Origin of the sequence: Escherichia fergusonii ATCC 35469 (genome assembly GCF_000026225.1) — a bacterium.
GTDB lineage: Bacteria > Pseudomonadota > Gammaproteobacteria > Enterobacterales > Enterobacteriaceae > Escherichia > Escherichia fergusonii.
In genome coordinates, this window is sequence record NC_011740.1 from 2,363,480 (window position 1) to 3,286,225 (window position 922,746).

The 922,746-nt window shown below is 49.8% G+C and carries 855 protein-coding genes, 22 tRNA genes, 2 other RNA genes, 17 pseudogenes, 2 riboswitches and 1 other annotated feature (2 of these 899 only partly in view); of the genes and pseudogenes, 426 read left to right on the forward strand and 470 right to left on the reverse strand.

Annotation, left to right across the window (positions count from 1 at the left end):
- The 3 genes from ybiX to ybiJ form a co-directional block, all read left to right on the forward strand.
- Nucleotides 1-286: the final stretch of a PKHD-type hydroxylase YbiX gene (ybiX, locus tag EFER_RS11575; RefSeq protein WP_000990142.1), read on the forward strand. Its footprint begins 392 nt before the window's first position; the window shows 286 of its 678 coding nt (coding positions 393-678); its start codon lies beyond the left edge, outside the window; it ends in the stop codon at nucleotides 284-286.
- Nucleotides 287-359: 73 nt separating this feature from the next.
- Nucleotides 360-626, forward strand: coding sequence for a C4-type zinc finger protein YbiI (ybiI, locus tag EFER_RS11580; RefSeq protein ID WP_000146357.1), 267 nt, complete (start codon nucleotides 360-362; stop codon nucleotides 624-626).
- 264 nt (nucleotides 627-890) lie between these two features.
- On the forward strand, nucleotides 891-1,151 hold the full coding sequence (gene ybiJ / locus EFER_RS11585; protein ID WP_000849299.1) for a DUF1471 family protein YbiJ: 261 nt from the start codon (nucleotides 891-893) through the stop codon (nucleotides 1,149-1,151).
- 13 nt (nucleotides 1,152-1,164) lie between these two features.
- Here ybiJ and ybiE read toward each other — a convergent pair whose 3' ends face one another.
- The 4 genes from ybiE to dinG form a co-directional block, all read right to left on the reverse strand.
- Nucleotides 1,165-1,224 carry a protein YbiE gene (gene ybiE, locus EFER_RS24585; protein ID WP_213089466.1) on the reverse strand — a complete coding sequence of 20 codons (60 nt, stop codon included), beginning with the start codon at nucleotides 1,222-1,224 and terminating at the stop codon, nucleotides 1,165-1,167.
- 68 nt (nucleotides 1,225-1,292) lie between these two features.
- Entirely contained in the window at nucleotides 1,293-2,378 is a 1,086-nt protein-coding gene (gene hcxB / locus EFER_RS11590; protein ID WP_000443504.1) for a hydroxycarboxylate dehydrogenase HcXB, read from the reverse strand.
- Nucleotides 2,379-2,518: 140 nt separating this feature from the next.
- Complete coding sequence (ybiB, locus tag EFER_RS11595) at nucleotides 2,519-3,481, reverse strand: DNA-binding protein YbiB (protein ID WP_000386515.1); 963 nt, start codon at nucleotides 3,479-3,481, stop codon at nucleotides 2,519-2,521.
- A 27-nt stretch (nucleotides 3,482-3,508) separates the two neighbouring features.
- Nucleotides 3,509-5,659: an ATP-dependent DNA helicase DinG gene (dinG, locus tag EFER_RS11600; RefSeq protein ID WP_001218658.1), complete on the reverse strand. Its 2,151-nt coding sequence runs from the start codon at nucleotides 5,657-5,659 to the stop codon at nucleotides 3,509-3,511.
- Nucleotides 5,660-5,778: 119 nt separating this feature from the next.
- Here dinG and ybiA point away from each other — a divergent pair, with 119 nt between their 5' ends.
- Nucleotides 5,779-6,261, forward strand: coding sequence for an N-glycosidase YbiA (gene ybiA / locus EFER_RS11605; RefSeq protein WP_001145123.1), 483 nt, complete (start codon nucleotides 5,779-5,781; stop codon nucleotides 6,259-6,261).
- Between the two features lie 231 nt (nucleotides 6,262-6,492).
- Here the strand turns inward: ybiA and rhlE are convergent, their stop codons facing one another.
- Nucleotides 6,493-7,857, reverse strand: a complete 1,365-nt coding sequence (gene rhlE, locus EFER_RS11615; RefSeq protein WP_000007084.1) for an ATP-dependent RNA helicase RhlE — start codon at nucleotides 7,855-7,857, stop codon at nucleotides 6,493-6,495.
- Between the two features lie 228 nt (nucleotides 7,858-8,085).
- On the opposite strand from rhlE, the gene cecR reads away from it, so the two are divergent.
- Genes cecR through EFER_RS11640 form a run of 5 tightly spaced genes read left to right on the forward strand, consistent with a single transcriptional unit; the run spans nucleotide 8,086 to nucleotide 13,727 of the window.
- On the forward strand, nucleotides 8,086-8,757 hold the full coding sequence (gene cecR, locus EFER_RS11620; protein WP_001296991.1) for a DNA-binding transcriptional regulator CecR: 672 nt from the start codon (nucleotides 8,086-8,088) through the stop codon (nucleotides 8,755-8,757).
- Nucleotides 8,758-8,759: 2 nt separating this feature from the next.
- Nucleotides 8,760-9,755 (forward strand): secretion protein HlyD, encoded by a 996-nt coding sequence (hlyD, locus tag EFER_RS11625; protein ID WP_000743444.1) that lies wholly within the window; start codon nucleotides 8,760-8,762, stop codon nucleotides 9,753-9,755.
- On the forward strand, nucleotides 9,748-11,484 hold the full coding sequence (locus EFER_RS11630; protein ID WP_015953564.1) for an ATP-binding cassette domain-containing protein: 1,737 nt from the start codon (nucleotides 9,748-9,750) through the stop codon (nucleotides 11,482-11,484). Before hlyD ends, EFER_RS11630 begins: the two co-directional genes overlap by 8 nt.
- Nucleotides 11,477-12,610: an ABC transporter permease gene (locus tag EFER_RS11635; protein ID WP_000070131.1), complete on the forward strand. Its 1,134-nt coding sequence runs from the start codon at nucleotides 11,477-11,479 to the stop codon at nucleotides 12,608-12,610. The genes EFER_RS11630 and EFER_RS11635 overlap by 8 nt, the downstream gene beginning before the upstream one ends.
- Before the next feature lie 10 nt (nucleotides 12,611-12,620).
- Nucleotides 12,621-13,727 carry an ABC transporter permease gene (locus tag EFER_RS11640; protein ID WP_000469031.1) on the forward strand — a complete coding sequence of 369 codons (1,107 nt, stop codon included), beginning with the start codon at nucleotides 12,621-12,623 and terminating at the stop codon, nucleotides 13,725-13,727.
- Here the strand turns inward: EFER_RS11640 and EFER_RS11645 are convergent.
- Nucleotides 13,689-14,099: a YbhQ family protein gene (locus EFER_RS11645; RefSeq protein ID WP_000871982.1), complete on the reverse strand. Its 411-nt coding sequence runs from the start codon at nucleotides 14,097-14,099 to the stop codon at nucleotides 13,689-13,691. The two genes, EFER_RS11640 and EFER_RS11645, sit on opposite strands and share 39 nt — an antisense overlap.
- Nucleotides 14,100-14,231: 132 nt before the next feature.
- Between EFER_RS11645 and EFER_RS11650 the strand changes: the two genes are divergently transcribed.
- From EFER_RS11650 to EFER_RS11660, 3 genes are read left to right on the forward strand one after another with little or no spacing between them, the layout of a single operon-like run.
- A complete protein-coding gene (locus EFER_RS11650) occupies nucleotides 14,232-14,993 on the forward strand; it encodes an endonuclease/exonuclease/phosphatase family protein (protein WP_001145121.1) in 762 nt (253 codons plus the stop codon).
- Nucleotides 14,990-16,231, forward strand: coding sequence for a cardiolipin synthase ClsB (clsB, locus tag EFER_RS11655; protein WP_000650326.1), 1,242 nt, complete (start codon nucleotides 14,990-14,992; stop codon nucleotides 16,229-16,231). The genes EFER_RS11650 and clsB overlap by 4 nt, the downstream gene beginning before the upstream one ends.
- Entirely contained in the window at nucleotides 16,231-17,187 is a 957-nt protein-coding gene (locus EFER_RS11660; RefSeq protein ID WP_000045438.1) for a lysylphosphatidylglycerol synthase domain-containing protein, read from the forward strand. The genes clsB and EFER_RS11660 overlap by 1 nt, the downstream gene beginning before the upstream one ends.
- Before the next feature lie 3 nt (nucleotides 17,188-17,190).
- Here EFER_RS11660 and EFER_RS11665 read toward each other — a convergent pair whose 3' ends face one another.
- The 10 genes from EFER_RS11665 to moaA form a co-directional block, all read right to left on the reverse strand.
- The gene (locus EFER_RS11665) at nucleotides 17,191-17,412 is read right to left on the reverse strand and encodes a hypothetical protein (protein WP_000471748.1); all 222 of its coding nucleotides are present in this window, start codon (nucleotides 17,410-17,412) and stop codon (nucleotides 17,191-17,193) included.
- A gap of 13 nt (nucleotides 17,413-17,425) precedes the next feature.
- Nucleotides 17,426-17,782 (reverse strand): DUF3969 family protein, encoded by a 357-nt coding sequence (locus tag EFER_RS11670; protein WP_001177701.1) that lies wholly within the window; start codon nucleotides 17,780-17,782, stop codon nucleotides 17,426-17,428.
- 58 nt (nucleotides 17,783-17,840) lie between these two features.
- On the reverse strand, nucleotides 17,841-18,554 hold the full coding sequence (locus EFER_RS11675) for a Bax inhibitor-1/YccA family protein (protein ID WP_000446892.1): 714 nt from the start codon (nucleotides 18,552-18,554) through the stop codon (nucleotides 17,841-17,843).
- A gap of 198 nt (nucleotides 18,555-18,752) precedes the next feature.
- A complete protein-coding gene (locus tag EFER_RS11680; protein ID WP_002431436.1) occupies nucleotides 18,753-20,414 on the reverse strand; it encodes a phosphoethanolamine transferase in 1,662 nt (553 codons plus the stop codon).
- Between the two features lie 362 nt (nucleotides 20,415-20,776).
- Nucleotides 20,777-21,481: a Bax inhibitor-1/YccA family protein gene (locus tag EFER_RS11685; RefSeq protein ID WP_000373607.1), complete on the reverse strand. Its 705-nt coding sequence runs from the start codon at nucleotides 21,479-21,481 to the stop codon at nucleotides 20,777-20,779.
- Nucleotides 21,482-21,527: 46 nt separating this feature from the next.
- Nucleotides 21,528-21,980 (reverse strand): molybdopterin synthase catalytic subunit MoaE, encoded by a 453-nt coding sequence (gene moaE / locus EFER_RS11690; protein WP_000852287.1) that lies wholly within the window; start codon nucleotides 21,978-21,980, stop codon nucleotides 21,528-21,530.
- A 1-nt stretch (nucleotide 21,981) separates the two neighbouring features.
- Entirely contained in the window at nucleotides 21,982-22,227 is a 246-nt protein-coding gene (moaD, locus tag EFER_RS11695) for a molybdopterin synthase sulfur carrier subunit (protein WP_000598602.1), read from the reverse strand.
- Nucleotides 22,220-22,705: a cyclic pyranopterin monophosphate synthase MoaC gene (gene moaC / locus EFER_RS11700; RefSeq protein WP_000080885.1), complete on the reverse strand. Its 486-nt coding sequence runs from the start codon at nucleotides 22,703-22,705 to the stop codon at nucleotides 22,220-22,222. Before moaC ends, moaD begins: the two co-directional genes overlap by 8 nt.
- A gap of 2 nt (nucleotides 22,706-22,707) precedes the next feature.
- Nucleotides 22,708-23,220, reverse strand: coding sequence for a molybdenum cofactor biosynthesis protein B (gene moaB / locus EFER_RS11705; protein ID WP_000084639.1), 513 nt, complete (start codon nucleotides 23,218-23,220; stop codon nucleotides 22,708-22,710).
- 21 nt (nucleotides 23,221-23,241) lie between these two features.
- On the reverse strand, nucleotides 23,242-24,231 hold the full coding sequence (gene moaA, locus EFER_RS11710) for a GTP 3',8-cyclase MoaA (protein ID WP_002432387.1): 990 nt from the start codon (nucleotides 24,229-24,231) through the stop codon (nucleotides 23,242-23,244).
- Nucleotides 24,219-24,363, reverse strand: a riboswitch (molybdenum cofactor riboswitch). (Overlaps the previous gene by 13 nt.)
- A gap of 264 nt (nucleotides 24,364-24,627) precedes the next feature.
- On the opposite strand from moaA, the gene yvcK reads away from it, so the two are divergent.
- The gene (yvcK, locus tag EFER_RS11720; protein ID WP_001246043.1) at nucleotides 24,628-25,536 is read left to right on the forward strand and encodes a uridine diphosphate-N-acetylglucosamine-binding protein YvcK; all 909 of its coding nucleotides are present in this window, start codon (nucleotides 24,628-24,630) and stop codon (nucleotides 25,534-25,536) included.
- A 37-nt stretch (nucleotides 25,537-25,573) separates the two neighbouring features.
- Here yvcK and uvrB read toward each other — a convergent pair whose 3' ends face one another.
- The 5 genes from uvrB to bioB form a co-directional block, all read right to left on the reverse strand.
- Entirely contained in the window at nucleotides 25,574-27,595 is a 2,022-nt protein-coding gene (gene uvrB, locus EFER_RS11725; protein ID WP_000042541.1) for an excinuclease ABC subunit UvrB, read from the reverse strand.
- Nucleotides 27,596-28,167: 572 nt separating this feature from the next.
- Nucleotides 28,168-28,851 carry a dethiobiotin synthase gene (gene bioD / locus EFER_RS11730; protein ID WP_000044885.1) on the reverse strand — a complete coding sequence of 228 codons (684 nt, stop codon included), beginning with the start codon at nucleotides 28,849-28,851 and terminating at the stop codon, nucleotides 28,168-28,170.
- Entirely contained in the window at nucleotides 28,844-29,599 is a 756-nt protein-coding gene (gene bioC, locus EFER_RS11735) for a malonyl-ACP O-methyltransferase BioC (protein WP_000246774.1), read from the reverse strand. The genes bioD and bioC overlap by 8 nt, the downstream gene beginning before the upstream one ends.
- Entirely contained in the window at nucleotides 29,586-30,740 is a 1,155-nt protein-coding gene (gene bioF, locus EFER_RS11740; RefSeq protein WP_000118859.1) for an 8-amino-7-oxononanoate synthase, read from the reverse strand. The genes bioC and bioF overlap by 14 nt, the downstream gene beginning before the upstream one ends.
- A complete protein-coding gene (gene bioB, locus EFER_RS11745; RefSeq protein WP_000930075.1) occupies nucleotides 30,737-31,777 on the reverse strand; it encodes a biotin synthase BioB in 1,041 nt (346 codons plus the stop codon). The genes bioF and bioB overlap by 4 nt, the downstream gene beginning before the upstream one ends.
- Before the next feature lie 86 nt (nucleotides 31,778-31,863).
- Between bioB and bioA the strand changes: the two genes are divergently transcribed.
- The 3 genes from bioA (at nucleotide 31,864) to EFER_RS11760 (ending at nucleotide 35,123) form a co-directional block, all read left to right on the forward strand.
- The gene (gene bioA / locus EFER_RS11750; RefSeq protein ID WP_015953570.1) at nucleotides 31,864-33,153 is read left to right on the forward strand and encodes an adenosylmethionine--8-amino-7-oxononanoate transaminase; all 1,290 of its coding nucleotides are present in this window, start codon (nucleotides 31,864-31,866) and stop codon (nucleotides 33,151-33,153) included.
- 58 nt (nucleotides 33,154-33,211) lie between these two features.
- The gene (locus EFER_RS11755) at nucleotides 33,212-33,688 is read left to right on the forward strand and encodes a kinase inhibitor (protein WP_000767391.1); all 477 of its coding nucleotides are present in this window, start codon (nucleotides 33,212-33,214) and stop codon (nucleotides 33,686-33,688) included.
- Between the two features lie 151 nt (nucleotides 33,689-33,839).
- Nucleotides 33,840-35,123: a putative acyl-CoA thioester hydrolase gene (locus EFER_RS11760; RefSeq protein ID WP_001091546.1), complete on the forward strand. Its 1,284-nt coding sequence runs from the start codon at nucleotides 33,840-33,842 to the stop codon at nucleotides 35,121-35,123.
- A gap of 144 nt (nucleotides 35,124-35,267) precedes the next feature.
- Here the strand turns inward: EFER_RS11760 and pgl are convergent, their stop codons facing one another.
- A complete protein-coding gene (gene pgl, locus EFER_RS11765) occupies nucleotides 35,268-36,263 on the reverse strand; it encodes a 6-phosphogluconolactonase (protein WP_000815406.1) in 996 nt (331 codons plus the stop codon).
- 166 nt (nucleotides 36,264-36,429) lie between these two features.
- On the opposite strand from pgl, the gene EFER_RS11770 reads away from it, so the two are divergent.
- Nucleotides 36,430-37,248 (forward strand): pyridoxal phosphatase, encoded by an 819-nt coding sequence (locus EFER_RS11770; protein ID WP_001276280.1) that lies wholly within the window; start codon nucleotides 36,430-36,432, stop codon nucleotides 37,246-37,248.
- Here EFER_RS11770 and modC read toward each other — a convergent pair whose 3' ends face one another.
- The 4 genes from modC to EFER_RS11790 all read right to left on the reverse strand — a co-directional run bounded on the left by modC (nucleotide 37,249) and on the right by EFER_RS11790 (nucleotide 40,069).
- Nucleotides 37,249-38,307, reverse strand: coding sequence for a molybdenum ABC transporter ATP-binding protein ModC (gene modC / locus EFER_RS11775; protein WP_000891656.1), 1,059 nt, complete (start codon nucleotides 38,305-38,307; stop codon nucleotides 37,249-37,251).
- 2 nt (nucleotides 38,308-38,309) lie between these two features.
- Nucleotides 38,310-38,999, reverse strand: coding sequence for a molybdate ABC transporter permease subunit (gene modB / locus EFER_RS11780; RefSeq protein ID WP_000604030.1), 690 nt, complete (start codon nucleotides 38,997-38,999; stop codon nucleotides 38,310-38,312).
- Nucleotides 38,999-39,775 carry a molybdate ABC transporter substrate-binding protein gene (gene modA, locus EFER_RS11785; RefSeq protein WP_000057526.1) on the reverse strand — a complete coding sequence of 259 codons (777 nt, stop codon included), beginning with the start codon at nucleotides 39,773-39,775 and terminating at the stop codon, nucleotides 38,999-39,001. Before modA ends, modB begins: the two co-directional genes overlap by 1 nt.
- A gap of 144 nt (nucleotides 39,776-39,919) precedes the next feature.
- Nucleotides 39,920-40,069, reverse strand: a complete 150-nt coding sequence (locus EFER_RS11790) for an AcrZ family multidrug efflux pump-associated protein (protein ID WP_000891511.1) — start codon at nucleotides 40,067-40,069, stop codon at nucleotides 39,920-39,922.
- 128 nt (nucleotides 40,070-40,197) lie between these two features.
- Here EFER_RS11790 and modE point away from each other — a divergent pair, with 128 nt between their 5' ends.
- The 7 genes from modE to gpmA all read left to right on the forward strand — a co-directional run bounded on the left by modE (nucleotide 40,198) and on the right by gpmA (nucleotide 48,000).
- On the forward strand, nucleotides 40,198-40,986 hold the full coding sequence (modE, locus tag EFER_RS11795) for a molybdenum-dependent transcriptional regulator (RefSeq protein WP_001147427.1): 789 nt from the start codon (nucleotides 40,198-40,200) through the stop codon (nucleotides 40,984-40,986).
- 67 nt (nucleotides 40,987-41,053) lie between these two features.
- A complete protein-coding gene (gene modF, locus EFER_RS11800; protein ID WP_000096831.1) occupies nucleotides 41,054-42,526 on the forward strand; it encodes a molybdate ABC transporter ATP-binding protein ModF in 1,473 nt (490 codons plus the stop codon).
- Between the two features lie 260 nt (nucleotides 42,527-42,786).
- The gene (galE, locus tag EFER_RS11805) at nucleotides 42,787-43,803 is read left to right on the forward strand and encodes a UDP-glucose 4-epimerase GalE (protein WP_001265443.1); all 1,017 of its coding nucleotides are present in this window, start codon (nucleotides 42,787-42,789) and stop codon (nucleotides 43,801-43,803) included.
- Between the two features lie 9 nt (nucleotides 43,804-43,812).
- Entirely contained in the window at nucleotides 43,813-44,859 is a 1,047-nt protein-coding gene (gene galT / locus EFER_RS11810) for a galactose-1-phosphate uridylyltransferase (RefSeq protein WP_000191513.1), read from the forward strand.
- A gap of 3 nt (nucleotides 44,860-44,862) precedes the next feature.
- The gene (galK, locus tag EFER_RS11815; RefSeq protein WP_000053450.1) at nucleotides 44,863-46,011 is read left to right on the forward strand and encodes a galactokinase; all 1,149 of its coding nucleotides are present in this window, start codon (nucleotides 44,863-44,865) and stop codon (nucleotides 46,009-46,011) included.
- Complete coding sequence (gene galM, locus EFER_RS11820; protein ID WP_000931382.1) at nucleotides 46,005-47,045, forward strand: galactose-1-epimerase; 1,041 nt, start codon at nucleotides 46,005-46,007, stop codon at nucleotides 47,043-47,045. Before galK ends, galM begins: the two co-directional genes overlap by 7 nt.
- A 202-nt stretch (nucleotides 47,046-47,247) precedes the next feature.
- Nucleotides 47,248-48,000, forward strand: coding sequence for a 2,3-diphosphoglycerate-dependent phosphoglycerate mutase (gene gpmA, locus EFER_RS11825; RefSeq protein ID WP_001295305.1), 753 nt, complete (start codon nucleotides 47,248-47,250; stop codon nucleotides 47,998-48,000).
- A 140-nt stretch (nucleotides 48,001-48,140) separates the two neighbouring features.
- Here gpmA and aroG read toward each other — a convergent pair whose 3' ends face one another.
- Nucleotides 48,141-49,193 (reverse strand): 3-deoxy-7-phosphoheptulonate synthase AroG, encoded by a 1,053-nt coding sequence (gene aroG, locus EFER_RS11830; protein WP_001109201.1) that lies wholly within the window; start codon nucleotides 49,191-49,193, stop codon nucleotides 48,141-48,143.
- Between the two features lie 315 nt (nucleotides 49,194-49,508).
- Here aroG and EFER_RS11840 point away from each other — a divergent pair, with 315 nt between their 5' ends.
- Complete coding sequence (locus tag EFER_RS11840; RefSeq protein WP_000784348.1) at nucleotides 49,509-49,889, forward strand: YbgS-like family protein; 381 nt, start codon at nucleotides 49,509-49,511, stop codon at nucleotides 49,887-49,889.
- A 113-nt stretch (nucleotides 49,890-50,002) separates the two neighbouring features.
- Nucleotides 50,003-50,938 (forward strand): CDF family zinc transporter ZitB, encoded by a 936-nt coding sequence (gene zitB / locus EFER_RS11845; protein WP_000951307.1) that lies wholly within the window; start codon nucleotides 50,003-50,005, stop codon nucleotides 50,936-50,938.
- Here zitB and pnuC read toward each other — a convergent pair.
- The 22 genes from pnuC to mngA all read right to left on the reverse strand — a co-directional run bounded on the left by pnuC (nucleotide 50,935) and on the right by mngA (nucleotide 68,275).
- Nucleotides 50,935-51,654, reverse strand: coding sequence for a nicotinamide riboside transporter PnuC (pnuC, locus tag EFER_RS11850; protein ID WP_000345422.1), 720 nt, complete (start codon nucleotides 51,652-51,654; stop codon nucleotides 50,935-50,937). The genes zitB and pnuC overlap by 4 nt on opposite strands.
- 37 nt (nucleotides 51,655-51,691) lie before the next feature.
- Nucleotides 51,692-52,735, reverse strand: a complete 1,044-nt coding sequence (nadA, locus tag EFER_RS11855; RefSeq protein ID WP_000115316.1) for a quinolinate synthase NadA — start codon at nucleotides 52,733-52,735, stop codon at nucleotides 51,692-51,694.
- 277 nt (nucleotides 52,736-53,012) lie between these two features.
- Nucleotides 53,013-53,088, reverse strand: a tRNA-Lys gene (locus EFER_RS11860).
- Between the two features lie 33 nt (nucleotides 53,089-53,121).
- Nucleotides 53,122-53,197 (reverse strand) — tRNA-Lys (locus tag EFER_RS11865).
- Nucleotides 53,198-53,343: 146 nt separating this feature from the next.
- Nucleotides 53,344-53,419: transfer RNA gene (locus EFER_RS11870), tRNA-Lys, on the reverse strand.
- A gap of 3 nt (nucleotides 53,420-53,422) precedes the next feature.
- A tRNA-Val gene (locus tag EFER_RS11875) sits at nucleotides 53,423-53,498 on the reverse strand.
- Between the two features lie 52 nt (nucleotides 53,499-53,550).
- Nucleotides 53,551-53,626, reverse strand: a tRNA-Lys gene (locus EFER_RS11880).
- Nucleotides 53,627-53,628: 2 nt separating this feature from the next.
- A tRNA-Val gene (locus EFER_RS11885) sits at nucleotides 53,629-53,704 on the reverse strand.
- Between the two features lie 35 nt (nucleotides 53,705-53,739).
- Nucleotides 53,740-53,815: transfer RNA gene (locus EFER_RS11890), tRNA-Lys, on the reverse strand.
- Between the two features lie 164 nt (nucleotides 53,816-53,979).
- Nucleotides 53,980-54,771, reverse strand: a complete 792-nt coding sequence (gene cpoB, locus EFER_RS11895) for a cell division protein CpoB (RefSeq protein WP_000097542.1) — start codon at nucleotides 54,769-54,771, stop codon at nucleotides 53,980-53,982.
- 9 nt (nucleotides 54,772-54,780) lie between these two features.
- Nucleotides 54,781-55,302: a peptidoglycan-associated lipoprotein Pal gene (pal, locus tag EFER_RS11900; RefSeq protein ID WP_002431433.1), complete on the reverse strand. Its 522-nt coding sequence runs from the start codon at nucleotides 55,300-55,302 to the stop codon at nucleotides 54,781-54,783.
- A gap of 34 nt (nucleotides 55,303-55,336) precedes the next feature.
- The gene (gene tolB, locus EFER_RS11905; protein ID WP_015953573.1) at nucleotides 55,337-56,629 is read right to left on the reverse strand and encodes a Tol-Pal system beta propeller repeat protein TolB; all 1,293 of its coding nucleotides are present in this window, start codon (nucleotides 56,627-56,629) and stop codon (nucleotides 55,337-55,339) included.
- A 132-nt stretch (nucleotides 56,630-56,761) separates the two neighbouring features.
- Nucleotides 56,762-57,973: a cell envelope integrity protein TolA gene (gene tolA, locus EFER_RS11910; RefSeq protein WP_000030706.1), complete on the reverse strand. Its 1,212-nt coding sequence runs from the start codon at nucleotides 57,971-57,973 to the stop codon at nucleotides 56,762-56,764.
- A gap of 62 nt (nucleotides 57,974-58,035) precedes the next feature.
- The gene (tolR, locus tag EFER_RS11915) at nucleotides 58,036-58,464 is read right to left on the reverse strand and encodes a colicin uptake protein TolR (protein ID WP_000090102.1); all 429 of its coding nucleotides are present in this window, start codon (nucleotides 58,462-58,464) and stop codon (nucleotides 58,036-58,038) included.
- Between the two features lie 3 nt (nucleotides 58,465-58,467).
- Nucleotides 58,468-59,160: a Tol-Pal system protein TolQ gene (gene tolQ, locus EFER_RS11920; RefSeq protein WP_000131316.1), complete on the reverse strand. Its 693-nt coding sequence runs from the start codon at nucleotides 59,158-59,160 to the stop codon at nucleotides 58,468-58,470.
- Nucleotides 59,157-59,561 carry a tol-pal system-associated acyl-CoA thioesterase gene (gene ybgC, locus EFER_RS11925; RefSeq protein ID WP_001098384.1) on the reverse strand — a complete coding sequence of 135 codons (405 nt, stop codon included), beginning with the start codon at nucleotides 59,559-59,561 and terminating at the stop codon, nucleotides 59,157-59,159. Before ybgC ends, tolQ begins: the two co-directional genes overlap by 4 nt.
- Nucleotides 59,562-59,710: 149 nt before the next feature.
- On the reverse strand, nucleotides 59,711-60,004 hold the full coding sequence (gene ybgE, locus EFER_RS11930; protein WP_000034606.1) for a cyd operon protein YbgE: 294 nt from the start codon (nucleotides 60,002-60,004) through the stop codon (nucleotides 59,711-59,713).
- Nucleotides 60,004-60,117, reverse strand: coding sequence for a cytochrome bd-I oxidase subunit CydX (gene cydX, locus EFER_RS11935; protein WP_000270282.1), 114 nt, complete (start codon nucleotides 60,115-60,117; stop codon nucleotides 60,004-60,006). The genes ybgE and cydX overlap by 1 nt, the downstream gene beginning before the upstream one ends.
- 14 nt (nucleotides 60,118-60,131) lie before the next feature.
- Nucleotides 60,132-61,271 carry a cytochrome d ubiquinol oxidase subunit II gene (gene cydB / locus EFER_RS11940; RefSeq protein WP_000568275.1) on the reverse strand — a complete coding sequence of 380 codons (1,140 nt, stop codon included), beginning with the start codon at nucleotides 61,269-61,271 and terminating at the stop codon, nucleotides 60,132-60,134.
- Between the two features lie 15 nt (nucleotides 61,272-61,286).
- Nucleotides 61,287-62,855: a cytochrome ubiquinol oxidase subunit I gene (cydA, locus tag EFER_RS11945; RefSeq protein WP_010331061.1), complete on the reverse strand. Its 1,569-nt coding sequence runs from the start codon at nucleotides 62,853-62,855 to the stop codon at nucleotides 61,287-61,289.
- Between the two features lie 850 nt (nucleotides 62,856-63,705).
- On the reverse strand, nucleotides 63,706-66,339 hold the full coding sequence (gene mngB / locus EFER_RS11955) for a mannosylglycerate hydrolase (RefSeq protein WP_000648952.1): 2,634 nt from the start codon (nucleotides 66,337-66,339) through the stop codon (nucleotides 63,706-63,708).
- Between the two features lie 19 nt (nucleotides 66,340-66,358).
- Nucleotides 66,359-68,275: a PTS 2-O-a-mannosyl-D-glycerate transporter subunit IIABC gene (gene mngA / locus EFER_RS11960; RefSeq protein ID WP_001054843.1), complete on the reverse strand. Its 1,917-nt coding sequence runs from the start codon at nucleotides 68,273-68,275 to the stop codon at nucleotides 66,359-66,361.
- 169 nt (nucleotides 68,276-68,444) lie between these two features.
- On the opposite strand from mngA, the gene EFER_RS11965 reads away from it, so the two are divergent.
- The 9 genes from EFER_RS11965 to EFER_RS12005 all read left to right on the forward strand — a co-directional run bounded on the left by EFER_RS11965 (nucleotide 68,445) and on the right by EFER_RS12005 (nucleotide 78,960).
- Nucleotides 68,445-69,164, forward strand: coding sequence for a GntR family transcriptional regulator (locus EFER_RS11965; RefSeq protein ID WP_000532836.1), 720 nt, complete (start codon nucleotides 68,445-68,447; stop codon nucleotides 69,162-69,164).
- A 425-nt stretch (nucleotides 69,165-69,589) separates the two neighbouring features.
- Nucleotides 69,590-70,039, forward strand: a complete 450-nt coding sequence (glmS, locus tag EFER_RS11970; protein ID WP_000743285.1) for a methylaspartate mutase subunit S — start codon at nucleotides 69,590-69,592, stop codon at nucleotides 70,037-70,039.
- Nucleotides 70,039-71,427 carry a methylaspartate mutase accessory protein GlmL gene (gene glmL / locus EFER_RS11975; RefSeq protein WP_001261292.1) on the forward strand — a complete coding sequence of 463 codons (1,389 nt, stop codon included), beginning with the start codon at nucleotides 70,039-70,041 and terminating at the stop codon, nucleotides 71,425-71,427. Before glmS ends, glmL begins: the two co-directional genes overlap by 1 nt.
- An 18-nt stretch (nucleotides 71,428-71,445) precedes the next feature.
- On the forward strand, nucleotides 71,446-72,891 hold the full coding sequence (locus tag EFER_RS11980; protein ID WP_000421094.1) for a methylaspartate mutase subunit E: 1,446 nt from the start codon (nucleotides 71,446-71,448) through the stop codon (nucleotides 72,889-72,891).
- Nucleotides 72,892-74,133: a methylaspartate ammonia-lyase gene (locus tag EFER_RS11985; RefSeq protein WP_000695015.1), complete on the forward strand. Its 1,242-nt coding sequence runs from the start codon at nucleotides 72,892-72,894 to the stop codon at nucleotides 74,131-74,133.
- A gap of 3 nt (nucleotides 74,134-74,136) precedes the next feature.
- A complete protein-coding gene (locus tag EFER_RS11990) occupies nucleotides 74,137-75,507 on the forward strand; it encodes an acyclic terpene utilization AtuA family protein (RefSeq protein ID WP_000951423.1) in 1,371 nt (456 codons plus the stop codon).
- Nucleotides 75,504-75,821 carry a DUF4387 domain-containing protein gene (locus EFER_RS11995; RefSeq protein ID WP_000876895.1) on the forward strand — a complete coding sequence of 106 codons (318 nt, stop codon included), beginning with the start codon at nucleotides 75,504-75,506 and terminating at the stop codon, nucleotides 75,819-75,821. The genes EFER_RS11990 and EFER_RS11995 overlap by 4 nt, the downstream gene beginning before the upstream one ends.
- Nucleotides 75,822-75,955: 134 nt before the next feature.
- Entirely contained in the window at nucleotides 75,956-77,245 is a 1,290-nt protein-coding gene (locus EFER_RS12000) for a dicarboxylate/amino acid:cation symporter (protein ID WP_000723567.1), read from the forward strand.
- A gap of 62 nt (nucleotides 77,246-77,307) precedes the next feature.
- Nucleotides 77,308-78,960, forward strand: a complete 1,653-nt coding sequence (locus EFER_RS12005) for a class I fumarate hydratase (protein WP_000042552.1) — start codon at nucleotides 77,308-77,310, stop codon at nucleotides 78,958-78,960.
- Between the two features lie 7 nt (nucleotides 78,961-78,967).
- On the opposite strand, the gene EFER_RS12010 is transcribed toward EFER_RS12005, so the two are convergent.
- From EFER_RS12010 to sdhC, 9 genes are all read right to left on the reverse strand, one after another.
- On the reverse strand, nucleotides 78,968-79,870 hold the full coding sequence (locus EFER_RS12010) for a LysR substrate-binding domain-containing protein (RefSeq protein ID WP_001214250.1): 903 nt from the start codon (nucleotides 79,868-79,870) through the stop codon (nucleotides 78,968-78,970).
- Nucleotides 79,871-80,222: 352 nt separating this feature from the next.
- Nucleotides 80,223-81,092 (reverse strand): succinate--CoA ligase subunit alpha, encoded by an 870-nt coding sequence (sucD, locus tag EFER_RS12015; RefSeq protein WP_000025458.1) that lies wholly within the window; start codon nucleotides 81,090-81,092, stop codon nucleotides 80,223-80,225.
- Nucleotides 81,092-82,258, reverse strand: a complete 1,167-nt coding sequence (gene sucC, locus EFER_RS12020; RefSeq protein WP_001048602.1) for an ADP-forming succinate--CoA ligase subunit beta — start codon at nucleotides 82,256-82,258, stop codon at nucleotides 81,092-81,094. Before sucC ends, sucD begins: the two co-directional genes overlap by 1 nt.
- Before the next feature lie 93 nt (nucleotides 82,259-82,351).
- Complete coding sequence (gene odhB / locus EFER_RS12025; protein ID WP_000099835.1) at nucleotides 82,352-83,569, reverse strand: 2-oxoglutarate dehydrogenase complex dihydrolipoyllysine-residue succinyltransferase; 1,218 nt, start codon at nucleotides 83,567-83,569, stop codon at nucleotides 82,352-82,354.
- Between the two features lie 14 nt (nucleotides 83,570-83,583).
- Entirely contained in the window at nucleotides 83,584-86,385 is a 2,802-nt protein-coding gene (sucA, locus tag EFER_RS12030) for a 2-oxoglutarate dehydrogenase E1 component (protein WP_001181487.1), read from the reverse strand.
- 255 nt (nucleotides 86,386-86,640) lie between these two features.
- Nucleotides 86,641-87,357 carry a succinate dehydrogenase iron-sulfur subunit SdhB gene (sdhB, locus tag EFER_RS12040; protein WP_001235263.1) on the reverse strand — a complete coding sequence of 239 codons (717 nt, stop codon included), beginning with the start codon at nucleotides 87,355-87,357 and terminating at the stop codon, nucleotides 86,641-86,643.
- A 15-nt stretch (nucleotides 87,358-87,372) separates the two neighbouring features.
- Nucleotides 87,373-89,139, reverse strand: coding sequence for a succinate dehydrogenase flavoprotein subunit (sdhA, locus tag EFER_RS12045; RefSeq protein ID WP_000775547.1), 1,767 nt, complete (start codon nucleotides 89,137-89,139; stop codon nucleotides 87,373-87,375).
- On the reverse strand, nucleotides 89,139-89,486 hold the full coding sequence (gene sdhD, locus EFER_RS12050; RefSeq protein WP_000254365.1) for a succinate dehydrogenase membrane anchor subunit: 348 nt from the start codon (nucleotides 89,484-89,486) through the stop codon (nucleotides 89,139-89,141). The genes sdhA and sdhD overlap by 1 nt, the downstream gene beginning before the upstream one ends.
- Nucleotides 89,480-89,884 (reverse strand): succinate dehydrogenase cytochrome b556 subunit, encoded by a 405-nt coding sequence (gene sdhC / locus EFER_RS12055; RefSeq protein ID WP_000263355.1) that lies wholly within the window; start codon nucleotides 89,882-89,884, stop codon nucleotides 89,480-89,482. Before sdhC ends, sdhD begins: the two co-directional genes overlap by 7 nt.
- A 381-nt stretch (nucleotides 89,885-90,265) precedes the next feature.
- Between sdhC and EFER_RS24910 the strand changes: the two genes are divergently transcribed.
- From EFER_RS24910 to EFER_RS12090, 7 genes are all read left to right on the forward strand, one after another.
- Nucleotides 90,266-90,376 carry a hypothetical protein gene (locus tag EFER_RS24910; RefSeq protein ID WP_419715432.1) on the forward strand — a complete coding sequence of 37 codons (111 nt, stop codon included), beginning with the start codon at nucleotides 90,266-90,268 and terminating at the stop codon, nucleotides 90,374-90,376.
- Nucleotides 90,377-90,577: 201 nt separating this feature from the next.
- Entirely contained in the window at nucleotides 90,578-91,861 is a 1,284-nt protein-coding gene (locus EFER_RS12065) for a citrate synthase (RefSeq protein ID WP_000785824.1), read from the forward strand.
- Nucleotides 91,862-92,417: 556 nt separating this feature from the next.
- Nucleotides 92,418-92,981, forward strand: coding sequence for a fimbrial protein (locus tag EFER_RS12070; RefSeq protein WP_000472380.1), 564 nt, complete (start codon nucleotides 92,418-92,420; stop codon nucleotides 92,979-92,981).
- 49 nt (nucleotides 92,982-93,030) lie between these two features.
- Nucleotides 93,031-95,490 carry a fimbria/pilus outer membrane usher protein gene (locus EFER_RS12075; RefSeq protein ID WP_065757563.1) on the forward strand — a complete coding sequence of 820 codons (2,460 nt, stop codon included), beginning with the start codon at nucleotides 93,031-93,033 and terminating at the stop codon, nucleotides 95,488-95,490.
- A 14-nt stretch (nucleotides 95,491-95,504) separates the two neighbouring features.
- Nucleotides 95,505-96,236, forward strand: coding sequence for a fimbrial biogenesis chaperone (locus EFER_RS12080; protein ID WP_000150834.1), 732 nt, complete (start codon nucleotides 95,505-95,507; stop codon nucleotides 96,234-96,236).
- Nucleotides 96,233-97,294: a fimbrial protein gene (locus EFER_RS12085; RefSeq protein WP_000050582.1), complete on the forward strand. Its 1,062-nt coding sequence runs from the start codon at nucleotides 96,233-96,235 to the stop codon at nucleotides 97,292-97,294. Before EFER_RS12080 ends, EFER_RS12085 begins: the two co-directional genes overlap by 4 nt.
- Before the next feature lie 148 nt (nucleotides 97,295-97,442).
- Nucleotides 97,443-98,489 carry an AbrB family transcriptional regulator gene (locus EFER_RS12090; protein ID WP_001144723.1) on the forward strand — a complete coding sequence of 349 codons (1,047 nt, stop codon included), beginning with the start codon at nucleotides 97,443-97,445 and terminating at the stop codon, nucleotides 98,487-98,489.
- 57 nt (nucleotides 98,490-98,546) lie between these two features.
- Here EFER_RS12090 and pcp read toward each other — a convergent pair whose 3' ends face one another.
- From pcp to ybgI, 7 genes are all read right to left on the reverse strand, one after another.
- The gene (pcp, locus tag EFER_RS12095; RefSeq protein WP_000859694.1) at nucleotides 98,547-99,191 is read right to left on the reverse strand and encodes a pyroglutamyl-peptidase I; all 645 of its coding nucleotides are present in this window, start codon (nucleotides 99,189-99,191) and stop codon (nucleotides 98,547-98,549) included.
- 9 nt (nucleotides 99,192-99,200) lie between these two features.
- Nucleotides 99,201-100,196 (reverse strand): DUF979 domain-containing protein, encoded by a 996-nt coding sequence (locus EFER_RS12100; RefSeq protein ID WP_001011088.1) that lies wholly within the window; start codon nucleotides 100,194-100,196, stop codon nucleotides 99,201-99,203.
- Nucleotides 100,193-100,921 (reverse strand): DUF969 domain-containing protein, encoded by a 729-nt coding sequence (locus EFER_RS12105; protein ID WP_024256499.1) that lies wholly within the window; start codon nucleotides 100,919-100,921, stop codon nucleotides 100,193-100,195. Before EFER_RS12105 ends, EFER_RS12100 begins: the two co-directional genes overlap by 4 nt.
- Nucleotides 100,922-100,989: 68 nt before the next feature.
- Entirely contained in the window at nucleotides 100,990-101,724 is a 735-nt protein-coding gene (gene pxpA / locus EFER_RS12110; RefSeq protein ID WP_000687155.1) for a 5-oxoprolinase subunit PxpA, read from the reverse strand.
- Nucleotides 101,714-102,646, reverse strand: coding sequence for a 5-oxoprolinase subunit PxpC (gene pxpC, locus EFER_RS12115; protein WP_000912705.1), 933 nt, complete (start codon nucleotides 102,644-102,646; stop codon nucleotides 101,714-101,716). The genes pxpA and pxpC overlap by 11 nt, the downstream gene beginning before the upstream one ends.
- On the reverse strand, nucleotides 102,640-103,296 hold the full coding sequence (pxpB, locus tag EFER_RS12120; RefSeq protein ID WP_001188384.1) for a 5-oxoprolinase subunit PxpB: 657 nt from the start codon (nucleotides 103,294-103,296) through the stop codon (nucleotides 102,640-102,642). Before pxpB ends, pxpC begins: the two co-directional genes overlap by 7 nt.
- A gap of 22 nt (nucleotides 103,297-103,318) precedes the next feature.
- A complete protein-coding gene (gene ybgI, locus EFER_RS12125) occupies nucleotides 103,319-104,062 on the reverse strand; it encodes a radiation resistance protein YbgI (RefSeq protein ID WP_000798861.1) in 744 nt (247 codons plus the stop codon).
- Nucleotides 104,063-104,330: 268 nt separating this feature from the next.
- On the opposite strand from ybgI, the gene dtpD reads away from it, so the two are divergent.
- Entirely contained in the window at nucleotides 104,331-105,812 is a 1,482-nt protein-coding gene (dtpD, locus tag EFER_RS12130; RefSeq protein ID WP_001041117.1) for a dipeptide permease DtpD, read from the forward strand.
- Nucleotides 105,813-105,854: 42 nt separating this feature from the next.
- Here dtpD and phrB read toward each other — a convergent pair whose 3' ends face one another.
- From phrB to EFER_RS12145, 3 genes are all read right to left on the reverse strand, one after another.
- Complete coding sequence (gene phrB, locus EFER_RS12135) at nucleotides 105,855-107,273, reverse strand: deoxyribodipyrimidine photo-lyase (protein ID WP_000207119.1); 1,419 nt, start codon at nucleotides 107,271-107,273, stop codon at nucleotides 105,855-105,857.
- Nucleotides 107,270-107,779: a YbgA family protein gene (locus tag EFER_RS12140; RefSeq protein ID WP_001075788.1), complete on the reverse strand. Its 510-nt coding sequence runs from the start codon at nucleotides 107,777-107,779 to the stop codon at nucleotides 107,270-107,272. Before EFER_RS12140 ends, phrB begins: the two co-directional genes overlap by 4 nt.
- A gap of 101 nt (nucleotides 107,780-107,880) precedes the next feature.
- Entirely contained in the window at nucleotides 107,881-108,087 is a 207-nt protein-coding gene (locus EFER_RS12145) for a YbfA family protein (protein WP_000424924.1), read from the reverse strand.
- A gap of 312 nt (nucleotides 108,088-108,399) precedes the next feature.
- On the opposite strand from EFER_RS12145, the gene kdpF reads away from it, so the two are divergent.
- From kdpF to potE, 10 genes are all read left to right on the forward strand, one after another.
- Nucleotides 108,400-108,489: a K(+)-transporting ATPase subunit F gene (gene kdpF, locus EFER_RS12150; protein WP_001365534.1), complete on the forward strand. Its 90-nt coding sequence runs from the start codon at nucleotides 108,400-108,402 to the stop codon at nucleotides 108,487-108,489.
- Complete coding sequence (gene kdpA / locus EFER_RS12155) at nucleotides 108,489-110,162, forward strand: potassium-transporting ATPase subunit KdpA (protein WP_000741170.1); 1,674 nt, start codon at nucleotides 108,489-108,491, stop codon at nucleotides 110,160-110,162. The genes kdpF and kdpA overlap by 1 nt, the downstream gene beginning before the upstream one ends.
- Before the next feature lie 22 nt (nucleotides 110,163-110,184).
- Entirely contained in the window at nucleotides 110,185-112,233 is a 2,049-nt protein-coding gene (gene kdpB, locus EFER_RS12160; RefSeq protein ID WP_000087975.1) for a potassium-transporting ATPase subunit KdpB, read from the forward strand.
- Nucleotides 112,234-112,241: 8 nt separating this feature from the next.
- Nucleotides 112,242-112,814, forward strand: coding sequence for a K(+)-transporting ATPase subunit C (kdpC, locus tag EFER_RS12165; RefSeq protein ID WP_015953583.1), 573 nt, complete (start codon nucleotides 112,242-112,244; stop codon nucleotides 112,812-112,814).
- Nucleotides 112,807-115,491 carry a two-component system sensor histidine kinase KdpD gene (gene kdpD / locus EFER_RS12170; protein ID WP_015953584.1) on the forward strand — a complete coding sequence of 895 codons (2,685 nt, stop codon included), beginning with the start codon at nucleotides 112,807-112,809 and terminating at the stop codon, nucleotides 115,489-115,491. Before kdpC ends, kdpD begins: the two co-directional genes overlap by 8 nt.
- Nucleotides 115,488-116,165 carry a two-component system response regulator KdpE gene (gene kdpE, locus EFER_RS12175; protein WP_000186081.1) on the forward strand — a complete coding sequence of 226 codons (678 nt, stop codon included), beginning with the start codon at nucleotides 115,488-115,490 and terminating at the stop codon, nucleotides 116,163-116,165. Before kdpD ends, kdpE begins: the two co-directional genes overlap by 4 nt.
- A gap of 161 nt (nucleotides 116,166-116,326) precedes the next feature.
- Nucleotides 116,327-116,473, forward strand: coding sequence for a TonB-dependent receptor (locus tag EFER_RS24775; RefSeq protein WP_071821803.1), 147 nt, complete (start codon nucleotides 116,327-116,329; stop codon nucleotides 116,471-116,473).
- A complete protein-coding gene (locus EFER_RS24590; RefSeq protein WP_211180488.1) occupies nucleotides 116,440-116,544 on the forward strand; it encodes a leader peptide SpeFL in 105 nt (34 codons plus the stop codon). Before EFER_RS24775 ends, EFER_RS24590 begins: the two co-directional genes overlap by 34 nt.
- 310 nt (nucleotides 116,545-116,854) lie before the next feature.
- Complete coding sequence (speF, locus tag EFER_RS12190) at nucleotides 116,855-119,053, forward strand: ornithine decarboxylase SpeF (protein ID WP_015953586.1); 2,199 nt, start codon at nucleotides 116,855-116,857, stop codon at nucleotides 119,051-119,053.
- Nucleotides 119,050-120,369 (forward strand): putrescine-ornithine antiporter, encoded by a 1,320-nt coding sequence (potE, locus tag EFER_RS12195; protein WP_000075831.1) that lies wholly within the window; start codon nucleotides 119,050-119,052, stop codon nucleotides 120,367-120,369. Before speF ends, potE begins: the two co-directional genes overlap by 4 nt.
- Before the next feature lie 222 nt (nucleotides 120,370-120,591).
- On the opposite strand, the gene pgm is transcribed toward potE, so the two are convergent.
- Together pgm and seqA are read right to left on the reverse strand one after the other, a co-directional pair.
- The gene (gene pgm / locus EFER_RS12200; protein WP_001295675.1) at nucleotides 120,592-122,232 is read right to left on the reverse strand and encodes a phosphoglucomutase (alpha-D-glucose-1,6-bisphosphate-dependent); all 1,641 of its coding nucleotides are present in this window, start codon (nucleotides 122,230-122,232) and stop codon (nucleotides 120,592-120,594) included.
- Between the two features lie 25 nt (nucleotides 122,233-122,257).
- The gene (seqA, locus tag EFER_RS12205; RefSeq protein ID WP_002431422.1) at nucleotides 122,258-122,803 is read right to left on the reverse strand and encodes a replication initiation negative regulator SeqA; all 546 of its coding nucleotides are present in this window, start codon (nucleotides 122,801-122,803) and stop codon (nucleotides 122,258-122,260) included.
- 184 nt (nucleotides 122,804-122,987) lie between these two features.
- Between seqA and ybfF the strand changes: the two genes are divergently transcribed.
- The 5 genes from ybfF to fur all read left to right on the forward strand — a co-directional run bounded on the left by ybfF (nucleotide 122,988) and on the right by fur (nucleotide 125,590).
- Nucleotides 122,988-123,752, forward strand: coding sequence for an esterase (gene ybfF / locus EFER_RS12210; protein ID WP_000773309.1), 765 nt, complete (start codon nucleotides 122,988-122,990; stop codon nucleotides 123,750-123,752).
- A 139-nt stretch (nucleotides 123,753-123,891) separates the two neighbouring features.
- Complete coding sequence (ybfE, locus tag EFER_RS12215) at nucleotides 123,892-124,185, forward strand: LexA regulated protein (RefSeq protein ID WP_001300829.1); 294 nt, start codon at nucleotides 123,892-123,894, stop codon at nucleotides 124,183-124,185.
- 139 nt (nucleotides 124,186-124,324) lie between these two features.
- Complete coding sequence (gene fldA, locus EFER_RS12220; RefSeq protein ID WP_001018618.1) at nucleotides 124,325-124,855, forward strand: flavodoxin FldA; 531 nt, start codon at nucleotides 124,325-124,327, stop codon at nucleotides 124,853-124,855.
- 209 nt (nucleotides 124,856-125,064) lie between these two features.
- Nucleotides 125,065-125,151, forward strand: a complete 87-nt coding sequence (uof, locus tag EFER_RS12230) for a fur leader peptide (RefSeq protein WP_001406816.1) — start codon at nucleotides 125,065-125,067, stop codon at nucleotides 125,149-125,151.
- Complete coding sequence (gene fur, locus EFER_RS12235; protein WP_000131702.1) at nucleotides 125,144-125,590, forward strand: ferric iron uptake transcriptional regulator; 447 nt, start codon at nucleotides 125,144-125,146, stop codon at nucleotides 125,588-125,590. The genes uof and fur overlap by 8 nt, the downstream gene beginning before the upstream one ends.
- Before the next feature lie 83 nt (nucleotides 125,591-125,673).
- Here fur and chiQ read toward each other — a convergent pair whose 3' ends face one another.
- The 4 genes from chiQ to nagE all read right to left on the reverse strand — a co-directional run bounded on the left by chiQ (nucleotide 125,674) and on the right by nagE (nucleotide 131,719).
- Complete coding sequence (gene chiQ / locus EFER_RS12240; protein ID WP_000733603.1) at nucleotides 125,674-126,000, reverse strand: ChiQ/YbfN family lipoprotein; 327 nt, start codon at nucleotides 125,998-126,000, stop codon at nucleotides 125,674-125,676.
- A gap of 49 nt (nucleotides 126,001-126,049) precedes the next feature.
- Nucleotides 126,050-127,456, reverse strand: a complete 1,407-nt coding sequence (gene chiP, locus EFER_RS12245; protein ID WP_001258843.1) for a chitoporin ChiP — start codon at nucleotides 127,454-127,456, stop codon at nucleotides 126,050-126,052.
- A gap of 449 nt (nucleotides 127,457-127,905) precedes the next feature.
- A complete protein-coding gene (gene glnS / locus EFER_RS12250; RefSeq protein WP_001287164.1) occupies nucleotides 127,906-129,570 on the reverse strand; it encodes a glutamine--tRNA ligase in 1,665 nt (554 codons plus the stop codon).
- Between the two features lie 202 nt (nucleotides 129,571-129,772).
- A complete protein-coding gene (nagE, locus tag EFER_RS12255) occupies nucleotides 129,773-131,719 on the reverse strand; it encodes a PTS N-acetyl glucosamine transporter subunit IIABC (RefSeq protein ID WP_001023143.1) in 1,947 nt (648 codons plus the stop codon).
- Between the two features lie 332 nt (nucleotides 131,720-132,051).
- On the opposite strand from nagE, the gene nagB reads away from it, so the two are divergent.
- The 5 genes from nagB (at nucleotide 132,052) to asnB (ending at nucleotide 138,011) form a co-directional block, all read left to right on the forward strand.
- Complete coding sequence (gene nagB, locus EFER_RS12260) at nucleotides 132,052-132,852, forward strand: glucosamine-6-phosphate deaminase (RefSeq protein WP_001237072.1); 801 nt, start codon at nucleotides 132,052-132,054, stop codon at nucleotides 132,850-132,852.
- A 60-nt stretch (nucleotides 132,853-132,912) separates the two neighbouring features.
- A complete protein-coding gene (gene nagA, locus EFER_RS12265) occupies nucleotides 132,913-134,061 on the forward strand; it encodes an N-acetylglucosamine-6-phosphate deacetylase (protein ID WP_000271142.1) in 1,149 nt (382 codons plus the stop codon).
- Between the two features lie 8 nt (nucleotides 134,062-134,069).
- Nucleotides 134,070-135,290, forward strand: coding sequence for a DNA-binding transcriptional regulator NagC (nagC, locus tag EFER_RS12270; RefSeq protein WP_000187590.1), 1,221 nt, complete (start codon nucleotides 134,070-134,072; stop codon nucleotides 135,288-135,290).
- A gap of 47 nt (nucleotides 135,291-135,337) precedes the next feature.
- On the forward strand, nucleotides 135,338-136,090 hold the full coding sequence (gene nagD / locus EFER_RS12275) for a ribonucleotide monophosphatase NagD (RefSeq protein ID WP_000153129.1): 753 nt from the start codon (nucleotides 135,338-135,340) through the stop codon (nucleotides 136,088-136,090).
- Between the two features lie 256 nt (nucleotides 136,091-136,346).
- A complete protein-coding gene (gene asnB, locus EFER_RS12280; protein WP_000337081.1) occupies nucleotides 136,347-138,011 on the forward strand; it encodes an asparagine synthase B in 1,665 nt (554 codons plus the stop codon).
- 41 nt (nucleotides 138,012-138,052) lie between these two features.
- Here asnB and EFER_RS12285 read toward each other — a convergent pair whose 3' ends face one another.
- On the reverse strand, nucleotides 138,053-138,490 hold the full coding sequence (locus EFER_RS12285; RefSeq protein WP_000943399.1) for a hypothetical protein: 438 nt from the start codon (nucleotides 138,488-138,490) through the stop codon (nucleotides 138,053-138,055).
- A 318-nt stretch (nucleotides 138,491-138,808) separates the two neighbouring features.
- On the opposite strand from EFER_RS12285, the gene EFER_RS12290 reads away from it, so the two are divergent.
- The 8 genes from EFER_RS12290 (at nucleotide 138,809) to EFER_RS12325 (ending at nucleotide 140,299) form a co-directional block, all read left to right on the forward strand.
- A tRNA-Met gene (locus EFER_RS12290) sits at nucleotides 138,809-138,885 on the forward strand.
- 8 nt (nucleotides 138,886-138,893) lie between these two features.
- Nucleotides 138,894-138,978 (forward strand) — tRNA-Leu (locus EFER_RS12295).
- Between the two features lie 104 nt (nucleotides 138,979-139,082).
- Nucleotides 139,083-139,157, forward strand: a tRNA-Gln gene (locus EFER_RS12300).
- A 34-nt stretch (nucleotides 139,158-139,191) separates the two neighbouring features.
- Nucleotides 139,192-139,266, forward strand: a tRNA-Gln gene (locus tag EFER_RS12305).
- Nucleotides 139,267-139,281: 15 nt separating this feature from the next.
- Nucleotides 139,282-139,358: transfer RNA gene (locus tag EFER_RS12310), tRNA-Met, on the forward strand.
- A 48-nt stretch (nucleotides 139,359-139,406) separates the two neighbouring features.
- Nucleotides 139,407-139,481: transfer RNA gene (locus tag EFER_RS12315), tRNA-Gln, on the forward strand.
- 37 nt (nucleotides 139,482-139,518) lie between these two features.
- Nucleotides 139,519-139,593: transfer RNA gene (locus tag EFER_RS12320), tRNA-Gln, on the forward strand.
- Nucleotides 139,594-139,714: 121 nt separating this feature from the next.
- A complete protein-coding gene (locus EFER_RS12325; protein ID WP_001109103.1) occupies nucleotides 139,715-140,299 on the forward strand; it encodes a hypothetical protein in 585 nt (194 codons plus the stop codon).
- Between the two features lie 6 nt (nucleotides 140,300-140,305).
- Here the strand turns inward: EFER_RS12325 and ubiF are convergent, their stop codons facing one another.
- Entirely contained in the window at nucleotides 140,306-141,481 is a 1,176-nt protein-coding gene (ubiF, locus tag EFER_RS12330; RefSeq protein ID WP_000184587.1) for a 3-demethoxyubiquinol 3-hydroxylase, read from the reverse strand.
- 145 nt (nucleotides 141,482-141,626) lie between these two features.
- Between ubiF and miaB the strand changes: the two genes are divergently transcribed.
- The 5 genes from miaB (at nucleotide 141,627) to lnt (ending at nucleotide 147,239) form a co-directional block, all read left to right on the forward strand.
- Nucleotides 141,627-143,051: a tRNA (N6-isopentenyl adenosine(37)-C2)-methylthiotransferase MiaB gene (gene miaB / locus EFER_RS12335; protein WP_000162740.1), complete on the forward strand. Its 1,425-nt coding sequence runs from the start codon at nucleotides 141,627-141,629 to the stop codon at nucleotides 143,049-143,051.
- A 152-nt stretch (nucleotides 143,052-143,203) separates the two neighbouring features.
- The gene (locus EFER_RS12340; protein WP_001018040.1) at nucleotides 143,204-144,244 is read left to right on the forward strand and encodes a PhoH family protein; all 1,041 of its coding nucleotides are present in this window, start codon (nucleotides 143,204-143,206) and stop codon (nucleotides 144,242-144,244) included.
- Nucleotides 144,241-144,708, forward strand: coding sequence for an rRNA maturation RNase YbeY (ybeY, locus tag EFER_RS12345; protein ID WP_000084469.1), 468 nt, complete (start codon nucleotides 144,241-144,243; stop codon nucleotides 144,706-144,708). Before EFER_RS12340 ends, ybeY begins: the two co-directional genes overlap by 4 nt.
- A gap of 89 nt (nucleotides 144,709-144,797) precedes the next feature.
- Entirely contained in the window at nucleotides 144,798-145,676 is an 879-nt protein-coding gene (gene corC, locus EFER_RS12350; RefSeq protein WP_001278605.1) for a CNNM family magnesium/cobalt transport protein CorC, read from the forward strand.
- Between the two features lie 24 nt (nucleotides 145,677-145,700).
- A complete protein-coding gene (gene lnt / locus EFER_RS12355) occupies nucleotides 145,701-147,239 on the forward strand; it encodes an apolipoprotein N-acyltransferase (RefSeq protein WP_000853015.1) in 1,539 nt (512 codons plus the stop codon).
- 131 nt (nucleotides 147,240-147,370) lie between these two features.
- Here the strand turns inward: lnt and EFER_RS12360 are convergent, their stop codons facing one another.
- Nucleotides 147,371-149,248: a rhomboid family intramembrane serine protease gene (locus EFER_RS12360; RefSeq protein WP_001276768.1), complete on the reverse strand. Its 1,878-nt coding sequence runs from the start codon at nucleotides 149,246-149,248 to the stop codon at nucleotides 147,371-147,373.
- A gap of 455 nt (nucleotides 149,249-149,703) precedes the next feature.
- Here EFER_RS12360 and gltI point away from each other — a divergent pair, with 455 nt between their 5' ends.
- The 6 genes from gltI (at nucleotide 149,704) to hscC (ending at nucleotide 155,728) form a co-directional block, all read left to right on the forward strand.
- Nucleotides 149,704-150,612: a glutamate/aspartate ABC transporter substrate-binding protein GltI gene (gene gltI / locus EFER_RS12365; protein WP_001309342.1), complete on the forward strand. Its 909-nt coding sequence runs from the start codon at nucleotides 149,704-149,706 to the stop codon at nucleotides 150,610-150,612.
- A gap of 169 nt (nucleotides 150,613-150,781) precedes the next feature.
- Complete coding sequence (gltJ, locus tag EFER_RS12370) at nucleotides 150,782-151,522, forward strand: glutamate/aspartate ABC transporter permease GltJ (RefSeq protein ID WP_000020941.1); 741 nt, start codon at nucleotides 150,782-150,784, stop codon at nucleotides 151,520-151,522.
- On the forward strand, nucleotides 151,522-152,196 hold the full coding sequence (gene gltK / locus EFER_RS12375; protein ID WP_000272805.1) for a glutamate/aspartate ABC transporter permease GltK: 675 nt from the start codon (nucleotides 151,522-151,524) through the stop codon (nucleotides 152,194-152,196). Before gltJ ends, gltK begins: the two co-directional genes overlap by 1 nt.
- Nucleotides 152,196-152,921, forward strand: coding sequence for a glutamate/aspartate ABC transporter ATP-binding protein GltL (gene gltL, locus EFER_RS12380; protein ID WP_000631384.1), 726 nt, complete (start codon nucleotides 152,196-152,198; stop codon nucleotides 152,919-152,921). The genes gltK and gltL overlap by 1 nt, the downstream gene beginning before the upstream one ends.
- Nucleotides 152,922-153,038: 117 nt before the next feature.
- Complete coding sequence (rihA, locus tag EFER_RS12385) at nucleotides 153,039-153,974, forward strand: pyrimidine-specific ribonucleoside hydrolase RihA (RefSeq protein WP_001207494.1); 936 nt, start codon at nucleotides 153,039-153,041, stop codon at nucleotides 153,972-153,974.
- Between the two features lie 83 nt (nucleotides 153,975-154,057).
- On the forward strand, nucleotides 154,058-155,728 hold the full coding sequence (gene hscC, locus EFER_RS12390; RefSeq protein WP_000367865.1) for a molecular chaperone HscC: 1,671 nt from the start codon (nucleotides 154,058-154,060) through the stop codon (nucleotides 155,726-155,728).
- 59 nt (nucleotides 155,729-155,787) lie between these two features.
- On the opposite strand, the gene djlC is transcribed toward hscC, so the two are convergent.
- Nucleotides 155,788-157,239, reverse strand: coding sequence for a co-chaperone DjlC (djlC, locus tag EFER_RS12395; RefSeq protein WP_015953590.1), 1,452 nt, complete (start codon nucleotides 157,237-157,239; stop codon nucleotides 155,788-155,790).
- A complete protein-coding gene (locus tag EFER_RS12400) occupies nucleotides 157,236-157,943 on the reverse strand; it encodes a DUF1266 domain-containing protein (protein WP_001030943.1) in 708 nt (235 codons plus the stop codon). Before EFER_RS12400 ends, djlC begins: the two co-directional genes overlap by 4 nt.
- Nucleotides 157,944-158,044: 101 nt before the next feature.
- Between EFER_RS12400 and EFER_RS12405 the strand changes: the two genes are divergently transcribed.
- A complete protein-coding gene (locus EFER_RS12405; protein ID WP_001035658.1) occupies nucleotides 158,045-158,599 on the forward strand; it encodes a tetratricopeptide repeat protein in 555 nt (184 codons plus the stop codon).
- A gap of 9 nt (nucleotides 158,600-158,608) precedes the next feature.
- Here the strand turns inward: EFER_RS12405 and EFER_RS12410 are convergent.
- The 4 genes and pseudogenes from EFER_RS12410 to EFER_RS12430 all read right to left on the reverse strand — a co-directional run.
- Nucleotides 158,609-159,493: pseudogene (locus EFER_RS12410) on the reverse strand (J domain-containing protein); the annotation flags it as partial.
- 29 nt (nucleotides 159,494-159,522) lie between these two features.
- Nucleotides 159,523-160,685, reverse strand: a protein-coding gene (locus EFER_RS12415; RefSeq protein ID WP_134895654.1) for an IS3-like element IS3F family transposase whose coding sequence is annotated in 2 segments (ribosomal slippage) — nucleotides 159,523-160,424 and nucleotides 160,424-160,685 — 1,164 coding nt in all. Because the reading frame shifts where the segments join, the coding sequence is not laid out codon by codon here.
- 52 nt (nucleotides 160,686-160,737) lie between these two features.
- Nucleotides 160,738-161,298, reverse strand: a pseudogene (locus tag EFER_RS12425) (J domain-containing protein); the annotation flags it as partial.
- Nucleotides 161,295-162,002, reverse strand: coding sequence for a DUF1266 domain-containing protein (locus EFER_RS12430; RefSeq protein WP_000367044.1), 708 nt, complete (start codon nucleotides 162,000-162,002; stop codon nucleotides 161,295-161,297). The pseudogene EFER_RS12425 and the gene EFER_RS12430, both read right to left, overlap by 4 nt.
- A 163-nt stretch (nucleotides 162,003-162,165) precedes the next feature.
- Between EFER_RS12430 and ybeQ the strand changes: the two genes are divergently transcribed.
- Complete coding sequence (gene ybeQ, locus EFER_RS12435; protein ID WP_015953592.1) at nucleotides 162,166-163,143, forward strand: Sel1 family TPR-like repeat protein YbeQ; 978 nt, start codon at nucleotides 162,166-162,168, stop codon at nucleotides 163,141-163,143.
- A gap of 69 nt (nucleotides 163,144-163,212) precedes the next feature.
- Here the strand turns inward: ybeQ and EFER_RS12440 are convergent, their stop codons facing one another.
- Nucleotides 163,213-163,695 (reverse strand): zinc ribbon-containing protein, encoded by a 483-nt coding sequence (locus EFER_RS12440; protein WP_001044880.1) that lies wholly within the window; start codon nucleotides 163,693-163,695, stop codon nucleotides 163,213-163,215.
- Between the two features lie 234 nt (nucleotides 163,696-163,929).
- Between EFER_RS12440 and leuS the strand changes: the two genes are divergently transcribed.
- The 13 genes from leuS to lipA all read left to right on the forward strand — a co-directional run bounded on the left by leuS (nucleotide 163,930) and on the right by lipA (nucleotide 177,593).
- Complete coding sequence (gene leuS / locus EFER_RS12445; protein ID WP_001157890.1) at nucleotides 163,930-166,512, forward strand: leucine--tRNA ligase; 2,583 nt, start codon at nucleotides 163,930-163,932, stop codon at nucleotides 166,510-166,512.
- Between the two features lie 14 nt (nucleotides 166,513-166,526).
- A complete protein-coding gene (gene lptE, locus EFER_RS12450; protein ID WP_001269681.1) occupies nucleotides 166,527-167,108 on the forward strand; it encodes an LPS assembly lipoprotein LptE in 582 nt (193 codons plus the stop codon).
- Nucleotides 167,108-168,139 (forward strand): DNA polymerase III subunit delta, encoded by a 1,032-nt coding sequence (gene holA, locus EFER_RS12455; protein WP_000620502.1) that lies wholly within the window; start codon nucleotides 167,108-167,110, stop codon nucleotides 168,137-168,139. The genes lptE and holA overlap by 1 nt, the downstream gene beginning before the upstream one ends.
- A gap of 3 nt (nucleotides 168,140-168,142) precedes the next feature.
- Nucleotides 168,143-168,784, forward strand: coding sequence for a nicotinate-nucleotide adenylyltransferase (nadD, locus tag EFER_RS12460; RefSeq protein WP_000838875.1), 642 nt, complete (start codon nucleotides 168,143-168,145; stop codon nucleotides 168,782-168,784).
- 258 nt (nucleotides 168,785-169,042) lie between these two features.
- Nucleotides 169,043-169,360, forward strand: a complete 318-nt coding sequence (gene rsfS, locus EFER_RS12465; RefSeq protein WP_001161671.1) for a ribosome silencing factor — start codon at nucleotides 169,043-169,045, stop codon at nucleotides 169,358-169,360.
- Nucleotides 169,361-169,363: 3 nt separating this feature from the next.
- Nucleotides 169,364-169,831 carry a 23S rRNA (pseudouridine(1915)-N(3))-methyltransferase RlmH gene (gene rlmH / locus EFER_RS12470; protein ID WP_000776098.1) on the forward strand — a complete coding sequence of 156 codons (468 nt, stop codon included), beginning with the start codon at nucleotides 169,364-169,366 and terminating at the stop codon, nucleotides 169,829-169,831.
- A 30-nt stretch (nucleotides 169,832-169,861) separates the two neighbouring features.
- Complete coding sequence (mrdA, locus tag EFER_RS12475) at nucleotides 169,862-171,763, forward strand: peptidoglycan DD-transpeptidase MrdA (protein ID WP_000776205.1); 1,902 nt, start codon at nucleotides 169,862-169,864, stop codon at nucleotides 171,761-171,763.
- Nucleotides 171,764-171,765: 2 nt separating this feature from the next.
- A complete protein-coding gene (gene mrdB / locus EFER_RS12480; RefSeq protein ID WP_002431418.1) occupies nucleotides 171,766-172,878 on the forward strand; it encodes a peptidoglycan glycosyltransferase MrdB in 1,113 nt (370 codons plus the stop codon).
- A gap of 10 nt (nucleotides 172,879-172,888) precedes the next feature.
- Nucleotides 172,889-173,977: an endolytic peptidoglycan transglycosylase RlpA gene (rlpA, locus tag EFER_RS12485; protein WP_001224505.1), complete on the forward strand. Its 1,089-nt coding sequence runs from the start codon at nucleotides 172,889-172,891 to the stop codon at nucleotides 173,975-173,977.
- A 140-nt stretch (nucleotides 173,978-174,117) separates the two neighbouring features.
- Complete coding sequence (gene dacA, locus EFER_RS12490; protein ID WP_000858708.1) at nucleotides 174,118-175,329, forward strand: D-alanyl-D-alanine carboxypeptidase DacA; 1,212 nt, start codon at nucleotides 174,118-174,120, stop codon at nucleotides 175,327-175,329.
- Between the two features lie 105 nt (nucleotides 175,330-175,434).
- Nucleotides 175,435-175,698 (forward strand): DUF493 family protein YbeD, encoded by a 264-nt coding sequence (ybeD, locus tag EFER_RS12495; protein WP_000850550.1) that lies wholly within the window; start codon nucleotides 175,435-175,437, stop codon nucleotides 175,696-175,698.
- Between the two features lie 100 nt (nucleotides 175,699-175,798).
- Complete coding sequence (gene lipB, locus EFER_RS12500) at nucleotides 175,799-176,449, forward strand: lipoyl(octanoyl) transferase LipB (RefSeq protein WP_000284048.1); 651 nt, start codon at nucleotides 175,799-175,801, stop codon at nucleotides 176,447-176,449.
- Between the two features lie 178 nt (nucleotides 176,450-176,627).
- Nucleotides 176,628-177,593 carry a lipoyl synthase gene (lipA, locus tag EFER_RS12505; RefSeq protein ID WP_000042647.1) on the forward strand — a complete coding sequence of 322 codons (966 nt, stop codon included), beginning with the start codon at nucleotides 176,628-176,630 and terminating at the stop codon, nucleotides 177,591-177,593.
- A gap of 113 nt (nucleotides 177,594-177,706) precedes the next feature.
- Here the strand turns inward: lipA and tatE are convergent, their stop codons facing one another.
- Nucleotides 177,707-177,910 (reverse strand): twin-arginine translocase subunit TatE, encoded by a 204-nt coding sequence (gene tatE / locus EFER_RS12510; RefSeq protein WP_000503935.1) that lies wholly within the window; start codon nucleotides 177,908-177,910, stop codon nucleotides 177,707-177,709.
- A gap of 128 nt (nucleotides 177,911-178,038) precedes the next feature.
- Nucleotides 178,039-178,827, reverse strand: a complete 789-nt coding sequence (locus EFER_RS12515; protein ID WP_000959103.1) for a deaminated glutathione amidase — start codon at nucleotides 178,825-178,827, stop codon at nucleotides 178,039-178,041.
- Between the two features lie 91 nt (nucleotides 178,828-178,918).
- On the opposite strand from EFER_RS12515, the gene crcB reads away from it, so the two are divergent.
- On the forward strand, nucleotides 178,919-179,302 hold the full coding sequence (crcB, locus tag EFER_RS12520; protein ID WP_000939755.1) for a fluoride efflux transporter CrcB: 384 nt from the start codon (nucleotides 178,919-178,921) through the stop codon (nucleotides 179,300-179,302).
- Between the two features lie 53 nt (nucleotides 179,303-179,355).
- Here the strand turns inward: crcB and cspE are convergent, their stop codons facing one another.
- Nucleotides 179,356-179,565 (reverse strand): transcription antiterminator/RNA stability regulator CspE, encoded by a 210-nt coding sequence (gene cspE / locus EFER_RS12525; RefSeq protein ID WP_000034825.1) that lies wholly within the window; start codon nucleotides 179,563-179,565, stop codon nucleotides 179,356-179,358.
- Nucleotides 179,566-179,750: 185 nt separating this feature from the next.
- Nucleotides 179,751-180,335, reverse strand: coding sequence for a lipid IV(A) palmitoyltransferase PagP (gene pagP, locus EFER_RS12530; protein WP_000237131.1), 585 nt, complete (start codon nucleotides 180,333-180,335; stop codon nucleotides 179,751-179,753).
- Nucleotides 180,336-180,775: 440 nt separating this feature from the next.
- Here pagP and dcuC point away from each other — a divergent pair, with 440 nt between their 5' ends.
- The 5 genes from dcuC to uspG all read left to right on the forward strand — a co-directional run bounded on the left by dcuC (nucleotide 180,776) and on the right by uspG (nucleotide 184,583).
- Nucleotides 180,776-182,146 carry an anaerobic C4-dicarboxylate transporter DcuC gene (gene dcuC, locus EFER_RS12535; protein ID WP_000955044.1) on the forward strand — a complete coding sequence of 457 codons (1,371 nt, stop codon included), beginning with the start codon at nucleotides 180,776-180,778 and terminating at the stop codon, nucleotides 182,144-182,146.
- 234 nt (nucleotides 182,147-182,380) lie between these two features.
- A complete protein-coding gene (rna, locus tag EFER_RS12540) occupies nucleotides 182,381-183,187 on the forward strand; it encodes a ribonuclease I (protein ID WP_000771860.1) in 807 nt (268 codons plus the stop codon).
- Between the two features lie 198 nt (nucleotides 183,188-183,385).
- Nucleotides 183,386-183,796: a nucleoside diphosphate kinase regulator gene (rnk, locus tag EFER_RS12545; protein WP_000089743.1), complete on the forward strand. Its 411-nt coding sequence runs from the start codon at nucleotides 183,386-183,388 to the stop codon at nucleotides 183,794-183,796.
- A 144-nt stretch (nucleotides 183,797-183,940) separates the two neighbouring features.
- Complete coding sequence (yldA, locus tag EFER_RS24780; protein ID WP_000504924.1) at nucleotides 183,941-184,030, forward strand: small membrane protein YldA; 90 nt, start codon at nucleotides 183,941-183,943, stop codon at nucleotides 184,028-184,030.
- A gap of 124 nt (nucleotides 184,031-184,154) precedes the next feature.
- Complete coding sequence (uspG, locus tag EFER_RS12550; protein ID WP_002431415.1) at nucleotides 184,155-184,583, forward strand: universal stress protein UspG; 429 nt, start codon at nucleotides 184,155-184,157, stop codon at nucleotides 184,581-184,583.
- A 121-nt stretch (nucleotides 184,584-184,704) separates the two neighbouring features.
- Here uspG and ahpF read toward each other — a convergent pair whose 3' ends face one another.
- Both ahpF and ahpC read right to left on the reverse strand, forming a co-directional pair.
- Nucleotides 184,705-186,270 carry an alkyl hydroperoxide reductase subunit F gene (gene ahpF / locus EFER_RS12555; protein ID WP_002431414.1) on the reverse strand — a complete coding sequence of 522 codons (1,566 nt, stop codon included), beginning with the start codon at nucleotides 186,268-186,270 and terminating at the stop codon, nucleotides 184,705-184,707.
- 170 nt (nucleotides 186,271-186,440) lie between these two features.
- Nucleotides 186,441-187,004, reverse strand: coding sequence for an alkyl hydroperoxide reductase subunit C (ahpC, locus tag EFER_RS12560; RefSeq protein ID WP_000052799.1), 564 nt, complete (start codon nucleotides 187,002-187,004; stop codon nucleotides 186,441-186,443).
- Between the two features lie 372 nt (nucleotides 187,005-187,376).
- On the opposite strand from ahpC, the gene dsbG reads away from it, so the two are divergent.
- The 4 genes from dsbG to EFER_RS12580 all read left to right on the forward strand — a co-directional run bounded on the left by dsbG (nucleotide 187,377) and on the right by EFER_RS12580 (nucleotide 191,194).
- Nucleotides 187,377-188,123 (forward strand): thiol:disulfide interchange protein DsbG, encoded by a 747-nt coding sequence (gene dsbG / locus EFER_RS12565; RefSeq protein WP_024256501.1) that lies wholly within the window; start codon nucleotides 187,377-187,379, stop codon nucleotides 188,121-188,123.
- Nucleotides 188,124-188,322: 199 nt separating this feature from the next.
- Nucleotides 188,323-189,261 carry a DNA-binding transcriptional repressor CitR gene (gene citR, locus EFER_RS12570; protein ID WP_024256502.1) on the forward strand — a complete coding sequence of 313 codons (939 nt, stop codon included), beginning with the start codon at nucleotides 188,323-188,325 and terminating at the stop codon, nucleotides 189,259-189,261.
- Nucleotides 189,262-189,368: 107 nt separating this feature from the next.
- Nucleotides 189,369-190,580 carry a phosphoadenosine phosphosulfate reductase gene (locus EFER_RS12575; protein ID WP_000022145.1) on the forward strand — a complete coding sequence of 404 codons (1,212 nt, stop codon included), beginning with the start codon at nucleotides 189,369-189,371 and terminating at the stop codon, nucleotides 190,578-190,580.
- A complete protein-coding gene (locus EFER_RS12580) occupies nucleotides 190,565-191,194 on the forward strand; it encodes an IbrB-like domain-containing protein (RefSeq protein WP_077626270.1) in 630 nt (209 codons plus the stop codon). The genes EFER_RS12575 and EFER_RS12580 overlap by 16 nt, the downstream gene beginning before the upstream one ends.
- Here the strand turns inward: EFER_RS12580 and ybdL are convergent, their stop codons facing one another.
- Nucleotides 191,195-192,355, reverse strand: a complete 1,161-nt coding sequence (gene ybdL / locus EFER_RS12585; RefSeq protein ID WP_000183896.1) for a methionine-oxo-acid transaminase — start codon at nucleotides 192,353-192,355, stop codon at nucleotides 191,195-191,197.
- A 108-nt stretch (nucleotides 192,356-192,463) separates the two neighbouring features.
- Here ybdL and hcxA point away from each other — a divergent pair, with 108 nt between their 5' ends.
- Nucleotides 192,464-193,552 carry a hydroxycarboxylate dehydrogenase HcxA gene (gene hcxA / locus EFER_RS12590; RefSeq protein ID WP_001120469.1) on the forward strand — a complete coding sequence of 363 codons (1,089 nt, stop codon included), beginning with the start codon at nucleotides 192,464-192,466 and terminating at the stop codon, nucleotides 193,550-193,552.
- A gap of 9 nt (nucleotides 193,553-193,561) precedes the next feature.
- On the opposite strand, the gene EFER_RS12595 is transcribed toward hcxA, so the two are convergent.
- The 7 genes from EFER_RS12595 to entC all read right to left on the reverse strand — a co-directional run bounded on the left by EFER_RS12595 (nucleotide 193,562) and on the right by entC (nucleotide 201,001).
- Nucleotides 193,562-193,759: a YbdD/YjiX family protein gene (locus EFER_RS12595; RefSeq protein ID WP_000460431.1), complete on the reverse strand. Its 198-nt coding sequence runs from the start codon at nucleotides 193,757-193,759 to the stop codon at nucleotides 193,562-193,564.
- A 127-nt stretch (nucleotides 193,760-193,886) separates the two neighbouring features.
- Nucleotides 193,887-195,992: a pyruvate/proton symporter CstA gene (cstA, locus tag EFER_RS12600; RefSeq protein ID WP_001043157.1), complete on the reverse strand. Its 2,106-nt coding sequence runs from the start codon at nucleotides 195,990-195,992 to the stop codon at nucleotides 193,887-193,889.
- Between the two features lie 180 nt (nucleotides 195,993-196,172).
- Nucleotides 196,173-196,586 (reverse strand): proofreading thioesterase EntH, encoded by a 414-nt coding sequence (entH, locus tag EFER_RS12605; RefSeq protein ID WP_000637953.1) that lies wholly within the window; start codon nucleotides 196,584-196,586, stop codon nucleotides 196,173-196,175.
- A 2-nt stretch (nucleotides 196,587-196,588) separates the two neighbouring features.
- Nucleotides 196,589-197,335, reverse strand: coding sequence for a 2,3-dihydro-2,3-dihydroxybenzoate dehydrogenase EntA (gene entA, locus EFER_RS12610; RefSeq protein ID WP_000347647.1), 747 nt, complete (start codon nucleotides 197,333-197,335; stop codon nucleotides 196,589-196,591).
- Entirely contained in the window at nucleotides 197,335-198,192 is an 858-nt protein-coding gene (gene entB, locus EFER_RS12615; protein ID WP_001007116.1) for an enterobactin biosynthesis bifunctional isochorismatase/aryl carrier protein EntB, read from the reverse strand. The genes entA and entB overlap by 1 nt, the downstream gene beginning before the upstream one ends.
- A gap of 13 nt (nucleotides 198,193-198,205) precedes the next feature.
- Nucleotides 198,206-199,816: a (2,3-dihydroxybenzoyl)adenylate synthase EntE gene (entE, locus tag EFER_RS12620; protein WP_000026790.1), complete on the reverse strand. Its 1,611-nt coding sequence runs from the start codon at nucleotides 199,814-199,816 to the stop codon at nucleotides 198,206-198,208.
- A gap of 9 nt (nucleotides 199,817-199,825) precedes the next feature.
- Nucleotides 199,826-201,001, reverse strand: coding sequence for an isochorismate synthase EntC (entC, locus tag EFER_RS12625; RefSeq protein WP_015953598.1), 1,176 nt, complete (start codon nucleotides 200,999-201,001; stop codon nucleotides 199,826-199,828).
- 188 nt (nucleotides 201,002-201,189) lie between these two features.
- Here entC and fepB point away from each other — a divergent pair, with 188 nt between their 5' ends.
- Nucleotides 201,190-202,146: a Fe2+-enterobactin ABC transporter substrate-binding protein gene (gene fepB, locus EFER_RS12630; protein ID WP_001234290.1), complete on the forward strand. Its 957-nt coding sequence runs from the start codon at nucleotides 201,190-201,192 to the stop codon at nucleotides 202,144-202,146.
- Nucleotides 202,147-202,149: 3 nt separating this feature from the next.
- On the opposite strand, the gene entS is transcribed toward fepB, so the two are convergent.
- A complete protein-coding gene (gene entS / locus EFER_RS12635; RefSeq protein ID WP_001041789.1) occupies nucleotides 202,150-203,400 on the reverse strand; it encodes an enterobactin transporter EntS in 1,251 nt (416 codons plus the stop codon).
- A gap of 110 nt (nucleotides 203,401-203,510) precedes the next feature.
- On the opposite strand from entS, the gene fepD reads away from it, so the two are divergent.
- Genes fepD through fepC form a run of 3 tightly spaced genes read left to right on the forward strand, consistent with a single transcriptional unit; the run spans nucleotide 203,511 to nucleotide 206,301 of the window.
- Complete coding sequence (gene fepD / locus EFER_RS12640) at nucleotides 203,511-204,515, forward strand: Fe(3+)-siderophore ABC transporter permease (RefSeq protein ID WP_015953599.1); 1,005 nt, start codon at nucleotides 203,511-203,513, stop codon at nucleotides 204,513-204,515.
- Nucleotides 204,512-205,504: an iron-enterobactin ABC transporter permease gene (gene fepG / locus EFER_RS12645; protein ID WP_000640941.1), complete on the forward strand. Its 993-nt coding sequence runs from the start codon at nucleotides 204,512-204,514 to the stop codon at nucleotides 205,502-205,504. Before fepD ends, fepG begins: the two co-directional genes overlap by 4 nt.
- Nucleotides 205,501-206,301 carry an iron-enterobactin ABC transporter ATP-binding protein gene (gene fepC, locus EFER_RS12650; protein ID WP_000140651.1) on the forward strand — a complete coding sequence of 267 codons (801 nt, stop codon included), beginning with the start codon at nucleotides 205,501-205,503 and terminating at the stop codon, nucleotides 206,299-206,301. Before fepG ends, fepC begins: the two co-directional genes overlap by 4 nt.
- 34 nt (nucleotides 206,302-206,335) lie before the next feature.
- Here the strand turns inward: fepC and wzz(fepE) are convergent, their stop codons facing one another.
- The 4 genes from wzz(fepE) to fes all read right to left on the reverse strand — a co-directional run bounded on the left by wzz(fepE) (nucleotide 206,336) and on the right by fes (nucleotide 213,022).
- The gene (wzz(fepE), locus tag EFER_RS12655; protein WP_000096781.1) at nucleotides 206,336-207,475 is read right to left on the reverse strand and encodes an LPS O-antigen length regulator Wzz(fepE); all 1,140 of its coding nucleotides are present in this window, start codon (nucleotides 207,473-207,475) and stop codon (nucleotides 206,336-206,338) included.
- 245 nt (nucleotides 207,476-207,720) lie between these two features.
- The gene (gene entF / locus EFER_RS12660) at nucleotides 207,721-211,602 is read right to left on the reverse strand and encodes an enterobactin non-ribosomal peptide synthetase EntF (RefSeq protein ID WP_000077689.1); all 3,882 of its coding nucleotides are present in this window, start codon (nucleotides 211,600-211,602) and stop codon (nucleotides 207,721-207,723) included.
- On the reverse strand, nucleotides 211,599-211,817 hold the full coding sequence (locus EFER_RS12665) for an MbtH family protein (RefSeq protein WP_000885807.1): 219 nt from the start codon (nucleotides 211,815-211,817) through the stop codon (nucleotides 211,599-211,601). Before EFER_RS12665 ends, entF begins: the two co-directional genes overlap by 4 nt.
- 2 nt (nucleotides 211,818-211,819) lie before the next feature.
- Nucleotides 211,820-213,022, reverse strand: a complete 1,203-nt coding sequence (gene fes, locus EFER_RS12670; protein ID WP_000125796.1) for an enterochelin esterase — start codon at nucleotides 213,020-213,022, stop codon at nucleotides 211,820-211,822.
- 242 nt (nucleotides 213,023-213,264) lie between these two features.
- Between fes and fepA the strand changes: the two genes are divergently transcribed.
- Both fepA and entD read left to right on the forward strand, forming a co-directional pair.
- The gene (gene fepA / locus EFER_RS12675) at nucleotides 213,265-215,505 is read left to right on the forward strand and encodes a siderophore enterobactin receptor FepA (RefSeq protein WP_001034939.1); all 2,241 of its coding nucleotides are present in this window, start codon (nucleotides 213,265-213,267) and stop codon (nucleotides 215,503-215,505) included.
- 174 nt (nucleotides 215,506-215,679) lie between these two features.
- Nucleotides 215,680-216,339, forward strand: coding sequence for an enterobactin synthase subunit EntD (entD, locus tag EFER_RS12680; protein WP_077626331.1), 660 nt, complete (start codon nucleotides 215,680-215,682; stop codon nucleotides 216,337-216,339).
- A gap of 1 nt (nucleotide 216,340) precedes the next feature.
- Here the strand turns inward: entD and EFER_RS12685 are convergent, their stop codons facing one another.
- Complete coding sequence (locus EFER_RS12685) at nucleotides 216,341-217,276, reverse strand: transketolase family protein (RefSeq protein ID WP_001246061.1); 936 nt, start codon at nucleotides 217,274-217,276, stop codon at nucleotides 216,341-216,343.
- On the reverse strand, nucleotides 217,269-218,099 hold the full coding sequence (locus tag EFER_RS12690; RefSeq protein WP_001070509.1) for a transketolase: 831 nt from the start codon (nucleotides 218,097-218,099) through the stop codon (nucleotides 217,269-217,271). Before EFER_RS12690 ends, EFER_RS12685 begins: the two co-directional genes overlap by 8 nt.
- A 362-nt stretch (nucleotides 218,100-218,461) precedes the next feature.
- On the opposite strand from EFER_RS12690, the gene EFER_RS12695 reads away from it, so the two are divergent.
- The 8 genes from EFER_RS12695 (at nucleotide 218,462) to EFER_RS12730 (ending at nucleotide 227,289) form a co-directional block, all read left to right on the forward strand.
- Nucleotides 218,462-219,412, forward strand: a complete 951-nt coding sequence (locus EFER_RS12695) for a sugar-binding transcriptional regulator (RefSeq protein ID WP_001118419.1) — start codon at nucleotides 218,462-218,464, stop codon at nucleotides 219,410-219,412.
- A gap of 350 nt (nucleotides 219,413-219,762) precedes the next feature.
- Nucleotides 219,763-221,283 carry an FGGY family carbohydrate kinase gene (locus tag EFER_RS12700; RefSeq protein ID WP_000457343.1) on the forward strand — a complete coding sequence of 507 codons (1,521 nt, stop codon included), beginning with the start codon at nucleotides 219,763-219,765 and terminating at the stop codon, nucleotides 221,281-221,283.
- A 103-nt stretch (nucleotides 221,284-221,386) separates the two neighbouring features.
- Complete coding sequence (locus EFER_RS12705; RefSeq protein WP_000776800.1) at nucleotides 221,387-222,322, forward strand: D-ribose ABC transporter substrate-binding protein; 936 nt, start codon at nucleotides 221,387-221,389, stop codon at nucleotides 222,320-222,322.
- 46 nt (nucleotides 222,323-222,368) lie between these two features.
- Nucleotides 222,369-222,989 carry a DUF2291 family protein gene (locus EFER_RS12710; protein ID WP_000359100.1) on the forward strand — a complete coding sequence of 207 codons (621 nt, stop codon included), beginning with the start codon at nucleotides 222,369-222,371 and terminating at the stop codon, nucleotides 222,987-222,989.
- A 1-nt stretch (nucleotide 222,990) separates the two neighbouring features.
- On the forward strand, nucleotides 222,991-224,535 hold the full coding sequence (locus EFER_RS12715; protein ID WP_000937458.1) for a sugar ABC transporter ATP-binding protein: 1,545 nt from the start codon (nucleotides 222,991-222,993) through the stop codon (nucleotides 224,533-224,535).
- Nucleotides 224,536-224,552: 17 nt separating this feature from the next.
- Nucleotides 224,553-225,620 (forward strand): ABC transporter permease, encoded by a 1,068-nt coding sequence (locus EFER_RS12720; RefSeq protein WP_001072400.1) that lies wholly within the window; start codon nucleotides 224,553-224,555, stop codon nucleotides 225,618-225,620.
- Between the two features lie 53 nt (nucleotides 225,621-225,673).
- Nucleotides 225,674-226,471, forward strand: coding sequence for an SDR family oxidoreductase (locus EFER_RS12725; RefSeq protein ID WP_001189479.1), 798 nt, complete (start codon nucleotides 225,674-225,676; stop codon nucleotides 226,469-226,471).
- A 32-nt stretch (nucleotides 226,472-226,503) separates the two neighbouring features.
- A complete protein-coding gene (locus tag EFER_RS12730; protein ID WP_000560683.1) occupies nucleotides 226,504-227,289 on the forward strand; it encodes an SDR family oxidoreductase in 786 nt (261 codons plus the stop codon).
- 109 nt (nucleotides 227,290-227,398) lie between these two features.
- Here the strand turns inward: EFER_RS12730 and hokE (EFER_RS12735) are convergent, their stop codons facing one another.
- Complete coding sequence (gene hokE / locus EFER_RS12735; RefSeq protein WP_000956472.1) at nucleotides 227,399-227,551, reverse strand: type I toxin-antitoxin system toxin HokE; 153 nt, start codon at nucleotides 227,549-227,551, stop codon at nucleotides 227,399-227,401.
- Between the two features lie 350 nt (nucleotides 227,552-227,901).
- Nucleotides 227,902-228,054: a type I toxin-antitoxin system toxin HokE gene (hokE, locus tag EFER_RS12740; protein ID WP_000956465.1), complete on the reverse strand. Its 153-nt coding sequence runs from the start codon at nucleotides 228,052-228,054 to the stop codon at nucleotides 227,902-227,904.
- Here hokE (EFER_RS12740) and EFER_RS24785 point away from each other — a divergent pair.
- The 6 genes and pseudogenes from EFER_RS24785 to ybdG all read left to right on the forward strand — a co-directional run bounded on the left by EFER_RS24785 (nucleotide 228,023) and on the right by ybdG (nucleotide 232,474).
- Nucleotides 228,023-228,252: pseudogene (locus tag EFER_RS24785) on the forward strand (hypothetical protein). The gene hokE (EFER_RS12740) and the pseudogene EFER_RS24785 sit on opposite strands and share 32 nt — an antisense overlap.
- Before the next feature lie 253 nt (nucleotides 228,253-228,505).
- Entirely contained in the window at nucleotides 228,506-229,624 is a 1,119-nt protein-coding gene (locus EFER_RS12745; protein ID WP_001132171.1) for a YbdK family carboxylate-amine ligase, read from the forward strand.
- Between the two features lie 65 nt (nucleotides 229,625-229,689).
- A complete protein-coding gene (locus EFER_RS12750; protein ID WP_000682513.1) occupies nucleotides 229,690-229,938 on the forward strand; it encodes a DUF1158 domain-containing protein in 249 nt (82 codons plus the stop codon).
- 64 nt (nucleotides 229,939-230,002) lie between these two features.
- Complete coding sequence (locus tag EFER_RS12755) at nucleotides 230,003-230,371, forward strand: MmcQ/YjbR family DNA-binding protein (RefSeq protein WP_000360942.1); 369 nt, start codon at nucleotides 230,003-230,005, stop codon at nucleotides 230,369-230,371.
- Nucleotides 230,372-230,465: 94 nt separating this feature from the next.
- Nucleotides 230,466-231,119, forward strand: coding sequence for an oxygen-insensitive NAD(P)H nitroreductase (gene nfsB / locus EFER_RS12760; RefSeq protein ID WP_000351455.1), 654 nt, complete (start codon nucleotides 230,466-230,468; stop codon nucleotides 231,117-231,119).
- 107 nt (nucleotides 231,120-231,226) lie between these two features.
- Nucleotides 231,227-232,474, forward strand: coding sequence for a mechanosensitive ion channel YbdG (gene ybdG, locus EFER_RS12765; protein ID WP_001153125.1), 1,248 nt, complete (start codon nucleotides 231,227-231,229; stop codon nucleotides 232,472-232,474).
- Between the two features lie 79 nt (nucleotides 232,475-232,553).
- On the opposite strand, the gene pheP is transcribed toward ybdG, so the two are convergent.
- The 5 genes from pheP to cusC form a co-directional block, all read right to left on the reverse strand.
- A complete protein-coding gene (gene pheP, locus EFER_RS12770) occupies nucleotides 232,554-233,930 on the reverse strand; it encodes a phenylalanine transporter (protein WP_000786320.1) in 1,377 nt (458 codons plus the stop codon).
- Between the two features lie 101 nt (nucleotides 233,931-234,031).
- The gene (cusA, locus tag EFER_RS12775; RefSeq protein ID WP_000573975.1) at nucleotides 234,032-237,175 is read right to left on the reverse strand and encodes a Cu(+)/Ag(+) efflux RND transporter permease subunit CusA; all 3,144 of its coding nucleotides are present in this window, start codon (nucleotides 237,173-237,175) and stop codon (nucleotides 234,032-234,034) included.
- An 11-nt stretch (nucleotides 237,176-237,186) separates the two neighbouring features.
- Nucleotides 237,187-238,410: a Cu(+)/Ag(+) efflux RND transporter periplasmic adaptor subunit CusB gene (gene cusB, locus EFER_RS12780; RefSeq protein ID WP_000717096.1), complete on the reverse strand. Its 1,224-nt coding sequence runs from the start codon at nucleotides 238,408-238,410 to the stop codon at nucleotides 237,187-237,189.
- Between the two features lie 15 nt (nucleotides 238,411-238,425).
- Nucleotides 238,426-238,758, reverse strand: coding sequence for a Cu(+)/Ag(+) efflux RND transporter periplasmic metallochaperone CusF (cusF, locus tag EFER_RS12785; protein ID WP_000709886.1), 333 nt, complete (start codon nucleotides 238,756-238,758; stop codon nucleotides 238,426-238,428).
- A 22-nt stretch (nucleotides 238,759-238,780) separates the two neighbouring features.
- The gene (gene cusC / locus EFER_RS12790; protein WP_000074259.1) at nucleotides 238,781-240,163 is read right to left on the reverse strand and encodes a Cu(+)/Ag(+) efflux RND transporter outer membrane channel CusC; all 1,383 of its coding nucleotides are present in this window, start codon (nucleotides 240,161-240,163) and stop codon (nucleotides 238,781-238,783) included.
- A gap of 156 nt (nucleotides 240,164-240,319) precedes the next feature.
- Here cusC and cusR point away from each other — a divergent pair, with 156 nt between their 5' ends.
- From cusR to EFER_RS12815, 5 genes are all read left to right on the forward strand, one after another.
- Nucleotides 240,320-241,003: a copper response regulator transcription factor CusR gene (gene cusR / locus EFER_RS12795; protein WP_000770953.1), complete on the forward strand. Its 684-nt coding sequence runs from the start codon at nucleotides 240,320-240,322 to the stop codon at nucleotides 241,001-241,003.
- Complete coding sequence (cusS, locus tag EFER_RS12800; protein ID WP_000157203.1) at nucleotides 240,993-242,441, forward strand: Cu(+)/Ag(+) sensor histidine kinase CusS; 1,449 nt, start codon at nucleotides 240,993-240,995, stop codon at nucleotides 242,439-242,441. Before cusR ends, cusS begins: the two co-directional genes overlap by 11 nt.
- Nucleotides 242,442-242,704: 263 nt before the next feature.
- Nucleotides 242,705-243,136, forward strand: a complete 432-nt coding sequence (locus tag EFER_RS12805; protein ID WP_223684914.1) for an SMI1/KNR4 family protein — start codon at nucleotides 242,705-242,707, stop codon at nucleotides 243,134-243,136.
- Nucleotides 243,137-243,329: 193 nt separating this feature from the next.
- Complete coding sequence (locus EFER_RS12810; protein ID WP_000438673.1) at nucleotides 243,330-243,620, forward strand: hypothetical protein; 291 nt, start codon at nucleotides 243,330-243,332, stop codon at nucleotides 243,618-243,620.
- Nucleotides 243,621-243,674: 54 nt separating this feature from the next.
- Nucleotides 243,675-244,103, forward strand: a complete 429-nt coding sequence (locus EFER_RS12815; protein WP_000169377.1) for a hypothetical protein — start codon at nucleotides 243,675-243,677, stop codon at nucleotides 244,101-244,103.
- 74 nt (nucleotides 244,104-244,177) lie between these two features.
- Here EFER_RS12815 and htpG read toward each other — a convergent pair whose 3' ends face one another.
- From htpG to EFER_RS12850, 6 genes are all read right to left on the reverse strand, one after another.
- A complete protein-coding gene (htpG, locus tag EFER_RS12820; protein WP_000678201.1) occupies nucleotides 244,178-246,052 on the reverse strand; it encodes a molecular chaperone HtpG in 1,875 nt (624 codons plus the stop codon).
- Nucleotides 246,053-246,161: 109 nt separating this feature from the next.
- Entirely contained in the window at nucleotides 246,162-246,767 is a 606-nt protein-coding gene (gene recR / locus EFER_RS12825; protein ID WP_001195025.1) for a recombination mediator RecR, read from the reverse strand.
- The gene (locus tag EFER_RS12830; protein ID WP_000467098.1) at nucleotides 246,767-247,096 is read right to left on the reverse strand and encodes a YbaB/EbfC family nucleoid-associated protein; all 330 of its coding nucleotides are present in this window, start codon (nucleotides 247,094-247,096) and stop codon (nucleotides 246,767-246,769) included. The genes recR and EFER_RS12830 overlap by 1 nt, the downstream gene beginning before the upstream one ends.
- 52 nt (nucleotides 247,097-247,148) lie before the next feature.
- On the reverse strand, nucleotides 247,149-249,080 hold the full coding sequence (dnaX, locus tag EFER_RS12835; protein WP_000122035.1) for a DNA polymerase III subunit gamma/tau: 1,932 nt from the start codon (nucleotides 249,078-249,080) through the stop codon (nucleotides 247,149-247,151).
- Nucleotides 247,752-247,816, reverse strand: a sequence feature (DnaX frameshifting element). Its footprint overlaps the gene before it by 65 nt.
- Nucleotides 249,081-249,208: 128 nt before the next feature.
- On the reverse strand, nucleotides 249,209-249,760 hold the full coding sequence (apt, locus tag EFER_RS12840) for an adenine phosphoribosyltransferase (protein WP_002431408.1): 552 nt from the start codon (nucleotides 249,758-249,760) through the stop codon (nucleotides 249,209-249,211).
- A 161-nt stretch (nucleotides 249,761-249,921) separates the two neighbouring features.
- Nucleotides 249,922-250,290 carry a DUF454 family protein gene (locus EFER_RS12850; RefSeq protein ID WP_001188907.1) on the reverse strand — a complete coding sequence of 123 codons (369 nt, stop codon included), beginning with the start codon at nucleotides 250,288-250,290 and terminating at the stop codon, nucleotides 249,922-249,924.
- 69 nt (nucleotides 250,291-250,359) lie between these two features.
- On the opposite strand from EFER_RS12850, the gene priC reads away from it, so the two are divergent.
- Nucleotides 250,360-250,887, forward strand: a complete 528-nt coding sequence (priC, locus tag EFER_RS12855) for a primosomal replication protein N'' (protein WP_000844867.1) — start codon at nucleotides 250,360-250,362, stop codon at nucleotides 250,885-250,887.
- A gap of 13 nt (nucleotides 250,888-250,900) precedes the next feature.
- The gene (rsmS, locus tag EFER_RS12860; RefSeq protein WP_000051151.1) at nucleotides 250,901-251,065 is read left to right on the forward strand and encodes a pleiotropic regulatory protein RsmS; all 165 of its coding nucleotides are present in this window, start codon (nucleotides 250,901-250,903) and stop codon (nucleotides 251,063-251,065) included.
- Between the two features lie 38 nt (nucleotides 251,066-251,103).
- On the opposite strand, the gene mscK is transcribed toward rsmS, so the two are convergent.
- On the reverse strand, nucleotides 251,104-254,463 hold the full coding sequence (mscK, locus tag EFER_RS12865) for a mechanosensitive channel MscK (RefSeq protein WP_000178224.1): 3,360 nt from the start codon (nucleotides 254,461-254,463) through the stop codon (nucleotides 251,104-251,106).
- A 125-nt stretch (nucleotides 254,464-254,588) separates the two neighbouring features.
- Nucleotides 254,589-255,236 carry a multidrug efflux transporter transcriptional repressor AcrR gene (acrR, locus tag EFER_RS12870; RefSeq protein ID WP_000101765.1) on the reverse strand — a complete coding sequence of 216 codons (648 nt, stop codon included), beginning with the start codon at nucleotides 255,234-255,236 and terminating at the stop codon, nucleotides 254,589-254,591.
- Between the two features lie 143 nt (nucleotides 255,237-255,379).
- Here acrR and acrA point away from each other — a divergent pair, with 143 nt between their 5' ends.
- From acrA to EFER_RS12900, 6 genes are all read left to right on the forward strand, one after another.
- Nucleotides 255,380-256,573 (forward strand): multidrug efflux RND transporter periplasmic adaptor subunit AcrA, encoded by a 1,194-nt coding sequence (acrA, locus tag EFER_RS12875; RefSeq protein WP_015953614.1) that lies wholly within the window; start codon nucleotides 255,380-255,382, stop codon nucleotides 256,571-256,573.
- Between the two features lie 22 nt (nucleotides 256,574-256,595).
- Entirely contained in the window at nucleotides 256,596-259,745 is a 3,150-nt protein-coding gene (gene acrB, locus EFER_RS12880) for an efflux RND transporter permease AcrB (RefSeq protein ID WP_001132491.1), read from the forward strand.
- 502 nt (nucleotides 259,746-260,247) lie between these two features.
- Nucleotides 260,248-260,622, forward strand: coding sequence for an Hha toxicity modulator TomB (gene tomB / locus EFER_RS12885; protein ID WP_000344803.1), 375 nt, complete (start codon nucleotides 260,248-260,250; stop codon nucleotides 260,620-260,622).
- A gap of 26 nt (nucleotides 260,623-260,648) precedes the next feature.
- Nucleotides 260,649-260,867: an HHA domain-containing protein gene (locus EFER_RS12890; RefSeq protein WP_001280991.1), complete on the forward strand. Its 219-nt coding sequence runs from the start codon at nucleotides 260,649-260,651 to the stop codon at nucleotides 260,865-260,867.
- A gap of 496 nt (nucleotides 260,868-261,363) precedes the next feature.
- Nucleotides 261,364-261,834 (forward strand): YlaC family protein, encoded by a 471-nt coding sequence (locus EFER_RS12895; RefSeq protein ID WP_002431406.1) that lies wholly within the window; start codon nucleotides 261,364-261,366, stop codon nucleotides 261,832-261,834.
- A 138-nt stretch (nucleotides 261,835-261,972) separates the two neighbouring features.
- On the forward strand, nucleotides 261,973-263,523 hold the full coding sequence (locus EFER_RS12900; RefSeq protein WP_001260376.1) for an EAL domain-containing protein: 1,551 nt from the start codon (nucleotides 261,973-261,975) through the stop codon (nucleotides 263,521-263,523).
- A 41-nt stretch (nucleotides 263,524-263,564) separates the two neighbouring features.
- Here EFER_RS12900 and EFER_RS12905 read toward each other — a convergent pair whose 3' ends face one another.
- Entirely contained in the window at nucleotides 263,565-263,918 is a 354-nt protein-coding gene (locus tag EFER_RS12905; protein ID WP_000878140.1) for a DUF1428 domain-containing protein, read from the reverse strand.
- 119 nt (nucleotides 263,919-264,037) lie between these two features.
- Nucleotides 264,038-264,134, reverse strand: an RNA gene (gene ffs / locus EFER_RS22515) — signal recognition particle sRNA small type.
- A gap of 162 nt (nucleotides 264,135-264,296) precedes the next feature.
- Here ffs and EFER_RS12910 point away from each other — a divergent pair.
- Together EFER_RS12910 and EFER_RS12915 are read left to right on the forward strand one after the other, a co-directional pair.
- Nucleotides 264,297-264,608, forward strand: a complete 312-nt coding sequence (locus tag EFER_RS12910; RefSeq protein WP_000409911.1) for an MGMT family protein — start codon at nucleotides 264,297-264,299, stop codon at nucleotides 264,606-264,608.
- A 100-nt stretch (nucleotides 264,609-264,708) separates the two neighbouring features.
- Nucleotides 264,709-266,037: an IS4-like element IS4 family transposase gene (locus EFER_RS12915; protein ID WP_000547318.1), complete on the forward strand. Its 1,329-nt coding sequence runs from the start codon at nucleotides 264,709-264,711 to the stop codon at nucleotides 266,035-266,037.
- 39 nt (nucleotides 266,038-266,076) lie between these two features.
- On the opposite strand, the gene EFER_RS12920 is transcribed toward EFER_RS12915, so the two are convergent.
- Complete coding sequence (locus EFER_RS12920) at nucleotides 266,077-266,649, reverse strand: YbaY family lipoprotein (RefSeq protein WP_000779831.1); 573 nt, start codon at nucleotides 266,647-266,649, stop codon at nucleotides 266,077-266,079.
- Nucleotides 266,650-266,866: 217 nt separating this feature from the next.
- Between EFER_RS12920 and tesB the strand changes: the two genes are divergently transcribed.
- Nucleotides 266,867-267,727: an acyl-CoA thioesterase II gene (gene tesB, locus EFER_RS12925; RefSeq protein WP_002431405.1), complete on the forward strand. Its 861-nt coding sequence runs from the start codon at nucleotides 266,867-266,869 to the stop codon at nucleotides 267,725-267,727.
- 48 nt (nucleotides 267,728-267,775) lie between these two features.
- Here the strand turns inward: tesB and amtB are convergent, their stop codons facing one another.
- The 6 genes from amtB to cof all read right to left on the reverse strand — a co-directional run bounded on the left by amtB (nucleotide 267,776) and on the right by cof (nucleotide 274,616).
- Nucleotides 267,776-269,062: an ammonium transporter AmtB gene (gene amtB / locus EFER_RS12930; protein WP_000685029.1), complete on the reverse strand. Its 1,287-nt coding sequence runs from the start codon at nucleotides 269,060-269,062 to the stop codon at nucleotides 267,776-267,778.
- A gap of 29 nt (nucleotides 269,063-269,091) precedes the next feature.
- Nucleotides 269,092-269,430 carry a P-II family nitrogen regulator gene (gene glnK, locus EFER_RS12935; RefSeq protein ID WP_000780338.1) on the reverse strand — a complete coding sequence of 113 codons (339 nt, stop codon included), beginning with the start codon at nucleotides 269,428-269,430 and terminating at the stop codon, nucleotides 269,092-269,094.
- 180 nt (nucleotides 269,431-269,610) lie between these two features.
- Nucleotides 269,611-271,392, reverse strand: coding sequence for a SmdB family multidrug efflux ABC transporter permease/ATP-binding protein (locus EFER_RS12940; protein WP_001256225.1), 1,782 nt, complete (start codon nucleotides 271,390-271,392; stop codon nucleotides 269,611-269,613).
- Complete coding sequence (locus tag EFER_RS12945; protein ID WP_001235644.1) at nucleotides 271,385-273,157, reverse strand: SmdA family multidrug ABC transporter permease/ATP-binding protein; 1,773 nt, start codon at nucleotides 273,155-273,157, stop codon at nucleotides 271,385-271,387. The genes EFER_RS12940 and EFER_RS12945 overlap by 8 nt, the downstream gene beginning before the upstream one ends.
- Before the next feature lie 29 nt (nucleotides 273,158-273,186).
- Complete coding sequence (gene decR / locus EFER_RS12950) at nucleotides 273,187-273,645, reverse strand: DNA-binding transcriptional regulator DecR (protein ID WP_000884589.1); 459 nt, start codon at nucleotides 273,643-273,645, stop codon at nucleotides 273,187-273,189.
- A gap of 152 nt (nucleotides 273,646-273,797) precedes the next feature.
- Nucleotides 273,798-274,616, reverse strand: coding sequence for an HMP-PP phosphatase (gene cof, locus EFER_RS12955; RefSeq protein ID WP_015953616.1), 819 nt, complete (start codon nucleotides 274,614-274,616; stop codon nucleotides 273,798-273,800).
- Nucleotides 274,617-274,715: 99 nt separating this feature from the next.
- Here cof and EFER_RS12960 point away from each other — a divergent pair, with 99 nt between their 5' ends.
- Complete coding sequence (locus EFER_RS12960; RefSeq protein WP_001238252.1) at nucleotides 274,716-276,416, forward strand: SgrR family transcriptional regulator; 1,701 nt, start codon at nucleotides 274,716-274,718, stop codon at nucleotides 276,414-276,416.
- Nucleotides 276,417-276,480: 64 nt separating this feature from the next.
- A complete protein-coding gene (gene queC / locus EFER_RS12965) occupies nucleotides 276,481-277,176 on the forward strand; it encodes a 7-cyano-7-deazaguanine synthase QueC (RefSeq protein WP_000817234.1) in 696 nt (231 codons plus the stop codon).
- Between the two features lie 51 nt (nucleotides 277,177-277,227).
- Here the strand turns inward: queC and fadM are convergent, their stop codons facing one another.
- From fadM to bolA, 9 genes are all read right to left on the reverse strand, one after another.
- Entirely contained in the window at nucleotides 277,228-277,626 is a 399-nt protein-coding gene (gene fadM / locus EFER_RS12970; RefSeq protein WP_001194534.1) for a long-chain acyl-CoA thioesterase FadM, read from the reverse strand.
- A 105-nt stretch (nucleotides 277,627-277,731) separates the two neighbouring features.
- Nucleotides 277,732-278,106, reverse strand: a complete 375-nt coding sequence (locus EFER_RS12975; protein ID WP_000680339.1) for a helix-hairpin-helix domain-containing protein — start codon at nucleotides 278,104-278,106, stop codon at nucleotides 277,732-277,734.
- 149 nt (nucleotides 278,107-278,255) lie between these two features.
- Entirely contained in the window at nucleotides 278,256-280,127 is a 1,872-nt protein-coding gene (gene ppiD / locus EFER_RS12980) for a peptidylprolyl isomerase (RefSeq protein WP_000969415.1), read from the reverse strand.
- A 191-nt stretch (nucleotides 280,128-280,318) separates the two neighbouring features.
- Nucleotides 280,319-280,591 carry a nucleoid-associated protein HU-beta gene (gene hupB, locus EFER_RS12985; RefSeq protein WP_001043542.1) on the reverse strand — a complete coding sequence of 91 codons (273 nt, stop codon included), beginning with the start codon at nucleotides 280,589-280,591 and terminating at the stop codon, nucleotides 280,319-280,321.
- Nucleotides 280,592-280,800: 209 nt separating this feature from the next.
- A complete protein-coding gene (gene lon / locus EFER_RS12990; protein WP_001067736.1) occupies nucleotides 280,801-283,155 on the reverse strand; it encodes an endopeptidase La in 2,355 nt (784 codons plus the stop codon).
- Nucleotides 283,156-283,341: 186 nt separating this feature from the next.
- On the reverse strand, nucleotides 283,342-284,616 hold the full coding sequence (clpX, locus tag EFER_RS12995) for an ATP-dependent protease ATP-binding subunit ClpX (protein WP_000130292.1): 1,275 nt from the start codon (nucleotides 284,614-284,616) through the stop codon (nucleotides 283,342-283,344).
- 125 nt (nucleotides 284,617-284,741) lie between these two features.
- Complete coding sequence (gene clpP / locus EFER_RS13000) at nucleotides 284,742-285,365, reverse strand: ATP-dependent Clp endopeptidase proteolytic subunit ClpP (protein ID WP_000122253.1); 624 nt, start codon at nucleotides 285,363-285,365, stop codon at nucleotides 284,742-284,744.
- 244 nt (nucleotides 285,366-285,609) lie between these two features.
- Nucleotides 285,610-286,908, reverse strand: coding sequence for a trigger factor (tig, locus tag EFER_RS13005; protein ID WP_001198375.1), 1,299 nt, complete (start codon nucleotides 286,906-286,908; stop codon nucleotides 285,610-285,612).
- Nucleotides 286,909-287,248: 340 nt separating this feature from the next.
- Nucleotides 287,249-287,566, reverse strand: coding sequence for a transcriptional regulator BolA (gene bolA / locus EFER_RS13010; protein ID WP_000973435.1), 318 nt, complete (start codon nucleotides 287,564-287,566; stop codon nucleotides 287,249-287,251).
- 302 nt (nucleotides 287,567-287,868) lie between these two features.
- On the opposite strand from bolA, the gene EFER_RS13015 reads away from it, so the two are divergent.
- The 7 genes from EFER_RS13015 (at nucleotide 287,869) to cyoE (ending at nucleotide 295,404) form a co-directional block, all read left to right on the forward strand.
- Nucleotides 287,869-288,447, forward strand: a complete 579-nt coding sequence (locus tag EFER_RS13015) for a lipoprotein (RefSeq protein ID WP_000913823.1) — start codon at nucleotides 287,869-287,871, stop codon at nucleotides 288,445-288,447.
- Nucleotides 288,448-288,490: 43 nt separating this feature from the next.
- Nucleotides 288,491-289,966: a muropeptide MFS transporter AmpG gene (ampG, locus tag EFER_RS13020; RefSeq protein ID WP_000094762.1), complete on the forward strand. Its 1,476-nt coding sequence runs from the start codon at nucleotides 288,491-288,493 to the stop codon at nucleotides 289,964-289,966.
- Between the two features lie 642 nt (nucleotides 289,967-290,608).
- Entirely contained in the window at nucleotides 290,609-291,556 is a 948-nt protein-coding gene (gene cyoA, locus EFER_RS13025; protein ID WP_001239441.1) for a cytochrome o ubiquinol oxidase subunit II, read from the forward strand.
- A gap of 21 nt (nucleotides 291,557-291,577) precedes the next feature.
- On the forward strand, nucleotides 291,578-293,569 hold the full coding sequence (gene cyoB / locus EFER_RS13030) for a cytochrome o ubiquinol oxidase subunit I (RefSeq protein ID WP_000467180.1): 1,992 nt from the start codon (nucleotides 291,578-291,580) through the stop codon (nucleotides 293,567-293,569).
- Nucleotides 293,559-294,173: a cytochrome o ubiquinol oxidase subunit III gene (locus tag EFER_RS13035; protein WP_000179807.1), complete on the forward strand. Its 615-nt coding sequence runs from the start codon at nucleotides 293,559-293,561 to the stop codon at nucleotides 294,171-294,173. Before cyoB ends, EFER_RS13035 begins: the two co-directional genes overlap by 11 nt.
- On the forward strand, nucleotides 294,173-294,502 hold the full coding sequence (locus EFER_RS13040; RefSeq protein ID WP_000019869.1) for a cytochrome o ubiquinol oxidase subunit IV: 330 nt from the start codon (nucleotides 294,173-294,175) through the stop codon (nucleotides 294,500-294,502). The genes EFER_RS13035 and EFER_RS13040 overlap by 1 nt, the downstream gene beginning before the upstream one ends.
- 11 nt (nucleotides 294,503-294,513) lie before the next feature.
- A complete protein-coding gene (gene cyoE / locus EFER_RS13045) occupies nucleotides 294,514-295,404 on the forward strand; it encodes a heme o synthase (RefSeq protein ID WP_000971336.1) in 891 nt (296 codons plus the stop codon).
- 374 nt (nucleotides 295,405-295,778) lie between these two features.
- Here the strand turns inward: cyoE and EFER_RS13050 are convergent, their stop codons facing one another.
- Together EFER_RS13050 and EFER_RS13055 are read right to left on the reverse strand one after the other, a co-directional pair.
- Nucleotides 295,779-297,317: an SEL1-like repeat protein gene (locus EFER_RS13050; protein ID WP_000497676.1), complete on the reverse strand. Its 1,539-nt coding sequence runs from the start codon at nucleotides 297,315-297,317 to the stop codon at nucleotides 295,779-295,781.
- Nucleotides 297,318-297,375: 58 nt separating this feature from the next.
- The gene (locus EFER_RS13055) at nucleotides 297,376-298,134 is read right to left on the reverse strand and encodes an IclR family transcriptional regulator domain-containing protein (RefSeq protein WP_001180907.1); all 759 of its coding nucleotides are present in this window, start codon (nucleotides 298,132-298,134) and stop codon (nucleotides 297,376-297,378) included.
- Nucleotides 298,135-298,285: 151 nt separating this feature from the next.
- Here EFER_RS13055 and EFER_RS13060 point away from each other — a divergent pair, with 151 nt between their 5' ends.
- The 7 genes from EFER_RS13060 to EFER_RS13090 all read left to right on the forward strand — a co-directional run bounded on the left by EFER_RS13060 (nucleotide 298,286) and on the right by EFER_RS13090 (nucleotide 306,606).
- Nucleotides 298,286-299,107: a shikimate dehydrogenase family protein gene (locus tag EFER_RS13060; protein ID WP_000627763.1), complete on the forward strand. Its 822-nt coding sequence runs from the start codon at nucleotides 298,286-298,288 to the stop codon at nucleotides 299,105-299,107.
- On the forward strand, nucleotides 299,104-300,780 hold the full coding sequence (locus EFER_RS13065; protein WP_000844306.1) for an FAD-dependent oxidoreductase: 1,677 nt from the start codon (nucleotides 299,104-299,106) through the stop codon (nucleotides 300,778-300,780). The genes EFER_RS13060 and EFER_RS13065 overlap by 4 nt, the downstream gene beginning before the upstream one ends.
- Nucleotides 300,781-300,793: 13 nt before the next feature.
- Nucleotides 300,794-301,114: an NIPSNAP family protein gene (locus tag EFER_RS13070; protein ID WP_000638822.1), complete on the forward strand. Its 321-nt coding sequence runs from the start codon at nucleotides 300,794-300,796 to the stop codon at nucleotides 301,112-301,114.
- Nucleotides 301,115-301,124: 10 nt separating this feature from the next.
- A complete protein-coding gene (locus tag EFER_RS13075; RefSeq protein WP_000016587.1) occupies nucleotides 301,125-302,828 on the forward strand; it encodes an FAD-dependent oxidoreductase in 1,704 nt (567 codons plus the stop codon).
- 67 nt (nucleotides 302,829-302,895) lie between these two features.
- On the forward strand, nucleotides 302,896-303,714 hold the full coding sequence (locus EFER_RS13080; protein WP_001097569.1) for a sugar phosphate isomerase/epimerase family protein: 819 nt from the start codon (nucleotides 302,896-302,898) through the stop codon (nucleotides 303,712-303,714).
- Between the two features lie 10 nt (nucleotides 303,715-303,724).
- Nucleotides 303,725-305,089, forward strand: a complete 1,365-nt coding sequence (locus EFER_RS13085; protein WP_000079175.1) for an MFS transporter — start codon at nucleotides 303,725-303,727, stop codon at nucleotides 305,087-305,089.
- A 152-nt stretch (nucleotides 305,090-305,241) separates the two neighbouring features.
- Complete coding sequence (locus EFER_RS13090) at nucleotides 305,242-306,606, forward strand: MFS transporter (RefSeq protein ID WP_001000972.1); 1,365 nt, start codon at nucleotides 305,242-305,244, stop codon at nucleotides 306,604-306,606.
- Nucleotides 306,607-306,733: 127 nt separating this feature from the next.
- On the opposite strand, the gene yajQ is transcribed toward EFER_RS13090, so the two are convergent.
- Complete coding sequence (gene yajQ, locus EFER_RS13095; RefSeq protein ID WP_001138904.1) at nucleotides 306,734-307,225, reverse strand: nucleotide binding protein YajQ; 492 nt, start codon at nucleotides 307,223-307,225, stop codon at nucleotides 306,734-306,736.
- 167 nt (nucleotides 307,226-307,392) lie between these two features.
- Between yajQ and panE the strand changes: the two genes are divergently transcribed.
- Together panE and yajL are read left to right on the forward strand one after the other, a co-directional pair.
- Entirely contained in the window at nucleotides 307,393-308,304 is a 912-nt protein-coding gene (panE, locus tag EFER_RS13100; RefSeq protein WP_000705864.1) for a 2-dehydropantoate 2-reductase, read from the forward strand.
- On the forward strand, nucleotides 308,267-308,857 hold the full coding sequence (gene yajL, locus EFER_RS13105) for a protein deglycase YajL (RefSeq protein WP_001276332.1): 591 nt from the start codon (nucleotides 308,267-308,269) through the stop codon (nucleotides 308,855-308,857). The genes panE and yajL overlap by 38 nt, the downstream gene beginning before the upstream one ends.
- 53 nt (nucleotides 308,858-308,910) lie before the next feature.
- Here yajL and thiI read toward each other — a convergent pair whose 3' ends face one another.
- Nucleotides 308,911-310,359 carry a tRNA uracil 4-sulfurtransferase ThiI gene (gene thiI, locus EFER_RS13110; RefSeq protein WP_000668711.1) on the reverse strand — a complete coding sequence of 483 codons (1,449 nt, stop codon included), beginning with the start codon at nucleotides 310,357-310,359 and terminating at the stop codon, nucleotides 308,911-308,913.
- 205 nt (nucleotides 310,360-310,564) lie between these two features.
- Between thiI and xseB the strand changes: the two genes are divergently transcribed.
- From xseB to yajO, 4 genes are all read left to right on the forward strand, one after another.
- Entirely contained in the window at nucleotides 310,565-310,807 is a 243-nt protein-coding gene (xseB, locus tag EFER_RS13115) for an exodeoxyribonuclease VII small subunit (RefSeq protein WP_001124935.1), read from the forward strand.
- On the forward strand, nucleotides 310,807-311,706 hold the full coding sequence (gene ispA / locus EFER_RS13120) for a (2E,6E)-farnesyl diphosphate synthase (protein ID WP_000347230.1): 900 nt from the start codon (nucleotides 310,807-310,809) through the stop codon (nucleotides 311,704-311,706). Before xseB ends, ispA begins: the two co-directional genes overlap by 1 nt.
- 24 nt (nucleotides 311,707-311,730) lie before the next feature.
- Nucleotides 311,731-313,593 carry a 1-deoxy-D-xylulose-5-phosphate synthase gene (dxs, locus tag EFER_RS13125; protein WP_000006767.1) on the forward strand — a complete coding sequence of 621 codons (1,863 nt, stop codon included), beginning with the start codon at nucleotides 311,731-311,733 and terminating at the stop codon, nucleotides 313,591-313,593.
- Nucleotides 313,594-313,772: 179 nt separating this feature from the next.
- Complete coding sequence (gene yajO / locus EFER_RS13130) at nucleotides 313,773-314,747, forward strand: 1-deoxyxylulose-5-phosphate synthase YajO (RefSeq protein ID WP_001199777.1); 975 nt, start codon at nucleotides 313,773-313,775, stop codon at nucleotides 314,745-314,747.
- A 53-nt stretch (nucleotides 314,748-314,800) separates the two neighbouring features.
- On the opposite strand, the gene pgpA is transcribed toward yajO, so the two are convergent.
- The 6 genes from pgpA to nrdR form a co-directional block, all read right to left on the reverse strand.
- Nucleotides 314,801-315,319 (reverse strand): phosphatidylglycerophosphatase A, encoded by a 519-nt coding sequence (pgpA, locus tag EFER_RS13135; RefSeq protein WP_000154044.1) that lies wholly within the window; start codon nucleotides 315,317-315,319, stop codon nucleotides 314,801-314,803.
- On the reverse strand, nucleotides 315,297-316,274 hold the full coding sequence (thiL, locus tag EFER_RS13140) for a thiamine-phosphate kinase (protein ID WP_000742084.1): 978 nt from the start codon (nucleotides 316,272-316,274) through the stop codon (nucleotides 315,297-315,299). The genes pgpA and thiL overlap by 23 nt, the downstream gene beginning before the upstream one ends.
- A 77-nt stretch (nucleotides 316,275-316,351) precedes the next feature.
- Nucleotides 316,352-316,771: a transcription antitermination factor NusB gene (gene nusB / locus EFER_RS13145; protein WP_000801130.1), complete on the reverse strand. Its 420-nt coding sequence runs from the start codon at nucleotides 316,769-316,771 to the stop codon at nucleotides 316,352-316,354.
- Between the two features lie 19 nt (nucleotides 316,772-316,790).
- Complete coding sequence (gene ribH, locus EFER_RS13150) at nucleotides 316,791-317,261, reverse strand: 6,7-dimethyl-8-ribityllumazine synthase (RefSeq protein WP_001021161.1); 471 nt, start codon at nucleotides 317,259-317,261, stop codon at nucleotides 316,791-316,793.
- 87 nt (nucleotides 317,262-317,348) lie between these two features.
- A complete protein-coding gene (gene ribD / locus EFER_RS13155; protein WP_001150422.1) occupies nucleotides 317,349-318,452 on the reverse strand; it encodes a bifunctional diaminohydroxyphosphoribosylaminopyrimidine deaminase/5-amino-6-(5-phosphoribosylamino)uracil reductase RibD in 1,104 nt (367 codons plus the stop codon).
- A 3-nt stretch (nucleotides 318,453-318,455) separates the two neighbouring features.
- The gene (gene nrdR, locus EFER_RS13160; protein WP_000543537.1) at nucleotides 318,456-318,905 is read right to left on the reverse strand and encodes a transcriptional regulator NrdR; all 450 of its coding nucleotides are present in this window, start codon (nucleotides 318,903-318,905) and stop codon (nucleotides 318,456-318,458) included.
- A 150-nt stretch (nucleotides 318,906-319,055) separates the two neighbouring features.
- Here nrdR and EFER_RS13165 point away from each other — a divergent pair, with 150 nt between their 5' ends.
- The gene (locus EFER_RS13165) at nucleotides 319,056-319,598 is read left to right on the forward strand and encodes a SadB/YajI family lipoprotein (RefSeq protein WP_001093511.1); all 543 of its coding nucleotides are present in this window, start codon (nucleotides 319,056-319,058) and stop codon (nucleotides 319,596-319,598) included.
- Nucleotides 319,599-319,895: 297 nt separating this feature from the next.
- Nucleotides 319,896-320,780: a nucleoside-specific channel-forming protein Tsx gene (gene tsx, locus EFER_RS13170; protein ID WP_002431401.1), complete on the forward strand. Its 885-nt coding sequence runs from the start codon at nucleotides 319,896-319,898 to the stop codon at nucleotides 320,778-320,780.
- A 37-nt stretch (nucleotides 320,781-320,817) separates the two neighbouring features.
- Here the strand turns inward: tsx and yajD are convergent, their stop codons facing one another.
- From yajD to queA, 6 genes are all read right to left on the reverse strand, one after another.
- Nucleotides 320,818-321,165: an HNH nuclease YajD gene (yajD, locus tag EFER_RS13175; RefSeq protein WP_000974824.1), complete on the reverse strand. Its 348-nt coding sequence runs from the start codon at nucleotides 321,163-321,165 to the stop codon at nucleotides 320,818-320,820.
- A gap of 128 nt (nucleotides 321,166-321,293) precedes the next feature.
- Complete coding sequence (gene secF, locus EFER_RS13180) at nucleotides 321,294-322,265, reverse strand: protein translocase subunit SecF (RefSeq protein ID WP_000046650.1); 972 nt, start codon at nucleotides 322,263-322,265, stop codon at nucleotides 321,294-321,296.
- Between the two features lie 10 nt (nucleotides 322,266-322,275).
- Nucleotides 322,276-324,123 carry a protein translocase subunit SecD gene (gene secD / locus EFER_RS13185; protein ID WP_000934815.1) on the reverse strand — a complete coding sequence of 616 codons (1,848 nt, stop codon included), beginning with the start codon at nucleotides 324,121-324,123 and terminating at the stop codon, nucleotides 322,276-322,278.
- A 27-nt stretch (nucleotides 324,124-324,150) separates the two neighbouring features.
- Nucleotides 324,151-324,483: a preprotein translocase subunit YajC gene (yajC, locus tag EFER_RS13190; RefSeq protein ID WP_000007629.1), complete on the reverse strand. Its 333-nt coding sequence runs from the start codon at nucleotides 324,481-324,483 to the stop codon at nucleotides 324,151-324,153.
- 22 nt (nucleotides 324,484-324,505) lie between these two features.
- The gene (gene tgt, locus EFER_RS13195; RefSeq protein ID WP_000667319.1) at nucleotides 324,506-325,633 is read right to left on the reverse strand and encodes a tRNA guanosine(34) transglycosylase Tgt; all 1,128 of its coding nucleotides are present in this window, start codon (nucleotides 325,631-325,633) and stop codon (nucleotides 324,506-324,508) included.
- Nucleotides 325,634-325,687: 54 nt separating this feature from the next.
- Nucleotides 325,688-326,758: a tRNA preQ1(34) S-adenosylmethionine ribosyltransferase-isomerase QueA gene (gene queA, locus EFER_RS13200; RefSeq protein WP_001266495.1), complete on the reverse strand. Its 1,071-nt coding sequence runs from the start codon at nucleotides 326,756-326,758 to the stop codon at nucleotides 325,688-325,690.
- Nucleotides 326,759-326,850: 92 nt separating this feature from the next.
- Between queA and acpH the strand changes: the two genes are divergently transcribed.
- Complete coding sequence (gene acpH / locus EFER_RS13205; RefSeq protein ID WP_001009863.1) at nucleotides 326,851-327,432, forward strand: ACP phosphodiesterase; 582 nt, start codon at nucleotides 326,851-326,853, stop codon at nucleotides 327,430-327,432.
- A 4-nt stretch (nucleotides 327,433-327,436) separates the two neighbouring features.
- Here acpH and malZ read toward each other — a convergent pair whose 3' ends face one another.
- The 5 genes from malZ to phoB form a co-directional block, all read right to left on the reverse strand.
- Entirely contained in the window at nucleotides 327,437-329,254 is a 1,818-nt protein-coding gene (gene malZ, locus EFER_RS13210; RefSeq protein WP_000979375.1) for a maltodextrin glucosidase, read from the reverse strand.
- Nucleotides 329,255-329,408: 154 nt separating this feature from the next.
- The gene (gene proY / locus EFER_RS13215; RefSeq protein WP_000445559.1) at nucleotides 329,409-330,782 is read right to left on the reverse strand and encodes a proline-specific permease ProY; all 1,374 of its coding nucleotides are present in this window, start codon (nucleotides 330,780-330,782) and stop codon (nucleotides 329,409-329,411) included.
- A gap of 76 nt (nucleotides 330,783-330,858) precedes the next feature.
- Nucleotides 330,859-332,178 (reverse strand): branched-chain amino acid transporter carrier protein BrnQ, encoded by a 1,320-nt coding sequence (gene brnQ, locus EFER_RS13220; protein ID WP_000149049.1) that lies wholly within the window; start codon nucleotides 332,176-332,178, stop codon nucleotides 330,859-330,861.
- A 404-nt stretch (nucleotides 332,179-332,582) separates the two neighbouring features.
- Complete coding sequence (gene phoR / locus EFER_RS13225) at nucleotides 332,583-333,878, reverse strand: phosphate regulon sensor histidine kinase PhoR (protein WP_000893575.1); 1,296 nt, start codon at nucleotides 333,876-333,878, stop codon at nucleotides 332,583-332,585.
- 58 nt (nucleotides 333,879-333,936) lie between these two features.
- Nucleotides 333,937-334,626, reverse strand: a complete 690-nt coding sequence (gene phoB, locus EFER_RS13230; protein ID WP_000113941.1) for a phosphate response regulator transcription factor PhoB — start codon at nucleotides 334,624-334,626, stop codon at nucleotides 333,937-333,939.
- Nucleotides 334,627-334,813: 187 nt separating this feature from the next.
- On the opposite strand from phoB, the gene sbcD reads away from it, so the two are divergent.
- Together sbcD and sbcC are read left to right on the forward strand one after the other, a co-directional pair.
- The gene (gene sbcD / locus EFER_RS13235) at nucleotides 334,814-336,016 is read left to right on the forward strand and encodes an exonuclease subunit SbcD (RefSeq protein ID WP_001221271.1); all 1,203 of its coding nucleotides are present in this window, start codon (nucleotides 334,814-334,816) and stop codon (nucleotides 336,014-336,016) included.
- The gene (sbcC, locus tag EFER_RS13240; RefSeq protein WP_000698977.1) at nucleotides 336,013-339,156 is read left to right on the forward strand and encodes an exonuclease subunit SbcC; all 3,144 of its coding nucleotides are present in this window, start codon (nucleotides 336,013-336,015) and stop codon (nucleotides 339,154-339,156) included. The genes sbcD and sbcC overlap by 4 nt, the downstream gene beginning before the upstream one ends.
- Before the next feature lie 116 nt (nucleotides 339,157-339,272).
- Here the strand turns inward: sbcC and mak are convergent, their stop codons facing one another.
- Complete coding sequence (gene mak, locus EFER_RS13245; RefSeq protein WP_001219348.1) at nucleotides 339,273-340,187, reverse strand: fructokinase; 915 nt, start codon at nucleotides 340,185-340,187, stop codon at nucleotides 339,273-339,275.
- A 124-nt stretch (nucleotides 340,188-340,311) separates the two neighbouring features.
- Between mak and rdgC the strand changes: the two genes are divergently transcribed.
- Complete coding sequence (gene rdgC / locus EFER_RS13250) at nucleotides 340,312-341,223, forward strand: recombination-associated protein RdgC (protein WP_002431399.1); 912 nt, start codon at nucleotides 340,312-340,314, stop codon at nucleotides 341,221-341,223.
- 38 nt (nucleotides 341,224-341,261) lie between these two features.
- Here the strand turns inward: rdgC and ppnP are convergent, their stop codons facing one another.
- From ppnP to EFER_RS13275, 5 genes are all read right to left on the reverse strand, one after another.
- A complete protein-coding gene (gene ppnP, locus EFER_RS13255; protein WP_000941955.1) occupies nucleotides 341,262-341,546 on the reverse strand; it encodes a pyrimidine/purine nucleoside phosphorylase in 285 nt (94 codons plus the stop codon).
- A gap of 70 nt (nucleotides 341,547-341,616) precedes the next feature.
- The gene (locus EFER_RS13260; protein ID WP_001276392.1) at nucleotides 341,617-342,294 is read right to left on the reverse strand and encodes an AroM family protein; all 678 of its coding nucleotides are present in this window, start codon (nucleotides 342,292-342,294) and stop codon (nucleotides 341,617-341,619) included.
- A 246-nt stretch (nucleotides 342,295-342,540) separates the two neighbouring features.
- Nucleotides 342,541-342,732 carry a protein YaiA gene (gene yaiA / locus EFER_RS13265; RefSeq protein WP_001143158.1) on the reverse strand — a complete coding sequence of 64 codons (192 nt, stop codon included), beginning with the start codon at nucleotides 342,730-342,732 and terminating at the stop codon, nucleotides 342,541-342,543.
- 27 nt (nucleotides 342,733-342,759) lie between these two features.
- Nucleotides 342,760-343,305: a shikimate kinase AroL gene (gene aroL, locus EFER_RS13270; RefSeq protein ID WP_000615846.1), complete on the reverse strand. Its 546-nt coding sequence runs from the start codon at nucleotides 343,303-343,305 to the stop codon at nucleotides 342,760-342,762.
- Nucleotides 343,306-343,480: 175 nt separating this feature from the next.
- A complete protein-coding gene (locus tag EFER_RS13275) occupies nucleotides 343,481-343,945 on the reverse strand; it encodes a YaiI/YqxD family protein (RefSeq protein ID WP_000158144.1) in 465 nt (154 codons plus the stop codon).
- A gap of 141 nt (nucleotides 343,946-344,086) precedes the next feature.
- Here EFER_RS13275 and proC point away from each other — a divergent pair, with 141 nt between their 5' ends.
- Nucleotides 344,087-344,896 carry a pyrroline-5-carboxylate reductase gene (proC, locus tag EFER_RS13280; protein ID WP_000358356.1) on the forward strand — a complete coding sequence of 270 codons (810 nt, stop codon included), beginning with the start codon at nucleotides 344,087-344,089 and terminating at the stop codon, nucleotides 344,894-344,896.
- 15 nt (nucleotides 344,897-344,911) lie between these two features.
- Here the strand turns inward: proC and adrA are convergent, their stop codons facing one another.
- The 4 genes from adrA to iraP all read right to left on the reverse strand — a co-directional run bounded on the left by adrA (nucleotide 344,912) and on the right by iraP (nucleotide 348,369).
- Nucleotides 344,912-346,012, reverse strand: coding sequence for a diguanylate cyclase AdrA (adrA, locus tag EFER_RS13285; protein ID WP_024256506.1), 1,101 nt, complete (start codon nucleotides 346,010-346,012; stop codon nucleotides 344,912-344,914).
- Between the two features lie 119 nt (nucleotides 346,013-346,131).
- The gene (gene psiF / locus EFER_RS13290) at nucleotides 346,132-346,452 is read right to left on the reverse strand and encodes a phosphate starvation-inducible protein PsiF (protein ID WP_000784397.1); all 321 of its coding nucleotides are present in this window, start codon (nucleotides 346,450-346,452) and stop codon (nucleotides 346,132-346,134) included.
- Nucleotides 346,453-346,591: 139 nt separating this feature from the next.
- A complete protein-coding gene (gene phoA / locus EFER_RS13295) occupies nucleotides 346,592-348,010 on the reverse strand; it encodes an alkaline phosphatase (RefSeq protein WP_000813782.1) in 1,419 nt (472 codons plus the stop codon).
- Between the two features lie 98 nt (nucleotides 348,011-348,108).
- Nucleotides 348,109-348,369, reverse strand: a complete 261-nt coding sequence (gene iraP / locus EFER_RS13300) for an anti-adapter protein IraP (protein ID WP_000793043.1) — start codon at nucleotides 348,367-348,369, stop codon at nucleotides 348,109-348,111.
- Nucleotides 348,370-348,832: 463 nt separating this feature from the next.
- Between iraP and ddlA the strand changes: the two genes are divergently transcribed.
- Entirely contained in the window at nucleotides 348,833-349,927 is a 1,095-nt protein-coding gene (gene ddlA / locus EFER_RS13305) for a D-alanine--D-alanine ligase (protein ID WP_000413701.1), read from the forward strand.
- Between the two features lie 23 nt (nucleotides 349,928-349,950).
- Here the strand turns inward: ddlA and EFER_RS13310 are convergent, their stop codons facing one another.
- A complete protein-coding gene (locus tag EFER_RS13310) occupies nucleotides 349,951-350,163 on the reverse strand; it encodes a DUF2754 domain-containing protein (protein WP_001053093.1) in 213 nt (70 codons plus the stop codon).
- A gap of 250 nt (nucleotides 350,164-350,413) precedes the next feature.
- Between EFER_RS13310 and EFER_RS13315 the strand changes: the two genes are divergently transcribed.
- Nucleotides 350,414-350,722, forward strand: coding sequence for a DUF2755 family protein (locus tag EFER_RS13315; RefSeq protein WP_000763125.1), 309 nt, complete (start codon nucleotides 350,414-350,416; stop codon nucleotides 350,720-350,722).
- Between the two features lie 4 nt (nucleotides 350,723-350,726).
- On the opposite strand, the gene EFER_RS13320 is transcribed toward EFER_RS13315, so the two are convergent.
- Both EFER_RS13320 and sbmA read right to left on the reverse strand, forming a co-directional pair.
- Nucleotides 350,727-351,818 carry a DUF1615 domain-containing protein gene (locus EFER_RS13320; RefSeq protein ID WP_000942591.1) on the reverse strand — a complete coding sequence of 364 codons (1,092 nt, stop codon included), beginning with the start codon at nucleotides 351,816-351,818 and terminating at the stop codon, nucleotides 350,727-350,729.
- Nucleotides 351,819-351,829: 11 nt separating this feature from the next.
- Nucleotides 351,830-353,050, reverse strand: a complete 1,221-nt coding sequence (sbmA, locus tag EFER_RS13325) for a peptide antibiotic transporter SbmA (RefSeq protein ID WP_000477012.1) — start codon at nucleotides 353,048-353,050, stop codon at nucleotides 351,830-351,832.
- Nucleotides 353,051-353,558: 508 nt separating this feature from the next.
- On the opposite strand from sbmA, the gene ampH reads away from it, so the two are divergent.
- Nucleotides 353,559-354,716, forward strand: coding sequence for a D-alanyl-D-alanine-carboxypeptidase/endopeptidase AmpH (ampH, locus tag EFER_RS13330; protein WP_000830796.1), 1,158 nt, complete (start codon nucleotides 353,559-353,561; stop codon nucleotides 354,714-354,716).
- Here ampH and iprA read toward each other — a convergent pair whose 3' ends face one another.
- On the reverse strand, nucleotides 354,717-355,340 hold the full coding sequence (iprA, locus tag EFER_RS13335; RefSeq protein ID WP_000949147.1) for a hydrogen peroxide resistance inhibitor IprA: 624 nt from the start codon (nucleotides 355,338-355,340) through the stop codon (nucleotides 354,717-354,719).
- Between the two features lie 87 nt (nucleotides 355,341-355,427).
- Entirely contained in the window at nucleotides 355,428-358,436 is a 3,009-nt protein-coding gene (gene ehaB / locus EFER_RS13340; protein WP_000556405.1) for an autotransporter adhesin EhaB, read from the reverse strand.
- Between the two features lie 507 nt (nucleotides 358,437-358,943).
- On the opposite strand from ehaB, the gene hemB reads away from it, so the two are divergent.
- Nucleotides 358,944-359,918 carry a porphobilinogen synthase gene (gene hemB, locus EFER_RS13345; protein WP_000137503.1) on the forward strand — a complete coding sequence of 325 codons (975 nt, stop codon included), beginning with the start codon at nucleotides 358,944-358,946 and terminating at the stop codon, nucleotides 359,916-359,918.
- Nucleotides 359,919-359,957: 39 nt separating this feature from the next.
- On the opposite strand, the gene tauD is transcribed toward hemB, so the two are convergent.
- From tauD to tauA, 4 genes are read right to left on the reverse strand one after another with little or no spacing between them, the layout of a single operon-like run.
- Complete coding sequence (gene tauD / locus EFER_RS13350; RefSeq protein ID WP_000004010.1) at nucleotides 359,958-360,809, reverse strand: taurine dioxygenase; 852 nt, start codon at nucleotides 360,807-360,809, stop codon at nucleotides 359,958-359,960.
- Complete coding sequence (tauC, locus tag EFER_RS13355; RefSeq protein ID WP_000114628.1) at nucleotides 360,806-361,633, reverse strand: taurine ABC transporter permease TauC; 828 nt, start codon at nucleotides 361,631-361,633, stop codon at nucleotides 360,806-360,808. The genes tauD and tauC overlap by 4 nt, the downstream gene beginning before the upstream one ends.
- Complete coding sequence (tauB, locus tag EFER_RS13360; protein ID WP_000942291.1) at nucleotides 361,630-362,397, reverse strand: taurine ABC transporter ATP-binding subunit; 768 nt, start codon at nucleotides 362,395-362,397, stop codon at nucleotides 361,630-361,632. The genes tauC and tauB overlap by 4 nt, the downstream gene beginning before the upstream one ends.
- Before the next feature lie 11 nt (nucleotides 362,398-362,408).
- Nucleotides 362,409-363,371 (reverse strand): taurine ABC transporter substrate-binding protein, encoded by a 963-nt coding sequence (tauA, locus tag EFER_RS13365; protein WP_001018406.1) that lies wholly within the window; start codon nucleotides 363,369-363,371, stop codon nucleotides 362,409-362,411.
- 663 nt (nucleotides 363,372-364,034) lie between these two features.
- Here tauA and EFER_RS13370 point away from each other — a divergent pair.
- Nucleotides 364,035-364,703: a PIG-L deacetylase family protein gene (locus EFER_RS13370; protein WP_000357875.1), complete on the forward strand. Its 669-nt coding sequence runs from the start codon at nucleotides 364,035-364,037 to the stop codon at nucleotides 364,701-364,703.
- Here EFER_RS13370 and EFER_RS24915 read toward each other — a convergent pair.
- Nucleotides 364,626-364,829, reverse strand: a pseudogene (locus EFER_RS24915) (hypothetical protein); the annotation flags it as partial. The gene EFER_RS13370 and the pseudogene EFER_RS24915 overlap by 78 nt on opposite strands.
- A gap of 298 nt (nucleotides 364,830-365,127) precedes the next feature.
- On the opposite strand from EFER_RS24915, the gene EFER_RS13375 reads away from it, so the two are divergent.
- A complete protein-coding gene (locus EFER_RS13375; RefSeq protein WP_001130583.1) occupies nucleotides 365,128-368,196 on the forward strand; it encodes a beta-galactosidase in 3,069 nt (1,022 codons plus the stop codon).
- A gap of 37 nt (nucleotides 368,197-368,233) precedes the next feature.
- Here EFER_RS13375 and prpE read toward each other — a convergent pair whose 3' ends face one another.
- From prpE to prpB, 4 genes are read right to left on the reverse strand one after another with little or no spacing between them, the layout of a single operon-like run.
- Nucleotides 368,234-370,120 carry a propionate--CoA ligase gene (prpE, locus tag EFER_RS13380; RefSeq protein ID WP_000010241.1) on the reverse strand — a complete coding sequence of 629 codons (1,887 nt, stop codon included), beginning with the start codon at nucleotides 370,118-370,120 and terminating at the stop codon, nucleotides 368,234-368,236.
- A gap of 39 nt (nucleotides 370,121-370,159) precedes the next feature.
- The gene (gene prpD / locus EFER_RS13385; protein WP_001275845.1) at nucleotides 370,160-371,611 is read right to left on the reverse strand and encodes a 2-methylcitrate dehydratase; all 1,452 of its coding nucleotides are present in this window, start codon (nucleotides 371,609-371,611) and stop codon (nucleotides 370,160-370,162) included.
- Between the two features lie 33 nt (nucleotides 371,612-371,644).
- Nucleotides 371,645-372,814, reverse strand: a complete 1,170-nt coding sequence (gene prpC / locus EFER_RS13390; RefSeq protein WP_001285885.1) for a bifunctional 2-methylcitrate synthase/citrate synthase — start codon at nucleotides 372,812-372,814, stop codon at nucleotides 371,645-371,647.
- Between the two features lie 44 nt (nucleotides 372,815-372,858).
- On the reverse strand, nucleotides 372,859-373,749 hold the full coding sequence (gene prpB, locus EFER_RS13395) for a methylisocitrate lyase (protein ID WP_000052172.1): 891 nt from the start codon (nucleotides 373,747-373,749) through the stop codon (nucleotides 372,859-372,861).
- Between the two features lie 238 nt (nucleotides 373,750-373,987).
- Between prpB and prpR the strand changes: the two genes are divergently transcribed.
- The gene (gene prpR / locus EFER_RS13400) at nucleotides 373,988-375,574 is read left to right on the forward strand and encodes a propionate catabolism operon regulatory protein PrpR (RefSeq protein ID WP_000941021.1); all 1,587 of its coding nucleotides are present in this window, start codon (nucleotides 373,988-373,990) and stop codon (nucleotides 375,572-375,574) included.
- 97 nt (nucleotides 375,575-375,671) lie between these two features.
- Here prpR and yahO read toward each other — a convergent pair whose 3' ends face one another.
- Entirely contained in the window at nucleotides 375,672-375,947 is a 276-nt protein-coding gene (yahO, locus tag EFER_RS13405) for a DUF1471 family periplasmic protein YahO (protein WP_000855701.1), read from the reverse strand.
- 185 nt (nucleotides 375,948-376,132) lie between these two features.
- Between yahO and EFER_RS13410 the strand changes: the two genes are divergently transcribed.
- From EFER_RS13410 to EFER_RS13420, 3 genes are all read left to right on the forward strand, one after another.
- Entirely contained in the window at nucleotides 376,133-376,765 is a 633-nt protein-coding gene (locus EFER_RS13410) for a LysE family transporter (RefSeq protein WP_000433505.1), read from the forward strand.
- A 121-nt stretch (nucleotides 376,766-376,886) separates the two neighbouring features.
- Nucleotides 376,887-378,290: a GGDEF domain-containing protein gene (locus EFER_RS13415; RefSeq protein ID WP_000438625.1), complete on the forward strand. Its 1,404-nt coding sequence runs from the start codon at nucleotides 376,887-376,889 to the stop codon at nucleotides 378,288-378,290.
- Between the two features lie 94 nt (nucleotides 378,291-378,384).
- On the forward strand, nucleotides 378,385-379,056 hold the full coding sequence (locus EFER_RS13420; RefSeq protein WP_000906846.1) for a FadR/GntR family transcriptional regulator: 672 nt from the start codon (nucleotides 378,385-378,387) through the stop codon (nucleotides 379,054-379,056).
- A 58-nt stretch (nucleotides 379,057-379,114) separates the two neighbouring features.
- Here EFER_RS13420 and EFER_RS13425 read toward each other — a convergent pair whose 3' ends face one another.
- From EFER_RS13425 to EFER_RS13445, 5 genes are all read right to left on the reverse strand, one after another.
- On the reverse strand, nucleotides 379,115-380,140 hold the full coding sequence (locus EFER_RS13425; RefSeq protein WP_000864946.1) for a zinc-binding alcohol dehydrogenase family protein: 1,026 nt from the start codon (nucleotides 380,138-380,140) through the stop codon (nucleotides 379,115-379,117).
- Nucleotides 380,112-381,401 (reverse strand): MFS transporter, encoded by a 1,290-nt coding sequence (locus EFER_RS13430; protein ID WP_000824245.1) that lies wholly within the window; start codon nucleotides 381,399-381,401, stop codon nucleotides 380,112-380,114. The genes EFER_RS13425 and EFER_RS13430 overlap by 29 nt, the downstream gene beginning before the upstream one ends.
- A gap of 299 nt (nucleotides 381,402-381,700) precedes the next feature.
- On the reverse strand, nucleotides 381,701-383,224 hold the full coding sequence (locus tag EFER_RS13435) for an EAL domain-containing protein (protein WP_001246544.1): 1,524 nt from the start codon (nucleotides 383,222-383,224) through the stop codon (nucleotides 381,701-381,703).
- A gap of 378 nt (nucleotides 383,225-383,602) precedes the next feature.
- Nucleotides 383,603-383,953 carry a hypothetical protein gene (locus tag EFER_RS13440; protein WP_000825736.1) on the reverse strand — a complete coding sequence of 117 codons (351 nt, stop codon included), beginning with the start codon at nucleotides 383,951-383,953 and terminating at the stop codon, nucleotides 383,603-383,605.
- A gap of 300 nt (nucleotides 383,954-384,253) precedes the next feature.
- Nucleotides 384,254-385,345, reverse strand: a complete 1,092-nt coding sequence (locus EFER_RS13445) for an EAL domain-containing protein (protein WP_000521932.1) — start codon at nucleotides 385,343-385,345, stop codon at nucleotides 384,254-384,256.
- A gap of 1,143 nt (nucleotides 385,346-386,488) precedes the next feature.
- Here EFER_RS13445 and EFER_RS13450 point away from each other — a divergent pair.
- The 3 genes from EFER_RS13450 (at nucleotide 386,489) to EFER_RS13460 (ending at nucleotide 389,116) form a co-directional block, all read left to right on the forward strand.
- Nucleotides 386,489-386,968, forward strand: coding sequence for a GNAT family N-acetyltransferase (locus tag EFER_RS13450; protein WP_000494156.1), 480 nt, complete (start codon nucleotides 386,489-386,491; stop codon nucleotides 386,966-386,968).
- A gap of 280 nt (nucleotides 386,969-387,248) precedes the next feature.
- On the forward strand, nucleotides 387,249-388,100 hold the full coding sequence (locus tag EFER_RS13455; RefSeq protein WP_001195265.1) for an aldo/keto reductase: 852 nt from the start codon (nucleotides 387,249-387,251) through the stop codon (nucleotides 388,098-388,100).
- 26 nt (nucleotides 388,101-388,126) lie between these two features.
- On the forward strand, nucleotides 388,127-389,116 hold the full coding sequence (locus EFER_RS13460; RefSeq protein ID WP_001172302.1) for an aldo/keto reductase: 990 nt from the start codon (nucleotides 388,127-388,129) through the stop codon (nucleotides 389,114-389,116).
- Nucleotides 389,117-389,150: 34 nt separating this feature from the next.
- Here the strand turns inward: EFER_RS13460 and EFER_RS13465 are convergent, their stop codons facing one another.
- The gene (locus tag EFER_RS13465; protein ID WP_000910703.1) at nucleotides 389,151-390,044 is read right to left on the reverse strand and encodes a LysR family transcriptional regulator; all 894 of its coding nucleotides are present in this window, start codon (nucleotides 390,042-390,044) and stop codon (nucleotides 389,151-389,153) included.
- A 79-nt stretch (nucleotides 390,045-390,123) separates the two neighbouring features.
- Between EFER_RS13465 and EFER_RS24850 the strand changes: the two are divergent.
- From EFER_RS24850 to EFER_RS13475, 3 genes and pseudogenes are all read left to right on the forward strand, one after another.
- Nucleotides 390,124-390,441: pseudogene (locus EFER_RS24850) on the forward strand (oxidoreductase); the annotation flags it as partial.
- A 135-nt stretch (nucleotides 390,442-390,576) separates the two neighbouring features.
- Complete coding sequence (gene ykgR / locus EFER_RS13470; RefSeq protein ID WP_000662204.1) at nucleotides 390,577-390,678, forward strand: small membrane protein YkgR; 102 nt, start codon at nucleotides 390,577-390,579, stop codon at nucleotides 390,676-390,678.
- 140 nt (nucleotides 390,679-390,818) lie between these two features.
- Nucleotides 390,819-391,084: pseudogene (locus EFER_RS13475) on the forward strand (site-specific integrase); the annotation flags it as partial.
- A gap of 501 nt (nucleotides 391,085-391,585) precedes the next feature.
- Here EFER_RS13475 and EFER_RS13480 read toward each other — a convergent pair.
- The 22 genes from EFER_RS13480 to EFER_RS13585 all read right to left on the reverse strand — a co-directional run bounded on the left by EFER_RS13480 (nucleotide 391,586) and on the right by EFER_RS13585 (nucleotide 410,841).
- Nucleotides 391,586-392,170 carry a tail fiber assembly protein gene (locus EFER_RS13480; RefSeq protein WP_000885617.1) on the reverse strand — a complete coding sequence of 195 codons (585 nt, stop codon included), beginning with the start codon at nucleotides 392,168-392,170 and terminating at the stop codon, nucleotides 391,586-391,588.
- Nucleotides 392,170-393,858, reverse strand: a complete 1,689-nt coding sequence (locus EFER_RS24450; RefSeq protein ID WP_000852873.1) for a tail fiber protein — start codon at nucleotides 393,856-393,858, stop codon at nucleotides 392,170-392,172. Before EFER_RS24450 ends, EFER_RS13480 begins: the two co-directional genes overlap by 1 nt.
- Nucleotides 393,851-394,414: a phage tail protein I gene (locus EFER_RS13490; protein ID WP_000130019.1), complete on the reverse strand. Its 564-nt coding sequence runs from the start codon at nucleotides 394,412-394,414 to the stop codon at nucleotides 393,851-393,853. The genes EFER_RS24450 and EFER_RS13490 overlap by 8 nt, the downstream gene beginning before the upstream one ends.
- Nucleotides 394,404-395,324, reverse strand: a complete 921-nt coding sequence (locus tag EFER_RS13495) for a baseplate assembly protein (protein WP_001133967.1) — start codon at nucleotides 395,322-395,324, stop codon at nucleotides 394,404-394,406. Before EFER_RS13495 ends, EFER_RS13490 begins: the two co-directional genes overlap by 11 nt.
- On the reverse strand, nucleotides 395,308-395,661 hold the full coding sequence (locus EFER_RS13500; protein WP_001014710.1) for a GPW/gp25 family protein: 354 nt from the start codon (nucleotides 395,659-395,661) through the stop codon (nucleotides 395,308-395,310). The genes EFER_RS13495 and EFER_RS13500 overlap by 17 nt, the downstream gene beginning before the upstream one ends.
- 40 nt (nucleotides 395,662-395,701) lie before the next feature.
- A complete protein-coding gene (locus EFER_RS13505; protein WP_000254605.1) occupies nucleotides 395,702-396,820 on the reverse strand; it encodes a contractile injection system protein, VgrG/Pvc8 family in 1,119 nt (372 codons plus the stop codon).
- A gap of 1 nt (nucleotide 396,821) precedes the next feature.
- The gene (locus EFER_RS13510; RefSeq protein ID WP_001142388.1) at nucleotides 396,822-397,037 is read right to left on the reverse strand and encodes a tail protein X; all 216 of its coding nucleotides are present in this window, start codon (nucleotides 397,035-397,037) and stop codon (nucleotides 396,822-396,824) included.
- The gene (locus EFER_RS13515; RefSeq protein WP_000008045.1) at nucleotides 397,012-397,470 is read right to left on the reverse strand and encodes a phage tail protein; all 459 of its coding nucleotides are present in this window, start codon (nucleotides 397,468-397,470) and stop codon (nucleotides 397,012-397,014) included. Before EFER_RS13515 ends, EFER_RS13510 begins: the two co-directional genes overlap by 26 nt.
- A gap of 8 nt (nucleotides 397,471-397,478) precedes the next feature.
- Nucleotides 397,479-399,389, reverse strand: a complete 1,911-nt coding sequence (locus EFER_RS13520) for a hypothetical protein (RefSeq protein ID WP_000508975.1) — start codon at nucleotides 399,387-399,389, stop codon at nucleotides 397,479-397,481.
- A 102-nt stretch (nucleotides 399,390-399,491) separates the two neighbouring features.
- The gene (locus tag EFER_RS13525) at nucleotides 399,492-399,791 is read right to left on the reverse strand and encodes a phage tail assembly protein (RefSeq protein WP_000898670.1); all 300 of its coding nucleotides are present in this window, start codon (nucleotides 399,789-399,791) and stop codon (nucleotides 399,492-399,494) included.
- Between the two features lie 58 nt (nucleotides 399,792-399,849).
- On the reverse strand, nucleotides 399,850-400,356 hold the full coding sequence (locus EFER_RS13530) for a phage major tail tube protein (protein WP_001280988.1): 507 nt from the start codon (nucleotides 400,354-400,356) through the stop codon (nucleotides 399,850-399,852).
- Entirely contained in the window at nucleotides 400,353-401,822 is a 1,470-nt protein-coding gene (locus tag EFER_RS13535; RefSeq protein ID WP_000080449.1) for a phage tail sheath family protein, read from the reverse strand. The genes EFER_RS13530 and EFER_RS13535 overlap by 4 nt, the downstream gene beginning before the upstream one ends.
- Before the next feature lie 37 nt (nucleotides 401,823-401,859).
- Nucleotides 401,860-402,477: a phage baseplate assembly protein V gene (locus tag EFER_RS13540; protein WP_001280447.1), complete on the reverse strand. Its 618-nt coding sequence runs from the start codon at nucleotides 402,475-402,477 to the stop codon at nucleotides 401,860-401,862.
- On the reverse strand, nucleotides 402,470-403,021 hold the full coding sequence (locus EFER_RS13545) for a hypothetical protein (protein WP_000830100.1): 552 nt from the start codon (nucleotides 403,019-403,021) through the stop codon (nucleotides 402,470-402,472). Before EFER_RS13545 ends, EFER_RS13540 begins: the two co-directional genes overlap by 8 nt.
- A gap of 10 nt (nucleotides 403,022-403,031) precedes the next feature.
- Nucleotides 403,032-403,688 carry a hypothetical protein gene (locus EFER_RS13550; protein ID WP_000090670.1) on the reverse strand — a complete coding sequence of 219 codons (657 nt, stop codon included), beginning with the start codon at nucleotides 403,686-403,688 and terminating at the stop codon, nucleotides 403,032-403,034.
- A gap of 1 nt (nucleotide 403,689) precedes the next feature.
- Nucleotides 403,690-404,022 carry a head-tail joining protein gene (locus EFER_RS13555; protein WP_023568602.1) on the reverse strand — a complete coding sequence of 111 codons (333 nt, stop codon included), beginning with the start codon at nucleotides 404,020-404,022 and terminating at the stop codon, nucleotides 403,690-403,692.
- A gap of 23 nt (nucleotides 404,023-404,045) precedes the next feature.
- The gene (locus EFER_RS13560) at nucleotides 404,046-404,375 is read right to left on the reverse strand and encodes a DUF2190 family protein (protein ID WP_000042408.1); all 330 of its coding nucleotides are present in this window, start codon (nucleotides 404,373-404,375) and stop codon (nucleotides 404,046-404,048) included.
- A 71-nt stretch (nucleotides 404,376-404,446) separates the two neighbouring features.
- Nucleotides 404,447-406,525: a ClpP-like prohead protease/major capsid protein fusion protein gene (locus EFER_RS13565; RefSeq protein ID WP_001186832.1), complete on the reverse strand. Its 2,079-nt coding sequence runs from the start codon at nucleotides 406,523-406,525 to the stop codon at nucleotides 404,447-404,449.
- On the reverse strand, nucleotides 406,482-407,993 hold the full coding sequence (locus EFER_RS13570) for a phage portal protein (RefSeq protein WP_015953643.1): 1,512 nt from the start codon (nucleotides 407,991-407,993) through the stop codon (nucleotides 406,482-406,484). The genes EFER_RS13565 and EFER_RS13570 overlap by 44 nt, the downstream gene beginning before the upstream one ends.
- Before the next feature lie 8 nt (nucleotides 407,994-408,001).
- On the reverse strand, nucleotides 408,002-408,217 hold the full coding sequence (locus EFER_RS13575; protein ID WP_000167306.1) for a hypothetical protein: 216 nt from the start codon (nucleotides 408,215-408,217) through the stop codon (nucleotides 408,002-408,004).
- Nucleotides 408,214-410,331, reverse strand: a complete 2,118-nt coding sequence (locus tag EFER_RS13580) for a phage terminase large subunit family protein (protein ID WP_001248153.1) — start codon at nucleotides 410,329-410,331, stop codon at nucleotides 408,214-408,216. The genes EFER_RS13575 and EFER_RS13580 overlap by 4 nt, the downstream gene beginning before the upstream one ends.
- A gap of 3 nt (nucleotides 410,332-410,334) precedes the next feature.
- On the reverse strand, nucleotides 410,335-410,841 hold the full coding sequence (locus EFER_RS13585; protein ID WP_000368263.1) for a DUF1441 family protein: 507 nt from the start codon (nucleotides 410,839-410,841) through the stop codon (nucleotides 410,335-410,337).
- Nucleotides 410,842-411,433: 592 nt separating this feature from the next.
- Between EFER_RS13585 and iss the strand changes: the two genes are divergently transcribed.
- Nucleotides 411,434-411,727, forward strand: coding sequence for an increased serum survival lipoprotein Iss (gene iss / locus EFER_RS13595; RefSeq protein ID WP_000738422.1), 294 nt, complete (start codon nucleotides 411,434-411,436; stop codon nucleotides 411,725-411,727).
- Between the two features lie 31 nt (nucleotides 411,728-411,758).
- On the opposite strand, the gene EFER_RS24920 is transcribed toward iss, so the two are convergent.
- From EFER_RS24920 to EFER_RS13620, 5 genes are all read right to left on the reverse strand, one after another.
- The gene (locus EFER_RS24920) at nucleotides 411,759-412,220 is read right to left on the reverse strand and encodes a lysis protein (protein ID WP_023568604.1); all 462 of its coding nucleotides are present in this window, start codon (nucleotides 412,218-412,220) and stop codon (nucleotides 411,759-411,761) included.
- Nucleotides 412,217-412,714, reverse strand: a complete 498-nt coding sequence (gene rrrD / locus EFER_RS13605; protein ID WP_001135259.1) for a lysozyme RrrD — start codon at nucleotides 412,712-412,714, stop codon at nucleotides 412,217-412,219. Before rrrD ends, EFER_RS24920 begins: the two co-directional genes overlap by 4 nt.
- The gene (gene essD, locus EFER_RS13610; protein ID WP_000839582.1) at nucleotides 412,714-412,929 is read right to left on the reverse strand and encodes a phage lysis protein EssD; all 216 of its coding nucleotides are present in this window, start codon (nucleotides 412,927-412,929) and stop codon (nucleotides 412,714-412,716) included. The genes rrrD and essD overlap by 1 nt, the downstream gene beginning before the upstream one ends.
- Before the next feature lie 188 nt (nucleotides 412,930-413,117).
- A complete protein-coding gene (locus EFER_RS13615) occupies nucleotides 413,118-413,849 on the reverse strand; it encodes a helix-turn-helix domain-containing protein (RefSeq protein ID WP_001146305.1) in 732 nt (243 codons plus the stop codon).
- Between the two features lie 349 nt (nucleotides 413,850-414,198).
- Nucleotides 414,199-415,158 carry a YbgA family protein gene (locus tag EFER_RS13620; protein WP_000592546.1) on the reverse strand — a complete coding sequence of 320 codons (960 nt, stop codon included), beginning with the start codon at nucleotides 415,156-415,158 and terminating at the stop codon, nucleotides 414,199-414,201.
- Nucleotides 415,159-415,350: 192 nt separating this feature from the next.
- On the opposite strand from EFER_RS13620, the gene EFER_RS13625 reads away from it, so the two are divergent.
- Nucleotides 415,351-415,875 (forward strand): lipocalin family protein, encoded by a 525-nt coding sequence (locus EFER_RS13625; protein WP_000780581.1) that lies wholly within the window; start codon nucleotides 415,351-415,353, stop codon nucleotides 415,873-415,875.
- 154 nt (nucleotides 415,876-416,029) lie between these two features.
- Here EFER_RS13625 and EFER_RS13630 read toward each other — a convergent pair whose 3' ends face one another.
- From EFER_RS13630 to EFER_RS13710, 17 genes are all read right to left on the reverse strand, one after another.
- The gene (locus tag EFER_RS13630; protein WP_001204777.1) at nucleotides 416,030-416,407 is read right to left on the reverse strand and encodes an antiterminator Q family protein; all 378 of its coding nucleotides are present in this window, start codon (nucleotides 416,405-416,407) and stop codon (nucleotides 416,030-416,032) included.
- 85 nt (nucleotides 416,408-416,492) lie between these two features.
- Nucleotides 416,493-416,633, reverse strand: a complete 141-nt coding sequence (locus tag EFER_RS13635; protein WP_000971076.1) for a YlcG family protein — start codon at nucleotides 416,631-416,633, stop codon at nucleotides 416,493-416,495.
- Nucleotides 416,630-416,992: a crossover junction endodeoxyribonuclease RusA gene (gene rusA / locus EFER_RS13640; protein ID WP_001099519.1), complete on the reverse strand. Its 363-nt coding sequence runs from the start codon at nucleotides 416,990-416,992 to the stop codon at nucleotides 416,630-416,632. Before rusA ends, EFER_RS13635 begins: the two co-directional genes overlap by 4 nt.
- Nucleotides 416,989-417,279 (reverse strand): DUF1364 domain-containing protein, encoded by a 291-nt coding sequence (locus EFER_RS13645; RefSeq protein WP_000774501.1) that lies wholly within the window; start codon nucleotides 417,277-417,279, stop codon nucleotides 416,989-416,991. The genes rusA and EFER_RS13645 overlap by 4 nt, the downstream gene beginning before the upstream one ends.
- On the reverse strand, nucleotides 417,272-417,442 hold the full coding sequence (locus EFER_RS13650) for a NinE family protein (RefSeq protein ID WP_000224916.1): 171 nt from the start codon (nucleotides 417,440-417,442) through the stop codon (nucleotides 417,272-417,274). Before EFER_RS13650 ends, EFER_RS13645 begins: the two co-directional genes overlap by 8 nt.
- On the reverse strand, nucleotides 417,442-417,897 hold the full coding sequence (gene ybcN, locus EFER_RS13655) for a DNA base-flipping protein YbcN (protein WP_001053010.1): 456 nt from the start codon (nucleotides 417,895-417,897) through the stop codon (nucleotides 417,442-417,444). Before ybcN ends, EFER_RS13650 begins: the two co-directional genes overlap by 1 nt.
- Nucleotides 417,894-417,995 carry a hypothetical protein gene (locus tag EFER_RS23810; protein ID WP_072096799.1) on the reverse strand — a complete coding sequence of 34 codons (102 nt, stop codon included), beginning with the start codon at nucleotides 417,993-417,995 and terminating at the stop codon, nucleotides 417,894-417,896. Before EFER_RS23810 ends, ybcN begins: the two co-directional genes overlap by 4 nt.
- Before the next feature lie 89 nt (nucleotides 417,996-418,084).
- The gene (locus EFER_RS13660) at nucleotides 418,085-418,594 is read right to left on the reverse strand and encodes a hypothetical protein (protein WP_000017329.1); all 510 of its coding nucleotides are present in this window, start codon (nucleotides 418,592-418,594) and stop codon (nucleotides 418,085-418,087) included.
- A gap of 391 nt (nucleotides 418,595-418,985) precedes the next feature.
- A complete protein-coding gene (locus EFER_RS24600; protein WP_000104419.1) occupies nucleotides 418,986-419,696 on the reverse strand; it encodes a hypothetical protein in 711 nt (236 codons plus the stop codon).
- Nucleotides 419,693-420,106, reverse strand: coding sequence for an ead/Ea22-like family protein (locus EFER_RS24605; RefSeq protein ID WP_000065101.1), 414 nt, complete (start codon nucleotides 420,104-420,106; stop codon nucleotides 419,693-419,695). Before EFER_RS24605 ends, EFER_RS24600 begins: the two co-directional genes overlap by 4 nt.
- A complete protein-coding gene (locus tag EFER_RS13680) occupies nucleotides 420,103-420,333 on the reverse strand; it encodes a hypothetical protein (protein ID WP_000065088.1) in 231 nt (76 codons plus the stop codon). Before EFER_RS13680 ends, EFER_RS24605 begins: the two co-directional genes overlap by 4 nt.
- Nucleotides 420,330-420,530 carry a hypothetical protein gene (locus EFER_RS13685; RefSeq protein ID WP_000062289.1) on the reverse strand — a complete coding sequence of 67 codons (201 nt, stop codon included), beginning with the start codon at nucleotides 420,528-420,530 and terminating at the stop codon, nucleotides 420,330-420,332. The genes EFER_RS13680 and EFER_RS13685 overlap by 4 nt, the downstream gene beginning before the upstream one ends.
- On the reverse strand, nucleotides 420,527-420,820 hold the full coding sequence (locus EFER_RS13690; protein ID WP_000145944.1) for a hypothetical protein: 294 nt from the start codon (nucleotides 420,818-420,820) through the stop codon (nucleotides 420,527-420,529). The genes EFER_RS13685 and EFER_RS13690 overlap by 4 nt, the downstream gene beginning before the upstream one ends.
- Nucleotides 420,817-421,518: a replication protein P gene (locus EFER_RS13695; RefSeq protein ID WP_000788820.1), complete on the reverse strand. Its 702-nt coding sequence runs from the start codon at nucleotides 421,516-421,518 to the stop codon at nucleotides 420,817-420,819. The genes EFER_RS13690 and EFER_RS13695 overlap by 4 nt, the downstream gene beginning before the upstream one ends.
- Nucleotides 421,515-422,534, reverse strand: a complete 1,020-nt coding sequence (locus tag EFER_RS13700) for a replication protein (RefSeq protein WP_000147239.1) — start codon at nucleotides 422,532-422,534, stop codon at nucleotides 421,515-421,517. Before EFER_RS13700 ends, EFER_RS13695 begins: the two co-directional genes overlap by 4 nt.
- Nucleotides 422,531-423,070: a toxin YdaT domain-containing protein gene (locus EFER_RS13705; protein WP_001182890.1), complete on the reverse strand. Its 540-nt coding sequence runs from the start codon at nucleotides 423,068-423,070 to the stop codon at nucleotides 422,531-422,533. Before EFER_RS13705 ends, EFER_RS13700 begins: the two co-directional genes overlap by 4 nt.
- 30 nt (nucleotides 423,071-423,100) lie before the next feature.
- Nucleotides 423,101-423,328: a helix-turn-helix domain-containing protein gene (locus EFER_RS13710; protein ID WP_000184665.1), complete on the reverse strand. Its 228-nt coding sequence runs from the start codon at nucleotides 423,326-423,328 to the stop codon at nucleotides 423,101-423,103.
- Nucleotides 423,329-423,438: 110 nt separating this feature from the next.
- Here EFER_RS13710 and EFER_RS13715 point away from each other — a divergent pair, with 110 nt between their 5' ends.
- From EFER_RS13715 to EFER_RS13780, 14 genes are all read left to right on the forward strand, one after another.
- The gene (locus tag EFER_RS13715) at nucleotides 423,439-424,131 is read left to right on the forward strand and encodes an XRE family transcriptional regulator (protein WP_001295669.1); all 693 of its coding nucleotides are present in this window, start codon (nucleotides 423,439-423,441) and stop codon (nucleotides 424,129-424,131) included.
- A gap of 129 nt (nucleotides 424,132-424,260) precedes the next feature.
- Nucleotides 424,261-425,400 (forward strand): ImmA/IrrE family metallo-endopeptidase, encoded by a 1,140-nt coding sequence (locus EFER_RS13720; protein WP_000741702.1) that lies wholly within the window; start codon nucleotides 424,261-424,263, stop codon nucleotides 425,398-425,400.
- On the forward strand, nucleotides 425,397-425,909 hold the full coding sequence (locus EFER_RS13725; protein ID WP_000581649.1) for a DUF4411 family protein: 513 nt from the start codon (nucleotides 425,397-425,399) through the stop codon (nucleotides 425,907-425,909). The genes EFER_RS13720 and EFER_RS13725 overlap by 4 nt, the downstream gene beginning before the upstream one ends.
- A 478-nt stretch (nucleotides 425,910-426,387) precedes the next feature.
- Nucleotides 426,388-426,594 (forward strand): phage encoded cell division inhibitor protein, encoded by a 207-nt coding sequence (locus EFER_RS13730; protein ID WP_000233576.1) that lies wholly within the window; start codon nucleotides 426,388-426,390, stop codon nucleotides 426,592-426,594.
- 75 nt (nucleotides 426,595-426,669) lie between these two features.
- The gene (locus EFER_RS13735) at nucleotides 426,670-426,966 is read left to right on the forward strand and encodes a host-nuclease inhibitor Gam family protein (protein WP_000995439.1); all 297 of its coding nucleotides are present in this window, start codon (nucleotides 426,670-426,672) and stop codon (nucleotides 426,964-426,966) included.
- Between the two features lie 5 nt (nucleotides 426,967-426,971).
- Nucleotides 426,972-427,757 carry a phage recombination protein Bet gene (gene bet / locus EFER_RS13740; protein WP_000100847.1) on the forward strand — a complete coding sequence of 262 codons (786 nt, stop codon included), beginning with the start codon at nucleotides 426,972-426,974 and terminating at the stop codon, nucleotides 427,755-427,757.
- The gene (locus EFER_RS13745; protein WP_000186796.1) at nucleotides 427,754-428,434 is read left to right on the forward strand and encodes a lambda exonuclease family protein; all 681 of its coding nucleotides are present in this window, start codon (nucleotides 427,754-427,756) and stop codon (nucleotides 428,432-428,434) included. The genes bet and EFER_RS13745 overlap by 4 nt, the downstream gene beginning before the upstream one ends.
- Nucleotides 428,431-428,592: a DUF1317 family protein gene (locus EFER_RS13750; protein WP_000682308.1), complete on the forward strand. Its 162-nt coding sequence runs from the start codon at nucleotides 428,431-428,433 to the stop codon at nucleotides 428,590-428,592. The genes EFER_RS13745 and EFER_RS13750 overlap by 4 nt, the downstream gene beginning before the upstream one ends.
- Nucleotides 428,585-429,142, forward strand: a complete 558-nt coding sequence (locus EFER_RS13755; protein ID WP_000129280.1) for a phage N-6-adenine-methyltransferase — start codon at nucleotides 428,585-428,587, stop codon at nucleotides 429,140-429,142. The genes EFER_RS13750 and EFER_RS13755 overlap by 8 nt, the downstream gene beginning before the upstream one ends.
- Before the next feature lie 76 nt (nucleotides 429,143-429,218).
- Nucleotides 429,219-429,434 carry a hypothetical protein gene (locus EFER_RS13765; RefSeq protein WP_000188885.1) on the forward strand — a complete coding sequence of 72 codons (216 nt, stop codon included), beginning with the start codon at nucleotides 429,219-429,221 and terminating at the stop codon, nucleotides 429,432-429,434.
- A gap of 98 nt (nucleotides 429,435-429,532) precedes the next feature.
- On the forward strand, nucleotides 429,533-429,751 hold the full coding sequence (locus EFER_RS13770; protein ID WP_000763364.1) for a TraR/DksA family transcriptional regulator: 219 nt from the start codon (nucleotides 429,533-429,535) through the stop codon (nucleotides 429,749-429,751).
- 47 nt (nucleotides 429,752-429,798) lie between these two features.
- Complete coding sequence (locus EFER_RS13775; protein ID WP_000488407.1) at nucleotides 429,799-430,077, forward strand: DUF4222 domain-containing protein; 279 nt, start codon at nucleotides 429,799-429,801, stop codon at nucleotides 430,075-430,077.
- Nucleotides 430,074-430,493 (forward strand): helix-turn-helix domain-containing protein, encoded by a 420-nt coding sequence (locus EFER_RS23120; RefSeq protein ID WP_015953652.1) that lies wholly within the window; start codon nucleotides 430,074-430,076, stop codon nucleotides 430,491-430,493. Before EFER_RS13775 ends, EFER_RS23120 begins: the two co-directional genes overlap by 4 nt.
- Entirely contained in the window at nucleotides 430,376-431,530 is a 1,155-nt protein-coding gene (locus EFER_RS13780; protein WP_223696218.1) for a site-specific integrase, read from the forward strand. Before EFER_RS23120 ends, EFER_RS13780 begins: the two co-directional genes overlap by 118 nt.
- A 14-nt stretch (nucleotides 431,531-431,544) precedes the next feature.
- Here the strand turns inward: EFER_RS13780 and EFER_RS13785 are convergent.
- From EFER_RS13785 to proB, 3 genes are all read right to left on the reverse strand, one after another.
- A tRNA-Thr gene (locus EFER_RS13785) sits at nucleotides 431,545-431,620 on the reverse strand.
- A gap of 114 nt (nucleotides 431,621-431,734) precedes the next feature.
- Nucleotides 431,735-432,988 (reverse strand): glutamate-5-semialdehyde dehydrogenase, encoded by a 1,254-nt coding sequence (gene proA / locus EFER_RS13790; RefSeq protein ID WP_000893302.1) that lies wholly within the window; start codon nucleotides 432,986-432,988, stop codon nucleotides 431,735-431,737.
- A gap of 11 nt (nucleotides 432,989-432,999) precedes the next feature.
- Nucleotides 433,000-434,103, reverse strand: a complete 1,104-nt coding sequence (gene proB / locus EFER_RS13795; RefSeq protein WP_001285289.1) for a glutamate 5-kinase — start codon at nucleotides 434,101-434,103, stop codon at nucleotides 433,000-433,002.
- A gap of 287 nt (nucleotides 434,104-434,390) precedes the next feature.
- Here proB and phoE point away from each other — a divergent pair, with 287 nt between their 5' ends.
- A complete protein-coding gene (phoE, locus tag EFER_RS13800) occupies nucleotides 434,391-435,446 on the forward strand; it encodes a phosphoporin PhoE (RefSeq protein ID WP_015953653.1) in 1,056 nt (351 codons plus the stop codon).
- A 38-nt stretch (nucleotides 435,447-435,484) separates the two neighbouring features.
- Here phoE and crl read toward each other — a convergent pair whose 3' ends face one another.
- From crl to gpt, 3 genes are all read right to left on the reverse strand, one after another.
- On the reverse strand, nucleotides 435,485-435,886 hold the full coding sequence (crl, locus tag EFER_RS13805) for a sigma factor-binding protein Crl (RefSeq protein ID WP_000174676.1): 402 nt from the start codon (nucleotides 435,884-435,886) through the stop codon (nucleotides 435,485-435,487).
- Nucleotides 435,887-435,943: 57 nt separating this feature from the next.
- On the reverse strand, nucleotides 435,944-437,188 hold the full coding sequence (gene frsA, locus EFER_RS13810) for an esterase FrsA (protein ID WP_000189564.1): 1,245 nt from the start codon (nucleotides 437,186-437,188) through the stop codon (nucleotides 435,944-435,946).
- A gap of 92 nt (nucleotides 437,189-437,280) precedes the next feature.
- A complete protein-coding gene (gene gpt / locus EFER_RS13815) occupies nucleotides 437,281-437,739 on the reverse strand; it encodes a xanthine phosphoribosyltransferase (RefSeq protein ID WP_001291987.1) in 459 nt (152 codons plus the stop codon).
- A 260-nt stretch (nucleotides 437,740-437,999) separates the two neighbouring features.
- Here gpt and pepD point away from each other — a divergent pair, with 260 nt between their 5' ends.
- Together pepD and EFER_RS13825 are read left to right on the forward strand one after the other, a co-directional pair.
- Nucleotides 438,000-439,457: a cytosol nonspecific dipeptidase gene (gene pepD / locus EFER_RS13820; RefSeq protein ID WP_001293009.1), complete on the forward strand. Its 1,458-nt coding sequence runs from the start codon at nucleotides 438,000-438,002 to the stop codon at nucleotides 439,455-439,457.
- Between the two features lie 47 nt (nucleotides 439,458-439,504).
- Nucleotides 439,505-439,747 carry a hypothetical protein gene (locus tag EFER_RS13825; protein ID WP_001029361.1) on the forward strand — a complete coding sequence of 81 codons (243 nt, stop codon included), beginning with the start codon at nucleotides 439,505-439,507 and terminating at the stop codon, nucleotides 439,745-439,747.
- Between the two features lie 8 nt (nucleotides 439,748-439,755).
- Here the strand turns inward: EFER_RS13825 and EFER_RS13830 are convergent, their stop codons facing one another.
- From EFER_RS13830 to lafU, 8 genes are all read right to left on the reverse strand, one after another.
- On the reverse strand, nucleotides 439,756-440,280 hold the full coding sequence (locus EFER_RS13830) for a metal-dependent hydrolase (protein ID WP_024256511.1): 525 nt from the start codon (nucleotides 440,278-440,280) through the stop codon (nucleotides 439,756-439,758).
- Between the two features lie 61 nt (nucleotides 440,281-440,341).
- Nucleotides 440,342-440,956, reverse strand: a complete 615-nt coding sequence (gene prfH / locus EFER_RS13835; RefSeq protein ID WP_000602110.1) for a peptide chain release factor H — start codon at nucleotides 440,954-440,956, stop codon at nucleotides 440,342-440,344.
- Nucleotides 440,953-442,092 (reverse strand): RNA ligase RtcB family protein, encoded by a 1,140-nt coding sequence (locus EFER_RS13840; RefSeq protein WP_000521571.1) that lies wholly within the window; start codon nucleotides 442,090-442,092, stop codon nucleotides 440,953-440,955. Before EFER_RS13840 ends, prfH begins: the two co-directional genes overlap by 4 nt.
- 317 nt (nucleotides 442,093-442,409) lie before the next feature.
- Complete coding sequence (locus EFER_RS13845) at nucleotides 442,410-442,862, reverse strand: GNAT family N-acetyltransferase (protein WP_001059849.1); 453 nt, start codon at nucleotides 442,860-442,862, stop codon at nucleotides 442,410-442,412.
- Between the two features lie 9 nt (nucleotides 442,863-442,871).
- A complete protein-coding gene (gene yafO, locus EFER_RS13850) occupies nucleotides 442,872-443,270 on the reverse strand; it encodes a type II toxin-antitoxin system mRNA interferase toxin YafO (protein WP_001263502.1) in 399 nt (132 codons plus the stop codon).
- A 2-nt stretch (nucleotides 443,271-443,272) separates the two neighbouring features.
- The gene (yafN, locus tag EFER_RS13855) at nucleotides 443,273-443,566 is read right to left on the reverse strand and encodes a type I toxin-antitoxin system antitoxin YafN (RefSeq protein WP_000554758.1); all 294 of its coding nucleotides are present in this window, start codon (nucleotides 443,564-443,566) and stop codon (nucleotides 443,273-443,275) included.
- A 51-nt stretch (nucleotides 443,567-443,617) separates the two neighbouring features.
- Nucleotides 443,618-444,673 (reverse strand): DNA polymerase IV, encoded by a 1,056-nt coding sequence (dinB, locus tag EFER_RS13860; RefSeq protein WP_001226166.1) that lies wholly within the window; start codon nucleotides 444,671-444,673, stop codon nucleotides 443,618-443,620.
- A gap of 70 nt (nucleotides 444,674-444,743) precedes the next feature.
- A complete protein-coding gene (gene lafU / locus EFER_RS13865) occupies nucleotides 444,744-445,529 on the reverse strand; it encodes a putative lateral flagellar export/assembly protein LafU (protein ID WP_000207582.1) in 786 nt (261 codons plus the stop codon).
- On the opposite strand from lafU, the pseudogene EFER_RS13870 reads away from it, so the two are divergent.
- Nucleotides 445,495-447,213 (forward strand): annotated as a pseudogene (locus tag EFER_RS13870) (flagellar biosynthesis protein FlhA); the annotation flags it as partial. The gene lafU and the pseudogene EFER_RS13870 sit on opposite strands and share 35 nt — an antisense overlap.
- An 84-nt stretch (nucleotides 447,214-447,297) precedes the next feature.
- Here EFER_RS13870 and recD read toward each other — a convergent pair.
- The 13 genes from recD to rppH form a co-directional block, all read right to left on the reverse strand.
- Nucleotides 447,298-449,118, reverse strand: coding sequence for an exodeoxyribonuclease V subunit alpha (gene recD, locus EFER_RS13875; RefSeq protein WP_000058017.1), 1,821 nt, complete (start codon nucleotides 449,116-449,118; stop codon nucleotides 447,298-447,300).
- Entirely contained in the window at nucleotides 449,115-452,666 is a 3,552-nt protein-coding gene (gene recB / locus EFER_RS13880; protein ID WP_001285970.1) for an exodeoxyribonuclease V subunit beta, read from the reverse strand. Before recB ends, recD begins: the two co-directional genes overlap by 4 nt.
- Nucleotides 452,659-455,547: a pitrilysin gene (ptrA, locus tag EFER_RS13885; protein WP_001138269.1), complete on the reverse strand. Its 2,889-nt coding sequence runs from the start codon at nucleotides 455,545-455,547 to the stop codon at nucleotides 452,659-452,661. Before ptrA ends, recB begins: the two co-directional genes overlap by 8 nt.
- Before the next feature lie 15 nt (nucleotides 455,548-455,562).
- Nucleotides 455,563-455,685: a hypothetical protein gene (locus EFER_RS24745; RefSeq protein ID WP_255121708.1), complete on the reverse strand. Its 123-nt coding sequence runs from the start codon at nucleotides 455,683-455,685 to the stop codon at nucleotides 455,563-455,565.
- Nucleotides 455,686-455,723: 38 nt separating this feature from the next.
- Nucleotides 455,724-459,092, reverse strand: a complete 3,369-nt coding sequence (gene recC / locus EFER_RS13890; protein WP_000946806.1) for an exodeoxyribonuclease V subunit gamma — start codon at nucleotides 459,090-459,092, stop codon at nucleotides 455,724-455,726.
- Between the two features lie 15 nt (nucleotides 459,093-459,107).
- Nucleotides 459,108-459,428 carry a prepilin-type N-terminal cleavage/methylation domain-containing protein gene (locus tag EFER_RS13895; protein ID WP_001164797.1) on the reverse strand — a complete coding sequence of 107 codons (321 nt, stop codon included), beginning with the start codon at nucleotides 459,426-459,428 and terminating at the stop codon, nucleotides 459,108-459,110.
- Nucleotides 459,413-459,817 (reverse strand): DUF2509 family protein, encoded by a 405-nt coding sequence (locus EFER_RS13900; RefSeq protein WP_001078547.1) that lies wholly within the window; start codon nucleotides 459,815-459,817, stop codon nucleotides 459,413-459,415. Before EFER_RS13900 ends, EFER_RS13895 begins: the two co-directional genes overlap by 16 nt.
- The gene (locus tag EFER_RS13905; RefSeq protein ID WP_024256515.1) at nucleotides 459,814-460,377 is read right to left on the reverse strand and encodes a prepilin peptidase-dependent protein; all 564 of its coding nucleotides are present in this window, start codon (nucleotides 460,375-460,377) and stop codon (nucleotides 459,814-459,816) included. The genes EFER_RS13900 and EFER_RS13905 overlap by 4 nt, the downstream gene beginning before the upstream one ends.
- On the reverse strand, nucleotides 460,368-460,838 hold the full coding sequence (locus EFER_RS13910) for a prepilin peptidase-dependent protein (RefSeq protein ID WP_000817990.1): 471 nt from the start codon (nucleotides 460,836-460,838) through the stop codon (nucleotides 460,368-460,370). Before EFER_RS13910 ends, EFER_RS13905 begins: the two co-directional genes overlap by 10 nt.
- A 174-nt stretch (nucleotides 460,839-461,012) precedes the next feature.
- Nucleotides 461,013-461,807, reverse strand: coding sequence for a thymidylate synthase (gene thyA / locus EFER_RS13915; protein ID WP_000816250.1), 795 nt, complete (start codon nucleotides 461,805-461,807; stop codon nucleotides 461,013-461,015).
- Nucleotides 461,808-461,813: 6 nt separating this feature from the next.
- On the reverse strand, nucleotides 461,814-462,689 hold the full coding sequence (gene lgt, locus EFER_RS13920) for a prolipoprotein diacylglyceryl transferase (protein ID WP_000204654.1): 876 nt from the start codon (nucleotides 462,687-462,689) through the stop codon (nucleotides 461,814-461,816).
- 163 nt (nucleotides 462,690-462,852) lie between these two features.
- Complete coding sequence (ptsP, locus tag EFER_RS13925; RefSeq protein ID WP_000957937.1) at nucleotides 462,853-465,099, reverse strand: phosphoenolpyruvate--protein phosphotransferase; 2,247 nt, start codon at nucleotides 465,097-465,099, stop codon at nucleotides 462,853-462,855.
- Between the two features lie 12 nt (nucleotides 465,100-465,111).
- A complete protein-coding gene (gene rppH, locus EFER_RS13930) occupies nucleotides 465,112-465,642 on the reverse strand; it encodes an RNA pyrophosphohydrolase (protein WP_000564492.1) in 531 nt (176 codons plus the stop codon).
- A gap of 682 nt (nucleotides 465,643-466,324) precedes the next feature.
- On the opposite strand from rppH, the gene mutH reads away from it, so the two are divergent.
- The 5 genes from mutH to EFER_RS13965 all read left to right on the forward strand — a co-directional run bounded on the left by mutH (nucleotide 466,325) and on the right by EFER_RS13965 (nucleotide 471,109).
- Nucleotides 466,325-467,020, forward strand: a complete 696-nt coding sequence (gene mutH / locus EFER_RS13945) for a DNA mismatch repair endonuclease MutH (RefSeq protein ID WP_001112893.1) — start codon at nucleotides 466,325-466,327, stop codon at nucleotides 467,018-467,020.
- A 63-nt stretch (nucleotides 467,021-467,083) separates the two neighbouring features.
- Complete coding sequence (locus EFER_RS13950) at nucleotides 467,084-467,797, forward strand: TerC family protein (protein WP_000895629.1); 714 nt, start codon at nucleotides 467,084-467,086, stop codon at nucleotides 467,795-467,797.
- A 132-nt stretch (nucleotides 467,798-467,929) separates the two neighbouring features.
- Entirely contained in the window at nucleotides 467,930-468,148 is a 219-nt protein-coding gene (gene ygdR, locus EFER_RS13955; RefSeq protein WP_000758655.1) for a lipoprotein YgdR, read from the forward strand.
- A 107-nt stretch (nucleotides 468,149-468,255) separates the two neighbouring features.
- Nucleotides 468,256-469,296 carry an NADP(H)-dependent aldo-keto reductase gene (locus tag EFER_RS13960; protein ID WP_001199325.1) on the forward strand — a complete coding sequence of 347 codons (1,041 nt, stop codon included), beginning with the start codon at nucleotides 468,256-468,258 and terminating at the stop codon, nucleotides 469,294-469,296.
- Nucleotides 469,297-469,453: 157 nt separating this feature from the next.
- The gene (locus EFER_RS13965; protein ID WP_000906307.1) at nucleotides 469,454-471,109 is read left to right on the forward strand and encodes a mucoidy inhibitor MuiA family protein; all 1,656 of its coding nucleotides are present in this window, start codon (nucleotides 469,454-469,456) and stop codon (nucleotides 471,107-471,109) included.
- Between the two features lie 38 nt (nucleotides 471,110-471,147).
- Here EFER_RS13965 and lplT read toward each other — a convergent pair whose 3' ends face one another.
- The 3 genes from lplT to EFER_RS24170 all read right to left on the reverse strand — a co-directional run bounded on the left by lplT (nucleotide 471,148) and on the right by EFER_RS24170 (nucleotide 475,075).
- Complete coding sequence (lplT, locus tag EFER_RS13970; protein WP_000004640.1) at nucleotides 471,148-472,341, reverse strand: lysophospholipid transporter LplT; 1,194 nt, start codon at nucleotides 472,339-472,341, stop codon at nucleotides 471,148-471,150.
- Entirely contained in the window at nucleotides 472,334-474,493 is a 2,160-nt protein-coding gene (gene aas, locus EFER_RS13975) for a bifunctional acyl-ACP--phospholipid O-acyltransferase/long-chain-fatty-acid--ACP ligase (RefSeq protein ID WP_000896081.1), read from the reverse strand. The genes lplT and aas overlap by 8 nt, the downstream gene beginning before the upstream one ends.
- Nucleotides 474,494-474,775: 282 nt before the next feature.
- Complete coding sequence (locus EFER_RS24170) at nucleotides 474,776-475,075, reverse strand: hypothetical protein (RefSeq protein WP_015953663.1); 300 nt, start codon at nucleotides 475,073-475,075, stop codon at nucleotides 474,776-474,778.
- Nucleotides 475,076-475,087: 12 nt separating this feature from the next.
- Between EFER_RS24170 and galR the strand changes: the two genes are divergently transcribed.
- Nucleotides 475,088-476,116, forward strand: coding sequence for an HTH-type transcriptional regulator GalR (gene galR / locus EFER_RS13985; RefSeq protein WP_000201031.1), 1,029 nt, complete (start codon nucleotides 475,088-475,090; stop codon nucleotides 476,114-476,116).
- 14 nt (nucleotides 476,117-476,130) lie between these two features.
- On the opposite strand, the gene lysA is transcribed toward galR, so the two are convergent.
- Nucleotides 476,131-477,393, reverse strand: a complete 1,263-nt coding sequence (gene lysA / locus EFER_RS13990; protein ID WP_001120298.1) for a diaminopimelate decarboxylase — start codon at nucleotides 477,391-477,393, stop codon at nucleotides 476,131-476,133.
- 109 nt (nucleotides 477,394-477,502) lie between these two features.
- Here lysA and EFER_RS13995 point away from each other — a divergent pair, with 109 nt between their 5' ends.
- A complete protein-coding gene (locus tag EFER_RS13995) occupies nucleotides 477,503-478,438 on the forward strand; it encodes a LysR family transcriptional regulator (protein ID WP_000741904.1) in 936 nt (311 codons plus the stop codon).
- A gap of 4 nt (nucleotides 478,439-478,442) precedes the next feature.
- Here the strand turns inward: EFER_RS13995 and EFER_RS14000 are convergent, their stop codons facing one another.
- Complete coding sequence (locus tag EFER_RS14000; RefSeq protein ID WP_000665972.1) at nucleotides 478,443-479,624, reverse strand: acetyl-CoA C-acetyltransferase; 1,182 nt, start codon at nucleotides 479,622-479,624, stop codon at nucleotides 478,443-478,445.
- 243 nt (nucleotides 479,625-479,867) lie between these two features.
- On the opposite strand from EFER_RS14000, the gene EFER_RS14005 reads away from it, so the two are divergent.
- The 9 genes from EFER_RS14005 (at nucleotide 479,868) to codA (ending at nucleotide 493,096) form a co-directional block, all read left to right on the forward strand.
- Nucleotides 479,868-481,097, forward strand: coding sequence for an amino acid permease (locus EFER_RS14005; protein WP_000036845.1), 1,230 nt, complete (start codon nucleotides 479,868-479,870; stop codon nucleotides 481,095-481,097).
- Nucleotides 481,098-481,581: 484 nt separating this feature from the next.
- The gene (locus tag EFER_RS14010; protein ID WP_000521992.1) at nucleotides 481,582-482,268 is read left to right on the forward strand and encodes a helix-turn-helix transcriptional regulator; all 687 of its coding nucleotides are present in this window, start codon (nucleotides 481,582-481,584) and stop codon (nucleotides 482,266-482,268) included.
- 358 nt (nucleotides 482,269-482,626) lie between these two features.
- Nucleotides 482,627-483,433 (forward strand): winged helix-turn-helix domain-containing protein, encoded by an 807-nt coding sequence (locus EFER_RS14015; protein WP_000289858.1) that lies wholly within the window; start codon nucleotides 482,627-482,629, stop codon nucleotides 483,431-483,433.
- Nucleotides 483,426-483,908 carry a hypothetical protein gene (locus EFER_RS14020; RefSeq protein ID WP_000039762.1) on the forward strand — a complete coding sequence of 161 codons (483 nt, stop codon included), beginning with the start codon at nucleotides 483,426-483,428 and terminating at the stop codon, nucleotides 483,906-483,908. Before EFER_RS14015 ends, EFER_RS14020 begins: the two co-directional genes overlap by 8 nt.
- Before the next feature lie 296 nt (nucleotides 483,909-484,204).
- Entirely contained in the window at nucleotides 484,205-486,439 is a 2,235-nt protein-coding gene (gene nfrB, locus EFER_RS14025) for a cyclic di-3',5'-guanylate-activated glycosyltransferase NfrB (protein WP_000455102.1), read from the forward strand.
- On the forward strand, nucleotides 486,429-489,398 hold the full coding sequence (locus tag EFER_RS14030; protein ID WP_000654463.1) for a phage receptor: 2,970 nt from the start codon (nucleotides 486,429-486,431) through the stop codon (nucleotides 489,396-489,398). The genes nfrB and EFER_RS14030 overlap by 11 nt, the downstream gene beginning before the upstream one ends.
- Nucleotides 489,398-490,291 (forward strand): DUF4434 family protein, encoded by an 894-nt coding sequence (locus EFER_RS14035; protein ID WP_001096404.1) that lies wholly within the window; start codon nucleotides 489,398-489,400, stop codon nucleotides 490,289-490,291. Before EFER_RS14030 ends, EFER_RS14035 begins: the two co-directional genes overlap by 1 nt.
- A 272-nt stretch (nucleotides 490,292-490,563) precedes the next feature.
- The gene (gene codB / locus EFER_RS14040) at nucleotides 490,564-491,823 is read left to right on the forward strand and encodes a cytosine permease (RefSeq protein WP_000076247.1); all 1,260 of its coding nucleotides are present in this window, start codon (nucleotides 490,564-490,566) and stop codon (nucleotides 491,821-491,823) included.
- Complete coding sequence (gene codA, locus EFER_RS14045; RefSeq protein ID WP_015953668.1) at nucleotides 491,813-493,096, forward strand: cytosine/isoguanine deaminase; 1,284 nt, start codon at nucleotides 491,813-491,815, stop codon at nucleotides 493,094-493,096. The genes codB and codA overlap by 11 nt, the downstream gene beginning before the upstream one ends.
- 220 nt (nucleotides 493,097-493,316) lie before the next feature.
- On the opposite strand, the gene EFER_RS14050 is transcribed toward codA, so the two are convergent.
- From EFER_RS14050 to EFER_RS24610, 4 genes and pseudogenes are all read right to left on the reverse strand, one after another.
- On the reverse strand, nucleotides 493,317-495,053 hold the full coding sequence (locus EFER_RS14050) for a metallophosphoesterase (protein WP_000067801.1): 1,737 nt from the start codon (nucleotides 495,051-495,053) through the stop codon (nucleotides 493,317-493,319).
- A gap of 120 nt (nucleotides 495,054-495,173) precedes the next feature.
- Nucleotides 495,174-495,404 (reverse strand): annotated as a pseudogene (locus EFER_RS24795) (GyrI-like domain-containing protein); the annotation flags it as partial.
- 32 nt (nucleotides 495,405-495,436) lie between these two features.
- Nucleotides 495,437-496,339 (reverse strand): pentapeptide repeat-containing protein, encoded by a 903-nt coding sequence (locus EFER_RS14055; protein ID WP_002431388.1) that lies wholly within the window; start codon nucleotides 496,337-496,339, stop codon nucleotides 495,437-495,439.
- 114 nt (nucleotides 496,340-496,453) lie between these two features.
- Complete coding sequence (locus EFER_RS24610; RefSeq protein WP_015953670.1) at nucleotides 496,454-496,642, reverse strand: PerC family transcriptional regulator; 189 nt, start codon at nucleotides 496,640-496,642, stop codon at nucleotides 496,454-496,456.
- Between the two features lie 422 nt (nucleotides 496,643-497,064).
- On the opposite strand from EFER_RS24610, the gene EFER_RS14065 reads away from it, so the two are divergent.
- The 5 genes from EFER_RS14065 to EFER_RS14085 all read left to right on the forward strand — a co-directional run bounded on the left by EFER_RS14065 (nucleotide 497,065) and on the right by EFER_RS14085 (nucleotide 501,379).
- A protein-coding gene (locus EFER_RS14065) for an IS3-like element IS3F family transposase (RefSeq protein ID WP_134895654.1) occupies nucleotides 497,065-498,227 on the forward strand; the annotation gives its coding sequence in 2 pieces (ribosomal slippage) (nucleotides 497,065-497,326 and nucleotides 497,326-498,227; 1,164 coding nt in all).
- Nucleotides 498,228-498,318: 91 nt separating this feature from the next.
- A complete protein-coding gene (locus EFER_RS14070) occupies nucleotides 498,319-498,750 on the forward strand; it encodes a YagK/YfjJ domain-containing protein (RefSeq protein WP_001204599.1) in 432 nt (143 codons plus the stop codon).
- Between the two features lie 86 nt (nucleotides 498,751-498,836).
- Entirely contained in the window at nucleotides 498,837-499,046 is a 210-nt protein-coding gene (locus EFER_RS14075) for a helix-turn-helix transcriptional regulator (protein WP_000987389.1), read from the forward strand.
- Nucleotides 499,047-499,127: 81 nt separating this feature from the next.
- A complete protein-coding gene (locus EFER_RS14080; protein WP_000059861.1) occupies nucleotides 499,128-500,195 on the forward strand; it encodes an SH3 domain-containing protein in 1,068 nt (355 codons plus the stop codon).
- Nucleotides 500,196-500,473: 278 nt separating this feature from the next.
- Nucleotides 500,474-501,379 (forward strand): hypothetical protein, encoded by a 906-nt coding sequence (locus EFER_RS14085; RefSeq protein WP_000936736.1) that lies wholly within the window; start codon nucleotides 500,474-500,476, stop codon nucleotides 501,377-501,379.
- Nucleotides 501,380-501,749: 370 nt separating this feature from the next.
- Here the strand turns inward: EFER_RS14085 and EFER_RS14095 are convergent, their stop codons facing one another.
- Both EFER_RS14095 and EFER_RS14100 read right to left on the reverse strand, forming a co-directional pair.
- On the reverse strand, nucleotides 501,750-502,280 hold the full coding sequence (locus EFER_RS14095; protein ID WP_024256517.1) for a GIY-YIG nuclease family protein: 531 nt from the start codon (nucleotides 502,278-502,280) through the stop codon (nucleotides 501,750-501,752).
- Nucleotides 502,210-503,378 (reverse strand): IS3 family transposase gene (locus EFER_RS14100; RefSeq protein ID WP_134895659.1). Its coding sequence is split into 2 segments (ribosomal slippage): nucleotides 502,210-503,129 and nucleotides 503,129-503,378, totalling 1,170 coding nucleotides; the frame shifts between segments, so codons are not numbered across the junction. The genes EFER_RS14095 and EFER_RS14100 overlap by 71 nt, the downstream gene beginning before the upstream one ends.
- Before the next feature lie 115 nt (nucleotides 503,379-503,493).
- On the opposite strand from EFER_RS14100, the gene EFER_RS24175 reads away from it, so the two are divergent.
- Nucleotides 503,494-503,964 (forward strand): MarR family winged helix-turn-helix transcriptional regulator, encoded by a 471-nt coding sequence (locus EFER_RS24175; RefSeq protein WP_000856957.1) that lies wholly within the window; start codon nucleotides 503,494-503,496, stop codon nucleotides 503,962-503,964.
- Nucleotides 503,965-504,105: 141 nt separating this feature from the next.
- On the opposite strand, the pseudogene EFER_RS14115 reads toward EFER_RS24175, so the two are convergent.
- Together EFER_RS14115 and arsR are read right to left on the reverse strand one after the other, a co-directional pair.
- Nucleotides 504,106-504,258, reverse strand: a pseudogene (locus EFER_RS14115) (arsenic metallochaperone ArsD family protein); the annotation flags it as partial.
- Between the two features lie 47 nt (nucleotides 504,259-504,305).
- Nucleotides 504,306-504,659, reverse strand: coding sequence for an As(III)-sensing metalloregulatory transcriptional repressor ArsR (arsR, locus tag EFER_RS14120; protein ID WP_015953675.1), 354 nt, complete (start codon nucleotides 504,657-504,659; stop codon nucleotides 504,306-504,308).
- A gap of 231 nt (nucleotides 504,660-504,890) precedes the next feature.
- Between arsR and EFER_RS14125 the strand changes: the two genes are divergently transcribed.
- Nucleotides 504,891-506,801, forward strand: a complete 1,911-nt coding sequence (locus EFER_RS14125; RefSeq protein WP_024256519.1) for an ATP-dependent nuclease — start codon at nucleotides 504,891-504,893, stop codon at nucleotides 506,799-506,801.
- A gap of 2 nt (nucleotides 506,802-506,803) precedes the next feature.
- On the forward strand, nucleotides 506,804-508,564 hold the full coding sequence (locus EFER_RS14130) for a UvrD-helicase domain-containing protein (RefSeq protein WP_000148672.1): 1,761 nt from the start codon (nucleotides 506,804-506,806) through the stop codon (nucleotides 508,562-508,564).
- A gap of 56 nt (nucleotides 508,565-508,620) precedes the next feature.
- On the opposite strand, the gene EFER_RS14135 is transcribed toward EFER_RS14130, so the two are convergent.
- The 7 genes from EFER_RS14135 to EFER_RS14165 form a co-directional block, all read right to left on the reverse strand.
- Nucleotides 508,621-509,790, reverse strand: coding sequence for a tyrosine-type recombinase/integrase (locus EFER_RS14135; RefSeq protein WP_000778547.1), 1,170 nt, complete (start codon nucleotides 509,788-509,790; stop codon nucleotides 508,621-508,623).
- A gap of 164 nt (nucleotides 509,791-509,954) precedes the next feature.
- Nucleotides 509,955-510,028, reverse strand: a tRNA-Gly gene (locus EFER_RS14140).
- Nucleotides 510,029-510,106: 78 nt separating this feature from the next.
- Nucleotides 510,107-510,865 carry an amidase activator ActS gene (gene actS / locus EFER_RS14145; RefSeq protein WP_001272559.1) on the reverse strand — a complete coding sequence of 253 codons (759 nt, stop codon included), beginning with the start codon at nucleotides 510,863-510,865 and terminating at the stop codon, nucleotides 510,107-510,109.
- Nucleotides 510,866-510,948: 83 nt separating this feature from the next.
- Entirely contained in the window at nucleotides 510,949-511,680 is a 732-nt protein-coding gene (locus EFER_RS14150; RefSeq protein WP_000512958.1) for a class II aldolase and adducin N-terminal domain-containing protein, read from the reverse strand.
- 4 nt (nucleotides 511,681-511,684) lie between these two features.
- A complete protein-coding gene (locus EFER_RS14155; protein ID WP_000714397.1) occupies nucleotides 511,685-512,515 on the reverse strand; it encodes a transporter substrate-binding domain-containing protein in 831 nt (276 codons plus the stop codon).
- Nucleotides 512,516-512,538: 23 nt separating this feature from the next.
- Nucleotides 512,539-513,411: a phytanoyl-CoA dioxygenase family protein gene (locus tag EFER_RS14160; RefSeq protein WP_000561619.1), complete on the reverse strand. Its 873-nt coding sequence runs from the start codon at nucleotides 513,409-513,411 to the stop codon at nucleotides 512,539-512,541.
- A gap of 23 nt (nucleotides 513,412-513,434) precedes the next feature.
- Nucleotides 513,435-514,955, reverse strand: a complete 1,521-nt coding sequence (locus EFER_RS14165) for an amino acid ABC transporter permease/ATP-binding protein (protein ID WP_000141875.1) — start codon at nucleotides 514,953-514,955, stop codon at nucleotides 513,435-513,437.
- Between the two features lie 376 nt (nucleotides 514,956-515,331).
- Between EFER_RS14165 and EFER_RS14170 the strand changes: the two genes are divergently transcribed.
- The 13 genes from EFER_RS14170 (at nucleotide 515,332) to idi (ending at nucleotide 528,691) form a co-directional block, all read left to right on the forward strand.
- A complete protein-coding gene (locus EFER_RS14170; RefSeq protein WP_001079091.1) occupies nucleotides 515,332-516,252 on the forward strand; it encodes a LysR family transcriptional regulator in 921 nt (306 codons plus the stop codon).
- A gap of 123 nt (nucleotides 516,253-516,375) precedes the next feature.
- The gene (locus EFER_RS14175) at nucleotides 516,376-517,635 is read left to right on the forward strand and encodes a flavin-containing monooxygenase (RefSeq protein WP_000139239.1); all 1,260 of its coding nucleotides are present in this window, start codon (nucleotides 516,376-516,378) and stop codon (nucleotides 517,633-517,635) included.
- Nucleotides 517,636-517,649: 14 nt separating this feature from the next.
- Nucleotides 517,650-518,084: a RidA family protein gene (locus EFER_RS14180; RefSeq protein WP_001142060.1), complete on the forward strand. Its 435-nt coding sequence runs from the start codon at nucleotides 517,650-517,652 to the stop codon at nucleotides 518,082-518,084.
- Complete coding sequence (locus tag EFER_RS14185; protein ID WP_000175821.1) at nucleotides 518,081-518,755, forward strand: DUF1028 domain-containing protein; 675 nt, start codon at nucleotides 518,081-518,083, stop codon at nucleotides 518,753-518,755. Before EFER_RS14180 ends, EFER_RS14185 begins: the two co-directional genes overlap by 4 nt.
- On the forward strand, nucleotides 518,748-519,923 hold the full coding sequence (gene argE / locus EFER_RS14190; RefSeq protein ID WP_001066160.1) for an acetylornithine deacetylase: 1,176 nt from the start codon (nucleotides 518,748-518,750) through the stop codon (nucleotides 519,921-519,923). Before EFER_RS14185 ends, argE begins: the two co-directional genes overlap by 8 nt.
- 194 nt (nucleotides 519,924-520,117) lie before the next feature.
- A complete protein-coding gene (locus EFER_RS14195; RefSeq protein ID WP_000057531.1) occupies nucleotides 520,118-521,518 on the forward strand; it encodes a glutamate decarboxylase in 1,401 nt (466 codons plus the stop codon).
- A gap of 197 nt (nucleotides 521,519-521,715) precedes the next feature.
- Nucleotides 521,716-522,663, forward strand: coding sequence for a glutaminase A (glsA, locus tag EFER_RS14200; RefSeq protein WP_000179868.1), 948 nt, complete (start codon nucleotides 521,716-521,718; stop codon nucleotides 522,661-522,663).
- Nucleotides 522,664-522,802: 139 nt separating this feature from the next.
- Complete coding sequence (gene paoA / locus EFER_RS14205) at nucleotides 522,803-523,402, forward strand: aldehyde dehydrogenase iron-sulfur subunit PaoA (protein WP_000106703.1); 600 nt, start codon at nucleotides 522,803-522,805, stop codon at nucleotides 523,400-523,402.
- On the forward strand, nucleotides 523,399-524,355 hold the full coding sequence (locus EFER_RS14210) for an FAD binding domain-containing protein (protein WP_000643286.1): 957 nt from the start codon (nucleotides 523,399-523,401) through the stop codon (nucleotides 524,353-524,355). Before paoA ends, EFER_RS14210 begins: the two co-directional genes overlap by 4 nt.
- Nucleotides 524,352-526,550, forward strand: a complete 2,199-nt coding sequence (gene paoC / locus EFER_RS14215; protein WP_000667070.1) for an aldehyde oxidoreductase molybdenum-binding subunit PaoC — start codon at nucleotides 524,352-524,354, stop codon at nucleotides 526,548-526,550. The genes EFER_RS14210 and paoC overlap by 4 nt, the downstream gene beginning before the upstream one ends.
- 9 nt (nucleotides 526,551-526,559) lie before the next feature.
- Nucleotides 526,560-527,495 carry an XdhC family protein gene (locus EFER_RS14220; RefSeq protein ID WP_000939651.1) on the forward strand — a complete coding sequence of 312 codons (936 nt, stop codon included), beginning with the start codon at nucleotides 526,560-526,562 and terminating at the stop codon, nucleotides 527,493-527,495.
- Nucleotides 527,492-528,055, forward strand: coding sequence for a nucleotidyltransferase family protein (locus EFER_RS14225; protein ID WP_000109440.1), 564 nt, complete (start codon nucleotides 527,492-527,494; stop codon nucleotides 528,053-528,055). The genes EFER_RS14220 and EFER_RS14225 overlap by 4 nt, the downstream gene beginning before the upstream one ends.
- 87 nt (nucleotides 528,056-528,142) lie before the next feature.
- The gene (gene idi, locus EFER_RS14230; protein WP_000145450.1) at nucleotides 528,143-528,691 is read left to right on the forward strand and encodes an isopentenyl-diphosphate Delta-isomerase; all 549 of its coding nucleotides are present in this window, start codon (nucleotides 528,143-528,145) and stop codon (nucleotides 528,689-528,691) included.
- Nucleotides 528,692-528,733: 42 nt separating this feature from the next.
- Here the strand turns inward: idi and lysS are convergent, their stop codons facing one another.
- From lysS to xerD, 5 genes are all read right to left on the reverse strand, one after another.
- Nucleotides 528,734-530,251 (reverse strand): lysine--tRNA ligase, encoded by a 1,518-nt coding sequence (lysS, locus tag EFER_RS14235; protein ID WP_000003061.1) that lies wholly within the window; start codon nucleotides 530,249-530,251, stop codon nucleotides 528,734-528,736.
- A gap of 9 nt (nucleotides 530,252-530,260) precedes the next feature.
- Nucleotides 530,261-531,359, reverse strand: a protein-coding gene (gene prfB, locus EFER_RS14240; RefSeq protein WP_001701073.1) for a peptide chain release factor 2 whose coding sequence is annotated in 2 segments (ribosomal slippage) — nucleotides 530,261-531,283 and nucleotides 531,285-531,359 — 1,098 coding nt in all. Because the reading frame shifts where the segments join, the coding sequence is not laid out codon by codon here.
- Between the two features lie 90 nt (nucleotides 531,360-531,449).
- On the reverse strand, nucleotides 531,450-533,183 hold the full coding sequence (recJ, locus tag EFER_RS14245) for a single-stranded-DNA-specific exonuclease RecJ (RefSeq protein ID WP_000813234.1): 1,734 nt from the start codon (nucleotides 533,181-533,183) through the stop codon (nucleotides 531,450-531,452).
- A 5-nt stretch (nucleotides 533,184-533,188) separates the two neighbouring features.
- The gene (gene dsbC / locus EFER_RS14250) at nucleotides 533,189-533,899 is read right to left on the reverse strand and encodes a bifunctional protein-disulfide isomerase/oxidoreductase DsbC (protein ID WP_000715223.1); all 711 of its coding nucleotides are present in this window, start codon (nucleotides 533,897-533,899) and stop codon (nucleotides 533,189-533,191) included.
- Between the two features lie 24 nt (nucleotides 533,900-533,923).
- The gene (gene xerD / locus EFER_RS14255) at nucleotides 533,924-534,820 is read right to left on the reverse strand and encodes a site-specific tyrosine recombinase XerD (protein ID WP_000806646.1); all 897 of its coding nucleotides are present in this window, start codon (nucleotides 534,818-534,820) and stop codon (nucleotides 533,924-533,926) included.
- A gap of 111 nt (nucleotides 534,821-534,931) precedes the next feature.
- On the opposite strand from xerD, the gene fldB reads away from it, so the two are divergent.
- A complete protein-coding gene (gene fldB, locus EFER_RS14260) occupies nucleotides 534,932-535,453 on the forward strand; it encodes a flavodoxin FldB (RefSeq protein ID WP_001055871.1) in 522 nt (173 codons plus the stop codon).
- A 39-nt stretch (nucleotides 535,454-535,492) separates the two neighbouring features.
- On the opposite strand, the gene EFER_RS14265 is transcribed toward fldB, so the two are convergent.
- Nucleotides 535,493-535,900, reverse strand: a complete 408-nt coding sequence (locus EFER_RS14265; RefSeq protein ID WP_000244784.1) for a protein YgfX — start codon at nucleotides 535,898-535,900, stop codon at nucleotides 535,493-535,495.
- Nucleotides 535,881-536,147 (reverse strand): FAD assembly factor SdhE, encoded by a 267-nt coding sequence (gene sdhE / locus EFER_RS14270; RefSeq protein WP_000354046.1) that lies wholly within the window; start codon nucleotides 536,145-536,147, stop codon nucleotides 535,881-535,883. The genes EFER_RS14265 and sdhE overlap by 20 nt, the downstream gene beginning before the upstream one ends.
- Before the next feature lie 251 nt (nucleotides 536,148-536,398).
- On the opposite strand from sdhE, the gene ygfZ reads away from it, so the two are divergent.
- A complete protein-coding gene (gene ygfZ, locus EFER_RS14275) occupies nucleotides 536,399-537,379 on the forward strand; it encodes a tRNA-modifying protein YgfZ (RefSeq protein WP_000886105.1) in 981 nt (326 codons plus the stop codon).
- A 76-nt stretch (nucleotides 537,380-537,455) separates the two neighbouring features.
- Here ygfZ and trhA read toward each other — a convergent pair whose 3' ends face one another.
- On the reverse strand, nucleotides 537,456-538,115 hold the full coding sequence (gene trhA / locus EFER_RS14280; protein ID WP_000250283.1) for a PAQR family membrane homeostasis protein TrhA: 660 nt from the start codon (nucleotides 538,113-538,115) through the stop codon (nucleotides 537,456-537,458).
- A 163-nt stretch (nucleotides 538,116-538,278) separates the two neighbouring features.
- Nucleotides 538,279-538,590, reverse strand: coding sequence for a N(4)-acetylcytidine aminohydrolase (gene yqfB, locus EFER_RS14285; RefSeq protein WP_001182961.1), 312 nt, complete (start codon nucleotides 538,588-538,590; stop codon nucleotides 538,279-538,281).
- A gap of 44 nt (nucleotides 538,591-538,634) precedes the next feature.
- On the opposite strand from yqfB, the gene bglA reads away from it, so the two are divergent.
- Entirely contained in the window at nucleotides 538,635-540,068 is a 1,434-nt protein-coding gene (gene bglA / locus EFER_RS14290; protein ID WP_024256520.1) for a 6-phospho-beta-glucosidase BglA, read from the forward strand.
- A 47-nt stretch (nucleotides 540,069-540,115) separates the two neighbouring features.
- On the opposite strand, the gene EFER_RS14295 is transcribed toward bglA, so the two are convergent.
- From EFER_RS14295 to gcvT, 4 genes are all read right to left on the reverse strand, one after another.
- Nucleotides 540,116-541,009, reverse strand: coding sequence for a transporter (locus EFER_RS14295; protein WP_000819362.1), 894 nt, complete (start codon nucleotides 541,007-541,009; stop codon nucleotides 540,116-540,118).
- A gap of 455 nt (nucleotides 541,010-541,464) precedes the next feature.
- Nucleotides 541,465-544,338 (reverse strand): aminomethyl-transferring glycine dehydrogenase, encoded by a 2,874-nt coding sequence (gene gcvP, locus EFER_RS14300; RefSeq protein ID WP_000194995.1) that lies wholly within the window; start codon nucleotides 544,336-544,338, stop codon nucleotides 541,465-541,467.
- 118 nt (nucleotides 544,339-544,456) lie between these two features.
- On the reverse strand, nucleotides 544,457-544,846 hold the full coding sequence (gcvH, locus tag EFER_RS14305) for a glycine cleavage system protein GcvH (RefSeq protein WP_001295377.1): 390 nt from the start codon (nucleotides 544,844-544,846) through the stop codon (nucleotides 544,457-544,459).
- Between the two features lie 22 nt (nucleotides 544,847-544,868).
- Entirely contained in the window at nucleotides 544,869-545,963 is a 1,095-nt protein-coding gene (gcvT, locus tag EFER_RS14310) for a glycine cleavage system aminomethyltransferase GcvT (RefSeq protein ID WP_000068706.1), read from the reverse strand.
- A gap of 290 nt (nucleotides 545,964-546,253) precedes the next feature.
- Here gcvT and EFER_RS24180 point away from each other — a divergent pair, with 290 nt between their 5' ends.
- A complete protein-coding gene (locus tag EFER_RS24180) occupies nucleotides 546,254-546,337 on the forward strand; it encodes a hypothetical protein (RefSeq protein ID WP_122083101.1) in 84 nt (27 codons plus the stop codon).
- A 73-nt stretch (nucleotides 546,338-546,410) separates the two neighbouring features.
- On the opposite strand, the gene ubiI is transcribed toward EFER_RS24180, so the two are convergent.
- The 4 genes from ubiI to ygfB are packed head-to-tail and all read right to left on the reverse strand — an operon-like array spanning nucleotide 546,411 to nucleotide 550,740.
- On the reverse strand, nucleotides 546,411-547,613 hold the full coding sequence (gene ubiI / locus EFER_RS14315; protein ID WP_001192159.1) for an FAD-dependent 2-octaprenylphenol hydroxylase: 1,203 nt from the start codon (nucleotides 547,611-547,613) through the stop codon (nucleotides 546,411-546,413).
- A gap of 22 nt (nucleotides 547,614-547,635) precedes the next feature.
- Nucleotides 547,636-548,814, reverse strand: a complete 1,179-nt coding sequence (gene ubiH, locus EFER_RS14320) for a 2-octaprenyl-6-methoxyphenyl hydroxylase (protein ID WP_000111155.1) — start codon at nucleotides 548,812-548,814, stop codon at nucleotides 547,636-547,638.
- Entirely contained in the window at nucleotides 548,811-550,136 is a 1,326-nt protein-coding gene (gene pepP / locus EFER_RS14325) for a Xaa-Pro aminopeptidase (RefSeq protein ID WP_001290101.1), read from the reverse strand. Before pepP ends, ubiH begins: the two co-directional genes overlap by 4 nt.
- 25 nt (nucleotides 550,137-550,161) lie before the next feature.
- Entirely contained in the window at nucleotides 550,162-550,740 is a 579-nt protein-coding gene (gene ygfB / locus EFER_RS14330) for a UPF0149 family protein YgfB (RefSeq protein WP_001295378.1), read from the reverse strand.
- A 167-nt stretch (nucleotides 550,741-550,907) separates the two neighbouring features.
- Here ygfB and zapA point away from each other — a divergent pair, with 167 nt between their 5' ends.
- The 3 genes from zapA to EFER_RS14340 all read left to right on the forward strand — a co-directional run bounded on the left by zapA (nucleotide 550,908) and on the right by EFER_RS14340 (nucleotide 552,079).
- A complete protein-coding gene (gene zapA, locus EFER_RS14335) occupies nucleotides 550,908-551,237 on the forward strand; it encodes a cell division protein ZapA (protein WP_001276008.1) in 330 nt (109 codons plus the stop codon).
- Nucleotides 551,238-551,278: 41 nt separating this feature from the next.
- Nucleotides 551,279-551,462, forward strand: a non-coding RNA gene (gene ssrS / locus EFER_RS22520) — 6S RNA.
- Between the two features lie 20 nt (nucleotides 551,463-551,482).
- Nucleotides 551,483-552,079 carry a 5-formyltetrahydrofolate cyclo-ligase gene (locus EFER_RS14340; RefSeq protein WP_000192743.1) on the forward strand — a complete coding sequence of 199 codons (597 nt, stop codon included), beginning with the start codon at nucleotides 551,483-551,485 and terminating at the stop codon, nucleotides 552,077-552,079.
- Between the two features lie 99 nt (nucleotides 552,080-552,178).
- Here the strand turns inward: EFER_RS14340 and EFER_RS24860 are convergent, their stop codons facing one another.
- The 3 genes from EFER_RS24860 to rpiA form a co-directional block, all read right to left on the reverse strand.
- Nucleotides 552,179-552,238, reverse strand: a complete 60-nt coding sequence (locus tag EFER_RS24860) for a type I toxin-antitoxin system Ibs family toxin (protein WP_107192362.1) — start codon at nucleotides 552,236-552,238, stop codon at nucleotides 552,179-552,181.
- Between the two features lie 227 nt (nucleotides 552,239-552,465).
- Nucleotides 552,466-553,698, reverse strand: a complete 1,233-nt coding sequence (serA, locus tag EFER_RS14350) for a phosphoglycerate dehydrogenase (protein WP_001151599.1) — start codon at nucleotides 553,696-553,698, stop codon at nucleotides 552,466-552,468.
- Nucleotides 553,699-553,940: 242 nt separating this feature from the next.
- Nucleotides 553,941-554,600 (reverse strand): ribose-5-phosphate isomerase RpiA, encoded by a 660-nt coding sequence (gene rpiA, locus EFER_RS14355; RefSeq protein WP_000189736.1) that lies wholly within the window; start codon nucleotides 554,598-554,600, stop codon nucleotides 553,941-553,943.
- A gap of 159 nt (nucleotides 554,601-554,759) precedes the next feature.
- On the opposite strand from rpiA, the gene argP reads away from it, so the two are divergent.
- A complete protein-coding gene (gene argP, locus EFER_RS14360) occupies nucleotides 554,760-555,653 on the forward strand; it encodes a DNA-binding transcriptional regulator ArgP (RefSeq protein ID WP_000828353.1) in 894 nt (297 codons plus the stop codon).
- 34 nt (nucleotides 555,654-555,687) lie between these two features.
- On the opposite strand, the gene EFER_RS14365 is transcribed toward argP, so the two are convergent.
- The 12 genes from EFER_RS14365 to cmtB all read right to left on the reverse strand — a co-directional run bounded on the left by EFER_RS14365 (nucleotide 555,688) and on the right by cmtB (nucleotide 567,741).
- On the reverse strand, nucleotides 555,688-556,428 hold the full coding sequence (locus tag EFER_RS14365; protein WP_001101453.1) for an oxidative stress defense protein: 741 nt from the start codon (nucleotides 556,426-556,428) through the stop codon (nucleotides 555,688-555,690).
- Between the two features lie 280 nt (nucleotides 556,429-556,708).
- Complete coding sequence (argO, locus tag EFER_RS14370; protein WP_015953685.1) at nucleotides 556,709-557,344, reverse strand: arginine exporter ArgO; 636 nt, start codon at nucleotides 557,342-557,344, stop codon at nucleotides 556,709-556,711.
- A gap of 138 nt (nucleotides 557,345-557,482) precedes the next feature.
- Nucleotides 557,483-558,343 (reverse strand): small-conductance mechanosensitive channel MscS, encoded by an 861-nt coding sequence (mscS, locus tag EFER_RS14375; RefSeq protein ID WP_000389818.1) that lies wholly within the window; start codon nucleotides 558,341-558,343, stop codon nucleotides 557,483-557,485.
- A gap of 357 nt (nucleotides 558,344-558,700) precedes the next feature.
- Nucleotides 558,701-559,780 carry a class II fructose-bisphosphate aldolase gene (fbaA, locus tag EFER_RS14380; RefSeq protein WP_000034372.1) on the reverse strand — a complete coding sequence of 360 codons (1,080 nt, stop codon included), beginning with the start codon at nucleotides 559,778-559,780 and terminating at the stop codon, nucleotides 558,701-558,703.
- Between the two features lie 89 nt (nucleotides 559,781-559,869).
- Nucleotides 559,870-561,033: a phosphoglycerate kinase gene (gene pgk / locus EFER_RS14385; protein WP_000111269.1), complete on the reverse strand. Its 1,164-nt coding sequence runs from the start codon at nucleotides 561,031-561,033 to the stop codon at nucleotides 559,870-559,872.
- A 49-nt stretch (nucleotides 561,034-561,082) separates the two neighbouring features.
- On the reverse strand, nucleotides 561,083-562,102 hold the full coding sequence (gene epd / locus EFER_RS14390; RefSeq protein ID WP_000218468.1) for an erythrose-4-phosphate dehydrogenase: 1,020 nt from the start codon (nucleotides 562,100-562,102) through the stop codon (nucleotides 561,083-561,085).
- A gap of 284 nt (nucleotides 562,103-562,386) precedes the next feature.
- Nucleotides 562,387-563,100 carry a nucleoside/nucleotide kinase family protein gene (locus EFER_RS14395; RefSeq protein WP_000687720.1) on the reverse strand — a complete coding sequence of 238 codons (714 nt, stop codon included), beginning with the start codon at nucleotides 563,098-563,100 and terminating at the stop codon, nucleotides 562,387-562,389.
- A complete protein-coding gene (fumE, locus tag EFER_RS14400; RefSeq protein WP_000224159.1) occupies nucleotides 563,097-563,606 on the reverse strand; it encodes a fumarase E in 510 nt (169 codons plus the stop codon). Before fumE ends, EFER_RS14395 begins: the two co-directional genes overlap by 4 nt.
- 21 nt (nucleotides 563,607-563,627) lie before the next feature.
- Nucleotides 563,628-564,593 (reverse strand): class II fructose-bisphosphatase, encoded by a 966-nt coding sequence (gene glpX, locus EFER_RS14405; RefSeq protein WP_000987317.1) that lies wholly within the window; start codon nucleotides 564,591-564,593, stop codon nucleotides 563,628-563,630.
- Nucleotides 564,590-565,867 (reverse strand): zinc-binding dehydrogenase, encoded by a 1,278-nt coding sequence (locus EFER_RS14410; RefSeq protein ID WP_000853206.1) that lies wholly within the window; start codon nucleotides 565,865-565,867, stop codon nucleotides 564,590-564,592. The genes glpX and EFER_RS14410 overlap by 4 nt, the downstream gene beginning before the upstream one ends.
- Nucleotides 565,868-565,881: 14 nt before the next feature.
- On the reverse strand, nucleotides 565,882-567,270 hold the full coding sequence (gene cmtA, locus EFER_RS14415) for a PTS mannitol transporter subunit IICB (protein WP_000428821.1): 1,389 nt from the start codon (nucleotides 567,268-567,270) through the stop codon (nucleotides 565,882-565,884).
- Between the two features lie 27 nt (nucleotides 567,271-567,297).
- Nucleotides 567,298-567,741, reverse strand: a complete 444-nt coding sequence (cmtB, locus tag EFER_RS14420) for a PTS mannitol transporter subunit IIA (protein WP_001237041.1) — start codon at nucleotides 567,739-567,741, stop codon at nucleotides 567,298-567,300.
- A 376-nt stretch (nucleotides 567,742-568,117) separates the two neighbouring features.
- Between cmtB and EFER_RS14425 the strand changes: the two genes are divergently transcribed.
- A complete protein-coding gene (locus tag EFER_RS14425) occupies nucleotides 568,118-569,026 on the forward strand; it encodes a prohibitin family protein (RefSeq protein ID WP_000646922.1) in 909 nt (302 codons plus the stop codon).
- Nucleotides 569,027-569,071: 45 nt separating this feature from the next.
- On the opposite strand, the gene tkt is transcribed toward EFER_RS14425, so the two are convergent.
- Nucleotides 569,072-571,063 carry a transketolase gene (gene tkt / locus EFER_RS14430; protein ID WP_000098629.1) on the reverse strand — a complete coding sequence of 664 codons (1,992 nt, stop codon included), beginning with the start codon at nucleotides 571,061-571,063 and terminating at the stop codon, nucleotides 569,072-569,074.
- Nucleotides 571,064-571,340: 277 nt separating this feature from the next.
- Here tkt and loiP point away from each other — a divergent pair, with 277 nt between their 5' ends.
- Nucleotides 571,341-572,099, forward strand: coding sequence for a metalloprotease LoiP (gene loiP, locus EFER_RS14435; RefSeq protein ID WP_000701844.1), 759 nt, complete (start codon nucleotides 571,341-571,343; stop codon nucleotides 572,097-572,099).
- A gap of 85 nt (nucleotides 572,100-572,184) precedes the next feature.
- Here the strand turns inward: loiP and EFER_RS14440 are convergent, their stop codons facing one another.
- The 4 genes and pseudogenes from EFER_RS14440 to EFER_RS23825 form a co-directional block, all read right to left on the reverse strand.
- The gene (locus EFER_RS14440) at nucleotides 572,185-573,747 is read right to left on the reverse strand and encodes a DUF1266 domain-containing protein (RefSeq protein ID WP_000442532.1); all 1,563 of its coding nucleotides are present in this window, start codon (nucleotides 573,745-573,747) and stop codon (nucleotides 572,185-572,187) included.
- Between the two features lie 149 nt (nucleotides 573,748-573,896).
- Nucleotides 573,897-574,817 carry an agmatinase gene (gene speB, locus EFER_RS14445; RefSeq protein WP_000105566.1) on the reverse strand — a complete coding sequence of 307 codons (921 nt, stop codon included), beginning with the start codon at nucleotides 574,815-574,817 and terminating at the stop codon, nucleotides 573,897-573,899.
- A 190-nt stretch (nucleotides 574,818-575,007) separates the two neighbouring features.
- The gene (locus EFER_RS14450; RefSeq protein ID WP_024256521.1) at nucleotides 575,008-576,258 is read right to left on the reverse strand and encodes an enolase C-terminal domain-like protein; all 1,251 of its coding nucleotides are present in this window, start codon (nucleotides 576,256-576,258) and stop codon (nucleotides 575,008-575,010) included.
- Nucleotides 576,259-576,276: 18 nt separating this feature from the next.
- Nucleotides 576,277-576,973 (reverse strand): annotated as a pseudogene (locus EFER_RS23825) (IS1 family transposase).
- Between the two features lie 532 nt (nucleotides 576,974-577,505).
- Here EFER_RS23825 and EFER_RS14470 point away from each other — a divergent pair.
- Together EFER_RS14470 and EFER_RS23165 are read left to right on the forward strand one after the other, a co-directional pair.
- Complete coding sequence (locus EFER_RS14470; RefSeq protein ID WP_001034067.1) at nucleotides 577,506-581,519, forward strand: autotransporter outer membrane beta-barrel domain-containing protein; 4,014 nt, start codon at nucleotides 577,506-577,508, stop codon at nucleotides 581,517-581,519.
- A 231-nt stretch (nucleotides 581,520-581,750) separates the two neighbouring features.
- Complete coding sequence (locus EFER_RS23165; protein WP_015953691.1) at nucleotides 581,751-582,014, forward strand: TRAP transporter large permease subunit; 264 nt, start codon at nucleotides 581,751-581,753, stop codon at nucleotides 582,012-582,014.
- A 43-nt stretch (nucleotides 582,015-582,057) separates the two neighbouring features.
- On the opposite strand, the gene speA is transcribed toward EFER_RS23165, so the two are convergent.
- The 4 genes and pseudogenes from speA to EFER_RS24460 all read right to left on the reverse strand — a co-directional run bounded on the left by speA (nucleotide 582,058) and on the right by EFER_RS24460 (nucleotide 584,772).
- Entirely contained in the window at nucleotides 582,058-584,034 is a 1,977-nt protein-coding gene (gene speA / locus EFER_RS14475; protein WP_015953692.1) for a biosynthetic arginine decarboxylase, read from the reverse strand.
- A gap of 8 nt (nucleotides 584,035-584,042) precedes the next feature.
- Nucleotides 584,043-584,174 (reverse strand): acid stress response protein YqgB, encoded by a 132-nt coding sequence (gene yqgB / locus EFER_RS14480; RefSeq protein ID WP_000729003.1) that lies wholly within the window; start codon nucleotides 584,172-584,174, stop codon nucleotides 584,043-584,045.
- A gap of 93 nt (nucleotides 584,175-584,267) precedes the next feature.
- Complete coding sequence (locus EFER_RS24750) at nucleotides 584,268-584,411, reverse strand: hypothetical protein (protein WP_269446566.1); 144 nt, start codon at nucleotides 584,409-584,411, stop codon at nucleotides 584,268-584,270.
- A 110-nt stretch (nucleotides 584,412-584,521) separates the two neighbouring features.
- Nucleotides 584,522-584,772, reverse strand: a pseudogene (locus EFER_RS24460) (hypothetical protein).
- A gap of 55 nt (nucleotides 584,773-584,827) precedes the next feature.
- On the opposite strand from EFER_RS24460, the gene metK reads away from it, so the two are divergent.
- The 8 genes from metK (at nucleotide 584,828) to ruvX (ending at nucleotide 592,050) form a co-directional block, all read left to right on the forward strand.
- A complete protein-coding gene (metK, locus tag EFER_RS14495) occupies nucleotides 584,828-585,982 on the forward strand; it encodes a methionine adenosyltransferase (protein WP_001062131.1) in 1,155 nt (384 codons plus the stop codon).
- Nucleotides 585,983-586,417: 435 nt separating this feature from the next.
- Complete coding sequence (galP, locus tag EFER_RS14500; RefSeq protein ID WP_001352953.1) at nucleotides 586,418-587,812, forward strand: galactose/proton symporter; 1,395 nt, start codon at nucleotides 586,418-586,420, stop codon at nucleotides 587,810-587,812.
- A gap of 76 nt (nucleotides 587,813-587,888) precedes the next feature.
- Nucleotides 587,889-588,386, forward strand: a complete 498-nt coding sequence (locus tag EFER_RS14505; protein ID WP_015953694.1) for a SprT family zinc-dependent metalloprotease — start codon at nucleotides 587,889-587,891, stop codon at nucleotides 588,384-588,386.
- A 94-nt stretch (nucleotides 588,387-588,480) separates the two neighbouring features.
- Nucleotides 588,481-589,188, forward strand: coding sequence for a deoxyribonuclease I (gene endA / locus EFER_RS14510; RefSeq protein ID WP_000286513.1), 708 nt, complete (start codon nucleotides 588,481-588,483; stop codon nucleotides 589,186-589,188).
- Nucleotides 589,189-589,267: 79 nt separating this feature from the next.
- On the forward strand, nucleotides 589,268-589,999 hold the full coding sequence (gene rsmE, locus EFER_RS14515) for a 16S rRNA (uracil(1498)-N(3))-methyltransferase (RefSeq protein WP_015953695.1): 732 nt from the start codon (nucleotides 589,268-589,270) through the stop codon (nucleotides 589,997-589,999).
- Between the two features lie 12 nt (nucleotides 590,000-590,011).
- Nucleotides 590,012-590,962: a glutathione synthase gene (gene gshB / locus EFER_RS14520; RefSeq protein WP_000593298.1), complete on the forward strand. Its 951-nt coding sequence runs from the start codon at nucleotides 590,012-590,014 to the stop codon at nucleotides 590,960-590,962.
- 108 nt (nucleotides 590,963-591,070) lie between these two features.
- Entirely contained in the window at nucleotides 591,071-591,634 is a 564-nt protein-coding gene (locus tag EFER_RS14525) for a YqgE/AlgH family protein (RefSeq protein WP_002431379.1), read from the forward strand.
- Nucleotides 591,634-592,050 carry a Holliday junction resolvase RuvX gene (ruvX, locus tag EFER_RS14530; RefSeq protein ID WP_000017111.1) on the forward strand — a complete coding sequence of 139 codons (417 nt, stop codon included), beginning with the start codon at nucleotides 591,634-591,636 and terminating at the stop codon, nucleotides 592,048-592,050. The genes EFER_RS14525 and ruvX overlap by 1 nt, the downstream gene beginning before the upstream one ends.
- A gap of 6 nt (nucleotides 592,051-592,056) precedes the next feature.
- Here the strand turns inward: ruvX and EFER_RS14535 are convergent, their stop codons facing one another.
- Nucleotides 592,057-593,037, reverse strand: a complete 981-nt coding sequence (locus EFER_RS14535; RefSeq protein ID WP_015953696.1) for a PilT/PilU family type 4a pilus ATPase — start codon at nucleotides 593,035-593,037, stop codon at nucleotides 592,057-592,059.
- A gap of 17 nt (nucleotides 593,038-593,054) precedes the next feature.
- Between EFER_RS14535 and yggS the strand changes: the two genes are divergently transcribed.
- From yggS to EFER_RS14575, 8 genes are all read left to right on the forward strand, one after another.
- Nucleotides 593,055-593,759: a pyridoxal phosphate homeostasis protein gene (gene yggS / locus EFER_RS14540; protein ID WP_000997798.1), complete on the forward strand. Its 705-nt coding sequence runs from the start codon at nucleotides 593,055-593,057 to the stop codon at nucleotides 593,757-593,759.
- Nucleotides 593,760-593,776: 17 nt separating this feature from the next.
- Nucleotides 593,777-594,343 carry an osmotic shock tolerance protein YggT gene (gene yggT, locus EFER_RS14545; protein ID WP_001094831.1) on the forward strand — a complete coding sequence of 189 codons (567 nt, stop codon included), beginning with the start codon at nucleotides 593,777-593,779 and terminating at the stop codon, nucleotides 594,341-594,343.
- Nucleotides 594,340-594,630: a DUF167 family protein YggU gene (gene yggU, locus EFER_RS14550; protein ID WP_001277222.1), complete on the forward strand. Its 291-nt coding sequence runs from the start codon at nucleotides 594,340-594,342 to the stop codon at nucleotides 594,628-594,630. The genes yggT and yggU overlap by 4 nt, the downstream gene beginning before the upstream one ends.
- A gap of 7 nt (nucleotides 594,631-594,637) precedes the next feature.
- Nucleotides 594,638-595,231, forward strand: a complete 594-nt coding sequence (locus EFER_RS14555) for an XTP/dITP diphosphatase (protein ID WP_001174755.1) — start codon at nucleotides 594,638-594,640, stop codon at nucleotides 595,229-595,231.
- Nucleotides 595,224-596,360 carry a radical SAM family heme chaperone HemW gene (hemW, locus tag EFER_RS14560; protein WP_000239968.1) on the forward strand — a complete coding sequence of 379 codons (1,137 nt, stop codon included), beginning with the start codon at nucleotides 595,224-595,226 and terminating at the stop codon, nucleotides 596,358-596,360. Before EFER_RS14555 ends, hemW begins: the two co-directional genes overlap by 8 nt.
- 313 nt (nucleotides 596,361-596,673) lie before the next feature.
- Nucleotides 596,674-597,660: a TRAP transporter substrate-binding protein gene (locus EFER_RS14565; RefSeq protein WP_000783994.1), complete on the forward strand. Its 987-nt coding sequence runs from the start codon at nucleotides 596,674-596,676 to the stop codon at nucleotides 597,658-597,660.
- Between the two features lie 44 nt (nucleotides 597,661-597,704).
- Complete coding sequence (locus EFER_RS14570) at nucleotides 597,705-598,208, forward strand: TRAP transporter small permease (RefSeq protein WP_000577031.1); 504 nt, start codon at nucleotides 597,705-597,707, stop codon at nucleotides 598,206-598,208.
- Nucleotides 598,208-599,509 carry a TRAP transporter large permease gene (locus EFER_RS14575; protein WP_000378963.1) on the forward strand — a complete coding sequence of 434 codons (1,302 nt, stop codon included), beginning with the start codon at nucleotides 598,208-598,210 and terminating at the stop codon, nucleotides 599,507-599,509. The genes EFER_RS14570 and EFER_RS14575 overlap by 1 nt, the downstream gene beginning before the upstream one ends.
- Before the next feature lie 103 nt (nucleotides 599,510-599,612).
- Here EFER_RS14575 and EFER_RS14580 read toward each other — a convergent pair whose 3' ends face one another.
- The 5 genes from EFER_RS14580 to trmB all read right to left on the reverse strand — a co-directional run bounded on the left by EFER_RS14580 (nucleotide 599,613) and on the right by trmB (nucleotide 603,783).
- A complete protein-coding gene (locus EFER_RS14580) occupies nucleotides 599,613-600,617 on the reverse strand; it encodes a DUF1202 family protein (protein WP_000828864.1) in 1,005 nt (334 codons plus the stop codon).
- A gap of 116 nt (nucleotides 600,618-600,733) precedes the next feature.
- On the reverse strand, nucleotides 600,734-601,780 hold the full coding sequence (ansB, locus tag EFER_RS14585) for an L-asparaginase 2 (RefSeq protein WP_000394143.1): 1,047 nt from the start codon (nucleotides 601,778-601,780) through the stop codon (nucleotides 600,734-600,736).
- Nucleotides 601,781-601,965: 185 nt separating this feature from the next.
- The gene (locus tag EFER_RS14590; RefSeq protein WP_000984726.1) at nucleotides 601,966-602,685 is read right to left on the reverse strand and encodes a YggN family protein; all 720 of its coding nucleotides are present in this window, start codon (nucleotides 602,683-602,685) and stop codon (nucleotides 601,966-601,968) included.
- A 52-nt stretch (nucleotides 602,686-602,737) separates the two neighbouring features.
- A complete protein-coding gene (locus EFER_RS14595) occupies nucleotides 602,738-603,064 on the reverse strand; it encodes a YggL family protein (RefSeq protein WP_001107564.1) in 327 nt (108 codons plus the stop codon).
- Entirely contained in the window at nucleotides 603,064-603,783 is a 720-nt protein-coding gene (gene trmB / locus EFER_RS14600) for a tRNA (guanosine(46)-N7)-methyltransferase TrmB (RefSeq protein ID WP_000786911.1), read from the reverse strand. Before trmB ends, EFER_RS14595 begins: the two co-directional genes overlap by 1 nt.
- Nucleotides 603,784-603,943: 160 nt before the next feature.
- Between trmB and mutY the strand changes: the two genes are divergently transcribed.
- The 4 genes from mutY to nupG all read left to right on the forward strand — a co-directional run bounded on the left by mutY (nucleotide 603,944) and on the right by nupG (nucleotide 607,927).
- Entirely contained in the window at nucleotides 603,944-604,996 is a 1,053-nt protein-coding gene (gene mutY, locus EFER_RS14605; RefSeq protein WP_015953697.1) for an A/G-specific adenine glycosylase, read from the forward strand.
- Between the two features lie 27 nt (nucleotides 604,997-605,023).
- On the forward strand, nucleotides 605,024-605,299 hold the full coding sequence (locus EFER_RS14610; RefSeq protein WP_000091700.1) for an oxidative damage protection protein: 276 nt from the start codon (nucleotides 605,024-605,026) through the stop codon (nucleotides 605,297-605,299).
- A gap of 64 nt (nucleotides 605,300-605,363) precedes the next feature.
- Nucleotides 605,364-606,443 (forward strand): membrane-bound lytic murein transglycosylase MltC, encoded by a 1,080-nt coding sequence (gene mltC / locus EFER_RS14615; protein WP_015953698.1) that lies wholly within the window; start codon nucleotides 605,364-605,366, stop codon nucleotides 606,441-606,443.
- 227 nt (nucleotides 606,444-606,670) lie between these two features.
- The gene (gene nupG / locus EFER_RS14620; RefSeq protein WP_001049783.1) at nucleotides 606,671-607,927 is read left to right on the forward strand and encodes a nucleoside permease NupG; all 1,257 of its coding nucleotides are present in this window, start codon (nucleotides 606,671-606,673) and stop codon (nucleotides 607,925-607,927) included.
- 50 nt (nucleotides 607,928-607,977) lie between these two features.
- On the opposite strand, the gene EFER_RS14625 is transcribed toward nupG, so the two are convergent.
- Complete coding sequence (locus EFER_RS14625) at nucleotides 607,978-610,113, reverse strand: ornithine decarboxylase (protein ID WP_000855539.1); 2,136 nt, start codon at nucleotides 610,111-610,113, stop codon at nucleotides 607,978-607,980.
- 406 nt (nucleotides 610,114-610,519) lie between these two features.
- Here EFER_RS14625 and EFER_RS14630 point away from each other — a divergent pair, with 406 nt between their 5' ends.
- From EFER_RS14630 to EFER_RS14715, 18 genes and pseudogenes are all read left to right on the forward strand, one after another.
- Nucleotides 610,520-611,227 (forward strand): DUF554 domain-containing protein, encoded by a 708-nt coding sequence (locus EFER_RS14630; protein WP_024256526.1) that lies wholly within the window; start codon nucleotides 610,520-610,522, stop codon nucleotides 611,225-611,227.
- 105 nt (nucleotides 611,228-611,332) lie between these two features.
- Nucleotides 611,333-611,408 (forward strand) — tRNA-Phe (locus tag EFER_RS14635).
- A gap of 157 nt (nucleotides 611,409-611,565) precedes the next feature.
- Nucleotides 611,566-611,842: pseudogene (locus EFER_RS24865) on the forward strand (Arm DNA-binding domain-containing protein); the annotation flags it as partial.
- 673 nt (nucleotides 611,843-612,515) lie between these two features.
- A complete protein-coding gene (sslE, locus tag EFER_RS14640; protein ID WP_024256527.1) occupies nucleotides 612,516-617,042 on the forward strand; it encodes a lipoprotein metalloprotease SslE in 4,527 nt (1,508 codons plus the stop codon).
- 155 nt (nucleotides 617,043-617,197) lie between these two features.
- Nucleotides 617,198-618,007 carry a prepilin peptidase PppA gene (pppA, locus tag EFER_RS14645; RefSeq protein WP_000895860.1) on the forward strand — a complete coding sequence of 270 codons (810 nt, stop codon included), beginning with the start codon at nucleotides 617,198-617,200 and terminating at the stop codon, nucleotides 618,005-618,007.
- A gap of 65 nt (nucleotides 618,008-618,072) precedes the next feature.
- A complete protein-coding gene (gspS2, locus tag EFER_RS14650; RefSeq protein WP_001332998.1) occupies nucleotides 618,073-618,483 on the forward strand; it encodes a type II secretion system pilot lipoprotein GspS-beta in 411 nt (136 codons plus the stop codon).
- Between the two features lie 15 nt (nucleotides 618,484-618,498).
- Entirely contained in the window at nucleotides 618,499-619,452 is a 954-nt protein-coding gene (gspC, locus tag EFER_RS14655) for a type II secretion system protein GspC (RefSeq protein ID WP_000135094.1), read from the forward strand.
- 29 nt (nucleotides 619,453-619,481) lie between these two features.
- On the forward strand, nucleotides 619,482-621,542 hold the full coding sequence (gspD, locus tag EFER_RS14660; RefSeq protein ID WP_000498829.1) for a type II secretion system secretin GspD: 2,061 nt from the start codon (nucleotides 619,482-619,484) through the stop codon (nucleotides 621,540-621,542).
- Nucleotides 621,542-623,035 (forward strand): type II secretion system ATPase GspE, encoded by a 1,494-nt coding sequence (gene gspE, locus EFER_RS14665; RefSeq protein ID WP_000249376.1) that lies wholly within the window; start codon nucleotides 621,542-621,544, stop codon nucleotides 623,033-623,035. Before gspD ends, gspE begins: the two co-directional genes overlap by 1 nt.
- Nucleotides 623,035-624,258: a type II secretion system inner membrane protein GspF gene (gene gspF, locus EFER_RS14670; RefSeq protein ID WP_001173475.1), complete on the forward strand. Its 1,224-nt coding sequence runs from the start codon at nucleotides 623,035-623,037 to the stop codon at nucleotides 624,256-624,258. Before gspE ends, gspF begins: the two co-directional genes overlap by 1 nt.
- Before the next feature lie 16 nt (nucleotides 624,259-624,274).
- On the forward strand, nucleotides 624,275-624,730 hold the full coding sequence (gene gspG, locus EFER_RS14675) for a type II secretion system major pseudopilin GspG (protein WP_001087291.1): 456 nt from the start codon (nucleotides 624,275-624,277) through the stop codon (nucleotides 624,728-624,730).
- Nucleotides 624,731-624,733: 3 nt separating this feature from the next.
- Entirely contained in the window at nucleotides 624,734-625,297 is a 564-nt protein-coding gene (gene gspH, locus EFER_RS14680; RefSeq protein WP_001126078.1) for a type II secretion system minor pseudopilin GspH, read from the forward strand.
- Complete coding sequence (gene gspI / locus EFER_RS14685; protein WP_000820080.1) at nucleotides 625,294-625,665, forward strand: type II secretion system minor pseudopilin GspI; 372 nt, start codon at nucleotides 625,294-625,296, stop codon at nucleotides 625,663-625,665. The genes gspH and gspI overlap by 4 nt, the downstream gene beginning before the upstream one ends.
- Nucleotides 625,662-626,267 carry a type II secretion system minor pseudopilin GspJ gene (gspJ, locus tag EFER_RS14690; protein ID WP_000831836.1) on the forward strand — a complete coding sequence of 202 codons (606 nt, stop codon included), beginning with the start codon at nucleotides 625,662-625,664 and terminating at the stop codon, nucleotides 626,265-626,267. Before gspI ends, gspJ begins: the two co-directional genes overlap by 4 nt.
- Nucleotides 626,264-627,241, forward strand: a complete 978-nt coding sequence (gspK, locus tag EFER_RS14695) for a type II secretion system minor pseudopilin GspK (RefSeq protein ID WP_000633231.1) — start codon at nucleotides 626,264-626,266, stop codon at nucleotides 627,239-627,241. Before gspJ ends, gspK begins: the two co-directional genes overlap by 4 nt.
- Entirely contained in the window at nucleotides 627,238-628,416 is a 1,179-nt protein-coding gene (gene gspL, locus EFER_RS14700; protein WP_000097221.1) for a type II secretion system protein GspL, read from the forward strand. The genes gspK and gspL overlap by 4 nt, the downstream gene beginning before the upstream one ends.
- 1 nt (nucleotide 628,417) lies before the next feature.
- A complete protein-coding gene (gene yghD / locus EFER_RS14705; protein WP_000942777.1) occupies nucleotides 628,418-628,954 on the forward strand; it encodes a GspM family type II secretion system protein YghD in 537 nt (178 codons plus the stop codon).
- Between the two features lie 390 nt (nucleotides 628,955-629,344).
- Complete coding sequence (locus EFER_RS14715) at nucleotides 629,345-630,133, forward strand: hypothetical protein (RefSeq protein ID WP_000107596.1); 789 nt, start codon at nucleotides 629,345-629,347, stop codon at nucleotides 630,131-630,133.
- Between the two features lie 822 nt (nucleotides 630,134-630,955).
- On the opposite strand, the gene EFER_RS14725 is transcribed toward EFER_RS14715, so the two are convergent.
- The 6 genes and pseudogenes from EFER_RS14725 to gss form a co-directional block, all read right to left on the reverse strand.
- The gene (locus tag EFER_RS14725; protein WP_001102197.1) at nucleotides 630,956-631,288 is read right to left on the reverse strand and encodes a hypothetical protein; all 333 of its coding nucleotides are present in this window, start codon (nucleotides 631,286-631,288) and stop codon (nucleotides 630,956-630,958) included.
- Between the two features lie 225 nt (nucleotides 631,289-631,513).
- Nucleotides 631,514-631,801: a hypothetical protein gene (locus EFER_RS14730; protein ID WP_015953704.1), complete on the reverse strand. Its 288-nt coding sequence runs from the start codon at nucleotides 631,799-631,801 to the stop codon at nucleotides 631,514-631,516.
- Between the two features lie 189 nt (nucleotides 631,802-631,990).
- A pseudogene (locus EFER_RS24195) lies at nucleotides 631,991-632,119 on the reverse strand (ISAs1 family transposase); the annotation flags it as partial.
- Nucleotides 632,120-632,446: 327 nt separating this feature from the next.
- Nucleotides 632,447-632,698, reverse strand: a complete 252-nt coding sequence (locus tag EFER_RS14735) for a hypothetical protein (RefSeq protein WP_223667472.1) — start codon at nucleotides 632,696-632,698, stop codon at nucleotides 632,447-632,449.
- Nucleotides 632,699-633,031: 333 nt separating this feature from the next.
- Nucleotides 633,032-633,331 carry a hypothetical protein gene (locus EFER_RS14740; protein WP_001225780.1) on the reverse strand — a complete coding sequence of 100 codons (300 nt, stop codon included), beginning with the start codon at nucleotides 633,329-633,331 and terminating at the stop codon, nucleotides 633,032-633,034.
- Between the two features lie 678 nt (nucleotides 633,332-634,009).
- Entirely contained in the window at nucleotides 634,010-635,869 is a 1,860-nt protein-coding gene (gss, locus tag EFER_RS14745) for a bifunctional glutathionylspermidine amidase/synthase (RefSeq protein ID WP_000033698.1), read from the reverse strand.
- A gap of 416 nt (nucleotides 635,870-636,285) precedes the next feature.
- Between gss and EFER_RS14750 the strand changes: the two genes are divergently transcribed.
- Nucleotides 636,286-637,047 (forward strand): AraC family transcriptional regulator, encoded by a 762-nt coding sequence (locus EFER_RS14750; RefSeq protein WP_001239996.1) that lies wholly within the window; start codon nucleotides 636,286-636,288, stop codon nucleotides 637,045-637,047.
- Between the two features lie 69 nt (nucleotides 637,048-637,116).
- On the forward strand, nucleotides 637,117-637,983 hold the full coding sequence (gene yghU / locus EFER_RS14755) for a glutathione-dependent disulfide-bond oxidoreductase (protein WP_002432522.1): 867 nt from the start codon (nucleotides 637,117-637,119) through the stop codon (nucleotides 637,981-637,983).
- Nucleotides 637,984-638,052: 69 nt separating this feature from the next.
- Here the strand turns inward: yghU and hybG are convergent, their stop codons facing one another.
- The 10 genes from hybG to yghX all read right to left on the reverse strand — a co-directional run bounded on the left by hybG (nucleotide 638,053) and on the right by yghX (nucleotide 646,075).
- Complete coding sequence (gene hybG / locus EFER_RS14760; RefSeq protein ID WP_000334896.1) at nucleotides 638,053-638,301, reverse strand: hydrogenase maturation factor HybG; 249 nt, start codon at nucleotides 638,299-638,301, stop codon at nucleotides 638,053-638,055.
- A 12-nt stretch (nucleotides 638,302-638,313) separates the two neighbouring features.
- Complete coding sequence (hypA, locus tag EFER_RS14765; protein WP_000544957.1) at nucleotides 638,314-638,655, reverse strand: hydrogenase maturation nickel metallochaperone HypA; 342 nt, start codon at nucleotides 638,653-638,655, stop codon at nucleotides 638,314-638,316.
- Nucleotides 638,648-639,136: a hydrogenase-2 assembly chaperone gene (gene hybE / locus EFER_RS14770; RefSeq protein WP_000134030.1), complete on the reverse strand. Its 489-nt coding sequence runs from the start codon at nucleotides 639,134-639,136 to the stop codon at nucleotides 638,648-638,650. The genes hypA and hybE overlap by 8 nt, the downstream gene beginning before the upstream one ends.
- Nucleotides 639,129-639,623, reverse strand: coding sequence for a HyaD/HybD family hydrogenase maturation endopeptidase (locus tag EFER_RS14775; RefSeq protein WP_001221937.1), 495 nt, complete (start codon nucleotides 639,621-639,623; stop codon nucleotides 639,129-639,131). Before EFER_RS14775 ends, hybE begins: the two co-directional genes overlap by 8 nt.
- Nucleotides 639,623-641,326, reverse strand: a complete 1,704-nt coding sequence (hybC, locus tag EFER_RS14780; protein ID WP_000083065.1) for a hydrogenase 2 large subunit — start codon at nucleotides 641,324-641,326, stop codon at nucleotides 639,623-639,625. Before hybC ends, EFER_RS14775 begins: the two co-directional genes overlap by 1 nt.
- Nucleotides 641,323-642,501, reverse strand: a complete 1,179-nt coding sequence (gene hybB, locus EFER_RS14785) for a Ni/Fe-hydrogenase cytochrome b subunit (RefSeq protein ID WP_000017690.1) — start codon at nucleotides 642,499-642,501, stop codon at nucleotides 641,323-641,325. The genes hybC and hybB overlap by 4 nt, the downstream gene beginning before the upstream one ends.
- Nucleotides 642,491-643,477, reverse strand: coding sequence for a hydrogenase 2 operon protein HybA (gene hybA / locus EFER_RS14790; RefSeq protein WP_001081868.1), 987 nt, complete (start codon nucleotides 643,475-643,477; stop codon nucleotides 642,491-642,493). Before hybA ends, hybB begins: the two co-directional genes overlap by 11 nt.
- A gap of 2 nt (nucleotides 643,478-643,479) precedes the next feature.
- Nucleotides 643,480-644,598 carry a hydrogenase 2 small subunit gene (gene hybO, locus EFER_RS14795; protein WP_000145402.1) on the reverse strand — a complete coding sequence of 373 codons (1,119 nt, stop codon included), beginning with the start codon at nucleotides 644,596-644,598 and terminating at the stop codon, nucleotides 643,480-643,482.
- Nucleotides 644,599-644,786: 188 nt separating this feature from the next.
- Complete coding sequence (locus tag EFER_RS14800) at nucleotides 644,787-645,074, reverse strand: DUF2623 family protein (RefSeq protein WP_001059144.1); 288 nt, start codon at nucleotides 645,072-645,074, stop codon at nucleotides 644,787-644,789.
- Nucleotides 645,075-645,187: 113 nt separating this feature from the next.
- On the reverse strand, nucleotides 645,188-646,075 hold the full coding sequence (gene yghX / locus EFER_RS14805) for a YghX family hydrolase (RefSeq protein WP_024256528.1): 888 nt from the start codon (nucleotides 646,073-646,075) through the stop codon (nucleotides 645,188-645,190).
- Between the two features lie 156 nt (nucleotides 646,076-646,231).
- Here yghX and gpr point away from each other — a divergent pair, with 156 nt between their 5' ends.
- The gene (gpr, locus tag EFER_RS14810; RefSeq protein WP_000262185.1) at nucleotides 646,232-647,272 is read left to right on the forward strand and encodes an L-glyceraldehyde 3-phosphate reductase; all 1,041 of its coding nucleotides are present in this window, start codon (nucleotides 646,232-646,234) and stop codon (nucleotides 647,270-647,272) included.
- A 39-nt stretch (nucleotides 647,273-647,311) separates the two neighbouring features.
- On the opposite strand, the gene EFER_RS14815 is transcribed toward gpr, so the two are convergent.
- Nucleotides 647,312-647,806 (reverse strand): TIGR00645 family protein, encoded by a 495-nt coding sequence (locus tag EFER_RS14815; protein ID WP_000439332.1) that lies wholly within the window; start codon nucleotides 647,804-647,806, stop codon nucleotides 647,312-647,314.
- A gap of 190 nt (nucleotides 647,807-647,996) precedes the next feature.
- On the opposite strand from EFER_RS14815, the gene yghA reads away from it, so the two are divergent.
- Nucleotides 647,997-648,881, forward strand: coding sequence for an NADP(+)-dependent aldehyde reductase (gene yghA, locus EFER_RS14820; protein ID WP_000018772.1), 885 nt, complete (start codon nucleotides 647,997-647,999; stop codon nucleotides 648,879-648,881).
- 38 nt (nucleotides 648,882-648,919) lie between these two features.
- On the opposite strand, the gene exbD is transcribed toward yghA, so the two are convergent.
- Complete coding sequence (gene exbD, locus EFER_RS14825) at nucleotides 648,920-649,345, reverse strand: TonB system transport protein ExbD (RefSeq protein ID WP_001240704.1); 426 nt, start codon at nucleotides 649,343-649,345, stop codon at nucleotides 648,920-648,922.
- Between the two features lie 6 nt (nucleotides 649,346-649,351).
- Nucleotides 649,352-650,086, reverse strand: a complete 735-nt coding sequence (exbB, locus tag EFER_RS14830; protein ID WP_000527865.1) for a tol-pal system-associated acyl-CoA thioesterase — start codon at nucleotides 650,084-650,086, stop codon at nucleotides 649,352-649,354.
- 251 nt (nucleotides 650,087-650,337) lie between these two features.
- Here exbB and metC point away from each other — a divergent pair, with 251 nt between their 5' ends.
- Both metC and yghB read left to right on the forward strand, forming a co-directional pair.
- Entirely contained in the window at nucleotides 650,338-651,525 is a 1,188-nt protein-coding gene (metC, locus tag EFER_RS14840) for a cystathionine beta-lyase (protein ID WP_002431364.1), read from the forward strand.
- Nucleotides 651,526-651,664: 139 nt separating this feature from the next.
- Entirely contained in the window at nucleotides 651,665-652,324 is a 660-nt protein-coding gene (yghB, locus tag EFER_RS14845) for a DedA family general envelope maintenance protein YghB (RefSeq protein WP_000268411.1), read from the forward strand.
- 37 nt (nucleotides 652,325-652,361) lie between these two features.
- Here the strand turns inward: yghB and EFER_RS14850 are convergent, their stop codons facing one another.
- A complete protein-coding gene (locus tag EFER_RS14850; RefSeq protein WP_001078259.1) occupies nucleotides 652,362-653,261 on the reverse strand; it encodes an AraC family transcriptional regulator in 900 nt (299 codons plus the stop codon).
- Nucleotides 653,262-653,453: 192 nt separating this feature from the next.
- Between EFER_RS14850 and yqhD the strand changes: the two genes are divergently transcribed.
- The 4 genes and pseudogenes from yqhD to yqhH all read left to right on the forward strand — a co-directional run bounded on the left by yqhD (nucleotide 653,454) and on the right by yqhH (nucleotide 657,563).
- Entirely contained in the window at nucleotides 653,454-654,617 is a 1,164-nt protein-coding gene (yqhD, locus tag EFER_RS14860; RefSeq protein WP_001058836.1) for an alcohol dehydrogenase, read from the forward strand.
- A 103-nt stretch (nucleotides 654,618-654,720) separates the two neighbouring features.
- Nucleotides 654,721-655,548, forward strand: a complete 828-nt coding sequence (gene dkgA / locus EFER_RS14865; protein WP_000013171.1) for a 2,5-didehydrogluconate reductase DkgA — start codon at nucleotides 654,721-654,723, stop codon at nucleotides 655,546-655,548.
- Between the two features lie 155 nt (nucleotides 655,549-655,703).
- Nucleotides 655,704-657,186, forward strand: a pseudogene (locus tag EFER_RS14870) (DASS family sodium-coupled anion symporter).
- Nucleotides 657,187-657,302: 116 nt separating this feature from the next.
- Complete coding sequence (gene yqhH, locus EFER_RS14875; protein ID WP_000719318.1) at nucleotides 657,303-657,563, forward strand: lipoprotein YqhH; 261 nt, start codon at nucleotides 657,303-657,305, stop codon at nucleotides 657,561-657,563.
- A gap of 50 nt (nucleotides 657,564-657,613) precedes the next feature.
- Here yqhH and EFER_RS14880 read toward each other — a convergent pair whose 3' ends face one another.
- The gene (locus EFER_RS14880; RefSeq protein WP_000095188.1) at nucleotides 657,614-659,833 is read right to left on the reverse strand and encodes a YgiQ family radical SAM protein; all 2,220 of its coding nucleotides are present in this window, start codon (nucleotides 659,831-659,833) and stop codon (nucleotides 657,614-657,616) included.
- Between the two features lie 252 nt (nucleotides 659,834-660,085).
- Between EFER_RS14880 and EFER_RS14885 the strand changes: the two genes are divergently transcribed.
- The 7 genes from EFER_RS14885 to EFER_RS14915 all read left to right on the forward strand — a co-directional run bounded on the left by EFER_RS14885 (nucleotide 660,086) and on the right by EFER_RS14915 (nucleotide 667,561).
- Nucleotides 660,086-660,835 (forward strand): FCD domain-containing protein, encoded by a 750-nt coding sequence (locus tag EFER_RS14885; protein ID WP_000438651.1) that lies wholly within the window; start codon nucleotides 660,086-660,088, stop codon nucleotides 660,833-660,835.
- Between the two features lie 324 nt (nucleotides 660,836-661,159).
- On the forward strand, nucleotides 661,160-662,632 hold the full coding sequence (locus EFER_RS14890; RefSeq protein WP_000016332.1) for a mannitol dehydrogenase family protein: 1,473 nt from the start codon (nucleotides 661,160-661,162) through the stop codon (nucleotides 662,630-662,632).
- The gene (locus EFER_RS14895) at nucleotides 662,629-663,645 is read left to right on the forward strand and encodes a zinc-binding alcohol dehydrogenase family protein (RefSeq protein ID WP_000853933.1); all 1,017 of its coding nucleotides are present in this window, start codon (nucleotides 662,629-662,631) and stop codon (nucleotides 663,643-663,645) included. Before EFER_RS14890 ends, EFER_RS14895 begins: the two co-directional genes overlap by 4 nt.
- A 10-nt stretch (nucleotides 663,646-663,655) precedes the next feature.
- Nucleotides 663,656-664,666 (forward strand): Ldh family oxidoreductase, encoded by a 1,011-nt coding sequence (locus EFER_RS14900; RefSeq protein ID WP_000214529.1) that lies wholly within the window; start codon nucleotides 663,656-663,658, stop codon nucleotides 664,664-664,666.
- 72 nt (nucleotides 664,667-664,738) lie between these two features.
- Nucleotides 664,739-665,722, forward strand: a complete 984-nt coding sequence (locus EFER_RS14905; protein WP_000645956.1) for a TRAP transporter substrate-binding protein — start codon at nucleotides 664,739-664,741, stop codon at nucleotides 665,720-665,722.
- A 41-nt stretch (nucleotides 665,723-665,763) separates the two neighbouring features.
- The gene (locus EFER_RS14910) at nucleotides 665,764-666,246 is read left to right on the forward strand and encodes a TRAP transporter small permease (protein ID WP_001259749.1); all 483 of its coding nucleotides are present in this window, start codon (nucleotides 665,764-665,766) and stop codon (nucleotides 666,244-666,246) included.
- Between the two features lie 10 nt (nucleotides 666,247-666,256).
- On the forward strand, nucleotides 666,257-667,561 hold the full coding sequence (locus EFER_RS14915; protein ID WP_024256529.1) for a TRAP transporter large permease: 1,305 nt from the start codon (nucleotides 666,257-666,259) through the stop codon (nucleotides 667,559-667,561).
- Between the two features lie 213 nt (nucleotides 667,562-667,774).
- Here EFER_RS14915 and ftsP read toward each other — a convergent pair whose 3' ends face one another.
- The 4 genes from ftsP to EFER_RS14935 form a co-directional block, all read right to left on the reverse strand.
- The gene (gene ftsP, locus EFER_RS14920) at nucleotides 667,775-669,187 is read right to left on the reverse strand and encodes a cell division protein FtsP (RefSeq protein WP_000059407.1); all 1,413 of its coding nucleotides are present in this window, start codon (nucleotides 669,185-669,187) and stop codon (nucleotides 667,775-667,777) included.
- 68 nt (nucleotides 669,188-669,255) lie between these two features.
- Entirely contained in the window at nucleotides 669,256-669,993 is a 738-nt protein-coding gene (gene plsC, locus EFER_RS14925; RefSeq protein ID WP_000965705.1) for a 1-acylglycerol-3-phosphate O-acyltransferase, read from the reverse strand.
- A 251-nt stretch (nucleotides 669,994-670,244) separates the two neighbouring features.
- Nucleotides 670,245-672,503, reverse strand: coding sequence for a DNA topoisomerase IV subunit A (parC, locus tag EFER_RS14930; protein WP_001281867.1), 2,259 nt, complete (start codon nucleotides 672,501-672,503; stop codon nucleotides 670,245-670,247).
- A 119-nt stretch (nucleotides 672,504-672,622) separates the two neighbouring features.
- Complete coding sequence (locus EFER_RS14935; RefSeq protein WP_000731634.1) at nucleotides 672,623-673,015, reverse strand: YgiW/YdeI family stress tolerance OB fold protein; 393 nt, start codon at nucleotides 673,013-673,015, stop codon at nucleotides 672,623-672,625.
- Between the two features lie 150 nt (nucleotides 673,016-673,165).
- Between EFER_RS14935 and qseB the strand changes: the two genes are divergently transcribed.
- The 4 genes from qseB (at nucleotide 673,166) to EFER_RS14955 (ending at nucleotide 676,206) form a co-directional block, all read left to right on the forward strand.
- Nucleotides 673,166-673,825 (forward strand): quorum sensing response regulator transcription factor QseB, encoded by a 660-nt coding sequence (qseB, locus tag EFER_RS14940; RefSeq protein ID WP_015953711.1) that lies wholly within the window; start codon nucleotides 673,166-673,168, stop codon nucleotides 673,823-673,825.
- On the forward strand, nucleotides 673,822-675,177 hold the full coding sequence (gene qseC / locus EFER_RS14945) for a quorum sensing histidine kinase QseC (RefSeq protein ID WP_000673330.1): 1,356 nt from the start codon (nucleotides 673,822-673,824) through the stop codon (nucleotides 675,175-675,177). Before qseB ends, qseC begins: the two co-directional genes overlap by 4 nt.
- 102 nt (nucleotides 675,178-675,279) lie before the next feature.
- Nucleotides 675,280-675,861 carry an NADPH:quinone oxidoreductase MdaB gene (mdaB, locus tag EFER_RS14950; protein WP_000065442.1) on the forward strand — a complete coding sequence of 194 codons (582 nt, stop codon included), beginning with the start codon at nucleotides 675,280-675,282 and terminating at the stop codon, nucleotides 675,859-675,861.
- A gap of 30 nt (nucleotides 675,862-675,891) precedes the next feature.
- Complete coding sequence (locus EFER_RS14955; protein WP_000958606.1) at nucleotides 675,892-676,206, forward strand: putative quinol monooxygenase; 315 nt, start codon at nucleotides 675,892-675,894, stop codon at nucleotides 676,204-676,206.
- Nucleotides 676,207-676,253: 47 nt separating this feature from the next.
- Here EFER_RS14955 and parE read toward each other — a convergent pair whose 3' ends face one another.
- The 5 genes from parE to nudF are packed head-to-tail and all read right to left on the reverse strand — an operon-like array spanning nucleotide 676,254 to nucleotide 680,659.
- Entirely contained in the window at nucleotides 676,254-678,146 is a 1,893-nt protein-coding gene (gene parE / locus EFER_RS14960; protein WP_000195289.1) for a DNA topoisomerase IV subunit B, read from the reverse strand.
- A gap of 28 nt (nucleotides 678,147-678,174) precedes the next feature.
- Nucleotides 678,175-678,756, reverse strand: coding sequence for an esterase YqiA (yqiA, locus tag EFER_RS14965; RefSeq protein ID WP_000105732.1), 582 nt, complete (start codon nucleotides 678,754-678,756; stop codon nucleotides 678,175-678,177).
- A complete protein-coding gene (cpdA, locus tag EFER_RS14970; protein WP_000444764.1) occupies nucleotides 678,756-679,583 on the reverse strand; it encodes a 3',5'-cyclic-AMP phosphodiesterase in 828 nt (275 codons plus the stop codon). Before cpdA ends, yqiA begins: the two co-directional genes overlap by 1 nt.
- 24 nt (nucleotides 679,584-679,607) lie before the next feature.
- Nucleotides 679,608-680,030: a DUF1249 family protein gene (locus EFER_RS14975; protein ID WP_000833402.1), complete on the reverse strand. Its 423-nt coding sequence runs from the start codon at nucleotides 680,028-680,030 to the stop codon at nucleotides 679,608-679,610.
- Nucleotides 680,030-680,659: an ADP-ribose diphosphatase gene (gene nudF / locus EFER_RS14980; RefSeq protein ID WP_000917196.1), complete on the reverse strand. Its 630-nt coding sequence runs from the start codon at nucleotides 680,657-680,659 to the stop codon at nucleotides 680,030-680,032. Before nudF ends, EFER_RS14975 begins: the two co-directional genes overlap by 1 nt.
- A 205-nt stretch (nucleotides 680,660-680,864) precedes the next feature.
- On the opposite strand from nudF, the gene tolC reads away from it, so the two are divergent.
- From tolC to dsbI, 6 genes are all read left to right on the forward strand, one after another.
- Entirely contained in the window at nucleotides 680,865-682,340 is a 1,476-nt protein-coding gene (tolC, locus tag EFER_RS14985; protein ID WP_000735267.1) for an outer membrane channel protein TolC, read from the forward strand.
- Nucleotides 682,341-682,484: 144 nt separating this feature from the next.
- Complete coding sequence (locus EFER_RS14995; protein ID WP_000831540.1) at nucleotides 682,485-683,156, forward strand: DUF1190 family protein; 672 nt, start codon at nucleotides 682,485-682,487, stop codon at nucleotides 683,154-683,156.
- Nucleotides 683,157-683,161: 5 nt separating this feature from the next.
- Nucleotides 683,162-684,322 carry a glutathionylspermidine synthase family protein gene (locus tag EFER_RS15000; RefSeq protein ID WP_000442842.1) on the forward strand — a complete coding sequence of 387 codons (1,161 nt, stop codon included), beginning with the start codon at nucleotides 683,162-683,164 and terminating at the stop codon, nucleotides 684,320-684,322.
- Nucleotides 684,323-684,844: 522 nt separating this feature from the next.
- Entirely contained in the window at nucleotides 684,845-686,641 is a 1,797-nt protein-coding gene (locus tag EFER_RS15005) for an aryl-sulfate sulfotransferase (RefSeq protein WP_000459875.1), read from the forward strand.
- Nucleotides 686,642-686,656: 15 nt separating this feature from the next.
- Nucleotides 686,657-687,325 carry a thiol:disulfide interchange protein DsbA/DsbL gene (locus EFER_RS15010; RefSeq protein WP_000039664.1) on the forward strand — a complete coding sequence of 223 codons (669 nt, stop codon included), beginning with the start codon at nucleotides 686,657-686,659 and terminating at the stop codon, nucleotides 687,323-687,325.
- Between the two features lie 14 nt (nucleotides 687,326-687,339).
- A complete protein-coding gene (dsbI, locus tag EFER_RS15015; protein ID WP_000511503.1) occupies nucleotides 687,340-688,011 on the forward strand; it encodes a protein-disulfide oxidoreductase DsbI in 672 nt (223 codons plus the stop codon).
- 47 nt (nucleotides 688,012-688,058) lie between these two features.
- On the opposite strand, the gene ygiD is transcribed toward dsbI, so the two are convergent.
- Nucleotides 688,059-688,847 (reverse strand): 4,5-DOPA-extradiol-dioxygenase, encoded by a 789-nt coding sequence (gene ygiD, locus EFER_RS15020; RefSeq protein WP_000099704.1) that lies wholly within the window; start codon nucleotides 688,845-688,847, stop codon nucleotides 688,059-688,061.
- A gap of 141 nt (nucleotides 688,848-688,988) precedes the next feature.
- Here ygiD and zupT point away from each other — a divergent pair, with 141 nt between their 5' ends.
- Nucleotides 688,989-689,762, forward strand: a complete 774-nt coding sequence (zupT, locus tag EFER_RS15025) for a zinc transporter ZupT (protein ID WP_000115867.1) — start codon at nucleotides 688,989-688,991, stop codon at nucleotides 689,760-689,762.
- Between the two features lie 65 nt (nucleotides 689,763-689,827).
- Here zupT and EFER_RS24465 read toward each other — a convergent pair whose 3' ends face one another.
- On the reverse strand, nucleotides 689,828-689,995 hold the full coding sequence (locus tag EFER_RS24465) for a hypothetical protein (RefSeq protein WP_002431356.1): 168 nt from the start codon (nucleotides 689,993-689,995) through the stop codon (nucleotides 689,828-689,830).
- A 570-nt stretch (nucleotides 689,996-690,565) separates the two neighbouring features.
- Here EFER_RS24465 and EFER_RS15035 point away from each other — a divergent pair.
- The 4 genes from EFER_RS15035 to EFER_RS15050 all read left to right on the forward strand — a co-directional run bounded on the left by EFER_RS15035 (nucleotide 690,566) and on the right by EFER_RS15050 (nucleotide 695,534).
- Nucleotides 690,566-691,129, forward strand: coding sequence for a fimbrial-like protein (locus EFER_RS15035; RefSeq protein ID WP_000475131.1), 564 nt, complete (start codon nucleotides 690,566-690,568; stop codon nucleotides 691,127-691,129).
- A gap of 86 nt (nucleotides 691,130-691,215) precedes the next feature.
- The gene (locus EFER_RS15040) at nucleotides 691,216-693,738 is read left to right on the forward strand and encodes a fimbria/pilus outer membrane usher protein (protein WP_001060695.1); all 2,523 of its coding nucleotides are present in this window, start codon (nucleotides 691,216-691,218) and stop codon (nucleotides 693,736-693,738) included.
- A 15-nt stretch (nucleotides 693,739-693,753) separates the two neighbouring features.
- Complete coding sequence (locus EFER_RS15045) at nucleotides 693,754-694,494, forward strand: fimbrial biogenesis chaperone (RefSeq protein ID WP_000838774.1); 741 nt, start codon at nucleotides 693,754-693,756, stop codon at nucleotides 694,492-694,494.
- Nucleotides 694,491-695,534: a hypothetical protein gene (locus EFER_RS15050; RefSeq protein WP_000605302.1), complete on the forward strand. Its 1,044-nt coding sequence runs from the start codon at nucleotides 694,491-694,493 to the stop codon at nucleotides 695,532-695,534. The genes EFER_RS15045 and EFER_RS15050 overlap by 4 nt, the downstream gene beginning before the upstream one ends.
- Before the next feature lie 53 nt (nucleotides 695,535-695,587).
- Here EFER_RS15050 and ribB read toward each other — a convergent pair whose 3' ends face one another.
- The gene (gene ribB, locus EFER_RS15055) at nucleotides 695,588-696,241 is read right to left on the reverse strand and encodes a 3,4-dihydroxy-2-butanone-4-phosphate synthase (protein WP_001076985.1); all 654 of its coding nucleotides are present in this window, start codon (nucleotides 696,239-696,241) and stop codon (nucleotides 695,588-695,590) included.
- A 105-nt stretch (nucleotides 696,242-696,346) separates the two neighbouring features.
- A riboswitch (FMN riboswitch) is annotated at nucleotides 696,347-696,495 on the reverse strand.
- Between the two features lie 121 nt (nucleotides 696,496-696,616).
- Between ribB and ubiK the strand changes: the two genes are divergently transcribed.
- A complete protein-coding gene (gene ubiK, locus EFER_RS15060; RefSeq protein ID WP_002432556.1) occupies nucleotides 696,617-696,913 on the forward strand; it encodes a ubiquinone biosynthesis accessory factor UbiK in 297 nt (98 codons plus the stop codon).
- 169 nt (nucleotides 696,914-697,082) lie between these two features.
- On the opposite strand, the gene glgS is transcribed toward ubiK, so the two are convergent.
- Nucleotides 697,083-697,283, reverse strand: coding sequence for a cell surface composition regulator GlgS (gene glgS / locus EFER_RS15065; protein WP_002431355.1), 201 nt, complete (start codon nucleotides 697,281-697,283; stop codon nucleotides 697,083-697,085).
- Between the two features lie 256 nt (nucleotides 697,284-697,539).
- Between glgS and EFER_RS15070 the strand changes: the two genes are divergently transcribed.
- From EFER_RS15070 to EFER_RS24210, 5 genes are all read left to right on the forward strand, one after another.
- Nucleotides 697,540-698,169, forward strand: coding sequence for an OB-fold-containig protein (locus EFER_RS15070; RefSeq protein ID WP_000583249.1), 630 nt, complete (start codon nucleotides 697,540-697,542; stop codon nucleotides 698,167-698,169).
- A gap of 30 nt (nucleotides 698,170-698,199) precedes the next feature.
- A complete protein-coding gene (locus EFER_RS15075; protein ID WP_000342505.1) occupies nucleotides 698,200-699,861 on the forward strand; it encodes a flotillin family protein in 1,662 nt (553 codons plus the stop codon).
- Nucleotides 699,862-700,099: 238 nt separating this feature from the next.
- Nucleotides 700,100-700,159, forward strand: a complete 60-nt coding sequence (locus EFER_RS24200) for a type I toxin-antitoxin system Ibs family toxin (protein WP_100249717.1) — start codon at nucleotides 700,100-700,102, stop codon at nucleotides 700,157-700,159.
- Between the two features lie 316 nt (nucleotides 700,160-700,475).
- The gene (locus tag EFER_RS24205) at nucleotides 700,476-700,535 is read left to right on the forward strand and encodes a type I toxin-antitoxin system Ibs family toxin (RefSeq protein WP_104917541.1); all 60 of its coding nucleotides are present in this window, start codon (nucleotides 700,476-700,478) and stop codon (nucleotides 700,533-700,535) included.
- Between the two features lie 316 nt (nucleotides 700,536-700,851).
- Complete coding sequence (locus EFER_RS24210; protein ID WP_071821827.1) at nucleotides 700,852-700,911, forward strand: type I toxin-antitoxin system Ibs family toxin; 60 nt, start codon at nucleotides 700,852-700,854, stop codon at nucleotides 700,909-700,911.
- Between the two features lie 119 nt (nucleotides 700,912-701,030).
- Here EFER_RS24210 and hldE read toward each other — a convergent pair whose 3' ends face one another.
- From hldE to ygiF, 3 genes are read right to left on the reverse strand one after another with little or no spacing between them, the layout of a single operon-like run.
- Nucleotides 701,031-702,464 (reverse strand): bifunctional D-glycero-beta-D-manno-heptose-7-phosphate kinase/D-glycero-beta-D-manno-heptose 1-phosphate adenylyltransferase HldE, encoded by a 1,434-nt coding sequence (gene hldE / locus EFER_RS15090; RefSeq protein ID WP_000869186.1) that lies wholly within the window; start codon nucleotides 702,462-702,464, stop codon nucleotides 701,031-701,033.
- 47 nt (nucleotides 702,465-702,511) lie between these two features.
- Nucleotides 702,512-705,352, reverse strand: coding sequence for a bifunctional [glutamate--ammonia ligase]-adenylyl-L-tyrosine phosphorylase/[glutamate--ammonia-ligase] adenylyltransferase (glnE, locus tag EFER_RS15095; RefSeq protein WP_015953715.1), 2,841 nt, complete (start codon nucleotides 705,350-705,352; stop codon nucleotides 702,512-702,514).
- Nucleotides 705,353-705,374: 22 nt separating this feature from the next.
- Nucleotides 705,375-706,676, reverse strand: a complete 1,302-nt coding sequence (gene ygiF, locus EFER_RS15100) for an inorganic triphosphatase (RefSeq protein ID WP_000046302.1) — start codon at nucleotides 706,674-706,676, stop codon at nucleotides 705,375-705,377.
- Between the two features lie 241 nt (nucleotides 706,677-706,917).
- On the opposite strand from ygiF, the gene EFER_RS15110 reads away from it, so the two are divergent.
- Both EFER_RS15110 and cca read left to right on the forward strand, forming a co-directional pair.
- Entirely contained in the window at nucleotides 706,918-707,538 is a 621-nt protein-coding gene (locus tag EFER_RS15110; RefSeq protein WP_001125331.1) for a TIGR04211 family SH3 domain-containing protein, read from the forward strand.
- A gap of 63 nt (nucleotides 707,539-707,601) precedes the next feature.
- Nucleotides 707,602-708,840 (forward strand): fused tRNA nucleotidyltransferase/2',3'-cyclic phosphodiesterase/2' nucleotidase/phosphatase Cca, encoded by a 1,239-nt coding sequence (gene cca / locus EFER_RS15115; RefSeq protein WP_000708474.1) that lies wholly within the window; start codon nucleotides 707,602-707,604, stop codon nucleotides 708,838-708,840.
- An 80-nt stretch (nucleotides 708,841-708,920) separates the two neighbouring features.
- Here the strand turns inward: cca and bacA are convergent, their stop codons facing one another.
- Complete coding sequence (bacA, locus tag EFER_RS15120) at nucleotides 708,921-709,742, reverse strand: undecaprenyl-diphosphate phosphatase (protein ID WP_015953716.1); 822 nt, start codon at nucleotides 709,740-709,742, stop codon at nucleotides 708,921-708,923.
- A 90-nt stretch (nucleotides 709,743-709,832) separates the two neighbouring features.
- Complete coding sequence (folB, locus tag EFER_RS15125; protein ID WP_002431351.1) at nucleotides 709,833-710,201, reverse strand: bifunctional dihydroneopterin aldolase/7,8-dihydroneopterin epimerase; 369 nt, start codon at nucleotides 710,199-710,201, stop codon at nucleotides 709,833-709,835.
- 105 nt (nucleotides 710,202-710,306) lie between these two features.
- Here folB and plsY point away from each other — a divergent pair, with 105 nt between their 5' ends.
- The gene (gene plsY / locus EFER_RS15130; RefSeq protein WP_001272789.1) at nucleotides 710,307-710,924 is read left to right on the forward strand and encodes a glycerol-3-phosphate 1-O-acyltransferase PlsY; all 618 of its coding nucleotides are present in this window, start codon (nucleotides 710,307-710,309) and stop codon (nucleotides 710,922-710,924) included.
- Between the two features lie 45 nt (nucleotides 710,925-710,969).
- On the opposite strand, the gene tsaD is transcribed toward plsY, so the two are convergent.
- Nucleotides 710,970-711,983 (reverse strand): tRNA (adenosine(37)-N6)-threonylcarbamoyltransferase complex transferase subunit TsaD, encoded by a 1,014-nt coding sequence (gene tsaD / locus EFER_RS15135; protein ID WP_001264365.1) that lies wholly within the window; start codon nucleotides 711,981-711,983, stop codon nucleotides 710,970-710,972.
- Nucleotides 711,984-712,220: 237 nt separating this feature from the next.
- Between tsaD and rpsU the strand changes: the two genes are divergently transcribed.
- From rpsU to EFER_RS15155, 4 genes are all read left to right on the forward strand, one after another.
- Nucleotides 712,221-712,436 (forward strand): 30S ribosomal protein S21, encoded by a 216-nt coding sequence (gene rpsU, locus EFER_RS15140; RefSeq protein WP_001144069.1) that lies wholly within the window; start codon nucleotides 712,221-712,223, stop codon nucleotides 712,434-712,436.
- Between the two features lie 111 nt (nucleotides 712,437-712,547).
- Nucleotides 712,548-714,293: a DNA primase gene (gene dnaG, locus EFER_RS15145; RefSeq protein WP_000918845.1), complete on the forward strand. Its 1,746-nt coding sequence runs from the start codon at nucleotides 712,548-712,550 to the stop codon at nucleotides 714,291-714,293.
- 194 nt (nucleotides 714,294-714,487) lie between these two features.
- Nucleotides 714,488-716,329 (forward strand): RNA polymerase sigma factor RpoD, encoded by a 1,842-nt coding sequence (gene rpoD, locus EFER_RS15150; RefSeq protein WP_000437386.1) that lies wholly within the window; start codon nucleotides 714,488-714,490, stop codon nucleotides 716,327-716,329.
- Nucleotides 716,330-716,388: 59 nt separating this feature from the next.
- The gene (locus tag EFER_RS15155) at nucleotides 716,389-716,952 is read left to right on the forward strand and encodes an NADAR family protein (RefSeq protein ID WP_001183952.1); all 564 of its coding nucleotides are present in this window, start codon (nucleotides 716,389-716,391) and stop codon (nucleotides 716,950-716,952) included.
- A gap of 56 nt (nucleotides 716,953-717,008) precedes the next feature.
- On the opposite strand, the gene mug is transcribed toward EFER_RS15155, so the two are convergent.
- Nucleotides 717,009-717,515, reverse strand: a complete 507-nt coding sequence (mug, locus tag EFER_RS15160) for a G/U mismatch-specific DNA glycosylase (protein WP_000228925.1) — start codon at nucleotides 717,513-717,515, stop codon at nucleotides 717,009-717,011.
- A gap of 124 nt (nucleotides 717,516-717,639) precedes the next feature.
- On the opposite strand from mug, the gene EFER_RS15165 reads away from it, so the two are divergent.
- Nucleotides 717,640-717,715: transfer RNA gene (locus tag EFER_RS15165), tRNA-Ile, on the forward strand.
- A gap of 116 nt (nucleotides 717,716-717,831) precedes the next feature.
- Here the strand turns inward: EFER_RS15165 and selB are convergent.
- The 11 genes from selB to EFER_RS15225 all read right to left on the reverse strand — a co-directional run bounded on the left by selB (nucleotide 717,832) and on the right by EFER_RS15225 (nucleotide 729,227).
- Nucleotides 717,832-719,619 (reverse strand): selenocysteine-specific translation elongation factor, encoded by a 1,788-nt coding sequence (gene selB / locus EFER_RS15170; RefSeq protein WP_024256530.1) that lies wholly within the window; start codon nucleotides 719,617-719,619, stop codon nucleotides 717,832-717,834.
- A 28-nt stretch (nucleotides 719,620-719,647) separates the two neighbouring features.
- Nucleotides 719,648-719,738: transfer RNA gene (locus tag EFER_RS24215), tRNA-Sec, on the reverse strand.
- Between the two features lie 14 nt (nucleotides 719,739-719,752).
- Nucleotides 719,753-720,148 (reverse strand): GrdX family protein, encoded by a 396-nt coding sequence (locus EFER_RS15175; protein WP_000449100.1) that lies wholly within the window; start codon nucleotides 720,146-720,148, stop codon nucleotides 719,753-719,755.
- Between the two features lie 45 nt (nucleotides 720,149-720,193).
- Entirely contained in the window at nucleotides 720,194-721,492 is a 1,299-nt protein-coding gene (locus EFER_RS15185; RefSeq protein ID WP_077626275.1) for a glycine/betaine/sarcosine/D-proline family reductase selenoprotein B, read from the reverse strand.
- A 13-nt stretch (nucleotides 721,493-721,505) separates the two neighbouring features.
- Nucleotides 721,506-722,795: a glycine/sarcosine/betaine reductase component B subunit gene (locus EFER_RS15190; protein ID WP_000764224.1), complete on the reverse strand. Its 1,290-nt coding sequence runs from the start codon at nucleotides 722,793-722,795 to the stop codon at nucleotides 721,506-721,508.
- 10 nt (nucleotides 722,796-722,805) lie between these two features.
- Nucleotides 722,806-723,933: a glycine/sarcosine/betaine reductase complex component C subunit alpha gene (grdD, locus tag EFER_RS15195; protein WP_000807635.1), complete on the reverse strand. Its 1,128-nt coding sequence runs from the start codon at nucleotides 723,931-723,933 to the stop codon at nucleotides 722,806-722,808.
- Nucleotides 723,926-725,458 (reverse strand): glycine/sarcosine/betaine reductase complex component C subunit beta, encoded by a 1,533-nt coding sequence (gene grdC, locus EFER_RS15200; RefSeq protein WP_000525982.1) that lies wholly within the window; start codon nucleotides 725,456-725,458, stop codon nucleotides 723,926-723,928. The genes grdD and grdC overlap by 8 nt, the downstream gene beginning before the upstream one ends.
- A 47-nt stretch (nucleotides 725,459-725,505) precedes the next feature.
- The gene (gene grdA, locus EFER_RS15205) at nucleotides 725,506-725,979 is read right to left on the reverse strand and encodes a glycine/sarcosine/betaine reductase complex selenoprotein A (protein ID WP_077626276.1); all 474 of its coding nucleotides are present in this window, start codon (nucleotides 725,977-725,979) and stop codon (nucleotides 725,506-725,508) included.
- A gap of 26 nt (nucleotides 725,980-726,005) precedes the next feature.
- Nucleotides 726,006-726,329, reverse strand: coding sequence for a thioredoxin family protein (locus EFER_RS15215; protein ID WP_000661404.1), 324 nt, complete (start codon nucleotides 726,327-726,329; stop codon nucleotides 726,006-726,008).
- On the reverse strand, nucleotides 726,326-727,567 hold the full coding sequence (locus tag EFER_RS15220) for an FAD-dependent oxidoreductase (RefSeq protein ID WP_048814574.1): 1,242 nt from the start codon (nucleotides 727,565-727,567) through the stop codon (nucleotides 726,326-726,328). Before EFER_RS15220 ends, EFER_RS15215 begins: the two co-directional genes overlap by 4 nt.
- Nucleotides 727,568-728,447: 880 nt before the next feature.
- On the reverse strand, nucleotides 728,448-729,227 hold the full coding sequence (locus tag EFER_RS15225; protein ID WP_001065916.1) for a siderophore-interacting protein: 780 nt from the start codon (nucleotides 729,225-729,227) through the stop codon (nucleotides 728,448-728,450).
- 254 nt (nucleotides 729,228-729,481) lie between these two features.
- On the opposite strand from EFER_RS15225, the gene EFER_RS15230 reads away from it, so the two are divergent.
- On the forward strand, nucleotides 729,482-730,108 hold the full coding sequence (locus EFER_RS15230) for a PadR family transcriptional regulator (protein ID WP_000018021.1): 627 nt from the start codon (nucleotides 729,482-729,484) through the stop codon (nucleotides 730,106-730,108).
- Between the two features lie 74 nt (nucleotides 730,109-730,182).
- On the opposite strand, the gene EFER_RS15235 is transcribed toward EFER_RS15230, so the two are convergent.
- The gene (locus EFER_RS15235) at nucleotides 730,183-731,703 is read right to left on the reverse strand and encodes a methyl-accepting chemotaxis protein (RefSeq protein WP_000097994.1); all 1,521 of its coding nucleotides are present in this window, start codon (nucleotides 731,701-731,703) and stop codon (nucleotides 730,183-730,185) included.
- A gap of 356 nt (nucleotides 731,704-732,059) precedes the next feature.
- Here EFER_RS15235 and ygjG point away from each other — a divergent pair, with 356 nt between their 5' ends.
- Together ygjG and EFER_RS15245 are read left to right on the forward strand one after the other, a co-directional pair.
- A complete protein-coding gene (gene ygjG, locus EFER_RS15240) occupies nucleotides 732,060-733,439 on the forward strand; it encodes a putrescine aminotransferase (protein WP_032242745.1) in 1,380 nt (459 codons plus the stop codon).
- A 164-nt stretch (nucleotides 733,440-733,603) separates the two neighbouring features.
- Nucleotides 733,604-734,788 (forward strand): MFS transporter, encoded by a 1,185-nt coding sequence (locus tag EFER_RS15245; RefSeq protein WP_001077647.1) that lies wholly within the window; start codon nucleotides 733,604-733,606, stop codon nucleotides 734,786-734,788.
- On the opposite strand, the gene EFER_RS15250 is transcribed toward EFER_RS15245, so the two are convergent.
- The 4 genes from EFER_RS15250 to uxuA all read right to left on the reverse strand — a co-directional run bounded on the left by EFER_RS15250 (nucleotide 734,782) and on the right by uxuA (nucleotide 739,832).
- The gene (locus EFER_RS15250; RefSeq protein WP_000168764.1) at nucleotides 734,782-735,822 is read right to left on the reverse strand and encodes a contractile injection system protein, VgrG/Pvc8 family; all 1,041 of its coding nucleotides are present in this window, start codon (nucleotides 735,820-735,822) and stop codon (nucleotides 734,782-734,784) included. The genes EFER_RS15245 and EFER_RS15250 overlap by 7 nt on opposite strands.
- Before the next feature lie 260 nt (nucleotides 735,823-736,082).
- A complete protein-coding gene (gene uxuR, locus EFER_RS15255; protein ID WP_000835134.1) occupies nucleotides 736,083-736,856 on the reverse strand; it encodes a Uxu operon transcriptional regulator in 774 nt (257 codons plus the stop codon).
- A 244-nt stretch (nucleotides 736,857-737,100) separates the two neighbouring features.
- Complete coding sequence (locus EFER_RS15265; protein WP_000208170.1) at nucleotides 737,101-738,567, reverse strand: fructuronate reductase; 1,467 nt, start codon at nucleotides 738,565-738,567, stop codon at nucleotides 737,101-737,103.
- A gap of 80 nt (nucleotides 738,568-738,647) precedes the next feature.
- Nucleotides 738,648-739,832 carry a mannonate dehydratase gene (gene uxuA / locus EFER_RS15270; protein WP_000438604.1) on the reverse strand — a complete coding sequence of 395 codons (1,185 nt, stop codon included), beginning with the start codon at nucleotides 739,830-739,832 and terminating at the stop codon, nucleotides 738,648-738,650.
- Between the two features lie 508 nt (nucleotides 739,833-740,340).
- Here uxuA and EFER_RS15280 point away from each other — a divergent pair.
- Together EFER_RS15280 and EFER_RS15290 are read left to right on the forward strand one after the other, a co-directional pair.
- Nucleotides 740,341-740,907, forward strand: a complete 567-nt coding sequence (locus EFER_RS15280) for a Slp family lipoprotein (protein ID WP_001044204.1) — start codon at nucleotides 740,341-740,343, stop codon at nucleotides 740,905-740,907.
- A gap of 391 nt (nucleotides 740,908-741,298) precedes the next feature.
- On the forward strand, nucleotides 741,299-741,829 hold the full coding sequence (locus EFER_RS15290) for a helix-turn-helix domain-containing protein (protein WP_000480292.1): 531 nt from the start codon (nucleotides 741,299-741,301) through the stop codon (nucleotides 741,827-741,829).
- 73 nt (nucleotides 741,830-741,902) lie between these two features.
- On the opposite strand, the gene EFER_RS15295 is transcribed toward EFER_RS15290, so the two are convergent.
- The 3 genes from EFER_RS15295 to hdeA all read right to left on the reverse strand — a co-directional run bounded on the left by EFER_RS15295 (nucleotide 741,903) and on the right by hdeA (nucleotide 743,433).
- Nucleotides 741,903-742,550 carry an MgtC/SapB family protein gene (locus EFER_RS15295; protein WP_000128963.1) on the reverse strand — a complete coding sequence of 216 codons (648 nt, stop codon included), beginning with the start codon at nucleotides 742,548-742,550 and terminating at the stop codon, nucleotides 741,903-741,905.
- A 122-nt stretch (nucleotides 742,551-742,672) separates the two neighbouring features.
- Nucleotides 742,673-742,999 (reverse strand): acid-activated periplasmic chaperone HdeB, encoded by a 327-nt coding sequence (gene hdeB, locus EFER_RS15300; RefSeq protein WP_002431347.1) that lies wholly within the window; start codon nucleotides 742,997-742,999, stop codon nucleotides 742,673-742,675.
- Between the two features lie 101 nt (nucleotides 743,000-743,100).
- Complete coding sequence (gene hdeA / locus EFER_RS15305; protein ID WP_000709330.1) at nucleotides 743,101-743,433, reverse strand: acid-activated periplasmic chaperone HdeA; 333 nt, start codon at nucleotides 743,431-743,433, stop codon at nucleotides 743,101-743,103.
- Between the two features lie 252 nt (nucleotides 743,434-743,685).
- Here hdeA and EFER_RS15310 point away from each other — a divergent pair, with 252 nt between their 5' ends.
- The 4 genes from EFER_RS15310 to EFER_RS15325 all read left to right on the forward strand — a co-directional run bounded on the left by EFER_RS15310 (nucleotide 743,686) and on the right by EFER_RS15325 (nucleotide 750,098).
- On the forward strand, nucleotides 743,686-744,255 hold the full coding sequence (locus EFER_RS15310; protein WP_000935660.1) for an HdeD family acid-resistance protein: 570 nt from the start codon (nucleotides 743,686-743,688) through the stop codon (nucleotides 744,253-744,255).
- 767 nt (nucleotides 744,256-745,022) lie between these two features.
- Nucleotides 745,023-745,550: an acid resistance transcriptional activator GadE gene (gadE, locus tag EFER_RS15315; protein ID WP_000576681.1), complete on the forward strand. Its 528-nt coding sequence runs from the start codon at nucleotides 745,023-745,025 to the stop codon at nucleotides 745,548-745,550.
- 251 nt (nucleotides 745,551-745,801) lie between these two features.
- Nucleotides 745,802-746,959, forward strand: coding sequence for a multidrug transporter subunit MdtE (gene mdtE, locus EFER_RS15320; RefSeq protein WP_001034993.1), 1,158 nt, complete (start codon nucleotides 745,802-745,804; stop codon nucleotides 746,957-746,959).
- A gap of 25 nt (nucleotides 746,960-746,984) precedes the next feature.
- Entirely contained in the window at nucleotides 746,985-750,098 is a 3,114-nt protein-coding gene (locus EFER_RS15325; RefSeq protein ID WP_000024915.1) for an efflux RND transporter permease subunit, read from the forward strand.
- Nucleotides 750,099-750,323: 225 nt separating this feature from the next.
- Here EFER_RS15325 and EFER_RS15330 read toward each other — a convergent pair whose 3' ends face one another.
- Nucleotides 750,324-751,061 carry a helix-turn-helix domain-containing protein gene (locus EFER_RS15330; RefSeq protein WP_000951554.1) on the reverse strand — a complete coding sequence of 246 codons (738 nt, stop codon included), beginning with the start codon at nucleotides 751,059-751,061 and terminating at the stop codon, nucleotides 750,324-750,326.
- A gap of 664 nt (nucleotides 751,062-751,725) precedes the next feature.
- On the opposite strand from EFER_RS15330, the gene EFER_RS15335 reads away from it, so the two are divergent.
- The 6 genes from EFER_RS15335 (at nucleotide 751,726) to EFER_RS24475 (ending at nucleotide 755,890) form a co-directional block, all read left to right on the forward strand.
- Nucleotides 751,726-752,595 (forward strand): helix-turn-helix domain-containing protein, encoded by an 870-nt coding sequence (locus tag EFER_RS15335; RefSeq protein ID WP_002431345.1) that lies wholly within the window; start codon nucleotides 751,726-751,728, stop codon nucleotides 752,593-752,595.
- A gap of 32 nt (nucleotides 752,596-752,627) precedes the next feature.
- Complete coding sequence (locus tag EFER_RS15340) at nucleotides 752,628-753,914, forward strand: AppA family phytase/histidine-type acid phosphatase (RefSeq protein ID WP_001276452.1); 1,287 nt, start codon at nucleotides 752,628-752,630, stop codon at nucleotides 753,912-753,914.
- Nucleotides 753,915-754,034: 120 nt separating this feature from the next.
- On the forward strand, nucleotides 754,035-754,328 hold the full coding sequence (locus EFER_RS15345; protein WP_015953727.1) for an MFS transporter: 294 nt from the start codon (nucleotides 754,035-754,037) through the stop codon (nucleotides 754,326-754,328).
- Nucleotides 754,329-754,901: 573 nt separating this feature from the next.
- Nucleotides 754,902-755,066 (forward strand): hypothetical protein, encoded by a 165-nt coding sequence (locus tag EFER_RS24470; RefSeq protein ID WP_000516870.1) that lies wholly within the window; start codon nucleotides 754,902-754,904, stop codon nucleotides 755,064-755,066.
- Between the two features lie 153 nt (nucleotides 755,067-755,219).
- Complete coding sequence (locus EFER_RS15355; protein WP_000429749.1) at nucleotides 755,220-755,420, forward strand: CPCC family cysteine-rich protein; 201 nt, start codon at nucleotides 755,220-755,222, stop codon at nucleotides 755,418-755,420.
- Nucleotides 755,421-755,455: 35 nt separating this feature from the next.
- A complete protein-coding gene (locus EFER_RS24475) occupies nucleotides 755,456-755,890 on the forward strand; it encodes a hypothetical protein (RefSeq protein ID WP_001250348.1) in 435 nt (144 codons plus the stop codon).
- Between the two features lie 145 nt (nucleotides 755,891-756,035).
- On the opposite strand, the gene EFER_RS15365 is transcribed toward EFER_RS24475, so the two are convergent.
- From EFER_RS15365 to EFER_RS24755, 4 genes are all read right to left on the reverse strand, one after another.
- Nucleotides 756,036-757,346, reverse strand: coding sequence for an L-cysteine desulfidase family protein (locus tag EFER_RS15365; protein ID WP_000333440.1), 1,311 nt, complete (start codon nucleotides 757,344-757,346; stop codon nucleotides 756,036-756,038).
- Nucleotides 757,347-757,635: 289 nt separating this feature from the next.
- Entirely contained in the window at nucleotides 757,636-758,967 is a 1,332-nt protein-coding gene (tdcC, locus tag EFER_RS15370; RefSeq protein WP_000099375.1) for a threonine/serine transporter TdcC, read from the reverse strand.
- A 21-nt stretch (nucleotides 758,968-758,988) separates the two neighbouring features.
- Complete coding sequence (tdcB, locus tag EFER_RS15375; protein ID WP_000548375.1) at nucleotides 758,989-759,978, reverse strand: bifunctional threonine ammonia-lyase/L-serine ammonia-lyase TdcB; 990 nt, start codon at nucleotides 759,976-759,978, stop codon at nucleotides 758,989-758,991.
- Between the two features lie 443 nt (nucleotides 759,979-760,421).
- The gene (locus tag EFER_RS24755; RefSeq protein WP_255121772.1) at nucleotides 760,422-760,544 is read right to left on the reverse strand and encodes a hypothetical protein; all 123 of its coding nucleotides are present in this window, start codon (nucleotides 760,542-760,544) and stop codon (nucleotides 760,422-760,424) included.
- A gap of 151 nt (nucleotides 760,545-760,695) precedes the next feature.
- Between EFER_RS24755 and EFER_RS15380 the strand changes: the two genes are divergently transcribed.
- The 4 genes from EFER_RS15380 (at nucleotide 760,696) to fadH (ending at nucleotide 765,041) form a co-directional block, all read left to right on the forward strand.
- Nucleotides 760,696-761,847: a double-cubane-cluster-containing anaerobic reductase gene (locus tag EFER_RS15380; RefSeq protein WP_002431343.1), complete on the forward strand. Its 1,152-nt coding sequence runs from the start codon at nucleotides 760,696-760,698 to the stop codon at nucleotides 761,845-761,847.
- Between the two features lie 9 nt (nucleotides 761,848-761,856).
- A complete protein-coding gene (yjiL, locus tag EFER_RS15385) occupies nucleotides 761,857-762,624 on the forward strand; it encodes a putative 2-hydroxyacyl-CoA dehydratase activator YjiL (RefSeq protein WP_000222478.1) in 768 nt (255 codons plus the stop codon).
- On the forward strand, nucleotides 762,621-762,875 hold the full coding sequence (locus tag EFER_RS15390) for a DUF3343 domain-containing protein (RefSeq protein WP_001206363.1): 255 nt from the start codon (nucleotides 762,621-762,623) through the stop codon (nucleotides 762,873-762,875). The genes yjiL and EFER_RS15390 overlap by 4 nt, the downstream gene beginning before the upstream one ends.
- 147 nt (nucleotides 762,876-763,022) lie before the next feature.
- Nucleotides 763,023-765,041: an NADPH-dependent 2,4-dienoyl-CoA reductase gene (gene fadH, locus EFER_RS15395; RefSeq protein ID WP_000121398.1), complete on the forward strand. Its 2,019-nt coding sequence runs from the start codon at nucleotides 763,023-763,025 to the stop codon at nucleotides 765,039-765,041.
- A gap of 181 nt (nucleotides 765,042-765,222) precedes the next feature.
- Here fadH and tsr read toward each other — a convergent pair whose 3' ends face one another.
- Complete coding sequence (gene tsr, locus EFER_RS15400) at nucleotides 765,223-766,887, reverse strand: methyl-accepting chemotaxis protein (protein WP_000919500.1); 1,665 nt, start codon at nucleotides 766,885-766,887, stop codon at nucleotides 765,223-765,225.
- Nucleotides 766,888-767,067: 180 nt separating this feature from the next.
- On the opposite strand from tsr, the gene EFER_RS15405 reads away from it, so the two are divergent.
- Complete coding sequence (locus tag EFER_RS15405) at nucleotides 767,068-767,931, forward strand: MurR/RpiR family transcriptional regulator (RefSeq protein ID WP_000331730.1); 864 nt, start codon at nucleotides 767,068-767,070, stop codon at nucleotides 767,929-767,931.
- Between the two features lie 9 nt (nucleotides 767,932-767,940).
- Here the strand turns inward: EFER_RS15405 and EFER_RS15410 are convergent, their stop codons facing one another.
- The 3 genes from EFER_RS15410 to EFER_RS15420 all read right to left on the reverse strand — a co-directional run bounded on the left by EFER_RS15410 (nucleotide 767,941) and on the right by EFER_RS15420 (nucleotide 771,354).
- The gene (locus EFER_RS15410) at nucleotides 767,941-769,410 is read right to left on the reverse strand and encodes a sodium:solute symporter family protein (protein WP_001084237.1); all 1,470 of its coding nucleotides are present in this window, start codon (nucleotides 769,408-769,410) and stop codon (nucleotides 767,941-767,943) included.
- A 102-nt stretch (nucleotides 769,411-769,512) separates the two neighbouring features.
- Nucleotides 769,513-769,902 (reverse strand): RidA family protein, encoded by a 390-nt coding sequence (locus EFER_RS15415; protein WP_000023754.1) that lies wholly within the window; start codon nucleotides 769,900-769,902, stop codon nucleotides 769,513-769,515.
- A 9-nt stretch (nucleotides 769,903-769,911) separates the two neighbouring features.
- The gene (locus EFER_RS15420) at nucleotides 769,912-771,354 is read right to left on the reverse strand and encodes an N-acyl-D-amino-acid deacylase family protein (protein WP_001195671.1); all 1,443 of its coding nucleotides are present in this window, start codon (nucleotides 771,352-771,354) and stop codon (nucleotides 769,912-769,914) included.
- A 200-nt stretch (nucleotides 771,355-771,554) separates the two neighbouring features.
- On the opposite strand from EFER_RS15420, the gene EFER_RS15425 reads away from it, so the two are divergent.
- Complete coding sequence (locus EFER_RS15425) at nucleotides 771,555-772,775, forward strand: amino acid deaminase (RefSeq protein ID WP_000873753.1); 1,221 nt, start codon at nucleotides 771,555-771,557, stop codon at nucleotides 772,773-772,775.
- Between the two features lie 89 nt (nucleotides 772,776-772,864).
- On the opposite strand, the gene hpaR is transcribed toward EFER_RS15425, so the two are convergent.
- Entirely contained in the window at nucleotides 772,865-773,305 is a 441-nt protein-coding gene (hpaR, locus tag EFER_RS15430; protein WP_000543926.1) for a homoprotocatechuate degradation operon regulator HpaR, read from the reverse strand.
- Nucleotides 773,306-773,581: 276 nt separating this feature from the next.
- Between hpaR and hpaG the strand changes: the two genes are divergently transcribed.
- From hpaG to yjiA, 13 genes are all read left to right on the forward strand, one after another.
- Nucleotides 773,582-774,871 carry a 4-hydroxyphenylacetate degradation bifunctional isomerase/decarboxylase gene (gene hpaG, locus EFER_RS15435; RefSeq protein WP_000679107.1) on the forward strand — a complete coding sequence of 430 codons (1,290 nt, stop codon included), beginning with the start codon at nucleotides 773,582-773,584 and terminating at the stop codon, nucleotides 774,869-774,871.
- Nucleotides 774,868-776,334, forward strand: coding sequence for a 5-carboxymethyl-2-hydroxymuconate semialdehyde dehydrogenase (hpaE, locus tag EFER_RS15440; protein WP_000757512.1), 1,467 nt, complete (start codon nucleotides 774,868-774,870; stop codon nucleotides 776,332-776,334). The genes hpaG and hpaE overlap by 4 nt, the downstream gene beginning before the upstream one ends.
- A 1-nt stretch (nucleotide 776,335) precedes the next feature.
- Nucleotides 776,336-777,187, forward strand: a complete 852-nt coding sequence (gene hpaD, locus EFER_RS15445) for a 3,4-dihydroxyphenylacetate 2,3-dioxygenase (RefSeq protein WP_000516990.1) — start codon at nucleotides 776,336-776,338, stop codon at nucleotides 777,185-777,187.
- A gap of 9 nt (nucleotides 777,188-777,196) precedes the next feature.
- Nucleotides 777,197-777,577 carry a 5-carboxymethyl-2-hydroxymuconate Delta-isomerase gene (locus EFER_RS15450; RefSeq protein ID WP_001119869.1) on the forward strand — a complete coding sequence of 127 codons (381 nt, stop codon included), beginning with the start codon at nucleotides 777,197-777,199 and terminating at the stop codon, nucleotides 777,575-777,577.
- Between the two features lie 67 nt (nucleotides 777,578-777,644).
- On the forward strand, nucleotides 777,645-778,448 hold the full coding sequence (gene hpaH, locus EFER_RS15455) for a 2-oxo-hept-4-ene-1,7-dioate hydratase (RefSeq protein WP_000459750.1): 804 nt from the start codon (nucleotides 777,645-777,647) through the stop codon (nucleotides 778,446-778,448).
- Nucleotides 778,449-778,458: 10 nt separating this feature from the next.
- Nucleotides 778,459-779,247, forward strand: a complete 789-nt coding sequence (gene hpaI, locus EFER_RS15460; RefSeq protein WP_000431705.1) for a 4-hydroxy-2-oxoheptanedioate aldolase — start codon at nucleotides 778,459-778,461, stop codon at nucleotides 779,245-779,247.
- Between the two features lie 123 nt (nucleotides 779,248-779,370).
- Nucleotides 779,371-780,747, forward strand: a complete 1,377-nt coding sequence (hpaX, locus tag EFER_RS15465) for a 4-hydroxyphenylacetate permease (protein WP_001285750.1) — start codon at nucleotides 779,371-779,373, stop codon at nucleotides 780,745-780,747.
- 9 nt (nucleotides 780,748-780,756) lie between these two features.
- Nucleotides 780,757-781,647 carry a 4-hydroxyphenylacetate catabolism regulatory protein HpaA gene (hpaA, locus tag EFER_RS15470; RefSeq protein WP_000332908.1) on the forward strand — a complete coding sequence of 297 codons (891 nt, stop codon included), beginning with the start codon at nucleotides 780,757-780,759 and terminating at the stop codon, nucleotides 781,645-781,647.
- A 250-nt stretch (nucleotides 781,648-781,897) separates the two neighbouring features.
- Nucleotides 781,898-783,460 carry a 4-hydroxyphenylacetate 3-monooxygenase, oxygenase component gene (gene hpaB, locus EFER_RS15475; RefSeq protein ID WP_000801473.1) on the forward strand — a complete coding sequence of 521 codons (1,563 nt, stop codon included), beginning with the start codon at nucleotides 781,898-781,900 and terminating at the stop codon, nucleotides 783,458-783,460.
- A gap of 17 nt (nucleotides 783,461-783,477) precedes the next feature.
- On the forward strand, nucleotides 783,478-783,990 hold the full coding sequence (locus tag EFER_RS15480; RefSeq protein ID WP_001175455.1) for a 4-hydroxyphenylacetate 3-monooxygenase reductase subunit: 513 nt from the start codon (nucleotides 783,478-783,480) through the stop codon (nucleotides 783,988-783,990).
- Between the two features lie 269 nt (nucleotides 783,991-784,259).
- Complete coding sequence (gene btsT, locus EFER_RS15490) at nucleotides 784,260-786,410, forward strand: pyruvate/proton symporter BtsT (RefSeq protein WP_001314407.1); 2,151 nt, start codon at nucleotides 784,260-784,262, stop codon at nucleotides 786,408-786,410.
- 49 nt (nucleotides 786,411-786,459) lie between these two features.
- On the forward strand, nucleotides 786,460-786,663 hold the full coding sequence (locus tag EFER_RS15495; protein ID WP_000467859.1) for a YbdD/YjiX family protein: 204 nt from the start codon (nucleotides 786,460-786,462) through the stop codon (nucleotides 786,661-786,663).
- Nucleotides 786,664-786,673: 10 nt separating this feature from the next.
- Nucleotides 786,674-787,630 carry a GTPase gene (yjiA, locus tag EFER_RS15500; RefSeq protein ID WP_001297640.1) on the forward strand — a complete coding sequence of 319 codons (957 nt, stop codon included), beginning with the start codon at nucleotides 786,674-786,676 and terminating at the stop codon, nucleotides 787,628-787,630.
- Between the two features lie 33 nt (nucleotides 787,631-787,663).
- Here yjiA and EFER_RS15505 read toward each other — a convergent pair whose 3' ends face one another.
- The 3 genes from EFER_RS15505 to EFER_RS15515 all read right to left on the reverse strand — a co-directional run bounded on the left by EFER_RS15505 (nucleotide 787,664) and on the right by EFER_RS15515 (nucleotide 789,130).
- Entirely contained in the window at nucleotides 787,664-787,966 is a 303-nt protein-coding gene (locus EFER_RS15505) for a BrnA antitoxin family protein (protein ID WP_000063150.1), read from the reverse strand.
- Nucleotides 787,953-788,240, reverse strand: coding sequence for a BrnT family toxin (locus EFER_RS15510; protein ID WP_024256534.1), 288 nt, complete (start codon nucleotides 788,238-788,240; stop codon nucleotides 787,953-787,955). Before EFER_RS15510 ends, EFER_RS15505 begins: the two co-directional genes overlap by 14 nt.
- Before the next feature lie 155 nt (nucleotides 788,241-788,395).
- Nucleotides 788,396-789,130 (reverse strand): Fic family protein, encoded by a 735-nt coding sequence (locus tag EFER_RS15515; RefSeq protein ID WP_000208601.1) that lies wholly within the window; start codon nucleotides 789,128-789,130, stop codon nucleotides 788,396-788,398.
- Between the two features lie 262 nt (nucleotides 789,131-789,392).
- Here EFER_RS15515 and hsdR point away from each other — a divergent pair, with 262 nt between their 5' ends.
- The 6 genes from hsdR to mcrC all read left to right on the forward strand — a co-directional run bounded on the left by hsdR (nucleotide 789,393) and on the right by mcrC (nucleotide 799,232).
- Nucleotides 789,393-792,905, forward strand: a complete 3,513-nt coding sequence (hsdR, locus tag EFER_RS15520; protein WP_000981386.1) for a type I restriction-modification system endonuclease — start codon at nucleotides 789,393-789,395, stop codon at nucleotides 792,903-792,905.
- A gap of 76 nt (nucleotides 792,906-792,981) precedes the next feature.
- Nucleotides 792,982-794,571 (forward strand): type I restriction-modification system methyltransferase, encoded by a 1,590-nt coding sequence (gene hsdM, locus EFER_RS15525; protein ID WP_001063202.1) that lies wholly within the window; start codon nucleotides 792,982-792,984, stop codon nucleotides 794,569-794,571.
- A complete protein-coding gene (locus tag EFER_RS15530; RefSeq protein WP_001272443.1) occupies nucleotides 794,568-796,076 on the forward strand; it encodes a restriction endonuclease subunit S in 1,509 nt (502 codons plus the stop codon). Before hsdM ends, EFER_RS15530 begins: the two co-directional genes overlap by 4 nt.
- Before the next feature lie 227 nt (nucleotides 796,077-796,303).
- Nucleotides 796,304-796,645, forward strand: a complete 342-nt coding sequence (symE, locus tag EFER_RS15535) for an endoribonuclease SymE (RefSeq protein ID WP_000132635.1) — start codon at nucleotides 796,304-796,306, stop codon at nucleotides 796,643-796,645.
- Between the two features lie 161 nt (nucleotides 796,646-796,806).
- Nucleotides 796,807-798,186, forward strand: a complete 1,380-nt coding sequence (gene mcrB, locus EFER_RS15540) for a 5-methylcytosine-specific restriction endonuclease subunit McrB (protein ID WP_015953743.1) — start codon at nucleotides 796,807-796,809, stop codon at nucleotides 798,184-798,186.
- Complete coding sequence (mcrC, locus tag EFER_RS15545) at nucleotides 798,186-799,232, forward strand: 5-methylcytosine-specific restriction endonuclease system specificity protein McrC (RefSeq protein WP_015953744.1); 1,047 nt, start codon at nucleotides 798,186-798,188, stop codon at nucleotides 799,230-799,232. The genes mcrB and mcrC overlap by 1 nt, the downstream gene beginning before the upstream one ends.
- A 56-nt stretch (nucleotides 799,233-799,288) precedes the next feature.
- Here the strand turns inward: mcrC and EFER_RS15550 are convergent, their stop codons facing one another.
- From EFER_RS15550 to EFER_RS24870, 3 genes are all read right to left on the reverse strand, one after another.
- A complete protein-coding gene (locus EFER_RS15550) occupies nucleotides 799,289-805,630 on the reverse strand; it encodes a DEAD/DEAH box helicase (RefSeq protein ID WP_000213430.1) in 6,342 nt (2,113 codons plus the stop codon).
- Between the two features lie 12 nt (nucleotides 805,631-805,642).
- Nucleotides 805,643-808,933, reverse strand: coding sequence for a protein YjiT (yjiT, locus tag EFER_RS15555; protein WP_048814575.1), 3,291 nt, complete (start codon nucleotides 808,931-808,933; stop codon nucleotides 805,643-805,645).
- Nucleotides 808,934-809,431: 498 nt separating this feature from the next.
- Entirely contained in the window at nucleotides 809,432-809,596 is a 165-nt protein-coding gene (locus EFER_RS24870; RefSeq protein ID WP_000394281.1) for a DUF1127 domain-containing protein, read from the reverse strand.
- A gap of 176 nt (nucleotides 809,597-809,772) precedes the next feature.
- Here EFER_RS24870 and EFER_RS15565 point away from each other — a divergent pair, with 176 nt between their 5' ends.
- Complete coding sequence (locus EFER_RS15565) at nucleotides 809,773-811,185, forward strand: aminotransferase-like domain-containing protein (RefSeq protein ID WP_000199360.1); 1,413 nt, start codon at nucleotides 809,773-809,775, stop codon at nucleotides 811,183-811,185.
- Between the two features lie 243 nt (nucleotides 811,186-811,428).
- On the opposite strand, the gene EFER_RS15570 is transcribed toward EFER_RS15565, so the two are convergent.
- Nucleotides 811,429-812,349, reverse strand: coding sequence for an Rpn family recombination-promoting nuclease/putative transposase (locus tag EFER_RS15570; RefSeq protein WP_000181200.1), 921 nt, complete (start codon nucleotides 812,347-812,349; stop codon nucleotides 811,429-811,431).
- Nucleotides 812,350-812,827: 478 nt separating this feature from the next.
- Between EFER_RS15570 and mdtM the strand changes: the two genes are divergently transcribed.
- The 3 genes from mdtM to EFER_RS24510 all read left to right on the forward strand — a co-directional run bounded on the left by mdtM (nucleotide 812,828) and on the right by EFER_RS24510 (nucleotide 816,211).
- The gene (gene mdtM / locus EFER_RS15575) at nucleotides 812,828-814,060 is read left to right on the forward strand and encodes a multidrug efflux MFS transporter MdtM (protein WP_001136993.1); all 1,233 of its coding nucleotides are present in this window, start codon (nucleotides 812,828-812,830) and stop codon (nucleotides 814,058-814,060) included.
- Between the two features lie 40 nt (nucleotides 814,061-814,100).
- Complete coding sequence (locus EFER_RS15580) at nucleotides 814,101-815,381, forward strand: DUF445 domain-containing protein (protein WP_001037412.1); 1,281 nt, start codon at nucleotides 814,101-814,103, stop codon at nucleotides 815,379-815,381.
- Between the two features lie 653 nt (nucleotides 815,382-816,034).
- Entirely contained in the window at nucleotides 816,035-816,211 is a 177-nt protein-coding gene (locus EFER_RS24510) for a hypothetical protein (protein ID WP_224219347.1), read from the forward strand.
- 86 nt (nucleotides 816,212-816,297) lie between these two features.
- Here EFER_RS24510 and EFER_RS24220 read toward each other — a convergent pair.
- From EFER_RS24220 to EFER_RS15655, 14 genes and pseudogenes are all read right to left on the reverse strand, one after another.
- Nucleotides 816,298-816,444: pseudogene (locus EFER_RS24220) on the reverse strand (IS256 family transposase); the annotation flags it as partial.
- 220 nt (nucleotides 816,445-816,664) lie between these two features.
- Nucleotides 816,665-818,134 carry a serine/threonine-protein kinase gene (locus tag EFER_RS15595; protein WP_001022621.1) on the reverse strand — a complete coding sequence of 490 codons (1,470 nt, stop codon included), beginning with the start codon at nucleotides 818,132-818,134 and terminating at the stop codon, nucleotides 816,665-816,667.
- Nucleotides 818,131-818,673 carry a hypothetical protein gene (locus EFER_RS15600; RefSeq protein WP_001115387.1) on the reverse strand — a complete coding sequence of 181 codons (543 nt, stop codon included), beginning with the start codon at nucleotides 818,671-818,673 and terminating at the stop codon, nucleotides 818,131-818,133. The genes EFER_RS15595 and EFER_RS15600 overlap by 4 nt, the downstream gene beginning before the upstream one ends.
- 7 nt (nucleotides 818,674-818,680) lie before the next feature.
- Entirely contained in the window at nucleotides 818,681-820,366 is a 1,686-nt protein-coding gene (locus EFER_RS15605) for a helicase HerA domain-containing protein (RefSeq protein ID WP_000323669.1), read from the reverse strand.
- Nucleotides 820,356-821,513, reverse strand: coding sequence for a hypothetical protein (locus EFER_RS15610; protein ID WP_001004902.1), 1,158 nt, complete (start codon nucleotides 821,511-821,513; stop codon nucleotides 820,356-820,358). Before EFER_RS15610 ends, EFER_RS15605 begins: the two co-directional genes overlap by 11 nt.
- 2 nt (nucleotides 821,514-821,515) lie before the next feature.
- The gene (locus EFER_RS15615) at nucleotides 821,516-822,364 is read right to left on the reverse strand and encodes a hypothetical protein (protein ID WP_000061128.1); all 849 of its coding nucleotides are present in this window, start codon (nucleotides 822,362-822,364) and stop codon (nucleotides 821,516-821,518) included.
- A gap of 10 nt (nucleotides 822,365-822,374) precedes the next feature.
- Nucleotides 822,375-826,661: a hypothetical protein gene (locus EFER_RS15620; RefSeq protein ID WP_000007260.1), complete on the reverse strand. Its 4,287-nt coding sequence runs from the start codon at nucleotides 826,659-826,661 to the stop codon at nucleotides 822,375-822,377.
- Complete coding sequence (locus EFER_RS15625; RefSeq protein WP_000377424.1) at nucleotides 826,658-827,944, reverse strand: hypothetical protein; 1,287 nt, start codon at nucleotides 827,942-827,944, stop codon at nucleotides 826,658-826,660. Before EFER_RS15625 ends, EFER_RS15620 begins: the two co-directional genes overlap by 4 nt.
- Nucleotides 827,945-827,961: 17 nt before the next feature.
- Nucleotides 827,962-829,533, reverse strand: a complete 1,572-nt coding sequence (locus EFER_RS15630) for a restriction endonuclease subunit S domain-containing protein (RefSeq protein WP_000190891.1) — start codon at nucleotides 829,531-829,533, stop codon at nucleotides 827,962-827,964.
- On the reverse strand, nucleotides 829,533-831,680 hold the full coding sequence (locus tag EFER_RS15635) for an HsdM family class I SAM-dependent methyltransferase (RefSeq protein ID WP_001040177.1): 2,148 nt from the start codon (nucleotides 831,678-831,680) through the stop codon (nucleotides 829,533-829,535). The genes EFER_RS15630 and EFER_RS15635 overlap by 1 nt, the downstream gene beginning before the upstream one ends.
- A gap of 50 nt (nucleotides 831,681-831,730) precedes the next feature.
- A complete protein-coding gene (locus tag EFER_RS15640; RefSeq protein WP_000148644.1) occupies nucleotides 831,731-832,117 on the reverse strand; it encodes a hypothetical protein in 387 nt (128 codons plus the stop codon).
- Nucleotides 832,114-833,457, reverse strand: coding sequence for an McrC family protein (locus tag EFER_RS15645; RefSeq protein WP_000504874.1), 1,344 nt, complete (start codon nucleotides 833,455-833,457; stop codon nucleotides 832,114-832,116). The genes EFER_RS15640 and EFER_RS15645 overlap by 4 nt, the downstream gene beginning before the upstream one ends.
- Nucleotides 833,450-835,525 carry an McrB family protein gene (locus tag EFER_RS15650; protein WP_000177019.1) on the reverse strand — a complete coding sequence of 692 codons (2,076 nt, stop codon included), beginning with the start codon at nucleotides 835,523-835,525 and terminating at the stop codon, nucleotides 833,450-833,452. Before EFER_RS15650 ends, EFER_RS15645 begins: the two co-directional genes overlap by 8 nt.
- Before the next feature lie 169 nt (nucleotides 835,526-835,694).
- Nucleotides 835,695-836,567 (reverse strand): phosphorothioated DNA-binding restriction endonuclease, encoded by an 873-nt coding sequence (locus tag EFER_RS15655; protein ID WP_000254911.1) that lies wholly within the window; start codon nucleotides 836,565-836,567, stop codon nucleotides 835,695-835,697.
- Between the two features lie 35 nt (nucleotides 836,568-836,602).
- Here EFER_RS15655 and EFER_RS24625 point away from each other — a divergent pair.
- Nucleotides 836,603-836,775: pseudogene (locus tag EFER_RS24625) on the forward strand (McrC family protein); the annotation flags it as partial.
- 105 nt (nucleotides 836,776-836,880) lie between these two features.
- On the opposite strand, the pseudogene EFER_RS15665 reads toward EFER_RS24625, so the two are convergent.
- Both EFER_RS15665 and EFER_RS15670 read right to left on the reverse strand, forming a co-directional pair.
- Nucleotides 836,881-838,149, reverse strand: a pseudogene (locus tag EFER_RS15665) (tyrosine-type recombinase/integrase).
- Between the two features lie 200 nt (nucleotides 838,150-838,349).
- A tRNA-Leu gene (locus EFER_RS15670) sits at nucleotides 838,350-838,434 on the reverse strand.
- A gap of 195 nt (nucleotides 838,435-838,629) precedes the next feature.
- Between EFER_RS15670 and ahr the strand changes: the two genes are divergently transcribed.
- Together ahr and EFER_RS15680 are read left to right on the forward strand one after the other, a co-directional pair.
- A complete protein-coding gene (gene ahr / locus EFER_RS15675) occupies nucleotides 838,630-839,649 on the forward strand; it encodes an NADPH-dependent aldehyde reductase Ahr (RefSeq protein ID WP_015953755.1) in 1,020 nt (339 codons plus the stop codon).
- Between the two features lie 129 nt (nucleotides 839,650-839,778).
- Nucleotides 839,779-841,281: a helicase HerA-like C-terminal domain-containing protein gene (locus EFER_RS15680; protein WP_015953757.1), complete on the forward strand. Its 1,503-nt coding sequence runs from the start codon at nucleotides 839,779-839,781 to the stop codon at nucleotides 841,279-841,281.
- Nucleotides 841,282-841,387: 106 nt separating this feature from the next.
- On the opposite strand, the gene EFER_RS15685 is transcribed toward EFER_RS15680, so the two are convergent.
- Together EFER_RS15685 and EFER_RS15690 are read right to left on the reverse strand one after the other, a co-directional pair.
- Nucleotides 841,388-842,428 carry a permease gene (locus tag EFER_RS15685; protein ID WP_000147641.1) on the reverse strand — a complete coding sequence of 347 codons (1,041 nt, stop codon included), beginning with the start codon at nucleotides 842,426-842,428 and terminating at the stop codon, nucleotides 841,388-841,390.
- A gap of 72 nt (nucleotides 842,429-842,500) precedes the next feature.
- Nucleotides 842,501-843,136: an NAD(P)H-binding protein gene (locus tag EFER_RS15690; RefSeq protein ID WP_002431333.1), complete on the reverse strand. Its 636-nt coding sequence runs from the start codon at nucleotides 843,134-843,136 to the stop codon at nucleotides 842,501-842,503.
- A 127-nt stretch (nucleotides 843,137-843,263) separates the two neighbouring features.
- Between EFER_RS15690 and yhbO the strand changes: the two genes are divergently transcribed.
- Nucleotides 843,264-843,782 (forward strand): protein/nucleic acid deglycase, encoded by a 519-nt coding sequence (gene yhbO / locus EFER_RS15695; protein WP_000037614.1) that lies wholly within the window; start codon nucleotides 843,264-843,266, stop codon nucleotides 843,780-843,782.
- On the opposite strand, the gene EFER_RS15700 is transcribed toward yhbO, so the two are convergent.
- Entirely contained in the window at nucleotides 843,762-844,205 is a 444-nt protein-coding gene (locus EFER_RS15700; protein ID WP_000449444.1) for a YhbP family protein, read from the reverse strand. The two genes, yhbO and EFER_RS15700, sit on opposite strands and share 21 nt — an antisense overlap.
- A gap of 50 nt (nucleotides 844,206-844,255) precedes the next feature.
- Between EFER_RS15700 and yhbQ the strand changes: the two genes are divergently transcribed.
- A complete protein-coding gene (gene yhbQ, locus EFER_RS15705) occupies nucleotides 844,256-844,558 on the forward strand; it encodes a DNA damage response exodeoxyribonuclease YhbQ (protein ID WP_000189323.1) in 303 nt (100 codons plus the stop codon).
- Here yhbQ and EFER_RS15710 read toward each other — a convergent pair.
- Nucleotides 844,545-845,048 (reverse strand): GNAT family N-acetyltransferase, encoded by a 504-nt coding sequence (locus EFER_RS15710; RefSeq protein WP_000908554.1) that lies wholly within the window; start codon nucleotides 845,046-845,048, stop codon nucleotides 844,545-844,547. The genes yhbQ and EFER_RS15710 overlap by 14 nt on opposite strands.
- Nucleotides 845,042-845,566: a ubiquinone anaerobic biosynthesis accessory factor UbiT gene (gene ubiT, locus EFER_RS15715; RefSeq protein WP_001295552.1), complete on the reverse strand. Its 525-nt coding sequence runs from the start codon at nucleotides 845,564-845,566 to the stop codon at nucleotides 845,042-845,044. The genes EFER_RS15710 and ubiT overlap by 7 nt, the downstream gene beginning before the upstream one ends.
- Nucleotides 845,567-845,774: 208 nt before the next feature.
- Between ubiT and ubiU the strand changes: the two genes are divergently transcribed.
- From ubiU to EFER_RS15730, 3 genes are all read left to right on the forward strand, one after another.
- Complete coding sequence (ubiU, locus tag EFER_RS15720; protein ID WP_000421305.1) at nucleotides 845,775-846,770, forward strand: ubiquinone anaerobic biosynthesis protein UbiU; 996 nt, start codon at nucleotides 845,775-845,777, stop codon at nucleotides 846,768-846,770.
- A gap of 8 nt (nucleotides 846,771-846,778) precedes the next feature.
- On the forward strand, nucleotides 846,779-847,657 hold the full coding sequence (locus EFER_RS15725) for a U32 family peptidase (protein WP_001296442.1): 879 nt from the start codon (nucleotides 846,779-846,781) through the stop codon (nucleotides 847,655-847,657).
- A gap of 80 nt (nucleotides 847,658-847,737) precedes the next feature.
- Nucleotides 847,738-848,745 (forward strand): luciferase-like monooxygenase, encoded by a 1,008-nt coding sequence (locus EFER_RS15730; RefSeq protein WP_000130380.1) that lies wholly within the window; start codon nucleotides 847,738-847,740, stop codon nucleotides 848,743-848,745.
- On the opposite strand, the gene EFER_RS15735 is transcribed toward EFER_RS15730, so the two are convergent.
- The gene (locus tag EFER_RS15735; protein WP_000489498.1) at nucleotides 848,723-849,457 is read right to left on the reverse strand and encodes a L,D-transpeptidase family protein; all 735 of its coding nucleotides are present in this window, start codon (nucleotides 849,455-849,457) and stop codon (nucleotides 848,723-848,725) included. The two genes, EFER_RS15730 and EFER_RS15735, sit on opposite strands and share 23 nt — an antisense overlap.
- Nucleotides 849,458-849,777: 320 nt before the next feature.
- On the opposite strand from EFER_RS15735, the gene citG reads away from it, so the two are divergent.
- The 12 genes from citG (at nucleotide 849,778) to EFER_RS15795 (ending at nucleotide 859,845) form a co-directional block, all read left to right on the forward strand.
- The gene (gene citG / locus EFER_RS15740; protein ID WP_000287498.1) at nucleotides 849,778-850,665 is read left to right on the forward strand and encodes a triphosphoribosyl-dephospho-CoA synthase CitG; all 888 of its coding nucleotides are present in this window, start codon (nucleotides 849,778-849,780) and stop codon (nucleotides 850,663-850,665) included.
- Nucleotides 850,666-850,824: 159 nt separating this feature from the next.
- On the forward strand, nucleotides 850,825-852,033 hold the full coding sequence (gene madB / locus EFER_RS15745) for a Na+-transporting malonate decarboxylase, carboxybiotin decarboxylase subunit (protein ID WP_000350963.1): 1,209 nt from the start codon (nucleotides 850,825-850,827) through the stop codon (nucleotides 852,031-852,033).
- 12 nt (nucleotides 852,034-852,045) lie between these two features.
- Nucleotides 852,046-853,713 (forward strand): malonate decarboxylase subunit alpha, encoded by a 1,668-nt coding sequence (gene mdcA, locus EFER_RS15750; RefSeq protein ID WP_000910505.1) that lies wholly within the window; start codon nucleotides 852,046-852,048, stop codon nucleotides 853,711-853,713.
- Between the two features lie 11 nt (nucleotides 853,714-853,724).
- On the forward strand, nucleotides 853,725-854,057 hold the full coding sequence (gene mdcC, locus EFER_RS15755) for a malonate decarboxylase acyl carrier protein (RefSeq protein WP_001173717.1): 333 nt from the start codon (nucleotides 853,725-853,727) through the stop codon (nucleotides 854,055-854,057).
- Nucleotides 854,050-854,979: a biotin-independent malonate decarboxylase subunit beta gene (locus EFER_RS15760; RefSeq protein ID WP_001281759.1), complete on the forward strand. Its 930-nt coding sequence runs from the start codon at nucleotides 854,050-854,052 to the stop codon at nucleotides 854,977-854,979. Before mdcC ends, EFER_RS15760 begins: the two co-directional genes overlap by 8 nt.
- On the forward strand, nucleotides 854,979-855,860 hold the full coding sequence (mdcE, locus tag EFER_RS15765) for a biotin-independent malonate decarboxylase subunit gamma (RefSeq protein WP_000429349.1): 882 nt from the start codon (nucleotides 854,979-854,981) through the stop codon (nucleotides 855,858-855,860). Before EFER_RS15760 ends, mdcE begins: the two co-directional genes overlap by 1 nt.
- A 15-nt stretch (nucleotides 855,861-855,875) precedes the next feature.
- Nucleotides 855,876-856,976 (forward strand): hypothetical protein, encoded by a 1,101-nt coding sequence (locus EFER_RS15770; protein WP_000999547.1) that lies wholly within the window; start codon nucleotides 855,876-855,878, stop codon nucleotides 856,974-856,976.
- The gene (gene mdcG, locus EFER_RS15775) at nucleotides 856,973-857,659 is read left to right on the forward strand and encodes a malonate decarboxylase holo-[acyl-carrier-protein] synthase (protein WP_000105688.1); all 687 of its coding nucleotides are present in this window, start codon (nucleotides 856,973-856,975) and stop codon (nucleotides 857,657-857,659) included. The genes EFER_RS15770 and mdcG overlap by 4 nt, the downstream gene beginning before the upstream one ends.
- A 20-nt stretch (nucleotides 857,660-857,679) precedes the next feature.
- Nucleotides 857,680-857,898, forward strand: a complete 219-nt coding sequence (locus EFER_RS15780) for a biotin/lipoyl-containing protein (RefSeq protein ID WP_000005647.1) — start codon at nucleotides 857,680-857,682, stop codon at nucleotides 857,896-857,898.
- A gap of 304 nt (nucleotides 857,899-858,202) precedes the next feature.
- Nucleotides 858,203-858,583 (forward strand): malonate transporter subunit MadL, encoded by a 381-nt coding sequence (gene madL, locus EFER_RS15785; RefSeq protein ID WP_000587896.1) that lies wholly within the window; start codon nucleotides 858,203-858,205, stop codon nucleotides 858,581-858,583.
- Nucleotides 858,584-858,599: 16 nt separating this feature from the next.
- Nucleotides 858,600-859,370, forward strand: coding sequence for a malonate transporter subunit MadM (madM, locus tag EFER_RS15790; RefSeq protein WP_000434942.1), 771 nt, complete (start codon nucleotides 858,600-858,602; stop codon nucleotides 859,368-859,370).
- 43 nt (nucleotides 859,371-859,413) lie between these two features.
- The gene (locus tag EFER_RS15795) at nucleotides 859,414-859,845 is read left to right on the forward strand and encodes a HutP family protein (RefSeq protein ID WP_000286809.1); all 432 of its coding nucleotides are present in this window, start codon (nucleotides 859,414-859,416) and stop codon (nucleotides 859,843-859,845) included.
- Here the strand turns inward: EFER_RS15795 and EFER_RS15800 are convergent.
- The 13 genes from EFER_RS15800 to EFER_RS15860 all read right to left on the reverse strand — a co-directional run bounded on the left by EFER_RS15800 (nucleotide 859,808) and on the right by EFER_RS15860 (nucleotide 874,563).
- Nucleotides 859,808-860,749 (reverse strand): LysR family transcriptional regulator, encoded by a 942-nt coding sequence (locus tag EFER_RS15800; RefSeq protein WP_000933763.1) that lies wholly within the window; start codon nucleotides 860,747-860,749, stop codon nucleotides 859,808-859,810. The two genes, EFER_RS15795 and EFER_RS15800, sit on opposite strands and share 38 nt — an antisense overlap.
- A 99-nt stretch (nucleotides 860,750-860,848) precedes the next feature.
- Nucleotides 860,849-862,093, reverse strand: coding sequence for a tryptophan permease (mtr, locus tag EFER_RS15805; RefSeq protein ID WP_000224326.1), 1,245 nt, complete (start codon nucleotides 862,091-862,093; stop codon nucleotides 860,849-860,851).
- A gap of 153 nt (nucleotides 862,094-862,246) precedes the next feature.
- Nucleotides 862,247-864,136: an ATP-dependent RNA helicase DeaD gene (gene deaD, locus EFER_RS15815; protein ID WP_001295553.1), complete on the reverse strand. Its 1,890-nt coding sequence runs from the start codon at nucleotides 864,134-864,136 to the stop codon at nucleotides 862,247-862,249.
- Nucleotides 864,129-864,209, reverse strand: a complete 81-nt coding sequence (gene yrbN / locus EFER_RS23850) for a protein YrbN (RefSeq protein ID WP_010723222.1) — start codon at nucleotides 864,207-864,209, stop codon at nucleotides 864,129-864,131. Before yrbN ends, deaD begins: the two co-directional genes overlap by 8 nt.
- Before the next feature lie 106 nt (nucleotides 864,210-864,315).
- A complete protein-coding gene (gene nlpI / locus EFER_RS15820; RefSeq protein WP_000802080.1) occupies nucleotides 864,316-865,200 on the reverse strand; it encodes a lipoprotein NlpI in 885 nt (294 codons plus the stop codon).
- Between the two features lie 108 nt (nucleotides 865,201-865,308).
- Nucleotides 865,309-867,444 (reverse strand): polyribonucleotide nucleotidyltransferase, encoded by a 2,136-nt coding sequence (gene pnp, locus EFER_RS15825; protein WP_001296445.1) that lies wholly within the window; start codon nucleotides 867,442-867,444, stop codon nucleotides 865,309-865,311.
- Nucleotides 867,445-867,689: 245 nt separating this feature from the next.
- Complete coding sequence (rpsO, locus tag EFER_RS15830) at nucleotides 867,690-867,959, reverse strand: 30S ribosomal protein S15 (protein ID WP_000059466.1); 270 nt, start codon at nucleotides 867,957-867,959, stop codon at nucleotides 867,690-867,692.
- A gap of 148 nt (nucleotides 867,960-868,107) precedes the next feature.
- A complete protein-coding gene (gene truB / locus EFER_RS15835; RefSeq protein ID WP_000089706.1) occupies nucleotides 868,108-869,052 on the reverse strand; it encodes a tRNA pseudouridine(55) synthase TruB in 945 nt (314 codons plus the stop codon).
- Nucleotides 869,052-869,453 carry a 30S ribosome-binding factor RbfA gene (rbfA, locus tag EFER_RS15840; protein ID WP_001040205.1) on the reverse strand — a complete coding sequence of 134 codons (402 nt, stop codon included), beginning with the start codon at nucleotides 869,451-869,453 and terminating at the stop codon, nucleotides 869,052-869,054. The genes truB and rbfA overlap by 1 nt, the downstream gene beginning before the upstream one ends.
- A gap of 162 nt (nucleotides 869,454-869,615) precedes the next feature.
- A complete protein-coding gene (infB, locus tag EFER_RS15845) occupies nucleotides 869,616-872,288 on the reverse strand; it encodes a translation initiation factor IF-2 (RefSeq protein ID WP_000133052.1) in 2,673 nt (890 codons plus the stop codon).
- 24 nt (nucleotides 872,289-872,312) lie between these two features.
- The gene (gene nusA, locus EFER_RS15850) at nucleotides 872,313-873,800 is read right to left on the reverse strand and encodes a transcription termination factor NusA (RefSeq protein ID WP_001031046.1); all 1,488 of its coding nucleotides are present in this window, start codon (nucleotides 873,798-873,800) and stop codon (nucleotides 872,313-872,315) included.
- Between the two features lie 27 nt (nucleotides 873,801-873,827).
- The gene (gene rimP, locus EFER_RS15855; RefSeq protein ID WP_001300397.1) at nucleotides 873,828-874,280 is read right to left on the reverse strand and encodes a ribosome maturation factor RimP; all 453 of its coding nucleotides are present in this window, start codon (nucleotides 874,278-874,280) and stop codon (nucleotides 873,828-873,830) included.
- A 206-nt stretch (nucleotides 874,281-874,486) separates the two neighbouring features.
- A tRNA-Met gene (locus EFER_RS15860) sits at nucleotides 874,487-874,563 on the reverse strand.
- A gap of 347 nt (nucleotides 874,564-874,910) precedes the next feature.
- Between EFER_RS15860 and argG the strand changes: the two genes are divergently transcribed.
- Nucleotides 874,911-876,254, forward strand: coding sequence for an argininosuccinate synthase (gene argG, locus EFER_RS15865; RefSeq protein ID WP_000207694.1), 1,344 nt, complete (start codon nucleotides 874,911-874,913; stop codon nucleotides 876,252-876,254).
- Nucleotides 876,255-876,297: 43 nt separating this feature from the next.
- On the opposite strand, the gene EFER_RS15870 is transcribed toward argG, so the two are convergent.
- From EFER_RS15870 to rlmE, 7 genes are all read right to left on the reverse strand, one after another.
- Nucleotides 876,298-877,893: a phosphoethanolamine transferase gene (locus EFER_RS15870; RefSeq protein ID WP_000718857.1), complete on the reverse strand. Its 1,596-nt coding sequence runs from the start codon at nucleotides 877,891-877,893 to the stop codon at nucleotides 876,298-876,300.
- A gap of 273 nt (nucleotides 877,894-878,166) precedes the next feature.
- A tRNA-Leu gene (locus tag EFER_RS15875) sits at nucleotides 878,167-878,253 on the reverse strand.
- 14 nt (nucleotides 878,254-878,267) lie between these two features.
- Nucleotides 878,268-878,600, reverse strand: coding sequence for a preprotein translocase subunit SecG (secG, locus tag EFER_RS15880; RefSeq protein ID WP_001295556.1), 333 nt, complete (start codon nucleotides 878,598-878,600; stop codon nucleotides 878,268-878,270).
- Nucleotides 878,601-878,827: 227 nt separating this feature from the next.
- Nucleotides 878,828-880,165, reverse strand: coding sequence for a phosphoglucosamine mutase (gene glmM / locus EFER_RS15885; RefSeq protein ID WP_000071138.1), 1,338 nt, complete (start codon nucleotides 880,163-880,165; stop codon nucleotides 878,828-878,830).
- Nucleotides 880,158-881,006 (reverse strand): dihydropteroate synthase, encoded by an 849-nt coding sequence (folP, locus tag EFER_RS15890; RefSeq protein ID WP_000764731.1) that lies wholly within the window; start codon nucleotides 881,004-881,006, stop codon nucleotides 880,158-880,160. The genes glmM and folP overlap by 8 nt, the downstream gene beginning before the upstream one ends.
- An 89-nt stretch (nucleotides 881,007-881,095) precedes the next feature.
- On the reverse strand, nucleotides 881,096-883,030 hold the full coding sequence (ftsH, locus tag EFER_RS15895) for an ATP-dependent zinc metalloprotease FtsH (RefSeq protein ID WP_001107467.1): 1,935 nt from the start codon (nucleotides 883,028-883,030) through the stop codon (nucleotides 881,096-881,098).
- A gap of 99 nt (nucleotides 883,031-883,129) precedes the next feature.
- Nucleotides 883,130-883,759, reverse strand: a complete 630-nt coding sequence (gene rlmE, locus EFER_RS15900; protein ID WP_000145975.1) for a 23S rRNA (uridine(2552)-2'-O)-methyltransferase RlmE — start codon at nucleotides 883,757-883,759, stop codon at nucleotides 883,130-883,132.
- Between the two features lie 125 nt (nucleotides 883,760-883,884).
- On the opposite strand from rlmE, the gene yhbY reads away from it, so the two are divergent.
- Nucleotides 883,885-884,178, forward strand: a complete 294-nt coding sequence (gene yhbY, locus EFER_RS15905; protein WP_001054420.1) for a ribosome assembly RNA-binding protein YhbY — start codon at nucleotides 883,885-883,887, stop codon at nucleotides 884,176-884,178.
- 155 nt (nucleotides 884,179-884,333) lie between these two features.
- On the opposite strand, the gene greA is transcribed toward yhbY, so the two are convergent.
- Nucleotides 884,334-884,810: a transcription elongation factor GreA gene (gene greA / locus EFER_RS15910; RefSeq protein WP_001148001.1), complete on the reverse strand. Its 477-nt coding sequence runs from the start codon at nucleotides 884,808-884,810 to the stop codon at nucleotides 884,334-884,336.
- Between the two features lie 247 nt (nucleotides 884,811-885,057).
- Between greA and dacB the strand changes: the two genes are divergently transcribed.
- Nucleotides 885,058-886,491, forward strand: coding sequence for a serine-type D-Ala-D-Ala carboxypeptidase (gene dacB, locus EFER_RS15915; protein WP_001212607.1), 1,434 nt, complete (start codon nucleotides 885,058-885,060; stop codon nucleotides 886,489-886,491).
- A gap of 40 nt (nucleotides 886,492-886,531) precedes the next feature.
- Here dacB and cgtA read toward each other — a convergent pair whose 3' ends face one another.
- From cgtA to rplU, 4 genes are all read right to left on the reverse strand, one after another.
- Nucleotides 886,532-887,704 (reverse strand): Obg family GTPase CgtA, encoded by a 1,173-nt coding sequence (gene cgtA, locus EFER_RS15920; RefSeq protein ID WP_000673561.1) that lies wholly within the window; start codon nucleotides 887,702-887,704, stop codon nucleotides 886,532-886,534.
- A 15-nt stretch (nucleotides 887,705-887,719) separates the two neighbouring features.
- Nucleotides 887,720-888,685 (reverse strand): DMT family transporter, encoded by a 966-nt coding sequence (locus tag EFER_RS15925; RefSeq protein ID WP_000813040.1) that lies wholly within the window; start codon nucleotides 888,683-888,685, stop codon nucleotides 887,720-887,722.
- A 126-nt stretch (nucleotides 888,686-888,811) separates the two neighbouring features.
- Nucleotides 888,812-889,069, reverse strand: a complete 258-nt coding sequence (gene rpmA, locus EFER_RS15930) for a 50S ribosomal protein L27 (protein ID WP_000940595.1) — start codon at nucleotides 889,067-889,069, stop codon at nucleotides 888,812-888,814.
- Between the two features lie 20 nt (nucleotides 889,070-889,089).
- On the reverse strand, nucleotides 889,090-889,401 hold the full coding sequence (rplU, locus tag EFER_RS15935; protein ID WP_000271401.1) for a 50S ribosomal protein L21: 312 nt from the start codon (nucleotides 889,399-889,401) through the stop codon (nucleotides 889,090-889,092).
- A 259-nt stretch (nucleotides 889,402-889,660) separates the two neighbouring features.
- On the opposite strand from rplU, the gene ispB reads away from it, so the two are divergent.
- Complete coding sequence (gene ispB / locus EFER_RS15940; protein ID WP_002431330.1) at nucleotides 889,661-890,632, forward strand: octaprenyl diphosphate synthase; 972 nt, start codon at nucleotides 889,661-889,663, stop codon at nucleotides 890,630-890,632.
- 242 nt (nucleotides 890,633-890,874) lie between these two features.
- The gene (gene sfsB / locus EFER_RS15945; RefSeq protein WP_000428406.1) at nucleotides 890,875-891,156 is read left to right on the forward strand and encodes a DNA-binding transcriptional regulator SfsB; all 282 of its coding nucleotides are present in this window, start codon (nucleotides 890,875-890,877) and stop codon (nucleotides 891,154-891,156) included.
- A gap of 53 nt (nucleotides 891,157-891,209) precedes the next feature.
- Here sfsB and murA read toward each other — a convergent pair whose 3' ends face one another.
- The 7 genes from murA to mlaF form a co-directional block, all read right to left on the reverse strand.
- A complete protein-coding gene (gene murA, locus EFER_RS15950) occupies nucleotides 891,210-892,469 on the reverse strand; it encodes a UDP-N-acetylglucosamine 1-carboxyvinyltransferase (protein ID WP_000357273.1) in 1,260 nt (419 codons plus the stop codon).
- 53 nt (nucleotides 892,470-892,522) lie between these two features.
- Nucleotides 892,523-892,777 carry a BolA family iron metabolism protein IbaG gene (gene ibaG / locus EFER_RS15955; RefSeq protein WP_000429656.1) on the reverse strand — a complete coding sequence of 85 codons (255 nt, stop codon included), beginning with the start codon at nucleotides 892,775-892,777 and terminating at the stop codon, nucleotides 892,523-892,525.
- Nucleotides 892,778-892,902: 125 nt separating this feature from the next.
- Nucleotides 892,903-893,196, reverse strand: coding sequence for a lipid asymmetry maintenance protein MlaB (mlaB, locus tag EFER_RS15960; protein ID WP_000004489.1), 294 nt, complete (start codon nucleotides 893,194-893,196; stop codon nucleotides 892,903-892,905).
- Nucleotides 893,196-893,831 carry a phospholipid-binding protein MlaC gene (gene mlaC, locus EFER_RS15965; RefSeq protein ID WP_000476466.1) on the reverse strand — a complete coding sequence of 212 codons (636 nt, stop codon included), beginning with the start codon at nucleotides 893,829-893,831 and terminating at the stop codon, nucleotides 893,196-893,198. Before mlaC ends, mlaB begins: the two co-directional genes overlap by 1 nt.
- Nucleotides 893,832-893,849: 18 nt before the next feature.
- On the reverse strand, nucleotides 893,850-894,401 hold the full coding sequence (mlaD, locus tag EFER_RS15970; protein ID WP_002431329.1) for an outer membrane lipid asymmetry maintenance protein MlaD: 552 nt from the start codon (nucleotides 894,399-894,401) through the stop codon (nucleotides 893,850-893,852).
- 4 nt (nucleotides 894,402-894,405) lie between these two features.
- Nucleotides 894,406-895,188: a lipid asymmetry maintenance ABC transporter permease subunit MlaE gene (gene mlaE / locus EFER_RS15975; RefSeq protein ID WP_000925782.1), complete on the reverse strand. Its 783-nt coding sequence runs from the start codon at nucleotides 895,186-895,188 to the stop codon at nucleotides 894,406-894,408.
- 7 nt (nucleotides 895,189-895,195) lie between these two features.
- A complete protein-coding gene (mlaF, locus tag EFER_RS15980) occupies nucleotides 895,196-896,011 on the reverse strand; it encodes a phospholipid ABC transporter ATP-binding protein MlaF (RefSeq protein WP_000531680.1) in 816 nt (271 codons plus the stop codon).
- A 211-nt stretch (nucleotides 896,012-896,222) separates the two neighbouring features.
- On the opposite strand from mlaF, the gene EFER_RS15985 reads away from it, so the two are divergent.
- From EFER_RS15985 to yrbL, 12 genes are all read left to right on the forward strand, one after another.
- Nucleotides 896,223-897,200, forward strand: a complete 978-nt coding sequence (locus tag EFER_RS15985) for a calcium/sodium antiporter (RefSeq protein ID WP_000922852.1) — start codon at nucleotides 896,223-896,225, stop codon at nucleotides 897,198-897,200.
- Nucleotides 897,201-897,213: 13 nt separating this feature from the next.
- On the forward strand, nucleotides 897,214-898,200 hold the full coding sequence (gene kdsD / locus EFER_RS15990; protein ID WP_002431328.1) for an arabinose-5-phosphate isomerase KdsD: 987 nt from the start codon (nucleotides 897,214-897,216) through the stop codon (nucleotides 898,198-898,200).
- A gap of 17 nt (nucleotides 898,201-898,217) precedes the next feature.
- The gene (gene kdsC, locus EFER_RS15995) at nucleotides 898,218-898,784 is read left to right on the forward strand and encodes a 3-deoxy-manno-octulosonate-8-phosphatase KdsC (protein WP_000100750.1); all 567 of its coding nucleotides are present in this window, start codon (nucleotides 898,218-898,220) and stop codon (nucleotides 898,782-898,784) included.
- Complete coding sequence (gene lptC / locus EFER_RS16000) at nucleotides 898,781-899,356, forward strand: LPS export ABC transporter periplasmic protein LptC (protein ID WP_000030526.1); 576 nt, start codon at nucleotides 898,781-898,783, stop codon at nucleotides 899,354-899,356. Before kdsC ends, lptC begins: the two co-directional genes overlap by 4 nt.
- Complete coding sequence (gene lptA / locus EFER_RS16005) at nucleotides 899,325-899,882, forward strand: lipopolysaccharide ABC transporter substrate-binding protein LptA (protein ID WP_000669370.1); 558 nt, start codon at nucleotides 899,325-899,327, stop codon at nucleotides 899,880-899,882. Before lptC ends, lptA begins: the two co-directional genes overlap by 32 nt.
- A gap of 6 nt (nucleotides 899,883-899,888) precedes the next feature.
- Nucleotides 899,889-900,614, forward strand: a complete 726-nt coding sequence (gene lptB, locus EFER_RS16010) for an LPS export ABC transporter ATP-binding protein (RefSeq protein ID WP_000224106.1) — start codon at nucleotides 899,889-899,891, stop codon at nucleotides 900,612-900,614.
- A 47-nt stretch (nucleotides 900,615-900,661) separates the two neighbouring features.
- Complete coding sequence (gene rpoN, locus EFER_RS16015) at nucleotides 900,662-902,095, forward strand: RNA polymerase factor sigma-54 (RefSeq protein ID WP_000809063.1); 1,434 nt, start codon at nucleotides 900,662-900,664, stop codon at nucleotides 902,093-902,095.
- 22 nt (nucleotides 902,096-902,117) lie between these two features.
- Nucleotides 902,118-902,405, forward strand: a complete 288-nt coding sequence (hpf, locus tag EFER_RS16020; RefSeq protein ID WP_001176594.1) for a ribosome hibernation promoting factor — start codon at nucleotides 902,118-902,120, stop codon at nucleotides 902,403-902,405.
- A 119-nt stretch (nucleotides 902,406-902,524) separates the two neighbouring features.
- Nucleotides 902,525-903,016, forward strand: coding sequence for a PTS IIA-like nitrogen regulatory protein PtsN (gene ptsN / locus EFER_RS16025; RefSeq protein ID WP_000609334.1), 492 nt, complete (start codon nucleotides 902,525-902,527; stop codon nucleotides 903,014-903,016).
- Nucleotides 903,017-903,061: 45 nt separating this feature from the next.
- Nucleotides 903,062-903,916 (forward strand): RNase adapter RapZ, encoded by an 855-nt coding sequence (rapZ, locus tag EFER_RS16030; protein ID WP_000243750.1) that lies wholly within the window; start codon nucleotides 903,062-903,064, stop codon nucleotides 903,914-903,916.
- Nucleotides 903,913-904,185, forward strand: a complete 273-nt coding sequence (npr, locus tag EFER_RS16035; RefSeq protein WP_000216796.1) for a PTS phosphocarrier protein NPr — start codon at nucleotides 903,913-903,915, stop codon at nucleotides 904,183-904,185. The genes rapZ and npr overlap by 4 nt, the downstream gene beginning before the upstream one ends.
- Before the next feature lie 196 nt (nucleotides 904,186-904,381).
- On the forward strand, nucleotides 904,382-905,014 hold the full coding sequence (gene yrbL, locus EFER_RS16040) for a PhoP regulatory network protein YrbL (RefSeq protein WP_000639845.1): 633 nt from the start codon (nucleotides 904,382-904,384) through the stop codon (nucleotides 905,012-905,014).
- Here the strand turns inward: yrbL and mtgA are convergent.
- The 4 genes from mtgA to mnmL all read right to left on the reverse strand — a co-directional run bounded on the left by mtgA (nucleotide 905,011) and on the right by mnmL (nucleotide 909,975).
- Complete coding sequence (gene mtgA, locus EFER_RS16045; protein ID WP_000116335.1) at nucleotides 905,011-905,736, reverse strand: monofunctional biosynthetic peptidoglycan transglycosylase; 726 nt, start codon at nucleotides 905,734-905,736, stop codon at nucleotides 905,011-905,013. The two genes, yrbL and mtgA, sit on opposite strands and share 4 nt — an antisense overlap.
- A complete protein-coding gene (gene elbB / locus EFER_RS16050; RefSeq protein WP_000719786.1) occupies nucleotides 905,733-906,386 on the reverse strand; it encodes an isoprenoid biosynthesis glyoxalase ElbB in 654 nt (217 codons plus the stop codon). The genes mtgA and elbB overlap by 4 nt, the downstream gene beginning before the upstream one ends.
- A 228-nt stretch (nucleotides 906,387-906,614) precedes the next feature.
- Nucleotides 906,615-908,951 (reverse strand): aerobic respiration two-component sensor histidine kinase ArcB, encoded by a 2,337-nt coding sequence (gene arcB, locus EFER_RS16055; RefSeq protein WP_000809750.1) that lies wholly within the window; start codon nucleotides 908,949-908,951, stop codon nucleotides 906,615-906,617.
- Between the two features lie 94 nt (nucleotides 908,952-909,045).
- The gene (gene mnmL / locus EFER_RS16060) at nucleotides 909,046-909,975 is read right to left on the reverse strand and encodes a tRNA modification radical SAM protein MnmL/YtqA (RefSeq protein ID WP_015953766.1); all 930 of its coding nucleotides are present in this window, start codon (nucleotides 909,973-909,975) and stop codon (nucleotides 909,046-909,048) included.
- A gap of 665 nt (nucleotides 909,976-910,640) precedes the next feature.
- Between mnmL and gltB the strand changes: the two genes are divergently transcribed.
- From gltB to EFER_RS16075, 3 genes are all read left to right on the forward strand, one after another.
- A complete protein-coding gene (gene gltB / locus EFER_RS16065) occupies nucleotides 910,641-915,101 on the forward strand; it encodes a glutamate synthase large subunit (RefSeq protein WP_048814579.1) in 4,461 nt (1,486 codons plus the stop codon).
- 12 nt (nucleotides 915,102-915,113) lie between these two features.
- Complete coding sequence (gene gltD / locus EFER_RS16070; protein WP_000081666.1) at nucleotides 915,114-916,532, forward strand: glutamate synthase subunit GltD; 1,419 nt, start codon at nucleotides 915,114-915,116, stop codon at nucleotides 916,530-916,532.
- Nucleotides 916,533-916,715: 183 nt separating this feature from the next.
- Nucleotides 916,716-917,843: a PDDEXK nuclease domain-containing protein gene (locus tag EFER_RS16075; protein WP_000445105.1), complete on the forward strand. Its 1,128-nt coding sequence runs from the start codon at nucleotides 916,716-916,718 to the stop codon at nucleotides 917,841-917,843.
- Between the two features lie 59 nt (nucleotides 917,844-917,902).
- On the opposite strand, the gene nanQ is transcribed toward EFER_RS16075, so the two are convergent.
- The 6 genes from nanQ to nanR form a co-directional block, all read right to left on the reverse strand.
- Nucleotides 917,903-918,367: an N-acetylneuraminate anomerase gene (gene nanQ, locus EFER_RS16080; RefSeq protein ID WP_000979880.1), complete on the reverse strand. Its 465-nt coding sequence runs from the start codon at nucleotides 918,365-918,367 to the stop codon at nucleotides 917,903-917,905.
- Complete coding sequence (gene nanK / locus EFER_RS16085) at nucleotides 918,364-919,239, reverse strand: N-acetylmannosamine kinase (protein ID WP_000209044.1); 876 nt, start codon at nucleotides 919,237-919,239, stop codon at nucleotides 918,364-918,366. Before nanK ends, nanQ begins: the two co-directional genes overlap by 4 nt.
- The gene (locus EFER_RS16090) at nucleotides 919,236-919,925 is read right to left on the reverse strand and encodes an N-acetylmannosamine-6-phosphate 2-epimerase (protein ID WP_000054238.1); all 690 of its coding nucleotides are present in this window, start codon (nucleotides 919,923-919,925) and stop codon (nucleotides 919,236-919,238) included. Before EFER_RS16090 ends, nanK begins: the two co-directional genes overlap by 4 nt.
- Before the next feature lie 46 nt (nucleotides 919,926-919,971).
- Nucleotides 919,972-921,462 carry a sialic acid transporter NanT gene (nanT, locus tag EFER_RS16095; protein WP_000108485.1) on the reverse strand — a complete coding sequence of 497 codons (1,491 nt, stop codon included), beginning with the start codon at nucleotides 921,460-921,462 and terminating at the stop codon, nucleotides 919,972-919,974.
- A gap of 108 nt (nucleotides 921,463-921,570) precedes the next feature.
- Nucleotides 921,571-922,464 carry an N-acetylneuraminate lyase gene (gene nanA / locus EFER_RS16100; protein ID WP_000224720.1) on the reverse strand — a complete coding sequence of 298 codons (894 nt, stop codon included), beginning with the start codon at nucleotides 922,462-922,464 and terminating at the stop codon, nucleotides 921,571-921,573.
- Between the two features lie 121 nt (nucleotides 922,465-922,585).
- Nucleotides 922,586-922,746 carry the final stretch of a transcriptional regulator NanR gene (gene nanR, locus EFER_RS16105; RefSeq protein WP_000990913.1) on the reverse strand. The gene runs 622 nt beyond the window's last position, so only the last 161 of its 783 coding nucleotides appear in the window; its start codon lies beyond the right edge, outside the window; its stop codon occupies nucleotides 922,586-922,588.

The following is a 922,746-nucleotide window of genomic DNA, read 5'->3' on the forward strand; positions in this document are numbered from 1 at the left end:
GGTCGTTAATGACACCTTCGGACAACATCGGGTAAAACTCCCGGCAGGCGATCTGGTGTTGTACCCTTCCAGCAGCCTGCACTGCGTGACCCCCGTAACCCGTGGCGTACGGGTGGCATCATTTATGTGGATCCAGTCGATGATCCGCGATGATAAAAAGCGCGCCATGCTGTTCGAACTGGACACCAATATTCAGTCGCTGAAAAGCCGCCATGGCGAAAGTGAAGAGATCCTGTCGCTGCTCAATCTTTATCATAATCTGCTGCGGGAATGGTCGGAGATCTGACGCTTGAACTGCCCGAGTTCGTCCCTATATTAGCTACACTTAACTGTACAAGCATTGATATGGGGAGGACGATATGGCATCCGGTTGGGCTAACGATGACGCCGTCAACGAACAGATCAACAGTACAATTGAAGATGCGATTGCTCGTGCCCGGGGTGAAATTCCGCGTGGCGAGAGCCTGTATGAATGTGAAGAGTGCGGCGCCCCCATCCCGCAGGCCCGTCGGGAAGCCATTCCTGGCGTGCGCTTATGCATTCACTGCCAACAGGAGAAAGATTTACAAAAACCAGCTTATACAGGATATAATCGCAGAGGTTCGAAAGACAGCCAGTTACGTTAACTGCAACTGGCGGGATGTTTAGTGAGTGTAATTTGTATTTTGCGTGGCATTCCGTGCCTTTAACGCTGCCGTGAGCACCACGCGGTACAAAACGGATTCATAAATACAACAAATAAATGGTTTATCAGTATGTTAGATATCAATCAATTTATTTGAACAAGGCGGTCAATTCTCTTCGATTTTATCTCTCGTAAAAAAACGTGATACTCATCACATCGACGAAACAACGTCACTTATACAAAAATCACCTGCGAGAGATTAATTATGAAAACTATCAATACTGTTGTTGCTGCTATGGCTCTTTCAACTTTGTCATTTGGCGTGTTCGCGGCGGAACCGGTAACGGCATCCCAGGCACAGAACATGAAGAAAATCGGCGTGGTTTCTGCCGATGGTGCATCCACCCTCGATGCCCTGGAAGCGAAACTGGCTGAGAAAGCTGCGGCAGCTGGGGCGAGTGGATACAGCATCACTTCTGCCACCAACAACAATAAATTAAGCGGTACTGCGGTAATTTATAAGTAATTCGTAAGCCGGATCAGGCGTTGACGCTACGTCCAGCAAAAGTATTTCCCTGTCTGTTTGCCGACAGACGCATATGCTCTAACCCTCATTGATCCTATGTTACCCTTGTTTGCCCGTCCGTCACTGGACGGGCTTTTTTTTTTAGCTGGCTAACTGCTGACAGAAAGCCTGCAACGTCTCTTCCGGCATACCAATCTGCCGCGCCGCATCGCAAATGGCCTGCCAGCTTCCCGCGTCCAGTGGAATCCCCAACTCCTGCCGTTCGCAACGCGTGTTCACTTCCCACTCGCCCGGTAGCAAAATCGGCTTATCGTCATCATGCGGCGAGGCTTTCACCCACTCGGCAAAGGCTTCGGTCTGCGCACTACAATCCGGCGCGCCGAACAGTTCCGGGTTGATGATGATAGTGGTCATGCAGTTAATAATGGCATCGGGACTGGTTTGTAACGTTTCCTGATGCGTCGTTTTACCGCCGGAAAGCGCCCCGCCAAGAATTTCACACATCGCCGCGAGGGCGTAGCCTTTATGTTCGGCAAAGGTCAACAACGAACCCAACGGCGACTCCTGCATTACCGCCGGATTTGTCGTCGGTACGCCGTTAACGTCAATCAGACAGCCTGGCGGCACGGGTACGCCTTTATGCCAGGCGACGCGAGTTTTACCAAATGCGATGGCGCTGGTGGCGTAATCGAGCAACAGCGGGAAATTATCTTTACGTGGGAAAACCACACAGAACGGGTTGGTGCCAAAGCGGCTGTCGCGGCCGTGGAACGGCGCGACCATTGGAATACCCACCACGCTAACAAAGTGGATAGAGACAAACCCCGCCGCCGCGCACTGTTCTGCCCAGTAACCAATACGACCGATGTGATGCGAGTTATGTAGCGCCACGGCGGCTATGCCATGCTGATGCGCTTTCTCAATCCCCAGCGCCATCGCTTCGTGTGCCGCTACCTGACCAAATGCGCGATCGCCATCGAGCGTGACCGCCGCCCCCGCCTCTTTAACGATTTTGGCATGGTGGTTAATTTGCAGATGCCCCTGACTCCAGGAGCGCACATAGCTTGGGATCATGCCAATACCATGTGAATCATGCCCTGCCAGGTTTGCCGCGATTAAATGATCGGCGACTAATTTCGCTTCCTGTTCCTCGCTACCCATCTGACGAAATACAGCCTGAATAAAACTGTGCAGCGTCTGAGCATCAAAGCGATGACCACTTTCCATGATTAACTCCTGTTTATGTTATGTGTTTGTTGTTTTTTTATGCTGCACGCCGGGCGCGGGAAGGTCAATAAAGATGCAGGAATTTCATATTGCGGTGGGGTAAAAGCCGGATGACGTGGCTCATCCGGCTGAGATAAAAATTAAAATGCCTGATTAACGCGCGCCAGGCCATCGCTGATAGTTGCCGCTTCCCCCGTAGCCACCAGGCAGCAAGCCATCTGGATTTTCAGCGATTCGGGAATCGGTTCGCTGCCAGCCAGGCAACGCTCAATCCACTGCGCCGTGGTTTCCGGATCTTTTGCTTGTGGCAGTAACTCGCTACCAGCAGGGTCCTGTTTTTCATACAGCACCCGCATTCCTTCGCGGTCAATGAGATTGATCTGCGGGCAGCGCTGCGGATTAGCATACACTTCACCTTCAGTACCATGCATTAGTAGCGCCCGCCCGCCGATATCGCTAAAGAACTTCGCGACGCGTCCAATGTATTCCGGATGCGAAACGCTGGAAAGACGCAGCGCCTCACCTTCGGCAAATGGCGTCGCCAGTTTCGCCAGGGTATGTGCACTGTTACGCACGCCCATCCGCCAGCGCATCGCCAGTTGTTTTTCCAGCGGCGGGCAAAACGCGCCGACAGGCATAAACACCGGTTGATGTTCGTCGAGCTTCGCCTGCGCCTGCCCGCCGTGCAACGTTGGCGTAATACCCATCAGTTCGAAAATGGTTTCTGTCAGCACGCGGGTTGGATCTTCGCTAACCCCGTGAACCACCACAGGAAAACCGAGCTTGTGCAGGAGAATCGCCAACAACGGCGTCAGGTTGGCCTGTTTACGCGCGCCGTTGTAACTGGGGATGACAATCGGCATCGGCTTGTCTGCAGGCGGCGTCAGCTTGATGGTGTGATTTTGCATGGCTTCGTAAAAGCCGAGCATCTCTGCTTCCCCTTCCCCTTTGATACGCAGCGCAATCAATACGCCGCCCAACTCAAGGTCAGGGACTTCACCATTGAGCATATGGGCATACAGACCGCGCGCAGTATCCCGGTCTAAATCGCGCGCGTGGTTTTTCCCGCGCCCGATCTCTTTAATGATTTTGCGATAGTCCATTTACGACTCCTTACCTGACTCACATCATTAACGCCGCCGACGGCGTGGGGATTTCGTTTTTTCTTTCTTTTTAACTATACCTTCAGGGACTTCCGGTTGCTCTATCGGAAATACCGGTAATGCATCCAGTAGCCGCTTGCCGTAGTTTTTGGTGAGCAAGCGTTTATCGTAAATCACCACTTCGCCCCAGCAACCGTGGCTTCGAATCAGTCGCCCAACCTGCTGAATCAGGTTAAACGAGGCGCTCGGCAGGCTTTGCACCTCAAACGGATAGCGGTTGAGGCTTTTCAGCCATTCACCTTCGGTGATCACCACCGGACTGTCGATGGGTGGAAAGGCGATTTTGTGGATATGCACCTGGCTTAACAGATCACCTTTCAAATCAAGCCCTTCGGCAAATGACTGTAAACCCACCAGCACACTACGCTCACCGTTGGCAACGCGTTTGCGGTGCAGTTCAACTAAGCGATAACGCGGCTGATCGCCCTGCACCAGCAGCATCAGACGTAAATCCGTCACATAGTCAAGAAACCGCTGCATCGCACGCCCGCTGGCAAACAGCACTAACATACCGAGATGTTTTTTACTCTCCACCTGCTCACGGAAAAAGGCCGCCATTTCAGCAATGTGCTGCTCTTCGTTGTCGATGGAAGGCTCAACGCGCATCCGGGGAATAACAATTTTGCCCTGTTCGCAGTGGTTAAAGGGCGAATCCAGCGCCACAAAGCGGTCACCCGCTTTCTCTTTCAGCCCGCTCATCTCCTGCAAACGCGAAAAACTGTTCAGCGAACGCAAGGTTGCGGAGGTAACAATAATGTGCGGAATACTGCGCCACAGCAGCCTTTCCAGTTGGTCGCTAACACGAATACCCACACAGTGAAACCACAGATGTAGCTGCCCTTCGCGTTCCTCCCGCGTCGCCCATTTGGTCACCGGCGCACCGGAAGATTGCGCCAGAGAAGCCAGCCGCCAGAGTTTGCTTTGCGCCTCGAACATCCCCAACGCGCGGTTCATCTGCAAAATCAACCGATGCAGGCGTACAATGTCATGGCTGCCGGTTTTCTCACTTAAATCGTTGAGAAATAACTCCGCCAGACCACGCAGCATCTCGGTGAGTTTTGCCAGCCGCTGGCAGATCTCCAGCACTTCATCAGGCAGTTCGCCCATCGCAAAACGGTGCTCCGCCTCCTGACCGGCTGGCATGTAGAGATTGAGAATGTTGTTTAACGAAGCGATAAGCTCATACAACTCTTCACAATGCGCATTCAAACGTTCAGGGATTGCCAGCGGTGGGATCGTCTTCGGGCGAAACTGCTCCATACAGGTAGCAACAAGCTTCGTAAACAAGTCCAGCTGCAGCCGATACCACGGCGCGGTAATTTCGGCGCTCATCTCCAGCGCATCCCGCGCCACATCCGGCAGGTGATGACCTTCGTCCAGCACCAGCAGTAAATTTTTCGGGTCAGGCAATACGGCTTCGCTTTCCATCGCCGCCATCACCAGCGCATGGTTTGCCACCACCACTTCCGCTTCCTGAATTTCCCGACGAGCGACAAAAAACGGGCATTCGCGATAGTAATAACAGTTGCGGTTGAGGCAGCTGGCTTTGTCGGTACTCAAACGACGCCAGAGATCGTCATCAATGGCGATATCCGTATGATCACGCAGACCATCCCATTTATAAGTGTCGAGATCGCCCTTCAACTTCGCACAACGTTTTTGCTCTTCCTGATTGTTCGGCGTCAGTTCGTCGTCAAGAAACGCCAGCAAATCCTGTTGCGTGGGTTCAGTGCTGGCGAGCGCCGTCAGATTACGCGGGCAAACGTAGCGCCCACGCCCGAAAGCGGCTGTAAATTTAAGATCGGGAATGATCTTTTTCAGCAACGGTAAATCTTTGCTGTAGATCTGATCCTGCAACGCCACGTTGGCGGTACTCACCACCAGCGTTTTTTGCTCTTCGCGAGCAATGGCAATGCCGGGGATTAAATAGGAGAGCGTTTTCCCAACGCCGGTGGGTGCTTCAATCGCCAGATGCCGCCCTTCTTCTCCGGCCAGCGTTTTGGCGACGTCCGCAATCATTTGCCGCTGCGGCGCACGGGGAATAAAGTCGGGGATCTGTTCCTGAAGCGCCTTATACCAGGCGGCAATTTGCGCTTTAAGCGCGGCGGTTAATGCCATGAGAAAACCTGAAATACTGTATAAACAGCCAATATTGTGGCATTTTTCGGTTTTCAGGGGTAATGGTTTTTCTGTTTCTGGAAAGCGGCTCGCAATAACCATCAACATAATGCGGTTTAATGCCCGTTCGAGCACAAAGGATCCAACACGTCATGCAAGACACCATCATAAATTTCTACAGCACCGGCGATGACTACGGTGATTTTTCTAACTTTGCCGCCTGGCCCATCAAGGTTGACGGGAAAACCTGGCCCACCTCAGAACACTATTTTCAGGCACAAAAATTCCTTGATGAAAAATACCGCGAAGAGATCCGTCGGGTTTCTTCCCCTATGGTCGCCGCACGCATGGGGCGCGATCGTTCTAAGCCTCTGCGTAAAAACTGGGAGTCGGTCAAAGAACAGGTGATGCGAAAAGCACTTCGCGCTAAATTCGAACAGCATGCAGAACTGCGTGCGCTCTTGCTGGCAACCGCGCCCGCAAAACTGGTTGAGCATACGGAAAACGATGCTTACTGGGGAGACGGTGGTAATGGTAAGGGCAAGAATCGACTGGGCTACCTTTTAATGGAGTTGCGCGAACAATTGGCTATAGAGAAGTAACGTCTCGGTGGCTTATGGGCGGTAAAACAGATAAATTTTTTCCCGTGTTCTCAAATTGCTGACAAGTGCTTGTTGTGAAATGCCGGATGCGGCGTAAACGCCTTATCCGGCCTACAAAAGCATGCAAATTCAATATATTGCAGAGTTCACGTAGGCCTGATAAGCGTAGCGCATCAGGCAGTTTTGCGTTTGTTCATCAGCCTGATGCCGGGCATAGCCCGGCATTAAAGATTACTGCGCAGCGGCAGGTTTACGCGGACGGCGACGGCGTTGTTGCTCGCCTGCCGGTTTGGCATCGCCGAGACGACGAGACGGTTTTTCTGCAGGTTTTGCGCTTGCAGATTTTGAGCCACCTTCTCCACGGCGTGGTTGCTGTTGACCGCGACCACCACCTTGCCCACGACCGCCGCCGCCACGTTGCTGGCGACCGTTCTGGATCGGTTCGGCTTTGATTGACGGGTCCGGCTCATAACCCGGAATCGCAATGCGTGGAATCTCTTTTTTCAGCAGTTTTTCGATATCACGCAGAAGTTTGTGTTCATCCACACACACCAGCGATAACGCTTCACCAGTTGCCGCTGCACGACCGGTACGCCCGATACGGTGGACGTAATCTTCCGGTACGTTTGGCAGTTCATAGTTGACGACGTGCGGCAACTCTTCGATATCCAGACCGCGTGCAGCGATGTCAGTTGCCACCAGAACACGAATATCGCCCGATTTAAAATCGGCCAGCGCACGAGTACGCGCACCTTGCGATTTATTACCGTGGATCGCCGCACTACGGATGCCATCTTTATTGAGCTGTTCCGCCAGATGGTTAGCGCCGTGTTTAGTACGGGTAAACACCAGCACCTGCTGCCAGTTCCCTTTCCCAATCATGTGCGACAGCAATTCGCGTTTGCGTTTTTTATCAACAAAGTGAACATGCTGGGTCACCTGATCAGACGCGGTATTGCGGCGTGCCACTTCGATTTCCAGCGGGTTGTGCAGCAGTTTTTCCGCCAGGTTTTTAATATCGTCTGAGAAAGTGGCGGAGAACAACAGGTTCTGGCGCTTCGCTGGCAGCTTAGTCAACACACGACGGATATCGTGGATAAAGCCCATGTCGAGCATACGGTCAGCTTCATCGAGGACCAGGATTTCTATCTGGTCCAGCTTCACTGCATTCTGATGTTCCAGGTCCAGCAGACGTCCCGGCGTTGCCACCAGCACATCAACGCCGCCACGCAGCTTCATCATCTGCGGGTTGATGCTGACGCCGCCAAACACCACCAGCGAACGAATATTCAGGTATTTGCTGTAATCACGGACGTTTTCGCCAATCTGTGCAGCCAGTTCACGGGTTGGGGTAAGAATGAGCGCACGGACCGGACGACGCCCTTTGGCGTGCGGCTGGCGAGTGATCAGGTGTTGCAACAGCGGCAGCGTAAAGCCCGCTGTTTTGCCAGTGCCGGTCTGGGCGCTAGCCATCAGGTCGCGGCCTTCCAGCACCGCAGGGATCGCCTGCTGCTGAATAGGGGTGGGTTCACGGTAACCTTGCTCGGCAACGGCGCGCAAGATATCAGGGCTTAACCCCAAAGAATCGAAAGACATAACTACTCCGAACCGCCCCGACCGTTACCGGTGTAGTTTTCAGGGAGATACTGAAAAGGAAAATGACAAAAACCACAATGTCATGAGGGGGCGGAGTGTAGCAGTTTTTGTGACACAGCGCATAAATTATCCCTGTGACTGGCGTAGCTAAAATTCTTAGCCATACTGGACAACTCCAGGATGGAGACATAATCTTAATCAATCATTTGATTAAGAATGGACTGTGCGATGAATAATCCTGCCATGACAATCAAGGGTGAACAGGCTAAAAAACAGCTGATTGCTGCCGCACTGGCGCAGTTTGGTGAATATGGAATGAACGCCACCACCCGCGAGATAGCCGCCCAGGCCGGGCAGAATATCGCTGCCATCACCTACTACTTCGGTTCGAAAGAAGATTTGTACCTCGCCTGCGCCCAGTGGATTGCCGATTTTATTGGCGAGCAGTTCCGTCCGCATGCCGAGGAAGCCGAACGCTTGTTCGCCCAACCACAGCCTGATCGGGCTGCCATCCGTGAACTGATCCTTCGCGCCTGCAGGAACATGATTAAGCTGCTCACCCAGGATGACACCGTCAACCTCAGCAAGTTTATCTCCCGTGAGCAGCTCTCTCCCACGGCAGCCTACCACCTGGTGCACGAACAGGTGATTAGTCCGCTACACAGCCACCTGACACGCCTGATTGCCGCCTGGACCGGCTGCGACGCCAATGACACCCGCATGATCCTTCATACCCATGCGTTGATTGGTGAGATTCTGGCATTTCGTCTTGGCAAAGAAACCATTTTGTTACGTACCGGCTGGACCGCGTTCGATGAAGAAAAGACCGAACTGATCAACCAGACGGTGACCTGTCATATCGACCTGATTTTGCAAGGATTATCGCAAAGGAGTTTGTAGTGATGAAAAAACCTGTCGTGATCGGACTGGCGGTAGTGGTACTTGCCGCCGTGGTTGCCGGAGGCTACTGGTGGTATCAAAGCCGCCAGGATAACGGCCTGACGCTGTATGGCAACGTGGATATTCGTACGGTGAATCTTAGTTTCCGTGTTGGGGGGCGCGTTGAGTCGCTGGCGGTGGACGAAGGTGATGCGATCAAAGCGGGCCAGGTACTGGGCGAACTGGATCATAAGCCGTATGAGATTGCCCTGATGCAGGCGAAAGCGGGCGTTTCGGTGGCACAGGCGCAGTATGACCTGATGCTTGCCGGGTACCGCGATGAGGAAATCGCTCAGGCCGCCGCAGCGGTGAAACAGGCGCAAGCCGCCTATGACTATGCGCAGAACTTCTATAACCGCCAGCAAGGACTGTGGAAAAGTCGCACTATTTCGGCAAACGACCTGGAAAATGCCCGCTCCTCGCGCGACCAGGCGCAGGCAACGCTGAAATCAGCACAGGATAAATTGCGTCAGTATCGCTCCGGTAATCGTGAACAGGACATCGCCCAGGCGAAAGCCAGTCTCGAACAGGCGCAGGCGCAACTGGCGCAGGCGGAGCTGAATTTACAGGACTCAACGTTAATAGCACCGTCTGATGGCACGCTGTTAACCCGCGCGGTGGAACCAGGCACGGTTCTCAATGAAGGTGGCACGGTGTTTACCGTTTCACTAACGCGTCCGGTGTGGGTGCGCGCTTATGTTGATGAACGTAATCTTGACCAGGCCCAGCCGGGGCGCAAAGTGCTGCTTTATACCGATGGTCGCCCGGACAAGCCGTATCACGGGCAGATTGGTTTCGTTTCACCGACTGCTGAATTTACCCCGAAAACCGTCGAAACGCCGGATCTGCGTACCGACCTCGTCTATCGCCTGCGTATTGTGGTGACCGACGCCGATGATGCGTTACGCCAGGGAATGCCGGTGACGGTGCAATTCGGTGACGAGGCAGGACATGAATGATGCCGTTATCACGCTGAACGGCCTGGAAAAACGCTTTCCGGGCATGGACAAGCCCGCTGTCGCGCCGCTCGACTGTACCATTCATGCTGGTTATGTAACGGGGCTGGTGGGGCCGGATGGCGCAGGTAAAACCACACTGATGCGCATGCTGGCGGGATTACTGAAACCCGATAGCGGCAGCGCCACGGTGATTGGCTTTGATCCGATCAAAAACGACGGCGCGCTGCACGCCGTTCTCGGCTATATGCCGCAGAAATTCGGCCTGTATGAAGATCTCACGGTGATGGAGAACCTCAATCTGTACGCGGATTTGCGCAGCGTCACTGGCGAGGCACGTAAGCAAACTTTTGCTCGCCTGCTGGAGTTTACGTCTCTTGGCCCGTTTACCGGACGCCTGGCGGGCAAGCTCTCCGGTGGGATGAAACAAAAACTTGGCCTGGCCTGTACCCTGGTGGGCGAACCGAAAGTGTTGCTGCTCGATGAACCCGGCGTCGGTGTTGACCCTATCTCACGGCGCGAACTGTGGCAGATGGTGCATGAGCTGGCGGGCGAAGGGATGTTAATCCTCTGGAGTACCTCGTATCTCGACGAAGCCGAGCAGTGCCGTGACGTGTTACTGATGAACGAAGGTGAATTGTTGTACCAAGGAGAACCGACGGCCCTGACACAAACCATGGCCGGACGTAGCTTTCTGATGACCAGCCCGCACGAGGGCAACCGCAAATTGTTGCAACGCGCCTTGAAACTGCCACAGGTCAGCGACGGCATGATTCAGGGGAAATCGGTACGTCTGATCCTCAAAAAAGAGGCCACACCAGACGATATTCGCCATGCCGACGGAATGCCGGAAATCAATATCAACGAAACTACGCCTCGTTTTGAAGATGCGTTTATTGATTTGCTGGGCGGTGCCGGAACCTCAGAATCACCGCTGGGCGCAATATTGCATACGGTGGAAGGTACACCTGGCGAGACGGTGATCGAAGCGAAAGAGCTGACCAAAAAGTTTGGCGATTTTGCCGCCACCGATCACGTCAACTTTGCCGTCAAACGCGGTGAAATCTTTGGTTTGCTCGGGCCAAACGGCGCAGGGAAATCGACCACCTTTAAGATGATGTGCGGTTTGCTGGTGCCAACATCCGGCCAGGCGCTGGTGCTGGGAATGGATCTGAAAGAGAGTTCCGGTAAAGCACGCCAGCATCTCGGCTATATGGCGCAAAAGTTTTCGCTCTATGGCAATCTGACGGTTGAACAGAATTTACGCTTTTTCTCCGGCGTGTATGGTTTACGCGGTCGGGCGCAGAACGAAAAAATCACCCGTATGAGCGAGGCATTTGGCCTGAAAAGTATCGCCTCCCACGCGACCGATGAACTGCCCTTAGGTTTTAAACAGCGTCTGGCGCTGGCCTGTTCGCTGATGCATGAACCGGACATTCTGTTTCTCGATGAACCGACTTCCGGCGTTGATCCCCTCACCCGCCGCGAATTTTGGCTGCATATCAACAGCATGGTAGAGAAAGGCGTCACGGTGATGGTCACCACCCACTTTATGGATGAAGCAGAATATTGCGACCGCATCGGCCTGGTGTACCGTGGGAAATTAATCGCCAGCGGCACGCCGGATGATTTGAAAGCGCAGTCGGCCAACGACGAGCAACCCGATCCCACAATGGAGCAGGCCTTTATTCAGTTGATCCACGACTGGGATAAGGAGCATGGCAATGAGTAACCCCATCCTGTCCTGGCGTCGCGTGCGGGCGCTGTGCGTCAAAGAGACGCGGCAGATCGTTCGCGATCCGAGTAGCTGGCTGATTGCAGTGGTGATCCCACTGTTGCTGCTGTTTATATTTGGCTACGGCATTAACCTCGACTCCAGCAAGCTGCGGGTCGGGATCTTGCTGGAACAGCGTAGCGAAGCGGCGCTGGATTTCACCCATACCATGACCGGTTCGCCCTACATCGACGCCACCATCAGCGATAACCGTCAGGAATTGATCGCCAAAATGCAGGCGGGAAAAATTCGTGGCCTGGTGGTGATTCCGGTGGATTTCGCCGAACAGATGGAGCGCGCCAACGCTACCGCGCCGATTCAGGTGATCACCGACGGCAGTGAGCCAAATACCGCTAACTTTGTGCAAGGTTATGTCGAAGGGATCTGGCAGATCTGGCAAATGCAGCGGGCAGAGGACAACGGGCAGACTTTTGAACCGCTTATCGACGTCCAGACTCGCTACTGGTTTAACCCGGCGGCGATTAGCCAGCACTTTATTATCCCCGGTGCGGTGACCATCATCATGACGGTTATCGGCGCGATTCTCACCTCGCTGGTGGTGGCGCGAGAATGGGAACGCGGCACCATGGAGGCGTTACTCTCTACGGAGATAACCCGCACGGAACTGTTGCTGTGTAAGCTGATCCCTTATTACTTCCTTGGGATGCTGGCGATGTTGTTGTGTATGCTGGTGTCAGTGTTTATTCTCGGCGTGCCGTATCGCGGGTCGCTGCTGATTCTGTTTTTTATCTCCAGCCTGTTTTTGCTCAGTACTCTGGGAATGGGGCTGCTGATTTCCACAATTACCCGCAACCAGTTCAACGCCGCACAAGTTGCCCTGAACGCCGCTTTTCTGCCGTCAATTATGCTTTCCGGCTTTATTTTTCAGATAGACAGTATGCCTGCGGTTATCCGTGCGGTGACGTACATTATTCCTGCACGTTATTTCGTCAGTACCCTGCAAAGCCTGTTCCTCGCCGGGAATATTCCAGTGGTGCTGGTGGTGAACGTGCTGTTTTTGATCGCTTCGGCGGTGATGTTTATCGGTCTGACGTGGCTGAAAACCAAACGTCGGCTGGATTAGGGAGAAGAGCATGTTTCATCGCTTATGGACGTTAATCCGCAAAGAGTTGCAGTCGTTGCTGCGTGAACCGCAAACCCGCGCGATTCTGATTTTACCCGTGCTGATTCAGGTGATTCTTTTCCCGTTCGCCGCCACACTGGAAGTGACCAACGCCACCATCGCCATCTACGATGAAGATAACGGCGAGCATTCGGTGGAGCTGACCCAGCGTTTTGCCCGTGCCAGCGCCTTTACCCATGTGTTGCTGCTGAAAAGCCCGCAGGAGATCCGCCCAACCATCGACACGCAAAAGGCGTTATTGTTGGTACGTTTCCCGGCTGATTTCTCACGCAAATTGGATACCTTCCAGACCGCGCCATTGCAGTTGATCCTCGACGGGCGCAACTCCAACAGTGCGCAAATTGCCGCCAACTACCTGCAACAGATCGTCAAAAATTATCAGCAGGAGCTGCTGGAAGGAAAACCGAAACCCAACAACAGCGAGCTGGTGGTACGCAACTGGTATAACCCGAATCTCGACTACAAATGGTTTGTGGTGCCGTCGCTGATCGCCATGATCACCACTATCGGCGTAATGATCGTCACGTCACTTTCCGTCGCCCGCGAACGTGAACAGGGTACGCTCGATCAGTTACTGGTTTCGCCCCTCACCACCTGGCAGATATTTATCGGCAAAGCCGTACCTGCGTTAATTGTCGCCACGTTTCAGGCAACCATTGTGCTGGCGATTGGTATCTGGGCGTATCAAATCCCCTTCGCTGGATCGCTGGCGCTATTCTACTTTACGATGGTGATTTACGGTTTATCGCTGGTGGGATTCGGTCTGTTGATTTCGTCACTCTGTTCAACGCAACAGCAGGCGTTTATCGGCGTGTTTGTCTTTATGATGCCCGCCATTCTCCTTTCTGGTTACGTTTCGCCAGTGGAGAACATGCCAGTGTGGCTGCAAAACCTGACGTGGATTAACCCTATCCGCCACTTTACGGACATTACCAAGCAGATTTATTTGAAGGATGCGAGTCTGGATATTGTGTGGAATAGTTTGTGGCCGCTACTGGTGATAACGGCCACGACAGGGTCAGCGGCGTACGCGATGTTTAGACGTAAGGTGATGTAACTTCTTATCTTTCGCCAGTAAAGACACTACTGCCGGGCCAGCAAGGATCGCCAGCCCTGCAATCGCCAGCAAAAAGTTGTTTTCCAGTACGCGGGATAACAGCCACAGCACAATCAGCGCTGCGCCAAAATACCAGGTTGTGGTCAGTTCTTCCAGCACATCTGCCACCTCACGCCAGCGTTGCTCGGGGTGGCGCTGAAACACCAGCATCATCACTACCGTGACACAATACAGTGCGCATAATCCTACGCCAACGTGAACCAGAGTTTTACTCATCCAGCCCACCACCAGCAGCGCCACTACCAGTAAATGCAACATAATCTGCCAGCAACTTAGACCAGTTGCGACACGAACACGTTGTTGCCACTTCATGGCTTCTCTCCTGAAGAATTTATCTCTACTTACTCAGAGTACCGAACTTTACGGAAAATTCCGTAAGACCGCATCTTTTTGTGACGCCGACTACACTATTTCAATGAGATAAGAGGCAAAGACAGGAAAATTATGCCCGTTCAAACACAACAATTTTCGTTCAAGGTGCTCACCATCAATATTCACAAAGGCTTTACCGCGTTTAACCGACGCTTCATTTTGCCGGAACTTCGCGACGCCGTGCGTACCGTCAGTGCCGATATTGTTTGCCTGCAAGAAGTGATGGGTGCGCATGAAGTTCATCCGCTGCATGTGGAAAACTGGCCCGATACCTCGCACTACGAGTTTCTCGCCGACACTATGTGGAGCGATTTTGCCTACGGTCGCAATGCCGTATACCCGGAAGGGCATCACGGTAACGCCGTACTGTCGCGCTATCCCATTGAACATTATGAGAATCGTGATGTTTCGGTCGATGGTGCGGAAAAGCGCGGCGTGCTCTACTGCCGCATTGTGCCGCCAATGACCGGGAAAGCGATTCATGTGATGTGCGTACATCTGGGCCTGCGTGAAGCGCACCGTCAGGCGCAGCTTGCGATGCTCGCCGAATGGGTGAATGAGCTGCCGGACGGCGAACCAGTATTGGTGGCGGGTGATTTCAACGACTGGCGGCAAAAAGCTAATCATCCGTTAAAAGTACAGGCCGGACTGGATGAGATTTTTACCCGCGCCCACGGACGCCCGGCGCGCACGTTTCCGGTGCAATTTCCTCTACTACGACTGGACAGGATCTACGTCAAAAATGCCAGCGCCAGCGCGCCAACCGCGTTGCCGCTGCGGACATGGCGACACCTTTCTGATCATGCCCCTTTAAGTGCGGAGATTCATTTATGAAATGTAGCTGGCGCGAAGGCAATAAGATCCAGTTGCTGGAAAACGGCGAGCAATATTATCCCGCGGTGTTTAAGGCGATTGGCGAGGCACAAGAACGCATCATTCTTGAAACGTTTATCTGGTTTGAGGATGACGTCGGCAAACAGCTGCATGCGGCACTACTGGCAGCAGCGCAACGCGGGGTAAAAGCGGAAGTCTTGCTGGATGGCTACGGTTCGCCGGATCTCAGCGATGAGTTTGTCAATGAACTGACGGCAGCTGGCGTGGTGTTCCGCTACTACGATCCCCGCCCTCGCCTTTTTGGTATGCGCACCAATGTGTTTCGCCGGATGCATCGCAAAATTGTGGTGATCGACGCACGTATCGCCTTTATTGGTGGGCTGAATTACTCCGCCGAGCATATGTCCAGCTACGGTCCAGAGGCTAAACAGGATTACGCAGTGCGCCTTGAAGGGCCGATTGTCGAAGATATTCTCCAGTTTGAACTGGAAAACCTGCCAGGACACAGCGCAGCACGACGCTGGTGGCGACGTCATCACAAAGCGGAAGAAAACCGCCAGCCGGGAGAAGCGCAGGTATTATTGGTTTGGCGCGATAACGAAGAACATCGTGATGATATCGAACGCCACTATCTGAAAATGCTCACTCAGGCTCGTCGGGAAGTGATTATCGCCAACGCCTACTTCTTTCCTGGCTATCGATTTTTGCACGCCTTACGCAAAGCGGCGCGGCGCGGGGTGCGGATCAAGCTGATCATTCAGGGCGAACCGGATATGCCCATTGTCAGAGTCGGCGCGCGTTTACTGTACAACTATCTGGTTAAAGGCGGCGTTCAGGTATTTGAGTACCGCCGCCGCCCGCTCCACGGTAAAGTGGCATTGATGGACGATCACTGGGCGACGGTAGGGTCCAGTAATCTCGATCCGCTCAGTTTGTCGCTAAATCTCGAAGCAAACGTCATCATTCACGATCGTAATTTTAACCAGACGCTACGCGATAATCTGAACGGCATCATCGCCGCCGACTGTCAACAAGTGGATGAATCCATGCTGCCGAAACGCACCTGGTGGAACCTGACCAAAAGCGTGCTGGCATTCCATTTTTTGCGCCACTTCCCGGCGCTGGTGGGCTGGCTTCCGGCGCACACGCCGCGTCTGGCGCAAGTTGATCCCCCCGCACAACCGACAATGGAAACTCAGGATCGGATAGAAACTGAAAACACGGGGGTAAAACCCTGATGAGTAAATCACACCCACGCTGGCGCTTAGCAAAGAAGATCCTCACCTGGCTGTTTTTTATCGCGGTGATAGTGTTGCTGGTGGTCTACGCCAAAAAAGTGGACTGGGAAGAGGTCTGGAAGGTCATCCGAGACTACAATCGCGTTGCGCTGCTCAGTGCGATTGGGCTGGTGGTCGTCAGCTATCTGATATATGGCTGCTATGATCTGCTCGCCCGCTTCTACTGCGGTCATAAACTGGCAAAACGCCAGGTCATGCTGGTGTCGTTTATCTGTTACGCCTTCAACCTGACGCTCAGTACCTGGGTCGGCGGCATTGGTATGCGCTATCGTTTGTACTCCCGGCTAGGGTTACCGGGCAGCACTATTACGCGGATTTTCTCGCTCAGTATTACCACCAACTGGCTGGGCTATATTTTGCTGGCCGGGATTATCTTTACCGCAGGCGTGGTGGAGCTGCCGGACCACTGGTATGTCGATCAAACCACGCTGCGCATTCTCGGCATTGGCTTACTGATGATTATCGCGGTTTATTTGTGGTTTTGCGCTTTCGCGAAGCACCGCCATATGACCATCAAAGGACAAAAACTGGTGCTGCCTTCATGGAAATTCGCCCTCGCCCAGATGCTGATTTCCAGCGTTAACTGGATGGTAATGGGAGCGATTATCTGGCTGTTGCTGGGTCAAAACGTGAACTATTTCTTTGTACTGGGCGTGTTGCTGGTTAGTAGTATTGCTGGCGTCATCGTGCATATTCCGGCGGGGATTGGTGTGCTGGAAGCGGTGTTTATCGCGCTACTGGCTGGGGAGCATACCTCCAAAGGCACAATTATCGCCGCCCTGCTCGCTTACCGTGTGCTGTATTACTTTATCCCGCTGCTGCTGGCGCTGATCTGTTACCTGTTGCTGGAAAGCCAGGCGAAGAAGCTACGAGCGAAAAATGAAGCGGCGATGTGAAGTTTAGTTAAGTTCTTTTGGTTTAAGTTCGGGATGCTGTTTATAGATGGGGTTCATGATATCGATTAACATGCGCCCCATAATTTCCCCGACGGCGGAACGATAAATATTAAGCTCAGATTCATCGCAAGCTTGCTGAACATATAATACTGACGCATCTAATTGAGAACCAATATTGAGCATTAATGCGCTGATATCTGCTGCCAGAGTTTTATCTTTGAACATTTTATAAACCTTTTTAATCTCTAAACATAAAAGATACTGCATGTTCCATTTTATTACTCAAAGGATAACTATCTTTTATTGCATATGTAAAATCACTTGTTTTGATTATTAAGTTTTTTATAGCATCATCAAGATACTCAGGAACTAATGATTCAATATTTTCAAGATCACAACCAAGATCAATTATCTCTATTAGCTCTTTATCACAATCATTTTTGTGTAAAAGCCTGGAAATAAAAGGTCTGAAAACTAGTAGTTCAGATTCATCTATAGTTATCGTGCCTTCTTTCAAGGAATGTAACACTCCTGAAAGCAGTATAGCCATAAATTTATCCATATATTTATTATCGATGGTACAAACTAACTGCATGATATTCTCCACTATTGTATTTCAGATACTACATTTCTAAACGTAAGTCGAAAGTGCGTTAAATATGAAACCGCGTATGCCTTTGCCAGACAAGCGTTATCACTATTGCTGCAAGAATCCCAAAGAAGCCGATAAAATAGTAATAGAGTGTTAATGCACCTGTAACAGCGCAACGAACCGGACTCCACAACTCTTCGCTATGGCATTTTCCTGCCAGTTCAAGGAGCTTATTTCGTCCATGCGAGATAATGCCTGACCATAAAACAATCATTAAGCAACTTATTACCCAAATGGGTCGTTCACTCATTAATGCGGCATTCACGCTGATCACCAGAGCCAACCCTGTCAACGTCATCATAATGATGAAACGGTGAGAACCAGGATCAACATTAAATAATAAACCGGCCAGCATACTGATTAAAAACATCGCGCCCGCAGTGCTGAACACAAGGATAATGGCAGATACAGGAGCTAAACTAGCAACGACAATCGCCACCAAAGAGATTAAAAACAGATACATTACGCCTGCGATGGCGGCATTTATCTTGTTGATATCTTTACTTAAGCCATACATACAAAGTAATGATAATCCTATGGCAACATACATTTGCGGTGAATCATATTTTGTTGCCGTAATTTCGAGATAATTAGCTATCCAGGCCAGACCTGCGGTTGCCGCCAAACCGACAGCGGTAATGAGCCATATGGCGTTTAATATTTTCGCCTCACACATGTAATCGAATTTATCATTGTTTTTCGAGTATGATTCCATTCTTTTAGTTGTCCTTAGTGAAAAACTTAAATTACTATTGTGAATGAACCTAAAGTTATTCATACAAAATATTTTTATATTTATGGATGCGAAAAAGGCAACCGCCATGTGGTAAAACGTATTTTATGGTCTGGCACTTGTCTGGTGTATTTTGAATAAGAATCAGGGAGCACCTGACGATGCTCCCCAGACATTAATTTACAGCGGATTAGGACTGGCTTCGCGATAAGGAATCTTTTTCTTCGGTGAGGCAAAGGTATCACGCAGATCTTTATATTCAAAGACTTTAGCTCGACTACCGTCCGTTACAGGGATAGATGTCGCAGGACGATAACATTCAGACAACGGAGAGTTGCACCGTGTTTCGCCAGTGGAAATGCCCAGCCAGTCAAGCATCATTGCATAGTTATTGAGCAACGAATAGTTCTCACGAATATGACCAAGCTTACGCGATTGACTGTTCAATGCCTCAGAACTGTACCAGATAAATTGCGGTACATCGTAGGCTTCTTTACTTGGTGTATCTGCGCCATGCATATAAAGTGACGGAATATCAGGATTTTTTTCCAGGCCATGATCAGAAAAATAAAGCAATGAGGATTTACTACCTTCAAGACGCTTTATGACCTCACCAATAACATAATCAGTGAACAATATAGAGTTGTTGTAGCAATCCTCATATTTATTGCCAGTTTTGAATTTATCTGCCCATTCAGGATAACGCGTACAGGCAATTTCATGACTACCATTGATGTGCAACATGATGAGTTTTTTACCTTTTTCTTTTAAGGCTTCATCAAGATGGGGTAAAAGGGCATCGTCATATTCACCTGTCATCCACTGCGATTTATTGCTGGCACTTCCGATAAGGGTAATGTAGTTATTATGTTTACCCACAACATTCTGTGTACTCAGCCATGTTGTTTGAAAACCAGCTTTATTAGCTAACGTAACAATATTGTTTGATAAATCGGCAGCAGTAAAACTTTCTGTTGATGCCTTACTGAGAATCATTGGAATCGAAGTCACTGTCGCCGCCGCAGGTGAAATAGCGTTATCAAAAATTAGTGCCTGCGGTGCGATTGTATTTTGTACGGGCGTAGTATTCTGTTCGAAACCATACAAGCTCATATTACTGCGACGTGCAGACTCACCAATAATGATTACATAGGTATCAATATCAGTGTCTTTAGTCGTTAACCCCGGTAAATCTATATCAATCTGCTTTAGCTCTTTTGCAAAAGCAATGTCACGGTATGCAACAATAAAATTTGAAGCAACGTAAAATGGTGTAACTTTTAATGCGCGAGCGCTTAAAGGATAATAGCCGCCAAGACCATCTTTCTGCTGTTTTTTCCATTGACTGTAAGTAAACCATGCCAGAAAAATCAATAATATGACCATTGCGGCGCGTTGAATTTTAGAAGAGAGACATTTTGCACCATTGTGTATGGAGAAATATGTCAATAGAAAATAAATGACGCATACCGGCATCCATGAAATATACATACCCGTCATCGATTTAACTTCAGCCCAATGAGTTTCAAGAATACTCATCGCAAATACGATATTGAAATCGCTTTGATATATTTCCCATGTACAAAGCGCAATCATAAAATTAACAGTGAGTAATAATGACACCCCCAGCGCTAAAATTTTCCCCACCAACAGGCGATAACATGCTGTCAGAGATAATATAATTAGCATGTTGCATGCACCAACACGTAATATTACCCGGAGAGGTTGTAAATGATATAAAGGCCAAAGTTGAATCAATGTTGAAGCAAATAATAGCGCTAAAAAAAGATATATTTTTCTCTGCCGTGGATAAACAGACAATGAAGGTAATACAGAAGACATAGAGAATTAATCCATTTTTTTCATGAATGTATGTTCAATGTTCGACATTTTCAATAAAATAACAATGTCGCAACAAAACTTCAGCGAGTTAGTAATTTATTGCATCGGAGTTTGCTAAAAAAGACAACCACCTTAACCGATATTAAACCGCCGAATTGTACTCTATTATTCTTCGTTTGCACCAAATTTTTAGAGAAAAGCTATTGTATTTCAATTAAATAGCTGACTGATAATTTAAGCCAGTAAACTCACCAGCGAACATCATTAATGACATTAATAATTGCAAAACAATTAATTAATTGCCGTTATTATACAGATAAAAAATCCCGACTACGGGTCGGGATTCAACGCAAGTAAAATATTCAGCGACGGTTGCCAAATATTCTCAGCAACATTAGGAACAGGTTGATGAAGTCGAGGTAAAGGGTTAATGCCCCCAGGATGGAGTATTTACGCAGGTTGGAGGTATCGCGGGTATCAATCTGCTCACCCATATTTTTTAGTTTCTGAGTGTCATACGCCGTCAATCCAACAAAGACAATCACGCCGATGTAGGTAACTGCCCACATCAACGCTTCGCTTTTCAGCCAGAAGTTCACCAGCGATGCCAGCACAATGCCGATCAACGCCATAAACAACATATTGCCGAAGCCACTTAAATCACGTTTGGTGGTGTAACCGTACAGGCTCATTACGCCGAACATCCCGGCAGTGACAACAAAAGTGCTGGCAATAGACGCCGCGGTATAAACAATGAAAATACTGGAAAGCGTTAGTCCGGTTAGCGCCGAATAGAGCATAAATAGTGTCGTCGTTACACCCGCACTTAACTTTTGAATCATCGCTGATAACACGATAACTAAAGCTAATTGTGCTATCACCAGGCCTATCAGAAAGACGCGATTGGTGAAAAGTAGCTCCATCAGAGCTGCCGAATTGGCTGCATACCAGGCAACAAAAGCGGTAAGCAGCAGGCCAGCTGTCATCCAGCCATATACCTGCGCCATATAGGTTTGCAGGCCGGAACGCGCCTGCACAATGGAATCGGAACGTGGGAAACGGTCCATGGCATCCTCCTGGTAGAAAGTGATACGTTAAGCGTATCACATTATTCTACCAGCGTTTTGCTGCCTGCTGGTCGCTCTCCCGGGCTTCAACCCAGCGGTCGCCTTCCGGCGTGGCTTCGCGCTTCCAGAATGGTGCGCGGGTTTTGAGATAGTCCATAATAAACTGCCCGGCTTCAAACGCACTGCTGCGATGCGCACTGGTGACACCGACAAAAACGATTTCATCGCCCGGCCATAATTCCCCGATGCGGTGAATCACCGTGACGCGCCCCAGCGGCCAGCGGTTACGCGCTTCATCGACAATTTCTGCCAGTGCTTTTTCAGTCATCCCCGGATAGTGTTCGAGGGTTAATGCTTTGACGCTGTCGCCCAGGTTATGGTTGCGCACCTTACCGGTAAAGGTGACTACTGCACCGTCTTCGTCACGCTCCGCCAGCCACGGATACTCTTCTCCTACGCTGAACGGCTGCGGGCCGACAACAATTTTGGTTTCTGCCATTTTAGCCTCCGGTTACCGGCGGGAAGAAAGCCACTTCGTCGCCGTCAGTCAGCGGATGGTCAAAACTCACCAGCGTCTGGTTGACGGCAGCAAGCAATTTGCCATCTTCCAGCGCCAGCGCCCAACGATCGCTCTGCGCAGCCAGATGCTGACGTAACGCTTCCACGGTTGGGAAATCCGCAGCTACTTCGGCTGCATCTGTTCCTACCAACTCGCGCACCTGGGCGAAAAAAAGAACTTTAATCATCCGCTTCCACCTTAAAGTCACCCGACTTGCCACCGCTCTTCGCCAGCAAACGTACCGGACCAATCACCATATCTTTTTGCACCGCTTTACACATGTCATAAATGGTCAGCGCGGCCACGGAGGCCGCCGTTAACGCTTCCATTTCGACGCCGGTTTTCCCGGTCAGGCGGCATAAGGTTTCTATACGCACCCGATTGTGCTCCGGCTCGGCCTGCAAATTGACTTCAACTTTACTGAGCATCAGCGGATGACAAAGCGGGATCAAATCCCATGTGCGTTTTGCTGCCTGAATACCGGCGATACGCGCAGTGGCAAATACGTCACCTTTGTGGTGGCGACCATCAATGATCATCGCCAACGTCTCGCTGCGCATGGTGACAAAGGCTTCGGCGCGCGCTTCACGCACGGTTTCCGCTTTGGCGGAGACATCCACCATGTGCGCTTCGCCAGCGGCGTTGATATGGGTCAGTTGCGACATACTTATTTCTTCAAGTGTGGATGGAAATTACACGGACGCGTACGGGCATCCAGCTGCGGTGCGATGATATTTTCCCAGGCGGTACGGCACGCTTTGGTTGAACCGGGCATGGCGAAAATTAGCGTTTTGTTAGCGACGCCCGCTACCGCACGAGATTGCAACGTTGAGGTGCCAATCTCTTCGAACGACAACATACGGAACACTTCACCAAAACCTTCAACTTCACGGTCGAACAGCGGCAGCAGTGCTTCAGGTGCCTGATCGCCTTCGGTCAGGCCAGTACCACCCGTAATCAACACTACTTGTACATCGTCGCTGGCGATCCACGCAGATACCTGAGCGCGAATGGCATAGCGGTTTTCTTTCACAATGGCTTTATCGACAACGTGATGGCCCGCTTCCTGCGCCGAATCGCGCAGATAGTGACCGGAGGTATCGTCTTCTTCACCGCGACGATTAGAAACCGTAAGAATAGCAATACGGGTCGGGATAAATTCAGTGCTTACCTGACTCATCTGATCTCTCCTTTTGACGTTTTAGCCGCCAATGTACGATAAGTTTTGCGTAATACCGGTGTTGTTTTGATGCAGGAAATGGGTCTGTTTTTTCTCCCGCAGCGCCGCTGAAATACGCGCTTCCAGCGCCTGTTGCTGGGTATCGTCTTCCAGCAGATCGCGCAAGTTAACGCCGCCTTCACCAAACAGGCAGAGATGGAGTTTACCAATGGAGGAAACGCGCAGGCGGTTGCAAGTGGCACAGAAGTCTTTTTCATACGGCATGATAAGGCCAATCTCTCCGGCGTAATCCGGATGACAAAAGACTTGCGCGGGACCATCGCTGCGTTGACGTAATTGGTGGATCCAGCCGCGACGCAGTAGCTCGTCACGTAGAACCTGACCAGAGATGTGATGCTTCCGGAAGAGCTCGCTGCCCTCGCCCGTTTCCATCAGTTCGATGAAACGTAACTGGATAGGGCGATGCTGGATCCAGTTCAGAAAGGTGTCGAGCTGGTGATGATTAACATCACGCATCAGCACGGTATTGACTTTGACCTTCTCAAAACCGGCCTCAAATGCAGCATCGATCCCTGCCATGACCTGATTGAATTTATCCTGTCCGGTAATAGCCTGAAACTGGCGAGCGTCGAGGCTATCGACACTCACGTTGATACCAGTAAGACCAGCATCACGCCAGTTCGCCACGTCGCGTTCCAGACGGTAACCATTGGTGGTGACCGCTATCTGGCGAATAGCGTCGTTTTCTCGCACAGCGGCGATGATATCGGTAAAGTCACGACGCAAAGACGGCTCTCCGCCCGTCAGACGGACTTTTTCGGTACCCAGACTGGCGAAGGCGCGCGTAACCCGGCGAATTTCATCGACGGTAAGAAAGCCTTTATTGGTGACGCCGCTCGGTTTGTAGCCATCCGGCAGGCAGTAGGTGCAACGGAAGTTACACACATCGGTAATCGACAGGCGCAAGTAGTAAAACTTACGCGCAAATGCATCAGTCAGTTGTGAAGCCATGTACACCTTTCCAGATACGGGAGGCGAAGTCATTTCTTCCTTCGCCCTGGTGGCAATCTTTGTAAGCATTGTCACGGCCAAAGCACCGTATCAGTTGACCCAGGTGCAGAGGCTAGAGTGTTTAGTGGTTATGCCGATACTAACGTGTAAATGGGATTTTTACCATTCACAACTTTCGCTATGTAATCGTATATATAGCGTCATGATCGAGCTATTTCGCTACAGAATAAGGAAAAATGAGCGTTTTACCTTGATATATATCATCAGCCTGGAAAGCGTGTATTACTCGTTGGAGGTAGTCTCTGAAAAAGAGTTTTCGGGATCTTTACAGCTTAATTGCCGATTCCCTATGAGTTGCGCTACTGTAGCGCGGTGAATTTGATTTCAGGAATCTATATGCGCAATCGTACGCTGGCTGACCTTGATCGTGTCGTTGCTCTCGGCGGAGGGCATGGATTAGGACGCGTTCTCTCATCGCTTTCATCTTTAGGCTCTCGCTTAACGGGTATCGTAACCACCACGGATAATGGCGGCTCGACGGGGCGTATTCGTCGCTCAGAAGGCGGCATTGCCTGGGGCGATATGCGCAACTGCCTCAACCAGTTGATAACGGAACCCAGCGTCGCTTCCGCAATGTTTGAATATCGTTTTGGCGGTAACGGTGAACTTTCCGGGCACAACCTTGGAAACCTGATGTTAAAGGCACTGGATCACCTTAGCGTGCGGCCCCTGGAAGCGATCAATCTGATTCGCAATCTGCTGAAAGTGGATACACATTTGATTCCAATGTCGGAACATCCGGTGGATCTGATGGCCATTGATGATCAGGGACATGAAGTTTACGGCGAGGTCAATATTGACCAGCTCACTGCGCCGATACAGGATCTACTCTTAACCCCCAACGTACCTGCCACACGTGAAGCGGTGCTGGCGATTAATGAGGCGGATCTGATCATTATTGGGCCAGGGAGTTTTTATACCAGTCTTATGCCCATTCTGCTGCTCAAGGAAATCGCGCAGGCATTACGCCGAACGCCTGCCCCGATGGTGTATATCGGTAATTTGGGGCGAGAATTAAGCCTGCCTGCTGCTAATCTCAAGTTGGAAAATAAGCTGGCGATTATGGAGCAGTATGTTGGTAAAAAAGTGATTGATGCGGTAGTTGTTGGACCGAAAGCTGATGTATCCGCAGTTAACAACAGAATTGTGATTCAGGAAGTACTGGAGGCCAGCGATATTCCCTATCGTCATGACCGCCAGTTGCTGCATAACGCACTGGAAAAGGCGTTACAGGCATTAGGTTAACACGAAGCCGGAAGAAAATTCCGGCTTCGTCATCTTGTCACGAAGCCGCAATGAACAGCTCACGCAGCTGATGCAACTGGTCACGAATTTGCGCCGCTTCTTCGAACTCCAGATTTTGCGCGTGTTGCATCATCAGCCCTTCCAGTTCATGGATTTTCTGCTGCAACGCCTTCGGCGACATATCCATCGGCACATTATCCGGCTCAACAATCGGTCGCGATTTTCCTCTGCCCTTCGCTTTGGTTTTAGCAATGTTCTGCCCCAGCGCCAGGATATCGACCACTTTCTTGTTCAAGCCTTGCGGCGTAATGCCGTGTTCCTCGTTGTACTTCTGCTGTTTCTCGCGGCGACGTTCGGTTTCGCCAATTGCTTTTGCCATTGACGGGGTGATCTTATCGCCGTAGAGAATCGCTTTACCATTGACGTTACGTGCCGCACGACCAATGGTCTGGATCAACGAACGTTCAGAACGCAGGAAGCCTTCTTTGTCGGCGTCGAGGATCGCCACCAGCGAAACTTCCGGCATATCCAGACCTTCGCGCAGTAAGTTGATCCCTACCAGCACGTCGAACTCACCCAGACGCAAGTCGCGGATGATTTCCATGCGCTCGACGGTATCGATATCTGAGTGAAGATAACGTACACGCTCACCGTGTTCTTCGAGATATTCCGTAAGATCTTCCGCCATTCGCTTGGTCAGTGTTGTGACCAGCACGCGTTCGTTAATTGCCGCTCGCTGGCGAATCTCCGAAAGAAGATCATCAACCTGTGTTGCCACCGGTCGCACTTCGATAATCGGATCAAGCAATCCGGTTGGACGCACGACCTGATCCACCACATCACCACCGGATTTTTCCAGCTCGTAATTACCCGGCGTCGCCGAAACATAGATGGTTTGCGGCGCTAATGCTTCGAACTCTTCAAACTTCAGCGGACGGTTATCCAGCGCCGATGGCAGGCGGAAGCCGTACTCCACCAGTGTCTCTTTACGCGCCCGGTCACCGCGATACATGCCGCCAATTTGTGGAATGGTGACGTGAGATTCATCGACGACCAACAGCCCATCGGCAGGCAGGTAATCAAACAGTGTCGGCGGTGGCTCACCTGGTCCACGGCCGGAGAGGAAGCGCGAGTAGTTTTCAATCCCCGAGCAATATCCCAGTTCGTTCATCATCTCCAGATCAAACTGGGTACGCTGAGTCAGCCGCTGCTCTTCCAGCAGTTTGTTGTTCTCCAACAGCACTTTGCGTCTGGCGGCCAGTTCTTCTTTAATTTCTTCCATCGCCTGCACAATGCGCTCGCGCGGCGTAACGTAGTGCGTTTTCGGGTAGATGGTAAAACGTGGAATGGTGGAAACAATCTGCCCGGTTAGCGGATCAAATAACGACAATCGTTCCACTTCCTCGTCAAACAGTTCCACGCGAAGTGCAATGTCATCCGATTCTGCCGGGAAGATATCAATCACCTCGCCACGAACGCGGAAAGTACCGCGCTGGAATGCTTGATCATTCCGGGTGTATTGCAGCTCCGCCAGGCGGCGCAGGATCGCGCGCTGATCGATAATCATACCGACCGTAAGATGGAGCATCATCTTGAGATATAAATCAGGATCGCCCAGACCATAAATCGCGGAAACCGACGCCACCACAACCACATCACGCCGCTCCAGCATCGCTTTGGTGGCGGACAAACGCATCTGCTCGATATGTTCGTTTACCGAGGCATCTTTCTCAATGAAGGTGTCGGAACTCGGTACATAGGCTTCCGGCTGATAGTAGTCGTAGTAGGAGACGAAATACTCCACCGCGTTTTCCGGGAAGAACTCTTTCATTTCGCCGTACAGTTGGGCCGCCAGCGTTTTGTTGGGCGCAAGTACCATGGTTGGGCGCTGAAGGTCAGCAATGACATTGGCAATGGTGAAGGTTTTCCCGGAACCCGTCACGCCAAGTAACGTCTGGTGCGCCAGACCATCTTCCAGCCCCTCTTCGAGACGTCGAATCGCCTCGGGCTGATCGCCAGAAGGTTTAAAAGCGGAATTCAGTTTGAACGGTTTACTCATGAGTCGCTACCTGAAGGAGTTGGGCGGGCAGGTATGTAATTTTACTCGTCATGGTTAATAATGCCAGTAAAAAAGACTGGATAAAATTCCAGTAGCGCACAACAATATTTGTGTTACATCGCAGCCCTATGACATTTACCCAAGACTAATTTCATCTCTGGCAAGATATTATGCTAATTCACAATGGTTATCCCCAAAGCAAAGACTTTCTTAACATTTGTCAAGCCGATTGATGAAGGTTTTATGGCAGTCAGCGACTCTTTTCCTGGAGCCATTGCTTTTATCTAACCAACTGTAAATAAAACAATATTTTTTGGAGACGTCTTTCGCAGCAATTTAGCTGCAAGCCGCGTGTTCTCTCGCTTGCCTGACGTTTTCTAACTCTAATGCACATGGTTATCCACAGGAATGGTGGATAACTGCTTCCAGCCCATATGGCTTGCCGCCTGCACTATTCCCCCACAAATCTCATGTTGTGGGGGTAAAAAAAATTTCTCTGTTTTTTTCGATTTCAATTGCTTAAACAAACACCAGGAAATTACGCGATCCCGCTCGCAAATTGGTCAATTTTATTACTGGCTTAACAAGGCAAGATTTATGTACTTTCCGGTTGCCGCATTTTCTGGATTTTCTGCAAGCCAGGGAATTTCCCCCAGCAGCGGTGCGGGAATCATGCGGGTGAGCGTGGCCATATATTCAGCGTGACGTTTTCCTGGAGGCGTGACATCGTTCGCCACCCAACCCGCCAGAGTCAGTCCGGCGTGTTGTATTGCCTGTGCAGTCAACATCGCGTGATTAATACAGCCGAGTTTCACGCCAACTACCAGTATCACCGGCAGTTGTTCCTGTGTTACCCAATCTGCAAAAGTGAAAGTGTCAGAAAGCGGCGTAAACCAGCCGCCCGCGCCTTCCACTAACACCCAGTCAGCCTGTTGTTCAAGCGCGCGTAATCCAGCGCTCATTACCGATGATTCTATCGGCCTGCCCTCTAGCGCGCTAATGATGTGCGGCGAAGTGGGTTCTGCAAAGGTGTAAGGATTTACCATTACGTAATCCAGCAGCAGGCTGCTGTTGCGCTGTAACGCCAGCGCGTCGCTGTTGCGTAAGCCTTCCGCGTTCATTTCACTGCCTGAAGCCACCGGTTTATACCCTGCCGTCCGGTAGCCTGCGGCTTTTGCGGCCTGTAACAGGGCACCACTGGCGACGGTTTTCCCCACTTCGGTGTCCGTTCCGGTGACAAAATAACGTTTACTCACGAGCAATCACTCCCAAAAAAAGATGATACGTCAGAGGATATCGCCCCTGTTGTTGCGGCCAGGCCAGTTGCAATCGCTGCAACTGCGAACGCGTTAATATTCGCTGGTCACGCCCTTCATGAAGATGCGTTGCACCGATGCCTTTCAGCGAACGCATGGCACTGAGCGCATCATCAAACCAAAGCGTGATGGGCAGAATATGGTGTTGATAATTAACGCCGTTCAGCGACTGTTCGATTTCATCTGGCGGTAAAAAGCGATTAGCATGCGGGCGCTCGTCCACCGCCTGCCACGCCAGATGCAGTTCGGGTATCGATCCCTGCGCCAGCGTGGTAAACGCGACCATGCCTCCGGGGCGCACCACCCGATACAGCTCGTGGAGTGCCGTGGATAAATTACCGCACCACTGCACCGCGAGATTGCTCCATGTGAGATCGAACATCGCAGTCGCTAACGGCAGGGATTCGATATCTCCCGCCAGATAATGGTCTGCGGCATCCTTCTGGCGTGCCTGCTCAAGCATAAGTGGCGAAAGATCTAACGCCGTCACCCGCGCGTGACGTTCACGCCAGTGGCGGCTCATCCAGCCTGGTCCACAACCCGCGTCCAGCACGTGGGTGAATGTACGCTGTGGGAGCATTGCCAGTAAGGCGTCAGCACTCTGACGCTGTAGATCTGCGTGTTGCTCATAGTGTGCGGCTGCCCGACCAAATGCCGCGGCAATGGCTTGTTTATTAACCGTTGCCATGCAGCACCTCCAGCAGCAGGTCGATATCCTGCGTTTCATGTGCGGCGGTTAAGGTCAGGCGCAATCGCGCAGTGCCTGCGGGTACGGTTGGTGGGCGAATTGCCGTGACCCAACAGCCTTGCTGACGCAGTTTTTCTGCCAGATGTAATGCACGAGCGTTATCGCCAACGATTAATGGCTGAATGGCGCTACGTGAATCTGCAAGGGTAAACGGCAAACCCTGCAATCCGGCACGAAAACGCGTAATGAGTACCGCCAGTTTTTCGCGCCGAGCGTCCCCCTCTTCACCGCGAATGACCGCCAGCGACGCGCGTAATGCCTGCGCCTGAGCGGGCGGCATACTGGTGCTGTAGATAAGATGGCGGGCGAATTGCAGCAGATAATCCGCCACTGTATTGGAGCAAAGCACCGCTGCCCCGCTGACGCCAAATCCTTTGCCAAAAGTGACCACCAGCAGTTCCGGTTTCACCTGCTGTTGCCAGCAGCTACCACGCCCCTGTTCACCGATCACGCCCGTGCCGTGGGCATCGTCGACCACCAACCAGCCATTGTGCTGTTGCGTTACCTGCTGGATTTCCGCCAGTGGTGCCCTATCGCCGTCCATGCTGAATACACCTTCTGTCACCACCAGCTGCTGCCCCGGACAGGGGGAAGCAAGCAGTCGCGCCAGATGAGCGACATCGTTATGAGTAAAACGGCGAAGCTGCGCGGGGCTTAAACTGGCAGCTTCCAGCAAGGAGGCATGGCTCAGCCGGTCGGCAACAATGCGGTCCTCTTTTGCCATCATCGCGGTAATGACTGCCTGGTTAGCGGCAAAACCAGAGATAAACAGCAGTGCCCGCGAATAGCCCAGCCACTCGGCCAGTTCTTCTTCCAGCGCCTGATGCGCCACGCTATAACCGCTGACGTGACCGGAACCGCCGCTACCGACGCCAAATTGCTCCGCACCCTGCTTCCATGCACGAATGATGTCCGGATGATGGCTTAAACCTAAATAATCGTTACTGGAAAAGTTCAGATACTGGCATTCATCCGCCACCAGCCAGCGACCGGCCCCTTGCGCCACTGGATAACGGCGACGCAGGGCATCGGCAGTACGCCGCGCATCGAGCGCCGCGTTGATTTTCTCCTGCCAGCTCATAGTGCTGCCGCGTTGTAATATTCGTCGGTGTCCGGGGTCATTAGTGCCTGCTCCAGACGTTGCTGTTGTTCGTTATCGCCCGCCAGCACGGCGGTTTGCTGCGGATTTAACCCCAGTTTGCGGAACAGTTGCAGGTCTTTATCTTCTTCCGGATTCGGTGTGGTCAGCAATTTGCAACCGTAGAAAATCGAGTTTGCGCCAGCCATAAAGCACATCGCCTGAGTCTGTTCATTCATCTGCTCGCGTCCGGCAGAAAGGCGCACGTATGAGGTCGGCATCATGATCCGCGCTACGGCAATGGTGCGAATAAAATCAAAGGCATCGACATCATCGTTATCTGCCAGTGGAGTGCCTTTCACCTTCACCAGCATGTTGATTGGTACGCTTTCCGGCGGCGTCGGCAGGTTTGCCAGTTGCAGCAATAATCCAGCGCGATCTTTTACCGTTTCGCCTAAACCTACAATGCCACCTGAACAGACTTTGATCCCGGCATCACGCACTTTTTCCAGCGTGTCGAGACGTTCCTGATAAGTGCGCGTGGTGATGATGTTGCCGTAAAACTCCGGCGAGGTGTCGAGGTTGTGGTTGTAGTAATCCAGCCCGGCATCCGCAAGGCGCTGCGCCTGAGATTCGCTCAACGTACCCAGCGTCATACACGCCTCCAGGCCCATCGCTTTTACCCCCTGCACCATCTGCTCCAGGTACGGCATATCGCGTTCGTGGGGGTTCTTCCACGCCGCGCCCATGCAAAAACGCGTCGATCCCGCCGCTTTCGCTTTGCGCGCCGACTCCAGTACCTGTTCAACTTCCATCAACCGCTCGGCTTCCAGTCCGGTTTTATAACGCGAGCTTTGCGGGCAGTATTTGCAATCTTCCGGGCAAGCACCCGTTTTAATTGACAGCAAAGTACTGACCTGCACCTGACGAGGATCGAAATGCTGACGATGCACCTGCTGCGCTTCAAACAGCAGATCCAACAACGGTTTTTCAAATAATTCTGTGACTTGCGACAATGTCCAGCGTGGGTGGTGAGCCATGGGGCTTCTCCAAAACGTGTTTTTTGTTGTTAATTCGGTGTAGACTTGTAAACCTAAATCTTTTCAATTTGGTTTACAAGTCGATTATGACAACGGACGATCTTGCCTTTGACCAACGCCATATCTGGCACCCATACACATCCATGACCTCCCCGCTACCGGTTTATCCGGTGGCGAGCGCCGAAGGTTGCGAGCTGATTTTGTCTGACGGCAGACGCCTGATTGACGGTATGTCGTCCTGGTGGGCGGCAATCCACGGCTACAACCACCCGCAGCTCAATGCGGCAATGAAGTCGCAAATTGATGCCATGTCGCATGTGATGTTTGGCGGTATCACCCATGCGCCCGCCATCGAGCTGTGCCGCAAACTGGTGGCAATGACGCCGCAACCGCTGGAATGCGTTTTTCTCGCGGACTCCGGCTCCGTAGCGGTGGAAGTGGCGATGAAAATGGCGTTGCAGTACTGGCAAGCCAAAGGCGAAGCGCGCCAGCGTTTTCTGACCTTCCGCAATGGTTATCATGGCGATACCTTTGGCGCGATGTCGGTGTGCGATCCGGACAACTCAATGCACAGCCTGTGGAAAGGCTATCTGCCAGAAAACTTGTTTGCTCCGGCCCCGCAAAGCTGCATGGATGGCGAATGGGATGAACGCGATATGGTGGGCTTTGCGCGCCTGATGGCGGCACATCGTCATGAAATCGCGGCGGTGATCATTGAACCGATTGTCCAGGGTGCAGGCGGGATGCGCATGTACCATCCGGAGTGGTTAAAACGAATCCGCAAAATGTGCGATCGTGAAGGTATCTTGCTTATTGCCGACGAGATCGCCACCGGATTTGGTCGTACCGGCAAACTGTTTGCCTGCGAACATGCAGAAATTGCGCCGGACATTTTATGCCTCGGTAAAGCCTTAACCGGCGGTACGATGACCCTTTCCGCCACGCTCACTACGCGCGAAGTGGCTGAAACTATCAGCAACGGCGAAGCCGGATGCTTTATGCACGGGCCAACCTTTATGGGCAATCCGCTGGCCTGCGCGGCAGCAAACGCCAGCCTGGCCATTATCGAATCTGGCGACTGGCAGCAGCAGGTAGCGACTATTGAAGTACAACTGCGCGAGCAACTGGCTCCTGCCCGTGACGCCGAAATGGTTGCCGATGTGCGCGTACTGGGGGCAATCGGCGTGGTCGAAACCACTCGTCCGGTGAATATGGCAGCGCTGCAAAAATTCTTTGTCGAACAGGATGTCTGGATACGACCATTTGGCAAACTGATTTACCTGATGCCGCCCTATATTATTCTCCCGCAACAGTTGCAGCGTCTGACCGCAGCGGTTAATCGTGCGGTGCAGGATGAAACATTTTTTTGCCAATAACGGGAAGTCAGCGTGAGGGTTTCTGGCTACACTTTCTGCAAAAAAGAAAGGAGGGTTCATGAAACTCATCAGTAATGATCTGCGCGATGGCGATAAATTGCCGCATCGTCATGTCTTTAACGGCATGGGTTACGATGGCGATAATATTTCGCCGCATCTGGCATGGGATGATGTTCCTGCGGGAACCAAAAGTTTTGTCGTCACCTGCTACGACCCGGATGCGCCAACTGGCTCCGGCTGGTGGCACTGGGTAGTTGTTAACTTACCTGCGGATACCCGCGTATTACCGCAAGGGTTTGGCTCTGGTCTGGTAGCAATGCCAGACGGCGTTTTGCAGACGCGTACCGACTTTGGTAAAACCGGGTACGATGGTGCAGCGCCGCCGAAAGGCGAAACCCATCGCTACATTTTTACCGTTCACGCGCTGGATGTAGAACGTATTGATGTCGATGAAGGTGCCAGCGGCGCGATGGTCGGGTTTAACGTTCATTTCCACTCTCTGGCAAGCGCCTCGATTACTGCGATGTTTAGTTAATCACTCTGCCAGATGGCGCTATGCCATCTGGTATCACTTAAAGGTATTAAAAACAACTTTTTGTCTTTTTACCTTCCCGTTTCGCTCAAGTTAGTATAAAAAAGCAGGCTTCAACGGATTCATTTTTCTATTTCATAGCCCGGAGCAACCTGTGAACACATTTTCAGTTTCCCGTCTGGCGCTGGCATTGGCTTTTGGCGTGACGCTGACCGCCTGTAGCTCAACACCGCCCGATCAACGTCCTTCTGATCAAACCGCGCCTGGTACCTCTTCTCGCCCGATTCTGTCGGCAAAAGAAGCGCAGAATTTCGATGCTCAACACTATTTTGCGTCCCTGACGCCAGGTGCTGCAGCGTGGAATCCTTCCCCGATTACCCTGCCTGCGCAACCTGACTTTGTTGTCGGCCCGGCGGGTACTCCGGGTGTAACGCATACCACGATTCAGGCGGCGGTAGATGCGGCAATTATCAAGCGTACCAATAAGCGCCAGTATATTGCCGTGATGCCTGGTGAATATCAGGGAACGGTGTATGTCCCTGCCGCTCCGGGTGGAATTACTCTGTACGGTACAGGTGAAAAACCGATTGATGTGAAGATTGGGCTTTCCCTTGATGGGGGCATGAGCCCTGCCGACTGGCGTCACGACGTCAACCCGCGCGGCAAATATATGCCAGGTAAACCAGCGTGGTATATGTACGATAGCTGCCAGAGCAAGCGTAGCGACAGTATCGGTGTTCTGTGTTCTGCGGTCTTCTGGTCACAAAACAATGGCCTGCAACTGCAAAACCTGACCATCGAAAACACGCTGGGCGATAGCGTAGATGCGGGTAATCATCCGGCGGTGGCGCTGCGTACTGATGGCGACAAAGTGCAGATCAATAACGTCAATATTCTCGGTCGTCAGAACACCTTCTTTGTGACCAACAGCGGTGTACAGAACCGTCTGGAAACCAATCGTCAGCCACGTACGCTGGTGACGAATAGCTATATTGAAGGGGATGTGGATATCGTTTCTGGTCGCGGCGCAGTGGTGTTCGATAATACCGAATTCCGCGTGGTGAACTCCCGTACCCAGCAAGAAGCGTATGTGTTTGCACCGGCTACGCTGTCAAACATCTATTACGGTTTCCTCGCCGTAAACAGCCGTTTCAATGCTTCCGGTGATGGCGTGGCGCAACTGGGCCGCTCGCTGGATGTTGATGCCAATACCAACGGTCAGGTGGTGATCCGTGATAGCGCCATCAACGAAGGTTTTAACACGGCTAAACCGTGGGCCGATGCGGTGATTTCCAATCGTCCATTTGCGGGTAATACCGGCAGCGTTGATGATAACGAAGAAGTACAGCGTAATCTGAATGACACTAACTACAACCGCATGTGGGAATACAATAACCGCGGTTTAGGTAGCAAAGTGGTTGCGGAGCCGAAGTCATAGCCCTTAGCAAATAACTTGAGTTGCAGGACAAAACGTTTACGTTGGCCCTGAAAGGCCGGGTAATGCAACTTGAAGTATGACGAGTATAAGCGTTAAAAAAGGGTCGCTATATTGCATAGCGGCCCTTTTATCCAAAGAGCTCAATTAATGAGCGTTCACCACGACCCACATCGGTCCTTGCCCTACCGCATAGCGACCTTTCTCTGTGAGTAAGCCCTGCTCACCGTGTATTTCATAGACTGCGATATGATGGGATTTCTGCCCGGCAGCGATTAAATATTTACCACTGTGATCAACATTAAAACCACGCGGCTGAGTTTCAGTGGACTGATAGCCTTCTTTCGTCAACACGCTACCATCTTCAGAAACACTAAACACCGTAATCAGACTGGCGGTACGATCACAGGCATACAGATGACGGCCATCCGGGGTGATGTGAATGTCTGCTGCCCAGCGGGTATCGGAGAAATCAGCAGGCATCATGTCCAGTGTCTGAACACATTCGATATTACCGTGCGGATCTTTAAGCTCCCAGACATCTACCGAACTGTTTAACTCATTGACGCAATATGCGTATTGTTCGTTCGGATGAAATACCATGTGACGTGGGCCAGCGCCTTCAACAGTTGTTACTTCAGCCGGATCCTGGGCTGCAAGGTAACCATCATCGCTTACTGTAAACAGGCAAATGCGATCCTGTTTTAGTGCCGGCACCCAAAGAGTGCGATTATCCGGCGTGATATTCGCTGAGTGGCAACCATCCAGACCTTCCACAACATCGACGACTTCCACTGGCAGGCCATCCTCCAGACGAGTGACACTCACGCTGCCCGCATTGTATGAGCCAACAAACACAAAGCGTCCCTGGTGATCGGTGGAAATATGCGTCGGGCTGCCCGGTAAGGCGGATTCAGCGGCAAAAGTCAGTGCGCCATCATCGGGGGCGATTCGATAGGCCAGTACACGAAATTCAGGGCGCACGCCAACGTAGAGATAACGTTTATCCGGGCTTACGACCATCGGTTGCACCTGCCCCGGCACATCAACCACCTGAGTCAGCGTCAGAGTGCCATCATGATTCAGGTTCCAGACATGGATTTGCTGGCTCTCTGGGCTGGCGATATAAACGGTTTGTTTCATGAATGCTCCTTAACTTTTAGCATCTGGCTTGATTTGCGTAATACAGCTAAAACTAGTCGCTTTTGGCGTTCAATGCTGAATATACGCACAAAATTTTGTCTACTATCTGACTCGGTGTACCATTCGCGCAGACAAAACTCTTAACCTTAATCTGGAAAAATACCCCATGTCCGCTCGCGTGATTGCCCTTGATTTAGACGGAACGTTACTGACGCCGAAAAAGACATTACTCCCTTCTTCCCTTGAAGCGTTATCACGCGCCAGAGAAGCGGGATATCAACTTATCATTGTCACTGGTCGCCATCACGTCGCTATTCATCCTTTTTATCAGGCACTGGCATTAGATACACCTGCAATTTGCTGTAACGGAACCTATTTGTATGATTATCAAGCAAAAAAGGTGTTACAAGCCGATCCAATGCCTGTTGACCAGGCATTACAATTAATTGATTTGCTCAATCAGCATAATATTCCTGGCCTGATGTACGTCGATGATGCGATGGTGTATGAGCATCCTACCGGGCATGTTATTCGCACTTCTAACTGGGCTCAGACTCTGCCTGAACATCAGCGTCCTACTTTTACACAAGTGCCTTCACTGGCGCAGGCGGCACGTGATGTCAATGCCGTATGGAAGTTTGCATTAACCGATGAAGACCTGCCGAAATTACGCCAGTTCGCTAAGCAGGTGGAACAGCAGCTGGGCCTCGAATGCGAATGGTCATGGCATGACCAGGTGGATGTAGCACGCAAAGGTAATAGCAAAGGCAAACGCCTTACTCAATGGATCGAAGCGCAGGGCTGGTCGATGGAAAATGTTATTGCGTTTGGCGATAACTATAACGATATCAGCATGCTGGAAGCCGCAGGTACTGGTGTTGCTATGGGCAATGCAGATGATGCAGTGAAAGAACGTGCCAATATTGTGATTGGTGATAACACTACCGACAGCATTGCCCAGTTTATTTACAGCCGCCTGATTTGATCAGGCGGTTATCGACACACTCTTAATTTGTGCATACAACCACAGGCCAGGTTTGATCGCCAGTTCATCCCTGGCCCAGGGGCTAATTCGTGCCCACAACGTTTTCCCCCCCACCTCGAGTTGCACTTCCACCTGGCCATTATCGTCGTAACAGTGGGCGACTTTGGCCCGCAATATATTGCGAATACTCGAATGCTGTGGAGGTTGTAACACCAGTGAGACATCTGACGCCTGAATACGAATACGCAACGTCGATTGCAGTGGTGCATCCAGTTTATTTACCCACAGATGTTGATCCCCCAACGCCAGCGCAGTCATTGCGTAATGGGGATGATGTTCCAGCACGTAGACTTTAAGAATGGTGCTCTGCTGCTCTTTGGGTAGCCACGGATGCATAACGCTACTGCTCCAGACCTCCTCCAGAGGGCCAAACGCCTTCACCTGCCCGTTTTCCAGCACCATCACCCGGTCTGCCAGATGTTGGATTTCATCCAGAGAATGGCTGACATAAAGCATGGGGATATTGATTTCCCGGGTCAGACGTTGCAGATAAGGCAACAGTTCTCGTTTACGCGGAATATCCAGTGACGCCAACGGCTCATCCAGCAGCAACAATTCCGGTGCTGTCAGGAGCGCCCGACCTATCGCCACCCGTTGTTTTTCACCACCTGAAAGACTTCCTGGCAGGCGATCAAGCAATGCTTCTATCCCTAACAATGCCACCAGCTTATCAAACTGACTGACCATGTTTTTCGCCATACCATAACGCAAGTTACCACGCACTTTGTAATGCGGGAACAGTCGCGCATCCTGGAAAACATAGCCCACCCGGCGCTGTTCCGGCGTCAAACAAATGCCTTTTTCGCAATCATTTAACACCCGACCATTGAGGACAATACGCCCTTGTTGCGGACGCGTCAGGCCACTTATCGCATTAATTAATGAGGTTTTCCCTGCCCCGGAGACACCAAATATCGCCGTGATCCCGGTTGCTGGTAACGTTTCGTTTACGCTCAGGCAGTGATTTCCCAGCGTCTGGGAGAAATTCAATTCCAGCATGATTATCTCCCCGTCCGTGCGCGACTGACCCGGGCCAGCCATTCAGAAATAAGCAGGGAGATCATTGCCAGTGCAATGGAGAGAAGACAAAGCCTTGCGGCTCCTGTTTCACCACCAGGCGTCTGAATCAAGGTATACATTGCTGAAGGAATGGTGCGCGTTTCACCAGGAATATTGGAAACGAAGGTAATGGTCGCGCCAAATTCACCAAGCGAACGGGCAAAAGCCAACACCGTACCGACAATAATGCCAGGTAAGGTCAGCGGTAAGGTAATGGTGAAGAAGACGCGCCAACGTCCGGCCCCCAGTGTTCTGGCCGCCTGCTCCAGTTTGATATCCACACTTTCCAGGGCCAGACGAATTGCCCGCACCATCAGGGGAAAGGACATCACCGCAGCAGCAAGCACCGCACCTCGCCAGCTAAAAGCGAAAGTAATGCCAAACCAGTCATACAGACGTTCGCCGATAAATCCACGTCGGCCCATTGAAATCAACAGCAAATAGCCCACCACGACTGGCGGTAACACCAGTGGCAGATGTAAGACACTGTCTAACAGAGCTTTGCCTGGGAAGGTACAACGCACCAGCAACCAGGCAAAAAAGATCCCAAACGGCAGGCTGAAAAGCACGGCCAGGGATGAAACTTTCAGGCTGAGTAAAACGGCCTGCCATTCTGGATCGGTCAGAATCATTACTTAGTTGTAAATCCGTAACGTTTAAAGATTTCAGCCGCTTGCGGCCCTTTCAGATAGTCATAAAACGCGGCTACCGTTGGGTTGTTGTGCCCTTTCACAATAGCAACCGGGTACTCTACTTTTTTATGAGTATCTTCCGGGAAGGTAGCTACGACTTTCACGCCTTTGCTGGCAACCGCATCAGAACCATAAACAATGCCCAGTGGCGCTTCATTGCGCTCTACCAGTGCCAGCGCACCGCGAACATCTTCTGCCGGAGCAAGTTTGCCTGAAAGGGTATCCCATGCGCCCAGTTTTTGCAGCGCTTCTTTGGCATAAATTCCGGCAGGAACGTGCTCAGGATCACCAACAGCCAGTCGTCCGCCATGTAACAACGTTGTCCAGTTTGTTTCTTTGTTGATGGTAAAATCTTGTTGCTCACTGGATTTCGGCGCGACAACTACAAGGCTATTACCTAGCAGAGTTTCACGTGTGGCCGTATCGATGGCTTTTTTATCGACGGCATAATCCATCCATTTTTGATCAGCAGAAATAAATAGATCAGCAGGAGCTCCCGCTTCAATCTGACGAGCCAGTGTCGAGGAAGAGGCAAAAGAGGAAACAACATCCACGTGTTTCTCTTTTTGGTATTGCGTTGCAATATCCTGCATCGCGTTAGTCAGCGAAGCCGCTGCAAAAACGGTTATTTTAGCGTCATCCGCTAATGCATGACTTGCAACACTTAAAGACAGTGCAGCTCCGGCAAAAAGGTGTAACCATTTCTTCTGTGCCATGATAAATCCTTATCCGTTTCGTTATGTTCGTCAGAATATAACGGTAATCTCAGGATTTTCCTAGGGGGTTGTTAACCCTGGCAGGCACTGCGGTGAAATAAGGGAATAATGAAAACGCCCGACTGAGCGGGCGTTAAGGGAAAATCAATGATTTTGTCTGGACTGGTCTTTCTGACCGATGCCGGAGAAAATGTTAAACACTTCACCAAGACCGTAGATCAAACCCAGGATGATTGCCATCACAATAGGTACCATGATTACGGCGAAAACCAGACTTTTCAATAACTCTAACATGGTTAACTCCAGATGTAGTCCTTTGTTTATTCTAACCGTATAACGCAGAAAAGCACTCCCCTTTTGTGCGGTCGTCTTTGCGCGACAGTGGTTTTCCGTCACAATAGTCTTTTTATCAGGACATTGTTATGCAGGCCGAAATCCTTCTTACCCTGAAACTTCAGCAAAAATTGTTCGCCGATCCGCGCCGGATTTCGCTACTAAAACACATCGCACTTTCTGGTTCTATCAGCCAGGGAGCGAAAGATGCAGGAATCAGCTATAAAAGCGCCTGGGATGCCATCAACGAAATGAACAAACTGAGCGAGCATTCGTTGGTTGACCGCGCTACTGGCGGAAAAGGCGGTGGTGGTGCGGTACTGACTCGTTACGGTCAGCGACTGATTCAGCTTTATGATTTGTTGGCACAAATTCAACAAAAAGCATTCGATGTTTTAAGCGATGACGATGCTCTGCCACTCGATAGCCTGCTGGCGGCGATCTCCCGTTTTTCCCTGCAAACCAGCGCCCGTAATCAGTGGTTTGGCACCATAACTGCCCGCGATCACCATCAAGTACAGGAACATGTCGATGTATTACTGGCTGATGGAAAAACGCGATTAAAAGTCGCTATCACCGCTCGTAGTAGTGAGCGCCTTGGTCTGGAAGAAGGTAAAGAAGTTCTGATTCTGCTTAAAGCACCGTGGGTCGGTATTACTCAGGAGACGAGTGTTGCCATGGCTGCTGACAACCAGTTGCCGGGTATTATTAGTTATATAGAACGAGGCGAGGAGCAGTGCGAAGTGTTGATGACGTTACCAGATGGACAAACACTTTGTGCCACCGTACCGACAGAAAAATCGGCAAACCTACAAGAAGGTAGTTCTGTGACTGCATATTTTAATGCCGACCGGGTGATTATCGCGACCTTGTGCTAAGCACATTGACAATCTTTGCTGGAACACGTATCCCTGTCAGTAATCGCTGCAAAAAATGGGATATAAAATGTCATCGTTGCAAATTTTGCAAGGCACGTTTCGTCTTGGCGACACAAAAACGCTGCAATTGCCTCAGCTAACGTTAAACGCGGGTGATAGTTGGGCGTTTGTCGGTTCTAATGGCAGCGGGAAATCGGCGCTGGCCCGCGCGCTGGCGGGGGAACTTCCGCTTTTGAAAGGTGAACGGCAAAGTCAGTTTTCCCATATTACTCGTCTCTCCTTCGAGCAATTGCAAAAGCTCGTCAGCGACGAATGGCTGCGGAATAACACCGATATGCTCGCCCCTGGCGAAGATGACACCGGACGGACTACGGCTGAAATCATTCAGGATGAAGTAAAGGATGCACCGCGTTGCATACAACTGGCGCAGCAGTTCGGTATTACCGCCCTCCTCGACCGACGCTTTAAATACCTTTCCACTGGCGAGACGCGAAAAACCCTGCTGTGTCAGGCGCTGATGTCGGAGCCAGACTTGTTGATTCTTGATGAGCCGTTCGATGGCCTGGATGTTGCCTCACGTCAGCAGCTGGCTGAGCGACTCGCCTCGTTACATCAGTCCGGTATTACTCTGGTACTGGTGCTCAATCGCTTCGATGAGATCCCGGAATTTGTCCAGTTTGCTGGCGTGCTGGCGGATTGCACGTTAGCGGAAACTGGCGCTAAAGAGGAACTGCTCCAACAAGCACTCGTCGCGCAACTGGCACATAGCGAACAGCTTGAAGGTGTGCAACTGCCGGAGCCAGATGAACCTTCAGCACGTCACGCCTTACCCGCCAACGAACCGCGCATTGTGCTGAAAAATGGCGTGGTTTCTTATAACGATCGCCCCATTCTTAATAACCTTAGCTGGCAGGTGAATCCAGGCGAACACTGGCAAATTGTCGGGCCAAATGGCGCGGGAAAATCGACGCTATTAAGCCTGATTACTGGCGATCATCCGCAAGGTTACAGCAACGATTTAACGCTTTTTGGACGACGTCGCGGCAGCGGCGAAACCATCTGGGATATCAAAAAGCATATCGGTTACGTCAGCAGTAGTTTGCATCTGGATTACCGGGTCAGCACTACCGTGCGTAATGTGATCCTTTCTGGCTATTTTGATTCGATTGGCATTTATCAGGCTGTTTCAGATCGCCAGCAAAAACTGGTGCAGCAGTGGCTGGATATTCTCGGCATTGATAAACGCACGGCTGACGCGCCTTACCATAGTCTTTCCTGGGGACAGCAACGTCTGGCGCTGATCGTTCGCGCACTGGTGAAGCATCCGACTTTGCTTATTCTTGATGAACCTTTACAGGGACTTGATCCACTCAATCGCCAGCTTATCCGCCGTTTTGTTGATGTGCTGATTAGCGAAGGTGAAACGCAATTATTGTTTGTTTCACACCACGCCGAAGATGCGCCCGCCTGTATTTCCCATCGTCTTGAGTTCGTGCCGGACGGTGACCTCTATCGTTATGCGCTGACAAAAATAAACTGAGTCGGTAATGCTGACTGTACCGGAGGCGGCCTTAGCGCCCTCTCCGGCCTAAAGTTCGACACATCCAGGAATGAAACCGCGACTTTTTTCAGATAAAAAGCGCAATCATTCATAAACCCTCTGTTTTATAATCACTTAATCGCGCATAAAAAACGGCTAAACTCTTGTGTAAACGATTCCACTAATTTATTCCATGTCACACTTTTCGCATCTTTGTTATGCTATGGTTATTTCATACCATAAGCCTAATGGAGCGAATTATGAGAGTTCTGGTTACCGGTGGTAGCGGTTACATTGGAAGTCATACCTGTGTGCAATTACTGCAAAACGGTCATGATGTCATCATTCTTGATAACCTCTGTAACAGTAAGCGCAGCGTACTGCCTGTTATCGAGCGTTTAGGCGGCAAACATCCAACGTTTGTTGAAGGCGATATCCGTAACGAAGCGTTGATGACCGAAATCCTGCACGATCACGCTATCGACACCGTGATCCACTTCGCCGGGCTGAAAGCCGTTGGCGAATCGGTACAAAAACCGCTGGAATATTACGACAACAATGTCAACGGCACCCTGCGCCTGATTAGCGCCATGCGCGCCGCTAACGTCAAAAACTTTATCTTCAGCTCCTCCGCCACCGTTTATGGCGATCAGCCCAAAATTCCATACGTTGAAAGCTTCCCGACCGGCACGCCACAAAGTCCTTACGGCAAAAGCAAGCTGATGGTGGAACAGATCCTCACCGATCTGCAAAAAGCCCAGCCGGACTGGAGCATTGCCCTGCTGCGCTATTTCAACCCGGTTGGCGCGCATCCGTCGGGTGATATGGGCGAAGATCCGCAAGGTATTCCGAATAACCTGATGCCATACATCGCCCAGGTTGCTGTAGGCCGTCGCGACTCGCTGGCGATTTTTGGTAACGATTATCCGACCGAAGATGGTACTGGCGTGCGTGATTACATCCACGTAATGGATCTGGCGGACGGACACGTCGTGGCGATGGAAAAACTGGCGAACAAGCCAGGCGTACACATCTACAACCTCGGCGCTGGCGTAGGCAGCAGCGTGCTGGACGTGGTGAATGCCTTCAGTAAAGCCTGCGGCAAACCGGTTAATTATCATTTTGCACCGCGTCGCGAGGGCGACCTTCCGGCCTACTGGGCTGACGCCAGCAAAGCCGACCGTGAACTGAACTGGCGCGTAACGCGCACACTCGATGAAATGGCGCAGGACACCTGGCACTGGCAGTCACGCCATCCACAGGGATATCCCGATTAAGGAACGACCATGACGCAATTTAACCCCGTTGATCATCCACATCGCCGCTATAACCCGCTCACCGGGCAATGGATTCTGGTGTCACCGCACCGCGCTAAGCGCCCCTGGCAGGGGGCGCAGGAAACGCCAGCCAAACAGGTGTTACCTGCGCACGATCCAGATTGCTTCCTCTGCGCAGGTAATGTGCGGGTGACAGGCGATAAAAACCCCGATTACACCGGGACTTACGTTTTCACTAATGACTTTGCGGCCTTGATGTCTGACACGCCAGATGCGCCAGAAAGCAACGATCCTTTGATGCGTTGTCAGAGCGCGCGCGGTACCAGCCGGGTGATCTGCTTTTCACCGGATCACAGTAAAACGCTGCCAGAACTGAGCGTTGCGGCATTGACGGAAATCGTCAAAACCTGGCAGGAGCAAACCGCAGAACTGGGGAAAACATACCCGTGGGTGCAGGTCTTTGAAAACAAAGGCGCGGCGATGGGCTGCTCTAACCCGCATCCGCACGGACAGATTTGGGCAAATAGCTTCCTGCCTAACGAAGCTGAGCGCGAAGACCGCCTGCAAAAAGAATATTTCGCCGGGCAGAAATCACCAATGCTGGTGGATTATGTTCAGCGCGAGCTGGCAGACGGTAGCCGTACCGTTGTCGAAACCGAACACTGGTTAGCCGTTGTGCCTTACTGGGCTGCCTGGCCGTTCGAAACGCTACTGCTGCCCAAAGCCCACGTTTTGCGGATCACCGATTTGACCGACGCCCAGCGCAGCGATTTGGCTCTGGCGTTGAAAAAGCTGACCAGCCGTTATGACAACCTCTTCCAGTGCTCCTTCCCCTATTCTATGGGCTGGCACGGCGCGCCATTTACTGGCGAAGAGAATCAACACTGGCAGCTGCACGCGCACTTTTATCCACCTCTGTTGCGCTCCGCCACCGTACGTAAATTTATGGTTGGTTATGAAATGCTGGCAGAAACCCAGCGTGACCTGACGGCTGAACAGGCAGCAGAGCGTTTGCGCGCAGTCAGCGATATCCATTTTCGCGAATCCGGAGTGTAAGTAATGAGTCTGAAAGAAAAAACACAATCTCTGTTTGCCAATGCATTTGGCTACCCTGCCACTCATACCATTCAGGCGCCTGGCCGCGTGAATCTTATTGGCGAACACACCGACTACAACGACGGTTTCGTTCTGCCCTGCGCAATTGATTATCAAACCGTCATTAGCTGTGCGCCACGTGATGACCGTAACGTTCGCGTGATGGCAGCCGATTATGAAAATCAGCTTGACGAGTTTTCCCTCGATGCGCCCATTGTCGCGCATGAAAACTATCAATGGGCTAACTACGTTCGTGGCGTGGTGAAACATCTGCAACTGCGTAACAACAGCTTCGGCGGCGTGGACATGGTGATCAGCGGCAATGTGCCGCAGGGTGCCGGGTTAAGTTCTTCCGCTTCACTGGAAGTCGCGGTCGGAACCGTATTGCAGCAGCTTTATCATCTGCCGCTGGACGGCGCACAAATCGCGCTTAACGGTCAGGAAGCAGAAAACCAGTTTGTAGGCTGTAACTGCGGGATCATGGATCAGCTAATTTCCGCGCTCGGCAAGAAAAATCATGCCTTGCTGATCGATTGCCGCTCACTGGGGACCAAAGCAGTTTCCATGCCGAAAGGTGTGGCTGTCGTCATCATCAACAGTAACTTCAAACGTACCCTGGTTGGCAGCGAATACAACACCCGTCGTGAACAGTGCGAAACCGGCGCGCGTTTCTTCCAGCAGCCAGCCCTGCGCGATGTCACTATTGAGGAGTTCAACGCTGTTGCACATGAACTGGACCCGATCGTGGCGAAACGCGTGCGTCATATCCTGACTGAAAACGCCCGTACCGTTGAAGCTGCCAGCGCACTGGAGCAAGGCGACCTGAAACGTATGGGCGAGTTGATGGCGGAGTCTCATGCTTCTATGCGCGATGATTTCGAAATCACCGTGCCGCAAATTGACACTCTGGTAGAAATCGTCAAAGCTGTGATTGGCGACAAAGGTGGCGTACGCATGACCGGCGGCGGATTTGGCGGCTGTATCGTCGCACTGATCCCGGAAGAGCTGGTGCCTGCCGTACAGCAGGCTGTCGCTGAACAATATGAAGCAAAAACAGGTATTAAAGAGACTTTTTACGTTTGTAAACCATCACAAGGAGCAGGACAGTGCTGAACGAAACTCCCGCACTGGCACCCGATGGTCAGCCGTACCGACTGTTAACTTTGCGTAACAACGCAGGGATGGTAGTCACGCTGATGGACTGGGGTGCGACTTTACTTTCCGCCCGTATTCCGCTTTCCGATGGCAGCGTCCGCGAGGCGCTGCTCGGCTGCGCCAGCCCGGAATGCTATCAGGATCAGGCCGCGTTTCTGGGGGCCTCTATTGGTCGTTATGCAAACCGTATCGCCAATAGTCGTTATACCTTTGACGATGAAACCGTAACACTTTCGCCAAGTCAGGGCGTTAACCAGCTGCACGGCGGCCCGGAAGGGTTCGACAAACGTCGCTGGCAGATTGTGAATCAGAACGATCGTCAGGTGCTATTTGCCCTGAGTTCAGAAGATGGCGATCAGGGCTTTCCGGGTAATCTCGGCGCGACAGTGCAGTATCGTCTGACCGACGATAACCGTATCTCCATTACTTATCGCGCCACGGTTGATAAACCTTGCCCGGTGAATATGACTAACCACGTCTATTTCAACCTCGACGGCGAGCAGTCTGACGTACGCAATCACAAGCTGCAGATTCTGGCAGACGAATATCTGCCGGTTGATGAAGGCGGCATTCCGCACGACGGCCTGAAATCTGTCGCCGGAACGTCTTTTGATTTCCGCAGCGCCAAAATCATCGCCAGTGAATTTCTTGCCGACGATGATCAGCGCAAAGTGAAAGGTTACGATCACGCGTACTTGTTACAGGCTAAAGGTGATGGCAAGAAAGTGGCGGCGCATGTCTGGTCAGCAGATGAAAAATTGCAACTGAAGGTCTACACCACCGCTCCGGCTCTGCAATTTTACTCCGGCAACTTCCTTGGTGGCACGCCGTCACGGGGAACTGAACCTTACGCCGACTGGCAGGGCCTGGCGCTGGAAAGCGAGTTTCTGCCGGACAGCCCAAACCACCCTGAATGGCCGCAACCGGACTGCTTCCTGCGTCCTGGCGAAGAGTATTCCAGCATGACTGAATATCAGTTTATTGCTGAATAACTTTAAGCCCTCGTAATGAGGGCTTTATCCTTATATTGCTCAAATCACCAGCAAACACCGACATATTTGCAACTCAATATTCACAACAACCTTACACTGCGACACTATTTTCGCTATGGTTATGCGTAAGCATTGCCGTTGCTTCGTCACGGCAATATAATGAGAATTATTATCATTAAAAGATGGTTTGAGGAGTAAGTATATGGCTGTAACTAAGCTGGTTCTGGTTCGTCATGGCGAAAGTCAGTGGAACAAAGAAAACCGTTTCACCGGTTGGTACGACGTGGATCTGTCTGAGAAAGGCGTAAGCGAAGCAAAAGCAGCTGGTAAGCTGCTGAAAGAGGAAGGTTACAGCTTTGACTTTGCTTACACCTCTGTGCTGAAACGCGCTATCCATACCCTGTGGAATGTGCTGGACGAACTGGATCAGGCATGGCTGCCCGTTGAGAAATCCTGGAAACTGAACGAACGTCACTACGGTGCGTTGCAGGGTCTGAACAAAGCGGAAACCGCTGAAAAATATGGTGACGAGCAGGTGAAACAGTGGCGTCGTGGTTTTGCGGTAACTCCGCCGGAACTGACTAAAGATGATGAGCGTTATCCGGGCCACGATCCACGTTACGCAAAGCTGAGCGAGAAAGAGCTGCCGCTGACGGAAAGCCTGGCGCTGACCATTGACCGCGTGATCCCTTACTGGAATGAAACTATTCTGCCGCGAATGAAGAGCGGTGAGCGCGTAATCATCGCCGCACACGGTAACTCGTTACGTGCGCTGGTGAAATATCTCGATAATATGAGCGAAGAAGAGATTCTTGAGCTGAATATCCCGACTGGCGTGCCACTGGTTTATGAATTCGACGAGAATTTCAAACCGCTGAAACGCTATTATCTGGGTAATGCTGACGAGATCGCGGCGAAAGCAGCGGCCGTTGCTAACCAGGGTAAAGCGAAGTAAACGTCATTCGCTTAAAAATGAGAAAGCCGACTGCAATTGAGTCGGCTTTTTTATCGCTTACAATGGAGCACATTGCCTGATGCGACGCTGCGCGCCTTATCAGGGTTACAAACGTACAGTCATGGCGATTCGACTATAAATTACCCGCGACGCGCTTTTACTGCATTCGCCAGTTGACGTAACAGAGCATCGGTATCCTCCCAGCCAATGCAGGCATCGGTGATGCTCTTGCCATAGGCCAGCGGTTCCCCGCTCTCCAGGCTCTGATTGCCTTCCACCAGATGGCTTTCCACCATCACACCAATAATGGCTTTTTCGCCACTGGCAATCTGCTGGCAAACGTCAGCACAAACATCCATCTGCTTTTTGAACTGTTTGGACGAGTTGGCATGGCTGAAATCGATCATCACCTGCGCTGGCAGGCCTGCTTTGTTCAGCCCTTCTTTCACTTCTGCGACATGTTTCGCACTGTAATTAGGCTCTTTACCGCCGCGCAGAATGATATGGCAATCGCCGTTACCGCTGGTGTTCACGATCGCCGAATGCCCCCATTTAGTCACTGACAGGAAGCAGTGCGGCGCACCGGCGGCATTTATGGCATCGATAGCCACTTTAATCGTACCGTCGGTGCCATTTTTAAAACCTACCGGACAAGAAAGACCAGACGCCAGCTCACGGTGCACCTGCGATTCCGTTGTACGTGCGCCAATTGCTCCCCAGCTCATCAGGTCCGCGAGATATTGCGGGGTGATCATATCCAGGAATTCACCCGCTGCTGGCAGACCGCTATCGTTAATATCGAGCAGCAATTTACGGGCAATACGCAAGCCGTCGTTGATCTGGAAGCTGTTATCCATATGCGGATCGTTAATCAGCCCTTTCCAGCCCACTGTGGTACGCGGCTTTTCAAAGTAGACGCGCATTACGATTTCCAGCTCATCTTTTAGCTCTTCACGCAGCGCCAGCAAGCGAGTGGCATACTCTTTAGCCGCGACGGGATCATGAATAGAACACGGACCAATCACCACCAACAGGCGATCATCATTACCTTTCAGGATCTTATGGATCGCTTTTCGGGCATGGGCAACCGTATTCGCGGCATTTTCAGTAGCAGGGAATTTTTCCAGCAATGCGACAGGAGGAAGTAACTCTTTGATTTCTTTGATGCGTAAATCGTCGTTCTGATAATTCATGTCTGTTCCAGTGTTGCCATACTTATCTTAGTGAATGCAATACTTCCAATCTATATCTTCCGTCAGAATGTGTAAACGGGGTTTTACACTATGAACGGATTAATCCTGGAATTAGCAAGAAAAACGCCAGATTGTCGCGAAAAACGAGATCTCTCCTACAATTTCTAACTGTAACTCCTTTGTTTGTTAATTATTTCAAGATTCTCTGCTGCGTTTTATAACCTGGCTGAAATCTTAAACCATTGCCTTATATTCACCTGCAAATGCACTGTTGGAAGAGGTTATCCGACATAACGACCATAACAGGAGCATCCTATGAAAATGACAAAACTGGCCACACTATTTCTGACTGCCACTCTAAGCCTTGCCAGCGGAGCCGCACTGGCTGCCGATAGCGGAGCGCAAACCAATAACGGTCAGGCAAACGCCGCGGCAGATGCGGGCCAGGTTGCCCCGGACGCTCGTGAAAATGTCGCGCCAAATAACGTCGACAATAACGGGGTAAATACCGGTTCTGGTGGCACAATGCTGCATCCGGATGGTTCTTCAATGAACAATGACGGCATGACCAAAGATGAAGAGCACAAAAACACCATGTGCAAAGATGGTCGCTGCCCGGATATTAATAAAAAAGTCCAAACCGGTGATGGCATCAACAATGATGTTGATACCAAAACCGACGGTACCACCCAGTAACGTTACAAAGTAGCCAATATTGGGAGAGCGGAGTCTCTCCTTTTTTATTTTTCTCTTCTAAAAGCAGTATGATGTCATAAAGTTAAGTGAGAATAATTAAGGGATGACTCGTCATGGCACACTCACACAGTTCCTCACACCTGCCAGAAGATAATAATGCTCGTCGCTTGTTATATGCTTTCGGCGTGACTGCCGGGTTTATGCTGGTAGAAGTCATTGGTGGTTTTCTTTCCGGTTCTCTGGCATTGCTGGCCGATGCGGGTCATATGTTGACCGATACTGCCGCCCTGCTTTTCGCCCTACTCGCCGTGCAATTTTCACGTCGCCCTCCCACCATTCGCCACACTTTCGGTTGGCTAAGATTGACCACGCTCGCGGCGTTTGTGAATGCTATTGCTCTGGTGGTGATTACCATTTTGATTGTCTGGGAGGCGATAGAACGCTTCCGCACGCCGCGTCCGGTCGAGGGTGGCATGATGATGGCTATTGCCGTGGCTGGGCTGCTGGCAAATATACTTTCTTTCTGGTTACTTCATCACGGCAGCGAAGAGAAAAACCTCAACGTGCGTGCAGCGGCACTGCATGTGCTCGGAGACCTGCTGGGTTCGGTTGGGGCTATTATTGCCGCGTTGATTATTATCTGGACCGGCTGGACACCTGCTGACCCCATTCTCTCAATACTGGTATCGCTTCTGGTTCTGCGTAGCGCCTGGCGGCTATTGAAAGACAGCGTGAATGAATTACTTGAAGGTGCGCCAGTTTCGCTGGATATCGCTGAAATGAAACGTCGTATGTGCCGGGAAATTCCGGAAGTCCGTAATGTACACCATGTGCATGTTTGGATGGTGGGTGAAAAGCCAGTGATGACACTACATGTACAGGTGATCCCGCCACACGATCACGACGCGTTGTTGGATCAGATCCAACATTATCTGATGGATCACTATCAGATTGCACACGCCACCATCCAGATGGAATATCAACCTTGTCATGGGCCAGACTGCCACCTGAACGAAGGCGTGTCTGGCCATTCACATCATCATCATTAATGGGACAGCGCGCGTGAACCTCTTTCGCGTGCGCTGTTGATCCACATCCGGCTGCCGTTAAGGGCAATAAACGTCAGGATAATGTACTCCAGCGACATGGCATAAACGCCCTGAAGTGCAAAAATAACGACGCTAATCACGTTAATAATCACCCACAATAGCCAGTTTTCCACATACTTACGCGTCATCAGTATCATTGCCACGATAGATAACACCATCATGCAGGAATCCCAGAACGGGAAGGCATCCGGTTGCAGTTCAGGCATTGCAACCTGTAATCCTAACGCTTGCATGATCATAACTGCCAGGCGGGTCAGAAATGCAAACACTGGGTTGATAAATACCGTCATCAGGCCAATCGAAATAACGCAAACTGCCAACCAGGTTAACGCCTTCGGTAGTGGCAGCCAGCGAATTTTTAACTCAGCCTCGTTCTGACTGGTTTGTCGCGACCACGCATACCAGCCGTAAATATTCGCGGCAAAGAAAAACACCTGTAGTAGCAGGCTGGCGTACAGCTGAATCTGAAAGAAAATAATGCCAAACAGGGTAACGTTGATCAGGCCAAAGAAGTAGTTGCTGATCTTCTCCAGACTGGCGAGGCCAATACACAGCAACCCGGCGATCGTGCCTACCGCTTCGATCCATGAGAGATCATAACCGCCAGCACCTATTGGTATATGTACCAGGATATTCTGCACACTAAAAAAATCCATCTTTCCCCCAAAGCGTAACCTGACGCCTTATTATCAGTTATCCACGTAGTGTAGCCGCAAAATCCAGCATACGATTAAGCGGCACCAGCGCCCTCTCTCGCAGCCTTTCATCAACATGAACCTCGTAATTGCTTTCTTCCTGTTCTAATGCTTCTGCGATGGCCTGAAGGCCATTCATCGCCATCCAAGGACAATGCGCGCAGCTGCGGCAGGTTGCGCCCTCACCCGCGGTTGGTGCTTCCAGTAACTCTTTATCTGGCACCGCCTGCTGCATTTTGTAGAAAATACCCCGATCGGTTGCCACGATAAGTCGCTGATGTGGCAATGTTTTCGCAGCAGCGATCAGTTGACTGGTGGAACCGACCGCATCTGCCATATCTACAATAGCTTGTGGTGATTCTGGATGCACCAGTATGGCAGCATCCGGGTATTGTTTTTGCAAGCGGGTTAACGCCTGAGTCTTAAATTCATCATGCACAATGCAGGTACCCTGCCAACATAAAATGTCTGCGCCCGTCTGTTTTTGCACGTAACGCCCCAGATGTTTGTCGGGTGCCCAGATGATTTTTTCCCCCAAACTATCCAGATGATCAATAAGTTCGACGGCAATGCTTGAAGTTACCACCCAATCTGCGCGCGCTTTTACCACCGCAGAAGTGTTGGCGTAGACGACGACAGTACGGTCGGGATGGGCATCGCAAAATGCGTTAAATTGATCAACAGGGCAACCGAGATCCAGTGAACATTCAGCCTGAAGTGTCGGCATCAGAATTGTTTTTTCCGGACTGAGAATCTTGGCGGTTTCTCCCATAAATCTCACCCCAGCGACTAACAACGTAGAAGCGGGATGCTTTGCACCGAAGCGCGCCATTTCCAGAGAATCAGAAATACAGCCACCGGTTTCTTCTGCCAGTTGTTGAATTTCGGGGTCGGTATAGTAGTGGGCAACCATCACCGCATTACGTTCTTTTAGCAGACGTTTTATCTTCTCGCGGTAATACGCTTTTTCATCAATGCTTAACGGCGTCGGTTTCGTGGGGAAAGGATAAATCGCCGTGTCTGGATCAAACATCACGCTCATCTTACCATCTCGTTTTACAGGCTTAACGTTAAAACCGACATAAGCGTGATATTCGCTGTTATCGGCATAATTTGTTTTATATGCTAAACAAGATAGTCGAATGGTAGGGAAAAGTCACTCGAATTACGTATGAGATGCCGAATGCCACACTTTGCGTCTTATTCCTCCGACGTAGAGTCGTTTACGCAGCAAGCGCGGAGTATGTCATCAGGGTCAAGAATTGAAATTGAGAGATGCCTGAATAGCAAAAAAGCGCCTTTAGGGCGCTTTTTTACATTGGTGGGTCGTGCAGGATTCGAACCTGCGACCAATTGATTAAAAGTCAACTGCTCTACCAACTGAGCTAACGACCCCTTGCGGGATTATGCTGCTTTAATCATTCAGGATGGTGGGTCGTGCAGGATTCGAACCTGCGACCAATTGATTAAAAGTCAACTGCTCTACCAACTGAGCTAACGACCCATACGGGTGTTACCTGAAAGATTTCTACTCAAGGCCAATCTTTAAGATTGGTGGGTCATGCAGGATGACTCGCTTTGCTCGCCCTACGGGCCGTTGCTGACGCAACGTTATCCTACACGCTTAACATCTGAGTTTGATGTTAAAACTGGTGGGTCGTGCAGGATTCGAACCTGCGACCAATTGATTAAAAGTCAACTGCTCTACCAACTGAGCTAACGACCCGAGTGGTGGGTGATGACGGGATCGAACCGCCGACCCCCTCCTTGTAAGGGAGGTGCTCTCCCAGCTGAGCTAATCACCCGATACTGCGCTGGATACTACAAACTACTTCCACCGACCACCACTGCAATTAGTGGTGGGTCGTGCAGGATTCGAACCTGCGACCAATTGATTAAAAGTCAACTGCTCTACCAACTGAGCTAACGACCCGGTGGTGGGTGATGACGGGATCGAACCGCCGACCCCCTCCTTGTAAGGGAGGTGCTCTCCCAGCTGAGCTAATCACCCGATACTACGCTGGATACTACAACTAACTACGTTAGTGGTGGGTCGTGCAGGATTCGAACCTGCGACCAATTGATTAAAAGTCAACTGCTCTACCAACTGAGCTAACGACCCACTTTTTCGTTGCTTTCGGTTTGTTCGATATCCCGTGGCAACGGCGGCATATATTACTGATTTCAGATTTGAGCGCAACAAAAATTTCGATGTAGATCACTCAACTGCTTATGATTCGCACGACAAGACCAGAAATAATGCGACTTCTGGTCGTGTGTTATGCATTACATCGCGTTCAAGCGTTTTTGTGCTTGTTTAGCACCATCACTACCAGGATATTTATTGATAACCTGTTGGTAAACAGCTTTCGCTTTTGCGGTGTCACCTTTGTCCTGCATGATAACGCCGACTTTAAACATCGCATCTGCAGCTTTTGGTGACTTCGGATAGTTTTTCACTACTGAAGCAAAATAGTAAGCCGCATCATCTTTCTTACCCTTATTGTAATTCAACTGACCGAGCCAATAATTCGCATTTGGCAGGTAAGTGGAATCCGGGTATTTCTTGATGAAGTTTTGAAACGCCACAATTGCATCATCCTGGCGAGATTTATCCTGTACCAGCGCTATTGCCGCATTGTAATCGGTATTAGCGTCACCACTTTGTACTGGTGTGCCTGACGCCGCAGCTCCGGTTTCAGGTGCAGTTGATGCTCCTGTTGCCGCTCCGCTCTGATCTCCACTGGCAGATTGTGCCGCAGTTCCACCACTACTCAAACTATCCATCTGCAGCATGATCTGCTTTTGACGTTCAATAGCCTGGTTTAGCTGATACTGACTTTCCTGGATTTGACCACGCAAAGAATCAATATCGGACTGGTTATCAGAGATTTGTTGTTGAAGTTGAGTTAAAAGCTGGCTATGAGCATTAGAAATACGCTCAAGTTGAGTGACACGGTCTTCGACCGAGCCTGAGCCGACACTACTGATTGGCGCCTGAGCAAAAGCGGCCCAGGGGGCCGCTATGCCAACCAGTAACGACAGACTCAACAAGTGATGTCTGAAGTTACTGCTCATGCAATTCTCTTAGTAAACCAGTACGGCACGACGGTTTTTGGAGTATGCCGCTTCGTCATGACCCAATACTGCAGGTTTTTCTTTACCGTAAGAAACGATGGAGATCTGGTCTGCAGAAACGCCTTTACCCTGCAGGTACATCTTAACGGCGTTCGCACGACGTTCACCCAGGGAGATGTTGTATTCCGGAGTACCACGTTCGTCCGCGTGACCTTCTACGGTGACTTTGTAAGACGGGTTGCTACGCAGGAAGTTTGCGTGTGCATCCAGCATTTGAGCAAAATCAGAACGGATGTCGTACTTGTCCAGATCGAAGTATACGATGTTGTTCTGTTGCAGCTGTTGCATTTGCAGACGTGCCTGCTCTTCAGAAGACATGTTGCCGTTGCCGCCGTTAATGTCAGTGCCGGCACCGCCGTTCAGCATGCCTTCGCTGCCGTCATTGCTAGCGTTCTTGTTGGAAGAACATGCCGCAATTGCCATAACCGGCAGAGCGATCATCAGCCCTTTCAGCACTTTGTTAAGTTGCATTTCAATGATTCCTTTACTATTCAATTAATTATTATCACAGATACGGCGACCAGGCAGGGAATTTGACCTGTCCATCAGTTGCCGGAAGACGCGCTTTGAAACGCCCATCTGTAGAAACCAAATTCAGCACGGATCCCATCCCCTGAGAAGAGCTGTAGATTACCATAGTGCCGTTAGGTGCCAGACTTGGCGTTTCATCCAGGAACGTGGACGACAGAACTTGTACGCCTCCCGTTACCAGATCTTGTTTGGCAATGTGTTGCTTACCGCCATCGGAGCTGACCATTACCATAAATTTACCGTCGCTGCTGACATCAGCATCCTGGTTTTGTGTACCTTCCCAGGTTATACGCTGTGGTGCACCGCCGTTAATATTCACTTTATACACTTGCGGACGACCAGCCTGGTCTGAAGTAAATGCCAGATTCTGACTGTCCGGGAACCAGGTTGGTTCAGTATTGTTGCTACGACCATCAGTTATCTGACGAATCTGACCAGAGGCGAGATCCATAACATACAGATTCAGACTGCCGGTTTTAGACAGGGCAAAAGCCAGCTTCGAACCATCAGGAGAGAAAGCAGGAGCACCGTTATGACGCGGGAAAGACGCAACCTTACGGATAGCACCATTCGCCAGTGTCTGGATAACCAGCTCAGAGCGACCACTTTCAAAAGTCACGTAAGCCAGCTTCGAACCATCTGGTGACCATGCAGGAGACATCAGCGGTTGTGGTGAACGGTGAACGACAAAGGGGTTGTAGCCGTCGTAATCGGATACACGCAGTTCATAAGGGAACTGGCCGCCATTGGTTTGCACAACATAAGCAAGACGAGTACGGAACGCACCTTTAATACCCGTCAGTTTTTCGAATACTTCGTCACTGACAGTATGAGCGGCGTAACGCAGCCACTGCTTATTCACTTTGAATGAATTTTGCGCCAGAACAGTTCCTGGAGCACCGCCAGTATCAACCAGCTGATAAGTAACGTTATAGGAACCGTCCGGGTTTGGTGTTACCTGACCAACAACAACAGCGTCAATAGCCAGTGCAGACCAGGCTGCTGGCTGAACTTCTTGTGCAGAAGCCGGTTGTTGTGGCAGACGAGCGCGATCAAGCGGATTAAATTTACCGCTGTAGCGCAGGTCATCACTGACAATACCACCGATATCTTCTGGTGCAGCACCAGGGCCTGCCCATTTAAAGGGAACGACACCAATCGGACGACCGGAATCAACCCCGCCGTCGATCACAATACGAACTTCTGCGTGTAGCATCGCTGCCCACAGCATCAGAAAACCAAATGCTACTCGTAATGCCTGCTTCATCATATCTCCCTTATCTGGACACAATGCCCACGATAATTTAGCAGAATTTTAACAAACTCAAATACACAAAACTACCAGAACCCAGCGACCCGCCCTATTTGTTCTTCTTCGTTATACCAGAGAAAAACAACATTACGGCTTAAAGTCCAGTGGAGCATTTTTGAACACTTCATATACCGCCTGGCTTGGTGGTTTTGGGATCTTCGCAAGTTTAGCTGCAGCAAGCGCAGCCTGACAAAGCGCAGGATCTCCACCTTCCGGCTTAATATCCAGTAACATGCCATCCGGGGCCAGTTTTATACGCAATGTACAGGTTTTACCTGCATAAAGAGATGCGTCATAAAACCTGCTTTCAATAGCAGATTTAATTTGCCCGGCATAGTTATTGATATCCTCGCCTGATGCGCCATTATTTTTAGTATTACCCACCCCAGCAGGTGAATCATGGCCTCCTTTCGGCCCACCGCCCGTTTTCGGTGCATTCTTACCAGAACTTAGCTCACCAAAAATATCATCAGCCTCTGCTGCTTTCTGGGCAGCCTTTTTGTCTGCCGCTGCTTTTTCGGCAGCCTTTTTCTCTGCTGCGGCTTTCTCGGCGGCTTTTTTCTCTGCTGCTGCTTTGTCTGCAGCGGCTTTCTCAGCAGCTTTTTTCTCTGCTGCTGCTTTGTCTGCAGCGGCTTTCTCGGCAGCTTTTTTCTCTGCTGCTGCTTTGTCTGCAGCGGCTTTCTCAGCAGCCTTTTTCTCTGCTGCTGCTTTGTCTGCAGCGGCTTTCTCAGCGGCCTTTTTCTCTGCTGCTGCTTTTTCTGCAGCGGCTTTCTCAGCAGCTTTTTTATCTGCTATTGCTTTTTCTGCTATAGCTTTTTTCTGCGCCTCTGCCTCGGCGAGTTTAGCTGCCTCTGCCTCAGCCTTTTTCTGTGCTTCTGCTTTCTTCATGGCCTCTTCAGCTTGCTGACGCTTTAACTCTGCCTGTTTTGCGTCCTCTTCAGCTTGTTTTTTCTGTTGCTGAGCGGCTATACGCTCTTTTTCAGCCTGTTTTAACCGTTCCTGCTCTGCGGCTTGTCTTTCACGGAGTTCTTCAGCCGCTTGTTGTTCCTTTTTCTTACGTTGCTCTTCGGAACGACGCGCACTGGCTTCCTGCTCCTTGATACGCTCGCTGTTTGCTACAACAGCACCAGTATCAACCATTACCGCGTCGATAGACGAACCACCGCCGCCTCCGGCTGAAGCTTCTATATTTTCATCAAACGAGCTCCAGATCAGCGCTGCAAATAAAATGACATGCAGCACTGCTGAAATAATTATCGCTCGTTTAAGTTTGTCGTTTTGTTCGGTTGCCTTTGACACTCTTGGTTCCCAAAAACTGTTCGCCCGTAACTCGCTATCTTTACGCCTGGAAACGCAGGTAATTAGATAGGCTGCGTCATTAAGCCAACCGATTTCACACCCGCACTGTGTAACAAGTTCAGTGCTTTAATGATTTCATCGTAAGGCACATCTTTCGCACCACCGATCAGGAAGACCGTTTTCGGATTGGCCTTGAATCGGCTTGAAACTTCTGCCACTACCTGCTCAGGAGGTAACCGTTCCAGTCGCTCTTTCTCAACAGATATCGCGTACTGACCAACGTCAGAAACTTCAATAATTACCGGTGGATTATCATTACTACTCACTGTTTGCGAGTCGGTAGCCTCCGGCAAGTCGACTTCCACGCTCTGGGTAATGATGGGGGCCGTTGCCATAAAGATCAGCAGCAGCACCAGCAGTACGTCCAGCAACGGTACAATGTTGATTTCGGACTTAAGATCGCGACGACCTCGCCCACGCGCTCTGGCCATGGCTTACCCCTTGTTGCTCTCGCTAACAGTAAACGCCTGGCGGTGCAGAATAGCGGTAAACTCTTCCATAAAGTTGTCGTAATTCAGCTCCAGTTTGTTTACACGTTGGTTGAGACGGTTGTAGGCCATAACTGCCGGAATAGCGGCAAACAGACCGATTGCCGTCGCAATCAACGCTTCTGCGATACCGGGCGCAACCATTTGTAACGTTGCCTGTTTTACTGCACCAAGGGCGATAAAGGCATGCATAATCCCCCAGACCGTACCAAACAGACCAATATATGGGCTGATGGAGCCAACTGTGCCGAGGAACGGAATGTGCGTTTCCAGGTTTTCAAGTTCACGGTTCATGGAAATACGCATAGCACGCGATGCCCCTTCAACAACAGCTTCAGGAGCATGACTGTTCGCCCTATGGAGACGAACAAACTCTTTGAACCCACTGTAGAAGATTTGTTCCGAACCACTGAGATTATCACGCCTTCCCTGGCTCTCCTGGTAGAGGCGAGAGAGTTCGATTCCAGACCAGAATTTATCTTCAAACGCTTCGGCTTCGCGCGCCGCTGCGTTAAGGATACGAGTCCGCTGGATAATAATGGCCCAGGATGCGATTGAAAAACCAATCAAAATCAACATGATAAGTTTAACCAGAAGGCTAGCCTTCAGGAACAAATCAAGGATATTCATGTCAGTCACTGCTTAAACTCCGCGACAATAGACTTGGGAAGCGCACGAGGCTTCATTTTGAGTGGGTCAACGCAAACAACCAGAACCTCTGCTTCATTCAGCAAAGTATTCTCGGCGTTGACAATACGTTGCGTGAAAACCAAAGAGGTGCCACGCATTGATGTTATTTCAGTCTGTATTTCGAGCATATCGTCGAGCCGCGCAGGTGCATAATATTCCACCGTCATTTTACGCACCACAAAGGCAACGCGTTCAGCCATCAGCGCCTGTTGGCTGAAGTGATGATGACGCAGCATCTCTGTGCGTGCTCTTTCATAAAAAGCGACGTAACTGGCGTGGTACACCACACCACCGGCATCGGTATCTTCATAGTAGACGCGAACCGGCCATCGAAACAGCGTTGTATTCACTTTACATCCCGGTAATGCAACAAAAGTTAGAACTTTTAAACGCTGCTACTATACGCGCGCGATTGAGGTTTGGGAATGAGGGCAAGTTAAGGGAGCGTAAAAATTTATGGACCTTCTGTGGCCCATAAATTTTTGAAGAGAATTCTCATTTAAAAGAAGAAGAAAATCAGCCCGACAATGAGAACAATATCGGCAAGCAATGGGCAAAAAATCCCTTGCCAGAGAACCTTCTGCGGACGAAAGCCTACGCCGTGAATTACACCAGCACAGACAGCCCACATCAGCAATAAACCATGCCAGATTTCCAGTTCACTGGTCTTCGCGGCAAAACGTGACGGGTCCCAAAACATACATCCTGCTAACAGAAGCGCCATCACGAAGGAAAGCGCCCGCTGGGGGCGCTTGTCCATTACCGCATACAAGGTTGCGATAATCTTGCTCATCAGATGTCTTCTTGACCGGCTTTGCCTGATTCGACGTGCTCAAGCGCCAGCGCGGTGATTACCCCAAACGAACAGGCAAGAAGCGTTCCCAGAATCCATGCGAAATACCACATTTTTAGCTCCTTACTTAGTACAGAGAGTGGGTGTTACGTTCAATATCTTCTTTGGTGATACGACCGAACATTTTCCAGTAACACCATGCGGTGTAGAGCAGAATGATCGGTACCAGAACCACCGCAACCCAGGTCATGACGTTAAGCGTCAGCTGGCTGGAAGTTGCATCCCACATTGTCAGACTTGCGTTCATCATGGTGCTGGACGGCATCACAAACGGGAACATTGCGATACCGGCAGTCAGGATGATGCAGGCCAGCGTCAGTGAGGAGAACACAAACGCCCATGCGGCTTTATCCATACGTGCAGTCAGGATAGTCAGCAGAGGCAGAACCACACCCAGCGCCGGAATAGCCCACAGAATTGGCGTGTTGTTGAAGTTAACCAGCCATGCGCCAGCTTCACGAACCACTTCTTTATTCAGCGGGTTAGATGCCGCGTAATGGTCCATTGTTGATTTCACAACATAACCATCGATACCGTACATCACCCATACGCCAGCCAGTGCGAAGCAGACCAGTGTCACCAGCGCCGCCACCTGAGCTGTTGCACGGGTTCGCAGGTGCAGTTCGCCCACAGTGCGCATTTGCAGGTAGGTCGCGCCCTGAGTAATGATCATCCCTACGCTCACCACACCTGCCAGCAGGCCGAACGGGTTAAGCAGCTGGAAGAAGTTACCGGTGTAGTACAGACGCAGATATTCATCAACGTTGAACGGTACGCCCTGCAACAGGTTACCGAACGCTACACCAATCACCAGCGGCGGAACGAAGCTACCAATGAAGATGCCCCAGTCCCACATGTTACGCCAGCGGGTTTCTTCAATCTTGGAGCGGTAGTCAAAACCAACCGGACGGAAGAACAAAGACGCCAGCACGAGGATCATCGCCACATAGAAGCCGGAGAACGCAGCGGCATAGACCATCGGCCAGGCAGCAAACAGAGCGCCACCCGCAGTGATCAGCCATACCTGGTTACCGTCCCAGTGTGGTGCGATGGAGTTAATCATAATTCGACGCTCGGTGTCGTTACGACCGAGGAAACGGGTGAGCATGCCCACCCCCATGTCGAAACCGTCAGTGACTGCAAAACCAATCAGCAGAACGCCAACCAGCAGCCACCAGATAAAACGCAATACTTCATAATCGATCATTTGACGACTCCTGTCTTAGCGTGCCGGCTGAGTAGTCGTGGAAGACTGCTCAAAGTGATAGCGACCGGTTTTCAGGCTGCTTGGGCCGAGGCGTGCAAACTTGAACATTAAGAACAATTCTGCCACCAGGAACAGGGTATACAGGCCGCAAATCAGTACCATCGAGAAGATGAGATCGCCTGCGGTCAGTGACGAGTTCGCCACAGCTGTCGGCAGCACTTCACCGATAGCCCACGGTTGGCGACCATATTCAGCCACGAACCAGCCCGCTTCTACAGCAATCCACGGCAACGGAATACCGTACAATGCGGCGCGCAGCAGCCATTTTTTCTCGCCAATGCGGTTGCGGATGACACTCCAGAAAGAGAGAGCGATGATTGCCAGCAGCAGGAAGCCACACGCCACCATGATACGGAACGCGAAGTACAGCGGCGCTACACGTGGAATGGAGTCTTTGGTTGCCTGTTGAATCTGCGCTTCAGTTGCATCCGCCACGTTTGGCGTATAGCGTTTCAGCAGCAGACCGTAACCGAGGTCTTTCTTCATGCTATTGAACTGGTCACGAACCGCCTGGTCGGTAGAACCAGAACGCAGTTGCTCGAGCAGAGAGTACGCCTTCATCCCGTTACGGATGCGTTCTTCATGCTGCACCATCAGTTCTTTCAGGCCGATAACCGGGGTATCCACGGAACGCGTGGCGATAATGCCCAGTGCGTAAGGGATTTGGATCGCAAATTTGTTCGTCTGCTCATCCTGATCAGGAATACCGAACAGAGTAAAGGCAGCAGGCGCAGGTTGCGTTTCCCACTCGGCTTCAATAGCAGCCAGTTTGGTTTTCTGCACGTCGCCCATTTCGTAACCGGATTCATCACCCAGAACAATAACAGACAGAACGGCAGCCATACCGAAGCTGGCAGCGATAGCAAAGGAGCGTTTAGCGAAGGCGAAGTCACGGCCTTTCAACATATACCATGCGCTGATACCGAGGATGAACATCGCGCCAGTCACATAACCAGACGCTACAGTGTGAACGAATTTCACCTGAGCAACCGGGTTAAGCACCAGCTCGGAGAAGCTCACCATCTCCATACGCATAGTTTCAAAGTTGAAATCGGACGCGATTGGGTTTTGCATCCAGCCGTTCGCAACCAGAATCCACAGCGCGGACAGGTTTGAACCAAGCGCCACCAGCCAGGTGACACACATATGCTGAACTTTACCCAGACGATCCCAACCGAAGAAGAACAGACCTACAAAGGTGGATTCGAGGAAGAAGGCCATCAGACCTTCGATTGCCAGCGGCGCACCGAAGATATCCCCTACATAGTGGGAATAGTAAGACCAGTTAGTCCCGAACTGGAACTCCATGGTCAGACCGGTTGCCACACCCAGAGCGAAGTTGATACCAAACAACTTGCCCCAGAACTTGGTCATATCTTTATAAATCTGTTTGCCGGAAAGGACGTAGACCGTTTCCATAATGGCCAGCAGGAACGCCATACCGAGCGTCAGTGGCACAAAAAGGAAGTGGTACATCGCGGTCAAGGCAAACTGTAAGCGCGACAGTTCGACTATATCTAACATCATGACTCCTTGCTCATCGCATGAAGACTCCGAGAGTGAACCCCGTTAGAAAGGGTCACACGCATGCCCCAATAGAAATTTGTTTGATCACTTTCATCACACCATGTGAATACACAAAAACGGTGTAAAGAAAGGTTGCAAACATGTTAATAAAAACTCAAATTGATCCCACGTATATATTACGCCGCAAAATCCTTACAATAAACAGGTTTTTATTGAAGCAAATTTGCATTTTTCGACGGTGATCAATTTATAGCTAAATTGCCGCCTTTCAGCCAATTTGATCGAGAACAATTTATCTCTTTTTGATACTCATTTCCAAGATTTATACATTGATTAATATCAATTTCTACAAATTATGTTAACAATGTTTCAATAAGGTGATTTTAGTAAACTTTATGTTTAAAATGTGTGACTTATAAGACAGGGAATTAGTTTCGGTTGGTAATTAAAGATAAAAAGAGACGAAGCAAAAGCAGCACGGTTGGCCTTAATTCTTTTTTTTGGTCACTGGCTAATACGACGCAGTGTTTCAGGATTATTAATAAAGGCATAAATCCACCTTGCCAATATTAACATTTAATTAACTTATAATTATATTATAATTAACTCACTCAGGGTTATTATTTTGTTAAAAATAAAGTCACATATACGTAGCTTGAGAGTGAAGATGAACCCCAAATTGCCTGATGCGCTACGCTTACCAGTGTCTACATCATCTCTGCAATATCTTGAATTTGCATACTTTTACAGACCGAATAAGGCGTTCATGCCGCATCCGGCATGAACAAAGCGCCCTTTGTCAACAATCTGGCCGCGCATACGTGGCTTCGCTTTGGTTACTCGCTATTCAGGCAAGTCGGTAACTGAACGTTCGTGACTGGCCGGGTAAAAAAGGCCCGGACAGATTTGAACCTTGATTTTCCTCGGTAGTAATGTGTTCATCCATCATCGTTTCTGAGCAAGAAATCACCTCGCGGCTGAAAGCAACAGTCGCATCACAGGTCGCTGATTCAGCCGGATTAAACAGCCGCAAAATCACTTCTTGTCGGTCTTCAGCTTTCTTAAGTGCGCTAATCAGGCATCCCACTGGGGGCATTTTCAACAAACTATAACTTTCCGGCACGTTGAACCCGGCTTTGTTAAGCTTCATCGCATCCCATGGGATTTTGTTGTAACACTGTACTGGGGTCAGCCATGCTCGCGCCTGCTGGGCTACACCGGCGGCGGTTGGCGTACCGGTATAACTCAATAAACTTAGGCGACAAGAAAGCAGACCGCGTAGTTGTGAGTCTGGGACTGGCATTTTAATTCCTGAAGGCCGTCCAGGCCTTAAAAGCAGATCTTCTTTCCCCAGCAATCCAACTCCACGCAGCAGCGTAATGGCAAAAGATTTATTCTTTTCACCAATAACCTCAAACTCACGCAGCCCTTCGCTAAAAACAGCCAGCCCGTTACGTTCCTCTTGTAAGGCTGCATAACTGAGCATATTCCATACCGGAACAGGCGCTTCTTTCCAGCCTTCTTGTTGCCAGACATCCATCGCACTGTCGCTCACCGGGCGCGTTAGTGAACCAAACTGGGTGTCAGCCAGAACACTGTCGGTGTTAAAAGGTGTAGGGACCAGTATGCGAAGGCGATGATCGTCAGCCTGGTTATCAAGGTTGATATCCACATCAATGCGCCTGCTGTTATGACTAAGAGTGACAACCAACTCCACCCCTACTCTGCCAGTGGATTGCCGGGCGCTGCGTTCTGACAAATTGAGCGGAACTGCCATGTCATAGCGGATAACAGCCGTACTCTGCCAGGCCTCATGAGTAATCTCGCATTGCGGTTTCGCGTTCGCCGAAGTAATTACCCACTCTTCTTTTGCAGGTGAATAGTCATATTCATCACCATCATCAGAGCTTTCTTCAATTTGCAACACCCGTTCAAAGCGCACACCGCTGTCTTTATCTACCAGTTGCAGAGAACCATCCTCATTGAGCGCAATCTGCCAGAAAGCATTTTCCAGTATCCCTTCAACTTCACTTTTGGAGGTGACCACGTTGCCAGGCTGATTCGCTTCAATATAAAGCGTGCGATAGCCCATAGAAGGGACAATCTGGTTGATCTGAATATCAAACTCCATAAAGGGATCGTAATTACCGTAATGAACAATTTGCCGATCGATAAGACCAGGATCGATCTCACGGGCATGGCGAATAAAATACGGCACAGGCTGGCCGCGATCGTCCCGCAAATTAAACTGGCTGGCGCGCAGGCGCACAGTGGTGTTAATAACTTCTTCACGCGGCCAGGGCATCAGGTTAAACAGGACGAGTTTGTCGGCGTCGCTCTGCGGCATGTTGTCGGCGATTTTACGCATATAGAAACGAATCAGATTATCCGCCATGTCTTCGGCCAGTTCGAAGCGGGCGACGATTTCGCGATGAACTTTGTCACTGCAACAACAACCGATACTGTCGTGGGCATGATTTTTTAAGATCTCTTTCCACATTTTCTCCAGCAAGCCGTGGTGGTATTCAAAACCCAACGTCCAGGCCAGTGTTGCCAGCGGTTCCAGCAGATTAACAATCTTATTTTCAATACGTGCGTGGGCAATTTTGATATCCATACGCGTAGAACCGATGGTGCGATGCACGCGCATATATTTGCCATCAATAAATTCCCCTTTCAGGGTGGCCAAATTTTCGCGCTGCGCTTCTATCTTCTCAAATACCTCTTCAAAGCGGCTCATCACAAACTTACGTTGAGGGTAGATCTCACGCAGCTTATCCATCACTTCGAAGATATTTTGCTGCAATGGCATCTGATCATGACCATTCGGCAACAAAATCTCTTTGGTTACTGACGCTTTTTCCAGCACGTCAAAATAGCTGTCGAGCCGTTTACGTAATCCGTCTTCGTCCGCAGGTAAGTACTTACCGATGGCATAACCTAACGGCAGCACTTGCGCCGTCACTTCGCTGCCGTCACTGCTTTTCCATAAAAACTCGGTTTTATCAGTACCGTGGCGCTCCGAACATCCGCGCCAGAACATAGTGCGGGTAATGCCAAATCCATTGTAGATATGCGGCAGTTGCCCGGACATGCCAAAGGAGTCCGGTAAATAGCCTATTTTCATCGGCTCGCCAAACGCGAGGCAGTCACGCATTCCGTACATCAGATTACGGACTATGGATTCCGCAGAAACAATCGTGGTATCGGTCTGGGTATACCAGGGGCCGATAATCAACTTACCGGCTTCTACCAGTTTTTTCACGCGGTCTTTGTTTTCCGGCTTCACCGCGAAATAATCTTCGAGAATCGCCGTTTGCCCGTCGAGCACGTAATATTTGTATTCGTTGTCCTGTTCCAGTCGGCACAGGATCTCTTCCATATTATTGACCAGCAGAATGCGTGACTCTTCGGTAGTAAAATACCACTCCCGATCCCAGTGCATATGCGGGGTGATGTGAACGCGAGATACAGCTTTCATCGTCGTTTCCTGTTTTTGTTTATGGCGTTACGCCGTCAATCAGATAGTTGCCATGCTTAACCGCGTGACGCCGCCAGATCAGGAGAATTGCGGTAGAGATTGCGCTCCCCACCAGCGCCGCGCCAAACCAGCCCAGAGCAGCCATCACACCACCAGCACCGTTATCATGAAGTAAAAAGAGGGAGAATATTCCGGCCCCCGGTGTGGAAAGGCCAATATTCATCGCGCCAACGATAGCGCCCGTCACCATAGAGCCCAGCACAAAAGAGCCAATGACGCGCAATGGATCTTCAATCGCCATCGGGATCGCCCCTTCCGTAATCCCCGCCAGCCCCAATAGCCAGGTTGATTTCCCGGTTTCAATTTCAAATTCTTTAAACAGGCGCGGCGCGAGCATCGTGGAAGCCGTTACGGTAAATGCCGAAACCATTTTGACGGAGGCGAAAATGGCATAGGGGCCGTAAACGCCGTTCGCCATTGCGCCGAGGCAGAATGCATAAGCGGCTTTGTTCACTGGCCCACCAAGGTCAAAGGAACACATAAAACCGAGAATGGCGCCAAGCAACAGCGCATTACTTCCTGACAGACCGTTCAGCCAGGCGGTAAGCGAGTTATTGATCCAGGCGACAGGTTCCCCCACCACAAACAGCATCAGACTGCCCGCTCCCAATGTACCGAGCACCGGGTAGAGATAGAAAGTCAGGAAGCCATTGAATTTACTGCTAAGACGTAAGTGATTTTTCACCCAGCGCATCAGGTAACCGGCTATCAATCCGCCAACGACCGCGCCGAGAAACCCGGAACCGATCATGTTGGCGGCCAGTCCAGCCGCAAAGCCCGGCGCTAACGCCGGTTTATCTGCCAGCGAATAGGCGGTATAGGCTGCCAGCACCGGCACCATCAAAATCCCGAGCATCCCGCCGCCCAGCTTGCGGTACATCCACAGCCAGGAGTTTTCTTCATTAAACAAATCTTGTAGCCCGAAGATTTGCGACAGTAATACCGCAACCGCCAGCACCGTGCCCCCCGCGACAATCAACGGCACGGCGAAAGAGATCCCGCTTAACAGCGCCTGTTTCAGCTCAGTTTTGACACTTTTCACCGGTTGCGTATCTTGCTGTACAGTACGCGTCTCATCACTACGCTTGAGGGTAAGCGCTTGTTGGATCAATGCTTCTGCATGGCGAATCGGCTCGGCAACAGGCACAGAAAGCGCAGGAATGCCGTTAAAACGCTCACTCTCCTTGATGGCGACTTCAGCCGCAAAAATACACGCAGTTGCACTATTGAGTTGATCCGCCGTTAAACGCCCTTCAATACCGTTAGCTCCCTGCTTTTCAACAAAGACATTCACGCCCAACTTTCGCCCTGCTTTCTCCAGATATTCCGCAGCCATATAGGTGTGGGCTATCCCTGCCGGACAGGCCGTCACACAAACAATTGTTGGCGCATTGCTGAAATTCACTGCAGGTTGTGCATACCATTTATCATCAAGCGCCGAAAGCAACTCATCTGGCGTCGTTGCTGACTGAATTCTCGCCCGAATCTCATCATCCGCCAGGCGCGTGGTCAGCGCTGTCAGCAATTGCATATGCGTTGTACCTGCTTCATTGGGAGGAATAGCCAGCAACACCACTAAATCAACCGCTTCCGGGCCATCAACGCCTTCCCACTGAAGCGGCTCACTCAGTGTCGCGACCGCAAACGCTGCTTCTTTTACCGCAGCAGTTTTACCATGCGGCACAGCCAGCCCTTCACCTAAGGCCGTCGGGCCAAGACTTTCACGGTGATGCACTTCTTCCAGAAATTGCTCAGTACTGGAAATTTTCCCCAGAGCAGCAAGACGTTGAGTCAACGCGTGGATGGCCTCTTCACGGCTGGTAAAGCGCGCATTCAGGCACAGCGCATCGCGGTGGGTCAGAGTCGTCAGGTTCATCATGATCCTCACTTGATCGTTTTTATAGTCGCGCCAGTGTGCCCGACAAACAAATACTATTATGTGATCAATTTCACTTGATTGAGATTATTTGTATTATATTTGTATTATTTACAGGATGAATTTATCGGGCATAATGACAAAATTCGTATTAATGAGATGCTAAATAATGGGACGGAAACCCTTATACCGACAGATTGCTGATCGCATTCGTGAGCAGATTGCGCGTGGCGAGCTTAAACCTGGCGATGCGTTACCCACTGAATCAGCACTACAAACAGAGTTTGGCGTCAGCCGGGTTACGGTGCGTCAGGCTTTGCGACAATTAGTCGAGCAGCAGATCCTTGAAAGTATTCAAGGCAGCGGGACTTACGTAAAAGAAGAGCGGGTCAATTACGATATTTTTCAGTTAACCAGTTTCGATGAAAAAATGTCTGATCGACACATCGATACACACAGCGACGTCCTGGTGTTTGAAGTGATCCTGGCTGATGATTTTCTCCAGCAGCAGCTGCAAATTAGCGAACAGGATCGCGTGTGGCATGTGAAGCGTGTGCGCTATCGCAAGCAAAAGCCAATGGCACTGGAAGAAACCTGGATGCCGCTTTCATTGTTCCCGGATCTCACCTGGCAGGTCATGGAAAAATCGAAATATCACTTTATTGAAGAAGTGAAGAAGATGGTTATTGATCGTAGTGAACAAGAGATAATCCCTCTGATGCCAACCGAAGAGATGAGCCGTTTGCTTAATATCAGCCAGGATAAACCGATTCTCGAAAAAATATCGCGAGGATTCTTAATAGATGGGCGGATATTTGAGTTCAGCCGAAATGCTTTTAATACAGATGACTATAAATTTACGCTTATCGCACGAAGAAGAGCCCACTGATATATGCGCTATATACTCTTAATATTGCAAGTTGCAGGACAAACGCCAGTAGCGTTTTGAACAATGCTTGCGTTGCCCCTGAAATGAAGGGGCCGAATAACACGCAGACACAGTACATGCAACTTGATTATGGCGAGTATCACCATTCTTATTTCAACATATTTACGATTGCCTTCACAAATTTGGAAATCATTTTTATAACCTCCACACCAAACCGCATCAAGTCATTCTCTAACCCACTAATTTAATGACACTTTAACCATCGAAAGATAAATCAATATTTTTACGAATAAGATATTGAAAAGAGATCAATTGCATCCTTTATACCTAACACACACACTCACGGATAAATATATCGCACTTACAATAACAGAGTGCAAACAACCATTTATTTAATGTTTTCACGCCTATACAGAGGATTTGCCATGAAAAAACCAACGCTCGTTATTGGCGTCATTGGCGCTGACTGCCATGCTGTTGGCAATAAAGTTCTGGATAGAGTTTTCACCGTGCATAACTTTAATGTCATTAACCTTGGCGTAATGGTGAGTCAGGATGAATATATTGACGCAGCGATAGAAACGGGTGCCGATGCCATTGTGGTTTCCTCTATTTATGGTCATGGTGATATTGACTGTCTGGGACTTCGTGAGCGCTGCATCGAACGTGGTATCGGAGAAATTCCACTTTATGTTGGCGGCAATCTGGTGGTTGGCAAACATGACTTTGCTGATGTCGAAAAAAAATTCAAAGAGATGGGATTTAACCGAGTATTCGCGCCAAGTCATGACCTGGAAGATGTCTGTCAGCTCATGGCGGGTGATATTCAGCAACACCGGCACGCTGAAGAACATGTTCTGGAAGAGGCTATCTGATGAGAACTGTCTCTGTCGATATCGGTTCGACGTGGACTAAAGCCGCTCTCTTCGGCAGAGAAGGTGATACGTTAACGCTGATAAATCACGTGATAACCCCGACAACGCCCCATCATTTGGCTGAAGGTTTTTTCACCTGCCTTAATCAGTTACTAAACGTTTGTGATGCCCGTTCGTTACTTCATCGCGGTGAAATTAACCTGAAATATTCCTCTTCTGCCAAAGGGGGACTGGCAGTCGCCGCGATGGGGCTGGTGCCTTCAATTACGCTGGAAACAGCAAAAGTAACCGCCTGGTCGGCAGGCGCAAAAATCACTCAGCATTACGCTTATAAACTTAATCGTCATGACATTCAGGCACTGGAGAACACACCGCCCGATATTATTTTGTTTACTGGCGGCACTGATGGTGGCGAAACGAGTTACGGTCTGGCTAACGCTCGCGCCCTGGCAGAATCAAACCTTGATTGCGCCATGATTTACGCCGGGAATCGCGATATACAGGACGATGTGCAGGCCATTCTGGCGCATAAAGAGCTAACAATTGTCGAAAACGTCCTGCCAGATCTCGATCATCCCCATCCTCATGCTGCACGCGAGGCCATTTGTGACATCTTCCTGCAACGGATCGTAAAAGGAAAAGGGCTGGATGTCATCGTCAATGAAACTGGCGAAAAGCCGATGCCAACACCATGGACAGTTTATGAATTAGTAAAAGCCATAAGTCATTACGACAGCGAGTGGCAAGAGTTCATGTTGATTGATATGGGCGGTGCCACCACCGACGTCTATTCCGCCTGTTCTAACTCCCTCACCCCCGACACAGTTCATCACGGCGTACCGGAACCGTTTATTAAGCGTACGGTGGAAGGTGATCTGGGTATGCGCGTCTCTGCCATGGTCGTGGGTGAAAGTACACGGGAGTTGGTCGATATCATTTTCGCCAGTCAAACTGAACGTAAAGCGGCATTTTACGCTTACCTGCGCCATCTGATGACTTACCCTGGTTACTTACCCGCCAACAGCGAAGAAGAAGAGTTCGATACCTTGCTGGCAGGGCTTTGTGTCGGCTACGCCAGTGAACGCCATGCCGGAAGGAAAAAACAGGTCTGCACCTGTGTGGGTAATGTTGATTTGCAACTGGGGCGAGATCTGACCCCAGTACGCAAAGTCATCGGTTCTGGCGGCTGGCTGTCACGCGCCAGTCAGTTCGATATTCATCACTGGTTGAAATACCGGGAATTAGATGACGATGGCCGACGCATCTTACTTCCTAATCAATTCACTTATTACCGTGATTCAAGCGGCTTGCTGCCGTTACTGGCAAATGTTGCCCGACTTGATCCGCAGCTCGCCGCCCGTACCAGTATCCACTGTTTAACCCGATGAATTAAAAGGCAGCAACACATGGAACTTAAAAATAAAAAACTCTCACTTGATGAATTCATGAACGAGCGACTGCAGGTACTCCAAACCTGGCCGACGGGTAAGGAGGTAGAAAACTTTGCAGAGGCAGTTAACTATCAGCAATCAATTCCTGAACATAAACGCTTTTCTCTGGCCCTGTTAAAAGCCGACCAGCAAGGTAAAACGTTGAGTCAACCACGTGCAGGCGTTGCATTGATCGATGAACATATAGAACTGCTGAAAACGCTGGAACAGGAGTGTGATCTGCTGCCGACAACTATTGATGCTTATACCCGTTTGAATCGTTATGAGGAAGCAGCTGTTGGTATTCAAAAATCGCTGGAAGCTGGCACCTCTAAACTGAATGGATTACCTGTTGTTAACCACGGTGTTGCAGCCTGCCGTCGCCTGACAGAAACACTCGAAAAACCGTTACAAATTCGCCACGGTACGCCTGATGCCCGATTGCTGGCTGAAATTTCCTTTGCCAGCGGTTTTACCAGCTACGAAGGCGGGGGAATTTCGTACAACATTCCTTATGCCAAACGTGTAACGCTGGAAAAATCGATCCGCGACTGGCAATACTGCGACCGTCTGGTCGGGCTATATGAAGAACATGGTATTCGCATGAATCGGGAGCCTTTTGGACCATTAACCGGCACCTTGATTCCTCCTTTTATGTCCCATTCGGTGGCGATTATTGAAGGTCTTTTGGCACTGGAACAGGGAGTGAAATCAATTACTGTCGGTTATGGTCAGGTGGGCAGCCTGATACAGGATATTGCAGCCATTAAATCCCTGCGCGAACTGTCCCATGAATATTTCCATAATTACGGGTATGAGGATTACGAACTGAGTACGGTTTTCCACCAATGGATGGGGGGATTCCCGGAAGATGAAGCTAAAGCCTTTGCCATAATTTCCTGGGGAGCTGCTGTTGCTGGCATGTCAGGTGCGACAAAAGTGATTACCAAAAGCCCCCATGAAGCATTTGGTATCCCAACTGCTGCAGCCAATGCTCAGGGGCTGAAAGCCTCGCGCCAGATGTTAAATATGGTAAGCGAACAGAAATTCCCCCCCTGTCCGGCGGTTGATCAAGAGGTTGAACTGATCAAGTGCGAAGTTCGCGCTGTACTGAAAAAAGTGTTTGAACTGGGTAATGGCGATATTGCCCGTGGCACAGTGTTGGCCTTTGAAGCGGGTGTGCTGGATATCCCCTTTGCCCCATCAGTTTGTAATGCCGGGAAGATCTTGCCTGTACGCGATAACACCGGGGCAATTCGTCTTCTTGAAGCCGGTTGCGTACCGTTACCGCAAGATATCCTCGCCCTGCATCACGACTACGTAGCAGAACGCGCCCGTGCAGAAGGACGCGGCCCATCATTCCAGATGGTTATTGATGACATTAACGCCGTATCCCACAGTCAATTAATAGGAAGACCATAAATGAAAATTAAACAGGCCATCTTCACCGCCGGGTACTCTTCATTCTATTTTGACGATCAGCAAGCCATTAAAAATGGCGCAGGACACGATGGGTTTATTTACACTGGCGCGCCGGTAACACCAGGCTTTACTGCCGTGCGTCAGGCGGGTGAATGTGTATCAGTGCAATTGATTCTGGAAAATGGTGCCATTGCGATGGGCGACTGCACTGCCGTTCAGTATTCAGGTGCAGGTGGGCGTGATCCTTTATTCCTTGCCGCGAATTTTATTCCCTTTCTCAATGATTACATCAAACCTCTGCTTGAAGGCCGTGACGTTAATACCTTCCTCGAAAATGCCCGTTTCTTTGATACGTTGCGTATCGAGGGAAAATTGCTCCATACCGCCGTACGTTATGGACTTTCCCAGGCATTGCTTGACGCCACCGCGCTCGCAACAAAACGCTTAAAGGCCGAAGTGGTGTGTGACGAATGGCACTTACCATGCGTGCCAGAACCTATTCCGTTGTTTGGACAAAGTGGGGATGATCGTTATCTCGCCGTCGATAAGATGATCCTCAAAGGCGTGGATGTGCTGCCACATGCTTTGATCAATAACGTTGAAGAAAAACTTGGTCAAAAAGGGGAAAAACTGCGTACATACGTACGCTGGCTATCAGATCGCATTTTGCAATTACGTCAATCATCAGATTACCGACCAACACTGCACATTGATGTTTACGGCACCATCGGCCTGATTTTTGCGATGGAACCGAAACGCTGTGCAGAATATATCGCCAGCCTGGAACAAGAAGCCCAGGGACTGCCGCTCTATATCGAAGGCCCGGTCGATGCTGGTAATAAAGCAGATCAAATCCAGGCTCTTGCCGCCATCACCAACGAACTGGCTCGTCTCGGTTCTGGCGTAAAAATTGTCGCCGACGAGTGGTGTAACACCTTCCAGGATATTGTTGATTTTACCGACGCTAAAAGCTGCCATATGGTGCAAATCAAAACACCGGATCTGGGCAGTATCCATAACATTGTCGATGCCGTGCTTTATTGCAATAAGCATGGCATGGAGGCTTATCAGGGAGGCACCTGCAACGAAACGGATATTAGCGCCCGCACTTGTGTTCATGTAGCGCTGGCAGCCCGTCCAATGCGCATGCTGATTAAACCAGGAATGGGCTTTGACGAAGGTCTTAATATCGTCTTCAACGAAATGAATCGTACCATTGCGCTATTGCAGACTAAGGATTAACCAATGGCTCATACATTTAAGATCTTATCGCCAACGGCTATCCTCGGTTATGGCTTCCCCGAAGAAAGTTTTCGCAAAGCGATGGCGGAGTCACCGGATTTAATTGCTGTCGATGCCGGTTCCTCTGATCCTGGTCCACATTATCTTGGCGCAGGAAAACCCTTCACTGACCGCGCCGGTGTAAAACGCGATTTGCGCTATATGATTGTCGCCGGAGTAAAAAATAATATTCCGGTGGTAATTGGCACTGCCGGTGGCTCTGGTGCCGCTCCGCATCTGGAATGGTGTCGCCAGATCATTCATGAAATCGCGCAGGAAGAACAATTAACCTTTACGCTGGCATTAATTCCGGCAGATGTAGAAAAAGAGGTTGTTCATCAGGCGCTGGATAACGGCAAAATCACCGCCCTGGATTTCGTACCTGCACTCACCCATGAAGCCATTGACGCGAGTACTTATATCGTCGCCCAGATGGGTATCGAACCTTTTCAACAGGCCTTGCAAGGCGGTGCACAGGTGGTATTAGGTGGCAGGGCATATGATCCAGCCTGCTTCGCTGCCCTGCCGATTATGCAAGGCTTCGATGAAGGGCTGGCGTTGCACTGTGGGAAAATTCTTGAATGTGCCGCAATTGCAGCCACACCTGGCTCTGGTTCTGATTGTGCAATGGGGATCCTCGATGACAGTGGCTTTACACTGAAGACCTTTAACCCATTGCGTAAATTCACCGAAACGTCTGCAGCAGCTCATACCCTGTATGAAAAATCCGATCCCTATTTTCTTCCCGGTCCGGGCGGTGTTTTGAATCTGAAAGGCTGTACTTTTAAAGCAGTGAATGACGGTGAAGTGTATGTCAGCGGGTCGAAGCATGAAGCCACTCCCTATGCGTTGAAACTGGAAGGCGCGCGGCAGGTCGGTTTCCGCTGCCTGACAATTGCCGGAACACGTGATCCCATCATGATCGCCAGTATTGATACGATCATTGAAGAAGTGAAAGCCAGTGTGAAACGCAATCTGTCTCTGGACGATGACAGTATCCGCATGACTTTTCATCTTTATGGTAAGAACGGTGTTATGGGCTGCCATGAACCTGTTCAACAAGCCGGGCATGAACTGGGCATCGTACTGGATGTCGTCGCACCGACACAGGAAACGGCTAACAGTGTCTGCTCTCTGGTTCGTTCCACCATGCTGCATTACGGCTATAAAAATCGTATCGCCACTGCGGGCAATCTGGCTTTTCCATTCTCTCCTTCCGATATTCAGAGTGGGCCCGTCTACGAGTTTTCGGTTTACCACCTGATAGAAGCGAATGATGCACTGCGCTTTGATTACCATCTTGAACACGTTACCCCGCAAGGAGTGCAAATATGAAATATCCTATTTGCTCACTGGCACAGGTTATTCGCTCAAAAAATGCCGGACCGTATGAACTGGTTTTAGATATTTTATTTAAAAGTAAAGAGAATTATCTACGCATCAAAAATTCTCAACAACTTTCAGCGGAAGTTATTGCTCGTTTATATCAGGTAACGCCAGACTTTATTCATCGTATTATTTGGTTTGATCCAGCCAATGCAGTAAAAATCATCATGCCCAGAGATATTATCTCTGGCAATGTGGGGGATAACGATGTCTATGGTGCTCAGCAACATGCGCCATTATTAAACATTGAATTCGATTTGTAGTTCTCTCCCCTGACGTTAAGTAAATATTTTTAATCCTTAACGTCAGGCTATCAACACTGTTGACGAATCTGAAGTCGCTTCTCAGTCAGGTAATTCGAGACCTCGCTCGCCAACCCTTTATCGAAGGAGTAATAATGAAGAAAATAAATTTAACCCAAATGATTATATTTGGACTTATTCTCGGCATTATTTCCGGAGAGGTTATTTATAATACAGCGTCACCGGAGACAGCTAAGGTATACTCGCAAGAAATATCAATATTAACCACGATATTTTTACGTATGATCAAAATGATCATCGCTCCCCTGGTAATTTCAACACTGGTTGTCGGCATTGCCAAAATGGGCGATGCAAAAACGTTGGGGCGTATATTTACTAAAACATTTTTCCTGTTCGTCTGCGCCTCATTAATCTCAATCGCGCTTGGTCTTATAACGGTAAATCTTTTTGAACCCGGCACTGGTATCAATTTCGTCCCTACTGACACAAGTGTTGTTGCCGCTATTCCCGCTGAACCTTTTACCCTGCGGGCGTTTGTTTCCCATGCAGTGCCAACCAGCATTGCGGACGCCATGGCACGCAATGAAATTCTGCAAATTGTCATTTTCTCATTGTTTCTCGGTTGCAGTTTGGGGGCAATAGGTGACAAAGGAACAGCGATGGTCAATGTACTCGATTCACTGGTACATGCCATGCTGAAACTAACAGGCTATGTGATGTTGTTTGCTCCCCTGACGGTATTTGCTGCTATCTCCGCGCTAATCGCTGAACGGGGTCTCGGGGTAATGATCAGTACCGGAATATTTATGGGTGAGTTTTACTTCACACTGACCATACTGTGGGTACTACTAATTGGTGTCACAGCAGCGTTAGTTGGGCCGTGTATCAAACGACTCACCAAAATGCTTATGGAACCAATGCTATTGGCTTTTACGACTTCCAGTTCCGAAGCGGCATTTCCAGGCACACTGAGTAAACTCGAAGAATTTGGTGTATCGCCTAAAATTGCCAGTTTCGTATTGCCCATCGGTTACTCTTTTAACCTTGTAGGATCAATGGCCTACTGTTCATTTGCCACAGTCTTTATTGCCCAGGCCTGTAATATAAATTTAGGCGCTGGAGAGCAGATTACGATGTTGCTCATCCTGATGTTGACCTCCAAAGGCATGGCCGGCGTACCACGCGCCTCGATGGTGGTCATTGCCGCAACGCTTAATCAATTCAATATTCCCGAAGCAGGCCTAATTCTGTTAATGGGAGTCGATCCTTTCCTCGATATGGGCCGTTCTGCCACTAACGTCATGAGTAATGCCATGGGTGCAGCCATTGTGAGTCGTTGGGAGGGGGAGCATTTTGGTGTCGGATGTCGGGGGACACCATCAGGTAAAAGCGAGACTGAACTGTCAGAAATGGAGCTACCTTAATTCGTTTCGCCTGGCGTCACAATTAACCTAACTTTGCCACCTACTTTTAAGATGAGAAAAAAATGTCTAAGCCCTTTGTCTGGCAGGAGCTCTTTACGTTAAGTGAAGATATTACCGAGTATGAATTATTCAGTGATCAATATATTACTGTTACACAGCTTGACGATAACGAAATCATTAAAATCGCCCCGGAAGCCTTAACATTACTGGCACAACGGGCATTTCATGATGCATCTTTTTTCTTGCGTACTGAACATTTAGCACAGGTCGCCAGTATTCTGCTCGATCCCCATGCCAGCAGTAACGACAAGTATGTGGCTTTGCAACTGCTGCGCAACGCTGAAGTGTCAGCCGGAGGGATTCTGCCTAACTGTCAGGACACAGGAACAGCGACGATTATCGCCAGCAAAGGGCAAAATATTTGGACAGGTGTTAACGATGCCGAATACTTAAGTAAAGGAATTTACACCACCTTTCAGGAAAATAATCTGCGCTATTCGCAGAATGCACCGCTGGATATGTATAACGAAATTAATACGCAAACTAACCTACCAGCACAAATAGATATCAGCGCCACACCAGGTAGTGAATACCAATTTTTATTTATAAATAAAGGGGGTGGTTCAGCCAATAAAGCAGCCTTGTTTCAGGAAACGAAATCTATTTTACAACCAGAAAAACTGACCCAGTTTCTGATTGATAAAATGAAGTCTCTGGGTACTGCGGCCTGTCCACCATACCATATCGCTTTTGTCGTGGGCGGGCTTTCAGCAGACCAGGCGTTAAAGGTAGCCAAACTGGCATCAACTAAATATTACGATTATCTCCCCACCATCGGTAATGAACTGGGCCAGGCATTTCGTGATATGGCATTGGAAGTTACTCTCCTTAATGCCAGCCGGGAATTTGGTATAGGGGCACAATTTGGCGGCAAATATTTTGCTCATGATATTCGGGTGATTCGTCTGCCGCGTCATGGCGGCTCTTGCCCGATTGCGATGGCCCTCTCCTGCTCCGCTGATCGCAATATCAAAGCCAAAATTAACAAACAGGGTATCTGGCTGGAAAAACTCGAACGTAATCCCGGACGTTTGATACCGCAACCGCTACGTACGGAAAGCAATTCTCAGGTAGTGGAAATTGATCTGAATCGACCGTTAGATGCAATCAGAAGTGATTTATCTCGTTTGCCCATTGGCGCACGCCTCTCACTAACTGGCCCTATAGTTGTCGCCCGGGATATTGCCCATGCAAAAATTAAAACCCGATTAGAGTATGGCGAACCGCTACCAGAATATATGAAAAAACACATTGTATATTACGCCGGACCAGCAAAAACACCGGAAGGTTACCCTTGCGGTTCTCTGGGCCCGACGACCGGTGGTCGGATGGATGGCTACGTAGATGCATTTCAGGCCGCAGGTGGTAGCCTGGTGATGCTCTCAAAAGGCAATCGTAGTCAACAGGTTACCGATGCCTGCAAAAAACATGGTGGTTTTAATCTCGGCAGTATTGGTGGTGCGGCGGCACTTCTGGCCCAGCAATATGTGAAAAGCCTGCGTTGTATTGAATATCCTGAACTGGGTATGGAAGCAGTGTGGATGATGGAAGTGGAACACCTGCCTGCTTTTCTGTTGGTGGATGACAAAGGAAATAACTTCTTTAGTCAGTTTGAGCAGTCATGCCATTGCAACAGTTGTCTGGCAGGCAAATAAAAGATGCTCAAAGCATGGTGGTTTGCGACTTTTCCCGCAGCCAGTCACGAAAAATCTGCAAATGGCGGGATTTATTTTTCTCTTCCCGCCACGTCAAAACAAATCGATTTCCGGTGCGAATCGGTACATCACAGGGAATAATCATTTCGCCATTATCAAGATCTCGCTGAATTGCAAAGCGGGGAAGCAACGCCACGCCAAGATTGGAACGCACGGCCGCAATCAACATGGATAATAAATCATAACGTGGGCCTTTATTAATACCTGAATGCATAATACCTGAAAGCGCAAACCACTCCTGCCATGCATTCATACGAGTGCTTTGATGCAACAACTGTATATCACTAACCAACTGTTTTACTGATAATTTTTGATCTTCAGGCGCAAGTAGTGTACTGCTGCATACAGGTAGAATTTCCTCTTCAAAAAGAAATTCGACTTCTGCCCAGTGGGTACAAAAATCTTCACGCATAATTGCCGCGTCATATTCCCGATGAAGAAAATCATCCACACTCGAAAGTGAATATATATTAACAATAATATCCGGGTTAAGTTCGCTGAACTCCCGCAGACTGGGTATTAACCAGTGGGTACTAAAAGTTGGATTGACTGCCAGTTCTATTACCTGCACTTTCGGTTGCCAACTCATAATGGCATGCGTATCGCGCTCCATCTTATGAAGTGTTTCTTTGATAATACCGAGATAATATTTTCCAGCAGAATTCAGGGTAATACGCTTTTTCGCATGGTCAAACAGTGGTGTGCACAAAAACTCTTCCAGAGCAGTAATCTGACGGAACACGGCACTCTGTGTCAATGCCAGATCTTCTGCCGCCCGGGTATAGCTTTCATAGCGGGCCACCGCCTCAAAAGCGATCAGAAGTTCTGTTTTCGGTATTTTTCCTCTCATATGCCAATCTCTGAAAGTCATTTATTTTCTGCAAGCCGGATGATATCCCTTCACCACCGCGTGTTATTTTAAAGCTACCAACCAGCCCGATGGTTTAATTAAAACAAACTCGCAAAAGAATAAATATATAAATCACCCACCAGGTTATAGATTAAAACGTGAATTATCTTATGTAAGATAGTTGAGTGTTGAGCATTTTTTTACGTAATAAGAAAAGTGCAACATAAAATATTACCACCCAACTGCAAAGCATAAAAAAGGCCATCATACGATGGCCAACCATGTCGAAACCGACAGCCCTTCGCCATTCCTGTAGAGGGAAGCGGCGAGGGCTATTTCTTATTACAAGTATTTATTTCAGAACAGTTTTCAGAGCTTCACCGATGTCAGCCAGGCTGCGAACGGTTTTCACGCCTGCGGCTTCCAGAGCAGCAAATTTCTCATCCGCAGTCCCTTTACCACCAGCGATGATAGCGCCAGCGTGGCCCATACGTTTGCCTTTCGGCGCAGTCACACCAGCGATGTAGCCCACAACTGGCTTGGTAACGTGCTCTTTGATGTAAGCCGCGGCTTCTTCTTCAGCGCTACCGCCGATCTCACCGATCATCACGATCGCTTCGGTCTGCGGATCTTTTTCGAACATTTCGAGGATGTCGATAAAGTTAGAGCCTGGGATCGGGTCGCCGCCGATACCGACACAGGTCGACTGACCGAAACCGTAATCCGTGGTCTGTTTAACCGCTTCATAGGTCAGTGTACCGGAACGGGAAACGATACCCACTTTACCCGGTTTGTGAATGTGACCCGGCTGGATGCCGATTTTACATTCACCCGGAGTGATAACGCCTGGGCAGTTCGGGCCGATCATGCGTACGCCAGCTTCGTCCAGTTTCACTTTCACGGTCAGCATATCCAGCGTCGGGATGCCTTCAGTGATGGTGATAATCAGTTTGATACCTGCGTCGATGGCTTCCAGAATGGAGTCTTTGCAGAACGGAGCCGGTACGTAAATAACAGAAGCGGTAGCGCCAGTGGCAGCAACGGCTTCACGCACGGTGTTGAACACCGGCAGACCGAGGTGGGTAGTACCGCCTTTACCTGGGGTTACGCCGCCAACCATTTTAGTGCCGTATGCAATGGCCTGTTCAGAGTGGAAAGTCCCCTGGCTACCAGTAAAGCCCTGGCAAATAACCTTGGTGTTTTTATCAATTAAAATGGACATTATTTCCCCTCCACTGCGGCAACAACCTGCTGAGCTGCATCCGTCAGACCTTTTGCTGCAATAATATTCAGGCCGCTGTCAGCCAGTTTCTTCGCGCCGAGTTCGGCGTTGTTACCTTCCAGACGTACCACGACCGGTACGTTAACACCCACTTCCGCTACCGCGCCGATGATACCGTCAGCGATCAGGTCGCAACGAACGATACCGCCGAAGATGTTAACCAGAACGGCTTTCACTTTGTCGTCAGAGAGGATGATTTTGAATGCTTCGGTTACACGTTCTTTGGTTGCGCCACCGCCAACGTCCAGGAAGTTAGCCGGTTCGCCGCCGTGCAGTTTAACGATGTCCATGGTGCCCATCGCCAGACCTGCGCCGTTAACCATACAACCGATGTTACCGTCCAGCGCAACGTAGTTCAGTTCCCACTGTGCAGCCTGTGCTTCACGTGGATCTTCCTGCGACTGGTCGCGCATTTCGCGCAGATCAGGCTGGCGGAACAGTGCGTTGCCATCAGCACCCAGTTTGCCGTCGAGGCAGATCAGATCGCCCTGTTTGGTAATAACCAGCGGGTTAATTTCGATAAGAGCAAGGTCGCGCTCAAGGAAAATGGTCGCCAGGCCCATGAAAATTTTGGTGAACTGTTGAACCAGTTTACCTTCCAGGCCCAGTTTGAACGCCAGCTCGCGTCCCTGATACGGCATCGGGCCAGTCAGCGGATCAAGCGCAACTTTGTGGATCAGGTGCGGAGTTTCTTCCGCCACTTTTTCGATTTCCACGCCGCCTTCAGTGGAGGCCATAAAGACCACGCGACGGGAACTACGGTCTACAACGGCACCAAGATACAGCTCTTTAGCGATATCGGTCGCTGCTTCAACCAGAATCTGGTTAACCGGTTGGCCATTAGCATCTGTTTGATACGTTACCAGACGCTTGCCCAGCCAGTTTTCTGCAAAAGCACGGATGTCTTCTTTGCTGTTTACAACTTTCACACCGCCCGCTTTACCGCGGCCACCAGCGTGAACCTGACATTTCACTACCCACGGACCGGCACCGATTTTTGAAGCGGCTTCTTCTGCTTCGCGCGGAGTAGTACAGGCATAACCCACCGGTGCTGGTAAGCCATAGCGGGCAAACAGTTGTTTTGCCTGATATTCATGTAAGTTCATGTGTTCTGTCCATCCTTCAGTAATCGTTATCTTTTAAACCGTAGACCGACACCCTATCCACGTCGGTCTACAGTGCAGGTGAAACTTAAACTACTACACGTCCAGCAGCAGACGCGTCGGATCTTCCAGCAACTCTTTGATCGTTACCAGGAAGCCCACGGACTCGCGACCATCGATCAGACGGTGATCGTAGGACAGCGCCAGGTACATCATCGGCAGGATCTCAACCTGACCATTCACTGCCATCGGACGATCTTTGATAGCGTGCATACCCAGAATTGCGCTCTGCGGCGGGTTGATGATAGGCGTAGACATCAGGGAACCGAACACACCACCGTTGGTGATGGTGAAGTTACCACCGGTCAGATCTTCAACCGTCAGCTTGCCGTCACGTCCTTTAACTGCCAGCTCTTTGATTTTCTTCTCGATGTCTGCCATGCCGAGGGTATCCACATCACGCAGAACCGGCGTCACCAGGCCGCGCGGCGTAGAAACCGCCATGCTGACGTCGAAATAGTTGTGGTAAACCACATCATCGCCGTCGATAGAAGCATTCACTTCCGGGTAACGTTTCAGGGCTTCAACCACCGCTTTCACGTAGAAGGACATAAAGCCCAGACGGATGCCGTGACGTTTTTCAAACGCTTCACCATACTGCTTACGCAGATCCATAATCGGCTTCATGTTGACTTCGTTGAACGTGGTCAGCATGGCGGTAGAGTTTTTCGCTTCCAGCAGACGCTCTGCCACGCGCTTACGCAGGCGAGTCATCGGAACACGTTTTTCGCTACGTGCAGCCAGAGCCGGTTGCGCCGCCGTAGTAGCTGCTGCCGGTGCAGACTCTTTCGCCGGGGCTTTCGCCAGATGTTTTTCCACATCTTCACGGGTCAGACGACCACCTACACCGGTGCCTTTAATGGCGCTGGCATCAAGATTGTGTTCAGCCAGCAGGCGACGGATCGCCGGGCTTAACGCATCGTTATTTTGCTCTTCCAGAGACGCCTGCTGGCGTTGCGCCGGAGTGGACGCTTTCTCTTCAGATTTGGCGCTGGTTTCTTTACCCGCGCTGTTACCTTCACGCAGGCGACCAAGGATCTGACGAGACGTTACGGTTGTACCTTCATCTTCCAGAACCGCATCCAGAATGCCGTCTGCTGATGCCGGTACTTCCAGTACCACTTTGTCAGTTTCGATTTCTACCAGCACTTCATCACGTACAACTGCGTCGCCGGGTTTTTTATGCCAGGTTGCGACGGTGGCATCGGCTACGGATTCAGGCAGGTCAGGGACCAGAATATCTACGCTACTCATTGTGTATCCTTTATTTATTCGACGTTCAGCGCGTCATTAACCAGATCTTGTTGCTGTTTCTGGTGAACGGACATATACCCTACCGCCGGAGAGGCGGAGGCCGGGCGGCCTGCATAACGCAGAGAAGCCCCAAACGGAATCACTTCACGGAAATGATGCTGGCTGCAGTACCATGCGCCCTGGTTGAGCGGCTCTTCCTGGCACCAGACAAAATCCTTGACGTGAGCAAACTGCTGCAACACTTCCTGCATCGCTTTATGCGGGAACGGATAGAGTTGCTCGATACGGACGATGGCGACATCGTGTTGATTGTTCTTACGGCGTTGTTCCAGCAGGTCGTAATAAACCTTACCAGAACACATCACTACGCGCTTCACGCCCTTCGGATCAAGCTCGTCGATTTCGCCAATGGCTGGCAGGAAGGTGCCGTTCGCCAGTTCTTCGAGGCTGGAAACCGCCAGCGGATGACGCAGCAGGGATTTCGGCGACATCACCACCAGCGGACGGCGCATCCCGCGCAGCGCCTGACGACGCAGCATGTGGTAAACCTGTGCCGGGGTAGACGGTACGCACACCTGCATGTTTTGCTCAGCGCAAAGTTGCAGATAACGTTCCAGACGCGCGGAGGAGTGCTCCGGCCCCTGCCCTTCGTAACCGTGCGGCAGCAACATCACCAGGCCACACATCCGACCCCATTTCTGTTCGCCAGAGGAGATGAACTGGTCGATAACCACCTGCGCACCGTTAGCGAAGTCACCAAACTGCGCTTCCCAGATAGTCAGCGTGCGCGGCTCTGCGGTGGCATAACCGTATTCAAACGCCAGCACTGCTTCTTCAGACAGTACGGAGTCCCAGACGCGGAACGCGCCCTGACCATTATGGATATGTTGCAGCGGCGTGTAAGTAGAACCGTTGGACTGGTTGTGGATCACCGCATGACGATGGAAGAAGGTACCGCGACCGGAGTCTTCACCCGACAGGCGGACCGGAATGCCTTCATCAACCAGAGTGGCGTAAGCGAGGTTTTCCGCGCCGCCCCAGTCGAACAGTTTCTCACCGGCAGCCATTGCCTGGCGATCGCCATAAATTTTGGCAACGCGAGACTGCATTTCAACCGCTTCCGGCACCGTACTGATACGTTTAGCCAGTTCCTGCAGGCGCTTCATCTCAACTTTGTTCGGGTACTCTTCGTCCCATTCGTGGTTGAGGTACGGCGACCAGGTGAAAGAGTGCATGTTCATCGGACGCCACTCTGCTACCACGCAATCGCCAGCATCCAGCGCATCGCGGTACAGGTTAACCATCTCGGTGGCATCTTCCAGCGTCGCGACTTTTTCCTGCTCCAGCTTGTCAGCGTAGATTTTGCGCGGCGTCGGATGTTTTTTGATTTTCTGATACATCAGCGGCTGAGTTGCACTCGGCTCGTCGGCTTCGTTGTGGCCGTGACGGCGGTAGCACACCAGGTCGATGAAGACATCACGTTTAAAGGTGTTACGGAAATCGAGCGCCAGACGGGTCACAAAGGCAACGGCTTCCGGATCATCCGCATTAACGTGGAAAATCGGTGCCTGTACCATCTTGCCGATATCAGTACAGTACGGCGTAGAACGGGCATCCAGCGGGTTAGAGGTGGTGAAGCCAACCTGGTTGTTGATAACGATACGTACCGTACCGCCAACTTCATAACCACGCGCTTTCGACATGTTCAGGGTTTCCTGAACCACGCCCTGCCCGGTCACTGCGGCGTCACCGTGGATGGTGATTGGCAGCACTTTGTTGCTGCTCGGCTCGTCGAGTCTGTCCAGACGGGCACGAACAGAACCGATAACTACCGGGCTTACAATCTCAAGGTGAGACGGGTTAAACGCCAGCGCCAGGTGAACCAGGCCGCCATCGGTCTGGAAGTCAGACGAGAAGCCCATGTGGTATTTCACGTCGCCCGTGCCGAGGTGTTCTTTATGTTTGCCGGCAAATTCGTCGAACAAGTCTTGCGGTTTTTTACCCAGCACGTTAACCAGCACGTTCAGACGACCACGGTGCGCCATCCCAAGAACCACTTCACGGGTGCCGCTGTTGCCAGCATGGCGGATCATCTCTTTAAGCATCGGGATTAACGCGTCACCGCCTTCCAGCGAGAAGCGTTTTGCGCCAGGGAATTTTGCGCCGAGGTAACGTTCAAGGCCTTCAGCGGCGGTCAGTTCGCTTAAGAAGCGTTTTTTCTCTTCGCTATTGAAAGTCGCGCGACCAGACTCGATACGCTGTTGGATCCAGCGTTTTTCTTCGGTGCTGGTAATGTGCATGTACTCGGCACCAATCGGGCCGCAGTAGGTTTGCTTGAGGGCTTCCAGCAGCTCGCCGAGTTTCATGGTTTCTTTGCCGCTGGCAAATGAACCGACGTTGAAGGTCTCCTGGAAGTCTGCTTCGGTCAGATCGTGGAAAGACGGATCCAGATCGGCCACTTTCTCTTGCTGCCACAGCCCCAGCGGATCGAGATTCGCATGCTGGTGACCGCGGAAGCGGTATGCGTTAATGAGCTGCAGGACTTTAACCTGCTTCACATTGGTGTCAGGGTCGGAGATCGTTGAAGAGTAACGTGAAGCGTCTTTCGCCAGGCGGCGGAAATATTCACGCGTTTGAGAGTGGAATTGATCCGGTTTGACTCCCGTACCAGGTAACTGCTGGAACGTCGAACGCCAGTTAGCGTCAACCGAGTCAGGATCGGTTAAGAAGTCTTCATAGAGCTGTTCTATCCAGCTCTGGTTTGCGCCAGAGAGGTAAGAAGAGTCCAACCAGGCTTTCAAAGCGCTGTTCTGCATCGTGATCCCTTAAGCATCTTTTTTATGCTTACTTCGCCGTGGATACTACCACGCACAGTGATGTGCGTGCCGGGGTTCACTTGCGAGCTCTTGTCTACGTAGTGGCTCGCGAAGGAACCTTTAAAAACTGTCTTAGTGTCAGGGGCAGTTTTTAAAGATTTCCTGCAATTCTTTTGCAGGCCGGATAAGGCGTTCACGCCGCATCCGGCCCTGGTTGCCTGATGCGACGCTTGCGCGTCTTATCAGGCCTGGAATTTATGCATTACGTTGCAACAACATCGACTTGATATGGCCGATAGCGCGCGTCGGGTTCAGCCCTTTCGGACATACACTGACGCAGTTCATGATGCTGTGACAGCGGAATACACTGAATGCATCGCTCAAACCGTCGAGGCGGCTGTCAGTCTCGGTATCACGGCTATCGATCAGGAAACGATATGCCGCTAACAAGCCTGCCGGGCCGATAAACTTATCGGGATTCCACCAGAAAGACGGACAAGAGGTTGAACAACATGCGCAGAGAATGCATTCATACAGCCCGTCGAGTTTTTCGCGCTGCTCTGGCATCTGTAAATGCTCGCGAGCTGGCGGATTTTGTCCATTATTCAACAGGTAAGGCTTAATTTTCTCATATTGCGCATAGAATTGTCCCATGTCTACCACCAAATCGCGGATCACCGGTAAACCTGGCAGCGGGCGAATCACAATCTTCTTGCCCGGCTGGTTGAGTGCCGAAATCGGGGTAATACAGGCCAGACCATTCTTACCGTTCATGTTCAGACCGTCGGAACCGCACACACCTTCACGGCAGGAACGACGGAACGACAGGCTGGGATCTTTCTCTTTCAACTGGATAAGCGCATCCAGCAGCATCATGTCGCGACCTTCTTCCGCTTCCAGGGTGTAATCCTGCATACGCGGAGCATCATCAACATCCGGGTTATAGCGATAAATTGAAAACTCGAGTCTCATTTTCCTGTCTCCGCATTAGTAAGTACGAATCTTCGGCGGGAATGCCGGGCGCAGTTTCGGTTCCATATTGACGCTTCGACGCGTCATGGATTCCGACTCTGGCAGATACAGGGAGTGGCACAGCCAGTTTTCATCATCACGATCCGGGAAGTCGAAGCGGCTATGCGCGCCACGGCTTTCGGTACGGAAGTTGGCAGAAACAGCCGTTGCATACGCCGTTTCCATCAGGTTATCCAGTTCCAGGCATTCAACGCGCTGGGTGTTGAACTCGCTGGAAGTGTCATCCAGACGGGCATTTTTCAAACGCTCGCGGATCACTTTCAACTGCTCAAGCCCTTTTGCCATCGCATCACCTTCACGGAAGACCGAGAAGTTATGCTGCATACATTCTTGCAGTGCTTTACGAATCGCCACCGGATCTTCACCATTACGGTTGTTGTTCCAGCGATTCAGACGCTCCAGAGACGCTTCAACATCAGACTCGCTGGCATCGCGCAGTGCGCCCTGCTCGGCAATAGACTCTTGCAGATGCAGGCCCGCTGCGCGACCAAAGACCACCAGGTCCAGCAGCGAGTTGCCGCCAAGACGGTTAGCGCCGTGTACCGATACACAAGCGATTTCACCTACCGCGAACAGCCCCGGAACAACCACATCTTCGCCTTTCTCGTTCACCGTCAGCGCCTGACCGGTCACTTTGGTCGGAATACCGCCCATCATGTAGTGACAGGTTGGGATAACCGGAATCGGCTCTTTCACCGGATCGACGTGTGCGAAGGTACGGGAGAGTTCAAGGATACCCGGCAGACGGGATTCGAGAACTTCTTTACCCAGGTGATCGAGTTTCAGTTTTGCATGTGGCCCCCACGGACCATCACAGCCGCGACCTTCACGGATTTCGATCATGATGGAACGCGCCACCACGTCACGGCCCGCCAGGTCTTTGGCGTTCGGCGCATAACGCTCCATAAAGCGTTCGCCATGTTTGTTCAGCAGATAACCGCCTTCACCACGGCAACCTTCGGTGACCAGTACGCCCGCACCTGCTATACCGGTCGGGTGGAACTGCCACATTTCCATATCCTGCACAGGTACACCTGCACGGATAGCCATGCCGACGCCGTCGCCGGTGTTAATGTGCGCGTTGGTGGTGGACTGATAAATACGCCCTGCCCCGCCGGTTGCCAGCACAGTCGCACGGGCTTTGAAGTAAACCACTTCACCGGTTTCGATGCACAGTGCGGTACAACCAACTACCGCGCCATCCTGGTTCTTCACCAGATCCAGCGCATACCACTCGGAGAAAATGGTGGTGTGGTTTTTCAGGTTCTGCTGATAAAGCGTGTGCAACAGTGCGTGACCGGTACGGTCAGCTGCCGCAGCAGTACGTGCCGCCTGCTCGCCGCCGAAGTTTTTCGACTGGCCACCAAACGGACGTTGATAGATACGACCATCATCAAGGCGCGAGAACGGCAGGCCCATGTGTTCCAGTTCCAGAATCGCTTCCGGCCCGGTTTTACACATATATTCAATCGCGTCCTGGTCACCGATATAGTCCGAACCTTTTACGGTGTCGTACATATGCCATTCCCAGTTATCTTCATGGGTATTACCCAGCGCAACAGTAATGCCGCCTTGCGCAGAAACGGTATGGGAACGGGTCGGGAAGACTTTGGAGAGCAGCGCACAGGTTTGGCCGCTCTGGGAAATTTGCAGCGCCGCGCGCATACCTGCGCCACCGGCACCAATCACAACTGCATCAAATTCTCTGACTGGCAATTTCATCACACACCCCACACCACAACGAATCCATAAATCACGTAAACCACCAGTGCAACGACAATCACCAGTTGCAGCATCAGGCGCAAGGCCAGCGGTTTAACGTAGTCGGTCAACACCTGCCACATGCCGATCCAGGCATGGATCAAGATAGAAAACAGCGCCAGCAGGGTGAACACTTTGGTGAACGCAGAGGCGAAGAAACCAATCCAGACTTCATATGTCAGCTCGCCACTGGTAGCGAAAAAACCGACCATATAAATGATGTAAAGCGTCAGGACGATAGCGGTAGCGCGAACGAGGATGAAATCATGTACGCCATTGCGTCCTAATGCGGAGGCGTTGCTTACCATACGAGGACTCCTGCGAGAAGTGAAAGCACGACAGTAATAACAAAGGAGATTTTGGCGGAGCGTTTACCCGCTTCGAATGTTTCTTCCAGATAGCCAAAATCCATCATCATGTGGCGAATACCTACGACGACGTGATATGCCAGAGCGGTAAGAATGCCCCACATGATAAATTTGACGAAGAAGCTGCCCATAATCGCGGAAGCTTGCTCGAAACCTTCAGGGGAAGAGAGGCTGGTACCCAGAAGCCACAGCAGGATGCCCACTGCAACAAAGGTGATCACACCGGAAACGCGATGGAGAATGGACGCTATCGCCGTGACGGGGAACCGGATGGTCTGTAGGTCCAGATTAACAGGTCTTTGTTTTTTCACATTTCTTATCATGAATAACGCCCACATGCTGTTCTTATTATTCCCTTTGGACTACAGGCACAGATGTTAATGTTCTGTTACCAGGAGACATTGGGATTTCCTTTCTCCGGTCTGCTTGCGGGTCAGACAGCGTCCTTATCTATAACCACGAGTCATATAAAACACTGCTTCCAGATGTTAAAACGACACGCCAAAACGCTGGGTGGCTCGGGATTGCAGGGGATTCCGAAGACCTGGCGGCAGTATAGGACTTTCACAAAATCATTACAATTAACCTACATATAGTTTGTGATGTTTTATCCCGAACAGTGATCCGGGTCACGATAACAACATTTTTTTAATTTTTAACCATTGGATTTGACATTCATTCAACAAAATTGTTACAAACATCACCAGAAAAAGCATACAATGCGTAAAAGTTATGAAGTGTTAATTACTGTTGAAGTTTCGTTATGTAACGGTGAGAAAGTATTGACCGATTCATTCAGTAAAGTTATTAGTGATAGTCAGGTTAAATAATACGGATTGCTAAGTTCTTGATTTGCTATTTAATCGCCATTAATTAACTGTTTTACCTGCAAGCGCCCATAGCTCTGTACCCTGGTCATCCACTCTGCCACAGAGCGGCGAGCCAAATAACAAAGGGGTGACAGTTATTGATGTACGAAGCAAGTGTGAGTTCCGGCAGTCTTAAGCAATAAGGCGCTAAGGAGACCGTAAATGGCTGATACAAAAGCAAAGCTCACTCTCAATGGTGATTCTGCTATTGAACTGGATGTGCTGAAAGGCACGCTCGGACAGGACGTTATCGACATTCGTAGCCTCGGCTCAAAAGGCATGTTTACTTTTGATCCTGGATTCACCTCTACTGCATCATGTGAATCTAAAATAACTTTTATTGATGGTGACGAAGGTATTTTGTTGCATCGCGGTTTCCCTATCGACCAGCTGGCAACCGAATCAAGTTATCTGGAAGTGTGCTATATCCTGCTTTATGGTGAGAAACCGACTCAGGAACAGTATGACGAGTTCAAAAAGACCGTTACCCGCCATACCATGATTCATGAGCAAATCACCCGCCTGTTCCACGCTTTCCGTCGCGACTCGCATCCAATGGCTGTTATGTGCGGTATCACTGGTGCCCTTGCAGCTTTCTATCATGACTCCCTGGATGTCAATAACCCACGTCATCGTGAGATTGCGGCTTATCGCCTGTTGTCAAAAATGCCAACCATGGCGGCAATGTGTTACAAATATTCTATTGGTCAGCCTTTTGTTTACCCACGTAACGATCTCTCTTACGCAGGCAACTTCCTGCATATGATGTTCTCTACGCCGTGTGAACCGTATGAAGTTAACCCCATTCTGGAACGCGCAATGGATCGTATTCTGATCCTGCATGCTGACCATGAACAGAACGCTTCTACCTCTACCGTGCGTACCGCTGGCTCTTCTGGTGCAAACCCGTTCGCCTGTATCGCCGCAGGTATTGCTTCTTTGTGGGGACCGGCACACGGCGGCGCCAACGAAGCTGCACTGAAAATGCTGGAAGAAATCAGCTCAGTGAAACACATTCCAGAATTTATGCGTCGTGCGAAAGATAAAAATGACTCTTTCCGCCTGATGGGCTTTGGTCACCGCGTCTATAAAAATTATGATCCACGTGCCACTGTAATGCGTGAAACCTGTCACGAAGTGCTGAAAGAGCTGGGCAGCAAAGATGAGTTGCTGGAAGTGGCGATGGAACTTGAGCACATTGCGCTGAACGACCCGTACTTTATCGAGAAGAAACTGTACCCGAACGTCGATTTCTATTCTGGTATTATCCTGAAAGCGATGGGTATTCCGTCTTCCATGTTTACCGTTATCTTTGCAATGGCACGTACCGTAGGCTGGATCGCCCACTGGAACGAAATGCACAGCGAAGGAATGAAAATCGCCCGCCCACGTCAGCTGTACACCGGCTACGCGCAGCGTGATTTTAAGTCGGATATTAAGAAGTAAAAATGACACCGACAAAACCCTGCGTGTTTTTCACGCAGGTTTTTTATTTCTGCACCAACAGCAAAGATATTGATAATCAATAAAAAGACGTATTTATTATCGATCAGAGAGGTCACAAACTCCGCAACCGTTATACCTGCCCGGTTAGTGCATTAATTAACCATGCCATGGCGCACCGTTAATGACACAATATGACCTTTATCTCCTCTGTTGTGCAAAACTTCGAGTATTCGAAAAGCAGCAAAAAAGTGAAGCCCGATAAGTGCTGAGCCCCATGGATGTGCCGAATAATCCGCAACAACAGTGCACATACTCGAATTATTTAGAATATATATTTATTAATTCTCTACAACATTATTACACTTAGAAATATCTTAATCTTTACTTTCTCATATTAAAATCACCACAACATCACCAATTCACAATAAATTCAATGTGTTATCGCAAAATAAATATAACTTAATAATCAATTAAGTATAAGTCGAAATACTTTAGCTTGAATTCCATTTATTATACGAACAGTCGCGATTTCTCAATCCACTAAAAGGACTCTGTTATGTTTAAAGGAAAAACATTGATCGCCACGGCAATAACTTTATTGCTTGCCTCTACTGCTTATGCTGCTGATGAAGGTTCCGGTGAAATTCATTTCAAAGGGGAAGTCATTGAAGCACCATGTGAAATTAGTCAGAACGACATTGATAAACAAGTTGAACTCGGTCAAGTTTCTACCAACCATATTAATCAGGCACACCACAGTGATGCGATTGCCGTTGATATTCATTTAATCCATTGTGATCTGGAAAATTCTAATAATGGTTCTGGCGGCAAAATCTCCAAAGTCTCCGTTACCTTTGATAGTTCAGCGAAAACGACCAATGCGGACCCAATCCTCAGTAATACCAGTACCGGAGAAGCAACGGGTGTCGGTGTTCGCTTAATGAATAAAAATCAGAGCAATATCACGTTAGGTACTGCGACCCCTGATATTGAACTGATCCCAGCCTCAACTGAGCAGACGCTGAACTTCTTCGCCTGGATGGAACAACTTGATCAAGCGACACCAGTAACGCCGGGGGCAGTCACGGCGAATGCAACCTACGTACTGGAATATAAGTAAGTTCAACCGAGGCGGCCTCCTGCCGCCTTATTTAAAATATTTATCAGGTATGGACACCGTGAATATTTACCGACTCTCTATTATTTTCTGTCTGGCGGCGGTAATACCTTCCGCTCTGGCAGTGGAGTTCAATCTTAACGTTCTTGATAAATCAATGCGCGACAGTATCGATTTATCGTTACTCAAAGAAAAAAATGCTATTGCTCCCGGTGAATATTTTGTCAGTATCGTCATAAATAATAATCAAATCAGCAGTGGGCAAAAAATTCGCTGGCAGAAAGCAGGAGACCAAATCAAGGCGTGTATAGATAGTTCTCTGATGGATAAATTTGGCCTGAAAGATGAAGTCCGCCAGTCATTACCGATAGTTAATAATTGTGTCGATTTTAAATCCAGGCCTGAGATTGTTTTCGTATTCGATCAAAGCAATCAACAGCTTAATATTACAATTCCACAGGCCTGGCTTGCCTGGCACTCAGAAAACTGGACTCCGCCTTCAACATGGAATGCGGGTGTACCTGGTGTATTACTGGATTACAACCTGTTTGCCAGCACGTATCGTCCACAAGAGGGGAGCAATAATACCAATTTAAATGCCTACGGCACTGCCGGACTCAACGCTGGAGCGTGGCGACTGCGTAGTGATTACCAACTAAACCAGTCTGACAGCGGTGACCACCGCGACGAATCGGCTATCATTTCGCGAACATATCTGTTTCGCCCCTTACCGCAACCAGGCGCACGCTTAACTCTCGGCGAAACGGATCTTAGCTCTAATATTTTCGAAGGTTTCTCTTACACAGGCGCGGCGTTGACCAGTGATGATCGGATGTTGCCGTGGGAGTTACGGGGGTACGCTCCACAAATCAGTGGCATCGCCCAAACCAATGCCACTGTCACCATCAGTCATAATGGTCGGGTGATATATCAGAAGAAAGTGCCACCAGGCCCGTTTATTGTTGACGACCTCAATCAATCAGTACAAGGCACTCTGGATGTCAAAGTGACCGAAGAAGATGGCCGGGTTAACAGTTTTCAGATTTCCGCTGCCTCTACCCCCTTCCTGACACGTCAAGGGCAAGTGCGCTATAAACTGGCAGCCGGGCGCCCACGCGCTTCAATGTCACACCATACTGAAAATGAAACCTTTCTCAGTAGCGAAGCGTCCTGGGGAGTTCTTTCCAATACTTCACTCTATGGTGGTATGCTCCTCTCCGGGGATGATTATCACTCCGGGGCGCTGGGTATCGGGCAAAATATGCTCTGGCTGGGGGCGCTCTCGTTCGACGTGACCTGGGCCAAAAGTCAGTTTAATCAGCAAGAAGATGAGCAAGGCTACAGTTATCGTGTTAACCACAGCAAACGAATAGATGCCACCGACAGTTTGCTCTCTTTAGCGGCTTACCGCTTTTCTGATCGCCAATTTCATAGTTACGCCAATTATATTGATCATAAATATAATGATGCCGATACCCACGACGAAAAGCAGACCATTAGTATTTCTGCAAGCCAACCGATCACGCCACTAAATCTTAACCTTAACGTCAACCTGCTGCGTCAGAGATGGTGGAATGCCGATACCACTACAACTGCAAATATAACCGCCGGGTTTAATGTGGATATCGGTGACTGGAAAGATATTTCGGTCTCGACTTCATTTAACACCACCCATTACGAAGACAAAAAACGCGACAACCAGATTTACTTCTCGATCTCGCTACCTGTTGGTGAAGGTGGCCGACTCGGCTATGACTTGCAAAACAGCAGCAACACCACCACACACCGCATGTCATGGAACGACACACTGGATGAACACAATAGTTGGGGAATGTCCGCCGGGCTGCAATCAGATCGCCCCGATAATGGTGCGCAGGTCAGTGGCAATTACCAGCATCTCAGTTCTGTCGGCGAATGGGATCTCACCGGAACATACGCTACTAATGATTACACTTCCGCCAGTTCCAGTTGGAGTGGTTCTTTTACCGCCACGCAATATGGCGCAGCATTTCATCGCCGCAGCTCCACTAACGAACCGCGTTTAATGGTCAGTACCGATGGTGTCGCGAATATCCCCGTTCAGGGCAATCTCGATTACACCAACCACTTTGGTATTGCAGTGGTGCCATTTGTCGCCAGCTACCAGCCTTCAACAGTTGCCATAAATATGAACAACTTACCTGAAGGCGTTACCGTTTCTGAAAATGTAGTTAAAGAAACGTGGATTGAAGGAGCGATTGGCTTTAAATCTATGGCCTCTCGTTCCGGCAAAGATCTCAGTGTCATTATTCGCCAGGCCAGTGGACAGTTCCCCCCGCTGGGTGCGGATATCCAACAAACTACACGGGGTGTTAGCGTGGGAATGGTGAGCGAAGATGGGCACGCATGGCTTAGCGGCGTGGATGAAAATCAACAGTTTACTGTCCTCTGGGGAGATAACCGGAGTTGCACTATTCACCTTCCTGAACGCATGGAAGATACCTCAAAGCGTCTGATTCTCCCGTGTCATTAATTAAGGAAAAGACAATGACAATATGCAAAGGCATGTTCCTTATTCTATTAACAACCAGTCTGTACAGTCATGCTGCTCTCCAACCAGATCGCACGCGCATTGTGTTTGATGCCAACAACAAAGCAACCAGTTTGCGAGTGGAAAACCGCAGCGATAAACTCCCTTATCTGGCCTACTCATGGATAGAAAACGAAAAGGGCGAGAAAAGCGATGACCTGCTGGTAGCCTTGCCCCCCATTCAGCGTCTGGAGCCCAAAGCAACTTCCCAGGTGCGTATCGTTAAACAAGCCTCAACCACGCAACTTCCTGCTGATCGGGAAACGCTGTTTTATTACAATTTACGAGAAATCCCTCCCGCCCCCGATAAAAACAATGATCATGCCGTTTTACAAGTTGCCGTCCAGAGCAGAATTAAATTGTTCTGGCGACCTGCTGCATTACGTAAGAAAACCGGCGATCACGTCGAACAACAGCTACAGGTTAATCAGCAGAATAACCAACTGATAATGAAAAATCCGACCCCTTATTATCTGACAATCGCCTATCTGGGGCGGGATGTGAAGGGCGTGCTTCCGGGGTTTAAAAGTATGATGATTGCCCCTTTTAGTACTGCTTCAACGGCTACGGGGAATTATACAGGTAATCAGTTTTACCTCGGTTATATGGACGATTACGGTGCATTGCGCATGAATACCCTAAAATGCCAGGGCGAGTGCCGTTTACAGCCTGTCGAGGAGAATAAATGAGTCTCTGCAAAAGCGTATTGCTTATCTTTAGCCTGCTTTTTATACCCCTTAAAGCTGCGCTGGCACTGGACTGTTATTTTGGTAATGCTGGCGGCCCGGTTGAAAAATCAGAGGGAATACTTCCTTTCGCTGTACCTTCAAATGCCAGACCAGGAGATAAAATCTGGGAGTCTGACGATATCAAAATTCCTGTTTATTGCGACAACAATACCAATGGTAACTTTGAAAGCGAACATGTTTACGCCTGGGTAAACCCCTATCCAGGAGTGCAGGATCGTTACTACCAATTAGGTGTCACTTATAACGGTGTTGATTACGATGCCAGTCAGGGAAAAAGCAGTATCGACACGACACAATGTATCGATAGCAAAAATATTGACATCTACACACCAGAACAAATTATTGCCATGGGATGGCAGAGTAAACTCTGTTCCGGTGATCCTGAAAATATACACAAAAAACGAACTTTTATTGCCCGAATGCGTTTGTATGTCAAAATCCGCGAAATGCCTCCTCATGACTATCAAAGCCCGCTCAGCGATTATATTGTGGTGCAATTTGACGGCAAAGGTGGCATTAACGAAGATCCCGGCGCAAAAAACCTGAAATATCATATTCAAGGTCTGGAAAATATCCGCGTTCTGGATTGCAGTGTCAATTTTTCGATTGAACCGGCTAATCAGATGATTGATTTTGGTCGCTTTAATGTGCTTGATATTCGCCGCCATAATATGACTAAAACATTTAGTATCCAGACGACGAAATCACAAAATAGCCAGTGTACAGATGGCTTTAAAGTGAGTTCCTCATTTTACACCGAAGAAACTCTGGTGGAGGAAGACAAAGCCCTGTTGATCGGCAATGGTTTACGACTGCGATTACTGGATGAAAACGCCTCGCCCTATGCCTTTAACAAATATACGGAATATGCCGACTTCACCAGCGATATGCTCATTTATAAGCAAACTTATACAGCAGAATTGTCCTCTATTACAGGAACACCTATTCAACCCGGCCCCTTTGACACCGTGGTGCTGTTTAAAATTAACTACAACTGATCGCCTGTACTGCCCTTTTCCACCCAGAGGGGCAGACTTCTCAACTATTTTGCTATTTTTCAAATTTTCTTGATTGCTGATATTTTTTCTTAATCTGGCTTTCTTTATGCTGTATCGATATATCAGGGGCAGTTGCGGAGAGCATGGGATGCCAGTTTTGCAGTGGAGTTTATTATTTTTATTATCAATTCTTCTTTCCGTGCTATTTCTGGCTTTGCATCTTCCTGCGGCATTATTGCTCGGCCCAATGGTGGCCGGAATTATCATCAGTATGAAAGGTGCTACCTTACAACTCCCCCGCTCCGCCTTCCTTGCCGCACAAGCCATTCTTGGTTGCATGATTGCGCAGAATCTTACCGGGTCCATACTGACCACCCTTGCGCAAAACTGGCCCGTCGTGTTGGGTATATTACTGATTACGCTGTTTTCCAGCGCCGCAGTTGGCTGGCTATTGGTGCGCTACAGCTCACTTCCTGGTAATACAGGTGCATGGGGATCTTCTCCCGGCGGAGCGGCAGCAATGGTCGCGATGGCCCAGGATTATGGTGCCGATATCCGCCTGGTGGCATTTATGCAGTATCTACGGGTGCTGTTTGTTGCCGGGGCAGCGGTGCTGGTAACGCGGATTATAATGGGCGACAGCGCCGAAACGACCAGCCAACAAATGGTATGGTTCCCTCCGGTTAGCCTGAATTTACTCAGTACGCTGATTCTGGCGAGCGTGACAGGTTTTATTGGCATTAAATTGCGCATCCCTTCCGGCACCATGTTGCTACCGATGCTTACAGGCGCATTCCTCCAGTCTGGTGAAATCATCACTATTGAAATGCCGGAATGGCTGCTGGCGCTTGCTTATATGGGTATTGGCTGGCGTATTGGTCTGGGATTCGATAAGCAAATTTTGCTGCGCGCCTTACGCCCACTGCCGCAAATTTTGGCCTCAATCTTTGCTTTGCTGGCAATTTGTGCCGGGATGGCATGGGGGCTAACTTACTTTATGCAGATTGATTTTATGACTGCCTATCTCGCCACAAGCCCTGGTGGACTTGATACAGTGGCAGTCATTGCCGCAGGGAGCAACGCCGATATGGCGCTCATTATGGCGATGCAAACCCTGCGGTTGTTTAGCATTTTACTGACGGGGCCAGCCATTGCGCGGTTTATCTCAACATATGCGCCGAAACGAACAACTTAGGACAATGCCCGGCCGCAGTATGGCTGCGAGTGATAGTCAACACAATGCACCAGGTTATTAATGTGTCGCTCCACCTGCCACGATAATATCGGCATCGACATACAACGCCGTAATAATTGCGGTTTCGAGCGCTCTTCGCACGGTATCTGCCGCCATGCTCGGCGCTCCTGGGTGTGCCGCTGCCTGTTGAGGCAGGTAGGGAATATGAATAAATCCCCCTTTAACATCCGCCATGCTACTTAATTTATGCAATAGCCCGTACATCACATGATTGCAGACAAAGGTTCCCGCCGTCTGGGATACAGAAGCCGGAATGCCAGCCTCCCGTATCGCTGAAACCATTGCTTTTATGGGTAAAGTGCTAAACCAGGCTGCCGGACCATTAGGGATTACCGGTACATCAACCGGCTGGTTGCCACGGTTATCCGGGATTCGCGCATCATCAACGTTAATTGCCACGCGCTCAACCGTGATATCAGTTCGTCCACCAGCCTGTCCTACTGCCAGCACCACCGATGGCGAAAGCGCATCAATTGCCGAATTCAGCACCGCTAACGACTCACCAAACACACACGGTAATTGCCGTGCCACCACCCGACAGCCACCAAGAATCGCATTATCGAGCTGCGAAACTACTTCCCATGAAGGATTAATTTGCTCACCACCAAACGGTTCAAAACCGGTGATTAAAACGGTTTTCATCCTGCCCCCTTATAAAAACATCAGGAAATACATCAGGAAAATATTGACCAGCAATAGCATCAGGCCGGTCGGCACCTGGACTTTGATCACCGCGTTTTTATCCGGCAGCTCCAGCAAAGCAGCAGGTACGATATTGAAATTCGCCGCCATCGGCGTCATCAACGTACCACAATAACCAGAGAACATCCCGATAGCGGCCATTACCGCCGGGTTACCACCATGTTGAAGCACCAGAATAGGAATGCCGATCCCAGCAGTCACTATCGGGAAGGCGGCAAAAGCATTACCCATCACCATCGTCAGCAATGCCATACCAATGGTATAAACCGCTACTGCAATAAATCGACTATCTACCGCCAGATATTCCTGAGTGAGATACGAAATACCATTGCCAACACCCGCAGCCGTAAACAGCAAGCCCAACGTGGCGAGAATTTGCGGCAAGATAAACGCCCAGCCAATGGAGTCCAGAAGCCGACGCGCTTCCTGAATTGGCTGATGTACCCGCTCATGGGTCATTTTGATCCCCATCGCCAGGCCAATCAGCGTACCCACCGTCATGGAAAACAGGGTCACCAGTGTCGAATGATTACCAGGACCAAATAGCGCTTCCTGCAAACCGGGAATGTGATTGAACATCAGGACGCCAATCACCGTGACCAACGGAATCGCCAGTGCCGGATAAAAAAGCCGATTGCCCAACCGTTGGGCACTCTCTTCGCGCTGCTGTGGAGTACGCTGGTGATAACGCCCCAACTTAACGCCACCAAAACCAGCAATTAGCGCCATGAGTACAACTGCCACCCCGACCGCAATATTGACCGTGCGTTTATCGCCAACCAATGAGTACGTCCAGTCGCCAAGCAAAAACAACAGGCCGTAAATGCCCCAGAACAGCCCGGTGGTCACACGGCGCGGGTTCGCTTTATCCTGCCAGGACATCACCGCCACTATCAGCAGGACGATCCCTGCCAGCCAGTAAAGCCAGCTTTGCTGAAAATTCATTGCACTTCTCCTTTCTCTACCGTGGTGCCATTGGCTTTACTTAATTCACGATGCAGATAATGATCCAAACGCCACAACCGCGCGCCGTGGATCAGAAAAGCGCAAATCGCTGTAGGGATCCCCCACAGGGCAATATGCAATGGTTCAGTCTGAATACCGCCAGACTCCAGCATAAAGTTATGCATGAAGATGATCGCACCAAAGGCAACGAAAATATCTTCGCCAAAAAACAGCCCGACGTTATCAGTCGCTGCCGACATCGCCCGCAGACGATAACGCACTGCTCCGGGCAACGGTCCATACTTTTTCTCCGCGGCGCCTTCTGCCATCGGGGCCAGCAACGGACGCACCATTTGCGGCTGCCCGCCAAGACTGGTTAATCCCAGTGCCGCAGTGCATTCGCGAATGAAAAGATAAACAATCAGCAGGCGTCCTGATGTGGCGCTACGAATTTTGGCAATCCACGCCTGAGCGCGCTCTTTAAGCCCGTGACGCTCCAGCAGACCGATAACTGCCAGTGGCAGCAGCAGAATAAACGGCAGATTGCGAGTATTAAGAAACCCTTCACCCAGCTTTTCGAGGATCGTGGCGATCGGCATCTGCGCTGCCAGCCCAGTCACGATCCCGGCGACAATCACCACCAGCACCGGGTTAAAACGTAAAAGAAATCCGACCACAATGACGGCAATACCCGTCAGTGGCCATAGAGATATAGCCTCTCCCATAAACTCATCCTGTTTGTAACGTGTGTTGTTGTGATTTTGCTGCGCCTTATGACGCAGCATTTTTTTATTTATGCTTGTACTGCGATTCCACGCTCCAGGAACGCAGCGCGAAGGCGACGGGCAAAAGCGAGAGCGTGCTCCCCGTCACCATGTAAACAAACCGTTTGTGCCTCGACAGGAGTCCACTCACCAGTAATGCTTTTTACCCTCCCGTTTTGCACCATCTCCAGCGTCTGCGCAAGCGATTGCTCTTCATCTTCAATTAAAGCACCTGGTTGACTGCGTGGTACCAGCGAACCATCTGCCTGATATCCCCGGTCGGCAAATACTTCCTGGCGTGTTGTCAGACCGTAGTGTTTCCCGGCGCGGATCAGTTCGCTTCCAGCCAGCCCGACAAGAATAAGTGCCGGATCACAGGCGTGGACTGCTTTTGCAATGGCATCCGCCAGTTGCGGTTCTTTCGCTGCCTGGTTGTACAACATGCCATGAGGTTTGACGTGGCGCATCACTCCCCCTTCAGCATGAGTAATCGCTGCCAGCGCTCCTATCTGGTATAGCGTCTGGGCATAAACCGTTTCCGGCGGCAGCTGCATCGCGGTGCGGCCAAAATTTTCCCGATCAGGAAAACCCGGATGCGCGCCGATAGCCACACCGTTTTTCACTGCTTCACGCACGCTTGCCTGCATGGTTTGCGCATCTCCGGCGTGAAATCCACAGGCAATATTGGCAGATGACACCAGCGTAAGAAGCTCTGCATCACTGGCGCAGCCTTCACCCAGGTCTGCGTTAAGATCAATTTTCATTGTGTAACCGCCATGCTAATTGTTCGAAGTAGCGCTGCTGATCGTGACGCGCTTTTAGCGCCTCCTCCAACGAGCACTGCACAAAGTGGATTGGCTGTCCAAGCGGGATTTGCGCCAGATGGTACATGTCAGCCTCGATAATGCAGGCAATTCGCGGATATCCACCGGTAGTTTGGGCATCGTTCATCAATACGATTGGCTGACCGTTATGCGGCACCTGTATCACACCAGGTAGCAGACCATGAGAAAGCATTTCACGCTGAGTCGTGCGTTTTAACACTTGCCCCTGAAGGCGATATCCCATGCGGTTACTTTGCGGGCTCAACTGCCACGGTGAACGCCAGAATGCCTCTTGTGAAGCGCGATCAAACTCATGATATTCCGGCCCCGGCAAGGCGCGAATACGGTTGCCCCACAGTAGCTGTTTTACCCCTTGTGCTTCCATAAACGCACGCGTTGCTTTGCCAATGGGAAGTCTGTCGCCATCTTTCAGTAACCGCCCTTCGAGACCACCAATCCCCACTTTCAGATCAGTACTGCATGATCCCATTACCGCAGGAACATCAATGCCTCCCGCGACAGCCAGATAGCTGCGCATCCCATGCAATGGGCGCTTAAGTGTTAAACGCTGACCGGCCTTCACGGGTAAGCGCCAGCCTGTCCAGACAGCATTGTCATCCAGCCGCGCCTCACAACCAGCTCCCGTCAGGGCAAACCAGCCGTCACTTTCAAATTCAACCGTTAACTGCCCGAGGGTGATTTCCAGTGCTGGCGCATCGGCAGCATTACCTACCAACAGATTCGCTATACGTAATGCAGGCAAATCCAGTGCGCCACAGTGACTGATCCCAGACTGACGAAAACCATGACGACCGCCATCCTGAACAGTGGTGTACATTCCCGCGCGAATGATTTTCAGCATACTCCCTCCTTCTGCGGTACAAAGCGCACGCTATCTCCTGGGCGCAACAAGATGGGCTCATCCCGTGTGGGATCAAACAATTTCAACGATGTATGACCAATTAACTGCCAGCCGCCAGGTGTTGGAATTGGGTAGATCCCCGTCTGTGGCCCACCAATTCCCACAGAACCTGCCGGAACACTCAGGCGTGGTTCTGCGCGACGAGGGGTATGCAGTTGTTCCGGTAAGTTACCCAGATAAGGGAATCCTGGCTGGAATCCGAGGAACCAGACCACATACTCCACTGACGAGTGCAGCTCTACCACCTGCTTTTCACTTAATCCACAGTGACTTGCGACAACAGACAGATCGGGGCCACCTGCTCCACCATAAACTACCGGGATTTCGATAAAGCGCGAGTCAGGCTCCAGTGCGTCGCTCTCTTCCCACCAGCGTTGTAAACGCTCAATCGCATCCAGAGCCAGCGATTGCGGTTCCTTTAAAATTACCGTGATATTGTTCATACCCGGTATCGATTCCACGACATTCGGCATATCCACCAGACGCTGCGCCAGTCGCCAGATACGTTTCTGGCTGGCCAGCGTGACTGGCGGCTCCAGTTCCAGCACTACCGCCGTTTCACCTAACAGATAACAACGCGCTCGTTGCACTTTCGTTCCCTCTAATAGTTAGTTATGCAGGATTTGGAATATCAATAAAGGTCACATCCAGATCAGTATTTTCGTTCAGCCACTCACTCAAAGCGCGAATACCACCACGTTCGGTGGCATGGTGCCCTGCGGCATAGAAATGCAGCTCCTGCTCGCGGGCAGAGTGAATCGTTTGTTCGGAGACTTCTCCGGTAATAAATGCGTCAACACCAAAACGGGCGGCGCTGTCGATAAAGCTTTGTCCGCCTCCGGTGCACCAGGCTACGCGCTGCACCCTCTCTGGCCCGGTATCGCCGCACCACAGAGGCTTACGCCCGAGTCGTGCTTCTATCCATGAAGCCAGCTCCAGCCCCGGAACAGGCATAGTCAGTTCTCCCCATAGCAGCAGTGGCTCAATCTCGCCCATGACGGTGATGCCAAGTAATGCTGCCAGTTGTGCGTTATTGCCCAGTTCAGGATGGGAATCCAGCGGCAGATGCCAGCCATACAGGTTGATATCGTTAGCCAGCAAGGTTTTTAAACGACGGCGTTTCATGCCGCGAATCACCGGAGATTCACCTTTCCAGAAATAACCGTGATGCACGATGACCGCGTCGGCCTCCAGGCGTACCGCTTCATCAAGCAGTGCCTGGCTGGCGGTAACACCGGTAACGATTTTTTGCACCGTCTCTTTGCCTTCAACCTGCAAGCCATTTGGCGCGTAGTCACTGATCGCCGCGCTGTTCAGCTTTTCGTTAATTAATTGTTCCAGTTCGGTGTTTTTCATCATCGCGCCCTACATTGTTTTTACATTCAGTTAAAATAGCGTTCTCACGGCAGTTCGTCGATAGCCAATCTTTTGACATATTCAGAAACAAACCCACCTTATCACAACGTAAATTGTATCTTTAACCTTGAGCAGGTTAGTGTATATTTATGCACTCAGACAGCATATTGCACAAACAATCAAATCTGTATCAAAGCGATAACTTTAAGGAAACACACGCACGCAGCATATTATGCTGGCTGTGTGGCATTCACTCCCAGGACATAACATGAATAAACAAGCATCACAGCCACGGGCGATTTACTACGTCGTCGCGTTGCAAATTTGGGAATATTTTAGCTTCTATGGCATGCGCGCTCTGCTCATTCTTTATCTTACTAACCAGTTGAAATATGACGACAATCACGCCTACGCGTTGTTCAGTGCTTACTGCTCGCTGGTGTATGTTACGCCGATTCTGGGTGGCTACCTGGCTGATAAAGTGCTTGGTAACCGAATGGCGGTAATGCTGGGCGCTTTGCTGATGGCCATCGGTCATGTCGTGCTGGGGGCAAGCGAAATCCACCCCACATTCCTTTATCTTTCGCTGGCGATTATCGTCTGCGGCTATGGCCTGTTTAAATCTAACGTAAGCTGTCTGCTTGGCGAGCTGTATGAGCCAACCGATCCACGTCGTGATGGCGGTTTCTCGCTGATGTATGCGGCAGGCAACGTGGGATCTATTATCGCGCCCATCGCCTGTGGTTATGCCCAGGAAGAGTACAGTTGGGCGATGGGCTTTGGTCTGGCGGCGGTTGGCATGATCGCGGGTCTGGTTATCTTCTTATGTGGCAATCGTCATTTTGCTCATACCCGTGGCGTTAACAAAACGGTGCTGTGCGCCAGAAACTTTCTGCTGCCGAACTGGGGATGGCTGCTGGTTCTGCTGGTGGCAACGCCTGCGCTGATTACCGTGTTGTTCTGGAAAGAGTGGTCGGTATACGCCTTGATTGTCGCGACTATCATTGGCCTTGGCGTTCTGGCAAAAATTTATCGCAAAGCAGAAAACCAGAAACAGCGTAAAGAGCTGGGACTGATTGTGACGCTCACCTTCTTCAGTATGTTGTTCTGGGCCTTCGCACAACAGGGCGGTAGCTCGATTAGCCTTTATATCGACCGCTTCGTTAACCGCGATATGTTTGGTTATACCGTTCCGACCGCTATGTTCCAGTCGATTAATGCCTTCGCGGTCATGCTGTGCGGTGTGTTCCTGGCATGGGTGGTCAAAGAGAGCGTCGCGGGTAATCGTACCGTGCGCATCTGGGGAAAATTTGCTCTTGGTCTTGGCCTGATGAGCGCCGGATTCTGCATTCTGACCTTAAGCGCCCGCTGGTCTGCAATGTATGGTCACTCTTCTCTGCCACTGATGGTGTTAGGTCTGGCGGTGATGGGCTTTGCCGAACTGTTTATCGACCCGGTTGCCATGTCGCAAATTACGCGCATTGAAATTCCGGGCGTGACCGGCGTATTAACCGGCATTTACATGCTGCTTTCTGGCGCGATTGCGAACTATCTGGCTGGCGTGATTGCCGATCAGACATCGCAATCTTCGTTTGATGCCTCCGGGGCGATCAACTACTCCATCAATGCATATATTGAAGTGTTTGATCAAATCACCTGGGGTGCACTGGCGTGTGTAGGACTGGTACTGATGATTTGGCTGTATCAGGCGCTTAAGTTCAGAAACCGCACGCTGGCGCTGGAGTCTTAACAGGCCAGCACCGATGCCTGATAAGACGCTCGCTGCGTTTTATCAGGCTCCTTTCTTCGCTTCTTCATACGCTGCCAGCGTTCGCAGCCTTGCCTCTTTGTGATCGACTATCGGTTGCGGATAATCCAGCGTCACACCTGCTTTCTGCGCCCACTTCCACGGTTCATGCACCGCTTTCCCTGGTACATCACGCAACTCTGGTAACCACTGGCGGATAAACTCACCTTCGTGGTCAAATTTCTCGCCCTGAGTTGTCGGGTTGAAAATACGGAAATACGGTGCAGCATCAGTTCCAGTGGAAGCCGCCCATTGCCAGCCACCGTTATTGGCTGCCAAATCACCATCAATCAGTTGCGACATGAAATATCGCTCGCCTTCCCGCCAGTCGATCAGCAAATCTTTCACCAGAAAACTGGCAGTAATCATCCGTAGCCGGTTATGCATCCAGCCACTGCTATTAAGCTGACGCATGGCGGCATCAACAATTGGGTATCCCGTTTTGCCTTCCTGCCAGGCCTTTAAATGGGCGGGATTGCTTTGCCATTGCACGCGGTCGGTCCAGGCAATAAACGGTCGATGTTTACACAACGAGGGGTAATACGTCATCAGATGACGGTAGAACTCGCGCCAGATCAACTCATTAAGCCAGACGCTACCAGCCCCGCCATCCAGCGCCTGCGGCTGTTCCGCCAACAGGCGATGCAGACACTGGCGAGGCGATAACCTACCCGTTGCCAGGCTGGCGGACAAACGACTGGTGCCTTCCACTGCCGGAAAATCTCGTTGTTGCTCATACTCTCCGGCACCGTTCTGGCAAAACTGGCGTAATTGCGCAATCGCCGCTTTTTCTTCCACCGGGAAATGCGCAGTATCGAAAGACTGACGAGGATAATTCAGCGTAATGGATGGCGCGGTCTCTATCGATCCGCTACTACGAACTTTTGGTGCAGCGACGCACTCCGGCATCCCTTCCCGCAGCCGTTTCAGCCAGGCATTCTTAAAAGGCGTAAAGACTTTGTACATCTCATGATTGCCAGTCATCACCGCCCCCGGCGGCAGGATCACGCTGTCATCAAATCCTTCACACACCACGTTACGCAGCGCTCTTTCAACTTCCACATCCCGCGCCCGCTCATTCACCTCATACTGATAGTTATAAAAAAGATGAGTAACGCGGTTTTCCGCGCACACCTGTTTAACTATTTCGACGCTGGCGACAAAGTCATCCACTTCACGGAATAATAAAGGAATACCTTTTTCCGCCAGCGCTATTCGTAGCCCATTCAGTTGAGCATTGATAAGTTCAGCCTGACGCGGCGACATGTTATGCGCTGCCCACTGACGTGGTGTTGCGATATTCAGCGCCAGCACGCGTGCAGACGAATTGCGGCAGGCGGCAGCAAGCGCGAGATTGTCGTGCAGACGTAAATCCTGGCGAAACCAGACCAGATGGGTAGTCATAAAACTCCTGAATGGCGCAAGTTAATCACACGCGGCCAAAGTTCGAAATAACGCTGCCCTGAAAGCCAGGCTTCAGGATAAAGCGCCATATAGTGTTTGATACGCATCAGCGGCGCAAGAAGCGGTTGCTCGCCACGGCGATAACTGTCGATAAGCGCCGCCAGCTGCTGGCGATCTGTGGAATCAATATGTGGGCGAAAATATCCCTGAACGTGCATCAAAACGTTGGTGTGATCGCGCGTGTTGGCAGGGTGAGAAAGCAAAACAATGACGCGTTGGCGGTACTGGTTGTAATAGTCATCCAGATTTTGCCACTGGTGAATATCAGCCACAAACGGGCCAAGTTTGCGGTATTCCGGCTGGGAATGAGCCAGAAAGACGAGTTTATAGCGGCTGTGATAATCGAGAAGCGCCGCGCGCGTTAAGCCTCGCTCTTTAAGACGGTGTAACTCATGCAAAGCAAAAATGCGGATAAGGGTGCTGTCATCAAAAAGTTGTTGATTCATTACTACTCCTGGGCGGTTTACAGGAGTAAGTGTAGACGGCGAAAACAAAAAAACCGCCAGCGTCTCCGTTAGCGGTTTTCTTTGAACATCATGTTTAGCAATCAGTAAAAATCACCGGTTGCCTTTTCGGCCTGATCCATCCACACCGGTTTATCGCTGGTTTTCGACCAGACGCGATGCAGATAGCTGTAAAAGCGGGCGCGGTCTTTCCAGAAAAGCATGAAAGGCAGCGCCAGAACGCCCGCTGCAACCGCATAAGTACGGCGTAAAAAGATAAGCCATGCAGGATATTCTCTGTAGAGTTCCATACTTTTCTCCCCCTTTTGTATCTACCCGGTGAATGGCACCGGAAAAATGAATTCGTTTATCTGATGAAAATAGTACCGCCTTTTGTGTAATTTTACCACTCATCCGACCACTTATTTTTGCTTATTGATGGTTTATTTACATTCATCGTGTAATTAAGTTACATGAAAGTTAAATTAATACTAAACATTAGTTAAATCATGGCTTTTGCCATTTTTATACTTTTTTTACACCCCGCCCGCGGATTTTTGCGAAATCTTTGCAGCCAGAATTCTACCCTTCCGGTATCACTTTTAGGCCACTGGAGGTGCACTGTGAGTGCAGGCGTGATAGCCGGCGTGTTGCTGGTGTTTTTATTACTGGGTTATCTGGTTTATGCCCTGATCAATGCGGAGGCGTTCTGATGGCTGCGCAAGGGTTCTTACTGATTGTCACGTTTTTACTGGTGTTAATGGTGCTGGCGCGCCCTTTGGGCAGTGGGCTGGCGCGGCTGATTAATGATATTCCTCTTCCTGGTACGACGGGCGTTGAGCGCGTACTCTTTCGTGTACTCGGCGTCTCTGGCCTTGAGATGAACTGGAAGCAGTATCTCTCTGCCATTCTCGGCCTGAACATGCTGGGGCTGGCGGTGCTGTTTTTTATGTTGCTCGGTCAGCACTATCTACCGCTTAACCCGCAGCAGTTACCGGGGCTGTCGTGGGATCTGGCGCTGAATACCGCCGTCAGCTTTGTCACTAATACCAACTGGCAATCTTACAGCGGTGAAACCACATTGAGCTATTTCAGCCAGATGGCGGGCTTAACGGTACAAAACTTTCTTTCTGCCGCCAGCGGGATTGCGGTGATTTTTGCCCTCATCCGCGCGTTTACCCGCCAGAGCATGAGCACACTCGGCAATGCCTGGGTCGATCTGCTACGCATCACGTTATGGGTGTTAGCCCCGGTGGCGTTGTTGATCGCGCTGTTTTTTATTCAACAAGGTGCGTTGCAAAACTTTCTTCCCTATCAGTCGGTTACGACTGTTGAAGGGGCGCAACAGCTGTTACCCATGGGGCCTGTAGCTTCTCAGGAAGCGATCAAGATGCTCGGCACTAATGGCGGCGGTTTCTTTAATGCCAACTCATCGCATCCGTTTGAAAACCCGACCGCACTGACCAACTTCGTACAAATGCTGGCGATCTTCGTGATCCCAACGGCACTGTGCTTTGCCTTTGGCGAAGTGGCGGGCGAGCGCCGTCAGGGGCGCATGTTGCTGTGGGCGATGTCGGTGATTTTTGTCATCTGCGTAGGCGTGGTGATGTGGGCAGAAGTTCAGGGTAATCCGCATCTGCTGGCGCTCGGCGCGGACAGCAGCATCAATATGGAAGGTAAAGAGAGCCGTTTCGGTGTGCTGGTCAGTAGCCTGTTTGCAGTCGTGACCACGGCAGCTTCCTGCGGTGCGGTGATTGCGATGCATGATTCGTTTACCGCTCTCGGTGGCATGGTACCGATGTGGTTGATGCAAATTGGTGAGGTGGTATTCGGCGGCGTCGGTTCTGGTCTTTACGGCATGATGCTGTTCGTTCTGCTGGCGGTGTTTATTGCCGGACTGATGATTGGTCGTACGCCGGAATATCTGGGTAAAAAAATCGACGTACGCGAGATGAAACTGACCGCACTGGCGATTCTGGTCACCCCAACGCTGGTACTGATGGGCGCAGCACTGGCGATGATGACCGACGCCGGACGTAGCGCCATGCTCAACCCTGGCCCGCACGGTTTTAGCGAAGTGCTGTATGCCGTGTCGTCCGCCGCTAACAACAACGGCAGCGCCTTTGCCGGCTTAAGCGCCAACTCTCCGTTCTGGAACTGTTTACTGGCGTTCTGCATGTTTGTCGGTCGCTTCGGGGTGATTATCCCGGTGATGGCGATTGCCGGTTCGCTGGTGAGTAAAAAGAGCCAGCCCGCCAGCTCCGGCACTCTACCAACGCACGGCCCGCTGTTTGTTGGCCTGTTAATCGGCACCGTGTTGCTGGTTGGCGCACTGACCTTTATCCCTGCCCTGGCGCTTGGTCCGGTGGCGGAATACCTCTCCTGATGATATTGAGTGAGCACTGAATATGAGTCGTAAACAACTGGCGCTATTCGAACCAACACTTGTCGTTCAGGCGCTGAAAGAAGCGGTGAAAAAATTAAACCCGCAGGCGCAATGGCGCAATCCGGTGATGTTTATCGTCTGGATCGGCAGTTTGCTGACCACCTGTATTAGCATCGCGATGGCAAGCGGTGCGATGCCTGGCAATGCGCTGTTTAGCGCGGCAATTAGCGGCTGGCTGTGGGTCACCGTACTGTTCGCTAATTTCGCCGAGGCGCTGGCTGAAGGCCGCAGTAAAGCGCAGGCTAATAGTTTGAAAGGAGTGAAAAAAACTGCCTTTGCCCGCAAGCTGCGTGAGCCGAAATATGGCGCTGCGGCGGACAAAGTACCTGCCGATCAACTGCGTAAAGGCGATATCGTGCTGGTAGAAGCGGGCGATATTATCCCCTGCGATGGTGAAGTTATTGAAGGGGGGGCATCGGTCGATGAAAGCGCCATCACCGGGGAATCGGCACCGGTTATCCGTGAATCCGGCGGCGATTTTGCCTCCGTCACTGGCGGCACGCGTATTCTTTCTGACTGGCTGGTGATTGAGTGCAGCGTTAACCCCGGTGAGACATTTCTGGATCGGATGATCGCGATGGTGGAAGGCGCGCAGCGACGTAAAACGCCGAACGAGATTGCCCTGACCATTCTGCTGATTGCCCTGACTATCGTCTTTTTACTGGCAACCGCCACGCTGTGGCCGTTTTCCGCGTGGGGCGGTAATGCAGTCAGTGTAACGGTACTGGTGGCGCTGCTGGTCTGTCTGATCCCAACCACCATCGGTGGCCTGTTGTCAGCGATCGGCGTCGCCGGGATGAGTCGAATGCTGGGCACGAATGTGATTGCCACCAGCGGGCGTGCAGTTGAAGCGGCGGGCGACGTGGACGTCCTGCTGCTGGATAAAACCGGCACCATCACACTCGGTAACCGTCAGGCATCAGAGTTTATCCCTGCGCAGGGCGTAGAGGAAAAAACGCTGGCCGACGCAGCACAACTGGCTTCGCTGGCCGACGAAACGCCGGAAGGCCGCAGTATTGTGATCCTCGCCAAGCAGCGTTTTAACCTGCGCGAGCGCGATGTGCAGTCGCTTCACGCCACTTTTGTACCGTTTACTGCGCAAAGTCGAATGAGCGGGATCAATATCGACAACCGTATGATCCGTAAAGGTTCTGTCGATGCCATTCGCCGCCATATTGAAGCTAACGGTGGTCACTTCCCTGCCGATGTCGATCAAAAAGTCGATCAGGTTGCGCGTCAGGGGGCCACGCCTCTGGTAGTGGTGGAAGGTTCCCGCGTGCTGGGCGTTATTGCGCTGAAAGATATCGTCAAAGGCGGCATTAAAGAGCGCTTCGCCCAGCTGCGCCAAATGGGCATAAAAACGGTGATGATTACTGGCGATAACCGTCTGACTGCCGCCGCCATTGCCGCGGAAGCGGGCGTCGATGATTTTCTCGCTGAAGCGACACCGGAGGCCAAGCTGGCATTGATCCGTCAGTATCAGGCGGAAGGCCGTTTGGTGGCGATGACCGGCGACGGCACCAACGATGCTCCGGCGCTGGCGCAGGCCGATGTCGCGGTGGCGATGAACTCCGGCACTCAGGCGGCGAAAGAAGCGGGCAATATGGTGGATCTCGACTCTAACCCGACCAAGTTGATCGAGGTGGTGCATATTGGCAAACAGATGCTGATGACCCGTGGCTCGCTCACTACCTTCAGCATCGCCAACGATGTGGCGAAATACTTCGCCATTATTCCGGCGGCGTTCGCGGCAACATATCCGCAGTTAAATGCGCTGAACATCATGCGCCTGCATTCACCCGACTCCGCCATCCTCAGTGCGGTGATTTTCAACGCCTTGATTATCGTCTTTTTGATTCCCCTGGCGTTAAAAGGCGTGAGTTATAAACCGCTTACCGCTTCTGCCATGTTGCGCCGTAACTTATGGATTTACGGTCTGGGTGGGCTGCTGGTGCCGTTTATTGGTATCAAAGTCATTGATTTACTGCTGACCGTTTGCGGTCTGGTGTGAGGTTTACCATGCGTGGATTACGTCCGGCATTATCAACATTTCTCTTTTTGTTACTGATTACTGGCGGTGTTTACCCGCTGCTGACCACCGCGCTGGGGCAATGGTGGTTTCCCTGGCAGGCCAATGGTTCGTTGATTCGCGAAGGTGATACGGTGCGCGGCTCGGCATTAATCGGGCAGAATTTTACCGGCAACGGCTATTTTCATGGTCGCCCGTCGGCAACGGCAGAAATGCCCTATAATCCACAGGCTTCTGGCGGGAGCAATCTGGCGGTCAGTAACCCTGAGCTGGATAAACAAATCGCTGCACGCGTTGCCGCATTACGGGCCGCTAACCCGGACGCCAGCACGAGCGTTCCGGTTGAACTGGTGACGGCGTCGGCAAGCGGGCTGGACAATAATATTACCCCGCAAGCGGCGGCCTGGCAGATTCCTCGCGTGGCGAAAGCGCGTAATCTCAGCGTTGAACAGCTCACGCAGCTGATCGCAAAATATAGCCAACAACCGCTGGTGAAATATATCGGCCAGCCGGTCGTCAACATTGTCGAACTCAATCTGGCGCTGGATAAGCTTGATGAATAACGAACCCTTACGTCCCGACCCCGATCGTCTGCTGGAACAAACTGCCGCGCCGCATCGGGGGAAGCTAAAAGTATTCTTCGGTGCCTGTGCAGGCGTCGGGAAGACCTGGGCGATGCTGGCGGAAGCCCAGCGACTGCGGACGCAAGGGCTGGATATTGTGGTTGGCGTGGTAGAAACCCACGGGCGGAAAGATACCGCCGCAATGCTGGAAGGGCTGGCTGTTCTGCCGCCCAAACGCCAGGCGTACCGTGGGCGGCATATCAGCGAGTTTGATCTCGATGCCGCCCTCGCCCGCCGTCCGGCGCTGATCTTAATGGACGAACTGGCGCACAGTAATGCGCCAGGTTCTCGTCATCCTAAACGCTGGCAGGACATTGAAGAGCTGCTGGAAGCGGGCATTGATGTTTTCACTACCGTCAACGTTCAGCATCTGGAAAGCCTGAACGATGTGGTCAGCGGCGTCACCGGAATTCAGGTGCGGGAAACCGTGCCCGATCCCTTTTTTGATGCTGCCGACGACGTAGTGCTGGTGGACTTGCCCCCGGACGATCTGCGTCAACGGCTGAAAGAAGGCAAAGTCTATATTGCCGGGCAGGCGGAGCGCGCCATTGAACATTTTTTCCGCAAAGGCAATCTGATCGCCCTGCGCGAACTGGCACTGCGCCGTACTGCCGATCGCGTGGATGAGCAAATGCGCGCCTGGCGGGGGCATCCTGGCGAAGAGAAAGTCTGGCACACGCGCGACGCGATTCTTTTATGTATTGGGCATAACACCGGCAGCGAAAAACTGGTCCGCGCGGCGGCGCGGTTGGCGTCACGGCTGGGGAGCGTCTGGCACGCGGTGTATGTTGAAACCCCTGCCCTGCACCGCTTACCGGAGAAGAAACGTCGGGCAATTCTCAGCGCCTTACGTCTGGCGCAGGAGCTGGGCGCGGAGACAGCAACACTTTCTGATCCGGCGGAAGAAAAAGCCGTAGTGCGTTATGCCCGTGAACATAATCTCGGCAAGATTATTCTCGGTCGCCCGGCCTCGCGCCGCTGGTGGCGTCGGGAAACGTTTGCTGACCGACTGGCGCGCATCGCCCCCGATCTCGATCAGATTCTGGTCGCGCTTGATGAACCACCCGCCCGCACGATTAACAACGCGCCGGATAGCCGCTCTTTTAAAGACAAGTGGCGGATACAGATTCAGGGATGCGTGGTTGCCGCCGCGTTATGCGCCGTTATCACCTTAATTGCCATGCAGTGGCTGATGGCGTTTGATGCCGCCAACCTGGTGATGCTGTATCTGCTTGGCGTGGTGGTGGTGGCACTGTTTTATGGACGCTGGCCTTCGGTGCTTGCTACCGTCATTAATGTGGTGAGTTTCGATCTCTTTTTTATCGCCCCACGCGGCACGCTCGCCGTCTCTGATGTGCAGTATCTGCTGACCTTCGCGGTGATGTTAACCGTCGGGCTGGTGATCGGGAACCTTACTGCTGGCGTACGTTATCAGGCGCGGGTAGCCCGTTACCGCGAGCAACGCACACGACACTTATATGAAATGTCGAAAGCTTTGGCTGTGGGCCGCAGTCCGCAGGACATCGCTGCCACCAGCGAACAATTTATTGCTTCTACGTTTCATGCCCGCAGCCAGGTGTTGTTGCCCGATGACAACGGTAAATTACAGCCGTTAACACATCCGCAAGGAATGACGCCGTGGGAAGATGCCATCGCGCAGTGGAGTTTTGATAAAGGCCTGCCTGCGGGCGCGGGCACCGATACGTTACCCGGTGTGCCATACCAGATTTTGCCGTTAAAAAGCGGTGAGAAAACCTACGGGCTGGTGGTGGTGGAACCGGGGAATCTGCGCCAGTTGATGATCCCGGAACAGCAACGCCTGCTGGAGACGTTTACGTTGTTAGTCGCCAATGCCCTGGAACGCCTGACGCTGACCGCCAGCGAAGAACAGGCGCGGATGGCAAGCGAACGTGAACAGATCCGCAACGCCCTGCTGGCGGCGCTTTCGCACGATTTACGCACTCCGCTTACGGTGCTGTTCGGTCAGGCAGAAATCTTAACGCTCGATCTTGCAAGCGAAGGATCGCCCCACGCCCACCAGGCCAGCGAGATCCGTCAGCATGTACTGAACACGACCCGACTGGTGAATAATCTACTGGATATGGCGCGAATTCAGTCCGGCGGCTTTAATTTGAAGAAAGAGTGGTTAACGCTGGAAGAAGTGGTCGGCAGCGCGCTGCAAATGCTGGAACCGGGTTTATCCTCGCCCATCAATCTTTCTCTGCCAGAACCGCTGACCTTAATCCACGTTGATGGGCCACTCTTTGAACGGGTGCTGATTAATCTGCTGGAGAACGCGGTGAAATACGCGGGTACACAGGCCGAAATTGGTATCGATGCCCACGTTGAGGGCGAAAATCTACAACTGGATGTCTGGGATAACGGCCCCGGTCTTCCACAAGGCCTGGAGCAGGCGATATTCGATAAGTTTGCTCGCGGAAATAAAGAGTCGGCGGTGCCGGGTGTAGGGCTTGGGCTGGCAATTTGTCGGGCAATTGTGGATGTACACGGCGGCACCATTACCGCGTTCAACCGACCGGAAGGTGGTGCCTGTTTTCGTGTTACACTTCCCCAGCAAACTGCCCCTGAACTTGAAGAATTTCATGAGGATATGTGACAAACGTTCTGATTGTTGAAGATGAACAGGCTATTCGTCGCTTTCTGCGCACGGCGCTGGAGGGTGACGGTATGCGCGTCTTTGAGGCCGAAACGCTGCAACGCGGCTTGCTGGAAGCGGCAACCCGTAAGCCCGATTTGATTATTCTCGATCTCGGCCTGCCAGACGGTGATGGGATTGAGTTTATCCGCGACCTGCGCCAGTGGAGCGCGGTGCCGGTGATTGTGCTTTCCGCACGTAGCGAAGAGAGCGACAAAATCGCCGCGCTGGATGCTGGAGCGGATGATTACCTGAGTAAGCCGTTTGGCATTGGTGAATTGCAGGCCCGTCTGCGCGTCGCATTACGCCGCCACTCCGCCACCACCGCGCCCGAGCCGCTGGTGAAATTTTCCGATGTTACCGTCGATTTAGCTGCCCGCGTGATTCACCGCAGCGAGGAAGAGGTGCATCTCACCCCGATTGAGTTCCGCCTGCTGGCGGTGCTGCTCAACAATGCCGGAAAAGTGCTCACCCAGCGCCAGCTTCTCAACCAGGTGTGGGGACCAAACGCGGTCGAACACAGCCACTATTTGCGTATTTATATGGGACATCTGCGACAAAAACTGGAGCAAGATCCCGCCCGCCCCCGCCATTTCATTACTGAAACCGGTATTGGCTATCGTTTTATGCCATGAATGTTTATTCAATAAATGCGCTTAAAAAATTATTAATTTATTATTAATTCTGCCAAAAATATTATTATTTGGCAGTTTTAATTTCTTAATGCAAATATAAACCACGAAATTACAACATTTAAATAACAAAACAGCATCTAATATGGCACTATTCATAATTAATGATTTATTATTTGGGGTATGATCGTTTTTTGTTGATCTTCTTCACAGATTATAGCCATTTCCTGGATAGAATAATCCTACCTTCAACTGACACAGCAAAAGGTAAAGGAAAATGGAAAATAATAGCCGCACAATGCCTCATATAAGGCGGACAACCCATATCATGAAGTTTGCCCATCGTAATAGTTTTGACTTTCATTTCTTTAATGCCCGCTAGTCTTCTGACTAAAGGGCACCCCAGCGTACAGGTCTCCCTGGCTTTAAGCATTACAGGTTAATACCTGTATCCCTCGGTGCTCATATACTGCTAACCCTTTTAAACTCTTAATAATTCGAGTCGCAGCATAGGCAACTTGAAGTATGACGAGTATAGCCAGTTACCGGGCTGGTCTGGGTTATTGCATCTGCAAAAAGCAAACTACTGATTTATTTATCAGCGGTGGAGTTTTGCTTTTTTTCCGGCGTGATCGATTTCTCCTTTGAGAAATTGAGGACCTGTTATTACCTGAAATAAAGAGATGAACAAAATGTCAGAATTAAAAATTGCCGTTAGTCGTTCTTGCCCGGATTGTTTTTCTACTCATCGTGCATGCGTGAATATTGACGAAAGTAATTATATTGACGTTGCCGCCATTATTTTATCGGTCAATGATGTTGAACGTGGAAAACTCGATGAAATAGACGCTACTGGCTATGGCATTCCTGTTTTTATTGCAACGGAAAATGAAGAACGTGTACCAGCAGAATATCTGCCACGTATTTCTGGTGTCTTCGAGCATTGCGAATCACGTAAAGAGTTTTATGGACGTCAGTTAGAAACCGCTGCCAGCCATTATGAAACGCAACTGCGCCCGCCCTTCTTCCGCGCACTGGTCGATTATGTCAATCAGGGCAATAGCGCTTTTGACTGCCCGGGTCATCAGGGGGGTGAGTTTTTCCGTCGTCATCCGGCTGGGAATCAGTTCGTGGAATATTTTGGCGAAATGCTCTTCCGCTCCGACTTGTGTAATGCCGACGTAGCAATGGGTGATCTTCTGATTCATGAAGGCGCGCCATGCATTGCACAGCAACATGCGGCAAAAGTGTTTAATGCCGATAAAACGTACTTTGTTTTAAACGGCACATCCTCCTCCAACAAAGTGGTTTTAAACGCCCTGCTGACACCGGGTGATCTGGTGCTGTTTGACCGTAATAACCATAAGTCTAACCACCACGGAGCGTTGCTACAGGCTGGTGCAACACCGGTTTATCTGGAAACGGCACGTAACCCGTATGGCTTTATCGGTGGCATTGATGCGCACTGCTTCGAAGAAAGTTATCTGCGTGAACTGATTACAGAAGTTGCACCGCAACGGGCAAAAGAAGCGCGTCCGTTCCGCCTCGCTGTAATTCAGTTAGGCACCTACGACGGTACTATTTATAACGCCCGCCAGGTGGTGGATAAAATCGGTCATCTGTGTGACTACATCCTGTTTGACTCAGCATGGGTCGGCTATGAACAGTTTATTCCGATGATGGCGGACTGTTCGCCACTGCTGCTGGATCTTAATGAGAACGATCCGGGTATTCTGGTTACGCAATCTGTGCATAAACAGCAGGCTGGTTTTTCCCAGACTTCACAAATTCATAAAAAAGACAGCCATATCAAAGGGCAACAGCGTTATGTACCGCACAAACGCATGAACAACGCCTTTATGATGCACGCCTCCACCAGCCCGTTCTATCCGCTGTTTGCCGCACTGGATATCAACGCCAAAATGCATGAAGGTGTCAGCGGTCGTAATATGTGGATGGATTGTGTGGTTAACGGTATTAATACCCGCAAATTGATCCTCGATAACTGTCAGCACATTCGTCCGTTCGTTCCTGAACTGGTGGATGGTAAGCCCTGGCAGTCATATGAAACAGCGCAAATAGCGGTTGATCTGCGCTTCTTTAAATTTGTACCCGGTGAGCACTGGCATTCTTTTGAAGGCTACGCAGAGAATCAATACTTTGTCGATCCGTGCAAACTGTTGCTGACAACCCCAGGTATTGATGCACGTAACGGCGAATACGAAGCGTTCGGTGTACCCGCGACGATTCTTGCTAACTTCCTGCGCGAAAATGGCGTAGTGCCGGAAAAATGCGATCTTAACTCCATCCTCTTCCTGCTGACTCCGGCAGAAGATATGGCCAAACTTCAGCAACTTGTTGCCCTGCTGGTTCGCTTCGAAAAACTACTGGAAGCTGATGCGCCTCTGGCGGAAGTACTGCCTTCCATCTACAAACAGCATGAAGAGCGTTACGCCGGTTATACCCTGCGTCAGTTGTGCCAGGAAATGCATGATTTGTATGCCCGTCACAACGTGAAACAACTGCAAAAAGAGATGTTCCGTAAGGAGCACTTCCCACGCGTCAGCATGAATCCACAAGAAGCCAACTACGCCTATTTACGCGGTGAAGTGGAGCTGGTTCGTCTGCCGGATGCAGAAGGCCGTATCGCTGCCGAAGGTGCGCTTCCTTATCCTCCGGGTGTGCTGTGTGTTGTTCCGGGTGAAATCTGGGGTGGTGCTGTTCTGCGTTACTTCAGCGCTCTGGAAGAAGGGATCAACCTGCTGCCAGGTTTTGCACCGGAGCTGCAGGGTGTCTATATCGAAGAACATGATGGTCGTAAGCAAGTTTGGTGCTATGTCATCAAGCCTCGTGATGCGCAAAGCACCCTGTTGAAAGGGGAAAAATTATGAGTCAGGCTAAATCGAACAAAATGGGCGTCGTTCAGTTAACCATACTGACGATGGTCAACATGATGGGCTCCGGCATCATCATGCTGCCGACAAAGCTTGCCGAAGTTGGGACAATCTCAATAATCTCCTGGTTGGTGACTGCCGTAGGCTCAATGGCGCTGGCATGGGCATTCGCAAAATGCGGCATGTTCAGCCGTAAATCAGGTGGTATGGGCGGTTATGCCGAGTATGCTTTCGGTAAATCCGGTAACTTTATGGCGAACTACACTTACGGCGTCTCGCTGCTGATTGCTAACGTCGCAATTGCTATTTCGGCGGTTGGTTACGGCACCGAACTGCTCGGCGCGAGTTTGTCGCCAGTGCAGATTGGTCTGGCAACCATCGGAGTGCTGTGGATTTGTACCGTGGCTAACTTTGGTGGTGCGCGCATTACCGGGCAAATCAGTAGCATTACCGTGTGGGGGGTCATTATTCCGGTGGTCGGCCTGTGTATTATCGGCTGGTTCTGGTTTAGCCCGACGCTGTACGCTAACTCATGGAACCCGCACCATGTGCCGTTCTTTAGCGCTGTAGGTTCCTCCATCGCCATGACATTGTGGGCTTTCCTCGGTCTGGAGTCTGCCTGTGCCAACGCCGAAGTAGTTGAAAACCCGGAACGTAACGTGCCGATTGCAGTTCTTGGCGGTACGTTAGGTGCGGCGGTGATTTATATCGTCTCCACCAACGTGATTGCCGGGATTGTGCCAAATATGGAGCTGGCAAATTCAACGGCACCATTTGGCCTGGCCTTCGCACAGATGTTCACGCCGGAAGTGGGTAAAGTCATTATGGCGCTGATGGTGATGTCCTGCTGCGGTTCACTGCTTGGCTGGCAGTTCACCATTGCCCAGGTGTTTAAATCTTCATCTGATGAAGGCTACTTCCCTAAAATTTTCTCCCGTGTAACCAAAGTGGATGCACCGGTTCAGGGAATGTTGACCATTGTGATTATTCAGAGTGGATTGGCACTGATGACCATTAGCCCGTCACTGAACAGCCAGTTCAACGTGCTGGTTAACCTGGCCGTGGTGACCAATATTATCCCGTATATTCTGTCGATGGCGGCGTTAGTTATTATTCAGCAGGTCGCCAATGTGCCACCATCAAAAGCGAAAGTAGCAAACTTTGTTGCCTTTGTTGGTGCGATGTACAGTTTCTATGCGCTGTACTCATCCGGGGAAGAAGCCATGCTGTACGGTTCCATCGTGACTTTCCTTGGTTGGACACTGTATGGTCTGGTATCACCACGCTTTGAACTGAAAAACAAACACGGTTAATAAAGCGAAATAAAAAAGGGCGATTGAATGATCGCCCTTTCAGATTATTAGCAAAGTACTCGTTGTTCATGCCGGATGCGGCGTGAACGCCTTATCCGTCCTACAAAATAGTGCAAATTCAATATATTGCACCATCCTCGTAGGCCTGATGAACGTAGCGTATCAGGCTATCATAAGTAAAAAGGGCGATCTTCCGACCGCCCTTTTTCTTATTTAATGTGTTTACGCGTTTTTCAGAACTTCGCTAACAATCTCAACCGCTTCTTTCTCAATCTGCTTGCGATGTTCTTCACCAAGGAAGCTTTCGCAGTAGATTTTGTATGCGTCTTCTGTGCCTGACGGACGCGCGGCGAACCAACCGTTGTCAGTCATCACTTTCAGACCGCCAATAGAAGCACCGTTGCCCGGTGCCGCCGTCAGGCGCGCGGTGATCGGGTCACCAGCCAGGGTGCTGGCGCTCACCATTTCCGGAGACAGCTTAGACAGCGCCGCTTTTTGTGCGGAAGTCGCAGCTGCCTGCAAACGGTTGTAGCTCGGCGCACCAAAGCGTTTTGCCAGTTCGTTGTAGTGTTCCTGCGGGTTCTTACCGGTAACAGCAGTGATTTCCGCCGCCAGCAGACACATGATGATGCCGTCTTTATCAGTAGACCACGGCGTGCCGTCGAAACGCAGGAAGGAAGCCCCTGCGCTCTCTTCGCCGCCAAAGCCGAAGCTGCCGTCGAACAAACCATCAACAAACCATTTGAAACCTACCGGGACTTCTACCAGCTTACGGCCCAAGTCATTGACCACACGGTCGATCATTGCAGATGAAACCAGCGTTTTACCGACAGCAACATCTTTGCCCCACTGCGGACGATGCTGGAACAGGTAGTTGATCGCCACCGCCAGGTAGTGGTTAGGATTCATCAAACCTGCCGGAGTGACGATACCGTGACGGTCATAATCCGGGTCGTTAGCAAATGCCAGATCGAACTTATCACGCAGTGCCAGCAGGCCCGCCATCGCACACTCGGAGGAGCAGTCCATACGGATCGCGCCGTCTTTATCGAGGTGCATAAAGCGGAAGGTTTGATCGACCTGATCGTTAACGATGGTCAGGTTAAGGTTGTAATACTCGCCAATACGCTTCCAGTATTCGATACCGGAACCGCCCAGCGGATCAACGCCCAGCGTCAGGCCCGCTTTCTGAATCGCCGCCATATCAACGATATCGGCCAGACCTTCCACAAACGGCTGCACCAGATCCTGCTCTTTCACATGACCGGATGCCATCGCTTCGTCGAGGGAGATACGCTTCACACCTTTCAGGCCATCGGCCATCAGTGCGTTGGCCCTGTCTTCCACCACTTTGGTGACGTTAGTATCAGCCGGGCCACCATTTGGCGGATTGTACTTGATACCACCATCTTCCGGCGGGTTATGGGACGGTGTAATCACGATACCGTCTGCCAGCGGGCCACCTTTTTTATTGTGAACCAGGATGGCATTGGAAACGGCAGGCGTCGGAGTGAAGCCATTGTTTTCCTGCACAATGACATCAACACCGTTCGCTGCCAGCACTTCCAGTACGGAAATGAACGCAGGCTCGGACAGAGCGTGAGTATCTTTACCCACATAGCAAGGGCCAGTGATGCCGTTTTTCGCACGTTCTTCAGCAATTGCCTGAGCGATCGCCAGAATGTGCGGCTCGTTAAAGCTGTGGCGCGCTGCACTGCCACGGTGACCGGAAGTACCGAATTTCACCGCGTGCTCCGCATTCCCTGCTTCTGGTTTCAGTACATAATATTGCGCCGTCAGTTGGGCGACGTTAATCAAATCACTCTGTTGTGCAGGTTGGCCTGCACGGTTGTGGATAGCCATTGCTTTGTCCTTTATTTGCAACGTTTTAGATAGTTCCGCAAACCTTCTCAATCAATTCCGCCGGGAATTGCATCGACTGCATGATGTGTTCGATCATGCTGCATTTACGGCCGGTGTTGGTGTTGGTGATCACCCAATACGGTGTGCCTGGCACGTGTTTCGGCTTGGTCTGATTACCATTTTTCAGCAGCGTTTGTTCATCAGCTGCAAAGTAAACGCGCGTGCGGCCATGCAACGATTCCGTTGCCTCAGCAAACGCCTGGGCGTCAAGAGAATATAGTGTAGACAACAGCAGCATAAAGCGATTGACCGCTCGTTTTTGCTCTGCGTATTCGTCTGAAAGCAGAAGTTCACGCATTGCGCGAACCTTGTCTTTAATCGTTTTGACCGGCTTCGCTTCGACGATAACAGGTGACGCAACGCGAACCTCTTTCGTCACCGGAGCAGCAGGCTGTGATGCGGCGGAAAATTTCAACATACGCCGTAAAATGTCGGATGCGCTCTCGCCGATATGCTTAGTGTGGCTGGCAATATAGCTGTAGAGTTCATCATCAACTTCAATCGTTTTCATCTTAATCCAGTGCAGTGTCTTAGCTGAATACAAGTCGCCAGGAGTATATGAATAAATCCCGGCAGCGGATAGCGTCAAGCCTGGCTTGCAGAAAAAATCGGAGTAACCCGTATTTGTTGCAGCCCTGTGGCACAATGGTCAACATAATACCCTAACCCGACAACGCGAAAAAAAGAACTTTGCCATGAAATTGAATATCCGCACGCAAACTGCACAAAACCAGCACAATAATTCTCCCATCGTCCTCGTACACGGCCTGTTTGGCAGCCTCGACAACCTTGGCGTACTGGCTCGCGATCTGGTAAACGATCACAATATCATCCAGGTTGATATGCGTAACCACGGTCTTTCACCGAGAGATCCGGTGATGAGTTACCCGGCGATGGCCCAGGATCTTGTTGACACTCTGGATGCACAGCAGATCGATAAGGCAACATTTATTGGACACTCAATGGGCGGTAAAGCGGTGATGGCACTGACTGCACTGGCCCCCGATCGCATCGATAAACTGGTGGCGATTGATATCGCGCCGGTCGACTATCACGTACGCCGTCATGATGAAATTTTCGCGGCTATCAACGCAGTCAGTGAATCCGACGCGCAAACTCGCCAGCAAGCAGCGGCAGTAATGCGCCAGCATCTTAATGAAGAAGGGGTGATTCAGTTTCTGTTGAAATCTTTTGTTGACGGGGAGTGGCGCTTTAACGTGCCGGTATTGTGGGATCAGTATCCGCATATTGTGGGGTGGGAGAAAATCCCGGCATGGGATCACCCTGCCCTGTTTATCCCTGGTGGCAATTCTCCGTATGTTAGCGAGCAGTATCGTGATGATTTACTGACACAATTTCCACAGGCACGAGCGCATGTGATTGCTGGCGCGGGTCACTGGGTCCATGCTGAAAAACCGGATGCGGTATTACGCGCTATCCGTCGCTATCTCAATGATTAACGTAACTGATTAAAAACCCAGCGTCCGCGTCGCTTTCCACGCGTGGGCGTTGGCGTGACTCATCGCGCTGATGTATTATGGCGCGCTATCCATCCGGGCAGGCGCCTGGCTGATTGTTTCCCCCGAAGTCACCAAGATCATGGCCAAAGAACAAACGGACCGTACGACATTAGATCTGTTCGCGCACGAGCGTCGACCGGGACGACCGAAAACTAATCCGCTTTCGCGCGATGAACAGCTGCGTATTAATAAACGCAACCAGCTAAAACGCGACAAAGTACGTGGCCTTAAGCGTGTCGAACTGAAGCTGAACGCGGAAGCTGTCGAGGCGCTGAACGAGCTGGCGGAATCGCGCAATATGAGCCGTAGCGAACTGATCGAAGAGATGTTAATGCAGCAACTGGCGGCGCTGCGTAGTCAGGGCATCGTTTAAATTTCCACTTTCATGTAGCACAGTGTGCAGTCCTGCTCGTTTGCTGATTCCGCAAGACTGCCTGTTCTGCTATGATTGCCTTTATCCGTGGGCAATTTTCCACCCCCATTTCAATAAGTTTCAAGAGGTTATTTCACTCATGGCTATCACTGGCATCTTTTTCGGTAGCGACACCGGTAATACCGAAAATATCGCAAAAATGATTCAAAAACAGCTTGGTAAAGACGTTGCCGATGTCCATGACATTGCAAAAAGCAGCAAAGAAGATCTGGAAGCTTATGACATTCTGCTGCTGGGCATCCCGACCTGGTATTACGGCGAAGCACAGTGTGACTGGGATGACTTCTTCCCGACTCTCGAAGAAATTGATTTTAATGGTAAACTGGTTGCGCTGTTTGGTTGTGGCGACCAGGAAGATTACGCTGAATACTTCTGTGACGCATTGGGTACCATCCGCGACATCATTGAACCGCGCGGCGCAACTATCGTTGGTCACTGGCCAACTGCGGGCTACCATTTCGAAGCATCAAAAGGTCTGGCAGATGACGACCACTTTGTCGGTCTGGCTATCGACGAAGACCGTCAGCCGGAACTGACCGCTGAACGTGTAGAAAAATGGGTTAAACAGATTTCTGAAGAATTGCATCTCGACGAAATTCTCAATGCCTGACGTAATACGGCGTAGACTCGTGTCTACGCCGTATTAATAGATAATGCCAATCAAAATAATTGCTACAAATTTGTAACTTTTGCCGTTGTACCTGTACAATGTCCCGGTGTTCAAGTGGCCTTGCCATTGTAAATGTAAGCTGAGCCACGTTTTTATTAACAATATTTGCCAGGGACTTGTGGTTTTCATTTAGGCGTGGCAATTCTATAATGATACGCATTATCTCAAGAGCAAATTCTGTCACTTCTTCTAATGAAGTGAACCGCTTAGTAACAGGACAGATTCCGCATGACTGATAACAATACCGCCCTAAAGAAAGCTGGCCTGAAAGTAACGCTTCCTCGTTTAAAAATCCTGGAAGTTCTTCAGGAGCCGGACAACCATCACGTCAGTGCGGAAGATTTATACAAACGTCTGATCGATATGGGTGAAGAAATTGGTCTGGCTACGGTTTATCGCGTACTGAACCAGTTTGACGACGCTGGTATCGTCACCCGCCACAATTTTGAAGGCGGTAAATCCGTATTTGAACTGACACAGCAACATCACCACGATCACCTGATCTGCCTCGACTGCGGTAAGGTTATCGAATTTAGTGATGATTCCATCGAAGCGCGTCAGCGTGAAATCGCCGCAAAACATGGCATTCGGCTGACTAACCATAGTCTCTATCTTTACGGCCACTGTGCCGAAGGCGATTGCCGCGAAGATGAGCACGCACACGAAGGCAAATAAGCCCGCCTGAACGAGAAAAGCCAACCTGCGGGTTGGCTTTTTTATACAAGGGACATAAGAAAAGCGAGAGTTACAGCTCTCACTTATTTGTTATTGCTGCGAATTTCCTGCCAGACCTTATCACAATCGGTTTTCACCGCCTGGTCATTACCGGTTTGCGTTGCCTGAATGCACTGCTGATAATCCAGCACACGGACACTTTCCTGCTCGGCAAATTGCTGATGTTGTTTCTCTTTCTTCAGCACGTTTAACACGCTCTGACAGGCTTCAATTTTTTCCGGCGAACCTTGCGCGGTGTTGATACAGGCGCTGTAAGCTTCTTTTAGACGGCTGTCTTCCTGTGACGCGGTGGATTGTGCACAAGCCACCAGCCCCGATGCCACCATGGCGATGAGAATCAGTTTTTTCATAGCAAACTCCTCAAATGTGCGGCAGGCACAAAACCTGCCGCGTCGGGCATCAGAAGATGGTGAATGGTGCGATTACCATAAATTTCACGTCGCGCTCATCCTGGAAGATGTTACCGTAACCACCGCCCCAGCTTGGGATGTCGGAGTGGTTGTCGTATTCGGTAAAGTGCAGTTTGAACATCGTGCCTTTAGCACGACCGTCCTGAATGGTGTAGACCGCATCCAGGCTGTATGCAGACTCTTCAATAGTCCGGTTTTTGTCGTAGTACGCATCCGGATTGCTCTGCCAGGTAGCGGGTTTAGCATCCCATGCGTAAACGTAGGAAGCGCCGATGGCGAAGCCTGGAAGATTCCAGTTTTTCAGGTCATACATCGCACCGAAGAAGACCGCTTTTTCGCCGTTGGCGTTAAAGTCAGAACGGTTATCCCACCAGATATCCAGGCGACCGTTCGAGGAAGCGTAGGTTGGAGTCATACGTTGCAGGAAGTATCCCTGCTGGCCGTCGGCTTTAACCCAGGTGCCTTCCAGACGCAAATCCACTACGTCAGCCGCCCGGTAACCAAAGGTCAACGCTTGCAGCCAGGCGGTGCCGTCATAAAGATCGTTGACGCTGCGATCGTCAACTTTATCGCGCGTACCATAGAACTGGTAGCTGGTGGTTAACGGGCTACCGGCGATATCAAATTTGTAGCTGGCTTTGGCAAAATATTGATCGATATACCCTTCTGCCTGACCAAATGCCGCTTCCAGTACAAAGTTATTTTTGAAGTCGTACTTCGCACCGATGGAGTGCAGATAATCAACGTTGGTGGTTTTATCGTTCTGATAAAACTCATCCATTTCCAGATGCCACGGCGCTTTATATTCGTTGGTCCACATGTAGGAGAAACTCAACGCACCAGCATCGCCGTAATCAAAATTCGCCCCCGCTTCCGCCCCCTGATAAGTACCCGGCATAAAGCTCCAGTGCGGCGCTAACAGCGTCTGACCGGTTGGCTGAATATAACCTGCCCGCGCCCACACCGGACCGTATTTAAATTTAGCCGCTGCTTTATACAGGCTTATACCGCTTTTATCGCCGGACCAGTCTTCGTCATAAGCTTTATTACTTTTCGAAAACGCGATTTCGTTCGGGTGGGAGCTGTCGCCGTTTTCCGCCATTTCAATCGCCGTAAACGCGGCAATATCAAGGCCGAACATATCAGCAGCATAACCAGACTGAAAATCGAGGTTGGCATTCCAGGTGGAGTGAGAAAGGTTAGTTTTGTATTTGTCGCCGTCGGTAACGTCTTTACGGTCGCGTTCACGCTGCCAGTAATAGATACCGCCGGTTAAGGTTGAATCGTCGATGAATCCTTCGGCGCGAGCCTCCGGCATTGCCATAAAGCCCGACATTGCTGTAACACCGGCGATAGCCAGCGCCAGCGTACTACGTTTGCCACTAAACGTACGCATGGGTTAATCCTCTTTGACGTATAAATTGCTGCACCAAAGGTGAACAGCGAAAAAAAATAAAAATTAAAAAAGTAGCGTTGAGAAAAGTCTCGCTGACTACAGGAACAGACTATTTTTCGCGACGCGAATTATCAATCTCTTTCTGTAACCAGAATGTAAGAACATGAGCAACCGCACATATTTTGATGATTTTTGTTACAAGGCTTAAGTTTGCAGTTGAAAGGCTTGCAGAAGAATAAAAGCGTGAATTTCCAGCAAGATGAAAACGGTTACATTTTATTTAATTATGGTTTGTGATTTTAAATTTGTTCTATGGATAAATTGCGAAGCGGAATTAATTCGCGAAGAAAAGCAGAAAAAAACGCCGCAGAGCGCGGCGTTTTGGATTGTTTGCATGTTTCATGCCGGATGCGGCGTAAACGCCTCACCCGGCCTGGTAGAACTTAAAATTACTCGCCTACTTTCGCCCAGGTATCACGCAGCCCAACGGTGCGGTTAAATACCGGTTTTTCCGCCGTAGAATGGCGGCTATCGAGGCAGAAATAACCTTCACGCTCAAACTGGAATGCTTTACCCGCTACCGCGTCTTTCAGCGACGGTTCAGCAAAGCCCTGTTTGATCACCAACGATTCCGGGTTAATCACCGACAGGAAATCATCCGCAGCACCTGGGTTCGGCACGCTGAACAGACGATCGTACAGACGAATTTCTACCGGCAGCGCATGTGCCGCGCTCACCCAGTGAATAACACCTTTGACTTTACGACCATCTGCCGGATCTTTGCTTAAGGTGTCAGCATCATAAGTACAGAAGATAGTGGTGATATTGCCTTCGGCATCTTTCTCCACGCGTTCAGCCTTAATGACGTAAGCATTACGCAGACGCACTTCTTTACCCAGCACCAGACGTTTGTACTGCTTGTTAGCTTCTTCGCGGAAATCAGCGCGATCGATCCAAATCTCACCGCTGAATGGCACCTGACGGCTGCCCATTTCAGGTTTGTTCGGATGGTTCGGCATGGTGACCATTTCGCCTTCGCCCTGATAGTTTTCGATAACCAGTTTCACCGGATCGATAACCGCCATTGCGCGCGGAGCATTTTCATTGAGATCTTCACGGATGCAGGATTCCAGCGACGCCATCTCAATGGTGTTGTCCTGCTTGGTCACGCCAATGCGTTTGCAGAACTCACGAATAGAAGCCGCCGTGTAACCACGACGACGCAGACCGGAAATGGTCGGCATACGCGGATCATCCCAGCCTTCAACGTGCTTGTCGGTCACCAGCAGGTTCAGCTTACGCTTGGACATCACGGTGTATTCCAGATTCAGGCGCGAGAATTCGTACTGGCGCGGATGAACAGGAATGGTGATGTTGTCCAGTACCCAGTCATACAGACGACGGTTATCCTGGAACTCCAGCGTACACAGAGAGTGTGTAATACCTTCCAGCGCATCGCTGATGCAGTGGGTGAAGTCGTACATCGGGTAGATGCACCACTTGTTGCCAGTCTGGTGGTGTTCAGCAAATTTAATGCGGTACAGCACCGGATCGCGCATTACGATAAATGGCGACGCCATGTCGATTTTCGCACGCAGGCAGGCTTTACCTTCTTCAAAACCACCGGTACGCATTTTTTCGAACAGCGCCAGGTTCTCTTCAACGCTGCGGTCGCGGTACGGGCTGTTTTTACCCGGCTGCGTCAGGGTGCCGCGGTATTCGCGGATCTGTTCCGGTGTCAGTTCATCAACGTACGCCAGGCCTTTATTGATCAGTTCGATCGCATAGGCGTGGAGCTGATCAAAATAATCGGAGGAGTAACGGACGTTACCAGACCAGTGAAAACCTAACCACTCAACGTCGTTTTTGATCGACTCAACATACTCGATATCTTCTTTTACCGGGTTAGTGTCGTCGAAACGCAGGTTGCACTGGCCTTTATAGTCCTGGGCGATCCCGAAGTTCAGGCAGATAGATTTCGCATGGCCAATATGCAGATAGCCATTCGGCTCCGGCGGGAAACGGGTGTGTACTGTGGTGTGCTTACCACTGGCCAGATCTTCATCGATGATCTGACGAATAAAGTTAGTCGGGCGGGCTTCTGCCTCACTCATCGCGGATTCCTCAAAGCGTAAACAACGTATAACGGCGTATGATCTTATAAGCGGGACAGGCTGACAACTGTTAGTTAGAGAAAATCGAAAAACTCACTGCGATTATGGGGATGAATGATGAAAAAAAAAGCGGCAGAGAAGATCTCCACCGCTTGTCATTGTTGGATGCGACGCTCATGCGTCGCATCAGGCATAAAGAAGATTACTTTTTGATTTCATACAGCGGCGTTTGACCCGCCACGACATGGCCCTGAGCTTTAATGATCAAGCCGCTGAAATCGTCGATATTGCTGCAAACCACCGGGCTAATCATCGAGCGGGCGTTAGCGTTCAGGTAATCCAGATCCATTTCCAGAATCGGTTGCCCTGCGCTTACCTGCGCGCCCTCTTCCACCAGACGTTTAAAGCCTTTACCTTCCAGCGCTACGGTGTCGATACCCATATGGACGACGATCTCCGCGCCTTTTTCGGTTTCCAGGCAGAACGCGTGGTTGGTATTGAAGATTTTCACGATTGTCCCTGCGGCTGGTGATACGACGATTTTATCCGTCGGTTTCACCGCCACACCGTCACCCACCGCTTTGCTGGCAAATGCTTCGTCAGGAACCTGATCCAGCGCCACAACATCACCGGTAATCGGCGATACCAACTCCGCGACAGACACCGCGTTTGGTACGGCCTGCGGTTTTGCTACAGGCGTGGTAGTTGCTGGAGTTGCTTCAGCTGACGCTGCTGCTACCGGACCACGGGCAACGACTTTCTTCATCGCATCGCCGATGGATTCCGCTTTCGCGCCGACAATCACCTGAATGGTTTGTTTGTTCAGTTTTACCACCCCAGAAGCACCAAGGCGTTTACACATCGTATCGTTAACGCGGGCAGAGTCAGCCACGGTCAGACGCAGACGGGTGATACAGGCGTCAATCGCTTTCAGGTTGTCAGTGCCGCCAACCGCAGCAATATAGTTGGTCGCCAGTTGATTGAGACCTTCTTCAGTGTTGCTGTTGGCTTCTTCAGTAACGATCTCGTCTTCTTTATCTTCACGACCCGGCGTTTTCAGGTTGAACATACGGATAACCGCACTGAACACCAGGAAGTAGATAACGAAGAAGATAACGCCCATCACCAGCAGCATCCAGACGTTCTGGCTGGCGGCCGGCAGGTTATACATCAACGCGTAGTCGATAGCCCCCGCAGAGAAGGAGAAGCCCGCGTGGATACCCAGCAGCGTTGCCACAAACAGGCTGATACCGGTCAGCAGTGCGTGCAGGAGGTACAGCAGCGGCGCAAGGAACATGAACAGGAATTCCAGCGGCTCAGTCACACCGGTCAGGAACGCAGTAACAGCAACAGAAAGCAGCATACCGCCAACCATCGGACGACGCTCTTTCGGTGCTGCGAAGTACATCGCCAGCGCCGCGCCCGGCAGACCGAACATCATAATCGGGAAGAAGCCGGACATGAACATCCCTGCCGTGCCGTCACCGGCATAGAAGCGGTTGATGTCGCCGTGGAAAACCGTACCCGCCGCGTTGGTGAATTCACCAATCTGGAACCAGGCGATGGTGTTCAGTACCTGATGCAGACCGGTTGGGATCAGCAGACGGTTGATGAAACCAAAGATACCGGAACCCAGCGCGCCCGCAGAAACGATCCATTCGCCGCCTGCATGGATAGCGTGCTGTACCGGTGGCCAGACGTAACCAAAAATGGCCGCCAGCACCAGGCAGAAGAAGCCGGTGGCGATCGGCACAAAACGTTTGCCGCCAAAGAAACTCAGAAAGTCCGGCAGTTTAATATCGGACCAACGGTTATAGGCTACGCCACCCACCAGACCGGTAATGATACCCGCCAGTACACCCATGTTAATTTCTGGGTTGATGGTCACCATCGCTTTGGTTAACACAAAGTAACCTACCGCACCCGCCAGTGCCGCCGCACCTGCACTGTCTTTCGACCAGCTGGATGCCACACCGATGGCGAAGATGAGCGCAAGGTTGTCAAAAATCGCACCGCCCGCCTGGGCAATAAACGCAACGTTAAGTAAATCTGGCTGACCGAATCGCAGCAACAGCGCCGCCACCGGCAGCACCGCGATAGGGAGCTGTAACGCCCTACCGAGTCGCTGGAAAAAACCTAAAATATTCATCTTATTCCCCCTACGAGAACCCAATTTGGCTCGTTTAAAGCCGTATTTTTATTTTGCTGCAAATTGTACTGCCGATGTTCTGTAATCAAATTGTTAGATCATCTGCTACAGAGTGTGTGAAAATTTAATTCGTATCGCAAATTAAACGCGTGTCTTTTGTGAGTTTTGTCACCAAATATCGTTATCATCACTGCCTTTTACTGGCTAAACCAGAAAACTTATTTTATCATTCAAAAAATCAGGTCGGATTGACGCCTGTCTGCGCAAATCCAGGTTACGCTTAAAGATGCCTAATCCGCCAACGGCTTACATTTTACTTACTGAGGTGAATAATGAGACTGATCCCCCTGACTACCGCTGAACAGGTCGGCAAATGGGCTGCTCGCCATATCGTCAATCGTATCAATGCGTTCAAACCGACTGCCGATCGTCCGTTTGTTCTGGGCCTGCCGACTGGCGGCACGCCGATGACCACCTATAAAGCGTTAGTCGAAATGCATAAAGCAGGCCAGGTCAGCTTTAAGCACGTTGTCACCTTCAACATGGACGAATATGTCGGTCTGCCGAAAGAGCATCCGGAAAGCTACTACAGCTTTATGCACCGTAACTTCTTCGATCACGTTGATATTCCAGCAGAAAACATCAATCTTCTCAACGGCAACGCCCCGGATATCGACGCCGAGTGCCGCCAGTATGAAGAAAAAATCCGTTCTTACGGAAAAATCCATCTGTTTATGGGCGGTGTAGGTAACGACGGTCATATTGCATTTAACGAACCAGCGTCTTCTCTGGCTTCTCGTACTCGTATCAAAACCCTGACTCATGACACTCGCGTCGCGAACTCTCGTTTCTTTGATAACGATGTCAATCAAGTGCCAAAATATGCCCTGACTGTCGGTGTTGGTACATTGCTGGATGCCGAAGAAGTGATGATTCTGGTGCTGGGTAGCCAGAAAGCACTGGCGCTGCAAGCCGCAGTTGAAGGTTGCGTGAACCACATGTGGACCATCAGCTGTCTGCAACTGCATCCAAAAGCCATCATGGTGTGCGATGAACCTTCCACCATGGAGCTGAAAGTTAAGACTTTAAGATATTTCAATGAGTTAGAAGCAGAAAATATCAAAGGTCTGTAATTGTTATCCCTGCCCTGACACCTTGCTCAGGGCAATATTTTTTTTAAATCGGGGGTCAGAATGTATGCATTAACCCAGGGCCGGATCTTTACCGGTCACGAATTTCTTGATGACCACGCGGTTGTAATCGCTGATGGCCTGATTAAAAGCCTCTGTCCGGTAGAGGAACTGCCGCCAGAGGTTGAACAACGTTCACTGAACGGGGTCATTCTCTCCCCCGGTTTTATCGATGTGCAATTAAACGGCTGTGGCGGCGTGCAGTTTAACGATACCGCAGAGGCGGTCAGCGTGGAAACGCTGGAAATCATGCAGAAAGCCAATGAGAAATCGGGCTGCACCAACTATCTGCCGACGCTTATCACTACCAGCGATGAACTGATGAAACAGGGCGTGCGCGTAATGCGCGAGTACCTGGCAAAACATCCGAATCAGGCGTTAGGTCTGCATCTGGAAGGTCCGTGGCTGAATCTGGTAAAAAAAGGCACCCATAATCCGAATTTTGTGCGTAAGCCTGATGCCGCGCTGGTCGATTTCCTGTGTGAGAACGCCGACGTCATTACCAAAGTGACCCTGGCACCGGAAATGGTTCCTGCGGAAGTGATCAGCAAACTGGCAAATGCCGGGATTGTGGTTTCTGCCGGTCACTCCAACGCGACGTTGAAAGAAGCAAAAGCCGGTTTCCGCGCGGGGATTACCTTTGCCACCCATCTGTACAACGCGATGCCGTATATTACCGGTCGTGAACCGGGCCTGGCGGGCGCTATCCTCGACGAAGCCGACATTTATTGCGGTATTATCGCTGATGGCCTGCATGTTGATTACGCCAACATTCGTAACGCTAAACGTCTGAAAGGCGACAAACTGTGTCTGGTTACCGATGCCACCGCGCCAGCAGGTGCCAACATTGAACAGTTCATTTTTGCGGGTAAAACAATATACTACCGTAACGGACTTTGTGTGGATGAGAATGGTACGTTAAGCGGTTCATCCTTAACCATGATTGAAGGCGTGCGTAATCTGGTCGAACATTGCGGTATCGCACTGGATGAAGTGCTGCGTATGGCGACGCTCTATCCGGCGCGTGCGATTGGCGTTGAAAAACGTCTCGGCACGCTCGCCGCTGGTAAAGTAGCCAACCTGACTGCATTCACACCTGATTTTAAAATCACCAGGACCATCGTTAACGGTAACGAGGTCGTAACTCAATAAGAGAAAGTATGACACCAGGCGGACAAGCTCAGATAGGTAATGTTGATCTCGTAAAACAGCTTAACAGCGCGGCGGTTTATCGCCTGATTGACCAGTATGGGCCAATCTCGCGGATTCAGATTGCCGAGCAAAGCCAGCTTGCCCCCGCCAGCGTAACCAAGATTACGCGTCAGCTTATCGAACGCGGGCTGATCAAAGAAGTTGATCAGCAGGCCTCCACCGGGGGCCGCCGCGCTATCTCCATTGTCACCGAAACCCGCAATTTCCACGCAATCGGCGTACGGCTTGGTCGTCATGACGCCACCATCACATTGTTTGATCTCAGTAGCAAAGTGTTGGCAGAAGAACATTACCCGTTGCCTGAACGCACTCAGCAAACGCTGGAACATGCCCTGCTGAATGCCATTGCTCAGTTTATTGATAGCTACCAGCGCAAACTGCGCGAGCTGATCGCCATTTCCGTGATCCTGCCAGGGCTTGTTGACCCGGACAGCGGCAAAATTCATTACATGCCGCATATTCAGGTAGAAAACTGGGGACTGGTAGAAGCACTGGAAGAACGTTTTAAAGTGACCTGCTTTGTCGGCCACGATATCCGCAGTCTGGCACTGGCAGAGCACTACTTCGGTGCAAGCCAGGATTGCGAAGACTCAATTCTGGTGCGTGTGCATCGCGGAACCGGAGCCGGGATTATCTCTAACGGGCGCATTTTTATCGGTCGCAACGGCAACGTCGGTGAAATTGGTCATATTCAGGTCGAACCGTTGGGGGAACGCTGCCACTGCGGCAACTTCGGCTGCCTGGAAACTATCGCCGCCAACGCCGCCATTGAACAGCGGGTGTTGAATCTGTTAAAGCAGGGCTACCAGAGTCGCGTGCCGCTGGACGACTGCACCATCAAAACTATCTGCAAAGCCGCGAACAAAGGCGACGGTCTGGCGTCGGAAGTGATTGAGTATGTCGGTCGTCATCTGGGTAAAACCATCGCCATTGCTATCAACTTATTTAATCCGCAAAAAATTGTTATCGCTGGTGAGATCACCGAAGCCGATAAAGTGCTGCTCCCTGCTATTGAAAGCTGCATTAATACCCAGGCGCTGAAGGCGTTTCGCACCAATCTGCCGGTGGTACGTTCTGAGCTGGATCACCGCTCGGCAATCGGCGCTTTTGCGCTGGTAAAACGCGCCATGCTCAACGGTATTTTGCTCCAGCATTTGCTGGAAAATTAATGTGCTTTTATAGTGGCGCTTATTGTTGTCAATATTCTGGGTAGTCCATGACCATTAAAAATGTAATTTGCGATATCGACGGCGTGCTGATGCACGATAACGTCGCCGTACCGGGTGCAGCAGAATTTTTGCACGGGATTATGGATAAAGGCCTGCCGCTGGTGTTGCTGACCAACTATCCTTCGCAGACCGGGCAGGATCTGGCGAACCGCTTTGCCACTGCGGGTGTAGATGTGCCGGACAGCGTGTTTTATACCTCCGCAATGGCAACTGCCGATTTCCTGCGTCGCCAGGAAGGTAAGAAAGCGTATGTGGTGGGCGAAGGGGCACTGATTCATGAACTGTACAAAGCCGGTTTCACTATTACCGATGTGAACCCTGATTTTGTGATTGTTGGCGAAACGCGTTCCTACAACTGGGACATGATGCATAAAGCAGCCTATTTCGTCGCTAACGGTGCACGCTTTATCGCCACCAACCCGGACACCCACGGGCGCGGTTTTTATCCGGCCTGTGGCGCGCTATGCGCGGGGATCGAAAAAATCTCCGGACGTAAACCGTTCTATGTTGGTAAGCCGAGTCCGTGGATCATCCGCGCAGCATTAAACAAAATGCAGGCGCATTCGGAAGAAACGGTGATTGTCGGCGATAACTTGCGCACCGACATTCTGGCGGGCTTCCAGGCCGGTCTGGAGACGATTCTGGTGCTTTCTGGTGTTTCATCGCTCGACGATATCGACAGTATGCCGTTCCGCCCAAGCTGGATTTACCCGTCAGTCGCTGAAATCGACGTTATCTGAATAGCAACCACGCCTCAGGGCGTGGTTTCTTATTTTTACCCATCATTAAAATTCGCCCATTCAATAAAATCCGCAAAAAAATATCGATTCATCAATAAATACACCTCCAAACCCTCCTCTTTTTCATCAATCAGCAATCACCATTACGTTTTTTATTTTCCCCCTGCCAAATCGCTTGCGCATAGTGCTGCTTTGCGGCATTTTTTTAAACAAGCAAACACAACAAGCAACAAATACCAGGTTAACGGAGAAGGTTATGTGTTCAATTTTTGGCGTATTCGATATCAAAACAGACGCAGTTGAGCTGCGTAAGAAAGCACTCGAGCTGTCACGCCTGATGCGTCATCGTGGCCCGGACTGGTCCGGTATTTATGCCAGCGATAACGCCATTCTCGCCCACGAACGTCTGTCAATTGTTGACGTTAACGCAGGGGCGCAACCTCTCTACAACCAACAAAAAACCCACGTACTGGCGGTAAACGGTGAAATCTACAACCACCAGGCCTTGCGCGCCGAGTATGGCGATCGTTACCAGTTCCAGACTGGGTCTGACTGCGAAGTGATCCTCGCGCTGTATCAGGAAAAAGGGCCAGAATTTCTCGACGATTTGCAAGGCATGTTCGCTTTTGCCCTGTACGACAGCGAAAAAGATGCCTACCTGATTGGTCGCGACCATCTGGGGATCATTCCACTATATATGGGCTATGACGAACACGGTCAGCTGTATGTGGCCTCAGAAATGAAAGCTCTCGTGCCAGTTTGCCGCACGATTAAAGAGTTTCCGGCGGGGAGCTATTTGTGGAGCCAGGACGGCGAAATCCGTTCTTATTATCATCGCGACTGGTTCGACTACGATGCGGTGAAAGATAACGTGACCGACAAAAACGAGCTGCGTCAGGCACTGGAAGATTCCGTTAAAAGCCATCTGATGTCTGACGTGCCTTACGGCGTGCTGCTCTCAGGTGGTCTGGACTCCTCAATTATTTCCGCGATCACCAAGAAATATGCCGCTCGTCGCGTGGAAGATCAGGAACGCTCGGAAGCCTGGTGGCCGCAGTTGCACTCCTTTGCCGTAGGACTGCCAGGTTCACCGGATCTGAAAGCAGCCCAGGAAGTGGCAAACCATCTGGGCACTGTGCATCACGAAATTCACTTCACTGTACAGGAAGGTCTGGATGCCATCCGCGATGTGATTTACCACATCGAAACCTATGACGTGACGACTATCCGCGCTTCAACGCCGATGTATTTAATGTCGCGTAAGATCAAGGCGATGGGCATTAAAATGGTGCTGTCCGGTGAAGGTTCTGATGAAGTGTTTGGCGGTTATCTCTACTTCCACAAAGCGCCAAACGCCAAAGAACTGCATGAAGAGACGGTACGTAAACTGCTGGCCCTGCATATGTATGACTGCGCGCGCGCCAACAAAGCGATGTCCGCCTGGGGCGTGGAAGCGCGCGTTCCGTTCCTCGACAAGAAATTCCTCGACGTGGCGATGCGTATTAACCCGCAGGATAAAATGTGCGGTAACGGCAAGATGGAAAAACACATCCTGCGTGAATGTTTTGAGTCGTACCTGCCTGCAAGTGTGGCCTGGCGTCAGAAAGAGCAGTTTTCCGATGGTGTCGGTTACAGCTGGATAGACACTCTGAAAGAAGTGGCGGCGCAGCAGGTTTCTGATCAACAACTGGAAACTGCCCGTTTCCGCTTCCCGTACAACACGCCGACCTCAAAAGAAGCGTATCTGTACCGGGAGATCTTTGAAGAACTGTTCCCGCTACCGAGCGCCGCTGAGTGTGTACCGGGCGGCCCGTCCGTCGCGTGTTCTTCCGCTAAAGCGATTGAATGGGATGAGGCGTTCAAGAAAATGGACGATCCGTCTGGTCGTGCGGTTGGCGTTCACCAGTCGGCCTATAAGTAAGAAATGTGGTATTGCCCCGGAGAAATCCGGGGCGTTTTCTATTATTTACCCGCCAGTTGCTTTTGATATGCAGTGAGGAAATACTCCGGGTTAGCCACATCGCTGTCAGAAAGCTCATTACTGTAAGCTACTGACCAGGTTGCCTGTTCATCAGGGATATGCAAGCTTCCATTCCCCCCTTTCAGACGCAACAACTCAAAAGATTCACCTTTAATTACCGTGGAATAGGATTTTTCACCTTCCTGTAATGCTTTCACTTTACAGAGAAAAATCTGACCATCAATGTCATTATCAACATGCGATACCTGGACGAGAGCTTCATTTGCCGCTTTCGGACCTATCCGCATCACCCACACCATCGCCCCTTCCTGCCCACGATAGCCAAAGACATATTTACCGATTTCTGGTCGGGTAGTATCGGCAAACGCAGATTGCATAAGTAATAAAGTACCCATCAAGGCAGTTATAAAACGCAGCATATTATTCCCTCAATAAATCGCCTGAAGTGGTGGCAGAGATGCAGGCGTAGCGATCCCTGCCCTGTCCTGTTGCAACGGGCCAGTATTTCATAGATTAATTTTCCGGCACCATTGTTGAATTCCGAATTTCATCCTGCACAACGAAACGGCAGAGAAAAACACAAAGTAAACAATAATTGACGAATATAGCGTCACGCTGTTCGCAACCTAACCAAACAGTCACTTTCGAGCAATTTTCCTTGAAAAAGAGGTTGACGCTGCAAGGCTCTATACGCATAATGCGCCCCGCAACGCCGATAAGGTATCGCGAAAAAAGATGGCTACGTAGCTCAGTTGGTTAGAGCACATCACTCATAATGATGGGGTCACAGGTTCGAATCCCGTCGTAGCCACCATCTTTTTTGCGGGAGTGGCGAAATTGGTAGACGCACCAGATTTAGGTTCTGGCGCCGCAAGGTGTGCGAGTTCAAGTCTCGCCTCCCGCACCATTCACCAGAAAGCGTTGTACAGATGGGGTATCTCCAGGCTGTAAGTTAGCCACCTCGGCTGGCAATGATATAGTTTGAAGTTCTCCATTCTGTAAGAAATTTGTTGGGGTATCGCCAAGCGGTAAGGCACCGGTTTTTGATACCGGCATTCCCTGGTTCGAATCCAGGTACCCCAGCCATCTTCTTCGAGTAAGCGGTTCATCGCCCGGTTATTGGGGTATCGCCAAGCGGTAAGGCACCGGTTTTTGATACCGGCATTCCCTGGTTCGAATCCAGGTACCCCAGCCATCGAAGAAACAATCTGGCTACGTAGCTCAGTTGGTTAGAGCACATCACTCATAATGATGGGGTCACAGGTTCGAATCCCGTCGTAGCCACCAAATTCTGGATATGTCGAATGCGTTCGGCAAATTCAAAAACCAATTTGTTGGGGTATCGCCAAGCGGTAAGGCACCGGATTCTGATTCCGGCATTCCGAGGTTCGAATCCTCGTACCCCAGCCAATTTATTCAAGATGCTTACCTTGTAAGTGCACCCAGTTGGGGTATCGCCAAGCGGTAAGGCACCGGATTCTGATTCCGGCATTCCGAGGTTCGAATCCTCGTACCCCAGCCACATTTGAAAAGCTCGCTTCGGCGAGCTTTTTGCTTTATGAAATCCGAAAAAATCACCCATAAATAGTGGTCGTTAATGACCAGTGATACATTGGCTGCCTTCATAACAAAAGGATCTTGCAATGAATTATCAGCTATTCTCGCCATTCTTTACCAAAGTCATCATGCTGCTTATCGCATTGCTTTGCATTGTTCTTGCCTCATTTGGTATTTCTGCCCCATTTTTTTACATCGTTTTTATCGGCATCGTTTTCCCCGTTGCTATATCAATGCGCATACACCGTCTCAATGAAACAGGAACAGCACTCACACTAACCGAAAGCTCACACTGGATCGTTTACATCCATGGTTTCCCAGCTGAGGAACAACGTGAAGTTTTGAAAAACCCCTGTTTCTGGTCAACAGAAAGGGTGAAACAGTTTTTCGTTCGCGGTCTTGCTGGCAAGGTTATTCTTCAACTTGCCTGCATTGCACTTCTGGTCAATGAATATTTCCGCTCAACACCCGGCTCCGGGCAAGACTTACTCGCAGCAGGCGTGCTGTTTTTTATTTTGTTTTCGATAAGCAAAAATTTCTGGACGATGTATCTTCTCGCCACAGATAAATGGCAATGCGAATCCCTGACCACCACCAGCGGTAGCCTTTGGTATCAGGGATTTCTGTGTAAAGGAAATAGAAGAGTTACGCTGTTTTCGCGGCTGGTGTAACAGCTACTACAACCCTAACGCATATTTCAGCGCCTGCCGTTTCAATACGCCAGCTCGCTCCGCCGCCATTAACCCGAGATTACGCATAAAACGCAGTGGCGGCAGATTATTGCTGAATCCGGCATAAAACAGATCCATACCGCTTTGCATAATGAAGTTATCCGCCATACGCCGCATCTGGTAACGCTTGAGGACAGGATAACTGGCCCACGCTTCACCGTAGCTGCGGGCATTCACCAGAACGTCAATCAGCGCATCAACATCGCGATAACCGAGGTTAACCCCCTGCCCCGCCAACGGATGAATGGTGTGCGCGGCATCGCCCACCAGCGCAAGCCCTGGTTGCACATACTGCAACGCATGGCGGCGCGTCAGCGGAAACGCACCAGCGGCGAGTGGCATCACGTACCCAAGACGCGACGGGAAATGCTTCGCGATTTCCGCCTGGAGCTGCGCCATATTCATATTCTGCAACTGGCGAATGCGTGCCGGAGAGTCATACCACACCAGCGATGCCCAGTTATCAAACAGCGGCAGAAACGCGCGCGGCCCGTCCGGAGTAAACTGCTGCCAGGTGCTGTCGCCGGGATCATTCTCGCACTGTACGCTAATCAACATACACGACTGCGCATACTGCCAGGCATGAACGCCAATTCCCGCCATTTGCCGCACCTGCGAATTTGCGCCGTCAGCGCCAATCACCAGCTTCGCCTGGATCACTTCGCCCCCCTTCAGTTCCAGTTCCTGAAGATCATTATGGCGATGCAGAGCAATCAGTGAGCCTGGCACACGTAACGTTACTTTCGGATGCGCTTCCAGCGCCTGCCACAGCGCCTGTTGCAGGACAGTGTTTTCCACCATATAGCCAAGCAACGGCAGCTTCAATTCGGCTGCATCAAACACCACATGCGCCGTTTCCCACTCCCACGTTTCCAGTCTGCGATAAGGATGGCAACGCATGGCCTGTACCGCGTCCCAGACGCCTAAACCTTTAAGCAATGATACCGAAGCCGCACTAATCGCCGAGATCCGCACATCCGGCTGGCTGTCAGCGACAAACGGCGCAGGTTCTGCGTGCTCGATTACCGTTACCGAAAATCCGTGCTGTGCCAGTCCCAGCGCCAGTGCGCCGCCGACCATTCCTCCGCCGACAATGGCAATTTCCGTTGGTTGATTTGTCATGGTCAATCATCCTGTTAGCAATATGCTTTAAGTTTACAGGATTTTTACCCCCAAGGGCTGATAACGCTCATACTGGTCACAACGGCAGCAAAGCATTACACTATGCGCCCTGCATTCCTGGCTACTATTTCGCAAGAGCAAGTCGATGACCAAAAAACTCCATATTAAAACCTGGGGCTGTCAGATGAACGAGTACGATTCATCGAAGATGGCCGATCTGCTGGATGCCACCCACGGCTATCAACTGACCGACGTGGCGGAAGAAGCGGATGTGCTGCTGCTGAACACCTGCTCAATCCGCGAGAAGGCTCAGGAAAAAGTCTTCCATCAGTTGGGTCGCTGGAAACTGTTAAAAGAGAAGAATCCAGACCTGATTATCGGCGTCGGCGGCTGCGTGGCATCGCAAGAAGGCGAGCACATTCGCCAGCGCGCCCACTATGTTGATATTATTTTTGGGCCGCAAACGCTGCACCGTCTGCCGGAGATGATCAACTCCGTACGCGGCGACCGCAGCCCGGTTGTAGATATCAGCTTTCCGGAAATCGAGAAGTTTGACCGTCTGCCGGAACCGCGTGCCGAAGGACCAACCGCGTTTGTCTCCATCATGGAAGGCTGCAATAAATATTGCACCTACTGTGTGGTGCCTTACACCCGTGGTGAAGAGGTAAGCCGTCCTTCCGACGATATTCTGTTTGAGATTGCCCAGCTTGCGGCTCAGGGCGTGCGTGAAGTCAACCTGCTCGGTCAGAACGTGAACGCCTGGCGTGGTGAGAACTACGACGGCACCACCGGATCGTTTGCCGATCTGCTGCGTCTGGTTGCGGCGATCGACGGGATCGATCGTATTCGCTTTACCACCAGCCATCCGATCGAATTCACCGACGATATCATCGAAGTGTACCGCGACACGCCGGAGCTGGTGAGCTTCCTGCATCTGCCGGTTCAGAGCGGTTCCGATCGCATTCTAAACCTGATGGGACGTACCCACACGGCGCTGGAGTACAAAGCGATCATCCGTAAATTGCGTGCGGCGCGTCCTGATATTCAGATCAGTTCTGACTTCATCGTTGGCTTCCCTGGCGAAACCACTGAAGACTTCGAAAAAACGATGAAGCTGATTGCCGACGTCAATTTCGACATGAGCTATAGCTTTATCTTCTCCGCTCGTCCAGGTACGCCAGCCGCTGATATGGTTGATGATGTTCCGGAAGAAGAGAAGAAGCAGCGTCTGTATATTCTGCAAGAGCGCATTAATCAGCAAGCGATGGCATGGAGCCGCCGTATGCTCGGCACCACCCAGCGTATTCTGGTAGAAGGTACATCGCGTAAGAGCATCATGGAGCTTTCCGGTCGTACTGAAAATAACCGCGTGGTTAACTTCGAAGGCACGCCGGATATGATCGGTAAATTCGTCGATGTAGAAATTACCGACGTCTACCCGAACTCTCTGCGCGGTAAAGTGGTGCGTACTGAAGATGAAATGGGTCTGCGCGTGGCAGAAACACCGGAATCGGTGATTGCCCGTACCCGCAAAGAAAATGACCTGGGCGTGGGTTATTATCAGCCGTAATTCTCAGGCCCACCGTTCCGGTGGGCCTTGTTTTTTCTCTCTTTATCCCCATCTTTATCGCAATGCTTGCGCCTTTTTCCTGTGGCGTGAATAATTTCCTTATAGGCCGGTGAATGTTCAGCTTCCGGCGGCATACAGATAAGAGGAACGGTTTGAACATAGACACTCGCGAAATCACTCTGGAGCCAGCAGACAACGCACGTCTGTTGAGCCTGTGCGGCCCGTTTGATGACAACATCAAACAACTCGAACGCCGTCTCGGCATCGAAATCAATCGCCGTGATAACCACTTTAAACTGACCGGCCGTCCGATTTGCGTCACCGCTGCGGCAGACATTCTGCGTAGCCTGTATGTCGATACTGCCCCGATGCGCGGTCAGATTCAGGATATTGAACCGGAACAGATCCACCTTGCGATTAAAGAAGCGCGCGTGCTGGAACAAAGTGCGGAGAGCGTGCCGGAGTATGGCAAAGCGGTCAATATCAAGACCAAACGCGGTGTAATTAAACCGCGCACGCCAAACCAGGCGCAGTACATCGCCAATATTCTCGACCATGACATTACCTTCGGCGTTGGCCCGGCGGGTACGGGTAAAACCTACCTGGCGGTAGCGGCGGCAGTTGATGCTTTGGAGCGTCAGGAAATCCGCCGCATTCTGCTGACTCGTCCGGCAGTAGAAGCCGGTGAGAAGCTGGGCTTCCTGCCTGGCGATTTAAGTCAGAAAGTGGACCCGTATCTGCGCCCGCTATATGACGCGCTGTTTGAAATGCTGGGCTTTGAAAAAGTCGAGAAGCTGATTGAGCGCAACGTTATTGAAGTCGCACCACTGGCCTATATGCGTGGTCGTACGCTGAACGACGCGTTTATCATTCTCGATGAAAGCCAGAACACCACCATCGAACAGATGAAGATGTTCCTGACTCGTATCGGTTTTAACTCAAAAGCGGTTATTACCGGCGATGTCACGCAGATCGACTTACCGCGTAATACTAAATCAGGTTTACGTCACGCTATCGAAGTGTTAGCCGATGTCGAAGAGATCAGCTTTAACTTCTTCCACAGCGAAGACGTGGTTCGTCACCCGGTGGTAGCGCGTATCGTTAACGCTTATGAAGCCTGGGAAGAAGCCGAACAAAAACGAAAAGCGGCGCTGGCAGCAGAACGCAAGCGCGAAGAACAGGAACAAAAATGAGTCAGGTGATCCTCGATTTACAACTGGCATGTGAAGATAATTCCGGGTTACCGGAAGAGAGCCAGTTTCAGACATGGCTGAATGCGGTGATCCCGCAGTTTCAGGAAGAATCGGAAGTGACGATTCGCGTGGTCGATACCGCCGAAAGCCACAGCCTCAATCTGACCTATCGCGGTAAGGATAAGCCGACCAACGTGCTCTCCTTCCCGTTTGAAGTACCGCCTGGCATGGAGATGTCGCTGCTGGGTGATCTGGTTATCTGCCGTCAGGTCGTTGAGAAGGAAGCACAAGAGCAAGGCAAACCACTGGAAGCGCACTGGGCGCATATGGTGGTGCACGGCAGTCTGCATTTGTTAGGTTACGATCACATCGAAGACGACGAAGCAGAAGAAATGGAAGCCCTCGAAACAGAGATTATGCTTGCTCTGGGCTATGAGGATCCGTACATTGCCGAGAAAGAATAATTTGCCAGGCATTTGACTGGCAGACGTCCCCGCCGTTGGTGATTAACGACGGCGTTTTGATTAACTAACATGAGAACCCATACGACGCCATGAGCGACGACAATTCACACAGTAGTGACACGATAAGCAACAAGAAGGGATTTTTCTCCCTGTTACTCAGCCAACTTTTCCACGGTGAACCGAAAAACCGTGACGAACTGCTGGCGCTGATCCGTGATTCCGGGCAGAACGACCTTATCGACGAAGATACGCGCGATATGCTCGAAGGGGTGATGGACATCGCAGACCAACGCGTTCGCGACATCATGATCCCCCGCTCCCAGATGATTACCCTGAAACGCAACCAGACGCTGGACGAATGCCTTGATGTCATCATCGAGTCCGCCCACTCACGTTTCCCGGTGATTAGCGAAGACAAAGATCACATTGAAGGGATTCTGATGGCGAAAGACTTGCTGCCGTTTATGCGCAGCGATGCCGAAGCCTTCAGCATGGACAAAGTGTTACGTCAGGCGGTTGTCGTTCCTGAAAGTAAGCGCGTAGACCGGATGCTGAAAGAGTTTCGCTCTCAGCGTTACCACATGGCGATCGTCATTGACGAATTCGGTGGGGTTTCCGGTCTGGTGACCATTGAAGATATCCTGGAACTGATTGTTGGTGAGATTGAAGACGAGTATGACGAAGAAGATGATATCGACTTCCGTCAGCTGAGTCGTCATACCTGGACCGTGCGTGCACTGGCTTCCATCGAAGATTTCAACGAAGCCTTCGGCACCCACTTTAGCGATGAAGAGGTCGACACTATCGGTGGTCTGGTGATGCAAGCGTTTGGGCATCTTCCGGCACGTGGCGAAACCATCGACATCGACGGTTACCAGTTCAAAGTGGCGATGGCTGACAGTCGGCGTATTATTCAGGTTCATGTCAAAATCCCGGATGACTCACCCCAGCCAAAGCTGGATGAATAAAACCGAAACTGGATAGATAACTACATGGCTTTTGCCTCATTAATTGAACGCCAGCGCATTCGCCTGCTGCTGGCGTTATTATTCGGTGCCTGCGGAACGCTGGCCTTCTCTCCTTACGACGTCTGGCCTGCGGCGATTATTTCGCTGATGGGGCTTCAGGCGCTGACCTTTAACCGCCGTCCACTCCAGTCTGCCGCTATTGGCTTTTGCTGGGGATTTGGCCTGTTTGGCAGCGGTATTAACTGGGTCTATGTCAGCATCGCGACCTTTGGCGGAATGCCTGGCCCAGTTAACATCTTCCTGGTGGTGCTGCTGGCAGCGTATTTGTCGCTGTATACCGGACTGTTTGCTGGCGTACTGTCGCGTCTGTGGCCGAAAACCACCTGGCTGCGCGTGGCGATTGCCGCCCCTGCTCTCTGGCAAGTGACCGAGTTTCTGCGCGGTTGGGTGCTGACTGGCTTCCCGTGGTTACAGTTCGGCTATAGCCAGATTGACGGTCCTTTAAAAGGACTGGCACCGATAATGGGCGTGGAAGCCATTAACTTCCTGCTAATGATGGTTAGCGGCCTGCTGGCACTGGCGTTAACCAAACGCAACTGGCGTCCGCTGGTGGTGGCCGTCGTGCTGTTCGCCCTTCCCTTCCCGCTGCGTTACATCCAGTGGTTCACCCCACAACCGGAGAAAACCATTCAGGTATCGATGGTTCAGGGCGACATTCCGCAATCGCTGAAGTGGGATGAAGGCCAGCTTCTCAATACGCTGAAGATTTACTACAACGCAACGGCACCGCTGATGGGCAAGTCATCGCTGATTATCTGGCCGGAGTCGGCGATAACCGACCTGGAAATTAATCAGCAGCCGTTCCTCAAAGCACTGGACGGTGAGTTGCGTGATAAAGGTAGCTCGCTGGTCACCGGGATTGTCGACGCGCGTCTCAATAAGCAGAATCGCTACGATACCTACAACACCATCATCACGCTGGGTAAAGGTGCACCGTATAGCTACGAATCAGCCGATCGCTATAACAAAAACCATCTGGTACCGTTTGGCGAGTTTGTCCCGCTGGAGTCGATTCTGCGTCCGTTAGCACCGTTCTTTGATCTGCCGATGTCGTCGTTCAGCCGTGGACCATATATCCAACCACCGCTGTCGGTAAATGGTATTGAGCTTACTGCGGCTATTTGCTACGAGATCATTCTCGGCGAGCAAGTGCGCGATAACTTCCGCCCGGATACCGACTATTTGCTGACTATCTCCAACGATGCGTGGTTTGGTAAGTCTATTGGCCCATGGCAGCACTTTCAGATGGCGCGAATGCGTGCGCTGGAGCTGGCGCGCCCGCTGCTGCGTAGCACCAATAATGGCATCACGGCGGTGATTGGCCCGCAGGGTGAGATTCAGGCGATGATCCCGCAATTCACCCGCGAGGTGTTGACCACTAATGTGACGCCGACTACCGGACTCACACCGTACGCACGTACCGGCAACTGGCCGCTGTGGGTACTGACGGCACTGTTTGGTTTTGCCGCTGTATTGATGAGACTGCGAGCACGTCAACGTTAATGTGAATGATGCACTGGCCAGCAAAATCGCATCATTTTTGCAGGCCAGATAAACTGTTCACACCGCATCCGGTATCAACAAAACGTACTTTCTCATTGAGCTGTGGGGCGTGATTATCATGCCCCTTTTTTTTACGGTTCAGGGATACAAGCCACATCGCCATATTGGGGATGCCGAATAATTGCCTGCGGATCAAGCGAGCGCGTCCTGTCCATTTGGATTAACCCGTTCTTCGCCATAACAAATATCTTTCTACCATCCGCTGAAAAACGAAGATGATTAACGTAGCTGGCAGGATAAACGCCAATAATCTGCCCGGCATTAATATTGAGCAGGATGACATAACCTTGCAGGCCATATGACACCAACGCTAAATACTGACCGTCCGGGCTAATACCCTCAACAGAATAAACGCTCCTGCTACACCATTGCGTCATAATGCTGGCTTGTTGATCCCCTGTGCTTATACGTGAAATCCCCTGACTATCGGCAAAAATAACCTCACCATTTTTTGGTCGGAATCCCATCGCAGAAACGACACCACGCGCATCACCTGCGGGAAAGTCTTCTTTCTGATGCGTGATGGTATTGATCCGCACGATGTTACCTCTGCCTGCTCCCGGAACCAGTAATGTTTTTTCATCCGGGGAAAGTGCCATAACCCAGGCGCCTGGTTTACCGCTCGTCCCCGTCCCGTCGTATTTCTCCAGTGGGATATCCGCCACATGCTGATAAGTCACCAGATCAATCGCTGACACACTATTACTGGTGCGATTCATCACCCAGGCTTTTGTGCCATCACGCGAGAGGATAAGGCTGTCAGGATGGGCGCCGGTGGTAATCGACTGAATAATCTCCCCCGTCGCCACGTTAATGACCGATACTGCATTCGCTTCAAATGAAGTCGCATACAGCAACTTTTCATCGGGGCTTAACACCAGCGATCTGACGCCCTGATCTTTACAGCCACCACAATGTTTGACTGACTTTTCTTTCGCTATGGGCACTGTAAAGGTATGCAGGATTTTCTTTTGTCCGAGGTCGAAAACAACAATACTGTTCGTGTTTTCAATTGCGGCATATAACGTATTACCATCCCGACTGATCGCCATATCATGGATATCGGCAATCTCAGCGAGCAAATCACCACTGGCCTGTTCACGACTTACCGGAGCGGGTAATGTTTCCCTGAGGGCGTTGCGTTCCTCCGCTAACTGCTGCTTTTTATGCCGTCGCTCTTGTTCAATCTCCTGCGGATAAAACTCTTCACGCAGGCTTTGCCTGACCTGCAAAACTGATTCATCAATCTGCTGCTGCACAAGCCAGATAGCCCCGGTCAGTAGAAGACTACCCGCAACAATAATCCCGCCTTCCGTAACAAGTCGGTTTTGCCAAGATAAACGCGCACTCAGCCAACCCAACGCCCCACCTGCCATCAGGCCGCCAATGTGGCAAGCGTTATCTATTCCTGCTTGCCGGGCACCATACAACAGTGTCAGCGCCACCATACCCAACAGAGAAAATACTCGCCGCTGGTTTTTATGGTGTGTACCCGCACCTGAAGAAAGCTGTGTTGCTATCGCAGCGCCAGCTATTCCCATAATTGCCCCGGATGCCCCAACGCTGATGACTATCTGCTCACTTTCGCGTAACGCATAACAGGCGCTGATGAGCCCACCAAAGATGCCGGAGAATAACCAGATAATCAGGAGTCGCCATTTCCCCAGTATCCGTTCCGCCACTGTCCCCACCACCAGGAGTGCAAACATATTCATCAGCAAATGGGAAAAACTACTGTGCAGAAAAACACTGCTCAATAAGCGCCAGGGTTCACCCGACAACGTGAGAGAGGCAACGTTAGCGCCGAGATGGATGAGTGCGGATTGATCGACTTCTTCATAACTCATCCATTGTGCGAGGTAACAAAATATCCCAACACATAGCGCAAAAAGGATCAGGGTTATTGCGGGTAATTGAACATTTAACGGCTTAACCGAAGATGCGGACATAAGGTGATTCTTCCTTGAAAAGACAGGTAAAAAAGCATTTTTCCCGTGTGCAGTTATCATCCCGGCAAACGTCCCATACCGAAAAGTTAACTCTGTCCGAAATATGACTTTTTCAGCCTGAAATTACAATCGTAATTAATTCACCCCTAAGTATTTTTTGGCATGTAAGTTGCTTTATTTACTGTGTAAGCAATGAAATCAGCCGCAACGCAACCGGGTTGCACCAACACAAATCAGCGGTAGCACCAAAAAGGTGCGGTTTAAGAATTTTGCTTCGGAATGGTGCGGCGCATCTCGCAAAAACAAACAATAAAACATCAATATCTTTACATTTAGCCAAACTAAATGTTACCTAACAAACACAACACTGCACAATAAAGTTGCAGATGATAACAACACAAACACTCACAACGGGTATCCATGCGTTCTTAACGCAGAAGATAAAGGAGTTGGATATGCAATTACGTAAACCTGCCACAGCAATCCTGGCCCTGGCGCTTTCCGCAGGACTGGCACAGGCAGATGACGCCGCCCCGGCAGCAGGCAGTACGCTGGACAAAATCGCCAAAAACGGTGTGATTGTCGTCGGTCACCGTGAATCTTCAGTACCTTTCTCTTATTACGACAATCAGCAAAAAGTGGTGGGTTACTCGCAGGATTACTCCAACGCCATTGTTGAAGCAGTGAAAAAGAAACTCAACAAACCGGACTTGCAGGTGAAATTGATTCCGATCACCTCACAAAACCGTATTCCGCTGCTGCAAAACGGCACTTTCGATTTTGAATGTGGTTCTACCACCAACAACGTCGAACGCCAGAAACAGGCGGCTTTCTCCGACACTATTTTCGTGGTCGGTACGCGCCTGCTGACAAAAAAAGGCGGCGATATTAAAGATTTTGCCGATCTGAAAGACAAAGCCGTCGTAGTCACTTCCGGCACCACCTCTGAAGTTTTGCTCAACAAACTGAATGAAGAGCAAAAAATGAACATGCGCATCATCAGCGCCAAAGACCACGGTGACTCTTTCCGCACCCTGGAAAGCGGTCGTGCCGTTGCCTTTATGATGGATGACGCTCTGTTAGCCGGTGAGCGAGCGAAAGCGAAGAAACCAGACAACTGGGAAATCGTCGGCAAGCCGCAGTCTCAGGAAGCCTACGGTTGCATGTTGCGTAAAGACGATCCGCAGTTCAAAAAGCTGATGGATGACACTATCGCTCAGGTGCAGACCTCCGGTGAAGCGGAAAAATGGTTTGATAAGTGGTTCAAAAATCCAATTCCGCCGAAAAACCTGAACATGAATTTCGAACTGTCGGACGAAATGAAAGCACTGTTCAAAGAACCGAATGACAAGGCACTGAACTAATTACAAGAACCAGGGGCGGAAATTCCAGCCCTCTCGATTGTTACGTAGCACGGACAGACTATACGCCTGATGGTCGTTCCCCATCGGGCCTGAAAACCGCAATACGCTGGGTAACAATCTTCGAGGGTAGCAGTTAACGCTGCTACCCTCTTTTTTCTGGAGTAGATTTATGTCTATAGACTGGAACTGGGGTATTTTTTTACAACAAGCCCCGTTCGGCAACACCACCTATCTTGGTTGGATCTGGAGTGGTTTTCAGGTGACGATTGCTTTGTCGATCTGCGCCTGGATTATCGCCTTCCTCGTCGGTTCATTTTTCGGCATTTTACGTACCGTTCCAAACCGTTTTCTCTCCGGTCTGGGTACGTTGTATGTCGAACTGTTCCGCAACGTGCCGTTGATTGTGCAATTCTTTACCTGGTATCTGGTTATCCCTGAACTGTTGCCGGAAAAAATCGGCATGTGGTTTAAGGCAGAACTAGACCCAAATATTCAGTTTTTCCTCTCCTCCATGCTCTGTCTGGGACTGTTTACTGCAGCTCGTGTTTGCGAACAAGTACGCGCCGCGATTCAGTCGTTGCCGCGTGGGCAAAAGAATGCCGCGCTGGCAATGGGTCTGACGCTACCGCAGGCTTACCGCTACGTACTGTTGCCTAACGCTTATCGCGTTATCGTCCCGCCAATGACCTCTGAGATGATGAACCTGGTAAAAAACTCCGCCATCGCCTCGACCATCGGTCTGGTGGATATGGCGGCGCAGGCCGGTAAATTGCTCGATTACTCGGCCCACGCCTGGGAGTCATTTACCGCCATTACGCTGGCGTATGTGTTGATTAACGCTTTTATCATGCTGGTGATGACGCTGGTTGAACGTAAAGTTCGCCTGCCCGGCAACATGGGGGGCAAATAATGTACGAGTTTGACTGGAGTTCCATTGTTCCTTCCCTGCCATATCTGCTCGACGGGTTGGTGATCACCCTGAAAATCACCATCACGGCGGTGGTCATTGGTATTTTGTGGGGTACGTTGCTGGCAGTAATGCGCTTGTCCAGCTTTGCGCCGATTGCCTGGTTTGCCAAAGCCTACGTTAACGTGTTCCGTTCGATTCCGTTAGTCATGGTTTTGCTATGGTTTTACCTGATTGTGCCGGGTTTTCTGCAAAACGTGCTGGGATTATCGCCAAAAAATGATATCCGTTTAATTTCGGCGATGGTGGCGTTTTCGATGTTTGAAGCGGCCTACTATTCAGAGATTATCCGTGCCGGTATTCAAAGTATTTCCCGTGGGCAGTCGAGCGCCGCACTGGCGTTGGGGATGACTCACTGGCAGTCGATGAAACTGATTATTCTGCCGCAGGCGTTCCGCGCGATGGTGCCGCTGCTGCTCACTCAGGGCATCGTACTGTTCCAGGATACCTCGCTGGTGTATGTGTTATCTCTGGCCGATTTCTTCCGTACCGCCTCAACCATTGGTGAGCGTGATGGTACACAGGTCGAGATGATTCTGTTTGCCGGGTTTGTTTATTTCGTTATTAGCCTTAGCGCATCGTTGTTGGTCAGCTACTTGAAAAGAAGGACAGCATAATGATTACCCTGAAAAATGTTTCAAAATGGTATGGTCACTTTCAGGTGCTGACCGACTGCTCAACCGAAGTGAAAAAAGGCGAAGTGGTGGTGGTTTGCGGCCCGTCTGGTTCCGGCAAATCAACACTGATTAAAACCGTCAACGGCCTCGAACCGGTGCAGCAAGGTGAAATCACCGTCGATGGCATCGTGGTTAATGATAAGAAAACCGATCTGGCAAAGCTGCGTTCCCGCGTCGGGATGGTGTTCCAGCATTTCGAGCTGTTCCCTCATTTGTCGATTATTGAAAACCTGACCCTGGCGCAGGTGAAAGTGCTTAAACGCGATAAAGCGCCCGCTCGTGAAAAAGCCCTGAAATTACTGGAGCGCGTGGGACTTTCCGCACATGCCAATAAATTTCCGGCGCAGCTTTCCGGTGGTCAGCAGCAGCGTGTGGCAATCGCTCGCGCGTTGTGCATGGATCCTATTGCGATGCTGTTCGACGAACCAACGTCGGCGCTGGATCCGGAGATGATCAACGAAGTCCTGGACGTGATGGTGGAACTGGCGAACGAAGGAATGACCATGATGGTGGTGACCCACGAAATGGGCTTTGCCCGTAAAGTGGCGAATCGGGTGATCTTTATGGACGAGGGTAAAATTGTCGAAGACTCGCCGAAAGACGCTTTCTTCGATGATCCGAAATCGGACCGCGCAAAAGACTTCCTCGCGAAAATCCTGCATTAATCACTCTGGCGCGCATACCCAAGTGCGCGCCATCTCACGCTTTATCGTTTCGCCCCTCGTATCTGTTACATCCTGGCGTTACCCTTGTCGCAAAGAAGCACACAACAAGGAGCAACAATGGCACTGCCGATTCTGTTAGATTGCGACCCAGGTCATGACGACGCTATCGCAATAGTTCTTGCCCTCGCCTCACCAGAGCTTGATGTCAAAGCAATTACGTCTTCCGCCGGAAACCAGACACCAGAAAAAACCTTACGCAATGTTCTGCGTATGCTGACCTTGCTTAATCGCACCGATATTCCGGTAGCAGGCGGCGCGGTAAAACCATTAATGCGTGATTTGATTATCGCGGACAATGTGCACGGCGAAAGCGGTCTCGACGGCCCTGCATTACCGGAACCGACGTTCGCACCGCAAAACTGTACGGCGGTAGAGCTGATGGCGAAAACGCTGCGTGAAAGTGCGGAACCTGTCACGATTGTTTCTACCGGACCGCAAACTAACGTTGCCTTGCTGCTCAATAGCCATCCGGAATTGCATAGCAAAATCGCCCGAATCGTGATTATGGGCGGCGCAATGGGGATTGGTAACTGGACGCCAGCCGCCGAGTTTAATATTTATGTTGACCCGGAAGCGGCAGAAATTGTTTTCCAGTCAGGGATCCCGGTGGTGATGGCCGGTCTGGATGTTACCCACAAAGCACAAATCCACGTTGAAGACACCGAGCGTTTCCGCGCGATTGGCAACCCTGTTTCAACCATTGTTGCCGAACTGCTGGATTTCTTCCTCGAATATCATAAAGACGAAAAATGGGGCTTTGTTGGCGCACCGCTGCATGACCCATGCACCATCGCCTGGCTGTTAAAACCGGAGTTGTTTACCACTGTTGAGCGCTGGGTTGGCGTGGAAACACAAGGGAAATATACCCAGGGTATGACGGTTGTTGATTATTATTATCTGACCGGCAATAAACCGAATGCTACTGTAATGGTCGATGTTGATCGTCAGGGCTTTGTTGATTTACTGGCTGAGCGTCTGAAATTTTACGCTTAACACACGTCATTGATTAAGATCACCACGCGTTACCTGGGTGGTCTTAATCTGTTTATCTCTTTTTCCTTTAAGATATAAATGCAATGGATAATGCAGAACTCGCCATTGGTATCGATCTCGGTACTACCAATAGTTTAATTGCCGTCTGGAAAGACGGTGCCGCGCAATTAATTCCAAATAAGTTCGGTGAATATTTAACACCATCCATAATTAGCATGGATGAAAATAATCATATTTTAGTCGGAAAACCCGCTGTATCACGGCGCACTTCGCATCCGGATAAAACGGCAGCGTTATTTAAACGTGCAATGGGCAGTAATACCAACTGGCGGTTAGGCAGCGACACATTTAACGCGCCAGAACTGTCCTCTTTGGTATTACGCTCATTAAAAGAAGATGCCGAAGAATTTCTGCAACGTCCGATTAAAGATGTGGTGATCTCCGTTCCGGCTTATTTCAGCGATGAACAACGCAAGCATACCCGTTTAGCAGCGGAGTTAGCCGGGTTAAATGCGGTACGCTTAATTAATGAACCCACAGCAGCTGCGATGGCATATGGCCTGCATACGCAACAAAATACCCGCTCGCTGGTTTTTGATCTCGGTGGCGGCACGTTTGACGTCACGGTGCTCGAATACGCCACGCCGGTGATTGAAGTTCACGCCTCCGCTGGCGACAACTTTCTTGGCGGCGAAGATTTTACTCATATGCTGGTGGATGAAGTTTTAAAACGCGCCGCAGTGGCTAAAAACATGCTCAACGAAAGTGAGCTGGCAGCCCTGTACACCAGCGTGGAAGCGGCAAAATGCAGCAATCAATTACCGCTGCAAATTAGCTGGCAGTATCAGGAAGAAACGCGTGAGTGCGAATTTTACGAGAACGAACTGGAAGATTTGTGGTTGCCGCTGCTCAATCGCTTGCGAGTGCCGATTGAACAGGCGTTGCGCGATGCACGTCTGAAGCCAAGTCAAATCGACAGTCTGGTGCTGGTTGGCGGCGCATCACAAATGCCGCTGGTGCAGCGAATCGCCGTGCGTCTGTTTGGCAAATTACCGTATCAAAGTTACGACCCGAGTACTATTGTCGCGCTGGGCGCAGCGATCCAGGCCGCCTGCCGCTTACGCAGCGGAGACATTGAAGAAGTGATCCTCACCGATATTTGCCCCTACTCCTTAGGTGTTGAAGTTAACCGCCAGGGCGTTTCCGGCATTTTCTCACCGATTATTGAACGAAACACCACTGTACCGGTGTCGCGTGTAGAAACTTACTCGACCATGCACCCGGAACAGGATTCAATTACGGTTAACGTCTATCAGGGAGAAAACCACAAAGTTAAAAATAACATTCTGGTGGAATCCTTCGATGTGCCGTTGAAGAAAACCGGGGCTTATCAGTCGATTGATATTCGCTTTAGTTATGATATCAACGGGTTGCTTGAAGTTGACGTGCTTCTGGAAGACGGCAGCGTTAAGTCCAGAGTCATTAATCACAGTCCTGTAACATTGAGCGCACAGCAGATTGAAGAGAGTCGGACGCGGTTATCCGCATTGAAAATTTATCCGCGCGATATGCTCATCAACCGCACCTTTAAGGCCAAACTGGAAGAGTTGTGGGCGCGGGCGCTGGGTGACGAGCGAGAAGAGATCGGCCGGGTGATCACCGATTTTGATGCGGCGTTGCAGTCAAACGATATGGCCCGCGTCGATGAAGTTCGGCGACGGGCGAGCGATTATTTGGCTATTGAGATCCCTTAAACACGGCTGCCGGATGCGGCATAAACGCTGCATCCGGCATCGGCGCAAAAAACACATCCTCAGCTAAACAACATCGCGATTTTTCCGAGAGCATAACCTATCACCAGCACCGTTAAGCTGATTTTGATAATGCTGGTAATGCTCTGTGGTTTTTCATCCTCATCATTTTTTTCTTCGTGGTTTTCAGGTGTTGGCTCATCGACATCTTCATCCTCCGGCTCGAGTTTCACTTTCGTCAACAGCATCCGCGTGATAATGGCCTCTAATGGATGAGCATCTCCACCTTCCAGCCTTGTATTAAGACGGGCCAGCATCTCTTGTTTCGGGAACGCTTCCAGCACAACCTGTTCCGCTACCCGATACAAATCCAGTAACGGTGAATCTTGTTCTGTCTCGCTACCGACTCTCGATTTCCACCATGCCCATGCTTTGCGCTTGAAGAATAACGACTCAATAAACGATTGACCTAACGGCGATAATTTTCCGCTATGTAAAATTTCAGCCCATAACAGCCGCGTCCGGGCGCTCTCACCAGGAACATATTTCAACGGGTTACCTTGCGCATCAATCATGCTTTGCGCTTCGATAACTATCACTAACAGCGCGAAATAATCCGGGCAATGTTGCGCACTCCACTGCAGTAATAAATTATCGGCTTGTGTAGACGGATAACTTTCCCAGTAACCGCAGAGATCGGCAAGCATGCTTTCACCCTCGCCGCAGTACAACCGTTGCGCACACTGGTAATATCGGGCATCTTCACTTTCTGGTTCTTCCGTTTGCCACTGTTGCGCTACAGGAATGAGTTCCGCCATACCTGTTTGCACCGAGCTGTACCAGCGCAACAGTTTGCGATGCAACTTCGCATCATCAGGAATGAACCACGGACCTTCCATCGCCAAAAACGCAGTGACATAGTCAGGGTGATAACGGCAGCAGCGTTCCAATGCGAAGTAATACTCAACAGTCTGGTTCTGCAACGCGACGGGATATTCCAGAAGGCTAAGGAAATCGAAACAATCACCAGCCTGAATGGCCTCAAGAAAAGCCTCCCTTTCTTCCTCATCCATTCCTTCGCTGTCATTAAACGAATGCCAGTTCAAACGCTCTGCCAGCAAAGAAGCACAATTTAATGAAAGATATCGCGCTTCTATAGCGACTGCACACAGCGGCCAGCGTAATTGATCGACATCCTCCATGTTCCAGGTATTTAATTGCTGAATAAATTTCTGCCAGGCGGAGGGCTGAAAACGATCACTTTCAGAATCCAGTAATGCCCTGAATGCACGTAGTATTTCATGTTCAGCGGCGGCATCTTTTTCTTCATCATCTGCTTCCTCGACAGGATTTACCGCCAGTCGCAGCGCCTCTTCATAGGCCTGGCGTAATGCTTTAAACCCCTGCGGATCGGTTTCGGGATGACACAACGGTAAGCGAGCAAGATAAGCCTGGCGGATAATGTCTATTTGCGTCGTGCTTTCAATTTCGAGGATTTGCCAACATGTTTTCATAGGTCGCTCACATCCTTAAGCGTTACCGGGCATTCAGGCTGGACAGTTAATGGCTGCCAGGGAAGCGTGGCATAGAAACGGTCGCTTCCCGCTGCCAGCTCTTCGAACATCCGACTCCCGGCGCTATCGTATTTGTACAGGGTTAGCGCCTCGCGTAGCGAAGCGTTGTCTTCGCACTGAGAAGATTGCCAGTAGAGACGCCCTAACGAATAGGCGGAAAAATAGTGCATCCAGCTGTGATAGTAATGGTGTGCTCGTATATAGACGCGCGATTGCAGCCATAAACTCTCGTCTTCCGTCAGCCACTTGTTGAGCACACCAACCCGTGATAAAAAACCCATCCGCACATAATCCCAGGCTTTGATTCCCCCTTCCCCACAACACATAGCGGTTTGGGCAACGAATTGGGTATAAATCAACCCTCTCTCCGAGCCGCCAGCAATTAATGCTTTCCACTCTTCAGGGGAAGAGCGATGCCATGTCAGATATAAGCCAGCTAAATCATTGGCATGACCATCATCGGTCATCTGATAAATAGTCTGAATTAAATCATCACGATTATTTATTCCCCAGGATGATGAGAGATCGAATTCTTTTATCCCGGTATACATTTTTGGCGAGTCATGCGCGGGCTTGCAACCCTGATTAAGTATTTCCATGGGCGTAGAAAGCGCAAAAAGAAGATATTGTTCTTCCTTATTCATTTGTTAATAATCCCTTAAGTGCATTAACTGACTACTTTTTTATTATTGATGAGTATAAACTTGACGCTTTCAAAATAAAAAGAAAATCGAAGCATTCACACATGAATAAAAAATTAATGTATATATTCGCAATATTTATAGTTGCAGCAATAACCTGTATTAGCCAACCCAAGAAAACGACGTTGCGTGATAAAGCCATGGCGAATTATGCCTTTGATTATTTAAGCTCACCGGGCAACCTTCCATTCACCACGGCAGCAACGGAGCTTTCCGCGATTCATGGTCACTCAACGTCGCAATATCGCCTTGGTGAATTTTATCTTCATGGTAGCGGCGGTAAACCGCTGGATTATACACAGGCGAGGTACTGGTATGAGCAATCAGCGGAACAGGAAAATCCACGAGCGCAAAGTAAACTAGGATGGATCTACCTGAAAGGTTTGGGAGTCAATCCCGATACCCGTAAAGCAATTCTCTGGTATAAGGAAGCCGCTGAACAAGGGCATGTTCATGCACAATACACGTTGGGTTTGATCTACAGAAACGGTACGGGCATTAGCACCAACAATTATGAAGCTCGCAAATGGTTAAAACTGGCGGCAGAGCAACATTATAAAAATGCGGAAAGATTACTTGCTGAGCTTCCCGCACATTAACGTCGACTTTCACCCGAACAGATGGAGTATTTTCCCTATCAAACCAGCAAAGATAAAAATATAGAAAATAATTTTAATGATGCCCAGACAGCCCGGCCCACCATCGTCAACGGGCATTGGCTGCGGTTGCGGCTCCGGCTCGACGGTTTGTTGCCCGGCAAAATTCGCCGACTGAATTAATAATCGTCGAATTATTAATGCTTCCAGAGGACAACGATCTTCTGCATCAAGGCGGGCGACGATCGGCATTAATGATTCTTCTGTAGGTTGGCTGGCCTGCACTAATTGTTTAGCAACTAAATATAATGGCCATAAGGGATACTGTGTATCACGCGTGAGTGAGATTCGCGGCTTACGCCCTTTGTGCAAAACCATCTCAACCAGAGAACGCCCCAGCGCAGAGAGTTTTTCATCACTGAGTATTTCGTATAAATGAAAACGCGTACGAGCGCTGTCACCAGGGACATAAAGTAGCGGTTTTCCCTGATCGTTAACCAGATCACGCGCTTCAATCATCATCACGACTAACGGGTAATAATCGACCCGATGCTGACGGCACCATTGCAACATTAATACATCTGCCTGGGTCGAGGGAGACTCGCGCCAGAAGTCACAAAGTTCTGCCAGCAAGCTTTCGCCTTCTCCACAATAGACGCGTTGCGCGTATTCATAATAACGCGCATCTTCATTATCAGGTTCAGTTTCCCGCCATGACCGGGCGTAGTCCAGGAGTTCGGGTATTCCCAGACGGACTGCGCTATACCAGCACAGTAAATTTCTGTGCAAATTTGCATCATCGGGGATAATCACTGCGCGATGTTGCGCTAAATACAATGTCAGCCATTCTGGATGCGATGACCAAATCCGAGCGAACATTTGGTAAAAATCAATGGTGATCCTACCCTCGTAATATGGACACAGCTCTAAGCGAGGTTCTGGTTTTCAAATTGTTCCGGACTGAGACCACCACACCAACTGTGCCGTCGCCAGCGATTGTAATCACATTCGATATAATTAAACACTGTTGCCCGCATTATTTCCCGGCTGATAAAGTGTTCTCCGTGGAGAGATTCCACTTTCAGCGAATGAAAGAAGCTTTCCACGCAGGCATTATCGTAGCAGCATCCCTTTGCGCTCATACTGCCACGCAGATTATGCCGCTTCAGCAGCGCCTGATAATCTGCTGAACAGTACTGGCTTCCGCGGTCCGTGTGAACGATAACGTTCCGGGGTCTCTTACGCCGCCACAGCGCCATCTGCAGGGCATCGCAGGCCAGTTGCGCCGTCATGCGTGGCGACATTGACCAGCCAATAACGGCACGTGACCACAGGTCAATGACCACTGCCAGATACAGCCAGCCTTCATCTGTACGTAAGTAAGTGATGTCTCCCGCCCACTTCTGGTTAGGGCCACTGGCGTAAAAATCCTGCTCCAGCAGATTTTCTGACACAGGCAGGTTGTGTGCACGGTAACTGACCGGGCTGAACTTCCGGGAGGCTTTTGCCCTCAGCCCCTGACGGCGCAGGCTTGCCGCCACGGTTTTTACGTTAAAGTGGTAACCCTGAGCACACAGTTCATCCGTCAGGCGTGGTGCACCGTAACGCTGTTTTGACCGGGTAAAAGCCTCACGGACAACGCTGTCGCAGTGCTGACGGAACTGCTGACGCTTGCTTATCCTTGTACGCCGCTGACACCATGTATACCAGCCGCTGCGGGCCACCCGGAGCACACGGCACATTGCTTTGATGCTGAACTCCGCCTGATGTTTTTCAATAAAGACATACTTCATTTCAGGCGCTTCGCAAAGTATGTCGCGGCCTTTTGGAGGATAGCCAGCTCTTCATCCCGTTCTGCCAGCTGGCGTTTGAGACGTGCAATCTCGGTGGACATCTCCAGCTCACGTTCAGAAGAAGTCTGCTGATGTTGCTGTTTACTGCGCCAGTTGTAGAGCTGTGATTCATACAGGCTGAGTTCACGGGCTGCGGCAGCAACACCGATGCGTTCAGCAAGTTTCAGGGCTTCACTGCGAAATTCAGGCGAATGCTGTTTACGTGCTTTTTTGCTGGTTGATACAGATTTTGTCATGTGAGTCACCTCTGACTGAGAGTTTACTCACTTAGCCGCGTGTCCACTATTGCTGGGTAAGATCAATGGTGTCATTTTGTACGGCAACGGGCAGATGCAGAATGGTCTGGAAGTTAAAAACATTCCCCTTCGCAATGGCATATAAAAAGGATTCCAGTTCTTCTTCGTCTATTTCCCCGACGTTTTCCTCCTGCAACCACCGCAATCTTTCTGCTAATAACACCACGCACTCGAAGGATAAATGGGCAGTGTTCATGGCTATTGTGCACAGCGACCAGCGTAATTCATCAATATCTTCCATCGAGCAATAATTTAATTGCTGAATGAATCGCTGCCAGGCAGAGGGCAGAAAACGTTCGCTATCAGAGGCGAGTAACGCACGAAAGGCGAGCAGAATTTCATGTTCTGCAACTTCATGTTCTTCTGGTTGCCAAACAGATTTAGCAGGCGACTGCGCAATCCGTAGCGCGTCCTCATACGCCTGACGAAGTTGTTTAAAACCCTGCGGATCGGTTTCTGGATGAAAGGACGGTAACAGCGCCAGATAAGCGCGGCGGATAATATCGACGTCAGTCGTTTCCTCTATTTCGAGAATCTTCCAGCAATTTTTCATAGGTCGCTCATATCCTTAAGCGTTTCCGGACATGTGGGGTAGTCAGCCAGTGGTTGCCAGGGTAAGGTCGCGTAATATGCATCGTCACTGGCAAATAATTGATAAAACATATCATTGCCGGAATCGTCGTATTCTTTACGCGCTAAGAATTCACGTAATAAAGGCAGATTATCATCCTCGGGAGACTGCCAGTATTGTCGCCCAAAAATATATGCTGCGAAATATTGCCGCCAGTTGGCGTAATAGTTTATTGCTCGCAGGTGAATACGCGACTGGATCCACAGGCTTTCTTCTTCGCTGAGCCAGTTATTAAGTACGCCCATCCGGCTTAAAAAACCCATACGGACATAATCCCAGGCTTTTATACCGCCTTCGCCACAACATTCGGCTGTGCTGGCGACAAACTGCGCGTAAGCCTGGCCTGACTCATTTAACTCACTGGTATAGTTACGCCATTCACATGGTGAATAACGAAACCAGCGGTGATAAAAACCAGCCAACCGCGCAGCATGACCGTTATCGATCATTCGGTGAATTGTGCGCAGCAGGTCATCACGGTCATCAATTCCCCAGGAGGAAGAAAGGTCAAAAAAGCGTGTACCTAAATACATTTTGGGCGATGAATGCGAAGGTAAACAGCATTCATTGCGTATTTCCATCGGAGTGGAAAGTGCAAACAATATTTTTTGCGACTCCATGTCCATATAATCCATCCTTAAATATTCATTTAATGAATATAAACTACATTGCGAGACTCATTTATTTATACTTTTCTGACGCGACATAATACGCATAAAATAAGACTTGCGCAAAAATGGAATACATAAAAATATAATATATTTTCTCCGTAACCATAAGGAAATGATAATGATTTTTACATCAAGTTGCTGCGATAATTTATCAATAGATGAGATTATCGAACGTGCTGAAAAAGGAGATAGTGAAGCACAATATATTGTTGGGTTTTATTATAATCGCGATAGCGCAGTTGACTCTCCGGACGACGAAAAGGCCTTTTACTGGCTGAAGCTGGCCGCTGAGCAAGGCCATTGTGAAGCACAATATTCCTTAGGGCGGAAATACTCCGAGGATAAAAGCTGTCATAAAGATAATGAACAAGCCATCTTTTGGCTGAAAAAAGCAGCCCGACAAGGACATACTTTCGCTTCCAACGCCCTTGGCTGGATACTGGATCGTGGAGAAGACCCCAACTATAAAGAAGCGGTTGTCTGGTATCAGATAGCCGCGGAGAGCGGAATGTCTTATGCGCAAAATAATCTTGGGTGGATTTACAGAAATGGCAACGGAGTCACACAAGATTATGCGCAGGCATTGTTCTGGTACAAACAAGCTGCATTACAAGGCCATAGTTACGCACAAGACAATCTGGCCGATCTTTATGAAGACGGTAAAGGTGTTGCCCAAAACAAAGCTCTTGCCGCATTCTGGTATTTAAAAAGCGCACAGCAAGGTAATCGGCACGCTCAATTTCAAATTGCGTGGGATTATAACGTTGGCGAAGGGGTTGACCAGGACTATAAGCAAGCAATGTACTGGTATCTGAAGGCTGCCGCTCAGGAAAGCGTCGACGCTTACGTTAACATCGGCTATATGTATAAACACGGTCAAAGCGTTGAGAAGAATTATCAGGCCGCCTTTGAATGGTTTACGAAAGCCGCTGAATGCGATAACGCCACTGCCTGGTATAACCTTGCCATTATGTATCATTACGGAGAAGGAAGACCTGTCGATCTCCGACAGGCTCTCGACCTGTATCGTAAAGTTCAGTCATCCGGTACCAGGGATGTCAGTCAAAAAATCCGTGAGATTGAAGATTTACTGTAGAGATAAAAACAAGGGCCGGGGAATTTTATTCGGCCCAAATTTTCGTTATTGGCGTGCGAAATCAGATCATTAAGGCTCGAACGGGCGTCTCTGGAACTGGTCATGCCCGCATTTCGGGCATAGCGTCAGCACTTCCGGTGTGTAGATTGGGAGATGGAAGTGACATTTCTCGCAGACCAGATTCCCCAGACCTACGACTTCCCCGCTGTGATAAACCCCGTGATGATTGAGATCCTGGAAAACTTCGCGCCACTCAAGTTGCGTTTTATCGGTAATGTCCGCCAGTTCCTGCCAGAGGCTTTCTTTAATCACCCGCATAAAGACGCTGTCAGATTCTTCTTTCAGGCTCTCTTCATAGCTCATGGCGAACTCTTCCAGGTCACGTCTGACTGCTCGCGTCAGCTCATCAACCTCGGTTCGCGTTAACTCCCCTGTTTTTATTACGCGCTCGCGCGCCTGTTCCACCAGTGCGTCGATATCACGTTCACCATTACGCAGGCGTTCGCTCAGTGACGCGACCAGTTCACGGTAATATTGAGCAACCTTGTTCATCGTTTCATCTCCCGGGTCGTTAACTGACTATAATAATAGACGTTCTTTGTTCCTTGCTTTGCTATTACGCCCACAAACTCTGTAAATTAATGTATGAATAATCCGGGCATCATTTCAACGTCGAGTGCGTGAAAGGCTGTTTTGACGCGGACGTTTGGGCTATGCTATGCGGATCTGAAAAACCACCTCAGCGCTACATTTGTAGCCGTATTGAAAACAGGACCACTGGCTGCCATGCAAGAGCAATACCGCCCGGAAGAGATAGAATCCAAAGTACAGCTTCACTGGGATGAGAAGCGCACATTTGAAGTAACAGAAGACGAGAGCAAAGAGAAGTATTACTGCCTGTCTATGCTTCCCTATCCTTCTGGTCGACTACACATGGGCCACGTACGTAACTACACCATCGGTGACGTGATCGCCCGTTACCAGCGCATGCTGGGCAAAAACGTTCTGCAGCCGATCGGCTGGGACGCGTTTGGTCTGCCTGCGGAAGGCGCAGCGGTGAAAAATAACACCGCGCCAGCACCGTGGACGTACGACAACATCGCGTACATGAAAAACCAGCTCAAAATGCTGGGCTTTGGTTATGACTGGAGCCGCGAGCTGGCAACCTGTACGCCGGAATACTACCGTTGGGAACAGAAATTCTTCACCGAGCTGTATAAAAAAGGCCTGGTATATAAGAAGACTTCTGCGGTCAACTGGTGCCCGAACGACCAGACCGTACTGGCGAACGAACAGGTTATCGACGGCTGCTGCTGGCGCTGCGATACCAAAGTTGAGCGTAAAGAGATCCCGCAGTGGTTTATCAAAATCACCGCTTACGCTGACGAGCTGCTCAACGATCTGGATAAACTGGATCACTGGCCAGACACCGTTAAAACCATGCAGCGTAACTGGATCGGTCGTTCCGAAGGCGTGGAAATCACCTTCAACGTTAACGACTATGACAACACGCTGACCGTTTACACTACCCGCCCGGACACCTTTATGGGTTGTACCTACCTGGCGGTAGCGGCAGGTCATCCGCTGGCACAAAAAGCGGCGGAAAATAATCCTGAACTGGCGGCCTTTATTGACGAATGCCGTAACACCAAAGTTGCAGAAGCTGAAATGGCAACGATGGAGAAAAAAGGCGTCGATACTGGCTTTAAAGCGGTTCATCCATTAACGGGCGAAGAAATTCCGGTTTGGGCAGCAAACTTCGTATTGATGGAATACGGCACCGGCGCAGTCATGGCGGTTCCGGGTCACGACCAGCGCGACTACGAGTTTGCCTCTAAATACGGCCTCAACATCAAGCCGGTTATCCTGGCAGCTGACGGCTCTGAGCCAGATCTTTCTCAGCAAGCCCTGACCGAAAAAGGCGTGCTGTTCAACTCTGGCGAGTTCAACGGTCTTGATCATGAAGCAGCCTTCAACGCCATCGCCGATAAACTGACTGCGATGGGTGTTGGCGAGCGTAAAGTGAACTACCGCCTGCGCGACTGGGGTGTTTCCCGTCAACGTTACTGGGGCGCGCCAATTCCGATGGTGACGCTGGAAGACGGTACTGTAATGCCTACCCCGGACGACCAGCTGCCGGTGATCCTGCCAGAAGATGTGGTGATGGACGGCATTACCAGCCCAATCAAAGCTGATCCTGAGTGGGCGAAAACCACCGTTAACGGTATGCCTGCGCTGCGTGAAACCGATACTTTCGACACCTTTATGGAGTCCTCCTGGTACTATGCGCGCTACACTTGCCCTGAGTACAAAGAAGGTATGCTGGATTCCGAAGCGGCCAACTACTGGCTGCCGGTGGATATATACATTGGTGGTATCGAACACGCCATTATGCACCTACTCTACTTCCGCTTCTTCCATAAACTGATGCGTGATGCAGGCATGGTGAACTCTGACGAACCAGCAAAACAGTTGCTGTGTCAGGGTATGGTGCTGGCGGATGCCTTCTACTATGTTGGCGAAAACGGCGAGCGTAACTGGGTTTCCCCAGTTGATGCTATCGTTGAACGTGACGAGAAAGGCCGTATCGTGAAAGCGAAAGACGCGGCAGGCCATGAACTGGTTTATACCGGCATGAGCAAAATGTCCAAGTCGAAGAACAACGGTATCGACCCACAGGTGATGGTTGAACGTTACGGCGCGGACACCGTTCGTCTGTTTATGATGTTTGCTTCTCCGGCGGATATGACTCTCGAATGGCAGGAGTCTGGTGTGGAAGGGGCTAACCGCTTCCTGAAACGTGTCTGGAAACTGGTTTACGAGCACACTGCAAAAGGTGATGTTGCAGCACTGAACGTCGACGCGTTGACTGAAGATCAGAAAGCACTGCGTCGCGATGTTCATAAAACTATCGCTAAAGTGACCGATGATATCGGCCGTCGTCAGACCTTCAACACCGCGATTGCGGCAATTATGGAGCTGATGAACAAACTGGCGAAAGCACCGACCGATGGCGAGCAGGATCGCGCCCTGATGCAGGAAGCGCTGCTGGCGGTAGTCCGTATGCTTAACCCGTTCACCCCGCACATCTGCTTCACGCTGTGGCAGGAGCTGAAAGGCGAAGGCGATATCGACAACGCGCCGTGGCCGGTTGCAGACGAGAAAGCGATGGTAGAAGATTCCACCCTGGTGGTGGTGCAGGTTAACGGTAAAGTCCGTGCCAAAATCACTGTTCCGGTGGACGCAACGGAAGAACAGGTTCGCGAACGTGCTGGCCAGGAACATCTGGTAGCAAAATATCTTGATGGCGTTACCGTGCGTAAAGTGATTTACGTACCGGGTAAACTCCTCAATCTGGTCGTTGGCTAAGCGCGGGAGGAAGCGTGCGATATCTGGCAACATTGTTGTTATCTCTGGCGGTGTTAATCACCGCCGGGTGTGGCTGGCATCTGCGTGATACTACGCAGGTTCCTTCCACTATGAAGGTCATGATCCTGGACTCTGGCGACCCGAACGGGCCGTTAAGTCGTGCGGTACGTAACCAGTTACGTCTGAACGGTGTCGAGTTGCTTAATAAAGAAACCACTCGTAAGGACGTTCCATCCCTGCGTTTGGGTAAAGTGAGCATCGCGAAAGATACCGCATCGGTATTCCGTAACGGTCAAACAGCAGAGTATCAGATGATCATGACGGTCAATGCGACCGTGTTGATCCCCGGCCGTGACATCTACCCGATTAGCGCCAAGGTCTTCCGTTCGTTCTTTGATAACCCGCAAATGGCGTTAGCGAAAGATAACGAACAAGACATGATCGTAAAAGAGATGTACGACCGTGCTGCCGAACAGCTGATTCGTAAGCTGCCAAGCATCCGTGCTGCGGATATTCGTTCCGATGAAGAACAGACGTCGACCACAACGGATACCCCGGCAACACCTGCACGCGTCTCCACCACGCTGGGTAACTGATGATTCGGTTGTACCCAGAACAACTCCGCGCGCAGCTCAATGAAGGGCTGCGCGCGGCGTATCTTTTACTTGGTAACGATCCTCTGTTACTGCAGGAAAGCCAGGACGCTATTCGTCAGGTCGCTGCGGCACACGGATTCGAAGAACACCACACTTTTTCCATTGATCCCAACACAGACTGGTATGCGATATTTTCGTTATGCCAGGCCATGAGTCTGTTTGCCAGTCGACAAACGCTTTTGCTGTTGTTACCAGAAAACGGACCGAATGCGGCGATCAATGAACAACTTCTCACACTCACCGGACTTCTGCATGACGATCTGCTGTTGATCGTCCGCGGTAATAAATTAAGCAAAGCGCAAGAAAATGCCGCCTGGTTTACTGCTCTTGCTAATCGAAGCGTGCAGGTGACCTGTCAAACACCGGAGCAGGCTCAGCTTCCCCGCTGGGTTGCTGCGCGTGCAAAACAGCTCAACTTAGAACTGGATGACGCTGCAAATCAGGTGCTCTGCTACTGTTATGAAGGTAACCTGCTGGCGCTGGCCCAGGCTCTGGAGCGTTTATCGCTGCTCTGGCCGGACGGCAAACTGACCTTACCGCGCGTTGAACAGGCGGTGAATGATGCCGCGCATTTCACCCCTTTTCATTGGGTTGATGCTTTGTTGATGGGCAAAAGTAAGCGCGCGCTGCATATTCTTCAGCAACTGCGTCTGGAAGGTAGCGAGCCGGTTATTTTGTTGCGCACATTACAACGAGAACTGTTGTTACTGGTTAACCTGAAACGCCAGTCTGCCCATACGCCACTGCGTGCGTTGTTTGATAAACATCGCGTTTGGCAGAACCGCCGGGGCATGATGGGCGAGGCGTTAAATCGCCTGAGTCAGGCACAGTTACGCCAGGCTGTTCAATTACTTACACGGACAGAAATTACTCTCAAACAAGATTATGGTCAGTCAGTATGGGCAGAACTTGAAGGACTTTCTCTGCTGCTTTGTCATAAAGCGCTGGCTGATGTATTCATTGATGGTTAAAAAATGAAATCTTTACAGGCGTTGTTTGGTGGCACCTTCGATCCGGTGCATTATGGTCATCTTATTCCCGTAGAAACGCTGGCAAATTTGATTGCCCTATCACGGGTGATTATCATGCCCAACAATGTCCCCCCGCATCGCCCACAACCTGAAGCAACTTCTGTGCAGCGTAAAGAGATGCTCGCTCTGGCGATTTCCGACAAGCCTCTTTTTACCCTGGACGAGCGGGAATTGTTACGCAATACCCCTTCGTACACTGCTGAAACACTCAAAGCGTGGCGCGAAGAACAAGGTGCGGATGCTCCACTGGCGTTCATCATTGGTCAGGATTCTCTGCTAACACTTCCAACATGGCATGATTACGAGAGCATTCTCGACAACGCTCATTTAATTGTCTGCCGCCGTCCTGGGTACTCTATGGAAATGGCCTCACCAAAATACCAACAGTGGCTGGAGCGGCATATGACCTATAACCCGGAAAATTTGCACTCATCACCGGCAGGCAAAATTTATCTTGCTGAAACTCCATGGCTTAATATCTCTGCATCACTTATTCGTGAGAGGCTGATGAAAGGAGAATCCTGCGAAGATTTAGTGCCAGAATCAGTGCTGGAGTACATTAATCAGCACGGCCTCTATCGGTAAATTTCTCTTTTTTACCAGGCGGAACATTTCCGCCATTGACACCCCCATGCAGCCTGATATTCTCCGCAGCCAGACTTTTTCCGCTATGCAGAGCGTTGTAGAAATTGTTTTACAAAAATGGCGATGCATTCTATGGCGCGGGGTGGGATGATAGCCCACTTTCGACAGCCGATTCGGCGACAATTGTCCCGAAATCGCCTCTGGTTCAGGTATACTGACAGACCATTTTAGCTATTGTTAATCACCCAGGGGGAAAACTTGCAGGGTAAAGCACTCCAGGATTTTGTTATCGACAAAATTGATGATCTTAAAGGTCAGGACATCATCACCTTAGACGTTCAGGGTAAATCCAGCATCACCGATTGCATGATTATCTGCACTGGCACCTCCAGTCGCCATGTGATGTCAATTGCTGACCACGTAGTACAAGAGTCTCGCGCCGCGGGTTTGCTGCCGCTTGGTGTTGAAGGTGAAAACAGCGCAGACTGGATTGTCGTTGACCTCGGTGATGTGATTGTCCATGTGATGCAGGAAGAGAGTCGCCGCCTGTATGAACTGGAAAAACTCTGGAGCTAATGCGTGAAGCTGCAACTTGTCGCTGTTGGTACAAAAATGCCCGCCTGGGTTGAGACGGGGTTTACCGAGTACCTGCGGCGTTTTCCTAAAGATATGCCTTTTGAGCTGGTAGAAATTCCGGCGGGCAAGCGCGGCAAGAACGCAGATATCAAGCGCATTCTCGAGAAAGAAGGTGAGCAGATGCTGGCTGCCGCAGGCAAAAATCGGATTGTTACATTGGATATCCCAGGGAAGCCCTGGGATACGCCGCAACTGGCAGCCGAACTGGAACGCTGGAAGTTGGACGGACGCGATGTCAGTCTGTTAATTGGCGGGCCAGAGGGATTATCTCCCGCTTGTAAAGCAGCTGCAGAACAAAGCTGGTCACTCTCTGCATTAACGCTCCCACATCCGTTGGTACGTGTGTTGGTTGCAGAGAGTCTGTATCGGGCGTGGAGCATCACCACTAATCACCCTTATCACCGAGAGTGATCATAGAGCCTTGAGTAGAAAACGCTGCGGATGAAACTACAGAACTCTTTTCGCGACTATACGGCAGAGTCCGCCCTCTTTGTACGTCGGGCGCTGGTCGCTTTTTTAGGCATATTGCTGCTGACTGGCGTGCTGATTGCCAACTTATATAATCTGCAAATCGTCCGTTTTACTGACTATCAAACTCGTTCCAACGAAAACCGTATAAAGCTGGTGCCCATTGCCCCCAGTCGCGGCATTATCTACGACCGCAATGGCATTCCTCTCGCACTCAACCGCACCATTTACCAGATTGAAATGATGCCGGAGAAAGTCGAGAACGTGCAGCAAACGCTGGATGCCTTGCGTAGTGTCGTTGATCTGACTGATGACGATATCGCCGCATTTAGAAAAGAGCGTGCTCGTTCCCACCGCTTTACATCAATTCCGGTTAAAACCAACCTGACCGAAGTTCAGGTGGCGAGATTTGCGGTGAATCAGTACCGTTTTCCTGGGGTGGAAGTTAAAGGCTATAAACGCCGCTACTATCCCTATGGTTCGGCGTTAACCCATGTCATCGGTTATGTGGCAAAAATTAACGATAAAGACGTCGAACGGTTAAATAATGACAACAAACTGGCTAATTATGCCGCGACACACGATATCGGCAAGCTCGGCATTGAACGTTATTACGAAGACGTATTACATGGTCAGACAGGTTATGAAGAGGTCGAAGTTAATAACCGAGGCCGGGTAATTCGTCAGCTTAAAGAAGTACCGCCACAGGCTGGTCATGATATTTACCTGACGCTTGATCTGAAACTGCAACAGTATATTGAGACGTTACTGGCAGGAAGCCGTGCTGCGGTGGTCGTTACGGATCCCCGCACCGGTGGGGTTCTGGCTCTGGTCTCAACACCGAGCTACGACCCTAACCTGTTTGTCGATGGTATCTCCAGCAAAGAGTATTCCGCTTTGTTGAACGATCCTAATACCCCGTTGGTTAACCGTGCCACGCAAGGCGTTTATCCACCAGCGTCTACGGTTAAACCGTATGTTGCTGTTTCTGCCTTAAGTGCAGGGGTAATCACCCGCAACACCAGTTTGTTCGACCCAGGCTGGTGGCAGCTACCAGGTTCTGAAAAACGCTACCGCGACTGGAAAAAATGGGGGCATGGTCATCTTAACGTCACCAAATCACTGGAAGAGTCAGCGGATACCTTCTTCTACCAGGTCGCCTACGACATGGGTATTGACCGCCTTTCCGAATGGATGACCAAATTTGGTTACGGTGAGTATACAGGTATCGACCTTGCAGAAGAGCGTTCCGGTAATATGCCGACGCGCGAATGGAAACAAAAACGCTTTAAAAAACCGTGGTATCAGGGCGATACCATTCCTGTAGGCATCGGTCAGGGTTACTGGACAGCAACACCTATTCAGATGAGTAAGGCGCTGATGATCCTGATTAATGATGGCATTGTGAAGGTTCCACACCTGTTAATGAGCACTGCTGAAAATGGTAAAAAAGTGCCCTGGGTGCAACCACATGAACCACCAGTGGGTGATATTCACTCTGGTTACTGGGAACTGGCGAAAGACGGTATGTATGGTGTGGCTAACCGTGCCAATGGCACAGCACATAAATACTTTGCCAGTGCGCCATATAAAATTGCCGCAAAATCCGGTACGGCCCAGGTCTTTGGCCTGAAAGCAAATGAAACCTATAACGCACATAAAATTGCTGAGCGACTGCGCGACCATAAATTGATGACCGCATTCGCACCGTACAATAACCCACAAGTCGCGGTTGCCATGATTCTGGAAAACGGCGGTGCTGGTCCGGCGGTTGGTACACTAATGCGACAAATTCTTGATCACATTATGCTCGGTGATAACAACACCGTTCTGCCTGCGGAGAATCCGGCAGTGGCAGCGGCGGAGGATCAATGACCATGACGGATAATCCGAATAAAAAAACATTCTGGGATAAAGTCCATCTTGATCCCACAATGTTGCTCATTTTACTGGCCTTATTGGTATACAGCGCACTGGTTATCTGGAGCGCCAGCGGCCAGGATATCGGCATGATGGAACGTAAAATCGGCCAGATTGCGATCGGGCTGGTGATTATGGTCGTGATGGCACAAATTCCACCGCGCGTCTATGAAGGCTGGGCCCCCTATCTCTATATCATCTGTATTATTTTGCTGGTGGCAGTAGATGCCTTTGGCGCAATTTCTAAAGGTGCCCAGCGCTGGCTGGATCTTGGTATCGTTCGTTTTCAGCCATCGGAGATTGCTAAAATTGCTGTACCGTTGATGGTAGCGCGTTTTATCAACCGTGATGTCTGTCCTCCCTCCTTGAAAAATACAGCTATCGCGCTGGTACTTATTTTTATGCCAACGTTGCTGGTAGCTGCGCAACCGGACCTGGGAACGTCAATCCTCGTCGCCCTTTCTGGTCTGTTTGTGCTTTTCCTTTCCGGCCTGAGTTGGCGGTTGATTGGTGTTGCTGTCGTGCTGGTAGCGGCATTTATTCCGATTTTGTGGTTCTTCCTGATGCATGATTATCAGCGACAGCGTGTAATGATGCTGCTCGACCCGGAATCCGATCCATTGGGTGCTGGTTATCACATTATTCAGTCTAAAATTGCTATTGGCTCAGGCGGATTACGCGGGAAGGGCTGGCTGCACGGCACTCAGTCACAGCTTGAATTTTTACCCGAACGCCACACTGACTTTATCTTCGCGGTACTGGCTGAAGAGTTAGGATTAGTGGGGATTTTAATTCTGCTTGCGCTCTATATTCTACTGATTATGCGCGGATTATGGATTGCTGCCAGAGCACAGACTACTTTTGGTCGTGTAATGGCAGGTGGTTTAATGTTGATATTGTTCGTTTATGTCTTCGTAAATATTGGTATGGTGAGCGGTATTCTGCCAGTTGTTGGCGTACCGCTACCGCTGGTCAGTTATGGAGGCTCAGCACTCATCGTGCTGATGGCCGGGTTCGGGATTGTTATGTCGATCCATACCCACCGAAAAATGTTGTCGAAAAGCGTATAAGGGGTGCGCAATGCGTAAGGAGTGGCTCGGGATATGCATCGCGGCAGGAATGCTCGCGGCGTGTACAAACGATGATGGTCAGCAACAGACGACAGTACCGCAACCAGCGGTATGTAATGGCCCGATCGTTGAAATCAGCGGAGCGGAACCTCGTTTCGAATCACCAATTGCGACGGCTAACCAGGATTATCAGCGCGACGGTAAGAGCTATAAAATCGTTCAGGACCCTTCACGCTTTAGTCAGGCCGGTCTGGCGGCAATATACGATACAGAATCAGGTAGCAATCTGACCGCTTCCGGCGAAATGTTTGATTCGACACAACTCACTGCCGCACATCCCACGTTGCCGATTCCCAGCTACGCGCGAATCACTAACCTGGCAAATGGTCGCATGATTGTAGTGCGTATTAATGATCGTGGGCCTTTTGGCAGTGATCGCGTCATTGCACTTTCGCGTGCAGCGGCAGATCGACTCAATACTTCGAACAACACTAAAGTCCGTGTTGATCCTATTATTGTGGCGCAGGATGGTTCAATGTCTGGCCCGGGTATGGCCTGTACCACTGTTGCCAAACAAACCTATGTCCTGCCTCCCCGCCCGGATTTAAGTGGGGGAATGAGCAGCACTTCAACGCCTGACGCAGTACAACCGCAAGGTGATGTCCTGCCGATTAGCAACTCTACGTTGCAAAGTGATAATTCACTCGGAGCACCTGTTACCAGCAGTGGTTTTCTTGGTGCTCCCACAACGTTAGCACCGGGTGTACTGGAAGGCAGCGAACCAACACCAACTCCTGCACCACAACCCGTTAACACTACGCCAACGTCTACCCCGGCGATGATCACCCCGCAGGCCGCGACTCCCGCTGCCAGCAGTGGTTTTATGGTGCAGGTTGGTGCAGTCAGCGACCAGTCCCGTGCGCAACAATACCAGCAACAGTTAGCGCAGAAATTTGGCGTGCCGGGGCGAGTAACACAAAATGGCGCGGTATGGCGCATTCAGTTAGGACCATTTGCTAACAGAACAGAAGCCAGCGCACTGCAGCAGCGACTGCAATCCGAAGCTCAATTACAGTCCTTTATCACCGTTGCGCAATAGCGTAAATCTGGCATCTGAACTGTCAATTTCTGTAAACGACGTTAACAAAGTCACGCGGAAAGTCAGATGCCGGGCGGTATAGCGTTTGCTATAGTAGGGCACTTTTTATTAATTCCACCACGGATGTCGTAGTTCTGACCATGAAGACCACTTTCTCCGCTCGTTTTATGCAGCGCCTCGCGCTCACCACTGCGCTGTGTACAGCCGCTATTTCCGGCGCGCACGCTGATGACCTGAATATCAAAACAATGATCCCAGGCGCACCACAAATCGATGCCGAAGCCTGGATCCTGATCGACTATAACTCTGGCAAAGTTCTGGCAGAACAGAACGCCGATACACGCCGCGATCCCGCCAGTCTGACTAAAATGATGACCAGCTATGTCATCGGTCAGGCAATGAAAGCCGGTAAGTTTAAAGAAACTGACCTGGTGACTATCGGCAATGATGCCTGGGCAACGGGTAACCCGGTATTTAAAGGTTCTTCATTGATGTTCCTGAAGCCTGGAATGCAAGTACCTGTGTCGCAATTAATCCGCGGTATTAACCTACAATCAGGTAACGATGCCTGTGTGGCAATGGCAGACTACGCGGCGGGCAGTCAGGATGCGTTCGTTGGCTTGATGAACAGTTATGTGAACGCTCTGGGGCTGAAAAATACCCACTTCGAAACCGTACACGGCCTTGATGCTGAAGGTCAGTACAGTTCAGCACGTGATATGGCGCTGATCGGTCAGGCATTAATTCGTGATGTTCCCAACGAATACGCAATTTATAAAGAAAAAGAGTTCACCTTTAACGGTATTCGCCAGTTGAACCGTAACGGCCTGCTGTGGGATAACAGCCTGAATGTGGATGGTATCAAGACAGGCCACACGAATCAGGCCGGATATAACCTTGTAGCATCCGCAACCGAAGGTCAGATGCGCTTAATCTCTGCGGTAATGGGCGGTCGTACATTTAAAGGCCGTGAGGCAGAAAGCAAAAAGTTGCTGACATGGGGCTTTCGTTTCTTTGAAACAGTTAACCCGCTCAAAGTCGGCAAAGAGTTTGCGTCTGAACCGGTATGGTTTGGCGATAATGATCGCGCATCATTAGGTGTTGATAAAGATGTGTATTTGACTATCCCTCGTGGCCGTCTGAAGGACCTGAAAGCCAGTTATGTGTTGAATACGCCAGAGTTGCACGCACCATTGCAGAAAAACCAGGTTGTCGGCACCATCAACTTCCAGCTTGACGGTAAAACAATCGAACAACGTCCGCTGGTTGTTCTGCAGGAAATCCCGGAAGGTAACTTTTTCGGCAAGATCATTGATTACATTAAGTTAATGTTCCATCACTGGTTTGGTTAAAAATCGAACACTTGAAAGTGTGATTTCCGCCCCCATATACTAAGCATCAGTAAAACTCCCGCTCAGGCGGGAGTTGCTATTTAATTACGTTACGCCGGAGCTGACATGAAAACCAAACTTAACGAACTGCTTGAATTCCCTACTCCTTTTACCTACAAAGTAATGGGGCAGGCGTTACCTGAGCTGGTTGATCAGGTGGTTGAAGTGGTACAGCGCCATGCGCCAGGTGACTACACCCCAACGGTAAAACCAAGCAGCAAAGGCAACTACCACTCGGTATCTATCACCATCAACGCCACTCATATCGAGCAGGTTGAAACACTGTATGAAGAGCTGGGCAAAATCGATATTGTCCGCATGGTTCTGTAATTCGCATCTCCGTTACCCGGCCCCTGGTCGGGTAACTCCCCTCTCCTCACTGTGATATACTTTTTCCCCTCTTTTACTCATTCTCCACGGAGATGCCGTTTTGTATCAGGATAAAATTCTCGTCCGCCAGCTCGGCCTACAGCCCTATGAGCCGGTTTCCCAGGCAATGCATGAATTCACCGATACCCGCGATGAAAACACTCCTGACGAAATTTGGCTGGTTGAGCATTACCCTGTTTTTACTCAGGGTCAGGCCGGAAAAGCAGAGCATGTGTTAATGCCGGGCGATATTCCAGTGATTCAAAGCGATCGGGGTGGCCAGGTAACCTACCATGGCCCTGGACAGCAGGTGATGTATGTGCTGCTTAACCTGAAACGTCGCAAACTGGGCGTGCGTGAACTGGTGACTTTACTTGAGCAAACTGTGGTTAATACTCTTGCAGAACTTGGAATTGACGCTCACCCACGTGCTGATGCTCCGGGCGTCTATGTAGGAGAAAAGAAAATTTGTTCGTTGGGATTACGGATTCGCCGCGGCTGCTCATTTCACGGGTTAGCATTAAACGTCAATATGGACCTCGAGCCTTTCCAGCGGATTAACCCCTGTGGCTATGCCGGCATGGAGATGGCAAAAGTTGCGCAATGGCAAAGTGAGGCGACCACCGATACGATTTCCCCACGCTTGTTGGCAAACATTTTAGCGTTGCTGAATAATCCACCTTACGAGTACGTTACTTTTTCTCAACAGTAAGCACTGCTGAAATGGCACAAAACAACAACTATTTTACATTTTAGCGACCAGTCAGGCTGCTTTAAAGGCAGTTTCAATGATATACTGCCAGTCGTTAATTCAAAATTAGTTGATAATTACAACAATCGTTTGAATTGAAACGTTTTCCCTCGATATTCGCAACTGGAACACGCACGCTATGAGTAAACCCATTGTGATGGAACGCGGTGTTAAATACCGCGATGCCGATAAGATGGCCCTTATCCCGGTTAAAAACGTGGTAACAGAGCGCGAAGCCCTGCTACGTAAGCCGGAATGGATGAAAATCAAACTTCCAGCGGACTCCACCCGTATCCAGGGCATCAAAGCCGCAATGCGCAAAAATGGCCTGCATTCTGTCTGCGAGGAAGCTTCCTGCCCCAACCTGGCGGAATGTTTCAATCACGGAACAGCAACATTTATGATCCTCGGTGCGATTTGTACGCGCCGCTGCCCTTTCTGCGACGTAGCACATGGTCGCCCGGTTGCTCCTGATGCCAATGAACCTGTGAAACTGGCACAAACCATCGCAGATATGGCTCTACGCTATGTCGTGATTACTTCCGTGGATCGTGATGATCTGCGTGACGGCGGTGCGCAACACTTTGCCGATTGCATTACTGCTATCCGCGAAAAAAGCCCATCAATTAAAATTGAAACGCTGGTGCCTGACTTCCGTGGTCGCATGGATCGTGCGCTGGATATCCTCACCGCAACGCCACCAGACGTATTCAACCATAACCTGGAGAACGTACCACGTATCTACCGCCAGGTTCGTCCCGGGGCTGACTATAACTGGTCACTGAAGCTGCTGGAGCGCTTTAAAGAAGCACATCCTGAGATCCCAACCAAGTCTGGCTTGATGGTAGGTCTGGGTGAAACGAATGAAGAAATCATTGAAGTGATGCGTGACCTGCGTCGGCATGGTGTAACCATGTTGACTCTGGGGCAATATTTACAGCCAAGCCGTCATCACTTGCCGGTTCAGCGTTACGTTAGCCCGGACGAATTTGAAGAGATGAAAGCTGAAGCACTGGCGATGGGCTTCACCCATGCTGCTTGTGGGCCTTTTGTGCGATCTTCTTACCATGCAGATTTGCAGGCTAAAGGTATTGAAGTGAAGTAATTCTGATCAGGTTACCGCCTAACAATTACTTACATTTAGTGATCAAAAAAACCCGCATTTCATCGCGGGTTTATTATTTGCAGATTTATTAAGGGAGCTTCCTGCTCAACCTTTTACTCTTTATGAGTTAATTTTTCTGCCGGAAGATCGCCGTTTGCGTCTTTCTTCGCACCCGCGTCTTCATCATTCATCGCTTTCTTGAAACCTTTAATGGCAGCACCGAGGTCACCGCCCAATGTGCGTAGCTTCTTCGTACCAAACAACAGGACGACCAGTGCTGCAACAACCAGCAACTTGGTAATACTAATCTCACCCATAGATACCTTCTTCACTTAAACCAGGCGACAAATCACGCCTATAAACCCTGAGAATATTAACGGTCATTCGACGCGCGCACACAATAGCAATCTGTAACAAGGTGAATCAAGCATTGTTTAAAAAAACATCACAGCAATTGCGGTGGCGCAAATCGGCGGTTGGCTAAAACGGGCAATTGTGCCCTGACCTGGCGAACGCGCTCAGCGGATATATCAGCAATAATCAATGCAGGTATTTCTGCTGCGGCTGCAAGCGTAACGCCAAAAGGATCAATAATACGGCTTTGCCCAATATTGCGTGTTCCACACTCCCCCGCAGCGACCATGTAACAGGTAGTATCCAGCGCCCGTGCCGCCAGCAGTGTGGACCAGTGATGTTCTTTCAGCGCACCACGCACCCAGGCTGCCGGCAGGACCAATATTTCTGCTCCTTGCAACGCATGGGCCAACGCCAGTTCAGGAAAGCGTAAATCGTAGCACGTCATCAGCCCAACCTTCATTCCGTCAACATCCAGTAATGGTGGTAGTGATTTTCCTGCATCAACATTGCGTGATTCCTGGATGGCAAAAGCATCATAGAGATGCAACTTGGCATACCGGGCAATAATTTTTCCTCTTTGCAGCGCGACCAGCATATTGAACGCCCTGCCAGGAACTGAAGGCACATGTATCGCCAGCACAGTAGTCATCGTGTTACGTTTGCTCTCGCGTAGTAACCGTGCAAGAAAATCCCCTTCAACAGGTTGAGCGGACTTCACCGCCAAATCTGGATCAAGATCATCCCGAGCCAACAACGCCTCCGGCAAAACTAGCAGAGAGACATCGCTTTCGGCGGCCTGCTCCATCAACGATACACATGTTTCTGCGTTCCTTTCCCATACGGGTGAAACGGCAAACTGCCCTGCGGCAACCAGCATAATCCCTCCTGCCTGATTTATCAGACTCGCCAAAGATGAATAAACGGCGTTAAACTCATCAGTTATACAAATCAAATAGCAGGATTTTGCAGTGTTACAACTTCTTTTAGCAGTTTTTATTGGCGGTGGAACAGGTAGCGTGGCGAGATGGATGTTGAGTATGCGCTTTAACCCCCTGCATCAGGCAATTCCATTAGGAACACTGGCGGCAAATTTACTTGGCGCATTCATCATCGGAATGGGCTTTGCCTGGTTCAGTCGCATGACAAATATCGATCCAGTTTGGAAGGTGCTGATCACTACGGGTTTTTGCGGTGGCCTGACAACATTCTCTACATTTTCTGCAGAGGTCGTGTTTTTGTTGCAGGAAGGGCGCTTTGGTTGGGCGATGTTAAATGTGCTGGTCAATCTGCTGGGATCGTTTGCCATGACCGCCCTGGCATTCTGGATTTTTTCTGCATCGACCGCGAATTAAAGACAAAAAAAACCCGCTTCAGAAGCGGGTTTTGAAATCTTGCTGACGTTCGCTTACAGCGCGATTACGTTTGCAGCGGAAGGGCCTTTGGCACCGTTAGTGATTTCGAACTCTACGCGCTGACCTTCAGCCAGAGTTTTAAAACCATTAGTCTGGATTGCAGAGAAGTGTACGAACACGTCTTTGCTGCCATCTTCCGGAGTAATGAAACCGAATCCTTTGGATTCATTAAACCACTTAACGTTACCTTTAATCTTAGACATCAAAATTACCTTTACATGAAAAATAGACACAAATGCTGTGTCGGTTACCAGTACACCAATTGTGGTACGGTTTGTCCAGTCTAACTTTACTAAAAAGTGATAAATGTCGCGTTATTTTTCAGTAAAATCAGTTTATTTATTGTTTTTTAAGACTTTTTTATCTTATTCATGTCGTATATCGGACTTCAGAACTGAAAACGCATCCACGCAAAGTACACATTACCGTTGTTGTAGGTTCCGGGAATATACGTCATCTGAAAAGTGGCAGGGCCATAGCCTATTGACGCCAAAGGTAACAACACAGGGAGTGGAATGTAGTTCCAGTTATCCCGCATCGTCACACCTGCGGTAAAGCCCAATCCAACATGGAAATTGTCATCTGAAAACGGACGCCATGTGCTTTCCCAGCCATAACCGCCAATAGGTTCCCATTCATTCCATGAATCTTTAAAGACCATCATGTACAAGCCATGCCAGTTACCTTTTTCGTCCCAACGCGATTGTCCAAAGCCACCACCCCAAGGACGTTCGTTATAACGATCCGTTTTTTCTTTATCGTAAGCAAAACGTGCATGCCAGGTGATCGCTGGAATGTATAAATCGTAATGTTCAGGTTGTTGCCAGGTTTCCGCTACGTTGTTACCTAACGTTTGCCACCAGCCAGAATGACTTCCGGCAATAACTTGATGAACAAGAGATAATTGTGTTGCAATTACAATTATCAGATAAGTCAGATATTTTTTTGCAATTATCAAGATCGTTATTACCATGAATAAGCTCAGGAATTAATTTGTAATAATCACCCTGAACAAAGTGTTCAAATAAAACAGCTAATACCAATAAGAATATTCAACTTTTATATTATGATGGATATAACAGGATATTTCTGCTGATACCACCTGGAAAAGCATATCTTTTTCCTGGTCACTTCTCCAGCTAAGAATACTCTCACCCGCCACTATTTACGTGCAATAAAACAAAAAACCATCATTTTCATATCAATTAAGCAACAAAGACGAAGAACATTAAATCCGCCATTAAGAATATTTAATTGACTTAGGCAGCACATAAAACCTCAAATGAAAACACATCTAATTTTCTGAAAATTGATTTTAATCAGCAAGCTCCTGTCGTTTATTAGGCATATTCCCCTTTCAATTAAGATTTTTTTACTTTTTAAATTTTTGGTGACTTGAACACAGGGGAAACAATGTTAACTTTTATCGAACTCCTGATTGGGGTAATCGTTATAGTGGGTGTTGCCCGCTACATTATTAAGGGGTATTCCGCCACTGGCGTACTCTTTGTCGGCGGTCTGGCGTTATTGATTATTAGCGCTTTGATGGGCCACAAAGTACTGCCGTCCAGCGCCACCAGTACTGGTTACTCAGCGACTGATATCGTTGAATATATTAAGATATTACTGATGAGTCGTGGCGGCGACCTTGGCATGATGATTATGATGTTGTGCGGATTTGCTGCGTACATGACTCATATTGGTGCCAATGATATGGTTGTAAAGCTGGCTTCCAAACCATTGCAGTATATTAACTCGCCTTATTTGCTGATGATTGCAGCTTATTTTGTCGCTTGCCTGATGTCTCTTGCGGTTTCCTCTGCGACAGGGCTTGGTGTGTTGTTAATGGCGACCTTATTCCCGGTAATGGTTAACGTTGGTATCAGTCGTGGTGCGGCGGCCGCTATATGTGCCTCTCCTGCGGCAATCATTCTTTCTCCAACTTCTGGCGATGTGGTTCTGGCAGCAGAAGCCGCAGAAATGCCATTAATTGATTTTGCCTTTAAAACAACGCTGCCCATTTCTATAGCGGCAATCATTGGTATGGCGATTGCCCACTTTTTCTGGCAGCGCTATCTCGATAAGAAAGAACATATCTCCCATGAGATGCTGGACGTCAACGAAATCACCACTACGGCTCCGGCGTTTTACGCCATTCTGCCGTTTACCCCGATCATCGGTGTTCTGATTTTTGACGGCAAATGGGGGCCACAGCTGCACATCATTACCATTCTGGTTATTTGTATGTTGTTAGCTGCCGTACTGGAATTTGTTCGTGGTTTTGATACCCAGAAAGTCTTCTCCGGGCTGGAAGTGGCGTATCGCGGCATGGCAGATGCGTTTGCCAGTGTAGTAATGTTGTTGGTTGCTGCCGGGGTTTTTGCTCAAGGGTTGAGCACAATCGGCTTTATCCAGAGCTTGATTTCCATTGCCACCTCATTTGGCTCGGCAAGCATTATTCTGATGCTGGTTCTGGTAATTTTAACCATGCTGGCAGCGATGACCACCGGATCGGGTAATGCGCCGTTCTATGCTTTTGTTGAGATGATCCCCAAACTGGCCCATTCATCAGGAATCAATCCGGCTTATTTATCGATTCCTATGCTACAGGCATCCAACCTGGGACGTACCATCTCACCGGTTTCTGGCGTGGTTGTTGCAGTGGCAGGGATGGCAAAAATCTCCCCCTTCGAAGTAGTAAAACGCACTTCTGTACCGGTACTGGTGGGGTTATTGATTGTGATAATCGCCACTGAGATCCTGGTTCCTGGAGCTGCAGCCTAAAAATGCGTCGCCGGAGGCCTCTCCGGCGCGCTCCTTCTTAACCATGGTAAATACGCTGCGGTCCATGAATGAAAAAATGATTAGCCATACTGGCTGGTCGATTCTGAGGATGTTGAACTGATTTTCTGACCACTGTTGAATAAAGTATCAGGCTCGCCGGGTAAACACGCCCGACGAGCTTTTTTATGGTTACAATAGATAATATTCAGCATTTGTATATGTTTCGGATTGATCATGAAATTACTCAGATATTCCTGCACATTATTGGCTATCTCACTGCTTCCCTTCACCTCTGCTCGTGCTGACGAACTACAGCCTAAGCAGTATGCTGATTTCGATCGCTATGTTCTGGCACTCTCCTGGCAAACAGGCTTTTGTCAAAGCCAGCATGACCGTGGGCGCAAAGAACCTGTCGAATGTCGTTTGCAAAAAGAAACCGAAGATAAATCCGCTTTCCTGACTGTTCACGGGCTTTGGCCTGGCTTGCCAAAATCAGTAGCGGCACGCGGAGTTGATGAGCGACGCTGGATGCGCTATGGCTGTGCCACTCGCCCTATTCCAAATTTTCCTGAAGTACGTGCCAGCCGGAAGTGTTCCTCTCCTGAAACTGGATTATCTCTGGAAACAGCAGCCAGACTTAGCGAAGTGATGCCCGGAGCAGGCGGGCGTTCATGCCTGGAACGCTATGAATACGCCAAACATGGGGCCTGTTTTGGCTTCGATCCGGATGCTTACTTCGAGACTATGGTACGCCTGAATAAAGAATTCAAAAGCAGTGCCGTTGGCGAGTTCCTTGTTGAAAATTACGGTAAAACCGTTTCGCGCAGTGATTTTGACGCTGCTATTGCCAAAAGCTGGGGAAGTGAAAACGTCAAAGCGGTAAAATTAAGCTGTCAGGGCAAACCGGCTTATCTGACAGAGATTCAAATCTCCCTGCGCGCCAACCAAATCAACGCCCCATTATCTGCCAGTTCCCTCCAACCGCAGCCACACCCGGGGAATTGCGGTAATCAATTTATCATTGATAAAGTGGGTTATTGACGTGTTGGCAGGGGATTCCAACAAAGCATTCACCTTATGGATGTATGGGATTTGCCTTAATGTGACCTGAATCACTTCAAAGAGTGTTAAACTCTCAGTATCATCATACGAGTTAAACCCTCGCCGCCTGACGGTGAGGGTTTTCTTTTGGGTGTATTTACCTGCGGCATTCGCAGCACTGATGACATGGAGTAACAAATGTCCAGACCAACAATTATCATTAACGACCTTGATGCAGAACGCATCGATATGCTGCTGGAACAACCTGCATACGCTGGCCTGCCCATTGCCGATGCGTTAAATGCGGAACTTGACCGCGCACAGATGTGCTCGCCTGAAACCATGCCAAATGATGTGGTGACCATGAATAGTCGGGTTAAATTCCGTAATCTGAGCGATGGCGAAGTCCGTGTGCGCACGCTGGTTTATCCGGCCAAAATGACTGACAGCAACACACAACTTTCCGTAATGGCTCCTGTGGGAGCAGCCCTCCTGGGACTCCGTGTTGGTGATACCATCCACTGGGAACTGCCGGGCGGCACCTCCACGCACCTTGAAGTGCTGGAACTGGAATACCAGCCAGAAGCTGCTGGCGACTACCTGCTTTAATTCCATTCTGAACAAGCGCCAGTGCGCTTTGCCCAGAGGATGCTTCTGCATCCTCTTTGCGGTCAAATATCAACCATATTTATCATTCTTGTCTGCTTTACAGCGCACTACTCTGTACAAAGTCATTGATGAGCGGAAGCAGCCATGGGTGAAGTGCTGGGTATCACTGCTTTTTTTATTTTAGTTGCAGCGATCATCGTTGCGGCAGTGTTATACCTTGAGCAACACTGGTAGTAATGGGCTGAACACTTCTCCTCCGTTTATACATCACAAAGATTAAAATCCATCATACAAATGATAGATTCAAAACCAATAATATGGTGTTATGTATTCATGCAATAACAAGGAGAGAATGCTTATGTACAAAACAATCATTATGCCAGTTGATGTTTTTGAAATGGAGTTAAGTGACAAAGCTGTACGTCACGCTGAATTTCTCGCCCAGGATGACGGCGTAATTCATTTACTTCATGTATTACCGGGCGCTGCAAGCCTTAGTCTGCACCGTTTTGCTGCTGATGTGCGACGTTTTGAAGAGCATCTGCAACATGAAGCTGAAGAACGTCTGCAAACGATGGTCAGCCACTTCACCATCGATCCTTCCCGCATTAAACAACATGTCCGTTTTGGTAGCGTGCGAGATGAAGTCAACGAGTTAGCGAAAGAACTCGATGCAGATGTAGTGGTTATCGGTTCGCGTAATCCATCAATTTCAACCCATCTGTTAGGTTCTAACGCCTCCAGTGTGATCCGTCACGCTAATCTGCCTGTACTGGTCGTTCGCTAATAGACAAAAATATTTATGCCGCCCTGCCCGGAGCCATCCCGGCAGGGCTTTTTATTGCAATAAAAAAGCCGCCAGGTTTGACCCCGGCGGCTAAGCAATTGCAGGTGAATCTTACTTCTTCTTATGCAGTTTTGGTGCGAATCAGGTAGTCAAATGCACTCAGAGAGGCTTTGGCACCTTCGCCAGTGGCGATGATGATCTGCTTGTACGGAACCGTCGTACAGTCACCCGCTGCGAACACGCCTTTGACGTTGGTTTCGCATTTCGCATCAATGATTATCTCGCCCATGCGGTTACGTTCGACTGCGCCTTCCAGCCAGTTGGTGTTCGGCAGCAGACCAATCTGAACGAAAATACCGGCCAGTTCGATGCTGTGAATATCGCCGCTGACACGATCACGATATTCCAGACCTACGACTTTGCTACCATCGCCTTTCACTTCCGTGGTTTGCGCATTCAGAATAATGTCGACATTTTTCAGGCTGCGCAGTTTGTCCTGCAGAACCTGGTCTGCTTTCATTTCTGGCGCAAATTCCAGCAGAGTTACGTGTTCAACGATACCCGCCAGGTCGATTGCCGCTTCCACGCCGGAGTTACCACCGCCGATAACCGCTACGCGTTTGCCTTTAAACAGCGGGCCGTCGCAGTGCGGGCAGTAGGTCACGCCTTTGGTGCGATACTGATCTTCGCCCGGAACATTCATGTTGCGCCATTTTGCACCGGTCGCCACGATAATGCTGCGTGCTTTCAGTACCGCGCCAGAAGCTGTTTCAATCTGATGCAGGCCACCTTCAACCGCTGCCGGAATCAGTTTGCTGGCGCTCTGGCTGTCGATCACATCAACGTCGTATTCATCAACGTGAACTTTCAGCGCACCTGCCAGCTTCTGCCCTTCGGTCTTCGGTACAGAAATGTAGTTTTCGATATCAACGGTATCGAGGATCTGACCACCAAAACGTTCGCCCATCAGACCGGTACGGATGCCTTTACGTGCGGAGTAAATTGCTGCCGCTGCACCCGCCGGGCCGGAACCAACGATTAATACGTCATAAGCATCACGCTTGTTCAGCTCTTCTGCCGCACGTTTTTCCGCGCCAGTATCAATTTTGGCGACGATTTCGGAAATAGTCATGCGGCCCTGACCAAACTCTTTCCCATTTACGAACACTGCCGGAACGCCCATCACGTTGCGATCGGTGATTTCGTTCTGGAAGGTGCCGCCGTCAATTGCCGTATGCTTAATACGCGGATTCAGTACGCTCATCAGGTTCAGCGCCTGCACTACGTCCGGGCAGTTGTGGCAAGAGAGCGAGTAATAGGTTTCGAATTCAAAATCACCGTCAATATGGCGAATCTGCTCCAGCAGAGACTGCGCTTCTTTCGACGGATGACCACCGGTCCACAACAACGCCAGTACCAGCGAGGTGAACTCGTGGCCCAGCGGGGAACCTGCAAAACGTGGCCCCTGGTTGGAACCTGGGTTAGTGATCAGGAAAGACGGCTTACGCACCGGCAAGCTGTTATCTTCTTTAAAGGTGACTTTGTCTGACAGTTCTGCGATTTCAGCCAACAGTTCCTTGATTTCTGCCGATTTAGCGCTGTCATCCAGCGTGGCAATTAACTCAACAGGCTTGGTCAATTTCTCAAGGTAAGCCTTGAGTTGAGTTTTCATATTTGTGTCGAGCATGTTTATCTCCTGGGCTTTAAACATCATCATGCAAGCGGCCTCTGCGGCTACCTGGATGCAGCTTGCATCATGGTGCGGGGAAGAAAATCGGGTGCCGCAGCACCCGAAGAATTAGGTGAATTTCCGAAGTATTTCGCGCCGGAGTTGGTAGCGCGAAAGACAAAGGAAATTTAGATTTTACCAACCAGGTCCAGAGACGGAGCCAGAGTTGCTTCACCTTCTTTCCATTTAGCCGGGCAAACTTCACCTGGGTGAGAAGCCACGTACTGTGCTGCTTTGATTTTACGCAGCAGGTCAGACGCGTCACGGCCAATGCCTTCAGCGGTAACTTCGATAGCCTGGATGATACCCTGCGGGTCAACAACGAAGGTTGCGCGGTCAGCCAGACCTTCTTCTTCACGCATGTTTTCGAAGTTACGGGTCAGGGCGCCAGTCGGGTCGCCGATCATCGCATATTTGATTTTAGCGATAGTTTCAGAGCTGCTGTGCCATGCTTTGTGGGTGAAGTGAGTATCGGTAGATACTGCGTATACGTCTACGCCCAGTTTCTGCAGTTCTTCGTAGTGGTCAGCAACGTCACCCAGTTCGGTCGGGCATACGAAAGTAAAGTCAGCCGGGTAGAAGAAGAAGACGCTCCAGCGGCCTTCGGTATCTTTTTCGGTGATTTCGATGAATTCGCCGTTTTTGAATGCCTGGTTTTTAAAAGGTTTAATTTTGGTGTTAATCAAGGACATCTATACTTCCTCCGTGTTTTCGATGAGATGTAAGGTAATCAATTTTTGCCGATTCGGCTAATGCGTTTCCATTATCAAATCGATAAGTTTTACCTTACAACCGTCGTAAGACAACTTTGTGAACTTTGCACCGCCAGTGGCGATAAAAAGCAAAATGGGCCCCCTTTCCAGGTGACCGTGTAATCTGAACTACCCTTTGGTATCTTCAGCGCCTGCCTGCAGGCTGTGGTGTTGCCCTTGCAAATGCAACAACGACATGGATTACAACACCCTCATAAACAAAGGGCAATCACCTGATCTAAGCTCTTACCTATGACAGTGATAGGTTATGCCTTTTACTTCATTTTTGCACTGACTGAAAAGGATAAATTAATGTTAAAAAAGTCACTTTTAATGACAATGTTACCTGCCATCGCCTTCGCACAGGAGTTACCAGAAGCAGTTAAAGCAATTGAAAAACAAGGCATTACCATAATAAAACCTTTCGACGCCCCCGGCGGCATGAAAGGCTATCTGGGGAAATATCAGGATATGGGCGTCACCATCTATCTGACCCCCGATGGTAAGCATGCTATCTCCGGCTACATGTACAACGAAAAAGGTGAAAACCTGAGCAATACACTTATCGAAAAAGAAATTTATGCGCCAGCCGGACGCGAAATGTGGCAACGGATGGAACAATCGCACTGGCTCCTCGACGGTAAAAAAGACGCGCCAGTCATAGTCTACGTTTTCGCCGATCCGTTCTGTCCTTATTGCAAACAATTCTGGAAACAGACGCGCCCCTGGGTAGAGTCGGGTAAAGTACAACTAAGAACCTTACTGGTCGGCGTCATCAAACCAGAAAGTCCTGCTACAGCAGCAGCTATTCTCGCCAGTAAAGATCCCGCCAGCACCTGGAGTAAATACGAATCTTCAGAAGGTAAATTGCAACTGAATGTGACTGCTAATATTACGTCGGAGCAGATGAAAACTCTGAAAGATAATGAAAAGTTGATGGATGATCTAGGGGCCAATGTCACACCTGCAATCTATTACATGAGCAAAGACAACACTCTGCAACAAGCGGTAGGTTTGCCAGATAATAAAACGCTTAATACCATTATGGGCGAGGAATAAATATCACCGATGAGTAGCTGATTTTTTATTAACATATCGGTTACTCATACACGCATTATTTGTACATCAGTCATAGAGAACTGTGTTATTTTAGCGCCGCTGACGATGTATGCTATCCATTATATAATTAACAGGAATGTATTTTTTTAATTCATAATAAATATAAATGGATGCAGGCAAATGGGAACAGGAGTTACATATGGCCAATTTGTACGATCTAAAAAAATTCGATTTAAATCTGCTGGTTATTTTTGAATGTATTTATGAAAATCTAAGTATCAGTAAAGCTGCGGAAACTCTTTATATCACGCCATCAGCAGTTAGCCAGTCACTTCAACGTTTACGACTGCAGTTTAATGATCCATTGTTTGTTCGTGCAGGCAAAGGTATATCGCCAACTATTGTCGGTATAAATTTGCATCACCACCTGGGAAAAAATTTGGATGGGCTTGAGCAAATCATCAATATTATGAATGCATCGGAGCTAAAAAATAAATTTGTTATTTACGGGCCGCAATTGATTTCAACGTTCAACGTCACCCGTTTAATTACCTGCCTGCGTGAGGAAGCATCAGTAGAGATCGAATATCATGATATTTTAACGTCAACCGAAACCGGAGAAGAGTTACTGGCTCATCGCAAAGCTGATCTGGTTGTGACAATGCTTCCTATGATCAATCGCTCCGTACTTTGCATGCCATTTCAGTCCATTAGCAATGTATTAGTTTGTCGTAATAATCATCCACGCATGAAAAATGAGTGCTCTCTTGATGATATTCTGAAAGAAGAATTTACTATGCTTATGTCTGAAGCACCTGGATTGGACGAATATCAGTCCCGCATGGATAAAATAATGGTAAATCGAAAGATTGCATTCCGCAGTCAGTCATTAACTTCTATTATTAATATTATTGCAGAAACTGATATTATTGGGATCATTCCACAAAAACTTTATAAAATATATCGTTCCATTCTGAATCTGAGAGAAATAAAGATAGATTATACTCTCCCTTTAATGCGTCTGTATATTTCGTACAATAAATCATCACTTTATAATAAAGCATTTTCAAATTTCATTACCAGGATTGCAGACGAGAAACAATCGAGCCAAAAAAGCATTCACTCGACAAATAATTAAATCACTTGAATTCATTATATGTATATAAAAATAATAATAGAGCAATGATGAATCATCATCTCTTATAATTGACATTATTCAACCAGAATTTATGTGAGAGCATTGTGATGTCTATTCATAAAATTCCTCTTTTCATTAATGTCCTCGACGCTGCGAGGGAGCGCATTCATTGGACGCTAAAAAATTTAGATCGCGTTTGCGTATCCTTTTCCGGTGGTAAAGACTCTGGAGTGATGTTACACCTCACCGCCCAGCTTGCTCGTCAGTTGAACAAAAAAATATTCGTTTTATTTATTGATTGGGAAGCTCAATTCAATCACACCATTAATTATGTCCAGGCCATAAATGATCAATATGCTGACGTCATCGATACCATTTACTGGATCGCTTTACCGCTCACCACGCAAAATGCTCTATCACAGTACCAACCACAATGGCAGTGCTGGGAGCCCGACACAGAATGGGTTCGCCAGCCTCCTACGACAGCCATAACATCCCCTGATTACTTTCCTTTTTACCAGGAAGGTATGACTTTCGAGCACTTTGTTCGCGAATTTGCCGACTGGTTTTCACAGCAACGTCCGGCAGCAATGCTAATCGGTATACGGGCCGATGAATCCTATAACCGCTTTGTTGCAATCGCCACTGAGCACAAGAAACGTTTTGCCGACGACAAACCCTGGACGACATTAGCCCCCGGAGGTCACACCTGGTACATTTACCCGATTTATGACTGGAAAACAGCCGATATCTGGACATGGTATGCAAAAACCAATTCGCTCTGTAATCCTCTGTACAATGTAATGTACCAGGCGGGCGTTCCCTTACGCTATATGAGGATTTGTGAACCTTTTGGCCCGGAACAGAGACAAGGATTGTGGTTATACCACGTCATTGAACCAGAGCAATGGGCAAAGATGTGCGCCCGAGTCAGTGGCGTAAAAAGCGGGGGAATTTACGCCGGACAGGACAACAAGTTTTATGGTCACCGAAAACTGCTTAAACCCGATCACCTTAGCTGGCAGGAGTATGCCCTGCTATTACTCAACAGTATGCCAGAACATACCGCAGAGCATTATCGTAATAAGATCGCCGTTTACCTGAAATGGTACAAGAAGAAAGGAATGGACGAAATTCCCCAGACCCAACAAGGTGATATCGGTGCAAAGGATATTCCATCCTGGAGGCGCATTTGTAAGGTGCTGCTTAATAACGATTACTGGTGCCGGGCACTGTCATTCAGCCCAACAAAATCTCAACATTATCAACGGTATAGCGAACGAATTAAAGCCAAACGCAAACTCTGGGGAATATTATGAAACAACATTTAAAGCAGGAGTTAACCCATTTTCTTGCCAGTTTGCCAGAAGACGAAAGAGTAGAGGCAATCAACGAGTTTCGCCAGGCGATCCATAAAGTCAGCCCTTTCCGTGAGGAGCCGGTGGACTGCGTGCTCTGGGTAAAAAAAGAACAGCTCAAGCCAAACAATTACAACCCCAATAATGTTGCACCACCAGAGAAAAGACTGTTACAGGTCTCTATAGAGACTGACGGCTTTACCCAACCCATTGTCGTTTCGCCATCCAGCCAAAATGAGTATGAGATTGTCGATGGTTTCCACCGTCACCTGGTGGGTAAAGAGAACGGTACACTAGGTGTAAGGCTAAAAGGTTATCTGCCAGTGACCTGTCTGGATGGCAATCGCCACGAACGCATCGCCGCAACTATTCGTCATAACCGCGCTCGTGGCCGCCACCAAATCACAGCCATGTCAGAAATCGTTCGTGAACTCAGCCAGTTGGGATGGGACGACAATAAAATCGGCAAAGAGCTGGGTATGGACAGCGACGAAGTGTTGCGCCTGAAACAAATTAACGGCCTGCAAGAGTTATTTGCTGACCGTCAATATTCCCGTGCCTGGACAGTAAAATAATTACAGCTGGCGCAGGCGTTCAGCTGCCGCCAGCAACGTCGATTCCTTCTTGGCAAAACAGAGACGAATGAGCTTATGGGGGAATGGATCGGCGCAAAATACCGACAGCGGGATCGCCGCCACGCCATGCTCCCGCGTCAGCCACTGGCAAAACTCAACGTCATCCAGCGAAGAAACCGCGCTGTAATCCACCAGCAAAAAGTAAGTGCCTTCGCACGGTAAAATCTCCAGCCGACTCTCACTTAAGGCGTTCACCAGAATATCGCGCTTCTGGCGATAAAAGTCCGGTAACGCAAGGTAGTGTTCGGGTTCTGTTCGCAGCATATCGGCAAGGGCCAGCTGCGCCGGGGTATTCACCGAAAAAGTCAGATACTGATGCACTTTGCGGATCTCGGCGCTGATGGGCGCAGGCGCAACACAATAGCCCACTTTCCAGCCGGTCATATGATAAGTCTTACCAAACGATGACACCGCCACCGCCCGCTCACGCAGTTGCGGATGCGCCAGCACACTGGCATGGCCCTGCTGTGAAAAGTTGATATGCTCGTAAACTTCATCGCTAATAACAAAAATCTCGTGCCCGGCAATTGCCTGCCACAAAGCAGAAAAATCAGTCTGCTGCCAGACAGTAGCACTGGGGTTATGCGGGGTGTTAAGGATCACCAGTCGGGTGCGCTCGCTTAACAATGCGGCAAATTCCTGCCAGTCCACGCGAAAATGCGGTGGTTGCAGTGCAATACGTTTCACTATTCCCCCCGAAAGCGCGATGGCGGGCGCGTAACTGTCATAGCTGGGATCAAAGCAGATCACTTCATCACCATTGCGCACCAATGCGGTAATCGCTGCATATAACGCTTCCGTCGCCCCTGCCGTTACGGTGATATCACTATCGGCATCCGGTTGATAGCCATACAGACGTTCCGTTTTCTGAGCAATCGCCTCGCGCAAGGCCTGCACGCCAGTCATAGGCGCGTATTGGTTTGCCCCCTGGTCAACATGGTATGCCAGCCGCTCCTGCAAATAGCGCGGACCATCAAAATCAGGAAAGCCTTGCGACAGGTTAATCGCCTGGTGTTGCTGCGCCAGTGCGCTCATCTGGGTGAAAATAGTGGTGCCAAGTTGTGGAAGTTTACTTTTTGGAATCAGAGGGTTATTTGTCATTTTTATTGTGCCTGATGAAGTTGCGTGTTGAAGGCACTATAACACGATGCTAGTATTTGGCAATCAAGACGTTTAGATGTCTAAATAAAACAATAAGGACAACACAACATGCCTCACAATCCTATCCGCGTCGTCGTCGGCCCGGCTAACTACTTTTCACATCCCGGAAGTTTCAATCACCTGCAAGATTTTTTTACTGATGAACAGCTTTCTCGCGCAGCGTGGATCTACGGCGAACGCGCCATTGCGGCTGCGCAATGCAAACTTCCGCCAGCGTTTGAACTGCCAGGGGCAAAGCATATTTTGTTTCGCGGTCATTGCAGTGAAAGCGATGTGCAACAACTGGCGGCTGAGTCCGGTGACGATCGCAGCGTAGTGATTGGCGTCGGCGGCGGCGCACTGCTCGACACCGCGAAAGCCCTCGCCCGCCGTCTCGGTCTGCCGTTTGTTGCCGTTCCAACGATTGCCGCTACTTGCGCTGCCTGGACACCGCTCTCCGTCTGGTATAACGATGCCGGACAGGCGCTACATTATGAGATTTTCGACGACGCCAATTTTATGGTGCTGGTGGAACCGGAGATTATCCTCAATGCGCCGCAAGAATATCTGCTGGCGGGAATCGGTGACACGCTGGCGAAATGGTATGAAGCGGTGGTGCTGGCCCCACAACCAGAAACGTTGCCGCTAACCGTACGGCTGGGGATTAATAATGCGCAGGCCATTCGTGACGTCTTGTTAAGCAGTAGCGAGCAGGCGCTTGCCGATCAGCAAAATCAGCAGTTAACGCGATCATTTTGCGATGTGGTGGATGCGATTATCGCCGGAGGCGGAATGGTCGGTGGTCTGGGCGATCGTTTTACGCGTGTGGCGGCGGCCCATGCCGTGCATAACGGTCTGACTGTACTGCCACAAACCGAGAAGTTTCTCCACGGCACCAAAGTCGCCTACGGAATTCTGGTGCAAAGCGCCTTGCTGGGTCAGGATGCTGTGCTGGCACAATTAACCGGGGCGTATCAGCGTTTTCATCTGCCGACCACGCTGGCGGAGCTGGAAGTGGATATCAATGATCAGGCGGAGATCGACAAAGTGATTGCCCACACCTTGCGTCCGGCGGAATCCATTCATTACCTGCCGGTCACGCTGACACCAGATACGTTGCGTGCAGCGTTCGAAAAAGTGGAATCGTTTAAAGTCTGACGCACAGATTTAGCAGCAACGCGCGCCGCCTTTTCCACCGTAGCGCGCGTCCTGCCGCTCCCGGAAAAACTCTTCGTAGGTCATCGGCGTTTGATCAGGATGGTTAACCCGCATATGTTCGACATAGTTGTCGTAATCGGGCATACCAATCATCAGTTTCGCCGCCTGACCTAAATATTTTCCAGCTTTTGCCAGTGAATCAAACATCAATACCTCCGGTAATCAGGTTGCTGGTAGAGTGCCGGATACGGCGTGAACGCCTTATCCGGCCTGGAATTGCTGAGAGTAAGGGGAACGCTCGGCACTATGCCAACCCCCCCCCCTCACTCTGACTTTAGTGCGCGCCTTTCGCCTGCGCCACGATCTCCTCGACATTTTCCGGCATTGGCTCATACGGCGTTTCTTTCGCCGTTGGCTTCGGCTCTTTCAATGCCGCCAGTGCCGTCTTAATCGAGAACAGCGCCAGAACCACCACAACCACCATAAAGAAGATGGTTAATCCGGCATCCAGACGGTTGTTGAACACCAGTTGCGCCAGTTGTGACTCAGTATACTGCGACGGAATATTGCCGCTGTCGATCATTGCCTGGAACTTGTTAGCAATCGCCAGGAAACCGACTTTCGCATCCGGGCTAAACGCTTTCTGCCAGCCTGCGGTCAGGGTACAAATCAGCAGCCAGGCCGTTGGTACCAGCGCCACCCAGGCGTAACGTTGACGTTTCATCTTGAACAACACCACGGCACAGAGCATCAGCGCCATCCCTGCCAGCATCTGGTTGGCAATACCAAACAGCGGCCACAGAGTGTTAATACCGCCCAGCGGATCGACCACGCCCTGATGCAGAAAGTAACCCCACGCCAGCACGCACAGCGCCGTTGCCAGCAGGTTAGCAGGCAGTGAATCGGTCCGTTTCAGGCCCGGAGAAACCACGCCCAGCAGATCCTGCAACATAAAGCGCGCAGCACGCGTACCCGCATCCACCGCCGTCAGAATAAACAGTGCTTCAAACAGAATGGCGAAGTGATACCAGAACGCCACATCCATCATGCCACCCAGCGCGCCGTGCAGAATGTAGGCCATCCCCACCGCCAGGGTCGGCGCACCGCCCGCACGGGAAATGATCGACTGTTCGCCCACTTCGCTGGCAATCTGATTTAACGTATCTGGCGTAATGCTAAAGCCCCAGCTACTCACTACCTGCGCAGCAGATGCCACTACATCCGCCGTCCCCGCCGGAGCCAGCACCGCCATCGGGCTGTTCATCGCGAAGTACACGCCCGGATCGATGATACAGGCAGAAACCAGTGCCATAATCGCCACGAAGGATTCCATCAACATTCCACCGTAGCCGATAAAGCACGCCTGACCTTCGTTCGCCAGCATCTTCGGTGTGGTGCCGGAAGAGATCAGCGCATGGAAGCCAGACACCGCGCCACAGGCGATAGTAATAAACAGGAACGGGAACAGATTACCGGTCCATACCGGACCAGTGCCATCTACAAATTTGGTCAGCGCAGGCATGGTCAGCGTCGGACGCATAATCAAAATGCCTACCGCCAGACCGACGATAGTCCCGATTTTCAGGAAGGTAGAGAGGTAGTCACGCGGAGCCAGCAGCAACCACACCGGCAGAACCGCCGCCACAAAACCGTAACCCACCAGCATCCAGGTCAGCTGCACGCCGGTAAAGTCAAAGTACGGTGCCCAGGTCGGGCTTTCTGCCACCCAGCCGCCAGAGATAATGGCGAAAATAAGGAATACCAGGCCAATCACCGACACTTCCCCAATGCGGCCCGGACGCAGATAGCGCAGGTAAATCCCCATGAACAGCGCCAGCGGAATGGTGAACGCAACGGTATACGTTCCCCACGGGCTATGAGTCAGGGCTTTCACCACGATCATCGCCAGTACTGCAAGGATAATGACCATGATCATAAAGCAGGCCACCAGCGCAATCACCCCGGCAGTTGGCCCCATCTCTTCTTTAACCAGCTCGCCCAGCGAGCGACCGTCACGGCGCGTGGAAACAAACAGCACCATGAAATCCTGCACTGCACCGGCGAGAACCACCCCGGCAAGTAGCCAGATCATCCCCGGTAGGTAGCCCATTTGCGCCGCCAGTACCGGCCCCACCAACGGGCCTGCTCCGGCAATAGCCGCAAAATGGTGACCGAACAGCACTTTCTTGTCCGTCGGCACATAGTCCAGCCCGTCGTTATGGCGCACCGCTGGCGTCATACGCGTCGGGTCAACCGCCAATACATTTTTGGCGATATAAAGACCATAAAAACGGTAAGCGATCAGATAGATACAGACCGACGCCACCACAATCCACAGCGCGTTGATCTGTTCCCCACGATTTAAAGCAATGTATCCCAGAGCAAATGCTCCCATTACAGAGAGCACTGTCCAGACGAGGTATTTCCCTGATTTGTTCATAGTTGTTATCCGTGTGCGTGTCCATAGAGATGTTACATTTTGTTTCTATAACATCTTTGTGCATTTTAACAACACAGCAACCATGTAAATCGGAGTTGAAACCAATATTTAACTTAACAATGTTAACTCGATCACTCCGTTAACCGAATTTTCCTGCAATCTCATTTAATTCTGTCGGGTTCATCCCAAAACTGCCGTACCCAGCCGGCAAGTGCAGCAACGCCGCCCCTGTTCATCGAAAACAACGATTTCCCAGCTCTGATTTTGCCGCCCAAGATGCAGCGGCTGGCAGACGCCGCGTACCTTTCCCTCAGACACTGGGCGATGATGTGTGGCGTTAAGCTCCGTGCCCACCACGCACTGTCCGTCGCGAGTCATCATAAATCCGGCCATCGATCCCAGGGTTTCCGCCAGCGCCGCCGATGCGCCGCCATGTAGTAAACCGAACGGTTGATGAGTACGGGTATCAACCGGCATTTCGGCTTCCAGCACATCATCGCCTAGACGGGTATAAACAATTCCCAGATGCGCCACCATTGTGTTATCGCTGGTGGCGTTCAGTTCGTCGAGCGTTAAATGGCGTTTCCAGATCATGCTTATGCCCCCAGTGTTGAGCCGCCATCTACCACAATATCCTGTAGGGTGATATGGCTGGCGAGGTCAGAGGCGAGGAACAAAATCGTGTTGGCGATCTCTTGTGGACGGGCGATTTTCCCCAGCGGAATGCCGAGTTTAAACTGCTCGCCAAAGCCGCGAATACGCTGCTCTTCGGCGTCATCACTCACCCACAGCGTGCGTTGCATATCGGTGTCGGTGGACCCCGGGGAAACCACATTACAGCGCACACCGCTACCCGCCAGTTCCAGCCCGACGCTCAACGCCAGGCTTTTCAGCGCCGCTTTCGACGCGCCATAAGCACTCATACCAATACGCGGCGTGTGTGCGGCGTCGGACGCCACAGTGACAATCGCCCCGCCCCGCTGACGGCGAAACTGGTTCATGGTTTGCTGGAACAGGTTAAACGCACCGCCGACGTTAACCGAAAAAGTCTGCTGCCAGTCCTCCTTGCTGAGCTGATCGGTCGCGCCCATGCGCAAAATTCCCGCCGCATTGACCAGCACGTCCAGTCGCTCCGTTTGCGCTAACAGTCGCTGACACACTTGCGCCACCTGCGCAGCGTCGGCTACATCCATTACTTCGGTCGCAAAGGGATATTGCTCCAGAGTGAACGCTTGATCAAAACCTGTAACTTTCGCTCCGGCCTCAACAAATGCCAGCGCCGTGGCGTAGCCAATACCTTTCCCCGCACCGGTTACCCAGACATTTTTGCCGCTGAAATCCATCATTTCACCTCGCGGGAGAGTAGCTTCCACCAGGCATCGATGGTCGGATTTTTCGCCAGCATGACAAAATCGATATCGCCATGCACTTTGCGCCAGCGCGCCGCCAGCGCCATCATGCGCACCGAATCCAGACCGTAATCGATCAGGTTGTCGTCATCGAAGGGTTCATCGGACTCGTCCAGCAACGGCAGGATCACCTCTCGCAGCGCCGCTTTGGTTGAAGGGATCGGTGCAGGCAATAGTTCTTCGGTCATCACCACCCGGCCAGACCGTCCGGCCACATATTTCAGAGACATCAAATGCTCGTCACGGCTGAAATCGGCCAGCGCATCTGCCACCATAAACGGTTTAATATCGCGCATAAATGCGTCGGTTGCGGTGGTCATACAGCCAATGTGGGCGTACACCCCGGTTATAATCAGTTGGTTACGTCCACTCTCTTTGAGCATTTGTTCCAGCGGAGAACGATGAAACGCGCTGTAGCGCCACTTCACCAGCACCGTGTCGTCGGCATCTGGCGTCAGGCGATCCACCACCTTTTGCTGTTCCGGCGAACGGGTCAGGCCCGGCCCCCACATATCATTCAACAGCGCCCGATCTTCATCGCTCTGCTCTTTCGGCTGGGCGGTGTAATAAACCGGGATATTGTGCTGTTTGCAGTAGTTGCGTAGTGCCGCAATATTCGCGATCACCTGCTCCATCATCGGGCAGTTCTCGCCCCAGAAGCTAACAAAATAGTCCTGCATATCATGGATTAACAACGCGGCACGTTGCGGCTCAAAGGTCCAGTTGACTTTATTGTGCGGAATATCGTGAGACTCCGGCAGTGCGTAAGCCTGTAATTTTGGAATAGCCATCGTGTTCTCTCCTTCAGGCTGATGCGCGTGACGCCAGCCACTGACGTAATTGTTTTTTATCGACTTTCCCGACCGCCGTCAGCGGAAGTGAATCTACACACTCCACGCGATCCGGTAATTTAAATTCGGCAATACCCTGTTCACGCAGGAAACGACGCACCTGTACCGCACGCAGTGGTTCTTTTACCACCAGATAAGCACAGCTTTTTTCGCCCATCAGCTCATCTTCCATACTCACCAGGGCGGCGTAGATCACCGCCGGATGGCGCAGTAACAGGTTTTCGATCTCTTCGGCAGCGATCTTCTCGCCGCCACGGTTGATCTGATCTTTCTCGCGCCCCTGCACGGTGATGTACCCCTCTGGATCAATAGAGATCAGATCGCCGGAACAGTAAAAACCGTTGGCATCAAAGGCGCTGGCATTGTGCTGTGGACTTTTGTAATAGCCGCGGAAGGTGTACGGCCCGCGCGTCATCAGGCGTCCAACCTCCCCTTGCGGCAGTGGATTTCCGTCAGCATCGGCAACCCACACTTCATCATCCGGACACATTGGATAGCCCTGGGTATGGATAATTTTCTCCGCGCTATCATCAAGACGGGTGTAGTTCACCAGCCCTTCCGCCATGCCGAATACCTGCTGTAACTGGCAGCCAATCTCTGCGGGAATACGCGCCGCAAGCGTGGCAGAAAGACGTGCGCCACCGACCTGTAACAGTTTCAGCGAGGCAAGCTGCGCCCGGCTTTCACCTTCGGTCAGCGCCTGTAACCACAGGCTGACTGCTGGCGGCACCAGCGCGGTGACGTTCACCTGATGTTTTTCAATCAATGGGAAACAAAGCGTGGCGCTGGGGTCGGCAGCCAGAACGACAGTGCCGCCAGCGAGAAATACCCCCAACGATCCCGGCGAACTCATGGCGTAGTTATGAGCCGCCGGGATCGCGCACAGGTAGCGCGTCTGTTGTGTGAACTGACAAATCTCGACGCTACGACGCACGCTGTAGTAGTAGTCGTTATGAGTGCGCGGGATCAGTTTCGGTGTGCCGGTGGTGCCGCCGGAAAGCTGGAAATAGGCCACTTCATCAGCAGGAGATGGCGTGGCAGTAAAATCCTCAGCCGGATGGTTAATCGCATCCTGCAAGTTATGCTCACCGCTGTCGTTCAGCAGTTGCACCACGCGAATGGAAGAATGCTCTGCAACAAATGTGTTGAGGAAATCATCCCCGCTAAATAGCGCATGTTGGCGATCGGCAATCAGTAACGCCGGTTCAATCTGGCTGGCATAGGCGTTCAGTTCACTACGCTGATGACTGAACAGCGCCAGCACCGGCGCAACGCCCAGTTTCAGCAGCGCGAAAAAGGTAATATACAATTCAGCGACGTTACCCAGTTGTACCAGCGCGGTTTCACCGGGTTTAATGCCCTGACGGCGCAAACTACAGGCGAGGTTATCCGCCGCCTGATTCAGCTCCCGGTAACTCAACTGCCGCTCGCCGTCGATAACCGCGATGCTGTCACTCGCAGCGTGGCGAGTCAGAATGTCGGTCAGTGGCAAATCCTGCCAGTAGCCTTTTTCCCGATAGCGACGGGCAAACTCTTCCGGCCAGCGGGTGAATGGAATGCTCATCCTCGCTCCTTAATGCAATCCAAAAACGTTCAACATGGTAGAAAGTTTGACGCCCGTTTCGCGCCATTCACCCAACGGTGAGGACGCAGGCACAATCCCCGCTCCGGCAAACAGACGTACCTGATTTTCCCGCAGCTTCGCGCAGCGGATGGTCACCACCCACTCGCCGTTACCTTCGCTGTCACACCAACCCACAATGCCGCCAAACAGTTCGCGGTCGAACGGTTCCAGCTCAGCAATCACCTGGGTCGCGGCCTGATGCGGGAAACCGCTCAGCGCGGGGGTCGGATGCAGCAGACAGGCCAGAGTCAATGCGTTTTCTTGCGAATTCGCTTTGCCTTCAAAGGGTGTTGCGAGATGCCACAGCGTCGGTGTGGTGAGCAATTGTGGGGAGGATGGAACGTGTAACTCACTACTGCGTTCGCGCAGTACCTCTTTCATCGCCTGAGTGACAAGTTCATGTTCATGGCGATCTTTTTCTGACGCCAGCAGACGATTACCCGCTTCGCGATCGAGCACGTCATCCGGCTGACGGCGCGCGGAACCGGCTAACGGAATGGAGCTAAAACGCTCGCCGTCTTTACGTAGCAGCAGTTCCGGGCTGGCTCCCAGCAGGACGCCACCATCAGCTAACGGCACATGGAAGTTGTAACTAACCGGGTTTTGCACAATCAACCGTTCCAGCAATACGCCACTATCAATGACGGCGTCAGTGGTGATATCAATCAACCGTGACAACACCACTTTGTCGACTTGCGGCGTGGCGGTAAGTGCGGCGGCGCGGGCAACCATCTGTTCAAACGTAGCTTGTTCAGGAATTGCCTGACGTTCCACCACGTTCAGCGACTGGCTGCGGGTGAAACGGCGGGCTGAAGTCTGTTTTTCCAGCCGGGAGAACGACTGCCAGGATTCGGGAATATACAGCGACGAAGGCTGACGTGGATCGAAGGGAATCGCCCCAACCATCACCGGATTTTTAATGCCCTGCGCTTTGGCATCGGCAAACAGCGCGGTGAGTTTTTGCTGGAAGGGACTGTCGGGCGAATCCCCGTTCACAGCCGGTTCATCAAAGCGGGCGAAACATCCTGACGTCGTAAAACTGCGGTACGGCGACATAAAGAAAAAGCGATTGGGCGCAAGTGTTGCCATGGTCTGCTGTACTTCCTCAGCCAGTGACGTATCCATATCATCCTCCACAAAATGATAAAGGCTTTAATAATGATTATCATTTATATTTTCGGTCGCTAACCTAAAAGCAAACGCGCACTATGTCAACTCTTGAGGTAACGCAATCTGCAACTCGGGGTTGCATCTGGTTGTGGTTACAATGAAAATGAGAAGCATTAACTTCATTAATCACAGGAAGCTGATTTGTGAGACTCGCCCCGCTCTACCACAACGCCCTTCTTTTAGCAGGACTTTTGCTTTCAGGAATATCCGCAGTTCAGGCTGCCGACTGGCCGCGTCAGATTACTGACAGTCGTGGTACTCATACCCTGGAAAGCCCGCCGCAGCGTATTGTTTCCACCAGCGTCACCCTGACCGGCTCACTGCTGGCGATTGATGCACCAGTGATCGCCAGCGGCGCGACCACGCCGAATAACCGCGTAGCGGATGACCAGGGCTTTTTACGCCAGTGGAGCAAGGTGGCGAAAGAACGCAAACTGCAACGTCTCTATATCGGCGAACCGAACGCCGAAGCGGTGGCCGCGCAAATGCCGGATCTGATTTTAATTAGCGCAACCGGCGGCGATTCGGCGCTGGCGCTGTACGATCAGCTTTCCACCATCGCCCCGACGTTAATCATCAATTACGACGACAAAAGCTGGCAGTCGCTGTTAACGCAGCTTGGCGAAATTACCGGGCATGAGAAACAAGCGGCAGAGCGGATTGCGCAGTTTGATAAGCAACTGGCGGCGGCGAAAGAGCAAATCAAATTACCGCCGCAGCCGGTCACTGCCATTGTCTATACCGCCGCCGCGCACAGTGCCAATCTCTGGACAGCTGAATCAGCACAAGGGCAGATGCTGGAACAACTCGGCTTTACGCTGGCCAGGTTGCCCGCAGGCTTAAACGCCAGCCAAAGCCAGGGCAAACGCCATGACATCATTCAGCTTGGTGGGGAAAATCTGGCGGCAGGGTTAAATGGCGAGTCGCTATTCCTGTTCGCCGGTGATCAGAAAGACGCCGATGCGATTTATGCCAATCCACTGCTCGCACACCTGCCTGCAGTACAAAACAAGCAGGTTTATGCGCTGGGAACCGAGACGTTCCGACTGGATTACTACAGCGCCATGCAAGTGCTGGATCGGCTTAAGGCGCTGTTCTAAGCATTAACTGTCAGACGCTGTCACCTGCGGCGGCGTCTGGCGAAAACGACGCAACTCCACCAGTACCAGCAACAACAACACGCCGATAATCAACAAACCAAAACCACTCGCGCTTGCGGAGGCCACCGGCGTCATCATCGCTCCCAGACCACCCAACAGCGCTGCGCCTATAGCATCGCCCGTCACGTTTTGTGCCGTCCACAAACCGTTAATCCGCCCTAACATCGCTTCCGGGGTTTGCGTTTGCAGCATTGTGTATTGCAGCAATGAACTAACCGCGCTCAGCCAGCCGAACAGCGCCAGGCAAACCACGCCTAAAATCCACATCGGCATCAGGCCAAACAAACCAATGGCGAGGAACGATCCCAGCGTGGAGAGCAGCATCAATAACCCTGGTCGCGCGCTATGTGCCAGCTTCCCGCTGGTTAACGCGCCAATAGCTGCACCGAGCGGGATCGCCGCATAGAGAAAACCAATCTGTGCCGCCGACATCTGCCAGTTGTCAGCCAGCGCCGGATACAGTACCCGTACCGCGCTCGCCATCGTCAATAATCCCCCCAGCAGTGCAATCCCTCCCACCAGCGGGCTGGCGAGCAGAAAACGAAATCCTGCCAGTAATGATTTCAACGGATGCTCACGCGGTTGCGGTGGCGGAGGTAGCGCCGGAAGGCTTAACAATGGTAGCAAGGTAATAAACGTGCCCGCCGCCGCCAGCCCGTAGTTCCAGGCTACGCCGCCAGTCGCCAGCAGTAAGCCGCCAATCATGGGCGAAATTACCGATCCCAGCCGCACGGTCAACATGGTGATCGCCCCGGCCTGCATTAGGTTTTCACGCCCTACCAGTGCTGGTGTCGCCGCCAGTAGCGCCGTAACGCCAAGTGATGCGAAAAAACCATCCCATAAACCAAGTAAATAGATTGCCAGCAATGACGGCTCCGGCAGCAGTGCATTAAGGCACAGTCCAATGAAGCCAATGCCACAGGTGCCGCGCGCCAGCAAAATCACTTTTTTGCGTTCATAGCGATCCGCCAGCACACCGCCGACCATCAGGCCAACAAACATCGCGCCGCCGGTCAGCGTCACCGAAAGCCCCACCTGCCAGGTAGAATGCGTCATCATCTGGATCTGCACTGGCACCGCGACGCCGAGCAAACCCAGAGAAACAATAGAGATAAAACGAGCGAGGAATACTGCGCGAAACGCCGGGTGCGTTTTCAACAGGCTGAGGTTAAGCAGCCAGGATTGTTTATTCATTACAATGCCTTGCCATCAAATATTTTAAATACCTATTCTTAGGCTGCACATGCTAACATATCCAAATAAGATCGATAACGATAATTAATTTCATTATCATGGAAGTTCGTATGTCTGGTTCTGTTGCCGTGACACGCGCCATTGCCGTGCCCGGATTGCTGTTATTACTGATTATCGCGACGGCATTAAGCCTGCTCATTGGGGCAAAATCACTCCCCGCTTCCGTAGTGCTGGAGGCCCTCTCCGGCACCTGCCAGAGCGCCGACTGCACCATCGTGCTCGACGCGCGACTGCCGCGTACCCTTGCCGGTTTACTGGCAGGCGGCGCGCTTGGCCTTGCCGGGGCGTTAATGCAAACCCTCACCCGAAACCCACTTGCCGACCCCGGCTTGCTTGGCGTGAACGCCGGGGCCAGCTTTGCCATTGTGCTGGGCGCGGCGCTGTTTGGTTACTCATCCGCGCAGGAACAACTAGCGATGGCCTTCGCCGGGGCGCTGGTGGCCTCGTTGATTGTTGCCTTTACTGGCAGCCAGGGCGGTGGGCAGTTAAGTCCGGTGCGTTTAACTCTGGCGGGCGTGGCGCTGGCGGCAGTGCTGGAAGGGCTGACCAGCGGCATCGCCCTGCTTAATCCCGACGTCTACGATCAACTGCGTTTCTGGCAAGCCGGTTCGCTGGATATTCGTAATTTACACACCTTAAAAGTAGTGCTGATCCCGGTGCTGATCGCTGGAGCAACTGCACTATTACTGAGCCGCGCGCTGAACAGTTTAAGCCTTGGCAGTGACACCGCGACGGCGCTGGGCAGTCGCGTGGCGCGCACACAGTTGATTGGTCTGCTGACGATTACCGTGCTTTGTGGTAGTGCGACGGCGGTAGTTGGCCCGATTGCTTTTATTGGCCTGATGATGCCGCACATGGCACGTTGGTTGGTTGGAGCCGATCATCGCTGGTCGCTGCCCGTCACGCTGCTCGCCACACCAGCCCTGCTGCTGTTTGCCGATATTATCGGGCGTGTGATTGTTCCCGGCGAACTGCGCGTTTCTGTAGTCAGTGCCTTTATTGGCGCACCAGTGCTGATCTTCCTTGTACGACGTAAAACGCGAGGTGGCGCATGATTTACGTCTCTCGTCGATTAATTATCACCTGTCTGCTGTTGCTAATAGCCTGTGTGATGGCAAGCGTGTGGGGATTACGCAGCGGTGCCGTCACGCTGGAAACCTCGCAGGTATTTGCCGCGCTGATGGGTGACGCACCGCGCAGTATGACAATGGTGGTCACCGAATGGCGTTTACCGCGGGTACTAATGGCGCTGTTGATTGGTGCGGCACTGGGCGTCAGCGGCGCGATTTTTCAGTCGTTGATGCGTAACCCACTCGGCAGCCCTGACGTAATGGGCTTTAACACCGGAGCGTGGAGCGGCGTGCTGGTGGCGATGGTGCTGTTTGGTCAGGACCTGACGGCTATCGCGCTGGCAGCAATGGCGGGCGGCATTATCACTTCGCTGCTGGTCTGGTTGCTTGCCTGGCGTAACGGTATCGACACCTTTCGGTTGATTATTATCGGCATCGGCGTTCGCGCCATGCTGGTGGCCTTTAATACCTGGCTGTTGCTGAAAGCGTCTTTAGAAACGGCGTTAACAGCGGGTTTGTGGAATGCCGGATCGCTCAATGGCCTGACGTGGGCAAAAACCTCGCCCTCCGCGCCCATCATTATATTGATGCTAATTGCCGCCGCCTTACTGGTAAGGCGGATGCGCTTGCTGGAGATGGGTGATGACACCGCGTGTGCGTTAGGCGTCAGCGTCGAACGTTCGCGTCTATTAATGATGCTGGTCGCCGTAGTACTTACCGCAGCTGCCACTGCCCTGGCGGGGCCGATTTCCTTTATTGCTTTAGTCGCGCCACACATTGCCCGCCGCATCAGCGGCACCGCTCGCTGGGGGCTAACCCAGGCGGCGCTGTGCGGTGCGCTGTTACTGCTGGCAGCCGATCTCTGTGCTCAGCAACTGTTTATGCCGTATCAACTTCCGGTTGGCGTCGTTACCGTCAGCCTCGGCGGTATTTACCTTATCGTCTTGTTAATTCAGGAGTCTCGCAAAAAATGACCGAATCAGTAGCCCGTTTGCGTGGCGAACAGTTAACCCTAGGATATGGCAAATATACCGTTGCGGAAAATCTGACTGTAGAAATTCCTGATGGTCACTTCACGGCAATTATCGGGCCAAATGGCTGCGGTAAATCCACGTTACTGCGTACCTTAAGCCGCCTGATGACGCCTGCTCACGGGCATGTCTGGCTGGATGGCGAGCACATTCAACATTACGCCAGTAAAGAGGTCGCACGCCGGATTGGTTTACTGGCGCAAAACGCCACCACGCCGGGAGATATCACCGTGCAGGAGTTAGTAGCGCGCGGGCGTTACCCGCATCAACCGCTGTTTACCCGCTGGCGTAAAGAAGATGAAGAAGCGGTAACGAAAGCGATGCAGGCCACAGGAATAACTCATCTGGCAAATCAAAGCGTTGATACCCTCTCCGGTGGACAACGTCAGCGAGCGTGGATCGCGATGGTGCTGGCCCAGGAAACGGCAATTATGCTGCTCGATGAACCAACGACCTGGCTGGATATCAGTCATCAGATTGATCTACTGGAACTGCTAAGCGAACTGAACCGCGAGAAAGGCTATACTCTGGCGGCGGTACTGCACGATCTTAATCAGGCCTGTCGTTACGCCAGCCATTTGATTGCATTGCGGGAAGGGAAAATTGTCGCTCAGGGAGCACCGAAAGAGATTGTCACTGCTGAATTGATCGAGCGTATTTATGGTTTGCGTTGCATGATAATTGACGATCCGGTAGCCGGAACACCGCTTGTAGTGCCGCTCGGGAGAAATAAAAAATGAAAAAAGGGAGCGCATTACCGCTCCCCGGTTGTCATCACACTAACTGTTCATCTACCGTAATGGCTTTCTCCATCTTGCGAGAAAGCATGGCGTTACGCATCAGTACACTACCACAAGCAACCATTCCACCCACAAGCGCTGCCAGAATGGCAATAATCGCTCTCCCCGGACCATCTTTCTTCACCGGCAATGATGGTTTCATCTGATATTTAAACGGTGAAAATTTGACATCGCTAACATTCAGCTTTTTGAGTTGCTCTACGTAATACTGTCGATTACGCAAATCGCCATTCAGTTCGGCTACGTCTGTAACGCCTTTTTCGATTTCCAGTTTACGCTGAATACCATCGGCACCGAGAGAAATTGAAAATTCTGGATCGTCTTTTACTGCCTGTCCGTTGCTATAAACTGGTTTTTTAATCCCGGCAGCGTTGGCAATGTCGAGCGAATAATTCAGTCGTTGAATATTTGCATCCAACTGATTACGTATTTTCACACGATCCTGAGCCAGTTTTTCTTGCTCAAAACGGGTTTTAATTTCCAGTTTATTACGGATATTCTCCAGTGATTCTGTAACCACCAGATTGGAAATATACTGGATATAACCTGCCAGAACCTGCTGTGCTTCTTCTTTTGTCGGTGCAGTAAAGCTTAAACGCCAGGCAGTATAGAGCGCAGTTTCATCTTTCTTCTTGCTGGAGTTCTCATCCACCGCTTTCATTTTCTCGCTGAGCGCAACAATAGCCCGGTGTAACTCCAGTTCATCAATTTCAGCTCCTTTCAGTTGATCCATAACATAAGGTGAGGAGCGGAGATAATCTTCCAGCAGTGTAGGAGATTGAAACTTCTTAATAAAAAGGTTAAATACGCTGCTACGATCAATACCAGCGTCGACATCCAGTACACGTAATTTGGTAAATGTTCTTTCCAGTTCCTGCCACTGCACGGCTTCTGCAGGAGTGACTACCGCTGCACTGGTCCATTTTTGTGGCAACAAAAAGGAAATTAATATTCCGGCACAAGCAAATGCAAAACTAATGGCAATAATTTGCTTCTTTGCCCGCCAAAGAACGTCAATAAGATGTAATAAATCTATTTCATTTCTGTCAGGCGAAGGTAATGCATAGCCGACGAAATCCGAGTCTTTTTCTCGATTTACATTTAATGATGACATGTGTGAAACCTGAGGTTTGAGTCTATAAAAGCACAACGGTGAATATAATATTCTAACAGGATCTGAGAATTATCCGAAAGAACTCTTTCACTATTTTTACCCCAAAATGAGTAGCAAACTCAGCAACCCCAGCAATGGAGCAGGTCTCAGAGAAATTAATAACTCTTAAGAATAAAAAAACCATAATCATTTAGTCGGATTATGGTTTTCCGTGGGATTATTACAAATTCTTTATTAACGTACTGTTAGTTATTAATTGATGTCCTTATTAATGGTCCTATTTGTTTAAAATAACCAGGGGAAATAATATCCACATGCGCACAATCTAAACGATAAATATCCAGCTCGGCTATCCACGGCGACCAGGCCCGTTCGGGACTCATTCCTTCCTGAAGAGTACGTTCGGCAACAAACAGCGTCGCTTTGCCGTCAAACGGTACACTATGAGCAGTGGTCAACAAGCGCACTGCATCAGCGTAGTTGCCTTCAATGGTGGTAAACAGCTCCGTTGAAGTACTCCCCTGCTGTGCCGCCAGGAAGGCTTCACGTTCGCGGTTAATCTCCGCCAACACTTCCGGGTCCAGACCATTAGCTTCTTTTTCCTGCCAGTTCTGCGTTTCTGGCGGCCAGGTATCCAGCAAGCCAAGAAATGCTACCTGTTCGCCACGGGCACGCAGCCTTGCCGCTATTCCCTGCGCCAGCGTACCGCCCAGCGAATACCCCAGCAGGTAATAAGGACCGTGCGGTTGTTGTTCAAGTAACGTTGCCAGATGCGCTTCGCAGACTTCATCCAGGTTTGCCGCCGTCTGCATGGGGCCATGAGGGCGCGGAGACTGGATGCCAATAATCGACCATTGAGGATCTAGATAACGCGAGAGCACGCTAAACTGCCAGGCAAAACCAGATGCTGGATGGAAACAAAACAGCGTCGGGCCATTACCTTCACGCAACGGCAGGATGGTTTCAAATCCCATGCGCCGGGAGCTGTCTTCTTCACCATCAATAACCGTTGCCAGTTTGGCGACGGTTGACGCGACCATCACCTGCCCCGGCGTCATCTGACGGGCAAACTGTCGACTTAACTGCGCAGCCAGTTTCATTGCCAGTAGTGAATGACCGCCAAGCGCAAAGAAATCAGCATCGGCATCCTGCACGTCACAACCCAGCAATGACGAGAACGCCGCGGCGATAATCGTTTCACTGCCCGCTTTCGGCGCACGCCCCGGCGCTTGTGCCTTCAGTTCCGGCAACGGTAAGGCTTTGCGATCCAGCTTACCGTTGGCGCTAAGTGGTAACTGTGGCAGTTGCAGCAGAACCACGGGCACCATATGCGGTGGCAATTTTTCGCGAAGCTGCGCCTGCAATGTGCTGGTATCCAGTGGCAGGCCCGATTGCGACACCAGATAGCCCACCAGTTGACGCGCATCCCCTCCGGTGGCTGCCGCCTGATTAATCACACAAGCGTGGGTAACTGCTTGCTCGACATCCGGCAGCGCCTGCATCACACGATCGATTTCGCCCAGTTCAATCCGCTGACCACGAATTTTTAGCTGATCATCACTACGCCCGAGATACTCCACCGCGCCGTTATCCAGCCAGCGGGCAACATCTCCGGTACGGTACATCCGTTCACCTGGCGCGAAAGGATCGGCAATAAAGCGGCTGGCTGTCAGATCGGGTCGTCCAAGATACCCCTGCGCCAGTTGAATACCGGTGAGATAGAGATCGCCTGCCACACCCGGCGGCACCGGATGCATCATCGCATCGAGAATGCGCAGGCCCGTGTTCCACACCGGGTAGCCAATCGGCACACTGCTGCCGCGTACCGCTGCAAGTTCAGCACCAAAGGCTGGATACCAGCTCACATCCACCGCCGCTTCCGTCGGGCCATAAAGATTATGTAACGGCGCGCCAGTTAACTGCTGCCATTCGCGACATAAATCGGCTGGTAAGGCTTCTCCACTACAGAAAACCTGTTTCAACGTCGCGCAACTCTGGCGAGCGGTTTCCGACGTCAGCGAAGCAACAAACGCCGCCAGCATCGACGGCACAAAATGCGTGGTCGTTACGCCATATTCGGCAAAGAATTGTTGCATAGCGAGCGGATCGCGGTGCGCTTCCGGTTCAGCCATCACCAGTTTCGCCCCAGCAATAAACGGCCAGAAAAACTCCCACACCGAGACATCAAAACTGCACGGCGTTTTTTGGGCAACAACATCTTCGCCTGTGAGCGTGTAGTGGTTTTGCATCCATAACAGGCGGTTAACGATAGCCGTCTGCCCGACCATCACCCCTTTCGGCCTGCCGGTGGAACCGGAGGTAAAGATGATATAAGCCGTGTGGTGCGGTTGTGAAAGTTGCAGCGGCGCACTGCCCTGCGGTGTAAGCGGGGCGTTATAGCAAAGACTGGTTAAATTGGGGATATCGCTAAAGCGCGGCAGTTGATCATCGGTGGTGATTAACAGTGACGGACACGCATCTTCCAGCATCATTTTCAGGCGATCGTCCGGATAGCCCGTATCCAGCGGTAGCCAGGCCGCACCTGCTTCAACTATCGCATGTAGCGCCATAGTCAAAAAGACCGAGCGCGGTAGTGCCACCGCTACGCTGTCGCCAGGTTTGACGCCGCGCTCACGCAGCAGATTCGCCAGCGCCACCACCTGCTCGCGCATTTCCCGATAACTGAACTGGTAACGCACATCTGCCAGTGCCGGAGCATCCGGCGTTTTTGCCGCCTGTTCTGCCACCAGCGCGCTCAGTGTGGTTTCTGGAATCTCAACCTGAGTGGCGTTGATCTGCGCCAGCTGTGCATACTCTTCTGGCAGCATAATATCGACATCGCCGCACAACCGCGCCGGATCCGCGGCAAACTGCGCCGTCAGCATTTTCAGCCGTTCAGCATGCTGGATTAACGTTGGCTCATCGTAACGCTGTTTATTGGCGAGGATCTCAATACTCAAATCACCGTGTTCATCCGGGAACAGCGCCAGTTCAAGGTCATTAACCGGACCGGTTGCCAGGGTATGGGTTTGCGCCTGTACATCAGGAATATCCAGTTGGTAATCAAACACCTTGATATTGAGTACCGGACCGAACAACGGTTCCTCTCCTGCGACTCGCCCACTGTCACGGACAATTTGTTCGGCATCGTAACGTTGATGACGACGCATTTTTTTCAGTTGTGCCGCTAGTCGGGCTGCCAGTTGCGGCAACGTTTCTTGTGCCTCAATGTGAATACCCAACGGCAACACGTTGAGCACAGGTCCGGTAGCCGTCAGCGCAGCTGAGCCCAGTCGACGCATAAAGATAAATCCGGCGGCATAGTCCATGTGGTTGCACAATCGCCCCAGCCACAAAGCCGCCAGCGCAAGGGCTATATCGGTACGTTGTAAACCTGAAAGTTGCGTAGCCAACTGGCGGAATTCCCCGCCGTTAAATTCCAGTTTCAGACGCAAAATATCTGCCGAGGCGCTGCGCCCCGGTAAAGGGACTGGAGAAAGTGACGCGGGCGGTGGTAGTTGACGACGTTGCTCCGCCCAGAATGCCGCATCACGCTGCCAGGCTTCGCTTTCGCGATACTGCTGGTACTCTTCCACCACGTCAGCGAAAGGCGTAAACGGCGAAGCCGGTGTTGGTTCGCCACGCATCCATGCACAGTAAATGTTGGCGATCTGGCGGGTAATGACCGGGAAACTGAAGCCATCGACCAGCAAATGGTGGTAACGCTGATACCAGTACCAGCGGTTATCTGCCACCTGTATCAGTTGATGAAAAACCAGAGGTTTACCGCTATCGACGCGCAGATCTTGTTGCAAATCCGCCTGCATTAATGCCTGCGCAGTACCGTGCGGATCAATGTTGGTTCGCAGGTCGATAATTTCTGGCAGTTCGAACGTCAGCGCATCATCGACCCATTGCCAGACTTCGCCGTTATCTTCCGTAAAACGCATCCGCAGCGTATCTGCTTGCGCTAATCCGGCAACCACCGCGCGAGCCAGTAATGGCGCATCAACATCTCCGGTTAACTCAACGTAATGCGCCACGCTCCAGGCGGAGGGTAAATCCGACAGTTTTTCTGCCATCCAGATGCCGGGCTGTGCGGCAACTAAAGGTAAATGCTGGCTCATTGCGCCTCCTGCTGCTGGATGAAATTCGCCGGTGTCAGAGTACGCCAGTGGGCGTCCAGCCAGTGCTGGCAGGACGCCTGTGACTGCGGCTGACACACAACATCCCAGCCTGCCGGTAAGGCGCACTGTTGCGGCCACAGACTGAATTGCCCCTGCGCATTGCGTAAAATGTAAAACACGCCCTGCGGATCATCGAAGGGATTACTGAATGCCATATTCAACTCCTGTCATGGAAAAGTGGTTGCCAGAGGTCGATTAGCCCCTGCATCAAGCCACCGCGCCAACAAAGCGCATCATGTCCGCCGTCAACCTGACGCCAGAAAATGGATTCTTTTAGGGGGGTTAATTGCGCATACAGCGCCTGATTGGCCCGCATGATCATCGGCTCGCGAATACCCGCTTCCAGCACAATGCGCAGACCTTCGGCGCTAACTTCACCAGCTTTGAGCTGTTCAAGTAACACGCCCTCTTGCTGCCCGCCCCGATGCGGCCACCAGTACGATCCCGACTGGCTTAATACACAGCCAAAGCGTTCAGGCCAGCGCAGTCCGGCATACAGCGCGGAAAGCCCACCAAAACTCTGCCCGGCGACCACAGTAAGATCGGCGCGATCGCTAAAGGGGGCGATAGTTTTCACCTGGGGTAATAACTCTTGCTGTGCTGCCAGCCAGAAATCCGCATTACATGGCAGTTCGTGGGCACGTTGCGTGGTGTCGATAGAGTCGATCAACACGTACACGGCGGGAGGAAGTTGCTGACGATGGGTCAGAGAAGTCAGCGCAGGCCAGACGGGCATACTCTGCGCCCAAAATTCGCCATCAAGTAAAACTGCCAGCGGACGTTCTTCTGCTGTTGCATCGCCGGTGGTAAAAATCCATACACGGCGTGAATTTTTCAACCGTTCACTTTTCCAGATAATTTCTTTGGCAGGCGTTTCTGGCGCTTGCGGACAATCCCATCCAGGTTGCAGGGGCGCTTGCGGCATTTCAAGTGCAGAAACAGCGTGCCCTCGCCCACCTTTCCAGCTTTGTGGATTCAGCGGATCGGCTATCGCCTGGGGTAATAGTTTTCGCCAGCCTTCGCGCAATTCAAGGCGATCAGGGGATGGTGCAGAAAAAATGTCATCACGTTCGGTAGGAATAAAACAGTAGCTGCCGCGCCAGTTGGCATTGAGTTGTGTCGTCCACTGCCAGACATCGGTCCCTGCAATTCGCTGCATCGACTGGGGTTGGCTGTTCTGATGGTGATCGGTCACGCCAGTGATATAGACCCATACGCGCTTTATCGTCGAGTGGTCTTCAGCACCTTGTGGATCACGCCACCAGAAAGTGACCTGATACATTTTGTCATTCAGACGCTGACATTCCGGGCCATGTTTCGACTGCCACCAGCTCTCACTTCCTACTTTTAACGCTGTCACACCATAACCCCATGTTTACTGTGCAATTTTTCATTGATTGCAGAAATATATTGATAATATTATTGATAACTATTTGCATTTGCAATAGCGTAATGGCGCGCCGTGGGAAGCGCGGACATTAATTAATCAACTGCACTGCGTGTCTTTCAGGATCAAAGGTTTTCGCGGTAGCGGGATACGTCGTATTGATGACGACTACGCCCGACAGTTGCAATTCGTGGCAAAAATGCAGGAATAAAACAATGAACAAGAAGATTCATTCCCTGGCCTTGTTGGTCAATCTGGGGATTTATGGGGTAGCGCAGGCACAAGAGCCAACCGATACTCCTGTTTCACATGACGATACTATTGTCGTTACCGCCGCCGAGCAGAACTTGCAGGCGCCTGGCGTTTCGACCATCACCGCAGATGAAATCCGCAAAAACCCGGTTGCCCGCGATGTGTCGGAGATCATTCGTACCATGCCTGGCGTTAACCTGACCGGTAACTCCACCAGTGGTCAGCGTGGTAATAACCGCCAGATTGATATTCGCGGCATGGGTCCGGAAAACACGCTGATTTTGATTGACGGTAAGCCTGTCAGCAGCCGTAACTCGGTGCGTCAGGGCTGGCGTGGCGAGCGTGATACCCGTGGTGATACCTCCTGGGTGCCGCCTGAAATGATTGAACGTATTGAAGTTCTGCGTGGTCCGGCAGCTGCGCGTTATGGCAACGGCGCGGCGGGCGGCGTGGTTAACATCATTACCAAAAAAGGCAGCGGCGAGTGGCACGGCTCCTGGGATGCTTATTTCAATGCGCCAGAACATAAAGAGGAAGGTGCCACCAAACGCACCAACTTTAGCTTGACCGGTCCGCTGGGCGACCAATTCAGCTTTCGTTTATATGGCAACCTCGACAAAACTCAGGCTGATGCGTGGGATATTAACCAGGGCCATCAGTCCGCGCGTGCCGGAACCTATGCCACGACGTTACCAGCCGGGCGCGAAGGGGTGATCAACAAAGATATCAATGGCGTGGTGCGTTGGGACTTCGCCCCTATGCAGTCACTCGAACTTGAAGCGGGCTACAGCCGCCAGGGTAACCTGTATGCGGGTGACACCCAGAACACCAACTCTGACGCTTACACTCGCTCTAAATATGGCGATGAAACCAACCGCCTGTATCGCCAGAACTACTCGCTGACCTGGAACGGTGGCTGGGATAACGGCGTGACCACCAGCAATTGGGTGCAGTACGAACACACCCGTAACTCGCGTATACCGGAAGGTTTGGCGGGCGGCACCGAAGGGAAATTTAACGAAAAAGCGACACAAGATTTCGTCGATATCGATCTTGATGACGTGATGTTGCACAGCGAAGTTAACCTGCCGATTGATTTCCTCGTTAACCAGACGCTGACGCTGGGGACTGAGTGGAATCAGCAGCGGATGAAGGACTTAAGTTCCAACACCCAGGCCCTGACCGGAACGAATACCGGCGGTGCTATTGATGGTGTAAGTGCTACTGACCGTAGCCCATATTCAAAGGCAGAAATTTTCTCGCTGTTTGCCGAAAACAATATGGAGCTGACTGACAGCACCATCGTAACGCCGGGGCTGCGTTTCGATCATCACAGCATTGTCGGCAATAACTGGAGTCCGGCGCTGAATATATCGCAAGGTTTAGGCGATGACTTCACGCTGAAAATGGGCATCGCCCGTGCTTATAAAGCGCCGAGCCTGTACCAGACTAACCCGAACTACATTCTCTACAGTAAAGGTCAGGGCTGCTATGCCAGCGCGGGCGGCTGCTATTTGCAAGGTAATGATGACCTGAAAGCGGAAACCAGCATCAACAAAGAGATTGGTCTGGAGTTCAAACGCGACGGCTGGCTGGCGGGTGTCACCTGGTTCCGTAACGATTATCGCAATAAGATTGAAGCGGGCTATGTGGCTGTCGGGCAAAACGCAGTCGGCACCGATCTCTATCAGTGGGATAACGTTCCAAAAGCGGTGGTTGAAGGTCTGGAAGGATCGTTAAATGTGCCGGTTAGCGAAACGGTGATGTGGACCAATAACATCACTTATATGCTGAAGAGTGAAAACAAAACCACGGGCGACCGTTTATCGATCATCCCGGAATATACGTTGAACTCAACGCTGAGCTGGCAGGCACGGGAAGATTTGTCGATGCAAACGACCTTCACCTGGTACGGCAAGCAGCAGCCGAAGAAGTACAACTATAAAGGTCAGCCAGCGGTTGGACCGGAAACCAAAGAAATCAGTCCGTACAGCATTGTGGGCCTGAGCGCGACCTGGGATGTGACGAAGAATGTCAGTCTGACCGGCGGCGTGGACAACCTGTTCGACAAGCGTTTGTGGCGTGCGGGTAATGCCCAGACCACGGGCGATTTGGCAGGAGCCAACTATATCGCGGGTGCCGGGGCGTATACCTATAACGAGCCGGGACGTACATGGTATATGAGCGTAAACACTCACTTCTGATGCTAACGTCAGATTGTTGACAAAGTGCGCGTCGTTCATGCCGGATGCGGCGTGAACGCCTTATCCGGCCTACAAAAATCTTGCCAATTCAATATATTGCAGGATAGTGTAGGCCTGATAAGCGTAGCGCATCAGGCAGTTTTGCGTTTGTCATCAGTCTCTAATATGGTCGACATGAAAACTACGCATACCTCCCTCCCCTTTGCCGGACATACGCTGCATTTTGTTGAGTTCGATCCAGTAAGTTTTCGCGAGCAGGATTTACTCTGGCTGCCACACTACGCACAACTGCAACACGCTGGACGTAAACGTAAAACAGAGCATTTAGCCGGACGGATCGCTGCTGTTTACGCCTTGCGGGAATATGGCTATAAATGTGTGCCCGCAATCGGCGAGCTACGCCAACCTGTGTGGCCTGCGGAGGTATACGGCAGTATTAGCCACTGCGGGACTACGGCATTGGCAGTGGTATCCCGTCAACAGATTGGCATTGATATCGAAGAGATTTTCTCTGTACAAACCGCAAGAGAATTGACAGACAACATTATTACACCAGCAGAACACGAGCGACTCGCAGAATGCGGTTTAACCTTTTCTCTGGCGCTGACACTGGCATTTTCCGCCAAAGAGAGCGCATTTAAGACAGGCGAGATCCAAACTGATGCCGGTTTTCAGCACTACCAAATTGGAAATTGTCAGCATCAACAGATGAAGATAAGTGGGCCGAATGGCGACCATATTGTGCAGTGGTTAGTAAGGGGTAATAACGTTATTACCTTGTGCCGGGCAGATAAACACCCGCACACTGCCGCATGCGGGTTGTCTGGCGGATAATTCAAAGCATTTCCCGTGCCTGAGCTGCAATTCCGGCAGCATCAAAGCCATGATGCTGACGCAACCACCCACGATCCGCCGCTGCGGCATATTCTCCATCCATAATGCCCGCGCGTTTTAATTTGATCCCCGTTCCGGCCTCTGCCAACACTTCCGCGACCAGGCTACCAAGGCCGCCATTGACGTTATGCTCTTCAACCGTCATCACTGCTTTGCATCCTTTTAACACTGCCAGCAATGCTTTGGTGTCGCATGGGCGAATCGACGGTACGCTGACAACTGTAGCCGCGATACCAGATTGCGCTAAAAGTTCTGCGGCATCGACCACTTCATGAACGGTAGAACCTGTGGCTACCAGCGCCAGTTCGCTGCCCTCGCGTAAAGTCACCACGGCACCAGGCACAAATCGGTAGTCCTCATCGTGGATTTCCGGCAGGGCTTTACCGTCCATACGGATATAAACAGGTCCCTGATAGCGAAGGGCATAATCAATCACCTGACGGCACTCCAGCGGTGAAGACGGGGCAAAGATCTGGATATTGCCGAAACCACGCATAACCGCAATGTCATCAATCGCATGATGCGTGCTCGCTAGCGGTCCATAACTCGCCCCGGCATTCAGACCGAACAATTTTACGTTGGTAAAGTTGTAGCAGACATCAACCTTGATTTGCTCGTTAGCGCGAGCGATAAGAAACGGCGCGGCATTGCAAGTAACAGCCACCTTGCCGCCCAGCGCCAGCCCGGCAGCTGTACCAACCATACTCTGTTCGGCAATACCCACATTCACCAGTCGGTCAGGAAATTGCTTAATAAAGGGAGCAATTTTTGCCGTAGACGTTGAATCAGCCACCACAGGCACCAAATCGATCCCCTCATTTACGGCATCGATAAACGCCTGAACCATCACATTTGCCAGATGTTCACTGTTACGCATCTTTGAGTTCCTCCAGTGCCTGTTCAATTTCATCGCCTTTCGGCACCCGGTGATGCCATTCCGCACGCCCTTGTATAAAGGAAATGCCTGCCCCTTTAGTGGTGTGGGCAATCACCACATTCGGTTTGCCTTCCTGTTTAAGCTCTTCAAGCGTCGCGACAACCGAAGCCATATCATTGCCCTGACATTCAGTAACCTGCATACCGAATGCCAGCCATTTCTCTGCCAGAGGATCGGTGTTCATGATTTCGCGCGTTGGCCCGGCTAATTGCAGATTATTTTTGTCATTAATAATGACCAGGTTATCAAGCCCGTAATGCGCCGCCGCCAGTGCAGCTTCCCAGTTACTGCCCTCAGCCAGCTCACCATCGCCAGTAATTAAGAAGATACGACGACGGCTTTGACTTTTTTTCGCCGCCAGCGCAAGTCCTACAGCCACAGGGAAACCATGCCCCAGTGCTCCGGTATTCAGTTCAATACCTGGCGTTTTTTGCCGAACCGGATGGCCGGGTAAGTGTGAATTTGGCTGCTGATAAGTGGAAAGCCATTCCAGTGGGAAGAATCCTGCTTCCGCCAGCACGCAGTAGTAACATCCAACAGCATGGCCTTTTGACTGAATGTATATATCCCGGTCATCGTCGTGAAGGCGATCCGGGGCGACATTGAGTATACGAAAATAGAGTGCGGTCAGTAATTCAACCTGAGAGAGATCGGCCCCGGTGTGTCCACCTGCCGGGCTATTGGCATTTAAGCGCACGATATGGCGGCGTACCGCCCGCGCTTTTCGCTCAAGGGTCTGGATATCATAGCTATAGGGATTCATTTAATACCTCTGAATTTATTTTCAACATGGAATATTTATTCCACCGGGGACTAAAAAAACCAGAAATCCCAGGGCGTTGCGCGGCAAGACTTACGCTGCTGCATCATACTCAGGAACATTCTGCCTCCTTACACCGTCAGTTACGTGTCCGGGTAATTATCAGTTGACCTGATATCATATTGAATATATATTCAATAACGATTCTTTATTCAATTATGCCGCCTGTTTTTTATTTTTGTCCATCGCTGATTTTAAGGATTGGTTAAAGTTAGAACTCCATCACACTTAACTGTCTTCTTTTTTCGCGTATGATAAAAGCCTCTAAGATAAGGGCGGTACGTTAATGATTTACGGGGAAATATATGGCTAAGCAGGATGAACAGCGGCTACTGGTGAAGATCGCCACTCTTTACTATCTTGAGGGGCGAAAACAGTCTGACATCGCCCAACTTCTCTCGCTTTCTCAGTCATTTATCTCCAGAGCGCTAACCCGTTGCCAGAAAGAAGGCGTGGTTAAAATCAGCGTTGTCCAGCCGTCAAATATCTTTCTCAATCTGGAAAAAGGCATTGAAGAGCGTTACGGCATTAAACAAGCGATTGTTGTCGATACCGAAGATGATGCCACTGACCATACCATTAAACGTGCTATCGGCTCTGCCGCCGCGCACTATCTGGAAACGCGTTTAAGACCAAAAGATTTCATTGGCGTCTCTTCCTGGAGTTCTACGATTCGCGCGATGGTCGATGAAGTTCACGCCCAAAACTTAAAAGCCAGCGGCGTTATTCAGCTGCTGGGCGGCGTGGGGCCAAACGGCAATGTGCAGGCAACTATTTTGACACAGACCCTGGCCCAGCATCTGAATTGCGAAGCCTGGTTACTTCCTTCTCAAAGCATTGAAGGTTCGGTAGAAGAGAAAAAACGCCTGGTGGCAAGCCAGGATGTGGCTGACGTTATCGCCAGATTTGACGACGTCGATATCGCCATTGTCGGCATCGGTATCCTTGAACCCTCGCAGTTACTAAAAACCTCGGGCAACTATTATCACGAGGATATGTTACAGGTACTGGCGGATCGCGGTGCTGTGGGCGATATCTGCCTGCATTACTACGATAAACATGGTCAGCCAGTGTTGCAGGACGATGAAGATCCAGTGATTGGTATGGCACTGGATAAAATCAAAAAATGCCCGAATGTGGTGGCGCTGGCGGGCGGCAAAGACAAAGTTGCCGCCATCAAAGGCGCCATGCAGGGTGGTTATATCGATGTTTTGATCACTGATTACCCCACCGCCAGAATGCTGATTGCGGATTAATCCTCTCCTCCCTTTCTTCTGCCCGCCTTTGCGAAAAAATCTTCTCGCAAAGGCGATTGCTTAAAAATCTTTTAATATCAATAAACTGAAAGGATTCAACAATCCTGCTTCTCGAGGCTTTCTCACCCTGTCACCACACTTCTAAGTGTGATAGCCAGCACATTTGATGATTTTTTCTCTAGCTCAGGAAGAATAATCTGGCTAAGGTATAAATAAATAATCAATACCGAATATATATTCACGCCTTAACACAGAATGTCACAGCAGGGCCTGATGAAGTAATAACGTGACCATGAGGAACGCCTCATCTCCTTCCACGCCAGGATGCAATGTGACTCAGGAGACTACCTATGTTTGCAGGAAATAAAGAGTTCGTTATTGCGTTGGATGAGGGTACCACCAATGCAAAAGCCATCGCACTTGATGGTTTCGGTAACGTGGTGGCGAAGTTTTCTCAACCACTTGCTATTCAGACGCCACGTGAAGGCTGGGTTGAGCAATCCGGGGAAGCGTTAATCTCTGCCTCGCTTGACGTTATTGCCCAGGCCATCAGCCACGTGGGGGCAGAAAATGTAGCGGCTCTGGCTATCAGTAATCAGCGTGAAACGGCTATCGGCTGGTATCGTCAGAGTGGAAAACCACTCAATGCGGCGATTACCTGGCAATGCACGCGCAGTGCAGAGTTTTGTGAAACACTTCGTCGCGAGGGCAAAGAGCAGCAAATTAAAACGACTACAGGCCTGCCTATCGCCCCGCTATTTTCCGCTTTCAAGATGCGTTGGCTACTGGAATCTACATCTGAGGGTGTGCAACTTGCCGACCAGGGTGAAATTTGTCTCGGCACCATTGATGCCTGGTTACTATGGAACTTGACTGCTGGCGATTCATTTTGCTGCGACCACTCTAACGCCGCGCGAACTCAATTACTTAACCTGAAAACAGGCGAGTGGGATGAGGAAATGCTGGCATTGTTTCATATTCCACGCGCTGCATTGCCAGAAATTAAACCATCCAGTGGCCTGTTCGGTTATACCCGAGGGCTTAAAACAATTCCGGATGGTATTCCCGTCATGGCGATGGTGGGCGATTCTCACGCCGCTCTTTTTGGTCATGCGTTGGGAGAAGCGGGATGTGTGAAAGCGACCTATGGGACCGGTTCTTCCGTCATGGCCCCCGTCAACTCTGCTCAGTGTGATATCGCCACACTTGCCACAACCATTGCCTGGCATGACGGCGAAAATATTGTTTACGGTCTGGAAGGAAATATCCCCCACACCGGGGATGCCGTGGCATGGATGGCTGATAGCACCGGTTTAAGTGAACTGACAGACGCTGAGCTGGCCCACGAACTGAATACCCTGCCAGCCTCAGTGGATTCGACTATGGGCGTTTATTTTGTTCCTGCTCTCACTGGCCTGGGCGCACCATGGTGGGATGACAGTGCTCGCGGCGTGGTGTGTGGCTTAAGCCGTGGCGTAAAGCGCGCGCATTTGATTCGCGCCGCACTGGAATCAATCACTTACCAAATTGCAGATGTAGTAGAAGCCATGCAACAGCATGATAATTTTCACTTATCGGCGTTAATGGTGGATGGCGGCCCGACCAAAAATGACTGGTTGATGCAATATCAGGCGGATCTGCTGGGTTGCCCGGTGATGCGCAGTGATGTGCCAGAGCTTTCGGCCATTGGTGCGGGTCTGCTCGCCCGCAAAGCGCTTACCCCCGGCACCGTTGCAGATTTAAAAACGTTATTAACTGAACACAGTGAATTTAAACCGGACATGGCGCGTCATCAGCGACTGCAAAAGAGATGGCAGGAGTGGCGTCATGCGGTAAACAGAACATTATGGAAACCGGCATCGTCAATTTGACGAACAAGACTAACCAACGGAAGGAGAATACCGGCCCATAAATAATTCAGGCTTTACGTTGTTTCACCGTACCAGACAATAACAACACAGAGAGAACATTGTCATGAAATTACGTTTAACACTGTTAACCGCTGCGACCCTGACTGCTCTTTCTTTTTCTGCCCATGCGGTAGAAAAAGGAACCATTATGATTATGGTCAATTCACTGGATAATCCTTATTACGCCTCGGAAGCGAAAGGTGCCAGTGAAAAAGCCCAGCAACTGGGATATAAAACGACCATTCTTTCTCATGGTGAAGATGTCAAAAAACAGAATGAACTGATCGATACTGCAATTGGTAAAAAAGTTCAGGGTATTATTTTAGATAATGCTGACTCTACTGCCAGTGTTGCAGCCATTGAAAAAGCAAAAAAAGCAGGTATTCCCGTTATATTAATTAATCGCGAAATACCTGTGGATGATGTTGCACTGGTGCAAATTACCCATAATAACTTCCAGGCTGGCTCGGAAGTTGCCAACGTATTTGTCGAGAAAATGGGAGAGAAAGGAAAATATGCCGAACTCACCTGTAATCTTGCTGATAATAATTGCGTAACTCGCTCGAAATCTTTCCACCAGGTCATTGACCAGTTCCCTGAAATGGTCAGTGTGGCGAAGCAAGATGCCAAAGGCACGTTAATTGATGGCAAACGAATAATGGACAGTATTCTGCAAGCCCATCCCGATGTTAAAGGGGTGATTTGTGGTAATGGTCCGGTTGCACTGGGAGCTATCGCAGCATTGAAAGCAGCCAATCGCAATGACGTTATTGTTGTCGGCATTGATGGCAGTAACGATGAACGCGATGCCGTGAAAGCCGAATCATTGCAGGCTACCGTGATGTTACAAGCACAAGCCATTGCCGCGCAGGGTGTTACCGATCTGGATAATTACCTGCAAAAAGGAGTTAAACCAGCCAAACAGCGGGTGATGTTCCGCGGCATTCTGATAACCAAAGATAACGCAGATAAAGTCCAGGATTTCAATATCAAATCCTGATCCCAGGTCGTTGCGCCCTCACAATGAGGGCGCAGAGGAGAATATTATGGATAAAAAAGTCTGGCTGGCGCTGGCAATTCTGAGCCTGGGTGGATGTCGCATCGTCTCGCAGCAGGAACTTGCCGATCTCAAATCCCCGCCTAATCCTCATATGGCAAATATCGACCAGACCTGGCAGAAAAATATCGTGCCGCAGGTGGTAGAAAATGCGCGTCCGGTTGCGGAATTAATGGCGGCGCTACAGGCAGAAAAAGATGTCGATGCTGCCTGTAAAACGCTGGGCTATCGTTCTCAAGAAGAAAACCCGTGTATTTTCTACGTTAAAGTCGAAGGAGGCATCACCAATATCGATGCAAAATCCCGTAGCGGAAAAATGACCATCGCAGATATCAGCGGCATGAATATTGTCGTGCAGACGGGGCCAACTCTTCGCGGCACGCTTCTGCGAGATGCATATAAAGGCGCGAGCTATGAGCATTTTAACGATCAGGTTTTATTTGGTGAATATGGTCGTGCTATCAATGAGCAAGCCATCAATATGATTCAGTCGGCAAGGCTTAAAACCGGGGAAACGGTTCAGGTTTATGGCATATTTTCTGCATGGGATATTCCGCAAACTATCCCGGATATAACGCCTGCGAAAATAGCCAGGGCGGGAGGCGAGTAATATGTTGCCGCAAGAAATTGACACTCCCAAGACTCATGAATCACCTGTAATCATAGAAACTCATGACTTATCGCGCATTTATCCTGGTGTGGTGGCGTTAGATAACGTGAATTACCGTGTCTATCGCAATAAAGTGAATGTGCTTATTGGTGAAAACGGTGCGGGTAAATCCACAATGATGAAAATGCTGGCGGGGGTTGAAACACCTTCCTCAGGCAAGATCATTCTTGATGGTAAAGAAGTTACCCTAAATTCTACCCATCAGGCCGAAAAACATGGAATTAGTATCATTTTTCAGGAGCTGAATTTATTCCCGAATATGAATGTCATGGATAACATTTTCATGGCTAATGAATTTTTTCAGAAAGGGAAGATTAACGAAAAATATCAATATGAATTAGCCAAATCTTTACTAGAGAGACTGGAACTGGATGTTGATCCCTATACCCAACTGGGAGAACTTGGTATTGGTCATCAACAACTGGTGGAGATTGCCCGTGCCCTTTCTAAAGATACCCGGGTACTGATTATGGATGAACCGACGTCGGCCCTCAGCCAGTCGGAAGTCAAAGTCCTTTTCAATGTGATCGCACAACTGAAGCGCCGTGGTGTCACCATCATTTATATCTCCCACCGACTGGAAGAGTTGATGGAGATTGGCGATTTCATCACCATCTTCCGTGATGGTCGCTTTATTAGTGAACGCGCCGTGAGCGATGCCAGTATTCCGTGGATCATCGCGCAAATGGTCGGTGATAAGAAAAAACATTTTGATTATCAACCAGCTACACAAGGTAACACTGTACTGGCGGTACAGGGGTTAACGGCGCTACATCCCAGCGGTGGTTACAAACTCAATGATGTGACATTCAGCCTGCGTAAAGGCGAAGTTATCGGCATTTACGGCTTGCTGGGCGCAGGACGTACTGAGCTATTTAAGGGGCTGGTGGGCCTGATGCCCTGTCAGAGTGGGAAGATCCAGCTTAATGGTGAAACCATCGACAAATGCCATTTCCAGGCGCGGCTCAAAAAGGGGCTGGCGTTGGTGCCAGAAGATCGCCAGGGCGAAGGCGTCGTTCAGATGATGTCGATTCAGTCCAATATGACGCTATCCGATTTCAGCCTGCAAGGTTTTCGCCGTGCCTGGAAATGGCTGAATCCGCAAAAAGAGAGCGCCAGTGTGAAAGAGATGATCCAGCAACTGGCGATCAAAGTCAGCGATGCCGAACTCCCTATTACCTCACTCAGCGGCGGTAACCAGCAAAAAGTGGTGCTTGGCAAAGCGTTGATGACCCAGCCACAGGTGGTGTTTCTTGATGAACCCACACGCGGCATTGATGTTGGCGCAAAAACCGATGTCTATCAGCTGGTGGGAAAAATGGCACAACAGGGGCTGGCAGTCATGTTCTCTTCTTCAGAACTCGATGAAGTCATGGCACTGGCAGATCGCATTCTGGTGATGGCTGATGGCCGTATTACCGCTGATCTCCCCCGGGGCGAAGTCACCCGAGAGAAACTGATCGCGGCTTCAACACCTCAAGATTAATCAGGCTGGAATTTCTTATGAATCAGAAATATATGATCTATATGTACCTGTTGAAGGCCAGAACGTTTATCGCTCTGCTGTTAGTGATCGCCTTCTTTAGTGTGATGGTGCCTAACTTCCTGACGGCCTCTAACCTGCTGATTATGACTCAACACGTTGCGATTACCGGGCTGCTGGCAATCGGAATGACGCTGGTGATCCTGACCGGCGGCATCGATCTTTCCGTCGGCGCGGTAGCGGGGATCTGCGGAATGGTTGCCGGGGCTCTGTTGACAAACGGCCTGCCATTGTGGAGCGGCAATATTATTTTCTTCAACGTGCCGGAAGTGATCCTCTGCGTGGCGGTATTTGGCATTTTAGTGGGACTGGTGAATGGCGCGGTAATCACCCGCTTTGGTGTCGCGCCCTTTATATGCACCCTCGGTATGATGTACGTCGCCCGTGGCTCTGCCCTGCTGTTTAATGACGGCAGCACTTACCCTAATCTCAACGGCATAGAAACGCTGGGCAACACGGGTTTCGCCACCCTTGGTTCTGGCACGTTTTTAGGCGTTTATCTGCCAATCTGGCTGATGATTGGCTTTTTGGTTTTAGGCTACTGGATCACGACTAAAACGCCGCTCGGTCGTTATATCTATGCCATTGGTGGCAATGAATCTGCCGCGCGACTGGCAGGCGTCCCCATCGTAAAAGTCAAAGTGTTCGTCTATGCGTTCTCTGGGTTATGCGCCGCATTTGTCGGTTTGATTGTTGCCTCGCAGCTGCAAACTGCTCACCCAATGACCGGCAATATGTTCGAAATGGATGCTATTGGTGCCACGGTTCTTGGTGGAACTGCGCTGGCGGGTGGTCGGGGACGTGTCTCTGGCTCGATTATCGGTGCCTTTGTCATTGTCTTCCTCGCCGATGGCATGGTGATGATGGGTGTCAGTGATTTCTGGCAAATGGTCATTAAAGGCCTCGTTATCGTCACCGCCGTGGTGGTCGATCAGTTCCAGCAAAAATTGCAAAACAAAGTCATTTTGATGCGTCGCCATGAAGAAAAGATGGCCGCCTCACCTGCCGTAAAACCGCTTTCCAGTTAATTAACATCATTCAACCGGGCATTAAATTGCCCGGCTTATACAGGGGAAAACATATGCAACGTAATTTTCAGGGTAAGACTGTAGTTATTACCGGGGCATGCCGGGGAATTGGGGCCGGGATCGCTGAACGCTTCGCCCGCGATGGCGCAAATCTGGTGATGGTTTCTAACGCTGCACGCGTTCATGAAACTGCTGAGCAACTGCGCCAACGTTATCAGGCTGACATTTTGTCATTAGAAGTCGATGTGACAGATGAAGCACAAGTACAGGCACTCTATGAACAAGCGGCTGCACGTTTTGGCAGCATCGATGTTTCCATCCAGAATGCGGGCATTATCACCATCGATTATTTTGATCGGATGCCGACTGCTGATTTCGAAAAAGTGCTGGCGGTGAACACGACGGCAGTCTGGCTCTGCTGCCGGGAAGCAGCCAAATATATGGTGAAACAGAATCACGGCTGCCTGATCAACACCTCTTCCGGCCAGGGACGTCAGGGGTTTATCTATACCCCACACTATGCAGCCAGCAAAATGGGGGTGATCGGCATTACGCAAAGCCTGGCCCACGAGTTGGCGCAATGGAATATCACTGTTAACGCCTTCTGCCCGGGTATTATCGAAAGCGAAATGTGGGACTACAACGACCGTGTATGGGGAGAAATTCTCAGTACCGATGACAAGCGTTATGGCAAAGGCGAGCTTATGGCGGAATGGGTGGAAGGTATTCCGATGAAGCGTGCCGGTAAACCTGAAGATGTTGCCGGACTGGTTGCCTTCCTCGCCTCTGACGATGCGCGTTATCTCACCGGTCAAACCATCAACATCGACGGCGGCCTGATTATGTCGTAATGCCCCTGCGGGCTCATAAAAGAGATATCAAAATGATCGCAAAAGATTTTGCTCAACAATTGTTTGATCTCCACGATCGCGTCGCCTTTGTCACTGGCGCAGGTAGCGGTATCGGACAAATGATCGCTCTGGCTTTTGCCAGCGCAGGCGCACGAGTGGTGTGTTTTGATCTACGGGAAGATGGCGGACTTAAAGAGACGGTTAATCATATCGAAGCACTTGGTGGACAAGCCTTGTATTACACGGGCGATGTTCGGGAGTTGAGAGATCTTCGCTCAGCAGTCGCTCTGGCAAAAACACATTTTGGTCGTCTGGATATTGCCGTAAACGCCGCTGGAATCGCTAACGCGAACCCGGCGCTGGAAATGGAAAGCGAGCAATGGCAACGCGTTATAGATATCAACCTGACTGGTGTGTGGAATTCCTGTAAGGCGGAAGCCGAGTTAATGGTAGAGAACGGAGGCGGTTCGATTATAAATATTGCGTCAATGTCCGGGATTATCGTCAATCGCGGTCTGGAACAGGCCCACTACAACAGCTCCAAAGCAGGCGTGATTCATTTATCTAAAAGTCTTGCGATGGAATGGGTGAGTAATGGGATCCGCGTGAACTCAATCAGCCCAGGATATACCGCGACACCAATGAATACCCGACCTGAAATGGTGCATCAGACACGGGAGTTTGAAAGCCAGACGCCGATTCAACGGATGGCGAAAGTGGAAGAGATGGCGGGCCCAGCGCTGTTCCTTGCCAGCGATGCGGCGTCATTCTGCACTGGTGTTGATCTGGTGGTCGATGGTGGTTTTATCTGCTGGTAAAAATGGTTTCGCCCGCAGCCATCACTGACCGCGGGCGAAAGTGTAAAGCAGGTGCCTTACCATCCTGACCTGACAACCGGATATGCGGGGATTACTCCCCGCACAACGGCTACTTCTTCGGTTCGTAAGCGAGAACAGCCCTGAACTCAATATTACGTTCCTTTACGGTGAACTCACACAGCGAGTCGCCGACCAGAAGCGTAAATCCCAGCACTGTCAAACACAGCACTATGACCGCCACAAGGGAATATTTCGTCAGCATGTTTATATTGCCTCCATGCGAAGAAGGGACTACCATCCGAGTTGTTGAGGTTCGGAGTGGCAGCCCCAGGGTTGATAGAAATATCTCCTGGGGCTTCATCTTTCCAGACCTCAGAGTAAACCTGAAACCGGAAAGCTTCAGGCACCCGCCGTTATCTTACCCTTCCTTAGCGAAATAGCTGTTTATTTATACAGTGAGTCCTGTTTCGGACTTCTGTTGGCAAAACTGATCATTGCCCTTAAAACGACATCGCCCGCAGCCATCACTGACCGCGGGCGAAAGTGTAAAGCAGGTGCCTTACCATCCTGACCTGACAACCGGATATGCGGGGATTGCTCCCCGCACAACGGCTACTTCTTCGGTTCGTAAGCGAGAACAGCCTTAAACTCAATATTACGTTCCTTCACCGTAAACTCACACAGCGAGTCGCCGACCAGAAGCGTAAATCCCAGCACCGTCAAACACAGCACTATGACTGCCACAAGGGCATATTTCGTCAGCATGTTTATATTGCCTCCATGCGAAGAAGGGGCTACCATCCAAATTGTTCGGGTTTGGAGTGGCAGCCCCAGGGTTGATAGAAATATCTCCTGGGGCTTCATCTTTCCAGACCTCAGAGTAAACCTGAAACCGGAAAGCTTCAGGCACCCGCAGTCATCTTACCCTTCCTTAGCAAAATAGCTGTTTATTTATACAGTTAGTCTTATTTCGGACTTCTCACTACGCATTAGATCAACCGAAACTAAGCCAGTTTTTCCTTCGCCCCTCAATCGTCAAAATTCTCCGCCGCCAGCCAGCTATGCCATAACTTGGCACATTGCAAAAGTAGCCAAATTGCTTCAGTAGCAATCAGTTCACCATCACCAAAAAAAAGAAACATTCCAGAACTTCCGCATCTCCCCCGGCCGCTCCCACTTCTATACTGAAATGAAAACGCCAACATAAGAGAAACCTATGCCAATGCCCGATTTTCAAGTCTCTGAACCTTTTACCCTCGGTATTGAACTGGAAATGCAGGTGGTTAATCCGCCGGGCTATGACTTAAGCCAGGACTCTTCAACGCTGATTGACGCGGTTAAAAATCAGATCACTGCCGGGGAAGTAAAGCACGATATCACCGAAAGCATGCTGGAGCTGGCGACGGATGTTTGCCGTGATATCAACCAGGCTGCCGGGCAATTTTCAGCGATGCAGAAAGTCGTATTGCAGGCAGCCGCAGACCATCATCTGGAAATTTGCGGCGGGGGCACGCACCCGTTTCAGAAATGGCAGCGTCAGGAGGTATGCGATAACGAACGCTATCAACGAACGCTGGAAAACTTTGGTTATCTCATTCAGCAGGCGACCGTTTTTGGTCAGCATGTCCATGTTGGCTGCGCCAGTGGCGATGACGCCATTTATTTGCTGCACGGCTTGTCGCGGTTTGTGCCGCACTTTATCGCCCTTTCTGCCGCATCGCCGTATATGCAGGGAACGGATACACGCTTTGCTTCCTCAAGACCGAATATTTTTTCCGCCTTTCCCGACAATGGCCCAATGCCGTGGGTCAGTAACTGGCAACAATTTGAAACCCTGTTTCGTTGTCTGAGTTACACCAAGATGATCGACAGCATTAAAGATCTGCACTGGGATATTCGCCCCAGCCCCCATTTTGGCACGGTGGAAGTTCGGGTGATGGATACCCCATTAACCCTTAGCCACGCGGTAAATATGGCGGGATTAATTCAGGCCACCGCCCACTGGTTACTGACGGAACGCCCGTTCAAACATCAGGAGAAAGATTACCTGCTGTATAAATTCAACCGCTTCCAGGCCTGCCGTTATGGGCTGGAAGGTGTCATTACCGATCCGCACACTGGCGATCGTCGACCATTGACGGAAGACACCTTGCGATTGCTGGAAAAAATCGCCCCTTCCGCAGATAAAATTGGCGCATCGAGCGCGATTGAAGCCCTGCATCGCCAGGTCGTTAGCGGTCTGAATGAAGCGCAGCTGATGCGTGATTTCGTCGCCGATGGCGGCTCGCTGATTGGACTGGTGAAAAAGCATTGTGAAATCTGGGCCGGAGAATAAGTCGGGAATTGCCTTACAGAAGAATATCCCTGACAATGGTGTTTTAACTTACATTTAACAATGTTATGAAACACCCTTTAGAAACTTTGACCACCGCAGCAGGCATTTTGCTGATGGCTTTCCTCTCTTGCCTGCTGCTGCCCGCCCCCGCACTGGGGCTGACGCTGGCACAAAAACTGGTGAGCACGTTCCATCTGATGGATCTTAGCCAGCTTTACACTTTATTGTTTTGCCTGTGGTTTTTAGTGCTGGGCGCAATTGAGTATTTTGTTCTGCGCTTTATCTGGCAACGCTGGTTCTCACTGGCGGATTAAACGTCGATTATCGCCGTACTTCACGGCATACTTTGCTTATTCTCCTTCGCCTAAAGGAACGTTTATGGATAAGCAATCACTGCACGAAACGGCGAAACGCCTGGCCCTTGAGTTACCCTTTGTCGAGCTTTGCTGGCCTTTTGGCCCGGAGTTCGATGTCTTTAAAATTGGCGGCAAGATTTTTATGCTGTCGTCGGAGCTGCGCGGCGTCCCCTTTATCAATTTGAAGTCCGATCCACAAAAATCCCTGTTAAATCAGCAGATATATCCGAGCATTAAGCCAGGGTATCACATGAATAAGAAGCACTGGATTTCAGTGTATCCAGGCGATGAGATCTCCGAAGCGTTACTGCGCGATCTTATCGATGATTCATGGAATTTAGTGGTTGATGGCTTATCTAAACGCGATCAAAAAAGAGTGCGCCCAGACTAAAAGCGAAAATCTATAGCGCATTTTTCTCACTTACCATTTCTCGTTGAACCTTGTAATCTGCTGGCACGCAAAATTACATACACATGGAGTCTTTATGGATATCATTTCTGTCGCCTTAAAGCGTCATTCCACTAAGGCATTTGATGCCAGCAAAAAACTTACCCCAGAACAGGCCGAGCAGATCAAAACTCTTCTGCAATACAGCCCATCCAGCACCAACTCCCAGCCGTGGCATTTTATTGTTGCCAGCACGGAAGAAGGCAAAGCGCGTGTTGCCAAATCCGCCGCCGATAATTACGTGTTCAACGAGCGCAAAATGCTTGATGCCTCGCACGTCGTGGTGTTCTGCGCGAAAACCGCGATGGACGATGCCTGGCTGAAACAGGTTGTTGACCAGGAAGATGCCGATGGCCGCTTTGCCACGCCGGAAGCGAAAGCCGCGAACGATAAAGGTCGCAAATTCTTCGCCGATATGCACCGTAAAGATCTGCATGATGATGCTGAGTGGATGGCAAAACAGGTTTACCTCAACGTCGGTAACTTCCTGCTGGGCGTTGCGGCGCTGGGTCTGGACGCGGTGCCAATCGAAGGTTTTGACGCCGCAATCCTCGATGAAGAATTTGGTCTGAAAGAGAAAGGCTACACCAGCCTGGTGGTTGTTCCGGTAGGTCATCACAGCGTCGAAGATTTCAACGCTACACTGCCGAAATCCCGTCTGCCGCAAAACATCACCATAACTGAAGTGTAATTCTCCTTTGCCGGGCATCCGCCCGGCTATTTCCCCTCAGATTATCCTGATTTGCATAACCCTGTTTCAGCCGTCATCATAGGCTACTGTTGTATAAAGGAGACGTTATGCAGGATTTAATATCCCAGGTTGAAGATTTAGCGGGTATTGAGTTTGATCACACCACCTCGATGGTGATGATTTTCGGTATTATTTTTCTGACTGCCGTTGTAGTGCATATTATTTTGCACTGGGTAGTACTACGGACCTTCGAAAAACGTGCCATCGCCAGTTCACGGCTATGGTTGCAAATCATTACCCAGAATAAACTCTTCCACCGTTTAGCTTTCACCTTGCAGGGGATTATCGTCAATATTCAGGCGATATTCTGGCTGCAAAAAGGCACCGAAGCGGCTGATATTCTGACCACCTGCGCGCAGTTGTGGATCATGATGTATGCACTGCTTTCAGTCTTCTCGTTGCTGGATGTTATTTTGAATCTGGCGCAGAAATTCCCGGCGGCGTCTCAGTTACCGCTGAAAGGGATATTTCAGGGGATTAAACTGATCGGCGCGATTCTGGTCGGCATTTTGATGATTTCGCTGCTGATTGGTCAATCGCCAGCGATTCTGATCAGCGGTCTTGGTGCAATGGCTGCCGTGCTGATGTTGGTATTTAAAGATCCGATTCTTGGTCTGGTGGCAGGTATTCAGCTTTCCGCGAACGATATGCTGAAACTGGGCGACTGGCTGGAGATGCCGAAATACGGCGCGGATGGCGCGGTGATCGATATTGGGTTAACCACCGTCAAAGTGCGTAACTGGGACAATACCATTACCACTATTCCTACCTGGTCTCTGGTTTCTGACTCCTTTAAAAACTGGAGCGGGATGTCAGCATCCGGCGGGCGACGTATTAAACGCAGTATCAGCATTGATGTCACCAGTATTCATTTTCTTGATGAAGACGAAATGCAACGTCTGAATAAAGCGCATTTGTTAAAACCTTATTTAACCAGCCGCCATCAGGAAATTAATGAGTGGAATCGCCAGCAAGGTTCTACGGAGTCAGTATTAAACCTGCGTCGAATGACCAATATTGGAACCTTTCGCGCCTATCTGAACGAATATCTACGTAACCATCCGCGGATTCGTAAAGATATGACCTTAATGGTGCGCCAACTGGCACCGGGAGATAATGGTTTACCGCTTGAGATCTATGCGTTTACCAACACCGTGGTGTGGCTGGAATATGAAAGTATTCAGGCTGATATTTTCGACCACATATTTGCGATTGTCGAAGAGTTTGGTCTGCGGCTTCATCAGTCGCCAACCGGCAATGATATTCGCTCCCTGGCAGGTGCATTTAAGCAGTAATTAAAAAACCGCTCTCATCGAATGGATGAGAGCGGTTTCGGATGGTTGACATCGTTTTGTCGGATGTAGCGTGAACGCCTTATTTCCGACGCAGCGTTTTAAACGCCACAAACAGGAATACAATCCACACTGGCAGCAAAATCGCTGACAAGCGCATATCATCCATCGTGCACATCAGCAGCAAAATCATGCCAAGGAAGGCAATGCAGAGATAGTTGCCGAATGGATAAAGCAGCGCTTTAAACTGTGTTTCACGCCCCTGACGTCGCATCGCCGCGCGAAAACGCAGATGCGCCAGACAGATCATAATCCAGTTCAACAGCAGCGTTGCCACCACCAGCGCCATCAGCAGACCAAACGCTTTTTGCGGCAGCAGATAGTTAATCAGCACCACCAGAGAAGTGATCGCCCCGGAAAGCATCAGCGAGTTGATCGGCACGCCGCGACGGCTGACGCGAGTCAAAAACTTCGGCGCATTACCCTGCACAGAAAGGCCAAACAGCATGCGGCTGTTAGAGTAAACCCCGCTGTTATACACCGACAGCGAAGCTACCAGAATGACGAAGTTCAGCGCAGAAGCTACCACGTTGCTGTCGAGATTATGGAAAATCATCACAAACGGGCTACTGTTGGATTTCACTTCCACCCACGGGTAGAGTGCCAGTAAAACCACCAGTGAACCGATATAAAACAGCAGGATGCGATACACCACCTGATTCACTGCTTTAGGGATGCTTTTTTCCGGATCGCGCGCTTCAGCGGCAGTAATCCCAATCAGCTCCAGACCGCCGAAGGAGAACATAATCACCGCCAGCGACAAAATCAGCCCATTCCAGCCGGTGGCGAAGAAACCACCGTAGCGCCAGAGGTTGTCGATACTGGCTTTCTCGCCGCCGTGCCCAGAAAACAGCAGCCACAGGCCAAAGCCGATCATACCGATGATCGCCAGCACTTTAATCAGCGCAAACCAGAACTCGGTTTCGCCATATAAGCGCACGTTTACCAGGTTAACGGCGTTGATGATAATAAAGAAGGCGGCAGCCCAAATCCACGTTGGAACATCCGGGAACCAGTACTGCATATAGATGCCCGCAGCGGTCAGCTCTGCCATTCCCACCAGCACGAACATCACCCAGTAGTTCCAGCCGGAGAGGAACCCGGCGAACGGTCCCCAGTATTTATAGGCAAAGTGGGCAAACGAACCAGATACCGGCTCTTCGACCACCATTTCGCCAAGCTGGCGCATAATCAGGAAAGCGATGATCCCGGCGACGCCGTAGCCCAGCAATACAGCCGGACCCGCCATCTGAATCGCCGGGCCAATGCCAAGAAACAGACCAGTACCAATTGCGCCACCCAGCGCAATCAGTTGAATATGACGGTTATGTAATCCGCGATGAAGCGTCGGCTCTTGATTCGACGCAGTATCTTCCGATACGGTTGACGCGTTTTTCACGCCTTTCCCCTGTGTGTCTTTTTTGTTGAGGGGCACCTTTTAACATTTAGTGCCCATCGTCGCAAGACACAATCCACACGGTTAAACCGGGTATCTTGCTTTTATTTCCGTACCCGGTGTCGGTGCAGCCACATCAGCTTATACGCCGCCGGGATAATAAACAGCGACAGCAAAGGTGCGGTGATCATGCCGCCAATCATCGGCGCGGCAATCCGGCTCATCACCTCTGAACCTGCCCCCGTTCCCCACAAAATCGGCAGCAGACCCGCGATAATCACCGCCACCGTCATCGCTTTCGGGCGCACACGCAGCACTGCGCCGTGATATAACGCTTCATCCAGCTTCTGCTCGCTGAATGTTTGCGGATTATCCAGGGATGGCTCTGCCTCTATGGCGTGACGTAAATACATCAGCATCACCACGCCAAATTCGGCGGCGACTCCCGCGAGGGCGATAAAGCCAGTGCCCGTTGCCACGGAAAGATGAAAGTCCATCCACCACAGTAACCAGATGCCACCCACCAGCGCAAACGGTACGCTGCTGATAATCAGCAACGCTTCGCCCACCCGACGGAACGCCAGATACAACAGCACGAAGATGATCATCAACGTCATCGGCACCATGAGTTTCAGCTTGTGGTTGGCACGCTCCAGCAACTCGAACTGCCCGGAGAATGCCACGCTGGTACCCGGTTTTAACTGCACTTTTTCAGCTATCGCTTTTTGCAAATCGTGAACCACCGACACCATGTCACGATCGCGGGCATCGATATAAATCCAGCTCGTCGGGCGCGCATTCTCGGTTTTCAGCATCGACGGTCCAGTGGAGACTTTAACGTCGGCCACGTCTGCCAGGGTGATTTGCTGCTTCATCGGCGTCAGGATCGGTAGCTGGCGCAGCGCCTGTGGGCTATCGCGCCAGCTTTGCGGATAACGCAGATTAATTGGATAACGGGCAATCCCTTCCACCGTTTCACCAACCATCGCCCCGCCCACCGCAGAAGCCACAAACAACTGCACATCCGCCACCGTCATACCGTAACGGGCGGCTTTTTCACGGTTGATCTCAACGTTGATATAGCGCCCACCTTCCAGACGTTCAGCAAGGGCTGAAGCCACGCCGGGCACCGTTCGCGCCACTTCTTCAATTTGCTCCGCCATCGCGTCGATATCCGCCAGCACCGTGCCGGAAACTTTAATGCCGATAGGGCTTTTAATGCCGGTCGAGAGCATATCGATACGGTTACGAATTGGCGGCACCCACAGATTTGCCAGCCCCGGCAGACGCACGGTGTTATCCAGTTCCTCAATGATTTTGTCCATCGTCATGCCTGGCCGCCACTGATCCTGTGGCTTAAGCTGGATGGTCGTTTCTACCATCTCCAGCGGTGCGGAGTCGGTGGCGGTTTCCGCTTTCCCGGTTTTGCCAAATACCCGCGCCACTTCAGGTACGCTCATAATCAGCTTGTCGGTTTTTTGCAGCATACTCGCCGCCTCTGCTGCGGAAATCCCCGGCAGTGTCGATGGCATATACAACAAGTCGCCTTCATTGATCTGCGGTAAAAATTCTCCGCCAACTTTATTGAGCGGCCAGAGAACCGTCAGCACCGAAAGCGCTGCCACCAACAGCGTGGTTTTCGGCCAGTGCAGTACTTTCAGCAATAGCGGATGATAAACACGAATCAAAAAGCGATTGAGCGGGTTACTGCTTTCCGGTGGAATTTTTCCACGGATCCAGTAGCCCATCAGGATGGGGATCACTACGATCGCCAGCAGCGCCGCGCCCGCCATCGCATACGTTTTGGTGAACGCCAGCGGGCCAAACAGACGCCCTTCCTGTCCTTCCAGAGTAAAGATCGGGATAAACGACAACGTGATAATCAGCAAGCTGATAAACAGCGCCGGCCCCACTTCAACAGATGCATCGGTGATCACCTGCCAGCGCGTTTTATTATCCAGCGTGGCGTCAGGATGCTGGTGCTGCCACTCTTCCAGCCGTTTATGCGCATTCTCGATCATGACGATAGCGGCATCGACCATCGCCCCGACGGCAATCGCAATACCGCCCAGCGACATAATATTGGCATTCAGCCCCTGGAAGTGCATGATAATAAAAGCAATACACAACCCCAGCGGCAACGAAATAATCGCCACCAGCGCCGAGCGCACATGCCAGAGAAACAGCGCGCAGACCATCGCCACCACAATAAACTCTTCCAGCAACTTGCCGCTGAGGTTGTCGATGGCGCGGTCAATAAGCTGGCTGCGATCGTATGTTGTAACTATCTCCACGCCTTCCGGCAGACTGCTTTTCAGCGTTTCCAGTTTGTCCTTCACGGCGGCGATCACTTCACGGGCGTTTTTGCCGGAACGCAGGATCACCACCCCACCAGCCACTTCTCCTTCGCCATTCAGTTCGGCAATGCCCCGGCGCATTTCCGGGCCAACCTGGACCTTCGCAACATCACGCAGATAAACGGGCACGCCATTTTCACTGGCTTTTAAAACGATGTGATTGAAGTCGTCGAGCGTTTGCAGATAGCCGCTGGCGCGTACCATATATTCCGCTTCCGCCAGTTCGATCGACGAACCGCCCGCTTCCTGGTTTGAAGCATCCAGCGCGCTTTTTACTTCGGCGAGACTGATGCCATATTGCGCCAGGCGCTGTGGATCGATAACCACCTGATACTCTTTCACCACACCGCCCACCGACGCCACTTCCGCAACGTCAGGGATGGTTTTTAGCTCATATTTGAGAAACCAGTCCTGCAATGAGCGTAAATCGGCCAGATCGTGCTTACCGCTGCGATCCACCAGTGCATATTCATAGATCCAGCCAACACCCGTGGCATCTGGACCCAACTCGGCGCTGACTCCCGCAGGCAGCTTACCCTGTACCTGGTTGAGGTACTCCAGCACCCGCGAGCGCGCCCAGTACGGATCGGTGCCATCTTCGAAAATGACATACACATAAGAGTCGCCAAACTGCGAGAAACCGCGCACAGTCTTCGCGCCAGGTACTGACAACATGGTGGTGGTTAGCGGATAAGTCACCTGATTTTCAACGATTTGCGGTGCCTGACCGGGATAGCTGGTTTTAATAATCACCTGCACATCGGAGAGATCCGGCAGCGCATCCACTGGTGTGTTAATGATAGTCCAGGTGCCCCAGATACTCAGAAACAACGCGCCCATCAGCACCAGAAAACGGTTCGCCACCGAGCGACGAATAATCCATTCTATCATTGGTTATTCCCTCAATGCGCATGGGTAGCACTTTCAGAGCGCATCCGCTCCAGTGCACCAGAAATATTGGCTTCGGAATCGATCAGGAACAGGCCGCTGGAAACCACCTTTTCGCCTTCCGCCAGACCAGAACGTAGCGCGGTGACGCCTTGCGACGCCTGGAAAACAGCAACGCGTTTCGGTACAAAGTGCCCGTCGGCATCAACGGTAATCACCCGCTGTTCGTTACCAGTATCAATCAGTGCCTGTGACGGAATGAGCAGCATCGGTTCGCTGGCGGTGTTGAGTTGCAACCAGGCGTTCATTCCCGGTTTTAGCGCCTCGTCGTCGTTGTCGACTTCCAGACGCAGTTGCAGCGTGCGGGTCGCGGCATCCACGCCGGGTAGAAGGGTCCATTTGCGGATGCTGAGCGTTTTATCCGGTCGCGCCGGAACGGTGAGCGTAAACTGCGAGGCATCTTTCACCAGCCAGGCGATGGACTCCGGGATCGCAGCAGTGACCCACACCGGGTCCATACCCTGAATTTTCGCGACCACGTTATCTTTGGCGATATTCATTCCCGCACGCAGATCAAACGCAGTGATCACGCCATCAATGGGCGCTTTGAGCGTAAAGCGAGTCTGGATTTTTTGCGTGGTAATCAGGCGGCGAATATCGGCCTCCGGCATTCCCGCCAGCCGCAGGCGTTCAAGAATACCGTCGGTCTGGGTCGCCGTACCGCCGGTTTCGCGCAGCAGTAAATACTCACTCTGCGCTTCCACCCAGTCGGGAATGGTCAGGTCGAGAAGCGGTGTGCCCTTTTGCACTTTATCGCCCACGGTGAGCGGATACACCTTGTCGATAAACCCGGCGGCGCGGGCCTGCACAATGGCAAACTGATACTCGTTGTAACTCACATTCGCTGGGAAATTCTGGGCAAAAGTCAGCGGCCCGCGCGTGACGGTCGCCGTTTTTACCCCTAGATTTTGCGTCTGGGTCGGGTCAATGCGCACACCAGACGCAGAACTCTCTTCATCGGCATATTTCGGCACCAGATCCATATCCATAAACGGCGATTTACCTGGTTTATCGAACCGCGTATTGGGATACATCGGGTCGTACCAGAATAATATTTTACGTTCTGCGGTCGGCGTTTTTTCTGCGGGCGGTTCAGCCTTTGCAAACCAGGTAAAACCTGCCGCAGAAATAATACCGCCCGCGATCATGCTGCCGATAATAAGCGCGATTTTTTTCATCTCATTAAACCTGGGTTACTGGCTGACTTTAATATCCTGTAATAAAGAAAGGTTGCCCTGCTGGACAAAATTAAACGCTACTTTGTCGCCAGTTTTAATTTCACTCATTTTCGTCTGCGGGGTGATGGTAAAGCGCATGGTCATCTCCGGCCAGTTCACTGCGGCAATCGGATCGTGGTGGATGGTGATTTTTTTGCTTTCCAGATCAATAGTTTTTACCACACCGGTGGCGCTAATGACCTGTGGTTGTGCCTCGCTCATGGTTTCATGATGATGTTCGTTAGCCTGGGCATTAAAGCCAATAACAGTAAACAGACTGAACATTACGACTTGCAGTGCTTTTTTCATTATTCTCTCCTGGAGTTAAAATTTATTGCTGCCAACCGCCACCCAGGGCGGTATATAAGGAAACTTCGTTAACCTGACGGGCATAATTCAGGTCGAGTAAAGTTTGTCGGGTTGCAAATAAGGAACGCTCGGCATCCAGCACTTCCAGATAACTTACCGCGCCGTGCTGATATAATGCCCGCGCCCGTTGCAACGTAATTTGCAGCGACGCCAGATAACGCTGCTGGGCGCTGATTTGATCGTTCAGGCTTTGACGTAATGCAAGCGCATCTGCCACTTCTTTAAAGGCGTTCTGGATTTTCTGTTCATAATTCACCACCGACTGCTGCTGGCGAATTTCGGCGATATCCAGATTGGCCTGGTTGCGTCCGGCATTAAAAATGGGGATCTCAATTTTGGGAATAAAATTCCACATCCCGCTGCTGGCGTTAAATAATGATGACAGATCGCTGCTGGCGGTTGATATTCCGCTGGTCAGGCTGATAGACGGGAAAAATGCCGCACGCGCAGCACCAATATTGGCATTAGCCGCCATTAACGCGTGTTCAGCTTCCATAATATCCGGGCGCTGCAACAAGATTTGCGACGACAAGCCCGCCGGTAATTTAACGCTTTGCAGGCTGTCGCTGTTTACTGTCTGCGCTTGCGGCAGCTTGCCGTAGCTTCCCAATAACAGTTGCAATGCATTATTCGCCTGCGCCAGTTCCCCCTGACGTTTAGCGATATCACTGCGGGTACTTTCTATCACCCCGCGAGCCTGTTCCAGCGCCAGAACATTGCTGCTACCAGTCAAAAGTTGTTTTTCGACAAACGCATATGACTGCTGATAATTACGCAGCGTTTCTTCGGCTATTTGTAATTGCGCATAAGCCAGTTGCTGATTGAAATAGCTTTGCGCGACATTAGAAACCAGCAGAATATGCACCGCGCGCTGAGCTTCCTCAGTGGCTAAATAATTTTGTCGCTCGGCTTCGCTCATGTTCTTTAAGCGACCGAAAAAATCGAAATCAAAGCTGGCGTTAAGGCCAGTCGAGAACTCCCGCGTCGTGGCTGAATCGCCTTTAAGATTGCCGCTCCAGCTGCCGCTACCCTCGCCATTGAGCTGCGGGTAGCGGTCGGCATCGGTCAGACGATATTGCGTCCGTGCCTCCTGCACTTTCAGCGTCGCCATGCGCAAATCCCGGTTATTCACCAGCGCCTCGCTAATCAGCGTCTTCACCTGATTATCAACAAAAAAGGTGCGCCAGCCCGCGTTCTGGTAGTTATCTACCGCGTTAACCTGGCCGTTCTGGCTGAGTGAGAACTGCTGCGGCACGGGCATTGCCGGACGCTGATAATCCGGTGCCAGTGAACAACCGGTTAGCGCAAGGGCCACACAAAATGGCAGAAGTTTACAAGGAGACATAGGCACATAATTTCTGGTGATTTTATGCCGCCAACTTTACACGCCAGGCTCTGATTTTCCGGTGACAGGAAAATGACAAAATTGTCATTTTGCCAATAAGCGATTGCCATCTGATCCCGCTACTCTAGAATTGCCCGGGCAACATGCGGAGGAAATATGAAACTGTTGATTGTCGAAGATGAAAAGAAAACCGGCGAATACTTAACCAAAGGGTTAACCGAGGCCGGTTTTGTGGTTGATTTGGCCGATAACGGGCTGAATGGATATCATCTGGCGATGACAGGTGATTATGACCTGATAATCCTCGATATTATGCTGCCGGACGTGAACGGCTGGGATATTGTGCGCATGTTGCGTTCCGCCAATAAAGGGATGCCGATTCTGTTGCTTACCGCGCTTGGCACCATTGAACATCGCGTCAAGGGGCTGGAGCTGGGAGCGGATGACTATCTGGTGAAGCCGTTCGCTTTTGCTGAACTGCTGGCGCGGGTGCGCACTCTACTGCGTCGCGGGGCGGCGGTGATTATCGAAAGTCAGTTTCAGGTTGCCGACCTGATGGTCGATCTCGTCAGCCGCAAAGTCACCCGCAGCGGCACGCGCATCACTTTGACCAGTAAAGAGTTTACTCTGCTGGAGTTTTTTCTCCGCCATCAGGGCGAAGTGCTGCCCCGCTCGCTTATCGCCTCGCAGGTATGGGACATGAATTTTGACAGCGACACTAACGCCATTGATGTGGCGGTGAAGCGACTGCGCGGCAAAATCGACAACGACTTTGAGCCAAAGCTAATTCAGACCGTACGCGGCGTAGGCTATATGCTTGAGGTGCCGGATGGCCAGTAAGCCGTTTCAGCGCCCGTTTTCGCTGGCAACCCGCCTGACCTTTTTTATCAGCCTTGCCACCATTGCAGCGTTTTTCGTCTTTGCCTGGATCATGATCCACTCGGTAAAAGTGCATTTTGCCGAGCAGGATATTAATGATTTAAAAGAGATTAGCGCCACATTCAAGCGCGTTCTTAATCATCCCGAAGAGACACAAGCCCGACGCTTAATGACGCTGGAAGATATCGTCAGTGGTTATTCCAACGTGTTGATTTCTCTGGCAGATAGCCACGGTAAAACGGTGTATCACTCCCCCGGTGCGCCGGATATCCGCGAGTTTGCACGTGATGCCATACCCGATAAAGACGCTCGGGGCGGCGAGGTGTATCTCCTTTCCGGCCCGACAATGATGATGCCAGGCCACGGTCACGGGCATATGGAACACAGCAACTGGCGGATGATTAACTTGCCGGTTGGCCCGTTGGTGGACGGCAAACCGATTTATACGCTCTACATCGCGCTGTCTATCGATTTTCATCTTCATTACATTAATGATTTGATGAATAAACTTATTATGACCGCATCGATCATCAGCATCCTGATCGTCTTTATCGTGCTGCTGGCGGTACATAAAGGCCACGCGCCAATTCGCAGCGTCAGCCGTCAAATCCAGAACATTACCTCGAAAGATCTCGACGTTCGCCTCGATCCACAGACCGTGCCCATTGAACTCGAACAATTGGGGCTGTCGTTCAACCATATGATCGAGCGTATCGAGGATGTCTTTACCCGCCAGTCCAATTTCTCAGCGGATATCGCCCACGAAATTCGCACGCCGATTACGAATCTCATAACGCAAACGGAAATCGCCCTCAGCCAGTCGCGCAGCCAGAAGGAGCTGGAAGATGTGCTCTACTCTAATCTCGAAGAGCTGACGCGAATGGCGAAAATGGTCAGCGATATGCTGTTTCTCGCTCAGGCCGATAACAACCAGTTAATCCCCGAAAAGAAAATGCTCAACCTGGCGGATGAAGTTGGCAAAGTGTTCGATTTTTTCGAGGCGTTAGCGGAAGATCGCGGCGTAGCACTACGGTTTGTTGGCGACAAATGTCAGGTTGCGGGCGATCCGCTGATGCTGCGTCGGGCGTTAAGCAACCTGCTTTCTAACGCCCTGCGTTATACGCCACCCGGAAAGGCAATTGTAGTGCGCTGCCAGACGGTCGATCACCAGGTGCAAGTTACCGTCGAAAACCCCGGTGCTCCCATTGCGCCCGAGCACTTACCGCGATTGTTTGACCGTTTCTACCGCGTTGACCCTTCCCGCCAGCGAAAAGGTGAAGGCAGCGGCATTGGGCTGGCGATAGTGAAATCGATTGTTGTCGCGCATAAAGGCACGGTTGCAGTAACGTCAGATGCGCGGGGAACAAGGTTTGTTATCGGGCTACCGGAGAGAGAGTGATTGGTCAGATAATGCAGTGGATGTTAATTGAATTGAGAATTAGCTATTTCGTCACGAGAAAAAGCGTAAAATCCGTTTCGTGCAGATGGTGAGTTTTATCAGGGTATGGCGGTAGCGCAACTGCCTTCGGATAATATATATAGTGTGAATGTATACCCCAGATAACTTCACCATCCAAATATATTCTTGAGATTAAAATATCGTATATTAATCGTATGGGTGAAAATCCTGTTAATATTTTAACGAATCATGAGTACTATAAAGTGGAAAAAATCATAGAACAGATAAAACCATTTTGGACAAAATATGATTCTTTGTCAGAAAAAGATATGATGTTGTTAGAGTCCAATTTCACGCATCGTTTTCCAGAAGATATGAAAGAGTTTTTTCTGTGGTCTAACGGTGGAGCAGGTAAATTTCACAATATTTACATTTCCTTGTGGCCATTAGACGAAATCAAGGAATTAAATGATGGTTATTTAATCAATCATTATCTAGGTGAACAGTTCATGGCTTTTGGTTCTGATGGTGGGCCGATATGTTTTTTACTGGATTATCGTAATCCAGAACACACCAGAATATCTTCCGTAAATTTTGGTGACCTGGATATAGCTGAAGTAAAACAAATAGCAATTTCATTCGATGTTTTTTTAGAGTTGGCAGGAAATGGAAAAATTATAAGTAATAATTTGTAGTCAAGCAATCATCTCTCATACTGGAAATTGTCGAGGAAAGCAGAGAAAATATTTTCAGGAGTAAGACACATCATCATGAATTTTTTCGTGGTGGAGTGGGTGGTCATGTTTCTATCTCACGGAATACACATAACCGTGATGCTACAGGGCTGGAAAAATTTGAAAATGTGAGTTCACCGGAACGTTACCTTCAATGGAACAAGTTAATAAATTTACCGATATGATTGCTTCCTTTATCCTTACATTCAGATCCACGGATGATTTTGATAATGAATTAATTAGCACATTATATAAAACTCTGGAAGACATTCAGATATTATATTGTGATACAAACGTTATTGATAAAGAAATTGCGTATGGCCTTTTTGTTCTACATGATAATCTGCGAGGGGCAATACTCTCCTGGACAAATGAAGATAAAATCCTTATTTCTGAAATTAGCTCAAGAATTGATAGATATATTGAAAAGATATTTTTATCTTAACGCGATATACCATAGACATATTAAGTGTCATGAAAATTCATAGTCATTACCACCATGACAAAAACACAAGCAAAGTTTCTTATTTATAAAGCAAACAAATTTATACAGCATCTTGATGGAATTAATTTTTTTAATTTACATCTATTAAACAGAATTTCCCCACAAGTGAGAAAAGAGATTCAACAGGCATATGCAATGGACTCTACTAACAATAGAATCTATTTACCTCATCCGGTGGATATAAACCTTTTAATGCGTTATTTAATAACATTATCAGGTACAGATAAAATTTTTAGTTGCTGGCTTATCTTTGAAGGAAGATTAAAAATAGTTATGGAGGTGGATAATTTTCCATTCTTTATAGAGAGTATTTTCAGAGAGCAGGGATCTTATGATTTAACACTATTTTTTGATATACCTCCCAAGGTAATAGTAGTCAATGACAATGAATATCACCTTGATATATATAGTAATTATTTTTGACGTAGAATATTTTTACAATAGTCAAAAAATTGCGCCGCCCAGGGGCGACGCAACATTCTAATTTATCGCCAGTATCAGGAAACCAGCAGCTGGTTCATACGACGAATAAACAGGTTCGGATCTTCCAGCGTGCCGCGTTCTGCCAGCAGCGCCTGATCCAGCAGCAGTTCTACCCACTCGCTGAACTTCGCTTCATCTTCAGTATCTGCCGCACGTTTCACCAGTACATGATCCGGGTTCAGTTCGAAAATGTATTTCACTTCTGGCACTTTCTGGCCCGCCGCAGCGAACAGTTTCGCCATCTGAGTGCTCATTTCGTCCGCGTCGGTAGAGACAATCGCTGGCGTATCGGTCAGACGGTGGGTCAGACGGACATCTTTCACACGCTCGCCGAGCAGGGCTTTCACACGGTCGATGAACGGAGTCAGTGCTTTCTCCGCTTCTTTCGCGCTCTCATCAACTTCGTCAGCCAGTTTTTCCAGCGACTCGTCAACTTTAGACACAGACTGGAACGGTTTACCGTCGAACTCAGTCAGATAGTTCATCATCCACTCATCGATGCGGTCGGAAAGCAGCAGAACTTCGATGCCTTTCTTACGCAGCAGTTCCAGGTGCGGGCTGCTCTTCGCTGCCGCATAGCTGTCTGCGGTGATGTAGTAGATTTTCTCCTGCCCTTCTTTCATGCGGGAAACGTAGTCTTCCAGAGACACGGTCTGCGCAGAAGAATCGGTATGGGTAGAAGCAAAACGCAGCAGTTTGGCGATCGCTTCCTGGTTAGCGAAATCTTCCGCCGGACCTTCTTTCAGTACCAGGCCAAACTGTTGCCAGAAGGTCTGATATTTTTCCGCATCGTCTTTCGCCAGTTTTTCCAGCATTTGCAGCACACGCTTGGTCAGCGCATTGCGCAGGTTGCGGGTTACCGTGCTGTCCTGGAGGATTTCACGGGAAACGTTCAGCGGCAGATCGCTGGAGTCAATCAGACCACGCACGAAGCGCAGATAGTTCGGCATGAACTGTTCTGCGTCGTCCATGATGAACACACGCTGAACATACAGTTTCAGGCCGTGTTTATGATCGCGGTTCCACATATCCCACGGTGCCTGCGACGGAATGTACAGCAGGCTGGTGTACTCCTGCTTACCTTCAACGCGGTTGTGGCTCCAGGTCAGCGGATCGTTAAAGTCGTGGGCGATGTGTTTGTAGAACTCTTTGTACTCTTCGTCGGTGATTTCCGACTTGTTACGGGTCCAAAGCGCCTGCGCTTTGTTGATTTTCTCCCAGGAGATTACGGTTTCGCCGTCTTTCTCTTCGCGTTTTTCGATCTCTACCGGCAGCGCGATATGGTCGGAGTATTTGCTGATGATGGAGCGGACGCGCCAGTCATCGAGGAACTCGTCTTCACCTTCACGCAGATGCAGGGTGATTTCAGTACCACGATCTTCTTTGGTGATGTCGGCAACGGTGTATTCACCTTCGCCCGCCGATTCCCAGAAGACGCCGTTTTCTGGTTTTTCTCCTGCCGCACGAGTACGCACGGTCACTTTGTCGGCCACGATAAACGCAGAGTAGAAACCAACACCGAACTGACCGATCAGCTGGCTGTCTTTCGCCTGGTCAGAACCCAGGGATTCGAGGAATGATTTGGTGCCGGATTTAGCGATAGTCCCCAGATGGTCAATTACTTCGTCGCGGGTCATCCCCACGCCGTTATCGGAGATGGTAAGCGTGCGCTTGTCTTTATCGAAAGAGACACGAACGCGCAGTTCGCCATCACCTTCGTACAGGTCCGGGTTGGAGAGCGCGCGGAAACGCAGCTTGTCCGCCGCATCGGAGGCGTTAGAGATAAGCTCACGCAGGAAGATTTCTTTATTGGAATAGAGAGAATGGATCATCAGGTGCAGAAGTTGTTTCACTTCTGACTGAAAACCACGAGTTTCTTGTCCTTTCATGTAGGTCTACCTCAATAATGCCATTTTAAGGTTAAAAACAGGATGAGGGAGAGATGGGGACAAGGGGGAATAATTTCAAGCGAGAGCAGGTGATCCTGCTCTCGTTTGCTTAAAAACGAATCTTATGACGCCCGGCAAGGGAGTGTGACAGCGTGGTGCCATCGACCATTTCCAGTTCGCCGCCAACCGGTACGCCATGAGCAATTCGGCTGGCTTCCACGTCATATTGCGCGCAAAGCTCGGCAATGTAGTTAGCGGTAGCTTCACCTTCAACCGTGGGGTTGGTGGCGAGGATCACTTCAGTGATTTTTTCCTCTGCCAGACGCTGTTCCAGGCGATCAAGACCGATATCATCCGGACCGATGCCGTCCAGCGGTGACAGGTGCCCCATCAACACAAAATAACGGCCTGAAAACTGACCGGTCTGCTCAATGGCATAGATGTCCGCCGGACTCTCCACCACGCAGATTTGGCCGTTTTCCTGACGACGCGGATTCGAACAAATGTTACAGACTTCCTGTTCGGTGAAGGTGCGGCAATCGGCGCAGTGGCCGATTTCCGACATCGCCCGGGTGAGCGCCTGCGCCAGACGCATCCCGCCGCTACGATCGCGCTGAAGCAGCGTGAACGCCATACGCTGCGCCGACTTCGGGCCAACGCCCGGCAGACAGCGCAGTGCTTCCATAAGCTGTGTTAACAGCGGGCTGGTTTGCATCAGAACGGCATCTTAAAGCCTGGCGGCAGCTGCATTCCTGAGGAAACAGAGGCCATTTTTTCTTTCTGCGTTTCTTCAATACGACGTGCTGCGTCGTTGAATGCTGCAGCCACCAGGTCTTCCAGCATCTCTTTGTCGTCTTCCAGCAGGCTCGGGTCGATCTCTACGCGACGGCAGTTGTGTGCACCGTTGATGGTCACTTTTACCAGACCTGCGCCAGATTCGCCGGTGACTTCCAGCTGCGCGATCTCTTCCTGCATTTTCTGCATTTTTTCTTGCATCTGCTGGGCTTGCTTCATCAGGTTACCCAGACCGCCTTTACCAAACATAGGTTTCTCTCTCAATCACGTTAAGGATGACGAACGTAAGCTGTGCTTACGATCAAATGGGGCGGATACTTTCTTCATCCAGCTCCGCATCGAAGAACCGACGCAGGGTCTGAATATTATTATCCGCAATAATGGACTCGCGCGCCTGCGCAAGTTTTTCTTCATATATCGCCTGACGCCATTCCAGCGGCGTACGCACCGCGGGATTATCATCTTCAACGATAGTCAGTTCAACCGTTGAACCTTTTAACGTGCTCAACGCTTCAGCCAGTTTTTGCTGTGCACCGCGGTTGTTTAAATGCCGCTGAGAGGAGCGCAAATGCAGACATACTGCGTTGTCGCTCTCCTCTTTCCAGGCATTTAACGCCACCTGTTCAACCAGTTTTGGTAGCGAAAGTTGGCTCACCTGTGCCGCCCAAGGATCGCGCTCAATGGCTTCTGCCGCCAGCTTTGCCGCCAGTTCCGGCGTTTTTTCATGTTCCAGCGCTTTTTTCAGCGCCTTCGGCGTGGCGACCACTTCTTTTTGCTGCATCACTGGAGTGGTCGCCTTCCAGCGATACGCTTCTTTTTTGGCTGGTGCTTTTTCCAGCGCCGATGGCCCCGGACGCGCCTGAACGCGATCGGTGACCGAAGCCAGTCTTTCCAGCGCAGCGTTATTCACCGGCCGCGCGCGGGTAGCGGCTGCCGGTTCACTCTTTTTTGCTTTGGTTGCTCCCTGTGCGCGCTGCAGTTGTTGGCGCGCCGCCAGCACCTGGCTGGTGGTTTCTGAGAGCGGTACAGTCGGTGCCTGCTGCGGAGCTGATTGCGGTTGCGGCGGCACCTGGGTTGGCGTCATTACTGCCGTTGGCGCGACGGGCGCAAAAGACTGGCGTGGCACTTCTGGCTCAGGCAGCGGCATACGCGGATGAAACGCCAGTGCGCGCAACAGCGTCATCTCAACGCCCATGCGGCGGTCCGGCGCATACGGTAATTCTTTGCGACCAATCAACAGCGTTTGATAGTAAAGCTGAATATCCGTCGGCGGTATGGTGCGCGCCAGTTCACGCATCCGCAGCTCGATGGCGGCCATGTCGTTGCCCAGCGCAGCAGGGGAAAGTTGCACCATTGCAATGCGGTGCAACAGGCCGAGCATTTCTACCAGCAACGCTTCCCACTCAATACCACGAGCGGCGGCTTCATTAATCAGCGACATTACACGCTCGCCGTTGGCTTCAACCATCGCTTCAACCAGCGACAGCGCCTGATCGTCGTCAAGCGTACCCAGCATCGCACTGACCGCCTGGGTTGAAACCTGTCCGTCACCGCTGGCAATTGCCTGGTCGGTTAAACTTAAGGCATCTCGCAAGCTGCCTTCAGCGGCGCGCGCCAGCAGTTGCAGCGCCCGCGGCTCGTGAGCGATATGTTCTTCGTTGAGGATGTGCTCAAGCTGATGGCGAATTTGCTCGACATCCAGCGCCTTGAGATGAAATTGCAGACAGCGTGACAAAATCGTCACCGGCAATTTCTGCGGATCGGTCGTCGCCAGCAGAAACTTGACGTGCTCCGGCGGTTCTTCAAGGGTTTTTAACAGTGCGTTAAAGCTGTGGCGCGACAGCATATGCACTTCGTCGATCAGATAAACTTTAAAACGACCACGCGCCGGAGCGTACTGGACGTTATCCAGCAGGTCACGAGTGTCTTCAACTTTGGTGCGCGAGGCGGCGTCGATTTCAATCAGATCGACAAAGCGCCCCTGCTCGATTTCACGACAGTTATCGCACACGCCGCACGGCGTCGCGGTAATGCCAGTTTCGCAGTTTAGCCCCTTCGCCAGCAGTCGGGCGATAGAGGTTTTTCCGACGCCCCGGGTGCCGGAAAAAAGATAAGCATGATGAATACGCCCTAACGACAAGCCGTTCGCCAGTGCGGTCAGCACATGTTCCTGGCCGACGACGTCAGCAAAGGTTTGTGGGCGCCATTTTCGGGCTAAGACCTGATAACTCATTGGCAGGCTCTGAAACGCTGGAAGGTGGATTCACGAAGGGGTAATGCTAACACAGCCCCGTCAGAACGGCGAGGCTGAATGCACATCTTGTGCTGTCTGTAGCGTGGGCAGCACAAGACTGGCGATAATTAATGGCCCGGGAACGGGACAAGGCTGTAGCTGGTAATGCCCTGTTTTTCGAGACGCTGTTCGCCGCCGAGATCGAACAGGTTGATAATGAACGCAGCGTCAGTCACTTCACCACCTAAACGGCGGATCAGTTTAACCGTCGCTTCAATAGTGCCGCCGGTTGCCAGCAGATCGTCCACCACCAGAACTTTGTCGCCCGGTTTGATGGCATCAACGTGGATTTCCAGCTGATCGGTGCCGTATTCCAGATCGTAAGTTTCACTGATGGTCTCACGCGGCAGTTTGCCCGGTTTACGGACCGGTACAAAGCCAACGCCCAGACCCAATGCTACCGGAGCGCCGAACAAGAAGCCACGCGCTTCAGTGCCGACAACTTTGGTAATGCCCGCATTTTTGTAACGCTCAACCAGTAAATCGATGCTGAGAGCGTAAGCTTTCGGGTCTTCCAGTAAGCTGGTGACATCGCGGAACAGAATGCCGGGTTTTGGGTAGTCCTGAATGCTTTTGATGCTATTTTTGAGATACTCAAGCTGCTGTGCAGTCGCGGTCATAAGTGTATGCCTGCTTGTTACGGTGGTACTCACGGCGCGTTTTAAACGAGTCAAAAGTAACAGTTGTTTAACCTTTGACCGCCTGCGCCTGTGCTCGAAAACGCCAGAATGTACTGGCTGTGGGCGATAATTGCAACAGCGATTGTTGTGCTTTGCCGTTTTTATTGCTTTTCATCAATCACCGGGATTCGCCACATAAAAATCAGCAAACAACCGAGGATCACCAACAACAGAATACGCACCCACGTCATATGCACGAACCAAAGTGAAATCGAAAAAGTCAGTAAAATAATGAATATCGCCCGAGGCTTTGCACCGCGTGGCATCGCATGATATTTCTGCCAGAAACGTAGATAGCTGCCAAACCATGAGCGGTACAGCAACCAGGCGTGAAAGCGCGGGGAAGAACGGGCAAAGCACCAGGCCGCCAGCAGGATAAACGGCGTCGTTGGTAATACCGGTAATACCACGCCCAGCGTACCCAGTACTACCGCCAGCCAGCCAATGATGATTAAAATGATTCGTTGCATATTATGTGTAGTCAGCTTACAGAGTGGCTACTTTAGCATAACAATTATCATTTTCATTGAGGTCTTATCGTGAAAACCGCCCTGCTGCTGGAAAAACTGGAAGGTCAGCTCGCCACGCTGCGCCAGCGTTGTGCCCCGGTGGCGCAGTTCGCCACGCTAAGCGCCCGTTTCGACAGGCGCCTTTTTCAAACCCGTGCGACAACTCTACAGGCGTGCCTGGAGGAAGCGGGAGATAATTTGTCCGCGCTTCGCCATGCAGTTGAGCAACAGCAACTGCCGCAAGTGGCCTGGCTGGCGGAACATCTGGCAGCACAACTGGAAGCCATAGCGCGTGAAGCCGCCGCCTGGTCATTGCGCGAGTGGGACAGTGCGCCACCGAAAATTGCCCGCTGGCAGCGTAAACGTATTCAGCATCAGGATTTTGAGCGGCGACTTCGTGAGATGGTTGCCGAACGTAGAGCCCGTCTGGCGCAAGCGGCCGATCTCGTGGAACAACAAACGCTGCATCGTGAAGTGGAAGCCTATGAAGCGCGCCTTGCGCGGTGTCGCCATGCGCTGGAAAAAATCGAAAACAGGTTAGCGCGTTTAACCCGCTAACAATGGAGAGAATATGTCACTGGAAAATGCCCCTGACGATGTCAAACTGGCCGTCGATTTAATTGTCCTGCTGGAAGAAAATCAGATCCCTGCCAGTACCGTGCTGCGCGCGCTGGATATTGTTAAGCGTGATTATGAAAAGAAGTTACAGAGCGATGAGGCTTCGCAAAGCGAGTAAAAAATAAAGGGCGGCATCACTGTCGCCCTTTATTGTCCTTACCCTACCGCAGGCGTTGGATCGTCGCCCTTGTAGTCACGTTTCACTTCCGTTACTTCATCGCCCTTCTCGTTGTGCAAATACACTTCAAGCTGGTTAAAGGCAATGTTGATGTCGTTTTCACGGCACAGCTGATCGATAGTACGGTTCAGCTCATCGACAGTACGACTGCGGTCACGCAGTTCACGCACATACAGACGCAGCTCATGATCCAATGTGCTGGCACCAAACGCCGTAAAGAAGACTTCCGGCATGGGTTCGTGCATCACCCTTGGGTGCTCAGTCGCCGCCTTCAGCAATACTTTACGCACTTTTTCCAGATCGGAGCCATAGGCCACGCCCAGACGAATCACCAGACGAGTGGTGGTGTCGGTTAACGACCAGTTGATGAGACGCTCAGTAACAAACGCTTTGTTCGGGATGATCACTTCTTTGCGATCGAAATCGGTAATCGTTGTCGCACGAATACGGATCTTGCTGACCGTACCCGAGAAGCTACCAATGGTTACCGTATCGCCAATGCGCACCGGACGTTCGAACAGGATAATCAAACCGGAGACGAAGTTACCGAAGATCTCCTGTAAACCAAAACCAAGACCTACGGATAATGCTGCCGCCAGCCACTGGAGTTTATCCCACGAGACGCCCAGCGATCCGAACACCGTCATCGCACCAACGGCAATAATGATGTAGTTAAGGATGGTAGTAATGGCATACGACGCGCCCTGGCGCATATTCAGTCGCGAGAGCACCAGCACTTCCAGCAAACCAGGCAGGTTGCGAATTAACGCCCAGGCTACCATTGAGGCGATAATTGCAAACAGCAGGCTGCCCATGGTGACGTTTTTCACCACCGCAGCACCGGCTTCAGTGCCGTTGTAATGCCAGAGCGTGATGCTGTCAAGATAGCTGAATACGGTGATCAAATCGGACCAAATCGCCCAGAACATGACACCGAACAGCGCAAACATCAGCAACATGGTAATACGCAGCGTCTGCTGGTTAACCTGCTCCAGTGCAATGGTGGGTTCTTCCGGCGGTTCAGCACCTTCCGCGCCCTCTTTCACCAGATTCTGTCGACGCGCCAGCGCACGACGCCAGGCGATACGCCGCGCCGCTACGCTTAAGCCACGCAGTACTGTCTGGTAGAGCAGGTTCCAGATGATCACCAGATAAACGGTTTCAATCCAGCGTCCTGCCAGACGCAGCGTAGTGTAGAAGTAGCCTGTAGCAGTCAGCACCATCAACGCAATCGGGATTATCGACAGCACGGTAATGGTGACCAGTCGCATGGTGTGCGACTCTTTATCACGCCAGCTTTCGCGGCACATCGGCCACACCAGGAAGGCAATCAGCAACAGGTTGAAGAAAATCATCGCCTGCCCCAGCACATCATCCATCAGATGCAGTGGGGATAGTTCTGCCACCACTGACCAGAAATGGATTGGCAGCAACGCGAGACTGATGCGGACAATTTGTCGACGCCAGTGGCTGGTCTGCTGTTCCGGCATACCGAAGTGACGTACGGCAACACCGTTTTTCTCCAGTACCTTCCAGCACAGGCCAAACACCAGCCAGAAAATCGCCAGTTTTTTGCTGAACGACCATAGCAGTTCGCTGATGTTGAGCTGCATGGTCAACAGAATCAGGCCAACCGCGAGAATAATCAGGCACACCGGCAGCGCACGGATCAGGTCGATAAGGATCGCTTTTGGTGTGTTGAGCTGGCTGTCGTTACGCAGGGAACCCACAGCGGAAGCCAGTTTTTGTTGATATGCTTTCAGCCACCCCAGACGCCAGTGGATCAGCCCGGCAATCAGCAGCAGTGGTAAACCAGCGAGGAAGGCGATGAATACGGCAGGCCAGGCCTTTTCCCAGTTCACCGTGATTTTCATTGATTTAAACTCATCTTTCAGCGTTTGCGGGAACGCTTTGATCCAGTCCCAGTCCATCGGACGGTTACTGTTCACCCAAAAGATTTGCTGAGTCAGGATGGATTTCAGGTTTTTCGATACGCTCATTAACTGCTGCTGGTTGATTTGCAGGTTAATGGCCATCATCAACTGGTTACCCAACTGTTTATTAAGCTGATCCAGCAGTTCGCGACGCATATCCACAACCTGGAGTAATGCGTCATGAACTTCACTGTTAACTTCGTTGGCGTGACCTTCTTCCAGTTTGTTAACGAACGCATCGCTCTGGAAGAGCGCATCACGCTGCTGGTTGACTTCAAACTGTTCGAGACGCAAATCCGCGATGCGGTTGGTCATGTTTTCCAGTTCATCCGCCGAGGGCAGCGTTTGTTGTTGCTGATAAAGGATACGAGACAACAACAGGCTGCCTTTCAGGACAGAAATCTGCTCTTTGATATTACGTTCCGATTGCAGCGCCCGCTCAAGCCAGTTTTTGACTTTGATGTTTTGCTGCATCAGCTGATTACCGTTTTCGGTCGCGGTAATCAAACGCTGACTCAACTGCTGGTTTATTTCCAGCTCCTGCTTCACCAGCGGGTTAGCCTGAATACGCGCAGTTTCATCCGGCGAGACCGCTTCCTGCGCCGTCTTCTCAGTTAAGGTGAGACGTTTATTGTTAACGGCCTCCTGCAATAACTGAAGTTCATGTTCAAGGCGCGTGCTATTCGCGGTCACATAATCACGTTGCTTTTGCAGCATATCCTGCAAAATAGTATTGCCTTCCAGACTTTTACGCTGCTGATCAATCTGTGCATTTAGCAGAGCCTGCTGAACCTGGAGTAACGTTTTTTGCGTCGCACGCAACTCGGTTTCACCAACTTCTGTGCCATCCAGACGGTTACGAATTTGCTGCAGCTGTTGAGAAGCGTTGTACATGGAGTTTTGTACGCGCTCTGGCTGGGTTTGCAGCGATACAAGCTGGCTGTTATAAGCGGCCAAATCGTTTTGCGCATTCTGCAACTCATCCAGTACCTGAGCCACGCGGGATTCAAGCTGGCGCAAAGAAAGCGTACGAAGAACTGTGCGCGTTTCCTGGTCGTTATCCACGTCATTCAGGGTGGTTAACGCATCTGTAGCCTGACGCATTTTTTCCGGGGCCTGGGCAACTTTTTGTTTCAGTTGCACCGTTTCTTCTTTTACCCGGTCGATTTTATCGAGCGTCGCTAAGGTGTCGGTCAGATCCTGCTGAACTAATTTATCCTGGGCAGAGAGATCTTTTTGTTTATTAAGCGCATCCAACTGGGCCTGCACGTCTGCTTTGGTTGGCAAGTCGCCACCAGCCGCGCGCGCAAAAGCCGGAGCCTGGCTACACAAAATAAATGCAAGCGCAAAAAGCGAAATAAAAACAAATTGTTGTGAACGTTTATAGAACTGCAACATAGTCATGATGAATAGGCGTTTTGCTACCGGCGGGGCGCCGGAAATAGTCAGGGCGCAAGAATATCACGCCTCAGACAGACGGAATAGCAACAGCGAGATCCTCCAGGATAAATCCTGGAATTAGCGTGTCATTATTCCTTTGCAGAGGTTGCCCGCAGTGATGGACAAAAGAGATACATTTCTAATAAGACGGCGACGTAATCTCGCGCCTCTTTTTTCAGGTCAAAAGCCTGCGGAGCAAATAACCAGCTTTCCATTAAACCTGAAATATAGCCGCGCATAATAATAGCCGCCCGGCGAGTAAGCAGGTCTTCTGGCAACATTTTCGCAGTAATACAATGTCTTAGTGTTTGTTCGATACGGTCATAGCTTTCCACGCAGAGATTGCGCTGAGCCTGCTGAACTACCGCCATTTCACCAACGAACTCACATTTATGGAATATAATTTCCATCAATAAACGTCGGCGTTCTTCCGTCACAGTAGCTTCAAGAATATAGACTAAAATCTCTCGCAAAACGGAAAGTGGATCGTCGGGGAATTTTGCCTGATACTCAAGCTCAAGTTCTCCGATACTGGACTCGGACAACTCCCAGATCTCACTGAACAAATCCGACTTGTTTTTAAAATGCCAGTAGATTGCACCACGCGTAACGCCTGCGGCTTTTGCAATCTCTGCCAGCGAGGTAGATGATACTCCTTGCTGAGAAAACAAACGCAAAGCTACATCGAGGATGTGCTGTCGTGTTTCCAGCGCTTGTTGTTTGGTTTTTCGTGCCATATGTCAGTGAATTTTCAGGCGTTAGATTTACATACATTTATGAATGTATGTACCATATCACGACGATAATATAAACGCAGCAATGGGTTTAGGGGCTTTTTTGCCCATTGATCAATTTGAAATCGGACACTCGAGGTTTACATATGAACAAAAACAGAGGATTTACGCCTCTGGCGGCCGTTCTGTTGCTTTCAGGCAGCTTAGCGCTAACAGGATGCGACGACAAACAGGCCCAACAAGGGGGCCAGCAGATGCCAGAAGTTGGGGTTGTGACGCTCAAAACTGAACCTCTACAAATCACTACTGAGCTTCCGGGGCGTACCAGCGCTTTCCGTATTGCGGAAGTCCGTCCTCAGGTTAGCGGTATTATCCTGAAGCGCAATTTTAAAGAAGGCAGTGATATCGAAGCTGGCGTCTCTCTGTATCAGATTGATCCTGCAACTTATCAGGCTGCCTATGACAGCGCGAAAGGCGATCTGGCGAAAGCTCAGGCTGCGGCTAATATCGCGCAACTGACAGTTAATCGTTATCAGAAACTGCTCGGTACGCAGTACATCAGTAAGCAGGAGTACGATCAGGCACTGGCTGACGCGCAACAGGCTAACGCAGCGGTGACCGCGGCGAAAGCGGCTGTTGAAACCGCACGGATTAACCTGGCATACACCAAAGTCACCTCTCCAATTAATGGTCGCATTGGTAAGTCGAATGTGACTGAAGGTGCCCTGGTGCAAAACGGTCAGGCGACTGCGCTGGCAACCGTACAGCAACTTGATCCGATCTATGTTGATGTGACTCAGTCCAGCAACGACTTTCTGCGCCTGAAACAGGAACTGGCGAATGGCACGCTGAAACAAGAGAACGGCAAAGCCAAAGTGTCGCTGATCACCAGTGACGGCATTAAGTTCCCACAGGACGGTACGCTGGAGTTCTCTGACGTTACTGTCGATCAGACCACCGGGTCTATCACCCTACGCGCTATCTTCCCGAACCCGGATCATACTCTGCTGCCGGGTATGTTCGTGCGTGCACGTCTGGAAGAAGGGCTTAATCCAAACGCCATTTTAGTCCCGCAACAGGGTGTAACCCGTATACCGCGTGGCGATGCTACCGTACTGGTGGTTGGCGCGGATGACAAAGTGGAAACCCGTCCGATCGTTGCAAGCCAGGCTATTGGCGATAAGTGGCTGGTGACAGAAGGTCTGAAAGCAGGCGATCGCGTAGTAATAAGTGGGCTGCAGAAAGTGCGTCCTGGTGTCCAGGTAAAAGCACAAGAAGTTACCGCTGATAATAACCAGCAAGCCGCAAGCGGTACTCAGCCTGAACAGTCCAAGTCTTAACTTAAACAGGAGCCGTTAAGACATGCCTAATTTCTTTATCGATCGCCCGATTTTTGCGTGGGTGATCGCCATCATTATCATGTTGGCAGGGGGGCTGGCGATCCTCAAACTGCCGGTGGCGCAATATCCTACGATTGCACCGCCGGCAGTAACGATCTCCGCCTCCTACCCCGGCGCTGATGCGAAAACAGTGCAGGACACTGTGACACAGGTTATCGAACAGAATATGAATGGTATCGATAACCTGATGTACATGTCCTCTAACAGTGACTCCACGGGTACCGTGCAGATCACCCTGACCTTTGAGTCTGGTACTGATGCGGATATCGCGCAGGTTCAGGTGCAGAACAAACTGCAGCTGGCAATGCCGTTGCTGCCGCAAGAAGTACAGCAGCAAGGGGTGAGCGTTGAGAAATCGTCCAGTAGCTTCCTGATGGTTGTCGGCGTTATCAACACCGATGGCACCATGACGCAGGAGGATATCTCCGACTACGTGGCGGCGAATATGAAAGACGCCATCAGCCGTACGTCGGGCGTGGGTGACGTTCAGCTTTTCGGTTCTCAGTACGCGATGCGTATCTGGATGAACCCGAATGAACTGAACAAATACCAGCTAACGCCGGTTGATGTCATTACCGCCATCAAAGCGCAGAACGCCCAGGTTGCGGCGGGTCAGCTCGGTGGTACGCCGCCGGTGAAAGGCCAACAGCTTAACGCCTCTATTATCGCTCAGACGCGTCTGACCTCTACTGAAGAGTTCGGCAAAATCTTGCTGAAAGTAAATCAGGATGGTTCCCGCGTTCTGCTGCGTGACGTCGCGAAAATTGAGCTGGGTGGTGAAAACTACGACATCATCGCAGAGTTTAACGGCCAACCGGCTTCCGGTCTGGGGATCAAGCTGGCGACTGGCGCGAACGCGCTGGATACCGCTGCGGCAATCCGTGCTGAACTGGCGAAGATGGAACCGTTCTTCCCGTCGGGTCTGAAAATTGTTTACCCATACGACACCACACCGTTCGTGAAAATCTCTATTCACGAAGTGGTAAAAACTCTGGTCGAAGCGATCATCCTCGTATTCCTGGTTATGTATCTGTTCCTGCAGAACTTCCGCGCGACGTTGATCCCGACCATTGCCGTACCGGTGGTATTGCTTGGAACCTTTGCCATCCTTGCCGCCTTTGGCTTCTCGATAAACACACTAACAATGTTCGGGATGGTGCTCGCCATCGGCTTGTTGGTGGATGACGCCATCGTTGTAGTAGAAAACGTTGAGCGTGTGATGGCGGAAGAAGGTTTGCCGCCAAAAGAAGCCACCCGTAAGTCGATGGGGCAGATTCAGGGCGCTCTGGTCGGTATCGCGATGGTGCTGTCGGCGGTGTTCGTACCGATGGCCTTCTTTGGCGGTTCTACCGGGGCAATCTATCGTCAGTTCTCCATTACCATTGTTTCAGCAATGGCGCTGTCGGTACTGGTGGCGTTGATCCTGACTCCGGCTCTTTGTGCCACCATGCTGAAACCGATTGCCAAAGGCGATCACGGAGAAGGTAAAAAAGGCTTCTTCGGCTGGTTTAACCGCATGTTCGAGAAGAGCACGCACCACTACACCGACAGCGTAGGCGGTATTCTGCGCAGTACGGGGCGTTACCTGGTGCTGTATCTAATCATCGTGGTCGGCATGGCCTATCTATTTGTGCGTCTGCCAAGCTCCTTCTTGCCAGATGAGGACCAGGGCGTATTTATGACCATGGTTCAGCTGCCAGCAGGTGCAACGCAGGAACGTACGCAGAAAGTGCTCAATGAGGTAACGAATTACTATCTGACCAAAGAGAAGAACAACGTTGAGTCGGTGTTCGCCGTTAACGGCTTCGGCTTTGCGGGACGTGGTCAGAATACCGGTATTGCGTTCGTTTCCTTGAAGGATTGGGCCGATCGCCCGGGCGAAGAAAACAAAGTTGAAGCGATTACCATGCGTGCAACTCGTGCATTCTCGCAAATCAAAGATGCGATGGTCTTCGCCTTTAACCTGCCTGCGATTGTGGAACTGGGTACGGCAACCGGCTTCGACTTTGAGCTGATTGACCAGGCGGGCCTTGGTCACGAAAAACTGACTCAGGCACGTAACCAACTGCTTGCAGAAGCAGCGAAGCATCCTGATCTGCTGACCAGCGTGCGTCCAAACGGTCTGGAAGATACACCGCAGTTCAAGATTGATATCGACCAGGAGAAAGCTCAGGCACTGGGTGTTTCTATTAACGATATTAACACTACCCTGGGCGCTGCATGGGGCGGCAGCTACGTGAACGACTTTATCGACCGTGGTCGTGTGAAGAAAGTTTACGTCATGTCAGAAGCAAAATACCGTATGCTGCCGGATGATATCGGCGACTGGTATGTTCGTGCTGCTGATGGTCAGATGGTACCGTTCTCGGCGTTCTCCTCTTCTCGTTGGGAGTACGGCTCGCCGCGTCTGGAACGTTACAACGGCCTGCCATCCATGGAAATCTTAGGCCAGGCAGCACCGGGTAAAAGTACCGGTGAAGCAATGGAACTGATGGAACAACTGGCGAGCAAACTGCCTACCGGTGTTGGCTACGACTGGACGGGGATGTCCTATCAGGAACGTCTCTCCGGTAACCAGGCCCCTTCACTGTACGCGATTTCGTTGATTGTCGTGTTCCTGTGTCTGGCGGCGCTGTACGAGAGCTGGTCGATTCCGTTCTCCGTTATGCTGGTCGTTCCGCTGGGGGTTATCGGTGCCTTGCTGGCAGCCACCTTCCGTGGCCTGACCAATGACGTGTACTTCCAGGTAGGCCTGCTCACAACCATTGGGTTGTCGGCGAAGAACGCGATACTTATCGTCGAATTCGCCAAAGACCTGATGGATAAAGAAGGTAAAGGTCTGATTGAAGCGACGCTTGATGCGGTGCGGATGCGTTTACGTCCGATCCTGATGACCTCGCTGGCGTTTATCCTCGGCGTTATGCCGCTGGTTATCAGTACTGGTGCTGGTTCTGGCGCGCAGAACGCCGTAGGTACTGGCGTAATGGGCGGGATGGTGACCGCAACGGTACTGGCAATCTTCTTTGTACCGGTGTTCTTCGTCGTGGTTCGTCGTCGCTTTAGCCGTAAAAGCGAAGACTTAGAACATAGCCACAAGGTTGAGCATCACTAAGATCCTCGCCAGAAGGTATTGTTAAGGCCGCGAAAGCGGCCTTTTTAGCGCCAAAAATCATAAAAAAGGCTTATTGTTGGCCTGCATATTTTATCTTTCAAAAATTAACGATATAATCCCCTGCCTGTTTGAAGGCTATTCTCAAGAACATCGGTAAATTCTTATTTTCCCTGTTAAATAAGAATGTTTTTATGAATGCAAGCTATTTTGGCATTATCTTTTTGTATTGATATGTCTGGAGAATGCCTCTTCTGACAGCACTGGCATGTTAAAAACAACCAGATGATCGCCAATCTTCTTTCGGTAATTACGTGCTAAAATGCAATAAGGTAACGTCATCATGCATTTCAGCTATTTGTAATTTTTCGTAATATGCCGATGAAATCTTTATTAGAGTAGATTATAGTTAAATCATCAGACGAGAGGGCAAGCCCGCGGTTAGTTAGTTGTCTCTACCCCGAAAGGTGTTCGATTAGTACAGCCACTAAGAAGGGGATGTGTTATGGACGAATACTCACCAAAACGACATGATATCGCACAGCTTAAATTTCTTTGCGAAACCCTGTATCATGACTGTCTTGCAAATCTTGAAGAGAGCAACCATGGCTGGGTTAACGACCCAACCTCGGCTATCAATCTGCAGCTCAACGAACTGATTGAGCATATTGCAACCTTCGCACTTAATTACAAAATTAAGTATAATGAGGACAATAAGCTCATAGAGCAGATCGATGAATATCTGGATGACACTTTTATGTTGTTCAGTAGTTATGGCATTAATACACAGGATTTACAGAAATGGCGAAAATCTGGAAACAGGCTCTTCCGCTGTTTTGTTAACGCCACCAGGGCGAACCCTGTTAGTTTGTCGTGTTAAAACTATTAAAATGATAGGTACAATTTATGTCCGATAAGCCTTTAACCAAAACTGATTATTTGATGCGTTTACGTCGTTGCCAGACAATTGACACGCTGGAACGTGTCATCGAAAAAAATAAATACGAACTCTCTGACAATGAACTGGCGGTATTTTATTCAGCAGCTGATCACCGTCTCGCTGAATTGACCATGAATAAACTTTACGACAAGATCCCCTCCTCCGTATGGAAATTCATTCGCTAATATGCCATCTGATAAATAAACGAGTATCAACCATCAGTTAGGTTAATGAATTACACTTACTGTTTTTGGTGATTATGCTTCGCTAATTTTTATTATGTTGTTTCCCCGGTATTGTTCCCTTACCAGCTTTACTTCATTTGAGGTTGAAGTTTGCAGGGGAATTATTCGAAAAAACAGAGCGAAAGTGAAAAATAGAAGATGCTGTTGGGGTTTTATTGCCAGGTAACTGTGAGTTAAGCGCCTTGTTACCAATAACAGCAGCGTCGTTTTAAGATAACTCTTCCCCGGTTGGCATAATGCTACCTGTACGGTGTTCACTTCCAGTGATACCCGCCAGGTGTTCTTCTCCTATAGCAGTTGCATCAGGATGGCTGTTCCTGCGTAATAAACATGTAACTGTTATGCTAAATTGTGGTTAATCTGTTACTTTTTTCATACAATCACCTTGTTATAATAGGGTGTTCCCCAGAAGTTGCAGAACTCACAAAGGCAAATGATGACCGAAATACAGCGCCTGCTCACAGAAACCATTGACGATCTTAACAAGCGTGAAAAGCGTGACAACAAGCCACGTTTTAGCATCAGCTTTATCCGTAAACATCCAGGGCTGTTTATTGGCATGTATGTTGCCTGGTTTGCCACCCTGGCAGTCATGTTGCAGTCGGAAACACTGGTAGGTTCAGTCTGGCTGCTGGTTGTTTTGTTTATTCTATTAAATGGCTTTTTCTTTTTTGATGTTTACCCGCGTTATCGCTATGAAGACATTGATGTGCTGGATTTCCGGGTCTGTTACAACGGTGAATGGTACAACACGCGTTTCGTCCCCCCCACTTTAATAGAAGCGATTCTCCATTCCCCACGGGTAAATGGCGTACAAAAAGAACAACTGCAAAAAATGATCGCCCGCAAAGGCGACCTTTCGTTCTACGACATTTTCACTCTGGCTCGTAGCGACGCAGCTGCGTAACGATGAAAATACAGCGTACTGTACTTGCTCCAGTACGCTTTACCCTCAGCTGTCTTATGCATTAACTCAATAACATTCGCGAAGCTTATCTATTGATGAGATATACTTTCTCTACTCTGCGTAAATAAGGATATCTTCGTGAGAACTCGTCATCTGATTAGCCTTGTTACAGGCGTGCTCATTTTGTCCGTGATTGTTCCAGTCGGCTTAATCCTTTGGCTTGCTCACCGTCAGGTTGAAAGTACATTTATTGACGAGCTAAATATTTACGCCTCACGCGTCAATCTACGGGCTGAAAAAGTTGCTTCCCAGGGCAAAAGAGCACTGGAACAACTGGAAGCATTTCAGGGCCCCCCTTGTAGCCCTGAGCAATTGATGGAAATGCGCCGGGTTTCTTACAGTTTTCGCTATATTCAGGAAGTCCTTTATATCAACAATAACGTTCCGCTCTGCTCTTCACTGGAACAAAATAGCGCCCCGATTGCTTTCCCGGCACCGGGGAAAATCACCCGTGAAGGTTATCGGGTCTGGTTAACGGAAGAAAATGACCTTGGCTTAAAACGTTATATGGTTGCCATCGGCACCCAACACTATGTGGTGATGATCGATCCTGCTTCCTTTATCGATGTTATTCCCTTCAGCAGCTGGCGTATCAATGCAGCGATCATCGGTGAAGCTCATCATGTGGTGATTTCAGGTAGTGAACAACTGCCTCCTGATGTAGTTGCACTGTTAAAAAACACGGGTAACCAACATCTGGAAATAGACAACACCATCTATAATATTCAGTCTTTTCCTGAAATGAATATTTCTATCATCACCTGGTCTTCTACACTCCCTTTGCAAAAAAGCTGGCATCACGAAACGCTTATTTGGCTACCTTTAGGACTGTTGATTGGCGTACTCTCTGCACTGTTTATTTTGCGCATTGTCCGACGATTACAGTCTCCCCATCATCGATTGCAGGACGCGATCAATAATGGCGATATAAAAGTGCATTATCAGCCAATCGTCTCTTTGACAACCGGTAAAATTGTGGGTGCTGAAGCACTGGCCCGCTGGCCACAAACCGACGGTACTTACCTTTCCCCGGAAGTCTTTATTCCTCTCGCCCAACAAACCGGTCTTTTGGAATCGATGACTCATCTGGTCATTAAAACAGTATTTGAAGATATGGGAGTGTGGCTGAATCAACACCCGGAGCAACATATCTCTATCAATCTGGAATCTTCCGTTCTGGCCTCGGAAAAAATTCCACAGCTATTAGGAAGAATGCTTAATCATTACAAAGTTAACCCTAATCAAATCGCCCTTGAACTGACAGAGCGCGAGTTTGCCGATCCCAAAACCAGTGCTCCGCTAATTGCCGGATACCGCAAAGCGGGGCATGAAATTTATATTGATGATTTCGGCACCGGTTACTCCAGTCTGAGTTACTTGCAAAATCTTGATGTCGATATTCTTAAGATCGATAAATCTTTCGTGGATGCCCTGGAATATAAAAATGTCACCACGCATATTGTTGAGATGGCAAAAACGTTAAAGCTAAAAATGGTCGCGGAAGGTATTGAAACCCCTCATCAGGAGAGCTGGTTACGCCAGCATGGCGTGCACTACGGCCAGGGCTGGCTCTACAGCAAGGCATTACCGAAAGAGGATTTCTTACGCTGGGCCGAGCAACATTTGTGAATTGTTGGGCTGACGGCACGCCGCACAGCCCGTCACGCTACCTATTCGTCGATGATTGACTCGAATCCGCCATAGATCATTCGCTTGCCATCAAACGGCATGGACTCGCCGAACTCTTTCATCCGTGGGTCCGACATCATCTTTTGATTAGCAGCGTCGCGGACCTCTTTTGAAGGGTATTCAATCCAGCTAAAAACCACCTCTTCATTCTCTTCCGCTTTCACCGCCATACGAAAATCGGTCACTTTGCCATCCGGTACATCGCTGGCCCAGCATTCGACAATACGAAGCGCACCGAACTCTTTAAACAATGGCGCGGCCTTAGCGGCCATTTCCCGATAGGCATCCTTTTTATCGGCAGGAACGGCAACCACAAAACCATCAACATACTTCATCAGACATACCTCCGAAGCGTACTGCGCAGCCAGACAATTCTTGCGACGTCAGTCGTGGTTAAAGTTTAGCCATATTGGGATTTTTTGACGAAACGGTGGGAGGCAGAAATGGGTGGGGGCCCTGCCAGCTACATCCCGGCACACGCGTCATCTGCCTTGGCTGCTTCCTTCCGGACCTGACCTGGTAAACAGAGTAGCGTTGCGGGAGAACCAACAGAGCCCCCATTGAGAGCGTTGAGAACCAACGCGCAGGCGCATTATCACTGCTGCCCCGGCTAATTGCAACCCATTGCGTGCCAGATGCTGGTTTCTTGCGCAATGCGGCTTCACTCGGGCGTTTTTCCAGATTATGCTGAAAAATTACCTCAGGAAGAAAAGATGGAAAAAGAAGATTCATTTCCCCAACGCGTCTGGCAAATCGTAGCCGCTATTCCCGAAGGCTATGTCACCACTTACGGTGATGTCGCGAAACTGGCGGGATCGCCCCGCGCCGCGCGCCAGGTAGGTGGTGTGTTAAAGCGTCTCCCGGAAGGCAGCACCTTGCCCTGGCACCGGGTGGTTAATCGCCACGGCACAATTTCGCTAACCGGACCGGATTTACAGCGTCAGCGACAAGCATTACTGGCAGAAGGCGTGATGGTATCGGGAAGCGGACAAATCGACTTACAGCGTTATCGCTGGAACTACTAACCCTCTCCGGGCGGAGTAATGCCGATCAGTTAAGGATCAGTTGACCGATCCAGTGGCTGTGTAAGAATCCGGAAACGCTCACTCGTTTCCGGATTTTTTTATGCACATTGGACAGGCTCTTGATCTGGTATCCCGTTATGATTCTCTGCGTAACCCACTGACTTCTCTGGGGGATTACCTCGACCCCGAACTCATCTCTCGTTGCCTTGCCGAATCTGGTACTGTAACGCTACGCAAGCGCCGTCTTCCCCTCGAAATGATGGTCTGGTGTATTGTTGGCATGGCGCTTGAGCGTAAAGAACCTCTTCACCAGATTGTGAATCGCCTGGACATCATGCTGCCGGGCAATCGCCCTTTCGTTGCCCCCAGTGCCGTTATTCAGGCCCGCCAGCGCCTGGGAAGTGAGGCTGTCCGCCGCGTGTTCACGAAAACAGCGCAGCTCTGGCATAACGCCACGCCGCATCCGCAATGGTGCGGCCTGACCCTGCTGGCCATCGATGGTGTGTTCTGGCGCACACCGGATACACCAGAGAACGATGCAGCCTTCCCCCGCCAGACACATGCCGGGAACCCGGCGCTCTACCCGCAGGTCAAAATGGTCTGCCAGATGGAACTGACCAGCCATCTGCTGACGGCTGCAGCCTTCGGCACGATGAAGAACAGCGAAAATGAGCTTGCTGAGCAACTTATAGAACAAACCGGCGATAACACTCTGACGTTAATGGATAAAGGTTATTACTCACTGGGACTGTTAAATGCCTGGAGCCTGGCGGGAGAACACCGCCACTGGATGATCCCTCTCAGAAAGGGAGCGCAATATGAAGAGATCAGAAAACTGGGTAAAGGCGATCATCTGGTGAAGCTGAAAACCAGCCCACAGGCACGAAAAAAGTGGCCGGGACTGGGAAATGAGGTGACAGCCCGCCTGCTGACTGTGACGCGCAAAGGAAAGGTCTGCCATCTGCTGACGTCGATGACGGACGCCATGCGCTTCCCCGGAGGAGAAATGGCGGATCTGTACAGTCATCGCTGGGAAATCGAACTGGGATACAGGGAGATAAAACAGACGATGCAACTGAGCAGGCTGACGCTGAGAAGTAAAAAGCCGGAGCTTGTGGAGCAAGAGCTGTGGGGTGTCTTACTGGCTTATAATCTGGTGAGATATCAGATGATTAAAATGGCGGAACATCAGAAAGGTTACTGGCCGAATCAACTGAGTTTCTCAGAATCATGCGGAATGGTGATGAGAATGCTGATGACATTGCAGGGCGCTTCACCGGGACGTATACCGGAGCTGATGCGCGATCTTGCAAGTATGGGACAACTTGTGAAATTACCGACAAGAAGGGAAAGGGCCTTCCCGAGAGTGGTAAAGGAGAGGCCCTGGAAATACCCCACAGCCCCGAAAAAGAGCCAGTCAGTTGCTTAACTGACTGGCATTACTCCGGGCGGAGAGGGTTAACTTCGTTTAATATTGCGTAGGAGCCGGAACTGCAGAAGACGGATTCACCTGGGTTGGTGAGGTCGAAGGTACGGTAGTCGTTGCGCCACCGCTGGCCTGAACCGGCACGGCGGTTTGCTGCACCGGCACCAATGTCAGGTCAGCTTTAGTTCCGCCCTGGTTGATCACCGGCTGAACGGTATCGGTGATAAATACCAGTTTGTCATTCACGGTAATCGCCGCACTCAACAGAATACGCGCGTTCGGCTGAACGTCTGCCGGGTTAAATGGCAGAACAAAACTGAATGGTGACTGTTTACCTTCAGTACGCACCGCTTTTTGAGCCAGCACTTTTGACGGTGCATCGGCTAACGATGCGTCAGAAAGTGTCACGGTCAGCACGGCATCAGGCGGCAGTGCGACTTTCTGACGGATCCAGACGGTACCGGAAACATTCGGTTGCTGGATAGCAGGTTGCTGTGTTGCTGAAATAGACGTATTTGCAGCCGGTGCTGGCGTCTGAATATCCGCGCTTTTATCTGCGCAAGCCGCCAACGCAATCGCAACCGCTAAACCACTGGCCATGTGCACGAGTTTCATTCACTTCTCCTTATTATCAATGCACCAGCGGGCTAACTTTCCTCGCCGGAAGAGTGGTTAACAAAATAGTAACGTCAACAAGTGTGGCACACATCACGCATTTCTGCCTGTAATTAGCCCGTAATTCAGACCATTGCACCCATCGGACCAGTGGCAAATTTGCGTTATACTCAACTCACTTTGGCTTGCTGCGGCAGCTTTGTTACTGGAGAGTTATATGAGTCAGGCGCTAAAAAATTTACTGACATTGTTAAATCTGGAAAAAATTGAGGAAGGACTCTTTCGCGGCCAGAGTGAAGATTTAGGTTTACGCCAGGTGTTTGGCGGCCAGGTCGTGGGTCAGGCCTTGTATGCTGCAAAAGAGACCGTCCCTGAAGAGCGGCTGGTACATTCGTTTCACAGCTACTTTCTTCGCCCTGGCGATAGTAAGAAGCCGATTATTTATGATGTCGAAACTCTGCGTGACGGTAACAGCTTCAGCGCCCGCCGGGTTGCTGCTATTCAAAACGGCAAACCGATTTTTTATATGACTGCCTCTTTCCAGGCACCAGAAGCGGGTTTCGAACATCAAAAAACAATGCCGTCCGCGCCAGCGCCTGATGGCCTGCCTTCGGAAACTCAAATCGCCCAATCGCTGGCGCACCTGCTGCCGCCAGTGCTGAAAGATAAATTCATCTGCGATCGTCCGCTGGAAGTCCGTCCGGTGGAGTTTCATAACCCACTGAAAGGGCATGTCGCAGAACCGCATCGTCAGGTATGGATCCGCGCAAATGGTAGCGTACCGGATGATCTGCGCGTTCATCAGTATCTGCTCGGTTACGCTTCTGACCTTAATTTCCTGCCGGTAGCTCTACAGCCGCACGGCATCGGTTTTCTCGAACCGGGGATTCAGATTGCCACCATTGACCATTCCATGTGGTTCCATCGCCCGTTTAATTTGAATGAATGGCTGCTGTATAGCGTGGAGAGCACCTCGGCGTCCAGCGCACGCGGCTTTGTGCGCGGTGAGTTTTATACCCAGGACGGCGTGCTGATTGCCTCGACCGTTCAGGAAGGGGTAATGCGTAATCACAATTAAAAAAATAGCCGGAGGTGAAAACCGTCCGGCTGTTTTTTGCAGTGCTTATTACGCGTTATAGGCATTTTCGCCGTGGCTGTTGACGTCCAACCCTTCTCGCTCCTGTTCTTCCGGTACACGCAGACCAACCGTCAGATCCGCCAGTTTGTAGCCAATAAACGCCACCACACCGGACCAGACAATCGTAATGGCAATGCTTTCTAGCTGTACCAGCAACTGATGGCCCATCGTCACACCTTCAGCGAAGCCCACGCCGCCCAGCGAGCTGGCGGCAAAAATCCCGGTCATGATACAGCCGACAATGCCACAAACGCCGTGCACACCGAAGACATCGCAGGGATCATCCACCCGCAGCAAGCGTTTGAGCATGGTAACGCCCCACAAGCCCGCCAGACCAGCGACTACGCCGATAATCAACGCGCCGCCAACACCAATGTAGCCACAGGCTGGCGTCACGCCGACCAGACCGGCAATCGCGCCAGAACACGCTCCCAGCAGTGAAGGCTTACCGCGCAGCGCCCATTCACCGAAGATCCAGCCAAGAATTGCCGCCGCCGTTGCGACCACAGTATTCACAAATGCCAGTGCTGCAATTTCATTCGCCGTGCCCGCTGACCCGGCGTTAAAGCCAAACCAACCGATATAGAGAATGGCAGTACCGGTAAAGACCATCGGCAGGTTGTGCGGTTTAAACGCCTCTTTGCCGAAGCCCACGCGTTTGCCAATCAGATATGCGCCCACCAGACCTGCAATTGCGGCGTTAATGTGCACCACCGTGCCACCCGCAAAATCCAGCGCACCGTGAGAAGCCAGCAAACCACCGCCCCAGACCATATGCGCAATCGGAATGTAAGAGAGCGTCAGCCACACCACCACGAAAATCAACACAGCTGAGAAGCGGATCCGTTCCGCCAGCGCTCCAACTATCAAGCCGACGGTAATGCAGGCAAACGATCCCTGAAACGCCACGTGGATATACTGATAAATGCTGCCCATCACCGCCGTCAGTTCGATGTTTTTCAGCATCAACCAGTTAATGTTACCGAAGAAGTTGTTGCCCTCACCAAACGCCAGCGAATAGCCGTAAACCACCCAGAGAATGCAGACCAGAGCAAACGTCACCGTCACCTGCGTCAGCATCGACAGCACGTTTTTGCCGCGAATTAACCCACCGTAAAACAGGGCAATCCCCGGAATAGTCATAAACAGCACCAGCGCAGTACAAATCATCATAAACGCATTGTCAGCTTTATCGGCCACCGCAGGTGCAGCCATTACCAGTCCCGGCAGCATCGCCAGTGAAGCAAGCCCAGTTTTTATCGTCGCTATCTTCATTTTTCGTTCCTGTTGCTGTGTGCCAGAGATTACAGCGCCGCTTCGTCGGCTTCGCCGGTACGAATACGAATGACGCGTTGCAATTCAGCGACGAAGATTTTGCCGTCGCCAATTTTTCCGGTGTAAGCCGCTTTGCTGACGATATCGATCACTTCATCGAGTTGGTCATCAGCAATCGCCACATCAATTTTTACTTTTGGCAGAAAGTTGACGCTGTATTCCGCCCCCCGGTACAGCTCGGCATGCCCTTTCTGACGCCCGAAACCTTTCACTTCGGTGACGGTCAGGCCCTGAATACCAATGGAAGATAACGCTTCACGAACGTCTTCCAGCTTGAATGGTTTGATTATCACGGTCACCAGCTTCATAGATCCCCTCCGGTCAGAATTCGGTAATGGTTCTGCTACACGAATAAGGTATTGCAAGCGGTGTGCCAGAAATGAAAAACGAGAAAGAGAGCAGGAAGTTAAGAAGATTGAAAACAAAAACGCACTATGACAGTGCACAGTGCGTTACATTTTTGCACCAACGATGAAATATTGCGCTATTCAGGCGCTCAATGACTCCTCTTCACGCACGCTGGCTGCCAGCTCTTCGCCCGCAAGTTGCAGTTGATACATCTGCCAGTAGCGCCCCTGGGCGGCCAGCAGTTGCTGGTGAGTCCCCTGTTCCACAGCCTGACCACGATGAAGCACCAGAATGGTGTCGGCATCGACAATGGTCGATAAGCGGTGAGCAATCACCACAAGCGTAGTGTGTTCACGCACCGCCGCCAGTGCGTGTTGAATCGCCTGTTCAGTACCGGAGTCAATGCTGGCGGTTGCCTCATCAAGGATCAGGATTTGCGGCGTCTCCACCAGCACGCGCGCCAGTGCCAGCAGTTGCTTTTGCCCAACCGAGAGATTATTCCCCTGCTCGCCCAGCGGCGTATAAATACCATCACTCATGCTGCGCGCCAGCTCCGCCAGTTGCACGGTTTCCAGCGCCTGCCAGACACGTTCTTCGGAGATATCACGTCCCAGCGTCACGTTGGCGAGGAAGGTATCCGCCAGTACCACCGGATCTTGTTGCACCATCGCCACGCCCTGGCGCAGCACGCTGTGACTTAGCGAACTTAATGGACGACCATCAAGGCGAATCTCACCTTCCGTTAGCGGGTAATAGCCCATCAATAAACTGGCGAGGGTACTTTTTCCACTGCCGGTATGCCCCACTAGCGCCACAAAGTTACGCGAAGGCACAGAGAGATTAATATTCTTCAGCACCAGATTGTTATCGCGATAAGCAAATGACACGTTATCGACTTCAATGGTGCCGCTCTGCAACGGGCGATCATCATTGCCATATTGCTGGCGCGGCCCGTCCATCAACTCAAACACGCGCTCACCAGCAACAACAGCCTGTTGCAGCATCGCCTGTTGCGTGGTCAGTTCGATTAAGGGTTCGTTAAGCCGCCCAAGATAGCTGATAAACGCATACAGTACGCCCACTTCAATGGTACCGCTGGCGGAGAAGCCAAACAGCATCAACAAGCCACAAAGAATGAGCGATGAAAACAGACTCAGCAGCGGACGCAGCAGAAAACCGTCGAGGCGCAGGGTTTGCATCCTCGCCATATAGTGTGAACGACTGGCCTCACCCATACGTTCGCCAAATCGCGCCTGCTGACGGAACTGCTGGATGACGCTCATGCCATTGATGATTTCGTTAAAGCCGTCGTTGATATCTGCCAGATAGGCGCGCACACGACGGACAATCGGCGTGCTGTAACGCTGGTATATCACCATTACCACCAGCACCACCGGGAAAATCATTATCGCTACCAGCGCCATTCGCCAGTCGAGGCTGAACATTGCCACCAGCATCGCACCCACCAGGGCGGCGCTACGCAGGACCGTTGCCACTACGGTAACGTAGAGGTCGCGGATCACTTCAGTATCATTGGTAACGCGGGAAATCACCTGCCCGACAGGCTGGGTATCAAACTCGCTTAATGGCTGGCGCAACGCGGCATCCATCACATCCGTGCGCAACTGTTGTACCACGCCAACCGCCGCCCGATTAAACAGCAGCGACTGCGTGTAATGTAGCCCGGCGGCAAACAGTTGTAGCCCAACATACGCCGCAGCCAGCCCTGCAACCACTTTCAACGGTAGGTTATTTTTCGCCACCATATTGTCGATAAAATAGCTGATAAGCAGCGGCCCACTGACTTCCGCCGCCGCCGCAACCCACATCATCAGGACCGCAATCCCCAACGGTTTACGCCACGGCGAACCGTACGCTAACAGGCGCTTGAGAGTCGGCCACAGTTGGCTAAAACTACGCATCGATGGCCTCCTCGCGAATTTCCGGAGCGTCGTCGAGCGCCGCCTCCAGTTGTTGATAGCGATACATATCGCGATACCAGCCGCTTTGTTGTGCCAGTGCATCATGATTGCCACGCTGGGCGATATGTCCGTGCTGCATCACAATAATTTCACTGGCTTCCGTCAGTGCCGAAAGGCGATGGGCACTGATGATTACCGTTCTTCCCTGCCCCCACTGACGCAGGTTATGCAGGATCTGGTGCTCTGTGCGTCCGTCCACCGCAGAAAGCGCATCATCCAGAATAAGGATTTCCGCATTCACCAGTAACGCACGAGCAATGGAAATACGCTGTTTTTGCCCGCCAGAAAGCATCACACCGCGCTCGCCCACTTCTGTGTCGTAACCTTGCGGTAGACGCAAAATATCGTCATGTACGCTGGCTAACCGCGCGACATGCTCAATCTCTTGCTGTGTGGCATTCGGGCAACCCAGCGCGATGTTGTTCGCCACGGTGTCGGAAAAAAGGAATGGCGTCTGGCTGACCACCGCCAGGCGGCTACGCCAGCTATCGAGTTGTAACTTCGTCAGAGGAATATCATGAAAGCGAATATCCCCCTCGCTGACGTCGAAATGACGCTGAATGAGCGACAACAGGGTACTTTTGCCGGAACCAGTCGGCCCGCAAATACCCAGCATCTGACCGGGTTTCAGTGCGAAATTAATGTTTTCCAGCGCAGGATGGTCAGTCTGCGGATACATAAACTGGCGAATATTTACATCCAGTTCACCACGACCTTCTGGCACGGGTTCGCTACCATCGATCACCACCGGTGCTTCAGCCAGCATAGCGCGAATACGGCTGTACGCAGCACTACCACGTTCCACAATGTTAAACATCCATGCCAGAGCCAGCATCGGCCAAATCATCAGACCTAAATACATCATAAAACTGGTGAGCTGGCCCAGCGTTAAACTGCCCTGCACCACCATCCAACTACCGCCGCCAATCGCCAGCAAATTTGCCGTGCCGATGGCGATGTAAATCGTCGGATCAAAACGGGCATCAATACGTGCCACACGCATGTTTTTCTTGCCAGTATCTTCGGCATCCTCGGCAAATAACGCCGACTGGCGATCTTCCAGACCAAAGGCTTTGATCATGCGGATACTGGTGAGGCTTTCCTGGGTGCGGTCATTAAGACTGGAAAACGCCGCCTGTGCCAGCTTAAAGCGTTCATGCAAGGCATCGCCGTTGCGCTTAATCATGATCGCCATCACTGGCATAGGTAACAGGGCAAATAAGGTCAACTGCCAGCTAATTTGCGTTGACATCATAATCAGCACTGCGCAGCCCATCACCAGCGAATCCACCAGCGTCAGCACCCCTTCTCCGGCGGCAAACACGACCCGATCGACGTCATTGGTCGCACGAGCCATGAGGTCACCCGTGCGATGACGCAGGTAAAACTCAGGATGCTGCCGGCTTAGCTGACGGTAATAATCTTCACGCAGTTCAACAGCCAGTTGATAAGACGCGCCAAACAGCAATACGCGCCAGACGTAACGCAGGAGATAAACCACAACAGCAATCAGCACCATGGTGGCGATCCACATCAGGATCTGCCCGGTAGTAAAGTGTTGTTCTGTCACGCCATCGACAACAATACCAACCACTTTCGGCGGAACCAGTTGCAGCATCGCGATAATGACAAGCAAGGCAACAGCCCCGAGATAGCGACGCCATTCCCGACGGAAATACCAGCTTAATTGAGCAAATAATCGCACGCGTAGTGTCCTGACCTGATTCTGGATATTTATTCGATGGGTAAAGAAGTGGTGTATTTAATCTGTTCCATCGCGAAGCTGGAAGTGACGTCCGACAGCCCCGGCACGCTGTTTACCAGACGCTTATAAAACTCGTCGTAGCGTTTCATGTCGGCAACCTGGACGCGCATCAGATAATCGTATTCCCCGGCCATGCGCCAGAACCCCAGCACTTCTGGCATTTCAGTAACCACCGTCACAAAGCGGCAATACCATTCGCTGCTGTGATGTTGCGTTTTTATCAGCACAAAGGCGGTCAGACCGAGGCCAATTTTTTCCGGGTCCAACAGGGCGACTTTGCCGATAAGGATACCGTCATCCTCCAACCGTTTCAGTCGCTTCCAGCAAGGCGTGGTTGTCAGATTAACGGCTTCAGCCAATGCCTGCAAAGAGAGGGTGCAATCCTGCTGTAGTAAGGCCAGCAGCTTACGGTCAATTTTATCTAACATAACCCTTCCACAGAGAATTTTTTTCTCTTTTAATTCTATTTTAAAGGTGAAATCGCGACAATTTATTCTGTGCGGTTTAAACATCACGGCACAAAATGACAAATTCAACGCAAAAAAAACCGGGCAATTGCCCGGTGCTGGAAGGGATCTCGTTATTCGGGGGAATAAGGTAGATGTGGATTGTCCAGCCAGTGTGTCAAATAGTGAGAGACAGCCTGATTTCGGCAGTGTCCTATCACCGGTAAATGCGGGAGTTCCGCGCGCAGTTGCGGCATCGCATTGCCCATAATAAAGCCGCTACCGACGCTGCCTAACATTTCGCGATCGTTCATCGCATCACCAAAGGCCATGCAATCGCGCAACGATAAACCTAAATGTTGGGTCAGCACCGTCAATGCAGCGCCTTTATTGCAGCCCACCGGCAGCACTTCGAGGCAATCCGTGGCGGAAAAACATAAATGTGCACGCTCGCCTAATGCTTCGTGTAGCTGGATCTGCAAGCGTGTAAGATCGTCATGATCGCCACAGAAGCAGATCTTGGTGACGCGATCGAGTGGCATTTTTTTAACATCGATTATCTGATAACGAAAACCGCTATAGACAAATGCCTGCAACAACGCAGGGATCTCTTTTCCGGTAAACCAACCATCGTCATTGAAAATATGCATGCTAGCTCGGGTATCCCATTGCTGATACAGCACCAGCTCTGCCACATCCGCAGGTAAATCATCACGATGTAAAAGTTCACCTTCCAGAGAATGCACGCGCGTTCCGTTGCCGGTAATCAAATACGCATCCAGCGATAGCGCCCCGAGAATATGCTGCATCTCCAGCACATGACGACCTGTGGCGAAAGTGAGGGTAATGTCGCGTTCACGCAGTCGTGCCAAAGTAGAGAGTGTTTTTTCACCTAAATGATGGTCAGGCATCAATAAAGTGCCGTCCATATCAAATGCTGCCAGACGAGCCATTTCTTTCTCCACTCTGTGACACGGTTAATAGTGATTGAGTATCACCTGATATATACGGAAGTAATAGTGAATAGTTAAATAATATTGTTCCGGGTTTATATGCGACTGCTCAACCGTCTTAACCAGTATCAACGTCTGTGGCAACCTTCCGCCGGAAAGCCGCAAACCGTCACCGTCAGCGAACTGGCCGAACGCTGTTTTTGCAGCGAACGCCATGTTCGTACGCTGTTACGCCAGGCACAGGAGGCGGGATGGCTGGAGTGGCAGGCGCAGTCAGGACGCGGAAAGCGCGGTCAACTACGCTTTCTGGTCACGCCAGAATCGCTACGCTATGCGATGATGGAACAAGCACTGGAAACCGGAAAGCAGCAAGATGTGCTGGAACTGGCGCAACTGGCCCCAGGTGAGCTGCGCACTCTGTTACAGCCGTTTATGGGCGGACAATGGCAAAACGACACGCCAACGTTGCGTATTCCTTACTATCGCCCGCTCGAACCGTTACAACCGGGCTTTTTGCCCGGCCGTGCCGAGCAGCATCTCGCCGGGCAAATATTTTCCGGCCTGACCCGCTTCGATAATCATACCCAGCGCCCGATTGGCGATTTAGCGCATCACTGGGAAACCTCTGCTGACGGGTTACGCTGGGACTTTTATCTTCGCTCAACCCTACACTGGCATAACGGCGATGCAGTAAAAGCCACACACTTACACCAGCGGTTATTGATGCTGTTACAGCTGTCAGCACTGCATCAATTATTTATTAGCGTGAAGCGTATTGAAGTCACCCATCCGCAGTGTCTGATCTTCTTTTTACATCGCCCCGATTACTGGCTTGCACACCGACTGGCGAGCTATTGCAGCCATCTGGCGCATCCGCAATTACCCCTGGTAGGAACCGGACCTTTCCGCTTAACACAATTCACACCGGAACTGGTGCGACTCGAAAGCCATGATTATTACCATTTACGTCATCCGCTGCTTAAAGCGGTTGAGTACTGGATAACCCCACCGCTTTTTGAAAAAGATTTGGGTACCAGTTGTCGGCATCCCGTGCAAATCACCATCGGCAAACCGGAGGAGTTGCAACGGGTCAGTCAGGTCAGTAGCGGCATCAGTTTAGGTTTTTGCTATTTAACGTTGCGCAAAAGTCCCCGACTGTCCCTCTGGCAGGCGCGAAAAGTGATCTCCATTATTCATCAATCCGGTTTATTACAAACGTTAGAAGTCGGAGAAAACCTGATCACCGCCAGTCATGCATTACTGCCTGGCTGGACTATTCCACAATGGCAAGTACCGGATGAAGTCAAACTACCGAAAACCTTGACGCTGGTTTATCACCTACCGATAGAACTTCATACCATGGCAGAACGCCTACAGGCGACACTGGCCGCGGAAGGCTGTGAACTTACAATTATTTTTCATAACGCAAAAAACTGGGACGACACGACCCTACTGGCACACGCAGACCTCATGATGGGCGACAGGTTAATTGGCGAAGCACCGGAATATACCCTGGAGCAATGGCTGCGTTGCGATCCACTGTGGCCACATGTTTTCGACGCTCCAGCATATGCACATTTGCAATCGACACTGGACGCTGTGCAAGTAATGCCTGATGAGGAAAACCGATTTAATGCCCTGAAAACGGTCTTTAGCCAGTTAATGGCAGACGCGACGCTGACGCCGCTGTTCAACTATCACTATCGCATTAGCGCCCCTCCCGGCGTGAACGGTGTGCGGCTGACACCGCGAGGCTGGTTTGAATTTACCGAAGCCTGGCTTCCCGCGCCGTCGCAATGAATAGCTGGTCCGGGTTAATCGCAGGCGTTACCATAACGCTTTTATTGTTCAAGCAGGATTATCTATGAAACGTGCTGTCGTTGTGTTCAGTGGAGGCCAGGATTCCACCACCTGTCTGGTGCAGGCATTACAACAATATGATGAAGTCCATTGCGTGACGTTCGATTACGGTCAGCGACATCGCGCAGAAATCGACGTGGCACGCGAACTGGCGCTGAAACTGGGGGCACGCGCGCATAAGGTTCTTGATGTAACGCTGCTCAACGAGCTGGCGGTCAGCAGCCTGACACGTGACAGCATTCCAGTGCCAGATTATGAACCTGAAGCCGATGGCATCCCGAATACGTTTGTCCCAGGCCGTAATATTTTATTCCTGACGCTGGCGGCAATATATGCGTATCAGGTCAAAGCCGAAGCAGTGATTACCGGCGTCTGCGAAACGGATTTCTCCGGTTACCCGGATTGCCGCGATGAGTTTGTGAAAGCACTAAACCATGCCGTCAGTTTAGGCATGGCGAAAGATATTCGTTTTGAAACGCCGCTGATGTGGATTGATAAAGCGGAAACCTGGGCGCTGGCTGATTATTACGGCAAACTAGATTTAGTCCGTAACGAAACGTTGACCTGCTATAACGGCATTAAAGGCGACGGTTGCGGTCATTGTGCGGCGTGTAATTTACGCTCCAACGGTTTGCATCATTATCTGGCCGATAAACCGACGGTGATGGCAGCGATGAAGCAGAAAACCGGGTTGAAGTAATTATTCCGGGTGTCGCCGGATGCGGCTTGAGCATCCGGCACCACAAAACGTTTACTTAACCATCTGCTCCAGCTTTTCGCGCAATTCCCCTTCCAGAGCTAATGCTTTCTGCGTTTTAAGATCAATACAAACAAACGTAATAAGCGCATCCGCGACTACCTGCCCTTCCGGCTCCAGTGTAATGACCTGGCTTAAGATGCCGCTTTTACCGTTTAATTGCTGCAACTGACTGGTAATGGTTAACAGGTCGCTTAATACCGCCGGGCGACGATAGTTAATATTGATATTGACCACGACGAAGGCGATGTTATGGGCCGTCATCCACTGAAAACTGTCGCTATTTTCCAACCCATCCCAGCGGGCTTCTTCGAGAAACTCAAGGTAGCGGGCGTTGTTTACGTGCTGGTAAACGTCGAGATGATATCCACGAACTTTGATTTGTGTTTGCATAGCGCAATAACCTTACGTTGTTGTTATAAGAACTGTTATAAGTGCAGAGGTCATAACTGGTATGACCTCTTCAGTCTGGCAAAAATTTGCCACTATGCAAATTAATTACAGGGTTAATACCGCCAGATTACGTTCCACCAGCGAATTGCCCATCCCCGGCACCTGCTTGAGATCCTCCACCGTTTTAAACGGACCGTACTCTTCGCGATAACTGACAATCGCCTGCGCCTTCTTCAGGCCAACGCCATTCATCGCGCGGGCTAACTCTTCCGCGCTGGCATTATTAATGCTGACCCGGGTACCTTCTTCATCGCTACCTTTAGCAGGCTCTGTTGCTTTGGTGGAAGCGCTGGCAGAAGTTTCGGCTTTCGCTTCGACTGTCGTACCTTTCGCTACAGGAGCTGCGGCCAGGGCGCTATGAGTCATTCCGGCACAAGCCAGTGAAAGAGTGATAAGAAGGGCTTTTAATCCGTGTTTCATACTGTTTTCTCCTTGTTTGTTAACAGTGGAGTCACGATAACGAGGAGAAGAAAAGCGTACAAATGGCAATTTTCAGATTTGGAAAAGGCCGCGAAAGCGGCCTTTGGTTGTTACAGAGTTGGTGCAATTATTTGCGAGGCGACTCGTAATTACTGCTGTTCCAGCGCATCGCCAATTTTGATTTTTGCTTCTTTACGCAGGTTGCTCATCAGCGCTTCAAAAACAATCTGAGCATTATTCTGGGTGATCCCCTGAACCAATGCTTGTTTTTGTGCTTCTGGCATCGTACCGGCTTTCACTTCATCCAGTGCCAGCAATACCACATTACCCTGCGTATTGGTTGCCATACCGTAGCTCGGCTTGTCTTTCTCCGGCAAACCTAAGGCAAACGCAGCCAGGCTAACCGGGTCCTGACCAGAACGGCTTAAGGTTTTCTGTTCGCCAAATTGCAACCCAGCAGCCCGCATTGCGTCTACACCTTTGCCTGCTTTCAACTCAACCAGTAGTTTTTCGGCTTCCAGTTTCGCTTGCTGTTCAGCTTTATCGTGCTGTACCAGCGCCTTAACCTGATCTTTCACCTCAGAAAGCGGTTTAATCGCTTCTGCTTTATGTTCGCTAACGCGAAGCACAAAGGCACGATCGCCATCAACAGTGATGATATCTGAGTTGCTACCAGGAGTGCCGTTTTCTCCGACCAGGCTACCGCTAAAGATAGCGTCTGCAACAGGTTTGAAATTCAGTTCTTCCGGCAGATTCTGTTGGCTAAACCAGCCAGTTTCTTTTGCCTTCACTCCAGCCGCCTGCTCAGCACCCGCCAGGGATTCAGTATCGTTGCTGGCGGCATCGCTAACTTTCTGTTGCAATGCGTAATAAGCATCCAGCGCTTTTTCGTGCTTCACTTTCGCTGCGATGTCATCACGAACTTCGGCTAACGTTTTTACTTTGGCCGGTTGAACGTCATCCAGACGTACCACCAGGAAGCCTACGGAAGATTTAATCACCCCAGATAACTGGCCTTTATCTTTCAGCCCGGCGTCTTTCAGCTCTTGCGGCGTGGTGCTATCTTCCAGCCACCCCAGATCACCGCCATTACGTGCGGAGATGATATCGGCTGATTTCTCTTTCGCCAGCTCAGCAAAATCACCACCATTATTGAGCGCATCTAACACGGCTTTAGCTTCATTTTCAGTTTTGGTCTGGATGATGCTATAGCGAACACGCTGTGGCTGAGTGAATTGATCCTGATGCTGGTCGTAATAAGCCTGGATATCTGCATCGCTAACCGGTTGCTGTATGTTTGCCGCATCCAGCATGATGTAGCTAACGCGGAATTGCTCCGGTGTCACGAAGTTGTTTTTATGCTGATCATAGTAGCTGGTGATTTCTGCATCACTCACCTGCTGTTTTTCAGCTTTCGCATTAACGTCTATGGTTGCTTCACGAACCACGCGTTGCTGAGACACCAGAGCTGCCAGTTCGTCAGTTTCGCCTTTCAGCATGAAATCTGTTCCGGCAATCCCGTTAATCAACTGTTGCGTGGTCAGCTGGTTACGTAGCGCCTGTGCGTATTGATCAGCACTCATTCCCATCTGATTAAGAATGGCATTGTAGCGACTGTTATCAAACTTACCGTCAACCTGGAAGGCTGGGGTGGCAAAGATCGCCTGTTTGACTTGCTCGTCACTGATTCCCAGTTTCAGGTCGCGGGAGTATTGATCTAACAGAGCCTCATCAATCAGACGATTCAACACCTGCTGGCGCAACGTCTTCATGTAGCCTTCGTTAGCTGCCAGCTCCGAGTATTGATCGCCCAGTTGCTGCTGCATTCGATTACGTTCGCTGTTGAACGCGTTTTCGAATTGCCCACGGCTGATTTCCTGGCCATTCACTTTTGCGGCGTAGTTGTTGCCTCCGCCAATCAGGTAACCACTCACGCCGGTCAAAATGAACGACACGATAATGATACCGAAAATAATCTTGAGCACGAGACTGTTTGCAGCCGTGCGTAAGCTGTCCATCATGGTGTAACAACACTCCGCTGTAGGTGACTTGTATACCTCACGCAACGTATCGCTGCGCGCAAAGGCCTATTGTGACAAGAAACAGGGGTAATTGTCAGCCCACAAGCGGTATAAAGTCCCGAATCACAAATAAAAAAGGCACATCAGTTGATGCGCCCTTGTACTAAATCACATCCCCGTGGGGATCACTCTTAGTTTACCGCGTCTTTCAGTGCTTTACCCGCACGGAAGCTCGGTACTTTAGCAGCAGCGATGGTGATCTCTTTACCGGTTTGCGGGTTGCGACCAGTACGGGCAGCACGCTCTTTAACAGCAAAAGTACCAAAACCTACCAGCGCTACGTCATCCCCTTCTTTCAGAGACTCAGTAACGGAAGCAATAATCGCGTCTAAAGCACGTCCAGCAGCTGCTTTAGAGATATCAGCCCCTGCAGCAATCTTGTCGATCAGTTGAGATTTATTCACTCTTCTCTTCCTCTTATATAATGAAAAACGTACCAGAATCCTTCAAAGTGCAACCGCGCAGCAGTTATATCAGGCCTGACATGCCCTTACAACACCTGTTAATAGCGACAGGTCTGAATAAGCGTTTAAATTAGCGGTACAAAAAAAGGCTGGCAAGTGCCAAATGGCGTGCCAGCCCTGTTTTTATTAGTGCATTTTGCGCGAGGTCACTATTTTGCGCTTACAACCTGCATTCCGGACGGTTCATTTTGCAGCGCAAGACTCAGAACTTCCTCAATGCGCTTCACAGGATGAATATCCAGATCGGCAATCACGTTGTCAGGAATCTCTTCCAGATCACGTTTATTTTCGTAAGGAATTAACACCGTTTTAATTCCACCACGATGCGCCGCCAGCAGTTTTTCTTTCAAACCACCGATAGGCAGTACCTGACCACGCAGAGTGATCTCACCGGTCATTGCCACATCGGCACGAACCGGGTTACCGGTCAGGCAAGAAACCAGCGCGGTGCACATAGCAATACCGGCACTCGGACCATCTTTTGGCGTCGCACCTTCCGGTACGTGGACGTGAATGTCGCGTTTTTCGTAAAAATCAGGGTTGATCCCCAGTTTTTCCGCACGCGCACGAACCACCGTTAACGCCGCCTGAATGGACTCTTGCATTACTTCGCCGAGCGAACCGGTATAGGTCAGTTTGCCTTTACCCGGAACGCACGCGGTTTCAATGGTCAGCAAGTCACCGCCCACTTCCGTCCACGCCAGACCAGTTACCTGACCGACACGGTTTTCGTTATCCGCGCGACCATAGTCGAAACGCTGAACACCGAGATAGTCGTGCAGGTTATCGCCGTTAATTTCGATATGTTTTAAAGACTTATCGAGCAACAACTGCTTAACCGCTTTGCGGCACAGTTTGGAGATTTCACGCTCCAGACCACGCACGCCCGCCTCACGGGTGTAATAACGAATAATGCCGATAATGGCGCTATCGTCGACGGTCAGCTCACCTTTTTTCAGTGCATTACGTTCAATCTGCTTCGGCAGCAGGTGACGTTTGGCGATGTTCAGTTTTTCATCTTCGGTATAACCGGAGAGGCGAATCACTTCCATACGATCCAACAGCGGTGCCGGAATGTTCATGGAGTTCGACGTCGCGACAAACATCACGTCGCTGAGATCGTAATCCACTTCCAGGTAGTGGTCGCTGAAGGCTACGTTCTGCTCTGGATCCAGCACTTCAAGCAGTGCGGAGGCCGGATCGCCACGCATGTCAGAAGACATTTTGTCGATCTCATCGAGCAGGAACAGCGGGTTTTTAACGCCCACTTTCGCCATTTTCTGGATCAATTTACCCGGCATAGAACCGATGTAAGTACGGCGGTGACCACGGATTTCCGCTTCATCACGCACGCCACCCAGCGCCATACGGACATATTTACGCCCGGTGGCTTTGGCGATGGACTGACCCAGGGAGGTTTTACCTACCCCCGGCGGCCCTACCAGGCAGAGGATCGGTCCCTTGATTTTGTTGACACGGCTTTGAACCGCAAGATACTCAAGGATGCGATCTTTCACGCGCTCCAGACCATAATGGTCGGTATCAAGGATTTCCTGCGCCTGACGCAGGTCTTTTTTGACCTTGCTACGCGCATTCCACGGCACCTGTACCATCCAGTCGATATAACCACGCACTACGGTCGCTTCTGCCGACATCGGAGACATCATTTTCAGCTTCTGCAGCTCTGCTTCCGCTTTCTCTTTTGCCTCTTTCGGCATTTTCGCCGCGTCGATTTTGCGCTTCAGGGCTTCGTTTTCGTCCGGCGCGTCGTCCATTTCGCCGAGTTCTTTCTGAATAGCTTTCATTTGCTCGTTCAGATAGTACTCACGCTGGGATTTCTCCATCTGCTTTTTAACCCGGTTGCGAATGCGTTTCTCAACCTGCAGCAGATCGATTTCCGATTCCATCATTGCCATCAAATATTCCAGACGTTCGTTAACGTCGGACATCTCAAGCACGGACTGTTTGTCAGCCAGTTTCAGCGGCATATGCGCAGCAATGGTATCCGCCAGACGCGCCGGATCGTCGATGCTATTTAGCGACGTCAGTACTTCTGGTGGGATTTTTTTGTTCAGCTTGATGTAGCCTTCGAACTGGCTGATTGCAGTACGCACCAGCACTTCCTGTTCGCGCTCATCAATGGTTGGTGAATCGAGATATTCAGCTTTTGCAGAAAAATGCTCGCCGTTATCAGAAAGCGCAGAAATACGCGCACGCTGTAACCCCTCGACCAGCACTTTGACGGTGCCGTCTGGCAGTTTCAGCATCTGCAATATCGAGGCCACGGTACCGACAGTGAACATATCGTTAACACCCGGCTCATCCGTTGATGCTTCTTTCTGGGCGACCAGCATAATTTTCTTATCATGGTCCATAGCCGCTTCCAGACAACGGATAGATTTTTCCCGCCCTACAAATAAGGGTATGACCATGTGCGGATAAACCACCACATCGCGCAGCGGCAATACGGGGATTTCAATGCGTTCAGAACGCTCAGGATTCATAGAGCTCTCTCTTAGTTTAGTGTCCGCCAGGTAAACAGATGGCACGACTGTGCTTCATGTCATCTTTTAACATGTGTGTCAGTATATGGGGATGTTTCCCCCACATTCAACGCCGGGAATAGCGGAAAAATAAAAGGGGAGATGTATTCCCCCCTTTTTGATAAACCAACGTTATGGATTGGTGAATTATTCGCCAGATGCCTGCTGTGCTTCTGGTTTACCATAAATCAGCAGAGGCTTACTTTGGCCTTCAATGACTGACTCATCGATAACCACTTTTTCCACATCTTCCATCGACGGCAGATCGTACATGGTATCCAGCAATGCAGCTTCTACGATTGAACGCAGACCACGGGCACCGGTTTTACGCGCCATCGCTTTCTTAGCGATAGCATCCAGTGCCTCGTCACGGAATTCCAGATCCACGCCTTCCAGATTAAACAGCGCCTGATACTGCTTGGTCAGGGCGTTTTTCGGTTCTTTGAGGATCTGAATCAGAGCTTCTTCGCTCAGCTCATTCAGCGTTGCTACAACCGGCAGACGACCGATAAACTCAGGGATCAAACCAAATTTGATCAGATCTTCCGGCTCAACCTGCGCCAGCAGTTCACCTTCACTTGCTTTGTCAGACTTCGCTTTTACCGTTGCGCCAAAACCAATACCGGAGCCAGTTTCAACACGATGAGAAATCACTTTATCCAGACCGGCAAACGCACCGCCACAGATAAACAGGATCTTGGATGTATCAACCTGCAAGAATTCCTGCTGCGGATGTTTACGCCCACCTTGCGGAGGAACGGCAGCAACAGTACCTTCGATCAGTTTCAACAGTGCCTGCTGTACGCCTTCACCGGAAACGTCTCGGGTAATGGACGGGTTGTCAGACTTACGAGAAATCTTGTCGATTTCATCGATGTAGACAATACCGCGCTGTGCTTTCTGTACGTCGTAATCGCATTTCTGCAACAGCTTCTGAATGATGTTTTCAACGTCTTCGCCCACATAACCGGCTTCGGTCAGCGTGGTTGCGTCGGCCATGGTGAACGGGACATCCAGCAGACGTGCCAGCGTTTCAGCCAGCAGCGTTTTACCGGAACCGGTCGGACCGATCAGCAGAATGTTACTTTTGCCCAACTCGACGCCATTGCTGGTATCGCCGTTGCGCAGACGTTTGTAATGGTTGTATACCGCGACCGCCAGCACTTTTTTCGCCTGTTCCTGACCGATAACGTAATCGTCCAGGTGGTGGCGAATTTCATGCGGCGTCGGTAGCGCACTGCGTTCACGATGCGGTGCAACTTCTTTAATCTCTTCGCGAATGATGTCATTACATAAATCGACACATTCGTCGCAGATATACACGGATGGACCGGCAATCAGCTTGCGCACTTCATGCTGGCTTTTGCCGCAAAAAGAGCAGTACAACAGTTTGCCTGAGCCATCTTTGCGTTTATCTGTCATGGGTCAAAACCTCTTCTTTGTTCTTTGTGCCGCACACGACGACGCAAATGCCATTCTCAGGCGCAAGCCGCTTACAGCGTTGTGCCGCCCAGGATAAGTATAGCGGTACAGTTGCGCCTGTGGCATCAATTACGATGGGTCAGAATCGAGTCGACAAGGCCGTATTCCACTGCCTCAGGAGCAGAGAGGAAACGATCGCGCTCAGTATCACGTTCAATCTGTTCTAATGATTGACCCGTATGAAGCGCCATAAGTTCATTCATACGCCCTTTAACTTTCAGAATTTCACGGGCATGAATTTCGATATCGGTCGCCTGGCCCTGGTAGCCGCCCAGCGGTTGGTGAATCATCACGCGCGAATTCGGCAAGCAGAAACGTTTACCTTTTGCCCCTGCAGTCAGCAGGAACGCGCCCATAGAGGCCGCCTGGCCCATACAGATAGTGCTGACGTCCGGTTTAATGAACTGCATGGTGTCATAAATAGACATCCCGGCAGTGATTACGCCGCCAGGGGAGTTAATGTACAGATAGATATCTTTTTCCGGATTTTCCGCTTCCAGGAACAGCATCTGCGCCACAATCAGGTTTGCCATGTGGTCTTCAACCTGGCCGGTCAGAAAAATGACGCGTTCCTTAAGTAGACGAGAGTAGATATCAAAAGAGCGCTCGCCGCGTGAGGTCTGTTCAATGACCATCGGCACCAGCGCCATATGGGGTGCAAAGTTATCTCGTTCGCCGCTGTATGACATTTCCGTCTCCTGGATAAAATTGAAAAAACCTGCTGTACCGATTGTAACCTTATGGACGGATTATCAGCTAGTCCCTCTGTTATGGGTACGGCATCGCCATAATTCAAGCATAACAATCTTTTGTTGTTACGCTAACCCCGAAAAGCGGTTTTCGCGCACATCCATGCAAAATTCATGACAAAAAAAAGCCCACCACCTGGAGGTGACGGGCCTTCGTGCGTAGTGCGCCTAACGGCTGCGCAGATTACGCCTGCTGGTTCATCAGCTCGTTGAAAGTGGTTTCTTTTTCAGTCACTTTCGCTTTAGCCAGAACAGCTTCAACAGCTTGTTCTTCCAGTGCGACGTTACGCATGTTGTCCATCAGCTCTTTATTTTTGCTGTAGAACTCGATGACTTCTTTCGGATCTTCATACGCAGAAGCCATTTCTTCGATCAGGCCTTTCACACGCTCTTCGTCAGCTTTCAGCTCGTTGGTGCGGATTACTTCGCCCAGCAGCAGGCCAACAACTACGCGGCGTTTAGCTTGTTCTTCGAACAGTTCACGCGGCAGTTCCAGAGCCTGTTTCTCGTTGCCGCCGAAACGCTGTGCAGCCTGGCGACGCAGAACGTCGATTTCGCTGTCGATCAGTGCAGCTGGTACGTCGATGTCGTTAGCTTTTACCAGGCCTTCGATCGCCTGAGATTTAACACGGTTACGTACGGCGCCTTTCAGCTCGCGTTCCATGTTTTTACGTACTTCAGCACGCAGACCTTCAACAGAACCATCTTCAACGCCGAAACGTTTGATAAAATCTTCGGTCAGTTCCGGCAGTTCACGCTCTTCAACTTTTTTCAGGTTGATAGCGAATTTCGCCGCTTTACCTTTCAGGTTTTCAGCGTGGTAGTCTTCCGGGAAGGTCACGTCGATGGTGAACTCTTCGCCAGCTTTGTGACCTTTGATACCGTCTTCAAAGCCTGGGATCATGCGACCCTGACCCATCGCCAGTACGAAATCAGACGCTTTACCGCCTTCGAATTCTTCGCCGTCTACAGAACCGGTGAAGTCGATGGTAACGCGGTCTTCTGCATCAGCAGCGCCATCTTTCTCTTTCCAGGTAGCCTGCTGTTTACGCAGAGTATCCAGCATCATGTCTACATCAGCGTCGGTCACTTCAACAATCGGTTTTTCAACTTCGATCGTTTCCAGGTCTTTCAGCTCAATTTCCGGATAAACTTCAAACTCTACAGCGTAGGTGAAGTCTTCACCTGGTTTGTATTCGCCCGGAACGTAGTTCGGTGCGCCAGCCGGATTGATTTTTTCTTTGATGATCGCATCGATGAAGTGACGGCTCATCAGATCGCCCAGAACGTCCTGGCGTACAGACGCACCATAACGCTGAGCAACAATATTCATCGGTACTTTGCCTTTGCGGAAGCCGTCAATACGCACTTTCTTCGCTACGTTGACCAGCTCGCTTTTAACAGCGGTCTCGATGCTGTCAGCAGCGATTGTAATCGTTACACGGCGGCCAAGGCCTTGAGTGGTTTCAACTGAAACTTGCATCTTGTTACCTCAAAAAATCACAGTGCTCGGTCAACTCTACCCCGCAAGCACAGGTAGTTGGCTTCGCGGAACCGGGATGTTCTCGTAAACAATCACATTCCCTGTCGCCAGAATCATCCCGAAACATTCAAATAAGACGCGGCATTATAGCGGCATCACTTATATGAGTCGAGAACGGTTATTGCCCGATGCTGCGGCTTTTTTCACATTTCCCGGCTTCTTTTTGCCTGAACTCTCGACAACAAGTATAAAATTCCGACAAAAAAAACGGCCCGCAGGCCGTTTCGTCAAACTCGGTAGCAACATACTGGAAATACAGCGGATGTTGCAAATACGTTTTCTACGCTATGCTACCTGCTCCACGGCAGGGGGGTGATGCGAAGACGGTATCCTGCAAGCTTTCCCACTCCTTTATGGTGTAGGTATGCAGAGCCAGCGCATGTACGGTTGTGGAGAGTTCCTCCGCCAGGGTGCTGTAAATCATTCGGTGACGATTCAAAAAGCGCTCACCTGTAAAGCGATCACTAACCAGCACAACTTTAAAATGGCTTTCAGAGCCCGCCGGGACATTGTGACGATAGCTTTCATCCACTACTTCGAGGAAAACAGGTTGGAACGCTGCCCTTAACTTATCTTCTATCCGCTCACGTATCATCATGAAATATCTCCTCCGACAACGCTGAGATGTCCCCATCCCTTTAAATATTAGCCGCTTTTACCGTTTCCATTACACATTGACAACAAATATTTAGCTTTCATCTGATTTTTTCTCTCAAACGTTTGAAGTTTACTGATTTATAAACGGTGAGGAATGTAAAACGACGGTCATCGTTTTTCGAAGGGTCATTAAACGGACAACACCGTGAATTTAGATTCTTTACCCACTTCCCCTCGCCGTTAGCGATGTTATGATGGCGGGAATTTTTTCTACTACGCCAAAGAGTCACTGAGAGCACCAACATGTTAAAAAAAATCCTCTTTCCCTTAATCACAATGGTTATGCTGGCAGGATGCGCAACACCACCAACTACGATTGAAGTCTCCCCGACGATGACACTGCCGCAACAAGATCCAAGCCTGATGGGCGTGACCGTAAGCATTAACGGTGCAGATCAACGTCCGGACCAGGCTCTGGCAAAAGTCACCCGTGATAACCAAATCGTTACCCTGACCGCATCCCGCGATTTGCGCTTCCTGCTGCAAGAAGTGCTGGAAAAACAAATGACCGCGCGCGGTTATATGGTTGGTCCTAACGGCGCAGTAAACCTGCAGATCATTGTTAACCAGTTGTATGCCGATGTTTCTCAGGGCAACGTGCGTTACAACATCGCAACCAAAGCCGATATCGCCATCATTGCCACTGCCGCAAACGGCAACAAGATGACCAAAAACTACCGTGCTAATTACTCCGTAGAAGGCGCTTTCCAGGCTACCAACAAAAATATCGCCAATGCGGTTAATACCGTGCTGACCGATACCATTGCTGATATGTCTCAGGACACCAGCGTCCACGAGTTTATCAAGCAGAACGCCCGTTAATTTCTGCCCTCTGGCCCGGTGAATGCCGGGCCTGTAGAAGCCCATGTCCAGTCATTATTTACGCATTTTTCAGCAACCGCGCTCAGCAATCTTACTGATTCTGGGGTTTGCCTCTGGTTTACCGCTTGCCCTGACGTCCGGTACGTTACAGGCGTGGATGACCGTCGAAAATATCGATCTGAAAACTATCGGTTTCTTCTCCCTTGTTGGTCAGGCCTATGTTTTCAAATTTTTATGGTCTCCGGTAATGGATCGCTACACGCCGCCATTTTTAGGGCGACGTCGTGGTTGGCTACTTACAACTCAAGTCTTTTTACTTATTGCCATCGCTGCAATGGGCTTTCTCGATCCGGCAACTAATCTCCGCTGGATGGCTGCTCTGGCAGTGGTGATCGCCTTTTGTTCAGCTTCTCAGGATATCGTCTTTGATGCCTGGAAAACCGATGTTTTACCCGCTGAAGAACGTGGTGCGGGCGCGGCAATCAGCGTACTCGGTTACCGTTTAGGGATGCTGGTTTCAGGTGGTTTAGCTTTATGGCTGGCAGATAAATGGCTGGGCTGGCAAGGCATGTACTGGCTGATGGCGGCTCTGTTGATCCCCTGTATTATTGCGACGGTGCTTGCTCCAGAACCAACCGACACTATTCCAGTACCAAAAACGTTGGAACAAGCGGTTGTTGCGCCCCTGCGTGATTTCTTTGGTCGCAACAACGCGTGGCTAATTTTGTTGCTTATTGTGCTGTATAAACTGGGCGATGCCTTTGCCATGACTCTGACCACCACATTTTTAATTCGCGGTGTTGGGTTTGATGCTGGTGAAGTCGGTGTGGTCAACAAAACACTGGGATTGCTGGCAACCATAGTCGGTGCCTTGTACGGTGGCGTACTCATGCAGCGGTTATCACTGTTTCGTGCCTTGCTCATCTTCGGTATTTTGCAGGGGGCTTCCAACGCCGGTTATTGGTTGCTTTCAATTACCGATAAACATCTTTACAGCATGGGTGCCGCCGTGTTTTTCGAAAACCTGTGCGGTGGAATGGGCACATCGGCGTTTGTCGCCCTGTTAATGACATTATGTAATAAATCGTTTTCTGCGACCCAATTTGCCCTCCTTTCAGCACTATCGGCAGTGGGCCGCGTCTATGTCGGACCACTGGCTGGATGGTTTGTCGAAGCGCACGGCTGGCCAACTTTCTATTTGTTTACCGTTTTCGCGGCTATTCCTGGATTGCTTCTGTTACTGATTTGCCGGAAAACGCTGGAATTTTCATGGGAAAGAGAAAGTTTTATCCCTCGCACCGAATTTCAGGGAGCTTATCGTCTGGCGTTGAGAGTACTAATGGCAGGTTGTGGCGTTCTGGTGGGATGGCTACTTATGCTGGCCCTGGATGCTCTTGGGATAATTCACATCTCTTTCCTGACGGAGCTGCTGGAGATCGGTATTGTGGTCGCATTATGCGGCGTGTTTTTTGGCAGCTTGCTTGACTACCTGGCATTACGCAGAACCCATCTGACGTAATTTTCACCCAATGAGATCGTGTTAAAGCGTCAGAAACTGCAGCATGACGATATTATGCTCTGGATAATTCGAGTTGCAGGACAAAACACCAGTGGCGTTTTGAACAGCGCTTGTGCTGACCCCGTAAGGCGTGAGGCTCATGGATGGGCCGAATAACCCGCAACGCAATACATGCAACTTGCAGTATGACGATTATATTTATCCACTGTAATAACCATCCGTAATTATAACGGTTAAATATCCTTCACCCCTTACCAAATATTTGTTCATTCGTGCGCTTAATTCACTGCAAATTATTTACCGGATGAATGAATTATATTTCCCTTACTCGATTCAGCATTTAACTATTTATTTTTAACCCTCAACGTTTGTCACCATATTGATAATTATTTGTTAAACAATTGTTTTATTTCGCATTGGTTATACCAATTGCCCGCCCAAACGCCTTCTGCACTCCCCTTTCGTTATAACACCCTTTTGCAACAGCTTCTTAAAATCAACTTGATATGTTTTGCAACATATGTGACCTGACAGCCAAATCCAAGTAACAGGAATTTAATCATGTTTACAGTAATGTAACCTTCCCGTAAAATGCCCACACACTTTAAACGCCACCAGATCCCGTGGAATTGAGGTCGTTAAATGAGACTCAGGAAATACAATAAAAGTTTGGGATGGTTGTCATTATTTGCAGGCACTGTATTGCTCAGTGGCTGTAATTCTGCGCTGTTAGATCCCAAAGGACAGATTGGTCTGGAGCAACGTTCACTGATACTGACGGCATTTGGCCTGATGTTGATTGTCGTTATTCCCGCAATCTTGATGGCTGTTGGTTTCGCCTGGAAGTACCGTGCGAGCAATAAAGATGCTAAGTACAGCCCGAACTGGTCACACTCCAATAAAGTGGAAGCTGTGGTCTGGACGGTACCTATCTTAATCATCATCTTCCTTGCGGTACTGACCTGGAAAACCACTCACGCTCTTGAGCCTAGCAAGCCGCTGGCACACGACGAGAAGCCCATTACCATCGAAGTGGTTTCCATGGACTGGAAATGGTTCTTCATCTACCCGGAACAGGGCATTGCTACCGTGAATGAAATCGCTTTCCCGGCGAACACTCCGGTGTACTTCAAAGTGACCTCCAACTCCGTGATGAACTCCTTCTTCATTCCGCGTCTGGGTAGCCAGATTTATGCCATGGCCGGTATGCAGACTCGCCTGCATCTGATCGCCAACGAACCCGGTACTTATGACGGTATCTCCGCCAGCTACAGCGGCCCGGGCTTCTCAGGCATGAAGTTCAAAGCTATTGCCACACCGGATCGCGCCGAATTCGACCAGTGGGTCGCAAAAGCGAAACAGTCGCCGAACACCATGTCTGATATGGCAGCGTTCGAAAAACTGGCCGCGCCTAGCGAATACAACCAGGTGGAATATTTCTCCAACGTGAAACCAGATTTGTTTGCCGACGTGATTAACAAGTTTATGGCTCACGGTAAGAGCATGGACATGACCCAGCCAGAAGGTGAGCACAGTGCACACGAAGGTATGGAAGGCATGGACATGAGCCACGCGGAATCCGCCCATTAAAGGGGTTGAGGAAGAATAAAGATGTTCGGAAAATTATCACTTGATGCAGTCCCGTTCCATGAACCTATCGTCATGGTTACGATCGCTGGCATTATTTTGGGAGGTCTGGCGCTCGTTGGCCTGATCACTTACTTCGGTAAGTGGACCTACCTGTGGAAAGAGTGGCTGACCTCCGTCGACCATAAACGCCTAGGTATCATGTATATCATCGTGGCGATTGTGATGTTGCTGCGTGGTTTTGCTGACGCCATTATGATGCGTAGCCAGCAGGCCCTTGCCTCGGCGGGCGAAGCGGGCTTCCTGCCTCCTCACCACTACGATCAGATCTTCACCGCGCACGGCGTGATTATGATCTTCTTCGTGGCGATGCCTTTCGTTATTGGTCTGATGAACCTGGTGGTTCCGCTGCAGATCGGCGCGCGTGACGTTGCGTTCCCGTTCCTCAACAACTTAAGCTTCTGGTTTACCGTTGTTGGTGTGATTCTGGTTAACGTTTCTCTCGGCGTGGGCGAATTTGCGCAGACTGGCTGGCTGGCCTATCCACCGCTATCGGGAATAGAGTACAGTCCGGGAGTCGGTGTCGATTACTGGATATGGAGTCTCCAGCTATCCGGTATAGGTACGACGCTTACCGGTATCAACTTCTTCGTTACCATTCTGAAGATGCGCGCACCGGGCATGACCATGTTCAAGATGCCAGTATTTACCTGGGCATCATTGTGCGCGAACGTACTGATTATCGCCTCCTTCCCAATTCTGACGGTTACCGTCGCGTTGCTGACCCTGGATCGCTATCTGGGCACCCATTTCTTTACCAACGATATGGGTGGCAACATGATGATGTACATCAACCTGATTTGGGCCTGGGGCCACCCGGAAGTTTACATCCTGATCCTGCCTGTTTTCGGTGTTTTCTCCGAAATTGCAGCAACCTTCTCGCGTAAACGTCTGTTTGGCTATACCTCGCTGGTATGGGCAACCGTCTGTATCACCGTGCTGTCGTTCATCGTCTGGCTGCACCACTTCTTTACGATGGGTGCGGGCGCGAACGTAAACGCCTTCTTTGGTATCACCACCATGATTATCGCCATCCCGACCGGGGTGAAGATCTTCAACTGGCTGTTCACCATGTATCAGGGCCGCATCGTGTTCCATTCTGCGATGCTGTGGACCATCGGTTTTATCGTCACCTTCTCGGTGGGCGGTATGACAGGCGTGCTGCTGGCAGTACCTGGCGCAGACTTCGTTCTGCATAACAGCCTGTTCCTGATTGCACACTTCCATAACGTTATCATCGGTGGCGTGGTCTTCGGCTGCTTCGCAGGGATGACCTACTGGTGGCCTAAAGCGTTCGGTTTCAAACTGAACGAAACCTGGGGTAAACGCGCGTTCTGGTTCTGGATCATCGGCTTCTTCGTTGCCTTTATGCCGCTGTATGCGCTGGGCTTCATGGGTATGACCCGTCGCTTGAGCCAGCAGATTGACCCGCAGTTCCACACCATGCTGATGATTGCAGCCAGCGGTGCGGTACTGATTGCGCTGGGTATTCTCTGCCTCGTTATTCAGATGTACGTTTCTATTCGTGACCGCGACCAGAACCGTGACCTGACTGGCGACCCGTGGGGTGGCCGTACGCTGGAGTGGGCAACCTCTTCCCCGCCTCCATTCTATAACTTTGCCGTTGTGCCGCACGTTCACGAGCGTGATGCATTCTGGGAAATGAAAGAGAAAGGCGAAGCGTACAAAAAGCCAGACCACTATGAAGAAATTCATATGCCGAAAAACAGCGGTGCCGGTATCGTCATTGCGGCTTTCTCCACCATCTTCGGTTTCGCCATGATTTGGCATATCTGGTGGCTGGCGATTGTTGGCTTCGCAGGCATGATCATTACCTGGATCGTGAAAAGCTTCGACGAGGACGTGGATTACTACGTGCCGGTGGCAGAAATCGAAAAACTGGAAAACCAGCATTTCGATGAGATTACTAAGGCAGGGCTGAAAAATGGCAACTGATACTTTGACGCACGCGACTGCCCACGCGCACGAACACGGGCACCACGATGCAGGCGGAAACAAAATCTTCGGATTTTGGATCTACCTGATGAGCGACTGCATTCTGTTCTCTATCTTGTTTGCTACCTATGCCGTTCTGGTGAACGGCACCGCAGGTGGCCCGACAGGTAAGGACATTTTCGAACTGCCGTTCGTTCTGGTTGAAACTTTCTTGCTGTTGTTCAGCTCCATCACCTACGGCATGGCGGCTATCGCCATGTACAAAAACAACAAAAGCCAGGTTATCTCCTGGCTGGCGTTGACCTGGTTGTTTGGTGCCGGATTTATCGGGATGGAAATCTATGAATTCCATCACCTGATTGTTAACGGCATGGGCCCGGATCGCAGCGGCTTCCTGTCAGCGTTCTTTGCGCTGGTCGGCACGCACGGTCTGCACGTGACTTCCGGTCTTATCTGGATGGCGGTGCTGATGGTGCAAATCGCCCGTCGCGGCCTGACCAGCACTAACCGTACCCGCATCATGTGCCTGAGCCTGTTCTGGCACTTCCTGGATGTGGTTTGGATCTGTGTGTTCACTGTTGTTTATCTGATGGGGGCGATGTAATGAGTCATTCTACCGATCACAGCGGCGCGTCCCATGGCAGCGTAAAAACCTACATGACAGGGTTTATCCTGTCGATCATTCTGACGGTGATTCCGTTCTGGATGGTGATGACAGGGGCTGCCTCTCCGGCCGTAATTCTGGGAACAATCCTGGCAATGGCAGTGGTACAGGTTCTGGTGCATCTGGTGTGCTTCCTGCACATGAATACCAAATCAGATGAAGGCTGGAACATGACGGCGTTTGTCTTCACCGTGCTAATCATCGCTATCCTGGTTGTCGGCTCCATCTGGATTATGTGGAACCTCAACTACAACATGATGATGCACTAAGAGCGGCGGTTATGATGTTTAAGCAATACCTGCAAGTAACGAAACCAGGCATCATCTTTGGCAACCTGATCTCGGTGATTGGGGGATTCTTGCTGGCCTCAAAGGGCAGCATTGATTATCCCCTGTTTATCTACACGCTGGTTGGGGTGTCACTGGTTGTGGCGTCGGGTTGTGTGTTTAACAACTACATCGACAGGGATATCGACAGAAAGATGGAAAGGACGAAGAATCGGGTGCTGGTTAAGGGCCTGATCTCTCCTGCTGTCTCGCTGGTGTACGCCACCTTGCTGGGTATTGCTGGCTTTATGCTGCTGTGGTTTGGCGCGAATCCGCTGGCCTGCTGGCTGGGGGTGATGGGCTTTGTGGTTTATGTCGGCGTTTACAGCCTGTACATGAAACGCCACTCGGTCTACGGCACGTTGATTGGTTCGCTCTCCGGCGCAGCGCCGCCGGTGATTGGCTACTGTGCAGTGACAGGCGAGTTCGATAGCGGCGCAGCAATCCTGTTGGCTATCTTCAGCCTGTGGCAGATGCCTCATTCTTATGCCATCGCCATTTTCCGCTTTAAGGATTATCAGGCGGCAAACATTCCGGTACTGCCGGTGGTGAAAGGCATTTCGGTAGCGAAAAACCACATCACGCTGTATATCATCGCCTTTGCTGTTGCCACGCTGATGCTCTCTCTTGGCGGTTACGCTGGATATAAATATCTGGTGGTCGCCGCGGCGGTTAGCGTCTGGTGGTTAGGCATGGCCCTGCGCGGTTATAAAGTTGCTGATGATCGAATCTGGGCACGCAAGCTGTTCGGCTTCTCTATCATCGCCATCACTGCCCTCTCGGTAATGATGTCCGTTGATTTTATGGTGCCGGACTCGCATACGCTGCTGGCTGCTGTGTGGTAAATATTATCGTCATCAAAAAACCCGCTTACTCTGGCGGGTTTTTTATTGCCCCTGCGATTAAACGAACCGATTATGTTATCGGTAAAGTTAATATTCAGTCGGTTTAAACTAAAAGGTGCAAAACCGACCGTTTGGATATACTCGTCATACTTCAAGTTGCATGTGCTGCGACTGCGTTCGTTCCCCCCAGTCACTTACTTTAGTAAGCTCCTGGGGATTCACTCGCTTATCGCCTTCCTGAAACTTGAATTATTTAGAGTATAGTTTCCTTACCAGACGGATGCTTAATTTTGTAAGTAACACGAAGATTACCTCTACAGAAATAACCTTCATCTCAATTAGCACCCCACATTTTTGGTTACCATAAATACTCCTTATTTATCTTGAGGCTGAATATATCCTTCTTTTAACAAATCGTGTTGTTTACCATTCAGCATCGCTGTCGCGGATTTAACCTTAAAAGTGAGATCATAAAAAGCGCATAAATTTTGTTCATAGACAGGTATATCAATATGAGTTTGCATATTATTTATTGGATTGTTATTCATATCTATGCCTAATGTATTTAAGCTAAAAGGAGGTACTGGAACCACATATTCTTTTGTTATACCTTCATTATTTTCCAGTTCTAACGTAAGACGTAATGATGACATATTTGTAATTTTATTGGCGTTAATTTTAAAACTTTGATCACATATTTTTGGACGTTCATCACTACCAGCGTCAAAAGAACCATAATGATCAATCGTTAATTCAGGTAAGGTATCAACTGAGCTTTCTCTACTCCGTTGGTCTGACTGGCAATGATCAATATATTCATTTTTTGATATTTTTTGGTCATTTAGCCCGGCACCTTTTTCGTAAAAACCCCTGGCCTTATTACAATCCACTGGACTCCCAAGCCCGTTGTAATACATCCAGCTTAACCACAATGCACCTTTTGCCGCACCTTCATGTTCCGCTTGCTCAAAAAGAGAAAGGGCTTTCGTATAATCAACCTTGCCATCAAGGCCCGAATAGTAAATCTTGCCTAATGCAAGCAGAGCGTCTTTATTATTTTGGTTTGCAGCAAGTTGATACCATTTTTTTGCCTCCTTCCTGTCAACTTTAAGACCGGCGCTGCCAGTTTCCCAGGTGCTGCCTAACGCAAACTGTGCTGGCGCGTAACCGTGTTCGGCAGTCCAGCGAAACCATTGCAACGCTTCCTGTTTTGTTTCTAATGAATGCCTGTCATCAAGAATTGAATATCCTTCGAGATAAAACCTGGCAACCATATACGTTATTTGAGGGTCACAATCCTGTGCCCATTGCATCGCCAGTTTAAAAATTTCGCTTTTACCAAAACCTATTCGCTGCCAGAATATCAAATCACTATCTGTCGCCTGATTCAAAGATCTACTAACAAAACGGAGAAACTCATGGCGATGAGTTTTATCTGCTTCGGCTTTATTTTTCAGTGACCAGACCTTTTCAATAGTATCTTTTATTAAATGCTCAGAAACGGAAAGATCTGATACTTTCATTTTTTTCGCATATTGCTCAGCTAATTCACTGCTCTGTTTTACCCTTTTTCCGTATTGGTAAAAGTAACTGGCATTATAACATCCATACTCACCGCCTAAGTTACAGGCTTGAGAATAATAGCTGAGTGCCTTTTCTAAATCCGCCTCAACGGTAACTTCGTATTCATTAGCAACGCCATGCTCATATATAAAGCCTAAAGTAACCAGAGCCTGAGGATCGTTTGTCTTAGCCAGCAATTGCAACTGGGTTAATGACGTGTTATTATCTTGCATTATTTCTTTATATATTTTCTCTATTTTATATTCATGCGGCGACACTTCATTTGCATAAAGATAACCACTATAAATAAAAGGAACGATTAACACCAATCTTTTAAACTTCACAAACATTTAACTCAGTCCTTTGATAAAAAATTATTTTCACACAATAATATAATTATTTAGCCTTTTAACCAAACAACATCGCCTGGGCACTGTAGAGAAGATCCAAATGATCACGACACAACTTTTCGATTGAAGTTCTGGACTGATGACTGGTCAGGCTTAGCGCTCCCCAGTATTGTCCTTCTCTGTCGATTAGCGGTACAGCAATCACCAACATGCCAATCTCAAATTCCTGCTCAACGGTGGCGTAGCCCAACTCTCGAACTTCAGCAATTTTTGCCTTTAGCAGCTGAATATCCGTCACTGTATATGGCGTTCTTTGCTCACATCGAATGCGCCGTAGCACCATTTCACATTCGGCTTCATCAAGGGAAGCCAGCCATAACCGGCCTCCGGCTGTACAATGGATGGGCACACGCTCACCCAGACGTACTGAGGTTGAATTAAACGGCGTATGTTTGCTACGGGCGATATAAACCAACTCGTCGTCATCAATAACCCCCACTGACGCATGTTCTTCGCTACGACTGGCGACGTACTCAACTATCGGCCTCACCATCTTTGGAAATTGAGCGGAGTCCACATACGCCTGACCGAGCCGCAGTGTTCGGGCTGTAAGCCAGTAATACCGCCCATCGGTATTCAGATAACGTTCATGGACCAGCGTCAGGAAAAAGCGCCTTGTCGCACTTTGCGTTAATCCGCTCAGTTTTGCCGCCTGAGGAACAGTTAATCGAGGAAATTCCTTAGAGAAAAGTTGAATCAGCGCCAGCCCCTTTTGCAGACCAACGATCAAATCCCGCTGATGTATCTGGTTTTGCATAGCAGTTCACATTTTCGCAACAAAAAAGTAATTGTAGCGCGATTATCGCAATGGTGGTGCGATTAACAGGCAAGCTGTCCGAATTCTGCATTGCTGCTCTCAGATTCCGTTGAAATACTTAAGCAACATTAAGTTAACAAGAGAGCAAATTATGATTACTGGATTCACTCAGGTTGTGGCTGTTATCGGGCACCCTATCAACCAGGTTAAATCGCCAGAAAACTTTAACCGTTACTTTGCTCAACAGCAGATGGACAGCGTTATGATCCCGATTGATATCGAACCAGATGCGGTGGCGGGTTATCTGAATGCGCTACGCGGTTGGAAAAATATGAGCGGCGTACTGGTTACTGTTCCACACAAACAACGGGTTGCCGCGTTACTTGATGAATTATCCCCACGTGCCATGCATCTGAATGCCGTCAATGTAGTGAGAAAATTGCCTGATGGTCGTTTGAAGGGCGACATGCTGGATGGTGTGGGATTTTTGCTGGCTGCAAAAGAACATAATTTTCAGTCATCAGGTAAGAAAGCCTTGCTTTCTGGCTGTGGCGGTGTCGGAAGTGCCATTGCATGGGGGCTTTGTGAAGCAGGTGCGACTCATCTTGCCATTTATGATCAAAATCCGGCAATGCAACAGAGTCTCTTTAATCGTCTTGCCACACATTTCCCGCATGTTCATCTCTCTTCATTACCAGAAACTTTACAGGATATTGATATCCTTATTAATGGTTCTCCTGCCGGAATGGTGGGCTTTGATCCTTTACCCATCCCGCCAGCGTTACTGGAAACATTAACTTCGGCTACGCATGTTGCTGACGTAGTCACTGCCCCTGTGATGACACCACTGCTAACTTTTGCTCAGCAGCGTGGTTGTGTTATCCAGACCGGGCCAGAAATGGCACTGGCACAAATGAAACTGATGGGCGAATTTATCGGAGCGATGCCTCAACAGGAAGAGGCCGCAGCATGAAAAGCTGGGATGTCGTTGTCATTGGTAGCGGCGCAGCAGGCTTTGCCGCTGCCGTTTCCGCCTGCTGTAAAGGGCTTTCAGTACTGATGCTGGAAAAAGCAGAGCAGTTTGGTGGAACGTCAGCAATTTCAGGCGGCGCGGTATGGCTTCACGATACCGACCAGGCGAGAGAGCTGGGGAAAAATGATTCTGCCGAGGCAATAAAAACCTATCTGCAAGCCATTGTTGGTCCTGAAAACTACCGGGCAGAAATGATAGACGCTTTTGTGGCTCAGGGCCGTGAAGCACTGGCATTTCTTGAAAGCGAAGGAGCTGTTAAATACAGTTTGCGTCCTTTATCCCCCGATTACTATCCCGATGAAGCTGGCGCGGTAGATGTTGGCCGGGCGCTGGAAGTCATCGAATTTGACGGGCGCGCCCTGGGTACTCGCTTTGCTGACTTACGTTCGCCGCCACCGGGAATGTTGCTGTTCGGTGGAATGATGGTTAACCGTGTCGATATCCAGCATTTTCTCGATATGCGCCGCTCGCTTCACTCCTTGCTGCACTGTAGCAAATTATTACTTCGCTATGGTCGCGACCGCCTGCGTTATCACCGGGGAACACGCCTTGCAATGGGTAATGCACTTATTGCTCGTATGGCTCATGTGGCTTTTCGTAAGGGACTAACACTGGAGCTTAACGTCAATGTTTTATCTTTAATCGCGGAAAACGGCACCGTTACCGGCGTGCAAATTGAACAACATGGCCAGCAACACATTGTTCATGCCCGCTATGGTGTAGTGCTCGCCGCTGGAGGGTTTGCTGCTGGTGAACTGGCTGCTCAGTTTCGTCCTCAAACACGTGAACATTTCACTATGTCTCCGGGTACAAATGACGGAGCTGCGTTACGTTTAGGCGCTGCTATTAATGCCCGGCAAGGTGCGGATCTCCCTTCTAATTTCTTCTGGGCGCCAGTTTCTGTACTTCGTCATCCTGATGGTCGTGAGGAACGATTCCCCCATCTTGTGACTGATCGCGCCAAGCCGGGTGTCATCGCGGTTAACCAGCAAGCAGAGCGCTTTGTTAATGAATCTAACTCTTACCATCACTTTGCCAGTGCCATGCAAAGCCAGGCGGAAAATGCCCCTTGTTATTTGCTCTGCGATGCCCTGGCGATGAAACGCTATGGCCTGGGGTTGGCACGTCCGTCGCCTGTCAATAATGACGCACTGGTACGGGCAGGATATTTGTACAAAGCACAGAGTCTGAACGAATTGGCGCAGCTTCTGGGGCTTGATGCTGCAAAACTGGAAGCCACCGTAGCGCGATACAACCATGACGCCAGCAATGGTAGAGATGAGCAATTTCGGAAAGGCGCTAACAGTTACAACCAGGCAATGGGTGATCCTGCCCACCAGCCAAATGCCTGTAATGCGCCTCTGCTTGAGGCTCCGTTTTACGCTATCACCCTTTATACCGGCGATTTGGGTACATCCAGAGGACTGGTCACCACACCTGATGCTCAGGTGCTCAACCAAAGTGGTTGCCCGATAAAGGGCCTCTACGCGGTGGGAAACGATATGGATTCCATTATGGCGGGAACGTACCCCGGCCCAGGTATCACACTCGGTCCTGCACTGACCTTTGGTTATCTCGCCGCCAGCCACATGGCACAACAACAGACACCATAAACAGGAGATTGTCATGATTTATGAAAAACGTACCTACACCATTAACCCACTGAAAATGGCCGACTGGCTGGCCCTCTATAAAAGCGATGCTCTGGCAGTACAAACAGAACATCTCGGCAAACTCATTGGCTTTTTCTTTACTGAAATCGGTGTTGTTAACCAGGTTGTTCATATCTGGGCGTATGAGAGCCTGGATGATCGTCTGGTCCGTCGTACACGAATGGCTCAGGACGAACGCTGGCTCACCTTTTCGCGCAAGAATCGCGAACTGGCCGCTGTTGAACGTCTTGAGTCGGTGTTGATGCGTCCGACAGATTTCTCCCCACTGCAATAAGGAGCAGGCCATGAGCGGGCAAATCAAGGTTGATGTTCTGGTGGTCGGTTCAGGTGCGGCTGGTTTATCAGCGGCAGTAACTGCCGCCCATTTTGGCGCCAAAGTCCTGGTGGCGGAAAAAGAGTCTGTTATCGGTGGCACCAGTGCCTGGTCGGGTGGTTGGTTGTGGATCCCGCGTAATCCACTCGCCCGGGAAGAAGGTTTTCAGGAAGATGCCAGTGCACCGCTCAATTATCTCAGCCACGAAATGGCAGGTCAGGCAGCTGATGCCAGGCTGAAAGCATTTTTACACTATGGCCCGGAAATGATTGAGTTTTTTCGTCAGAACACTGCTGTCCAGTTTTTGTCCGGTAGCAGAATGCCTGATTTTCATAACTCGCCAGGATTTGCTCATGGAGGGCGCTCAGTTACGGCACAACCTTTCGATGGAAAACAGTTAGGAGAATGGCTATACCGGTTGCGTCCACCACTGGAAGTTATTAGCCTGGCAGGCATGGGGATTGCTGGCGGAAGCGATATGGCGCATTTTTTTAATGCTACTCGTTCGCCGCGCTCTGCCTTTTATGCTACACGTCGCCTGTTGCGTCATGGATGGCAGCGTTTGCGTTATGGTCGTGGACAGCATCTGGTGAATGGCAATGCTCTGGTGGCACGCTTGCTGCGTTCGGCACTGGATCTGGGCGTAAAGTTTCAGCTGAATGCCCCGGTTGGACAACTCATTCACTCACTGAAAGGCATTGAAGGTGCAACGCTGCGAACAGACAGCGGCAATCTGACTGTTAAAGCTAACGCGGTGATTCTTGCCTGCGGTGGTTTTCCCCATGATCGCCAGCGTCTGGCAAAACATGTACCACACGCCACTGAAGGGTACGGGCATTTTTCCGCCGCTCCGCCAGGTAATCAGGGTGATGGTATCCGGCTGGGAGAATCCGTTGGTGGACAATTTGATCACACTCTCAAGCATCCAATGGCGTGGGCCCCGGTGTCACGTGTCACTCTCGATAGTGGATTACAGCTGGTTTTCCCGCATCTGGTTGAACGCGCCAAACCTGGTTTTATCGCTGTTCTCCCTAATGGTAAGCGCTTTGTTAATGAAGCTGATTCATACCATGATTTTATCGCTGCTTTACTCGCCGCCACACCTGAAGGCGAAACACCACACGCCTGGCTACTGGCAGACGGCCCCTCCATGCGCCGATACGGCCTTGGTCACGCACGCCCGTCACCTTTCAATGCCCAGGCATGGGTCCGTTCAGGGTATCTGCAAACCGCCAACTCACTGACAGCCTTAGCAGAAAAGTGCGCGATTGATGGCCCCCAATTGATGGCAACGGTGTCACAGTTTAATGCTGCAGCAGAAAGTGGGGTTGATAACGAATTTCAACGTGGAGCATCCGCATACAACCTGGCACAAGGCGACACGCAACATCCTTTGCATCCTACGCTTGGTCCATTATGCCATCCTCCATTTTACGCTGTACGCATTCTTCCGGGATCACTCGGTTCATTTAGCGGATTGATTACTGATGAACACGCCCGTGTTCTGAATGCCCAACAACAACCAATAAACGGCCTGTATGCCATTGGTAATGATATGTCGAGTGTGATGCGTGGGTTTTATCCCAGCGGTGGTATTACGCTCGGCCCGGCCATGACCTTCGGTTATATGGTTGGGAAACAACTGTCAGCAGAAAGAGAGAAAAGCATCGATTAAAAGTTAATTTCCCAGGGAAGGCAGCACACATAACAACAATTCACCTGCAACTGTACTGGAGTCATTTATGAACACACGTACCCTGTCTATTGCCGCCTTAACCTTGTTGGATGTACCGCCTGCGGAGCAAGTACGAATTGCCGCTCAAACTGGCTTTACCGATGTCGGTATCCGGCTGATTCCCGCTACTCCTGATGATCCTGACTACAACATGCTGGGTGACACACCACAAGTTCGTGAAACCCTCGCCGCACTACGTGATACAGGCATTGGTGTTACCGATGTCGAAATTATCCGCTTAGGTCCCGATTTTACACTTGATAAGCGAATGATGACGTTTATGGAAACTGCGGCACGCCTCGGCGCACGCCATGTTCTGGTTGCCGGAAATGACGAAAACGTGTCACGCAGTGCTGATAATCTCGCGCAACTGGCAGAAGCCGGTAAAAACTGGGGGCTGGTTATGAATCTCGAACCTATGCCATGGACCACACTGCGTAATATTGCTGACGCACAGACACTCATCTCTGCCAGCGGGCAAAAGGATATTGGTATCCTGGTCGATGCCATTCACTTCTGGCGAGCAGAAGAGTCACTGGCGGACTTGCGCCATTTGCCGAAAAATCATCTCAACTATATGCAACTGTGTGATGCCCCGGCACAAAACCCACATGACGAAAAAGAAATTATTCGTCAGGCGCGTACAGCACGCCAGATCCCAGGTGAAGGAGGGCTGAATTTGCACGGCCTGATGGCCGCATTACCAGCCGATCTCCCGGTATCCGTTGAAGTTCCGCTCAGCGGGAAACAGGGGGCATTACCCGCCGAAAAGCGCGCCCAATTACTGTTTAACGCAGCACAGGCTTACCTGTATCCGTCGGTATAAGGGGAAGATGATGGCACAATCAGATTTGCTCGACGTGCGAGAATTAATCAATCGCAATCCTCTTAGCCGCTACCAAAAGCTGGTGATCTTATTAGGCTTTGTTGTGATCGCACTGGATGGCTTTGATATTGCGATTATGGGATTTATCGCCCCGGTACTTAAGCAGGAATGGGGGGCATCTAATCATGAACTTGGATTTGTCATTAGCGCCGCTCTGATTGGGCTGGCATTGGGTGCCATGTTTTCCGGACCGCTCGCCGACTGGCTGGGACGCAAAAAAATCATCATTAATAGCGTGTTCTTTTTTGGTATCTGGACCGTAGCAACCGCCTTTTCACAAAATATAGAGCAGATGATTTTCTTTCGTTTTATGACCGGATTGGGGCTTGGCGCTGCAATGCCTAATATGAGTACGCTGGTCTCAGAATATGCCCCTGAACGTAAGCGCTCTTTTATTATTACGATTATTTTCTGCGGTTTTACTTTTGGTGCAGCAGCTGGTGGTTTTGCCGCTTCATGGCTAATCCCACAATTTGGCTGGCATTCGCTGATGGCTCTTGGCGGTATTTTACCCGTCCTGTTTGCTCCGGTTCTGATTTGGCTCCTGCCGGAATCAGTAAGATTTCTGGTTATCAAACGCGCGCCACCTGTTCGCATTCGCATGATCTTACAGCGTCTATACCCGGGGAAAATTGCCGATAACGTCGAGTTTATTTTGCCTACACAACCGCTGGATAAAAGTGCCATGCGGATTGTGCTTTCACCGCAATATCGCTTTGGCTCCCTGATGCTTTGGCTGGTCTATTTTATGGGACTGTTTCTGGTCTATATACTTGGTAGCTGGTTACCAACGCTGGTAAAAGAGGTGGGAATGACTGTAAGTCAGGCTGCAGTGATAACAGCCCTTTATCAGGCAGGCGGTACGATAGGTTCGCTGTTTGCCGGTTGGCTTATGGATAAGATTAATCCCCATCGGGCGCTGGGTGTTATTTACGGCGTTGGGGGGCTTATCACCATGTCGATGGGCTATTTTTCCACCAGCTTTACACTCCTTTGTCTGCTTGCCTTCATCTGCGGGGCTTGTCTGAATGGTGCCAACACCGGGATGAACGCAATGTCAGCACGTTTTTATCCTACACAAGCGCGGGCGACAGGCTCCAGTTGGATGCATGGTATCGGGCGAATTGGTGCCATCCTCAGCGCCTTTGCCGGGGCGGAGATGATGGCAATGGAGTTGAGTTTCGAAGCGGTGTTCCTGCTTTTGGGGATCCCGGCTGCAATTACCGTAGTGGCGATATCAGCAAAAGGTATGTTTGCTTCATCGAGTACTCACGAGTCAACACCTGTCGCTTCAGCGCTTAGAGAACCTTCCTGAAATACTCCATACAGCAAATCTTGAGCGCTAAAGTCAGATTACTGGCTTTAGCGCACAAATCATTAATCGAATTAATATTTGTTAATTATCGCTCTGTTTACCCCGCCTGCCTCGCGCACTAAACTAGTCGCGAATTTAAAACAGAGGTGGTAATGAACGATTATAAAATGACGCCAGGTGAGCGGCGCGCGACCTGGGGTTTAGGAACCGTATTTTCATTGCGCATGCTGGGCATGTTTATGGTTCTGCCGGTTCTGACCACGTACGGCATGGCTCTGCAAGGTGCCAGCGAAGCATTAATCGGTATTGCCATTGGTATTTATGGCCTGACTCAGGCCGTTTTTCAGATTCCGTTTGGCCTGCTCTCAGACCGTATTGGTCGCAAACCATTAATTGTCGGCGGGCTGGCGGTGTTTGCTGCCGGTAGCGTTATCGCTGCGCTTTCCGACTCAATCTGGGGAATTATTCTGGGCCGGGCGTTACAAGGTTCTGGAGCGATTGCCGCTGCCGTTATGGCGCTACTTTCTGATCTCACGCGCGAACAAAACCGTACCAAAGCGATGGCGTTTATCGGCGTGAGTTTTGGTATTACCTTCGCCATTGCGATGGTGCTTGGCCCAATCATCACTCACAAACTTGGGCTGCATGCGCTGTTCTGGATGATCGCTATTCTGGCAACAACCGGCATTGCGTTGACCATTTGGGTGGTGCCCAACAGCAGCACGCACGTACTTAATCGTGAGTCCGGAATGGTGAAAGGCAGTTTCAGCAAAGTGCTGGCAGAACCGCGGCTGCTGAAACTCAACTTCGGCATTATGTGTCTGCACATGCTGCTGATGTCGACGTTTGTTGCCCTGCCCGGACAGTTGGCTGATGCGGGGTTCCCGGCGGCTGAACACTGGAAGGTCTATCTGGCGACGATGTTAATCGCCTTTGGCTCGGTTGTGCCTTTCATTATCTACGCTGAAGTTAAGCGCAAAATGAAGCAAGTCTTTGTCTTCTGCGTCGGGCTGATCGTCGTTGCGGAAATTGTGTTGTGGAACGCACAAACGCAGTTCTGGCAACTGGTGCTCGGCGTGCAGCTTTTCTTTGTGGCGTTTAATTTGATGGAAGCCCTCCTCCCCTCGCTTATCAGTAAAGAGTCGCCAGCCGGTTACAAAGGCACGGCGATGGGCGTTTACTCCACCAGCCAGTTTCTTGGTGTGGCCATTGGCGGTTCGCTGGGTGGCTGGATTGACGGCATGTTTGACGGTCAGGGCGTATTTCTCGCTGGCGCAATGCTGGCCGCAGTGTGGCTGGCAGTCGCCAGTACCATGAAAGAACCGCCGTATGTCAGCAGTTTGCGCATTGAAATCCCGGCGGACATTGCCGCAAACGAGGCGTTAAAAGTGCGTTTGCTGGAAACCGCGGGTGTCAAAGAAGTGTTGATTGCAGAAGAAGAACATTCAGCTTATGTGAAAATCGACAGCAAAGTGACGAATCGCTTTGAGGTTGAACAGGCAATTCGTCAGGCATAAAAAAAGAGGCGAATTGCCTGTTGCGCTACGCTTTTCAGGCCTACAAAGTTCCTGAGTGACAAACCTTTGTAGGCCGAATCAGGCGTTCATGCCGCATCTGACATGAACAAAGCGCAGGTTGTCGCGATTAATCGCGGAAGTTTTTGAACTGGAACGGCTGACCCAGATCGCCACCACGTACCATCGCCATGACAGCCTGCAAATCATCACGAGATTTGCCCGTCACACGGATCTCATCGCCCTGAATTTGCGCCTGCACTTTCAGTTTGCTGTCTTTGATCATCTTGACGATTTTCTTCTGGGTCGCGCTTTCAATGCCCTGTTTCAGTTTCGCTTCCACAAACCAGGTTTTACCGCTATGAACGATATTTTCCGGTACATCCAGCGAACTGCCTTCAATGCCGCGCTTCAGCAGCTTGGCACGCAGAATATCCAGCAACTGATTGACCTGGAAGTCGGACTCGCTCAACACTTTGATGGTTTTGCTGGCGTCGTTCAGCTCAAATGAGGCTTCAACGTTACGGAAGTCAAAACGGGACTCCACTTCGCGGCTCGCGTTATCGACCGCGTTACGTGCTTCCTGAAGATCAACTTCAGAGACAATATCGAAAGATGGCATCTTTTCCTCTCCCTTCATTTTTGATGCGAAGCATAATACCTGCAAAGTTAAATAACCAACAGTCCTGCACCAGGACGTATCCCTTAATTGTGCATAGTCGCAACAGCATGCACAATTAAGGGATAGCCTTATTGAACACCCGGAGTGGTTGCGGGTGAGGAGGAACAATGAAAATTACCGTATTGGGATGCGGTGCCTTAGGGCAATTATGGCTTACAGCACTTTGCAAACAGGGTCACGAGGTTCAGGGCTGGCTGCGCGTACCGCAACCTTATTGTAGCGTGAATCTGGTTGAAACCGACGGTTCGATATTTAATGAGTCTCTGACCGCCAACGATCCCGATTTTCTCGCCACCAGCGATCTGCTCCTGGTGACGCTGAAAGCATGGCAGGTTTCCGATGCCGTCAAAAGCCTCGCGTCTACACTGCCTGTAACCACGCCAATACTGTTAATTCACAACGGCATGGGCACCATCGAAGAGTTGCAAAACATTCAGCAGCCGTTACTGATGGGCACCACCACTCATGCCGCCCGCCGCGACGGCAATGTCATTATTCATGTGGCAAATGGTATTACGCATATTGGCCCGGCACGGCAACAGGACGGCGATTACAGTTATCTGGCGGATATTTTGCAAACCGTGTTACCTGACGTCGCGTGGCATAACAATATTCGCGCCGAGCTGTGGCGCAAGCTGGCAGTCAACTGTGTGATTAATCCACTGACCGCCATCTGGAATTGCCCGAATGGTGAATTACGACATCATCCGCAAGACATTATGCAGATATGCGAAGAAGTCGCGGCAGTGATCGAACGCGAAGGGCATCATACTTCAGCGGAAGATTTGCGTGATTATGTTATGCAGGTGATTGATGCAACAGCGGAAAACATTTCGTCGATGTTGCAGGATATCCGCGCGCTGCGCCACACCGAAATCGACTATATCACTGGTTTTCTCTTACGCCGCGCTCGCGCGCATGGGATTGCCGTACCGGAAAACACCCGCCTGTTTGAAATGGTAAAAAGAAAGGAGAGTGAATATGAGCGCATCGGCACTGGTTTGCCTCGCCCCTGGTAGTGAAGAGACTGAAGCTGTCACCACTATCGATCTGCTGGTTCGCGGCGGTATCAACGTCACCACTGCCAGCGTCGCCAGCGATGGTAACCTGGCAATTACCTGCTCACGCGGCGTGAAGCTGCTGGCGGATGTGCCGCTGGTCGAAGTAGCTGATGGCGAATATGACGTGATCGTGCTGCCTGGTGGCATTAAAGGCGCGGAGTGTTTTCGTGATAGCACCCTGCTGGTTGAAACCGTTAAACAGTTCCACCGTTCCGGGCGTATCGTCGCGGCTATTTGCGCCGCGCCAGCCATCGTGCTGGTCCCGCACGATATCTTCCCGATTGGCAATATGACCGGCTTCCCGACGCTGAAAGACAAAATTCCCGCAGAACAATGGCAGGACAAGCGCGTCGTCTGGGATGCTCGGGTAAAATTGTTGACCAGTCAGGGACCAGGTACGGCTATTGATTTTGGTCTGAAAATTATCGACCTGTTGGTTGGGCGTGAAAAAGCCCATGAAGTGGCATCACAACTGGTGATGGCGGCAGGGATTTATAATTATTACGAGTAGTGTCAGATGCGGCAAACGTCGCATCTGACCAGATGCGACGTCACAACCACAAATTACGGACGATACACCTTCACATTATTAAAGCCCTGCTCGCGCAGATAGAGCGCCTGCAGGCGGCTCATCACCCCGCGCTCACACCACAACAGCCAGGTTTTGTTCTGGTCGAGATCGCCAAATTTGGTGCTCAGTTTATAGAACGGCAGAGAGACCACGTCGATACCTTCAACTCTCAGCGGCTTATCTTCTTGTTCATCAACAGAACGGATATCGAGGATCACATCGTTCGGGCCGAAGCCGTTGACGGTTTCCACTTCCACCACTTCCTGCTCGGTCTGCTGAGCGATTTCGCGGATATCAACGTTATTCGCTTCCTCAACCACTTTATCGAGAATGCTGAAGTCGAACTTCTCTTCTTCCGCTTCAATCTTCGACTTAACCGCTTTCACGGTCGGGCTTTTGGAGATAACACCGCAGTATTCCGGCATGGTGCGGGCAAAATCTTCGGTGCCAATCTGGCGAGCCAGGTTGATGATGTGCTCTTTGTCGTAAGAGATCAGCGGACGCAGGATCAGCGTATCGGAGACGTTATCAATCAGGCGCAGGTTGGTTAGCGTCTGGCTGGACACCTGTCCCAGCGCTTCGCCGGTGACGAGCGCCTGTACGCCGTAACGTTCAGCCACTTTAGACGCGGCACGCACCATCATACGTTTGAGGATTACGCCCATCTGACCGTCGTCGATTTTCTCGAGAATTTCACCGACGACCGGCTCAAAGTTAATGGCGACAAAACGCACGCGGTGGGAGCTACCAAAACGGTTCCACAGATAATGCGCCACCTGACGAACACCAATTTCATGCGCCGCGCCGCCGAGATTAAAGAAGCAGTAATGCACGCGGCAGCCGCGACGCATCAACATATAACTGGAAACACCGGAGTCGAAACCACCGGAAATAAGCGACAGCACATCTTCCTGGGTGCCGATTGGGAATCCGCCAATACCTTCGTAACGACCTTTAATCAGCAGGAGACGATCGTCTTCAACTTCCAGATGGACAGTCACATCCGGATTGGTCAGCTTCACGCGCGCGGATTCAATATGCTGATTTAAACCGCCGCCGACGTAACGTTCCACATCAATCGAGCTAAAATCATGTTTGCCACGGCGCTTCACACGTACGCAGAAGGTTTTCCCTTCCAGCTGATCGCGATACTGAACCAAGGCTTTCTCGAAAATATCGTGCATGTCGGTAAACGGCACGTCTTCAACTTCGAGAATATGGTGGATACCCGGAATACGGGTCAGGGCGTCGCGAATAGCCAGACGCTGGCTTTCATCTTTTGCGCGAACTTCGATGTTATCCCAGTGGCGGACGACAGCGAGCGTCTCATCATAGTGCTTTAAAACGTTACGAATGTTCCCGGTAAGGATTTTTATAAAGCGCAAGCGCACAGATTGGCTTTTGATGGTGATTTCCGGGAACAATTTAATGATAAACTTCATGGCGGCAATGGTTCGTTGGCAAGTCTTAAGCGACTTGTATAGGGAAAAATACAGCAGCCCACACCTGCGGCTGCATCCAGGCGCGGAAGTATACCACTAACATCGCTTTGCTGCGCACATCACCTTACCATTGCGCGTTATTTGCTATTTGCCCTGAGTCCGTTACCATGACGGGGCGAAAAATATTGAGAGTCAGACATTCATTATGCCGAAGAAAAATGAGGCGCCCGCCAGCTTTGAAAAGGCGCTGAGCGAGCTGGAACAGATTGTAACCCGTCTGGAAAGTGGCGACCTGCCGCTGGAAGAGGCGCTGAACGAGTTCGAACGTGGCGTGCAGCTGGCACGTCAGGGGCAGGCCAAATTACAACAAGCCGAACAGCGCGTACAAATTCTGCTGTCTGACAATGAAGACGCCTCTTTAACTCCTTTTACACCGGACAATGAGTAATGGACTTTCCGCAGCAACTCGAAGCCTGCGTTAAGCAGGCCAACCAGGCGCTGAGCCGTTTTATCGCCCCACTGCCCTTTCAGAACACTCCCGTGGTCGAAACCATGCAGTATGGCGCATTATTAGGTGGTAAGCGCCTGCGACCGTTCCTGGTTTATGCCACCGGCCATATGTTCGGCGTTAGCACAAACACGCTGGACGCACCCGCTGCCGCCGTAGAGTGTATCCACGCTTACTCATTAATTCATGATGATTTACCGGCAATGGATGATGACGATCTGCGTCGCGGTTTGCCGACCTGCCATGTGAAGTTTGGCGAAGCAAACGCGATTCTCGCTGGCGACGCTTTACAAACGCTGGCGTTCTCGATTTTAAGTGATGCCGATATGCCGGAAGTGTCGGATCGCGACAGAATTTCGATGATTTCTGAACTGGCGAGCGCCAGCGGTATTGGCGGAATGTGCGGTGGTCAGGCATTAGATTTAGATGCGGAAGGCAAACACGTACCTCTGGACGCACTCGAGCGTATTCATCGCCATAAAACCGGCGCATTGATTCGCGCCGCCGTTCGTCTTGGTGCATTAAGCGCCGGAGATAAAGGACGTCGTGCTCTGCCAGTACTCGACAAGTACGCAGAGAGCATCGGCCTTGCCTTCCAGGTTCAGGATGACATCCTGGATGTGGTGGGAGATACTGCAACGTTGGGTAAACGCCAGGGTGCCGACCAGCAACTTGGTAAAAGTACCTACCCTGCACTTCTGGGTCTTGAGCAAGCCCGGAAGAAAGCCCAGGATCTGATCGACGATGCCCGCCAGTCGCTGAAACAACTGGCTGAACAGTCACTCGATACCTCGGCACTGGAAGCGCTAGCGGACTACATCATCCAGCGTAATAAATAAACAATAAGTATTAATAGGCCCCTGATGAGTTTTGATATTGCCAAATACCCGACCCTGGCACTGGTCGACTCCCCCCAGGAGTTACGACTGTTGCCAAAAGAGAGTTTACCGAAACTCTGCGACGAACTGCGCCGCTATTTACTCGACAGCGTGAGCCGTTCCAGCGGGCACTTCGCCTCCGGGCTGGGCACGGTCGAGCTGACCGTAGCGCTGCACTACGTCTATAACACCCCGTTTGACCAATTGATTTGGGATGTGGGGCATCAGGCTTATCCGCATAAAATTTTGACCGGACGCCGTGACAAAATAGGCACCATCCGTCAGAAAGGCGGACTGCACCCGTTCCCATGGCGCGGCGAAAGTGAATATGACGTATTAAGCGTCGGGCATTCATCAACCTCCATCAGTGCCGGAATTGGGATCGCAGTTGCTGCCGAGAAAGAAGGCAAAAATCGCCGCACCGTCTGTGTCATTGGCGATGGCGCGATTACCGCAGGCATGGCGTTTGAAGCGATGAACCACGCGGGCGATATCCGTCCCGATATGCTGGTGGTTCTCAACGATAATGAAATGTCGATTTCCGAAAATGTTGGCGCGCTCAACAACCATCTGGCGCAGCTGCTTTCCGGTAAGCTTTACTCTTCACTGCGCGAAGGCGGGAAAAAAGTATTCTCCGGCGTTCCGCCCATTAAAGAGCTGCTCAAACGTACCGAAGAACATATTAAAGGCATGGTAGTACCAGGCACGCTGTTTGAAGAGCTGGGCTTTAACTACATCGGCCCGGTTGACGGTCACGATGTGCTGGGGCTTATTACCACGCTTAAGAACATGCGCGACCTGAAAGGCCCGCAGTTCCTGCATATCATGACCAAAAAAGGTCGTGGTTACGAACCGGCAGAAAAAGATCCAATCACCTTCCACGCCGTACCTAAATTTGACCCCTCCAGCGGTTGCCTGCCGAAAAGCAGCGGCGGCCTGCCAAGCTATTCAAAAATTTTTGGCGACTGGTTGTGCGAAACCGCAGCAAAAGACAGCAAGCTGATGGCGATTACCCCGGCGATGCGCGAAGGTTCTGGCATGGTCGAGTTTTCACGTAAATTCCCGGATCGCTACTTCGACGTGGCAATCGCCGAGCAACACGCAGTGACCTTTGCTGCGGGTCTGGCGATTGGTGGGTACAAACCCATTGTCGCGATTTACTCCACTTTCCTGCAACGCGCCTATGATCAGGTGCTGCATGACGTGGCGATTCAAAAGCTCCCGGTTCTGTTCGCCATTGACCGTGCGGGTATTGTCGGTGCTGACGGTCAAACCCATCAGGGCGCGTTTGATCTCTCTTACCTACGCTGCATTCCGGAAATGGTCATTATGACCCCGAGCGATGAAAACGAATGTCGCCAGATGCTCTATACCGGCTATCACTATAACGATGGCCCATCAGCGGTGCGCTACCCTCGCGGCAACGCGGTAGGCGTAGAACTGACGCCGCTGGAAAAGCTCCCGATTGGCAAAGGCATTGTGAAGCGTCGTGGCGAGAAACTGGCGATCCTCAACTTTGGTACGCTGATGCCGGAAGCAGCTAAAGTCGCAGAATCGCTGAACGCTACGCTGGTCGATATGCGTTTTGTGAAGCCGCTTGATGAAGCGTTAATTCTGGAAATGGCTGCCAGCCACGAGGCGCTGATCACCATTGAAGAAAACGCCATTATGGGCGGTGCAGGCAGCGGCGTGAACGAAGTGCTGATGGCCCATCGTAAACCAGTACCCGTGCTGAACATTGGCCTGCCGGACTTCTTTATTCCACAAGGAACACAGGAAGAAATGCGCGCCGAACTCGGCCTCGATGCCGCCGGTATGGAAGCCAAAATCAAAGCCTGGCTGGCATAATCCCTACCCCACTCCTGCTATGCTTAAGAAATTATTCATAGACTCTAAATAATTCGAGTTGCAGGAAGGCGGCAAACGAGTGAAGCCCCAGGAGCTTACATAAGTAAGTGACTGGGGTGAACGAATGCAGCCGCAGCACATGCAACTTGAAGTATGACGAGTATGGCAGGAGTGGCAGCATGCAATACAACCCCTTAGGAAAAACCGACCTTCGCATTTCCCGACTTTGCCTCGGCTGTATGACCTTTGGCGAGCCGGATCGCGGTAATCACGCATGGACACTGCCAGAAGAGAGCAGCCGTCCCATCATTAAACGCGCGCTGGAAGGCGGCATAAATTTCTTTGATACCGCCAATAGTTATTCTGACGGCAGCAGCGAAGAGATCGTCGGTCGTGCACTGCGGGACTTTGCCCGTCGTGAAGACGTGGTCGTTGCAACTAAAGTGTTCCATCGCGTTGGTGATTTGCCGGAAGGATTATCCCGTGCGCAAATTTTGCGCTCAATTGACGACAGCCTACGACGTCTCGGCATGGATTATGTCGATATCCTGCAAATTCATCGCTGGGATTACAACACGCCGATCGAAGAGACGCTGGAAGCCCTGAACGACGTGGTAAAAGCAGGGAAAGCGCGTTATATCGGCGCGTCATCCATGCACGCCTCGCAGTTTGCTCAGGCGCTGGAACTGCAAAAACAGCACGGCTGGGCGCAGTTTGTCAGTATGCAGGATCACTACAATCTGATTTATCGCGAAGAAGAACGAGAGATGCTGCCGCTGTGTTATCAGGAAGGCGTGGCGGTGATTCCGTGGAGTCCGCTGGCGCGGGGACGTCTGACGCGTCCCTGGGGAGAAACCACCGCGCGGCTGGTGTCGGATGAAGTGGGGAAAAATCTCTACCAAGAAAGCGATGAAAATGACGCGCAGATCGCAGAACGGTTAACAGGCGTCAGTGAAGAACTGGGGGCAACGCGAGCACAAGTCGCGCTGGCATGGTTGTTGAGCAAACCTGGCATTGCAGCACCAATTATCGGTACATCGCGGGAAGAACAACTTGATGAATTGCTGAACGCGGTGGATATCACCTTGAAGCCGGAACAGATTGCTGAACTGGAAACGCCGTATAAACCGCATCCGGTCGTAGGATTTAAATAGGAATCCAGGCCTGATGAGACGTGACAAGCGTCACATCAGGCGTAGGTGCACAGCTACGACAGAATACCCAGCGGCCAGTGATGACCAATAAAGTACAGGATGCCTGCGGAAATCACCCCGGCGACGATATCATCTATCATGATCCCCATGCCGCCATGCACATTGCGATCAAACCAGCGGATCGGCCACGGTTTCCACATATCCAGAATACGGAAAATCACAAACCCGGCGGCGACCCACTGCCAGTCATTGGTCGGCAATGCCATGAGCGTGATCCACATGCCGATAAATTCGTCCCAGACAATGCTGCCGTGATCGTGCACACCCATATCTTTTGCGGTCTGATGACAAAGATAGACGCCAATACAGATCCCCAGCATGACTACCAGTGAATAGAGCTGCCAGGGCAAAAAGGTCATCAGATACCAGAAAGGGATCGCCGCCAGCGATCCCATCGTACCAGGAACAATCGGGCTTAATCCACTTCCGAATCCGACAGCAAGCAGATGCCACGGATTACTCATCTTCAGGCGACTTTTCGCGACATCTTTATGGCGTGGCAAAATGGTCATATCCTTTCCAGTCAAACGTGACAGGTTCGCCGTCACGGGTAAAATTGACGCCTTCCACATCTGCGCTCATCTGCCCGATACAGGTAAATGGTGCACCCAAATTTGCCAGTGCAACATCCAGTGCGCCACGATTCAGTTCTGGTACGGTGAAACATAATTCGTAATCTTCACCCCCCGAAATGGCCCAGCGTAACGCCTGTTCAGGATCAACATGACGCATCATCGCTTCAGACAATGGAAGAGCCTGAACATCGATACATGCTCCGCAGCCACTGGCATTAACAATATGGCCTAAGTCAGAAATCAGACCATCAGAAAGATCGATTGCCGCACTTGCCAGATCGCGTAACGCCTGCCCGTGTAAAATGCGTGGAGTAGGACGTAAATGGCGTTGTAACAGATAGTTAGCATCTTGCGCGTCAGAGAGAGTTAAGCGATTTTGTAAAATCGCCAGCCCGGCGGCGCTATCACCCGGTGTTCCCGTCACATAGATCCAGTCACCTGGCTTTGCGCCAGAACGAGTCAACGCACGCCCCATCGGCACATAACCGTGAATACCCAGCGTCATAGACAGCGGACCACGTGTGGTATCGCCACCAATCAGCTGCATATCATAATAATTCAGCTGATCAAACAGGCTATCACTAAATGCCTCCAGCCACGCTTCGTCAACTTCCGGTAGTGTCAATGCCAGCGTCAGCCAGGCTGGATCTGCGCCCATCGCCGCCAGATCACTTAGGTTTACAGCTAATGCTTTATATGCCAGATCGGCCGGATCGATATCTGCAAGGAAGTGGTTACCCGCGACCAGCGTATCAGTGCTGATTGCCAGGGTCTGTTTCTCGGGGATATTGAGAAGAGCGCAATCGTCGCCAATGCCCAACTCGACATCAAGACGAGAGCTTCTTACACGGTCAAAATAACGGGCAATCAGGGAGAACTCGCCACATGCCATACGTTATGCCTCAGCAGGTAAAAAAGAAAAGGCCGGGGAGTACGGATAAATTTTCCGCTACTCTACCGGCCTGGATATCACTTTTTGTTAGGGCGAATCACAGGTGCTGCTTTATCAAGTACGCCATTGACGAACTTATGGCTGTCTTCCGCACCGAACGTTTTTGCCAGTTCGATCGCTTCGTTAATCGCAACTTTGTACGGTACATCGCTGCGTTTTGACAGCTCGAACAGCGCGATGCGCAGTACCGCCTTCTCAACCTGCCCCAGTTCTTCAAGCAGGCGGGACAGATACGGCTTCATCAGTCCGTCGAGGTATGCGGTGTTAGTCGCCACCCCAGCCAGCAGCTCACGGAAGTACAGGACGTCAACATCTTTTACATCCTGTTCTGCCAGGAACTGGTATTCAACATCAGCGATGTCGTTCCTGGACAACTGCCAGGAGTAGAGTGCCTGGACGGCACACTCACGAGCGCGGCGACGAGCAGCAGGTTTCACGGATTTCCCCTTACTAATTTCAGGCCTTAATGGCTTTCAATACATTAATCATTTCAAGCGCGGTCAGTGCAGCTTCTGCACCTTTGTTGCCAGCTTTGGTGCCAGCACGTTCAATCGCTTGTTCAATGCTTTCAGTGGTCAGCACCCCAAAAGCAACCGGAATTTCACTGTCCTGGGCAACGTGTGCCAGGCCGTTGCTTGCACCACCAGCCACGTATTCAAAGTGGGCTGTACCACCACGAATAACCGTACCGAGCGCGATCACCGCGTCATATTTACCGGTTTTTGCCAGTGCACCTGCCGCCAGCGGCAGCTCATAAGCACCAGGCACCCAAACAACGGTAATGTTTTCATCTTTTACCTGCCCGATACGTTTCAGTGCGTCAATTGCACCTTCCAGCAGGCTGTCATTGATAAAGTTGTTGAAACGCGCAATGGTGATGGCGACGCGAGCGTCCGGGGTAGCAACGTTAGCTTCAATAATGTTCATTTTTTTCCTTCGGGTTCGATATAGCCCCGCAGGGGGGCGGATTTTAGCATAATATTTTGTGCGCTGCTTCCCTTTCGAGCCGGGAGATCATGCACCCACTAAATGCAGGCAAACATCCGGGCCTACATGACGTATCTCATTGAATTTAAAATGGGGCGCATCAGCTAATTTCTCAAGCCCTGGCAGCGTACATAATCCACGAGCGTCGCTGCCTAATAGTTTAGGCGCGATATAGACAATCAGCTCATCGACTAAACCTGCCTGTAGTAGTGCCCCTGCCAGTGTTGGCCCCGCTTCAACCCATATGCTGTTAATCTGCTGTTTACCCAGCTGCATCATGAGCAGCACCAAATCCAGATGTCCGTTATGTTCCGGGATGAGCAAACTACGCACTGTCTCCGGCCATTCTCGAGAATCTTCCTGTGTACGCGCAAACCAGGTTTCGCCAGGCTGCTGCACGATGCGATGTTCAGGCGTCACGCGATTTTGGCTATCAATGACAATACGTACCGGCTGGCGTAGATTTTGTTGCGGATAAAGGGCCTGAGTTTGTTCATCCAGTTCAGACCAACGCACCGTTAAGGCCGGATCGTCCGCCAGTACCGTAGCGCTACTGGTTAAAATGGCATGACTTTGCGCGCGCAGACGTTGTACATCACGCCGCGCCTGAGGTGAAGTGATCCACTGGCTCTCACCGCTCGCCATCGCTGTGCGACCATCAAGCGATGCGCCAAGTTTCAACTGGATATAAGGAAAGCCGGTACGCATGCGTTTGAGAAAGCCTTTATTCAATTGCTCGGCTTCACTCATCATCAGGCCGTGGCTGACGTCAATACCCGCTTGTTGCAGGCGATATAGCCCTCGCCCGGCTACCTGCGGGTTAGGATCTTGCATCGAGGCAACCACGCGAGCCACACCTGTGGCAATTAATGCATCACAGCAAGGCGGCGTACGGCCGTGATGGCTGCAAGGTTCGAGTGTCACATACGCAGTCGCTCCTTTGGCTTTCTCTCCAGCCATACGCAGCGCATGTACTTCGGCGTGTGGTTCACCAGCACGGTGATGGTAACCTTCACCGACGATTTCGCCATCTTTCACAATGACACACCCAACATTCGGGTTCGGATGAGTGGTAAAACGCCCCCGCTGCGCCAGCTTAAGCGCCCGCGCCATGTAATACTCGTCCTGCACGGTTTAATCCTCCAGGCGCGCGATCTCTTCGCCAAATTCTTTGATATCTTCAAAACTGCGATAAACGGAAGCAAAACGGATATAGGCGACTTTATCGAGCTTTTTCAATTGCTCCATTACCAGATTGCCGATCATTTTGCTGGGTACTTCGCGTTCTCCGGTGGCACGCAGCTGCGATTTAATATGGCTGATCGCCATTTCGACGTCATCGGAACTTACCGGACGTTTTTCCAGCGCTCGCAGCATTCCGCTACGTAATTTCTCTTCATTAAACGGTTCACGCACGTCGTTGCTTTTTACAACACGTGGCATAACCAGTTCCGCCACTTCAAAGGTGGTGAAACGTTCATTACACACCAGACACTGCCGACGGCGGCGTACGGATGAGCCCTCGCCCACGAGACGAGAGTCAATCACCTTAGTGTCCACGGCGAAACAGAATGGGCAATGCATACGGCGTCCTGACCAGGTGGTTAACAGAAATCTATTTTACCCTGAACTGGCGATACAACAAAGGCGCAACGCTTTTGAGACAAAGGATCGATGTTTTTGCTGCTTTTACGCTCTACCATTACGCTAATTGCGATGAGAAAGGGACACCCCATGAACACCAAAGTTTGTTTACGACTGCTCCTGCTGGGAAGCTTGTTTAGCCTTAGCGCCTGTGTGCAGCAAAGCGAAGTACGCCAGATGAAGCACAGCGTCAGCACACTCAATAAAGAGATGACGCAACTGAATGAAGAAACCATCAAAATCACCCAGCAAAATAAGCTGAATGCGAAATCACAGAGTGGCGTTTATCTGCTGCCGGGGTCAAATACCCCTGCCCGACTGGAAAGCCAGATTGGCACTCTTCGTATGTCACTGATGAATATTTCACCTGCTACTAACGGCACAGCATTAACATTGCGTATTCAAGGCGAATCCAGTGATCCATTACCTGCGTTCAGTGGCACATTTGAATATGGGCAAATTCAGGGAACAACTGAAAATTTTCAGGAAGTGAACGTGCAAAACCAGTTGATCAACGCTCCGGCTAGTATTCTTGCTCCCAGTGACGTTGACATCCCTCTGCAACTGAACGGTATTTCCCCTGATCAGTTAGGTTTTGTTCGTATTCACGATATCCAGCCTGTCTCGCCATAGCATTCCGATGGGGAGTTTGTTCTCCCCACAACACCAAACCTGCCATTTTTGTTACTCCTCTTACATCACCAAAATGTTTAGTTAAGAGTGGAAACATTCACGGAAATAAGTACAATCCCCGCCCGAATGTGCGCAAACGTGAACGCAATCGATTACGCACATGATAGAACTGTGAAACATGACATATTTTTGTGAGCAATGATTTCTATAATAGGCACCGCAGAAATATGAAATTTTAACAAACGCGTTTTGCGCCTTTTTCACTCCCGCAAGGGATTTTCAATCAGTGGCATACTCATGAAAAAAACGTTACTTGCAGCCGGTGCAGTACTGGCGCTCTCGACATCTTTTACTGTAAACGCAGCGGAAAACGACCAGCCCCAGTATCTGTCCGACTGGTGGCATCAGAGCGTTAACGTGGTAGGCAGCTACCATACTCGCTTTGGACCGCAGATCCGTAACGATACCTATCTGGAATATGAAGCATTTGCCAAGAAAGATTGGTTTGATTTCTATGGCTATGTCGATGCACCCGTCTTCTTTGGTGGGAACACCGATGCAAAAGGTATCTGGAACCACGGTTCTCCGCTGTTTATGGAAATCGAACCGCGCTTCTCTATCGACAAACTGACTAATACCGACCTGAGCTTTGGCCCGTTCAAAGAGTGGTACTTCGCAAACAACTACATTTACGACATGGGTCGTAACAAAGATGGTCGCCAGAGCACCTGGTATATGGGTCTGGGCACTGACATCGATACAGGTCTGCCGATGAGCCTGTCCATGAACGTCTATGCGAAATACCAGTGGCAGAACTACGGCGCAGCGAACGAAAACGAGTGGGACGGTTACCGTTTCAAAGTGAAGTACTTTGTGCCGATTACCGATCTGTGGGGTGGCCAGTTGAGCTACATCGGCTTCACCAACTTCGACTGGGGTTCCGACCTGGGCGATGACAGCGGTGATGCGAACAACGGTATTAAAACACGTACCAATAACTCTATTGCGTCCAGCCATATTCTGGCGCTGAACTACGATCACTGGCACTACTCTGTCGTTGCCCGTTACTGGCATAACGGTGGTCAGTGGAATGACGATGCAGAACTCAACTTTGGTAAAGGCGACTTTAATGTTCGCTCTACCGGTTGGGGTGGTTACCTGGTGGTAGGTTACAACTTCTGATTGTGAGAATGCCGGATTTCATATCCGGCATTTTTTATCACTTCTTCTTGTTCATCATCGCTTTCAGGTCAGCGAACGGATTATAGGTCGCTTCACCGACATCTTTCTGCGCATCTTCCCCTGCGATAACCGTCGTACCATACTGATCTGCTTCGGTATATTTTGAATGCTCGTGATCGTGACAATAAAGGCACAATAACTCCCAGTTGCTGCCATCTTCCGGGTTATTGGTATGATCGTGATCGATATGGTGAACAGTAAGTTCACGCAGGTTGGAGTAGACAAACTCGCGGGAACAGCGACCGCAGACCCACGGATAGAGTTTCAGCGCTTTTTCGCGATAGCCGCTTTCTAAACGCGCATAGTTTTTCGGGATGATAGCCATGAAAAGTTACCTGGATAAAATGTAGGGTTACGCGCAGTTTCCCAAGATGCGGGGGTTTTCGCAATCACCATACATCAAAAAAAATCCCGATCTTCTGACCGGGATTTTCAACATCAGCTGAAACTTGATTAAGGCAGAATTGACGGCTGATCCGCCCCTTCTTTTTCCACTTTCTGCTGCAACATATGTTCGCGCTTCATACCCAGTTTCAGGGCCAGCGCTGATGCTACATAGATAGAAGATGCAGTACCGATGGAAACACCAATCAGCATGGTCAGCGAGAAGCCTTCCAGCACCGGACCACCGAAGAGATACAGCATCAGGATAACCATTAAGGTTGTACCAGATGTGATCAACGTACGGTGTAACGTCTGAGTCAGTGACACGTTAAAGATTTCGTAAGATGTACCGCGACGGATCTTGCGGAAGTTTTCACGAATACGGTCACATACCACGATACTGTCGTTAAGCGAGTAACCGATAACCGACATCAGTGATGCCACAATGGTCAGGTCAACCTCGATATGGAATAACGACAAGATACCCAGCGTAATGATCACGTCGTGCGCCAGTGCGATAACCACCCCTGCCGCCAGTCGCCATTCAAAACGGAAACCAACGTATACGAGGATAGATAACAACGCGGCCATCAGCGCCATCGCACCTGTTTGTGCCAGGTCGGCACCCACGCTCGGACCGACGAACTCAATACGCTTCACTGCTGCGTGCTGGTCAGTTGCTTCGTTAATAACAGTAACGACCTTACTACCCAGCACCTGACCGCCGGTTTCACCTTCAGCAGGCGGCATACGGACCATGATGTCATGGCTGCTGCCAAAGTTTTGCAGTTGCGGCTCTTCAAAACCCGCTTTCTGCAATGCGTCACGCATGACGTCAATTTCAACCGGTTTTTCGAGCGTAATTTCGATAACCGTACCACCGGTAAAATCCAGCCCCCAGTTAAAACCGCGTACGCCCATGATGATTATGGACGCCACCAGCAAAAGGCCGGAGATGCCGAAAGCCCAGTAATCCCAGCGCATAAAGTCATAGACTTTACGGCCATGATTTAGTTGTTCAACAGTATATTCCTGTGCCACATCGCACTCCTCAGATTGACAGCTTCTTGACGCGTTTGCCGCCATATAGCAGGTTTACGATGGCGCGAGTACCGACAATCGCAGTAAACATCGACGTCGCCACACCGATACCGGTAGTAATCGCGAACCCTTTAATTGCCCCGGTACCCACTGCGTACAGGATGATGACTTTAATCAGCGTGGTGATGTTCGCATCGAAGATGGAACTGAATGCACCGCGATAACCTTCATCAATTGCCTGTTGAACAGAACGTCCGTTGCTCAACTCTTCTTTGATACGTTCGTTGATCAGTACGTTCGCATCGACTGCCACCGCAAGGGTTAAGACGATACCTGCGATACCCGGCATACTCAGCGTTGCACCAGGCAACAGTGACATAATGCCGACAATCAAGATCAAGTTAGCAACCAGAGCACTGGTCGCAATCAGACCGAACTTCTTGTAGAAGAGGATCATAAACAGAATAGAAACTAGCAGGCCAGCCAGACACGCTTCCAGCCCCTGTTCGATGTTCTGCATACCCAGAGTCGGGCCAATGGTACGTTCTTCAACAATCTGAATCGGCGCAATCAACGCACCGGCACGAAGCAGGAGCGACAGCTGACGCGCTTCGTTCGGGTTATTAATACCAGTGATACGGAAGCTGTTACCCAGACGAGACTGGATGTTAGCGATGTTTATCACCTCTTCCTGTTTCACCAGAACCGCACGACCGTTTGCATCTTTCTTACCGCTGTCTTTGTACTCCACAAACAGGGTCGCCATCGGTTTGCCGATGTTGTCCTTAGTGAAGTTAGACATGATGTTACCACCTGCGCTATCGAGCGAGATGTTAACCTGCGGCTGGTTGTATTCGTCCTGGCTTGAAGTGGAGTCGGTAATATGGTCACCGGTCAGAATCACGCGTTTGTACAGCACTACCGGCTGACCTTCGCGAGTCTGTTTCACTTCTGAGTCACCCGGTACGCGGCCAGACGCAGCAGCGGCCTGATCAACGTTGGTGTTTACCAGACGGAATTCCAGCGTTGCCGTCGCCCCCAGAATCTCTTTCGCACGCGCGGTGTCCTGGATACCAGGCAGTTCTACAACGATGCGGTCAGCCCCCTGACGTTGTACCACCGGTTCAGCCACACCAAGTTGGTTAACACGGTTACGCAGGATATTGATGTTCTGCTGCACCGCATACTCGCGGGCTTCACTCAGACGCGCATCGGTCATTACGGCACGCAGAGCATTATCGCCCTGACTGGAGATGACTAAATCCTGATGGCGTGGAGACAAGTAAGAGATAGCTTCATCACGTGCTTTGCTATCACGGAAAGTGATAGTCAGTGCGTAATTTTTATCTTTACGAACGGTGGTGTATGGGATGCCCTTTTCGCGCAGGTCGCTGCGCAGGCTATCGATATTTTGTTCCTGGAGTTTGCCAAGCGCGGTGTCCATATCCACTTCCATCAGAAAGTGAACGCCGCCACGCAAATCGAGACCAAGCTTCATTGGCTCAGCGTGAATAGCTGCCAGCCAGCGTGGCGTTGCCGGAGCAAGGTTAAGCGCCACGACGTACTTATCACCCAGAATATCCAGCAACGCTTCACGAGCGCGCAGTTGGGTGTCAGTGGAGTCGAAGCGCGCAAGAATAGCGCCCTCTTCCAGTGCCACAGACTTAGCAGTTATTTTTTCTTCTTGTAACGTTTTCTGGACCTGGATCAGCGTTTGCTCACTGGCGGCGACTCCGCGCGCGCCAGTGATCTGAACAGCCGGATCCTCACCAAACAGGTTGGGAAGCGCATACAGCAGACCGATGACAATCACCACGATCAGCATGACGTACTTCCACAAAGGATAACGGTTTAACACGGCAATTCCCTTAGGGAAAAATTTTAATTACAGCGCCTTCATGGTGCCTTTCGGCAGAACGGCAGCTACGAAGTCACGTTTAATAACTACTTCAGTGGTGTCATTCAGCGCGATAGCAATGTAGCCGTTTTCCGCTACTTTGGTTACGCGACCGACCAGGCCACCGTTCGTCAGAACTTCATCACCTTTGGCAATGGAGTCCATCAGCTTTTTGTGTTCTTTGGTGCGCTTCTGCTGTGGACGCAGGATCATGAAATAGAAAATCAGACCGAATACCACCAGCATCAAAATCAAAGACATCGGGCTACCTTGTGCCGGTGCACCCGTTGCCGCTACCGCATCAGAAATAAAAAAGCTCATTAAATTTCCCTCATTATTAATATTAATCAACGTTCAAAGGTGGTACTTCTCGCCCCTGACGCTGGTAAAAATCAGTTACGAAGCTCTCTAATTTACCCTCTTCAATAGCCTTGCGTAAACCCGCCATCAAACGCTGGTAGTAACGAAGGTTATGAATAGTATTGAGTCGCGCGCCTAATATTTCGTTGCAACGGTCGAGATGATGCAAGTAAGCGCGTGAATAATTGCGACAGGTGTAGCAATCACACTCAGGATCGAGTGGGCCAGTATCGCTCTTATACTTCGCATTGCGGATTTTCACCACGCCATCGGTCACGAACAAATGACCATTTCGGGCGTTGCGGGTTGGCATTACGCAGTCAAACATATCGATACCGCGACGCACGCCTTCAACCAGATCTTCCGGTTTACCAACGCCCATCAGGTAACGCGGTTTGTCTGCCGGAATTTGCGGACACACATGCTCCAGAATACGGTGCATATCTGCTTTCGGCTCACCCACAGCCAGACCGCCGACAGCGTAGCCATCAAAACCGATATCTACCAGACCTTTAACAGAAATATCACGTAAATCTTCGTAAACGCTGCCCTGAATGATACCAAACAGCGCATTTTTGTTTCCGAGACTGTCAAAACGCTCACGGCTACGCTTCGCCCAACGCAGAGACATCTCCATCGAGCGTTTTGCGTAATCCCAGTCAGCAGGATACGGCGTACACTCATCAAAGATCATGACGATATCCGAACCAAGATCGTACTGAATCTCCATCGACTTTTCCGGGTCGAGGAAAATCGGATCGCCGTTGATCGGGTTACGGAAGTGAACGCCCTGTTCGGTGATTTTACGAATATCGCCAAGGCTGAAGACCTGGAAGCCGCCGGAGTCGGTAAGAATCGGGCCTTTCCACTGCATAAAATCGTGCAGATCGCCATGCAGTTTCATGATTTCCTGGCCCGGGCGCAGCCACAGGTGGAAGGTGTTACCGAGAATAATTTGTGCGCCAGTGGCTTCAACTTCTTCCGGCGTCATCCCTTTTACGGTGCCGTAGGTGCCAACAGGCATAAAGCAAGGCGTTTCCACTACGCCACGATCAAAGACCAGGCGGCCACGGCGTGCGCGACCGTCGGTGGTGTCCAGTTCAAATTTCATTTTTTCTCCACTACGTCAGAAAAACAGTCCAACGTTTAAACCAGCGCCGCGGAATTACTCCCCGACGCGCTCATTAATTGCCTGCGGATTGTACGTGATAAACATCGCATCACCGTAACTAAAAAAGCGATATTTCTCTTCTACCGCCGCTTTATAGGCGTTCATAGTGTGTTGATAGCCGGCAAATGCCGAAACCAGCATAATCAGCGTCGATTCAGGAAGGTGGAAGTTCGTCACCAGCGCATCGACCACTTTGTACTGGAAGCCCGGATAGATAAAGATTTGGGTATCGTCAAAGAACGGTTCGATGAGATCGTTTTTCGCCGCCTGGGCCGCGCTTTCCAGCGAACGTACCGAGGTGGTGCCAACCGCAATCACCCGATTACCGCGTGCTTTTGTTGCCAGTACCGCGTCTACCACATCCTGCGGCACTTCAGCGTATTCTGAGTGCATGATGTGATCTTCAATGGTGTCGACGCGCACCGGCTGGAAAGTACCCGCACCAACGTGCAGAGTTACGAACGCCATCTCCACGCCTTTGGCGCGCAATTTTTCCAGCAAAGGTTCGTCAAAATGCAGCCCGGCAGTCGGGGCCGCTACCGCGCCCGGTTTTTCACTATAAACTGTTTGATAAAGTTCGCGGTCTGCATCTTCGTCCGGACGGTCGATGTACGGCGGCAGTGGCATGTGGCCGATGCTGTTGAGGATATCCAGTACAGAACGATCATCATTAAATTCGACTTCAAACAGTGCGCCGTGGCGAGCGGTCATTGTTGCGTTGATACTTTCGTCATCGCCCAGCAGCAGCTCTGCGCCCGGTTTTGGCGCTTTCGAGGCGCGAATATGCGCAAGAATGCGTTTGTCGTCGAGCATACGCTCAACCAGCACTTCAATCTTGCCGCCGCTGGCTTTACGCCCAAACAGACGCGCCGGGATCACGCGGGTATTATTAAAAACCAGAAGATCGCCGGGGTTGAGCTTATCGAGTAAATCGGTGAAAGTACCGTGCGTCAGCGCGCCCGTCGGCCCGTCCAGCGACAGTAAACGACAGCTACTGCGTTCAGGCATTGGATAGTGGGCAATCAGGGATTCGGGCAATTCAAAGGAGAAATCGGTAACGCGCATGACACTGACTCAGACTAAAATAAGAGGCGGGTAGTCTAGTGCCGGGGCGCTCTCCCTGCAACCTTTACCCCCCTTTGGATAGAATATAATCGATGAATTTTTTAGCTCACCTGCATTTAGCCCATCTCGCGGAAAGCTCGCTTTCCGGCAATTTACTGGCTGATTTCGTACGCGGAAATCCTGAAGAAAATTTTCCGCCCGACGTCGTGGCTGGCATTCATATGCATCGCCGTATCGACGTACTGACCGATAATCTGCCGGAAGTCCGCGAAGCAAGGGAGTGGTTTCGTCGTGAAACCCGCCGCGTTGCGCCTATTACGCTGGATGTCATGTGGGATCACTTTCTTTCACGCCACTGGTCGCAGCTATCACCGGACTTTCCGCTACAGGAATTTACCTGTTATGCCCGGGAGCAAGTGATGACTATTCTTCCAGACTCACCGCCACGCTTTATCAATCTGAACAATTACTTATGGTCTGAGCAATGGCTGGTTCGCTATCGCGATATGGATTTCATCCAGAACGTGTTAAACGGCATGGCAAGCCGTCGCCCACGTCTGGATGCCCTGCGTGACTCCTGGTACGATTTAGACGCCCATTACGACGCTCTGGAAACCCGCTTCTGGCAGTTTTATCCGCGGATGATGGCGCAGGCGTCACGCAAGGCGTTGTAAGGTATTAATTCAGCCATACGCTGGCCGATATCGCGGGCAGCGTCAAAATTCCGTCCATCACCTGCCCATGCCCTTCCCTTCGTTGCCACGCCGTGACATTCAGCAACGGCGACGCAGGCAGCACCACTTCACACGCCTCTCCCCGGTTAATTGCCACTAGCACACGTTGCTGATTCAGCACGCGGACAAATACCACCACGTTATCTTCCGCATACAGTACCTGACAGCCACCGCGACGCAGCGCCGGGCTTTTTTTACGCAATGCAATCATACGCTGATACAGGGCAAATAACTCCGCATCCTGTTTTTGCGCCTGCCACGGAAAAGGTTTACGACAGAAAGGATCGTTTTTGCCATCCACACCCACTTCATCGCCATAGTAGATACAGGGGACGCCAGGCCAGGTAAGCAGCCAGACGACCGCTAGCGGCAAACGTGCGACATTCCGACCGAGCAGCGTCTTAAATCGCGCGGTATCGTGGCTATCGAGCTGATTAAACATGCGCAGTTGCTGCTGATGGGAAAGCCCGGCGCGATAATTGTCCATCCACGCCATACAGGTTTGCGCATCAATATGCTGTGGATCGTAAGAGATATCAGTGTTGGCAAGAAATCCCCACAACGGGAATGTGAAGCCGCGATAGTTCATGGCGGCATCTTCCACATCGGCCTGTAGCCATTGCCGTGCATCGCCAAAATGTTCGCCGACTATATACGCTTCCGGTTGGGTTTCTTTCGCCGCTTCGGTGATCCCAGCGACGTGCTGTAAATTATTGCGCGCCCCACCCGCTTCTCCCAGCATATGCACCACATCCAGCCGCCAGCCGTCCATATTCCATGGTGCTTTCAGCCAATGGCGGACAATGCTGTCTTCCCCGCGATAAATTTCATTCACCAGACTTTCCGATTGATAATCCAGCTTCGGCAGGCTGGCATAGCCCAGCCAGTCGAGCGCCGTGCCATCATCGCTAAATGAGTACCAGTCACGCCAGGGCGATTCGGGGTTGTGACAAGCTCCCCCCGTGCCACGATTGTGCCTGTCAAACCAGGCATGGGAATCGCCACTGTGGTTAAATACGCCATCCAGCACCAGCCGCATTCCCAGCTGCTGCGTATTGTGTCGCAAACGCAGCAACGCTCCGTCGCCACCAAACTGCGGATCGACATGGCGATAATCCTCGGTATCGTATTTATGTACGCTGGGGGCTTTAAACACCGGATTAAGGTACAGCGCCGTCACGCCGAGCTTTTTCAGATACGGCAGTTTTTCGCTGATACCATCCAGATCACCGCCATAGAACGTTGATCCGCCCGCCTGCGCCGTGACCGGCTCATCCCAGTCACGCAAGATGATCTCTTGTCCGGCTGCGTGATGGTAATAGATATGATCCTGTTCAGCTTCGCGAGGAAGACTACGGGCGAAACGATCAGGGAAGATCTGATAAAAAATCTGATCCGCTACCCATTGTGGGCCGATATCCGGGACATCGACGGCAAACTGCTCCAGTCGTGCTGGCGGCATTCGGCTGAAGCCCTGCGGTGTAAACCAACGCTGGTGATCGTGCCACAATAATTTGAAGCTATAGCGCCGCCGGGGTTGCCCAATGGAAATATCGATGGCCGCCCGCCATGCCGTGACACCAGGCTGGGGCTGACTGCGCTGCTTATGCATCGGTACTGACGTTTCTTCGTTATCGTTTTCTGTACGTAGCATAATCCGCTGCGGTGGCTCTTCGCCTGTCAGCCACAGTGTAATGAGTAGTTGATCTTTGCTTTGTTTAACAAATGGGGGCACCGGCAGGTGCCATGCATTTAACATCATAATTCCCCTGTGATGAAAATCTGATCACCTTGCCATAGCCTAATGCAGGATCACTCATCATCTGAAGGATATTTGGGGGAGGAGGACGGGGGCGGATAACTTTCGGAATAGCCGGATCAGGGCTTGCCTTGATCCGGCTTACAGAACGCAAGGATTACTGGTTTTCAGCCAGCTGACGATCGTGGCGGCGTTTAATCATCCAGCCAATCAACAGCAGAACAATCCACGCGAAACCAACGTACAGCGAGATACGTGTGTCCGGATGATAACCAATCAATCCGATAATAAAGAGCAGGAAAATCAAACCGCCGATGGTCGTTGCTACCCCACCTGGTACTTTAAATTTCAGTGCCTTCACTTCTTCTGGTGGCAAACGGCGACGGAAAGCAATTTGCGACAGCAGGATCATAATCCATACCCACACCGTGGCGAAGGTTGCCAGCGAAGCGATCACCAGGAAGACATTTTCCGGCATGATGTAGTTCAGATATACCGCAAACAATAGCGCGGTAGTCATCACCAGCACCGTGACCCACGGAATACCGCGACGCGAGGTTTTGCTGAAAATTTTCGGCGCGCTACCCTGCTCTGCCATACCGTGGAGCATACGGCCTACGCCAAATACGTCACTGTTAATTGCCGACAGCGAAGCAGTCAGCACAACAAAGTTAAGAATGCTGGCGGCAAAGGTAATGCCCATATGCTGGAACGTCAGCACGAACGGGCTACCGGCAGTACCAACCTGATTCCACGGATAGATAGACATAATGACGAACAGCGTACCGACGTAGAACACCAGAATACGCATCGGCACGGAGTTAATCGCACGCGGAATCGATTTCTCAGGATCTTTCGCTTCCCCGGCGGTAATACCGATAATTTCGATCCCGCCGTAAGCAAACATTACCATTTGCAGCGACATCACCATGCCAAGCCAGCCGTTACTGAAGAAGCCGCCGTTGCTCCAAAGATTATTGATACCGGTCGGTTGCCCGCCGTTGCCAATCCCCCAGATGATGATGCCGAAACCGGCGACAATCATGATGATGATGGTGGCGACTTTAAAGAACGAGAACCAGAACTCAAGCTCACCAAATACCTTCACGCTCATCAGGTTTACGGCGCAAATGATCAGCACCACGCTCAGTACCCAAATCCAGTGCGGCACCGTCGGGAACCAGACGCCCATATAGATACCGAACGCGGTCACATCGGCGATGGCGACAATAAGGATTTCAAAGCAGTAGGTCCAGCCAGTGATATAACCCGCCAGCGGGCCGAGGTTTTCCTGTGCATAACGAGAGAAGGAGCTTGCAGCCGGGTTGTGAACAGACATTTCTCCCAGTGCACGCATAATAATATATGCAGCTACCCCGCCGATAATATAAGCCAGTAGTACGCTGGGACCGGCCATTTTGATGGCATCGGCTGAACCGTAAAACAAACCGGTGCCGATTGCTGAACCCAGTGCCATAAAGCGAATATGCCGGGTACTGAGCCCACGCTTTAGCTTGTTGTTACTTTCCATCGATTCCTAACCCATCAACACAATAAAAAACCACGGGGCATCGCAGCCCCGTGGTCAAAAACACATTGTCAGTGATTTAGTGAGCGCTGGAGGTCACCTGACGCCCTGCTGCACGATCCCAGATAATGGCCAGAACAACCATCACCACTGTTGGAATTAACCACGCCAACCCTTGTTCTGCCAGCGGCAGACGCTGCACCCAGGCAGGTAATACATCACCGATTGCCGAGGCTTTAATGCCGTCAAGGATACCAAAAACCAGGCTGATAAACATAGGCGGTGCAATTACGCGGGTGGAATTATGCCACCAGGAGCGGGTGAAGCTTAATACAACCAGTGCGATACATGGCGGATAAATTGCTGTCAGCACTGGAACAGAGATCTGAATCAGCTGGCTCAAACCGAGGTTAGATACCACCATCGAGAAACCGCCAAGGATAAACACCAGTGTCCGGTAAGAGAGCGGTAAATATTGAGCGAAAAACTCTGCACAAGCACACGTCAGGCCAACCGCCGTCACCAGGCAGGCGATAAAGATTAACGCCGCCAGCAGGAAGCTACCGCCGCCGCCAAAGGTATGCTGAACGTAGGCATGCAGAATAGCCGCACCATTAGCTGACTGTTCAAGCAGCGATGCACTGTCGGAACCCAAACGGAACAACGCCAGATACAGCAATGTCAGACCAACACCCGCCATCAGACCAGCCCAAACGGTGTAACGAGTCAACAAACGTGCTTCGGATACGCCGCGAGAACGCGCCGCATTAACAATAACGATACCAAACACCATCGCGCCAAGCGTATCCATGGTCAGATAGCCATTAACGAAGCCGTTAGAAAACGCGGCGTTTTGATAAGCCTCAGTCGCCGTGCTGATAGAGCCCGCCGGCCAGACAATTGCGGCAACAGACAGGATGACCAGCGCGATAATTTTCAGCGGTGCCAGGAAGTTACCGACGGTATCCAGCAGTTTGCCCGGATAAAGCGAAACCAGAATCACGATAGCAAAGTAAATCAGGCTGTAGATAAATAATGGCAGCGGTGAGTTACCCGTCAGCGGAGCAATACCCACTTCAAAGGAGACCGTTGCGGTACGCGGGGTAGCAAACAGCGGACCAACAGCCAGATAACATACTGTTGCCAGCAAAACGCCAGCTACTTTACCGATGGGCGAACTCAGACTATCGATACCGCCACCAACTTTTGCCAGTGCGACAACTGTCAATACCGGAAGACCGACAGCAGTAATAAGGAAACCGAAAGCGGCAGTCCAGACATGTTCGCCAGCCTGCAGGCCAACCATTGGAGGGAAAATGATGTTACCTGCGCCAACAAACAACGCAAATGTCATAAATCCCAATGCGATGATATCGCGTGATCTTAACTTATGGGTCATAAAATCTTACTGCCTGTGGATGTGGTGTTGATACGTAAATTCATGCTTTACCAACGGGATGATAGTGCAGCATTTTTAATCAATTATAGCGGGATATGCTCCCGGACTGGCGAGATGAAGAATTGTTTTTCGGTTTACCGCCAGAATGCAGTCGCTATGACAGCACATGAGGCGCAATTTAAACGCTTATAACGTTTTAAAGCAAGAAGGGATCTAAAAACCAGAACGATATAGCAATATAAAATATCACTTCAGCATAAAACGCTATTTAAGTGAAATAGTCATGGCTAATCATGCGAACAAGAAATCATCAGACGTCGGAAAATTCACCGCAAGGGGAAAAGACGCAAAGAAAATAAGCCAGCATTAGCTGGCTTATGGAAAGATAATCTGACAACGGTCTGTTAAGCGCTATTTTTGGCAATTAAACGTTCCGGTAATACAAAGCTAAACCGAGTGCCAACGCCAGGTGTGCTTTCAATATGTAATCGGCTTTCGTGGTGATTGAGCGCGTGCTTTACAATCGCCAGACCGAGGCCACTGCCCCCTGTCTGTCGCGAACGCGCTTTATCCACACGATAGAAGCGCTCAGTGAGACGCGGAAGGTGTTCGGCGGTAATTCCAGGACCATTATCTTCCACACTAAACTCCACACCATGTGCCACGCGCTGCCAGCGTACAGCAATCTTCGTACCTTCTGGCGTGTGATTAACTGCGTTATAGACCAGATTCGAAATGGCACTGCGCAGCTGATCTTCATTGCCCAACACTTTAATTTGATTGTCGATATCAAATGTAATTTTGTGTTTATTCTGGCTCAGTGTTTGAGCTTCCCGCTCCACTACTCGTAGCATCATCGGCACATCGACTTGTTCATTCAGTGCCAGCACCGGGGCAGCTTCAATTTTTGACAGCGTAAGCAGCTGTTTCACCAAGCCTTCCATACGGTGTGTTTGTTCACGCATAGTATGAAGCGCTTTTTCTCGCGTCGCACCTTCCAGCGGCTGTTCATGCATCATTTCCAGATAGCCTTGTAAGACCGTAAGCGGCGTGCGCAGCTCATGGCTTACGTTAGCAAAAAAGTTCCGTCTGGCTCCTTCAAGCTGGTGCATTTGAGTAACATCTCGCGCCACCATCAGCAGTTGCCGATCAGTATAAGGCATCACGCGAATCTCAAGATGACGACCATTGTTCAATACCAAATTAATTGGTCGTGAAAAATCGCGGCTTTTTAGATAATGGGCAAACTCCGGGTAGCGCAATAAGTTGAGGATGTTCTGGCCACTGTCATCAGGCCAGCGTAGCCCCAACAACTGCTGAGCAAGGCCGTTACACCAGAAAATCCCCCCTTCTTCGGTCGTCAGAATAACGGCATCTGGCAGAGACTCTGCGCCACTTCGAAAACGTTTGATTAAATTACCCAATTCACGGCGGCGTTTTTTATTGCGTAATTGCATTTGATGGATGCCATACAGCAATGGCTCCCAGCTCCCGCGCCCTGGTGGTGGCGTCATACTTCTGTCTACCCAAAGCCACCAGGAGAGGCGTAGTAAGTTCCAGAAATGCCAGATAAGCAATCCTGTGACTGATGCCAGCAAAAACCAGGGCAGATGACCAAAAAAAATACTCAGGATAAAGGCAGGGATACAGCAAAGTATCAGTTCCAGAACCAGCCTTTTCCATGACAGCCGTTCAAGCACGCGTCATACTCCATTTACTCTATAGAAAGCCTCACCCGCCATTACGGCGGGTGAGGCGTCAAAAGCGGGTCGAAAAACGATACCCTGTTCCTCGCACTGTCTGCACCATGCGGTCATGCCCGCTTGGTTCCAGCGCTTTACGCAAGCGACGAATGTGGACATCGACTGTACGGTCTTCCACATACACATTCGTTCCCCAGACATGATTTAGCAACTGCTCGCGACTGTAGACGCGTTCAGGATGCGTCATAAAAAAGTGCAGTAATTTAAATTCGGTAGGCCCCATATCCAGCGGTGTTTCGCCCGTCATGACCCGATGTGAGGTTGGATCAAGACTTAGCCCTTGCATTTCAATAACTTCTTCAACTGCCATAGGCGAAATACGGCGCATAACGGCCTTAATACGCGCCACCAGCTCTTTCGGGGAAAACGGTTTGGTAATATAGTCATCCGCGCCTGTTTCAAGGCCGCGTACACGATCTTCTTCTTCGCCTCTCGCCGTCAGCATCACAACCGGAATATCCCGGGTAAGCGCTTCCCGTTTGAGATGTTTAATAAATTGCAGACCAGAGCCGCCTGGCAACATCCAGTCCAGAAGAATGAGATCCGGCCAGGGTTCATTAAGTTGGTTCACAGCACTGTCATAATCTTCGGCTTCTACTGGCTGAAAGCCATTTTGCTCGAGCACGAAGCAGACCATTTCTCGAATTGGAGCTTCATCTTCTACAACCAGAATACGTCTCGCCATGATTAGCCCTGTTATAGATAAATTACACGTTATCAATGCGGCGGTATTATGCGTCAGTTTTATGACAGATTTATGAAAAGATCGTCGATGTTTCGTACAGGTTATTGATTTGTAGAGGTCATAAAACAGAAATTAATGCCTGTCTATGGGTATAATCGCCTTCACGTTTTTTCGCCAGGAAACTGTTATGCGCATCCTCCACACTTCAGACTGGCATCTGGGCCAGAATTTTTACAGCAAGAGCCGCGCCGCGGAGCATCAGGCATTTCTCGACTGGCTGCTCACAACGGCACAAACTCATCAGGTGGATGCGATAATTGTTGCCGGAGATATTTTCGATACCGGATCACCACCAAGTTATGCCCGCGAACTGTACAACCGCTTCGTGGTCAATTTACAGCAAACGGGGTGTCATCTGGTGGTACTGGCAGGAAATCACGACTCGGTCGCCACACTGAATGAATCACGAGATATTCTCGCCTTTCTTAATACGACCGTTGTCGCCAGTGCCAACCTACGCCCACAGCTGCTGAAACGGCGTGACGGCACTCCGGGTGCTGTTCTGTGCCCCATTCCGTTTTTACGTCCACGCGACATCGTGACCAGCCAGGCAGGGCTGTCAGGCAGTGAAAAACAGCAACATCTGCTGGCCACAATCACGGACTACTACCAACAACAATATACGGAAGCCTGCAACCTGCGCGGTGATCAGCAACTGCCGATTATTGCTACCGGACACCTTACCACCGTGGGTGCCAGTAAAAGTGACGCTGTACGTGACATTTATATCGGCACGCTGGATGCATTTCCGGCACAAAACTTCCCACCTGTAGATTACATCGCCCTTGGGCATATTCACCGGGCGCAAATTGTTGGCGGACAGGAACATATTCGCTATTGCGGTTCCCCCATCCCGCTGAGTTTTGATGAGTGTGGCAAAACTAAAAGCGTACATCTGGTGAGCTTTGCAGAAGGCAAATTACACAGTGTCGAAGCGCTGCCCGTGCCAATGACTCAGCCACTGGCCGTATTGAAAGGTGATCTGGCTGCAATTACTGAACAGCTTGAACAATGGCGTGATACCGAACTGCAGACGCCAGTATGGCTGGATATCGAAATCACGACTGATGACTATCTGCATGATATGCAGAGGAAAATCCAGACTTTAACCGAGTCACTGCCGGTAGAAGTGTTACTGGTGCGTCGCAGTCGCGAGCAGCGTGAACGGATTATAGCGAGCGAGAAACGCGAAACACTCAATGAATTAAGCGTCGAGGAAGTTTTTAATCGTCGCCTGGCACTGGAAGAACTGGACGAGTCGCAACATGCGCGTATGCAACATCTTTTCGCCACGACGTTGCAGACCCTTGCAGGAGATCACGAAGCATGAAAATCCTCAGCCTGCGCCTGAAAAACCTGAACTCTCTGAAAGGCGAATGGAAGATTGATTTCACCACAGAACCGTTTGCCAGCAACGGACTGTTTGCCATTACCGGCCCAACGGGAGCCGGTAAAACGACATTATTAGATGCAATTTGCCTGGCCCTTTATCACGAAACTCCACGCCTTTCCAACGTTTCACAATCACAAAATGACCTGATGACCCGCGATACTGCCGAATGTCTGGCGGAAGTGGAATTTGAAGTAAAAGGTGAAGCGTACCGCGCGTTCTGGAGCCAGAATCGGGCGCGTAACCAGCCAGACGGTAATTTACAGGCGCCACGTGTTGAGCTGGCACGCTGCGCAGATGGCAAGATCCTCGCCGACAAAGTCAAAGACAAACTGGAGATGACAGCGTCATTGACCGGGCTGGATTATGATCGATTTACCCGTTCGATGCTGCTTTCACAAGGGCAGTTCGCTGCCTTTCTTAATGCAAAACCGAAAGAACGTGCTGAGTTGCTGGAAGAGCTGACAGGTACGGAAATCTACGGGCAAATCTCTGCCATGGTATTTGAGCAACACAAAACGGCGCGTACGGAACTGGAAAAGCTTCAGGCCCAGGTCAGCGGTGTCTCATTATTAACGCCAGAGCAGTTGCAAACTTTAACCGAAAGTTTGCAGGTACTTACTGACGAAGAAAAACAACAAGTTACCGCCCAACAAATTCAACAAAAGCATCTTAACTGGCTGATCCGCCAAAATGAACTGCAGCAGGAGGCCAGTCGTCGTCAGCAGGCACAACACCAGGCCGAGGCAGAAATAGAAAAAGCACAGCCTCAGTTGGCAGCACTGGAACTGGCACAACCTGCCATGCAGTTGCGTCCACAGTGGCAACGTATTCAGGAGCACACTGCTGCGGTAACCCGTACTCGCCAGCAAAGCGAAGAAGTAAACACTCGCTTACAACAGATGCTGGCACAACGTGCAGGGATCCGCCGCAGTGCGAAAAAACAGATGAATGCGATGCTTTCTACACGGCAAACGCTAAGTGACTGGCTGGCAACAAACGATGCCTTTCGCCTGATGAGTAACGAGCTGGCGGGATGGCGGGCATTGTTTGCTCAACAAACCAATGACCACAGCCAGCAGCAAAAATGGCAACAACAACTGACAAGCGATACCCGGAAGCTGGAAAGTCTGCCAGTGCCGACTCTCAACCTGAGTCCTGATGAAACGAATGCAGCTCTCGCACTGTATAACCAGCAGCGCCCACTTCGTCAGCGACTGAGTACTCTACATGGGCAGATTACGCCAAAGCAAAAACGACTCGCGCAGCTACAGGCCTCTACGCAGGAATTACACCAGCAACTAACCCAGCGTAACGTTATGCTGGAAGAGATGCGCAAGCGTTATAAGGTGAAAAATCAAGAATTCAATGATGTAAAAACCATCTGCGAACAGGAAGCCCGGATCAAAAGCCTTGAAGCCCAGCGCGCCTTATTACAATCGGGACAACCTTGCCCACTTTGCGGTTCAACAACACATCCGGCTGTTGCTGCTTATCAGGCACTGGAGCCAGGTGTTAACCAGACTCGTCTCGCCGAACTGGAAAAAGAAGTTACTAATCTCAGAGAGGAAGGTGCCACTCTGCGTGGGCAACTGGAAGCATTGCAGCAACAACTTCAGCGAGACGAAAGCGAAGCGCAGACGCTAATTAAAGATGAGCGAGTACTCACTCAAGAATGGCAAACAGTTGTTGAACGTCTTGGCATCATCCTACAGCCTCATGACGATATTCAGCCGTGGCTGAATGCCCAGGAAGAACATGAAAAGCAGTTATATTTGCTCAATCAACGCCACGAACTGCAACTACAAATTGCGAATCATGCGCAGCAAGTTGCTCAATTTCAGCAACAAATCGCACAGCGTAAGGCATCGTTAGCAGAAGACATAACGCGTTTTTCACTGACGTTACCTGAAGCAGGTGATGAGCAAAGCTGGCTGACGGCACGCCAACAGGAAGCCCAGGAGTGGCAGAAGCGGCAGACTGAGCTCACCACATTGCAGGCAAAAATCGCTGAGCTTGCGCCTTTACTGGAAACCTTGCCAGAAAGCGATATTACGACCACTGGCGAAGAGGTTACTGAGTGGCAAAACTGGCGGCAGATCCATGATCAGTGTCTTTCCTTGCAAAGTCAGTGGCAAACGCTGCAACAGCAACTGACGCAAGAGCTGCAACGCGCCGCAGAAGCACAAACAGCGTTTGAGTCAGTGTTACAGTCCAGCGTGTTTGCTGATCAAGCCGCGTTTCTTGCCGCCTTGCTTGATGAAGAAAGCTACGCCCGACTAGAGCAGTTCAAGCAATCGCTGGAACAGCATTATCAGCAAGTACAAACGCTGTCTAATCAGGCAAGTCAGGCTCTGGTGGCACATCAACAGCAGCGACCGGCGGATCTTGAGCCGCAATATTCTGTTGAACACATTCAGCAGGCGCTGGCGCAACTGGCGTATCAGTTACAAGAAAACGCCAAACGTCAGGGCGAAATTCGCCAGCAAATTAAGCAGGATGCGGATAACCGCCAACAGCAGCAAACGCTGATGGCGCAGATTGACAAAGCCACGCAGCAGGTCGAAGACTGGGGCTGTCTTAATGCCCTTATTGGCTCTAAAGAAGGCGATAAATTCCGTAAATTTGCTCAGGGACTGACGTTGGATAACCTCGTACATCTGGCCAATCGCCAGTTAACCCGTCTGCACGGTCGTTATCTACTGCAACGCAAGGCCAGCGAGGCACTGGAAGTTGAAGTGGTCGATACCTGGCAGGCAGATGCCGTACGCGATACCCGCACGCTCTCAGGGGGTGAAAGCTTCCTCGTCAGCCTGGCACTGGCGCTGGCGTTATCGGATTTGGTCAGCCATAAAACGCAAATTGATTCACTTTTCCTCGACGAAGGGTTTGGCACACTGGACAGCGAAACACTGGATACCGCACTGGATGCACTGGATGCGCTAAATGCCAGTGGCAAAACGATTGGCGTCATTAGCCACGTCGAAGCGATGAAAGAACGTATTCCGGTGCAAATTAAAGTTAAAAAGATCAACGGACTTGGCTACAGCAAACTGGATAATCAGTTCCAGGTGAAATAAGCACGCCCCGGCGGTTACGTGCCGCCGGGTGAGCCTGAAACCAGCAGTTTGCTGACAAAGTGCGCTTTGTTCATGCCTGATAAACGTAGCGCATCAGGCAATTTTACAGTCTCATACTATTTATCTTGTTGCGGCCATAACCATGCCGCGCCGCGCACACCGCTGGAATCTCCATGACGCGCTTTGCGCAAAGGGGTCTCGCACTCACCGCCAAAGACGAACGACTTAATCAACTGCGGAACGGTCTGATACAGTCGCTCCACATTGCTCATTCCACCGCCTAACACAATCACATCCGGGTCGAGAATATTCACAACATGCGCAAGCGATTTTGCCAGGCGTAACTCATAGCGGCTTAAGGCCAGTTCAGCAATAGCGTCCTTTGCCTCTACCAGTTGGATAATCTCACTGCCTTCACGTTGCTTACCGCTCAGACGCTGATAGTCCGTAGCAAAACCCGTACCTGAAATAAAGGTTTCAATGCAGCCCTGTTTGCCGCAGTAACAAGGCACTTCTTGTCGATAGCGCAACTCATCTTCATCCATCCATGGCAGTGGGTTATGCCCCCATTCGCCCGCCGTTCCGTTTCCGCCAATATGCGCTCTCCCGTTTAAAGCCACGCCCGCGCCACACCCCGTGCCAATAATTACGGCAAACACCGTTTGTGCACCAGCAGCGGCGCCATCAACCGCTTCAGAGACCGCCAGGCAGTTAGCATCATTCGCCAGGCGAACTTCCCGCTGCAGGCGAACGCTGAGATCTTTGTCAAACGGTTGCCCGTTAAGCCAGGTTGAATTGGCATTTTTCACCACTCCAGTATAAGGCGAAATAGAACCGGGTATGCCAACACCTACAGTTCCGCGCTGCCCGGTTACCTTTTCGGCCATCCCGACCAATGTGGCGATTGTTTCTATGGTTTGCTGATAGTCATCTCGCGGCGTGGGCAGGCGATGACGAAAGCATTGCTCTCCGTGTTCCCCAAGCGCGATGACTTCTGTTTTGGTGCCACCTAAATCGATACCTATACGCACGGTACACTCCTTATTATTTTCAATATCAATAGCGTAGAGACGGGAAACGGGATTGGCAATGCAAGGGGGCCGACAATTCGTTATTATGCCCGCTAAATTTAACAACAAGGCCGTGGAAATTATCATGCTGTGGTTCAAAAATTTAATGGTATACCGTCTTAGCCGCGATGTTTCGCTGCGTGCCGAAGAGATGGAAAAGCAACTTGCCTCAATGGCATTTACCCCCTGCGGTAGCCAGGATATGGCGAAAATGGGTTGGGTTGCACCAATGGGTTCTCACAGCGATGCACTCACGCACGTTGCCAATGGTCAAATTGTTATTTGCGCACGCAAAGAAGAAAAAATTCTTCCATCACCGGTCATTAAGCAAGCGCTGGAAGCCAAAATCGCCAAACTGGAAGCAGAACAGGCGCGCAAGCTGAAGAAAACAGAAAAAGATTCGCTTAAAGATGAAGTGCTGCACTCACTCCTGCCGCGCGCCTTCAGCCGTTTTAGCCAGACGATGATGTGGATTGATACGGTTAACGGTCTGATTATGGTCGACTGCGCCAGTGCGAAAAAAGCAGAAGATACACTGGCACTGCTGCGTAAAAGTCTGGGCTCTTTACCCGTCGTGCCACTGACACTGGAGAATCCGATTGAACTGACGCTAACCGAATGGGTACGTTCGGGTAGCGCAGCACAAGGTTTCCAGTTACTGGACGAAGCCGAACTCAAATCCTTACTGGAAGATGGCGGCGTGATCCGGGCGAAAAAACAGGATCTCACCAGCGAAGAGATCACCAATCATATTGAAGCTGGCAAAGTGGTTACTAAGTTAGCTTTAGACTGGCAGCAACGCGTGCAGTTTGTGATGTGTGATGATGGTTCGCTCAAACGCCTGAAATTCTGCGACGAATTACGCGATCAAAACGAAGATATTGATCGTGAAGATTTTGCCCAACGTTTTGATGCTGATTTCATTCTGATGACAGGTGAACTGGCTGCGTTAATTCAAAATCTGATTGAAGGATTAGGTGGCGAAGCACAGCGTTAAACTGAAATACCCTCTCCTGTTACGGAGAGGGATTGCTGTTACAAATAACGGCACAAATAAGATGTCGGTTCAGCAACCTGCAAATGGAATTCGCTATGCCCTGGAACATTAAACACCTGGCCTGCCTGGTATACCTGCCACTCGGTAGCTTCTGGAAGTAAGACATTCAACGCACCACTAATTACCGTCATTTCTTCTGGCTCTGCGGTACTGAATAAGTATTCTCCTTCAACCATCACACCTACACTGGCGCGGCCAGTACTGCTGCTGGTAAAGCCAATTGACTTCACTTTCCCGGAAAAATATTCGTTACTTTGAAGCATAAACAGGCCCTGTCTCGTTTTGAAGTTAGCATTCAATATAGGGTGCTGAGACTCTGCCTGTCACGCGAAATTAAGCCAACAATTCTGAAGCCAGTCGGGCAATCAAGACATTAGAGAGTAAAACCGGAACATCTAAGTTTTTTTGCAGTAAATCTCGGTGACGTTGGTTAAAACCAAGGCAATCCAGCATGATGACATCGGCGCCATTTTCCAGCAGCTCTTTCCCTGCTGAAATTAACTGATGTGGCGGATCATGGATTGGATTGGCCAGTGCATACAACGGCGGCGTAGCTAAAACTTGCCATTTTTGTGCCTGTACCGCGAGCAACTCTTCGACGGGAACAATAACGCCAACCTGATGCCCATCAACAATTGATGCCACCAGCGGAGGAATTATTCGCAGCGGCTCCAGTAATATCGTATTTCGCGCGGTCATATTTTTTATTGCTGCCGTACTCATTAGCAAAATAACGTCAAACCCCTGGTTATCCAGAACTTCAACAACACTTTGCAAATCGCGCTCAACTTTTTGACGGGAAACATGTGCCAGTTGGTTATCACGAAGTAACGTTAAAAGCGGATCTTCACCAACTTCTACGGCATATTCCGCCATGACGTCTTCGCGGCTCATATTCCCCAATAAGCTATGACAGGAGATCTGATTTTCATCAATATACTCGGTCAATAGAGGGAGTACCTCCTCCATTGGGACGATGCCGATGGTAAGAATTGCCAACGACGCACTCATTTTATTCCACCTTTTTTCGTCGTTAAGTTACCAGGCAAATGTTTATGGTTCACATCGGTCTGGGTTGCAAATGTGAAATAGCGTAGCAGCAGATGTGCAACGCAAAGTGTAAAGATTCCAAATGTTTCTGATAATGTATTGTTATCTTTAAGATTAAGATATTAGAGAATAAAAACAAAGGCTAAAACTGTGATGCAGGCACGATATGACACAACTCAGATTCCCTTCTGAGTTATTTCATCACAATCAGGATTTATCAGGATCTTCGTAGCGTTTTTTCGCATCCATCGCTTCTTCCGCGCTGGGATGTTCGCTAATCAGAGAATCAGGGGTAGGATGATCTGCCCTTAACTGATACCAGGTCACGGTCTGACCTGGATTTCCTTTTTCTACTGTCACAATTCGAGCTTCACGAGGATAAGGGGGTCTTGTTGGCATAGTTCTTCCTTATTAACGGGATGAACATTAAGTATAGGCCCCACCCAGATTACGTAACGCCATTTGATCCAGAAGCGCACGAATTTCAGAGATCACCTGGCCCGGTTCATACGTGGCATCAACGATAATATTTGCCGTTTCACGGTACAGAATATCGCGCTGCTCAAGCACTTCGGCAACTTCTTCGCTGAGTGATTTACCTGTTAATGTCGGTCGCAGCCCCACTTCTGGCTCGGCTTCCAGCCGATTAACCAGGACGTCTACCGGGGCGCTCAGGTAAATCACAATTCCGTTATTGCGCATGAAGTGGCGATTTTGTTCCGCGAGAATAATCCCTCCGCCAGTAGCGACAACGGTTGCTGGCGCGGTAACCGCTTCAAGAGCTGCTGCTTCCCGGGCGCGAAATCCCGCCCAGCCTTCACGTTCAACGATATCAGCCACTGTCATCTGGACATTGGCCTGTAGCCATTGATCGGTATCGACAAACCGACGCTCCAGAGCATCGGCCAGTGCTTTGCCGACGGTTGTTTTACCGCAGCCCCGAGGACCAACAAGGAAAAGAGGTTGTATCATGGTTGAGTTCCCCAGAGTGCAACGAAAACGCGAAAGCGTAAAATATGGAAAGTATGTATTATACCATCAAACTAGTACACATTTAAGTGTAAAGAAAAATTCACAGTCAATGTGTATCTTTGATAATCACCTTACTATATCAACAATTCCTGCAGAAGAAAGTGTAAAAAATAAATTACATAGATTCTTTTTTACGTTTTGCTTCCAGCCACCACTTATCCAGTTCAGCGGCAAAATGCTGGCGATCGCGTGGGGAAAGCGCATCTGGCCCTCCGGTCTGAATGCCGCTGGCACGCAACGTATCCATAAAGTCACGCATCGTCAGACGCTCACGAATGGTTGCCTCACTATAACGTTCCCCACGCGGATTAAGCGCCGCAGCACCTTTAGCCAGCACTTCAGAAGCCAACGGGATATCTGCGGTAATCACTAAATCACCTGGCTCGCACTGGCGGACAATTTCGTTATCTGCCACATCAAACCCGGCAGCCACACGTAAAGTGCGAATAAACCGTGAAGGTGGCACTCGCAGGCTCTGGTTTGCCACCAGGATAAGCGGTAATTGCATCCGTTCGGCAGCACGATACAGAATCTCTTTAATTACATTGGGACACGCATCCGCATCAACCCAAATTGTCATCTCTACTCCCCTTCTGGTGTAATCCTCTATTGTGTCGTGCTTTTGCTAATCAGCATAGTGTTGTTTCCCTTCAGGAGACGGTTGTTACGCGTTAAGCTAGTCTCCATTAATAAAACAATGACGATCAAAGGGGGTAGTGAGATGGATAAAAAAATCGGGTTTATCGGCTGCGGTAATATGGGGAAAGCCATTCTGGGTGGTCTGATTGCCAGCGGTCAGGTTCTGCCGGGGCAAATCTGGGTCTACACCCCCTCTCCTGAAAAAGTTGCCGAACTCCACGATCGCTTTGGGATTAATGCAGCGCAGTCGGCGCAAGAGGTGGCGCAGATTGCTGATATCGTTTTTGCTGCCGTCAAACCCGGCATTATGGTGAAAGTGTTGAGTGAAATCGCGTCCAGTCTGAATAAAGACTCGCTGGTGGTCTCAATTGCTGCCGGCGTTACTCTGGATCAACTGGCTCGCGCTCTGGGACATGATCGTAAAATAATTCGCGCCATGCCAAACACTCCAGCACTGGTGAATGCGGGTATGACCTCAGTAACGCCAAACGCCCTGGTGACACCAGAAGATACCGCTGATGTACTGAATATTTTCCGCTGCTTTGGTGAAGCAGAAGTGATTGCAGAATCGATGATTCACCCGGTTGTTGGAGTCAGTGGTTCTTCTCCGGCGTATGTATTTATGTTTATTGAAGCGATGGCTGATGCGGCGGTGCTGGGCGGAATGCCACGCGCACAAGCGTATAAATTTGCCGCACAGGCCGTTATGGGATCAGCGAAAATGGTACTCGAAACCGGAGAACATCCAGGTGCACTGAAAGATATGGTGTGTTCGCCAGGAGGAACTACTATTGAAGCGGTGCGCGTTCTGGAAGATCGAGGCTTCCGTGCTGCCGTGATCGAAGCTATGGCGAAGTGTATGGAAAAATCAGAACAACTCAGTAAATCCTGAGTCTGGTGCCGGACGTCAGGCCGCCACTTCGGTGCGATTACGTCCGGCGCTCTTTGCTTTGTAGAGCGCCATATCTGCAGATTTTAACCATTCACGATAGTGACTGATTTGCGGCGTTAATGGCGCTACCCCTACGCTGATACGTAAAATAACTTGCGGGGCACAAGACAAACGCAAATGCGAGAGACGTTCATGTACCCTGGACATCGCGGCAATCGCATTTTCTGCGGGCGTTCCACACATGATCACCGCAAATTCATCACCACCAAAGCGCCCTATTACATCACTACTGCGTAACGTCATTTGCAATTGGCGGGTCAGTGCGAGGATCGCTTCATCACCTACATCATGCCCCCAGGTATCGTTAATGCTCTTGAAATGATCAATATCGATAATGAGCAGCGTGGCATCGCGTTGATAACGTCGGCAATGATCAAATTCAATACACAGTAAAGTTTCCCAATGTCTCCGATTATATACCCCAGTCATACCATCTCTGGCGCTCATTACCTGCAAACGGCGTTTATGCTCTGCCAATTTAGTTGCTGTCTGATAGCTGACCCAGGCGAAAATTAAGGGATACAACACAATGACAGGGAGTGAAAGCCACCACTCAAGGGGCGAACTGGTAAACGCGACGCGGATGCCGGTCAACTGTAGCGTCACCAGACATGCGACTACCATCAATACCAGCCCGGCGACGAACAACCTAATGCCTCCGGCGCCCATCAGGTTAAGGCACATAATCATCAGCATCGTCGTTGAAGGTAGTGCGTTAACACCCATTATGCCAACCCACATCCCGGCAGTAATCGCATCCGTTTTTAGGTTGTAAATTTCACGGTTTAAGGGGTCCATTGCACGACTGGACATTTGCCAGGCCAGATGTGGCCAAACGAATGACCAGCCAACAAGGATCAACCACCACCATCCAGCGATCGGTTGCTCCACCAGCGCCGAGGCGATGGGGAAGAACATACCGCCAAAACCGACAACTCTTGGTAGCCTCACACGACGGGCAAAGCGTAACCCGGAACGTTGATGTTCGTTTTGAGGTGAAGAAGGTGGTTCTTCACCCGGTGCGACCGCTTTTTTAAGGAAGTTTTCATCATTCATTATTTTTTTGGGAATATTTAGAAACAAATTTCCCAAATTATAGGAGGGGGGGTGAGGGAGAAAGTATGATATTTCGGGTGAGGCGTTTGCGTGTCTCACCCGTAAGCACTAAGGGGGATCTATGCAGCTTTCTTCAGACACGCACTCATAAATTTATTACGGTCGTCACCTTTCAGTGATTGTTCCGTCGCCTGGGTATTACATTCACGCATCTTTTGTTGTTGTGGTGTCAGGCTTTTTTCATTCGGGGGAGATTTGCTGTTTTTCAGGCAATCGCTCATATACGTTTTTCGGGCATCACCTTTTAACGCCTGTGCAGTAGCTTGCTGATTACAGGTGGTCATACGCTGTTGTTGCGGCGTTAATGTTCTCTCGGCAGCACCGACAGTGGTTAAAAAAACCAGCCCAAATAGCAGGGTAACCAGTAATGTCATTTTCATCGCACCATCCTTTTGTGAGGTTGCAACTTCACCAGTTTCCTTCGGGCCGGAAAATACGCCCGAAGGATAGTGTTTATAAGTCTGGCTGCTGATGGTGAAAAAACCACCCGACGGCGCAATTAATGGCCGTCGGTATGGATTATTGCAAGCCCAGAGCGGCTTTCATGGTGTAGAAAAGATCCGTTTGATCGGTCAGTCCGACCACATTAGCGGCATTCGGCCCATACGCTGCGATGCGCAGCTGGCTACCGGTATGCTCCTGAGAGTCTTCTTCAGAGTTACCGTAGCTTATCGCCATCACCGCACCATCTTTCGTATTTAGCGCCTGAGTTAAACCTGGCGCTTTGGTATCTGGTGCCACAATCTGGCTGGAATGCGCATGATCTGCAGTTACGATCACCAGTGTATTGCCATCTTTTTTGGCAAATTCCAGAGCACGTTGAACAGCTTCGTCGAGATCAACCGTCTCACCAATCTGTCCACATGGATTAGCCGCGTGATCTTGCTTATCTATAGATGCCCCTTCTACTTGCAGGAAGAAACCTCTCTCATTTTTGCTAAGTAATTCAATAGCTTTATCTGTCATCTGTGCCAGTGTCGGTACAGTTTCGTTACGCTGAGGATTTGGCGTGCAGGTTACTGCGGGCTTATCGAGATTCCCGTGATAGCTCGCCTTTGGCCCATGCCAACGTACAGGCATATTTCCTTCAGCAAATAACCCGAGCAGAGGTTTGTCCTGCCCTGCTTGCGTCACTGCTGCGAGGGATGCGGCATCGCTGACAATCTGATAACCGCGAGCCAGAGCTTGCTCACGCAATGTTTTACCCTGCCACTCTCCAGCGGTTGCCGTTTCAGCAAACGTTTTTGCACCACCACCCAACGTCACATCCGCACGGGCATTCAACAGTTGTTCAGTGATTGAACCTTTCCCCCCCTTTTCCAGTGCATTGCCCGGGCATTTTTCACTGGTAACAGAAGGGCCATAGCATTTGCGTGAGGTGACATGAGAAACCAACGCAGCAGGTGTCGCATCCTGCAACTCAGCCGTAGACACGTTGCCTGTTGCCAGACCGGCTGCTTTTGCCATCTCAAGAATAGTGGTATGAGGATTTTCATGGATATCGACACCCAGCGCACCATTGTATGTTTTGACGCCTGTCGTCCATGCGGTTGCGGATGCAGCAGAATCTGTCACGTAATCAGGTTTGCCGGTTTTTTTGTCCAATGCATAGTGAGTGTACTGCCCGGTTAATGGCAACGCATCGATCCCTTTAAAATAACCACCTGCACCTTCTGCATAATTTCGTGCAGCAGTAATTTCAGAATCCCCCATGCCATCGCCAATTAATAAAATAATATTTTTAGCTGGCTTATCATTAAGAGATGCACGTAATGCCTCAGTTTGATCGCCACTTAAACGGCGAGCGCCACCTGGCATTGTAATATCACCCTGAGCGGCACGATTTTCCAGGATATTGATATTTTGAGAAGTTTGAGCCTGGCTTACCGGGGTAATCAGACAAGATAACAGGGCCAATGCAATAGCGCTTTGTTTCACTTTATTATCTCCATGTATAAATACAGTAAAATAAAAACAAAGCGACTATAGGTAGCGAGGATGACAACTTTATGACAGTGTCGTGTCGGTTCTGTGTCTTATTGCCGGGGATGCCTTAAGAGCTTCTTTACATATGCGCGCAGCATTTCCGTATCGCCGTCAGGAACGCTGGCATCAGGCTTTACCCCGGCCAAAGCCCCTTCTATCTGGTCGATTACGCGTTTTTGTTCAGGTTGCCCCATATTACGCAACATAGCCGTGACGATAATCTCCAGGGCTTCTACCTGGGCAACCAACTCCTTTGACTCTTCTTCTTTTTGTGCAAGTTTAATCAACAACTCAGAAATAAGATTTTTCATAACTGCATTTCCTTATCCAAAGTATGGTGACGTTAACATTTAGACTCAAAACTTCCTAGAGTCTGAAAGTAGTATTTTTATGACATAACGAATACTTTTGGCAAATATTCTTAACACAAATTAGCGCGAAACGTTTCTCGCGCATTATAATTCCACGAATTAAAAAATTGCATTAATTAATAGTTGCGGACTACCATAATTAATAGTTATGAAATATAGCTAAAACTAATAGTTAAATAACACTTTATTTCATGAATCTTCCTTCAGGCCATTTTTCATAGTGTTTTATCTTCCCGTTCATCAAATTTCATGACCACTTAACCACTTTATCTACGGGATACAGGGTAATCTTCTGAGATAGTGCAATACAAAAATCCTCCGCAAAAACGGCTTACGGCTGGGGAATCCCGCTTTTCAACGTGGTAATGTATACGCTTTGCGTTCCTTGGAATGGGTTGAGAAAATGGAAAAATTGCGAGTTGGAATCGTATTTGGCGGAAAATCAGCGGAACACGAAGTGTCATTGCAATCGGCAAAAAATATTGTCGATGCCATCGACAAAACCCGCTTTGACGTCGTGCTGTTAGGTATTGATAAGCAAGGGCAATGGCACGTCAGTGATGCGGCAAACTATTTATTGAACGCAGACGATCCGGCACGGATTGCGCTGCGTCCTTCAGCCACCAGCCTGGCACAGGTTCCGGGCAAACATGAGCAGCAATTGATCGATGCGCAAACTGCGCAGCCGCTGCCGACGGTCGACGTGATCTTCCCTATCGTTCATGGCACGCTTGGTGAAGACGGTTCATTGCAGGGTATGTTGCGTGTGGCAAATCTGCCATTTGTCGGTTCTGATGTGCTTGGTTCCGCTGCCTGCATGGATAAAGATGTCACTAAACGTTTACTACGCGATGCCGGACTTAACATCGCGCCGTTCGTCACGCTGACTCGTGCTAACCGCAGTACCATCACCTTTGCTGAAATTGAAGCACAACTGGGGCTTCCGTTATTTGTTAAACCGGCTAACCAGGGGTCTTCTGTCGGTGTCAGTAAAGTTACCAACGAAGCCGAATATAAAAAAGCCGTCGATTTGGCCTTTGAATACGATCATAAAGTGGTTGTTGAGAAAGGTATTAAAGGACGTGAAATCGAATGTGCCGTGTTAGGTAATGATCATCCACAAGCCAGTACCTGTGGCGAAATTGTTCTTAACAGCGATTTCTATGCCTACGACACCAAATACATTGACGATGATGGCGCGAAAGTTGTTGTTCCGGCGGCTATCCCCGCTGAAATTAACGATAAGATCCGTGAAATTGCAGTAAAAGCCTATCAGACTCTTGGTTGTGCAGGTATGGCACGCGTTGATGTCTTTTTAACGCTGGAAAACGACGTGGTGATTAATGAGATCAATACGTTGCCTGGCTTTACCAACATCAGCATGTATCCGAAACTGTGGCAGGCAAGTGGTTTGAGTTATACCGACCTGATTACTCGCCTGATTGAGTTAGCGCTGGAGCGCCACGCAGCAAATAACGCGCTGAAAACGACAATGTAATTTTTTTCGCCCGGTAACACCTGTTACCGGGCTTTTTCCTCTTCATCCACACGGCGGCGGATAATCATTCCTGCCACCCAGAAACTGATAACCCAGGTTACTAACCCAACGGCATAAGTTTGCCAGCCCTGCGCTTCAAATCCCAGCAGGCCCACAACCCCATTCAGAATGAAAATAAGCCCAATGGCGAAGGCGTAATAATGCCAGTCACGGCGGATTTTTACAGGCAGGTTCATGGCATCTCCGGAACAAGGACTTGGTTTAATACGAACGAGAAATGTATCGCGGTTGGGGTATATCTTAATTGTTAATAAATTTATCTTAAAGTAACACTTGTGTGACGTTAAGCATAAATCTGTTCATTCACAACACGCCTTTATGCAAATTACCATCTTTCTGATATTGACAACGCTTATGAGATGTCAGACTTCCCATAAGCCGCTGGCATATCGCCGCAAGAGAAGTAAGTGTTACCTGGAGGTCTTTATGGCTGATTTCTCGCACTCAAAATCGCTGTTTAGCGGAAAGTATCGGGAGCCCTCCACCCTACAAGGCAACCTTGCCTATGCGATATTTGTGCTGTTTTGCTTTTGGGCAGGGGCACAAATCATTACGCTTCTGGTTCATGCCCCAGGCGTATATGAACAACTGATGCAAGTGCAGGATTCCGGACGCCCGCGTGTGGAGATAGGTCTGGGCGTCGGAACCATCTTTGGGCTGGTGCCATTTTTGGCTGGTTGCCTGATTTTAAGCGTAATTGCGGCAATATTGCGTTGGCGCCACCGCCAACGCTAAGTAATCACTGCATACATTTTGCCCATCTTTCATCCACACGTCTGGCAAACCATGCAGTCGTCAAGTTGCGGGTGATTTTCGGGCTTTCGAGTTTAATGCCTGGTAATAACGCTTTCGGCAATGGTTTGCCCGTTTTTGCTTCTGCCAGTTGATACACTTTTTCGTACAACTCGGTTTTTTCAAAAGCAAAACTGTCGCCCTTCTCCAGTTGACGACGAATTTCCCGATCGCTCATTCCTAACCTTGAAGCCAGTTTCCGGGTAGCGAGTTCAGTCTTACCGGGATCTTTACTGCCATAAAGAATTAAATCGCCATCCAGAGCCAGTTTTACCCCACTGGCTTTACTCACCGCATTCTGGAAAGCCGCATTTCGGCTGGCATACCAGCCCGCATTAAAGTCTGCGAAACGATAGAGAGGATCGCTATAGCTGGCGGGATAGTTCAATAAATGATAAGTACCAAACCAAAGTCCACCGCGTCGGGTAAACACTTCCTGGCGCACGGTGCCAGACATCTTCCACGGATAGCCTTTGGTATGCTGTTCAGCAAAAGCAATACTGACCTGCATCGGGCCGCCCGTATGCACCGGATTTAGCGAGCCAAACAGTGTCTGGCCCATTGGCACCATATCAATAAAATCATCAAAAATGGCGCTCAGTTGCTTTTCTGTTTTTACCGTATCAAGACGCTCGCTATAGCTTTTACCGTTGGGTGATTTAATTTTCAGCGCGGTATGAACCAGAAACAGCGGGATATGCAACCGCTCCGCACGGCGGTCGATCTCCTGCCAGGCAATTTTACTCAGACCCGGCACAACAGGATCAGCCTGGTAGGTCGATTCCTGCTGAGCAACAGCCAGCACTGAGCAAACATTTTCCAGCGTTGGCGCAATATTCTGGCTTGCAAACGTTGTTGCCAGATCCTGCGCCCAGCCATCCCGGTCTTTTACTGTCGCGGGCATTTTTTGCCGCACAACTGATGCCACATCAACCTTTTTTTCGCCTTTTTTAGCTGGCTGCGGGGTGTTACTACTACACCCCGCCAACACCAGTACAGCAAGCAGTGAATAAGAAGAAAAACGTATTGCCCTCAACATTACATTTCCTTTTAGCTCAGGGTGTGCGTGACCTCCTGAATCTCCTGACCATCCAGCTCTCGCTCAAAACTGCGCAGACGCTTATAGATAGACATCAATTCCACCAGTGTCGTCCACGAGGTGATCAGATACTGGAAAGCCCCACGCACCCGGTCGAAAATATTCGTAATTTGCGTCAGTAAGCCCAGCGTAATGGTGGCAGAAACAATCGACGGAAACAGCAAGAACACGCCGAAAACATTATCGAGTTGCAGATACAAAATTCGTGCAATATTGAAGTACATATAGTGAAAATAGAGGCGAAAATAGTTTTTCCGCACCGCGCTAAACAGCTCACGCACTGTCGGTGGTGTGGCGCGAGAAGGATCATCCTCACCAAATACCAGTTCTTTACGGTAGGCCGCTTCGACACGCTGATTGTTAAACTCCAGCCCAGGAAGTTTGATACCGACAATTGCCAAAATGCCAGTGCCGACAATAGACCATACAATGGCGGCAATCACCAGACCATACGGAATATGCCCGACAATCGGTAGCTCAGGAACATGCACGGAGAGTGCCACCAGAACCGGCAAAAAGGCGATCAGCGTCATTACAGCATTGAGTAAACTCACGCCCATGCTTTCCACCGTGGAGGCGAAACGCATGGTATCTTCCTGCACACGTTGCGCGGCCCCTTCAATATGACGCAGCTGCTGCCAGTTCGCCATGTAATATTCGTTCATCGCAGTACGCCAGCGAAAAACATAGTGGCTTACGAAGAAGTTGTTCAGCACACTCACCACTACCGCGATAAACGCAATGCCGAGAAATACGCCTATCTCATGGTAAAACTGTTCAATCTTAACTTTATGCGGTGCGCTAAGTGCCTGCTGGATTAAGTCATAGAACGGCGCATACCATGCGTTAATGGCAACGCCGACTTCCACCAAAAACCAGGTGACAAAAATAATCAGCGCTGTTCCAAGAATCGACCAGTATTGCCAGCGATGCGGGCTATAGATAAACCAGAACAGAGCAAACAGGCCGACACAAACAATGTAATAAGCATAGAAAATAGCAAAATTCAGCGACCAGAAACGGGCGGCGCTAATCGGCAATTTATCTGAGGCTCCCGTAAGACTGGCGATCCAGGCGCCACCGCCAGCCTGCCAGAAAAGCACGGCAAACAGTGCCCATATCAATGCCGAAAGAAAAAATTTCCCAGGCTTTGGGAAAAAAGACTTAAACATGCTGATCTCCTGCTCACTTCTTATCGTTTTAAAAGCTGCTGTGTGTTAACCGGCACGCCTGCAACGCCCCGGCGAAACCGCCCATTGTGACCGAAATAGAAAGCGTTAGTTCGCTCTTACCCGCAGGAGAATTGTTTCGACGAATTTCACAAAATTAGGATTATTTACAAAAGAGAATTCCGCAAGAGCTGCCAGGGAAAGAATGAAGATATGTGAACGTAAAAATGCAAAAGAGTGATGGTAATAACAGCATTGCCAGATACGATACGCTTAGCAAGACCGGGCATTGATTGCAATATATTGAATTTACACGATGTTGTAGGCAGGATGAGGCGCACACTCTTCATCAGCTATGAACAATGGGCATTTTGGCTGCCAACTGAAAAAGGATAAATTTACCCATCGTTACGTTTTAAGCCGTGTCGTTGCACAATTAAGCGTTTTGCAACCAGCAGCCGAATAGTATAAATACGCTATATGATTTTTATTTGATCCATGGATGCCGCTTTTGAAACGTAGTCTGCTTTTGTCTGCCGCCTTGTGCGCTGTCTTCATTACCCCAGCCCAGGCGGTGCAGCCCATCGCCGATCCACAATTTGCCTCAGATATTGTTGATCGTTACGCCGAACATATTTTTTATGGCAGTGGCGCAACAGGAATGGCGCTGGTTGTAATCGACGGTAACCAACGCGTATTTCGTAGTTTTGGTGAAACGCGCCCTGGCAACAACGTTCGCCCGCAGCTGGACTCCGTGATTCGTATTGCCTCAATCACCAAACTGATGACCAGTGAGATGCTGGTGAAGTTGCTTGATCAAGGTACCGTAAAATTAAACGATCCGCTAAGTAAATATGCTCCACCGGGTGCCCGTGTTCCAACTTACCAGGGAACGCCTATTACACTGGTTAACCTGGCGACACATACCAGTGCCCTGCCCCGCGAGCAACCAGGTGGTGCAGCGAATCGCCCGGTTTTCGTCTGGCCGACGCGTGAGCAACGCTGGAGCTACCTTTCTGGAGCCAAATTGAAAGCAGCTCCAGGTTCGCAGGCTGCATACTCTAATCTGGCATACGACCTGTTGGCGGATGCTCTCTCAACTGCCGCCGGGCGGCCTTATAGCCAGCTGTTTGAAGAGAAAATTACCCGTCCGTTAGGTATGAAAGACACCACTTTTACGCCTTCGCCTGATCAATGTAAGCGTCTGATGGTTGCGGAACGAGGTGCCAGCCCATGTAATAACACGCTGGCCGCTGTGGGAAGTGGCGGTGTCTATTCCACACCAGGCGACATGATGCGTTGGATGCAGCAGTATCTTTCATCTGACTTTTATCAACGCAGTAAACAGGCTGACCGCATGCAAACATTGATTTTTCAGCGTGCGCAGTTAACGAAAGTCATTGGTATGGATGTGCCAGGTAAAGCGGATGCTTTAGGGCTTGGTTGGGTTTATATGGCACCGAAAGAGGGTCGCCCAGGAATCATTCAAAAAACCGGTGGCGGTGGTGGTTTTATCACTTATATGGCGATGATTCCGCAGCAAAACGTCGGCGCTTTTGTGGTCGTCACGCGCTCTGCTCAGACTCGTTTTAAAAATATGAGCGATGGCATTAATGATTTGGTAACAGAGTTGAGCGAGAATAAGCAACTTGTTATTCCCGCTTCCTGATTAATACTCAGAAGGCAAGCGGTTGATTTTGACCAGTTTGCCTTTATTCATTTCGATGTATTCGCCTTTACGTAATGCTGCAAGGACTTCTGCAACAACAGACCGCGAAATACGGGTTCGTTGATGGATATAATTCATCACACCAATACGTGCACGGAGATCTTCATCCCACTCATTCATAGATATTAGTGTTGCGCGAATTTGTTCGTATGAATTATTACCGATTAACTGAACGTCACGTAATTCGAGAATTCGATTTTGCCAGGCTACCCAGCAGAATGCTTCTCGCCAAAGCTGAAATTGCTCAATAAGAGAGAGAGTTTGTTTCGCCGGAAGGTGATAGCCCATGCAATTTCCTTCGGCAATTAATTTATAATTTACATTGTTTTTAACTAAACCATCAGCCAGGCCCATAATAAAAGGTGCCTGAGAAAACCCTACTAAAACATTTTCTCCTCTTCGTAGAGAGATTACCCCCTCTAAAATAACAAATGTATCGTCGCCATTTACATCACTGGAACAAATAACTTGTTTTTCATTGTTAAACTCAAAACGGGCACCATATTTAGATAAACACGTATTAAGCTTACCAAATTCATGAATTGGTTTAGTTATTGATAACATTTGTGCTTTCCTTGCAACAATGCCCGTCAATTTCTTGACGGGCATTATTTAGTTTAAACAACCCGATATTTCTCTAAGAGAAATTTATTACCAGGTATATTTAACACCAACGTTTGCAGACCAATCTTGATCTACGTCACCGCCACCGAGGTAGTTAGCATCGGTATAAGCGCTGAAGTTTTTGGTGAAGCTGAACTGAGTACCCAGTCCAACACGTACCGCAGAACCTTCGGTACCGTTGTCGATGGAATCACCATTTACGTCGGCATCGTTGTTAGAGTCGTCGTAAACGTAAGCCAGTTTGAAGTACGGAGTCATCGCCTGGTCATCGCTGAAGGCGAAGGTATAACCAGCATCTACACCCAGTTCATAACGCATGCTGTCGTAAGACTGACCGTCGACTTTCATGTTGTTGCTCAGACGATAGTCGTCGCCAGACTGGAACAGACCAGATACGCTACCGTAAGGCGTTACGTAACCAGCATCACCCAGTTTGAAGTCATAACCCGCTTTCAGACCGAAGCCCCATGCGTCAGATGCCGTGTTACCATCTACGTACTGGCCATTGCTCATATCAGCAGTCAGATCGCTGTTGAAGTGAGAGTAGCTCAGGTTGCCGTCAACAAAGATGTTGTTTGCGAAGCGAGCAGAAGAGTAGATGTAGGCAGACTGGCTGTCTTGATCCACCTGACCAGAACGGTCGCTTACGTCACCTTTTGCAAAGCCAGCTGCCGCACCGACGATCCACTTAGCGTTGTTACCATCAATTTTGGTATCAACACCGACCATGATGCCGTTAACATCCTGATCGTAGTTAATGGTGCCGTTGTCGCCGTTGAAGTTACCGCCGAAGTAGCTCACCCATGCGCCACCGTTATCAGTCAGACCATGACGAGCGTTGGTCAGACGAGTACCAACGGTGTCCTGTTGCAGGTTCCAGATATTGGTGTTAGCAGACGGGATGCTCAGCGCCATGTTAGCGTAGTCAGTCAGTTCCATCTGTTGCAGAACAACAGTGTTACCCACCTGCTCAGCCTGATAGGTGTATGCACCCAGGTCAGCTTTGTTAGCAGCAGAGAAGGTTGCGTTGCTGTTTTTGTCGTTAACGTAGATCAGTTCGTTACCGTTGTAGTCAGCAACAGAACCTGCACCAGTTGCGTTGTCGATACGAACTTTGTAGTTACCGGTTGCCGCAGCTACACGGTCACCCGCGTTATCAACTTCGTTCTGACCAGCTTCGATAGAAGCAGTGTTGTCGTTATCGCCGTTACCATTGATGGTCAGGTGACCATCAGAGTTCATTGCGATTAAGCCATAACCGTAGTTTGACTTGGTAGTGTCGTTGGTACGGTCGTTGGTCAGGTCGGCATCAAGTACGAAGCGGTTGCTTTCGATGTTGAACACACCAGCGTGAATGTTACCACTGGTATCAGTAGTGCTGGTCAGGTTCAGAGTATCAACCTGCAGAGCATTCGCCGCAGTGTTACCTACATCCAGAATACCGTCGTTAGTCACTTTGATGTTGTTGGCATACAGAGCAGCATCACCTACAGCCCAGCCAGCAGAAACTTCATCAGAAATGGTTACGGTACTGTTGTCGATGGTCAGTGAATCAGTCGCGACATGACCATCTTCTTTGATGTTCAGTGCTGAACGGCCAGTCAGAGAGATAGAGTCAGAAACCAACGTAGAATCGGCAACGTTTACAGTAGAACCACTGTTGATGCTCAGCGTGTCGATCAGAGAAGATTTAGTGGTATCCCACTGTGAACCGGTGTTCAGCGTTACATTGAACAGACCGCTCTGGTAAACCTGGTTACCAGTAATATGGTTGTATTCACTGTAACTTGTATCATCGTTTTCAACGCCAACGGTTGATGACGGCCACAGGCTATTAGCAGTAATATCAATCAGAGTTGCAGTTGCTTCGGTGCCAACACCATATGTAGCGATGTCACCTTTACCATCTCCATCAACATCAATAGAACCTGTCTGATGAACAGATTGTGCTGCCCCAACCCATTTACTACCGTTATTTAATGTCAGATCCAGGCGATCTGTTCCATCCCAACCGTTGGTATCTACTTCACCATCAGCATCGCGATAACTATCTGCACCACGCGGGAAGAAGTTTTCATCGAAGTTGCTAGAGAAGATTACATCGCCCATCAAAGTTGAGTTACTAAAGTTAGCGGTAGTCTGCATAGCATTATCAGCATTCGGATGTGCAACCACAGCTAATGCAACATCATCCCAGCTTGCAATAGTGCTATCAGCAACACCATCTCCGTCAGTATCTGCGGTGACAAAGTTAGATTTACCACTATATTCGCTGGCATTACCAGTTTTACCAAACCAACCACTAGTGCCTTCATCAGACCATGAACCAGAGGTCACAGTAGAATCTTTAACAGTGATGGTGTTGTTAAACACTTCGCTGCTGTTAACACCAGTGCTAACAGTGTTGTCGTCGATATCTTCCCACTCGTAACCCTGGGTCAGAGTAATACCTGCAACATGGGAGTTATTAGTGATAGACAGATCAACTTCCTGATCCAGCGTGATTGCAGTACCCATATTATAAACGTTTGCAACATGCGTATCTGCAGCGTTGTTATAGGTGCCGTTGTATGTGTAATGTTCGTAGTTATCGTCAATCGTTGAATTATCAACGCTCAGAGCCAGACGATCATAGTAATAATCGGCATCTGCGCGATTAGTACAATCATCTTTAGTCAGGCACTCAGAAGTAATCATGCCATGAATAGTACTGTTTTTAATGGTCAGGCTATTCGCATTGGTATTGGCTTTAAGACCGTTATCCAGATAGTAAGTAGAGATAACACCGTTAACGGTAGCATTCTTAATTACTGGATAAATATCACCATTATAAACACTATTGGCCGCATAGTTGTTCCAACCCACATAGCCATCATAGTAAATGTCGTCTACATGAGTCGCATCATTGTAGTGATGAAACGTATTGTAGGTAGTACCGGAAATATCGTTAGATTCAGCATTAGCCTGAGAGGTGATTGCCAGAGTGCAAGCCAATGCTAATTGAGATAATACAAGTTTCTTTTTCCAGGAGTGCATTTGTCATCCCTCCTCAGGGACGTAATAAGTTGATCCATCAATTATCAATGCAAGAAAAAACATTGTTTTGTTTCGCCCGACGATTATGCGGTGTTCTCGCCAAAAGGTTCAATTATTCTTTAAATTAAGTCCGGTTACGGACGATAAATAGATATTAAGTACAGATTCGGACAAAAATAATTTTTCCTAAAGCATTCAAACAGTAAGCCATATAAATCATTTAACGGAAAAATGAATCATTATATTAATAACAGAACAATGAATTATAATTGCAAAGTTGCATTCCAAAGAAAACAATTAAACCCATTAAATTTACGCAAAATAAATACATTGCGAATATAATTCAGCAATATAAATAATTCTAAGAAATGTGAATTTTCTGCAATTGATAGCAATTTTTTGTCTAAAACCGCGCTTCCCGGCGCTCTTAGAGACAACTTTGGTAAAACACCTCCGCGCAGCATCAGGTATACTACGACCTCTCATTCCACAAACATCAGGCATACCATGACAGAATTAATCCATCGCCCTCGCCGTCTGCGCAAATCAGCTGCGCTCCGCGCTATGTTTGAAGAGACAACACTCAGCTTAAATGATCTGGTGTTGCCGATCTTTGTTGAAGAAGAAATCGACGATTACAAAGCCATCGACGCCATGCCTGGCGTGATGCGCATCCCGGAGAAGTATCTGGCCCGTGAAATTGAACGTATTGCTAACGCGGGTATCCGCTCCGTAATGACGTTTGGTATTTCCCACCATACCGATGAAACCGGTAGCGATGCGTGGAAAGAAGAAGGTCTGGTGGCGCGTATGTCGCGCATTTGTAAGCAGACCGTGCCAGAAATGGTGGTTATGTCCGACACCTGTTTTTGCGAATATACCTCACACGGTCACTGCGGTGTTCTGTGCGAACATGGTGTTGATAACGACGCGACATTGATCAACCTGGGTAAACAGGCTGTCGTTGCCGCCGCTGCTGGCGCAGATTTTATCGCCCCTTCAGCGGCAATGGATGGGCAAGTTCAGGCGATTCGCCAGGCACTGGATGCCGCCGGATTTACCGATACGGCAATCATGTCCTACTCCACTAAATTTGCCTCTTCTTTCTATGGTCCATTCCGAGAAGCCGCCGGAACAGCCTTAAAAGGTGATCGCAAAACCTATCAGATGAATCCAATGAACCGTCGCGAAGCAATTCGCGAATCGTTACTGGATGAAGCGCAAGGCGCAGACTGCCTGATGGTTAAACCTGCGGGAGCCTATCTTGATGTGTTACGTGATATTCGTGAGCGTACCGAACTGCCGGTTGGCGCTTATCAGGTCAGTGGCGAATACGCGATGATCAAGTTTGCCGCGCAAGCAGGCGCAATAGATGAAGAGAAAGTGGTGCTGGAAAGTTTAGGATCGATCAAGCGCGCGGGTGCGGATCTGATCTTTAGCTATTTCGCACTCGATCTGGCAGAGAAAAAAATCCTCCGTTGATGGTTATCTCGCCGGGTAAGTCACCTTACCCGGCATTTTTTATCCCGCCCGATAAAACGGCTTATCCCCCAAAATGGTAGCCCGATGCATAATCCGCCGCTGTGGCAGGTAATCGGCATTGGCGTAATGTTGAGTGACACGGTTATCCCAAATAGCGACATCGTTGGGTTGCCAGCACCAGCGAACCTGAAACTCCGGTTTGGTGATATGGGCGAACAGAAACGACAGTAGCATCTCACTCTCTTTTGCCGTCACATCCACAATGCGGGTAGTAAAACCTTCATTAACGAATAATGCGTGCCTACCGCTTACCGGATGCGTACGCACCACCGGGTGTAATAAAGGTGGGTTTTTCGCTACGGCTTCCCGCCAACGTTGGTGCTCCTCTTCTGTTTTACGGAATTTATATTCCGGGAATGATTTGCGGAAATCATGTTCCGCCTGCAAACCATTTAACAACTGACGAAACGGAGCTGAAAGCGCTTCATAAGCAGCAATGCCACTCGCCCATAACGTATCACCGCCAGTAGAAGGCAGTTCTTTAGCGGCCAGAATTGCCCCGGCAGGCGGTGTTTCAATAAAGGTGACGTCTGTGTGCCAGTTATCATTATCTGGCGGATTATCGTTGTGCGTATCCAGCACAATGATTTCATCCACGCCAGCGGCATGAGGGTAAACAGGATGAATATGAAGATCACCAAAGCGTTGCGCCAGTGCGCGCTGCTGCTGTGGTGTGATGTCCTGCTCACGCAGAAACACCACCTGATGGCGCAGCACTGCATGGTAAAGCTGTTCAAACTGATTATCACTTAATGGTCGCGTGAAATCAGCGCCGGAAATCAACGCGCCAATGTGCGGCCCAAGTGGGGTAATACTCAGACGTTCACTCATTTTACTTCTCCATGCCAGGGCGTCAGGCGACGCTGTAACGCGCGCAGACTCAACTCTAAAAGAAAGGCGATTACCGCAATCACCGCGATTCCCGCCAGCACCACATCAGTTGCCAGAAATTCTCCGGCAGACTGGACCATAAACCCTAAACCTCGCGTCGCCGCGATCAGTTCTGCCGCCACCAGGGTAGACCAGCCAACGCCAAGTCCAATGCGTAGCCCGGTTAATATTTCCGGCAAAGCACCAGGTAAAATGACGTACCACAATACCTGAACCCGATTCGCCCCCAGTGACTGTGCGGCACGAATGCGCACCTGTTGCACGCTTTGAACTCCCGCCAGGGCTGACATCGTCAGGGGCGCGAAAATCGCCAACCAGATCAACAATACTTTCGGTGTTTCGCCAATACCGAACCAGATAACCATCAGAGGAAGCCAGGCGAGTGGTGGTACAGGGCGATAAAGCTCAATTATCGGATCGAGAATGCCGCGTATCGTTGGGCTTAATCCCATTGCAACTCCAGCCGGAATGCCGATAACCACCGCAGCGATCAAGGCCAGCAAAATACGGCTCATACTCGCGGCCAAATGCTGCCATAGCGTGGCATCCATAAATCCTTGCGCTCCGGCAATGGTGACCAGTTTTGCCAAAACTTGCTGTGGTGGCGGCAGAAACAGCGGGCTAATCAGTTGACAGGCTGTCACCGCCCACCAGATAGTCACTAAAACGGCTAACACGCTAAAACTTAAGGTAAGCTGACGCGAGAGAGGCCATCGCAGTCGCCAGCGCCACTGATGCGTTTTCTCGTTAATCAATACACTCATGAGAACGCCTCCCGTTGGGCAAACACACGGCTCAGGACATATTCGCGGGTCGCAATAAATTGCGGATCAGATTTAATCGCCCGGCTTGATTCTCCTGCAGTAAAGCGGCGAGAAAAATTCAGCCGTATACGTTCCAGAACGCGCCCTGGCGCAGGTGATAGCAGCACCAGCTCGGTGGCCATAAAAACGGCTTCTTCAATATCATGGGTGATCAGCAACACCTGTTTGCCACTTTCCTGCCAAAGTTTCAGTAACAGGCTTTGCATCTGATCACGTGTAAATGCATCCAGTGCACCAAAGGGTTCGTCGAGGAGTAAAAGTTGAGGATTCGCGGCGAGTGCGCGGGCAATTCCCACTCGCTGGCGTTGACCACCAGAGAGCTGCCAAATGAAACGTTTTCCCGCGCCCTCCAGCCCGACTTTTATCAACATCTGTTGTGCTACTTGCACACGTTGCGCTTTTTCCATTCCCGCCAGTTGCAGGCCAAGTGCGACGTTATCCTGCACATTTCGCCACGGCAGCAGACCTTCATTTTGAAACACAACACCGCGTTCAGCTCCCGGCCCAACAATCGCGTTTCCTGCCAGGTGGATTGTGCCGTGTTGATACGGCACAAATCCGGCTATCAAATTTAGCAATGTGGTTTTACCACAGCCAGATGGCCCAAGTACCACCAGCAATTCACCCCTGTTCAGCGTCAGATTGATATCTTCTAGTGCTGGTTTGCCCGCATAGTCGGCGTAGAGATGGGAAACCTGTAGCATTTGCGCCTCCATTACTGCACAAAACGATCGGTGACGTACTGGCTATAATCCGTCGCCACAGCAGGCACTTTGCCTTGTTCCTTTAAAAACTGCGCGGTGTCGACAATCGCTTTGTTCACCGGGCCATTAAGTTCCGCACTTTGTTGTTGTGGTGTCAGGTAAGTGTTGCCTTTAACCAGACCAGGCACATCAGCTTCCTGCACACCACTAAAACGCGCCAGTTTGCTGATATTTTCTGGCTGTTTCAGCCATGCGTCAGGATTAGCAATATAAGGTTGCTGGGCATTAATGGCGCTTTTGGCAAAGGCTTTTACTACCTCAGGATATTTTTGTGCGAAATCTTTACGCACCACCCACACATCCAGCGTCGGGGAGCCCCATTGTCCAACCTGTTCTGAATCCGTAAGCACTTTGCCATCCTTTTCCAGTGCATTGACGGCAGGTGCCCAGACATAAGCGCCATCAATATCACCACGCTGCCAGGCTGCAATAATGGCTGGAGGCTGCAAATTAATGATCTCCACCTGACCCGGTTTTATTCCCCAGTGTTTCAATGCTGCCAGCAGGCTGTAATGTGTGGTGGAGATAAACGGCACAGCAATACGTTTACCGATCAAATCTTCTGGTTTGCTTATGTTTTTCTTCACCACCAGCGCTTCAGAATTACCGAGTTTTGAGGCCAGCAGGAAGACTTCAATCGGTACTTGCTGGCTGGCAGCAACCGCCAGTGGGCTGGAACCAAGGTTGCCAATTTGTACATCCCCTGAAGCCAACGCCCGAACGATGCTGGCACCGCTATCAAACTTACGCCAGTCAACATTCGCCCCGCTCTCTTTAGCAAAGGTGTTATCTGCCTGTGCAACTTTCGCGGGTTCAGCGGAAGTTTGATAAGCAACAGTTACGTTTACTGCATGTGCCTGAAAGGCCACTACAGCCAGTACGGCGAGGAATGTATTACGCGATGATATTGCCATGATTGCCTGCTCTCCTGTCTTGTTATGCAGGCAGTATTCGCGGACAACGAGATTAGATAAAAGAATTAATCGCTATGTACAAGATGCTTTTATTCTTAGCAAAAAAGTGACAAACGTAAGCTCAAATGAGACTAAAGACATTCATAACTTCGTCCAATGCGCTATGTTTATACTGTAAAAATAATTTTTAATATATTGAATTAGCAAAATATCTAATAATACTTAATATGTTTACGTCGCATCCGATACGTAAAATATGTAGCGTTAAATATATTCGCAATACAATTCAGAAGGTTAAAAACAAACAGAACAATTTTTGACAGTTAAGATAAATGAAATATATTCACGGTTTATATAATATAATTCTTCATGATATTTAAAATCTGAACATAAAAATAAAAAATCAATTTTAAATATAATCAATTGACAAATCAAATTACATCAAAATACAATATATATAACCATACACCTCCAAATGCACACTTAATTAACACATGACACACAAAAAAACACATTCTCCCACCGCCCCTCCAGATATTAAATATTCCTGATCCCAGGATTATTTATATCTCTCTCACTCCTGGCGTCTGTACTTGCAGAAAAGTTCTTATGTGTTGCTTTTAGAGAAGTTTCACCATAATAATTAACATGAGGTGTCAGAATGTGGACAAAATTATAAGTTCTGCTTTTCCTTCTGTAGAAAAAAGGCAAGGAATTTTGGCTATTGGTGCACATCCTGACGATATAGAATTAGGTTGTGGTGCCTCTCTGGCTCGCCTTGCCAAAAAGGGAATTTATGTTACAGCAGTTGTTATGACTTCCGGGGAAGAAGAATCCGCAAAAAATAGTGATCGCTATCATGAATCCAGCGAAGCATTAAAAATTTTAGGCTGTCAGAAAATTATTCATCTTAATTTTTCGCAGACCCGCACATACATGCAACTCAATGACATGATTACCGCTCTGGAAGATGTCATTGCCCGTCAAATTCCCTCTGAAGTAGAGATTATGCGTGTTTATACCATGCATGATATTGATCGCCATGAAGAACACCTTGCCGTTTACCAGGCTTCCATGATGGCCTGTCGAGATATTCCGCAGATTTTCGGCTATGAAACGCCAGGCACCTGGCTTTCATTTATTCCACAAGTTTTTGAATCAGTGGATGAAGAATATTTCACATTGAAGCTCGCGGCATTAAAAAAACATAAAAGCCAAAGCCAGCACGACTATATGCACCCGGAACGACTGCGGGCTGTCGCACAATTTCGTGGTCATCAGGTTAACATCCCCCTGAGTGAAGGTTTTGTCATTCATAAAATGATTCTTTAAAAGGATCTTATACGCTATATAATTCGAGTCGCAGACAGGCAACTTGAAATACTGCATTGCTGGCGTGAACCAGACGACAACCGCCTGGAATTCTGATTCCTCTGCCGCCTGGAACACTGGCGGCATTTTTCCTTATCAGCGTACCAGACGTAAATGTCCGCGCCGGGGGCTGAGTAAAGGTTTGGGTGTAACAATGACATACAGCCAGGGTCGCCAACTCATAACACCTCCGTTTTCGGCTTTTAGTTAAACTCTGGCAGTGAAAAAACGCCCCGGCATTAATACGAAAGTTGTAACGCCCCTCCTCTTCTCATACTTGTTACAGACAATTCGTCCTCGCGCACACATTTGCACACTGAATAAGACGCTTATTTATAGCCTATGGCAAGATAGCCAGCAGACGACTTTATCTCAGGATACCGCCATGCCCTTGAATACGGATTCACTTGCAGCTGTCTTACATCGTCGCGACTGGGAAAACCCGGCGATAAGTCAACTCAACCGCCTGGCAGCACATCCCTCTTTCAGCAGCTGGCGCAGTGCTGAAGACGCTCGCAATAACCTGACTTCCGGTAGTGTGCTTAACCTGAACGGTGAATGGCGATTTACATGGTATCCGTTCCCTGAAGCCGTACCGGAAAGTTGGTTGTTGTACGACACCGACAATGCCGACACGGTGACCGTACCTTCATGCTGGCAGATGGATGGCTACGACGCGCCAATTTACACCAACATCACCTACCCAATTCCGGTTAATCCCCCTTTTGTTCCTGTGGAAAATCCCACGGGTTGTTATTCAGTTATCTTTACGGTGGATGACGCCTGGCGGCAGTCAGGGCAGACACGAATAATTTTTGATGGTGTCAATTCCGCATTTCATTTGTGGTGTAACGGCTGTTGGGTAGGTTATTCCCAGGATAGCCGACTCCCTTCTGAGTTTGATCTCAGTGACTTCTTGCAGGAAGGCGAAAACCGCCTGGCGGTAATGGTGCTGCGCTGGTGTGACGGTAGCTACCTGGAAGATCAGGATATGTGGCGGATGAGTGGTATTTTTCGTGACGTTACACTGCTGCATAAACCTACCAGTCAAATCAACGATATGCATGTGAATACGCACTTTAACGATGATTTTAGCCGGGCAGCTCTGGAGGCAGAGGTCAGAATCAACAGCGACGACGTCAGAGAGCAGCTTGTCACAGTGCAATTGTGGCAGGGAGAAACGCTGATTGATGAAGAAACCGCGCCACCTGGCAGTGAAATTATTGATGAGCGCGGCGCATATAACGATCGAGTAACGTTACGTCTTTCAGTGGAAAGACCTGCACTCTGGAGTGCGGAAACGCCCAACCTTTACCGCGTCGTATTCTTGTTACAAACCGCTGACGGCACTTTGATAGAAGCCGAAGCGTGTGATGTCGGTTTTCGTCAGGTCAAAATTGAAAACGGGTTATTGCTGCTTAACGGAAAACCGTTGCTGATTCGTGGAGTGAACCGCCATGAGCATCATCCGCTGCATGGGCAGGTGATGGACCGTGAAACCATGCTGCAAGATATCCTGCTGATGAAGCAGAATAACTTCAATGCTGTCCGCTGTTCGCATTACCCTAATCATCCTTTGTGGTACACACTTTGCGACCAGTACGGGCTATATGTGGTTGATGAGGCAAATATCGAAACCCACGGCATGGTGCCGATGAACCGTCTGAGTGATGATCCACAGTGGTTACCCGCCATGAGCCAGCGCGTAACACGGATGGTGCAGCGAGACCGCAATCATCCCTGCATTATAATCTGGTCATTGGGTAATGAGTCTGGTCATGGTGCAAATCACGATGCGCTTTATCGCTGGGTAAAATCAACCGATCCTTCCCGCCCGGTGCAGTATGAAGGTGGAGGAGCAAACACGGCGGCAACCGATATCATTTGCCCGATGTACGCCCGTGTCGATGAAGATCAGCCCTTCCCGGCAGTGCCAAAATGGTCGATTAAAAAATGGCTTTCACTACCTGGTGAACAACGCCCGTTAATACTCTGCGAATACGCCCACGCGATGGGGAACAGCCTCGGCGGCTTTAGCAAATACTGGCAGGCATTTCGTCAGTATCCGCGTTTACAAGGTGGTTTTGTCTGGGACTGGGTGGATCAGTCGCTGATTAAATATGATGAAGAGGGTCATCCGTGGTCGGCTTACGGCGGTGATTTTGGTGATACGCCTAATGACCGTCAGTTCTGTATGAACGGTCTGGTCTTTGCCGATCGCACGCCGCATCCGGCACTAACGGAGGCGAAACATGCTCAACAATTTTTCCAGTTCAGGCTGCTCGAACGGAAAATTGAAGTCACCAGTGAATACATGTTCCGCCACAGCGATAATGAGATCCTGCAATGGTCGCTAGCGTGGGATGGAAACACTGTGGCGAGTGGCGAAGAGTCTCTGGATGTCGCAGCATGTAGCACTCAAGTTATCACCTTGCCTGAATACCCTCTTTCGCAAATGCCTGGGCAACTATGGCTAACCGTACAAGTGATACAACCTAACGCAACAGCCTGGTCTGAAGCGGGTCATATCAGCGCCTGGCAGCAGTGGCTGATTGCTGAAAATCTTTCTACTGAATCCCCAACGGCGGCTTCCTGTACACCTGATTTATCAATTGATGATGCTTTTTTTAGCGTGGAGTCAGGTCATAAACGTTGGCAATTTAACCGCCATTCAGGTTTTCTCAGCCAATACTGGCTTGATGACCAGCCGCAGTTATTGTCTCCGCTTATGGATCAATTTACCCGTGCGCCGCTGGACAACGATATTGGTGTCAGCGAAGCCCACCATATTGATCCTAACGCCTGGGTGGAACGCTGGAAAGCCGCCGGGCATTACCAGCCAGAGGTGTTATTACTGCAATGTGAAGCACAGGCGCTTTCACAGTCGGTACTGATAACCACTGCACATGCCTGGCAGTATCAGGGTAAGACGCTGTTTATCAGCCGAAAAACCTATCGTATTGATGGGCATGGTGAGATGTTCATTGCTGTTAATGTTGAGGTTGCAAGCGATACACCGCATCCGGCACGTGTTGGCCTCACCTGCCAACTGGCGCAAGTGGCAGAGCGCGTAAACTGGCTGGGATTAGGCCCGGAAGAAAACTACCCAGACAGACTAAGTGCAGCCTGTTATGACCGCTGGGAGCGACCATTGTCAGCGATGTATACACCCTACGTCTTCCCCAGTGAAAACGGTCTGCGTTGTGGCACTCGCGAATTGAATTATGGCTCACACCAATGGCGAGGCGACTTTCAGTTCAATATCAGCCGTTATAGCCAAAAGCAACTCATGGAGACCAGCCATCGCCATCTGCTACAAGCGGAAGAAGGCACATGGCTAAATATCGATGGTTTTCATATGGGAGTTGGCGGTGATGACTCATGGAGCCCGTCAGTTTCGCCGGAGTTTTTATTGAACGCTGGTCGTTATTATTATCAGGTGAGCTGGCGATAAATGTCGGATGCGTCACGCGAGCACATCCGACAACGCCTTACTCTTCCATCGCCTGGCGGATCTGATCCAACGACGCAGGATCATCAATAGTCGTCAGATCCCCCGGATCGCGTCCTTCACAAATCGCCTGGATCGTGCGGCGCAGCATTTTTCCGGATCGCGTTTTCGGTAATTGCGAGACAAACCAGACGTGCGCCGGGCGACCAAAGTTGCCAATCTGGCTGTCCACCAGCGCCATAATCGCCTTCTCTTGCGAGTGCGCCACCTCGCGATCTTCCAGACTGTCGCTTTCTTTCGGAATGACAAACGCCACTGCCACCTGCCCTTTCAGTGCATCTTTCACCCCAACCACCGCCACTTCGGCAACGCCCGGATGACTGGAGATACTCTCTTCAATCTCGCGCGTCCCCAGCCGATGCCCGGCAACGTTAATCACATCGTCAGTGCGCCCGAGAATAAAGTGATAACCGTCAGCATCGCGGATGCCCCAGTCAAAGGTGGCGTACACCGGACGGGAAAATAACGACCAATACGTCTTCACAAAGCGGTCGTCATCGCCCCAGATGGTTTTAATACACCCCGGCGGCAGCGGCCCTTCTACCACCAGCATCCCTTTCTCGTTGACGCCGCACGGTTCGCCGGTGACTTCATTGAGCAACTGCACGTTGTAGCCATACATCGGCACGCCGGGGCTTCCCAGACGCGTCGGCCTGTCATCCAGACCGCGAGCAATCGCCATAATCGGCCAGCCGGATTCGGTCTGCCAGTAGTTGTCGATGACCGGCACATCCAGCGTATTGCTCACCCAACTGGCGGTCGGCTCGTCCAGCGGTTCCCCCGCCAGATACAGTGCTTCCAGCGAGGAAAGATCGTGTTTGCGAATTTCAGCGGTAGGGAATTTTTTCAGCACGCGGATGGCGGTCGGCGCTGAGAACATCCGGCTAACCTGATATTTCTCGACGATTTTCCACCACACACCGCAGTCAGGATAAGTCGGCAATCCTTCGTAAACGATAGTCGCCATCCCCGCCAGCAGCGGCGCGTAGACGATATACGAATGCCCAACTACCCAGCCGATATCCGACGCACAGAAGAACACACCGCCCGCTTTGCCACCAAAAATGGTGTCCATTGAGGTCGCCAGCGCCACCGCATAACCGCCGACGTCACGCTGCACACCTTTTGGTTTGCCGGTCGTGCCGGAGGTGTAGAGAATGCAGGAGGTTTCGTTGGATTCCAGCCACGCCACCGGCACCCGCGCGCCGATGTGTTGATGGCGCAACGACGCGAAATCGACATCCCGCCCGCTGACGCGCGCCATTTTCGCCAGCCCGCGATCCACCAGCAAAACGTGGCGCGGCTGATGCTGCGCCTGACTTATCGCATCGTCGAGCAATTTTTTATAAGGAATGATTTTGCCACCGCGCGCTCCGGCATCTGCCGAGACAATCAGCACCGGTTTAGCGTCATCAATCCGCGCAGCCACGCTATGCGAGGCAAATCCACCAAACACTACCGAGTGAATAGCGCCAATGCGCGCGCAGGCCAGCAGGGTAATATGCGCTTCGGCAATCATCGGCATATACACCAGCACCCGATCGCCACGCCGTACGCCCAGTGAGCGCAGCATTGACGCCACCGCGTTCACTTCGTCATGCAACTGGCGAAAGGTAAAGGTGCGCTCTTCTTCTGTTTCCGAAGAGACGGCAATTAATGCCAGCGCCTCTGGCTGTTTCTCCAGCCAGCGGTCGATGGCGTTATGACACAAATTGGTTCGGCCTTCACAAAACCAACGGGCAAACGGCGGATTGCTGTGATCGAGTGTTTGCGTAAAGGGCGTCTGCCAGTCAATACGCCGGGCCTGCTCGGCCCAGAACTTCTCCGGTTCGTTAATCGAACGCTGATAAAATTCGCTAAAAGACATAATGCTCTCCTGTTGAACTTACGCCTTACCGCCGTTTACTTAAATGACGTACAGGTCGAGATACTCATTGACCGGCATCTGTTCCAGGCGAGCTCTGTCCAGAGAAACCTCCAGAATGCGCTGCTGCTGTCGAGTCGGGAACTGGCGCGCGAGGTTGATTTTGAATTTATCGACCAGTTTCGGAATACCGTCATGGCGGCGACGAGCATGACCAATTGGGTACTCCACCACCACTTCTTCAAATCGCGTACCGTCGGTAAACTCAAGGGTAATAGCATTGGCGATGGCGCGTTTTTCCGGGTCGTGGTAGTCAGCGGTAAATGCCGGATCTTCAAAGCAATTGATCTTCTCGCGCAGGGCGTCGATGCGTTTATCTTGCGCGACGTTTTCTTCGTAATCTGCTGCCGTTAAGCGCCCGAACAGCAGTGGGATCGCCACCATATACTGAATGCAGTGGTCGCGGTCAGCCGGGTTATTGAGCGGCCCTTTTTTGTCGATGATGCGAATACAGGCTTCGTGGGTGCGAATGGTCACTTTTTCGATATCCGCCGCCGTTTTGCCTGCTGCCTGCATCTGTTCATAGAGCGTCATCGCCGCTTCAACTGCCGTCTGGGAGTGGAACTCCGCCGGGAAGGAGATTTTGAACAGCACATTCTCCATGACGTAAGAACCGTACGGACGCTGGAAGCGGAACGATTCACCTTTAAAGGAGACGTCGTAGAAGCCCCACACCGGCGCGGTCAGAGCTGACGGGTAACCCATTTCGCCCGTTTTCGCCATCAGCGCCAGACGTACCGCGCGGGATGTAGCATCGCCCGCCGCCCAGGATTTACGCGTGCCGGTGTTCGGCGCATGGCGGTAGGTGCGCAGCGACTGTCCGTCTACCCATGCCAGCGAAACGGCGTTGAGGATTTCATCACGGGTCAGGCCAAGCATTTCGGCGACCACGGCGGTGGAAGCCACTTTCACTAACAGAACGTGGTCAAGGCCGACGCGATTAAAGGAGTTTTCCAGCGCGATGCAGCCCTGAATTTCATGGGCTTTAATCATTGCGGTCAGCACCTGTTTCATGGTCAACGGCGCTTTGCCGCTGGCGACCGCGTTGCGTGAAAGCCAGTCTGCCGTTGCCAGAATGCCGCCGAGGTTGTCGGAAGGATGGCCCCACTCCGCCGCCAGCCAGGTATCGTTGAAATCGAGCCAGCGGATCATCGCGCCAATGTTAAATGCCGCCTGGACGGGGTCGAGCTGGAACTGAGTTCCGGGAACGCGCACGCCGTTAGGTACGACGGTGCCAGGAACAATTGGCCCCAGCAGTTTTTTACAGGCCGGGTATTCGAGAGCTTCAAGACCGCAGCCGAGAGTGTCGAGTAGGCAGTAATGTGCGGTGTCGTAGGCCACTCTGGAGCTGATTTCGTAGTTCATGACGTAATCGACGATATCAATAATTTCGCGGTCGAATTCCGGGCGGATGTTGTTGATTTGAGCTGACATTGGGTACGTTTCCTTCTTGTTATTCGTAGAGGTTTACTGGCGCTTATCCAGCGCGACAAACTGGCGGTCTTCAGGGCCAACATAATTGGCGGAAGGACGGATAATTTTGTTGTCCTGACGTTGTTCGATAATGTGCGCCGCCCAGCCGGTGACGCGGGCGATAACAAACAGTGGGGTGAACATCTCGGTGGGAACGCCCATCATGTTGTAGGAAACAGCGGAGAACCAGTCGAGATTGGGGAACATCTTTTTGCTCTCCCACATCACCGTTTCCAGACGATCGGCGATGTTGTACATCTTCAGCGAGCCGCCTTCCTGCGAGAGCTGCTTCGCCACGCGTTTGATCACCTGATGACGCGGGTCAGCGATGGTATAAACCGGATGTCCAAAACCAATCACCACTTCTTTGTTTTCCACGCGCTTGCGGATATCGGCTTCGGCTTCGTCCGGCGTTTCGTAGCGTTGCTGGATCTCCAGCGACACTTCATTCGCCCCGCCGTGTTTCGGCCCGCGCAGTGCGCCAATCGCGCCGATAATGGCTGAATACATGTCAGAGCCGGTGCCCGCAATCACCCGGCTGGTAAAGGTGGAGGCGTTAAACTCGTGTTCGGCGTACAGCACCAGCGAAATATGCATCGCCTTTTCCCAGCTTTGCGACGGCTTTTCGCCGTGCAGCAAATGCAGGAAGTGACCGCCGATGGAATCGTCATCGGTTTCCGGCTGGATGCGTTCGCCGTTGTGGCTGTAGTGATACCAGTAGAGAAGAATCGAGCTCAGCGACGCCAACAGTTTGTCGGCAATATCCCGCGCGCCAGAGACGGTATGCCCCTCTTTTTCTGGCAGCGTGCAGCCGAGCGCGGAAACGCCGGTGCGCATGACATCCATCGGATGCGACGCCGCTGGTAAGGCTTCCAGCACAGTACGCACGTTAGCCGGTAAACCGCGCAGGGCTTTCAGTTTTGTTTTGTAGGCGGCGAGTTCGTCACGGGTTGGCAGTTTGCCGTGGATCAGCAGATGCGCCACTTCTTCAAATTCGCAATGTTCTGCCAGATCAAGAATATCGTAGCCGCGGTAATGCAGGTCATTGCCACTTTTACCCACCGTACACAGCGCCGTATTGCCCGCCGGAACGCCAGAAAGTGCCACAGATTTTTTCGGTTTAATGATATGGGTACTGTTTTGCAGGATCGTTGTATCGCTCATGTTGTCCTCGTCATTTGTAGGGTCGAGATATTTTTCGTTGTGTTTTATTTCGCCTGGCTACGGGCAAACAGGTCGTCGAGCTTCTCTTCGTACTGGTAGTAGTTGATGCTTTCATACAGCTCGTTGCGGGTCTGCATGGTGTCGATGACGCTTTTCTGCGTGCCTTCCTGACGCAGGACGTTGTAGACATGTTCAGCGGCGCGGTTCATTGCGCGGAAAGCAGAAAGGGGATACAGCGCCATTGCGACATGGGCGCTGCGTAATTCGTCGGTGGTAAACAGCGGCGTAGCACCAAATTCAGTAATGTTGGCAAGGATCGGCACCTGCACCGCATCGGCAAACTGGCGGTACATGGCGAGTTCGGTAATTGCTTCCGGGAACAACATCTCGGCACCCGCTTCAACATAAGCCTGCGCACGCTCGATCGCCGCATCCAGCCCTTCAACCGCCAGCGCATCGGTGCGCGCCATGATCACAAAATCAGGATCGGTTTTCGCATCCACCGCCGCGCGGATCCGATCCACCATTTCTTCTTTTGAAACGATCGCTTTGTTCGGACGATGTCCGCAGCGTTTTGCTCCAACCTGATCTTCAATATGTAAGCCCGCCGCACCGGCTTTAATCATCGATTTCACAGTGCGGGCAACGTTAAAAGCCGAAGAGCCAAAACCGATATCCGCATCCACCAGCAGCGGCAGCGAGCAGACGTCGGTGATACGGCGAATATCAGTCAGCACATCATCAAGAGTAGAAATACCGAGATCCGGCAGCCCCAGCGAACCTGCCGCCACGCCACCACCGGAGAGATAAATCGCCTGATATCCGGCACGCTGCGCCAGCAGCGCATGATTAGCGTTGATGGTGCCGACAATCTGCAATGGATTTTCTTTAGACAGTGCAGCGCGAAACGCTTTACCTGGAGAGTGTAGAGACATAGCCCATCCTTTGTTATCAACTTGTTATTTGCGTTGATAAAGACAAAGCAAGGGGTATGCCACAATTGCCTGAATAAAATTAAATGTTTAATTTCAATTTGTTAGAGATAAAATCATGAAGTGATCCGCAAATATGCGTTTCAGTTAACGTTTCAGGCAATGTTTCACTGCATTTCATTGCAACAATTATGAAACAAGACTAAACCCAATATTCGGTTTCTTAACTTTGCGGTGCGCTATGGCACATCCACCACGGCTGAATGACGACAAACCGGTTATCTGGACGGTATCTGTAACGCGCCTGTTCGAGCTGTTTCGCGATATCAGTCTCGAGTTTGATCACCTGGCAAACATTACCCCTATCCAGCTTGGCTTTGAAAAAGCGGTGGCCTACATCCGCAAAAAACTGGCCAGCGAACGCTGCGACGCCATCATTGCCGCTGGCTCTAACGGCGCGTACCTGAAAAGCCGCCTGTCGGTACCGGTAATTCTGATAAAACCGAGCGGCTACGATGTGTTACAGGCACTGGCAAAAGCCGGAAAACTCACCTCTTCTATCGGCGTTGTCACCTATCAGGAAACCATTCCGGCATTGGTAGCGTTTCAAAAAACCTTTAGTTTGCGCCTCGACCAACGTAGCTACATCACCGAAGAAGACGCCCGCGGGCAAATCAATGAGTTGAAAGCCAACGGCACCGAAGCGGTGGTCGGCGCAGGGCTGATTACCGATCTGGCGGAAGAAGCCGGAATGACCGGAATTTTTATCTATTCTGCCGCCACCGTACGCCAGGCGTTCAGCGATGCGCTGGATATGACGCGCATGTCTCTACGGCATAACGCGCACGATGCTACCCGCAATGCCCTGCGTACTCGTTACGTGCTGGGCGATATGCTCGGTCAATCACCACAGATGGAACAGGTGCGGCAGACTATTTTGCTGTATGCCCGTTCCAGTGCGGCGGTGTTGATTGAAGGGGAAACGGGGACGGGCAAAGAACTGGCGGCCCAGGCGATTCATCGGGAATACTTTGCCCGCCACGATGCACGACGGGGCAAAAAGTCACATCCGTTTGTTGCCGTCAACTGCGGGGCGATTGCCGAATCGCTGCTGGAGGCGGAACTGTTTGGCTATGAGGAAGGGGCGTTTACCGGCTCGCGACGCGGAGGACGCGCCGGGCTGTTTGAAATCGCCCACGGTGGCACGCTGTTTCTTGACGAGATAGGCGAAATGCCGCTGCCGTTGCAGACCCGGCTGCTGCGGGTGCTGGAAGAAAAAGAGGTCACCCGCGTCGGCGGGCATCAGCCTGTTCCGGTGGATGTGCGGGTTATTAGCGCCACTCACTGCAATCTCGAAGAGGATATGCAGCAAGGGCGTTTTCGCCGTGATCTGTTTTATCGACTGAGTATTTTGCGTCTGCAATTGCCGCCGCTACGCGAGCGGGTGGCGGATATTCTGCCGCTGGCGGAAAGCTTTTTGAAAGTGTCACTGGCGGCACTTACTGCGCCGTTTTCTTCCGCGTTACGTCAGGGATTACAGGCAAGTGAAACTGTGCTGTTGCGCTACAACTGGCCGGGAAATATTCGTGAACTGCGCAATATGATGGAACGACTGGCGCTATTTTTAAGTGTGGAACCGACGCCGGATTTAACGCCGCAATTTTTGCAGTTGCTACTGCCGGAACTGGCGCGCGAGTCGGCGGAAACTCCCGGTCCATGCTTACTGACGCCACAACAGGCACTGGAGAAATTTAATGGCGATAAAACAGCCGCGGCGAATTATTTAGGTATCAGCCGAACGACATTCTGGCGGCGGCTGAAAAACTGAAATGCCGAATCCAGCGATAACGCTTTATCCGGCATAAATTTCAATAGATGATCACCGATAAACTTACGCATCGGGCATGTTTACATGGGGTGCAGAATTATTTCTTCTTATAAATATTTGCCGTGCCGTGGATCTTATTGTCAGTTTGACCAGAGGTCAGCACCAACACATCAGCCCCTTTTTCATCCGCTTTTTTGATCAGATCTTCTTTCGCATCTGCGGTCGACATTTCATTACTGGTTGAAATATCACCTATTTTTTCGTACTGCGATGCAACTTTTTCAAATTCCGCTTTGGTCATTAATTCTGCGGCATAAACGTTGGTAACGGCAAACGCTAACGCACCGATTAACAATTTAGACATCGTTTTCATATTTTTTGCTCCAGATGAGTTATCACGCTATCACCCTCAGAAAATCCGGGTCGATTAATAATTAGTTCAGCCAGGATAAAAAAGCCAGAAGCAGGAAAATTAGACGTTTGTGATCATTCTCGCACCGGGTCGATTTTTACAGAAATATGATGAAGTTATTCATCATATTTATGGAATGACTCCTTATGGAACCTCTGCACGCCGTTTTTCTTACCGTTGGTTTGTTCGTCATTACCTTTTTTAATCCTGGGGCAAACCTGTTTGTCGTGGTGCAGACCAGTCTGGCTTCTGGTCGGAGAGCGGGCGTGCTAACGGGGCTTGGTGTGGCACTGGGTGATGCGTTTTATTCCGGGCTGGGATTGTTTGGTATGGCAACGTTAATCACCCAAAGCGCAGAATTGTTTGCGATGATTAAGATCGCTGGCGGCGCTTATCTGTTGTGGTTTGCATGGAATAGCATTCGCCATCAGGCTACGCCGCAAATATCCACTCTGCACTCACCACTCAGCGCGCCCTGGTATGTTTTTTTTCGTCGGGGATTGCTGACTGATCTCTCCAATCCGCAAACTGTACTGTTTTTTATCAGTATTTTCTCCGTCACCCTGAATGCTGAAACACCTGCCTGGGCTCGATTGCTGGCATGGGGCGGAATAGTATTCTCTTCGGTTATCTGGCGGATTTTTCTCAGCCAGGCCTTTTCATTACCCGCTGTACGCCGCGCTTACGGAAGAATACAACGAATTGCCAGTCGGGTTATTGGGGCGGTAATTGGTATGTTTGCACTCCGTCTGATTTACGAGGGTATGACGCATCGTTAAAGCTTCGGATACGCCCGTTTAACGTGCAATTCACAATGCGTTCTTCCGGCAAAATCCTCCTTGACCATTGCGCGAAAAATGCCCGTAATATCACCGAGATTTATTAATGGCAGGTAGCACAATGGAACAGGTTGAATCCGGTAGCGACGATCTTCTTTTTACAGAATGGCAAACACTCATTAATCAAACACCAGTTGCCGCACATGAACTGCTGTTGTCATTAAGTGACAAAGAGTTACACCATCTGGTAACTATTTTTTATGATTACATGTTGTCGCACACTGAAAGTGCCCTGTTCCTGAATACTGAGCAGGTTAACAGCCGCCTTAGTAGCAGCATGTTTCACTGGTTACGTGCAGTACTGGGCAGCTCGCAGCAAGATTTACATGAACTGTTAGCAAAGCAGCATGAAATTGGCATCGTTCATGCGCGCATCGGTTTACCTATCGATCTGGTCGCTCGGGCTGCACGAAAAATCAAAGAAGAACTTTATCAAATCCTCGCGCTGCGAAAAGTGGCTGCCGCACATATCATTACCGACGCCATTTGTTTTAGCGGCCTGGCAATTGATACAGCCATAGAAGCAATGACGGCATCTTACTCGCCAAGCGTGCAAAATTCAGTCAATGCCGAAGAGCAATACCGCTTGTTGACTATCTATGACGATATAAACGTGGAACGGGAAAGACAAATTCGTTCTCTCACCGACTGGGAAAACCAATTTATCTACAATATTGCGACTGGCTTACCCATAAAAGACCTGGTCTTCTTGTCTAAATCTGAATTTGGCATGTGGTTTGCTCATAAAGGGAAGCATATTCTGGGTAAAAGCGTGTTGCTTTCCGGGATGGAAACGTTGATGAAAAAGATCGACCACCATCTGAAACAAGAGCTTCCCCTGCACGCGCAACTGACCACAGACGAACGTCTGAAGTTATTGCAGGAAATTCGCCAGTTAACGGCGCAAATTCATATTTTACTCTCTTCCATGTTTGAAGATCTGGTAAAAGAAGAAAACGGTAAAGATTCTCTGACACAACTATTAAATCGGCGCTTTATTCCGACGATTATGCGGCGGGAAATCTCTATCGCCCTGCACTCACGTAAACCGTTCGCCCTCGCCATGCTGGATATTGATTACTTCAAGCAAATTAATGATCGTTATGGGCATAATGCCGGGGATAATACGCTGAAAAATGTCTCTGCGATGATTTATGAACATATTCGCAGCAGTGATTATGTTTTCCGCTATGGTGGCGAAGAATTTATGATTTTGCTTGTCGAAACAGAATTATCACAAGCCAAAATTATTCTCGAAAATCTACGTAACAAAATGGCTGGTTTGCGTATCCAGGCTTCAGCCAGTGAAAGTTTTTCGGTCACGGTCAGTATTGGCGTCGCCGAATATGATTATCATCCTGACTATAAGCTATTGATAGAAAAGGCAGATAGTGCACTTTATTACGCCAAAAGTCAGGGCCGAAACCGGGTAGAAGTTTTCCAGCCACATATGACAAACGGCTGATTTTTCGTCATTGTCACTCGAAAGCAGTAGATCCGAACCAGGGATGGTATGATAATTCGTCGGATAACTAACGATAAAATCGAGCGGGAGGCACATGCTAATTCCAGAAATTAAACAGGAAAGGCTCTATCAAAAGATAGCGAATCTTATTATTAAGCTCATCAATGATAATGTGTTTCCACCAGGTAGCTTTTTACCTCCAGAACGTGAACTGGCGAAACAACTGGGGGTTAGTCGTTCATCGCTAAGAGAAGCGCTTATAGTTCTGGAGATATCTGGCTGGATTATTATTCAGTCTGGAAATGGGGTGATTGTCAGCGATAAAAAACACCCTCCTGTCGATTACACTATCGAAGAAATTCTTTATACCCGTGATTTAGTTGATAGTCATTGTGCCCGACTTGCAGCACTGGCTAATAATGAAACAATGATTAATAAAATTGAGGCACTTTATTTACGAATGGAAAATGCCATTAACGAAAATAATGTGGCTGAATTTTATACGCTTGATAAGCAGTTTCATCTGGCCATTTCTGAAGCCAGTCATAATCGGGTGTTATTAGATATGTCACGGATGCTTTGGGAGCAGCGCATCAATATACCCTATGCCGGGCTGGATAAACGTTCCGGCGATAAGAATGTACTTATCAACCTTAATCAACAGCATAAAGCAATCATTGAGGCGATTCGTGCAGGAGATGCAGACAATGCCTTGCAACAGGCACTGCTACATTTGAAGTATGTGCGAGAAATAATTGGTTATTAACCTTTTCTGCGCTAAAAAAACGCGTAGTGAATTCACTACGCGTTTTGATTTTTGCTAATTAAATGAATTTCACGTTAATTTTCAGATGGCGTTCCGGGAATTGATCTAACTCTTTAACAGCCTCAGGAACTTCATCAATTGTCACGACTTTACTCACGATATCTGCCGGATTAATATTCAGCGTTGATAACATTTGCAGAGCTTCTTCAAATTCACCGGCACTGGTACGGGAACCGCGTAAATCCAGTTCTTTAAAGGTGATCAAATTAGTTGGTAACGATGTTTCCTGTTTTGGCCAACCCGTATAGGCAATACGCCCGGCAAATGAGGCCAGATCCAGGGTACTTCTGATCGCGCTATTTGCACCAGAGGCTTCCACCACAACCTGAGCCATCGTCCCTTGTGTAATATCTTTCACTGCCTCAACAACGTTAGCTTTTGCGGAGTTAACTACGTAAGGCACACCGAGCGATTGTGCGTATTGCAACCGTTCATCGACAATATCAACCAGAATGGGGGTTGCGTGATAGCGCAACGCACTCAGTGCCGCCATAAGTCCAATGGCACCAGCACCAATAATGACGACATGTTCACCTGCTTTCAATTGCGCCCGATGTAATGCGTGCAGGGCAATAGTTAAGGGTTCAGCCAGTGGCGCCATTTCTGACGGTACATTGTCAGGAATTTTGTGAATTAAGTGAGCCGGATGCGCAACCACTTCTTGCATAGCGCCATCAATATGTACGCCGATGACTTTTAAGTTCTCACAGCAATTAGTTCTGCCGACAGAACATGGATAACAGTGACCGCAATAAATATAGGGATCTACAATAACCCGGTCGCCCTGCTTAATATCTTCTGGCATCCCCTTACCCGTTTCCAGAACAATCCCGGTGACTTCATGTCCAATAATTCGCGGATAAGTTACCAGTGGGTTAGTGCCACGAAATGCACCGATGTCAGAACCACAAATCCCCGCTGCATCCACTTTAATTAAAACTTCATTATCTTTTTTTACCGGATAATCGACCAGGCGAGTGGCAATTTCACCAGGTTTATTGATGTACACAGCTTTGACTTTCATTGACTTTCAATCCTTTATTTTTAACAAATACGAATACCAGCAGACTTGAAACAATTGCTATGGCACCTGCCAGATAGAATGCGTAATCATATTTACCGCTGAACTGAACAATAAAACCGGTTACCAATGGACCAATAATGCCGGAAATATTTGCCAGCCCGTGCATCGCACCGCCTACGCTACCTACTTTATCTTTATGCACCACATCCTGAATAACAGCCCAATAAATAGGTCCAGTTAAATAAAGCAGGAATAAGGAAACCGACATCAGCGTAACTGCACTACCAATAGTGGTAACCGTTCCGGAAACTGCGACACAGACTGCGGCCCCCGCAAGGCAAATACCGAGAATTAAGCGGCGAGAAAGTAAGGCATTTCCCGTAATGCGATAAATAAAGTCAGAGCAAACGCCACCTAGCACCATGCCGATTGCACCAATAACCCACGGGATAACAGTTGCAATACTAATTTCTTTAATATCAAGGTGTAACGAATGGTTCAAATAGCTTGGGAACCAGGTAAGAAAGAAAAACAGAATATAGTTGTAGCTAAAGAATGCCAGAGTAGTCGCCCATACCATCGGCTGTTTCATGTAATAACCCAGCGAAGGCGTACCTTTACCATCTTCGGCCAGAATAATATCGTCATGATTTTCAAAATCGACACGCTCTTCAGCTGCCAGACGTTTACTTTTTGACGGTTTATCACTGACAAAGAAGTACCACAGTAATACCCAAACCAGGCCAAATATAAAGATGATGCCAAATGCCGGACGCCAGCCAAGTGATATCGCCAATAAGCCAACAACCGGACCAGAAATAGCACCGCCAAGTGGTGAACCAGCACTAAAAATACCAATGGCTGTTGCCGACTCTTTACGCGAGATCCAGTTATTAATAATTTTATTGCCTGCTGCACTAACCGGGCCTTCTGCCATACCAAATAAAACGCGTACGGCAAGCATCGTCCATAACCCGGTGACCAGGCCGGTCATACCACAAAAAACAGACCATAACAGTGCAGCAACCAAAAATACTGTTTTCGGTCCAACTTTGTCACTGGCCCAACCGCCAATGAAGTTAAATAAAGCATAACCAACGAAAAATGCGCTGAAAATCATCCCCATTTCAGCAGCATTAAAGCCTAACTCTTTTTCAATAAGTGGGGCCGTAATCGATAATGCAGAACGATCCATATAGTTCAGCATGTAAACTATAAACAGAAGAAAAACGATAAGCCATCCCATTGTTTTTCTTTTCATGATATTTCCTCTTGTTGTGGTCTAGCGGCCTGACCACAATATTTAATATTTATTTTTAGATCATCATGAAAAGAAGGATATTGTGATCGATATAACGAAAATTGGATAACCAGTATTCAATAAAAATTACACTCGCGATCTAATTGAATGATTTTGTTGATTTTATTTACTCTGTTTTGAGTGGTTAATATCACACCAAGGAAATAAACAATATGGATTATTTTCATCAGGAAACTAAAAGATGCAGTATTTAATGCAGTAAGGATTTATTTTACGCATAAAAATAAATCCCTAATAATTTACTCGACAATGACTTTTACTTTAGGTTTGGAAAGAATAATTTTGATCAACTCTATGTAAGTAACAGGTTTATAAAAATAATATCCCTGCTGAAAAGTAATGTTGTTCTGATTCAGATAGTCTAGTTGCTCCTTCGTTTCCACACCTTCGGCAACAATGCTGATGGAGAGCTTACGTGCCAAATCCAGAACACAATCCAGAATTCTGGTTGAGTCAGGATCGGCATTAACTCGCCCCACGAAACTGTGATCAATTTTAATATAATCGATATGTAAATCATGGAGATAAGAAAGACCAGAATAGCCAGTACCAAAGTCATCAAGTGCGATAACAAAACCATTTTCATGCAGAAAATTGAGGCGTTGTACCATGCTTTCATCCACATGTAGCTGTTCGCGTTCGGTCACCTCAAGCACCAGGTTCAGGTCCTGTCGATTAAAACTTTTTTTGTATTCAAGACACTCCTCAACAAACGTGGCCGATGCGATATGCGATGCACTGAAGTTTATCCCGACATGGAAGCCTTCCGGTAGTTTGCTGGAAATAGCATTCATTTGGCTGGCGACCTGGCGCATTAAACTTTGTGTCAGAGGAATGATCAGGCCCGATTTTTCTGCCAGTGGGATAAATGCGACTGGCGAGATATAGCCTGCAACTGGATGTTTCCATCGGGCTAATACTTCCACTCCACGCAATGTTCCTTCGAGACCATTCACCACCGGCTGATAAAACGGCACAATTTCACCATTAGCAATCGCCCTGCGAAGGGTTTCTTCAGGAGTACTATCCTTTTTCATATATTTATTAATTAGATAAGCTGTAGCGGAAGATATTAACAATATAAAAATAAATATCCCCAGACCTTTATCAATGATTCTCGGAATACTAAATAACCGCGGCGGGTTATATATAATACTGAATTGATATTTCTTCGAATTTACCTTGCTGGTAAAAGACTTATGATCTTTTATTAAAGAAACATCCCCTGATGAACCAATAATACTATCGCCCACCCGTAATGCATACGATACGCCCTTTAAAGGCACATTCAGTGCGCCCCGGATATGTTGGTCGCTAATGGTGACCAGGATTCGGCTGGACGATGAAAAGGTCTGATACAACAATATCGGTAATCGGTTAACCGTATCGATTGCAGGTGCCAGCAGTAAATTGCTGCCAGGTATGTCAGGGATCCGCGCCAGTAATGCGCGATTTCCCGGTAATGATGAGCACCAGACTTGACCGTTTCTGATGATTAAAATAGTGCGCAAATGCGGTTTCAACGCAGCTTCTGTGCCCAGCTGATATTGTTCTTCGGGATCACATCCTTTTGAAGCGATAGTTATTGCTGTTCTCATTGCTACGGCCGCTTCATCGAGTATTTTATTGATATTATTGGCAGCATACCGTGCCCCTGCCAGACTCTCAGCCCTTGCAGAGTACCAGAGTTGAATATTCAGGATTGATACGCCGGCAATAAACAGACACAACGCCGCGATTATGGGAAGCAGTGTATTGCGCATTATCAGATCCCTGAGCAAACGGAGTTACCCCATCATATTGCCTGTATTCATTCAAACAACATCTACAAAGAGCATGGTAGACAGATGCAAAAATCGCTATAAGCCAGAGAAAATTTCGCCCTGATGGCCTCAAGTAGCCATCAGGGCGTGACTATTTTTTATACTTATCGTACGTCTGTTTGTACTAAGTGTGCAGATTGCCAGGCTATCTATGACTCTGCACATGAGGGCAAGTGCTGTTTAACACGTCCGTGGCATTTTTTACGCCAGTCGCATTATTTAAAGTATAGCTAACCTCTCACTAACTCAAAGCGATAACATATTGAGATTAAGTAATATGTACTCACGATATTTATGACCCGCTGGGTTACTCTTTCTTTAAAGCATAACTTTCATTTTTCCATGCCAGCCTTTTTTCTCCATGCAATTCATAAACCATTCTTCACGGGTATCTTCGTTTACATCAATAATCGAATTATCGGTAACTGGACGCATGATCTCCCGATACTTTTTACCACCGCATTTTGATTTATCGGTACATTTTTCCTGAATACTTTCATAATGCGTACCCTGAGCGATCTGATTTTTAACCGGATATTTCGCTTCAGCTAACTCTTCACAGCTGGCTTTTGCGGTATGCAGATCTTCTGCATCGGATCTTTTTTGCACCCACTCAGTTGTGCATCCAGCAAGAAATAAAGGTAGGAAGACATAAATTAAGCGTTTCACTTTCGACTCCTTGTGTGAACTTTTCTGAACAATTATTCCGTTACCTGCCCACTGATGCGACATGTTGACGTGCAAATATTGCAGCAAAACTCTTCGGTCACTTCATGATGAAAGGGAGGGTAAAAACACGGAATTTTATCGAGAAATCTTATACTGGAGAGAAAGAAAAACAGGTTTACTAACAGACTGGAGGTAGCGGCCACATGGTGTTTGTTGCAGAACAACAAAACACGTGCAGCAACGGTCTAATTGGATGCTGCACGTATAACAGAGAGTGCTGTGGATAAAGATACAATATCATTATGCTACAGCACTGTTTTTAACCCAGTCAGAGATAAATTTCGCACCAGGCAATGGAGGTGAGTAGAGATACCCCTGTAAAAAGTGTACTCCTTTGCCAATCATCAAATCAGCCTGTTCCTGAGTTTCGACGCCTTCCGCCACAATACTAAGGCCTGGCTTACGGGCAAGCTCAACGATATTGTCCACAATATGCCCGGAGATTTCATCGATACTCGCCATCTGGACAAATGATTTATCAATCTTAATAAAATCAACTGGAAAAGCCTGCAAATAACGATAGGTTGCATAGCCAGTACCAAAATCGTCCAGAGCAAAGGTAATGTTATGCCGATGCAGGCTATCAAATATTGCTCTGGCCTCTGGCGTCACCGGGATTGGGTTACGTTCCGTCAATTCCAGAACCAGTTTGATTTTATCCGTTCCCAGTTTATTCACGAGATTCAGACACTCGCGCTCAAAACCGGGTGCCAGAAAACAACCAGCAGAAACATTTATGCCAATATGGAAATTATCAGGCAGCAAATCTTTTACTGGCAGTAATATATCTGCCGTTTGTTTCATTAACTGTCGGGTTAATATAACAATCAGACCAGATGATTCCGCCAGAGGAATAAATTGGTCTGGTGGAATAATTCCTGTTTGTGGATGCTCCCAGCGGACGAGTATCTCACACCCTGTCAGAACACCGGTTTGAGCACAGAAAACAGGTTGAATCCAGGGTTTAAACTCATGATTTTCCAGCGCCAGGCTGATTGCTTCGGGCGTAATAACATGATGATAGCCATTATCGGTTATGTAGCTTTTATTACTGTTACCAGAAGCAGAGATGATCATCGGGTTATACAAAAAGAAGATATCCCGCCAGAAGGTAATATCGCTCTGGATACCCAACTTTTCATACAACTGTTTTTTTTGATGAGATATTGTCTTTGCACTACGGTTTCTGTATTGTGAGATTTCTGTAACAGACATACCTTGCATTAACAATTTAAGCAGCAGTTGTTCTTTCTCAGACAGAACCTGCGGCAAATTGATATTTATTGTCGCATCGAATTCTTCCAGAAACACACTTAAATTACACAACCCCATAGAACACACCATCATAAAAAGTGCATCAGCAGACTCCGAATTATCACTCTCGCGGCGGATAAGCTGAGTGCAAGAATAATTAACAAAAGACTCGGATTATTACACAATCCAACTCTCTCTTCCTTAGCATATTATACAGATCAGAATGTCCAGTTAACACCCGAAATTCAGGACGTAAAAAATCACCTGCGTTATATTAACTGCAATTCACATGAGGTGAACAGCATAAGAACATTATAGGCTTAACACTTTACCTAAAATATATACACTGGCGATAACCCCATCATCTTTAACATATTAGCATCCATGAAAAGATTTCGTATTATATTCATTCAAAATCTCAAATCAACACAAAATATAATTCCACCTGGACATGCGTTCAGCATTTATCGATACACGTAAAATAAATAATACTTATTGGGTATACAGGTAACGGATTTTTCTTATATTTAAAAGAAACTCAAAAAACCAAGACTGAATCCATTCAGCATTTTAATTAAATGAATTTAAAAATTTACAAAGTTAGAACAAACACAAAACAAAAACTAAAAAACGACTTACTTATCAGTGAATTACAAACAAACCATATATTGTCCCTTATTTAGATGAACCCAATGAGGTAACATCACTTTAAAAAACGAATATAAGAAAAAACTTATTGGAAGATATGCTGTATAACTTCAATAAGATAATTCTCTGTTGCAGATGGCATTCATTCGGATAACAGATCAGCAGGAGTCACGCTTGTTTAACCTGAGTTTGCTACTTCGATAAGTTCATAACTTCCCTATAAGGATCGGCAGAAGGCTGAGTTTATGGTTTTTAGCAGACGTCAGAAAATACGTAAATGATGAGATAATAAGAGAGCACCTACGCCCTTACATTACTGGTTATGAAAATTATCTTTTATTTCAATGAATTACCTGATGAATATTGAGCTCAAACTCCATCATGGAACGTTCATACCACACAACAATATCCGCAAGTTAATTCTCTGCTATTAGCTAATCATCTGGTGGTGTTTCCAGAGAATTAAGATAGGCAATGTTGTATAAACTGTCCGGTGTCATAAGAAACTGCTATTAGACAAAGATATTGCTGCCTGTTGCTATATTGTAAGTAGCCAGCCAACAAGACAGAACCATGTTCACTATCAAAACAGATGATCTCTCCCATCCAGCAGTGCAAGCATTAGTGGCTTATCATATTTCCGGTATGCTTGAACAATCGCCACCTGAAAGTAGTCATGCTTTGGATGTGCAAAAACTACAAGATCCGGCAGTGACATTCTGGTCAGCATGGGAAGGGGAACAACTCGCAGGAATCGGCGCACTGAAATTGCTGAATGACAAACATGGAGAGCTGAAATCGATGCGTACCGCACCAGATTTTTTACGTCGTGGAGTAGCAAATCTGATTTTAGGACATATTTTGCAGGTTGCACGTGACAGAAGCCTTCATCACCTGAGCTTAGAAACAGGAACACATGCTGGATTTACTGCCTGCCATCAACTTTATATCAAACATGGATTCATTGACTGCGAGCCGTTTGCTGATTATCAGCCTGATCCCAATAGCCGATTTATGTCATTGAACCTATGCAAAAATAATGAATTATTATGACTAACGCACCAGCCCCCAGCATATTCTTGCATACGACATGTCTGAGGTAACAACTCACGACGACTGAAGGGGGAGGAAGCGTTTTATTAAACATCAGGCAGATATTCCCATCGTTAATTAACTCTCCCGCAGGTTTGCAATCTCCGATACTGGCACAAAACGCCCTTAACCTTCTCTAAATTAATGAACACAACTAATAAACCCTAGCAAATTACCCCATCTAATCGCATAAATAACTTTTCGTTATGCTTTTCCTACACAACAGCTGAAGGATAACGTCATGCAAACTGTAAAACTGAACAACGGTATTGAAATGCCCTTGCTGGGCTTTGGTGTCTTCCAGATGACGGATGCTGCTGAATGCGAAAGAGCCGTTATTGATGCGATCGATACGGGATACCGCCTGATCGATACCGCAGCGTCTTACCAGAATGAAACCCAGGTCGGGAATGCGCTGAAACAAAGCGGCATTGCGCGTAACGAACTCTTTGTCACCACGAAACTCTGGTTGCAGGATACCAGTTACGAAGGGGCCAAAGCCCAGTTCGAACGCTCTCTGAATCGACTGCAACTTGATTACGTTGACCTGTACTTGATTCACCAGCCATACGGCGATGTCCACGGAGCCTGGCGTGCCATGGAAGAGCTGCAACAGGCCGGTAAAATTCGCGCTATTGGCGTCAGCAACTTCCACCCTGACCGACTGGCTGACCTTATCGCCTTTAATAAAGTCGTTCCTGCGGTAAACCAGATTGAAGTTAACCCCTTCAACCAGCAGCTACACGCCGTTCCGTGGATGCAAAGTCGTGGCATTCAGCCAGAAGCCTGGGCACCGTTTGCGGAAGGGAAAAATGGTCTGTTCCAGCATCCTGTTCTCACGGCAATTGGCGAGAAGTATGGCAAAAGCGTGGGCCAGGTTATTCTGCGCTGGATTTACCAACGAGGCATTGTTTCACTGGCAAAATCAGTGCGCAAAGAGCGCATGGAAGAGAACATCAACATTCTCGATTTTGAACTCACTCCTGAAGATATGCTGCAAATTACCGCCCTGGATACCGCAACCAGCGCGTTCTTCTCTCACCGCGACCCAGCGATGGTGGAATGGCTGACTGGCCGCAAACTTGATGTTTAAGCCGTAATACAAGAGGTATTCATTCAATGCAAAAACGTTATCTGGGTAATTCCGGACTCGAAGTTTCCGCTCTTGGACTCGGTTGCATGGGCTTAAGCCACGGCTACGGCCCGGCGACCGATACCCGTCAGGCTATCGAACTTATTCGTGCTGCGGTTGAACGTGGCGTCACCTTCTTCGATACCGCCGAAGTGTATGGTCCGTATCTGAATGAAGAAGTGGTCGGTGAAGCCTTAAAACCATTTCGTAACCGCGTGGTGATTGCCACTAAATTCGGTTTTACCTTCGGCGATGATAATAAGCAGCAGATTTTAAACAGCCGTCCGGAACATATCCGTGAAGCCGTTGAAGGATCATTACGTCGTCTGAAGACAGATGTTATTGACCTGCTGTACCAACACCGTGTTGATCCGGATGTTCCTATCGAAGATGTTGCAGGAACGGTGAAAGATCTAATCGCAGAAGGTAAGGTCAAACATTTCGGCCTGTCTGAAGCGGGAGCGCAAACCATTCGTCGCGCGCATGCTGTACAACCTGTCACCGCCCTGCAAAGCGAATATTCCATGTGGTGGCGTGAGCCTGAGCAGGAAATTCTGCCGTTGCTTGAGGAACTGGGGATTGGTTTTGTCCCCTTCAGCCCACTAGGTAAAGGTTTCCTGACAGGGGCGATTAAGCCGGGAACCACTTTCGGCAAAGATGATTACCGTAGCACCGTACCGCGTTTTGCTGCACAAGCCATTGAAGCCAATGAAAAACTGGTCACCTTGTTAGGTGAACTGGCCGCAGAGAAAGGGGTTACGTCTGCGCAAATCGCACTGGCATGGTTGTTAGCACAAAAGCCGTGGATTGTTCCCATCCCGGGCACCACTAAACTGCACCGGCTGGAGGAAAATCTGACCGCTGTCGACATCGTTCTTTCGCAGAAAGATACGCAGCAGATAACCCAGTCACTGGAAACAATTAAAATAGTCGGTGAACGTTACTCGCCTGAGCACCAGGCTCGCATAGATCGTTAATATCCACACGGGTCAGCAGCAAAATGCGGACCCGTTATTCCGAGTAGCGAAGTGCATCGATCAACAGCGCAAAAGCTGGCGGATGCTGCTTACGGCTGGGGTAGTAGAGATAATATCCGGGAAAAGTGGGACACCACTCCTGTAACACCTGAATAAGCTTGCCTGACTTTATATACTCCTGAACCATGTCTTCAGGAACACAAGCGATCCCAAATCCTGATAATGCGGCATCAATTCTTTCTGGCAGCAGATTAAACGTCAGTTGCCCATCAACTCTGACACGTAAAGGTTTGCCTTCGCGTTCAAACTCCCAGTGATAAATTCCACCGGCAGTTGGCAAACGCATATTGATACACTGATGATTTTGTAGCTCGTATGGCGTTTCAGGTAAGGCGTTTGCGGCAAAATACGCCGGTGCTCCCACCACAGCCATCCGCATATCTGGTCCAATCCTGACCGCTACCATATCTTTATCAACATTTTCCCCCAATCGTATCCCGGCATCAAAACGGCCTTCAACAATATCGACAAAACCGTTATCCACCACCAGTTCGACATTGATTTCGGGATACTCTCTGAGAAAGGGTTTTAGCTTCGGCCAGACCAAACTTCGCGCGGCATGTTCCCCGGCAGATAAACGGATATTCCCGGAGGGCATGCCGTTCAGTTGAATAAGTGATTCCAGTTCCTGTTCAAGCTCATCAATACGCGGCTCCAGACAGGCAATTATTCTCTCCCCTGCTTCCGTAGGGGCCACGCTACGGGTCGTTCGGGTTAAGAGGCGGATATTTAACCTTTCCTCCAGTGCCTTAATTGCATGGCTGAGAGCAGACTGAGAAACACCGAGTTTGCCCGCCGCTTTGGTAAAACTTCGCTCTCTTGCCACCACAAGAAAGATTTGCAGTTCATTGAAGTTTTCTTTGAGCATTAGTGGTTTCCTTGTAGAAACATTCCCTTCAAAACGTACTCATGAAGGGTGTTTATAGACACAATCATTTTAGCCGGAAGACGTCATAAAAAGAGCCATTAAAGCAGGTTTTGATAGCGTTGACCTTCATAGCGCGAATGGATTTCTTCTGCAGAATTTCTTTTCTCCTCTCTTTAACCGCCATAATCACCACTCGAATGACGTATGCGCTTTCCGCTGGCTAACACTTGCGGCGATCGGTAAAAGGCTGGTGATGGGTACCTTTAGCTGAATCAGGTAGAAGTAATGAAATTCCCCCCTTAATCCACAGCGCGTTCCTGAACTAACCATTCCGGATAAACTATGGGATCAAATTCAGGTATCGAAAGGAACAGGCTGGTTTCCGTTAAGGAATTAATTATCTATAAAAGATGGCTGATGTAATACATCCATTCAAATTTGTGATACATGTCAAAAAATTGGTTGACCAAACTCGCTATTTATATATAAGGCACTTACGAAGTGCACTCTTTTTTAAAGCGAGGAAGTACCAATGAAAGAGAATAAAATACAACAAATCAGTCATAAACTGATTAATATCGTTGTTTTTGTTGCAATCGTAGAATACGCCTATTTATTCCTTCACTTCTATTAACAACGTCAAAAAATAATTTACGTTGGTGATAATTAAAATATATTTTCTCTCCCCTTTTTAAACAGTATTTATATTTGTGGGAGAGAAATACGAACTCTTTCGAATTGCAAATCATTACCGCTGGGTATCTGTGTACAAGGAAAGCGGCGCTGAGACGAGCTGGTATTGATGATTTCAGATTTCACGACTTGAGACACACCTGGGCAAGTTGGCTGGTTCAGGCCGGAGTCCCGTTGTCAGTATTACAGGAAATGGGAGGCTGGGAGTCTATCGAAATGGTTCGTCGATATGCTCACCTCGCGCCTAACACCTTACCGAACACGCACGGCAAATAGACTCGATCCTGAACCCATCGGTCCCAAATTTGTCCCAGTCAAAAAATAAGGAAGATATTAATGATGTGTAACTTATTGATTTAAGTGGTGCCGATAATAGGAGTCGAACCTACGACCTTCGCATTACGAATCTGTAGCACCAATCATAACTATCTGTTTTAGCAAGCATTAACCGCATTCACTAAGCTATAGTTGATGGCACAAACAGAAAGTTGATGCATGATGTTGTCATGTGTATGTCACAAATACGGCACAACGATCTTCAAACATGTAGCCACACATCCACAGAAGAGCGCAAAGCCTTGCAATCCAGTACAAAGCTTTGTGTGTCTCATTTTTGTCTCACCTTTTATTACGCAAAAAAAGATAAGCCTGAAACCAAACGGCGCCATAGGCATGTTAACGGGAGAATTACCTACCAGGAACTTACAAACCGTTTAAATGATGTGGAAGTATTAACATGTAAAATCGGTAACGGCTGGAAATCATTCAATACTCGCACTATCAAAAGTTCACCAGCCAGCCGCAGCACGTTCTTGCATACGACGTGGCTGCGGCATATCACAAAACGATTATTCCATGACAGGGATTACCGGCCACTCAACATCAGGTGCAGTTGATGTATCAACACGGTTCAGCAACACCCGATACTTTTTCCAGGCTTCCAGCAATGAGGTTTCTACCTCCGTTGCGATCTCAAGATCTACCGCATCCTGAAGTGGCGCAATATTCTCACTGGCTACCCGCATTAGGCTGTTTTTTGTTTCTTCCGCCTCCCGTATCCGAAACAGTTTTTCTGCTTCTGCATCTTTCACCCAAATTATGCCGTTCCACTTCTGATATTCCCCATCCGGCGACAACCAGGTGACATTTTCCGGTAACGGGCCGAGTTCAGAAATAAATAACGCGTCCCCTGATGCCACGTCATAGACCGTTTTTTCCCTGTGGTCTTCAACGAGATGCCATGATGTATCCTCACTGTTAAAAACAGCCACGAAGCCAGCCGGAATATCTGGCGGTGCAATATCGGTACTATTTGCAGGCAGACCTGTATGAGGGGGAATGTATGCATCACCTTCACCAATAAATTCATTGGTTCCGGCCAGCAGATTATAAATTTTTATAGTCCGTGGTTGTTCACTCATTCTGAATGCCATTATGCAAGCCTCACAATATAGTTAAATGCGATGTTTTTGACGGTGTTTTCCGCGTTACCAGCAGCGTTAACGGTGATGGTGTGTCCATGTGCACCCAGCGCCACAGTGTGTGCATGGGCACCAATACCTACGGTGTGGTTATGCTGACCAATATCGACTGTATGGGCGTGTGCTCCGTCAGAGCTTGACACCTGGTTGGTTCCTGACACCTGAACACGTTGTTTACCCCCAATGGAGTCACCACCGTAACGACCACCGACAGTGTGCGTATGCGCTCCTGTATTGTTTGTCGTTTTTGTGCCGTGGTTAAACGTGCTGACTGTTTTTGTCCCGTAATCAAACGAACTGGTTGTTTTCGTACCCAAATCCGTACTGGATGCACTGGCACTGTGGGTATGCGATTTAATGCCGTCCTGTTCCTGAGACAATACAGCGCGACCACTGGCGGGTTTGCCCTTAATTGTCCAGCCACGCATATCAGGGATCACACCAGATGGGTAAGCTGCTGCAAGCAGGGGATAGGCAGCCTTGTCAAAAGTCTGCCCCTGCATAATCGCATAACCTTCCGGAACTATGTCCGAAGGCCAGGCTATTGGTGCCCCCACAGGAAAAGCATTAACAGGTTCAAATCCCCGTTCAAATCCATACCCATCACGGGATGAGCGGTAATAAAGCCCTCTGTTTTTATAATCCGCACGTAGCTGAAATGACCGGCAACTCCCTACACCACTAAAAAAATGAGCAACGATATATGAAGCGCCGCCGTCCATGACATTGTAAAGACCGCTTTTTGCGTTCCATGGCACCCCACCATCTGAACTCGGATACTGACCTGTACACCCAAGAGAAAAAGCATTTACATCTTCAGGTGATAACTTAATGTCAGATGACAGCGCGTGACCATTAACCTTACGTCCTGAGGGCACACGCCCGTTTGCATTGTCATTAGCAGCTTTCACTGCTTTCGGAGTCGCGGCAAGCGTTTCAGAGTCACTGTTAGTGGCGCTGCTTAACTGAACAATCCCTTTTCGTGCCGTGGTGGCGTCCTGTGCAGTGTATTTGCCATCAGCAAGGTCATATGCTGTCTTAACCGCCTTTGATGTCGCTGCCTGTGTCTCACTGGTGCTGTTCACCGCACTGTTCAGTTGCACCAGACCTTTTTGCTTAGTCGTGGCATCCAGAACACCAAGAGACTCGCGGGATTCTTTTTGCGCGCCAGCTCCGCGCGCTTTTATTTCCTTCAGGTTCTGGTCAATGCGCAGAAAAAGTCCGTCTCCCGTTGCCACATTTAACGTGATGTTTGAGGTGTCAGATACAGCAAGCCGGAACTGCATATTGACACTGACACCGCCAACCGGTTTGTCAATCGCCGGGCAGTTCGCCACGGCATACAATTCCCCTCCATCAGTCATCAGTCCCACTTCGCGGACTGTAAAACCTCCCGTTCCCGTTGGTAGCACAATTCTGGCCATGAGCTGTGTCGGCTGTTCCGGTGATACCACCAGCTCTGCAATATCTCCACGGTAGGTTTCATTAACAAGCTGCGTTTGTGCCGGATCGGGTTTCAGCGGTTTGCCATTACTGTCGCCAACCACAAACTGTGTCAGAATAATCTGGCTACCACTGGCAAGCGCTTCCGCCTCCAGTTCTTTTCCCCGGTTAGTAATAATTGAATAATATTCAGCCATGAGACTCCCCGGCAAAAATATCCACATCGATATGTGCTGTCGTCGCACCTGAAATATAAAAAGCGCCATCCATCCCGATATTCGCCAGAACATCTATTTTGCTCAGATGACTGCGCAGGTTTTTAGCCCGGTCAGTAAGCTGACGAATCTGGTGATACAGTGCATCGCTGACGCCCTGACTGCTGTGAACTTCAATCCGGAATGTGTAGGGTGCAGCCTGCGGTGAATCCTGCCACCACTCCACGACAGTGGTCGGCAGGTTTACCGCCCCCAGAGAACGCCTGACCGCACCCGCCGTTCCCCGGTGCTGGTGCACGTAAGCGGCGTCCTTAATCACCTGACGCTTTTGTGTCTCTGTCCAGCTGTCATCCCAAAAATCGACGGCATGTTCCCACGCAAGCCACGGTAAAAGATGTGCCGGGCAGCTGGCCGCATCTTTCACCTTACGCACCATGTTGGTATCCAGTGCGATGATGTGTTCTGTCGTCGCCTGCTCCTGCGCCCGTTCTTCATGAAATGCGCCCGGCGGCAGCAGGGAGCGAAATTTATCCGTCATGGCTGCTTACCTCCCTGCGGGTGACGTTGATGGCAGTACACCACGGTGCTTTTCCGGCTTCGGCTTCCAGATCAGCCACGGGAGAGATCAGTCTGACGCGAACCACACCGGATTGCTGTAAAGCGGCATAGATGGCAGATAACGGCACCACGGTGTTAATCCGGTGAGACAGCATGGTGTAGGACTGCAAGGCTTCAATGGCATTGTTCAGAACTGTCGTGGCGTCCGGGCCGTCCGGGATCTCCAGTTCAGCCGTGATGGCATAATTTGTGATGGTGGCGCTCTTCACCGTCACGTAGTCTGTCAATGGACGGATTTCATCGGCATTCAGTGTGCTGTTAACTTTATCCAGCAGTGGTGCAGCTGCTGTTCCGTCTCCCGTACGGGAAAGCACATACACATCAACACACCCCGGGCGGCTGTGTGTTTCGGGGCCATAAGCTTCAGCATCCAGCACATCGGTATCCGCCGATTTCGCATGGAAGCGGTAAGCGTTGCGGGCACCCGCCGTATTTAGCTGTGCCCAGGACAACTGAATACGTTCACGAAATGCGCCGTCATCTTCCAGTTCCACTTCGACGGGGGGAACGGCATCCGGATCACCCGGTCTGATAACCTGGCGTTTAACATTGAAGGCAGCGCCAATATGATCAAGGTCTGCGCCTCTGGCGCTGGCAAGAAATACTGCCCGCACTGCATCATTGACACGCTGAAAGGCCAGCGTCAGCTGATATGCATTCACCTCTCCCTGTTTAAACGCCGGATCGGACTCTACCAGCGCATCAAACTGCGGATCCAGCTCCTGCAGACGTGCCAGCCATCGGGAGAAAATCTCTGCGGCATCCGGCACTACAAGCGCATCAGGAACAGCGAGTTCAGACAGATTGATCACATCATAACTGTTGGGCATTTAGCGTTATTTCTCCTGTTCTGACGGGTAAGCCGTCTTCTTTTTTGATCCCTTCGATATCCAGAACACAGCCGGATTCGCCCGCCGGGAAGGTGACCATCACCCGCGTCACCTTTAAACGCGGCTCCCAGCGAGCCAGTGCAGTCGCTGAAGCGGCGATTATCCGCAGACGCGTCAGGTCATCCCGTGGGTTATCCAGCAACGAAAACAGTTCACTGCCATAGTCACGGATCAGCACACGACTCCCGACGGGCGTGGTCAGAATGTCCCGGACAGACTGGCGCAAATGCGCCACGCCAGACAGACGTTTGCCTGTCCGGCTGTTTACACCGTTCATGATGATTTTCCGTTACAAAAGCGCCGGATGGCGCGATGGATTAACCGAAGTAAGCCGGACCAGTTTTATCCTGTTGCTTCGATTTTTTTGCTGATTTTTGTGGTTTGTGAATATCCACCACCAGATTGCAGGTATAACTGAATCCGGCAGCGGTCAGTGAAAAGACCAGCGACTCAACCACCCAGGCTCTGTCTTCCCGGGTACCAAATCCTGAGGTTGCCACCCCTGCTTCTGCCGTCAGGGGAATATGCTGTGGTCGGCAGGGGCCGGTGAGCGTCATTTTCTGCTCATTCCGTCTTGCCTGTGTTTTTCGTGCTTTCGCCTGCTTCTCTGCCGTATCCTTTTCTGACTGGGTATACGGGTTGGTCATTGCCGGTCCGTCATGTTCGACCGCTGCGGTTTTTGTCCTGCCATCCACTTCATCGTAATAGCGAACCCCGATTTTCTCTTTTGCTTTACCCCCGCTTTCCGTGACTTTACCCGTGGAACTCCCCCGCTCACCTTCACTGTATGACCACGTTGTCACGTCTGCAGGCGTAATGGTGATACTGTCAATCTGTTTACCGGAAACTGTCGCTGTCGCCCCCTGCGGCAGAAAAAGCCAGTAACCACCGGAAGGTTTACTCACCGCGTTGTAGATGCGGGCAAGCCGGGACAGCAGGTTAGCATCAGATTCAGCCACCTGGTCGATGTGGTTAATGTGAATATCTTTCAGCGCGGCAGCGACTCTGGGGATCAGGCCATTATCGGTGGCCACGGTTTTCACCACATCCTCCAGACGAATGTTATCCCAGCTTCGTGTTTTCTGACTGGTGACGTCACCGGGTTGCTTCCGGGCATTCATGGGCGCTGCGGTGGCATAAATTTCAATGCGCCTCGGTGGCCCACTGCTGGCAACTCCGCTGACAACAAACCAGCCTTTATCGACAAGCTGCTCATTAAATCCCAGCGCAACCTGTAGTCGCGCCCCTCTGGGCGGAAGTGTCAGCGTTTCAGAAAGCAGGGTAATCTTCAGTTCATCGGCTCTGGCGGTCGCGCCACCGTAATCTGTCAGCGTCAGTTCAGAAAGGCATTGCTCAATTATGCGGGTAATATCTTTCCCTTCTGCCTTTATGCGGAATGCTGGCGCATATTCAGGAGTCATCGTCTGAGAAACCATATTAATCCCATAAGCTGAATGCAGACTCCACAACCGGGATCACCCGTTCCGGCAGAATAACAGACTGACCGGAGGGATATACCGCGCCACGATCAGCCAGCCCGGGATTTGCCTCCAGAACCTGGATTATCGTGTCAGCGAGATTTTCGCTGCCATAGTGCGCGGCGCAAATCGCATCCAGCACATCACCGTCACGGGTTTGATATATCGTCGGCATAGTGTTTCAGTGTCATTGTCCAGTTTTTATTACGGTGACCACCTCCCGGCAGGAACCGGTTAGTGGTGTCAGTAAAGTCAGTTACCACCCACCATCCCAGAACATCCCCTTCTCCACTGACCAGCTGCAGTGGCTTCGCCTGGTCGGCAAGAGCAAACAGGTCATTGACGGGGCCAACACCTTTTCGAAAAAAGGCATGGGATTCGCCTTCAAGTCTGACGGTACGCCCCGGCTTTCCGGTGTACTGGAGAAGATCCTGCTTACCAATGCGCTCCTGTTCGCTCCAGCGCCAGGTTGCTTCGCGGGTCAGCTGGTTATAGGCTGTCGTATCAATCGAAAAAGCAAAATCTCCCAGCATCATCATCACGCGGGCGGTTCCTGCCGAACGCAGGTTTTCAGCCTGTTGCTGACCAAATTCATCAATAAAAGACATGAAATTACTCACCAGACCAGTCCTCCATCCGTCAGACGGTTGTCCCCGTTAAAAGCCGGATTATTTCGGGTGACCGTGGTCAGTTCATCGGCAATGGCTTTTTCATCCTGCCCGGGAGCTGCATTAATTTCGAAGTGATAATCAAACTTCCGGTTATCGATAACCTGCCTGGACGGCGGCTGTTTATCCAGTGCGTCCATTTTCTGCAGCAGGTTTTCCCAGTAGCCCCCTGTTTTGTCCTCCTGCTCTCTGGCAGAACGCGGATCCGGGGCTTGTTGTTGTCGTGAAGAAAATGTGATTTCCGGTAGAACAGCAGGAAAGACGGGAGGTAACACATCTTTATTCCAGGCTTCGGTATTGTTCTCCGTCATTGCCGGAACGTAATGCATAAATGTGTTGTTTTCTGTCGTCGTCGGAGCGGTATGAATAACTGTGTTATTTTCCGTTGTTACCGGGGGCAACGATGCAGACTCCCGCTGGTTACGCTGTAAAGCGGTATTCCAGTTTAATAAGGATTCGTGGCTTTCCGGGGTCAGATAGTGATCAACAGACTGGTTAAATGCCTCATCATCCGAATCAAAACCCAAATAACCACGTGTCGATGCCCAGGACTGTTTCACCTTTTCCGGTAAGTCCGGATGCGCTGTTAACTGCTGTTCAAACCATTCCCCCTGTCCACTTCGCTGCGCGGTCAGTCTGGCAAAGTCAACGGAACCTCTTCTGGCGAGCGCTTTCAGCACATCACGCTGATCTTCACGCTCATCCGGTAACAGCCAGGCCAGTTTTTTAGCCAGCGCATAGACAATTTTGCCAACAAAAACCACGCCCTGACCAAAGGTCAACACCCCGGGATAAAGATCGTTACGCAGGAAAGTGACAATACGCCTGACGCCGCCCCCTTTAAACCAGTCTGCCAGATCGTCCGTTAATCGCCGGATATCAGGTGCCAGCTCGTTACCCAGTTGCCCGGAAATCTCCGCCACCGCCGAAGAGAACACCGTGCGCAGATTACTGATAGCCTGATTACCGGCAATCGCACCTTCTGCCCCCTCCCGGGTCACCAGGTTATAACGACGCTGCTCGTCCATCAGCTCCCGGTAGCTTCTACCCGACTGTTTGATCAGCATCAGCAGCTTACTGGCCTCCCCGCCAAAAAGAGAGTCCAGCGCAAAAGATGCTTTTGCCTCATCCTGGAGACTGAGCGCCCGCTCAACAATTTTATCGAACTGCGCCATATCACTGAGCCCGGCAAAATCGCCCTCTTTAAATCCCAGCGTTTCAAAGGCATCCTGCAGAGAGCCCTGTTTCCCGTTTTGCTTATACTCACCCGCTTTGTGCAGATACTCCTCAAAAAGGTCACCAATATTTTCGGCATTCATATCGTACTGCCGGGCCAGGGAGTCCCACGCACTGAAGGTGGCGACATCCACACCGTAGCTTTTCGCCACACTGGCGCGGGTGGCAGTTTCAGCATTCGTTGCTGCCGGGGCGATAAGCGTGCCGAGCGCTGAGGCCACCACACCACCGCCACCAAATGCCAGTCCGGTACCGAACATACCTCCGACCTGACCGGCAATCCCCAGACCACGCCGGAACAATCCCTTCCCGGCACCTTTGAATGCCTCAATCCGCTGTGCTTTTTGCATCTGGACATTCAGTTTCTGCTGCTCTGCCTCTGCCTTGCGGATCTCTCTGGAAACTTCGCTATAACGGCGTTTCAAGTTTCCCAGACTTTCACCTGCCAGTTTCGCGCGTTTAATTTCAGCAGCCAGTTTTGTCTGCTCCTTTGTCAGACGTTCTGAACGTTTCCCGACATCATTCAGGCTCTTTTGTAAACCGTCAGCCGATCGCTTCCATGAACTGTCCAGGTTACCGCCAAACGTGATAACGGCTTTAAGATTCTGGCTTATTCCGCCCACAGTTCATCGTCTCCAGTTCATCAGTAAGAAAATCAGAGAAAGTGCTGAACGGCATATCCAGATAGTCCGACATCGGAAAATGCAGTCGCCGTCCAAGGAGTTTTATCGCCCGGAGGAGGTGTCTTTCGGACGCTTCGCGGGCGGTAGCATAAAAACATTGAAGGCATCCAGCAGTTGCGCATAGTCTGCAGCCGTCAGTTGCCAGATGTCCTTTTCACTGAGGTTGCACAACAGCGCAATCATCCGGGCTTCTTTTTCTTCTTCATTACCGCGATCTTTGGCATGAGCAATACGATCGCGCACCAGCGGTTCACGCATCGTCACTTCCTCAAGGATCACGCCACCCTCCAGAATGACAGGGGAAAACAATCGGATAACGCGGGTTTCACCGGGAAAAAGCATAATCACCTCCATTAAAAAACGGCCCGCAGGCCGTCAGGTAGTTAAAGAACGGGAATAATCAGAGACGAACTTTTGCCGCCAGACCCGACAACATATCGACACCATTTACCCGACGGGAAAAGCGCTCGGTATCAATGGCAAACAGTTCACGACCATCCAGCGTCTGTCGGTAATAACTGACCGCAATATCGACCGTGATAGCATTTTCAGAAAGATTATCCTTACCCCGCGCATCCGGCGTGACAGCCTGAATAAACCCTTCAATTTCCTCAACAGTACCGCGAGCAGTACCGTTGCCGAGATACCCCTGGTAGGCCGTAAAGCGGGAACGACTGCCACTGACAAATCCAAAGCTGGCCAGCATATCCGTGTCCAGACCGTAAAATTTCACCTGACAGGTCAGTGCTTCCATCCCGTCATCCACGGGCGTGGGCGCATCCTGGGCACCAGTTCGCAGGTCAGTTTTCACGATTGTCAGCGATGGTGGCGTAAACTCATGCGCCCCCTGAATACGGATCCCCTGCCGGAAGAAAGTCCAGGCACGTAGTGTATTTTTATCGCTCATGCTGCCAGCATCTCCTCAAGCGCATAGTTATTATTCACCCGGACGCGCAAACTGATAAGTTCAGTCGGCGATTTCGGTCCAAAGTCATAGTTGATATACAGGACACCTGCCGCCATGCTCTCTGCGGTATTAAGTTCTTCATCCAGCCAGGCCCGACCGCCGAAGATGGCGCCCAGTCCGACCAGTTGTCGCATATAGGCATTAATGGTGCCGATAATGTCATCGGCATTTTCGCGATCCAGCGGACGGTCAACATACTCCAGCATGGTTTCCTGAATGCTGTCCTCGATAACATCTGCTGTACGTCGTACGGATTCAAAACGCCACTGCGGATCGGTTGCGCACAGACGGTTTCCCCAGTGTTTAAAGCCCGCACGACGGATAATGGTGGATACGTTCTGCATGTTGAGCAGGTTCGCATCGCAGTTTTCATCCCCGAGAATAAATTCGTCGATCTGCTCCACCCCGAGGATATTGTTGATGTCCTGGTTCGATTTGCTCCACCACCAGCCCTTTTCGTAGTCGATACGGGCACGTAATCCGGCGGCAAAAGCAGAGTAAGGGCGATACACTAACTGGCCATCCGCATCGGCAGCCTGAACACGCGGTCGCAACAGTTCAGTACGGGCACCATAGGACTGACGGCGCTGTACCACCTCCTGCAACGTTGCACCGGAAGCACAGTCAACATAAGCCACCGCGCGTAATTTCCCGGCCACCGTTTCCAGGGCTTTCCCGACCGCATCGTCCTCACTAAATCCCGGCGCAATCACAATACGTGGCTGATACGTGGTAATGGATTTTGCTGATGACAGAAGCCCAATCCCTTTCAGTATGGCTGCCCGTTTTTTTGCCCCGTCAGTTTCATCAGCCACCCGCACCACCACTGTCAGCGCATTACGCTGATCATTAATCTCTGTCAGCGCCTGTTTGAGAGTCCCCTTGTCTCCCAGACGATTAATGAGCGCGGTGCCCGCCACAGCCACAGGCGTATTTAACGGAAAAGGCTCATCTTCGCCCCCTTCCAGCTTTACACTGAACGTTGCCAACAGCCCCTCGCCACTGCCTTCGGCCTGAACTTTGACGCCATCCAGCGCATTGACCACACTGACCACATCAGCAGGTCGCGCCGTGATCACCCCCTGCTCATCACAGCCCAGTGTCACCGTCAGTTTGTGCGTAACGTCATCCCAGGATGCCGATGTGTTAACAGCCTGCGGGCTTTCCGTATCTGGTACCGCCGCCACCGCGTCCACCTGGATAACATTGCCAGCCCGGCCCCTCTCCTTTGCTGTGAAGTTCAGAACGTTATCCAGAATCGGCGTCCCGGTGGTGACCGCTGCCGCACTCCCGGCAGACGACTCCGGTGCCGTGCCCACCAGACCGATAATAGCCGTCTGGATAGTGGTCACCGCCACAGTTCCCGAGGTCAGTTCAATTGTTTCAACACCATGTAACTGAGACATGTCTTTCTCCAGCCATAAAAAAACCTGCCGCAGCAGGTCACATTTTCTGATTAGGTTTATCCGTACTCCCGCCACTGTCGCCGGGGTGGTTGTGCTCGTTAAAGATGTTGCGGATCCCGCTCATACTGCCGGTTTTGTCGGTAATTTCTGCAGAGGCACCAATATTACCCTTCACCGTCGTATCGGCGTTAATCTGCGTTTTCCCCTGTACAGTCAGGGTATCGGTGATTTCAACCGGACCATCAAGCGTACCCTTACCGGTGATTTTGTAAGTGCCTCCTTCGGTCAGGGTGATCGTCAGGGCATGAGCTGCCCGGTCATACCGGATCTCTGTGCCGTCGCTGTAACGGGTAATATGTTCGCTGTCGCTGCCCTCCGGCACGGGTAATTTCCCGGTGTTCCAGCCAGGAAACACCCGCCCGTTGTTTAACTCTCCGGCCTCCGACAACACTGTCACCGCATCACCGACGGCATAAGGATTCGAATCAGCCCGGTTTGCGCCAGAAAAACCCTGACACAGCGGCAGCCAGGTCGTGATGATATCGCCCAGATCAACCCGGCATTTGGGGATACCATCATGCCGGACAGAATGAATCACACCGCGTCGTACCAGATTTGCCAGTCTGCGTTGCAAATCCCCTGTAATGTCACTCATCAGCTCCTGCCTCCAGGATAAGGTAATAGTCGTCCACATGCTGCCGCCCCGTATCCGGTGCTACTCCCAGCCAGACCTGACTCAGTGGCATAGCGGTGCGGGCGAACGGATCCACGCCAAAAGCTGCCTCCTGGGTAAACGACACCCGCCACACCAGGTAGTCATCCATGCGAGGATCAAATTCGTCACGCTCTGCAGCAGTGAATACGGCGGGTGAAATGTGAGTCAGACCAAACTGTTGCCCGTCAATCCACTGCGTAATATCTGCTGCCGCTGTTCGCAGGAAGATTTCCGGACAACTGAGACCAGACGCGGCATCAACCACCACATAAAGATCGCACGAGAGTTCAACATTGAGTTGCCCCTCATTGCCGCCGTTCTGCTCCCAGCTGTTAATGGTGAAATACACGGCAGGCGTCACCAGCCCGGTGAAACGGGGAATATTTTTTTCAGGATAAGCTCCGGCATCACTTACCCACGTTATCTGCTTCAGCGCACTGATAACCGCATCGTGGTATCGGGCCAGAGATAAAGGTTCAGCCATTGTGATGACCTCATACAGATATCCTGGCTTTCACCCGCCCACGGATATCTGTTTCAAAATGGTGCATGAAAATGTCCATTGCTTCGGCAAAGGCGTTATCTTCAATGTAATTGAGCATCGGTTCATAAATATCCACCTCAGCTTCCCGGGTACGCCGGGTTTGCGGATCACGAATAACCACCGTTCGCCGATTCTCTCGTTTTGAGCGGGCGACTTCGCCATTTTCGAAGGTCAGTGTCGAAAGCAGACTGCCTTTAGGCGTAAACCCGGCATTTTTTACCTGTCGACGAGCTTTGATAAAACGCCCCGTGGATTTATCCCGCAGGGTATGGCGCGGGCGTAGCCGCCCGTTAATTCGCCCTTTCAGGTCTTTAACCTTAATGGCGTTGAGACCAAACCAGATCCTGAAATTATCCAGCCGGGAGCCTCTGTCGAGGCGAAAAGAGAGCAGACGGCGGCGTACCAGCCCGATACTGCGCGGCGCCAGCCCGTCTTTCAGATCAGCCAGCGCTTTTTTGCGCAGGGTGGCAGCAGTTCGTCTGAGCGCCCGGGAGTAGGCTGCCCGAAACTGTTTTTGTGTGGCACCGATACTGTCCGCAATCTGCCAGATAGCATCCACATCAATATCGATCGGTAAATCCCGTCGCAGTCTGAATCCTCGCGCCATATCAGCTCCATTGTTCAATCGGTGGCTGAACGTTTCCCGGTGCGCCATACGCCAGCGTGACACGGGTGCGCCCGGCTTCGTTCGCACCGACATGCGTTACCCGGTAGCGAATATTGTTCACCACCACCTCATCATGCCTGGACAGTCCGACAATATCCGTCGTCATCGCACTGAATGCCGGGGCGTGATTGCTGATTTCTCCGCCACCCGGAACACTGACCGGAGCATCCGGCGTTTCAAAAATCACATTCACCTGACGACATTCATTACCGATGTACAACACTGCGGGGTATGGCTGCGCAAAAAGTCGCGTTATGCGGGCCTCTGCCCGCATCAGCCGTTCATGGAAATTGCCCATCAGTAACCGAGACGCACACACACGGTAGCATCGCTGGTTTCTGCCGCTGCCCATACGGTTCCCACCAGCGCATTGCCCGATTCTGTTGCTGTCAGCGTGGCAGTATCAGACCTGAGATATACCCGTTTTCCCTGTGTCAGTTCTTCAGCTTCTTTGGGTAATGCAAAAATCCCCGTGGTATGCAAAACACCTGAGCCATCCTGCAGAATATCCGCATGCGCCACCCCGATCAGATTGTCTTTAACGACCAGTTCCCCGGATAAGACTGTTTTACCGCTATCGTTCACCCATTCAACGGTCGTACCGTCCTGAACATAATTTTTTGACATTTTTACCTCCGGTATAAGCGGCTCCCGACGGTGCCGCCTGAGTAAAAAAAACCGCCTGACGCGGCGGTGAATTACTGTTTTTTGACTTTAACCATGCCACGCCAGTCAAGCGGTGCGACCCCGGCATCAATGCGCACTTTGAATGCGGCCCCGTCAACGGTAAAGCCCTGCTGCTGTTCCAGATACGGAGTATCGATACCGTCAAGATAAGCCACTTCAATCGTGTCACGCCCCTGTGCCGCCACCAGGTAATAATCGGTCGGGCTGCTGTCATCCAGACGGGCTTCTGACAGAACGGTGGCAAAGTTCTGGATCGGGTTAACAATGCCGCTGTTGGCATCTGCCCCCGGTACACTGGAAGATTTAATTAACTGACTTGCCCGGGATTCAATGGCAACAGGTGTCAGCATAAAGGCCGGACGAATATTCAGGCGGCGGCTACCGGACTTTTGCAGCAACATGGCTTTACGCCCTGCATCCAGTCCTTCAATGGACAGATCCGCAGTCACCAGGTTGCCGTGATCGGCATGGAACAACGGTTTACCATCAGACATTTTCGGGTTGCTGGTCAGTACGGCCCAGACAAGATCGCCCACTGTGGTACGCGCTGCTGCTCCCATTGCCATCGGAATACGGGTCAGCATATCCAGGTCATCGTTAATGATGGTCTGGCGATCAATGCTGAAGAGTTCGCCATACGTAGCCAGCGCAATGGGCTCACCGCGATCTTTAAGGGTTACATACTTATATTCAGCGCCCGGCTGAACCTGTCGCAGGGTCGGGAAAGCCTCCAGCCCCACACGGTGGGCAGTTTTAAAATCTGACAGCGTGCCCTTGCGGGTCCACTGGTCAAACGTTTCACTGGCGCTGCCCCAGCCCTGCAGTGCCGCTTTGTGAGCAACATCCATCAGGATATTGCCAAAGTCACTGCCACTGTGGGTGAATGCCAGCCCCACCATTGCCATCGGTGCGGCATGTCCGGAAATTCCGATGCCGCGATCCACCAGTGAGGCACGCGCCAGTTCGCGTAGCGTAAAGCCGTTATAGGCATTGTCTTTTTCGGCTTCGCTGTACCCTGCGCGAGCCATCACTGCTGCACGGATGGAATCACCCACCAGATTGCCGTTTCCTGCGTAAATGTGTGCTGCTCCCGGCCCGGCACAGGGCGTGGTACCCGCCGCCAGCGCCTGCAGCAGTCGTTCACGGGCTTTTTCAGCCGAGCAGGTGAAATCGCTCAGGCATTCCGCTTTCAGCGAGGCGAATGCCGGAAATGCGTCGAACACGGCAGAGACGGCGTTCACGCGTTCCGCATTGGCAGCCTGCATCTGCTGCTGTAGCTGAGTGGCCAGCGCGGCAATATCTACGGCGCCTGGCTGCGGTGTGTCCTGAGATACCTGTGGTGCCGGAGGCTGGCTGGCCTGCAGTGGGGTAACCTGAGTTTCTGCACGCGGAGCAAAAAGAGCATTAACCTGTTCTGGCATATTCTGATAATCCTTCAGTTTATTTTGGTTCACACAGGCCGCAGCCTGTAATTCGGGTTCGAGGGAGTCTGCAAAGCCCTTTTCCACAGCTTCAGCGCCGCTGAGCCAGGTTTCCGATTTCAGCATGGCCTCCAGCTCCTCCTGCCCCAGTCCGGTTTTATTCATGTAGGCAGACAGCATCAGCGCCTCGTTGCGATCCAGCCAGTCGGCATAATCACGCATATCATCGGAATCACCGGCGATCCCGCCCCAGGGCTTATGCACCATAATCCAGGCGTTTTCAGGCATATGTACTGTGGCTCCGGGAAGGCAGACGATCATCGATGCCATACTGGCAGCGACACCATCCACCCAGATATCCACCTTCGCTTTCAGGCGTGACAGCGTGTTAAAGATGGCAAAGCCCTGCATCACATCACCGCCCGGGCTGTGGATATGCAGATCAATGGCGCTGGCCTCAAACACCCCCGCATCTTTACAGTCAGTGATAAACTGCTGCGCGGTGATGCCCCATCCACCAATCACGTCATAGAGGAAAATTTCCACCCGTCCGGTTGCCTGTGCACGGATTTCGTACCAGCACTGACCGTTTGCGGCATCGACACCCGCAAGGCTGGCGCGGGGATTAATCGTCATCCCGCGACAGGGCGGGCTTATCATTTGCTGCATCAGGGAGCACTCCTTTATCGTTGGCGGCGTCAGAATCGAACACCAGCCCGTTTTGTCGGTTAAATTCGGTTTCACGCATTCGCTGGCGTTTGACCTCCTGCGGTGACTGCCCTCTGGCACGGATCCACTCGGCTTCTGTTCCTGCTCCACCACGAAGAATGGCCCGCCATGCTGCAGCCTCTTTGACGGGATCAATCCACGGCATCACCGGACCAAGATAGGTCGCGTTAAAGAGCGTGGTTTTGTCGATATCAGGCGGGATATCCATATCAAGCAGCGCCATTGCCAGCCAGGCGCGGTACACCGGACGGCTGAACTGCCCCACAAACCATTGCTGCAGGACGTTATAACCTTCGTAACTTTCCACCAGTTCCTGACGTTGTGCGCTGTAGGTGCCGTTGTAGTCACGGGCAATACTGGAATAGCTGCCGCGACTCCCGGCGGCAACCGCCCGCAGTTGCCCGTTACGAAACTCATGGAGGTGGACGTTCGGACGGTTTGACTCAACCATGCCCAGATCTTCCCCCGGCGCCAGGTCGTCGAAAATCATGCCTGGCGCAATATCAAAGTGGCGGTACTTTTGTCCTGAGGGTTTCCAGTCTTCATCCGCCGGAAAGCTGGCGGCATCACCACGCTTGATGTAGAAGCCCAGCGCGGCAGCAATGCGGGCAGCCACACGTTCGCTCTCTTCGTAGTCCTTAATGTCACCCAGACGGCGGATCACCCCATGAAGCAGACTTATGCCACGTAACTGGTGAAGGCGTTTACGCTGGGCAAGGTGCAGCATGTTCTCTGCCGCAATGGTTTTCAGTTCAGCGCTGAAGCGCGTCATACTGGCCGGGTGATATTTGTAAACCCGGTAACCAACAGGACGCCCCCAGTCGTTAACGATAATGCCCTGGCGGATCTGCTGCCCCGATGTGCTGTTAAGACTGAACGGGACAAAATCAGCTTCCAGCAGTTCCAGTGAAAACGGCACTCGGGTTGCGTGCGTCAGTCCGGCAACCGGGCCCCGCACCAGCTGCGTGAACATCTCACCATCACGCAGTGCTGAACGCAGCGCCAGTCGCTCGGCTTCCGGACGGGTAAACACCCCCGTCACCTCCGGACGCACCGACCATTCCGACCAGAGTGCAGATATCTGTGCTGCAAATTCTTCATGCAGCTTACCGTCCAGACTGAGCGGTTGCGGCTCCACCTGGATCCCCTGCGCACCAATAACACGTTCTTCCAGCTTATCCAGCAGACCAATCACTATGTCATGGTCTTCATCCAGTGCCCGTGCCTGCTCACGCAGAGATACGCCAGCCACACCCACCGCAGTATCTGCCGCCCGACTCTCACGTTTTGTTTTGTTCACTCTGGAGGGGTGCGCCGCCTCGTAGGCGCGAAGAAGCATTCTGTTTCTGGCGCGCGAAACAGCCCACCCTGGCGCAATCGCGCCAAGTGCCCTGTCAAAAATGCCCATGAATGACCTTACAGAAAGTTAGCGAGTTTGAAGTTGGTGCCGCGACCGTTGACGGCCTGCCAGCGTTTTTCCCAGTATTCAAGCTCTTTACGAAGTGCGACGGGATCATGGTTGGTAATGGCGCGCCCATTCACGCCAGTAAAAGACACGCTTTTCCCGTCCAGAGAATCACGATACGCCTGGCGTACCGTGACCAGCATCTGCTGGATTTCAGATTTCGTCATAGCCAGCCTCCGTTACCACTGACCCCCAGCCAGCCGCCAGACAGTGGGCTGGCCTGTTCGGTGACGGCAACCGGAGATGAACGAGCGGATATCGCTTTTTTCACTCCCCTCTCCCCGGGGCGTTCCCCGTCAATAATGTCCGGATTTGTGTCCTGAGATGCCGCCCAGGCAGGCGGCTGCTCCCAGTCTCGGATTTTTTCGTAACCACGCAGAATAGCGACGGCATGGGCATAGCAGAACAGGTCGAATGCTTCGTTGTTCCCTTTACCTGGCTTGCGCCATTTTCCGTCGCTGCCCCGCTCCTCATAAGTCAGCTCCTCGTAAAACCACTCACCGAGCCAGTCGGGAAAATGGATATACCCGGCCCCCGGGGTTTCACGCTCCAGATTATTGCTGAGTTGATCTTTGAGCAGATCGGTCTGCAACAGATATACCGGTACTTCGCCGCGGGCATCAGCCCGGCGATCGCTTCGTCCGGTATTATCAGGGTGTGTTCGGGTGATCACTTTCTGGCGACGGGTACTATCACCTTTTATCAGGTATACCCGTTTTCCCAGACCATCACGGCGGCATGTGCGCCAGAACTTATACGCATTATCCGTCACACCATCCTCACCCCCACTGTCCACAGCCATAGCCAGCACGGGCATACGGCGGGAAGGATTTGACTGGAGAGGGTATGTTTTCTCCAGCACATCCGTGATCAGCAACTGCCAGTCCTCAGGGTAAGAGCCCGGATGAATCGTCAGTGCCTCGCCGTTTTCATCACAGCGCAGGGACTGACGAATGTTATAGCGATCCACCAGCCAGCGTTCGCCGTTCTCACCGTAACCGATAATCTGCACCACAAAACGACGTTTCTTCCCGCCCTGTACATCCACCGATGCCAGCAGAAAACGCACCTTCGGTGGTACCAGACGTTTACCGTAGTCCTCCGCCCGCTGCATCAGTACATCAGCCCTGCGCTGTTCGGTCGCCGCGCGTGGCAGATAAGGTAAGCCCCAGTCAGTGTTGATCACCGTTTTCAGTGTTTCTTCACTGCCTGTGGTTTCATAGTCCTGCTCTGCCGTCAGTAATTTGTAAACCAGCTGTGCCCAGGTCTGGTAAGCCGCGGCGGGACCTTCCATCCAGAAGGACGCGATGCGGGAACGACGGGCATCACCCGATACATTCCCGGCTTTATCAATGCTCTGACCTTCCCTGAGCCAGACGCCACGTCCGTTAAGCTCCCGCTTTTTATCAGCTGTGATCACCCCGTTACAGTGCGGGCAGACGATATGTGCCGCTTCACTGGCTTTTACCGGATCGGCAATATCGCGGTAACCGGTCATCGCCTCCATAGCAGGCTGAAAGTACCCACCACAGTGCGGACAGGGCCAGTACCAGCGACGGCGATCACCGCGATTATATAAAGCCAGAATACCGGTAGTGGGTGGCGCTTCATGGGGTGATTTTCGTCGCCATTTGGTATTGGTGATTTCCCGCCCTGGCGAGCTCTCCACCAGGGTCATGCCCGCCGACATAAATGTGGTGGTTCGTTTTGAGGCCAGCGAAAAACCATCGCCTTCCCCGTCGATATCCTCCGGAAAACGGTCGTAATCCGTCAGTGCAACGCATTTAAAATCCGAGGATGACATGATGTTGACGGAGGGCCAGCCAATCTTGAGGTAGTTTCCGGCAAGAAACGTGCGGTCATGAACGTTGTTATCGTTACGCGACGGACTCAGCCTGCATGCCACTTCCGGGCTGACGCGAAATGTTCTGGCCAGACGTTTTTTGGAGTGTTCACGCGCTTTTTCTTCCGTCATCTGGACGATAAGCATATCCGACGGGTCACACACCACGTTGTACACCACCCAGCCGTCAATCAGCCCAATTGTTTTACCTGTTCGGGCCGGACCAACAAAAATAACAGCATCATACTCACGTGATGCCAGGCAGTTCATCGGCTCCACGACATAGGGGGCGAGTTGCGGATCCCATTCGACGGAGTTTCCGACGCCCACGGGAACCCGCATGTACTTATGAACGGCCTCGGCAACAGGCATCCGACGCGGTGCCTTTATGATCCCGGCGGTATTCTTTCTGACTTCCGCCGCCGTGGCCTGTCGCATGGCTTACTCCTCTTGTGACAAACTGTCCTCCTGTTCTGGCGACTCTGCCAGCTCAACCTTCATGGCAATCTGATCCCGCAGGTCATCTATGACTTTTTGCACCCTGACGACGGCTGACGGTGTCATTGCACAGTCACGCTCGAGAATATCCGGTAGCGTTTCCAGTACCTGAACGACAGCTTTTGCCATTGAGGCAAACTCCCGGCTGACTTCTGAGGCCGGGATAAGCTCTCCGGTCTCCTGCTGAAACTTGAGGCGCTCCCGCTCAGACTGAAACCACGCCTTTCGATCCGGCGGTGTCATTTTGTCAACAGCAACCAGCTCCGGCGTCGTAGTCCTGCCCAGTAATTCCCTGAGAATATCCAGAACCGAATACAGCTTGAGGCGGGAGTTACTTCCGGGGGCAGGCTCAACATTGCTCAGTCTACTTGCGACGGTCTGACGATGCAGATTAGTCAGCGCCGCCAGCTGGTTAATATTGAGGCGAAGATTTTTCAGTTCGTTATCCATGATGGTGAACAATATTTAAGCGAATCGACATCATGAATAATTTCACAACTGAAATATCAACAGGTTAGATAAAAGATGATGATGCCGATAAAATGCAAAAAACCAGCCGTTTTCCGCGTGTCCGCAGCCCCCCGGTGTTTCAAATCGCCAGGAGGACCCGCCAACCGCTCTGGTTTACTCCGCAAAACGAATGAAAATCTGAACGACCACGGTCGCACAGACTAGAATACATGTCCTGTTTCTTCCCCCCCACACAGAACTTGCGAGCATGAGGGACAAACCCGCGAATAATTAGCGCGGTAAAAACCCGGTGTGCATCGTTTTTGATTATTTCCGCACACTCGCGCAGAGGAGTTCCCCGTCGGGCTACGGTCATTGTTAATGCGGGAATACGGCGACGATACAGCGCAGCTAAAAGGGTAAAGGACAGATAGAGCGGTTTATTTCATTCCACAGGATTCTGAATGTCCCCAACTCCCTCCAATAGTCTGAGCGTCCACCTGTGTAGTTTTAATTTTCATCAATTCATTTAACTATCGTTTAATTGTTGTCACATAGGATTCTGCCGTTTTTAACAATGCAGGATAATAAGATGAAAAAAATGTTGTTTTCTGCCGCTCTGGCAATGCTTATTACAGGATGTGCTCAACAGACGTTTACTGTTGGAAACAAACCGACAGCAGTAACACCAAAGGAAACCATCACCCATCACTTCTTCGTTTCGGGAATTGGACAGGAGAAAACTGTTGATGCAGCCAAAATTTGTGGCGGCGCAGAAAATGTTGTTAAAACAGAAACCCAGCAAACATTCGTAAATGGATTGCTCGGTTTCATCACTTTTGGCATTTATACTCCGCTGGAAGCACGGGTATATTGCTCACAATAATTGCATGAGTTGCCCATCAATATGGGCAACTTTATCTGCACTGTTCCTTAATATACTGCTGAGTCCCTTCCAGTTGTTTCTGCATTATTATCAGTCTATCTCTGAGGGTGAAATAATTCCGTTCAGCGGTGTCTGCCAGTCGGGGGGAGGCTGCATTATCCACGCCGGAGGCGGTGGTGGATTCACGCACGGACGGACAGACTGCTTTGATGCGCAACCGACGACGACCAGCGGCAACATCATCACGCAGAGCATCATTTTCAGATTTCGCATCATCTAACTCCTTCGTGTATTTTGCATCGAGCGCAGCAACATCACGCTGGCGAAGCTGCATATCAGTAATTGTCGAGTTCGCCAGCTTCAGTTCACTGGCCTTGTTATCGCGCTGCTCTTTGTAGGCGATTGCGTTATCACGGTAATGATTAACAGCCCATGACAGGCAGACGATGATGCAGATAACCAGAGCGGAGATAATCGCGGTTACTCTGTTCATTGCTGACCCCACAAACAGATTTCACGCTCAATCTCACGACGAGTCATGAGACCTTTCCATTGCTTACCGCCAGCGTATGTCCAGCGCCGTAGCTGATCACATGCGCCTTTGATATCACCCTGGTTTATTTTGCGAAGAAGCGTCGATGTTCTGAAATTGCCAGCACCCACGTTGTAGACGAACGAGTAAAGAGCGCCGCGCGTTGTTTCCGGTATATCGACTTTGATGTACGGGTTAATTTGTCTGGCGACAGTGGCAAGGTCTTTATTCAGGAGGGCTTTGCATTCTGCTTCGGTATACGTTTTACCGAGCATAATGTCTTTTCCGGTGTGTCCGTAACATACAGTCCATACACCAACTATGTCTTTGTAAGGATTATGTCTCACACCTTCCAGACCATCGTTACCACTTGGGCCAGTGATTAACACAGATGCTATAGCAATAGCCCCGCCACCAATAGCAGCAGCAACAGCTTTTCGTAATGATGGAGGCATTATTCACCTCTCGCAGCCTTGCGCTTATCTTCTTTAATCTTGAAATAAAGGTTTGTCAGGTACGTCAGCAGGCCAAATACCAAGCTACCCAGCACACCTATTGCTGCCCACTGTGAGGGCGTGACTTTATCGAGCAGCTGTAAAAACCAGTAGCCAGCACTGCCTGCGGAGGTGCCGTAGGCAATGCCCGTTGTTAACTTATCCATGGATTTCATAGCCTCACCTCCGCAAATAACGGATGGTGTACACGGTTCGGAACGAAGAGGAAAGGTATAGAAGTTACATTAGCGTAAGGCTTGAACATCTATTCAAAAAGAAAAACGCCAGCGATTATTCTGGCGTAGCTGAAAGCATCATACAATTATCAAATACGAAAATTACAAAATCATTAAAACGCATCACGTTACATCATGTCTTTTTCTAAAAAAAATCTTGATGAATATTGATGGGGAGGAACACCAAAATATCTTCTGAAAACACTTACAAAATATGACGTGTTTTCATAACCGCATATCTCAGCAACTTTTCCAACAGAATATAAATTGTAGCTTAATAACCTTTCCGCCATCACCATTCGCTCTTCAAGAATTAACTTACTAAATGATAAGCCTTCGTGCTTTAATTTTCTTTTTAACAGACTTTCACTCAGATACAGTCTTGAAGATATATCACAAAGTCTCCATGCTGCAGATATATCCGTGTGAATAATAGCCTTAACTTTACTTCCTAAACTATTAAGACATCCAAATAAAAAACTTTGCACTATTTTCTCTGAAGATAAGATAGCAAGACATGCAAGTGATATTTGATTTCTAACAAAATCTACAGTTCTGCCATCACAATTCAAGCATGCAATCAAGTTCTTTAACAATGAAAAATCTTCACATTCCACCATCAAGTATGCCGGATAAAACCTTCTTACAGAAAAAGGTGAGAGTGTGTTGCTTTTAAAGAAATCATTAACTGTTTTCTCTTCAACATCTACGATCATTACATGATCTATATTTGATGAAAAAAAATCTTTTAAATTGTAATCAATGAGAACAGCACTTCCCTTTTTAAACAAAATATCTTCTTTACCAATTCGGGCATCAAACGAGTTCAACACCAAAATGATAGAACATATGTATGGCATATTATCCACCTGATATCATTGAGGTTACACCAGGTAAGTATAGGTGGAAAATCAATATTCGCCAGTTCAACAATAAGGAAAATCTCATTGCATCACAAGTATAAAATTATGTATTTAACTCACAAAGACAAATTATTAAACCAATCTGTTATATTATATATAGCTGCGTGGAATCATAATATTATATTTTGACTGGCATGTTTACCAACTTTAAGTTGCATCTCAATGGTTTCTTCAGCGTAAACAGAGTTTTTATACAAACTGACACTCTGGGTATCATAGTGTAGTTTTTACGATTGTAAATATCCTGCATGCAGGAACTCATCCTTTTGGATGATATCGCATACAATTAATTTACCATCAGTCTTAGAGCCAGTTCGTCCGGATAGGGATCGAAGTAATTCTGTGTAAGCAAGTAATCATTAGGATACTCACCCAGATAATGCTTCAGCAGAGTCAACGGCGCAAGAAGAGGTAATGTGCCAGAACGATAGTTAAGTATAACCTCGCTCAACTCTTTACGCTGGCGTGTACTTAAGTAGTTACTAAAATACCCCTGTATATGCATCAGCACATTCGTGTGATTTTTACGTGATGCAGGTTTTCTGAGAATCGCCATCAGCTTATCACGATACACCTCAAAGTATGATTCAAGGTCCGCCCACTCGTGTATTGCAGCCACAAATGGTCCCATATCTTTATAGCCTGCCTGACTATGCGCCAACAACTGAAGCTTATAACGACTATGAAAAGCTAATAACTCTCTTCTTGATAATTTCTCCTTGTAAAGGTGATTGAGCTCATGCAAAGCAAAAACTCTTTCAACAAAATTCTCACGAAGCACTGGATCATGTAATCGCCCATCCTCTTCAACCGGTAGCCAGGAAAACTTTTCCATCAAAGTGCTCGTAAATAGTCCCACTCCATCTTTACGACCTCGATTACCATTTTCATCATAGACACGCACGCGCTCCATGCCACAGCTGGGAGATTTAGCACAAACCACAAACCCCGATACATCCTTTAATTTGTCCATATAAGAACGACTAAACTCTGTCATTCTCTCTGTCACATCCTCATTCTGGTCGTGGCTGAAACACATCCGTATATTTCCTTGCGTCGAGCGCACAAGACGTAGAGCAGGACGCGGAACTGGCAGCCCTATAGCCATTTCTGGACATACTGGTCTGAATGTTACCCATTCCACTAATTTGTCCATTAAAAAGTCAGCTCTTTTGTGACCACCATCAAAACGAACAGCAGAACCGGCCAAACAACCGCTGATTCCAATCACAGGTTTTTTTATCATATTCTCCCCCTTGACTAATTCATTAACATATAAACTGTGTAGTGCACGGAATAAATTGCCTTTCTGGCGTCATCACTGACAATTTTTCTGTTATGGACTATTCCTAATATAGTATGAAAGTTCTTTAAGTGATCGGTCGTAATCATCTATCTTTCATACTTACTCTCAACTATCAAAAGTACAGGATTTATTATGAAGTTATGGCCTGTGTTGACTGGCATTGCACTCTCTTTCACTCTTATAGCATGTAAGGCCCCGACACCACCTAAAGGTGTGCAGCCGATTACAAATTTTGACGCCAACCGCTACCTCGGAAAATGGTATGAAATAGCTCGCCTCGAGAACCGGTTCGAACGTGGTCTGGAACAGGTCAGCGCTACTTATGGAAAACGGAACGACGGAGGGATTCGTGTACTTAACCGTGGATACGATCCAACGAAAAATAAATGGAGCGAGAGCGAAGGTAAAGCATACTTTACTGGAGATACTAAAACTGCAGCGTTGAAGGTTTCGTTTTTTGGCCCCTTCTATGGTGGCTATAATGTAATCAAACTGGATGATGAGTATAAGTATGCTCTTGTCAGTGGTCCGAACAGAGAATACCTATGGATTCTGGCAAGGACCCCAACTATTCCAGATAAAGTAAAAGCAGACTATGTGCGAACCGCTCAAAAGTTGGGATTCAATGTCAATGAATTATTATGGGTTAAACAATAAAATCCCTACTCGAAATAATACTTATTAGAAAAAACCAGCCTTTGGAGAGGCTGGCTAAATCAGGAAACAAGCTGTTATATGATAATAACTACGTTGCGATTCCAACATTTAAAATGTTAGACTAATGACAATCAGACAGCAACTTTTCCTTTAATTATTTCGAACAATCAGCATCCATCTCCAATCGGAGATCCAACACCATCAGCATACCCTCCACTACGCCCTCAGCTTTCTGGAGCATCCTGCCAACCCAACAATCAGATCGCCCATGCTTACGTGCAAGCGCCATAAAAGTCATGCCGCCGACATAATAGTCCACCAATAAATCATGCAAATCGCTGTTGTTCTTTTTCAGACGGGCCATGCACCCGCAAATGATCATCGCGTCATCGTCACAACATTGTGGGCGAGATTTTACTTTTGAAGGAATTAATCCCTTAAAACCGGCGGCAATGGACGACCAGGTCACATCTTCATGATTATTAGCCGCCCACGCTCCCCAACGCTCAAGAACCATCTGAATATCACGCATCAACTTACTCCACAAAAATCAGACCAGAACGCCAATTACAAGCAAAAATCAACAAAACAGTATTAGTTGATTGTTATCTCTGACTTCATACTCCTGCTCCTGTCAGGGTTTTGGCGTAATTCTTCAGTATCCGGTAATCGGTCAAAACAGAACCGGGGAAACGATATAAGCGCAGGCGCATCCAGCGGTGGCGAAGACGTTCTGCCACATAAAACTCAAACATCATTCATTCCCCATTTCGGTGATGGTCAGTTCCAGCCTCCCACCTTTGGTAACTGGCATCTTCACAACGCGGTAATCAACGACCTGAGCATCATCCAGCCAGAAACCTGCTTTGGTGAGTGCGTCAAAAGCGGCTTTTTGTAGATTATCCAGGTCACGGCGACGGCGATCCGGCATGTGGCACTCAATGCGGATTTTCACAGGCATAGCCAGACCGATATCCAGCATTGCGTTTTTAATGATTCGGGCGACGTTATCGCGGTATGCCTGCCCTTCTGCGCTGATGTGCGTGCGCCCTCGATTATGGCGGTAGTAGCGGTTATTGCTCGGCGGCCAGGGTAGTGTGATGTGGTAAGTATTCACGCCTTAATTACTCCCTCTTTCAGCCAGATAACCTGCGTTCTCGCCATACCTTCCAGCGCGCATTCTTTTGCGTACTCAGCATCGACAAAATGCGTGCGGCGGTCGATTTCGTCGAGACAGGCAGAACAGGCAATGGTGGCAATAAGGTCTGGCGGTTTAATACCGGTGCCGCACAATCCAGCCAGCCGGATATGTGCCAGTACAGACGTTTCAGGATTGCCATTACATACGCCAGGGATTCTTACCTGGCATTCCCGACTACGCGCTGCTTTTCTCAAATCAGCCATGATTCCTCCTTGCTGCCAGTCGCAACCATTTTTTATCAACCAGGCTAGCGGTATATCCGAGCAGTGTTGGTATTTCGGATGGCTTCAGCTCAGGCTTACGCTTACGACGATTTGATACTCTGTAGATGTGTCCGTTCATGACACGAATAAGCGGTGTAGCCATTACGCCTCCTGCTTGTCGCGGAGCAGCTGGAACTCGCAGCTCTGCGGAATAGTCAGGTGGCAGCCAATATTCACCGCCCAAGCTTCAACCTTACACAGGAAGATATACATCTCTCCGGTATCAAGATCGGAGGTATGGCGTAACGACTGGATAGCGGTGATCTCACCGGTTACGACATCAACCAGGTCTTTGGTTTCATAACCGAGATATGTGTGTTTGAGAGCATCTTTTACCCAAGCTGGAGTGGCGAACGTTTTACCACTGCTGATGAGGTATTCACTGATTTCGCTGTACCACATGTGGCTGAGTGCATTCTGGGAAAGACTGCGTTTCTCACGCCACGGTTTAAGCACCATGCGAAAGCATTTTCCGTCCTCCAGATAAGGCTGGATCTGCTGGCCGATAGCGGTGAAGTTGCCGCGATGTAGTTTGATGCCGTCTTGTGGGAGGTTCACGCTTCACCTCCGTAGAGGTAAAACGCAGAATACAAAAAATCGCAGGTGCATTTCTGCATCTGTGACGGGAGAAGTGAGTTTGGATTGTATGTGCGCATAAACGTCCCCGTTTAGCGCAGAAGTCACCGGAGTTGTTCAGGCTCCGATGACATGATTATGGCGGGTTGATTATGGAAAATCAATCAAGCTATGTTTCATCGGCGAGGTCATCATCTGTGACAATCATGAGGTTAAAGAATGAAATAATGTTTAACCACTGCGAGTAAATATCGCTCGTCATGCTGGTTAGCTCCTCTCCGTGAAAGAAGGCATCAGGCCCAACCTCATAGTTGAGCTCTTCAAAAAGCTCCATGTTTAATTGGCTAATAAAGAATTGCTTCAGACCTTTCATTGCATCCTGATTGTTGGTATCTGAGTAATTTATTATGCTCCCCATTGCCATGTTCAAACATCGAACAATATTGGCTGCGTCATGAAAGCTCCAGTCAGCCCCTTTCTTTCCTTTTGAGTATGAATTCGCTCTCTCAGCGCAAGCTTTTAATGTCTCGTACAAATACTGCTTTCCTTGCAACTGCAAAGCTTTTTCGGATGTGGCCCTGCTAGCTTCTGAGGATCGCCATGCTAAATAAGTTGCTACCGCAGATGCGATAGCTGCAATCGCAGAAACTGCATCTATACCGTTATCCCAACCAGACATAAAAACCCCCTCGATTATTTGAGGGGATTATACCTTCAAAGTTTCCGCGCTACCCATTCATAACTAAAGCTTTTGCTTTCCAATGAGAAAGCGCGCTATGTTCGCTAGAACCTGTTTCGACTATATGGCGCCCCCAGGAATCTCCCCATGCCCTCCACGTTGACTTGCCGGTTTGGACTACTGTGACAACATACTCTTTGCCGTCGATGTTAACTTCATGCTGCACTGGTGATTGTGATTTCATTTTCAAACCTCTGCTTATCGTTGACATCGCAATTATGCTGTCACGACATAATCACTTCGCCTCCTGCTGCGGTGCTGCTGCGATCATGGCCTTCCATTGGTGGTCTGGGCTCCATAATCTACCGCCATCTTCACACTCTTCCTGCGCCTAATGGTACGCCTCACGCATTTCTGGAGTTGGCTCCTTAGGAACCAGCACCCAACCATCCGGAATCACCGGAGAGTTGCTGACGGGCGACTCGGAAATTTTTGGCGAAGAATCTAGGGCTGGCGCGGTCTGCATGGTGGTGGGCGACTCGGCTTTTTCGGCACCCTGAAGCATGGCGTCGCGGCATCCGTCATACGCTTCTTTCATAGCATCACGCACCCATCCGACAGGTTTCTGCTCAGTCAACTCACACCATTTCTCGAATGTGGGCACAGATACCGGAACTGGCGGTGCTGCATAAAGCGCCTGACAACTCCAGCCAGACCAGTGAGCACCCTCCGCTCTCTCATCATCTTCAGGGCGAACAAGCGTGACTTCGCTCGGGTGTTTCCTGTGTGACCACAGCCAGGCTACGGTTTCGGCATTGGCTGGCTCTGGCGGGGCGGAGTAAAAATACTCATCCTCAATCCCATCAACGGGCTTTGAGAAGCCGATAAAATCACCATAATGCCAAGGATAGGGGCCGTATGGCTCAGAGGTCACACGACGCCACCGGTGAATGGCAGGCTCCGCTTCGAGCGATGCCAGCGCGATACGCAGTGCCGCCAGCGTGTTGCTGTCGCCTTCGTCCAGACCGAACGGGATTTCATCTCTGGCTGCTTCCATGTCGGCAATTTTCTGCTGCAGCCATTGTTTGGTAATAGTGCTCATGATGCCTCTCCTTTACCGGATGCGGCGGCGATCAGCTTCTGCGCCTGCTGAATGTCAGGATTGCCTGCAATCATCACTTCTGGCGCGTCACAGTCACCGCCAAGGTCAAGAATGCGCTCATGTCCGGTACGCAGGCAGGATTTGTATCCTGAAACCGTCTGCTTGAGCGATTCGGTCAGCACAGCAATCCTCTGGTCTTTGGCTTCCAGCTCATCCAGCAGCGCCAGCACTGTGGCTGGGTTGGCTGCGGAGTTCAGCGCGTTCAAGGCAGTGATATCTGCATCAAGCTGAGTTCCTTCTGCCAGTGAGATATCGAAAATGTCATCAGGCGGCATAACACTAAGGCGCTCATGCGCACCAACTGCTGCCTCAGCGATTTCACGTAATGCGCGTTTGTCGATGTTGCTCATTCTTCATCCTCCAACTCAGATACGGCGTCCATTACATCTGAGCCGCGAATGGTTTCGAATGCCACGCAAGCCATTTCAAAGCACAGGCGCTCATGCGGGTGCGGAGATTGCCAATACTTGAAGCCAGGACGATGCGAATAGCCCTGCATCGCATAAAACTCTCCGGCCAATTCAATGGCGGCATCCACCAGTTCACGGTTTGTCATTGGTTTGTCGATGTTGCTCATTGGGCGGCCTCCTGGATTAACTTTTCGAGAATGGCATCAAGGGCTTTCCGTTTTCCGATATACCCGCCACCAACCCACTCTCCACGAAGCAAGGCGTAATATTTCCCGTCGTCTTCGTGATACGGTCCTCGGATAGACCAGTCGGTTGTGATGGCGTCGATAGCCTTTTTAGTTTCTGCGAAATCCATCATGCTCATACCCCTACCCTCCCCCAAACCATCAACACCCGCTTCATCGCGGCACTCTGGCGACACTCCTTAAAAATCAGGTTAGTGCTCACCTTTCCTTCCCGTTCTTCCCTGGTAGCGAATCTGTAATACACCGTTCGCCAGACCTTACCATCAATGACCAAGATTCCTGCCCGCGCCATTTTAGCCGCAGCCTGATTTATGCTGGTTACTGTTGCGCCTGTTGCCGCAGCTACATCCGGCGCGCAGAAAGTCCGGTGCGTTTTCAGGTAGTGAAGAATTGCCTCTTTGCCTGTCATACACTGGCTCCTTTCAGTCCGAACTTAGCTTTGATTTCTGCGATCTTCGCCAGAGCCTGAGCCCGGTTAAGTGGTCTACCGCCCATGACAGGAAGTTGTTTTACTGGTTCAGGTATAGCCTCACCACGGTTAATTCGTGCGGTCATACAGGACAGTTCATCGGCAGCCTTGCGCCGTAATTCCGCGTCAGTCAACGCATTGGCCCGCATGTTCTGATACAGGTTGGTAACCAGCCAGTAGTGCGCGTTTGATTTCCACGGATAAGACTCCGCATCCGGATACAGGCCTCGCTTCCGGCAATACTCGTAAACCATATCAACCAGCTCGCTGACGTTTGGCAGTCCGGCGATAACGGATGCTTCTTCCCGGCACCATGCAACAAACTGCCCGGGTGATGGCAGGAATGGTCGATTCTGCCGACGGGCTACGCGCATTCCTGCGTTAACCTGTTCCATTGTGGTGATCCCGTTTTCCCGGAAAGCCAGAACCCACTGGCGGCGGATTTCGTTCAGTTCGTTCTGATCCCGGTTAGCCAGGCTCGCAGGGAAAGTTGCCAGTAACTGGCTGAACACACCGTTGATGATCTGCGCTACCTGCTGTACCTGCGGCTTTTCGTCGTACTGTTCCAGCATATTGTTGGCGATCCGGCGCATCTGCTCACGGTCAAAGTTAACCATCTGTGCGGCGATGTTTTTCATAAATCCACCCCGTAAATCCAGTCAGTGTTCGTCAGGTCGAGTTTTGGTTTGCCGGCTGTCACGCCAGCCTGTTGCTTGTTTCGGTTGATTTCGAGCTGGGTCCACTTGTCGCGGAGTTTGGCCGGACTCAGCACGTTACCGGACCAGAAGTTGTCCTGGCATGCCCAGCGGAACAGTACACACATATCGCGGTGGTTACGCCCGTCACGCTCACGCATCAGGCGGATATCGTTAGCCCACCCTGCAAAATTCGGTTTTCTGGCTGATGGCGCGATGGTCTTCACCATGTCAAACATCCACTCTGCGGCGGTCAGGTCTTCTGCTGTCCCCCACTTGCTGCCGCTCTGAATCGCAGCATCCGGTTTCACCACAGGAAGGTCGTTTTCTGGCTGGTCAGAGTATTCGCCAGAATTCTCGGACGAATAAGGTTTTATATTGTCTTTTGTTAGTTTGTCTTTTGTGTTTACCTGATTCGGGTAAGTGCCTTTACCTGATTTGGGTAAACTTTTCTTACCTGATTCAGGTAAATTTACCTCTTTCAGGTAAACTTTATTTTTCTTACCTGATTCGGGTAATGTTGACCATTCACTGACCACATTATTAATGCCTATATTCCGCCCGCTCTGAATAAAAATCCCACGCTTTACCAGAACACTTTTTGCAGCAGAACACTTGTGCGGCAATATCCCGGTCAACTCGGAAAGTTGCTCGTTGCTCACCCAATCCAGTTTTTTATTAAAGCCATATGTTTTGCGCATGACAGCCAGGAAGACCAGAAGCTGGTGCTGTGTTAATCCGGCCAGCATTACAGCTTCCAGCAACTCATTTGCAATGCGCGTATAACCATCATCGAGATCTGCCACGCGCGGCTCCTTTTGTGCCGCATCCGGCACAGGAAAATTGAATATCTCAGCAGTGTTTGCCATAATTCCTCCCGCAATGAGTGTGTTACGATTTGCACCTGAAAGTCGGTTCTGTTCCCGCAGACCGACTTTCGCCATTTTTAAACCTGTCATATTGCCCCCAACATGGTGGTAACCATCGCCATCAATGGACCAGCCAGATCCGGGTCCACACGAAACATCGACACAATACCTTCACTCATCTCCTTCAGTTTCTGGTGGCGTGGTGCGTTGAGAATGACAGCCTGTTTTGCCTCACTGAGTTCCTTTTCCATTTCAGCCAACCGAGTCATGAAGCTATCCTGCTCAACCAGGTAACCGCGATATTCCAGCGGTAGTACCGCCAGAATTGCCGGGGTCAGTTCACGCACGTTATTTCGGTATTTTTCAGAATCGAATTTGTTATCGAGGAAGCGGAACAGCTTCTGGCGTGCACGGCTGACATCATCAGGGAAATCGATGGTGCCGCCGCCCTGCTCCCGATACTCATTCACAATGAGTGCGGCAACAACATCCTGATTATCTGCAGCCGACCAGGCGCGGACGGCATCACGGATTTTTTCGTGGCCTGGCACCTGTTTTGTTTGAGAACGATTTATCACCGCAGTCGGGCTAAATCCGCTAGTCTGTTGGTATGTAAGTGGTTGCATAGTCATTGCCTTATCAGTTAACGCCGCAGTTTAGGCGGCAGAATTACTCGCGTTAAACAATGGTGCGAGGTCGGGACGAATATCTGCTGGTTTAATCTTTCCACCAGTGGCTGAGACAATTTTCATTACATAGCGGGCATCAATTCCGCCACCGTGTAGCCAACGCCAAACTGTGGGTTGGGCTACACCGCATAGATCTGCCAGTCGTTTTTGACTACCTGTAATACTGATTGCGAGTTGAATGGTTTGATTTGTCATTATCAATTCCTATTGGTATTGCAATGAATGAATAATAGCAATGAGTATTAACCCAAGCAATAGCAAAACGTGTTTTGACCATCAATACGCAAGCGTATAAATTAAAACTTATGAAAAAAGAAACTCTTGCTGATCGCTTAAATCTAGCGATGGAACAATCTGGAATGTCTCAAGGCGCTCTTGCAAAGGCGTCTGGCGTAGCTCAACCCACAATCTGGAGACTGACAAGCGGCAACGCGCGCGGCTCAACAAAAATTGTTGAAATAGCTAATGCATTGGGTGTTCGAACAGAATGGCTCTCTTCAGGCATAGGCCCGATGAGAAATGACGGTCAACAATCAGGGAAGCCTGCTGTCAGCCATTCCAAATACTTCAAAATTGACGTTCTTGATATAGAAGTCAGTGCCGGGCCGGGTGTAATCAACCGTGAGTTTGTAGAAGTTCTACGCTCGGTTGAATACTCGTTTGACGATGCTCGTCACATGTTCGATGGCAGGAAGGCGGAAAATATCCGCATCATTAACGTGCGTGGTGACAGCATGTCAGGAACGATCGAACCAGGTGATCTGCTGTTCGTTGATATCACGGTTAAATCTTTCGACGGTGATGGTATCTATGCGTTTCTGTATGACGACACCGCCCATGTAAAACGCCTGCAAATGATGAAGGATAAGCTGCTGGTTATCTCTGATAACAAGAGCTACTCACCGTGGGACCCGATCGAGAAAGACGAGATGAACCGCGTGTTCATCTTCGGGAAAGTCATCGGGAGCATGCCGCAGACATATAGAAAGCATGGGTAGAAATCAGAACAAAATTATGCACTTCGCTTTTCAGCTTACTGTAGTAAGGCAATAAATTAGGCTTGACGTTAGCTATCAGGTGCACAACAATAATTGTTGAATAATAGGTTTTTTTAACTAGGTGATAACATGGCAGCGGTTGAATTTCAATTGTCTAGGAAGATGATTGATTGGATAGCAAATTCTCAAGGAGTTTCTATCGAAACTCTTGCTGACCAAGTCATGCCCAAAAAGATTAATAAATTTCTTAACGGAGTGGTAAGTAAATCCGCAGCAGAAAAACTGGCAAAAATTGGAGGAATCCCTTTCGGTTTTTTATTTCTTGAAACGCCACCAACTCCAGCCAAACCCAAGATCCCTGACTTAAGGCAAGCTATAAATAGCCGTGAGTTAGGAAAAGATTTTTTTGATGTTTACTATGATATAGAATATAAACTTGAGTGGTACAAAGACTATTTAAGAGAAAATGGTAATGATGATCCACTCGATTTTATTGGTAAATTTAAATTTAATAGAAAATTAAATTATAAGGTTGTTGCTACAGACATAGCAAACACAATACATTTTGATATACAAAAAGAGATAAAAAATGTCACTTTTGAGAGCTATTTTTCTAAAGTGGCAAAACTAATAGAAGACACTGGCGTATTAGTTTTCAAGAATGGTGTTGTGGGTAATAATAATAAAAGAAAACTTGACACGCGAGAGTTTCGTGGTTTCTGTATATCTGATAGCGTTGCTCCGATCATTTTTGTAAATAGCTCGGACGCGTTATCTGCGCAGGTATTTACATTATTTCATGAGGTGGCTCATCTTTGGCTTGGAGTCGATGGAGTCTCTGGGTGGGACACAGAAAAAAACATAGAATCTTTTTGTAATAAAGTTGCTGCTGAAATCTTAATGCCTGATAATCTCTTCAAATCTTTCTGGCTTAATGCATCCAGCGATAATAATTATTATCGAGTAAAAGAGGTTTCTAAGTTATTTAAGGTTAGTGATTTCGCTTGTGCAATCAAAGCGTTACAATTAGATTTGATAGAAAGAAACACTTTGGAGATAATTAAAGATCAAGCTTACAATAAGCCCAAAAAAGAATCCAATGGTGGTTCTTTCTTTAACACATTACCTGTTCGTAACAGTCCAAAACTTACGAATATAATAATTTCCAAAGCAATGTCTCAACAATTACCATTAAGGGAAGCAGGCGTACTGCTAAATGTAAAAGCAGATACAGTTGTTGAATTTTATAAAAAACGAGAATCTCTATGATTCATAATGGAAAATTCTTAATTGATAGTAATGTCTTCATAGAGGCAAAAAACTTTGCATATAACTTCAATTATTGCAAAATATTTTGGGATTTTCTTCTCGCTTTACACATTAAAGGTCTGATTTATAGCATTAATGCTGTAAAAAAAGAACTATGTGCAAAAGATGATCCATTGTGTAAATGGATTAAAGAAGAGTTACCATCATCATTCTTCGAAGATGAGCATAGTTCAATAGAAAATTATGCAAAGTTAATAAATTGGTCAACTAAATTAGATGTTACCGAAAAGGCAAAGTTTGATTTTGCAAGCCATGAAAAAGCAGATGCTTTTTTAATAGCCCATGCGATGACACATGGATATACTATTATTACCCATGAGAAACCATCCGGTGGCAAACCTAAAAAAAGAATAATGATCCCGGATGCTGCTGCTTCTCACGGCGTTAAGACATTAACACTATATGAATTTCTTCCAAGATACGCTAGTCATAATTTTTCTTTGAAATAAAACGTCCCGGCCACCGTGCCGGGTTTTCTTTTGCCTCCCCTCATCACACACACCATTCAAAAAACCACCACAACCCCGCTTCAGTTATCGCTATGCGATGCAAGTCACAAAATTAATTCTTTTTGCTATCAAATATTTAATATCAAAACACATCTAGCAATAGCAATAAGTATTGATATCATCAATAGCAATAGCTATTATCACCATGTCGCAACAACACAACGATACGGCAATCACCTGATTCACCGTTGCGATGACCGCTTAGATCCGCAGCTTGAATTTCAGCAGGCTCCGGGGAGTGCGAGGGGTGAAGCGGACGCGTGAACGTCGGTGTGACCAGCTGAAATCAACTCAACACTTCATACCTCAGTCGCTTCAACGAGGCGGCTTAGTTATGACAACCGGCGGCCATCCACCGCCTGAATACGCGCAGAAGTCTTTATATGTTCAGCAGCCCAGCTTACGGGCAGGAGTTTTTATGGTTCATCAACATTACGGAACGCAGACCGTTAATCGCGGTGCGGTCATGCCAGGAATGCTGGTCAAACACAAAGATGGTACCTGGACTGCATCAGCTAATTTACGCGGACGGCTTTATCTGCATCGCGGCATCGAGCGCACTTATACCCGTGATTTGCTCGTGGAAGTTTTTCTCGACGGACGCGGTAACGGCCTCAATCACTAATCCCCTTTCCTGTTTTCCTAATCAGCCTGGCATTTCGCGGGCGATATTTTCACAGCCATTTTCAGGAGTTCAGCCATGAACGCTTATTACATTCAGGATCGTCTTGAGGCTCAGAGCTGGGCGCGTCACTACCAGCAGATCGCCCGTGAAGAGAAAGAGGCAGAACTGGCAGACGACATGGAAAAAGGCCTGCCCCAGCACCTGTTTGAATCGCTATGCATCGATCATTTGCAACGCCACGGGGCCAGCAAAAAAGCCATTACCCGTGCATTTGATGACGATGTTGAGTTTCAGGAGCGCATGGCAGAACACATCCGGTACATGGTTGAAACCATTGCTCACCACCAGGTTGATATTGATTCAGAGGTATAAAACGGATGAGTACAGCACTCGCAACGCTGGCTGGGAAGCTGGCTGAACGTGTCGGCATGGATTCTGTCGACCCACAGGAACTGATCACCACTCTTCGCCAGACGGCATTTAAAGGTGATGCCAGCGATGCGCAGTTCATCGCATTGTTGATCGTCGCCAACCAGTACGGCCTTAATCCGTGGACGAAAGAAATTTACGCCTTCCCTGACAAGCAGAACGGCATCGTTCCGGTGGTGGGCGTTGATGGCTGGTCCCGTATCATCAATGAAAACCAGCAGTTTGATGGCATGGACTTTGAGCAGGACAATGAATCATGTACATGCCGGATTTACCGCAAGGACCGTAATCATCCGATCTGCGTTACCGAGTGGATGGATGAATGCCGCCGCGAACCATTCAAAACCCGCGAAGGCAGAGAAATCACGGGGCCGTGGCAGTCGCATCCCAAACGGATGTTACGGCATAAAGCCATGATTCAGTGTGCCCGTCTCGCCTTCGGATTTGCTGGTATCTATGACAAGGATGAAGCCGAGCGCATTGTCGAAAATACCGCATACACTGCAGAACGTCAGCCGGAACGCGACATCACTCCGGTTAACGATGAAACCATGCAGGAGATTAACACTCTGCTGATCGCCCTGGATAAAACATGGGATGACGACTTATTGCCGCTCTGTTCCCAGATATTTCGCCGCGACATTCGCGCATCGTCAGAACTGACACAGGCCGAAGCAGTGAAAGCTCTTGGATTCCTGAAACAGAAAGCCACTGAGCAGAAGGTGGCAGCATGACACCGGACATTATCCTGCAGCGTACCGGGATCGACGTGAGAGCTGTCGAACAGGGGGATGATGCATGGCACAAATTACGGCTCGGCGTCATCACAGCTTCAGAAGTTCATAACGTAATAGCAAAACCCCGATCCGGAAAGAAATGGCCTGATATGAAAATGTCCTACTTCCACACCCTGCTTGCCGAGGTTTGCACCGGTGTGGCTCCGGAAGTTAACGCTAAAGCACTGGCCTGGGGAAAACAGTACGAGAACGACGCCAGAGCCCTGTTTGAGTTCACTTCCGGCGTGAATGTTACTGAATCCCCGATCATCTATCGAGACGAGACTATGCGTACCGCCTGCTCTCCCGATGGTTTATGCAGTGACGGCAATGGTCTTGAGCTGAAATGCCCGTTTACCTCCCGGGATTTCATGAAGTTCCGGCTCGGTGGTTTCGAGGCCATAAAGTCGGCTTATATGGCCCAGGTGCAGTACAGCATGTGGGTAACGCGAAAAAATGCCTGGTACTTTGCCAACTATGACCCGCGTATGAAGCGTGAAGGCCTGCATTATGTCGTGGTTGAGCGGGATGAAAAGTACATGGCGAGTTTTGACGAAATGGTGCCGGAATTCATCGAAAAAATGGACGAGGCACTGGCTGAAATTGGTTTTGTATTTGGGGAGCAATGGCGATGAAGCATCCTCACGATAATATCCGGGTAGGCGCGATCACTTTCGTCTACTCCGTTACAAAGCGAGGCTGGGTATTTCCCGGCCTTTCTGTTATCAGAAATCCACTGAAAGCACAGCGGCTGGCTGAGGAGATAAATAATAAACGGGGGCTGTATGACTGATTTCACCGGAAGCAATACTCCTGCCGAACATCGCGACAGCTGGCGCACACCACCAGAGATTTTTGCTGCGCTGAATGCAGAGTTCGATTTTCAACTTGATGCTGCAGCCAACGAAAAAAACCGACTATGTCGGCTTTTTATCTCACAGGAGCAGAACACATTAACCACTTCATGGCCTGAAGCAATGGGATATGCCTCTGGTTATGTCTGGTTGAATCCACCATACAGCAATATTTCCCCTTTTGTGAAAAAGGCAGCCACTGAAAACAAATTCAGTAGTGTGGGATGTGTAATGTTATTGCCTGCTGACACATCTGTCGGATGGTTTCATGAAGCGATACAAACCGCCAGTGAGGTCAGATTCATCACGGCAGGACGACTGGCATTTATTAACCCACTCACCGGGAAACCCGTCAGTGGAAATAATAAAGGCTCGATGCTCATTATCTGGCACCCATACCCCCGTACACACTGCCACTTTACGACCGTTGATCGTGGCGAGTTGATGGCGTTCGGCTCAAGGATTCTTGCCCGTCGGGAGGCTGCATGACAACCACGGAATGCATTTTTCTGGCAGCGGGCTTCATATTCTGCGTGCTTATGCTTGCCGACATGGGGCTTGTTCAATGACACCTCAGCAGGAAAACACCCTTCGCAGCATTGCCCGTCAGGCTAATTCTGAAATCAAAAAAGCCAGACAGCAGTGTCCGGATAAAAACGTCGATGACATTTGCCGTAGCGTACTGAAGAAGCACCGCGAAACAGTAACGATGATGGGATTCACACCGACTCATTTAAGCCTGGCGATCGGCATGTTAAACGGCGTCTTTAAGGAACGGTGAGCATGAAAAACAAAATCATCATGGAGCTACAGGCTCCTTTTTTATTATTCGCATTCACCCTCAAGCGTATTAACCAACAATTCAGGGATTAATGAAAGATGGCAGACATCATTGATTCAGCATCAGAAATTGAAGAATTACAGCGCAACACAGCAATAAAAATGCGCCGCCTGAACCACCAGGCTATATCTGCCACTCATTGTTGTGAGTGTGGCGATCCGATAGATGAACGAAGACGCCTGGCCGTTCAGGGTTGTCGGACTTGTGCAAGTTGCCAGGAGGAGATCGAACTTAAGAACAAACAATGGGGACTGTGATGGCCTCAAAGCAGCAAATTTCAACATCGTCCAATTGAGGTGTAAAAATGTTCAGAATCATTTTTCCTAACACCTGGTACGTCGATCACCACGGCACTCCCTGCAAAATCCTGCGTTCTACCCACAACAAAGTTCACTACATCCGAAAAGGCAGAACATGTATCGCCAGCATGTTCCGATTTAATCATGACTTTGAACCTGTGAATAAAGCTGATGCAGATCGGATAGCAGAAGAGATCGAAACGGCAGAACACATTAAGAAGTTACGTGACATGCGTTCAAAAAGCAGAGGTAACCATGGAATCATACAGCCTCACACTCGATGAGGCCTGCCAGCTTCTCAAGATATCCAGACCTACAGCAATCATGTCAATCCAATAAATGGAGACTCCAAGTGGAAGAAGAAATCTTCACTCGTGAAGAGGCTGCGTCGTATCTGAAGGTAGACAAAGGCACTATCACGCAGTGGATACGAAGTGGACGACTTCAAGCCGCAAAGATAAATCCAGATAAACCTAAAAGCCCATATCGCATTTGCAAGTCAGACTGCATTGCGGCGCTTAAGTCTGTGAGACACAATAGCGCGGTGAATGCGGTTGATGTGCAGGAGGTTAAAGCATGTCAATCAAACTGCGCGGTGGCACATGGCACTGCGATTTCGTCGCGCCAGATGGATCAAGAGTTAGACGCTCTCTTGAAACATCGGACAAAAGGCAAGCGCAAGAACTTCACGATCGTCTGAAAGCAGAAGCGTGGAGAGTAAAAAATCTCGGGGAATCACCGAAAAAGCTATTCAAGGAAGCCTGCATACGGTGGCTGCGTGAGAAATCGGATAAGAAGTCCATTGATGATGACAAGAGCATTATATCGTTCTGGATGTTGCACTTCAGAGAAACCATTCTCTCTGACATAACAACAGAAAAAATAATGGAGGCGGTAGACGGGATGGAAAACCGCCGCCATCGCCTGAACTGGGAGATGAGCCGGGACAGGTGTTTGCGGCTTGGCAAGCCAGTGCCGGAGTATAAACCAAAGCTGGCAAGCAAAGGAACGAAGACGCGGCATCTGGCAATACTTCGCGCTATTCTCAATATGGCTGTTGAATGGGGATGGCTTGACAGGGCGCCCAAAATATCAACACCACGCGTTAAGAATGGACGAATCAGATGGCTTACAGAGGAGGAATCGAAGCGCCTGTTTGCAGAAATTGCTCCTCATTTCTTCCCTGTGGTCATGTTTGCAATCACGACAGGCCTTCGTCGTTCCAACGTTACAGACCTTGAGTGGTCACAGGTCGATCTGGATAAGAAAATGGCATGGATGCACCCTGATGAAACAAAAGCTGGCAATGCGATCGGAGTTCCTCTTAACGAAACCGCATGCCAGATATTAAGAAAACAGCAGGGGCTCCATAAGAGATGGGTATTTGTCCACACCAAACCTGCCTACCGAAGCGACGGAACAAAAACAGCAGCGGTAAGGAAGATGAGAACCGACAGCAACAAGGCATGGAAGGGAGCGTTAAAGCGGGCAGGCATTAGCAACTTCCGCTTCCATGACCTGAGGCATACCTGGGCAAGCTGGCTGGTTCAGTCCGGTGTCTCTCTTCTTGCACTTAAAGAGATGGGAGGATGGGAAACTCTCGAAATGGTTCAAAGATACGCCCACCTTTCAGCTGGGCATCTCACCGAGCACGCGAGCAAAATCGATGCGATTATAAGTCGCAATGGCACAAATACGGCACAGGAGGAGAACGTAGTTTACTTAAATGCGAGGTAACTTATTGATTTAGATGGTGCCGATAATAGGAGTCGAACCTACGACCTTCGCATTACGAATGCGCTGCTCTACCAACTGAGCTATATCGGCCCTGAAAGGACATGTTCACGAGCGTGAATCACGGTGGACAAGGTTAAAACTAACCGGGCGATGCGTCAATGGCCTTGTGAATCAAATGGCTACTTTTGCATCACCCGGTTTTATTTATGCACGAATGGTGTAATCACCAATGCCGATCCACTTGTAGGTGGTCAGAGCTTCCAGGCCCATCGGGCCACGCGCGTGAAGTTTTTGTGTGCTTACCGCCACTTCCGCACCCAGTCCAAACTGGCCGCCGTCGGTAAAACGCGTAGAGGCGTTAACGTAAACAGCGGACGAATCCACTTCGTTAACAAAACGCTGGGCGTTGCGCATATCGCGGGTCAGGATCGCATCGGAGTGTTGTGTGCCGTGTTCACGAATATGGGCGATGGCATCGTCAAGATCGCTGACGATTTTGACGTTCAAATCTAATGACAGAAACTCATCGTCATACTCTTCCGCTTTAACAGCCACCACCTTCGCGGGGCCTGTCTGCAACTGCGCCAGTGCACCTGCATCAGCGTGTAACGTCACGCCACTTTCCGCCATTTGCTTGCTTAATGCGGGCAGGAAGCTATCTGCGATGTTTTTATTTACCAGCAACGTTTCTACCGTATTACACGTGCTCGGGCGCTGAGTTTTCGCGTTGACAATCACTTTCAATGCTTCAGCGATCTCTGCACTTTCATCAACGTAAATATGGCATACGCCTATACCACCTGTGATTACCGGAATCGTCGACTGCTCGCGGCACAGTTTATGCAACCCAGCCCCGCCGCGTGGGATCAGCATGTCGATGTATTTATCCATACGCAGCAGTTCACTGACCAGCGCACGGTCAGGATTATCAATCGCCTGCACGGCACCCGCCGGTAAACCGCAGGAATTCAGAGCATCCTGAATCACCGCCACCGTTGCAGCGTTAGTGCGACAGGTTTCTTTGCCGCCGCGCAGGATCACTGCATTACCGGTTTTCAGGCACAGTGAAGCAACATCAACCGTCACGTTCGGGCGCGCTTCATAAATTACACCAATCACCCCCAGCGGTACGCGACGGCGTTCCAGACGCAGGCCGCTGTCCAGCACCCCGCCATCAATTACCTGCCCCACCGGATCAGCGAGGTTACACACCTGGCGCACATCATCGGCAATGCCTTTCAGCCGCGCGGGCGTCAACGCCAGACGATCAAGCATCGCGTCACTAAGACCATTGGCACGCGCGTCAGCAACATCCTGGGCGTTAGCATTGAGGATGCTTTCGCTTTGTGCTTCCAGTTCATCGGCGATTTTTTCCAGCACGCGATTTTTTTCGCGGCTGGAGAGTTGCGCTAATTTATACGAGGCTTGCTTTGCGGCAATGCCCATTTGTTCCAGCATCGGCCAGCTCCTTAACGGGTAATCATGTCATCACGGTGAACGGCAACCGAGCCGTATTCATATCCCAGTATTGCATCAATTTCTTGCGAGTGGTGTCCGGCAATACGGCGTAATGCATCGCTGTTGTAACGACTGACGCCGTGGGCGATATCGCGACCTTCGAGGTTGCAAATGCGGATGACTTCACCACGCGAGAAATTGCCAGTCACGCTTTTGATGCCTTTCGGCAACAGGGAGCTGCCGCGTTCAAGAATGGCGGCGGTTGCCCCTTCATCTACCGTGATTTCACCCGCAGGCGGCGCACCGAAAATCCAACGTTTGCGGTTTTCAAGCGGAGTCGCCTGGGCATGGAACAGCGTACCGACGGAAATACCTTCCATCACATCACCAATGACACCCGGCTTACTGCCCGCGGCAATAATGGTGTCGATACCCGCACGGCAAGCCACGTCAGCGGCCTGCAATTTGGTGCTCATGCCGCCGGTTCCAAGACCTGAAACGCTGTCACCGGCAATCGCGCGCAGAGCGTCATCAATGCCGTACACATCTTTAATCAGTTCTGCCTGCGGATTGCTACGCGGATCAGCGGTATACAAACCTTTTTGATCGGTCAGCAACAACAGTTTATCAGCACCTGCCAGAATCGCCGCCAGCGCCGAAAGGTTATCGTTATCGCCGACTTTAATCTCTGCAGTAGCGACAGCATCGTTCTCATTGATTACCGGAACGATGTTGTTATCGAGCAGTGCACGCAAGGTGTCGCGGGCGTTCAGGAAGCGTTCACGGTCCTCCATATCAGCACGAGTTAGCAGCATCTGCCCGACGTGAATGCCATAAATCGAAAACAGCTGTTCCCACAGTTGAATCAGTCGACTCTGCCCTACCGCCGCCAGAAGTTGTTTCGAGGCGATAGTCGCTGGCAGTTCCGGATAACCCAGGTGCTCACGTCCGGCGGCAATCGCACCCGACGTCACAATTACAATCCGATGCCCGGCGGCATGTAGCTGCGCGCACTGGCGAACAAGTTCAACGATATGGGCACGGTTCAGGCGGCGCGATCCGCCTGTTAGCACACTGGTGCCGAGTTTTACCACCAGCGTCTGGCTGTCACTCATGATTCTCTGCCATTCAATTTTAGGGAAAATGATATCAAACGAACGTTTTAGCAGGACTGTCGCCGGTTGCCAACCATCTGCGAGCAAAGCATGGCGTTTTGTTGCGCGGGATCAGCAAGCGTAGCGGCAGTTGTTTACGCTTTTATTACAGATTTAATAAATTACCACATTTTAAGAATATCATTAATCTGTAATATATCTTTAACAATCTCAGGTTAAAAACTTTCCTGTTTTCAACGGGGCTCTCCCGCTGAATATTCGCGCGTTAATTAAAATCAGGAATGAAAATGAAAAAGAGCGCTCTGGCATTAGTGGTGATGGGCATTGTGGCATCGGCATCCGTACAGGCCGCAGAAATATATAACAAAGACGGTAATAAACTGGATATCTATGGCAAAGTTAAAGCCATGCATTATATGAGTGATAATGACAGTAAAGATGGCGACCAGAGTTATATCCGTTTTGGTTTTAAAGGCGAAACACAAATTAACGATCAACTGACCGGTTATGGTCGCTGGGAAGCAGAGTTTGCCGGAAATAAAGCAGAGAGTGATACTGCTCAGCAAAAAACGCGTCTTGCCTTTGCCGGGTTGAAATATAAAGATTTGGGTTCTTTCGACTATGGTCGTAACCTGGGGGCGCTGTATGACGTGGAAGCATGGACCGATATGTTCCCGGAATTCGGCGGCGATTCCTCCGCGCAGACCGACAACTTTATGACCAAACGCGCCAGCGGTCTGGCAACGTATCGGAACACCGACTTCTTCGGCGTTATCGATGGTCTGAACTTAACCCTGCAATATCAAGGAAAAAACGAAAACCGCGACGTTAAAAAGCAAAACGGTGATGGCTTCGGCACGTCATTGACATATGACTTTGGCGGCAGCGATTTTGCCATTAGTGGGGCCTATACCAACTCCGATCGCACCAACGAGCAGAACCTGCAAAGTCGTGGCACGGGCAAGCGTGCTGAAGCATGGGCAACAGGTCTGAAATACGATGCCAATAATATTTACCTGGCAACTTTTTATTCTGAAACACGCAAAATGACGCCAATCTCTGGCGGTTTTGCCAATAAGACGCAGAACTTTGAAGCAGTCGCTCAATACCAATTCGACTTTGGCCTGCGTCCATCGCTGGGTTATGTCTTATCGAAAGGGAAAGATATTGAGGGCATCGGTGATGAGGATCTGGTTAATTATATCGATGTCGGTGCTACATATTATTTCAACAAAAATATGTCAGCGTTTGTTGATTATAAAATCAACCAACTGGACAGCGATAACAAATTAAATATTAATAATGATGATATTGTCGCGGTTGGGATGACCTATCAGTTTTAATGGAGATTGCCGGATGCGGCGCATCCGGCACTTTTCACTCACGCGGTTAACTTCACCGGTTCATCACGAAAATCATCCGCCGGTTCCAGCTTCAGATTCAGCGTCGACAACAGTTCACGCAGCTTCTCGTGAAACTCACGCAGGGTATGTTCCAGTCGCTCAACCACTTCGGCATCTTTTACCGGAACACTCTTCCAGTCGCCTGCTTTATCGAACAGACCAAACTGGTAGCTGTAAGTAAAACGGGATTCCTGCGCTTCAAGCTCCATCCACCAACCCCAGAACTCACGCACTTCCGGCGCTGGTTTCACGTTGACGCATACAGCCAGACAATCGAAAAAGAATCGATTATCTTCGCACTTACCTTCACGAATATAGGGGCCTAGTGCGGTAAATTTTTTGATCAATCTGCTCTTCGGGTGTCCACTCGGTAACGTCATTGCGATCTCCTGTTGTGATGCACCTGTTTTACCAAACTGGTAAAATTTAGCAAATTTTTAACACAATCGTTTTTCGATCCAGCTCGTGATTTCCTGAAGACCTTTGTCAAAATTCCGATACACCGGATTAAATGGAATCTCTAACAATTTACCATCAGCAGATGATGAGGTGATTAAGCGTGAGTCCTCTTCCGGGCTGAACGGATCGTTCTTCCAGTAGCCTGATAACATTGGCGTTGGGCAGCGACGGCCCAGCAATCCTTGCACTTTTAATGAATAACGATTCAGTTCCACACGCAACGCTTCATCGGAAGCATCATGCATCCCCAAACGACTCGCCAGAACGTCAAGATACATTTCCGGCACCTGTTGCTGGCACTTAAAATCACTCAACAGGGTATGAACTACCGGACCAAGACAGGCAACCGCTTTCAGACGCGGCGATTCAAGATATGCCAGACGCACAGCAACGTTAGCGCCAAAACGGAAACCAAAGGCCGCGACACGGGTGTGATCCACCCACGGGACGTTAGGCAGCGCCTTTAAGACGTGCTGATGCAACAGGCTGGAGTCCTGGGTGAGCTTCCTTTTTGAAGAAAAGCCCACCGACGGCATATCAATAGTCAGCATCGCAATGCCGCGCGGGGCAAAATAACGTTCATACAGACTGTAATAATCCGTCTGCATCGCATCCAGACCACCACACATTAATACCGTCGGGAACGGGCCATCGCCTTTCGGCATATGCAAAAAACCGGTGATGGGCGCACCGCCTGGTACGGTAAACTCCATCTGCCGCATCGTGCCCGGCAGACGTTGGGCGGCCTCTTCATAGGCACGGTTTGACAAAGCCTGCGCTTGCTCGGCCAGGTCATCCCCTTTCAGATGAGGATAGGCGGCAATGTTGTACAACGTGGCCGCATGCAGCCAGTGACGACCACTGAGTTGTGGATCTTCTTCCGCACAAGCTTTTTGTTGCCACACCATCGCCTGGGTGGCCCATTCATAAATCCAGTTGCCGCCACGATAGCCAATCACCGTATCGTATAAATCATTGTCGGTACGCTCGGCAGCACTCATCACAATTCGCGACTGGACTTCGAGAATTTCACGCGGATCAACACCACGCCAGATCCACATCAGGCGGTTGATCATGCGATACCAGTGGGGAATGGTTTTACCATCAAGAGCCGACTGCACAGGCGGTTGTGCGCCGTGATTAAAGCGGCGGACTAGCGTCGAGGTTTCAGGGTGTTTAAAGCGGGGTTTGAACAGGGTTTCGCTCAGGTTTGCCTGTGTCATAGATGCAGCCTCCAGGAATGCTTACTGGAAGCTATTGTAACCTGCCGTGAGTTAAAAAGAACAACGCCCGGCAGTGCCAGGCGTTGAAAAGATTAGCGGCCTGAGATAGGCGGAACGAATACGACGCCCATATCCCACGGCTGTTCGATCCAGGTATTCTGCGGGATATCAATAACATAATCATCAACCAGCGGACGACCAGCAGGTTTTGCGAAGATAGTCACAAAATGTGCTTTTGGATACATTTCGCGGATTGCCACTGCAGTACCACCGGTATCAACCAGGTCATCAATAATGATGAAGCCTTCGCCATCGCCTTCTGCGCGCTTCAGCACTTTAAGCTCACGCTGGTTGTCGTGATCGTAGCTGGAAATACAAACGGTATCGACATGACGAATACCCAGTTCACGCGCCAGTAACGCACCCGGTACCAGACCGCCACGGCTTACGGCAATAATGCCTTTCCATTGTTCAGAAGGCATCAGTCGGCTTGCGAGTTTACGTGCATGGATCTGCAACATGTCCCAGGTGACGATGTATTTTTCGCTCATGTGAAGTGTCCCAGCCTGTTTATCTACGGCTTAAAAAGTGTTCGAGGGGAAAATAGGTTGCGCGAGATTATAGAGATCTGACGCACTAAAAACCAGTATTTCACATGAGTCCGCGTCTTTTTACGCACAGCCTCTCCCTGACGCGGGATAAAGTGGTATTCTCAAACATATCTCGCAAGACTGTCTTGTGTTGACAACATTTTCTGCTAACCCTGTGACCTGCAATACTGTTTTGCGGGTGATCGACAAGGAGACTTAACGTGTCTGAACTGTCTCAATTATCTCCACAGCCGCTGTGGGATATTTTTGCCAAAATCTGTTCTATTCCTCACCCGTCCTATCATGAAGAGCAACTCGCTGAATACATTGTTGGTTGGGCAAAAGAGAAAGGTTTCCATGTCGAACGCGATCAGGTAGGTAATATCCTGATTCGTAAACCTGCTACCGCAGGTATGGAAAATCGTAAACCAGTCGTCTTGCAGGCCCACCTCGATATGGTGCCGCAGAAAAATAACGATACCGTGCACGATTTCACTAAAGATCCTATCCAGCCTTATATTGATGGCGAATGGGTTAAAGCGCGCGGTACCACGCTGGGCGCGGATAACGGCATTGGTATGGCCTCTGCACTGGCGGTTCTGGCTGACGAAAATGTGGTTCACGGTCCGCTGGAAGTGCTGCTGACCATGACCGAAGAAGCCGGTATGGACGGGGCGTTCGGCTTACAGAGCAACTGGTTGCAGGCTGACATTCTGATTAACACCGACTCCGAAGAAGAAGGTGAAATCTACATGGGTTGTGCTGGGGGTATCGACTTCACCTCCAACCTGCATTTAGATCGTGAAGCCGTTCCGGCTGGTTTTGAAACCTTCAAATTAACCTTAAAAGGTCTGAAAGGCGGTCACTCCGGCGGTGAAATCCACGTTGGCCTGGGTAACGCAAACAAACTGCTGGTGCGCTTCCTGGCGGGACATGCGGAAGAGCTGGACCTGCGCCTTATCGATTTCAACGGTGGCACACTGCGTAACGCCATCCCGCGTGAAGCCTTTGCGACGATTGCTGTCGCAGCTGATAAAGTCGACGCACTGAAATCTCTGGTGAATACCTATCAGGAGATCCTGAAAAACGAGCTGGCAGAGAAAGAGAAAAATCTGGCATTGCTGCTGGACTCTGTTGCGAACGATAAAGCTGCCCTGATTGCGAAATCTCGCGATACCTTTATTCGTCTGCTGAACGCCACCCCGAACGGTGTGATCCGCAACTCCGACGTGGCAAAAGGTGTGGTTGAAACCTCACTGAACGTCGGTGTCGTGACCATGACCGACAACAACGTAGAAATTCACTGCCTGATCCGTTCTCTGATCGACAGCGGTAAAGACTACGTGGTGAGCATGCTGGATTCGCTGGGTAAACTGGCAGGCGCGAAAACCGAAGCGAAAGGCGCATATCCTGGCTGGCAGCCGGACGCTAACTCTCCGGTGATGCATCTGGTACGCGAAACCTATCAGCGTCTGTTCAACAAGACGCCGAACATCCAGATTATCCACGCGGGTCTGGAATGTGGTCTGTTTAAAAAGCCGTATCCGGAAATGGACATGGTTTCTATCGGGCCAACCATTACCGGTCCACACTCTCCGGATGAGCAAGTTCACATCGAAAGCGTAGGCCATTACTGGACACTGCTGACTGAACTGCTGAAAGAAATTCCGGCGAAGTAATAACGATAACGTCCACGCCTGCGGGCGTGGACTACTGTTTGAAGCCAATGGCTATCTATATCGAAATAACAAAACATTATGAAACTCATGAAAAGGTCGCATATTTATATAGCTGCGACCATATTTCATGGGGAGAATTTCTGATCACCAAAGAAAGTTTTGCGCTGGAATCCGTGAAAGAACTTAAGGGTGAAAAGCAGAATTTTTATATGTTCAGAGCCTGGGGCAAAGTCAGGAAAACATACTTAGCCACGGGAGAATTTCCCCAGGAAACATGTTACGCCGCTTAAAGTCAGAATCATTTTTTCACGCGTTTTACATTTACCATTTTAGCATTACGCCTGCACCACATGGCAATGGCGGCAACCACTAATGCCAGTTCCAGTAAAAACGACCAGTGTAATAAAAAATTGAGCCACCACGGATGATGTACCGCCGTAATATGAAAGAGTGCAAAGGGTTGGTTAACGAAAGGCATCAACCACCAGATATCACCGACCAGCGTATCAAGCAACAAATGCACAATACCATTCAGGCAAAACACCACGCCCAGCCACGCCGGAAGTTTATTCTTCGCAATTGCGGCCCAGACTAATGTCGCCGCCAGCAGAGCAAACCATAATAATGGCCAATGAGACGGGTAAAGATGATGATGTCGTTGCCCGTTATCAACCAGATAGCACCAGAAAAGATCAAAATCGGGCGCAACGGCCCCAACTAAGCCAATAACCATCGCCCAGCGCGCATGACGAGCAATCAGTGGCAAGCGTTTCATTAAAGTACAAGTTATTAAATAACCAGCCGGAAGATGACCGATAAACATGACGAATCCTTTCGTTTTTCCCGCCGCTTTCATATAGAAAACGGCGGGAGACATTCCTCAATTACACAGCAACAAAAGCCATCCCGGTAAATATCCGTCGCGGATTGCCACGTTCAATTTGATGATGGAACATTCGCCGCTGCGATTTCAGCGCCGCACTATTTTCCTGTTGCTGTTGTTCCAGCTTCCAGGCAATCAGTAATCGCGCCAGTCGCTTGTTGGCATGTTGGCTGCGCTCTGACTGAACCTTCACGCTAATCCCGGATGCCAGATGCGTGGCGCGTACCGCCGAGTCGGTTTTATTGACATGTTGACCGCCCGGCCCCGACGAACGCAGCGTCTCATAACGGATTGCATCCGATTGTTCCTGCTCATCAGCGGTAAAACGCCCAATGCCCAGAAACCAGTTTTTGCGCCCATGATGAGGCCGATACGGGCTTGGGCAAATCCACTGAATAGTGCCGCACCAACTTTCGCTTAATGCCCATGCGTTATCGCCATCAAGTGAAACCAGCGCCGAACGCAGTGTGTCAGAGTAGCGACCCGTTTCTGTTTCCAGCACCGTTACCGCGACGTCTTGTCGGGCAGCTTCTTTAATCAGCCTGTCCAGTGCCTTTTTCACTGCGAGACAACATTCTTCCGGCCCCTGAGCTGAGGAGAGTTGTAGCAAGATCATCCTTTTTTCCCTCCACTGTTTTTGAGCGTCAGCACCGGACGCAGTCGCGCGACAGGAATAATTAAACCGGCCTGCACCAGACATTGCACCACACTTTCAGCCGATTTATAGGCTTGTGGCGCTTCTTCAAAGATGAGTTGTTTATCGCGACAAATTACCCGACTGCCAAGTTCAGTACGTGAGAGTTGCGTCGCCGTGTATTTCGCTGCCAGACGCCCTTTACACTCGGTGCGCCCCCATTTACGCCCTGCCCCATGCGCCAGCGAGTGGAGCGTTTTTTCGTTCGCAACAGGCTTAACCAGCCAGGAGTAATCACCGCGTGAACCGGGAATAATCACCAGACCGTTGTCATCCGGCGTAGCCCCTTTACGGTGTAACCATCCTTGTTGATCGCCGATTCGACATGCGCTAACAAAGTTATGCGCCACATCCAGAACCGAATTTCCGTTGGCCTTAACTTGTTGCATTATGCGCAAAGCGATCAGCTGGCGATTAATACGCGCAAACGCCAGCGCATCATCATGTTCCGCAATATAACTTAGCGCGTCGTCACTGCCTTCAGGCAAACCATGATGCGAAAACGAGGCAATATGCCGCTGTAAAATAGACTGCCCTAAACCACGCGAGCCGCTATGGACCAGCAGTTGCAGATGCTGCGCATCCAGACCTGACAGTGCAAACAGTTCAGCGTCGATAATTTGATCAACTTGTTGCAGTTCTGCGAAGTGGTTTCCGCCACCGATAGAGCCAAGCGCGCAGCGCCACGGATGCTGTGCAAACGCTGACGGCAGGTTTTCCTCCAGCCAGCTTTCTTCAGCAACGTCATCCAGCACAGATAATCGCTTTTCAAACTTATCGGCGTTGTATTTACGCGCGAGAATATCTGTTTGCCATAGCGCCATGCCGCAGCCGATATCATTGCCGACCAGTGCCGGGTAAAAACGGCCTACGGAGAAGAACGCTGCGCCAATCGGATAGCCGCGTCCGGGGTGTAAATCTGGCATCCCCACTACGCGCTGCATGTTGGGTAAATTTGCCGTGATGTGTAATTGTTGGATCGCTGAACTCTCGATCCACAGGTCATCAGATGCGATGGTAAATACCGCATCGGATAAGGGACGAATATATTTGCCCATGTATCATTCCATTTATACTCGTCATACTTCAAGTTGCATGTACTGCGACTGCGTTCGTTCACCCCAGTCACTTACTTTAGTAAGCTCCTGGGGATTCACTCGCTTGTCGCCTTCCTGCAACTCGAATTATTTAGAGTATATAAATATAAAAATCAGGAAATGGCAGACGAATCCAGGGCAAGAAAAAAAGAATTAATCCTGGAAAGGTCTGCAAAGAGTCATTGATAAAGGATTTTTCATGATTTACCTCCTTGCAGTTTGTGGAATAAGAAAACGCGCACATATTAGGCGGGCGTTATTTTCATTGCAAGCTGGATTTAGTGTTGCGGTTTATATCGCATATGAAAATTAGTAAACCACGCTCCCCGGCATTCAACGCGCTGCTGCTTAACTGTCTGAAAACCATAACGTTCAAAAAAGGGTTTTGCGGTTATGCTGGCGTCCACCGTAAGTTCGGATTCAGACTTAATCAAAGGTTTTAACAAAGCGCTGGCAACCCCACGGCGGGTATATTCAGGGTCAACAAATAACATATCGATATAATGTTCAATGCTGGAAATAAAACCAACCGGTTGTGCATTAATGACTGCAACCCGCACTTGTGATTTCGCGAGTTTCTCTTTCCATCGATGTTCATCAATCTGCGCCCAGGCGGCAATTTGTTGTGGTGAATAATGCTGACTGGCGGTCATCGTAACCGCTCTAATAAAAATAGCGCATAGTTGCTGAAAATCGCCAGGCTGATAGTCTCTTATTTGTATATTATTCATAATATAAATTCAAAAACGCATGCGAAACGCTTCTGCCATTTTCCCAATTTTATGCATTTGGTTGTTATCTCGAGCCAGTTTATGAGGTTCAGGTTTCAGAATGGCAATGAGCAACCATGCTTGCTCATCAAACGCGCCCTGACAATATACCAAATGCGCTTCGTCATTTGTTCTGCTGAATTGGCGCAACTGTGGCGGAAATGGATTATTCTCATTTGCCAGATGAATATGAGCAACTCGCTCAAATTTGATTAATGGCCAGGTAAACGAGTCGTCGTAGAGTGCATCGCGACCAAATATATCTGGCAAAACACCGTCACGCTTATAGGAAATAAAATCCGCCGTTAACGCATCAAGTTCCTTGGCTGTAAGTTGCAGGCGAATAAGTTTTGTTTTGAATACCCGCATCCTTATTCCTTAAAGTCATTGAAATCATCATCCGTCATATCATTAAGATATTGTTCAGCGCGGCGTGTAATTTCCTCTAATCTTGCGGCACTCGGACGGAAACGCGCCTTTATGGGCTTTTTCTCCTCTTGTTCTGCAAGCATGTCCATTAATGCTTCGAATGCGCTGGCACTTAAGAGATATCCTGCGGGGCGATTATTAGAAAGAACCGCAACCGGTTGATCAATAAAATATTTTGCTGGATTTTTACGTAACTCAGTGATATTGACCGATTTTTCAGCAAGAATTCGATGCATACAGTGATACCCTCATAATAATGCACGCCAGAATATACATAATAGTATACATCATAATCCCAACACCAGTTGTCTTTCCATTTGCGGATCCAGCAACGTCACATGCAGCCCCACCAGCCGCACACCGCGCCCGCCACGGCGTTCATCCCAGGTTTTACGCGCAGTGGCGATCAAGTCAGCTTTATTCAGCCGCGGCCAGACATGTTCCTGAGTGGTTTGCTGAAAATCGTCGAACTTTAATTTCACCCCCTGGCGGGCAATCAGCAAATCAGGTTTTACCTTTGCCAGACGGCGTTCAAGTTCCGGATACAACCGCTCGATGATCGCTTCACATTCAGACCAGTGATGAATATCTTCCGCCATCGTGCGTTCTACACCGACGGATTTTCGCAACCTTTCGCTGTTAACGTCGCGCTCGTCAATGCCCTGACTACGCTCCCACAAAATGCGGCCAAATTTGCCAAAGCGTTTAAGCAATGTCACCAGATCACACTTTTGTACATCGCCGCAGGTTCGTAGCCCCATCGCTTCCAGTTTTGCCGCCGAGACTTTGCCGACACCGGGAATTTTTGCCAGCGGTAAGGTTTGCAGAAATGCCGGAACTTCTGCCGGCGTAATCACAAACTGACCGTTGGGTTTATTCATGTCTGAGGCGATTTTGGCGAGAAACTTGACCGGCGCAACGCCCGCAGAGGCGGTAAGTTGCAGCTCGTTGAAAATCGTCTGACGGATTTCCTGAGCAATAAGGGTCGCAGAACCGTGGCAATGTACGCTGTCGGTGACGTCGAGATAAGCTTCATCCAGCGACAGCGGCTCAATACGCGATGTGTAGCGAGAGAAGATTTCGCGGATATGATTTGATGCTTCTTTGTAGGCGTCAAAGCGCCCTGGAAGCAAGGTGAGATGCGGACACAGCTTGAGCGCCATGCCGGTTGGCATTGCGCTACGCACGCCAAATTTACGCGCGGGATAATTGGCGGTGCTGATCACCCCCCGACGTTCGCGGCTGCCGCCAATAGCAATAGGGATATCGCGCAGGGCGGGATTGTCGCGCATCTCCACCGCGGCGAAAAAGCAGTCCATATCCACATGAATGATTTTACGCATTGCTCACCTCTCAACACTGGTAAAGTATACAGTGATTTCAGGGTTTGAGAAATGCGTAAAGATTCAGCATTTAACGCATTCGTTGCGAAAGCACCTGCTGCTTATCCAGCTTTTGCACCAGCGGCTGCACCACCTTATCCCCATGCTGACCAAAATATTGATACAACGTATCAGACGCGCTTTTGGTGAGCACCATAATCTCAATGCGCCGATTGCCCGCGCTTTGCGGATTTTTCGCGTCCAGCAGCATCTGGTCCGCCATTGCGCTCACCTGCATCACTTTATCTTCCGGCATTCCGGCGTCTTCCAGCACCCGACGAGCCGAAAGCGCGCGGTCACCCGAAAGGTTCCAGTTGTTGTAGATATTGCTTTTATAGGCCATCGCATCGGTATGCCCGGTAATAATAATTTTGTTGTCGAGCGAGTCGAACACTGGCGCGAGCTCCACCAGCAGCGTTTTAAAGAACGGCATAATCTTCGCGCTGCCGCGCTCAAACATATTGCGGTTCTGGTCGTCTTTAATTAGCACGCGCAATCCCTGCGGGACAATCTCCATCTCCAGATTCGCTTCCATATGCGCATCACGGGCGATGGTGTTGATACTGGTCGCCAGCTCGCCAAGCTCAGTGGCGGACTTCTTCTTCAGTAGCGCCGTTTTCTCGTTGACGTCGCGCGCTTTTTTCTCCGTCTCTTCCGGCACCGCCACGGTGGCAGGTTTCGGCGGATGCGTAGGGCTGATTTTATTTAACGGCGACAGCCCGCCGCCATTGAAAATCGACTGCCCGTGCAGCGCGGCGATAATGCTTTCACGCTCGGATTTACTGACGCTGTTCACTATCAACTTTATCGTCGTCACCAAAGGGGCCGAGCGTATTTCCGAGGTTTCTGCCCGCTTTACCCTGGACGCGATGCCCGGCAAGCAGATGGCGATTGACGCCGATCTTAACGCCGGGTTGATCAACCAGGCGCAGGCGCAAACCCGGCGTAAAGATGTTGCCAGCGAGGCCGATTTCTACGGTGCAATGGACGGGGCATCGAAGTTTGTGCGCGGGGATGCCATCGCCGGGATGATGATTCTGGCGATCAACCTGATCGGCGGCGTCTGTATCGGGATCTTCAAATACAACCTGAGCGCCGACGCCGCCTTCCAGCAGTATGTGCTGATGACCATCGGCGACGGGCTGGTGGCGCAGATCCCGTCCCTGCTGCTCTCCACCGCGGCGGCAATTATCGTCACCCGCGTCAGCGACAACGGCGATATCGCCCATGACGTGCGCCACCAGCTGCTGGCAAGCCCGTCGGTGCTCTACACCGCCACCGGGATCATGTTTGTGCTGGCGGTGGTGCCGGGGATGCCGCACCTGCCGTTTTTGCTGTTCAGCGCCCTGCTTGGCTTTACCGGCTGGCGGATGAGCAAACGCCCGCAGGCGGCGGAGGCGGAAGAGAAAAGCCTCGAAACGCTGACCCGCACCATCACCGAAACCAGCGAGCAACAGGTCAGTTGGGAAACCATTCCGCTGATCGAGCCCATCAGCTTAAGCCTCGGTTACAAGTTGGTGGCGCTGGTGGACAAAGCGCAGGGCAACCCGCTCACCCAGCGGATTCGCGGCGTGCGGCAGGTGATTTCCGACGGCAACGGCGTGCTGCTGCCGGAGATCCGCATTCGCGAAAACTTCCGCCTCAAGCCCAGCCAGTACGCCATTTTCATCAACGGCATTAAGGCTGATGAAGCTGATATTCCGGCGGATAAACTGATGGCCCTGCCCTCCAGTGAAACCTACGGTGAGATTGACGGCGTGCTGGGGAACGACCCGGCGTATGGGATGCCGGTCACCTGGATCCAGCCTACGCAGAAAGCGAAAGCGCTGAATATGGGGTATCAGGTGATCGACAGCGCCAGCGTAATTGCCACACATGTGAATAAGATTGTGCGCAGCTATATTCCTGATTTGTTTAACTATGACGATATTACTCAGCTGCATAACCGTTTGTCGTCGATGGCACCGCGCCTGTCGGAGGATTTGAGCGCGGCGCTGAATTACAGCCAGTTGCTGAAAGTGTACCGGGCGCTACTGACTGAAGGCGTTTCCCTGCGCGATATCGTCACCATCGCCACCGTGCTGGTCGCCAGTAGCACCGTCACCAAAGATCATATTCTGCTGGCGGCCGATGTGCGCCTGGCACTGCGGCGGAGCATTACCCATCCGTTCGTTCGCAAGCAGGAGCTGACGGTGTATACGCTGAATAATGAGCTGGAAAATCTGCTGACCAATGTGGTGAATCAGGCGCAACAGGCTGGCAAAGTGATGCTCGACAGCGTGCCGGTGGACCCGAATATGCTCAACCAGTTCCAGAACACGATGCCGCAGGTGAAAGAGCAGATGAAAGCGGCAGGGAAAGATCCGGTGCTGCTGGTGCCGCCGCAGTTGCGCCCGTTGCTGGCGCGTTATGCGAAGTTGTTTGCGCCGGGGTTGCATGTGCTGTCGTATAACGAAGTGCCGGACGAGCTGGAGTTGAAGATTATGGGGGCGTTGAGTTGATGGCTTTTAAGGGGCGCTGCACAACTGCCGGATGTGGCATAAATGCCTTATCCGGCAGTCAATATTTATCACAACATGTGACGTTTAAACTCTGAACAATGCCGGAAGTCCGCTACGACGCTCTGTACGGGTAGCAATTGCACTACTTAAAATGCGTTCATCTGTATACAGCGAAAGGCGTGTACGGGCGCGGGTTACTGCGGTGTAAACCAGTTCCCTTGTCACAACAGGCGTACGCTGAGTGGGCAAAATCAGCGCTGCATGATTAAACTCAGACCCCTGCGACTTATGTACCGTCATCGCCCAGGTGGTTTCGTGTTCCGGCAAACGGCTGGGCTGTACCGATTTAATGCTTCCGTCTGGCATTGCAAACCAGACTCGCATCCCCTGCCCGCGATCAAGCGCTATGCCGATATCACCATTAAACAATCCTAATGGACTGTCGTTGCGGGCAATCATTACCGGTCTCCCTTCGTACCAACGGGAATGAGGGTGGCGATGAATTTTACGTTTTTGCTGTAACACGTGTTCCAGTCGTTCATTTAGCCCGGCAACGCCAAATGGTCCTTCCCGTAATGCGCAAAGTAACTGGTAATCATTGAATGCCTGAATGATTGATTCCGGCTCAGCACGTTGTTGCAGTAGTTGCAGATACCGACCATAGCCAGCAATCGCCTCTTCCAGCATCGCGCTGTAATCTTCGCTACTGGTGAGCGTGCGTTTTTCGATATCGCTAAATTCCTGTTGAAATATTGAACGAACGGCTGTTTTGTCTCCGCGATTAATCGCCGCAGCCAGTTGTCCAATCCCGGAATCGCTGCCAAAACGGTAACTTTTTTGCAGCAGGCAGAGACTGTCTCGTAAAGATGCCGCTTCGGTCCCCTTGCCTGCGGGTATTTCACATCCCGTCAGGCGAGATAATTGCTGTGCGCGCTGTGCGGTAAAACCAGCACTGACCCAGGCGCAGATATCACCCAATACGGCCCCTGCTTCTACAGAAGCCAGTTGATCGCGATCACCCAGAAAGATCACCCTGGCATGAGGAGGTAAAGCCTCGATCAACCGCGACATCATCGGTAGATCGATCATTGACGCTTCATCCACTACCAGTACGTCAAGATGCAACGGGTTTCCCGCATGATGACGCAAACGCTGGCTTCCCGGTTGCGCACCCAACAAGCGGTGCAACGTGCTGGCATCATCAGGAATACGCGTCTTTTGCTCGTCGGTTAGCGGGAGTTGGCGCAGTGCTTTACCCAAAGATTCAGTCAACCTCGCAGCAGCTTTACCTGTCGGCGCAGCCAGGCGGATCCGGCAGCGTTCGCCATCCATCATCTGAATCAGTGCCGCCAGCAATTTTGCAACTGTTGTGGTTTTTCCCGTTCCCGGACCACCAGAGATAACCGAAATTCGCCGCGTTAATGCCACCGCAGCGGCCACTTTTTGCCAGTTGATTTCACCTGTGGAAGGGAAGAGTCGCTCCAGCGTTTGTGTCAGTAGTGGCTCATCAATTTCAATGGCGTAATTTACGTCATTAAAAAAGCGTGCCACCGTACGTTCACTGCTCCACATGCGATTCAGGTAGAGGCGATCACCATGCAGAATCATCGGTGTGGGTCGTTCGCCCTGGCTTACTGCTTCTGACGCCAACAGGCAGTTTTGCCAGTCTTGCGGCGCGTCAAATTTGTTGAAGCCCATTGCCAGTAGTGGATGTGGCTCATCACTGTTAACAAGGCGAGAAAGGGGCAGGCAAACATGCCCTTCACCTGCATCATGGCTGAGGATGGCCGCCGCCAGCGCAACAGCTGGCTCGTTATCTCCGGCCACCGCCAGGGCAAATTGCGCATCCAACGGACGCAAAAATTTTTGCTCAACGGCGCTCAGCAATAATTCTTGAAGGCTCATTGTGTTTCCTCTACGTCAGCACCTGCAAACATGTCGTCCATCAGAGCTATGAGTTCACCATCGGGCCGGGTGGTATAAATGCCCTGCTGCGGATTATCGCGGTCAACGCCGCGCAGGAAAAGGTAGATGACACCACCAAAATGGCGTTCATAGTCGTAATCAGCAATGCGATGACGCAAGTAACGGTGCAGCGCCAGCGTATAAAGCTGATATTGCAGATCGTAGCGGTGTTCCTGCATAGCCGCAGCCATTGCCTGTTGGGTGTAGGCTGAACTGTCTTCACCCAGCCAGTTCGATTTATAGTCGAGCAGGTAGTAACGCCCCTGATGGCGGAACACCAGGTCGATAAAACCTTTTAACATCCCGCGGACTTGTAAGAAGTCCAGCGGCGGACAACCTGCAGAAAGCGAATCAAACTGGCGAATCAGTGTATCGAGTTGGCTTGCAATCAGGGGTTTCGTGATCGGCAAATAAAACTCCATCTCTACCTGCTTGTCGCGTTCAGTCAGTTGACTCAGACTGATACCTGTTTCATTTAATGGCGCACGCAGGATAGCGTCAATCCACTCAGTTAATACTGGCTCCCACCAGGTCTCAAAACCATCCAGTTCCAGCTTTTCTCGTACCCATGCGCTATCGACCGGTTGGCTGAAATCGAGCGTTTCAAACAGGCTATGTAAAAATGTTCCCGGCGATGCGCCACGGGGAAACTGGTGTGGCGTAAGTTGCGGTTCTTCTGATTTTTCACTGACAGCCGTGCCCGCCGCATCAATATCCAGACGTGGCAACAGATCCTGGGCAATACCGTGCCCACGCTGTTGCAGACCAGAATAACTGGTAACGCGCCAGTTATCGCCCGGTGAACGTTGCAGGTTTCTGGCGCTCAGTTCCTCACTGGCGGATTCCACCATGTGCCAACGGATATTATCGGGGCGAGGCGGAGTCTGGCAGGTGATATCGTCATCACACAGCGACTCAATGCACGCCCGTAGCCCGGCGGCATCCTGCGGTTCTCCTTTTTGCAGCAATCGCCCCAGCGCACTTTGATGTACGTCGGTAGGGCCTTTTTTATCACCACGACGGCGCACCAACGGCGCAACACCAAGACTGCAATGCCAGACTGAACGCGTCAGCGCCACATAGAGCAGACGTAAATCCTCCGCCAGACGCTCTGCTTCAGCCAACTCAACGCTCTCTTTCGCCTCGCTGAGATCCAGCATGGCTTCAAAGGATTGTCGATCATGGTAAAACGCTTGATCCTGTACACGGAAATTAGTGATAAACGGTAACCAAACCAGCGGATACTCCAGCCCTTTCGATTTGTGGATCGTGACGATCTGTACCAGATGTTTGTCACTTTCCAGACGCATTTGCTGGCTGGCCGCATTGCTGTCTGGTTCGAGAATATGTTGTGACAACCAACGCACCAGTGCATGTTCGCTTTCCAGTTGCGTTCCCGCCTGCTGCAATAGCTCGCTGATATGCAAAATATCAGTCAGTCGACGCTCTCCACCTGCTGTTGCCAGAAGGTTTTCGGCTATGTTTCGCGCCGACATCAGCGCTCGCAACATGGGCATCACACCACGTTTGCGCCAGAGCTGCCGATAGCCATCAAACTCTTCAACTACTGCATCCCACGCAGTTTCATTGGTGTTGAGATTTTCAATATCCAGCGCGTTCAACCCCATCATCGACGTTGCCAGCGCACTACGCAGGGTATCTTCCCGCTCTGGCGTCATGACTGCCTGCAAAACCCATAACATCTCCTGGGCTTCCAGTGTTTCAAAAACGCTGTCGCGGTTAGAGAGGTAAACGGAAGGTATCGCCAGCAGGGTAAGGGCATCACGTATTAAGGATGCCTCCTGCCGACTACGCACCAGAACACTAATATCTGAGGCTCGTACAGGGCGCGATGTGTCACCGTTCATCAGCAACGCATCGCCACGTTGCCCGGCCTGTAACCAGTCACGGATCTGCATGGCACAAACTTGCGCCATCGTGCTTTGATAGTCTCCGACGCTGCAGTATTCACCGTCCATCAACCACATTTTCATCGCAGGCTGCTTTTCACCGTTCACAGCAAAATGCAACCCCCGGTTTTTCCCGGCTGATTTCACCGGAACAAACGGGATTTCGCGGAACATAAAGGCGTCATCGGTCTGGCTGAAAAGCTTGTTCACACTGTTGACCACCCCCGGCGCAGAACGCCAGTTGGTATCTAACGTGTAATGAGCATGGACTTCGCTACGCGCTTTCATATAGGTGAAAATATCTGCCCCACGAAACGCATAGATCGCCTGTTTCGGATCGCCAATCAGGAGCAACGCCGTTTCCGGCTGTTGATGCCAGATACGGCGAAAAATACGGTATTGCTGCGGATCTGTGTCCTGGAATTCATCGATCATCGCCACCGGGAAGCGTGTACGGATCGCCGTCGCCAGTGCCTCTCCGCTTTCACTACGCAAAGCAGCGTCCAGCCGACTTAGCATATCGTCAAAGCCCAGCTCGCCACGGCGACGTTTCTCACGGGCAACGGTTTCACGGATCTCCGCCAGTGCTCTGGTGATGACCAGATCACGGATCGATAACGGTTCAGCAAGCAGTTGATCGATCGCGTCAAACAAGGGGTGGCGTGGCGTTTCCCCGCCTGCCTTCGTGCGATCTTCTAAAAAACGCTGAGAGAACTTTTCCAGCGATTCCGGCAGTTGATAGCTGTTTGTTTCTTCCTGCGCCCAGCGACTGATCTTGTCGATCCATTTGGCCTGATTGCTACGATTAAACTTGCGTCGATCAATGCCAGAAGATTCAATCAGCGCATCCAGTTCACCTACGGTTTCACACCACTGCTGTTTGACAGTGTTAATTCGCGCCACAATCTGCGCGTGACGAGAAATGAGCGTTTCATCATCCGGTGGTGGCGCTTTAATCACTGGCGCTTCACCTTGCAGATAACGGTTAATATCTCTTAGCAGTGCCTGTGGCCCTTTCCAGGTTTCGAAGACCACCTGAGCGATTTCACGCGGTAGCGGGTAACAATGACGGCGCCAGAAATCGGCGCAAGCCTGATAGCGCAACAACGACTCATCTTCAATCAGTTGTTGTTCAAACAACATGCCAGATTCGAAGGCATTCAGGTTGAGCATTCGCTGACAGAAGCCGTGAATGGTAAAGACCGCAGCTTCATCCATCTGCCGTTCGGCTAACAATAACCACTGCGCAGCCTGTGCTTTATCGTCAATCTCTTCAAGCAAGCTTGCATACAGCGGATTGTCGGTAGTGTCGCGCAGACAGGCGATGCGTAATTCGTGGATATTACTACGGATACGACCACGCAGTTCTGCGGTTGCGGCCTCAGTAAAGGTCACCACCAGCAGTTCTTCAACTGTCAATGGACGGGGAAAGGCGGATGCTCCGCCTAATCCAAGTAACAGGCGCAAATAGAGCGCCGCAATCGTAAAGGTTTTGCCTGTACCGGCAGAGGCTTCAATCAGGCGCTCGCCCTGTAAGGGCAAGCGCAAAGGGTCTAATGTCTCGGCGACATCACTCATTCTTTTCACTCATCAGGGGCATTGTTTGCTGCAACGCGCTGACGTTCTCCCACACTTTCCAGCCTTCCGGGTGCACATACTCTGCTTTCCCGTTCTGGCTGCCAGAAATCTGCGACAAGATAGCCATGCCTTGCGGCTCAACCACCGCCTGATGGAAGAAATCGGCAAGTTTTTGCGGCGTCAGCTGTTTTATCTGTGCCACAATTTTATCACGTGAATCAAAGCGCATATTGCCACGATCGAAATCTTTGCTTAACTTCGAGGCTTCTTCGCCCAGTGTCTGCGGTGCCTGCAACATCTGAGTAATAATAGCCTGCTGGATTTGTGCGAACTCTTCCGGTTTCATCGCCCGCAATTTTGCTTCTGCCACAGGGAAGAAATCTTTATAGCGTTTCCAAAGGTAAGACGGCTGTTTATCGCTGCTTTGCAGCAGGAATCCCATCCCCCATTGACGCCCCACGCTCATCGGGAAGGCAAATACCGCATAGCCCAGTTGCTCCTCTGTACGCAACTGGTTATAGAACCACGGCTGAACAATTTGCCCCAGCATAGCGCTGTAGGCAGAGCTGGTGTATTCGTCATAACCGGTGGGAACGAATACAGCTGCCAGTGCCGAATCAGTGCTACTTCCGGCTTGCTCAAGAATAACTGACTGTTTTTTATCTACCAGCACGTCTTTGTTACGACACCATTCAGTACCCTCTGCGCCCAGCTGTTTTTGCACGTCACGCGCGAGTGTTTTCGCTTGCGCTTCGCTCATATTGCCAATGACCATAAACTCGGGGCGCGCGCCTGTTTTCAATGTCTCACGATAGGCCATAACGTCTTTCAGGCTAATGCCAGACAACAGTTTGCGGCGCTCGTCACGCGGGAAGTAAGGCACTTGAGAAAGCATCTGTACTGGCATAATCGCCTGCTCAAATGCTTTTCCTTTTTCCGCCGAATCCAGCATCTGGATATACCAGGATTTCGCCTGTTCAAGCTGTTCTTCTGTAGCGCTATAGCTAAAGTAGCCCGTCAACAAGGCCTGGAAAAGTTGCGGTAATCGCTGGGTATAACCACTAGCGTTAACCATTAAGCCATTATTCGCATTGGTGGAAATGCTTATTCCCCCCACCGCAGCCTGGTTACTTAACTGGTCAAGGGCAAGCCCCGCCAGATAATCATTTAACGCAAACATGACCTGATTGCGGGCACTGTCCATCGCTTTCGGATTGCGCAAAATCAGGCTGATATCGGCTTTTGGCTCACTGGCAAAATAGCGGCTTGGGGCATACACCACACGCAAATCTGACTCATCAACAATTAACTCAGGGTGATCATATTTTTTCTCTGGCGTGATCAGCGAAAAATCATCTGGTATATAGGGGTTAAGCTCCGGCAAAGAGAGCGCAATACCTGCCGCTTTTTTCTGCCAGTCAGCGAAGGTTTGTTCACTGATTTTATCAACCTGATAAGGTGCATCGACAAAATAGGCGGTTTTATTGTGCGGCTCTTTCGGGCTGATATACCAGATTCGTGCGTTCTGTGGCGTCATCATCGCCAGCCTTTCTTTAACAGCTTTGGCGTCATACTGGTCGGCGATATTCACGGCATCCAGAGTATGCTCAACCGGTACGCGAATCATGGTATCCGCCAGCCATTCGACGTAATCCATATCACGGGTGATCGACGGATAACGGAAATCGAGATCCAGCACATGCGCCAGTTCATCGAAGTACTGTTTATCCACGCCTTTTTCACGCAATAAATTGAGATAGCTGAAAATAGCCGCAATCACTTCGTCACGGTTAGCGAGGCCTTTATCAGTTAAGGTTGCCGAGATCGCTAACACGCCGCTGTTGCCGTTAACGATAGGATCGGAACTGGCACTTATGCCTTCGACCAGGCCCTGCTTTTGCAACCAGTCCGAGAGAGTTCCAGGACTACGATTGCCAATCAGATAGGTGATCAATTCATCGGTTTTACTGCGAAACTTCGCGGAGTTGTTATCGATACGAAACTCCACGCGCACCACTTTTCGTGGCAGCGCGGGCACGTAATGGATGATGATGCCCTTTTGCGCGTCGGTCACCACCGGCACGGTGATTTCTGGTTTTTGGCTCTCTTTATTTGGCACGCGACCAAAAGTTTCTGCCGCCAACTGCGCCAACTCCGGCAGTGGTTTGTTGCTGTAGATAACCGCTTTCATCAGATTGGCTGAATAGTATTTCTCATGGAAATTTTTCAGCGCCTGCTGTACCGGATTTCCAGGTTTGTCGCTTAAGGTTTCCAGATTTCCGCCAGAAAACTTCGCCCCAGGGTGTGCCGGGTTAATAGTTTCGGCGCTCACTTGTGCCATGCGCATACCGTCACGGGTGCGTGCCATAGTGAGTTCAGCGTTTACCGCGTTACGCTCGCGCTCGGCATATTTTTTGTCGAGTAAAGGGGCTGCAATGGCATCCGCCAGACGATCAACCGCACCATTCAGGGCATCATTTTCTACTTCAAGATAGAAAGCCGTGCGATATGGCGCTGTGCTGGCATTGTGGCTACCGCCATGCATTTTGAGATATTCCGCAAGGCTGTCTGCCTGTGGATATTTTTTCGAGCCCATCAGGCTCATATGTTCGAGATAGTGCGCCAGCCCCTGATAAGAGTCAGGATCTTCAAGCGACCCAACAGGTACAACAAGCGCTGAAAGCGATTTGACCGCCTGAGGATCGGAAACCAGCAACACCACCATGCCGTTATCCAGCCGTATAGCCTGATACTGGCGATTATCTTTTTCACTTTTACGGATGGTTTCCGCCATAGGTGTCCAACCGGTGTCTGCCTGACAGAAAGGTACCCAAAGGGTAATTAAAACCAGTAACGCTTTAAACCAGGTGCTGCGGGGCATTCACGAACCTCATGATTAACGATATTTTTCAACCTGAATCAACGCATTAAAGCGCATCAACCGGAGAATACAAAATATGCCGCTGAACTGCTCAGCGTCGGTATAAATAACAATCAGTCCGTGACTGGTGCGCATCATAGAGTAAGCGACCTGCTTGCGCAATTTTTAAACAATCGTTATGACTGATTGAAACGAAAAATAGGTAACAAAAAACGTTGAGACTGAGAAACTATCGTTTCCAGAGTCTCAGGTTCGAGCTGACGCCACAGGCGTTGATACCAGATATCATCGCCTTCCCCACGAACTATCATGTTGCCTTCATACGCTTGCAGGAACTTAGTTCGCGCTTTTTGTTGTGTATCTTCGTCAGTTAAAATCACATCATTTTCAGTGTCATAACAGGTTTTAATCCATGCACCACCGCTTTCGGGTAACACCAACAGCGGTGAGGACATTCCTTCCCGATAGCCCTCTATAAGCTGCGCAAGGTAATGTAACGCCTGTTCTGTTTCCAGTGGTGGGAAACGCCATTCGCCATCTTTACGTAAAAACAGACGGCTTTCCCCTGTACCACCACAGGCGCAATAGACAAGATGTTCCAGCCAAAGTTGCACGCCTTGTGAAACGCTAAGCAACGATGGTCGCCAACGCAATAAACCATCGTCCTGGACTTGTGGTAGCCAGCCGGTTAATTGTACGCCATTACAGTTGAGATCAACCTCCATGCTTTGCCCTGGCAGGCGACAGGCAATCACCCGGTCAGCCAGCTGTTGCATCTCCTGACACTGGGTTTCCCACAGGATCTCACCAAAAGCACCATAAGGCAGCTCCCCTGCGGCTCGGAATCGGCGGAAAAGACGCTCAGCATCTTCCTGCTCAACCAGGGTGTTAAGTAGTTGCTGGTTAATTTGATAACGGGTTAGCCCTTCCAGCGTGAACGGTTCGGTATCAGGGATCTCGCTCTCTTGCGCACGGAAATTTACTCGCAGACGCATCTGAAAGAAGGCTCTTACCGGATGCGCCCAAAAACGTTGTAAAGATTCCAGCAATAGTGTTGACGGCATTTCAAATGGCAATGGCTGCACAAAATCAGAATGTGCCTCACCAGACTGACTGGCAGCAGGTAGCCACTCTCTGGCATAGCTTTGCTGCTCACCAGGCAGGTAATTTTGCGGATCAAACGGCATACGGGTATGCATACAGGTAATATGTGCTTTTACCTTCGCTTCGCTTTCGTCGCAGTTCAGCGCTTCATCGCCCGGTAAGTAATGGCTTTGACCAATATAGTCAATTAACTCCTGTACCAGCACGGAAGGAAAACGTTCGCTGTTATCCTGAATGGAACGCCCGATATAACTGATATAAAGCTTTTGCTGCGCAGAGATCAGCGCTTCCAGGAACAGATAGCGGTCATCATCACGACGACTACGATCCCCACGGCGCGGTTTCTGACTCATTAAATCAAACCCCAGCGGTGCAAGCTGACGCGGATAAACACCGTCATTCATTCCTAATAAGCAGACCACTTTGAAGGGGATAGAGCGCATTGGCATGAGAGTGCAAATATTCACTGGTCCCGCAAGGAATCGCTGGCTGATACGTTCTTGATCAAGGCGTTGTGCCAGCTCGTCGCGGAGCAATGAAAGCGGTACAGCTTCGTTATATTGTGCGCCAAGCCCCTGAGCAATCACGGCCTGCCACTGTTGTTCAATAAGTGTCATCGCTGCTTCGGTTTCGGCATCTGGCAGGAAGAAGGCATTGAGCATGTCACGACACACAGGTAGCCACTCTTCCAGTGGTCGTTCCTGCGCAAGTCCACGACGCCAGATGTTCAGTTGCATCAACAGTGATGCCAGATGCCCCACCAGCTCGGCAATCAGGCCGCTGGATTCATCATAAGGCAGGACAGACTGCCACTCACCCTGAGCACTTTCCATGGCGTAACCTAACAGCATACGTGTCAGGCCAAAGCGCCAGGTATGTTGACCGGTGGCAGGTAGCTCCAGCTCACGAACGTTATCGTCGTCAATCCCCCAACGAATGCCTGACTCATTTACCCATTGGCGTAAATAACGTAGCCCTTCTTCGGTAATATCAAACCGCGCCGCAAGTACAGGTACATCCAGCAAGGCCAGAACATCCTCGGAAACAAAACGACTGTCAGGTAAAGAGAGCAGAGTGATAAATGCTTCCAGTACCGGATGCGACTGACGCGCCCGACGGTCGGAAATGGCATAAGGCAGGTAACGATCGGCTGGTGCGCTCCCAAAGACGGCCTGAATAAACGGACTGTAACTGTCAATGTCGGCCACCATCACAATAATGTCGCGAGGTGTCAGTGTGGGATCTTCCTCCAACATTGCCAGCAAGCGATCATGTAGCACTTCAACTTCACGTTGCGGGCTATGGCAAACATGGAAGGTCACGCTGTTATCCTGCGGATCGAGCAGCCTTTTCTTATCGCTACGGGAAAACTCTTCAATATTAACGCCCGCCACCGCCCGATTTTCCAGCTCCAGAATATCGGACTGAATGTTATGCAACAGATTATCTGGCGTGATATCAACGAAAGCATCCAACTCCTGGCTGTTATCGAGATCGGAAAGCAGATAAATATAATCACGCCCCAACTTGCCCCAGGAGGCTAAAAGTGGATTACCAACATCCTGTTCGCCTTCGCTATTAAACAATTTTTCTGCATCAACGCCCTTACGAAACAGCGGTAATTCGCGGTCTTCAAAGCTGTGCCGACGCTGGCGGGTAAGGAGTTTTGCCAGATAAGCAGGATCTTTAATATCTCCCCAGTAATAACGACAGGGGTTAGTAAACAAAAGATGAATTTCTATATGCTTACCCAGTGCCTGTAGAGCTTGCAGATACACCGGTGGTAACGCGGAAATACCGCAAATAAAGACGCGGGAAGGTAATCCCGGTGGGCAGGTGGTAGCCGACTCCAGCGTTTCAATAAAGCGTTGATAAAGATTGGCACGGTGCCAACGTGGTTGCCCCAGTTCAGCAGTGTATTCCACCAGTGCCTTCCACAAAGGTGCCTGCCACACTTGCGCTTCGCTCAGCCCATCAACCAATTTTCCGGCTTCCCACTGGGAAAGCCACTCAGGGCGATAAACCAAATACTGGTCAAAAAGATCCGCTGCACGCGCAGAAAGCTGAAAGAGTTTTCGTTTGTCAGAATCGTCAGTCAAATAATGACGTAGCAGGGTAAAATCTTCCCGATCCAACCACTGCGGTAACAGCGTCATTAATTTCCAGGTCATGCTCTGTTTATTAAACGCGCTCTCTTTGGGGATCTCTGGCAATACACGAACGAACATATCCCAGATGAAACTTGCTGGCAGCGGGAATTCGATATTTGCCGCAATGCCAAACTTCTGCGACAGGGCCATCTGTAACCATTGCGCCATCCCGGTGCTTTGTACCAGAATCATTTCCGGCTCAAAGGGATCGTCCAGCCGCTCGCGCTCAACAATAAACTCCATTAGCGCTTCCAGCACATCCAGACGATTCGAATGGTAGACCCTTAGCATAGCGGCTCCTGACGACTAACGATTCGGGCAATGCAGGCGTGTCATCTCGCCTGTCCTGCCCAGTGGTGAAAATAGCGTAGCGCTGATGCTGACACATCCGGACTGCGATGTCTCCACCCGGTTAACTTGCCAGTTCACAGGTGGCGAAATTGACCGCAAATGTGTTTGTTGCCAGCTGGTGCGCCAGAGTTGTAAGTACTGATTTTTGAGCACAAAACTGTTCATCAGTGCTCGCTGATAACCAGACAATGCCGTCACAATCATGACCATTAATACCATCGCCACAATCACTTCCGGCAAGCTGAATCCCCGTTGGCTTTTCAGGGAATGTTGCATAGCGCCTCCTCTTTTAATGGACAGAAATCGCTCCAGCCGGTTGCCGAGAAGGTGACGCTATTATTTTCTCTCGCTGCCATTTGCCATAAAGAGACGCCAGAGTACTGAGCGATAAGCACAGCCTCATCATTCGCTAACAGGCGCAGACAGACCACCGCGAGTTGCTGATATCTCTGGCACTGAGCGTCATGTTGCAGTGGCCAGTGTTGCGATTTCCCCCACTCCAGTGCTGACTGTACGATTGCCTGACGTTTTAATGCCTGACTTTCCAGCGCGACGCGTGCAGAGTAGCTGCGCTCCTGCTGATTTAGCCCCTGAAGCAGTAAGCTACCGAGGATCAGCAATAACAAGACTAAGCCCAGCGACGAGACTCCCCGTTCACGATTCACAAATTAAACCCCGTCACGCTGTATTGCGCCTCTGTACTGTGCTGTGGTTTGTTTTTACTGGCACCACGTAATCGCACGGTGAGAAGTGGAGCGAAACCGTTTTGGTTATGCCTCTCAACCGTGAACGTTTCGACGACAATGGCATCAGGTTCGGTCATCCTGTCCCAGCCTTTACCGGTGCAGGATGTCGCGCCGCGCAGTGTTTCCAGGGCGTTATCTTTGAGACGGAATCCCACTTGTTCTGAGTCTTTGGAGGGGGCTGTTTCAAAGCGGCCATTATTGTTGGCATCCCACTGAACAATTATGCACTCTCCGTTATTGACGATTTTTAATCCTTCACCGCTACATTTCCCCCGGCAATATCCCGCCCGCTGGAGATGTTTTGCGACCGTATAAGTGCGTTGCCAGAGTTCGTCTTCCAGCGCCAGTTTTAACGTATTGCTTAAGACATCACGTTGAATAGCAGGTAAAAAACGAGCTGTACCAAGCAATAACACGCTACTGACAGCCATCGCGATAAGCACTTCAAGTAAAGAAAAACCACGCTCGTTTAACGGCAGCTCTCTACCTGGGTTGGCTTGCACAAGCGGATTCGCCCCCAGGGAGAGATCACTATTTGCCATTCGCCTGCGGTGTTTTGCAGACGAATATGACCAGGCCAGGCAGTATTGCGCAGGCCATAAAACGCCAGTGCCGGAGTGGCTTCGGCCAGGTTTATCTCTTCCCAACCGGGCGTAAATATCAGTGGTGAGGAGGGCATGCAGGTTGTTTGCCCTACGGCTGAGCTGACAAGACACCATGACTTTCCCTCCCTGATAACACTGATGACATGATCGCGGTTATGCCAGTTGGCATCCTCACGCAAATACAGTAAGTAATCGCGCAGCTGGCAGGCGGTTTGCCAGAGTCGTTGCTGCTGTTGCCAGCTCTGCCAGCCATAAACGCCCCCTGCGCTCAGTAGCGCAATAATGAGCATCGCGACCAGAATTTCGATAAGCGTATAGCCCTGTTCTCTTTTCATGGCGGCAGTATGACGTGAGGAAAATTTCTGGCGAGGCTTAATTTTTTGTTATTCGGCGCGCTTTCAGAACTTTTTTATGGGTTGCACAACGTTGCAAAATTTCGGGAAGGCAGCTCGAAGAATTGGCCGGGAGAGAAAAAAACCGACGCACAATGGCGTCGGCTTTGGCAGGATTTAAATCGCAACAGGGGCTTTGATGCCCGGATGCGGATCGTAGCCTTCAATCTCAAAGTCTTCAAAACGGTAGTCGAAGATGGATTCAGGTTTACGTTTGATAATCAACTTCGGCAGAGAACGTGGCTCGCGGCTTAATTGCAGATGGGTTTGATCCATGTGGTTGCTGTAGAGGTGCGTGTCGCCCCCCGTCCAGACAAAATCGCCCACTTCCAGATCACACTGCTGCGCCATCATATGCACCAGTAACGCATAGCTGGCAATGTTAAACGGCAGGCCGAGGAAGACGTCACAGGAGCGCTGATAAAGCTGGCAAGAGAGTTTGCCGTCTGCCACATAAAACTGGAAGAATGCATGGCATGGAGCCAGTGCCATTTTATCCAGTTCGCCTACGTTCCAGGCTGAAACAATAATGCGGCGGGAATCCGGGTCGTTTTTCAGCTGGTTCAGTACTGTAGTGATCTGGTCAATATGACGACCATCCGGCGTTGGCCAGGCGCGCCATTGTTTGCCATACACCGGACCGAGATCGCCGTTTTCGTCGGCCCATTCATCCCAGATAGTGACATTGTTTTCATGCAGGTACGCAATGTTGGTATCACCCTGCAAAAACCACAGCAGTTCGTGGATAATGGAACGCAGGTGGCACCGTTTGGTTGTTACCAGCGGGAATCCCTCCTGCAGGTTAAAACGCATCTGATGACCAAAAATGGAAAGCGTTCCGGTTCCGGTACGGTCGTTTTTCTGAGTGCCTTCGTCGAGCACTTTTTGCATCAGTTCTAAATACTGTTTCATGGTTCCTCAGGAAACGTGTTGCTGCGGGCTGCGACGATATGCCCAGACCATCATGATCACACCCGCGACAATCATCGGGATGGAAAGAATTTGCCCCATGCTGATGTACTGCACCCATGCGCCAGTAAATTGCGCATCCGGCTGGCGGAAAAATTCGACAATAATACGAAACGCGCCATAGCCAATCAGGAACAAGCCGGAAACTGCTCCCATCGGGCGCGGTTTACGAATATACAGGTTGAGGATAATAAACAGCACCACACCTTCCAGCAGCAGTTCGTACAGCTGTGACGGATGACGCGGTAGCACACCATAAGTATCGAAAATGGATTGCCATTGCGGGTTGGTTTGCAGCAGCAAAATATCTTCTGTACGGGAGCCTGGGAACAGCATGGCAAACGGGAAGTTCGGGTCCACGCGGCCCCACAATTCACCATTAATGAAGTTGCCAAGTCGCCCGGCACCGAGGCCAAACGGGATTAGTGGCGCAATAAAATCAGAGACCTGGAAGAAAGAGCGTTTTGTACGGTGAGCGAAAATGAACATCACCACGATTACGCCAATCAAACCACCATGGAAGGACATACCGCCATCCCAGACACGGAACAGATACAACGGATCATCCAGGAACTGTGGGAAGTTGTAGAACAGAACATAACCAATACGTCCACCGAGGAATACGCCCAGGAAGCCCGCATAGAGTAAGTTTTCTACTTCGTTTTTAGTCCAGCCGCTGCCAGGACGATTAGCACGGCGGGTCGCCAGCCACATCGCAAAGATAAAACCAACCAGATACATCAGGCCGTACCAGTGAAGCGCGACGGGGCCAATTGAAAATATGACCGGATCGAATTCCGGGAAATGCAGATAGCTACTGGTCATCTGTCACCACAAGTTATTGTTATCTCGCTGGAAAGGGTCAGCGAATGCAATGCGCACCGCAGGTTACAGGCGCTCCAAAGGTGCGAATAATAGCACAAGGGATCGGGCATATTGCCCGATTAGCTGTAAAAGTAATGCTTCGTTACGTTTTACAGACGGGCTTTTAAAGCCCGCCACGTATCAGTCCGCCTAAGCCGCGCCGCTCCATAAATGCCGCCACCTGATGACGAACTTCGGTTGCCAGTTGCGCTTCCAGACTCCGTTCAGCAAGGTTTTTAGCATCGTCATAATCGATGTTACGCAGAAGATACTTCACGCGGGCAATCGAGCGACCATTCATAGAGAGATGTCGATACCCCATACCAATCAGAATAGCCACACACATCGGATCGCCCGCCATTTCACCACACAGGCGAAGATCGATACCGTATTTCTCCGCTTCCTGAGCAATTACCGCCAACACCCGCAACATTCCAGGATGAAGGCTATCGTAGATATTCGCCACACGGGTATTGTTGCGATCAACCGCCAGAATGTACTGAGTGAGATCGTTCGTTCCCACTGAGATAAAGTCGATCCGGTTGGCCAGGTGCGGCAACATAAAGATCATTGATGGCACTTCCAGCATGATACCAATACGCGGTTTTGGGATCGCGTAACCGATCATTTCTTCAACTTCACGTCCGGCACGCTCAATTAAGCGACGTGCTTCATCTACTTCATCAATGCTGGTGACCATTGGCAGTAGAATGCTGAGATTTCCGGTGGCAGCATTAGCGCGCAGCATCGCACGCACCTGTACCAGAAAGATCTCCGGCTGGTCGAGGGTTATGCGAATCCCCCGCCATCCAAGACACGGATTCTCTTCACTGATGGGCATATAAGGCAGTTGTTTATCTGCACCAACATCCAGCGTTCGCAACGTAACAGGTTTATCGTTGAACATTTGCAACATTCCCTGATACTGCGCCACCTGCTCTTCTTCAGATGGAAAACCGCTTTGTAGCATAAAAGGGATTTCGGTACGGTACAGGCCGATACCGTCAATACGACTGCCTAATTTCTCTTCATGTTCCGGGCTTAAGCCAGCATTGAGCATGACTTTAATGCTTTCGCCGCTTTTCAGCTGTGCCGGGCGATTGACATCATCTTCGGCAATACGGCTAAGTTCGATTTCTTCGCTGATAAGACGCTGATATTCCTGAATTAAAACCGGTTCAGGATCAACTAATAATTCTCCGCGATAACCATCAACAATAAGCGTACGTTTATGAAGCACAGAGGGCTGTATATCGGCCCCCATGACAGTTGGAATACCTAACGCTCGCACCATAATCGCAGCATGAGAGTTTGCTGCGCCATCTCGCACCACAACACCTGCCAGACGATCCTGGGGAAGCTCTGCGAGCGTCGTCGCAGAAAGTTCATCAGCCACCAGGATAAAGCGCTCTGGCCAGGCATTGGTGGCCTGTACGGAATCGTCAAGATGGAATAATAAACGCTGCCCCAATGTACGTAAGTCGCCAGCGCGTTCTTTCAGGTAGTTATCGGTGAGTGCAGCAAACTGCTCGGCAAATTTTTCGATTACCGTTTTCACTGCCCACTCAGCAACCGAACCTTTATCCACTTCGGCAAATAGCTCACGGCGCAAGCGGGCATCAGAGAGCAAGTGGGAATAAAGGTCAAAGATGGCGGCAGTCTCTTTCTGCGCTCCGGCAGAAAAACGCTTACTGTAACGGCGAAATTCGTTTGCCGCCTCTTCCAGTGCTCCGGTCAGGCGCTCACGCTCCAGCGCCGGGTCGAGGGTAGAAGCCTGATAAACCTGTTCCATTAATGGCAGTGTTGCATCCTGCCAGCCTTCTGCAATCGCTACGCCCGGTGCCGCAGGCAAAGCACGGATTCGTGTCTGACGATACTGACCAAACAAGGCGGTCAATTGCGATTGAGAAAGAATGGCTGCCATTTGGGTGGCAAGCGTAACCAGGAAAGATTCTTCGCTTTCGTCGTATTGACGAATTTCCCGCTGCTGGACGACTAATACCCCCAGCAACTGCCGACGCTGAATAATTGGCACGCCAAGGAAGGCGCGAAAACGCTCTTCTTTAACCGAAGGAACATATTTAAAGCTGGGATGTTTTTGCGCATCTGCAAGGTTGATAGGTTCTGCCAGCCTGCCAACCAGGCCGACGATACCTTCATCAAACGCGAGCGCTACAGTGCGACCACGTGGTTTTTTCAGCCCCCGGGTCGCCATAAGGTAGTAACAACGGCGGTCATGATCGGCCAGATAGACCGAACAGACTTCGGTGTTCATCGCAAGACAGATGTCGGTGACCAGAATGTTCAGCGCCTCATTGAGGCGCGGAGCACTGGCAACTTTTTCGACTATTTCGCGCAGGCGAGTGAGCATGATTTGCGTGACTTAACCTCTTTTACGTCGATAAGCAGGTGAGTTTTGTGGCTTCGGCGTATTGTCCTGAAGCGCCATGACTACACTTGCAAACTCTTTCATCACCCTGCGGTAGACATCACGTTTAAATGACACCACCTGTCGGACGGGGTACCAGTAACTAACCCAGCGCCAACCGTCAAACTCTGGAGTACTGCTGGTTTGCATATTGATTTCCGCATCAGCGCTCATCAATTGCAAAAGGAACCACTTTTGTTTCTGGCCGATACACACCGGCTTTGTATCCCAACGCACCAAACGTTTCGGTAACTTGTAACGCAACCAGTTGCGAGTCGAGGCGAGGATCCGCACATCTTTGCGGCTTAATCCAACCTCTTCAAACAGTTCCCGGTACATCGCCTGTTCTGCTGATTCTCCTGGGTTAATCCCGCCCTGAGGGAATTGCCAGGAGTGCTGACCATATCGCCGGGCCCACATAACTTGCCCCTGGCGATTACAAATTACGATACCTACATTTGGGCGGTAGCCATCGTCATCAATCACCGGACTACCTCAACATAAACTTTATATACAAACGATTGTTTCACACTCCAGTGAGGCGGTAAACCACTCTGTTAAAGCGACAGCTTACTAATAACATTTGAATAACTCACAGTTAAAGGCAAAGTTATAAACAGAAGAACGACTGTCAGGCAATTTTATTCACCTTTTCTGTGGATAGAGTTGTGAAGAACTACGGAATTACCACGGGAAAACCAAGAATTTTCTGAACGAGCACGTTGAGTGGGCGTAATTTTTTTTATTTATATTCATATAATTAGATGTGTTTTTTGGCAGGAGTAATAGGAATATGTGATATACATCACATCACCATTTACCGGTGTGGCGAAAATTTAATCGACAACGATTTTATCCACAGAATGCACACCAAAGTGAGTGACAATTCGTACGAAAATTCGATTTACGTCGCACGTCAAGGCTGTAAATCAAACCAGTAGTATGGGTTTTTCACAGTTATCCCAACTTTCTGTGGATAACATGGTGTAAGATCCTGTTTATTTTCAGTGACCAGAATTGGAAAACCGTTAGCGCTGTTGCGCAACAGTATAAAGTCATAGATAAAAAATCATATAAATCATAGCATTGAATATCTCTCAGGGAAAAATATACACTCTGTACACCCGGTATAAAATTGCTGTTTGTTTTTTAATCAAGGTTGAATAGTATGCCCGACATCCGCCCTCTTCTTACATCCCCTGCCTCAGAAGCTGAATTACTTGCTCAGGCACAGCAGCTCTCTGGCTATACCTTAGGGGAGTTGGCAGCCCTTGCCGGGATGGTAACGCCCAAAGATTTAAAGCGGGATAAAGGCTGGATTGGTGTTCTGCTGGAGATCTGGCTGGGGGCCAGCGCAGGGAGCAAACCGGAACAGGATTTCGCCGCACTGGGAGTCGAGCTAAAAACAATTCCGGTGGACAGTCTTGGTCGTCCGCTGGAAACCACATTTGTTTGTGTCGCGCCATTAACCGGAAACACGGGGGTTACCTGGGAAACCAGCCACGTGCGACACAAACTAAAACGCGTCCTGTGGATACCTGTCGAAGGTGAACGAAGCATTCCCCTTGCGCAACGGCGTGTGGGTTCACCATTGTTATGGAGCCCAAATGAAGAAGAAGATCGCCAGCTACGTCTCGACTGGGAAGAACTGATGGATATGATCGTGCTGGGTCGGGTAGAGCGTATCACCGCCCGGCATGGTGAAGTTTTACAGCTGCGACCGAAAGCAGCCAACGCTAAAGCCCTGACCGAAGCCATTGGCGCTAATGGCGAACCGATTTTAACGTTACCCCGCGGTTTCTACCTGAAAAAGAATTTCACCAGTGCATTACTGGCCCGTCATTTTCTGATCCAGCAGCCATAACTTTGATCTGCCGAATTCCGGGCATATAATTATCGCTTCATTTTTTTTGGCAGGGCTTTTTAGATGTTATTTGCATGGATCACCGATCCTAACGCCTGGCTTGCGCTCGGTACGCTGACGCTGCTGGAGATCGTGTTAGGGATCGATAATATTATTTTCCTTTCTCTGGTGGTGGCGAAACTTCCTACGGCGCAGCGCGGTCATGCGCGACGTCTTGGTCTGGCTGCGGCAATGGTGATGCGTCTGGCATTGCTGGCGTCTATTGCCTGGGTGACGCGTTTAACCAATCCGTTGTTTGAGATCTTTGGTCAGGAAATATCGGCACGTGATTTAATCCTGTTGCTCGGCGGCCTGTTCCTGATCTGGAAAGCCAGTAAGGAAATCCACGAGTCTATCGAGGGTGAAGAAGAAGGGCTGAAAACGCGCGTTTCGTCATTCCTCGGCGCCATCGTGCAGATTATGTTGTTGGATATTATTTTCAGCCTTGACTCCGTTATTACCGCGGTAGGTCTGTCGGATCATCTGTTTATTATGATGGCGGCAGTGGTAATTGCTGTAGGCGTAATGATGTTCGCCGCACGCCCGATTGGTGAGTTTGTGGATCGGCATCCGTCGGTAAAAATGTTGGCACTCTCTTTCCTGATTCTGGTGGGCTTTACCTTGATTCTGGAAAGTTTCGATATCCACGTACCGAAAGGTTATATCTATTTCGCAATGTTCTTCTCTATTGCGGTTGAAAGCCTCAACCTGATTCGCAATAAAAAGAATCCGCTCTGACGCACCACACGCTCTCCTGCGGGAGAGCGTCCTCCCCTCTCCTCACAGTTTAAGACTTTCCTGCTTTCAAGATATATAACGTCGGTTTATAAACAGACTATTATCATTTATGGGCTAAATGAGGATAACCGGATGAAAAAATGGGCAGTTATAATTTCTGCAGTCGGGCTGGCGTTTGCTGTTTCCGGTTGTAGCAGCGATTACGTGATGGCAACGAAAGATGGCCGTATGATCCTGACTGATGGCAAACCGGAAATTGATGATGATACCGGGCTTGTGAGCTATCACGATCAACAAGGCAATGCCATGCAGATTAATCGTGATGACGTTTCGCAAATCATTGAGCGTTAAGCAATAAGGTCAGCCTCCTGCTGGCCTTAAGATATTTCACTTTCCCTTTTCCTTTCCCTCTGCCATTTTTATAGTCCTCATGTCGTGATTATAAAAAGGAAACGGCTATGCAATATCACCGTATACCCCACAGTTCGCTGGAAGTCAGCACGCTGGGGCTTGGCACGATGACGTTTGGTGAACAGAACAGCGAAGCCGACGCACACGCACAACTCGACTATGCCGTCGCGCAGGGCATTAACCTTATCGACGTTGCAGAGATGTATCCCGTGCCACCACGCCCGGAAACACAAGGTTTGACTGAAACTTACGTCGGTAACTGGCTGGCAAAACAGGGTAGCCGCGAAAAGCTGATTATCGCCTCAAAAGTGAGTGGACCGTCACGTAACAATGATAAGGGTATTCGCCCGGATCAGGCGCTGGACAGGAAGAACATTCGCGAAGCATTACATGATAGCCTTAAGCGTTTACAGACCGATTATCTCGATCTCTATCAGGTGCACTGGCCGCAACGTCCGACCAACTGTTTTGGCAAACTGGGATATAGCTGGACTGATTCCGCGCCTGTAGTTTCGTTGCTCGATACGCTGGATGCTTTGGCTGAGTACCAACGCGCAGGTAAAATTCGTTATATCGGCGTCTCAAATGAAACTGCGTTTGGCGTAATGCGCTATCTGCATCTGGCAGATAAGCACGATCTGCCGCGTATTGTCACTATTCAAAACCCCTATAGTTTGTTGAACCGCAGCTTCGAAGTGGGGCTGGCGGAAGTCAGCCAGTATGAAGGAGTCGAGCTGCTGGCTTATTCATGTCTTGGTTTTGGTACGCTGACAGGTAAATATCTCAACGGTGCCAAACCGGCTGGTGCGCGTAATACGCTCTTTAGTCGCTTCACGCGCTATAGCGGCGAACAAGCACAAAAGGCGGTGGCGGCCTATGTCGATATAGCCAGACGTCATAATCTTGATCCCGCTCAGATGGCACTGGCTTTTGTACGCCAGCAGCCGTTTGTTGCCAGTACCCTTCTGGGTGCGACCACCATGGAACAACTAAAAACCAACGTCGAAAGCTTACATCTGCAACTGAGTGAAGACGTGTTGGCAGAAATTGAAGCGGTCCATCAAGTTTATACCTATCCGGCACCTTAACGTCCTTGCCTGGCGTTCTTCGCCAGGCGTCTCTTTTCTCGATTTTTCAGAATACAATCCCTGCATTTCGCCGCACTTTTCCTGCTTAAGAAGAATAGACTCTTTCCGTTAACGCCAGCGTGCGTTCCATTGTCTGTGCCCATTGTTAAGGATAACCATGTTGATTTTAAAACCCCTTCCCCTCGCGATGCTGCTTGCCGGTTGTATGTCCTCTGCCTGGGGGGCGCAATTAACCCAACCGCTAACACTAAAAGACGTCACTGTTTATCTGCATGGCGCCAGCCTGCAAGGGGTAGAGACACTTAATTTACCGACAGGTGAAAGTGAAATCATTTTCACCAATATTGCCAACTCAGTTACACCAGACAGTATTGCCATTGCTATGGATAACGGTGTGACTGTGCTCTCTTCCCGGTTAGCGTTACAAGAAACGCCATCCCAGGCACTTCTTTCTGATGTTCAACAGCAGCTAAAAGCGGCCCGACTGGAGCAAGCAAAACTCACTGCTGAGAAAGACAATATCGCAGCTCAAGTCAAGGTATTAGAGGCGAACAACACATTAACTCAAAAAAATGCTGCTGAAGTCGGCAAGTATCTGCAAATGGTGAAAGAGAAAAATGGCGAGCTATTACGTGCAGATAGCGAACTAACGCAGAAACTCGATGAAAATCAAGTTGCAATAGATAAATTAGAGCAGCGAGAAAATATGAGTAATGGCTCGTCGGATGGCGCAGACGAACCACAGGTCATTATCGCGCGGGTATATGCACCGAAAGCCGTCAAAACGCAGGCCGTGGTGCGATACATGACACCAGATGCCTCCTGGACACCGCTCTATGATATTCACGCCAGTGCTATCAACCAACCGCTACGGCTGGTCTACAAAGCCAGTATTCGACAGTACACTGGCCTGGCGTGGAAAAACGTCAATATGGAGCTCTCGACCAATGAACCTGATACCCACCTGATGCTGCCGCAACTGGAACCTCAATATGTTGATGTTCCAGAGTATGGTGATATGAGGAGTTATCAGCAGAAGTCACTGTCAGCACCGCATCAAAGAGCTGCGGCCGACAAAGTCGTTGACTTTGAAAAAGCTGCGGCGCACGCAGCGAAAGAGGCACTGGCGCAACAAGCTAGTGTCAAAAGCCGGTATGTCGCAGAGAAAGCGCCTGTTTCACCACAACCAGAAAACTTAACCGCGCAAAATGTTCACTACACGCTTTCTTTACCGTGGCAGATCGACAGCGACAACACGGCACGTACTGTTGTGATCAAAGAAGAGTCAGTCGCTGGCGATTACCGCTTCTTCGCTATTCCCAAATTGAGTAACGACGTTTACTTGCAGGTCCAAATTAAAGAGTGGGAACAGCTCAATTTAATTCCGGGTGAAAGTCAGATCTTCTTTGGTAATAATCGCACTGGCCTTGGCTACTTGCAGCCACCGGAAGATGGCAATTCCCTGGATATCCAGCTTAATCGCGATCCAAAACTGATTATTCAACGTAAGGCGGTACTGAAAAAAGAGAACGCTATCTCTATTTTTAATGACAGTGTGGTACGTAACTTCAGCTATACCGTCACTGTGAAAAACAGCTACGGCGAAGCGGTAGATTTAACGCTTGTTGATCAGATTCCAATAAGTTCTCATAGCGATATTACGGTAGACAAAATGCAGTACGGTCAGGCGCAGTTAAACGCCAAAACAGGAGAGCTTAGCTGGAAGCTCCATCTGGCAGGGAAAGAGAACGTCAGCTTGCCGTTCTCTTACTCTGTTAAATATCCCAAAAATATACAACCATCGGGACTGTAATCTTCACCGGGCAGCAAATAACGCCGCCCGGTACACGCTTAATGACGGCGCTGCCAAATCCAGAGCGCCGTTATTGCCAGTGCAAACAGTGTACCAAAACCAATGCCAATGGGTACGACCGGAATCCCCACCAATACCGCCAGCGAGTAAATACCTAACATCAGCAACATGGCACTGTTTTCGCCGAGGTTCTGTACTGCGATAGCATTACCCGCCCCAACGCTTTTTTTGCCTCGCTCTTGTAGCAACGCATTCAGTGGGACAACAAAAAAACCACCCAGGACACCAATCAACATTAACAACGCATAGGCGGGTAGCAGTTCATGTTGTAGCGAGAAAAACAGTACCACCACACCAATCAAGATCCCGGCAGGCATACAACGAGAGACCGTTTCCAGCGTCACCAGTTTTGCGGCTGCCCCCGCACCAAGCACAATACCAATCGCCACCATCGCGTTAAGATACGTTGGCGTCGCGTTGTCAGTGATCCCTAAAGCGACGGGCACCCACAATACCAGCAGAAAACGTAATGTGACTCCCGCCCCCCAGAACAAACTGGTGCCCACCAGCGAGAAGCGAGTTTCACCGTTTTGCCACAATGAGGTGCAGGCAGATTTAAAACTACAGGTCATTTTAAGGACATTCCACGACTGCCCAGGACGCGCTGCTGCCAGTTTCGGAATGTAGATATTCGCTGCTACCGCCCCGGCATATGCCAGTGCACAAGCGGCCAATGCCACCAGCACATGCAAATCAGCCAGCACGCCACCAGCGACGGAACCCAGCAAAATCGCGGCAATCGTGGAGGCTTCCATCAGACCATTGGCTTTTACCAGTTTGTCTCCCGTGGTCAGCTCACCAAGGATGCCATATTTCGCCGGAGAATAAGCCGCAGCGCCAATGCCAACCAGCGTATAGCCAACAAATGGATTAAAACCAAAGCAAATACTGGCAGCCCCCAGCAGCTTCAGGCCATTGGCGAACATCATCACCCGACCTTTCGCAAAGCTATCGGCCACCTGTCCCACAAACGGCGCAAACAGAATGTAAGCACCCACAAACACCATTTGCAGAACTGGCTGGCTCCATTCCGGGTAAAATTGTGCTTTCAGTAATGCCAGCGTGGCAAACAGTAGCGCGTTATCACCAAATGCAGAAAGAAACTGCGCGACGATAACGGCCTTCATCCCCTTCGACCATAGCGAAGTGTTAGTGTGCACTGACTCACTCATTATGTTTTTCCGGCTCGTCGACCCAGCTTTTTAGTGTCACAAAGTCTGGCTTACCACTGCCCAACAGCGGCATCTGTTTCAGATAGCGAATATCGCGTGGTACAGCAAGTTCTGGTACACCGTGCTCGCGGGCGTATTGTTGCAGTTTGTCACGCGTCAGCTCGCTGTCGGTGGTGAACAGCACCAGTGCCTCACCTTTGCTGGCATCGCTCTTAATTGCGGTGGCGTGAACTTTATCAGGCGAAACCCCCAGTGCCAGTTGTTCAACCATTTCCAGTGACACCATCTCCCCGGCAATTTTAGCAAAGCGTTTCGCCCGCCCCTGAATCTGCACAAACCCTTGCTCGTCAAAACGCACGATATCGCCAGTGTCATACCAGCCGCGTTCCAGCTCACCCTGGATATTCTCTGCGGTTGGCACTTCCAGCACGCCAGGTTTTTCCACCCGCAAGTAGCCATTCATGATATTTGGCCCTTTCAGTTGCAAACGCCCACCGTCTTCAATACCTGGCACTGCCAACAAGCGGGCATCCATTCCTGGCAGAATACGCCCGACAGTGCCCGGTTTGGCTGCCATCGGCACGTTGATAGAGACCACCGGCGCACATTCGGTAACGCCATAACCTTCGAGAATTCGCAGGCCAAATTTATCCTGCCAAAGCTGTTTGGTACTTTCTTGCAGTTTTTCTGCACCAGCCACCACATAGCGTAGGCGATAGAAATCATACGGGTTGGCAAAGCGCGCGTAATGACCGAGGAAAGTTGATGTGCCGAAAAGCACTGTGCAATTACGGTCATACACCAGCTCCGGCACAATGCGATAGTGTAGCGGGCTTGGGTAAAGGAAGACTTCGGCACCTGTCAGTAAAGGAGTAAAAAGCCCCACCGTCAGACCAAAAGAGTGAAACAGCGGTAACGCCGACATAAAGCGGTCGTTGGTGGTGAAGTCGGCGATAGTTTTAATCTGCTCAACGTTTGCCAGAATGCTTTTATGGCTATGAACCACCCCTTTAGGATGACCTTCAGAACCAGAAGTAAAGAGAATTAACGCCTCTTCCTCGGGTTGCTGTTTTACCTGTGCCAGATGCGGCATTAATAAATGAGCAAAGATCCAGACTTTGTCTGTCAAGGTAACGTCGGCTTTCAGGTCTTCCAGATATATCCAACGAACCTGTGTGAGTTGTTCCGGCAGATGCCAGAGTTTGCCTTTATCAAGGAACTGGCGAGAGGTGAAAATAGTTTTGATTTCAGCGGCAGTGATAGCACTGGTTAGCCCTTTTACGCCGGCGGTGTAGTTCATCATTGCCGGGATACGGCGACGGGCAATGGCCCCGAAAATCACCGCTGCGCTAATACCTGCATTGGGTAGCATTAAGCCGATTCTTTCCCCTTCTGCACTGTACTTCTCAAGAATACGCCCGACAAACAGCGTCTTGGTGAGTAATTTTCGATAGCTGTCCGGGGTAAAATTGACATCTTCAACGCAATTTTTTCCGCCACCGTAGCGGTGCATAGCTCCCAATAACGATTCATACAGCGTTTCACGTGGACGCACGGCCATCCGCGCTTCCATCATGATCTGGTGCAGCATTTCGCCCGCGATTTTACGGCGATCGCGCGCTCGTGGCGCATCCGGCATCGGCACATGAGTTGGTGGCAAAATATGCAGATGAATCTTCGGGAACAATCGACGTTTGACCAGACCTTTCAGACGGCTGAAATGAGTTAATTCAGCCCCTTCAATACGAACTGGAACGACCGTCGCGCCTGATTTTGCTGCCACAAAACCCGCACCATCGTATATCTTCATCAGCGAACCGGTTACTGTGATTCTCCCTTCCGGAAAAATTACCACCGGGCGCCCCTGTTCTACCAGACGCACCAGATGTTTAATCGCCATCGGTTTGGTGGGGTCCAGCGGTACAAAGTCGATAAGGGATTGTAACCAGCGCATATACCACTGCTGGCTGATGGATGTGTACACGGCAAACACCGGGCGCACAGGTAAAAACAGCGCCAGCAAGATGCCATCAATAAAGGAAACATGGTTTGGTGTGATGAGCACACGCTCACCTTTTAGTGCCGCTGGGTCTCCCGTGACCTGAACACGGTATAACACCTGACATAATTTACGAAAAAAGCCGAAAAGCATATCAACTCCCTTTGCAGAATATTCAGAAAAAACGAATGAAGGCAGATTACACGAGAAGAGGATTGGAATGCGAGCAAGAGAAAAAATGAGGCGAAAAAAAACCTGCGCATCCGCGCAGGTTGGTGCAAGAGACAGGGTACGAAGCGCGTACCGAATAATCTCACCAATCAATACCTCTGGGATCTTGATTGTGGTCTCAATGAAGCCTCTACGCCAGCGAGAAAACGCAAAGGAATGAAGGGAAATGCAACCAGGTGTGTAAATTATCGCTTACTGTTACAGTTACATGAATGCATAAAAAAAACCTGCGCATCTGCGCAGGTTGGTGTAATTCAAGTGGTCAACTTTATAGTTGACACCACCTATCAATACCTCTGGGATCTCCAATGTAGCAAGCCGCGCTTCGTTGTCACCAGCACACAATCGCAACAGCGCATCGCAAAGTGTAACCAAAGGTTTGTATTCTCTGGTTTCTGTCTTACTTTTAACGATATGACGCACATTTCCTTCTCCCCGCGCCGTAAGCCCCTTGAACACGCCATCATTTTCCGTAACACTGGCACAATGTAAGCGTTTACCCACAAAGGTATTTTCATGGCGACAATAAAGGATGTAGCCCGACTGGCTGGTGTTTCAGTCGCCACCGTCTCTCGCGTTATTAATGGTTCCCCAAAAGCAAGCGAAGCATCGCGGATTGCGGTGCAAAGCGCAATGGAATCGCTCAGCTACCATCCAAATGCTAATGCACGTGCATTGGCCCAACAGGCAACTGAAACTGTCGGTCTGGTGGTAGGTGATGTTTCCGATCCCTTTTTCGGTGCGATGGTAAAAGCGGTTGAGCAGGTGGCCTATAACACCGGCAATTTTCTGCTGATTGGTAATGGTTACCACGATGAGCAAAAAGAGCGCCAGGCTATTGAGCAACTAATGCGCCATCGCTGTGCCGCACTGGTCGTACACGCCAAAATGATCCCGGATGAAGACCTGGCGTCATTAATGAAACAAATGCCGGGGATGGTATTGATCAACCGAATTCTTCCTGGGTTTGAGAATCGTTGCATCGCCCTGGACGATCGCTACGGGGCATGGCTGGCAACGCGCCACTTAATTCAGCAGGGCCATACACGGATTGGCTATCTCTGTTCTAATCATTCCATTTCTGACGCCGAAGATCGTTTGCAAGGTTATTACGACGCCCTTGCAGAAAGCGGTATTACGGCGAATGACAGGCTGGTGACATTTGGTGAACCAGATGAAAGTGGTGGTGAACAGGCGATGACTGAATTGTTGGGGCGGGGAAGAAATTTCACTGCCGTGGCCTGTTATAACGACTCAATGGCTGCTGGCGCGATGGGTGTTCTCAATGACAATGGCATCGACGTACCTGGCGAGATCTCACTGATTGGTTTCGATGATGTACTGGTATCACGCTACGTCCGCCCACGCTTAACCACCGTGCGTTATCCGGTGGTGACGATGGCAACCCAGGCCGCAGAACTGGCACTGGCGCTGGCAGAAAAACGTCCGCTCCCGGAAGTCACGCACGTTTTCATCCCTACCCTGGTGCGCAGGCACTCCGTGACGCCGCCACTGGAAGCCAGTCATTCAGCTTCCAGCAACTGAACACAAGCTGGCACTCAGATTAACTCCAGTGCCAGTAACTCCTCAATAGTTTGGCGACGACGAATTAACCGCGCCTGACCATTATCAAACAGTACTTCTGGCAGTAACGGGCGGCTGTTGTAATTCGATGACATCGATGCGCCATAGGCGCCCGTGTCATGCAATACCAGATAATCACCCGGCGCAACTTGTGGAAGTTCACGCGTTTCGACAGTGCCCCCCTCCTGCTGCGTGAAAACATCGCCGGACTCACACAACGGCCCCGCCACTACAGTTTCCACCACTGGCGTATTGTCAAATGATCGTCCGTCTGCCGCCAGTGCAGTAATTCGGTGATAACTGCCATACATTGCAGGGCGCATTAAGTCGTTGAATCCTGCATCAATCAACACGAAGTGGCGACGCCCCATCTGTTTCACGCTTCGTACCTGGGCGATTAATACGCCGGATTGTGCTACCAGAAAACGTCCTGGTTCGATTTCCAGCTTCACCCGATGCCCAAGATGATGAGCAATTTGCTCACGAGCAGCATTCCACAAACCAAAATAGTGTTCGGTATCCACGGCCTCTTCGCCGTCACGATACGGGATCGACAATCCACCACCAGCAGATATCGCCTCCAGCTCCTGACCAAACTCAATGACCTGACTCACCATAGCCCCACAGACCTGTTCCAGATGCGCGTAATCGACACCGGAACCAATATGCATATGAATCCCCACAAGTTTCAACTCATAGCGTGCAATCACTGCCAGTGCTGCAGGCAAATCGGTATGCCAAATCCCATGCTTACTGTTCTCGCCGCCGGTGTTCGTTTTCTGGCTGTGCCCGTGACCAAAGCCAGGATTGACCCGCAGCCAGACACGATGCCCTGGCGAAACCTGCCCTAATTGCTCCAGCATATCGACAGATCCGGCATTTACCGGAATACGCAGCTCGCTGACCCGTGCCAGAGTCGCGCTATCAATCACATCAGCGGTAAAGACAATATCGTCCGGTGAAGTCAAAGGATCGTACCCGGCAGCCAATGCTCGTTCGATCTCGCCCAGCGATACGGAATCAACCTTCACTCCTTGCTCACGCATCAGACGTAGAATATGAATATTGGAACATGCCTTCTGGGCAAAGCGCACCACATCAAACTGCTTCAGTGCCGCGATCTGTCGGCGGATGATTTGTGCATCGTATACCCATACCGGGCAACCAAATTCGGCAGGCAGTGTCAGCAGATTTTCAGCGGTCAAATCACTGGCAGCACAGGTCAGTAAGTGTGGCATTTGTGGCTCCTCTTTTTTTTATGATTACGCCACAGGAAAAACCGAATAAAAAATATCGTTTTTTCGTAAGTCTATGCAAAAATGATATGGATTAATGCTGGAGAAAATAATGGCTGCCGTCACTCTACGTCATATAGAAATATTCCACGCGGTGATGACCGCCGGAAGCCTGACCGAAGCGGCTCGTTTGCTGCATACTTCGCAACCGACGGTCAGCCGGGAACTGGCACGGTGTGAAAAATTGCTCGGGCTAAAGCTCTTTGAGCGAACACGTGGACGCTTACACCCAACGGTGCAAGGTTTGCGCTTGTTTGAAGAAGTGCAACGTTCATGGTATGGGCTGGATCGCATTGTGAGTGCGGCAGAAAGCCTGCGTGAATTTCGTCAGGGCGAGCTTTCTATTGTCTGTCTGCCAGTTTTTTCCCAATCCTTACTACCGCCGCTATTGCAGCCATTTCTCGCCCGCTACCCGGATGTCAGTTTAAATGTTGTTCCTCAGGAGTCACCGTTACTGGAAGAGTGGCTATCTGCCCAACGTCACGATCTGGGATTAACAGAAACGCTGCATACGCCTGCGGGAACTGAGCGTACGGAGTTGCTTTCCCTGGATGAAGTCTGCGTCTTACCGCCGGGGCATCCGCTGGCAGCAAAACATTGTTTAACGCCTCAGGATTTTCAGGGAGAGAACTATATCAGTCTCTCCCGCACTGACAGTTACCGTCAGTTGCTGGATAGTTTATTTACAGAGCATCAGGTGAAACGGCGGATGGTCGTTGAAACACACAGTGCCGCGTCAGTATGTGCGATGGTACGTGCAGGTGCTGGGGTTTCTGTCGTAAACCCACTCACTGCGCTGGATTATGCTGCCAGTGGCGTGGAAGTACGTCGTTTTAGTATTGCCGTGCCATTCACGATAAGTCTGATTCGCCCCTTGCACCGCCCCTCTTCTGCACTGGTCGATGCTTTTAGTGAACACTTACAAACCAGCTTACAGGGCCTGGTAACTTCACTTGATGCCATCCTGCAAGGTGCAAAGCAACATTAACGGCTTATTCGTCGCGCTCTATCGTTAAAGCCACGCCCTGACCACCGCCGATGCAAAGCGTCGCCAGCCCTTTACGCGCTTTGCGTTTGACCATTTCATGGACGAGGGAAACCAGAATTCGGCAACCCGATGCGCCTATAGGGTGTCCCAAAGCAATTGCACCGCCGTTAACATTGACCCGGCGTTCATCCCACTCCAGCATTTTCCCTACCGATAATGCCTGAGCAGCAAAAGCTTCATTTGCTTCAATCAGGTCAACATCCGCGAGCTGCCAGCCTACACGTTCAAGGCAACGACGAGTGGCATAAACGGGGGCTATCCCCATCAGCGCCGGATCAACCCCTACACTGGCAAAAGAACGAATACGCGCAAGGATCGGCAAATTAAGTTCCAGGGCTTTCGCTTCACTCATCATCATGACTGCCGCTGCGCCATCATTCATAGAAGAAGCATTGCCCGCAGTGACCGAGCCCATCTGCTCAAAAGCAGGATTTAGCTGTGCCAGTCCTTCTGCACTGGCATCGGTACGTGGCTGTTCATCGGTATCGACCCGCAGCAACTGCCCTTCACGTTCGATGACTACCGGTACGATTTCAGCCTGGAATCGGCCACTATCGATGGCAGCACGTGCCTTTTGCTGGGAACTCAGGGCGTATGCATCCTGTAACTCACGGCTGATACCATATTCACGCGCCAGATTTTCCGCCGTCACGCCAATATGATAATCATTAAACGCATCCCACAAACCGTCATGCACAAGGCTGTCAACCAGTTGACTGTTACCAAGTTGCGCACCAGTTCGGCTATCGGTCAATACATGCGGCGCGCGGCTCATATTCTCCTGGCCGCCCGCAATAACGATATCAGCCTCGCCGCACTGGATTGCCTGAGTGGCAAGATGAAGCGCTTTCAGACCGGAACCGCAAACGTCGTTGATAGTTATAGCTGAGACGGTATTCGGCAGGCCACCTTTAATTGCTGACTGTCGGGCGGGGTTTTGCCCTGCTCCGGCAGTGAGTACCTGCCCCAGAATCACCTCATCAATGGCATTGCCATCCACGCCTGTTTTTTCCAGCAGGGCGTGTATTACCCGGCTACCCAGCTCGACCGCAGAATGACGTGACAACGCCCCCTGAAAACATCCAATGGGTGTGCGCAACGCCCCGACTATCACGACCTCTTTCATTACGACCTCTGCACAAATTGACCCGCCAATAATAGATTATTGTTAATGACAGTTATCTTGTTTGTGCAAAAACGGTGATTTTTATCACAAGATATTTACATTTCCACTTTCATCTTCGTGTCATGCGGCAAGCCAGAGAAAGCTCATAGCAATGGAGTTCTATCCTTTAATCTCCCACATCATGCTCAGTTTGTGATAAATTCCGCTCCGTTTTGTTTAATTTATGGTTGAAACATTCAAATAATGTCAAAAATCTGGTCAAAAGATGAAACTCTCTGGAGTTTCGCACTCTATGGTACTGCCGTTGGAGCAGGAACTTTGTTTCTTCCCATTCAGCTCGGCTCTGCGGGGGCTGTAGTACTGTTTATTACTGCCCTGGTCGCCTGGCCACTAACCTACTGGCCGCATAAAGCATTGTGCCAGTTCATCCTTTCATCTCACACTTCAGCTGGCGAAGGTATTACTGGCGCGGTAACGCATTACTATGGAAAGAAAATCGGCAATTTAATTACCACATTGTATTTCATTGCTTTTTTTGTGGTGGTTTTGATTTATGCCGTTGCCATTACCAACTCATTGACTGAGCAGCTGGCAAAACATATCGAGATCAATTTCAGTATCCGCATGTTAGTCAGCCTGGCAGTCGTGCTGATTCTGAATTTGATCTTCCTGATGGGCCGCCATGCCACAATTCGGGTGATGGGCTTTTTAGTCTTCCCACTCATTGGCTACTTTTTATTTCTGTCGTTATATCTCACCGGCAGTTGGCAACCGACGTTGCTAACCGGGCAAATGACAGTTGATAAAGAGACGATTCATCAAATCTGGATCTCTATTCCGGTAATGGTGTTTGCTTTTAGTCACACGCCGATTATTTCTACCTTTGCCATAGACAGAGAGGAGAAATACGGCGAACAGGCGATGAATAAATGTAAGAAAATAATGAAGGTGGCTTATCTTATCATCTGCCTGAGCGTACTATTTTTTGTCTTTAGTTGCTTGCTGGCCATTCCACCGGCTTATATTGAAACAGCTAAAAATGAAGGGGTAACCATATTATCGGCCCTTGCTATGATGCCAAATGCGCCCGCCTGGCTTTCTATTTCTGGCATTATCGTTGCCGTTGTTGCCATGTCGAAGTCATTCCTTGGCACCTATTTTGGTGTTATTGAAGGTGCAACGGAAGTGATGAACAACTCGCTGCAAAAAATTGGCATCCATAAAAGTCGTGCATTTAACCGCATCATGTCGATTCTGGTGATCTCACTGATTACGTTTATCGTCTGCTGCATTAATCCCAATGCAATTTCGATGATCTATGCAATCAGCGGACCACTGATTGCGATGATTTTGTTTATCATGCCGACGCTGTCAACGTATTTGATTCCGGCACTGAAACCCCATCGCTCGCTGGGTAATCTGATTACTCTGATTGTTGGCCTACTTTGTGTGTCTGTGATGTTCTTCGGTTAACATAACAAAAACGGTTCAGACGAAACCTACGTCTGAACCGTATCTTTTATTCGCGAATTTTCTCACCCCTAATAACATTCATCTTAACCAGCCTTATATCCCACAAAAAAAACATAACAAAATCAATATAATTCATCTTAACCAGGCGAATTCGATGTAATTAAGAGCATTTAAGATGCGAAGCTAAGATTACCCAGGTAATATACTGACAACATTAAGGGAAAAGTGATACTCATCGCATTATCATAAAGATTTTTTCCTGGAAAAAAGTCTTACGGCACACAATAAAATACTCAATTTAAAAAATGAGCATTTGTTGATATCGAGATTAATTAAAGAGTAATAGAATACGGCTATTAGCCGATTTTGAGAATTTTATTATTTTGCTAAATTTACTTAGGTATAAGTGAATTCAGTGGTGCATTGACACACCTTTTGGTGAGTGAAATTATGCAAATCATCTTCGGATAGGGAGGCTCTTAATATGGGGCTTGATATTAAGTTAAAAAATCTGATGTGCAGCAGCTGCTCACTGCATTGTGCAATGATGCCAGAGAAATCTCCACGTCAGGAATATTGTGCGAATGCCTGTTTCTGTACATGGCCGGAAGACAGCCTGTATTTTAATCGCGGAATCATCGATGGCATCGTGAATAAAAATCACAATGCCAGATTAAATGGCTATATCTTTGTTGATTTTTCAGTAAGCTTTTTCCGTTTATTTCTCGATGATGAATGGATAAATTATCTGGCAAGCTCATCCATGGGAATCGTTCTGGTCACCGATCGTAATATGCAGCCACTGGCAAATTACTGGCGTAAAAACCATCCGGCAGTCTCTGCGGTCATTTACCACAATGAAAGCATGAATGTTGCCAATGAAAAAATTCGTCAGTTATTTATCGGTCGTTTTTTATCTTTTGCCAAAGGTAGCACGCTGACGAAAATGGAATTTAAGATCATGGGGAGCATGATACGTGGTAGCGACCCGCAAGATATCGCTCAGGATCTGGATTTAGATATCCGCAGTGTCTATGCCTATAAACAGCGTATCGAGAAACGAATGGGGCGTAAACTCAACTCGTTGTTTATCGACTCTCATCCGGTCACTCGTGAACAACCATCACCACTTCCGACAGAAAAAAGGAAGGCCGAACTCGTCCTCGCCTGAGATGACTGTTACGTTCAATGCTTACCCGCTTTGGTTACGCCAAAGCGGGTTGTGCACTCGTCATACTTCAAGTTGCATGTGCTGCGATTGCGTTCGTTCACCCCAGTCACTTACTTTAGTAAGTGACTGGAATTCACTCGCTTATCGCCTTCCTGCAACTTGAATTATTTAGAGTATAGTCCAATAATTCCCTGCATTCGTACCATTATTAATTATACTCGTCATACCTCAAGTTGCATGTATGACGAGTACAGGTAAAAAAACAATCAGCATTACTTCTATATATGCAATAATAGCTATATTAACTCAGAGATATTCCGGGTTATTTAATTTTATCAACATGTCTTGTGACGTATATATGTACTGGATTATTAACGAGTTTATTGAATTTAGACCCGCGAGTAAAAAGCTCATTTCCCGGAGAAATCCTGAGCTTAATGTTGTATTAACGTCACCAGCCAGTCGTTGTCTGCTTCTTTTACTTGAAGCCTCTCCTGATGTCGTTTCCCAACAAGAACTTTTCAAAAAAGTGTGGGAAGATGAAGGAATGTATGTTCCGACCAACACCCTTTACCAGAATATTTCCATTGTCCGTCGGGGGCTGAAAGCGGTAGGTGAAACGGAACAAACACTGATAGCCACCATACCGCGCAAAGGGTTTAAGATTGAGCAGGGCGTTAAGATTGTCCGCATGGCTTCAGACGAACTTTTCCCTGAAGAAGAGCAAGAAGAAGAACAGACAGGTAATGCAGAGGAATTGTTATTACCCGTAAATGAGCATCAGCAACCACGAATATCTCTGATGTCGCGTTTATCTCTGGTTTTTATCATGCTCTTAGCCTTTATTGTTGGCGCTACCGGAATGCATTTTTATTGGCATTCCGGGGAAACCACGCCCTTTTTCGCGGACTACAAACTGCTCGAGCAAGAGAATGGTTGTCATTTCTATGTTAAAGATGACAGCCATGATGGTGACAATAATTTTGCGCGAATCAAAACGCTCATCACCCGTACCGGACTGGATTGTAAAAAATATCCCTGGGTTTATCTTCCACTCTCAAAAACCGATCCAGGGTTGGCAGTATTAGTTTGTAAGAAAGACTATCTTGTTCATTCTGTTCCTGGCTGCATGACACTCTCATTTCGCGAGGCTTACGGTGAGTAAAAAATATATCATTCTCTGCGCCGCGATTTGCTGCCTTCTGGGTATGGGTGCTGCTTTGGTATACCACTACTTACGCTTCGAGCATACCTATAAAGAAGAATGCTCAATATCGATGGTGGTATATCATAAAAATGTTCATGCCAATATCACGCTAAATTTTATGTATTCATTGGAAAAACAACAGGGTGTTGTTGCAGTCAGTGGTAATTATCTGCAAGACGACAAACCGAAAGGGATAATCAGACGCGATGTTTCTTACGACTGGACAGAAAATCAGGACGTCTATCACCTGCATTCCACAAAAATCGATAAATATGAAGGCATGGAAACCTTACCAGACGCTCTGCTTGCCAGTATCCTCCCGGACTTCTATGTCTATCCGAACGAAAATGTCAGTTATTCCATCCTTAATCAGGGGGAGCGTGGTTTTTTATTTACCATTGGTAAAAGGCCGCTCTTTTATTGCGCACGATAAGATATTTTACAATCAATGTAGTACACCAATATTTGAGATAAATTCTTATTTCCTCACATAATAATACAACATCTTTTGCATTTATTTTAAAACAATGGAAACATATAAGAAACAAACCACACACAATATTGTATGTATTTAAATCAAATAATAAAAGAGTGTAAAAAAATTACAGTAGTGTAAGAAAAAGCGCATTCTTATAATTATTTTTTTACCTCGTTCCGGGCTGTCAGACGTTATAAAAAACATTAATATATTCACGCTTATCATAATCACTAGTGATACAGGATAATAGCGTGGAGTGGCTTCTCGATCTTTTTTCAACCTGGTTGTATGGGTTGAAGTTTATCGCGATCGCATTAGCGATAATGATGTTAATTAGTGGCCTGGACGATCTCTTTATTGATGTTGTCTATTGGCTGCGTCGCGTAAAACGTAGCCTGAGCGTTTATCGCCGCTACCCACGGATGAATTACCGCGAACTGTATAAACCGGATGAAAAACCATTAGCCATTATGGTGCCTGCATGGAATGAAACGGGTGTCATTGGCAATATGGCCGAACTGGCAGCGACAACGCTGGATTATGAAAACTACCATATTTTCGTTGGTACCTATCCAAACGATCCGGATACCCAACGTGATGTGGATGAAGTCTGTGCACGTTTTCCCAACGTGCACAAGGTGGTCTGCGCCCGTCCCGGTCCAACCAGTAAAGCTGATTGCCTGAATAATGTGCTGGACGCCATCACCCAGTTTGAACGCAGCGCCAAATTTGCCTTTGCCGGGTTTATTTTGCATGACGCGGAAGATGTTATTTCGCCCATGGAACTCCGGCTGTTCAATTATCTGGTAGATCGTAAGGATCTTATCCAGATCCCGGTATATCCATTCGAACGGAAATGGACACACTTCACCAGCATGACTTACATCGATGAGTTTTCCGAGTTGCACGGCAAGGATGTTCCGGTACGCGAAGCTCTGGCCGGGCAAGTTCCCAGCGCGGGAGTGGGTACTTGTTTCAGCCGCCGGGCTATTTCAGCATTGCTGGCTGACGGTGATGGCATTGCCTTTGACGTACAGAGTCTGACCGAGGACTACGACATTGGCTTTCGTCTTAAAGAAAAGGGCATGAGTGAGATTTTTGTCCGTTTTCCGGTGGTGGATGACGGCAAAACGGGTGAACCACGTAAGTTATTCCAGAGTAAACGTACCCATAATATGATCTGTGTGCGTGAGTATTTCCCGGACACGTTTACAACGGCAGTGCGACAAAAATCGCGCTGGATTATTGGTATTGTCTTTCAGGGATTCAAAACCCATAAGTGGACTTCCAACCTGATTCTCAATTACTTCCTCTGGCGTGACCGCAAAGGGGCTATCAGCAATTTCATTAGTTTTATTGCCATGTTGGTTTTTATCCAGCTGATGCTTTTGATGCTGTATCAAACCTTCTGGCCCAATGCCTGGCATTTTCTCTCTATTTTTACCGACAGTGCCGCATTTACAACGCTGTTGTGGATGAATTTTGCCTTAATGGTCAATCGCATTGTGCAACGGGTGATTTTTGTCACTGGCTATTATGGGCTGACGCAAGGAATACTGTCGGTACTCCGTCTGTGCTGGGGTAACCTGATTAACTTTATGGCGAACTGGCGCGCGCTAAAACAGGTACTTCAGCATGGCGATCCGCGTCGGGTAGCATGGGATAAAACGACTCACGATTTTCCCAGCGTAAGCGGAGAAAACCGAGCGTTACGCCCGTTAGGCCAGATTTTGCTGGAGAATCATGTTATTACCGAAACGCAACTGGAGCAGGCTTTGACGAATCGTATACAGGGTCTGCGTCTCGGTGGTTCAATGTTGATGCAAGGACTTATCACTGCCCAACAACTGGCTCAGGCGTTGGCGGAACAAAACGGAGTCGGTTGGGAATCCGTTGATGCGTGGCAGATCCCGCGTTATCTGATTGAACAAATCCCCGCCAGTGTGGCACTGCATTACGCAGTGTTACCGCTGCGCATCGAAGATGATGTTCTGGTAGTAGGCAGCGAAGACGGGATTGATCCTGTCTCTTTGGCAGCATTGTCTCGCAAAACCGGTCGCCAGGTGCGCTATGTAATTGTGTTACGTGGCCAGGTGGTCACAGGGTTACGCCACTGGTACGCACGCCGTCGTGGACGCGATGCCCGCGAACTGCTCGAGCAGGCGGTGCTGCGTCGTTGGTTAACGCCACAACAACAAACCGAGATCTGGCAACAGTTTGTACAGCATCAGTTTCTGTTTGCTGAAGTACTGACAACGCTTGGGCATATCAATCGTTCAGCCATTAACGCCCTGCTACTTCGCCACGAACGCAGTGATCGCCCACTTGGCGCATTTCTGGTAGCGGAAGGCGTGATCAGTCAGGAGACACTGGATCGCGTTCTGAGCATTCAGCAAAATTTGCAAGTTTCAATGCAGTCGCTGTTACAGGCGGCTGGGTTAACCACAATGCAGATTGCAGAACTGGAGACAGATCATGAAGGATAATAATCGTTGCCGGATTATCGGCCTGTCTGGTCTGCTGATGAGCGCATTGCTAAGCGGTGGTGCGCTGGCAGAAGAGAATATAGGCACCAGTGCTGAAGAACTTGGTATCAGCGATTATCGCCATTTCGTTATTTATCCACGACTGGAAAAGGCGCTGACAGCACAACGTAAAAATGATGAAAAAACAGCCCTGCGTGAATTTGAGTATATTCATCGTCAGCTTCCCGACAACATTCCACTGACGCTGTATCTTGCCGAAGCTTATCGCCATTTTGGTCACAATGAACAAGCCCGCCAGTTGCTTAGCGAGCAGCTGCGCCATCAACCAGGAGATGCGCGCCTGAAACGAGCACTTGTAGCGATCCCTGTGGAGGTGAAACCTGTTAACTCTGAGGAGGAGTTACGGGCGTTACAAAAAAGTTGTGATGCCGTACCAGGCCTTGGGTGTCGTAGTGAAGTCGGGCAACATGCACTGCGCCTGGCATTGCTCGACATTGCTAATGCGCAGCTTGAGGATAAAACTTTCGCGACCTCACCACAGGGAAAAGCCCTGCGCCGCGACCTTCTGCACCGGGCAATCTACCTGAAAGACTGGGCACTGGCAGAAAGTCTGTTCGCCCGCGCCCCACACAGGCTGAGTGCTGCTGAGCGCCAGCAATGGTTTGATGTATTAATTGCCGGACAACTGGATGACCGCTTACTGGCATTACAAGCTAAGGGGATTTTTAACGATCCACAAAGGCGGATTGATTACGCCTCTACGCTGGCGCAACGCGGAGAAACGGCTCGGCTGGCGCACTATCTGGCAGAAAATCAGCCAGTTTTCCTGAATGCTGAACAGGAGAAAAGCTGGCTGTATTTGCTTACGCACTACAGCCAACAACCGGTACAGGCGCTGATGCATCAGCCAGTGCAGTTTGCGCAAAACCGTCGCTATGTGGTTGGCACAACACTCCCCGAACTGCTTAAAAAGCGGGATTACATCGGTGCACAACGTATCCTGGATTTGCTACCTGCCGGGGAAATGCCAGAGGAGCGCTATAGCGTCAGTCTGGCGCTTAATAACCGCCAGCAAGCATTGCAACTCGCGAAGCTGATGTACGCCGATAAACCGGATCTACAAAATCTCGATCGTCTGACATGGCAACTTATACAAAACGGGCAGAGCAAAGAAGCCGCACGGTTACTGTTACAGCGTTATCCCTTCTCTGATGATGAGAACGCGACAACACAAACGTTGATGGTGCGTCTGGGACAGTTACTTGAGTCTCTGCCGTCGCTGGCTACGCCATTGAAACTGGCAAGCCTGACACAACCGCTGTCATCCCCTGCCCTGCGTCAGTTGCAAAGCCAGTTTCCAGGAATTGCCGACAATTGCGAGGCTGTTCGTAATTTATTAGGTGATATGTCACCTTCGTACGATGCGACAGCCTGGACCCGCCTGGCCCAGTGCTATCGTGACGATTTACCCGGATTGTCATTGTACGCCTGGCAACAAGCGCAACAGCGAAAGCCTGATGACTGGCGTCACCGTGGTGTTGCATACCAGGCTTATCAGGTGCAGGACTACGCGACGGCACTTCAGGCATGGAAAAAAATCAGCGACAACGCATTGAAGAGTGAGGATTTGCTGGCTGCCGCCACCACAGCTCAGGCGGCAGGTGACAGCGAAGCCCGCGATCACTGGCTTAAGGTTGCCCGGCAACGTGGGCTGACTAACAACGCGCAATACTGGTGGTTGCACGCTCAGCGTTACCTTGCGCAGCAATCACCACAAGCCATGGAAGATTTAAACCGTTCCCTTGCCATCGCCCCGAGCGCCCGTGCTTTTGCTGCCCGCGCTCGTATTTATCGTCAGCAAAAAAACATCTCTGCAGCGATAAGCGATTTGCGTCATGCCCTGGCACTGGAGCCTGATAACAGCGCTGTTCAGGCCGCACTTGGGTATGCACTTTGGGATAACGGTGATATCGCCCAGTCGCGAGAAATACTGGAAAAAGCCCATCGTGCACAGCCAGATGATCCGGCGATTCGCAAGCAGCTGACGTATGTTAATCAGCGGCTGAACGATATTGCGCAAACACAGTTTTATGCCCGCGAAGTGATTGACGATATTACCTGGCAGGCCCAGGTTGATTCACTTAGCCCGCAGCAGAATCAGCAACTGTTCAATTTCCGTCGCCTGCATGAAGATGTGGCGCGTCGCTGGAGTTTTAATTTTGATACATCGATTGGTTTGCGTTCCGGGGCGATGAGTTCTGCTAATAATAATCTTGGTGGTTCATCTCCGGGTCACAGCTACCGCAGCTACGGGCAACTGGAAGCGGAATATCGTATCGGACGCAATATATTGCTCGATGGCGATCTCCTTGCCGCTTATAGCCGGGTATTTGCCGATACTGGCAGTAACGGCGTGGTAATGCCGGTGAAGAACCCAATTTCAGCCACCGGACTGCGCTGGAAACCGTTACGAAACCAGGTGTTTTTCCTTGCAGTTGAACAACAATTGCCACTCGATAAACATCATGGCGAGTCTGACACAATGTTACGTGCCAGTGCGTCACTGTTTAATGACGGTAAATACAGTGATGAATGGCACCCCAATGGCCCAGGCTGGATGGCACAAAACCTCTATCTTGATGCGGCACACTATATTCGTCAGGACAGTCAGGCATGGACGGCAGACTACCGGGTGAGCTGGCACCAGAAAGTGGCATATGGGCAAACTCTCGAACCTTATGCCCATGTGCAGGGCAATGGCTATCGGGGTAAAGATACTCAGGGAACACAGGTGGGTGGCGTTGGCCTACGCTGGAATCTCTGGACTGGTGAGAGTCACTATAACGCCTGGCCGCATAAAATCAGTGTTGGCGTGGAGTATCAACATACATTCAAAACCATTAATCAATCAGCCGGGGAGCGCAATAATGCCTTCCTGACATTGGGAGTTCGCTGGTAATGGCTAAGTTATTGACTCTATTGTTTACTTTGCTGTTGGTAAACCCATTTTCGCAAGCAATGACCGGTATTTTCTGGCAGCCACAAAACCGTGATATGCAGATTAACGATGCACACTGGCAATCATTAATGAATGCTCTGCACCAGCAAGGTTTTGATACCCTTGTTGTGCAATGGACACGTTACGGTGACGCCTTTACACAACCACAAGAGCGCACAAACTTGATCCACCGGGCAGAAGCGGCAAAGCGGGCAGGCTTAAAAGTGATTGTCGGGCTAAATGCTGATCCTGACTTTTTTCATCATCAAAAACAGTCACCTGCCGCACTGGAAAATTACTTTAACCACTTGCGGGCAGCAGATATTCAGCAGGCGCAGCGTTGGATGAGTCAGGCAGGTTTTCAGCCTGATGGCTGGTATATCAGCGCCGAAATTGACGACCTGAACTGGCGTGATGTTAGCGTGCGTGCACCCTTGCTCAAATGGCTGAAGGATAGCCGTCAGATGTTGCAAGCTGTAGCCGATAAACCTGTTTACATTAGCAGTTTTTTTGCCGGTAATATGTCGCCAGACGGCTATCGTCAATTACTTAGTGAGATGCATGACGCCGGGGTGAAGGTGTGGGTGCAGGATGGCAGCGGCGTCGGCAAGTTAACCGCTGCCCAGCGGGAACGTTATCTGACGGCGAGTGCGGGCTGCCAAAACGTAACACCTGCCAGTGGTATCGTTTATGAGTTATTTGTCGCCGGGAAAGGTAAAACATTCTCCGCGCAACCAAAATCACCGGCGGAGATCGCCACACTGATGGCAAAACATTCTTCTTGTGGCAAAGATTCACTCTATTTTTCGCTGCGCTATTTACCTGCGGCACAGGGAATAATGGAATACAACTAACTGATATCTTAACCATTAATGGGGCGGTTGCTGAGTCATCACTTCCGCTCCCGTCATTTCATCAAACTATCATCCCCAGTAATATCTCCAGCCTTTTGAAATTTTGTCGTTAACCTCTTATCCGATGATTTTTAATAGATAAATACAATTCCTCCAATCCTTATTCATCAATATAAAAAATATATTCACCCACGAAAACGATTGCTTTTTATCTTCAGATGAATAGAATGCGGCGGATTTTTTGGGTTTCAAACAGCAAACGGAGGAATTTCGTGTCGCAAGATAACAACTTTAGCCAGGGGCCAGTCCCGCAGTCGGCGCGGAAAGGGGTATTGGCATTGACGTTCGTCATGCTGGGATTAACCTTCTTTTCCGCCAGTATGTGGACCGGCGGCACTCTCGGAACCGGTCTTAGCTATCATGATTTCTTCCTCGCAGTCCTCATCGGTAATCTTCTCCTCGGTATTTACACTTCATTTCTTGGTTACATTGGCGCAAAAACCGGCCTGACCACTCATCTTCTTGCCCGCTTCTCGTTTGGTGTTAAAGGCTCATGGCTGCCTTCACTGCTGCTGGGCGGCACTCAGGTCGGCTGGTTCGGTGTTGGCGTGGCGATGTTTGCTATTCCGGTGGGCAAGGCAACCGGGCTGGATATTAATTTGCTGATTGCCGTTTCCGGTTTACTGATGACCGTCACCGTCTTCTTTGGCATTTCGGCGCTGACGGTACTTTCGGTGATTGCGGTTCCGGCGATTGCCTGCCTTGGCAGTTATTCCGTATGGCTGGCCGTTAACGACATGGGCGGCCTGAACGCATTAAAAGCGGTCGTTCCCGCACAACCGTTAGATTTCAATGTCGCGCTGGCGCTGGTTGTGGGGTCATTTATCAGTGCGGGTACGCTCACCGCTGACTTTGTCCGCTTTGGTCGCAATGCCAAACTGGCGGTGCTGGTGGCGATGGTGGCCTTTTTCCTCGGCAACTCGTTGATGTTTATTTTCGGTGCGGCAGGCGCTGCGGCACTGGGGATGGCGGATATCTCTGATGTGATGATTGCTCAGGGCTTGCTGCTGCCCGCGATTGTGGTACTGGGGCTAAATATCTGGACCACCAATGATAACGCACTGTATGCGTCAGGTTTAGGTTTCGCCAACATTACCGGTATGTCGAGCAAAACCCTTTCGGTAATCAACGGTATTATCGGCACAGTCTGCGCACTATGGCTGTATAACAATTTTGTCGGCTGGCTGACTTTCCTTTCGGCTGCTATTCCTCCGGTGGGTGGTGTGATCATCGCCGACTATCTGATGAACCATCGCCGCTATGAGCACTTTGCGACCACGCGTATGATGAGTGTCAATTGGGTGGCGATTCTGGCGGTCGCGCTGGGGATTGCCGCAGGCCACTGGTTACCGGGGATTGTTCCGGTCAACGCGGTATTAGGTGGCGCGCTGAGTTATCTGATCCTTAACCCGATTTTGAATCGCAAAACGACAGCTGCAATGACGCATGTGGAGGCTAACAGTGTCGAATAACGCTTTACAGACAATTATTAACGCCCGGTTACCCGGCAAAGAGGGGCTGTGGCAGATTCATCTGCAGGACGGAAAAATCAGCGCCATTGATGCGCAATCCGGCGTGATGCCCGTAACAGAAAACAGCCTGGATGCCGAGCAAGGTTTAGTTTTACCGCCGTTTGTGGAGCCGCATATTCACCTGGATACCACGCAAACCGCCGGGCAACCGAACTGGAATCAGTCCGGCACGCTGTTTGAAGGCATTGAACGCTGGGCCGAGCGCAAAGCGTTATTAACCCATGACGATGTGAAACAACGCGCCTGGCAAACGCTGAAATGGCAGATTGCCAACGGCATTCAGCATGTGCGTACCCATGTCGATGTTTCGGATGCAACCCTGACTGCGCTGAAAGCAATGCTGGAAGTGAAGCAGGAAGTCGCGCCGTGGATTGATCTGCAAATCGTCGCCTTCCCGCAGGAAGGGATTTTGTCGTATCCCAACGGTGAAGCGTTGCTGGAAGAGGCGTTACGCTTAGGGGCTGACGTAGTGGGGGCGATTCCACATTTTGAATTTACCCGTGAATATGGCGTGGAGTCGCTGCATAAAACCTTCGCCCTGGCGCAAAAATACGACCGTCTCATTGATGTTCACTGTGATGAGATCGATGACGAACAGTCGCGCTTTGTCGAAACCGTTGCCGCCCTGGCTCACCGTGAAGGCATGGGCGCGCGAGTCACCGCCAGCCACACCACGGCAATGCACTCCTATAACGGGGCGTATACCTCGCGCCTGTTCCGTTTGCTGAAAATGTCCGGTATTAACTTTGTCGCCAACCCGCTGGTCAATATTCATCTACAAGGGCGTTTCGATACGTATCCAAAACGTCGCGGTATTACGCGCGTTAAAGAGATGCTGGAGTCCGGCATTAACGTCTGCTTTGGTCACGATGATGTCTTCGATCCGTGGTATCCGCTGGGAACGGCGAATATGCTGCAAGTGCTGCATATGGGACTACATGTTTGTCAGTTGATGGGCTACGGACAGATTAACGACGGCCTGAATTTGATCACCCACCACAGCGCCAGGACGTTGAATTTGCAGGATTACGGCATTGTCGCCGGAAACAGCGCCAACCTGATTATCCTGCCGGCTGAAAATGGGTTTGATGCGCTGCGCCGTCAGGTTCCGGTACGCTATTCGGTACGTGGTGGTAAGGTGATTGCCAGCACGCAACCGGCACAAACAACGGTGTATCTGGATCAGCCAGAAGCCATCGATTACAAACGTTGATCGCCTTGTGAACAAGCCACTGGTCTGTGTTGATTGTTAGTACACCGCCAGTGGCTGTAAGCATTAATACTCAATAAAATTCATATCTTGCGAAATTGGTGTGGTTACCGCGCCGCACATATGGAACTCAAATTCGTCTGGCGATACGCAGGATCTTAGTTTTGCAGAGTTCTGGAAGCGGGACTCCCGGCATTGCAAAATGTCGGAAGTCCTGGACTTGTTACGGATGAAACGAATTATTCTGTCCACTCAACGTAGTTGCCACATGGACATTACGATCAAATATCAGATCGGACCCAATTTTACCGCCCATCCCATCAAGCGTGACATAACTCTCCTTGCCAATTGCGCTGGTATGCCCATGCACCGAGATCATCCCGTCAGGTGTGTCCAGTACTTCTTTCACCATTTCACCGTTTTCATTTTTCACTTCTTTCGTCAAACCAATATCCGCCAGATTCGCCTGACGATATACCATCTGGCCTAAAAAGAGCCAGACATCCTCTTTAGGTTTTGGCAAACCTTTGATTGAGGAATACTTAACCCCATCCACGGCAGCCGCGAACAGTTTATTCCAGTTATCGTTTATCATCGTCACGCCATCATCCTTAAACATCAGATTCAGGAATAGCTTGTCCATATGAGCCAGATTCGTGGAGGTCATTTCATCTGATTTTTGTGGTACAGGACGTCTCTGCGATTCAAGCTCCTTCTCCATCAGCGGCACCAGAGTTTTACATGCATCCCCCGTCAGAGGTGCATGGCTGTAACAGAACGCTCCGACGCTGGCAGGTTGCAGCAGATGCAGATGCGGAATGTAAGCTTTATTCATCAGTTTGGTGTATGCCTCTTTTGCCTCCCCGACGCTCTTAAAGCCATCTTTACTTACGCTTGCAGCATAATCAGGAGAATCAAAGCGGGGTAAAGATGCCACAGCGGGTCCCCTCATCGATTCTGATGCCCAGGTAATCGCGGGCGACGGTGCAGCAGGTGTCGGGTTAGCATCCGGGGTATACGCCGGTACGAGGGACTGGCACTGCCCAAAGGCAGCAAGGTCATGGTTACCCAGCAAAACATCATATTTCACACCGAGTTTATCCATTTGCGCCAGCACATTTAATGAACAAAAGTCACTCAATCCCCGGTCGGCAAGCACATCGCCCACCATAATCATGCGCCCCTGGGCCGCTCCCGCTTTCACCGCATCCGGCAGTAACTTGTTGAATGTCGCGCTATCACCAGAGTGGTAGGCCTGCTGCAATTTGGTAAATGCACCTTCGTCCTTCACCTTCAGATGTCCGGTGGTAATAGATTGGTGAAGCATTAACAGTGCATTTCCGTGGAGATCTCCCAATGCCACTTCGGGCAGGCTGGAGGGAAAGTTGACCGGGTCATGGGTAGGAATTTTTCCGGCGTAGAGGTTCAGCGGCATTTTTCGCACGCCAGAAAGATATTCCGTTGATGTAATTCCCGTCACCGCTTCAAAAGAACATCCTCCGAGATAAGGCACCCCTGGATCAACAGTCACCTGTTGTAAACCATTGTCCCTGGCCTCTATCCGCAGAGTTTGGCTGAACCCGCCGCAGTCATTTTTCTGCAACAAATCCAGGGCCGCTCCGGCTGCCTCTGCAAGAGAAGTGCGTCCCTTTGCCACATGCACGCCCTGCATCTGGAATGTTTCAAGAGCCACCTTCTTTTCGGCATCAGATGCGTTTTTCAACATACTTGTCGCTTTGAGTAAAACAGGAGCCTCCTGGATTTCCCGCCTACGTCCTCCCTGGAAAAAATCAAGAAACCGCTCAAGCAAACTCAATTTAACATCCTGTTTGAGCAATGTTTTTACAAATTCACCTACTGCCTGGCCCTGTAACGGCACAGAAGATTCCTGTTTATTAAGGCGCTCCAGGGTATTCCAACCAGGAGCTTGCTGATAGGGTTGAAGTGACAGATTACTCATTGGAACCTCCTTGCTGTTGTAAGTTACCCACTTTCAGATAGCTCACGGCATAAAGGCTATAAAAAATAGCTCATTCTTATTGTTGGATAACAAAATTCCACTAATCCCGGTGTGGCATAATTAACCGGTGAATCCCTTCAACCTGGTTAACACTTCATGCGCTCCCTGATGGCGCAATACTGCGCATCGCCCCGCCGGAATTTCACTATTTATTACCCCGAAGCGATTATCTTGCGAAATCGGTGCGGTTACCGAGCCGCACAAATGGAACTCAGATTCGTCTGGCGGCGTTAAGCTGGGATCGTAAGGCGCAATACCGAACCCAGACCAGCCGCGCCTTCTGTTATAACTCTGTACATCCTGACACTGTGCAGTTCAGCACCTTACACTATGGCAAAACTCAGGTCGGCACCGTACAGCCTGACACAGTGCATGTTGGTATTGCGCAGGTTGGCACCATGCAGTCTGGCATTATGCAGGTCGGCAAAACTCAGGTCGGCACTACGCAGGTCTGCATCGCACAAGTCAGCACTGCGCAGGTCGGTACTGTACAGGCTGGCATCGCGCAGATCAGCACCGTGCAGTCTGGCAAAACTTAGGTTGGTACCGCGCAGGCTGGCACCGCTAAGGCTGGCACCGCTAAGGCTGGCACCACACAAGTCGGCACCGCTAAGGTTGGCACCATTAAGGTTGGCACGGATAAGGTTGGCACCGTGCAGGTCGGCACCACGCAGGTCAGCACCGTGCAAGTTGGCATCGCGCAGGTCGGCACCGTACAGGCAGGCACCCAACAGGCTGGCCCCACTAAGGTTGGCACCTCTCAGGTCTGCACCTCTCAGATCAGGTCGTTCCCCAGTAGAGCTTAATTGTATTGCCTGGTGTTCAATGACCACATTCCCGAAATGAAAGGTTGTCTTCAGGCAGTTATTCACGTCAAGACTGATTGTCCAGTTTACAGACTTACTCACTGACTGATCGGAGATCAATGCTTTGAGCTTACGGAATGCATAAAGAGAAGACGTATACTTCTTGCCTTCGTTATTATCAACAGCGCCAGGGAGCCCACTGACTTCGGTATCTTCAGGGGTCGGATAAAGCAATTTATAGAGATTTTCGAGAGCCTCTGCTTTCTTTTCTATGCGGAACCAGTCCTTAAATCTGTCCCACAACCCCATATGCACGGCGGTGTCATGGTTCCCGGACATCATCCGTTTCACTCTTGAATCATTCAGCGTGCAGGCTGAAATCTGTTGTCCATGATTAACATTCAGTGTCAGTGACATCATTTGCCTCCTGATGTTATCACCTGTGGTCTGAAACGAGCTGGTTTACGGTATACCCGGAATGCTCTGCCGTAAGGCATATCAATTCCCATATCTTTCTGTACCTTCGTGGCTGCCTCACGTCCCCCGATATGTTACTTGGGGTCGTTGTGCATTTCTCAGACAGCGCTCGCGACATTGCCTGGCCTGCCTGCGGTCATCAGCGTCCGTACTCAACATCATCACATCCAGCCACCGGTCAGCAGCCCTGCGGTACAGTCCTCTGGCTTCCAGTGCTTCTGCCTTACTGTCACTTATCCCGCTCACTTATCTTGACTCCCGATTTTCCTGAACCTGTTAGCTGCAGATGCCTGCTGCTCTGCAGTGGCCTCTCCACATGGCAACGAGGTACTAATCTCTCAACAACCCGCTACACACGGATCACCGATACACGCAAACACGAGACAACTGCTTATCCAGAGAAGAAGGGTATTTGATTTTGATTATTGAACCTGGGTATGTCTCCCAGTGAATTGTTGCACCTAATATTTCGAGCCCTGAGGCTAGATGTTCCTCCTCAGTACCTGATATTTGAGCGCCCCATATGGCAGGAGCGTTCTTCACTAATGAAGATTTCTGCAAGTCTGTTCCCCATTCTGTCCACAATGACCCTACTTCACGGACTGATCTTACCCAGCAATAGTGGACACGCGGCTAAGTGAGTAAACTCTCAGTCAGAGGTGACTCACATGACAAAATCTGTATCAACCAGCAAAAAAGCACGTAAACAGCATTCGCCTGAATTTCGCAGTGAAGCCCTGAAACTTGCTGAACGCATCGGTGTTGCTGCCGCAGCCCGTGAACTCAGCCTGTATGAATCACAGCTCTACAACTGGCGCAGTAAACAGCAACATCAGCAGACTTCTTCTGAACGTGAGCTGGAGATGTCCACCGAGATTGCACGTCTCAAACGCCAGCTGGCAGAACGGGATGAAGAGCTGGCTATCCTCCAAAAGGCCGCGACATACTTTGCGAAGCGCCTGAAATGAAGTATGTCTTTATTGAAAAACATCAGGCGGAGTTCAGCATCAAAGCAATGTGCCGTGTGCTCCGGGTGGCCCGCAGCGGCTGGTATACATGGTGTCAGCGGCGTACAAGGATAAGCAAGCGTCAGCAGTTCCGTCAGCACTGCGACAGCGTTGTCCGTGAGGCTTTTACCCGGTCAAAACAGCGTTACGGTGCACCACGCCTGACGGATGAACTGTGTGCTCAGGGTTACCACTTTAACGTAAAAACCGTGGCGGCAAGCCTGCGCCGTCAGGGGCTGAGGGCAAAAGCCTCCCGGAAGTTCAGCCCGGTCAGTTACCGTGCACACAACCTGCCTGTGTCAGAAAATCTGCTGGAGCAGGATTTTTACGCCAGTGGCCCTAACCAGAAGTGGGCGGGAGACATCACTTACTTACGTACAGATGAAGGCTGGCTGTATCTGGCAGTGGTCATTGACCTGTGGTCACGTGCCGTTATTGGCTGGTCAATGTCGCCACGCATGACGGCGCAACTGGCCTGCGATGCCCTGCAGATGGCGCTGTGGCGGCGTAAGAGACCCCGGAACGTTATCGTTCACACGGACCGCGGAAGCCAGTACTGTTCAGCAGATTATCAGGCGCTGCTGAAGCGGCATAATCTGCGTGGCAGTATGAGCGCAAAGGGATGCTGCTACGATAATGCCTGCGTGGAAAGCTTCTTTCATTCGCTGAAAGTGGAATCTCTCCACGGAGAACACTTTATCAGCCGGGAAATAATGCGGGCAACAGTGTTTAATTATATCGAATGTGATTACAATCGCTGGCGACGGCACAGTTGGTGTGGTGGTCTCAGTCCGGAACAATTTGAAAACCAGAACCTCGCTTAGAGCTGTGTCCATATTACGAGGGTAGGATCAACGTTCAGCTATCTACCGTCATCCCGATGACTGGGATATATATCGACTTGCAGAGGAGCTCATGCGTGATGGGAAAATAGTAGGTTATTCATGGGTGATGGAATATTCACCTCTCAAGCAGCACCACTTCCATGTCATGTTTTATCTCGACGGTCAGAGTTTTAAAAGCAGTTATCGGATAGCAAGATATATTGGCGAGAGGTGGGTTGCAAAAACACAAGGGGAAGGGATATACCATATTTCAAATAAGAAACCCTATCACCAGGTCAGCGGTACGAAGATGATCCACCATAATGACAGAGAACGCCAGCGGGAAATTGAATACATTCTCAGCTATATGGCAAAGGCAGATCAGAAAGAGGAATTTGAAGAACTTATTTACGGCACCAGCATAGTTCCACCAAGCAGTGGGCGTGGCCGACCAAGGAAATCCAGGAAGGCAGAGGAAATACTTCGAAAACTCTGCTGCAGCCAGTCAAGTCAGGAGCGCTGAACGCTCAAAAATTATACCTAGACCTCATCATCTGAAGGAATATCATCACACCCGTTATTCCTTCTCCCATTCAACTCAGGAGAAAGATGATGAGCAACGATAGCATTATTAATACGACACTTATTGATATGAAATTTATCTGCGAACGTCTCGGTATGACGGATAAGTGGATTTATAAACTTATTCAGGATGGACGCTTCCCAAAACCAATTAAACTGGGACGCTCCTCCAAGTGGAAACTTAGCGAAGTTGACCAGTGGTTGCAGGACCAGATAATTGCCTCACGCGGCAGCTGAACCATACTGAAGCAAAACTAGATAATTTATAGTCTGTTCGATGATAGAATTACCGGGATATGTTGATGCAGGTTTATAACAATGTCCCTTACTCTTAAACAATTAGAATCATTTCAGAAAACTTACAAGTCAGTCGCCCCCTTGGCCGATTACAACCGGGCCATGAAGTCCTTATTCCCGACGGCAGAGATATTCAAAGTCGCACGTGAGCCAGCCTTAGCGCGCCTCGCTGATAATCCTGCACAGGCAGTCTTTGAACGCATACTTAAGCAGACCAACATTGTTCGGTCACTTGACTATGCGAAGTCAATGGTGGCTAAGCAGCTTAAGCTCACTGAAAGCCAGCATGCCCTGTTTCGGGAACAAAGTGCACTGATGCAACACGTCATACCGGATAGCTATAGGAAGCACCTGGACTGGTTTACCTCACCGGCAGCGCTTACGTCTCAAATAGAAGCGTTTCGTACGCTCCACAGTAGCACCTTTGGTGACCTGCTTAACTCGCATACCACAGCAACAGAGCAGTTGCTGCAACGGCGCTACAGTGGCCTGAATATCAGCGACAGCATTGGTGAGCTGCTGGCTAAGCGTTACGGCCTGAGCGTAGATATCGATGACGTAGGCAGCCTTATTGCCGCAGATGAGTCTCTTCCTGACCTGCCTGATGCTTTCCAGCAACTACCGATAGATAAAGCCCTGGAGAAGCCGGAGGTTCAATATTGGTTTGAACAGCTTTCTCTCGGTTTAAAAAAGATTGTCAGTGTAGTTTTGATAAGATGGCTCTTGATCGGGGTTGTTTGTGGCGTCGGCACTGACATCGTGAAGGAGACAATTAGAGATCATGCTACATCCTACATCGGTGACGAAGATGCATCCCGGCAGGTACGCAAAGGGATCCAGAATACCGTCGGTTCTGATGACCACTGGCATTATCTGAAGAACTTTAGGACGATAACCCGTAACAATGTCTATCTGCGCTCATCCCCATCAGAGAATGCTGAAATCCAGGAGATGTTGCAGGCTAATACTCCGCTGTACGTCATGGACAAATCAAACCGTCAGTGGCTCGCCGTGGAGGTGGAGATTAACGGTGAGAAAATCCAGGGCTGGGTATCTCGCCGATACACTTTGCCACTACATCGGCACTGATATGCAGGAAATAAGCCCCCAGCCAGGCCATTACCCGATTTTATCGCTTATCTGCGGAAAACTCATGACGGCCATCGTGGCCGTCATGAGCACATAATTAATACAGGTTATTGACTGTCATTGGATTGTTTAATAATCTATTTAACAGGTTATGCGCAGACCTGTCAGCCTGTAGACGAATCCGCCAAAGCGCTTTTTACCCTTTAGTTTTCAGAGCATATCCTTTTAACTTTGCTCTGTGTTTACAGGCCGCAGAGTATTTGTAAAAGGAATATGCAATGCTCCCACACCTCGATGTTAACGATCACCGTTATGTCCCATCACTCGATCAGCTTCGCAAACAGGCTCGCTTCCTCAGAGATCACTGCAATGTTCAATTGAACCATGCCTATGAAATGGTCGCGTATTTTTATCGATTTTCTAGCTGGGGAGATCTGCTAAATCACACCACCAGTGATATAGCCATCGTGGATCAGCAGATCGTTGCTCAGATGCGAGAAAAACTCCAGACATACAGAAACCGTCTGCCAGCATCTGATCTGCAACGATTATCCCAATTAGCAGCGCTGAAGGGCACCTTAACAGAGGCTGTGGTGAATGACCGTATAAAGACATTAAACGATCTGGATATCGTTCAGATCTATAATTGCCTGTATAACGAAGAATACTGGGGTGAACTAGTTCCGGTTTCTTGGTATGAAGTCCTCGATGAAACAGACAGATGTTTAATGTTGCTCGCCAAACGGACTGTTCTAGCGGGGCGTACCAAAACAGTTAACCCTCATATTAGCTTTCCATGGTTTGGATTCAGAATGTATGGATATTTACATATTGATGGAAACACACTGAACTACAAATGCAGAGAACTGGACAGCTACCTATTTCCATCAGAAAAAAAATACACAACAGTATTCAGCAGGCCGTGGTTTGCTGCATATGTCAGCGGTTTCATCCGTATGCAGCTTCATTCACTATGCAGTTCTGGCTTCTCAGGGAAAATCTCCTTTGAGAGAATAAATAATGTCGATTTGGTTGCAGGACCAGTAAGACAACCATACTTTGATGATGAAATACCAAGTTCATCAATGGACACAATTGTTGAAAATTTACTCAGCATGGGAGGCGTGAGGGATACCAGAAAACAAAATATAGCATTCCGTTTTGGTAACGGTGAGATGTATTGATGGACCGCTCATTCTGGATTTTACTCAGTGAACTGCCATCTTCAACAACTGCATTTATTTTACTTGCAGGTGTCATCTATACGCTGGCCAGAAAAGGTTGCTTCCCCTCGCTTTCACAACGTCAGTTCTTTTATCTGATAATGACGTTTACAATGATAACTGGCTGTAAAATCTTATTTGGATAAAACTCACCAAGCCGTTCTGCAACTTATTGATTAATATAAAAAGGCTCTGGAAATGTCCGCTTCTGGCACATAGTAGTCCACGGCAACGGCCAGGGGCGGTAATAAAGAGTAGTTCGCAATTGCTCCCACAGTTGATGCCGATTCTAATCAATGGGGAGCAGTTCAGCGTGCTTTTATAGGCTTTATTAGTTTCGGTTATGGCCAAACTCCCGCGAGAGCAGTATTTGTTTCCAGTGAGTTTCGCGGCGGTCAATTTCACCGTCTTCGGCATTAAGATCCATGACTTCGAGGATCGCGAAAGTGATATTCTGCAGTCGATTTTCATCGCCGGTGCCGAAAGCTTCCTTAATCCCTACATTGCCGCCATGCCCGGAACCAAAATAATATTCCCATCGGCCCCATATCCCCTCGATTCCAGCGGCTTTTCCAACGTAGAGTTTTCCACCATCACGATCGGTTAATACATAGATGCCTTTAACCACAGACAGTGCGGTGCGCCAGGATTGCAGATTAAGTCTGAGGATCGCACCGATGCTGTTCCGATCCAGCACGACGTTGCGGTAGCCTGGAAACTCGCCGAAGGTCAGACGTACCGGAGTGATGGAGTTGATAACCAGTTCGCTCTGAATACTTTCACTGTAGTGGTCAACTAAAACTGGCCACCGCTTTAGAGTTTTTCCAGTATCGGTTTTCCGATTCGTTTGGGGATAACCCACCGTTATAGTCATGCGGTCTTAGCGAGCTGTAATACCCAACGATATAGTCTGTGATCGCATGAGCAGCTTCGCTAAAGCTTACATAACCTGTTACTGGCACCCACTCGTTTTTAAGACTTCTGAAGAAGCGTTCCATCGGGCTGTTATCCCAACAGTTTCCACGTCGGCTCATACTCTGACTGATCCGGCAACGCCACAGTAACTGCCGGAACTGCCTGCTTGTATAGTGGCTACCCTGGTCGCTGTGGAACATCAATCCGGCTGGTTTACCGCGAGCTTCCCATGCCATTTCCAGCGCTTTGATGGTCAGCCTGCTGTCCGGTGAGAATGACATTGCCCAGCCCACCGGTTTCCTTGCGAACAGATCGAGAACAACAGCAAGGTAAGCCCAGCGCTTGCCTGTCCAGATATACGTCACATCGCCGCACCACACCTGATTAGGCTCTGTCACTGCGAACTGTCGCTCAAGGCGATTCGGGATAGCGACGTGTTCATGACCACCACGTTTATACCGGTGGGTGGGTTGCTGACAACTCACCAGTCCCAGTTCTTTCATGAGCCTGCCGGCAAGCCAGCGTCCCATTCTGAAGCCTCTCAGGGTTGCCATAATGGCGATACTTCTCGCGCCAGCAGAGCCATGGCTAATGTTATGCAGCTCCAGAACCTGACTACGTAATACAGCCCGTTTGCCGTCTGGCTTTTCGGGGCTTTCCACCCAGTATTTGTAGCTGCTGCGATGAACCCCGAACACTTGGCAGAGTGTGACCACAGGATACTGCGCTCTGAGTTTCCCGATTAACGAGAACTGTTCAGGGAGTCTGACATCAAGAGCGCGGTAGCCTTTTTTAATATGTCGTTTTCCATTTCAATGCGTTGTAGCTTTTTCTTCAGCTCTCGTATTTCAATCTGTTCCGGGGTTATAGGGGAGGCTTTAGGTATTTTGCCCTGTCGTTCATCCCGTAACTGCTTTACCCATCGTGTCATGGTAGAAAGCCCCACGTCCATGGCACTGGCCGCAGCTGCAACGGTGTAGTTCTGATCAAGGACCAGTTGAGCGGATTCGCGTTTAAACTCTGCGCTGAAATTTCTTTTTTTCATTGAGGCACCTGTAATGTTCTGAGGTGAGCATATCACCTCTGTTCAGGTGGCCAAATTCAGTAAACCACTACATCTTTTGAGTTGATATATCAACCCTGTGTGTTAGAATGTTGGCATGAAAACACAAAAACTCACAGATGAAGAGCTCCTGGCATGGCGAGGTTTTCGCAGAATGGGGGAAGTCATTTCCTCCATGATTGCCCGGGACATACAAAAAGCGACGGGGCTCTCGGCCCAGGATTTCGCGATCCTCTCACAATTGAGATCCACCCGTAATGGAGTGCGTAAACAGCGTGATATCCAGCAATTTCTCGGCTGGGACAAGAGCAGGCTGTCTCATCAACTCAGTAGAATGGCGAGTCGCGAAGTGATTACCCGTGAAAACAGGCCTGAACAGGGGCTTGTGGTTTGCATCACGGAAGAAGGTATCAAACAGATTATTCAGGCTGAACCCATTCATTCTGCTGCCGTCAGACGTTATTTTCTGGATTTTCTGAATCCAGATGATATGAACGCACTCACAAGCATTGCCGCAAAACTTCGAGAAGGGCTGGAATCTCAAGCGACGTATGATGATTTTCAGTAGCAGTCTGATAAATTTCGTCGGAGATTACGGTGAATAATCAAGACAAATCAAGCGTGCCCAATGGCCTATAAGCAATGTCCGCTGCTGGCACTTAGCGGACCGACTGAAACGTTGCGACGTCTAACAGCAGTAGCGGAAGCCCTGCTGCGCAAGGTTGTAACATTCAACCTGTACGCCACGTCCTTTCAGCCATTGCACATCAGCAGAAAAATCGACCAGAACCTGATCGACATCTGAGCCACATACGCCGGTACTGCAGCACTTTGCCGGGTCAAACACCGTTAACGTTTTCATTCCAAATACATCACATTCGAAAAAACATATATGTTAAGGCAAATTTTTTAGATGCAAACAGCCTTACCGCTACCAGAGCAGTTTGCCGATGCCAGCTTACGGGCGATGGCCTGTACGTCGTCCTGTTGGCTTAACCATGCCTGCTCAATCACCTGAGCAGCCCAGGAAGGAATATGCGGAGATAAGCGGTAGTGAACCCACTTGCCCTGTTTGCGATCCAGCAATAGACCACTTTCCCGGAGCATTGCCAGATGGCGGGAGATCTTAGGCTGAGACTGTTCCAACGCAGTGCAGAGGTCGCACACGCACAGCTCTCCCATCTCCCTGAGCAGCAGCACGATCCCTAGACGGGTTTCATCGGAGAGGTTTTTGAAGAGTTGTAGGGAAGTTAGAGACATCATTCCTCCTGTTCATTTGAAGTCAGGGTACTCTTAAAAAAATAAAATCAATTTACATATTCGTAAAAACGAATATGTTTTATGCGTTTTTAAGAGATGTGTCCCACAAATTACGCGCAAGGGTTTACTTTTCTCTTTAATACCTTGAAATTATTTTATTTTTTTGCTAAATCGTTGGCTTTGGATTTTAAACAGAAAAAGCAATTTGCTGATGTTATCAGGATGGTTACTCATATGTTTTTAAGCAAATTAAAAATAAAAGGCTTTAGATGTTTTAATGATGAATTTAATATTTCATTAAATGAAGGTCTTAGTGTTATTGTAGGTGAAAACGGGGCTGGGAAATCTGCTATTATAAACTCAATAAGGCAATTATTTATTGATTCAGAATCAGAGCGATATAACATAACAGAAAATGATTTTCATAGCCCATTCAGTAATCCTCCAAAAGCAAGTGATTCATTTACAATTAATGCAGAGTTTTCTAATTTAGATGCAAAGGAGATAATTGCCTTACTTCCTTGGACTGGGAATTCAGATGTAGCTAAATTAAATTTACACGTTGAGAATAAAGAAATAAGAGGGAGATATAAAAAATCACTTTGGGGTGGTGATTCGCAAAATTCTCAATTTGATTATGAATTATTAGACCTAATTTATTGTATATATCTCCCTCCATTAAGAGATGCAGAATCAAAACTGACCAATGGTCGGCAGTCAAGATTATCGAAACTTTTAAAAGCTATAAATAGAAAAGATCTTAAAACACTTAAAAAGAGTGGTGGAGTGCATCCTTTAGTAGATAAAGTTAATACCTTCAATGATGAATTATCAAATAGTGATTTATACAGTATTAAAGCTGCAAACCAATTAATAAAAAACCAGCTACAGAATGCTATAGGGCTTAATTTTGGGCAGAACACAGCAATTCAATTTGCAGAAAGTGACTTTACTAGAATTGTAGAAAGTTTACGGCTTATATTTTTCCCTGACTTAACAGAGAATGATACCAAACTTTTTAGAAACTTAGAGCAAAACAGCTTAGGTTATAATAACCTCCTTTATATTGCATCTATATTAGCCGAGCTTACTCTAGGCAACGAACAAGAGTCATCTACTTGTAGAGTGTTATTAATAGAAGAACCCGAAGCTCATTTGCACCCTCAACTTCAAATAAGATTACTTGAGCATTTAAAAAAAGTATCCGAAGACAAAGAAAATAATGTTCAAGTAATTGTCACAACTCATTCGACAACTCTTGCTTCTTCAGTCAGTGTTGATTCTATCATTCACTTATCCAAATCAACTTCCCCAGTAGCAACACGTATAAAAGACTGTGGATTAGCAAAAAAAAGTCAAGAGTTCATTGATAGATGGATGGATGTAACTAAATCCAACTTGCTTTTCGCAAGTGGTGTAATTCTCGTTGAGGGTATAGCCGAGCAAATGCTATTGCCTGTTTTAGCAAAAGAGGCATTAGCTAGTAGAGATGCAGGGAAAAACTCCTTATCAGATTTAGGTGTTTCTGTTATAAACCTTAATGGTATCTATTTTAGACACTTCATGGGAATATATTGTAACTTTGCAATCCCAAGTGAAAAGACAAAGCATGAAGGATTAAACATACCTGTTCGCTGTGCAGGATTAACAGATCTTGACCCTCCAAAAAAGATAAAAGAATGTGTAGAAGAAAATAAGTTCATTGAAAAAATAGTTATCCCCCATGATGATGAAATGTATGATGGTACTAATCATGCTATCAAGCTCGTAGGAGAGATAAATAGTTCTAAATATGCAAGGCTTTATGTAAGTAAATACAAAACACTTGAATACGATCTGGCAATGACAGGGAATAACATTGCTGTTATGTCAACTGTACTTTATGAAATTTGGCCTACAGATGGGGAAATAAAGAAGAAGATAAAAAAAATTATGGATGTAAATGACGATTGGTCGAAAAAAAAATCTAGCGAACGAGCTGTGATTGCAAATGAGTTATTACAATATATCGAGAACAATGAGTTAGGAAAAGGATATTTCGCACAAAGTCTTTCAGATAACATATTAAATAATAGAGTTAAATTTGAAACACCAGAATATATTAAAAATGCTATTCTCTGGGTATGCCAAGATGGAGAGGTATAAAGATGACGCATTTTAACTCTCAACAGATGGATTATATCGAATCCTCTATTGCCTCTAGTATTTATCTTGAGGCGTGTCCTGGTAGTGGAAAAACTGAAGTCATTGCAGCTAAAGTTGCAAAGGAGATAAATAATTGGACACTTAGTCCTAGTGGTATAGCTTTATTATCCTTTTCTAATAGCGCTACAGATGAACTTTTCTCACGGGTTAAAAAGTACTCCCCCGATACGGTCAGTAGATTCCCACACTTCATTGGAACTTTTGATAGTTTTATATTTAAGTTTTTAATTGGTCCTAACGCAAAATGTTTGACTCATTTTGAAGGGGAATGTAATAAAAATACTTTAAGGATTATAGAGTCTGCGTCACCATTATTCATTCAAACAAAATATGCTTACAATAAAAGAGGGAAGATCAAAGCACACCATTATACTTTTGATAGAAGAAATGATTCCATACTGTTCAACTCGGATAGCCCCGAACTTGACAGAATGAGAAACGCCATAAACCTGCAGGAATGGCAAATTAAAGATTTAATAGAAACAAAATATAAGTTATTTAAATCTGGATTAATGACTCACGATGACTCACTATTTCTTGCTGCTGAAATCTTCATTAATGAAAAGTATAAAAATTATGCTTTATTACTCTCTAAAAGATTTCCACTAATTATTATTGATGAGTGCCAAGATTTATCATACGAGCACTTATTTATATTACAGGGGCTTCATGATTTAGGAGTTAAACTTCACTTTGTCGGTGATTTAGAACAATCCATTTATGGTTTCCGTGCTGTAGATCCTAAAGATACAATAAAATTCATTACTGACAATGAATTCGAAAGAATGCCATTAAAAATTAATTATCGGAGCTGTCAGCAAATCATTGATCTTTGTTCAAAATTAACAGCACATGATGGTGTTAATGGCCAATTTAGTTCAATTGAATCTCCCTGTATCGTTTTGCAGTATAATGAAACGCCTCTAGAATTAATCGATAAAATTGGACAGCTATGTTTCGGATACAGTAATAATGTAATCGTAGCTCGTGGGCACTCTATTTTGGAAAAGTTCACATTTAATGGTGTTGAAGATAATATTGTGAAAAACCTTGTTAATGCAATAAATATTTTCTCATTACATGGAACTCAAAATATAAAAAACTCACTGCAGTTATTTTCAACAGTGATACGCGCGAGATCAAATCATCCAATTAGAGAATCTAAGTATAATTGTCCTAATGAGATTGAGTCATCCGTGCAATGGCGAGCATTTCTTTTCTATACATTGGAATACTTCATCGAGAATAAGCTCAACAATTTTGAATTAACATGGAGTAAGTGGTGTAAAAATGCAAATGCAATCCTTATCAATCTTCATCAGCAACCGTTCATAACTGATGAATTAAAACCTATAGTAGAGGAAGTATTTTCCTTATCTATAAAAGCTCCTTCAGGACTTGCAAAAATTAATGTTTCGGAGTTCACTGCAATAGAAAAAGTAAATACTGAAAATTATAAATATGCTACAATTCATAGCGTTAAAGGTGAAACTCATGATGTAACAATTCTATTATCATCGCCTTCAAACTCCGGAAATAATGGTTCACACTGGAAACAGTGGATAAGTAATCAAAAATCAGAATCAACCAGATTTGCCTATGTTGCAAGCTCAAGGCCTAGATATCGATTAGTCTGGGGTGTCAAAAAATTAAAAAATAGTGAAGCTGATACATTAAGAAAACTTGGTTTTACTATTGAATGAAGATATTTTTACCTGCTTCATTCATTGTGAGTTGAAGCAGGTTGCAATTAGTTCTGTCAATTATTAATGATCAAATCTCCATACCACTGCATCATCTCCCTCCGCCCCTCCAGATATTGAGCATGGTTATATGTCCCACGAATTGAGTTCTTATCGACGTGAGCCAGCTGTAACTCAATCCAGGCCGAGTTAAATCCCTGCTCATGCAAAATAGTACTCATCGTGTGGCGGAATCCGTGCCCCGTAACGCGCCCGGCATAGCCGATACGCCTAACCAACACAATCAATGCCATATCACTCATCGATTTCTTAGGATTATTACGCCCAGGGAACAGCAACGCACCTGCACCTGTCATAGGTTTAAGCTGATTAAGTAGGTCAATTGCCTGGCTTGATAACGGAACCAGATGAGGGCGGCGCATTTTCATGCGCTCTGCTGGCACGTTCCAAACCTTCCGCTCAAAATCAAACTCCTGCCACTCCGCTTGCCTCAATTCCCCAGGCCTTACTCCAGTCAAAATAAGTAATTGCATCGCAATCTTAACAAGCACACTACCGGCATAGGTATTCAGAGTCCGAAGAAACTCTGGTAATTCATCCTGGGTTAAAAAAGCATAGTGTTCTTTCTCATGTGGAGTCACGGCGCTGGCTAGATCAGGTGCTGGATTGTACTCGGCTCTGCCAGTCACAACGGCATACTTCCAGACTTCTCCACAACGTTGACGAACCTTACGTACCTTCTCAGTTGCTCCTCGTGCTTCTATCTTTGAAAGAACAGCAAGCAGCTCCATCGGCTTGATATCTTTGATTGGCCGGTGACCGATATAAGGAAATACATCCTTTTCAAAGGTTCTTAGCATCTCTTCGCGGTAGGAGACAGACCAGCGGTCATAGCGACGCTGATACCACTCCCGCGTGATAGCCTCAAACGAGTTTTCTGCGTCCTGTTGACGGCTAAGTTTCTCAATTTTTCGTTCAAGAGAAGGATCATTGCCAACAGCTAATGTTCTTTTAGCATCCTCACGCTTACTTCTGGCTTCAGCTAAAGAAACATCAGGGTAAACGCCAATAGCGAGCAGCTTCTCTTTGCCTAGTGAACGGTATTTGAGACGCCAGTATCTTTTGCCATTGGGATTAACCAGCAGGTAAAGACCACCACCATCAGCGAGTTTGTAGGGCTTATCTTTAGGTTTTGCAGTTTCAACCTGACGAGCAGTCAGCTTCATTGGGGGTACCTCTCAGCAGGGGGTACAATTATACCCCCACTCATACCCCCACATTGAGCTTGACCCTGAGGGAGTACTATTGAGTTCAATAGACTAATAGAATGCTATAACTACTGATTTATCAAGGAAAAGTTGAGTTTGGTAGACTTCAGGGGAGTTGAGTTTGGAGCGGGCGAAGGGAATCGAACCCTCGTATAGAGCTTGGGAAGCTCTCGTTCTACCATTGAACTACGCCCGCTTTGAGATGCGTAAGGCATTATAAGCCTTACGCTCTTGCTGGCAAGTGGCTTTGTACTGACTGCTGTTTATTTCACCGTCAGCATTTCGGTTTACTGCCTTGCGGGGGGAGATAACGCAGCGGATCAATGGCAGTTGCCCGGTAACGGATCTGGAAGTGCAGCCGTACAGAGGCAGCGTCAGTACTGCCCATGGTGGCGATTTTCTGGCCCGCTTTTACCGTCTCCCCATTATTGACCAGAATAGTGTCGTTATGGGCGTAGGCAGTAATGTAATCTTCACTGTGCTTTATCATCACCAGATTACCGTAACCACGCAGTTGGTTACCCGCATACACGACCTTGCCGGCTCCGGCAGCATAAACCGGTGTACCTCGGGCCGCGGCGATGTCGATGCCTTTATTTCCGCCATCCGCCATTGAGTATGGCAAAATCACCTTCCCACTGGCTGGCCACCGCCAACAGCGTTGACCAACAGGTGGCCAGGAAGATTGCGGAACGGAAGAAGATGGTCTGACCGCTGCAGTTTTGCTGGTCGATTTTTTGCCAGATTTACTGGCAGTTTTGCTGCTTTTCGACCCACTGCTCACTTTCAGTTTTTGCCCAACCTCAATAGTATAAGGCGGTGAAATGCCGTTCAGACGAGCGAGTTCTTTTACGCTGGTGCCAGTAGCGCGTGAAATACGATACAACGTATCTCCCCGCTTCACAGTGTAAACGGTACCAGAATAGCTTCCCGAATCGGATGACGGTTTGCTGGAACAGCCCGCCAGCAGTAGCCCCATAGACAACAGCAGCGCAATTCCGAGGCTATTTTTATTCAAGCGTCCTGCGCTCAAAGCGAATCCTCACGATATTTCAAGTCGCTTTATGATAGCAGCCATCCGCAAGATGCCCAATCTCTTGCATCTGACATAACATGTTAATCAAGCACTGACGGATCTGCTTCAATCATCAGTTGCTTCATTTCAGCAAAATGCTGACGGGAAAAATCAACGATCTTCTCCCAGTCACGGGCCGTTTTTTCTGCGACTTCATCCGGCAGGATTTTCAGTGGCTGTCCACAGGACATAGCAGTAACAAATATCTGACAAGCACGCTCAAGCGTCCAGATATCATCAAATGCTTCCCCTACTGAAATACCAGTAACTAACACGCCGTGGTTACCCATCAGCAAGCGCCGTTTTTCTCCCAGTAATCCTGCCAGTCGGGCACCTTCTGCCGTTGTGTCTGCCATTCCACCATATAAGGTATCTATTGCCATACGATTAAAATAACGTGCCGTATTTTGATCGATTGCAGGAATATGCGGTGTCTCCAGACACGCAACGCTGGTGGTATAGACCGGATGAAGATGCAGCACGACACGTGCTGCTGGCAGACGTTGATGAATCTGCCCATGAATCGCCCATGCCGTGGCATCGACATCTTCACGGTGGGCATTAGCTTCATCATCAGCATCTAACAACAGCAAGTCGCTGGCACGAATCCGGGAAAAATGTTTCCACTTAGGATTCAGCAGAAACGTCTTTCCGTCGTCAGAAATTGCCGCGCTGAAATGATTAGCGACAGCTTCGTGCATCCCAAGATGGGCAATTATGCGGAAGGTTACGGCCAGATCGACACGGATCTGCTCTTCAATTGATATTCCCATTCATTTATTCCGCTTTTGGCATCAGAGTGTTGAGATCTTCCGCAGTTGGCGGGGTGAAGTTATATTTCTTCAGCAAAGCGGCATATTCCGGCGTGGCGCTATATTTTTTTAGCCCCTCTTCCAGCGCGTTTTTCACTACGCTGTTGCCTTTTTTGACACCAAAGCCATTAAGCACTGGATATATCAGAGTATCGGAAGAAATAACCACACGATCGCCCAATTTATCGATCACCCCTTTTGCTACCGCCGCATCAGTGATCTGCGCTTCTACAGCTCGGGAAAGTAGCGCCTGAGTCGTCTGCGGATCAGTGGCATATTCACTAAGGACAATGGGTTCAAGTCCGTTTTTTACGCAGTAATCAGCTGAAAGCTTCTGTAGTTGTGCCAACCAGGAAGTCGCTCCCATCGAACCAATTTTGTGTCCGCAAAAGTCTTCCGGTTTTTTTGGTTGATATTCACTACCTTTCAGCACGAGGATTGATTCACCACTTTTCAGGTAAGGCACCATATCAATGACTTTCAGCCGTTCCGCCGTGATATACATTGAAGAGTTGGTGATATCAAAACGCTCGCCCTGCAATCCTGGGATTAAATTCGGGAAGCGAGTGTCAATATTTACCGCGTCACGCCCCATTACCTTCGCCAGTCCGGCAAGAAACTCAATATCAAATCCGGCTGGTTGATTGTTTTCCATATATTCATAGGGATAAAAGGTCATATCTGATCCGGCAATAATCTTCTCCGGCTGTTGGAAAGCATTGGCATTAAAAGATGCCAGCACAACACTGGCATATAACAACGGGACGGTATTAAGTAAGGTATTGAACTTTTTCATAATATCTCCAGAGAACAGATCAATCAGATGTTGGCAAAATCGTTTCCGGCTTGCTGAACGAAAAAGGATGCACCGCGTGGCTTTTGCGGTAAGCGGAACTGGTTATCACTACTACGGATTAATCCACTCTCTTCCCCGGCGACAATTTGCCCGGCATGAATACTTGGCAACGGATTGTCACCAAAAGGCAAAGCGTCTTCGGCGGCGTATACCGCAATAAACAGTGTGCGCGGCATATCAGTTTCATTAGGACTGGAGGCATGTAACAGACGGGTATGCATAAAACATACTGATCCGGGTGGGCCATAACAGGCCGTTGGTTGTTGGCAATGGGCGTGTTCTATCTGTTGCTCTACCGCTCCGGTAAAACGTTCGTTCTGCCAGTGAGAATATAGTGGCCCCTGATGACTTCCAGGCACCACATTCAGCGGCCCATTTTCTGGTGTCACTTCACTTACCATTAACAGCGCGGTAATGATGTCGTCATTACTGTGCGGGGTGAAAAGAAAATCCTGATGCCATTTCACCTTCGTGGCGGTGTGCGGCAATTTAGAATTAATTTTGCTGTGATGAAAACGCGTACCGCTGCCGCCAATCAATTGCCCGGCGATGGTCGCCATTCTGGAATGCAAAGCAGCATGTTGATAAACAGAAGAAATCTCAGTAGGCGATGTTACACGCCGTAATGAGGGATGTGCCGCTGAGTGATCATCTTCGAGATCAAACCGCGGACGGCCATCCAGCGTTTCTCCCCATGGTTGTTGGTGCTGGCGGCTTTGTTCTACCCAACCATCAAAGTCAACCTGCAATGCTGTAATCTCTTCTGTCGTAAGAACATCTTCGACGACCAGAAATCCCTGTTGGTGAAACTGCTCAATTTGCCATTGTGCGATCATGATTTTTCCTTTCAGTCAGAGGGTTAAGCCAGAGAGACATCTTTCAGGAAGGCATCAACACGCGGATGATGCCCTTCACGCATTGCTTGCGGCGTGTCGTCACACACCACACGTCCTTTTTCCATAAAGACAATTCGGTCTGAAACTTTGAAGGCAAAATTCATCTCATGGGTCACGATCACCATGGTGATACCTTCTTGCGCCAGTGATTCAATTACCTGCAGCACTTCATTCACCTTCTCAGGATCAAGGGCTGAAGTGGGTTCATCGAACAACATGATTTGCGGTCGCATCATTAACGCCCGGGCGATCGCCACGCGTTGTTGCTGCCCACCAGAAAGCTGATGCGGATACTTCCAGGCGTGGTCCAACATGCCGACCTTATGCAACAACTCACAGGCTTGTTGTTTGAGTTCTACTTCACTTGCCAGCCGGTGGTATCGCGGAGCCAGTAGCAAATTGCCAAGTACAGTAAGGTGAGGAAACAGATTGAAACTCTGAAAGACCATGCCAATATTCATGCGATGTTGAGCATTTTCAGTAAAACGTGGTTTTTGCTGCCCCTGACGATTGAGATGAATAAATGGCTGACCATTGATTTTAATTTCGCCATTGTCGATCTGCTCAAGCCCATTGAGCAGGCGAATCAGTGTGGTTTTACCGGAACCGGATGGTCCGATGACTGATACCACCTCCCCCGGTTGAATCCTCAGGCTAACGGCCCCCAACACTTCGACATTGTTATATGCTTTGTGCAGTCTGGATGCCTGCAATGCAGGTGCCGCCTGGTCTGAAAAATGGCGTGCTGTCGTTGGTTGCCCGGCAACTGCCAGCTGGCGCATTTCGGCATCTACCGGACGAGAAGTATTGCGCTGAGTCACATCAAGATATTTCTCCAGACGTTTCAGTAGGAAATCAAATACCGTCACGATAAATACGTAATAGAACGCCACGGCAGCCATGGTTTCCATAACAAGAAAGTTTTGCGAATAGAGACGCTGTCCGACCATTAAAATCTCGGTGAGCGAAATCACTGAAACTAAAGAACTGAGTTTCACAATGGCGATATATTCATTTGCCAGTGCGGGTAGCGCGACGCGTAATGCCTGAGGGATAACCACCCGCCACTGTGTTCCGGCGTAGCGCATACCCAGCGCTCTGGCAGCTTCACTTTGCCCTTTTGGAATAGACAACAATCCCCCACGATGAATTTCCGCAATATATGCTGCCTCGCAAAGTACCATAGCAATTAATCCGGCGCGGAAAGGATCATTTAATATCGATGCCAGAGAGGGCATTGCCTGCGGTAAGTTATATACAAAAATCAGCAATACCAGTAACGGAATACTGCGAAATAACCAAATATAGATTCGTGCCGGCGTATTGAATAACTTACGTGGCGATTGCTTTGCCAGTGCAAGAATAAAGCCCAGCACAATGCTGAAAAACCAGGTCAGCAAACTTAATTTAATGACAGTCCAGGTGGCCTGCCAGAAATCATGATTACTGAGTAGACTTAACATATAGTTCCAGTCAAACGTCATGGGCTATTCCACTCATCATAATTAACGGAAGTCGGGGCTTACTTGTTATTGCAAACCAGTGAACCCTCGTTCGTCTTGCCGTGATACTATGCTTATAATTTTCTTGTGCTGGCAATTAGAAAATTTCTGGCCTTTAGGATTAAAAAAACTATACAACTTCGCAAACATAAAAAATCATGTTTAACACTTCTCAAATGAACAAAAATGAATTTGCACAACATTGGGGCAAATAAAATTCCACAAGGGTGCAGCATGATTCAAAGCGGTGCAGAATGCTCGCCATTTATTAAAAAACGGTTAATTTATCTGAAAATGTTTATGGCACGACTCTTGCTACATATATTTTATATCTAACAGGATAACTGACAGGTAGCCTATGAACCGATTTACCCTTAAACAACTTAAATATTTTGTCACCGTCGTCGAAACAGAAAGTATTGCTGAAGCTTCACGTCAGTTACACATTGCCCAACCTTCAATTTCTATTGCGATTAAAAATCTCGAAAGCACCTTTGATCAACAACTCTTTATTCGCCACCATGCGCAAGGTGTATCGTTAACATCAGGTGGCAGACGTTTCTATGAAAAGGCGAAAGAGCTCTTGCGCTTATCCTGGGAGTTCGAGCAAAACTCACGTGCCGATAAGGACATGATTTCAGGAACAATTTCAATAGGTTGTTTTGAATCGGTAGCCCCGTTATATATGCCGAAACTGGTTGCAGGATTCAAAAAACTTTATCCTGAAATTACTCTGCAACTTTATGATGGTGAGCAACATGAATTAATGCACGGTTTACATCGTGGGCGATTTGATCTGGCTTTGTTGTATGATCTGGAGCTGGGTCATACCATCCATAAAGAATTACTTAACGCACCGCACCAGCCTTATGCATTATTGCCCGCATCACATCCTTTGGCACGAAAAAAGAGCGTGACACTGCAGGAACTGAGCAAGGAACCCATGATCTTGCTTGATGCCGTGCCGAGCAAAAATTATTTTGTCGCTATTTTCAAAGAAAAAGGTTATCACCCTCATATTGCTTACAGTTCACCTTCTATTGAAATGGTACGTTGTATGGTTGGACAAGGGTTAGGATTTTCAGTATTAGTTACCCGCCCCTGCAGCGATATAACCTATGATGGTGAGCGTCTTGTACAACTCGATATAGAAGATGAAATGCCTGCATCAACATTAATAATGGCACACCTTGCAAATAATGAACCTACCCGACCGACGCAATTATTTATGGATTACTGCCGTAACCGTGAATTAATGCCGCCAGGATTACATTATTAAGCCTCGTAATTTTATATACTCAAGAACGTTTTATAATAATTTACCCACTGCGCGTTGTTATTTAATCTGAGCTTAGTCAATTCCGGTAAATACGCCGGTTCACCGTGCGAAAGGATAACAATAATGACAGAGCAAATAACCGTTACAGATACATTAGTGGTTGGTGCGGGACAGGCAGGTGTGGCGATGAGTGAACATCTCACGAATCTTGACATTCCTCATCTGGTACTTGAAAAACAACGGATTGCTGAAGCCTGGCGCAGTGGACGCTGGGACTCGCTGGTAGCTAATGGCCCGGCATGGCATGACAGATTCCCGAATATGTCGTTTCCTGACTGTGATGGCGACAGCTTCGTAGCAAAAGATCAGGTTGCCGACTATTTCGAAAGCTGGGCTAAAACCTTCAACGCGCCCATTCGTACAGGTGTTGAAGTATTACATGCACAAGCTTTAGACGGACGTCCAGGTTTTCGCGTCGAAACCTCTAAGGGTGTTATTGAAACCCAACGAATTATTGCTGCCACCGGACCATTTCAAAAACCCGTTATTCCCGCGATTGCCCAACAAAATAGTGATCTTCACCAGATACACTCTGCCCATTACTTCCGCCCACAACAATTACCCGCAGGAGGCGTACTGGTCATCGGTGCCGGATCTTCCGGGGTGCAAATTGCTGATGAATTACAGCGCGCAGGCAAAAAGGTCTGGTTATCGGTTGGCGCACATGATCGCCCTCCTCGTCGTTATCGTCAGCGTGATTTCTGTTGGTGGCTGGGGGTGTTGGGCCTTTGGGAAGCCTCCGTCAAACAACCCGGGAAAGAGCATGTCACCATCGCCGTGAGCGGTGCCCGTGGCGGTCATACTGTTGATTTCCGCCAACTGGCACATCGTGGCATCACACTGGTGGGGCAAACCCTGGAATTAAACCACGGTAAAGCGCTCTTCGGTGATGATCTTCAGGAAAACATTCGTCGGGGTGATGAGTCCTACCTGGAGTTGCTGGACGCTGCAGATGCCTACATTACCCGCAATGGTCTTAAATTACCTGAAGAACCAGAAGCCCGTTATTTCCTGCCAGATCCGCAATGCCTGACTCACCCTTTGCACGAGCTGGATCTGGCTAATGCCGGAATCACCTCTGTTATCTGGGCAACGGGTTATGCCACCGACTACCGTTGGCTGAAAGTAAATGCTTTTGATGAACACAACCAGCCATGCCACCAGCGTGGAATTTCCAGCGAACCTGGTATCTATTTTCTGGGGCTTCCCTGGCTTTCCCGCCGTGGCTCCTCTTTTATCTGGGGCGTGTGGCATGACGCGAAATATATTGCCGATCACATTGCTATCCAGCGTCAGTACCAGGCCTACCATCCCTCTCATTAATAAGGATAAATACTATGCCAACACATACACGTATTCGGATGTTCAACACCAAAGAAACTTACCCTAATCAGACACTGAACAATGACCTGTGTCAGGCGGTGCGGGCAGGCAATACCGTTTATTTGCGCGGTCAGGTAGGTACGGATTTTGCGGGCAATCTGGTTGGGCCAGGTGATGCCCGTGCGCAGGCAGAACAGGCGATGAAAAATGTAAAAATGCTGCTGGAAGAAGCAGGAAGTGATCTTTCACACATTGTAAAAACCACCACTTATCTCATCGATCCCCGTTATCGTGAACCGGTGTATCAGGAGGTCGGTAAATGGTTAAAAGGCGTATTTCCTGTCTCGACTGGCCTGGTGGTCTCGGCGCTGGCCCAACCACAATGGTTAATGGAAATTGACGTAACAGCCGTTATTCCTGAAGACTGGAATAAGAAGGTGCTTTTATGACGCTCTCGATTACGGCTTTATGCCCGGAATCCGGGCAATTAGGTATAGCAATCAGCTCTTCAAGCATTGCGGTCGGCGCACGTTGCCCATGGTTACAGGCAGGCATCGGCGCAGTTGCCAGTCAAAACATTACATTGCCAGCCTTAGGGCCACAAATTCTTGCCGGTCTGGAGTCAGGGTTAACAGCAGAACAGGCGTTGAAACGAGCACTGGGAGAAGATCGTTTTAGTGAATATCGTCAGGTGGCAGTCATGAGTGCTGATGGCATAAGCGCGATTTTTAGCGGCGAACAAACATTAGGAATATGGCATGTTCAACAGGGCGAAAACTGTGTGGCTGCGGGGAATATGCTCGCCAGCCAGCAAGTCATCACCGCCATGATTACCGCTTTTGAGAATGCGACTGGTGAACTGACCAGCCGTTTACTTGCGGCGCTCCGGGCAGGAATTGATCAGGGAGGCGAAGCTGGCCCGGAACATTCTGCGGCCGTAAAAGTCGTGGATGATTATATCTGGCCAGTTGTTGATCTGCGCATCGACTGGGCTGATGCTGATCCTGTGGCCAGCTTGCAAGCGCTATGGCAGGCTTATGAACCACAAATGGAGGCGTACATTACCAGAGCACTGGACCCACGTGATGCTCCTGGCTATGGCGTACCGGGCGATGAATAACTCAGTACAGGAGTTACTCGCGCAGTTGCTGGCTTTTGACACCACCAGCCGGGAATCAAACCTGGCAATGATAATGATGATTCGAGATTTCCTCGATGCTCGTGGTGTGACCTCGCAACTCTTTTATGATGATACGGGGTGTAAAGCAAATCTGTATGCGCGGATTGGACCGGCAGGAGGCGGAGGCGTCATGCTTTCAGGCCACACCGACGTAGTGCCAATAGATGGACAGTCATGGACAGTACCGCCCTTTGCCTTAACGGAACGTGATGGGCGTTTTTACGGACGCGGTAGTGCAGATATGAAAGGGTTTATTGCCTGTGTACTGGCATCACTGGAAACCTTTCTCGTTGCGCCATTGCGTATGCCACTTCACCTGGCATTTTCGTATGACGAAGAAGTGGGTTGCCTGGGAGTGCGCAGCCTCGTGGAGCATATCGGAGCATCCGCAGAAAAACCTGCACTATGCATTATCGGTGAGCCAACTGAAATGCAGCCGGTTTTTGGACATAAAGGTAAGTTGGCAATGCGCTGCCGTGTGAACGGTCACGCTTGCCACTCTGCCCATGCACCAGAGGGTGTTAACGCAATCAGTTATGCTGCCCAACTGATCAGCCATCTTGATGAACTGGGCAGTGTCTTTTCTCGCAGGCAAGATCCTCGTTTTACTCCTTGCGGTGCAACAATACAGGTTGGCGTTATTGCTGGCGGTACTGCCCTGAATATCGTGCCGCAAAGTTGTTGGTTTGATTTTGAGATTCGCTATCTGCCCGGAACGCGTCCGCAAGATGTCACCGAAGCCCTGGCGGCCTGGGCCGAAAGCCAGTTACTTCCGTCAATGCGTAAGGTTGCCAAAAGTTCCGAGATTCGTTTTCAGCAACTTAGCCATTACCCTGGTTTGCTGAGCGATCCGCAAAGCAGTTTTGCCAGAGCACTGGCGCAATGGTGTGACAGTACATGTTTCTCAACCGTAGCCTTTGGCACAGAAGGAGGATTGTTTAGTGAAGCGGGTGTGCCAACGCTCATCTGTGGGCCTGGAAGCATGGCACAAGGGCATAAAGCAGATGAATATGTCAGTATTGCGCAAATTGAGCGCTGCATGACAATGCTTAAAAATTTATGCGACTGGATGTGTCTGGATAATAAAAATTATTTTGATACAAATTAAATGATACGTGCGAACATTATTTTCCGTTGGAAATAGCAATTAAAGCTTCCCATAATAGTAAAAATGGACCACCTTACTTACCTAAATATAATACCTTAATATGCTTAGGATTTAGTTATTCGCCATAACCTTGATCCAACCTGAGATAAATCCTACTTTTTTCAGGCACCCAAAAACATATCAAGGAGTTTAAAATGGCTCAGAAGCTGTTAACAGATTTTCGCTCCGAACTACTCGATTCTCGTTTCGGCGCTAAAGCCATTTCGACCGTAGCGGAATCAAAACATTTCCCGCTGCATGAAATACGCGACGATATTGCCTATCAGATTATCAGCGACGAATTATTTCTCGACGGTAATGCCCGTCAAAACCTTGCAACATTTTGCCAGACCTGGGATGACGAAAATGTTCATAAACTGATGGACTTATCGATCAATAAAAACTGGATCGATAAAGAAGAATACCCACAATCAGCCGCTATCGACCTGCGTTGCGTCAACATGGTTGCCGACCTGTGGAATGCGCCAAAACCTAAAAATGGCCAGGCAGTTGGTACTAACACCATCGGTTCTTCCGAAGCCTGTATGCTGGGCGGGATGGCAATGAAATGGCGCTGGCGTAAACGTATGGAAGCCGCCGGAAAACCAACCGATAAACCAAACCTGGTCTGCGGCCCGGTACAGATTTGCTGGCACAAATTCGCCCGTTACTGGGATGTCGAATTACGCGAAATTCCTATGCGCCACGGCCAGTTGTTTATGGATCCACAACGCATGATTGAAGCGTGCGACGAAAACACCATCGGTGTGGTGCCGACCTTTGGTGTGACTTACACCGGTAACTATGAGTTCCCGCAGCCACTGCACGATGCACTGGACAAATTCCAGGCAGATACCGGTATCGACATTGATATGCATATTGATGCCGCCAGTGGTGGCTTCCTGGCTCCGTTTGTTGCCCCGGATATCGTCTGGGACTTCCGCCTGCCGCGTGTGAAATCAATCAGCGCTTCTGGTCACAAATTCGGCCTTGCTCCGCTGGGCTGCGGCTGGGTTATCTGGCGTGATGAAGAAGCATTGCCGAAAGAACTGATCTTCAACGTTGACTATCTCGGTGGTCAAATCGGTACTTTCGCCATCAACTTCTCCCGCCCGGCAGGCCAGGTTATTGCTCAGTATTACGAGTTCCTGCGCCTGGGTCGTGAAGGCTATACCAAAGTTCAGAATGCCTCTTATCAGGTGGCGGCTTATCTGGCACGGGAAATCGCACGGTTAGGGCCGTATGAATTTATTTGTACCGGTCGCCCGGACGAAGGTATTCCTGCGGTGTGCTTCAAACTGAAAGATGGGGAAGATCCAGGTTACACCCTGTATGACCTCTCTGAACGTCTGCGCTTGCGTGGCTGGCAAGTTCCGGCCTTTACCCTTGGCGGTGAAGCCACTGATATCGTAGTAATGCGTATTATGTGCCGCCGTGGCTTCGAAATGGACTTCGCTGAATTACTGCTGGAAGACTATAAAGCTTCTCTGAAATATCTCAGCGATCATCCGAAATTACAGGGCATTGCGCAGCAAAATAGCTTTAAACATACCTGATAGTGACAATTAATTTCCTGAAAGCAGAATGTTCAGATTGGTAATCAATCTGAACATTCCTGTATTTTATTTTCAGTAATTATTATCTGCTTAAACATAGCCTGAAATAAAACGGTCCTTTCGTACAGGCTATATATTTACATCCAATTATTCACATCCAGATAAAAAGCTGCCTTTTATTAGAAAGGAGAAAATTAATGGCTACTGAACATGACAAATTACAACAAGCAGTCAAAAAAGCATGGCAACAATATTCAACACTACAAGGCGGCACAAACGCCAGCTATATTCCTTATCTTGCCAGTGTTCCGGCAAATCTCTCGGCATTAGCCATTGTTACCGCTGACGGCGACATCATTACGCAGGGAGACACCGAATATCGTTTCGCTCTGGAATCCATTTCTAAAATCTGCACCCTTGCACTGGCATTGGAAGATGTCGGCCCGGAAGAAGTGCATAACAAGATTGGTGCCGATCCAACTGGCTTACCGTTTAACTCGGTTATTGCTCTGGAACTGCATCAGGGTAAGCCGCTGTCACCATTGGTCAATGCCGGCGCTATGTCTACCGTCAGCCTGGTGAATGCGCGGGATCGTGAAAACCGTTGGTCACGCATTCTTCATATGCAGCAGCAACTTACCGGAGCACCAGTGGCACTGTCTGACGAAGTGAATCAATCGGAACAAACAACTAATTTCCATAACCGCGCAATTGCCTGGCTGCTGTATTCCGCTAACACACTTTACTGCGATCCCATGGAAGCCTGCGACGTTTACACCCGCCAGTGTTCAACGCTTATTAATACCATTGAACTGGCAACCATTGGGGCAACCTTTGCTGCCGGAGGAGTCAATCCCCTGAGCAAACAACGGGTAGTGAAAGAGGAAAATGTGCCTTTTATTCTGGCGGAGATGATGATGGAAGGAATGTATGGCAGCTCTGGCGACTGGGCTTATACCGTTGGATTACCTGCAAAAAGCGGTGTCGGCGGCGGTATTCTGGCTGTCGTCCCCGGAGTAATGGGAATTGCGGCCTTTGCCCCGCCCCTGGATGACGCTGGCAATAGCGTTCGTGGGCAAAAAATGGTGGCAGCCGTTGCTCAGGAACTGGGCTATAACCTGTTTCGTGGTCATCAGACTCGCTGATTAATTCCCGCTTTTTAGGCCAGATGCAAAGATTTAAGAATCATCCCATACCCGTGCCAACTATGCTTAATGTTCAAAAAACGAGCGCGGCGCGGATATAACACCATTCTTAAATCAACTTATTATGCGGAGGCCTGGCATGAGCACCCCTGGCAACAATGCTGAAGAGAACCGTCCAGGCAACACCCTGGGCCATCACGATCTTAGTGTACCCCCTCCCCCCCAATACTTACCTTTAACACTGAATATCAACGGCAAATACCACCAGCTTAAGGTTGATAGCCGCACCACATTGTTGGATGTTTTACGTGAAAATCTGCAACTGACGGGAACGAAAAAAGGATGTGATCACGGGCAGTGTGGCGCGTGTACCGTTATCGTCAATGGCCGACGTGTCAATGCCTGCCTGACGCTGGCAATTATGAATCAGGATGCTGATGTCATTACCATTGAAGGACTCGGTACGCCAGAAAACCTGCATTTAATGCAAGCGGCCTTTATCAAACATGACGGTTTTCAATGTGGTTACTGTACCCCCGGACAAATTTGTTCGGCAGTCGCCATGCTGGAAGAGCTTGATGCCGGGATCCCCAGCCACGTAACGGAAAATTTGCTGACGCCACCAGAACAAACCGCTGACGAAATACGCGAACGCATGAGCGGCAATCTGTGCCGCTGCGGTGCTTACTCCAACATTCTTGCTGCAATTGAGGATGTCGCCAGGAGTAAAAAATCATGAAAGCTTTTACGTTTGAACGCGCAAACACTCCCGCCGAAGCCGCCGCCAGCGCACAACGTACACCTGGGGCGAAATTTATTGCTGGTGGAACCAATCTTCTTGATTTGATGAAACTGGAGATTGAAACCCCGACACATCTTATTGATGTCAATCACCTGGGCATGAATCACATTGAGCCCACTACGGCTGGTGGGCTGCGTATTGGCGCTCTGGTGCGTAATGCTGATCTGGCGGCAGATGAACGTATTCGCCGGGATTACGCCGTGCTCTCACGGGCATTACTGGCAGGAGCGTCGGCGCAACTGCGTAACCAGGCAAGCACCGCCGGAAATTTACTCCAGCGTACGCGTTGCCCCTATTTTTATGACACTAATCAGCCGTGTAATAAACGCCAGCCTGGAAGTGGTTGCGCCGCACTGCATGGCAAAAACCGCCAACTGGCAGTGGTCGGCACCAGCGACGCCTGTATTGCCACACATCCCAGCGATATGGCCGTAGCCATGCAATTGCTCGATGCGGTTGTAGAAACCGTGACCCCGGATGGCAGCGAACGGCACATTCCACTTAGCGATTTTTATTGCTCTCCCGGCGACTCACCTCAGCGTGAAACGGTATTAACCGCAGGGGAATTGATCGTCGCCGTCACTTTGCCCCCGCCCATTGTCGGCACACATGTTTATCGCAAAATCCGTGATCGCGCCTCTTATGCCTTTGCACTGGTATCTGTGGCCGCCATTATTCAGCCCGATGGAAACGGTCGCGTTGCCTTAGGGGGCGTAGCACACAAACCCTGGCGTATGAATGAAGCAGATAAACGCATTCCCCTGGGTACAAAGGCGGTTTATGAACAACTGTTCGCTACTGCCCACCCGACTGCAGAAAATGAATACAAGCTCATTCTGGCGAAGCGCACACTCGCCTCAGTATTAACGCAAGCGGGAGTAACACGATGAAATTTGATAAACCAGCAGGTCAAAACCCTGTTGATCGGCTCCTGGTTGTCGGTCATCCTCATGACCGCATTGATGGTAAACGTAAAGTCACTGGTACTGCTCCGTACGCCTGGGAATGGCATGATGAAGCCACAAAAGTTGCGTATGGCTACATTGTGACCTCAGCTATCGCCAAAGGTCGGATTACATCACTCGACACACACAATGCGGACAACGCACCTGGTGTGCTGGCGGTAGTTACGGCACAAAATGCCGGGCCACTCGGTAAAGGAGAACAAAACACAGCTACACTGCTCGGTGGCCCGGAAATTGAACACTACCATCAGGCTATTGCGCTGGTAGTGGCTGAAACGTTTGAACAGGCGCGAGCTGCTGCTTCTCTGGTTCAGGTGCAATATGAACAGCAAGCTGGTGAGTATGATCTTGCCGCAGCCATACCCAATGCCACTGCGCCCCCCGAATATGAAGAAGATAAAACAACGGGTGACTTCGCCAGTGCCTTTGCAGGTGCTGCGATAACCCTTGATGCAACCTACACCACGCCGGATCAAAGCCATATGGCAATGGAACCCCATGCATCATTAGCTTTCTGGCATGGCGATCAACTAACGATCCGCACTTCCAATCAGATGATCGACTGGTGTCGTAGCGATCTGGCGAAAACGCTAAAAATACCAAAGGAAAAGATCCGCGTGTTATCGCCGTGGATCGGCGGCGGTTTTGGCGGAAAACTGTTTCTGCGCAGTGATGCCCTACTGGCAGCGATTGGCGCAAGAATGATCCAGCGTCCGGTGAAAGTGATGCTCCCTCGCCCTGTCATAGCAAATAACACCACCCATCGCCCGGCAACCATTCAGCGTATTCGTCTTGGCACCGATATTGAAGGACGTATTTGCGCAATTTCGCATAAAAGTTATTCCGGCAATCTGCCCGGCGGCACTCCAGAAATCGCCGTTCAACAAAGTGAACTTCTGTATGCAGGAGCTCATCGTCATACCGGATTGCGACTGGCAAAACTCGATCTTCCTGAGGGCAATGCCATGCGTGCCCCCGGCGAAACGCCGGGATTGATGGCTCTGGAGATCGCTATCGATGAAATTGCGGAAAAAGCGGGCCTCGATCCTGTAGAGTTCCGCATACTTAACGACACACAAGTTGATCCCGCTAACCCGAATCGCCCCTTCTCGCGTCGTCAATTGGTTGAATGCCTGCGCACGGGTGCAGACCGTTTTGGCTGGAGCAAACGCAACGCCAGACCAGGACAAAACAAAGAAGGTGAATGGCTGACAGGAATGGGAATGGCGGCTGGTTTTCGCAATAATTTGCTGACCCCTTCCGGGGCACGTGTGCATCTGGAGTTGGACGGTACGCTTACGGTTGAAACCGATATGACGGATATCGGTACGGGCAGTTACACCATCATTGCCCAGACTGCCGCCGAAATGTTGGGGCTGCCACTGGAAAAAGTGAATGTGCACCTTGGTGATTCCAGTTTTCCGATATCCGGTGGTTCGGGCGGACAATGGGGAGCCAACACATCGACATCGGGCGTTTATGCTGCCTGCGTCAAACTACGTGAAGCCATTGCTAAAAAGCTGGGATTTGCGCCCGACGATACGGAGTTTACCGGCGAGAAGGTGCATTGTGGTGAGCGTCATGCGCGTTTAACGGATGCACTCAACAACGGCAGAATCAGCGCGCAGGATCAGATTGAATTTGGCGATCTGGATGAACAGTTCCAGCAATCCACTTTTGCCGGGCATTTTATTGAAGTTGCTGTACACCGGATGACCGGTGAGATTCGTGTACGACGAATGTTGGCAGTATGTGCTGCCGGGCGAATTCTTAACCCCAAAACAGCACGTAGCCAGGTGATTGGTGCTATGACCATGGGCCTGGGTGCGGCATTAATGGAGGAGTTGTTGGTTGATACTCGCCAGGGTTATTTCGTTAATCATGATATGGCGAGCTATGAGATCCCGGTACATGCTGACATCCCCCTTCAGGAAGTGATCTTCCTGGATGATACAGATCCCGTCTCATCGCCTGTGAAAGCCAAAGGGGTAGGAGAACTGGGGCTTTGCGGCGTCAGCGCGGCAATTGCCAACGCGATTTATAACGCCACCGGTGTACGCCGACGAGATTACCCCATTACGCCAGATAAACTCCTGTGCGCCCTTCCTGATCGCTTGTGAGGTTAAACCATGTTGCAAAAGGTCACTCACAATCACATTTTAGCCACGCCAAAGCAGGCACTGCTAACCGATGACCGTCAGAGGGTTTTACGTTTTGCTGCCGAGGCGTTAACGGCGGGTATGGCTGCAGCACTGGTTACGCTTGTGGAAGTTCGTGGCGGGGCAGCAAGGCGCCCCGGCGCGCAGATGGCGGTACGTGAAGATGGCGCGTACTGCGGCTTTGTCTCCGGCGGCTGCGTGGAAGCGGCTGCCGCTTATGAAGCACTGGAAGCGCTCGCCTGTGGTGTTGACCGCAAGGTTATTTACGGAGTAGGTTCTCCCTGGTTCGATATCGTACTGCCTTGCGGCGGCGGTATTACCCTGGCAGTTCACTGCCTTAAATCAGTAACACCTTTGCTGGCAGTACTTAATCAATTAACTCAACGTCAACCAGCCGGGCTGCGCTACTCGTCTGCAGATCAATCGTTGCAGTTTCTTGCCCACGCACCACAAAGCTCCAGGCAGGAAGATTTCATCGCAATAGGTTATCGCCCCGCTACGCGGGTCGTCATTTTCGGTCATTCGGTTGAAGCACAGGCTACCGCCAGTATCGCGAAGACGGCGGGATATGATGTACAAACCAGTGATACTTTTACTCCCCAGTTGGCAACGTTAGTCGATACCGATACTGCGGTGATTTTGTTATTGCACGACCTGGATATTGAACAGCCAGTGCTGGAGGTAGCACTGGCCGCAAAGCCTTTCTATATTGGCGCCATGGGCAGTCAACGTACACATCTTAAACGTGTCCAACGTTTGCAAAACAAGGGCTGGAGTGAAAAGGAAATTGCACGGATAAAAGCACCAATTGGTATCTTCCCAAAAGCCCGTGATGCATATTCACTGGCGCTTTCAGTGCTGGCAGACGTGGCGGCTGTACGCCACCAGCAGGGGAACGAAGTATGAGCGTTGCTCTGGTAGTCATTGTCCTGGCTGCGGGGGCTGGAAGACGGTTTATCGCTTCCGGCGCAAAGACACACAAACTCGATACTCTCCTTCATCATCAGACCGTGCTCGGGCATGTGCTGACGACAGTAAAAGCTTCCGGGCTGGGCTGCTATGTTGTACGGCCAGCTGGCGGTACTGCGGGTATAGGCGAATCTATTGCATTGGGTGTGAAAGCCACGGCTAACGCCGGGGGATGGTTAATTCTGCCCGCTGATTTACCCCTTATCCGTTCTGCTACACTGCGACAGGTAGCCCAGGAACTGGAGAATAAACCGATCGTGGTGCCTTTCTGGCAGCAACAAGCCGGGCATCCGGTCGGATTTGCTGGTGAATATTTTACGCCACTGAGCCAACTGACGGGCGACTGTGGAGGTCGTGAAATTGTCCGCGCCGCGCGTAAAAAAGGTTTGGTGTTGGATTGTCCAGTTACTGACCGTGGCATTGTACAAGATATTGATACCCTGGCTGATTTGCACCTTGCCAGACATTTTTCGCCAACATACAGTGTTGATGACTAATACCATTTGTTCAATTTCAGGCTACTGTTGTACTAAGCACAAGACCTGCGCAGTTTGTCGGCTATATTTTTCACATCAGGAGTTTTCATGACCGGGGAACATGTCATTTTAGTGGATGCGCAAGGCAAGCCTTTCGCAACGCGGGAAAAATATGCCGCTCACACTTCTGAGACACCTTTACATCTCGCTTTTTCAAGTTGGCTATTTAACAACGAAGGTCAGTTACTGGTTACCCGCCGCGCACTGAGCAAAAAAGCATGGCCTGGCGTGTGGACTAACTCGGTTTGTGGGCACCCACAACTGGGAGAAAGCAACGAAGACGCGGTGATCCGCCGTTGCCGTTATGAGCTTGGCGTGGAAATTACGCCTCCTGAATCTATCTATCCTGACTTCTGCTATCGCGCCACCGATCCGAATGGCATTGTAGAAAATGAAGTATGTCCGGTATTTGCCGCACGCACGACCAGTGCGTTACAGATCAACGATGATGAAGTGATGGATTATCAATGGTGTGATTTAGCAGCGGTTTTACGCGGTATTGATGCCACACCGTGGGCGTTCAGTCCGTGGATGGTGATGCAGGCAGCCAATAGTGAAGCAAGAAAATTGTTGTCTGCTTTCGCGCAGCACAATTAAAAAACCCCGACATTTGCCGGGGTTGTGAGCATAATGTAATGCTTATTTCACCGGACGCATCGCAGGGAACAGAATAACGTCACGGATGGTATGGCTGTTGGTGAACAGCATTACCATACGGTCGATACCAATTCCCAGACCTGCTGTCGGCGGTAAGCCGTGTTCCAGTGCGGTGACGTAATCTTCGTCGTAGAACATCGCTTCGTCGTCACCTGCATCTTTCGCGGCAACCTGATCCAGGAAGCGCTGCGCCTGATCTTCCGCGTCATTCAGCTCGCTAAAGCCGTTACCGATTTCACGACCACCAATGAAGAACTCAAAGCGGTCAGTGATTTCCGGGTTAACGTCATTACGACGCGCCAGCGGAGAAACTTCTGCCGGATATTCAGTAATGAAGGTCGGCTGAATCAGATGTGCTTCTGCCACTTCTTCGAAGATCTCGGTAACGATACGGCCCAGACCCCAGCTCTTCTCAACGTGGATGCCGATAGATTCAGCAATCGCTTTCGCAGAGTCGAAGTTGTCCAGATCCGCCATGTCGGTTTCCGGGCGATATTTCTTGATCGCTTCACGCATGGTCAGTTTTTCGAACGGTTTACCGAAGTCCAGCGTCACGTCGCCGTAGGTCACTTCGGTCTTACCGAGAATATCCTGTGCCAGAGTACGGAACAGCGATTCGGTCAGCTCGATCAGATCTTTGTAATCCGCGTAAGCCATGTAGAGTTCCATCATGGTGAACTCTGGGTTATGACGTACGGAGATACCTTCGTTACGGAAGTTACGGTTGATTTCGAATACACGCTCGAAGCCACCAACCACCAGACGCTTGAGGTACAGTTCCGGCGCGATACGCAGGTACATGTCGAGATCCAGCGCGTTATGGTGGGTGATAAACGGACGCGCAGCGGCACCGCCAGGGATCACCTGCATCATCGGCGTTTCAACTTCCATAAAGCCACGATTCACCATGAACTGGCGAATGCCAGAGAGGATCTGCGAACGCACTTTAAAGGTGTTGCGGGATTCATCGTTAGAGATGAGATCCAGATAACGCTGACGATAACGCGCTTCCTGATCCTGCAAACCGTGGAATTTGTCCGGCAGCGGACGCAGTGCTTTGGTCAGCAGACGCAGCTCGGTGCAATGGATCGACAGTTCGCCAGTTTTGGTTTTGAACAGTTTACCTTTCGCGCCGAGGATATCGCCGAGATCCCATTTTTTGAATTGATCGTTATAAACACCTTCCGGCAGATCGTCACGAGCCACATACAGCTGAATGCGACCACCGACATCCTGCAGAGTAACGAAGGAGGCTTTACCCATAATACGACGGGTCATCATGCGGCCAGCAACGGCAACTTCGATGTTCAGTGCTTCCAGTTCTTCGTTTTCTTTGCCGTCGAATTCTGCGTGCAATTGGTCAGAGGTATGATCGCGACGGAAATCGTTCGGGAAGGCAATCCCCTGCTCACGCAGGTTCGCCAGCTTCTCACGACGCGTTTTCAGCTCATTATTAAGATCGACTACCGCGTCAGCGCCCTGTGCGTGTTGTTCAGACATGTTGGTTCCTCATAACCCTGCTTTCAAACTTGCTTCGATAAATTGATCCAGGCTGCCGTCCAGCACTGCCTGCGTGTTGCGGGTTTCAACCCCGGTGCGCAGATCTTTAATGCGGGAGTCATCAAGGACATAAGAACGAATCTGGCTGCCCCAGCCGATGTCAGATTTGTTATCTTCCATCGCCTGTTTCTCGGCATTTTTCTTCTGCATCTCCAGTTCATAAAGCTTCGCTTTCATCTGCTTCATGGCCTGGTCTTTGTTTTTGTGCTGGGAACGGTCGTTCTGGCATTGGGTCACAATCCCGGTTGGGATGTGAGTAATACGCACCGCAGATTCGGTACGGTTAACGTGCTGACCACCCGCGCCGGATGCGCGATAAACGTCGATGCGCAGATCCGCCGGATTGATTTCGATATCGATATCATCATCAACTTCCGGGTAAACAAACGCGGAGCTGAACGACGTGTGGCGACGACCGCCGGAGTCAAACGGGCTCTTACGCACCAGGCGGTGAACGCCGGTTTCTGTACGCAGCCAGCCGTAAGCGTAATCGCCGGAGATTTTGATAGTCACGGATTTAATACCCGCCACTTCACCTTCCGACTCTTCGATGATTTCAGTTTTGAAACCACGCGATTCAGCCCAGCGCAGATACATACGCTCAAGCATGCTCGCCCAGTCCTGTGCTTCCGTACCGCCAGAACCTGCCTGAATATCGAGGTAGCAGTCGGCGCTATCATATTCGCCAGAGAACATACGACGGAACTCAAGCTGCGCCAGTTTTTCTTCCAGGGCGTCGAGTTCAGCAACGGCTTCGTTAAAGGTTTCTTCGTCGTCAGCTTCTACAGCCAGCTCCAGCAGACCTGAAACATCTTCCAGCCCCTGTTTCATTTGGTCGAGGGTGTCGACAACGGCTTCGAGGGAGGAACGCTCTTTACCCAGCGCCTGTGCGCGTTCGGGTTCGTTCCAGACATCCGGCTGTTCCAGCTCGGCGTTTACTTCTTCCAGACGCTCTTTCTTGGCGTCGTAGTCAAAGATACCCCCTAAGAACGTCGGAGCGTTCCGTGAGGTCCTGAATGCGATTATTTACCGGATTAATTTCAAACATGGTCTGATTTCTTTTATTGAGCTAGTCAAAATGCGGTGATAAGAGCGGGATTGTACCCAATCCACGCTCTTTTTTATAGATAATATGACGCTAAATTGGCCAGATATTGTCGATGATAATTTGCAGGCTGCGGTTGCCGCGAAACTCGTTGATATCCAGCTTGTAAGCCAGTTGCACTTCGCGCACGCCGTTATCCGGCCAGAGGGCGGTATCGACATTAAAAGCAATACCGTCCAGCAGCGGACCGCCGCCGACCGGTTCGACCATGACTTTCAAATGACGCTCGCCCACCAGCCGCTGTTGCAGCAGACGGAAATGACCGTCAAACAGCGGCTCCGGGAACATCTGCCCCCACGGGCCAGCATCGCGCAGCAGTTGCGCCACTTCCATGGTCATTTCGGCTGGGCTTAGCGGACCGTCTGACACCACTTCGCCTTGCAATAGTGAAGGGTCCAGCCACTCAGTAACCAGTTCGCCAAACCGTTGCTGAAAGAGTTCGAATTTATCCTCTTCCAGCGACAGGCCTGCCGCCATCGCATGACCGCCAAACTTCAGCATCATGCCGGGGTAGAGTGTGTCTAATCGCTCCAGCGCATCACGCATATGCAGCCCCTGAATGGAGCGACCGGAACCTTTCAGCGTACCGTCACCCGCAGGCGCAAAAGCGATAACCGGACGGTGAAAACGCTCTTTAATACGCGAAGCCAGAATACCAACCACGCCCTGATGCCATTCCGGGTGATACATCGCCAGCCCGCCGGGTAGCGTGTCGCGGCTGCGCTCCAGTTTCTCGCACAGGGTCAGAGCTTCAACCTGCATTCCCTGTTCGATCTCTTTTCGCGTCTGGTTTAGCGCATCGAGTTCATTTGCCAGTACGCGCGCTTCGCCGATGTTGTCGCACAGCAACAGCGCCACACCAACGGACATATCATCCAGTCTCCCGGCTGCATTGAGACGTGGCCCCAGCGCAAAACCTAAATCGCTGGCGGCGAGTTTTTGTGCATCGCGGTTGGCCACTTCCAGCAGCGCTTTAATCCCTGGACGGCACTTTCCGGCACGGATGCGACTCATCCCCTGCCAGGTCAGAATGCGATTATTAGCATCCAGCGGCACGACGTCCGCCACTGTCCCCAACGCGACCAGATCCAGCAGTTCTGCCAGGTTAGGAATTGCGATGCCGCGCTCATCAAACCAGCCCTGATCACGCAAAAAGGTGCGCAGCGCCAGCATTAAATAAAACGCCACACCCACGCCTGCCAGTGATTTCGACGGGAAATTGCAGTCGCGCAAGTTAGGGTTAATGATCGCTTCCGCCGCGGGTAATGTTTCGCCCGGCAAATGGTGATCGGTAACAATAACCGGAATGCCCAACGATCGAGCATGTTCAACCCCCGCATGGGAGGAAATGCCGTTATCCACCGTGACAATTAACTGCGCGCCACGGGCATGGGCCTGATCGACCACTTCCGGGCTTAAGCCGTAACCGTCTTCGAAACGGTTTGGTACCAGATAGTCGATATTGCTGCAACCAAGCGAGCGCATCGCCAGCACGCTTAGAGCCGTGCTGGTGGCACCGTCGGCGTCGAAGTCACCGACCACCATAATCCGCGTTCCTTCGCGAAAAGCGTTGTAAAGGATCTCAACGGCCTTTTCGACGCCGCTCAGTTGCTGCCAGGGCAGCATACCTTTTACACTACGTTCCAGTTCTTGCGCACTGCGTACTCCCCGGCTGGCATATAAACGGCGCAGCAAGGGAGGCAATTCAGCGGGCAAGTCTGCCGTTTCATCGACTTCACGGCGACGAAGTTGTATCTGTTGTTTCACGCGAATTATTTACCGCTGGTCATTTTTTGGTGTTCGTCGAGGAATTCTTTCATCTCTTTCGGCGGCTGGTAACCCGGAACAAGTGTGCCATTGCTCAGCACAATTGCCGGAGTGCCACTAACGCCAAGCTGGACGCCAAGTGCGTAATGATCGGCAATATCGATATCGCAACTTGCCGGAGTGGCAGCTTTACCCGCCATCACATCATCAAACGCTTTCTTTTTATCTTTCGCACACCAGATGGCTTTCATTTGTTGCTCAGCCTGGCTCTCCAGCCCCTGGCGAGGGAAAGCAAGATAACGCACGGTGATCCCCAGCGCGTTGTAGTCTGCCATTTGCTCATGCAGTTTGTGGCAGTAACCACAGGTAATATCAGTAAACACGGTAATGACGTGTTTTTCCTGCGGCGCTTTATAAACGATCATCTCGTTTTCAAGCGCGTTCAGCTGCTTTAACAACATCTTATTAGTGACATTGACCGGAGTCGTTCCGCTAACGTCATACATTGGTCCCTGAATGATATGTTTACCGTCATCGGTGATGTACAACACACCGCTGTTAGTCAGAACTGTCTTCATACCAGCCACGGGCGCAGGCTGAATATCACTGCTTTTGATGCCCATTTTGGCTAACGTTTGTTGAATTGCCGCGTCATCAGCCTGAGCAAAACCAGAAAACGCCGCCAACAACGTAAATAACATAAAACCTTTCTTCATAAATCTTCCCGTTCTTTTCAGACATCACGCCCGCGGGTGATGCTGTTGATGAAGTTGCCGCAGACGCTCGGTAGCGACATGCGTATAAATTTGCGTGGTGGAGAGATCGCTGTGGCCCAGTAGCATCTGAACCACGCGTAAATCCGCACCATGATTTAATAAATGAGTGGCAAAGGCGTGACGCAACACATGCGGTGACAACTTTTCGCTGTCGATCCCCGCCAGCACAGCATAATGTTTAATGCGGTGCCAGAAGGTCTGTCGCGTCATCTGCTGCGCACGCTGGCTGGGAAACAACACATCAATTGACACACCGTTTAGCAACCACGGTCGCCCGTGTTCCAGATAGGTTTCCAGCCAGTAAACCGCCTCTTCACCTAACGGCACCAGGCGCTCTTTGTTGCCTTTACCAATGACCCGCACTACGCCCTGACGCAGGCTGATATCACTCATTGTCAGCCCGACCAGTTCAGAGACACGCAGCCCGGTAGCATACAACACTTCAAGCATGGCTTTATCGCGTAGCTCCAGTGGCTGATCAATTAATGGTGCCTGTAATAATCGTTCGACCTGCGCTTCGCTTAAATCTTTTGGCAAACGCTGGGGCAATTTCGGTGAAGCGAGATGCGCACTGGGATCATCTTCACGAAATTTTTTGCGATAAAGATACTGGAACAATCGACGCACTGCACTCAGCAAACGCGCTGAGCTGGTGGCTTTATACCCCCCCTCCAGCCGTTCTGCCAGTAATGCCTGCAAATCGTCACTTTGCGCAGTCGCCAGCGTCAACCCGCGGTGATGCAACCACTCCACCATCATTGACAGATCGCGACGGTATGCGTTCAACGTATTTTCAGCCAGATTTTTTTCCAGCCACAGAGCATCAAGAAACTGCTCGATGCGTGCCAGATCCTGTTTCACTTGCGCCCCTTATGGTCACTCATTTGATCCATTATGCCTTATTGTGCCGTGACTAAAGCGATTCTGATACACTAGCCGCAAAAGCCACAGCAGAATCGAGAAGCTTACGTTATGAATATGGGTCTTTTTTACGGTTCCAGCACCTGTTACACCGAAATGGCGGCGGAAAAAATCCGCGATATTATCGGCCCAGAACTGGTGACCTTACATAACCTCAAGGACGACTCCCCGAAATTAATGGAGCAGTACGATGTGCTCATTCTGGGTATCCCGACCTGGGATTTTGGCGAAATCCAGGAAGACTGGGAAGCCGTCTGGGATCAGCTCGACGACCTGAACCTCGAAGGTAAAATTGTTGCGCTGTATGGGCTTGGCGATCAACTGGGGTATGGCGAGTGGTTCCTCGATGCGCTCGGTATGCTGCATGACAAACTCTCGGCCAAAGGCGTGAAGTTCGTCGGCTACTGGCCAACGGAAGGATATGAATTTACCAGCCCGAAACCGGTGATTGCTGACGGGCAACTGTTCGTGGGTCTGGCGCTGGACGAAACTAACCAGTATGACCTTAGCGACGAGCGTATTCAGAGCTGGTGCGAGCAAATCCTCAACGAAATGGCAGAGCATTACGCCTGATGTCACTGACGGCTTAGCACACAGCCTTTGCCGTCATCTTTATCTTTGCGTCTCTTGTTGCAACAAAATCCGCCGTAAATCCCGCCATTCGGCTTCGTCCATGCTGTCGGCTGCCAGCCACAAGTGCTGACGTTTACCGCTATCAGAACGTAAACGCAACATCATGCCGCTTTTAATCATCCACGGCGCTTTGACGATGCACCACTCCTGCCCTTGCCAACGCAAACGCCCGTCCATCAACAGGCGAATTTCCCCCTGGCGGGAATTAATGCGTCGCTGGCTGCGAACGCAATCAAACACCACCAGCGAAAGTAACACCATCCATAACGGAGTGTAACTTAACGGCCAGGGCATGAGTAAAATAACAGCGGCAACCAGCCCATGAATCAGCAAGGAAAGCCACTGCGCGCGCCAGGAGACGCGTAAATCAGATTGCCACAGGACCACGTTCCCGATTCCGTGTCTGGATGAGTCGGACCATCATTTCCAGTTCTGCATCGGCCGGTTTACCGTGATTCATCAGCCAGTTGAACAGATCGGGATCGTCACATTCCAGCAGACGAATAAAGATGCGTTTTTCGTCATCGCTTAAGCTGTCGTACTCATGTTCGAAAAACGGCATGATTGAAATATCGAGTTCGCGCATACCACGGCGGCATGCCCAGTGAATGCGGGCTTTGTTATTAATGTCCATCTTCTTCCTGTCTCACGAAAATCCAGTACCAGGCTATTGTAACGTGTTTTTCGACTTCTTTTGCGGGAATATCAGTAAACACAATCGCGATCGCGAAATTAACCCACAATATTTCAAGGGCTTCATTTTTTTGGAAGTCGCCTCGCAAAGCATATCAGAAGGCACAGATCGCGTAGTGAAAGCACTTGCATTGCCTCATAGCTCTTTTACCATTAGTCATAAATACGCCGTTTGTAAAACAGGACTCCATTATGGCTTTTACACCTTTTCCTCCCCGTCAGCCTACGGCTTCTGCCCGTTTACCGCTGACGCTGATGACGCTTGATGACTGGGCGCTTGCCACCATTACTGGCACGGACAGCGAAAAATATATGCAGGGTCAGGTGACAGCAGATGTCAGCCAGATGACAGAAGATCAGCACCTGCTCGCCGCCCATTGCGACGCCAAAGGTAAAATGTGGAGCAATTTACGTCTGTTCCGCGACGGCGACGGCTTTGCGTGGATTGAACGGCGCAGCGTGCGCGAGTCGCAACTGACTGAACTGAAAAAATATGCGGTGTTCTCTAAAGTGACCATCGCGCCAGACGATGAACGTGTGCTGCTTGGTGTTGCCGGTTTTCAGGCACGCGCTGCGCTGGCAAACCTCTTTAGTGAATTACCTTCGAAGGAAAAGCAGGTTATCAGAGAAGGTGCGACTACCCTGCTATGGTTTGAACACCCAGCAGAACGTTTCCTGATCGTAACCGATGAAGCTACCGCCAATACGCTGACCGATAAACTGCGCGGTGAAGCGGAACTGAACAATAGCCAACAGTGGCTGGCATTAAACATTGAAGCGGGTTTTCCGGTGATTGATGCCGCCAACAGCGGGCAGTTTATCCCACAGGCGACCAACCTCCAGGCGTTAGGCGGCATCAGCTTTAAAAAAGGCTGCTATACCGGACAAGAGATGGTGGCACGGGCTAAATTCCGCGGTGCCAACAAACGTGCCCTCTGGCTGCTGGCAGGTAGCGCCAGCCGACTGCCGGAAGCGGGTGAAGATTTAGAGCTGAAAATGGGCGAGAACTGGCGTCGTACCGGTACGGTGCTGGCTGCGGTAAAACTGGAAGATGGTCAGGTCGTGGTACAGGTCGTCATGAATAACGATATGGAACCGGACAGCATCTTCCGCGTACGCGACGATATGAATACATTGCATATCGAGCCGCTGCCGTATTCGCTGGAAGAGTAAATCTCTGTATCGCATCAGGCATTTATCGCCTGATGCGACGCTGACGCGTCTTTTCAGGCCTACAAAGGCGCACCAATTACGCCTGCCCAATATACAAATAGATCGCCAGAAAGTGACACACACTGCCACCGAGCACAAAGCCGTGCCAGATGGCATGGTTGTAGGGAATGCGTTTGCAGACGTAGAAAATCACCCCGAGCGAGTAAACCACGCCGCCTACTGCCAGTAAGGTAACGCTGCCCGCCGCGAGCTTAACGGCCATTTCATAAATCACCACCAGCGACAGCCAGCCCATCGCCAGATAAGTCACCAGAGATAAAATTTTGAATCGGTGCGCAATGGTCAGCTTGAACAGAATCCCCAACAGCGCCAGGCTCCAGATAACAATCATCAACCCGCGCGCTAACGGAGAATCCAGCCCCACCAGCAAAAACGGCGTGTAGGTTCCGGCAATCAATAGATAAATGGCACAGTGGTCAAATTTCTTCAGCCACATTTTTGCCCGTTGATGGGGAACGGCGTGATAAAGCGTCGAAGCAAGAAACAGCAGGATCATACTGCCGCCATAGAGACTGTAACTGGTTATCGCTGTGGCGCTGGCATTGAGATCCACCGCCTGAACCAGTAACAACACCAGCCCAACGATACCAAACACCAGCCCAATGCCGTGACTGACGCTGTTGGCAATTTCCTCTGCCAGCGAATATCCCTGCTTAATGAGGGGCTTCTGAACCATAACTTACTCCGGAGAAACGTACACGCACGTGAACACTTCTCCAGCGTAACTGAGAATAGTTCCAGTGAACACCTGTTAGCTAAAATAAATTCTGATTTGAGACTAATCTCCGAAAAATCATGAAATTAAATGCGAAATTTCAACTAACAGGCGTGAGTTCAATTTAAAGGCATTTAAATTCAATTACATAAAACTGTGTCTGCCCAGGATAGATGTCGGCAATGACCTTTTTCAGTTCAGGCAGGGTCATATTTTCCTGTTGTGCATGTTTTTCCGTCAAGGTATCCAGCGTTACGGTTGATGTTGCAGTGACTTCAATCGTGCAAAAATAACCGTCATCTTCAAAACGCCCGACACGAAGCACATCACCCGTTTTGAAGTGCGATTCAGACTCGTCGCGGATGGTGATGGTTTTACGCCCAGCCAGAATGTCATCCTGGAAACGTTGAAAAAAAGTGATGTCGTTTGGCTGCATGGTACTATTTCCTGTAAGAATTGACTCATCTGGAGCCTATGATAGTGAAAAAACTCACCTTACCGAAAGATTTCTTATGGGGCGGCGCAGTTGCCGCTCATCAGGTCGAAGGCGGCTGGAACAAAGGCGGCAAAGGGCCGAGCATTTGTGACGTTCTGACCGGTGGCGCACACGGCGTGCCGCGCGAAATCACCAAAGAAGTCTTGCCAGGAAAATACTATCCAAACCATGAAGCCGTTGATTTTTATGGTCACTACAAAGAAGACATCAAGCTATTTGCCGAAATGGGCTTCAAATGTTTTCGCACTTCCATCGCCTGGACGCGCATTTTCCCAAAAGGTGATGAAACTCAGCCAAACGAAGAAGGGCTGAAGTTCTACGATGATATGTTCGATGAACTGCTGAAATACAACATCGAACCGGTGATCACCCTCTCCCACTTTGAAATGCCGCTGCATCTGGTGCAGCAATACGGTAGCTGGACTAACCGTAAAGTGGTTGATTTCTTTGTACGTTTCGCGGAAGTGGTATTTGAACGCTATAAGCATAAAGTCAAATATTGGATGACCTTCAACGAAATTAACAACCAGCGTAACTGGCGTGCACCTCTGTTCGGTTACTGCTGCTCTGGCGTGGTGTATACCGAACATGAAAACCCGGAAGAGACGATGTATCAGGTGCTGCATCACCAGTTTGTCGCCAGCGCCCTGGCAGTGAAAGCCGCGCGTCGCATTAACCCGGAGATGAAAGTCGGCTGTATGCTGGCGATGGTGCCGCTCTATCCATACTCCTGTAACCCGGACGATGTGATGTTCGCTCAGGAGTCGATGCGCGAACGCTACGTCTTTACCGATGTGCAGTTGCGTGGCTATTACCCTGCCTATGTGTTGAACGAGTGGGAGCGTCGCGGATTTAACATCAAAATGGAAGACGGCGATCTCGATGTACTGCGTGAAGGCACCTGCGATTATCTTGGTTTCAGCTATTACATGACCAACGCAGTGAAGGCCGAAGGCGGCACCGGCGATGCGATCTCTGGTTTTGAAGGCAGCGTACCAAACCCGTATGTTAAAGCATCTGACTGGGGCTGGCAGATTGATCCGGTGGGTCTGCGCTATGCACTATGCGAACTGTATGAGCGTTATCAGAAGCCGCTGTTTATTGTCGAAAACGGTTTTGGCGCTTACGACAAAGTGGAAGAAGACGGCAGCATCAACGACGACTACCGCATTGATTACCTGCGCGCCCATATCGAAGAAATGAAAAAAGCGGTGACTTACGATGGCGTGGATCTGATGGGCTACACACCGTGGGGCTGCATCGACTGCGTGTCGTTCACCACCGGGCAGTACAGCAAACGCTACGGCTTTATCTATGTGAATAAACATGACGACGGTACTGGCGATATGTCGCGTTCACGTAAGAAGAGCTTTGACTGGTACAAAGAGGTGATTGCCAGCAACGGCGAGAAGCTTTAACTCCTGCATGTTACCCGCCAGTTGGCGGGTAACATTTTGGACGAGTCTTACCAGGTCTTACCTATTTTAAATTCCCAGCGTACATCTTCCATTTTGGTTGGCGACTTCGCTTCCTGCATTACCGGGAAGAAGGCTCCGGCACCAAACCATAATTTCAGTGAATCGACGGCAATATTAAATGACGGACCAACAACCCATTCGGTAGTTCCAGAATGGGTATTAATTACGCTGCCATTAGGCAGTTTTTTCGTTCCAGAGGCATTATTGCTGTAGGCACTTTCCAGACCAATATCCAGCGGTAAATCGCTAAACATATACCGTACCTGGGTATTCCACTGGAATTCGTTACCTCGTTTCACATCCTGGTTACCGCGCTCAAATGGTCCCTGATAGACAAAATCCATATCCCCTTTAAAGTTAGGAGTGAATGATTTTGTTAAAGAGAGTGATACTCTTCCTCCCCAGGCGCTGTTCCCAGGCAAATGATTATCTCCACCTTGCCCGGTGGGTAGTAATAATGCCCCACCTACCGTAACCCAAAACGGATCACCTCTTCGCTGGCTCATTAAAGCATAAGTGGCCCCCACCGATTGATCGCCCATTCCCTCTATATGCTCAGGAGACAGATTGTCTCGTTTGTTATTGATATAAGAACCCACAGTTGATAATTCCAGTCTGTCGGTCAAACCGTAACGAATCTTCAATAACCATATCTGGGAGTAAACATCCGAACTTCCGTGCCCCTCGATTTGATGATCTTTATCGCGAAATGAGCTATTCACGGCGGTTAATAACATTCCTTCCGGCAATACTGAACCACCAGAAATAGCGGTATTAACTGGTGCACCTAATAGATTACTGGGCTTATTTTCTCCGTCAGCTGCCATTGCATTCATTGATAGAAAGCATGTTATTAATGGCAGAAATATAAATCGTTTCATCATTCCCTCCAGGTATGAAAAACAAAGCGCTAAGTTAAGAAACATTTGCGTTATTTATATTTATTTTTAATTTATAATTTAAATAAATAACTTAATGGATTTAATATACGGAAAGTTTTGTAATTATATTGAGAGGTAAATAACGATTCCGGAGAGAAACTATTTGTAATTACATGTAAATATGCTGTGTTATTTTTATTAAATAACAGCAAAGTAAAAATCATGCACAATGAATCATTAGACCCTAAAAAACGGGTGATTTAATTCTGGCTAATACACTGATACAAACACCTGGTTGCCTGAGAGGAGCCAACAATTTACTGCAATATATTGAATTAGTAAGACTTCGCTTCTTGAAAAAAGCACTCACGCGGCATCCGACATAAACAAAGCACTCTTTATTAACAAGCTGAAAAGGCGCCGAAGCGCCTTTAGAAGATAGTCGAATCAGCAAATTACTGGTATTCGCTAATCGGTACGCAGGAGCAGAACAGGTTACGGTCGCCGTAAACATCATCCAGACGTTTCACCGTCGGCCAGTATTTGTCTGCCACGCCTGCCGGGAATACTGCAACTTCACGGCTGTACGGATGCGCCCACTCGGCGACCAGTTCGTTCTGAATGTGCGGCGCGTTCACCAGCGGGTTATCTTCCAGCGGCCAGACACCGGCTTTCACCTGGTCAATTTCCGCACGGATAGCCAGCATCGCGTCGATAAAGCGATCCAGTTCCACTTTGCTTTCAGATTCAGTCGGTTCAACCATCAGCGTGCCCGCCACCGGGAACGACATAGTCGGCGCGTGGAAACCGTAGTCGATCAGGCGCTTGGCAATATCCAGCTCGCTGATGCCGGTTTCTTCTTTCAACGGACGAATATCAAGAATACATTCGTGCGCCACGCGACCGTCGCGACCGGTATACAGCACCGGGAAGGCATCCTGCAGGCGGCTGGCAATATAGTTGGCGTTGAGGATTGCCACCTGGCTTGCTTTTTTCAGCCCTTCTGCGCCCATCATGCGGATGTACATCCAGCTAATTGGCAGAATAGAAGCGCTACCGAACGGTGCCGCAGAAACCGCGCCCTGACGGGTTAACATGCCTTCGATTTGTACCACACTATGACCCGGAACAAACGGTGCCAGATGCGCTTTCACGCCGATCGGTCCCATACCCGGACCACCACCGCCGTGCGGAATGCAGAAAGTTTTATGCAGGTTAAGGTGCGAAACGTCCGCGCCAATAAAGCCCGGCGAAGTGATGCCAACCTGGGCGTTCATGTTCGCGCCATCAAGGTAAACCTGACCGCCGAACTGATGCACGATTTCACACACTTCACGGATCGTTTCTTCGTACACGCCGTGGGTGGAAGGATAGGTCACCATAATGCAGGAGAGATTATCGCCCGCCTGCTCCGCTTTCGCGCGCAGGTCAGTCAGATCGATGTTGCCGTTTTTATCACACGCCACAACCACCACCTGCATTCCTGCCATATGCGCGGAAGCCGGGTTAGTGCCGTGCGCAGAAGCCGGGATCAGGCAGATATCGCGATGTCCTTCGTTGCGGCTTTCATGATAATGACGAATCGCCAGCAGCCCCGCGTATTCGCCCTGAGCGCCAGAGTTCGGCTGCATACAGACGGCGTCGTAACCGGTCAGTTTCACCAGCCAGTCAGCCAGTTGGGCGATCATCTGCTGATAACCTTCGGCCTGTTCCGGCGGGCAGAACGGGTGCAGTTCGGCAAATTCCGGCCAGGTGATTGGGATCATCTCGGCGGCGGCGTTCAGTTTCATGGTGCAGGAACCCAGCGGGATCATCGCCTGATTCAGCGCCAGATCTTTACGCTCCAGCGAGTGCATATAGCGCATCATTTCGGTTTCGCTGTGGTAGCGATTAAACACCGGATGGGTGAGAATTTCGTCATCGCGCAGCATTGCAGGCTGAATAGAACGGCTGTCGTGAGCCACGTCTTTGTCCAGCGTGTCGATGTCCAGTCCGTGATTATCGCCCAGCAGTACGCTGAAAAGCTGCATCACGTTTTCGCGCGTGGTGGTTTCATCAAGGGTGATCCCCACTGCATTCAGAATATCGCTACGTAGGTTGATTTCAGCCGCTTCGGCACGCGCCAGCACGCCCGCTTTGTCGGCCACTTCCACACACAAAGTATCGAAATAGTGCGCATGGCGCAGCTTCTGACCTTTTTGTTGCAGACCTGCAGCCAGGATATCAGTAAGACGGTGGATGCGGTTAGCGATACGTTTCAGGCCAACCGGACCGTGATAAACGGCATACAGGCTGGCGATGTTTGCCAGCAGTACCTGGGAAGTACAAATGTTGGAGTTCGCTTTCTCACGGCGAATATGTTGCTCGCGAGTCTGCATCGCCATGCGCAGCGCAGTATTGCCCGCGGCATCTTTCGATACGCCAATAATACGGCCCGGCATTGAGCGTTTGTATTCATCTTTCGCTGCAAAGAATGCCGCATGTGGGCCACCGTAGCCCATCGGTACGCCAAAGCGTTGCGCCGAACCAAAGACAATATCCGCGCCCTGTTTGCCCGGCGCAGTTAACAGCACCAGCGCCATAATATCGGCGGCGACGCTGACCACAATTTTGCGTGATTTCAGTTCGCTGATAAGCGCGGTGTAGTCGTGAATTTCACCGGTAGTGCCGACCTGCTGTAACAGCACGCCGAAGACGTCCTGATGGTCGAGCACTTTTTGCGCGTCATCGACAATCACTTCAAAACCAAAGGTTTCGGCACGAGTACGTACCACATCCAGCGTTTGCGGATGAACGTCAGAAGCCACGAAGAAGCGGTTGGCATTTTTCAGTTTGCTGACGCGTTTAGCCATCGCCATTGCTTCGGCGGCAGCGGTGGCTTCGTCCAGAAGAGAAGCAGAGGCCATATCCAGCCCGGTTAAATCCAGCGTTACCTGCTGGAAGTTGAGCAGTGCTTCAAGGCGGCCCTGGGAGACTTCAGGTTGATACGGAGTATACGCGGTATACCAGCCCGGATTTTCCAGCATGTTACGCAGAATAACCGGCGGTAGCTGCACGGCGGTGTAACCGATGCCGATGTAAGACGTGAAGCGTTTATTGCGACTGGCAATAGCCTTGAGTTCCGCCAGCGCGGCGTATTCGGTCGCCGGTGCGCCAACCTGCGGTGGTGTCGCAAGCTGAATATCTTTCGGCACAATCTGGCCGGTCAGCGCGTTTAACGATTGTGCGCCAACGGCATTCAGCATTTCTTGCTGTTGCGCGGCGTCCGGTCCGATATGGCGTTCAATAAAAGCGCCGCTGTTTTCAAGCTGGCTTAACGTCTGTGTCATGAGCGATGGTTCCTGAAACGTGCAGTGAATTGTGAACCTCTCTCCTTGCGAAGAGAGTGAGGGTGAGGCGTAAATGTTCCTCACCCTGATCCTCTTCCGCAGAAGAGGAATAAAGCTGTTACTCGTCTTCTAACAATGCTTCGTATGCGGTCGCATCCAGCAGTGATTCCAGTTCGCTTTCATCGCTGGCTTTTATTTTAAAGATCCAGCCGCCTGCATACGGTTCGCTGTTCACCAGTTCCGGGGAATCGCTCAGTGCGTCGTTTACCGCCACGATTTCACCGCTTACTGGCGCATAAATGTCTGACGCCGCTTTTACCGATTCGGCAACCGCGCAGTCATCGCCCGCGCTTACCGTTGCACCCACTTCCGGCAGGTCAACAAACACCATATCGCCTAACAGCTCCTGAGCGTGCTCAGTGATGCCAACAGTGTAAGTGCCGTCGGCTTCTTTACGCAGCCATTCGTGTTCTTTGCTGTATTTCAGTTCTGCTGGTACGTTGCTCATCAATTAATCTCCAAAAAGTAAATCACGCGACGGCTTTGCCGTTACGCACAAAAACAGGTTTCGTCACTTTTACCGGCATTTCACGGTTGCGAATTTGCACAATCGCCGTTTCGCCAATACCTTCCGGTACGCGTGCCAGCGCAATGCTGTAACCCAACGTCGGGGAGAAAGTACCGCTGGTGATAATGCCTTCATGCTGATTGCCCTGCGCATCGGTAAAACGTACCGGCAGTTCATTACGCAGCACGCCTTTTTCGGTCATCACCAGACCAACCAGTTTTTCTGTGCCATGTTCACGCTGCGCTTCCAGAGCTTCACGACCGATAAAGTCACGATCAGCCGGTTCCCAGGCGATGGTCCAGCCCATGTTGGCGGCTAAAGGAGAAATAGTTTCGTCCATCTCCTGGCTATACAGATTCATACCCGCTTCCAGACGCAGCGTGTCACGAGCGCCCAGACCGCAGGGCTTAACGCCCGCTTCCACCAGCGCACGCCAGAAATCCGCCGCTTTTTCATTGGGCAGCGCAATTTCATAGCCCGCTTCACCGGTATAACCGGTGGTGGCAATAAACAGATCGCCCGCCTGCACGCCAAAGAAGGGTTTCATCCCTTCCACCGCCTGACGCTGAGCATCATTAAACAGTGTGGCAGCTTTTGCCTGCGCATTCGGCCCTTGTACGGCAATCATGGAAAGGTCATCACGAACGGTAATTTCGATACCGAAGGGTTCAGCGTGTTGGGTAATCCAGGAGAGGTCTTTTTCGCGGGTGGCGGAGTTAACAACGAGGCGGAAGAAATCTTCAGTAAAGTAGTAAACGATGAGATCATCTATCACACCGCCAGAGGCATTCAACATCCCCGAGTAAAGGGCTTTGCCGCTTTTGGTGAGCTTCGCCACATCGTTCGCCAGCAGATAACGCAGAAACTCCCGGGTGCGACTGCCGCGAAGATCGACGATGGTCATATGTGACACATCAAACATTCCGGCATCGGTACGTACCGCATGATGTTCGTCGATTTGCGAACCGTAATGCAGCGGCATCATCCAGCCGTGGAAATCCACCATGCGAGCGCCGCAAAGCGTGTGTTGTTCGTACAAAGGAGTCTGTTGTGCCATCTTGTCCTCATTGAATAAGCGGGGCTGACAACTTTTTCATGGTGAAATTATCACCACGAAACCCAGCATCGGAGCCACTCCCGGTCTCCAACGCAATCGTTCTCTTTTCCCTGAACTTACCACCGAAACAGACTGTTAACCATAAGGTAAAATTGAACATCACATTAGCTTATGGTTAAAAAACGCCAAAATCGCAACAGAATAAAAAACCAAAAAATTAACCATTCTCTATACAAAGATAATTAGATGAGAAAGTTAATTTGAATAAGACAACATTAAGAACTGAAAAAATGTCAAAAAACACCAAATCAAAAATTCGTGGCATTAGAAAATATAATGCGAAATCGCAGGTGAAATTAGTTTATTTCAAATGAGGAAAATCTCCCGGCGAAAAAACCGGGAGATGAAAGTGTGATGGGTATCAAATAAACAGCAGAAGAGAAATTTTTAGCGCAGCCATTCAGGCAAATCGTTTAATCCCATTGCCTGACGGATAAGTTGTGGTTTAACGCCAGGAAGCGTGTCGGCCAGTTTCAGACCAATATCACGCAGCAGTTTTTTCGCCGGATTAGCCCCGGAAAACAGATCGCGGAATCCCTGCATACCTGCCAGCATCAGCGCCGCACTGTGCTTGCGGCTACGCTCATAGCGACGCAGGTAAATGTACTGCCCGATGTCTTTACCCTGACGATGCAACCGTTTCAGTTCAGCAATCAGCTCTGCAGCATCCATAAAGCCGAGATTCACCCCCTGCCCCGCCAACGGGTGAATGGTATGCGCGGCGTCGCCCACCAGCGCCAGACGGTGCGCGGCAAACTGGCGCGCATAACGCCCAGTCAGCGGGAACACCAGGCGTTCACTCTCAACCTTGCATAAGCCCAGGCGATTATCAAAAGCGATATTTAACTCGCGATTAAATTCGTCTTCGCCTGCCTGCTGCATCCGCTGTGCTTCCTCTGGGAACAGTGACCAGACAATTGAGCAAAGATGCGGATCGCTAAGCGGCAAAAAGGCCAGAATGCCTCCGCCATGGAAAACCTGTCGCGCCACCGCATCATGCGGTTCTTCCGTGCGAATGGTCGCCACCAGCGCGTGATGCTGATAATCCCAGAAAGTCAGCGGAATATCGGCTTTGTTGCGCAACCAGGAATTAGCGCCGTCTGCGCCAATTACCAGACGCGCCGTTAACATACTGCCGTCTTTCAGCGTCAGGAAGGTTTCGTTCTCTCCCCAGGCGACCTGCTGTAATTCTGCAGGGGCTAACAGGCTGATATCTGACGACTGCTGTGCTTTGTTCCACAGCGCGTAGTGAATGACTGAATTTTCAACGATATGCCCAAGATGGCTATAGCCCATGCTTTGATCGTCAAACGAAATGTGACCAAAACTGTCTTTGTCCCACACTTCCATGCCGTGATAGCAACTGGCCCTGCGGGAGAGGATCTCCTGCCAGACGCCAAGACGGGAGAGTAATTTTTCGCTGGCGGCATTGATAGCCGAAACGCGCAGTTGTGGTGGTGCATCCGCCGCCAGAGGTTCCGGTACGCGCTGCTCCAGTACGGCAACGCGTAAGCCGCTCCCCTGTAAGCCGCAGGCAACCGCCAGCCCCACCATGCCGCCGCCAACAATGGCTACATCAACACTTTGCATTGTTTATTCCTTAAAACCGCCTTCAACGCGCCACCCAACCGAGGGTGCGCTGCGCCAGCACATCGCGTGCCGGAGTGAATAATTCCATTGCCATCAGCCCGATGTTGCGCCCGACAACCAGCGGCGTCCAACGGTTGGCAAAAAGATGTACAAGGCTGTCCGTGACGCCGATGGTTGCTTCTCGATCGCTCTGTCGACGCTGCTGATAACGGCACAAGACGCCGTAATCACCTATGTCTTCTCCGCGCTCTTGCGCCTGAGTCAGGGTTTCCGCAAGGCTCATCACATCTCGCATACCGAGGTTGAACCCTTGCCCGGCAATCGGGTGCAGAGTTTGCGCCGCATTGCCCACCAGCACGGTACGATGGGTAACAGGTCTGGCGGCGCGGGTTAACGCCAGCGGGTAAGCACTGCGTTTACCAGCGTGGGTAATTTTCCCAAGTCGCCAACCAAAGGCCGACTGGAGTTCACGGCAAAACGTCTCGTCGCTCCACGACAGCACCTCTTCGCGCCGTTCCAGTGGATGGCACCAGACCAGCGAACAGCGTCCGTCAGACATCGGCAACATCGCCAACGGGCCATATTGTGTGAAACGCTCAAACGCCCGGCCTTCGTGCGCAACGGAAGTCGCAACGTTCGCAATCACGGCCAGTTGTTCGTAAGGCTCCTGCTGCCAGTCAACACCGCACGCGGTGGCTAACGCGGAATGGGTGCCATCAGCAGCGACCAGCACACGGCCCGTCAGCGTCTTGCCACTCTCCAGTGTCACTTCAACGTGACTCTGAGTACGGGCAACGTTAGCCACGCGATCCGGACAATGCAGCGTTACGCCAGGCGCTTTGCGCAATAGCGCAAACAGCCGTTGCCCGACATTATGCAATTCGACAACCTGCCCCAGCGCCGCCAGTTGATAATCTTCTGCGGCGAGGGTGACGAATCCGGCATGACCACGATCGCTGACATGAACGGTAGTGATGGCGGTTGCGCAATCTGCCAGAGATTGCCAGACGCCGATGCGCACCAGTTGCTGACAGGTGCCCGCCGCCAGCGCAATAGCCCGTCCATCAAAGCCCGGATGAGCATGAGACTCTGGCGCGGTCGCTTCAATCAAATGTACCGGCAGCGCCCCGTGACTTAACTGGGAAATAGCCAGCGCCAGCGTCGCGCCCGCCATGCCGCCACCGACGATGATTACGCTCATTGCTTTCTCGCAGCTGCCATCAACGCTTCAATTTCTTCCGGCTTTTTCACCACGCTGGCGGTGAGGTTTTCATTGCCGGTTTCGGTAATCACAATGTCGTCTTCGATACGAATGCCGATACCGCGATATTGTTCTGGTACATCCGCATCCGGCGCAATATACAGCCCCGGCTCTACGGTCAGTACCATGCCCGGTTCCAGAATGCGCGAGCGATCCTGACCATAAATGCCAACATCATGGACATCCAGTCCTAACCAGTGGCTAAGGCCATGCATAAAGAAAGGACGATGGGCGTTTTGGGCGATCAGTTCTTCAACATCACCTTTCAGGATGCCGAGTTTTACCAGGCCGCTAACCATGATGCGCACCACTTCACCGGTGACTTCCTGAATGGACGTTCCCGGACGATACAGGCGCAGGCTGGTTTCAAGAGACTCCAGCACAATGTCGTAGATTTCACGCTGAGCCTGAGTGAATTTACCGTTAACCGGGAAGGTGCGGGTAATATCGCCAGCGTAACCTTTGTATTCACAACCAGCATCAATCAGCACCAGGTCGCCGTCGCGCATTTCACACTCGTTTTCGGTGTAATGCAGAATGCAGCCGTTTTCACCGCTGCCAACAATGGTGTTATAGGAAGGGTAACGCGCACCGTGGCGGTTAAATTCGTGGTGAATTTCGCCTTCCAGATGGTACTCGAACATCCCCGGACGGCATTTTTCCATCGCCCGGGTATGCGCCAGGGCAGTGATTTCACCCGCGCGGCGAAGTACGGCAATCTCTTCCGGCGATTTGAACAGGCGCATTTCATGAACACCAGGACGCCAGTCGATCATCGTTGCTGGCGCGGTGAGATTTTGTCGCGAGCCTTTACGCAGCTTTTCCAGCGCGCTGTTCACGATTTCATCAGCATAGGCATATTCGCCCTGAGCGTGGTAAACCACATCCAGACCATTAAGCAGTTGATAAAGTTGCTGATTGATTTCACTGAACGCCAGTGCGCGGTCAACGCCCAGTTTCTCTGGCGCGGCATCCTGACCTAAACGACGGCCAAACCAGATCTCCGCCGTCAGGTCGCGCACGCGGTTAAACAAAACGCTGTGGTTATGAGTGTCATCACTTTTAATCAGCACCAGCACCGCTTCCGGTTCGTTAAAGCCGGTGAAGTACCAGAAGTCGCTGTTCTGACGATAGGGGTATTCGCTGTCGGCGCTACGGGTCACTTCTGGTGCCGCGAAAATCAGCGCGGCGCTGCCGGGTTGCATTTGCTCTACCAGGGCCTGACGGCGACGCTGAAATTCTTGCCGGGATATCTCACTCATAACACTCTCCTTACGTTTTTTGTTTTTAGTGTAGAGTCGGTTTTTGTACTTCTGGCGCGGTCGGTTGCGGATGAGTAAAGGTGTCGTGGCATAACAGCGCGGCAACACGGACGTACTCGATGATCTCTTCAAGCGACATTTCCAGCTCTTCCTGATCTTCGTCTTCGTCGTAGCCCAGCTGCGCGATGTTACGCAGATCGTCGATAGCTTCACCGGTTTCGCCGGTCACTTTGTCCAGCTTCGGTTGCGTAACGCCAAGACCAAGCAGGAAGTGATTGACCCAACCTGCCAGCGCATCAGCACGATCGAAAACACTGACATCATCGCCATCAGGCAGATAAAGCTGAAAAAGGAAACCGTCATCCTGCAGGGCATCGCTGGTAGCAGAGTGCATTTTGCGCAATGCCTGTGCCAGCTCATGACCGAAAGCCATGCCTTCGTTCGTCAGGTCGTGAAGCAGCGGCAGCCATGAGCTGTCATCGTTACCACCACATATCATCCCACTGATTAAACCATGCATCTCAGCAGGGGTCAGACCCGTCCCTTGTTGGTTCAGATACTGGTTCATTTCGTTGTAACCAGGCATTTCGTTCTGTATAGACATAAGCATTCGTCGTCAAAGGGAGGAATATTCATGATATGCTACCACTTTGGGCCCTGGTGGACCAGAAAAGGGCTTGTCTCTTCTCATCAGGGTAGCTATAGTGTCGCCCCTTCGCAGACCATGGGTCTAAAGACGAAGGCAGCGCAGTCAATCAGCAGGAAGGTGGCATGTCTGCACAACCCGTCGATATCCAAATTTTTGGCCGTTCACTGCGTGTGAACTGCCCGCCTGACCAAAGGGATGCGTTGAATCAGGCAGCGGACGATCTGAACCAACGGTTGCAAGATCTGAAAGAACGCACTAGAGTCACAAATACTGAACAGTTGGTCTTCATTGCCGCATTGAATATCAGCTATGAGTTAGCGCAAGAAAAAGCGAAGACTCGTGACTACGCGGCAAGTATGGAACAGCGTATTCGGATGCTGCAGCAGACCATAGAACAAGCGTTACTTGAACAAGGTCGCATCACCGAAAAAACTAACCAAAACTTTGAATGACACTTTTCGGTTTACTGTGGTAGAGTAACCGTGAAGACAAAATTTCTCTGAGATGTTCGCAAGCGGGCCAGTCCCCTGAGCCGATATTTCATACCACAAGAATGTGGCGCTCCGCGGTTGGTGAGCATGCTCGGTCCGTCCGAGAAGCCTTAAAACTGTGACGACACATTCACCTTGAACCAAGGGTTCAAGGGTTACAGCCTGCGGCGGCATCTCGGAGATTCCCTTCTTATCTGGCACCAGCCATGACGCAACTACCTGAACTCCCGCTTTCCCGACAAGAAATCCGCAAAATGATTCGCCAGCGTCGCCGTGCGTTAACGCCACAGCAACAGCTTGATATGGGCCAACAGGCCGCCGCGCGAATGATGAGTTACCCCCCGGTGGTAATGGCGCATACGGTCGCTGTATTCCTCTCTTTTGATGGCGAACTCGACACCCAGCCGCTCATAGAACAACTCTGGCGCGCCGGTAAGCGCGTGTATCTTCCCGTTTTGCATCCCTTTAGTGCCGGTAATTTGCTGTTCCTGAATTACCATCCGCAAAGTGAACTAGTAATGAACAGGTTGAAGATCCATGAGCCAAAACTGGATGTGCGTGACGTTCTTCCTCTTTCTCGATTAGACGTGTTGATCACACCGCTGGTCGCCTTTGATGAGTACGGTCAGCGCCTGGGAATGGGCGGTGGTTTTTATGATCGGACCTTACAAAACTGGCAGCACTATAAAATGCAACCGGTGGGTTATGCGCATGATTGTCAGTTGGTGGAAAAACTCCCCGTTGAAGAGTGGGATATTCCACTTCCTGCGGTAGTTACGCCGTCGAAAGTCTGGGAGTGGTAAGGGCGATACACCCGCATCGCCCTGATTGACATCGTTGATTCTTTAACCTAATTTAGTGAGTAAGGGTAAGGGAGGATTGCTCCTCCCTCTGACTTCTGTTTAGAAAGCTGGTGCGCTTATCATCAACAGAATGACCAGTATGATGACGCTCTTCATCATAACCCTTCTCCTTCAAGCCCTCGCTTCGGTGAGGGCTTTACCGTTACAGCCCCATGCTGCCTCGCCATCGTAAATCCTTCACATACAAAGACAACGCATTGATCTGACTTTAATTTCTTTATTCGAGCAGACTCGCAAAGACATATGCACAGCACTGCAAATGTGGGGGAAACGGATAAAAAACGGGCAAGTCAGTGACCTGCCCGTTGATTGTCAGAGAAGGGGAATTAGTACAGCAGACGGGCGCGAATAGTACCCGGAATAGCTTTCATTGCCTGCAACGCTTTTTCGGCAACGTCTTCGTCAGCTTCAATATCAATAACCACATAACCCATCTGCGCTGAGGTTTGCAGATACTGTGCAGCGATGTTAACGCCCTGCTCGGCGAAGATTTTGTTCAGCGCAGTTAACACGCCCGGACGGTTTTCGTGGATGTGCATCAGACGACGCCCACCGTGCAGTGGCAGCGAGACTTCCGGGAAGTTCACTGCAGAGAGCGTTGAGCCATTGTCAGAATACTTTATCAATTTACCCGCAACTTCCAGGCCGATATTCTCCTGCGCTTCCTGAGTCGAACCGCCAATATGTGGCGTCAGAAGGACGTTGTCGAACTCGCAAAGCGGCGAAGTAAACGGATCGCTGTTGGTCGCCGGTTCCGTCGGGAATACGTCGATTGCCGCGCCAGCCAGGTGCTTGCTTGCCAGCGCATCACATAATGCCGGGATTTCCACCACGGTGCCGCGCGAAGCGTTAATCAGCAGTGAGCCTGGTTTCATTAGTGAAATCTCTTTTGCGCCCATCATGTTTTTGGTAGATGGGTTTTCAGGTACGTGCAGGCTTACAACATCGCTCATATTCAGCAGGTCGGAAAGATGTTGCACCTGAGTGGCGTTGCCTAACGGTAGTTTATTTTCAATATCATAGAAATAGACATGCATCCCCAGCGATTCGGCCAGAATGCCCAGTTGCGTACCAATATGGCCGTAACCAATAATGCCGAGTTTTTTACCGCGAGCTTCAAAAGAACCCGTAGCCAGTTTGTTCCACACACCACGGTGGGCTTTAGCGTTGGCTTCCGGTACACCACGTAGCAGGAGTAGCAATTCACCAATAACTAGCTCTGCCACAGAACGAGTGTTTGAAAACGGTGCATTAAACACCGGAATCCCACGTTTTGCCGCCGCGTTCAGGTCAACCTGATTTGTGCCAATACAGAAACAGCCAATAGCCACCAGTTTTTCTGCAGCGTTGATCACGTCTTCAGTCAGATGGGTACGGGATCGCAGACCGATGAAGTGGGCATCACGGATAGACTCTTTCAGTGCATCACTATCCAGCGCACCTTTGTGAAATTCGATATTGGTATAACCTGCTGCGCGAAGGTTTTCCAGTGCCTTTTGGTGCACTCCTTCAACCAGCAGAAACTTAATTTTGTCTTTCTCCAGCGATACCTTTGCCATTTCCCGATCCTGTCTTCTGAATATGTTGTGTATGGATTTGCATCCGCCTTTCAACATATCAAAAAAAATTAATGCGGCAATATGAACGTTTGCGTCGCCATTATGAGGAAATCTCAAACAGCGTCGTTAAACAGAGGAAAATGCTGTTAATGGAATGTTTTATGAAAGGATCGGCAGGGTCAATTGAAAAACGTGACACTTGTCACTAAATTTGCCCTGCCAGATTATTTTAACAAAGTGGCTTATTTAACGATGGTTTTTACGCCTTCAGCGGTGCCAATCAGTGCCACATCCGCGCCACGGTTAGCAAATAAACCGACAGTAACCACACCTGGGATGGCATTAATCGCATTTTCCATTGCCACCGGGTCAAGGATCTCCATACCGTGCACATCAAGAATAACGTTACCGTTATCAGTGATCACACCCTGACGGTATTCCGGACGCCCGCCCAGTTTCACCAGCTGGCGAGCCACTGCACTACGAGCCATAGGAATCACTTCTACTGGCAGTGGAAATTTACCGAGAATATCCACTTGCTTGGAGGCATCTGCGATGCAGATAAATTTTTTCGCCACGGAAGCGATGATTTTTTCACGGGTTAACGCTGCGCCACCGCCTTTGATCATCTGCATATGACCGTTAATTTCATCAGCACCGTCAACGTAGATACCGAGGCTGTCCACATCGTTGAGATCAAAAACGGTAATACCAAGGCTTTTCAGCTTTTCGGTTGACGCATCCGAGCTGGAAACCGCCCCTTCAATTTGATCTTTCATCGTGCCTAATGCATCAATAAAATGTGCAGCGGTTGAGCCAGTACCGACCCCAACGATAGTGCCCGGCTGTACATACTGAAGCGCCGCCCAACCTACTGCTTTTTTCAGTTCATCCTGCGTCATGATTGTTTTCGCCTGTGCTGTAAAAACTCTGGCGCATTATAGATCATTAGACGGAAAAATCTTCCCGCCCTTACTCACGGCTGTTTGTTTTGGTCTGTACCCAAGGCAAATTTATGTCATAGTGCAAGAAAAAGAACACAACAGGAGCAAACAACAACAATGAAACGCCCGGACTACAGAACACTGCAGGCACTGGACGCGGTAATACGTGAACGAGGTTTTGAACGCGCAGCACAAAAATTATGCATCACGCAATCTGCCGTTTCACAACGTATAAAACAGCTGGAAAATATGTTCGGGCAGCCATTGCTGGTACGTACCGTTCCTCCACGTCCTACAGAACAGGGGCAGAAGTTGCTGGCACTGTTGCGTCAGGTTGAGCTACTGGAAGAAGAGTGGCTGGGTGATGAGCAAACCGGCTCAACACCCTTGCTGTTATCACTGGCGGTCAACGCCGACAGTCTGGCTACCTGGTTGCTGCCTGCGCTGGCACCTGTTCTGGCTGATTCCCCAATCCGTCTTAATTTGCAGGTAGAAGACGAAACGCGAACTCAGGAGCGTTTGCGTCGTGGAGAAGTCGTGGGGGCCGTGAGTATCCAACCGCAAGCGCTGCCGAGTTGCCTCGTGGACAAACTTGGTGCGCTTGATTATCTGTTCGTCAGCTCAAAACCGTTTGCAGAAAAATATTTCCCGAATGGAGTAACGCGTGCCGCGCTGCTGAAAGCACCTGTCGTAGCATTTGACCATCTGGATGATATGCATCAGGCATTTTTGCAGCAAAACTTCGATCTGCCACCAGGCAGCGTGCCATGCCATATCGTGAATTCTTCGGAAGCCTTCGTGCAGCTCGCCCGACAGGGAACAACCTGTTGTATGATCCCTCATCTGCAAATTGAGAAAGAACTGGCAAGCGGTGAGTTGATTAATTTAACACCAGGTCTATTGCAAAGGCGGATGCTTTACTGGCACCGGTTTGCGCCAGAAAGTCGTATGATGCGTAAAGTGACCGATGCCCTGCTGGAATACGGACATAAGGTTTTGCGTCAGGATTAAAATTTTCACCCGGTGTGAAACCGGGTGAATTGTTTTACTGGGCTTTGTTGGTTGTTGGTTTCTGTTCTGCAGCAGGTTCAAGTTGGAACACCACATCAACCTGATCATCAAATTGAATCGTTGCCTGCTCGTAGGTTTCTTGAGCATTTGACGGTGCTGCATCTGCTTTCATCATTCTAACCATTGGGCTGGGCTGATAGTTAGAGACGTGATAGCGCACGCTGTAAACTGGCCCCAGTTTACTATTAAAGCCTTCAGCCAACTCCTGCGCCTGATGAATAGCATCTTTTATTGCCGCCTGACGTGCTTTGTCCTTATAAGAATCTGGTTGCGCAACGCCTAACGACACAGAACGAATCTCGTTTAACCCCGCTTTCAATGCACCATCCAGCAACGGGTTAAGTTTATCTAACTGACGCAGTGTCACTTCAACGGTGCGCACCGCGCGATATCCTTTCAGAATACTTTTACCGTTCTGGTAATCGTAATCCGGCTGGGTTCGCAAATTTGCCGAACGAATATCTTTTTTGCTGATCTGATTCAGTTCCAGAAAGGTAAGATATTGCGCAACACGCTCATCTGCCTGTTTTTTAGCCGTGGCAGCATCTTTCGCTGCTACATTGACTTCAATTGAAAGGGTAGCAATATCGGGCACCGCATCCACACTTGCCGTCCCGGAAGTCACAACATGTGGCCCTTCAGGCAATTCACTTGCCTGAGCAGACATGCCGCTGAAACCAACTAACGCCGCCAGGGCCAATACTTTGACGTTCACTATTGTTTCTCCATGTAACGTAAATTGCCCAAAGTAAAGGGCGCATAACCAAAAGTTTAGTCATACGCCCTTAATTTTACCATCAGACAATACCCTAACAGTTGAACGACTTACATCTGAACCGGATATAAGCTTTACTCAAGGTTGGCGTGACGGGCGAGCATTTCTGCTTCCGTTTGTCCAGTGTGCTCCATCAGGACTGATTGTGGATTTTCAGTGGTTGCACAGATAAGCAAATTAGGCAGCTATCTTCATGGCTTCTGCTGTTTTTCGCAACACCTCAACGAATTAATGCTTGTAAATGTTCCACACCATCTTTCGCCAGCTGCAAGGCAATAAACCACATAACACATCCCACTACCAGATTGATAATGCGCTGTGCTTTTGCCGTACGCAGACCCGGTGCCAGCCAGGCTGCGAGAAGAGCCAGACCAAAGAACCAGAGGAAAGAGGCGCTAATTGTCCCGAGCGCAAACCAACGTTTTGGTTCAACATCAAGCTGCCCACCAAGGCTACCCAGCACCACAAAAGTATCCAGGTAAACATGCGGATTCAGCCAGGTCACTGCCAGCATGGTGGCGATAATTTTCCATCTTCCTTGCTTCAGGACTTCGGCACTGGCTAACTCAATATTACTGCTCATTGCGGTTTTAAAAGCGCCAAAACCATACCACAGCAAGAAGGCTACGCCGCCCCAGGTGACCAGCGCCAGCAACCACGGCGACTGCATCAATAACGCGCTGCCACCAAAAATCCCCGCGCAAATCAGGACCAAATCACTGATAGCACAAAGTAAGGCAATCATAATGTGGTACTGACGACGAATGCCCTGATTCATCACAAAAGCATTTTGTGGACCGAGCGGTAGGATCATAGCCGCCCCAAGCGCAAGCCCTTGAAAGTAATAAGAAAACACGTTGGATATTCCGAATTAAGTATCTGATGCAGAGACTATATCGCGGGATTGTTATTAGCGGAAATTGATAATATTAATTGGCAATCAGAAAAACTAATAAGAGAGAGGCCAGAGAGTATTATCTGGCCTCAGCGTTGATTATGCAGCTTTGTCTTCTTTCACCCTCTTAAAGTTCACATCCATTTGCGGGTACGGGAAGCTGATACCGGCGGCATCAAATTCACGTTTAATACGCTCCAGCACATCCCAATACACGTTTTGCAGATCGCCGCTGTTGCTCCAGACGCGGACCACGAAATTAATCGACGATGCGCCAAGTTCGTTCAGACGCACAGTCATTTCGCGATCTTTCAAAATGCGGTCTTCAGACTGGATAATATTGGTCAGGATCTGCTTAACCTGATCGATATCGGAATCATACGCCACGCCAATAATAAATTCGTTACGGCGAACTGGCTCGCGGGAGAAGTTAATAATATTCCCGGCAATAATTTTACCGTTCGGAATAACGATAATTTTACCGTCAGCAGTACGCATGGTGGTGGAGAAAATCTGCACGCTCAGCACAGTACCGGCTACGCCGCCGAGGTCAACATATTCTCCGGCACGGAACGGGCGGAACATGACCAGTAACACGCCAGCGGCCAGGTTAGACAGTGACCCCTGCAAAGCCAGACCAACAGCTAAGCCTGCGGCACCGAGTACAGCAATGACTGACGCGGTTTGTACGCCCACGCGCCCCAGTGCAGCGATTAGCGTAAAGGCGATAATTCCGTAACGGACTAATGCAGAAAGAAAATCAGCAACGGTGGCATCGATTTTACGGGAGATCATCAGGCGATTCACCGCGTTGGAAATCATCCGCGCGATAATCAAACCAACGATGATGATCGCGAGTGCCGCCACGATGTTTACTGCATAACTTAGCAGCAGCGCCTGGTTAGCCACCAGCCAGCTCCCCGCGCCGTTTATGCTATCGACAACATTCAAATCTTCCATTCAATATTCCTTTTCAACTGACTCAAAATGGAGAAATACACTCCGCCGCCTTATGACGGGCAGACTGACAAGGGTAAACAATAAAGCATAATTTTGCCAAATAGATCACAGATTTCTCATCTGCATCACCTTGCTTTTGGTGAAAAAAGATCCGCAGAGCGGGCCTCAGACAGATAGCAATGTGCGATTTGTCATACTGGATGCGGCTTTAACGCCTTATCCAGCCTACAAAAACCTGCAAATTCAATATATTGCAGGATACGTGTAGGCCTGATAAGCGTAGCGCATCAGGCATTTTTTCTTTTGGCGAAAAAAAGACCCGCAGAGCGGGCCTTGAGATAAGCAGAAAGGAATATCTTACAGAACGTCGATCGCGTTCAGTTCCTGGAATGCTTTTTCCAGACGAGCGATCATCGAAGTCTGACCGGCACGCAGCCATACGCGCGGATCGTAGTATTTCTTGTTCGGCTGATCTTCGCCTTTCGGGTTACCCAGCTGACCCTGCAGATAAGCTTCGTTCGCTTTGTAATAGTTCAGAACACCTTCCCAGGTTGCCCATTGGGTATCGGTATCGATGTTCATTTTCACTACGCCGTAGCTTACGGAGTCTTTGATTTCCTGAGCAGTAGAACCGGAACCGCCGTGGAATACGAAGTTCAGGCTGTTGTGCGGCAGGTTGTGTTTCTTGGAAACATATTCCTGAGAGTCACGCAGGATGGTCGGAGTCAGAACAACGTTACCCGGCTTGTATACGCCGTGTACGTTACCGAAGGACGCTGCGATGGTGAAGCGCGGGCTGATTTTGCTCAGCTCAGTGTATGCGTAATCAACGTCTTCCGGCTGGGTGTACAGTGCAGAAGCATCCATGTGGCTGTTGTCCACGCCGTCTTCTTCACCACCGGTGCAACCCAGTTCGATTTCCAGAGTCATGCCGATTTTGGACATACGCTCCAGGTATTTAGAGCAGATTTCGATGTTCTCTTGCAGAGATTCTTCAGACAGGTCGATCATGTGAGAAGAGAACAGCGGCTTACCGGTAGCTGCGAAGTGTTTTTCACCCGCGTCCAGCAGACCGTCGATCCACGGCAGCAGTTTTTTCGCGCAGTGGTCGGTGTGCAGGATCACTGGAACACCATAGTGTTCAGCCATCTGGTGAACGTGATGCGCACCAGAGATTGCGCCCAGGATAGCAGCACCCTGCGGAACGTCAGATTTCACGCCTTTACCAGCGATAAAGGAAGCACCACCGTTGGAGAACTGAACGATAACCGGCGCTTTAACTTTAGCAGCGGTTTCCAGTACGGCGTTGATGGAGTCAGTACCGACGCAGTTTACTGCTGGCAGTGCGAAGTTGTTTTCTTTTGCTACCTGGAAAACTTTCTGTACGTCATCACCAGTGATTACGCCAGGTTTTACGAAATCAAAAATCTTAGACATGTCTCTTGTCCTGTATCGTCGGGCTGTAGAAAATTGCGTGCTCTAAAAGCGCGCTGAAACAAGGGCAGGTTTCCCTGCCCTGTGATTTTTTACTTCTTAGCGCGCTCTTCGAGCATCGCTACTGCAGGCAGTACTTTACCTTCCACGAATTCGAGGAATGCGCCGCCGCCAGTGGAGATGTAGGAGATTTTGTCAGCAATGCCGAACAGGTCGATTGCTGCCAGAGTGTCGCCGCCGCCAGCGATGGAGAACGCTTCGCTGTCTGCGATAGCGTTAGCCACGATTTCAGTACCTTTGCGGAAGTTCGGGAATTCGAACACGCCAACCGGGCCGTTCCACAGAATGGTTTTCGCATTCTTCAGGATTTCAGCCAGTTCCTGCGCAGAAGCATCGCCGATATCCAGGATCTGCTCGTCAGCTTTCACATCGTTAACAGATTTCAGGGTAGCCGGTGCAGTTTCAGAGAACTCAGTTGCTACGCGAACGTCAGACGGAACCGGAATGTTGCAGGTGGTCAGCAGACGTTTTGCTTCGTCAACCAGGTCAGCTTCGTACAGGGATTTACCCACATCGTGGCCTTGTGCCGCGATAAAGGTGTTAGCGATACCACCACCCACGATCAGCTGGTCAGCGATTTTTGACAGGGAGTCCAGAACGGTCAGTTTGGTAGATACTTTAGAACCACCAACGATAGCCACCATCGGGCGAGCAGGTTCTTTCAGTGCTTTACCCAGCGCGTCCAGTTCAGCTGCCAGCAGCGGGCCTGCGCACGCAACATCAGCGAATTTACCGATACCGTGAGTAGAAGCCTGCGCGCGGTGAGCAGTACCGAATGCGTCCATTACGAACACGTCACACAGTGCAGCATATTTTTTGGACAGGGTTTCGTCGTCTTTCTTCTCGCCTTTGTTGAAGCGAACGTTTTCCAGAACAACCAGTTCACCTTCAGCAACGTCAACGCCGTCGAGGTAATCTTTAACCAGACGAACCGGGTTAGACAGTTTGTCTTTCAGGTAGTTAACAACCGGCAGCAGAGAGAATTCTTCGTTGTACTCGCCTTCGGTAGGACGACCCAGGTGGGAAGTTACCATCACTTTCGCGCCTTGTTTCAGGGCCAGTTCGATGGTCGGCAGAGAAGCACGGATACGCGCGTCGCTGGTTACTTTCCCGTCTTTTACTGGTACGTTCAGATCCGCACGGATAAATACACGTTTCCCAGCAAGATCCAGATCGGTCATCTTAATTACAGACATGGTGAATCCTCTCGTTGATTCTAAAAGTTTTGCAGACGCTGCTTGCGTCTTACCTGAAAGCAACAGTAGCCATAGCTAACGTCGTGTCGAGCATTCGGTTAGCAAAGCCCCATTCGTTATCGCACCAGACCAACGTTTTGATCAGGTGTGCGCCACTGACCCGGGTTTGGGTGCCATCGACAATGGCACTGTGCGGATCGTGGTTAAAATCTACAGAGACCAACGGCAATTCCGTATAGTCAACTATACCATGAAATGCACCTTGTGCTGCTTTTTGCAGCAACAGGTTGACTTCATTGGCTTTTACAGGTTTCTTCACCGTCACGCTTAAATCGATTGCCGTCACATTTATGGTTGGTACACGCACCGCAATCGCTTCAAAGCGATCGTTAAATTGCGGAAAAAATCGTGTGATACCGGCGGCCAGTTTAGTATCGACTGGAATGATCGACTGGCTGGCTGCCCGGGTGCGACGCAGGTCAGGATGATATGCATCAATAACCTGTTGATCGTGCATGGCGGAGTGAATTGTGGTCACAGTGCCGGACTCAATACCGTACGCATCATCTAACAATTTGATGACGGGAATTATGCAATTTGTGGTACAGGAAGCGTTAGAAACGATGCGGTGTTCCGCACGAAGTTGATCCTGATTGACGCCGTAAACCACGGTCGCGTCGAGATCGTTACTACCAGGATGTGAAAAGAGCACTTTTTTGGCCCCGGCGGCAATATGTGCTTCGCCATGCTCGCGGGAGCCATATACGCCGGTGCAGTCGAGAACCACATCGACGCCAAGTTCACGCCATGGGAGCGATTGCAGTGAACGTTCGTGCAATACGCGGATGGCGTCATCACCAACACAAAGTTGATCGCGTTCCTGTCGTACTTCCCATGCAAAACGGCCATGACTGGTGTCATATTTCAACAAATGCGCCATGCCGGCAGCATCCGCCAGTTCGTTGATTGCCACCACGGTAATTTCCGCCCGGCGTCCGGATTCATACAAAGCACGAACCACATTACGCCCGATGCGACCGAAGCCATTTATCGCTACGCGTACGGTCATAGATCTCCTGCAAGGTTTTCCCTGAGCAAATTTGCCAAACAGAGTAATCCAGCAAATCGTCCGGGGAAACCTTACCTGTCGCAAACTGCGACTGATTGGTTAATTGTCGAACATTTAATCGACTGAAACGCTTCAGCTAGGATAAGCGAAACGTGGAATAAAAGGAATGATTGTCCAGTCAAAGAAGACAATTATCTGACTTGCATCACACTTTCTTCCCTTCTTGCAGGAGGCTTTATTCCAGACTGGTGTAATAATAACCGCACAATAACTGGAATAAATTGTCAGCTTATGAAGTTATACCTGCCTTCTTCCGTCATCTCTAATATCAGATTGGCCTGACAACTATTCAGCAGCACACGCTCGACATTGGGACCATCGGTTCGGGCATAAAAAGCTTCGGCTTCATCCCGCGATAATCCCCCCGCAATTTTACGACTAATCAAGCGTTCCCGCAGAATTTGAACGGGGGCATGAATAAAAACAGAAAAATCGCAGAACGATGCCAACGCCCGCCACTTCTCGTCGTCCAGCAACAACCAGTTTCCTTCGACGATGACGAGTGGTGCGGTAACGTGCAACGCATCTTCAACAGGATCATGCTTTTGTCGATCGTACTGCGGCCACATACAATCCCCTTCCATTACCTGGCGCAGATTTTCCGCCAGTTTTGCCACATCGAATGTCTCTGGTGCGCCTTTAAAGGAGCGCAATTGATGCGCATCCAGCCAGCTATTGTAATGGTGAAAACCATCCATCGGCAGCGTCTGAATAGCGGGTAGTTCCGGGTCTTGTTGCGCGAGATATTCCCAGAAGGTGGTTAGGGTAGATTTACCCGTCCCCGGCGGAGCGCAAAGAAAAACCACCGTACGCCGCTGCGGATTTACCGTCTGTAAGGCTGCCAGCATACGCAGCAACGGTTTATGCACATTTTCAATCTCTTCGTTCGGGTACTGTGCCTGTACCTTTAATCCATTCACCGTCAGTTCGATTTTCACGGCGTTAATTCCTTTAAGGTGGTCGTTACTGCCAGCGTCAGCGCCGTTTTGACCATCCCACTAAAACGCACTTCTGACCAGACGGCGAAATCAGCGAACTTCATCGCTTTTAACGCGTCAAAGAGCGTCGCATTGCGGGTTATGCTATTGACGTTGCTGATAAAATCCCAGGTCATGTCATCGGCAAATCCGGGCGTTTCATCCTGTTCGTTCAGGTAATGCCAGAACTGGGAAAAATGCGTGATATCGGCGTACAGCCATTTATCCATTTTCCCCAGCGCATAAATCAAACGCAGTGCAACATCAATATCGTCAAGCGGGCCGCTTCGGGCGAGTAACGGCTTCACTGCATATTCGACGATCTCTTCATCGTTATTGACAAACAGCGACGGCAGAAACTGGCGTATCCCCTGGAGCAAAATAGAATGCGCAGTTTTCATAAATGACAATAAATTGTCCTGTGCGTCCAGTTGCTCAAGCACATCATCTTCTGTCAGCGTCGCCATTCGTCTTCCGATAGATCACCATCAATGCAGGGAGTCTATTATATTACACGTTTGGTCCGCGCCGCCGATCAGTAATGTCTGCGTCCGCACCCCATTCGCCGTCTGTTGGATACCATTCACCAACTCGCCGCCCGTCACGCCCGTAGCACTAAAGAGGATATCGTTCCCCTTCACCAGTTCATCGAGCGAGTACACACGGTTCACTTCAACCCCCATTGCCTTGCAACGCTGGCGTTCCTGTTCTGCAATCTGCCGATTTTCCGTGTAATCCCCTTTGGCCTGACAAAAATCAATCAGCTCGGTCTGCATATCCCCACCCAATGCTTTAACAGCACAGGCAGAAATAACACCTTCCGGCGCGCCGCCGATGGTGTACATCACATCGTAAGGATTATCCTGCCAGCAGGTCAGCACGCTGGCGGCAACATCGCCATCCGGCAGGGCAAAAACCTTCACGCCCAGTTGCGTCGCTTCCTCAATTGCGGCACTCAGGCGCGGTTTATCCAGCGTAACCATGCGTAGTCGGTCCAACGGTTTACCTAACGCCCGCGCCACGTTGCGCAAGTTGTCCGCCAGGGGTAACGCCAGATCAATCGAGCCCGCCGCAAGCCGGTTAACGACCAGCTTTTTCATATACATATCGGGCGCGTGTAGAAGGCTACCTCGTGGTGCGAAGGCCATTACCGCCAACGCATTACTCTGCCCCATTGCCACCATCCGGGTGCCTTCAATCGGATCGACCGCGATATCGACTTCTGGCCCATCGCCTTTGCCCACCTCTTCGCCAATCCACAGCATCGGCGCATGGTCAATTTCTCCCTCGCCGATAACCACTCGCCCACGAAAAGCGACATCGTTTAATGCCTGGCGCATCGCGGTGACCGCCAGGCCATCAATTTTATTTTTGTTGCCACATCCGGTTTGCGGCCAGGCAGCCAACGCTGCCTGTTCCGTAACGCGAAATAATGGCCACGCCAGGGACATCATTGCGCGGCCTCCCCGATATCAACGCCAAATTGCGCCAGCAGATATTTCTCGGCCTGTTCATTCCAGATGCCGTGCGTTTCCTCAACTAACCGCGCCAGCTCTTTAAACAGCGGATCTGTTTTGCCTTTTTCGGCAAAATCGGCAATGGCGGTGAGCGGCATGGTAACGCCGTTGTAAATGAGTTTTTTACCACCGGGGATATCCGGTAAATTGAGAACGGTTTCTGGCACTGCATCCAGGCCACCGATATGCGTCACCATAAACGACGGTTGCAACTGCCCCGTAGCGCTCAGGGCAATCGCCTCTTTCATATCGTCCGTTGAACCACCCGATGTACCGACGACGTGCGTGCTGTTGTAATGGACGTTGTAGAAATTAAACGGCACTTTGAAGTTTTTATCCGTCGGCCCGGCAAAGAAGTTCAGGCAGCCATCTTCCGCCAGTAATTCGTCAGCCATCTCAACGACAGCAGGCACCGCCGCATAAACAAAAATGTCATCGAATCCGGCATCTCCTGTCAGCGCCCGCAGCCTCTGGACTGGGTCGCTCATTCCTTTGGTATTCACATATATCAGCTCAATGCCTTTGCTGGCCGCCAGCTCCACCGGCAGCAGCTTCTGCACCTGTGCCAGGCGTTTTTCGTCGATATCGACCACCACTACCCGCGACGGTTGTATGCCGCCGTTAATAGCGTAATCGATAGCGCCTATCCCCATCGGGCCCGCACACGCCAGCAGCGCAATATTGCCGCCAGGTTTGACGCCCATGCGATGCTCATAAACATATTGCGTGGTGTGATAATTGGCATGATAAGCGCCAATAATGCAGCACATAGGCTCTGCCAGCGACGCCGCAGCAAAATAAGATCCGTGATACGGTAATACGCAGCCCAAATTAATGGCTACCTCTGGAATAATCATATAGGTGGCGTTACCGCCAAAATATTCGTAGCTGTAGCCCGCTGAATATCCGCTTGGTAGCCCCATCGCCGGTTGCAATACAAATCGCTGACCTTTTTTATATTTGTCAGTGAGATTTTTACCCACCTCAACAATCACTCCGGCGCATTCATGCCCGGTAATGACCGGATGATTTTCTAAATCGTCGGGCACGCGTTTATGTTCGCTGCCGAGCAACGCCGCTTTCCATGTCGATAAACAGACGCTGTCGGAAATAACGCTGACCAAAAGTTCGTTATCAGTAATTTCGGGCAGTTCAAATTCGCGCAGACGGACATCCCGCTTGCCATAAATAGCAGCAACTTTGGTTTTCATTTTTACCTCGGCAATCAGTTTTTATGTTCAGCGGTTAATTGATTAAATAAAGTGTCGAGTTTGAGATCGCCAATATAGTTATTAATCAATATCAGCGGTTTATCCGTCGCACGTTTCACGCGCCCTTCCAGACTAGCGTGAGTAACGACGATATCCGCATCCGCAGGCACGTTTTCTATCGCGTAATGTTTTACTTCTATTGCCAGCCCCGCTTTTTCCAGGCGCTTACGGAAGGTGCTTGCGCCCATCGCGCTGGAGCCCATCCCCGCATCGCAAACAAAGGCGATACGCTTAACCCGGCTTAACGAGAATGCACCTTCTTGTTTCATCGCCTTAACCGCATTGGCGGACTGCGCAAACTCATCCTCGCTCTCCGTTTCCACCGTTTTTTCCATCTTCAGTATTACGGAAGTGATAGCAAAGGACACCAGGGTACCTACCGTAACACCGGCAATTGTCGCCAGGAATGAGCCTTTCGGCGTCAGTGCCAGGTACGCAAAGATAGAGCCTGGACTTGGGCCAGCCACCAGACCACCGTCCAGTAAGTTAAACATCCAGGTGCCAGACATACCGCCCGCAATCATGGCAATAATGGTCAGTGGCTTCATCAGCACATACGGGAAATACAGTTCGTGGATGCCGCCGAGGAAGTGAATAATCATCGCCCCAGGCGCAGAACGTTTACTCATCCCTTTACCAAACAAGGTAAATGCCAGCAGCAGCCCTAAGCCAGGCCCAGGGTTGGACGCCACCATAAAGAAGATGGATTTACCGTTAACTGAAGCCTGTTGCATCCCCAACGGGTAATAGACGCCCTGATCTATCGCGTTATTGAGGAAAAGCACTTTCGCCGGTTCATTGATGACTGACAGCAAAGGCAGATAGCCCGCATGTACCAGCGCCTCAATACACTCTTTGACGAAAGTATTGGCAATTAACACCGCCGGGCCGATAACTTCAAAACCCAGCAGACAAAGGAGCATCCCAGCGATACCTAATGAGAAGTTATTGATAACCATCTCAAAACCAGCAGGTATGCGTTTTTCCAGTGCCTTATCGACATATTTTATGACCAGCCCACCTAACGGTCCCATGATCATTGAGCCAAGGAACATCGGAATCTCTGCGCCGACGATTACACCAATTGTCCCTATTCCGCCCATTACCGCGCCGCGTTTACCGCCGACTAAATGGCCACCGGTAGAACCAATCATCACCGGTAATAAATAGGTGATCATGGGGCCGACAATTTTGGCGAAATGTTCGTTAGGCAACCAACCGGTGGGAATAAATAACGCCGTTATAAAACCCCAGGCAATAAAAGCACCAATATTGGGAATGACCATTGCAGTCAAAAAGCCCCCAAAAGCCTGGACCTTTGCACGAGCAGACTTGTTTTCCATAATATTATCCTGTAGAGGAGAGAGTCATTATTCGCGGCTGATAATGTCCGCTAATTGTTTTTCTGATGATGCGGTTAAGAGTTGTTCGAGTATTTCTTCTTCGCACAGCAATTCACTTAACGCCTGAATAGCGCCAATATGTGAATCGGCATCGACAGCAGAAAGCCCGATGAGTAATTTAATCGGTTCGTCATTCCCCGGAAAATAAACGCCTTGTTTAAGTAACGTCAAAGACATCCCGGTTTTAAGCGCCCCACATTCCGGTCGCGCATGAGGCATTGCCACGCCTGGCGCGAGAATATAATAAGGGCCATTGCTAATGGTGGAATCTTTAATAGCCTGAATGTAATTCTCGCTGATATAGTTTTTATCCAGCAATGATGCCATCGAGAAATTGATAGCTTCCTGCCAGTCTGTTGCTGAATGTATAACTGAGATTGATGATTTTGGAAAATAATTAATAAGCCGCATAAATTATCCTTATTTTATTTTTAGGGTACCGTCCGACGGTAAAAATAAAATACCCGCGTAAAAATTTGAAAGCAATTGGACCTGGAAGGAGAGCGCTCCGGCAGGAAAAAATAATAAAACCTTAAATAACAATTTGTTGATTTCAATAATTAAAAAGTCAATATTATATTTGCGAAATTCATCACAATTCACACAATATAATTATTGGTTTATTTGTGATGTATATCACTATTTATTAATTGAAAGTCCAAAAATGGACTTTTTAGTTATTCATCCTTTTTGGTTGCTCCTTTATGGATTCTGAATTCATGGCAACTGGCTGTTCTCCTTTCATTTCGTGTGACATATTCCCTTTCTTTGCTCACGGATGATTCACATGAAAGCTCCAGTTTCTTTTCCTTCGCTTCGCCCACAAAAATTTATTGGCATTACTGTTGGCGTACTGGCAGTCATTACGCTGCCATTTCTTTCGTATTACACCGTAAACGAAGGCGAACGCGGCATTTTATTGCGCTATGGCAAGATCGTTAAAGTTGCCGAACCCGGTCTTGGATTCAAAATTCCCTTTATGGAAAGTGTCGAGAAAATCTCCACACGTAACCAGGCTGTAGTGTATCAGGGATTACAAGCCTACAGCCGTGACCAGCAACCAGCACAAATGACCGTGTCGGTTAGTTTTCATATTAAGCCTTCAGAAGCTGGCGCAGTTTATACTACCTACAACACTATAGAATCTTTAAAAGAGCGTCTGATCGTCCGCCAGCTGCCAACCCAACTGGAGAACGTTTTCGGGCAATATACAGCCATTAGCGCGGTACAAGATCGTACAAAACTGGTGCAGGATCTGCAAAACGCGATGCGCAAAGCGGTTGTTGGCCCGGTAGTGATAGACGGTGTTCAGATCGAGAACATTGATTTTTCAGATGCTTATGAGAAATCAATTGAAGACCGAATGAAAGCGGAAGTTGCAATTGCTACTCGCAGGCAAAATCTTGAGACGGAAAAAATCCAGGCGCAAATTGCGGTAACTCAGGCCCAGGCTGAAGCTGACAGTAAACTGGCGGCAGCCAAAGCAGAAGCTGAGACCATTCGCGTAAAAGGCGCGGCAGAAGCGGAAACTATTCGTTTGAAAAGTGCGGCTGAAGCAGAAGCTATCCGCCTGCGCGGGGAAGCCCTGCGAGATAATCCAGGCCTTGTTGCCCTTACCACTGCAGAGCGTTGGGACGGTAAGCTACCCGATACCATGATCCCCGGCAGTACAGTTCCGTTTATCTCTACTAAGTAAAAAAAGGGCCGCTTTCGCGGCCCTTCTCACAATGCATCTTACCGATTACAGCAACGCTTTTGCTTTCGCAACAACGTTGTCAACGGTGAAGCCGAACTCTTCGAACAACTGCTCTGCCGGTGCAGATTCACCGAAGGTATTCATACCGATGATGGCACCGTTCAGGCCAACATACTTGTACCAGTAGTCAGCAATGCCTGCTTCCACAGCAACGCGTGCAGTAACCGCTTTCGGCAGTACGGATTCACGGTAAGCCGCGTCCTGCTTGTCGAATGCGTCAGTAGATGGCATGGAAACCACGCGCGCTTTCACGCCTTCGGCAGTCAGTTTTTCGTAGGCAGCAACCGCCAGTTCAACTTCAGAACCGGTAGCGATGAAGATCAGTTCCGGCTGACCTGCACAGTCTTTCAGCACATAACCACCGCGCGCGATGTTTGCCAGCTGCTCTTCGGTACGTTCCTGCTGCGCCAGATTCTGACGGGAGAGGATAAGCGCAGTCGGGCCGTCCTGACGCTCAACGCCGTATTTCCACGCTACTGCAGATTCAACCTGGTCACACGGACGCCATGTAGACATGTTCGGGGTCACGCGCAGAGAAGCGACCTGCTCTACCGGCTGGTGAGTCGGGCCATCTTCGCCCAGACCGATGGAGTCGTGGGTGTAAACCATCACCTGACGCTGTTTCATCAGCGCAGCCATACGTACGGCATTACGTGCGTATTCCACGAACATCAGGAAGGTGGAGGTGTACGGCAGGAAGCCACCGTGCAGGGAGATACCGTTAGCAATCGCGGTCATACCGAACTCGCGAACACCGTAGTGGATGTAGTTACCCGCAGCATCTTCGTTGATTGCTTTAGAACCAGACCACAGGGTCAGGTTAGACGGTGCCAGGTCAGCAGAGCCGCCGAGGAATTCCGGCAACAGCGGACCGAACGCTTCGATAGCATTCTGAGACGCTTTACGGCTGGCGATTTTCGCCGGATTAGCCTGCAGTTTAGCGATGAACTCTTTCGCTTTGGCGTCGAAGTCAGACGGCATTTCGCCTTTCATACGGCGGGTAAATTCAGCCGCTTCCTGCGGATAAGCTTTGGCGTAAGCAGCGAATTTCTCGTTCCATGCGGATTCTTTCGCCTGGCCTGCTTCTTTCGCATCCCACTGAGCATAGATTTCAGACGGAATTTCGAACGGCGCATATTTCCAGCCCAGCTGTTCGCGGGTCAGTGCAATTTCAGCGTCGCCCAGCGGCGCACCGTGGGAGTCGTGCGTACCGGCTTTATTCGGAGAACCGAAACCAATGATGGTTTTGCACATCAGCAGAGACGGTTTGTCAGTCACAGCGCGCGCTTCTTCTACAGCGCGTTTGATGGATGCCGCGTCATGACCGTCGATGCCGCGAATAACGTGCCAGCCGTAAGCTTCGAAACGCATTGCGGTGTCGTCAGTAAACCAGCCTTCAACGTGACCATCGATAGAGATGCCGTTGTCATCGTAGAACGCAATCAGTTTACCCAGCTTCAGCGTACCCGCCAGAGAGCAAACTTCGTGGGAGATGCCTTCCATCATGCAGCCATCGCCCATGAAGGCGTAGGTGTAGTGGTCGACAATGTCGTGACCCGGACGGTTAAACTGCGCCGCCAGCGTTTTTTCTGCAATCGCCATACCCACTGCGTTGGCAATACCCTGACCCAGTGGACCAGTAGTGGTTTCTACACCTGCGGTGTAACCCACTTCCGGGTGACCCGGAGTTTTGGAGTGCAGCTGACGGAAGTTTTTCAGTTCTTCCATCGGCAGATCGTAACCGGTGAGGTGCAGCAGGCTGTAGATCAGCATGGAGCCGTGGCCGTTGGACAGCACGAAGCGGTCACGGTCAGCCCAGGACGGATTCTGCGGGTTATGTTTCAGGAAATCACGCCACAGGACTTCGGCAATGTCAGCCATACCCATCGGGGCGCCCGGGTGACCGGATTTGGCTTTCTGTACTGCGTCCATGCTCAGCGCACGAATAGCATTGGCAAGCTCTTTACGTGAGGACATTTTGACTCCAGATCGGATGATGAAAGGCTCGCCCGTAACGACTTGACGACAGCTCGTTTTGGGCTACGCCGGAAAATTTGCCAACAATTTACCCCAAGCCGTGCGTCATGTACATGGAACATCCTTTTACCGCTTCAGAAATCTCTGGATCATGCTCGCATGTTGCGCAATCTACTCGCCCGTCCGCTGCGCTTTTCCTTATACTGAGACTGAGCGTCGATTCACCTGCAAACGGCGCATTTTTAGAATAATCCTGACCTTGTGCGGAAGAGAAAACATGAAAATTCGCGCCTTATTGGTAGCAATGAGTGTGGCAACGGTACTGACCGGTTGCCAGAATATGGACTCCAGTGGACTGCTCTCATCAGGAGCGGAAGCTTTTCAGGCTTACAGTTTGAGTGATGCGCAGGTGAAAGCCCTGAGCGATCAGGCATGCCAGGAGATGGACAGCAAGGCGACTATCGCGCCAACCAATAGCGAATATGCTAAGCGTCTGACCACCATTGCCAACGCGCTAGGCAACAATATCAACGGTCAGCCAGTAAACTACAAAGTGTATATGGCGAAGGATGTGAATGCCTTTGCGATGGCAAATGGCTGTATCCGCGTCTATAGCGGGCTGATGGATATGATGACGGATAACGAAGTCGAAGCGGTGATCGGTCACGAGATGGGGCACGTGGCGTTAGGCCATGTGAAGAAAGGGATGCAAGTTGCATTAGGCACCAACGCCGTGAGAGTCGCGGCAGCCTCTGCGGGCGGGATTGTCGGCAGTTTATCGCAATCGCAACTTGGTGACCTGGGCGAGAAATTAGTCAATTCGCAATTCTCCCAGCGTCAGGAGGCAGAAGCCGATGATTATTCTTACGATCTTCTGCGCCAACGCGGCATCAGCCCGGCAGGTCTTGCCACCAGCTTTGAAAAACTGGCGAAACTGGAAGAAGGCCGCCAAAGCTCAATGTTTGACGACCATCCGGCATCCGCCGAACGCGCCCAGCATATTCGCGATCGTATGAGCGCGGATGGAGTTAAGTGATTTCATATTTCTCCGACAGGAATGTCGGAGAAATTTTCATTCAGGGCCGGCCACAGTCATTAAACAAGCTCAATCATTAGGGGCATCAATTCGCTTCGTAGATTGCTTTATCTGGTGTATCCGGTTGCACCTCTACTACATCGGCAGTGCTTACGCCACAAGCCCAGGCAAAAGCCGTCTCTGTTCCTTCAGGTAATGGAGTATCCCAGGGTAAAGTACGCCACGGACTCCCCTGCTCTTTTAATAAAGATGTAATGGCTTTCTTAAAAAGAATATGGGTAATCAGGTGCCGTTTATCCGTTGCTTTCCAGTACCAACGGGCCAGCAAAAAATGTCCGGCCAATTCGCGCCAGCTTCTGTAATGTTGCTGTACGCGTCTGGCTGCCAGCATCGAAAAATCGACCATTTCACGCTGGGTAATGTATCCCACTTGCGCCCCGCTATTACATAGCATGACAAAGCGCACCATATCCCAGGCACAAAAATCTATGTCGCATATTTTACGTCGATTTTTTCTGACCATCTGTAGCTGCCACAAACGCTCTTTCGCTTCGCTACTTAATTTCGCGTTCTGAGCTAATTGCTGAGCGAACGCGCGATACTCAGCATCCGGCATTTCGCTATCGTTTTTGATCTGTTCTTCATAAACTGAACGGTGCCCTGCTACAAACAAAGCTAAGAGTTGCTCAAGTAACGAATCCCGATCAAAGACGCCCCACATGTCAGCAAGTGACTCAACTTCACTTTTGCAATCATTCTCTGCTTCCACGGAATCATCATTAACGACTCGTCGCGCCCAGTGATTGTTACCCGCAATGGCATAAGGCGCGCCGACTGCCATTGCCCAACGTTCAGCCACGGGAATTTTTTGAATTGAGGGATCTTTACAAGATGCTTTGAAAAGGCGATGTCCGGCGAACACCAGGCCATAACCAATCCACAAAACAGCCACCAAGGCGAGAATAAGTATTATCGCTACCAGATAAAGGGCATATTTGCCTATTGTCAGTAAGACATCCAGCCAGGAAGAGTCTTGCTCCGTAACTGTTTGCTCCACCGATGTCAAAGGGGACTTACTGACCCGCTCAGGCGCGGTCCTCGTCAACACAGGGGAATCCCTATGTTGCTTGAATGAGCGTTTTTTAAGCAAATCTATTTGCTTTTGCACCTCATCAGTAACCCGAGCGTTTTTTTCAAACTCATGTAACGATGCAAAATCAATCGCCGCAATCTTCCATTTACCATCCCCTTGCCGGATTAACTCCATTGGAATATCAATATCAGATTGGTGACCAAAAAAAGCACCAACCTGCGCCTTGTCGCCTTCGATGAAGGTCGCTAAAGGATCGCTATAACTGGGAAAACGTCGTTTACACGTTTTGGGTGACTCTTGCCAGAATTTCAGTACAGGCTCCATTAAAGCAGGCGTAAATACTTGCTGCATTTCCGCAAGGCGATCGTGCGAATCTGTGCTGGTGACAAACTCAGGGCCACATAATGCGCGATAACTCTTTTTGACGACAGAGGAAATAGCTTCTTTGTCTTGTTGCAGCTGTGCGGCAATTTTCTGTTTTTCTGCTCTATCGCAGCCAGTTGATAAAAGAAATAACAAACAAAGAAGGGGCTTCCAGGGAAGAGTGCGTTCCATCTATTTATTCCCTTAAAAACGCAATAATAACAATCCATTAAAAAACAGCAGCCACGGTAAAAATGACTTAATTAACAGGAAAGACTTTAAATGATAAGCCCCTTGTGCCATACAAGGGACTGTGCAAAAAATTCAACCAGGCAGATTACTTACTCGCCCTTTTTCGCCGCCTGAATATACAGCATCTCCAGCGCCAGCGTCGCCGCAGCCAGAGCGGTGATTTCCGACTGATCGTATGCCGGAGCCACTTCCACTACGTCCATCCCAACGATGTTGAGATCTTTCAGGCCGCGTACCAGTTTAATGGCGCGATCGGAGGTCAGACCGCCAATCACCGGTGTACCGGTGCCCGGCGCGAAAGCAGGATCCAGGCAGTCGATATCAAAGGTCAGGTAAACTGGCATATCACCTACAATCTGTTTCACCTGGGCGATAACGTCATCCACGCTGCGATCGTTCACCTGGCAGGCGTCCAGTACGGTAAAGCCGTTGTCTTTATCAAACTCGGTACGAATACCAATCTGTACGGAGTGATTCGGGTCGATCAGACCTTCTTTCGGCGCGGTATAGAACATGGTGCCGTGGTCAAATTCACAACCGTTCGCATAGGTATCGGTGTGGGCGTCAAAGTGTACCAGCGCCATTTTGCCGAAATGCTTCGCATGAGCACGCAGCAGCGGCAGCGTCACAAAGTGGTCACCACCGAAAGAGAGCATACGCTTACCAGCAGCCAGCAGTTTTTCCGCGTGTGCCTGCAGTTTCTCGCTCATCTCACGGGCATCGCCGAAGGCATATACCAGATCACCGCAGTCCACGACGTTCAGACGCTCGCGCATGTCGAAATTCCACGGGAAGCGGTTGTGTTCCCAGGCCAGATTTGTTGAAACCTGACGGATCGCCGCCGGACCGTGGCGTCCACCCGCACGGCCTGACGTCGCCATATCAAACGGTACGCCGGTAATCACCCAGTCGGCGTCACTGTCGTACGGCTGGAAGTTCATCGGCAGGCGTAAAAAACCAAAGGCGTTAGAAACCAGTGAGTTATCGTATTGATGACCTAAGGTGCTCATGGATGGACTCCTATTACAAAGTCGATATAAAAAAAACCCTTCCGCGTCGTTAGGCCCGACGAGGAAGGGTTGGATTTGGTAGAAGCGTATTAAGAAGAATTATCGCTGGTAATTTGCACGAGTTCAAGTAAGTCAGGGTAAAGGTTACAGTTCCCCTTGATGAGAGATAACGTCAAAAATAAATCTACGGCTATGGTCGGGCAGCCGTACCGTCAGGGGTACGCGCTAATGTCCAGCCTGGAATACCGCCATTAATTGGCCATGCTTTTGCTTTATGTTCATCCAGTTCGATACCCAGCCCTGGTTTATCACTCACATAGGCAAATCCGTCCTTAACCTGAACGCAGCCTGTAAATACCTCTTGCAAAGCCTCATTGACTGGCGTGTATTCCTGAATACCAAAATTGCCAGAACTTACTGACAAATGCATATTAGCGGCTACCCCTACCGGAGAAATATCCCCTGGACCATGCCATGCTGTTCGAACACCGAACATCTCGCTCAAAATCGCCAGTTTTCTTGCTGGAGTGATCCCGCCAATTGTACTTACATGGCAGCGAATAAAATCGATCTGTTGATTAATTATTAATGGCTTATATTCATTAACATTCGTGAACAATTCCCCCATTGCAATAGGTGTTGATGATTGCTGACGCATTAACTTCAACCACTCAAGATTTTCTGGGGCTACGGGATCTTCAAGATAAAAAAGTGAGTAAGGTTCGAGTGATTTTGCTAATTGAATTGCGTTGATGGGACTTATACGTTCATGAACGTCATGGATAAATTCAATGCCAAAACCAAACTTATTACGCAAATGATCGAACAAACGAGGAACACTTCTGGCATACGCTTCTGGGTCAAAATAGATGCCTGAAGTTTTATTGGTAGGTGAACGTTTCGGTTGAATATTTTTAGCTCTGGCTAATTTACTGGCAATAAGTTTCAGATCATCGGTTCCAGCCCCACCATACATCCCCATCTGACAACGAACATACTGATACCCTTCTGCGATAGCGCGGTGAATATTATCTTCAACCTCAATCTCATCAGCCCCATCAGTATGGCGGTATAATGGCACGCCATCACGGCATTTCCCCCCCAGTAATTCATAAACAGGGAGTCCGGCGACTTTTCCCTTTAGATCCCATAAAGCCATATCGATCCCTGACAAGGCATTATTCATAATTGGGCCATTACGCCAGTAGCCGCTGACACATGCTGATTGCCAGATATCTTCTATACGAGCAGGATTTTTCCCAATCAAGAAAGGCTTCATATACTCATTTACTGCTTTTTCCACTGCCACTATCCGCTGAGTAAACGTAGCGCATCCGAGCCCATACAAACCTGGCTCATTTGTTTCAATTTTTACAACTGCCAGTTCGATCCCGCCGGGTGCAGTGAGGATCGTTCTGACATCCGTTATTTGGTCACATATTCAATATGTTGATTGTCGTTATTGCACACAGTGCTCTCGCTCAATAAATGTACCGATGATCTTGTCGTGCATTTCTGGAGATTTTGAGTACCCGATTGTCTTACGGTACAGTCGTTTCAACCTGTTGCGAAGGTTCAAGTTTTCATGCTCAATGCGTTGGGTGTAAAGCTTACCCGTAATGTGTTTTTCATTCGGTAACATGTCATAAGCACTCAAATTGTCGGTACACCAGAAGGCCACATTAAACCCTGACAGCTACCCCAGTAACTTGCGAAGCGTTTTCTTGCTTCTGCGACCAAAAGCACGGGCAATAATGCGTTTAAGACGGGGTTCCCATGCGTACCACAGCCAACGTTGCCTCCTTTTATTGCCGACAAATGACCACATTTCATCGACTTCACAGATGAGTTGAATTTGCAGATTACCCAGTGGAAGGGTCGTTACGCTTTTCGGCGAGAGTTTTTTAGTGTGCGCACAACGGCATTAATGCTGATGTGTAATGCGCGCACGGTGTCCCGGATATCGGCGTTATTAATGGCGAGGTCAACAATTTGTGCATTCATGCCCTGCTGACAGGCGCGGTATTCATCATCAAGTTGAAAGCTCCGGCAGCATGCCTGACAGCGATAACGCTGATGTCCGGTGCTTCCCAGTCCATGTTTTTTAACGGGGCTGTTTGCTTACAAAATGGACACTTCACATCAACCTTAGCCATCAGAGTTCCTTTGATAAAATGGGGAGTTTACCTGATGACCACCGAATTGAATACTTGACCCAATTTCTCTTTTATCACTCCATGATTTTATATTTTATTAATTAACGATATTATTTTTACGTAAGCTGAATGGATTCAGTCTTATAAGTATATATATTTATTAATAAGACGATTCTTATATTTGAATACATAATTAGAGTTACCACTTTTACTGGTTGTCTAATAAATGAATCATTTCGGTTTTTGTTTATATTTTGAGTTGATTTGAGTCCATGGATACATATAATTCGCATGTATTCTAGACTGGGGGTGGGGAATGTAATGATAAAGTTAAGAGTGTTAACTTAAAATAATGTTTCAGTAGTAACTTGCTATTTTATTACCCTCTGAACTACATACTCATATATGTAGTTGTCAATGCTATGCAAATTTTTTGAATTTTTATATGCCATGAACAGTAACCGGAATGGCATTTAATGCGTTGCTGTTTATGCAATCTTAGTTTTATTTGGATGTATTGCTGGAGATTGTGATGAATAAAATATATCGGCTAAAGTGGAACAGGTCTCGTAACTGTTGGTGCGTCTGCTCTGAACTGGGGAGCAGAATAAAAGGGAAAAAGTTCCGGGCTGTTTTAATTAGCGCGATAAGTTTATATTCATCTCTGGCATTCGCCGATGATGTCATCGTAAAAAAGGATGAGACTATTGAATTTGGCAAAGAGAACCAGAGTATCGATTACCGTATTAAGGTGACCGATAATGCTAATCTGGTTATCAATGCGACAGACACTTCACGTCCACGTCTGACTCTTGCTTCGGGTGGTGGGTTGGATATCACCGGAGGAAAGGTAACAATCAATGGCCCACTTAACTTTCTGCTGAAAGGTACGGGGTTCCTGAATGTCTCCAATGCTGGCAGCGAGTTATATGCTGATGATTTGTATGAGTCAAACTCAGGTATGAGACACGATCAAGGCTATTTTAATGTCTCCAACGGCGGCAAAATCCATGTTAAGGGCACCAGTCGTCTGACTTATACGCAGGGAAATGTCAGTGGGGAAGGTAGCCAGGTAAATTCCGAAACCTTCTTTATGGGCGTTTACAGCAGTTACGGTGGTAATCAGTACCTGTCAGTTAATAACGGCGGTGAAGTTAATGCCAGTAAGCAAATTAGCCTGGGCTATTATAATCAAAACTCCGATACAACACTTGCCGTTTCAGAAGGCGGTAAAGTATCTGCGCCGACTATTAGTTTAAGCACCAACTCTGAGTTGGCGTTAGGTGCACAGGAAGGAAATGCAGCGAAGGCGGCAGGGATTATTGATGCCGAAAAAATTGAGTTTGTGTGGGCTTCGACATCAGATAAGAAAATCACTTTAAACCACACGGATAAAAACGCGACTATTTCCGCGGATATTGTCAGTGGCAGCGAGGGCCTAGGCTATATCAATGCGCTCAATGGTACAACTTACTTAACCGGTGATAACTCCGCCTTTAGCGGCAAAGTCAAAATTGAGAAAAACGGGGCTTTAGGGATCACCCAAAATATAGGTACAGCAGAAATCACCAACCGCGGGAAATTACACCTGAAGGCTGACGATAGCATGACCTTTGCCAATAAGATTTCCGGCAACGGTACAATAAGTATCGACAGTGGGACGGTGGAGTTGACCGGCAATAACTATGCATTCAGCGGATATATTGATGTCGCTTCCGATGCTGTCGCTGTTATTTCTGAAGACAAGAACATCGGCCGTGCAGAACTGGATGTTGATGGCAAACTGCAAATTAATGCCAATAAAGATTGGGTGTTTGATAACGATCTTGAAGGTAAAGGCGTTGTTGAAATAAACATGGGGAATCACGAATTCTCCTTCGATGAGTTTGCTTATACAGACTGGTTTCAGGGGGCACTGGCATTCCAGAACACGACATTTAACCTGGAAAAAAATGCTGAGTTTCTGCAGAAAGGCGGGATCACTGCGGGTCAGGGAAGCCAGATAACAGTGGGTAAGGGCGCTCATTCCATTAGCACTCTGGGATTCTCGGGCGGAACCATTGATTTTGGTGCCCTGACAGCGGGTGCACAGATGACAGAAGGGACAGTCAACGTTAGTAAAACGCTGGATTTGCGCGGCGAGGGTGTGATTCAGGTTTCTGACAGTGACGTTGTAAGCTCAATATCTCGTGATATTGACTCTGCGTTATCGCTCACTGAAGTTGATGATGGTAACAGCGCCATTAAGCTGGTTGATGCGCAAGGTGCGGAAGTTCTGGGCGACGCGGGCAATCTGCAATTGCAGGATAAAAATGGGCAAATCCTCTCCAGCAGCGCCCAACGTGATATTCAGCAGAATGGGCAAAAAGCGGCCGTCGGCACTTACGACTATCGCCTGACGAGTGGGATAAACAATGACGGTCTGTATATCGGTTACGGCCTGACCCAGCTTGATTTGCAGGCTACCGACAGTGACGCCCTGGTGCTGAGTGCCAACGGTAAGAGCGAGAATGCCGCCGATCTCAGTGCAAAGGTTACCGGCAGTGGTGACCTGGCCTTCAGCAGCCAGAAAGGTCAGACCGTATCGCTTTCTAACAAAGACAACGACTATACCGGTGTTACCGATCTGCGCAGCGGGACGCTTTTGTTGAAGAACGATAACGTGTTGGGTAATACCCATGAACTGCGTCTGGCGGCAGAGACTGAACTGGATATGAATGGTCACAGCCAGACCGTGGGCACGCTCAATGCTAGCGCCAATTCACTGCTGAACTTAAACGACGGCAGTCTGACGGTTACCTATGGGGGCACTTCAACTGGTTCGTTAACGGGGAGTGGAGCGCTGAATATTCAGGGCGGCACACTGGACATCGCGGGCGATAACAGCAACCTGACGGCGAATGTGAACATTGCCAGCTCGGCTAATATCCTGGTTAGCCATGCGCAGGGAATGGGTAACGCAAACATTGAGAACTACGGAACCCTGGCGTTGAATACTCACGGTGAAAAAAGAGCGGCTGCACCAGTGAATTACACCCTGGGTGGCAATCTTACCAACAACGGTACGCTGATGACCGGGATGTCAGGACAGCAAGCTGGCAACGTGTTAGTGGTGAAGGGGAACTACTACGGTAATAGCGGCCAACTGGTAATGAATACGGTACTGAATGGCGATGATTCAGTAACCGATAAATTAGTTGTCGAGGGCGATACTAGCGGCACGACTGCCGTTACGGTGAATAACGCTGGCGGTACAGGTGCTAAAACCCTTAACGGTATCGAACTTATCCATGTAGACGGTAAGTCTGAGGGAGAATTTGTTCAGGCGGGGCGTATCGTTGCGGGGGCGTATGATTACACTCTTGCGCGTGGACAGGGGGCAAATAGCGGTAACTGGTATCTGACCAGCGGCAGTGATTCACCTGAACCGCAGCCGGAACCAGAGCCGATGCCGAATCCGGAACCTAATCCGAATCCGGAACCTAATCCGAATCCGGAACCTAACCCGAACCCGGAGCCGAATCCGACACCTACGCCGGGCCCGGATCTGAATATGGATAATGACCTGCGACCGGAAGCGGGCAGCTACATTGCCAACCTTGCAGCAGCGAATATCATGTTTACAACGCGTCTGCATGAGCGTCTGGGAAATACGGACTATACCGACATGGTGACGGGTGAGCAGAAACAAACCACTATGTGGATGCGCCATGAAGGTGGCCACAATAAATGGCACGATGGTAGCGGTCAGCTGAAAACTCAGGGTAACCGCTATGTTCTGCAACTGGGGGGCGATATCGCACAGTGGAGCCAAAACAACAGTGACCGCTGGCATGTAGGGGTCATGGCGGGATATGGCAACAGCGACAGCAAAACGACCTCCTCGCGCACTGGTTATCGTGCAAAAGCGAGCGTGAACGGATATAGCACCGGTCTTTATGCCACCTGGTATGCCGATGACGAATCGCATAATGGAGCGTATCTCGACAGTTGGGGGCAGTACAGCTGGTTTGACAACACAGTGAAAGGTGATGATTTACAGAGTGAATCTTATAAATCAAAAGGGTTTACCGCGTCACTGGAAGCTGGATACAAACACAAATTAGCTGAATTTAACGGCAGCAAGGGAACGCGTAACGAATGGTATGTTCAGCCGCAAGCCCAGGTTACCTGGATGGGGGTAAAAGCCGAGAAGCACCGCGAAAGCAATGGCACCCTTGTTCATAGCAACGGGGATGGCAACATTCAAACCCGACTTGGCGTAAAAACCTGGCTGAAGAGCCACCATAAAATGGATGATGGTAAATCCCGCGAGTTCCAGCCGTTTGTAGAAATGAACTGGCTGCATAACAGTAAGGATTTCAGCGCCAGCATGGATGGCGTCTCCGTCACTCAGGATGGCGCCCGAAATATTGCTGAGATAAAAACCGGGGTGGAAGGACAGCTAAATGCCAACCTGAATGTCTGGGGGAATGTGGGCGTTCAGGTTGCCGATAGGGGATATAATGACACCTCTGCAATGGTGGGCATTAAGTGGCAATTCTGATCTGAATAATCAGTAAAATGAGAGAGCCGAACGGGAGATAATTCGGCTCTCTGTGTCATTTTCTTGCAGTCAGCTTTATCAGCTAGAGTGAAGACAAGCAGATTTAGCTGGCGCACAAGATTTAATCAAGGTGTGTTCAATGGCTTCGCATGATTTGAGTGTTTTTTTGTAAGAGTTCGGAGAAACGGTTAATTGATCACCGAATTGAATACTTGACCCACAATTTTAGTTATGACACCTGTACTTGTACCTTTGATTAAACAGGCTGGAATAGATCCGGTATATTTCGGTGTTCTTTTTGTAATAAATACGTCCATTGGTTTGATAACACCACCAGTAGGCACAGTATTAAATGTAATTTGTGGTATTGGAAAGATAAGTATGGATGAGCTGGTCAAAGGTATTTTGCCGTTCTTACTCACATGCGTGGTAATCCTTATTTTACTGGTACTCTTCCCGCAATTAGTGCTCTTTCCTTTGGCCCTTATGACCTGAGAAAAGGTTGGGTGTTGTATAAAACACCCAACCATCGCTTTAATTACTCATCTTCAAGATAAGTATAACCGTACAAACCTGCCTCGAACTCTTCCAGGAACTGTTGTTGCAGTTCAGCATCAAGATCGGTTTTCTTCACCTGATCGCGGAACTGGGTTAACAGCGTTTTCGGATCGAGCTGCACATATTGCAGCATATCCGCCACGGTATCACCTTCGTCAGACAGTTCCACTTCTACGCTGCCGTCAGGGAAGACGAAAACATCAACCGCTTCGGTATCACCAAACAGGTTGTGCATGTTGCCGAGGATTTCCTGATACGCGCCGACCATAAAGAAACCGAGCATCGGCGGATTCTCCGGATCGTACTCCGGCATTGGCATTGTCGTGGCAATACCATCACCATCGATATAGTGATCGATAGCACCGTCAGAGTCACAGGTAATATCCAGTAGCACGGCGCGGCGCTCCGGAACTTGATTCAGCCCTTCCAGCGGCAGAACCGGGAACAACTGGTCGATCCCCCATGCGTCCGGCATCGACTGGAACAGCGAGAAGTTGACGTACATTTTGTCCGCCATACGTTCCTGCAATTCGTCGATAATCGGGCGATGCGCGCGGTTTTGCGGATCCAGCTGCTTTTGCACTTCATGGCACATGCTCAAATAAAGCTGCTCAGCCCATGCGCGTTCTTGCAGGCTAAAGGTGCCGGAAGAGTAGCCGATATGAATGTCGTGCAGATCCATCTGGCTGTCGTGTAACCATTCACGCAGAGAACGGCGAGTTCCCGGTTCGTGCATCTCCTGCCAGGTTTCCCACATACTTTGCAATGCGCGCGGCGCGTCTTCTGCAGGCGCGGTCGGCACCGTGTATTCGTTACGTTCCACACCGATGATATTAGACACCAGCACGGTGTGATGCGCAGTCACCGCACGACCCGATTCGGTGATTACCGTCGGATGCGGCAGACCATTTTCTTCACACGCATCACCAATCGCCCAGATGATGTTGTTGGCGTATTCATTGAGGCCGTAGTTCACTGAACAGTCGGACTGCGAACGAGTACCTTCATAGTCCACACCCAGACCGCCGCCGACATCAAAGCACTGAATATTGACGCCCAGCTTGTGCAGCTCAACATAGAAACGCGCGGATTCACGAACGCCCGTGGCGATATCGCGAATATTCGCCATCTGCGAACCAAGGTGGAAGTGCAACAATTGCAGGCTGTCGAGACGCCCGGCTTCACGCAGGGTTTCAACCAGTTGCAGTACCTGAGTCGCCGCCAGGCCGAACTTCGATTTTTCCCCGCCAGAAGACTGCCATTTGCCAGAACCTTGAGACGCCAGACGCGCGCGCACGCCCAGACGAGGAACGACATTCAGACGTTCTGCTTCATCCAGCACAATGGCAATTTCTGACATCTTCTCAATGACCAGATAGACCTTATGGCCCATCTTCTCGCCAATTAATGCCAGGCGGATATATTCGCGGTCTTTATAACCGTTGCAGACGATGACGCTACGGGTCATGCCAGCATGCGCCAGTACCGCCATCAACTCAGCTTTGGAACCGGCTTCCAGGCCCAGTGGTTCGCCCGAATGAATCAGGGACTCAATCACGCGGCGGTGCTGGTTAACTTTGATCGGATAAACGAGGAAGTAATCGCCGTTATAGCCGTAGGATTCCCGCGCACGTTTGAACGCGGCGTTAATGGAACGCAAACGGTGTTGCAGGATCTGTGGGAAACAGAACAGTGCAGGCAGACGCTGACCCTGTGCTTCACGAGTTTTCACTAACTGCGCGAGATCGACGCGAGCTTCCGGGACGTCCGGGTCCGGGCACACGCTAATGTGGCCCAGCTCGTTAACGTCATAGTAGTTATTGCCCCACCAGGCAATATTGTAAGTACGCAGCATCTTGCTGGCTTCCTGGGAGCTCATTGCAACCTCCTGCATGGAGCGTAGTACACCGTGTTCGCCCGCTGACGAAGGCAAACTTATAGACATGTCGTCAGACATAGCGAACCTCAAATTATTTTATTAAGTGTAAAACAGTTAACCACTATCGCAGCCTGAAACTGCGATAACAACCCATAAGCATACGGATTTTCCAGCAGCGTATGCTGGTGTTCCGACTGCGCAATCGGTTTCTTTTTCATAATGATTTAAAGCACTTAACCGAACTGAGAATGACAGATTCGGCGAAACCACGAGAAAACTCTTGTTTTTACAAGAGCGCCCTTGTTCAGCTCTTAGTTACCGTTACCGGCCCTGGAGTCCTGAGAAGCGCCGAGATGGGTATAACATCGGCAGGTATGCAAAGCAGAGATGCAGAGTGCGGGGAACATATCTACACCAGAATGGTGCGGCAGATTAAGCAAAAAACAACGGTTCATTATCTCGTATCACCTCCACGGCCGCCCCGAAAGACGAACCCACAAGCCAAAACACCTATTTCAACCCGGCTGGAAGTGGCGACACGATGACTTCGTCGTGTGCTTTTTATTTAAGCCGCGCGCCGCGTTTTATACCGTCATGATAAGAAAAATGCAAAACATAAATGCCCACTTTGTCAGCGGCAACAAGAAATATTTTCAGCCACGTTTTTAGCGGAATGAGACCCGATTCAAAAAAAACTGGAAATTGGGTGAAGAAGTAACCTAAAATAGCCATCCAGATGTTAATCCATCCATACCGATTAACACTCAGACTGCCAGTGTTTTTAACCTGCAGAGTCGTGGTAGGATCCGCTACCACAGAAAATCCACACAACAGTTTGAGCTAACCAAATTCTCTTTAGGTGATATTAAATATGGCAAAACACCTTTTTACGTCCGAGTCCGTCTCTGAAGGGCATCCTGACAAAATTGCTGACCAAATCTCTGATGCCGTTTTAGACGCGATCCTCGAACAGGATCCGAAAGCACGCGTTGCTTGCGAAACCTACGTAAAAACCGGCATGGTTTTAGTTGGCGGTGAAATCACCACCAGCGCCTGGGTAGACATCGAAGAGATCACCCGTAACACCGTTCGCGAAATTGGCTATGTACATTCCGACATGGGCTTTGACGCTAACTCCTGTGCGGTTCTGAGCGCTATCGGCAAACAGTCTCCTGATATCAACCAGGGCGTTGACCGTGCCGATCCGCTGGAACAGGGCGCGGGCGACCAGGGTCTGATGTTTGGCTACGCAACCAATGAAACCGACGTGCTGATGCCAGCACCTATCACCTATGCACACCGTCTGGTTCAGCGTCAGGCTGAAGTACGTAAAAACGGCACTCTGCCGTGGCTGCGCCCGGACGCGAAAAGCCAGGTGACTTTCCAGTATGACGACGGCAAAATCGTTGGTATCGATGCTGTCGTGCTTTCCACTCAGCACTCTGAAGAGATCGACCAGAAATCGCTGCAAGAAGCGGTGATGGAAGAGATCATCAAGCCGATTCTGCCCGCAGAATGGCTGACTTCCGCAACCAAGTTCTTCATCAACCCGACCGGACGTTTTGTTATTGGCGGCCCGATGGGTGACTGCGGTCTGACTGGTCGTAAAATTATCGTTGATACCTACGGCGGCATGGCACGTCACGGTGGCGGTGCGTTCTCTGGTAAAGATCCATCAAAAGTGGACCGTTCTGCAGCGTACGCAGCACGTTATGTCGCGAAAAACATCGTTGCGGCTGGCCTGGCCGATCGTTGTGAAATTCAGGTTTCCTACGCAATCGGCGTGGCTGAACCGACCTCCATCATGGTGGAAACTTTCGGTACCGAGAAAGTGCCTTCTGAACAACTGACTCTGTTGGTACGTGAGTTCTTCGACCTGCGCCCATACGGTCTGATTCAGATGCTGGATCTGCTGCACCCGATCTACAAAGAAACCGCAGCATACGGTCACTTTGGTCGCGAACATTTCCCGTGGGAAAAAACCGACAAAGCGCAGCTGCTGCGTGAAGCTGCTGGACTGAAATAATCCTCCAGCGCCTTCGTCTTCAAGGCCAGCCTCGCGCTGGCCTTTTTCTTTTTGTAAGCCCCAAAATGCTTCCTCATCCATCCGGCAAGAAGACGCTTGCGTGATGACAATAAACTGCCGCTAAGTGCTTTGCATCAAAATCACCACTTTTGATGGAACCGATTACACCTTCTATTCAACTCAACTATTGATAATATTTTCATAATATTATTAAGTTTTCACAAACGTTACATTTATTTTCAGTAAAGTCTTAAGTAAAGACAATTTGCTTTGTTCTATGATGATATAAATCGATAATTTTCATTAAGTTAAATAATAAACATAATGAATGTTAGTGTAAGCGATTACACTAACGTGATGTGCTTCGCATCTTTTTACGCACTACTCACTTATCCTTTACATCAACAAAATAAATAACCCATATTGGAGGGCATCATGCCTGACGCTAAAAAACAGGGGCGGTCAAACAAGGCAATGACGTTTTTCGTCTGCTTCCTTGCCGCTCTGGCGGGATTACTCTTTGGCCTGGATATCGGTGTAATTGCTGGCGCACTGCCGTTTATTGCTGATGAATTCCAGATTACTTCGCACACACAAGAATGGGTCGTAAGCTCCATGATGTTCGGTGCGGCAGTCGGTGCGGTGGGTAGCGGCTGGCTCTCCTTTAAACTCGGGCGCAAAAAGAGCCTGATGATCGGCGCAATTCTGTTTGTTGCCGGTTCACTGTTCTCTGCGGCTGCGCCAAACGTTGAAGTACTGATTCTTTCCCGCGTTCTGCTGGGGCTGGCGGTGGGTGTGGCCTCTTATACCGCGCCGCTGTACCTCTCTGAAATTGCCCCGGAAAAAATTCGCGGCAGTATGATCTCGATGTATCAGTTGATGATCACTATCGGGATCCTCGGTGCTTATCTTTCTGATACCGCCTTCAGCTACACTGGTGCATGGCGCTGGATGCTGGGTGTGATTATCATCCCGGCAATTTTGCTGCTGATTGGTGTCTTCTTCCTGCCAGACAGCCCACGTTGGTTTGCCGCCAAACGCCGTTTTGTTGATGCCGAGCGCGTGCTGCTGCGCCTGCGCGACACCAGTGCGGAAGCGAAACGTGAACTGGATGAAATCCGTGAAAGTTTGCAGGTTAAACAGAGTGGCTGGGCACTGTTTAAAGAGAACAGCAACTTCCGCCGCGCGGTGTTCCTTGGCGTACTGTTGCAGGTAATGCAGCAATTCACCGGGATGAACGTCATCATGTATTACGCGCCGAAAATCTTCGAACTGGCGGGTTATACCAACACCACCGAGCAAATGTGGGGGACAGTGATCGTCGGTCTCACCAACGTACTCGCCACCTTTATCGCAATCGGCCTTGTTGACCGCTGGGGACGTAAACCAACGCTAACGCTGGGCTTCCTGGTGATGGCTGCTGGCATGGGCATACTCGGTACAATGATGCATATCGGTATCCACTCTCCGTCAGCGCAGTATTTCGCCATCGCCATGCTGTTGATGTTTATTGTCGGCTTTGCCATGAGTGCCGGTCCGCTGATTTGGGTACTGTGCTCCGAAATTCAGCCGCTGAAAGGCCGCGATTTTGGCATCACCTGCTCCACCGCCACCAACTGGATTGCCAACATGATCGTTGGCGCAACGTTCCTGACCATGCTCAACACGCTGGGTAACGCCAACACCTTCTGGGTGTATGCGGCTCTGAACGTACTGTTTATCCTGCTGACATTGTGGCTGGTACCGGAAACCAAACACGTTTCGCTGGAACATATTGAACGTAATCTGATGAAAGGTCGTAAACTGCGCGAAATCGGCGCTCACGATTAATCTCCTCAGGCTTCCTCCCGTCGCGGAGGAAGCCACCTCTTGCAGTCATCTTTTCTTCGCTCTATCCTCTGCCGCTATGAAAACATCCCGTCTCCCTATTGCCATCCAACAGGCCGTTATGCGTCGCCTGTGGGAAAAGCTCGCCCAGGCCAACCTGAAGCTAGGGCGTAACTACCCGGAGCCAAAACTCTCTTACACCCAGCGCGGAACCTCCGCCGGAACAGCCTGGCTTGAAAGCTATGAAATTCGCCTCAATCCCGTTTTGCTGTTGGAAAACAGCGAAGCCTTTATTGAAGAAGTGGTGCCACACGAACTGGCACATTTGCTGGTATGGAAACATTTTGGCCGCGTAGCGCCACATGGCAAAGAGTGGAAATGGATGATGGAAAGCGTGCTGGGCGTTCCCGCTCGTCGTACGCATCAGTTTGAACTGCAATCCGTGCGTCGCAACACCTTCCCCTACCGCTGCAAGTGCCAGGAACATCAGCTTACCGTACGCCGTCATAATCGCGTAGTTCGTGGCGAGGCCGTCTATCGCTGTGTTCACTGCGGCGAACAGCTGACTGCAAAATAACCACCTGAACTATCAGGAACTTTCCTGATCTGGCTGATTGCATACCAAAACAACTTTCGCTACGTTGCTGGCTCGTTTTAACACGGAGTGAGTGATGTACCGTTATTTGTCTATTGCTGCGGTGGTACTGAGCGCAGCATTTTCCGGCCCGACGTTGGCCGAAGGTATCAATAGTTTTTCTCAGGCGAAAGCCGCGGCGGTAAAAATCCACGCTGACGCGCCGGGTACGTTTTACTGCGGATGTAAAATTGACTGGCAGGGCAAAAAAGGCGTTGTCGATCTGCAATCGTGCGGCTATCAGGTGCGCAAAAATGAAAACCGCGCCAGCCGCGTAGAGTGGGAACACGTTGTTCCCGCCTGGCAGTTCGGTCACCAGCGCCAGTGCTGGCAGGACGGTGGACGTAAAAACTGTGCCAAAGATCCGGTCTATCGCAAGATGGAAAGCGATATGCATAACCTGCAACCGTCAGTCGGCGAGGTGAATGGCGATCGCGGCAACTTTATGTACAGCCAGTGGAATGGCGGCGAAGGCCAGTACGGTCAATGCGCTATGAAGGTCGATTTCAAAGAAAAAGCCGCCGAGCCACCAGCACGTGCACGCGGTGCCATTGCGCGCACCTACTTCTATATGCGTGACCAATACAACCTGACACTCTCTCGCCAGCAAACGCAGCTGTTCAACGCATGGGACAAGATGTATCCGGTTACCGACTGGGAGTGCGAGCGCGATGAACGCATCGCGAAAGTGCAGGGCAATCATAACCCGTATGTGCAACGCGCTTGCCAGGCGCGAAAGAGCTAACCTACACTAGCGGGATTCTTTTTGTTAACCCCTACCCCACGCGTACAACCGCGTGGGGAGACGACGCGGATTTTTAACTATGCGTATCCCCCGCATTTATCATCCTGACCCACTGACCAGCCATTCTCACATCGCGCTTTGCGAAGATGCCGCCAACCATATCGGGCGCGTACTGCGCATGGGGCCAGGACAGGCGTTGCAATTGTTTGACGGTAGCAACCAGGTCTTTGACGCCGAAATTACCAGCGCCAGCAAAAAAAGCGTGGAAGTGAAAGTGCTGGAAGGCCAGATCGACGATCGCGAATCTCCGCTACATATTCACCTCGGTCAGGTGATGTCGCGTGGTGAAAAAATGGAATTTACTATCCAGAAATCGATCGAACTCGGTGTAAGCCTCATTACGCCACTTTTTTCTGAGCGCTGCGGCGTTAAACTGGATAGTGAACGTCTGAACAAGAAGCTCCAGCAGTGGCAGAAGATTGCAATTGCTGCCTGTGAGCAGTGTGGTCGTAACCGGGTGCCGGAAATCCGTCCAGCGATGGATCTGGAAGCCTGGTGTGCAGAGCAGGATGAAGGACTGAAACTGAATCTTCACCCGCGCGCCAGTAACAGCATTAATACGTTGCCGTTACCGGTTGAACGCGTCCGCCTGCTGATTGGCCCGGAAGGCGGTTTATCGGCAGATGAAATTGCCATGACTGCCCGCTATCAATTTACTGATATCCTGTTGGGACCTCGCGTTTTGCGTACTGAGACAACTGCGCTCACCGCCATTACCGCGCTACAAGTGCGTTTTGGCGATTTGGGCTAACGGAGAAGAATAATGATCAAGCTCGGCATCGTGATGGACCCCATCGCAAGCATCAACATCAAGAAAGATTCCAGTTTCGCTATGTTGCTGGAAGCACAGCGTCGTGGTTATGAACTTCACTATATGGAGATGGCTGATCTCTACTTGATCAACGGTGAAGCACGTGCTCGTACGCGCACTTTGAGCGTCGAACAAAACTACGACAAATGGTACGAGTTTACGGGTGAGCAGGATCTACCGCTGGCCGATCTCGATGTGATTCTAATGCGTAAAGATCCGCCATTTGATACCGAGTTTATCTACGCGACCTATATTCTTGAGCGTGCCGAAGAGAAAGGGACGCTGATCGTAAACAAACCGCAGAGCCTGCGCGATTGTAACGAAAAACTGTTTACCGCCTGGTTCTCTGACTTAACACCAGAAACGCTGGTCACGCGCAATAAAGCGCAGCTGAAAGCGTTCTGGCAGAAACACAGCGATATCATTCTTAAGCCGCTGGACGGTATGGGCGGCGCGTCGATTTTCCGCGTGAAAGAAGGCGATCCAAACCTCGGCGTCATTGCCGAAACGCTGACCGAACACGGCACCCGCTACTGCATGGCACAAAATTACCTGCCAGCTATTAAAGATGGCGACAAGCGTGTGCTGGTGGTGGATGGCGAACCTGTACCATACTGCCTGGCACGTATTCCACAAGGCGGCGAAACCCGTGGTAACCTGGCTGCCGGTGGTCGCGGGGAACCACGTCCGCTGACGGAAAGCGACTGGGAAATTGCCCGCCGTGTTGGCCCTACGCTAAAAGCCAAAGGGCTAATCTTTGTGGGTCTGGATATCATTGGTGATCGACTGACCGAAATTAATGTCACCAGCCCAACTTGCGTTCGTGAGATCGAGGCGGAATTTCCGGTATCGATCACCGGAATGTTAATGGATGCCATCGAAGCACGTTTGCAGAAATCTTAAATAACCTCCGCGGGACGGAGCCCATAAAGACTAAGAGTGACAGCGCCCATCTTTCCCCGCATACTGGGCGCTGTTGCTTTTTTGAACCAGGAAACAGAACCTCTGACAATGAATTTACAGCATCACTTTCTTATTGCCATGCCTGCTCTCCAGGATCCGCTTTTCCGCCGCTCAGTAGTCTACATTTGCGAGCATAATCCCGATGGCGCAATGGGGCTGATCATTAATAAGCCGCTGGAAAATCTGCAGATCGAAGGAATTCTGGAAAAGTTAAAAATTACGCCAGAACCGCGCGATCCTGCCATTCGTCTGGATAAGCCCGTTATGCTTGGTGGCCCGCTGGCAGAAGATCGTGGGTTTATTTTGCATACCCCGCCGTCACGCTTTGCCTCCAGCATCCGTATTTCTGATAACACTGTGGTGACCACTTCCCGCGATGTTCTGGAAACGATAGGCACTCCTAAGCAGCCAGCCGATGTTCTGGTCGCGCTGGGTTACGCCTCCTGGGAGAAAGGCCAACTTGAACAAGAAATTCTCGATAACGCATGGCTAACCGCCCCTGCAGATCTGAATATTTTGTTCAAAACGCCGATAGCTGACCGCTGGCGCGATGCAGCAAAACTGATTGGTGTTGATATTCTCACCATGCCTGGCGTTGCGGGGCATGCCTGATGAGTGGAACCTTACTCGCCTTCGACTTCGGCACCAAAAGCATTGGCGTAGCGGTCGGCCAACGCATTACCGGCACCGCTCGCCCTTTGCCTGCAATTAAAGCACAGGACGGTACGCCGGACTGGAACCTTATCGAACGTTTACTGAAAGAGTGGCAGCCTGACGAAATTATCGTCGGTTTGCCGCTGAATATGGACGGCACCGAACAGCCGTTAACCGCCAGAGCGCGTAAATTTGCCAATCGTATTCATGGTCGTTTCGGTGTTGAAGTAAAGCTCCATGATGAACGGCTTAGCACCGTGGAAGCACGATCCGGTCTGTTTGAACAGGGCGGCTATCGGGCGCTAAATAAAGGCAAAGTTGACTCTGCCTCTGCGGTTATCATTCTCGAAAGTTATTTCGAGCAGGGATATTAAGGCGATTTACAAACGTCCTTCCCCCACCCGCAGCTGATAACTCTGCTGAAACGTTATCATCCCCACCTGCTGCCCGGTTTGAATAACATGCGGTAACTGGTGGGTTTTCCCTTCTCGAATCAAATTCCCCACCGCAGGTGTGTTAATCAGCAATTCAAACAGCGCCACGCGTCCTTCCTGTTTATCCACTTCCAGCTTTTGTGACAACACTGCCCGTAAACTACCTGCCAGTTGATTACGTACGGGATCTTTTTCCTGCGCAGGAAATGAATCCACCAGTCGCTCAACTGCCTGCGCGGCACCGCGTGTATGTAAGGTCGCCAGCACCAGATGTCCGGTTTCTGCCGCCGTCAGCGCCAGACGGATTGTCTCGCTGTCACGCAGCTCTCCGAGCAATATCACATCGGGATCTTCCCGCAATGCGGCACGCAATCCCGATGCGAACGTCATACAGTGCAAACCAATCTCCCGCTGCTGGATCAAACACCGCTGGCTGGCATAGAAATATTCCACAGGATCTTCCAGCGTCAGAATATGCGCATCGGCATGTTGATTGAGATAACCAACCATCGCTGCCAGCGTGGTAGATTTTCCACTTCCCGTCGCCCCCGTCACCAGAATCAGGCCATTCTCGCTCTTGAGTAATTCCGGCAATATCGGTGGTGCGCCAAGCTGTTCGAGCTGCGGGCAGTACGAAGGTAACAACCGTAACGCCAGAGAAATACCTTGCCGTTGCGCGAACGCACTGCCGCGCAATCGCTGGTTTTCCGCCAGCGACACAGCAAAATCTAACTGACCGTTCTCCAGCAATATTGCCCGCTGATCGTCATCCAGCCACTCCCGCAATAGCTCTTCCACGTCCGGCGCATCAAACGGCGCAGCTTCCATTCTCCCGCGAATACGCCATCGTGCGGGCCAGGCGCTGCACAGGTGTAGATCCGAGACGTTATGCTTTACACTAAGGGCCACAATTTCTTCCATATTCATACTAAGATCCTCGGAAAATGAACGATATTGCGCATAACCTGGCACAGGTCCGGGACAAAATCTCAGCGGCTGCAACGCGTTGCGGTCGTTCTCCAGAAGAAATTACGCTGCTTGCAGTCAGTAAAACAAAACCTGCGAGCGCCATCGCAGAAGCCATTGATGCCGGGCAGCGTCAATTTGGTGAAAACTATGTTCAGGAAGGGGTAGATAAAATTCGCCACTTTCAGGAACTGGGCGTAACAGGATTAGAATGGCATTTTATTGGCCCGTTGCAGTCTAATAAAAGCCGCCTGGTGGCAGAACATTTCGACTGGTGTCATACCATCGACCGTTTGCGCATCGCCACCCGCCTGAACGACCAGCGCCCGGCAGAACTCTCCCCTCTTAACGTACTGATTCAAATTAATATTAGTGATGAAAACAGTAAGTCCGGGATTCAACTGGCTGAACTGGACGAGCTGGCAGCTGCGGTCGCTGAACTACCGCGTTTACGTCTACGCGGGCTGATGGCGATCCCTGCGCCTGAGTCAGAATATGTAAGGCAGTTTGAAGTTGCACGCCAAATGGCTGTAGCATTTGCCGGACTGAAAACGCGCTACCCGCATATCGACACGCTCTCACTGGGAATGTCGGACGATATGGAAGCCGCCATTGCGGCAGGTAGCACGATGGTTCGTATCGGCACTGCAATTTTTGGTGCGCGTGATTACTCTAAAAAATAAGGAATTAAAGGAACGCCATGAATACGTTGACTTTCCTGCTTTCAACGGTCATTGAGCTGTATACCATGGTGCTGTTATTACGCATCTGGATGCAGTGGGCTCATTGTGATTTTTACAACCCCTTCTCACAGTTTGTGGTGAAGGTGACGCAGCCGATTATCGGACCACTGCGCCGCGTTATTCCGGCAATGGGACCGATTGACAGCGCCTCGCTGCTGGTTGCCTATATTCTCAGTTTTATCAAAGCCATCGTGCTGTTTAAAGTCGTGACTTTCCTGCCGATCATCTGGATTGCTGGTTTACTGATTTTGCTGAAAACCATCGGCCTGTTGATTTTCTGGGTCCTGCTGGTGATGGCGATTATGAGCTGGGTAAGCCAGGGTCGTAGCCCGATTGAATACGTCCTGATCCAGCTGGCCGATCCACTGCTGCGCCCGATTCGCCGCCTGCTGCCAGCAATGGGTGGGATTGATTTCTCGCCGATGATCCTCGTTCTGCTGCTGTATGTCATTAATATGGGTGTCGCAGAAGTACTGCAGGCGACCGGAAATATGCTACTACCGGGGCTGTGGATGGCGTTATGAGTGCCGTAACAGTTAACGATGACGGTCTGGTTTTACGGCTTTATATTCAGCCGAAAGCCAGCCGTGATTCTATTGTTGGTTTACATGGCGACGAAGTAAAAGTCGCCATTACCGCGCCGCCAGTTGACGGCCAGGCTAACAGCCATCTGGTGAAGTTTCTCGGCAAGCAATTCCGGGTAGCCAAAAGCCAGGTGGTAATTGAGAAAGGCGAACTTGGCCGCCACAAACAAATTAAAATCATTAATCCGCAACAAATCCCGCCAGAAATCGCGGCGTTAATTAATTAGGTATCCTATGCAAAAAGTTGTCCTCGCAACCGGCAATGCCGGTAAAGTGCGTGAGCTGGCGTCGCTGCTTAGCGACTTCGGTCTTGATATCGTGGCCCAAACAGACCTCGGCGTAGATTCTGCCGAAGAAACCGGCCTGACCTTTATCGAAAACGCGATTCTGAAAGCACGACACGCGGCAAAAGTGACCGGTTTACCAGCAATTGCCGACGACTCTGGTCTGGCGGTAGATGTGCTTGGCGGCGCGCCTGGGATTTACTCCGCACGTTATTCCGGTGAAGACGCGACCGATCAAAAGAATCTGCAAAAACTGCTGGAAACAATGAAAGACGTACCGGACGACCAACGTCAGGCGCGTTTCCACTGCGTGCTGGTATATCTGCGCCACGCGGAAGATCCGACTCCGCTGGTGTGCCACGGTAGCTGGTCTGGCGTGATTACTCGTGAACCGGCGGGTACTGGCGGCTTTGGTTATGATCCAATCTTCTTCGTGCCTTCCGAAGGTAAAACCGCTGCCGAACTGACCCGCGAAGAAAAGAGCGCTATTTCCCACCGTGGTCAGGCATTGAAACTGCTGTTGGACGCTTTACGAAATGGTTAAATTACCGCCGCTGAGTCTCTACATTCACATCCCGTGGTGCGTGCAGAAATGCCCGTACTGCGATTTCAACTCTCACGCGTTGAAAGGAGAAGTGCCGCACGACGATTATGTTCAGCATCTGCTTAACGATCTGGACAACGATGTGGCTTACGCTCAGGGCCGTGAAGTGCAGACAATCTTTATTGGCGGTGGCACGCCGAGCCTGCTTTCCGGCCCGGCGATGCAAACGCTGCTGGACGGCGTGCGTGCGCGTTTGCCGCTGGCAGCGGATGCAGAAATTACTATGGAAGCGAACCCAGGCACGGTAGAAGCCGATCGCTTTGTCGATTATCAGCGTGCTGGTGTAAACCGCATCTCTATTGGTGTGCAGAGTTTTAGTGAAGAAAAGCTAAAACGACTTGGACGTATTCATGGCCCGCAAGAAGCGAAACGGGCGGCAAATCTGGCAAGCGGGCTGGGGCTGCGTAGTTTTAACCTCGATTTGATGCATGGGTTGCCTGATCAATCACTGGAAGAGGCGCTTGGCGATCTACGCCAGGCCATTGAACTGAATCCGCCGCATCTTTCCTGGTATCAACTGACCATCGAACCTAATACGTTGTTTGGCTCACGCCCTCCTGTACTGCCGGACGACGATGCATTGTGGGATATCTTCGAGCAAGGGCATCAGTTATTAACGGCTGCGGGTTATCAGCAATATGAAACCTCCGCTTACGCCAAACCGGGTTATCAGTGCCAGCACAATCTCAACTACTGGCGATTTGGCGACTACATCGGCATCGGCTGCGGGGCGCACGGCAAAGTCACCTTCCCGGATGGGCGCATTCTGCGCACCACCAAAACGCGGCACCCGCGTGGTTTTATGCAGGGGCGTTATCTGGAAAGCCTGCGTGATGTCGAAGCCGCAGATAAGCCGTTTGAGTTCTTTATGAACCGCTTTCGCTTGCTGGAGGCCGCACCACGCGCAGAGTTTAGTGCGTATACCGGGCTTTGCGAAGATGTGATTCGCCCACAGTTAGACGAGGCTATCGCTCAGGGTTATCTCACAGAATGTGCGGATTACTGGCAGATAACCGAGCACGGTAAATTATTCTTAAACTCACTTCTTGAATTATTCCTCGCTGAGTAATCATTAATGCGCCTGCGGGCGCATTAATCACTTCTTTTATCCCCCCGTTAATTAACTTCGGCAAAAATATATTTCTTACTGAATAAATATCGACGATATTTATTATATATACTTAATGAATATTTACTAATCATTTATTGATTATAAACATGTACAACATAGCGCACAAAATTAATATTTAATTTCTGACTTTATTTCAAATTGTGATAAACATAGACAAGTTGTCAGACAGGTTAACCAATTTGTCGCACAAAGCACTGATAAGCACAATTAGATATCAACCAATTTCCATCCTTCAACAGGGAGTTTTTATATGAAGATGAGGTCATTTACCCGCTCATTAGTCTGCGCATCCTTGCTGGCTCTGCTTAGCACTGGCGTAAACGCCGCAGAAAAAGTGACGTTAAAGTTAGCACACAACCTGGAAAGAAGTCATGTTGTGCATCAGAGTTTTGAAGAGCTGGCGAAAGAGGTAAAACAGCTGTCAAAAGGTAATATGGTGATCCGCATTTATCCCAGTAGCCAAATGGGTAACGCGCGAGAAACCATGGAGTTGTTGCAAAATGGCGCACTGGATATGACCAAGGGTTCAGCCAGTGATCTGGAGTCTTTTGATAATATTTATGCTATCTATAATTTGCCGTTCTTATTTAAAGATCAGGCGCACTTCAACAAAGTTGTTTTTGGTGAAGTTGGTAAAGAAATTATGGATTCAACAAAAGATAAAGGCTTTTTTGCTTTATCAGCTTATGTAGCGGGTACTCGCAGTTTCTATGCGAAAAAACCGATTACTAAGCCAGAAGATCTTAAAGGGCTGAAAATTCGTGTTCAGCCAAGCCCGACCACCATCAAAATGATTGAACTGATGGGTGGCTCCCCCACTCCAATTTCATTTGGCGAAGTTTATACTGCGATGCAGCAAGGTGTAGTAGATGGCGCAGAAAATAACGTGCCTTCCTGGGTGCAGACTCGGCATATCGAAATTGCCAAAGTCTTTTCTGAAGATGAACACGCCTCAATTCCGGACTTTTTGGTTATCTCCACCAAAACATGGAATAAATTAACCCCGGAACAGCAGCAAATTATCGAAACAGCGGCGAAGAAATCCGAAGTTTATCAACAAAAGTTGTGGGAAAAAATCGACGCTGACACTCGTGCTCAGGCGAAAGCCATGGGTGGTGAAATCGTTAAGGTTGATAAAGCCCCATTCCGTGCCGCAGTTCAGCCTCTGTTTGACGACTTCAAAAAAGATCCAAAACAAGCTGCTTTGTTAGAGAAATTCGACAACGCTGCTCAATAATATTCCGGGCCAGTCTCTGGCCCTGATTTTCCAGGATGCTTACAATGATATTTAACCGCCTGAAACTTGCGGTAGACCGCGTCATTGCCGCGTTTTCTGTCGCCGTCATGCTTGCTCTTGTTGTATGCGTAGTCTGGCAAGTATTTAGCCGCTACGTACTTAACCAGCCAAGTACATTAACCGATGAGCTGGCACGCTTTTTGATGATCTGGGTAGGATTATTAGGTGCTGCATATACCGTCGGCGCGCAGAGACATCTCTCTATTGATTTATTTGCTCTCGCCCTGAATAAGCGCAAACAATTACTTCTTAATATAGTCATTAACTTTCTCATTTTAGGCTTTGCCGGTTCGGTCATTGTGACTGGTGGCCTGAAATTAATTGATAAAACGCTGGCAACATCGCAAGTATCTGCCGCGATGCAAATACCGATGGGATACGTATATATCATTCTGCCATTAAGTGGAGCGGTGATGATGTTTTATGCCTTGTGTTTTATTAATCAAAGTATTCAACAACTGAAACAACATGCGCAGGAGGCCAGTTAATGGATAGTTATATCGCGCTTACACTGTTTGGCTGTTTTTTTGTACTGGTCTTCATTGGTGTGCCCATTTCGTTCTCAATCGGTATTGCGACTGTAACTTCAATGCTATTGATGTTTCCCTGGGATATCGCGGCAATTACTGTTTCGCAGCGACTGGCTAATGGACTGGATAACTTTGCCCTGTTGGCAATCCCCTTTTTCATCTTTGCCGGAACGCTGATGAACAGCGGCGGTATTGCGATACGTTTGATTAACCTCGCCCAGGTAATGGTTGGCCGCGTTCCTGGTTCACTTGGTCATGTGAACGTCCTGGCGAATATGATGTTTGGTTCTATTTCCGGTTCAGCCGTTGCGGCTGCTGCTGCCGTTGGTGGCACACTTAATCCCATTCAGACCAAAGAAGGTTATGATCCGGCATTTTCTACCGCTGTAAACGTCTCATCCTGTATTACTGGATTACTGATACCGCCCTCAAACGTGTTAATCGTGTTTTCCCTGACAGCTGGCGGCGTTTCTGTAGCATCGTTATTTATGGCGGGATATTTGCCAGGGCTCTTAATGGGTCTCGCGGTAATGATAGTCTGCGGCGTTATTGCTAAACGCCGTGGTTACCCACTTTCAGAAAGAGCAACCCTTGCTCAGGCATGTAAAGCGTTTCTGGATGCCTTACCAAGTTTGCTTCTGGTGTTCATTGTAATGGGCGGCATTCTGGGCGGCATTTTTACCGCAACTGAAGCGTCTGCGATTGCCGTTGTCTACACATTTATTCTCTCGGTGCTGATTTACCGGGAAGTAAAATGGCGCGATTTACCCAAACTGATTCTGGAATCGGTTGTTACCACTTCGATTGTATTACTGTTGATCGGTTTTTCCGTGGGCATGTCCTGGGCAATGACTAATGCTGATATTCCTTATATGATCAGCGACGCGTTGATGGGGATTTCTGATAACCCACTGATCATATTGCTGCTAATTAATATCGTCTTATTAATTGTCGGTATCTTTATGGACATGACACCGGCTGTACTAATCTTCACACCAATCTTCTTGCCGATTGCACAAGAGCTGGGAATGGACCCGGTACATTTCGGTATTATGATGGTGGCCAACCTTTGTATTGGGCTGTTAACACCGCCGGTGGGTAGTGCGCTATTTGTTGGTTGTTCTATCTCTGGTGTGAAGATTCAACATTTGATCAAACCATTGCTGCCATTTTATGCCGCATTGTTAATCGCGTTGATGATGATCACTTATATCCCGCAAATTTCTTTGTTTGTTCCACAGTTATTGGGATTAATGTAAATAAGCCCTGAATAATTTATGTTGCAGACTATGCGACGTGATGTATGACGGAAATTACTCATTGCCGGATAAAACGTATTTATCCGGCAATGATATGCAACAATTATTTAATCACGCCCCGACGACGTAATTCGGTAATATCATTGTTCCAGCGGTCATACTCAGCTTGCAGATCTTCACTGGCATAGGCAAGTTTAATTCTTTCGTGATTCAATGCGGTTTGTTTATCACTGAGTGGTTTCACTTTTTCATCCAGCTCAGCCATATCCGTTTTTATTTTCTCAAGCATCAACTGGTGCTGAGTGACGTAATAACGTTTCTTCTCAGCTACAACCGCATCACGCTCGGCGCGTAATGGCGCGGCATCACAGTCTGGTTTTGCCTGACAAGCTGCAAGCGCTGGGGAATAAACAGTTTCATAATAGTTATTTTCAAACTTCAGCGGATCGTTTTGCCGATCGGCTTCGTACATTTTTTGCAGCATTTCCTGTTGTACATTGTAACGGGTGCGTTGTTCTCCTTTTGCATCCTTACCCCAGAAAGTTTTGATCTTTTCACCGACATCATCGTATTGTTTCTGAAGTTCCTTTTCCTGCTCTTTTGAGCGTTCGATCTTATCTTTCATCTCGCCATAGCCAGCTTCAACTTTTGCCAGTTGCGCATAAAAATTGCTGTCGGTAGTGATCAGATATTTTATTTTTTCATCGGGCTTGGGCAACGGGTAACCCATATTTTTAGCCGCCGTTTGCATAGAGAAAAATTCAGTAGTCCACCCTGAATCTGGCGTTCCTTTGGCTTTGACCATCGCGGAAAATTTCACCGATTGGTCTTTAACCCAGGTTTTTTCCATAAAACGATAATCAGCGGCCATTCCCGCCATAACATACAAATCTTCCGTTGCCGACATATCCCCTTCAGCAGACCAGGTTGACTGGTTGCCTTCGGAACTTACCGGTTTCAGGGATATTTGGTCGAGACGCATAATGCCCGCAAAATCGTCATTGAACTGCGTCTTTAACGTCTTCTCATCAGGCGGTACTGCTTCTGCCCAAACGTACCCCGACATCAACACAAACAAAGTCGTGCCTACAATCCATTGCCTTTTCACCCGAAAATCCTCCCGTGGAATAATTTATTCCGGTGATTATCATTAGTGAATTAACAATTAGCAATGGACGTGAGTCTGAAGTGTAAATACCCCGGCAAGATGCCGGGGCGAGGTGATTAGTACTGATTGAAGATCTGCTGGATCTGCTGCGGATCTTTGGTTTGCGTCAGAGCCAGTTGCAGCAGAACACGCGCTTTTTGCGGGTTCAGCGTGCCAGAAGCGACGAAGCCGTATTTCGCATCATCCACTTCGGCATCCTGAGTGGTTGCGCCCGTTGGTACGCGAGAAGAACGCACTACCGCAGTGCCGTTTTTCGCGGCGGTTGCCAGGGTGTCAAACACGGTTTTATACAAGTTACCGTTACCCACACCAGCACTTACGATGCCGTCATAGCCCGCGTCCACCAGTGCTTTAGCCGGAAGATCAGACGCGTTAGCGTAGTTATAAACAATACCGACTTTCGGCAATTCATTCAGCTTCGAGACATCGAACGGTGTGTCGCCAGTATGCTTACGTGCCGGGGTACGCTGATAGTCAATCTTACCGTTGTGAATGTAACCCAGCGGACCATAGTTAACAGATTTGAAGGTCGCTACGTCGGTGGTGTTGGTTTTAGTGACATCGCGACCATCCAGCACGGTGTCGTTCATCACCACCAGAACGCCACGGTTGGCGGAGGCTTTATCTGCTGCGGTCACTACCGCGTTATACAGGTTGAATGGACCGTCTGCGCTCATGGAAGTGGAAGGACGCATTGCGCCGACCATCACCACCGGTTTGTCGCATTTCACCGTCAGGTCGAGGAAGTAAGCGGTTTCTTCCATCGTGTCGGTGCCGTGGGTAATGACGAAGCCGTCGGTCTTATCGCAGTCGGTGTTAATTTTTTTCGCCAGTGTCAGCCAGACATCATCGTTCATGTCCTGGGAGCCGATATTAACGACCTGCTCACCTTTAACGTTCGCAATGTCTTTTAGTTGCGGCACCGCATTAACCAAATTTTCTACGCCAACTTTACCTGCTGTGTAGTTAGATTTGGTTGCGGAGTCACCACCACCGGCAATCGTTCCTCCGGTCGCCAGGATAGTGATATTTGGCAGAGCCAGTGCTGCGCTGCTAAACCCCATAACCAGTGCGGCAAGTGCCGTCTTTTTGAAAAACTCCATTTCATTCCTCCAGTTACGTGAATCAAAGGCATTATTGAAATTCACGGGATGAATGATTTGATGTAAAGCAATTTACTGAACAAATATACTTTTCTAATTTCGAAAATCTGATTCGGTTAACAAAAATACTGAAAATGCAAAAACGGCACCGCAAATACCGTGCCGTTAGAAAAAGAAAGAAGAGATTATTTTAGGGTACTTACCAGCGCTTTGCGGCTGTCTTCGAGGGAAATCACGCGGTTACAGACATCTTTACCAAACTGCTGGAAGTCTTTTTCCTGCTTTTTCCATTCATCCTGAATTGACGTTTGTAGACCGCCGAGTCCGCCCAGCACATTTTGTAATGGGTTACCGCCGCTTTTCAGCACCGCTTTCGCCCCCATTTCGTTAATGCTGTCCTGTAAAATTCCGCCCATCGCCTGATTTACTAACTGCTGGCCTTCGGCACGAACTTGATCAATGGCTTTATAGTGAAACGTCAGGCCATCGCTGCGCGTTTCAATAATGCGGTTCATTTGCTCTTTTAATTGCGCATCAAGTTTGGTCAGACGGCTGCGCATTTTGCTGTTTTCGCCCATTTCCTGAACGATAATTTTATCCAGCGCGACACGGGCTTTCTCGACGCGGCTTTTCGCGCCTTCATCAATCCACGGCAATGTGCTACGTAGTTCTGTTTGATAATCTTGCGCCTGTTCACGTTGTGCGGCATTCAGTGAATACTGCTTGCCATTGAACATTACGTTGCCGTCCGGGGTAATCACCAGATTGCCGTTTTCGCCCGTCACCTGCACGTTTTGTGGGCTAAGGATCACATCGTCACGCGGCGTGACGCTGCACTGGTAGTCGGCATGAGCGGCCATTGCCGTTACTGAAAGTGCTGCCGCCAGCAGCAGTTTGCGCATCATAGTCTTCCCTCAAGAAAAAATTAGGCCAGCATCTGCTGGCCCGTATGCTTTATTAGTCCCACCAAACGTCGAAAAGTTCGCTGGTGCGTACCTCATCCAGTTTGCGCTCTTCCAGCCACTTACGTACAATCGCCTGGTGCTCTTCGGTGCATTTGCCGATTTCCTGCATGCAGATCAGACCTTCCCAGGCCAGATAACCGCTGCCGTCAAAGGCCAGTTTGTTTGGTTCGATAACCTCGTTAATAAAGTCATCAACGGTTTTATCAATCTGTTCTTCCGATGTACCTTCCGGGAATCGCCATGCCACCGAAAATCCTAATTCCTGGAATTCGTCGATGTGCATTTTTTTACGCAGACGACGACTACGGTTCTTTGCCATTATTTCACCCTCTCGAACATTAAGTCCCATACTCCGTGACCAAGACGATGACCACGTTGTTCAAATTTCGTCACCGGACGTGATGCCGGGCGCGGTACGTAATCGTTGCTCTCTGACAGGTTTTTATAACCGTCAATCGAAGACATCACTTCAAGCATATGTTCCGCATAAGGTTCCCAGTCGGTCGCCATATGGAATACGCCCCCCAGCTGCAGTTTGCTTTTTACCAGTTCGGCAAACGGCACCTGAACGATACGGCGTTTATTATGGCGCGCTTTGTGCCACGGGTCAGGGAAAAAGAGCTGCACCATGCGCAATGAATTGTCAGGAATCATTTTGTGTAGCACTTCAACCGCATCGTGACACATCACGCGCAGGTTGCTTAAACCTTCTTCATGCGCAGAAGCCAGGCACGCACCAACGCCCGGTGAATGCACTTCAATGCCGAGGAAGTCTTGCTCAGGGCGATCTTTAGCCATTGCCACCAGCGACGCCCCCATGCCGAAACCAATCTCAAGCGTCACTGGCGCTTCACGGCCAAAAAGCGCAGGGAAATCCAGCATATCTTCGCTGAACTCAACGCCCATCACCGGCCAGTAGTTTTCCAGCGCATGTTCCTGGCCTTTGGTCAGTCGCCCCTGGCGGCGCACAAAACTACGGATACGGCGCAGTGGGCGGCCGTTTTCATCAAATTCCGGTGAGATGACGTCGTTTTTCATAAAGATTTAGTCGCTTGTGAAAGTGTTCTGAAAACGGGCATTATCCAAAGTTAGTTGCCGGATGCAAGCATGATAAGGCCGTGGCTGCGGAAAGTTCCGGTTTACACCCTGCCGTCGCTGTGCTGCAATCTTGCCCCCAACAACAGTGAATTCGGTGACCATGCAAGCGTCGCAATTTTCAGCCCAGGTTCTGGACTGGTACGATAAATACGGGCGAAAAACTCTGCCCTGGCAAATTGACAAGACGCCCTACAAAGTATGGCTCTCAGAAGTGATGTTGCAACAAACTCAGGTTGCGACCGTTATCCCCTATTTTGAACGCTTTATGGCGCGCTTCCCGACGGTGACCGATCTCGCCAATGCGCCGCTGGACGAAGTTCTCCACTTGTGGACCGGACTGGGCTATTACGCCCGCGCGCGCAATCTACATAAAGCGGCACAGCAAGTTGCCACCTTACACGGCGGTAAATTCCCGGAAACCTTTGATGAGGTCGCCGCGTTACCGGGCGTCGGGCGTTCCACCGCAGGCGCGATTCTCTCACTTTCTCTGGGTAAGCACTTTCCGATTCTCGACGGTAACGTCAAACGCGTGCTGGCACGCTGCTATGCTGTAAGCGGCTGGCCTGGGAAAAAAGAGGTCGAGAATAAACTATGGAGTTTAAGCGAGCAGGTGACGCCCGCGGTTGGCGTGGAACGGTTTAATCAGGCGATGATGGATTTGGGCGCGATGATTTGTACGCGTTCGAAACCGAAATGTTCGCTCTGCCCGCTACAAAACGAGTGTATTGCCACCGCCAACAATAGCTGGTCGCTTTATCCGGGCAAAAAACCGAAACAGACGCTACCGGAGCGCACCGGCTACTTTCTGCTGTTACAGCACGAAGATGAAGTATTTCTGGCGCAGCGTCCGCCGAGCGGATTGTGGGGCGGTTTATACTGTTTCCCGCAGTTTGCCGATGAAGAAAGTTTGCGGCAATGGCTGGCGCAACGGCAGATTGCTGCCGATAACCTGATGCAGCTGACCGCGTTTCGCCATACCTTCAGCCATTTCCACTTAGATATTGTGCCTATGTGGCTTCCCGTGTCGTCATTCACCGGCTGCATGGATGAAGGCAATGCGCTCTGGTATAACTTAGCGCAACCGCCGTCAGTTGGCCTGGCGGCTCCCGTGGAGCGTTTGTTACAGCAGTTACGCACTGGCGCGCCGGTTTAGCGCGTGAGTCGATAAAGAGGATGATTTATGAGCAGAACGATTTTTTGTACTTTCCTGCAACGTGAAGCAGAAGGTCAGGATTTTCAGCTGTACCCCGGCGAACTGGGAAAACGCATCTATAACGAGATCTCCAAAGAAGCCTGGGCGCAGTGGCAGCACAAACAAACCATGCTGATTAATGAAAAGAAACTCAACATGATGAATGCCGAGCACCGCAAACTGCTGGAGCAGGAGATGGTCAACTTCCTGTTCGAGGGTAAAGAGGTGCATATCGAGGGCTATACGCCGGAAGATAAAAAATAAAAACAGAGCCGGAGGTCACCTCCGGCAACTTGCATAAAAACAAACACAACACGCACCCGGAATGATGAAAAAATATCTCGCGCTGGCTTTGATTGCGCCGTTGCTCATCTCCTGTTCGACGACCAAAAAAGGCGATACCTATAACGAAGCCTGGGTCAAAGATACCAACGGTTTTGATATTCTGATGGGGCAATTTGCCCACAATATTGAGAACATCTGGGGCTTCAAAGAGGTGGTGATCGCCGGTCCTAAGGACTACGTGAAATACACCGATCAATATCAGACCCGCAGCCACATCAACTTCGATGACGGTACGATTACTATCGAAACCATCGCCGGGACAGAACCTGCCGCGCACCTGCGCCGGGCAATTATCAAAACGTTGTTGATGGGTGACGATCCGAGTTCGGTCGATCTCTATTCCGACGTTGATGATATTACGATTTCGAAAGAACCTTTCCTTTACGGTCAGGTGGTGGACAACACCGGGCAGCCGATTCGCTGGGAAGGCCGCGCGAGCAACTTCGCGGATTATCTGCTGAAAAACCGTCTGAAAAGCCGCAGCAACGGGCTGCGTATCATCTACAGCGTCACCATTAACATGGTGCCGAACCACCTTGATAAACGTGCGCACAAATATCTCGGCATGGTCCGCCAGTCGTCACGGAAATATGGCGTTGATGAGTCGCTGATTCTCGCAATTATGCAGACCGAATCTTCCTTTAACCCCTATGCGGTCAGCCGTTCCGACGCGCTGGGATTAATGCAGGTGGTACAACATACTGCCGGGAAAGATGTGTTCCGCTCGCAGGGGAAATCCGGCACGCCGAGCCGCAGTTTCTTGTTTGATCCTGCCAGCAATATAGATACCGGCACCGCGTATCTGGCGATGTTAAACAATGTTTATCTCGGCGGAATTGATAACCCAACATCGCGACGTTACGCCGTCATCACCGCCTATAACGGCGGCGCAGGCAGCGTGCTGCGAGTCTTTTCGAATGACAAGATTCAGGCTGCCAATATTATTAACACCATGACACCGGGCGATGTTTATCAGACTCTGACGACCCGCCATCCCTCTGCGGAATCTCGCCGTTATCTTTATAAAGTGAACACGGCGCAGAAGTCATACCGCCGCCGATAATGTTATTTCCGCTGCGTTAACTTTACGCAGCGGAAATAAAAAATGAGATCTTCATCACTATTCCTCTTGCAATTTGAAACTGCTTGCAAATTTTTGTGACGTACAACACCAGACTGTCATCAGAATTTGATACTATTCGCGTCACAATTTGATGTGATTTCATCATAATTCTTCCAGAATTGTACCTTTGTTAACATCAACACGCATTGCAGTGTGAGGAAACTAACATGAATTTAAAGCTGCAGCTGAAAATACTCTCCTTTCTGCAGTTCTGTCTGTGGGGGAGCTGGCTGACCACCCTCGGCTCCTATATGTTTGTGACGCTTAAATTCGATGGTGCTGCCATCGGTGCTGTCTATAGCTCACTGGGTATCGCCGCCGTCTTTATGCCGGCCCTGCTGGGGATTGTTGCCGATAAATGGATAAGTGCGAAATGGGTATACGCCATTTGCCACACCATTGGCGCTATCACTCTCTTTATGGCGGCGGAAGTCACCACACCGGAGGCAATGTTCCTTGTGATTTTGATTAACTCGTTTGCTTATATGCCAACACTTGGGTTAATCAACACCATCTCTTACTACCGCCTGCAAAATGCGGGGATGGATATCGTTACTGACTTCCCGCCAATCCGTATTTGGGGCACCATCGGCTTTATTATGGCGATGTGGGCAGTTAGCCTCTCTGGTTTCGAACTGAGCCATATGCAGCTGTATATTGGCGCCGCACTCTCTGCCATTCTGGTGCTGTTTACCCTGACACTGCCGCACATCCCGGTTGCTAAACAACAAGCAAACCAGAGCTGGACAACCCTGTTGGGCCTCGATGCGTTCGCGCTGTTTAAAAACAAGCGCATGGCGATTTTCTTCATCTTCTCAATGCTACTGGGCGCGGAACTGCAGATTACCAACATGTTTGGTAATACCTTCCTGCACAGCTTCGACAAAGACCCAATGTTCGCCAGCAGCTTCATCGTGCAGCATGCGTCGATCATCATGTCGATTTCGCAGATTTCTGAAACCCTGTTCATTCTGACCATCCCGTTCTTCTTAAGCCGCTACGGTATTAAGAACGTAATGATGATCAGTATCGTGGCGTGGATCCTGCGTTTTGCTCTGTTTGCTTACGGCGACCCGACTCCGTTCGGTACTGTACTGCTGGTGCTGTCGATGATTGTTTACGGCTGCGCATTCGACTTCTTTAATATCTCTGGTTCCGTATTTGTGGAAAAAGAAGTTAGCCCGGCGATTCGCGCCAGTGCGCAAGGGATGTTCCTGATGATGACTAACGGCTTCGGCTGTATCCTCGGCGGCATCGTGAGCGGTAAAGTGGTTGAAATCTACACCCAGAACGGCATTACCGACTGGCAGACCGTGTGGCTGATCTTTGCTGGCTACTCAGTGGTTCTGGCCTTCGCGTTTATGGCAATGTTTAAATACAAACATGTTCGTGTACCTGCCGGTACGCAAACTACCAGCCACTAATAAGTGATGAAACAGCAACGGGGCGCCAGAAGGTGCCCCGTTTTTTATTCTCACTTCAAAACATAACCATACAAACGTTTCATCCCGTCCGTATCTGTTTCGCTATAGACACCTTGTAACTCCGGCGAAAATCCTGGTAGCAAATTCACCCCTTCTTCCAGCGCCAGAAAATAACGCTGTACCGCCCCGCCCCACTCTTCTCCAGGCACCACGCACAGCACGCCAGGTGGATAAGGTAACGCCCCTTCGGCCGCAATTCGCCCTTCGGCATCACGAATCCGCACCAACTCCACTTCACCGCGAATATAGGCGCTATGCGCATCCTGTGGGTTCATCATTACTTTCGGGAAACTCAGCTGGCGGAACATCGCTTTTTGCAGGTCTTTGACGTCGAAACTGACATACAGATCGTGCATCTCCTGACAGAGCTGGCGCAGGGTATAGTCACGATAACGTACCGGATACTTGTTGAAGACAGACGGCAGCACATCAGCCAGTGGTGTGTCATCTTCAATATGTTGTTCAAATTGCACCAGCATTGCCACCAAATGTGCCATCTTCTCGGCACTTTCGGCAGGCGTCAGCAGGAACAAAATGGAATTGAGATCGCACTTTTCAGGCACTATGCCATTTTCACGCAGGTAATGCGCCAGAATGGTCGCAGGAACGCCAAAATCGCTATACTCACCACTGGCAGCATCGATTCCTGGTGTTGTCAGCAGCAATTTACACGGGTCGATAACATATTGGTCCTCCGCATAACCTTCAAATCCATGCCAGGTTGCTCCAGGTTCAAAACTAAAAAACCGTCTCTCGCTGGCGATAACTTCTGTCGACCACGCTTGCCACAGCTTACCATCCACAACCGGCGGCACAAACGGGTGCAGCAGATGACAACGTTCCAGAATCGCCTTACGGGTTTCGATCCCCAGAGTCACGCAATCAGCCCACAACCGACGCCCACTCTCCCCTTCGTGGATTTTGGCGTTAACATCCAGCGCGGCAAACAATGGATAAAAAGGGCTGGTGGAAGCATGCAACATAAATGCGTTATTCAGCCGTTTATGCGGACAAAAACGTGCCTGCCCGCGAATATGGTTATCTTTTTTATGGATCTGGGAGGTTTGCGAGAATCCGGCTTGCTGCTTGTGTACCGACTGAGTGACAAAAATGCCAGGATCTTTTTCGTCAAGCTCTAACAACAACGGCGAGCTATTTGCCAGCATCGGGATAAACTGCTCATAACCGACCCAGGCAGAATCAAACAAAATGTAATCACAAAGATGACCGATGGTGTCGATCACCTGACGAGCGTTGTAGATAGTGCCGTCGTAAGTTCCCAACTGAATAATTGCCAGACGGAATGGGCGCGGCTGGTCAGCCTTTTCTGGCGCAACGGCACGAATTTGCTGGCGCAGATACTCTTCATTAAAACAGTGCGCATCAATACCCCCAATAAAGCCAAACGGATTACGCGCAGCTTCTAAATAAATCGGTGTTGCGCCAGCCTGAATCAGAGCACCATGATGATTTGATTTATGATTATTGCGATCAAAAAGCACCAGATCGCCACGTGTCAGTAATGCATTGGTGACCACTTTATTTGCCGCCGAAGTTCCATTCAGAACAAAGTAGGTTTTATCGGCATGAAAAACTTTGGCGGCAAACTTTTGAGCATCTTTTGCTGAGCCTTCATGAATCAATAAATCGCCCAACCTGACATCGGCATTACACATATCGGCGCGAAAAACATTCTCGCCAAAGAAATCATAAAAATGACGACCAGCAGGATGCTTTTTAAAGAATGCGCCATGCTGATGCCCAGGGCAGGCAAAAGTGCTATTCCTCATTGCGACATACTGAGTCAAGGTGTCATAAAACGGCGGTAGCATATTTTCTTCATAGCGACGGGCAGCAGCTTCCAACTCCAGCCATTGTTGTTCGCTACCGTTCATAACCGCTGTCACCCCCTGCGGCATCGAGCAAGCCTGCTCGCTAAAGAGAAATACGGGTAATTGAAAACCAGTGCGTTTGAGTAAGGTAAGGATCCCACTGCGACTATCCGTAACCGTGATGACGACAGCGGCGACTTCGGTAAAATCGGTACTATCCAGCGCCACCACATCACGATGCGTAGACAAACGGGCAACCAGTTCACCACTGGCGGCAATTTTCATTGTTTTCATGCTCAATTCATTTCGAAAAAGTTAGCACCAGAGCAAGGTGCTAGCCTTGCCCGAAGAGTCGTTGCCCAGACTGGTTCGCAGCTGCAACCACCAGACATCAGTAAAAACAGAGTCACTCTGCGCTTACTGTTGTCCTTCAGTGAGCCTGATATACCTTCACCGCATGGTGCGTTGGAGAGTTAAAAATGGGGAAATGGTGCACACAACCAGACAATGCAAAAAGCGTAACGCACGTTTAATAAGCATCTTTTGTGGCCCATCAAAAAGGAGAAAATTTGCGCAATCATGGCATCTTTAGCCAGGAGGCGCAATAAAGCACGGACCGACTCTTTGCGATTGAACAAGCATAAGAGCGAGTAATCAGGGCATAATAATGCACTTTGATATATTTTCAGAAGGAACGAAGGTGGTAATCGGACCCTTTATAAACGCCGCAGCGGTGTTAATTGGCGGGGCGCTTGGCGCAATCATCAGCCAGCGCTTACCTGAACGGATTCGCGTCTCCATGACCTCAATATTTGGTCTGGCCTCACTGGGGATTGGTATTTTATTAGTGGTCAAATGCGTCAATTTACCTGCAATGGTACTGGCAACGCTGATTGGTGCACTGATAGGTGAATTCTGTTATCTCGAAAAAGGCATCAACGGCGGCGTGGCAAAAGCGCAACAGATGTTCAGTAAGCCAGGTAAAAAATCGACTCATGAATCATTCATTCAAAATTATGTGGCAATTATTGTGTTGTTTTGTGCCAGCGGCACCGGGATTTTCGGTGCAATGAATGAAGGAATGACAGGCGATCCCAGCATTTTGATCGCCAAATCATTCCTCGATTTTTTTACTGCACTTATCTTTGCCTGTTCATTAGGGATTGCTGTTTCTGCTATTGCTGTCCCATTGCTAGCGGTGCAGCTCACACTTGCCGCCTGCGCCGCCTTGATATTGCCATTTACAACCCCGGCGATGATGGGAGATTTTAGTGCTGTAGGTGGGTTACTGTTAGTGGCGACGGGTTTACGAATTTGCGGTATCAAAATGTTCCCGGTGGTCAATATGCTTCCTGCTCTGGCACTGGCAATGCCGATGTCTGCTGCCTGGACTGCATTTTTCGCCTGAAAATGACTGTAATAGCAACAAACTGGTGGTGGAATGCGCAGTCTGAAAGGATTTAAAGAATTTTCATTGACGAAACGAGGCAGATAAGGTTTAATGCGCCCCGTTGCCCGGATAGCTCAGTCGGTAGAGCAGGGGATTGAAAATCCCCGTGTCCTTGGTTCGATTCCGAGTCCGGGCACCACCTTTCCTTTTTATACTTCCCTTTCAATCCCAGCACGTAGTAAATTCAACGAGTTAACGTAACATCTTTCTCAATACGTTTTGATTTGTTCCTGTGTATCCGGGAAATTTGCGGTCAAATAACAGATCTTTCAGTTCAATGAAACAGAAAGCCCAATATGACCCTGGCTGACAATAAAATCAACGCTGCGAAGCCCCTCGCAAAGACACCTGACTGTATCCACCAGCGGCTCCAAGCTGTGGTATTTTCGCTATAGTTTCAGCGGTAAAGAAAGCGGCATGGCTTTTGGCCCCTACCCACAAATAACACAGGCGGAAGCCCGCAAAAAGCGCGATTCTCGCAGCTAATCTACTGGTATCCCGTATCAATTCCTCTCAGCTACGCAAACCGACACCGTTGACGCCTCCCGGACGTTTCTGTATATCGCCACCGCGTAGCACACCAGTTGTCTATAGAATCCACGCCGCAGCAGAACGACATCAGAACATGCCTGGCGTGAAGAGGCTCAGGAGCAGAGTGCATTTTTCCTGCTCCCACGGCACGGAGTCTGTATGGTTTGCGCAATGCCTCGTTTGATGCGGGAGCATGGTCCAGACAAAATGCCAGAGGCATGACACATCGGCTATAAAATCCTCAACATTAGACTCTCTACATTAGCTTATAAAGCGTGTTTAGTGCCGTTAAATAATAACTACCGTGAGTAATAACCTGTAAAAGAATAAATAATTTCACCAATTAACATACCAGGCAAAACAATCATGTTAGTGCAAATTATGATATTAACTATTTCCTCGTCATATATTAAATTTATAAAGCGTTAATAATATGTATTAATAGATGTTAAACCTCAACATCCTTATTGATTTTAAAGTGATAATTAATAATACTCCCGCTCCTTTAGAGTTTAGGTAATCGCATAAGTAATTAAGTATTCTGTCGAATATTGCCGTAGCGAGGCTGTTAGCACAGTAAAACTACAGAGGCAAAAATCTTACTAAAAATGACACTTTCTGAATAACAGGAGGGTATTTTCGAACAGAAGATAATATATAAAACTATTTCTTGCGTTACGATTCCGTCAACTTAATTTATTCACTTGCGTTATTAATGAGTAAGAAATTTAAATATAAGAAATCGCTTTTAGCGGCTATTTTGAGTGCAACGTTATTAACGGGCTGTGACGGTGGTGGCTCAGGCTCTTCTTCTGCCAATCCACCTGGAGATTCTGGCTCTGGTTCCATCCCGGATGTTAATCCAAATCCAACACCAGATCCGGAACCGACGCCGACACCTGATCCAGACCCGGAACCCACTCCAGACCCGGAGCCTGAACCAACGCCCACTAAAACCGGTTATCTGACCCTGGGGGGAAGCCAACGGGTAAGTGGCGCTTTCTGTAATAACGCACCCAGTGTTGGCTTCACCTTTACGCCCGGCGATACGGTTACCTGCGTAATCGGCGGTACGACTATCGCCACATTTGACACTCTGGCGGAAACGGCACGCAGCCGCAGTGATGTAGAGAAAGTGGCGTTTAGCCTCGAGGATGCGCAGGAGCTGGCCAGCTCTGAGAATAAGAAAAACAATGCGCTCGCCCTGGTGACTTCCAGCAACAGCTGCCCGTCAGATGATGAACAGGTCTGTCTGAACTTCACATCTGTGGTTGATCGCGCACGCTTTGAAAAACTGTATAAGCAGATTGATCTGGCAAAGGAAGATTTCCAAAAGCTGGTGAATGAAGAGGTGGAAAACAATGCCGCCACTGATAAAGCACCATCGACTCATACGTCACCGGTTGTGCCTGCCACTACACCGGGTACAACGCCGGATCTGAATGCTAAATTCGTATCGGCAAATGCCGAACAGTTTTATCAGTATCAACCTACTGAAATTATTCTCTCCGAAGGCCGTCTGGTGGATAGCCTGGGCAATGGTGTTGTTGGCGTAAATTACTACACCAGCTCAGGCCGTGGCGTAACTGGCGAAAATGGCAAATTCTCCTTTAGCTGGGGCGAAACCATCTCCTTTGGCATCGACACATTTGAGCTGGGATCGGTACGCGGTAATAAATCGACCATTGCATTGACTGAGCTGGGTGACGAAGTTCGTGGAGCGAATATCGATCAGCTTATTCATCGTTACTCCCAGGCTGGAGAAAATAACGATCGTGAGATCCCGGATGTGGTCCGCAAGGTCTTTGCCGAGTATCCCAACGTGATCAACGAGATTATCAATCTCTCGTTATCCAATGGCGCGACGCTGAACGAAGGCGATCAAACCGTTGAGCTGCCAAACGAATTTCTTGCACAGCTTAAATCCGGGCAAGCAAAAGAGATCGATACCGCGATTTGCAACACAACCGGGAGCTGTAACTCTCCACGCTGGTTCTCACTGACAGCGCGCAACATTAATGAAGGTCAAATTCAGGGCGTTATCAACAAGTTGTGGGGAGTGGACGAGGATTACAAATCCGTGTCGAAATTCCACGTTTTCCATGACTCCACCAACTTCTATGGCAGTACGGGTAACGCCCGTGGTCAGGCGGTGATTAATATCTCTAACGCGGCCTTCCCGATTCTGATGGCGCGTAATGATAAAAACTACTGGCTGGCCTTCGGCGAGAAACGTGCCTGGGATAAAAATGAGCTGGCGTACATTACTGAGGCGCCTTCCATTGTGCGACCAGAGAACGTGACACGCGAAACCGCCACCTTCAACCTGCCGTTTATCTCGCTGGGGCAAGTGGGCGATGGCAAGCTGATGGTTATCGGTAACCCACACTACAACAGCATCCTGCGTTGCCCGAACGGTTACAGCTGGAACGGGGGCGTTAATAAAGACGGGCAGTGTACGCTCAACAGCGACCCGGATGACATGAAGAACTTCATGGAGAACATGCTGCGCTATCTGTCAAATGATCGCTGGTTGCCGGATGCAAAATCCAATATGACCGTGGGTACTAACCTGGATACGGTGTATTTCAAAAAACATGGCCAGGTGCTGGGAAATAGCGCACCGTTTGCGTTCCATAAGGATTTCGCTGGCATCACGGTCAAACCGATGACCAGCTATGGCAATCTGAATCCAGATGAAGTTCCTCTGTTGATCCTCAATGGCTTTGAATACGTCACACATTGGGGTAGCGATCCTTACTCCATTCCTCTGCGAGCAGATAGCAGTAAACCGAAGCTGACTCAGCAGGATGTGACCGATCTGATCGCCTATATGAACAAAGGTGGATCGGTGCTGATCATGGAAAACGTGATGAGCAATCTTAAGGAAGAGAGCGCATCTGGCTTTGTACGTCTGCTTGATGCTGCAGGTTTGTCGATGGCGCTTAACAAGTCGGTAGTAAATAACGATCCGCAAGGCTACCCGGACCGTGTTCGTCAACGACGTTCAACGCCAATTTGGGTCTATGAGCGTTATCCGGCTGTCGATGGTAAACCACCGTATACCATTGATGACACCACGAAAGAAGTTATCTGGAAATATCAGCAAGAAAACAAACCTGATGACAAACCGAAGCTGGAAGTTGCCAGCTGGCAGGAAGAAGTTGAGGGTAAACAGGTAACCCAATTCGCCTTTATAGATGAAGCCGACCACAAAACGCCTGAGTCACTGGCTGCGGCAAAGCAGAGAATTCTGGACGCGTTCCCTGGGCTGGAAGAGTGTAAGGATTCTGACTACCACTATGAGGTCAACTGTCTGGAATACCGTCCAGGCACGGATGTGCCGGTAACCGGTGGCATGTTTGTTCCACGCTATACGCAACTTAATCTTGACGCCGACACCGCGAAAGCGATGCTGCAGGCTGCGGATTTAGGCACCAACATCCAGCGTCTGTATCAACATGAGCTTTATTTCCGTACCAATGGCCGCCAGGGTGAGCGTCTCAACAGCGTTGATCTGGAACGTTTATACCAAAACATGTCCGTCTGGCTGTGGAACGAGACGAAATACCGTTATGAAGAGGGTAAAGAAGACGAGCTGGGCTTTAAAACGTTCACTGAGTTTCTGAACTGCTACACCAACAATGCATACGTTGGTACGCAGTGTTCTGCTGAGCTGAAAAAATCGCTGATTGATAACAAGATGATTTACGGTGAAGAAAGCAGCAAAGTGGGAATGATGAACCCGAGCTACCCGCTCAACTATATGGAAAAACCGCTGACACGCCTGATGCTGGGCCGTTCCTGGTGGGATCTGAACATCAAAGTTGATGTTGAGAAGTATCCGGGAGTGGTGGATACAAACGGCGAAACCGTCACACAAAACATTAACTTGTACTCAGATCCAACCAAATGGTTTGCAGGTAACATGCAGTCAACTGGCCTGTGGGCACCTGCCCAGCAGGAAGTCAGCATTGAGTCAAAGGCGACAGTTCCTGTGACCGTGACTGTTGCGCTGGCCGACGACCTGACAGGACGAGAGAAGCATGAAGTTAGCCTGAACCGTCCGCCCAGAGTGACGAAAACCTATGATCTGAAAGCCAATGATAAGGTGACGTTCAAAGTCCCTTACGGCGGTCTGATTTACATCAAAGGCGACAGCAAAGAGGTGCAATCAGCTGACTTCACCTTTACCGGTGTAGTAAAAGCGCCGTTCTATAAAGACGGTAAGTGGCAACACGATCTGAACTCCCCTGCCCCGCTGGGCGAACTGGAGTCTGCGTCGTTTGTCTATACCACACCGAAGAAGAACCTGAATGCCAGCAATTACACGGGCGGACTGGAGCAATTCGCTAAAGATCTGGATACCTTTGCCAGCTCGATGAATGACTTCTACGGTCGTGATAGCGAAAGCGGTAACCACCGGATGTTTACCTATAAAGCATTGACGGGGCATAAACATCGTTTCGCCAACGATGTGCAGATCTCCATTGGTGACGCGCACTCGGGTTATCCGGTGATGAACAGCAGTTTCTCGCCGAACAGCACCACGCTGCCGACGACGCCGCTGAACGACTGGCTGATCTGGCACGAAGTGGGGCACAACGCCGCCGAAACGCCGCTGACTGTTCCAGGCGCGACCGAAGTGGCGAACAATGTGCTGGCGCTGTACATGCAGGATCGTTATCTCGGCAAGATGAACCGTGTCGCTGACGATATTACCGTCGCACCGGAATATCTGGAGGAGAGCAACAACCAGGCATGGGCGCGCGGCGGTGCGGGTGACCGTCTGCTGATGTACGCACAACTGAAGGAATGGGCAGAGAAGAACTTTGATATCAAGAAGTGGTATCCAGATGGCAATCTGCCAGCGTTCTACAGCGATCGTGAAGGGATGAAAGGCTGGAACCTGTTCCAGTTGATGCATCGTAAAGCACGCGGCGATGAGGTTGGCGACAAAACCTTTGGCGGCAAGAATTACTGTGCTGAATCCAACGGTAACGCAGCGGACACGCTGATGCTGTGTGCCTCCTGGGTCGCCCAGACGGACCTTTCCGCATTCTTTAAGAAATGGAATCCGGGTGCGAATGCTTACCAGTTGCCGGGAGCGACGGAGATGAGCTTCGAAGGCGGTGTGAGCCAGTCGGCTTACAACACGCTGGCGTCGCTCAAGCTGCCGAAACCGGAACAGGGGCCGGAAACCATTAACAAGGTTACCGAGTATTCGATGCCTGCTGAATAACCCGGATAAGGCGTTCACGCCGCATCCGGCATGATATAAGGCGCACCGGGTCAACACATTTGCCCGATGCGCCAGCTTATCGGGCCTGGAGGAAAGCCGTATGGCATACACCTGCAGGCCCACATCCGGCAAGTTACAACAAATAACCTTTAACCATGCTTTTTGATGTTTTTCAGCAATACCCTGCGGCGATGCCCATACTGGCAACCGTAGGAGGATTGATCATCGGCAGTTTTTTGAATGTGGTGATTTGGCGTTATCCCATCATGATTCGCCAACAAATGGCGGAGTTTCACGGTGAAATGCCGAGTGCGCAGTCAAAAATAAGCCTGGCGCTGCCGCGTTCGCACTGTCCGCATTGTCAGCAGACCATCCGCGTTCGTGACAATATTCCGCTGCTCTCCTGGTTGATGCTCAAAGGGCGCTGCCGTGATTGTCAGGCGAAAATCAGCAAGCGTTATCCGCTGGTCGAGTTATTGACAGCACTCGCTTTTTTGCTGGCGAGTCTGGTCTGGCCGGAAAGTGGATGGGGGCTGGCGGTGATGATATTATCCGCCTGGCTGATTGCCGCGAGCATCATCGACCTTGATAACCAATGGCTGCCCGATGTTTTTACTCAGGGCGTATTGTGGACAGGACTGATTGCGGCATGGGCGCAACAGAGCCCGTTAACGCTACAAGACTCAGTTACCGGCGTTCTGGTGGGGTTTATTACGTTTTACTCCCTGCGCTGGCTGGCCGGAATAATTCTGCGTAAAGAAGCATTAGGCATGGGCGATGTATTACTCTTCGCCGCGTTAGGTGGCTGGGTAGGCGCGTTGTCGCTGCCCAATGTGGCTTTAATCGCTTCATGCTGCGGCCTGATATATGCCGTTATTACAAAAAGAGGATCAACCACACTGCCTTTTGGACCGTGTTTAAGTCTGGGCGGTATAGCAACACTTTATCTACAGGCATTGTTTTAATGATAACCCCGTCATTATCAAAGTGACATTTTAACTCTTATTAATAACCTTAGAGATTATTTACCATGTCGATAAAACAGATGCCAGGGAGGGTATTAATATCGCTATTGTTGAGCGCTACAGGATTATTAAGTGGCTGTGCCAGCCATAATGAAAATGCCAGTTTACTGGCGAAAAAACAGGCGCAAAATATCAGCCAAAACCTGCCGATTAAATCTGCGGGTTATACCTTAGTGCTGGCGCAAAGCAGCGGCACGACGGTAAAAATGACCATCATCAGCGAAGCGGGTGCTCAGACCACGCAGACGCCTGACGCCTTTTTAACCAGCTACCAACGACAAATGTGTGCAGACCCAACGGTGAAATTAATGATCACCGAGGGAATTAATTACAGCATAACGATTAATGATACACGTACAGGTAACCAGTATCAGCGGAAACTGGATCGCACTACTTGTGGAATAGTCAAAGCATAACGTCGGGTATATAAATTGGCGCGGGTTGTTTTTCGTGACGCACGAATTTATCTCATTCAATGGCTGACTAAAATTCGTCACACTCTTAACCAGAGACAATCTCTTAATACAAACAAAGAGCATCTTCGCAAAATTGTACGCGCGATGTTCTGGCTGATGCTGCTTATTATTTCTGCAAAAATGGCGTATTCACTCTGGCGCTATTTCTCCTTTTCTGCGGAATATACGGCGGTTTCTCAATCGGTGAATAAACCGCCCCGCGCGGATGCAAAACCGTTCGATAAAAATGACGCGCAATTAATCAGCCAGCAAAACTGGTTTGGTAAATATCAGCGCGTCGCCACACCGGTAAAGCAACCTGAACCTGTAGCAGAAACGCGTCTTAATGTGGTGCTGCGCGGGATCGCCTTTGGTGCCAGACCCGGCGCGGTTATTGAAGAAGGTGGCAAACAGCAGGTCTATTTGCAGGGTGAACGGCTTGGCTCTCACAACGCAGTGATTGAGGAAATCAACCGCGACCATGTGATGCTGCGCTATCAGGGAAAAATAGAGCGGCTCAGTCTGGCAGAAGAGGAGCGTTCCACCGTAGCCGTGACCAACAAAAAAGCCGTCAGTGACGAAGCAAAGCAAGCTGTTGCTGAGCCTGCTGCCAGTGCGCCCGTTGAGATCCCGGCTGCCGTGCGTCAGGCACTGGCGAAAGATCCGCAGAAAATTTTTAACTATATCCAGCTTACGCCTGTGCGTAAGGAGGGGATTGTCGGTTATGCAGTGAAACCGGGGGCAGATCGTTCTCTGTTCGATGCCAGCGGTTTCAAGGAAGGCGATATCGCCATTGCACTAAATCAGCAGGATTTCACTGATCCACGAGCAATGATTGCTCTGATGCGGCAATTACCTTCAATGGATTCCATTCAACTTACGGTTTTACGCAAGGGTGCGCGCTACGACATTTCCATCGCGCTGCGCTAACCGCATTTAATCCAGGAGAATCATTCATCGTGTTTTGGCGTGATATTACGTTGTCGGTCTGGCGTAAGAAGACAACTGGCCTCAAAACAAAAAAGCGTTTACTGCCGCTGGTGCTGGCAGCGGCATTATGCAGTTCACCGGTCTGGGCGGAAGAAGCCACTTTCACCGCTAATTTTAAAGATACAGACCTGAAATCGTTCATCGAAACCGTCGGCGCTAACCTTAATAAAACTATCATTATGGGGCCGGGCGTACAGGGGAAAGTGAGTATTCGTACCATGACCCCACTCAATGAACGCCAGTATTACCAGTTATTCCTTAATCTGCTGGAAGCGCAGGGGTATGCCGTCGTACCGATGGAAAACGACGTGCTGAAGGTGGTGAAATCCAGCGCCGCAAAAGTTGAGCCGCTGCCGCTGGTCGGTGAAGGCAGCGACAACTACGCGGGCGATGAAATGGTCACTAAAGTAGTGCCGGTACGTAATGTGTCGGTACGCGAGCTGGCACCGATCCTGCGCCAGATGATCGACAGCGCAGGCTCAGGCAACGTTGTTAATTACGATCCCTCCAACGTAATTATGCTTACCGGACGCGCCTCCGTCGTGGAGCGCCTGACGGAAGTGATCCAGCGCGTGGATCATGCGGGAAACCGCACCGAAGAGGTGATCCCGCTGGATAACGCCTCGGCCTCGGAAATTGCCCGCGTGCTGGAAAGCCTGACCAAAAACAGCGGCGAGAACCAGCCTGCGACGCTGAAATCTCAAATTGTCGCCGACGAACGCACCAACAGCGTGATTGTCAGTGGTGACCCTGCCACGCGAGACAAAATGCGCCGCCTGATCCGTCGGCTGGACTCAGAAATGGAGCGCAGCGGCAACAGCCAGGTGTTCTATCTCAAATACAGCAAAGCCGAAGATCTGGTCGATGTGTTGAAACAGGTCAGCGGCACGCTCACAGCGGCTAAAGAAGAGGCGGAAGGCACGGTTGGTAGCGGGCGTGAGGTTGTCTCCATCGCCGCCAGCAAACACAGTAATGCCCTGATTGTCACCGCGCCGCAGGACATTATGCAGTCGCTGCAAAGCGTGATTGAACAACTGGATATTCGCCGTGCTCAGGTGCATGTCGAGGCGTTGATCGTGGAAGTTGCCGAAGGCAGCAATATCAACTTCGGCGTGCAGTGGGCGTCGAAAGATGCCGGATTAATGCAGTTTGCTAACGGTACGCAGATCCCTATCGGTACGCTGGGCGCAGCCATTTCTCAGGCGAAGCCACAGAAAGGTTCAACGGTGATCAGCGAAAACGGTGCCACCACCATTAATCCGGATACTAACGGCGATCTCTCCACGCTCGCCCAGCTTCTTTCTGGATTTAGCGGTACGGCGGTTGGCGTGGTGAAAGGCGACTGGATGGCGCTGGTACAGGCGGTTAAAAACGACTCCAGCTCGAACGTTCTCTCCACGCCGAGCATCACTACGCTGGACAACCAGGAAGCCTTCTTCATGGTGGGCCAGGATGTTCCGGTATTAACCGGCTCTACCGTTGGCTCCAATAACAGCAATCCTTTCAATACAGTAGAAAGGAAAAAAGTCGGCATCATGCTGAAAGTCACGCCGCAGATTAACGAAGGAAACGCGGTACAGATGGTGATTGAGCAGGAAGTGTCGAAGGTGGAAGGACAGACCAGCCTCGACGTCGTGTTTGGCGAGCGCAAACTGAAAACCACCGTGCTGGCAAACGATGGTGAGCTGATCGTGCTTGGCGGTCTGATGGACGATCAGGCGGGAGAAAGCGTGGCGAAAGTGCCGCTGCTTGGCGATATCCCGTTGATTGGTAACCTGTTTAAATCGACGGCGGATAAAAAAGAAAAACGTAACCTGATGGTGTTTATCCGCCCGACCATTCTGCGTGATGGTATGGCGGCAGACGGCGTGTCGCAGCGCAAATATAACTATATGCGCGCCGAACAGATCTATCGCGATGAGCAAGGCTTAAGCCTGATGCCGCACACCGCGCAGCCGGTACTGCCAGCGCAAAATCAGGCTCTACCGCCGGAAGTTCGTGCGTTCCTTAATGCCGGGAGAACGCGTTAATGGTGCCTGTAGCACAGGAAACCACCGCCAACACCGTGCGTCTGCCCTACAGTTTCAGCCGTCGGTTTAGCCTGGTGGCATGGTGCGAAGCATCGCTGGAGATCCTCCATGTGCATCCGTTGTCGCTCTCTGTTTTGCAGGAGCTGCAGCGGGGGCTGAACGCGTCTTTTACGCTGCGGCAAATCGACGAGGCCGAATTTGAGCAGCGGCTGAATGCGGTCTGGCAGCGGGACTCTTCCGAGGCCCGCCAGCTGATGGAAGATCTCGGTTCCGCCGAGGACTTTTTTACCCTCGCTGAAGAACTGCCGGAAACGGAAGATCTGCTGGAAAGTGACGACGATGCGCCAATCATCAAACTTATCAACGCCATGTTGGCAGAGGCGATTAAAGAAGGCGCTTCGGATATCCACATCGAGACATTTGAAAAGAGTCTGGTGATCCGTTTTCGTGTTGACGGCACATTACATGAAATGCTGCGCCCGGGGCGCAAACTGGCCTCGCTGCTGGTATCGCGTATTAAGGTGATGGCACGGCTGGATATCGCCGAAAAACGCGTACCGCAGGATGGGCGCATTGCGCTGCTGCTGGGCGGTCGGGCGATTGACGTGCGTGTCTCCACCATGCCTTCCGCCTGGGGCGAGCGCGTGGTGCTGCGACTGCTGGACAAAAACCAGGCTCGCCTGACGCTGGAGCGTCTGGGTTTAAGTCTCGAACTGACTGCGCAGTTGCGCCAGCTGTTACACAAACCGCACGGCATTTTTCTGGTGACGGGGCCGACCGGTTCCGGCAAAAGCACCACGCTGTACGCTGGATTGCAGGAGCTGAACAACCACTCGCGCAACATTCTCACGGTTGAAGACCCCATCGAATACATGATTGAAGGGATCGGTCAGACACAGGTTAACACCCGCGTCGGTATGACCTTCGCCCGTGGCCTGCGCGCGATTTTGCGTCAGGACCCGGATGTGGTGATGGTCGGTGAAATCCGCGATACCGAAACCGCAGAAATCGCTGTTCAGGCTTCACTGACCGGACACCTGGTACTTTCCACGCTGCATACCAACACAGCGGTGGGGGCGATCACACGTTTGCAGGATATGGGCGTGGAGCCTTTCCTGCTCTCTTCCAGCCTGACGGGCGTGATGGCGCAGCGACTTGTTCGCACACTGTGCACCGACTGCCGCCAGCCCGCGCCTGCCACTGATGAAGAAAAACGCCTGCTGGGAATTACCGACGTGCGTACCGTCACGCTGTACCACCCGCAGGGCTGCCCCGCCTGTAATCACAAAGGTTTTCGCGGGCGTACTGCCATCCATGAGTTGATCGTGGTGGACGCCACATTGCGTGATTTGATCCACCGTCAGGCCGGGGAACTGGAGCTGGAACGTTATGTCCGGCAACACTCTGCGGGTATCCGCAGCAACGGCATTGAGAAAGTGCTTGCCGGAGAAACCTCTCTCGATGAAGTGCTGCGGGTAACGATGGAGGCGTAATGGCACTGTTTTACTATCAGGCGTTACAGCGTAATGGTCGCAAAACCAAAGGTATGATTGAGGCGGATTCCGCGCGTCATGCCCGCCAGTTGTTGCGCGGTAAAGAGCTTATCCCCGTACACATTGAAGCCCGGATGAATGCTTCGTCAGGGGGAATGTTGCAGCGTCGGCAACACGCACATCGTCGTGTGGCGGCGGCAGATCTGGCGCTGTTCACTCGCCAACTGGCAACGCTGGTGCAGGCAGCAATGCCGCTGGAAACCTGCTTACAGGCGGTCAGTGAGCAAAGTGAAAAACTGCATGTAAAAAGCCTCGGAATGGCGCTACGCAGCCGGATTCAGGAAGGTTACACCCTGTCGGACAGCCTGCGCGAACATCCCCGCGTCTTTGACTCCCTGTTTTGTTCGATGGTGGCTGCCGGAGAAAAATCCGGGCATCTCGACGTGGTACTCAATCGCCTGGCGGATTACACCGAACAGCGACAGCGCCTGAAATCACGCCTGCTGCAGGCCATGCTCTATCCGCTGGTACTGCTGGTGGTGGCAACGGGCGTGGTCACTATTTTGCTGACGGCGGTGGTGCCGAAAATTATCGAACAGTTTGATCATCTCGGACACGCGCTGCCTGCCTCCACCCGCGCTCTTATCGCTATGAGCGACGCATTGCAGACCAGCGGCGTTTACTGGCTGGCGGGTCTGCTGGGGCTTCTGGTGCTGGGGCAACGACTACTCAAAAATCCTGCGATGCGCCTGCGCTGGGATAAAACCTTGCTGTGTTTGCCCGTGACGGGGCGTGTTGCGCGCGGGCTGAATACGGCGCGTTTTTCCCGCACGTTAAGCATCCTCACCGCCAGCAGTGTTCCGTTGCTGGAAGGCATTCAGACCGCCGCTGCCGTGTCGGCAAATCGTTATGTCGAGCAACAACTGCTGCTGGCGGCAGATCGCGTCCGCGAAGGAAGCAGCTTGCGCGCTGCGCTGGCGGAGTTGCGCCTGTTCCCGCCGATGATGCTGTACATGATCGCCTCCGGCGAACAGAGCGGTGAACTGGAAACCATGCTTGAGCAGGCCGCAGTCAACCAGGAACGGGAGTTTGATACTCAGGTGGGGCTGGCGTTAGGGCTGTTTGAACCGGCGCTGGTGGTAATGATGGCGGGCGTGGTGCTGTTTATCGTCATCGCCATCCTCGAGCCGATGCTGCAACTGAACAATATGGTTGGAATGTAATTTACGGAGTTATCACATGAATTCGTTATCCCGTACACAAAAACCACGGGCAGGTTTTACCCTGCTGGAAGTGATGGTGGTGATTGTTATTCTTGGCGTCCTGGCAAGTCTGGTGGTGCCTAACCTTTTGGGCAACAAAGAGAAAGCAGATCGGCAAAAAGCCATCAGCGATATCGTGGCGCTGGAGAACGCGCTGGATATGTATCGACTGGATAACGGGCGTTATCCGACCACCGAACAGGGGCTTGAGGCGCTGATCCAGCAACCGGCCAATATGGCGGATTCCCGTAACTACCGTCCTGGTGGATACATCAAACGGCTGCCAAAGGATCCGTGGGGCAATGATTATCAGTATCTCAGCCCGGGTGAAAAAGGACTGTTTGATGTTTACACCTTAGGGGCGGATGGTCAGGAAAACGGGGAAGGTGCTGGCGCAGATATCGGTAACTGGAATTTGCAGGAGTTTCAGTAATCAGTGCCCAAACGCGGATTCACTCTTCTGGAAATCATGCTGGTGATTTTCCTTATCGGCCTTGCCAGTGCGGGCGTGGTACAGACTTTTGCGAGCCGTTCTGAACCGCCCGCGAAAAAAGCGGCGCAGGATTTCCTGGCCCGCTTTGCGCAGTTTAAGGACAGGGCAGTGATCGAAGGGCAAACAATCGGTGTGCTAATCGACCCGCCTGGTTATCAGTTTATGCAGCGTCGTCACGGGCAGTGGTTGCCCGTTTCCGCGACCCGGTTATCGGCACAGGTTACGGTGGCGAAACAGGTGCAAATGCTGTTACAACCCGGCAGTGATATCTGGCAGAAGGAGTATGCGCTGGAGCTGCAACGCCGTCGCCTGACGCTGCACGATATTGAACTGGAGCTGCAAAAAGAGGCGAAAAAGAAGACGCCGCAGATCCGTTTTTCGCCTTTTGAACCCGCCGCGCCGTTTACGCTGCGCTTCTACTCGGCGGCGCAAAACGCGTGTTGGGCGGTAAAGCTGGCGCACGATGGCGCGTTATCCCTCAATCAATGTGATGAGAGGATGCCATGAAGCGCGGATTTACCTTGCTGGAAGTGATGATCGCACTGGCGATTTTTGCGCTGGCTGCCACGGCGGTATTACAGATCGCCAGCGGCGCGCTGAGTAATCAGCAAATTCTTGAGGAAAAAACGGTAGCGGGCTGGGTAGCCGAAAACCAGACCGTACTGCTCTACCTGATGACCCGCGAACAACGGGCGGTCAGGCACCAGGGCGAGAGCGATATGGCAGGAAGCCGCTGGTTCTGGCGAACCACACCACTGAATACCGGTAATGCGCTGCTCCAGGCGGTGGATATTGAAGTCAGTCTTCATGAAGACTTTTCGTCAGTGATTCAGTCACGACGCGCCTGGTTTAGCGCCGTGGGAGGCCAACAGTGAAAAGGACTCGCGCTGGTTTCACGTTACTGGAAATGCTGGTGGCGATAGCCATTTTTGCCTCACTGGCACTGATGGCACAGCAGGTGACAAACGGCGTCACACGCGTGAATAGCGCCATCGCCGGACACGATCAAAAACTGAACCTCATGCAGCAAACGATGAGTTTTCTGACCCACGATCTGACACAAATGATGCCGCGTCCGGTAAGAGGCGATCAGGGTCAGCGAGAACCTGCGTTACTGGCGGGCGCTGGCGTGCTGGCCTCTGAGAGTGAAGGAATACGCTTTGTGCGCGGCGGTGTGGTTAATCCATTGATGCGTCTGCCGCGCAGTAATCTGCTCACCGTCGGTTACCGCATTCATGACGGTTATCTCGAACGGTTAGCCTGGCCGCTGACCGATGCCGCAGGCAGCGTGAAGCCAACAACGCAAAAGTTGATTCCGGCGGATTCACTTCGTTTGCAGTTTTACGACGGCACTCGCTGGCAGGAAACCTGGTCATCAGTGAAGGCGATCCCTGTGGCAGTGCGCATGACTCTGCATTCGCCGCAATGGGGCGAGATTGAACGCATCTGGTTGTTACGCGGGCCGCAATTATCATGATCACCTCACCACCAAAACGCGGAATGGCACTGGTCGTGGTGCTGGTATTGCTGGCGGTCATGATGCTGGTAACCATCACGCTTTCCGGGCGGATGCAGCAGCAACTGGGAAGAACGCGCAGCCAGCAGGAGTACCAGCAGGCGCTGTGGTATAGCGCCAGTGCAGAAAGCCTGGCGCTGAGCGCACTCAGTCTGAGCCTGAAAAATGAAAAGCGCGTGCATCTGGCGCAGCCGTGGGCTTCTGGCCCTCGTTTGTTGCCACTGCCGCAGGGGCAAATTGCAGTCACCCTGCGTGACGCTCAGGCCTGCTTTAACCTGAATGCCCTTGCTCAACCGACAACGGTGTCGCGTCCGCTCGCGGTACAACAACTGATTGCCCTGATCTCACGCCTGGATGTGCCTGCTTATCGGGCCGAACTGATAGCCGAAAGCCTGTGGGAATTTATTGACGAGGACCGCAGCGTGCAGACGCGTCTGGGCCGTGAAGACAGCGAGTATCTCGCCCGTTCGGTACCGTTCTACGCCGCCAATCAACCGCTGACCGATATCAGCGAAATGCGCGTGGTACAGGGAATAGACGCCGGACTTTATCAAAGACTGAAACCGCTGGTCTGTGCGCTGCCGATGACCCGCCAGCAAATCAACATCAACACCCTGGACGTCACGCAAAGTGTGATTTTTGAGGCGCTGTTTGACCCGTGGTTAAGCCATGTTCAGGCGCGGGCGTTATTACAACAACGTCCGGCGAAGGGCTGGGAAGATGTCGATCAGTTTCTCGCACAGCCGCTACTCGCTGACGTCGATGAGCGTACTAAAAAAAAGCTAAAAACCGTCCTGAGCGTGGACAGCAATTACTTCTGGCTGCGTTCAGATATCACCGTGAATGAGATTGAACTGACGATGAATTCGTTAATTGTCCGCATTGGCCCACAACACTTTTCGGTTCTCTGGCATCAGACAGGAGAAAGTGAGTGAGTTCCATGCTTGAGATTTTTTTCCCGCTTTGCGCCTCCGACCCCATCCGTTGGCAGCGCCATACACCCGACGTGGAGCACGGTATCTGGCCTGACGTTGCTGACGAACAGCTCCAGCAATGGTTGCAAACTGATGCGATTCGACTCTACATTCCCGGCGAATGGATCAGCGTCTGGCAGGTTGAACTGCCTGATGTCCCCCGCAAGCAGATACCAACTATTCTGCCCGCCTTACTGGAAGAAGAGCTGAACCAGGATATCGACGAACTGCATTTTGCCGCGTTGAAAATCGACCAGCAACAGGCAACCGTGGCAGTGATTCACCAGCAGCATATGCGCAACATTGCGCAGTGGTTGCAGGAAAACGGCATCACCCGCGCCACCGTTGCACCGGACTGGATGTCCATTCCTTGTGGATTTATGGCTGGCGATGCGCAACGGGTTATCTGCCGCATCGATGAATGCCGGGGATGGAGCGCCGGGCGGGCGCTGGCTCCGCTCATGTTCCGCGCACAGCTCAATGAGCAGGCATCACCGCTTTCGCTGACCGTAGTCGGAATCGCGCCGGAAGAGCTATCTGCATGGGCTGGCCCAGACGCTGAACGTCTGACAGTGACGGCCCTGCCAGCCGTTACCACTTATGGCGAACCTGAAGGGAACCTGCTAACAGGGCCGTGGCAGCCTCGTGTCAGCTACCGAAAACAGTGGGCGCGCTGGCGGGTGATGATTCTGCCGATATTGCTGATTCTGGTTGCGCTGGCAGTGGAACGGGGCGTGACGTTATGGAGTGTCAGCGAACAGGTGGCGCAAAGCCGCGCCCAGGCGGAGAAACAGTTCTTAACGCTATTCCCGGAGCAGAAGCGGATTGTGAATTTACGCTCTCAGGTGACGATGGCGCTGAAAAAATATCGCCCACAGACCGACGAAACCGATCTGCTCGCTGAGTTGTCAGCGATTGCCAGTATCCTGAAATCAGCGTCACTTTCCGACATTGAGATGCGTGGTTTCACCTTTGATCAAAAACGCCAGACGCTTCATCTCCAGTTGCTGGCCACAAACTTTGCCAGTTTCGACAAACTGCGTAGCGCGCTGGCGGCAGATTATGTTGTGCAACAGGACGCGTTACAGAAAGAGGGTGATGCGGTTTCCGGCGGCGTAACGTTGCGGAGGAAATAACATGTTACGCGATAAATTTATTCACTATTTTCAGCAATGGCGTGAACGCCAGTTAAGCCGTGGCGAACACTGGCTGGCACAACACCTGGCGGGGCGTTCGCCGCGTGAAAAGGGCATGTTACTGGCAGCGGTGGTGTTCCTGTTTAGCGCCGGATATTACGTCCTCATCTGGCAGCCTTTGAGCGAACGGATTGAGCAACAGGAGACAATATTGCAGCAACTGGAGGCGATGAACACCCGACTGAAGCGCGCCGCGCCGTATATTATTGCAGCGCGAAACTCCGCCACAACAACGCCTGTGCAGGTATCGCGGGTCATCAGTGACAGTGCTTCCGCGCACTCGGTGGTCATCAAACGGATAGCCGAGCGAGGGGAGAATATTCAAGTCTGGATAGAACCGGTGGTGTTTAATGACCTGCTGAACTGGTTAAACGCGCTGGATGAAAAGTATGCGCTGCAGGTGACACAAATTGATGTTAGCACAGGTGAAAAGGCAGGAATGGTGGAGGTGCAGCGACTGGAATTTGGGCGGGGCTGATCGTCACAAGTGGCTTATCACCGTGACCACACCCCTCCTGAATGATAAATGTGGATACTGGCGGGCTTCCGCCAGCCTTTCATATTGTGAACAATTGCAACCATGCCATATCAGAACGTTGATTTGTGAAAACTACATCATGGTACGTTGATCATGAGAAAAAATGTCATTCGCGGATGATTATTATCCTGTCCACGCGCTATGAATAGTTTGAAATAGCAGATAAGTAGTTTTTCGATTTTTACACCATTCACCACATTACTGTTTTCATAAAATATATTATTAATGTGAATATATTTAGCATTATCGTTGATTAGTTGCATCGGTATATAATGAGCACCTTTTTATAATCAACAGAACAATACAACTCACGAACGAAGGATCGAAAAAATGAGTACCAGGTCAATATTCTTTTTATGCGCAACCGCATTTCTGTTTGCAGGTTGCACACCTCACTCACCGATAGACGCAAAGAAAACGACACCTGTGGTGAAAGAGAATAATGCGAAATCGAAAAGTGCCTCATCCTTGTTGACAGATAAAGATATTTTTGGCAATGAAACGACCTTAAATATTTCAGAAGAAGATATTCAGGCGGCCCTGGAAGGTGAAGAATTCCGTGTTCCTTTGAGCTCCCCTATTATTCTTGTGCAATCTGGCAGTCGTGCGCCAGAAGCCATCATGCAACAGGAAATGAGTAAATATTATACTGTCGCTACATTTTCTGGCATCCCGGATCGGCAGAAAACACCAACATGCAATAAAGACAAAAATAAAAATGACGAATCAGATGTTGCCAATTCAGAAAATATTAACTGGATGCAGGCATTGCGCTATATTGCAGCAAAAGGACATCAGAAAGCAATTATTGTTTATCAGGATACGTTACAGACTGGAAAATATAACTCAGCGACAAAAATGATGGTCTGGTCAGATTATAAAAATGAGAAACTGACTGATACCATGTCGCTGCGTTACTTAATGCGCTTTACACTTGTCGATGTTGCATCAGGGGAATGGGCTACCTGGTCACCCGTTAATTATGAGTCGCGAGTTATTTTCCCCAAAGCTGATAAAAAAAGCGCAAATGGCACCGAAGTCACTGAGCAACAAATCTCTCAGCTAAAACAAAGAACTTACGCAGCGATGGTACAAGATCTGGTAAAACGTTATCAATAATCATACCAGTCTGCCACGGTATGATTATTGGCAGACTGGAATATGTTCTCATATTTCAAGTTGTATATGCTGCGTCTGTGTGCGTTCACCCCAGCCACTCACTTATATAAATTCTGGGTATTCACTCGCTGACCATCTTTCAGGACCAACGCCAGTATTGTTCAAAACGCTACTGCGTTTTGTCCTGCAACTTGAATTATTTAGCGTATAACGTGCAATACCACATCCAACCATCATAATGAAAAAATAATGCAATTTTTTCATCAGGAAAAATTAAAACACTATCGCCATGTATATGCTCAAATAGAATAGGAGATAACTCTTCATTAAAATGTATCTATCGAAAAAGTAACCTCGCTTCAATCTATTTTTAATGACAATGCTTTCAAATTCTTCTTGTATGTTATATTTTATACATACACAACATTCATTAAGATGCTCATTGATTTTATCTATTTTTGAAGAAAATTTATCCCACGTTCCTGATACTAACGACGACCAACGTTCTTGCCTGTTTTTAGTTATAAATTTTTCAATAAAAAATTTAACGCTTCCATAAAGTCATATCCATTCAGGTATTTTAATTGCTGCATAAGCAAAATTACGAAAACCAGCACATCGCAAGGACTTACGCCAGTTTACTTGTGCATCAATTCCACGCAACACATCTTGCTGGGCCAGTAGCTCAATCCTTTATACACACTCTAACCGACGTACTTCAACTCACCATATTGTTATTTTCGTTCGCTGCTCTGGTGATTAAGGAAAAAATGACAGAATATTTAGTGCTGAACAAAAATATAAAACCTGGATATTTAAAAACTAATTAATACACCGCTGACATTCATTAATAAACTCTAACTCCTCTATAATCTTACAACACCATTTATAAACCTTGTGTTCATAAGGATTTCTTATAACAAAACCCTCAGCAAATACATATTGCTGTAAGTTTTCATCAATTGGCATAAACATATAAATATAATCACCTTCATTTATACAAACCGACTCTCCTGAAAATGTCTTAACATAATCAGTTTGGGTAAGACCAACAATATCAATATCCTGTATTCTTTCATTATCAAAATCTTCAAAAATACGATCCTCTAATCTATTATTTTTCAGAGGATTTTTCATAAAATTATTGACATTCATGCTTAAAACCTCATTGATCAACCGATACTGGATTTGGTTATGTAGGATTGAATAATTTTTCAGTCCACTCTACGGGTAAGCTAAGTTCATTCCCTGCAGTGGTACATAGATAATTTTTCAGTATTAATAAATACATTTTTGACATGATTGGTTATCAATCAACACCTGTTTTTTAAAGCAACAGAATAACAGGAATAATTTATAATCCGCCATACAATAGTTAATTTATAACTTCAAAATATATTCACAATAGTTATTTGTTTTTACTGATGTAAACAAATCATGTTCAATAATAATATACCCCACCATTTCATTTTCATTATTTATATTTTCATAAATACCGGAACTAAGTTCAAACCCATCAATATAATCAGATAATACGGATGTTCTGTTTGTACAAGATAAGCCATCAAAGAAATCAAATTTAATATGCACCATTCTAAACCCAGTATTATTATATATTTCATCAGGAATATCACACTCATGCTTCAATGTTTTTGATGATATAGACATATTGACATCATCAATTCTGGCGTCCTCCCCTAAAAAACCATAAAATATATCTCTAACCCATTATCATCATAATAAAAAAACGGTTCACTTACGCTTTCCATTTTCCATGTTTTTTCTATTTTCTTAGCTTGTTTATCATTGTGCTAACCTCATGATATCTAAATAGCTTATTGTTTACCCAGGGCAAGATTACGAAAGCCCGCTCCCCGCAAGGACTGACGCCAGGTAGTTTCTGTCCATGGCTGCTTTTCGCATCTTACGTCTTAACCCTGCCTTGAATACCTTATCATTCGTCAAAATATTAATAGCGATGTGCCGAGTACAAAAAGTGTACCTCCGATAATCTTTCCCTGATTGTTTACACTGATATACTATCTCATTAGGTGGATTATTTCCCATAAATATCCATCATGTTATTATAAAGTCACAGTCATCCGTTCAAGCCATATAAACATACGAATCAGTTATCACTTAATAAAACTTTAGCATTTACCATGCTCATTCCCTTATATTATCAGCACCTTTACTAAAATTGATAATCTATTCTGGGATATCCATATGCACAAACTACTCTACTGATGGCAGAATTCCACCTTCAAATCTAACACCACGTAAATCGCAAGACTTATATTGAAAGTGTATCAATTAAAGTGGAACTTCATAATTCAATAGAATTAGAACACTATCCTCCAACTCCTTTCTCAGCAGGTCAGCCAATTCTGGTGTATCCATAACTGAAAATGTTTTATCCCTAACTCTAATTGAAAAACAAGATTTAGGATTCATCATCCCAAACTCTTCCGCAAGTAATATTGTAGACTCTGAATTGTATTTTTTAATGCAGTCATCTATTATATCAATATCTTGATGAGAAAGAACCATTTCCGGTTCAAACATATAGTATACATCATTAAATATATGATTATATTTTCTCCGAAGGCAATCTAATTTATTTTTTAGATCACTAAGCTCCGTTGTACAATAACATCTAATATCTATTGACATTATTCACACGTCCTGGCTCTATATTTCAATGGATAGCATTCAACAAACTCAGCATACACTTCATACAAACCATATAATTTTGCATCTGAATTTTTTCATAATTTCATATTAATTTATCAAACAATCCGGCAGAGGCAGGATTTGGCAATTTCTTATTTTTTGCGCAAAAAACATAAAAGATAACACCTCAGAATGTATCTTTGGATTAACAATTAAAGAAAAGAGTTACACTTCATAAAATATGATATTCTGACACTCAATTTTAATAAAAAGATCACCAGACTCCATAATAACAAAAGGTTTTGCCTCCCCATCCTCGTTACTTATTGTCAATAAAGCCACATATACACCAAAAAAAGTTTCATTTTCATGAAAATTATTCTTAATTTCAACCTTACTAAATTTCCTACAGTATACTTTATATATGCAACGTCCATCATAAGTGCTCCATATATCAACAACTATATCATTACCAGTATTAATGTATTCCATCCTCCCCAAACAAATGTCCTCAATTTTTCTCATGCTAATTTCCCCAGACAGATATAACTCACGAACTTCCGGTCGTATATGTAACCCAACAAAAATCAAGTATCGGTTATCTCATTGTCATTTTTATCGAGCACTCGAGCATTTCCAATTATATTTTGATACTCTTCATGCTCAATATCGTCTGATAGTTAATTAATTCATTTATATTCCCACATAACAAACTTGATTCAATATAATGTAACGAATTCGGCACGTACTGATAAAGATTAATCACATCTGTCAGCGCATGGGGCATAGGATCGTTCTGGCTGAGTGCCTATTTTTTAACGTGCTACCGCCCGTGCCGTTTCTGGCTTTACGGTTATTACCTTTTTAACAATGCTTTTGTCGAACTTTCCCAATGCGCATTTTAAGTTAGCTCACCATAGTATCACCGCTATGGACCTGTCATCCTACTTTCCAGTAAGTCCGTTTTCGGTACTCCAACCGTGTCGGTTTAAAGGGGGAATCTGGCAACATACTGTAAGAAAATTTATGCAACCAACGCGACAGTGTTAGTTCATCGGTTGGTCAGGACACTAACCAAAATGAAAGGCGTGTTCCTAAATGAAAATAGCCTGTTTATTGGTCTGGTAAGCGCAGTGCATCAGGCAATCCTTTATTTATCATTAGTCTCAGCCCGCCTTACCGGCGGGCTATTCATTTCCGTAATTACTCTTTCAACACAATTAACGGTTCAATATCACTCTCTTTTTTAATAACCAGAGAATCATCACCGCGTAAGCATGTGCCACCATAATTACCACCAACCGTAAATGTACAGACCTGAATATATTTTCCGGCTACGTTTGGTAAGCACCATAGTTGCTGGTAAATATTTTTTTGCTCTGCAAACTTACCGCTGGTCTTATCAAGCAACTCTTCCTGGTGGCTCACCAGATCAATATTGCTCCCGCACCGACCGGCAATTGGCTTCACAGCATAGCCCGTACGGATCAGTTCGTCGTTTACCATAAAATCAGTGTCCAGTAAGTAACGATGATGCGGGAAAAGCGACCATAAGATAGGTAATATCGCTTTATTTCCTGGAATTACTGTCCATAAAGGCTCAAATACCAGCACTTCTGGACGCAGCAGAACATCGATCAGGCGCACCTCATTTTGCGGATGACCTGTACGAATTGGAACCGCAGCAAACTCTTTGTCACTCACTTCCCGGATTTGGTCGAAGGCGGTTTCCCACGCCCAGGTTTTCCAGACGCAATTGACCAACCGGCCTTCGCCGTCAATCAGCTGCCCGGCATCATCCCAGCGTAATTCTGCCAGTCCGCGCACTATTTTCGTTTCAAATCCTGCCTGATGAAGTGCCTGCTGCATAAACTGCGCGTGATAATTCTCTTCGATATCATCATCTTGCATAATATGCACAAAAGGTCGTGCACGGCTATGTTTCCATGCCCCTGCCAGCTCGTTCAATAAGCCCTCAGCCGGGTTATGACCGTTGCCTTTGTAGCCCTGCTCCGCCCACTTCTCAAGAATCAATCCAGCTTCGGTATGGCAGGAAGCAGAATCAGCGTTGTATTCATAGACCTTTAGCCCGCGCTCATCCATACAAAAGTCCATGCGCCCGGTGATCATATGGTGACGACGACGTTGCCAGGAAAGACGTAAACGTGGCCAAAGAATTTTGGGAATATCAAATAGCGCTAATAAGTTATCATCTTTCAGCACTTTGTCAGTGGCGTGAAGATACATTAAATGCAACTCGTTGGTTGCTTTGATTAACTCCTGCTCGGCGCTTTCGGTAATGGTGAAATACTGACATGGGTCCTGGTTAATCACCTGACCGTTCGCCTGAACGTAAGCGTTTTGTAGTGGATCCTGCTCATCCAGCCATTTCCCGTCAAACTGACCTTTATCTTCCAGACGAGCACCACGAATCTTCAGCGCATCACTGGCAATCTCCGGTTGTGGCAGGCTGTGTTGCGTATCATCAGTCTGGATCATCCAGCCCAAAATCGTCGTGTCATCGAAGGTGTCGCGCAGAGTATAACGCCCATTCTCCACAACCATCTCCAGTTCACGTGTCCATTGCTGCCCAGGAGGAAGCGGCGTGTGGATCACATTCTGTTCGGCGATGCGGACTTTATTGCCATGCAATTGGGTAATAATGGCAACATGACCGGTATCTTTAAATTCACCGCCTTTATCCCAGATAAGTAACGCACCAGCGACTGGCGCACGCGGTGAACCGTTCGGAAATGCCTGCAATGGCAGGATGTTGTCATTCACCACTTCACGCAGAAAACGCAGCGAGAAAATCTCCCACGCCATCCCTACGTCAGTGAACACTACCCCATAGTTAAGAAAGAGAAAACGGCGGGCGAACTCAACGCACTGCCATTTGTGCCCCATATATTCATCATCGATGTAGCTGCGAAAAGCGGAATCATCTTCATATTCCCGTGGATCAAGGGAGCTGTAATCTGATGAGTAGATAGCTACACCACCGGGGGCGTAGCCCAATAATGTCCCAAAGGGGGCATCCTGACTGGTCGTTCCTTTGCTCATGTAATTTAACCTTAACATTACAACCTGAGCAGTCTGGCGTGACTGTTGTGCTCTGTTTTACTGCTCAGCGACGATTACCGGACAGAGGTCCATTTATCATACACCTCATCACCACAGACTGCTGGCCCATAAAAAAAATTGATAAGCACAATAATTCAGGGTTACTTAACTTTTGGTTTTATGGAGACTTTTTTTATTGCTACCTCATTCATCAGCTTTTTATCAGGATGTTTTTCTGCGAAATATGTTAAAGGGATAAAGTGATGAAGATTTCGCCATCCATAAGAAATGCTAACGTAAAGAGATAAATAACAGGCTATGGAATAAGGGGAAGTACTGATTCGTGCTTATTGTTGACCTGTTCTCGTGAAACGAGAAAGTCATTTAAGAAAATTTATCCGCCTCAGGAGTATGGTATGCGCCTAAGTAGTAGCACGCCTTGTGTGGTGATCCTCACGAAGAAAAAGGTTGAGCTTAAAATCAATGAACACTCCCCTATGATCCTCCCGGAAAATAATCTGACCGTCATTGCCTGCAATAATAACAATATTGAATTCTCCTCAATGAGCAACACGATGGTGGTGCATATCAGCATGGAGGTAATCAATGATTATCTCCTCTTTCTCAATAAAAATTTAACCTGCGTTAAACCATGGCCACGACAGAAACTACCGCTCATTTCCTGCCATAGCCGTACACCCGAAGTATTTGGCCTGGTGTCGTATCTTAATCAGGAAGAAAAAACGACGCCTTGCGAAATCGCCCTTAACCGCTCACTACTTTTTACTGTGCTTTCGAACTTTCTTGAACATAGCGGATTCATCGCGCTGCTTATGTATATGTTGCGCAGCAGCGTGCGTGACAGCGTTTGCCGGATTATTCAAAGTGATATTAAGCATTACTGGAGCCTGCGGCAAATCGCCAGCATTCTTTGCCTCAGCCCGAGTTTACTTAAAAAGAAGTTAAAAAACGAAAGTACCAGTTATAGCCAGATCATTACCGAGTGCCGAATGCGTTATGCCAGTAAGCAACTATTAATGGATGACAAAAATATTGCTCAAATATCACAAATGTGCGGCTATAACAGTACGTCTTATTTTATTTCCGTATTTAAATCTTTTTATGGCGTAACGCCAATGCATTATATTGCTGAGCATCGCCAGCATGTAATGCCCTGATCTGCCACCTGACAGCAGGCAATGAACTGCTACACTGCTTCAACACCACCACTCACAAGGCAGGTCATTATGGCAGACAATACTTATCAACCCGCGAAAGTCTGGACGTGGGAGAAATCCGCAGGCGGCGCGTTCGCCAATATCAATCGCCCGGTTTCTGGTCCAACGCATGAGAAAACGCTGCCGGTGGGCAAGCACCCGTTGCAGCTCTATTCTCTGGGCACGCCAAACGGTCAGAAAGTGACAATTATGCTTGAAGAGCTGCTGGCGCTGGGCGTTACTGGTGCAGAGTACGACGCCTGGCTGATTCGTATTAGCGATGGCGATCAATTCTCCAGCGGCTTTGTCGAAGTGAACCCGAATTCGAAGATTCCGGCGCTGCGCGATCATACTCATAATCCGCCACTCCGCGTGTTTGAGTCAGGCTCGATTCTGCTTTATCTGGCGGAGAAATTTGGCTACTTCCTGCCGCAGGATCTGGCAAAACGGACCGAAACGCTGAACTGGCTGTTCTGGTTACAGGGTGCCGCGCCGTTCCTCGGCGGTGGTTTTGGTCACTTTTACCATTACGCGCCGGTGAAAATTGAATACGCCATCAACCGCTTTACCATGGAAGCCAAGCGCCTGCTCGACGTGCTGGATAAGCAACTGGCGCAGCATAAGTTTGTTGCGGGCGATGAGTACACCATTGCGGATATGGCAATCTGGCCGTGGTTTGGCAACGTTGTGTTAGGTGGTGTGTATGATGCCGCAGAGTTTCTTGATGCGGGCAGTTATAAACACGTGCAACGCTGGGCGCAAGAAGTGGGCGAACGTCCGGCAGTGAAACGTGGGCGTATTGTTAACCGCACCAACGGGCCGCTGAACGAGCAGTTACATGAGCGCCATGACGCCAGTGATTTTGAGACGAATACGGAAGATAAGCGCCAGGGGTAAGTCGCAACATTGGCAGGCTTATAGCTATGTAGCCGGATAAAGCATTTACGCCGCATCCGGCTTTTATCATCACGCGCTGGTAATGTCGTAATCCATTTGGCGCAGCGCGTCTAATGTGGCTTTGGCTTCGTCTTCGTCGATGATGCTCATGGCAAATCCGACGTGCACCAGCACCCACTGGCCCAGCAGATCGGCAGGGTTACCTTCGCAAATCAGGGCGATATTCACGTCGCGCTTGATACCACATACTTCAACCTGCGCAAGCTGGTGAATATCTTCACCGACAGCCAGCACCTGGCCTGGAACGCCAATACACATTGTTAACTCCGGTTATTCAACTTCAATACTTTTGACGATCAGCGAATCGCCGGTATCGACACGCAACCGCTCGCCATGACAGAGCGGGCATTGCGCATCGTGCTGATGAATCTCCACCACCTGGCTGCAATCCCAGCACCAGGCCTGGGCGGGTTTATAGACGATATGTAAATCGCACCCTTGGGCCACCGTTCCCTGGCAGACAATTTCAAAACTAAAACGGACAGCGCTCTCCTCAACGCAGGAGAGCGCGCCAATTTCCAGCCACACGGCGGTGACGCGCTTAACATCATGCTGCTCCGCCTGCCGTTGGATAATTTCAACGGCGCTCTGGCAAAGCGACAACTCATGCATTTTCGCCACTCCTGCGGCCAAATAGCAGGGCACGACGCCCTGCGTGTGGTACATCCGGATTGGTGACCGGCAGCGAAAGGATCATCCGCGCGCAGTCATCCGTCAGCCGTTGGCCCTCTTCAATCGACATGCTATGCGAAAGCGGCGACATCAGCGAGCAGGAGAGGTATTGCGAAACACCGTCCAGTTCACCAACAGTAAAGGTCATGGTGCCATACGGCAGTTGTAGACCAATTTTTTCACTGACTTTGCGCAGTGGCCAGAGTTGATCCGGGCCGGGGAAGATAACTGCACTCAGCATCCACGGGGTGATTACACACCCCGTCCACTGACCTTCGAACAGCGTAAAGTCAGAAACATACACTGGCATTGAAGGATGCAGAAAAGAGAGATCGTGCATCGAACGCCGGGCAATTTCTTCAAACGCTACCTGTACTTGCGCCTTCGGGGAGGTCTGGAAACCTGCTATCTCTTCAGTCATGAGTCGCCTCCCGTAGGATAGCTTCCACGCCTGATTCGCGCAGCGCAGCCAGAACCTGCTCAAGCGCAGGTTCAATCATCGCGTCGACCGTTGGTGTCAAACCGATGTGCGGCTCCAGCGATTCCGGGATCACGCCGACCAGGGTCAGTTTTTTCGGAAACTCGCCGGTGAAGCGCAGGGCCGACAATACGTCGGCCAGGCCAAGCTGATGCGGAGAGATTTTGTTGGTAAACAACGCCGGAACTTCTTCATCCCGCAGGATCATCATCGTTCCCGGCGCGTTCTTTTTCGACACAATGGCATCGGCGATAATCAGATGATCGCGATTTGCCATGTCGCCAAGCAGCTCCATTCCCGCCGTGCCGCCATCGAGGATCTCAACATAATCCGGCAGAATGTATCGTTGCTCTAATGCTTCGACAATCCGCACACCGATGGCTTCATCGGTCAGCAAAATATTGCCAACCCCTAAGACTAAAATACGCATTACAGTACCTTCACTGAAACCACTTCGTTGCCGTCGGCATCCACTACGTGTACCGCACAGGCCATGCACGGGTCGAAGGAGTGAATGGTACGCACCACTTCCAGCGGTTTATTCGGATCGGCAACCGGTGTACCCACCAGCGACTGCTCGTAAGGACCAACGTCATCATTGAAGTTACGCGGGCCAGAGTTCCAGGTTGATGGAACAACTGCCTGATAGTTGCTGATGATACCGTCTTTAATCACCATCCAGTGAGAGAGCATACCGCGCGGTGCTTCAAGGAAGCCAACACCTTTGAACTCACCCGTTGCCGGAATGTTCGGTTTCACAAAGGTGGTGTGATCGCCTTTGCCGATATTGGTGATCAGCGCACTGTATTGGTTTTGCAGGATATCCTGCAATTCGCAGCAGTGAACGGTACGACCAATGATACGGCCCAGCGTGGAGTGCAGCTGCGCCACTTCCAGCGTGTTGCCAGTCAGTTTCTGATAAATCGCAACGATTTCATTCAGTTTGTTCTGGGTAGACTCGCGTCCTGCCGCCAGTTTCACCAGCATGTTAGCCAGCGGCCCCACTTCTACCGTTTTGCCGTAGAAAGTCGGTGATTTCACCCAGGAATATTTGCCGTCGTCAGACCAACCATCATAAGCCGGAATAGTGGTGCCTTCCCACGGTGCCTGCGGCGCTTCGTCTTTATACCAGGAGTGCTTCGCGCTTTCCTGAATCCCTTTGATCAGATATTCATCGGAATGGGAAGTGATCGGACGATACGAGGACAGATCCGCATTCTCAATGTAGCCGCCTGGGAACAGGAAGCTACCATTTTTGCTGTCGGTCGGGAATTCCGGCACGCTCAGGTAGTTCACCGCACCTTTACCGCGCGTCAGCCATTCCGGGTAGAACGCGGCGATAACTGCGGTATCAACCTTGTAAACCTGCTCAACAAAATCGCTCAGCTTGTCGATGAAAGACTTGATATACATCAGGCGCTCAAGGTTCAGCACGCCCAGACCGTCAAGGTTGATTGGGTTCGCGACACCGCCTACCGCCAGGTTCTGAATGTGCGGCGTTTTACCGCCCAGCAATGCCACTACACGGTTAGCGTCACGCTGGCACTCCAGCGCTTGCAGGTAGTGCGCTACCGCAATCAGGTTAACTTCTGGCGGCAGTTTCATCGCCGGGTGACCCCAGTAGCCATTGGCGAAAATACCCAACTGACCGCTGGCAACCAGATCTTTGATCTTGTTCTGAACTTTAGTGAACTCTTCCGGACTGTTCAGATGCCAGGTCGAAACGCCTTTCAGCATTTCGGAGGCTTTGGTTGGATCAGCTTGCAGTGCAGAAGTGATGTCCACCCAGTCCAGCGCTGAAAGCTGATAGAAATGAACGATATGGTCATGCGTGGTGTGCGCAGCCAGAATGATGTTACGGATGTATTGTGCGTTAACCGGAACGTCGATATTCAGCGCGCTCTCTGCCGCACGAACGGAAGACAGCGCGTGAGTAGTAGTACATACGCCACAGATACGTTGCACAATCATCCATGCATCGCGCGGATCGCGGTTTTTCACGATCTCTTCCATACCGCGCCACATGGTACCGGAAGCCCATGCTTTTGAAACGACGCCATTTTCGATTTCGCAATCGATGCGTAAATGCCCTTCAATACGGGTTACCGGATCAATAGTAATTCTCTGGCTCATGCTTTGCTCGCCTCATGACGATTATGATCGTTTTGTTTTAAAGGAGGAAGTATCGGCAGTAGACGAATGAGTACGATGTAAGCGCAAATCTCAATAGCCACAAAACCAATAGAAATCAACAGTTCTTCCCAGGTCGGGAAGTAGGCGTAACCGCCGCCCGGGTTGAATGCCACCAGCGAATAGGTCAGACGCCAGGTTGCACAACCTAACAGTGCGCTCAGTGCCGACAGGAACAGCATGCGGGAATCATTACGCAGCTTCGCCACACGCAGAACGACCAGCGGGAAGAGCATCAGCAGGACTTCAATCCAGAACATCACGGAGTAGAAGTCACCGGCAAACGCTAACGACAGCTTGTCGCGATAGATCAGCTCGCCAAAGCGCAGCACGATAAAAATCGCCAGCAGCACGCTGATAGTGTTGGTCAGCTTGATGAACAGGCTCTTCTCATCCGGACCGTTGCCACGCAAACCCGCCTGTACCAGCGAACCTTCAAAAATGACAATCGAGAAGCCCATGATGAACGCCGTCAGCAGTGAGAACAGCGGTAACATTTCATAGCTCTGCCACAACGGATGCACTTTGTAGCCCGCCGAGATCATCAGCGACCCCATTGAAGACTGGTGCATAGTTGGCAGCAGCGCACCAAGCGCGATGATGAAGAACATCACCTTGTTCAGACGCTTGAGCGATACTTTCCACCCCAGACGTTCAAACAGTGCCGGAGCAAACTCGAGTGCCATCACGCCGATGTAGATAGTCATACAGACCGCCGTCTCGAACAGTACCGAGTTCACGTTGAAGTGACCCGGAATGTAGAAGTACGGCAGGTTCCAGTAGCGACCAACGTCGATAGTGATCGACAAGCCACCCAGTGAGTAACCAAACAGACTTGCCAACAGTGCCGGACGCACCAGCGGATGGTATTGCCCACGATTAAAGACGTATACCGCCCACGCCAGCGCCCAGCCGCCACAGGCAAAGCCGGTGCCGATCAGCAGGTCAAACGCGATCCACACGCCCCACGGGAAGCCGCCGTTCAGGTCAGAGACAGAGCCCAGACCGAACACCAGACGCTTCACAATCAGGAGCATACAGATGACGATTAACGGTCCAAAAATCATGACCGGTTTACTGATGATTTTGCCGCCCAGCGGTTGTGGATCATGACTCATGATCGTCTCCTCCGTCGTGATGGTCGTTTTTGGTGTTGCGACGAACCAGCACGGTTAAGCCCGCCAGCACAGCCAGTGGTAGCATCATGCCTTTATACAGGGTGTGTTGAACATGTTCGGAACGCGCACCAGTAGAAAGATCGTCCAGTTTCGGCAGGTCGAGATTTTCATAAGGCACACCCGTCAGTACCAGTACCTGAGTACCGCCGCCCTCTTTCTCGCCGTACAGATGCGGATAATATTTCGGCACCGTATGCAGGTAAGTGTCGCCAGATTTCAGCGTCTGACGCGGATAGTGGTATTCGCTGCCAGGCTTCAGCGCCAGACGTTTTTTCGCCTCCGCCATCAGCTCTTCACGCGTACCAAAAATCACCGCGCCCGCCGGGCACACTTCTACGCAGCCAGGCAGACCGCCTTTATCAAGACGTTCCACACCTTTCTGGTTGCAAAGCTCACACTTATGCAGCGCACCAAACGGGTTGTTGTAGTCGTACTTCGGCACGTTGTACGGACAGGCAACCATGCAGTAACGGCAGCCGGTGCACACATCTTTGTCGTAATGGACAATGCCGGTTTTCGGATCTTTTTTCAGCGCAGAAACCGGGCACACTGAGACACAGTTCGGATCGACGCAGTGCATACACTGTTTCTTAATGTACGCATAGCCGTTCTCTTCCTGGTCTTTGTTGACTCCCGTGCCGCTGGTCCACACCTGGATAATGTTATTGGTGTACGGCGACAGTTTGTCGTTATTCGACCAGGTCTGTTCCCCTTGTGGGTTACGTTCAGGGAAGTTGATATCCTGACACTTAGTGACGCAAGCCTGGCAGCCTACGCACAGCGTCGAGTCGTACAACATCCCCAGCGATCCCGGAATTGGCGGGCGGTTTTCAGCAGCCGCATGACTGACAGACGGCAACGCGCCCGTCAGCAATGCCCCGCAGGAGGCTGCTTTAATAAAATTACGTCTGTTCACGGTTATTCTCCCCGTGAGTCAGCGTTATCTTTCTTTTGCTGACGACCCAGTTCACGCACCGCCATCACGCTGACACCGGCAACCAGCCCAACCACACCGCCGAGCAAACCGATAGCGCCCGCAGAGACGTTGCCGCCTTCTTTAGCGTTAACGTCCGGTTTCTGTGAACGCGGAGTCTGATTTTCGACGTTGGCAAGCTGATGGATGCCTTTATGGAAGCCGATACCTTCTTCATTACAGCCATAGCACGGGTGACCAATCGCCACCGGCCACACACCGCCAACATCGCAGAATTGCAGCGTTGAGCAGTTGCCGTAAGTTTCCGGCCCTTTACAGCCGAGATGGTACAGGCACCAGCCTTCACGGTGGCCTTCGTCGCCGAACTCTTTCGCAAAGCGACCAGCATCGAAGTGCGGGCGACGTTCACAGTGTTCGTGAATCAGACGACCATAGGCGAAGGTCGGACGGTTTTTGTCATCCAGTTTCGGCGGTTTGCCGTAAGTGATGATGTGCGCAACGGTCGCGAGGAAGTTGTGCGGGTTCGGCGGGCAGCCTGGAATGTTGATAACGGTTTTGCCCGGCAGAACTTCTTGCAGGCTGACAGCACCAGTTGGGTTAACTCCAGCTGCGGCAACACCGCCCCATGCAGAGCAGGAACCAATAGCGATAATGGCTGCTGCGCCTTCCGCCGCTTTGCGGATGTGATCCACAATCGGCTCACCGGCAACCATGCAGTAAATACCGTTATCTTTTAGCGGGATGGAACCATCAACCACCAACACGTATTGCCCTTTGTACTTCTCAAGTGCGTTGTGTTTGTTCTCTTCAACCTGGTGACCGAAAGCAGCAGAAAGCACTTCGTGATACTCCAGAGAAATAGTCTCCAGCACGAGATTTTCTACCGTCGGGTGGGTGGCACGAAGCAGAGACTCGGTACAACCGGTACACTCCTGCGCGCCAATCCAGATAACTGGTGGGCGCTGTGGATTAGCGACCGATTCCGCCATCTCTGCGGCGGCTTTGCTACTTAACCCCATGGTGGCGGCCAATGCTGCACAAAGCTTCATGAAATCACGACGGTTAATGCCGTGAGAATTATCGAGAGTGTTATCTCCAGTCATTTATAGTTATTCCATTGCAAAGACCTGGCTTATATTTTGCACCTTTCGCAAATTTCATAATGCGATCAATGCGCCATTTACCACACTTTTCTTATGGTTATCCGTGCAATGATACCGGGAAGGAATAACAAAACGAAGGGATGAACTATTAGTGTAAGTAATTTAAGTGAACAAATACCTAAGTCAGATCAATGTTCCAGCCGATAGCCCGCCATGAAAAAGCGCAGAGTCGTACTGGAGTTATTCTCGCGGAAAAAGTCCATCACCATATCTTTATCTAATCCATAGCGTTTGGTTAAAATTCCCGCTTCCCAGGCGCTTAATTGCCGATCGCCCGTTTTCTCATACATCCGATGAGAAAAGCCCAGCACGAATCCTCGCTTATAATCGGCACAAAATTTCGCCACACTCTGTGCACTATCGGCATGAGTCGCGTTTAACCCTGCCATCAATCCTTTGCCAAAATGATTATTCATTGTTCGCCCCCAACCGATATATAACAATGTATATAACGATATATTAAGCAAAGAAATGAACGATCGCACGCTATTTTTAATCGCACTTGAACAAATAATAAATAATGTAATTATCAAGAGAGGTACTTATTAAACCATGCAAGTGTACGTTGCCAGGCTAATTCCGCCGCAGCCTGGTCATATCGGGGGGTAGAATCATTATGGAAACCATGGTTCACACCTGGGTAGATATATGCTTGATAGATTTTATTATTCGCCTTAAGCGCTTTTTCATACTCAGGCCAGCCTTCATTTATACGCGTATCCAGTTCGGCATAATGTAACAATATTGGCGCTTTAATAGCCGGAACATCGGCGGCAGCAATCTGTCGACCATAAAACGGCACTGCGCAGGCCAGTTCCGGGTAAGCGACCGCCGCCGCGTTCGATACGCCACCGCCATAGCAAAATCCCGTAATAGCCACTTTGCCAGTCGCTTGCGGATAGCGTTGCATAAATTCGATCGCAGCAAAGAAATCATTCATCAGTTTGGTTGGATCAACCTGCTGTTGCAGTTCGCGGCCTTTATCATCGTTACCAGGATAGCCACCTACTGAGCTTAAACCGTCTGGTGCCAGGGCGATGTACCCCGCCTTCGCCACTCGCCGCGCCACGTCTTCGATATACGGATTCAGCCCACGATTCTCATGCACCACCACCACGGCTGGTGTTTTGCCGCTCATCTTCGCGGGCTTCACCAGATAACCACGTACTTCATCGTGACCATTTGGCGAAGGATACGTGATGTACTCAGCAACAATTTCCGGGTCGGTAAACTCCACCTGGGTCGCCCATACGTAATTTGGTCGAAGCAAATCAAACAATGCTAATGCCGTCATCCCACCCACCGCATACTTCGCTGCCATATTGAGGAACTCACGTTTCGAAATTTTCCCGTGAGCGTAATAGTCGTAGTAATCCAGCAGCTCCTGCGGGAAATCTTTGGCGGTCAGACGCGGCATCGTTGCATTCCTCAATTGCTGTTTTTTTAAGCAAAGCATAAGCGCGTGTTTTTGCCCAGTTTTTCGTCACACTGTGAGCGATGCTACGGGATATCCCCTGGTAAATCGCTAGACTGGAAACATTGTTTCGAAATTGAACGGTGGAAAGGAGAGGTCATGGTCTGGTTAGCGAATCCCGAACGTTACGGGCAGATGCAGTACCGCTATTGCGGAAAAAGCGGTTTACGCCTGCCCGCGTTATCGCTCGGTTTATGGCACAATTTCGGTCACGTTAACGCGCTGGAATCACAGCGCGTGATTCTGCGAAAAGCTTTTGATTTAGGCATTACACACTTTGATTTAGCCAACAACTACGGGCCTCCTCCAGGAAGCGCAGAAGAGAACTTTGGTCGCCTGCTGCGCGAGGATTTTGCTGCTTATCGCGATGAACTGATTATCTCTACCAAAGCTGGCTACGATATGTGGCCCGGCCCGTACGGCTCTGGCGGCTCACGTAAATACCTGCTCGCCAGCCTCGACCAAAGCCTGAAGCGTATGGGGCTGGAGTATGTCGATATCTTTTACTCTCATCGCGTCGATGAAAATACGCCGATGGAAGAAACCGCCTCTGCGCTGGCTCATGCGGTACAAAGCGGTAAAGCGCTTTATGTCGGGATCTCCTCTTACTCGCCAGAGCGGACGCAAAAAATGGTCGAATTACTGCGTGAGTGGAAAATTCCGCTGTTAATTCATCAACCTTCATACAATTTACTTAACCGCTGGGTAGATAAAAGTGGCCTGCTGGATACCCTGGAAAATAACGGCGTGGGCTGCATTGCCTTTACTCCTCTGGCTCAGGGATTGCTGACCGGCAAATATCTCAACGGTATTCCTGAAGATTCACGGATGCATCGTGAAGGGAATAAAGTTCGTGGCCTGACACCGAAAATGCTCACCGAAGCCAACCTCAACAGCCTGCAGTTATTAAATGAAATGGCACAGCAGCGCGGTCAGTCGATGGCGCAAATGGCGTTAAGCTGGTTGCTGAAAGATGAGCGAGTGACGTCGGTATTGATTGGTGCCAGCCGTGCGGAGCAACTGGAAGAGAACGTGGAGGCGCTAAATAATCTGACGTTTAGCACTGAGGAGTTAGCGCAGATTGACCAGCATATAGCCGATGGCGAGCTGAATCTGTGGCAGGCATCGTCCGATAAATGACGTATTGATAACGGGCGCGAGAACCGCGCCCGAATCAGATCAGTGATTATGACGAGTCAGTCGGTCAAGATAGCCCATCACAAATGCAGAGAGCACAAACGTCAGATGGATAATGACGTACCACATCAGTTTGTTATCAGGGACATTTTTCGCATCCATAAAGACGCGCAGTAAGTGAATGGAAGAGATTGCCACAATTGACGCTGCTACTTTGTTTTTCAGCGACGTTGCGTCCATTTTCCCCAGCCAGTTAAGCTTCTCTTTGTTCTCGGAGATATCCAGCTGCGAGACGAAATTCTCATAACCGGAAAACATCACCATCACCAGCAAACCGCCAACCAGCGTCATATCCACCAGCGACAGCAACACGAGGATCAAATCAGATTCCGCCATCGAGAAGATATTCGGTAGTACGTGAATAATCTCCTGGAAGAACTTCAGCACCAGGGCAACCAACGCCAGCGAAAGACCAAAGTACACGGGGGCAAGCAGCCAGCGAGAAGCATACATTGCATTTTCAAGAAAACGTTCCATACATTCCTGTCGTGTAGTTAAAACGGGTAACAGTATATCGCAATTGAGTAAACAGCACGCAACAGCAAATAAACATATCCGTTAAACCTTTGTCGCATAAATCCGAGGTTTAGGGATCTTCCTGGTTCCCTTATCAACGCACCGAGAGCGTCTACCCTTAAAGGACGTTGAACCTGAAGGGAGAAAAGCGATGTCTCATTTAAAAGACCCGACCACGCAGTATTACACTGGTGAATATCCCAAACAGAAACAACCGACGCCAGGCATCCAGGCGAAGATGACACCAGTGCCGGATTGCGGCGAGAAAACCTATGTTGGTAGCGGTCGCCTGAAAGATCGTAAAGCACTGGTGACAGGGGGCGATTCCGGAATCGGTCGTGCTGCCGCCATCGCTTACGCGCGTGAAGGCGCTGACGTGGCGATCAGTTATCTTCCTGTGGAAGAAGAAGACGCTCAGGATGTGAAAAAGATCATTGAAGAATGCGGACGCAAAGCCGTCCTGCTGCCGGGCGATTTAAGCGATGAGAAGTTTGCCCGTTCGCTGGTTCACGAAGCGCAGAAGGCGTTAGGCGGGCTGGATATTATGGCGCTGGTCGCCGGGAAACAGGTTGCCATTCCTGATATTGCAGACCTCACCAGCGAACAGTTTCAAAAGACCTTTGCCATTAACGTTTTCGCGCTGTTCTGGCTAACCCAGGAAGCGATCCCCCTGCTGCCGAAAGGCGCCAGTATCATCACCACTTCGTCAATCCAGGCGTACCAGCCAAGCCCGCATTTACTGGACTATGCGGCAACGAAAGCGGCGATTCTGAACTACAGCCGTGGCCTGGCAAAACAGGTCGCGGAGAAAGGTATTCGGGTGAATATTGTCGCGCCAGGCCCTATCTGGACAGCACTGCAAATTTCCGGCGGACAAACGCAGGATAAGATCCCGCAGTTTGGTCAGAAAACGCCAATGAAACGCGCGGGGCAACCGGCAGAACTGGCTCCTGTATATGTTTATCTGGCAAGTCAGGAGTCGAGCTATGTCACCGCAGAAGTGCACGGCGTGTGCGGCGGAGAGCATTTAGGCTAAAAAAATGCCCGGTTGTGAAAAGCAACCGGGCATCATTTTTATTTCGCTTTGGCAGTTTCTTCGCCAACCAGACCTATCTTCAGGTAACCCGCCTGATGCAGTGTGTCCATTACCTTCATCAACATCTCGTAATCGACGGTTTTATCCGCACGGAAAAAGATGGTGGTGTCTTTCTTGCCTTCGGTTAACGCATTCAACGCCGTAATCATTGTTTCATCGGTGACCGGATCGTTACCGATAAACATCGAGTTGTCCGCCTTCACCGACAGATAAACCGGTTTTTCCGGGCGCGGCTGCGGCGTGCTGGTAGAAGCAGGCAAGTTCACCTTCACATCTACCGTCGCTAACGGTGCCGCCACCATAAAGATAATCAGCAAAACCAACATAACGTCGATAAACGGCGTCACGTTGATATCATGCATTTCACCGTTATCGTCGAGATTTTCATTAAAATGCATTGCCATGGCGTATTACCCTACGCGTAATTTCTGTGCAACACGTACCGGATGCGCAGCGGCGCTGGCTTCCAGGTCCAGGTCACGGCTTTGCAGCAACAATACTTGCGCAGCAACATCGCCCAGCATCGCTTTAAAACCAGCAATCTGACGGGCAAAAATGTTATAGATAACCACCGCCGGAATTGCCGCCACCAGACCAATTGCGGTCGCCAGCAGTGCTTCTGCGATACCTGGAGCAACAACGGCCAGGTTGGTTGTCTGACTTTGGGCGATACCGATAAAGCTGTTCATAATGCCCCAGACCGTACCGAACAAACCGACAAACGGTGAAATTGCCCCGATAGTTGCCAGGAAGCCATTACCACGCCCCATATACCGGCCAACAGCGGCAACGCTACGTTCCAGGCGGAAACTGGTACGCTCTTTTATGCCATCGTTATCATCACTACCCGCAGAAAGCTCCAGCTCGTTTTGCGCTTCGTTCAGCAGCTGCAAACTTAAGCTGTATTTACCAAAATCACCGGCGATTTCGCTGGCCTGATCTAATGAGCGAGCGTCAGCCAGCAGTTGCTGTTCACGCTTAAGGCGACGTTTCTGTTTAAAGAACTCCACGCTCTTGGTGAAGAAGATTGCCCAGGTGACTACGGACGCCAAAATAAGCCCAATCATCACGCACTTAACGACAATATCGGCGTGCTGATACATACCCCAGACGGAAAGGTCCGTCTGCATTAAATTATTACCCACTGTGTATCTCCAGGACGCAAATCACAAAATCTGCGCATAATAATATCAAAACGACGTCGAATTGATAGTCGTTCTCATTACTATTTGCATACTGCCGTACCTTTGCTTTCTTTTCCTTGCGTTTACGCAGTAAAAAAGTCACCAGCACGCCATTTGCGAAAATTTTCTGCTTTATGCCAATTCTTCAGGATGCGCGCGGCTACATTCATGCTAGTTTAGACATCCAGACGTATAAAAACAGGAATCCCGACATGGCGGACAAAAAGCTTGATACTCAACTGGTGAATGCAGGACGCAGCAAAAAATATACCCTCGGTGCAGTAAATAGCGTGATTCAGCGCGCGTCTTCGCTGGTCTTTGACAGTGTGGAAGCCAAAAAACACGCGACGCGCAATCGCGCCAATGGCGAGTTGTTCTATGGACGGCGCGGAACGTTAACCCATTTCTCCCTACAAGAAGCGATGTGTGAACTGGAAGGTGGCGCAGGCTGCGTGCTGTTCCCCTGCGGGGCTGCGGCGGTTGCTAATTCTATTCTTGCTTTTGTCGAACAGGGCGATCATGTGTTGATGACCAACACCGCCTATGAACCGAGTCAGGATTTCTGTAGCAAAATCCTCAGCAAACTGGGCGTAACGACATCGTGGTTTGATCCGCTGATTGGCGCAGATATCGTTAAACATGTGCAGCCAAACACTAAAATCGTGTTTCTGGAATCGCCAGGCTCCATCACCATGGAAGTCCACGACGTTCCGGCGATTGTTGCCGCCGTGCGCAGTGTGGTGCCAGATGCCATCATTATGATCGATAACACCTGGGCGGCCGGTGTGCTGTTTAAGGCGCTGGATTTTGGCATCGATGTTTCCATTCAGGCAGCCACCAAATATCTGGTGGGGCATTCAGATGCGATGATTGGTACTGCCGTATGCAATGCCCGTTGCTGGGAGCAGCTGCGGGAGAATGCCTATCTGATGGGGCAGATGGTCGATGCCGATACCGCCTATATAACCAGCCGTGGCCTGCGTACTTTGGGTGTGCGTTTGCGTCAACATCATGAAAGTAGCCTGAAAGTAGCTGAATGGCTGGCGGAACATCCGCAAGTAGCGCGAGTTAACCACCCTGCTCTGTCTGGCAGTAAAGGCTACGAATTCTGGAAACGAGACTTTACAGGCAGCAGCGGGCTATTTTCCTTTGTGCTTAAGAAAAAACTCAATGATGAAGAGCTGGCGAACTATCTGGATAACTTCAGTTTATTCAGCATGGCCTATTCGTGGGGCGGGTATGAATCGTTGATCCTGGCAAATCAACCGGAACATATCGCCGCCATTCGCCCACAAGGCGAGATCGATTTTAGCGGGACCTTGATTCGCCTGCATATTGGTCTGGAAGATGTCGATGATTTGATTGCCGATCTGGACGCCGGTTTTACGCGAATTGTGTAACGTTGCCAGTTTTGGACAAATTTGCAGACATTTAATTGTGAAAAGTCTTAAATTGTTGCGCCCGTGATCAAGGCGTCACGGGCGAATCAGGAGTACAATAGGCAGTTAAAGGCTGAAATGCTGTTCCACAGGAAAGTCCATGGCTGTTATTCAAGATATTATCGCTGCGCTCTGGCAACACGATTTTGCGGCACTTGCCGATCCTCATATCGTTAACGTTGTTTACTTTGTCATGTTTGCCACGCTGTTTTTAGAAAACGGCCTGTTACCGGCATCGTTTTTACCAGGCGATAGCCTGTTGTTACTGGCAGGTGCGCTGATAGCGCAAGGAGTAATGGATTTTATTCCGACGCTGGCGATTTTAACGACGGCTGCGAGTCTGGGTTGTTGGCTGAGCTATATTCAGGGGCGCTGGCTGGGAAATACCAAAACGGTGAAAGGTTGGCTGGCGCAGCTTCCAGACAAATACCACCAACGTGCCACTTGCATGTTTGATCGCCACGGTTTGCTGGCCCTCCTCGCCGGACGGTTTCTCGCGTTTGTTCGTACCTTGTTACCCACCATGGCGGGAATTTCTGGCTTACCCAACAACCGTTTTCAGTTTTTCAACTGGCTGAGTGGTCTGTTATGGGTCACTGTAGTGACCAGCTTTGGCTATGCCCTGAGCATGATCCCGTTTGTAAAACGCCATGAAGATCAGGTCATGACCTTCCTGATGATCCTGCCGATTGCCCTGCTGACTGCGGGTTTGTTAGGCACGCTGTTTGTGGTTATCAAAAAGAAATACTGCAACTCCTGAGTATGTAGCCTGTACCCGACATTTGTGCGGGTACAGGCTAACTCCCTTGTATCGTCCGCATTCTTGCCGCATCTTCTCCCGGCGTCACACCAAAATAGCGTTTAAACTCGCGGCTAAACTGCGAAGCACTTTCATAGCCAACACGCATCGCCGCCGCACTGGCTTTCATCCCGTCGTGAATAATCATCATCCGGGCTTTATGCAGTCGATAACTTTTCAGATATTGCAGCGGCGAAGTACTGGTGACCGACTTAAAATTATGATGAAAGGCCGAGACGCTCATGTTTGCTTCCGCAGCCAACTGCTCCACACTCAGGTTTTCAGTGTATTTATTTTCGATACGCTTAAGGACACGGCTAATCAAACTGAAATGTGTCTGGCGACTCACCAGTGCCAGCAGTGCTCCTCCCCGAGGTCCGGTCAACACGTGATAGAGGATCTCGCGAACAATTTGCTTGCCAAGTATTCGGGCATCCAGCGGTCGTTCCATTACATCTAATAAGCGCTCTGCAGCACATAAGATTTCATCAGACAAGATTGCAGAGTTAATACCACTGGCAGCCATCGCAGGCTGAAACTGCTCGTCTTCACCGATATCCATTAGCAGTTCCTGTAATTGCAGAACATCGACATCCAGGCGAATGCCTGCCAGCGGCACTTCAGGCGTGGCAAAAGTTTCACATTCGAAGGGAAGCGGTACGGTCAACAACAGGTATTCATTGGCGTCGTAACGAAACACGCGCTCATTGATATATCCGACTTTATGCCCGGAAAAGAGAAAAATGATACCAGGATCATACATCACAGGTGTGCGCATACCGGGCGTAGTGCCATAAATCAGACGCACGCCAGGCACACTCTCTTTCGGAATATTAACGTTATTTTTCAGTAAATTAATTTTTTCTGTAAGCTGTAAGCAGATCTCTTCCCGGTTCATAGCACATGATTTTCTCGGCATTTTATGACGTTTTGATTGTGCGCAAATTTATTGCATTTCTCCAGCACTCTGGAGAAATGGGCAAGACATTGGCAGAAATGAGCATTGAGAGGAGTGCCTCTCACTACCACAATGTTCACTATCAGGCAGCGTGATGCCTGCCCTCTTTTTACCCACATAAGGGAGCGAGTAATGAATAATTTTAATCTGCACACCCCAACCCGTATTTTGTTTGGCAAAGGCGCTATCGCGGGTCTTCGCAACCAAATTCCCCAGGGCGCTCGCGTATTAATTACTTACGGCGGCGGTAGTGTGAAGAAAACGGGAGTTCTGGACCAGGTACTGGATGCACTTAAAGGCATGGATGTACTGGAGTTCGGTGGGATCGAACCTAACCCGTCTTATGAAACACTGATGAAAGCCGTTAAGTTGGTACGTGAAGAAAATGTCACCTTCCTGCTGGCCGTAGGCGGTGGTTCAGTTCTTGATGGCACCAAATTTATTGCTGCCGCCGCTCATTACCCTGACGACATTGATCCGTGGCACATTCTGGAAACGGGCGGCAAGGAGATCAAAAGCGCTATTCCGATGGGCAGTGTATTAACCCTGCCAGCTACCGGTTCAGAGTCTAACGCTGGCGCGGTTATCTCGCGGAAAACCACTGGCGACAAACAGGCATTTCACTCCTCTCATGTTCAGCCAGTATTTGCCGTGCTTGATCCGGTTTATACCTACACCCTGCCGCCACGTCAGGTAGCTAACGGCGTAGTTGATGCCTTCGTACATACTGTTGAGCAATACGTGACTTATCCGGTGGATGGCAAAATTCAGGATCGTTTCGCAGAAGGTATTTTGCTGACGCTTATCGAAGAAGGTCCGAAAGCGCTGAAAGAGCCAGAAAATTATGATGTGCGTGCCAATGTGATGTGGGCGGCAACTCAGGCGCTGAACGGGCTGATTGGCGCAGGCGTGCCGCAGGACTGGGCAACACATATGCTGGGCCACGAATTGACAGCAATGCATGGGCTGGATCACGCACAAACTCTGGCGATCGTATTACCGGCTTTGTGGAATGAAAAACGCGATACCAAGCGCGAGAAACTGCTGCAATACGCCGAGCGCGTGTGGAATATCACTGAAGGTAGTGACGACGAACGTATCGATGCTGCCATCGCAGCTACACGTCATTTCTTCGAGCAAATGGGCGTACCAACACACCTTTCCGACTACGGCCTGGACGGTAGCTCTATCCCGGCATTACTGAAAAAACTGGAAGAACATGGCATGACTAAACTGGGTGAACATCATGATATTACGCTTGATGTTAGCCGTCGTATTTACGAGGCCGCCCGGTAAGGTTTTTCTGCCTTTGACTTTCGTTTTTGGGCATATCGTCCAGACTTAAGTCACACCACCTCGCCGAAGTCCGCTTCGGCGAGTTCACTCTAAGGAGGAACGCATGGCTAATCCAACCGTTATCAAGCTACGGGACGGTAATGTAATGCCACAACTGGGCCTGGGTGTCTGGAAGGCGAGCAACGAGGAAGTCATTACGGCTATTCATAAAGCGCTGGAAGTGGGCTATCGATCAATCGATACCGCGACTGCGTATAAAAATGAAGAAGGCGTCGGCAAAGCACTTAAAAGTGCCGGTATCCCCAGAGAATCTCTCTTTATTACCACCAAGTTGTGGAATGACGATCAGAAGCGTCCACGTGAAGCACTACTGGAAAGTCTGGAAAAACTGCAACTGGATTACCTCGATCTCTGGCTGATGCACTGGCCTGTACCCGCTATCGATCATTATGTTGAAGCCTGGAAGGGGATGATCGACTTGCAAAAAGAGGGGCTGATCAAAAGTATCGGCGTCTGCAATTTCCAGATCAACCACCTGCAACGACTGATCGACGAAACCGGTGTAACTCCTGTCATTAATCAGATCGAACTCCATCCATTAATGCAGCAACGTCAGCTGCACGCCTGGAATGCCACTCACCAAATTCAAACTGAATCATGGAGCCCATTAGCCCAGGGCGGTGAAGGTGTATTTGATCAGAAAATTATTCGCGATCTGGCCGATAAATATGGCAAGACGCCGGCGCAAATTGTTATTCGCTGGCATCTGGATAATGGCCTTGTCGTTATTCCCAAATCGGTTACGCCTTCACGTATCGCGGAAAACTTTAATGTCTGGGATTTCCGTCTCGATAAAGACGAATTAGGTGAAATTGCCAAACTCGATAAGGGCAAACGCCTCGGTCCAGATCCGGACAATTTTGGCGGTTAATTCCTCTCCACGCCCGGTATTCCTGCCGGGCTTTATTTTCGAAATATTAAGAAACAATTAGCCCCTGAACGTCAGTGTATTTTTTCCGAACACACGTGCAGCATTACCGGCAAATAACCAGATAATTACTCACGGTTATTATATTTAATGAATTTATATTCATATTAATTATAGGTACTGACTGTGGCGGAAAAAAATCCTCAGGGCGTCAAATGGCTCCCATTAATTATTATTGTTCTTATTTCTGGAGGATTGTGGCAAATTTCCCCGCCTTCCGGCCTTAGCGCACCGGCCTGGCATTCCGCCATTATTTTTGTCGCAACCATTGCATCGATTGTGGCAAAAGTTCTCCCCATCGGCGCTGTAGGCATTATCGGTATTACCGTCTTTGCTCTTGCCTATGCTGCAGGCGATACCACTCCCAGCAAAGCTATTGCTACCGCTCTGAGCGAATTAAACAGTTCGCTTATCTGGCTGATTGTCGTGGCATTTATGATTGCCAGAGGCTTTATTAAAACCGGATTAGGGCGGCGTATCGCGTTACAAATGATCCGTTTGTTAGGCAAACGAACGCTGGGGCTGGCGTATGGTCTGGCATTTGCCGACCTGATTCTCTCCCCTGCTATGCCCAGCAATACTGCACGCTGTGGTGGTGTCATTTACCCTATTGCCGATTCGCTGGCTCGCAGCTTCGACTCACGCCCGGATGATGAATCGCGCAGTAAAATTGGCACCTTCCTGGTCACCTGTATTGGTAACGTCAACGATGTCACCGCGGCGCTGTTTATGACTGGTTACACTGGCAACCTGTTGGCGGTAAAACTGGCAGCAAATGCCGGAGTAACGTTAACCTGGGGAAGCTGGTTTATGGCGGCGCTACTGCCATGTGTGGTTTCGTTGTTGATCGTCCCGCTTTTGGTTTACTGGCTGACGCGCCCTGAGATAAAACATACCCCAGATGCTCCTGATATCGCTCGTAAAGAGTTGGCGCAAATGGGTGAGATGTCGCGTGGTGAGTGGCTGATGCTGGCAACGGTTGGCGTCCTGCTGGTGTTGTGGATTTTTGGCGATGTACTGAAAGTTGATGCCACTACCGCGTCGTTTGTTGGCCTGTCAATTTTACTACTGAGTGGCGTTCTCAGTTGGGAAGATGTCAAAAGCGAAAAAGGCGCATGGGATACTTTAATCTGGTTTGCCGCGCTGTTGATGATGGCCAACCAATTGAAAAAACTCGGTTTCACCACCTGGTTTGGTAACCTGATAGGTGACACAATTGGCAGTGCAATGGGGGGCACCAGTTGGGTCGTGATTTTATTACTACTCAATGCGGCATATTTCTATACCCATTATTTCTTCGCCAGTGGTAACGCGCAGATTGCCGCACTGTATGCAGTCTTCCTCGGTGTAGGGCTACATCTTAATATTCCGGCGGCCCCCATGGCACTGATGCTGGCATTTACCAGCAGCCTTTATTGCTCATTGACGCAATACACCCATGCCCGGGGTCCGATTCTGTTTGGTGCAGGGTATGTGCCAACAGGTGTATGGTGGCGTACCGGCTTTGTTATTAGTTTATTTAACCAGGCGGTGTTTATTACGGTCGGCCTGGCCTGGTGGAAAATGTTAGGTTTGTATTAAGTCTATTTATGGCAAATTAAACCGTTTTTTCTATCTGTGGAGAAAACGGTTTTAAACCGTATTTAATACCGCAATAAATAGATTCATCAAAAAAATGGATTATGAGGGAACAATAAATGAAAAAGATTTTCACTATAGGATCGATACTATTACTCAGCAGCCTGCTTAGTGGCTGTGTCAATGAAGCGAAAGTTAATCAACTTGCCACCAATGTTCAACTGCTAAATACCAAAATCACCAGGCTTGAGCAGGATATTAAAGCGTTACGCCCGCAAATCTACGCGGCAAAATCTGAAGCCAACCGAGCAAATACCCGTCTTGATGCCCAGGACTATTTCGATTGCTTGCGCTGCTTGCGTATGTATTCAGACTACTAAAAAACTAAATTTGTATTCCCGGTAACATTTCTGCTACCGGGAATAGTTAATTAACGACCTGTCGCTACTTTAGGGCGTTTCTTCGCACCAGCATTCACCGGACGAGACTGCGTAGACGACGCTTTCTTTGCCGTAGCTGGCGTCTGACGCTGGGTCGCCATCGGCGTATGTTTGGTCAACGCCGGGCGGGTATTGCGGTTCTGGCGACGCGCTTCACGCATCTCTTCAATGGTTGGCGCAGGCACTAAACAATCACGACGGCTGCCAATCAGATGCTTTTTACCCATCGCTTCCAGCGCCTGGCGAATTAACGGCCAGTTTGCCGGATCGTGGTAACGCAGCAACGCTTTATGCAAACGACGCTGCTTGTCACCCTTCGGCACGAAGACGTCTTCACTCTTATAACCGATCTTCGCCAGCGGGTTTTTCCCGGTGTAATACATGGTGGTTGAGTTAGCCAACGGCGACGGGTAGAAGTTCTGTACCTGGTCGAGACGGAAGCGATGCTTTTTCAGCCACAGCGCCAGATTCACCATATCTTCATCACGCGTACCGGGGTGTGCCGAGATGAAATACGGGATCAGATATTGCTCTTTACCTGCCTGTTTCGAGTAGGTATCGAACAGCTCTTTAAAGCGGTCATAGCTGCCCATGCCCGGCTTCATCATCTTCGACAACGGCCCTTCTTCGGTATGTTCCGGGGCAATCTTCAGATAACCGCCAACGTGATGGGTCGCCAGCTCTTTGATATAGCGCGGATCTTCCACGGCGATGTCATAACGCACGCCGGAAGCGATGAGGATCTTTTTAATGCCTTTCAGATCACGCGCGCGGCGATAGAGGTTGATCGTCGGTTCGTGGTTAGTGTCCATATGAGGACAAATATCCGGGTAAACGCACGATAAACGGCGGCAAGTCTGCTCGGCACGCGGCGATTTGCAGCGCAACATATACATGTTGGCAGTTGGCCCGCCGAGATCGGAAATCACGCCCGTAAAGCCTGGTACGGTGTCGCGGATCGCTTCAATCTCGTTGATGATCGAATCTTCCGAACGGCTCTGAATAATGCGACCTTCATGCTCGGTAATAGAACAGAAAGAACAGCCGCCAAAGCAGCCACGCATAATGTTGACCGAGAAACGAATCATTTCGTAAGCCGGAATTCGGGCATTACCGTAAGCCGGATGCGGCACGCGCTTGTACGGCAGCGCAAAGACGCTGTCCATCTCTTCGGTAGAAAGCGGGATGGCAGGCGGGTTGATCCATACATAGCGGTCGCCATGTTTTTGCATTAGCGCACGCGCGCAGCCGGGGTTGGTTTCGTGGTGCAGAATACGTGAAGCATGAGCGTACAGGACTTTATCGCCCTTCACTTTCTCGAAAGAAGGCAGCAATACGTAAGTTTTTTCCCACGGTTTCGGGCGCGGTGGCTGCACGGTTACGGCTTTCGCTTCCTGCTTTTTCGGGGCCACTGGTTTGTTATCCGCGCACGGCAAATCTTCGCCATACGGATGCGGGATTGGGTCGATTTTCCCAGGGGTATCAAGACGGGTAGAATCCACGCCGCTCCAGCCAGGCAGCGCCTCTTTCACGATAATCGCGGTATTACGCACATCACGGATTTCACTAATCGGCTCGCCCATCGCCAGACGATGCGCCACTTCCACCAGCGGACGCTCACCGTTACCGAACATCAGCATGTCGGCCTTAGAATCCACCAGCACTGAACGGCGTACGGTATCGGACCAGTAATCATAATGTGCGGTACGACGCAGACTGGCCTCAATACCGCCGAGGATCACCGGTACATCTTTCCACGCCTCTTTACAACGTTGGGTGTAAACCAGTGTGGCGCGATCCGGGCGCTTACCCGCAACGTTATCTGGCGTGTAGGCATCGTCATGACGCAAACGGCGATCGGCAGTGTAACGGTTGATCATCGAGTCCATGTTGCCTGCGGTAACGCCGAAAAACAGATTCGGTTTACCCAGACGCATGAAATCGTCTTTGCTGCTCCAGTCTGGCTGGGCGATGATCCCGACACGAAAGCCCTGCGCTTCCAGCATACGACCGCAAATCGCCATCCCGAAGCTTGGGTGATCAACATATGCATCACCTGTTACCAAAATGATGTCGCAGCTATCCCAGCCAAGTTGATCCATCTCTTCACGTGACATCGGCAAAAACGGTGCCGGTCCAAAACAGGCGGCCCAGTACTGCGGCCAGGAGAACAGATCGCGATCCGGTTGGATCAAGGAGATAGAGCTCATTTTGCTTCCAGAAATGGTAAAAAAATAATCAAAGGCCGGGGATTATACGCTGTATCGCGCGCGGAAATGAAGTGGTGTTGATGAAAGGTTACGAAATACCCTGGTGAGCGTTTTTCACAGCTCAGCCATAGCAAACACATTTAAGGCTAGCGGTATCGTGGCAACTGCCGTTACTATTTATGCCGATCAGCAACGCTCAAGTCATGTTGCACGATGATCGGCTATCCGAGGACACCCACAGTAAGGCTAGGTATGGAACAGGTTATTACAAAGCGCCGCTATTACGATATTGGTCTACAGATTGAGGAGTTGCTGTATTCAGGCGTATTTAAAGCCGGAGAGCGCCTACCTTCAGAACGTGAACTGAGCGAGCGGTTTAATACCAGCCGAACTACCATTCGTGAAGCCATCATTATGCTGGAACTGAAAGGCGTGCTGAATGTGAAGCAAGGGTCAGGGATCTTCTTTGTTGATTCCACCGATAAGCTCAATCAGAAATCCTTGATGCCTTATTCAGAAATTGGCCCGTTTGAACTGTTACAGGCACGTCAGGTAATTGAGAGCAATATTACCGGTTTTGCTGCCAGCCAGATCAGCTTTAACGAGTTACAAGAGTTGAAGAAAATCATTGGATTACAGGAAAAGGCTATCGCTGCGGAAAGCGATAAATTTGAAGAACTGGATCATCGTTTTCATAGCATTATTGCCGAAGCAACGCAAAATCGGGTACTCATCAAACAAGCCGCTGAATTATGGCGGGCAGTGCGCACAGAAAACCCCCGCTGGAAGAAACTTAACTACAAGTACCTGCATGAAAAGCATTTGCGTCTGCAATGGCTGGAAGATCACCGGGCTATTTTCCTGGCTCTGCAACAGAAAGATTCAGAGCTCGCCAGGGAAGCGTCCTGGAGACATCTGGAAAACAGCAAAAATGAACTGATCAAAATCTTCAAACAAGACGCTTCCATCAGCGATTTTGATGACTTTTTCTTCGCTCGTTAACCTTCATTAGTCCAGAGCTGGCGTGAAAAATGACGCTGGCTCTGCGTTGCACCCTCCACTGGTACACGCTCTCTTCTCAATTGGTCTAATAAATCGATTATCATCAGATATCTTAGATTAGCGGCAATTATCCCAAAAACTGACCTCTAAAAAACTTTCCTTTCATTTTATTCATATAACTCATTGATACAGATATAAATAACGCCTTGTTGTTCTGTTTCGTACTTTTGCCTTTCTCTGCAAGCGTGATGCATCTCTCTGTTTTTGGTCTAGTGAATTATGTAAATTGGTCTATACACACCAGCTACCAGGAGTAAGAGCATAATGTCAGGGAACGAAAGTATCGCTGTCGCCCACTATGATCAGGTAACCACCTGGCCTCGGGACGAGTTACAGGCAGATATTGTCCATATTGGTTTTGGCGCTTTTCATCGCGGACACCAGGCTGTCTACATGGATCTCACTAATCAGCTTTCGGACACCCGCTGGGGGATCTTTGAGATCAACCTTTTTGGTGATGCTCAACTGATTGAAAACTTAAATGCGCAAAATGGGCTGTTTTCGGTTGTGGAAACATCTGCATCGCAATCTACCTCACGCCTTGTGCGTTCGGTGACTGGCGGTATTCACACCCCCGTGGATGGCATTACCGCAGCAATTCAGAAATTGACTGAACCTCAGGTAACAATCGTTTCATTAACCATCACCGAGAAAGGCTATTGTCTCGATTCGCAAACGCGATCACTTGATCTCACCAATGGATTAATCAAACACGATCTACAAAACCCGGATGCGCCTCAGTCGGCTATTGGCTTGATCGTCTGTGCTTTGCAACAACGTAAAGCGGCAGGACTCGCCGCTTTTAGCGTGCTCTCCTGTGACAACTTGCCAGACAATGGGCATCTGACGCGAAATGCCGTTCTCGGTTTTGCCCGACAACTGGACCAGCCCCTGGCTCAGTGGATCGAAGAAAATGTCTCATTTCCAGGCACGATGGTAGATCGTATTGTTCCGGCAATGACCGAATCGCAATTCGCCTTACTGGAAACTAAAACCGGTTATGCCGATCCCTGCGGGATTGTCTGCGAATCATTTCGCCAGTGGGTGATTGAAGATAATTTTGTGCATGGGCGACCGGAATGGGATAAAGCAGGCGCGATGTTTGTCAGCAATGTTCAGCCTTACGAAGAAATGAAGTTACGCATGTTAAACGGTAGCCATTCATTTCTGGCCTATAACGGCTCACTGGCTGGCTATGAATTTATCTGGCAATGCATGGAAGACGCTGATTTTCGTTCCATTACCCGCCAGCTGATGATTAATGAACAAGCCCGAACACTTAATCCAGACTTAAATATCGACGCCCATGAATACGCCGACCTGTTAATTGAACGCTTTAGCAACCGTAATGTTGCACACCGTACCGGGCAAATTGCTATGGACGGTTCGCAAAAGCTTCCCCAGCGAGCGCTGACTCCCTGGCTGAAATTGCATCAGCAAAAACAAAACAATGCTGTTCTGTCACTGCTCGTGGCTGGTTGGTTGCATTATGTCATTGAAGCTGTTGAGAAAAGCCAGTCTGTCGCTGATCCAATGAATGAACAATTTCAGGCGCTAATAAAGGAACAACAAGACGCATGGCAACAGGCGCTCGCATTACTGCACCTTAGCGCCATATTTGGTGATTTAAGCAACCATCAGCCATTTATAAATGAAATAAAAATCGCATTTGCGAATATAAAAAACAAAGGCATCAAGGCCACCATCAGCCAATTATTATCGGATGAGCAGAAATGAAAACATTAATTTGTCAGCAGCCTGGCGTTATGGAATATGTGGAAAAGGATATTCCCACATCAGCAGATAATGAAGTGCTGTTAAAAATCAAAGCTGTGGGTATTTGTGGTACTGATATTCACGCTTTTGCCGGCAGACAGCCTTTTTTTAGCTACCCACGTGTATTAGGTCATGAAATATGCGCCGAAGCGATTTCGCGAGGCAGTCAGTGCCAAACAGCACAGCCAGGCCAGCGCTATTCCGTCATCCCATGCATTCCGTGTGGCGAGTGCGCAGCCTGTCGGGAAGAGAAAACGAACTGCTGCGAACGTGTTTCGCTGTATGGCGTGCATCAGGATGGGGGTTTTAGTGAATACCTTGCGGTACGTGAAGACAACCTTGTGCCGCTCCCTGACGAGGTAAGCGACAGCGCCGGAGCATTGGTTGAATGTTTCGCCATTGGTGCACATGCCGTTCGTCGGGCTGAGATCAAGGCTGAACAAAACGTACTGGTGATTGGCGCCGGGCCAATCGGTCTGGCTACCGCAGCCATCGCCAGGGCTAAAGGGGCGCATGTTGTTGTTGCTGATATTGATTGTCAACGTCGCCAGCACGTTGTGGATCATCTGGCTATTAATGCCTTCGATCCCACACAGGAAGATTTTATTGTCGCGCTTCGTGAGGCCTTTGGAGGCGAACTGGCTTGCGTAGTACTGGATGCGACGGGAAATAAAGCTTCAATGAGTCAGGATGTAAATCTTATTCGTCATGGCGGCAAAATTGTTTTCATCGGTTTGTATATTGGTGAACTCGTTATTGACGATCCGACCTTCCATAAAAAAGAGACAACTTTACTCAGCAGCCGCAATGCCACACGGGAAGATTTTGCGTTGGTGATTGAACTGATGCGCAGCAATAAAATTCACGAAAATTTAATGAAAAACCAGGAGTTCGATTTCTTTAGTGTTGGCGAAGATTACCAACGTAACGTTGTAGAAAATAAAAATATGGTCAAGGGTGTGATCACTTTTTAAGGGAACAAATATGACAACTGTTTATGTCAGTGAAGATAATTTAAAATCACTGGTGCACCACAAATTACATACCGCCGGGCTGGATCCTGACACTGCACAACAGGTGACAGATGTTTTAGTACATGCCGATATTACAGGTGTGCATTCACATGGAGTTATGCGTGTTGAACATTATTGCACCCGCCTTGCTGCCGGAGGGTTAAATAAAGCCCCGCAGTTTAGCATTGAGCAAATTTCACCGTCAGTGGCAATTCTCGACTCTGACGACGGAATGGGGCATTCGGCATTAATTAGCGCCACTGAGCACGCTATTAAACTGGCCCAGGAAGAGGGTCTCGGTTTTGTTAGCGTTAAAAATACGTCTCACTGTGGCGCGTTATCTTATTTTGCAGAGATGGTCACCAACAAAGGGTTGGTTGCTATCGTAATGACGCAAACCGATACCTGCGTGGCTCCCCATGGCGGCGCCGAGCGCTTTTTGGGTACTAACCCCATCGCCTTTGGTTTCCCGGTGGAAAACAGCCATCCGATGATTGTTGATATGGCGACCAGTGCCACGGCTTTCGGCAAAATACTTCATGCAAAGGAAACCGGAAAACATATTGGTGAAGGGCTGGCGATAGATAAAGACGGTTATGGCACCACTGATCCGCATAAGATTGAAAACCTGCTACCTTTCGGCCAACACAAAGGTTCAGGCATTGCGCTGGCTATTGATGCACTGACTGGTGTGCTGATGAATGCGAATTTTGGTAACCATATTGTTCGCATGTATGGTGATTATGACAAGATGCGTAAGCTGGCAAGTTTGGTTATTGCCATCGATCCGAAAAAGCTCGGCAATCCTGTTTTTGCAAAAACCATGGCGCAAATGGTCACGGAACTGCATGCCATTAAACCAGTTCCCGGTGTCGAAAAAGTGTTAGCACCGAACGATCCGCAAATGCACTACAAAGAAAAATGCCAGCAGGAAGGTATTCCGGTTCCGGCAGGAATATTCCATTATCTGGCAGAGAATTAATTACTACTTTTTATTATAACGATAGAAAAGCGCTGTATTTATCGTTTCTGTTATATTAACCAGGAGCAGGATATGAAAGCACTTCGTCCTCTGACGGCATCGCTTATGTTGTTAACCAGTTGTTTATTAATTTCCAATACCACACTGGCGAAAACAACATTAAAACTGAGTCATAATCAGGATAAAAGCCATGCTGTCCATAAAGCATTAAGCTATTTAGCGGATAAAACCAAAGAGTATTCTAATGGTGAATTAGTTATTCGCATTTACCCAAATGCGACATTAGGTAATGAGCGTGAATCACTGGAGTTAATGAATTCTGGTGCATTACAGATGGTAAAAGTTAATGCCGCATCACTGGAGTCTTTTGCCCCGGATTACAGCCTTTTCAGTCTGCCGTTCTTATTCCGCGACCGTGATCACTATTATCGTGTTCTGCAAAGTGATTTAGGTAAAAAAATACTTAAGTCATCAGAGAGCAAAGGTTTTGTTGGTATTACGTATTATGACGGCGGTGCGAGAAGTTTTTACGCCAATAAACCGATTACAAAACCTGAAGATTTAGCAGGAATGAAAATCAGGGTTCAACAAAGCCCCAGTGCTATTGCAATGATGAAAGCACTTGGTGGTGTCGCCACTCCTATGGCACAGGGCGAACTCTACACCGCACTTCAGCAAGGTGTGGTTGATGGCGGAGAAAACAGTACCGTAGTTTATTCCGATATGCGTCACGCCGAAGTCGCAAAAATCTATTCACGTGATGAACACACCATGGTACCTGATGTGTTAATTATCAGCACCAATGTGTTGAATAAACTTGGTGATAAAGAGCGCACGGCATTATTAAAAGCAGCCGATGAGTCCATGATGCAGATGAAGGACGTCATCTGGCCTGCGGCTGAAAAAGAAGCCTACGACAAAATGAAAGGGATGAACGCAACAGTTGTTGATGTTGATAAATCCGCTTTCAAAGAACGCGTCAAACCGTTATACGATGAATTCAAGGCGAAAGATGCACAATCCGCCAAAAACCTTGAGCAAGTAGAAAGTATGTAACCCTAATGGGCAGGTAATTCCTGCCCTTTCATGGAAAACTTATGCGAACACTCACTCATATTCTTAATAAGATCCTTGCCGGATGTTGCTGCATTATTCTCGCCATTATGGTGTTCTGCGTAACCTGGCAAGTTATTGCACGTTTTATTTTTAACGCTCCCAGCACTGTGCTGGATGAGTTCACCCAGATTTTATTTATGTGGATGATTTTACTTGGCGGTGTATATACAGCGGGGTTAAAAAAACATCTGGCCATTGATTTGTTGGCTCAAAAACTTCCGGCTGCATCAGTTCTGACGCTTGACAGTTTTATCCAAATTATTATTACGACCTTTGCGGTTATTTTCATGATCTATGGTGGGAATATTGTTGTTGAAAAAGCACAACATGTTGGACAAATCTCTCCAGTATTAAAATGGCCGATGGACAAAGTTTATTGGGTTATGCCTGTCAGTGGACTGATTCTGGTCTGGTATTCAGTAATGAATATTATTGACAACTATCGCAAACGGAATTCTCATTAACGAGGGAAGTATGGACTTTGAATATTTCTACCCCGTCTTAATTTTATTTGGCAGTTTTGCCGTCATGCTGGCAATAGGTGTGCCCATTACTTTTGCTATTGGCCTTTCTTCACTGTTATCAATTATTACTGCATTACCACCCGATGCCGCCATTTCTGTGATTTCGCAAAAGATGACAGTGGGACTGGACGGCTTTACGCTATTAGCCATTCCCTTCTTCGTATTAGCCGGAAACATTATGAATACCGGTGGCATCGCCCGACGACTGGTTAACCTGGCACAAGCATTAGTTGGGCGTCTTCCTGGCTCACTGGCTCATTGTAATATCCTCGCGAATACATTGTTTGGTGCGATTTCAGGTTCAGCCGTTGCGTCAGCCGCAGCGGTAGGTGGGATTATGTCACCTCTGCAGGAAAAAGAGGGCTATGATCCGGCGTTCTCTACGGCGGTTAATATTGCCTCTGCACCTATTGGCCTGATGATCCCACCGAGCAATGTGTTGATTGTCTATTCCCTCGCCAGTGGAGGTACTTCTGTTGCAGCATTGTTCTTAGCCGGATATCTGCCAGGCATTCTCACCGCTGCTGCTTTAATGTTTGTGGCTGCACTTTATGCACGACGGAACCATTATCCAGTAGCCGAACGCATCAATTTTCGTCAGTTTTTATACGTATTCCGCGAATCAATTCCCAGCCTGATGCTTATTTTTATCATTATTGGCGGTATTATCGCAGGGGTATTTACGCCCACAGAAGCATCGGCAATTGCGGTAATTTATAGTTTAGTCCTGGCAATGATATACCGTGAAATCACCATCAAGAAACTCAATGACATCCTGTTAGACTCCGTAGTAACCAGTTCAATTGTTTTGTTGCTGGTAGGCTGTTCAATGGGGATGTCATGGGCCATGACGAATGCTGATGTTCCTGAGTTGATCAACGAACTGATTACCAACGTTTCGGATAACAAATGGGTCATTCTTCTTATTATTAATATCACTCTGTTGATCGTCGGTACCTTTATGGATATCACACCGGCGATCCTAATATTTACGCCTATTTTCCTGCCGATCGCCCAGCATCTGGGGATCGATCCCATTCACTTCGGCATTATTATGGTTTTCAACTTAACTATTGGCCTTTGTACACCACCTGTTGGCACCATTCTGTTTGTGGGTTGCAGCATTGGTAAGGTCAGTATCGACAGGGCAATTAAACCATTAATGCCGATGTTTCTGGCGTTATTTGTGGTAATGGCAATGATTTGTTATTTCCCACAACTTAGTCTGATGCTGCCAGGATTATTTTCGAACTGACAGCAATGTTGAGTGTTTAAAGTGGGCCGGGTATATTGCCTGGCCTACCTTGATTATTGTGTTGCTCAGGCTCTATGACTCAATGGCCATTACATGCAGCCAATTAACTACACCAGTTCTAATTGAAGAAGTATTGCCAGCATGAAGAATACTTTTCCATTTCAATTTATGGCTGATATTAAAGCAGCAGACATCCTTGTCCGGTAAATCTTGTTAAGGCGCGGGATTCACCAACAGCTGCCCAATCGAACCTCGATCGGCCATCTCCAGGGTCTGGCTATTAAAGTAGAACGGGAAATGTGCCCAGGAAGGCTGCCCATAATAGACCAACAGTTCCACCTGGCCGTCTACCCAGACGGTATCTTTCCAGCCGCGATCTTCCGGGAACGGCATGGCGCCGTTAACGTTGCGGATTAAGAATGAAACCCCTTCAATATGGAATGCCTGCGGCATATCGGCGCGAACTGTCCAACGCTCCCATGAACCTTGCTGAGCAGTGATATCAATGCGATTAACATCCCACAGCTGACCGTTGATACCCGGATCATCACCAAGACTGATATCACGACTACGAATTGGTGCCCCAGTGAGGATCCCGGTCGGTAACAGGCGCATCGGTAAGGTGTCAGTCACCAGCGGTAACAAGCCCGTCGGACGCAGCGTTAACACCAGCGTAGAAACCAGAATGCTTGAAGGCTCGAAGAAACCACGAATACGGTCCACGATACTTGCTGCTTCACCACAGGTAATCGACACCTCTTCACCATTGGTCATATCCACCAGGATTTCGCGACGCTCACCAGGTGCCAGCGAGAGCTGCTTCACCGAAACCGGGGCAGGGAGAAATCCCTGGTCGCCGGAAATTACATGCAAGTTACGTCCATCGCTCATCTGCAACTGATAGCGACGTGAGTTGGATGCATTCAGTAAACGCAGACGTACCCAGCCACGTGATACTTCAACGTACGGGCTTTGTACGCCATTGACCAGTAAGGTATCGCCAACAAATCCACCACTTCCAGGCTCGCTATACTCCGGCGAACCAAAGTTATCCAGCCGTTTATCCTGGATAATCACCGGGAAGTCATCGACACCATAATGATTAGGAATCGGCAGCGATTTACTGACTTCATCTTCTACCAACCACATTCCAGCAAGACCGTTATAGACCTGCTGCGCGGTACGGTTAGGTGTGTTGGCGTGATACCACAACGTTGCGGCGCTCTGACGAATCGGTAGTACTGGCGCCCAATCTGCGTTTGGCGACATCATGCGCGCCGGGCCGCCCATCAGTGGCCCCGGCACCTGTAACCCGGCAATGGTCATGGAGACATTTTCCGCCAGGCGGTTGCTGTAAATCAGTTTAACGTCGTCGCCTTTCCAGACACGAATAGTCGGCCCAAGATAGCGACCATTAATCCCCCAAACGGCCGCGCGAGTTCCTTGCATAAAGGACCAGTGCGTGCGTTGTAGAGTCAAGAAAAGTGGCTGTCCACGGCGGGATTCCAGCAACGGAGGCACAGGTAATGGCTGTTGCTGCCCGGCAGCATTTGCCCTCAGCGGAACCGCCCCTGCACAGAGTGCGATCCCCGATGCCTGAATGAACTGACGCCGACTGAGTGACATATAAGCTCCATGTGAAACTGGCTAAAGTAACAGCAGAAAATCTTTTCCTGCAAAAACAAAATGATAAATCAGATCTTGCCGGATGCTTCTCGTTCCGCAACTTCTTTGTCGAGTTCAGCAATCTTTTGTTCCATCAGTGAACGGCAGTAAGCCGCCAGTTCACGAACCTGATCTTTCCCATACTGGCTGACATCCACTGGCGGTAGCATCTCAACGATAACTAAACCGTTATTCAGTCGGTTAAGATTAATCTTATTCGAAGTTGTCGAAACACACACGGGAATAATCGGTACTCCGGCGGCAATTGCGGCATGAAACGCGCCAGTTTTAAATGGCAGCAAACCACGTCCACGACTACGCGTACCTTCCGGGAACATCCAGATTGAAATACGGCGTTTTTTAAAGTGATTCACGACTTCTGCAATCGTGCCGTGCGCTTTGGCGCGGTTGTTGCGATCAATCAGCAAGTTACCGGTTAACCAATAGAGCTGCCCAAAGAAAGGGATCCACAGCAGACTTTTTTTACCAACAGTGACGGTAGGCGGCTGCACGATATTCGATGCCGTGACCATGTCGTAATTATTCTGATGGTTAGCAATGTAGATGGCATTACCGTAATTCTCTGCGTCTGCAGGTTTACGGCACTCCACTTTCAGACCAAATAAAGGGGCAAGGCGACCAAACATATGACCGAAAGTGGCGACGTGCTTCGGATTGCGCGGGCTGAAAAGGCAATAAATTGAACCAAATACACAAACCAGAATACTGTAAATTACGGTAATAATAAGACGAAAAATATATAGCATAACAACCTCTGAAGGCCTAAGAGCCTGGCATTCTACGTCACCTGAAATCAGGTTAGGGCATTGTTAAATGGCTCTACGAAAAGCGTATTGTTAATCGCAACGCATGAATAAACAACGGTTTCAAGGGAATTTTTCTTGTTCATCCTGTCTGGACAGGTTGTGGTAACCCCAGACTGGAAAGATGCTTACGCCGCTGATCAGTACCCTGCCTCTGCAAACTGACAGGGTTTACTAAATCAGCGGCGTTGTACTTACTCTTCGCTGTCGCCGCTACTGGCCTGACGAGGCGAATCAATTTCAATGCGGTCAATACGCTGCAAACCACGCATGAGCGTACCACGACGACCACGCTCACCTGTCACTTTCTGCAACTCTTCCGGGCGCAGTTTGATTTTGCGTTTGCCAACATGAATAGTCAGCGTGCTTTGTGGTGGCATGACGTAAAGATGTGCCAGGCCATCTTCCCCACGCGCCGCTTCCGCAGATGGAATATTGATGATCTTATTCCCCTTCCCTTTCGACAACTGCGGTAAGTCACTAACCGGGAACATCAGCATACGGCCTGCGTGAGTAATTGCCAGAAGCATGTCAGTTTCACTTCTAATGACAAGCGGAGGCATAACGCGCGCATTTTCTGGCAATGTAATCATTGCCTTGCCGGTGCGGTTACGCGCCACCAGATCATTAAAGGTGCAAACGAAGCCGTAACCAGCATCTGAAGCCATCAGCAGTTTTTGATCGTCGCTTTCCATCAGCATGTGATCAATAGTCGCGCCAGGGGGGAGTGTCAGTTTACCGGTTACGGGTTCACCCTGACCACGGGCGGAAGGTAGTGTGATCGGATCAATGGCGTAGCTACGTCCGGTTGAGTCAACAAACACCACCGGTTGGTTGCTCTTACCTTTCACTGCCGCTTTGTAGCTGTCACCTGCTTTGTAGCTCAAGCCTGGAGCATCAATATCGTGCCCCTTAGCGCTACGCACCCAGCCCATCTGTGACAACACAATCGTTACCGGTTCAGACGGCAGCATATCGTGCTCGCTCATTGCTTTTGCTTCTTCGCGCTCATGCAACGGTGAACGACGATCATCGCCATAGGCGTCAGCATCGGCCTGTAACTCTTTTTTCAACAGAGTGTTCATTTTGCGTTCGGAAGCCAGAATACCCTGCAGCTGGTCGCGTTCTTTTTCCAGCTCGCTCTGCTCACCGCGAATTTTCATCTCTTCCAGTTTGGCAAGATGACGCAATTTCAGTTCGAGGATCGCTTCCGCCTGAGTTTCAGTCAGCCCAAAACGCGACATGAGTGCCGGTTTAGGTTCATCTTCGTTACGAATGATCTCAATGACTTCGTCGATATTGAGAAACGCCACCAGCAAACCTTCCAGGATATGCAGGCGTTTAAGCACTTTCTCCAGACGATAATTCAGGCGACGACGCACAGTATCGCGACGGAAAGCCAGCCATTCGGTGAGGATCTCCAGCAGGTTTTTCACCGCCGGGCGACCATCCAGGCCAATCATATTCAGGTTGATGCGATAGCTTTTTTCCAGATCCGTAGTGGCAAACAGGTGATTCATGACCTGCTCCATATCTACACGGTTGGAGCGCGGCACAATCACCAAACGGGTCGGGTTTTCGTGATCTGACTCGTCGCGCAGATCATCTACCATCGGCAGCTTTTTGTTACGCATTTGCGCGGCGATCTGTTCCAGCACTCGTGCACCAGAAACCTGATGGGGCAATGCAGTAATCACCACCGCACCATCTTCTTTCTTCCAGACTGCACGCATACGCACCGAACCACGACCGTTTTCGTAGATTTTGCGGATCTCTGCACGCGAGGTAATGATCTCCGCCTCTGTGGGATAATCCGGTCCCTGGACGATATCCAGCAGCTGTTCGAGCGTGGTTTTAGGCTCTTCAATCAAAGTGATTGCTGCTTTTGCCACTTCGCGCAGGTTATGCGGCGGAATATCTGTCGCCATCCCCACCGCAATACCGGTAGTACCGTTCAACAGAATATTCGGCAGGCGCGCAGGCAACATTTTCGGTTCCTGCAACGTGCCATCGAAGTTTGGCACCCAGTCTGCGGTACCCTGCCCCAGTTCACTGAGCAGCAGTTCAGAATATTTCGACAGACGAGATTCGGTATAACGCATTGCCGCGAAAGATTTCGGATCGTCTGGTGCCCCCCAGTTTCCCTGACCGTCAACCAGTGGATAACGGTAAGAGAAAGGTTGTGCCATTAATACCATCGCTTCATAGCAGGCACTGTCGCCATGCGGATGGTATTTACCCAGAACGTCACCGACAGTACGGGCAGATTTTTTAAACTTGGCGCTGGCATTCAGCCCCAGTTCTGACATCGCATAAACAATACGACGCTGAACAGGTTTCAAACCATCACCAATGAAAGGCAACGCCCTGTCCATGATGACGTACATGGAGTAATTCAGATAGGCGTTTTCCGTGAATTCATGCAGCGCAAGGCGCTCTGCCATATCGCTCATTAATTGTGATTCCTCAACTCAAAAGCCCGCTGTTTAAGAGGCAATATTGCCGCCGATAGTACCTTATCTGCCGCGTTGAGTCACAAAGAAAAGGGCCGCGATGGCGGCCCTGGCTGGGTTTATTTATCAAATTTACTGATTTGCTTAACGTCAATTTCGACGGAGTTCCAGTCTTTATCAACCTCGCCCCGAATCTCGACTTTATCTTGCGGAGTGACTGTTACGCCATTCCAGCGTTTATGGTCGATATCGACATTAATCGTGCCGGTATTATCTTTGAACAGATAGAGATCATCAGATATACGCTCTACGATATTACCGCGAAGCGTCACCCAGGTATCATCACGCATAGATTTTGCGGCTTCTACCGTTGTTACACTGCCGTCAGGACCCACAAAACCACCGGTCTGGCTTTTCGTTGTTGACGGGCCAGAAAAACCGCCCTGTTCAGCGGCCAGAACAGGCGCAGAGCATAGCGCCATCACGGTGAAAAGTGCTGCCAGTTTCTTCATCTTACTTTCTCCCTTTGATATCGCTTTCCAACCATTAAATAAGATAGTCCTTAACAACATCTTAAGGGGAAAAAAGAAAATTTTTTGCTGTACAGCTGGCGTTACAAGGCGTTTTACTTGGTGCCATTGAAGTTTGGTGCGGGAGTAGCGATGCGAATTTTACTTATCGAAGACGATCGTTTGATTGGCGACGGCATTAAAACGGGCTTAAGTAAAATGGGATTCAGTGTTGACTGGTTTACCGGGGGGCGCGAGGGCAAAGAGGCGCTTTATAGTGCCCCCTATGACGCAATCATTCTTGATCTGACCTTACCGGGTATAGATGGGCGCGATATTCTGCGGGAGTGGCGGGAAAACGGTAAACGGGAACCAGTACTGATTCTCACCGCTCGGGATGCGCTGGCTGAGCGGGTTGAAGGTCTGCGTCTGGGAGCTGATGACTATTTATGCAAGCCTTTTGCGCTGATTGAAGTCGCCGCTCGACTGGAAGCCCTGATCCGTCGAGCCAGCGGCCAGGCCAGCAATGAACTGCACCACGGAAAGGTCATTCTCGACCCGGGTAAAAGGGTTGCAACGCTTGCAGGCGAACCACTCCCCCTGAAGCCGAAAGAATTTGCCCTGCTGGAACTGTTGATGCGTAACGTCGGAAGGGTACTGCCACGTAAATTGATTGAAGAAAAACTCTATACCTGGGATGAAGAAGTGACCAGTAATGCCGTAGAAGTCCATATTCATCACCTGCGGCGTAAACTCGGCAGCGGGTTTATCCGCACTGTTCATGGTATTGGTTACACGTTAGGTGAGGCATGAAATTCACACAACGCCTTAGCCTGCGCATCAGGCTGACGCTTATTTTTTTAATTCTGGCTTCCATGACCTGGCTTGTTTCTGGCTTTATTGCCTGGAAGCTGACCGCTGATAACGTTGACGAGCTATTTGATACCCAACAAATGCTGTTTGCAAAACGGCTTATCGCATTAGATATCAATGAACTACGCGCTTCCGAGCGTATCGCACAAACACCCAAAAAATTCAAACATGGTCATATTGATGACGATGTGCTGGCTTTCGCTGTTTTCACCCGTGACGGAAAAATGGTGATGAATGATGGTGACAATGGGCGATACATTCCCTACAGCTATCATCGGGAAGGCTTTGATGATGGACAATTGACGAACGATGACGATAGCTGGCGTTTTATCTGGCTGACTTCTGCTGACGGAAAATACCGCATTGTGGTGGGTCAGGAGTGGGAATATCGGGAAGAGATGGCACTGGGGATTGTGCTGGCGCAATTAGTACCGTGGCTGGTGGCCCTGCCATTAATGCTGCTTATATTACTGTTTGCCCTCGGTCGTGAGCTGAAACCACTACAAAAAATAGCTGCGGCTCTGCGTTTGCGTGACCCGGAGTCTGCCCAACCACTCGACACAACCGGTGTACCATGCGAAGTACGTCCCCTGGTTGACTCACTAAACCAACTTTTTGCTCGTATACATACTGTTATGGTACGCGAGCGACGATTTACATCCGATGCCGCCCATGAACTGCGTAGCCCTTTAACAGCGCTAAAAGTGCAAACCGAAGTGGCGCAACTTTCCGTGGACGATCCGCAAGTCCGAGACAAAGCGCTGATGCAGCTGCATGAAGGGATCGAGCGTGCAACTCGTTTGGTGGATCAGTTGTTAACGCTTTCTCGTCTGGACTCACTGGACAATCTTCAGGATGTAGCAGAAATCTCTTTTGATGACCTGCTGCAATCAGCAGTAATGGATATTTACCATACCGCTCAACAGGCACAAATTGATGTACGTCTGGCACTCAACGCCCAGGGCATCATACGAACGGGGCAGCCTCTGCTGCTCAGCCTGCTGGTACGAAATTTGCTGGATAACGCGGTTCGCTATAGCCCACCGGGTAGCGTGGTGGAAGTCACCCTCAATACGCACAGTTTTACGGTGAAAGACAACGGCCCCGGCGTGTCAGAGGAAGCACTGGAGCATATTGGTGAACGCTTTTATCGCCCACCTGGACAAACAGCTACCGGCAGTGGGCTGGGGCTTTCGATTGTCCGCCGGATCGCCAGACTGCACGGCCTTCAGGTCACTTTTGGTAATGCGGAACAGGGTGGGTTTGAAGCGAAGGTGAGTTGGAAAACTTGAGATTTTTGCCAAATCTGCAAAAGACTTTGCACATTTTGCCAATTTTACCGACGCGCCAGCTGGCGTAATATGATCCTCAAACGTTTCTTTCGAGGATAAAAAATGAGCAATATTTTAATTATCAATGGGGCGAAGAAATTCGCTCACTCCAATGGTCAACTGAATGACACCCTGACCGAAGTCGCGGATGGCACGCTGCGCGACCTCGGACATGATGTCCGCATCGTTCGCGCCGAGAGCGACTACGATGTAAAAGCCGAAGTACAAAACTTTCTCTGGGCTGATGTGGTGATCTGGCAGATGCCAGGCTGGTGGATGGGCGCACCGTGGACGGTGAAGAAATATATCGATGATGTGTTCACCGAAGGTCACGGCACGCTGTATGCCAGCGATGGTCGTACTCGTAAAGATCCGTCGAAAAAATACGGCTCCGGCGGCCTGGTGCAGGGCAAAAAATATATGCTTTCCCTGACCTGGAACGCACCAATGGAAGCCTTCACAGAGAAAGACCAATTCTTCCATGGCGTCGGTGTGGATGGCGTTTACTTACCGTTCCATAAAGCTAACCAATTCCTGGGTATGGAGCCGCTGCCGACATTTATCGCCAATGACGTGATTAAAATGCCTGATGTTCCACGCTACGTAGAAGAATATCGCAAGCATCTTACAGAAATTTTTGCTTAACTAAGAGCCTGGATTAAGAAGGAGTTAACCATGCTTACAGTAATTGCTGAAATCCGTACTCGTCCTGGCCAACATCATCGCCAGGCTGTACTGGACCAGTTCGCAAAAATCGTTCCAGTGGTATTGCAGGAAGAAGGTTGTCACGGTTATGCGCCGATGGTGGATCATGCGGCAGGCGTTAGTTTTCAGACTGTCGCACCAGATTCCATCGTAATGATTGAGCAGTGGGAAAGCGTTGCCCATCTTGAAGCGCATCTGCAAACCTCGCATATGAAGGCGTACAACGAAGCCGTAAAAGGTGACGTACTGGAAACCAATATTCGTATTTTGCAGTCCGGGATTTAATCCTGATCGCTTTGCCCGGCCACTCTGACCGGGCAATGATCTTTTCTTTAAACTTCAATCTCCGCCATGTCGCCTTTTTCCTGTAACCAGTTGCGACGATCTTCTGAACGTTTTTTCGCCAGAAGCATATCCATGACGGCATCAGTACGCTGATCATCTTCATCATCGATAGTCAACTGCACCAGACGGCGAGTATTCGGATCAAGCGTGGTTTCGCGCAATTGCATCGGGTTCATTTCCCCCAGACCTTTAAAACGCTGAACGTTCGGCTTGCCTTTCTTGCGTTTTAATTGCTCGAGCACGCCCTCTTTCTCTTCTTCTGTCAGCGCGTAATAAACCTCTTTTCCAAGGTCAATACGGTAGAGCGGTGGCAGAGCAACGTAAACGTGACCGTGTTTCACCAACGTGCGGAAGTGTTTTACAAACAGTGCGCAAAGCAGCGTGGCAATGTGTAGACCATCGGAGTCCGCATCCGCGAGGATACAGATCTTACCGTAACGCAGCTGGCTGAGATCGTCACTATCAGGATCGATACCGATCGCTACCGAAATATCGTGCACTTCCTGCGAAGCAAGCACTTCATCAGAAGAGACTTCCCAGGTGTTAAGGATCTTACCTTTCAACGGCATGATCGCCTGATATTCACGATCGCGCGCCTGCTTGGCAGATCCGCCTGCGGAGTCACCTTCGACGAGGAACAGTTCGGTACGATTAAGATCCTGCGCAGTACAGTCAGCCAGTTTGCCAGGCAGTGCCGGGCCGCTGGTCAGCTTTTTACGCACAACCTTCTTCGCCGCACGCATACGACGCTGGGCGCTGGAGATCGCCATTTCTGCCAACAGCTCAGCCGCCTGCACGTTCTGGTTTAGCCACAAACTGAAGGCATCTTTCACCACGCCAGAAACAAACGCTGCACATTGACGTGACGAGAGACGTTCTTTGGTTTGCCCGGCAAACTGCGGGTCCTGCATTTTCACTGATAGCACGTAAGCGCAGCGATCCCAGATGTCTTCCGCCGACAACTTCACACCACGCGGCAGGATATTGCGGTATTCACAAAACTCACGCATCGCATCCAGAAGGCCCTGACGCAAACCATTAACATGGGTACCGCCCTGCATGGTGGGGATCAGGTTGACGTAGCTTTCTGTCAGCAGTTCTCCGCCTTCCGGCAACCATAACAATGCCCAGTCCACGGCTTCCGTTTCACCCGAAAAATTACCAATAAACGGTTTTTCCGGCAGTGTCGGTAAGCCATTTACCGCTTCCGCCAGGTAGTCATTCAGGCCGTCCTGATAGCACCAGCGTTGTTCGGTGTTGTTGATTTCATCTTTAAAGGTGATCTCAACACCAGGGCACAGTACCGCTTTGGCTTTCAGGACATGTGTCAGGCGCGAAACAGAAAAGCGTGGGCTGTCAAAGAAGGTTTCATCCGGCCAGAAGTGCACGCTGGTGCCGGTATTGCGTTTACCACAGTTGCCAACAACTTGCAGATCCTGCACCTTTTCGCCGTTCTCAAACGCGATGTTGTAGACCTGACCATCGCGTCGCACGTTAACTTCTACGCGTTTCGACAGGGCGTTAACCACCGAGATCCCCACGCCGTGAAGACCACCGGAGAACTGGTAGTTTTTGTTAGAAAACTTACCGCCCGCGTGCAGACGGCAGAGAATCAATTCGACCGCCGGCACACCCTCTTCCGGGTGAATATCCACCGGCATCCCACGACCATCGTCAATAACTTCTAACGACTGGTCAGCATGTAAAATTACGTCCACGCGTTTTGCGTGACCCGCCAGTGCTTCATCCACACTGTTATCAATAACTTCTTGCCCTAAATGGTTTGGGCGAGTGGTATCGGTATACATCCCCGGGCGGCGGCGTACCGGCTCAAGCCCGGTGAGTACCTCAATGGCATCAGCGTTATAAGTTTGCGTCATGGTTTAAGTTAGCAATTCGAGTTGATCGTCAGAAATTATGCAGTCCAAGAAAATCGACGATCGGGTTGAAATAATCTTCGAAGCCCGTGAATGCGTGGTTACCGCCTTCAATCACCGTCTGGCGGCAGGAGGCGTAATACGCAACTGCCTGGCGGTAATCCAGCACTTCATCTCCCGTCTGTTGCAGTAGCCAGATCAAATCTGGCGCCTCCAGCGGGTCAATCTGCATGACTTTAAGATCGTAAATATGGCGTGACTCTAGCACATATTGCTGCCCCGTGTAGGGGTTCTCGTTTTGACCAAGGTAGTCGGTCAGCAGCTCAAACGGCTTAACTGCCGGGTTTACCACCACCGCCGGTAGCATAAAACATTGCGACAACCAGGTCGCATAATATCCGCCTAAAGAGGAACCGACGATCCCCAGCGAATCGCCGCCATGCTCCAGAACGATTGACTCCAGCAGTTCAGCTGCATCGGAAGGATATGGCGGTAGCTGCGGAATAATCATCTCTACGTCAGGGTGATGTTCCGCCAGCCAGTTTTTCAACAAGCTCGCTTTCGCAGAACGCGGCGAACTGTTGAAACCGTGTAAATAAAGAAGCGTAGACATCAGTAGCCTTCTGAAGCGGTATCAGGTTGAAAGCGGGTATCTGACAAACGATGCACCTGCGTAGTCAACGTACCATCAGCGTGCAATTCCAGTGTACGCCAGCCCGGCGCAATGGTGTCCAGGGTAAAGTTGGAGCAGTGCGGTTTGAACTGTACGCAGGTTGATGGCGTTGCCAGCAGACGACGACCATTCCAGTCGAGATCCAGTTCCTGATGGATATGGCCGCATAGCAGGTATTTGACGTGGGGAAAATTCGCCAACACGTTATCTAACTCGCCCGCATTACGCAGGCTATGCTGATCAAGCCAGCTACAACCCGCAGGCAATGGATGGTGATGTAACAGCAGTAATGTGTGACGCTGCGGGGCATCTGCGAGTTTTTTCTCCAGCCATTCAAGCTGGAAATCACTCAGTTCGCCATGCGGCACGCCAAATACCTGGCTATCAAGCAACAGGATTTGCCAATGTTCACCAATAAATACGCGCTTCGCCGGAGAGATACCTGCATCCTGTAACGCGCTGTACATCGCGGGTTGAAAATCATGGTTGCCGGGCAACCAAACGCAAGGCGCACGGAAGCTTGCGATGCCTTCAGCAAAGTGCTGATAGGCCGCAGAGGTTTGATCCTGCGCCAAATCACCTGTTGCAACGATCAGATCGTATTCATGCTGTTGAGCATGAATCGCCTCCAGCACGGCCTGATAGCTTTCCCAGGTATTCACCCCCAACAGGGTTTCGTGCTTCTGCGCAAACAGGTGAGTATCGGTAATTTGTAAGATCCTTACAGTGGCCTCACCAGCCAAAGGAAGGGTTAACAGGCTTTCCAAATGGTGTCCTTAGGTTTCACGACGCTAATAAACCGGAATCGCCATCGCTCCATGTGCTAAACAGTATCTTAGCCAATCCGCTAAAAACTGATTAATTTGATGCTTTTCGTCGCGTTGATGCAACTTTTTATTGGGATAATCATACCGCGCTTTGAAGCGAAAAATCTGCTGACTCGAACACACTTCAGCCACCATCGCATCATGATACAGACGCACCGTCATTGACGGAAGACTCCAGTAACTGATTGCTGGCGCAGTCTGTTCTATTGTCACCAGCGTAGTGTATCGGGTCGATTCAACAATCGTTAGCCGATATTGTGCGTTTGCCACCTGATAGCTTACTGTTTCACCGGGTGCGTCGTTGCGCGGCAACAAACGGCGTAATTGCGAAAAGTTAGTCTCGCAAAGACGCATCATTTCAGGAAAGTCAGGTGTGTAACGCTTCATTATTTCCACTCGTTTTTTAACTCTTGATGATGCAGCTGCAACCATTGCAAAGCGATGACAGACGCTGCGTTGTCGATTTTCCCCTCTTCTACCCACTGGTATGCCTGTTCCCGGCTTACCACATGAACACGAATATCTTCGTTTTCATCTGCCAGACCGTGTATCCCACTGGCGGTCGTGGCGTCCACTTCCCCCACCATAATAGATGAGCGCTCGCTGGTGCCGCCGGGGCTTGCTAAAAAGCTTAACACCGGTTTGGTGCGTTTAACTTCCAGCCCCGCTTCTTCTATTGCTTCCCGGCGGGCAACATCTTCCACGCTTTCGCCTTCTTCAATCATCCCGGCAACCATTTCCAGTAACCACGGCGTTTCGCTGGTGTCGTATGCCGCAATTCGTATCTGCTCAACTAACACAACTTCATCGCGGACAGGGTCAAAGGGTAGCAAGACTGCAGCATGACCGCGCTCAAAAATTTCCCGGCGAACTTCCTGACTCATTTCCCCGTTGAATAGACGATGGCGAAATCTATAAAGATCTAATGAAAAAAAACCGCGATAAAGCGTTTCTCGTGCAATAATTTCTACATCATTTTTGCCAAAAGTTACGGGCTGACTGTCTGGCTTAAGCATGGTTAATGTCCTGGCACTAATAGTGAATAAAATGTGAATTTCAGCGACGTTTGACTGCTGTTTGAGCAGTCATGTGTTAAATTGATGCACATTAACGCCCGATGGCACTTAACGCCAACCTTTTGCGGTGGCGGGTTCTGCTAGAATCCGCAATAATTTTACAATTTGATCAGCGCTAAATACTGCTTCACCACAAGGAATGCAAATGAAGAAATTGCTCCCCATCCTTATCGGCCTGAGCCTGTCGGGGTTCAGTGCTTTAAGCCAGGCCGAGAACCTGATGCAAGTTTATCAGCAAGCACGCCTGAGCAACCCGGAATTGCGTAAGTCTGCCGCCGATCGTGACGCTGCATTCGAAAAAATTAATGAAGCGCGTAGCCCTTTACTCCCGCAACTGGGTTTAGGTGCCGATTATACCTACAGCAATGGCTACCGTGATGCGAACGGCATAAACTCTAACGCGACCAGTGCTTCCCTGCAGTTAACTCAATCCATTTTTGATATGTCGAAATGGCGTGCGTTAACGTTGCAGGAAAAAGCAGCCGGTATTCAGGACGTCACTTACCAGACCGATCAGCAAACGCTGATCCTCAACACGGCTACAGCCTATTTCAACGTGTTGAATGCGATTGACGTGCTTTCTTATACTCAGGCACAAAAAGAAGCGATCTATCGTCAGTTGGATCAAACGACTCAGCGTTTTAACGTGGGCCTGGTGGCGATCACCGATGTGCAGAACGCCCGTGCGCAGTACGATACTGTGCTGGCGAATGAAGTTACCGCACGTAATAACCTCGATAACGCTGTAGAGCAACTTCGTCAGATTACCGGTAATTACTACCCGGAACTGGCAGCGTTAAATATCGACAATTTCAAAACTGACAAGCCGCAGCCGGTCAATGCTCTGCTGAAAGAAGCCGAAAAACGTAACCTGTCACTGTTGCAGGCACGTTTGAGCCAGGACCTGGCCCGTGAGCAAATTCGTCAGGCACAAGACGGTCACTTACCGACTCTGGATTTAACGGCTTCTACCGGGATCTCTGACACATCTTATAGCGGTTCGAAAACCCGTGGTGCGAACAGCGCCCAATATGACGACAGCAATATGGGCCAGAATAAAGTTGGCCTGAGCTTCTCGCTACCGATTTATCAGGGCGGGATGGTTAACTCGCAGGTTAAACAGGCGCAGTACAACTTTGTCGGTGCCAGTGAGCAACTGGAAAGCGCACATCGTAGCGTCGTGCAAACCGTGCGTTCCTCCTTCAACAACATTAATGCCTCTATCAGTAGCATTAACGCTTACAAACAAGCAGTTGTCTCCGCCCAAAGCTCATTAGATGCGATGGAAGCGGGCTACTCGGTCGGTACGCGTACTATTGTTGATGTGTTGGATGCGACCACCACGCTGTACAACGCCAAGCAGCAACTGGCAAATGCACGTTATAACTACCTGATTAACCAGCTTAATATTAAGTCTGCACTGGGTACGTTAAACGAGCAGGATCTGATTGCGCTGAACAATGCGCTGAGCAAACCGGTTTCCACTAACCCGGAAAATGTTGCACCGCAAACGCCGGAACAAAATGCTATCGCTGATGGTTACGCGCCTGATAGCCCTGCACCAGTTGTTCAGCAAACATCTGTACGCACCAGCAACGGAAACAATCCTTTCCGTAACTGATGATGGCGGGGTTTCAGCCCCGCCTGAACGTAAGGCAACGTAAAGATGCGCCTGTTGTGGCGCATTCTTCATCCTTCTCGCTTCAATTTCGACCGACCATCCTCTATCCTGAGAAATATTTACCACTGGTCCCGGAAGACAAAAATGAAACGGACAAAATCCATACGTCACGCATCGTTCCGCAAAAACTGGAGCGCACGCCATTTGACACCTGTCGCTCTCGCTGTTGCCACTGTTTTTATGCTGGCGGGCTGTGAAAAGAGTGATGAGACAGTGTCTCTGTATCAAAACGCTGATGATTGTTCAGCTGCAAACCCAGGCAAAAGTGCAGAATGTACCACCGCGTACAACAATGCGCTGAAAGAAGCCGAACGTACTGCACCGAAATACGCCACCCGTGAAGACTGTGTTGCCGAATTTGGCGAAGGTCAGTGCCAGCAGGCACCTGCTCAGGCAGGTATGGCACCAGAAAATCAGGCGCAGGCCCAGCAATCCAGCGGTAGCTTCTGGATGCCGCTGATGGCAGGTTACATGATGGGGCGTCTGATGGGCGGCGGCGCTGGTTTTGCGCAGCAACCGCTGTTCTCCTCGAAGAACCCTGCCAGCCCGGCTTATGGTAAATATACCGACGCGACCGGTAAAAACTATGGCGCTGCCCAGCCAGGTCGCACCATGACCGTACCAAAAACGGCCATGGCACCGAAACCTGCAACGACCACGACGGTTACACGTGGTGGCTTTGGTGAGTCTGTTGCCAAACAGAGCACCATGCAACGTAGTGCAACGGGCTCGACTTCACGTTCGATGGGCGGCTAATTCAGATGGAAAGAGTCAGTATTACCGAACGCCCGGACTGGCGTGAAAAAGCCCATGAATACGGTTTTAATTTTCACACCATGTATGGTGAACCTTACTGGTGTGAAGATGCTTATTACAAACTCACTCTTGCCCAGGTTGAAAAACTGGAAGATGTGACGGCTGAACTGCACCAGATGTGCCTGAAAGTGGTGGAAAAAGTGATCGCCAGCGATGAGCTGATGACTAAATTCCGCATTCCAAAACACACCTGGAGTTTTGTGCGCCAGTCATGGCTGACTCACCAGCCATCGCTTTATTCGCGTCTTGATCTGGCGTGGGATGGCACAGGCGAACCTAAGCTTCTGGAGAATAACGCTGATACGCCAACTTCTCTGTATGAAGCGGCATTCTTTCAGTGGATCTGGCTGGAAGACCAGCTTAACGCTGGCAACCTGCCGGAAGGCTGTGACCAGTTCAATAGCCTGCAAGAGAAGTTGATAGAGCGCTTTGCCGAGTTACGGGAGCAATATGGATTCCAGTTGCTGCATCTGACCTGTTGCCGCGATACGGTGGAAGACCGGGGAACCATTCAATATCTGCAGGATTGTGCAGCTGAAGCAGACATCGCTACCGAATTTCTCTATATCGAAGATATTGGTCTGGGCGAGAAAGGTCAGTTCACGGATTTGCAGGATCAGGTTATCTCTAACCTGTTTAAGCTCTATCCGTGGGAATATATGCTACGTGAAATGTTCTCTACCAAGCTGGAAGATGCTGGCGTACGTTGGCTGGAACCGGCATGGAAGAGCATAATCTCCAACAAGGCGCTTCTGCCGCTGCTGTGGGAGATGTTCCCAAATCACCCGAACCTGCTGCCAGCCTACTTTGCGGAAGATGATCACCCGCAAATGGATAAATTTGTCGTTAAACCTATTTTCTCTCGTGAAGGGGCGAACGTCTCTATCATTGAAAATGGCAAAACGATCGAGTCGGTAGAAGGTCCATACGGTGAAGAAGGAATGATTGTTCAGCAATTCCATCCTCTGCCGAAATTTGGCGATAGTTATATGCTAATTGGCAGTTGGCTGATTAATGATCAACCTGCTGGCATTGGTATTCGGGAAGACCGGGCGCTGATTACTCAAGATTTGTCCCGTTTCTATCCCCACATTTTTGTCGAATAAAGGCACTCCTCTACTGACACAGCATATACAGCTTGAAGTATGAAGACCAAAGTTGCCCTGATTATCAGGGCAACGTCATATATTGCAGAAATGATAACTCCACTCAATATATCTCAGCATACATATCTCACTTTTATTTAACATTAATAAACAATTTAATGTCAATTTGTCATATGCAACCATTTTCGCAATTAAAACAACTCAAGAACTCATCGTTTATCATATTGATTTAATTGACAAAAACACATCACAAACAAATTGGCAATTACTGTAATAATTAAAAAACATTGTTATTTTGATCACACTAAACAATATTGAATATTGTTCTTGAAATAGTGCCAACCTACTATCCTCTGAAAATAAAAATATGTTTCAGCAATACGCAAACCATTAAAAAAAAGAAAAGAGTATTGCTTTTCATTATAAACACTCATTCATTCACAAAAACTATTAATTCGCTCCAACTAAACAGTAGATATTCATAATTATTATATATTTTGCGTTATATAAGGAGATATATCCATGTTTGATAAATATAGAAAAACACTGGTAGCCGGCACAGTGGCATTAACCTTAGGTTTGTCTGCAACAGGCGTGATGGCTGCTGGTTTTAAACCTGCACCTCCTGCCGGGCAGCTAGGTGCTGTAATCGTCGATCCCTACGGCAATGCTCCTCTTACCGCACTGGTTGATTTAGACAGCCATGTCATTTCTGATGTAAAAGTTACCGTACACGGCAAGGGCGAAAAAGGTGTACCAATTACCTATACCGTAGGTAAAGAGTCGCTGAAAACTTATGACGGTGTACCGATTTTTGGTCTGTACCAAAAATTTGCTAACAAAGTGACCGTAGAGTGGAAAGAAAATGGCAAAGCCATGAAAGATGATTATGTTGTGCATACTTCTGCCATCGTAAACAATTATATGGATAGCCGCTCACTGACCGACCTGCAAACGACTAAAGTCGTTAAAGTCGCTCCAGGCTTTGAAGACCGTCTATACCTCGTTAATACCCATACCTTTACCGCTCAAGGTTCTGATCTCCACTGGCACGGTGAAAAAGATAAAAACGCGGGCATCCTTGATGCAGGTCCGGCAACGGGTGCACTACCATTTGATATCGCACCGTTTACCTTCATTGTTGATACCGAAGGTGAATATCGCTGGTGGCTGGATCAAGACACCTTCTACGATGGACGCGACCGTAACATCAACAAACGTGGTTATCTGATGGGTATCCGTGAAACACCACGTGGCACCTTTACCGCCGTTCAGGGCCAGCACTGGTATGAGTTCGATATGATGGGCCAGGTGCTGGAAGACCACAAATTACCTCGTGGTTACGCTGATGCTACCCATGAATCTGTAGAAACACCAAATGGCACTGTGTTGCTGCGTGTTGGCAAGAGCAACTATCGTCGTGATGACGGCGTACACGTAACTACCATTCGTGATCATATTCTTGAAGTTGATAAGTCAGGTCGTGTTGTCGATGTGTGGGATCTGACAAAAATTCTGGATCCGAAGCGTGATGCTCTGCTCGGTGCGCTGGATGCTGGTGCCGTTTGTGTAAACGTAGACCTGAACCATGCAGGCCAACAAGCAAAACTGGAGCCTGATACTCCGTTCGGTGATGCATTAGGTGTAGGTCCTGGCCGTAACTGGGCACACGTCAACTCCATTGCTTATGATGCTAAAGACGACTCAATCATCCTCTCCTCCCGTCACCAGGGTGTTGTGAAAATTGGTCGTGATAAACAAGTTAAATGGATCCTGGCACCAAGCAAAGGCTGGGAAAAACCGCTGGCCAGCAAACTGCTGAAACCTGTTGACGCCAACGGTAAACCAATCACTTGTGATGAAAACGGTAAGTGCGAAAACTCCGATTTCGACTTTACCTATACCCAGCATACCGCATGGATTTCCAGCAAAGGTACACTCACCATCTTTGATAACGGTGACGGTCGCCACCTGGAACAACCAGCCTTACCGACCATGAAATATTCACGTTTTGTTGAATATAAGATTGATGAGAAGAAAGGCACCGTCCAGCAGGTTTGGGAATACGGTAAAGAGCGCGGCTACGACTTCTATAGCCCGATCACTTCTATCATCGAATATCAGGCTGACCGCGACACCATGTTCGGCTTTGGTGGTTCAATTCACCTGTTCGACGTCGGCCAGCCGACAGTCGGTAAGCTGAATGAAATCGATTACAAAACCAAAGAGGTCAAAGTGGAAATCGACGTGATGTCTGATAAAGCTAACCAGACTCATTACCGTGCACTGTTAGTACGTCCACAACAGATGTTTAAATAATCAGAGGGAACATAAATGTCAAAAAAATGGATTTCATCACTGTTTAAAAGCGTGCTGTTGACCGCTGCGCTGGCAGTGCCTTTTACCGCTTCTGCTTTCACCGAAGGCACGGATTATATGGTTCTGGAAAAACCAATTCCGAATGCTGATAAAACGCTGATCAAAGTGTTCAGCTACGCGTGCCCATTCTGCTACAAGTACGACAAAGCAGTTACTGGCCCGGTATCTGAGAAAGTGAAAGATCTGGTCGCCTTTACCCCTTTCCATCTGGAAACCAAAGGTGAATACGGCAAACAAGCGAGCGAAGTCTTTGCCGTATTGATTGCTAAAGACCAGGCAGCAGGTATCTCTCTGTTTGATGCAAAATCGCAGTTTAAGAAAGCCAAATTTGCTTACTACGCAGCTTATCACGACAAAAAAGAGCGCTGGTCTGACGGTAAAGATCCGGCAGCCTTTATCAAAACAGGTCTTGACGCTGCAGGTATGAGCCAGGCTGATTTTGAAGCTGCTCTGAAAGAGCCAGCTGTTCAGGAAACACTGGAAAAATGGAAAGCATCTTACGATGTTGCCAAAATCCAGGGTGTTCCGGCATATGTTGTTAATGGTAAATACTTGATTTACACCAAGAGCATCAAATCCATTGACACTATGGCTGACCTTATCCGTGAGTTAGCAAGCAAATAACAGGGAAACAGGCTATGGGTATCAAGGGAATGTGGAAAGACCTTCGCACTTCACCGGTAGACACTCTGGTGAGATGGCAAGAGCAACGCTTCTTATGGTTGTTAATGGCTGTTGCGATGGGCGCGCTGATTATCCTGGCGCACTCTTTCTTCCAGATCTATCTCTACATGGCGCCGTGTGAACAGTGTGTTTACATCCGCTACGCCATGTTTGTGATGGTTATTGGAGGATTGGTTGCGGCGATCAACCCGAAAAACATCGTCCTCAAGCTGATTGGATGCGTTATGGCATTCTACGGCAGTATTATGGGACTTAAGTTTTCGTTCAAACTGAATGATATCCACCACGCGGTGCATAACCCGGATCCGGATTCACTGTTTGGCGTACAGGGTTGCTCGACCGATCCAACTTTCCCCTTTAACCTGCCGCTGGCACAGTGGGCGCCGAACTGGTTTAAACCTACCGGGGATTGTGGTTATGACGCCCCCATCGTTCCCGATGGCGTCACACTGAGCAGTACTCAGCAATGGTTTGTTGACCTTTATCAGCAATCCGAAGGTTGGTATCTGCTGCCGCCGTGGCACTTTATGAACATGGCTCAGTCTTGTATGTTGGCGTTTGGTCTCTGCCTGTTACTGCTGCTGGTAATGAGTGGTGCATGGGGACTTAAGCTGGTAAGAAGGTAAGTAATGCAAACCGAAGCCAGGCTTCTGGCTTCGGTTTTATTCATTGCTTAGCCAATCTGTACTGACAACATACTCAGGCTTCCCATTTCAATCCCCTCTACCGGAATCGTCACTGCTTCTTCTCCATCCCAGCTTCCCAGCATATACAGTAATGGCAGGTAATGTTCTGGCGTCGGATTAGATAAAACACCACTTTCATGTTCGAGATAATTTACCAACGGATGCTCTGCTGTTGGCCCTTTCCATGTCAGATTGGCTTTCACAAAATCACTGAACGATACCGCCCATGGATAAGGTGATTCATCGCCATGCCATTTGGCAGTTCGCAGATTATGAACCACATTACCGCTGGCAATCAGCATAATTCCTTCGTCACGCAATGCAGCCAACTTACGCCCTATTTCAAAATGCCATGCAGCAGGTTTCGTGCTATCGATACTCAATTGCACCATCGGGATATCGGCATTTGGGTACATTTTTATCAGCACGCCCCAGGAACCATGGTCAAATCCCCATGCCTCAAGGTCAAGCGTAACAGGAGTCGGAGCCAGCAGCTCTACCAATTGCTGTGCCAGTGCAGGCGAACCGGGGGCGGGATAATGAGTTTCGTAAAGTGCCTGGGGAAAACCACCAAAGTCATGGATTGTCGGCGGCATTTCCATCGCGGTAACTCCCGTTCCACGAGTAAACCAGTGTGCTGAAACAACGACTATGGCTTTCGGACGTGGCAATGTCTCCCCCAGACGCTGCCATGCCTGGGTGTAGCGATTATTCTGTAAAACGTTCATTGGACTACCGTGTCCCAAAAACAAAGCTGGCATACGCGTTGAAGACATGATGATATCCTTCACTAAAGGTGTCATTTGTGATGTCTTCACCATACGCTGTTTCGGAAAATGAAGAACCCGGATAACAATGATGATCATTATCAGTTATTTTGAAGGTCAGCCGGGCAGCAGATTTATAAGGAGTTTTTTATGTCAGTACCTCTGATTCTGACCTTACTGGCGGGTGCCGCCACCTTTATTGGCGCATTTTTGGCTGTACTTGGTCAAAAACCTTCTAACCGAGTACTGGCCTTCTCGCTGGGATTCGCCGCAGGTATTATGCTGTTGATCTCTTTAATGGAGATGCTTCCTGCTGCCCTTGCAGTAGAAGGTATGTCGCCAGTATTGGGCTACGGTATGTTTATCATTGGCTTGCTGGGCTACTTTGGTCTAGACCGGATGCTTCCGCACGCCCATCCACAGGATTTAATGCAAAAAACGCAGCAACCTCTGCCGAAATCCATTCGACGTACTGCAATTCTATTAACGCTGGGTATCAGCCTGCATAACTTCCCGGAAGGTATTGCCACATTCGTAACAGCCAGCAGTAACCTTGAGTTGGGTATGGGGATTGCTCTTGCAGTGGCTTTACATAATATTCCTGAAGGGCTGGCAGTTGCCGGACCCGTTTATGCTGCTACAGGTTCTAAACGAACAGCGATTTTCTGGGCAGGCATTTCAGGTATGGCGGAAATTCTCGGTGGCGTACTGGCATGGCTAATTCTAGGCAGTCTGATTTCACCAGTAGTAATGGCTGCCGTAATGGCGGCGGTAGCAGGAATTATGGTGGCACTATCTGTTGATGAGCTAATGCCACTGGCAAAAGAGATAGATCCTAATAATAACCCCAGCTATGGCGTGTTATGCGGGATGTCAGTAATGGGTCTAAGCCTTGTTGTTTTGCAAACCGCAGGCATAGGTTAAACACCACAGATGCAGATGTTGCCCAGTCCAGTGGGCAACATCTGAATATGAAGACAGAAATGTTATTATGACTTTTCGGACAACTCTTCGCCATTGCGATGTTCTAACTTACTACGACCAGCCAGCAGAGCATCTCTGTCTTGCCGAAAGGCTTTGCAGTAACGCTTAAGATGAAGAAAATAGCCGCCAACTAACAGAACGATTAATACAATCCAGTACCAGGCAATAAACATCCTTTTCACCTTCAAAATTTAACAATACTATACATTTAGCGTTAAAATTTCACATATTCATCGTTGAATATATTCATATACTCGCATAATTACCAGACAATTATATGATTTCGATCATAGGAAATGATATATAACTCACCAAAATAGCTTAAAAATCAACCAGAAAAATCATTAATTTATATCCGCCAAATAAATATCATCAAAATAAATAAATCGACATTAACCTAAGTTATAAAGGCAAAGGATTTTTAACCATTATCATTTAAAAACATTGAGTTCAGTATTTACAGGCACTTATAATCAATTATGACCTATCAGGAAAATCATTCATTCATAAAATATATATAAATTATCAATTTTATATCAGTTACAAGACTGCATTATGATGAATAACCATTTAATCATATACAGCTTAAATATAATTTAAGTTTTTCTAAATTACATTTAAGCAAAAATAACAAGCCAGACCAGTTGTATTCATGGTAATGTTACAACCGGAATTAATATCAGATTCGACTCTATATTGTTTCCTCATCCCAAGCATTTCCTAATTTATAAAGGATTATAGTAATGTTTAAAAAAACGCTCCTCTCTGTTGTTGCAACCGCACTATTATCTGGCGTTGCTTTTAACGCGCTTGCTGATGACCCTAATCAGGGTTCCGGTAAAATAACGTTCAAAGGTGAAGTTATCGATGCACCTTGTTCTATTGCTCCAGGTGATGAAGATCAGACAATTAACCTCGGTGAAGTTGCTAATACTGTATTAAAAAGCGGACAGAAATCTCTGCCTGTAGATGTCACCATTCATTTGCAGGATTGTATTTTATCTGACGGTACTAACACTGTTGATAAAGTCAAAATCACCTTTAGTTCTGCCAGTGTTGACTCTACCGACTCCAGCCTGCTTAAAAACACACTGGAAGGTAACATCGGCGGTGCAACTGATGTCGGCGTACGTCTGGTGAAATCAGACAACACCAACGTGACTCTTGGTACCCCAATCACCATCGACTTCCCGACGACTAATTCCTACCAGGAGTTGAACTTTAAAGCCCGTATGGAATCTCTGGGACGTACCGCGACCCCAGGTAATGTGCAGGCACAGGCTAATTACGTACTCGACTACAAGTAATCGGCAGTTAATACCCACACAACACCAGGCGGTAAAGCCGATGAAATTTCATCGGCAACTTTGGGTCTTTTTAGAAATGGATTTTTATGAACAATAAAAACACGTTTACCCGGGACAGATTATCCCATGCAATTAAAAATGCCCTGTCTGGCGTTGTGTGTTCGCTACTCTTCGTTTTGCCAGTCCACGCAGTAGAATTCAACGTCGATATGATTGACGCAGAAGACCGCGAGAATATTGATATCTCTCGTTTTGAGAAAAAAGGCTACATAACCCCAGGTAAATATCTGGTCCGTGTGCAAATCAATAAAAATATATTACCGAAAGCATTAATACTGGAGTGGGTAAAAGCAGATAATGAAAGCGGTTCATTACTCTGCTTAACTAGAGAAAATTTAATTAATTTTGGCCTGCACACAGACTTTATTGAATCATTACAAAGCACTGCTGGAAGCGAGTGTCTCGATTTAAGTCAACGACAGGAATTATCTGTACGGCTAGATAAATCTACGATGATATTATCACTTAGCATTCCCCAGGCATGGTTGAAATACCAGGCAACAAACTGGACGCCGCCAGAATTTTGGGATGACGGTATCACCGGATTTATCCTCGACTATAACGTATACGCCAGCCAGTACGATCCACATCACGGAGACAGCACCCAGAATATCAGTTCCTACGGTACTTTAGGTTTCAACCTCGGTGCATGGCGTTTGCGTAGCGATTATCAATACAATCAGAATTTTGCTGATGGCCGCTCGGTAAACCACGATAGCGAATTTGCGCGAAATTATCTGTTTCGCCCGATTCCCTCATGGTCGTCAAAATTCACCATGGGACAGTACGACCTGAGTTCCAATCTTTACGATACCTTCCATTTTACTGGCGCATCACTGGAAAGTGATGAAAGTATGCTGCCGCCAGATCTACAGGGTTATGCGCCGCAAATCACCGGCATCGCGCAGACCAACGCCAAAGTGACTGTAGCACAAAATGGTCGTGTACTTTATCAGACCACTGTTGCGCCTGGGCCGTTTAACATTTCTGATTTGGGCCAGTCGTTCCAGGGTCAACTGGATGTCACTGTTGAAGAAGAAGATGGCCGTACCAATACCTTTCAGGTCGGTTCCGCTTCCATCCCCTATTTAACCCGTAAAGGGCAAGTACGCTACAAAACGTCGCTGGGAAAACCAACATCTGTCGGACATAACGATATTAATAACCCATTTTTCTGGACGGCAGAAGCCTCCTGGGGCTGGCTGAACAATGTGTCGCTCTATGGCGGCGGCATGTTCACTGCGGATGATTACCAGGCGATCACCACTGGCATCGGTTTTAACCTCAATCAATTTGGTTCGCTTTCTTTCGATGTCACCGGAGCTGATGCCTCTTTACAGCGACAAAATAGGGACAATTTGCGTGGTTACAGCTATCGGTTTAACTATGCGAAACATTTCGAGTCAACGGGGAGTCAGATTACTTTTGCAGGGTATCGCTTCTCAGATAAAGATTACGTATCGATGGGTGAGTATCTCTCCTCGAGAAATGGTGATGATTCCATTGATAACGAGAAAGAAAATTATGTTATTTCCCTGAACCAGTACTTTGAGACGTTGGAGATGAACTCTTATCTTAACGTTACACGTAATACCTACTGGGACAGCCCTAGCAATACCAACTACTCGATATCAGTAAGCAAAAACTTTGATATTGGCGATTTCAAAGGCATTTCCGCATCGCTGGCGGTGAGTCGTATTCGCTGGGATGATGACGAGGAAAATCAGTATTACTTCTCTTTCTCTCTGCCGTTACAGCAAAGTCGCAACATCTCCTACAGTATGCAGCGCACGGATGGCAGTAACACCTCGCAAATGATTTCCTGGTATGACTCGTCGGATCGCAACAATGTCTGGAATATTTCTGCGTCAGCAACGGACGACAATATTCGCGATGGCGAACCAACGTTGCGCGGCAGCTACCAGCACTATTCACCATGGGGCCGTCTGAACATTAACGGCAGCGTGCAGCCGAATCAGTACAATTCTGTTACCGCAGGCTGGTACGGTTCACTTACCGCTACGCGTCATGGGGTCGCTCTTCACGATTATAGCTACGGCGATAACGCTCGCATGATGGTCGATACCGCAGGGATCTCCGGCGTTGAAATCAACTCTAACCGTACCGTTACCAACGGGCTGGGCATTGCCGTTGTACCTTCGTTATCGAACTACACCACCTCCATGTTACGGGTGAACAATAACGATCTACCAGAAGGTGTTGATGTCGAAAACTCGGTTATTCGCACCACGCTCACCCAGGGTGCCATCGGCTACGCAAAACTGAATGCCACCACCGGTTACCAAATCGTCGGCGTTATCCGCCAGGAAAATGGTCGCTTTCCACCACTGGGGGTGAATGTCACGGATAAAGCGACAGGTAAAGATGTGGGCCTGGTGGCGGAAGATGGCTTTGTTTATCTCAGCGGGATTCAGGAAAACAGCACCCTGCGTTTAACCTGGGGTGATAACTCCTGCGAAATTACCCCCCCTAACCAAAGTAACATCAGCGAAAGTGCCATTATTTTGCCTTGTAAAACAGTCAACTAATTCAGGATGAATAAAATGAAATCGCTATTAACCGCAACAGGAATGATTTGTTTACTGGGGATCTGCAACTTCGCCCAGGCGACAGTCTCCCCCGACAGGACGCGCATCATTTTTAATGCTTCGAATAAAAGTGCAACGGTTCGCCTGACCAACCAAAGTAAAATCGATCCTTATCTGGCTCAGTCGTGGATTGAGGATGCCAGCGGTAAAAAAACGCGCGATTTCATATCAACGCTTCCCCCAATGGAGCGTATCGAGGCCAATGAGCAAGTGCAAATTCGCCTTATGGCGTTAGCATCGCTAAATAACTTACCACAAGACAGGGAAACTGTATTTTATTATAACGTGCGAGAAATTCCGCCGCGCGCCAAAGAACAGAACGTGATGCAAATCGCTATGCAAAGTCGTCTGAAATTATTCTGGCGCCCAAAGGCTATTGAATTAAAAGATGGTGAGGCAGTTCCAGTTCAGAAAGTGACTGTCGCACGTTCAGCTAACGGTCTTACACTCAATAATCCAACCCCTTATCACATCACTGTTGGGTATATCGGAACTAACGGCAAGACATTAATGCCCGGAACAGACAGCATTATGGTTACCCCTTTTGGGACAGCAACTCAGCAAATTAAAAATCTTCCTGCGACCTTCCTGCTGGGTTTTGTGGGGGATTACGGCGGGCTGGAAATGTTCAAAATTGACTGTAATTCCGTTCAGTCACTCTGCCAAACTTCACCTGCGAAAAAGGGGAAATTATGATCATGCATTTTCGCCTACTAGCAATATTGTGCCTGTTTTTTAATGTTTCTTCTTATGCTGTCGATTGCTATCAGAATGAACGCTTTGGTAATATCGAAATAAACAAACCTATGCCTGCGTTTAAAGTACCACAAGATGCTAAGCCTGGTCAGAAAATTTGGGAAAGCGATGATATTGCTACAACAGTTTTTTGCAACAGGGCCGTCAATTGGTCAGAAAGCAATCCATATGAAAATGTACATGCTTGGATAAAAATAGCAGAGTTCAATGATCCCTCTGTGATAAACAATCCATATTTAACATTTGGTGTAACATATAATGGCCAGGATTACGAAGGAAACAATCAGGGCATTGATACAGGATATTGTCTGGATAGATCAAGCCCATATCAGATTGTGACTAACACATGTACTAATACTGGTGTCCTCCAAAAAGAGATCACCTTCAATGCTCGATTTCGCTTGTATGTAAAACTTAAGCAATACCCCCCAAAGGACACGATATTTAACTTTAGCTCTGTCAATATATTGCAATTCGATGGTTCACAAGGAGCAAACACCGATAATAGAGCCAAAAATTTACACGCCAATATTACAGGACTCAACAATATTTCTTTTCTTGATTGTAGTGTAGATATTCGTATTTTCCCTGAAAGTCAAATCGTTAATTTTGGACGTATTGACCCGAGTACGATAGTAACTATACCACCAACAGCTACATTTGATGTTTCAACAATTCGGAATGCCACAGCCAATTGTACTGAGCAATTTGATGTTGCCACCAGTTTTTATACGACAGATACGTTACATGATGATACGCATCTGGAAATGGGTAATGGTTTGTTGATGCGTATTACTGATCAAAAAACACAAGAAGATATTAAGTTTAACCAGTACAAACTCTTCACCACATATATTCCAGGTCAGGCTGGAGCCATCGTTACTCGTGATTACCAGGCTGAACTTTCACAAAAACCTGGGGATACTCTCGTTTATGGTCCCTTCCAAAAAGATCTCATCGTAAAAATAAACTATAACTAAACAGCAAAATGCCGGGAACACCCCGGCATTTTCATATTTAGTATTTCACGTCATTAGCTGGCTTTACGCTCATGCGCCTGGCGGTATGCCACCAAATCCTCAATGGTAACCAACGCCATATTGTGTTTATTGGCAAACTCAATGCACTCTGGCGCACGCGCCATCGTGCCATCGTCATTAGTCAGCTCACACAGAACACCAGCCGGTTTAAAGCCAGCCAGCGTCATCAGATCAATAGTCGCTTCAGTATGACCGCCACGCGTCAGTACACCACCTGCCTGCGCGCGAAGTGGGAAAACGTGGCCCGGGCGATTCAGATCTGACGGTTTTGCGCCATCGGCAATCGCAGCACGAACGGTCGTAATACGGTCAGCAGCAGAAACACCGGTAGTCACACCTTCAGCCGCTTCAATGGTCACGGTAAAACCTGTGCCATAGGCGCTGGTGTTATTTTCTACCATCATTGGCAGATCGAGTTGTTTACGGCGATCTTCAGTGATGCACAGGCAAACAATACCGCTACCGTGGCGAATGGTCAGTGCCATCTGCTCAATGGTCATGGTTTCTGCCGGGAAGATCATATCGCCTTCGTTTTCACGGTCTTCATCATCAAGCACCATTACACCGCGTCCTTCACGCAGCGCTGCCAGTGCATTTTCAACACGTTCGAAAGGCGTACCAAAAGAGGAAAGGAGCGTCTGATTCATGGTAAAAAAACCTCACTAAAATTATGGTTACCAGAATCAGGGCAGTCTTAGGAGTGGCAGCAAGCAGCCAAAAAATAACGTGAGCGGGTCCGTGCCCGACAGAATCGTTACTCTCTCCCATCCAGACTTTAACTGTCGGCCCCGGAATTACACCGGATCTGCTGACCTTTGAGTTTGCACCCAAAGCGCTCGCGGGCTTTCAACTATGTTGATTTACCGCCGGTGGGGAATTTCGCCCCGCCCTGAGAATAAGCAGGATCACTATAACGCTAATGATTAGCGGCGGCAACGCGCAGGTTCACATAATTCTGGTTTATGCCTTACTCTTATCGCACTACAATGTCATTCAACACCTATCAGTTCAGGGAAACTACAATGATTGACCCGAAAAAAATTGAGCAAATCGCTCGCCAGGTTCACGAATCGATGCCTAAAGGAATCAGGGAGTTCGGGGAAGATGTGGAGAAAAAAATCCGCCAAACCCTTCAAGCGCAGCTGACGCGTCTCGATCTGGTAAGTCGTGAAGAGTTCGACGTCCAGACACAGGTTCTTTTACGGACTCGCGAAAAACTGGCGCTACTGGAGCAGCGCATTAGCGAACTTGAAGCACGTTCCATCCCTGCGGAAGTACAACCAGCTCCGGCTATTCCGCCCATTGATCCACAGGAATAAGTTTCTATTGCCCGGTGACGAATGTTATCGGGCGATGAAAAAGATTAAGTGATGAAAACGATAAATGCCGGAGAGGAGTTTCCCCTCAATCCGGCAAAAATAGTTCGTTCGATAAATTTAGTGGTTACACTTCATTGCAATTACCATCACTCCTTTTAACCTTATCCATTTAGCTTTCCAGTGCCACTTCTTGTTCTTGCTCAACCTCATGGCAATAAAATGCAAAGCGTTCACAAAACCAGGTTCGTTGGTCTTCGTCCATATTTCCGGTAATGGCCGGCAGATCAACAGCTCTCCCTTCTTTGTGCATTCTGGCAAAACTTTGCGCCAAAAAATCAAAGTTATTTAGTGAATTTAGCTTATCTTCCATCAGCATATCCTCCGGTTAATGAATACCTGTTAGGTCATATGCTTTTTCTAACATCAGTATTCACCTTAAAGCATAGTCACTTTAAACATAACGTGCGCAAATATATTGCAGGCATTTACAAATCACGTGAATACAAAAATAAAAAAATAGATTTTTCAGATTTAAAGAATAAATAGTCTCATGGTATTATTTACCAGTGTTAATGTAAGGGAATGAATTATTAACTTTAAAATATTTATAGCAAGGAAAAGGTGGCATGATTATATTTTCTGATTATAACGAGCCGTATCTGTTTGCCATTTCATTTGTATTACTTATCGGTATCCTGGAAATAGTTTCGCTTATCTTTGGCCATATGCTCTCCGGCGCTATCGATGCTCATTTTGATCACTTCGATTCCCTTGATTCTGGTACTCCTGGACAAGTATTACATTTTCTGAATATTGGAAGAATACCAGCGTTGGTGGTCATCTGTCTGTTAGCGGGGTTCTTTGGTTTGTTTGGTATTCTGTTCCAGCACGGTATGGTCACTCTCTGGCAAATCCCGCTCAGTAATCTGATACTCGGTCCAGTCAGTTTTATTGCCGCTATTTTCGCTGTTCATTTCAGTGGTAAGGTCATCGCCCCCTGGTTACCTCGCGATGAAACGACTGCCATTGCCGAAGATGAGTATATTGGCAAAATGGCCATTATTACTGGGCATCGGGCGATACAGGGAACCCCCTGCGAAGGCAGACTTACAGATCAACATGGACAATTACATTATTTATTACTGGAACCCGAAGAAGGAAAGTCGTTTCAAAAAGGAGACAAGGTTTTGATTATCTGCCGAATTTCTGCCACTCGTTATTTGGCTGAAAGAAATCCATGGCCGGATGTTTTGTAATTTTTAACTCACCAAAAGGAATTATTAATAATGGATGACTTAGTTAATATGTTGCCCTCATGGATGTTTACAGCAATTATTTCTGTATTCATTTTTTTGATTGTTGGAATTATTTTCGCGCGACTTTATCGCCGCGCTTCGGCAGAACAAGCATTTGTCCGTACTGGCTTAGGGGGGCAAAAAGTAGTGATGAGCGGTGGCGCCATTGTTATGCCAATCTTCCATGAAATAATCCCCATCAATATGAATACCCTGAAACTGGAAGTCAGCCGCTCGACGATAGACAGTCTCATCACCAAAGATCGTATGCGTGTTGATGTAGTCGTTGCTTTCTTTGTGCGGGTAAAACCGTCAGTAGAAGGGATTGCCACTGCGGCCCAGACGCTGGGGCAACGTACCCTGTCGCCTGAAGACTTACGTATGCTGGTTGAAGATAAATTTGTCGATGCCCTCCGTGCAACAGCTGCGCAAATGACCATGCATGAGTTACAGGATACCCGCGAGAACTTCGTGCAGGGAGTACAAAATACTGTCGCAGAAGACCTGTCGAAAAACGGTCTTGAGCTGGAGAGCGTTTCACTTACCAACTTTAACCAGACTTCGAAAGAGCATTTCAATCCGAACAATGCCTTTGACGCCGAAGGTTTAACCAAACTGACTCAGGAAACAGAGCGCCGTCGTCGCGAACGTAACGAAGTTGAACAGGATGTAGAAGTTGCTGTGCGTGAGAAAAATCGTGATGCGTTGTCTCGAAAGCTGGAGATTGAACAGCAAGAAGCGTTTATGACGCTTGAACAGGAGCAGCAGGTTAAAACCCGTACCGCTGAGCAGAATGCGAAAATTGCGGCTTTTGAAGCTGAACGTCGTCGTGAAGCAGAGCAGACGCGAATTCTGGCTGAACGACAGATTCAGGAAACGGAAATCGATCGCGAACAGGCCGTCCGCTCAAGAAAGGTTGAGGCCGAACGTGAAGTTCGCATTAAAGAGATCGAACAGCAACAGGTCACCGAAATCGCTAACCAGACGAAATCAATCGCCATTGCGGCAAAATCAGAACAACAATCACAGGCAGAAGCGCGTGCTAACCTTGCGCTCGCAGAAGCGGTAAGCGCCCAACAAAACGTAGAAACCACTCGCCAGACAGCCGAAGCCGATCGTGCCAAGCAGGTGGCGCTGATTGCCGCAGCACAGGATGCAGAAACCAAAGCAGTTGAACTAACCGTGCGAGCGAAAGCAGAGAAAGAAGCCGCAGAGATGCAGGCGGCGGCGATCGTTGAGTTAGCCGAAGCTACGCGTAAAAAAGGCCTGGCGGAAGCAGAAGCGCAACGTGCGCTGAACGATGCTATCAACGTACTTTCTGACGAGCAAACCAGCCTTAAATTCAAACTGGCATTGTTGCAGGCGCTCCCTGCGGTAATTGAGAAATCCGTGGAACCAATGAAGTCTATCGACGGTATTAAGATTATTCAGGTCGATGGATTAAACCGAGGTGGCGCTGCGGGGGATGCGGCATCAGGCAGCGTTAGTGGCGGAAATCTGGCAGAACAGGCATTATCAGCTGCGCTTTCTTACCGCACACAGGCACCGCTGATAGACTCCTTACTCAATGAAATCGGTGTTTCAGGCGGCTCGCTGGCGGCATTGACTTCACCCTTAACTTCAACAACTCCCGTCGCAGAAAACATAGAATAAATTTTCAACTATGAACATCCCTGGCCCAAAAAGCCGGGGATTTTTTATATCTGCGTTCCGCTAAAAAGTGCAAATGCTCAGGTTGTTGCAACGTTTTGCGTGACCGCTCCGGGAAGGCAAAACTGCATCAGAGAAAGCATTGCGCGGGGTCCGGCGCTCATCAACAATCGGGGAGTCAGCAAGGGGCTGAAACGGGAAAGCCCCTCCCGAGGAAGGGGCCTTGTATAAGGAAAGGGTTATGATGAAGCTCGTCATCATACTGATTGTGTTGTTACTTGTAAGTTTCGCCACTTATTAACAGCCAATCAGAGGGGGGAGAAATCCTCCCTCACCCTTGCTCCTTTACTTTAGGTTGAAAAAAAATCAGCGTCAAGAAGGTTTCTCTATCCCACATCCCTGGCCCAAAAAGCCGGGGATTTTTTATATCTGCATTCCGCTAAAAAGTGCAAATGATCAGGTTATTGCAGCGTTTTGCGTGACCGCTCGGGGAAGGGAAAACTGCCTCTGGGAAAGCATTGCGCGGGGTCTGGCGCTCATCAACAATCGGGGAGTCAGCAAGGGGCTGAAACGGGAAAGCCCCTCCCGAGGAAGGGGCCTTGTATAAGGAAAGGGTTATGATGAAGCTCGTCATCATACTGATTGTGCTGTTACTGATAAGTTTCCACGCTTATTAACGGCCATTCAGAGGGGGGAGAAATCCTCCCTTACCCTTGTTCCTTTACTTTAGGTTGAAAAAAAATCAGCGTCAAGAAGGTTTCATTAACACATATCCCTGGCCCAAAAAGCCGGGGATTTTTTATATCTGCGTTCCGCTAAAAAGTGCAAATGCTCAGGTTGTTGCAACGTTTTGCGTGACCGCTCCGGGAAGGGAAAACTGCCACAGAGAAAGCGTTGCGCGGGGTCTGGCGCTCATCAACAATCGGGGAGTCAGCAAGGGGCTGAAACGGGAAAGCCCCTCCCGAGGAAGGGGCCTTATAGAAGGAAAGGGTTATGATGAAGTTCGTCATCATACTGATTGTGTTGTTACTATTAAGTTTCCCGACTTACTAACAACTCATCAGAGGGGGGAGAAATCCTCCCTTACCCTTGTTCCTTTACTCTAGGTTGAAAAAACAACAGCGTCAATAGGCCCGCCAGGTACGAAGCGAGAACTGTGAACCGCTTTCCGGTTAGCCTTTTTTATCCTGTTGGATCTTCTTGATAATGTTAGTGGTCGAACAACCATCTTCGAAGTTGAGCACCAGCACTTCGCCACCATTGGCCCAGACTTCTTTACTTCCGGCAATCTCTTCTGGTTTATAGTCGCCGCCTTTCACCAGCAGATCTGGCAAGATCCCCGCGATCAGGCGCTGCGGCGTGTCTTCTTCAAACGACACCACCCAGTCGACCGCTTCCAGTGCGCCCAGCACAATCATACGCTGTTCGAGCGGGTTAACGGGGCGGGAATCCCCTTTCAGCCGTTTGGTGGAGGCGTCGCTGTTGACGGCGACAATCAAACGGTCACCCAGTTTACGGGCGTTTGCCAGATAGGAGACATGCCCGGCGTGCAGAATGTCGAAGACGCCGTTGGTCATCACCACTTTTTCACCGCGTTTACGCGCCGCCGCTACCGCCAGCTTCAGCTCCTCTTCGGTCATCACACCAAAGCCGGTATCTGCACGTCCACGTACTGCGTTTTCCAGCTCGATCGGTGAAACCGTGGATGTTCCCAGTTTGCCAACCACCACGCCAGCCGCCGCGTTGGCAAAGAAGCAGGCTTCTTCCAGCGAATTACCCGCCGCCAGCGTTGCTGCCAGCACACCAATCACCGTATCGCCCGCACCGGTGACGTCATACACTTCTTGCGCCTGGGTTGGCATATGCAGCGGCTCTTTACCCGGTTGCAGCAGCGACATCCCCTGCTCGGAACGGGTTACCAGCAGCGCAGAGAGTTCGTAGTCGGCAATCAGTTTCATGCCGCGTTCAACAATCTCTTCTTCTGTTTTACATTTACCAACAACAGCTTCAAATTCCGAGAGATTCGGCGTTAACAGCGTAGCGCCGCGGTAGCGCTCAAAATCGGTCCCTTTTGGATCAATCAGCACCGGAACGCCCGCTTTACGCGCCAGTTGGATCATCTGCTGTACGCTTGCCAGCGCACCTTTCGCGTAGTCCGAAAGTACCAGCGCACCAATCGAACTCAGCGCCTGATTAATCCGCTCATGGAGCGGTTGCGGATCAACGCCTTCAAAACCTTCTTCGAAATCCAGGCGGATCAGCTGTTGGTTGCGGGAAAGCACCCGCAGTTTGGTGATGGTCGGATGCGTCGGTACAGAAACGAAGTCGCATTTGACGTTGACGTCGGCCAGAGACTTACTCAGCGCGCGCGCCGCATCGTCAATGCCCGTCAACCCGACCAGGCGTGCGTTTGCACCGAGAGAAGCGATGTTCATCGCCACGTTGGCCGCGCCGCCCGGACGTTCTTCGATGGTATTCACTTTAACCACTGGTACTGGCGCTTCCGGTGAGATACGGCTGGTGGGACCGTACCAGTAACGATCCAGCATCACATCACCAACCACCATCACTCCTGCACGTTCAAACTCTGGCAGCGTTACTTTCATTCCTGTCTCCTGAGAGATTCAAAATTTGCGCGCGATAATACCATACTTCATTCTTCCACCAGCCACTTCTGCCAGCTTGCCCTCACCAGTTCACGCTCTGCGGTGAAGCAATCCTCCGGCACATGGCCCGGCAACTCTTGTAATGCCAGATGATGAAGTTCATCGCGCAGCGTAGTGTAAGCACGGGTCAGCACCATCGCTTCCTGCTCTTCCATAATGTCGTTTTGCGCCAGCAGCTCCAGAATACGCACGTTGTCTGACCAGCGCGTTAACTTCGGTTTTTCATGGGCGTAGCGCAACACCAGATATTGGGTAATAAATTCGATATCGGTAATCCCGCCTTCATCTGCTTTGATATCGAAGCGATCACGATGTTTATTGCCGAGATGGGCGCGCATTTTCTCACGCATTTCCCGCACTTCTGTCTGTAAGGTTTTGCCTTCACGCGGCAGCGTCATAATCTCCCGGCGTACCGCGTCAAATTGCGCGGTCAATTGTGGATCACCATATACCACGCGAGCACGCACCAGCGCCTGATGCTCCCACGTCCAGGCCTCGTTTTTCTGATAATCGGCAAACGCTTCTGCAGAGGTAACCAGCATTCCCGCCGCCCCGGACGGACGCAGCCGTGCATCCACTTCGTACAAAATACCGGAAGAAGTTCGCGTGCTGAACAGGTGCATAATGCGTTGCGCCAGACGCAGATAAAACTGCCGCCCGTCGATTTCCCGCTCGCCGTCAGTCATTGCATCCATCGGGCAATCATGGAGGAAGATCAGGTCAAGATCGGAACTATAGCCTAACTCCCAGCCGCCCAGCTTGCCGTAACCGACCACCGCAAAACCACGCCCTTCGCGTTCGTTCAGGTGATTTGGCTTACCGTAGCGGGCAACCATTTGAACCCATGCCTGTTGTACGACAGCATCTATCATGGCTTCTGCCAGCCAGGTTAAGTGATCGCTCACTTTCATTACCGGTAGCGTACCGGCGATATCCGCTGCCGCAATACGTAACAGTTGCGCCTGTTTGAACTGACGCAGCGCCTCAAGCTGTTGTTCTTCGTCATCTTCCGGCACGCGCAGCAAATACTGGCGCAGTTCATCACGGTAGGCATCCGTCGCCGTCGGCTGGTAGAGAGTGTTTGGATCGAGCAGTTCGTCCAGCAATAATGGATAACGCGCCAGTTGGCTGGCAATCATCGGCGATGCGGCACACAGAGAAATCAAATGCTTAAGCGCCGCGGGGAATTCACTAAGCAATTCTAAATAGGTAGTGCGGGTAACAATCCCCACCAGCAAGGCGGTAATGCGCGACAGCGTGACAGCAGCGTCTTCACGCGCACATACATCACTTAGCAGATGCGGCATCAGATGGTCGAGCACCTGACGTCCTCGCGGCCCGATTGTGCGCTTATCCAGCTCTTTGCGGAAATCGGCAATCAGTGTTAGCACCTGTTTGCGATCATCTTCGCTAAGATGCGCCAGCACTGGCGTGGTGTCATCTTCCTGCAACGCATCCTGCCACAACTCACGCCACTGTTCCGATAGCGACTCTTCCTGTGTTTCGCTTTCGTCATCGCCAATCAATTCGTTAAACACCCGGCGCACATTGGTCATATGTCCGGTCAGCGCCCCGGTTAGTTGCGGCCAGTCCGCGAAATCCATTGCCCATGCCAGCCGCGCACGGTTAAGCTCATCCGAAGGAAGCGTCTGGGTTTGTTCGTCGTTAATGCTTTGCAGCAGGTTTTCCAGACGCCGCAGGAAGAGATACGCCACTCGCAATTGTTCGGCATCGTTTTCAGAAAGCAGATGCAGCGCGGCAATGGTGCTGAGAGTGGGTAGTAAAGAGCGGGATTGCAGCGACGGCTCGCGCCCACCGCGAATGAGCTGGAACACCTGAACGATAAATTCAATTTCGCGAATGCCACCCGCGCCAAGTTTGATATTGTCGGTCAAACCACGACGACGTACTTCGCGGGCTATCATCCCTTTCATGTTGCGCAGCGACTGGATCACGCTGAAATCGATGTAACGGCGGAAAACAAACGGGCGCAGCATCGCACGCAACTCGTTAGCATAGACGCCGTCGCTATCGCCCATAATCCGCGCCTTGACCATGGCGTATCGCTCCCAGTCGCGCCCTTGCTCCTGGTAATAGTCTTCCAGTGCCGCAAAGCTCAGCACCAGCGGGCCACTTTCGCCAAACGGACGCAGTCGCATATCCACGCGATAAACAAAACCATCCTGCGTTGGTTGATCCAGCACTTTAATCAGCCGCTGACCCATGCGGGTAAAGAACTGAGCGTTATCCAGTTCCCTGCGTCCGCCCTGCGTGCAACCATGTTCCGGCCAGGCAAAAATCAGATCGATATCTGAGGAAAAATTCAGCTCCCCGCCGCCCAGTTTACCCATGCCTAAAATCAGCAGCGGTTGCGCTTCGCCCTGCGCATTGCACGGCGTACCCCACTCGCGGCAGCAGGCTTCATACAGCCAGTCACGCGCGGCGACAATCAATGTCTCCGCCAGATGGCTGAGCTGCTGCAATATGCTCTCTTCAGTAACCAGCGCCAGCGTTTGCGCCCAGGCGATACGCACCATAATGCGCCGCCGGAACAGACGCAGCTCGCGCATTAACCCAGCTTCGTCGCTTACATCACTGAGCGCCTTCTGCAACCATGCAGCGTAATGCTGCCATTCGTCGGCCTGCGGCGGCTGGCTTTCCAGTTCCGTCAGCCACTCTGGATGCGCAATTACGCTGTCCTGCACAAAATCACTGAAGGTAAGTACTGACTTCGCCTGTGCGCTAAGTGATTCCTCGGCTAAAGGCGCTGGCAGCCGCTCAACAACGGTCTGCCAGTACTGCTGTAACGGTGAAGAGAGCGGCTTCATAAGCGATTTTATCCTTGCCTGATTAACGTTTTCCGCTGTGCAACCAGAACGGTTCCTGATTGTTTGCCTCATTACGGAAATGTTCAATTTCAATGCGTTGCCCGGTCGCAATAGCGTGACGCAGCCCCTGCCAGTTCTCCAGCCAGGCTTGCGCGACGAGAGGATCGTAGTAACCCGCCAGCAACAGTATTGAGTCAATGTCACGCGTCAGGCGCGGCAATTGGTCACGGTAGCGATCGCCTAACGGCTGGCAGAAAACGCTTTTCAGTTCAGCGGCATGGCGGGAAAGATGGATATCGGCAAAGCGCTTGAAGGAATCGCTGATTTTGCTCTGCGCTTTGGCATCTAAAAACGGCTGCCAGGCTTTGCTTACCAGCCATTCGGTCAACGCCAGCTTCGCCATCGCCGTTTCGGTAGAGTAGACCGCCGTCACGGCAGATACCGCAGAAGCGATGGTCGCCTCGCATTGAGTCAGCAGATCACGTAAGTGAGTGCTCGCTTTACGTGGCACGATACCGCCGAACAGCATCAGAGTATGGCGAACCAGGCCGATTGCTGCCAGCACCTGCTCTTTCGCTGCCTCATTGCCGCGTATCCACAACTCTTCATGGTATTGCCATTGTGCTAACGCCAGCTCGAGCGCCGCTTCCAGCCCCTGTTCCACATCAGCTTTTGCCGCAACATGCAAAATGGTGGTGGGTTTGATTTCACGCGCGGGATTGCCCTGCGCCAGATGATAGCCGCGCGCGGCTTTGCTCAGGCTGCCCTGACGTAATCCGGTTTGGGATACCAGTTGGTTCGCCAGTTTCAGCACCGCACGCATGTCGCCGCTAAGCAGTTCCAGTTCCAGCTCACAGATAGGTTCAGCAAATTCACCCGCTTTCACCTCACCCTGATCGAGAGCGATTTCAATGCTGCTGCCATCGACCTCCACCAACCATTTTTCGCGATAAAAATCGGTGCTGAACAGCGGCTGCACGCGGGACGCGAGATCGGCTGGCAATTCGCCGTTCGGCCAGACTTCCGTCGGTAACTGCGCCAGGTCGAGCGTCGGCTCGCTCAACGCCACATTATATTCCGGGCGCTGGTGTAAACCGCCAGTCACTCTTCCTGCGACTTTCATGGTCATCTCATAGCGGCCGTTTTCGCCACGAATACGTAAGCCCATATCGTGTCCACGCAGCCAGTTATCCGGCGTTTCGTAGTAAATATTCAGCAACTGCACGGGGTCATGGTGCTCGCCGCCCAGCGTATTGAGATGGTCACGCAGCGCCTCAACGGCACTGTGATTAACAATAAACTTTAATTCGATTTCCTGAGCCATGGCCTTTACTTATCGGTTATGTCACATAAGTGACGATGAACGGCGAACTTAATGCGATCTTTTTTGTCAGTAGATAGTATTTTGCGCCAAATTGCCATGCAACGGGCAATTTGACGGGCGTAAAAGTTTGAAGCAGTGGCAAGACCTGACACAGAGGATTCCGATTGATGTCGAATGCTTTGCGTAGCGACACTGATGCCACTACTATCGTTCCACTTTCCATGACAATAACGACAGCCTGATGCCAAAATTACGCCTGATCGGATTAACTTTACTCGCACTTAGCGCGACTGCCGTCTCACACGCTGAAGAAACGCGCTATGTTTCTGACGAACTGAATACCTGGGTCCGTAGCGGTCCGGGAGATCATTATCGCCTCGTAGGCACGGTTAACGCCGGCGAGGAAGTGACCTTATTACAAACTGACGCCAACACCAATTATGCCCAGGTGAAAGACAGCTCTGGCCGTACCGCCTGGATCCCGTTGAAACAACTTAGCACTGAGCCAAGCCTGCGCTCCCGTGTACCAGATCTGGAAAATCAGGTCAAAACCCTGACAGATAAGCTCACCAATATCGATAACACCTGGAATCAGCGCACGGCAGAAATGCAGCAAAAAGTGGCGCAAAGTGACAGCGTGATCAACGGGTTAAAAGAAGAAAATCAAAAACTGAAAAACGAGCTGATTGTCGCGCAGAAAAAGGTCGATGCCGCCAGCGTACAGCTGGATGACAAACAGCGCACCATCATCATGCAGTGGTTTATGTATGGCGGTGGCGTGCTGGGGCTTGGCTTGCTGCTTGGTCTGGTACTGCCGCACCTGATCCCAAGCCGCAAACGCAAAGATCGCTGGATGAACTAAATCGCCTTCTTCGTTGCACTGTCTTATTATTAGGAATTGTGTATTTGACGAAGGGATGATGGCGTGAAGATTTATCTGGTCGGTGGTGCTGTTCGGGATGCATTGTTAGGGCTACCGGTCAAAGACAGAGATTGGGTGGTGGTCGGCAGTACGCCACAGGAGATGCTCGACGCGGGTTACCAGCAGGTAGGCCGCGATTTTCCTGTTTTTCTGCATCCGCAAACGCATGAAGAGTATGCGCTGGCACGTACCGAACGGAAATCCGGTTCCGGTTACACCGGATTTACCTGCTATGCCGCACCAGATGTCACGCTGGAAGATGATCTTAAGCGTCGTGATCTGACCATTAATGCACTAGCCCAGGACGATGACGGTGAGATTATCGACCCGTACAATGGTCTGGGCGATCTGCAAAATCGTCTGTTGCGCCATGTTTCCCCCGCTTTTGGCGAAGATCCGTTACGTGTACTGCGCGTGGCGCGTTTTGCTGCGCGTTATGCCCACCTCAGTTTTCGTATTGCTGATGAAACTCTGGCGCTGATGCGCGAGATGACTCACGCGGGTGAACTGGAACACCTGACGCCTGAACGAGTGTGGAAAGAGACGGAAAGTGCCCTCACCACCCGCAATCCCCAGGTGTTCTTCCAGGTACTGCACGATTGCGGCGCACTGCGCGTTTTATTCCCGGAAATTGACGCCCTGTTTGGCGTTCCGGCCCCTGCCAGGTGGCATCCGGAAATCGACACGGGTATTCATACCTTAATGACGCTCTCAATGGCGGCGATGCTGAGTCCGCAGGTCGATGTCCGTTTCGCAACGTTATGCCACGATCTCGGTAAAGGACTGACGCCGCCAGAGCTTTGGCCGCGTCATCACGGCCATGGACCAGCGGGTGTGAAATTAGTGGAACAACTATGTCAGCGTCTGCGCGTACCAAATGAAATTCGCGATTTAGCCAAACTGGTGGCTGAGTTTCACGATCTCATCCACACCTTCCCAATGCTGAACCCGAAAACCATTGTTAAATTGTTTGATTCCATTGACGCCTGGCGTAAACCGCAGCGTGTCGAGCAACTGGCGCTGACCAGCGAGGCTGACGTGCGTGGCAGAACCGGTTTTGAGTCAGTAGATTACCCGCAAGGCCGCTGGTTGCGCGAAGCCTGGGAAGTGGCGCAGTCAGTGCCGACAAAAGACGTCGTTGAAGCGGGATTTAAAGGTGTGGAGATTCGCGAGGAGTTGACCCGCCGCCGGATTGCAGCGGTAGCCAACTGGAAGGAACAACGCTGCCCAAAGTCTAATTAAGCATTTGAATTTCAATATATTGCAGACACCGGCCAGGTCGGATAAGACGCACAAGCGTCATATCCGACACTATTCCTCAATCAAAAGAACACGACATACACCGCAGCCGCCACAATAAAGCGATAAATGGCGAACGGAATAAACGAAATGCGCTTAATCAATTGCAGGAAGGTTTTAATCGCAACCAGCGCCACCACAAAAGCGGTGATAAACCCAACGGCAAACATCGGGATATCGCCGGTTGTCAGGAAGCCCCAGCTTTTGTAGAGATCGAGCGCCGTTGCGCCCATCATCATCGGCACCGCCAGCAGGAACGAGAACTCGGAAGCAGCGTAACGGCTCACGCCCATCAGCATCCCGCCAGATATGGTCGCCCCGGAGCGTGAGAAACCCGGCCACAGCGCCAGACACTGGAAGCAGCCAATCATAAACGCCTGACGATACGTCATATCGTCCAGACCCGGCGCACGCGGTTCTTTCGGCTTCAGACATTCGGCGGCAATCAGCAACAGACCGCCAACGACCAGCGCATACATGACATTAATCGGATTAAACAATGACTTGATGGCATCATGGAATAACAACCCCAGCACCACTGCCGGGATCATGCCAAGCAGAATGTGGATCAGCGTTAAACGGCCTTTGCTTTCTCCTTCGTGCTGCAACGGGCGACCAAAGTGAATACCGATCAGCCCAAACAGACGTCGCCAGAACATGACAACCACAGCCAGAATCGATCCTAACTGGATCACCACTTCAAAGGTTTTCGCCGTATCTCCCTCAAATCCCAACAAATGACCGACAATAATCATGTGGCCTGTGCTGGATACCGGCAGAAATTCTGTCAATCCTTCGACCACACCCAATATTGCCGCTACCAGCAGCGAGTGCATATCGCTCATCAATAAACCCCTAAATAATAAAAATGTATTGCTCGTCAAAAATACTGCAATAAGACTCGGTTATAGCCGTTTGGTTTTATAACTGTAAAATTAATTATTTTCTTTAGGATTATTGCCACGCTCAATAATGACGCCGACATTCGTGGCACGTGCCACCGCGCCTGGCTTACTGAGTTTGATACGTACCCACGGCGAGTTAAAGCGCGTTAACAGCAGCTCCGCCACCTCTTCAGCCACGCGTTCCACCAGCGCAAAACGCGCCCCCTCGACGTGGCTGACTACCGTTTCTGCAATGTCAGCGTAACTGAGGCAATCAGCCACATCATCGCTTTTCGCCGCTTTACGGTTATCCCACGCCATTTCGATATCGAACACTAACTTCTGTTCGATGGTCTGTTCCCAGTCGTAAACACCAATAGTGGTGATTACCGAAAGTTGCTCTATAAATACAATATCCATCACGTCCTGCCTGCTTTTTGGCTAACCGGATACCACTTCCGGCGAAATGTGCGTATTATCCACAGATTCATCGTTAAACACGACATTTTCAAAACGGAACAGCTTATGAGTGCAATCGCGCCTGGAATGATCCTCTTCGCGTACCTCTGCGGCTCCATTTCCAGTGCCATTCTGGTTTGCCGCCTGTGTGGCTTACCGGACCCGCGAACCAGCGGCTCCGGTAATCCTGGCGCAACCAACGTATTACGCATGGGTGGCAAAGGAGCAGCCTTAGCAGTGCTGATCTTTGACGTTCTGAAAGGAATGTTGCCTGTCTGGGGGGCATATGAATTAGGCGTCAGCCCCTTTTGGCTGGGATTAATTGCTATTGCCGCCTGTCTTGGACACATCTGGCCCATATTCTTCGGTTTTAAAGGAGGAAAAGGCGTTGCTACCGCTTTTGGTGCCATCGCACCAATTGGCTGGGATCTCACCGGAGTAATGGCGGGAACCTGGCTGCTGACCGTGTTATTAAGTGGCTATTCGTCGCTTGGGGCGATTGTCAGCGCACTGATTGCCCCGTTTTACGTCTGGTGGTTTAAACCCCAGTTCACCTTCCCGGTTTCGATGCTCTCTTGCCTGATCCTGCTGCGCCATCATGACAACATTCAGCGTCTGTGGCGTCGTCAGGAGACAAAAATCTGGACCAAGCTAAAAAGAAAACGCGAAAAAGATCCTGAATAAAATCTTTCAGCCTGCGTTTATTCTTTTCACAGGCTGAAACATGCTTTACGCGGCCGGTAACTCCGCCAGTGGCCAGCGCGGACGCACGCTAACGCCGAGATCCGCCGTCGCGCCTGCTTTAAACCGCACCATTCCGGCATAGGCGATCATCGCGCCGTTATCAGTACAAAATTCCGGACGCGCGTAGAACACTTCGCCACGACGCTTTTTCATCATTTCCGCCAGTTTCGCCCGCAGCGTGCGGTTAGCACTCACACCGCCCGCCATGACCAGCCGCTTAAAGCCCGTCTGATCCAGCGCTCGCTTACACTTAATCATCAACGTATCAACGACCGCATCTTCAAAAGCGCGAGCGATATCAGCACGCGTCTGGTCGTCGGTGCCGTTATCACGAATAGTGTTCGCTGCGAAGGTTTTCAGACCAGAGAAGCTGAAATCCAGCCCTGGGCGGTCAGTCATCGGGCGCGGGAAGACAAAGCGCCCGGCGGTGCCCTGCGCAGCCATTTTCGACAGTAACGGACCACCAGGATAATCCAGCCCTAACAGTTTCGCGGTTTTATCAAAGGCTTCACCGGCGGCATCATCGATAGACTCGCCGAGCAGCTCGTACTGACCAATGCCAGTCACGCTGATTAACTGCGTATGGCCGCCGGAAACCAGCAACGCGACAAACGGGAATTCTGGCGGATTATCTTCAAGCATCGGCGCTAACAGATGTCCTTCCATATGGTGTACCGGGATCGCCGGAACGTTCCAGGCAAACGCCAGAGAACGCCCCACGGTCGCGCCAACCAACAGCGCACCGACTAATCCAGGGCCTGCGGTATAGGCCACAGCGTCAATGTCTTTGGCCGTTAAACCGGACTCCTTTAGCGCTGCCTGGATCAGCGGTACGGTTTTACGCACGTGATCGCGGGAGGCCAGTTCAGGCACTACGCCGCCGTAGTCAGCGTGCAATTTCACCTGACTATACAATTGGTTGGCTAACAAACCTTTTTCATCGTCGTAAATGGCGATGCCGGTTTCATCGCAGGAAGTTTCAATACCCAGTACACGCATGACTTGTTTTACCTCGCTTTATTACCGCGCAGTGTAGGACCAATGCGGGTTGATGTAAAACTTTGTTCGCCCCTGGAGTAAGCCTCGTGTATACTCCTCACCCTTATAAAAGTCCCTTTCAAAAGCGGTCGTGGTGCTTTACAAAGCAGCAGCAATTGCAGTAAAATTCCGCACCATTTTGAAATAAGCTGGCGTTGATGCCAGCGGCAAACCGAATTAATCAAAGGTGAGAGGCACATGCCGGTAATTAAAGTACGTGAAAACGAGCCGTTCGACGTAGCTCTGCGTCGCTTCAAGCGTTCCTGCGAAAAAGCAGGTGTTCTGGCGGAAGTTCGTCGTCGTGAATTCTATGAAAAACCGACTACCGAACGTAAGCGCGCTAAAGCTTCTGCAGTGAAACGTCACGCGAAGAAACTGGCTCGCGAAAACGCACGCCGCACTCGTCTGTACTAATATTCTGAGAGCAACAGCTCTTAATACAGACTGAGTAGTAGTTGTAAGGCCGTGCTTCCGAAAGGAATGCGCGGCTTATTTTCGTTTATGAATTGCTAAAAATCGGGGCCTATGGCTGGACGAATCCCACGCGTATTCATTAATGATCTGCTGGCACGCACTGACATCGTCGATCTGATCGATGCCCGTGTGAAGCTGAAAAAGCAGGGCAAGAATTTCCACGCGTGTTGTCCATTCCACAACGAGAAAACCCCGTCATTCACCGTTAACGGTGAAAAACAGTTTTACCACTGCTTTGGATGTGGCGCGCACGGCAATGCGATCGACTTCCTGATGAACTACGACAAGCTCGAGTTCGTCGAAACGGTCGAAGAGCTGGCGGCAATGCACAATCTTGAAGTGCCATTTGAAGCAGGCAGCGGCCCCAGTCAGATCGAGCGCCATCAACGGCAAACGCTTTATCAGTTGATGGACGGTCTGAATACGTTTTACCAACAATCTTTACAGCAACCTGTTGCCACGTCTGCGCGTCAGTATCTGGAAAAACGCGGATTAAGCCACGAGGTTATCGCCCGCTTTGCGATTGGTTTTGCGCCCCCCGGCTGGGACAACGTTCTGAAACGGTTTGGCGGCAATCCAGAAAATCGTCAGTCATTGATTGATGCGGGCATGTTGGTCACCAACGATCAGGGTCGCAGTTACGATCGTTTCCGCGAGCGGGTGATGTTCCCCATTCGCGATAAACGCGGTCGGGTGATTGGTTTTGGCGGGCGCGTGCTGGGCAACGACACCCCCAAATACCTGAACTCGCCGGAAACGGACATTTTCCATAAAGGCCGCCAGCTTTACGGTCTTTATGAGGCGCAGCAGGATAACGCCGAACCTCAGCGTCTGTTGGTGGTCGAAGGTTATATGGACGTGGTGGCGCTGGCGCAATACGGCATTAATTACGCCGTTGCGTCGTTAGGCACGTCAACCACTGCCGATCACATTCAGTTGTTGTTCCGCGCGACCAACAATGTCATTTGCTGTTATGACGGCGACCGTGCAGGTCGCGATGCTGCCTGGCGAGCGTTGGAAACGGCGTTGCCTTACATGACAGACGGACGGCAGCTACGTTTTATGTTTTTGCCTGATGGCGAAGACCCTGACACGCTGGTACGAAAAGAAGGTAAAGAGGCGTTTGAAGCGCGGATGGAGCAGGCGATGCCACTCTCCGCTTTTCTGTTTAACAGTCTGATGCCGCAAGTTGATCTGAGTACCCCTGACGGGCGCGCACGTTTGAGTACGCTGGCACTGCCATTGATATCACAGGTGCCGGGCGAAACGCTGCGAATATATCTTCGTCAAGAATTAGGCAACAAATTAGGCATACTTGATGACAGTCAGCTTGAACGATTAATGCCAAAAGCGGCGGAGAGCAGCGTTTCTCGCCCTGTTCCACAGCTAAAACGCACGACCATGCGTATACTTATAGGGTTGCTGGTGCAAAATCCAGAATTAGCGACGTTGGTCCCGCCGCTTGAGAATCTGGATGAAAATAAGCTCCCTGGACTTGGCTTATTCAGAGAACTGGTCAACACTTGTCTCTCTCAGCCAGGTCTGACCACCGGGCAACTTTTAGAGCACTATCGTGGTACAAATAATGCTGCCACCCTTGAAAAACTGTCGATGTGGGACGATATAGCAGATAGGAATATTGCTGAGCAAACCTTCACCGACTCACTCAACCATATGTTTGATTCGCTGCTTGAACTGCGCCAGGAAGAGTTAATCGCTCGTGAGCGCACGCATGGTTTAAGCAACGAAGAACGCCTGGAGCTCTGGACATTAAACCAGGAGCTGGCGAAAAAGTAATTTAACGGCTTAAGTGCCGAAGAGCGATCGGGAAGCCCCCGACAGCCGCACTGAGAGGCAGCGGCAAATATATAAGTACGCCCTCGTAATTATCGTTGGCGGTAAACAACCGTTGGATTTCAGCGTTAACGGCTGAAGGACATCGGGTCAATCGCCCAACACCAACCTCATGAAATAAGTGTGGATACCGTCTTATGGAGCAAAACCCGCAGTCACAGCTGAAACTTCTTGTCACCCGTGGTAAGGAGCAAGGCTATCTGACCTATGCCGAGGTCAATGACCATCTGCCGGAAGATATCGTCGATTCAGATCAGATCGAAGACATCATCCAAATGATCAACGACATGGGCATTCAGGTGATGGAAGAAGCACCGGATGCCGATGATCTGATGCTGGCTGAAAACACCGCGGACGAAGATGCTGCCGAAGCCGCCGCGCAGGTGCTTTCCAGCGTGGAATCTGAAATCGGGCGTACGACTGACCCGGTACGCATGTACATGCGTGAAATGGGCACCGTTGAACTGTTGACCCGCGAAGGCGAAATTGACATCGCTAAGCGTATTGAAGACGGGATCAACCAGGTTCAATGCTCCGTTGCTGAATACCCGGAAGCGATCACCTATCTGCTGGAACAGTACGATCGTGTTGAAGCAGAAGAAGCGCGTCTGTCCGATCTGATCACCGGCTTTGTCGATCCAAACGCAGAAGAAGAACTGGCACCAACCGCCACTCACGTCGGTTCAGAACTCTCCCAGGAAGATCTGGACGATGACGAAGATGAAGACGAAGAAGATGGTGATGACGACAGCGCTGACGATGACAACAGCATCGATCCAGAGCTGGCTCGCGAAAAATTTGCTGAGCTGCGTGCCCAGTACGAAGTCACTCGCGACACCATCAAAGCGAAAGGCCGCAGCCATGCTGCCGCTCAGGAAGAGATCCTGAAACTGTCTGAAGTATTCAAACAGTTCCGCCTGGTACCGAAGCAGTTTGACTACCTGGTCAACAGCATGCGCGTCATGATGGACCGCGTTCGTACGCAAGAACGTCTGATCATGAAGCTCTGCGTTGAGCAGTGCAAAATGCCGAAGAAAAACTTCATTACCCTGTTTACCGGCAACGAAACCAGCGATACCTGGTTCAACGCAGCAATTGCGATGAACAAGCCGTGGTCGGAAAAACTGCACGATGTAGCTGATGAAGTGCATCGTAGTCTGCAAAAGTTACATCAGATTGAAGAAGAAACCGGCCTGACCATCGAGCAGGTTAAAGATATCAACCGTCGTATGTCTATCGGTGAAGCGAAAGCCCGCCGTGCGAAGAAAGAGATGGTTGAAGCGAACTTACGTCTGGTTATTTCTATCGCTAAGAAATACACCAACCGTGGCTTGCAGTTCCTTGATCTGATTCAGGAAGGCAACATCGGTCTGATGAAAGCGGTAGATAAGTTCGAATACCGTCGTGGTTACAAGTTCTCCACCTACGCAACCTGGTGGATCCGTCAGGCAATCACCCGCTCTATCGCGGATCAGGCGCGCACCATCCGTATTCCGGTGCATATGATTGAGACCATCAACAAGCTCAACCGTATTTCTCGCCAGATGCTGCAAGAGATGGGCCGCGAGCCGACGCCGGAAGAACTGGCTGAACGTATGCTGATGCCGGAAGACAAGATCCGCAAAGTGCTGAAGATCGCCAAAGAACCAATCTCCATGGAAACGCCGATCGGCGACGATGAAGATTCGCATCTGGGGGATTTCATCGAGGATACCACCCTCGAGCTGCCGCTGGATTCTGCGACCACTGAAAGCCTGCGTGCGGCAACGCACGACGTGCTGGCTGGCCTGACCGCGCGTGAAGCAAAAGTTCTGCGTATGCGTTTCGGTATCGATATGAACACCGACCACACGCTGGAAGAAGTGGGTAAACAGTTCGACGTTACCCGCGAACGTATCCGTCAGATCGAAGCGAAGGCGCTGCGTAAACTGCGTCACCCGAGCCGTTCTGAAGTGTTGCGTAGCTTCCTGGACGATTAATCGTAAAGATATGCATAAGCCCTCCCTCGTGAGGGCTTTTTTATTAAGGAAATCTGGCAGTGCAGCAAGGATACTATTCTCTCCCCGCCCTTCTTTCCGCCCTTGATGCCGGGAAAAAAGTGAAATACCTGTGGTTCTGGGGCCATCAACCTGCCTCGAATAACGAAATTACTGCCTCTTGCTTTAGTCAGTGGTGGCAGGGTTCGCCTTTTACCTATGGTGGTATAACCTACGCTACCGCAGAGCACTGGATGATGGCAGGAAAAGCGCGGCTGTTTAATGACAGTAAAACGCTTGCCAGAATTCTGGCGGCGGCGACCCCGGCAGAAGCCAAAAAGCTGGGGCGACAGGTGACAAACTTTGATGAACAACGCTGGCAGGCCAGTTGCTTTGAGCTTGTCTGTGAAGGGAACTATCACAAATTTAGCCAACATTCGGCATTGAAAACATTCTTGCTAAATACGCAGCCTCGCATTCTGGTTGAAGCCAGCCCGGTGGATAAAATCTGGGGAATTGGCCTTGCAAAAGATCATCCCCATGCCGGAGTGCCGTCTCACTGGAAGGGGAAAAATCTGCTGGGGTTTGCGCTTATGGTAGTCAGAGACCGTTTGGCGGAAGAATAAGCCCGTATCTGGGAGGAGCGGTGCTTTGCCCGCTCATAACTTCGTTACACTATACTTCACAAGCCCCGCATCACCAGCGACTGGTCCAGCTCGCGATACGCTTCCACCAGCTTCTCAAGTGAAACGCGACTCAAACCACTGGGATTTGGCAGCACCCAAATTTGCGTCGCGCCAATGGTGTGCGTTTGTTTCCCCCACTGCGTGCCGCGCTGGCTAAAGCCCTGCTCATAAGCCTGTTTGCCGAGGATCGCCAACGCCTGCGGTTGATAATCCTCAATTTTTTCAATGAGCTTTCGCCCACCAGCATGTAGTTCCAGCTTTGTCACTTCATTTGCCTGTACCGTCGGTCTGTCAACCAGTTTGGTCACGCCGCAACGATAATCCAGCAGCAGTTGAGCCTCTTGCGGTTTTAATTGTCGGTCAGTAAATCCGGCCTGGTGAATCACTTTCCAGAACCGGTTCGCCGGGTGAGCAAAAGGGAACCCCTTTTCCGCACTTGATAACCCTGGATTGATGCCGCAAAACACAACCCGTAACCCTGGAGCCAAAATATCCTCAACCATGTTTACTCCTGTCTAACATCTCCAGGAAAAGTATAACGGATTGAAAACACATTGTTTATAAAAACAGCATCTGTTCAGCGATGGCTGGATCGTGTGTCAGAGTTACTTTATAATCGGCTACCATGGCCCCTTAGCTCAGTGGTTAGAGCAGGCGACTCATAATCGCTTGGTCGCTGGTTCAAGTCCAGCAGGGGCCACCAAATTTAGTAAAAAAATCAAATAATTAAGCCACTCGATCGAGTGGCTTTTTTTGTACGAATGGCAACAAAGTGGCGATAAAATAGCGAGAGAATATAGCTTCCCCTCTTTTCCCCCGTTACCCACTTTCCACCGCACAACTCAGCGCTTTCTTCACACGGCGCAAATCGCCTTCCCTTCGTACCCAGCCGTCTCTTTCCATGCGATTAAGCAGAGGAATTAGCTGCTTACGTGCAAGGCCAGTTCGCTCCCGGACATCGGCTATTGAAAGCAAATCCCCCACCTGGCATGCACTAAAAAGCGTATCCAGGAGTGTCTGGTAGTGTTCCCTGGTGATAAACATTTTGTCATCCATCGGCACGATACATTTTCTCTCAACAAGTGCACGCAGTTGCTGTGTCAGTAAAGGTCGATCATGTTGAGTGGCAGAAAAGCAAAGTTGCCCGACTGATTGAATTTCAGCCAATAATTTTTGTAAATCCTGGCTAAGATGACCAAAACTGGCACCGAATACACTGATGCCTTCGGTTGTTTGTTGCCACTTCTGGTTCAGGCATTGTTGTTCTACCAGTTCACGTAAAATAACAATACTTATGCCACTACGGGCAGCCAACTCCTCCATATTCAGGGCCGATGTCGCCTGCATAAAAATATGGTTACACCGCGTCAAACACTGTTGATAGTAGTCTTCCGCCAGCCACCAGCTCTGCAACGCATGGCACTTTGACGGTGCAGGTTTACCATCAGATTCCACATATCCATTTACTGCCAACTGAACCTGTTTTCTCAGTTGCGGTAGTTCGGTGTTCTCTGAGCCAATAAGCGTTGCAATCAATTTTGGTCTCTGCTCGCGACTAAGCGCTCCTGCCCATACCACACGCCCGGCGCTGACCATCCGGCTACCTCCGGGCATCATCAGCAATATTGTCTGTCCCCAAAAAACCGGCAGCGCACGGGAAAGTTGTAAGCGCGCCAATCGCCCATCACCGAGCAAATAGCAACGCCCTTGAGCATAAGAAGTCCCTAGCGCCACTTCCAGTTCACACTGTTTTTTCATGCCGCTAATTCCAGCGGGAAGCTGTACGATCCATTCGCGGCTGATCATCACCCCGGCGTCCGGTCTTGCCAGGCAATCTCCTCGCGCGACTTTATCTTTTTTGAGTTGACGAAAGCTCATCGCCACTCTGCTACACGGTTGTGCGCGCTCCCTCGGAAGATGGTAACTTTGAATCGATTTCACTTTTACCAGTTCATTTCCCGGATACAAACGCAAAACGTCACCAATCTCTACGCCATCTCCACGCAATGTGCCCGTTACAGTGGTGCCAATCCCATTAACAGTAAATACACGGTCAATATATAAATGCGGTCCGGGGGCGAGTGATGATGACGGTGTTTGCTGACGGATTTGTTTAATTAGTGCCTGGCGGAGTTCTTCCACGCCCTCACCGCTCTTTGCGCTAACTCTCCAGATATCCGGCAGCATGTCGCAGTGCGTCAAAAAACGCTCCAGGATCTCTTCTTCAACCTCGGCCAGACGCGAATCATCGGCCAGGTCACACTTGTTGATTGCCACCATAATGTGGCGAATACCAAGAGCCGCAATCACACGTAAATGTTCTTCGCTGAGCGGCGACCAGCCTTCATCGGCTGCCACCACAAACAGCACCAGATCTAACCCCCAAAGACTACTCAGCATATTGCGCAAAAAGCGTTCGTGACCGGGTACGTCAATCATGCCAATTTCATCGCCTTCGGGGCTACGTAAACAGGCAAATCCCAGTTCAATCGTCATACCACGAGCAAACTCTTGTGGTAAATGTGAAGGATGTGTTCCGGTGAGTGCCTGAATAAGGGCGGATTTACCATGATCCACGTGTCCGGCTGTTCCTGTTACCGCATACACGATATGTTCTCCAGATTCAGGAAAAGTGTGGCGGAAGCGGCAGGAGTCGAACCTGCCCCAGCCGATAAGCTGACAACGGTTTTGAGGACCGCAGGGGCCACCGGGCCCCATCAACTTCCTGAAAGCGTGTTTACTATTGTCCCCAACGAAACATACCAGGGGCTTTGTTGACAGCTTCACGCAACAAATTCAAATCAATGAGCTGAAAATCTTGCAGCTCAGCTTCACGCCATTTCCCGGCACGTGATGCGGCAGAAAAACTTCGATAGCGCGTCAGTGCATTTTCAATCATCTCAAGAGAAACCACGTCCAGTTGACACTGACAACTGCCGAGTAGTAGCGATCGATAAGGCGTTTGCGCGGGCGTAATACTGCCACTTTCCGGGTGCATTAGCAGGCATCTGCCAAGATGGATGGCATCCCGCGCGGTCAAAAGCACCTGCTGATAATCCGCGCACAGGCGCATGGCACAACCGAGATAATGCGCTTCTACGGCCGGATTATTGGTAATGATTAATAACGTTTCCATTGCATCCTGCTGTCAGTATCGCCAGCCTTACGGCTGGCGATCTGGTTAAAACACCGTCTGTTCAGTTACCGGTGTCTGTAATGCCGCAAGTGCCTTCTCCACAAGCTGACGACGAAGTTTTTGTTCGTCGCTGCCATCAAGCAGTGGGTTACCCAGTGGATGTGGGATAGCCACAGCAGGCACAATACGGTTAGCGCCAACCGTGAGTGATATCGGAACAACCGTTGCGATATGGACTACCGGCATGACTTTTTCAATCTCTTTGACCATCGTTGCGCCGCAACGAGTGCAAGTGCCTCATGTCGACGTCAGAATGGCTGCGCTTACTCCCGCTTTCTGCAGTTTCATGGCAATATCAGCGCCGTACTTACGGGCGTTTGCGACCGAAGTGCCATTACCCACTGTTGAGTAGTAATGACTAAACAGCTTGCCAATCTTCCCTTCCTTTTCGAGCTCACGCAGGGCATCGACCGGTAATACACGGTTTGGATCATCATTACAGGCAACGGGATCGTAGCCGCCATGTGCCGTCTGATGCGTGCCTGAACTCAGCGCAGCAAGATCATCAATCGCATATTCGCCAAACCGTGAGGCGCTCGAAGATTCGATATGATCCGGGTTACCTTTCGGAACGACGCCACCGGACGTTACCAGCGCAATGGTGGCAGTGGAGAGATCGATAACCGGAGGCTGAGGATCAACGCGATCAAAAGCTGGCATCGGATATTCTGTTTTGAAAGGCTCGCCCTTCATTTTTTGCATCAACATCCTGACGGCACGAACAGCGCCAACGTCTGACTCAAAATGGTTGATACGCACGCCTCGTGGTAGATAACCGGCTTCCTCCGGAAGACCAGGATTTCCCCCGGTGGCAATAAAACGTTTAATCAACGCTGCCATTGCAGGCAAGGCTGTACGCATGGATGCCGCACTATTACCTGTTTCCACGGCATACATCCACGGGCGATATAACTCGTAGCCTGGGTTCTCCGGGTAAATCCCACTAATCACCGGAATCCCCATCTCAGCAGCGACCTGCGCCACTGTACCGCAAGCCATACCATAGCGACCGGCGTTAAATGCAGGGCCGGTCACCACCATATCAGGTTGATGTACATTGAGAACGTTACGCACGTACTCTTTGCAAAGGTCAGCATTTTCATTGAAATAGCTGTCACCGCAGATAATGGTGGCAATAATATTGCCTTCACCTGCCAGCAATTTTTCCAACTGTAGCCCGACACCAATTGGCCCGATATGGATCTCAGGCGGACATCCCGCCGCCTCTTCCCCGCCCTTTTGACCAAAGAACTGGTTGAGGTAATGTAGTATTCGTAAACTCATTTGCGCTCACTCCTTAGCCGCTGTGCGCCGAAAGGGTGTGAATCCCCAGCTCGTTTGTTGCGCCAGTAATGGCTTGTATTTCCACAGTAATACTGCCGTCGTTATGCAAACTGCCTTCAAACCCACCCGCGATGGTATTGGCATAAACCGAATGGCCTATCACCCGTTTCATCGGAGGTAGAGTAATGACCTGATTGGCATTACCAGCGGTAACCACGGCATTGGCGGAAGGATGCGCGTCGGCAAGCGACTGGCTTTCCCCACCACGCCCGGCATATTCGTCGGTTAACAACACCGTATGGATCCCCTGCGCTTCGAGTTTGTAGCAGTTCATCATCAGATCGGCATCCGGGTTACCAAACCCTTCTTCACTGATAATCGCCCCGCTAATCCCCATTTGATCTGCCAGTCGCGCCACCATATTTGATGAGCGTACTTTGTCACTCAACGTCACGTTTTCATTGGTTAAAATAACGCCAATGAAATTGAGATCTTTGCCATGACGGCGATAAAGCTCAGCAATCACCGGATTGTTCTGGTGGCTCCAGGTGGTGTTTTTATCGCAGGCAGAAACACAGTTACCGCTGACAATGGCGCCATCCATCGCTTCGGTGGGATACATCAGAGTGGGGACGATTTTTTTCACATCTACGCCGTAAAACCAGGTGTCGTGCAATAGTCCCTGGCTTTGTAGCATATAGACGTAGCCTACTGCGGGCAGGTCTGGATATGCTGCGTGCTGCTTCGCCAGTGGCAAGGTTTCGTAGGTTGTGACTTCATCCGCCGGAGTCGTTTTCACCTGATCCGCAAGCCAACGTGCCGTCATCAGCCCAACACGCCGTAGGATCTCTTCATGCTGGTACTGGTTGCACTGCTCATCGACTTCAATACGCAGCACCAGGTTACGCAACGTCGAATAAGGCGTGTAAGGCGCACCAGGACCAGACATATCAATAATCCCTTCCTGGAAACCTACAACTTTTCCGGTCGTCAGTACCGAAATGCCTTTAAGGGCCAGTGTCTTACCGCTCCCGACAATAGCTTCTTCCCCCCGGTTAATACCTGGAAAACAGCAGCCATCATCCAGCTTGGTGCGTGGTTCGATGACATCTTTTACCGGCATAATGCGTACTTCTTCACCGGGATGAACAATCACCGTTTCCACCTCCACAATCTGTGGGTGAATGGTGCGGATAAACTCTTCAAGTTCTCGCTGACAGAGCTGCAAATGTCCGCCTGCCAGTGATGTTTTTTCTGCAAAAGTGAACTGCTTGATCTGAATAGTGCCAAGTTCCAGTTTCATGGCTGGCTCCTTAACTCAAAAACGATTTCAGATGCTGATCAGCATCTGCACGTTGTTGACGATTAATCATCAACACCGGACCGGTACAGCCCATGCCGGTTTCAGCGTAGATCCCATGTCGCCACAAATGCTGGCAGGCCTCCTCCAGGCGGAGAATGTCGATGCCGTGGATCTCATCGTCCAGTACGGTTTTTGGTGGCGCAGATACTGCGATAGTTGTCGACGGCCCGGCAGAAGGCGTACGTTGATGGACGATCTCTTCGATCCCGCAACTACTGGCAAGCTGCCAACATTTCTGCCAGTGACGCATCAGATCGTTTCTTGCCATCTGAGCGCAAAAACAGAGTGCCTGGGAAATGGTCGCCGGGCCGCTGGCACGCGAAATAATGCCAATGATCGCTTTTTGATCTGGCCCAAGACCAATGCCATAGCCGCTGCCCATTGTTTCCATTTCGCCGCCGCTAAGACCCGCACTGAAGAGCTTAATCAGCAAGTTTCCGGTGAGCGTGTCGCAAACCAGCACGTCAGATGTGGCACGAATAAGATCGTTACCGCGCATCAGCGCTCCGCCATCAGCTCGTGAAGACTGCGCAAAATGTAGCGGGAATCCGGCCTCCCTAAGTCGCGCCAGCAGACGTTGAACAGTAGAAGCATCGTCCACATTGAGGATACCTACCCGGGGTTCCTCAATGCCGAGAGCTTCTGCCATCGCCACGCCAGCAATGGCGTTTTTCACCATCGCCGCAGGGCGGTGAACATCGCTGGTGCCTGTGGTACTGGCCAGCACCATTGACCGACCGGTTGCTATCGAATGGATTTGTGCAACAGTGGCAACACCAAGTGGGAAGTTGTAGTGCAGGGTCACTGCGCCTGCGACTTCGCCATCTGCTAACAGTTGCTCCATGATTCGATGCGCCGACGCCAATTCATCCGCCTGATACCAGGGAAATCCGGGGATGGGCTTCGGGCCAATAATGACCGGTAGTAATCGGTCAGCTACCTGTTCAGCTGCGCTGAGCAGTACATCGGTGGAAAACTCACTTCCCAGAGCAGTAAAGGCAATTTTCAGCCGTGGTGGCGCGCCACTTAGCGCATCTGCCAGCCCGCGAAGTGTTTTAGCAACAGGATGCTCAGCCATGCCATCCTCCTGCTTCCAGCTCGTCGGCAACTTTACGCATCGCTTCCGCCAGCAACTCTGCGGCGGCACGGTTGTCGAGAACCACGTCTTCCACAATGCCCTGATTACGTTCAACCAGTACGCTAATGCCATCAAACTGGCTGGTCATCCGCCCAAGGAACAGGCTTCCCTTACCAACCACCATAAAGTTGTCGATGGTGTTATCCGCAATTTCGCAAAGGCCATGACCAATAAACGGAACGCCAGAAGGAATATGCCCTTGTGTTGGCGCAAAGCCAGGCATCCCGTGACGTGCCACAAACTCGTTGATTTGGCTACGCTCAAGCCACCCTTCCATTACACTGAGTGCCGCAATCATTTTGTAGTTAGATTCCGGTACGTTACCTGCGCCTGCAGGTTGAGTGATTTCCGGGTTTTGCAGTTCGGCGCTATATTTATCGACATCGGCCGTGGTCATTCCTACCGCTTTTAATGGTTGTGAGATTAACGCTCCCATTACTGCCTGTGGTGACGCCCCCGTTCCCACAGTGTGCCGTCCCACCACGCGAGTATTAATCACCGGGCTAACGCCATCATCTTCACTTATTAGCAGAGCAAAACCGCCGAGGACATCTTCCATCAGTGGTAAGCCCTGGCGAATGTGATCCCGTCCGTTCATCCCCAGCTTGGCAACCGAACCGCCCGCCAGCACCAGCACATGTTTATAAACACCGCTTTTGACCAGTGCCGCCGCATTGACCAACGCATGAACTGGCCCGGCACAGAAACCACGCATATCGATCCCAGTGGCCTGCAGGCAATTCAGGCTTTCTGCGACAGCTTTCGCAAGGTTACCGCCGCCACGCTGGTTAACATCACCTATTGCCTCTTCCGAGCACTCGATAACGTATTCCACCTTCTCCAGCATATCGCTGGAGATATGCCAACCAGCCAGTACTGCACTGGCTTTAGTGACCAAATTCTCCAGCATAACGTGAGCGCTAAGGTTGATATCGAGGTCATGTGCCGCTTTAACACACCCGACCAGGCGCTCGCCATACCACAGTGGAGCGGCATGCTGAGCCACCAGCAGTGCCAGTTCATCTTCACTGGCTGTAACAGCTTTATCCATCAGGCCACGAGAGGCCAGTGTAGGATGATCTGCCAGTTTTCCCCGGATATCCTGGACAAACGACTCCTGCCAGACAGTAAGATCAAAGGCGTCTACAAAACAGAGCATGCCGTACAGCACTGACTCACTGTATATCTCACCAAATGTGCCGACTGTTCCTCCCTCCTGGATGACGTTGAGCCAGGGTCTGGGGAGCGTCTCCAGTTCTGCAGGGCTGATATTGCCGATAAAGCACTGATGCGGGGGATAATTTACCGCCTGGTCAAAAGATCGTAGATGGCGGGGTATCTCCGAAAGCCAGGGTTCATCCGGGTTTTTATGTCGGGCTTGCAAAATGGCGGAGCCATGCCATTTCAGCAAATCCGGCGTATGCGCCAGGATATAGCCTGCCTGTCGTATCACTGCATTTCCCATAATTCCTCCCGAAGTGGTCTCCGGCACTGAAGCCGGAGAGCCTCCTGTTAACTCAGGTAGTGACAGTATTCTTCCCTGTACTGACGGACTTCACGGGAAATAGCGTCGACATCAAGCACCATCTCCATCATCCCCACCTGCTCCTGATACACGTCGGTATCAACGGCCTGCTTCACTTCATCTTCCACTATGTGGTAACACTGGAGTCCCAACTGGACTCCCGCCAGAGGGCCTGCAAAAGTCGGATCGCCGTTTGTTACGGTTTCACATGCCAGACCAGAAGCTTCTGCTTCTGAACCACCGAGGATCACAATCAGATCTTGCGGTGGATATTTTTCTGACAGTGCGAGAACACGGCGCTGATTTTCCAGGTCCATCGCTCCGGCGCTTGTTCAGACAAAGCACTCGGTCGTACTAAACACCACCTCAGCACCGGCAGAACGCACGCAAGTTTCAATTGCCGGGCCGGGGACACCATCCCTGTCACCAAGGATGATGATTTTTTTACTTCTGAGATCCATAGCTCTCTCCTTTGTTGAAAAAAGGGTTACGCCGCGCCTGCAAGAACGGCATCAAGCGCCTGACGAATATCATCGGCAGCGAGCGACTCGCCGCTAAGATGGGTCATCCGCTCGCCATTACGCCAGATAACAATCGAAGGCAGGCCCATCACCTTTTGCGCCATCGCCAGACGGCGGTTGCCCTGAATATTGAGGCTACAAAAATCCACTTTGCCGCTGTAGTCCTCCGAAAGCTGATGGACATCCGGCATTAACTCTTTGCAGCGTTCACAGCTTTCGCTCCAGAAATCAACCAACACCACACCACTGGCGATTGCATCGTCAAAATTATCTTTATTCAGTTCCTTCATACGGTGAGTTCCTCCAGGACGAGATCAATTGAGTTAAATGCAGGTTTAGTCATTCGGCACATTTCGCCACCATGCTCAAGGCACAGCAACGTAGGCAATTCTGTTATGCCATAACGTTTAGCAAGCCGTTGATTTTTATAACTATCTACAGGCACGAAGCGCCAGTCTTCATAATGGGCAATTTGCTGTTCGAGTTGAGTTAATAGCTCCACACTCTCTGGCTGGACCGGCGACCAGAACAGCACCATGTTTTTAAACTCACTATTGAGTACATGTTGCTGCCAGAAGGCTTCTTGTTCGAGATAGTGGCTGGCGGCAACAGCTGCAACCGCGCCATCTCCGGCGGCAGTGACGACCTGACGAAGAAATTTATGGCACACATCGCCCACGGCAAATACGCCGGGCAGTTGCGTTTCCTGCTGGGGGTTAGTTTCGATATAGCCGCTGTCAGACAAGGGAAGTTGTGCTTTTATTGGTGTCAGCCAGTCGGTCTGCGGTACGGTGCCAACGAACATAAACACCCCATTGGTATTTATGCGCGAACGCTCACCAGTTTTGACGTTCATGATCTCAACGCCATCAACCAGTTCATCACCCGTAATTGCGGCTACCGTGCTGTTCCAGATAAAACGGATTTTTTCGTTGGCAAATGCTTGTTCGCGGGCGATGCGGTCGGCATCGAGATGACCTTCATCATGAATAACAACCATGGTGACGGAGTTAACGTAACGTGTCAGAAAAATGGATTCCTCAACAGCAGTATTTCCTGATCCCACCACGACCACATCCAGTTCGGTATAAAAATCTGCATCGCAGGTAGCGCAATAAGAAACGCCGCGTCCGGCAAACTCTTTTTCACCAGGAATACCCAAAATACGGGGACGTGTACCGGTGGCAATAATCACACTTTTTGTCGCGAGTGTAGTGCCATCTTTAAGCTTCAACCTTTTATGTAATCCATCTGGACTCATAGCCAGTGATAACACCCGTCCTTGCAAAAACTCTGCGCCAAAATGACGGGCGTGTTCAGTAAACTTTTCCATCAAAGCCGGACCACTGTCTTTAATGATCCCCGGATAATTTTCCAGTTCCGAAGTGGTGGCACATTGCCCGCCAGGTTTCAGCTTTTCTTCCACGACCAGCGTTTTTAATCTGGCTCTGGCGGCATACAGTGCAGCGCTTAATCCGCCAGGACCACCGCCAACAATGATTACGTCATATTCATCATTATTTATCATATTTTCCCCTTCAGGGATGAAAGCTAATAACGGACGCAGCATATTCCTGCCCATACCGGCATACCGACGAGAATAAACAGAGGTGATATGGGATATTTATTAAAAATACCAGAATATAACTAAAGACTTTGCTGCACGCAGCAAAAGGCAGGAGTTTGAAAGTTAAAAAAAGTACAACTTACACCTAAAATTTCTCATAGGGATAATTCCAGGCAGGAAACGCATATCTACATCTACATAATTCGAGTTGCAAGCGATGAAACCACAGAAAATTACATAATTAAGTGACTCTGTTAAGCAAATACAGTCGTAGCTCATGCAACTTGAAGTATGACGAGTATAAAAGAATCGCCGTGGATACAGTACGGTATGATAATAACTAATTCTGTGATCACTGCAATACTCTTGCATTAGAAAATGTATCGCTTCAGCCCCCGTATATAGAGCATCAACTCTTGATAAAAATATAAAAATCCGAATGACTTTCCAATCAGACTGTTTTATTTTATTCACGACTTTTGCTCTGGAAAGACCATACTCTAAATAATTCTCTCGCAGCAGAGACAACTTGAAGTATGGTGAGTATAAAACCTCAATCGGAATAATAAATTTAATACTAAGAATTATATAATTTTTTAGCCAGGAACATTAGCAATAATTTTTTTGATTATTATTCAGGATATATACGCTGAATAACTCACAGCAGATGCAACTTGAAGTATGACGAGCATAATGCCGGTTATATGATAGCCATCTCAGTGGGTTGATATAATACGTTTTAATGAAAAATGTAATATAGCCTGATGCGCTACGCTTATCAGGCCTACAAAATTACTGCAATATATTGAATTTAAATGTTTTCTAAGGCCGTACAAGACGTTTACGGCGCGTCAGGCAATTTAGCGTGCCAGTATGCAGCTGCACGCACTAATTGCTGGTTATAACGTTCCCCCATAAAACGCTGGCTGAGTTTTTTGACAACCTTCCCTTCGCCTGTGATCCAGATAAAGTAGTCATCTTCCGGGATCTGTAACTGTGCCAGTCGTGCATCTACGGCCTGCTCATCATGCGCCAGCCATTCAATATTAAACCCCTCAAGATGAGCAAGATAATCCTTACAAGCTCTGTCCTGCACACTCACCAGCGCAGTGATATTAGGTTTGACCGCAAGCTTACTCAACATTTCCAGCCGACGGCGTAATGCGGGCATACCTGATTCATCACAAACATAGAGTTGATATGAGTAATCCTCTGGCACTAGCAGCGATCCGCGTGGTCCACCAATAGTGAGTTTATCGCCCGGTTGTGCCTGCATCGCCCAGCGGCTTGCTACACCGCCATTATGGATAAAGAAATCCAGTGCCAGTTCATGACGTTGCTCATCGTAAAGCGGTGTGTAGTCACGCGAAACCGGGCGCGTACCTTCTGGCCAGATAATACCGTCGTCGGTGACGGTTGGCGGCACAAAATGAGTCCCCGGTTCAGGGAAAAAGACTTTGCTGTGATCATCAAAACCGTGCGATGTAAAACCGTCCAGCGCCTCGCCGCCGAGGACGATACGCTGAAAACAGACACTGATGCGTTCAATTCGTAATACGGTCAGTTCACGGAAGCGCAATTCGTTACGAACGCGCTGTGGGTAACGGGGAGAGTTATTCATTGTTGTGCCTTTTCGGTAGTAATCAGATATATCTAAAAAAAGCTCGCAAATGATAATGATTGTTAATCAAGCTAATTGCAAGAAATTTTTATGGCTCAAAGAAAGTGTTACTTATGGCATTCTGATTCAAATGCCAGATAAATCGTGAACACCTTCCCAAGCCTGTAGGTTTAAAAAAGTACTTTTCAGTGCTTGCAACAAATCCCGTTATAGATATAAATTAGATATATCTAAATAAACAACAGGAGGCTGATATGAGCCATCATCATGAAGGGTGTTGTAAACATGAAAGCCAGCCACGTCACGAAGGCTGCTGTAAAGGTGAAAAAGCAGAACATGAGCACTGCGGACACAATCATCAGCATGAGCACGGCCAATGCTGCAGTGGCGGGCGTCATGGTCGCGGCGGCGGGCGTCGTCAGCGCTTTTTCGGACATGGTGAATTACGCCTGGTGATTCTGGATATTCTCTCCCGCGACGATAGCCACGGTTACGAGCTGATTAAAGCCATTGAGAATTTGACCCAGGGTCATTACACGCCAAGTCCGGGGGTTATCTACCCAACACTGGATCTACTCCAGGAGCAGGCACTGATCGCCATCCGCGAAGAAGAAAATGGGAAGAAACAGATAGCCCTGACTGAACAAGGTGCGCAGTGGCTGGAAGAAAATCGTGAGCAAATGGATATGATTACGGAGCGAATCAAATCGCGTAGCGTCGGTGCAGCTCTGCGCCAGAACCCGCAAATGAAGCGGGCGCTGGATAATTTCAAAGCAGTGCTGGACTTAAAAGTAAATCAGAGCGCTATCAGCGATGCGGAAATAAAAAAGATCATTGCAGTGATCGACCGCGCCGCTTTTGATATTACCCAGCTGGATTAATCGCCAATTGCCGGATACGGCAATTGCTCTATCCGGCTATACCAACGGCCATATCTGGCTGCCAATATCACCAGTTAATGTAACACTGTTACCGCGTCGGCCAGCCGACTGGCGCGGTGTTTCACCATCGCCGAGACTTGCGCGCTCTCCTCCACCAGTTCGGCGTTCTTATGGGTGATCCGGTTTAGCTCATCCACGGCACGTGTCAGGCTGGTCAGCCCATCGGCCTGTTCCAGAGTTGAATGGCTAATCTGGGCAATTAATCGGGTGACGTTTTGCACCTGTGCCACAATATCGTCCATAGTGCGCCCGGCAGCATGAACCTGCTGTGAGCCAGAATGCACTTTATCGGCACTGGCATCTATCAACTTTCGAATATCATTGGCGGCACTGGCACTGCGGCTGGCCAGGTGGCGAACTTCTCCGGCAACCACCGCAAACCCTTTCCCTTGTTCACCTGCGCGTGCTGCTTCTACCGCTGCATTCAGCGCAAGAATATTGGTCTGAAAAGCAATATCGTTAATCAGTGAGGTGATAGTGCCAATACGCTGAGTGCTGTCTGCAATATCATCCATCGTTTTGATCACCGTCTCCATAGCTTCCCCGCCCTGTTGCGCGGCGTTACTGGCAGTAATAGAGAGCTTGTCAGCAGCAGAAGCAGTGGCTGAGTTCTGTTTTACCGATGCCGTCATCTGCTTCATCGTCGCCACCGTTTGCTGAACGTTATCCACGGTTTGCTGAGTATGCTCATTCAGTTCATCGCTACCTTTTACCAGCGTTTCACTACCGTGGTGCACACTGGATACCTGACTGGAAACATCATTGATGAGCCAGCGACACATCAGGCCAAGCTGCCCTATTGCCCGTAGTGTCAGTCCCAACTCATCACTACGTTGCAAATGCTCAACACTATTTTGCTCACCGGTAGCTACCTTTAGCGCCTGCCTGGCGACATTTTCCATCGGGCGAACGAGTTGCCATTCAAAACATAGAGTTCCAAGAAACATTACCAGAGCACAAGCCAGATAAGCGCTAACTGGCACAACGGAAAAGTGCAGCATTGCACAAAGGGCAATAAACAGTAGCGCCATCATGCTTCGCGTCCGCCAGCGTAACGGCATCGAAGGCAGTTTTCCCAGCCAGCCCTTACGCACCACAAGACCTTTGTGGATTCGTTTATTGCTGCGCCCGGCATTCAATGCCTGATACAACGGCTCCACTGCGGCAATCTCTTCATCCGTTGCCCGGGTGCGAATCGACATGTAACCGCTGATTTTGCCATTACGCACCATCGGCACTGCGTTAGCGCGTACCCAGTAGTGATCGCCATTTTTGCGCCGATTTTTAACAATGCCGCTCCACGGTTCACCTTGTTGCAGGGTGTACCACATATCTGCAAACGCCGCTTTTGGCATATCCGGGTGTCGCACCATATTATGCGGTTGGGCCAGCAGCTCATTGAGCGAATAGCCGCTCACCTGAACAAATGTGTCGTTGGCGTGGGTGATATAGCTTTGCAGATCAGTGGTGGACATCAGGGTAGTATCGTCAGCCAGCGGGGTATTTTGCTGGGTAACATACAAAGGTGAAGACATAATCGCGTCCTGTGCAGGTTTTTATGGTTGTTAACTTTTCGTCATATGTTATTTCGGCGCTAATAAATTTATCTTTAGTTGTTAAATTTGATAGAGATCGCAGTTTCTTCCTTTATCTGTGCCCCAGAAAGAAGCATCCCTTGAATTCTCATGGTGCAATGCCGCCTTTTCAGTCTTATTCCCCCGAACATCCTGGCGATTTAAAAACACCCAATTGTTAACACTTGGCATTAAATGTTGCAACAAAGTATCTTTTTAAGCTGTTTATCCCGATTTTCACGATCACAACCGGAGTGGCGCAATCCCTGCAATACTTAAATCGGTATCATGTGATACGCGAGCCACCGGAGCATATTTTGAACAGGTTACCTTCGAGCGCATCGGCTTTAGCGTGCAGCGCCCACGCCCTTAATCTCATAGAGAAACAAACACTTGATCATGAGGAGATGAAAGCACTAAACCGGGAGGTGATTGAATACTTTAAAGAGCATGTCAATCCGGGATTTTTAGAGTATCGCAAATCTGTTACCGCTGGCGGGGATTACGGAGCCGTAGAGTGGCAAGCGGGAGGTTTAAATACGCTTGTCGACACCCAGGGACAGGAGTTTATCGACTGCCTGGGAGGTTTTGGAATTTTCAACGTGGGGCACCGTAATCCAGTTGTGGTTTCCGCCGTACAGAATCAACTTGCGAAACAACCGCTGCACAGCCAGGAACTGCTTGATCCATTACGGGCGATGCTGGCAAAAACACTTGCTGCACTGACGCCCGGTAAACTGAAATACAGCTTCTTTTGTAATAGCGGCACCGAGTCCGTGGAAGCGGCACTGAAACTGGCGAAAGCGTACCAGTCACCGCGCGGTAAGTTTACCTTTATAGCCACCAGCGGCGCGTTCCATGGTAAATCGCTGGGCGCACTGTCGGCCACGGCAAAATCGACCTTCCGCAAGCCGTTTATGCCGTTGCTGCCGGGTTTCCGTCATGTACCGTTTGGTCATATCGAGGCCATGCGTACTGCTCTTAGCGAGTGCAAAAAAACCGGTGACGATGTTGCCGCAGTGATCCTCGAGCCGATTCAGGGCGAAGGTGGCGTCATTCTGCCGCCGCCAGGTTATCTCACCGCTGTGCGTAAGCTGTGTGATGAGTTTGGCGCCCTGATGATCCTCGATGAAGTGCAAACCGGTATGGGGCGCACGGGCAAAATGTTCGCCTGCGAGCATGAGAACGTGCAGCCGGATATCCTCTGCCTTGCCAAAGCGCTCGGCGGCGGCGTAATGCCAATTGGCGCAACCATCGCCACCGAAGAGGTGTTCTCGGTGCTGTTCGATAACCCGTTCCTGCACACCACCACCTTTGGCGGCAACCCGCTGGCCTGTGCGGCAGCGCTGGCGACCATCAATGTGTTGCTGGAGCAGAACTTACCGGCTCAGGCTGAACAGAAAGGCGACATGCTGCTGGACGGTTTCCGTCAACTGGCGCGGGAATATCCCGATCTGGTACAGGAAGCGCGTGGCAAAGGGATGTTGATGGCGATTGAATTTGTCGATAACGAAATCGGCTACAACTTTGCCAGCGAGATGTTCCGCCAGCGAGTACTGGTTGCCGGAACACTCAACAACGCTAAAACGATCCGTATTGAACCACCACTGACACTGACCATTGAACAGTGTGAACTGGTCATCAAAGCGGCACGAAAAGCGCTGGCCGCCATGCGGGTAAGTGTCGAAGAAGCATAATTCAACCCATTATCGGGCCAGAACTTATCACCCGGCCCGATAATTCTCCCCCAGCCCTAACGCTTCGTCTCCTCGCAAAACTGCATTTTAGTCACGACTGCCCTCGCTTATTGTTAATGATATGTTATTTTTAAGTTTCACTACATAACTGAATAAGGTGAAATATGAATCAGGTGCAGCCTGGTACAGAGCTTTTTTCTTTGAAGAATGCGCTGTTTGGCATGTTGGTATTAACGCTGGGAATGGGAATTGGGCGCTTTTTATATACGCCACTGCTTCCCGTGATGCTGGCAGAAAATCTGTTCACATTCCCGCAGCTCTCATGGATTGCCAGTATCAACTACGCGGGTTATCTGGTGGGTAGCCTGTTATTCTCCTTCAGCCTGTTTCACCTCCCCTCACGTCTACGTCCTGGACTGTTGCTTTCAGCTTTCGCTAGCGGATTATTAATCCTTGCCATGGCCTGCTTCACACAATTTATCTTAGTGGCACTAGTGCGGTTTTTTGCGGGTGTGGCAAGCGCCGGTATGCTGATATTTGGCTCAACATTAATTATGCAACATACACGCCATCCGTTTGTTATTGCATCACTTTTTTCTGGTGTAGGTATAGGGATCGCTCTGGGTAATGAGTACGTTATCGCCGGTTTGCATCTGGCGATTTCTGCCAGCGATTTATGGACAGGAGCAAGCATCATGGCTGCGGTGATGCTGATAGCGCTGATGGTATTAATTCCCCGTCAGCATCAAGCGCTTGCCCCTATACCACTGGTAAAAAAAGAGCACCAACTGATGCATTGGCTGTTGCTGGCACTGCTTTACGGTCTGGCGGGATTTGGCTATATCATCGTTGCCACTTATCTCCCTTTAATGGCGAAAGATGCCGGTTCTCCATTGCTTACCGCACATTTGTGGACTCTGGTTGGCGTATCCGTGGTGCCGGGATGCTTTGGCTGGTTGTGGGCTGCCAGGCGCTGGGGCGTTCTGCCCTGCCTGAGCGCAAACCTGTTGGTACAAGGGATCTGTGTGTTGCTAACACTTGCCAGCGGTTCTCCCATCTTATTGATTTTAAGCAGTATTGGCTTTGGTGGCACGTTTATGGGCACCACATCGCTGGTCATGACTCTGGCTCGTCAGTTGAGTGTGCCAGGCAAGATTAACCTGTTAGGTTTTGTGACATTAACTTACGGCGTCGGGCAGATTATTGGCCCCGCATTAACATCAATGTTTGGTAATGGCACACAAGCCATTGTCGATGCCACACTTTGCGGAGCAGCGGCACTGTTCATTGCCGCTATTATTAGCGTGCGGCAACTTTTTCGCCAGCGGCGAGTTGTGTTTACTCATTGAATTTTAGCGAGAATGAAGGGTTTATCAGGATCGCCAGCAATAAAGCAGACTATCACTTTTTGCCCCGCAGTCAGGGGAAGGTTGCAGTTGTTAGCCAGTGTCGCCATGGTATGTTCTGCGGGGCAACCATCCCATATAAACGCCAATGTTACGCCCTCTCCGCTAACTGCCATGACCGTGGCTATTTGTGGCGGGATTGCTGGTTGAAACGGCAAATCTGTCGATTCGTGAGAAGTAGCACTGGTGACGGCAGTAAAATGATTGTAGTAGTGCTGACCATCAAAGATATGGGTAACACGGGTCAGCAACCACTCACGGTTTAATGATCCGTTATCATGGTGAGTTAAGGTAAAACGAGATCCTGAGCGGAATAACGCACAGCGACTTTTACCGCTTAATTTTTTAATCGGGTTGCTGATAACAGAAAAACTTTTTTTAACGCTATAGATAATATTTAATTCATGCTGACAGGAAGTGGAATAGCTAAGCTTAAAGCTACCCACAACAGATGTTAACGCATTATAATCTTGTACCAGCAGTAAAATATGCCGTCCGGGTTGATAACGGAAAAACCAGCAAACTTTTTCTTCTGCCATCAGGCGGCAAATAAATTGATAATCGCTTTCCTGATACTGCAAGCAAAACGGTCGTTTTTTCGCCTTACAACAAAACAAAAAGGTATAATCTGAAATACCATTTTCTGCAAATATCTTATATATAATCTCCTGATAGGTAAGATTCTGAAATACACGATTATGGGACTGGTGTGTCAGCATCCACAACCAGGGTCGCACGACAAGATGGTATTGATTAAAAGCAGTTTGCTGAAGTTCAGTCACCAAACCACCATAAGATATTTGATTGCATGACAAAGTTAAATTTGTACCAGCAACGTCCTCTTCATGAAAACTGCTCGAGGTATTCACCGTAACGGTTGCATAAGGCAATGTATTTATAGCGGATTTGACGATTACATGTCTCACATCCGCAGAAAATACCGATGATATCAGGGTTACGGTATCGGTGCTGGCCATAGCCTTCTCTCGTTGAGTATCTTATTGTATTACGTCTAACTGTTGCCTGCTTTATTATTTAAAACACAACATACAACAAATAACAATCGAATCTGAAGACATAGAATATTATTTTGATACGCATCAATCTGCCAAATACTAAGTATTTATTATGAAATTATTTCAGGGTTAATATATCAGAACGTTATTAAATAATAATTTAGAGCGTATAAAAAAACCTTCGCTATATTCAGCAAAGGTTTCATATGGTCTGAAATTTATCAGGTGTCAACTTTATCCAGTGGCCAGGAATCAAACAGGTAGCCATCAAAGTAGATATCATCAACATTAGAAAACTCCAGCAGCCGCTGTTTAACGTTTTCCAGATGCTGCCACATCGCCAGTTTTGCTGCTCGGGCATCTTTCTTGATTAATGCTGCGAGGATCTGTTTGTGATCTTTCAGCCACTCCTTGCGATACAGACTATCATCAAGATGACTATGCACCTGAATCCACATTGGATTATTTTCGCGCCACTGCCAGGACTGGCGGAACAATTCAACTAACATGCTATTGTGCGTCGCTTCTGCAATAGCGAGATGAAATTGCATATCGCCGCTTTCACTACTTCCCGGTCCACTGGAAGCCAGTTCACGCTCTTCCAGTTGCAACGCCTGGCGCATTTTAACAATATCTTCACGGGTGGCCTGTAAAGCGGCAAACTCGGCGATATTACTCTCCAGCAACTGGCGTGCCTGTAGTAATTCAAACGGACCGGCATCATTACAAACATTGACATCTGGCGTATCGATTACCTGTTCACTGTCGCTATCGAGGACGTAGATCCCGGCACCCCGACGGACTTCCACCAGGCCTTTAATTTCCAGCATGATCAGCGCTTCACGCACAACGGTACGGGTGACATCAAGCATTTCAGCGATCTCCCGCTCAGGTGGCAAGCGATCGCCGGGCTTATAAGGCGTTTTGATGATGAGATCGCGGATCATCGCCCCTACTTCCTGGTAAGGTCTTTGCGCAGAAGTGCCTGATTTCATGATGTTGTGTCCGTTAGGTGCGATTAATCGAATTATTGCCGAAAGCAGTATTTACGCCTGATCCAGCCAACAAAGAGTTCATACTCAATAAATTATGACTGGCCTTTAGGCCCATATTATGTTGACTACCAATGTCAAACTATATCATTTGCATCGGGAATTGGCACGGAACGTGCGCCCCAAAATGAGAAACTGGTCAACCAAATCTTCATTTGATCGACCAGTGAGGGTGAAGGGTTTAATCTCAGGCGTTTAACGCCGCTACGCATTCACGCGCACCGCGCTCACACAGCTGCTGATATGCCGCCGTCACCGCGCCAACAAAGTCGGCGTTCTGCGGCAGATCATCGGCAAAAATACCGCTCAGGCCCAGCAGCGCTTTCACGCGGTCTGCGCCCTGATACTGCGCATTGATCTTCTGGAACTCCGCCAGCATCGGGTCAACCACGTCAATAGCATTACCCTGCTCATCCACACCCTGGGTGTAGCGCATCCAGCCAGCCACACCCAGCGCCAGGTGGCACCAGCTACCGCCGTTTTGCAGGTGCAGACGCACCGGGTCCAGCAGACGCTGCGGTAACTTCTGGCTGCCGTCCATCGCAATCTGCCAGGTACGGTGACGCAGAGACGGGTTGCTGAAACGCTCGATCAGCAGCGTCGCATAGGCGTTCAGGTCCGTACCTTCCGGCATCGACAGCGTTGGCGCTTGTTCCTGCATCATCAGGGCAAAGGCCGCTTTGCGATAATCCGGGTTAGTCATGGTGTCGGCAATGGTTTCATAGCCGCCGAGGTAACCGAGGTACGCCAGGAAAGAGTGGCTGCCGTTCAGCATACGCAGCTTCATCATTTCGAACGGCACAACGTCTGCAACGAACTGTGCGCCCACTTTATCCCAGTCCGGGCGACCATTAACGAAGTTATCTTCAATCACCCACTGACGGAACGGTTCGCAGGCAATGGCACACGGGTCATAAACACCCAGCTGGTCAGCAATTTCCTGTAAGGTTTCTGGCGTCGCAGCCGGAACGATGCGGTCAACCATGGTGCACGGGAAGGTGACATTCTCTTCAATCCATGCAGCCAGCTGCGGATCACGCGCCTGAGCCAGCCCCAGAACGGCAACTTTCGCTACATGGCCGTTTTCACGCACGTTGTCGCAGGACATCACCGTAAACGCTTTCAGCCCTTTTTCACGACGCAGACGCAGAGCTTCAACGATGTAACCAATCGCGGACTTCGGCGCAGTCGGGTTTTCCAGATCGTGCTTGATCAGCGGGTTATTGAGATCCAGCTGACCGCTCGCCGCATCGGCGCAATAACCTTTCTCTGTGACCGTCAGGGAGACAATCGCCGTCTGCGGACGCGCCATCGCGTTGAGAATACCTTCACAACCGTCGATTTCCGGGTGCAGCGCTTCTTTCATCGAGCCAATAATTTTCAGCTCGGTGCTTTCTGCGCCTTTTTCCGCTACGGTGTACAGCAGATGCTGTTTTTTCAGGTTTTCGATCAGCACACGGTCGTTGCCTGGCATCAGGTTAACTTCGCAGATCCCCCAGTCGCTATCCGTGCTTTCCAGCAGGTGATGGGTGTACAGCGCCTGGTGCGCGCGGTGAAACGCCCCGCAACCGAGATGCACAATGCGTGATTCCAGACGAGAATGATCCCATGACGGGCGGGCAACCGGCAGATTGCTGTCAACAATAGTAGTCATCGTAAACTCCAGAATCCGTCTTCAGAGAGTGACGGCAAGGAAGAAGGAACCGGCACGGCGCGCAGCCATGCCGGTGGATATTAACGGCTAAAGAAAGCGCGCTGGATCGCCATTTCGACACCGCGAACTTCGGCCAGGCCTTTCAGACGACCAATCGCGGAGTAACCTGGGTTGGTTTTCTTCTTCAGGTCGTCCAGCATCTGGTGACCGTGATCCGGACGCATTGGGATCAGGTCTTCTTTGCCTTCCGCTTTACGACGGTGTTCTTCTTCAACAATCGCTTTCACCACTTCGTACATATCAACGTCACCGTTCAGATGCGCCGCTTCGTGGAAGGTTTTCGGGTTATCTTCACGCATGGTGGAACGCAGATGGGTGAAGTAAATGCGCGGACCGAACTGCTTGATCATATCAACCAGATCGTTGTCAGCACGCACACCGTAAGAACCGGTGCACATGGTGAAACCGTTCGCCATGCTGTTTACGGTATCAACCATCCATTGCATATCTTCAATGGTGGAAACAATGCGCGGCAGGCCGAGGATCGGGCGCGGCGGATCGTCCGGGTGAACAGCCATACGCACGCCAACTTCTTCGGCAACCGGAATAATGGCTTTCAGGAAGACCGCAAAGTTTTCGCGCAGTTTGGCTTTGTCGATATCTTTGTACAGCTCCAGGTGCTTACGGAACTGGTCGAGGGTGTACCCTTCTTCCGCGCCCGGCAGACCGGCAATGATGTTACGGGTCAGACGCGCTTTGTCTTCGTCGCTCATAGTGGCGAAGCGTTCAGCGGCCTGAGCAATTTCTTCTTCGGTGTAATCCGCTTCCGCGCCTGGACGCTTCAGGATGTGCAGTTCGAATGCAGCAAATTCGATCTGGTCGAAGCGCAGAGCTTTGGAGCCGTCTGGCAGCACGTATTCGAGGTCAGTACGGGTCCAGTCGAGCACCGGCATGAAGTTGTAGCACACGGTGCGAATGCCGCACTGCGCCAGGTTGCGCAGAGTCTGCTGATAGTTAGCGATCCACTGCTCATAGTTGCCAGTATGAGTTTTGATATCTTCGTGAATTGGCACACTTTCCACAACAGACCACACCAGGCCTGCGTCTTCAACGATCGCCTTGCGTTTGAGGATCTCTTCTACTGACCACACTTCCCCGTTCGGGATATGGTGCAAAGCGGTAACCACGCCAGTCGCGCCCGCCTGACGTACATCAGCTAAAGTGACCGGATCATTTGGGCCGTACCAGCGCCAGGTCTGTTCCATGATTTTTCCTCTTCACGTGGTGGGGTGTCAGTAGATCCCCAGATTGATTAGATAGCCGGGTCTTTCGACGTACTTATAGCGTCGTGCCGGACGAGATGACGTATAAGTTCCACTTTTTGGTCAGACATGTCAACCTTGAAGTCAAAATTGGTTAACCAAATCACAATTACAGGCAATGCAGGCTATCTGACGGGCATTGATGTTGGTGTTAATGATGTAAAATGAGGCTTAGATCACATTATTGGTTGACCAATTATGGCAGTTTCCCAGGATACAAACCCTGTGTCTTTTTATTCATGACAACACATCAATATATCCTGTCTAATAATTAGCAGGGTATAAAACCAGACGTTAATATATTCCCTCTCCTCGATCATCAATCTGTATATAAAAATACAATTAGACCAAAAAATACCACTATCGGCTATTTCGCTCATTAAACTGAGAAATTAACCGAAAAAATCCTATTATTTGCATATCATTTGTTGACGTTGAAAAGGACAGTAACATGAACAAAACAAAAGGTGCGCTTATCATCAGCCTGTCATTATTGCTGGCTGCCTGTAGTTCTATTCCACAGAATATCAAAGGTAATAACCAACCCGATATCCAGAAAAGTTTCGTTGCTGTCCACAACCAGCCAAATTTATATGTAGGTCAACAGGCTCGCTTTGGCGGTAAAGTTATAAATGTGATCAACTCCAAAAATGACACATTATTGGAAATTGCCGTTTTACCTTTAGACCGTTATGCCAAACCTGAACTCGATGCCAACTATCAGGGGCGTATTCTGGCTAAACAGAATGGTTTCCTTGACCCGGTAAACTACCGCAATCATTACGTTACCGTGCTGGGCACTATTCAAGGTGAACAACAGGGCTTTATCAACAAAGTTCCTTACGATTTCGTTAATCTGAATATTCAAGGGATTCAGATTTGGCGCATGGTTGAAACCGTGAATACCACTTACAACTTATGGGATTACGGCTATGGTGCCTTCTGGCCTGAACCAGGTTGGGGTGCGCCGTATTACGGCGAAAACGTGAGTTCTGTTACTCCGGAATTAATTAAATAACAGATCATACTCTAAATAATTCGAGTTGCAGGAAGGCGACAAGCGAGTGAATCCCCAGGAGCTTACATAAGTAAGTGACTGGGGTGAGCGAACGCAGACGCAGCACATGCAACTTGAAGTATGACGAGTATAGAAACTCGTTCGCTGTTTCATGTCAGATGCAGCATGAAGGTCTTATTTGGCCTGCCAGGATCTGCAAATTCAATATGATATTGCAGATACCCTTCGGGCCTGATAAGCGTGGCGCATCAGGCAATCACATGTTTGTCATTAGACTCAACGGATACCTCATCAGGTATCCGTTTTTAGATAAAAATGCCAAAGAGGATCTAAGCACAATTTAAAAAATTAACCGCAAATGAGAAAGAATGAACTGCAACAGGAGTCGGTCATGTTTTTGGTTATCACAAAGGACACTGTTTTATTTAATGCTATTACATTTTTGCTCAATAAGAGCCAGGTTGTTCACGTTCAGGATGAAGATGACATTGACTTAGTGTTGCATCAACATTGCCATATAATCATTGATACTTTAATGAACAACGTATTTCACTCGGCCATGGCGGAAAAAATCAAACAGCTAAGACCGGAACAGGTCATTGTTTTTTCCCCTTTTATTATCAAAAGATGCCTGGGCGATATTCCCGTGACGTTCGTTTTACGCAACATTTCGCTGATAGATTTTATGGTACTGGTCAATCGCGGTCTGTGCCCTGCCCCGGAAGCTGACATCATGCTTTCCCGTAAGCAACATCAGGTGTTGAGTTATATTGCACAGCAGATGCAAACAGAAGATATTCTGCAGAAAATGCAGATTTCACTCAAAACATTCTACTGTCATAAACATAGCGTGATGATGATCCTGAATTTAAGAAGAATTACGGAGCTGATAAAGTACCCGCACGTGAGCTATCTTATTTAAAAAAAAGGGAGTGGCCTATGCCACGCCCAAATCATTAACTTCAACTGTCGTAATAAGCTGCAAGGGAACACTATCAACTGATCGAAACACTTTGCACGCCAGGAATATTTTTCAATTCTTGCATAATATCATCAATGGAAGTTCGTGCTGTAAGAGTAATATCAACTGTCATGATGTCATTAGTTGCAGTTTCCTGGAGCGATACAATACGTGATTTTATATGATGATTTTTGAACCATGCTATTATGCTTGCTGTTTCAATATCTGCTAATGTTAATTGTAAGTGCCAGGTTTTATTCATAAAGCGGGACGTGATTTGATGCAAAACTTCCAGCACCAGTAGCGTCATTATCGAGCCATACACCCCCAACTCATACATTCCACTACCAATCACCATACCGATAGATGCTGTTACCCAGATATCGGCAGCGGTTGTTAAACCGGAGATATTTTGGTTACGGACAATAATATTACCAGCACCAATAAAACCTACACCGGTAACCACCTGAGCAGCTATACGACTGGGATCAAGCCCGACATGATCCAGAGCTAATACATCGGCAAAGCCATATTTAGAGACAATCATAAATAAGGCGCTGCCCATGCCAATTAATACATGAGTTCTTAACCCGGCCCCTTTTCCTCTTATTTGTCGTTCAACACCTATAATGCCACTGACCAGGCCCGCAAGACAAATGCGGAGAATAAATTCATCGGTCATTTTATGACTCAATCTGAGTATTTAACCAAGGGTTTGGGTAAGTTGTATAAAATATAAAGTTGTAGCCCAAAAAAGAAACTGCCCGCGCTGATGACAGGCAGTGACTTTTCTGGTGGCTTACCTTAGTTTGGTAAGACGTTGGCATTCTTCTCTTTAAAGGTATACAGATTTTTTTCCGGATTTTTTTTGCAGTACTCAATGACTTGTGGGATTTGGGTGAGATCAGTTTCATTTAATGTCACTGTATCGCCACCTTTATACACAGTTTCTTCGTGTAACATCCACCAGGCAACCGGAGTCATGGCTTTTGGATTCAGGTTGATAAATTCCTGGCAGCTCATATCTTTTGGCATTTCACTGGCCGCCAGCGCAGATTGCGCATTAGCCAGGGAAAGAGCAGCAACTGCACCAAGGAAAACCAGCGTTTTACGCAGAGACAGACTTTTCATATCGTTACCTATCCGTTCAAGAATGACGTCCAGGCAAGAGGGTATCCATAATATGCATGGATGCTCCTCCTGTCGAAATACCATTATTAATTCCGGCTAAATCAGAGATCTTTCTTAATTTTTGCCCATTCACCTTGTGCTTTTTCTTTAAAGCTGGCTTTTTTGTCCTGAGTACATGCCTGAACGATAGCAGGTGTTACAGTTTCGATACCCTGAACATCCATTACAGCATCTTCAGGCTTATCTTTTTTGTTCAGCGCTTCAGCAAAACCAACAGCAGTTGGTTGGAAAGTAGCATCCAGAGCCAGGAAGTCTTCACATGTCCAGCTATTAACCGGTTTTTGGTTATCAGCTGCTTTTTGGGTTTCTGCGGCATTGCTGATTACCGGCATCAGGAGTAGACCACCAAGAAGAATGCTAATTGCTTTTTTCATCGTAATATCCTCATTAAAAAGTAGAAGAGCCATCTGTAACCAATTCGACATTACGAGTTATAACCTGGAATCTGCAGACTGTCATGTTGATGGCAATACCAACAAAATATAAAAATCCTTATTTTTCAAAGCAATAATAATATACTAAGTAATTTGTTTAGGAATTTTTTATAAAACAAGGGGCATTCTCAACCTGCATTTTGGCATAGATTTATAACAGTTATTATTTAAAAAATATGGCGCGGAGGCTTTATGTTAAACGTTGATAAAAAAACGATAATAAATTTTGATTCAAATATGCTCAACAAGCACAAAACAACGATCAGGCTGATATCGATATTAATGTTCATTGCCGGTGTTTTATGTCTCAGTTTCCCCTTTGTCTCAGGTGATATAATAAGCATTATTGTTGGAATTCTGTTAATTTGTGCCGGTCTTGCCTTAATGGTTGGACTTTTCACTCATCGACAGCATAATTTCTGGCCGGTAGTTGGCGGTTTTCTGGTCGCGATTGCCTATCTGCTTATTGGTTACTTTTTCCTGCGAGCACCAGAAGTCGGTATCTTCGCAATTGCCGCCTTCCTGGCCGGATTGTTCTGCGTCGGGGGGATTATTCGTTTGATGGGCTGGTATCGCTTTCGTCATGTTAAAGGCAGCTGGCTACAACTCATCATTGGTATTCTGGATATTCTGATCGCCTGGTTATTCCTTGGGGCAACACCACTGATGTCTGTGACGATGGTTTCCACCCTGGTCGGCATTGAACTGGTGATTAGTGCGGTTAGTTTGTTCAGTTTCTCCCAGTTATTTGCCAAATCATAATCGCTTTATAAAAATAGAAAAATTCATATCATTTTTTCATTTTTAAGCTCATGGTCACGCTATGTGACTATGAGCTTACTGAAACATTATGCTTCGTCATATAATGCCCGCGCCTACTGCCTAACATAATGATGTTATTATCTTTCTACGCCAACAATTACCAATATAGCCAAAGCAAACATTATCCTGGCTGATATTGTCCAACTTTAAGTCTAAGGTTTTACACTACGTAGTATGCATCTCGAGGCTATTTATTCAGTCGAGATTAAGAAGAGTTTGCAAGGAATGGCAGCGTTATAGTATGACCATTGCGAGATATCACCTCGCTTAAGCAACATTTAATTAAAATAATGAACAAATATTATGAAAAAAAGCTGGCAATCCTGTTTGCCAGCCAAAAATAAAAAAGGAGACTCGATAATTACTCGGATTACACTTTCAGTGTAGTGAAATGCAATGATAACGACAAATAATCAAATGATAACTTATTCCTGAGTAAGAGTCCGCAACTGAGTTTTTAATTTTCCTCTTTAATAACATCAGCCTTAATGTTTACAAACTGTTTACAACCAGGAATTTTACTTAGGACGATTATATGGAGTGTGGAATGGAGAATCCGTCGATCTTGATTAGTGTTAATGGTGTGGTTTTTTAATCCACCGCCATGATGTCATCAATGCTTGCTATAGAGAACAATGTTTAAAATCAGGATGTTATAAATCTTAATGGACCACATGTTCGCAGTCAAAATAGCTAAGGAGTAAGTTATGATTTTTCTCATGACGAAAGATTCTTTTCTGTTACACGGATTAATGAATTTAAAAGATGATCGTAAAGTGATAAAAATCAATAATCTTTATGATATCAATAATATATCTGACATGCCATTCAAAGTCGTTATTGATACCTATCATAACCACATCCTTGACGAAGAATCGATGGAGTTTCTCGCCAGTCTCAATGCGGAAAGAATCATCATCTTAGCGCCCTACCATATCAGCAAACTAAAAAGTAACGCCCCGATTTACTTTATCAACCGCAACGAAAGTCTTAAGAATCTTACTGAAATTATTTATGGCAAACCATTACACCATAAAAACGACCAACTTTGCTTTTCTCACAATCAGTTTAAGATTATGCAACTGATTCTCAAAAACAAAAACGAAAGCAATATTACTTCAGCGCTCAACATCTCTCAACAGACGCTAAAGATTCAGAAATTCAATATTATGTACAAGTTAAAGCTTAGAAGAATGAGCGATATTGTTACGCTGGGTATTTCATCCTATTTTTAGCCACATAATTATCAGAATTAGCCACTAAGGAAATAGTGACAAAACTGATTAACGGGCATAAATGGGAGGGAACCGAAAATATTTAAAGATGTTTCAGGCTGGAGCAGCCAGCATTATTTATGTCGCCGGGTGGATGTTTATCTCTGGTTAATCATCCACCTGTCCAAACAGTAACGGTCATGCCCCTGTTCTGCAAACTAAGTTCAAATAATCAGACTATTAAGCAAGCTATCCGTTATTCAAGGAACATGATGAACAAAAAGATAAAACTGCTGATACCGTTGTTGGTCTGCACCACGATGCTCACCGCTTGCGATAACAAGCCCGCTGAAAATACTTCTGCAGCCCTTCCAAAGGTGGGCGTTGTCACTATAACTCCTGGCACTGTCAGCGTTACGAGTGAGCTTCCTGGCAGAACTGTCCCCTTTGAAATTGCCGAGATACGACCACAGGTCGGCGGCATTATCGTAAAACGTAATTTTATTGAAGGTGACAAAGTTAAGCAGGGGGATTCACTCTATCAGATAGACCCGGCGCCTTTAAAAGCTGCCCTCGACTCAGCCAAAGGTAACCTGGCCAAGGCGCAGTCGGCCGCCAGTAACGCGCGGTTAACCTTTAACCGTCAGTCCTCCCTTCTGCACTCAAATTATGTCAGCCGTCAGGATTACGACAATGCGCGTAGCCAGCTTAATGAAGCCGAAGCCAATGTTACCGTGGCAAAAGCGGATGTCGAGCAAGCGGCAATCAACCTCAAATACGCCAATGTGACGTCACCTATTACCGGGATAAGCGGGAAATCGTCAGTCACCGTCGGGGCACTGGTGACGGCAAATCAGAGCGAAGCCCTGGTGACAGTGCAGCGGCTTGATCCGATTTATGTCGATCTAACTCAATCTGTACAAGAATTTCTGCGCCTGAAAGAGGAAATCGCCAGCGGGCAAATACAGCAGGTAAAAGGACAAACACCAGTGGCGCTAAATCTGGAAAATGGCAAACGCTATGCCCAGACTGGCACCCTGAAGTTTTCTGATCCTACTGTCGATGAGACCACTGGCTCCGTAACGTTGCGGGCAATCTTCCCTAACCCGAATGGCGATCTGTTACCCGGTATGTACGTCACTGCCCTGCTCGATGAAGGCAGTCGCCAGAATGTGCTAATGGTGCCGCAAGAAGGGGTAACGCATAACGCTCAGGGGAAAGCGACAGCATTAATTCTCGATAAAGACGATGTTGTCCAGCAGCGCGAGATTAACGCGGTAAAAGCTATCGGCAATCAGTGGTTGGTCACGGCAGGATTACAACCTGGGGATCGGGTGATCGTCTCTGGGCTACAACGGATCCGTCCAGGTATAAAAGCCCAGGCAATATCCTCCGACGAGAACACGGCCAGCAACCCGGCTAAACAGTAACGTTGCAGGCATTAAGGGGATTTTCATGGCTAACTATTTTATTGAGCGCCCGGTGTTTGCATGGGTACTTGCAATTATTTTGATGCTTGCAGGCGGGATCGCCATTATGAACTTGCCGGTGGCGCAATATCCGCAGATTGCGCCGCCGACGATCACTGTCAGCGCAACCTATCCGGGGGCCGATGCGCAAACTGTTGAAGACTCAGTGACACAGGTCATTGAGCAGAATATGACCGGCCTTGATGGCTTGATGTATATGTCTTCCACCAGTGATGCGGCGGGTAACGCCCAAATTACCCTGACCTTTGAAACAGGGACTTCGGCAGATATCGCCCAGGTGCAGGTACAGAACAAGCTGCAATTAGCAATGCCTTCTTTGCCACAGGAAGTGCAGCAGCAGGGTATCAGTGTGGATAAATCCAGCAGCAATATTTTGATGGTTGCGGCGTTTATCTCCGATGATGGCAGCCTGAATCAATACGATATTGCTGACTATGTCGCGTCTAATATTAAAGACCCCCTCAGTCGTACCGCCGGGGTGGGTAGTGTGCAACTGTTCGGTTCGCAATATGCCATGCGTATCTGGTTGGATCCGCAGAAACTCAATAAATACAACCTGGAACCGCAGGACGTTATTTCGCAAATCAAGATCCAAAATAACCAGATTTCCGGCGGTCAGTTAGGGGGAATGCCTCAGGCAGCTGACCAGCAACTGAATGCTTCCATCATTGTGCAAACGCGTCTGCAAAGCCCGGAGGAGTTCGGCAAAATTCTGCTTAAAGTCCAGCAGGATGGTTCACAGGTGCTGCTGCGCGACGTGGCAAGGGTAGAATTGGGGGCAGAAGATTACTCCACCGTCGCCCGCTACAACGGCAAACCAGCAGCCGGGATCGCGATTAAACTGGCAACCGGGGCCAACGCACTGGACACGTCCAAAGCAGTGAAAAGTGAATTAGATCGCCTGTCCGCCTGGTTTCCGGCCAGTCTGAAAACGGTTTATCCCTACGACACCACACCGTTTATCCAGATCTCCATTCAGGAAGTATTCAAAACGTTGATCGAGGCAATTATCCTCGTCTTCCTCGTAATGTATCTGTTCCTGCAAAATTTCCGGGCAACGTTGATCCCTACCATCGCCGTGCCTGTCGTTATTCTCGGCACCTTCGCTATCTTGTCGGCGGTCGGATTTACCATCAACACACTCACCATGTTCGGGATGGTGCTGGCGATAGGGTTACTGGTGGACGACGCCATTGTGGTCGTAGAAAACGTCGAGCGTGTGATTTCAGAAGAGGGATTGGCCCCAAAAGAGGCAGCGCATAAATCGATGGGGCAAATTCAGCGGGCCCTGGTGGGGATCGCGGTGGTGCTCTCCGCAGTATTTATGCCGATGGCCTTCATGAGTGGCGCAACCGGGGAGATCTACCGCCAGTTTTCCATAACGCTTATCTCCTCCATGCTGCTGTCTGTCTTCGTCGCAATGAGCCTGACTCCTGCACTTTGTGCCACATTGCTTAAACCGACCAAAGAGGTGACCACGGGCAACAGCTTATTTGCCCGCTTCAACCGTCTGTTTGAGGCTTCCACGAATCATTATACCGACAGTACCCGACGCCTGTTGGGCACCACAGGACGCTATATGGTGGTATATCTGTTGATTGTTGCGGGTATGGCGGTGCTGTTCTTACGTACACCGACGTCATTCCTGCCGGAAGAGGACCAGGGGGTGCTGATGACCACCGCCCAGCTACCTTCCGGTTCAACCATGGTCAACACCAGTAAAGTGCTGGATGAAATCACCGATTACTATCTCACCAAAGAAAAAAATAATGTTGAATCGGTGTTCACCGTAGGCGGCTTTGGTTTCAGTGGTCAGGGGCAAAACAACGGCCTGGCGTTTATCAGCCTCAAGCCGTGGTCTGAGCGTGTCGGCGAAGAAAACTCAGTTACCGGGATCATTCAGCGGGCGATGGTTGCCTTAAGTGCCATAAATAAAGCGGTGGTTTTCCCCTTCAACCTGCCCGCCGTGGCAGAGTTGGGTACAGCTTCCGGTTTCGATATGGAGCTACTCGACAACGGTAACCTGGGGCATGAAAAACTGACGCAGGCACGAAATGAACTGCTGGCAATGGCAGCACAAGCCCCGGATCAGGTCACAGGTGTGCGACCCAATGGTCTGGAAGATACGCCGATGTTCCGTGTTAATGTCAATGCGGCAAAAGCGGAAGCGATGGGCGTGTCGCTCTCGGATATCAACCAGACGATTTCCACCGCCTTTGGTAGTAGCTATGTAAACGACTTTCTGAATCAGGGGCGCGTGAAAAAAGTGTATGTGCAGGCTGGTACACCGTTCCGTATGCTGCCGGACAACATTAACCAGTGGTATGTCAGGAACGCCTCCGGGGCAATGGCACCGCTTTCAGCCTACTCCTCTACTGAGTGGACTTACGGTTCTCCCCGTCTTGAACGTTACAATGGTTTGCCATCAATGGAGATTCTGGGGGAAGCCGCTGCCGGGAAAAGTACCGGTGAAGCGATGGATTTTATGGCCTCGCTGGTCGCAAAACTACCCGCTGGCGTGGGTTATTCCTGGACCGGACTTTCCTATCAGGAAAAATTATCCACCAACCAGGCCCCGATGCTGTATGCCATCTCGCTAATCGTGGTGTTCCTGGCGCTGGCTGCCTTATATGAAAGTTGGTCAATTCCGTTCTCAGTGATGTTAGTCGTTCCGCTAGGGGTGATTGGTGCATTACTGGCAACCGACTTGCGCGGCTTAAGTAACGACGTTTACTTCCAGGTGGGGCTACTGACCACTATCGGGCTGGCTGCGAAAAACGCCATTCTGATAGTTGAATTTGCCGTAGAAATGATGCAGAAAGAAGGAAAATCTCCCGTTGAGGCAATTATCGAAGCGGCGCGGATGCGTTTGCGCCCGATTCTGATGACCTCGCTGGCGTTTATCCTCGGCGTACTGCCGCTGGTTATCAGCCACGGTGCAGGTTCCGGCGCGCAAAATGCGGTCGGTACTGGGGTTATGGGCGGGATGTTCGCCGCAACCGTACTGGCTATCTACTTCGTTCCGGTGTTCTTTATCGTCGTGGAACATCTATTCTCACGCTTTAAAAAACGGACGTAATTTATAACGAGTAGCGTTACTGCAAGGCCGGGAAACCGGCCTTAATTTTTGTTAACGACCAGGCAAGAAGCTAAAAGCCCCAGACAAATCAGGCAACAATGGAAGAAAAAACCGCTCCAGCCATGAAGAATAAGATTGAGCAATACCATACAAACTGAGATCGCAGTGATGCCGAGGAGTGCTAATTTGATTATTCCCACTATCACGGCACTGAAATACGCTGGCTTAACACAAGGATACGAACGACACCGCCGAACGATGGCTATACTGATGAGGAGTCACGCCATAATACTGGCGGAAAGTATTGATAAAATAGGATGTACTGCTATAGCCGCATTTCTCAGCAATTACCGTTAATGGCATTTGATTAAGCTCAAGGAGAGTTTTTGCTCTTGCCATTCGGGATGCCAGTAAGATTTTACTGAAAGAAGTGTTTTCGTCCTGCAACTTTTTTTTGATTAAGCTCTCACTGGTGTAGAGTTTTTCTGCCACATCACGCAGATACCAGCGTCTGGAAGTATCGACGCTAATTATTCGCTCCACTTTCCCCGATAAGGTGTTGATACTGTTAAATAGCAGAGGCACCAACTCATCATGCATCGAAAACAGTGATAAACAGGAGAAGTAGAGCATATTACTCAGCGTCGGTGTCAACGTTTCTGCAGCGTCAAAACTGTCAAAGATTGCCCTTACCAGCGGTAACGGTGGCTGGTGATTGATGAGTAGACGATGTCTGGTATGTTTGCCGCTATATTGCGCAGGGTGGCGAATATGTTGTAGATAATTGCTCACAATGCATTCATCTATTTCCAGTGAACGCACCCAGGAACAATTATGTGGGATTCTAAATGCCAGTTTCTCATCCATCAGAATGAGACTGTCTTTTATTATGTTAAGATGTTTTTTTTCATAGTATATGTCCAAGGAACGACAAACCAGAACGACAGAACAGACATGCGCCATTTTAAACCCTTTTAATTCATTCCCGTGACTAATGCATATTGAGTATACTTACAAAATGACAGTATACATGTAGAGTAATTTAAAAACTGCCATATTTAGTAGGAAGACATTCATGCAGGAGGACTATTATATATAGCAGGCCATCTAAAATAAGTAAATGCATCCATTTTCTTAATCATTTCAGAAGCTAATCCCGATATAAAACAAGCTGATATTTTGTCTACTTAACGATATATTTCTAGACATGAAATCTTAATTGAGCTTTCCGTGTCTACAGGGAGTGTTGCAACGGTTTCATTAGTCTGTAGACGGCAGACTATCCTCTTCCCGGTCCCCTATGCCGGGTTTTTTTTGCCTGAAAAATGCCAACGTAGTCACTATAGTTAGTCCTCGTGAATATATTCTTTAACAGTTATCAAGCTCATCATAACGGATCGTAATTAATAACTAATACTGTCACGCACGCATCACTTTTAGCTACAGATATAGCATTTTTAGCCATATCACAGGCTTTATCTGGACGTACTTGCAGTTCTGAACTTTAGTTGTACTTACGTATTCCATCTGGGGAGAGTGTCAACGTTAATATAAAAATAGCCTTTATGTTTTGTTGTATATTGCTCTGGTACATGTGTTAAGTTAAAGACAATAAGTTTATACGCACATGGAAATGTCACTATCTTTATACATTGCTGCTATTTTAAAGATTATGAAAAACAATACATACCCCGGCGTAATTATCTGTAGCATCAACGAAACAATACTTACCTTTAATGATGGTAACAAAATCACCATCGCTCCCGGAAATCTAATATTTGTTGATCCAAGGCAACTAACCATCACTCACTATGGCGAACTTGAAAATGTTGCACTAATTACCCAAAAAACAATTTCGTTATTGGTTTCCGCATTAAATTCAGATTCCTTAATACATAGCTATAAAGCTCATAATTCACCTTTTATTATTCGAAAATGTCCTGATATCGCTATATTTAAATATGCGGCAAATCTGTCACACAAAAGTGACCTCTCCTGCGCTGAAAAACTGCGTAAGCGTTCGTTAATGCTGGCCCTGATGTCGCTGTTTCTCGATGATCAGAACTTTATTCCGTTATTAATGCGCATATTGCATCCAGATATTACAACTCGCGTTTGTGCTGTCATCAACAGCAATATTGCCAATGACTGGTCACTAACATTAATAGCAAGTGAATTATTAATGAGCCCAAGCTTATTAAAGAAAAAATTGCAGGCCGAGCAGACGACTTACTCGCAGTTACTCACTGAATGCAGAATGCAGCAGGCGTTAAAGCTATTACGATGCGACGATTACGCTGTCAAAAAGACAGCAATATTATGCGGTTATAAAAGTGTATCTTACTTTATTGCCGTATTTCGTAAGCACTTTGGGATAACGCCAACCGAATATCAGGATAAACGGCAACACCACCATGACCTGAACGCAACAAAAAGAGTGATGACCTTGCCTGGGAACAGGGCAATAAATGATACCCTGCGCTCCAGATGGTGTTAGTGAAAAGCGTCAGGGATTAAGGAGATATTAAGATGTCTGCATCACTTATCCGCATTATCTGTGTGATGACGTTATTAGCAGCATTTCCCACTCGTGCAGAGCAAAACGATGGCCTGCAACTACAGAGTGTGGTTATCGTCAGCCGTCACGGAGTGAGGGCCCCCACTAAACTCACCCCACTAATGCAAAATGTTACCCCTGATACCTGGCCGCAATGGTCTGTTCCGCTGGGTTGGTTAACCCCGCGTGGTGGCGAACTCATTTCGTTGCTGGGAGATTATCAACGCCAACGGTTAATTTCCGAAGGCCTGATAAACGCAGCACAGTGCCCGTCTGCAAAGCAGGTTGCCGTGATTGCCGACACTGACGAGCGTACACGTAAAACAGGCGAAGCCTTTATCTCTGCGCTGGCACCACATTGCGCGCTCCCCGTTCATGTTCAGCAAAATCTCCGGCAGACTGATCCTCTTTTTAACCCACTGAAAACCGGACATTGCCAACTGGATAAACCCACGGTGCGCGCAGCCATACTTAAGCAAGCGGGAGGTAGTATTGAAGCATTAAATAAACAGTATCAGCCTGCTTTTACAACGCTTGCTGATGTACTTAATTTACGGGAATCTCCCCTTTGCCAACAAGAGAAACGCTGCACATTACCAGAAGCGCTGCCCTCTGAACTGGAAGTCAGCAAACGGAATGTCTCATTTAGCGGCGCGTGGGGATTGGCCTCAACCGTTAGCGAGATCTTTCTTTTACAGCAAGCTCAGGGAATGGCAGATCCAGGATGGGGGCGGATTAAGAATTCAGAGCAGTGGCAACAGTTGCTGAGTTTGCATAATGCCCAGTTTGATCTGTTGCAACGTACCCCGGAAGTCGCCAGCAGTCGTGCCACTCCGCTGTTGGATCTGATTATCGCCACACTGACACCGGGTCATGCGGGTAAGCAGATGGCAGGGATTTCACTTCCCACATCACTGCTGTTTATTGCCGGTCATGATACGAATCTTGCCAATCTCGGTGGAGCGCTTGGGATGAGCTGGACATTACCCGGCCAACCCGATAATACTCCGCCTGGTGGTGAACTGGTTTTTGAACGCTGGCACCGGGCAACCGATAACACCGACTGGATTCAGGTTTCGTTGGTGTATCAAACGTTACAACAGATGCGTAATGTGACGCGGTTATCCATGACCACGCCTCCCGGAAAAGTGCCATTAACGGTGAATGGCTGCCAGGAAACCAACAGCCAGGGGATGTGTTCCCTGAAAAGTTTTACGGCGGTGATTAACACCATCAGAAATCCGGCGTGTGCGCTGTGAAAATTATCTTTAAAAAGATGAAGTGAGGCTGATGGTAAACGATGCGCTACGCTTATCAGCCTCATACAACCACTACAACATATTGAATTTCAAATAGTTAGCAGATTAACAGTACTGGGAATGGGTTCATCTGCAGCATTGTCGATGTTTTGGTTGCTACCCCCCCAGTTTATGTCACGGGCGGCACTGGCAGCTGGCCTTGGCTTAATCAGTACCTTCGGCAGTATTGCATCTTTTGTTGCACCAATATTGATCGGCTGGGTACGCGATACCACTAACAGCTCATTTCTGGCCTTGTATATCCTGAGTGGTGCAATACTGTTTGGTGCGTTTCTGGTCTACTTAACGCCCAAACAATACCGCCCTGGCGGACCACAACCATTGATGCCAGAAGAAGCAAAAGCCAGCAGTTGATTTTGTATCTATGCCCCTGCGAAGCTGTGGTTAATCACAGGGGCAGCCCATTACTTATTAAACACCTGCAAAAAATCAGGTATTTCCCCGATAGATTTCCCTAAAAGATCACCGCATATTTTATTTATAATAAACAGCCAGTGATATTACGCTAAATTCTTTTTCACCTTGTTGAATGAAAATCATAAAAGGGAAATAAATAATGTCTACTTATGAGGATTTTTTTGGTATGAGTACCAATTTTACCGAGAAAAATACTGAATATGAATCAATTATGATTCTGGCGCTAGGTAAAGATATAACCTATTGTTTAACTTGTCCTAAACGCGTAAACAAAGTTAATAATCACTGTTTTAATACGTGTAAGCGAGCAAAATCCCCGCAATAAATCTTGTACATATAAATAACCAAAAAGCATATTGACGTTTTGGCAACGATCGGTCCTGAATAAGATAATTCTGCACATCTCCCTCTGTAATTCGTGACCTGGTTAACACTCCACTCTATACCATTACGCCAAAAGGCGTTTTACTGGTAAATTAATCGGTCTGGTCACCATCAAAGGAAATGACAATGGGTAAAAAATCGGCGAAAAAAAGCCAGTCAACAAAGAAAACCGCCATCAGGGAACAGACCCCGCGCAAGCCTGCGCAATTCGGTTATGACGAGATGTTAAGCGAGCTGGAAGCTATTGTCGCTTCGGCTGCTGCGCGACAGGAGCAAGAAGAAACAGCCTGATCAATAAGGCCGGAAATTCCCCCTATTCCGGCCTCCCCACACCCTCACATTGGTCAAAAACCAGAGACAAATCACACACCTTATAATTACCATGCTAATTATTTAGCGTAAATGCGTACAATCTCGTTGTGCGAATTTAAGGATAATTAGGGTATGGAAAACAACATATTAATATCTGGTATAAGCTGCAAAGCTTGTGGGTATTTCGTGTTCGCCAGCAAAGAAGAGGCTTTTTTTGAGATCTGCCCCATCTGCAACTGGCAGAATGATGGCAAAACAGGCGATCAATACAGTAGCTGTAATCACTCAACAGTGAACGATTATAAAAAAACGGATTTTTTTCAAAAAAAATAGAACAATTTGTACTTAACAATGGAAATTAAAAAGTGATGCGACAATACGAAAGATGCCTAAGCATTGTATTAGCAGAAGATGTCTCATTCACTGAGATGATGACTAAGACAGGCAATGCTTTTAATATCGAAATGAGTTATAAAGACGATAAAGGACGATTCATTGCCAGAGCACAATTCCAGAATTATCATATAGAGCTTATTGATAAAATAGATATGATTAACGAATTACTTTGCGATGTTCACTATACTCTTGATATCAGTGTTGAGCCGGAAAAATATCCTGAACAAGAATTTACACAACAGATAATTGATATATTACACAAAAACACCATTCGCTGGTCATGTATGAAATGGATAACACTTGACCATTCAAAAAGATATACTATAAAAAATTCGAGTTGCGATTGCGACGCATGTGACCTTAAGTGTGCCGAAGCGAATTCGCATTCTATGTCAGGTGCGGGATAAACGCTTTATCTGGCTTACAACGTATCGCAATTCAATATATTGCAGTCCAAAGTAGGCCAGATTAGCGTAGCACATCAGCTTATTTTATATTTATCCTCAGTCGCAGGATAAATAAATATTCCTGTTCTTTATCGCAAAGATGTTTTTAACGTGCCTTATGCGCCATAATTTCAATTATCTGCCGGTCTGTATGTTGCATTGCATGACTGGCGAGTGCGCACAGGTTGGCAATAGATTGCTCGACATCATGCGCCACAATCCCTTCATTACCGGTTACTGCTGTATTATCCAGGGCCATCAATACGGCTTTCCACGCTGACGATGCGCTTGTTGACACCTTCATCGCGCAACTGTTTGAAGCGCCATCACAAATCATTCCACTGACATCACCAATCATACTGCTGATTGCCATCGCAATGGTGCTAAAACGTCCATCAACCAGCCACGCCATTCCTGCGGCAGCCCCCATCGCTGCGGTCGTTGCTGCACATAACGCCGAAAGCCGTGGTAGCTGATTATGGATATAGATGGCACTCAGATGAGACAACATCAGTGCCCTGGCAAGCCGCACTTCATCAGCGCCCACATGTTCAGCCACCACCATCACTGGCAGCGTGGCGGCAATGCCCTGGTTACCAGAACCGGAATTACTCATTGCCGGAAGCGTGGCTCCCCCCATTCGCGCATCCGAAGCCGCACTGGTACGAATGACAATCGAGCTGGCGAGATCTTTCGTCATCAAACCTTTTGCACACTGTCTTTCCAGCGTTGCGCCAATATGTAAGCCCCAATTACCACTTAACCCTTCCTGAGAAAGTGCACCATTGAGTTTTGCGGCATCAAGAATAAAACGAATAGAATCAAACGGAACGGCGTTGATAAAGTCATAGATTTGCTCCAGAGAAGCGGTTGCCAGTACTTTCAGGGGCGATTCCTGTACTTCCCCCTGCTCTACAGGGGGCTGGCTAAATATCACGCCTTTATCTGTTTCGATACTCACAATATTGCTGTGCCCGCCGACTATGGTGACACATGCCCACGCCTCACCACGGCTAACTTTTGCGCGTGCAAAAAGGATTTCGTCACACGGTTGCTCTATTTTCACCGTCACTTTGCCCGCAGTGAGCATCTCTTTTGCTGCGCTAATATCTGCTGCCGTGGCACGTTTAAGCACTTCCAGCCCGGCGTCAGGATCGCCCCCCAGCGCGCCTAAAGCCGCCGCAACAGGTAAGCCCACCATTCCGGTGCCGGGCACCGTTACCCCCATCCCATTTTTCATCAGATTAGGCGAAACCCAGGCGTCAATACGATCCGGCTTACCAGGCAGATGGAAAGCCGCTGTCGCAGCTGCCAGCGCCAATGAAATCGGCTCTGTACAGCCTAAAGCTGGTTTAACTTCTTCCTGCACAGCGAGGATAAAACTCTGCCATAACGGGTTTAATGATGTCTCACACATAGCAACAACCTTTAAAGGAAAACGCCAGCAACGGAGAAATACGTAGCACCAAACCGCTGACGCGAATAAACACATATGCTTGATAAGTATGAGAAAAATGATACGCGTTTAGAGAGAGAAATACTTACTCAAAGAGTCGTATAATATCACCAGGCAAGTAATATTTTTCTCCAATTACTTTATACAGAGAAAAATATTTCTTCATTTGATGAAGATCACAATAAAAAAAATGGGCGAAGTTAACCACGCCCAGAGGATGAAAAAGAGAACCTGTTTACGTAAGTACCGTTCAGAACACTTTGTAGACAATATTTGAAATCGTCAGCAGACCAATAGCGGTAACAAAAACGTTATCTATTCTCCCCCGATATTTCGCCAGCGACGGAACTTTATGAATGGCATACATCGGCAGAAGACAAAGTAGCGAAGCGATTATTGGTGCTCCCATCGCTTCAATCAAATCCAGAATATTGGGATTAACGTAGGCTACAAGCCAGGTCGACCCCATAATGAACACCATACTTAGGGTATTCAATTTACTCATCGAAATTTTACTTTTGTCGCCCTTATACGCGAACTTAATAATCAACCTATTTAGCCCTTCCAGCGTACCGAGATAATGACCAAAGAAGGATTTAAAAATAGCAACCAGAGCAATAATAGAGGCGGCATATTCCAGCGTCAGAGCAAAACTTGACTGCGAACCTGACATCGAAGAAAAGTGATTTGCCAGATAAGAAAGCACAGGAATATTTTGTGCTTTGGCCTCTGCCATATTTTGTGGAGAAAGAGCAAACAAGCAACTAAAGGCGAAGAACATCACTACTGCGACCATCAATATACTGGCGCGGGAGATAATTTTGGAACATTTACGTTCGGTAAAGTCGCGTCCAAACTTCTTTTCATACTCTTCACGTTTAAATACGACAAAAGAAGAGACAATCGGCGAGAAGTTAAAGGAGAACACCATAATAGAAATTCCCAGCCATACGGTTACCAGAATACCGTCATGTCCAGTAAGCGACAGTGCACTGAGATCCACCTGATCGATAACGGCGGAGTTCCAGTAGGGAATCAATGAAAGAGAAATTAACACTAAAGAGGCAATAAACGGCCACACCAGAAAACTCATCACCTTCACCATCAGATCCCTACCAAACCAGATGATGACCGCCATTAGCAACAATAAGAACAGCGCGACAAAACCGCGGTTAAGCGCGGGCAGATGCAGTTGGTTTTCCCAGAAGGTCATAAACGTATTGGTAATCGTGACCCCATAAATCCACAACAGCGGGCAGATAGCAAAAAAGTAGAGGAAAGTGATCACCACGCCCCCCGTCTTTCCGAAGTGTTCTTCTACCGTTTCGGTAATGTTACCGGAAGGATTAGCACCTGAGAGGCACAAACGCGCCAGCGCCCGATGGCAATAAAAAGCAATGGGATACGCCAGTACCAACATCACTAAAATAGGGATCAAGCCGCCAAAACCTGCCCGAATAGGAAAGAACAACACACCAGCACCAATAGCTGTACCGAACAATCCCAGTGTCCAGGTAGTATCTGACTTACGCCAGTAAGAATGTTGTGCCTTGCCAGAGACTATGTTATCAGTCGAACTCATATCCTGATCCTTACAAAAAAATTAAGCGTCAACAAAATCGATTATTTGAGAAATGCGGGAAAGATCGATATTGCCACCAGAAATGATGCTGACGGTTTTTCTGTTCTGGATATCACTATCGAGTTTACCGCTTAATAATGCCGCACAGGCTAATGCTCCAGCACCTTCGGTGACAACTTTATTACGCTGAATTAAGGCAATAATACTGTTACGGATCTCATCCTCACTCACCAGGACAATATTATCGACAAGTTGGCGAACAATTTCATAGGTTATTTGACCTGGGCGAGAAACATCACAACCGTCCGCCAGGGTGCTGCCTGTTCGGTGAGTGGTTATATTTCCGGCAAAAAATGACGCCGCCATGCCGTGAACATTTTGAGCTTGCACGCCAATGACTTTAATCGTCGGGTTAATTGATTTAATCGCAAGGGCGATGCCGGAAATTAACCCACCACCACCGATAGGTACAATAATATTATCTACATCATAGAGATCTTCTAAAATCTCCAGACCAATTGTTCCCTGACCTGCAATCACTTTCGGATCATCATAAGGAGGAATAAATATACGGCCCTCCATTTCAACAATTTCACTAACTTTGGCAATGGTTTCATTGAAGTTATCGCCATGCAGGATAACCTGTGCAGAATAATCCCTGGTAGCTGCCACCTTTGACTTTGGTGCTGCTTTTGGCATCACGACTTTGCTATCAATACCTAACATTGCACATGAGAGAGAGACGCCCTGTGCATGATTCCCGGCAGAGCAGGCGACAACGCCTTTACTTTTTTCTGCATCCGTGAGCGAACAAAGTTTATTGAATGCGCCACGAATTTTAAACGACCCTGTGCGTTGCATATTTTCAAACTTAAGAAAAATATCTCCCTTGCAACATTCACTAAAATAGTTAGAGCGAGGCATCCCGGTTTTATAAACTCGCCCTGCCAGACGGTGCTTTGCCTCAATAATGTCTTTAATCGTCACCGGAAGATCATATGTTATATGCATTTAAAATAGACTCACACTACCGAATTCATGACATCAATAATGCTGAGAATTGTAAAAAATAAGAAAATTGTGTTATGTGCGCCAACTCACAAATTATCTTTTATATTTATCCATAAGAATATCAGACGTTAATCAGTACAACCCTACTCCATCTCTGGAATAAAAATCATAAATTTTAAAGACTATTTGATATTGAATACCAGGTCATATCAAGCATGGTTAACTGATAATGCCAAAGCATTAAAATTATTTAAATATCATTCTTTTTAAAAAAGATGAATTATCTTAGACTTTAAAGAATTTAGGCTTATAAATATCTTTTTAATTTAATGTGCTTTTCACCTTCACACTTTGATTCCGTAACAGCCTATTCCTCCTGATAATAAGAAAATGGCATACACACTCCCACTGCTTCATTGAAATTCCATCAGAATTATTCATCACTACAGGCGTATAGCCACCTGAGTGCAAAAAACGTAACAGGCCGTGGTGACTAACGGATGCGGCACCACGCGATAAGAGATATTCAGTTCCCGCTGACGTTGAAACAGGTATTTTTCATTCACCTGGTTTGCTCCTGATTAGTTTTAGGAATTTCAGCATTGTTAAGATTCAGGCGGTAACCGCCATTTACGTCAGATCAAATAAACCATATAAAACTCATGGTTATAATGTGAACTCATTTCATCATCTCCCGTGGTACGGGGAAGGAAAATCATGTCACTTATTACCGATCTACCCGCCATTTTTAATCAGTTCTCTGAAGCTCGCCAGAAAGGTTTTCTCACCGTTATGGAGCTTAAAGAACGGGGAATCCCCCTCGTAGGAACATACTGCACCTTTATGCCTCAGGAGATCCCGATGGCTGCCGGGGCGGTTGTGGTCTCATTGTGTTCCACCTCTGACGAAACTATCGAAGAAGCAGAAAAAGATTTACCACGTAATCTCTGCCCACTTATCAAAAGCAGTTACGGGTTTGGCAAAACCGATAAATGCCCCTATTTCTATTTTTCTGACCTGGTAGTAGGTGAAACAACCTGTGATGGAAAAAAGAAAATGTATGAATACATGGCGGAATTTAAGCCCGTCCATGTAATGCAACTGCCGAACAGTGTGCAGGATCAAGCCTCCCGCGCGCTGTGGAAAGCTGAAATGCGGCGTTTGCAGGAAGTCATAGAAACGCGTTTTGGTAAGACGATCAGCGAAGAGGCTCTGCGGGAAGCGATAGCACTTAAAAACCGCGAACGCCGGGCACTGGCAGACTTTTATCATCTTGGTCAATTAAATCCGCCTGCACTCAGCGGCAGCGACATCCTGAAAGTGGTGTACGGTGCCACTTTCCGTTTCGATAAAGAAGTGCTGATCAGTGAGCTTGAGGCGATGACAGCTCGTATTCGCCAACAATGGGAATCTGGCGAACGGCTGGATCCTCGTCCCCGTATTTTGATCACCGGCTGCCCGATTGGCGGTGCGGCAGAAAAAGTTGTACGGGCGATAGAAGAGAATGGCGGTTGGGTGGTCGGTTATGAAAACTGTACCGGGGCGAAAGCTACCGAACAGTGTGTCGCTGAAACAGGCGATGTTTATGATGCATTGACCGATAAATATCTGGCAATTGGTTGTTCCTGTATTTCACCTAATGAACAACGGCTTAAACTTCTTAGTCAAATGGTAGAAGAGTACCAGGTCGATGGCGTGGTGGATGTCATTTTGCAGGCATGTCATACCTATGCGGTGGAATCGCTGGCTATTAAGCACCACGTTCGCCAGCAGCACAACATTCCTTATATCGCCATTGAAACGGACTACTCCACTGCGGATATCGGGCAACTGAGCACACGTGTGGCTGCGTTTATTGAAATGTTGTAAGAGGTGGTTGTGACGTATTCAATAGGGATTGATTCTGGTTCCACCGCCACCAAGGGGATCTTACTGGCAGACGGCGTGATTATGCGCCGTTTTCTCTGCCCGACACCGTTTCGCCCGGCCGCTGCGATTATTGAAGCATGGGATACACTGCGTGCCGGGCTGGCGAGCACACCTTTTCTGACACTGACAGGTTATGGGCGGCAATTAGTTGATTTTGCAGATAAACAAGTGACAGAAATCTCTTGTCACGGACTGGGGGCGCGTTTTCTTGCACCAAAGACGCGTGCAGTGATAGACATTGGCGGGCAGGACAGCAAAGTTATCCAACTGGATGACGAAGGCAACCTGAGCGACTTCCTGATGAACGACAAATGTGCGGCAGGCACCGGGCGTTTTTTGGAAGTCATTTCTCGGACACTGGGCACCAGCGTCGAGCAACTCGACAGCATCACCAAAGACGTACAACCGCACGCGATCAGTAGCATGTGTACGGTATTTGCTGAATCTGAAGTGATCAGTTTACGTTCGGCTGGCGTGGCCCCCGAAAACATTCTCGCAGGCGTGATCAATGCAATGGCGCGCCGCAGTGCAAATTTTATTGGTCGTCTTTCGTGTGAAGCGCCGTTGCTGTTCACTGGTGGTGTCAGCCATTGCCACACCTTTGCCCACATGCTGGAAAGTCACCTGGCAATGCCTGTGCATACGCATCCCGACGCACAATTTGCGGGTGCAATCGGTGCAGCCCTGGTAGGTCAACGGCAGAGAACACGCCGATGAGAGAGTGTTTGTTTCTGTTTCATTCAACACCAGGGGTGATTAAAACCCGCAAAGCATTACAGGCTGCGGGAGTCCCTTTTCGTGTTGCCGATATTCCCCGTGATTTGCGTGGCGGTTGCGGGCTGTGTATCTGGTTGAGCTGTAATCCAGGGGAAGAACTGCAATGGGTAATACCCGGTTTTACCGAATCCATCTACTGCCAACAGGATGATAGCTGGCACTGTATTGCCTCGTGGCCTGCCACGACCTGAGTATTATTCTTCTGCGTGCTGTACATTCAGCACGCTTTTTTGAATCCCATCACAAACCCTACATTCCCCTTTTCCCTTTTCTATGCTGACGGCTAAATTAGAACTCATCCGACCACATAACAATTATTTTACATACTGGAAAATTTTATGAGCTACCCGTCGCTGTTCGCCCCGCTTGATTTGGGCTTTACCACTTTAAAAAACCGCGTGTTGATGGGCTCGATGCATACCGGGCTGGAGGAATACCCGGACGGTGCCGAACGGCTGGCGGCATTTTATGCTGAACGCGCCCGTCATGGCGTGGCGCTGATTGTGAGCGGTGGCATTGCCCCGGATGCGACAGGTGTGGGAATGGCAGGGGGCGCAATGCTGAATGATGCCAGCCAGATCCCGCACCATCGTACGATTACTGAGGCGGTGCATTTAGAGGGAGGCAAAATCGCTCTGCAAATCTTGCATACCGGGCGCTACAGTTATCAGCCACATCTGGTGGCGCCATCAGCTTTACAGGCCCCCATCAATCGCTTCGTTCCCCATGAATTAACTCACCAGGAGATCGTGCAGCTGATTGACAGTTTCGCCCGTTGTGCGCAACTGGCGAGAGAAGCAGGTTACGATGGCGTAGAAGTGATGGGATCCGAAGGGTATCTGATCAACGAATTTCTGACTCTGCGCACCAACCAGCGTAACGACCAGTGGGGCGGCGATTATCGTAATCGGATGCGATTTGCCGTTGAAGTGGTACGCGCGGTGCGCGAGCGCGTCGGTAACGACTTTATTATCATCTATCGTCTGTCGATGCTCGATCTGGTGGAAAATGGCAGCACCTTTGCTGAAACGATAGAACTGGCGCAAGCCATTGAAGCGGCAGGCGCGACCATAATCAACACCGGAATTGGCTGGCATGAAGCACGAATCCCTACCATCGCCACCGCTGTGCCGCGCGGGGCATTTAGCTGGGTAACGCGCAAACTCAAAGGTCACGTCTCGCTGCCACTGGTGACCACCAACCGTATTAACGATCCGCAAGTTGCCGACGATATTCTCTCGCGTGGCGATGCGGATATGGTGTCGATGGCGCGACCGTTTCTTGCCGATGCGGAGCTGCTGTCAAAAGCGCAGGCAGGCCGTGCCGATGAGATCAACACCTGTATTGGCTGCAACCAGGCCTGCCTCGATCAGATCTTCGTTGGCAAAGTCACCTCATGTCTGGTAAATCCTCGCGCCTGCCATGAAACGAAAATGCCGATAATTCCCGCCGTGCAAATCAAAACACTGGCAGTGGTCGGTGCCGGTCCGGCCGGGCTGGCATTTGCTATCAACGCAGCGGCACGTGGGCATCAGGTAACATTGTTTGACGCCCACAGCGAGATCGGCGGACAGTTTAATATCGCCAAACAGATCCCCGGCAAAGAGGAGTTTTACGAAACGCTACGCTACTACCGACGAATGATCGAAGTAACGGGCGTGACGCTAAAACTCAATCACACCGTGACGGCAGATCAGTTACAGGCATTCGATGAGACGATCCTCGCCAGCGGCATCGTGCCGCGTATTCCGCCCATCGATGGGATCGACCATCCAAAAGTATTGAATTATCTCGATGTACTGCGCGATAAAGCCCCCACAGGCAAGAAAGTGGCAATTATCGGCTGCGGTGGGATTGGTTTTGATACTGCGATGTATCTCAGCCAGCCGGGTGAATCCACCAGCCAGAATGTCGCCGAATTTTGTAGCGAATGGGGCATCGACAGCAGCCTGCAACAAGCTGGCGGTTTAAGCCCACAAGGTGTGCAGATCCCCCGTAGCCCACGACAAATCATGATGCTCCAGCGCAAAACCAGCAAGCCCGGACAAGGATTAGGAAAAACCACTGGCTGGATCCATCGCACCACTCTGCTCTCGCGCGGCGTGAAAATGCTCCCTGGCGTGAGTTATCAGAAAATCGACGATGACGGGCTGCATGTGATGATCAACGGTGAAAGTCAGCTTTTAGCGGTAGATCATGTGGTGATCTGTGCCGGACAAGAGCCAAACCGCGCCCTGGCACAGCCACTGATCGACGCCGGAAAAACCGTGCATCTGATCGGTGGCTGTGATGTGGCGATGGAGCTGGACGCGCGTCGGGCGATAGCTCAGGGGACAAAACTGGCGCTGGAGATTTAATCTCTCCAGCTTTTAAGCAAAACCGGATGAAGCACTCATCCGGCGAGACTACTGACAAACTTAAGATTGCCTGATGCGCTACGCTTATCCGACCTGATTTTCATACAAGATATTGAATTTACATAATTTTCAAGGCCAAAAAGCGTACTTTGTTACCAATCTTAGCGAATGTATTCCTTACTTAAAACGTTTCCCAGTTATCGCTGTTATCTGCCACGGCAGCTTTGCGGGGAGCCGCTGGTGCGGTAACGGTTTTCACCACTGCACTTTCACGTGCGCGTTGTTGCTCATGGTGGATGCGAAATACCGCTACGGCTTCGTTCAGGCGGCTGGCTTGTTCTTCCAGCGCGGCGGCGGCGGCGGCAGATTCTTCCACCAGCGCGGCGTTCTGCTGAGTTACGCGATCCATCTCAGCAACAGCCAGCCCTACCTGATCAATACCACGACTCTGCTCATCAGAGGCCGAGGCAATTTCACCCATGATATCGGTCACACGGGTCACGGCATTGACGATCTCAGCCATTGTTTCCCCGGCACTTTCAACCAGAGTCGATCCCGTATCTACCCGGCTAACGGAATCTTCAATCAGGCTTTTAATTTCCCGCGCCGCCTGAGCACTACGGCTTGCAAGGGTGCGAACTTCTCCGGCAACGACGGCAAATCCACGGCCTTGCTCACCGGCACGCGCCGCTTCAACTGCCGCATTCAGCGCCAGGATATTGGTCTGGAAAGCAATACCGTCAATTACGCTGATAATATCGGCGATTTTCTGCGAACTGGTGGAGATATCACGCATGGTTTGTACCACGTTATCCACCACTTTCCCGCCACGTTGTGCTGTTTCTGAAGCACTCAACGCCAGATGACTGGCCTGACGCGCGTTTTCAGCGTTCTGTTTAACCGTCGCGGTCAGTTGTTCCATGCTGGCTGCGGTTTCTTCCAGCGAAGCGGCCTGCTGCTCAGTACGAGAAGAGAGATCATTGTTGCCCATGGCAATCTCACTTGCCCCGCTGTAAATGGCATCTGCCCCGTTGCGCACATCACCGACGGTACGCACCAGTTCGCTCTGCATATGACGCAGGCTATCTGCCAGTTGCCCCACTTCATTATCGCCATCCACATCGATGGGTTTTACCAGATCCCCCCCGGCAATATGGCGAATGCTGTCCACCAGGCGGTTCATCGGCTCAACCAGTGAGTGTTTAATACCAAACCAGACGGCAACAATAACAGCCAGAACAGCAATCAAAATTCCCGCCAGCAGCAACATTGCATGGCTGTAAGAGCTGTCATTATCCTCTACGGCAATGTCATACAGGCGATCGTTTTGCTGCATCCATTCGATATACTGTTTTTCGAAACCGTTCTGATAGCTCTGAGTCGGCTGATCAAAAAATTCGTTAATCTTGCCCGCCCCCAGCAGCTGAATCAGTTCCGCCAGCGCATTGTGGTAGATATCGTAATTTCGTTTAATTTCAATAGCTGCCGTTTCGCTCTGACGGGGATCGAGCGGCAGAGCTTCGTATTCGGCCCAGTTTTTTTCCGCCTGCTTTAAAGAAATGCTCGCCAACTGCATCAGTTCAGTCACCGTAGCACCGCTACCAATATTGTTCTGATCCATCATGTAGCGAATGCCCGCCCGGTTAAGGGTATTTCGCGTTTGCAGCAGTGCGACCCAGCTGCCATTCAACGTTGACTGTTGCTGGCGAATCGTCTGCAAAACGGTAAAGTTCTCTTTGTCGTTCTTAAGTGCACTAAAGAACAGACCACCCGATGTCAGTTGTAAAAGGCCAAAAATGGCAAGTACCAACAGTAAGCTGGTGACAATTTTGATACGTTTTAACATATTTTCTCGTTCCACTAGACAGATACTCTGGTTGTCGGCCTGAGACGAAAAAACTTTATGTTTTGGCACGTTCAAAAGGCGGATTTTATCGCTGTCAGCCTGCGTTTTTAGCGATGTCACACTCTGTCGCGGCTGTTTATGGTACAAAGTACCAATTGTCTTCGAATCAGTGATACTCCCATGGCTTATAGCATCGATATCATCTCCTGTATTACCGAACGGTTTATGGCGTTAACCGCCACTGAAAAGCGTATCGCACAATTTATTCTTGATGATGTCCCCGCCGCGGTGGAACTGCCCATTGCTGAGCTGGCACGGTTAACGCAAACCAGTCAGGCGTCGGTGACGCGTTTTGCCCGTGCTCTGGGGTGTAAAGATGTCCGCGAGCTGAAAGTCAAACTGGCGCAGTCACTGGCTATCGGGCAGCGATTTATTCTCGATGTACCGGATCTTGACGGTGTTCAGGGGATCTACGAATCAATTATCAGCGTGCTGGAAACGCATCGTCGTTCGCTGGATATGAACGCCATCAGCCAGGCTGTAAGCTGGTTAAGTCAGGCGCGGCAAATTCTTGCATTGGGAACTGGCGGCGGTTCCACCATCTGTTCACAGGAGATTCAGTACCGTTTATTCCGTCTGGGGCTACCTGTGGTTAGTCAGAATGATGCCCTGATGATGAGAATGATGTGCTCGGCAGTGATGCCGCAGGATGTGGTGATTGTGCTGTCGCTGGGCGGTTATACACCGGAAATCATCGAAAGTGCGGCAATCGCCCGTCAGTATGGCGCGCGTGTTATTGCCATTACGCCAGCACAAACACCGCTGGCGGAACAGGTGGATCTGGTATTGCCGTTACTGGTTCAGGAAAGTGATTACATCTTTAAGCCCACCCCTTCCCGCTACGCGATGTTAGCCATGGTCGATGTACTGGCAACAGAACTGGCAATGGCAAATAAAGCGCAGGCGAAAGATCGCCTGCGGCGGATAAAACTGGTGTTAGACAGCCACCGTGGGGGCGCTAACCGCCAGCCACTTGGCGATTAGCATTGTCGGTTATGCTTCTTCAGGTTTGGTGATCACGACACTCTGGTTTTCACGCTCATTGGTGATAATAGCCAAAGCTTCTTCCCGGCTGACCTGACTTGCTGGCGTTACCAACGTCACCAGTACGCCAGCGACCAGGCTGCCCAGCACTGACGGAATACACGGGTTACCCCAGTAAGCCAGCCAGTCGGCATTCATCAGCACCACAATTGACATCACCATACCGCTCACTAACGCCGCCAGCGCGCCCTGCCAGTTAAAGCGTAGCCAGAAGCGACCGAGAATCGAGCAGATAAACAGCCCGGACATCAGCATCGAGATCATTTTGGTAATGTAGCTGATGATGTCATTAGAGGTCAGAGCGAAGACCAGCGCCAGGCCAATAACAAAGGTCAACATCCAGCGTGAGTAAGTAATAGCCTTGTTCTCCGGCGGCATTCTGCCGGTAATCATGGTGTAGACGTCGCGCATCATAATCGCCACTGCCGCAATGGCATCAGAACTGGCAGAAGACATGGTGGCAGAAAGCCCGGCAATCAGCACCACCAGCCCAAGAATGGCAGGTAAGAAGCTGGTCGCGAACAAGAAAGCGTAGTTGCTGTTTTCCAGATTTGGGTTCATGGTGAACGCCGCCATGCCGATAATGGCAGGCAGAATCGAGAAGAACAGATACAACACGCCAGTAATAACAAACGAACGGCGTACAGAGGGAACATCTTTGCCCGAGTAGATACGCTGGCGATAAGACGGTGTGGCCAGCACACCTACGCCAATAACCAGCGCCAGCGAAAGCGCAGGCAGCACGCCCATTTTATCAATCGCAAACAGGCTCATCGCTTTTGGGTCCATCGCCTGTTCAATCGCACTCCAGCCACCAACGTGAACAACGGCAAGAATAGCCATTAATATAAAGCCAAAGAACAAAATTAGGGCCTGAATGGTATCGGTCCACACTACCGCCGAATAACCGCCGATAATAACGTAAATCGCAAAGGCCAAAGCGATAATTAATTTTGCTACAGTAAGATCAATACCCGTCGCCCAGGCAAGATACATACTGCCACCTAATATATGCGCTCCCAGCCAGCCAATAGAGGCAATAAATATCATCAGGCCGACAATATTTTTAATTAAATGGCTGCCGCCAGTATAATAAGATATTTCTTCACTCATGGTCATAAAACGTAATTTACGTACCGGTGCAAACAGCCACGCCACCAGTAATATACCTACGGCCCCACCGACGCCATAAAGCATTCCGGCCCAGCCATTGCTGTAGCCAAAACCCACTGCGCCCATACTGGAACCCGTGCCAACCATCGTGGCAACGGTTGACCCCAGCGTCAGAAACAGCGGCAGTGAACGCCCGCCCAGCAGAAAATCTTCTCCGCTTTTCTGATTACGAGAAACAAACCAACCAAGCCAAATCATGGCGATGGCATAAATAATAAAGCCGACTAAAAAGATATGACTGTTCATAATTCACATCCTGCCAGTAGAGAGAGAATAATGTAAGAGTTCCCGGAGTGCTGAATGTATTCAGCACTCAATTGCGGTCTGTTTTTTTAATTCTTAAATTTATTAGCGGGTCGCGTTATAACAGGTCACATCGACTTCGACTTTACAATCGACAACCAGATCAGCCACACAACAAATACGTGCAGGCGGATTCTCGCCAAAAAATTCTCTGAATACTTTATTAAATGACTGGAAATAGCGGGCGTCGGTCAGGATCACTTTCACGTGAACCACATCCGCCAGGCTATAACCGGCTTCAGTCATGATGTCGACACAGTTTTGGATCGCCAGTCGTGACTGTTCAACGATTCCGCCTTCTACCACTTCACCGTTTTTCATGGGTGTTTGCCCGGAGACGTACAGCCAGCCGCCCGCCTCAACCGCCCTGGCAAAAGGCAAATGCTGCCCGCCAGTGCCTGTTCCACCTTCCGTACCGTAACGTTTAATGCTCATATTCACTCCTTAATGTGAGGTCTGCCGGCGCAGGAAGCGTCCCGCACGGCCTGTAATATGTTTATCGCGACCATAGCTCATAACGCCGTTCACCATCACCGCCTCAATGCCATCTGCCGGGCGTTTGGGATCAGAAAAGCTGGCAACATCACGAATGGTTTGTGGATCGAACAACACCAGGTCCGCAAAATAACCGACTTTCACCAGTCCACGCTGGGGCAGGCGAAAACGGCTGGCAGAAAGCCCGGTCATTTTGTGGATAGCCGTGGTCAGTGGGAATAAGCCTTCATCACGGCAATAGTGGCCCAGCACGCGAGGGAAGGCGCCCCATAAACGTGGATGCGGCATGGGATCATTGGGCAGGCCGTCAGAGCCAATCATACTGACCGGATAACTCAACACTCGGCGGACGTCGCGCTCGTCCATGTTGTAATAGATAGCCCCGGCAGGCATTAGCAGCTTCGCGGCCTCCAGCATACTCATCTGCCAGTCGATGGCGATTTGTGCCAGTGTTTTCCCGGCCTGCTGCGGATGTGTTTGTGACCAGGTGATCACAATATCGAATTCGTCGGTGACTTGTTTGAGATCCAGCGTTGATGAACTGGCTGAGTAAGGGTAGACATCGCAGCCAATTTCCTGGTGTTGACGCATTTGGTCAAAAAAAGCCAACGTTTCTTTTGTCCGCCCCCAGTTTTTCGCCCCGGCGCATTTATGGTGGGAAACCACGACAGGCACTTTGCCATGACGCCCAATACGAAACGCCTCATCCAGGGCATCGAGAATCGGTTCAAATTCAGAACGCAGATGGGTGGTATAAACGCCCTTCTCACCGGCTAATTCTTCCGCCAGCGCCATGACTTCTTCGGTAGTCGCCTGAAATGCTGTGGCATAGGCCAGCCCGGAACTTAACCCCAGCGCCCCCTGACTCAACGCCAGACGTAAGTCGGCGCGCATGGCGGCAATTTCATCCGCCGTCGCCGGGCGAAACAGGTCGTCCATATGGTTATTACGCAGCGCCGTATGACCAATCAGCGTGCCAACGTTCAGTGACGGCCTTGCTGCTTCCACTGCCTGGGCATAGCTTTCAACGGTAGGATAAATAAAGTGCTCTGCTTCCCCCAGCAGATTCATCGGGTCAGGAACTTCACCTTTCATTTTCGCCGACGCCGCACTGATCCCGCAGTTACCGACAATCACCGTGGTGATCCCCTGGCTGATTTTTGGCAGATATTCCGGGATGCGAATAACGTTGATATCGTCATGGGTATGAACGTCGATAAACCCTGGTGCCAGCACCCGCCCTTCCCCGTCAATGACCTGCTGCGCCGTAACGTTAAGCGCAGGGGCAATATCGACAATCCGATCACCTGTTATTGCCACGTCACCGCGAAATTCAGGGCCGCCACTACCGTCGATAACCGTCACATTTTTGATTAACCAGTCAACCTGCATGTTCGTCACTCCATTTCTGCAATGGTGACAAGTTAACCATTTACAAGGACGAAAAACAGTGGAAAACTACGCAAAACCCAGATGATTTTCTGATACTTTTATTCATAAATCATAAGATAAATAAACTAAATATTTATATTTCATTTAGTTACAAATGATACTCATATCCGATACGGTGAAAAACTTAAAAGGTGAATGTTATGAAATACCACTCTGAACCTCTGGTTCCCCATAAATCTGCCCTGATGCAAATGCCCGCAAATCTCCTTGCCGAAGATGTCTGTTTACCTGCCGCAATCATTAAAAAGCAGGCCCTGGAGAACAACATTACGTGGATGCAGCGTTATGCTGACGCGCGCGGCGTTTCGCTGGCACCGCACGGTAAAACCACCATGACGCCGTGGATTTTTCAGGCGCAGCAGGCGGCAGGCGCCTGGGCAATAGGTGTCGGTAGCGCATGGCAGGCTGATGCGGCAATGGCGAGCGGTATTCAGCGAGTGCTGATGGTTAACCAACTGGTCGGCAAGGCGAATATGCAGTTGATTGCCCAGTTGCAACAACATTACCCGACGGTCGATTTTATCTGCTGTATCGACAGCATTGAGAACGCCCGCGCTTTGTCTGCCTTTTTTGCCAGTCAGCAACAGACACTGAACGTGATGATTGAGCTGGGTGTTCCCGGCGGGCGCTGTGGTTGCCGCTCAACGGATGCCGCACTGGCACTGGCTAAACAGGCGGCCCAATTACCGGGGTTACGCCTGCGGGGGCTTGAGTTATATGAAGGCGTTTTACACGGTGACGATCCACAACCGCAGGTAGAAGCTCTGCTGCGGGATGCCGCACAACTGGCCTGTGATATGGCAAGTCTGGTTGATGGCGAGTTTATTCTCACCGGAGCAGGCACGGTCTGGTATGACGTGGTGTGCAATATCTGGCTGGCGGCAGAAAAGCCTGATAACTGCCGCATTGTTATTCGCCCAGGCTGCTACATCACTCACGACACCGGGATCTACGACGCGGCACAACAACAGTTGCTTGCCCGCGATCCTGTGGCCTGCGATCTGGCAGGCGATCTCACATCTGCGCTGGAACTGGTCGCCATGGTGCAATCGGTGCCGGAAGCTGATCGTGCGGTGGTAAATTTTGGTAAGCGTGATTGCGCCTTCGACGCCGGACTGCCGCAACCAGTCGCCCACTACCGCAACGGCAAATCACTGGCATTTGATCCACAGGCGATTCGCAGTACAGGTATTATGGATCAGCACTGCATGTTGCAACTGTCAGCTAATAGCGACGTGCAAGTGGGGGATATTCTGGTGTTTGGCACATCGCATCCGTGCCTGACCTTCGACAAATGGAAAGCGTTGTTATTGACTGATGACGACTACAACGTACTGGCAGAGCTGGATACATTGTTTTGATTTCTGCTCGCCATACTTCAAGTTGCATGTACTGCGACTCGAATTATTTAGAGGATCAATCCCGGAGAGATATCTCCGGGATACCGCTCTTACGCTTCCCCACACGTTTCATCACCGCCTTTTCCCAGGGTAATAAACTCCTCCAGCAACACGGTTAACTGCTGCATTTTCTCAGCGGTGAACTGCGCTTCAATTTGTCTATAAGCCTCTTCAACCTGCGCCTGCGCGTGGGAATAGAGCGTCTGCCCTTCCTGAGTTAATGAAACATATAGCTTGCGCTGATCATTAATCGGTTTTAAGCGTAGCACCAGGCCGTCGCGCTCCATCCGCGTCAGGATACCGGTCAGGCTTGGGCGCAAAATACAGGCGCGATAAGCCAGATCGTGAAAATCCATCGACTTTCCTTCCGCCAGAATACGCACGATGCGCCACTGCTGTTCAGTCAAATTGTGGCGCTTAACAATAGGACGAAAATAACTCATCGCCACTTCACGCGCCTGGAGCAACGCAATGGTTAAAGAATCGTGCATGGTACAACCCCAAGTTTCAGAAAATCATTAATAACGAAACAATTAGCAGGCCGTAGCCCACTCAGCAACCGGTTTCTCAGACCACTCAGTGTAGCAAACTTCCACTAATCTATTTAATTAATTGATTTTAAAGAATATTCACATTAGGCGTGTAAATTAAATGTTATCAGCATCACAATTCGTTCACTTTATTTTGCTTATTGCTTCACCAGATAATAAAACTATTCATTAACATATTAATGAAATCAGGATCGGCCAGAGATCTGAGGAGTGGTAATGAAAGGCACTATCTTCGCCGTAGCGTTGAACCATCGCAGCCAGCTTGATGCATGGCAGGAAGCGTTCCAGCAATCCCCCTACAAAGCCCCGCCTAAAACTGCAGTCTGGTTTATTAAACCGCGCAATACGGTGATTAGTAGCGGTGAGCCGATTCCCTTTCCGCAGGGTGAAAAGGTACTGAGCGGTGCGACAGTTGCGCTGATTGTGGGAAAAAAGGCGACGAAAGTACGCGAAGAAGATGCGGCAGAGTACATCGCCGGATACGCGCTGGCTAATGACGTCAGCCTGCCGGAAGAGAGCTTTTACCGCCCGGCAATCAAAGCAAAATGTCGTGATGGATTCTGCCCCATTGGCGAAACCGTGGCTCTCAGCAATGTCGATAATCTGACCATCTATACCGAGATCAACGGGCGTCCTGCCGATCACTGGAATACCGCCGATTTACAACGTAACGCCGCACAGTTGCTGAGCGCCCTCAGCGAATTTGCCACACTAAATCCTGGCGATGCCATTCTGCTCGGCACGCCACAGGCGCGCGTGGAAATACAGCCAGGCGATCGCGTTCGTGTTCTCGCAGAAGGTTTCCCGCCGCTGGAAAATCCGGTAGTGGACGAACATGAAGTGACCACGCACAAGAGCTTCCCAACGCAGCCACACCCGCACGGCACGCTGTTTGCCCTCGGCCTGAACTACGCCGACCACGCCAGCGAACTGGAATTTAAACCACCGGAAGAGCCGCTGGTGTTCCTGAAAGCGCCGAATACCCTCACTGGCGATAACCAGACCTCCGTGCGCCCGAACAATATTGAATACATGCACTACGAAGCGGAGCTGGTGGTGGTGATTGGCAAGCAGGCGCGTTACGTCAGCGAAGCCGATGCTATGGATTATGTCGCGGGCTACACCGTGTGTAACGACTACGCCATTCGCGACTATCTGGAAAACTACTACCGCCCTAACCTGCGGGTAAAAAGCCGCGACGGACTGACGCCGATGCTTTCAACCATCGTGCCGAAAGAGGCGATCCCGAACCCGCATAATCTGCCCCTTCGCACCTTCGTCAACGGCGAGTTACGCCAGCAAGGCACCACCGCCGATCTGATCTTCAGCGTGCCTTTCCTGATCGCCTATTTAAGCGAATTTATGACCCTGAATCCGGGCGACATGATCGCCACCGGCACACCAAAAGGCTTATCTGACGTGGTGCCTGGCGATGAAGTAGTGGTGGAAGTAGAAGGCGTGGGCCGCCTGGTGAACCGAATTGTGAGTGAGGATACAGCGAAATGAAAAAAGTAAATCATTGGATCAACGGCAAAAATGTTGCAGGTAACGACTACTTCCAGACTACTAATCCAGCAACGGGTGAAGTGCTGGCGGATGTGGCCTCTGGCGGTGAAGCGGAGATCAATCAGGCGGTAGCGGCAGCGAAAGAGGCGTTCCCGAAATGGGCCAATCTGCCGATGAAAGAGCGTGCGCGACTGATGCGCCGTCTGGGCGATCTGATCGACCAGAACGTGCCAGAGATCGCCGCGATGGAAACCGCTGACACGGGCCTGCCGATCCATCAGACCAAAAATGTGTTGATCCCACGCGCTTCTCACAACTTTGAATTTTTCGCGGAAGTCTGCCAGCAGATGAACGGCAAAACCTATCCGGTTGATGACAAGATGCTCAACTACACACTGGTGCAGCCGGTGGGCGTTTGTGCGCTGGTGTCACCGTGGAACGTGCCATTTATGACCGCCACCTGGAAGGTCGCGCCGTGTCTGGCGCTGGGCAATACCGCAGTGCTGAAAATGTCGGAACTCTCCCCGCTGACCGCTGACCGCCTGGGTGAGCTGGCGCTGGAAGCCGGTATTCCGGCGGGCGTGCTGAACGTGGTACAGGGCTACGGCGCAACCGCAGGCGATGCACTGGTCCGTCATCATGACGTACGTGCCGTGTCGTTCACCGGCGGTACGGCCACCGGGCGCAACATAATGAAAAACGCCGGGCTGAAAAAATACTCCATGGAACTGGGCGGTAAATCGCCGGTGCTGATTTTTGAAGATGCCGATATTGAGCGCGCGCTGGACGCCGCCCTGTTCACCATCTTCTCGATCAACGGCGAACGCTGCACCGCCGGTTCGCGCATCTTTATTCAGCAAAGCATCTACCCGGAATTTGTTAAACGCTTTGCCGAACGCGCCAACCGTCTGCGCGTGGGCGATCCAAACGATCCAAACACCCAGGTTGGGGCGCTTATCAGCCAACAGCACTGGGAAAAAGTCTCCGGCTATATCCGTCTCGGCATTGAAGAAGGCGCAACCCTGCTGGCGGGCGGCCCGGATAAACCGTCTGACCTGCCTGCACACCTGAAAGGCGGAAACTTCCTGCGCCCAACGGTGCTGGCAGACGTTGATAACCGTATGCGCGTCGCCCAGGAAGAAATTTTCGGGCCGGTCGCCTGCCTGCTGCCGTTTAAAGACGAAGCCGAAGGTCTTCGCCTGGCAAACGACGTGGAGTACGGCCTCGCGTCGTACATCTGGACACAGGATGTCAGCAAAGTGTTACGCCTGGCGCGTGGCATCGAAGCGGGTATGGTGTTCGTCAACACCCAGAACGTGCGCGACCTGCGCCAGCCGTTTGGCGGCGTAAAAGCCTCCGGCACCGGGCGTGAAGGCGGTGAGTACAGCTTCGAAGTGTTCGCGGAAATGAAGAACGTCTGCATTTCCATGGGCGACCATCCAATTCCGAAATGGGGAGTCTGATATGGGTAAGTTAGCGTTAGCCGCCAAGATCACGCACGTACCGTCGATGTATCTCTCTGAACTACCAGGGAAAAACCACGGCTGTCGCCAGGGCGCGATCGACGGGCATAAAGAGATCAGCAAGCGTTGCCGGGAAATGGGCGTCGATACCATTATCGTTTTCGATACCCACTGGCTGGTGAACAGTGCTTATCACATCAACTGTGCAGACCATTTTGAAGGCGTCTACACCAGTAACGAGCTGCCGCATTTTATCCGCGATATGACCTACAACTACGAGGGCAACCCGGAGTTAGGACAGCTAATTGCTGATGAAGCATTAAAACTCGGCGTGCGGGCAAAAGCGCACAACATTCCCAGTCTGAAACTGGAATACGGCACGCTGGTGCCAATGCGTTACATGAATGAAGACAAGCACTTCAAAGTGGTCTCCATCTCCGCATTCTGTACTGTCCATGATTTTGCCGACAGCCGCAAGCTGGGCGAAGCGATTCTGAAAGCGATCGAACAATACGACGGCACCGTGGCGGTCCTTGCCAGCGGTTCGTTATCGCACCGCTTTATTGACGATCAGCGTGCGGAAGAAGGGATGAACAGCTACACCCGCGAGTTCGACCGCCAGATGGACGAGCGCGTGGTTAAGCTGTGGCGCGAAGGCCAGTTCAAAGAGTTCTGCAATATGCTGCCGGAGTATGCCGACTACTGCTACGGCGAAGGCAATATGCACGACACGGTGATGCTGCTGGGGATGCTTGGCTGGGATAAATACGATGGCAAGGTGGAGTTTATTACCGAGCTGTTCCCAAGCTCTGGCACCGGTCAGGTTAACGCTGTTTTCCCGCTGCCCGCATAAGGAACCACCATGCCGCACTTTATCGTGGAATGTACCGAAAATATCCGTGAAGAAGCCCGCTTACCTGAGCTGTTTGCCAGTGTTAACACCGCACTGGCGGCGACGGGGATTTTTCCGCTTGGGGGAATACGTAGCCGGGCGCACTGGATCGATACCTGGCAAATGGCTGATGGCAAGCACGATTACGCCTTTGTGCATATGACGCTAAAAATCGGCAGCGGGCGCAGTCTGGAAAGCCGTCAGGAAGTGGGCGAAATGCTGTTTGATCTGATTAAAACGCACTTCGCCTCACTGATGGAGAGCCGTTACCTGGCGCTTTCATTTGAGCTTGCAGAGCTGCACCCAACGTTGAATTTCAAACAGAACAACGTACACGCGTTGTTTAAATAAATTTGCACCAGCTTCCAGGCCGGATGATAAGGCGCAGCCGCATCCGGCAATGCCACAGGATATCGCTATGTTCGATAAACACACCCACACCCTGATCGCCCAGCGTCTGGATCAGGCAGAAAAACAGCGCGAACAGATCCGCGCGATCTCCCTCGATTACCCGGAGATCACCATCGAAGACGCCTACGCAGTACAGCGCGAATGGGTCCGCCTGAAAATTGCCGAAGGCCGCACGCTGAAAGGCCACAAAATCGGCCTGACCTCGAAAGCGATGCAGGCCAGCTCGCAGATCAGCGAACCCGACTACGGTGCCCTGCTGGATGACATGTTCTTCCACGATGGCAGCGATATCCCGACCGATCGCTTTATCGTGCCGCGCATCGAAGTGGAGCTGGCTTTCGTGCTGGCAAAACCGCTGCGTGGGCCAAACTGCACGCTGTTCGACGTTTACAACGCCACGGACTATGTGATCCCGGCGTTGGAGTTGATCGACGCTCGCTGCCACAACATCGATCCAGAAACCCAGCGCCCGCGCAAAGTGTTCGACACTATTTCCGATAACGCCGCCAATGCCGGGGTGATCCTCGGCGGTCGTCCTATCAAACCTGACGAACTGGATCTGCGTTGGATCTCCGCCCTGATGTATCGCAATGGCGTGATTGAAGAAACCGGCGTCGCTGCTGGTGTGCTAAATCATCCGGCAAACGGCGTGGCCTGGCTGGCGAACAAACTCGCACCGTATGACGTACAACTGGAAGCCGGACAAATCATTCTCGGCGGCTCGTTCACCCGACCGGTTCCGGCGCGTAAAGGCGACACCTTTCACGTCGATTACGGCAACATGGGTTCCATTAGCTGCCGCTTTGTTTAAGGAGAGAACGATGGAAAACAGCTTTAAAGCGGCGCTGAAAGCAGGCCGACCACAGATCGGATTATGGCTGGGGCTGAGTAGTAGCTACAGTGCAGAGTTACTGGCCGGAGCAGGATTCGACTGGTTGTTGATAGACGGTGAACACGCGCCGAATAACGTGCAAACAGTGCTCACCCAGCTACAGGCGATTGCGCCCTACCCCAGCCAGCCGGTAGTACGTCCGTCGTGGAACGATCCGGTGCAAATCAAACAACTGCTGGACGTCGGCACACAAACCTTACTGGTGCCGATGGTACAAAACGCCGACGAAGCCCGTGAAGCGGTACGCGCCACCCGTTATCCCCCCGCCGGTATTCGTGGTGTGGGCAGTGCGCTGGCACGCGCCTCACGCTGGAATCGCATTCCTGATTACCTGCAAAAAGCCAATGATCAAATGTGCGTGCTGGTGCAGATCGAAACGCGTGAGGCAATGAAGAACCTACCGCAGATTCTGGACGTGGAAGGTGTCGACGGCGTGTTTATCGGCCCGGCGGATCTGAGCGCCGATATGGGTTATGCCGGTAATCCGCAGCACCCGGAAGTGCAGGCCGCGATTGAACAGGCGATCGTGCAGATCCGTGAAGCGGGCAAAGCGCCGGGGATCCTGATCGCCAATGAGCAACTGGCAAAACGCTATCTGGAACTGGGCGCGCTGTTTGTCGCCGTCGGCGTTGACACCACCCTGCTCGCCCGCGCCGCCGAAGCACTGGCAGCACGGTTTGGCGCGCAGGCCACGACCGTGAAGCCCGGCGTGTATTAATGCCGGATGCGCTGCGCTTATCCAGCCTACACGCGCACCAAACCGTAGGCCGGATAAGGCGTTTGTGCTGCATCTGCCATAAACCTTGTCGTACCCTACAAAAATCCCATTAGAGGAAGAAAAATGAGCGACACCTCACCTGCCATACCGGAAAGTATCGATCCGGCGAATCAGCATAAAGCGCTGACTGCCGGACAACAGGCGGTTATTAAGAAGTTGTTTCGCCGCCTAATCATCTTTCTGTTCGTGCTGTTTATCTTCTCGTTCCTTGATCGCATCAACATCGGCTTTGCCGGACTGACGATGGGGCGCGACCTCGGTCTGAGCGCCACCATGTTTGGCCTCGCCACCACCCTGTTCTACGCCGCTTACGTCATCTTCGGCATTCCCAGCAACATTATGCTGAGTATTGTCGGTGCGCGACGCTGGATCGCCACCATAATGGTGCTTTGGGGCATCGCCTCTACTGCCACCATGTTTGCCACTGGCCCCACCAGCTTATACGTACTGCGTATACTGGTTGGCATTACCGAAGCCGGTTTCCTGCCTGGCATTCTGCTGTATTTAACCTTCTGGTTTCCGGCCTACTTCCGCGCCCGTGCCAACGCCTTGTTTATGGTGGCAATGCCGGTAACGACAGCGTTGGGATCTATCGTTTCCGGCTACATTTTGTCGCTGGATGGCGTATTGGCACTAAAAGGCTGGCAGTGGCTGTTTTTGCTGGAAGGCTTCCCGTCGGTATTACTCGGCGTCATGGTGTGGTTCTGGCTTGATGACTCACCGGATAAAGCTAAGTGGCTGACGAAAGAAGACAAAAAATGCCTGCAAGAGATGATGGATAACGATCGTCTGACGCTGGTGCAGCCAGAGGGAGCCATCAGCCACCACGCCATGCAACAACGCAGCATGTGGCGGGAGATCTTCACTCCGGTGGTGATGATGTATACCCTGGCGTATTTCTGCCTGACCAACACACTTAGTGCGATCAGCATCTGGACACCGCAGATCCTGCAAAGCTTTAATCAGGGCAGCAGTAATATCACCATCGGTCTGCTGGCGGCCGTACCGCAGATTTGTACCATTCTCGGGATGATCTACTGGAGCCGTCACTCAGATCGCTGCCAGGAACGAAGGCACCACACCGCCCTTCCTTATTTGTTCGCGGCCGCAGGTTGGTTACTGGCTTCGGCAACTGATCACAATATGATCCAGATGCTGGGGATCATTATGGCTTCGACCGGATCATTCAGCGCAATGGCAATTTTCTGGACAACACCGGATCAGTCCATCAGCCTGCGGGCACGCGCGATCGGTATTGCGGTGATCAACGCTACTGGCAATATCGGTTCGGCTCTGAGTCCGTTTATGATCGGCTGGCTGAAAGATCTGACCGGCAGCTTTAACAGTGGATTGTGGTTTGTTGCCGCGCTGCTGGTGATTGGTGCGGGGATTATCTGGGCGATTCCAATGCAGTCCTCCCGTCCGCGAGCGACCCCATAAGGAACGACGATGTGCGATAGTCAGATTGCCAATATTGATATCAGCAAAGAGTATGATGAAAGCCTGGGCACGGACGATGTGCATTATCAGTCGTTCGCCCGCATGGCGGCCTTTTTTGGCCGCCATATGCTGCCACATCGTCACGAACAGTACTTTCAGATGCATTTCCTCAATAGCGGACAGATTGAGCTACAGCTTGACGATCATCGCTACTCGGTGGAAGCGCCCCTGTTTGTCCTGACGCCGCCGTCAGTACCTCATGCGTTTATTACGGAGTCTGACGCCGACGGTCATGTGTTGACGGTACGGGAAGATCTAATCTGGCCCCTGCTGGAAGTTCTTTATCCAGGCTCTCGGGAAACCTTCGGCCTGCCGGGGATTTGCCTGTCACTGGCAGATAAACCCGACGAACTGGCGGCGCTGGAACACTATTGGCAACTGATAGAGCGGGAATCGGTGGAACAACTGCCTGGACGGGAACACACCCTGACGCTACTGGCACAGGCAGTGTTCACCCTACTGCTGCGTAACGCAAAACTCGACGACCATGCCGCCAGCGGGATGCGCGGGGAATTAAAACTGTTCCAGCGTTTTCATATGCTGATTGAAAGCCATTTTCATCAGCACTGGACAGTTCCTGATTACGCTAACGAACTGCATATCACCGAATCACGACTCACGGACATCTGCCGTCGCTTTGCCAACCGTCCGCCAAAACGGTTGATTTTCGACAGACAGCTGCGAGAAGCCAAGCGGCTGCTGCTGTTTTCTGATAACGCCGTGAACAATATTGCCTGGCAACTCGGTTTTAAAGATCCGGCTTATTTTGCCCGCTTTTTTAATCGCTTAGTCGGTTGCTCGCCCAGTGCTTATCGCGCCAAAAAAGTACCTGTCACGTGAAAAACCCTTAGCCTTAATGGGAAACCAGGCACCACCTGCTATTCCCCTTTCTCCGCCTGGAGCAAGGGGATTGAGTAACGTCAAAAATCGCTAAAAGCGACCTCGATCACAAAACCGTACCCTACCTGAAAAGTACCAGCCATTGTCCCAAAAGTCTCTTCCCGTAATCGCCCCTGCAAGCTTCAATTGAATAACAAAAACAACACACAAAATTAACAATCGTATTCCGATTAATACTGTAGAGGTCGACATGAAACCAGAAGATTTCCGCGCCAGTACCCAACGTCCGTTCACCGGGGAAGAGTATCTAAAAAGCCTGCAGGATGGTCGCGAGATCTATATCTATGGCGAGCGAGTGAAAGACGTCACCACTCATCCGGCATTTCGTAATGCGGCAGCGTCTGTTGCCCAATTGTACGACGCGCTGCACAAACCGGAGATGCAGGACTCTCTGTGCTGGAACACCGACACCGGCAGCGGCGGCTATACCCATAAATTCTTCCGCGTGGCGAAAAGTGCCGACGACCTGCGCCAGCAACGCGACGCCATCGCTGAGTGGTCACGCCTGAGCTATGGCTGGATGGGCCGCACCCCAGACTACAAAGCCGCTTTCGGTTGCGCACTGGGCGCGAATCCGGGCTTTTACGGTCAGTTCGAGCAGAACGCCCGTAACTGGTACACACGTATCCAGGAAACTGGCCTCTACTTTAACCACGCGATTGTTAACCCACCGATCGATCGTCATTTGCCGACCGATAAAGTGAAAGACGTTTACATCAAGCTGGAAAAAGAGACTGACGCCGGGATTATCGTCAGCGGTGCGAAAGTGGTTGCCACCAACTCGGCGCTGACTCACTACAACATGATTGGCTTCGGCTCAGCACAAGTGATGGGTGAAAACCCGGACTTCGCACTGATGTTCGTTGCACCAATGGATGCCGATGGTGTGAAATTAATCTCCCGCGCCTCTTATGAGATGGTCGCGGGCGCTACCGGCTCGCCGTACGACTACCCGCTCTCCAGTCGCTTCGATGAGAACGATGCGATTCTGGTGATGGATAACGTGCTGATCCCATGGGAAAACGTGCTGATCTACCGCGATTTTGATCGCTGTCGTCGCTGGACGATGGAAGGCGGTTTCGCCCGTATGTATCCGCTGCAAGCCTGTGTGCGCCTGGCAGTGAAACTCGACTTCATCACGGCACTGCTGAAAAAATCACTCGAATGTACCGGCACCCTGGAGTTCCGGGGCGTGCAGGCCGATCTCGGTGAAGTGGTGGCGTGGCGCAACACCTTCTGGGCATTGAGTGACTCGATGTGTTCAGAAGCGACGCCGTGGGTCAACGGGGCTTATTTACCGGATCATGCCGCACTGCAAACCTATCGCGTACTGGCACCAATGGCCTACGCGAAGATCAAAAACATTATCGAACGCAACGTTACCAGTGGCCTGATCTATCTCCCTTCCAGTGCCCGTGACCTGAACAATCCGCAGATCGACCAGTATCTGGCGAAGTATGTGCGCGGTTCGAACGGTATGGATCACGTCCAGCGCATCAAGATCCTCAAACTGATGTGGGACGCCATTGGCAGCGAGTTTGGTGGTCGTCACGAACTGTATGAAATCAACTACTCCGGTAGCCAGGATGAGATTCGCCTGCAGTGTCTGCGCCAGGCACAAAGCTCCGGCAATATGGACAAGATGATGGCGATGGTTGATCGCTGCCTGTCGGAATACGACCAGAACGGCTGGACTGTGCCGCACCTGCACAACAACGACGATATCAACATGCTGGATAAGCTGCTGAAATAACGCAGCGGGAGGTTAAGATGCAATTAGATGAACAACGCCTGCGCTTTCGTGACGCGATGGCCAGCCTGTCGGCAGCGGTAAATATTATCACCACCGAGGGCGACGCCGGACAATGCGGGATTACGGCAACGGCCGTCTGCTCGGTCACGGATACACCACCGTCGCTGATGGTGTGCATTAACGCCAACAGTGCGATGAACCCGGTGTTTCAGGGCAACGGCAAGTTGTGCGTCAACGTCCTCAACCATGAGCAGGAACTGATGGCCCGTCACTTCGCGGGCATGACGGGCATGGCGATGGAAGAGCGTTTTAGCCTCTCATGCTGGCAAAAAGGTCCGCTGGCGCAGCCGGTGCTGAAAGGTTCGCTGGCCAGTCTTGAAGGTGAGATCCGCGATGTGCAGGCGATTGGCACACATCTGGTGTATCTGGTGGAGATTAAAAACATCATCCTCAGTGCAGAAGGCCACGGACTTATCTACTTCAAACGCCGTTTCCATCCGGTGATGCTGGAAATGGAAGCTGCGATTTAAGCTCCAGCCCCTTCACGTATTCGTCGAAGGGGCATTTTTATTGTGATCTCAATCACATATCCACCCGACGAATAATTCTTGCCCAACCGCTTACCGCCATTCCTGACCGCTTACGTCCCTAAAATAACCACTCAGTTATTTACCTTACTTTACGCGCGCGTAACTCTGGCAACATCACTGCAGGATAGCGGTCAATTTACCTCCTCAAACGCAACGCAAACCTAGAACGGCTTCGGCCAACTATTAATCAATACATGCCAGGTTTTACTATGGATACTAAAAAGATATTCAAGCACATACCCTGGGTGATTCTTGGAATCATCGGTGCATTCTGCCTCGCGGTAGTTGCATTACGTCGGGGGGAGCACGTCAGCGCCCTGTGGATCGTGGTCGCCTCTGTGTCGGTGTATCTGGTGGCTTATCGCTACTACAGTTTGTACATCGCCCAGAAGGTGATGAAACTCGACCCCACGCGCGCGACGCCTGCGGTTATTAACAATGACGGTCTGAACTATGTTCCGACCAACCGTTACGTGTTGTTTGGTCACCACTTCGCCGCTATCGCCGGTGCGGGTCCGCTGGTTGGTCCGGTTCTCGCCGCGCAGATGGGCTACCTGCCTGGTACGCTGTGGCTGCTGGCGGGGGTAGTGCTGGCCGGTGCGGTACAGGACTTTATGGTGCTGTTTATCTCCTCTCGCCGTAACGGCGCATCTCTCGGTGAGATGATCAAAGAAGAGATGGGGCCAGTACCGGGGACTATCGCGCTGTTTGGCTGTTTCTTAATCATGATCATCATCCTCGCCGTTCTGGCGCTGATTGTGGTTAAAGCTTTGGCCGAAAGTCCGTGGGGTGTCTTCACCGTTTGCTCAACCGTACCAATTGCGCTGTTTATGGGTATCTACATGCGCTTTATCCGTCCGGGGCGTGTAGGTGAAGTCTCTGTTATTGGTATCGTGCTGCTGGTTGCCTCTATCTACTTCGGTGGCGTGATTGCTCACGACCCGTACTGGGGTCCGGCACTGACCTTTAAAGACACCACCATTACCTTCGCGCTGATTGGCTATGCGTTTGTTTCCGCACTGCTGCCGGTGTGGCTGATCCTCGCACCGCGCGACTATCTGGCAACCTTCCTGAAAATCGGTGTTATCGTCGGCCTGGCGCTGGGTATCGTGGTGCTGAACCCGGAACTGAAAATGCCTGCGATGACCCAGTACATTGACGGTACTGGCCCGTTGTGGAAAGGCGCTCTGTTCCCGTTCCTGTTCATCACCATCGCCTGTGGTGCGGTATCTGGCTTCCACGCGCTGATCTCTTCCGGTACAACGCCGAAATTGCTGGCTAATGAAACCGACGCGCGTTTCATTGGCTACGGCGCAATGCTGATGGAGTCCTTCGTGGCGATTATGGCGCTGGTTGCTGCGTCCATCATCGAACCGGGTCTTTACTTCGCGATGAATACCCCGCCTGCGGGCCTTGGCATCACCATGCCTAACCTGCATGAAATGGGTGGCGAGAACGCGCCGATCATCATGGCGCAGCTGAAAGACGTTACCGCACACGCGGCAGCGACTGTCAGCTCCTGGGGCTTCGTGATTTCGCCAGAGCAGATCCTGCAAACCGCGAAAGACATTGGTGAGCCTTCTGTCCTGAACCGTGCAGGTGGTGCGCCGACGCTGGCGGTAGGTATCGCTCACGTGTTCCACAAAGTGCTGCCGATGGCTGACATGGGCTTCTGGTATCACTTCGGTATTCTGTTCGAAGCCCTGTTCATCCTGACCGCGCTGGATGCGGGTACCCGTTCTGGCCGCTTTATGCTGCAAGACCTGCTGGGTAACTTCATCCCGTTCCTGAAAAAAACCGATTCTCTGGTTGCCGGTATCATCGGTACTGCGGGCTGTGTGGGTCTGTGGGGCTACCTGCTGTATCAGGGCGTGGTCGATCCGCTGGGCGGCGTTAAGAGCCTGTGGCCGCTGTTCGGTATCTCCAACCAGATGCTGGCAGCCGTAGCGCTGGTACTGGGCACCGTTGTGCTGATTAAGATGAAGCGCACCCAATACATCTGGGTAACTGTTGTTCCGGCTGTATGGCTGCTTATCTGCACCACCTGGGCGCTGGGCCTGAAACTGTTCAGCACCAACCCGCAGATGGAAGGCTTCTTCTACATGGCAAGCCAGTACAAAGAGAAGATTGCTAACGGTACTGACCTGACGGCGCAGCAGATTGCCAACATGAACCACATCGTTGTGAACAACTACACTAACGCGGGTCTGAGTATTCTGTTCCTGATTGTGGTGTACAGCATCATCTTCTACGGTTTCAAAACCTGGCTGAAGGTGCGTAACAGCGACAAACGTACTGACAAAGAAACTCCGTACGTTCCAATCCCGGAAGGCGGCGTGAAGATCTCTTCGCACCACTAACCGTGTTTAGCCCCGCTTCGGCGGGGCTTTGTTCTTATCAGAGTGAACTATGTTTGGTAACTTAGGACAGGCAAAAAAATATCTCGGCCAGGCGGCGAAGATGTTGATTGGCATTCCAGACTACGACAATTACGTCGAGCATATGAAGACCAACCATCCCGACAAGCCGTACATGAGCTATGAAGAATTCTTCCGCGAACGCCAGAACGCACGCTACGGCGGCGATGGTAAAGGCGGTATGCGCTGTTGTTAATGGAGAGAGCATGAACCCGATTGCAGTTACCCTACTCACCGGTTTTTTAGGCGCAGGCAAAACCACCCTGCTGCGCCATATTCTTAATGAACAGCACGGCTACAAAATTGCCGTGATTGAAAACGAATTCGGCGAAGTCTCCGTTGATGATCAACTGATTGGCGACCGCGCCACGCAGATCAAAACGCTGACCAACGGCTGCATCTGTTGTTCACGCTCCAACGAGCTGGAGGACGCGCTACTCGACCTGCTGGACAATCTCGACAAGGGCAATATTCAGTTCGACCGTCTGGTCATTGAATGCACAGGCATGGCCGATCCCGGCCCGATTATTCAGACCTTTTTCTCCCATGAGATTTTATGCCAGCGTTACCTGCTGGACGGCGTGATTGCTCTGGTGGATGCGGTACATGCCGATGAGCAGATGAACCAGTTCACCATCGCCCAGTCACAGGTTGGCTACGCCGACCGCATTCTGCTGACCAAAACCGACGTCGCAGGCGAAGCAGAAAAACTGCGTGAACGCCTGGCACGCATCAACGCCCGCGCACCGGTCTACACCGTCACCCACGGCGACATCGATCTGGGCCTGCTGTTCAACACCAACGGTTTTATGCTGGAAGAAAACGTTGTCAGCACCAAACCACGTTTCCACTTTATCGCGGATAAACAAAACGATATTTCGTCGATTGTGGTGGAACTGGATTACCCGGTAGATATCAGCGAAGTTTCCCGCGTGATGGAAAACCTGCTGCTGGAGTCGGCGGATAAACTGCTGCGTTACAAAGGGATGCTATGGATTGACGGCGAACCAAATCGCCTGCTGTTCCAGGGCGTCCAGCGCCTCTACAGCGCCGACTGGGACAGGCCGTGGGGCGATGAAAAACCGCATAGCACAATGGTGTTTATCGGGATTCAGCTGCCGGAGGAAGAGATTCGGGCTGCGTTTGCGGGGTTGAGGAAGTAATTTTAGATGATGGCCGCCATGTGGCGGCCTGAATTATTTTTTATTCTGATCGCGCAGCATCGCTTCACGTAAAATTGCGTTCAGGCGAGTTTGATAGCCTTTACCTGGTCGCTTCAACCATTCCATCACATCAGCATCAATACGCACCGAAGCCTGAGTTTTCAATGGCCGATAAAACTTACCGCGTTCGGCGTTAGACCATTGCTCATCGCTGGAAGGTGGGATGTCGCTGTAATCAATATCCTCGTCGGATTTGTTCGCCAGCGCCTTCAGTTCGGCCTCATGCTGCACATCGAGTGTAGAGGGTGTCCCTCGTTTATGTTTAACCATGCTCATAGCGATTCCTCTCTTTACGATCTGCTTTTCGTGCACTGATGATTCGAATAATTTCATTTCCGCTTTCGAAACGGATGGTATGCGCAACCAGAATAACCACGATGCCGTAAACCAGGCCGATTGTCTGCCAGCGATACTCACCGTTTTCTATGCGATCTTGCTGTGACAAATGTTGTGGATCATCAAACACTAACACCGCATCTTCAAAGCGGATGCCATGTTTCATCCGATTACTTTTGGCCTTGTTTGCATCCCATTCAAACTCCATTGGCATAGTTGCCATCCCTAATTGTATATACAAAAATGTATCTACAATTATTCTGCAATTATAGCGTTGATGTTGGAAATAGCATCACGTTTTAGGAAAAGACGGGGAAGTTGATATGAAGGGGGCTGGATGGCATCATTGGGACACCATCCAGCACTTATTCAAACCTGATAGCAATCCACCAAAAATGCCATCATTTCACTGGCATCTTTGCTGTGATAAAAGCGCACCATTTTGCTGTTGAACTCCAGCGCACGAGCTGCGGGTACACTAATGGGATTGTAACCGTGGCGCATTAACCAGCCGTTCATCATATGGCGACTGGTACGCTTGTTGCCATCAAAGAAAAACTGAAAATAAGCACCAAATAAAAACATTGCCAGCGCCCCTTCGAACGGTGGCATCTCTTTTATTTGTGCCACACCTGCGGCAAATATTCGATTCAGTTCCGGTGCGCCTGCTTCAGTGGCTGGTGGGAAATGGGTACCCAACTCGCCGAGGTGAACGCGCGCATTGTAATGCATCTCTTCACCTTCGCCGCGAAAAATGCCCCACTCCAGCGCCTCGTTGCGGGCAATAATGCCGTGCAATAACGTGAACGTTTTTTTATCGAGATCAAAACGGCCTGACTGCACCAGCTCGATCAACTTTTTCGCGCTGTCCGCCAGGTTTAGCACCTGCTCAGTATCACTGACCTTGTGCCCGCCAACGGTGACGCCATCGAGCAGCGTTTTAACTTCAACAAAGGTATAAGGGTTATTTTCCAGTTGCGCGGCATCCCAGACAAAACCCGCCATATGCGTTTTGAAGGTAAACAATGCCGCGCGCGTACCGACAATTTGCATCGCCGGGATGGCATTTGCATTCCAGCTCAGGTCCAGTAGTTTGGTTGTCATTAGAGGATCCTTGATTGCATGGTTCACTATTTTTTACTCAAAATAATCCAGCTTCAGCACCTTCAAAAAACGTAAAGAAACACCGGCCAGAAAAACGAGTCGTTATTGCGACTACTATAGCACTACAAAAATAGACGAACACGTTAGAAATGAGTCAGTTGCTGTGACTCCGGTCATTGCCCGGAAAGGTACAGAAAGCTAAGATAAGAGGTTATGGGCCTTAAATATTTGGACAGGCCCACACAGCAATGGATTAATAACAATGATGAATAAATCCAACTTCGAATTCCTGAAGGGCGTCAACGACTTCACTTATGCCATCGCCTGTGCGGCGGAAAATAACTACCCGGATGATCCCAACACGACGCTGATTAAAATGCGTATGTTTGGCGAAGCCACAGCGAAACATCTTGGTCTGTTACTCAACATCCCCCCTTGTGAGAATCAACACGATCTCCTGCGCGAACTCGGCAAAATCGCCTTCGTTGATGACAACATCCTCTCTGTATTTCACAAATTACGCCGCATTGGTAACCAGGCGGTACACGAATATCATAACGATCTCGACGATGCCCAGATGTGCCTGCGGCTCGGGTTCCGCCTGGCTGTCTGGTACTACCGTCTGGTCACTAAAGATTATGACTTCCCGGTGCCGGTGTTTGTGTTGCCGGAACGTGGTGAAAACCTCTATCACCAGGAAGTGCTGACGCTAAAACAACAGCTTGAACAGCAGGTGCGAGAAAAAGCGCAGACTCAGGCAGAAGTCGAAGCGCAACAGCAGAAGCTGGTTGCCCTGAACGGCTATATCGCCATTCTGGAAGGCAAACAGCAGGAAACCGAAGCGCAAACCCAGGCTCGCCTTGCGGCACTGGAAGCACAGCTCGCCGAGAAGAACGCGGAACTGGCAAAACAGACCGAACAGGAACGTAAGGCTTACCACAAAGAAATTACCGATCAGGCCATCAAGCGCACACTCAACCTTAGCGAAGAAGAGAGTCGCTTCCTGATTGACGCGCAACTGCGTAAAGCAGGCTGGCAGGCCGACAGCAAAACCCTGCGCTTCTCCAAAGGCGCACGCCCTGAACCCGGCGTCAATAAAGCCATTGCTGAATGGCCGACCGGGAAAGATGAAACGGGTAATCAGGGCTTTGCGGATTATGTACTGTTTGTCGGCCTCAAGCCCATCGCGGTGGTAGAGGCGAAACGTAAAAATATCGACGTTCCCGGCAAGCTCAATGAGTCTTATCGCTACAGCAAATGCTTCGATAATGGCTTCCTGCGGGAAACCTTGCTTGAGCACTACTCACCGGATGAAGTGCATGAAGCAGTGCCAGAGTATGAAACCAGCTGGCAGGACACCAGCGGCAAACAACGGTTTAAAATCCCCTTCTGCTACTCGACCAACGGGCGCGAATACCGCGCAGCAATGAAGACCAAAAGCGGCATCTGGTATCGCGACGTGCGCGATACCCGCAATATGTCGAAAGCCTTACCCGAGTGGCACCGCCCGGAAGAGCTGCTGGAAATGCTCGGCAGTGAACCGCAAAAACAGAATCAGTGGTTTGCCGATAATCCTGGCATGAGCGAGTTGGGCCTGCGTTATTATCAGGAAGATGCCGTCCGCGCGGTGGAAAAGGCTATCGTCAAGGGTCAACAAGAGATCCTGCTGGCGATGGCGACCGGTACCGGTAAAACCCGCACCGCAATTGCCATGATGTTCCGCCTGATCCAGTCCCAACGTTTTAAACGCATTCTCTTCCTTGTGGATCGCCGTTCTCTTGGCGAGCAGGCGCTGGGCGCCTTTGAAGATACGCGTATTAACGGCGACACCTTCAACAGCATTTTCGACATTAAAGGTCTGACGGATAAATTCCCGGAAGACAGCACCAAAATTCACGTTGCCACCGTACAGTCGCTGGTGAAACGCACCCTGCAATCAGATGAACCGATGCCGGTGGCCCGTTACGACTGTATCGTCGTTGACGAAGCGCATCGCGGCTATATTCTCGATAAAGAGCAGACCGAAGGCGAACTGCAGTTCCGCAGCCAGCTGGATTACGTCTCTGCCTACCGTCGCATTCTCGATCACTTCGATGCGGTAAAAATCGCTCTCACCGCCACCCCGGCGCTGCATACGGTGCAGATTTTCGGCGAGCCGGTTTACCGTTATACCTACCGTACCGCGGTTATCGACGGTTTTCTGATCGACCAGGATCCACCTATTCAGATCACCACCCGCAACGCGCAGGAGGGGGTTTATCTCTCCAAAGGCGAGCAGGTAGAGCGCATCAGCCCGCAGGGGGAAGTGATCAATGACACCCTGGAAGACGATCAGGATTTTGAAGTCGCCGACTTTAACCGTGGCCTGGTGATCCCGGCGTTTAACCGCGCCGTCTGTAACGAACTCACCAATTATCTTGACCCGACCGGATCGCAAAAAACGCTGGTCTTCTGCGTCACCAATGCCCATGCCGATATGGTGGTGGAAGAGTTGCGTACCGCGTTCAAGAAAAAGTATCCGCAACTGGAGCACGACGCGATCATCAAGATCACCGGTGATGCCGATAAAGATGCGCGCAAAGTGCAGACCATGATCACCCGCTTCAATAAAGAGCGGCTGCCCAATATCGTGGTGACCGTCGACCTGCTGACAACCGGCGTCGATATTCCGTCGATCTGTAATATCGTGTTCCTGCGTAAAGTACGCAGCCGTATTCTGTACGAGCAGATGAAAGGTCGCGCCACGCGCTTATGCCCGGAGGTGAATAAAACCAGCTTTAAGATTTTTGACTGTGTCGATATCTACAGCACGCTGGAGAGCGTCGACACCATGCGTCCGGTGGTGGTGCGCCCGAAGGTGGAACTGCAAACGCTGGTCAATGAAATTACCGATTCAGAAACTTATAAAATCACCGAAGCGGATGGCCGTAGCTTTGCCGAGCACAGCCATGAACAACTGGTGGCAAAGCTCCAGCGCATCATCGGCCTGGCCACGTTTAACCGTGACCGCAGCGAAACGATAGATAAACAGGTGCGTCGTCTGGATGAGCTATGCCAGGACGCGGCGGGGGTGAACTTTAACGGCTTCGCCTCGCGCCTGCGTGAAAAAGGGCCGCACTGGAGCGCCGAAGTCTTTAACAAACTGCCTGGCTTTATCGCCCGTCTGGAAAAGCTGAAAACGGACATCAACAACCTGAATGATGCGCCGATCTTCCTCGATATCAACGATGAAGTGGTAAGCGTAAAATCGTTGTACGGCGATTACGACACACCGCAGGATTTCCTCGAAGCCTTTGACTCGCTGGTGCAACGTTCCCCGAACGCGCAACCGGCATTGCAGGCAGTGATCAATCGCCCGCGCGATCTCACCCGTAAAGGGCTGGTCGAACTCCAGGAGTGGTTTGACCGCCAGCACTTTGAGGAATCTTCCCTGCGCAAAGCATGGAAAGAGACGCGCAATGAAGATATCGCCGCCCGGCTGATTGGTCATATTCGCCGCGCTGCGGTGGGCGATGCGCTGAAACCGTTTGAGGAACGTGTCGATCACGCGCTGACGCGCATTAAGGGTGAAAACGACTGGAGCAGCGAGCAATTAAGCTGGCTCGATCGTTTAGCGCAGGCGCTGAAAGAGAAAGTGGTGCTCGACGACGATGTCTTCAAAACCGGTAACTTCCACCGTCGCGGCGGGAAGGCGATGCTGCAAAGAACCTTTGACGATAATCTCGACAGCCTGCTCGATAAATTCAGCGATTATATCTGGGACGAGCTGGCCTGACACGGTATCATTCCCGGCAATTTCTTCTTCTGCGGCCCGATAAATTTGGGCCGCTGCTTAATTTACGGAACTCACAATGAACAATAACGATCTGGTCGCGAAGCTGTGGAAGCTGTGCGACAACCTGCGCGATGGTGGCGTTTCCTATCAAAACTACGTCAATGAACTCGCCTCGCTGCTGTTTTTGAAAATGTGTAAAGAGACCGGACAGGAAGCGGAGTACCTGCCGGAAGGCTACCGCTGGGATGACCTGAAATCCCGCATCGGCCAGGAGCAGTTGCAGTTCTACCGAAAAATGCTCGTGCATTTAGGCGAAGATGACAAAAAGCTGGTACAGGCAGTTTTTCATAATGTTAGTACCACCATCACCGAGCCGAAACAAATAACCGCACTGGTCAGCAATATGGATTCGCTGGACTGGTACAACGGCGCGCACGGTAAGTCACGCGATGACTTCGGCGATATGTACGAGGGTCTGTTGCAGAAGAACGCGAATGAAACCAAGTCTGGTGCAGGCCAGTACTTCACCCCGCGTCCGCTGATTAAAACCATTATTCATCTGCTGAAACCGCAGCCGCGTGAAGTGGTGCAGGACCCGGCGGCAGGTACGGCGGGCTTTTTGATTGAAGCCGACCGCTATGTTAAGTCGCAAACCAATGATCTGGACGACCTTGATGGCGACACGCAGGATTTCCAGATCCACCGCGCGTTTATCGGCCTCGAACTGGTGCCCGGCACCCGTCGTCTGGCACTGATGAACTGCCTGCTGCACGATATTGAAGGCAACCTCGACCACGGCGGCGCAATCCGTCTGGGCAACACCCTGGGCAGCGACGGTGAAAACCTGCCGAAAGCGCATATTGTCGCCACTAACCCGCCGTTTGGCAGCGCCGCAGGCACCAACATTACCCGCACCTTTGTTCACCCGACCAGCAACAAACAGTTGTGCTTTATGCAGCATATTATCGAAACGCTGCATCCCGGCGGTCGTGCGGCGGTCGTGGTGCCGGATAACGTGCTGTTTGAAGGCGGCAAAGGCACCGACATCCGTCGTGACCTGATGGATAAGTGTCATCTGCACACCATTCTGCGTCTGCCGACCGGTATTTTTTACGCGCAGGGCGTGAAAACCAACGTGCTGTTCTTTACCAAAGGGACGGTGGCGAATCCGAATCAGGATAAGAACTGTACCGACGACGTGTGGGTGTACGACCTGCGTACCAATATGCCGAGCTTCGGCAAGCGCACGCCGTTTACCGACGAGCATTTGCAGCCGTTTGAGCACGTGTATGGCGAAGACCCGCACGGTTTAAGCCCGCGCACTGAAGGTGAATGGAGTTTTAACGCCGAAGAGACGGAAGTTGCCGACAGCGAAGAGAACAAAAACACCGATCAGCATCTGGCCACCAGTCGCTGGCGCAAATTCAGCCGCGAGTGGATCCGCACCGCGAAATCCGATTCGCTGGATATATCCTGGCTGAAAGATAAAGACAGCATCGACGCCGACAACCTGCCGGAGCCGGATGTATTAGCGGCAGAAGCAATGGGCGAACTGGTGCAGGCGCTGGGTGAACTGGATGCGCTGATGCGTGAACTGGGGGCGAGCGATGAGGCGGATGCGCAGCGTCAGTTGCTGGAAGAAGCGTTTGGTGGGGTGAAGGAATGAGTGCGGGGAAATTGCCGGAGGGGTGGGTTGAAACTAATCTGCAAAACGTCGCATCATGGGGCTCAGGTGGAACACCCTCCCGAAATCATGATGAGTATTACAATGGCAATATACCCTGGATTAAAACAGGTGATTTAGGGCCTAAAATTATTACTAATGCCAGTGAGTATATAACCGATGCTGGTGTACAAAACTCAAGTGCAAAATTCTTTCCTAAGGGTTCTGTCGCTATTGCAATGTATGGAGCAACTATTGGTAAAACATCCATATTAGGCATTGACGCAACCACAAACCAGGCATGTGCAGTGGGAACCCCTCTTGAAGGCATCACATCCACCCTTTTTCTATATTATTTTTTACTTAATGAAAAAAATGCATTTATAAAAAAAGGAAAAGGTGGTGCACAACCTAATATTTCTCAAACAGTGATAAAAGAGCACATAATTTACTTGCCACCACTTGCCGAGCAAAAAATCATCACTGAAAAACTCGATACGCTGCTGGCGCAGGTAGACAGCACCAAAGCACGTCTTGAGCAAATCCCACAAATCCTGAAACGTTTTCGTCAGGCAGTGCTGGAACGAGCTGTTAATGGGAAACTTACAGAATGTTGGAGAGATTGCGTAGGTGAACTAACCTCAGCAGAAGAAATCATTACTGAAATTAAAAAGTATAGAAAAGCATCACTTTCCACTGAAGGCTCATCCGCATCAACTGAATCCAAGCGGCAAATAGCAAAAATTGAAAAACATTGCTTTAAAGTACCTAAAATAAATCTACCAAAAGGATGGGTTTGGACAACATTTCTTCAGTCAATGGAAAAAGTTGTTGATTGCCATAACAAAACAGCCCCATATGTTGATCAGGGCATTCACTTGATAAGAACTCCAGATATTCGCAATGGTGTTATATCATTAGATAATACAAAATATATTGACAATGACACATATCTTTACTGGTCTAAAAGATGTCCTCCGAGAAGTGGAGATATTATATTTACACGAGAAGCCCCAATGGGGGAAGCAGGTATCGTTCCTGAAAATACCATAATATGCATGGGGCAAAGAATGATGCTACTTAGGCCCATACCAGAATATATTCACAACAAATATGTGTTGTTAAACATATTATCCAGTAGTTTCCAAACTAGAATGATATCTCAGGCTATTGGGACTGGAGTAAAACATTTGCGTGTGGCTGATGTTGAGTCATTAACATATCCTCTTCCACCTATAGAAGAACAACACGAAATTGTTCGCCGCGTCGAGCAACTCTTCGCCTACGCCGACACCATAGAAAAACAGGTCAACAACGCCTTAGCCCGCGTCAACAACCTGACGCAATCCATCCTGGCAAAAGCGTTCCGTGGTGAACTTACCGCCCAGTGGCGGGCCGAAAACCCGGATTTGATCAGCGGAGAAAACAGCGCCGCCGCGTTGCTGGAAAAAATCAAAGCTGAACGCGCAGCTAGCGGGGGTAAAAAAGCCTCACGTAAAAAATCCTGAACATTATTTTCTGGCGCACCTTTCCGGTGCGCTTTTTATTATTTCACGCCAATCATAACCCACATAAATATATTTAAATCACTCCAGAAATTGCCCATTTTATTCTATTTTTAGCTGGACTTTCCCTGTATTTACTGATGATATATCCAGGTATTTAGCGCGGTGCGGATGTGCGCCAACACACCCGCACCGCTCATCACAATCACTATTTCAGGAGAATAGCAGTTATGACTGACACGCATTCTATTGCACAACCGTTCGAAGCAGAAGTCTCCCCGGCAAATAACCGTCAATTAACCGTGAGTTATGCGAGTCGCTACCCGGATTACAGCCGTATTCCCGCCATCACCCTGAAAGGTCAGTGGCTGGAAGTCGCCGGTTTTGCCACCGGCACGGCGGTAGATGTCAAAGTGATGGAAGGCTGTATTGTCCTCACTGCCCAACCACCCGCCGCCGAAGAGAGCGAACTGATGCAGTCACTGCGCCAGGTATGCAAATTGTCGGCGCGTAAACAAAAGCAGGTGCAGGATTTTATTGGGGTAATTGCGGGTAAACAGAAAGTCGCGTAACAGCGTTTACTCCCGGTTAACCACCGGGAGCCTTCCACTGACTCAATAGAAACTTTCCCCCTCAGTAAATATTTACCAGTCTGATTTTGCAGTAAAAATCTATTGTTTCAGTACGTTGCGAAAGCGATAATAGAGGCTTAGCAATGAGGAAGGCATATCTTATGGAATCTATTCAACCCTGGATTGAAAAATTTATTAAGCAAGCACAGCAACAACGTTCGCAATCCACTAAAGATTATCCAACGTCTTACCGTAACCTGCGAGTAAAATTGAGTTTCGGTTATGGTAATTTTACGTCTATTCCCTGGTTTGCATTTCTTGGAGAAGGTCAGGAAGCTTCTAACGGTATATATCCCGTTATTCTCTATTATAAAGATTTTGATGAGTTGGTTTTGGCTTATGGTATAAGCGACACGAATGAACCACATGCCCAATGGCAGTTCTCTTCAGACATACCTAAAACAATCGCAGAGTATTTTCAGGCAACTTCGGGTGTATATCCTAAAAAATACGGACAGTCCTATTACGCCTGTTCCCAAAAAGTCTCACAGGGTCTTGATTATACCCGGTTTGCCTCCATGCTGGACAACATAATCAACGACTATAAATTAATATTTAATTCTGGCAAGAGTGTTATTCCACCTATGTCAAAAACTGAATCATACTGTCTGGAAGATGCGTTAAATGATTTGTTTATCCCTGAAACCACAATAGAGACGATACTCAAACGATTAACCATCAAAAAAAATATTATCCTCCAGGGGCCGCCCGGCGTTGGAAAAACCTTTGTTGCACGCCGTCTGGCTTACTTGCTGACAGGAGAAAAGGCTCCGCAACGCGTCAATATGGTTCAGTTCCATCAATCTTATAGCTATGAGGATTTTATACAGGGCTATCGTCCGAATGGCGTCGGCTTCCGACGTAAAGACGGCATATTTTACAATTTTTGTCAGCAAGCTAAAGAGCAGCCAGAGAAAAAGTATGTTTTTATTATAGATGAAATCAATCGTGCCAATCTCAGTAAAGTATTTGGCGAAGTGATGATGTTAATGGAACATGATAAACGAGGTGAAAACTGGTCTGTTCCCCTAACCTACTCCGAAAACGATGAAGAACGATTCTATGTCCCGGAGAATGTTTATATCATCGGTTTAATGAATACTGCCGATCGCTCTCTGGCCGTTGTTGACTATGCCCTACGCAGACGATTTTCTTTCATAGATATTGAGCCAGGTTTTGATACACCACAGTTCCGGAATTTTTTACTGAATAAAAAAGCAGAACCTTCATTTGTTGAGTCTTTATGCCAAAAAATGAATGAGTTGAACCAGGAAATCAGCAAAGAGGCCACTATCCTTGGGAAAGGATTCCGCATTGGGCATAGTTACTTCTGCTGTGGGTTGGAAGATGGCACATCTCCGGATACGCAATGGCTTAAGGAAATTGTGATGACGGATATCGCCCCTTTACTCGAAGAATATTTCTTTGATGATCCCTATAAACAACAGATATGGGCCGACAAATTATTAGGTGACTCATAGTGGAACAGCCCGTGATACCTGTCCGTAATATCTATTACATGCTTACCTATGCATGGGGTTATTTACAGGAAATTAAGCAGGCCGACCTTGAAGCCATTCCTGGTAACAATCTTCTTGATATCCTGGGGTATGTATTAAATAAAGGGGTTTTACAGCTTTCACGCCGAGGGCTTGAGCTTGATTACAATCCTAATACCGAGATCATTCCTGGCATCAAAGGGCGAATAGAGTTTGCTAAAACAATACGCGGCTTCCATCTTAATCATGGGAAAACCGTCAGTACGTTTGATATGCTTAATGAAGACACGCTGGCTAACCGAATTATAAAAAGCACATTAGCCATGTTAATTAAGCATGAAAAGTTAAATTCAGCCATCAGAGATGAAGCTCGTTCACTTTATCGGAAATTACCGGGCATTAGCACTCTTCATTTAACTCCACAGCATTTCAGCTATCTGAATGGCGGAAAAAATACGCGTTATTATAAATTCGTTATCAGTGTCTGCAAGTTCATCGTCAATAATTCTATTCCAGGTCAAAACAAAGGACACTACCGTTTCTATGATTTTGAAAGAAACGAAAAAGAGATGTCATTACTTTATCAAAAGTTTCTTTATGAATTTTGCCGCCGTGAATTAACGTCTGCAAACACAACCCGCTCTTATTTAAAATGGGATGCATCGAGCATATCGGATCAGTCACTTAATTTGTTACCTCGAATGGAAACTGACATCACCATTCGCTCATCAGAAAAAATACTTATCGTTGACGCCAAATACTATAAGAGCATTTTTTCACGACGAATGGGCTCAGAAAAATTTCATTCTCAAAATCTTTATCAACTGATGAATTACTTATGGTCGTTAAAGCCTGAAAATGGCGAAAACATAGGGGGCTTATTAATATACCCCCACGTAGATACCGCAGTGAAACATCGTTATAAAATTAATGGCTTCGATATTGGCTTGTGTACCGTCAATTTAGGTCAGGAATGGCCGTGTATACATCAAGAATTACTCGACATTTTCGATGAATATCTCAAATAAGCGGTAAGTTTTATAGAAAATACCGCTCCCGACACCACATCGGGAGCGGCTCATCATCAGAAGGCGATCACCTCCACCAGCACATCCGTTGCCCAACTCTCTTCGCTGTTGGCGACATTCCCTTCCTTGCAGGCCTGAGCCATTTTGACTAACTGGAAAGAAACGTCATCGCGGAAATCAAAGTAATGCCATTGCGATGAAAAGTTGATGCGCCAGTAGCCCATCCCCTGATCGAAGCGGATCTTCAATACCTGACCATCCTCAAAAGTCACCGTCAGTTTACGATGGTGAGGGATATCGCGCGGCGAGTCGAACACCGTCAGTTCTACCGGCCTGCCCAGCGCAGCAGCAAACCACTGATCAGCGAAATCCTGAAAATCCGCTATGCTCATCCAGTCATGGAAAGGCCGGTTACCGGGGCGATCTTTATCTTTAAATAGCGTATCCAGCGTCGCTTCAGCGCCATCGGTCAGCTTTGTTTTTAGCGGTCTCAGAATTGATCCCAACAACGCCAGCGCAACCGGGTTTTGCAGATAGCGATCGGTATAGTGAACGCCGGTAATTCGCGTGTTATTCATCAGTGACTGCGCTTCTTCATGTTCGTTAAACAGCACGTCCCAGAAGCGTTGCCCAAACTGCGACAGTGGTCCATTCAACTGTTTGTGGATCTGAATGTCTTTGACCCGCTCGACAGCGTTGGTGGCTTTAGCCGGCAGAATAAACTCGTTCAGTTCTACCGTTTTATAACCGAGACTACGCACCACCAGTTCGTCATTCAGGTGCCACTCAGGCCCCGGAATCGTTGCCTGCTGGCTGCGAGAGGCCAGCGTCATCACGCGATCGGCAAAGGTGACCTGGGCAACGATCGGTAATTGCAGATCCTGTTCAACATGGCACAGCCGCACACCCAGCGCAGTAAATTGCGATAGTTCATGCAACAGGTCCGGGTCATCCACTCCCGCAGGAATAACAAGATCGACCTCGACGTTGTCTTTTAGCCGATAGTTCTGAACCGCCGCGCGGAACTGACGGGCGTATAAATCCCACTCATTGGGCGCGCCGGTCATCCACAGGGTGAGCTTTTCAGCGCCTTCGTTAATCGCCCGGCGAATCGTATCGCCAATGGCGCCAGGACAGTAGCGGGCATCCGGCAGCGAGAATGTCTCTTCATCCGGTAAACCGATGTAATACGTGAAGTCATCGCCAAGCCAGGCCAGCGCCGCTTTGCGATCCAGCAAATCGTGATCGTGGCGAGTCTGGGAATCAAGCAGGCATTCACTACATGCAGTCTCACAATGGCGGCAGCCTAACTGTTTCACCATTCCCTGCAATATAGCTTCAATGTGTACCGGTGCGCTGGAGGCAAAACCTGCACCACCGCTGATCACATCATAAAGCTGTACGGCTAATACCGATTGCCCATCCTCCAGTCTGACCGGACGTACAGAATAGCCGAGTTCTGCGGCGGAGATACCCAGAACGCCCGCCAGCGCCTGACGCAGAGCAACCGTCAGAGTCATGGCAACAATCCGCCCCTCCTCTGTGTTATCTGGCAGATACTCGCCGTTTTGCGGTTTGCGCAGAACCATTTCAAAGACATCGGTACGCGCCAGTGCGCCCAGGGTGACGTTCTTCATGAGTGCCGTCGAACCGGGGCAAATCAGACGATGATTCTGGCTGTCGCGATCCGCTTTACCCGGACGCGGTGGATAGTGAGCTTCCATACTTTTCGGCGCATCATTTTCATTCAGCATCGACTCAGCACGGCCACAGCTCAGACACAATGCATAACCGTGTCCACCTTCCCCCAAACTTTGCTGGAAAACATGCCCATCAGCCCCAGAAGCCATATAACCCATTAGCGGGTTAGGCAACGGTACGGGCTCTGCTTTAACAAAGACCCACGCGGGGACAACCGGGACGAATTTCATGGTTTCAATATTGTTCGTTACCGGAGCGTGTGCATCGGTGACAAACCCGGCAGGCTGCAGCACCTGACGGCGATTATCCATGATTATTTTTTCGCCGCAGGCGCTATTGGAGCAAAAGAGCATCCCGGAACTGCTCATCCCCTCTTCATAGCCAATGGTCCCGCATTTGTGACAGCGCCAGGCGCAATCCAGACGCTGGGCTTCATTGGTATCAGCATTAATGTTGTGCCAGTGCAGTGAGACACCGGCAGAGCGGAAGACACGGCCATCAAGGATGATCTCTGCTCCCGGTGCATATTCACGAATGGCAACACCGAGGTTACGGGAAGGTAATCCTTTATAACGGGAAACGTTATCTTCACGGTCCTTTTTATCACGACTTTTCTGCGATTTTTCGCGGATATAATCTTCCATCGTGAAGTTATCAAACGTCACTACATCTGTCGGGAAACCGTATCCCGGCAGGAAGGTTCTGGCAGCCAGATCGCGCAGCAGATACTCGCCACAGTGCCGTTTCTTCTCCAGCTCTATGCGCTTACGATAAGGCGTTTGCGGCTGCGACTCACGCTCCTGTGTCACGAGATCGCGATAAACGGAGAGCCACCGCTGTTGCAGGAAGGTGATCGCGTTGATTGTTTTATCCCGCAGATATTCGGCTCTTGCACCATGCAACGCCGTACCTTTCACCAGCCGTTCCAGCGCCGTGTCGATATCAAGAACCGGACGTTCCAGCCAGATTTTAAAGCGTTCGCATTTTGACTGCCCGTCATCTTCACCGAAAAACCAGAGGCTATCGAGGCTGGTTTTTTCTTTATCGGTTTCGCCAATAACGTTACATAAAAAGTCGGACAGTAATAATGCATTGACGTGACGTTGCACCAGTCGGGCGGAGTTCATCGCGACCATGGGTGCCGGGATCATGGTTTCAAATGGCCAGAGCGGGTTGGCAAAAACCTGCTGGTCGTGTGGGTTACCTTTACATAGGGTGTAAGAGATCGCACGTGATTCTTTACTACGCCCGGCTCGCCCGGCGCGCTGTAAATAGTTGGCCGGATGTGGCGGTACGTTGTTCATTACCACCGCAGTAATGCCCCCGATATCAACCCCCATTTCCATGGTGGTGGAACAGTTGAGAACATTTAGTTGCCCATTCTTGAACATCTTTTCATAGCTTTGCAGACGTTCTGACGACTGCTGGGCAGAGTGCTCGGCAGTACGATAGTAGAAGCCGCCTTCCACGACACGATCGTTGATGTCTGTCCAGACGTTTTCCGACCGCAATTGTGCGATCAGCGGATCATTGCTGACCCAGTCGCGTGCTTTTGCCAGACCCTCTGCGTAGTCTTCCTGTGAACGATCCAGCTTCCAGATTTCCGGCATGGTGACTTTCTGCGCGACAAAAGTGTCATATTGCGCCTGGGTAAGATGCTCGAACGAAATATGGGTAGGCAGATAAGGGGTTAAGCCTTTAAAAGCCGTATCCAGGATTTTATTGGTTACCGGGCAAATCCAGGCATCCGTGATTAAAGAAAAAGTCATATGCTCTTTCGGTAAATAAAAACGGTTGCCATCGGGTTTCAGTACTGCAAGCGGTCCGGTAAGTTGGGCCCATGCTTCTTTCAGCCATGTATTGATAATATCAATAGTTGCCGCATTGACGATTTTGAATCCAGCCCCCAGCATCAGCAACTTCGCTAAACGATGGGATACGTTGCCATTACGAATTTGAGGCCAGCGTCTGTTCTGATTATCTTCAGGATCTTTTGATTCCGGGTTACGGACGAATTTTGATGAAAAACGGCTACCAATCCAGTTTTTCAGCTCATCATCCAGCTGTGTGAAGTTGCTCTCGCGAACGTAATGATCCAACGTAACCTTGAGAAAATCGCGCCAGTCATCCAGCGTTAATCCTTTTTCCTGCCAGTGCAAGGGGCTCTTATGTATTTTCTCCAGCCCCTGGTAACCAACCTGAACCAGCCCTTGTGTTTCCAGGCTGTTAGTCCGTTTAGGGCGACGCATGAATTCCCGGAACAACAACATTTCAGAAAGCTTAAGGGGGCCACCGTTTTCATTAAACACTTCAGGCTTAAGATAATGGTTATATTGCAGAACCGGCCCGCGGATATCGGCTCTCTCTTTAAGCTCGTTAACCATCTCCGTCCAGGTTCGGGATACCAGGATAGTCGCGGCTTTCCCACCGGTTGCAGCCTGATAAGCCTGTTCAAGCTGTTCAGCCTGTGCTTGTGACAATTTCGCCTGGTCTGGCATTCCCCAGCTTCGATATTCTTCTGCCTGCTCACGGGCTTGCTTCGCCCTGGCCGCTAATTTTTCCAGATCGGCATTGGCATTCGGCGCTGTAGACGTTTGCGTCCTTTGATGCCAGCTGAGAATTTCGACTACGCTTCCGCGTAAGCGACTGCGTTCTGCTTCTTGCTGCATACGCACCGCCATTCGGGCTGTCCCTTGTCGACTGTCTGTAAAGGTGATGAGTCGACGACCTCGTCCTGGCAACGAATCTGGTCCGACGCCCTCTTTGCCTTCATCACTGGTAAAGTCCTGACAATACTCTAGAACGGTGGGCACGATATTAGTAACGTAAAATGGCCCACCTAATAGTGCACGCCGGAAGGGCTGTTTCCCGCTCACGCCGCTGTAGCCACAGCCACTGGCGCCACAAACCTTTTTATCATTAATAATCAGCGGAATGCTGTCATTGTTAATAACGCCAATACGGCGCGTCTGACGGTCGAGGCGTTGTAGGGTATAGCCTGTCTCGCTGGTCTCTCCTGCGGCAATAATCAACGGAGGCTGGAAACCGTTCTCTTTTTCGACTTTTTCCTCTGTAGTGTCATGTTCAACAGGTACTTCATCCTGCAAGGAGAACTCATCGCCACCTTTATTTTCCCATTGGACAAGTTTGCCCTTTTTGTCCTGCGCCAGAAGATGAGGCTCATTACAATCATTACAGAACGCCACTTCGTAGACAGGGCTTCCACAGTCGCAATTTTGTCGCTGGTTCACATACACATAGCCAAAGGGCCAGCCTTTTTCGAGCGGTGTACCGTGCTTTAATCTGCAATCTTTATCAACACAAGCCCATATTCCTTGGGTATTACGCTGGAAGATATGCGCCCTGACTTTAAGAAATGCGGGATCCTTTGCATTAGGTTGAGTCCCTGAACAGACATCGATCCAACGCAGTACTTCCTGCTGGCTGTAATGCTGTTTTGTCAGCACGTTTAACCGTTCTGTTATCTCATCCAGCTTCATCGGATTGGGCTGTTTGACCAACATCTCACGTATGTAACGCGCTTCGGGGGAATGCGTAAGCGCATAAAAGCGCTCAGGACTTATCCCTTTAATTTTATTATCATTTTTATCTTTTAGATCCAGATCAGGTATTTGCTCTATTTCGTCTAACGGAACAGAAACGTTTTTGGATGGTTCCAGTTCAGGAATCACCCGACTTCCGTCCAGAATATCGATGCGCTCCTGCGGGATACCGGATAATTCAGAGAGAAATTTTTTCAGCTGTTTTTCGGCGTCGCTGCCGGCAATGGTCGCAGAGGTCGCTACAAAGCGCACATCATCTGGCGTCACGCCAAACGCTGTCATCACACGACGCAGCTGGAGTGCCAGTTCAGCGGCCTGCGACCCGACATAGGTATGCGCTTCATCCAGTACAATCCAGCGTAGTGATTTTTGTGCTTTGGATTGCTGGATAATCGGGGAGTCGACCTGGCGAACCATCATATATTCCAGCATCGTGCCGTTGGTCACCAGAATCGGGGCTGGCTCCAGACGCATCTTTTCACGGGATAAGACTTCATTTGGTCTATTATCCTGCACTGTTTTCATTTTTGCGTGGAGCTCTTCTGTATTTCCGTTATACAAGCAGTAGCGGATCCCAGTACCAAAACCACGCGTCCAGGCATCCAGACGCTCGCGCTGTGAATTAATCAGGGCGTTCAATGGATAGAGAAAAAGGGCTCGGACACCGACCAACGGATTGTTGCCATTTTCATGCAGTTCCCGGTAAAGATCTTCCAGCACCGGTACCATAAAACATTCCGTTTTACCTGAACCCGTACCACTGGTTACCACCACTGAATGTTTCTTTTCCAGCAAAGCTTTCCAACTGGCTAACTGGTGCGTAAAAGGCCTCCAGTCAGCACCAAACCGGTACCGGCCATTATTCTGATCATCCAGTGAATCAACCACTGCTTTGCTCAACAATGCGTTGCCTTCCGTCAGGCTGCGCATCGTGTGGTTTGACTCCTTCCAGCCAAACATTTGCTGGAATACCGGAGAGGCAAGGAATGAGCCCGGTTTCCCGCAATCAGCCCCCATTTGCTGCGCGAGATGTTCGCGCAACTGCGGGTTTGTAACACCCATGATACTGAGCGTTGCTTCAGTTGAACGAGACAACGATTGTTCAATAAGTGACGAAAAATAGCGTGTAGTCATCCTTATTCCTTTTTATTTTTTAGCAATATAACGCAACAGGCTGCACTGGAAGATAGTCTTAAACCAGCGAGAATCGAAGTCCCTGACTTGCCTCAGGAAAAATACGGCACCGGGTTTACGGTCAAATACAGCTTCAAAAGAAGTATTTCCGCTTGCCACAGCTGCAGCGAAGACGGGTAACCAGGCCACGGAATAACGGTAGTCTGCGTCAGGATTAATACCAATCACTGGATTTTTTTGTGACATCATCCATTTATAAAGACGCTTACAGCCATATTCAGGCCAGCGAGCCTCACTGTGCTCACGTAAAAGCTCCTGATACCACCCGTGGACACAAGATTCAGGAATAGACGGAGGGAGATATCCGTTACTTAACCATTTCTCAATTTCATCGGCATATGTCGGGAACACGAGCCCCAGCCGTTGAAACATATTAGTAACCAGTAATTTCTGGGTTTCCTCCGGTGCACCTTTTTGGCTCAGGAACAATTTGAAACGCTCAGATGCGGCTTTGATCTCAAAGATGGGGAAAAACTCCCATAGAATAGGGAACTCATTCTCAATACGACTCAGATACTCTGCTGACATTTCGAATTTGAAGAGCGACATCGCCAATGCCTGCGGATGCTGCACTAGTGCACGCCATACTTCAAAGGTTGCCAGCGGTAAATAACCAAATTGATCGTACAGGCTACGCATAAATTGCCAGCCGGAATGGGCAGGATCGTTAGCCATCTGTCCGAGAACCAGTGTGATGGTATTAACTTCTGCCTGTGGATTAAAAAGCTGGGTCGCTTTCTGCAATGAGCGGATGTTGCTTTCTTCTACCGGTAACGAAGATTCGCCACGAATGAAGCAGGGGCGAAAAGCCATCTCCTCACCCGGTTTAGGAACAACCAACCATGGCCCATTTTTGTTAACGATTGAGCTCAACTCATATTCACCGACAGGCACTCCCTCGCTCATTCTTGATGCTAAGGGGATGGATTTCCTCTCAGGTTCACTTAACAGCATGATAACGGGGGAAGGAATCTGTCCAGCACGATGGTTCACTGACTGGCTGAGTAATAGTTCTTTTTCATAATCATAGCGCAGACTGTATTTATAGCGACGAATTTGCCAGGCCATGACCACACCCGCCCCCGTAATACGCATCTCAACAACCTGATCAATACCTGTCTCAAGTGAAATCAGGTTCTCAATATGTTCGCGCAGACTATAGAGATTCAATTCAACAGGACGATCGCTCAACGCCGTATAACACCATTCGTGCCATGCCTGTAATCCACTAACGGAGCGCAAATGCAACTGCAATGTATATCTTGTCGGCTCGCCATTTCTGGAGAACAGAAACGCTCTGGAACCCAGCAGATCATGCAGCGTAATGTTTTTATCCAGAGGACGTCCGTTTACATCAAGAGCGAGACAGCCTTTAGCGGGAAAAGGTAACTCAATATCGATGGGGTCAGCCGCCAAATTAGGCAGAACTTGTAATGTAATAAATGCCGGAGGTACCCCTTCCGCTTTGAGTTGTATCTCTGTTCGCCCCTCAGTACGCTTACGTGTAGCCTCCAATGTTTTATCTTTAAGTTTTGCTACACAAGGATGCTGTGTGGTGATTACGATAGTGCCTTCATTTGCGTGTATTCCACCTTTTATCTCAATACTGAAATCAGCAGGCAAAATACCGATTTTGCGACGCAAGAGCGTTTCATTCTTACTATTACGGATAGAAAGATATTGAGCCCCCAGCATCTCTTGTATATGACATTGCTCAATTGAAATTCCGCTCAGGTAACGCGTTACATCAATGCTTTGAATATCTGGTAGTGTAGAAATGACTTTTGGTACACCAATAAATGTTTCATCTGGATGACAAACCCAGCTTGCACGCTTTCCATTTAGAGCAAACCTTCCGAAGCTGATTTGTTCTCTTCCGGTGCGAATCCGATAAGTTTCATTTGCTGTAACTGTAACGTCCTGACATCCCTTAACAGGTAGTGCTTTTAGTCCTAATACGTTTACTGCGCTCGATTGGCCATCAAAACCAGCAACATTGCTATTATCCCGAGGGAGCACAATCAGAACATCGCTGCTTCGCACACTGCAAGAAGCCTGTCCCTGTAACAGCCATTGATCTGCATCAACGATGAAAGTTAACGGCACCTCACCAATGGCAATTTCACTGTCATCAAGTTTAATGCTCCCAACAATCATCCCTCCAGCACGAGCCACTAACGACAAACCTGCCGATGGATTTTGCCTGCCAAATCTCACTTCGCTTTTACGTAATCGAACTGTTGCCTGTCTGTTTTCCAGAGAAGCATAGGCTGGCCCAAGGCCAGAGACTTCCTCACCATCTTCACAAATGGCAAGTTCAAAGCGCGTAGTTGACGGCTCGCTTGTTACAGGAAAGGAAACTTCGTCAGGAAGAGATACTATCGCCCTAAGCTCATCTGGATGCTTTTCTGACCAATAAAATTGGCAACGCGTACTCTTATTTTTTTGTAGTCGAGGCTTAGCCTCTACAGAGGCTGCGCATAGCAGTCCATTCAAAAAATGCGTTCCTGTTTCATCATCTAACGGTATTGGAAACTCGCTTCGCCAGGTAGGGTGAACCTTATCAAGCTGTTGTACTGGTTCTTTGTGATTTATTAGGTTGTGGGTAAGTACTAAGGAATTGAGGTTATCAGCCATATGACTGATAAGTTCTACAGAGGTATCTTCGCTAAAAACAGTAGGCAGCGCTGATTTTTCTATGACAGCTCTTGCCAGCGAAAGGGCAGAAAAACCTGACTGCTTTGCTTGCTCATATTGTCCAAGGATCCTGGAGAAAACAGCCAGAAAGCGACTGTCTGATTCTTTGAGTAGCCGGAAAGGTAAACCACCTTCACTGAATAATGTTCCGAGAAAATTGCGTCGTTCAGATTCATAAAATCGAATTGGGCGCAGCCAGTAATCTTCCATCCCTTTCGGTACGATAGTACCAAGCTCTGTGGCGGTGAATGAAATCCCTATTTTTTTATATATAGGGTCCCACGTCCATCCGCATTGCCGTTCATAATCTCTGCGGTACCACTCAGAGCAAAAAAGAACAAAACAGGCAGCAAAGTCCCTATTACATATATTAGATTGTGATTGACCGACTGCACGGAGTAGCTGCGTTAATTGGGTATATTCATCATTGGTTGCATGATATTCATAAAGAGGACGGCCATCCGGTTGTCTCAACCCTCTAAGATTCACAAAGTTACTTAGCCAGGAAGTACATTTTACCCATGAAATGTATTCTGATTGACCCAAAGCAAGCTCCTTAGAGATAAAAGATACAAAAACAAAACCCCACAACATTTCTAATTTGAAAGAAAACCTTTCAAAATATCGTATAGTTAATCAGGCGGCAACAACTATTTTTTCACGTCGATACTATAAATCAATTTTAGATAAAAATGATATCAACCATCTATTAATCACAACTCATTTATCACCTGATTTTATAATTTCAAATGAAAATAAATCTCAAACAATCAAAAAGTATTCAGTAGCTGACATTTAACTTTCCAGGATATAAAACAATTAGAGAAACTGCACAATAGCGAATAATGAGAGTTGTAAAGTCAGTCAAAAAACACAAGTAATCACTGTGCGTTTTTTGACCGTTATCGACATGAGTTGAAAGAGGTTAGTGAAGAAGATATTCCTGTACACTCCATACCTATTGATGAATTGTCTCGGGAAAATTTTTATAACTTAATTTAAAAACATAAAAACGTTTTATTATATATAAATCTATATCCCCCCTCACTCCACATCCTCCCTGCGTAACCCAATATCCCTCAACCGCTCATCACTCATCTGCTGTAACACGCGTCGGGTCTGCATTTGCCGCCGCCAACGCCTCACCGCCTGCCAGAGTTGCACGAGGCCGATAAACGGCGCTTTAGCTCTGTTTTCGTGAAATTCCATCTGCTGCCTCCTCATCTTTCAGAGGCTTCATCATCCGCCTTCTGGCAGTTCACAATACAGATTCAAATATTACTTTTATTTAACATACAGACAGGTTAAAACAGCATCTGCATCCGGTTTTTTAGCCTCATCTGTACTGGTTTTTCTCTCTGTATGGTCCAAATAAGGAATACAGCATGACGCGTTATCAACATCTGGCGACTCTACTTGCCAGGCGGATTGAGCAAGGGCTGTATCGTCACGGGGAGAAATTGCCGTCGGTGCGCAGCTTGAGTCAGGAGCACGGCGTCAGCATCAGCACCGTGCAGCAGGCATATCAGACGCTGGAGACAATGAAGCTCATCACTCCGCAGCCGCGTTCAGGTTATTTTGTTGCGCAACGCAAAGCCCAGCCGCCAGTACCGCCAATGACGCGTCCGGTGCAGCGCCCGGTGGAAATTACCCAGTGGGATCAGGTGCTGGATATGCTGGAGGCACATAGCAACAGTGCCATTGTCCCGTTAAGCAAAAGCACACCGGATGTCGAAGCGCCCAGCCTGAAACCGCTCTGGCGGGAGCTAAGCCGGGTGGTGCAGCATAATCTGCAAACCGTTCTCGGTTATGACTTGTTAGCCGGTCAGCGAGTGTTGCGAGAGCAGATTGCCCGCCTGATGCTCGACAGCGGCTCGGTGGTCACCGCCGATGACATCATTATCACCAGCGGCTGCCATAACTCGATGTCGCTGGCGTTAATGGCGGTGTGTAAACCGGGCGATATTGTCGCGGTCGAATCCCCCTGTTATTACGGTTCGATGCAGATGCTGCGCGGCATGGGCGTGAAAGTGATTGAAATCCCAACCGATCCAGAAACTGGCATCAGCGTTGAAGCGCTGGAACTGGCGCTGGAACAGTGGCCGATTAAAGGCATCATTCTGGTGCCAAACTGTAATAATCCGCTGGGATTTATTATGCCGGACGCACGCAAACGGGCCGTTCTCTCTCTCGCTCAGCATCATGATATTGTGATTTTTGAAGATGATGTCTACGGCGAACTGGCGACGGAGTATCCGCGCCCGCGGACCATTCATTCCTGGGATATCGACGGCCGGGTGCTGCTGTGCAGTTCGTTCAGTAAAAGCATTGCACCAGGCCTGCGCGTGGGCTGGGTCGCACCGGGGCGCTATCACGATAAACTGCTGCATATGAAATATGCCATCAGCAGCTTTAATGTACCGTCCACGCAAATGGCGGCGGCAACGTTTGTGCTGGAAGGTCACTATCATCGCCATATCCGGCGGATGCGGCAGAATTATCAGCGCAATTTGGCGCTTTATACCTGCTGGATACGGGAATATTTTCCCTGCGAAATCTGTATTACGCGCCCGAAAGGCGGATTTTTACTGTGGATAGAATTGCCTGAACAGGTCGATATGGTCTGCGTTGCGCGACAGCTGTACCGCATGAAAATCCAGGTAGCGGCAGGCTCGATTTTCTCGGCTTCCGGCAAATACCGTAATTGTCTACGCATCAACTGCGCTTTGCCGCTCAGCGAAACCTATCGCGAAGCACTGAAGCAAATTGGCGGGGCCGTGTATCGGGCAATGGAATGAATTCGAAATAGTGGCGAAGCGCCTGATTTCCTCTCATGAATAACCTGTGACTCGTTTTATCTTTGCTGGGTCATCGCCACGTTCCAGCCTGAATTAGGCAAAGTACGCTTTGTTCATGCCGGATGCCATGTGAACGCCAGACCAGGTCTACAAAAATCTTTAAAGTTCAATATATTTAATGGGTTATGTAGACCTGATAAGCATAGCGCATCAGGCTGCTTTGCGTTTGTCATCCGTCTCTGATTAGCTCTTGAGCCATGAATAGCGCTCACGCTCAGGCAAGGGCTGCCTTAATGCCTGCATTTGCTCTGCCGAAAGTCCGGTAATCTTTTGTATCCATTCAGGATCCGCCCCATTCTGCAACAACAATCGAAGAATGCGCTGCTCCCCTTTTATATATCCATCATTATGAATTCGCTCTGCAATCGTCATTATTCGCTCCCTGTGTTGTGGCATTCGACGGGTAAGTTCACTGATAAACTCATTAAAACGCGCTTCATCGCCAGTCAGTAAAATGTAATTTAACAGCGCAGTTATCTGGCTGTCATTAGCACACTCTGTAACCAGTAATACTACCAGTTGATCGATAAGCCCCATCAGATCGCGCTGGCGAATATGCTTTTGGATCAACTCCAACAGGGCGACTCTGCGATGCTGCACAATCTCATCGTCCGGCACGACAGTGACATCCACCAGCGGGAACGCGGCGGTATAAAGCTTCCGTGCGGTAGTCGGGTCGGCAAATTCGTCCAGCCAGCACAAAGACCAGGGATAAGGACTACGGCTACCGTGATAAAACAGCATCGGAATGACCAGCGGTAGCGGTCGGCGTTTATCATGCTCTATATGGCGCTGCATCACCGCCATGGAATAGCGCATCAGCCGAAAAGCCATGTGAATATCCTCACGGCTCTGATGTTCAATCACCACATAGATATAGCCATCTCCTTTACGGGTCTTTACCGACCATAAAATATCGGAGTGTAGCGCCCGCAATTTTTCATCGACAAAGCTGGCGGATTCCAGTTTTAAGCTATCGAGATCGCACAGTTCACGTAAATCTTTAGGTAAGTGAATCTCCATAAAATCCTGCGCAGTGTCAGGGTGCGTGAGAAAGGTTTTAAATAATGCATCATGCGGCGTGCTGGTCGTGAAGTTTGTCATGGCGATCCGTCACCTGTAGATAAGATGGTCCGACTTTAGCGACTAACAAAACCACTCTCACCTGGCAATTTCCCATTCCCCGAGGCGCTTTCCAGGCTATTTTTATTCTTCTGCAAACGATACATTTTTCCGGAAACAGGCTCGTGTTTTTACATGTCCTGTACCCGGCAGATATTCCCCTTTCCACCGCGCTCTTTTGATTAACCGCAAATTTTAATTACACTTAAGGTGTATATTTTCTATGCAACCCATCAATTAAAGAGGTGTAATGTGCTGATGACTATTTGTAATCGTTATACATTCTGACCAGAACTCAGAAGGTATTTCTCTGTCTGTGTGTTCACAGGCAGTGTGGTTGATTACATGAAATTCAGTACATTTGCAGTCTCGTTGCCCTTCTCACCTGCCTTTCGTCATTACCGACGGTATTGAATTTCGTTTTCCCCGTTGGGGTTCTCCGGACAAGGAGTTGTTTGTTATGCCACGTTTTTTTGCCCGCCATGCCGCCACGCTGTTTTTCCCGATGGCGTTAATTTTGTATGACTTTGCCGCGTACCTGTCGACGGATCTAATCCAGCCAGGGATTATTAATGTGGTACGTGATTTTAATGCCGATGTCAGTCTGGCCCCTGCTGCCGTCAGTCTCTATCTCGCTGGCGGTATGGCGTTACAGTGGCTATTGGGGCCACTTTCCGACAGAATTGGCCGCAGGCCAGTGCTGATTACCGGGGCGCTTATTTTTACCCTTGCCTGCGCCGCGACAATGTTCACAACGTCTATGACACAGTTTCTTATCGCGCGTGCAATTCAGGGCACCAGTATCTGTTTTATTGCCACCGTTGGTTATGTCACGGTGCAGGAGGCGTTCGGGCAGACAAAAGGGATCAAGTTGATGGCGATTATCACCTCCATCGTACTGATTGCGCCAATTATCGGCCCGCTTTCCGGCGCAGCTCTTATGCACTTTATGCACTGGAAAGTCCTTTTTGCCATCATTGCGGTTATGGGTTTTATCTCATTTGTTGGCTTACTACTCGCGATGCCAGAGACAGTAAAGCGCGGCGCGGTTCCGTTTAGCGCCAAAAGCGTACTGCGCGATTTTCGTAACGTTTTTTGCAACCGGCTGTTCCTCTTTGGCGCGGCAACCATCGCCCTCAGCTATATCCCAATGATGAGCTGGGTGGCTGTCTCGCCGGTGATCCTGATCGATGCGGGCGGCTTAACAACTACGCAGTTCGCCTGGACACAGGTACCGGTATTCGGCGCGGTGATTGTCGCAAATGCCATCGTGGCGCGTTTTGTTAAAGATCCGACCGAACCGCGGTTTATCTGGCGTGCCGTACCTATTCAACTGGTCGGCCTCGCGCTGTTGATTGTCGGCAATCTGCTGTCGCCGCATGTCTGGCTGTGGTCGGTGCTGGGCACCAGTCTGTATGCTTTCGGGATTGGTTTGATTTTCCCGTCGCTATACCGCTTTACGCTCTTTTCGAACAACCTGCCGAAGGGCACCGTGTCGGCATCGCTGAATATCGTGGTTCTGACAGTGATGTCTGTCTCGGTCGAAATCGGCCGCTGGCTGTGGTTTAACGGCGGTCGCTTGCCGTTTCATCTGTTAGCCGTTGTGGCGGGCGTTATCGTCGTTTTCACCCTGGCGGGATTGCTCAATCGCGTGCGCCAGCATCAGGCAGCCGAGCTAGTGGAGGAGCAGTGATTTTTGCGCGATCCTGCCGTCAGGCTCTATTCTTAACGTTATGAATAAACTCATCGAACTCAGACGCGCCAAAAGGTTGGCGCTCTCTTTACTGCTTATCGCCGCTGCTACCTTTTTCGTTACGCTGTTTTTGCCGCCCAATTTTTGGGTGAGCGGCGTGAAGGCGATTGCTGAAGCGGCGATGGTCGGCGCGCTGGCTGACTGGTTTGCGGTGGTGGCGCTATTTCGCCGCGTGCCGATTCCGATTATTTCTCGTCATACGGCGATTATCCCGCGTAATAAAGACAGGATTGGTGAAAATCTCGGCCAGTTCGTGCAGGAAAAATTTCTCGATACCCAGTCGCTGGTGGCATTGATTCGGCGTCATGAACCAGCGTTATTGATCGGTAACTGGTTTAGTCAGCCGGAGAACGCCCGCCGCGTCGGTCAACATCTGCTGCAGATCATGAGTGGTTTTCTTGAACTGACCGATGATGCGCGTATTCAACGCCTGCTTAAGCGCGCAGTCCATCGGGCAATTGATAAGGTCGATCTTTCTGGCACCAGTGCACTGATGCTGGAAAGCATGACTAAAAACGATCGTCATCAGGTGCTTCTGGATACACTGATCGCACAACTGATCGCCTTGCTTCAGCGCGATAAATCGCGCAAGTTTATTGCCCAGCAAATTGTTCGCTGGCTGGAGAGCGAGCATCCACTGAAAGCCAAAATTCTCCCCACCGAATGGCTGGGCGAACATAGCGCGGAGTTGGTTTCTGACGCGGTGAATTCTTTGCTTGATGATATTAGTCGCGATCGCGCACATCAGATCCGCCATGCGTTTGATCGCGCCACCTTTGCCCTGATCGACAAGCTGAAAAACGATCCGGAAATGGCAGCGCGAGCCGATGCCGTAAAAAGTTATCTGAAAGAAGATGAAGCTTTTAACCGCTATCTCAGTGAATTGTGGGGGGATTTACGGGAATGGCTGAAAGCGGATATCGACAGCGAAGATTCTCGTGTGAAAGAACGTATCGCGCGGGCGGGGCAATGGTTTGGCGAAACGTTAATTGCCGATGATGCCTTGCGGGCATCGTTAAATGGTCATCTGGAACAAGCCGCGCACCGTGTCGCGCCTGAGTTTTCCGCATTCCTGACGCGCCACATCAGCGATACGGTAAAAAGCTGGGATGCGCGGGATATGTCGCGGCAAATCGAGTTAAATATCGGCAAAGATCTACAGTTTATCCGTGTCAACGGTACGCTGGTTGGCGGTTGTATTGGGCTAATTTTATATTTGCTGTCGCAAGTTCCGGGATGGGTAGATCGAATTGCGCTTTAATGACTTAGATGTATAGTCACAATCTGATATTTATACAGATATCCGTTAGTCCTCTGCGTCGCTTTTCATCCATTAATTCTTAAACGCCTGTCTCTACAGGGTGGACTAAACTAAGAATAGGCAGTAAAAAACAAATGAGAACAAGGCAATATATCTTCGATTGCTGGCTTGAATAGCAGAAAAGTTTTGCGACGATAAAGCTACAAATGTTCTCCCCATTTTTCAATGTAGACATTTATAGCAATATCAAAATTTACTGTTCAGGTTTTTCAACAACAAAACCATTTTGCCGTACAAACTCAATCAAGAGTTCAATATTAACAATGCCCTTTGTATATATACCACGTATAGTCCTTCTCTTTTTTCTGACTGCTAATTAGCTGCTCATCATGGATAACGAAATAGCAGCTCTGTCATCACAACAAATCGTGTACCATCATCTATTAACAATCCCGGGCGTCGATCCCCTGATTGCAGCAGCGTTCCTCAGAGAAGTTGATGCCGCACCTGTTCTCGAGTGGGCGAGAATTATCGGCGTGGTGTGGGCTGGTTCCCCCCAGCACAGTTCGAGCGGAAAATAGCGCCTGTCTATTATGACGAAAAATGGCAACCGGAGTCTGAGAACTCTCATTATTCATGGCGCGCAGTCTGTAATGCGCTGTGTGAAAAAGCGCGATGACAGTCTGAGTATTTGGCTGCAAAGACTGGAGGCACGTCAGGGGTTCCTGAAAACCACGGTTGCGCTGGCGAATAAACTGACGAGAATTATCTGGCGTGCTTTGACCGATGGCATTGATTTTAATATGCAGAAGGCAGCTGCGATGAATTAAACAAAAACAGCAAGTTACAGAAAGCTTTTTTAACTGAGTTTGCAAACACTGATGAGAAAACGGCTACCGTCCTGTAACAGCCTGACGTACACATGATGATAAGTCATCTCTGCATTGAGTGCGGCTTCAACGCTGATCTTTTTCAGCAGACGATCAAACTGGCTGAGGTCTTCAGGGGCTTTGAGGCTTTTGGTCAGTTCGTTGGCCAGAGCCTGTACCTGTTTTGCGTCTATAAATTAACCTTCATTTAATGTAATACTGGGTTGAACATATCAAAATCAGGCAATTACACAAATCTATGTACAGGCTCGAGACAGCAGCCTGATGGGGGCGGTTTTTGTCTTAACTCAATCAAGAAGCAAATCGTTTTGTAAAACTTTATTTTTGCCCGGTATTTGAACGGAAGTGTTAAATATCCAAGATATCTTGTTCGCCTAATGGTCATCTTTTCAATCAAATAACCCCAAGCTTTGCATACAATTCTTTTTTCTCTTTCATGCTGTTATCCAATGGTGCAACTCGTAATGCCGCTTTCAAATAAGCCGCAGCACCAGAGTAATCACGCATTTGCTCGCAAACTAAAATGAGTTGGCTTAACACATGGAACTTCATTGGAGTTGTTTGGTTTACTCTCTCCAATAGTGCTCTTGCTTCAGGATATTTTGCTTCAAGGCCAAGGATAGATGATTCTAAATACATGGTAGTCGCGTTTTCTGCTTCAGCTTGCTTTCGTTGTAACAGCCAGAATTTTGCTTGACTGATATTGCGTAACTGTAGGTTTGTCTTAACTATCAACTCGAACAATGCCGCTGGTTGAGTCAATTTACCCTCAAGCAAGATCCCTTTATTATCTTCTACGACTTTTTCAAAGTCGAATAAGCGATTGGCGCGGTACAAGGCAATAAGTTGCTGATGTAAAGCTTGTAGATCTTTACTGCGGCTATACTCCTGCGACGCTAACTGAGCAGCTTTTTGGTAAGATTGATTGGACATTGCCTCAAGTACCGCACTTGACCAGTCCTGATCAGATTTAGTCTGAAAAACGGGAGCAATAGCACCAACTTTTAATTGCTTAGTGGCAGCAGCATCAAATGCATGAATTAAGTCGGAAATAGAGGAAAAGCGATCCTCCGCTCGTTTTTGTAAGCAGGTAAGAACCACTTGCTCCAGGTCTGTGTGAATAGAGCTATTAATCTCTGTCGGAAGCTTGAAAGGTGCGTGGCGCTGAACTTGTGCTGGCGTATCATGGGGCAGTTTTCCTGTCAGCAGCTGGTATAGCAAAACACCTAAGCTATAGATGTCGCCCAATAGTAGCTCTTCCAGGCTGCCTCTACGGCTATCGACGTTGGAGAACTCTGGGGCCGAATACAACACAGTCCCGCCATTTTCTCGGGTACGAACGTAAATTTCTTCTGGTAAAGCTGAGCTGCCAAAGTCCGTCAACTTCACCAGGTCCCGCTCTCCAACCAAAATGTTATGTGGCTTAATATCTCCATGAGATATTGGCACTGGTAGTTCGGACAAATAATGCACAGCACAGAGCACTTGACGATATATTCTGAACAACCGTTCATAGGTCTGACCAAAATTACGCTGCCTGTCATCGAGCTTTTGCGCCAGGGTTTGGCTGGGAAAATACTCCATTTCAATATAGAACCATTCATTATCTATACGGCCCATATCAAAAATTTGCACAATATTTTCGTGCGGCTCGACGTTTAAAAGCTCTTTACCTTCGGCAAGCTGACGGTCTTCCCGAGTAATATCCTTAGGGATTTTTACTGCGACAATTTTTCCATCTTTCAGGCGTTCCGCCCGCCATACCCAGCCATGGCTGCCATCACCAAGGCATTCAAGTAACAGGTATTTGTCACCAAGGCGTTTATTCGTCCCTGGCAAAAAATGTGCTGATTTTATATTCACATCAACACCTCATAGTGAATTCTGTCCAAAACAATCATGTTCAGGTTTTTGATAAATAAAAAGCGACTAAATACCACCTCAACATCAGGAGCGGCGATTACTTGGGTACCCGTGGACGAAGTAAAACCCATACGGCATATGTCTTTCAGTTTTTGAGTATCAGGTACACCTACTAAGCCTTGGCTCCAGGCACTGAGGACCAGGGTTTTGGGGCAATGATTCCAGCGCTGTGCTGCTTCCAGTAAGTTTTTTAATTTTTCTTCCAGCTTTTGCTGCCCCTTCGCTGAACCATCAAAGCGTTCAAATTCGATTAAACACACAGGCGATGCAGAAGATTTATGAAACCAGCCCGAGTCAGAACGAATATCAGCACCAACTGTCCCTGGAGCCGGGCATTCCACTACCGCCATAAATGACTGTTCATGCCCGAATGTATTCCAAACGCTACAGCCCAGGCTGTGGACCAATACATCCTGGTCCAATAGCTTACCGCTTGCTAAAAGTGGAAATGTCTCATTTACCCAGGCAACCTCAGGCATAGGCACCTTAGCCACTGAAAGAGCCCCAAACACGCAGTACCTCTGGTGATTCACCACCGTGAATTAATGCCTTACTACCAACTTTAACAAGCAGTGGTGCAGGGATTGAACGACCACACACCAAAGCTTCACCGGTTGATAAACTCGGGAGTTCCTCCAGATCAGCTTTGCTCACCATATCTGATGCTTTAGCTATAAATCGTTGATCGTCTGGGTTCTTTAAGCGCATCGTAATTAGCGTATTGCACTGAGAGGTCACATCTGAATCTAATTTCGATGGACGCTGGCTCACAATGCCAAATCCAACACCAAATTTACGACCTTCACCGGCGATCTTTTTAATAATGCGGTGACTGACTGCGTTGCCGCCGGCCGGGGCAAAATTATGGCCCTCTTCGTAAATGATAAAGCATGGGCGCAGCGGGTCCGTTTTGCTCGAGGCTGCTTTTAATATTTCACTAGATAACAGTGCACAAATGACTTGCTTAGCGGTATCACTCAAACCTTGTAAGTCAACAACAACTAAACGCCCCTGTTGATTGCTCGGGCGGCCCACCATTTTGTAAATATCAGTTGGCTCAGCCATTGTTGCGCTGTAAAAACTTTTAGCTTCATTAAGCACGCGTGAAAGCTTCATCGAGGCGACGGCGGCACTACGGCCTGATAACGCCTTCGCCTCAGCTTCAGAAAGGTCGTCCCACTCTTTTAACTCTTCAATACCATCACCTAATAAGAAGCGTAGGCGGTTAATATCTCGTGGCTCAGTCTTATCTGCAGAGCGCCAATAACGAATTGCAACATCGAGTACTCGTTGCTGCGGTTCCGTTAAGCCAGGTAATATTTCAGCAATATCGTCCATTTCAAAATGGTCAAACTGAAGCGCTAATGGCGTATTCTTACTGGCGTATTTATGTTTAAAAGATTCGTGCTGCGGCGAGTAAACCTGAATACCTGCACCGGCGGTCTGCAGCTTTTCAAAGGTCTGTTTTATCAGTGGCAGTGCTTCTTGATCACGCTTATCGTCAGTGGCTTCTAAGAGGCTTGAGAATTGCAGATTACCGCCAGCGAGGGCTTTACCGTATTCACCATGTGGGTCAAATACTACTACCGTACCGTTATTAACCGCAACTAAACGCTCAATAATGCGGCCAACTGTATAAGACTTACCTGAACCCGTCATTGCCAGAACAGCCAAATGCTCAGTGACCAACTTGTTCACGTCAATAAAAACAGGAACTGTATTCTCACCTTTGTCGTAGCCTACTAAGTTACCCAAGTGCAAACTGGAGTGTTCATTAAATTCGTAAAAATCACTCAAAAACTGAAAATCGACGGTTTCAACAGCGGTACCCGGGTTAAGCGGGCGACGTGGAATTTTGATTTGACGAGTAACAGGATCGCGGTAACCAACCAGCTCGACCTGAGCAAACATATTCTCACCAGTTACATTCGCACCGGGCAAAAGTTCAAGCTCGGTTACACCATCGCCAAAGCCGGCGTTATAGAGCATATTAGTACGGCTTATCTTGGTCACTCGCCCCAGTACGGCGACTTGCCCCTCATCTTTGCGTTCCTGGTGCATAATGCGTACAAACTCACCACGGCGTACTGAAAACGAGTCTTGCACAACCATAGTTAACTGACTGGCATCACCAGTGTTACCGACTAATTTACCTAAAACTTTATAAGCCATTATTCAATCCCTCATCGAGGCCTGCCAACCACCCTGCCTCAATATCATTATTCTTTAGTGCCTGGTGTAAACCCTGGCGATAAAACGTAGCAAATTTAGGTAAAATACCAAGCTGTTGATAACCAAGTAATTGTGGCAACGGCATTGCATTACCTTTGTTTTGCATATCCAGCACCATCAGGCGAGAGGCAACTAAATCGAGATCAGCACTTTTCCATTCTGGTTCGTCACCCGCTAATTGCACCATTTTTATCTGTCCACCTCGGGCACTACGGAAGTGAAAACCAATTAGACCTTGCTTAGCTTCAATATTGGGTTCAATGCGCTTTTCTTGTTCAGACAAACGAAATGCGATGGTGCGCGAATAGTTGCCTAAAATGCCATTGATAAATCGCAAATCCCCCACGCCAACCAAACTTTCATCCAGTCCTTCCAGATTTTGCATCAACTCTTTAGAAAACCCATCAGATGCTAAAATTTGTTTGCGGCCTTGTTCGGTACGTAAATCTTGTTTGGCGATACTTACAATGGCACTAAAGCGCTCAGCCAAAATGCTCGCAAGTACTACACCATTTTGATTCCAGGGAAAAATTCTGGAGCGATGGTTTTGCCAAAAAGTTTCTATCACTTGTCTGGTTTTTTCGTACTCTTGTTTATGACGGACATTTCGCTCCAGCGGAGCCATATCCCGTGCTAAAAACAACGGCGTATCCAGCAAAATTAAATCGCCAGGCTCATAACTTAAAAGTTTTTTCTCAACTAACTGATAAGCCTGACGAATTTCAATTAAATCAAGCCGTTTACGCTGAGCTTCAAAATCAATATCATCCAGTTCTGATATCGAGTCGCTACCCACCGTGCTGACTTTATTGTCATCTATTAACAAATCTGTGCGCACTGCTGCACTGGCATAAATAAAACCACCCAATACCTTGTCTAAGCACGATTTAGTCGCAATACCGGCTACGCGTAAATTAACAATTGTGGGCTTGGGGACCGCTTTCACTAAGCCAGCATCACGGAACAGCGGCGCCACTTGCTCAATATCACGGACCTGTTTAAGCAAGCGTCCTGCACTTCCCGGTAAGCGAAGCTGGCTATCGATGGCGAGCGATTGCGCTAAATTCATCGTTTTGTTCTCATTCATGCTTATAGCATTCCTGTGTGTAGCTGCTCGCTAAGTAATGGGGCATAAGCCCAATATTGCGAGGTTTGTAGGCATGTTTTACCTGTAGTTGTTATGCCCGCGTCGTCGATAAAATCGTGCTGCCGCAACATCTCACCCCGCTTGACAATATCAAGGCTATTAACATCAAACATCAGCTTAACCGCATTATGCTCAGACAACGCTTGTAAGCTCATGCCACCGCCAGCGTAGAGTAATAGCAATACAACCAGATCGTGCTTATCTGGCGTGTAGTCAGTCGATGGCGCTTTAGGTTCGATTATTCGTTCAGCAATGCCTGCATGGTCCACAAACCAATTCAACCAGCTCACCAGGAGCTCACTATGATCGAGTAAAGTCAGCGACCACAAAGGTAACGTGGTAAAAGCTAATAGCCCACTGTTGCTGTGTTTTCGTATGTAGCGGGTATGCACTACATCACCGGCCTGGTGTTGGTGGCGATCTGCACTGCCAGTAAAGCCAGCAATAGCCTGGTCTGTTTCACTGGCTAGCAAAGCGGTTAGCTCCGGTTCCTGCACCCTCAAGATAGCTGGTACTAACTGCCAATCCAGTGGGGAGGGCAATTGCGCTAATAAGGTAAATTGTTCAGCTTTCAGGTTTATTACCAAAGCGGCACAACCTGCCTGCATAGCCCAGTGATACAGGTGCTGCATAGTATTAGCGTCAGTCAACTCTTCTGCTTGCACTATTAACAAACCACTGGCTGGCGGCGAGCTAATCCAATCCTTCGTTAAGGGAGTAGCCCCCGCAACAGTTTGCAAAAAACGGCCTTTACGATTACTGGCCAGTGCCGCAGATAAATAAAGACTCATCGCGTCACCTCTATAAACCAGTGGCAAAGGTAAGGCGCATTTTTAGAATACCTTTGTCTACAAGTCCTTTCTGTTGCTCAGGTGTTAACACGGGTTCCTGATTTTGGCTCAAAGCCTGATAAATCGGTTGCCAATCCGCCAGTGTTAAGCCTGTATTTTTTAATATCTGCTCACCTTGACTCTGCCATTTGGCCTGGGTGCTTTCACACACCTGTTGAAGTTCTCTGACACCCAAATTGCTCACATCCTCCAGAGTCAACGCTGCTGGTTCCGCTTGCTTTTGAGAAGCCAATAGCGGTTTTAATAACGGCAGCCAGCTGTTTACCTGCGCGATGGAGTTGCGTCTTACTTGGTTTAGACGCTCTTCAATTTTAAGTAGCTGGCCTTGAATCGGTGTAAGTTGACCGCGTGCCGGTTTTAAAAGCTCTTCTGGTAAATCCCGTAACGATGAAAACTGCCCATTGCGCAAACTGTTTTGCATACTTTGACGCTTGCTCTCGGCATCGTTGGGGAGATCGGCAGTAGCATCTTCAATGAGCTGTAATTTCATTACCAGTTTTGGTAGCTCTGCAATGTCATCGGTGAACTGATACTCAGCCGTGGCGCTACTAAGCCATTCTTGCAGTTGTTGTGCACGTAGTTTTTGCTCTGTGAGGTTATTAACCAGCTTACTAAATCGTTCTTTGCAGTTGCGGTAGCTGGACAAAATATGCCCCTGAATCTCCGCTATCGGCAACTGTTGATCATTGTGCAGGTTTAAACCCACTTCTTGCGCTAAGGCTGAAAGCTTGTCATGCGCTCTACCTAAATCGAGTTTACGCAGGTAATGCAGTAAGGTATCGCTGTCTGCTTGCTGCTCTTTTCGGCCAGTGGCACTGCTGGTATCGTCTTTTAACGCTCCATCTAAAATATGACCTATAGTGCGCAGCGTGTTGGTGTACAGACGTTTCGGGAAATTCGTCAGCGGGGCACACTCTGTTTCAACATCTATGATTAAATCAGCGAGTCGGTTGTTGATACGCTCAGCGCTGCGCTCAACAAACTCGGCAAATAAACAGGCCTGTTCAATCCGTTGATAAAGCGAGGTCGTTTTGTCTTCTAAGCTGAGAATATGAGCATCTTTTAGCATAGGCCTGGAACTATTAAGCGGTTTAACCTTTGCTACCAGTTCCAGCACTTCAGCACGTTTGTGGATAAGCCCAGCCAGTACTTGCGTGTCATTGGCCTCGGCCATATCAGCCAGTTGTTCTTCTTGCTGTTTGAGCACGTTAAATAGTGATTGTGCTTTTTCCAACTGCTCTTTAGCTTCTACGGTGACAAACCCCAGCTTATTTTTACCCAGTGGCGCGAACATTTCATTAATGCGTGCATAACCATACACGCGGCTCATGACTTCCACATTGGCTGCGTAGCTGCCCATATCGTTACCGCGGAACCAGTTTTGCGCTTCTCTAATGGCATTTTCTAAGCGGGAGCGCGGGTAGTGCTCCCAAATTGCCTGTTTTTCTGTTGGATTGGTTAAAGTGAGTAAGTTCAGCTCTCCACACCACCACATCCAGTCATTAAACACGCCTTTGGCAGTAATACTCGTTTCAGCCACATAGGCGAAATAAAACTGCTGCTTAAAGCCTTCGAATTGCCACTTGTGCTTTTTATTAGGATGAGCAATACGGGCTAAAAATAATGGGATCTGCGCCTGGCTTCGCTGCACATTATTAAGTTCAGTAAATAGCCCGGCATGTTCATCGGCCGTGTAGCCTTTGGCAATATAGCTGCCCGGCACCTTAAGCTTATCCAACAAGCTGCTCAGCTCATTCACTGGCACGCCGTGTTGCTGCTGTAAATCGAGAATGCCATTTAACTCAGGGTGAGCAATGGCCAGCTGATACCAGCCTTTAAACAACAGGTCTCGGTCATTCGATGATAATTTACCATCTACCTTTAACGGCCAGGCAATTAAACCGCGCTGCTGCAAACGCTGGCGCCACTTGTGAATGGCGTCCGTGGCAAAGGTTGTCAAGGCATGCAGCTTGTTTTTGAATTTCGCGGTAAAGCTGTCGGCAGTTAAATTCACGCCGTGCAACTGACATGCTGCCAAACTTAAGCCAATACGCTCTAACTGGTCTGCTTCGCTTGGGTTGACATAATGCAGCAGTATCGCATCACGCAACTCATTTCTTTCATCCAGTCGGCTGTATTGCTCCATGAGATGTGCAGAAGCAGTTAACGCTAATACTGGCGTGCGACCATTTTGGTGGCTGTGGTTTGCCGCAAAGGTGTGAAGATTGTTCAGCTCAATTAGGTTGCTGACCCAGGCAAACAAGGCTTTACCTTCTGGGTGAAGCTTAAATCCATCCAGGGTAAGTAAACCACCCTGGCGGCCACGGGGCTCGGTTAAAATGGCCAAAGGTGCATCGTCGCTGCCCGCTTTATTACTCAGTAAGTTTTCATCATAGGTCCAGTTGTTATCCAGTAATCTCACAAAACCCGTTACACGAGCTAATAGCTTGATGAGCGGCTTCTGGCTACTTTGTTTGCTAAGTTCACTCATTGCCTGTTCATGAGCGTCGCCCATGGCGGGATCTTTAAAAATCAGTGAGTTCTGCTGGGCACTGCGATAGCGCAAATCCAGGCGCAGTAACATCGCCACACTGGGGCCAATATGCGTTGCTTCGCTGGCGTCCAGTTCGGTAGTTTCACCCACTAGCTTGTGCCATAAGGCATCGGCAGCGAATTCAATCGCTGGGTGGTCATACAGCAAGCTGAGTAAGTATTTAAACTCACCTTTTGACAGAGGCAGTAATACTGCGCCTTTATCACCACTTGCGGCTTGTTCTTTAATCGAAAAAGTACGCAGGTTATCCAGCAAAGTGTCTAAGTTCAGCGCTTGATCTACTGCAGGGTAGTACCATTCATCTTTATCGCGGCGGAATTTGGCTTGCTCCAGGGCTTGTCGGCACTGTAGGCGGTCAATGCTTAGTTTGCGGTAATGAGCGGCTATGGGTTCCAGATCTTCGTTTTTCAGCGCCAGCAATTCAGTTGCATGGCTCACTTCAGTTAAGCGCACGGGTAATTGGCCGTATAGCAAAGTACGGCATTCGGTCAATAGTGCCTGGTCGCGGGTTTGAATGCCTTCTATCGCACCTTTATCCAGCACATGCCTGGCCACGCGGCCAGAGCCTGCCAGCACAGCTTCAAATAAATCGCCCACATCCTTGATACTGCGGCCTGCTTGTTGGTATTGGCTCAGCACTGCATCCACATTAGCCATGACCACGTTAAACCAACCGAAGTTGGCACCACTCATGGCGTATGCAGCTTCCACTAAACCAGCAGGGTAATTAAAACCCAGTTTGCCGTCTTTTAAGAGGCTTGCCACATAGTCTGATACATCGGCAAAGGCATTATGCTCAAGTTCTACTAACTCAAAGCGGCGTGCGACAGATTGAATTTCGCGCAATTGCTGGCCAAGCAGTGGTGAACACAGCGCCACATAGCGCAACCATGGAAGTTTACGCCGAGGGTCTTCCTCTTTAATTGCTTTACCAATCAGGCGAATGGCCTGGCCATCGAGGCGTTTATCTTGTTCATCTTCCAGGCCAAAGGTGGCGGCTTCTGCAACGGTTTCCAGCTCATCCAGCACCACCAACATATACTGCACGCCAAAACTCTTTAATACTTTATAGGCGGCTTGCACCAAACTGACTACCAGCGTTTGGTCAGTATAGAGGTCTTCTTCGCTGTGGTTGGCGTTCAGCTGTAAGGCGTCTGCTAACAGTTCAGATTTAAAGCCAAATGGCATTAAGCGTTCATAGGCTTGTTTGGCAATTTCACTTTGAATCGATCCATCAAAGGTTTGGGTGGCCAGTGGTAATAGCGCCTGATATAAACCAAAAGCAAACCAGTTATCCGAGTTTTGATAATCTGATGCCACTTGCGAGTAGCGAATGTAGAGCGCCAGGTATTTGTCTTGCGTGTCGCGATTAAACAGCTGCTTATCGTGCAGTTGGCCTTGTTCGTCGCGGACAAACCAGCCCCTGGAGCAGTCGTTAATTTGTGCGACCAATTCATGGCCTAAACGTGATTTACCCCGACCCCATTCGGCTTCGACGGCAAACACATGGGCAAAGCGATCATCGTCGTGATCCACCGTATGCAAAAAGGTTTGAAAGCGTTTAAAAAAGCGGCTCTGGCCCACTAACGGGTCGCGAGGTGGATAATCTGATACACCCGTCGCCGCCCAGCGATGTTGTTTTGCCAGGCTATCAACCATCTGTTCGTTTAATTCAAAACTCATAACGACGATCCTTGAAGGTTTATTCTATTGGCGGCGCGTTTTTTATTGGCATAGCAGTTTTGCGCCAGTTGCTTAATGGCCCGTTGTAACGTTTGGCTTTTGTAGCCAAATAGTGGTGCTAACGGCAGGCTATAACAGGCATCGCTGAAGCTTGTATGAATTCGATATTGGCCGGACTCACCACGACCCGCCTCGGTAAATTGCCAGATTTTTTTTGCCAACAATTCGGCAATGAATGAGCTCAGGACGTGGTTTAGGCGGTTGATGCTTTCCGTGTTCACATCGAGTGCTGGATAGAGGGGGATATTGAGCTCACCGAGCAGAAGCACAAGAAACTCGGCCAAACTACCCAGACTAACCTCATCACCTTCAATGCCTTGTACCGCCACATTTATTTGACCGGGGGCAAAGGCATTTTGCCCGGCAGGTAAGGTGAGCAACAAACCGCCACGTTGCTCGGCAGCCCAGGCATCTTGCACAAAGACAATGAGACTGAGTAAAAATAACCAGGGCTGTTGGGCGAATAGCTTGGTAAGCGGCACGTTGTCATGACCCGAGCGGGACACCAATAACCAATCGGCATTAGGTTTCAGGTCATGTTCATTAAGCAATGTATTGGGGAGTGCTAACAACCGCCCACTACACCAGTTATTTGTCAGTTGTTTTGCGGTGACATCCACCGCTTGTATAGGTGCCGGTGGTTCATTTTGTTCGCTCACGGTAAACAAGGTATGGCTGGTGCGCAAAATACGGCATAGAGCGGGAATGGCTGCATTGTCGTTTAGGCTATGACCGAGTAAATCCCGTTCGGTTTGCGCCAATGGGCTTGCAATGATTTGTGGTGAGAAGTCTGCGTTTTCCAACTTGGCTAAGACCCATTCACTGGCATTGCCCAGTTGCTGAATGAGTTTAACCAATACCATTGGGTCACTCATCGCGCCAGCTTCCTGGCAGCGAGCGGCGGCTAAATTTATCCAATGTTGGCGAACATCTGGGTTTAAGCCCAACAACGCTAATTGCCATTCACCTGACTGGCTTAAATCACTAAAGGCATCAAGCAATGGTGCAGTGAGGCTAAAGGCGCTAACGATATCCGTTTCAGCGTCGTTCTTTTTCGGCTGTATTATTGGTTGTAGCAGTGATCTAAAGGCAGGCACAGCCGCCAGTAACAACGCTGCTTTACTGGCGATTAAACCGCCTTGCCGCCAAAGCTGCAGGCAGAGGTCAAGTGCCACTTCGCTATTTACGGGGTCGTTATTTTGCCTGGTTGTAATGCTGTCCATGCCCCTTGTCTCCATCTTTACTCTTCAGCCTCCGCTTGCCCCGCCTCTTCCAGCAAACTGTATAACTCATCCACATCGCCAAATAGCGGTGTGGCGCCTTCTATGGCATACCCCTCAGCGCTCAGTTTACTTAAAATCGCCTGATCTAAGCTGTTGTCGCCATCTTCCAGGGCCTGTTGGGCCTGGATTAATTGTTGCTCAGTCAGTTGGCCTTCGATGAGGGCTTCGACCAGGGTTTTGGCGGACTGAATTAATAAATTAGCTAAGATAATAGCTCGGTTTTTGGATAGGAAAGTTGCCGCGATAGTTTCTTGTAAATTAATAGGCGGTATAACAATTAAGTTTGATGCTGTTTCTTTTAAATTCATATTTAATTGAACTGCGCCGTTTGCAATTCGGTTCGATTGAATCCTTCCAACTTCTGAGTTTAAAAATGCTGCTAAATAGTACGGGTTTATAGTTGGTTTGCAGTCAATAGTTACAACCGCCGCATTCAGGCTAGCAGTGCTGTATTTCTCGCTGTCAAATACAGCAGCGCGGCCGATTGTTCCTCGAACAGAAAGCAAAAGACCACCAGGCTTTACTTGATGCGATCTCAGATCATTATGCTTTTCCTTAGAGATGAAAACGCAGTCCTCTAATTCGCAGCGACCGTCGATTAAATTAACACTTCTTATAACTGGAATGCCTGATGGTCTATAGTCGCTTGTAGACACCGCCCATCCGCCAGGACCATCTTTAATTCTTGAAGATAACTCCCCGAGTGGTTTATTCGGAAAAGGAGAGTTCTTAATTTCGAGTTCCGCCCAAAGCTCTAAATCACCATAGTATTCAGCCTCCAGCCTCAGGGAGGATAGTTGTTGAATTGATATAACCTTACCAATTCTTTTTTCTGGCTTAGGATCACCTTTAAATACAGAGTGAATTTGTGACTGTAAAACCGAATTGAGCCTCTTCGCCCAAACGCGCAGTTGCTCGGCTTGGCGAACTTTATCCCCGATGTATTTTTGGGCTAGAGGTAAAACTTTAGGAACTGCTAGCGAGCGGACACTTGGGAAGTCAATTGCAGGGCGAGTTGCGCCATATGCCTCCTTCCAGATCGCTACTTGTCCGGTTTTGCTATTCAAATATGCCACCAAGAAATAGGCGTCAACTTTTTTGGGATCGGGCTTGAATCTGACTGAGTGCTGACTAATGTTGGCCGGTAGATGTTTAGCTGACACAACAGCCGATTTACCAAATTTTGCACCAGTAATAGTAAGTAAAACGTCGCCATCCACTAATCGGCTGCGCTTTAATTTTTCATCATCTTCATCGTTAATAAAAACAGCTTCTTCAGCTTGCAAGAACATTTCTTCAACTTCAGAAGTACGATAAAACTTAACACGGCCTTTTTCTAAATAATTTGCTCCTAAAGGTGTTGCGCCACTAGCCACCCCGCGCTTTGAATCAATTACCGCTTCCAGGGGCAAAGCACCTAGGTTGTCTTTTATCTTATTAATTTGTCTTTCAAATCGCGGTTGATAGTGCCAAGGATCAATCCGCCTTTCAGACAATTGTTCGGGTGTTCTTTTAAAAATAGTTGCCATCATTCCCCCCGCTTATAAGCCGACACAATCTTATCCAGATCGTTAGCGACACCGGCGTTATAGTCTTCGATATTGTTTTTCACCACGTAGCCCAAGGTTTCAGCTACTGCCATAAACACGTCAGTTTGTGGCTCGGGCAAAAATTGCTCTGGCTGTTTGGGGTTAGCATGGCGTTTTTGCAAATACAAAATCGAGGTTTTGGCGCCTGTGCCTGAGAGCTTAAAGCAGTCGCTCGGCAATGAAATTACTGCTTTTACAATGGCTTTACCGCCAACAAACTCGCCGGTTTTTTCGTCTTTTTTCCCCATAATGTACTCGCGGACATAACGGTCGCCGGAGTTACATAAAATACCATCGGGCAGCACTATTAACAGACGGCCTCCGGGTTTAAGCAGTTGCAGGCAGCGGTCGATAAAAAGTACTGCTGGGTCAATAGTGGCACCTACCGGTTGCCAGTTGCCCTTGCTATCGGGCTTGCTGCCCAGCGCGAGCCCTGCGGTTGTAGGCTGCAGGCTGTAAAACGGCTTTTTATCAGTCCCGCCCGTTCTGCGCAAATCGGTACGATAGCCCGCCCATTTAGGCTCGCCGTTTTCATCCAGCTCTAAATCACCGATATCCTCCCACTTCATTTTTACGTGGTCATACCAGGCGTTGTAGCTATCAACGACTTTTTTGGTCGGACGAAAACCACCGAGCACTTGCTCCATATTGGCTTCGTAATTGGCTTTTGAGTTTTGACCATTTTTGCCTTTATCAAATTTAGGCGTACCGAACGGCGGGTTGGTGCAAATCAGGTCAAAGCTATTCGGCTTCAGAGCGTTAGTAGTGAGTGAGTTGTCGGTATAAAAAATCTGCGCTTTGGGGGCACCTTGCAATGCCATATTCACGCGGGCCAGCATTACCATGCGTGGTGCAGCATCGGCACCGGTAAATGCACAGTCGCGTAATTTTTGTTTCAATGATTCTTTTTTATCGTCGGCCAGCACCAGCTTAAAATCGATCCATTTATCAATCTGGCTTAACGCCACCGAGCCAAAACCAAAGGAGCCACAGGTGGGGTCGCAGAAACGAAAATCGCCATTGGCTAAGCGCGATCGCATTTCATCGTCATCGTCGATGTCGTGCATAGCAATTTCAAGCATGGCCTGTTTTACTGGGTTTGGTGTTAAATAAACGCCAAGGCCACCTTTGGATTCAAAGTTAGCGCGTAGGAATACATCAAACACTCTGCCGAGTAAATCTCCTGACACATCAGCCAACGTGCCGTGTTCTTTAGCGATTTTACCGTCGTTGGTTTTTACCGGACCCAGGTTTTGTATTGCTTCCAGCAAATCCTGATAGTTTTTCGCAACAGACAGTCGCAGGTGTGTTTCTTTACTAAAGATGGGGTTACGTGAGCCATCATCTGAGATCACAACGTAGTTTTCGTGATTTTTAAATTCCTCAAAGGCGGCTTTGATTTGGGCAACGGCTTTATCGCCGTGGCTCTCCACATATTGCCAATCAAAGACATCACGAAAACGCAGGGTATTTCCCTCATCATCTTTAAAGGTAAGGTCTTCATCGTGATGCAGGCGGAAAGTTTCTAAAAACAGAAGCTTAGCCACTTCCTCAATAATGTCGTTCTTGTCGTTTACCTTGTCTTTGGTAACGCGATAAACATTTTCATGGAAGGCATCAAATCGCTGCATTAAGCGTGTATAAACACGCATCGACCAGCGAAAGGTTGGATCACGCTCCATGCGATCAAAGCTACGTAATTCTTCCAGACCAGGCAGGGTATCTGCACCGTGGGTACCGTCAGATCCATCGGCACCGAACAAGGCCAAAATACGTTGGTTCAAGCCATCGTCCACAACGGCATATACTGGCCAGTCACCTTCGATATCACTTAACAGCTGATAGGCTAAATCATCAAACTTTGCAGTGTCAGCGGCGTATTCCCAATGGCCTTCTGTCAGCGCAATCAACATGACTGGTGGCGTTAAGTTGCCTTCAACCAGGCCTTGAATGAGACCAGCCTTGGCGAATTCATGCTCGGGTAATTCGACCAATGGCTGAGTAAACTCGGAGTGCTGTTTGACCAGTTTATTGAACAGTGCTTCTAGCTGCTGTTGCGGGTCTTGTTTTTTTGCTTCTTTTGCCATGATGTTTTCTAAAATCCTTTAATACAGCCAATGGTTACTACAAATGCCGGCTAATTTATCAGTACCAGCAAGGGGCCTTTAATCTCTATCTGCGCGTGCTTCTGTGCCAGTTTGCGTATCTGCTGTTCACTGGTCGTAATACCAGCAGGGAGCTTTTTCAGTACTTGTGCAAGGGGCATGCGCCCACCAGCTTGATGCAACAATGATACCAAATGTGCCGCGATATCTGGTATAACCTGGTACGTTGCCGTTGTGGGCCCTTTTAGATGATTACTTTGAGGCAATGAGGCAAGCCATAGCGAAACTTGAGACTGGCTAAAGCCAAGTGTTTGCCAGAGGGTTTGGTTCTCATTAAATACAACGGCGGCGCTTCTGGGAGTTGCTGTTTGCTGAGTAATTAGTTGTTCCAGGCTTTGTCGCTGGTATTCATGGGTCATCTCATGCCTCCACTATAGGATACTGAAGCAGCCATCCGATCCAGTTTGGGGCTCATTGTACAGGACACGTCATTCGGCCACATCATCCTCTCACCGCGTTTTGCCATTATCCGGTATGGCACAACCCATAATTTTAAAGTCTCCGAGAAAGCAAAATGCTGCGGTATCGGTTGGCTAAAGTCATCATGCGCAGGGTAAATCAGATACATTTCGCCATTCCCACCAAGATATTTTTGTCCGTAGGCAAACATTTGATAGAAGTCAGCTTGTGCCAGTCCATAGAGTGATTTTGTCTGCTGGCTGCTATTCACCAGCTTCCATTTTGTATCCATCACCATTTTGGTTTGAACTGGTTTGTGTGATTGAATCAGTAAGTCGGGGCGAAGCTTAAAGCAATCTTTAAGTCCATGCTTTACCAAAGAATAAGTTGCTGCTTGAGGTAAAACTTTGAGGTGAGGTGGTAACTCGTCGGGTAGGGTCTGTGCCACAAAGGATTCAAATACTGCTTCCATAGGGAACAAAAGTGATATCGCTTTAGTGTTTCCCTGCAAAGCACTCGGGCTCATTCCCCTCAGGATCAATTGCGCCCATGCCATTGGCTCGTTGTAATGAGCCATACCACGCTCGAGGCGTAAGTTGTTTATATCACGTTCAATATCCCGGCTAAGTGGAATACCGTCAAACGCAAAGCGCAGTTCGTAAAGCCAGCGTTGATTCTCTGATGACAGCTTTAGACTAAGAAGCTTATCTAGCGCGGAGTGTAAGAGCCGATTGGCTGCACAATCAGGCATGTAGTCATCATAATCGACACAAAACTTATGGCGATTCACCGCGTTATGTCGCAGCTGTGCAGAAAGCATCAACTTGCCCTTCATAAAAGCCAGATTACCTTGCTTGCTCACATAGTCGGAGCGTAAACCCTGTTTAAGCAATTGGCTGACGCTATGCAAAAACTGGTGAATAAAAATCTCAAGCAAAGGTATACGCTGAGCCTGAAGAGTGGCTTGCTGGGTTTGAATATGTCGAAACCCAGGCAGATGGCTTAGCATCGTCAGTAATGTTTGACGTGCATTAGCCGCTGTGAGGTTTTTACCAACCTTGGGCAGTATCTCAAGCTGGAAACCGTGAGGTGTTGAAAGCATCCCCGCGTAGTTTTGCACCTGAAGCAATTTGAAGCCTGAACGAGAGGTGAGTTTGAGGAGCTGGCTCCCTTGATTACTTGCCAGGCTAAGCGCTTCTAAATAATTAAAGACCAGTGGAGGCACCGGTTTTGCGCCAATTGAAGCCGCTTTGTCACTCCCCAGTAGGTCATATTCAAAAACGGAGATAACTTCACCCATGATTTACAGCCTGCTCATCAAGGGGAGTCTGCTGGGGCTGATAAATTGAACGATAAGCCTGTGGAATATTCCAGATCTCTTGATCGAAATCTTTGAGCTCGTAAGCTGTTGATTGCTGATCATGGCGTCGTAAACCATGGTTGTTACCAAAAAGCGTATCGAGATCGTCGGTTTTCTCAATCACGAATTGCAGGTTGTCGTCTTGCTTTTGATTGTCTGCCAGCACCAACCGGATCTTGTTCCAGTCATCGAAAAAGTATTCCTGTAAAAGCGGAATGATCTTTTTCTGGAATGCGATCTTCAATTGTTTAAACGCAGCTTCTTCATCATCGGCATCGAGTGCATTTTTTACCGGCATAAAGAACGCATGCCCCAGCGTATGTTCACGATCGTAAAGAGCCTCGATGCGGCTATTGAGTTTCTCTAACAACGACTCGAGCTCTATGCCTTTCACCTTAGCTCCACTCAGTAAAGAGAGATCGGGCATCATTTCGACAAAGTCAAAGCGACGGCGCAAAGCCGTGTCCATCAGAGCTAAAGAACGGTCCGCTGTATTCATGGCTCCGATGATATCGACATTGGCGGGTACGCTGAAGTGATCACCGCTATAAGCCAGTTGCAGGCTCATTGCATTGGGCATGCCTGCACGCTTGTCAACTTCAATGAGTGAGATCAGTTCACCAAAGATCTTGGATATGTTGCCGCGATTGATCTCATCAATAAAAATGGCGTAGCGATGTCCTGGATCGGCATTCGCACGTTGGCAAAGGCGCATAAAGATACCCGGTTCAATGGGATAAGAGATATTGCCACTCTCATCAGAGCGAGCGCGTATACCTTCAATAAATTCTTCATAGCCGTAAGATTGGTGGAACGTAACCACCGCAAAACGCTGGATGGCTTCGGCAGATTTAGGGCCACGTTTAAGTTCGGCGTAGAGCTCTACCAAATCCTCCACTTGCTCGAGCTGTGAATCAACTAGCAACCATTCGCTGTTATCTGTTTTGTTAAATACGGCAGGCTCACGCCGATTCTTATAATCAACGGTTAACGACTCGGGAACTGTATAGGATTGCAAAGCTGCCCAGGCTGTATTCGATAGGTTGCCATTACGACCGTTTAATAATGCCTTACGTTGAAACCACATATGTTCAATAATTTGGCGAACTTTGGCTCGTTTCCCAAGATCGAGCAGCACCAGCGTTATAACCTGCATCCAATTCAACGATTCAAGGCGAGAATCCAGCCAGGCATCACGATCAGCTGGAACAGCATGAGAAGTGTACTCTTTCATTTTTTGCTGCAACCTGAAGGTTTTGCCAGTGCCAGGGGGGCCAAAGAAGATCACGTTAGTTGGTGAATGTAGGATGATCTTGTTCTCGATGGGCTCACTGCTGGTTATGAATGTAGTGCTCGCTATTTTCTCCTGCTTTTGTTCATTATCGCGTTCACGGAGCAATTCATAGAGATGCCAGATGGCCATATTCACGTAATAAGGATCTGTGTCAGGAGATTGGGCGTGTATGGCTTGTTTCAATTCATAGTTTTTCTGTAACCAATTTCCGGTTAGTGCCAAACCGAGATGGAAGTGCTGATTTAGGAATTCTGCTGCTTTATTAAAAGCATTCTCATCCACAGTACTGGTGTAGTTTTCTGGCGAGAACGCGGCAAAGACGCGATTTCTCAAACTCCAATACATACGCTTGAGAAGTCCGTTTTCTTTAGCTTGTTGTAGTGCATTGCCAACATATTGGTAAGTTTCTTCATCCGGCTGTTGCCGAATTCGTTCAGTTAGTTCTCTAAGCAGTGGCAGGCTTTGCTGATATTCTGCTAAGGATGGAACGCCCTGGCGAATACTTGCAATGCCGTTGTCACGCTCATACCAAAGCTGTTTGACCAGACCATCTGTTGCAGGCTCAGTAAAAGTTGAGGTTTGCTGTAGCAAAGTCGTAAATGCACGGTATCGCTGATACCATTTGGAAGCTGTGTAATTTTTATCTTTCGCGAGGGCATCAATCAATTCACTAATCGTTAGCCTACCTGCTTCGACACTATCTACAAGAGTCATCGTGACTTTTCCTCTGTTGTGGCATTACTTATTCTTTAATTAATATGAGGCATTCTAACTATATTGAGTTAATCGTTGTTACTAGTGCCGATTATATATACAACTATCTGTTAACTCAGCTCTAATTTAAATACAATGTAAGGTTGTAGGGTGAGTGCTGTTATCAACCTCACCCCCTAAAAACCTCTTTCCGATGCCACTCTACAAATCCCTCATACGGGTAATTTTTACGCACCTGCGGCAACGCAATAGTTTTCCCGTCAAAATCCCAGAATAACCTCTCAACGATCCCTCCGCCGTTTACCGCATCCGAGACCAGTACCCGCATATTTTCATCCAGGCCAATCGATCCTTTATCAAAGGCTTTATGGTGAATTGCGCAAAGCGCCAGGCCATTAGGGATTTCACAAGGGCCACCGTGCTGTTTCCATTTTATATGTGCTGCTTCCAGCGCGACGGTGGTGTCATCGTGGCGCATATTAAAGCCACATATCGCGCACTGGTAGTTATAAGCGCGTAATACATTTTTGCGAAATAACGGGTCGCGTTGTTTACGGATTTGCTGGAGGTCAAAACCCAATTCGTCAGCAATTTCCTCCTGAATACTCTCGGTAAAATGCGCTTCGAGTATCTGTTGCGCCAGGGTATTGATGAGTTTTTTATTGCCAGTTACCAGGGCATAGTGCTGTTCATCGAAACCGCCTGCAACGCGGTGTTCGGTCAGTTCCTTCACTGGCGGTTGTCGGCTGCTACCTGCTGTTGAGCAAAGCTCGGCATTGTGTAATTGCCAGAATCCGTCGCCTTGTAATCGCCAGAACGGCATATCAGGTCGGTACTGCGAACGCTGTGGCCCGAAACGTTCCAGTAAACTGTGTAGAGGTTCGTAGATTTCCGAGCCATAATCGAAAAGGCGCGGATGCCCATGCTGGTAGCCAGCCAATACGTATAGCAGTAACAGAGGCTTATGCGGCGCGCGCTGTTCACCCTTGTGCCAAATTTTTATGTTGGCAATTGCCTGCTGTAGCGATTTACTGGAAACCATTGATTTCCCTGGCAGTGAAATAATTGAGATCATGCTCGCAAATTTTCTGCTGGGAAGGGAAGCGTTTTTTGCGTTTTGGAAGCTATGCCGGTTAGCTACAATCCCCGAATGGCGAGTCAATGAAATTCTGCCTAGAACCACACTTGAAGCTCCTGCTGAGATCGTCCCTATGCGTCAGCTTTTACGCCGAATGCTAAGCGCCTCTTTAAGGGGTATCTGATGATTCCGATGACATCAGCCGGAATGAAAAAGAAATTTATTGAAGCAGGTGCTCTTCCCCCACTGGGGAAGAGCATATGTGAATGGCGTTCTGTCAGCTTCTCAGCGGATTATTAACCTTTGCATATTCAAACGGACTGATACCTTTCTCTCTGTTCACATCCAGATAATCCGCCCACCACTGTAGCATCAGTCGCCGTTCTTCCAGATGTTCTGCTTTATGGATATACGCGGCCCGCACTAAATTGCGTTCCATGTGGCTCATCTGACGTTCAACAGCATCACGAGACCACAAACCAGCTTCGATCAATGAACTACAGGCCATTGTCCGAAAGCCATGATCGCAGACCTCAACTTTTGTGGTATACCCCATCACTCGTGGCACACTGTTTACCGTATTCTCACTTATAGGCTTGAGCGAATCGTGATCACCAATAAATAACAGTTCATGCGACCCGCAAAACTGTTTTATCTGCTTAAAAATTGCAAGAGTTTACTTTGAAAGCGGCACCAGATGCGGTGTACGCATCTTTGAACCTCGCTGAGAATGTTTCACGCCGGGAATAGGTTCTCGCTCAGGCGGGATGGTCCACATTGACGTTTCAAAATCGATCTCTGACCAGCGAGCAAAACGCAGCTCACTGGATCGAATAAAGATAAGCAGAGTGAGTTCGGTTGCCCAACGGGTTAGCGGCCTGCCGATGTAGTCATCTATTTTCTGGAGTAATTCCGGGATACGCTTTAACTTCAGCGCCGGACGATGCTGTCGATTACTGGAAGCAACCGCCCCCGCCATCTCTTGCGCCGGATTGTAATCAATTAACCCGCTTTGCACTGCATAACGCATGATGGCCGTGGTGCGCTGTTGAAGGCGGGAAGCCACTTCAAGACGTCCGGATTTCTCCACGGCTTTAATTGGAATTAACAGATCGCGGGTGCCCAGTTCAGCAATATTGCGAGAACCAATTGCCGGGAAGATATTGTCCTCCAGGCTCTTTTTTACACGATTAGCATTATCTTCCGACCATTTTTGGTTGGTTACGAGCCACTCTCTGGCAACCTTCTCGAAAGTAATAATCTCTTTCGCCTGCTCTTCTTTCGCAGCACGTTTATGCTCACGAGGATCGATAGCAGCAGCTACCAGCTTTCTGGCTTCTTCCCTTTTCTTCCTGGCATCCGCCAGAGAAATTTCAGGATAGACACCGAACGCCATCAAATGTTGTTTACCGCCAAAACGGAAACGAAATCGCCAATACTTTGACCCGCCAGGTTTTACAAGTAAGGACATACCGTCGCCGTCAACAAGTGAATACTCTTTCTCCTCTGGTTTCGCAGAGCGAACTTTAGTATCCGTTAGGGCCATAATGGTCTTCCTTCCATTGGTATCTCGTGAGTATACAAGCAATATCGAATCGGCAAATATACTCATTAGTATACTCACAAGCCTGTTGATGTGGGTTGAGTCAGGTTGGCTTCAGTCGAGGAGAAAAGCTGGAAAAGCCTTGTGTAGCGCGGATTTCAGGCATAAAAAAAGACCTCAATTGAGGTCTATTTACATACTTTTGGTGCCGAAGGCCGGACTCGAACCGGCACGTATTTCTACGGTTGATTTTGAATCAACTGCGTCTACCGATTTCGCCACTTCGGCACTGAAGAGGTATGCGGAAAACGTTGTGGATTATACCTGTCACGCGCCACCATGCAAGCGCCAGCTTGCTCCCACCTCGCTAAGTGCTGAAATTTTCAGCATTACATACCGCGATGTGTAACCTTTGTCACACTCCAGGCACCCCGCCCTGCCATGCTCTACACTTCCCAGACAACACCAGAGAAGGACAAAAATATGTCGATGATAAAAAGCTATGCCGCAAAAGAGGCTGGCGGCGAACTGGAAGTTTATGAGTACGATCCCGGTGAACTGAAGCCACAAGATGTCGAAGTGCAGGTGGATTACTGCGGGATCTGCCATTCCGATCTGTCGATGATCGACAACGAATGGGGATTTTCACAATATCCGCTGGTTGCCGGGCATGAGGTGATTGGTCGCGTGGTGGCGCTCGGGATCGCCGCGCAGGATAAAGGTTTGCAGGTCGGTCAGCGTGTCGGGATTGGCTGGACGGCGCGTAGCTGTGGTCACTGCGACGCCTGTATTAGCGGTAATCAGATCAACTGTGAGCAAGGCGCGGTGCCGACGATTATGAATCGCGGCGGCTTTGCTGAGAAGTTGCGTGCGGACTGGCAATGGGTAATCCCACTGCCGGAAAATATTGATATCGAATCTGCCGGGCCGCTGTTGTGCGGCGGTATCACGGTCTTTAAACCACTGTTGATGCACCATATCACTGCCACCAGCCGCGTTGGGGTAATTGGTATTGGCGGGCTGGGGCATATCGCTATAAAACTTCTGCACGCAATGGGATGCGAGGTGACAGCCTTTAGTTCTAATCCGGCGAAAGAGCAGGAAGTGCTGGCGATGGGTGCCGATAAAGTGGTGAATAGCCGCGATCCGCAGGCTCTGAAAGCACTGGCGGGACAGTTCGATCTCATTATCAATACCGTGAACGTCAGCCTCGACTGGCAGCCCTATTTTGAGGCGCTGACGTATGGCGGTAATTTCCACACCGTCGGTGCGGTTCTCACGCCGTTGCCGGTTCCGGCCTTTACGCTGATTGCGGGCGATCGTAGTGTCTCTGGCTCTGCTACCGGCACGCCTTATGAGTTGCGTAAGCTGATGCGCTTTGCCGCCCGCAGCAAGGTTGCGCCGACCACCGAACTGTTCCCAATGTCGAAAATTAACGACGCCATTCAGCATGTACGCGATGGTAAAGCGCGCTACCGAGTGGTCCTGAAAGCCGACTTCTGATCCCTTTGCCGGGTGCCTGTCGCCCGGCTTTTAAATCTCTTTGGAAGGCGTCTCGCAATCTGCTGAATTTAGCGGTGAAGAGTGCGCAGCCGTTGCCTATACTCCAGGCAGGAAACTGGAGGATATCTCATGAGCGAACCCCTGTTAATTGCCCGTACGCCGGACACAGAACTGTTTTTACTGCCGGGAATGGCTAACCGTCACGGGCTGATTACTGGCGCAACGGGGACGGGTAAAACCGTTACGCTGCAAAAACTGGCAGAGTCATTGTCGGAAATCGGTGTTCCGGTGTTTATGGCCGATGTGAAAGGTGATTTAACGGGAGTAGCGGAGGAAGGTACATCTTCGGAAAAACTGCTCGCAAGGCTTAAAAATATCGGCGTCAATGACTGGCAACCACATGCTAATCCGGTGGTGGTGTGGGATATCTTTGGTGAGAAAGGCCATCCGGTGCGGGCGACGCTTTCAGACCTGGGGCCGCTGTTGCTGGCGCGACTGTTGAATCTCAACGATGTGCAATCTGGCGTGCTGGATATCATCTTCCGCATTGCTGATGATCAGGGGCTGTTACTGCTCGACTTTAAAGATTTGCGGGCGATTACCCAGTACATCGGCGATAACGCCAAATCCTTCCAGAATCAGTACGGTAATATCAGTAGCGCATCGGTTGGTGCCATCCAGCGCGGGCTGTTGTCGCTGGAACAACAAGGCGCAGCACACTTTTTTGGCGAGCCGATGTTGGATATCAAAGACTGGATGCGCACCGATGCCAACGGTAAAGGCGTTATTAATATCCTCAGCGCCGAAAAGCTTTATCAGATGCCGAAACTGTATGCAGCCAGCCTGCTGTGGATGCTTTCAGAGTTGTATGAACAATTGCCGGAAGCGGGCGATCTGGAGAAACCAAAACTGGTGTTTTTCTTCGACGAAGCACATCTGCTGTTTAACGATGCGCCACAGGTACTGCTGGATAAGATTGAGCAGGTGATAAGGCTTATTCGCTCAAAAGGCGTGGGCGTCTGGTTCGTTTCGCAAAACCCGTCGGATATCCCGGATAATGTGCTCGGCCAGCTAGGTAATCGCGTTCAACATGCTTTGCGGGCTTTTACGCCCAAAGATCAGAAAGCGGTAAAAGCTGCGGCGCAAACCATGCGGGCCAATCCGGCGTTTGATACCGAAAAGGCGATTCAGGAACTGGGGACCGGCGAGGCGTTAATCTCGTTTCTCGATGCGAAAGGAAGTCCTTCAGTGGTGGAACGGGCGATGGTGATTGCCCCCTGTTCACGAATGGGGCCAGTGACGGAAGATGAGCGTAATGGCCTGATTAATCACTCCCCGGTGTATGGCAAATATGAAGATGAGGTGGACCGCGAGTCCGCCTATGAGATGCTGCAAAAAGGTGTGCAGGCCAGTACCGAGCAGCAAAATAATCCCCCCACGAAAGGGAAAGAGGTCGCGGTGGATGACGGCATTCTTGGTGGATTGAAGGATATTTTGTTTGGCAGCACCGGGCCGCGCGGCGGTAAACGCGACGGCGTGGTACAAACAATGGCGAAAAGCGCCGCCCGCCAGGTGACGAATCAGATTGTGCGTGGGATGTTGGGGAGTTTGCTGGGGGGGAGAAGGCGGTAAGTTTTGTGCAGTTTGCCTTTGCCTGATGCGACGTTTGTCGCATCAGGTCTACAACGACACAACCGTGGGCCGGATAAGGCGCCCGCTCGCGCCGCATCCGCTATATTTAGAACAACAGCGCCAGACTACCGACAATCACACCAGACACCGCCACCATCGCACCCGTCAGCCATAAGGCTTTCGCCGGGAACGCTTTACGCAACATTATCAGCGACGGCAAACTTACAGCAGGAAGCGTCATTAACAATGCCAGCGCCGGAGCGGTTCCCATACCTGTCAGCATCATCGTTTGTACAATCGGAATTTCTGCTGCCGTGGGAATGACAAACAAGCATCCCGCTACCGCCATCGCCACCACCCACATCAGGCTGTTATCGACAGCACCATCGGCATGGGGGAATAACCAGACGCGAGCGGCACCCAACGCCAGTACGGCAAGGATATATACCGGGATCGTACTCCAGAAAAGCGTCCATAGCGCCCTACCCCAGCGGCTAAAGAATCCGCCCTGCACTTCCGGCATGTCAATTTCGACTGGCGCCTGCGTTTGCGGTGTCTCACGTACCCATTTTTGCACCAGTGTCGCAATCAACAACACCATCACCAGCCCCGCCACCAGACGAATCGCGGCAAAGCCCCAGCCAAGGACAAATCCCATGAATACCAGCGTCGCCGGGTTTAACAACGGATTCCCCATCCAGAATGCCAGCGCGCCCCCCATCGATACCTGTTGGCGACGCATCCCCGCCGCGACCGGTGCCGCACAGCAGGTACACATCATACCCGGCAGCGAAAACAGCGTCCCCAGCAGCGTCCCGCGAAAGCGCGATTGCCCCAGCGTGCGTAGCAGCCAGTCACGAGGGATCAGCACCTGAATCAACGACCCGAGGATCACCCCCAGCACCGCCGCTTTCCATACCGCGAGGAAATAGACCATCGCGTAGTCCCACGCAGCTTGCCACGGATTAGCATCCGCCTGCGCAAGGATAGATTTACCGATACTGTGAGTTTCGGCGGCAGTAAAGGCTTTACCGTAGTAAGGTTGCCATTTCACATACCAAAGTCCGGCAATGACAACGAGAAAGAAAAGCGCGGGTTTCCACCACTGAATGGGCGTTGCCGCCTGAGATGAAGACTGACCAGTCATAGCATTCCCCAGGAATAAGTTATGATAATTAAGCGCGTGAATATTACGCTCACTATCAATTCTTGGGAATAATTATTCAGCTCTTTTGCGTAATTCTGAAGAGCTTAAAATAGTCACGCCTTCATGCTCAGGCCGCATCGCTTCTGTCAGCATGACCCGCGCCACGTCTCGCGCATCAATGGATTTCCAGTTTCCAGGCAGTAAACGGAATAGCGGCGCAAAAAGCGTTTCGTTCATCCGCTGCTTGCTGCGATCGCCCAGCAACATCGACGGACGGGCAATGGTCAATTTCGGCCAGTTCTGGGCGATTAATGCTTCTTCCATCTCCCCTTTGACGCGGTTATAGAAAAACGGCGAGTGGGGGTTGGCACCCATAGCACTGACTACCAGCATATGCTGAGCACCCAGTCGCCTCCCGGTTAATGCGGTGTCCACCACCAGCGTGTAATCGGCATGAATAAACGCCTCTTTGCTCCCCGCTTCCCGCCGCGTGGTGCCGAGACAACAAAACACAATGTCGATGGGATCGGTGACCTGCGCCAGTGCGTCGGTCAGTTGCGGGTCATGGGGATTAAACACCCCAGGCATATCGCCCAACGGGCGTCGCGTCGGCGCGGCTATGGCGTTAACTTTCGGTTCATTAATCAACATCCGCAGCAGGTGACCACCCACCAGCCCCGTTGCGCCTGTAATCAGTACCTGACTCATCTTCGCTCCTTTACAGAATTGTCTGCCTTGCGCTCCCCGGCTCATGCACCAGGCTTAATAGTCTACGAGGTAATTATCCCCGATCGTGAGAAATTCGCCTCATCCAATGCAACAACGCGGAGGAAACATGAGTAAGAAGATTGCCGTTTTAATCACTGATGAATTTGAGGATTCAGAATTTACTTCACCCGCAGACGAGTTCCGTAAAGCCGGACACGAAGTGATTACCATTGAAAAACAAGCGGGTAAAACGGTGAAAGGCAAAAAAGGAGAAGCCAGCGTGACTATCGATAAATCCATCGATGAAGTGACGCCAGCAGAATTTGATGCCCTGCTGCTACCAGGCGGTCATTCACCAGATTATCTGCGTGGCGACAACCGTTTTGTCACCTTTACCCGTGATTTTGTGAATAGCGGCAAACCGGTGTTTGCCATTTGCCACGGCCCGCAGCTGCTGATCAGCGCCGATGTGATTCGGGGACGCAAACTGACCGCGGTTAAACCGATTGTGATTGATGTTAAAAACGCGGGTGCGGAATTTTACGATCAGGAAGTCGTGGTCGATAAAGATCAGCTGGTTACCAGTCGGACACCGGACGATTTGCCCGCGTTTAACCGCGAGGCGTTACGCCTGCTCGGTGCCTGAGCTACGTAGCCAAATCATTTTTTTACCAAAGCCCAGCGTGTTGTCAGTGAATTTGATTTCATCGAGCCGGATTTCCCACACCGGGGCCGACAGCATTCTGGCAACCGGAAAGCGGCGATTATACGCCTTGCGTGCGAGGTCGCTTTCCTCACCTTCCAGTCTGCGGATCTCACCTTTAAACTGCACGCCGCGAATTAATGCTACCGTTTTCGGCTGACCGTTTACCGTTCCGGCAACTGCCGCCTGCGGCCCACTCATCTGCGCGTGACGCGTTTTTTCCTCCGTCAAAATGTAGAAGGCAACTTTCTGCGCATCAAAAAGATAAAAGGCATTGGCGCACCACAGTTCCCCTTCCTGCTGCACACACAAGGTGACAACATGTTGTTTTGCCAGCCAACGGCTGATGGCGGTGAGTGTTTCCATTGCTGTTCTCTTTTATACTGTGGGCCTGACCTTAACATGCGACGCAGACGATGACACCCTGGTTTCTTTACTTGATCCGTACCGCCGACAATAAGCTTTATACCGGGATCACCACGGATGTCGAACGCCGCTATCAGCAACATCAAAGCGGCAAAGGCGCAAAAGCACTGCGTGGGAAAGGTGAACTGACGCTGGCATTTTCCGCGCCAGTGGGCGACCGTTCGCTGGCACTACGGGCGGAATATCGCGTTAAACAACTGACCAAACGGCAAAAAGAACGTCTGGTAGCGGAAGGCTCAGGGTTTGCAGAGCTGATAAGCAGCCTGCAAACCCCGGAGATTAAAAGCGATTGAAGTGTTCGTGATACTCAACCAAACCGGTTACGCCATTCAGCGCATCATCCGCTAAACGATGTACCTGGAAGGCGCTTTCAGTGCCCGGCCAGCGGCAACGCAGATCGTGATGTGCCGCCAGTTCAAAGCCGAAACGACTGTACAGCGCCGGATCGCCCAGCGTCACCACTGCGGCATAGCCGAACTCATTAAGCGAATCGAGTCCTTCATAAACCAGTTGGCGTGCCAGCCCCTGTCCACGGTATTTTTCATCTACCGCCAGCGGAGCCATGCCGACCCATTGCAGGTCTTCGCCTTGCACATCTACCGGACTGAATGCCACGTAGCCAATGACCTGACCTTCGTCATCTGTCGCCACCAGCCCCAGCGTCAGAAAGCCATCTTCACGCAGATCGTGAACCAGCTTCGCTTCCGCATCACTTTCGAATGAACGACGCAGCAGGGCATCAATACCCGGCGCATCAATGGGAATTTCTACTCGAATTAGCATGGTTCACCTACCGATGTCTGTTTGGTTTCAGGCGCGGTTTTCATTCCCGCCTCAACAAAATCCGCCAGTTGCAGCAGCATCATACGTAAGGCTTTCGGCATTTGCTCCAGTTCAATGGCGTCCATCAGGTTTTTCACATACAGCCCCAGCTCCGTATCGCCTTCAATCACCAGCCGACGCTGGAAGAAGAGCGTATCCGGATCCTGTTTACGCGCCGCAATCATCAGCAGATCGCTGGCGTCGGCACTAAAACTCACATCAGCTTGCGCGTTCTGGCTAACGACCAGTTTGCCATTCACCACCGAGGTAAACCATTGCAGGTCAATATCACGCACATGAATACTTAACCAGCGGCCTTCAAGAAACTCCAGCTCGCCATCATCCAGCGCCTGACGGAATTGCCAGCTTAAGACCTGCTCAAGAACCTGGCGTTTTAGGGCAAATGGCGTCAGTTTTACCGGTACACTCAACAGAGATGGCCCCAAATGCACAATACGGGAACGCAGTTTATCCAACACGAGTTTTACTCCCTGTTTCAACAATCATCCTATTTTGCCATATCAGAAAAATAACATAGCGGTATAAATCAACAATTCCATATGAAATTGCTGCTACCACCAATACAACTTTAACTGCCTTAAATCAAAAATTGTCGCAGCAAGGTTAACTAAAATCCCAGTTCGTTAACATTTTTGCGCTTTGATAGCGCACCCTTCAGGAAAAATTATGGAGCTGCTCTGCCCTGCCGGAAATCTCCCGGCGCTTAAGGCGGCCATCGAAAACGGCGCAGATGCTGTTTATATCGGGCTAAAAGATGATACCAATGCCCGTCACTTCGCCGGCCTTAACTTTACCGAGAAAAAATTGCAGGAAGCGGTGAGTTTTGTCCATCAACATCGCCGCAAACTTCACATCGCGATTAACACTTTTGCGCATCCGGACGGTTACGCCCGCTGGCAGCGCGCCGTGGATATGGCGGCGCAGCTGGGTGCCGACGCGCTGATCCTCGCCGACCTCGCCATGCTGGAATACGCCGCCGAGCGATACCCGCATATTGAACGCCACGTATCAGTGCAGGCTTCGGCGACCAATGAAGAGGCGATTAACTTTTATCATCGCCATTTTGACGTTGCCCGCGTGGTGCTGCCGCGCGTGTTGTCGATTCATCAGGTGAAACAGCTGGCACGGGTCACACCTGTACCACTGGAAGTCTTTGCTTTCGGCAGCCTATGCATTATGTCGGAAGGTCGTTGCTATCTGTCGTCGTATCTGACGGGTGAGTCGCCCAACACCGTGGGGGCATGTTCTCCGGCCCGTTTCGTGCGCTGGCAGCAAACGCCGCAGGGGCTGGAATCCCGCCTGAACGAAGTGCTGATCGACCGTTATCAGGACGGCGAAAACGCAGGTTATCCGACGCTGTGTAAAGGGCGTTATCTGGTGGACGGCGAGCGCTATCATGCGCTGGAAGAACCAACCAGTCTCAATACCCTTGAGCTACTGCCGGAGTTAATGGCAGCGAATATCGCTTCGGTGAAAATTGAAGGCCGCCAGCGTAGCCCTGCGTATGTCAGCCAGGTAGCGAAAGTCTGGCGTCAGGCTATCGACCGTTGTAAGGCCGATCCGCAAAACTTCGTGCCGCAAAGCGCGTGGATGGAGACGCTCGGGTCGATGTCCGAAGGCACGCAAACCACTCTTGGCGCGTATCACCGTAAATGGCAGTGAGAAAAGTAATGAAATATTCCTTAGGGCCGGTGCTGTGGTACTGGCCAAAAGAGACGCTGGAAGATTTTTATCAGCAGGCCGCCGCCAGCAGCGCCGACGTGATTTATCTCGGTGAAGCGGTCTGTAGCAAACGCCGGGCAACCAAAGTTGGCGACTGGCTGGAGATGGCAAAATCGCTCGCCGGAAGTGGCAAGCAGATTGTGCTCTCCACGCTGGCGCTGGTGCAGGCATCCTCCGAACTGGGCGAACTGAAACGCTATGTTGAGAACGGTGAGTTTCTGATTGAAGCCAGCGATCTCGGCGTGGTGAATATGTGCGCTGAGCGCAAACTGCCGTTCGTCGCCGGACACGCGCTGAACTGCTACAACGCGGTGACGCTGAAAATATTGCTCAAACAGGGCATGATGCGCTGGTGTATGCCGGTGGAGCTTTCCCGCGACTGGCTGGTGAATCTGCTTAATCAGTGCGATGAGCTGGGCATTCGCAACCAGTTTGAAGTGGAAGTCTTGAGCTACGGTCATCTGCCGCTGGCCTACTCCGCCCGCTGCTTTACCGCGCGTTCGGAAGACCGCCCGAAAGATGAGTGTGAAACCTGCTGCATTAAGTATCCGAACGGGCGCAACGTGCTGTCGCAGGAAAACCAACAAGTGTTTGTGCTCAATGGCATTCAGACCATGAGCGGCTACGTGTACAACCTCGGTAACGAGCTGGCATCCATGCAGGGGCTGGTTGATGTGGTCCGCCTGTCACCGCAGGGTACTGACACTTTCGCTATGCTCGACGCCTTCCGCGCTAATGAAAATGGTGCTGCACCACTCCCGTTGACGGCAAACAGCGACTGTAACGGCTACTGGAGACGGCTGGCTGGGCTGGAACTGCAAGCCTAAGCAAATAGCTCACTTTGTTAACAACTTTAACTACCCTTTAATGCAGTATTAAAGATTAATCGGTAACAAAGTGAGCTGTTATGACTGATAAAACCATTGCGTTTTCGCTACTCGATCTGGCCCCCATCCCCGAAGGTTCTTCAGCGCGAGAAGCGTTCTCCCACTCTCTCGACCTCGCCCGTCTGGCTGAAAAGCGCGGCTATCATCGCTACTGGCTGGCGGAACACCACAATATGACCGGCATTGCCAGTGCTGCAACATCAGTATTGATTGGCTATCTGGCGGCAAATACCACCACGCTGCATCTGGGGTCTGGCGGCGTGATGTTACCAAACCACTCACCGTTGGTGATTGCCGAACAGTTCGGTACGCTCAATACGCTCTATCCGGGGCGAATCGATTTGGGGCTGGGTCGTGCGCCAGGTAGTGACCAACGGACAATGATGGCACTACGTCGCCATATGAGCGGCGATATTGATAATTTCCCCCGCGATGTCGCGGAACTGGTGGACTGGTTTGACGCCCGCGATCCCAATCCGCATGTGCGCCCAGTACCGGGCTATGGCGAGAAAATCCCCGTGTGGTTGTTAGGCTCCAGCCTTTACAGCGCGCAACTGGCGGCGCAGCTTGGTCTGCCGTTTGCGTTTGCCTCACACTTCGCGCCGGATATGTTGTTCCAGGCGCTGCATCTTTATCGCAGCAACTTCAAACCGTCGGCACGGTTGGAGAAACCGTATGCGATGGTGTGCATCAATATTATCGCCGCCGACAGCAACCGCGACGCCGAATTCCTGTTTACCTCGATGCAGCAAGCCTTTGTGAAGCTGCGCCGCGGTGAAACCGGGCAACTGCCGCCACCGATTCAAAATATGGATCAGTTCTGGTCACCGTCTGAGCAGTATGGCGTGCAACAGGCGCTGAGTATGTCGCTGGTGGGTGATAAAGCGAAAGTGCGCCATGGCTTGCAGTCGATCCTGCGCGAAACCGACGCGGATGAGATTATGGTTAACGGGCAGATTTTCGATCACCAGGCGCGCCTGCATTCGTTTGAGCTGGCGATGGATGTTAAGGAAGAGTTACTGGGGTAATTTTATAACGCCGGTTTTCAACAGAAATGATTGGCAATCGGCGATTTTTTTCGAAGTAATCATAGCCGGGCTTCAACATAAGCCAGAAATTATATTCCGGCCATGCCTGCGCCTGGCGCATATTTTCGTCGTTCATCGCAAACGGGAAGATATGCACCGGCACGCTCTTCTGCCCGCTCTTTAGCGCCTGAGCCACCCGTTGATAAATCTCTTCAATACCAGCATCGGTCATGGCATAGCAGCCCGCCGAAACACAATTCCCGTGAACCATTATGAAATCACCGGTATAGCCGTTTGCCCGATCGTAAGCATTCGGGTAACCAATATTAAATGCCAGATGATAGCGGCTGTTTGGGTTAAGTAACCCTTTGTTGGTGGCATAAAAACCTTCCGGGCTTTTACCATCCCCCTGTTTGTGCTTTGGCCCTAAGCCACCAGACCACGCGCATATAGTCCAGGTTTTGTAGAGTTCGTAAGGCTTGTTATTGGCGCTTGCCCACAGTTCCAGCTTATCTTCCGCTTTAAGAATGCGGATAAATAGCTGGTCGCCGGGGTGAATCACCTTTGAAGGTTGCACAACCGGAGAATGTGAGACGGGTTTTTCGAGCGGCAGAAAAACGCTTTTTTCGTTCGGGACAGGCCAGAAAAAGTGAACACCCAATGCGATAACAACTGCAAACAACAGTATATACAACAATCCATTACGAAACATTTTCACGCATCCTGCGCCAGAGGTGGGCTATTTTTCGCCATTATAGAGAGACGTTTTACGTCTGTCGCTGATAGTTTGCAGGCTAATGATGTACCTGCTGTTTTACGTCAGGCAAAAGATCAGTGGTTTTCCCATGCCGCAATTTCGTTTTTTTCTAATAACGAAATGTGATCTATCTCGCCTGAATTCGTGACTTTAGCCTTGTTTATTACGCTTAGGGTAATTACGTTACCCGGAGCGTAATTGTTCTGTGATTTCTTCAATGCTACTTTTTGCTCGTGTTATTAATTTTTTAGTATACACAAGCAAAGGAAATAGCCATGTATTCCACTGACAGTAATGCACAATGGATCGGTGAGTGCCTGTTAAAAGCTATATTAATGGAGGTTTGCGCCTGGCCTAAACCAGGACTGGTCACTCCCCTTTCTCAGGGTGCGCATACTGATATGGATATTTGGTTATTTATTACCAGTTCATCTACCATTGCCCCCTGTTTTACCCTTTGTGCTATAGCAGGCGAAAACCATAACGGTGAATTAACAGAATTATTTCCCGTTATCAGGAAAATTGGTATTCAGTATGAAAATAAATTGCTTAACGCTACGCAGCAAATTAATACCCAGCGTGGCATTTTATTTTCTTCTGCTCTTCTTGCCGCTGTCGCTGGTTGGCTTTCTGCCCAAAAGCAGCCTCTGACTTATTGCGCCTTAAGTCAGAACATCAGCACGCTTTGCCAAAATCTCTGTCGCAATGATTTTGCTCAACTCAATCAACGGGCAGCTAAAACGCAAGGCGAAAAACTCTATTCTGAGTTTGGCATTACCGGAATTCGTGGTGAGGCAGAACACGGTTTTCCTCTGGTATGCAACATTGCTCTTCCGGCTTTACATCAGGCATTAGCGCATCAACTGAGTTGGCGCGAGTCGCTTATTCATACTCTGCTGGCGTTGATGGCTTGTTGTGAAGATACCACTGTTTTGTCACGTGGTGGACAAAAGGCACTGAGAGAAATGCAGTCCAGGGCGCAACGACTTGTTGATCAGGGCGGCATGTTACAACCGGATATCGGCAAGAAACTGACTGACTTTAACCAATGGTGTGTGGATAACTGGATAAGCCCCGGCGGTTGTGCCGATTTACTGGCGCTAACTTTGGCTATGTATTTTCTATGCCAGGGTGATAAACACTTAATACAGGAAAATATATGAGTATTTATCTCTATACATTATTTACCTACGGCTTAACCATTCTAATCTCTTTTGCGGTGGTGGGCATTATTGTTGGGGTAAATAAGCTAATGAATAAGTTAAATATTACCGACGACTAATAAACAAATCGCCTTTCTAGCAACACCAGGGATTCATTCTATGGATATTTTCGTTAAGCTTTTTTCGGGGATCGGCACATTTTTTGTTGAAGATCCTAAAATAGCAATCGCTCGTTTATTATTAATAATTCTTGGATTCATTCTGGCATGGATGGGATTTCGCCGGAAACTTGAACCTTTAATTATGGTGCCAATGGGATTAGGCATGATCGCTGTTAATGCTGGTGTTCTGTTTCTTGCTGGCGGGCAAACTGGCACTTTAATCCTTGATCCGATGGTGAGTGATCCCACGGAGCTGGTTAATCTGATGCAGATAAACTTTCTGCAACCGGTTTATAACTTTACATTCAGTAACGGCCTCATTGCCTGTATCGTTTTCTTTGGCATTGGTGCCATGAGTGATATCAGCTTCATTCTGCTACGCCCCTGGGCAAGCATCATTGTTGCTCTGTTCGCCGAAGCAGGAACATTTGCCGCACTGTTACTCGGGATCGAGGTCTTTGGCTTACCCGCCAATGAAGCGGCGTCAATTGCCACCATTGGCGGTGCGGATGGCCCCATGGTGCTGTTTGCCTCGCTGATCCTCGCGCCAAATCTTTTTGTACCAATTGCCATTATTGCCTACCTCTACCTGAGTTTGACCTACGCTGGCTATCCGTATCTGGTGCGTCTGATGGTGCCGAAAAAGTATCGTGGCATGGAAGTGGATATCGACTATCCGACGGTTTCAAAAAAGGCAAAGTTCATCTTTACCATCTGTGCCTGCTTGTTGTTATGCCTGCTATTACCTGTTGCCGCGCCGCTGATCCTCTCTTTCTTCCTCGGTATTGCGATTAAAGAAGCTGAGATCGAGCCGTTCCAGAAACTGCTGGAATCGACAATGACCTATACCGCGACACTGTTTCTTGGGCTGCTGCTCGGTACGCTATGCGAAGCACAGACCATTCTCGATCCTAAAGTTGGCATCATCCTGATCCTCGGTATTGGCGCCCTTGCTATATCTGCAGTCGGCGCGCTACTTGGCGGCTGGTTTATCTGGTTTATCTCCAAAGGTCGCTATAACCCTGCCATTGGTATTGCTGGCGTCTCTTGCCTGCCAACCACAGCCAAAATCGCGCAGAAAGAAGTAAGCCACGAAAACCCCTATGCCGTCATTCTTCCCCTCGCGATGGGAGCGGGTGTCAGCGGGTTGATCGTCTCGGCTATCGCCACGGGGATCTTTATCTCCACGTTATTCCTGCTGAAATAAGGGAGTTATGACATGCTAAAAGAGCACAACTGGCATCAACTCAAAGACGATACGGAGCAGCGGTTGCAGCTAATAAAGCCGTATCTTCGTGAGGGTAAAATTATCGCCGCCAGCGATACCGTTGCCGTAATGGAAGCGATCCTGCGTAGCGGTGACCGGGTAAATATTGAAGGGAATAACCAGAAACAGGCGGATTTTTTAGCGGAATGCTTGTGCAAAGTTGATCCCCAAAAAATCTCCGGTCTGCATATGGTGCAGTCCTCTGTACCCCTTTCGACACACCTTGATCTGTTTGAAAAAGGTATCGCAGAAAAGCTCGATTTTGCCTATGCCGGACCACAAGATGGTCGTCTGGCTAAGCTCATTCAACAGGGCAAAATTAAGCTCGGCGCGATTCATACCTATCTGGAACTGTTCAGCCGCTATTTTGTTGATCTCACTCCTCGCGTGTCGTTCATCACTGCGTTTGAGGCAGATAAAGACGGTAATTTGTATACCGGTTTTAACACGGAAGATACGCCAGTCATCGCCGAGGCAACTCACTTCCGTCAGGGGATCGTCATTGCTCAGGTCAACAAGATTGTCGACAAAGTACCGCGCGTCGATATCCCTGGTGACTGGGTTAATGCCGTGATTGAAGCACCACGCCCTTTCTATGTTGAACCGTTATTCACCCGCGATCCCGCGTTGATCACCGATACCCATGTGTTAATGGCAATGATGGCCCTGAAAGGGATTTATGCCGAGTACGGCGTTGAACGTATCAACCACGGGATCGGTTTTTTCACTGCCGCCATCGAGCTGCTGCTGCCAACTTACGGCGAAGAACTGGGTCTGAAGGGCAAAGTCTGTACCCATATGGTACTCAACCCGCATCCAACCTTAATTCCGGCAATTGAAAGCGGCTGGATTCAGTCTGTGCATTGTTTCGGTGGCGAGTTGGGAATGGAGAAATATGTCGCTGAACGCCCGGATGTGTTCTACATCGGACAGGATGGCACTTTGCGTTCTAACCGCGCCTTCGCCCAGGCTGCCGGACACTATGCGCTGGATATGTTTATCGGCGGCACTCTGCAACTGGATAAATATGGCAACAGCAGTACAGCTACAGCCAGCCGGGTCTCCGGTTTTGGTGGCGCACCAAATATGGGCTGTGATGCTAAAGGTCGCCGTCACACAACCCGTTCATGGCTGAAATGTGGCGAGGAGTTTAATGCCACTCAACAGCAACTCATTGGTGATATGCCACGTGGCAAGCGTCTGGTTGTGCAGATGCAAGAAACCTTCCGCGAGAAACGCCAGCCTGCCTTTGTTGACAAACTCGATGCCTGGCAGCTTGCCGAAAAAGCCGGTCTCGATCTGCCGCCAGTGATGGTTTACGCCGATGACGTCACCCATGTGTTGACCGAAGAAGGTATCGCTTATCTCCATCGTTGTGACGGACTGGAACAGCGGATGGCCGCTATTCGTGCCGTCGCAGGTTATACCGATATTGGTCTGGCAGCCGATCCTGCACAAACCCAGGCATTGCGTGAAAGCGGTATCGTTAAAACACCAGAAGATTTGGGTATTGATCGCCGCCGTGCCACTCGCCAGCTGCTGGCAGCCAAAAGTATCCGCGATTTAGTCGAATGGTCTGGCGGACTCTATAACCCGCCTGCTCGTTTCCGTAACTGGTAAGGGGAAAAGACATGGCTTTACATCAAATATCACACCACTTTAGCGGTAACGGTAAACGTGCTGCGCTACCACAAACCGTACATTGCGGCATCGTTGGTTCAGGAGATCTGGAAGTTTTACTGGAACCTAAAGCACTGGCAGGCGGTATCGATATCAGTATTTGCACGCCCGTGACCGGATTCGATCACATCTGGGAAATTGTACTTACACGCTTCCTGGACAATGGCCCACTTGGAGATATGCAAGTCAGCATCAATGACAACAACGCCACGCCTGCCGTTGTCGCACTCCGTCTGCAGCAAGCGTTACAACAGGCTCTGCCAGGAGAAAACCAACATGAGTGATCTGCGTTTTCTGGAAGCCAGTGCGCGTGAACGCGCAGAGGCATTAGTTGATAAAGGCACTTTCCGCGAGCTGATTGGTCCGTCGGCTAAACAGACAAGCCCCCATTTACCCATCCTCGGTGAAGCCGTGGAGTTCGATGACGGTGTCGTGACGGGGATTGGTTTACTCGGGCAACATCCGGCAATTGTTATCTCTCAGGAAGGGCGTTTTATTGGCGGTTCTGTTGGTGAAGTAGGCGGCGCAAAAATGGTCGGCGCGTTAATGCTGGCCGATGAACTGGCAACGCAATCTACTGATCCCGCTTATCGTCCTGTCGTCTTAATTTCCTTTGAAACGGGCGGTGTACGACTGCATGAGGCTAACGCCGGTTTGCTGGCGCACGCCGAGTGCATGGATTTACTGCAAACGCTGCGGAGCAGAGTACCTGTTGTGGCACTGATTGGCAGCAAAATTGGCTGCTTTGGTGGGATGGGATTTGTCGCCGCTGCAACTGACATCATTGTGATGAGTGAGTCAGGACGCCTTGGCCTCACCGGCCCTGAAGTTATCGAACAAGAGATGGGGCGTAGTGAATTCGACGCTTCCGACCGCGCCCTGGTCTTCCGTACCACCGGCGGTAAACATAAGTATATCGTCGGTGATTGTAACTATTTGATTGCCGATACATTAGCGGCCTTCCACCAGCAGGTAACGCAGATCGCTTCCCTTGCCTGGGCAGATATTGAAGCTATGCGGCGTATTGGCAGTGAAGAGAAAGTGCGTAAACAGATGGCACTGACGCAACACATCTGTGATCTGGCGCCAACCGATGCCCGTGATGTCTGGCTGGCAGCAGGGAATGCCACGCCACAATCGCTGGTTGATATGGATTTGGAAACGTTCCTGAGCAATGTCAAACGTTTGAGTGTGGAGGAAGCGTAATGGAAAACTTATTAGGCCAGGGCCGGTTGGCAATAGATCTTATTGTCGATGAAGGCAGTTTTGTGGAAAACGCGCTGACAGACCTGAATCTTCCTTGTGAAGATTACGGCCCCGGAGCTGTGGTCGGTAGTGCGCAGTTGAATGGCGAAATATGCACGGTGATCGCCAATGATGCTATGGCATTTAATCCACGTTTTCCGGTGGTTTATGCCGGAGTCATTGGGCTTGAAGAAGGCTACAAAATGGCTCTGGCCGTTTACCGAACCATGGAGATGGATCGCCTGAAAGATGCTACTGAAAAGCGCCCACTGGTACTGATAGTAGACACTCCGGGGAATGGTCCTGGCAAACTGGAAGAGATCATCGGTATGAACAAAGCCACGGGCGCTTATCAGCTGGCCCTGGCGCAAGCACGTCATGCCGGGCATCCGATCATCGCGATGGTGATTGGTCGTGCCATCAGTGGTGCGTTCCTTTGCCATGGATTACAGGCCGACCACATTCTCAGTTTGACCTCCGAATTTGGCACCATGATCCACGTAATGCCCCTCAGCAGTATTGCCCGTATCACACGTCAGGATGTGGAGCGACTTAGTGAACTTTCACGAAGCAATCCTGTTTTTGCTGCGGGGCCGGAGTTTTTCTGGCAACTGGGTGGCGTTGAAGAACTGCTGAACAGTATTGAGCAAATGAAAGAAGCGGTTGCTCGCCATGTTCACGAAGTGCGCTCTGCCAAACAGACCTTAGGTACGATTGCAACCGGGCCACAAGGGCGAGGGCTCTCTGGTAATCAGCGTGGCGGACGCCAAACGCGCAGTGCGATCCTGGCGCAAATGCGGCACGAGTATCAGGCCATTGCCGAACATTATCAGCCAGCCTGACAGGGGAAACGCACCATGAACGATCCCATCTCAACACTGGAATGGCTGGTGCAGGCTCAGCAGGGCATCCCTTCTTTTTCAGAGATGCCCCGTCGGACACTGGCAGACAAAGGTATTGCAGGGCCGACAGCGGCACATGTGATCGAGGAGATCCATACGCCACTTAATCTGGCAATGGTGACATTCACCACTGGCAGTAGTGCCTTTCAGAACATTGTGGGGGTGACATGGTGCGAATTACCGCTGCGTACAGAAGCAGGTAAACGCGTCCTGCAAGGGTGTGGAGTTACAACCGGGCAGCAGTTGCTGGTGACCTACGCTCCGCTGGTCAATGTTTTTACCTGCCAGGCGCTGGAAGCGTTTGATCTTCGCTGGTCGTTTTTATCGCACTCATGCCGTGATGCATTGCTGATCGCGCTATGTCGCCAAATGCCGGATGTGGTGATAGGAGAATCATCATTCTTACGCGCCACACTGGAACAAGCGCAGAAAATGAATCTTATCGACCGACTGCCCAAAAATCTGACGTTGATAACGGCGGGTACACCGTTAGATGAAGCTCTGGTGCCACTGGCCCAAAGTCTGGGATATACGCTGCATGATGTATACGGGTGCCAGGAATTTGGCTGGCTTGTTCTCGACGGCATACCACTGCGTGAGGATATTTCTCTGGTAGCGACCCGACAAGGTGATGACTGGCGGGAAGTTATCGTGGGCGGATTACCAACAGGCGACAGTTTTCCCGTCGGAACAGGCGGTCATCTCTGTAACCCGGCAGGGATAATCCAAACCTGGAAGCGGCGGCGTACCACGCCCGAGTATGAAATGGTTGTAGTAGCGACAACAGCACACCACCAGGAGATTGTCGAACGCACAGCACGAACAATTATGCGTATTAAGGGCAGGATTTGTCGGGTTTCGCCAAAACTACAAACGCTGGCGGAAGCCACTCATATCCAACTCATCCCCGGTATATTGCCGGACGATGCGTCTGGTTCAGTCCCTATCGATATTATCGGCCCCGATGCCACAGCACAATTTGACGCTCTGCTGGCATCACAGCGAGAGTTACAACAACAAGGGAAAAATGACCCCGCCTGGAGTAAGGCGCGATGAGCACGCTCAAACGCCATACTCTTTGCTGGGTAGCACAAACGGCACTGAGTGATATCGCAAAACAGTTTGAGCTGATGTTTTGCTCGCTTCCCGCTGACATTCGTCACCAGGCGCTGGCGACTCTTCTCAGCGGGGCATTACCCGGTATCGTACGACGTGGCGCACACACCACGGAGGAAGTTCCTCTTGGCTTTAGTTTCCCGTTGCGTTGGCTAGGGCAACGTCTGCGTCTGGCGGTAAACGTTCCCGTCAGGGCCATTGTTCGCAACTCAACTCCCGAGCAAACAGCTCGTCTGCCTTTGAGCAACCGTACAACAGCGACACGTGCGTTTAACAGGTTGCGAGAGAGTGGTTGTTGGCAAGAATTACGAATGGGTGTCTGGGGGTCAGTAGCTTTAGAGATGGTAACGCCATGGCAATGGACGGATAACCATTCGGATCTGGATATCCAGATTATGCCCGAATCATTGAGTTCTATTGCGCAATGCTTAGAGACGCTACGAAATATAGAGCATCATTATCAGTTACGTATTGATGGCGAAATTCTTCTCTCAAATGGATACGCCATAAATATTAAAGAATGGTTCAGCGGAAGTCTTACTCTGTTGGCTAAAGGCGAAAATGACGTTCAATTAATTACCCGTCAAGACGTCATTAAATTATCAAAAACATCTTTCAATTAAATATATTAAAGGAAACTAATATGTCTGAAGTTAAATCAAAAGTACCTGGCGTTGTTGATGAAGTTAAATCAGCTGCAGGAGATAAAATCGAAAAAGGTCAGGTGGTGTTGGTACTGGAAGCTATGAAAATGAAAATGCCGGTGGCATCTCCAGAAAGTGGAGTGTTAAAGGCTATTCATGTAAATCCCGGCGACCGAGTAAACCCTGGAGTGGTATTATTCGAAATCGCAGCAGAATAAGATGTTTTAATACTAAACGACATTCTTATGTGATGTTATTGCTATGCTTACATATCAGCGAACTAATAATTCGGTTCGCTGATATGCCAGGAGTCTATCCCTGTAGGTGTAATTGTGGACGGAATTTGGACACGGTGAAACCAGAGCGTACACCTGTATTGAAATATGTATGTACTGTTGAATGTCAAAAATATAAAAACATACTGTGCTGAAAGCTATTGTTTATTTATTGTTACTAAAAGACGGCAATCATGACACCGTTTTAACGTTTTGCTTTTAGTATGGATAAGCAAAGAGAAACATCATGATCATTTACGGTTTGATGTTAATGGGATTTTGTATGTTCGCCGGTCTGATGGTTGGCGATCTATTAGGCGCTTTACTGGGGATCTCAGCCAATATTGGTGGCATAGGTTTTGCCATGCTTTTCCTGGTCGTGTCATCACAAAAACTAATAGAAAAAGGACTGCTGTCAAAACCAGCAGAACAAGGAGTGGGTTTCTGGAGTGCGATGTATATCCCCATCGTTGTCGCCATGTCTGCGAATCAGAATGTTATTGCCGCACTTAAGGGTGGACCGGTGGCAGTTATTGCCGGACTCGGCGCGGTATTTATTGGTTTCCTGCTAATAAAACCGCTGAGCAAAATAGGCAGTAAGCCTTCTGACCAGCAAGTTGTAGACTAACGAGTAAGGCGAAAATATGGAACAGATATTCAAAACGCTATCCGGAAATTTTACCAGTAATGGCTTAATCACCGCGTTTGTCGTCGTCGGCGTTGTTTGCTGGGCAGCAAGTTGGATTTCCACACATTTACTACGTGGCAAAATTCATAGTTCTGCTATTGCTATTGTTGCCGGATTAATACTGGCATGGATTGGTGGCGAATTAACTGGAGGCAAAAAGGGCCTGGCTGATATCAGCCTTTTTAGCGGCATCGCCTTAATGGGTGGAGGTATGTTTCGTGACTTTGCCATTATTTCTACTGCTTTCGGTGTGAAGCTCGAAGAACTGAAAAAAGCCGGACTAGCCGGTCTGTTGGCGCTGATCATTTCTACTGTTCTCTCTTTTTATCTCGGTGCAGTTGTAGCCTGGGTATTCGGCTATACCGATGCAGTGAGTATGTCGACTATCGGTGCGGGTGCGGTCACATTTATTGTTGGCCCGGTAACCGGAGCTGCATTGGGTGCCACCTCCGATGTCATCGCTCTAAGTATTGCCGCAGGGGTAATTAAATCGATTGCCGTGATGATCCTGACACCACTGGTGGCAAAAGCAGCCGGGCTAACCACGCCAGCGGCAGCGATTGTTTATGGTGGCTTAATGGGATCGACCAGCGGAGTCGCAGCTGGATTGGCCGCAACAGATCCAAAACTTGTACCTTATGGCGCGATGACAGCAACGTTTTATACCGGACTCGGCTGCCTGTTGGCACCTTCGGTACTGTATCTCTCTTTAACGCCGTTCTTTTAATCACTGCCGCCTGTTGGTAATACAGCAGGCGTAAGGGGATGCTATGTATTCATTTCAGGGAATGAAACCAGGGCAAATTGCATTACTGGCGTCACTGTGTGCACAACAGGATGAAGATAATTTTCGCCAGAAGCTCTTAATAGACAGACCAGATCATCATGTCGGTTTTGCTTTTTTGACCGGAACAGCAGGAGAGATAAAAAATAAGCTTCAACGTAGCGTTATTGGATGTGCATTAAAACAACAAATAATACCTCGCCAGGAAATTGCTATCTTCTCACTTTGCCAACTCAGTAATCAGGCGCTAAATCAGGCTCTGGAAAATACCCTTTCTGAATCACATATCAGAATTAAAATATCACTAATTAGCAACTCGCGTTGGATTGCCGCCGCGATATATGGCGAAGCGTTGATTTATCAACGCATGAGCCAGGAAATTATGGGGCTGAGTTTACATCGGTTTTCTCCATCGTAAGTTGGCGAGCATACATTCGACACTCTGCTAATAAGGATAGAATACTTGGATGTGTTTCCTGGCTACGAGGAAATACCAATGATATTTCTTGCTCCATACGATAAGGTATCTGTAATGGTAAGAGCCGAATACCACTGGTAAAAAGGTCTCTCATTCTACCTGGAATTAATGAGTACCCAACCCCTGCATTTACCATACTCATAAGTGAAAATATGTCATGCACACGGACGGTAATTTCTGGCTCGAAACCGGCAATTTTAAATGCTTCCTGAAATCCTCGCCAGGTGGCAAACCCTTCACTAAGGGCGATAAATTTTTTGTTCTGTAACTGGCATAAATCAACCGGTGACTCCAAAAGATCAACATCAGTCACAGGAACAGCAAGGAAGATTGAATCAGAGAAAATGGTCCATGTTTCGAATAATTGAGTATTGTACTCGTCGGGGGTGGAGACTAAAACAGCATCAACCTTCCCTTCATTTAAAGCCTCAAGTAGTTTTTTATTCGAATTCATAATGAACTCTATAGTTAATTCAGGACGTCGGTTTTTTAATCCTTGCACAATTTGTGGTGCTGTTTTCATTACTAATGAGTAAAGTAATCCCAGACGAAGTGTTGGTGAATGATATCCGGCGGCTTCTCTGGTCAGATAAATACACCGTTCAAAACTATTTATTACTTCCCGCGCCTGCTCTTTCATTACCCATGCACCTGGCAGAGGATGCAAGTTCCGTCCATTATGCGTAAATAAAGAGCAGCGTAAATTATCTTCCAGAGAATGCAAAGCACGATGAACACTTACGGCAGAGATATTCATCGCCTCTGCTGTTTTTGATATATTCATCGACTCCATATATGAGAGAAAAATTTCTATTTTTCTCAGTGTGATTTCATTATTCAGCATATAAATACTTCCCTGTGAAAGGAGAATATTTATATTAGGGGATAATTCGATATTATTTTTTGAGCCAGATCGTTAAATCTGGCCCTGATATGAATTTGTTTATTGGTAAACGGGTAATAACTTAAAGCTCGATAAAATATGCACCAGCGCGTTACCGACACCAAATAGCAGAATCAGCACAATCATCGGCTTGCCGCCCCAGACGCGGAATTTCGGGCTGCCAAAGCGTTTACGCGATGCGCGGGCCAACAGCGCCGGAACGATTGCCGCCCAGATGGTAGCCGCTAAGCCAGCATAACCAATGGCGTACAGAAATCCGTCCGGGAACAACAAACCACCCACAACAGGCGGTGCGAAGGTCAACAGTGCCGTTTTCAAGCGGCCCATAGCCGAGTCATCGAAACCAAACAGATCTGCCAGATAGTCAAACAAACCCAGCGTAACACCGAGGAACGAACTCGCTACCGCAAAGTTTGAGAACACGACCAGCAGCAGATCCAGGCTACGGCTGTTCAGCACGCCGCTTAACGCCTGTACCAGCACATCAATATTACCGCCCTTCTCGGCGATGCCGATAAACTCCGGACGAGGGATGTTGCCCATCGTCGCCAGCAACCAGATGGTATACAGCGCCAGCGCCATCAGCGTACCGTAGACCAGACATTTCACGATAGTTTTCGGATCTTTGCCGTAATACTTCATCAGGCTCGGCACGTTACCGTGATAACCAAATGAGGCCAGACAGAACGGCAGGGTCATCAACAGATACGGTGCATAAGACGCATTGCTTTCCGCGACGTTAAACAATGTCGCAGGCTGCACATGCCCCAGCAAACTGCCGAAAGTGAGGAAGAAGGTAATAACTTTCGCCCCCAGCACAATCGCCGTCATCCGGCTTACGGCTTTGGTGCTCAACCACACCACGAACGCCACCAACAGTGCAAAACAAAATCCCGCCGCCCGTGCCGGGACATTCAGCGACATCTCTGCAAAGGTGTGATGCAGAATCGAACCACTGGCAGAAATATAGGCATAGGTCAGGATATAGAGCACAAAGGCAATGGATATGCCGTTGACCACGTTCCAGCCTTTGCCCAGCAAGTCTTTGGTGATGGTGTCAAAGCTCGAGCCGATTCGGTAATTCAGGTTAGCTTCCAGAATCATCAAGCCGGAATGCAGCATACAAAACCAGGTAAAGATCAGCGCCGCCATTGACCAGAAGAACCACGCACCGGACATGACCACTGGCAGAGAAAACATCCCTGCGCCAATAATGGTGCCGCCGATAATCACCACGCCGCCAAGCAGCGACGGTGACGTTTGGGTGGTGGTTAGTGTTGCCATGTGGGCTTCTCTCCAGTGAAAAATAGTGCGACTATGTTGTTATGTATTGCACTGTACCAGTACACGAGTACAAAAGACAAAAAAAAAGCCCCGATGGTTAAAATCGGGGCTGTATATATTATTTTACAGATTGTGTTCGCTAATCAGCGATGATTACGCATCACCACCGAAACGACGACGACCGGTAGAGTCATCACGGCGCGGTGCGCGGCCTTCACGACGTTCGCCGCTAAAACGACGACCATCACCACGACCACCTTCACGGCGTTCACCGCTGAAGTTACGACCGCCTTCACGACGTTCGCCACCGAAACCACGACCACCGCCACGACGCTCACCACCAGTATGCGGCTGTGCATCGCCCAGCAACTGCATGTTCATCGGCTTGTTAAGAATGCGAGTACGCGTAAAGTGTTGCAGCACTTCACCCGGCATACCTTTCGGCAGTTCGATGGTGGAGTGAGAAGCAAACAGCTTGATATTACCGATGTAACGGCTGCTGATGTCGCCTTCGTTAGCAATCGCGCCAACGATATGACGAACTTCAACACCATCATCGCGGCCCACTTCAATACGGTACAGCTGCATATCGCCAACATCACGACGTTCACGACGCGGACGATCTTCACGGTCGCCACGCGGGCCACGGTCGTTACGATCGCGCGGACCACGGTCGTCACGGTCGCGGAATTCACGTTTCGGACGCATCGGCGCATCTGGCGGAACAATCAGAGTACGCTCACCCTGTGCCATTTTCAGCAGTGCGGCGGCCAGAGTTTCGAGATCCAGCTCTTCACCTTCGGCAGTCGGCTGAATTTTGCTCAGCAGTGCACGGTATTGATCCAGATCGCTGCTTTCCAGCTGCTGCTGTACTTTAGCGGCAAATTTTTCCAGACGGCGTTTGCCCAGCAGCTCTGCGTTCGGCAGTTCTACTTCCGGAATGGTCAGCTTCATAGTGCGTTCAATGTTGCGCAGCAGACGACGCTCGCGGTTCTCAACGAACAGCAGCGCACGACCAGCACGCCCCGCACGACCGGTACGACCGATACGGTGAACGTAAGACTCAGAATCCATCGGGATATCGTAGTTAACTACCAGGCTGATACGCTCAACGTCCAGGCCACGGGCCGCAACGTCGGTCGCAATCAGGATATCCAGACGGCCGTCTTTCAGACGTTCCAGAGTCTGCTCGCGCAGCGCCTGGTTCATGTCACCGTTCAGCGCGGCGCTGTTGTAGCCGTTACGCTCAAGAGCTTCTGCCACTTCCAAAGTCGCGTTTTTGGTACGAACGAAGATAATCGCCGCATCAAAATCTTCCGCTTCCAGGAAACGTACCAGTGCTTCGTTTTTACGCATCCCCCACACAGTCCAGTAGCTCTGGCTGATGTCAGGACGGGTAGTCACGCTGGACTGAATGCGCACTTCCTGCGGCTCTTTCATAAAGCGGCGGGTAATGCGACGAATCGCTTCCGGCATAGTTGCAGAGAACAGAGCGGTCTGATGACCTTCCGGGATCTGCGCCATAATGGTTTCAACGTCTTCGATGAAGCCCATGCGCAGCATTTCGTCAGCTTCATCCAGAACCAGACCGCTCAGTTTAGAGAGGTCCAGAGTGCCACGTTTCAGGTGGTCCAGCAGACGGCCTGGAGTACCGACAACGATCTGCGGCCCCTGACGCAGGGCGCGTAATTGCACGTCATAACGCTGGCCGCCGTACAGGGCAACCACGTTTACGCCGCGCATGTGTTTAGAGAAATCCGTCATTGCCTCAGCAACCTGTACCGCCAGTTCGCGGGTCGGTGCCAGCACCAGAATCTGTGGTGCTTTCAGCTCAGGATCAAGATTTTGCAGCAGAGGTAAAGAGAATGCTGCAGTTTTTCCGCTCCCCGTCTGGGCCATACCCAGAACGTCGCGGCCATTCAGCAGATGTGGAATACACTCTGCCTGAATTGGAGATGGTTTTTCGTAACCCAGATCGTTAAGGGCTTCAAGGATAGGAGCCTTCAGGCCCAGATCTGCAAAAGTGGTTTCGAATTCAGCCATGTAGTACGTGTGCCTCAAAATTAATGGCGGCCAGTCTACATAACTCATCATGAAATTGATCAGCAATTTTCATTGAAAAGTGTGAACCGGCTCAAAGTAGGTGTATTAACGAACAACAACGCCCTCACCTGTTAAGGTGATGGCAATCAAAAAAGATTACGGGCTGATGTGTACGTCAGCTATTGCTGGTCCGATTCTGCCAGGTCATCTTGGTCCTGGCCCAGGAGCGATAATTCCAACAATGCGTATCGGTGCTCAACAAAGTTATGAACGTTGTTGGCAACCGCCAGTTTGAACAGTGCCGTGGCGCTGTCCAAATCCCCCAGACTTAGGTAGTACTTACCTAAATAGAAGTTGGTTTCACTGAGATGCTCAGCGAGCGAGGTGTTATCCGTTGCGTCCGCCTTGAGCCTTTCCATTAACGTTTGTTCGCTAATGTTGCCCAGGTAGAACTCGACAATGTTCCATCCCCACTGTTCCTTATCCGATTTTTCGAAGTGCTGTTTCAACACTTCTTTAGCCTGCTTCTCATCGAGCTTCTGCTCGGCGAGATAAAGCCACAGACTACGGAAAGGATCATTGGGATCGTCTTGATAAAACGCCAGCAGATCATCTTGCGCTAACTTATCACGACCGCCGTAATATAATGCGATCCCGCGATTCAAGTGCGCGTAGTTGTAAGTTGGATCAAGCTCAAGTACAGAATCAAACGCTTCATAGGCAGCATCAAAATTGCCTGCCTGCGTTAAATATATGCCTAAGTAATTGAATACTTCCGGCATATCCGGTCGGATTGCCAGCGCTTGCGAAAAATCGTTACGCGCTAATGCCCTCAGACCGAGACTATCATACAACACTCCGCGCTCATATAAAAGCTGTGCGCGTTCGTCATCGGTTAAAGCCCGACTGGCAAGGATTTGTTCCATACGTGCCAGAATCACTTCCTGCTGTAAAGTCGGTTGCAATGGTACCGCGAGGACTTCACTTTTACGCCAGGAAGTATTACTGCATCCTGCAAGCGTAAGTGCTGTCGCAACGAAACACCAGCGCAAAAAAGGCTTCATTTCCCACTCCCGAAGACCACGGTTGAATGAACGTCCTGTTCCCGGTTGCTAACAAGGCGTCCTGCCCGGTTAAAAGCCCCCCGCCGCAGCGGAGGGCAAATGGCAACCTTACTCGCCCTGTTCTGCAGCCGGAGCTTCCGGTGCTGCAGCAGGTTGAGACTGCTCAGTCGCTTCTTTAATGCTCAGACGGATACGGCCCTGGCGATCAACTTCCAGAACTTTCACCGGAACTTCCTGACCCATCTGCAGGTAGTCGGTCACTTTCTCAACGCGTTTGTCAGCGATTTGAGAGATGTGGACCAGACCTTCTTTACCGCCGCCGATGGCAACAAATGCGCCAAAGTCAACGATACGAGTCACTTTACCATTGTAGACGCGGCCTACTTCGATTTCTGCAGTGATCTCTTCGATACGACGAATAGCGTTTTTCGCCTTCTCGCCGTCGGTCGCTGCGATCTTCACAGTACCGTCATCTTCAATTTCGATGGTAGTGCCAGTTTCTTCGGTCAGAGCACGGATTACAGAACCGCCTTTACCGATAACGTCTTTGATCTTGTCTGGATTGATCTTGATGGTATGGATACGCGGAGCGAACTCAGAGATATCGCCACGCGGCGCGTTGATCGCCTGCTCCATGACGCCCAGGATGTGCAGACGCGCACCTTTAGCTTGATTCAGCGCAACCTGCATGATCTCTTTGGTGATACCTTCAATTTTGATATCCATCTGCAGTGCAGAGATACCGTCGCGGGAACCCGCAACTTTGAAGTCCATATCGCCCAGGTGATCTTCGTCGCCCAAAATGTCAGACAGTACAACGTAGTTGTCGCCTTCTTTCACCAGACCCATTGCGATACCCGCAACAGCAGCTTTGATTGGCACACCTGCGTCCATCAGCGCCAGAGACGCACCGCACACGGAAGCCATAGAAGAAGAACCGTTGGATTCGGTAATTTCAGACACTACACGTACGGTGTACGGGAATTTGTCCATATCCGGCATTACTGCCAGCACGCCGCGCTTCGCCAGACGACCGTGACCAATTTCACGACGCTTCGGAGAACCGACCATGCCAGTTTCACCTACGGAATACGGAGGGAAGTTGTAGTGGAACAGGAAGGTGTCAGTACGTTCGCCCATCAGTTCATCAAGAACCTGTGCGTCACGTGCAGTACCCAGCGTTGCGGTAACCAGTGCCTGCGTTTCACCACGGGTAAACAACGCAGAACCGTGAGTACGCGGCAGCACGCCAGTACGCACATCCAGACCACGGATCATATCTTTTTCACGACCGTCGATACGCGGTTCGCCTGCCAGTACGCGGCTACGAACAACATTTTTCTCGATAGCGTGCAGAATTTCACCCAGTTCGTTTTCGTCCAGGGTCTCGTCTTCAGCAAGCAGCGTCGCGATGGTTTCAGATTTGATGACATCAACCTGCGCATAACGCTCTTGTTTGTCGGTGATGCGATAAGCATCGCTCAGACGAGCTTCAGCCAGCGCAGCAACGCGCGCGTTCAGCGCTTCGTTTACCGGCTCCGGCTGCCAATCCCAACGCGGTTTACCGGCTTCTTTCACCAGTTCATTGATGTTCTGAATAACAACTTGCTGTTGTTCATGACCGAACACCACTGCGCCCAGCATTTGGTCTTCGCTCAGCAGTTCAGCTTCAGATTCAACCATCAGCACGGCAGCTTCTGTACCGGCAACAACCAGATCCAGTTTACTCTCTTTCAGCTCGTCCTGAGTCGGGTTCAGTACGTACTGGTCATTGATGTAACCTACGCGGGCAGCACCAATCGGACCATTGAACGGAATACCAGACAGAGACAGCGCCGCAGAAGCACCAATCATCGCGACGATATCCGGGTTAACCTGCGGGTTAACAGAAACCACGGTGGCGATAACCTGAACTTCGTTGACGAAACCTTCCGGGAACAGCGGGCGAATCGGGCGGTCAATCAGACGCGCGATCAGCGTTTCGCCTTCGCTTGGGCGGCCTTCACGACGGAAGAAGCTACCCGGGATACGACCAGCAGCGTAGGTACGCTCCTGATAGTTAACGGTCAGCGGGAAGAAGTCCTGACCTGGTTTGGCTTTTTTCTGGCCGACAACGGTAACGAATACCGCGGTGTCATCCATGCTAACCATAACAGCGGCAGTGGCTTGACGCGCCATCATGCCGGTTTCCAGAGTCACGGTGTGTTGGCCGTACTGGAATTTACGAACGATCGGATTAAGCAATGTAATATCCTTTCTCTTTCTTAGACAGCACCTTACGGCACTGGTGTTAATACCCGATCTTCTGCGCATCCTCGCGACTAATGACAACCCTAACCCAGCCCAATGTGGGTAAAGCCTCTCATTAGCCGCGCGAACCTCTGCAACGGAAGATCATTCATAGCAACAATACATTAGTTTCCAGTGAATTGCTGCCGTCAGTTTGAAAAAAGGGGCCACTCAGGCCCCTTTTCTGAAACTCGCAAGAATTAGCGACGCAGACCCAGGCGCTCGATGAGCTGGGTGTAACGTGCTACGTCTTTACGTTTCAGGTAGTCGAGCAGTTTACGACGCTGAGAAACCATGCGCAGCAGACCACGACGGCTGTGGTGATCTTTTTTGTGCTCTGCAAAGTGGCCCTGCAGGTGGTTGATCTGTGCAGTCAGCAGTGCTACCTGAACTTCGGTAGAACCGGTGTCGTTTGCGTCACGACCAAACTCAGAAACGATTTTAGCTGTTGCTTCAGTACTTAGAGACATTTTAAAACTCCAAAGTATATAGAATGAAAGGACGCCGATCTCTAATTCAGCGATCCCAGTGTACGTTACGCAAAGTGTTAAACAATTTACGCGACGTTAAGCGGCAGTATTCTACTCGTAGCGACCTGTTATCGCAAGACGGTTAACATTACGCCGGGTATTCAACCACCAGGCGACGAGGCGCAACGCGGCCTTCATCGTCAATTTCGCCCATACCGATAAACTTGCCATTCTCACCTTCTGTAACGCGAACCAGTCCTTCCAGCGGCGCACCGGATGTACGAACCGGGTTACCATTTTTGAAGTAAACAGAAGACGTTAACGGAAGATTCACCACCGGATAGTCCGAAGCTGGACTGTCCATTGGCATCAGTAATGGATCAAGTAACTCCGCTGCCGGAATATCCTGCTGCTCGGCTTGCTCAACCAGTTCACGCAGATGTTCCAGAGTCACCATCCGTTCAACCGGATATTTACTTACAGACAGGCGACGCAGGTAAATAACATGCGCGCCACAGCCGAGTTTTTCGCCGAGATCGTCAATGATAGTGCGGATATAGGTGCCTTTTGAGCAGTGAATTTCCAGCTCCAGTTCATTGCCTTCGTGGCGAATAAACAACAATTCATAAACGGTAATCGGGCGTGCTTCACGCGGGACTTCAATTCCCTGACGCGCATATTCGTACAGTTTTTTGCCCTGGTATTTCAGTGCTGAATACATCGAAGGGATCTGTTCGATATCACCACGGAAAGTATCCAGTGCCGCCGCCAGTTGCTCTGCACTAAAGGTTACCGGACGTTCTTCAACGATTTGTCCGTCAGCGTCAGAAGTATCAGTACGCTGTCCAAGACGCGCAATCACCCGATAGCGTTTGTCGGAGTCCAGCAGATACTGGGAAAACTTCGTCGCTTCTCCGAGGCAAATCGGCAACATGCCGGTCGCCAGCGGGTCCAGCGCACCGGTATGCCCGGCACGATTAGCGTTATAAATCCGTTTCACTTTTTGCAGTGCATCGTTGCTGGACATACCCTGCGGTTTATCCAGCAACAAAACGCCGTTAATGTCGCGACCGCGACGACGAGGACGACTCATTAGTCCTCCTTGCTGTCGTCCGGGTTAACACGACGTTCTTCGTCATGTTTGACCACGCTGGTCACCAGGTTTGACATACGCATCCCTTCAACCAGCGAGTTGTCGTAGAAGAAGGTCAGTTCCGGCACGATACGCAGGCGCATCGCTTTACCCAGCAGGCTGCGGATGAAACCAGAAGCTTCCTGCAACGCTTTGATGCCCGCTTTAACCGCGTCTTCATCTTTGTCGTTAAGGAACGTCACATAGACTTTTGCATACGCCAGGTCACGAGACATTTCGACACCGGAAACGGTGGTCATCATGCCCAGACGAGGATCTTTAATTTCGCGTTGCAGGATGAGAGCGATCTCTTTTTGCATTTCCTGCGCTACGCGCTGCGGGCGACCAAATTCTTTCGCCATAATAAATTCTCCTGACAAAAAAGGGGCTGTTAGCCCCTTTTTAAAATTAATTTCAGGTGGAAGGGCTGTTCACGTAGCCTGATAAGACGCGCCAGCGTCGCATCAGGCAATCCATGCCGGATGCGGCGTAAACGCCTTATCCCGCATAGAACCCTAAAAACCTTAAGCGATGGTACGTTGGATCTCGATGATTTCGAATACTTCGATCACATCGCCAGTGCGGACGTCGTTGTAGTTCTTAACGCCGATACCACATTCCATACCGTTACGGACTTCGTTAACGTCATCTTTGAAGCGGCGCAGGGACTCCAGCTCGCCTTCGTAGATAACCACGTTGTCGCGCAGAACGCGGATCGGGTTGTGACGTTTAACCACACCTTCAGTAACCATACAACCTGCGATGGCACCAAATTTCGGTGATTTGAACACATCACGAACTTCCGCCAGACCGATAATCTGCTGTTTCAGTTCCGGAGACAGCATACCGCTCATCGCCGCTTTCACTTCGTCGATCAGGTTATAGATGACGGAGTAGTAACGCAGATCCAGGCTTTCCGCTTCAATCACTTTACGTGCAGAGGCATCAGCACGTACGTTGAAGCCAACCAGGATGGCGTTGGACGCCGCAGCCAGGGTAGCGTCGGTTTCGGTGATACCACCTACGCCAGAACCGATGATCTTCACTTTAACTTCGTCAGTAGACAGTTTCAGCAAGGAGTCGGAGATCGCTTCCACGGAACCCTGAACGTCTGCCTTCAGAACGATGTTCACTTCGTGAACTTCGCCTTCGGTCATGTTAGCGAACATGTTCTCGAGTTTCGATTTCTGCTGACGTGCCAGTTTAACTTCACGGAATTTGCCCTGACGATACAGTGCAACTTCACGTGCTTTCTTCTCGTCACGCACTACGGTAACTTCGTCACCCGCAGCCGGAACACCGGACAAGCCAAGGATTTCTACTGGAATGGACGGACCTGCTTCCAGCACTTCCTGACCCATTTCGTTACGCATTGCGCGAACACGACCGTATTCGAAACCACACAGAACGATGTCGCCCTTGTGCAGAGTACCTTCACGTACCAGAACGGTAGCAACCGGACCACGACCTTTATCAAGGAAGGATTCGATAACCGCACCGCTCGCCATACCTTTACGTACCGCTTTCAGTTCCAGTACTTCTGCCTGCAACAGGATAGCGTCCAGCAGTTCATCGATACCGGTACCTGCTTTCGCAGACACGTGTACGAACTGGCTTTCACCGCCCCACTCTTCCGGCAGGATGCCGTACTGAGAGAGTTCGTTCTTAACGCGATCTGGATCGGCTTCTGGTTTGTCGATCTTGTTCACTGCAACCACAACCGGCACGCCTGCCGCTTTCGCGTGCTGAATTGCTTCGATGGTCTGCGGCATTACGCCGTCGTCGGCAGCAACAACCAGGACTACGATATCAGTTGCCTGCGCACCACGTGCACGCATTGAAGTAAACGCGGCGTGCCCCGGGGTGTCCAGGAAGGTGATCATGCCGTTTTCAGTTTCAACGTGGTATGCACCAATGTGCTGGGTAATGCCGCCCGCTTCGCCAGAGGCCACTTTCGTTGAACGAATGTAGTCCAGCAAAGAGGTTTTACCGTGGTCAACGTGACCCATGATGGTCACAACCGGCGCGCGCGGTTCAGCCGCAGCACCCGTGTCACGGTCGCTCATTACCGCTTCTTCCAGCTCGTTTTCACGACGCAGGATAACCTTGTGGCCCATCTCTTCAGCAACCAGCTGTGCGGTTTCCTGATCGATAACCTGGTTGATGGTTGCCATTGCGCCCAGTTTCATCATCGCTTTGATGACCTGAGAACCTTTAACCGCCATCTTGTTCGCCAGTTCACCAACGGTGATGGTTTCGCCAATCACAACGTCACGGTTAACGGCCTGAGCTGGCTTCTGGAAGCCTTGCTGCAGCGAAGAACCTTTACGTTTTCCGCCTTTACCGCCACGTACTGCTGCGCGTGCTTCTTCACGATCAGCTTTTGATTCAGAGTGTTTGTTGCCTTTCTTCGGACGCGCTGCTTTCGCGTTACGACCACGGCCACGGCCGCCTTCGACTTCACGGTCGCTTTCGTCTTCTGCCTGGCGAGCATGTTGAGAAGTAGTAACGTGATAATCGCTGGAATCTTCAGTCGGTTCCGCGTTATCAGTCCATTTGTTTTCTTCCGCCATACGACGTGCTTCTTCAGCAACGCGACGTGCTTCTTCTTCGAGTTTACGACGCGCTTCTTCTTCGGCTTTACGCTTGAGCTCTGCAGCTTCCTGCTCACGGCGGGCTTTTTCAGCCTGGGCGTTTTTAGTCATATCGTCTTGTTGATTGCTCACTTTGTCTTTTTCCGCAGCTTCACGTTTCGCTTGTTCAGCAGCTTCACGCTTAGCTTGTTCTGCGGCCTCACGTTCAGCTTTTTGTTGCGCCTCACGTTTGGCCGATTCTTCTGCCTCACGACGGGCTTGCTCTTCCGCTTCACGCTGCGCTTGCTCTTCCGCAGCAAGGCGTTCAGCCTCTTGCGGATCGCGTTTCACAAAGGTGCGTTTCTTGCGGACTTCGATTTGTACCGATTTGCTTTTTCCACCGGTACCAGGAATGTTAAGGGTGCTGCGTGTTTTACGTTGCAGCGTTAATTTGTCCGGGCCTGAATTTTTCTGATTCAGGTGGTCAATTAAAGTCTGTTTCTCTTGTGCGGACACAGAGTCGTCAGCAGACTTCCGGATACCTGCATCAGCAAATTGCTGTACCAGGCGTTCCACGGAGGTCTGTCGCTCTGCGGCCAGCGTTTTAATCGTTACATCTGTCATGCTGTTCCTTCCTGCTACAGTTTATTACGCTTCGTCACCGAACCAGCAAATATTACGGGCAGCCATAATCAGTGCTCCGGCTTTTTCGTCGGTCAACCCTTCGATATCAGCCAGATCATCAATGCCCTGTTCGGCGAGATCTTCCAGCGTACAAACGCCACGGGCGGCCAGTTTGAATGCCAAATCACGATCTATCCCTTCAAGGTTCAGCAGATCGTCAGCCGGTTTGTTATCACCGAGGCTTTCTTCCTGGGCCTGTGCAATGGTGGCCAGTGCATTTTTAGCACGCTCGCGCAGTGCTTCAACGGTCGGCTCATCAAGGCCTTCGATTTCCAACAGCTCTTTCATCGGCACATAGGCCAGTTCTTCCAGTGTCGAGAAGCCTTCTTCTACCAGGACAGTCGCAAAGTCTTCGTCGATGTCGAGATATTTGGTGAAGGTGTCGATCGCTGCGTGCGCTTCTGCCTGATGCTTAGCCTGCAGGTCGTCAACGGTCATCACGTTGAGTTCCCAACCGCTCAGTTGCGAAGCCAGACGCACGTTCTGACCGTTACGGCCAATCGCCTGCGCCAGATTACCGGCTTCAACGGCGATATCCATGGTGTGTTTATCTTCATCCACCACGATAGAAGCAACATCTGCCGGTGCCATTGCGTTAATCACGAACTGCGCCGGGTTATCATCCCACAGGACGATATCGATACGTTCGCCGCCCAGTTCAGTAGAAACCGCCTGAACACGCGCGCCACGCATACCTACGCAAGCACCTACCGGATCGATACGTTTATCGTTGGTTTTCACCGCGATTTTCGCACGAGAACCCGGGTCGCGAGCCGCTGCTTTAATTTCAATCACTTCTTCGCCGATTTCCGGCACTTCAATGCGGAACAGTTCGATCAGCATTTCCGGCTTGGAACGGGTGACGAACAGTTGCGCGCCACGCGCTTCCGGGCGAACGGAATAGAGCACGCCACGAACGCGGTCGCCAGGGCGGAAGTTTTCACGCGGCAGCATATCTTCACGCAGGATCACGGCTTCAGCGTTGTTGCCCAGATCCAGAGAGATGTTGTCGCGGTTTACTTTTTTCACCACGCCGGTGATGATTTCACCTTCGTGTTCACGGAACTGATCAACCACCATCGCACGTTCGGCTTCACGCACTTTCTGCACAATAACCTGTTTTGCCGTCTGGGTGGTGATACGGTCAAAGGTAACAGACTCAATCTGATCTTCAACGTAATCACCCAGATTCAGGCTTTCATCTTCAAAGCGCGCAGCTTCAAGAGTGATTTCTTTCGTTGGCTGGGTGACTTCATCAACTACCAGCCAGCGACGGAAGGTGTCAAAATCACCGCTTTTGCGATCGATCTGTACGCGGACGTCGATCTCTTGTTCATATTTTTTCTTTGTTGCTGTCGCCAGCGCGCTTTCCAATGCTTCGAAAATCTTCTCGCGAGGTAGCGCCTTTTCATTGGATACGGCTTCAACTACAGCCAAAATTTCTTTGTTCATCGCGGGCTTTTCACCTCATCCAGACTATTAAAAGTGGGGAACCAGGTTCGCCTTCTGGATATTACTCAGCGCGAACACTTCATCTTTACCTTCGACGGTAACTGTGATCATTTCACCGTCTACCGCTTTGATAACGCCCTGCCATTTACGACGGTTTTGTACCGCCATACGGAGAACCAGAGTCACCTCTTCTCCGACGAAACGGGCGTAGTGTTCAGCCGTGAACAGTGGGCGATCGAGACCCGGTGAGGAGACTTCCAGGTTATAAGCAACGGTGATGGGATCTTCGACATCCAGCACAGCACTTACCTGGTGGCTCACATCAGCACAATCATCAACATTGATGCCATCTTCACTATCAATATAGATGCGCAGTGTGGATGTGCGACCGCGAATAAACTCGATGCCAACCAATTCAAAACCCAGGGCCTCAACTGGCGCAGTAATCATCTCTGTTAATTTTTGCTCTAATGTGGACAAGCCCACCCCCAAGACATAAAAAAAGGGCCTAAAGCCCAGTTATTCTGTAGTCAGATAACAAAAAACCCCGATAAATCGGGGCTTTATATAACTGAACCCTATAACCGCAACTGCGGTCTGGAGCACTTTCCAGAAGGATTTTTTCAAATCCCACTACGAAGGCCGAAGTCTTCACAGTATATTTGAAAAAGGACTCTAAGGGAAAGTGGTTGCGGGGGCCGGATTTGAACCGACGACCTTCGGGTTATGAGCCCGACGAGCTACCAGGCTGCTCCACCCCGCGCCTGAAACGTGGCAAATTCTACTCGTTTTGGGTAAAAAATGCAAATACTGCTGGGATTTGGTGTACCGAGACGGGACGTAAAATCTGCAGGCATTATAGTGATCCACGCCACATTTTGTCAACATTTATTGCTAATCACATGAATGAATATCCAGTTCACTTTCATTTGTTGAATACTTTTGCCTTCTCCTGCTCTCCCTTAAGCGCATTATTTTACAAAAAACACACTAAACTCTTCCTGTCTCCGGTAAAAGATGATTAAATGAAAACTCATTTATTTTGCATAAAAATTCAGTGAGAGCGGAAGTCCAGGCTCATCATCAGTTAATTAAGCAGGGTGTTATTTTATGACGACGATTCTCAAGCATCTCCCGGTAGGTCAACGTATTGGTATCGCTTTTTCCGGCGGTCTGGACACCAGTGCCGCACTGCTGTGGATGCGACAAAAGGGAGCGGTTCCTTATGCATATACTGCAAACCTGGGCCAGCCAGACGAAGAGGATTATGATGCGATCCCTCGTCGTGCCATGGAATACGGCGCGGAGAACGCACGTCTGATCGACTGCCGCAAACAACTGGTTGCCGAAGGTATTGCCGCTATTCAGTGTGGCGCATTTCATAACACCACCGGCGGCCTGACCTATTTCAATACGACGCCGCTGGGCCGTGCCGTGACTGGCACCATGCTGGTTGCTGCCATGAAAGAAGATGGCGTGAATATCTGGGGGGACGGCAGTACCTATAAAGGAAACGATATCGAACGTTTCTATCGTTACGGTCTGCTGACCAATGCTGAACTTCAGATTTACAAACCGTGGCTTGATACTGATTTTATTGATGAACTGGGCGGCCGTCATGAAATGTCTGAATTTATGACTGCCTGCGGTTTCGACTACAAAATGTCTGTCGAAAAAGCCTACTCCACGGACTCCAACATGCTTGGTGCAACACACGAAGCGAAGGATCTGGAATACCTCAACTCCAGCGTCAAAATCGTCAACCCGATTATGGGCGTGAAGTTCTGGGATGAGAGTGTGAAGATCCCGGCAGAAGAAGTCACAGTACGCTTTGAGCAAGGTCATCCGGTGGCGCTGAACGGTAAAACCTTTAGCGATGACGTAGAAATGATGCTGGAAGCTAACCGCATCGGCGGTCGTCATGGCCTGGGCATGAGCGACCAGATCGAAAACCGTATCATCGAAGCGAAAAGCCGTGGTATTTACGAAGCTCCGGGGATGGCGCTGCTACATATCGCTTATGAACGTCTGCTGACCGGTATTCACAACGAAGACACCATTGAGCAGTATCACGCGCATGGTCGTCAGTTGGGCCGTTTGCTGTACCAGGGACGTTGGTTTGATTCCCAGGCGCTGATGCTGCGTGACTCCCTGCAACGCTGGGTTGCCAGCCAGATCACTGGTGAAGTTACCCTGGAACTGCGCCGCGGGAACGATTACTCCATCCTTAATACCATCTCTAACAATCTGACCTACAAGCCAGAGCGTCTGACGATGGAAAAAGGCGACTCGGTGTTTTCGCCAGACGATCGTATCGGTCAACTGACCATGCGCAACCTGGATATCACCGATACCCGCGAGAAACTTTTCGGCTATGCCAAAACTGGCCTGCTTTCCTCCTCTGCCGCCTCAGGCGTGCCGCAGGTGGAGAATCTGGAAAATAAAGCGAAATAAAACATCAATTTTTCCCTGCCCTTTTATGGGCAGGGTAATTCAGTTACTGCTTGTCCGCATTAAAATTTCGTCTTAGTTCCCGGTAATCAAACATTTCATGGCTTCCGTCAATAACCCGCGAATCCCCCTGATAGTGAGAGATCACGTCTTTAAGTGTTTTAGGTTGTTCTGGTCGGGTAACGCCCATCCACGCATTGATAAGATAGTCGTTATAAGCAGTGGAAAAAATATCAGTTACTGTCGAACGATCAACGTTCTCACCGAGCATTGGGCTGTACCAGATAAACATCGGTACATGATAAGCTTCCTGACTAGGTTTCTTCCCACCGTGGAAATAGCTATGTTTTGCCGTTGGATCGCGTTCAAGCCCATGGTCAGCAAAATACATAACCGAGGCTCGCTTATTTTTAAGCAGCGCAAAGACCTGCCCTAAAATGCTATCGGTGTAATGAATTGAGTTGTCATAACAGGCATCCTGATTATCCAATGGATAATACACAGCTTTGGCTTTTGGATATGTGGCGCAAACAGGTTCATGACTGCCAACCAGATGGAGAACAATCAGTTTCTTATTTGGCGATTTTGTATTTAATGCCTCAGCCAGATGCGGAAGCAACAATTCGTCATATCCTCTGACATAGACTCTTTCTTTCGCTCGCATCGCAATACTGGCAACAGCAGTCCCGTTCTGTCTGAATGCAGATTGAGCACTAAGCCAGTATGTGTCAAACCCAGCCTGATTAGCCATATTAATGATGTTGTCAGGGTAATGCTGGATATCGTGATCAAATACAGTATCCACAGTTAAAGTAAGGGGAACGGCTAACGCAGTATAAGGCGCTCCGCTTATCGCCTGAGTAAAAAGCTTAATACGATCCTTCTGTTTTTCGAGCTGTGGCGTTGTCGATCTGTAATGCCCATAGATGGACATATTCGAGGCCCTTACTGACTCCCCTACAATTAATACATAGTCATCGATGCCATTATCGCTTAGTTCTAATTGATAGCCTGGCACTTTGTCAGCAATGGCCATCAGCCTGTGGTATTCCTTTGCGGCTAAAGCGAAATAATTTAAGTTGAAAAAGGGTGTATATGTTGCGAATCGGGATGCCACAATATAAGGATCTACCGTTTTCTTTGTTTTTTTATCTTTAAGGGCAAACTTGACTGAAGAAAATAAGCTTATCGCAATCAGAATCAGCAACAACGTCACTGTGATTTTTTTACCCGGTAGCGAAACATCATATATTATTACCGAGGATAAAAAGAGTGCGAACAGGGCAAGGAAAATAATGCAATAAACAATATAAAGCCCCAGCATCTTTGTAATCTCATCTGGATCACTTTGTAAAACGCTTATCGCAAAGCCATCATTGAAACTGGTGCCGAAGGTACACCATGCATAGAGGCTGATGCAGAGATCCGCAGCAGCCAACAGCATAACTGGGATACCAAATAATAAACGTAAAGGGAAAGACGCTGTGCGTTTTATAACAAGGATAAAAAGCACAAAGAAAAGTGTTCGATGAACCAGATGTGATCCTGAAGAAGCAATGATATTAATCAGAGAAAAAATAATTACACAAAAAATTATAAGCCAGTTATTTTTAATTTTTCGAAATACGTTATGTGCAGCCATCCCCAAACCCGTAGATAAGAACAGAGTAAATATCGACGGCGTGCGATTTTATACATTAGAAAAACTGAAGTCCTGATCTATATCATTTTGAAAAAATGTTTACACTTAGCTTATATGCTCTACCAAACAAAAGTGATTCAGATCTTATTTTGAAGGATTTATGCGGAGTCAGGAGGCAAAGAGAGAGGAGTTGAGGGGGCTCGTTATCCAGCCAATAAAATGCGGGGATATAAAACAAAAAAAGACGCTTTTCAGCGTCTCTTTTCTGGAATTTGGTACCGAGGACGGGACTTGAACCCGTAAGCCCTATTGGGCACTACCACCTCAAGGTAGCGTGTCTACCAATTCCACCACCTCGGCACGGATACTACTTTTTAGTTCGGGATATCGCTGGTCGGCTTAGCCGGAGCAGCTGGCTGAGTTTGTTCGGTTTTGGCCGGTGCACTCAGGTTTTCCCATTCACTACCTTTATTGGTTTTGTTGCTATTGATGTTACCCAGCACCAGACTGATGATGAAGAATAACGTTGCCAGCAGCGCCGTCATGCGGGTCATGAAGTTACCAGAACCACTTGAACCAAACAGCGTAGCGGAAGCGCCTGCTCCGAAGGAGGCTCCCATATCAGCGCCTTTACCTTGCTGCAGCATGATTAGACCAACAAGGCCAATTGCCACAATAAGGAAAACTACTAAAAGAGCTTCGTACATAATCAACCTGTTCCTTGCGGAGTTGCCGCGTACCAATGCTTCAACCAATAAAGCGGGAGTTTTTAATCTTTCCCACTGAAGCGGGTGTGAATACTAACCAAAGCGAATGACCTTCGCAAGGGCAATTTTATCGCATTGTATCAACTGCGGAAAAAAACAGCAAAACCGATGTGTTCGCTGAGAAAAAAGGCGACAATCGCCGCCTTTTTAGCCAGCCTTCTACTGTTTTAAACGGCTTTTACTGCATCAGCGATGCGGTGTGCAAATTCAGTAACCTGCTCTTCGTCTTCGCCTTCTACCATCACGCGAATTAACGGTTCGGTGCCGGATTTACGCAACAGCACACGTCCACGGCTACCCAGCGCCGCTTCAACTTCTGCGGTTACAGCTTTGACTGATTCATGCTCCAGCGGATCGCCACTACCTGCGGTGTAACGCACGTTAACCAGAATCTGCGGGAACATTTTCATACCACTGCAAAGGTCGTGCAGGCTCATATGGTTACGCGCCATCGCCGCCAGCACCTGCAAACCAGCAACGATGCCGTCACCGGTTGTGGTTTTATCCAGCAGGATCACATGACCAGAGTTCTCTGCACCGATACGCCAGCCTTTCTCCTGCATTTTTTCCAGTACGTAGCGATCGCCCACTTTCGCACGAGCAAACGGAATTCCTAGCTGTTTCAGGGCGAGTTCCAGCCCCATGTTGCTCATCAATGTACCCACCGCGCCACCACGCAGTTGGCCCTGACGCAGACCTTCGCGCGCGATGATATACATAATCTGGTCGCCATCGACTTTATTGCCTTCATGGTCAACCATAATCACGCGGTCGCCGTCACCGTCAAAGGCGATACCAAGATCTGCTTTTTCAGCCAGTACGCGCGCCTGTAACGCACGAACATCAGTTGCCCCCACTTCGGCATTGATGTTTACGCCGTTCGGCTCACAACCGATAGCGATAACGTTCGCCCCCAGTTCGCGCAGTACGTTCGGCGCGATGTGATAAGTCGCGCCATTTGCGCAATCCACCACAATTTTCAGTTCACTGAGGCTAAGTTCGTTCGGGAACGTGGCTTTGCAAAACTCGATATAGCGACCCGCGGCATCAACGATACGGCTGGCTTTACCCAGTTCTGCCGAATCAACACAGCTGATCTCTTTTTCCATTTCCGCTTCGATGGCTTCTTCAACTGCATCCGGCAGCTTAGTACCGTCAATAGAAAAGAATTTAATGCCGTTATCGTAGAATGGGTTATGCGATGCAGAAATTACAATCCCGGCCTCTGCGCGGAAGGTACGCGTCAGATAAGCCACGGCAGGTGTAGGCATCGGGCCTGTAAAGAGTGCGGAAAGGCCCGCAGCCGCCAGACCCGCTTCCAGTGCTGACTCCAGCATATAGCCAGAAATACGCGTGTCTTTACCAATAATGATCTTACGCGAGCCGTGGCGCGCCAGCACTTTACCGGCGGCCCAACCCAACTTAAGTACAAAATCAGGGGTGATCGGCGCATCCCCTACACGACCACGAATCCCATCGGTACCGAAATATTTACGATTACTCATAGCGTTTGTTTTCCTTTGCAGACAGAGTGGCTTCCACCACCCGCATCGCTTCTACGGTTTCTTTGACGTCATGAACACGAATGATGTGCGCGCCTTGCATTGCGGCAATGACCGCACAGGCCAAACTACCGCTCAGGCGCTCGGACGGCCCCACGTTCAGCAATTGCCCAATCATCGATTTTCGTGACATACCCACCAACAGCGGCAGGTTGAAATGGTGAAATTCAGCCAGGCGCGCCAGTAATGAATAGTTATGGGAGAGATTTTTACCGAAACCGAATCCGGGGTCGAGCAACAATTTCTCTTTTGCGATACCCGCCTGCTCACAACGAGCTATCTGCTCAATAAAGTAGCGATTCACTTCCGCAAAGACATCGTCATACTTCGGGGCTTCCTGCATGGTTTTTGGATTTCCCTGCATATGCATCAGGCAAACTGGCAAACCGGTTTCTGCAGCAGCTTCCAGAGCGCCAGGTTCGGAAAGGGAGCGAATATCGTTAATAATGTGAGCACCAACTTTCGCTGACTCACGGATGACTTCTGGTTTGGAAGTATCTACCGAGATCCAGACTTCGAAGCGTTGAGCAATTGCCTCAACCACAGGAATAACACGCTGCAACTCTTCTTCAACGCTAACTTCCGCCGCCCCTGGGCGCGTGGACTCGCCACCAACGTCAATGATCGTCGCGCCAGCGTTAATCATCAGATTCGCATGTTTCACCGCATCTATCAGCGAGTTATGCGTGCCGCCATCCGAAAAGGAATCAGGCGTAACGTTGAGGATCCCCATTACGTGAGGATGGCTAAGGTCCAGTGAAGTGCCCTGGGCAAAGAGTTTCATGATGTTATCCCTGGTATGAATTGATAAGAAAAAACCCCGGAGCACGCCCCGGGGTTTTCGGTACAAATACAGTCATCTAATGCGGGAACTTACTTGTCGCCTAACTGCTCTGACATGGTGTTACCCGGGTTCGGCGTACGCGGTTCATCAACCGGACGCGGAGCCTTTGGACTACCATTGTCGCCAGAATTGTTAGAAGCGCCTGGTTCTTCCCAGCCCGCTGGCGGACGTACATCGCGACGTGCCATCAGGTCATCAATCTGCGGTGCGTCGATAGTCTCATATTTCATGAGAGCATCTTTCATCGCATGCAGAATATCCATGTTGTCGGTCAGAAGCTGACGCGCACGATTATAGTTACGCTCGATCAGTGCTTTCACTTCCTGGTCGATGATGCGTGCCGTTTCATCGGACATATGTTTCGCTTTCGCTACGCTACGACCGAGGAACACTTCACCTTCTTCTTCCGCATACAGCAGCGGACCGAGTTTCTCAGAGAAGCCCCACTGGGTAACCATGTTACGCGCCAGGTTGGTCGCAACTTTAATATCGTTGGACGCCCCGGTAGAAACATGTTCCGGCCCGTAGATGATCTCTTCAGCCAGACGACCGCCGTACAGCGTAGAAATCTGGCTTTCCAGTTTCTGACGGCTGGCGCTGATTGCGTCGCCCTCAGGCAAGAAGAAGGTCACACCCAGCGCACGACCGCGCGGTATAATCGTTACTTTGTGCACCGGATCGTGTTCCGGCACCAAGCGACCGATAATCGCGTGACCTGCTTCGTGGTAAGCAGTCGATTCTTTCTGCGCTTCCGTCATCACCATGGAGCGACGTTCCGCACCCATCATGATTTTGTCTTTCGCTTTCTCGAACTCAACCATCGACACAACACGTTTGTTGCCACGAGCAGCGAACAGTGCCGCTTCGTTCACCAGGTTCGCCAGGTCAGCGCCGGAGAAACCAGGAGTACCACGGGCAATGATTGCCGCGTCGATATCGGGTGCCAATGGTACGCGACGCATGTGAACTTTCAGAATCTGCTCACGACCGCGAACATCTGGCAAGCCAACCACAACCTGACGGTCGAAACGGCCAGGACGCAGCAGCGCCGGGTCGAGAACGTCCGGACGGTTAGTCGCAGCGATAACAATGATACCTTCGTTACCTTCGAAGCCATCCATCTCAACCAGCATCTGGTTCAGAGTCTGTTCACGTTCATCGTGACCACCGCCCAGACCTGCGCCACGCTGGCGGCCTACGGCGTCGATTTCATCGATAAAGATGATGCACGGAGCCGCTTTCTTCGCCTGTTCGAACATGTCACGAACACGGGATGCACCCACACCGACGAACATTTCTACGAAGTCAGAACCGGAGATAGTAAAGAACGGAACTTTCGCTTCGCCTGCAATCGCTTTCGCCAGCAGCGTTTTACCGGTACCCGGAGGACCGACCATCAGGACGCCTTTCGGGATCTTACCGCCGAGTTTCTGGAAGCGGCTCGGCTCGCGCAGATACTCAACCAGTTCAGCAACTTCTTCTTTTGCTTCGTCGCAGCCCGCAACGTCAGCAAAGGTCGTTTTGATCTGATCTTCCGTCAGCATGCGCGCTTTGCTCTTACCGAACGACATGGCACCTTTGCCACCGCCGCCCTGCATTTGACGCATGAAGAAGATCCAGACACCAATCAGCAACAGCATCGGGAACCAGGAGATGAAGATAGAAGCCAGCAGGCTTGGTTCTTCAGGCGGTTCACCGACAACCTTGACGTTCTTGGTCAACAGGTTATCCAGTAATTTCGGATCCTGAACCGGAATGTAAGTGGTATAACGGTTACTATCTTTCTTGGTAACGTTGATTTCACGTCCGTTGATACGCGCTTCACGAACCTGGTCGTTATTGACCTCTTGTAGGAAGGTAGAGTAATCCACCTTACGGCCATTAGACTCGCTGGGCCCAAAGCTCTGGAATACTGACATCAGCACAACGGCAATGACCAGCCAGAGTATTAGGTTTTTCGCCATGTCACTCAAGGGATTAACCTCTTATTACAACTGTGTTAAAAACAGCGTCAGGATACTCTATATCCAGCATCTTTCAAACTTTCGTCTGAAATCTCCCGGTTAGGGTTTACGCCCGGTCGCTACAATATACACTTCCCGCGAACGTGCACGAGAAGAGTCCGGCTTACGAACTTTGACCTTCGTAAACAGGGAGCGAATTTCCCTTAGATACTCATCGAAACCTTCGCCCTGGAACACCTTCACTACAAAACTACCACCTGGCGCTAATACATCACGACACATTTCTAACGCCAGTTCCACCAGATACATGGCACGGGGGATATCCACCGCCGGTGTTCCGCTCATGTTTGGTGCCATATCGGACATGACAACCTGGACTTTGCTGTCGCCAACGCGCTCCAGCAGTGCTTTCATCACCAGTTCATCACGAAAATCGCCCTGAAGAAAGTCCACACCAACGATAGGATCCATAGGTAAAAGATCGCAAGCGATGATGCGGCCTTTGCCGCCAATTTGGGTGACCACATATTGTGACCAACCACCCGGAGCAGCACCAAGGTCGACAACCGTCATTCCCGGTTTAAAGAGTTTGTCACTTTGCTGTATTTCATCAAGTTTAAACCAGGCACGGGAACGTAACCCCTTTTTCTGTGCCTGTTGAACATATTTATCGCTAAAGTGTTCCTGAAGCCAGCGGCTGGAGCTGGCAGAACGCTTCTTACCTGTCATTTAACTTTCCCATGGGGATAACTCATCGTAACCAATTGCGTAAATTTTTACGCGCCTATTTGGTGATATATGGGAGATGGCGGTAGAATGACCCGTTTTCAATCCCAACGTAAGCAAAAAATACGATGAATCTGAGTACTAAACAAAAACAGCACCTGAAAGGTCTGGCACATCCGCTCAAGCCAGTTGTTCTGCTTGGCAGTAATGGTTTGACCGAAGGGGTGCTGGCCGAGATTGAACAAGCGTTAGAGCACCATGAACTCATCAAGGTGAAAATCGCCACCGAAGATCGCGAAACTAAAACCTTGATCGTGGAAGCTATCGTGCGCGAAACCGGCGCCTGTAATGTACAGGTCATCGGTAAAACGCTGGTGCTTTATCGCCCAACTAAAGAACGTAAAATCTCGTTGCCACGCTAAGATTATCCTAAAGTTACACACATTTGCTGTGTAAAACGAGGGGTTTTCCGCAGGCAGGAGAGCAAAATGCCACGCTCTGTTCGTTGATAAAAGGCCGCATAGCGGCCTTTTTCCTTTCTTTACAATACATCAACATCTTGAGTATTGGGTAATTCTTACAGGTATTCCACCTTAATTACTTCAAATTCAACTTCGCCGCCCGGCGTTTTGATGACCACAACATCATCTTCTTCTTTGCCGATCAGGCCACGAGCAATAGGCGAGTTTACAGAAATCAGGTTCTGTTTAAAGTCAGCCTCATCATCGCCAACGATGCGATAAGTCTGCTCTTCGTCAGAATCCAGATTCAACACCGTTACGGTAGCACCAAAAATAACGCGCCCATTGTTAGGCATTTTGGTGACATCAATCACCTGCGCGTTCGACAGTTTGGCTTCAATATCTTTGATACGACCTTCGCAGAAACCCTGCTGTTCACGAGCTGCGTGGTATTCGGCGTTTTCTTTCAGGTCGCCATGCTCACGCGCTTCCGCGATAGCAGCAATGATTTCAGGACGGCGCACAGATTTCAGAAAATCCAGCTCTTCGCGTAATTTTTCAGCGCCGCGTAAGGTCATCGGAATAGCTTGCATTTGTTATACCTCTTGAATATTCCTGATGGGGCAAGTCTTCACCCACCCCGGCTGTTCGGCCTGCCCGGCAAAACTCCTCACCGGGACCAGAAGCAAAAAAATACCGACCCGGGTACAAGTCCCAGGTCAGCTACAATTCACATTTTGATAGTCATTTTACCCTGAAGTTCCCGCAGGGTCATCGTTTACTTTATAGGGCGTTGCGCCGTAGTATGACGGCTCGATTCCAGGTTGTTAGCGCGAGATTATGCGATTTTCCAGATTTATCATCGGATTGACCAGCTGTATAGCGTTCAGTGCTCAGGCCGCGAATGTTGATGAGTACATTACTCAACTCCCCGCTGGTGCCAACCTTGCCCTGATGGTGCAAAAAGTCGGCGCATCGGCACCCGCTATTGATTACCACAGTCAGCAGATGGCGCTGCCCGCCAGTACGCAGAAAGTGATTACTGCGCTGGCGGCGTTGATTCAACTCGGCCCCGATTTTCGTTTTACTACTACGCTTGAAACCAAAGGCAATGTGGAAAACGGCATACTCAAGGGTGACTTAGTGGCGCGATTTGGTGCCGATCCGACGTTAAAACGTCAGGATATTCGCAATATGGTCACGACTTTGAAAAAATCTGGCGTCAACCAAATTGATGGTAATGTGTTGATAGATACCTCCATTTTTGCCAGCCACGATAAAGCCCCCGGCTGGCCGTGGAATGACATGACACAATGCTTTAGCGCTCCGCCTGCCGCCGCCATAGTTGACCGCAACTGTTTCTCCGTCTCGCTCTACAGTGCCCAAAAACCCGGTGATATGGCCTTTATACGCGTGGCATCTTATTACCCCGTTACGATGTTCAGCCAGGTACGCACCCTCCCCCGTGGTTCTGCCGAAGCGCAATATTGCGAGCTGGATGTGGTGCCAGGCGACCTGAACCGCTTTACGCTGACCGGATGCCTGCCACAACGTTCTGAGCCGCTCCCGTTGGCTTTTGCCATACAGGATGGAGCCAGCTATGCCGGTGCAATTCTGAAAGATGAGTTAAAACAGGCAGGTATCACCTGGAGCGGAACACTGCTGCGCCAGACTCAGGTTAATGAACCCGGAACGGTAGTTGCCAGTAAACAGTCGGCCCCGTTGCACGATCTGCTTAAGATTATGCTGAAAAAGTCAGACAACATGATTGCCGATACGGTTTTCCGCATGATAGGCCATGCGCGCTTCAATGTGCCCGGAACATGGCGGGCCGGATCGGATGCCGTACGTCAGATCCTGCGTCAGCAAGCTGGTATCGATATTGGTAACACGATTATTGCCGATGGTTCAGGGCTTTCGCGGCATAACCTGATTGCACCTGCCACCATGATGCAGGTGCTGCAATACATTGCCCAACATGACAATGAACTTAACTTTATCTCTATGCTGCCGCTGGCAGGCTATGACGGCTCTTTGCAGTACCGTGCGGGCCTGCATCAGGCTGGCGTGGACGGAAAAGTCTCAGCAAAAACCGGCTCTTTGCAGGGGGTATATAACCTGGCGGGATTCATTACCACAGCGAGCGGGCAACGAATGGCGTTTGTACAATATCTTTCTGGCTATGCGGTAGAACCCGCGGATCAGCGTAATCGCCGCATTCCGTTAGTGCGTTTTGAAAGCCGTTTGTATAAAGATATTTATCAGAATAATTAGTCTAAAGAGAAACCCCGGCACATGGCCGGGGTTTAGCTGATTAACGCTTGTAAATGAACTCAACGCCTTCTTCGTCGTCTTCGTCCCAGTCGTCATCCCAGTCTTCATCATCCTCTTCAGCAATCTCTTCAAGCTGCTGACGGTGATAATCATCCCACATGAATTCGACTTTCTCTGGCTGTTTCGCTTCTTCGGCCTGAACAACTGGGTTTTCAATGATAAAAGTCATCACATCCCAGCAGAGATCTTTCACGCCCAGTCCGCTCGCCGCAGAGATCAGATAATATTTATCTTCCCAGCCCAGCGCCTCCGCGATCGCTTTGGCTTTCTCTTCAGCTTCTGCCTTATCCAGCAGGTCGATCTTGTTGAAGACTAACCAACGTGGTTTTGCCGCCAAATCCTGGCTGTATTTTTCCAGCTCGCTGATAATAATACGCGCGTTTTCAACCGGATCGGTACCGTCAATCGGATCGATATCGATGAGGTGCAACAAGACGCGGCAACGTTCCAAGTGTTTCAGGAAGCGAATGCCCAGACCTGCGCCTTCCGCAGCGCCTTCAATCAGTCCTGGAATATCGGCAACAACGAAGCTCTTTTCGTTATCCATACGAACCACACCCAGGCTCGGTACCAGAGTGGTAAACGGATAATCCGCCACTTTCGGTTTAGCCGCCGAGACCGCGCGGATAAAGGTCGATTTACCCGCATTCGGCATTCCCAGCATACCGACGTCAGCCAGCAGCATCAGCTCCAGCAGCAGCTCGCGCTTATCGCCCGGCGTACCGTTGGTTTTCTGCCGTGGTGTACGGTTAACGGACGATTTGAAACGGGTATTGCCCAGACCGTGCCAGCCGCCCTTAGCAACCAGCAGACGCTGACCGTGTTTAGTCATATCGCCCATGGTTTCACCGGTACCCTGGTCGATTACACGCGTACCTACTGGCACTTTAATCGTCACGTCTTTACCGCGCTTACCGGTACAATCGCGGCTTGCGCCGTTCTGACCGCGCTCTGCACGGAAAGATTTTTCAAAACGATAATCGATAAGTGTGTTCAGGTTCTCGTCGGCTTCCATCCATACGTCACCACCGTCACCGCCGTCGCCGCCATCCGGGCCGCCTTTCGGAATATATTTTTCGCGGCGGAAACTCACGCAACCATTACCGCCATCACCTGCAACGACCAGAATCGATGCTTCATCAACAAACTTCATTTTATTCTCCGTAAATCATTCGCCTGCGCGGGGTTGCGATACCACCGTTGTATGCTTACGTAATCCGCCCCAAATACGATGACCAATGGCGGAATACATCGCGCCCGCAACCACGACAAACGCACCGAGATAACCTAAAAGGTTTAACATCGGTCTGGCGAAGAAATCGGGCCAGGCCAGTGATAAAAGATCTGAAAAAAACAGCGTAAACAGTGGGGTGAGCGTGATGATCGCGCTCACCTGCGCTGCCTGCCAGCGAGCCATCGCTTCCGCCAGGGCGCCATATCCTACCAATGTATTCAGTCCGCAAAAAATTAAACATGCGAGCTGCCAGTGGCTAAGCTGCGCTATCACTCCAGGATTTGCCAGAGGGAAGAGCGCAATTGTACATAAAGTGTACAGCAAAAACAGGATCTGCGGTGAGGCCAGCCGACGCAATAAAACCTTCTGCGCTACGCCATAACTCACCCAAACCGTCGCCGCACCGACCCCAAAGATAACTCCCCAGGTGTAATCGGTGAGCTTTGTAAATATCTCAACCAGACTGGTGTTAAAAAACATCACCAGGCCGCTCAGGAGCATCAATGCCCCCACAACCTGGGTGCTGCGCATTTTCTCTTTGAGGATAAATACGCTGGCAACCATCATGCCAACTGGCGAGAGTTGCCCAATCACCTGCGAAGCGGTCGGACTCAGGTATTGCAAGGATGAGCTGAACAGGATGAAGTTCCCAAACAGCCCGGCGGTCGCCACTGCCAACAAAATCAACCAGCGTGGCTTACGAAACACGCGTAATGGCGGCAACCTCTTCTTCACCGCAAGAATGGCACCAAGGCCAATACTCGCCATCAAGAAACGGTAAAACACGATTGTCGGAGGTTCCATCACCTCCAGCACCTGCTTCATTGCAATTGGCAACGCCCCCCAGCAAATTGCGGTGGTGAGCGCCAAAAGAATGCCAATGCCTGCCTGCTGCTTCATACCGTATTCCCTGCAAAACGCATTTGCGAGTTAACGCCGCACAATGCGCATTTTTACCGGTTATCGAATGTAAAAAGCCCCGCAACGTGTTGCGGGGCTTTCATCCGTTACCGGGACGCGAAAAACTTATTCAGCTTCGATGCTGATAAATTTACGGTTTTTCGGGCCTTTAACTTCGAATTTCACTTTACCGTCTGCTTTAGCAAACAGAGTGTGGTCACGACCGCAACCTACGTTAGCGCCTGCGTGGAATTTGGTACCACGTTGACGAACGATGATGCTACCCGCCAGAACGGATTCGCCACCGAAACGCTTAACGCCCAGGCGTTTAGCTTCTGAATCGCGACCGTTACGTGTGGAGCCGCCAGCCTTTTTATGTGCCATTTGAAATCTCTCCTCAGGTCTTAGGCGCTGATGCCAGTAATTTTCACATCAGTGAACCACTGACGATGGCCCTGCTGCTTACGATAGTGTTTACGACGACGAAACTTAACGATTTTAACTTTCTCGCCACGACCGTGAGCAACAACTTCAGCTTTGATTACGCCGCCATCAACGAAAGGAACGCCGATTTTGACTTCTTCACCGTTTGCGATCATCAGCACTTCAGCGAATTCAACAGTTTCGCCAGTTGCGATGTCCAGCTTTTCCAGGCGAACGGTCTGACCTTCGCTTACTCGGTGTTGTTTACCACCACTTTGGAAAACCGCGTACATATAAAACTCCGCTTCCGCGCACACCTTTTCAATGATTCAGAGTGCGCTATAAATATTCACAATAGGGCGCGAATATTACGCAAAACGCACGCCTTTGACAAGTGCTAGCATCAATACATGAAGAAAAAAAACACAACTTGTACGGTAACGTTTATCTGCGTCGTTTTTTCAGTACAATCAGTCTATATTTCTAACCCTAAACCCTAAGTTACCTTCACTCAATCTTGAGGTAATCGGGACAAAAAGCCCGGCTTTTGCGATGAATTTAGAAAAAATCAATGAGTTAACCGCGCAAGATATGGCGGGTGTCAATGCGGCAATCCTTGAGCAGCTTAATTCCGACGTCCAACTGATCAATCAGTTAGGTTATTACATCGTTAGTGGTGGCGGAAAACGTATTCGTCCGATGATCGCCGTACTCGCTGCGCGGGCCGTTGGTTATCAGGGCAATGCACATGTGACAATTGCGGCCTTAATCGAGTTTATCCACACTGCCACTCTGCTACACGATGATGTTGTGGATGAATCAGATATGCGCCGTGGGAAAGCCACAGCAAACGCTGCATTTGGTAATGCTGCCAGCGTACTGGTTGGTGATTTTATTTATACCCGCGCTTTCCAGATGATGACCAGCCTTGGTTCACTCAAAGTGCTGGAAGTGATGTCTGAGGCTGTTAACGTCATTGCTGAAGGTGAAGTTCTGCAATTAATGAACGTTAATGATCCGAACATTACTGAAGAAAACTACATGCGCGTTATCTATAGCAAAACCGCGCGTCTGTTTGAGGCTGCCGCGCAGTGTTCCGGGATTCTGGCTGGCTGTACGCCGGAGGAGGAGCAAGGCTTGCAGGATTATGGGCGTTATCTCGGCACCGCTTTCCAGTTAATCGACGACCTGTTGGATTATAGTGCTGACGGTGAACAATTAGGCAAAAACGTGGGCGATGATCTTAATGAGGGTAAACCCACCTTGCCATTACTCCACGCGATGCGTCACGGTACACCGGAGCAAGCGCAGATGATTCGTAATGCGATTGAGCACGGTAATGGCCGACATCTTCTGGAACCTGTTCTGGAAGCAATGAACGCTTGTGGTTCACTGGAATGGACTCGTCAGCGTGCCGAAGAAGAAGCGGATAAAGCCATTAAAGCTCTGCAGGTTCTTCCTGACACACCATGGCGTGAAGCCTTGATCGGTCTGGCACATATCGCGGTACAACGCGATCATTAATCCCTGCAGTTATATTTCAATTAATTCTATCCCGCCTTGTGCGGGATAATTCCAGTAAGTTCTTTAAACATTACAATCTTACGTTTGTTCTTTCCCAATAGTGCTGGTTTCCCCCTGGCATATTCTGAATATTCATACTTCTTACAGGAACTTTTTAGAACATAGTTCCATTAAGGGTATAGTGGTTTGCCACAGACTGATTGTTCTGGACGCAAATGACTAACTTAAGGAGTGAGGTGAAGATGGAGAACAAACTCATTGACTGGCATCCTGCAGATATTATTGCCGGACTGCGTAAGAAAGGGACATCTATGGCTGCAGAATCTCGCAGAAATGGATTAAGCTCATCAACGCTGGCGAATGCGTTAACGCGACCATGGCCAAAGGGTGAATGGATAATTGCCAAAGCGTTGGGAACAGAGCCTTGGGTAATCTGGCCTTCCCGTTATCATGATCCGCAAACACATGAGTTTATAGACAGAACTCGACTGATGCGTAGCCCACGGGAAAAAAGTGACAGCTAAATTGAAAAAAAGCGGTAACTCCAGCGCCACTGGCTTGAGTTACCGCCTGACGATTACTCGCCTTTTACGCGCTCAATGTTAGCCCCAAGAGCACGCAACTTATCTTCAATACGCTCATAACCACGATCGATATGGTAAATACGATCAACGATCGTTGTTCCTTCCGCAATACACCCGGCCAGTACCAGACTTGCAGAAGCCCGCAGATCGGTTGCCATAACTTGTGCTCCAGAGAGTTTTTCCACGCCGTGGCAAATCACCGTATTGCTTTCAATCTCAGCGTGGGCGCCCATACGGCTAAGTTCTGGAACGTGCATGAAGCGGTTTTCAAATACGGTTTCAGTGATAAAGCCTGTGCCTTCCGCAACCAGATTCAGCAGAGTAAATTGTGCCTGCATATCAGTCGGGAATGCCGGATGTGGCGCGGTACGCACATTGACAGCTTTCGGACGTTTGCCATGCATGTCCAGGCTAATCCAGTCATCACCAGTTTCAATATCAGCTCCGGCGTCACGCAATTTCGCCAGAACAGCGTCCAGAGTATCAGGTTGAGCATTGCGACAAATGATTTTGCCACGAGAGATAGCTGCAGCCACCAGGAAAGTGCCGGTTTCAATACGATCAGGCAGTACACGGTAGACACCGCCGCCCAGTCGTTCCACACCTTCGATGGTGATACGGTCCGTACCCTGACCACTTATCTTCGCACCCAATGTTACCAGGAAGTTTGCCGTATCGACGATTTCTGGTTCACGTGCCGCGTTTTCAATGATGGTCGTACCTTCAGCAAGTGTTGCCGCACACATGATAGTAACCGTTGCGCCAACACTGACTTTATCCATCACGATATGCGCACCTTTCAGGCGACCTTCAACGGAAGCTTTAACATACCCTTCTTCCAGTTTGATGGTGGCGCCTAGCTGCTCAAGCCCGGAAATATGCAAATCCACCGGACGCGCACCAATGGAACAACCACCAGGTAGAGAAACCTGCCCCTGCCCAAAACGTGCCACTAGCGGCCCCAGTGCCCAGATAGAGGCACGCATGGTTTTTACCAGCTCATAAGGCGCGCAGAATACGTTAACGTCGCGTGCATCGATATGCACAGAGCCGTTACGCTCTACTTTTGCCCCCAACTGGCTCAACAGTTTCATCGACGTATCAACGTCTTTCAGTTTAGGTACGTTTTGAATCTCTACCGGTTCTTCTGCCAGTAAGGCGGCAAACAGGATCGGCAGAGCGGCATTTTTAGCGCCGGAAATTGTGACTTCGCCCTGGAGCTTTGTCGGCCCCTGAACACGAAATTTATCCATTATGTTGTTCTCATTTAAGAATTCATATTCGCTACCGGCGTGACGCCCATAGCTCAAAAGCCGTTCAGTTTACGATCACGTGCCCACTCAGCTGGTGTATAGGCTTTGATCGACACAGCATGGATACGGTTATCCGCAATGTACTCCATCAACGGGCCATACACAGTTTGTTGCTTCTTGACCCGACTCATGCCGTCAAACAACTCACCCACGGCAATAACCTGAAAATGGCTACCATCGCCGGAAACGTGGACTTCCTGGAGGGAGAGTGCGTTCATCAGCACGCTCTGAATTTCATTATTTTCCATGGGATCTTCATTCGTCAGTTAGTAAAACAGCCCAACATCTTAGAGCAAAGTTGCGCCGTCATAAATAAGCAAAAAGCCCCGTTTGATAAACAATCGGGGCTAGTGGAAGTAACGTACTGAAATAGTTAATACGGAAGGACATCCGCAGGCAAATTGTAGAGTTTTGCCAGAGTGTAAACTTTTTCGTTTACGCCCCGTAGCGTCACGCTATTTCCTTGCCGTTTCGCAATATCAATAAGATGGATTAGCAAAGCCAGCCCGCCGGTATCGACGCGCGCGATTTTGCTTAAGTCGATGCAGGTAACCCCCTGCATCACTTCATTTCGCTCTTCCCACAATGGGTTAAGTACGTCCTGATCCAACTCGCCAGCTAATGCCAGGGTGTCACCCATCCGCATCCAGCTCAGTGACTCACTCATTATTTTTTCTCTTCCAGCGTGATCTTCTGCTGAGAAAGTGATTTCAGTTGTGCTGTCAGGCCATCAACGCCTTTGGTACGCAGCAGGGAGCTCCACTCATTTTGCTTAGTGGTGATCATGCTGACACCTTCGGCGATCATGTCATAAGCCTGCCAGTTACCCGTTTGAGAATTTTTACGCCACTGGAAATCAAGGCGCACTGGCGGACGACCGTTAGGATCAATAATGGTCACACGGATCGGCACTATTGTTTTATCGCCCAATGGCTGTTCCGGGGCAATTTGATAGGTCTGACCGTGGTACATAGCCAACGCCTGACCATAAGCCTGCTTCAGATATTCACGAAATGCCGCAAAGAATGCATCGCGTTGCGCAGGGGTCGCACTTTTATAGTACTGCCCCAGCACCAGAGCACCTGCGTATTTGATCTGCACATAAGGTAGAAGTTCCTGATCTACCACTTCACGCAGATAATCGGGGTTTGCACGAATTTTAGGCTGCTCATTCTTAAGACGGTCAAAGGTTTTTTGCGCCGCCTCATCCATTAATTTATATGGATTTGTTTGATCCGCTGCGGTTGCCGCAGACAGCGGAGCAATCACCAGCAGAGCAATCATCATTAAGCGTTTGAACATGTGTCGATTCTCCTGAGATTATTTCGTTGCGCCCGCAGGCTCATTGACTTGATTATTGCCTTCATCTGGCGCTGGCGCATCGCCAGAATTCTTATTCTCTTCGCCCTTGCCGCTATACAGGAACTGACCAATAAGGTCTTCCAGTACCATCGCAGACTTGGTGTCCTGAATGGTGCCACCATCTTTCAGGATAGACGTACCCAACTCTGGATCTTCAAAACCGACGTTTAAAGCCAGATATTGCTCACCAAGTAAGCCGGACGTACGGATACTAAGAGAACTGGTATCTGGTATATGGTTATAGCGCTGTTCAATGTCCAGGGTCACACGCGGCAAATAGGTTTGCGGATCGAGAGTGATATCAGACACGCGCCCCACTACAACACCACCAATACGTACTGGCGAGCGTACTTTCAGGCCACCGATGTTATCGAAAGTCGCATAAAGGGTATAAGTCGGCTCAGTACGTATAGAGGTGACATTGGCTGCTTTCAGGCAGACAAATAGCGCTGCCAGTAACGCCACCAGCAGAAAAAAACCGACCCAAATTTCATTTTTTTTCGTTTGCATGAACTCAATTCCCAAACATCAGTGCAGTCAGCACAAAATCCAGCCCCAGGACTGCCAGAGATGCGTGAACAACAGTACGTGTAGTCGCCCGACTGATCCCGGCAGAAGTCGGAATCGCATCATAGCCATTGAATAACGCGATCCACGTTACAGTGATGGCAAAAACAACGCTTTTAATCAGGCAGTTAACTAAATCCAGACGCCAGTCAACGGCGTTTTGCATCGCCGACCAGAAGAAACCTGCATCGATCCCCTTCCAGCTGACGCCAACCAGTGAACCGCCCCAGATCCCCACGGCGACAAAAATAATGGTCAGCAATGGCAAGGAGATTACTCCAGCCCAAAAACGCGGTGAAATCACCCGCCGGAGCGGATCGACTGCCATCATTTCCATACTGGAAAGCTGTTCAGTGGCACGCATCAAGCCAATTTCAGCGGTAAGTGCCGAACCGGCACGACCAGCAAAAAGCAGTGCTGCAACAACAGGCCCCAGCTCGCGAAGCAGAGACAGCGCCACCAACATGCCGAGGCTGGTTTCGGCACTGTAAGTGGTGAGGACAAGGTAGCCCTGCAGCCCCAGCACCATACCGATGAAGACGCCTGAAACAATAATGATCAGCATCGAAAGCACGCCGACATTATAAATTTGCCGTATCAGTAGCGGAGTATGTTTACGAAACTCCGGCTTACCGACAATCGCATTGAATAACATTAACCCGGCGCGTCCAAACGTTCTGAGGGTTGTTATCCCCTTACGCCCGAACGCAGCCAGTGCATTTAACAGCATGAGCGGTTCAACTCCCTGTCACTGGTAGTAAATCAGAATGATAATCGCCCGCAGGATAACGGAACGGAACAGGACCGTCAGCAATACCATCCAGGAACTGACGCACGCGTGGATCTGGATTTTCCTGTAATGCTTTTGCGCTACCGTGAGCAACGATCTTTTTATCTGCCATGATCCAGGCATGATCAGCAATGCTCAGTACTTCTGGCACATCATGCGAAACCACGATACAGGTGACACCCAGGGCGCTATTGAGTTCAGAAATTAACTTCACCAACACACCCATGGTGATCGGATCCTGACCAACAAAGGGTTCATCAAACATGATAAGATCCGGCTCCAACGCAATGGCCCGCGCCAATGCCGCTCGGCGGGCCATTCCCCCTGAAAGCTCAGAAGGCATCAGTTTAGCAGCACCACGCAATCCAACTGCTTCCAGTTTCATCATTACGGTGCTTTTTAATAACGGCGCAGGTAGCGTTGTATGTTCACGCAACGGGTAAGCCACGTTATCAAAGACGTTCATGTCCGTGAAAAGCGCTCCCGACTGAAATAACATACTCATGCGCTTACGCACGGTATACAGCCGTGAACGGGACATTGCCGGAACATTTTCGCCATCAAATAAGATCTCGCCCTGGTCAGGCGCTATTTGCCCACCAATAAGACGTAACAGCGTTGTTTTACCAATTCCCGACGGTCCCATAATCGCCGTGATTTTTCCGCGCGGCACCGTCAGGGAAATGTTATCGAAGATGCATCTATCGCCACGAGTGAAGCTGACGTCGCGCAAATCGACTAAATTCGCCACAGACTGACCCATTGATTCATCCTTTAGTATTGCCTCGTTAATTACAGCATGGTGCTGGTTTTAACCATGACCTGATATATTTACAGATTATTACCCGCCCTGGTTAGCGAAAGCTGGCATTTGTTTTACTTTTTAGCCGCATAAAGTCAAAATTAAGAATTCGTCACGGCTTCCAACACTCCTTCCAGTGGAGCGGCGAGTATACCTGAAGAAAGGATTTTTGATGCTTTTAGCTACGGCGCTGTTAATTATTGGTTTACTTCTGGTGGTTTACGGTGCCGACCGTTTAGTGTTTGCTGCCTCAATAATCTGCAGAACATTGGGTGTTCCCCCGCTGATTATTGGTATGACTGTTGTCAGCATCGGTACTTCATTGCCGGAAATTATCGTCTCTCTCGCGGCATCGCTGCATGGTCAACTGGATTTAGCTGTTGGTACTGCTTTGGGTTCAAATATTACCAACATCTTACTCATTTTAGGTCTTGCTGCGCTCATTCGCCCCTTTACCGTCCATTCTGATGTTCTGCGGCGCGAGCTACCATTAATGTTACTCATAGCGGTCGTAGCCGGTTCCGTACTCTATGACGGACAACTAAAACGCAGCGATGGTATCTTTCTTTTACTTCTGGCCGTGCTATGGCTGCTGTTCATTGTTAAAATCGCGCGTCTGGCTGAACGTCAGGGCAACGACAGTCTCACCAGAGAGCAACTGGCTGAATTACCGCGTGAAGGTGGCTTACCGGTCGCATTTTTATGGCTGGGGATTGCGCTGATTATTATGCCTGTCGCCACCAGAATGGTGGTTGATAATGCCACTGTGCTGGCAAACTATTTTGCTATTAGTGAAATGACCATCGGATTAACGGTGATCGCGATTGGTACCAGCCTGCCTGAGCTGGCAACAGCGATCGCAGGTGTGCGCAAAGGTGAAAATGATATTGCCGTAGGAAATATCATCGGCGCAAACATATTTAATATCGTCATCGTACTGGCTCTGCCAGCAGTGATAACCCCCGGCGAAATTCATCCACTGGCCTGGGTTCGTGACTATAGCGTAATGCTGGTAGTCAGCATTATATTCGCGTTACTTTGCTGGCGGCGTCCGCAGCAAATTGGTCGCAGTGTCGGTGTGCTGTTGACCGGTGGTTTTGTTTTGTGGCTGGCGATGCTGCACTGGCTTTCGCCCCTTCTCGTTGAATGACTGGAAACGCATTATGTCGCATTTAGAGTTACAACCGGGTTTTGACTTTCAGAAAGCAGGCAAAGAAGTCCTGGCGATTGAACGTGAAGGCCTGGCCGATCTTGATCAGTACATTGACCAGAATTTTACCCTTGCCTGTGAAAAACTGTTCTGGTGTACAGGTAAGGTGATCGTAATGGGGATGGGTAAATCCGGGCATATTGGACGGAAAATGGCGGCCACCTTTGCCAGTACTGGAACACCATCATTTTTTGTTCATCCTGGTGAAGCAGCGCATGGTGATTTGGGGATGGTCACTTCCCAGGACGTGGTGATTGCCATCTCCAATTCTGGCGAATCCAGTGAAATTGCCGCATTGATTCCGGTACTTAAGCGCCTGCACGTTCCCCTGATATGCATAACCGGGCGACCCGATAGCAGCATGGCGCGTGCAGCAGATGTCCATCTCTGTGTTAAAGTACCGAAAGAAGCCTGCCCGCTGGGGCTGGCCCCAACCAGTAGCACAACAGCAACGTTAGTGATGGGTGACGCCCTCGCAGTGGCACTCCTGAAAGCACGCGGCTTTACTGCTGAAGATTTTGCGCTTTCCCATCCGGGCGGTGCGTTAGGACGTAAACTCCTGTTACGTGTGAGCGACATTATGCATACGGGGGATGAGATCCCGCATGTCACTAAAAATGCCAGCCTGCGCGATGCTCTCCTGGAGATTACCCGAAAAAATCTCGGTATGACGGTGATTTGCGATGACAACATGAAGATTGACGGTATTTTCACCGATGGTGATTTGCGCCGCGTCTTCGATATGGGTGTCGATGTGCGCCAGTTAGGCATTGCCGATGTTATGACGCCAGGGGGCATTCGTGTGCGCCCGGGCATTCTTGCCGTTGAAGCACTGAATCTAATGCAGTCTCGCCATATCACTTCCGTACTGGTTGCTGATGGCGACCATTTACTCGGTGTGTTACATATGCATGATCTGCTGCGAGCAGGCGTAGTTTAGAAATCAAGGATAACCAAATGAGTACAGCAGGTACGTCGCTTGCGACCTGTTACGGCCCCGTAAGTACTGAGGTCATGGCAAAAGCAGAGAAAATCCAGTTGCTGATTCTGGATGTTGATGGCGTATTGTCGGATGGCCTGATTTATATGGGCAATAACGGCGAAGAGCTGAAGGCCTTCAACGTGCGGGATGGCTATGGCATTCGTTGTGCGCTCACTTCAGGAATCGAAGTCGCCATTATTACCGGACGAAAGGCTAAACTTGTAGAGGATCGGTGTGCCACGTTGAAGATCAACCACCTGTATCAGGGGCAGTCCGATAAGTTAATTGCGTTTGCTGATCTTCTGGCAAAACTGGCGATTGCACCAGAGAACGTCGCTTACATTGGTGACGATCTGATCGACTGGCCGGTTATGGAAAAAGTGGGCTTCAGCGTCGCTGTCGCCGATGCACACCCGTTATTGTTACCACGCGCAGACTACGTGACCAGAATTGCAGGCGGACGCGGTGCCGTTCGTGAAGTCTGCGATCTGTTATTACTCGCACAGGGCAAGCTTGATGAGGCCAAAGGGCAATCGATATGAGTAAAGCCAGACGTTGGGTTATCATTCTGCTGTCGTTGGCCGTACTGGTGATGATTGGTATCAACCTGGCCGATAATGAAGATACTGCTCAGGTGGTGGTGAATAACAATGATCCCACATACAAAAGTGAGCATACGGACACATTAGTCTATAGCCCGGAAGGCGCTCTAAGCTATCGGTTGATCGCGCAACATGTTGAATACTATTCCGATCAAGCTGTTTCGTGGTTTACTCAGCCAGTTTTAACTACCTTTGATAAGGAAAAGGTTCCCACCTGGTCCATCAAAGCAGATAAAGCTAAGCTGACCAATGACCGGATGCTGTATTTATACGGTCATGTTGAAGTCAACGCGCTGGTGCCTGACGCTCAACTACGCAGAATTACTACGGATAACGCCCAGATCAACTTGATCACGCAGGATGTAACTTCTGAAGATCTCGTCACGTTATACGGTACGACATTTAACTCCAGCGGCCTGAAAATGCGCGGCAACTTACGCAGCAAGAACGCCGAGCTGATTGAAAAGGTTAGAACCTCATATGAAATTCAAAATAAACAAACACAGCCTTAATCTTGCGCTTGCCAGCGCACTTCTGGCCGCCAGTATTCCGGCCCTCGCCGTAACTGGTGACACTGAACAGCCGATTCATATTGAATCTGATCAGCAGTCTCTGGATATGCAGGGAAACGTCGTGACCTTCACCGGTAATGTCGTCGTGACCCAGGGCACCATTAAGATCAATGCCGATAAAGTGGTCGTCACCCGTCCGGGTGGTGAACAAGGTAAGGAAGTGATCGACGGTTACGGTAACCCGGCCACCTTCTATCAAATGCAGGATAACGGTAAACCGGTCGAAGGTCATGCCTCCAAGATGCACTACGAACTGGCGAAAGATTTCGTCGTGCTCACTGGTAATGCTTATCTACAACAAGTCGATAGCAACATTAAAGGCGACAAGATCACTTACCTGGTGAAAGAACAGAAAATGCAGGCCTTCAGCGATAAAGGCAAACGCGTAACCACCGTTCTGGTGCCATCGCAATTGCAGGATAAAAACAATAAAGGCCAGGCCCCGGCGCAGAAAAAGGGTAATTAATTCGTTATGGCAACATTAACTGCAAAAAACCTGGCAAAAGCGTACAAAGGTCGCCGCGTCGTAGAAGACGTCAGCCTGACCGTAAACTCTGGTGAAATTGTCGGTTTGCTCGGCCCAAACGGTGCCGGTAAGACCACGACTTTCTATATGGTTGTCGGTATTGTGCCGCGCGATGCGGGTAATATTATTATTGACGACGAAGATATTAGTCTGCTGCCGCTCCATGCGCGCGCGCGTCGTGGCATTGGCTATTTACCGCAGGAAGCCTCTATTTTCCGTCGTCTTAGCGTTTACGATAACCTAATGGCTGTACTGCAAATTCGTGATGATCTGACCAATGAGCAACGTGAAGATCGCGCCAACGAATTGATGGAAGAGTTCCATATAGAACATCTGCGCGACAGCATGGGGCAGTCACTCTCCGGGGGCGAGCGCCGCCGCGTGGAGATTGCCCGTGCACTGGCTGCCAATCCCAAATTCATTCTGCTTGACGAACCTTTTGCCGGTGTTGACCCGATCTCTGTTATCGATATCAAACGCATTATTGAACACTTGCGAGATAGTGGTCTGGGTGTGCTTATTACCGACCACAACGTGCGTGAAACGCTGGCTGTATGTGAACGCGCATATATCGTCAGTCAGGGGCATTTGATCGCCCACGGCACACCAACAGAAATCTTACACGACGAGCACGTTAAGCGTGTATACCTTGGGGAAGACTTCAGACTCTGATAGGGTAGAGAATTGCGACGTTTTAGCAGGAGAGTACGATTCTGAACATGAAGCAAGGTTTGCAACTCAGGCTTAGCCAACAACTGGCGATGACGCCTCAGTTACAACAGGCGATTCGTCTGTTGCAATTGTCGACGCTGGAACTCCAGCAAGAACTTCAGCAGGCGCTGGAAAGTAACCCCCTGCTCGAGCAAACCGACCTTCACGAAGAAGTTGATACTCAGCAGCCCCAGGATAGCGAAGCACTGGACACCGCTGACGCACTCGAACAAAAAGAGATGCCAGAGGAGCTGCCACTCGACGCCAGTTGGGATGAAATCTATACCGCAGGTACGCCATCGGGCACCAGTGGTGATTACATCGATGACGAACTCCCGGTCTATCAGGGTGAGACAACCCAGACATTGCAAGATTACCTGATGTGGCAGGTTGAGCTGACGCCCTTTTCCGATACCGATCGAGCTATTGCGACTTCAATCGTTGATGCTGTTGATGAAACCGGCTATCTCACTGTCTCGCTGGAAGATATTCTCGAAAGCATGGGTGATGAAGAGATCGACATCGAAGAGATCGAAGCCGTTCTCAAACGAATCCAACGTTTTGATCCTGTCGGTGTCGCAGCAAAAGATCTGCGTGACTGTTTGCTGATCCAACTTTCCCAGTTTGACAAATCAACCCCCTGGCTGGATGAAGCCCGATTAATCATCAGCGATCACCTGGATCTACTGGCAAATCATGACTTTCGCAGCTTGATGCGTGTTACGCGGCTGAAAGAAGATGTGCTGAAAGAAGCGGTTAATTTGATCCAGTCTCTGGATCCCCGTCCCGGTCAGTCGATCCAGACGGGAGAGCCAGAATATGTGATCCCGGATGTGCTGGTGCGTAAACATAACGGTCACTGGACAGTGGAGCTCAACAGCGACAGTATTCCTCGTCTGCAAATTAACCAACAATATGCAGCAATGTGTAATGGTGCACGTAATGACGCCGACAGCCAATTTATTCGCAGCAACTTACAGGATGCGAAATGGCTTATAAAGAGTCTGGAAAGCCGTAACGACACATTACTGCGCGTCAGCCGCTGCATCGTAGAACAACAGCAAGCCTTCTTTGAGCAAGGCGAAGAATTTATGAAACCGATGGTGCTGGCAGATATCGCCGAGGCCGTCGAAATGCACGAATCGACGATTTCCCGTGTGACCACGCAGAAATATCTGCACAGTCCACGAGGCATTTTTGAACTGAAGTATTTCTTTTCCAGCCATGTTAATACCGAAGGCGGAGGCGAAGCCTCATCAACGGCGATTCGGGCGCTGGTGAAGAAACTGATAGCGGCAGAAAATCCCGCGAAACCTCTGAGTGACAGCAAGTTAGCAACTATGCTTTCTGAACAGGGTATCATGGTGGCGCGCCGCACCGTTGCGAAGTACCGAGAGTCTTTATCCATTCCGCCGTCAAATCAGCGTAAACAACTGGTTTGACTCAACCGATAAGGAAGACACTATGCAGCTAAACATCACTGGAAATAACGTCGAAATTACCGATGCTCTGCGCGACTTTGTCACCACCAAATTCGCAAAACTGGAACAATATTTTGACCGGATCAATCAGGTTTATATTGTGCTGAAGGTGGAGAAAGTTACCCATACCTCGGATGCGACACTGCATGTAAACGGTGGAGAAATTCATGCCAGTGCGGAAGGTCAGGATATGTACGCCGCCATTGATGGCTTAATTGATAAACTGGCAAGACAACTGACTAAGCATAAAGATAAACTGAAACAACACTAATCGTCCGGGCAGTTAACGGGTGCAGGAGGGCCTGTTGTGTAACGCAACGGGCCGTTTGTACAGTTAGCGCTCCGAACCTGATCCCAGATAACTTAACGGGCAGGTTCTTAGGTGAAATTATGATAAATAACGATACGACCCTACAACTCAGTAGTGTACTTAACCAGGAATGTACGCGCAGTGGTGTTCACTGCCAAAGTAAAAAACGTGCGCTGGAGATCATCAGTGAACTGGCGGCAAAACAATTAAGCCTGCCACCACAAGTGGTCTTTGAAGCCATACTGACACGAGAAAAAATGGGGAGTACCGGGATCGGCAATGGTATCGCCATCCCTCATGGCAAGCTGGAAGAAGATACGCTTCGTGCCGTTGGAGTGTTTGTGCAACTGGAAACACCTATTGCTTTCGATGCTATCGATAACCAGCCTGTTGATCTGCTTTTTGCCTTGCTGGTACCCGCAGATCAAACCAAAACGCATTTACACACCCTGTCGCTGGTGGCAAAACGCCTGGCCGATAAAACTATTTGTCGCCGTCTGCGCGCCGCCCAAAGTGACGAGGAGTTGTACAAAATCATTACTGATACCGAAGGGGATCAGAATGAGGCGTAGCACCACCGGGGGCTCCCCTTTTGATGTAGTGAGGAGAAACAGTACATGGTACTGATGATCGTCAGCGGTCGCTCAGGGTCTGGTAAATCCGTTGCCCTGCGGGCGTTGGAAGATATGGGTTTTTATTGCGTGGATAACCTCCCCGTAGTCCTGCTGCCCGATCTTGCTCGCACCCTGGCTGAGCGAGAGATATCTGCCGCCGTCAGCATTGATGTGCGCAATATGCCGGAATCGCCGGAGATTTTTGAACAGGCGATGACAAACCTGCCGGAAGCTTTTTCTCCGCAACTGCTGTTTCTTGATGCCGACCGCAACACGCTTATTCGCCGTTATAGCGACACGCGCCGTTTGCACCCGCTCTCCAGTAAAAATCTGTCACTGGAAAGCGCGATCGACAAAGAAAGTGATCTACTGGAGCCGCTGCGCTCTCGGGCAGATCTTATTGTCGATACCTCCGAAATGTCTGTTCATGAACTGGCAGAAATGCTGCGTACCCGCCTGCTGGGTAAACGTGAGCGTGAACTGACGATGGTCTTTGAGTCCTTCGGCTTCAAGCACGGTATTCCTATCGATGCAGATTATGTGTTTGATGTGCGCTTCCTGCCTAACCCGCACTGGGATCCGAAACTGCGACCGATGACGGGCCTCGACAAGCCTGTCGCCGCGTTTCTCGACAGGCACACAGAAGTACACAATTTTATCTACCAGACACGTAGCTACCTTGAGTTATGGTTACCCATGCTGGAAACCAACAACCGTAGCTATCTGACGGTCGCCATTGGTTGTACCGGCGGGAAACACCGTTCGGTGTATATTGCAGAGCAACTGGCAGACTACTTCCGCTCGCGCGGTAAAAACGTACAGTCACGCCACCGCACGCTGGAAAAACGCAAAACATGACCGTCAAACAAACTGTTGAAGTGACTAATAAGCTGGGTATGCACGCCCGGCCCGCCATGAAACTGTTTGAGCTAATGCAGGGCTTTGATGCAGAAGTTCTGCTGCGTAATGATGAGGGCACGGAAGCCGAAGCTAACAGCGTGATTGCCTTATTGATGCTGGACTCTGCGAAAGGTCGTCAAATCGAAATTGAAGCAACCGGGCCGCAGGAAGTTGAAGCACTGGCAGCAGTTATCGCTCTCTTCGAGTCAGGTTTCGACGAAGACTAGTTATTTTACTCACCATTTCTCCCCCATCTCAAAAGCGCCACCCGGCGTTTTTCTATCTCCCCTTATTACTTGTACATTTAGTGCGCTTTTACCACTCATACAAACATTAAGAAAACATTAAGTATTCTTGTTTAACTAATATTTAGTTTGAGTCGCCATACTGAATGTTTGTCAGAAAATATTTCCAGGAGATCAGATGATATATCTGTCAAAACAGAATCCCCTGGGCACCGGAAGACATAGAAAGTGTTATGCGCATCCGGAAGATGCCCAGCGCTGTATCAAAATCGTTTATCACACCGGTAGCGGTGGGGATAAAGAGATTCGTCGCGAATTAAAGTACTACGCGCATCTTTCCCGTTATCTGCAAGACTGGAGCGGTATCCCACGCTTTCACGGCACAGTAGAGACGGACTGTGGAACTGGCTATATATATGATGTTATTGCGGATTTTGACGGAAAACCTTCTGTCACTTTGACGGAGTTCGCCGCACAATGCCATTACGAAGAAGACGTCGTCGTGCTACGTCAGTTACTGAAAAAGCTGAAGAAATATCTGCACGATAACTATATCGTCACCATGACCCTGAAACCACAGAACATTCTCTGCCATCGTATCAGCGAGTCTGAAGTCGTGCCGGTCGTATGCGACAATATTGGTGAAGGCACACTGATCCCGTTGGCAACCTGGTCAAAATGGTTCTGTCGTCGTAAGCAGGAAAGGTTATGGCAACGCTTTATTAAACAGCCAGTACTGGCCGTAGCTTTAAAAAGCGACAAGCCATCTAAAGAGAGAAACAAATTGTCTCTCTCTTCTCGAGAGGCTTAATAAAGGTGGTGCTGAGTCATAAATGATTCACCACCCAGTTGCCGCATCTGACGCAAAATCCACGCCTGACGGCTACGTACATAGCCCGACGGCGCAGATACCTTGAAGCGCAATGGATTAGGCAATACTGCCGCAAGCAGTGCCGCTTCTGATGCAGTGAGCTTGCTGGCCGGTTTGTGAAAATAACGCTGCGCCGCAGCTTCCACGCCAAACACCCCATCCCCAAACTCAGCAATATTCAGATAAACGGTCAGAATGCGCTTTTTACTCCAGACCGTTTCTATTCCCAGCGTCAGCCCAGCTTCGAGACCTTTACGCAACCAACTGCGTCCATCCCACAAGAAGAGATTTTTTGCCGTTTGTTGCGTTAACGTCGAAGCACCGCGAATTCGTGCCGGGTGACGTTCATTTTGCGCCAGAGCTTTTTCGATAGAAGCGATATCAAATCCCCAGTGATCTGGGAAAGTTTGATCTTCAGCAGCAATAACTGCCAGCCCCAACCACGGCGAAATCTCATCCATGCTCACCCAGTCGGAATGAGCCACATACGAAAAATCACCGTGAAACCAGGCGCTAACTTGCCGCTCCGCCATCACTGCCGAATAAGGCACGGGAACAATACTGAACAATGCAATACCACCGCCCCAAAACAACGCCAGTATCATCAGCGCACGCCACAGAAAACGGCGCAAAAAAGAGGGCAAGAAACGCCTTACACTCATTCAGCCAGAACCAGCACGCGCGATACCAGTTTATCAATGCCCAGTGCAGCCTGGGCGATATCCTTCGCCAACATGTAAGCCGGAGTGGTAATGATCTTGTTATCTTCATCAACCACAATATCGTCAACCGGGCATGGCACATGTTCAGCACCCATTGTTTCGAGCACTTCAGCGGTGTCGATATCTGTACCAATAGTGAGGCGTACCGGGAAAGCAAAAATTTTCGCCAACATTGCCGGCGCAATACACATAAAGCCCAACGGTTTACCCGCCTTATGCATCGCCTGGCACAGTGCAACCAGATCACGGTCAACGCTACACTGGCTGCCTAATGTGGCAAAATTGCTCAGATTTTTTGCTGCCCCAAAGCCGCCGGGAACGATTAGCGCATCAAGCTCCTCAGCAGAAGCTTGCGAAAGTGGGCGAATATCACCACGTGCAATACGTGCAGCTTCAATCAGCACATTGCGCGTTTCTGCCATTGGTTCACCCGTCAAATGATTAATCACATCGGCCTGAGTTTTATCTGGCGCAAAGCAAACTGCCTGAGCACCGCTACGGGCAATTGCTAAAAGAGACAAAACAGCTTCATGAATCTCTGCGCCATCATAAACGCCGCAGCCGCTGAGAATTACGCCAATTTTTTTCATTGCACTTTCCTTTTGTCACTGGCTAAAACATATTAATTAATCTAATTAAAATGCTACGCATCACACATTTAACTGATTCATGTAACAAATGATTTAAGATTTGCTATCTTAACTGCGTGCGGCCTGAAAAACAGTGCTGCGCCTTGGTTACAAACGACAATAATTTACGGCGCAGCCATAATTTCCCTGGTGTTGGCGCAGTATTCGCGCACCCCGGTTAATCCGGGGTCATTTTTTTCCGTTCTTTGCCACCCACGCTTTCAGCACTTCAACATCGTGACGCCACTCTTGTTTCATCTCTTCAATCCATTCACCAACGTTATCTTCCCATGCCGGGAGATCCGGTGACTGAATTTGCTGCCCCAGTTGCTGTAAGTGACGAAGCCCAACGGAACCCGCTGCACCTTTGATTTTATGCCCTTCCTCAACAATGCCTTTTTGATCGCGCGCAGTCAGATTAGACTGCAACACGCTCATATATCCGGGCATCATCTTCTCGAAGACAGCAAGACCATCGGTAATTAGCTTCGGTCCAACAAGTTCGAGATATTGTTCCAACATTGGAATATCAAGTAACTCTTGCGATTTGCTATTGTCATCAGGTGCCACCGTGCTCTCCTCTTCGTCCTGAGTATCCCAGAACTTTTTGATCATCGCGGTTAATGCCGGAACGGACAGCGGCTTACTCAGCACATCATCCATCCCGGCATCCAGGTACTCTTTTTTATCTTTCAGTACGTTGGCAGTAAGTGCCACCAGCGGTGGTAAATCATCACGAGAGTAGCGGCGAGTTAACTCGCGAGAAATATCAAGGCCAGTCATATCTGGCAGTTGGATATCCAACAACACCAGGTCATACTCGCCTGGCTTAAACATCTCCAGCGCCGCTTTACCTGTCATTGCCACATCAACACTATTGCCTAATTTCTCCAGCACTGAACGGGCAACAATAACGTTTAATTCGATATCCTCCACCAGTAACACATTTAACGCTGGCAGCGGCAGATCATCTTCTTCGAACACATCGTCAACTTCTTCAGCTACCGCTGGTGCACGCACGGTTAGGGTAAACACCGAACCCTGCCCCGGTACGCTGGAAACACTAATATCGCCGCCCATATCCCGCGCCAGACGGCGAGATACAGCAAGCCCGATCCCTGTGCCGGTAGCAGGTTTTCCACCCTGGCTATCCTTCACCTGATAGTACATAGCAAAGATTTTATCCTGCTCTTCTTGCGGGATACCGATCCCCGAATCGGCGACTTCAAAGTGCAGCATCTCACCTTTATCGTAGCGAACCCGCACTTCAACTTTGCCCTGCTGGGTGAACTTAACGGCGTTACTGATAAGATTCCACAAGACCTGACGCAAACGCGTGCCATCGGTAATCACCTGATGCGGCAGCGGTAAGGTTGGCTCCATCACAAAACGCAGACCTTTTTGTTGCGCCTGCAGGCCAGAAAGATTTTCTAAATCGGCAAGGAATCCGGTGAAGTCGATGGGTTGATTATCAAGCTGGACTTTGCGACGCTCAATTTTATCCATGTCAATAATATCATTGAAGATATTACCCAGTGTCACTGCAGAAACATGGATCGTTTTAAGATATTTTTCCTGCTCGGCGTTCAGATCGGTATCCAGCAAAATTCGGCTCAGGCCTACTATACCGTTAAGCGGTGTGCGTAATTCGTGGCTGATAGTGGAAATAAAAGTAGTTTTATCGCGACTGGCTTGTTCCAGCGCATCCTGGTAATGCTTGCGCTCTGTAATATCGCGACCAAATCCCATTAACCCATGACGTTTACCAACCCGGTCGTAATAAGGCACTTTCCGGATCTCAAAACAGGCTTTACGCCCATCCGGGTACTGTAACCACTGTTCATAAGAGAGTGACACGTTGTGGCGAAAAACTTTTTCGTCGGTTTCAATCACCTTTTCAGCAACATCCGGGGCATACACATCCTGTGGTTTCAGATGTACCAGTTGCTTTTCGCTTTTTCCGGTCAGGAGTTCCATTGCGCGGTTACAGCCTGAAAACTCCTTATCTTCGTTGCGATAAAACACCAGATCTGGCGAAGCATCGAGGAAAGAACGTAAAAAAGAAGATTGCTGTTCCAGTTGGATCTGCGTTTCTTCGCGCTCTTTAATTTCAATTTTCAGTTGTTCAAAGGTTTCCTGCAACTCGGCTTCGGCTTTTTCACGAACGGCGATTTCCTGATTTAGCTGGGCAATATTATCTTTTAACTGAACGTTGAGGCTCAAATCGCGCTCGCGCATCTCCTCCAGTTTTTGCACCAGCCGTGACAGACGTTGTCGTGACTCCTCCAGTTGCTCGACGACCACCGAAAGAAAGTAGACCGCCCACGGCGTAATCAGCAGACCAAAGAAAATAGAACGAATAACATCAATGCTTTCAACCTGACCATGTAGCACCATGGTCACTGCCATTTGTACCACAATGGCGAGTACAACGAGGGCCAGCGCCAGCAGCATTGAGAAGCGCACCAGACCTAATTTCATCATCAGATCAACATAGTACTGCGCCAGCAGACGAATTTGCTTCATTGGGGAATTCCTTAACGACAACCTGCCACAATAATACCCAATTCTGACAGTTACGTTGAAAATTGTGTGAGAAATGCGGAATTCCCCGCATCAACTAAAGAGAAGGTGGCACCCACGGACGTCCCAGCGCCGATCCCTGTACGCCATGTTCATTCAGATAGCGATCCAGCTCGACCATTCCCGTCCAGCGATTTTCACACCACAGCGGAGCAAGCAACGTCGGGCGACGGGCGCTGGCGGAAATGCGGTGGTAGATGACTTCCGGTGGCGTATGGCGAATCATTTCTCCGGCGGTGACCGTGTAATCCACCAGTTCAATACCATTCAAACGCCCCGCTTCCCAGGCTTTCGCCATAATGCTGCCTTTCACAATATGCAGCGGATGCAGCTTTATACCATCTACGCCGGTTTCAACCACTCGCGCCAGCGTTTGCAAACATTCCGTCTGCCCTTCGCCAGGCAGGCCGACAATTAAGTGAGAACACACCTTCAGTCCACGCTGACGTGCCAGTTGGGTCGTACGCTGATAACAGGCAAAATCATGACCACGGTTAATACGATGCAGCGTTTTGTCGTGTGCGGTTTGCAACCCCAGCTCCAGCCACACCTCGTAGCCCTGGTCTTTATATTCGCAAAGCAGATCCAGCACCGCATCCGGCACGCAGTCCGGGCGGGTACCAACACACAAACCGACAATATTGGCCTGGCTCACCGCCTGCTGATACATAGAACGCAGCACCTGAACTTCGGCAAAGGTGCTGGTATACGCCTGAAAGTAGGCCAGATAGCGTTTAGCGCGGTTAACTAAATTCGCCTGGTGCGCCAGTTGTTCGGCAATGGAGCGGTGTTGCTGCGCTTCGTCGGCGAACGAGGCAACATTACAGAATGTGCAGCCACCTCGCCCGATGGTTCCGTCACGGTTAGGGCAGCTAAAACCGCCGTGCAGCGTCAGCTTATGCACCTTTTGCCCATAACGACGGGTGAGATCACCACCAAACATATTGACTAATTTCTGTAACTGCATAATCTGATAGACCGCGCCTTGAAAAGAGGCCAAAGCCTGCCAGTTTTAGCTCAATTCGGCGATGACCTGGATCAATCGCCCCGCCCCGCTTTTATTAATTGCATAATTAATCAAAATTAACGAAATTTCATGCATAATCACTTTTGCTTATCTTGTGCCATATTTTTTTATCTCCTTATGGGTTTTAGTCAAAAACAGTAGTATGAAACGTCATTACTCATTAATGCAGTATAAAATACTGCTTTTCTCGTCAGTTCAAGGCAGGATAAGGGTTAACACGCCTTTATGACAGTCAGGAATTGGCTGTTTCTCTAACGACGCCCCTTTTAGCCTTAAATAGAAAATCCATTTTAATTTCAGCCAATTAATAAAGAATTTTGCGCTAAAGCACATTTCTGTACCAATAAGCTTGCCATTTGACCTGTATCAGCTTTCCCGATAAGTTGGAAATCCGCTGGAAGCTTTCTGGATGAGCAGCCTGCTCATCATATTTATGCAGTAATTGAGATCCCCTCTTCACCGTATTAACCGATGCGAAAAGGACAACAAGGGGGCGAATGCGAGGCACGCGTATGAAACGCAAACCCCGTCGCCACGCTCTTTCTGTGCCCGTGCGCAGCGGTTCGGAAGTGGGGTTCCCGCAGAGCCTGGGGGAGGTTCACGATATGTTGTACGATAAATCCCTTGAGAGGGACAACTGTGGTTTCGGCCTGATCGCCCACATAGAAGGCGAACCTAGCCACAAGGTAGTGCGTACTGCAATACACGCACTGGCCCGCATGCAGCACCGTGGCGCGATTCTCGCCGATGGTAAAACCGGTGACGGTTGCGGCTTGCTGTTACAAAAACCGGATCGCTTTTTTCGCATCGTTGCGCAGGAGCGAGGCTGGCGTTTAGCGAAAAACTACGCCGTCGGGATGCTCTTCCTGAATAAAGATCCTGAACTCGCCGCGGCCGCACGCCGCATCGTTGAAGAAGAGCTGCTACGCGAAACCTTGTCGATTGTCGGCTGGCGTGATGTCCCCACCAACGAAGGCGTGCTGGGTGAAATTGCCCTCTCCTCTCTGCCGCGCATTGAGCAAATTTTCGTTAACGCCCCAGCAGGCTGGCGTCCGCGCGATATGGAGCGCCGTCTGTTTATCGCCCGCCGCCGCATAGAAAAGCGTCTCGAAGCAGATAAAGACTTCTACGTCTGTAGCCTGTCGAATCTGGTCAATATCTATAAAGGTCTGTGTATGCCGGCGGATCTGCCGCGCTTCTACCTGGATCTTGCGGACCTGCGCCTGGAATCAGCCATCTGCCTGTTCCACCAGCGCTTCTCCACTAACACCGTACCGCGCTGGCCGCTGGCGCAGCCGTTCCGCTATCTGGCGCATAACGGCGAAATCAACACCATTACCGGTAACCGCCAATGGGCGCGCGCCCGTACTTATAAATTCCAGACGCCGCTGATCCCTGACCTGCACGACGCCGCACCGTTCGTCAACGAAACCGGTTCTGACTCCAGTTCCATGGATAACATGCTGGAACTGCTGCTGGCGGGCGGGATGGATATCATCCGCGCCATGCGTCTGTTAGTGCCACCCGCCTGGCAGAACAACCCGGATATGGACCCGGAGCTGCGCGCGTTCTTCGACTTTAACTCCATGCATATGGAGCCGTGGGATGGCCCGGCGGGGATCGTGATGTCCGATGGTCGTTTTGCCGCCTGTAACCTCGACCGTAACGGTCTGCGTCCGGCGCGCTACGTCATCACCAAAGATAAGCTCATCACCTGCGCCTCTGAAGTTGGCATCTGGGATTATCAGCCTGACGAAGTGGTCGAAAAAGGCCGCGTAGGGCCGGGTGAACTGATGGTGATCGACACCCGCAGTGGGCGCATTCTGCACTCGGCAGAAACCGATGACGATCTGAAAAGCCGCCATCCATATAAAGAGTGGATGGAGAAAAACGTCCGCCGTTTGGTGCCGTTTGAAGATTTGCCCGATGAAGAAGTGGGTAGCCGCGAACTGGACGACGACACGCTTGCCAGCTACCAGAAACAGTTTAACTACAGCGCGGAAGAACTGGACTCTGTGATCCGCGTCCTGGGTGAAAACGGTCAGGAAGCCGTCGGTTCGATGGGCGACGACACCCCATTCGCCGTGCTCTCCAGCCAGCCGCGTATTATTTACGACTACTTCCGTCAGCAGTTTGCCCAGGTCACCAACCCGCCAATCGACCCACTGCGTGAAGCGCATGTTATGTCGCTCGCCACCAGCATCGGGCGTGAAATGAACGTCTTCTGTGAAGCAGAGGGCCAGGCGCACCGTTTAAGCTTTAAATCGCCGATTCTGCTCTACTCCGATTTCAAACAGCTCACGACGATGAAAGAGGAGCACTACCGCGCAAATACGCTGGATATCACCTTTGACGTCACTAAAACCACGCTCGAAGCGACGGTCAAAGAGCTGTGCGACAAAGCAGAACAGATGGTGCGTAGCGGCACCGTGCTGCTGGTGCTTTCTGACCGGAATATCGCTAAAGATCGCCTGCCGGTTCCGGCTCCGATGGCGGTTGGCGCGATCCAGACTCGTCTGGTCGATCAAAGCCTGCGTTGCGATGCCAACATCATCGTCGAAACCGCCAGCGCCCGCGACCCGCACCACTTCGCCGTGTTGCTGGGCTTCGGCGCGACGGCTATTTATCCGTACCTGGCCTATGAAACGCTGGGCCGCCTGGTAGACACCCACGCGATTGCCAAAGATTATCGTACCGTGATGCTCAACTACCGTAACGGCATCAACAAAGGCTTGTACAAAATCATGTCCAAAATGGGCATCTCCACCATCGCGTCTTACCGCTGCTCGAAACTGTTTGAAGCGGTCGGTCTGCACGATGATGTAGTGGGCCTGTGCTTCCAGGGGGCGGTCAGTCGCATTGGTGGGGCGAGCTTTGAAGACTTCCAGCAGGATCTGCTGAATCTCTCGAAACGTGCCTGGCTGGCGCGCAAGCCTATCAGCCAGGGCGGCCTGTTGAAATACGTCCATGGCGGAGAATACCACGCCTACAACCCGGACGTCGTACGCACACTGCAACAGGCGGTACAGAGTGGCGAGTACAGCGACTATCAGGAATACGCAAAGCTGGTTAATGAGCGTCCGGCAACCACACTGCGCGATCTGCTGGCGATTACACCGGGTGAAAACGCGGTCAACATTGCTGATGTTGAACCGGCAAGCGAACTGTTTAAACGCTTCGATACCGCCGCGATGTCTATCGGCGCGTTAAGCCCGGAAGCCCACGAGGCGCTGGCGGAAGCGATGAACAGCATCGGCGGTAACTCGAACTCTGGTGAAGGGGGTGAAGATCCGGCGCGCTACGGCACTAACAAAGTGTCGCGCATCAAGCAGGTGGCTTCTGGTCGCTTCGGTGTTACTCCGGCGTACCTGGTCAATGCTGACGTCATTCAGATTAAAGTCGCCCAGGGCGCGAAGCCGGGCGAAGGCGGTCAGTTGCCGGGCGACAAAGTCACTCCTTACATCGCCAAACTGCGCTATTCGGTGCCCGGAGTGACGCTGATCTCTCCGCCGCCGCACCATGATATCTACTCTATCGAGGACTTAGCGCAGCTCATTTTCGACCTCAAGCAGGTTAACCCGAAAGCGATGATCTCCGTGAAGCTGGTGTCCGAACCGGGCGTTGGCACCATCGCCACGGGTGTAGCGAAAGCTTATGCCGATTTAATCACCATCGCAGGCTATGACGGCGGCACTGGCGCAAGTCCGCTTTCATCGGTGAAATACGCAGGCTGTCCGTGGGAGCTGGGGCTTGTTGAAACCCAACAGGCGCTGGTTGCCAACGGCTTGCGTCACAAGATCCGTTTGCAGGTCGATGGTGGCCTGAAAACCGGCGTCGATATCATCAAAGCGGCGATTCTCGGCGCAGAAAGCTTCGGCTTCGGCACTGGCCCGATGGTGGCACTCGGCTGTAAATATCTGCGTATTTGCCATCTGAACAACTGCGCCACGGGTGTAGCAACTCAGGATGACAAGCTGCGTAAGAATCACTATCACGGCCTGCCGTTCAAAGTGACCAACTACTTTGAGTTTATCGCCCGTGAAACCCGCGAGCTGATGGCACAGCTGGGCGTAACGCGTCTGGTGGATCTGATTGGTCGCACCGACCTGCTGAAAGAGCTGGACGGTTTCACCGCCAAACAGCAGAAACTGGCGCTGTCGAAGCTGCTGGAGACTGCCGAGCCGCATCCAGGTAAGGCGCTCTACTGCACCGAAAACAACCCGCCGTTTGATAACGGCCTGCTGAATGCGCAGTTGCTGCAACAGGCGAAACCGTTTGTTGATGAACGCCAGAGCAAAACCTTCTGGTTCGATATTCGCAACACCGACCGTTCTGTTGGCGCGTCGCTTTCAGGCTATATCGCCCAAACGCACGGCGATCAGGGGCTGGCAGCCGATCCGATCAAAGTGTACTTCAACGGTACCGCAGGCCAGAGCTTCGGCGTGTGGAACGCGGGCGGCGTGGAGCTGTATCTGACGGGCGATGCTAACGACTATGTTGGTAAAGGCATGGCGGGCGGCTTAATCGCCATTCGTCCTCCGGTTGGCTCAGCCTTCCGCAGCCATGAAGCAAGCATTATCGGCAACACCTGCCTGTATGGCGCGACCGGTGGTCGTCTGTATGCCGCAGGCCGCGCGGGTGAACGATTCGGCGTGCGTAACTCCGGTGCTATCACCGTGGTAGAAGGCATTGGCGATAACGGCTGTGAATATATGACGGGCGGTATTGTCTGTATTCTGGGTAAAACCGGCGTTAACTTCGGCGCGGGCATGACCGGCGGCTTCGCTTACGTTCTCGATGAAAGCGGCGATTTCCGCAAACGCGTTAACCCGGAACTGGTCGAGGTCTTAAGCGTTGACTCCCTGGCGATCCATGAAGAGCATCTGCGTGGTCTTATCACCGAGCATGTTCAGCATACCGGTTCCCAGCGTGGTGAAGAGATTCTGGCTAACTGGTCAACCTTCGCCACGAAATTTGCGCTGGTTAAACCGAAGTCCAGTGATGTAAAAGCACTGCTGGGTCACCGTAGTCGTAGCGCAGCAGAGTTGCGCGTGCAGGCGCAGTAAGGGGTAGCAACAATGAGTCAGAATGTTTATCAATTTATCGACCTGCAGCGCGTTGATCCGCCAAAGAAACCGCTGAAGATCCGCAAAATTGAGTTTGTTGAAATTTACGAGCCGTTTTCCGAAGGTCAGGCCAAAGCGCAGGCTGACCGCTGTCTGTCGTGTGGCAACCCATACTGCGAGTGGAAATGTCCGGTACACAACTACATCCCGAACTGGCTGAAGCTCGCCAATGAGGGGCGTATTTTTGAAGCGGCAGAACTGTCGCACCAGACTAACACCCTGCCGGAAGTTTGCGGACGTGTCTGCCCACAGGACCGTCTGTGCGAAGGTTCCTGCACGCTGAACGATGAGTTTGGCGCGGTGACCATCGGCAACATTGAGCGTTATATCAATGATAAAGCGTTCGAAATGGGCTGGCGTCCGGATATGTCCGGCGTGAAGCAAACCGGTAAAAAAGTGGCGATTATCGGCGCAGGCCCGGCAGGTCTGGCGTGTGCGGATGTCCTGACACGCAACGGTGTGAAAGCGGTCGTCTTCGACCGTCACCCGGAAATCGGCGGCCTGCTGACCTTCGGTATTCCGGCCTTCAAGCTGGAAAAAGAGGTAATGACGCGCCGCCGTGAAATCTTCACTGGCATGGGTATTGAATTCAAACTCAATACCGAAGTGGGCCGCGACGTACAGCTGGACGATCTGCTGAGTGATTATGATGCCGTATTCCTTGGCGTCGGGACTTATCAATCAATGCGTGGCGGACTGGAAAACGAAGACGCCGATGGCGTGTACGCAGCGCTGCCGTTCCTTATCGCCAACACCAAACAGTTAATGGGCTTTGGTGAAACCAACGACGAACCGTTTGTCAGCATGGAAGGTAAACGCGTGGTGGTACTTGGCGGTGGCGATACCGCGATGGACTGCGTACGCACGTCTGTACGCCAGGGGGCAAAACACGTTACCTGTGCCTATCGTCGTGATGAAGAGAACATGCCGGGTTCCCGCCGCGAAGTGAAAAACGCGCGGGAAGAAGGTGTTGAGTTCAAATTCAACGTCCAGCCACTGGGTATTGAAGTGAACGGCAACGGCAAAGTCAGCGGCGTGAAAATGGTGCGCACAGAAATGGGCGAACCGGATGCCAAAGGCCGTCGCCGCGCGGAGATCGTTGCAGGTTCCGAACATATCGTTCCGGCAGATGCGGTGATCATGGCGTTTGGTTTCCGTCCACACAACATGGAATGGCTGGCAAAACACAGCGTCGAGCTGGATTCCCAAGGCCGCATCATCGCCCCGGAAGGCAGCGACAACGCCTTCCAGACCAGCAACCCGAAAATCTTTGCTGGCGGCGATATCGTCCGTGGTTCCGATCTGGTGGTGACCGCTATTGCCGAAGGTCGTAAGGCGGCAGACGGTATTATGAACTGGCTGGAAGTTTAAGCTCTGTCCCAGCGCCGCCTCCTCAGAAAAGAGTCGGCGCTGAAATTCTCCTTTCGTTCTGGAAAGCGCCTCGCATAATCTGAAGAAAACCAATGTAATACGCACATCTGGATTGTTACCGGCAGATGCCCGGCGTATAGCTGATTCCATTATTCAACACTGCGCCATATAAAGGGACAGATAATGGAATCGCTCTCAGAAGGAACCACAGCAGGCTACCTGCAAATCCACGACGGCATTATTCATCTGGTCGATAGCGCCCGAACGGAAACGGTACGTAGCGTTAACGCGCTGATGACCGCGACATACTGGGAAATTGGCCGACGAATTGTCGAATTTGAACAAGGTGGCGAGGCCAGAGCAGCTTATGGTGCACAGCTAATCAAGCGACTATCAAAGGATTTAAGTCTAAGGTATAAGCGTGGGTTCTCTGCAAAAAACTTACGCCAAATGAGGCTTTTTTACCTCTTTTTTCAACATGTTGAAATTCGCCAGACAGTGTCTGGCGAATTAACACCATTGGGAATTCCGCAGACACCGTCTGCAGAATTCCCATCGGCAAAGATTTGGCAGACGCTGTCTGCCAAATCGTTCCCCCTGCCCTGGTCCACCTACGTCCGTCTACTTTCCGTTAAAAATGCTGACGCCCGCAGCTTTTATGAAAAAGAGACGCTCCGCTGTGGCTGGTCTGTTCGCCAGCTAGAACGGCAAATTGCGACCCAATTTTATGAGCGAACACTACTGTCACATGACAAATCAGCCATGCTGCAACAACACGCTCCTGCCGAGACGCATATTCTTCCGCAACAGGCGATACGCGATCCCTTTGTGCTCGAATTTCTGGAATTGAAAGATGAATACTCAGAATCCGATTTTGAGGAGGCGCTGATCAATCACCTGATGGATTTCATGCTGGAACTTGGGGATGATTTTACCTTTGTTGGTCGACAGCGAAGGTTACGCATTGATGACAACTGGTTTCGTGTCGATCTGCTGTTTTTCCACCGCCGTTTACGCTGCCTGCTAATCGTCGATCTAAAAGTGGGCAAATTCAGCTATAGCGATGCCGGACAGATGAATATGTATCTCAACTACGCCAAAGAGCACTGGACGCTACCGGATGAAAATCCGCCCATCGGTCTGGTTCTCTGTGCAGAGAAAGGAGTCGGAGAAGCGCATTATGCTCTGGCAGGTTTGCCTAACACCGTTCTGGCAAGCGAATATAAGATGCAACTACCTGATGAGAAACGACTCGCAGATGAACTCGTTCGAACACAGGCGGTGCTAGAGGAAGGCTATAGACGCCGTTAATTTCAGCGGTTTCGAATTCTGCAGACAGTGTCTGCAGAATCTTTAAAACGAACTAAGTTTTAAGCCATTAAATCAGCCTTAACCTTCACCACAACCTTTTTAATCTCTCCAGGTTCGCCGACAACGCATCCTGGTTTATGCGGTTCTCCCGGCATAAACACGGCGAACATTCCCGGTTTTAAGATGATGGTTTGCTCGTTTTCAATGGCGCTGCAAAGCTGGTAATCATCTTCATGGTGGAACTCTTCACACTGGCGCGCAGTGCCTGCCATGCCAAACAGAATCCGTTCCTCACCGTTTAACAACAGCTGGATATCAATGTATTGCTCGTGCAATTCCGCTTTTTTCTCGACGGGCGATTGAGTGTTAAACGTCATGACATTCATAAAGATATTGTCACCCTGTAATTCGTAACGACCCGGTGCCTTTTCTTGCGGCCTGGCGGCTAATGCCAGCGTTAACGCGTCCTGTAACGCAGGATGTAATCCGGCAGACGGTAATGACTGTACTTCACCCATCATCATAATTTTTCTCCCTGGGCCAACAGCGCAGCCCCAAGTAAACCTGCATCATGGCGGTAGTGCGCCGCCAGTAAATCAACATGAAATGCTGCTGGCTCCTGCGCCAGATATGTTTCCACCAGCGCCAGATACCCTTCTGCCAGACCAACGCTGCCACCGACCACTACGCACTGGCAATCAGTTGTGGCTTTAATATCAGCGATCAGCCTTGCCAGCACGCGTGCGGAGCGGTGAATCAGCTGCTGCGCTTGTTCATCACCCTGTCCGACTCGCTTGAAAATAGCTTTCGCATCCGCACCCGCCAGTTCACCCTGTGCCGCCGCCGCAATGCCGCGACCAGAAGCAATCGCCTCCACGCAACCTGTGCGTCCACAGCCGCAGACTGGACCATGAGGATCAGCCAGCGTATGCCCGATGTGCCCCGCCAGACCGCCAGGGCCGGTGAGCAGTTTGCCGCCGCTCACTACACCGCCGCCAACACCAGTGGAAACGGTGATAAACACCATATCGGTTATATCGCCTTCCAGCCCCTGATACTCCGCCCACGCTGCGGCCTGCGCGTCGTTAATGGCAATGGTCGGCAAATCGGTAAGTTGTTCCAAAGTTTTGACTAACGGAAAGTGTAGCAATCCACCGAGATTATGCGGATTCAGCGCCAGCAGGCTGCCGTCACGAATAATTCCGGTAGAAGCGATGGCAACCTGCTGCGCATGCGCTTGTAACGGAGAGACTAATGCGGCTAAGGCTTCACGCAAGGCTTCTGGTGTCTGGCTGGCAGGCGTAGGAAGTTCACGGCGATCGCGGATCTGCCCATCAGCGCCAATCAGCGCGGCAGCAAGTTTAGTACCGCCGATATCAATCGCCAGTGTAGTCATAGCACCGCCTTTTTCATCGCTGTGTTGTACCACTGACAAATGTGTTCAAGACGCGTGATAGCAGAACCGACCGTCACCGCCCATGCACCGTGGCGCATCGCATCCGCCGCCTGAGCAGGCGAGTTGTAACGTCCTTCGGCAATCACCCGACATCCGGCGTCGCTTAATGTTTTTACCAGTGCCAGGTCTGGCTCTTCTGGCGTTTCAGGCGTGGTATAGCCAGAAAGCGTAGTACCAATAATTTCGGCTCCCAGCTTTTGGCAAGCCAGGCCGTCTTCCGGCGTTGAACAGTCGGTCATCGCCAGTAAACCGTGATGGTGAATACGCGCCAGTAGTGTTTCAACTGGAACCGGGCGCGGTCGGTCAGTGCCGTCAATCGCGATAATATCCGCACCCGCCTGCGCCAGTGCATCAACATCTTCAATATAGGCCGTGATGCGTACCGGAGAATCCTCCAGATCGCGCTTCACAATCCCGATAATCGGCACGCTCACCACCGCACGCGTGGCTTGTAGATTTGCCACACCTTCAATGCGAATGGCAACCGCGCCCGCCTGCTCTGCCGCTAATGCCATAGCAGCGACGATTTCCGGTTTATCGAGCGGGCTGTCCGGAACCGGCTGGCAGGAGACAATCAGGCCACCGTTAGCAGCGATTTTTTGATCCAATTGTGCAAGTAACGACATACATCTTCCCTTAGCAAAAGGCCCGGTCCAGGACCGGGCAACAGGATTAACTTTTGGTTTTGACTAAATCGTTTTTAGCGCTGCCAAACGGTACGGCACCGCTAAATGGTTTGCCGTCGATAGCGTCATGAGTACGCAACGCTTCCGGGCGCAGCCAACGCTGAACGCGGGAAGGCATATCCAGACCAATCAGCAGGATCACCACAAATGTAAGACTGAACGAAAGCGATCCCAGAGCAGTGCCCAGATCCAGACGTTGAGCGATCAACGCGCCGAGGATTGGGGCCAGTGCACCACCCAATGCGCCAACGTTGTAGGTAAAGCCCAGCCCCGCCGCACGCTGGTCGGTATCGAAATAACCGCCGATCAGTTTCGGTAAAATCCCGGAGATGCCCTGACCAAGCATTTGCTGGAAGAACAGTAACAGACCGAGCACCCAGACGTTTGCACCACCAATTGCAAATACCGGAATAATCAACAGTTGCGAGGCCAACAGGCTACAAACGTACGCTTTGCGGGTTCCCAGCCAGTCACCGAGGAAGCCACCGACGCAGCAACCCACCGCCGCGCCAAAGCCACTAAAGAACAGCACATTGGCAACCGTATGCGGGTTATAAGCAAGTTCAGTTTTAAGATACGTTGGCAGCAGAGCCTGAATCGGCCACGAGTAGAGGAAAGCAAATAACACGACCACCATCAGCATTACGCCCGTTGGCCAGCGTTTGCCCGTACTCTGCACCATAAAGCTGATAAAGATTGCGGCGCATAACAGCCCGAGAACTGCGACGATTGCGGCATTTTGCAGGTTACCGGCGAAGCAGAACCACAGCGCAGTGGCCGCCGCCAGTGTCATCACGATATTGGCGATACGATGTTCACCACGGTAGAGAATATCCACCATTGTGCGTACTGGTGCTTTACCTGCGTGTTTCTCTTTCCAGTCTTCCGCTTCCGGGATGTTTTTACGCAGCCAGAGAGCAAAGATGATTGGTAAGATGCCGATAAAAAACAATGCACGCCAGCCCCAGAGCGGAACCACCAGGCTGTAGACCTGAGCGGCAACGACGGCACCCACCGAGAAGCCGGAAATCAGAAAACCACTGGCTTTGTTACGCAGATGTTTTGGCCAGCTTTCAATGACATAGGTAGCGCTGGAACCGTATTCACCCGCCATCCCCATGCCGATGACCAGACGAGCAATAAACATGGTGATGTAGCCTGGCGCGAAGCCACAAGCCAGCGTCCCGACCGAGAAGAGAACGATACTGGTGACCATTGCCAGACGACGCCCGTAGCGGTCACCCATAGCGCCGAGCATCAGGCCGCCGAACCAGCGAGAGATAAAGGCTGCGGAGATCAGACTTGCCGCCTGTACCGTCGTCAGCCCGAATTCACCTTGTACTTCGGTGAGTACCAGGGCGATTAAAACGAAATCAAAACCGTCAAGCAGATATCCCAACCAGGCAGCGGAAAATGCGCGCCATTGTGCGCGGTTGAGATGGCGATACCACGGGATATTCTGGGTTGTAGTACTCATTGTGAGTCTCCCGCGGTGGGCGATGCCCACACGCTTTGGTATAAAAATTGTAGGGTACAGATGCGCTTATTTCCCCTCACCCGGTAGGGGCGAGCGAGGGGAAACAACTCACCCGCGCTCTTGCATCAACTGCTGGGCCAGCACCTTCAGTTCTGGCAGATATTTTTCATCTACCGGACCAAACGGTTTGCGGCACAGCGGCACAGAAACGACATCCATATAATGCAGGACCGTTTTCAGGCCGCGGAATACGCCCGTTTTGATCAGTAAATCAATGACTTTGTTGCACTCAGTTTGCAGTTTCTGCGCGGTCTGGATATCCCCTTCTTTCAGCGCCTTCACGATACCCTGATAACGCCAGCCCATAATGTTGTAAGTACTGCCGATACCACCATCAGCGCCCGCCAACAAACCAGAAGCAAAGATTTCGTCGTAACCGTTATAGAGCACCAGATCCGGATGTTCACGACGGATCTGCTCCATCTGATAGAGATCGCCAGAGGTCTGTTTCAGCGCGCCGACACCAGGCAACGTAACCAGAGTGTTAATCTGATCCAGGGTCAGTTTAACGCCGCTTAACGCCGGAATGTTGTACACCACCATCGGCAACCCATCCGCCGAATCAATAATTGCCCGATAGTGATCGCAGTGTTCTTCAAAGCTGAAAGGGTAGTAGAACGGCGTGACGGCGGAGACGGCATCGAAGCCATAACGTTTGGCTGAAGACGCTAGCTGTTGGCTTTCAGCAGTGCTGACGCAACCTACATGAGCGATGAGTTTAATCTTGCCTTTCGCCTCTTCGGCGACGATTTCCAGTACCTGTTCACGCTCGGAAAGGCTTTGTACAAAGGCTTCGCCGGTCGACCCCCCGACATATAAGCCGTCAATGCCCTGCTGAATATTGAACTGAACCAGGCGACGCAGACTCGCTTTATCCAGTGCTTGTTGTTGATCAAAAGGAGTCAGGAGTGCAGCCATTACGCCACGTAAATTCGTTGCCATAAATACCTCTGAAGTGATGCTTGTCTGATAAACGATATACCTTTATACCTGTTATACCAGATCAATTAAGCAACACCCCATACAGAAAGCTTATAATGCGATCTGCTTCACTAAAGTGGCATTATTTCTTTTTGTGGGTGGTTTGGCCGAAGGCGTGCCAGGTGGCAGAAACGCTGTTGAGATGCGATTGCAACGCGCGATCGGCTTCATCGGGATCGTGGCGGCGGATCGCGTCAACGATCGCAATATGCTGTTGATAGCTAACGTTGTTATGCTCGTGCA

Excerpts from the sequence above, each read along its gene's own strand:
- ybiI (WP_000146357.1), top strand. The coding sequence starts at position 360 with ATGGCATCCGGTTGGGCTAACGATGACGCCGTCAACGAACAGATCAAC.
- ybiJ (WP_000849299.1), top strand. The coding sequence starts at position 891 with ATGAAAACTATCAATACTGTTGTTGCTGCTATGGCTCTTTCAACTTTG.
- hcxB (WP_000443504.1), bottom strand. The coding sequence starts at position 2,378 with ATGGAAAGTGGTCATCGCTTTGATGCTCAGACGCTGCACAGTTTTATT.
- ybiB (WP_000386515.1), bottom strand. The coding sequence starts at position 3,481 with ATGGACTATCGCAAAATCATTAAAGAGATCGGGCGCGGGAAAAACCAC.
- dinG (WP_001218658.1), bottom strand. The coding sequence starts at position 5,659 with ATGGCATTAACCGCCGCGCTTAAAGCGCAAATTGCCGCCTGGTATAAG.
- ybiA (WP_001145123.1), top strand. The coding sequence starts at position 5,779 with ATGCCCGTTCGAGCACAAAGGATCCAACACGTCATGCAAGACACCATC.
- rhlE (WP_000007084.1), bottom strand. The coding sequence starts at position 7,857 with ATGTCTTTCGATTCTTTGGGGTTAAGCCCTGATATCTTGCGCGCCGTT.
- cecR (WP_001296991.1), top strand. The coding sequence starts at position 8,086 with ATGAATAATCCTGCCATGACAATCAAGGGTGAACAGGCTAAAAAACAG.
- hlyD (WP_000743444.1), top strand. The coding sequence starts at position 8,760 with ATGAAAAAACCTGTCGTGATCGGACTGGCGGTAGTGGTACTTGCCGCC.
- EFER_RS11630 (WP_015953564.1), top strand. The coding sequence starts at position 9,748 with ATGAATGATGCCGTTATCACGCTGAACGGCCTGGAAAAACGCTTTCCG.
- EFER_RS11635 (WP_000070131.1), top strand. The coding sequence starts at position 11,477 with ATGAGTAACCCCATCCTGTCCTGGCGTCGCGTGCGGGCGCTGTGCGTC.
- EFER_RS11640 (WP_000469031.1), top strand. The coding sequence starts at position 12,621 with ATGTTTCATCGCTTATGGACGTTAATCCGCAAAGAGTTGCAGTCGTTG.
- EFER_RS11645 (WP_000871982.1), bottom strand. The coding sequence starts at position 14,099 with ATGAAGTGGCAACAACGTGTTCGTGTCGCAACTGGTCTAAGTTGCTGG.
- EFER_RS11650 (WP_001145121.1), top strand. The coding sequence starts at position 14,232 with ATGCCCGTTCAAACACAACAATTTTCGTTCAAGGTGCTCACCATCAAT.
- clsB (WP_000650326.1), top strand. The coding sequence starts at position 14,990 with ATGAAATGTAGCTGGCGCGAAGGCAATAAGATCCAGTTGCTGGAAAAC.
- EFER_RS11660 (WP_000045438.1), top strand. The coding sequence starts at position 16,231 with ATGAGTAAATCACACCCACGCTGGCGCTTAGCAAAGAAGATCCTCACC.
- EFER_RS11665 (WP_000471748.1), bottom strand. The coding sequence starts at position 17,412 with ATGTTCAAAGATAAAACTCTGGCAGCAGATATCAGCGCATTAATGCTC.
- EFER_RS11670 (WP_001177701.1), bottom strand. The coding sequence starts at position 17,782 with ATGCAGTTAGTTTGTACCATCGATAATAAATATATGGATAAATTTATG.
- EFER_RS11675 (WP_000446892.1), bottom strand. The coding sequence starts at position 18,554 with ATGGAATCATACTCGAAAAACAATGATAAATTCGATTACATGTGTGAG.
- EFER_RS11680 (WP_002431436.1), bottom strand. The coding sequence starts at position 20,414 with ATGTCTTCTGTATTACCTTCATTGTCTGTTTATCCACGGCAGAGAAAA.
- EFER_RS11685 (WP_000373607.1), bottom strand. The coding sequence starts at position 21,481 with ATGGACCGTTTCCCACGTTCCGATTCCATTGTGCAGGCGCGTTCCGGC.
- moaE (WP_000852287.1), bottom strand. The coding sequence starts at position 21,980 with ATGGCAGAAACCAAAATTGTTGTCGGCCCGCAGCCGTTCAGCGTAGGA.
- moaD (WP_000598602.1), bottom strand. The coding sequence starts at position 22,227 with ATGATTAAAGTTCTTTTTTTCGCCCAGGTGCGCGAGTTGGTAGGAACA.
- moaC (WP_000080885.1), bottom strand. The coding sequence starts at position 22,705 with ATGTCGCAACTGACCCATATCAACGCCGCTGGCGAAGCGCACATGGTG.
- moaB (WP_000084639.1), bottom strand. The coding sequence starts at position 23,220 with ATGAGTCAGGTAAGCACTGAATTTATCCCGACCCGTATTGCTATTCTT.
- moaA (WP_002432387.1), bottom strand. The coding sequence starts at position 24,231 with ATGGCTTCACAACTGACTGATGCATTTGCGCGTAAGTTTTACTACTTG.
- yvcK (WP_001246043.1), top strand. The coding sequence starts at position 24,628 with ATGCGCAATCGTACGCTGGCTGACCTTGATCGTGTCGTTGCTCTCGGC.
- uvrB (WP_000042541.1), bottom strand. The coding sequence starts at position 27,595 with ATGAGTAAACCGTTCAAACTGAATTCCGCTTTTAAACCTTCTGGCGAT.
- bioC (WP_000246774.1), bottom strand. The coding sequence starts at position 29,599 with ATGGCAACGGTTAATAAACAAGCCATTGCCGCGGCATTTGGTCGGGCA.
- bioF (WP_000118859.1), bottom strand. The coding sequence starts at position 30,740 with ATGAGCTGGCAGGAGAAAATCAACGCGGCGCTCGATGCGCGGCGTACT.
- bioB (WP_000930075.1), bottom strand. The coding sequence starts at position 31,777 with ATGGCTCACCACCCACGCTGGACATTGTCGCAAGTCACAGAATTATTT.
- bioA (WP_015953570.1), top strand. The coding sequence starts at position 31,864 with ATGACAACGGACGATCTTGCCTTTGACCAACGCCATATCTGGCACCCA.
- EFER_RS11755 (WP_000767391.1), top strand. The coding sequence starts at position 33,212 with ATGAAACTCATCAGTAATGATCTGCGCGATGGCGATAAATTGCCGCAT.
- pgl (WP_000815406.1), bottom strand. The coding sequence starts at position 36,263 with ATGAAACAAACCGTTTATATCGCCAGCCCAGAGAGCCAGCAAATCCAT.
- EFER_RS11770 (WP_001276280.1), top strand. The coding sequence starts at position 36,430 with ATGTCCGCTCGCGTGATTGCCCTTGATTTAGACGGAACGTTACTGACG.
- modC (WP_000891656.1), bottom strand. The coding sequence starts at position 38,307 with ATGCTGGAATTGAATTTCTCCCAGACGCTGGGAAATCACTGCCTGAGC.
- modB (WP_000604030.1), bottom strand. The coding sequence starts at position 38,999 with ATGATTCTGACCGATCCAGAATGGCAGGCCGTTTTACTCAGCCTGAAA.
- modA (WP_000057526.1), bottom strand. The coding sequence starts at position 39,775 with ATGGCACAGAAGAAATGGTTACACCTTTTTGCCGGAGCTGCACTGTCT.
- EFER_RS11790 (WP_000891511.1), bottom strand. The coding sequence starts at position 40,069 with ATGTTAGAGTTATTGAAAAGTCTGGTTTTCGCCGTAATCATGGTACCT.
- modE (WP_001147427.1), top strand. The coding sequence starts at position 40,198 with ATGCAGGCCGAAATCCTTCTTACCCTGAAACTTCAGCAAAAATTGTTC.
- modF (WP_000096831.1), top strand. The coding sequence starts at position 41,054 with ATGTCATCGTTGCAAATTTTGCAAGGCACGTTTCGTCTTGGCGACACA.
- galE (WP_001265443.1), top strand. The coding sequence starts at position 42,787 with ATGAGAGTTCTGGTTACCGGTGGTAGCGGTTACATTGGAAGTCATACC.
- galT (WP_000191513.1), top strand. The coding sequence starts at position 43,813 with ATGACGCAATTTAACCCCGTTGATCATCCACATCGCCGCTATAACCCG.
- galK (WP_000053450.1), top strand. The coding sequence starts at position 44,863 with ATGAGTCTGAAAGAAAAAACACAATCTCTGTTTGCCAATGCATTTGGC.
- gpmA (WP_001295305.1), top strand. The coding sequence starts at position 47,248 with ATGGCTGTAACTAAGCTGGTTCTGGTTCGTCATGGCGAAAGTCAGTGG.
- aroG (WP_001109201.1), bottom strand. The coding sequence starts at position 49,193 with ATGAATTATCAGAACGACGATTTACGCATCAAAGAAATCAAAGAGTTA.
- EFER_RS11840 (WP_000784348.1), top strand. The coding sequence starts at position 49,509 with ATGAAAATGACAAAACTGGCCACACTATTTCTGACTGCCACTCTAAGC.
- zitB (WP_000951307.1), top strand. The coding sequence starts at position 50,003 with ATGGCACACTCACACAGTTCCTCACACCTGCCAGAAGATAATAATGCT.
- pnuC (WP_000345422.1), bottom strand. The coding sequence starts at position 51,654 with ATGGATTTTTTTAGTGTGCAGAATATCCTGGTACATATACCAATAGGT.
- nadA (WP_000115316.1), bottom strand. The coding sequence starts at position 52,735 with ATGAGCGTGATGTTTGATCCAGACACGGCGATTTATCCTTTCCCCACG.
- cpoB (WP_000097542.1), bottom strand. The coding sequence starts at position 54,771 with ATGAGCAGTAACTTCAGACATCACTTGTTGAGTCTGTCGTTACTGGTT.
- pal (WP_002431433.1), bottom strand. The coding sequence starts at position 55,302 with ATGCAACTTAACAAAGTGCTGAAAGGGCTGATGATCGCTCTGCCGGTT.
- tolB (WP_015953573.1), bottom strand. The coding sequence starts at position 56,629 with ATGAAGCAGGCATTACGAGTAGCATTTGGTTTTCTGATGCTGTGGGCA.
- tolR (WP_000090102.1), bottom strand. The coding sequence starts at position 58,464 with ATGGCCAGAGCGCGTGGGCGAGGTCGTCGCGATCTTAAGTCCGAAATC.
- ybgE (WP_000034606.1), bottom strand. The coding sequence starts at position 60,004 with ATGAGCAAGATTATCGCAACCTTGTATGCGGTAATGGACAAGCGCCCC.
- cydX (WP_000270282.1), bottom strand. The coding sequence starts at position 60,117 with ATGTGGTATTTCGCATGGATTCTGGGAACGCTTCTTGCCTGTTCGTTT.
- cydB (WP_000568275.1), bottom strand. The coding sequence starts at position 61,271 with ATGATCGATTATGAAGTATTGCGTTTTATCTGGTGGCTGCTGGTTGGC.
- cydA (WP_010331061.1), bottom strand. The coding sequence starts at position 62,855 with ATGTTAGATATAGTCGAACTGTCGCGCTTACAGTTTGCCTTGACCGCG.
- mngB (WP_000648952.1), bottom strand. The coding sequence starts at position 66,339 with ATGAAAGCTGTATCTCGCGTTCACATCACCCCGCATATGCACTGGGAT.
- mngA (WP_001054843.1), bottom strand. The coding sequence starts at position 68,275 with ATGAACCTGACGACTCTGACCCACCGCGATGCGCTGTGCCTGAATGCG.
- EFER_RS11965 (WP_000532836.1), top strand. The coding sequence starts at position 68,445 with ATGGGACGGAAACCCTTATACCGACAGATTGCTGATCGCATTCGTGAG.
- glmS (WP_000743285.1), top strand. The coding sequence starts at position 69,590 with ATGAAAAAACCAACGCTCGTTATTGGCGTCATTGGCGCTGACTGCCAT.
- glmL (WP_001261292.1), top strand. The coding sequence starts at position 70,039 with ATGAGAACTGTCTCTGTCGATATCGGTTCGACGTGGACTAAAGCCGCT.
- EFER_RS11980 (WP_000421094.1), top strand. The coding sequence starts at position 71,446 with ATGGAACTTAAAAATAAAAAACTCTCACTTGATGAATTCATGAACGAG.
- EFER_RS11985 (WP_000695015.1), top strand. The coding sequence starts at position 72,892 with ATGAAAATTAAACAGGCCATCTTCACCGCCGGGTACTCTTCATTCTAT.
- EFER_RS11990 (WP_000951423.1), top strand. The coding sequence starts at position 74,137 with ATGGCTCATACATTTAAGATCTTATCGCCAACGGCTATCCTCGGTTAT.
- EFER_RS11995 (WP_000876895.1), top strand. The coding sequence starts at position 75,504 with ATGAAATATCCTATTTGCTCACTGGCACAGGTTATTCGCTCAAAAAAT.
- EFER_RS12000 (WP_000723567.1), top strand. The coding sequence starts at position 75,956 with ATGAAGAAAATAAATTTAACCCAAATGATTATATTTGGACTTATTCTC.
- EFER_RS12005 (WP_000042552.1), top strand. The coding sequence starts at position 77,308 with ATGTCTAAGCCCTTTGTCTGGCAGGAGCTCTTTACGTTAAGTGAAGAT.
- EFER_RS12010 (WP_001214250.1), bottom strand. The coding sequence starts at position 79,870 with ATGAGAGGAAAAATACCGAAAACAGAACTTCTGATCGCTTTTGAGGCG.
- sucD (WP_000025458.1), bottom strand. The coding sequence starts at position 81,092 with ATGTCCATTTTAATTGATAAAAACACCAAGGTTATTTGCCAGGGCTTT.
- sucC (WP_001048602.1), bottom strand. The coding sequence starts at position 82,258 with ATGAACTTACATGAATATCAGGCAAAACAACTGTTTGCCCGCTATGGC.
- odhB (WP_000099835.1), bottom strand. The coding sequence starts at position 83,569 with ATGAGTAGCGTAGATATTCTGGTCCCTGACCTGCCTGAATCCGTAGCC.
- sucA (WP_001181487.1), bottom strand. The coding sequence starts at position 86,385 with ATGCAGAACAGCGCTTTGAAAGCCTGGTTGGACTCTTCTTACCTCTCT.
- sdhB (WP_001235263.1), bottom strand. The coding sequence starts at position 87,357 with ATGAGACTCGAGTTTTCAATTTATCGCTATAACCCGGATGTTGATGAT.
- sdhA (WP_000775547.1), bottom strand. The coding sequence starts at position 89,139 with ATGAAATTGCCAGTCAGAGAATTTGATGCAGTTGTGATTGGTGCCGGT.
- sdhD (WP_000254365.1), bottom strand. The coding sequence starts at position 89,486 with ATGGTAAGCAACGCCTCCGCATTAGGACGCAATGGCGTACATGATTTC.
- sdhC (WP_000263355.1), bottom strand. The coding sequence starts at position 89,884 with ATGTGGGCGTTATTCATGATAAGAAATGTGAAAAAACAAAGACCTGTT.
- EFER_RS24910 (WP_419715432.1), top strand. The coding sequence starts at position 90,266 with ATGCGTAAAAGTTATGAAGTGTTAATTACTGTTGAAGTTTCGTTATGT.
- EFER_RS12065 (WP_000785824.1), top strand. The coding sequence starts at position 90,578 with ATGGCTGATACAAAAGCAAAGCTCACTCTCAATGGTGATTCTGCTATT.
- EFER_RS12070 (WP_000472380.1), top strand. The coding sequence starts at position 92,418 with ATGTTTAAAGGAAAAACATTGATCGCCACGGCAATAACTTTATTGCTT.
- EFER_RS12075 (WP_065757563.1), top strand. The coding sequence starts at position 93,031 with ATGGACACCGTGAATATTTACCGACTCTCTATTATTTTCTGTCTGGCG.
- EFER_RS12080 (WP_000150834.1), top strand. The coding sequence starts at position 95,505 with ATGACAATATGCAAAGGCATGTTCCTTATTCTATTAACAACCAGTCTG.
- EFER_RS12085 (WP_000050582.1), top strand. The coding sequence starts at position 96,233 with ATGAGTCTCTGCAAAAGCGTATTGCTTATCTTTAGCCTGCTTTTTATA.
- EFER_RS12090 (WP_001144723.1), top strand. The coding sequence starts at position 97,443 with ATGCCAGTTTTGCAGTGGAGTTTATTATTTTTATTATCAATTCTTCTT.
- pcp (WP_000859694.1), bottom strand. The coding sequence starts at position 99,191 with ATGAAAACCGTTTTAATCACCGGTTTTGAACCGTTTGGTGGTGAGCAA.
- EFER_RS12100 (WP_001011088.1), bottom strand. The coding sequence starts at position 100,196 with ATGAATTTTCAGCAAAGCTGGCTTTACTGGCTGGCAGGGATCGTCCTG.
- EFER_RS12105 (WP_024256499.1), bottom strand. The coding sequence starts at position 100,921 with ATGGGAGAGGCTATATCTCTATGGCCACTGACGGGTATTGCCGTCATT.
- pxpA (WP_000687155.1), bottom strand. The coding sequence starts at position 101,724 with ATGAAAATTGATCTTAACGCAGACCTGGGTGAAGGCTGCGCCAGTGAT.
- pxpC (WP_000912705.1), bottom strand. The coding sequence starts at position 102,646 with ATGCTGAAAATCATTCGCGCGGGAATGTACACCACTGTTCAGGATGGC.
- ybgI (WP_000798861.1), bottom strand. The coding sequence starts at position 104,062 with ATGAAAAACACCGAACTGGAACAATTAATTAACGAAAAGCTGAACAGC.
- dtpD (WP_001041117.1), top strand. The coding sequence starts at position 104,331 with ATGAATAAACAAGCATCACAGCCACGGGCGATTTACTACGTCGTCGCG.
- phrB (WP_000207119.1), bottom strand. The coding sequence starts at position 107,273 with ATGACTACCCATCTGGTCTGGTTTCGCCAGGATTTACGTCTGCACGAC.
- EFER_RS12140 (WP_001075788.1), bottom strand. The coding sequence starts at position 107,779 with ATGAATCAACAACTTTTTGATGACAGCACCCTTATCCGCATTTTTGCT.
- EFER_RS12145 (WP_000424924.1), bottom strand. The coding sequence starts at position 108,087 with ATGGAACTCTACAGAGAATATCCTGCATGGCTTATCTTTTTACGCCGT.
- kdpA (WP_000741170.1), top strand. The coding sequence starts at position 108,489 with ATGGCTGCGCAAGGGTTCTTACTGATTGTCACGTTTTTACTGGTGTTA.
- kdpB (WP_000087975.1), top strand. The coding sequence starts at position 110,185 with ATGAGTCGTAAACAACTGGCGCTATTCGAACCAACACTTGTCGTTCAG.
- kdpC (WP_015953583.1), top strand. The coding sequence starts at position 112,242 with ATGCGTGGATTACGTCCGGCATTATCAACATTTCTCTTTTTGTTACTG.
- kdpD (WP_015953584.1), top strand. The coding sequence starts at position 112,807 with ATGAATAACGAACCCTTACGTCCCGACCCCGATCGTCTGCTGGAACAA.
- EFER_RS24775 (WP_071821803.1), top strand. The coding sequence starts at position 116,327 with ATGATTTATTATTTGGGGTATGATCGTTTTTTGTTGATCTTCTTCACA.
- EFER_RS24590 (WP_211180488.1), top strand. The coding sequence starts at position 116,440 with ATGGAAAATAATAGCCGCACAATGCCTCATATAAGGCGGACAACCCAT.
- speF (WP_015953586.1), top strand. The coding sequence starts at position 116,855 with ATGTCAGAATTAAAAATTGCCGTTAGTCGTTCTTGCCCGGATTGTTTT.
- potE (WP_000075831.1), top strand. The coding sequence starts at position 119,050 with ATGAGTCAGGCTAAATCGAACAAAATGGGCGTCGTTCAGTTAACCATA.
- pgm (WP_001295675.1), bottom strand. The coding sequence starts at position 122,232 with ATGGCTATCCACAACCGTGCAGGCCAACCTGCACAACAGAGTGATTTG.
- seqA (WP_002431422.1), bottom strand. The coding sequence starts at position 122,803 with ATGAAAACGATTGAAGTTGATGATGAACTCTACAGCTATATTGCCAGC.
- ybfF (WP_000773309.1), top strand. The coding sequence starts at position 122,988 with ATGAAATTGAATATCCGCACGCAAACTGCACAAAACCAGCACAATAAT.
- ybfE (WP_001300829.1), top strand. The coding sequence starts at position 123,892 with ATGGCCAAAGAACAAACGGACCGTACGACATTAGATCTGTTCGCGCAC.
- fldA (WP_001018618.1), top strand. The coding sequence starts at position 124,325 with ATGGCTATCACTGGCATCTTTTTCGGTAGCGACACCGGTAATACCGAA.
- uof (WP_001406816.1), top strand. The coding sequence starts at position 125,065 with ATGATACGCATTATCTCAAGAGCAAATTCTGTCACTTCTTCTAATGAA.
- fur (WP_000131702.1), top strand. The coding sequence starts at position 125,144 with ATGACTGATAACAATACCGCCCTAAAGAAAGCTGGCCTGAAAGTAACG.
- chiQ (WP_000733603.1), bottom strand. The coding sequence starts at position 126,000 with ATGAAAAAACTGATTCTCATCGCCATGGTGGCATCGGGGCTGGTGGCT.
- chiP (WP_001258843.1), bottom strand. The coding sequence starts at position 127,456 with ATGCGTACGTTTAGTGGCAAACGTAGTACGCTGGCGCTGGCTATCGCC.
- glnS (WP_001287164.1), bottom strand. The coding sequence starts at position 129,570 with ATGAGTGAGGCAGAAGCCCGCCCGACTAACTTTATTCGTCAGATCATC.
- nagE (WP_001023143.1), bottom strand. The coding sequence starts at position 131,719 with ATGAATATTTTAGGTTTTTTCCAGCGACTCGGTAGGGCGTTACAGCTC.
- nagB (WP_001237072.1), top strand. The coding sequence starts at position 132,052 with ATGAGACTGATCCCCCTGACTACCGCTGAACAGGTCGGCAAATGGGCT.
- nagA (WP_000271142.1), top strand. The coding sequence starts at position 132,913 with ATGTATGCATTAACCCAGGGCCGGATCTTTACCGGTCACGAATTTCTT.
- nagC (WP_000187590.1), top strand. The coding sequence starts at position 134,070 with ATGACACCAGGCGGACAAGCTCAGATAGGTAATGTTGATCTCGTAAAA.
- nagD (WP_000153129.1), top strand. The coding sequence starts at position 135,338 with ATGACCATTAAAAATGTAATTTGCGATATCGACGGCGTGCTGATGCAC.
- asnB (WP_000337081.1), top strand. The coding sequence starts at position 136,347 with ATGTGTTCAATTTTTGGCGTATTCGATATCAAAACAGACGCAGTTGAG.
- EFER_RS12285 (WP_000943399.1), bottom strand. The coding sequence starts at position 138,490 with ATGCTGCGTTTTATAACTGCCTTGATGGGTACTTTATTACTTATGCAA.
- EFER_RS12325 (WP_001109103.1), top strand. The coding sequence starts at position 139,715 with ATGAATTATCAGCTATTCTCGCCATTCTTTACCAAAGTCATCATGCTG.
- ubiF (WP_000184587.1), bottom strand. The coding sequence starts at position 141,481 with ATGACAAATCAACCAACGGAAATTGCCATTGTCGGCGGAGGAATGGTC.
- miaB (WP_000162740.1), top strand. The coding sequence starts at position 141,627 with ATGACCAAAAAACTCCATATTAAAACCTGGGGCTGTCAGATGAACGAG.
- ybeY (WP_000084469.1), top strand. The coding sequence starts at position 144,241 with ATGAGTCAGGTGATCCTCGATTTACAACTGGCATGTGAAGATAATTCC.
- corC (WP_001278605.1), top strand. The coding sequence starts at position 144,798 with ATGAGCGACGACAATTCACACAGTAGTGACACGATAAGCAACAAGAAG.
- lnt (WP_000853015.1), top strand. The coding sequence starts at position 145,701 with ATGGCTTTTGCCTCATTAATTGAACGCCAGCGCATTCGCCTGCTGCTG.
- EFER_RS12360 (WP_001276768.1), bottom strand. The coding sequence starts at position 149,248 with ATGTCCGCATCTTCGGTTAAGCCGTTAAATGTTCAATTACCCGCAATA.
- gltI (WP_001309342.1), top strand. The coding sequence starts at position 149,704 with ATGCAATTACGTAAACCTGCCACAGCAATCCTGGCCCTGGCGCTTTCC.
- gltJ (WP_000020941.1), top strand. The coding sequence starts at position 150,782 with ATGTCTATAGACTGGAACTGGGGTATTTTTTTACAACAAGCCCCGTTC.
- gltK (WP_000272805.1), top strand. The coding sequence starts at position 151,522 with ATGTACGAGTTTGACTGGAGTTCCATTGTTCCTTCCCTGCCATATCTG.
- gltL (WP_000631384.1), top strand. The coding sequence starts at position 152,196 with ATGATTACCCTGAAAAATGTTTCAAAATGGTATGGTCACTTTCAGGTG.
- rihA (WP_001207494.1), top strand. The coding sequence starts at position 153,039 with ATGGCACTGCCGATTCTGTTAGATTGCGACCCAGGTCATGACGACGCT.
- hscC (WP_000367865.1), top strand. The coding sequence starts at position 154,058 with ATGGATAATGCAGAACTCGCCATTGGTATCGATCTCGGTACTACCAAT.
- djlC (WP_015953590.1), bottom strand. The coding sequence starts at position 157,239 with ATGAAAACATGTTGGCAAATCCTCGAAATTGAAAGCACGACGCAAATA.
- EFER_RS12400 (WP_001030943.1), bottom strand. The coding sequence starts at position 157,943 with ATGAATAAGGAAGAACAATATCTTCTTTTTGCGCTTTCTACGCCCATG.
- EFER_RS12405 (WP_001035658.1), top strand. The coding sequence starts at position 158,045 with ATGAATAAAAAATTAATGTATATATTCGCAATATTTATAGTTGCAGCA.
- EFER_RS12430 (WP_000367044.1), bottom strand. The coding sequence starts at position 162,002 with ATGGACATGGAGTCGCAAAAAATATTGTTTGCACTTTCCACTCCGATG.
- ybeQ (WP_015953592.1), top strand. The coding sequence starts at position 162,166 with ATGATTTTTACATCAAGTTGCTGCGATAATTTATCAATAGATGAGATT.
- EFER_RS12440 (WP_001044880.1), bottom strand. The coding sequence starts at position 163,695 with ATGAACAAGGTTGCTCAATATTACCGTGAACTGGTCGCGTCACTGAGC.
- leuS (WP_001157890.1), top strand. The coding sequence starts at position 163,930 with ATGCAAGAGCAATACCGCCCGGAAGAGATAGAATCCAAAGTACAGCTT.
- holA (WP_000620502.1), top strand. The coding sequence starts at position 167,108 with ATGATTCGGTTGTACCCAGAACAACTCCGCGCGCAGCTCAATGAAGGG.
- nadD (WP_000838875.1), top strand. The coding sequence starts at position 168,143 with ATGAAATCTTTACAGGCGTTGTTTGGTGGCACCTTCGATCCGGTGCAT.
- mrdA (WP_000776205.1), top strand. The coding sequence starts at position 169,862 with ATGAAACTACAGAACTCTTTTCGCGACTATACGGCAGAGTCCGCCCTC.
- mrdB (WP_002431418.1), top strand. The coding sequence starts at position 171,766 with ATGACGGATAATCCGAATAAAAAAACATTCTGGGATAAAGTCCATCTT.
- rlpA (WP_001224505.1), top strand. The coding sequence starts at position 172,889 with ATGCGTAAGGAGTGGCTCGGGATATGCATCGCGGCAGGAATGCTCGCG.
- dacA (WP_000858708.1), top strand. The coding sequence starts at position 174,118 with ATGAAGACCACTTTCTCCGCTCGTTTTATGCAGCGCCTCGCGCTCACC.
- ybeD (WP_000850550.1), top strand. The coding sequence starts at position 175,435 with ATGAAAACCAAACTTAACGAACTGCTTGAATTCCCTACTCCTTTTACC.
- lipA (WP_000042647.1), top strand. The coding sequence starts at position 176,628 with ATGAGTAAACCCATTGTGATGGAACGCGGTGTTAAATACCGCGATGCC.
- tatE (WP_000503935.1), bottom strand. The coding sequence starts at position 177,910 with ATGGGTGAGATTAGTATTACCAAGTTGCTGGTTGTTGCAGCACTGGTC.
- EFER_RS12515 (WP_000959103.1), bottom strand. The coding sequence starts at position 178,827 with ATGCTGGTTGCCGCAGGGCAGTTTGCCGTTTCACCCGTATGGGAAAGG.
- cspE (WP_000034825.1), bottom strand. The coding sequence starts at position 179,565 with ATGTCTAAGATTAAAGGTAACGTTAAGTGGTTTAATGAATCCAAAGGA.
- pagP (WP_000237131.1), bottom strand. The coding sequence starts at position 180,335 with ATGGTAATAACGATCTTGATAATTGCAAAAAAATATCTGACTTATCTG.
- dcuC (WP_000955044.1), top strand. The coding sequence starts at position 180,776 with ATGTTAACTTTTATCGAACTCCTGATTGGGGTAATCGTTATAGTGGGT.
- rna (WP_000771860.1), top strand. The coding sequence starts at position 182,381 with ATGAAATTACTCAGATATTCCTGCACATTATTGGCTATCTCACTGCTT.
- rnk (WP_000089743.1), top strand. The coding sequence starts at position 183,386 with ATGTCCAGACCAACAATTATCATTAACGACCTTGATGCAGAACGCATC.
- yldA (WP_000504924.1), top strand. The coding sequence starts at position 183,941 with ATGGGTGAAGTGCTGGGTATCACTGCTTTTTTTATTTTAGTTGCAGCG.
- uspG (WP_002431415.1), top strand. The coding sequence starts at position 184,155 with ATGTACAAAACAATCATTATGCCAGTTGATGTTTTTGAAATGGAGTTA.
- ahpF (WP_002431414.1), bottom strand. The coding sequence starts at position 186,270 with ATGCTCGACACAAATATGAAAACTCAACTCAAGGCTTACCTTGAGAAA.
- ahpC (WP_000052799.1), bottom strand. The coding sequence starts at position 187,004 with ATGTCCTTGATTAACACCAAAATTAAACCTTTTAAAAACCAGGCATTC.
- dsbG (WP_024256501.1), top strand. The coding sequence starts at position 187,377 with ATGTTAAAAAAGTCACTTTTAATGACAATGTTACCTGCCATCGCCTTC.
- citR (WP_024256502.1), top strand. The coding sequence starts at position 188,323 with ATGGCCAATTTGTACGATCTAAAAAAATTCGATTTAAATCTGCTGGTT.
- EFER_RS12575 (WP_000022145.1), top strand. The coding sequence starts at position 189,369 with ATGTCTATTCATAAAATTCCTCTTTTCATTAATGTCCTCGACGCTGCG.
- ybdL (WP_000183896.1), bottom strand. The coding sequence starts at position 192,355 with ATGACAAATAACCCTCTGATTCCAAAAAGTAAACTTCCACAACTTGGC.
- hcxA (WP_001120469.1), top strand. The coding sequence starts at position 192,464 with ATGCCTCACAATCCTATCCGCGTCGTCGTCGGCCCGGCTAACTACTTT.
- EFER_RS12595 (WP_000460431.1), bottom strand. The coding sequence starts at position 193,759 with ATGTTTGATTCACTGGCAAAAGCTGGAAAATATTTAGGTCAGGCGGCG.
- cstA (WP_001043157.1), bottom strand. The coding sequence starts at position 195,992 with ATGAACAAATCAGGGAAATACCTCGTCTGGACAGTGCTCTCTGTAATG.
- entH (WP_000637953.1), bottom strand. The coding sequence starts at position 196,586 with ATGATCTGGAAACGCCATTTAACGCTCGACGAACTGAACGCCACCAGC.
- entA (WP_000347647.1), bottom strand. The coding sequence starts at position 197,335 with ATGGATTTCAGCGGCAAAAATGTCTGGGTAACCGGTGCGGGGAAAGGT.
- entB (WP_001007116.1), bottom strand. The coding sequence starts at position 198,192 with ATGGCTATTCCAAAATTACAGGCTTACGCACTGCCGGAGTCTCACGAT.
- entE (WP_000026790.1), bottom strand. The coding sequence starts at position 199,816 with ATGAGCATTCCATTCACCCGCTGGCCGGAAGAGTTTGCCCGTCGCTAT.
- entC (WP_015953598.1), bottom strand. The coding sequence starts at position 201,001 with ATGGATACGTCACTGGCTGAGGAAGTACAGCAGACCATGGCAACACTT.
- entS (WP_001041789.1), bottom strand. The coding sequence starts at position 203,400 with ATGAATAAACAATCCTGGCTGCTTAACCTCAGCCTGTTGAAAACGCAC.
- fepD (WP_015953599.1), top strand. The coding sequence starts at position 203,511 with ATGTCTGGTTCTGTTGCCGTGACACGCGCCATTGCCGTGCCCGGATTG.
- fepG (WP_000640941.1), top strand. The coding sequence starts at position 204,512 with ATGATTTACGTCTCTCGTCGATTAATTATCACCTGTCTGCTGTTGCTA.
- fepC (WP_000140651.1), top strand. The coding sequence starts at position 205,501 with ATGACCGAATCAGTAGCCCGTTTGCGTGGCGAACAGTTAACCCTAGGA.
- entF (WP_000077689.1), bottom strand. The coding sequence starts at position 211,602 with ATGAGCCAGCATTTACCTTTAGTTGCCGCACAGCCCGGCATCTGGATG.
- EFER_RS12665 (WP_000885807.1), bottom strand. The coding sequence starts at position 211,817 with ATGGCATTCAGTAATCCCTTCGATGATCCGCAGGGCGTGTTTTACATT.
- fepA (WP_001034939.1), top strand. The coding sequence starts at position 213,265 with ATGAACAAGAAGATTCATTCCCTGGCCTTGTTGGTCAATCTGGGGATT.
- entD (WP_077626331.1), top strand. The coding sequence starts at position 215,680 with ATGAAAACTACGCATACCTCCCTCCCCTTTGCCGGACATACGCTGCAT.
- EFER_RS12685 (WP_001246061.1), bottom strand. The coding sequence starts at position 217,276 with ATGCGTAACAGTGAACATCTGGCAAATGTGATGGTTCAGGCGTTTATC.
- EFER_RS12690 (WP_001070509.1), bottom strand. The coding sequence starts at position 218,099 with ATGAATCCCTATAGCTATGATATCCAGACCCTTGAGCGAAAAGCGCGG.
- EFER_RS12695 (WP_001118419.1), top strand. The coding sequence starts at position 218,462 with ATGGCTAAGCAGGATGAACAGCGGCTACTGGTGAAGATCGCCACTCTT.
- EFER_RS12700 (WP_000457343.1), top strand. The coding sequence starts at position 219,763 with ATGTTTGCAGGAAATAAAGAGTTCGTTATTGCGTTGGATGAGGGTACC.
- EFER_RS12705 (WP_000776800.1), top strand. The coding sequence starts at position 221,387 with ATGAAATTACGTTTAACACTGTTAACCGCTGCGACCCTGACTGCTCTT.
- EFER_RS12710 (WP_000359100.1), top strand. The coding sequence starts at position 222,369 with ATGGATAAAAAAGTCTGGCTGGCGCTGGCAATTCTGAGCCTGGGTGGA.
- EFER_RS12715 (WP_000937458.1), top strand. The coding sequence starts at position 222,991 with ATGTTGCCGCAAGAAATTGACACTCCCAAGACTCATGAATCACCTGTA.
- EFER_RS12720 (WP_001072400.1), top strand. The coding sequence starts at position 224,553 with ATGAATCAGAAATATATGATCTATATGTACCTGTTGAAGGCCAGAACG.
- EFER_RS12725 (WP_001189479.1), top strand. The coding sequence starts at position 225,674 with ATGCAACGTAATTTTCAGGGTAAGACTGTAGTTATTACCGGGGCATGC.
- EFER_RS12730 (WP_000560683.1), top strand. The coding sequence starts at position 226,504 with ATGATCGCAAAAGATTTTGCTCAACAATTGTTTGATCTCCACGATCGC.
- hokE (WP_000956472.1), bottom strand. The coding sequence starts at position 227,551 with ATGCTGACGAAATATTCCCTTGTGGCGGTCATAGTGCTGTGTTTGACA.
- hokE (WP_000956465.1), bottom strand. The coding sequence starts at position 228,054 with ATGCTGACGAAATATGCCCTTGTGGCAGTCATAGTGCTGTGTTTGACG.
- EFER_RS12745 (WP_001132171.1), top strand. The coding sequence starts at position 228,506 with ATGCCAATGCCCGATTTTCAAGTCTCTGAACCTTTTACCCTCGGTATT.
- EFER_RS12750 (WP_000682513.1), top strand. The coding sequence starts at position 229,690 with ATGAAACACCCTTTAGAAACTTTGACCACCGCAGCAGGCATTTTGCTG.
- EFER_RS12755 (WP_000360942.1), top strand. The coding sequence starts at position 230,003 with ATGGATAAGCAATCACTGCACGAAACGGCGAAACGCCTGGCCCTTGAG.
- nfsB (WP_000351455.1), top strand. The coding sequence starts at position 230,466 with ATGGATATCATTTCTGTCGCCTTAAAGCGTCATTCCACTAAGGCATTT.
- ybdG (WP_001153125.1), top strand. The coding sequence starts at position 231,227 with ATGCAGGATTTAATATCCCAGGTTGAAGATTTAGCGGGTATTGAGTTT.
- cusA (WP_000573975.1), bottom strand. The coding sequence starts at position 237,175 with ATGATAGAATGGATTATTCGTCGCTCGGTGGCGAACCGTTTTCTGGTG.
- cusB (WP_000717096.1), bottom strand. The coding sequence starts at position 238,410 with ATGAAAAAAATCGCGCTTATTATCGGCAGCATGATCGCGGGCGGTATT.
- cusF (WP_000709886.1), bottom strand. The coding sequence starts at position 238,758 with ATGAAAAAAGCACTGCAAGTCGTAATGTTCAGTCTGTTTACTGTTATT.
- cusC (WP_000074259.1), bottom strand. The coding sequence starts at position 240,163 with ATGTCTCCTTGTAAACTTCTGCCATTTTGTGTGGCCCTTGCGCTAACC.
- cusR (WP_000770953.1), top strand. The coding sequence starts at position 240,320 with ATGAAACTGTTGATTGTCGAAGATGAAAAGAAAACCGGCGAATACTTA.
- cusS (WP_000157203.1), top strand. The coding sequence starts at position 240,993 with ATGGCCAGTAAGCCGTTTCAGCGCCCGTTTTCGCTGGCAACCCGCCTG.
- EFER_RS12810 (WP_000438673.1), top strand. The coding sequence starts at position 243,330 with ATGGAACAAGTTAATAAATTTACCGATATGATTGCTTCCTTTATCCTT.
- EFER_RS12815 (WP_000169377.1), top strand. The coding sequence starts at position 243,675 with ATGACAAAAACACAAGCAAAGTTTCTTATTTATAAAGCAAACAAATTT.
- htpG (WP_000678201.1), bottom strand. The coding sequence starts at position 246,052 with ATGAAAGGACAAGAAACTCGTGGTTTTCAGTCAGAAGTGAAACAACTT.
- recR (WP_001195025.1), bottom strand. The coding sequence starts at position 246,767 with ATGCAAACCAGCCCGCTGTTAACACAGCTTATGGAAGCACTGCGCTGT.
- EFER_RS12830 (WP_000467098.1), bottom strand. The coding sequence starts at position 247,096 with ATGTTTGGTAAAGGCGGTCTGGGTAACCTGATGAAGCAAGCCCAGCAG.
- dnaX (WP_000122035.1), bottom strand. The coding sequence starts at position 249,080 with ATGAGTTATCAGGTCTTAGCCCGAAAATGGCGCCCACAAACCTTTGCT.
- apt (WP_002431408.1), bottom strand. The coding sequence starts at position 249,760 with ATGACCGCGACTGCACAGCAGCTTGAGTATCTCAAAAATAGCATCAAA.
- EFER_RS12850 (WP_001188907.1), bottom strand. The coding sequence starts at position 250,290 with ATGCAACGAATCATTTTAATCATCATTGGCTGGCTGGCGGTAGTACTG.
- rsmS (WP_000051151.1), top strand. The coding sequence starts at position 250,901 with ATGTCACTGGAAAATGCCCCTGACGATGTCAAACTGGCCGTCGATTTA.
- mscK (WP_000178224.1), bottom strand. The coding sequence starts at position 254,463 with ATGACTATGTTGCAGTTCTATAAACGTTCACAACAATTTGTTTTTATT.
- acrR (WP_000101765.1), bottom strand. The coding sequence starts at position 255,236 with ATGGCACGAAAAACCAAACAACAAGCGCTGGAAACACGACAGCACATC.
- acrA (WP_015953614.1), top strand. The coding sequence starts at position 255,380 with ATGAACAAAAACAGAGGATTTACGCCTCTGGCGGCCGTTCTGTTGCTT.
- acrB (WP_001132491.1), top strand. The coding sequence starts at position 256,596 with ATGCCTAATTTCTTTATCGATCGCCCGATTTTTGCGTGGGTGATCGCC.
- tomB (WP_000344803.1), top strand. The coding sequence starts at position 260,248 with ATGGACGAATACTCACCAAAACGACATGATATCGCACAGCTTAAATTT.
- EFER_RS12890 (WP_001280991.1), top strand. The coding sequence starts at position 260,649 with ATGTCCGATAAGCCTTTAACCAAAACTGATTATTTGATGCGTTTACGT.
- EFER_RS12895 (WP_002431406.1), top strand. The coding sequence starts at position 261,364 with ATGACCGAAATACAGCGCCTGCTCACAGAAACCATTGACGATCTTAAC.
- EFER_RS12905 (WP_000878140.1), bottom strand. The coding sequence starts at position 263,918 with ATGAAGTATGTTGATGGTTTTGTGGTTGCCGTTCCTGCCGATAAAAAG.
- EFER_RS12910 (WP_000409911.1), top strand. The coding sequence starts at position 264,297 with ATGGAAAAAGAAGATTCATTTCCCCAACGCGTCTGGCAAATCGTAGCC.
- EFER_RS12915 (WP_000547318.1), top strand. The coding sequence starts at position 264,709 with ATGCACATTGGACAGGCTCTTGATCTGGTATCCCGTTATGATTCTCTG.
- EFER_RS12920 (WP_000779831.1), bottom strand. The coding sequence starts at position 266,649 with ATGAAACTCGTGCACATGGCCAGTGGTTTAGCGGTTGCGATTGCGTTG.
- tesB (WP_002431405.1), top strand. The coding sequence starts at position 266,867 with ATGAGTCAGGCGCTAAAAAATTTACTGACATTGTTAAATCTGGAAAAA.
- amtB (WP_000685029.1), bottom strand. The coding sequence starts at position 269,062 with ATGAAGATAGCGACGATAAAAACTGGGCTTGCTTCACTGGCGATGCTG.
- glnK (WP_000780338.1), bottom strand. The coding sequence starts at position 269,430 with ATGAAGCTGGTGACCGTGATAATCAAACCATTCAAGCTGGAAGACGTT.
- EFER_RS12940 (WP_001256225.1), bottom strand. The coding sequence starts at position 271,392 with ATGCGTAGTTTTAGCCAACTGTGGCCGACTCTCAAGCGCCTGTTAGCG.
- decR (WP_000884589.1), bottom strand. The coding sequence starts at position 273,645 with ATGTTAGATAAAATTGACCGTAAGCTGCTGGCCTTACTACAGCAGGAT.
- cof (WP_015953616.1), bottom strand. The coding sequence starts at position 274,616 with ATGGCTCGTCTGGCAGCATTTGATATGGACGGCACTTTATTGATGCCT.
- EFER_RS12960 (WP_001238252.1), top strand. The coding sequence starts at position 274,716 with ATGCGACTGCTCAACCGTCTTAACCAGTATCAACGTCTGTGGCAACCT.
- queC (WP_000817234.1), top strand. The coding sequence starts at position 276,481 with ATGAAACGTGCTGTCGTTGTGTTCAGTGGAGGCCAGGATTCCACCACC.
- fadM (WP_001194534.1), bottom strand. The coding sequence starts at position 277,626 with ATGCAAACACAAATCAAAGTTCGTGGATATCATCTCGACGTTTACCAG.
- EFER_RS12975 (WP_000680339.1), bottom strand. The coding sequence starts at position 278,106 with ATGAAACACGGATTAAAAGCCCTTCTTATCACTCTTTCACTGGCTTGT.
- ppiD (WP_000969415.1), bottom strand. The coding sequence starts at position 280,127 with ATGATGGACAGCTTACGCACGGCTGCAAACAGTCTCGTGCTCAAGATT.
- lon (WP_001067736.1), bottom strand. The coding sequence starts at position 283,155 with ATGAATCCTGAGCGTTCTGAACGCATTGAAATCCCCGTATTGCCGCTG.
- clpX (WP_000130292.1), bottom strand. The coding sequence starts at position 284,616 with ATGACAGATAAACGCAAAGATGGCTCAGGCAAACTGTTGTACTGCTCT.
- clpP (WP_000122253.1), bottom strand. The coding sequence starts at position 285,365 with ATGTCATACAGCGGCGAACGAGATAACTTTGCACCCCATATGGCGCTG.
- tig (WP_001198375.1), bottom strand. The coding sequence starts at position 286,908 with ATGCAAGTTTCAGTTGAAACCACTCAAGGCCTTGGCCGCCGTGTAACG.
- bolA (WP_000973435.1), bottom strand. The coding sequence starts at position 287,566 with ATGATGATACGTGAGCGGATAGAAGATAAGTTAAGGGCAGCGTTCCAA.
- EFER_RS13015 (WP_000913823.1), top strand. The coding sequence starts at position 287,869 with ATGTTAAAAAAAATCCTCTTTCCCTTAATCACAATGGTTATGCTGGCA.
- ampG (WP_000094762.1), top strand. The coding sequence starts at position 288,491 with ATGTCCAGTCATTATTTACGCATTTTTCAGCAACCGCGCTCAGCAATC.
- cyoA (WP_001239441.1), top strand. The coding sequence starts at position 290,609 with ATGAGACTCAGGAAATACAATAAAAGTTTGGGATGGTTGTCATTATTT.
- cyoB (WP_000467180.1), top strand. The coding sequence starts at position 291,578 with ATGTTCGGAAAATTATCACTTGATGCAGTCCCGTTCCATGAACCTATC.
- EFER_RS13035 (WP_000179807.1), top strand. The coding sequence starts at position 293,559 with ATGGCAACTGATACTTTGACGCACGCGACTGCCCACGCGCACGAACAC.
- EFER_RS13040 (WP_000019869.1), top strand. The coding sequence starts at position 294,173 with ATGAGTCATTCTACCGATCACAGCGGCGCGTCCCATGGCAGCGTAAAA.
- cyoE (WP_000971336.1), top strand. The coding sequence starts at position 294,514 with ATGATGTTTAAGCAATACCTGCAAGTAACGAAACCAGGCATCATCTTT.
- EFER_RS13050 (WP_000497676.1), bottom strand. The coding sequence starts at position 297,317 with ATGTTTGTGAAGTTTAAAAGATTGGTGTTAATCGTTCCTTTTATTTAT.
- EFER_RS13055 (WP_001180907.1), bottom strand. The coding sequence starts at position 298,134 with ATGCAAAACCAGATACATCAGCGGGATTTGATCGTTGGTCTGCAAAAG.
- EFER_RS13060 (WP_000627763.1), top strand. The coding sequence starts at position 298,286 with ATGATTACTGGATTCACTCAGGTTGTGGCTGTTATCGGGCACCCTATC.
- EFER_RS13065 (WP_000844306.1), top strand. The coding sequence starts at position 299,104 with ATGAAAAGCTGGGATGTCGTTGTCATTGGTAGCGGCGCAGCAGGCTTT.
- EFER_RS13070 (WP_000638822.1), top strand. The coding sequence starts at position 300,794 with ATGATTTATGAAAAACGTACCTACACCATTAACCCACTGAAAATGGCC.
- EFER_RS13075 (WP_000016587.1), top strand. The coding sequence starts at position 301,125 with ATGAGCGGGCAAATCAAGGTTGATGTTCTGGTGGTCGGTTCAGGTGCG.
- EFER_RS13080 (WP_001097569.1), top strand. The coding sequence starts at position 302,896 with ATGAACACACGTACCCTGTCTATTGCCGCCTTAACCTTGTTGGATGTA.
- EFER_RS13085 (WP_000079175.1), top strand. The coding sequence starts at position 303,725 with ATGGCACAATCAGATTTGCTCGACGTGCGAGAATTAATCAATCGCAAT.
- EFER_RS13090 (WP_001000972.1), top strand. The coding sequence starts at position 305,242 with ATGAACGATTATAAAATGACGCCAGGTGAGCGGCGCGCGACCTGGGGT.
- yajQ (WP_001138904.1), bottom strand. The coding sequence starts at position 307,225 with ATGCCATCTTTCGATATTGTCTCTGAAGTTGATCTTCAGGAAGCACGT.
- panE (WP_000705864.1), top strand. The coding sequence starts at position 307,393 with ATGAAAATTACCGTATTGGGATGCGGTGCCTTAGGGCAATTATGGCTT.
- yajL (WP_001276332.1), top strand. The coding sequence starts at position 308,267 with ATGAGCGCATCGGCACTGGTTTGCCTCGCCCCTGGTAGTGAAGAGACT.
- thiI (WP_000668711.1), bottom strand. The coding sequence starts at position 310,359 with ATGAAGTTTATCATTAAATTGTTCCCGGAAATCACCATCAAAAGCCAA.
- xseB (WP_001124935.1), top strand. The coding sequence starts at position 310,565 with ATGCCGAAGAAAAATGAGGCGCCCGCCAGCTTTGAAAAGGCGCTGAGC.
- ispA (WP_000347230.1), top strand. The coding sequence starts at position 310,807 with ATGGACTTTCCGCAGCAACTCGAAGCCTGCGTTAAGCAGGCCAACCAG.
- dxs (WP_000006767.1), top strand. The coding sequence starts at position 311,731 with ATGAGTTTTGATATTGCCAAATACCCGACCCTGGCACTGGTCGACTCC.
- yajO (WP_001199777.1), top strand. The coding sequence starts at position 313,773 with ATGCAATACAACCCCTTAGGAAAAACCGACCTTCGCATTTCCCGACTT.
- pgpA (WP_000154044.1), bottom strand. The coding sequence starts at position 315,319 with ATGACCATTTTGCCACGCCATAAAGATGTCGCGAAAAGTCGCCTGAAG.
- thiL (WP_000742084.1), bottom strand. The coding sequence starts at position 316,274 with ATGGCATGTGGCGAGTTCTCCCTGATTGCCCGTTATTTTGACCGTGTA.
- ribH (WP_001021161.1), bottom strand. The coding sequence starts at position 317,261 with ATGAACATTATTGAAGCTAACGTTGCTACCCCGGACGCTCGCGTCGCC.
- nrdR (WP_000543537.1), bottom strand. The coding sequence starts at position 318,905 with ATGCATTGCCCATTCTGTTTCGCCGTGGACACTAAGGTGATTGACTCT.
- EFER_RS13165 (WP_001093511.1), top strand. The coding sequence starts at position 319,056 with ATGAACACCAAAGTTTGTTTACGACTGCTCCTGCTGGGAAGCTTGTTT.
- tsx (WP_002431401.1), top strand. The coding sequence starts at position 319,896 with ATGAAAAAAACGTTACTTGCAGCCGGTGCAGTACTGGCGCTCTCGACA.
- yajD (WP_000974824.1), bottom strand. The coding sequence starts at position 321,165 with ATGGCTATCATCCCGAAAAACTATGCGCGTTTAGAAAGCGGCTATCGC.
- yajC (WP_000007629.1), bottom strand. The coding sequence starts at position 324,483 with ATGAGCTTTTTTATTTCTGATGCGGTAGCGGCAACGGGTGCACCGGCA.
- tgt (WP_000667319.1), bottom strand. The coding sequence starts at position 325,633 with ATGAAATTTGAACTGGACACCACCGACGGTCGCGCACGCCGTGGCCGC.
- queA (WP_001266495.1), bottom strand. The coding sequence starts at position 326,758 with ATGCGCGTTACCGATTTCTCCTTTGAATTGCCCGAATCCCTGATTGCC.
- acpH (WP_001009863.1), top strand. The coding sequence starts at position 326,851 with ATGAATTTTTTAGCTCACCTGCATTTAGCCCATCTCGCGGAAAGCTCG.
- malZ (WP_000979375.1), bottom strand. The coding sequence starts at position 329,254 with ATGATGTTAAATGCATGGCACCTGCCGGTGCCCCCATTTGTTAAACAA.
- proY (WP_000445559.1), bottom strand. The coding sequence starts at position 330,782 with ATGGAAAGTAACAACAAGCTAAAGCGTGGGCTCAGTACCCGGCATATT.
- brnQ (WP_000149049.1), bottom strand. The coding sequence starts at position 332,178 with ATGACCCATAAGTTAAGATCACGCGATATCATCGCATTGGGATTTATG.
- phoB (WP_000113941.1), bottom strand. The coding sequence starts at position 334,626 with ATGGCGAGACGTATTCTGGTTGTAGAAGATGAAGCTCCAATTCGAGAA.
- sbcD (WP_001221271.1), top strand. The coding sequence starts at position 334,814 with ATGCGCATCCTCCACACTTCAGACTGGCATCTGGGCCAGAATTTTTAC.
- sbcC (WP_000698977.1), top strand. The coding sequence starts at position 336,013 with ATGAAAATCCTCAGCCTGCGCCTGAAAAACCTGAACTCTCTGAAAGGC.
- rdgC (WP_002431399.1), top strand. The coding sequence starts at position 340,312 with ATGCTGTGGTTCAAAAATTTAATGGTATACCGTCTTAGCCGCGATGTT.
- ppnP (WP_000941955.1), bottom strand. The coding sequence starts at position 341,546 with ATGCTTCAAAGTAACGAATATTTTTCCGGGAAAGTGAAGTCAATTGGC.
- EFER_RS13260 (WP_001276392.1), bottom strand. The coding sequence starts at position 342,294 with ATGAGTGCGTCGTTGGCAATTCTTACCATCGGCATCGTCCCAATGGAG.
- yaiA (WP_001143158.1), bottom strand. The coding sequence starts at position 342,732 with ATGCCAACAAGACCCCCTTATCCTCGTGAAGCTCGAATTGTGACAGTA.
- aroL (WP_000615846.1), bottom strand. The coding sequence starts at position 343,305 with ATGATACAACCTCTTTTCCTTGTTGGTCCTCGGGGCTGCGGTAAAACA.
- EFER_RS13275 (WP_000158144.1), bottom strand. The coding sequence starts at position 343,945 with ATGACAATTTGGGTTGATGCGGATGCGTGTCCCAATGTAATTAAAGAG.
- proC (WP_000358356.1), top strand. The coding sequence starts at position 344,087 with ATGGATAAAAAAATCGGGTTTATCGGCTGCGGTAATATGGGGAAAGCC.
- adrA (WP_024256506.1), bottom strand. The coding sequence starts at position 346,012 with ATGAATGATGAAAACTTCCTTAAAAAAGCGGTCGCACCGGGTGAAGAA.
- psiF (WP_000784397.1), bottom strand. The coding sequence starts at position 346,452 with ATGAAAATGACATTACTGGTTACCCTGCTATTTGGGCTGGTTTTTTTA.
- iraP (WP_000793043.1), bottom strand. The coding sequence starts at position 348,369 with ATGAAAAATCTTATTTCTGAGTTGTTGATTAAACTTGCACAAAAAGAA.
- ddlA (WP_000413701.1), top strand. The coding sequence starts at position 348,833 with ATGGAAAAATTGCGAGTTGGAATCGTATTTGGCGGAAAATCAGCGGAA.
- EFER_RS13310 (WP_001053093.1), bottom strand. The coding sequence starts at position 350,163 with ATGAACCTGCCTGTAAAAATCCGCCGTGACTGGCATTATTACGCCTTC.
- EFER_RS13315 (WP_000763125.1), top strand. The coding sequence starts at position 350,414 with ATGGCTGATTTCTCGCACTCAAAATCGCTGTTTAGCGGAAAGTATCGG.
- EFER_RS13320 (WP_000942591.1), bottom strand. The coding sequence starts at position 351,818 with ATGTTGAGGGCAATACGTTTTTCTTCTTATTCACTGCTTGCTGTACTG.
- sbmA (WP_000477012.1), bottom strand. The coding sequence starts at position 353,050 with ATGTTTAAGTCTTTTTTCCCAAAGCCTGGGAAATTTTTTCTTTCGGCA.
- iprA (WP_000949147.1), bottom strand. The coding sequence starts at position 355,340 with ATGTTATCAATAACTAAACCAATTCATGAATTTGGTAAGCTTAATACG.
- ehaB (WP_000556405.1), bottom strand. The coding sequence starts at position 358,436 with ATGCACTCCTGGAAAAAGAAACTTGTATTATCTCAATTAGCATTGGCT.
- hemB (WP_000137503.1), top strand. The coding sequence starts at position 358,944 with ATGACAGAATTAATCCATCGCCCTCGCCGTCTGCGCAAATCAGCTGCG.
- tauD (WP_000004010.1), bottom strand. The coding sequence starts at position 360,809 with ATGAGTGAACGTCTGAGTATTACCCCACTTGGGCCGCACATTGGCGCG.
- tauC (WP_000114628.1), bottom strand. The coding sequence starts at position 361,633 with ATGAGTGTATTGATTAACGAGAAAACGCATCAGTGGCGCTGGCGACTG.
- tauB (WP_000942291.1), bottom strand. The coding sequence starts at position 362,397 with ATGCTACAGGTTTCCCATCTCTACGCCGACTATGCGGGCAAACCAGCA.
- tauA (WP_001018406.1), bottom strand. The coding sequence starts at position 363,371 with ATGGCAATATCATCGCGTAATACATTCCTCGCCGTACTGGCTGTAGTG.
- EFER_RS13375 (WP_001130583.1), top strand. The coding sequence starts at position 365,128 with ATGCCCTTGAATACGGATTCACTTGCAGCTGTCTTACATCGTCGCGAC.
- prpE (WP_000010241.1), bottom strand. The coding sequence starts at position 370,120 with ATGTCTTTTAGCGAATTTTATCAGCGTTCGATTAACGAACCGGAGAAG.
- prpD (WP_001275845.1), bottom strand. The coding sequence starts at position 371,611 with ATGTCAGCTCAAATCAACAACATCCGCCCGGAATTCGACCGCGAAATT.
- prpC (WP_001285885.1), bottom strand. The coding sequence starts at position 372,814 with ATGAGCGATACAACGATCCTGCAAAACAGTACCCATATCATTAAACCG.
- prpB (WP_000052172.1), bottom strand. The coding sequence starts at position 373,749 with ATGTCTCTACACTCTCCAGGTAAAGCGTTTCGCGCTGCACTGTCTAAA.
- prpR (WP_000941021.1), top strand. The coding sequence starts at position 373,988 with ATGGCACATCCACCACGGCTGAATGACGACAAACCGGTTATCTGGACG.
- yahO (WP_000855701.1), bottom strand. The coding sequence starts at position 375,947 with ATGAAAACGATGTCTAAATTGTTAATCGGTGCGTTAGCGTTTGCCGTT.
- EFER_RS13410 (WP_000433505.1), top strand. The coding sequence starts at position 376,133 with ATGGAACCTCTGCACGCCGTTTTTCTTACCGTTGGTTTGTTCGTCATT.
- EFER_RS13415 (WP_000438625.1), top strand. The coding sequence starts at position 376,887 with ATGGAACAGGTTGAATCCGGTAGCGACGATCTTCTTTTTACAGAATGG.
- EFER_RS13420 (WP_000906846.1), top strand. The coding sequence starts at position 378,385 with ATGCTAATTCCAGAAATTAAACAGGAAAGGCTCTATCAAAAGATAGCG.
- EFER_RS13425 (WP_000864946.1), bottom strand. The coding sequence starts at position 380,140 with ATGAAAGTCAAAGCTGTGTACATCAATAAACCTGGTGAAATTGCCACT.
- EFER_RS13430 (WP_000824245.1), bottom strand. The coding sequence starts at position 381,401 with ATGAAAAGAAAAACAATGGGATGGCTTATCGTTTTTCTTCTGTTTATA.
- EFER_RS13435 (WP_001246544.1), bottom strand. The coding sequence starts at position 383,224 with ATGCGCAATACACTGCTTCCCATAATCGCGGCGTTGTGTCTGTTTATT.
- EFER_RS13445 (WP_000521932.1), bottom strand. The coding sequence starts at position 385,345 with ATGGGGTTGTGTAATTTAAGTGTGTTTCTGGAAGAATTCGATGCGACA.
- EFER_RS13450 (WP_000494156.1), top strand. The coding sequence starts at position 386,489 with ATGTTCACTATCAAAACAGATGATCTCTCCCATCCAGCAGTGCAAGCA.
- EFER_RS13455 (WP_001195265.1), top strand. The coding sequence starts at position 387,249 with ATGCAAACTGTAAAACTGAACAACGGTATTGAAATGCCCTTGCTGGGC.
- EFER_RS13460 (WP_001172302.1), top strand. The coding sequence starts at position 388,127 with ATGCAAAAACGTTATCTGGGTAATTCCGGACTCGAAGTTTCCGCTCTT.
- EFER_RS13465 (WP_000910703.1), bottom strand. The coding sequence starts at position 390,044 with ATGCTCAAAGAAAACTTCAATGAACTGCAAATCTTTCTTGTGGTGGCA.
- ykgR (WP_000662204.1), top strand. The coding sequence starts at position 390,577 with ATGAAAGAGAATAAAATACAACAAATCAGTCATAAACTGATTAATATC.
- EFER_RS13480 (WP_000885617.1), bottom strand. The coding sequence starts at position 392,170 with ATGGCATTCAGAATGAGTGAACAACCACGGACTATAAAAATTTATAAT.
- EFER_RS24450 (WP_000852873.1), bottom strand. The coding sequence starts at position 393,858 with ATGGCTGAATATTATTCAATTATTACTAACCGGGGAAAAGAACTGGAG.
- EFER_RS13490 (WP_000130019.1), bottom strand. The coding sequence starts at position 394,414 with ATGACGGATAAATTTCGCTCCCTGCTGCCGCCGGGCGCATTTCATGAA.
- EFER_RS13495 (WP_001133967.1), bottom strand. The coding sequence starts at position 395,324 with ATGCCCAACAGTTATGATGTGATCAATCTGTCTGAACTCGCTGTTCCT.
- EFER_RS13500 (WP_001014710.1), bottom strand. The coding sequence starts at position 395,661 with ATGAACGGTGTAAACAGCCGGACAGGCAAACGTCTGTCTGGCGTGGCG.
- EFER_RS13505 (WP_000254605.1), bottom strand. The coding sequence starts at position 396,820 with ATGGTTTCTCAGACGATGACTCCTGAATATGCGCCAGCATTCCGCATA.
- EFER_RS13510 (WP_001142388.1), bottom strand. The coding sequence starts at position 397,037 with ATGCCGACGATATATCAAACCCGTGACGGTGATGTGCTGGATGCGATT.
- EFER_RS13515 (WP_000008045.1), bottom strand. The coding sequence starts at position 397,470 with ATGTCTTTTATTGATGAATTTGGTCAGCAACAGGCTGAAAACCTGCGT.
- EFER_RS13525 (WP_000898670.1), bottom strand. The coding sequence starts at position 399,791 with ATGCTTTTTCCCGGTGAAACCCGCGTTATCCGATTGTTTTCCCCTGTC.
- EFER_RS13530 (WP_001280988.1), bottom strand. The coding sequence starts at position 400,356 with ATGAGCGATAAAAATACACTACGTGCCTGGACTTTCTTCCGGCAGGGG.
- EFER_RS13535 (WP_000080449.1), bottom strand. The coding sequence starts at position 401,822 with ATGTCTCAGTTACATGGTGTTGAAACAATTGAACTGACCTCGGGAACT.
- EFER_RS13540 (WP_001280447.1), bottom strand. The coding sequence starts at position 402,477 with ATGAGTGACATTACAGGGGATTTGCAACGCAGACTGGCAAATCTGGTA.
- EFER_RS13545 (WP_000830100.1), bottom strand. The coding sequence starts at position 403,021 with ATGGCTGAACCTTTATCTCTGGCCCGATACCACGATGCGGTTATCAGT.
- EFER_RS13550 (WP_000090670.1), bottom strand. The coding sequence starts at position 403,688 with ATGGCGCGAGGATTCAGACTGCGACGGGATTTACCGATCGATATTGAT.
- EFER_RS13555 (WP_023568602.1), bottom strand. The coding sequence starts at position 404,022 with ATGCGGGCAGAGGCCCGCATAACGCGACTTTTTGCGCAGCCATACCCC.
- EFER_RS13560 (WP_000042408.1), bottom strand. The coding sequence starts at position 404,375 with ATGTCAAAAAATTATGTTCAGGACGGTACGACCGTTGAATGGGTGAAC.
- EFER_RS13565 (WP_001186832.1), bottom strand. The coding sequence starts at position 406,525 with ATGCAGCAAATGATAAGCCCGCCCTGTCGCGGGATGACGATTAATCCC.
- EFER_RS13570 (WP_015953643.1), bottom strand. The coding sequence starts at position 407,993 with ATGGGCATTTTTGACAGGGCACTTGGCGCGATTGCGCCAGGGTGGGCT.
- EFER_RS13575 (WP_000167306.1), bottom strand. The coding sequence starts at position 408,217 with ATGACGAAATCTGAAATCCAGCAGATGCTGGTCACGGTACGCCAGGCG.
- EFER_RS13580 (WP_001248153.1), bottom strand. The coding sequence starts at position 410,331 with ATGCGACAGGCCACGGCGGCGGAAGTCAGAAAGAATACCGCCGGGATC.
- EFER_RS13585 (WP_000368263.1), bottom strand. The coding sequence starts at position 410,841 with ATGGATAACGAACTGAAAAATCTTCGCCTCAATATTAACCAGCTGGCG.
- iss (WP_000738422.1), top strand. The coding sequence starts at position 411,434 with ATGAAAAAAATGTTGTTTTCTGCCGCTCTGGCAATGCTTATTACAGGA.
- EFER_RS24920 (WP_023568604.1), bottom strand. The coding sequence starts at position 412,220 with ATGAACAGAGTAACCGCGATTATCTCCGCTCTGGTTATCTGCATCATC.
- rrrD (WP_001135259.1), bottom strand. The coding sequence starts at position 412,714 with ATGCCTCCATCATTACGAAAAGCTGTTGCTGCTGCTATTGGTGGCGGG.
- essD (WP_000839582.1), bottom strand. The coding sequence starts at position 412,929 with ATGAAATCCATGGATAAGTTAACAACGGGCATTGCCTACGGCACCTCC.
- EFER_RS13615 (WP_001146305.1), bottom strand. The coding sequence starts at position 413,849 with ATGCCATACATATGTTCTATCATTTTGGTGTTGAACTCGTTTGATGCC.
- EFER_RS13620 (WP_000592546.1), bottom strand. The coding sequence starts at position 415,158 with ATGATAAAAAAACCTGTGATTGGAATCAGCGGTTGTTTGGCCGGTTCT.
- EFER_RS13625 (WP_000780581.1), top strand. The coding sequence starts at position 415,351 with ATGAAGTTATGGCCTGTGTTGACTGGCATTGCACTCTCTTTCACTCTT.
- EFER_RS13630 (WP_001204777.1), bottom strand. The coding sequence starts at position 416,407 with ATGCGTGATATTCAGATGGTTCTTGAGCGTTGGGGAGCGTGGGCGGCT.
- EFER_RS13635 (WP_000971076.1), bottom strand. The coding sequence starts at position 416,633 with ATGATGTTTGAGTTTTATGTGGCAGAACGTCTTCGCCACCGCTGGATG.
- EFER_RS13645 (WP_000774501.1), bottom strand. The coding sequence starts at position 417,279 with ATGGCTGATTTGAGAAAAGCAGCGCGTAGTCGGGAATGCCAGGTAAGA.
- EFER_RS13650 (WP_000224916.1), bottom strand. The coding sequence starts at position 417,442 with ATGGCTACACCGCTTATTCGTGTCATGAACGGACACATCTACAGAGTA.
- EFER_RS23810 (WP_072096799.1), bottom strand. The coding sequence starts at position 417,995 with ATGCGCACATACAATCCAAACTCACTTCTCCCGTCACAGATGCAGAAA.
- EFER_RS13660 (WP_000017329.1), bottom strand. The coding sequence starts at position 418,594 with ATGTCTGGTTGGGATAACGGTATAGATGCAGTTTCTGCGATTGCAGCT.
- EFER_RS24600 (WP_000104419.1), bottom strand. The coding sequence starts at position 419,696 with ATGAGCACTATTACCAAACAATGGCTGCAGCAGAAAATTGCCGACATG.
- EFER_RS24605 (WP_000065101.1), bottom strand. The coding sequence starts at position 420,106 with ATGAGCAACATCGACAAACGCGCATTACGTGAAATCGCTGAGGCAGCA.
- EFER_RS13680 (WP_000065088.1), bottom strand. The coding sequence starts at position 420,333 with ATGAGCAACATCGACAAACCAATGACAAACCGTGAACTGGTGGATGCC.
- EFER_RS13685 (WP_000062289.1), bottom strand. The coding sequence starts at position 420,530 with ATGAGCATGATGGATTTCGCAGAAACTAAAAAGGCTATCGACGCCATC.
- EFER_RS13690 (WP_000145944.1), bottom strand. The coding sequence starts at position 420,820 with ATGACAGGCAAAGAGGCAATTCTTCACTACCTGAAAACGCACCGGACT.
- EFER_RS13695 (WP_000788820.1), bottom strand. The coding sequence starts at position 421,518 with ATGAAAAACATCGCCGCACAGATGGTTAACTTTGACCGTGAGCAGATG.
- EFER_RS13700 (WP_000147239.1), bottom strand. The coding sequence starts at position 422,534 with ATGACAGGTTTAAAAATGGCGAAAGTCGGTCTGCGGGAACAGAACCGA.
- EFER_RS13705 (WP_001182890.1), bottom strand. The coding sequence starts at position 423,070 with ATGCAACCACTTACATACCAACAGACTAGCGGATTTAGCCCGACTGCG.
- EFER_RS13710 (WP_000184665.1), bottom strand. The coding sequence starts at position 423,328 with ATGACAAATCAAACCATTCAACTCGCAATCAGTATTACAGGTAGTCAA.
- EFER_RS13715 (WP_001295669.1), top strand. The coding sequence starts at position 423,439 with ATGAAAAAAGAAACTCTTGCTGATCGCTTAAATCTAGCGATGGAACAA.
- EFER_RS13720 (WP_000741702.1), top strand. The coding sequence starts at position 424,261 with ATGGCAGCGGTTGAATTTCAATTGTCTAGGAAGATGATTGATTGGATA.
- EFER_RS13725 (WP_000581649.1), top strand. The coding sequence starts at position 425,397 with ATGATTCATAATGGAAAATTCTTAATTGATAGTAATGTCTTCATAGAG.
- EFER_RS13730 (WP_000233576.1), top strand. The coding sequence starts at position 426,388 with ATGGTTCATCAACATTACGGAACGCAGACCGTTAATCGCGGTGCGGTC.
- EFER_RS13735 (WP_000995439.1), top strand. The coding sequence starts at position 426,670 with ATGAACGCTTATTACATTCAGGATCGTCTTGAGGCTCAGAGCTGGGCG.
- bet (WP_000100847.1), top strand. The coding sequence starts at position 426,972 with ATGAGTACAGCACTCGCAACGCTGGCTGGGAAGCTGGCTGAACGTGTC.
- EFER_RS13745 (WP_000186796.1), top strand. The coding sequence starts at position 427,754 with ATGACACCGGACATTATCCTGCAGCGTACCGGGATCGACGTGAGAGCT.
- EFER_RS13750 (WP_000682308.1), top strand. The coding sequence starts at position 428,431 with ATGAAGCATCCTCACGATAATATCCGGGTAGGCGCGATCACTTTCGTC.
- EFER_RS13755 (WP_000129280.1), top strand. The coding sequence starts at position 428,585 with ATGACTGATTTCACCGGAAGCAATACTCCTGCCGAACATCGCGACAGC.
- EFER_RS13765 (WP_000188885.1), top strand. The coding sequence starts at position 429,219 with ATGACACCTCAGCAGGAAAACACCCTTCGCAGCATTGCCCGTCAGGCT.
- EFER_RS13770 (WP_000763364.1), top strand. The coding sequence starts at position 429,533 with ATGGCAGACATCATTGATTCAGCATCAGAAATTGAAGAATTACAGCGC.
- EFER_RS13775 (WP_000488407.1), top strand. The coding sequence starts at position 429,799 with ATGTTCAGAATCATTTTTCCTAACACCTGGTACGTCGATCACCACGGC.
- EFER_RS23120 (WP_015953652.1), top strand. The coding sequence starts at position 430,074 with ATGAGGCCTGCCAGCTTCTCAAGATATCCAGACCTACAGCAATCATGT.
- proA (WP_000893302.1), bottom strand. The coding sequence starts at position 432,988 with ATGCTGGAACAAATGGGCATTGCCGCAAAGCAAGCCTCGTATAAATTA.
- proB (WP_001285289.1), bottom strand. The coding sequence starts at position 434,103 with ATGAGTGACAGCCAGACGCTGGTGGTAAAACTCGGCACCAGTGTGCTA.
- phoE (WP_015953653.1), top strand. The coding sequence starts at position 434,391 with ATGAAAAAGAGCGCTCTGGCATTAGTGGTGATGGGCATTGTGGCATCG.
- crl (WP_000174676.1), bottom strand. The coding sequence starts at position 435,886 with ATGACGTTACCGAGTGGACACCCGAAGAGCAGATTGATCAAAAAATTT.
- frsA (WP_000189564.1), bottom strand. The coding sequence starts at position 437,188 with ATGACACAGGCAAACCTGAGCGAAACCCTGTTCAAACCCCGCTTTAAA.
- gpt (WP_001291987.1), bottom strand. The coding sequence starts at position 437,739 with ATGAGCGAAAAATACATCGTCACCTGGGACATGTTGCAGATCCATGCA.
- EFER_RS13825 (WP_001029361.1), top strand. The coding sequence starts at position 439,505 with ATGGCTATCTATATCGAAATAACAAAACATTATGAAACTCATGAAAAG.
- EFER_RS13830 (WP_024256511.1), bottom strand. The coding sequence starts at position 440,280 with ATGTTTATCGGTCATCTTCCGGCTGGTTATTTAATAACTTGTACTTTA.
- prfH (WP_000602110.1), bottom strand. The coding sequence starts at position 440,956 with ATGATCTTGCTACAACTCTCCTCAGCTCAGGGGCCGGAAGAATGTTGT.
- EFER_RS13840 (WP_000521571.1), bottom strand. The coding sequence starts at position 442,092 with ATGGGCAAATATATTCGTCCCTTATCCGATGCGGTATTTACCATCGCA.
- EFER_RS13845 (WP_001059849.1), bottom strand. The coding sequence starts at position 442,862 with ATGAATAATATACAAATAAGAGACTATCAGCCTGGCGATTTTCAGCAA.
- yafO (WP_001263502.1), bottom strand. The coding sequence starts at position 443,270 with ATGCGGGTATTCAAAACAAAACTTATTCGCCTGCAACTTACAGCCAAG.
- yafN (WP_000554758.1), bottom strand. The coding sequence starts at position 443,566 with ATGCATCGAATTCTTGCTGAAAAATCGGTCAATATCACTGAGTTACGT.
- dinB (WP_001226166.1), bottom strand. The coding sequence starts at position 444,673 with ATGCGTAAAATCATTCATGTGGATATGGACTGCTTTTTCGCCGCGGTG.
- recD (WP_000058017.1), bottom strand. The coding sequence starts at position 449,118 with ATGAGCCTTCAAGAATTATTGCTGAGCGCCGTTGAGCAAAAATTTTTG.
- recB (WP_001285970.1), bottom strand. The coding sequence starts at position 452,666 with ATGAGTGATGTCGCCGAGACATTAGACCCTTTGCGCTTGCCCTTACAG.
- ptrA (WP_001138269.1), bottom strand. The coding sequence starts at position 455,547 with ATGCCCCGCAGCACCTGGTTTAAAGCGTTACTGGTTTTAATTACCCTT.
- EFER_RS24745 (WP_255121708.1), bottom strand. The coding sequence starts at position 455,685 with ATGATGCGCACCAGTCACGGACTGATTGTTATTTATACCGACGCTGAG.
- recC (WP_000946806.1), bottom strand. The coding sequence starts at position 459,092 with ATGCTAAGGGTCTACCATTCGAATCGTCTGGATGTGCTGGAAGCGCTA.
- EFER_RS13895 (WP_001164797.1), bottom strand. The coding sequence starts at position 459,428 with ATGCAACATTCCCTGAAAAGCCAACGGGGATTCAGCTTGCCGGAAGTG.
- EFER_RS13910 (WP_000817990.1), bottom strand. The coding sequence starts at position 460,838 with ATGAAAAGAGAACAGGGCTATACGCTTATCGAAATTCTGGTCGCGATG.
- thyA (WP_000816250.1), bottom strand. The coding sequence starts at position 461,807 with ATGAAACAGTATTTAGAACTGATGCAAAAAGTGCTCGACGAAGGCACT.
- lgt (WP_000204654.1), bottom strand. The coding sequence starts at position 462,689 with ATGACCAGTAGCTATCTGCATTTCCCGGAATTCGATCCGGTCATATTT.
- ptsP (WP_000957937.1), bottom strand. The coding sequence starts at position 465,099 with ATGCTCACTCGCCTGCGCGAAATAGTCGAAAAAGTTGCCAGTGCTCCG.
- mutH (WP_001112893.1), top strand. The coding sequence starts at position 466,325 with ATGCCCGACATCCGCCCTCTTCTTACATCCCCTGCCTCAGAAGCTGAA.
- EFER_RS13950 (WP_000895629.1), top strand. The coding sequence starts at position 467,084 with ATGTTATTTGCATGGATCACCGATCCTAACGCCTGGCTTGCGCTCGGT.
- ygdR (WP_000758655.1), top strand. The coding sequence starts at position 467,930 with ATGAAAAAATGGGCAGTTATAATTTCTGCAGTCGGGCTGGCGTTTGCT.
- EFER_RS13960 (WP_001199325.1), top strand. The coding sequence starts at position 468,256 with ATGCAATATCACCGTATACCCCACAGTTCGCTGGAAGTCAGCACGCTG.
- EFER_RS13965 (WP_000906307.1), top strand. The coding sequence starts at position 469,454 with ATGTTGATTTTAAAACCCCTTCCCCTCGCGATGCTGCTTGCCGGTTGT.
- lplT (WP_000004640.1), bottom strand. The coding sequence starts at position 472,341 with ATGAGTGAGTCAGTGCACACTAACACTTCGCTATGGTCGAAGGGGATG.
- aas (WP_000896081.1), bottom strand. The coding sequence starts at position 474,493 with ATGCTTTTCGGCTTTTTTCGTAAATTATGTCAGGTGTTATACCGTGTT.
- galR (WP_000201031.1), top strand. The coding sequence starts at position 475,088 with ATGGCGACAATAAAGGATGTAGCCCGACTGGCTGGTGTTTCAGTCGCC.
- lysA (WP_001120298.1), bottom strand. The coding sequence starts at position 477,393 with ATGCCACACTTACTGACCTGTGCTGCCAGTGATTTGACCGCTGAAAAT.
- EFER_RS13995 (WP_000741904.1), top strand. The coding sequence starts at position 477,503 with ATGGCTGCCGTCACTCTACGTCATATAGAAATATTCCACGCGGTGATG.
- EFER_RS14000 (WP_000665972.1), bottom strand. The coding sequence starts at position 479,624 with ATGAAAGAGGTCGTGATAGTCGGGGCGTTGCGCACACCCATTGGATGT.
- EFER_RS14005 (WP_000036845.1), top strand. The coding sequence starts at position 479,868 with ATGTCAAAAATCTGGTCAAAAGATGAAACTCTCTGGAGTTTCGCACTC.
- EFER_RS14010 (WP_000521992.1), top strand. The coding sequence starts at position 481,582 with ATGGGGCTTGATATTAAGTTAAAAAATCTGATGTGCAGCAGCTGCTCA.
- EFER_RS14015 (WP_000289858.1), top strand. The coding sequence starts at position 482,627 with ATGTACTGGATTATTAACGAGTTTATTGAATTTAGACCCGCGAGTAAA.
- EFER_RS14030 (WP_000654463.1), top strand. The coding sequence starts at position 486,429 with ATGAAGGATAATAATCGTTGCCGGATTATCGGCCTGTCTGGTCTGCTG.
- EFER_RS14035 (WP_001096404.1), top strand. The coding sequence starts at position 489,398 with ATGGCTAAGTTATTGACTCTATTGTTTACTTTGCTGTTGGTAAACCCA.
- EFER_RS14050 (WP_000067801.1), bottom strand. The coding sequence starts at position 495,053 with ATGAGTAATCTGTCACTTCAACCCTATCAGCAAGCTCCTGGTTGGAAT.
- EFER_RS14055 (WP_002431388.1), bottom strand. The coding sequence starts at position 496,339 with ATGATGTCACTGACACTGAATGTTAATCATGGACAACAGATTTCAGCC.
- EFER_RS14070 (WP_001204599.1), top strand. The coding sequence starts at position 498,319 with ATGCGTGATGGGAAAATAGTAGGTTATTCATGGGTGATGGAATATTCA.
- EFER_RS14075 (WP_000987389.1), top strand. The coding sequence starts at position 498,837 with ATGATGAGCAACGATAGCATTATTAATACGACACTTATTGATATGAAA.
- EFER_RS14080 (WP_000059861.1), top strand. The coding sequence starts at position 499,128 with ATGTCCCTTACTCTTAAACAATTAGAATCATTTCAGAAAACTTACAAG.
- EFER_RS14085 (WP_000936736.1), top strand. The coding sequence starts at position 500,474 with ATGCTCCCACACCTCGATGTTAACGATCACCGTTATGTCCCATCACTC.
- EFER_RS24175 (WP_000856957.1), top strand. The coding sequence starts at position 503,494 with ATGAAAACACAAAAACTCACAGATGAAGAGCTCCTGGCATGGCGAGGT.
- arsR (WP_015953675.1), bottom strand. The coding sequence starts at position 504,659 with ATGATGTCTCTAACTTCCCTACAACTCTTCAAAAACCTCTCCGATGAA.
- EFER_RS14125 (WP_024256519.1), top strand. The coding sequence starts at position 504,891 with ATGTTTTTAAGCAAATTAAAAATAAAAGGCTTTAGATGTTTTAATGAT.
- EFER_RS14130 (WP_000148672.1), top strand. The coding sequence starts at position 506,804 with ATGACGCATTTTAACTCTCAACAGATGGATTATATCGAATCCTCTATT.
- EFER_RS14135 (WP_000778547.1), bottom strand. The coding sequence starts at position 509,790 with ATGAAGCTGACTGCTCGTCAGGTTGAAACTGCAAAACCTAAAGATAAG.
- EFER_RS14150 (WP_000512958.1), bottom strand. The coding sequence starts at position 511,680 with ATGGGAATATCAATTGAAGAGCAGATCCGTGTCGATCTGGCCGTAACC.
- EFER_RS14155 (WP_000714397.1), bottom strand. The coding sequence starts at position 512,515 with ATGAAAAAGTTCAATACCTTACTTAATACCGTCCCGTTGTTATATGCC.
- EFER_RS14160 (WP_000561619.1), bottom strand. The coding sequence starts at position 513,411 with ATGATCGCACAATGGCAAATTGAGCAGTTTCACCAACAGGGATTTCTG.
- EFER_RS14165 (WP_000141875.1), bottom strand. The coding sequence starts at position 514,955 with ATGACGTTTGACTGGAACTATATGTTAAGTCTACTCAGTAATCATGAT.
- EFER_RS14170 (WP_001079091.1), top strand. The coding sequence starts at position 515,332 with ATGAACCGATTTACCCTTAAACAACTTAAATATTTTGTCACCGTCGTC.
- EFER_RS14175 (WP_000139239.1), top strand. The coding sequence starts at position 516,376 with ATGACAGAGCAAATAACCGTTACAGATACATTAGTGGTTGGTGCGGGA.
- EFER_RS14180 (WP_001142060.1), top strand. The coding sequence starts at position 517,650 with ATGCCAACACATACACGTATTCGGATGTTCAACACCAAAGAAACTTAC.
- EFER_RS14185 (WP_000175821.1), top strand. The coding sequence starts at position 518,081 with ATGACGCTCTCGATTACGGCTTTATGCCCGGAATCCGGGCAATTAGGT.
- argE (WP_001066160.1), top strand. The coding sequence starts at position 518,748 with ATGAATAACTCAGTACAGGAGTTACTCGCGCAGTTGCTGGCTTTTGAC.
- EFER_RS14195 (WP_000057531.1), top strand. The coding sequence starts at position 520,118 with ATGGCTCAGAAGCTGTTAACAGATTTTCGCTCCGAACTACTCGATTCT.
- glsA (WP_000179868.1), top strand. The coding sequence starts at position 521,716 with ATGGCTACTGAACATGACAAATTACAACAAGCAGTCAAAAAAGCATGG.
- paoA (WP_000106703.1), top strand. The coding sequence starts at position 522,803 with ATGAGCACCCCTGGCAACAATGCTGAAGAGAACCGTCCAGGCAACACC.
- EFER_RS14210 (WP_000643286.1), top strand. The coding sequence starts at position 523,399 with ATGAAAGCTTTTACGTTTGAACGCGCAAACACTCCCGCCGAAGCCGCC.
- paoC (WP_000667070.1), top strand. The coding sequence starts at position 524,352 with ATGAAATTTGATAAACCAGCAGGTCAAAACCCTGTTGATCGGCTCCTG.
- EFER_RS14220 (WP_000939651.1), top strand. The coding sequence starts at position 526,560 with ATGTTGCAAAAGGTCACTCACAATCACATTTTAGCCACGCCAAAGCAG.
- EFER_RS14225 (WP_000109440.1), top strand. The coding sequence starts at position 527,492 with ATGAGCGTTGCTCTGGTAGTCATTGTCCTGGCTGCGGGGGCTGGAAGA.
- idi (WP_000145450.1), top strand. The coding sequence starts at position 528,143 with ATGACCGGGGAACATGTCATTTTAGTGGATGCGCAAGGCAAGCCTTTC.
- lysS (WP_000003061.1), bottom strand. The coding sequence starts at position 530,251 with ATGTCTGAACAACACGCACAGGGCGCTGACGCGGTAGTCGATCTTAAT.
- dsbC (WP_000715223.1), bottom strand. The coding sequence starts at position 533,899 with ATGAAGAAAGGTTTTATGTTATTTACGTTGTTGGCGGCGTTTTCTGGT.
- fldB (WP_001055871.1), top strand. The coding sequence starts at position 534,932 with ATGAATATGGGTCTTTTTTACGGTTCCAGCACCTGTTACACCGAAATG.
- sdhE (WP_000354046.1), bottom strand. The coding sequence starts at position 536,147 with ATGGACATTAATAACAAAGCCCGCATTCACTGGGCATGCCGCCGTGGT.
- ygfZ (WP_000886105.1), top strand. The coding sequence starts at position 536,399 with ATGGCTTTTACACCTTTTCCTCCCCGTCAGCCTACGGCTTCTGCCCGT.
- trhA (WP_000250283.1), bottom strand. The coding sequence starts at position 538,115 with ATGGTTCAGAAGCCCCTCATTAAGCAGGGATATTCGCTGGCAGAGGAA.
- yqfB (WP_001182961.1), bottom strand. The coding sequence starts at position 538,590 with ATGCAGCCAAACGACATCACTTTTTTTCAACGTTTCCAGGATGACATT.
- EFER_RS14295 (WP_000819362.1), bottom strand. The coding sequence starts at position 541,009 with ATGAAACGATTTATATTTCTGCCATTAATAACATGCTTTCTATCAATG.
- gcvP (WP_000194995.1), bottom strand. The coding sequence starts at position 544,338 with ATGACACAGACGTTAAGCCAGCTTGAAAACAGCGGCGCTTTTATTGAA.
- gcvH (WP_001295377.1), bottom strand. The coding sequence starts at position 544,846 with ATGAGCAACGTACCAGCAGAACTGAAATACAGCAAAGAACACGAATGG.
- gcvT (WP_000068706.1), bottom strand. The coding sequence starts at position 545,963 with ATGGCACAACAGACTCCTTTGTACGAACAACACACGCTTTGCGGCGCT.
- EFER_RS24180 (WP_122083101.1), top strand. The coding sequence starts at position 546,254 with ATGTCAAAAAACACCAAATCAAAAATTCGTGGCATTAGAAAATATAAT.
- ubiI (WP_001192159.1), bottom strand. The coding sequence starts at position 547,613 with ATGCAAAGTGTTGATGTAGCCATTGTTGGCGGCGGCATGGTGGGGCTG.
- ubiH (WP_000111155.1), bottom strand. The coding sequence starts at position 548,814 with ATGAGCGTAATCATCGTCGGTGGCGGCATGGCGGGCGCGACGCTGGCG.
- pepP (WP_001290101.1), bottom strand. The coding sequence starts at position 550,136 with ATGAGTGAGATATCCCGGCAAGAATTTCAGCGTCGCCGTCAGGCCCTG.
- ygfB (WP_001295378.1), bottom strand. The coding sequence starts at position 550,740 with ATGTCTATACAGAACGAAATGCCTGGTTACAACGAAATGAACCAGTAT.
- zapA (WP_001276008.1), top strand. The coding sequence starts at position 550,908 with ATGTCTGCACAACCCGTCGATATCCAAATTTTTGGCCGTTCACTGCGT.
- EFER_RS14340 (WP_000192743.1), top strand. The coding sequence starts at position 551,483 with ATGACGCAACTACCTGAACTCCCGCTTTCCCGACAAGAAATCCGCAAA.
- serA (WP_001151599.1), bottom strand. The coding sequence starts at position 553,698 with ATGGCAAAGGTATCGCTGGAGAAAGACAAAATTAAGTTTCTGCTGGTT.
- rpiA (WP_000189736.1), bottom strand. The coding sequence starts at position 554,600 with ATGACGCAGGATGAACTGAAAAAAGCAGTAGGTTGGGCGGCGCTTCAG.
- argP (WP_000828353.1), top strand. The coding sequence starts at position 554,760 with ATGAAACGCCCGGACTACAGAACACTGCAGGCACTGGACGCGGTAATA.
- mscS (WP_000389818.1), bottom strand. The coding sequence starts at position 558,343 with ATGGAAGATTTGAATGTTGTCGATAGCATAAACGGCGCGGGGAGCTGG.
- fbaA (WP_000034372.1), bottom strand. The coding sequence starts at position 559,780 with ATGTCTAAGATTTTTGATTTCGTAAAACCTGGCGTAATCACTGGTGAT.
- pgk (WP_000111269.1), bottom strand. The coding sequence starts at position 561,033 with ATGTCTGTAATTAAGATGACCGATCTGGATCTTGCTGGGAAACGTGTA.
- epd (WP_000218468.1), bottom strand. The coding sequence starts at position 562,102 with ATGACCGTACGCGTAGCGATAAATGGCTTCGGTCGCATCGGGCGTAAT.
- fumE (WP_000224159.1), bottom strand. The coding sequence starts at position 563,606 with ATGGCGACGCTGACAGAAGATGATGTGCTTGAGCAACTGGACGCACAG.
- glpX (WP_000987317.1), bottom strand. The coding sequence starts at position 564,593 with ATGATGTCCCTGGCGTGGCCATTATTTCGCGTTACGGAACAGGCAGCG.
- EFER_RS14410 (WP_000853206.1), bottom strand. The coding sequence starts at position 565,867 with ATGAAAACCAAAGTTGCTGCTATTTATGGCAAGCGGGATGTCCGTCTG.
- cmtA (WP_000428821.1), bottom strand. The coding sequence starts at position 567,270 with ATGGAAAACAAGTCTGCTCGTGCAAAGGTCCAGGCTTTTGGGGGCTTT.
- cmtB (WP_001237041.1), bottom strand. The coding sequence starts at position 567,741 with ATGCGGCTTATTAATTATTTTCCAAAATCATCAATCTCAGTTATACAT.
- EFER_RS14425 (WP_000646922.1), top strand. The coding sequence starts at position 568,118 with ATGAAAGCTCCAGTTTCTTTTCCTTCGCTTCGCCCACAAAAATTTATT.
- tkt (WP_000098629.1), bottom strand. The coding sequence starts at position 571,063 with ATGTCCTCACGTAAAGAGCTTGCCAATGCTATTCGTGCGCTGAGCATG.
- loiP (WP_000701844.1), top strand. The coding sequence starts at position 571,341 with ATGAAAATTCGCGCCTTATTGGTAGCAATGAGTGTGGCAACGGTACTG.
- EFER_RS14440 (WP_000442532.1), bottom strand. The coding sequence starts at position 573,747 with ATGGAACGCACTCTTCCCTGGAAGCCCCTTCTTTGTTTGTTATTTCTT.
- speB (WP_000105566.1), bottom strand. The coding sequence starts at position 574,817 with ATGAGCACCTTAGGTCATCAATACGATAACTCACTGGTTTCTAACGCC.
- EFER_RS14470 (WP_001034067.1), top strand. The coding sequence starts at position 577,506 with ATGAATAAAATATATCGGCTAAAGTGGAACAGGTCTCGTAACTGTTGG.
- EFER_RS23165 (WP_015953691.1), top strand. The coding sequence starts at position 581,751 with ATGACACCTGTACTTGTACCTTTGATTAAACAGGCTGGAATAGATCCG.
- speA (WP_015953692.1), bottom strand. The coding sequence starts at position 584,034 with ATGTCTGACGACATGTCTATAAGTTTGCCTTCGTCAGCGGGCGAACAC.
- yqgB (WP_000729003.1), bottom strand. The coding sequence starts at position 584,174 with ATGAAAAAGAAACCGATTGCGCAGTCGGAACACCAGCATACGCTGCTG.
- EFER_RS24750 (WP_269446566.1), bottom strand. The coding sequence starts at position 584,411 with ATGAACCGTTGTTTTTTGCTTAATCTGCCGCACCATTCTGGTGTAGAT.
- metK (WP_001062131.1), top strand. The coding sequence starts at position 584,828 with ATGGCAAAACACCTTTTTACGTCCGAGTCCGTCTCTGAAGGGCATCCT.
- galP (WP_001352953.1), top strand. The coding sequence starts at position 586,418 with ATGCCTGACGCTAAAAAACAGGGGCGGTCAAACAAGGCAATGACGTTT.
- EFER_RS14505 (WP_015953694.1), top strand. The coding sequence starts at position 587,889 with ATGAAAACATCCCGTCTCCCTATTGCCATCCAACAGGCCGTTATGCGT.
- endA (WP_000286513.1), top strand. The coding sequence starts at position 588,481 with ATGTACCGTTATTTGTCTATTGCTGCGGTGGTACTGAGCGCAGCATTT.
- rsmE (WP_015953695.1), top strand. The coding sequence starts at position 589,268 with ATGCGTATCCCCCGCATTTATCATCCTGACCCACTGACCAGCCATTCT.
- gshB (WP_000593298.1), top strand. The coding sequence starts at position 590,012 with ATGATCAAGCTCGGCATCGTGATGGACCCCATCGCAAGCATCAACATC.
- EFER_RS14525 (WP_002431379.1), top strand. The coding sequence starts at position 591,071 with ATGAATTTACAGCATCACTTTCTTATTGCCATGCCTGCTCTCCAGGAT.
- ruvX (WP_000017111.1), top strand. The coding sequence starts at position 591,634 with ATGAGTGGAACCTTACTCGCCTTCGACTTCGGCACCAAAAGCATTGGC.
- EFER_RS14535 (WP_015953696.1), bottom strand. The coding sequence starts at position 593,037 with ATGAATATGGAAGAAATTGTGGCCCTTAGTGTAAAGCATAACGTCTCG.
- yggS (WP_000997798.1), top strand. The coding sequence starts at position 593,055 with ATGAACGATATTGCGCATAACCTGGCACAGGTCCGGGACAAAATCTCA.
- yggT (WP_001094831.1), top strand. The coding sequence starts at position 593,777 with ATGAATACGTTGACTTTCCTGCTTTCAACGGTCATTGAGCTGTATACC.
- yggU (WP_001277222.1), top strand. The coding sequence starts at position 594,340 with ATGAGTGCCGTAACAGTTAACGATGACGGTCTGGTTTTACGGCTTTAT.
- EFER_RS14555 (WP_001174755.1), top strand. The coding sequence starts at position 594,638 with ATGCAAAAAGTTGTCCTCGCAACCGGCAATGCCGGTAAAGTGCGTGAG.
- hemW (WP_000239968.1), top strand. The coding sequence starts at position 595,224 with ATGGTTAAATTACCGCCGCTGAGTCTCTACATTCACATCCCGTGGTGC.
- EFER_RS14565 (WP_000783994.1), top strand. The coding sequence starts at position 596,674 with ATGAAGATGAGGTCATTTACCCGCTCATTAGTCTGCGCATCCTTGCTG.
- EFER_RS14570 (WP_000577031.1), top strand. The coding sequence starts at position 597,705 with ATGATATTTAACCGCCTGAAACTTGCGGTAGACCGCGTCATTGCCGCG.
- EFER_RS14575 (WP_000378963.1), top strand. The coding sequence starts at position 598,208 with ATGGATAGTTATATCGCGCTTACACTGTTTGGCTGTTTTTTTGTACTG.
- ansB (WP_000394143.1), bottom strand. The coding sequence starts at position 601,780 with ATGGAGTTTTTCAAAAAGACGGCACTTGCCGCACTGGTTATGGGGTTT.
- EFER_RS14590 (WP_000984726.1), bottom strand. The coding sequence starts at position 602,685 with ATGATGCGCAAACTGCTGCTGGCGGCAGCACTTTCAGTAACGGCAATG.
- EFER_RS14595 (WP_001107564.1), bottom strand. The coding sequence starts at position 603,064 with ATGGCAAAGAACCGTAGTCGTCGTCTGCGTAAAAAAATGCACATCGAC.
- trmB (WP_000786911.1), bottom strand. The coding sequence starts at position 603,783 with ATGAAAAACGACGTCATCTCACCGGAATTTGATGAAAACGGCCGCCCA.
- mutY (WP_015953697.1), top strand. The coding sequence starts at position 603,944 with ATGCAAGCGTCGCAATTTTCAGCCCAGGTTCTGGACTGGTACGATAAA.
- EFER_RS14610 (WP_000091700.1), top strand. The coding sequence starts at position 605,024 with ATGAGCAGAACGATTTTTTGTACTTTCCTGCAACGTGAAGCAGAAGGT.
- mltC (WP_015953698.1), top strand. The coding sequence starts at position 605,364 with ATGAAAAAATATCTCGCGCTGGCTTTGATTGCGCCGTTGCTCATCTCC.
- nupG (WP_001049783.1), top strand. The coding sequence starts at position 606,671 with ATGAATTTAAAGCTGCAGCTGAAAATACTCTCCTTTCTGCAGTTCTGT.
- EFER_RS14625 (WP_000855539.1), bottom strand. The coding sequence starts at position 610,113 with ATGAAAACAATGAAAATTGCCGCCAGTGGTGAACTGGTTGCCCGTTTG.
- sslE (WP_024256527.1), top strand. The coding sequence starts at position 612,516 with ATGAGTAAGAAATTTAAATATAAGAAATCGCTTTTAGCGGCTATTTTG.
- pppA (WP_000895860.1), top strand. The coding sequence starts at position 617,198 with ATGCTTTTTGATGTTTTTCAGCAATACCCTGCGGCGATGCCCATACTG.
- gspS2 (WP_001332998.1), top strand. The coding sequence starts at position 618,073 with ATGTCGATAAAACAGATGCCAGGGAGGGTATTAATATCGCTATTGTTG.
- gspE (WP_000249376.1), top strand. The coding sequence starts at position 621,542 with ATGGTGCCTGTAGCACAGGAAACCACCGCCAACACCGTGCGTCTGCCC.
- gspF (WP_001173475.1), top strand. The coding sequence starts at position 623,035 with ATGGCACTGTTTTACTATCAGGCGTTACAGCGTAATGGTCGCAAAACC.
- gspG (WP_001087291.1), top strand. The coding sequence starts at position 624,275 with ATGAATTCGTTATCCCGTACACAAAAACCACGGGCAGGTTTTACCCTG.
- gspI (WP_000820080.1), top strand. The coding sequence starts at position 625,294 with ATGAAGCGCGGATTTACCTTGCTGGAAGTGATGATCGCACTGGCGATT.
- gspK (WP_000633231.1), top strand. The coding sequence starts at position 626,264 with ATGATCACCTCACCACCAAAACGCGGAATGGCACTGGTCGTGGTGCTG.
- yghD (WP_000942777.1), top strand. The coding sequence starts at position 628,418 with ATGTTACGCGATAAATTTATTCACTATTTTCAGCAATGGCGTGAACGC.
- EFER_RS14715 (WP_000107596.1), top strand. The coding sequence starts at position 629,345 with ATGAGTACCAGGTCAATATTCTTTTTATGCGCAACCGCATTTCTGTTT.
- EFER_RS14725 (WP_001102197.1), bottom strand. The coding sequence starts at position 631,288 with ATGAATGTCAATAATTTTATGAAAAATCCTCTGAAAAATAATAGATTA.
- EFER_RS14730 (WP_015953704.1), bottom strand. The coding sequence starts at position 631,801 with ATGTCTATATCATCAAAAACATTGAAGCATGAGTGTGATATTCCTGAT.
- EFER_RS14735 (WP_223667472.1), bottom strand. The coding sequence starts at position 632,698 with ATGTTTGAACCGGAAATGGTTCTTTCTCATCAAGATATTGATATAATA.
- EFER_RS14740 (WP_001225780.1), bottom strand. The coding sequence starts at position 633,331 with ATGAGAAAAATTGAGGACATTTGTTTGGGGAGGATGGAATACATTAAT.
- gss (WP_000033698.1), bottom strand. The coding sequence starts at position 635,869 with ATGAGCAAAGGAACGACCAGTCAGGATGCCCCCTTTGGGACATTATTG.
- EFER_RS14750 (WP_001239996.1), top strand. The coding sequence starts at position 636,286 with ATGCGCCTAAGTAGTAGCACGCCTTGTGTGGTGATCCTCACGAAGAAA.
- yghU (WP_002432522.1), top strand. The coding sequence starts at position 637,117 with ATGGCAGACAATACTTATCAACCCGCGAAAGTCTGGACGTGGGAGAAA.
- hybG (WP_000334896.1), bottom strand. The coding sequence starts at position 638,301 with ATGTGTATTGGCGTTCCAGGCCAGGTGCTGGCTGTCGGTGAAGATATT.
- hypA (WP_000544957.1), bottom strand. The coding sequence starts at position 638,655 with ATGCATGAGTTGTCGCTTTGCCAGAGCGCCGTTGAAATTATCCAACGG.
- hybE (WP_000134030.1), bottom strand. The coding sequence starts at position 639,136 with ATGACTGAAGAGATAGCAGGTTTCCAGACCTCCCCGAAGGCGCAAGTA.
- EFER_RS14775 (WP_001221937.1), bottom strand. The coding sequence starts at position 639,623 with ATGCGTATTTTAGTCTTAGGGGTTGGCAATATTTTGCTGACCGATGAA.
- hybC (WP_000083065.1), bottom strand. The coding sequence starts at position 641,326 with ATGAGCCAGAGAATTACTATTGATCCGGTAACCCGTATTGAAGGGCAT.
- hybB (WP_000017690.1), bottom strand. The coding sequence starts at position 642,501 with ATGAGTCATGATCCACAACCGCTGGGCGGCAAAATCATCAGTAAACCG.
- hybO (WP_000145402.1), bottom strand. The coding sequence starts at position 644,598 with ATGACTGGAGATAACACTCTCGATAATTCTCACGGCATTAACCGTCGT.
- EFER_RS14800 (WP_001059144.1), bottom strand. The coding sequence starts at position 645,074 with ATGAATAATCATTTTGGCAAAGGATTGATGGCAGGGTTAAACGCGACT.
- yghX (WP_024256528.1), bottom strand. The coding sequence starts at position 646,075 with ATGCCGCGTCTGACCGCCAAAGATTTCCCGCAGGAGCTGCTGGATTAC.
- gpr (WP_000262185.1), top strand. The coding sequence starts at position 646,232 with ATGGTCTGGTTAGCGAATCCCGAACGTTACGGGCAGATGCAGTACCGC.
- EFER_RS14815 (WP_000439332.1), bottom strand. The coding sequence starts at position 647,806 with ATGGAACGTTTTCTTGAAAATGCAATGTATGCTTCTCGCTGGCTGCTT.
- yghA (WP_000018772.1), top strand. The coding sequence starts at position 647,997 with ATGTCTCATTTAAAAGACCCGACCACGCAGTATTACACTGGTGAATAT.
- exbD (WP_001240704.1), bottom strand. The coding sequence starts at position 649,345 with ATGGCAATGCATTTTAATGAAAATCTCGACGATAACGGTGAAATGCAT.
- metC (WP_002431364.1), top strand. The coding sequence starts at position 650,338 with ATGGCGGACAAAAAGCTTGATACTCAACTGGTGAATGCAGGACGCAGC.
- yghB (WP_000268411.1), top strand. The coding sequence starts at position 651,665 with ATGGCTGTTATTCAAGATATTATCGCTGCGCTCTGGCAACACGATTTT.
- EFER_RS14850 (WP_001078259.1), bottom strand. The coding sequence starts at position 653,261 with ATGAACCGGGAAGAGATCTGCTTACAGCTTACAGAAAAAATTAATTTA.
- yqhD (WP_001058836.1), top strand. The coding sequence starts at position 653,454 with ATGAATAATTTTAATCTGCACACCCCAACCCGTATTTTGTTTGGCAAA.
- dkgA (WP_000013171.1), top strand. The coding sequence starts at position 654,721 with ATGGCTAATCCAACCGTTATCAAGCTACGGGACGGTAATGTAATGCCA.
- yqhH (WP_000719318.1), top strand. The coding sequence starts at position 657,303 with ATGAAAAAGATTTTCACTATAGGATCGATACTATTACTCAGCAGCCTG.
- EFER_RS14880 (WP_000095188.1), bottom strand. The coding sequence starts at position 659,833 with ATGAGCTCTATCTCCTTGATCCAACCGGATCGCGATCTGTTCTCCTGG.
- EFER_RS14885 (WP_000438651.1), top strand. The coding sequence starts at position 660,086 with ATGGAACAGGTTATTACAAAGCGCCGCTATTACGATATTGGTCTACAG.
- EFER_RS14890 (WP_000016332.1), top strand. The coding sequence starts at position 661,160 with ATGTCAGGGAACGAAAGTATCGCTGTCGCCCACTATGATCAGGTAACC.
- EFER_RS14895 (WP_000853933.1), top strand. The coding sequence starts at position 662,629 with ATGAAAACATTAATTTGTCAGCAGCCTGGCGTTATGGAATATGTGGAA.
- EFER_RS14900 (WP_000214529.1), top strand. The coding sequence starts at position 663,656 with ATGACAACTGTTTATGTCAGTGAAGATAATTTAAAATCACTGGTGCAC.
- EFER_RS14905 (WP_000645956.1), top strand. The coding sequence starts at position 664,739 with ATGAAAGCACTTCGTCCTCTGACGGCATCGCTTATGTTGTTAACCAGT.
- EFER_RS14910 (WP_001259749.1), top strand. The coding sequence starts at position 665,764 with ATGCGAACACTCACTCATATTCTTAATAAGATCCTTGCCGGATGTTGC.
- EFER_RS14915 (WP_024256529.1), top strand. The coding sequence starts at position 666,257 with ATGGACTTTGAATATTTCTACCCCGTCTTAATTTTATTTGGCAGTTTT.
- ftsP (WP_000059407.1), bottom strand. The coding sequence starts at position 669,187 with ATGTCACTCAGTCGGCGTCAGTTCATTCAGGCATCGGGGATCGCACTC.
- plsC (WP_000965705.1), bottom strand. The coding sequence starts at position 669,993 with ATGCTATATATTTTTCGTCTTATTATTACCGTAATTTACAGTATTCTG.
- parC (WP_001281867.1), bottom strand. The coding sequence starts at position 672,503 with ATGAGCGATATGGCAGAGCGCCTTGCGCTGCATGAATTCACGGAAAAC.
- EFER_RS14935 (WP_000731634.1), bottom strand. The coding sequence starts at position 673,015 with ATGAAGAAACTGGCAGCACTTTTCACCGTGATGGCGCTATGCTCTGCG.
- qseB (WP_015953711.1), top strand. The coding sequence starts at position 673,166 with ATGCGAATTTTACTTATCGAAGACGATCGTTTGATTGGCGACGGCATT.
- qseC (WP_000673330.1), top strand. The coding sequence starts at position 673,822 with ATGAAATTCACACAACGCCTTAGCCTGCGCATCAGGCTGACGCTTATT.
- mdaB (WP_000065442.1), top strand. The coding sequence starts at position 675,280 with ATGAGCAATATTTTAATTATCAATGGGGCGAAGAAATTCGCTCACTCC.
- EFER_RS14955 (WP_000958606.1), top strand. The coding sequence starts at position 675,892 with ATGCTTACAGTAATTGCTGAAATCCGTACTCGTCCTGGCCAACATCAT.
- parE (WP_000195289.1), bottom strand. The coding sequence starts at position 678,146 with ATGACGCAAACTTATAACGCTGATGCCATTGAGGTACTCACCGGGCTT.
- yqiA (WP_000105732.1), bottom strand. The coding sequence starts at position 678,756 with ATGTCTACGCTTCTTTATTTACACGGTTTCAACAGTTCGCCGCGTTCT.
- EFER_RS14975 (WP_000833402.1), bottom strand. The coding sequence starts at position 680,030 with ATGAAGCGTTACACACCTGACTTTCCTGAAATGATGCGTCTTTGCGAG.
- nudF (WP_000917196.1), bottom strand. The coding sequence starts at position 680,659 with ATGCTTAAGCCAGACAGTCAGCCCGTAACTTTTGGCAAAAATGATGTA.
- tolC (WP_000735267.1), top strand. The coding sequence starts at position 680,865 with ATGAAGAAATTGCTCCCCATCCTTATCGGCCTGAGCCTGTCGGGGTTC.
- EFER_RS14995 (WP_000831540.1), top strand. The coding sequence starts at position 682,485 with ATGAAACGGACAAAATCCATACGTCACGCATCGTTCCGCAAAAACTGG.
- EFER_RS15000 (WP_000442842.1), top strand. The coding sequence starts at position 683,162 with ATGGAAAGAGTCAGTATTACCGAACGCCCGGACTGGCGTGAAAAAGCC.
- EFER_RS15005 (WP_000459875.1), top strand. The coding sequence starts at position 684,845 with ATGTTTGATAAATATAGAAAAACACTGGTAGCCGGCACAGTGGCATTA.
- EFER_RS15010 (WP_000039664.1), top strand. The coding sequence starts at position 686,657 with ATGTCAAAAAAATGGATTTCATCACTGTTTAAAAGCGTGCTGTTGACC.
- dsbI (WP_000511503.1), top strand. The coding sequence starts at position 687,340 with ATGGGTATCAAGGGAATGTGGAAAGACCTTCGCACTTCACCGGTAGAC.
- ygiD (WP_000099704.1), bottom strand. The coding sequence starts at position 688,847 with ATGTCTTCAACGCGTATGCCAGCTTTGTTTTTGGGACACGGTAGTCCA.
- zupT (WP_000115867.1), top strand. The coding sequence starts at position 688,989 with ATGTCAGTACCTCTGATTCTGACCTTACTGGCGGGTGCCGCCACCTTT.
- EFER_RS24465 (WP_002431356.1), bottom strand. The coding sequence starts at position 689,995 with ATGTTTATTGCCTGGTACTGGATTGTATTAATCGTTCTGTTAGTTGGC.
- EFER_RS15035 (WP_000475131.1), top strand. The coding sequence starts at position 690,566 with ATGTTTAAAAAAACGCTCCTCTCTGTTGTTGCAACCGCACTATTATCT.
- EFER_RS15040 (WP_001060695.1), top strand. The coding sequence starts at position 691,216 with ATGAACAATAAAAACACGTTTACCCGGGACAGATTATCCCATGCAATT.
- EFER_RS15045 (WP_000838774.1), top strand. The coding sequence starts at position 693,754 with ATGAAATCGCTATTAACCGCAACAGGAATGATTTGTTTACTGGGGATC.
- EFER_RS15050 (WP_000605302.1), top strand. The coding sequence starts at position 694,491 with ATGATCATGCATTTTCGCCTACTAGCAATATTGTGCCTGTTTTTTAAT.
- ribB (WP_001076985.1), bottom strand. The coding sequence starts at position 696,241 with ATGAATCAGACGCTCCTTTCCTCTTTTGGTACGCCTTTCGAACGTGTT.
- ubiK (WP_002432556.1), top strand. The coding sequence starts at position 696,617 with ATGATTGACCCGAAAAAAATTGAGCAAATCGCTCGCCAGGTTCACGAA.
- glgS (WP_002431355.1), bottom strand. The coding sequence starts at position 697,283 with ATGGAAGATAAGCTAAATTCACTAAATAACTTTGATTTTTTGGCGCAA.
- EFER_RS15070 (WP_000583249.1), top strand. The coding sequence starts at position 697,540 with ATGATTATATTTTCTGATTATAACGAGCCGTATCTGTTTGCCATTTCA.
- EFER_RS15075 (WP_000342505.1), top strand. The coding sequence starts at position 698,200 with ATGGATGACTTAGTTAATATGTTGCCCTCATGGATGTTTACAGCAATT.
- hldE (WP_000869186.1), bottom strand. The coding sequence starts at position 702,464 with ATGAAAGTAACGCTGCCAGAGTTTGAACGTGCAGGAGTGATGGTGGTT.
- glnE (WP_015953715.1), bottom strand. The coding sequence starts at position 705,352 with ATGAAGCCGCTCTCTTCACCGTTACAGCAGTACTGGCAGACCGTTGTT.
- ygiF (WP_000046302.1), bottom strand. The coding sequence starts at position 706,676 with ATGGCTCAGGAAATCGAATTAAAGTTTATTGTTAATCACAGTGCCGTT.
- EFER_RS15110 (WP_001125331.1), top strand. The coding sequence starts at position 706,918 with ATGCCAAAATTACGCCTGATCGGATTAACTTTACTCGCACTTAGCGCG.
- bacA (WP_015953716.1), bottom strand. The coding sequence starts at position 709,742 with ATGAGCGATATGCACTCGCTGCTGGTAGCGGCAATATTGGGTGTGGTC.
- folB (WP_002431351.1), bottom strand. The coding sequence starts at position 710,201 with ATGGATATTGTATTTATAGAGCAACTTTCGGTAATCACCACTATTGGT.
- plsY (WP_001272789.1), top strand. The coding sequence starts at position 710,307 with ATGAGTGCAATCGCGCCTGGAATGATCCTCTTCGCGTACCTCTGCGGC.
- tsaD (WP_001264365.1), bottom strand. The coding sequence starts at position 711,983 with ATGCGTGTACTGGGTATTGAAACTTCCTGCGATGAAACCGGCATCGCC.
- rpsU (WP_001144069.1), top strand. The coding sequence starts at position 712,221 with ATGCCGGTAATTAAAGTACGTGAAAACGAGCCGTTCGACGTAGCTCTG.
- dnaG (WP_000918845.1), top strand. The coding sequence starts at position 712,548 with ATGGCTGGACGAATCCCACGCGTATTCATTAATGATCTGCTGGCACGC.
- rpoD (WP_000437386.1), top strand. The coding sequence starts at position 714,488 with ATGGAGCAAAACCCGCAGTCACAGCTGAAACTTCTTGTCACCCGTGGT.
- mug (WP_000228925.1), bottom strand. The coding sequence starts at position 717,515 with ATGGTTGAGGATATTTTGGCTCCAGGGTTACGGGTTGTGTTTTGCGGC.
- EFER_RS15175 (WP_000449100.1), bottom strand. The coding sequence starts at position 720,148 with ATGGAAACGTTATTAATCATTACCAATAATCCGGCCGTAGAAGCGCAT.
- EFER_RS15190 (WP_000764224.1), bottom strand. The coding sequence starts at position 722,795 with ATGAAACTGGAACTTGGCACTATTCAGATCAAGCAGTTCACTTTTGCA.
- grdD (WP_000807635.1), bottom strand. The coding sequence starts at position 723,933 with ATGGCTGAGCATCCTGTTGCTAAAACACTTCGCGGGCTGGCAGATGCG.
- grdC (WP_000525982.1), bottom strand. The coding sequence starts at position 725,458 with ATGGGAAATGCAGTGATACGACAGGCAGGCTATATCCTGGCGCATACG.
- EFER_RS15215 (WP_000661404.1), bottom strand. The coding sequence starts at position 726,329 with ATGAAGGAACTGAATAAAGATAATTTTGACGATGCAATCGCCAGTGGT.
- EFER_RS15220 (WP_048814574.1), bottom strand. The coding sequence starts at position 727,567 with ATGATAAATAATGATGAATATGACGTAATCATTGTTGGCGGTGGTCCT.
- EFER_RS15225 (WP_001065916.1), bottom strand. The coding sequence starts at position 729,227 with ATGAATAACTCTCCCCGTTACCCACAGCGCGTTCGTAACGAATTGCGC.
- EFER_RS15230 (WP_000018021.1), top strand. The coding sequence starts at position 729,482 with ATGAGCCATCATCATGAAGGGTGTTGTAAACATGAAAGCCAGCCACGT.
- EFER_RS15235 (WP_000097994.1), bottom strand. The coding sequence starts at position 731,703 with ATGTCTTCACCTTTGTATGTTACCCAGCAAAATACCCCGCTGGCTGAC.
- EFER_RS15245 (WP_001077647.1), top strand. The coding sequence starts at position 733,604 with ATGAATCAGGTGCAGCCTGGTACAGAGCTTTTTTCTTTGAAGAATGCG.
- EFER_RS15250 (WP_000168764.1), bottom strand. The coding sequence starts at position 735,822 with ATGGCCAGCACCGATACCGTAACCCTGATATCATCGGTATTTTCTGCG.
- uxuR (WP_000835134.1), bottom strand. The coding sequence starts at position 736,856 with ATGAAATCAGGCACTTCTGCGCAAAGACCTTACCAGGAAGTAGGGGCG.
- EFER_RS15265 (WP_000208170.1), bottom strand. The coding sequence starts at position 738,567 with ATGACTACTATTGTTGACAGCAATCTGCCGGTTGCCCGCCCGTCATGG.
- uxuA (WP_000438604.1), bottom strand. The coding sequence starts at position 739,832 with ATGGAACAGACCTGGCGCTGGTACGGCCCAAATGATCCGGTCACTTTA.
- EFER_RS15280 (WP_001044204.1), top strand. The coding sequence starts at position 740,341 with ATGAACAAAACAAAAGGTGCGCTTATCATCAGCCTGTCATTATTGCTG.
- EFER_RS15290 (WP_000480292.1), top strand. The coding sequence starts at position 741,299 with ATGTTTTTGGTTATCACAAAGGACACTGTTTTATTTAATGCTATTACA.
- EFER_RS15295 (WP_000128963.1), bottom strand. The coding sequence starts at position 742,550 with ATGACCGATGAATTTATTCTCCGCATTTGTCTTGCGGGCCTGGTCAGT.
- hdeB (WP_002431347.1), bottom strand. The coding sequence starts at position 742,999 with ATGAAAAGTCTGTCTCTGCGTAAAACGCTGGTTTTCCTTGGTGCAGTT.
- hdeA (WP_000709330.1), bottom strand. The coding sequence starts at position 743,433 with ATGAAAAAAGCAATTAGCATTCTTCTTGGTGGTCTACTCCTGATGCCG.
- EFER_RS15310 (WP_000935660.1), top strand. The coding sequence starts at position 743,686 with ATGTTAAACGTTGATAAAAAAACGATAATAAATTTTGATTCAAATATG.
- gadE (WP_000576681.1), top strand. The coding sequence starts at position 745,023 with ATGATTTTTCTCATGACGAAAGATTCTTTTCTGTTACACGGATTAATG.
- mdtE (WP_001034993.1), top strand. The coding sequence starts at position 745,802 with ATGAACAAAAAGATAAAACTGCTGATACCGTTGTTGGTCTGCACCACG.
- EFER_RS15325 (WP_000024915.1), top strand. The coding sequence starts at position 746,985 with ATGGCTAACTATTTTATTGAGCGCCCGGTGTTTGCATGGGTACTTGCA.
- EFER_RS15330 (WP_000951554.1), bottom strand. The coding sequence starts at position 751,061 with ATGGCGCATGTCTGTTCTGTCGTTCTGGTTTGTCGTTCCTTGGACATA.
- EFER_RS15335 (WP_002431345.1), top strand. The coding sequence starts at position 751,726 with ATGGAAATGTCACTATCTTTATACATTGCTGCTATTTTAAAGATTATG.
- EFER_RS15340 (WP_001276452.1), top strand. The coding sequence starts at position 752,628 with ATGTCTGCATCACTTATCCGCATTATCTGTGTGATGACGTTATTAGCA.
- EFER_RS15345 (WP_015953727.1), top strand. The coding sequence starts at position 754,035 with ATGGGTTCATCTGCAGCATTGTCGATGTTTTGGTTGCTACCCCCCCAG.
- EFER_RS24470 (WP_000516870.1), top strand. The coding sequence starts at position 754,902 with ATGGGTAAAAAATCGGCGAAAAAAAGCCAGTCAACAAAGAAAACCGCC.
- EFER_RS15355 (WP_000429749.1), top strand. The coding sequence starts at position 755,220 with ATGGAAAACAACATATTAATATCTGGTATAAGCTGCAAAGCTTGTGGG.
- EFER_RS24475 (WP_001250348.1), top strand. The coding sequence starts at position 755,456 with ATGCGACAATACGAAAGATGCCTAAGCATTGTATTAGCAGAAGATGTC.
- EFER_RS15365 (WP_000333440.1), bottom strand. The coding sequence starts at position 757,346 with ATGTGTGAGACATCATTAAACCCGTTATGGCAGAGTTTTATCCTCGCT.
- tdcC (WP_000099375.1), bottom strand. The coding sequence starts at position 758,967 with ATGAGTTCGACTGATAACATAGTCTCTGGCAAGGCACAACATTCTTAC.
- tdcB (WP_000548375.1), bottom strand. The coding sequence starts at position 759,978 with ATGCATATAACATATGATCTTCCGGTGACGATTAAAGACATTATTGAG.
- EFER_RS15380 (WP_002431343.1), top strand. The coding sequence starts at position 760,696 with ATGTCACTTATTACCGATCTACCCGCCATTTTTAATCAGTTCTCTGAA.
- EFER_RS15390 (WP_001206363.1), top strand. The coding sequence starts at position 762,621 with ATGAGAGAGTGTTTGTTTCTGTTTCATTCAACACCAGGGGTGATTAAA.
- fadH (WP_000121398.1), top strand. The coding sequence starts at position 763,023 with ATGAGCTACCCGTCGCTGTTCGCCCCGCTTGATTTGGGCTTTACCACT.
- tsr (WP_000919500.1), bottom strand. The coding sequence starts at position 766,887 with ATGTTAAAACGTATCAAAATTGTCACCAGCTTACTGTTGGTACTTGCC.
- EFER_RS15405 (WP_000331730.1), top strand. The coding sequence starts at position 767,068 with ATGGCTTATAGCATCGATATCATCTCCTGTATTACCGAACGGTTTATG.
- EFER_RS15410 (WP_001084237.1), bottom strand. The coding sequence starts at position 769,410 with ATGAACAGTCATATCTTTTTAGTCGGCTTTATTATTTATGCCATCGCC.
- EFER_RS15415 (WP_000023754.1), bottom strand. The coding sequence starts at position 769,902 with ATGAGCATTAAACGTTACGGTACGGAAGGTGGAACAGGCACTGGCGGG.
- EFER_RS15420 (WP_001195671.1), bottom strand. The coding sequence starts at position 771,354 with ATGCAGGTTGACTGGTTAATCAAAAATGTGACGGTTATCGACGGTAGT.
- EFER_RS15425 (WP_000873753.1), top strand. The coding sequence starts at position 771,555 with ATGAAATACCACTCTGAACCTCTGGTTCCCCATAAATCTGCCCTGATG.
- hpaR (WP_000543926.1), bottom strand. The coding sequence starts at position 773,305 with ATGCACGATTCTTTAACCATTGCGTTGCTCCAGGCGCGTGAAGTGGCG.
- hpaG (WP_000679107.1), top strand. The coding sequence starts at position 773,582 with ATGAAAGGCACTATCTTCGCCGTAGCGTTGAACCATCGCAGCCAGCTT.
- hpaE (WP_000757512.1), top strand. The coding sequence starts at position 774,868 with ATGAAAAAAGTAAATCATTGGATCAACGGCAAAAATGTTGCAGGTAAC.
- hpaD (WP_000516990.1), top strand. The coding sequence starts at position 776,336 with ATGGGTAAGTTAGCGTTAGCCGCCAAGATCACGCACGTACCGTCGATG.
- EFER_RS15450 (WP_001119869.1), top strand. The coding sequence starts at position 777,197 with ATGCCGCACTTTATCGTGGAATGTACCGAAAATATCCGTGAAGAAGCC.
- hpaH (WP_000459750.1), top strand. The coding sequence starts at position 777,645 with ATGTTCGATAAACACACCCACACCCTGATCGCCCAGCGTCTGGATCAG.
- hpaI (WP_000431705.1), top strand. The coding sequence starts at position 778,459 with ATGGAAAACAGCTTTAAAGCGGCGCTGAAAGCAGGCCGACCACAGATC.
- hpaX (WP_001285750.1), top strand. The coding sequence starts at position 779,371 with ATGAGCGACACCTCACCTGCCATACCGGAAAGTATCGATCCGGCGAAT.
- hpaA (WP_000332908.1), top strand. The coding sequence starts at position 780,757 with ATGTGCGATAGTCAGATTGCCAATATTGATATCAGCAAAGAGTATGAT.
- hpaB (WP_000801473.1), top strand. The coding sequence starts at position 781,898 with ATGAAACCAGAAGATTTCCGCGCCAGTACCCAACGTCCGTTCACCGGG.
- EFER_RS15480 (WP_001175455.1), top strand. The coding sequence starts at position 783,478 with ATGCAATTAGATGAACAACGCCTGCGCTTTCGTGACGCGATGGCCAGC.
- btsT (WP_001314407.1), top strand. The coding sequence starts at position 784,260 with ATGGATACTAAAAAGATATTCAAGCACATACCCTGGGTGATTCTTGGA.
- EFER_RS15495 (WP_000467859.1), top strand. The coding sequence starts at position 786,460 with ATGTTTGGTAACTTAGGACAGGCAAAAAAATATCTCGGCCAGGCGGCG.
- yjiA (WP_001297640.1), top strand. The coding sequence starts at position 786,674 with ATGAACCCGATTGCAGTTACCCTACTCACCGGTTTTTTAGGCGCAGGC.
- EFER_RS15505 (WP_000063150.1), bottom strand. The coding sequence starts at position 787,966 with ATGAGCATGGTTAAACATAAACGAGGGACACCCTCTACACTCGATGTG.
- EFER_RS15510 (WP_024256534.1), bottom strand. The coding sequence starts at position 788,240 with ATGCCAATGGAGTTTGAATGGGATGCAAACAAGGCCAAAAGTAATCGG.
- EFER_RS15515 (WP_000208601.1), bottom strand. The coding sequence starts at position 789,130 with ATGACAACCAAACTACTGGACCTGAGCTGGAATGCAAATGCCATCCCG.
- hsdR (WP_000981386.1), top strand. The coding sequence starts at position 789,393 with ATGATGAATAAATCCAACTTCGAATTCCTGAAGGGCGTCAACGACTTC.
- hsdM (WP_001063202.1), top strand. The coding sequence starts at position 792,982 with ATGAACAATAACGATCTGGTCGCGAAGCTGTGGAAGCTGTGCGACAAC.
- EFER_RS15530 (WP_001272443.1), top strand. The coding sequence starts at position 794,568 with ATGAGTGCGGGGAAATTGCCGGAGGGGTGGGTTGAAACTAATCTGCAA.
- symE (WP_000132635.1), top strand. The coding sequence starts at position 796,304 with ATGACTGACACGCATTCTATTGCACAACCGTTCGAAGCAGAAGTCTCC.
- mcrB (WP_015953743.1), top strand. The coding sequence starts at position 796,807 with ATGGAATCTATTCAACCCTGGATTGAAAAATTTATTAAGCAAGCACAG.
- EFER_RS15550 (WP_000213430.1), bottom strand. The coding sequence starts at position 805,630 with ATGACTACACGCTATTTTTCGTCACTTATTGAACAATCGTTGTCTCGT.
- EFER_RS24870 (WP_000394281.1), bottom strand. The coding sequence starts at position 809,596 with ATGGAATTTCACGAAAACAGAGCTAAAGCGCCGTTTATCGGCCTCGTG.
- EFER_RS15565 (WP_000199360.1), top strand. The coding sequence starts at position 809,773 with ATGACGCGTTATCAACATCTGGCGACTCTACTTGCCAGGCGGATTGAG.
- EFER_RS15570 (WP_000181200.1), bottom strand. The coding sequence starts at position 812,349 with ATGACAAACTTCACGACCAGCACGCCGCATGATGCATTATTTAAAACC.
- mdtM (WP_001136993.1), top strand. The coding sequence starts at position 812,828 with ATGCCACGTTTTTTTGCCCGCCATGCCGCCACGCTGTTTTTCCCGATG.
- EFER_RS15580 (WP_001037412.1), top strand. The coding sequence starts at position 814,101 with ATGAATAAACTCATCGAACTCAGACGCGCCAAAAGGTTGGCGCTCTCT.
- EFER_RS24510 (WP_224219347.1), top strand. The coding sequence starts at position 816,035 with ATGCGCTGTGTGAAAAAGCGCGATGACAGTCTGAGTATTTGGCTGCAA.
- EFER_RS15600 (WP_001115387.1), bottom strand. The coding sequence starts at position 818,673 with ATGCCTGAGGTTGCCTGGGTAAATGAGACATTTCCACTTTTAGCAAGC.
- EFER_RS15605 (WP_000323669.1), bottom strand. The coding sequence starts at position 820,366 with ATGGCTTATAAAGTTTTAGGTAAATTAGTCGGTAACACTGGTGATGCC.
- EFER_RS15610 (WP_001004902.1), bottom strand. The coding sequence starts at position 821,513 with ATGAATGAGAACAAAACGATGAATTTAGCGCAATCGCTCGCCATCGAT.
- EFER_RS15615 (WP_000061128.1), bottom strand. The coding sequence starts at position 822,364 with ATGAGTCTTTATTTATCTGCGGCACTGGCCAGTAATCGTAAAGGCCGT.
- EFER_RS15620 (WP_000007260.1), bottom strand. The coding sequence starts at position 826,661 with ATGAGTTTTGAATTAAACGAACAGATGGTTGATAGCCTGGCAAAACAA.
- EFER_RS15625 (WP_000377424.1), bottom strand. The coding sequence starts at position 827,944 with ATGGACAGCATTACAACCAGGCAAAATAACGACCCCGTAAATAGCGAA.
- EFER_RS15630 (WP_000190891.1), bottom strand. The coding sequence starts at position 829,533 with ATGGCAACTATTTTTAAAAGAACACCCGAACAATTGTCTGAAAGGCGG.
- EFER_RS15635 (WP_001040177.1), bottom strand. The coding sequence starts at position 831,680 with ATGGCAAAAGAAGCAAAAAAACAAGACCCGCAACAGCAGCTAGAAGCA.
- EFER_RS15640 (WP_000148644.1), bottom strand. The coding sequence starts at position 832,117 with ATGACCCATGAATACCAGCGACAAAGCCTGGAACAACTAATTACTCAG.
- EFER_RS15645 (WP_000504874.1), bottom strand. The coding sequence starts at position 833,457 with ATGGGTGAAGTTATCTCCGTTTTTGAATATGACCTACTGGGGAGTGAC.
- EFER_RS15650 (WP_000177019.1), bottom strand. The coding sequence starts at position 835,525 with ATGACTCTTGTAGATAGTGTCGAAGCAGGTAGGCTAACGATTAGTGAA.
- EFER_RS15655 (WP_000254911.1), bottom strand. The coding sequence starts at position 836,567 with ATGGTTTCCAGTAAATCGCTACAGCAGGCAATTGCCAACATAAAAATT.
- ahr (WP_015953755.1), top strand. The coding sequence starts at position 838,630 with ATGTCGATGATAAAAAGCTATGCCGCAAAAGAGGCTGGCGGCGAACTG.
- EFER_RS15680 (WP_015953757.1), top strand. The coding sequence starts at position 839,779 with ATGAGCGAACCCCTGTTAATTGCCCGTACGCCGGACACAGAACTGTTT.
- EFER_RS15685 (WP_000147641.1), bottom strand. The coding sequence starts at position 842,428 with ATGACTGGTCAGTCTTCATCTCAGGCGGCAACGCCCATTCAGTGGTGG.
- EFER_RS15690 (WP_002431333.1), bottom strand. The coding sequence starts at position 843,136 with ATGAGTCAGGTACTGATTACAGGCGCAACGGGGCTGGTGGGTGGTCAC.
- yhbO (WP_000037614.1), top strand. The coding sequence starts at position 843,264 with ATGAGTAAGAAGATTGCCGTTTTAATCACTGATGAATTTGAGGATTCA.
- EFER_RS15700 (WP_000449444.1), bottom strand. The coding sequence starts at position 844,205 with ATGGAAACACTCACCGCCATCAGCCGTTGGCTGGCAAAACAACATGTT.
- yhbQ (WP_000189323.1), top strand. The coding sequence starts at position 844,256 with ATGACACCCTGGTTTCTTTACTTGATCCGTACCGCCGACAATAAGCTT.
- EFER_RS15710 (WP_000908554.1), bottom strand. The coding sequence starts at position 845,048 with ATGCTAATTCGAGTAGAAATTCCCATTGATGCGCCGGGTATTGATGCC.
- ubiU (WP_000421305.1), top strand. The coding sequence starts at position 845,775 with ATGGAGCTGCTCTGCCCTGCCGGAAATCTCCCGGCGCTTAAGGCGGCC.
- EFER_RS15725 (WP_001296442.1), top strand. The coding sequence starts at position 846,779 with ATGAAATATTCCTTAGGGCCGGTGCTGTGGTACTGGCCAAAAGAGACG.
- EFER_RS15730 (WP_000130380.1), top strand. The coding sequence starts at position 847,738 with ATGACTGATAAAACCATTGCGTTTTCGCTACTCGATCTGGCCCCCATC.
- EFER_RS15735 (WP_000489498.1), bottom strand. The coding sequence starts at position 849,457 with ATGTTTCGTAATGGATTGTTGTATATACTGTTGTTTGCAGTTGTTATC.
- citG (WP_000287498.1), top strand. The coding sequence starts at position 849,778 with ATGTATTCCACTGACAGTAATGCACAATGGATCGGTGAGTGCCTGTTA.
- madB (WP_000350963.1), top strand. The coding sequence starts at position 850,825 with ATGGATATTTTCGTTAAGCTTTTTTCGGGGATCGGCACATTTTTTGTT.
- mdcA (WP_000910505.1), top strand. The coding sequence starts at position 852,046 with ATGCTAAAAGAGCACAACTGGCATCAACTCAAAGACGATACGGAGCAG.
- mdcC (WP_001173717.1), top strand. The coding sequence starts at position 853,725 with ATGGCTTTACATCAAATATCACACCACTTTAGCGGTAACGGTAAACGT.
- EFER_RS15760 (WP_001281759.1), top strand. The coding sequence starts at position 854,050 with ATGAGTGATCTGCGTTTTCTGGAAGCCAGTGCGCGTGAACGCGCAGAG.
- mdcE (WP_000429349.1), top strand. The coding sequence starts at position 854,979 with ATGGAAAACTTATTAGGCCAGGGCCGGTTGGCAATAGATCTTATTGTC.
- EFER_RS15770 (WP_000999547.1), top strand. The coding sequence starts at position 855,876 with ATGAACGATCCCATCTCAACACTGGAATGGCTGGTGCAGGCTCAGCAG.
- mdcG (WP_000105688.1), top strand. The coding sequence starts at position 856,973 with ATGAGCACGCTCAAACGCCATACTCTTTGCTGGGTAGCACAAACGGCA.
- EFER_RS15780 (WP_000005647.1), top strand. The coding sequence starts at position 857,680 with ATGTCTGAAGTTAAATCAAAAGTACCTGGCGTTGTTGATGAAGTTAAA.
- madL (WP_000587896.1), top strand. The coding sequence starts at position 858,203 with ATGATCATTTACGGTTTGATGTTAATGGGATTTTGTATGTTCGCCGGT.
- madM (WP_000434942.1), top strand. The coding sequence starts at position 858,600 with ATGGAACAGATATTCAAAACGCTATCCGGAAATTTTACCAGTAATGGC.
- EFER_RS15795 (WP_000286809.1), top strand. The coding sequence starts at position 859,414 with ATGTATTCATTTCAGGGAATGAAACCAGGGCAAATTGCATTACTGGCG.
- EFER_RS15800 (WP_000933763.1), bottom strand. The coding sequence starts at position 860,749 with ATGCTGAATAATGAAATCACACTGAGAAAAATAGAAATTTTTCTCTCA.
- mtr (WP_000224326.1), bottom strand. The coding sequence starts at position 862,093 with ATGGCAACACTAACCACCACCCAAACGTCACCGTCGCTGCTTGGCGGC.
- deaD (WP_001295553.1), bottom strand. The coding sequence starts at position 864,136 with ATGGCTGAATTCGAAACCACTTTTGCAGATCTGGGCCTGAAGGCTCCT.
- yrbN (WP_010723222.1), bottom strand. The coding sequence starts at position 864,209 with ATGAAAATTGCTGATCAATTTCATGATGAGTTATGTAGACTGGCCGCC.
- nlpI (WP_000802080.1), bottom strand. The coding sequence starts at position 865,200 with ATGAAGCCTTTTTTGCGCTGGTGTTTCGTTGCGACAGCACTTACGCTT.
- rpsO (WP_000059466.1), bottom strand. The coding sequence starts at position 867,959 with ATGTCTCTAAGTACTGAAGCAACAGCTAAAATCGTTTCTGAGTTTGGT.
- truB (WP_000089706.1), bottom strand. The coding sequence starts at position 869,052 with ATGAGTCGTCCTCGTCGTCGCGGTCGCGACATTAACGGCGTTTTGTTG.
- rbfA (WP_001040205.1), bottom strand. The coding sequence starts at position 869,453 with ATGGCGAAAGAATTTGGTCGCCCGCAGCGCGTAGCGCAGGAAATGCAA.
- infB (WP_000133052.1), bottom strand. The coding sequence starts at position 872,288 with ATGACAGATGTAACGATTAAAACGCTGGCCGCAGAGCGACAGACCTCC.
- nusA (WP_001031046.1), bottom strand. The coding sequence starts at position 873,800 with ATGAACAAAGAAATTTTGGCTGTAGTTGAAGCCGTATCCAATGAAAAG.
- argG (WP_000207694.1), top strand. The coding sequence starts at position 874,911 with ATGACGACGATTCTCAAGCATCTCCCGGTAGGTCAACGTATTGGTATC.
- EFER_RS15870 (WP_000718857.1), bottom strand. The coding sequence starts at position 877,893 with ATGGCTGCACATAACGTATTTCGAAAAATTAAAAATAACTGGCTTATA.
- secG (WP_001295556.1), bottom strand. The coding sequence starts at position 878,600 with ATGTACGAAGCTCTTTTAGTAGTTTTCCTTATTGTGGCAATTGGCCTT.
- glmM (WP_000071138.1), bottom strand. The coding sequence starts at position 880,165 with ATGAGTAATCGTAAATATTTCGGTACCGATGGGATTCGTGGTCGTGTA.
- folP (WP_000764731.1), bottom strand. The coding sequence starts at position 881,006 with ATGAAACTCTTTGCCCAGGGCACTTCACTGGACCTTAGCCATCCTCAC.
- ftsH (WP_001107467.1), bottom strand. The coding sequence starts at position 883,030 with ATGGCGAAAAACCTAATACTCTGGCTGGTCATTGCCGTTGTGCTGATG.
- rlmE (WP_000145975.1), bottom strand. The coding sequence starts at position 883,759 with ATGACAGGTAAGAAGCGTTCTGCCAGCTCCAGCCGCTGGCTTCAGGAA.
- yhbY (WP_001054420.1), top strand. The coding sequence starts at position 883,885 with ATGAATCTGAGTACTAAACAAAAACAGCACCTGAAAGGTCTGGCACAT.
- greA (WP_001148001.1), bottom strand. The coding sequence starts at position 884,810 with ATGCAAGCTATTCCGATGACCTTACGCGGCGCTGAAAAATTACGCGAA.
- dacB (WP_001212607.1), top strand. The coding sequence starts at position 885,058 with ATGCGATTTTCCAGATTTATCATCGGATTGACCAGCTGTATAGCGTTC.
- cgtA (WP_000673561.1), bottom strand. The coding sequence starts at position 887,704 with ATGAAGTTTGTTGATGAAGCATCGATTCTGGTCGTTGCAGGTGATGGC.
- EFER_RS15925 (WP_000813040.1), bottom strand. The coding sequence starts at position 888,685 with ATGAAGCAGCAGGCAGGCATTGGCATTCTTTTGGCGCTCACCACCGCA.
- rpmA (WP_000940595.1), bottom strand. The coding sequence starts at position 889,069 with ATGGCACATAAAAAGGCTGGCGGCTCCACACGTAACGGTCGCGATTCA.
- rplU (WP_000271401.1), bottom strand. The coding sequence starts at position 889,401 with ATGTACGCGGTTTTCCAAAGTGGTGGTAAACAACACCGAGTAAGCGAA.
- ispB (WP_002431330.1), top strand. The coding sequence starts at position 889,661 with ATGAATTTAGAAAAAATCAATGAGTTAACCGCGCAAGATATGGCGGGT.
- sfsB (WP_000428406.1), top strand. The coding sequence starts at position 890,875 with ATGGAGAACAAACTCATTGACTGGCATCCTGCAGATATTATTGCCGGA.
- murA (WP_000357273.1), bottom strand. The coding sequence starts at position 892,469 with ATGGATAAATTTCGTGTTCAGGGGCCGACAAAGCTCCAGGGCGAAGTC.
- ibaG (WP_000429656.1), bottom strand. The coding sequence starts at position 892,777 with ATGGAAAATAATGAAATTCAGAGCGTGCTGATGAACGCACTCTCCCTC.
- mlaB (WP_000004489.1), bottom strand. The coding sequence starts at position 893,196 with ATGAGTGAGTCACTGAGCTGGATGCGGATGGGTGACACCCTGGCATTA.
- mlaC (WP_000476466.1), bottom strand. The coding sequence starts at position 893,831 with ATGTTCAAACGCTTAATGATGATTGCTCTGCTGGTGATTGCTCCGCTG.
- mlaD (WP_002431329.1), bottom strand. The coding sequence starts at position 894,401 with ATGCAAACGAAAAAAAATGAAATTTGGGTCGGTTTTTTTCTGCTGGTG.
- mlaE (WP_000925782.1), bottom strand. The coding sequence starts at position 895,188 with ATGCTGTTAAATGCACTGGCTGCGTTCGGGCGTAAGGGGATAACAACC.
- mlaF (WP_000531680.1), bottom strand. The coding sequence starts at position 896,011 with ATGGGTCAGTCTGTGGCGAATTTAGTCGATTTGCGCGACGTCAGCTTC.
- EFER_RS15985 (WP_000922852.1), top strand. The coding sequence starts at position 896,223 with ATGCTTTTAGCTACGGCGCTGTTAATTATTGGTTTACTTCTGGTGGTT.
- kdsD (WP_002431328.1), top strand. The coding sequence starts at position 897,214 with ATGTCGCATTTAGAGTTACAACCGGGTTTTGACTTTCAGAAAGCAGGC.
- kdsC (WP_000100750.1), top strand. The coding sequence starts at position 898,218 with ATGAGTACAGCAGGTACGTCGCTTGCGACCTGTTACGGCCCCGTAAGT.
- lptC (WP_000030526.1), top strand. The coding sequence starts at position 898,781 with ATGAGTAAAGCCAGACGTTGGGTTATCATTCTGCTGTCGTTGGCCGTA.
- lptA (WP_000669370.1), top strand. The coding sequence starts at position 899,325 with ATGAAATTCAAAATAAACAAACACAGCCTTAATCTTGCGCTTGCCAGC.
- lptB (WP_000224106.1), top strand. The coding sequence starts at position 899,889 with ATGGCAACATTAACTGCAAAAAACCTGGCAAAAGCGTACAAAGGTCGC.
- rpoN (WP_000809063.1), top strand. The coding sequence starts at position 900,662 with ATGAAGCAAGGTTTGCAACTCAGGCTTAGCCAACAACTGGCGATGACG.
- hpf (WP_001176594.1), top strand. The coding sequence starts at position 902,118 with ATGCAGCTAAACATCACTGGAAATAACGTCGAAATTACCGATGCTCTG.
- ptsN (WP_000609334.1), top strand. The coding sequence starts at position 902,525 with ATGATAAATAACGATACGACCCTACAACTCAGTAGTGTACTTAACCAG.
- rapZ (WP_000243750.1), top strand. The coding sequence starts at position 903,062 with ATGGTACTGATGATCGTCAGCGGTCGCTCAGGGTCTGGTAAATCCGTT.
- npr (WP_000216796.1), top strand. The coding sequence starts at position 903,913 with ATGACCGTCAAACAAACTGTTGAAGTGACTAATAAGCTGGGTATGCAC.
- yrbL (WP_000639845.1), top strand. The coding sequence starts at position 904,382 with ATGATATATCTGTCAAAACAGAATCCCCTGGGCACCGGAAGACATAGA.
- mtgA (WP_000116335.1), bottom strand. The coding sequence starts at position 905,736 with ATGAGTGTAAGGCGTTTCTTGCCCTCTTTTTTGCGCCGTTTTCTGTGG.
- elbB (WP_000719786.1), bottom strand. The coding sequence starts at position 906,386 with ATGAAAAAAATTGGCGTAATTCTCAGCGGCTGCGGCGTTTATGATGGC.
- arcB (WP_000809750.1), bottom strand. The coding sequence starts at position 908,951 with ATGAAGCAAATTCGTCTGCTGGCGCAGTACTATGTTGATCTGATGATG.
- mnmL (WP_015953766.1), bottom strand. The coding sequence starts at position 909,975 with ATGCAGTTACAGAAATTAGTCAATATGTTTGGTGGTGATCTCACCCGT.
- gltB (WP_048814579.1), top strand. The coding sequence starts at position 910,641 with ATGTTGTACGATAAATCCCTTGAGAGGGACAACTGTGGTTTCGGCCTG.
- gltD (WP_000081666.1), top strand. The coding sequence starts at position 915,114 with ATGAGTCAGAATGTTTATCAATTTATCGACCTGCAGCGCGTTGATCCG.
- EFER_RS16075 (WP_000445105.1), top strand. The coding sequence starts at position 916,716 with ATGGAATCGCTCTCAGAAGGAACCACAGCAGGCTACCTGCAAATCCAC.
- nanQ (WP_000979880.1), bottom strand. The coding sequence starts at position 918,367 with ATGATGATGGGTGAAGTACAGTCATTACCGTCTGCCGGATTACATCCT.
- nanK (WP_000209044.1), bottom strand. The coding sequence starts at position 919,239 with ATGACTACACTGGCGATTGATATCGGCGGTACTAAACTTGCTGCCGCG.
- EFER_RS16090 (WP_000054238.1), bottom strand. The coding sequence starts at position 919,925 with ATGTCGTTACTTGCACAATTGGATCAAAAAATCGCTGCTAACGGTGGC.
- nanT (WP_000108485.1), bottom strand. The coding sequence starts at position 921,462 with ATGAGTACTACAACCCAGAATATCCCGTGGTATCGCCATCTCAACCGC.
- nanA (WP_000224720.1), bottom strand. The coding sequence starts at position 922,464 with ATGGCAACGAATTTACGTGGCGTAATGGCTGCACTCCTGACTCCTTTT.